852 protein-coding genes, 11 tRNA genes, 3 rRNA genes, 7 pseudogenes and 2 riboswitches (2 of these 875 cut by a window edge) are annotated in these 922,746 nt (G+C 69.4%); of the genes and pseudogenes, 382 read left to right on the forward strand and 491 right to left on the reverse strand.

The window, feature by feature from the left end; genetic code table 11:
* The 3 genes in view from A6048_RS06205 to A6048_RS06215 are tightly spaced (at most 50 nt apart) and all read right to left on the reverse strand, a layout consistent with a single transcriptional unit that may run on beyond the window.
* Positions 1-267: the 5' portion of an adenosylcobinamide-GDP ribazoletransferase gene (locus tag A6048_RS06205; protein WP_235027625.1), read on the reverse strand. Its footprint begins 489 nt before the window's first position; the window shows 267 of its 756 coding nt (coding positions 1-267); it begins with the start codon at positions 265-267; its stop codon lies off the left edge, out of view.
* 39 nt (positions 268-306) lie between these two features.
* On the reverse strand, positions 307-2,172 hold the full coding sequence (gene cobT / locus A6048_RS06210; protein ID WP_107748264.1) for a nicotinate-nucleotide--dimethylbenzimidazole phosphoribosyltransferase: 1,866 nt from the start codon (positions 2,170-2,172) through the stop codon (positions 307-309).
* A gap of 50 nt (positions 2,173-2,222) precedes the next feature.
* Positions 2,223-2,918 carry a DUF3043 domain-containing protein gene (locus tag A6048_RS06215; protein ID WP_107748265.1) on the reverse strand — a complete coding sequence of 232 codons (696 nt, stop codon included), beginning with the start codon at positions 2,916-2,918 and terminating at the stop codon, positions 2,223-2,225.
* Between the two features lie 179 nt (positions 2,919-3,097).
* Between A6048_RS06215 and A6048_RS06220 the strand changes: the two genes are divergently transcribed.
* Both A6048_RS06220 and A6048_RS06225 read left to right on the forward strand, forming a co-directional pair.
* Complete coding sequence (locus tag A6048_RS06220) at positions 3,098-3,460, forward strand: HesB/IscA family protein (RefSeq protein ID WP_107748266.1); 363 nt, start codon at positions 3,098-3,100, stop codon at positions 3,458-3,460.
* Between the two features lie 64 nt (positions 3,461-3,524).
* Positions 3,525-4,502 carry a carbohydrate kinase family protein gene (locus A6048_RS06225; RefSeq protein ID WP_107748267.1) on the forward strand — a complete coding sequence of 326 codons (978 nt, stop codon included), beginning with the start codon at positions 3,525-3,527 and terminating at the stop codon, positions 4,500-4,502.
* Positions 4,503-4,531: 29 nt separating this feature from the next.
* On the opposite strand, the gene asnB is transcribed toward A6048_RS06225, so the two are convergent.
* Complete coding sequence (asnB, locus tag A6048_RS06230) at positions 4,532-6,457, reverse strand: asparagine synthase (glutamine-hydrolyzing) (RefSeq protein WP_107748268.1); 1,926 nt, start codon at positions 6,455-6,457, stop codon at positions 4,532-4,534.
* A 226-nt stretch (positions 6,458-6,683) separates the two neighbouring features.
* On the opposite strand from asnB, the gene ctaC reads away from it, so the two are divergent.
* Entirely contained in the window at positions 6,684-7,802 is a 1,119-nt protein-coding gene (gene ctaC / locus A6048_RS06235) for an aa3-type cytochrome oxidase subunit II (protein WP_107748269.1), read from the forward strand.
* 36 nt (positions 7,803-7,838) lie between these two features.
* Entirely contained in the window at positions 7,839-8,255 is a 417-nt protein-coding gene (locus A6048_RS06240) for a cytochrome c oxidase subunit 4 (RefSeq protein WP_107748270.1), read from the forward strand.
* Between the two features lie 243 nt (positions 8,256-8,498).
* On the opposite strand, the gene A6048_RS06245 is transcribed toward A6048_RS06240, so the two are convergent.
* Entirely contained in the window at positions 8,499-9,656 is a 1,158-nt protein-coding gene (locus A6048_RS06245) for an acyl-CoA dehydrogenase family protein (RefSeq protein ID WP_107748271.1), read from the reverse strand.
* Between the two features lie 130 nt (positions 9,657-9,786).
* Positions 9,787-10,311: a DUF3253 domain-containing protein gene (locus A6048_RS06250; RefSeq protein ID WP_107748272.1), complete on the reverse strand. Its 525-nt coding sequence runs from the start codon at positions 10,309-10,311 to the stop codon at positions 9,787-9,789.
* A gap of 163 nt (positions 10,312-10,474) precedes the next feature.
* On the opposite strand from A6048_RS06250, the gene A6048_RS06255 reads away from it, so the two are divergent.
* Entirely contained in the window at positions 10,475-12,055 is a 1,581-nt protein-coding gene (locus A6048_RS06255) for an FAD-binding protein (RefSeq protein WP_107748452.1), read from the forward strand.
* On the opposite strand, the gene A6048_RS06260 is transcribed toward A6048_RS06255, so the two are convergent.
* The 5 genes from A6048_RS06260 to ctaE form a co-directional block, all read right to left on the reverse strand.
* A complete protein-coding gene (locus A6048_RS06260) occupies positions 12,045-14,549 on the reverse strand; it encodes an AAA family ATPase (RefSeq protein WP_200837423.1) in 2,505 nt (834 codons plus the stop codon). The two genes, A6048_RS06255 and A6048_RS06260, sit on opposite strands and share 11 nt — an antisense overlap.
* 71 nt (positions 14,550-14,620) lie before the next feature.
* Positions 14,621-16,243 (reverse strand): cytochrome bc1 complex cytochrome b subunit, encoded by a 1,623-nt coding sequence (gene qcrB, locus A6048_RS06265; RefSeq protein ID WP_107748273.1) that lies wholly within the window; start codon positions 16,241-16,243, stop codon positions 14,621-14,623.
* Positions 16,240-17,430: a cytochrome bc1 complex Rieske iron-sulfur subunit gene (qcrA, locus tag A6048_RS06270; protein WP_107748274.1), complete on the reverse strand. Its 1,191-nt coding sequence runs from the start codon at positions 17,428-17,430 to the stop codon at positions 16,240-16,242. The genes qcrB and qcrA overlap by 4 nt, the downstream gene beginning before the upstream one ends.
* On the reverse strand, positions 17,427-18,311 hold the full coding sequence (qcrC, locus tag A6048_RS06275) for a cytochrome bc1 complex diheme cytochrome c subunit (RefSeq protein WP_107748275.1): 885 nt from the start codon (positions 18,309-18,311) through the stop codon (positions 17,427-17,429). The genes qcrA and qcrC overlap by 4 nt, the downstream gene beginning before the upstream one ends.
* A gap of 56 nt (positions 18,312-18,367) precedes the next feature.
* Positions 18,368-18,979 carry an aa3-type cytochrome oxidase subunit III gene (gene ctaE, locus A6048_RS06280; protein ID WP_107748276.1) on the reverse strand — a complete coding sequence of 204 codons (612 nt, stop codon included), beginning with the start codon at positions 18,977-18,979 and terminating at the stop codon, positions 18,368-18,370.
* A 283-nt stretch (positions 18,980-19,262) separates the two neighbouring features.
* Here ctaE and trpD point away from each other — a divergent pair, with 283 nt between their 5' ends.
* Positions 19,263-20,327 carry an anthranilate phosphoribosyltransferase gene (gene trpD / locus A6048_RS06285; RefSeq protein WP_107748277.1) on the forward strand — a complete coding sequence of 355 codons (1,065 nt, stop codon included), beginning with the start codon at positions 19,263-19,265 and terminating at the stop codon, positions 20,325-20,327.
* Here trpD and A6048_RS06290 read toward each other — a convergent pair.
* Complete coding sequence (locus A6048_RS06290; protein WP_107748278.1) at positions 20,308-21,960, reverse strand: DEDD exonuclease domain-containing protein; 1,653 nt, start codon at positions 21,958-21,960, stop codon at positions 20,308-20,310. The two genes, trpD and A6048_RS06290, sit on opposite strands and share 20 nt — an antisense overlap.
* A 175-nt stretch (positions 21,961-22,135) precedes the next feature.
* Between A6048_RS06290 and A6048_RS06295 the strand changes: the two genes are divergently transcribed.
* The 4 genes from A6048_RS06295 (at position 22,136) to A6048_RS06310 (ending at position 25,762) form a co-directional block, all read left to right on the forward strand.
* Positions 22,136-22,345, forward strand: a complete 210-nt coding sequence (locus A6048_RS06295) for a hypothetical protein (RefSeq protein ID WP_235027626.1) — start codon at positions 22,136-22,138, stop codon at positions 22,343-22,345.
* Between the two features lie 80 nt (positions 22,346-22,425).
* Positions 22,426-22,573: riboswitch (cyclic di-AMP (ydaO/yuaA leader) on the forward strand.
* A 13-nt stretch (positions 22,574-22,586) separates the two neighbouring features.
* Positions 22,587-23,201, forward strand: a complete 615-nt coding sequence (locus A6048_RS06300) for a C40 family peptidase (protein ID WP_107748280.1) — start codon at positions 22,587-22,589, stop codon at positions 23,199-23,201.
* A 220-nt stretch (positions 23,202-23,421) separates the two neighbouring features.
* Positions 23,422-24,576, forward strand: coding sequence for an NlpC/P60 family protein (locus A6048_RS06305; protein WP_107748281.1), 1,155 nt, complete (start codon positions 23,422-23,424; stop codon positions 24,574-24,576).
* A 52-nt stretch (positions 24,577-24,628) separates the two neighbouring features.
* Positions 24,629-25,762, forward strand: coding sequence for a glycosyltransferase family 4 protein (locus A6048_RS06310; protein ID WP_107748282.1), 1,134 nt, complete (start codon positions 24,629-24,631; stop codon positions 25,760-25,762).
* A gap of 153 nt (positions 25,763-25,915) precedes the next feature.
* On the opposite strand, the gene A6048_RS06315 is transcribed toward A6048_RS06310, so the two are convergent.
* Positions 25,916-27,715 (reverse strand): AMP-dependent synthetase/ligase, encoded by a 1,800-nt coding sequence (locus A6048_RS06315; RefSeq protein WP_107748283.1) that lies wholly within the window; start codon positions 27,713-27,715, stop codon positions 25,916-25,918.
* Between the two features lie 144 nt (positions 27,716-27,859).
* Here A6048_RS06315 and A6048_RS06320 point away from each other — a divergent pair, with 144 nt between their 5' ends.
* Genes A6048_RS06320 through A6048_RS06340 form a run of 5 tightly spaced genes read left to right on the forward strand, consistent with a single transcriptional unit; the run spans position 27,860 to position 31,930 of the window.
* Entirely contained in the window at positions 27,860-28,321 is a 462-nt protein-coding gene (locus A6048_RS06320; protein WP_107748284.1) for an SRPBCC family protein, read from the forward strand.
* Positions 28,318-29,205 (forward strand): hypothetical protein, encoded by an 888-nt coding sequence (locus A6048_RS06325; protein WP_107748285.1) that lies wholly within the window; start codon positions 28,318-28,320, stop codon positions 29,203-29,205. The genes A6048_RS06320 and A6048_RS06325 overlap by 4 nt, the downstream gene beginning before the upstream one ends.
* Positions 29,206-29,242: 37 nt before the next feature.
* Positions 29,243-29,989 carry a lysophospholipid acyltransferase family protein gene (locus A6048_RS06330; RefSeq protein WP_107748286.1) on the forward strand — a complete coding sequence of 249 codons (747 nt, stop codon included), beginning with the start codon at positions 29,243-29,245 and terminating at the stop codon, positions 29,987-29,989.
* A 1-nt stretch (position 29,990) separates the two neighbouring features.
* Positions 29,991-30,488, forward strand: coding sequence for a polyadenylate-specific 3'-exoribonuclease AS (locus A6048_RS06335; RefSeq protein WP_107748287.1), 498 nt, complete (start codon positions 29,991-29,993; stop codon positions 30,486-30,488).
* 35 nt (positions 30,489-30,523) lie between these two features.
* A complete protein-coding gene (locus A6048_RS06340; protein ID WP_107748288.1) occupies positions 30,524-31,930 on the forward strand; it encodes a class II 3-deoxy-7-phosphoheptulonate synthase in 1,407 nt (468 codons plus the stop codon).
* An 87-nt stretch (positions 31,931-32,017) separates the two neighbouring features.
* Here A6048_RS06340 and pknB read toward each other — a convergent pair whose 3' ends face one another.
* Positions 32,018-34,195: a Stk1 family PASTA domain-containing Ser/Thr kinase gene (pknB, locus tag A6048_RS06345; protein WP_235027627.1), complete on the reverse strand. Its 2,178-nt coding sequence runs from the start codon at positions 34,193-34,195 to the stop codon at positions 32,018-32,020.
* 101 nt (positions 34,196-34,296) lie between these two features.
* Here pknB and A6048_RS06350 point away from each other — a divergent pair, with 101 nt between their 5' ends.
* Positions 34,297-34,665: an Rv2175c family DNA-binding protein gene (locus A6048_RS06350; protein ID WP_107748454.1), complete on the forward strand. Its 369-nt coding sequence runs from the start codon at positions 34,297-34,299 to the stop codon at positions 34,663-34,665.
* Here A6048_RS06350 and mptB (A6048_RS06355) read toward each other — a convergent pair.
* Positions 34,634-36,241 carry a polyprenol phosphomannose-dependent alpha 1,6 mannosyltransferase MptB gene (mptB, locus tag A6048_RS06355; protein WP_107748290.1) on the reverse strand — a complete coding sequence of 536 codons (1,608 nt, stop codon included), beginning with the start codon at positions 36,239-36,241 and terminating at the stop codon, positions 34,634-34,636. The two genes, A6048_RS06350 and mptB (A6048_RS06355), sit on opposite strands and share 32 nt — an antisense overlap.
* 2 nt (positions 36,242-36,243) lie before the next feature.
* A complete protein-coding gene (locus A6048_RS06360) occupies positions 36,244-37,323 on the reverse strand; it encodes a polyprenyl synthetase family protein (protein WP_107748291.1) in 1,080 nt (359 codons plus the stop codon).
* Between the two features lie 95 nt (positions 37,324-37,418).
* Between A6048_RS06360 and metF the strand changes: the two genes are divergently transcribed.
* On the forward strand, positions 37,419-38,396 hold the full coding sequence (gene metF, locus A6048_RS06365) for a methylenetetrahydrofolate reductase [NAD(P)H] (protein WP_107748292.1): 978 nt from the start codon (positions 37,419-37,421) through the stop codon (positions 38,394-38,396).
* Between the two features lie 86 nt (positions 38,397-38,482).
* Here the strand turns inward: metF and A6048_RS06370 are convergent, their stop codons facing one another.
* From A6048_RS06370 to A6048_RS06380, 3 genes are read right to left on the reverse strand one after another with little or no spacing between them, the layout of a single operon-like run.
* Positions 38,483-39,211 carry an LppM family (lipo)protein gene (locus A6048_RS06370; RefSeq protein ID WP_107748293.1) on the reverse strand — a complete coding sequence of 243 codons (729 nt, stop codon included), beginning with the start codon at positions 39,209-39,211 and terminating at the stop codon, positions 38,483-38,485.
* Entirely contained in the window at positions 39,208-40,794 is a 1,587-nt protein-coding gene (locus A6048_RS06375; protein ID WP_107748294.1) for a phytoene desaturase family protein, read from the reverse strand. Before A6048_RS06375 ends, A6048_RS06370 begins: the two co-directional genes overlap by 4 nt.
* A complete protein-coding gene (locus tag A6048_RS06380; RefSeq protein WP_107748295.1) occupies positions 40,778-41,377 on the reverse strand; it encodes a GNAT family N-acetyltransferase in 600 nt (199 codons plus the stop codon). The genes A6048_RS06375 and A6048_RS06380 overlap by 17 nt, the downstream gene beginning before the upstream one ends.
* A 92-nt stretch (positions 41,378-41,469) precedes the next feature.
* On the opposite strand from A6048_RS06380, the gene A6048_RS06385 reads away from it, so the two are divergent.
* The 16 genes from A6048_RS06385 (at position 41,470) to pgeF (ending at position 60,345) form a co-directional block, all read left to right on the forward strand.
* Entirely contained in the window at positions 41,470-41,874 is a 405-nt protein-coding gene (locus tag A6048_RS06385) for an SAV_6107 family HEPN domain-containing protein (protein WP_107748296.1), read from the forward strand.
* A 176-nt stretch (positions 41,875-42,050) separates the two neighbouring features.
* Positions 42,051-42,461: a DUF3040 domain-containing protein gene (locus tag A6048_RS06390; protein ID WP_107748297.1), complete on the forward strand. Its 411-nt coding sequence runs from the start codon at positions 42,051-42,053 to the stop codon at positions 42,459-42,461.
* Positions 42,462-42,844: 383 nt separating this feature from the next.
* Positions 42,845-43,321, forward strand: a complete 477-nt coding sequence (locus A6048_RS06395; RefSeq protein ID WP_107748298.1) for a division/cell wall cluster transcriptional repressor MraZ — start codon at positions 42,845-42,847, stop codon at positions 43,319-43,321.
* A 189-nt stretch (positions 43,322-43,510) separates the two neighbouring features.
* On the forward strand, positions 43,511-44,533 hold the full coding sequence (gene rsmH, locus A6048_RS06400) for a 16S rRNA (cytosine(1402)-N(4))-methyltransferase RsmH (RefSeq protein WP_107748299.1): 1,023 nt from the start codon (positions 43,511-43,513) through the stop codon (positions 44,531-44,533).
* Positions 44,530-45,318, forward strand: coding sequence for a cell division protein FtsL (gene ftsL, locus A6048_RS18225; protein WP_146166365.1), 789 nt, complete (start codon positions 44,530-44,532; stop codon positions 45,316-45,318). Before rsmH ends, ftsL begins: the two co-directional genes overlap by 4 nt.
* A gap of 25 nt (positions 45,319-45,343) precedes the next feature.
* Positions 45,344-47,257, forward strand: a complete 1,914-nt coding sequence (locus A6048_RS06405) for a peptidoglycan D,D-transpeptidase FtsI family protein (protein WP_107748300.1) — start codon at positions 45,344-45,346, stop codon at positions 47,255-47,257.
* Between the two features lie 76 nt (positions 47,258-47,333).
* Complete coding sequence (locus A6048_RS06410; protein WP_107748301.1) at positions 47,334-48,893, forward strand: UDP-N-acetylmuramoyl-L-alanyl-D-glutamate--2,6-diaminopimelate ligase; 1,560 nt, start codon at positions 47,334-47,336, stop codon at positions 48,891-48,893.
* Positions 48,890-50,404, forward strand: a complete 1,515-nt coding sequence (locus A6048_RS06415) for a UDP-N-acetylmuramoyl-tripeptide--D-alanyl-D-alanine ligase (RefSeq protein WP_107748302.1) — start codon at positions 48,890-48,892, stop codon at positions 50,402-50,404. Before A6048_RS06410 ends, A6048_RS06415 begins: the two co-directional genes overlap by 4 nt.
* The gene (gene mraY, locus A6048_RS06420; protein ID WP_107748303.1) at positions 50,401-51,495 is read left to right on the forward strand and encodes a phospho-N-acetylmuramoyl-pentapeptide-transferase; all 1,095 of its coding nucleotides are present in this window, start codon (positions 50,401-50,403) and stop codon (positions 51,493-51,495) included. The genes A6048_RS06415 and mraY overlap by 4 nt, the downstream gene beginning before the upstream one ends.
* Positions 51,492-53,048: a UDP-N-acetylmuramoyl-L-alanine--D-glutamate ligase gene (gene murD / locus A6048_RS06425; protein ID WP_107748304.1), complete on the forward strand. Its 1,557-nt coding sequence runs from the start codon at positions 51,492-51,494 to the stop codon at positions 53,046-53,048. The genes mraY and murD overlap by 4 nt, the downstream gene beginning before the upstream one ends.
* 3 nt (positions 53,049-53,051) lie before the next feature.
* A complete protein-coding gene (gene ftsW, locus A6048_RS06430) occupies positions 53,052-54,764 on the forward strand; it encodes a putative lipid II flippase FtsW (protein WP_244911059.1) in 1,713 nt (570 codons plus the stop codon).
* The gene (gene murG / locus A6048_RS06435; protein WP_107748305.1) at positions 54,761-55,879 is read left to right on the forward strand and encodes an undecaprenyldiphospho-muramoylpentapeptide beta-N-acetylglucosaminyltransferase; all 1,119 of its coding nucleotides are present in this window, start codon (positions 54,761-54,763) and stop codon (positions 55,877-55,879) included. The genes ftsW and murG overlap by 4 nt, the downstream gene beginning before the upstream one ends.
* Positions 55,880-55,962: 83 nt before the next feature.
* Entirely contained in the window at positions 55,963-57,384 is a 1,422-nt protein-coding gene (murC, locus tag A6048_RS06440; RefSeq protein ID WP_216694275.1) for a UDP-N-acetylmuramate--L-alanine ligase, read from the forward strand.
* A gap of 13 nt (positions 57,385-57,397) precedes the next feature.
* Positions 57,398-58,246: a cell division protein FtsQ/DivIB gene (locus tag A6048_RS06445; RefSeq protein ID WP_235027435.1), complete on the forward strand. Its 849-nt coding sequence runs from the start codon at positions 57,398-57,400 to the stop codon at positions 58,244-58,246.
* A gap of 183 nt (positions 58,247-58,429) precedes the next feature.
* Positions 58,430-59,614, forward strand: a complete 1,185-nt coding sequence (gene ftsZ, locus A6048_RS06450) for a cell division protein FtsZ (RefSeq protein WP_107748307.1) — start codon at positions 58,430-58,432, stop codon at positions 59,612-59,614.
* A gap of 8 nt (positions 59,615-59,622) precedes the next feature.
* Positions 59,623-60,345: a peptidoglycan editing factor PgeF gene (gene pgeF / locus A6048_RS06455; RefSeq protein ID WP_107748308.1), complete on the forward strand. Its 723-nt coding sequence runs from the start codon at positions 59,623-59,625 to the stop codon at positions 60,343-60,345.
* 28 nt (positions 60,346-60,373) lie between these two features.
* Here the strand turns inward: pgeF and A6048_RS06460 are convergent, their stop codons facing one another.
* Positions 60,374-60,688: an META domain-containing protein gene (locus A6048_RS06460; RefSeq protein WP_107748456.1), complete on the reverse strand. Its 315-nt coding sequence runs from the start codon at positions 60,686-60,688 to the stop codon at positions 60,374-60,376.
* Positions 60,689-60,978: 290 nt separating this feature from the next.
* Between A6048_RS06460 and A6048_RS06465 the strand changes: the two genes are divergently transcribed.
* The 7 genes from A6048_RS06465 to A6048_RS06495 all read left to right on the forward strand — a co-directional run bounded on the left by A6048_RS06465 (position 60,979) and on the right by A6048_RS06495 (position 69,237).
* Complete coding sequence (locus A6048_RS06465; RefSeq protein WP_107748309.1) at positions 60,979-61,707, forward strand: YggS family pyridoxal phosphate-dependent enzyme; 729 nt, start codon at positions 60,979-60,981, stop codon at positions 61,705-61,707.
* A 72-nt stretch (positions 61,708-61,779) separates the two neighbouring features.
* Positions 61,780-62,478, forward strand: a complete 699-nt coding sequence (locus tag A6048_RS06470; protein WP_107748310.1) for a cell division protein SepF — start codon at positions 61,780-61,782, stop codon at positions 62,476-62,478.
* A gap of 70 nt (positions 62,479-62,548) precedes the next feature.
* On the forward strand, positions 62,549-62,848 hold the full coding sequence (locus tag A6048_RS06475) for a YggT family protein (RefSeq protein WP_107748311.1): 300 nt from the start codon (positions 62,549-62,551) through the stop codon (positions 62,846-62,848).
* Between the two features lie 132 nt (positions 62,849-62,980).
* Positions 62,981-63,901: a DivIVA-like cell division protein Wag31 gene (gene wag31 / locus A6048_RS06480; RefSeq protein ID WP_107748312.1), complete on the forward strand. Its 921-nt coding sequence runs from the start codon at positions 62,981-62,983 to the stop codon at positions 63,899-63,901.
* 124 nt (positions 63,902-64,025) lie between these two features.
* Positions 64,026-64,256 carry a hypothetical protein gene (locus A6048_RS06485; RefSeq protein ID WP_107748313.1) on the forward strand — a complete coding sequence of 77 codons (231 nt, stop codon included), beginning with the start codon at positions 64,026-64,028 and terminating at the stop codon, positions 64,254-64,256.
* 283 nt (positions 64,257-64,539) lie between these two features.
* A complete protein-coding gene (gene ileS / locus A6048_RS06490) occupies positions 64,540-67,734 on the forward strand; it encodes an isoleucine--tRNA ligase (protein WP_107748314.1) in 3,195 nt (1,064 codons plus the stop codon).
* Positions 67,735-67,767: 33 nt separating this feature from the next.
* Positions 67,768-69,237 (forward strand): DNA polymerase IV, encoded by a 1,470-nt coding sequence (locus A6048_RS06495; RefSeq protein WP_107748315.1) that lies wholly within the window; start codon positions 67,768-67,770, stop codon positions 69,235-69,237.
* Between the two features lie 160 nt (positions 69,238-69,397).
* On the opposite strand, the gene A6048_RS06500 is transcribed toward A6048_RS06495, so the two are convergent.
* The gene (locus tag A6048_RS06500) at positions 69,398-70,465 is read right to left on the reverse strand and encodes an asparaginase (RefSeq protein WP_235027437.1); all 1,068 of its coding nucleotides are present in this window, start codon (positions 70,463-70,465) and stop codon (positions 69,398-69,400) included.
* A gap of 165 nt (positions 70,466-70,630) precedes the next feature.
* Here A6048_RS06500 and A6048_RS06505 point away from each other — a divergent pair, with 165 nt between their 5' ends.
* A complete protein-coding gene (locus tag A6048_RS06505) occupies positions 70,631-71,125 on the forward strand; it encodes a WKL family lipoprotein (RefSeq protein WP_107748317.1) in 495 nt (164 codons plus the stop codon).
* 130 nt (positions 71,126-71,255) lie between these two features.
* Here the strand turns inward: A6048_RS06505 and A6048_RS06510 are convergent, their stop codons facing one another.
* The gene (locus A6048_RS06510; protein WP_107748318.1) at positions 71,256-72,254 is read right to left on the reverse strand and encodes a hypothetical protein; all 999 of its coding nucleotides are present in this window, start codon (positions 72,252-72,254) and stop codon (positions 71,256-71,258) included.
* A gap of 69 nt (positions 72,255-72,323) precedes the next feature.
* Here A6048_RS06510 and lspA (A6048_RS06515) point away from each other — a divergent pair, with 69 nt between their 5' ends.
* The 6 genes from lspA (A6048_RS06515) to ilvA all read left to right on the forward strand — a co-directional run bounded on the left by lspA (A6048_RS06515) (position 72,324) and on the right by ilvA (position 80,733).
* On the forward strand, positions 72,324-73,073 hold the full coding sequence (gene lspA, locus A6048_RS06515; RefSeq protein WP_107748319.1) for a signal peptidase II: 750 nt from the start codon (positions 72,324-72,326) through the stop codon (positions 73,071-73,073).
* Complete coding sequence (locus A6048_RS06520) at positions 73,066-73,992, forward strand: RluA family pseudouridine synthase (RefSeq protein ID WP_107748320.1); 927 nt, start codon at positions 73,066-73,068, stop codon at positions 73,990-73,992. The genes lspA (A6048_RS06515) and A6048_RS06520 overlap by 8 nt, the downstream gene beginning before the upstream one ends.
* Entirely contained in the window at positions 73,989-74,855 is an 867-nt protein-coding gene (locus A6048_RS18230; protein WP_162533926.1) for a hypothetical protein, read from the forward strand. The genes A6048_RS06520 and A6048_RS18230 overlap by 4 nt, the downstream gene beginning before the upstream one ends.
* A gap of 88 nt (positions 74,856-74,943) precedes the next feature.
* Positions 74,944-75,828, forward strand: a complete 885-nt coding sequence (gene rarD, locus A6048_RS06535) for an EamA family transporter RarD (protein ID WP_107748457.1) — start codon at positions 74,944-74,946, stop codon at positions 75,826-75,828.
* A 33-nt stretch (positions 75,829-75,861) separates the two neighbouring features.
* Positions 75,862-79,416, forward strand: coding sequence for a DNA polymerase III subunit alpha (dnaE, locus tag A6048_RS06540; protein ID WP_107748322.1), 3,555 nt, complete (start codon positions 75,862-75,864; stop codon positions 79,414-79,416).
* 42 nt (positions 79,417-79,458) lie between these two features.
* Entirely contained in the window at positions 79,459-80,733 is a 1,275-nt protein-coding gene (gene ilvA, locus A6048_RS06545) for a threonine ammonia-lyase IlvA (RefSeq protein WP_107748323.1), read from the forward strand.
* A 105-nt stretch (positions 80,734-80,838) separates the two neighbouring features.
* On the opposite strand, the gene A6048_RS06550 is transcribed toward ilvA, so the two are convergent.
* From A6048_RS06550 to A6048_RS06565, 4 genes are all read right to left on the reverse strand, one after another.
* Positions 80,839-81,351: a hypothetical protein gene (locus tag A6048_RS06550; protein WP_107748324.1), complete on the reverse strand. Its 513-nt coding sequence runs from the start codon at positions 81,349-81,351 to the stop codon at positions 80,839-80,841.
* Positions 81,352-81,699: 348 nt separating this feature from the next.
* Positions 81,700-82,437: a hypothetical protein gene (locus A6048_RS06555; RefSeq protein ID WP_107748325.1), complete on the reverse strand. Its 738-nt coding sequence runs from the start codon at positions 82,435-82,437 to the stop codon at positions 81,700-81,702.
* A gap of 29 nt (positions 82,438-82,466) precedes the next feature.
* Positions 82,467-83,165, reverse strand: a complete 699-nt coding sequence (locus tag A6048_RS06560) for a hypothetical protein (RefSeq protein WP_107748326.1) — start codon at positions 83,163-83,165, stop codon at positions 82,467-82,469.
* Between the two features lie 40 nt (positions 83,166-83,205).
* Positions 83,206-83,940 (reverse strand): hypothetical protein, encoded by a 735-nt coding sequence (locus A6048_RS06565; protein ID WP_108835162.1) that lies wholly within the window; start codon positions 83,938-83,940, stop codon positions 83,206-83,208.
* A gap of 307 nt (positions 83,941-84,247) precedes the next feature.
* On the opposite strand from A6048_RS06565, the gene A6048_RS06570 reads away from it, so the two are divergent.
* On the forward strand, positions 84,248-85,882 hold the full coding sequence (locus A6048_RS06570) for a hypothetical protein (RefSeq protein ID WP_107748328.1): 1,635 nt from the start codon (positions 84,248-84,250) through the stop codon (positions 85,880-85,882).
* Positions 85,883-85,903: 21 nt separating this feature from the next.
* On the opposite strand, the gene treZ is transcribed toward A6048_RS06570, so the two are convergent.
* On the reverse strand, positions 85,904-87,670 hold the full coding sequence (gene treZ / locus A6048_RS06575) for a malto-oligosyltrehalose trehalohydrolase (RefSeq protein WP_107748458.1): 1,767 nt from the start codon (positions 87,668-87,670) through the stop codon (positions 85,904-85,906).
* A 50-nt stretch (positions 87,671-87,720) separates the two neighbouring features.
* On the opposite strand from treZ, the gene A6048_RS06580 reads away from it, so the two are divergent.
* Together A6048_RS06580 and A6048_RS06585 are read left to right on the forward strand one after the other, a co-directional pair.
* Positions 87,721-88,398, forward strand: coding sequence for an IMPACT family protein (locus tag A6048_RS06580; RefSeq protein ID WP_107748329.1), 678 nt, complete (start codon positions 87,721-87,723; stop codon positions 88,396-88,398).
* A 4-nt stretch (positions 88,399-88,402) separates the two neighbouring features.
* Positions 88,403-88,639, forward strand: coding sequence for a hypothetical protein (locus tag A6048_RS06585; protein ID WP_107748330.1), 237 nt, complete (start codon positions 88,403-88,405; stop codon positions 88,637-88,639).
* Between the two features lie 56 nt (positions 88,640-88,695).
* On the opposite strand, the gene A6048_RS06590 is transcribed toward A6048_RS06585, so the two are convergent.
* Positions 88,696-89,370 (reverse strand): nitroreductase, encoded by a 675-nt coding sequence (locus A6048_RS06590; RefSeq protein WP_107748331.1) that lies wholly within the window; start codon positions 89,368-89,370, stop codon positions 88,696-88,698.
* Positions 89,371-89,682: 312 nt separating this feature from the next.
* Between A6048_RS06590 and A6048_RS06595 the strand changes: the two genes are divergently transcribed.
* Together A6048_RS06595 and A6048_RS06600 are read left to right on the forward strand one after the other, a co-directional pair.
* Complete coding sequence (locus A6048_RS06595; protein WP_107748332.1) at positions 89,683-90,612, forward strand: type IV toxin-antitoxin system AbiEi family antitoxin domain-containing protein; 930 nt, start codon at positions 89,683-89,685, stop codon at positions 90,610-90,612.
* 167 nt (positions 90,613-90,779) lie between these two features.
* Positions 90,780-91,145 (forward strand): RNA-binding S4 domain-containing protein, encoded by a 366-nt coding sequence (locus tag A6048_RS06600; protein WP_107748333.1) that lies wholly within the window; start codon positions 90,780-90,782, stop codon positions 91,143-91,145.
* 117 nt (positions 91,146-91,262) lie between these two features.
* Here the strand turns inward: A6048_RS06600 and A6048_RS06605 are convergent, their stop codons facing one another.
* The 3 genes from A6048_RS06605 to A6048_RS06615 are packed head-to-tail and all read right to left on the reverse strand — an operon-like array spanning position 91,263 to position 98,178.
* Positions 91,263-93,815, reverse strand: a complete 2,553-nt coding sequence (locus A6048_RS06605) for a malto-oligosyltrehalose synthase (RefSeq protein WP_107748334.1) — start codon at positions 93,813-93,815, stop codon at positions 91,263-91,265.
* Positions 93,816-93,817: 2 nt separating this feature from the next.
* Positions 93,818-95,962 (reverse strand): glycogen debranching protein GlgX, encoded by a 2,145-nt coding sequence (glgX, locus tag A6048_RS06610; RefSeq protein ID WP_107748335.1) that lies wholly within the window; start codon positions 95,960-95,962, stop codon positions 93,818-93,820.
* Between the two features lie 56 nt (positions 95,963-96,018).
* Positions 96,019-98,178: an acyltransferase family protein gene (locus A6048_RS06615; RefSeq protein ID WP_107748336.1), complete on the reverse strand. Its 2,160-nt coding sequence runs from the start codon at positions 98,176-98,178 to the stop codon at positions 96,019-96,021.
* Positions 98,179-98,316: 138 nt separating this feature from the next.
* On the opposite strand from A6048_RS06615, the gene A6048_RS06620 reads away from it, so the two are divergent.
* Positions 98,317-98,943 carry a hypothetical protein gene (locus tag A6048_RS06620; RefSeq protein WP_235027330.1) on the forward strand — a complete coding sequence of 209 codons (627 nt, stop codon included), beginning with the start codon at positions 98,317-98,319 and terminating at the stop codon, positions 98,941-98,943.
* Here the strand turns inward: A6048_RS06620 and A6048_RS06625 are convergent.
* Together A6048_RS06625 and A6048_RS06630 are read right to left on the reverse strand one after the other, a co-directional pair.
* A complete protein-coding gene (locus A6048_RS06625) occupies positions 98,931-99,905 on the reverse strand; it encodes a hypothetical protein (RefSeq protein WP_108835163.1) in 975 nt (324 codons plus the stop codon). The two genes, A6048_RS06620 and A6048_RS06625, sit on opposite strands and share 13 nt — an antisense overlap.
* 112 nt (positions 99,906-100,017) lie before the next feature.
* Complete coding sequence (locus A6048_RS06630; protein ID WP_107748338.1) at positions 100,018-100,743, reverse strand: NUDIX hydrolase; 726 nt, start codon at positions 100,741-100,743, stop codon at positions 100,018-100,020.
* A gap of 71 nt (positions 100,744-100,814) precedes the next feature.
* Between A6048_RS06630 and nadA the strand changes: the two genes are divergently transcribed.
* From nadA to A6048_RS06645, 3 genes are all read left to right on the forward strand, one after another.
* Positions 100,815-101,900, forward strand: coding sequence for a quinolinate synthase NadA (nadA, locus tag A6048_RS06635; RefSeq protein WP_107748339.1), 1,086 nt, complete (start codon positions 100,815-100,817; stop codon positions 101,898-101,900).
* 128 nt (positions 101,901-102,028) lie between these two features.
* Positions 102,029-102,904 (forward strand): carboxylating nicotinate-nucleotide diphosphorylase, encoded by an 876-nt coding sequence (nadC, locus tag A6048_RS06640; RefSeq protein WP_200837307.1) that lies wholly within the window; start codon positions 102,029-102,031, stop codon positions 102,902-102,904.
* 64 nt (positions 102,905-102,968) lie between these two features.
* Positions 102,969-103,493: a hypothetical protein gene (locus tag A6048_RS06645; RefSeq protein WP_107748340.1), complete on the forward strand. Its 525-nt coding sequence runs from the start codon at positions 102,969-102,971 to the stop codon at positions 103,491-103,493.
* A 9-nt stretch (positions 103,494-103,502) separates the two neighbouring features.
* Here A6048_RS06645 and A6048_RS06650 read toward each other — a convergent pair whose 3' ends face one another.
* The 4 genes from A6048_RS06650 to A6048_RS06665 form a co-directional block, all read right to left on the reverse strand.
* Positions 103,503-104,078 carry a hypothetical protein gene (locus A6048_RS06650; protein WP_107748341.1) on the reverse strand — a complete coding sequence of 192 codons (576 nt, stop codon included), beginning with the start codon at positions 104,076-104,078 and terminating at the stop codon, positions 103,503-103,505.
* Between the two features lie 81 nt (positions 104,079-104,159).
* On the reverse strand, positions 104,160-105,086 hold the full coding sequence (locus tag A6048_RS06655; RefSeq protein WP_200837306.1) for an NAD(P)H-hydrate dehydratase: 927 nt from the start codon (positions 105,084-105,086) through the stop codon (positions 104,160-104,162).
* Entirely contained in the window at positions 105,083-105,820 is a 738-nt protein-coding gene (locus tag A6048_RS06660; RefSeq protein ID WP_107748342.1) for a histidine phosphatase family protein, read from the reverse strand. Before A6048_RS06660 ends, A6048_RS06655 begins: the two co-directional genes overlap by 4 nt.
* Positions 105,821-105,860: 40 nt before the next feature.
* On the reverse strand, positions 105,861-107,042 hold the full coding sequence (locus A6048_RS06665) for a zinc-dependent alcohol dehydrogenase (RefSeq protein WP_107748343.1): 1,182 nt from the start codon (positions 107,040-107,042) through the stop codon (positions 105,861-105,863).
* A 171-nt stretch (positions 107,043-107,213) separates the two neighbouring features.
* On the opposite strand from A6048_RS06665, the gene A6048_RS06670 reads away from it, so the two are divergent.
* Together A6048_RS06670 and A6048_RS18605 are read left to right on the forward strand one after the other, a co-directional pair.
* Positions 107,214-108,686 carry a flavin-containing monooxygenase gene (locus tag A6048_RS06670; protein ID WP_107748344.1) on the forward strand — a complete coding sequence of 491 codons (1,473 nt, stop codon included), beginning with the start codon at positions 107,214-107,216 and terminating at the stop codon, positions 108,684-108,686.
* Between the two features lie 92 nt (positions 108,687-108,778).
* On the forward strand, positions 108,779-109,720 hold the full coding sequence (locus tag A6048_RS18605) for a serine/threonine protein kinase (RefSeq protein WP_235027329.1): 942 nt from the start codon (positions 108,779-108,781) through the stop codon (positions 109,718-109,720).
* A gap of 15 nt (positions 109,721-109,735) precedes the next feature.
* On the opposite strand, the gene A6048_RS06680 is transcribed toward A6048_RS18605, so the two are convergent.
* A complete protein-coding gene (locus tag A6048_RS06680) occupies positions 109,736-110,881 on the reverse strand; it encodes an alkaline phosphatase family protein (RefSeq protein WP_107748345.1) in 1,146 nt (381 codons plus the stop codon).
* Positions 110,882-111,057: 176 nt separating this feature from the next.
* On the opposite strand from A6048_RS06680, the gene A6048_RS06685 reads away from it, so the two are divergent.
* Complete coding sequence (locus A6048_RS06685) at positions 111,058-111,630, forward strand: hypothetical protein (protein ID WP_107748346.1); 573 nt, start codon at positions 111,058-111,060, stop codon at positions 111,628-111,630.
* Between the two features lie 6 nt (positions 111,631-111,636).
* Here A6048_RS06685 and A6048_RS06690 read toward each other — a convergent pair whose 3' ends face one another.
* From A6048_RS06690 to A6048_RS06705, 4 genes are read right to left on the reverse strand one after another with little or no spacing between them, the layout of a single operon-like run.
* A complete protein-coding gene (locus A6048_RS06690) occupies positions 111,637-112,023 on the reverse strand; it encodes an MmcQ/YjbR family DNA-binding protein (RefSeq protein ID WP_107748347.1) in 387 nt (128 codons plus the stop codon).
* Positions 112,020-114,458 carry a GNAT family N-acetyltransferase gene (locus A6048_RS06695; RefSeq protein WP_107748348.1) on the reverse strand — a complete coding sequence of 813 codons (2,439 nt, stop codon included), beginning with the start codon at positions 114,456-114,458 and terminating at the stop codon, positions 112,020-112,022. The genes A6048_RS06690 and A6048_RS06695 overlap by 4 nt, the downstream gene beginning before the upstream one ends.
* Positions 114,455-116,050 (reverse strand): lysine N(6)-hydroxylase/L-ornithine N(5)-oxygenase family protein, encoded by a 1,596-nt coding sequence (locus A6048_RS06700; protein WP_162845715.1) that lies wholly within the window; start codon positions 116,048-116,050, stop codon positions 114,455-114,457. Before A6048_RS06700 ends, A6048_RS06695 begins: the two co-directional genes overlap by 4 nt.
* Positions 116,047-117,537: a pyridoxal phosphate-dependent decarboxylase family protein gene (locus A6048_RS06705; RefSeq protein ID WP_107748349.1), complete on the reverse strand. Its 1,491-nt coding sequence runs from the start codon at positions 117,535-117,537 to the stop codon at positions 116,047-116,049. Before A6048_RS06705 ends, A6048_RS06700 begins: the two co-directional genes overlap by 4 nt.
* Positions 117,538-117,749: 212 nt before the next feature.
* On the opposite strand from A6048_RS06705, the gene A6048_RS06710 reads away from it, so the two are divergent.
* From A6048_RS06710 to A6048_RS06730, 5 genes are read left to right on the forward strand one after another with little or no spacing between them, the layout of a single operon-like run.
* Complete coding sequence (locus A6048_RS06710; RefSeq protein ID WP_107748350.1) at positions 117,750-118,841, forward strand: iron-siderophore ABC transporter substrate-binding protein; 1,092 nt, start codon at positions 117,750-117,752, stop codon at positions 118,839-118,841.
* A gap of 5 nt (positions 118,842-118,846) precedes the next feature.
* On the forward strand, positions 118,847-119,965 hold the full coding sequence (locus A6048_RS06715) for a FecCD family ABC transporter permease (protein ID WP_107748351.1): 1,119 nt from the start codon (positions 118,847-118,849) through the stop codon (positions 119,963-119,965).
* Positions 119,962-121,023, forward strand: a complete 1,062-nt coding sequence (locus A6048_RS06720; RefSeq protein ID WP_107748352.1) for a FecCD family ABC transporter permease — start codon at positions 119,962-119,964, stop codon at positions 121,021-121,023. Before A6048_RS06715 ends, A6048_RS06720 begins: the two co-directional genes overlap by 4 nt.
* On the forward strand, positions 121,023-121,907 hold the full coding sequence (locus tag A6048_RS06725) for an ABC transporter ATP-binding protein (RefSeq protein ID WP_107748353.1): 885 nt from the start codon (positions 121,023-121,025) through the stop codon (positions 121,905-121,907). The genes A6048_RS06720 and A6048_RS06725 overlap by 1 nt, the downstream gene beginning before the upstream one ends.
* Positions 121,904-122,827, forward strand: coding sequence for a siderophore-interacting protein (locus tag A6048_RS06730; RefSeq protein WP_107748354.1), 924 nt, complete (start codon positions 121,904-121,906; stop codon positions 122,825-122,827). The genes A6048_RS06725 and A6048_RS06730 overlap by 4 nt, the downstream gene beginning before the upstream one ends.
* A gap of 63 nt (positions 122,828-122,890) precedes the next feature.
* On the opposite strand, the gene A6048_RS06735 is transcribed toward A6048_RS06730, so the two are convergent.
* A complete protein-coding gene (locus tag A6048_RS06735) occupies positions 122,891-123,634 on the reverse strand; it encodes a catalase family protein (protein WP_235027293.1) in 744 nt (247 codons plus the stop codon).
* A gap of 85 nt (positions 123,635-123,719) precedes the next feature.
* Between A6048_RS06735 and A6048_RS06740 the strand changes: the two genes are divergently transcribed.
* Entirely contained in the window at positions 123,720-124,766 is a 1,047-nt protein-coding gene (locus tag A6048_RS06740) for an oxygenase MpaB family protein (protein ID WP_235027294.1), read from the forward strand.
* 64 nt (positions 124,767-124,830) lie between these two features.
* On the opposite strand, the gene A6048_RS06745 is transcribed toward A6048_RS06740, so the two are convergent.
* Together A6048_RS06745 and A6048_RS06750 are read right to left on the reverse strand one after the other, a co-directional pair.
* Positions 124,831-125,652, reverse strand: coding sequence for an ABC transporter ATP-binding protein (locus tag A6048_RS06745; protein ID WP_107748356.1), 822 nt, complete (start codon positions 125,650-125,652; stop codon positions 124,831-124,833).
* Positions 125,652-126,587, reverse strand: a complete 936-nt coding sequence (locus A6048_RS06750; RefSeq protein ID WP_162533927.1) for an ABC transporter substrate-binding protein — start codon at positions 126,585-126,587, stop codon at positions 125,652-125,654. The genes A6048_RS06745 and A6048_RS06750 overlap by 1 nt, the downstream gene beginning before the upstream one ends.
* Before the next feature lie 60 nt (positions 126,588-126,647).
* Between A6048_RS06750 and A6048_RS06755 the strand changes: the two genes are divergently transcribed.
* The 3 genes from A6048_RS06755 to A6048_RS06765 are packed head-to-tail and all read left to right on the forward strand — an operon-like array spanning position 126,648 to position 129,605.
* Positions 126,648-127,715: a FecCD family ABC transporter permease gene (locus tag A6048_RS06755; RefSeq protein WP_107748358.1), complete on the forward strand. Its 1,068-nt coding sequence runs from the start codon at positions 126,648-126,650 to the stop codon at positions 127,713-127,715.
* Positions 127,712-128,782, forward strand: coding sequence for a FecCD family ABC transporter permease (locus tag A6048_RS06760; RefSeq protein WP_107748359.1), 1,071 nt, complete (start codon positions 127,712-127,714; stop codon positions 128,780-128,782). The genes A6048_RS06755 and A6048_RS06760 overlap by 4 nt, the downstream gene beginning before the upstream one ends.
* Positions 128,775-129,605, forward strand: coding sequence for a siderophore-interacting protein (locus tag A6048_RS06765; protein ID WP_107748360.1), 831 nt, complete (start codon positions 128,775-128,777; stop codon positions 129,603-129,605). Before A6048_RS06760 ends, A6048_RS06765 begins: the two co-directional genes overlap by 8 nt.
* 187 nt (positions 129,606-129,792) lie before the next feature.
* Here A6048_RS06765 and A6048_RS06770 read toward each other — a convergent pair whose 3' ends face one another.
* From A6048_RS06770 to A6048_RS06780, 3 genes are read right to left on the reverse strand one after another with little or no spacing between them, the layout of a single operon-like run.
* The gene (locus tag A6048_RS06770; RefSeq protein WP_107748361.1) at positions 129,793-130,392 is read right to left on the reverse strand and encodes an energy-coupling factor transporter transmembrane component T family protein; all 600 of its coding nucleotides are present in this window, start codon (positions 130,390-130,392) and stop codon (positions 129,793-129,795) included.
* A complete protein-coding gene (locus A6048_RS06775) occupies positions 130,393-131,157 on the reverse strand; it encodes an energy-coupling factor ABC transporter ATP-binding protein (protein ID WP_107748463.1) in 765 nt (254 codons plus the stop codon). It abuts the gene before it with no gap.
* A 26-nt stretch (positions 131,158-131,183) separates the two neighbouring features.
* Positions 131,184-131,786, reverse strand: coding sequence for a biotin transporter BioY (locus A6048_RS06780; protein ID WP_107748362.1), 603 nt, complete (start codon positions 131,784-131,786; stop codon positions 131,184-131,186).
* Positions 131,787-131,954: 168 nt separating this feature from the next.
* Between A6048_RS06780 and A6048_RS06785 the strand changes: the two genes are divergently transcribed.
* Positions 131,955-133,202, forward strand: a complete 1,248-nt coding sequence (locus tag A6048_RS06785; protein WP_107748363.1) for a hypothetical protein — start codon at positions 131,955-131,957, stop codon at positions 133,200-133,202.
* Between the two features lie 159 nt (positions 133,203-133,361).
* Here the strand turns inward: A6048_RS06785 and A6048_RS06790 are convergent, their stop codons facing one another.
* Genes A6048_RS06790 through A6048_RS06800 form a run of 3 tightly spaced genes read right to left on the reverse strand, consistent with a single transcriptional unit; the run spans position 133,362 to position 135,795 of the window.
* Entirely contained in the window at positions 133,362-133,907 is a 546-nt protein-coding gene (locus A6048_RS06790) for a TetR/AcrR family transcriptional regulator (protein ID WP_107748364.1), read from the reverse strand.
* A gap of 59 nt (positions 133,908-133,966) precedes the next feature.
* Positions 133,967-134,671: an ABC transporter ATP-binding protein gene (locus tag A6048_RS06795; protein ID WP_107748365.1), complete on the reverse strand. Its 705-nt coding sequence runs from the start codon at positions 134,669-134,671 to the stop codon at positions 133,967-133,969.
* Positions 134,668-135,795 carry an FtsX-like permease family protein gene (locus A6048_RS06800; protein WP_200837293.1) on the reverse strand — a complete coding sequence of 376 codons (1,128 nt, stop codon included), beginning with the start codon at positions 135,793-135,795 and terminating at the stop codon, positions 134,668-134,670. The genes A6048_RS06795 and A6048_RS06800 overlap by 4 nt, the downstream gene beginning before the upstream one ends.
* A gap of 155 nt (positions 135,796-135,950) precedes the next feature.
* Here A6048_RS06800 and A6048_RS06805 point away from each other — a divergent pair, with 155 nt between their 5' ends.
* Positions 135,951-137,564 carry an NERD domain-containing protein gene (locus A6048_RS06805; RefSeq protein WP_107748366.1) on the forward strand — a complete coding sequence of 538 codons (1,614 nt, stop codon included), beginning with the start codon at positions 135,951-135,953 and terminating at the stop codon, positions 137,562-137,564.
* A 115-nt stretch (positions 137,565-137,679) separates the two neighbouring features.
* Here the strand turns inward: A6048_RS06805 and A6048_RS06810 are convergent, their stop codons facing one another.
* The gene (locus tag A6048_RS06810; RefSeq protein ID WP_107748367.1) at positions 137,680-138,138 is read right to left on the reverse strand and encodes an Hsp20/alpha crystallin family protein; all 459 of its coding nucleotides are present in this window, start codon (positions 138,136-138,138) and stop codon (positions 137,680-137,682) included.
* A 107-nt stretch (positions 138,139-138,245) separates the two neighbouring features.
* The gene (locus A6048_RS06815) at positions 138,246-139,757 is read right to left on the reverse strand and encodes a lamin tail domain-containing protein (protein ID WP_107748368.1); all 1,512 of its coding nucleotides are present in this window, start codon (positions 139,755-139,757) and stop codon (positions 138,246-138,248) included.
* 288 nt (positions 139,758-140,045) lie between these two features.
* On the opposite strand from A6048_RS06815, the gene A6048_RS06820 reads away from it, so the two are divergent.
* Positions 140,046-140,507, forward strand: a complete 462-nt coding sequence (locus tag A6048_RS06820) for a hypothetical protein (protein WP_107748369.1) — start codon at positions 140,046-140,048, stop codon at positions 140,505-140,507.
* A gap of 30 nt (positions 140,508-140,537) precedes the next feature.
* Here A6048_RS06820 and A6048_RS06825 read toward each other — a convergent pair whose 3' ends face one another.
* Positions 140,538-141,224 carry a YceI family protein gene (locus A6048_RS06825; protein WP_107748370.1) on the reverse strand — a complete coding sequence of 229 codons (687 nt, stop codon included), beginning with the start codon at positions 141,222-141,224 and terminating at the stop codon, positions 140,538-140,540.
* Between the two features lie 101 nt (positions 141,225-141,325).
* A complete protein-coding gene (locus A6048_RS06830; RefSeq protein ID WP_235027295.1) occupies positions 141,326-142,570 on the reverse strand; it encodes an NAD(P)/FAD-dependent oxidoreductase in 1,245 nt (414 codons plus the stop codon).
* Between the two features lie 117 nt (positions 142,571-142,687).
* Here A6048_RS06830 and A6048_RS06835 point away from each other — a divergent pair, with 117 nt between their 5' ends.
* The gene (locus A6048_RS06835) at positions 142,688-143,287 is read left to right on the forward strand and encodes a TetR/AcrR family transcriptional regulator (RefSeq protein WP_107748372.1); all 600 of its coding nucleotides are present in this window, start codon (positions 142,688-142,690) and stop codon (positions 143,285-143,287) included.
* An 11-nt stretch (positions 143,288-143,298) separates the two neighbouring features.
* Here the strand turns inward: A6048_RS06835 and A6048_RS06840 are convergent, their stop codons facing one another.
* Positions 143,299-143,931 carry a response regulator transcription factor gene (locus A6048_RS06840; RefSeq protein WP_107748373.1) on the reverse strand — a complete coding sequence of 211 codons (633 nt, stop codon included), beginning with the start codon at positions 143,929-143,931 and terminating at the stop codon, positions 143,299-143,301.
* Positions 143,928-145,154, reverse strand: a complete 1,227-nt coding sequence (locus tag A6048_RS06845) for a sensor histidine kinase (protein ID WP_107748374.1) — start codon at positions 145,152-145,154, stop codon at positions 143,928-143,930. Before A6048_RS06845 ends, A6048_RS06840 begins: the two co-directional genes overlap by 4 nt.
* A 156-nt stretch (positions 145,155-145,310) precedes the next feature.
* On the opposite strand from A6048_RS06845, the gene A6048_RS06850 reads away from it, so the two are divergent.
* The gene (locus tag A6048_RS06850) at positions 145,311-146,360 is read left to right on the forward strand and encodes an FtsX-like permease family protein (protein ID WP_107748375.1); all 1,050 of its coding nucleotides are present in this window, start codon (positions 145,311-145,313) and stop codon (positions 146,358-146,360) included.
* Positions 146,361-146,530: 170 nt separating this feature from the next.
* Positions 146,531-147,211, forward strand: coding sequence for an ABC transporter ATP-binding protein (locus tag A6048_RS06855; RefSeq protein WP_107748465.1), 681 nt, complete (start codon positions 146,531-146,533; stop codon positions 147,209-147,211).
* Positions 147,212-147,261: 50 nt separating this feature from the next.
* Here the strand turns inward: A6048_RS06855 and A6048_RS06860 are convergent, their stop codons facing one another.
* A complete protein-coding gene (locus tag A6048_RS06860; RefSeq protein WP_107748376.1) occupies positions 147,262-147,621 on the reverse strand; it encodes an Rv2640c family ArsR-like transcriptional regulator in 360 nt (119 codons plus the stop codon).
* Between the two features lie 100 nt (positions 147,622-147,721).
* Here A6048_RS06860 and A6048_RS06865 point away from each other — a divergent pair, with 100 nt between their 5' ends.
* The 24 genes and pseudogenes from A6048_RS06865 to A6048_RS06980 all read left to right on the forward strand — a co-directional run bounded on the left by A6048_RS06865 (position 147,722) and on the right by A6048_RS06980 (position 170,464).
* A complete protein-coding gene (locus A6048_RS06865; RefSeq protein WP_107748377.1) occupies positions 147,722-148,192 on the forward strand; it encodes an ArsI/CadI family heavy metal resistance metalloenzyme in 471 nt (156 codons plus the stop codon).
* Positions 148,193-148,331: 139 nt separating this feature from the next.
* Positions 148,332-149,672: a histidinol dehydrogenase gene (hisD, locus tag A6048_RS06870; RefSeq protein ID WP_107748378.1), complete on the forward strand. Its 1,341-nt coding sequence runs from the start codon at positions 148,332-148,334 to the stop codon at positions 149,670-149,672.
* On the forward strand, positions 149,669-150,805 hold the full coding sequence (locus A6048_RS06875; protein WP_107748379.1) for a histidinol-phosphate transaminase: 1,137 nt from the start codon (positions 149,669-149,671) through the stop codon (positions 150,803-150,805). The genes hisD and A6048_RS06875 overlap by 4 nt, the downstream gene beginning before the upstream one ends.
* The gene (gene hisB / locus A6048_RS06880) at positions 150,802-151,425 is read left to right on the forward strand and encodes an imidazoleglycerol-phosphate dehydratase HisB (RefSeq protein WP_107748380.1); all 624 of its coding nucleotides are present in this window, start codon (positions 150,802-150,804) and stop codon (positions 151,423-151,425) included. Before A6048_RS06875 ends, hisB begins: the two co-directional genes overlap by 4 nt.
* 7 nt (positions 151,426-151,432) lie before the next feature.
* Positions 151,433-152,683, forward strand: coding sequence for an MFS transporter (locus A6048_RS06885; protein ID WP_107748381.1), 1,251 nt, complete (start codon positions 151,433-151,435; stop codon positions 152,681-152,683).
* Positions 152,680-153,342 carry an imidazole glycerol phosphate synthase subunit HisH gene (gene hisH / locus A6048_RS06890; RefSeq protein ID WP_107748382.1) on the forward strand — a complete coding sequence of 221 codons (663 nt, stop codon included), beginning with the start codon at positions 152,680-152,682 and terminating at the stop codon, positions 153,340-153,342. Before A6048_RS06885 ends, hisH begins: the two co-directional genes overlap by 4 nt.
* A gap of 22 nt (positions 153,343-153,364) precedes the next feature.
* Positions 153,365-153,661 carry a hypothetical protein gene (locus A6048_RS06895; RefSeq protein WP_107748383.1) on the forward strand — a complete coding sequence of 99 codons (297 nt, stop codon included), beginning with the start codon at positions 153,365-153,367 and terminating at the stop codon, positions 153,659-153,661.
* Positions 153,661-154,416 (forward strand): bifunctional 1-(5-phosphoribosyl)-5-((5-phosphoribosylamino)methylideneamino)imidazole-4-carboxamide isomerase/phosphoribosylanthranilate isomerase PriA, encoded by a 756-nt coding sequence (gene priA, locus A6048_RS06900; RefSeq protein WP_107748384.1) that lies wholly within the window; start codon positions 153,661-153,663, stop codon positions 154,414-154,416. Before A6048_RS06895 ends, priA begins: the two co-directional genes overlap by 1 nt.
* 60 nt (positions 154,417-154,476) lie before the next feature.
* Positions 154,477-155,391 (forward strand): inositol monophosphatase family protein, encoded by a 915-nt coding sequence (locus A6048_RS06905; protein WP_107748385.1) that lies wholly within the window; start codon positions 154,477-154,479, stop codon positions 155,389-155,391.
* A gap of 7 nt (positions 155,392-155,398) precedes the next feature.
* Positions 155,399-156,172 carry an imidazole glycerol phosphate synthase subunit HisF gene (hisF, locus tag A6048_RS06910; RefSeq protein ID WP_107748386.1) on the forward strand — a complete coding sequence of 258 codons (774 nt, stop codon included), beginning with the start codon at positions 155,399-155,401 and terminating at the stop codon, positions 156,170-156,172.
* Complete coding sequence (gene hisI / locus A6048_RS06915; protein WP_107748387.1) at positions 156,169-156,552, forward strand: phosphoribosyl-AMP cyclohydrolase; 384 nt, start codon at positions 156,169-156,171, stop codon at positions 156,550-156,552. The genes hisF and hisI overlap by 4 nt, the downstream gene beginning before the upstream one ends.
* Before the next feature lie 4 nt (positions 156,553-156,556).
* A complete protein-coding gene (locus A6048_RS06920) occupies positions 156,557-156,736 on the forward strand; it encodes a tautomerase family protein (RefSeq protein WP_107748388.1) in 180 nt (59 codons plus the stop codon).
* Positions 156,733-158,328 carry an anthranilate synthase component I gene (locus A6048_RS06925; protein ID WP_107748389.1) on the forward strand — a complete coding sequence of 532 codons (1,596 nt, stop codon included), beginning with the start codon at positions 156,733-156,735 and terminating at the stop codon, positions 158,326-158,328. Before A6048_RS06920 ends, A6048_RS06925 begins: the two co-directional genes overlap by 4 nt.
* Entirely contained in the window at positions 158,325-158,969 is a 645-nt protein-coding gene (locus A6048_RS06930) for a TIGR02234 family membrane protein (protein ID WP_107748390.1), read from the forward strand. Before A6048_RS06925 ends, A6048_RS06930 begins: the two co-directional genes overlap by 4 nt.
* A gap of 98 nt (positions 158,970-159,067) precedes the next feature.
* Entirely contained in the window at positions 159,068-159,880 is an 813-nt protein-coding gene (trpC, locus tag A6048_RS06935) for an indole-3-glycerol phosphate synthase TrpC (protein WP_107748391.1), read from the forward strand.
* Between the two features lie 67 nt (positions 159,881-159,947).
* On the forward strand, positions 159,948-161,243 hold the full coding sequence (trpB, locus tag A6048_RS06940; protein WP_107748392.1) for a tryptophan synthase subunit beta: 1,296 nt from the start codon (positions 159,948-159,950) through the stop codon (positions 161,241-161,243).
* Complete coding sequence (gene trpA / locus A6048_RS06945; RefSeq protein ID WP_107748393.1) at positions 161,240-162,031, forward strand: tryptophan synthase subunit alpha; 792 nt, start codon at positions 161,240-161,242, stop codon at positions 162,029-162,031. Before trpB ends, trpA begins: the two co-directional genes overlap by 4 nt.
* Positions 162,025-162,921 (forward strand): annotated as a pseudogene (gene lgt / locus A6048_RS06950) (prolipoprotein diacylglyceryl transferase); the annotation flags it as partial. The gene trpA and the pseudogene lgt, both read left to right, overlap by 7 nt.
* Positions 162,922-162,967: 46 nt before the next feature.
* Positions 162,968-164,386 (forward strand): pyruvate kinase, encoded by a 1,419-nt coding sequence (pyk, locus tag A6048_RS06955; RefSeq protein WP_107748395.1) that lies wholly within the window; start codon positions 162,968-162,970, stop codon positions 164,384-164,386.
* 177 nt (positions 164,387-164,563) lie between these two features.
* The gene (locus A6048_RS06960; protein ID WP_107748396.1) at positions 164,564-165,292 is read left to right on the forward strand and encodes a M23 family metallopeptidase; all 729 of its coding nucleotides are present in this window, start codon (positions 164,564-164,566) and stop codon (positions 165,290-165,292) included.
* A gap of 139 nt (positions 165,293-165,431) precedes the next feature.
* Complete coding sequence (locus A6048_RS06965; protein ID WP_107748397.1) at positions 165,432-166,517, forward strand: S-(hydroxymethyl)mycothiol dehydrogenase; 1,086 nt, start codon at positions 165,432-165,434, stop codon at positions 166,515-166,517.
* Entirely contained in the window at positions 166,514-167,173 is a 660-nt protein-coding gene (locus A6048_RS06970; protein WP_107748398.1) for an MBL fold metallo-hydrolase, read from the forward strand. Before A6048_RS06965 ends, A6048_RS06970 begins: the two co-directional genes overlap by 4 nt.
* Positions 167,174-167,190: 17 nt before the next feature.
* Positions 167,191-169,938 carry a cation-translocating P-type ATPase gene (locus A6048_RS06975; protein WP_107748466.1) on the forward strand — a complete coding sequence of 916 codons (2,748 nt, stop codon included), beginning with the start codon at positions 167,191-167,193 and terminating at the stop codon, positions 169,936-169,938.
* A 76-nt stretch (positions 169,939-170,014) separates the two neighbouring features.
* A complete protein-coding gene (locus tag A6048_RS06980; RefSeq protein ID WP_107748399.1) occupies positions 170,015-170,464 on the forward strand; it encodes an SRPBCC family protein in 450 nt (149 codons plus the stop codon).
* A 127-nt stretch (positions 170,465-170,591) separates the two neighbouring features.
* Here the strand turns inward: A6048_RS06980 and A6048_RS06985 are convergent, their stop codons facing one another.
* Positions 170,592-172,454: an MDR family MFS transporter gene (locus A6048_RS06985; protein ID WP_107748400.1), complete on the reverse strand. Its 1,863-nt coding sequence runs from the start codon at positions 172,452-172,454 to the stop codon at positions 170,592-170,594.
* On the reverse strand, positions 172,451-172,921 hold the full coding sequence (locus A6048_RS06990) for a MarR family winged helix-turn-helix transcriptional regulator (protein WP_107748401.1): 471 nt from the start codon (positions 172,919-172,921) through the stop codon (positions 172,451-172,453). The genes A6048_RS06985 and A6048_RS06990 overlap by 4 nt, the downstream gene beginning before the upstream one ends.
* Before the next feature lie 230 nt (positions 172,922-173,151).
* On the opposite strand from A6048_RS06990, the gene A6048_RS18235 reads away from it, so the two are divergent.
* The gene (locus A6048_RS18235) at positions 173,152-173,319 is read left to right on the forward strand and encodes a hypothetical protein (protein ID WP_159110196.1); all 168 of its coding nucleotides are present in this window, start codon (positions 173,152-173,154) and stop codon (positions 173,317-173,319) included.
* A gap of 377 nt (positions 173,320-173,696) precedes the next feature.
* On the forward strand, positions 173,697-174,749 hold the full coding sequence (locus tag A6048_RS07000) for a pentapeptide repeat-containing protein (RefSeq protein ID WP_211310060.1): 1,053 nt from the start codon (positions 173,697-173,699) through the stop codon (positions 174,747-174,749).
* Between the two features lie 80 nt (positions 174,750-174,829).
* Here A6048_RS07000 and A6048_RS07005 read toward each other — a convergent pair.
* Positions 174,830-174,903, reverse strand: a tRNA-Leu gene (locus A6048_RS07005).
* A 79-nt stretch (positions 174,904-174,982) separates the two neighbouring features.
* On the opposite strand from A6048_RS07005, the gene polA reads away from it, so the two are divergent.
* From polA to A6048_RS07025, 4 genes are all read left to right on the forward strand, one after another.
* Positions 174,983-177,763: a DNA polymerase I gene (polA, locus tag A6048_RS07010; protein ID WP_200837297.1), complete on the forward strand. Its 2,781-nt coding sequence runs from the start codon at positions 174,983-174,985 to the stop codon at positions 177,761-177,763.
* 138 nt (positions 177,764-177,901) lie between these two features.
* Positions 177,902-178,804, forward strand: a complete 903-nt coding sequence (locus A6048_RS07015; protein WP_107748403.1) for an ABC transporter substrate-binding protein — start codon at positions 177,902-177,904, stop codon at positions 178,802-178,804.
* 11 nt (positions 178,805-178,815) lie between these two features.
* Positions 178,816-179,799 carry an amino acid ABC transporter permease gene (locus A6048_RS07020; RefSeq protein WP_107748404.1) on the forward strand — a complete coding sequence of 328 codons (984 nt, stop codon included), beginning with the start codon at positions 178,816-178,818 and terminating at the stop codon, positions 179,797-179,799.
* Positions 179,796-180,557, forward strand: a complete 762-nt coding sequence (locus A6048_RS07025) for an amino acid ABC transporter ATP-binding protein (protein WP_107748405.1) — start codon at positions 179,796-179,798, stop codon at positions 180,555-180,557. Before A6048_RS07020 ends, A6048_RS07025 begins: the two co-directional genes overlap by 4 nt.
* A gap of 28 nt (positions 180,558-180,585) precedes the next feature.
* Here the strand turns inward: A6048_RS07025 and A6048_RS07030 are convergent, their stop codons facing one another.
* Entirely contained in the window at positions 180,586-181,440 is an 855-nt protein-coding gene (locus A6048_RS07030; RefSeq protein WP_107748406.1) for a class I SAM-dependent methyltransferase, read from the reverse strand.
* A gap of 43 nt (positions 181,441-181,483) precedes the next feature.
* Between A6048_RS07030 and rpsA the strand changes: the two genes are divergently transcribed.
* The 3 genes from rpsA (at position 181,484) to coaE (ending at position 185,803) form a co-directional block, all read left to right on the forward strand.
* Entirely contained in the window at positions 181,484-182,965 is a 1,482-nt protein-coding gene (gene rpsA / locus A6048_RS07035; protein WP_095717229.1) for a 30S ribosomal protein S1, read from the forward strand.
* Positions 182,966-183,316: 351 nt separating this feature from the next.
* Entirely contained in the window at positions 183,317-184,606 is a 1,290-nt protein-coding gene (aztD, locus tag A6048_RS07040; protein ID WP_107748407.1) for a zinc metallochaperone AztD, read from the forward strand.
* Positions 184,607-184,738: 132 nt separating this feature from the next.
* Positions 184,739-185,803 (forward strand): dephospho-CoA kinase, encoded by a 1,065-nt coding sequence (coaE, locus tag A6048_RS07045; RefSeq protein ID WP_107748408.1) that lies wholly within the window; start codon positions 184,739-184,741, stop codon positions 185,801-185,803.
* Positions 185,804-185,823: 20 nt separating this feature from the next.
* On the opposite strand, the gene A6048_RS07050 is transcribed toward coaE, so the two are convergent.
* Entirely contained in the window at positions 185,824-187,374 is a 1,551-nt protein-coding gene (locus A6048_RS07050; RefSeq protein ID WP_107748409.1) for a glycoside hydrolase family 183 protein, read from the reverse strand.
* A 1-nt stretch (position 187,375) separates the two neighbouring features.
* Positions 187,376-188,692 carry a glycoside hydrolase family 183 protein gene (locus A6048_RS07055; RefSeq protein ID WP_235027308.1) on the reverse strand — a complete coding sequence of 439 codons (1,317 nt, stop codon included), beginning with the start codon at positions 188,690-188,692 and terminating at the stop codon, positions 187,376-187,378.
* A gap of 224 nt (positions 188,693-188,916) precedes the next feature.
* Between A6048_RS07055 and uvrB the strand changes: the two genes are divergently transcribed.
* Together uvrB and A6048_RS07065 are read left to right on the forward strand one after the other, a co-directional pair.
* Positions 188,917-191,052: an excinuclease ABC subunit UvrB gene (gene uvrB, locus A6048_RS07060; RefSeq protein ID WP_107748410.1), complete on the forward strand. Its 2,136-nt coding sequence runs from the start codon at positions 188,917-188,919 to the stop codon at positions 191,050-191,052.
* A 92-nt stretch (positions 191,053-191,144) separates the two neighbouring features.
* Positions 191,145-191,594, forward strand: a complete 450-nt coding sequence (locus A6048_RS07065; RefSeq protein WP_107748411.1) for a universal stress protein — start codon at positions 191,145-191,147, stop codon at positions 191,592-191,594.
* Positions 191,595-191,636: 42 nt separating this feature from the next.
* Here A6048_RS07065 and A6048_RS07070 read toward each other — a convergent pair whose 3' ends face one another.
* The 4 genes from A6048_RS07070 to A6048_RS07085 form a co-directional block, all read right to left on the reverse strand.
* Positions 191,637-192,068, reverse strand: a complete 432-nt coding sequence (locus tag A6048_RS07070; protein WP_107748412.1) for a DUF732 domain-containing protein — start codon at positions 192,066-192,068, stop codon at positions 191,637-191,639.
* The gene (locus A6048_RS07075) at positions 192,065-194,431 is read right to left on the reverse strand and encodes a HelD family protein (RefSeq protein WP_107748413.1); all 2,367 of its coding nucleotides are present in this window, start codon (positions 194,429-194,431) and stop codon (positions 192,065-192,067) included. The genes A6048_RS07070 and A6048_RS07075 overlap by 4 nt, the downstream gene beginning before the upstream one ends.
* Before the next feature lie 201 nt (positions 194,432-194,632).
* The gene (locus A6048_RS07080; RefSeq protein ID WP_107748414.1) at positions 194,633-195,661 is read right to left on the reverse strand and encodes a DoxX family protein; all 1,029 of its coding nucleotides are present in this window, start codon (positions 195,659-195,661) and stop codon (positions 194,633-194,635) included.
* Between the two features lie 181 nt (positions 195,662-195,842).
* Complete coding sequence (locus A6048_RS07085) at positions 195,843-196,544, reverse strand: MBL fold metallo-hydrolase (RefSeq protein WP_107748415.1); 702 nt, start codon at positions 196,542-196,544, stop codon at positions 195,843-195,845.
* A gap of 148 nt (positions 196,545-196,692) precedes the next feature.
* Here A6048_RS07085 and uvrA point away from each other — a divergent pair, with 148 nt between their 5' ends.
* Positions 196,693-199,749: an excinuclease ABC subunit UvrA gene (gene uvrA, locus A6048_RS07090; protein WP_107748416.1), complete on the forward strand. Its 3,057-nt coding sequence runs from the start codon at positions 196,693-196,695 to the stop codon at positions 199,747-199,749.
* A gap of 69 nt (positions 199,750-199,818) precedes the next feature.
* Here uvrA and A6048_RS07095 read toward each other — a convergent pair whose 3' ends face one another.
* Entirely contained in the window at positions 199,819-200,229 is a 411-nt protein-coding gene (locus tag A6048_RS07095; RefSeq protein WP_107748470.1) for a DUF1844 domain-containing protein, read from the reverse strand.
* A 353-nt stretch (positions 200,230-200,582) separates the two neighbouring features.
* Here A6048_RS07095 and infC point away from each other — a divergent pair, with 353 nt between their 5' ends.
* From infC to rrf, 23 genes are all read left to right on the forward strand, one after another.
* Positions 200,583-201,167, forward strand: a complete 585-nt coding sequence (infC, locus tag A6048_RS07100) for a translation initiation factor IF-3 (RefSeq protein ID WP_107748417.1) — start codon at positions 200,583-200,585, stop codon at positions 201,165-201,167.
* Positions 201,168-201,260: 93 nt separating this feature from the next.
* A complete protein-coding gene (rpmI, locus tag A6048_RS07105) occupies positions 201,261-201,455 on the forward strand; it encodes a 50S ribosomal protein L35 (RefSeq protein ID WP_007630819.1) in 195 nt (64 codons plus the stop codon).
* A gap of 67 nt (positions 201,456-201,522) precedes the next feature.
* Positions 201,523-201,903, forward strand: a complete 381-nt coding sequence (gene rplT, locus A6048_RS07110) for a 50S ribosomal protein L20 (protein ID WP_095717216.1) — start codon at positions 201,523-201,525, stop codon at positions 201,901-201,903.
* Positions 201,904-201,914: 11 nt separating this feature from the next.
* A complete protein-coding gene (locus A6048_RS07115; protein ID WP_107748418.1) occupies positions 201,915-202,757 on the forward strand; it encodes a TrmH family RNA methyltransferase in 843 nt (280 codons plus the stop codon).
* Positions 202,754-204,415, forward strand: coding sequence for an ABC-F family ATP-binding cassette domain-containing protein (locus tag A6048_RS07120; protein ID WP_107748419.1), 1,662 nt, complete (start codon positions 202,754-202,756; stop codon positions 204,413-204,415). Before A6048_RS07115 ends, A6048_RS07120 begins: the two co-directional genes overlap by 4 nt.
* A gap of 130 nt (positions 204,416-204,545) precedes the next feature.
* Positions 204,546-205,601, forward strand: a complete 1,056-nt coding sequence (gene pheS, locus A6048_RS07125; protein ID WP_107748420.1) for a phenylalanine--tRNA ligase subunit alpha — start codon at positions 204,546-204,548, stop codon at positions 205,599-205,601.
* A gap of 43 nt (positions 205,602-205,644) precedes the next feature.
* The gene (gene pheT / locus A6048_RS07130; RefSeq protein WP_107748421.1) at positions 205,645-208,134 is read left to right on the forward strand and encodes a phenylalanine--tRNA ligase subunit beta; all 2,490 of its coding nucleotides are present in this window, start codon (positions 205,645-205,647) and stop codon (positions 208,132-208,134) included.
* Positions 208,127-209,047: a bifunctional hydroxymethylpyrimidine kinase/phosphomethylpyrimidine kinase gene (gene thiD / locus A6048_RS07135; protein WP_235027459.1), complete on the forward strand. Its 921-nt coding sequence runs from the start codon at positions 208,127-208,129 to the stop codon at positions 209,045-209,047. The genes pheT and thiD overlap by 8 nt, the downstream gene beginning before the upstream one ends.
* A 112-nt stretch (positions 209,048-209,159) precedes the next feature.
* A complete protein-coding gene (locus A6048_RS07140) occupies positions 209,160-209,897 on the forward strand; it encodes a DUF2786 domain-containing protein (RefSeq protein ID WP_107748422.1) in 738 nt (245 codons plus the stop codon).
* A gap of 67 nt (positions 209,898-209,964) precedes the next feature.
* Positions 209,965-211,002 carry an N-acetyl-gamma-glutamyl-phosphate reductase gene (gene argC / locus A6048_RS07145; protein WP_107748423.1) on the forward strand — a complete coding sequence of 346 codons (1,038 nt, stop codon included), beginning with the start codon at positions 209,965-209,967 and terminating at the stop codon, positions 211,000-211,002.
* Complete coding sequence (locus A6048_RS18240) at positions 210,999-211,535, forward strand: hypothetical protein (protein ID WP_159110287.1); 537 nt, start codon at positions 210,999-211,001, stop codon at positions 211,533-211,535. Before argC ends, A6048_RS18240 begins: the two co-directional genes overlap by 4 nt.
* A gap of 1 nt (position 211,536) precedes the next feature.
* A complete protein-coding gene (argB, locus tag A6048_RS07155) occupies positions 211,537-212,472 on the forward strand; it encodes an acetylglutamate kinase (protein WP_107748425.1) in 936 nt (311 codons plus the stop codon).
* Positions 212,469-213,683 (forward strand): acetylornithine transaminase, encoded by a 1,215-nt coding sequence (locus tag A6048_RS07160; RefSeq protein ID WP_107748426.1) that lies wholly within the window; start codon positions 212,469-212,471, stop codon positions 213,681-213,683. Before argB ends, A6048_RS07160 begins: the two co-directional genes overlap by 4 nt.
* Complete coding sequence (gene argF, locus A6048_RS07165) at positions 213,680-214,621, forward strand: ornithine carbamoyltransferase (protein ID WP_107748427.1); 942 nt, start codon at positions 213,680-213,682, stop codon at positions 214,619-214,621. The genes A6048_RS07160 and argF overlap by 4 nt, the downstream gene beginning before the upstream one ends.
* The gene (locus A6048_RS07170; protein ID WP_107748428.1) at positions 214,618-215,115 is read left to right on the forward strand and encodes an arginine repressor; all 498 of its coding nucleotides are present in this window, start codon (positions 214,618-214,620) and stop codon (positions 215,113-215,115) included. Before argF ends, A6048_RS07170 begins: the two co-directional genes overlap by 4 nt.
* 55 nt (positions 215,116-215,170) lie before the next feature.
* Positions 215,171-216,370 (forward strand): argininosuccinate synthase, encoded by a 1,200-nt coding sequence (locus tag A6048_RS07175; RefSeq protein ID WP_107748429.1) that lies wholly within the window; start codon positions 215,171-215,173, stop codon positions 216,368-216,370.
* The gene (gene argH, locus A6048_RS07180; protein WP_107748430.1) at positions 216,367-217,806 is read left to right on the forward strand and encodes an argininosuccinate lyase; all 1,440 of its coding nucleotides are present in this window, start codon (positions 216,367-216,369) and stop codon (positions 217,804-217,806) included. The genes A6048_RS07175 and argH overlap by 4 nt, the downstream gene beginning before the upstream one ends.
* Before the next feature lie 5 nt (positions 217,807-217,811).
* Complete coding sequence (locus A6048_RS07185; RefSeq protein WP_107748431.1) at positions 217,812-218,033, forward strand: Trm112 family protein; 222 nt, start codon at positions 217,812-217,814, stop codon at positions 218,031-218,033.
* The gene (locus tag A6048_RS07190) at positions 218,030-218,680 is read left to right on the forward strand and encodes a DNA-3-methyladenine glycosylase (RefSeq protein WP_107748432.1); all 651 of its coding nucleotides are present in this window, start codon (positions 218,030-218,032) and stop codon (positions 218,678-218,680) included. The genes A6048_RS07185 and A6048_RS07190 overlap by 4 nt, the downstream gene beginning before the upstream one ends.
* A gap of 22 nt (positions 218,681-218,702) precedes the next feature.
* Positions 218,703-219,983 (forward strand): tyrosine--tRNA ligase, encoded by a 1,281-nt coding sequence (gene tyrS, locus A6048_RS07195; protein ID WP_200837352.1) that lies wholly within the window; start codon positions 218,703-218,705, stop codon positions 219,981-219,983.
* A gap of 465 nt (positions 219,984-220,448) precedes the next feature.
* Positions 220,449-221,965 (forward strand): 16S ribosomal RNA (locus A6048_RS07200).
* Positions 221,966-222,315: 350 nt separating this feature from the next.
* Positions 222,316-225,411, forward strand: a 23S ribosomal RNA gene (locus A6048_RS07205).
* Positions 225,412-225,511: 100 nt separating this feature from the next.
* Positions 225,512-225,628: ribosomal RNA gene (rrf, locus tag A6048_RS07210) — 5S ribosomal RNA — on the forward strand.
* Together the 16S, 23S and 5S rRNA genes form the textbook arrangement of a ribosomal RNA operon.
* A gap of 252 nt (positions 225,629-225,880) precedes the next feature.
* Here rrf and A6048_RS18610 read toward each other — a convergent pair.
* Positions 225,881-226,114, reverse strand: coding sequence for a hypothetical protein (locus A6048_RS18610; protein ID WP_108835164.1), 234 nt, complete (start codon positions 226,112-226,114; stop codon positions 225,881-225,883).
* Positions 226,115-226,171: 57 nt separating this feature from the next.
* On the opposite strand from A6048_RS18610, the gene A6048_RS18615 reads away from it, so the two are divergent.
* The 27 genes from A6048_RS18615 (at position 226,172) to A6048_RS07345 (ending at position 249,784) form a co-directional block, all read left to right on the forward strand.
* Positions 226,172-226,789 (forward strand): tetratricopeptide repeat protein, encoded by a 618-nt coding sequence (locus tag A6048_RS18615; RefSeq protein ID WP_107749248.1) that lies wholly within the window; start codon positions 226,172-226,174, stop codon positions 226,787-226,789.
* A gap of 5 nt (positions 226,790-226,794) precedes the next feature.
* Positions 226,795-227,793 (forward strand): HAD-IIA family hydrolase, encoded by a 999-nt coding sequence (locus A6048_RS07225; protein WP_107749247.1) that lies wholly within the window; start codon positions 226,795-226,797, stop codon positions 227,791-227,793.
* A 10-nt stretch (positions 227,794-227,803) separates the two neighbouring features.
* Positions 227,804-228,031: a hypothetical protein gene (locus A6048_RS07230; protein WP_235027671.1), complete on the forward strand. Its 228-nt coding sequence runs from the start codon at positions 227,804-227,806 to the stop codon at positions 228,029-228,031.
* Positions 228,031-228,849 carry a TlyA family RNA methyltransferase gene (locus tag A6048_RS07235; RefSeq protein ID WP_107749245.1) on the forward strand — a complete coding sequence of 273 codons (819 nt, stop codon included), beginning with the start codon at positions 228,031-228,033 and terminating at the stop codon, positions 228,847-228,849. Before A6048_RS07230 ends, A6048_RS07235 begins: the two co-directional genes overlap by 1 nt.
* Positions 228,846-229,775 carry an NAD kinase gene (locus A6048_RS07240; protein ID WP_107749244.1) on the forward strand — a complete coding sequence of 310 codons (930 nt, stop codon included), beginning with the start codon at positions 228,846-228,848 and terminating at the stop codon, positions 229,773-229,775. Before A6048_RS07235 ends, A6048_RS07240 begins: the two co-directional genes overlap by 4 nt.
* Before the next feature lie 9 nt (positions 229,776-229,784).
* Complete coding sequence (recN, locus tag A6048_RS07245) at positions 229,785-231,530, forward strand: DNA repair protein RecN (protein ID WP_107749243.1); 1,746 nt, start codon at positions 229,785-229,787, stop codon at positions 231,528-231,530.
* A 59-nt stretch (positions 231,531-231,589) separates the two neighbouring features.
* Complete coding sequence (gene steA / locus A6048_RS07250; RefSeq protein WP_107749242.1) at positions 231,590-232,762, forward strand: putative cytokinetic ring protein SteA; 1,173 nt, start codon at positions 231,590-231,592, stop codon at positions 232,760-232,762.
* Positions 232,759-233,691 carry a copper transporter gene (locus tag A6048_RS07255; RefSeq protein WP_235027672.1) on the forward strand — a complete coding sequence of 311 codons (933 nt, stop codon included), beginning with the start codon at positions 232,759-232,761 and terminating at the stop codon, positions 233,689-233,691. Before steA ends, A6048_RS07255 begins: the two co-directional genes overlap by 4 nt.
* A 76-nt stretch (positions 233,692-233,767) precedes the next feature.
* Positions 233,768-235,552, forward strand: a complete 1,785-nt coding sequence (locus A6048_RS07260) for a CTP synthase (protein WP_235027673.1) — start codon at positions 233,768-233,770, stop codon at positions 235,550-235,552.
* A gap of 5 nt (positions 235,553-235,557) precedes the next feature.
* Positions 235,558-236,127 carry an NUDIX domain-containing protein gene (locus A6048_RS07265; protein ID WP_107749241.1) on the forward strand — a complete coding sequence of 190 codons (570 nt, stop codon included), beginning with the start codon at positions 235,558-235,560 and terminating at the stop codon, positions 236,125-236,127.
* A 59-nt stretch (positions 236,128-236,186) separates the two neighbouring features.
* Positions 236,187-237,137: a tyrosine recombinase gene (locus A6048_RS07270; protein ID WP_107749240.1), complete on the forward strand. Its 951-nt coding sequence runs from the start codon at positions 236,187-236,189 to the stop codon at positions 237,135-237,137.
* Positions 237,138-237,212: 75 nt separating this feature from the next.
* On the forward strand, positions 237,213-238,088 hold the full coding sequence (locus A6048_RS07275; protein WP_107749239.1) for a ParA family protein: 876 nt from the start codon (positions 237,213-237,215) through the stop codon (positions 238,086-238,088).
* A gap of 8 nt (positions 238,089-238,096) precedes the next feature.
* The gene (locus A6048_RS07280; protein ID WP_162533928.1) at positions 238,097-238,954 is read left to right on the forward strand and encodes a segregation and condensation protein A; all 858 of its coding nucleotides are present in this window, start codon (positions 238,097-238,099) and stop codon (positions 238,952-238,954) included.
* Positions 238,945-239,652 carry an SMC-Scp complex subunit ScpB gene (gene scpB, locus A6048_RS07285; protein ID WP_107749238.1) on the forward strand — a complete coding sequence of 236 codons (708 nt, stop codon included), beginning with the start codon at positions 238,945-238,947 and terminating at the stop codon, positions 239,650-239,652. Before A6048_RS07280 ends, scpB begins: the two co-directional genes overlap by 10 nt.
* Positions 239,653-239,659: 7 nt before the next feature.
* Positions 239,660-240,418 carry a pseudouridine synthase gene (locus A6048_RS07290; protein WP_107749237.1) on the forward strand — a complete coding sequence of 253 codons (759 nt, stop codon included), beginning with the start codon at positions 239,660-239,662 and terminating at the stop codon, positions 240,416-240,418.
* The gene (cmk, locus tag A6048_RS07295; protein ID WP_107749236.1) at positions 240,415-241,149 is read left to right on the forward strand and encodes a (d)CMP kinase; all 735 of its coding nucleotides are present in this window, start codon (positions 240,415-240,417) and stop codon (positions 241,147-241,149) included. Before A6048_RS07290 ends, cmk begins: the two co-directional genes overlap by 4 nt.
* Positions 241,146-242,603, forward strand: a complete 1,458-nt coding sequence (gene der / locus A6048_RS07300; protein WP_107749235.1) for a ribosome biogenesis GTPase Der — start codon at positions 241,146-241,148, stop codon at positions 242,601-242,603. Before cmk ends, der begins: the two co-directional genes overlap by 4 nt.
* Positions 242,604-242,674: 71 nt before the next feature.
* A tRNA-Pro gene (locus tag A6048_RS07305) sits at positions 242,675-242,748 on the forward strand.
* 221 nt (positions 242,749-242,969) lie between these two features.
* On the forward strand, positions 242,970-243,092 hold the full coding sequence (locus A6048_RS18775) for a hypothetical protein (protein WP_268817333.1): 123 nt from the start codon (positions 242,970-242,972) through the stop codon (positions 243,090-243,092).
* 280 nt (positions 243,093-243,372) lie between these two features.
* Positions 243,373-243,858 carry a hypothetical protein gene (locus A6048_RS18480; RefSeq protein WP_159110418.1) on the forward strand — a complete coding sequence of 162 codons (486 nt, stop codon included), beginning with the start codon at positions 243,373-243,375 and terminating at the stop codon, positions 243,856-243,858.
* 116 nt (positions 243,859-243,974) lie between these two features.
* A complete protein-coding gene (locus A6048_RS07315; RefSeq protein ID WP_107749234.1) occupies positions 243,975-244,727 on the forward strand; it encodes an alpha/beta hydrolase family protein in 753 nt (250 codons plus the stop codon).
* A 130-nt stretch (positions 244,728-244,857) separates the two neighbouring features.
* Positions 244,858-245,484: a DUF4178 domain-containing protein gene (locus A6048_RS07320; RefSeq protein ID WP_107749233.1), complete on the forward strand. Its 627-nt coding sequence runs from the start codon at positions 244,858-244,860 to the stop codon at positions 245,482-245,484.
* Complete coding sequence (locus tag A6048_RS07325; RefSeq protein ID WP_159110419.1) at positions 245,481-246,056, forward strand: DUF2617 family protein; 576 nt, start codon at positions 245,481-245,483, stop codon at positions 246,054-246,056. Before A6048_RS07320 ends, A6048_RS07325 begins: the two co-directional genes overlap by 4 nt.
* Entirely contained in the window at positions 246,053-246,472 is a 420-nt protein-coding gene (locus tag A6048_RS07330; protein ID WP_107749231.1) for a DUF4247 domain-containing protein, read from the forward strand. Before A6048_RS07325 ends, A6048_RS07330 begins: the two co-directional genes overlap by 4 nt.
* A gap of 89 nt (positions 246,473-246,561) precedes the next feature.
* Entirely contained in the window at positions 246,562-247,002 is a 441-nt protein-coding gene (locus A6048_RS07335; protein WP_107749230.1) for a DUF350 domain-containing protein, read from the forward strand.
* A 13-nt stretch (positions 247,003-247,015) separates the two neighbouring features.
* Positions 247,016-248,626, forward strand: coding sequence for a polyamine aminopropyltransferase (locus tag A6048_RS07340; protein WP_107749229.1), 1,611 nt, complete (start codon positions 247,016-247,018; stop codon positions 248,624-248,626).
* 54 nt (positions 248,627-248,680) lie between these two features.
* Positions 248,681-249,784, forward strand: coding sequence for an ATP-binding protein (locus A6048_RS07345; RefSeq protein ID WP_107749228.1), 1,104 nt, complete (start codon positions 248,681-248,683; stop codon positions 249,782-249,784).
* A gap of 59 nt (positions 249,785-249,843) precedes the next feature.
* On the opposite strand, the gene A6048_RS07350 is transcribed toward A6048_RS07345, so the two are convergent.
* Positions 249,844-250,458 carry a hypothetical protein gene (locus A6048_RS07350; protein WP_107749227.1) on the reverse strand — a complete coding sequence of 205 codons (615 nt, stop codon included), beginning with the start codon at positions 250,456-250,458 and terminating at the stop codon, positions 249,844-249,846.
* A 151-nt stretch (positions 250,459-250,609) separates the two neighbouring features.
* Positions 250,610-251,194 carry a TetR/AcrR family transcriptional regulator gene (locus A6048_RS07355; protein WP_107749226.1) on the reverse strand — a complete coding sequence of 195 codons (585 nt, stop codon included), beginning with the start codon at positions 251,192-251,194 and terminating at the stop codon, positions 250,610-250,612.
* A gap of 94 nt (positions 251,195-251,288) precedes the next feature.
* Between A6048_RS07355 and A6048_RS07360 the strand changes: the two genes are divergently transcribed.
* The 13 genes from A6048_RS07360 (at position 251,289) to A6048_RS07420 (ending at position 265,336) form a co-directional block, all read left to right on the forward strand.
* On the forward strand, positions 251,289-251,669 hold the full coding sequence (locus A6048_RS07360; protein ID WP_107749225.1) for a DUF1304 domain-containing protein: 381 nt from the start codon (positions 251,289-251,291) through the stop codon (positions 251,667-251,669).
* A gap of 66 nt (positions 251,670-251,735) precedes the next feature.
* Positions 251,736-252,773: an NADP-dependent oxidoreductase gene (locus A6048_RS07365; protein ID WP_107749224.1), complete on the forward strand. Its 1,038-nt coding sequence runs from the start codon at positions 251,736-251,738 to the stop codon at positions 252,771-252,773.
* A 128-nt stretch (positions 252,774-252,901) separates the two neighbouring features.
* Positions 252,902-254,050, forward strand: coding sequence for a hypothetical protein (locus A6048_RS07370; protein WP_107749223.1), 1,149 nt, complete (start codon positions 252,902-252,904; stop codon positions 254,048-254,050).
* A gap of 89 nt (positions 254,051-254,139) precedes the next feature.
* Positions 254,140-256,437, forward strand: coding sequence for an accessory Sec system translocase SecA2 (gene secA2 / locus A6048_RS07375; RefSeq protein WP_107749222.1), 2,298 nt, complete (start codon positions 254,140-254,142; stop codon positions 256,435-256,437).
* Entirely contained in the window at positions 256,434-257,198 is a 765-nt protein-coding gene (locus A6048_RS07380) for a CDP-alcohol phosphatidyltransferase family protein (RefSeq protein WP_107749221.1), read from the forward strand. Before secA2 ends, A6048_RS07380 begins: the two co-directional genes overlap by 4 nt.
* A gap of 48 nt (positions 257,199-257,246) precedes the next feature.
* Positions 257,247-257,651, forward strand: a complete 405-nt coding sequence (gene gcvH / locus A6048_RS07385; RefSeq protein WP_107749220.1) for a glycine cleavage system protein GcvH — start codon at positions 257,247-257,249, stop codon at positions 257,649-257,651.
* A gap of 120 nt (positions 257,652-257,771) precedes the next feature.
* Positions 257,772-258,191, forward strand: coding sequence for an oxoglutarate dehydrogenase inhibitor Odhl (gene odhI, locus A6048_RS07390; protein WP_200837448.1), 420 nt, complete (start codon positions 257,772-257,774; stop codon positions 258,189-258,191).
* Positions 258,188-258,922 (forward strand): transcriptional regulator FtsR, encoded by a 735-nt coding sequence (ftsR, locus tag A6048_RS07395; RefSeq protein WP_107749218.1) that lies wholly within the window; start codon positions 258,188-258,190, stop codon positions 258,920-258,922. The genes odhI and ftsR overlap by 4 nt, the downstream gene beginning before the upstream one ends.
* Positions 258,923-258,991: 69 nt before the next feature.
* Positions 258,992-259,492: a bifunctional nuclease family protein gene (locus tag A6048_RS07400; RefSeq protein WP_107749254.1), complete on the forward strand. Its 501-nt coding sequence runs from the start codon at positions 258,992-258,994 to the stop codon at positions 259,490-259,492.
* 249 nt (positions 259,493-259,741) lie between these two features.
* On the forward strand, positions 259,742-260,383 hold the full coding sequence (locus A6048_RS07405) for a MerR family transcriptional regulator (protein WP_107749217.1): 642 nt from the start codon (positions 259,742-259,744) through the stop codon (positions 260,381-260,383).
* Positions 260,384-260,417: 34 nt separating this feature from the next.
* A riboswitch (glycine riboswitch) is annotated at positions 260,418-260,514 on the forward strand.
* A 176-nt stretch (positions 260,515-260,690) separates the two neighbouring features.
* Positions 260,691-263,585 carry an aminomethyl-transferring glycine dehydrogenase gene (gene gcvP, locus A6048_RS07410; protein ID WP_107749216.1) on the forward strand — a complete coding sequence of 965 codons (2,895 nt, stop codon included), beginning with the start codon at positions 260,691-260,693 and terminating at the stop codon, positions 263,583-263,585.
* A 48-nt stretch (positions 263,586-263,633) separates the two neighbouring features.
* Entirely contained in the window at positions 263,634-264,461 is an 828-nt protein-coding gene (locus A6048_RS07415) for an 8-oxoguanine DNA glycosylase OGG fold protein (protein ID WP_107749215.1), read from the forward strand.
* 41 nt (positions 264,462-264,502) lie between these two features.
* Positions 264,503-265,336 (forward strand): alpha/beta fold hydrolase, encoded by an 834-nt coding sequence (locus A6048_RS07420; protein ID WP_107749214.1) that lies wholly within the window; start codon positions 264,503-264,505, stop codon positions 265,334-265,336.
* 66 nt (positions 265,337-265,402) lie between these two features.
* On the opposite strand, the gene A6048_RS07425 is transcribed toward A6048_RS07420, so the two are convergent.
* Positions 265,403-266,959, reverse strand: coding sequence for a fatty acyl-CoA synthetase (locus A6048_RS07425; protein WP_107749213.1), 1,557 nt, complete (start codon positions 266,957-266,959; stop codon positions 265,403-265,405).
* Positions 266,960-267,293: 334 nt separating this feature from the next.
* On the opposite strand from A6048_RS07425, the gene A6048_RS07435 reads away from it, so the two are divergent.
* Positions 267,294-267,722, forward strand: a complete 429-nt coding sequence (locus tag A6048_RS07435; protein WP_107749211.1) for a YchJ family protein — start codon at positions 267,294-267,296, stop codon at positions 267,720-267,722.
* Between the two features lie 3 nt (positions 267,723-267,725).
* Here the strand turns inward: A6048_RS07435 and A6048_RS07440 are convergent, their stop codons facing one another.
* The 7 genes from A6048_RS07440 to A6048_RS07470 form a co-directional block, all read right to left on the reverse strand.
* Positions 267,726-268,268 carry a hypothetical protein gene (locus A6048_RS07440; RefSeq protein WP_107749210.1) on the reverse strand — a complete coding sequence of 181 codons (543 nt, stop codon included), beginning with the start codon at positions 268,266-268,268 and terminating at the stop codon, positions 267,726-267,728.
* Positions 268,269-268,325: 57 nt separating this feature from the next.
* Positions 268,326-269,264 (reverse strand): TY-Chap domain-containing protein, encoded by a 939-nt coding sequence (locus tag A6048_RS07445; protein WP_107749209.1) that lies wholly within the window; start codon positions 269,262-269,264, stop codon positions 268,326-268,328.
* Between the two features lie 63 nt (positions 269,265-269,327).
* Positions 269,328-270,143, reverse strand: a complete 816-nt coding sequence (locus A6048_RS07450) for an NUDIX hydrolase (RefSeq protein ID WP_107749253.1) — start codon at positions 270,141-270,143, stop codon at positions 269,328-269,330.
* A gap of 61 nt (positions 270,144-270,204) precedes the next feature.
* The gene (locus A6048_RS07455; protein WP_107749208.1) at positions 270,205-270,831 is read right to left on the reverse strand and encodes a TetR/AcrR family transcriptional regulator; all 627 of its coding nucleotides are present in this window, start codon (positions 270,829-270,831) and stop codon (positions 270,205-270,207) included.
* Positions 270,828-271,286 carry a DUF3817 domain-containing protein gene (locus A6048_RS07460; protein WP_107749207.1) on the reverse strand — a complete coding sequence of 153 codons (459 nt, stop codon included), beginning with the start codon at positions 271,284-271,286 and terminating at the stop codon, positions 270,828-270,830. The genes A6048_RS07455 and A6048_RS07460 overlap by 4 nt, the downstream gene beginning before the upstream one ends.
* Positions 271,287-271,370: 84 nt before the next feature.
* Entirely contained in the window at positions 271,371-273,917 is a 2,547-nt protein-coding gene (locus tag A6048_RS07465) for a DEAD/DEAH box helicase (RefSeq protein ID WP_107749206.1), read from the reverse strand.
* 41 nt (positions 273,918-273,958) lie between these two features.
* Positions 273,959-274,894 carry a PAC2 family protein gene (locus A6048_RS07470; protein ID WP_107749205.1) on the reverse strand — a complete coding sequence of 312 codons (936 nt, stop codon included), beginning with the start codon at positions 274,892-274,894 and terminating at the stop codon, positions 273,959-273,961.
* A gap of 267 nt (positions 274,895-275,161) precedes the next feature.
* Between A6048_RS07470 and A6048_RS07475 the strand changes: the two genes are divergently transcribed.
* Entirely contained in the window at positions 275,162-276,268 is a 1,107-nt protein-coding gene (locus A6048_RS07475) for a DUF4192 domain-containing protein (RefSeq protein ID WP_107749204.1), read from the forward strand.
* Positions 276,269-276,343: 75 nt separating this feature from the next.
* On the opposite strand, the gene galE is transcribed toward A6048_RS07475, so the two are convergent.
* Together galE and A6048_RS07485 are read right to left on the reverse strand one after the other, a co-directional pair.
* Complete coding sequence (gene galE / locus A6048_RS07480; protein ID WP_107749203.1) at positions 276,344-277,324, reverse strand: UDP-glucose 4-epimerase GalE; 981 nt, start codon at positions 277,322-277,324, stop codon at positions 276,344-276,346.
* Positions 277,321-278,010 (reverse strand): iron-dependent transcriptional repressor DtxR, encoded by a 690-nt coding sequence (locus tag A6048_RS07485; protein WP_107749202.1) that lies wholly within the window; start codon positions 278,008-278,010, stop codon positions 277,321-277,323. Before A6048_RS07485 ends, galE begins: the two co-directional genes overlap by 4 nt.
* Before the next feature lie 227 nt (positions 278,011-278,237).
* Here A6048_RS07485 and A6048_RS07490 point away from each other — a divergent pair, with 227 nt between their 5' ends.
* Complete coding sequence (locus A6048_RS07490; RefSeq protein WP_107749201.1) at positions 278,238-279,470, forward strand: acetoin utilization protein AcuC; 1,233 nt, start codon at positions 278,238-278,240, stop codon at positions 279,468-279,470.
* 63 nt (positions 279,471-279,533) lie between these two features.
* On the forward strand, positions 279,534-282,275 hold the full coding sequence (locus tag A6048_RS07495) for a bifunctional acetate--CoA ligase family protein/GNAT family N-acetyltransferase (protein ID WP_107749200.1): 2,742 nt from the start codon (positions 279,534-279,536) through the stop codon (positions 282,273-282,275).
* A gap of 203 nt (positions 282,276-282,478) precedes the next feature.
* Here the strand turns inward: A6048_RS07495 and A6048_RS07500 are convergent, their stop codons facing one another.
* The 4 genes from A6048_RS07500 to A6048_RS07515 all read right to left on the reverse strand — a co-directional run bounded on the left by A6048_RS07500 (position 282,479) and on the right by A6048_RS07515 (position 286,236).
* The gene (locus tag A6048_RS07500; RefSeq protein WP_107749199.1) at positions 282,479-283,447 is read right to left on the reverse strand and encodes a sigma-70 family RNA polymerase sigma factor; all 969 of its coding nucleotides are present in this window, start codon (positions 283,445-283,447) and stop codon (positions 282,479-282,481) included.
* A 139-nt stretch (positions 283,448-283,586) separates the two neighbouring features.
* On the reverse strand, positions 283,587-284,030 hold the full coding sequence (dtd, locus tag A6048_RS07505; protein ID WP_107749198.1) for a D-aminoacyl-tRNA deacylase: 444 nt from the start codon (positions 284,028-284,030) through the stop codon (positions 283,587-283,589).
* Positions 284,027-285,718, reverse strand: coding sequence for a DUF7782 domain-containing protein (locus A6048_RS07510; RefSeq protein ID WP_107749197.1), 1,692 nt, complete (start codon positions 285,716-285,718; stop codon positions 284,027-284,029). Before A6048_RS07510 ends, dtd begins: the two co-directional genes overlap by 4 nt.
* Positions 285,715-286,236, reverse strand: coding sequence for a DUF3099 domain-containing protein (locus A6048_RS07515; protein WP_107749196.1), 522 nt, complete (start codon positions 286,234-286,236; stop codon positions 285,715-285,717). Before A6048_RS07515 ends, A6048_RS07510 begins: the two co-directional genes overlap by 4 nt.
* A gap of 58 nt (positions 286,237-286,294) precedes the next feature.
* Between A6048_RS07515 and A6048_RS07520 the strand changes: the two genes are divergently transcribed.
* Together A6048_RS07520 and A6048_RS07525 are read left to right on the forward strand one after the other, a co-directional pair.
* Positions 286,295-286,540 carry a DUF3039 domain-containing protein gene (locus tag A6048_RS07520; protein ID WP_017837712.1) on the forward strand — a complete coding sequence of 82 codons (246 nt, stop codon included), beginning with the start codon at positions 286,295-286,297 and terminating at the stop codon, positions 286,538-286,540.
* Between the two features lie 109 nt (positions 286,541-286,649).
* Positions 286,650-288,377, forward strand: a complete 1,728-nt coding sequence (locus A6048_RS07525) for a DEAD/DEAH box helicase (RefSeq protein WP_235027680.1) — start codon at positions 286,650-286,652, stop codon at positions 288,375-288,377.
* 88 nt (positions 288,378-288,465) lie between these two features.
* Here the strand turns inward: A6048_RS07525 and A6048_RS07530 are convergent, their stop codons facing one another.
* Positions 288,466-289,923 carry an RNA polymerase sigma factor gene (locus tag A6048_RS07530; protein WP_372450614.1) on the reverse strand — a complete coding sequence of 486 codons (1,458 nt, stop codon included), beginning with the start codon at positions 289,921-289,923 and terminating at the stop codon, positions 288,466-288,468.
* A gap of 115 nt (positions 289,924-290,038) precedes the next feature.
* A complete protein-coding gene (gene ppgK, locus A6048_RS07535; RefSeq protein WP_107749193.1) occupies positions 290,039-290,884 on the reverse strand; it encodes a polyphosphate--glucose phosphotransferase in 846 nt (281 codons plus the stop codon).
* A 161-nt stretch (positions 290,885-291,045) separates the two neighbouring features.
* Between ppgK and A6048_RS07540 the strand changes: the two genes are divergently transcribed.
* Positions 291,046-291,927, forward strand: a complete 882-nt coding sequence (locus A6048_RS07540; RefSeq protein ID WP_107749192.1) for an inositol monophosphatase family protein — start codon at positions 291,046-291,048, stop codon at positions 291,925-291,927.
* Here A6048_RS07540 and cei read toward each other — a convergent pair.
* On the reverse strand, positions 291,917-292,492 hold the full coding sequence (gene cei, locus A6048_RS07545; RefSeq protein ID WP_235027674.1) for an envelope integrity protein Cei: 576 nt from the start codon (positions 292,490-292,492) through the stop codon (positions 291,917-291,919). The two genes, A6048_RS07540 and cei, sit on opposite strands and share 11 nt — an antisense overlap.
* Positions 292,493-292,760: 268 nt before the next feature.
* Here cei and A6048_RS07550 point away from each other — a divergent pair, with 268 nt between their 5' ends.
* Positions 292,761-293,063 carry a DUF4193 domain-containing protein gene (locus tag A6048_RS07550; RefSeq protein ID WP_107749190.1) on the forward strand — a complete coding sequence of 101 codons (303 nt, stop codon included), beginning with the start codon at positions 292,761-292,763 and terminating at the stop codon, positions 293,061-293,063.
* Positions 293,064-293,067: 4 nt separating this feature from the next.
* Here the strand turns inward: A6048_RS07550 and A6048_RS07555 are convergent, their stop codons facing one another.
* Positions 293,068-293,487 carry a DUF3093 domain-containing protein gene (locus A6048_RS07555; protein WP_235027675.1) on the reverse strand — a complete coding sequence of 140 codons (420 nt, stop codon included), beginning with the start codon at positions 293,485-293,487 and terminating at the stop codon, positions 293,068-293,070.
* 140 nt (positions 293,488-293,627) lie between these two features.
* On the opposite strand from A6048_RS07555, the gene dut reads away from it, so the two are divergent.
* The 4 genes from dut (at position 293,628) to A6048_RS07575 (ending at position 296,343) form a co-directional block, all read left to right on the forward strand.
* A complete protein-coding gene (dut, locus tag A6048_RS07560) occupies positions 293,628-294,107 on the forward strand; it encodes a dUTP diphosphatase (RefSeq protein WP_107749188.1) in 480 nt (159 codons plus the stop codon).
* Positions 294,108-294,185: 78 nt separating this feature from the next.
* Positions 294,186-295,085 (forward strand): DUF3710 domain-containing protein, encoded by a 900-nt coding sequence (locus A6048_RS07565; protein ID WP_107749187.1) that lies wholly within the window; start codon positions 294,186-294,188, stop codon positions 295,083-295,085.
* 26 nt (positions 295,086-295,111) lie between these two features.
* Entirely contained in the window at positions 295,112-295,510 is a 399-nt protein-coding gene (locus tag A6048_RS07570) for an OB-fold nucleic acid binding domain-containing protein (RefSeq protein WP_107749186.1), read from the forward strand.
* Positions 295,507-296,343: a DUF3159 domain-containing protein gene (locus tag A6048_RS07575; protein WP_412523701.1), complete on the forward strand. Its 837-nt coding sequence runs from the start codon at positions 295,507-295,509 to the stop codon at positions 296,341-296,343. The genes A6048_RS07570 and A6048_RS07575 overlap by 4 nt, the downstream gene beginning before the upstream one ends.
* A gap of 103 nt (positions 296,344-296,446) precedes the next feature.
* Here the strand turns inward: A6048_RS07575 and A6048_RS07580 are convergent, their stop codons facing one another.
* The 3 genes from A6048_RS07580 to A6048_RS07590 form a co-directional block, all read right to left on the reverse strand.
* Positions 296,447-297,334, reverse strand: coding sequence for a DUF2189 domain-containing protein (locus tag A6048_RS07580; protein WP_107749185.1), 888 nt, complete (start codon positions 297,332-297,334; stop codon positions 296,447-296,449).
* A 178-nt stretch (positions 297,335-297,512) separates the two neighbouring features.
* Entirely contained in the window at positions 297,513-298,037 is a 525-nt protein-coding gene (gene ahpD, locus A6048_RS07585; RefSeq protein WP_107749184.1) for an alkylhydroperoxidase, AhpD family, read from the reverse strand.
* Positions 298,034-298,630, reverse strand: a complete 597-nt coding sequence (locus A6048_RS07590) for a peroxiredoxin (protein WP_107749183.1) — start codon at positions 298,628-298,630, stop codon at positions 298,034-298,036. The genes ahpD and A6048_RS07590 overlap by 4 nt, the downstream gene beginning before the upstream one ends.
* 153 nt (positions 298,631-298,783) lie before the next feature.
* On the opposite strand from A6048_RS07590, the gene A6048_RS07595 reads away from it, so the two are divergent.
* Positions 298,784-299,719, forward strand: a complete 936-nt coding sequence (locus A6048_RS07595) for a LysR substrate-binding domain-containing protein (protein ID WP_107749182.1) — start codon at positions 298,784-298,786, stop codon at positions 299,717-299,719.
* 4 nt (positions 299,720-299,723) lie between these two features.
* Here A6048_RS07595 and A6048_RS07600 read toward each other — a convergent pair whose 3' ends face one another.
* From A6048_RS07600 to gndA, 3 genes are read right to left on the reverse strand one after another with little or no spacing between them, the layout of a single operon-like run.
* Positions 299,724-300,659, reverse strand: coding sequence for a hypothetical protein (locus A6048_RS07600; protein WP_235027676.1), 936 nt, complete (start codon positions 300,657-300,659; stop codon positions 299,724-299,726).
* Complete coding sequence (locus tag A6048_RS07605) at positions 300,656-301,987, reverse strand: DEAD/DEAH box helicase (protein ID WP_107749181.1); 1,332 nt, start codon at positions 301,985-301,987, stop codon at positions 300,656-300,658. The genes A6048_RS07600 and A6048_RS07605 overlap by 4 nt, the downstream gene beginning before the upstream one ends.
* Positions 301,954-303,426 carry an NADP-dependent phosphogluconate dehydrogenase gene (gene gndA, locus A6048_RS07610; RefSeq protein ID WP_107749180.1) on the reverse strand — a complete coding sequence of 491 codons (1,473 nt, stop codon included), beginning with the start codon at positions 303,424-303,426 and terminating at the stop codon, positions 301,954-301,956. The genes A6048_RS07605 and gndA overlap by 34 nt, the downstream gene beginning before the upstream one ends.
* A 300-nt stretch (positions 303,427-303,726) precedes the next feature.
* On the opposite strand from gndA, the gene A6048_RS07615 reads away from it, so the two are divergent.
* Positions 303,727-304,491, forward strand: coding sequence for a hypothetical protein (locus A6048_RS07615; RefSeq protein ID WP_107749179.1), 765 nt, complete (start codon positions 303,727-303,729; stop codon positions 304,489-304,491).
* 90 nt (positions 304,492-304,581) lie between these two features.
* Entirely contained in the window at positions 304,582-304,998 is a 417-nt protein-coding gene (locus tag A6048_RS07620) for a PaaI family thioesterase (RefSeq protein WP_107749178.1), read from the forward strand.
* Between the two features lie 95 nt (positions 304,999-305,093).
* Here A6048_RS07620 and A6048_RS07625 read toward each other — a convergent pair whose 3' ends face one another.
* Complete coding sequence (locus A6048_RS07625; protein ID WP_107749177.1) at positions 305,094-306,518, reverse strand: NAD(P)/FAD-dependent oxidoreductase; 1,425 nt, start codon at positions 306,516-306,518, stop codon at positions 305,094-305,096.
* Positions 306,519-306,743: 225 nt separating this feature from the next.
* On the opposite strand from A6048_RS07625, the gene A6048_RS07630 reads away from it, so the two are divergent.
* Positions 306,744-308,084: a class I SAM-dependent methyltransferase gene (locus tag A6048_RS07630; RefSeq protein WP_107749176.1), complete on the forward strand. Its 1,341-nt coding sequence runs from the start codon at positions 306,744-306,746 to the stop codon at positions 308,082-308,084.
* Between the two features lie 9 nt (positions 308,085-308,093).
* Positions 308,094-308,573, forward strand: a complete 480-nt coding sequence (locus A6048_RS07635; protein WP_107749175.1) for a nitroreductase family deazaflavin-dependent oxidoreductase — start codon at positions 308,094-308,096, stop codon at positions 308,571-308,573.
* A 6-nt stretch (positions 308,574-308,579) separates the two neighbouring features.
* On the opposite strand, the gene A6048_RS07640 is transcribed toward A6048_RS07635, so the two are convergent.
* Complete coding sequence (locus A6048_RS07640; RefSeq protein WP_107749174.1) at positions 308,580-309,059, reverse strand: MaoC family dehydratase; 480 nt, start codon at positions 309,057-309,059, stop codon at positions 308,580-308,582.
* A 143-nt stretch (positions 309,060-309,202) separates the two neighbouring features.
* Between A6048_RS07640 and A6048_RS07645 the strand changes: the two genes are divergently transcribed.
* The 3 genes from A6048_RS07645 to A6048_RS07655 all read left to right on the forward strand — a co-directional run bounded on the left by A6048_RS07645 (position 309,203) and on the right by A6048_RS07655 (position 312,665).
* On the forward strand, positions 309,203-309,985 hold the full coding sequence (locus A6048_RS07645) for a thioesterase family protein (RefSeq protein WP_107749173.1): 783 nt from the start codon (positions 309,203-309,205) through the stop codon (positions 309,983-309,985).
* 251 nt (positions 309,986-310,236) lie between these two features.
* Positions 310,237-311,646: a hemolysin family protein gene (locus tag A6048_RS07650; protein WP_200837447.1), complete on the forward strand. Its 1,410-nt coding sequence runs from the start codon at positions 310,237-310,239 to the stop codon at positions 311,644-311,646.
* Positions 311,646-312,665 (forward strand): CNNM domain-containing protein, encoded by a 1,020-nt coding sequence (locus A6048_RS07655; RefSeq protein ID WP_107749171.1) that lies wholly within the window; start codon positions 311,646-311,648, stop codon positions 312,663-312,665. The genes A6048_RS07650 and A6048_RS07655 overlap by 1 nt, the downstream gene beginning before the upstream one ends.
* Positions 312,666-312,682: 17 nt before the next feature.
* On the opposite strand, the gene A6048_RS07660 is transcribed toward A6048_RS07655, so the two are convergent.
* Positions 312,683-313,162 (reverse strand): GNAT family N-acetyltransferase, encoded by a 480-nt coding sequence (locus tag A6048_RS07660; protein ID WP_235027683.1) that lies wholly within the window; start codon positions 313,160-313,162, stop codon positions 312,683-312,685.
* Positions 313,163-313,744: 582 nt separating this feature from the next.
* On the reverse strand, positions 313,745-314,098 hold the full coding sequence (locus tag A6048_RS07665) for a cupin domain-containing protein (RefSeq protein WP_107749170.1): 354 nt from the start codon (positions 314,096-314,098) through the stop codon (positions 313,745-313,747).
* A gap of 253 nt (positions 314,099-314,351) precedes the next feature.
* On the opposite strand from A6048_RS07665, the gene A6048_RS07670 reads away from it, so the two are divergent.
* Positions 314,352-315,230 (forward strand): potassium channel family protein, encoded by an 879-nt coding sequence (locus A6048_RS07670; protein WP_162845747.1) that lies wholly within the window; start codon positions 314,352-314,354, stop codon positions 315,228-315,230.
* 132 nt (positions 315,231-315,362) lie between these two features.
* On the opposite strand, the pseudogene A6048_RS18625 reads toward A6048_RS07670, so the two are convergent.
* From A6048_RS18625 to A6048_RS07685, 3 genes and pseudogenes are all read right to left on the reverse strand, one after another.
* Positions 315,363-315,584: pseudogene (locus tag A6048_RS18625) on the reverse strand (MFS transporter); the annotation flags it as partial.
* A 19-nt stretch (positions 315,585-315,603) separates the two neighbouring features.
* Positions 315,604-316,170 carry a hypothetical protein gene (locus A6048_RS07680; protein WP_107749169.1) on the reverse strand — a complete coding sequence of 189 codons (567 nt, stop codon included), beginning with the start codon at positions 316,168-316,170 and terminating at the stop codon, positions 315,604-315,606.
* A gap of 9 nt (positions 316,171-316,179) precedes the next feature.
* On the reverse strand, positions 316,180-316,692 hold the full coding sequence (locus tag A6048_RS07685) for a DUF309 domain-containing protein (protein ID WP_107749168.1): 513 nt from the start codon (positions 316,690-316,692) through the stop codon (positions 316,180-316,182).
* Between the two features lie 115 nt (positions 316,693-316,807).
* On the opposite strand from A6048_RS07685, the gene A6048_RS07690 reads away from it, so the two are divergent.
* Entirely contained in the window at positions 316,808-317,590 is a 783-nt protein-coding gene (locus tag A6048_RS07690) for an alpha/beta fold hydrolase (protein WP_107749167.1), read from the forward strand.
* Between the two features lie 59 nt (positions 317,591-317,649).
* Here A6048_RS07690 and A6048_RS07695 read toward each other — a convergent pair whose 3' ends face one another.
* Both A6048_RS07695 and A6048_RS07700 read right to left on the reverse strand, forming a co-directional pair.
* Complete coding sequence (locus A6048_RS07695) at positions 317,650-318,447, reverse strand: MerR family transcriptional regulator (RefSeq protein ID WP_107749166.1); 798 nt, start codon at positions 318,445-318,447, stop codon at positions 317,650-317,652.
* The gene (locus A6048_RS07700; RefSeq protein WP_107749165.1) at positions 318,440-319,696 is read right to left on the reverse strand and encodes an MFS transporter; all 1,257 of its coding nucleotides are present in this window, start codon (positions 319,694-319,696) and stop codon (positions 318,440-318,442) included. Before A6048_RS07700 ends, A6048_RS07695 begins: the two co-directional genes overlap by 8 nt.
* A gap of 456 nt (positions 319,697-320,152) precedes the next feature.
* On the opposite strand from A6048_RS07700, the gene A6048_RS07705 reads away from it, so the two are divergent.
* Positions 320,153-320,941 (forward strand): recombinase family protein, encoded by a 789-nt coding sequence (locus A6048_RS07705; RefSeq protein ID WP_107749164.1) that lies wholly within the window; start codon positions 320,153-320,155, stop codon positions 320,939-320,941.
* A gap of 235 nt (positions 320,942-321,176) precedes the next feature.
* A complete protein-coding gene (locus tag A6048_RS07710; RefSeq protein ID WP_107749163.1) occupies positions 321,177-321,620 on the forward strand; it encodes a hypothetical protein in 444 nt (147 codons plus the stop codon).
* Between the two features lie 254 nt (positions 321,621-321,874).
* Here A6048_RS07710 and cydB read toward each other — a convergent pair whose 3' ends face one another.
* Positions 321,875-322,930, reverse strand: coding sequence for a cytochrome d ubiquinol oxidase subunit II (gene cydB, locus A6048_RS07715; protein WP_069388425.1), 1,056 nt, complete (start codon positions 322,928-322,930; stop codon positions 321,875-321,877).
* A 20-nt stretch (positions 322,931-322,950) separates the two neighbouring features.
* The gene (locus tag A6048_RS07720; RefSeq protein ID WP_069388424.1) at positions 322,951-324,531 is read right to left on the reverse strand and encodes a cytochrome ubiquinol oxidase subunit I; all 1,581 of its coding nucleotides are present in this window, start codon (positions 324,529-324,531) and stop codon (positions 322,951-322,953) included.
* Positions 324,532-324,674: 143 nt separating this feature from the next.
* Between A6048_RS07720 and A6048_RS07725 the strand changes: the two genes are divergently transcribed.
* Together A6048_RS07725 and A6048_RS07730 are read left to right on the forward strand one after the other, a co-directional pair.
* Entirely contained in the window at positions 324,675-325,034 is a 360-nt protein-coding gene (locus A6048_RS07725) for a BlaI/MecI/CopY family transcriptional regulator (RefSeq protein ID WP_107749162.1), read from the forward strand.
* 14 nt (positions 325,035-325,048) lie between these two features.
* Positions 325,049-325,882 carry a M56 family metallopeptidase gene (locus A6048_RS07730; RefSeq protein WP_069388422.1) on the forward strand — a complete coding sequence of 278 codons (834 nt, stop codon included), beginning with the start codon at positions 325,049-325,051 and terminating at the stop codon, positions 325,880-325,882.
* 33 nt (positions 325,883-325,915) lie between these two features.
* Here the strand turns inward: A6048_RS07730 and cydC are convergent, their stop codons facing one another.
* Complete coding sequence (gene cydC / locus A6048_RS07735; RefSeq protein ID WP_108835165.1) at positions 325,916-329,320, reverse strand: thiol reductant ABC exporter subunit CydC; 3,405 nt, start codon at positions 329,318-329,320, stop codon at positions 325,916-325,918.
* Between the two features lie 239 nt (positions 329,321-329,559).
* Here cydC and A6048_RS07740 point away from each other — a divergent pair, with 239 nt between their 5' ends.
* Positions 329,560-330,756 (forward strand): NAD(P)/FAD-dependent oxidoreductase, encoded by a 1,197-nt coding sequence (locus A6048_RS07740; protein WP_107749161.1) that lies wholly within the window; start codon positions 329,560-329,562, stop codon positions 330,754-330,756.
* A gap of 476 nt (positions 330,757-331,232) precedes the next feature.
* Here the strand turns inward: A6048_RS07740 and A6048_RS07745 are convergent, their stop codons facing one another.
* Positions 331,233-332,822, reverse strand: coding sequence for an IS1182 family transposase (locus A6048_RS07745; RefSeq protein WP_033098515.1), 1,590 nt, complete (start codon positions 332,820-332,822; stop codon positions 331,233-331,235).
* Between the two features lie 113 nt (positions 332,823-332,935).
* Here A6048_RS07745 and A6048_RS07750 point away from each other — a divergent pair.
* From A6048_RS07750 to A6048_RS07775, 6 genes are all read left to right on the forward strand, one after another.
* A protein-coding gene (locus A6048_RS07750) for an IS5 family transposase (protein WP_156523628.1) occupies positions 332,936-333,866 on the forward strand; the annotation gives its coding sequence in 2 pieces (ribosomal slippage) (positions 332,936-333,319 and positions 333,321-333,866; 930 coding nt in all).
* 686 nt (positions 333,867-334,552) lie between these two features.
* Positions 334,553-334,819, forward strand: coding sequence for an SHOCT domain-containing protein (locus tag A6048_RS07755; protein ID WP_003862069.1), 267 nt, complete (start codon positions 334,553-334,555; stop codon positions 334,817-334,819).
* Complete coding sequence (locus A6048_RS07760) at positions 334,816-336,297, forward strand: multicopper oxidase family protein (RefSeq protein WP_067718740.1); 1,482 nt, start codon at positions 334,816-334,818, stop codon at positions 336,295-336,297. Before A6048_RS07755 ends, A6048_RS07760 begins: the two co-directional genes overlap by 4 nt.
* A 65-nt stretch (positions 336,298-336,362) precedes the next feature.
* On the forward strand, positions 336,363-336,830 hold the full coding sequence (locus A6048_RS07765; RefSeq protein ID WP_069389168.1) for an amino acid permease: 468 nt from the start codon (positions 336,363-336,365) through the stop codon (positions 336,828-336,830).
* Between the two features lie 26 nt (positions 336,831-336,856).
* A protein-coding gene (locus A6048_RS07770; protein WP_412523687.1) for an IS5 family transposase occupies positions 336,857-337,787 on the forward strand; the annotation gives its coding sequence in 2 pieces (ribosomal slippage) (positions 336,857-337,225 and positions 337,227-337,787; 930 coding nt in all).
* Between the two features lie 63 nt (positions 337,788-337,850).
* Complete coding sequence (locus A6048_RS07775) at positions 337,851-339,440, forward strand: IS1182 family transposase (RefSeq protein WP_033098515.1); 1,590 nt, start codon at positions 337,851-337,853, stop codon at positions 339,438-339,440.
* A gap of 264 nt (positions 339,441-339,704) precedes the next feature.
* On the opposite strand, the gene A6048_RS07780 is transcribed toward A6048_RS07775, so the two are convergent.
* Genes A6048_RS07780 through A6048_RS07790 form a run of 3 tightly spaced genes read right to left on the reverse strand, consistent with a single transcriptional unit; the run spans position 339,705 to position 341,628 of the window.
* Positions 339,705-340,682: a M56 family metallopeptidase gene (locus tag A6048_RS07780; RefSeq protein WP_067718130.1), complete on the reverse strand. Its 978-nt coding sequence runs from the start codon at positions 340,680-340,682 to the stop codon at positions 339,705-339,707.
* Positions 340,679-341,065 carry a BlaI/MecI/CopY family transcriptional regulator gene (locus A6048_RS07785; RefSeq protein ID WP_067718127.1) on the reverse strand — a complete coding sequence of 129 codons (387 nt, stop codon included), beginning with the start codon at positions 341,063-341,065 and terminating at the stop codon, positions 340,679-340,681. Before A6048_RS07785 ends, A6048_RS07780 begins: the two co-directional genes overlap by 4 nt.
* Positions 341,062-341,628 carry a hypothetical protein gene (locus A6048_RS07790; protein ID WP_235027685.1) on the reverse strand — a complete coding sequence of 189 codons (567 nt, stop codon included), beginning with the start codon at positions 341,626-341,628 and terminating at the stop codon, positions 341,062-341,064. Before A6048_RS07790 ends, A6048_RS07785 begins: the two co-directional genes overlap by 4 nt.
* A gap of 97 nt (positions 341,629-341,725) precedes the next feature.
* On the opposite strand from A6048_RS07790, the gene A6048_RS07795 reads away from it, so the two are divergent.
* Genes A6048_RS07795 through lnt (A6048_RS07820) form a run of 6 tightly spaced genes read left to right on the forward strand, consistent with a single transcriptional unit; the run spans position 341,726 to position 347,435 of the window.
* Positions 341,726-342,478, forward strand: a complete 753-nt coding sequence (locus tag A6048_RS07795; protein WP_067718121.1) for a DsbA family protein — start codon at positions 341,726-341,728, stop codon at positions 342,476-342,478.
* Positions 342,479-342,481: 3 nt separating this feature from the next.
* On the forward strand, positions 342,482-343,372 hold the full coding sequence (locus A6048_RS07800; protein WP_067718119.1) for a cytochrome c biogenesis CcdA family protein: 891 nt from the start codon (positions 342,482-342,484) through the stop codon (positions 343,370-343,372).
* The gene (locus tag A6048_RS07805; protein ID WP_067718116.1) at positions 343,369-344,232 is read left to right on the forward strand and encodes a cytochrome c biogenesis CcdA family protein; all 864 of its coding nucleotides are present in this window, start codon (positions 343,369-343,371) and stop codon (positions 344,230-344,232) included. The genes A6048_RS07800 and A6048_RS07805 overlap by 4 nt, the downstream gene beginning before the upstream one ends.
* A gap of 29 nt (positions 344,233-344,261) precedes the next feature.
* Complete coding sequence (locus A6048_RS07810; RefSeq protein ID WP_067718113.1) at positions 344,262-344,978, forward strand: DsbA family protein; 717 nt, start codon at positions 344,262-344,264, stop codon at positions 344,976-344,978.
* Between the two features lie 4 nt (positions 344,979-344,982).
* On the forward strand, positions 344,983-345,837 hold the full coding sequence (locus A6048_RS07815; protein ID WP_067718111.1) for a cytochrome c biogenesis CcdA family protein: 855 nt from the start codon (positions 344,983-344,985) through the stop codon (positions 345,835-345,837).
* Positions 345,834-347,435 carry an apolipoprotein N-acyltransferase gene (gene lnt / locus A6048_RS07820; RefSeq protein WP_067718108.1) on the forward strand — a complete coding sequence of 534 codons (1,602 nt, stop codon included), beginning with the start codon at positions 345,834-345,836 and terminating at the stop codon, positions 347,433-347,435. Before A6048_RS07815 ends, lnt (A6048_RS07820) begins: the two co-directional genes overlap by 4 nt.
* Positions 347,436-347,541: 106 nt before the next feature.
* On the opposite strand, the gene A6048_RS07825 is transcribed toward lnt (A6048_RS07820), so the two are convergent.
* Together A6048_RS07825 and A6048_RS07830 are read right to left on the reverse strand one after the other, a co-directional pair.
* Positions 347,542-347,967 (reverse strand): DUF302 domain-containing protein, encoded by a 426-nt coding sequence (locus A6048_RS07825; protein ID WP_107749405.1) that lies wholly within the window; start codon positions 347,965-347,967, stop codon positions 347,542-347,544.
* A 71-nt stretch (positions 347,968-348,038) separates the two neighbouring features.
* Entirely contained in the window at positions 348,039-348,296 is a 258-nt protein-coding gene (locus A6048_RS07830) for a metal-sensitive transcriptional regulator (RefSeq protein WP_067718103.1), read from the reverse strand.
* Positions 348,297-348,595: 299 nt separating this feature from the next.
* Between A6048_RS07830 and A6048_RS07835 the strand changes: the two genes are divergently transcribed.
* From A6048_RS07835 to A6048_RS07860, 6 genes are all read left to right on the forward strand, one after another.
* Positions 348,596-349,990, forward strand: a complete 1,395-nt coding sequence (locus tag A6048_RS07835; RefSeq protein ID WP_107749408.1) for an MBL fold metallo-hydrolase — start codon at positions 348,596-348,598, stop codon at positions 349,988-349,990.
* A gap of 114 nt (positions 349,991-350,104) precedes the next feature.
* Positions 350,105-350,701, forward strand: a complete 597-nt coding sequence (locus A6048_RS07840; RefSeq protein WP_107749404.1) for a rhodanese-like domain-containing protein — start codon at positions 350,105-350,107, stop codon at positions 350,699-350,701.
* A gap of 49 nt (positions 350,702-350,750) precedes the next feature.
* On the forward strand, positions 350,751-351,638 hold the full coding sequence (locus tag A6048_RS07845) for a sulfite exporter TauE/SafE family protein (RefSeq protein WP_107749403.1): 888 nt from the start codon (positions 350,751-350,753) through the stop codon (positions 351,636-351,638).
* A 60-nt stretch (positions 351,639-351,698) separates the two neighbouring features.
* The gene (locus A6048_RS07850; protein ID WP_107749402.1) at positions 351,699-352,976 is read left to right on the forward strand and encodes an MFS transporter; all 1,278 of its coding nucleotides are present in this window, start codon (positions 351,699-351,701) and stop codon (positions 352,974-352,976) included.
* 533 nt (positions 352,977-353,509) lie between these two features.
* Positions 353,510-354,502, forward strand: coding sequence for an arsenic resistance protein (locus A6048_RS07855; RefSeq protein ID WP_107749401.1), 993 nt, complete (start codon positions 353,510-353,512; stop codon positions 354,500-354,502).
* Between the two features lie 28 nt (positions 354,503-354,530).
* Positions 354,531-354,932: a MerR family transcriptional regulator gene (locus A6048_RS07860; RefSeq protein ID WP_107749400.1), complete on the forward strand. Its 402-nt coding sequence runs from the start codon at positions 354,531-354,533 to the stop codon at positions 354,930-354,932.
* 333 nt (positions 354,933-355,265) lie between these two features.
* Here the strand turns inward: A6048_RS07860 and A6048_RS07865 are convergent, their stop codons facing one another.
* From A6048_RS07865 to A6048_RS07915, 10 genes and pseudogenes are all read right to left on the reverse strand, one after another.
* On the reverse strand, positions 355,266-355,601 hold the full coding sequence (locus A6048_RS07865) for a histone-like nucleoid-structuring protein Lsr2 (protein WP_107749399.1): 336 nt from the start codon (positions 355,599-355,601) through the stop codon (positions 355,266-355,268).
* Positions 355,602-355,959: 358 nt separating this feature from the next.
* Entirely contained in the window at positions 355,960-356,928 is a 969-nt protein-coding gene (locus A6048_RS07870) for an arsenic resistance protein (protein ID WP_107749398.1), read from the reverse strand.
* 100 nt (positions 356,929-357,028) lie between these two features.
* A complete protein-coding gene (locus A6048_RS07875; protein ID WP_107749397.1) occupies positions 357,029-357,625 on the reverse strand; it encodes a cadmium resistance transporter in 597 nt (198 codons plus the stop codon).
* Positions 357,622-357,981 carry a Cd(II)/Pb(II)-sensing metalloregulatory transcriptional regulator CmtR gene (cmtR, locus tag A6048_RS07880; RefSeq protein ID WP_107749396.1) on the reverse strand — a complete coding sequence of 120 codons (360 nt, stop codon included), beginning with the start codon at positions 357,979-357,981 and terminating at the stop codon, positions 357,622-357,624. Before cmtR (A6048_RS07880) ends, A6048_RS07875 begins: the two co-directional genes overlap by 4 nt.
* A gap of 796 nt (positions 357,982-358,777) precedes the next feature.
* A pseudogene (locus A6048_RS07890) lies at positions 358,778-359,117 on the reverse strand (glycosyltransferase); the annotation flags it as partial.
* A gap of 12 nt (positions 359,118-359,129) precedes the next feature.
* Positions 359,130-360,710 carry an apolipoprotein N-acyltransferase gene (gene lnt / locus A6048_RS07895; protein ID WP_170114851.1) on the reverse strand — a complete coding sequence of 527 codons (1,581 nt, stop codon included), beginning with the start codon at positions 360,708-360,710 and terminating at the stop codon, positions 359,130-359,132.
* A 156-nt stretch (positions 360,711-360,866) separates the two neighbouring features.
* Entirely contained in the window at positions 360,867-361,904 is a 1,038-nt protein-coding gene (gene ccsB, locus A6048_RS07900; RefSeq protein WP_107749394.1) for a c-type cytochrome biogenesis protein CcsB, read from the reverse strand.
* On the reverse strand, positions 361,901-363,598 hold the full coding sequence (gene resB / locus A6048_RS07905) for a cytochrome c biogenesis protein ResB (RefSeq protein ID WP_107749393.1): 1,698 nt from the start codon (positions 363,596-363,598) through the stop codon (positions 361,901-361,903). The genes ccsB and resB overlap by 4 nt, the downstream gene beginning before the upstream one ends.
* 74 nt (positions 363,599-363,672) lie before the next feature.
* A complete protein-coding gene (locus tag A6048_RS07910; RefSeq protein WP_412523669.1) occupies positions 363,673-364,527 on the reverse strand; it encodes a cytochrome c biogenesis CcdA family protein in 855 nt (284 codons plus the stop codon).
* Between the two features lie 41 nt (positions 364,528-364,568).
* Positions 364,569-365,189: a TlpA disulfide reductase family protein gene (locus tag A6048_RS07915; protein WP_107749392.1), complete on the reverse strand. Its 621-nt coding sequence runs from the start codon at positions 365,187-365,189 to the stop codon at positions 364,569-364,571.
* Between the two features lie 164 nt (positions 365,190-365,353).
* Between A6048_RS07915 and cmtR (A6048_RS07920) the strand changes: the two genes are divergently transcribed.
* The 6 genes from cmtR (A6048_RS07920) (at position 365,354) to A6048_RS07945 (ending at position 372,389) form a co-directional block, all read left to right on the forward strand.
* On the forward strand, positions 365,354-365,716 hold the full coding sequence (gene cmtR, locus A6048_RS07920) for a Cd(II)/Pb(II)-sensing metalloregulatory transcriptional regulator CmtR (RefSeq protein WP_107749391.1): 363 nt from the start codon (positions 365,354-365,356) through the stop codon (positions 365,714-365,716).
* Between the two features lie 272 nt (positions 365,717-365,988).
* Complete coding sequence (locus A6048_RS07925) at positions 365,989-367,707, forward strand: heavy metal translocating P-type ATPase (RefSeq protein ID WP_412523668.1); 1,719 nt, start codon at positions 365,989-365,991, stop codon at positions 367,705-367,707.
* Positions 367,708-367,916: 209 nt separating this feature from the next.
* Entirely contained in the window at positions 367,917-368,294 is a 378-nt protein-coding gene (locus A6048_RS07930) for an ArsR/SmtB family transcription factor (RefSeq protein WP_107749389.1), read from the forward strand.
* Between the two features lie 45 nt (positions 368,295-368,339).
* Positions 368,340-369,242: a cation diffusion facilitator family transporter gene (locus A6048_RS07935; RefSeq protein WP_235027369.1), complete on the forward strand. Its 903-nt coding sequence runs from the start codon at positions 368,340-368,342 to the stop codon at positions 369,240-369,242.
* A 371-nt stretch (positions 369,243-369,613) separates the two neighbouring features.
* A complete protein-coding gene (locus A6048_RS07940) occupies positions 369,614-371,656 on the forward strand; it encodes a bifunctional copper resistance protein CopD/cytochrome c oxidase assembly protein (protein ID WP_107749387.1) in 2,043 nt (680 codons plus the stop codon).
* Between the two features lie 391 nt (positions 371,657-372,047).
* On the forward strand, positions 372,048-372,389 hold the full coding sequence (locus A6048_RS07945; protein WP_200837410.1) for a hypothetical protein: 342 nt from the start codon (positions 372,048-372,050) through the stop codon (positions 372,387-372,389).
* A 67-nt stretch (positions 372,390-372,456) separates the two neighbouring features.
* Here A6048_RS07945 and A6048_RS07950 read toward each other — a convergent pair whose 3' ends face one another.
* The gene (locus A6048_RS07950; RefSeq protein WP_063973417.1) at positions 372,457-373,152 is read right to left on the reverse strand and encodes a M23 family metallopeptidase; all 696 of its coding nucleotides are present in this window, start codon (positions 373,150-373,152) and stop codon (positions 372,457-372,459) included.
* Between the two features lie 479 nt (positions 373,153-373,631).
* Here A6048_RS07950 and A6048_RS07955 point away from each other — a divergent pair, with 479 nt between their 5' ends.
* The gene (locus tag A6048_RS07955; RefSeq protein ID WP_069389212.1) at positions 373,632-374,402 is read left to right on the forward strand and encodes a M23 family metallopeptidase; all 771 of its coding nucleotides are present in this window, start codon (positions 373,632-373,634) and stop codon (positions 374,400-374,402) included.
* A 761-nt stretch (positions 374,403-375,163) separates the two neighbouring features.
* On the opposite strand, the gene A6048_RS07965 is transcribed toward A6048_RS07955, so the two are convergent.
* The gene (locus A6048_RS07965; RefSeq protein ID WP_017838585.1) at positions 375,164-375,541 is read right to left on the reverse strand and encodes a hypothetical protein; all 378 of its coding nucleotides are present in this window, start codon (positions 375,539-375,541) and stop codon (positions 375,164-375,166) included.
* Between the two features lie 816 nt (positions 375,542-376,357).
* Here A6048_RS07965 and istA (A6048_RS07975) point away from each other — a divergent pair.
* The 3 genes from istA (A6048_RS07975) (at position 376,358) to A6048_RS07985 (ending at position 379,787) form a co-directional block, all read left to right on the forward strand.
* The gene (istA, locus tag A6048_RS07975; protein WP_108835156.1) at positions 376,358-377,959 is read left to right on the forward strand and encodes an IS21 family transposase; all 1,602 of its coding nucleotides are present in this window, start codon (positions 376,358-376,360) and stop codon (positions 377,957-377,959) included.
* Positions 377,959-378,726: an ATP-binding protein gene (locus tag A6048_RS07980; RefSeq protein WP_006898359.1), complete on the forward strand. Its 768-nt coding sequence runs from the start codon at positions 377,959-377,961 to the stop codon at positions 378,724-378,726. Before istA (A6048_RS07975) ends, A6048_RS07980 begins: the two co-directional genes overlap by 1 nt.
* Positions 378,727-378,821: 95 nt before the next feature.
* Complete coding sequence (locus A6048_RS07985; protein ID WP_483400325.1) at positions 378,822-379,787, forward strand: SURF1 family cytochrome oxidase biogenesis protein; 966 nt, start codon at positions 378,822-378,824, stop codon at positions 379,785-379,787.
* A 181-nt stretch (positions 379,788-379,968) separates the two neighbouring features.
* On the opposite strand, the gene A6048_RS07990 is transcribed toward A6048_RS07985, so the two are convergent.
* The 6 genes from A6048_RS07990 to merA form a co-directional block, all read right to left on the reverse strand.
* Positions 379,969-380,616: a vitamin K epoxide reductase family protein gene (locus A6048_RS07990; protein WP_107747672.1), complete on the reverse strand. Its 648-nt coding sequence runs from the start codon at positions 380,614-380,616 to the stop codon at positions 379,969-379,971.
* Positions 380,600-381,244: a DsbA family protein gene (locus tag A6048_RS07995; RefSeq protein WP_067718661.1), complete on the reverse strand. Its 645-nt coding sequence runs from the start codon at positions 381,242-381,244 to the stop codon at positions 380,600-380,602. The genes A6048_RS07990 and A6048_RS07995 overlap by 17 nt, the downstream gene beginning before the upstream one ends.
* A gap of 179 nt (positions 381,245-381,423) precedes the next feature.
* On the reverse strand, positions 381,424-382,680 hold the full coding sequence (locus A6048_RS08000) for a Dyp-type peroxidase (protein ID WP_107747671.1): 1,257 nt from the start codon (positions 382,678-382,680) through the stop codon (positions 381,424-381,426).
* A 6-nt stretch (positions 382,681-382,686) separates the two neighbouring features.
* On the reverse strand, positions 382,687-383,277 hold the full coding sequence (locus A6048_RS08005; RefSeq protein ID WP_107747670.1) for a copper chaperone PCu(A)C: 591 nt from the start codon (positions 383,275-383,277) through the stop codon (positions 382,687-382,689).
* Positions 383,278-383,866: 589 nt separating this feature from the next.
* Positions 383,867-384,430, reverse strand: a complete 564-nt coding sequence (gene lspA, locus A6048_RS08010; protein ID WP_235027338.1) for a signal peptidase II — start codon at positions 384,428-384,430, stop codon at positions 383,867-383,869.
* 81 nt (positions 384,431-384,511) lie between these two features.
* Positions 384,512-385,906: a mercury(II) reductase gene (gene merA, locus A6048_RS08015; protein WP_107747669.1), complete on the reverse strand. Its 1,395-nt coding sequence runs from the start codon at positions 385,904-385,906 to the stop codon at positions 384,512-384,514.
* Between the two features lie 92 nt (positions 385,907-385,998).
* Between merA and A6048_RS08020 the strand changes: the two genes are divergently transcribed.
* The gene (locus tag A6048_RS08020) at positions 385,999-386,388 is read left to right on the forward strand and encodes a heavy metal-responsive transcriptional regulator (protein WP_107747668.1); all 390 of its coding nucleotides are present in this window, start codon (positions 385,999-386,001) and stop codon (positions 386,386-386,388) included.
* A gap of 75 nt (positions 386,389-386,463) precedes the next feature.
* On the opposite strand, the gene A6048_RS08025 is transcribed toward A6048_RS08020, so the two are convergent.
* A complete protein-coding gene (locus A6048_RS08025; protein ID WP_179524731.1) occupies positions 386,464-387,060 on the reverse strand; it encodes a CueP family metal-binding protein in 597 nt (198 codons plus the stop codon).
* A 5-nt stretch (positions 387,061-387,065) separates the two neighbouring features.
* On the reverse strand, positions 387,066-389,240 hold the full coding sequence (locus A6048_RS08030; RefSeq protein WP_425320808.1) for a heavy metal translocating P-type ATPase: 2,175 nt from the start codon (positions 389,238-389,240) through the stop codon (positions 387,066-387,068).
* Between the two features lie 278 nt (positions 389,241-389,518).
* Between A6048_RS08030 and A6048_RS08040 the strand changes: the two genes are divergently transcribed.
* The 5 genes from A6048_RS08040 (at position 389,519) to A6048_RS18780 (ending at position 393,935) form a co-directional block, all read left to right on the forward strand.
* Positions 389,519-389,752, forward strand: coding sequence for a heavy-metal-associated domain-containing protein (locus A6048_RS08040; RefSeq protein ID WP_107747665.1), 234 nt, complete (start codon positions 389,519-389,521; stop codon positions 389,750-389,752).
* Positions 389,753-389,844: 92 nt separating this feature from the next.
* Positions 389,845-391,845: a heavy metal translocating P-type ATPase gene (locus A6048_RS08045; RefSeq protein ID WP_107747664.1), complete on the forward strand. Its 2,001-nt coding sequence runs from the start codon at positions 389,845-389,847 to the stop codon at positions 391,843-391,845.
* Between the two features lie 129 nt (positions 391,846-391,974).
* Positions 391,975-392,400 (forward strand): cupin domain-containing protein, encoded by a 426-nt coding sequence (locus A6048_RS08050; RefSeq protein ID WP_107747663.1) that lies wholly within the window; start codon positions 391,975-391,977, stop codon positions 392,398-392,400.
* A 109-nt stretch (positions 392,401-392,509) separates the two neighbouring features.
* The gene (locus A6048_RS08055) at positions 392,510-393,415 is read left to right on the forward strand and encodes an NADP-dependent oxidoreductase (protein ID WP_107747662.1); all 906 of its coding nucleotides are present in this window, start codon (positions 392,510-392,512) and stop codon (positions 393,413-393,415) included.
* Positions 393,416-393,482: 67 nt separating this feature from the next.
* Positions 393,483-393,935 (forward strand): RpiB/LacA/LacB family sugar-phosphate isomerase, encoded by a 453-nt coding sequence (locus A6048_RS18780; protein ID WP_268817316.1) that lies wholly within the window; start codon positions 393,483-393,485, stop codon positions 393,933-393,935.
* 116 nt (positions 393,936-394,051) lie between these two features.
* On the opposite strand, the gene A6048_RS08065 is transcribed toward A6048_RS18780, so the two are convergent.
* The 4 genes from A6048_RS08065 to A6048_RS08080 form a co-directional block, all read right to left on the reverse strand.
* Positions 394,052-394,324, reverse strand: coding sequence for an XRE family transcriptional regulator (locus tag A6048_RS08065; protein ID WP_107747660.1), 273 nt, complete (start codon positions 394,322-394,324; stop codon positions 394,052-394,054).
* A 151-nt stretch (positions 394,325-394,475) separates the two neighbouring features.
* Entirely contained in the window at positions 394,476-394,733 is a 258-nt protein-coding gene (locus tag A6048_RS08070; RefSeq protein ID WP_107747659.1) for a Txe/YoeB family addiction module toxin, read from the reverse strand.
* 1 nt (position 394,734) lies between these two features.
* On the reverse strand, positions 394,735-394,992 hold the full coding sequence (locus tag A6048_RS08075; protein ID WP_107747658.1) for a type II toxin-antitoxin system Phd/YefM family antitoxin: 258 nt from the start codon (positions 394,990-394,992) through the stop codon (positions 394,735-394,737).
* 675 nt (positions 394,993-395,667) lie between these two features.
* Positions 395,668-397,179: an amidase gene (locus tag A6048_RS08080; protein WP_107747657.1), complete on the reverse strand. Its 1,512-nt coding sequence runs from the start codon at positions 397,177-397,179 to the stop codon at positions 395,668-395,670.
* Between the two features lie 66 nt (positions 397,180-397,245).
* Between A6048_RS08080 and A6048_RS08085 the strand changes: the two genes are divergently transcribed.
* Positions 397,246-398,205 carry a CE1 family esterase gene (locus A6048_RS08085; protein WP_159110211.1) on the forward strand — a complete coding sequence of 320 codons (960 nt, stop codon included), beginning with the start codon at positions 397,246-397,248 and terminating at the stop codon, positions 398,203-398,205.
* A gap of 120 nt (positions 398,206-398,325) precedes the next feature.
* Here the strand turns inward: A6048_RS08085 and A6048_RS08090 are convergent, their stop codons facing one another.
* Positions 398,326-398,805 (reverse strand): DoxX family protein, encoded by a 480-nt coding sequence (locus tag A6048_RS08090; protein ID WP_235027339.1) that lies wholly within the window; start codon positions 398,803-398,805, stop codon positions 398,326-398,328.
* Between the two features lie 60 nt (positions 398,806-398,865).
* On the opposite strand from A6048_RS08090, the gene A6048_RS08095 reads away from it, so the two are divergent.
* Positions 398,866-399,306: a MarR family winged helix-turn-helix transcriptional regulator gene (locus tag A6048_RS08095; RefSeq protein WP_107747719.1), complete on the forward strand. Its 441-nt coding sequence runs from the start codon at positions 398,866-398,868 to the stop codon at positions 399,304-399,306.
* A gap of 61 nt (positions 399,307-399,367) precedes the next feature.
* Here the strand turns inward: A6048_RS08095 and A6048_RS08100 are convergent, their stop codons facing one another.
* From A6048_RS08100 to A6048_RS08110, 3 genes are read right to left on the reverse strand one after another with little or no spacing between them, the layout of a single operon-like run.
* Positions 399,368-399,805: a PaaI family thioesterase gene (locus A6048_RS08100; protein ID WP_107747655.1), complete on the reverse strand. Its 438-nt coding sequence runs from the start codon at positions 399,803-399,805 to the stop codon at positions 399,368-399,370.
* A gap of 56 nt (positions 399,806-399,861) precedes the next feature.
* Positions 399,862-400,485, reverse strand: a complete 624-nt coding sequence (locus A6048_RS08105) for a GyrI-like domain-containing protein (RefSeq protein ID WP_107747654.1) — start codon at positions 400,483-400,485, stop codon at positions 399,862-399,864.
* Between the two features lie 3 nt (positions 400,486-400,488).
* Positions 400,489-401,073 carry a pyridoxamine 5'-phosphate oxidase family protein gene (locus A6048_RS08110; RefSeq protein ID WP_107747718.1) on the reverse strand — a complete coding sequence of 195 codons (585 nt, stop codon included), beginning with the start codon at positions 401,071-401,073 and terminating at the stop codon, positions 400,489-400,491.
* Between the two features lie 90 nt (positions 401,074-401,163).
* On the opposite strand from A6048_RS08110, the gene A6048_RS08115 reads away from it, so the two are divergent.
* A complete protein-coding gene (locus A6048_RS08115) occupies positions 401,164-401,370 on the forward strand; it encodes a sigma factor-like helix-turn-helix DNA-binding protein (RefSeq protein WP_107747653.1) in 207 nt (68 codons plus the stop codon).
* Between the two features lie 71 nt (positions 401,371-401,441).
* Here A6048_RS08115 and A6048_RS08120 read toward each other — a convergent pair whose 3' ends face one another.
* Both A6048_RS08120 and A6048_RS08125 read right to left on the reverse strand, forming a co-directional pair.
* Positions 401,442-403,796: an ATP-binding cassette domain-containing protein gene (locus tag A6048_RS08120; RefSeq protein WP_235027340.1), complete on the reverse strand. Its 2,355-nt coding sequence runs from the start codon at positions 403,794-403,796 to the stop codon at positions 401,442-401,444.
* Positions 403,797-403,873: 77 nt separating this feature from the next.
* Positions 403,874-404,239 (reverse strand): hypothetical protein, encoded by a 366-nt coding sequence (locus A6048_RS08125; RefSeq protein WP_253919931.1) that lies wholly within the window; start codon positions 404,237-404,239, stop codon positions 403,874-403,876.
* Between the two features lie 145 nt (positions 404,240-404,384).
* Here A6048_RS08125 and A6048_RS08130 point away from each other — a divergent pair, with 145 nt between their 5' ends.
* Positions 404,385-404,729, forward strand: a complete 345-nt coding sequence (locus tag A6048_RS08130) for an RNA polymerase-binding protein RbpA (RefSeq protein WP_107747651.1) — start codon at positions 404,385-404,387, stop codon at positions 404,727-404,729.
* Positions 404,730-404,874: 145 nt separating this feature from the next.
* Here A6048_RS08130 and A6048_RS08135 read toward each other — a convergent pair whose 3' ends face one another.
* The 3 genes from A6048_RS08135 to A6048_RS08145 are packed head-to-tail and all read right to left on the reverse strand — an operon-like array spanning position 404,875 to position 408,137.
* Complete coding sequence (locus A6048_RS08135; protein ID WP_107747650.1) at positions 404,875-405,654, reverse strand: polyprenol monophosphomannose synthase; 780 nt, start codon at positions 405,652-405,654, stop codon at positions 404,875-404,877.
* Positions 405,655-407,241 (reverse strand): apolipoprotein N-acyltransferase, encoded by a 1,587-nt coding sequence (gene lnt, locus A6048_RS08140; protein WP_107747649.1) that lies wholly within the window; start codon positions 407,239-407,241, stop codon positions 405,655-405,657. It lies immediately after the preceding gene.
* The gene (locus tag A6048_RS08145; protein ID WP_107747648.1) at positions 407,238-408,137 is read right to left on the reverse strand and encodes an amidohydrolase; all 900 of its coding nucleotides are present in this window, start codon (positions 408,135-408,137) and stop codon (positions 407,238-407,240) included. Before A6048_RS08145 ends, lnt (A6048_RS08140) begins: the two co-directional genes overlap by 4 nt.
* Positions 408,138-408,209: 72 nt before the next feature.
* On the opposite strand from A6048_RS08145, the gene A6048_RS08150 reads away from it, so the two are divergent.
* Entirely contained in the window at positions 408,210-409,112 is a 903-nt protein-coding gene (locus A6048_RS08150; protein ID WP_107747647.1) for a hypothetical protein, read from the forward strand.
* Here A6048_RS08150 and A6048_RS08155 read toward each other — a convergent pair.
* Together A6048_RS08155 and dprE2 are read right to left on the reverse strand one after the other, a co-directional pair.
* On the reverse strand, positions 409,104-410,714 hold the full coding sequence (locus A6048_RS08155) for a cobalt-precorrin-6A reductase (protein ID WP_107747646.1): 1,611 nt from the start codon (positions 410,712-410,714) through the stop codon (positions 409,104-409,106). The genes A6048_RS08150 and A6048_RS08155 overlap by 9 nt on opposite strands.
* 28 nt (positions 410,715-410,742) lie before the next feature.
* Positions 410,743-411,522, reverse strand: coding sequence for a decaprenylphospho-beta-D-erythro-pentofuranosid-2-ulose 2-reductase (gene dprE2, locus A6048_RS08160; protein ID WP_107747645.1), 780 nt, complete (start codon positions 411,520-411,522; stop codon positions 410,743-410,745).
* 63 nt (positions 411,523-411,585) lie between these two features.
* On the opposite strand from dprE2, the gene A6048_RS08165 reads away from it, so the two are divergent.
* On the forward strand, positions 411,586-412,002 hold the full coding sequence (locus A6048_RS08165; protein ID WP_107747644.1) for a pyridoxamine 5'-phosphate oxidase family protein: 417 nt from the start codon (positions 411,586-411,588) through the stop codon (positions 412,000-412,002).
* On the opposite strand, the gene A6048_RS08170 is transcribed toward A6048_RS08165, so the two are convergent.
* Positions 411,999-413,105 carry a M24 family metallopeptidase gene (locus A6048_RS08170; RefSeq protein WP_107747643.1) on the reverse strand — a complete coding sequence of 369 codons (1,107 nt, stop codon included), beginning with the start codon at positions 413,103-413,105 and terminating at the stop codon, positions 411,999-412,001. The genes A6048_RS08165 and A6048_RS08170 overlap by 4 nt on opposite strands.
* A gap of 107 nt (positions 413,106-413,212) precedes the next feature.
* Between A6048_RS08170 and A6048_RS08175 the strand changes: the two genes are divergently transcribed.
* Positions 413,213-414,142, forward strand: a complete 930-nt coding sequence (locus A6048_RS08175; RefSeq protein WP_107747642.1) for a 5'-3' exonuclease — start codon at positions 413,213-413,215, stop codon at positions 414,140-414,142.
* A gap of 171 nt (positions 414,143-414,313) precedes the next feature.
* Here A6048_RS08175 and A6048_RS08180 read toward each other — a convergent pair whose 3' ends face one another.
* From A6048_RS08180 to A6048_RS08225, 10 genes are all read right to left on the reverse strand, one after another.
* The gene (locus tag A6048_RS08180) at positions 414,314-416,974 is read right to left on the reverse strand and encodes a DEAD/DEAH box helicase (RefSeq protein ID WP_107747641.1); all 2,661 of its coding nucleotides are present in this window, start codon (positions 416,972-416,974) and stop codon (positions 414,314-414,316) included.
* Positions 416,958-417,998 (reverse strand): twin-arginine translocase subunit TatC, encoded by a 1,041-nt coding sequence (gene tatC, locus A6048_RS08185; protein ID WP_107747640.1) that lies wholly within the window; start codon positions 417,996-417,998, stop codon positions 416,958-416,960. The genes A6048_RS08180 and tatC overlap by 17 nt, the downstream gene beginning before the upstream one ends.
* 12 nt (positions 417,999-418,010) lie before the next feature.
* Positions 418,011-418,415, reverse strand: coding sequence for a Sec-independent protein translocase subunit TatA (gene tatA, locus A6048_RS08190; RefSeq protein ID WP_107747639.1), 405 nt, complete (start codon positions 418,413-418,415; stop codon positions 418,011-418,013).
* A 108-nt stretch (positions 418,416-418,523) separates the two neighbouring features.
* Positions 418,524-419,483, reverse strand: a complete 960-nt coding sequence (locus A6048_RS08195) for a helix-turn-helix transcriptional regulator (protein WP_107747638.1) — start codon at positions 419,481-419,483, stop codon at positions 418,524-418,526.
* Positions 419,480-420,448, reverse strand: coding sequence for a helix-turn-helix transcriptional regulator (locus A6048_RS08200; protein ID WP_107747637.1), 969 nt, complete (start codon positions 420,446-420,448; stop codon positions 419,480-419,482). Before A6048_RS08200 ends, A6048_RS08195 begins: the two co-directional genes overlap by 4 nt.
* 11 nt (positions 420,449-420,459) lie before the next feature.
* Positions 420,460-421,866 (reverse strand): Pup--protein ligase, encoded by a 1,407-nt coding sequence (gene pafA, locus A6048_RS08205; protein ID WP_107747636.1) that lies wholly within the window; start codon positions 421,864-421,866, stop codon positions 420,460-420,462.
* Positions 421,867-421,872: 6 nt separating this feature from the next.
* The gene (locus tag A6048_RS08210) at positions 421,873-422,049 is read right to left on the reverse strand and encodes a ubiquitin-like protein Pup (protein WP_107747635.1); all 177 of its coding nucleotides are present in this window, start codon (positions 422,047-422,049) and stop codon (positions 421,873-421,875) included.
* Positions 422,050-422,122: 73 nt separating this feature from the next.
* Positions 422,123-423,640, reverse strand: coding sequence for a depupylase/deamidase Dop (gene dop, locus A6048_RS08215; RefSeq protein WP_412523680.1), 1,518 nt, complete (start codon positions 423,638-423,640; stop codon positions 422,123-422,125).
* Positions 423,637-425,337 (reverse strand): proteasome ATPase, encoded by a 1,701-nt coding sequence (gene arc / locus A6048_RS08220; protein ID WP_107747715.1) that lies wholly within the window; start codon positions 425,335-425,337, stop codon positions 423,637-423,639. The genes dop and arc overlap by 4 nt, the downstream gene beginning before the upstream one ends.
* Positions 425,338-425,442: 105 nt before the next feature.
* Positions 425,443-426,282 carry a tRNA (adenine-N1)-methyltransferase gene (locus A6048_RS08225; protein ID WP_107747634.1) on the reverse strand — a complete coding sequence of 280 codons (840 nt, stop codon included), beginning with the start codon at positions 426,280-426,282 and terminating at the stop codon, positions 425,443-425,445.
* A 60-nt stretch (positions 426,283-426,342) separates the two neighbouring features.
* Here A6048_RS08225 and A6048_RS08230 point away from each other — a divergent pair, with 60 nt between their 5' ends.
* Positions 426,343-427,269: a RecB family exonuclease gene (locus tag A6048_RS08230; protein ID WP_244911060.1), complete on the forward strand. Its 927-nt coding sequence runs from the start codon at positions 426,343-426,345 to the stop codon at positions 427,267-427,269.
* Entirely contained in the window at positions 427,269-428,036 is a 768-nt protein-coding gene (locus tag A6048_RS08235; protein WP_107747632.1) for a thioesterase family protein, read from the forward strand. Before A6048_RS08230 ends, A6048_RS08235 begins: the two co-directional genes overlap by 1 nt.
* A gap of 107 nt (positions 428,037-428,143) precedes the next feature.
* On the opposite strand, the gene hisG is transcribed toward A6048_RS08235, so the two are convergent.
* From hisG to metH, 6 genes are all read right to left on the reverse strand, one after another.
* On the reverse strand, positions 428,144-428,995 hold the full coding sequence (hisG, locus tag A6048_RS08240) for an ATP phosphoribosyltransferase (protein ID WP_107747631.1): 852 nt from the start codon (positions 428,993-428,995) through the stop codon (positions 428,144-428,146).
* Positions 428,996-429,042: 47 nt separating this feature from the next.
* The gene (locus A6048_RS08245; RefSeq protein WP_107747630.1) at positions 429,043-429,306 is read right to left on the reverse strand and encodes a phosphoribosyl-ATP diphosphatase; all 264 of its coding nucleotides are present in this window, start codon (positions 429,304-429,306) and stop codon (positions 429,043-429,045) included.
* Complete coding sequence (locus tag A6048_RS08250; protein ID WP_107747629.1) at positions 429,303-430,019, reverse strand: HAD family hydrolase; 717 nt, start codon at positions 430,017-430,019, stop codon at positions 429,303-429,305. Before A6048_RS08250 ends, A6048_RS08245 begins: the two co-directional genes overlap by 4 nt.
* Before the next feature lie 75 nt (positions 430,020-430,094).
* On the reverse strand, positions 430,095-430,622 hold the full coding sequence (locus A6048_RS08255; protein ID WP_107747628.1) for a hypothetical protein: 528 nt from the start codon (positions 430,620-430,622) through the stop codon (positions 430,095-430,097).
* Between the two features lie 152 nt (positions 430,623-430,774).
* Entirely contained in the window at positions 430,775-432,682 is a 1,908-nt protein-coding gene (locus A6048_RS08260) for a heavy metal translocating P-type ATPase (RefSeq protein WP_107747627.1), read from the reverse strand.
* 63 nt (positions 432,683-432,745) lie between these two features.
* Positions 432,746-436,306 carry a methionine synthase gene (gene metH / locus A6048_RS08265; RefSeq protein WP_107747626.1) on the reverse strand — a complete coding sequence of 1,187 codons (3,561 nt, stop codon included), beginning with the start codon at positions 436,304-436,306 and terminating at the stop codon, positions 432,746-432,748.
* A 50-nt stretch (positions 436,307-436,356) separates the two neighbouring features.
* Between metH and A6048_RS08270 the strand changes: the two genes are divergently transcribed.
* The gene (locus tag A6048_RS08270; protein WP_107747625.1) at positions 436,357-437,283 is read left to right on the forward strand and encodes a PAC2 family protein; all 927 of its coding nucleotides are present in this window, start codon (positions 436,357-436,359) and stop codon (positions 437,281-437,283) included.
* An 87-nt stretch (positions 437,284-437,370) separates the two neighbouring features.
* On the opposite strand, the gene mshC is transcribed toward A6048_RS08270, so the two are convergent.
* The 5 genes from mshC to A6048_RS08295 all read right to left on the reverse strand — a co-directional run bounded on the left by mshC (position 437,371) and on the right by A6048_RS08295 (position 441,670).
* Positions 437,371-438,621 carry a cysteine--1-D-myo-inosityl 2-amino-2-deoxy-alpha-D-glucopyranoside ligase gene (gene mshC, locus A6048_RS08275; protein ID WP_107747624.1) on the reverse strand — a complete coding sequence of 417 codons (1,251 nt, stop codon included), beginning with the start codon at positions 438,619-438,621 and terminating at the stop codon, positions 437,371-437,373.
* Positions 438,622-438,648: 27 nt separating this feature from the next.
* Positions 438,649-439,431, reverse strand: a complete 783-nt coding sequence (locus tag A6048_RS08280; protein ID WP_107747623.1) for an SCO1664 family protein — start codon at positions 439,429-439,431, stop codon at positions 438,649-438,651.
* Complete coding sequence (locus A6048_RS08285) at positions 439,428-440,015, reverse strand: DUF3090 domain-containing protein (protein WP_107747622.1); 588 nt, start codon at positions 440,013-440,015, stop codon at positions 439,428-439,430. Before A6048_RS08285 ends, A6048_RS08280 begins: the two co-directional genes overlap by 4 nt.
* A gap of 61 nt (positions 440,016-440,076) precedes the next feature.
* Positions 440,077-440,784 carry a histidine phosphatase family protein gene (locus tag A6048_RS08290; RefSeq protein WP_107747621.1) on the reverse strand — a complete coding sequence of 236 codons (708 nt, stop codon included), beginning with the start codon at positions 440,782-440,784 and terminating at the stop codon, positions 440,077-440,079.
* 40 nt (positions 440,785-440,824) lie between these two features.
* Positions 440,825-441,670, reverse strand: coding sequence for an undecaprenyl-diphosphate phosphatase (locus A6048_RS08295; protein ID WP_235027492.1), 846 nt, complete (start codon positions 441,668-441,670; stop codon positions 440,825-440,827).
* 174 nt (positions 441,671-441,844) lie between these two features.
* On the opposite strand from A6048_RS08295, the gene A6048_RS08300 reads away from it, so the two are divergent.
* Positions 441,845-442,876: a WD40 repeat domain-containing protein gene (locus A6048_RS08300; protein ID WP_107747619.1), complete on the forward strand. Its 1,032-nt coding sequence runs from the start codon at positions 441,845-441,847 to the stop codon at positions 442,874-442,876.
* A gap of 34 nt (positions 442,877-442,910) precedes the next feature.
* Positions 442,911-443,978: a quinone-dependent dihydroorotate dehydrogenase gene (locus tag A6048_RS08305; protein WP_107747618.1), complete on the forward strand. Its 1,068-nt coding sequence runs from the start codon at positions 442,911-442,913 to the stop codon at positions 443,976-443,978.
* Between the two features lie 3 nt (positions 443,979-443,981).
* On the opposite strand, the gene A6048_RS08310 is transcribed toward A6048_RS08305, so the two are convergent.
* Positions 443,982-444,524 (reverse strand): YbhB/YbcL family Raf kinase inhibitor-like protein, encoded by a 543-nt coding sequence (locus A6048_RS08310; RefSeq protein WP_107747714.1) that lies wholly within the window; start codon positions 444,522-444,524, stop codon positions 443,982-443,984.
* A gap of 182 nt (positions 444,525-444,706) precedes the next feature.
* Here A6048_RS08310 and A6048_RS08315 point away from each other — a divergent pair.
* The 12 genes from A6048_RS08315 (at position 444,707) to A6048_RS08365 (ending at position 453,094) form a co-directional block, all read left to right on the forward strand.
* Positions 444,707-444,792, forward strand: a tRNA-Leu gene (locus A6048_RS08315).
* Between the two features lie 75 nt (positions 444,793-444,867).
* Positions 444,868-445,230: a TfoX/Sxy family protein gene (locus A6048_RS08320; protein WP_107747617.1), complete on the forward strand. Its 363-nt coding sequence runs from the start codon at positions 444,868-444,870 to the stop codon at positions 445,228-445,230.
* Positions 445,227-445,973 (forward strand): hypothetical protein, encoded by a 747-nt coding sequence (locus A6048_RS08325; RefSeq protein ID WP_235027489.1) that lies wholly within the window; start codon positions 445,227-445,229, stop codon positions 445,971-445,973. Before A6048_RS08320 ends, A6048_RS08325 begins: the two co-directional genes overlap by 4 nt.
* Before the next feature lie 33 nt (positions 445,974-446,006).
* Complete coding sequence (locus A6048_RS08330; RefSeq protein ID WP_107747616.1) at positions 446,007-447,455, forward strand: SDR family NAD(P)-dependent oxidoreductase; 1,449 nt, start codon at positions 446,007-446,009, stop codon at positions 447,453-447,455.
* A 27-nt stretch (positions 447,456-447,482) separates the two neighbouring features.
* Entirely contained in the window at positions 447,483-447,995 is a 513-nt protein-coding gene (locus A6048_RS08335; protein ID WP_107747615.1) for a mycothiol transferase, read from the forward strand.
* Entirely contained in the window at positions 447,992-449,026 is a 1,035-nt protein-coding gene (locus A6048_RS08340; protein ID WP_107747614.1) for a nucleoside hydrolase, read from the forward strand. The genes A6048_RS08335 and A6048_RS08340 overlap by 4 nt, the downstream gene beginning before the upstream one ends.
* 87 nt (positions 449,027-449,113) lie before the next feature.
* Positions 449,114-449,254 (forward strand): hypothetical protein, encoded by a 141-nt coding sequence (locus tag A6048_RS18250; protein WP_159110314.1) that lies wholly within the window; start codon positions 449,114-449,116, stop codon positions 449,252-449,254.
* A gap of 33 nt (positions 449,255-449,287) precedes the next feature.
* Positions 449,288-449,494 carry a hypothetical protein gene (locus A6048_RS08345; protein WP_107747613.1) on the forward strand — a complete coding sequence of 69 codons (207 nt, stop codon included), beginning with the start codon at positions 449,288-449,290 and terminating at the stop codon, positions 449,492-449,494.
* 116 nt (positions 449,495-449,610) lie between these two features.
* On the forward strand, positions 449,611-450,933 hold the full coding sequence (locus A6048_RS08350) for an acyltransferase family protein (protein ID WP_107747612.1): 1,323 nt from the start codon (positions 449,611-449,613) through the stop codon (positions 450,931-450,933).
* A 74-nt stretch (positions 450,934-451,007) separates the two neighbouring features.
* Positions 451,008-451,205, forward strand: coding sequence for a hypothetical protein (locus A6048_RS08355; protein ID WP_107747611.1), 198 nt, complete (start codon positions 451,008-451,010; stop codon positions 451,203-451,205).
* A gap of 247 nt (positions 451,206-451,452) precedes the next feature.
* A complete protein-coding gene (locus A6048_RS08360) occupies positions 451,453-451,800 on the forward strand; it encodes a YciI family protein (protein WP_107747610.1) in 348 nt (115 codons plus the stop codon).
* A 40-nt stretch (positions 451,801-451,840) separates the two neighbouring features.
* Positions 451,841-453,094, forward strand: a complete 1,254-nt coding sequence (locus tag A6048_RS08365; RefSeq protein ID WP_107747609.1) for an RNA polymerase sigma factor — start codon at positions 451,841-451,843, stop codon at positions 453,092-453,094.
* A gap of 36 nt (positions 453,095-453,130) precedes the next feature.
* Here A6048_RS08365 and meaB read toward each other — a convergent pair whose 3' ends face one another.
* The 3 genes from meaB to A6048_RS08380 all read right to left on the reverse strand — a co-directional run bounded on the left by meaB (position 453,131) and on the right by A6048_RS08380 (position 458,431).
* Positions 453,131-454,096, reverse strand: a complete 966-nt coding sequence (gene meaB / locus A6048_RS08370) for a methylmalonyl Co-A mutase-associated GTPase MeaB (RefSeq protein WP_200837372.1) — start codon at positions 454,094-454,096, stop codon at positions 453,131-453,133.
* A 134-nt stretch (positions 454,097-454,230) separates the two neighbouring features.
* Positions 454,231-456,582 (reverse strand): methylmalonyl-CoA mutase, encoded by a 2,352-nt coding sequence (scpA, locus tag A6048_RS08375; protein ID WP_107747607.1) that lies wholly within the window; start codon positions 456,580-456,582, stop codon positions 454,231-454,233.
* Between the two features lies 1 nt (position 456,583).
* A complete protein-coding gene (locus tag A6048_RS08380) occupies positions 456,584-458,431 on the reverse strand; it encodes a methylmalonyl-CoA mutase family protein (protein WP_107747606.1) in 1,848 nt (615 codons plus the stop codon).
* 135 nt (positions 458,432-458,566) lie between these two features.
* On the opposite strand from A6048_RS08380, the gene A6048_RS08385 reads away from it, so the two are divergent.
* Positions 458,567-459,226, forward strand: a complete 660-nt coding sequence (locus A6048_RS08385; protein ID WP_235027490.1) for a TVP38/TMEM64 family protein — start codon at positions 458,567-458,569, stop codon at positions 459,224-459,226.
* Positions 459,227-459,244: 18 nt separating this feature from the next.
* Here the strand turns inward: A6048_RS08385 and A6048_RS08390 are convergent, their stop codons facing one another.
* Positions 459,245-460,066 carry a DUF3097 domain-containing protein gene (locus tag A6048_RS08390; protein WP_200837373.1) on the reverse strand — a complete coding sequence of 274 codons (822 nt, stop codon included), beginning with the start codon at positions 460,064-460,066 and terminating at the stop codon, positions 459,245-459,247.
* A gap of 68 nt (positions 460,067-460,134) precedes the next feature.
* On the opposite strand from A6048_RS08390, the gene A6048_RS08395 reads away from it, so the two are divergent.
* Positions 460,135-460,947 (forward strand): hypothetical protein, encoded by an 813-nt coding sequence (locus tag A6048_RS08395; protein WP_107747605.1) that lies wholly within the window; start codon positions 460,135-460,137, stop codon positions 460,945-460,947.
* Positions 460,948-461,093: 146 nt separating this feature from the next.
* Here A6048_RS08395 and A6048_RS08400 read toward each other — a convergent pair whose 3' ends face one another.
* The 8 genes from A6048_RS08400 to A6048_RS08435 form a co-directional block, all read right to left on the reverse strand.
* A complete protein-coding gene (locus A6048_RS08400) occupies positions 461,094-462,140 on the reverse strand; it encodes a ferrochelatase (protein WP_107747604.1) in 1,047 nt (348 codons plus the stop codon).
* A 1-nt stretch (position 462,141) separates the two neighbouring features.
* Positions 462,142-462,990: an NADH-dependent enoyl-ACP reductase InhA gene (gene inhA, locus A6048_RS08405; protein WP_107747710.1), complete on the reverse strand. Its 849-nt coding sequence runs from the start codon at positions 462,988-462,990 to the stop codon at positions 462,142-462,144.
* Between the two features lie 141 nt (positions 462,991-463,131).
* The gene (gene fabG1 / locus A6048_RS08410) at positions 463,132-463,863 is read right to left on the reverse strand and encodes a 3-oxoacyl-ACP reductase FabG1 (RefSeq protein WP_107747603.1); all 732 of its coding nucleotides are present in this window, start codon (positions 463,861-463,863) and stop codon (positions 463,132-463,134) included.
* Between the two features lie 54 nt (positions 463,864-463,917).
* Positions 463,918-464,898: a VWA domain-containing protein gene (locus tag A6048_RS08415; protein ID WP_107747602.1), complete on the reverse strand. Its 981-nt coding sequence runs from the start codon at positions 464,896-464,898 to the stop codon at positions 463,918-463,920.
* Positions 464,895-465,875 (reverse strand): DUF58 domain-containing protein, encoded by a 981-nt coding sequence (locus tag A6048_RS08420; RefSeq protein ID WP_107747601.1) that lies wholly within the window; start codon positions 465,873-465,875, stop codon positions 464,895-464,897. Before A6048_RS08420 ends, A6048_RS08415 begins: the two co-directional genes overlap by 4 nt.
* Positions 465,872-466,936, reverse strand: coding sequence for an AAA family ATPase (locus A6048_RS08425; protein WP_200837374.1), 1,065 nt, complete (start codon positions 466,934-466,936; stop codon positions 465,872-465,874). Before A6048_RS08425 ends, A6048_RS08420 begins: the two co-directional genes overlap by 4 nt.
* 190 nt (positions 466,937-467,126) lie before the next feature.
* Positions 467,127-468,614, reverse strand: a complete 1,488-nt coding sequence (locus A6048_RS08430) for an NlpC/P60 family protein (RefSeq protein WP_244911061.1) — start codon at positions 468,612-468,614, stop codon at positions 467,127-467,129.
* A 326-nt stretch (positions 468,615-468,940) separates the two neighbouring features.
* Positions 468,941-469,471: an Rv1476 family membrane protein gene (locus A6048_RS08435; protein WP_107747599.1), complete on the reverse strand. Its 531-nt coding sequence runs from the start codon at positions 469,469-469,471 to the stop codon at positions 468,941-468,943.
* Between the two features lie 246 nt (positions 469,472-469,717).
* Between A6048_RS08435 and acnA the strand changes: the two genes are divergently transcribed.
* The 5 genes from acnA (at position 469,718) to A6048_RS08460 (ending at position 477,097) form a co-directional block, all read left to right on the forward strand.
* Positions 469,718-472,531 (forward strand): aconitate hydratase AcnA, encoded by a 2,814-nt coding sequence (acnA, locus tag A6048_RS08440; RefSeq protein ID WP_107747598.1) that lies wholly within the window; start codon positions 469,718-469,720, stop codon positions 472,529-472,531.
* 91 nt (positions 472,532-472,622) lie between these two features.
* Positions 472,623-473,192, forward strand: coding sequence for a TetR/AcrR family transcriptional regulator (locus A6048_RS08445; protein ID WP_107747597.1), 570 nt, complete (start codon positions 472,623-472,625; stop codon positions 473,190-473,192).
* Positions 473,193-473,218: 26 nt separating this feature from the next.
* Positions 473,219-474,061, forward strand: coding sequence for an aldo/keto reductase (locus A6048_RS08450; protein WP_107747596.1), 843 nt, complete (start codon positions 473,219-473,221; stop codon positions 474,059-474,061).
* A gap of 118 nt (positions 474,062-474,179) precedes the next feature.
* A complete protein-coding gene (locus tag A6048_RS08455) occupies positions 474,180-475,559 on the forward strand; it encodes an MFS transporter (RefSeq protein ID WP_107747595.1) in 1,380 nt (459 codons plus the stop codon).
* Positions 475,556-477,097, forward strand: coding sequence for an aminotransferase class V-fold PLP-dependent enzyme (locus tag A6048_RS08460; RefSeq protein ID WP_107747594.1), 1,542 nt, complete (start codon positions 475,556-475,558; stop codon positions 477,095-477,097). The genes A6048_RS08455 and A6048_RS08460 overlap by 4 nt, the downstream gene beginning before the upstream one ends.
* Positions 477,098-477,154: 57 nt before the next feature.
* On the opposite strand, the gene A6048_RS08465 is transcribed toward A6048_RS08460, so the two are convergent.
* Positions 477,155-477,502, reverse strand: a complete 348-nt coding sequence (locus tag A6048_RS08465; RefSeq protein WP_107747593.1) for a hypothetical protein — start codon at positions 477,500-477,502, stop codon at positions 477,155-477,157.
* A gap of 67 nt (positions 477,503-477,569) precedes the next feature.
* Entirely contained in the window at positions 477,570-478,241 is a 672-nt protein-coding gene (locus tag A6048_RS08470; RefSeq protein ID WP_159110246.1) for a GAP family protein, read from the reverse strand.
* 130 nt (positions 478,242-478,371) lie between these two features.
* Here A6048_RS08470 and A6048_RS08475 point away from each other — a divergent pair, with 130 nt between their 5' ends.
* Entirely contained in the window at positions 478,372-479,586 is a 1,215-nt protein-coding gene (locus tag A6048_RS08475; protein ID WP_107747591.1) for an ATP-grasp domain-containing protein, read from the forward strand.
* Between the two features lie 53 nt (positions 479,587-479,639).
* Positions 479,640-480,860 (forward strand): alpha/beta fold hydrolase, encoded by a 1,221-nt coding sequence (locus A6048_RS08480; RefSeq protein ID WP_235027401.1) that lies wholly within the window; start codon positions 479,640-479,642, stop codon positions 480,858-480,860.
* Between the two features lie 40 nt (positions 480,861-480,900).
* On the opposite strand, the gene A6048_RS08485 is transcribed toward A6048_RS08480, so the two are convergent.
* The 3 genes from A6048_RS08485 to A6048_RS08495 form a co-directional block, all read right to left on the reverse strand.
* A complete protein-coding gene (locus A6048_RS08485; RefSeq protein WP_107747590.1) occupies positions 480,901-481,356 on the reverse strand; it encodes a universal stress protein in 456 nt (151 codons plus the stop codon).
* Positions 481,357-481,560: 204 nt separating this feature from the next.
* Positions 481,561-483,192: an ABC-F family ATP-binding cassette domain-containing protein gene (locus A6048_RS08490; protein ID WP_107747589.1), complete on the reverse strand. Its 1,632-nt coding sequence runs from the start codon at positions 483,190-483,192 to the stop codon at positions 481,561-481,563.
* A gap of 215 nt (positions 483,193-483,407) precedes the next feature.
* A complete protein-coding gene (locus A6048_RS08495; protein ID WP_107747588.1) occupies positions 483,408-484,193 on the reverse strand; it encodes a thioesterase family protein in 786 nt (261 codons plus the stop codon).
* Between the two features lie 36 nt (positions 484,194-484,229).
* Here A6048_RS08495 and A6048_RS08500 point away from each other — a divergent pair, with 36 nt between their 5' ends.
* Complete coding sequence (locus A6048_RS08500; protein ID WP_107747587.1) at positions 484,230-485,414, forward strand: lycopene cyclase family protein; 1,185 nt, start codon at positions 484,230-484,232, stop codon at positions 485,412-485,414.
* Positions 485,415-485,419: 5 nt separating this feature from the next.
* Here the strand turns inward: A6048_RS08500 and A6048_RS08505 are convergent, their stop codons facing one another.
* From A6048_RS08505 to A6048_RS08535, 7 genes are read right to left on the reverse strand one after another with little or no spacing between them, the layout of a single operon-like run.
* Positions 485,420-485,890, reverse strand: coding sequence for a metal-sulfur cluster assembly factor (locus A6048_RS08505; protein ID WP_107747586.1), 471 nt, complete (start codon positions 485,888-485,890; stop codon positions 485,420-485,422).
* Between the two features lie 6 nt (positions 485,891-485,896).
* Positions 485,897-486,349, reverse strand: a complete 453-nt coding sequence (gene sufU, locus A6048_RS08510) for a Fe-S cluster assembly sulfur transfer protein SufU (protein ID WP_107747585.1) — start codon at positions 486,347-486,349, stop codon at positions 485,897-485,899.
* Positions 486,346-487,605, reverse strand: a complete 1,260-nt coding sequence (locus tag A6048_RS08515) for a cysteine desulfurase (RefSeq protein ID WP_107747584.1) — start codon at positions 487,603-487,605, stop codon at positions 486,346-486,348. Before A6048_RS08515 ends, sufU begins: the two co-directional genes overlap by 4 nt.
* 18 nt (positions 487,606-487,623) lie before the next feature.
* On the reverse strand, positions 487,624-488,394 hold the full coding sequence (gene sufC / locus A6048_RS08520) for a Fe-S cluster assembly ATPase SufC (protein WP_107747583.1): 771 nt from the start codon (positions 488,392-488,394) through the stop codon (positions 487,624-487,626).
* A gap of 56 nt (positions 488,395-488,450) precedes the next feature.
* Entirely contained in the window at positions 488,451-489,659 is a 1,209-nt protein-coding gene (gene sufD / locus A6048_RS08525) for a Fe-S cluster assembly protein SufD (RefSeq protein ID WP_107747582.1), read from the reverse strand.
* A 5-nt stretch (positions 489,660-489,664) separates the two neighbouring features.
* Complete coding sequence (gene sufB / locus A6048_RS08530) at positions 489,665-491,122, reverse strand: Fe-S cluster assembly protein SufB (protein WP_107747581.1); 1,458 nt, start codon at positions 491,120-491,122, stop codon at positions 489,665-489,667.
* The gene (locus A6048_RS08535) at positions 491,119-491,856 is read right to left on the reverse strand and encodes a helix-turn-helix transcriptional regulator (protein WP_107747580.1); all 738 of its coding nucleotides are present in this window, start codon (positions 491,854-491,856) and stop codon (positions 491,119-491,121) included. Before A6048_RS08535 ends, sufB begins: the two co-directional genes overlap by 4 nt.
* A gap of 161 nt (positions 491,857-492,017) precedes the next feature.
* Between A6048_RS08535 and mptB (A6048_RS08540) the strand changes: the two genes are divergently transcribed.
* From mptB (A6048_RS08540) to A6048_RS08555, 4 genes are read left to right on the forward strand one after another with little or no spacing between them, the layout of a single operon-like run.
* On the forward strand, positions 492,018-493,631 hold the full coding sequence (gene mptB, locus A6048_RS08540) for a polyprenol phosphomannose-dependent alpha 1,6 mannosyltransferase MptB (protein ID WP_107747579.1): 1,614 nt from the start codon (positions 492,018-492,020) through the stop codon (positions 493,629-493,631).
* Entirely contained in the window at positions 493,628-494,563 is a 936-nt protein-coding gene (locus A6048_RS08545; RefSeq protein WP_107747578.1) for an ABC transporter ATP-binding protein, read from the forward strand. Before mptB (A6048_RS08540) ends, A6048_RS08545 begins: the two co-directional genes overlap by 4 nt.
* Positions 494,560-495,351, forward strand: coding sequence for an ABC transporter permease (locus A6048_RS08550; protein ID WP_107747577.1), 792 nt, complete (start codon positions 494,560-494,562; stop codon positions 495,349-495,351). Before A6048_RS08545 ends, A6048_RS08550 begins: the two co-directional genes overlap by 4 nt.
* A gap of 38 nt (positions 495,352-495,389) precedes the next feature.
* Entirely contained in the window at positions 495,390-496,388 is a 999-nt protein-coding gene (locus A6048_RS08555) for a COX15/CtaA family protein (protein ID WP_107747576.1), read from the forward strand.
* A gap of 101 nt (positions 496,389-496,489) precedes the next feature.
* Here the strand turns inward: A6048_RS08555 and A6048_RS18640 are convergent, their stop codons facing one another.
* A complete protein-coding gene (locus A6048_RS18640; protein ID WP_244911062.1) occupies positions 496,490-498,028 on the reverse strand; it encodes a hypothetical protein in 1,539 nt (512 codons plus the stop codon).
* 114 nt (positions 498,029-498,142) lie between these two features.
* Here A6048_RS18640 and A6048_RS08565 point away from each other — a divergent pair, with 114 nt between their 5' ends.
* The gene (locus A6048_RS08565) at positions 498,143-499,111 is read left to right on the forward strand and encodes a quinone oxidoreductase family protein (RefSeq protein ID WP_107747575.1); all 969 of its coding nucleotides are present in this window, start codon (positions 498,143-498,145) and stop codon (positions 499,109-499,111) included.
* 4 nt (positions 499,112-499,115) lie between these two features.
* Here A6048_RS08565 and A6048_RS08570 read toward each other — a convergent pair whose 3' ends face one another.
* Positions 499,116-500,132 carry a heme o synthase gene (locus tag A6048_RS08570; RefSeq protein WP_268817310.1) on the reverse strand — a complete coding sequence of 339 codons (1,017 nt, stop codon included), beginning with the start codon at positions 500,130-500,132 and terminating at the stop codon, positions 499,116-499,118.
* A gap of 175 nt (positions 500,133-500,307) precedes the next feature.
* Between A6048_RS08570 and tkt the strand changes: the two genes are divergently transcribed.
* From tkt to pgl, 5 genes are read left to right on the forward strand one after another with little or no spacing between them, the layout of a single operon-like run.
* Entirely contained in the window at positions 500,308-502,419 is a 2,112-nt protein-coding gene (tkt, locus tag A6048_RS08575; RefSeq protein ID WP_107747573.1) for a transketolase, read from the forward strand.
* Positions 502,416-503,522, forward strand: coding sequence for a transaldolase (gene tal / locus A6048_RS08580; protein WP_107747572.1), 1,107 nt, complete (start codon positions 502,416-502,418; stop codon positions 503,520-503,522). The genes tkt and tal overlap by 4 nt, the downstream gene beginning before the upstream one ends.
* Positions 503,523-503,536: 14 nt before the next feature.
* A complete protein-coding gene (gene zwf, locus A6048_RS08585; RefSeq protein ID WP_107747706.1) occupies positions 503,537-505,099 on the forward strand; it encodes a glucose-6-phosphate dehydrogenase in 1,563 nt (520 codons plus the stop codon).
* The gene (locus A6048_RS08590; RefSeq protein WP_327493994.1) at positions 505,096-506,016 is read left to right on the forward strand and encodes a glucose-6-phosphate dehydrogenase assembly protein OpcA; all 921 of its coding nucleotides are present in this window, start codon (positions 505,096-505,098) and stop codon (positions 506,014-506,016) included. The genes zwf and A6048_RS08590 overlap by 4 nt, the downstream gene beginning before the upstream one ends.
* 52 nt (positions 506,017-506,068) lie before the next feature.
* Entirely contained in the window at positions 506,069-506,791 is a 723-nt protein-coding gene (gene pgl, locus A6048_RS08595; protein WP_107747570.1) for a 6-phosphogluconolactonase, read from the forward strand.
* Positions 506,792-506,877: 86 nt separating this feature from the next.
* Here the strand turns inward: pgl and secG are convergent, their stop codons facing one another.
* From secG to A6048_RS08785, 38 genes are all read right to left on the reverse strand, one after another.
* Entirely contained in the window at positions 506,878-507,111 is a 234-nt protein-coding gene (gene secG / locus A6048_RS08600; RefSeq protein WP_107747569.1) for a preprotein translocase subunit SecG, read from the reverse strand.
* 128 nt (positions 507,112-507,239) lie between these two features.
* The gene (gene tpiA / locus A6048_RS08605) at positions 507,240-508,025 is read right to left on the reverse strand and encodes a triose-phosphate isomerase (RefSeq protein WP_107747568.1); all 786 of its coding nucleotides are present in this window, start codon (positions 508,023-508,025) and stop codon (positions 507,240-507,242) included.
* A 29-nt stretch (positions 508,026-508,054) separates the two neighbouring features.
* Positions 508,055-509,272: a phosphoglycerate kinase gene (locus A6048_RS08610; RefSeq protein ID WP_107747567.1), complete on the reverse strand. Its 1,218-nt coding sequence runs from the start codon at positions 509,270-509,272 to the stop codon at positions 508,055-508,057.
* Between the two features lie 215 nt (positions 509,273-509,487).
* Positions 509,488-510,504 carry a type I glyceraldehyde-3-phosphate dehydrogenase gene (gene gap, locus A6048_RS08615; protein ID WP_107747566.1) on the reverse strand — a complete coding sequence of 339 codons (1,017 nt, stop codon included), beginning with the start codon at positions 510,502-510,504 and terminating at the stop codon, positions 509,488-509,490.
* A gap of 117 nt (positions 510,505-510,621) precedes the next feature.
* Complete coding sequence (whiA, locus tag A6048_RS08620; protein WP_107747565.1) at positions 510,622-511,605, reverse strand: DNA-binding protein WhiA; 984 nt, start codon at positions 511,603-511,605, stop codon at positions 510,622-510,624.
* A 22-nt stretch (positions 511,606-511,627) separates the two neighbouring features.
* Positions 511,628-512,593, reverse strand: coding sequence for a gluconeogenesis factor YvcK family protein (locus tag A6048_RS08625; RefSeq protein ID WP_107747705.1), 966 nt, complete (start codon positions 512,591-512,593; stop codon positions 511,628-511,630).
* Between the two features lie 40 nt (positions 512,594-512,633).
* Positions 512,634-513,506, reverse strand: coding sequence for an RNase adapter RapZ (gene rapZ, locus A6048_RS08630; protein ID WP_107747564.1), 873 nt, complete (start codon positions 513,504-513,506; stop codon positions 512,634-512,636).
* A 3-nt stretch (positions 513,507-513,509) separates the two neighbouring features.
* Positions 513,510-515,639: an excinuclease ABC subunit UvrC gene (gene uvrC, locus A6048_RS08635; RefSeq protein WP_107747563.1), complete on the reverse strand. Its 2,130-nt coding sequence runs from the start codon at positions 515,637-515,639 to the stop codon at positions 513,510-513,512.
* 6 nt (positions 515,640-515,645) lie between these two features.
* Entirely contained in the window at positions 515,646-516,194 is a 549-nt protein-coding gene (locus A6048_RS08640) for a PH domain-containing protein (RefSeq protein WP_107747562.1), read from the reverse strand.
* The gene (gene ribH, locus A6048_RS08645) at positions 516,191-516,667 is read right to left on the reverse strand and encodes a 6,7-dimethyl-8-ribityllumazine synthase (RefSeq protein WP_107747561.1); all 477 of its coding nucleotides are present in this window, start codon (positions 516,665-516,667) and stop codon (positions 516,191-516,193) included. The genes A6048_RS08640 and ribH overlap by 4 nt, the downstream gene beginning before the upstream one ends.
* On the reverse strand, positions 516,664-517,920 hold the full coding sequence (locus A6048_RS08650) for a bifunctional 3,4-dihydroxy-2-butanone-4-phosphate synthase/GTP cyclohydrolase II (RefSeq protein ID WP_107747560.1): 1,257 nt from the start codon (positions 517,918-517,920) through the stop codon (positions 516,664-516,666). Before A6048_RS08650 ends, ribH begins: the two co-directional genes overlap by 4 nt.
* A gap of 75 nt (positions 517,921-517,995) precedes the next feature.
* Positions 517,996-518,619 carry a riboflavin synthase gene (locus tag A6048_RS08655; RefSeq protein ID WP_107747559.1) on the reverse strand — a complete coding sequence of 208 codons (624 nt, stop codon included), beginning with the start codon at positions 518,617-518,619 and terminating at the stop codon, positions 517,996-517,998.
* 42 nt (positions 518,620-518,661) lie between these two features.
* Positions 518,662-519,714: a bifunctional diaminohydroxyphosphoribosylaminopyrimidine deaminase/5-amino-6-(5-phosphoribosylamino)uracil reductase RibD gene (ribD, locus tag A6048_RS08660; protein ID WP_107747558.1), complete on the reverse strand. Its 1,053-nt coding sequence runs from the start codon at positions 519,712-519,714 to the stop codon at positions 518,662-518,664.
* Positions 519,711-520,379: a ribulose-phosphate 3-epimerase gene (rpe, locus tag A6048_RS08665; protein ID WP_107747557.1), complete on the reverse strand. Its 669-nt coding sequence runs from the start codon at positions 520,377-520,379 to the stop codon at positions 519,711-519,713. The genes ribD and rpe overlap by 4 nt, the downstream gene beginning before the upstream one ends.
* 63 nt (positions 520,380-520,442) lie before the next feature.
* Positions 520,443-521,381 (reverse strand): alpha/beta hydrolase, encoded by a 939-nt coding sequence (locus A6048_RS08670; protein ID WP_107747556.1) that lies wholly within the window; start codon positions 521,379-521,381, stop codon positions 520,443-520,445.
* A 6-nt stretch (positions 521,382-521,387) separates the two neighbouring features.
* Positions 521,388-522,854 carry an RsmB/NOP family class I SAM-dependent RNA methyltransferase gene (locus A6048_RS08675; protein WP_107747555.1) on the reverse strand — a complete coding sequence of 489 codons (1,467 nt, stop codon included), beginning with the start codon at positions 522,852-522,854 and terminating at the stop codon, positions 521,388-521,390.
* A 134-nt stretch (positions 522,855-522,988) separates the two neighbouring features.
* Complete coding sequence (gene fmt, locus A6048_RS08680; protein WP_107747554.1) at positions 522,989-523,921, reverse strand: methionyl-tRNA formyltransferase; 933 nt, start codon at positions 523,919-523,921, stop codon at positions 522,989-522,991.
* A 3-nt stretch (positions 523,922-523,924) separates the two neighbouring features.
* Positions 523,925-524,479 (reverse strand): peptide deformylase, encoded by a 555-nt coding sequence (gene def, locus A6048_RS08685; protein ID WP_107747553.1) that lies wholly within the window; start codon positions 524,477-524,479, stop codon positions 523,925-523,927.
* Positions 524,480-524,560: 81 nt separating this feature from the next.
* A complete protein-coding gene (locus A6048_RS08690) occupies positions 524,561-526,606 on the reverse strand; it encodes a primosomal protein N' (RefSeq protein ID WP_107747552.1) in 2,046 nt (681 codons plus the stop codon).
* A 44-nt stretch (positions 526,607-526,650) separates the two neighbouring features.
* Complete coding sequence (gene metK, locus A6048_RS08695; RefSeq protein WP_107747551.1) at positions 526,651-527,862, reverse strand: methionine adenosyltransferase; 1,212 nt, start codon at positions 527,860-527,862, stop codon at positions 526,651-526,653.
* Between the two features lie 57 nt (positions 527,863-527,919).
* Entirely contained in the window at positions 527,920-529,200 is a 1,281-nt protein-coding gene (gene coaBC / locus A6048_RS08700) for a bifunctional phosphopantothenoylcysteine decarboxylase/phosphopantothenate--cysteine ligase CoaBC (RefSeq protein ID WP_107747550.1), read from the reverse strand.
* Entirely contained in the window at positions 529,197-529,481 is a 285-nt protein-coding gene (rpoZ, locus tag A6048_RS08705; protein WP_107747549.1) for a DNA-directed RNA polymerase subunit omega, read from the reverse strand. The genes coaBC and rpoZ overlap by 4 nt, the downstream gene beginning before the upstream one ends.
* Positions 529,482-529,537: 56 nt before the next feature.
* Positions 529,538-530,143, reverse strand: coding sequence for a guanylate kinase (gene gmk / locus A6048_RS08710; RefSeq protein ID WP_107747548.1), 606 nt, complete (start codon positions 530,141-530,143; stop codon positions 529,538-529,540).
* Positions 530,144-530,150: 7 nt separating this feature from the next.
* Positions 530,151-530,474 carry an integration host factor, actinobacterial type gene (gene mihF, locus A6048_RS08715; RefSeq protein WP_107747547.1) on the reverse strand — a complete coding sequence of 108 codons (324 nt, stop codon included), beginning with the start codon at positions 530,472-530,474 and terminating at the stop codon, positions 530,151-530,153.
* Positions 530,475-530,893: 419 nt separating this feature from the next.
* The gene (pyrF, locus tag A6048_RS08720) at positions 530,894-531,745 is read right to left on the reverse strand and encodes an orotidine-5'-phosphate decarboxylase (protein ID WP_107747546.1); all 852 of its coding nucleotides are present in this window, start codon (positions 531,743-531,745) and stop codon (positions 530,894-530,896) included.
* Positions 531,742-535,104, reverse strand: coding sequence for a carbamoyl-phosphate synthase large subunit (carB, locus tag A6048_RS08725; RefSeq protein ID WP_107747545.1), 3,363 nt, complete (start codon positions 535,102-535,104; stop codon positions 531,742-531,744). Before carB ends, pyrF begins: the two co-directional genes overlap by 4 nt.
* Positions 535,104-536,327, reverse strand: coding sequence for a glutamine-hydrolyzing carbamoyl-phosphate synthase small subunit (gene carA, locus A6048_RS08730; RefSeq protein ID WP_107747544.1), 1,224 nt, complete (start codon positions 536,325-536,327; stop codon positions 535,104-535,106). The genes carB and carA overlap by 1 nt, the downstream gene beginning before the upstream one ends.
* Positions 536,324-536,887, reverse strand: a complete 564-nt coding sequence (locus A6048_RS08735; protein ID WP_107747543.1) for a PH-like domain-containing protein — start codon at positions 536,885-536,887, stop codon at positions 536,324-536,326. The genes carA and A6048_RS08735 overlap by 4 nt, the downstream gene beginning before the upstream one ends.
* The gene (locus tag A6048_RS08740) at positions 536,884-538,200 is read right to left on the reverse strand and encodes a dihydroorotase (RefSeq protein WP_107747542.1); all 1,317 of its coding nucleotides are present in this window, start codon (positions 538,198-538,200) and stop codon (positions 536,884-536,886) included. Before A6048_RS08740 ends, A6048_RS08735 begins: the two co-directional genes overlap by 4 nt.
* Positions 538,197-539,138, reverse strand: a complete 942-nt coding sequence (locus A6048_RS08745) for an aspartate carbamoyltransferase catalytic subunit (RefSeq protein WP_107747541.1) — start codon at positions 539,136-539,138, stop codon at positions 538,197-538,199. The genes A6048_RS08740 and A6048_RS08745 overlap by 4 nt, the downstream gene beginning before the upstream one ends.
* Positions 539,135-539,719 carry a bifunctional pyr operon transcriptional regulator/uracil phosphoribosyltransferase PyrR gene (pyrR, locus tag A6048_RS08750; RefSeq protein ID WP_107747540.1) on the reverse strand — a complete coding sequence of 195 codons (585 nt, stop codon included), beginning with the start codon at positions 539,717-539,719 and terminating at the stop codon, positions 539,135-539,137. Before pyrR ends, A6048_RS08745 begins: the two co-directional genes overlap by 4 nt.
* Before the next feature lie 68 nt (positions 539,720-539,787).
* Complete coding sequence (gene nusB, locus A6048_RS08755) at positions 539,788-540,333, reverse strand: transcription antitermination factor NusB (RefSeq protein ID WP_107747539.1); 546 nt, start codon at positions 540,331-540,333, stop codon at positions 539,788-539,790.
* Between the two features lie 2 nt (positions 540,334-540,335).
* Entirely contained in the window at positions 540,336-540,899 is a 564-nt protein-coding gene (efp, locus tag A6048_RS08760) for an elongation factor P (RefSeq protein ID WP_107747538.1), read from the reverse strand.
* 73 nt (positions 540,900-540,972) lie between these two features.
* On the reverse strand, positions 540,973-542,073 hold the full coding sequence (locus A6048_RS08765; protein WP_107747537.1) for a M24 family metallopeptidase: 1,101 nt from the start codon (positions 542,071-542,073) through the stop codon (positions 540,973-540,975).
* Positions 542,070-543,197: a 3-dehydroquinate synthase gene (gene aroB / locus A6048_RS08770; RefSeq protein WP_107747536.1), complete on the reverse strand. Its 1,128-nt coding sequence runs from the start codon at positions 543,195-543,197 to the stop codon at positions 542,070-542,072. Before aroB ends, A6048_RS08765 begins: the two co-directional genes overlap by 4 nt.
* 73 nt (positions 543,198-543,270) lie before the next feature.
* Positions 543,271-543,822 (reverse strand): shikimate kinase, encoded by a 552-nt coding sequence (locus A6048_RS08775; RefSeq protein WP_107747535.1) that lies wholly within the window; start codon positions 543,820-543,822, stop codon positions 543,271-543,273.
* On the reverse strand, positions 543,819-545,021 hold the full coding sequence (gene aroC, locus A6048_RS08780) for a chorismate synthase (protein WP_107747704.1): 1,203 nt from the start codon (positions 545,019-545,021) through the stop codon (positions 543,819-543,821). Before aroC ends, A6048_RS08775 begins: the two co-directional genes overlap by 4 nt.
* Before the next feature lie 38 nt (positions 545,022-545,059).
* Entirely contained in the window at positions 545,060-546,133 is a 1,074-nt protein-coding gene (locus tag A6048_RS08785; RefSeq protein ID WP_107747534.1) for an AraC family transcriptional regulator, read from the reverse strand.
* 70 nt (positions 546,134-546,203) lie between these two features.
* On the opposite strand from A6048_RS08785, the gene A6048_RS08790 reads away from it, so the two are divergent.
* Positions 546,204-547,721, forward strand: a complete 1,518-nt coding sequence (locus A6048_RS08790; protein ID WP_107747703.1) for a flavin-containing monooxygenase — start codon at positions 546,204-546,206, stop codon at positions 547,719-547,721.
* Positions 547,722-547,842: 121 nt separating this feature from the next.
* Here the strand turns inward: A6048_RS08790 and A6048_RS08795 are convergent, their stop codons facing one another.
* The 6 genes from A6048_RS08795 to A6048_RS08815 all read right to left on the reverse strand — a co-directional run bounded on the left by A6048_RS08795 (position 547,843) and on the right by A6048_RS08815 (position 555,059).
* Entirely contained in the window at positions 547,843-548,709 is an 867-nt protein-coding gene (locus tag A6048_RS08795; RefSeq protein ID WP_107747533.1) for a shikimate dehydrogenase, read from the reverse strand.
* Positions 548,699-549,808: an endolytic transglycosylase MltG gene (locus A6048_RS08800; protein WP_244911063.1), complete on the reverse strand. Its 1,110-nt coding sequence runs from the start codon at positions 549,806-549,808 to the stop codon at positions 548,699-548,701. Before A6048_RS08800 ends, A6048_RS08795 begins: the two co-directional genes overlap by 11 nt.
* A gap of 155 nt (positions 549,809-549,963) precedes the next feature.
* Positions 549,964-550,437: a Holliday junction resolvase RuvX gene (gene ruvX / locus A6048_RS08805; RefSeq protein WP_107747531.1), complete on the reverse strand. Its 474-nt coding sequence runs from the start codon at positions 550,435-550,437 to the stop codon at positions 549,964-549,966.
* Positions 550,434-553,094 (reverse strand): alanine--tRNA ligase, encoded by a 2,661-nt coding sequence (gene alaS / locus A6048_RS08810; RefSeq protein ID WP_107747530.1) that lies wholly within the window; start codon positions 553,092-553,094, stop codon positions 550,434-550,436. The genes ruvX and alaS overlap by 4 nt, the downstream gene beginning before the upstream one ends.
* Positions 553,095-553,369: 275 nt before the next feature.
* Positions 553,370-553,516: a hypothetical protein gene (locus A6048_RS18400; protein ID WP_162845690.1), complete on the reverse strand. Its 147-nt coding sequence runs from the start codon at positions 553,514-553,516 to the stop codon at positions 553,370-553,372.
* A 190-nt stretch (positions 553,517-553,706) separates the two neighbouring features.
* Positions 553,707-555,059: a replication-associated recombination protein A gene (locus A6048_RS08815; protein WP_412523695.1), complete on the reverse strand. Its 1,353-nt coding sequence runs from the start codon at positions 555,057-555,059 to the stop codon at positions 553,707-553,709.
* A 173-nt stretch (positions 555,060-555,232) separates the two neighbouring features.
* Between A6048_RS08815 and A6048_RS08820 the strand changes: the two genes are divergently transcribed.
* Positions 555,233-556,537: an alkaline phosphatase family protein gene (locus A6048_RS08820; protein WP_107747529.1), complete on the forward strand. Its 1,305-nt coding sequence runs from the start codon at positions 555,233-555,235 to the stop codon at positions 556,535-556,537.
* Positions 556,538-556,660: 123 nt separating this feature from the next.
* Here the strand turns inward: A6048_RS08820 and aspS are convergent, their stop codons facing one another.
* A complete protein-coding gene (gene aspS, locus A6048_RS08825; protein ID WP_107747528.1) occupies positions 556,661-558,463 on the reverse strand; it encodes an aspartate--tRNA ligase in 1,803 nt (600 codons plus the stop codon).
* A gap of 233 nt (positions 558,464-558,696) precedes the next feature.
* Between aspS and ypfJ the strand changes: the two genes are divergently transcribed.
* Positions 558,697-559,608 carry a KPN_02809 family neutral zinc metallopeptidase gene (gene ypfJ / locus A6048_RS08830; RefSeq protein WP_107747527.1) on the forward strand — a complete coding sequence of 304 codons (912 nt, stop codon included), beginning with the start codon at positions 558,697-558,699 and terminating at the stop codon, positions 559,606-559,608.
* Between the two features lie 44 nt (positions 559,609-559,652).
* Here the strand turns inward: ypfJ and hisS are convergent, their stop codons facing one another.
* The gene (gene hisS, locus A6048_RS08835; RefSeq protein ID WP_107747526.1) at positions 559,653-560,933 is read right to left on the reverse strand and encodes a histidine--tRNA ligase; all 1,281 of its coding nucleotides are present in this window, start codon (positions 560,931-560,933) and stop codon (positions 559,653-559,655) included.
* A 48-nt stretch (positions 560,934-560,981) separates the two neighbouring features.
* Positions 560,982-561,647 carry an MBL fold metallo-hydrolase gene (locus A6048_RS08840; protein ID WP_107747525.1) on the reverse strand — a complete coding sequence of 222 codons (666 nt, stop codon included), beginning with the start codon at positions 561,645-561,647 and terminating at the stop codon, positions 560,982-560,984.
* 204 nt (positions 561,648-561,851) lie between these two features.
* On the opposite strand from A6048_RS08840, the gene A6048_RS08845 reads away from it, so the two are divergent.
* The gene (locus tag A6048_RS08845) at positions 561,852-562,781 is read left to right on the forward strand and encodes a peptidylprolyl isomerase (RefSeq protein ID WP_107747524.1); all 930 of its coding nucleotides are present in this window, start codon (positions 561,852-561,854) and stop codon (positions 562,779-562,781) included.
* A gap of 47 nt (positions 562,782-562,828) precedes the next feature.
* Here A6048_RS08845 and A6048_RS08850 read toward each other — a convergent pair whose 3' ends face one another.
* A complete protein-coding gene (locus tag A6048_RS08850) occupies positions 562,829-563,794 on the reverse strand; it encodes an SDR family oxidoreductase (RefSeq protein ID WP_107747523.1) in 966 nt (321 codons plus the stop codon).
* 93 nt (positions 563,795-563,887) lie between these two features.
* On the opposite strand from A6048_RS08850, the gene A6048_RS08855 reads away from it, so the two are divergent.
* Positions 563,888-564,886 (forward strand): helix-turn-helix transcriptional regulator, encoded by a 999-nt coding sequence (locus A6048_RS08855; RefSeq protein ID WP_107747522.1) that lies wholly within the window; start codon positions 563,888-563,890, stop codon positions 564,884-564,886.
* Here A6048_RS08855 and A6048_RS08860 read toward each other — a convergent pair.
* From A6048_RS08860 to thrS, 18 genes are all read right to left on the reverse strand, one after another.
* Positions 564,864-567,227, reverse strand: coding sequence for a RelA/SpoT family protein (locus A6048_RS08860; RefSeq protein WP_107747521.1), 2,364 nt, complete (start codon positions 567,225-567,227; stop codon positions 564,864-564,866). The two genes, A6048_RS08855 and A6048_RS08860, sit on opposite strands and share 23 nt — an antisense overlap.
* Positions 567,228-567,272: 45 nt before the next feature.
* Positions 567,273-567,830 (reverse strand): adenine phosphoribosyltransferase, encoded by a 558-nt coding sequence (locus tag A6048_RS08865; RefSeq protein WP_107747520.1) that lies wholly within the window; start codon positions 567,828-567,830, stop codon positions 567,273-567,275.
* Positions 567,827-568,882 (reverse strand): protein translocase subunit SecF, encoded by a 1,056-nt coding sequence (gene secF / locus A6048_RS08870; protein ID WP_107747519.1) that lies wholly within the window; start codon positions 568,880-568,882, stop codon positions 567,827-567,829. Before secF ends, A6048_RS08865 begins: the two co-directional genes overlap by 4 nt.
* Positions 568,879-570,579: a protein translocase subunit SecD gene (secD, locus tag A6048_RS08875; RefSeq protein WP_412523696.1), complete on the reverse strand. Its 1,701-nt coding sequence runs from the start codon at positions 570,577-570,579 to the stop codon at positions 568,879-568,881. The genes secF and secD overlap by 4 nt, the downstream gene beginning before the upstream one ends.
* Positions 570,580-570,654: 75 nt before the next feature.
* Positions 570,655-570,960, reverse strand: a complete 306-nt coding sequence (gene yajC / locus A6048_RS08880; protein ID WP_107747518.1) for a preprotein translocase subunit YajC — start codon at positions 570,958-570,960, stop codon at positions 570,655-570,657.
* Between the two features lie 96 nt (positions 570,961-571,056).
* Positions 571,057-572,172, reverse strand: coding sequence for a Holliday junction branch migration DNA helicase RuvB (ruvB, locus tag A6048_RS08885; protein ID WP_200837440.1), 1,116 nt, complete (start codon positions 572,170-572,172; stop codon positions 571,057-571,059).
* Positions 572,172-572,771 carry a Holliday junction branch migration protein RuvA gene (ruvA, locus tag A6048_RS08890; protein WP_107747517.1) on the reverse strand — a complete coding sequence of 200 codons (600 nt, stop codon included), beginning with the start codon at positions 572,769-572,771 and terminating at the stop codon, positions 572,172-572,174. Before ruvA ends, ruvB begins: the two co-directional genes overlap by 1 nt.
* Complete coding sequence (locus A6048_RS08895) at positions 572,768-573,427, reverse strand: crossover junction endodeoxyribonuclease RuvC (RefSeq protein WP_107747516.1); 660 nt, start codon at positions 573,425-573,427, stop codon at positions 572,768-572,770. Before A6048_RS08895 ends, ruvA begins: the two co-directional genes overlap by 4 nt.
* 60 nt (positions 573,428-573,487) lie before the next feature.
* Positions 573,488-574,240 carry a YebC/PmpR family DNA-binding transcriptional regulator gene (locus A6048_RS08900; RefSeq protein WP_107747515.1) on the reverse strand — a complete coding sequence of 251 codons (753 nt, stop codon included), beginning with the start codon at positions 574,238-574,240 and terminating at the stop codon, positions 573,488-573,490.
* Between the two features lie 80 nt (positions 574,241-574,320).
* A complete protein-coding gene (gene pdxT / locus A6048_RS08905) occupies positions 574,321-574,938 on the reverse strand; it encodes a pyridoxal 5'-phosphate synthase glutaminase subunit PdxT (protein ID WP_107747514.1) in 618 nt (205 codons plus the stop codon).
* Positions 574,935-575,882 carry an acyl-CoA thioesterase gene (locus tag A6048_RS08910; protein ID WP_235027653.1) on the reverse strand — a complete coding sequence of 316 codons (948 nt, stop codon included), beginning with the start codon at positions 575,880-575,882 and terminating at the stop codon, positions 574,935-574,937. The genes pdxT and A6048_RS08910 overlap by 4 nt, the downstream gene beginning before the upstream one ends.
* A gap of 7 nt (positions 575,883-575,889) precedes the next feature.
* Positions 575,890-576,795 (reverse strand): pyridoxal 5'-phosphate synthase lyase subunit PdxS, encoded by a 906-nt coding sequence (gene pdxS / locus A6048_RS08915; RefSeq protein WP_107747513.1) that lies wholly within the window; start codon positions 576,793-576,795, stop codon positions 575,890-575,892.
* Positions 576,796-576,890: 95 nt separating this feature from the next.
* Complete coding sequence (locus A6048_RS08920) at positions 576,891-577,493, reverse strand: LemA family protein (RefSeq protein ID WP_107747512.1); 603 nt, start codon at positions 577,491-577,493, stop codon at positions 576,891-576,893.
* Entirely contained in the window at positions 577,483-578,598 is a 1,116-nt protein-coding gene (locus tag A6048_RS08925; protein WP_107747511.1) for a glycosyltransferase family 4 protein, read from the reverse strand. The genes A6048_RS08920 and A6048_RS08925 overlap by 11 nt, the downstream gene beginning before the upstream one ends.
* 6 nt (positions 578,599-578,604) lie before the next feature.
* Positions 578,605-579,504: a phosphatidylinositol mannoside acyltransferase gene (locus A6048_RS08930; protein WP_107747510.1), complete on the reverse strand. Its 900-nt coding sequence runs from the start codon at positions 579,502-579,504 to the stop codon at positions 578,605-578,607.
* Positions 579,505-579,509: 5 nt separating this feature from the next.
* Positions 579,510-580,154, reverse strand: coding sequence for a phosphatidylinositol phosphate synthase (pgsA, locus tag A6048_RS08935; RefSeq protein WP_107747509.1), 645 nt, complete (start codon positions 580,152-580,154; stop codon positions 579,510-579,512).
* Between the two features lie 14 nt (positions 580,155-580,168).
* On the reverse strand, positions 580,169-580,747 hold the full coding sequence (locus tag A6048_RS08940; RefSeq protein WP_107747508.1) for an ATP adenylyltransferase: 579 nt from the start codon (positions 580,745-580,747) through the stop codon (positions 580,169-580,171).
* Positions 580,744-582,831: a threonine--tRNA ligase gene (gene thrS / locus A6048_RS08945; protein WP_107747699.1), complete on the reverse strand. Its 2,088-nt coding sequence runs from the start codon at positions 582,829-582,831 to the stop codon at positions 580,744-580,746. The genes A6048_RS08940 and thrS overlap by 4 nt, the downstream gene beginning before the upstream one ends.
* A gap of 159 nt (positions 582,832-582,990) precedes the next feature.
* Here thrS and A6048_RS08950 point away from each other — a divergent pair, with 159 nt between their 5' ends.
* Positions 582,991-583,653 (forward strand): DsbA family oxidoreductase, encoded by a 663-nt coding sequence (locus A6048_RS08950; protein ID WP_107747507.1) that lies wholly within the window; start codon positions 582,991-582,993, stop codon positions 583,651-583,653.
* Between the two features lie 78 nt (positions 583,654-583,731).
* On the opposite strand, the gene A6048_RS08955 is transcribed toward A6048_RS08950, so the two are convergent.
* Positions 583,732-583,803: transfer RNA gene (locus A6048_RS08955), tRNA-Val, on the reverse strand.
* A 267-nt stretch (positions 583,804-584,070) separates the two neighbouring features.
* Between A6048_RS08955 and A6048_RS08960 the strand changes: the two genes are divergently transcribed.
* The 5 genes from A6048_RS08960 to A6048_RS08975 all read left to right on the forward strand — a co-directional run bounded on the left by A6048_RS08960 (position 584,071) and on the right by A6048_RS08975 (position 585,293).
* Positions 584,071-584,143 (forward strand) — tRNA-Gly (locus A6048_RS08960).
* Between the two features lie 48 nt (positions 584,144-584,191).
* Positions 584,192-584,265 (forward strand) — tRNA-Cys (locus A6048_RS08965).
* Between the two features lie 28 nt (positions 584,266-584,293).
* Positions 584,294-584,368: transfer RNA gene (locus A6048_RS08970), tRNA-Val, on the forward strand.
* 110 nt (positions 584,369-584,478) lie between these two features.
* On the forward strand, positions 584,479-584,709 hold the full coding sequence (locus A6048_RS18255) for a hypothetical protein (RefSeq protein ID WP_146166354.1): 231 nt from the start codon (positions 584,479-584,481) through the stop codon (positions 584,707-584,709).
* A gap of 26 nt (positions 584,710-584,735) precedes the next feature.
* Positions 584,736-585,293: a GNAT family N-acetyltransferase gene (locus A6048_RS08975; RefSeq protein WP_107747506.1), complete on the forward strand. Its 558-nt coding sequence runs from the start codon at positions 584,736-584,738 to the stop codon at positions 585,291-585,293.
* A gap of 4 nt (positions 585,294-585,297) precedes the next feature.
* On the opposite strand, the gene zapE is transcribed toward A6048_RS08975, so the two are convergent.
* Positions 585,298-586,314 (reverse strand): cell division protein ZapE, encoded by a 1,017-nt coding sequence (gene zapE, locus A6048_RS08980; RefSeq protein WP_107747505.1) that lies wholly within the window; start codon positions 586,312-586,314, stop codon positions 585,298-585,300.
* 50 nt (positions 586,315-586,364) lie between these two features.
* Here zapE and A6048_RS08985 point away from each other — a divergent pair, with 50 nt between their 5' ends.
* The 4 genes from A6048_RS08985 to msrB all read left to right on the forward strand — a co-directional run bounded on the left by A6048_RS08985 (position 586,365) and on the right by msrB (position 590,356).
* Positions 586,365-587,111 carry a dihydrofolate reductase family protein gene (locus tag A6048_RS08985; RefSeq protein WP_107747504.1) on the forward strand — a complete coding sequence of 249 codons (747 nt, stop codon included), beginning with the start codon at positions 586,365-586,367 and terminating at the stop codon, positions 587,109-587,111.
* Entirely contained in the window at positions 587,108-588,625 is a 1,518-nt protein-coding gene (locus A6048_RS08990) for an alpha/beta hydrolase (protein ID WP_235027654.1), read from the forward strand. Before A6048_RS08985 ends, A6048_RS08990 begins: the two co-directional genes overlap by 4 nt.
* 84 nt (positions 588,626-588,709) lie before the next feature.
* Positions 588,710-589,906, forward strand: coding sequence for a glycosyltransferase family 87 protein (locus tag A6048_RS08995; RefSeq protein WP_235027655.1), 1,197 nt, complete (start codon positions 588,710-588,712; stop codon positions 589,904-589,906).
* 9 nt (positions 589,907-589,915) lie between these two features.
* The gene (gene msrB / locus A6048_RS09000; protein WP_107747502.1) at positions 589,916-590,356 is read left to right on the forward strand and encodes a peptide-methionine (R)-S-oxide reductase MsrB; all 441 of its coding nucleotides are present in this window, start codon (positions 589,916-589,918) and stop codon (positions 590,354-590,356) included.
* Positions 590,357-590,434: 78 nt separating this feature from the next.
* On the opposite strand, the gene hemQ is transcribed toward msrB, so the two are convergent.
* Genes hemQ through hemE form a run of 3 tightly spaced genes read right to left on the reverse strand, consistent with a single transcriptional unit; the run spans position 590,435 to position 593,634 of the window.
* Entirely contained in the window at positions 590,435-591,130 is a 696-nt protein-coding gene (gene hemQ, locus A6048_RS09005; protein WP_107747501.1) for a hydrogen peroxide-dependent heme synthase, read from the reverse strand.
* Between the two features lie 3 nt (positions 591,131-591,133).
* Complete coding sequence (gene hemG, locus A6048_RS09010) at positions 591,134-592,516, reverse strand: protoporphyrinogen oxidase (protein WP_107747500.1); 1,383 nt, start codon at positions 592,514-592,516, stop codon at positions 591,134-591,136.
* A 2-nt stretch (positions 592,517-592,518) separates the two neighbouring features.
* Positions 592,519-593,634 (reverse strand): uroporphyrinogen decarboxylase, encoded by a 1,116-nt coding sequence (hemE, locus tag A6048_RS09015; protein WP_107747499.1) that lies wholly within the window; start codon positions 593,632-593,634, stop codon positions 592,519-592,521.
* A gap of 106 nt (positions 593,635-593,740) precedes the next feature.
* Between hemE and A6048_RS09020 the strand changes: the two genes are divergently transcribed.
* Together A6048_RS09020 and A6048_RS09025 are read left to right on the forward strand one after the other, a co-directional pair.
* The gene (locus A6048_RS09020) at positions 593,741-594,328 is read left to right on the forward strand and encodes a DUF3000 domain-containing protein (protein ID WP_107747498.1); all 588 of its coding nucleotides are present in this window, start codon (positions 593,741-593,743) and stop codon (positions 594,326-594,328) included.
* Positions 594,325-595,563 (forward strand): HRDC domain-containing protein, encoded by a 1,239-nt coding sequence (locus A6048_RS09025; protein ID WP_107747497.1) that lies wholly within the window; start codon positions 594,325-594,327, stop codon positions 595,561-595,563. Before A6048_RS09020 ends, A6048_RS09025 begins: the two co-directional genes overlap by 4 nt.
* Before the next feature lie 87 nt (positions 595,564-595,650).
* Here A6048_RS09025 and dxs read toward each other — a convergent pair whose 3' ends face one another.
* The 3 genes from dxs to A6048_RS09040 all read right to left on the reverse strand — a co-directional run bounded on the left by dxs (position 595,651) and on the right by A6048_RS09040 (position 600,970).
* Entirely contained in the window at positions 595,651-597,540 is a 1,890-nt protein-coding gene (gene dxs, locus A6048_RS09030; protein ID WP_107747496.1) for a 1-deoxy-D-xylulose-5-phosphate synthase, read from the reverse strand.
* Between the two features lie 116 nt (positions 597,541-597,656).
* Entirely contained in the window at positions 597,657-598,982 is a 1,326-nt protein-coding gene (locus tag A6048_RS09035) for a class I SAM-dependent RNA methyltransferase (protein ID WP_107747495.1), read from the reverse strand.
* Positions 598,982-600,970: an APC family permease gene (locus tag A6048_RS09040; protein ID WP_107747697.1), complete on the reverse strand. Its 1,989-nt coding sequence runs from the start codon at positions 600,968-600,970 to the stop codon at positions 598,982-598,984. Before A6048_RS09040 ends, A6048_RS09035 begins: the two co-directional genes overlap by 1 nt.
* Before the next feature lie 113 nt (positions 600,971-601,083).
* Between A6048_RS09040 and A6048_RS09045 the strand changes: the two genes are divergently transcribed.
* Together A6048_RS09045 and A6048_RS09050 are read left to right on the forward strand one after the other, a co-directional pair.
* Positions 601,084-601,746 carry a potassium channel family protein gene (locus tag A6048_RS09045; RefSeq protein ID WP_107747494.1) on the forward strand — a complete coding sequence of 221 codons (663 nt, stop codon included), beginning with the start codon at positions 601,084-601,086 and terminating at the stop codon, positions 601,744-601,746.
* Between the two features lie 106 nt (positions 601,747-601,852).
* Complete coding sequence (locus A6048_RS09050; protein ID WP_107747696.1) at positions 601,853-602,512, forward strand: potassium channel family protein; 660 nt, start codon at positions 601,853-601,855, stop codon at positions 602,510-602,512.
* A gap of 6 nt (positions 602,513-602,518) precedes the next feature.
* Here the strand turns inward: A6048_RS09050 and A6048_RS09055 are convergent, their stop codons facing one another.
* Entirely contained in the window at positions 602,519-603,295 is a 777-nt protein-coding gene (locus A6048_RS09055) for a hypothetical protein (protein WP_107747493.1), read from the reverse strand.
* A 48-nt stretch (positions 603,296-603,343) separates the two neighbouring features.
* On the opposite strand from A6048_RS09055, the gene A6048_RS09060 reads away from it, so the two are divergent.
* On the forward strand, positions 603,344-603,532 hold the full coding sequence (locus A6048_RS09060; protein WP_107747492.1) for a hypothetical protein: 189 nt from the start codon (positions 603,344-603,346) through the stop codon (positions 603,530-603,532).
* A 47-nt stretch (positions 603,533-603,579) separates the two neighbouring features.
* Positions 603,580-607,494, forward strand: coding sequence for an ATP-dependent RNA helicase HrpA (gene hrpA, locus A6048_RS09065; protein WP_107747491.1), 3,915 nt, complete (start codon positions 603,580-603,582; stop codon positions 607,492-607,494).
* Between the two features lie 58 nt (positions 607,495-607,552).
* On the opposite strand, the gene nrdR is transcribed toward hrpA, so the two are convergent.
* Together nrdR and A6048_RS09075 are read right to left on the reverse strand one after the other, a co-directional pair.
* Entirely contained in the window at positions 607,553-608,008 is a 456-nt protein-coding gene (gene nrdR / locus A6048_RS09070) for a transcriptional regulator NrdR (RefSeq protein ID WP_107747490.1), read from the reverse strand.
* Between the two features lie 114 nt (positions 608,009-608,122).
* A complete protein-coding gene (locus A6048_RS09075; protein WP_107747489.1) occupies positions 608,123-608,485 on the reverse strand; it encodes a hypothetical protein in 363 nt (120 codons plus the stop codon).
* Positions 608,486-608,714: 229 nt separating this feature from the next.
* Between A6048_RS09075 and lexA the strand changes: the two genes are divergently transcribed.
* Positions 608,715-609,383 carry a transcriptional repressor LexA gene (gene lexA / locus A6048_RS09080; RefSeq protein ID WP_107747488.1) on the forward strand — a complete coding sequence of 223 codons (669 nt, stop codon included), beginning with the start codon at positions 608,715-608,717 and terminating at the stop codon, positions 609,381-609,383.
* A 39-nt stretch (positions 609,384-609,422) separates the two neighbouring features.
* Here the strand turns inward: lexA and hflX are convergent, their stop codons facing one another.
* Entirely contained in the window at positions 609,423-610,871 is a 1,449-nt protein-coding gene (gene hflX, locus A6048_RS09085; RefSeq protein ID WP_107747487.1) for a GTPase HflX, read from the reverse strand.
* A gap of 14 nt (positions 610,872-610,885) precedes the next feature.
* Positions 610,886-611,812 carry a diaminopimelate epimerase gene (gene dapF, locus A6048_RS09090; protein WP_107747486.1) on the reverse strand — a complete coding sequence of 309 codons (927 nt, stop codon included), beginning with the start codon at positions 611,810-611,812 and terminating at the stop codon, positions 610,886-610,888.
* Positions 611,813-611,932: 120 nt separating this feature from the next.
* Between dapF and A6048_RS09095 the strand changes: the two genes are divergently transcribed.
* Complete coding sequence (locus tag A6048_RS09095) at positions 611,933-614,113, forward strand: malate synthase G (protein ID WP_107747485.1); 2,181 nt, start codon at positions 611,933-611,935, stop codon at positions 614,111-614,113.
* Between the two features lie 119 nt (positions 614,114-614,232).
* Here A6048_RS09095 and A6048_RS09100 read toward each other — a convergent pair whose 3' ends face one another.
* From A6048_RS09100 to A6048_RS09110, 3 genes are read right to left on the reverse strand one after another with little or no spacing between them, the layout of a single operon-like run.
* Positions 614,233-614,979 (reverse strand): IclR family transcriptional regulator, encoded by a 747-nt coding sequence (locus tag A6048_RS09100; protein ID WP_107747484.1) that lies wholly within the window; start codon positions 614,977-614,979, stop codon positions 614,233-614,235.
* Positions 614,976-615,953, reverse strand: a complete 978-nt coding sequence (gene miaA, locus A6048_RS09105; protein ID WP_107747483.1) for a tRNA (adenosine(37)-N6)-dimethylallyltransferase MiaA — start codon at positions 615,951-615,953, stop codon at positions 614,976-614,978. Before miaA ends, A6048_RS09100 begins: the two co-directional genes overlap by 4 nt.
* Positions 615,950-616,645, reverse strand: a complete 696-nt coding sequence (locus tag A6048_RS09110; RefSeq protein WP_162845689.1) for a class III extradiol ring-cleavage dioxygenase family protein — start codon at positions 616,643-616,645, stop codon at positions 615,950-615,952. Before A6048_RS09110 ends, miaA begins: the two co-directional genes overlap by 4 nt.
* Positions 616,646-616,838: 193 nt before the next feature.
* Here A6048_RS09110 and A6048_RS09115 point away from each other — a divergent pair, with 193 nt between their 5' ends.
* On the forward strand, positions 616,839-618,236 hold the full coding sequence (locus A6048_RS09115) for a DUF349 domain-containing protein (protein ID WP_107747482.1): 1,398 nt from the start codon (positions 616,839-616,841) through the stop codon (positions 618,234-618,236).
* 109 nt (positions 618,237-618,345) lie between these two features.
* Here the strand turns inward: A6048_RS09115 and A6048_RS09120 are convergent, their stop codons facing one another.
* The 9 genes from A6048_RS09120 to pgsA (A6048_RS09160) all read right to left on the reverse strand — a co-directional run bounded on the left by A6048_RS09120 (position 618,346) and on the right by pgsA (A6048_RS09160) (position 625,087).
* Positions 618,346-618,921, reverse strand: a complete 576-nt coding sequence (locus A6048_RS09120) for an Rv2732c family membrane protein (protein WP_107747481.1) — start codon at positions 618,919-618,921, stop codon at positions 618,346-618,348.
* A complete protein-coding gene (gene miaB / locus A6048_RS09125) occupies positions 618,909-620,489 on the reverse strand; it encodes a tRNA (N6-isopentenyl adenosine(37)-C2)-methylthiotransferase MiaB (RefSeq protein ID WP_412523681.1) in 1,581 nt (526 codons plus the stop codon). Before miaB ends, A6048_RS09120 begins: the two co-directional genes overlap by 13 nt.
* Before the next feature lie 14 nt (positions 620,490-620,503).
* Positions 620,504-621,112 carry a regulatory protein RecX gene (locus tag A6048_RS09130; protein ID WP_107747479.1) on the reverse strand — a complete coding sequence of 203 codons (609 nt, stop codon included), beginning with the start codon at positions 621,110-621,112 and terminating at the stop codon, positions 620,504-620,506.
* Entirely contained in the window at positions 621,112-622,218 is a 1,107-nt protein-coding gene (gene recA, locus A6048_RS09135; protein WP_107747478.1) for a recombinase RecA, read from the reverse strand. Before recA ends, A6048_RS09130 begins: the two co-directional genes overlap by 1 nt.
* A 226-nt stretch (positions 622,219-622,444) precedes the next feature.
* Positions 622,445-622,639: a DUF3046 domain-containing protein gene (locus tag A6048_RS09140; RefSeq protein WP_107747477.1), complete on the reverse strand. Its 195-nt coding sequence runs from the start codon at positions 622,637-622,639 to the stop codon at positions 622,445-622,447.
* Positions 622,640-622,709: 70 nt separating this feature from the next.
* Positions 622,710-623,537 carry a PspA/IM30 family protein gene (locus A6048_RS09145; protein ID WP_107747476.1) on the reverse strand — a complete coding sequence of 276 codons (828 nt, stop codon included), beginning with the start codon at positions 623,535-623,537 and terminating at the stop codon, positions 622,710-622,712.
* Between the two features lie 97 nt (positions 623,538-623,634).
* Positions 623,635-623,949, reverse strand: a complete 315-nt coding sequence (locus A6048_RS09150; RefSeq protein ID WP_107747475.1) for a helix-turn-helix domain-containing protein — start codon at positions 623,947-623,949, stop codon at positions 623,635-623,637.
* Positions 623,950-623,965: 16 nt separating this feature from the next.
* Complete coding sequence (locus tag A6048_RS09155) at positions 623,966-624,478, reverse strand: CinA family protein (protein ID WP_107747474.1); 513 nt, start codon at positions 624,476-624,478, stop codon at positions 623,966-623,968.
* Between the two features lie 21 nt (positions 624,479-624,499).
* The gene (pgsA, locus tag A6048_RS09160; protein WP_107747473.1) at positions 624,500-625,087 is read right to left on the reverse strand and encodes a CDP-diacylglycerol--glycerol-3-phosphate 3-phosphatidyltransferase; all 588 of its coding nucleotides are present in this window, start codon (positions 625,085-625,087) and stop codon (positions 624,500-624,502) included.
* A 77-nt stretch (positions 625,088-625,164) separates the two neighbouring features.
* Between pgsA (A6048_RS09160) and A6048_RS09165 the strand changes: the two genes are divergently transcribed.
* Positions 625,165-625,446 (forward strand): YciI family protein, encoded by a 282-nt coding sequence (locus A6048_RS09165; protein WP_107747472.1) that lies wholly within the window; start codon positions 625,165-625,167, stop codon positions 625,444-625,446.
* Positions 625,447-625,457: 11 nt separating this feature from the next.
* Here the strand turns inward: A6048_RS09165 and A6048_RS09170 are convergent, their stop codons facing one another.
* From A6048_RS09170 to A6048_RS09275, 22 genes are all read right to left on the reverse strand, one after another.
* Positions 625,458-628,046 carry a DNA translocase FtsK gene (locus tag A6048_RS09170; RefSeq protein WP_107747471.1) on the reverse strand — a complete coding sequence of 863 codons (2,589 nt, stop codon included), beginning with the start codon at positions 628,044-628,046 and terminating at the stop codon, positions 625,458-625,460.
* A 311-nt stretch (positions 628,047-628,357) separates the two neighbouring features.
* The gene (locus A6048_RS09175) at positions 628,358-629,014 is read right to left on the reverse strand and encodes a TIGR03085 family metal-binding protein (RefSeq protein WP_107747470.1); all 657 of its coding nucleotides are present in this window, start codon (positions 629,012-629,014) and stop codon (positions 628,358-628,360) included.
* 5 nt (positions 629,015-629,019) lie between these two features.
* Positions 629,020-631,242: a ribonuclease J gene (locus A6048_RS09180; protein WP_107747469.1), complete on the reverse strand. Its 2,223-nt coding sequence runs from the start codon at positions 631,240-631,242 to the stop codon at positions 629,020-629,022.
* Positions 631,239-632,186, reverse strand: coding sequence for a 4-hydroxy-tetrahydrodipicolinate synthase (gene dapA, locus A6048_RS09185; RefSeq protein ID WP_107747468.1), 948 nt, complete (start codon positions 632,184-632,186; stop codon positions 631,239-631,241). Before dapA ends, A6048_RS09180 begins: the two co-directional genes overlap by 4 nt.
* A 58-nt stretch (positions 632,187-632,244) precedes the next feature.
* Positions 632,245-632,997 carry an FAD-dependent thymidylate synthase gene (gene thyX / locus A6048_RS09190; RefSeq protein WP_107747467.1) on the reverse strand — a complete coding sequence of 251 codons (753 nt, stop codon included), beginning with the start codon at positions 632,995-632,997 and terminating at the stop codon, positions 632,245-632,247.
* Positions 632,998-633,032: 35 nt separating this feature from the next.
* A complete protein-coding gene (locus A6048_RS09195) occupies positions 633,033-633,485 on the reverse strand; it encodes a flavodoxin family protein (protein WP_107747466.1) in 453 nt (150 codons plus the stop codon).
* Positions 633,482-633,961 (reverse strand): hypothetical protein, encoded by a 480-nt coding sequence (locus tag A6048_RS09200; RefSeq protein WP_235027494.1) that lies wholly within the window; start codon positions 633,959-633,961, stop codon positions 633,482-633,484. The genes A6048_RS09195 and A6048_RS09200 overlap by 4 nt, the downstream gene beginning before the upstream one ends.
* An 8-nt stretch (positions 633,962-633,969) precedes the next feature.
* Positions 633,970-634,719, reverse strand: a complete 750-nt coding sequence (gene dapB / locus A6048_RS09205; RefSeq protein WP_107747465.1) for a 4-hydroxy-tetrahydrodipicolinate reductase — start codon at positions 634,717-634,719, stop codon at positions 633,970-633,972.
* A gap of 34 nt (positions 634,720-634,753) precedes the next feature.
* The gene (locus tag A6048_RS09210) at positions 634,754-636,076 is read right to left on the reverse strand and encodes a M16 family metallopeptidase (RefSeq protein WP_107747464.1); all 1,323 of its coding nucleotides are present in this window, start codon (positions 636,074-636,076) and stop codon (positions 634,754-634,756) included.
* A gap of 98 nt (positions 636,077-636,174) precedes the next feature.
* Positions 636,175-638,457 carry a polyribonucleotide nucleotidyltransferase gene (locus A6048_RS09215; RefSeq protein WP_107747463.1) on the reverse strand — a complete coding sequence of 761 codons (2,283 nt, stop codon included), beginning with the start codon at positions 638,455-638,457 and terminating at the stop codon, positions 636,175-636,177.
* 336 nt (positions 638,458-638,793) lie between these two features.
* Positions 638,794-639,063 carry a 30S ribosomal protein S15 gene (gene rpsO, locus A6048_RS09220; RefSeq protein WP_107747462.1) on the reverse strand — a complete coding sequence of 90 codons (270 nt, stop codon included), beginning with the start codon at positions 639,061-639,063 and terminating at the stop codon, positions 638,794-638,796.
* A 113-nt stretch (positions 639,064-639,176) separates the two neighbouring features.
* Positions 639,177-640,154, reverse strand: a complete 978-nt coding sequence (locus A6048_RS09225) for a bifunctional riboflavin kinase/FAD synthetase (protein ID WP_107747461.1) — start codon at positions 640,152-640,154, stop codon at positions 639,177-639,179.
* Positions 640,155-640,177: 23 nt separating this feature from the next.
* A complete protein-coding gene (gene truB / locus A6048_RS09230) occupies positions 640,178-641,089 on the reverse strand; it encodes a tRNA pseudouridine(55) synthase TruB (RefSeq protein WP_107747693.1) in 912 nt (303 codons plus the stop codon).
* A gap of 10 nt (positions 641,090-641,099) precedes the next feature.
* The gene (locus tag A6048_RS09235) at positions 641,100-641,807 is read right to left on the reverse strand and encodes a 4'-phosphopantetheinyl transferase family protein (protein ID WP_107747460.1); all 708 of its coding nucleotides are present in this window, start codon (positions 641,805-641,807) and stop codon (positions 641,100-641,102) included.
* Positions 641,804-642,730: a metallophosphoesterase family protein gene (locus A6048_RS09240; protein ID WP_107747459.1), complete on the reverse strand. Its 927-nt coding sequence runs from the start codon at positions 642,728-642,730 to the stop codon at positions 641,804-641,806. The genes A6048_RS09235 and A6048_RS09240 overlap by 4 nt, the downstream gene beginning before the upstream one ends.
* Entirely contained in the window at positions 642,727-644,121 is a 1,395-nt protein-coding gene (locus A6048_RS09245; RefSeq protein ID WP_235027493.1) for an MATE family efflux transporter, read from the reverse strand. Before A6048_RS09245 ends, A6048_RS09240 begins: the two co-directional genes overlap by 4 nt.
* Entirely contained in the window at positions 644,105-645,073 is a 969-nt protein-coding gene (locus A6048_RS09250; protein ID WP_107747458.1) for a DHH family phosphoesterase, read from the reverse strand. Before A6048_RS09250 ends, A6048_RS09245 begins: the two co-directional genes overlap by 17 nt.
* On the reverse strand, positions 645,070-645,531 hold the full coding sequence (gene rbfA, locus A6048_RS09255) for a 30S ribosome-binding factor RbfA (protein WP_107747457.1): 462 nt from the start codon (positions 645,529-645,531) through the stop codon (positions 645,070-645,072). The genes A6048_RS09250 and rbfA overlap by 4 nt, the downstream gene beginning before the upstream one ends.
* A gap of 113 nt (positions 645,532-645,644) precedes the next feature.
* Positions 645,645-648,521: a translation initiation factor IF-2 gene (gene infB, locus A6048_RS09260; protein ID WP_107747456.1), complete on the reverse strand. Its 2,877-nt coding sequence runs from the start codon at positions 648,519-648,521 to the stop codon at positions 645,645-645,647.
* A gap of 168 nt (positions 648,522-648,689) precedes the next feature.
* Positions 648,690-649,136, reverse strand: coding sequence for a YlxR family protein (locus tag A6048_RS09265; RefSeq protein WP_327494633.1), 447 nt, complete (start codon positions 649,134-649,136; stop codon positions 648,690-648,692).
* On the reverse strand, positions 649,133-650,119 hold the full coding sequence (nusA, locus tag A6048_RS09270; protein ID WP_107747454.1) for a transcription termination factor NusA: 987 nt from the start codon (positions 650,117-650,119) through the stop codon (positions 649,133-649,135). Before nusA ends, A6048_RS09265 begins: the two co-directional genes overlap by 4 nt.
* Complete coding sequence (locus A6048_RS09275) at positions 650,116-650,661, reverse strand: ribosome maturation factor RimP (protein WP_107747453.1); 546 nt, start codon at positions 650,659-650,661, stop codon at positions 650,116-650,118. The genes nusA and A6048_RS09275 overlap by 4 nt, the downstream gene beginning before the upstream one ends.
* Before the next feature lie 108 nt (positions 650,662-650,769).
* On the opposite strand from A6048_RS09275, the gene A6048_RS09280 reads away from it, so the two are divergent.
* The gene (locus A6048_RS09280; protein ID WP_107747452.1) at positions 650,770-651,246 is read left to right on the forward strand and encodes a ubiquinol-cytochrome c reductase iron-sulfur subunit N-terminal domain-containing protein; all 477 of its coding nucleotides are present in this window, start codon (positions 650,770-650,772) and stop codon (positions 651,244-651,246) included.
* On the forward strand, positions 651,243-651,647 hold the full coding sequence (locus A6048_RS09285; RefSeq protein ID WP_107747451.1) for a DUF4439 domain-containing protein: 405 nt from the start codon (positions 651,243-651,245) through the stop codon (positions 651,645-651,647). The genes A6048_RS09280 and A6048_RS09285 overlap by 4 nt, the downstream gene beginning before the upstream one ends.
* Before the next feature lie 4 nt (positions 651,648-651,651).
* Here the strand turns inward: A6048_RS09285 and A6048_RS09290 are convergent, their stop codons facing one another.
* Positions 651,652-653,403, reverse strand: a complete 1,752-nt coding sequence (locus tag A6048_RS09290) for a proline--tRNA ligase (RefSeq protein WP_107747691.1) — start codon at positions 653,401-653,403, stop codon at positions 651,652-651,654.
* 58 nt (positions 653,404-653,461) lie between these two features.
* On the opposite strand from A6048_RS09290, the gene A6048_RS09295 reads away from it, so the two are divergent.
* Positions 653,462-654,211, forward strand: coding sequence for a YaaA family protein (locus tag A6048_RS09295; RefSeq protein ID WP_107747450.1), 750 nt, complete (start codon positions 653,462-653,464; stop codon positions 654,209-654,211).
* 9 nt (positions 654,212-654,220) lie between these two features.
* Here the strand turns inward: A6048_RS09295 and cobA are convergent, their stop codons facing one another.
* The gene (gene cobA, locus A6048_RS09300; RefSeq protein ID WP_107747449.1) at positions 654,221-655,447 is read right to left on the reverse strand and encodes a uroporphyrinogen-III C-methyltransferase; all 1,227 of its coding nucleotides are present in this window, start codon (positions 655,445-655,447) and stop codon (positions 654,221-654,223) included.
* Between the two features lie 137 nt (positions 655,448-655,584).
* Positions 655,585-657,081: a malate dehydrogenase (quinone) gene (mqo, locus tag A6048_RS09305; protein WP_107747448.1), complete on the reverse strand. Its 1,497-nt coding sequence runs from the start codon at positions 657,079-657,081 to the stop codon at positions 655,585-655,587.
* 132 nt (positions 657,082-657,213) lie between these two features.
* On the opposite strand from mqo, the gene A6048_RS09310 reads away from it, so the two are divergent.
* Positions 657,214-658,251: an alpha/beta hydrolase gene (locus A6048_RS09310; protein WP_235027349.1), complete on the forward strand. Its 1,038-nt coding sequence runs from the start codon at positions 657,214-657,216 to the stop codon at positions 658,249-658,251.
* A 5-nt stretch (positions 658,252-658,256) separates the two neighbouring features.
* Positions 658,257-659,657 (forward strand): mycothione reductase, encoded by a 1,401-nt coding sequence (gene mtr / locus A6048_RS09315; RefSeq protein WP_107747446.1) that lies wholly within the window; start codon positions 658,257-658,259, stop codon positions 659,655-659,657.
* 19 nt (positions 659,658-659,676) lie between these two features.
* On the opposite strand, the gene A6048_RS09320 is transcribed toward mtr, so the two are convergent.
* From A6048_RS09320 to dxr, 6 genes are all read right to left on the reverse strand, one after another.
* Positions 659,677-661,155 carry a flavin-containing monooxygenase gene (locus A6048_RS09320; protein WP_107747445.1) on the reverse strand — a complete coding sequence of 493 codons (1,479 nt, stop codon included), beginning with the start codon at positions 661,153-661,155 and terminating at the stop codon, positions 659,677-659,679.
* A 102-nt stretch (positions 661,156-661,257) separates the two neighbouring features.
* On the reverse strand, positions 661,258-662,133 hold the full coding sequence (gene map / locus A6048_RS09325) for a type I methionyl aminopeptidase (RefSeq protein ID WP_107747444.1): 876 nt from the start codon (positions 662,131-662,133) through the stop codon (positions 661,258-661,260).
* A gap of 147 nt (positions 662,134-662,280) precedes the next feature.
* Positions 662,281-663,135, reverse strand: a complete 855-nt coding sequence (locus A6048_RS09330) for a GNAT family N-acetyltransferase (RefSeq protein ID WP_107747443.1) — start codon at positions 663,133-663,135, stop codon at positions 662,281-662,283.
* A 4-nt stretch (positions 663,136-663,139) separates the two neighbouring features.
* Positions 663,140-664,288 (reverse strand): flavodoxin-dependent (E)-4-hydroxy-3-methylbut-2-enyl-diphosphate synthase, encoded by a 1,149-nt coding sequence (ispG, locus tag A6048_RS09335; protein WP_200837315.1) that lies wholly within the window; start codon positions 664,286-664,288, stop codon positions 663,140-663,142.
* A 136-nt stretch (positions 664,289-664,424) separates the two neighbouring features.
* A complete protein-coding gene (locus A6048_RS09340) occupies positions 664,425-665,642 on the reverse strand; it encodes a M50 family metallopeptidase (RefSeq protein WP_107747441.1) in 1,218 nt (405 codons plus the stop codon).
* A gap of 6 nt (positions 665,643-665,648) precedes the next feature.
* On the reverse strand, positions 665,649-666,812 hold the full coding sequence (gene dxr / locus A6048_RS09345; RefSeq protein WP_235027350.1) for a 1-deoxy-D-xylulose-5-phosphate reductoisomerase: 1,164 nt from the start codon (positions 666,810-666,812) through the stop codon (positions 665,649-665,651).
* Positions 666,813-666,976: 164 nt separating this feature from the next.
* On the opposite strand from dxr, the gene A6048_RS09350 reads away from it, so the two are divergent.
* Positions 666,977-667,336, forward strand: a complete 360-nt coding sequence (locus A6048_RS09350) for a DUF2631 domain-containing protein (protein WP_107747439.1) — start codon at positions 666,977-666,979, stop codon at positions 667,334-667,336.
* Positions 667,337-667,431: 95 nt separating this feature from the next.
* Here A6048_RS09350 and rlmN read toward each other — a convergent pair whose 3' ends face one another.
* Entirely contained in the window at positions 667,432-668,541 is a 1,110-nt protein-coding gene (rlmN, locus tag A6048_RS09355; protein ID WP_107747690.1) for a dual-specificity RNA methyltransferase RlmN, read from the reverse strand.
* Between the two features lie 86 nt (positions 668,542-668,627).
* On the opposite strand from rlmN, the gene A6048_RS09360 reads away from it, so the two are divergent.
* Positions 668,628-669,059: a LapA family protein gene (locus A6048_RS09360; protein ID WP_107747438.1), complete on the forward strand. Its 432-nt coding sequence runs from the start codon at positions 668,628-668,630 to the stop codon at positions 669,057-669,059.
* Between the two features lie 147 nt (positions 669,060-669,206).
* On the opposite strand, the gene A6048_RS09365 is transcribed toward A6048_RS09360, so the two are convergent.
* The 5 genes from A6048_RS09365 to rpsB all read right to left on the reverse strand — a co-directional run bounded on the left by A6048_RS09365 (position 669,207) and on the right by rpsB (position 673,672).
* A complete protein-coding gene (locus A6048_RS09365) occupies positions 669,207-670,085 on the reverse strand; it encodes a phosphatidate cytidylyltransferase (RefSeq protein ID WP_107747437.1) in 879 nt (292 codons plus the stop codon).
* A gap of 50 nt (positions 670,086-670,135) precedes the next feature.
* A complete protein-coding gene (frr, locus tag A6048_RS09370) occupies positions 670,136-670,693 on the reverse strand; it encodes a ribosome recycling factor (protein WP_107747436.1) in 558 nt (185 codons plus the stop codon).
* 47 nt (positions 670,694-670,740) lie between these two features.
* Positions 670,741-671,466 (reverse strand): UMP kinase, encoded by a 726-nt coding sequence (pyrH, locus tag A6048_RS09375; RefSeq protein ID WP_107747435.1) that lies wholly within the window; start codon positions 671,464-671,466, stop codon positions 670,741-670,743.
* Positions 671,467-671,703: 237 nt separating this feature from the next.
* Positions 671,704-672,528, reverse strand: coding sequence for a translation elongation factor Ts (gene tsf, locus A6048_RS09380; protein WP_107747434.1), 825 nt, complete (start codon positions 672,526-672,528; stop codon positions 671,704-671,706).
* 208 nt (positions 672,529-672,736) lie between these two features.
* Positions 672,737-673,672 carry a 30S ribosomal protein S2 gene (rpsB, locus tag A6048_RS09385; protein ID WP_107747433.1) on the reverse strand — a complete coding sequence of 312 codons (936 nt, stop codon included), beginning with the start codon at positions 673,670-673,672 and terminating at the stop codon, positions 672,737-672,739.
* A gap of 490 nt (positions 673,673-674,162) precedes the next feature.
* Here rpsB and A6048_RS09390 point away from each other — a divergent pair, with 490 nt between their 5' ends.
* Positions 674,163-674,690 carry a M23 family metallopeptidase gene (locus A6048_RS09390; protein WP_253919161.1) on the forward strand — a complete coding sequence of 176 codons (528 nt, stop codon included), beginning with the start codon at positions 674,163-674,165 and terminating at the stop codon, positions 674,688-674,690.
* Between the two features lie 21 nt (positions 674,691-674,711).
* Here A6048_RS09390 and A6048_RS09395 read toward each other — a convergent pair whose 3' ends face one another.
* The 3 genes from A6048_RS09395 to A6048_RS09405 all read right to left on the reverse strand — a co-directional run bounded on the left by A6048_RS09395 (position 674,712) and on the right by A6048_RS09405 (position 676,895).
* On the reverse strand, positions 674,712-675,629 hold the full coding sequence (locus tag A6048_RS09395; protein WP_235027261.1) for a tyrosine recombinase XerC: 918 nt from the start codon (positions 675,627-675,629) through the stop codon (positions 674,712-674,714).
* Positions 675,630-675,753: 124 nt separating this feature from the next.
* A complete protein-coding gene (locus A6048_RS09400) occupies positions 675,754-676,236 on the reverse strand; it encodes an anthrone oxygenase family protein (protein WP_107747431.1) in 483 nt (160 codons plus the stop codon).
* 17 nt (positions 676,237-676,253) lie between these two features.
* A complete protein-coding gene (locus tag A6048_RS09405; RefSeq protein ID WP_159110153.1) occupies positions 676,254-676,895 on the reverse strand; it encodes an NAD(P)-dependent oxidoreductase in 642 nt (213 codons plus the stop codon).
* Positions 676,896-677,018: 123 nt separating this feature from the next.
* Here A6048_RS09405 and A6048_RS09410 point away from each other — a divergent pair, with 123 nt between their 5' ends.
* A complete protein-coding gene (locus A6048_RS09410; protein WP_107747429.1) occupies positions 677,019-678,020 on the forward strand; it encodes an AraC family transcriptional regulator in 1,002 nt (333 codons plus the stop codon).
* Between the two features lie 162 nt (positions 678,021-678,182).
* On the opposite strand, the gene dprA is transcribed toward A6048_RS09410, so the two are convergent.
* The 16 genes from dprA to ftsY form a co-directional block, all read right to left on the reverse strand.
* Entirely contained in the window at positions 678,183-679,385 is a 1,203-nt protein-coding gene (gene dprA / locus A6048_RS09415; RefSeq protein ID WP_107747428.1) for a DNA-processing protein DprA, read from the reverse strand.
* Positions 679,385-680,902, reverse strand: a complete 1,518-nt coding sequence (locus A6048_RS09420) for a YifB family Mg chelatase-like AAA ATPase (protein WP_107747427.1) — start codon at positions 680,900-680,902, stop codon at positions 679,385-679,387. The genes dprA and A6048_RS09420 overlap by 1 nt, the downstream gene beginning before the upstream one ends.
* A 1-nt stretch (position 680,903) precedes the next feature.
* Positions 680,904-681,305 carry a YraN family protein gene (locus tag A6048_RS09425; protein ID WP_107747426.1) on the reverse strand — a complete coding sequence of 134 codons (402 nt, stop codon included), beginning with the start codon at positions 681,303-681,305 and terminating at the stop codon, positions 680,904-680,906.
* Positions 681,306-681,450: 145 nt separating this feature from the next.
* Entirely contained in the window at positions 681,451-681,756 is a 306-nt protein-coding gene (locus A6048_RS09430) for a DUF2469 domain-containing protein (protein WP_007632861.1), read from the reverse strand.
* Positions 681,753-682,430 (reverse strand): ribonuclease HII, encoded by a 678-nt coding sequence (locus A6048_RS09435; protein WP_107747425.1) that lies wholly within the window; start codon positions 682,428-682,430, stop codon positions 681,753-681,755. The genes A6048_RS09430 and A6048_RS09435 overlap by 4 nt, the downstream gene beginning before the upstream one ends.
* Entirely contained in the window at positions 682,427-683,146 is a 720-nt protein-coding gene (gene lepB, locus A6048_RS09440; RefSeq protein ID WP_107747424.1) for a signal peptidase I, read from the reverse strand. Before lepB ends, A6048_RS09435 begins: the two co-directional genes overlap by 4 nt.
* A gap of 137 nt (positions 683,147-683,283) precedes the next feature.
* Positions 683,284-683,625, reverse strand: a complete 342-nt coding sequence (gene rplS / locus A6048_RS09445; protein WP_017836979.1) for a 50S ribosomal protein L19 — start codon at positions 683,623-683,625, stop codon at positions 683,284-683,286.
* Positions 683,626-683,788: 163 nt separating this feature from the next.
* On the reverse strand, positions 683,789-684,553 hold the full coding sequence (gene trmD, locus A6048_RS09450) for a tRNA (guanosine(37)-N1)-methyltransferase TrmD (protein ID WP_107747688.1): 765 nt from the start codon (positions 684,551-684,553) through the stop codon (positions 683,789-683,791).
* A 32-nt stretch (positions 684,554-684,585) separates the two neighbouring features.
* Positions 684,586-685,119 (reverse strand): ribosome maturation factor RimM, encoded by a 534-nt coding sequence (rimM, locus tag A6048_RS09455; protein WP_107747423.1) that lies wholly within the window; start codon positions 685,117-685,119, stop codon positions 684,586-684,588.
* 35 nt (positions 685,120-685,154) lie between these two features.
* Positions 685,155-685,397, reverse strand: coding sequence for an RNA-binding protein (locus A6048_RS09460; RefSeq protein ID WP_107747422.1), 243 nt, complete (start codon positions 685,395-685,397; stop codon positions 685,155-685,157).
* Positions 685,398-685,402: 5 nt separating this feature from the next.
* On the reverse strand, positions 685,403-685,915 hold the full coding sequence (rpsP, locus tag A6048_RS09465; RefSeq protein ID WP_107747421.1) for a 30S ribosomal protein S16: 513 nt from the start codon (positions 685,913-685,915) through the stop codon (positions 685,403-685,405).
* Between the two features lie 212 nt (positions 685,916-686,127).
* Positions 686,128-687,702, reverse strand: coding sequence for a signal recognition particle protein (gene ffh, locus A6048_RS09470; protein ID WP_107747420.1), 1,575 nt, complete (start codon positions 687,700-687,702; stop codon positions 686,128-686,130).
* 64 nt (positions 687,703-687,766) lie between these two features.
* Positions 687,767-690,142 carry a [protein-PII] uridylyltransferase gene (locus A6048_RS09475; protein WP_146166353.1) on the reverse strand — a complete coding sequence of 792 codons (2,376 nt, stop codon included), beginning with the start codon at positions 690,140-690,142 and terminating at the stop codon, positions 687,767-687,769.
* A 191-nt stretch (positions 690,143-690,333) separates the two neighbouring features.
* Complete coding sequence (locus A6048_RS09480; protein ID WP_107747418.1) at positions 690,334-690,672, reverse strand: P-II family nitrogen regulator; 339 nt, start codon at positions 690,670-690,672, stop codon at positions 690,334-690,336.
* A 28-nt stretch (positions 690,673-690,700) separates the two neighbouring features.
* Entirely contained in the window at positions 690,701-691,996 is a 1,296-nt protein-coding gene (locus tag A6048_RS09485) for an ammonium transporter (RefSeq protein WP_107747687.1), read from the reverse strand.
* Positions 691,997-692,208: 212 nt separating this feature from the next.
* On the reverse strand, positions 692,209-693,699 hold the full coding sequence (gene ftsY, locus A6048_RS09490) for a signal recognition particle-docking protein FtsY (RefSeq protein ID WP_107747417.1): 1,491 nt from the start codon (positions 693,697-693,699) through the stop codon (positions 692,209-692,211).
* Between the two features lie 97 nt (positions 693,700-693,796).
* Between ftsY and A6048_RS09495 the strand changes: the two genes are divergently transcribed.
* The 3 genes from A6048_RS09495 to A6048_RS09505 are packed head-to-tail and all read left to right on the forward strand — an operon-like array spanning position 693,797 to position 697,309.
* Complete coding sequence (locus A6048_RS09495) at positions 693,797-694,528, forward strand: succinate dehydrogenase cytochrome b subunit (RefSeq protein ID WP_107747416.1); 732 nt, start codon at positions 693,797-693,799, stop codon at positions 694,526-694,528.
* A complete protein-coding gene (locus tag A6048_RS09500; protein WP_107747415.1) occupies positions 694,525-696,531 on the forward strand; it encodes a fumarate reductase/succinate dehydrogenase flavoprotein subunit in 2,007 nt (668 codons plus the stop codon). The genes A6048_RS09495 and A6048_RS09500 overlap by 4 nt, the downstream gene beginning before the upstream one ends.
* Before the next feature lie 34 nt (positions 696,532-696,565).
* A complete protein-coding gene (locus A6048_RS09505; RefSeq protein ID WP_107747414.1) occupies positions 696,566-697,309 on the forward strand; it encodes a succinate dehydrogenase/fumarate reductase iron-sulfur subunit in 744 nt (247 codons plus the stop codon).
* Positions 697,310-697,420: 111 nt separating this feature from the next.
* Here A6048_RS09505 and A6048_RS09510 read toward each other — a convergent pair whose 3' ends face one another.
* The 12 genes from A6048_RS09510 to A6048_RS09565 all read right to left on the reverse strand — a co-directional run bounded on the left by A6048_RS09510 (position 697,421) and on the right by A6048_RS09565 (position 710,590).
* Positions 697,421-697,738: a hypothetical protein gene (locus A6048_RS09510; RefSeq protein ID WP_235027327.1), complete on the reverse strand. Its 318-nt coding sequence runs from the start codon at positions 697,736-697,738 to the stop codon at positions 697,421-697,423.
* A 37-nt stretch (positions 697,739-697,775) separates the two neighbouring features.
* Positions 697,776-701,342, reverse strand: coding sequence for a chromosome segregation protein SMC (smc, locus tag A6048_RS09515; RefSeq protein WP_107747412.1), 3,567 nt, complete (start codon positions 701,340-701,342; stop codon positions 697,776-697,778).
* 96 nt (positions 701,343-701,438) lie between these two features.
* Positions 701,439-701,789, reverse strand: a complete 351-nt coding sequence (locus tag A6048_RS09520) for an acylphosphatase (RefSeq protein WP_107747411.1) — start codon at positions 701,787-701,789, stop codon at positions 701,439-701,441.
* Positions 701,786-702,238 carry an OsmC family protein gene (locus tag A6048_RS09525; RefSeq protein WP_107747410.1) on the reverse strand — a complete coding sequence of 151 codons (453 nt, stop codon included), beginning with the start codon at positions 702,236-702,238 and terminating at the stop codon, positions 701,786-701,788. The genes A6048_RS09520 and A6048_RS09525 overlap by 4 nt, the downstream gene beginning before the upstream one ends.
* Positions 702,239-702,243: 5 nt before the next feature.
* Entirely contained in the window at positions 702,244-703,152 is a 909-nt protein-coding gene (mutM, locus tag A6048_RS09530; protein ID WP_107747409.1) for a bifunctional DNA-formamidopyrimidine glycosylase/DNA-(apurinic or apyrimidinic site) lyase, read from the reverse strand.
* Position 703,153: 1 nt separating this feature from the next.
* The gene (gene rnc / locus A6048_RS09535) at positions 703,154-703,852 is read right to left on the reverse strand and encodes a ribonuclease III (RefSeq protein WP_107747408.1); all 699 of its coding nucleotides are present in this window, start codon (positions 703,850-703,852) and stop codon (positions 703,154-703,156) included.
* A complete protein-coding gene (locus tag A6048_RS09540) occupies positions 703,849-704,439 on the reverse strand; it encodes a YceD family protein (protein ID WP_107747407.1) in 591 nt (196 codons plus the stop codon). Before A6048_RS09540 ends, rnc begins: the two co-directional genes overlap by 4 nt.
* Positions 704,440-704,463: 24 nt before the next feature.
* Positions 704,464-705,255 (reverse strand): DivIVA domain-containing protein, encoded by a 792-nt coding sequence (locus tag A6048_RS09545; RefSeq protein WP_162533930.1) that lies wholly within the window; start codon positions 705,253-705,255, stop codon positions 704,464-704,466.
* A gap of 226 nt (positions 705,256-705,481) precedes the next feature.
* A complete protein-coding gene (coaD, locus tag A6048_RS09550; RefSeq protein ID WP_107747405.1) occupies positions 705,482-705,955 on the reverse strand; it encodes a pantetheine-phosphate adenylyltransferase in 474 nt (157 codons plus the stop codon).
* Complete coding sequence (rsmD, locus tag A6048_RS09555; protein WP_107747404.1) at positions 705,952-706,539, reverse strand: 16S rRNA (guanine(966)-N(2))-methyltransferase RsmD; 588 nt, start codon at positions 706,537-706,539, stop codon at positions 705,952-705,954. The genes coaD and rsmD overlap by 4 nt, the downstream gene beginning before the upstream one ends.
* A 59-nt stretch (positions 706,540-706,598) precedes the next feature.
* Positions 706,599-708,878 carry an ATP-dependent DNA helicase RecG gene (gene recG, locus A6048_RS09560; RefSeq protein WP_107747403.1) on the reverse strand — a complete coding sequence of 760 codons (2,280 nt, stop codon included), beginning with the start codon at positions 708,876-708,878 and terminating at the stop codon, positions 706,599-706,601.
* Entirely contained in the window at positions 708,875-710,590 is a 1,716-nt protein-coding gene (locus tag A6048_RS09565; RefSeq protein ID WP_107747402.1) for a DAK2 domain-containing protein, read from the reverse strand. The genes recG and A6048_RS09565 overlap by 4 nt, the downstream gene beginning before the upstream one ends.
* Positions 710,591-710,719: 129 nt before the next feature.
* Here A6048_RS09565 and A6048_RS09570 point away from each other — a divergent pair, with 129 nt between their 5' ends.
* Entirely contained in the window at positions 710,720-711,514 is a 795-nt protein-coding gene (locus A6048_RS09570; protein ID WP_107747401.1) for an enoyl-CoA hydratase-related protein, read from the forward strand.
* 52 nt (positions 711,515-711,566) lie between these two features.
* Here A6048_RS09570 and A6048_RS09575 read toward each other — a convergent pair whose 3' ends face one another.
* The 3 genes from A6048_RS09575 to thiL are packed head-to-tail and all read right to left on the reverse strand — an operon-like array spanning position 711,567 to position 713,817.
* Entirely contained in the window at positions 711,567-712,295 is a 729-nt protein-coding gene (locus tag A6048_RS09575) for a uracil-DNA glycosylase (RefSeq protein ID WP_107747400.1), read from the reverse strand.
* A gap of 4 nt (positions 712,296-712,299) precedes the next feature.
* Complete coding sequence (locus tag A6048_RS09580) at positions 712,300-712,821, reverse strand: gamma carbonic anhydrase family protein (RefSeq protein WP_107747399.1); 522 nt, start codon at positions 712,819-712,821, stop codon at positions 712,300-712,302.
* Positions 712,822-712,830: 9 nt separating this feature from the next.
* Positions 712,831-713,817: a thiamine-phosphate kinase gene (thiL, locus tag A6048_RS09585; RefSeq protein ID WP_107747398.1), complete on the reverse strand. Its 987-nt coding sequence runs from the start codon at positions 713,815-713,817 to the stop codon at positions 712,831-712,833.
* A gap of 112 nt (positions 713,818-713,929) precedes the next feature.
* Here thiL and A6048_RS09590 point away from each other — a divergent pair, with 112 nt between their 5' ends.
* Complete coding sequence (locus A6048_RS09590) at positions 713,930-714,553, forward strand: DUF3515 domain-containing protein (protein ID WP_107747397.1); 624 nt, start codon at positions 713,930-713,932, stop codon at positions 714,551-714,553.
* A 10-nt stretch (positions 714,554-714,563) separates the two neighbouring features.
* Here A6048_RS09590 and A6048_RS09595 read toward each other — a convergent pair whose 3' ends face one another.
* Together A6048_RS09595 and A6048_RS09600 are read right to left on the reverse strand one after the other, a co-directional pair.
* Positions 714,564-715,670, reverse strand: a complete 1,107-nt coding sequence (locus tag A6048_RS09595; RefSeq protein ID WP_107747396.1) for a D-alanine--D-alanine ligase family protein — start codon at positions 715,668-715,670, stop codon at positions 714,564-714,566.
* Positions 715,671-715,680: 10 nt separating this feature from the next.
* Complete coding sequence (locus tag A6048_RS09600; RefSeq protein WP_107747686.1) at positions 715,681-716,679, reverse strand: NAD(P)H-dependent glycerol-3-phosphate dehydrogenase; 999 nt, start codon at positions 716,677-716,679, stop codon at positions 715,681-715,683.
* Between the two features lie 48 nt (positions 716,680-716,727).
* On the opposite strand from A6048_RS09600, the gene cofC reads away from it, so the two are divergent.
* The 3 genes from cofC to A6048_RS09615 are packed head-to-tail and all read left to right on the forward strand — an operon-like array spanning position 716,728 to position 720,520.
* Entirely contained in the window at positions 716,728-717,510 is a 783-nt protein-coding gene (cofC, locus tag A6048_RS09605) for a 2-phospho-L-lactate guanylyltransferase (protein ID WP_235027314.1), read from the forward strand.
* The gene (locus A6048_RS09610) at positions 717,507-719,603 is read left to right on the forward strand and encodes an RNA degradosome polyphosphate kinase (RefSeq protein WP_107747394.1); all 2,097 of its coding nucleotides are present in this window, start codon (positions 717,507-717,509) and stop codon (positions 719,601-719,603) included. The genes cofC and A6048_RS09610 overlap by 4 nt, the downstream gene beginning before the upstream one ends.
* Positions 719,600-720,520 carry an NUDIX hydrolase gene (locus tag A6048_RS09615; RefSeq protein ID WP_107747393.1) on the forward strand — a complete coding sequence of 307 codons (921 nt, stop codon included), beginning with the start codon at positions 719,600-719,602 and terminating at the stop codon, positions 720,518-720,520. The genes A6048_RS09610 and A6048_RS09615 overlap by 4 nt, the downstream gene beginning before the upstream one ends.
* Positions 720,521-720,529: 9 nt before the next feature.
* Here A6048_RS09615 and A6048_RS09620 read toward each other — a convergent pair whose 3' ends face one another.
* The 3 genes from A6048_RS09620 to leuC all read right to left on the reverse strand — a co-directional run bounded on the left by A6048_RS09620 (position 720,530) and on the right by leuC (position 723,111).
* Positions 720,530-720,910 carry an HU family DNA-binding protein gene (locus A6048_RS09620; RefSeq protein WP_107747392.1) on the reverse strand — a complete coding sequence of 127 codons (381 nt, stop codon included), beginning with the start codon at positions 720,908-720,910 and terminating at the stop codon, positions 720,530-720,532.
* Between the two features lie 123 nt (positions 720,911-721,033).
* Positions 721,034-721,639 carry a 3-isopropylmalate dehydratase small subunit gene (leuD, locus tag A6048_RS09625; protein WP_107747391.1) on the reverse strand — a complete coding sequence of 202 codons (606 nt, stop codon included), beginning with the start codon at positions 721,637-721,639 and terminating at the stop codon, positions 721,034-721,036.
* A 5-nt stretch (positions 721,640-721,644) separates the two neighbouring features.
* On the reverse strand, positions 721,645-723,111 hold the full coding sequence (leuC, locus tag A6048_RS09630; RefSeq protein ID WP_107747390.1) for a 3-isopropylmalate dehydratase large subunit: 1,467 nt from the start codon (positions 723,109-723,111) through the stop codon (positions 721,645-721,647).
* Positions 723,112-723,181: 70 nt separating this feature from the next.
* On the opposite strand from leuC, the gene A6048_RS09635 reads away from it, so the two are divergent.
* Entirely contained in the window at positions 723,182-723,883 is a 702-nt protein-coding gene (locus A6048_RS09635; protein ID WP_162845688.1) for an IclR family transcriptional regulator, read from the forward strand.
* 67 nt (positions 723,884-723,950) lie between these two features.
* Here the strand turns inward: A6048_RS09635 and A6048_RS09640 are convergent, their stop codons facing one another.
* The gene (locus A6048_RS09640; RefSeq protein ID WP_107747388.1) at positions 723,951-724,802 is read right to left on the reverse strand and encodes a TroA family protein; all 852 of its coding nucleotides are present in this window, start codon (positions 724,800-724,802) and stop codon (positions 723,951-723,953) included.
* Between the two features lie 78 nt (positions 724,803-724,880).
* A tRNA-Glu gene (locus A6048_RS09645) sits at positions 724,881-724,953 on the reverse strand.
* 113 nt (positions 724,954-725,066) lie between these two features.
* On the opposite strand from A6048_RS09645, the gene A6048_RS09650 reads away from it, so the two are divergent.
* From A6048_RS09650 to A6048_RS09660, 3 genes are all read left to right on the forward strand, one after another.
* Entirely contained in the window at positions 725,067-725,759 is a 693-nt protein-coding gene (locus tag A6048_RS09650; protein WP_107747387.1) for a TetR/AcrR family transcriptional regulator, read from the forward strand.
* Positions 725,756-727,336, forward strand: coding sequence for an MDR family MFS transporter (locus tag A6048_RS09655; RefSeq protein ID WP_107747386.1), 1,581 nt, complete (start codon positions 725,756-725,758; stop codon positions 727,334-727,336). Before A6048_RS09650 ends, A6048_RS09655 begins: the two co-directional genes overlap by 4 nt.
* 123 nt (positions 727,337-727,459) lie before the next feature.
* A complete protein-coding gene (locus A6048_RS09660; RefSeq protein ID WP_107747385.1) occupies positions 727,460-728,416 on the forward strand; it encodes an acyl-CoA thioesterase in 957 nt (318 codons plus the stop codon).
* A 226-nt stretch (positions 728,417-728,642) separates the two neighbouring features.
* Here the strand turns inward: A6048_RS09660 and A6048_RS09665 are convergent.
* The 3 genes from A6048_RS09665 to gltX form a co-directional block, all read right to left on the reverse strand.
* Positions 728,643-728,715, reverse strand: a tRNA-Glu gene (locus A6048_RS09665).
* A 53-nt stretch (positions 728,716-728,768) separates the two neighbouring features.
* Positions 728,769-728,840 (reverse strand) — tRNA-Gln (locus A6048_RS09670).
* Positions 728,841-728,929: 89 nt separating this feature from the next.
* On the reverse strand, positions 728,930-730,414 hold the full coding sequence (gene gltX / locus A6048_RS09675) for a glutamate--tRNA ligase (RefSeq protein WP_107747384.1): 1,485 nt from the start codon (positions 730,412-730,414) through the stop codon (positions 728,930-728,932).
* A 124-nt stretch (positions 730,415-730,538) separates the two neighbouring features.
* On the opposite strand from gltX, the gene A6048_RS09680 reads away from it, so the two are divergent.
* Positions 730,539-731,669: an isochorismate synthase gene (locus tag A6048_RS09680; RefSeq protein WP_107747383.1), complete on the forward strand. Its 1,131-nt coding sequence runs from the start codon at positions 730,539-730,541 to the stop codon at positions 731,667-731,669.
* Between the two features lie 46 nt (positions 731,670-731,715).
* Here the strand turns inward: A6048_RS09680 and A6048_RS09685 are convergent, their stop codons facing one another.
* From A6048_RS09685 to serA, 5 genes are all read right to left on the reverse strand, one after another.
* Positions 731,716-732,510 (reverse strand): fumarylacetoacetate hydrolase family protein, encoded by a 795-nt coding sequence (locus tag A6048_RS09685; protein WP_107747382.1) that lies wholly within the window; start codon positions 732,508-732,510, stop codon positions 731,716-731,718.
* Between the two features lie 10 nt (positions 732,511-732,520).
* Positions 732,521-733,234, reverse strand: a complete 714-nt coding sequence (locus A6048_RS09690; protein WP_107747381.1) for an exonuclease domain-containing protein — start codon at positions 733,232-733,234, stop codon at positions 732,521-732,523.
* Positions 733,234-735,096, reverse strand: a complete 1,863-nt coding sequence (locus A6048_RS09695) for a DUF294 nucleotidyltransferase-like domain-containing protein (RefSeq protein ID WP_107747685.1) — start codon at positions 735,094-735,096, stop codon at positions 733,234-733,236. The genes A6048_RS09690 and A6048_RS09695 overlap by 1 nt, the downstream gene beginning before the upstream one ends.
* A gap of 84 nt (positions 735,097-735,180) precedes the next feature.
* A complete protein-coding gene (locus A6048_RS09700) occupies positions 735,181-736,200 on the reverse strand; it encodes a 3-isopropylmalate dehydrogenase (RefSeq protein WP_107747380.1) in 1,020 nt (339 codons plus the stop codon).
* Positions 736,201-736,235: 35 nt separating this feature from the next.
* Complete coding sequence (serA, locus tag A6048_RS09705) at positions 736,236-737,828, reverse strand: phosphoglycerate dehydrogenase (protein ID WP_107747379.1); 1,593 nt, start codon at positions 737,826-737,828, stop codon at positions 736,236-736,238.
* A 145-nt stretch (positions 737,829-737,973) separates the two neighbouring features.
* Between serA and A6048_RS09710 the strand changes: the two genes are divergently transcribed.
* Both A6048_RS09710 and A6048_RS09715 read left to right on the forward strand, forming a co-directional pair.
* Complete coding sequence (locus A6048_RS09710) at positions 737,974-738,555, forward strand: hypothetical protein (protein WP_107747378.1); 582 nt, start codon at positions 737,974-737,976, stop codon at positions 738,553-738,555.
* Positions 738,552-740,024, forward strand: a complete 1,473-nt coding sequence (locus tag A6048_RS09715; protein ID WP_107747377.1) for a phytoene desaturase family protein — start codon at positions 738,552-738,554, stop codon at positions 740,022-740,024. The genes A6048_RS09710 and A6048_RS09715 overlap by 4 nt, the downstream gene beginning before the upstream one ends.
* Positions 740,025-740,033: 9 nt before the next feature.
* Here A6048_RS09715 and A6048_RS09720 read toward each other — a convergent pair whose 3' ends face one another.
* The 4 genes from A6048_RS09720 to A6048_RS09735 all read right to left on the reverse strand — a co-directional run bounded on the left by A6048_RS09720 (position 740,034) and on the right by A6048_RS09735 (position 745,194).
* A complete protein-coding gene (locus A6048_RS09720) occupies positions 740,034-741,650 on the reverse strand; it encodes a hypothetical protein (protein WP_107747376.1) in 1,617 nt (538 codons plus the stop codon).
* A gap of 77 nt (positions 741,651-741,727) precedes the next feature.
* Positions 741,728-742,741: a ketol-acid reductoisomerase gene (gene ilvC / locus A6048_RS09725; protein ID WP_107747375.1), complete on the reverse strand. Its 1,014-nt coding sequence runs from the start codon at positions 742,739-742,741 to the stop codon at positions 741,728-741,730.
* A gap of 54 nt (positions 742,742-742,795) precedes the next feature.
* Positions 742,796-743,302: an acetolactate synthase small subunit gene (ilvN, locus tag A6048_RS09730; protein ID WP_107747373.1), complete on the reverse strand. Its 507-nt coding sequence runs from the start codon at positions 743,300-743,302 to the stop codon at positions 742,796-742,798.
* Positions 743,299-745,194 carry an acetolactate synthase large subunit gene (locus A6048_RS09735; protein WP_107747372.1) on the reverse strand — a complete coding sequence of 632 codons (1,896 nt, stop codon included), beginning with the start codon at positions 745,192-745,194 and terminating at the stop codon, positions 743,299-743,301. Before A6048_RS09735 ends, ilvN begins: the two co-directional genes overlap by 4 nt.
* Before the next feature lie 351 nt (positions 745,195-745,545).
* Here A6048_RS09735 and A6048_RS18645 point away from each other — a divergent pair.
* Positions 745,546-745,815: pseudogene (locus A6048_RS18645) on the forward strand (PH domain-containing protein); the annotation flags it as partial.
* Here A6048_RS18645 and A6048_RS09745 read toward each other — a convergent pair.
* The gene (locus A6048_RS09745; protein WP_107747369.1) at positions 745,801-747,318 is read right to left on the reverse strand and encodes a YhgE/Pip domain-containing protein; all 1,518 of its coding nucleotides are present in this window, start codon (positions 747,316-747,318) and stop codon (positions 745,801-745,803) included. The pseudogene A6048_RS18645 and the gene A6048_RS09745 overlap by 15 nt on opposite strands.
* Positions 747,319-747,515: 197 nt before the next feature.
* Between A6048_RS09745 and ilvD (A6048_RS09750) the strand changes: the two genes are divergently transcribed.
* Positions 747,516-749,354 carry a dihydroxy-acid dehydratase gene (gene ilvD / locus A6048_RS09750; protein ID WP_107747368.1) on the forward strand — a complete coding sequence of 613 codons (1,839 nt, stop codon included), beginning with the start codon at positions 747,516-747,518 and terminating at the stop codon, positions 749,352-749,354.
* A 54-nt stretch (positions 749,355-749,408) separates the two neighbouring features.
* Here the strand turns inward: ilvD (A6048_RS09750) and A6048_RS09755 are convergent, their stop codons facing one another.
* Complete coding sequence (locus A6048_RS09755; protein WP_235027376.1) at positions 749,409-750,218, reverse strand: DoxX family protein; 810 nt, start codon at positions 750,216-750,218, stop codon at positions 749,409-749,411.
* A 66-nt stretch (positions 750,219-750,284) separates the two neighbouring features.
* Here A6048_RS09755 and A6048_RS09760 point away from each other — a divergent pair, with 66 nt between their 5' ends.
* Positions 750,285-751,313: an oxidoreductase gene (locus A6048_RS09760; protein WP_107747366.1), complete on the forward strand. Its 1,029-nt coding sequence runs from the start codon at positions 750,285-750,287 to the stop codon at positions 751,311-751,313.
* Positions 751,314-751,403: 90 nt separating this feature from the next.
* On the opposite strand, the gene gatB is transcribed toward A6048_RS09760, so the two are convergent.
* From gatB to gatC, 5 genes are read right to left on the reverse strand one after another with little or no spacing between them, the layout of a single operon-like run.
* Positions 751,404-752,891, reverse strand: a complete 1,488-nt coding sequence (gene gatB / locus A6048_RS09765; RefSeq protein WP_107747684.1) for an Asp-tRNA(Asn)/Glu-tRNA(Gln) amidotransferase subunit GatB — start codon at positions 752,889-752,891, stop codon at positions 751,404-751,406.
* A gap of 10 nt (positions 752,892-752,901) precedes the next feature.
* Positions 752,902-753,936 (reverse strand): ATP-dependent 6-phosphofructokinase, encoded by a 1,035-nt coding sequence (locus A6048_RS09770; RefSeq protein ID WP_107747365.1) that lies wholly within the window; start codon positions 753,934-753,936, stop codon positions 752,902-752,904.
* A gap of 28 nt (positions 753,937-753,964) precedes the next feature.
* Positions 753,965-755,368: a DHA2 family efflux MFS transporter permease subunit gene (locus A6048_RS09775; RefSeq protein ID WP_107747364.1), complete on the reverse strand. Its 1,404-nt coding sequence runs from the start codon at positions 755,366-755,368 to the stop codon at positions 753,965-753,967.
* Positions 755,365-756,819, reverse strand: coding sequence for an Asp-tRNA(Asn)/Glu-tRNA(Gln) amidotransferase subunit GatA (gene gatA, locus A6048_RS09780; RefSeq protein WP_107747363.1), 1,455 nt, complete (start codon positions 756,817-756,819; stop codon positions 755,365-755,367). Before gatA ends, A6048_RS09775 begins: the two co-directional genes overlap by 4 nt.
* Complete coding sequence (gene gatC / locus A6048_RS09785) at positions 756,816-757,115, reverse strand: Asp-tRNA(Asn)/Glu-tRNA(Gln) amidotransferase subunit GatC (RefSeq protein ID WP_107747362.1); 300 nt, start codon at positions 757,113-757,115, stop codon at positions 756,816-756,818. The genes gatA and gatC overlap by 4 nt, the downstream gene beginning before the upstream one ends.
* Before the next feature lie 76 nt (positions 757,116-757,191).
* Between gatC and A6048_RS09790 the strand changes: the two genes are divergently transcribed.
* On the forward strand, positions 757,192-757,836 hold the full coding sequence (locus A6048_RS09790) for an ACT domain-containing protein (protein ID WP_107747683.1): 645 nt from the start codon (positions 757,192-757,194) through the stop codon (positions 757,834-757,836).
* Between the two features lie 136 nt (positions 757,837-757,972).
* On the opposite strand, the gene ligA is transcribed toward A6048_RS09790, so the two are convergent.
* A complete protein-coding gene (gene ligA / locus A6048_RS09795) occupies positions 757,973-760,150 on the reverse strand; it encodes an NAD-dependent DNA ligase LigA (RefSeq protein ID WP_107747361.1) in 2,178 nt (725 codons plus the stop codon).
* 59 nt (positions 760,151-760,209) lie between these two features.
* On the opposite strand from ligA, the gene A6048_RS09800 reads away from it, so the two are divergent.
* Entirely contained in the window at positions 760,210-760,905 is a 696-nt protein-coding gene (locus A6048_RS09800; protein WP_107747360.1) for an exonuclease domain-containing protein, read from the forward strand.
* 77 nt (positions 760,906-760,982) lie between these two features.
* Here the strand turns inward: A6048_RS09800 and A6048_RS09805 are convergent, their stop codons facing one another.
* The 6 genes from A6048_RS09805 to A6048_RS09830 form a co-directional block, all read right to left on the reverse strand.
* Positions 760,983-761,969, reverse strand: coding sequence for a uroporphyrinogen decarboxylase/cobalamine-independent methonine synthase family protein (locus A6048_RS09805; RefSeq protein ID WP_235027377.1), 987 nt, complete (start codon positions 761,967-761,969; stop codon positions 760,983-760,985).
* A 92-nt stretch (positions 761,970-762,061) separates the two neighbouring features.
* Complete coding sequence (mnmA, locus tag A6048_RS09810; RefSeq protein WP_107747358.1) at positions 762,062-763,192, reverse strand: tRNA 2-thiouridine(34) synthase MnmA; 1,131 nt, start codon at positions 763,190-763,192, stop codon at positions 762,062-762,064.
* Positions 763,189-764,385, reverse strand: a complete 1,197-nt coding sequence (locus A6048_RS09815; RefSeq protein WP_107747357.1) for a cysteine desulfurase family protein — start codon at positions 764,383-764,385, stop codon at positions 763,189-763,191. The genes mnmA and A6048_RS09815 overlap by 4 nt, the downstream gene beginning before the upstream one ends.
* Before the next feature lie 94 nt (positions 764,386-764,479).
* Positions 764,480-765,430 (reverse strand): electron transfer flavoprotein subunit alpha/FixB family protein, encoded by a 951-nt coding sequence (locus tag A6048_RS09820; protein ID WP_107747356.1) that lies wholly within the window; start codon positions 765,428-765,430, stop codon positions 764,480-764,482.
* Between the two features lie 51 nt (positions 765,431-765,481).
* The gene (locus A6048_RS09825) at positions 765,482-766,267 is read right to left on the reverse strand and encodes an electron transfer flavoprotein subunit beta/FixA family protein (RefSeq protein WP_107747355.1); all 786 of its coding nucleotides are present in this window, start codon (positions 766,265-766,267) and stop codon (positions 765,482-765,484) included.
* Positions 766,268-766,388: 121 nt separating this feature from the next.
* The gene (locus A6048_RS09830; RefSeq protein WP_107747354.1) at positions 766,389-768,020 is read right to left on the reverse strand and encodes an AMP-binding protein; all 1,632 of its coding nucleotides are present in this window, start codon (positions 768,018-768,020) and stop codon (positions 766,389-766,391) included.
* Positions 768,021-768,273: 253 nt separating this feature from the next.
* On the opposite strand from A6048_RS09830, the gene A6048_RS09835 reads away from it, so the two are divergent.
* On the forward strand, positions 768,274-769,644 hold the full coding sequence (locus tag A6048_RS09835; protein ID WP_107747353.1) for an outer membrane protein assembly factor BamB family protein: 1,371 nt from the start codon (positions 768,274-768,276) through the stop codon (positions 769,642-769,644).
* Here the strand turns inward: A6048_RS09835 and A6048_RS09840 are convergent.
* Genes A6048_RS09840 through A6048_RS09850 form a run of 3 tightly spaced genes read right to left on the reverse strand, consistent with a single transcriptional unit; the run spans position 769,635 to position 772,473 of the window.
* The gene (locus A6048_RS09840; RefSeq protein ID WP_107747352.1) at positions 769,635-770,861 is read right to left on the reverse strand and encodes a THUMP-like domain-containing protein; all 1,227 of its coding nucleotides are present in this window, start codon (positions 770,859-770,861) and stop codon (positions 769,635-769,637) included. The genes A6048_RS09835 and A6048_RS09840 overlap by 10 nt on opposite strands.
* An 11-nt stretch (positions 770,862-770,872) precedes the next feature.
* The gene (locus tag A6048_RS09845; RefSeq protein ID WP_244910999.1) at positions 770,873-771,613 is read right to left on the reverse strand and encodes an NUDIX hydrolase; all 741 of its coding nucleotides are present in this window, start codon (positions 771,611-771,613) and stop codon (positions 770,873-770,875) included.
* A gap of 17 nt (positions 771,614-771,630) precedes the next feature.
* Positions 771,631-772,473 carry an ABC transporter ATP-binding protein gene (locus tag A6048_RS09850; protein ID WP_107747350.1) on the reverse strand — a complete coding sequence of 281 codons (843 nt, stop codon included), beginning with the start codon at positions 772,471-772,473 and terminating at the stop codon, positions 771,631-771,633.
* A 152-nt stretch (positions 772,474-772,625) separates the two neighbouring features.
* Between A6048_RS09850 and A6048_RS09855 the strand changes: the two genes are divergently transcribed.
* Entirely contained in the window at positions 772,626-774,644 is a 2,019-nt protein-coding gene (locus A6048_RS09855; RefSeq protein ID WP_107747349.1) for a maltotransferase domain-containing protein, read from the forward strand.
* An 11-nt stretch (positions 774,645-774,655) separates the two neighbouring features.
* The gene (gene glgB, locus A6048_RS09860) at positions 774,656-776,995 is read left to right on the forward strand and encodes a 1,4-alpha-glucan branching protein GlgB (protein WP_244911000.1); all 2,340 of its coding nucleotides are present in this window, start codon (positions 774,656-774,658) and stop codon (positions 776,993-776,995) included.
* A gap of 91 nt (positions 776,996-777,086) precedes the next feature.
* Here the strand turns inward: glgB and A6048_RS09865 are convergent, their stop codons facing one another.
* Positions 777,087-778,016 carry a tetratricopeptide repeat protein gene (locus tag A6048_RS09865; RefSeq protein ID WP_107747348.1) on the reverse strand — a complete coding sequence of 310 codons (930 nt, stop codon included), beginning with the start codon at positions 778,014-778,016 and terminating at the stop codon, positions 777,087-777,089.
* Between the two features lie 35 nt (positions 778,017-778,051).
* The gene (locus tag A6048_RS09870) at positions 778,052-779,251 is read right to left on the reverse strand and encodes an acetyl-CoA C-acetyltransferase (RefSeq protein WP_107747347.1); all 1,200 of its coding nucleotides are present in this window, start codon (positions 779,249-779,251) and stop codon (positions 778,052-778,054) included.
* Between the two features lie 76 nt (positions 779,252-779,327).
* Between A6048_RS09870 and mce the strand changes: the two genes are divergently transcribed.
* Positions 779,328-779,798 carry a methylmalonyl-CoA epimerase gene (gene mce / locus A6048_RS09875; protein ID WP_107747681.1) on the forward strand — a complete coding sequence of 157 codons (471 nt, stop codon included), beginning with the start codon at positions 779,328-779,330 and terminating at the stop codon, positions 779,796-779,798.
* Between the two features lie 34 nt (positions 779,799-779,832).
* The gene (locus A6048_RS09880) at positions 779,833-780,726 is read left to right on the forward strand and encodes a coiled-coil domain-containing protein (protein WP_107747346.1); all 894 of its coding nucleotides are present in this window, start codon (positions 779,833-779,835) and stop codon (positions 780,724-780,726) included.
* Positions 780,727-780,846: 120 nt separating this feature from the next.
* Here the strand turns inward: A6048_RS09880 and A6048_RS18650 are convergent, their stop codons facing one another.
* From A6048_RS18650 to rho, 17 genes are all read right to left on the reverse strand, one after another.
* Complete coding sequence (locus A6048_RS18650; RefSeq protein ID WP_412523689.1) at positions 780,847-781,149, reverse strand: ATP/GTP-binding protein; 303 nt, start codon at positions 781,147-781,149, stop codon at positions 780,847-780,849.
* Positions 781,150-781,163: 14 nt separating this feature from the next.
* Positions 781,164-781,844, reverse strand: coding sequence for an endonuclease NucS (gene nucS, locus A6048_RS09890; protein ID WP_107747345.1), 681 nt, complete (start codon positions 781,842-781,844; stop codon positions 781,164-781,166).
* Positions 781,845-781,898: 54 nt separating this feature from the next.
* Entirely contained in the window at positions 781,899-782,348 is a 450-nt protein-coding gene (locus A6048_RS09895) for a DUF2550 family protein (protein WP_107747344.1), read from the reverse strand.
* Between the two features lie 59 nt (positions 782,349-782,407).
* Positions 782,408-782,779, reverse strand: coding sequence for a F0F1 ATP synthase subunit epsilon (locus A6048_RS09900; RefSeq protein ID WP_107747343.1), 372 nt, complete (start codon positions 782,777-782,779; stop codon positions 782,408-782,410).
* 9 nt (positions 782,780-782,788) lie between these two features.
* Complete coding sequence (gene atpD / locus A6048_RS09905; protein WP_107747342.1) at positions 782,789-784,237, reverse strand: F0F1 ATP synthase subunit beta; 1,449 nt, start codon at positions 784,235-784,237, stop codon at positions 782,789-782,791.
* 3 nt (positions 784,238-784,240) lie between these two features.
* The gene (locus A6048_RS09910) at positions 784,241-785,227 is read right to left on the reverse strand and encodes a F0F1 ATP synthase subunit gamma (protein ID WP_107747341.1); all 987 of its coding nucleotides are present in this window, start codon (positions 785,225-785,227) and stop codon (positions 784,241-784,243) included.
* A 54-nt stretch (positions 785,228-785,281) separates the two neighbouring features.
* Positions 785,282-786,922, reverse strand: coding sequence for a F0F1 ATP synthase subunit alpha (atpA, locus tag A6048_RS09915; protein ID WP_107747340.1), 1,641 nt, complete (start codon positions 786,920-786,922; stop codon positions 785,282-785,284).
* Positions 786,923-787,026: 104 nt separating this feature from the next.
* A complete protein-coding gene (locus tag A6048_RS09920; protein WP_107747339.1) occupies positions 787,027-787,845 on the reverse strand; it encodes a F0F1 ATP synthase subunit delta in 819 nt (272 codons plus the stop codon).
* 14 nt (positions 787,846-787,859) lie between these two features.
* Complete coding sequence (locus tag A6048_RS09925) at positions 787,860-788,435, reverse strand: F0F1 ATP synthase subunit B (RefSeq protein ID WP_107747338.1); 576 nt, start codon at positions 788,433-788,435, stop codon at positions 787,860-787,862.
* 31 nt (positions 788,436-788,466) lie between these two features.
* A complete protein-coding gene (locus tag A6048_RS09930; RefSeq protein WP_107747337.1) occupies positions 788,467-788,706 on the reverse strand; it encodes an ATP synthase F0 subunit C in 240 nt (79 codons plus the stop codon).
* 100 nt (positions 788,707-788,806) lie between these two features.
* Complete coding sequence (gene atpB, locus A6048_RS09935) at positions 788,807-789,598, reverse strand: F0F1 ATP synthase subunit A (RefSeq protein ID WP_107747336.1); 792 nt, start codon at positions 789,596-789,598, stop codon at positions 788,807-788,809.
* A gap of 202 nt (positions 789,599-789,800) precedes the next feature.
* Complete coding sequence (locus A6048_RS09940) at positions 789,801-790,247, reverse strand: Cg1360 family ATP-synthase-associated protein (protein WP_107747335.1); 447 nt, start codon at positions 790,245-790,247, stop codon at positions 789,801-789,803.
* 10 nt (positions 790,248-790,257) lie between these two features.
* The gene (locus A6048_RS09945; RefSeq protein ID WP_107747334.1) at positions 790,258-791,418 is read right to left on the reverse strand and encodes a glycosyltransferase family 4 protein; all 1,161 of its coding nucleotides are present in this window, start codon (positions 791,416-791,418) and stop codon (positions 790,258-790,260) included.
* Between the two features lie 15 nt (positions 791,419-791,433).
* Positions 791,434-792,087, reverse strand: coding sequence for an L-threonylcarbamoyladenylate synthase (locus tag A6048_RS09950; protein WP_107747333.1), 654 nt, complete (start codon positions 792,085-792,087; stop codon positions 791,434-791,436).
* Positions 792,084-793,022 (reverse strand): peptide chain release factor N(5)-glutamine methyltransferase, encoded by a 939-nt coding sequence (gene prmC, locus A6048_RS09955; protein ID WP_107747332.1) that lies wholly within the window; start codon positions 793,020-793,022, stop codon positions 792,084-792,086. The genes A6048_RS09950 and prmC overlap by 4 nt, the downstream gene beginning before the upstream one ends.
* A 3-nt stretch (positions 793,023-793,025) precedes the next feature.
* Positions 793,026-794,111 carry a peptide chain release factor 1 gene (gene prfA, locus A6048_RS09960; protein ID WP_107747331.1) on the reverse strand — a complete coding sequence of 362 codons (1,086 nt, stop codon included), beginning with the start codon at positions 794,109-794,111 and terminating at the stop codon, positions 793,026-793,028.
* Positions 794,108-796,255: a transcription termination factor Rho gene (rho, locus tag A6048_RS09965; protein WP_108835167.1), complete on the reverse strand. Its 2,148-nt coding sequence runs from the start codon at positions 796,253-796,255 to the stop codon at positions 794,108-794,110. The genes prfA and rho overlap by 4 nt, the downstream gene beginning before the upstream one ends.
* Before the next feature lie 472 nt (positions 796,256-796,727).
* On the opposite strand from rho, the gene A6048_RS09970 reads away from it, so the two are divergent.
* Positions 796,728-798,398, forward strand: a complete 1,671-nt coding sequence (locus A6048_RS09970; protein WP_107747329.1) for an AMP-binding protein — start codon at positions 796,728-796,730, stop codon at positions 798,396-798,398.
* Positions 798,399-798,421: 23 nt separating this feature from the next.
* On the opposite strand, the gene thrB is transcribed toward A6048_RS09970, so the two are convergent.
* The 5 genes from thrB to argS are packed head-to-tail and all read right to left on the reverse strand — an operon-like array spanning position 798,422 to position 804,876.
* Positions 798,422-799,384, reverse strand: coding sequence for a homoserine kinase (gene thrB, locus A6048_RS09975; RefSeq protein WP_107747328.1), 963 nt, complete (start codon positions 799,382-799,384; stop codon positions 798,422-798,424).
* Positions 799,381-800,463 (reverse strand): threonine synthase, encoded by a 1,083-nt coding sequence (gene thrC / locus A6048_RS09980; RefSeq protein WP_107747327.1) that lies wholly within the window; start codon positions 800,461-800,463, stop codon positions 799,381-799,383. Before thrC ends, thrB begins: the two co-directional genes overlap by 4 nt.
* A complete protein-coding gene (locus A6048_RS09985) occupies positions 800,460-801,812 on the reverse strand; it encodes a homoserine dehydrogenase (RefSeq protein WP_107747326.1) in 1,353 nt (450 codons plus the stop codon). Before A6048_RS09985 ends, thrC begins: the two co-directional genes overlap by 4 nt.
* A complete protein-coding gene (gene lysA, locus A6048_RS09990) occupies positions 801,809-803,227 on the reverse strand; it encodes a diaminopimelate decarboxylase (protein WP_107747325.1) in 1,419 nt (472 codons plus the stop codon). Before lysA ends, A6048_RS09985 begins: the two co-directional genes overlap by 4 nt.
* Positions 803,224-804,876, reverse strand: coding sequence for an arginine--tRNA ligase (gene argS, locus A6048_RS09995; protein ID WP_107747324.1), 1,653 nt, complete (start codon positions 804,874-804,876; stop codon positions 803,224-803,226). Before argS ends, lysA begins: the two co-directional genes overlap by 4 nt.
* 190 nt (positions 804,877-805,066) lie before the next feature.
* Here argS and A6048_RS10000 point away from each other — a divergent pair.
* A tRNA-Arg gene (locus tag A6048_RS10000) sits at positions 805,067-805,142 on the forward strand.
* A gap of 97 nt (positions 805,143-805,239) precedes the next feature.
* On the opposite strand, the gene A6048_RS10005 is transcribed toward A6048_RS10000, so the two are convergent.
* The 5 genes from A6048_RS10005 to A6048_RS10025 all read right to left on the reverse strand — a co-directional run bounded on the left by A6048_RS10005 (position 805,240) and on the right by A6048_RS10025 (position 813,370).
* Positions 805,240-805,719 (reverse strand): MarR family winged helix-turn-helix transcriptional regulator, encoded by a 480-nt coding sequence (locus tag A6048_RS10005; protein WP_235027511.1) that lies wholly within the window; start codon positions 805,717-805,719, stop codon positions 805,240-805,242.
* A gap of 74 nt (positions 805,720-805,793) precedes the next feature.
* Positions 805,794-808,451 carry an AAA family ATPase gene (locus A6048_RS18785; protein ID WP_107747323.1) on the reverse strand — a complete coding sequence of 886 codons (2,658 nt, stop codon included), beginning with the start codon at positions 808,449-808,451 and terminating at the stop codon, positions 805,794-805,796.
* Positions 808,448-809,635, reverse strand: a complete 1,188-nt coding sequence (locus A6048_RS10015; protein ID WP_107747322.1) for a metallophosphoesterase family protein — start codon at positions 809,633-809,635, stop codon at positions 808,448-808,450. Before A6048_RS10015 ends, A6048_RS18785 begins: the two co-directional genes overlap by 4 nt.
* Positions 809,636-809,696: 61 nt before the next feature.
* Positions 809,697-810,458: an SWIM zinc finger family protein gene (locus tag A6048_RS10020; RefSeq protein ID WP_235027513.1), complete on the reverse strand. Its 762-nt coding sequence runs from the start codon at positions 810,456-810,458 to the stop codon at positions 809,697-809,699.
* Positions 810,455-813,370 carry a DEAD/DEAH box helicase gene (locus A6048_RS10025; protein WP_235027514.1) on the reverse strand — a complete coding sequence of 972 codons (2,916 nt, stop codon included), beginning with the start codon at positions 813,368-813,370 and terminating at the stop codon, positions 810,455-810,457. Before A6048_RS10025 ends, A6048_RS10020 begins: the two co-directional genes overlap by 4 nt.
* A gap of 171 nt (positions 813,371-813,541) precedes the next feature.
* On the opposite strand from A6048_RS10025, the gene A6048_RS10030 reads away from it, so the two are divergent.
* The gene (locus tag A6048_RS10030; RefSeq protein ID WP_107747320.1) at positions 813,542-814,303 is read left to right on the forward strand and encodes an HNH endonuclease family protein; all 762 of its coding nucleotides are present in this window, start codon (positions 813,542-813,544) and stop codon (positions 814,301-814,303) included.
* A 137-nt stretch (positions 814,304-814,440) separates the two neighbouring features.
* Here A6048_RS10030 and A6048_RS10035 read toward each other — a convergent pair whose 3' ends face one another.
* From A6048_RS10035 to A6048_RS10055, 5 genes are read right to left on the reverse strand one after another with little or no spacing between them, the layout of a single operon-like run.
* Complete coding sequence (locus tag A6048_RS10035; protein ID WP_107747319.1) at positions 814,441-816,609, reverse strand: DEAD/DEAH box helicase; 2,169 nt, start codon at positions 816,607-816,609, stop codon at positions 814,441-814,443.
* A gap of 54 nt (positions 816,610-816,663) precedes the next feature.
* Positions 816,664-817,899, reverse strand: a complete 1,236-nt coding sequence (locus A6048_RS10040) for an MFS transporter (RefSeq protein WP_107747318.1) — start codon at positions 817,897-817,899, stop codon at positions 816,664-816,666.
* Complete coding sequence (locus tag A6048_RS10045; RefSeq protein WP_107747317.1) at positions 817,896-819,230, reverse strand: M20/M25/M40 family metallo-hydrolase; 1,335 nt, start codon at positions 819,228-819,230, stop codon at positions 817,896-817,898. Before A6048_RS10045 ends, A6048_RS10040 begins: the two co-directional genes overlap by 4 nt.
* Positions 819,227-820,426 carry an alanine racemase gene (locus A6048_RS10050; protein WP_107747316.1) on the reverse strand — a complete coding sequence of 400 codons (1,200 nt, stop codon included), beginning with the start codon at positions 820,424-820,426 and terminating at the stop codon, positions 819,227-819,229. The genes A6048_RS10045 and A6048_RS10050 overlap by 4 nt, the downstream gene beginning before the upstream one ends.
* A complete protein-coding gene (locus A6048_RS10055) occupies positions 820,416-821,054 on the reverse strand; it encodes a TetR/AcrR family transcriptional regulator (RefSeq protein ID WP_107747677.1) in 639 nt (212 codons plus the stop codon). The genes A6048_RS10050 and A6048_RS10055 overlap by 11 nt, the downstream gene beginning before the upstream one ends.
* Before the next feature lie 141 nt (positions 821,055-821,195).
* Between A6048_RS10055 and A6048_RS10060 the strand changes: the two genes are divergently transcribed.
* The 3 genes from A6048_RS10060 to A6048_RS10070 all read left to right on the forward strand — a co-directional run bounded on the left by A6048_RS10060 (position 821,196) and on the right by A6048_RS10070 (position 827,340).
* Entirely contained in the window at positions 821,196-822,530 is a 1,335-nt protein-coding gene (locus A6048_RS10060) for a D-arabinono-1,4-lactone oxidase (RefSeq protein ID WP_107747315.1), read from the forward strand.
* 85 nt (positions 822,531-822,615) lie between these two features.
* Entirely contained in the window at positions 822,616-823,311 is a 696-nt protein-coding gene (locus A6048_RS10065) for a YbdD/YjiX family protein (RefSeq protein ID WP_107747314.1), read from the forward strand.
* A gap of 129 nt (positions 823,312-823,440) precedes the next feature.
* Entirely contained in the window at positions 823,441-827,340 is a 3,900-nt protein-coding gene (locus A6048_RS10070; RefSeq protein WP_107747313.1) for a multifunctional oxoglutarate decarboxylase/oxoglutarate dehydrogenase thiamine pyrophosphate-binding subunit/dihydrolipoyllysine-residue succinyltransferase subunit, read from the forward strand.
* 219 nt (positions 827,341-827,559) lie between these two features.
* Here A6048_RS10070 and A6048_RS10075 read toward each other — a convergent pair whose 3' ends face one another.
* Positions 827,560-828,474 (reverse strand): glycine betaine ABC transporter substrate-binding protein, encoded by a 915-nt coding sequence (locus A6048_RS10075; RefSeq protein ID WP_235027532.1) that lies wholly within the window; start codon positions 828,472-828,474, stop codon positions 827,560-827,562.
* Positions 828,475-828,646: 172 nt separating this feature from the next.
* Here A6048_RS10075 and A6048_RS10080 point away from each other — a divergent pair, with 172 nt between their 5' ends.
* Positions 828,647-829,684, forward strand: a complete 1,038-nt coding sequence (locus tag A6048_RS10080; RefSeq protein WP_235027531.1) for a magnesium and cobalt transport protein CorA — start codon at positions 828,647-828,649, stop codon at positions 829,682-829,684.
* Here A6048_RS10080 and A6048_RS10085 read toward each other — a convergent pair whose 3' ends face one another.
* The 3 genes from A6048_RS10085 to A6048_RS10095 are packed head-to-tail and all read right to left on the reverse strand — an operon-like array spanning position 829,685 to position 831,836.
* Complete coding sequence (locus A6048_RS10085; protein ID WP_107747312.1) at positions 829,685-830,290, reverse strand: suppressor of fused domain protein; 606 nt, start codon at positions 830,288-830,290, stop codon at positions 829,685-829,687.
* On the reverse strand, positions 830,290-830,796 hold the full coding sequence (locus tag A6048_RS10090; protein ID WP_162845687.1) for a YflT domain-containing protein: 507 nt from the start codon (positions 830,794-830,796) through the stop codon (positions 830,290-830,292). Before A6048_RS10090 ends, A6048_RS10085 begins: the two co-directional genes overlap by 1 nt.
* Complete coding sequence (locus tag A6048_RS10095) at positions 830,796-831,836, reverse strand: HpcH/HpaI aldolase/citrate lyase family protein (RefSeq protein ID WP_107747311.1); 1,041 nt, start codon at positions 831,834-831,836, stop codon at positions 830,796-830,798. The genes A6048_RS10090 and A6048_RS10095 overlap by 1 nt, the downstream gene beginning before the upstream one ends.
* Before the next feature lie 69 nt (positions 831,837-831,905).
* Between A6048_RS10095 and A6048_RS10100 the strand changes: the two genes are divergently transcribed.
* The 4 genes from A6048_RS10100 (at position 831,906) to A6048_RS10115 (ending at position 836,144) form a co-directional block, all read left to right on the forward strand.
* Positions 831,906-833,219, forward strand: coding sequence for a magnesium transporter MgtE N-terminal domain-containing protein (locus A6048_RS10100; RefSeq protein WP_107747310.1), 1,314 nt, complete (start codon positions 831,906-831,908; stop codon positions 833,217-833,219).
* Complete coding sequence (locus tag A6048_RS10105; RefSeq protein ID WP_107747309.1) at positions 833,216-833,767, forward strand: DUF1003 domain-containing protein; 552 nt, start codon at positions 833,216-833,218, stop codon at positions 833,765-833,767. Before A6048_RS10100 ends, A6048_RS10105 begins: the two co-directional genes overlap by 4 nt.
* Before the next feature lie 81 nt (positions 833,768-833,848).
* The gene (locus tag A6048_RS10110) at positions 833,849-834,964 is read left to right on the forward strand and encodes a lytic transglycosylase domain-containing protein (protein ID WP_235027530.1); all 1,116 of its coding nucleotides are present in this window, start codon (positions 833,849-833,851) and stop codon (positions 834,962-834,964) included.
* Between the two features lie 40 nt (positions 834,965-835,004).
* The gene (locus A6048_RS10115; protein ID WP_107747307.1) at positions 835,005-836,144 is read left to right on the forward strand and encodes an Mrp/NBP35 family ATP-binding protein; all 1,140 of its coding nucleotides are present in this window, start codon (positions 835,005-835,007) and stop codon (positions 836,142-836,144) included.
* A gap of 174 nt (positions 836,145-836,318) precedes the next feature.
* Here A6048_RS10115 and tatB read toward each other — a convergent pair.
* From tatB to sigE, 4 genes and pseudogenes are all read right to left on the reverse strand, one after another.
* Positions 836,319-836,735 (reverse strand): annotated as a pseudogene (gene tatB, locus A6048_RS18660) (Sec-independent protein translocase protein TatB); the annotation flags it as partial.
* A gap of 147 nt (positions 836,736-836,882) precedes the next feature.
* Positions 836,883-838,421: a S1C family serine protease gene (locus tag A6048_RS10125; protein WP_244911001.1), complete on the reverse strand. Its 1,539-nt coding sequence runs from the start codon at positions 838,419-838,421 to the stop codon at positions 836,883-836,885.
* A gap of 10 nt (positions 838,422-838,431) precedes the next feature.
* A complete protein-coding gene (locus A6048_RS10130) occupies positions 838,432-838,851 on the reverse strand; it encodes an anti-sigma factor family protein (protein ID WP_107747304.1) in 420 nt (139 codons plus the stop codon).
* A gap of 112 nt (positions 838,852-838,963) precedes the next feature.
* Complete coding sequence (sigE, locus tag A6048_RS10135) at positions 838,964-839,587, reverse strand: RNA polymerase sigma factor SigE (RefSeq protein ID WP_107747303.1); 624 nt, start codon at positions 839,585-839,587, stop codon at positions 838,964-838,966.
* Between the two features lie 208 nt (positions 839,588-839,795).
* Here sigE and A6048_RS10140 point away from each other — a divergent pair, with 208 nt between their 5' ends.
* Positions 839,796-840,404 carry an O-methyltransferase gene (locus A6048_RS10140; RefSeq protein WP_107747302.1) on the forward strand — a complete coding sequence of 203 codons (609 nt, stop codon included), beginning with the start codon at positions 839,796-839,798 and terminating at the stop codon, positions 840,402-840,404.
* 137 nt (positions 840,405-840,541) lie between these two features.
* Here A6048_RS10140 and glgC read toward each other — a convergent pair whose 3' ends face one another.
* Positions 840,542-841,768, reverse strand: a complete 1,227-nt coding sequence (gene glgC / locus A6048_RS10145) for a glucose-1-phosphate adenylyltransferase (RefSeq protein WP_107747301.1) — start codon at positions 841,766-841,768, stop codon at positions 840,542-840,544.
* A gap of 143 nt (positions 841,769-841,911) precedes the next feature.
* Between glgC and glgA the strand changes: the two genes are divergently transcribed.
* Positions 841,912-843,078 (forward strand): glycogen synthase, encoded by a 1,167-nt coding sequence (glgA, locus tag A6048_RS10150; protein WP_200837369.1) that lies wholly within the window; start codon positions 841,912-841,914, stop codon positions 843,076-843,078.
* On the opposite strand, the gene A6048_RS10155 is transcribed toward glgA, so the two are convergent.
* From A6048_RS10155 to dapE, 8 genes are all read right to left on the reverse strand, one after another.
* The gene (locus tag A6048_RS10155; RefSeq protein WP_244911002.1) at positions 843,067-843,972 is read right to left on the reverse strand and encodes a putative RNA methyltransferase; all 906 of its coding nucleotides are present in this window, start codon (positions 843,970-843,972) and stop codon (positions 843,067-843,069) included. The two genes, glgA and A6048_RS10155, sit on opposite strands and share 12 nt — an antisense overlap.
* On the reverse strand, positions 843,969-845,444 hold the full coding sequence (locus A6048_RS10160; RefSeq protein WP_107747299.1) for a leucyl aminopeptidase family protein: 1,476 nt from the start codon (positions 845,442-845,444) through the stop codon (positions 843,969-843,971). Before A6048_RS10160 ends, A6048_RS10155 begins: the two co-directional genes overlap by 4 nt.
* A 79-nt stretch (positions 845,445-845,523) precedes the next feature.
* The gene (locus A6048_RS10165) at positions 845,524-845,691 is read right to left on the reverse strand and encodes a DUF3117 domain-containing protein (RefSeq protein WP_107747298.1); all 168 of its coding nucleotides are present in this window, start codon (positions 845,689-845,691) and stop codon (positions 845,524-845,526) included.
* A gap of 91 nt (positions 845,692-845,782) precedes the next feature.
* On the reverse strand, positions 845,783-846,133 hold the full coding sequence (locus tag A6048_RS10170; protein WP_107747297.1) for a DivIVA domain-containing protein: 351 nt from the start codon (positions 846,131-846,133) through the stop codon (positions 845,783-845,785).
* A 75-nt stretch (positions 846,134-846,208) separates the two neighbouring features.
* Entirely contained in the window at positions 846,209-847,021 is an 813-nt protein-coding gene (folP, locus tag A6048_RS10175) for a dihydropteroate synthase (protein ID WP_235027604.1), read from the reverse strand.
* A 68-nt stretch (positions 847,022-847,089) separates the two neighbouring features.
* Positions 847,090-847,644 carry an LOG family protein gene (locus tag A6048_RS10180; RefSeq protein WP_107747295.1) on the reverse strand — a complete coding sequence of 185 codons (555 nt, stop codon included), beginning with the start codon at positions 847,642-847,644 and terminating at the stop codon, positions 847,090-847,092.
* Positions 847,644-848,444: an LOG family protein gene (locus tag A6048_RS10185; protein ID WP_107747294.1), complete on the reverse strand. Its 801-nt coding sequence runs from the start codon at positions 848,442-848,444 to the stop codon at positions 847,644-847,646. Before A6048_RS10185 ends, A6048_RS10180 begins: the two co-directional genes overlap by 1 nt.
* A gap of 35 nt (positions 848,445-848,479) precedes the next feature.
* On the reverse strand, positions 848,480-849,649 hold the full coding sequence (dapE, locus tag A6048_RS10190; RefSeq protein ID WP_412523691.1) for a succinyl-diaminopimelate desuccinylase: 1,170 nt from the start codon (positions 849,647-849,649) through the stop codon (positions 848,480-848,482).
* Positions 849,650-849,710: 61 nt separating this feature from the next.
* Here dapE and dapD point away from each other — a divergent pair, with 61 nt between their 5' ends.
* Positions 849,711-850,679, forward strand: a complete 969-nt coding sequence (dapD, locus tag A6048_RS10195) for a 2,3,4,5-tetrahydropyridine-2,6-dicarboxylate N-succinyltransferase (RefSeq protein ID WP_107747292.1) — start codon at positions 849,711-849,713, stop codon at positions 850,677-850,679.
* A 58-nt stretch (positions 850,680-850,737) separates the two neighbouring features.
* On the opposite strand, the pseudogene A6048_RS10200 reads toward dapD, so the two are convergent.
* Both A6048_RS10200 and A6048_RS18260 read right to left on the reverse strand, forming a co-directional pair.
* Positions 850,738-851,454, reverse strand: a pseudogene (locus A6048_RS10200) (IS30 family transposase); the annotation flags it as partial.
* 59 nt (positions 851,455-851,513) lie between these two features.
* Positions 851,514-851,660: a hypothetical protein gene (locus A6048_RS18260; protein ID WP_159110380.1), complete on the reverse strand. Its 147-nt coding sequence runs from the start codon at positions 851,658-851,660 to the stop codon at positions 851,514-851,516.
* Between A6048_RS18260 and istA (A6048_RS10205) the strand changes: the two genes are divergently transcribed.
* The gene (istA, locus tag A6048_RS10205; RefSeq protein WP_342352587.1) at positions 851,635-853,206 is read left to right on the forward strand and encodes an IS21 family transposase; all 1,572 of its coding nucleotides are present in this window, start codon (positions 851,635-851,637) and stop codon (positions 853,204-853,206) included. The two genes, A6048_RS18260 and istA (A6048_RS10205), sit on opposite strands and share 26 nt — an antisense overlap.
* Entirely contained in the window at positions 853,203-853,985 is a 783-nt protein-coding gene (gene istB / locus A6048_RS10210; protein WP_107749439.1) for an IS21-like element helper ATPase IstB, read from the forward strand. Before istA (A6048_RS10205) ends, istB begins: the two co-directional genes overlap by 4 nt.
* Positions 853,986-854,024: 39 nt before the next feature.
* On the opposite strand, the gene A6048_RS10215 is transcribed toward istB, so the two are convergent.
* The 4 genes from A6048_RS10215 to A6048_RS10230 all read right to left on the reverse strand — a co-directional run bounded on the left by A6048_RS10215 (position 854,025) and on the right by A6048_RS10230 (position 858,733).
* Positions 854,025-854,486: a helix-turn-helix domain-containing protein gene (locus A6048_RS10215; RefSeq protein ID WP_162533931.1), complete on the reverse strand. Its 462-nt coding sequence runs from the start codon at positions 854,484-854,486 to the stop codon at positions 854,025-854,027.
* Positions 854,487-854,611: 125 nt separating this feature from the next.
* The gene (gene dapC / locus A6048_RS10220) at positions 854,612-855,724 is read right to left on the reverse strand and encodes a succinyldiaminopimelate transaminase (protein ID WP_146166383.1); all 1,113 of its coding nucleotides are present in this window, start codon (positions 855,722-855,724) and stop codon (positions 854,612-854,614) included.
* A 5-nt stretch (positions 855,725-855,729) separates the two neighbouring features.
* Complete coding sequence (gene fdxA / locus A6048_RS10225; RefSeq protein WP_107749144.1) at positions 855,730-856,053, reverse strand: ferredoxin; 324 nt, start codon at positions 856,051-856,053, stop codon at positions 855,730-855,732.
* 85 nt (positions 856,054-856,138) lie between these two features.
* Positions 856,139-858,733, reverse strand: coding sequence for a bifunctional FO biosynthesis protein CofGH (locus A6048_RS10230; RefSeq protein ID WP_107749145.1), 2,595 nt, complete (start codon positions 858,731-858,733; stop codon positions 856,139-856,141).
* Between the two features lie 98 nt (positions 858,734-858,831).
* Between A6048_RS10230 and A6048_RS10235 the strand changes: the two genes are divergently transcribed.
* Both A6048_RS10235 and A6048_RS10240 read left to right on the forward strand, forming a co-directional pair.
* Positions 858,832-859,476, forward strand: a complete 645-nt coding sequence (locus tag A6048_RS10235; RefSeq protein WP_107749058.1) for a PH domain-containing protein — start codon at positions 858,832-858,834, stop codon at positions 859,474-859,476.
* Positions 859,473-861,248: a PH domain-containing protein gene (locus tag A6048_RS10240; RefSeq protein WP_235027505.1), complete on the forward strand. Its 1,776-nt coding sequence runs from the start codon at positions 859,473-859,475 to the stop codon at positions 861,246-861,248. The genes A6048_RS10235 and A6048_RS10240 overlap by 4 nt, the downstream gene beginning before the upstream one ends.
* Here A6048_RS10240 and A6048_RS10245 read toward each other — a convergent pair.
* Genes A6048_RS10245 through typA form a run of 4 tightly spaced genes read right to left on the reverse strand, consistent with a single transcriptional unit; the run spans position 861,219 to position 866,279 of the window.
* Positions 861,219-861,620, reverse strand: a complete 402-nt coding sequence (locus A6048_RS10245; protein ID WP_107749059.1) for a hypothetical protein — start codon at positions 861,618-861,620, stop codon at positions 861,219-861,221. The genes A6048_RS10240 and A6048_RS10245 overlap by 30 nt on opposite strands.
* Complete coding sequence (gene mshB, locus A6048_RS10250; RefSeq protein WP_107749060.1) at positions 861,617-862,513, reverse strand: N-acetyl-1-D-myo-inositol-2-amino-2-deoxy-alpha-D-glucopyranoside deacetylase; 897 nt, start codon at positions 862,511-862,513, stop codon at positions 861,617-861,619. The genes A6048_RS10245 and mshB overlap by 4 nt, the downstream gene beginning before the upstream one ends.
* Positions 862,510-864,345, reverse strand: a complete 1,836-nt coding sequence (locus tag A6048_RS10255; protein ID WP_107749061.1) for an ABC transporter family substrate-binding protein — start codon at positions 864,343-864,345, stop codon at positions 862,510-862,512. Before A6048_RS10255 ends, mshB begins: the two co-directional genes overlap by 4 nt.
* A gap of 11 nt (positions 864,346-864,356) precedes the next feature.
* On the reverse strand, positions 864,357-866,279 hold the full coding sequence (gene typA / locus A6048_RS10260) for a translational GTPase TypA (RefSeq protein WP_107749062.1): 1,923 nt from the start codon (positions 866,277-866,279) through the stop codon (positions 864,357-864,359).
* Between the two features lie 412 nt (positions 866,280-866,691).
* Between typA and A6048_RS10265 the strand changes: the two genes are divergently transcribed.
* The 3 genes from A6048_RS10265 to aqpZ all read left to right on the forward strand — a co-directional run bounded on the left by A6048_RS10265 (position 866,692) and on the right by aqpZ (position 869,023).
* Positions 866,692-867,312 carry an Rv1157c family protein gene (locus tag A6048_RS10265; protein WP_235027504.1) on the forward strand — a complete coding sequence of 207 codons (621 nt, stop codon included), beginning with the start codon at positions 866,692-866,694 and terminating at the stop codon, positions 867,310-867,312.
* A 38-nt stretch (positions 867,313-867,350) separates the two neighbouring features.
* Positions 867,351-868,079, forward strand: a complete 729-nt coding sequence (locus tag A6048_RS10270; RefSeq protein ID WP_107749146.1) for an SIR2 family NAD-dependent protein deacylase — start codon at positions 867,351-867,353, stop codon at positions 868,077-868,079.
* Between the two features lie 149 nt (positions 868,080-868,228).
* Entirely contained in the window at positions 868,229-869,023 is a 795-nt protein-coding gene (gene aqpZ, locus A6048_RS10275) for an aquaporin Z (protein ID WP_107749147.1), read from the forward strand.
* Between the two features lie 74 nt (positions 869,024-869,097).
* Here aqpZ and A6048_RS10280 read toward each other — a convergent pair whose 3' ends face one another.
* From A6048_RS10280 to A6048_RS10310, 7 genes are all read right to left on the reverse strand, one after another.
* Positions 869,098-869,877 carry a hypothetical protein gene (locus A6048_RS10280; RefSeq protein ID WP_107749064.1) on the reverse strand — a complete coding sequence of 260 codons (780 nt, stop codon included), beginning with the start codon at positions 869,875-869,877 and terminating at the stop codon, positions 869,098-869,100.
* A gap of 138 nt (positions 869,878-870,015) precedes the next feature.
* Positions 870,016-871,308 carry an acetyl-CoA hydrolase/transferase family protein gene (locus A6048_RS10285; RefSeq protein ID WP_107749065.1) on the reverse strand — a complete coding sequence of 431 codons (1,293 nt, stop codon included), beginning with the start codon at positions 871,306-871,308 and terminating at the stop codon, positions 870,016-870,018.
* Between the two features lie 55 nt (positions 871,309-871,363).
* Positions 871,364-872,350, reverse strand: a complete 987-nt coding sequence (locus tag A6048_RS10290; RefSeq protein ID WP_107749066.1) for an LLM class F420-dependent oxidoreductase — start codon at positions 872,348-872,350, stop codon at positions 871,364-871,366.
* A gap of 104 nt (positions 872,351-872,454) precedes the next feature.
* A complete protein-coding gene (locus A6048_RS10295; RefSeq protein ID WP_107749067.1) occupies positions 872,455-873,336 on the reverse strand; it encodes an iron ABC transporter ATP-binding protein in 882 nt (293 codons plus the stop codon).
* Between the two features lie 15 nt (positions 873,337-873,351).
* A complete protein-coding gene (locus A6048_RS10300; RefSeq protein WP_107749068.1) occupies positions 873,352-874,401 on the reverse strand; it encodes an iron chelate uptake ABC transporter family permease subunit in 1,050 nt (349 codons plus the stop codon).
* On the reverse strand, positions 874,394-875,416 hold the full coding sequence (locus tag A6048_RS10305) for an ABC transporter permease (RefSeq protein ID WP_211310047.1): 1,023 nt from the start codon (positions 875,414-875,416) through the stop codon (positions 874,394-874,396). The genes A6048_RS10300 and A6048_RS10305 overlap by 8 nt, the downstream gene beginning before the upstream one ends.
* A gap of 19 nt (positions 875,417-875,435) precedes the next feature.
* Positions 875,436-876,347 (reverse strand): siderophore ABC transporter substrate-binding protein, encoded by a 912-nt coding sequence (locus tag A6048_RS10310; RefSeq protein ID WP_107749069.1) that lies wholly within the window; start codon positions 876,345-876,347, stop codon positions 875,436-875,438.
* Positions 876,348-876,654: 307 nt separating this feature from the next.
* Between A6048_RS10310 and A6048_RS10315 the strand changes: the two genes are divergently transcribed.
* Together A6048_RS10315 and A6048_RS10320 are read left to right on the forward strand one after the other, a co-directional pair.
* On the forward strand, positions 876,655-877,233 hold the full coding sequence (locus A6048_RS10315) for a protein-L-isoaspartate O-methyltransferase family protein (protein ID WP_107749070.1): 579 nt from the start codon (positions 876,655-876,657) through the stop codon (positions 877,231-877,233).
* A gap of 52 nt (positions 877,234-877,285) precedes the next feature.
* Entirely contained in the window at positions 877,286-878,983 is a 1,698-nt protein-coding gene (locus A6048_RS10320) for a fumarate hydratase (protein ID WP_107749071.1), read from the forward strand.
* A gap of 34 nt (positions 878,984-879,017) precedes the next feature.
* Here the strand turns inward: A6048_RS10320 and A6048_RS10325 are convergent, their stop codons facing one another.
* Positions 879,018-879,497 carry a VOC family protein gene (locus A6048_RS10325; protein ID WP_107749072.1) on the reverse strand — a complete coding sequence of 160 codons (480 nt, stop codon included), beginning with the start codon at positions 879,495-879,497 and terminating at the stop codon, positions 879,018-879,020.
* A 136-nt stretch (positions 879,498-879,633) separates the two neighbouring features.
* Between A6048_RS10325 and A6048_RS10330 the strand changes: the two genes are divergently transcribed.
* On the forward strand, positions 879,634-880,143 hold the full coding sequence (locus A6048_RS10330; protein ID WP_107749073.1) for an LGFP repeat-containing protein: 510 nt from the start codon (positions 879,634-879,636) through the stop codon (positions 880,141-880,143).
* Between the two features lie 116 nt (positions 880,144-880,259).
* The gene (locus tag A6048_RS10335; RefSeq protein ID WP_235027455.1) at positions 880,260-881,510 is read left to right on the forward strand and encodes a multidrug effflux MFS transporter; all 1,251 of its coding nucleotides are present in this window, start codon (positions 880,260-880,262) and stop codon (positions 881,508-881,510) included.
* Here the strand turns inward: A6048_RS10335 and A6048_RS10340 are convergent.
* Positions 881,485-882,222 (reverse strand): CPBP family intramembrane glutamic endopeptidase, encoded by a 738-nt coding sequence (locus A6048_RS10340; protein WP_107749074.1) that lies wholly within the window; start codon positions 882,220-882,222, stop codon positions 881,485-881,487. The genes A6048_RS10335 and A6048_RS10340 overlap by 26 nt on opposite strands.
* A 79-nt stretch (positions 882,223-882,301) precedes the next feature.
* Here A6048_RS10340 and A6048_RS10345 point away from each other — a divergent pair, with 79 nt between their 5' ends.
* The 5 genes from A6048_RS10345 to A6048_RS10365 all read left to right on the forward strand — a co-directional run bounded on the left by A6048_RS10345 (position 882,302) and on the right by A6048_RS10365 (position 885,632).
* Positions 882,302-883,180, forward strand: a complete 879-nt coding sequence (locus tag A6048_RS10345) for an oxygenase MpaB family protein (protein ID WP_107749150.1) — start codon at positions 882,302-882,304, stop codon at positions 883,178-883,180.
* A gap of 152 nt (positions 883,181-883,332) precedes the next feature.
* Positions 883,333-884,331, forward strand: a complete 999-nt coding sequence (locus tag A6048_RS10350) for a DUF808 domain-containing protein (RefSeq protein ID WP_107749075.1) — start codon at positions 883,333-883,335, stop codon at positions 884,329-884,331.
* Positions 884,331-884,867 carry a DUF488 domain-containing protein gene (locus A6048_RS10355; RefSeq protein ID WP_107749076.1) on the forward strand — a complete coding sequence of 179 codons (537 nt, stop codon included), beginning with the start codon at positions 884,331-884,333 and terminating at the stop codon, positions 884,865-884,867. Before A6048_RS10350 ends, A6048_RS10355 begins: the two co-directional genes overlap by 1 nt.
* A 10-nt stretch (positions 884,868-884,877) precedes the next feature.
* Positions 884,878-885,348, forward strand: coding sequence for a heme-binding beta-barrel domain-containing protein (locus A6048_RS10360; RefSeq protein ID WP_107749077.1), 471 nt, complete (start codon positions 884,878-884,880; stop codon positions 885,346-885,348).
* 5 nt (positions 885,349-885,353) lie between these two features.
* On the forward strand, positions 885,354-885,632 hold the full coding sequence (locus tag A6048_RS10365; RefSeq protein ID WP_107749078.1) for a DUF7218 family protein: 279 nt from the start codon (positions 885,354-885,356) through the stop codon (positions 885,630-885,632).
* A gap of 36 nt (positions 885,633-885,668) precedes the next feature.
* Here A6048_RS10365 and A6048_RS10370 read toward each other — a convergent pair whose 3' ends face one another.
* Genes A6048_RS10370 through A6048_RS10390 form a run of 5 tightly spaced genes read right to left on the reverse strand, consistent with a single transcriptional unit; the run spans position 885,669 to position 890,143 of the window.
* Positions 885,669-886,541 carry an ABC transporter permease gene (locus tag A6048_RS10370; protein WP_342352588.1) on the reverse strand — a complete coding sequence of 291 codons (873 nt, stop codon included), beginning with the start codon at positions 886,539-886,541 and terminating at the stop codon, positions 885,669-885,671.
* Positions 886,542-887,729: an ABC transporter substrate-binding protein gene (locus tag A6048_RS10375; protein WP_107749079.1), complete on the reverse strand. Its 1,188-nt coding sequence runs from the start codon at positions 887,727-887,729 to the stop codon at positions 886,542-886,544.
* A gap of 10 nt (positions 887,730-887,739) precedes the next feature.
* Positions 887,740-888,441 (reverse strand): ABC transporter ATP-binding protein, encoded by a 702-nt coding sequence (locus A6048_RS10380; protein ID WP_372450569.1) that lies wholly within the window; start codon positions 888,439-888,441, stop codon positions 887,740-887,742.
* A 44-nt stretch (positions 888,442-888,485) separates the two neighbouring features.
* Entirely contained in the window at positions 888,486-889,604 is a 1,119-nt protein-coding gene (locus tag A6048_RS10385) for an acyl-CoA dehydrogenase family protein (protein WP_235027393.1), read from the reverse strand.
* Positions 889,601-890,143, reverse strand: coding sequence for a DUF4242 domain-containing protein (locus A6048_RS10390; RefSeq protein WP_107749081.1), 543 nt, complete (start codon positions 890,141-890,143; stop codon positions 889,601-889,603). Before A6048_RS10390 ends, A6048_RS10385 begins: the two co-directional genes overlap by 4 nt.
* A 162-nt stretch (positions 890,144-890,305) precedes the next feature.
* Between A6048_RS10390 and A6048_RS10395 the strand changes: the two genes are divergently transcribed.
* Positions 890,306-890,992, forward strand: coding sequence for a phosphate signaling complex PhoU family protein (locus tag A6048_RS10395; RefSeq protein ID WP_107749082.1), 687 nt, complete (start codon positions 890,306-890,308; stop codon positions 890,990-890,992).
* Between the two features lie 124 nt (positions 890,993-891,116).
* Positions 891,117-891,512: a VOC family protein gene (locus A6048_RS10400; protein ID WP_107749083.1), complete on the forward strand. Its 396-nt coding sequence runs from the start codon at positions 891,117-891,119 to the stop codon at positions 891,510-891,512.
* An 84-nt stretch (positions 891,513-891,596) separates the two neighbouring features.
* On the opposite strand, the gene ilvD (A6048_RS10405) is transcribed toward A6048_RS10400, so the two are convergent.
* The 5 genes from ilvD (A6048_RS10405) to A6048_RS10425 all read right to left on the reverse strand — a co-directional run bounded on the left by ilvD (A6048_RS10405) (position 891,597) and on the right by A6048_RS10425 (position 897,841).
* Complete coding sequence (gene ilvD, locus A6048_RS10405) at positions 891,597-893,321, reverse strand: dihydroxy-acid dehydratase (RefSeq protein ID WP_107749084.1); 1,725 nt, start codon at positions 893,319-893,321, stop codon at positions 891,597-891,599.
* 50 nt (positions 893,322-893,371) lie between these two features.
* Complete coding sequence (locus tag A6048_RS10410; protein WP_107749085.1) at positions 893,372-894,514, reverse strand: PQQ-dependent sugar dehydrogenase; 1,143 nt, start codon at positions 894,512-894,514, stop codon at positions 893,372-893,374.
* A 71-nt stretch (positions 894,515-894,585) separates the two neighbouring features.
* Positions 894,586-896,010, reverse strand: coding sequence for a cryptochrome/photolyase family protein (locus tag A6048_RS10415; protein ID WP_200837327.1), 1,425 nt, complete (start codon positions 896,008-896,010; stop codon positions 894,586-894,588).
* A 91-nt stretch (positions 896,011-896,101) separates the two neighbouring features.
* Positions 896,102-896,803 (reverse strand): oxygenase MpaB family protein, encoded by a 702-nt coding sequence (locus A6048_RS10420; protein WP_107749087.1) that lies wholly within the window; start codon positions 896,801-896,803, stop codon positions 896,102-896,104.
* 33 nt (positions 896,804-896,836) lie between these two features.
* Positions 896,837-897,841 carry an LLM class oxidoreductase gene (locus A6048_RS10425; protein ID WP_107749088.1) on the reverse strand — a complete coding sequence of 335 codons (1,005 nt, stop codon included), beginning with the start codon at positions 897,839-897,841 and terminating at the stop codon, positions 896,837-896,839.
* Between the two features lie 114 nt (positions 897,842-897,955).
* On the opposite strand from A6048_RS10425, the gene A6048_RS10430 reads away from it, so the two are divergent.
* Complete coding sequence (locus A6048_RS10430) at positions 897,956-899,332, forward strand: cation:proton antiporter (protein ID WP_235027394.1); 1,377 nt, start codon at positions 897,956-897,958, stop codon at positions 899,330-899,332.
* 121 nt (positions 899,333-899,453) lie between these two features.
* On the opposite strand, the gene A6048_RS10435 is transcribed toward A6048_RS10430, so the two are convergent.
* Positions 899,454-900,074 (reverse strand): DUF2238 domain-containing protein, encoded by a 621-nt coding sequence (locus A6048_RS10435; protein ID WP_107749089.1) that lies wholly within the window; start codon positions 900,072-900,074, stop codon positions 899,454-899,456.
* Positions 900,071-900,949 carry an endonuclease/exonuclease/phosphatase family protein gene (locus A6048_RS10440; RefSeq protein ID WP_107749090.1) on the reverse strand — a complete coding sequence of 293 codons (879 nt, stop codon included), beginning with the start codon at positions 900,947-900,949 and terminating at the stop codon, positions 900,071-900,073. The genes A6048_RS10435 and A6048_RS10440 overlap by 4 nt, the downstream gene beginning before the upstream one ends.
* 54 nt (positions 900,950-901,003) lie before the next feature.
* Here A6048_RS10440 and A6048_RS10445 point away from each other — a divergent pair, with 54 nt between their 5' ends.
* Complete coding sequence (locus tag A6048_RS10445; protein ID WP_107749091.1) at positions 901,004-901,996, forward strand: pseudouridine synthase; 993 nt, start codon at positions 901,004-901,006, stop codon at positions 901,994-901,996.
* Here the strand turns inward: A6048_RS10445 and A6048_RS10450 are convergent.
* The 4 genes and pseudogenes from A6048_RS10450 to A6048_RS10460 all read right to left on the reverse strand — a co-directional run bounded on the left by A6048_RS10450 (position 901,935) and on the right by A6048_RS10460 (position 905,309).
* The gene (locus A6048_RS10450; RefSeq protein WP_107749153.1) at positions 901,935-902,651 is read right to left on the reverse strand and encodes a dihydrofolate reductase family protein; all 717 of its coding nucleotides are present in this window, start codon (positions 902,649-902,651) and stop codon (positions 901,935-901,937) included. The two genes, A6048_RS10445 and A6048_RS10450, sit on opposite strands and share 62 nt — an antisense overlap.
* Before the next feature lie 18 nt (positions 902,652-902,669).
* Positions 902,670-903,131 (reverse strand): annotated as a pseudogene (locus A6048_RS18490) (SRPBCC family protein); the annotation flags it as partial.
* A gap of 3 nt (positions 903,132-903,134) precedes the next feature.
* Positions 903,135-903,476 carry an ArsR/SmtB family transcription factor gene (locus A6048_RS10455; RefSeq protein ID WP_107749092.1) on the reverse strand — a complete coding sequence of 114 codons (342 nt, stop codon included), beginning with the start codon at positions 903,474-903,476 and terminating at the stop codon, positions 903,135-903,137.
* Positions 903,477-903,545: 69 nt separating this feature from the next.
* Positions 903,546-905,309: a lipase family protein gene (locus A6048_RS10460; RefSeq protein ID WP_235027395.1), complete on the reverse strand. Its 1,764-nt coding sequence runs from the start codon at positions 905,307-905,309 to the stop codon at positions 903,546-903,548.
* 136 nt (positions 905,310-905,445) lie between these two features.
* Here A6048_RS10460 and A6048_RS10465 point away from each other — a divergent pair, with 136 nt between their 5' ends.
* Together A6048_RS10465 and arfB are read left to right on the forward strand one after the other, a co-directional pair.
* Complete coding sequence (locus tag A6048_RS10465; RefSeq protein WP_107749094.1) at positions 905,446-905,871, forward strand: hypothetical protein; 426 nt, start codon at positions 905,446-905,448, stop codon at positions 905,869-905,871.
* Positions 905,872-905,915: 44 nt separating this feature from the next.
* On the forward strand, positions 905,916-906,359 hold the full coding sequence (gene arfB / locus A6048_RS10470) for an alternative ribosome rescue aminoacyl-tRNA hydrolase ArfB (RefSeq protein ID WP_107749095.1): 444 nt from the start codon (positions 905,916-905,918) through the stop codon (positions 906,357-906,359).
* Between the two features lie 76 nt (positions 906,360-906,435).
* On the opposite strand, the gene A6048_RS10475 is transcribed toward arfB, so the two are convergent.
* Complete coding sequence (locus A6048_RS10475; RefSeq protein ID WP_107749096.1) at positions 906,436-907,212, reverse strand: isocitrate lyase/PEP mutase family protein; 777 nt, start codon at positions 907,210-907,212, stop codon at positions 906,436-906,438.
* Between the two features lie 324 nt (positions 907,213-907,536).
* On the opposite strand from A6048_RS10475, the gene A6048_RS10480 reads away from it, so the two are divergent.
* From A6048_RS10480 to A6048_RS10495, 4 genes are all read left to right on the forward strand, one after another.
* Positions 907,537-909,771 (forward strand): NADP-dependent isocitrate dehydrogenase, encoded by a 2,235-nt coding sequence (locus A6048_RS10480; RefSeq protein WP_107749097.1) that lies wholly within the window; start codon positions 907,537-907,539, stop codon positions 909,769-909,771.
* A 164-nt stretch (positions 909,772-909,935) separates the two neighbouring features.
* Complete coding sequence (locus A6048_RS10485; RefSeq protein WP_107749098.1) at positions 909,936-910,142, forward strand: dodecin; 207 nt, start codon at positions 909,936-909,938, stop codon at positions 910,140-910,142.
* A 222-nt stretch (positions 910,143-910,364) separates the two neighbouring features.
* The gene (locus A6048_RS10490; protein ID WP_235027399.1) at positions 910,365-911,480 is read left to right on the forward strand and encodes a N(5)-(carboxyethyl)ornithine synthase; all 1,116 of its coding nucleotides are present in this window, start codon (positions 910,365-910,367) and stop codon (positions 911,478-911,480) included.
* Positions 911,481-911,589: 109 nt separating this feature from the next.
* Positions 911,590-911,937, forward strand: coding sequence for a VOC family protein (locus A6048_RS10495; RefSeq protein WP_107749100.1), 348 nt, complete (start codon positions 911,590-911,592; stop codon positions 911,935-911,937).
* A 75-nt stretch (positions 911,938-912,012) separates the two neighbouring features.
* On the opposite strand, the gene A6048_RS10500 is transcribed toward A6048_RS10495, so the two are convergent.
* The 4 genes from A6048_RS10500 to A6048_RS10515 form a co-directional block, all read right to left on the reverse strand.
* The gene (locus tag A6048_RS10500; protein WP_244911003.1) at positions 912,013-912,696 is read right to left on the reverse strand and encodes a HEAT repeat domain-containing protein; all 684 of its coding nucleotides are present in this window, start codon (positions 912,694-912,696) and stop codon (positions 912,013-912,015) included.
* Positions 912,697-912,757: 61 nt separating this feature from the next.
* Positions 912,758-914,002, reverse strand: coding sequence for an NAD(P)/FAD-dependent oxidoreductase (locus A6048_RS10505; protein WP_107749102.1), 1,245 nt, complete (start codon positions 914,000-914,002; stop codon positions 912,758-912,760).
* 30 nt (positions 914,003-914,032) lie between these two features.
* Positions 914,033-915,421, reverse strand: coding sequence for a cytochrome P450 (locus tag A6048_RS10510; protein ID WP_107749103.1), 1,389 nt, complete (start codon positions 915,419-915,421; stop codon positions 914,033-914,035).
* A 43-nt stretch (positions 915,422-915,464) separates the two neighbouring features.
* Positions 915,465-915,785, reverse strand: coding sequence for a 2Fe-2S iron-sulfur cluster-binding protein (locus A6048_RS10515; RefSeq protein WP_107749104.1), 321 nt, complete (start codon positions 915,783-915,785; stop codon positions 915,465-915,467).
* Positions 915,786-915,942: 157 nt separating this feature from the next.
* On the opposite strand from A6048_RS10515, the gene A6048_RS10520 reads away from it, so the two are divergent.
* Both A6048_RS10520 and A6048_RS10525 read left to right on the forward strand, forming a co-directional pair.
* Complete coding sequence (locus tag A6048_RS10520) at positions 915,943-916,563, forward strand: TetR/AcrR family transcriptional regulator (protein ID WP_235027396.1); 621 nt, start codon at positions 915,943-915,945, stop codon at positions 916,561-916,563.
* Between the two features lie 108 nt (positions 916,564-916,671).
* Positions 916,672-917,190, forward strand: a complete 519-nt coding sequence (locus tag A6048_RS10525) for a nucleoside deaminase (protein ID WP_107749106.1) — start codon at positions 916,672-916,674, stop codon at positions 917,188-917,190.
* A gap of 13 nt (positions 917,191-917,203) precedes the next feature.
* On the opposite strand, the gene A6048_RS10530 is transcribed toward A6048_RS10525, so the two are convergent.
* Positions 917,204-917,857 carry a mismatch-specific DNA-glycosylase gene (locus A6048_RS10530; RefSeq protein ID WP_107749107.1) on the reverse strand — a complete coding sequence of 218 codons (654 nt, stop codon included), beginning with the start codon at positions 917,855-917,857 and terminating at the stop codon, positions 917,204-917,206.
* Positions 917,854-918,216 (reverse strand): iron chaperone, encoded by a 363-nt coding sequence (locus tag A6048_RS10535; RefSeq protein ID WP_107749108.1) that lies wholly within the window; start codon positions 918,214-918,216, stop codon positions 917,854-917,856. Before A6048_RS10535 ends, A6048_RS10530 begins: the two co-directional genes overlap by 4 nt.
* Before the next feature lie 84 nt (positions 918,217-918,300).
* On the opposite strand from A6048_RS10535, the gene A6048_RS10540 reads away from it, so the two are divergent.
* Positions 918,301-918,873 carry a YdeI/OmpD-associated family protein gene (locus tag A6048_RS10540; RefSeq protein ID WP_107749109.1) on the forward strand — a complete coding sequence of 191 codons (573 nt, stop codon included), beginning with the start codon at positions 918,301-918,303 and terminating at the stop codon, positions 918,871-918,873.
* Positions 918,874-919,035: 162 nt separating this feature from the next.
* Here the strand turns inward: A6048_RS10540 and A6048_RS10545 are convergent, their stop codons facing one another.
* On the reverse strand, positions 919,036-919,983 hold the full coding sequence (locus A6048_RS10545) for a LysR family transcriptional regulator (protein WP_107749110.1): 948 nt from the start codon (positions 919,981-919,983) through the stop codon (positions 919,036-919,038).
* A gap of 125 nt (positions 919,984-920,108) precedes the next feature.
* Here A6048_RS10545 and A6048_RS10550 point away from each other — a divergent pair, with 125 nt between their 5' ends.
* Together A6048_RS10550 and A6048_RS10555 are read left to right on the forward strand one after the other, a co-directional pair.
* Positions 920,109-921,101, forward strand: coding sequence for a putative oxygenase MesX (locus A6048_RS10550; protein ID WP_107749111.1), 993 nt, complete (start codon positions 920,109-920,111; stop codon positions 921,099-921,101).
* Positions 921,102-921,121: 20 nt separating this feature from the next.
* Positions 921,122-922,159 carry a methionine synthase gene (locus A6048_RS10555; RefSeq protein WP_107749112.1) on the forward strand — a complete coding sequence of 346 codons (1,038 nt, stop codon included), beginning with the start codon at positions 921,122-921,124 and terminating at the stop codon, positions 922,157-922,159.
* 67 nt (positions 922,160-922,226) lie between these two features.
* On the opposite strand, the gene ychF is transcribed toward A6048_RS10555, so the two are convergent.
* Positions 922,227-922,746: the 3' end of a redox-regulated ATPase YchF gene (ychF, locus tag A6048_RS10560; protein ID WP_107749113.1), read on the reverse strand. The gene runs 560 nt beyond the window's last position; the window shows 520 of its 1,080 coding nt (coding positions 561-1,080); its start codon lies off the right edge, out of view — the gene reads right to left on this strand; the stop codon is at positions 922,227-922,229.

Below are 922,746 nucleotides of genomic sequence, written 5' to 3' on the forward strand. Positions count from 1 at the left end.
CAGCGCCCGGTCGGGGCCGGCGTACGAACCCAGTCCGTCGGCGGTGTCGGCCAGCGCGTCCACGTGCATCCCGCGGGTCAGCGCCAGCACCGCCGCGATCCCCATCAGGCCGGAGATGACGGTCCCGGCCCCCAGTGCGTGCGCCCCGTGGGCGACGGCGGTGGCGACGACCCCGCAGACGAGTCCGACGACCGGCATCGCCGTCATCGCCCGTCCGGCCTCGGGCCGGCCCGGGACGCCCGGCCCACCCATGGGCAACACCGTCATCCAGGACAGTGACAGGCGGACCGCGGCGAACACCTGACGTCAGGCCTTGCCGCTGACCCCGGCGTCGGCGAAGGTCGCCATTTCCGTGAGGATCGCGATCGCGGCGTGGACGGTGGGCAGCGCGGCGACCGCGCCGCTTCCCTCTCCCAGACGCATGGAGTGCTCGAGGATCGGCTCGAGCGAGAGATAGGTGAGCGCCGCGGAGTGGGCGGGCTCGGCGCTCCGGTGACCGGCGACCCACCACTGGCGTGCCCCGGGCGCCAGTGATTCCGCGAGCAACGCCGCGGCCGTGACCACCGCGCCGTCGAGGATGCAGGGGGTCTTTCGGACCGCCGCCTGCGCGAGGAAGCCCGCCATCGCGGCGAGGTCGGCGCCCGCGACCCTCCGCAGCATCGCCACGGGGTCCCGGAGGTCGCCGGAGGCCCGGAACATCGCATCCCGGATCGCGGCGGTCTTGCGCATCCACCCGTCGTCGTCGACCCCGGTGCCGCGCCCGACCAGCTCGACCGGCTCCCGGCCGGTGACGAGACAGGTGATCACGGTCGCCGGGGTGGTGTTCCCGATCCCGAGGTCGCCCGCGATGAGCAGGTCCGCACCCGAGTCGACCTCCTCGTCGGCGATCCGGCGGCCGGCCGCGACCGCCGCCCGGACCTCGTCGGGGCTCAACGCGTCCTCGCGGTCGATCGACCCGCTGGAGCGACGGATCTTGTGGTCGTCCAGACCGCCGGGCCGCTCCGCGGACATGGACATGTCGGCCACGCGGACGGTCGCCCGCGCGGCACGGGCCAACACTGACACGGCCGCGCCACCGCCCACGATGTTGTCGGCCATCTGCAGGGTGACCTCGCGCGGATAGGCGGAGACCCCGTTCTCGGCGACGCCGTGGTCGCCGGCGAACACCACGACCCGGGCCCGCTCCAGCGGGCGGGGCGGGCACGTCCCCTGGCATGACGAGATCCACACGCCGAGCTCTTCGAGTCGACCGAGCGAGCCCGACGGTTTGGTCAGCACGAGCTGCCGGGCGCGGGCCTCGTCGGCGACGGTGTGCGCCGGCGGGTGGACCGGGGGAAACACCACGGGGTCGTCATAGTGCGCGATGTCGGCCAGACCGGGGAAGCCGTGCGCCGGAGGCCCGGTCTCCGGCTCGGCCGTGAGCTCTGACTCCGGCTCGGCCGCCGGCGAAGCCTCTGACTCGGTCGCCTGAGGACTCTGTGACTCCGCGGCGGGGGCGGTGGGCGCGGAGAGTTCGGTGGATTCGGTGACCCCGGTGACCCCGGTGACCCCGGCGGCCTCACCAGTGCCGGGTGAGGCCGGCCCGGGGCGGGTCGACGCCGGTGCGGTGGGATCACCGTGGGAGTGGTCCGCCGCGGTGGGAACTCCGGGGGCGGAGAGGGGGAGGACCCGACCCGCGACGACGAGGGCGGCCGAATCACACACCTCGGCCACCCGCCGGTTGAGCGAACCGATCAGATCCGAGAAGAGCCGCCCGGACAGGGTGTCGGGTACGACCCCCAGGCCGACCTCGGGGGAGACCAGGATCAGCGAGCCCTGGTGGGCGGCGACCGCCGAGACGAGCGCATCGACCTCATCGGCCACGCCCGCCCCGCCGTCCGCCCACCCGAGGGTGGCGTCCATCCGGTGGGTGAGCCACCCCCCGAGATCGTCGACGAGGACCGTGCCGTCCGGATGATCGGCGAGCACCCGGGCGATCTCGTCGGTCTCCTCGGTGGACCACTCAGCGGGTCTGCGGTCCCGGTGCGCGTCGATCCGGCGGGCCATCTCGTCGTCGTCGGGATCCCGACGCGCGGTGGCCACGTACACCACGTCCCCACCGGTGGCCGCGGCCACCGACTCGGCGTGGGCGGATTTGCCCGAGCGGGTGCCGCCGAGGACGAGCAGGCGCATGGCGTCAGAGGCCTTCCGTGGATCGTCGATCTGGTCGGGTGTCGATCAGATCAGATGGAGTCGCCCGGGCGGACCCGGGGGCGCGGGGTGCGGAGCATCCGCGGCTGCGTCGCCCGCATCACCGCGTACCACCCCATCCCGAACCCGGTGTCCTCGGTGTCCGGGAACCGCTCGCGGACGACCCTGTTGACCGTGCGTCCCAGGAGGATGCCGTCCACCACCACCACGACGATCAGGATGAGGAACAGGTTCTGGCTGTAGAACATCAGCTCCGGGTTGGGGATGAGCTGGAACACGATCACGAACAGCGCGAGCGGCATGAAGAAGTTGATCAGGCGCCGGTGGGTGTCCACCCAGTCCCGGGCGAAGCGGCGGACCTCGCCGCGGTCGCGAGAGAGCACGTAGCGGTCGTCGCCCTGCATCATGAGCTGGCGGCGCTCCTCGCGCGCGCTGCGCTGCTCGGCCCGAGCGGCCTTGCGCTGGTCCTTGGTCATACTGGCCTCGACGGCCTTGCGCCGCTCCTTGGCCTCCTTGCGGGTGACCGGCGCGGTCACGGGACCCGTCCGCAGGCCCCGGGCACGCTCCTGATCCCGCCGCCTGGGGGTGGGCTTGCCCTTGCCCGCGGGCCGACGGGCGTCTCCTGCCGACGCCGGGTCCGCGCCCGGGGAGGACTCCGGCCCGGTGTCGGTATCTGAGGAGTCCTTGCCGGGATCGTTCTTACTGGAGCCGAATGCACGCAACTTCACGTACCCAGGCTAGGCGATCGACCACCACGAGGGATATTCACCCGTACGTCACTGCGGGCGTATCGTGTCCGATGAAGGGACGTCCGGGGAATAGAGAGCTCCCCGGTGGACGTTGCACGACTCAGGACGCCACCGAAGGACGCCAGAGAAGACCTTCTCGGATCGCTAGGAGAACCGACATGACCACTGCGGAGAACACCGCCACGGAGAGCACCGCCACCGGCGTGCTCCTCACCGACACCGCCGCCGCGAAGGCCAAGGCCCTCCTCGACCAGGAGGGACGCGACGACCTCGCCCTCCGCATCGCCGTCCAGCCCGGTGGGTGCGCCGGCCTGCGGTACCAGCTCTTCTTCGACGACCGCACGCTCGACGGCGACGTCGTCGACGACTTCGGCGGCATCAAGCTCGCCGTCGACCGCATGAGCGTCCCGTACCTCACGGGCGCGTCGATCGACTTCGTCGACACCATCGAGAAGCAGGGGTTCACCATCGACAACCCCCAGGCCACCGGCTCGTGCGCCTGTGGCGACTCGTTCAACTGAGCCTCGCACGTACTGACGACCCGGACTGATCACTGATCAGTCCGGGTCGTCTACTGTCTGGGTCATGCCCGTAGTGATCACAGGTTCCATCGCCACCGACCACCTCATGACCTTCTCCGGTCGGTTCTCCGAACAGCTCCTGCCGGACCAGCTCGCCCACGTGTCGCTGAGCTTCCTGGTCGACTCGCTCCAGATCCGCCGCGGCGGGGTCGGTGGCAACATCGCGTTCGCGCTCGGCGTGCTCGGCCGCCGGCCCCACCTGGTCGGCGCGGCGGGCGAGGACTTCGCCGAATACCGCGACTGGCTGGAGAAGCACGGCGTCGACACCTCTGCCGTCCACATCAGTTCCGCCCTGCACACCGCGCGGTTCGTGTGCACCACCGACTCGGACATGGCCCAGCTCGCCTCGTTCTACCCGGGTGCGATGGGGGAGGCCGCCACCATCTCGCTGGCCCGCCTGGTCGACCGCATCGGTCGGCCCGAGATCGTGCTCATCGGCGCCAACGACCCGACCGCGATGAACTCCCACACCGCGGAGTGCCGCGAGCTCGGACTGGATTTCGCGGCCGACCCCTCCCAGCAGCTGGCGTTCCTCGACGGGGAGGCGGCCGGGGCACTCGTGGACGGCGCCCGGTACCTGTTCACCAACGAGTACGAGTACGAACTGCTGCTGAACAAGACCGGGTGGACGGCCGAGGAACTGGACGCGAGGGTCGGCACCCGCATCACCACCCGCGGCGGCAAGGGCGTCGTGATCGTGGAGAAGGGCGCCGAGCCCCTGGAGGTGGGCATCGTGCCCTCGGACAACCTGCTCGACCCCACGGGAGTCGGGGACGCGTTCCGCGCCGGCTTCCTCACCGGCGTCATCGACGGTCTCTCCCTGGAGCGATCCGCCCAGTTCGGCGCGCTCATCGCCACCCACGTGCTCGAGACCACCGGCACGCAGGAGTGGAGCATCGATCCCTCCGCGGCGCGTCGACGCCTGGCAGACGCCTACGGGGACGAGGTCGCCGAGGAGCTCTCGGCGTTGCTCCCGGCCTGATCCCGCGCGGGGCGGCAGTCCAGAGCCGACTAGAGGCGGACGGGGTAGTCCCGCTGCTCGATGTCCGGGGTGATCCGCCCCTCGACGAAGATGCCGTGCCAGATCATGAAGCACAGCATGGTCCAGATCCGACGGCTGTGGTCAGAGACGCCGCTCCGGTGCTCGTCGAGCATCCGCAGCACGGCGGCCTTGTCCACGAACTCGTCGGTACCCGAGGCCAGGACCTGCTCGCGCGCCCAGTCATGAAGCTCCGGTCCGGCCAGCCAGTGGCGGGTCGGGACGGGGAAGCCGAGCTTCTTGCGGTGGAGCACGTGCGCGGGCACGATCCGCTCCAACGCCTTGCGGAGCGCGTACTTGGTGGTCCCGTGCGCCACCTTCTCCGTGTGCGGCAGGCGGGAGGCGACCTCGTAGACCTCGCGGTCGAGGAACGGTACGCGCAGCTCGAGCGAGTTGGCCATGGTGACCCTGTCAGCCTTGACCAGGATGTCCCCGCGCAACCAGGTGAACAGGTCCAGGTGCTGCATGCGGGCGACGGGGTCCCATCCCCGTGAGCGTTCGTAGATCGGACCCGTGACGTCCTGGTGGCTCCACTCCGGTCGGTAGTCCGTGAGGACCGAGCGCACCTGGTCCTCGGAGAACGAGCGCGCGTTGCCGTAGTAGCGGTCCTCGAGGCTCATCGATCCGCGGTGCAGCAGGCTCTTGCCGCGGGTGCCCTCGGGGATCCGGGTGCTCGCCCTGCCCAGCGCCCGGCGCAGGCCGCCGGGGATCTTCTCGAACGGCGCGAGCGAGAGCGGCTCCTTGTAGATGGTGTACCCGCCGAAGAGTTCGTCGGCGCCCTCGCCCGAGAGGACCACCTTGACGTGTTTGCGGGCCTCGCGGGCGACGAAGTAGAGCGGCACCAGTGCCGGATCGGCCACCGGCTCGTCGAGGTACCAGATGATCTCGGGGATCGCGGCGGCGAACTCCTCGGGCGAGACCACCTTGACGATGTGCTCCACACCGATCGCCGCGGCGGACTCGGCGGCCACGTCGATCTCCGAGTAGCCCTCCCGTTCGAAACCGGTGGTGAAGGTGAGGAGGTTCTCGTTGTGGCGTCGGGCGAGCGCGGCGATCGCGGTGGAGTCGATTCCGCCGGACAGGAAGGATCCCACGGTGACGTCGGCCCGCATGTGCTTGGCCACGGAGTCCTCGAGGGCCACCGCGATCTCCTCGTAGCGGCGCTCCGCGTCACCGTCGGCGACCGGGACCACGGGGAAGGTCGGCTCGAAGTAGCGCTCGATCACCGGAGCGGCACCGGGGGAGAGGGTGGCGTGGCAACCGGACTCGAGGCGGCGGACTCCGCGGGTCAGAGTCTCGTCCTCCGGGACGTACTGGAGGGTGACGTAGTGCTGCAGCGCGCGGGTGTCGAGTGAGGTGTCGACGACGAGGAGGTCGACGAGCTCGGTGATCGACTTCTTCTCGCTCGCGAACGCGGTTCCCCCGGGCCCGGTCGCCATGTAGAGCGGCTTGATGCCGAACGGGTCACGGGCCACGAACAGCGTGCGCTCGACGGTGTCCCAGATGGCGAAGGCGAACATCCCGCGGAGCCGGCGGACGGCGGCCGGCCCCCAGTGGTGGAACGCCACGACGATCGGCTCGCCGTCGCCCTCGGTCCGGAACTCGGCCCCGAACTCCTCACGGAGCTCCGCACGGAGTTCGACGTAGTTGTAGATCTCGCCGTTGAACGTCAGGGCGTAGCGGTCGGGTTGCTCGGGGGGCCCCCAGCGCAGCGGCTGGTGCGAGTGGGCGATGTCGATGATCGACAGGCGGTTGAAGCCGAACGCCAGGTCGTCGTCGACCCAGGTCCCGACCTCGTCCGGACCGCGGTGACGCTGGCACCCCATCGCGCCCAGGACCCTCGACTCGTGGGTGCGGGCGGAGCCGTCGGGGGTGAGCAGACCAAGCAGGCCACACATTCGTCGGGTACCTCGTCGATCGTCGTCGGGGGTGGGGATAACCCGCGTGTGCGGGCCACGATGGGTTCGAATACTACTGGTCCCGGGGCTCCCGTCCGTCGCAGCAGACGGCGAAGGGGTGGGTTCGGTGAAATGCCGGGACCCGCGGCTTCCAAACTGAGAGCCGTGGTCTACTCTTCTTAAGTGTCCCGGCCACGTGGCCGGTGCCGCTGATCAGGAAGGCGTGATGGTGGAACAGCGTGACGGGCGTCGTCGGACGCGCAGGGCTGCACTCGCGGTGTCGCTCGGCACATTGGGCTTGTTTTTGTCCGGTTGCAGCCTCCACACCGACAACAAATGGTGGAACCAGACCATGAACTTCGGGTTCCCCAACGGGATCACGCCCGAGGGCATCGCCATCCGCGAGTTCTGGACGCTCACCGTTGTCACATCGCTGATCGTCGGCTTCTTCGTGTGGGGCCTGATCTTCTGGACCATGGCCTTCCACCGCAAGCGGAAGAACGACGACGGGGAGTTCCCGCGTCAGACCGCGTACAACGTGCCGCTCGAGCTGGTCTACACCGCCGTGCCGTTCGTCATCATCTCGGTGCTCTTCTACTTCACCGTCATCACCCAGAACAAGGTCCTCGACCTCCGTCCGGCGGAGGAGGTCGGCGTCAAGGTCGACGTCACGGCGTTCCAGTGGAACTGGAAGTTCGGGTACAACAAGGTCGATGTCGCGGGTGTGTCCATCGAGGACGGCACCAACGAGGAGGCCCAGCGTGCAGCCGAGGAGGCCGGCGTCCTCTCGGAGGAGCAGCGAATGGCCCTCGGTCACCACGGAGAGCCCGCCGCCGGTGGTCCGATCCACGGTCGTCTGGCCGAGGACAAGTCGTACCTGCACTTCAACGACATCGAGACCGTCGGCACCTCCGAGGAGGTCCCGGTGCTCGTCCTGCCGACCGGTACCCGGGTCGAGTTCCGCCTCGCGGCGGCCGACGTGATCCACTCCTTCTGGATCCCCGAGTTCATCTACAAGCTGGACGTCATGCCGCACCCGGGCCAGAACCAGCAGCTGAGCATGTTCCAGATCGAGGAGATCGAGCGGGAGGGTGCCTTCGTCGGGCGGTGTGCCGAGATGTGCGGCGCTTACCACGCGATGATGAACTTCGAGCTCCGGGCCGTGTCGCCGGAGGCCTTCGCGGAGTACATCCAGTTCCGTCAGGACAATCCGACCGCATCCAACGCGGAGGCGCTGGAGTCGATCGGCGAGGAGCCCTACTCCACGTCCACGTCACCGTTCAAGACGGGTCGCAGCGATACCCGCGACCAGAACAACATCATCGAGAACGCATCCGCTAACTGACGTCTCTCCCGGTATCACGCGAAGGGCTCCTGCACGATGAACGCAACAGTAAGAATCTTCGATGGACTGGTGGTCTTCCTCGCCTTCCTGGCTATCGCGTACACCTACCTCACGGGCACCTCGCGTACCGGCATCGAGTGGGTGGGCTCCACCGCGCTCGTGCTCTCCGCCGGGCTGTGCCTGCTGATCGGCGGTTACCTCCGCTTCGTCGCACGGCGCATCAACACGCTGCCCGAGGACTACGAAGAGGCGGAGATCTCCGACGGCGCCGGTGAGCTCGGCTTCTTCAGCCCGCACAGCTTCTGGCCGTTCTTCATCGCCTTCTCGATCCTGATCGTCGGCTTCGGCGCCGCGTTCTGGAACTGGTGGGTGTTGCTCGGCGGAGCGGTCGCCCTGATCATCACGGCCTGCGCGCTGGTGTTCGAGTACCACTGGGGTCAAGAGAAGCACTGACGACCCGACAGCCCCCGACGAGGCCCCCACCGTGATCCGCGGTGGGGGCCTCGTCTGTTCGCGCGCGGCACCAGGCGAGGGGGTCTCGTCCTGTGTGCGGCCGGCACCATGTGTGGGTCTCGTCGTGTTCGCGGGCCGCGCGCCGGCCGCGTCAACGCCGTGGGTGCTAGCCACCCGGAATGAGATCGGGCCGGGACCAGCGTGGCGCGCTGGTCCCGGCCCGATTCCTGCCCGGCGTGGGAACTACAGACCCATGTCCTTGGCGATGATGGTCTTCATGACCTCATTGGTCCCGCCATAGATCCGGTTGACCCGGTTGTCCGTGTACAGGCGGGCGATCGGGTACTCGTTGATGAACCCGTAGCCACCGTGCAGCTGCAGACAACGGTCGATGACCTCGGCCGCGATCTCGGTGCAGAACAGCTTGGCAGACGCGGCCTCGGCCGCGGTCAGCTCTCCCTCGTCGAGTGCCTCGAGCGCCCGATCGGCGACGGCCTGCGAGGCGTCGACCTTGGCCTGACAGGCGGCGAGCTCGAACTTGGTGTTCTGGAACGAGGCGACCTCCTTCCCGAAGACCGTGCGCTGCTGGGTGTACTCCTTGGCGAAGCGCACAGCGGCCGCGGCCTGGGCGTAGGCGCCGTAGGCGATTCCCCAGCGCTCGGACGGCAGGTTCTGGCCGAGGTAGTAGAAGCCACGGTTCTCCTCGCCGAGCAGGTCCTCGACGGGCACCTTGACGTCACTGAATGCCAGTTCCGCGGTGTCGGAGGTCCGCAGCCCGACCTTGTCCAGCTTGCGTCCCACGGAGTAGCCCTCGAGCTTGGTGTCGACGGCCAGGAGGGAGATGCCGAAACGGCGGTCGTCCTCCCGCGGGGGAGCGGTGCGGGCGCACACGATCACGCGGTCGGCGTGGACGCCGCCGGTGATGAAGGTCTTGGCGCCGTTGAGGACGTAGTGGGTGCCGTCCTGGGAGAGCTTGGCCGTGCTCTTCATGCCGGCGAGATCCGAACCGGTGCCGGGCTCGGTCATGGCCAGTGCCCACATCTCCTCACCGGAGACGAACTTGGGCAGATAGCGCTGCTTCTGCTCCTCGGTCGCGAGGGCCTTGATGTAGGGGAGTCCGAGCAGTACGTGAACGCCCGAGCCGCCGAAGTTCACGCCTGCGCGGGCGGTCTCCTCGGACTGGATCGCCTCGAACTTGTGCGAGTTGATCCCGGCGCCGCCGTACTCCTCGTCCACGTTGATGCCGAACACGCCGAGGTCGGCGAGCTTGTAGTAGAACTCGCGCGGCACGATGCCCGCGTCGAACCACTCCTGGAAGTGGGGTGAGACCTCGGACGCGATGAAGTCGCGGATGGTCTGGCGGAAGGCCTCGTGGTCTTCGTCGAACACTGTGCGGCGCAAGGGTGTATGCCTTTCCGTTGGACGACCCGCCGTAAGAGGGGGACGGGGCGCACTAGGTGAATGTTTGCTACCAGTAGTGATCGTACAAGGCTGCGGACGGAAGGACCGCGCGGGTTACCGGCTGGTAGCTTCAGTCCGGCGCAGTTCGGCCGTCCGTCGGTGGCCGGAAGTCGAGCGCCTCCGCCGCCACGATCCTCACCGGACCGCGGACATCGGTTCCACTGACGATCTCGCCCCGTTGCACGATGACCACGACCCCGTCCACACTCAGATCCACGGCGACCCCGCGGGCGGTCTCCATGAGCTCCCGCCACCGCTCGCCGCCGACCGTACGGGCGGCGTCGCTGGGACAGATCGAACCGTCGCCGCGGGAACGGAGCAACGTCCGGATGGTCGCGGCCAGCCGCTGCCGTGTGCCTTCCTCCGTGGGCTCCCACCACGGGTCGCCGCGCTCGCCCAGTGCCACCTTGGCGTCGTGCACCATCACGCGGGCGGCGTCCCCCTCTGTCTTCACCAGCCGACGGCCGGTCATGAGCGCGGAGACGAGTTCGGTCCGGAGTGTGTCCGGGATCGACGGGTCGGTGGCTCTCCACCGCCGTCCCCTGACCACGATGTAGCGGCCGTCCTCGGTGTGTTCGACCTCGTTGCTCGTCACACCGCGATCATGCCCGCACGTCGCTGAGGTGTCACGGAAACCGCCGCTCAGGACATGAGTCGACCCTCGAGAGGCTATCGTAGAACGTGTTCTAGAAATTACCGGCTGGTGGTCGGTGTCCGGGCCGGGTGGGCCGGTGATGACGAGACGAGGAGTGACCGTGATGTCGCAGAGCAGCACGTTCGATGCAGAGTTCGATGTGGTTGTCGTGGGATCGGGCGTCGCGGCGCTCTTCGGCGCGGCCGCGGCGGCGTCGCGAGGCCTCACCACCTTCCTGGTCGAGAAGACGGATCGCTTCGGCGGCACCTCCGCGTACTCCGGCGGTGCGGTGTGGCTGCCCGGCAACCCGGTCCTCGCCCGCGACGGGCTCGAGGATTCCGTCGCGTCCGGCCGCACCTACTTCCGTGCCGTGGTGGGCGACCGGACCGACCACGACCTGCAGGACGCCTTTCTCAACACCGGGCCGATGGTCGTCGACTTCCTGCAGGACGAGTTGGGTATCCCCACACGGTTCCAGGCGTTCCCCGACTACTTCGACGCGCCCGGTCGCCAGGAGGTGGGCCGCAGCATCTATCCCAAGCCGATCAGGGGCGAGGAGGTGGGAGCGCGCACCGCCGACATTCGTTCCTCCGTCCCGTCCGACCAGTTCGGTGCCCCCGAGGACTCCACGAAGCTGGAGGGCGGCCGCGCCTGGGTCGCCCGGCTCGTGCTGGCGTTGGACGCGATGGAGACCGCCGAACTGAGGCTGACCACGGCGGCGGAGGAGCTCATCCGGGACGACGACGGACGGGTCGTGGGGGTCGCTGTGCGTGACGGCTCGGGTGTGCGGCGCGTCGGTGCGCGGCGTGGCGTGCTCGTGGCCGCCGGTGGGTTCGAGCGGTCGAGCGAGTTGCGCAGCCTGTGGCAGCGGATGCCGACCGCCGACTGGTCGGCCTCCCACCCGGACACCGGTTCCGGCGATGCCGTCCGCATGTTCGAGAAGGTCGGTGCCCGGCTCGACCTGCTGGACCAGTCGTGGTGGTGCCCGGCGACCCTGTTCCCCAACGGGCACGCGGCGTTCACGCTCGGTTTCCGGTCGGGGATCATCGTCGACGGCACCGGTCGACGGTTCGGCAACGAGCTCCTCCCGTACGACCAGATGGGCCGGAGAATGCATGCCCGGATGGACGACGGGGCGGGGGAGGAGTTCTGGTTCGTCTTCGACGACACCGAGGCGGGTGGCTTCCCGGCGATCTGCGTCCCCGCACCCGATCCCGGACAGTTGCGCGAGGCCGGACTCTGGCACACCGCGGGGTCGATCGCGGAACTCGCGGACGCCATCGGGATCGATCCGGATGCCCTCGGTGAGAGCGTCGCGCGCTTCAACGGTTTCGCCGAGCAGGGCCGTGACTCCGACTTCGGGCGAGGCGAGGACCCGTACGGGCGGTTCTTCCTCGGCGCCTCCACTCCCGAGGAGTGCCTCCGGCCACTGGGTGGCAAGCGGCTGCACGCCGTGCGGTTGGTCCTGGGGGACCTGGGAACCAAGGGCGGTGCCGTGATCGATCCGAACGGGTCCGTGGTCGGTGCCGACGGTGCACCGATCCCGGGCCTGTACGCCGCCGGCAATTCGTCGGCGTCGGTATCCGGCGAGGCCTACCCGGGCCCCGGGGTCCCCCTGGGATCGGGAATGACGATGGCGTTCCGGGCCGTGGCCGACATGGCCGGGCAGCCACTACCGGTGAACCCCGTGCCGGTCAGCCCGTGATCGGTCGGTCGTCCGCCCAACAGAGGAAATCGGCCACCGAGATGACGGGTTTGTCCCACTTCCGGGCGTTGCGCGCCTTGCTCGACTGACTACCGACCTCGGCCACGACAAGTGCGTCGCACCGGGTCCTGGTCACATTTCCGACCGCGATCAACCCGCGGGCCGCGGCGAGGGACTCCATTTCGCCGCGGGAGAGGAGGTTCCCGGAGGGATCGAGAGCGCTGCCGGTGAAACACACCCGGGTCCCCGGCACCAGGACCTCTCCGGCGATCGCCGACCCGGCGGCCTCCAGTCCGGCGGCCAGGTCCACCCCCAGGAGGTCTCCTGCCCGTCGGAGCCTCGTCATGGTCTCGGCGTCGAGAGTGACCCGCTCCGCGGCGGCACGGATCTGGTCGGCGACCAGCGCGCGTGCCCCGGCCTCGAGATCGCGGTCTCCGGCGAACAGGAGCTCATCGTCGTCGCGCCCGTCCGGCCCGGCTGTCCCGTCCGCCCCGTCCGGCCCGTCGTCCGCGTCCGGCCCGGCTTGCGGGTGGCGCAGGCCCAGAAGCGCCGACCCGACCCGCCCGCTCACCTCGAGCATCGCGGAGAGCTGGGGGAGGACGTCGGAGGTCGGGGGATTGGCGTCGATGTCACGACTCAGTAGGTAGCTGATCGCCGTCTCCTCGACGAGGTCCGCGTCGAACACTCCGGCTGCCGCGTCGTCAGCCGCCAGATGCGCCCGCACCTCGAGCGCCACACGGGCTCGATCGAGGGCGGAGCCGGATCTGGTCCGCGTCCGCTCCTTCGGCGTGAGGTGCTGGGAGGGGATGTCGACACCGGGTGGCATCGCGATCGCGCTGCCGAGCCGCTTGAGTTCGGAGTCGATGTGTCCGAGGGTGCTGTCCACGTCTATACCGACAGGGGTGTGGCCGTCGAGCAGCGGGGCGATCATCGACCAGGCCTCGAGCAGTGTGGGGGCCAGCAGGACGTCCGAGACCGTGACCCGGTAGTCGGTCCTCGCCTCCGCGAGGTCGCGCTGAGGGTTGACGAGAGTGGAGATCGCGGTCCCGTCAGAGAACGCGACTGCGAGCTCCACCGGCCGGGATCGGGACCGCGGGTTCTCGTCGCCCACCGTGAGCGTGGCGATCGAACAGAAGCGACGCCCCGGGCCGTCGAGCTCGGGCGCGCGGAGAAACCGGATGATCCGGCGGTCGGTCTTGAGGTCCTTGGGGACCACCGGGCGAGTGAGCACGAGCCCGGCCAGCGACCGGCAGCGGCTGAGCGCGACGTAGAGCTGCCCGGTCGCGAACGTCCCTCCGCTGAGGTCCACGACCAGGCGGTCGAGGGTCTGTCCCTGGCTCTTGTGGATCGTGATCGCCCACGCCAGCGTGAACGGGAACTGACTGAACGTTCCGACGATCTCGTGTCGCATGCCGGCGCCGGCGGCCACCGGTCGCGTCACATCCCAGGTGTACAGCGGGACCTCGGCGACCTCCCCACCAGTGAAAGCGACGATGACGACCGGACTGCGCGCACCCCGGTCGACCCTCCCACCGAGCGTGACGTCCAGGACGCGACCGATCGAGCCGTTCACCCATCGATCCGACGGGTCGTTGGTGACCATCATGATCTGCGCACCGACCTTGAACCGCAGCGTCTCATCGGTGGGCAGGTCGAATCCGGCGATGTCACCGGTGGTGGTGGCGGTCATCGCCAGCTCGGAACCCGGTAGTCGCTCGAGGCGCCGTCGGTTGCGGTTGGTCGCGATCCTGTTGGTGGTGGTCAGGGTGAGCCAGAACTCATCGTCGGGTGGCTCGAAATGGGGATCGGTCCGGGCGTTGATCTCATCCCGGGCGTGGCCGACGAGCGCGCCCTCCCGGATGGCGTTCAGGATCGCGGTGAGCCTGGGATCGCCCGATTGCCGGAACACATGGGTGAGGTCGACGGTGTGGAAGTCCTCGCCGCGGTAGCGCTGCGCCGAGAAGAAGTACGGGGTCGCGTAGGTGCTCTCGAAGCCCGACTTCTCCGACGCGGTGACCACCGGTGGAAGCTGGAACAGATCACCGACGAGGACGATCTGCACCCCGCCGAACGGCATGGACGGATCCGGCCCGAACCGCCCCAGGGCGATGGCGATCATGTCGAAGACGTCGGCTCGGAGCATCGACGCTTCATCGAGGACGAGGGTGCGCACCGCTGCCAGTGCGTCCGCGAACCGGCCCGGACGGTACGCGGCACTCTGGACGTGCTCGATCGTGTGGCTCGGATGGAACCCGAACACCCGGTGGATCGTGTACCCGCCGATGTTGAGTGCGGCGATCCCGGTGGGAGCGACGACCAGGGTGGGGAGCTCGGTCTCGGCGAGGAAGTGCCGGATCAGTGTCGACTTCCCGGTGCCGGCCTTGCCGGTGAGGAAGAGGTTCTCGCCGGAGTGCAGGTGCGCGAGCGCCAGTTCGAACTCGTCTGTGAGGACGATGTCACTGTCAGAGTGGGGTACACGCGCTGAGTCGATCATTCATGCCTCCAACGACCGCGGGCCGGATCTCCTGTGGGAGTTCCGGCCCGCGGTCGGGTGTTACGGGTGGATCAGTGCTCGTCGTGGCGACGAGAACGATTCTCCTCCTGCAACGTGGTGAGCATCGAGTGCTCGTGGTCGTGCTTGGAGTGATCGGCGTCGTCGAGCAGACGAACCTCGTCGACCGGGTCGGCCGTGAGTGCGCCCCGCGGGGGGCGGCCGGCCGCTCCGAGCTGGTTCATCTTGCTGGGCACCTTGGCGCCGGCGTACTCGAGGGGAACCGCGTGTCCGTGCTCGTCGATCCCACCGAGCGGCTGGTGGACCTCGACGAACTCGCCCTGGGGCATCCGCATGATGATGCCGGTCTCGATCCCGTGCTCCAGCACCGCCCGGTCGGCCCGCTGCAGGCCCAGGCAGAGTCGATAGGTGAAGAAGTACATGACCGGGGGCAGCAGGATCAGACCGATCCGACCAGCCCATGTGGTCGCGTTCAGCGAGATGTTGAAGTGGTACGCGATGAGGTCGTTGGATCCCATCAACACCAGGATCACGTAGAACGTGAGGGCCATGACGCCGGCAGCGGTACGAACCGGCACGTCGCGCGGACGCTGGAGCAGGTTGTGGTGCGCGGTATCGCCGGTGAGTTTGGCCTCGATCCACGGGTAGAGGAACATCACGGCCACCATGGCGCCGAGCATCACGGCCACCCAGAGCACGGCAGGGATGGTGTAGTTACCCAGGTATATCTCCCACGCAGGCATCACGCGGGCGCCGCCCTCGGTCCACAGCATGTACCAGTCGGGTTGCGAGCCGGCCGAGATGTGGGATGGGTTGTATGGCCCCAGGTTCCATATGGCGTTGATTGTGAACAGGCCCGAGAAGAGCATGAGCATGCCGACGGTGATGGCACCGAACGCGATGGACTTGACGGCGAAGACCGGGAGGATCCGGACGCCGACGACGTTGTTCTCCGTGCGGCCGGGGCCGGGGAACTGCGTGTGCTTCTGGTACCAGACCAGCGCCAGGTGCGCGGCGATCAGCGCCAGGATGATGGCCGGGATGATGAGCACGTGCAGGACGTAGAAGCGCGGGATCATCAGGTCGCCGGGGAAGTCCCCGCCGAAGATCATCCAGTGCATCCAGGTGCCGATGACCGGGAGTCCGACGATGATGCCGGAGGTGATCCGGAGGCCGGTGCCCGAGAGGACGTCGTCCGGCAGGCCGTAGCCGAGGAAGCCCTCGACGATGCCCAGGAGCAGCAGCACGCAGCCGATGACCCAGTTGGCCTCACGCGGGCGACGGAACGCGCCGGTGAAGAAGATCCGGATCATGTGGACGATCATCGAGGCGACGAAGAGAAGCGCCGCCCAGTGGTGGATCTGTCGTACGAAGAGTCCGCCGCGGACCTCGAACGAGATATTGAGCGCCGTCTCGTAGGCGCGGGAGATCTCGATGCCGTTGAGCGGGGCGTACGCACCCTGGTAGATCACCTTCGACAACGACGGGTCGAAGAAGAGGGTGAGGTACACACCCGAGATCAGCAGGATGACGAAGCTGTACAGGGCGATCTCGCCCAGCAGGAACGACCAGTGCGTGGGGAAGACCTTGTTGATCTGCCGGCGCATGCCCTTGGCCATGGTGTACCGCGAGTCGAGCTCATTGCCCACTGCGGCCAGTTTGGTGTTGTTACTCATGAACGACGCTCCCAGAAGGCAGGTCCGACCGGCTCGATGAAGTCGCCGTTGGCGACGAGGTAACCCTCGCTGTCAACCGCGATGGGCAACTGCGGCAGTGCGCGCGCGGCGGGGCCGAAGATCGGCTTCGCGTACTCGAGCGCGTCGAACTGCGACTGGTGGCACGGGCAGAGGAAGCGGTGCGTCTGCTGCTCGTACAGGGAGGTGGGGCAGGCGAGGTGCGTGCAGATCTTCGAGTAGGCGTACAGATCGCCGTAGTTGAAGTTCTCCTGGCCCTTGCGCTTGATCACCCTGGCGGCGTCCGCGGGGCGGAAGCGGATCAACATGACCGAGTTGCGCACGCCGTGGATGGAGTGCATGTGCTCCTCGAAGTCGCCCAGTGCGCTCGCCGGAAGCGGGAACACGGACTCGAGTCCACCGGCGGAGAGGTCCTCCACGTGGATGCGCTCGAGGCGGCCCTCGCCCGCCGGGGGATGACCGTCCGGGTAGACCTTGCCGGTGTCACGACCGAGGTAGACCTTCTCGGCGGGGAGTCCGTCGGGACGGGTGTCCGACGCGAGTGTCCAGCCGGTGGTGTGCAGGGTGCCGTCTCCGGCGATGTTGAGTTCCCCGCGGCGCCACGGGTTCTTGATCATGCCACCGAGCGGGAGGATCGCGGACAGGCCGATGAGGGCGACGCTCGCACCGAGGAAGCCTCCCATGACCTTGCGTCGACCCAGGGTCGAGGTCTTCCAGGAGTCGTTGAGTCCGGCCACGATCGTGCGGCGGTCGATCTCCTCCGACGGGCCGTCATGGCGGGTCTGGACCGAGATCTCCTCGGGGATGAACTTCTTGGTGAACTGCACGGCCCCGAAGCCCAGGAAGAGGATCGAGAGACCGATCGTCAGGCCGAGGAGGGGCGTGTACAGCATGTAGAGCCAGTAGCCGTCCTCACCCTGACCGCGGTACTCCCATGGCCAGGCGATGTAGACGACGGCGAAGGCCAGGGCGAGCACTGCTGACAGTGCGAACCAGATGGTGACAACGCGGGCGGCACGCTTCTCGGATCGAGAGGTGACACCATCCGGCCAACGGTTCTCCCGGAACCGGATGTCGACCTCGTCCAGCTGGGTACCCAACCGGACGAGCTCGGCGTCGGTCATCCGGTCGAGGTCCGCCGGGGACGGGTTCTTGGGGGTCTCACTCATGAACGGGATCCGATCCAGAGGGTCGCACCGATGAGGGCGACGATGCCGACTAGCCAGATGGCCACACCTTCGGTCACGGGGCCGAGCCCGCCGAGCGCGTAGCCGCCGGGCGAGACCTTGGAGTCCGTGTCCTTGATGAAGGCGATGATGTCCTTCTTCTCGTCAGGCGTGAGCTGACGGTCCGAGAACTTGGGCATGTTCTGCGGCCCGGTGAGCATCGCCTGGTAGATCTCCTGCTCGTTGGCAGGGTCGAGAATCGGCGCGTACTTGCCCGCCGACAGGGCGCCGCCACGGCCGGTGAAGTTGTGGCATGAGGCGCAGTTGAGGCGGAAGAGCTCGGAACCGCGCGCGATCTCCTCGGCGCGGGCCTGGCCGGAGGCGCCACGCAGGGATCCCTGGGCGATCGAGCCGTCCGGATCGGTGACGATCTCGGGGCCACCGCCGTAGAGGTCGACGTACGCCGCGAGCGCGATGATCTGGTGCTCGCTGTAGCGCGGCTTCTTGCGCTCGGCCTGGGCCTCGTTGTTGGCGGCCGGCATACGGCCGGAATGGACCTGGAAGTAGGTCGCACCCGCGCCCGTACCGACGAGTGACGGGCCTCGGTCCTCGACACCTTGCAGGTTCTGGCCGTGGCAGGTGATGCACGCGACGTCGTAGATCGACTTACCCTCGGCGATCAGCGCGGCCTGGTCCTGCTGGGCCGTCGCGACCTGGGGCTCGGGAACGACGGCCGTGGCGATGGCCCCGGCGCCGAGGAGACCGGCGGCGATGACGAGCGCACCGGTCGCCTTACGGCGACGCTTCGACGAGGCCGGGCGAGCCGGATTCACCGCGGGCTCCGGCGACGGTGTGTCCGCAGCGGGTGGGTGAGGTGAGTTCATTGTGAGTTCCCTTTGGAGTTGGGACCTGCTGGACGCAGCGTCCTGCGGCCAGCTGACTACTGAATGAAGTAGATGGTGACGAAGAGGCCGATCCAGACCACGTCGACGAAGTGCCAGTAGTACGACACGACGATGGCCGCCGTGGCCTGGGCGGGGGTGAACCGAGACATGGTCGTCCGCATGACGAGGACAACGAACGCCAGGACGCCGGCCGCCACGTGGAGGCCGTGGAAACCGGTGGTGATGAAGAAGACGGAGCCGTAGACGCTCGACGAGATCGTGGTGCCCTCGATGTAGAGCATCACGTACTCGTAGGCCTGTCCGATGAGGAAGACCGTGCCCATCAACGCCGAGATGACATACCAGCGGCGGAGTCCGAAGACGTCACCCTGCTCGGCGGCGAAGACGCCCATCTGACAGGTAACCGAGGACGCCACCAGGATCGCCGTGATAGTCAGGGCGAAGGGCACGTTGAGGTGCGTCGGGTAGGAGGGCCAGTCACCTCCCGAGTTCGCCTTGGAGACGAAGTACATCGCGAACAGGCCCGCGAAGAACATCAACTCCTGGGACAACCAGATGATGGTGCCCACACTGACCATGTTCGGCCGGTTCAGCGAATGAACACGCTGGGCCATTGCCGATCCTGAGTTATCTACTGCGCTCGTCACGAGGCCAAGTATGACCCCTGAGGTGGGCGGAGTCTGCAGGGACCCCCGATTTCGGCGTGTCCCCACAGCGTTTTCGCAGGTCGTTCCTAGAACTCCCCGCTCACCCGTCTGGGACCGCACCCCTTGCAGGGGTATCAGGGCCTTCTCAGGCTCCTCGACGGGTGGCCGGGCGGGCCCCGTGGCGGGAGTCCGCGGGCGCCGGTGACGTGGCTGGTGGCACGATTGTCGCAGTACGGTCGGCCGGTGACGGACCGACAGGACCCAGGGAGAGAGGTCGGGACACGTGGGGAGTTCTGCAGCGTTCGACGAGGGCCGGTCCTGGCCCGGGGTACTCGGCACGCTCACGGCGGGTGAGGACCTGGATCCGGCTGACGCCCGCTGGGCGATGTCCCGGATCATGGAGGGGGTCGCGACGGATGCGCAGATCGCCGCGTTCGGTGTGGCGCTCGACATGAAGGGAGTGACGGGTCCTGAACTGGATGCCCTGTCCTCCACGATGCTCGACTACTCCCGTAGGGTGCCGACCTCCCGCCCGTGTGTCGACATCGTCGGTACGGGAGGGGACAGGCAGGGCACGGTCAACATCTCCACCATGTCCGCTCTGGTCGTGAGCGCCTGCGGCGTGCCCGTGGTCAAGCACGGCAATCGTGCGGCGTCCTCCAAGAGCGGCGGGGCCGACGTCCTCGAGGCTCTCGGAGTGGCAATCGATCTGGGCCCCGAGGAGGTCGCCCGTTGTGTGGACGAGGTGGGGGTGGCCTTCTGTTTCGCGCCCGTGTTCCATCCCGCTCTCCGCTTCGCGGCGGCACCCCGGCGGGAGATCGGCATCCCGACGGTGTTCAACATCCTGGGGCCCCTGACCAACCCCGCAGCACCCACGGCCAACCTCATCGGGTGCGCCTTCGAGCGCCTCATGACGGTGATGGCGGAGGTGTTCGCGCTGCGGGGGCGCTCGGCACTGGTGGTGCGTGGCTACGACGGACTCGACGAGATCACGATGACCGGACCGACCAGGGTGCTGCGCGTCGCCCACGGCCGGATCGACGAGGACGAGATCGCCCCCGGCGACTTCGGTATGGACACGTGCGCGATTGAGGATCTGCGTGGCGGCGACGGGCGCCACAACGCCGTGGTCGCCCGGGAGTTGCTCGCGGGAAAGAGGGGCCCCGTCCGGGACGCGGTGCTGCTCAATTCTGCGGCCGCGCTGGTGGCGTTCGACGGCCTCGACCAGGGAGCTGATCTCGTGACCGCGATGAGGTCGGCGCTCGATCGCGCGGCGAAGGCTGTGGACGACGGCGAGGCGGCCGGTCTCCTGGACCGGTGGGCGGCCTTCAGCGCGGAACGGAACTGACTTCTGCCCCGCTGATCCCCGAGGCCGCCCGTTCGGCGCGGTCCGCCCAGTCCGTCAGGGTGTGAGCGCCGTCGAGGGGGAGTGTCCAGCAGCCCGCCACCGACACGATGCGGGTGGGTGCGGAGTCGATCCATCTGTGGACGTTCCTGATCTCCGCCGCGGTTGCCCCGGAGAACGGTCCGGGACCGGGCTGCACGGTCGTGGCGCCCGCCCTGAGCGAGTCGATGACGGGAAGGGGTGCGGCGCCGGCCGGAACGATCCCAGAGGCGGCGAGTCGGCCGTGACGCACGATCGCCACCGCCCATGTCCGTCCGGGGCCGGGCTGGGCCAGGACGAGCTCGGGCAGGCAGGCGGTGGCGGCGAGCTCCTGCTGGCGGGTGAGGATCCGGACGAGGACCGCCGCGCGATCGCGCAGCCGGGCCGCACGCTCGAATGCCCCGGCCGCCGCGGCCGAGTCGATGCGGTCCACCATCGCCCGGACAGTCGCGGAGTCCCGGCCGGTGACCAGCGTCGCCCACTGCTCCGCGTCAGGAGAGGATCCGGTCGCCTCGACAAGGTCCTGCCACGCGGATCTGGCATCCTCGGCTCGCCGGAACGGGCCGAGGGCGAACGGGTGTTCCGGGTTCCTCGCGACCTGCCCACGGATCGCCCGTCCGGAGGGTGGGGAGAGCCACCACCCTCTACGAGGATTGCGGGACCGCCGGTTGTACGGCGGCTGCAGGGAGTCGATGAGTCGCTCCTCGACGGTCCACGCCTCCAGGAGGTGCGCGCACGGCACCGACTCGACACTCGCGGCCAGCCCGACCATGGTCCGCATCCTGCTGCGGGTATCCGCGCCGGAATAATAAGAGCGTGCCCTTCTCCGCACGGAACCGGATGAGCCCACGTACAGGGCGCCTCCCGAACCGTCCCGGAAGAGGTAGACGCCGGGGCCGGGGGTGAGCGACTCGGTCAGCGCGGCGCGGCGCCGCACCTCGGGGGCGAGACGACCGTCGTACGCACGGAGCTCGGAGAGGGTGGACACCCCGCAGTCTCCGACCCTGGAGATGAGGGCGTGGAGCACGTCGACGGTGGCGCGGGCGTCCTGGAGTGCGCGGTGGTTGGGCTCGACCGCCGATCCCAAGTGAGCGGCGAGTTCACCGAGACGGTGGCCGCGGGTCTCTCCCCGGTGGAGCACCCGCCGTGCCAGTGCGAGGGTGCAGACCGACGGCGGATCGGGCCACTGGTGGTCGGTCGACGTGGCCGCCGCACGCAGGAATCCGAGATCGAACCGTGCGTTGTGCGCCACAAGGACTGCGCCGCGGGAGAACTCCAGGAACGTCGCCATCACCTCTCCGAGCGAAGGGGCCCCGACGAGATCGTCGGGCGCGATACCGGTGAGCCTGCTTATGTGCCCCGGCAGGGCACCGTCGATGGCGACGAACGTTGACAGCTCCGCCCGGACCTCGCCACCCCGTACCCGGACCGCGCCGATCTCGGTGATCTCATCCGTCCCGGGCCGGGTGCCGGTGGTCTCCAGGTCGACCACGACGAAGGTCACCTCGGAGAGCGTCGGCTCGAGTTCGTCGAACGCCGCCTGGACCCCCTGGGGCCCGGGCGCGCGGACCGGGACTCGAGTAGGGGGCGTGGGCATGGCGCAGACGGTAGCGACCCGGTCCGACAGTGATGCGGTCGGCGCCCGATCAACACGGTGACGCGGGAGTGGATGTCGTACCCCGCCGTTACGGTCTGTCCCGAGCCGTAGATCGCGGCCCGGTAACGAATGGGCAACACGCCCAGGACGGAGTGTGACGTAGATCATGTTCTCGATGGACTGCGCACAGTGCCCGGCCCGCCCGCGGCAGTGTGAGGACTGCGTCGTCTCGGTGCTATTGTCCGACGAGCCGCAGGTAGATGCACTTTCCGAAGAGTCGTGTGGGTACGTCCTGGAGTCTGAGGTGCGTTCCGCGATCGAGGTGCTCATGGAACTCGGAATGGTCTCGACAGTCGAGATCATGGCCGCGGAAAGCGCCGCCTAGCGGATGGACTGGACTTCGACGAGATGGTTTCGTAACCTTTTCGAGACCTCGGAAGTCATCACCCGCCCGCCGGTGGGGAGCCGGGGTCACCACCTAAGCGCCCGCGCGGCGCACCGGGGAACCAAGTTCCACTGGGGTGAATCGCCCGAAGGCCGAGAGGTCGGGGCGTAGGACAGACTTCCGTGTCCGAACCCGTCAGCTAACCCGGTCGGTGTCCAGGAAGAAAGAGGAAATCACTCTCGTGGGAGCCCACAGCATCAAGACCGGATCGACCGCACGTCGTGTCGCCACCGCAGGACTGCTCGCAGCCGGAGCAGCCGTAGCCGGCGCCGGGACCGCGGCCGCCGCGCCCGTGACCGTCGACGTACCCGTCGAGCTGCGTCTGCCCGGTGTGCCCGCACAGGTCACCGTCGATCTCCCTGAGGGCATCGCCCTCCCGGCCGGCCTCGTACCGGTGGCTGCCGCACAGGCGGCCCCCGTCGAGTTCGCCGCCCCGGCGCCGCAGATCTCCACCGGCCAGCGCATTCTCGACGCCGCCAGCACCCGCGTTGGTTCGCCCTACGCCTGGGGCGCCACCGGCCCCAACTCGTTCGACTGCTCCGGCCTGACCTCGTGGGCGTACAAGGAGGCGGGGATCTCCATCCCGCGCACCAGCCAGGCCCAGATCGGCGGCGGCACCCAGGTCTCCAAGGCCGACCTGCAGCCCGGGGACATCGTCGCCTTCTACAGCGGTGCCAGCCACGTGGGGATCTACGCGGGCAACGGCCAGGTCGTGCACGCCCCGTACTCCGGCACCTCGGTGAGCTACGCCCCGCTGGACTCCATGCCGTTCTACGGTGCGACCCGCTACTACTGAGTCGTCTCGCACGCGAGCTCTCCCGCGAACCCCGCCGAGCACCGGTCACGTAACCGGTACCGGCGGGGTTTGTCGTCTGTACTATCTCGACCACGGAGGGTGACGGCGTCCCCTCCACGTTCCCGTTCTCACCGAACACCGAACACCGAACACCGAACACCGAACACTGAGTGCCGAACGCCGAGCACTGACCGTCGATCCGAGAGTTCATCAGTTGCCCATGACCCGCAGAGTCCGATTGGTCGCGCTCACCGTGGCCGCGGTCGTAGCGCTGACCTCGGGCGCAGTGTCGGTGTCTGCTCAGACTGTGGACCCTGCTCAGACGGTGGATCCTGCTCAGGCGGTCGATCCCGGACAGACAGTGGATCCCACGCTGGACGATGATCCGGCGCAGACGGTGGGTCCTGCCCAGAGCACGGTGCCGGGTGGTGTCGACTCACCGGACGACCCGCCCGGTGAGGACCTCGCCGAGTTGGCGCGGTTGTCCGGTGAGGCCGGAGCACTGGGGGAGGAACTCCATCTGGCGCGAGCGGAACTCGAGCGGGCCAACGCCGAGCGTGATCGTCGCGAACGCGAGGCCGGGCTCGCCGCCGGACTCGCCGTGGTCGCCGATGTCGGTGCATCGCGGGACCAGTCGCTCGTCGATCGACTCGCGACCATGCGTTACCGGGGAGGCGACACCGGCGCGACCCGGGCCGCCGTGCTCGCCGAGAGTCCCCGCGACCTGGTCGACCGGCTCGGAACCCTTCAGCGACTCTCCGGAACCACCACCAGCGCACTCGACGCCTCGCGGGCCGCCTCGGCGGAGGCCGCGCGACTCCGCGGGGAGGCCGACATTGCCTCTGAGGTCGCCCGGGCCTCGGCCCGGGACGCCCAGAACCGCGCGGACGAACTCGATCGGCGGTCGGACGAGATGAGTGTGCGGATCGATGAGGTGAGACGTCGTGTGGATGCTCTGTCGGACGCACAACGGGCGCTCTGGACCGGTGGTCCCCTCGTTCCCCCGGGTTACGTCGCCCCGGCGGTGGACGGCGTCAACTCGGCGGCGCTGAACGTGGCTCTGACCCGGCTCGGTGCCCCGTATTCGTGGGGGGCGACCGGCGCGGCCGAGTTCGACTGCTCGGGTCTCATGGTCTGGGCGTATTCGCAGGAGGGCAAGACGCTGCCGCGGTCCAGTCAGGCGCAGGCGGTGTCGGGGGCGCCCGTCGCGATGGCCGACATCCAGCCGGGCGACCTCGTCATCTACTACCCGGGGGCTACCCACGTCGGCATGTACGCCGGTGACGGACTGGTCCTGCACGCGCCGACCTACGGCGTCCCGGTCAAGCTCGAGAAGGTCGACGCGATGCCGATCAGCGGGATCCGCCGGTACTGACGCAGGGACGTCGAGCGGGAGATCCCGGGACACTGTGGCAGTCTCGGATGTGATGACGAAGACCCTGCTGATCACCAACGACTACCCGCCGCGACCCGGCGGCATCCAGTCGTACCTGGAGACTTATCTGGCACATCTCGATCCCGGGGATGTCGCCGTCCTCGCCTCGACGTTCCGTGGCAGCGAGTCGACCGACTATGACGAATCCCGTCCCTACCTGGTCGAGAGGGTGCCGACGGAGATGCTGCTCCCCACTCCGGACCTCGCCGTGCGGGCCCGGAGACTGGCCTCGGATTTCGGGGCGAGCACGGTGTGGTTCGGTGCAGCCGCGCCGCTGGCCGCGATGGCACCCGCGTTGCGCGAGGGCCCCGTCAACCGGATCGTCGCGAGTACGCACGGTCACGAGGTGGGATGGTCGATGCTGCCGGGGTCGCGGCAGGTGCTCAGACTGATCGGCGAGTCGACGGACGCCGTCACCTACGTGAGTGACTACACGAGGCGTCGCTTCGCGGCGGCGTTCGGTCCGCACGCCCGACTCGTGCACCAGCCCGGAGGGGTCGACACGGACAGGTTCCGTCCCGATCCCGTGCGGCGCAGGGCGACCCGCGAGCGCTACGGGGTGGCGGACCGGGAGGTGATCGTGTGTCTGTCGCGACTCGTCCCGCGGAAGGGTCAGGACGCGCTCATCCGCTCGATGCCCGAGATCGCCCGACGCGTCCCGGGAGCGGTCCTCGTCGTCGTCGGGGGTGGTCCCTATCGTCGCACCCTGGAGGGTCTGGCTCGCAGGCACGGTGTGTCCGACCGGGTGATCTTCACCGGTCGGATCCCGGCGGACGAGATCGTCGACCACCACCGGATGGCGGATGTGTTCGCCATGCCGTGTCGTACCCGGGGCGGGGGACTGGACGTCGAGGGCCTGGGGATCGTGTATCTGGAGGCCTCGGCCTGTGGTGTCCCGGTGGTGGCCGGCCGGAGTGGTGGTGCCCCCGAGACCGTTCTGGAAGGAAGTACCGGGCTCGTGGTGGACGGGACCTCGGACGGTGAGATCGTCGAGGCCGTGTCCGGTCTGCTCTCAGACCGGCCACGTGCCTCCGCCATGGGTGTCCGCGGACGCACCTGGGTCCTGGAGAACTGGCGCTGGGAGGACCTGGCGCGAGACATGGAACGCGTCCTCTCCGGCGACTAGCGCCCATCAGCACCGATCAGCCCCGGTCAGCGGCGTCGTGCCCCGCCTGACACCGCTCGGCCGGGACCGACACCTGTCCGGTGTCGCGACAGCCCGGACCAGGCCGCCGGGGCCATCGGACAGCCCGGTTCAGGCCGCCGGACAGGACGTCGGTCAGGTGTAGAGGTCCTCGATCTGTGCCGCGAACTTCTGGTGCACCACGTTCCGCTTCACCTTGAGCGAGGCGGTGAGTTCACCGGTCTCCTCGGTGAACTGGTCGGGCAGAACGTGATACTTCTTGATCGCCTCGGAATGGGAGACGGTCCTGTTGGCCCGGGACAGCGCCTGGTCGAGATGCTCGATCATCGCGGCGTCGCGGAGCAGCTCGTAGAGCGTTCCGGTCTTGCCGTGGTGGTTCTTCCACCGCTCCAGCGCCTCAGGATCCAGGGTGAGCAGGACCGAGATGAACGGCTTGCCGTCGCCCACGCACACCGCTTCGGCGACGAGGGGGTCTGCGCGGAGTGCGTCCTCCAACTGGCTCGGGGCGACGTTCTTGCCCCCGGCGGTCACGATGATCTCCTTCTTGCGGCCCGTGATGGTCAGGTAGCCGTCCTCGTCCAGGGATCCGAGATCGCCCGTCCGGAACCAACCGTCGGAGAAGGCCTCCGCGGTGGCGCGCTCGTTGCGCCAGTAGCCGGCGGTGACCACCGGGCCGCTCACCTCGACCTCGCCGTCCGGCGCGATACGCACGGCGCATCCGGGGAGAGGCTGACCGACACTCCCGATACGCATCTGGCCGGGGGTGTTGACCGCGATCGCGGCGCAGGTCTCCGTGAGACCGTAGCCCTCGAAGATGTTGACCCCGATGCCGTCGAAGAAGTGCGTCAGGCGCTCACCCAGCGGTGCGCCACCGGAGATGGCGATCTCGCAGCGCCCGCCCAGTGCGGCGACGAGCTTGGCGTAGACGAGTTTGGCGAACAGGGCGTGGCGGAGCCGGAGCAGCGGCCCGACCCGGCCACTGCGGTTGGCCTTCGAATACGCGACCGCCGTGTCGGTGGCCTTGTCGAACATCCATGCCTTGAAGGTGCCGCCGTCCTGGGCGGTGGCCTGAGCCTTGTTGAAGACCTTCTGGAACACGCGCGGAACGGCCAGGATGTAGTGCGGCCGCATCTCGGAGAACGTGTCCACGAGATTGGTCAGGTCCGACGAATGGGCGATGCGGACACCGGCATGGAATCCGGCGTACGTGATGGCGCGGGCGAGGACGTGGGCCAGGGGCAGGAACATGACGGTGGTCGCGTCCTGGCGGAGGTACTGGTTGAACGGGGTCTCGAGGACCGCGAGGGCCTCGGACATGAAGTTGCGGTGGGTGAGCATGCACCCCTTGGGGCGTCCGGTGGTGCCCGAGGTGTAGATCAACGTCGCGGGGGAGTCGGCGGTCACCCCGGCGCGCCGTTCGTCGAGCACTCCGTCGTCGACGTCGGACGCTCCCGCGGCGAGAGCGTCCAACGCGGGGGTGTCACCCTCGATCACGAGGACGTCGGGGGCGGAGTCCAGCCCGCTGATCCCCTCACGGGTGGTGGCGGCGTGGGTGTCCTTCTCGACGATGACGAGCCGAGCGCCCGAGTCCTCCATGATCCACCGGATCTGTTCGGCGGAGGAACTGTCGTAGACGGGGACCGTGACGGCGCCGGCGGCCCAGATCGCGAAGTCGATCACGTTCCACTCGTACCGCGTCGAGCACAGGAGGGCGACACGGTCGCCGGCCTCTATCCCACGGGCCACCAGACCCCGCCCCACGATGCGGACCGCCTCGGCGAACTCCCGGTTGGTGACATCCGTCCACCTGCCGTTCACCGGCCGCTGGAACGCCACGTTGTCCGGCGTCCGCTCCGCGCGGTCGTAGGCCGCCTGGGCGCAGGACCAGTCGTCAGGGACGGTGAAGGTGGCGGGGGCGGCGACGTATTCGCGCAAAGGGTCCTCCTGGAGGAGACAATTGATGGTCTAATCGCGGTGACGACACACTATCCCCGGGGCTGGGCGGCAGCCACGTCACCCGTGTGCCCGGGCGCCGGCCGCAGAGCGCATCCCGGCCGGAGATATGTGAAGCTGGGGGATATGAGCGAGGACAACGGCGCATCCGAGGTGTGGCCGACCAGGGACTCCACGGTGATCGACGCGACGGTCGAGGACGTCATGGCCGTGATCGCCGACTTCGACTCGTATCCGGAATGGTCCACGTCGATCCGGGTCGCGGAGGTACTGTCCGTCGGCGCGGACGGGCGGCCCGACCGGGTCCGTTTCGCACTGGCGGCCGGCGCGATAGTCGACGACTACATCCTCGACTACTCGTGGTCCGCAGATCACAGGGTCGTCGAGTGGAGGCTGGAGAGTTCGGCGCTCCAACGCGCGCAGAAGGGTTCATACCGCCTCGAGCCGGTCGAGGGCGGTACGAGGGTCGACTACGAGCTGGAGATCGAACTCGTGGTGCCGGTGATCGGCCGGTTGCGCAACCGAGCCGAGCGGCGGATCCTCTCCGAGGCGCTGAGCGAGCTCAAGCGCAGGACCGAGTCACGGTGACCGGAGCCAGGGTCGCGATCGTCCTCGGGGGAGACCCCACGGCCAGGTCGCGGGCGACCGCGGAGCTCCTGCGGGACGCCGGTGGAACCGCCCTCGTCCTGACCGGGGACCCCGGTGCGGTGGATCCACGACTGGATACGACAGACGACGGTCCCGTGGAGGTCCGGGCCGACGACGCCACCGCGAGACTCGAGGCGTACAGGTCCGGGGCGGTCGATCCCCACGACGAGGTGCTCGCTGCGCTCGCCACCGGTAGCGACGCTCCGCTCGCCTCGGTCCTGGGATGGGAGTACGCCCGTAGGGCGGCCGCCGCCGGAGTGTGGGACGCGGTGGTGGTGGAACTCGACGGCGACCTCGCGGCAGTCCGGAGGATCGCCGCGGCGGGGGAACTGGCCGCGTTCGTCGAGTCGCTCTGGCCCGCCCACGTACGGTTCGCGTCGATGGCGGCCGGTGACCGCGCCGACACCCGGATACGCGAGGCGCATCGACTCTCGCTGCTCGCCGCGGAGGTCTCGGAGTTCCTCGCGGGCCCGGTTGAGGTGCTGGTGGTCGGGAGCGCGCCTGGCCGGACCGCCGCTCTGGCGGCTCTCGCCCGCGGTGCGGTGACTCCTGCTGTCGCCCCGGACGGACGTGGCGGCTACCGGGTCGAGTACCCGGTGCCGGGCCCGTCGACGACTCCGCCCTCGGTCGACGGTGACGGGCTCCGGTGGGAACACGACGGATTCCGGACCGTGCTCCCGCTCCCCGCGATGATGTCCCGGTGCACATTCGTCGCCTCGCACTTCGACCCTGAGGCGGGCACCCTGATCGCGGACTTCGTCCCCGATCCGGACCTCTGGCCACCGAACCTCGTCCCGTCCGGATCCGCGAACCGATCCGGGTAGTATCCGCTCCGTCAACTCTCCAACGACTCGAGGACCGGTGACCACGTTGCTGTACTGGGTGTTCAAGTACGTGCTGATCGGACCCTTTCTGAGGCTGACCAGTCGGACGGTCCTCACCGGGCGGGAGAATTTCCCCAAGAGTGGTGCGGTGCTCCTGGCGGGTAACCACGAATCCGTGGCCGATTGGCTGTTCACCCCGCTCGTGCTTCGTCGCAAGATCAACTTCCTCGCCAAGAGTGACTACTTCACCGGTACCGGGATCCGCGGCATGCTCAGCAGGTGGTTCTTCGAGGGGGCCGGGGCGTACCCGATCGACCGCACCGATGCGGACGCCGCGCACGCCGCTCTGAACGCGGGATTGGAGGTGCTCTCGACAGGGCAGGTCCTGGGCATCTACCCGGAGGGCACCCGCTCCCCGGACGGTCGTTTGTACCGCGGCAAGACCGGTCCCGCCCGGCTCGCGCTGCGGGCCGGGGTCCCGATCATCCCGGTGGGGGTGACCGGAACGGTCGAGTACGTCCGCAAGATCAACCGGCCCCACCGTCGGACCCGGGTCCGGGTGATGATCGGCGAACCACTCGACCTGACCCCGTGGGCCGGGCGGGAGGGCGACCGTGTCGCCGAGCGGGAGATCACCGATGAGCTCATGCGGCGTATCCAGGCGCTCACGGGCCAAGACTATGTCCACGACACCTACGGCGCGGACATGAAGAAGCGCTACGAGACGGTGCGGAAGTCGGGACGGAACCTCCTCGACCAGCCCGTAGAGGGCGGCGCTGACTAGGGTGCGCTACTTCTACGACTGCGAGTTCATCGAGGACGGCAGCACCATCGACCTGGTCTCGGTGGGGATGGTGGCCGAGGACGGGCGTGAGTTCTACGCCGTGTCCACCGATTTCGACCCGGCGAAGGCCGGCCCGTGGGTCCGCCGGAACGTCCTGCCGAAGCTGCCCAATCCCTCGTCCACGGCCTGGATGTCGCGGGCCAGGATCCGGGACGAGTTGTACGACTTCGTCACCGCACCGATCTCGGGACCGGTCGAGTTGTGGGCGTGGATCGGGGCATACGACCACGTGGCGGTGTGCCAGCTCTGGGGTGACATGACCGAGCTCCCGGCAGCGATGCCGAGGTTCACCCGGGATGTGCGCCAGCTGTGGGAGATGGCCGGCCAGCCGGAGCTTCCCCCACACCCCGGTGGGGCACACGACGCCCTGGGTGACGCGCGTCACGCGTCGATGAGGTTCCGGACGATCGCTGCGAAGGCGCCCCACCTGGGTCTCTGAGGTCGGGGTGGGCGTCGGTGGCGTATCCTCGCGGAGTGAGCAACTGGACAGTCGACGTCGACATCGCGCAGCTTCCCGATCTCCCCCCGCTCTCGGCGGACCTCGACGCACTGTTGGCCGACGCCCTGTCGCGACCTGCCCTGCAGCAACCGTCGTGGGATCCCGATCACGCCGCGGCGATGCGCAAGGTCCTCGAGAGCGTCCCGCCGATCTGTGTGGCCTCGGAGGTCGAGCACCTCTCGGATCGGCTCGCCGAGGTCGCGCACGGTCGCGCTTTCCTGCTGCAGGGCGGGGATTGCGCCGAGACGTTCGAGGCCAACACCGAGCCCCACATCAAGGGCGTGATCCGCACGCTTCTGCAGATGTCCGTCGTCCTGACCTACGGCGCGTCGATGCCGGTGGTCAAGGTGGGGCGCATCGCCGGTCAGTACGCCAAACCGCGCTCCGCCGACCGGGATGCCACCGGCCTGCTCTCCTACCGCGGCGACATGGTCAACGGACTCGAGGCGGACGACGCCGCCCGCGGGCATGACGCGTCCCGTCTGGTTCGCGCCTACGCCAACGCCGCCGCCGCCATGAACCTGGTCCGGTCTCTGACCGCCTCCGGGACGGCGGACCTGCACCGCGTGCACGAATGGAACATGGAGTTCGTCGCCGGTTCGCCGGCCGGCGCTCGCTACGAGGCGCTGGCGGCGGAGGTCGACCGCGGCCTCCGGTTCATGGACGCCTGCGGTGTCTCCGACCAGAACCTGCGGTCGGCGGACATCTTCTCCTCCCACGAGGCGCTGGTCCTGGACTACGAGCGAGCGATGTTGCGTCTGGCCGACGACGGCACGGGGCTCACCGGCGACGCGGAGCAGGGCCTGTACGACCTCTCGGCCCATTTCCTCTGGATCGGGGAGCGGACCCGTGGGATCGACGACGCCCACGTGGCGTTCGCCTCGCTCATCGAGAACCCGATCGGTCTGAAGATCGGCCCCTCGACCACCCCGGAACTCGCGGTGGAGTACGTGGAGAAGCTCGACCCCCGTAACCGACCGGGCCGTCTGACCCTGGTCTCCCGCATGGGCAACGACAAGGTCCGCGACGCGCTCCCACCGATCGTGCAGGCCGTCGAGGCCTCGGGGCACAAGGTCATCTGGCAGTGCGACCCGATGCACGGCAACACCCATTCCACGTCGAACGGCTACAAGACCCGGCACTTCGACCGGATCATCGACGAAGTCCAGGGCTTCTTCGAGGTCCATCACGCTCTCGGATCACACCCGGGCGGGATCCACATCGAGCTCACCGGCGAGGACGTGACCGAGTGCCTCGGCGGCGCCCAGGACATCTCCGACCTCGATCTGGCCGGTCGGTACGAGACCGCCTGCGATCCGAGGCTCAACACCCAGCAGTCGCTCGAGCTCGCCTACCTGGTGGCGGAGATGCTCCGTAACTGAGCCGGGTTCGGGCCGCTGAGCCGGGTTCGGGCCGCGCTGCCGCTCCGGCCCTCGCTGGTGGTGCGCCCGGAAGTCTCTCGGGCAGCCTCAGCCCAGCGCGTCTATCTCGACCCCGCTGCCCCGGGCCACGACTCGTCCGGGCAGGGGGTTCTGGCCGTAGACGATCCCGCTCTCCGATCCCGTGTCGATGGTCGGGTTGAGTCCCGCGTCGCGGAGGGTCTCCTGGGCGTTCGATGCCCTGGCCCCCAGGACGACGGGAACGGTCACCGCATTCGACGGGACGATCCGCAGCACCGCGTTGGCCGGGTCGAGTCGCCGACCGGCGGGCGGGTCGGTGCGGACCACCCGACCGTCGGAGATCTGGCGATCGGTGACGGGTGCCTCTCGGACGATCGTGAACCCGGCCCTGCTCAGGACATCCGTGGCCTCGTCCACCGGCACGTCCCTGATGTCGGGGACGGTGAGTGCGTTGGAGACCAGTAGCGTCACGCCGTCACCGCGGGCGACGTCCGAACCGGGATCGGGGTCGGTGCCTACGGCGAGTCCTCCGTCGACCTCGCCGTCGTAGACCCGTCTGACCTCCGACACGGTGAGGCCGGATCCCTCCAGCGCGGCCCGTGCCTGGTCCTCCTCCAATCCGACGACATCGGGCACCATCACCGGTGCGGGCCCCGAACTCGTCACCATCGACACCCGGGTGCCCACGTCGACAGTCGTGCCGGGCCGTGGTTCCAGGGCGACGACCTGGCCGACCGGGACCGAGTCCGAGTGTTCCGCCCCACCACGGACGGGTTCGAGGGAGTTCTCCCGGAGGAGTGCGGAGACGGTGTCGACGTCGCGTCCGGCACCCACCTCGGGCACGATCGGGCGGCCCGCGGAGACCAGGACCGCGACCGTCTCCCCCCGGGGCACCCGGGCGCCGGCCTCCGGATCCGTCCCGACCAGACCCGAACGCGGAACGTCGTTGCTGAACGTGTCGCGGGTGGAGGCGGCCAACCCGACCGCGTTCACGGCGTCGGTCGCCTGTCCCACCGACATGCCCTGCACGGCGGGGACGGTGACGAAGCGGCCGGACCCGAGCCACCAGCCGGCGACGGCCAGTGCCACGGCGACCGCCAGCACGACCACCAGCCACAGCAGACCGAGTTTGCGGCGGGGACGGACCGGAGCTCGGTCGGAGACCGGTTCGACCTCTCCTCTGGAGTAGGGGTCTGCGGCGGGTGGTGGGGCCGGGTCGAGTCCCACCCGGGTGTGCATCCGGGTGGGCACGGGCCCGTCACCGTGGTTCAACGCCTCACCGCTCTCGCGGTCCGCGGCGTCGAACTCCGACTCGCCGCCGGGTGCCGATCGAGCCGCGGCGGCGCGCGCCCTGGACCACGACGACTGGTGTGGCGCCGGGACGACATAGGTGGGGAACCGGCCGATCTCGGCCGCCCGGTCAAGGTCGTCGAGCATCTCCCCGGCGCCGGAGTAGCGGTCCTCGCGGCTTCGGCGGGTTGCCCGGAGGATCAGGTGGTCGAGGTCCTCTGCCACGGAATCCGATTGGTCGGACGGGGCCGGGACGTCGGTGTCCAGGCGCCGATAGGCCACGGCGATCGAGTTGTCCCCGTTGAACGGGGGCTCCCCGGTGAGCATCTCGTAGGCGAGCACACCAAGGGAGTACAGGTCGGAGCGGCCGTCGGTGTCGGTACCGGATATCTGTTCGGGGGACAGGTAGGCGGCGGTGCCCATCACCACGCTCCGCGAGGTCGCCCTCGACTCGGCCACCGCACGGACGAGGCCGAAGTCGGCGAGTTTGACCGCCCCGTTGGTGGAGATGAGAACGTTCTCGGGCTTGATGTCGCGATGGACCAACCCGGCGTCGTGGGCCTCGCGAAGTGCGCCCAGAAGTGGGCGGAGCACCGCGGCGGCGGCGTACGGCGGCATGGGACCGCGCTCGTCCAGCAACTCCCGCAGTGTGCCGCCCGGGACCAGTTCCATCACCAGGAAAGCCGTGTCCCCCTCGACCCCCTGGTCGAAGACCTGGACGATGCCCGGGTCCGAGAGCCGCGCGACCGAGCGCGCCTCGAGGGTGAACCGGTCGACGAAGGCGCGATCGCCGGCGAGGGCGGGGTCCAACAGTTTGACGGCGACATGGCGGTCCAACCGCTCGTCGGTGGCCAGGTGGACGATCGACATCCCGCCGCGGGCGATCACGGCGTCGAGCCGGTAGCGCCCGTCGAGCAGGGCGCCCGGCCCTGGTAGCTGCCCGTCGTGAGTGGTCATGGAGTCCATTCTGCCCGTCGGCGTCCCGATCTCGGTACGCAACCAGGCGGCGCGCCCCGCGGTGGTGACCGCCGAGCCGCGCTGGGACTAACGTGGTGGCCGTGAGTACCGTTCCGCACTGTGATGACGTCCTGCCCGGGGACGTCGAGACGATCAACCTGCCCGAGGTGTCCCGGCGACTGGGCATCCCGGTGACCCGTGTGCACGACCTCCTCCGCGAGGGGGGGCTGATCGCCGTCCGACGAGCCGGCGTGGTGGTGGTCCCCGCGGTCTTCCTGGACGACGACGACGAGGTGGCACGATTCCTGCCCGGACTCGTCTCGGTGCTCCGGGACGGCGGTTACGGGGACGAGGAGATCCTGCGGTGGCTCTTCGCGGAGGACGACAGTCTTCCGGGTCGTCCCGCGGACGCCCTACACGGTCACCGTGCCCGTGAGGTCATCCGGCGCGCTCAGGCGATGGCGTTCTGACCCCGCCGGTGGCCCGCCGCCACCACCACGCGACGCCAAGGGATCCGAGCACGGCGATCCCGGCGAGCACAGGACTGTAGAGGCTGGTCGAGCCGTTCGGTCCGATCGCCATGACCAGGAACACCGATACCGCCACCGCGGCCGTGGTAGATCGTGGCCCGGGGCGCGCCAGCACCCAGAACGCGGCCACCCACACGTAGTACCAGGGCCAGGCGAGCGAGTTGAGCACGACGAAGGCCAGCAGCGCCAGCATGATGCCGCGGACCGCGGTCAGTCGGTCCCTGCGATGGAACCACCACACGGTCACCAGGACCACCGCGAGCACCACCCGTCCGACCTGCCGGGACACCGCGAGGATGTCCTCGAACCCGGGGGAGTCGGTGACCGCGTGGACCAGATGCGCCGCCGCCGTGGGGGCGCTGAGGTAGTTGACCACGCGGTCGGACACGGCGATCGCGTTGAACCACCCCAACCCGGTACCGGAGGCGAGTGTGACCAGCCCGAGGACGGCCGCCGCGACCGCGACGGCCAGCGCCGTGTCCGCGAGCGCCCGGACGACCGGTCTGGTGACCGCCGGGTCCTCGCGGCGGCGCGATAGTGCGATCCACAACAGGAACGGGGCCACGATCACGGCGGTGGCCTTGAACGCCACGGCGATCCCGATCGCGGCGCCCGCCCATGCCCTACGCCCGTCGAGCGTGAGCACGACCGCCCCGAGGCAGGCGACGAGCGGGAAGATCTCGTTGTGCAGCCCGCCTGCCAGATGGATCACCGACAGCGGTGACGCGCACGCCAGCCAGACGGCCGCCCCGGCGTCGACCCCGGTCCGGCGGGCGGCCATCACCAGCAGAGCGGCCAGGGCGGCCAGTGCGGCGAACACCGCCAGGCGCAGGATGACGATCCCCACCGCCGGGTGTCCACCGGACACGACTACGACGATCCTCATGAGGAGCAGGTGGAGCGGGCCGTACGGCGTCGCGGTCGACTGCCAGTCCGGGCTCACCTCATCAGTGAAGGGGCCCGGGTTGGCTTCCGGGCCGAACTCGTAGGGATCGACGCCGGCCGCGGTCATCGCCCCCTGGGCGAGATACGACCAGGCGTCGCGGCTGAACAGAGGGACGGCGGGCAGCAACGGAAGTGACCACAGGGCGGTGGCCCAGACGGCGTCCCGCGTGGGGAGTCGACCCGAGAACGCCCGCGGTCCCAGCGCCAGCCAAGCGGTGAACAGCAGCGCGACCCCGATCCAGCACAGCGCCAGAGCAAGCACCTCTCCGTGGCCGAAGGTGAAGCCGAGCAGTCCCACGGCGACGGCGGGTCCGCCGTCCACCGGCAGGGAACCGGCGCCGAAGCCACCCAGGGTGAGCAATACGGATCCGAGGATGCCGCGGTACAGGGCAGGTCCGGAGGGGCCGGCCAGGGAATGGCGGGCGGAGGAGGCCAGGGCGAGGGGCGCCGTGAGGATGCTCGACGACGACCGGGCTGACGACGGAGCCGACGAAGCAGCCGATGACGACGGCGCCGGAGACGGAGTCGACGACGGGGCTGACACGGTCTCCGGAGCCGGGTCCGGGTCCATCGTCACGCCCGACGACGGGTGGCGGCCTCGGCCAGGTCGCGGAGGGTGTCCCGGCCGTGCTCGCTCACCGCGTCGGAACCGATCGCGTCGAGAGCCCGGACGGTGAGGGTGTCGATCTCCGCCTCGACGGAGGCGACGGCCCCCGAGTCCACGAGAATCCGGCGGGCCCGCTCGAGCTCTGCGGGGTCGAGATCGGTGCCCAGGACGGAGAGGAGGAAGTCCGCGTCCCCGTTCGGTGCCAGGGCCGTTCCCCGGGCCAACAGGAGGGTGCGCTTGCCCTCGCGGAGGTCGTCTCCGGACGGTTTGCCGGTGACCTCGGGGTCGCCGAACACACCGAGCATGTCGTCGCGGAGTTGGAAGGCCTGTCCGACGCCCACACCGAACTCCCGCAGCGCAGCGACGGTGTCGGCGCCGGCTCCGGCGAGCTCGGCACCGATGTGAAGAGGTCGTTCGACGGTGTACGCCGCGGTCTTGAAGCGGTTGACCCGGGTGGGGGTCAGCTCGTCCGTCGCGCCCGAGGACTCCGCGAGGATGTCGAGCATCTGGCCGGAGAGCACCTCTGTCTTCATGGCGTACCAGGGGGCGAGCGCACGGCTGAGCGCGGCGGGATCGGCTCCCGAGGTCACGAACATCTCGTCCGCCCAGGTCAGGGCAAGGTCGCCGACCAGGATCGCCTGCGAGACGCCGTACCGGGCGGGGTCCCCGACCCACCCCTGTTCTCGATGGGCCGCCTCGATCGAACGGTGGACGGTCGGGCTACCGCGTCGGGTGTCGGAGGCATCGACGATGTCGTCGTGGATCAGGGCACACGCCTGGATCAGCTCAAGTGCCGCGCAGGCGGTGACGATCTCATCCGGGACGAGAGTGCCTGCCGGGCTGGCCGCCGACCAACCGGCCAGGCCGAAACGGGGCCGCATCCGTTTGCCACCGCTCAGGACGAAATCGGCGAGCCGGCCCGCCAGAGCATCGACACGATCGTCGACCCCGGACACGACCCGGCGCCGTCCGTCGAGATGGCGGCGGAGGGCGCCGAGCACCCGCTCTCCGTCGTCTGGACGAGTCGCCGTGACCACGGTCACCATCCCTTCCGGGCGCCGTCGTCCGGCCGCCCTCGTTCCCGTGATCCTAGTCGCCGGGCGGAGGTCGGCACCGGCGAGTGTCGGGCTACCCTGGTCCGGTGACCCAGCTACCCGACATCGAACCAGCGGGCGGCGATCGACACCCGAGCATCGTGGACCGGATCGCCGGTTCGACCACCCCCAGGGTGCCGTTCTCCGTCGAGTTCTACCCGCCCCGGGACGAGGCCGCCGAGGAGCGTCTCTGGCGCGCTGCCTCCGTGTTCTCGGAACTGGGGGCGGCGTTCGTGTCCGTCACCTACGGGGCCGGCGGCTCCACCCGCGACCGGACGGTCAGGGTGGTCGAGAGGGTGGTCAGCGAGACCGACCTGGTCCCGATCGCCCACCTCACCGCGGTGGGACACACGGTCGCGGAACTGCGCGAGATGATCCAGATGTACGCCGACGTGGGGGTCACCAACATCCTCGCGCTCCGGGGGGATCCCCCCGGGGACCCGCTGGGTGACTGGACCCCGCATCCCGAGGGCCTGCACTACGCGGAGGAACTCGTGCGACTGATCCATGAGGTCGGAGATTTCCACGTCGGCGTCGCCTCCTTCCCGGAGGGGCACTACCGTGCGCGCGACCTCGACCACGACACGGAGATACTGCTCAACAAGTTGCGGGCCGGTGCCGAGTACTCGATCACCCAGATGTTCTGGGACGTGGAGGACTACCTTCGCCTGCGCGACCGTCTGGGCGCCGCGGATCCGGAGCAGGCCGCAAAGCCGATCATCCCCGGGCTCATGCCCGTGACGAGCCTCCGTCAGGTCCGCCGCATGGTGGAGCTGTCGGGGTGTGCTCTCCCGGACGGGTTGTCCGACCGGCTGCGGGCAGCGGCGGGGGATGGGCCGGACGAGGACCGCGCCGCCGTGCGCGAGGTGGGGATCGAGTTCGCCACCGAGCTCTGCGAACGACTGATCGGCGAGGGAGTGCCGTGCCTGCACTTCAACACCCTGAACTTCTCCCGGGCCACGCACGAGGTGTTGGCCAACCTCTCGATGGTGCCGTCGCCGGGGGTCGGGGCGAGTAGGACCTGACCCTGGTGACCCTGGTGACCCCGGAAGACCCGGACGACCCGGGTGGACCAGACGACCGCGGGGCGGATCCGCGCGGCCCCGGGGCGTCAGCGTACGAGTCGGTCCGAGCGGGCTCGGGAGGTGCGGGCGGCCAGGATCGTCCCGATGGACACCAGCAGAGCAGCGCCTATGCCGACGATCATCCACACCGCGAAACCGCGGGCGGCGGGGTCCGGGTAGGACGAGGACGCCTGCATCCGGGTGATGGACCCCGGCGCCGGGGTCCAACTCACGGAGTTGCCTCCGCCGAGCGTGCCGTTGGTCTCGCTGATGCGGTTGGGGAAGGTGAGGTCCACCCGGGTGGTCGCGGCATCCGCTCGATCCGCGGGGATTCCGGAGAGGTCCACCGAACCGGTGAAGGAGACGGTGTCACCGCTTCGGCGGAAGCCCATGGAGTACGGCCGGGCACCCTCGACCTCGATGGCCAGCGACAGCGCGTCGACCTCCGCGAAGGTCAGTTGGGTGAAGTAGATCTCCCTGCCGGTGAAACCGTCCGCAGAGTAGGCGGTGATCCGCACCTTCTGCTCCAGGCCTGACGGCGTGGACAACCGGTCCAGAGCGGCCGTCTGTGCCGGCTGGTCACCGGCCACCAGGATGCGACCCGATACGGTGTCGTCCTTCCGCACACTCATCTGCGCGTTCAGCTGGAGACACCCGGTGAGCACGAACAGCATCGTCACCAGTGCGGTCACGCCCACGATTCGGCGTCGGGCGGTGGAGTGTGCGGCCGTCACGGGTCTGGTCGCGGTGGTGCTTGGTTGGATCACGGTGGTCATTGTGCCCGGGGGCGTCGCCCACGCCGCGTCGACGTGCCGAGACGGCGACCGACGAGACGAGCCGCCGTCCGCCCGCTGGTGCCGATGACACCACCACCGGGGTGGGTGGAGGCACCCGCGAGGAAGACGCCCTCGGCGCCGGGGACTGTGTGCCTGGCCAGGTCCGGGTGGGGTCGCATGGGGAGCATCTGGTCGAGGGACATCTCCACGTGCATCACGTTTCCCCCGATCAGCCCGAGCTCGGTCTCCAGATCCTCCGGGGTCTGGACGTGGCGGTGGACGATCGACTCGGTGAGCCCGGGAGCAAACCGCTCGGCGGCCGCGATGATCCGGTCCGCCTCACCCGGTCCCGCTTCGGACCAGGAGCGCCCGTCCGCCAGATGCCGGGGGTGCCACTGCGACCACAGTGTGAGTTCGTGTCGACCCGACGGGGCGAGAGAGGGGTCGAGCGAGCTGAAGCTCATGGCGAGGACGGCGGGATCGGCATCGAGTCCGCCGGCCGCGGCCACCCCGTAGCGGCGGTCAAGTCGGCGACGGTCCGTCACGAGTAACTGCAGCCCGTGTGCACTGGTGGTGGTGGGGACACCCGGGTACCGGGGCAGATCCGTCGTGCCCAGACGGACCACCATCCCCAGGCCGAACCCCGGACGGATTCGTCGGCGCCAGGCGTCGAGCCTCACCGCCGGGAGTTCGTGGGCGAGGAGATCGAGCGTGGTGTGGACGTGACAGGCCGCGACGACGGCGGAGCAGTGCAACGACGGGCCCCCTTCGGTGTCGACCCGCCATCCGGCCCCCGATCGGCGGATCGCCGTGGCGCCTGCTCCCGCGGTGACCGATCCGCCACCGGCTCGGACGGCGGACACCAGAGCCTCGGCGAGGGCCCCCGACCCGCCGATCGCGCGGCCGGGAGGGATCCGGTGCATGAGAGCGGCGAAGCCGATCATCGGCGCCGTACCCGGATGGGACATCGGTGGTCCGGACTGGGCGCCGAACCAGGACAGGGCGGCCTTGAGTCGCTCAGACGTGAAGGTGTCGTCCAGCAGCGCATCCCCGGAGGACAGGAAGGTCTGGACGGCACCGAAGGGGTCCCGGAGATCGTCTCGACCGAGGAACGCGGAACCCAGCCCCGCGGCCGTGGGGCGTACACCGAAGCCCTTCATCATCCGGGCGGCCAGGACGTCCCACTTGCGGACGAATTCGCGATAGGCGTCCGCGTCGGCCTCACCGCAGGCGGAGGCGATGCTGGCGCAGGTCGCGTCGAGGTCGCGGCTGAAGACGATCGGCGGCGCGTCGGTGCCCGGCTGGGCGGGGGCGAACCCCCACGGATCACAATCCACGTACCGCAGTCCGTGGGCGGCCAGGTCCAGTTCCTCGGGGATACCGGTGTGCCTGATCATCAAGTGGGCTGATGAGCCGCGATCCGTGCGGTGCCCGGGGTAACGCTCGACCGTGGAGGTGGCACCGCCCAGGACCGTGTCCTTCTCCACCACGTGGACGTCGAGCCCGGACCGGGCGAGATAGGCGGCGCAGACCAGACCATTGTGGCCGGAGCCGACCACCACGACGTCATGACGATTGTTCACGCGGGCCTCCGTGCTGGGAAAGGGGGAGCGGACGCGAGAGTACGGCGAACGGCCTGGCATCGCCTTCGAACCTGTACGCCCTGAGCACATCGGTGAAGCCCATCGACCGGTACAACCGCCACGCCCCGTTGGCCTCGTCGGGGACCTCGGGGGTCGAGAGCAGCACAGATCCCTCCGGTCGGCCTGTCAGGAACCGCCGGAGCAGGGCTGTCCCTATGCCGTGCCCCTGGTAGCGGGGGGACACGTGGAGTTCCGTGAGTTCGACGTAGTCCGCCGGCAACGCCAGATCCTGTTCTCGCAACCCTCGTGCCACCTGCTCGTACCACCACTGTCCAGGGGCGCCCCGGTAGCCGTAACAGATGGCGACTAGGGGCCCCCGGGCGTGTCCGAGAAGGCGCCGCCGCGGTGCCTCGAACGCCGCGACCCCCGACCACCCGTCCCGGTGGCTGTGCTCCATCCACGCGGGGGCGCGCGATCGGATCACCTGGGACGGGTATCCCATGGCGTCGACGTAGACACCGAGCGCCTCCGGCAGTCGGTCACGGAATTCCCCGGCGTCCAGGCTGGCGATCACGGTGTCCATCCTTGTCATCTCATCACGTACGGGCGCTCGCGACCGTGAGTTGTGTCGGACCCCGCCTATACCGTGCGGGCAGAAGGGGAGGTGCAGCGGAGATGGGTTCGAGAATCGGAGTTCGTGCGCCGGGCGGGGGTGCCATCGGGTCCCTCGGTCGGGCGGGTCGCGCCGAGATGCACCGTGGCCGCGCGCTGGCCGCATCGTCGCCCGCCGACCGGTTTCTCGAGTCGTACCGGGCCGCGCGTTCCGCCGCAGCGGCGCTCCTGGCCCCGGGGCCGCGTCGACGTGGACCGTCTGACGTGTGGCACCGGCTCGCCGCCGAAGTCCCCGAACTGGCGGAATGGGCCTCCGCCTTCGGCGGGTATTCGGTTCTGGCCGCCGCTGTGGAGGACGGTCTTCCCCGCACCGTGACACCGAGGATGGCGGACGATTTCCTCTGGGCCGTCGGGCGGTTCCTGGACCTCGTGGACGAGCGGCTGGGGGTTCTGGGTCCGGCAGCATGAGGCCGAGGGCGACTCGTGGGGCGACCTTCCGGTGCATACACGGAATCTCGGTGGTCACCACCGCGTTGCGCTCGTATGATGGGGGGAACCCTTGACCGGCTGATCCCCGTAGACGGTCGACGTCATACGGCCAAGCCGGCCGAGCTCGTAGCCACGAGCGTTCTGAGGAGGTCGAAGTGCCCCTGTCCGAGCACGAGCAGCGCATGCTCGACGAGATCGAAAGCGCGCTCTACGCCGACGACCCCAAGTTCGCGTCGTCTGTTCGAAAGACTGGTGGGACCGGTGGTCGACGTCCTGCCGGGCTGGTGGTGATCCTCGGTCTCGTGGGGGTGGCGCTCCTGGTGGGCGGACTGGCACTCGACTTCAAGCCGGGCGGTTTCCCCGTCCTCAGTCTCGTGGGTTTCCTCGTGATGTTCGCGGCGGGCGTGTTGGCGATGCGCTCGGCTCCGTCCAAGCGCTCGTCGTCGACCGGTTCCGCAGGCGGAGCCCGGGTGCCCGGCACGGGTAAGGCGTCCTCGAAGGGCGCTGAGGGGCAGAGCTACTCGTCTCGCATGGAGGACCGCTTCCGCCGTCGTTTCGAGCAATAGTCAACTAGGACCGACCACGTCCCGGGAGGGGCGAGCGCATCCGCGCTCGCCCCTCCCGCCTATTTTCTGGGCTCCGGGGCGCTCGGCGTCGAGGTGCCCCACCATTCTTCCCCCTGTCTCTCCACTTCGCCCCACCATGTGGCCATTGATTGCCCCTCCTGTCTGAAATAGTCACAGAGGCCCCAGAAGTTCAACCGAAGTCGGTGTCCGCGGCAGGGTTCTTTTCCTCCTCGTTCGCTGTGCTGCGTCTTGTCTGGTGGGGTTGAACTGCATAGATGCACGACGGTGGGGAGAAGTGGGTCGCAGACCTTGTTTGTGGGGCGTTGTGGGGTACAGTGGGGGACGCGAGGAGCTCGAAGGGGCCTGAACCCAGGAGGTGGCGGGTGACCGACACCAACCCCACCGACTCCGAGCGCGAACGAGCCTTTGTCGGGTACGGGACGCACCGTCCCAAGCTCGACGACAAGGGGCGGCTGACGATCCCCGCGAGATTCAGGCCAGGCCTGGCGGACGGGGTGGTGGTGTGTGGGTGGTTCACCAACACGCTCTCGGTCTTCCCGGAAAGCGAGTTCGACGCGCTGGTCAGAAAGGTCCGGCCGACCGCCAACCTCAGTGAGAGGCACATGGCGTTCTTCCGGCTCCTGGTGAGCGGCGCGGAGGTCCAGCAGCTCGACTCGCAGGGGCGGGTGTCCATCCCGGCGAGTCAGCGGAACTACGCGGGACTCGGCAAGGACTGCGTGGTCAACGGTCTCGGGGAGCGACTCGAGGTGTGGGACGCGGAGGCCTGGGACCGCTACAGCGCGGAGAACCTACCCGTGTTCTCCGAGATGGAGGGCACTTCCCTGGGGATCGAGTTCTGACTCCCCGGGACGGATACGGCACAACGGAACGACAGCACGACGGAACGACAGCACGACGGACGGAGCCCCCCGGCCCCTGCCCGGCACCACCCTGACGTACTTCCCCAACGCCAGGTGGGTACCGGACGGGGACCAGGGGGCTCCACCACAACCGGAGCACCGACGACATCCGGACGCGAGGGAGGCGACATGGCGGAAGAGCCCGACGCCGACCGCGCGGCTGCCCGGTCCGGTCACATCCCCGTCTTCCTCGACCGCACCATCGAACTCTTCCGGCCGATAGTCGAGTCCGCCGCCGCCGAGGGCCGTAGCCCGGTGATCGTGGACGGCACGCTCGGCCTGGGCGGGCACACCTCACACCTCCTCGCCGAATTCGACGACCTGAGGGTGGTCGGGGTGGACCGTGACCCCGAAGCACTCGAGATCGCCACTCGCAGACTCACCGCCTACCGGGATCGGTTCACTCCCGTGCACGCGCGTTTCGACGACTTCGACCTGATCGCGGACAGCCTCCCCGCCGATGCCAGGGACGAGGCCGGCCCGGCGATCGACGGCGTCCTGCTCGACTTCGGCGTCTCCTCGATGCAGCTCGACGTGGCCGAGCGAGGATTCGCGTACTCGGTCGATTCGCCGCTGGACATGAGGATGGACCCCACCACGGGTCCGACCGCTGCCGACATCCTGGCGGACTACACGCGTGATGACCTCGCCAGGATCTTCCGGGTCTACGGCGAGGAGCGGTTCGCCCGACAAATCGCCTCCGCGATCGTGCGCCGCCGTGAGACCGATCCGATCTCCTCGAGTGCCCAGCTGGTCGAGTTGCTCTACGACACCATCCCGCAGGGCGCCCGACGCACCGGTGGGCATCCCGGCAAGCGCGTGTTCCAGGCACTGCGCATCGAGGTCAACGCCGAGCTCGAGGCGGTGGAGAACGCGGTACCCGGATACCTGGACCTGCTGAGGGGGGACGGGCGGGCCGTGTTCATGGCCTACCACTCGCTCGAGGACAAGATCGTCAAGCGGGAACTGACCACGCGCACCGCCTCGCGCACCCCGGCCGGCCTGCCGGTGGAACTGCCCGGCCACGGGCCGGAGTTCGAGGCAGTGACCCGCGGAGCGGAGAAGGCCTCACAGTCCGAGATCGATCACAACCCGCGCTCGGCCTCGGTCCGGGTGCGATGCGTCCGGCGTATCGACGGGAGAACCCCATGACGAGCACGATCGACACGTCGGATCCCGCGGACGGCCTCGACACCAGGCGCGAGTCGACAACCGAGAACCCCCGGCCTGCCACAGGCGCCGGGGCCGTCGGACTCCGCCGGAAGCCGGTCACCCGGTCGGTCCGGGGCCGCCGGACAGTGGTGGTCCCCGCCGAACGGCTGAGTCCTGCCGAACTGGCGGGGCGGATCCCCTTCGTCGTCGTCATGCTCCTCCTTATCGGCTCCGGCGTGGGCGGCACACTCCTGCTGTCGGCCCAGACCACCCAGGACACCTACGACCTCAAGAACGCGCGCGACGCCAATGTGGAACTCGTCGAACGTATGGAGGCGCTCCAGGCATCCAACGAGCGCGCCCGGTCGGCCGAGGTCCTGGCGCAGCGCGCGGAGAAACTCGGGATGGTCGGGGTGGCCAGTGCACCGATCCTCACCAGGGGCTCCGACGGCGTGATCGAGGTGGTCGGCGAGCCCGAGGCGAAGCTCGGCGCGCCGGTCAAGCCCCTGCAGCCTGCTCCGGTAGCGTCCGAACCGTCGACGTCCCCCGACCGGGACGGCTTCGACGCACCGCCCGCGCAGGCGCCTCAGGACAGGACCCCGCGCGGGGTCGCCCCCGTTCCCTATCCGCCTCTCGCCGGCCGCCCGGCCCCGGTGGCGCCACCGGCCCCGATGGACGAACCCGCCGCCCCGGCCCCGGCCGAGGCCCCCGAACCCCAGGCCCCCGCGCCCGCTCCGGGTGGCGACACCGCGACCCTCGCGCCGGTACCCGGCCCGCTCTTCTGACGAACCGACCCGCGAAAGGCCCCTGATGACCGATCGACGCACCCCGGGAAAGGGACCCCGGGTCCCCTCGGGTGCCGCTCGCGGCAGCCGGTCGGGTGACGGTCGGCCGCCCAACCGCTCCGGCAAGGTCCTCACCGCCGCGACCACCGACCGACGGTTCACCTGGATGCGGTCCGCCTTCGCGGTGATCATGGTGATCGCGCTGGTCAAGCTCCTGTGGGTGCAGACGATCGGTGGCACCGAACTCGCGGCCCGGGCGGAGAGTCAACGGCAGGTCCACCAGGTGCTGCCCGCCACCCGCGGAGCCATCGTGGACCTCAACGGAGATCCCATCGCGTTCACCCGCGAAGCCCGTGACCTGTCCATCCAGCCTCTGGTCGAACAGCGCAACGCGGAAGCGCGCAAGGAACTCGATCGCACCAAACCCACCTGGGACCAACTCGTCGACGAGATCGGTGACGAGTTCGAGTCCGTCCTCGGGGACCAGGTCGATCGCGACGAGATCGAGGCCAAGCTCACCTCCGGGGGAGGCTTCACCTATCTCGTCCGCAACGTCGATGTGACGCAGGCCAACGCGATCACCCGGAAGTTCCCGATGATCGGCGCGGAGCGCGTGGACATCCGCGAATACCCGGGTGGAGCGCTCGCGGCCAACGTGGTGGGTGCCACGTCGAAGAGTGACGACGGCAAACTCATCGGGCTACAGGGCATCGAGGCGACCTTCAACGACGAGCTCGGTGGTGAGGACGGCCGCCAGACCTTCGACAGGGCCCAGGACGACACGGTCATCCCCGGGACACTGCGGAACGTCTCCGCGCCCCGTGACGGCGACACGATCCGTCTCACCCTGGACGCGGACCTCCAGTGGCACGTCCAGAAGGCCGTGCAGTCCGCCAAGGACACCTCGGGGGCGCAGAACGCGTCGGCGGTCGTGTTGGACGCCCGGACCGGCGAGGTCCGGGCGATGGCCAATGACAACACCTTCAACCCCGCGGTGGGCATCGGTGCCGAACTCGAGCGCGGGGCCGACCTCGGCAACCCGGCGATCACCTCGCCGTTCGAGCCCGGTTCGGTGCAGAAGATCGTCACCGCCGCGGCGGCCATCGAGGGCGGCCTGACCGATCCAGAGGAGGTCCACTCCGTGGACGGGAGTATCAGTATGGAGGGGGTGACCGTCTCCGACGCGTGGCAGCACGGACCCACGCCGTACACGACCACCGGCATCTTCGGGAAGTCCTCCAACGTCGGAACCCTCATGCTGGCCCAGCGGGTCGGCAAGGAGTCGTTCTCGGAGTACCTGGAGAAGTTCGGACTGGGGCAGCGCTCCGGCATCGAACTCGCCGGTGAATCCGACGGGCTCGTGCCCGACCTGCAGAATTGGCAGGGCGGTACCTTCGCCAACCTGCCGATCGGTCAGGGTCTGTCCATGACGACCCTGCAGATGGCGGGCATCTACCAGACGATCGCCAACGACGGCGTCCGGGTTCCGCCACGGATCGTCGCCGAGCGGGTGGACCCGGACGGCCGGACCCACGCGGCCGAGCGGCCGGAGGGCGAGCGGGTCGTGAGCGAGCAGACCGCCCGCACGGTGCGCGACATGTTCCGTTCGGTGGTGCAGTCCGGGCCGGGTGCGCAGGCCGGCACGGGCCCGCAGGCCGCGGTGGCCGGTTACCAGATCAGCGGTAAGACCGGCACCGCCCAGCAGATCGACCCGGCGTGTGCCTGCTACTCAAACTCCCGGTACTGGATCACCTTCTCCGGGATCCTGCCCGCCGACGATCCGCGGTACGTGATCGCGATCATGCTCGACGCCCCCCAGCGCGGGGCCCTCGGCGCGTCCGCCGCGCCGCTGTTCCACGACATCGCCTCATGGCTGGTCAACCGGGACAACATCCCTCCGTCCGCCCCCGCACCGGACCTGATCCTGCAGGCGCAGTGACACGCGACCGGCAGGGTAGCGTGTAGCGGGTTCACGGGAGGTCACGAACAACGGAGAGGCGGGTCGAGGACAGGCGATGACGACAGCGGCACAGCTGGCGGACGCGGTGCGGGCCACCCTCCTCGGCGACAGGGCGGAAGCCCACACGGACCTGACCGGCGCCACCATCCGCGCCCAGGACGCAGGACCCGGCATCCTCTTCGCGGCGCTGCCCGGCACCAGGATCCACGGTGCCTCGTTCGGCGCGACCGCGGTCGAGGCGGGTGCCTCGGCCGTGCTGACCGACCTCGCGGGGCTCGACCTCATGGGACCCGCCGCCGAACGCGTCCCGGTCCTGGTGCACCCCGAACCCAGGTCGGTTCTCGGTGCTGTCGCGGCGGCGGTCGCCGGTGACCCGTCCGCCGATCTCGATGTCGTCGGTATCACCGGGACGTCGGGCAAGACGACCACCTCCTACCTCGTGGAGGCGGCCCTGGAGGGTTGCGGGCGCGTGGCCGGGATCATCGGCACCACGGGCAGCCGCGTGGACGGGCGGCCACTGCCGAGCAGTCTCACGACACCCGAAGCCCCCGAGTTCCAGGCGCTGCTGGGCGTGATGCGCGCCGAGGGTGCCCGCGCCGTGGCCGCCGAGGTCTCCAGCCACGCGCTGCGTCTGGGACGAGTGGACGGGACACGGTTCGCGGTCGGTGCGTTCCTCAACCTCTCCCAGGACCACCTGGACTTCCACCCGAGCATGGAGGACTACTTCCGTGCCAAGTGTCGCCTCTTCGACGACGCGGCCGACCCGGGTTCGGCTGTGCGCCCCGCCGAGCGCGCCGTCATCGTGATCGACGACGACTGGGGCCGGCGACTATGGGAGTCGCGTCCGGACGCGGTGACGGTCTCCGCCGAACCGGACGGATCGGCGGACTGGACGGCAGGAGAGTCCACCACAACTGACCGGGAGACCCAGACCTTCACCGTCCGGGGACCGCGGGATCTCGTGGTGGACGTGGAACTGCCGCTGCTCGGCCGGTTCAACGTGGCCAACGTGCTTGTCGCGCTGGCGATCATCGACGCCCTCGGCGAGGACGTCCGCGCCGCGGCCGCCGGGCTGCGGAACGTGCGGGTGCCGGGCCGGCTCGAGCCCGTGGTCCGGGGCCAGGACTTCCGGGTGCTCGTGGACTACGCCCACAAACCCGGCGCGGTCGCGGCGGTCCTGCGGTCGGTACGAGCGCAGACCCGGGGCCGGGTCGCGGTGGTACTGGGTGCGGGCGGGGACAGGGACCCGGGCAAGCGTCCACTCATGGGTGCGGCGGCCGCGGAGGTCGCCGACCTGGTGGTGGTGACCGACGACAACCCCCGTGGCGAGGACGCCGCCGCGATCCGTGCCGCCGTCCGCGCGGGCGCCGACGCGGCCGCCGATGGTGGGACCCGCGTCGAGGAGATCGGCGACAGAGGGGCCGCGATCGCGGCGGCGATCGACTGGGCACGCTCCGGGGACGCGGTGGTGATCGCGGGCAAGGGCCACGAGACCGGCCAGGAGATCAACGGGTCCGTCTTCCCCTTCGACGACCGGGCCCGTGCGGCCGAAGAACTCATCAGGCGCCTGGAGTACACCGACTCGGCAGGCCGGACGGAGGACAGGACGTCATGATCGACCTCACCCTCGGCGAGATCGCCGGGATCGTCGGCGGTCGGTTGGTCGGCGGCGACCCCGCGACCGCCGTGACCGGCTCCGTCGAGTTCGACTCGCGTCGTCTCGAGGCGGGGGGACTGTTCCTCGCCCTCCCGGGAGAGCGGGTCGACGGACACGACTTCGTCGCCCGCGCCCTGGAGGCGGGCGCGGTGGCCGCGCTGGTCGCCCGCGAGATCACCGACGTCCCCGCGGGGGCGGGCGCCCAGATCGTGGTGCCGCCCGTCGACCGACGGGAGACCAACGCCATGGCCCTGGCCGCGGATTCCGACGGGTCCGGCGCCGCGGTCCTGGCAGCACTCGGATCCCTCGCGCGTGCCAGCGTGGACAGGCTCGTCGCCGAGCACGGACTCGTCGTGGTGGGGATCACGGGCTCGTCCGGCAAGACCAGCACCAAGGACCTCATCGGTGCGGTCCTCTCCGCCGCCGGCACCGTCATCGCGCCGCCCGGATCGTTCAACAACGAGATCGGCCACCCCTGGACCGCGCTTCGCGCCGACGAGACCACAGACTTCCTGGTGCTCGAGTTGAGTGCCCGTGCCCCCGGCAACATCCGCGATCTCGCGGGGATCGCGCCCCCCAGGATCGGGGTCGTGCTCAACGTGGGGACCGCGCATCTCGGTGAGTTCGGGTCGCGCGACGTCATCGCCGCCACCAAGGGTGAGCTGGTCGAGGCCCTTCCGGACGCAGCCCACGGGGGGCTGGCGGTGCTCAACGCCGACGACGACCGGGTCCTCGGCATGGCCGGACGCACCTCCGCCGAGGTCGTGACCGTCGGGTCGGGCCGGTCCGCACACGTCCGCGCGGAGAACGTGACGCTCGACGACGAGGTCCGGGCCTCCTTCCGTCTGGTGACCCCCGACGGCCACGCGGACGTGGCTCTCCGTGTCCACGGTGAGCACCAGGTGGGCAACGCCCTCTCGGCCGCCGCGGTGGGTATGGCCTGCGGGATGGACGTCGACGCCGTCGCCGCCGCACTCGGCACCGCCCGGGCCGCCTCCGCGCGCCGGATGGACGTCCGGGCCACCGTGGACGGTGTCACCGTGATCAACGACTCCTACAACGCCAACCCCGATTCGATGCGGGCCGCGCTCAAGTCGCTGGCGGTGATGGCGCGGTCGGGTGGGGGCCACCGCCGGACCTGGGCGGTCCTGGGCGAGATGGCCGAGCTCGGAGAGGACTCGGTCACCGAGCACGACCTCATCGGTCGCTTCCTCGTTCGCCTCGACGTATCCCAGCTCGTGGTGGTCGGCCGGGGTCGGCCCCAGCGTGCCCTGTTCCAGGGAGCGGTGCAGGAGGGCTCGTGGGGAGCGGAGGCGGAGCACGTCGAGACCGTCGAGGAGGCGCTGGCCGTCCTCGACGAGCGTGTGGAACCCGGGGATGTGGTGCTGGTCAAGGCCTCGGCGGCCGTCGGTTTGTGGAGCGTCGCGGAGCATCTGCTCGCGACGCGTGGTGAGGAGAAGTCCGAATGACCCAGATCATGATCGCAGGCATCGTGGCCTTCGTCGTGAGCATCTTCCTCACCCCGGTGCTCATCATCTACTTCCGTAGGCACGGCTTCGGGCAGGAGATCCGCCTGGAGGGCCCGCAATCGCACATGAGCAAGCGCGGGACGCCCAACATGGGCGGGATCGCGATCCTCGCCGCGGTGTGGCTCGGCTACATCGTGGCCGGGTTGGTCGGCCAGCTGACGGTGGGCGGCGGCGGATTCACCGCCTCGGGCCTGCTCATCCTCGGACTGGCGACAGCGCTGGCGGCGGTCGGGATGATCGACGACGGCCTCAAGGTGTTCAAGCGGCACAACAAGGGCCTGGGCATCCTGTCCAAGACCATCGGGCAGGTCCTCGCGGCCCTCGCGTTCGGAATCCTGGTGTTGGGCTTCCGCAACGACGACGGGCTCACGCCGGCCAGCAGGTCACTGAGCTACGTGCGCGACTTCGTCGCCGTGACCTTCCCGGTGGTCGTATTCCTGGTCTTCATCGTGCTCCTGGTCTACGGCTGGTCCAATGCGGTCAACTTCACCGACGGTCTGGACGGGTTGGCCGCCGGTTCCATGGCCATGGTCATGGGCACCTACGTGGTGTTCAGCTTCTGGCAGTTCCGGTACTCGTGCTTCTCCACGGCCGAGGGGGTGGACCTGTCAGGTTGCTACCAGGTCCGGGATCCGCTCGACATCGCCGTGGTGTGTTCCGCAGCGCTCGGGGCGTGTCTGGGGTTCCTGTGGTGGAACGCGGCACCGGCCAAGATCTTCATGGGCGACACGGGATCGATGTTCCTGGGCGGCATCGTCGCGGGTGTCTCCGTGGTCTCGCGCACCGAGCTGCTCATGGTCGTCGTCGGTGCGGTCTTCGTGATGGAGTTCGTCTCCGTGCTCATCCAGGTGGTGGCGTTCCGGACCACGGGTCGTCGTCCGTTCCGGATGACACCCATCCACCACCACTTCGAGAACGGCGGCTGGGCCGAGACCACGGTGACCATCCGGTTCTGGCTGCTCGTGGCCATCTCCTGTGGCCTGGCCATCGCGTTGTTCTACGGTGACTGGCTCGCGAGCTCGACGGGATGACGGACGTGACGCGGTACGAGGTGACACAGGGTGATCAAGCACAGGGTGATCAAGCACAGGGTGGTCAGGCACAGCAGGATCTGGCGCGGACGGCTGTGGACATCCGCGACCTGTCCGGCGCACGGGTCCTCGTGCTCGGCGCCGGCGTGTCCGGCCCGGGGGCGGTCCGGATCCTCCACGCGCTCGGCGCCGAGCCCGTGGTGGCGGACTCGCGACCGGACGCGGTCGACCTGCTGCGAGAGGCACTCCGGGACGGGGTGAGCTGCACCGGGATCAGCCTGGACCGGGCCGCCGAACTGCTCGGTGGCACCGATGCGGGTGGAGTCGACCTGGTGGTGACCAGCCCCGGCTGGCGACCGAACTCTCCGTTGCTGCGCGCCGCCGCCGAGGCGGGCCTCGAGGTGTGGGGCGACGTCGAACTGGCCTGGCGCGCGGACGCCGCCGAGATGTTCGGGCCGCGACGCACGTGGCTCGCGGTGACCGGCACCAACGGCAAGACCACCACCACCTCGATGCTCGAGGCGATCTGTGGGGAGGCGGGGATGGCCGTGCGGGCGTGCGGCAACATCGGCCTTCCAGTGACAGAGGTGCTGCTCGCCGAGCCGAGGGTGGACGTCCTCGCGGCCGAGCTGTCGAGCTTCCAGCTCCACTGGGCGCCCAGCTGCCGACCCGACGTGGGAGTGGTCCTCAACATCGCGGAGGACCACCTGGACTGGCACGGGTCGATGGAGGCCTACGCCGCTGCCAAGGCGCGCGTCCTCACGGGGCGGGTCGCGGTGGCCGGCGCCGACGACGAGATCGCCTCCCGACTGCTGGCGCAGGCCCCCGCCCCCACTCGGATCGGGGTGCGCCTGGGCGCACCCGGTCCGGGAGAGCTCGGTGTGACCGACGGTGTCCTCACCGCGCGGATCGGTGACCGGGACCGGGACGACGACGAGGTGACGCTGCTGCCGGCCGTGGACGTCCGCCCGCCCGGGCCCGCGGGCATCATCGACGCGTTGGCCGCCGCGGCCGTCGCGATGTCGGTGGGGGCGCGACCGGAGCATGTGGCCGCCGCGCTCAGGGGGTTCACGGTGGCCGCGCACCGCGCCGAACTCGTCGACACGGTGGACGGGGTCCGCTACGTGGACGATTCGAAGGCGACCAACCCGCACGCCGCGCGCACCTCGCTGCTGGCCGGCGGGACGATGGTGTGGCTCGCCGGCGGGCTGCTCAAGGGCGCCGATGTCGACCCCCTGGTGGCCGAGGTGTCGACCGTGCTGCGCGGTGTGGTCCTGATCGGCCGCGACCGCGGGCGGATCGCGGAGGCATTGTCCCGACACGCGCCGGGGGTGCCCGTCGTGGAGCTGGCCTCGGGAGACGATGTCGGTGCGGCGGCTCCCGACGAGCCGCAGCAGACGATGGACCGCGCGGTCGCCGAGGCCGCACGGATGGCCACCGGAGGCGACACCGTGTTGCTCGCCCCCGCCGCCGCGTCGATGGACATGTTCACCGACTACGGTCACCGCGGGCGCAGCTTCGCTCTCGCCGTGGGCCGGGTCGCCGGGAGGTAGGGCATGGCACTTCACGAACCCGCTCGAAGAGACGACGCCGACGGTGCCGGCGCCGTGACCCGGCCCGACCTCCTGGGCCGCATCGCCGCGCCGCTGGCCGCGATCAACCGTGCGCCGCTGACCTCGTACCACGTGGTCATGGTGGTCACCGCCCTGCTCACCGTGATCGGCCTGGGGATGGTGCTGTCGAGCTCCAACGTCCTCGCGTTCTCCGGCGGCGGCACGCCGTTCGACATCTTCCTGCGCCAGGCGGTGTTCGTCACGATCGGCTGGGTGGCGTTCGTGGTGGCCCTGCGTATGCGCTTCGAACTGCTCCGGGCGGCCGCGCTGCCGATGCTGCTGGTGTCCATCGGCCTGCTCGTCGCCGTCCTGATCCCCGGTGTGGGAATGGAGATCAACGGCTCGCGCAGCTGGATCGATCTCGGGTTCTTCGGGATCCAGCCCGCGGAGATCGCCAAGTTGGCGTTCATCGTCTGGGCGTCGTCGGTGGTGGCCAAGCGCATCCGCACCGGGTACTGGCTCGACCTGCTCTTCCCGGCCATCGTGGGGTACGGGGTGGTCGCCGCCCTCGTCGTCGTCGCCCCCGACCTCGGCATGGCCACGGCGGTGACCATCGCGTTCCTCTGCGTGCTGTGGTTCTCCGGGTACCCAACCCGGCACTTCGTGTGGGTGATCGCGTTCGGCACCGTCGTGTTCGGCGTGCTCGCCGTGACGTTCGCCTACCGCTTCGAGCGCATCCGAACGTTCTTCAACACCTTCGTCGGCGACTTCTCGAACCCGCAGGGCTCGGGGTACCAGTCGTATCAGGGGATGCTCTCGCTCGCGGAGGGCGGACTCTTCGGGGTGGGCCTGGGACAGTCCAGCGCCAAGTGGTTCTACCTTCCCGAGGCGACCAACGACTTCATCTTCGCGATCATCGGCGAGGAGCTCGGCTGGTTCGGCGCTGCCGTGGTCGTCTCGCTGTACCTGGCGCTGGGGTGGGCGGGCATGCGCATCGCGTTGCGGTCGGCCGACCCGTTCCGGCGCCTGCTGGCCGGCACCATCACCACGACGATCGTCCTCCAGGCGTTCATCAACATCGGGTACGTGGTGGGTCTGCTCCCGGTCACCGGCCTCCAGCTGCCCCTCATCTCCAACGGCGGCACCTCGGCGATCGTCACCCTCGCGTCCCTCGGACTGCTCGCCAACTGTGCGCGGCACGAGCCCGAGGCGATCTCGGCGATCCTCAGTTCCCCGGAGCGCCGTCGGCGTCGGTGGTTCACACTCCCGGACCCGCGCCCGTACACCCCCGAGCGCCCGGTCCCGGCCTCGGATGCGCCCGGCCGCTCGAGTGCCGGTGCCCGTCGCTACGGCGCGCCCGTCACCCGGCAGGCGGCCCCGCGGACGCCCGCCGCCCGACCGTCCGCCGCACGGCCGTCCGCGACCCCGGGCCGCGACAGGTCCCAGGGAGCTCGCGGGGGCGCCCAGCCCGCTCCTGCACCGCGTCCGGCGCGCGGCGCTCCCAAGGCCCCGGCCTACGAGTCGATGCCGATCCCGGCCGACACCGCTCGTGACCGGCGCCGCGGGGCCACCGCCATGACCGGTCGCAACGCCCGCCCTGTCCGTGACCGGGAGGCCGAACGTCGCCAGCCCCGGCGCCCCGCACCCGAGCCCGGGTCCCGGCAGTCCCCGCGCGCCGGCACACCGAGCCCGATCCACCGGGGACGGGAACGATGAGCGCATCCCGTACCGGTGGGCCCTCGGTCCTCGTCGTGGGCGGCGGGACCGCGGGCCACATCGAACCCGCCCTCGCCGTGGGTGAGGCGGTCGTCGGGCTCGACCCGGCCGCACGCGTCACCGCCGTCGGCACCCCCAAGGGTCTCGAGACGGAGTTGGTCCCGCGCCGCGGATTCCCGCTCGAGTTGGTCGACCCGGTTCCCCTGCCCCGGAGCATCGGTGGCGACCTGCTCCGTCTGCCCGCGCGACTGGTGCGTGCGGTGCGAGGCGCCCGCGACATGCTGCGCCGGACGGAGGCCGACGTCGTGGTGGGATTCGGCGGGTACGCCTGTGTCCCCGTCTACCTGGCGGCAGCCCTCACCAGGGGCCGTGTCCCGATCGTGGTCCACGAGGCCAACGCCCGCGCGGGGATCGCCAACAAGCTCGGCGCCAGGTTCGCGGTGGCGACCCTGGCGGCGGTCAGCGGCTCCGGCCTTGACGCCCGGGTGGTGGGCAACCCGGTCAGGCGCGCAGTGGCCACACTCGACCGCGCGGCACTCCGCGCCGAGGCCCGCGCGGCATTCGGGCTGGATCCGGATGCGCCGACAGTGCTGGTCGTGGGTGGATCCCAGGGGGCGAGGTCCCTCAACGCCGCGATGGCCGCGGTGGCGCAGGAGTTCTCCGACTCCGGCGTCGGGGTGCTTCACGCCGTGGGACCCAAGAACCTCGCGGACGCACCGGTCGTGGTGGGGGACGGGCCCGCCTACGTGACGGTGCCGTACCTGGACCGCATGGACCTGGCGTACGCGGCCGCAGATCTGATCCTGTGCCGCTCGGGGGCCATCACGGTTGCCGAGGTGTCCGCCGTCGGATTGCCCGCGGTGTTCGTCCCGCTCCCGCACGGCAACGGGGAGCAGGCACTCAACGCCCGTGACCTGGTGGCCGGCGGCGCGGCGCTGCTCGTCGAGGACGCGGCACTCACCCCGGATCACCTGCGGTCCACGATCCTGCCGCTCGCGCTGGACGGCAACCGGCTGCAGACCATGTCCGCCGCCGCCGTCAGTGGCGGCTCACGAGATGCGGCGGAGGTCGTGGCGCGCATCGCGCTCGACGCCGCCGGGAAGGCCCGGCGTTGACCGAGAGCACCACTCCAGAAGCCCGCTCCACCGGAGACGACGTCACGGCGGGGTCTGTTCCCGCCACCCTGACCCGGGTCCACATGATCGGGATCGGTGGGGCGGGAATGTCCGCCGTCGCACGCATCCTCCTCGACCACGGTGTGGCGGTCTCGGGCAGCGACGCCCGGGATTCGGCGGACCTCCGCGCGCTCGAGGCCCGCGGAGCTGTGGTCCGGGTCGGCCACGACGCCGCCGCGCTGGAGGCGCTCGACGCACCGCCGCAGATCGTGGTGGTCTCCAAGGCCGCGATTCCCGCGGACAACCCCGAACTGGTCGCGGCCCGGGCCTCCGGCATCCCCGTCGTCACCCGGTCCCAGGTCCTGGGGCACCTCGCCCGGGCGGGCCGCTCGATCATGGTGTGCGGCACGCACGGGAAGACCTCCACGACGTCGATGCTGATCGCGGGCATGTTGGCCGCCGGCGCGGACCCGTCCTTCGCGGTGGGGGGTACGGTCCTGCAGTTCGGCACCAACGCCCACGGCGGAACCGACCCGGTGTTCGTGGCCGAGGCCGACGAGTCCGACGGTTCACTGGTGCACTACGAGCCCGACGTGGTGATCCTGACCAACGCGGAGCCCGATCATCTCGACCACTTCGGCACGGCCGAGGCGTACTTCGAGGTCTTCGACACCTTTCTCGCCCGCATCCCGGACACCGGTGTCCTGGTGGCGTGCCTCGACGACGCGGGAGCGGCCGAGCGCGCGCGGCGGGCGGCCACCCTGGGGGTCCGCGTGGTGGGTTACCGCACGTCGACCGGCCTGGTAACGGACCTGCCGGTGGTGGGCGAACTCGCCGGGATCGACGTGGACTCGGGCGGGACCCGGGCCGAGCTCACGCTCGACGGGCAGCCGCGCGGCGAGCTCCACGTGGGGACCCCGGGCCGACACATGGCACTCAACGCTCTCGCTGCCCTCCTGGCCGCCCGGGAGGTCGCTGGGGTCGCGGGCATCGACGTCGAGGATTTCCTCGCCGGGCTGTCCGGTTTCGGGGGAGTGGGGCGCCGATTCGAACCCAAGGGTTCGGCTGTCGTGCAGGGCGGACGGGTCCGGGTGTACGACGACTACGCGCACCACCCGACCGAGGTCAGGGCTGTCCTGGGCGCCGGACGGGAGATCGTCGCCGCGGACGGGGGCCGCCTGATCGCCGTCTTCCAGCCTCACCTGTACTCGCGGACCCGCATCTTCGCCGAGGAGTTCGGGCAGGCCCTGTCGATTGCCGACGAGGTGGTGGTGCTCGACGTGTACGGCGCACGCGAGCAACCCGAGGCCGGCGTCGACGGAGGACTCGTGGCCCGTCACGTCACCTCCCCGGTCCATCACGTCCCCGACCTCGACGCGGCCGCGTCGACGGTGTCGGCCATCATTCGGCCCGACGACGTGGTCTTCACTCTCGGAGCCGGCGACATCACCACGCTCGGCCGGAGGATCGTGGCAGGACCCGCGGGGAGCGGGGCGGATTCGTGACGAGGGTCGCGCCGTGACCGACGAGCCACTCGAGCACCCGGCTGTCGAGCTGGACGCCACGACCTCGGACGAGCCGGACACCTCGACCTCGGACGACCCGGACCGGAGGCTCGCCGCAGCCGCCGTGCGGAGCTCCGACGAGCGGGTTCGGCACTCCGACCCGGCGGTCCGTGCCACGCTGCGCAGGCGCCGTCGCCGTACCAACCGCATCTACGTAGGGCTCGGCGTGGCGTTGGTCGTCCTCCTGGTCGGATACATCGCGCTGTACTTCCTTCCGGTGTTCTCCGTCCGGGGTGTGCAGGTGGTCGGGACCAGGACCATCCCCGTGGAGGTGGTGACCGAGCGGGCGGCGGTGTCCCCCGGGACCCCACTGCTCCAGGTGGACACCCACGCGGTGGCGCGCCGCGTGGCGGGGATCCCCAGGGTGGACCAGGTCACGGTCAGGCGCGACTACCCGTCGGGCCTGCGGATCGAGCTGATCGAGAGGACCGCGCTGGTCGTGGTCGAGGTCGACGGCGAACAGCATCTGGTCGACGGGCAGGGGATCGACTTCGGGCAGGGGGACCCGCCACCCGGAACGCCCGAACTCACCGTCGGGGAGGAGGCCCGCTCCGACCTACCCGGGATCGTCCGGGACCTCGCGACGGTCTTCGCGGAGGTCCGGGGGACCGCGGGTCAGGAGATCGTGGCGGTCGACGTGGAGACGCCGGCGTCGATCGTGCTCACCCTCGTCGACGGGCGGACCGTGGAATGGGGAGCCGCGGGTCGCGACCGCGAGAAGGCGGTCGCGTTGCAGATGGTCCTCGAGCAGCCCGGCGAGGTCTGGAACGTGTCGAATCCGGCGCTGCCCGCCTCGCGGTAGACCGACACGCCCGCGAGCCTCGTGGACGTGCGGGGCCGGTGCCCCTACCGTGTGATCCGACGGCGGAAACCGCCTCTGACCAGCAACTTTAACCCTCAACTAGAGGGTGAGAGTTAGGCGAGGGTCTTTCGTCGAGACAGCATGCAACCGAGCACGACACCCCCAAAGGAAGGCCGGGCCTCGATGAGCTCACCGCACAACTACCTCGCAGTCATCAAGGTCGTCGGAATCGGGGGCGGCGGAGTCAACGCCGTGAACAGGATGATCGACGAGGGCCTCAAGGGCGTCGAGTTCATCGCGGTCAACACCGATGCGCAGGCGCTGCTCATGTCCGACGCCGACGTCAAGCTCGACGTCGGTCGCGAACTGACCCGCGGCCTGGGTGCCGGTGCCGACCCGGAGGTCGGCCGCAAGGCGGCGGAGGACCACAAGGACGAGATCGAAGAGGTCCTCAAAGGGGCGGACATGGTCTTCGTCACGGCCGGAGAAGGCGGCGGCACCGGCACCGGTGGCGCGCCGGTCGTCGCGGCCATCGCGCGCAAGCTCGGTGCGCTCACCGTCGGCGTCGTGACCCGCCCGTTCTCCTTCGAGGGCAAGCGTCGCGGGGGACAGGCCGAAGCGGGGATCGAGGGCCTTCGCGAGGCCTGCGACACCCTCATCGTGATCCCGAACGATCGTCTGCTCCAGCTCGGGGACGCGGGCGTGTCCATGATGGAGGCCTTCAAGACCGCCGACGAGGTCCTCCTCAACGGCGTGCAGGGGATCACCGACCTCATCACCACCCCCGGCGTGATCAACGTCGACTTCGCCGACGTCAAGGGCGTCATGTCCGGAGCCGGCAGCGCGCTCATGGGCATCGGTTCCTCACGGGGTGAGGGCAGGGCCTACAAGGCCGCGGAGGCCGCCATCAACTCGCCGCTCCTGGAGACCACGATGGAGGGCGCCAAGGGTGTCCTCATGTCGATCGCCGGCGGCAGCGACCTGGGCCTGTTCGAGATCAACGAGGCCGCGACCCTCGTCCAGGAGGAAGCGCACCCCGACGCCAACATCATCTTCGGAACCGTCGTCGACGACTCTCTCGGCGACGAGGTGCGGGTGACCGTCATCGCGGCCGGGTTCGAGGGTGGATCCCGTCAGACCTCCGGAACGGGTCAGCCGCGACGCGGTCGCCACCACCTGGACGACGACGAGTCGGTCCCGGGCGCCTCCGGCGACACCGGCGGCGCCTCCGGACTCGGATCGACTCCTCTCGACGGTGGCCGACGCGAGGAGCGCCGGGAGTCGGGTCAGTCCGCCGCCGGTTCACAGGGCTCGCGCCGCCGGGACGAGGACGACGACATCGACGTCCCCCCCTTCATGCGGCACTGAGCCGGGCCGTGTCCACCCATAGTCCCGGGCGCGTCCGTCGGGTCATCACCACTCGCCGCGGCGGGGCCTCCACCGGGGACTTCGACTCGTTCAACCTCGGTGACCACGTCGGCGACGCCCCGGCCGCGGTGGCGGCCAACCGGGCCCGGCTCGCCCGCCGTCTCGGGCTGCCGGCCTCGGACGTGGTGTGGATGGACCAGGTCCATGGCACAAGGATCGCCCGGGTCACCCGCTCGACGGGTGGAGCCGTCCCGGCGACCGACGGACTCGTCACGGACCGGCCCGGGTTGGCCCTGGCGGTGCTGAGCGCCGACTGTGTCCCGGTGCTCGCCGCGGACGAGCAGGCCGGGGTCATCGGCGCCGTCCACGCGGGCCGGGTCGGTGCCGTCGGCGGGATCGTCACCTCGCTGATCGGTGCCATGACCTCGTTGGGCGCCCGCGCCGAGCGGATCACGGTCCTGCTCGGGCCGGCGGCTGCGGGGCAGCACTACGAGCTCCCCGACGACCTCGCGGACCAGGTGGAGGCGGCGCTGCCGGGCAGCCGCACCCGGACCGTCGACGGGACGACCGGGGTGGATCTGCGCGCGGGACTCACCCGGCAACTCGCCGGGCTCGGCGTGGTCCGCGTGGATACCGATCCGCGGTGCACCATCGCCGACGACTCCCTCTTCTCCTATCGGCGGCAGGGTCGCACCGGGCGGCAGGCCAGTGTGATCTGGCGCCAGGCCTGACCGGTCCCGCCGGGCCTCGCGCACGTGTCTACTCCGATGCCCTGACCAGGGTGCCGATCTCGATGCCGGAGGCGTTGACCACGTGGAGGGTGTCGCCGTAGACCCGGGCGGAGTCGAGCCCGGCGAGCCAGGTCTGCACATCGGGGCAGGCCATCATCGTGGAGCCGACCTCCTCGAAGGAGACGACATCCCCGTGTTGCTCCCAACTCCCGAACAGCCGGTTGCAGCCGTCAGTGCCCCCGAGCGACCCGTCTTCGGAGAGGACGAGCTGCGGCTGGTTCTCGGCGCCCTCGCCCCAGGTACCCACGGCTGAGACGGGTTCGGCTGGTTCGGGTTCAGCCATGTCGGGTTCAGCTGAGTCGGACACGGCGGATCAGGTCGTCAGCCGAGGGGGCGCGGCTCCGGCGGCGACCCCGTCCGTCACCGGCTTCCGGCGGTGACGAGGGGTGAACGAGCGGAACATGGTGACCGCCTCTCCGCGAACCGACCGTGGGGGTGCGTCGCGAGCCGAAGCTAACACGGGGCGACTCGCGTCGCCCCGTGATCGGCGCGCGGCAAGCGGGTGGCGACCGGTCGGGCGACTCCGATAGGTTACCGACATGCATCGATGTACCCGTCCGGCGGCCGCACCCCGTGTCTGATCCCCGATCCGAGGAGCTGTCCACGCGGCTCGCCGAGACCAGGGAGCGGCTCGATGCGGCGCTGGCTGCGGCGGGCCGTCAGGACGGGGTCGACCTCGTGGTGGTCACCAAGTTCCACCCCGTCGGCGACGTCGTGCGGCTGGCCCGCCTGGGGGTCCGGGACCTGGGTGAGAACCGCGTTCAGGAGGCGGCCGCGAAGGTGGCCGACCTGTCGGCCGCGGACCCGGAGCTGGCGGCCGCGGTGCGGTGGAACATGATCGGCCACATCCAGTCCAACAAGGCCGCCGCCGTGGCCGGTTGGGCCGACCGCGTGCACTCGGTGGACTCGGTCAAGGTCGCGAACGGGCTCGAGAAGGGCCGAGCCCGGGCCGCTGCGGAAGGGGAGCGCACCGGGGTGCTGCCCCTCCTCCTCCAGCTGAGCCTGGACGGTGACACCTCACGCGGTGGGGTGGCCCGCCAAGACCTCCCGGGACTCGCCGATCACGTCGCCGGTCTGGAACACGTGCGATTGGCCGGACTCATGGTGGTGCCCCCGTTGGAGGGGGCGCCGGCCGTCCACTTCGCCGACGCCGCACGGGTGGCGGAGGCGCTGCGTCGCGACCATCCGGGGGCCGACGAGTTCTCCGCCGGGATGTCCGGCGATCTGGAGTCCGCGATAGCCGCCGGTTCGACGTGCGTGCGTGTCGGAACGGCGATCCTGGGACCGCGACCAGTAGTTTGAGGTCCAGCATCGTGGGGCATCTCCCCACGAGGAACGGCCCGCGACGACCCGCATCAGGAAGGTCCCCGGAAGATGAGCGCAATCGCCCGGTTCAAGGAGTACTTCGGAATGGCGCCCGTCGCGGCGTACGAGGACGAGTACCTGGACGACTACGACCGCCCGGTCCACCACGACATCCGCGGCTCCCGTGCACTGCACGAGACCGATGACCTCGGTCCCGTCGCACGCGATCGTCGCGAGGACTACGGATACGCGGCCGACCGATACGGCGACGAGGCATCGCCCCGGCCCCGACTCGCGGACCTGGACCCCGTCGAGGACCACGTCCCCGACCGCCGGCAACGCGGTGGGCTCGACGAGCCCGCTCCGCGCCCGCGTCGCTACCACGCCGCCGAGGCGGGGGCCCGTGCCTCGCTGCGCGGAGTGCCGGTCAGCCGTGGCGCCGTCGCGTTGGCTCCGGAGGAGGACTTCGTCGAGGACGGCCTGGTGACCCTTCCCGAGACCGTGGTCGAGCGTCCGCGTGGATTCGGCGACGGCAAGAGCCTCGGTGAGCACTTCCGCGCCGGCCGCGCCGTGGTGCTCGACCTGTCCACCATGGCCTCCGGTGACGCCCGCCGCATGGTCGACTTCGCCGCCGGACTGGTGTTCGGTCTCGACGGCCGCATGGAGAAGGTCTCCGACCGGGAGCGCACCTTCCTCCTCCAGCCCGCCGGCATGGACCTCACCGAGGCCGAGATCCGCGACGCCGTCAACGGCGCGTTCCGTCGCTGATCGCTGGTGCCCACCCCGCCTGACCGGGTGCCCGCGGCGCGACACCGACCAGTGCCAGTAGGGTTGTCTCGTGCGTGAAACCCTGCTGGTCCTATACATCATCACCCAGGTCTTCTGGTATCTGCTGCTCGCCAGGATCGTCGTGGAGATGATCGCCTCCTTCTCCCGCGGCTGGAACCCCCGTGGTTTCGTGGCCGTCGTCCTCGAGTGGTTGTTCACCATCACCGACCCGCCGGTCAAGGCGCTGCGTAAGGTGATCAAGCCTGTTCGGATCGGCCAGGTCTCCCTGGATCTGTCGGTCCTGGTCCTCTTCGTGATCATCATCGTTATCCAGTTGATCCTGCGGATCATGATGACAAGCGTCGCGTGAGCCGCGTAGCGGGCCGCTGGTGACGCGCGGGCCGAATGTGACTAGATTGGCACGCGTTAAGGTAGTAATGATGTCGTGGGTCCGGTTCGAGAACGCCGGGCCGGCACCCGAGACGATCACGAGGGGTATCCCATGCGCTTGACTCCAGCCGATGTGCACAACGTCGCGTTCTCAAAGCCACCGATCGGTAAGCGGGGCTATAACGAGGATGAGGTCGACCAGTTTCTCGACCTGGTCGAGGAGGAGCTCGGAAAGCTCGTGGAGGACAACGACGACCTCCGTCAGCGTGTCGAGGAGCTGAACAAGGACCTCGAGAAGGCCCGCAAGGCAGCGGACAAGACCGACAAGGCCTCCGGTGACTCCGCGAGCGGATCGGGTGCCGGCCGTGTCGAGGAGCCGCAGGCCGCCGCGCCCGTCGCCCCGGCGCCGACCCCGGCCCCGACCCCTGCTCCGGCTCCCGCCGCAGCCACCCCCTCTCTCGCCAAGAGCGAGGACAGCGGTGCCGCCAACTCGGACACCCATCTGCGGGCGGCCCGTGTCCTCGCGATGGCGCAGGAGATGGCGGACCGTCTCACCGGGGAGGCCAAGAAGGAGTCCGACGGACTCATGGCCAAGGCCCGCGGCGAGTCCGATCGCCTCGTCGGCGACGCCAAGTCCCAGTCGGAGAAGATGGTCGGCGACGCCCGCAAGGAGGCCGACAAGATCCTCGGTGAGGCCAAGAGCAAGTCGGACGGGATCGTCAAGGACGCCCAGACGCGCTCGGATCAGCAGATCAAGGAGGCGCAGGCGAAGGCCGACGCACTGCAGGCCGACGCGGAGCGCAAGCACACCGAGATCATGGCCACCATCAACCAGCAGCGTGGCGTGCTCGAGGGTCGGATCGATCAGCTGCGGACCTTCGAGAAGGACTACCGCAGTCGGCTCACCAGCTACCTCGAGAATCAGCTCTCCGAACTCGGCAAGTCCGGGTCAGCGGCCCCGTCCGCTCCGGCGGAGAACGCCGGTGCGCCCGAGCAGAGCTCCAAGAAGGACGGCGGCCACCGCGCCGAGTAGTCCTCCGCTCTGATCCGTCCGGTCCCCGCCCCTGCCCAGGGTGCGGGGACCGACGTATATTCGGGGTGTGGGTCCGCCCGGGAGCAGGTGCGCCCCATGACTCGCCCCACTGCAGGAGGACCGCATGCTCGTCGCCGCACTAGGACTGACGATTCTCGGTTTCGCCTTCCTCGTGTCCGCCGTGGCCACCGGTCAGATCGGGTGGGCCTGGGCCTGCATCGCGGTCGGGGCTCTGGGGCTTCTGCTGCTGGTCATGGACCTCATCCGCGGTAGAGCGTCGCGCGACGGGTCGGGGCAGGGCCCGTCCGGCGTGGCGGGCGAGGCGGAAGAGGCGGGAACCCACACGGACAGGTAACATCAGCCCATGTCCGGCGGTGAGCCGGACGCGCTGCGATCCGGCCATCACCGGGGAGCGCTCGGAAGAACGGCCGGTCCCGTGTTGGGGTCGGCTCAGTAGAACCGAACGGGGGATCCCGGCTGAGCCCCCGACCCACGAGTGGGCGTCGCACTGTCGTCGTCAAACGGGGTGGTACCGCGGACGGACGCGCCAGTCGTGTCCGGATCGTCCCCGAGCGCAGGCCTGTCGGCCCCACGGTTGCCAACTCGTGCGGGCCCGTACCGCGAGGAGTCCGCCCCACATGAGCACCGAGTCCGTGAACACCGAGCCCACCGCAACGGGTAGCGCGTACCCGATTCTCGACCTCACCGGCGGGACGGCCGCACAGTCGCCCTCGTTCCCCGCCCTCGAGGAGACCGTCCTGGCCCGCTGGGACGAGCGCGACACCTTCCGGGAGTCCGTCCGCAGACGGGCGGACGCAGAGGAGTACGTCTTCTACGACGGACCCCCGTTCGCCAACGGCCTACCCCACTACGGGCATCTGCTCACCGGGTACGTCAAGGACGTGATCCCGCGCTACCGAACCATGCGCGGCTACCTGGTCGAGCGCCGCTTCGGCTGGGACTGCCACGGTCTTCCGGCCGAGCTCGAGGCGGAGAAGCAGCTGGGGATCACCGAGAAGTCGCAGATCCTCGAGATGGGTCTGGCCGAGTTCAACTCCGCCTGTGAGAAGTCGGTCCTGCGCTACACCGACGAGTGGGAGGAGTACGTCCACCGCCAGGCCCGCTGGGTGGACTTCGAGAACGACTACAAGACGCTGGACATCGACTTCACCGAGTCCGTCCTGTGGGCCTTCAAGCGGCTCCACGACAAGGGACTGGTTTACAAGGGTTTCCGCGTGCTGCCGTACTCCTGGTACGAGCAGACGCCCCTGTCCAACCAGGAGACCCGGTTGGACGACGCGTACAAGATGCGTCAGGATCCTGCGGTCACCGTCGGCCTGCCGCTCGAGGCGCCGCAGTCCAGCCCGTTCCACGGCGCCGAGGCCCTGGTCTGGACCACCACCCCCTGGACCCTGCCGTCCAACCTGGCCGCCGCCGTCCACCCCGACATCGACTACTGCGTGGTGCAGGTGAACTCCGGTGAGCTCGCCGGCCGCCGCTTCGTCGTGGCCGAGGCCCGCCGGGGGGTGTACGCCCCCGAGTTCGGCGAGGACGCCGAGGTCGTGGCCACGGCGAAGGGCACCGAACTGGTCGGCCTGGCCTACGTCCCGCCGTTCGACTTCTTCAGTGGCCACGCGGGCGCCCACGTCATGCTCTCGGCCGACTACGTCACCACGGAATCGGGCACCGGCATCGTCCACCTGGCCCCCGCCTTCGGCGAGGAGGACAAGGACGCCTGCGACGCGGCGGGCATCGAGTTGGTGATCCCGGTCGGCCCCGACGGCAAGTTCACCGCCGAGGTGCCGCCGTACGCGGGTCAGCTGGTCTTCGACGCCAACGCGCCCATCTCGCGAGACCTGCGCGCCGCGGGGCGCCTGATCCGTCACGAGACCATCGAGCACTCCTACCCGCACTCGTGGCGATCCGGACAGCCGCTCATCTACATGGCGCTGCCGGCCTGGTTCGTCAAGGTCACCGCGTTCCGGGACCGCATGGTCGAGCTCAACCGCGAGCACATCACCTGGATGCCCGAACACGTGCGCGACGGACAGTTCGGCAAGTGGCTCGAGGGCGCGCGGGACTGGAACATCAACCGGAACAGGTACTGGGGCGCGCCGATACCCGTATGGGAGTCCGACGACCCGGCCTACCCGCGCGTGGATGTGTACGGCTCGCTCGACGAGCTCGAGGCCGACTTCGGGGTGCGGCCCACCGATCTGCACCGTCCGTACATCGACGAACTGACCCGTCCCAACCCCGACGACCCGACCGGCAAGTCCACCATGCGCCGGGTGGCGGACGTGTTCGACTGCTGGTTCGAGTCCGGGTCCATGCCGTTCGCGCAGGTCCACTACCCGTTCGAGAACAAGGAGTGGTTCGAGACCCATAATCCGGGCGACTTCATCGTCGAGTACAACGGCCAGACCCGCGGCTGGTTCTACACACTGCACGTGCTGGCCACGGCGTTGTTCGACCGCCCGGCGTTCACGCACGTCGCCGCGCACGGGATCGTGCTGGGCAACGACGGCCTCAAGATGAGCAAGTCCAAGGGCAACTTCCCCAACGTCAACGAGGTCTTCGCCCGCGACGGCTCCGACGCCATGCGGTGGTTCCTCATGAGCTCGCCCATCCTCCGGGGCGGCAATCTGGTGGTGACCGAACAGGGCATCCGCGAGGGCGTGCGACAGGCGATGCTGCCGCTGTGGAACTCCTACAGCTTCCTGCAGTTGTACGCCGCTGAGCGGGCCACGTGGCGCACCGATTCCCGGCACGTCCTGGACCGCTACATCCTGTCCCGGTTGGCCACCACCCGGGACGCGATGACCGAGGCCCTGGACGTCACCGACATCGCCACCGCCTGCGACGAGCTGCGGCAGTTCGCCGACGCCCTGACCAACTGGTACGTGCGCCGGTCCCGGTCCCGGTTCTGGGCGGGGGAGTCGTCGGGTCAGGACTCCCGCGATGCGTTCGACACGCTCTACACGGTGCTCGAGACCACCATGCGGCTCGCGGCCCCGCTGCTTCCGCTCATGTCGGAGGTCGTGTGGACGGGGCTGACCGGCGAGGAATCGGTGCACCTGGTGGACTGGCCGGCCGCCGACGAGCTGCCGCGTGATGCCGGGTTGGTCGAGGCGATGGAGGCCGTGCGGTCGGTGTGTTCGACCGTCTCCTCGGTGCGCAAGGCCAAGCAGCTGCGGGTACGCCTGCCACTCAACTCGCTCACCGTGGCGATGCCTGACGCCGAGCGGCTCGAGCCGTTCGCCGGGATCATCGCCGACGAGGTCAACGTGCGGCACGTCCACCTGACCAGCGACGTGGCCGCCCACGGGCGGATGGAGTTGGCCGTCAACGCCCGCGCCGCGGGGCCGCGGTTGGGCAAGCAGGTGCAGGCGTGCATCAAGGCGGCCAAAACCGGGGACTGGTCCGAGACCGACGGCGTGGTCACCGCCGGCGGCGTGCAGCTGCAGGAGGGCGAGTACGAGCACCGTCTGGTGGCCGCCGACCCGGAGTCCACGGCGGCGCTGCCGGGCGGGGCCGGACTGGTGGTGCTGGACCTGACCGTCACCGAGGAGCTGGAGGCGGAGGGCTGGGCCAAGGACCGGATCCGCGAGATCCAGGAGGCCCGGCGCGGCGCCGGGTTCGACATCTCCGACCGCATCCGGGTGCGGCTGGAGGTCCCTGCGACCCGCCGGGAGTGGGCCGACCGCCACGCCCAGCTGATCGCCGGGGAGGTCCTGGCCACGGACTTCGCTGTGGTGGACGCGCTGAACCCGGGCGACGGTGACCCCGCCGAGCTCGCCGAGGGGGTCAGGATGACGCTGGCCCGGGTCTGATCGCGCCGGTTCAGAGCCGAGACGGGATCCGACATGGCTGACGGGCAGGACCGCTGGGTCCTGCACGTGGACATGGACGCCTTCTTCGCCTCCTGCGAGCAACTCACCCGGCCGACCCTGCGGGGTCGGCCGGTGCTCGTGGGAGGTGTGGGGGGTCGCGGCGTGGTGGCGGGGTGCTCCTACGAGGCCCGCGCCCGTGGTGCACGCTCGGCCATGCCCTCCCACCAGGCGAGGCGACTCGTGGGCCCCTCGGCCGTCTTCGTGTTCCCGCGCATGGCGGTCTACCGCGCGCTGAGCCGCCGGGTGTTCGAGGTGTTCGCCGAGCACGCCCCGGTGGTCGAGCAGGTCTCGGTGGACGAGGCTTTCCTCGAACCTCCCGAGCTGCGTGGCGCCGACGTCGAGCGGACCCGCCAATGGGCGCAGGACCTGCGGGCGGCGATACGCGAGGCCACCGGCCTGCCGGCCTCGGTGGGGGCGGGCGCGGGTAAGCAGTACGCCAAGATCGCCTCCGAGCTGGCCAAGCCGGACGGGGTCGCGGTGGTGCACCGTCGGGACCACGCCCGGGTCTTCGACCCGCTGCCGGTCCGGAGTCTATGGGGCGTGGGGCCGGTGGCGGGGGAGCGGCTGTCCCAGTTCGGGATCGCCACCATCGGGGATCTGGCGGCGATGGACGACGACGACGTGGTCCACGCCCTCGGCAGGACGGTGGGGCCCGCGATCGCCCGGATCGCGCGGGGGTACGACGACAGGCCGGTGCACGAGCGGGCCGAGGCCAAGCAGATCAGCGCCGAGAGCACCTTCGCGGCCGATCTCACGACCGCCGGCCAGGTGGCCGTGGCGGTGCGCAGGTCGGCGGAGGGGGCGCACCGGCGGCTGCTGGGCGACGGGCGGGCAGCCCGGACCGTGACGGTCAAGGTCAAGCGCACGGACTTCACGTCGATCACGCGCTCCTACACCCTCTCGGCGGGGACCTCGTCTCTGGAGACCATCGTCGCCGTGGCACGGTCGCTGGCCCCCGACCCTCTGGACTTCGGCGCGATCCGGTTGCTGGGAGTGGGCCTCTCGGGACTCACCGAGATCCACCAGGACGCACTGTTCGAGCAGGAGTTCCTCCCCGGGGCGCGGCACGTCCCCGCCCACGACGAGGACGAGGACCTCCCCGACATCGTGGGGGTGGGTACCACTGTCACGACCGACAACGACAACGACGACGACGCAGCCGCGGCCGGGACCGCGGCCGCAGCCGGGACCGCGGCCGCGGACGACGCCCTCCACCCGCTCCCGGCGATCGGGGCGTGGCGGCGGGGGCAGGAGGAGAGGTTCCGGACCGGCTCGGACGTGCGTCATCCCGAGTTCGGCCACGGCTGGGTCCAGGGCTCCGGCCACGGCCGGGTGTCGGTCCGGTTCGAGACCGCGGTCACCGGGCCCGGTCGGATGCGGACCTTCGCCGACGACGACCCAAGGCTCGAGGTCGCCGACCCATTGGACTCCCTCGGCTGGTGACCCCGGCTCCGTCCCGGGTGCGCTGCGGCTCTGCCCTGGCTCCGTCCCGGGTGCGCTGCGTGTCTGGACCGAACCAGCGTCACTCCAGACCAACCGGACGAACAGCCAGCGCAAGCTGAGGAGGCATCGAGGCGGGGCCGTAGAGGCGTGGGTCTGCTCCTCAGCTGTAGAGGTGGTATCGGGACCACTGTCTGCGGACCGCGGCTGCACCGGCCTCCGGGCTGGCATCCGCCCCGGCCTCCGCGCCGGCTCCCGCATTGGTGTCGGCGAGCGAGAGCAACGCTGTGAGCAGCACCCGCGCCTGAGCGGAGCGCAGGTATCCGCTGCTCAGGACGCCCCGCTTCGCGAGTTCGGCGCCCCCGCCGGGTCCCGAGTAGGTGGCTGTCGCCTCGCCTCGCGGCACACGGCTCGCGGTCACCACCACGATGTCCGGGCGCTCGACCGACAGTTCCGTCACCGCCTCGGCGACGAGTGGGGGGAGGTTTCCGGACCCGGACCCCTCGAGGACTAGCCCCCGGGCACCGGCATCGACACAGGCCCCCAAAGCCACGGCGTCGGAGCCGGGCGGGCAGGACACCACGTCCACCCGGGTGCCGGTGAATCGGGCTCGGCCGGGAAGGGTGGGTCGTTCGAGTTCCGGGGGCAGGCCCTCGACGGGCGTGTCCGGGGCGTTGCGGGCGAAGGCGACCGGCTCCGTGGTGTGCCATTTCCGTACCCCTCGGGCCTGGAGGATCGCCCGCCCCAGGACCACCAGGACGCCGAGGCCACGTGAGACCGGGTCGGCCGCGAGCAGCACCGCGTCGAGGAGGTTGGCGGGTCCGTCGGATTTGGGGTGGTCGGCGGGCAGCTGCGCACCGGTGACCGCCACCGGGCGGGGGTCGGTGTGGTGGAGGTCCAGCGCCATGACCGTCTCCTCGAGGGTGTCGGTCCCGTGGGCCACCACCACCCCGGACACGCCCGGATCGGCGAGGACGTCCGCGACCACGTCGACGAGGCGGTCCCATTCCGGAGGGCCGAACGTCGACGAGTCGGCGTCCAGCACTGCTCGGGCGCTCACCCGTACCGAGGCGGGCAGCACCGTGCGGAGCTCGTCGAGCATGGCCTGCGTGGCCACGTCCGAGTCGCCTGCCACCACCACACCTCCCGGCGCCGTGGAGGCGGTGATCGTGCCACCGGTGGTGCAGATCACGACGTGGGGGGTATCGGTGCTGGTCTCGACGCTGTTCACCCGGTCCACAGTGGTGGGCTCGGGACTCGTCGTCAACCACCCGGGCCGTGGTCGGTGGAACAATGGCGCGTCAGTGCTCGTTGGGCCGGTGAACGGCCCCGCTAGCCGAACACCACAGACGATCGAGCGACACGACGATCGCCCATCACGACGAAAGGACCATGCGTGAGTCTTCGACGGACCATCGCCGCAGTCTCCCTGTCCGCCTTCGCCCTGGGCGGACTCGCCGCATGCGGCGGGGACGATGACACCCGGCCGAACACGGCACCGGCCCCTACGGCCACCGAGCAGGAGCCCGAGACCGTGCCCACTGCCGAGGAGCTGTCCCAGCTGCTCGACCGGGCCTCCGACCCGACGGTGCCGCTGGAGGAGAAGGTCAACCTGGTGGAGGGCGGCGCCGAGGCGCCCGAACTCTTCGACCAGATCGCGGCCCTCAAGGCCGAACAGGGTGCCGACGTGACCATCACCGGTGCCGCCGAGGGCGACATCCCCGGGACACTCATCGCCAACGCGGTGATCATGCAGCCCGGACAGGAAGACATCAACGTCCAGGCGCAGTTCATCCAGCAGGGCGGCCAGTGGCAGTTGCAGCAGTCCTTCGCCTGCGCGCTCATCACCAACGCCGGGCTCCAGCCGCCGGCCACCTGCCAGGTCGCCTGATCTCCTGGAGCGGCGCGGACGCAGTCCGCGCCGCTGGGAGACCGACAGGTCTGACCGGCCGAGATTCCGCCCGCGGCTCCAGCCGGCGGTTCTAGTCGGCAGTTCTGGCCGGCAGTTCTGGCCGGCAGTTCTAGTCGGCGCGGCGGAACTCCAGGACCGAGTCCTCGTCGTACGTCGTCCGTCGGCCCGACTCCGGGTCCACGTAGACGGCACGCGTCGAGGACTCGGTCGTTCCGTCCACCGGCAGAGGCGCCCGTAGGTCCACGGTGAGTTCTCCCGAGCCCTCGACCTCGTATGCCTCGACCTCCAACGTGACGCCCGGGCCACTGTCGGGAGCCGGTGCGTCCAGGGTCTCGGCGGTATCGGGCGCACTCGCCTCCATGTCGACGGTCGCCACGTCGCCGTCGAGGGCCGTCAGCTCGTAGGTGACGACCCGCGTCGGGGCCACCGCGTCGTCGACGGTGCGGGTGACGGTCCATCTGGCGCCCACCCCGATCGCCTCCGTCGGCCACGCGACGGTCGCGTCCGACACCGCGTTGGCGGTGATCTCCACGCCGGCTCGGGCCGCGTCCGTCGCGGTGGCCGGCGCCTCCAGGGAGAGACCGCGCACGATGCCGTCGGCACTCCGGGTCCATGTGACCGCGAACCCGGGAGCGGTGGCGAACTGGGCCGAGCGGAGCTCGTCCACGGAGGTGAACTCCCGTGCCGTGACGGTGGCCCGCTGGGCGCCGTCGACATCCGGCTCCGACAACCCCTCGACGGTCAGGGTCTGCTCGGGGGTCTCGTCGATCCTCGGCTCCGCGCCCGGCACGGTCGTGCGAGCAGTCGCGGACCTGGTGACGGCGACGGTCACCGGCTCGCGTGACGGGGCGTAGGCCAACACCCGCAGTTCTCCGGAGCCCTCGTCGAGGAGCTCCACAGTGGGGGCGGGGCCGGGGTCCACCTCCACCGCCGGTTCCAGAGCCTGCTCCTCCTGCGAGTTGACCGCGTCGTCGCCGGGGGAGTCTCCGCCGTCCGAACACGCTGCCGTGGAGGCGACCAGCGCAGCAGCCAGGGCGGTGACGAGTAGTCGGCGACCGGCTCGCGTGGGTCGGGCACGGCCGGAGGCAAGGGGTGTTCGGGGGTTCACGATCCCCGAGCCTAGAGGGTCACCCCACCGACACCCGGGCCCGCCGGGGGATCAGGGATACTGGACCGCATGACGGAGACCAACGGGACGCGGTCCGACGCGCCGGGACCGATGCCCGAGGGCGCACGCGCCCACTTCTTCCGAGCCGGGCCGGTGGTCATGCTGGTGATCGCCGCGGTGATCGTGATCGCCGATCAGATCACCAAGGTGATCGCAGTGGCCGCGCTGGAGGGCGGTCCGCCGGTCCAGATCGTCGGAGACACGGTGCGTCTGCTCCTACTGCGCAACCCGGGTGCCGCGTTCTCGATGGGCACCGAGTTCACCGTGGTGCTCAGCGTCGTGGCCACCGTGGTCGTATCGGGGCTGCTGTGGTTCTCGCGACAGGTCCATTCGCGGTGGTGGGCGTGGGGTCTCGGCCTGATCCTGGGAGGTGCCGCAGGCAACCTCATCGACCGGTACGTCCGCTCGCCCGGGGTGCTGCGCGGCCACGTGGTGGACTTCGTCTCGGTGGGATGGTGGCCGGTGTTCAACATCGCCGACTCGAGTCTGGTCGTCGGTGTGATCGTGGTGGCCGTCGCCGTGTTCAGGGGAGTGGAGTTCGACGGCTCGCGTGGGCCGGATGAGAACGCCGCCGCCGCGACGGACAGTCTCGACGGCAAGGACGGCAGCGACGGAAGAGATAGCGACGGCCAGCTCGGCGGTGACGGAAGAGATAGCGACGGCCAGCTCGGCGGTGACGGTAGAGATAGCGACGGCCAGCTCGGCGGTGACGGTAGAGACACCGACGGCCAGCGCGGCAAGGGCGGCACTGATGGGTGAACTCCGCACCTTCCCCGTCCCTGACGGTCTCGACGGGATGCGGGTCGACGCGGGAATCTCCCGCCTCCTCGGGATTTCGCGGACGGCGGTGGCCGACCTCGCCGGTGAGGGCAAGGTGTTGGTCGACGGCCGGGCCGTGGGCAAGTCCGACAAGCTCACCGGGATGTCATGGATCGAGGTCGAGATGCCCGATCCGCGGGCCGAACCCGCGGTGGTCGCGGAGCCGGTGGAGGGGATGGCGGTCATCTACTCGGACGCGGACCTCGTCGTCGTCGACAAACCCGTCGGCGTGGCCGCGCACGCCTCCGTGGGCTGGACCGGACCCACCGTGATCGGGGGCCTGGCGGCAGCCGGGTACCGCATCTCGACCTCCGGGCCGCCGGAGCGCAAGGGGATCGTCCACCGCCTCGATGTGGGCACCTCGGGCCTGATGGTGGTGGCGGCCTCGGAGCGCGCGTACACGCTGCTCAAGCGGGCGTTCCGCGACCGCACAGTCGACAAGACCTACCACGCGCTGGTCCAGGGGCATCCCGATCCGCTGTCCGGGACGATCGACGCCCCCATCGGTCGCCACACCTCCAACGACTGGCGGTTCGCGGTGACCTCCGACGGCAAGCATTCCATCACCCACTACGACACGCTCGAAGCTCACCAGGCCGCCACGCTGGTCCAGGTGAAGTTGGAGACCGGGCGCACCCACCAGATCCGTGTGCACTTCTCGGCCCTGCACCACCCGTGCGCCGGCGACCTGACCTACGGCGCCGACCCGGTGCTGGCCAAGCGGCTCGGACTGGAGCGGCAGTGGCTGCACGCGGTGGGACTCGGGTTCGACCACCCGGGCACTGGTGAGCGCGTGGACTTCACCAGCTCCTACCCCGACGACCTCCAGCTCGCGCTGGACGCCCTCCGCCCGGCGTGAGCAGCCCCGCGGGCACCGGTCGGGCGACCCCCCGATCGGCCGGCCTGCGGATCGTGAAGATCGCGGGCGTCGGTGTGGTGATCGTCCTGGCACTGGTCGCCCTCCTCACCGCGCTGCGTACCGAGCTGCCGCGCAGCCCAGGGGTGATGAGCGATTCGCTGGGCCCGGAGAACGGCGAACTGGTCGACGACTACCTCGCGCGTGCCGCCGGCTCCCTCGACGGCGACGGCGACGACGACGACGGCGACAGCGACAGCGCCAGCGCCAGCGACGGCGGACGAGACAGCGACGGCAACGGCGACGCCGCCAACGGCGACGCCGCCAATGGCGATGTTGACGCTGATGCACCCCGGTGGGCGCTCATCACAGCGGGATGGGCGTGGACGGTTCCCGAGGCCGCAGGCGTGGTCCGGGAGCTTCCCCGCGTCTCCGGTCTCTATGTCCAGGTGCCGGTCGACGGCGTCGCGATGCCCGTGACCGGCGTGACGCTCGCCGAGCCGGTCGCAGGGGAGGCGGGCCGGGAGCCGGTGTTCGACCGCGGCCTCCGGAACGTGGTGCAGCGACTGGACGGCGTCGACCCCGCTGGCCCCGGGGTTCCGAGCCCGCCCGACGCCGGCCGTGCGGCGGCGACCAACGCGCTCACAGTCTCGCGGCTCCGATCCGGGGCGCCGGCGATCGTGGGCCTGCTCGCGCGGGGCACCCCGGCTCAGCTCCGAGCCGTGGCCGAACAGCCGTGGGTGCGGGCCGTCGAGGCACTGCCCGCCGACGCGGTGTGGGAGCGCTTCGCCGTCCGTCCCCTCCAGCCCCAGCAGGTCGACGCCGCGTCGCCGCTGCCCGACGACGCTCCGGTGCCGCCGACCTGAACCCTCCGGGGCTAGGGTTGCGCGGGTGAACGAGGACGGCGGGACGATCCGCGAGCAGGTTCCCGCCGACCGGTCGGTGGCGGTCGGGATGCTCTCCGGGGTTCTCGCGTACACGATCTGGGGATTCTTCCCGGCGTTCTTCCCACTGCTCGAGCCCGCCGGTGCGGTCGAGATCGTGGGCCACCGCATCGTGTGGTCACTGGTGATCATGGCGGTGGTGCTCACCGTGATGCGACGGTGGCGAGAGCTGTGGGCGCTCGACCGCCTCTCGTGGGCCAGGATCGCCGGCGCCGCCGCGTTCATCACCGTGAACTGGGGTGTGTACGTCTACACGGTCAACTCCGAACGGGTCACCGAGGCCGCGCTGGGCTACACCATCAACCCCCTGGTGAGCGTCCTCCTTGGAGTCCTGGTCTTCCGCGAACGACTGAACCGCCCACAGGTGCTCGCGGTGGCCCTCGCCGTCGTCGCCGTGGGCGTCCTGACCGTGGGGTACGGACACTTCCCGTACCTCTCGGTGCTCCTCGCGGCGAGTTTCGGCCTGTACGGGGTCTTCAAGAAGAAGCTGCGGGTGCACCCGGTGGTGGGGATGACCGGTGAGGTGCTGATCATCGCCCCGCTCGCGCTCGTCGTGTTGGGATGGCTGGGGGCGACCGGCGCGGGCACGTTCACCGGACAGGGGGTGGGACACTCGGCGTTGCTCGCCACCTCCGGCCTGGTGACGGTGGTGCCGCTGCTCCTGTTCGCGGCGGCCGCCCAACGGATCCCGCTGGCCACCGTGGGCATGCTGCAGTACATCATCCCGGTACTCCAGATGGCCTGGGGACTGCTGGTGGTGGGAGAGCGACTGGACGCCGTGCAGTGGGCGGGCTTCGCCTTGATCTGGGTGGCCGTGATCGCGTTCACGCTGGCCGGGAGGTCGCCACGCTCGGCCCGTGCTGGCGTTTCGGGTCGTGTCGTAGAACCGACCTAGACTGGGCCGGACAAGCCGTAGGAGGAATGCTGCGTGGGCGGATCCCAGTTCGTGCATCTGCACAATCACACCGAGTTCTCGATGCTCGACGGGATGGCGCAGATCAACCCGATGTTCGCGGAGGCCAAGAGGCTCGGGATGCCCGCGGTGGGCATGACCGACCACGGCAACATGTACGGGTCCTCGGACTTCTACAAGCAGGCCAAGAAGACCGGGATCACACCGATCATCGGGATCGAGGCGTATGTCGCCCCCGAGTCGCGGTTCAACAAGAAGCGCGTGCTGTGGGGCGAGAAGCACCAGAAGAGCGACGACGTCGCCGGCTCGGGCGCCTACACCCACATGACCATGGTCGCCGAGAACGCCACAGGTCTGCGCAACCTGTTCCTGCTGTCCTCGCTGGCCTCGTACGAGGGCCAGCTGGGCAAGTGGGCCCGGATGGACGCCGAGATCCTGGCCGAGCACTCCGAGGGGATCATCGCCACGTCGGGCTGCCCCTCCGGCGAGATCCAGACGCGCCTGCGCCTGGGCCATCACAAGGAGGCGTACGAGGCGGCCGAGAAGTGGCAGTCGATCTTCGGGAAGGACAGCTTCTTCCTGGAGCTCATGGACCACGGCATCGACATCGAGCGACGGGTCCGGGAGGACCTGCTCAAGCTGGGCAAGGATTTGGGGATGCCCCCGCTGGTGACCAACGACTGCCACTACGTCACCCGCGAGCAGTCCCACGCGCACGAGGCGATGCTGTGCGTGCAGACGGGTAAGACCCTCGCCGACGAGAACCGTTTCAAGTTCGACGGCGACGGGTACTTCCTCAAGTCCGCGGCCGAGATGCGCGCCCAGTGGGACACCGAGGTCCCTGGTGGTTGCGACAACACACTGTGGGTGGCCGAACGGGTCCAGCCCTACGACGAGATCTGGGCCCCCAAGGACCGGATGCCCAAGTTCCCCGTGCCGGAGGGCGAGACGGAGGACACCTGGCTGGCCCGGGAGGTTCACAAGGGCCTGGAGTGGCGCTTCCCCGCGGGGGTTCCCCAGGAGTACCTGGACCGCGCGGAGTTCGAGCTCGAGGTGATCAAGGGCAAGGGGTACCCCGGGTACTTCCTGGTGGTCGGTGACCTCATCGAGTACGCCCGCTCCATCGGCATCAAGGTCGGCCCGGGCCGGGGGTCCGCCGCGGGTGCGCTCGTGGCGTACGCGCTCAAGATCACCAACATCGATCCGATCGAGCACGGACTGCTGTTCGAGCGGTTCCTCAACCCGGAACGCCCGTCCGCGCCGGATATCGATATCGACTTCGACGACCGTCGCCGTGGCGAGATGATCCGCTACGCCAGCGACAAGTGGGGCGCCGACAAGATCGCCCAGGTCATCACGTTCGGCACCATCAAGACCAAGGCCGCCATCAAGGACGCCGCCCGCGTGAACTTCGGCCAGCCCGGATACGCGATCGCCGACCGGATCACCAAGGCCCTGCCCCCCGCGGTCATGGCCAAGGACATCCCCCTCTCGGGCATCACCGACCCCAAGCACGAGCGGTACGGCGAGGCCTCGGAGGTCCGCCAACTCATCGAGACCGACCCGGACGTCAAGCGGATCTACGACACGGCCCGCGGACTGGAGGGCATGGTCCGCCAGGCGGGTGTCCACGCGTGCGCCGTGATCATGTCGTCCGAGCCGCTGCTCGACGTGATCCCCATGTGGAAGCGGGCGCAGGACGGGGCCCTCATCACCGGGTGGGACTACCCCTCGTGTGAGGACATCGGCCTGCTCAAGATGGACTTCCTGGGCCTTCGCAACCTCACGGTGATCGGCGACTGCCTGGAGAACATCAAGAGCAACCGCGGCGAGGACATCGACCTCGACACGCTCAGTACCGACGACCAGGCGACCTACGACCTGCTGGCCAGCGGCGACACCCTGGGCGTGTTCCAGCTGGACTCCGGCGGCATGCGCGAGCTGCTCAAGCGGATGAAGCCCACCGGCTTCAACGACATCGTGGCCGCGCTCGCCCTGTACCGACCCGGCCCGATGGGGATGGGGACGCACTGGAACTACGCCGACCGCAAGAACGGCAAACAGGAGCTGACCCCCATCCACCCGGAGTTGGAGGAACCGCTCAAGGTCATCCTCGGGGAGACCCACGGCCTGATCGTGTACCAGGAGCAGATCATGGCCATCTCCCGCGAGCTCGCGGGATACACGGCCGGTGAGGCCGACGGCTTCCGTAAGGCCATGGGCAAGAAGAAGGCCGAGGTCCTGGCCGCCGAGTACGAGAAGTTCTCCGGCGGCATGTTCGAGCGGGGCTTTTCCAAAGCTGCGGTCGACGCACTGTGGGGCACCATCGAACCCTTCGCCTCGTACGCGTTCAACAAGTCCCACGCCGCCGGCTACGGGCTGGTCTCCTTCTGGACCGGTTACCTCAAGGCCAACTATCCGGCCGAGTACATGGCCGCCCTGCTCACCTCCGTGGGTGACGACAAGGACAAGGCTGCGCTGTACCTGTCCAACTGCCGTCAGATGGGCATCAAGGTGCTACCGCCATCCGTCAACGAGTCGTTGACCAACTTCGCGTCGGTCGGCACGGACATCCGCTTCGGTATGGGCGCGGTTCGCAACGTCGGCTCCCATGTCGTGGACTCCGTCGTGACCGCGCGTAAGGAGAAGGGGGCGTTCACCGACTTCTCCGACTACCTGGCCAAGATCGACCAGACCGCGTGCACCAAAAAGGTCACGGAGTCCCTGATCAAGGCCGGGGCGTTCGATTCCCTCGAGCATCCCCGCAAGGGACTGTTCCTGGTCCACGCCGATGCGGTCGAATCGGTCATGTCCACCAAGAAGGCCGAGGCGGTGGGCCAGTTCGACCTGTTCGGCGGGGGAGACGGAGACGACGCGGGGGGCGCCTCCGCCTTCAGCGACGTGTTCGCGGTGCGGGTCCCCGACGAGGAATGGGACATCAAACAGAAACTGGCGCTCGAGCGGGAGATGCTCGGGCTGTACGTCTCCGGCCACCCGCTCGACGGACTGGAGTCCGCGCTCGCGGCCAAGACCGACACGTCGATCGCCACCATCCACGAGGGAGAACTCCCCCACGGCACCGCCGTGACGATCGGCGGGATCATCTCCGGGGTGGACCGTCGGGTCAACAAGAACGGCGAGCCGTGGGCGATCGTCACCATCGAGGACTTCCACGGCAGCGTCGAGGTGCTCTTCTTCCCCAAGACGTATCGACTCGCCGCCCTCGACATCGCCGAGGACGCGGTCGTCCTGGTCAAGGCGCGCATCAACATCCGCGAGGACCGCGTCTCCGTCTTCGGCGACACCCTCGAGGTGCCGGACCTGGTCGTGGGGGGCAACGGCGCCCCGCTGGCGCTGACGCTGCCCACGCGCATGTGCACCATCGAGACCGTCACCGCCCTCAAACAGGTCCTCGGGCGGCATCCCGGGCCCTCCGATGTCCACCTGCGGCTGGTCAACGGGAGTTCCTCCACGGTGTTGCGGCTGGACGATCATCTGCGGGTCGAGACGTCGTCCTCTCTCATGGGGGATCTCAAGGCGCTGCTCGGGCCGGGTTGCCTCACCGGATGACCAGTTGGCGGTGACAACCGGCGCGGTGGGACACTGGTCGTCGTGACCGTCACCGATTCCGCCGCGACCCAGGTAGTGACCCCCGACGACATCGACATCGCCGCCCGCCGTATCGGCGACGTGATCCTCGCCAGCGATCTGCACCCGAGCGAGCGGCTGAGCGAGCAGACCGGCGCGAAGATCCTGCTCAAGCGCGAGGATCAGCAGGCGGTCCGGTCGTACAAGATCCGTGGCGCCTACAACCTGATGTCGCAGTTGACCGGCGACCAGCGCAGCGCGGGCGTGGTGACGGCGAGCGCGGGCAATCATGCCCAGGGCGTGGCCTTCGCCTGCCGGAGCCTCGGGATCAATGGCCGCATCTACGTCCCCACCAACACCCCCAAGCAGAAGCGCGACCGGATCCTCGCCCACGGACGCAACTGGGTGGAGCTGGTGGTCACCGGAGTCAACTTCGACGCGGCCCAGACCGCCGCTCGCGCCGATGCCGAGCGCACCGGCGCCACGATGGTCCCGCCGTTCGACCACCCGGACACCATGGCCGGCCAGGGAACCATCGCGGCGGAGATCCTGGCGCAGCTCGACGAGCTCCCCGACGCCGTGGTGGTGCCCGTCGGCGGCGGCGGACTGGTCGGAGGCCTCGCCACATATCTGGCCGAGTACGCCCCCGACTGCAAGGTCATCGCGGTGGAGCCCGCGGGCGCACCCTCGCTGACCAGGGCTCTCGAGGCGGGGGAGCCGGTCACCCTCGACACCGTGGACACCTTCGTCGACGGCGCGGCGGTGGCCCGTCTCGGCGACTTCCCGTTCGGGGTGATCGCGTCGATGACCGAGCGGATCCAGGTCCTCACGGTGGACGAGGGTGCGGTGTGCACCGCGATGCTCGAGCTCTACCAGAACGAGGGCATCATCGCCGAGCCCGCCGGCGCGCTCGCGGTCACGGCGCTGGACCAGCTCGACATCGACGAGGGCGCGACGGTCGTCTGCATCATCTCGGGCGGCAACAACGACGTCTCCCGGTACAGCGAGATCATCGAACGCTCGTTGGTGCACCAGGGTCTCAAGCACTACTTCCTGGTCAAGTTCCCTCAGGAGCCAGGACAGCTGCGCCGCTTCCTCGACGAGGTGCTGGGCCCGGAGGACGACATCACCCAGTTCGAGTACCTCAAGCGCAACAATCGCGAGTACGGGGCCGCCCTGGTGGGCATCGAGCTCGGCTCCGCCACGGGGCTGCACTCCCTGCTCGAGCGGATGGACGCCTCCCGAATCGACTGCGAGCAGCTCGAGCCCGGGACGGCGGCGTACGAGTACCTGACCTGATCGAGAGGGCTCGCGCCGGAACGACAGAACCCCTGCAGGACGGTTGCTCGTCCTGCAGGGGTTCTGTCGACTGGCAAGGGTGACGCTCCAGCCTGGGTGGTGAGGTCAGGGGAGTGCGGGCGCGGGCGGGGTGAAGGCGCCGAGCGCCGAGGAGCCGGACTGCACGATGTCGCCGACCGAACCGGCCGAGACGCCCGTGAGCATCCCCGTCAGGTCAGACGACATGCCGGCGGAACCCGTGTTGGCTTCCGTGACGCCGTCCGGGTCGATGTTGCCGGCGATCTGACCCATCGAGCCGGCCGATCCGTTGGAGGAGCCCGCTTCGAGCGTGTCGAGGGCTCCGGTCTGCGACCCGGCATCCCCGAGCGACCCGTCGACCGAACCGACCGAACCGGTGAGCGACCCGGTCTCGCCGACGGAGCCGTCGAAGAAGCCGTCGAGGTTGCCCCAGTTCCCGTCACCGATCAGCCCGGTGAGTGAACCGAGGCTTCCGAAGGACGGAGCCTCCACGACAGGCTGAGCGCCCGCGGTCGCGGCGGTGCCGAAGACGGCGAGTGCGCCGAAAGCGCCGACTGCGACGGCGGTCCGCAGCGTTGAACGAAGCGAAGCTGGAGACATGAGATTCCCCTTAAAGGAGGTGGTGGGATTTCGCCCGCGCCTGCGATGCGAAACTGTGATGCGCCTTACTTTGTGGACGCTTGCTTAGCATTACATATGCCGGATGTGATCGCAAACACATTTCTCAGAATGTGTCCACTTCGGGTGTGGGCCAGGCGCAACTGTCGCCATGAACTGGATTGATAGCGCCAGTGGCCGTCGAGATCGCGGCGCTGCTGGTGGTGCGTCGTGTCCCGTTCGGCCTAATTCATGAGGTCTTGTTCATTAGTTCCGAAACACAAATGTGACCCGTGAAAAGGCTGAGGACAGACCGGTCGACGACGGTGACCGGTGGAGTCGGCTGCGATGTCAGCGGTTGCCCGTGGATCCGATCGGCAGGGTGCCGTTGCTGCTCGGAGAGGGCGGTGTCCCGCCTTCGTAGCCGGCGAAAGCGTAGGCCTGGCCACCGGGATCGGTGCACACGAGGAACGCCCCGGCGGCGAAGTCGGTCCGCGCTCCGTGGCTCGGAGGCGAGAGTGCAACAGTGCGCGACTGGGTGGCCCCGTTGTTGACCGAGAAGGTGCCGGTTGTCCCGGCGTGGCCCGCTATCTTTGCCGCGGTGTTGCTCCGTGCTATCCAGTCTCGCGCTGCATAGGCGTCTCCGAGGATGGGGGCGATGCTCCCGGAGGGCAGGAGACCGAGTAGCGGTCCGAAGGGGACCTGCGCGGTGATCGTGCCGTCCTGGTTCTGGACGTTGCCTGAGCTGCCGAACACAGAGACGGGATCCGACTTATGGGCGAAGTTCGCGTAGTAGTGCACCGCCGCCTGGGCGACCGGCGCCGCGGTCACGCTGACGCCGACGGTGCTGTTGCCCTCGGGGCCCGCGCAGGTGAGGTTACGCCCGGAACCGTTTGCTATCGAGACGGTGACAGAGGAGAGGTTTGGCTGGGTCACCGTGACAGCCACACCGGACAGTGACGTCACCACGACCTTGCCGGCATTGACGTCACCGGGGATCGAGTTCTGGGCCCCCGCGACAGCGGGGGCCGCGGTCAGGGTGGTGAGGATCGCGGTCGCCAGCAGCGCCGCTCGGATCGGGAATGTCATGTGGGGGTCTTCCGTCGAGGTGTGGAGTGCTAGAGGGTTGGGGCGAGGCCGCCCTCGTAACCCGCGAATACGTGTGCGCGCCGGGCGCCGGTGGTCTCCGTGCAGAAGAAGAGGGCCGCGGCCTGAAAATCGGACCGTTGACCGCTCGCCGGTGTACCCAGTTGAGCACTCCACGTGACCGAGGCGTTGGCGCCGACGTTGAACGCGACATTGCCCCCGACCCGCGGATCGCCGGTGTGGCCGGCTACGCGGGCGGCCTCCTGAGCCGAGCGGATATCCATGAGGTCCGATCTGGTGGCTCCGAGTGCCTTGTTGAAACTGCCGGTGGGCAGGATGTCTAGAAGACTCCCTATCGGCATGGGGTCGAGTTCGATTCCGGTGATGTCCAACCCGACACCACCGATCGGTTGGAAGATGTTGTTGGCGTAGTAGCGCATGGACCTGGCTACTATTTCGGCCTCGGTGACCTGACCGGGGTATTCCAATCCCTGGACTCCCGGCGTGGCGCATCGGAAGCCGGTGCCGGTGGTGTTCTGGATCCGGCCGGTGACATTCGTCGCGGTGGCCTGGGCGGCGTCCACCGAGACCACGAGGCGGTTGCTGTCCGTGATCACGACGGTGCCGGCGTCGATCGCTCCGGGAATCTGCGCGTGCGCCACGGCGGGGGAGCCGAGCCCGACGGCGAGAGCCGAGATGAGTGCGAGCGTGCGGATGGGCAGTGCAGCCATGGTGGTCTCCTGGGTTCCTGGTGGAGTGTTGTCGCTTGACTCAGCTGCCGAACCGGCCGGTCTCGGACGAGGTGATGCTTCCCAGCGGGATCGTGGGCGTCGCGTCGCCGAAGTATCCCGAGAACAGGAAGTCCTGGCCAGAGATCTGACATGCGAAGAGAGCGCCGGGTCTGAAGTCCGCCGGTCGGGGCCCGGAAGCCGGGTCGTTCAACGCGACTGTCCGTGTGGTGCCGCTGGAAGCGGGAAGCGTGATCGACTCGATGACACCCACCAGTCCGTCGAGGCGTGCGGAGGTGTACATCTCGCTGAGTCGCCCGGCGGCGCCGAACTCCGAGCGTAGGCTCCCCGCGGCGCTGCCCGGTATGAGTCCGGTGATGCTCCCCAGGTCGGCACCGATGGTGATGATGTTGGTGCCGTTGCTGCCCACCGGGATCGTCATGCCGGGATCGAAGGCGTGCGGGTACGTGGCGTAGTAGTCGACCGTTCGCGCGACGATCTCGTCGGTCGTGACCGTTCCGGCGCGGCTCGTGGTGCCGGTGTCGGTTCCACGGATGCCGTTGCAGGTGATCTGTGAGGTGGTGTTGTTCTGCAGACTCACCCCGACCGTTCCAGCTGTGAGATTCGGCGCATCGACCGCGACCTGTATCAGGGTGCTGTCCACGATCACCACGTTCGTCCCGGGATCGACCCCCGGCAGATTCGCCGACGCGGGGGCGGCTGCGGCCATGACGATCGCGACCGCGGTCGTGGCGGCGGCAGTCGAAGTGGCAGCCACAGAGCGGAATCGTACGAGGGTGCGGGTAGTGGGCATACGTCCGACTCCTGGAGCGACGAGGTTGGCAAACTGCATCGGGGTGGACGCTGGGTGCCCTGACAGACGTAGTATTGACCGGAGTGATCAAAAACACAACTCACTTACACTCATGCAAAGTTAAGGCATGGAACCGCTGATCATGACGTTAGTCTGCCTATAGATGTGATTTCTATCATGGTCCGATGTTAGGTTTTTCGAGCCCGACACAGCGGGCTCACAGAGTCCTGTGGACGCGCTACGGTGTCACAGATTGATTAAGGACGGTCGCATGGCCTCGAAGCGGAAGACCTCTGCACTGCTCGCTGTAGGCCTGGTGGCCGGTATCGTTTCGCCGATCGCTCCCCTGGCCGTCGCACAGCAACTGACAACGCAGTCGACGGCGGTCACGCACACCTGTGAGCTGGTCAAGCCGTGGGGCCTCCTGGGGGCCAAGAACCAGGGGACGATCGTCAGCCCCGAGACTGTGGTGGTTCGATACCCGGCAACGGTCGCGCCGGGAGAGGTCTTCACGGCATACGTGCAACCGGGTGCCGCGGCGATGAGGACGACGGACGGTCGACAGGCCGGGCTCCTCAGCTACGACATCGCGTTCCCGTCGAATTCGACCAACCTCGCGGCCAACTACAACGGTGGCGGCAGTGGGTATTCCATTCCCGGGAACGGCCCGGCGTTGGTGGACCGGGTGGCAGCGAACGGGCAGCTCGCGACGGAGGGCCCCTTCGCGCGGATCTCGGGAGGGGCGACCGCCTTCCACGGCGCGAACTCGCGGAACGGGGATGCGGTCGATCGCTGGAAGGCCGGTATGCAGGTCGCGTCCAACACTACTTTCCGGTTCCCCGAGGTCGCGTTGAAGATGCGCGCTCCGGTGTCCCTCGCGAACGGATCGACCATCACGACCGCCCTCAAGGCGGCGGGCCAGTCCGGGGATAGCGACGATCCGACGAGGAACACCATTCAGGGGGCTGAAGAGGGTGGCTGGGGGACCGAGCGTACCAACTACTACTTCTGTGGTTCCTCGGCCAACGCGGGATCGCTGTCCACGACAACCGTCAACAGCTCACTTCCCCGATATCTCGCCAAGACCACCACGCGGATGGTCACGTCGGATACCTTGCTCCCGCTCGCCGCGCGGACGACCAACCTCACAGCGGAGGTGTCCTCCACTGAGGAGCTGATGTCCAACATCCGCCCTGGAGGGATGAATTTCACGATCCGACACAAGGCCACCGGACAGCTCCTCGCGACCGTGCCCAACGTGACGGTCGGGGCAAACGGCCAGGCCACGGCCAGTTACACCTTCCCCACCCTGTCAAACGGCTCGTACCGGGACGAGTACGAGGTCACCGCCACCTACGCCGGTCGTGTAGACGACATCGAGTCGAGCACGTCAGAGCCGGTCACGGTCAGCGTCGGCTACAACGAGGTGAACGCGAACGTAGTTCTCACCTCCACCAATGGTGCTCTCTCCGGTGGGACGATGCCCGTCACGCTTCGGGCCGCGTTCGCCCTTCCCGCCGGAAAACCGGCGCCTGCCGGCCTTGCGATCCAGCTCTTCCGGAACGATCTGCCCCACGGTGCCCCGATCACGATTCCCACGGGAACGACGACCGCGAACTACACCTTCCCGACGGACACCCTGACCCAGGCCCAGGAGACTCGGACATACCGCTACCGGGCAGAGGTCGTGCCGGTCATCTCCGGAGTGGATCGCTTCGTCGGGGGTTCCGCGACGCCAGTGGCCGCCATCGTCGTAGGCAGCAGTCCCGGCTCGCCGCTGCCCGAGGGCGGACAGGGATCGGTTGCCCTCGAGGGCTTCTTCCGCGCACCCCAGCTCGTCTGGGACTGGCTGACCGGCAGTATCGGGCAGGCCGGCGCGTTCTCATCGGGTTTCGCCGAGAACTAGCGCACTCATCGACGGCTGCGCTCACACCACCCGCACCACGGCGAACCCGAACGCCTGGCAGAAGACCGAGTCGTCGTCGGCCACCGCCCCCGAGACCAACACCGCTTCGCCGGCCAGCGGGACCCGGGACGGCTCGGTGCCCAGATTCACCACCAGCGCCAGCGAGCCGCGGTGGACCACGAGCCAGCGGCCGTCCTCGGCTTCGACCCCGCAGTCCACCCGCACCGACCCCAGCCACGGATCGCTGAGGTCGGGCTCGGACCGCCGGAGTGCGATGAGCGCGCGGTACCCCCGCAGGATCTCGGCGTGCTCGTCCTGGGTCTGCTCGGACCGGTCCAGCACCGACCGCCGGAACGTCTCCGGGTCCTGGGGGTCCGCCACCGTGGCCGGGTCCCATCCCATCTCGGCGAACTCGCGGGTCCGGCCCCGGCGCACGGCGTCGGCGAGCTCGGGCTCGGGGTGTGAGGTGAAGAAGCAGAACGGGGTCCGCGCGCCCCATTCCTCGCCCTGGAACAACATGGGGGTGAAGGGCGAGCACAGGACGATCGCGGCCTTGGCCAGCTGCTGGGCCGGGGTCAGGTTCATGGACGGCCGATCGCCCGCGGCGCGGTTGCCCACCTGGTCGTGGGTCAGGGTGTACGCCACGAACCGGCTGCCCGGTACCCGTCCCACGTCCACCGGGCGGCCATGGACCCGCCCGCGGAACGCGGACCACGTCCCGGCGTGCAGGAACGCCCCGGTGAGTACCTGCCGCAGCGACTCGAGCGACCCGAAGTCCGAGTAGTAGCCCTGGCGTTCACCCGAGACGGCGGCGTGGACGGCGTGGTGCACGTCGTCGTCCCACTGCCCCTGGAGCCCGTACCCGCCGCCCTCACGCGCGGTGACCAACCGTGGATCGTTCTGGTCCGACTCCGCCACCAGAGACAGGGGTCGCCCGAGGTGGGTGGACAGGGACTCGACCTCCACCGCCAACTGCTCGAGCAGGTGCACTGCCGAGGCGTCGTGCAGGGCGTGAACCGCGTCCAGCCGCAGGGCGTCCACGTGGAACTCGTCGAACCAGCGCAGGGCGTTGTCGATGATGTAGCGCCGCACCTCGCCCGAGTGCGGTCCGTCGAGATTGAGCCCCGCGCCCCACGGTCCGTCGGCGGCGGACAAGTACGGGCCGAACTCCGGCAGGTAGTTCCCCGACGGTCCCAGATGGTTGTAGACCACGTCCAGGCACACGCCCAGTCCGCGTGCGTGGCAGGCGTTCACGAACTCCTGGAACGCGTCCGGCCCGCCGTACGGCTCGTGCACGGCGAACCACGCCACCCCGTCGTAGCCCCATCCGTACTCGCCGTTGAAGGCGTTGACCGGCATCACCTCGACCATGTCCACGCCCAGCTCCACCAGTTCGTCAAGGAACTCGATCGCGCTGGTCAGGGTGCCGACTGGGGAGAAGGTACCTACGTGCATCTCATAGATCACCGATCCAGCCAGTTGCCGACCGGTCCACGCGTGATCGGTCCACCGGGAGGTGTCCACCCGGTGCACCCGTGAGAGCCCGTGCACGCCGTGGGGTTGACGCCGGGACCGTGGGTCGGGACGCGGATCGCTCACCTCGCCGTCGTCGCCCGTCACCACGAACCCGTAGTCCCTGCCCACCTCCCGCACGACGGTCGACGTCCACCAGCCGTCGGCGGCGCGGTGCATGGCGATCGGATCGGCATCGGCGGAGTCCAGGACGAGTCCGACGGCATCGGCTGTCGGCGCCCAGACGGAGAACGTGTCACTGCTCGGGAAGGTCACCACCCCAGGGTAGGGAATACCCCCGGAGGCGGGGCGGCGATACTTGTTCCATGACCGACCCCGGTACGCGCGTGCTCAGGCTGTCCGCCGGCCCGGACGTCACCGGTGAGTACGAGGAGAAGCGTTCGAGGTTCCTCGCAGTACTGAGGAGGTGCGACGACGAGGAGGGCGCCCGCGCGCTGGTCGCGGACCTCCGCCGTGCCCATCCGGCAGCGCGCCACCACTGCAGTGCCTTCCTCGTGGACGTCCCCGGTGCCAGCCGGATCGAGCGCAGCAACGACGACGGCGAACCCTCCGGCACCGCCGGGACCCCCATGTTGGAGGTGCTGCGTGGCAGTGGGCTGACGGGCGTGAGCGCGGTGGTCGTGAGGTGGTTCGGAGGCACGAAGTTGGGCACGGGCGGGCTCGTGCGGGCGTACGGTTCGGCGGTGTCGGCGGCCGTCGACGAGGCGTGGCGGGCGGGCCGGGTCGTAGAGGTGACGCGGACACCGGCGTGGCGCGCGGAGGTCGACCACACGCTGGCGGGAGGGCTCGAAGGGGCCGTTCGCGCCGCGGGGGCGCAGGTGCTCGGGGTGGACTACGGCCGGCGGGTGGCGTTGACCGTGGCCGGGGACATCGAGCAGCTGGGGCCGATCCTGGCCGCCCGGAGCTCTGGTGGTGTCGAATGGCGTGCGGCAGGGGTGGCGACCACCGAGAACGCGGCGCGGCGCCGAGATATGGAATCCTGATGGTATGAGCATGCAGCCCTACCAATCGAACTCGATCGAGGTCCAGAAGCAGCAGGTGCGCAAGGATGCGCGCACCACGGCGATCGCGCTGGGTGTGACCGTGGTGGCGCTGCCGATCGCGTTGTTCGCCAGTTCGTTCTTCACCGTGGTGGCGATCCTCGCGGGAATCGTGGCGATCTACAAAGGCAATCAGGTGCGCCAGGCCATCTCGGGGAAGCCGAAGAACCGCGAGCTGCGCTGACAGACCCTGATCGCCCGGCCCGCGGAGTGGACGGCGCCGCGTCGGGGTGCCAACGATCAGCCGTGGCGGCGAACCACGTCCGTGAGGTCCGCGCGATCCGCCCGGAACGTGTTGGCCGGATGTTCGGGGTCGGCGTAGCCGAACGCGATCCCGCACACGATCAGCCGGTCCTCGGGGATTCCCAGATGCTCGCGGACTCCGTCTGAGTAGAGCGCGAGCGCGGCCTGCGCGCAGGTGGACACGCCCAGCGAGGACGCCGCCGCCAGGAACGTCGCCACATAGCCACCGCAGTCGACCGCGCCGTAGGTGCCCAGGCCTGCGTCGGAGGTGATCACCGCGACGTGCGGGGCGCCGAAGAACCGGTAGTTCTCCAACATCTGGGTCAGTCGCGCATCCTTGTCGGAACGCTCGATGCCCAGCGCGGTGTAGAGGCCGTAACCGCTGGCCCGCCGCCGTTCGCCGTACACGCCCTCGTAGCGCTCGGGCGCCGGCAGATCGGAGCGCATGCCGTTGCCCAGCACGTACTCGGTGAGGTGCTTGCCGAACTCGGCGGTCGCCTGCCCGGTGACCAGGTCGACCTGCCAGGCCTGTGAGTTGCACCAGGACGCCGTGCGCTGGGCCATCTGCAGGATCCGGTCGATCGTCTCCTCGGGGACGGGCTCGGACGTGAACCCTCGGCAGCTGTAGCGGTCGTCGAGGATCTGCTCGAGCGTGGTGGCGGCGTCGGTCATGGGCCCTCCAGGGGATCGTCCGAAATTGTGATGCCAGTCTCGCACGGGGCCTGTTTCGGGCGCCCGCCAGCGCCCGCCAGCGCCCGCCAGTGCCCGCCAAGACTGGCCGACTCTGGTCCTCAGTCACTGCAACTGACCTATCGGAGTCCGACTGACCTACGGGATCCCAGCGGTCAGTCGTATTCCGGTGGGTCAGCTCCCCGTGGGACCAGGCCGCTGCACGCATTCCACAGGGCTCGGTGTCTCCACAGATGCATCCGAAACGTGGGTTCAGCACCGGGCCCCGCATTCCGCGATCGCGATGATCTGACTGTGACCGACATCAATGGCCTGCGCTCCCGTCTCCTCACCACACAACAACTTCTCGGCCGGGGCCTGAGCAGTCAGGCGCTCAGCCGTTCCGTGGAGGCACGCGAGTTGATCCGTATCAGGCCCGGGTTCTACGTCGAGGGCGACGCGCGTGAGCTCCCCCGCGACGCGCGTCACCTGCTGTCGGTTCTGGCCGCGGACACGGCACTCGGTTGTCCGGTCTTCTCCCACTCGTCCGCGGCCGTCATCCTCGGACTCCCGTCGTGGGGGCTTGCGCTACGCCGGGTCGTCGTCTCGGAAGACGGCGCTAAGGGCCGGACCCGCACGACCAATCTGACCGCGCACCGCACCCTGCGGCTCCGACGGGATGACGTCATCAGTGTCGATGGGCTTCGAGTCACGAAGCCGGCACTGACGGTGGTGGACCTCGCGACTTCGGCTAGGCGAGACGCGGCCGTTGCGGTGGCGGACGCCGCAGTCAACGGCGGGCTGGTCTCCGTGCCGGCTCTGGAGTGCGCCCTGGAGCAGGCGGTGGGCAGGATGGGGATCAAGAAGGCCCGGGCCGCGATGGTGATGGTCGACGGCCGGAGCGAGAGCGTTGCGGAGACCCTGAGCCGACTGTCGTTCAGCGATTACGGCCTGCCCACCCCGGAGACGCAGGCGAACATCTTCGATACCCATGGCAACCGAATCGCCAGAGTGGACTTCTTCTGGCGTGAATACGGGGTGATCGGCGAATGCGACGGCTTCGGCAAGTACTTCGACGGGGCGGATTCTGCCGAAACCAGGCGCCGGCTCGCCCGCGAGAAGGACCGGGACGCTGAACTGATGGCTCTCGGCTACCGGGTCGTCCACTGGAGATGGGCTGATCTGGAACAGCCTTGGCTGCTGGCCGAGCGGATCAGGCGTGTGCTCTTTCCGGTTGCAGCGTGAACTTCCGGTTGGAGCTTGAACGGCCCCGACGGCAGACCTATCGGATTTCGCCTGACCTGTGGGATCCCGTAGGTCAGTCGCAATCCGATAGGTGAGGTTGCGGGATTGCTGGTGCTCGGCGGGGCAGGGCGGAATGGAGCCTGCCGTGCCACGGTTATCCTCACCGTATGGCAGTGCGGGTGGACGCGTGGACGTGGTCGGTGCGGCTGTTCCCGTCGCGGACCAAGGCGGCGGCCGCCTGCCGTGGCGGTCACGTCAAAGTCAATGGGGACGCCGTGCAACCGTCGAAGAGCGTCGTGCCCGGGGATCGCGTCCAGGTGACCGGTGCGCTCGGCCGGATCCGCATCCTCGAGGTCGTACGGACGGTCAACAAGCGGGTGGGTGCTCCCGTTGCCGCGACCTGCTACATCGATCACTCGCCACCGCCTCCGCCCAAGGAGGTGGTGGCCTCACAACCGCGGCGTGACAGGGGCGCGGGGCGGCCCACCAAGCGCGAGCGGCGGGAGACCGACCGGCTGCAGGGCCGCGGGTAGACCGATCGGCTGCAGGGCCGCGAGGCTGCAGGGCCGCGGGTAGACCGACCGGCTGCAGGGCCGCGGGTAGACCGACAGGTCACAGGGTCACCGGCGAGGCCGAACGCGTGCGAACCCTCAGTCGGCCTCGCGCACGATCAGCACGACCGGCGACCCGCTGAGCAGGTCGCCCACGTCCACGCGTCCGGAGATCGACCGGCCGTCCGGGCGGACAGCCCATTCACCGTCCGGGAGCTGGACCGACGTACCGGCGACGTCTGCGGCGCCGACGACCGCGGTGCGCCGCCGGGCGATCATGCCGACCGCAGGCCGGCCGGCGACGGAGCGGGTGAACGCCACCACGTCGGCGGCAGCGGGGCCCCGCACCGGAAGCGGGACGTGGGCACCGCCCGCCATGGCAGCCGGGTGCTCACGCCGGATCCGCAGCGCCTCGCGGACCAGCGTGAACTTGGGGTGCCCGCTGCGGGCGACCGCTCCGGAGCGCAGGGGCGCGTAGTCCACGAACCGGCGGTTGTCCGGGTCGACCAGCGAGTCCTCCCACACCTCCGTGCCCTGGTATACGTCGGGCACCCCGGGGGACATCAGTTGGGTCGCCTTGGCGATCAGCGAGTTGTCGCGACCGGCCGGGGCGATCCGCCGGGCGAACGGGGCCAGCAGCGCGCCACCCGAGTCGAGCAGTGTGTCGATCCACTTGTGGGCCGAGGATTCGAAGTCCCCGTCCTGATCGGTCCACGTGGTGTGCACGGCCGCTTCACGCAGTGCCTTCTCGGCGTAGTCGTGTAGTCGGGACCGCAGAACGTCGGAGGGCTCGCCCGACTCCGGCCATACGCCCACGATCACCTGGAGCAGGAAGTAACCGGCGTCCTCGGCGGGCGGCGGAAACCTCCGGAACACCTCGGCGACGAGATCCGCCCACTCTCCGGGCAGCTGCGAGAGCACCGAGATCCGGGCACGCACGTCCTCGCCCCGCTTGGTGTCGTGGGTGCTCAGCGTCGTCATCGCCAACGGAGTGGCGCGGGCGCGCTCGGCCATCGCCAGGTGGAAGGCCTCCACCGGCAGGCCCATACGGCCCGGCGAGCCGCCGACCTCGTTCAGCGAGACCAGCCGACCGAGCCGGTAGAACAGGCGGTCTTCCTCGGCCTTGGCGGTGGCCGCGCCGGTGACCTGTGCCAATCGGATCGAGGCCTCGCCGCCGAGAGCCAACGCCCCCGCCACGAGCCGGAGTGCAGACTCCAGTTTGGGCTCTTGGCGCTGCAGGTCCTCCATGATCGACGGGAGGGTGCCCCGCAGGACGGGGTAGTCGGCGCGGTAGACGGGCGTCTTCGCGATCACCGAGACCAGGGCCTCACGGAGCATGGCGTCCGCGTCGTCGTCGCCACCGTCGATCCCACCACCGGCCACACCGTCCGGACCGACACTCGACACTCCGATCGGGTCCTGACCCGCGGCGTCGCTCGACTCCCGCCCACCGGCGGCATCCCGCCGGACCGCTCGAGCCAGCCGCGTCAGCTCGGGGGACAGGTCCTCGATCACGATCTGCCGCTTGAGCAGCGCGGACTGCTCGTGGACCTGCTCCTCGTCACCGGGGCCGCCGGAGTACCGCGTGGCCAGCTCGGTCAACCGAGCCTGCCCGCTGTGGTCCACCAGCATCTGGTCGATCAGACGGAGGGCGTCGTAGCCGGTGGTCCCGTCGACGGGCATGGCGGGCTCGAGTACCTCGGCGGGGGCGAGGATCTTCTCGACCAGCAGCCATCGGTCGTCGCCGGCCAGCTCGCGGAGCCGACGGGCGTAGCCCACCGGGTCGGCGAGGCCGTCGGGGTGGTCGACCCGGATGCCGTCGACCAGGTCCTCCTCGCACCAGCGGCGTACCTCGGAGTGGGTGGCGTCGAAGACCGCGGGGTCCTCCTGCCGGAGGCCGGCGAGCCCGGTGACGGTGAAGAACCGCCGGTAGCCCAGGAGTGGCTCGCGCCAGTGGACCAGCCGGTAGTGCTGCCGGTCGTGAACCTGCTGCGCGCTGCCCTCCCCGGTGCCGGGAGCCACCGGGAAGCGGTGGTCGTAGAAGTGGAGCTCGGCCTCAACTGAACCGGCCTCGCCGGAGCCGGAGCCGGACTCGGTGCCGGAGCCGGACTCGGTCCCGGGGCCGGTGGGGGTGACGACGACGAGCTGCTCGATGTCCTCCGGTGATCCCAGCACCGGGATCGCGATCCGGCCGTCCGCCCCGTTGGCGGGTTCGGTGTCGAAGTCGAAGAACGAGAAGTACGGCGAATCGGGGCCCCGCCGCAGCGCGTCCCACCACCACCGGTTCGCGACCGGCTGGTCGACACCCAGGTGGTTGGGCACGATGTCCACCACGACGCCCAGCCCGTGGGCCCGGCACGCCTGCCGCAGGGACCGTAGCGCGTCGATGCCACCGAGTTCCGCGGCCACTGTGGTCGGGTCCACCACGTCGTACCCGTGGGTCGATCCGGGGGTCGCGGTCATCAGGGGCGACAGGTACACCGAGCCCACGCCGAGGTCGGCGAGGTAGGGGACCAGCTCCTCGACGTCGGCCAGGACGAACCCGCGGCCGTCAGGGTCGGAGGCGGGCGTCCGCAGCTGCACGCGGTAGGTGCTCGCCAGTGCCGCGCCCCGTCGCAGCGGCCCGGTCGTGGGCTGGTCCGCGGCGGCCACGATCAGGTGACCTTGCGCAGGACGATCGTGCCGCGATCGGCCACGGTGATCGTGTCGTCCGAACCCAGCTCACCGGCGCGTTCCTCGAGGTGGTCGGCGGTGTCCAGGACGACCTCCCAGCTCTCGGCGTACTCGGAACCCAGCAGCGAGAACTCGATGGGCTCGTGGTGGGCGTTGAACAGCATGAGGAACGAGTCGTCGATGATCCGCTGGCCGCGCGCGTCGGGCTCGTGGATGCCCTCGCCGTTGAGGTAGACGGCCAGGGACTTGCCGAAGCCGGAATCCCAGTCCTTGCGGGTCATCTCCGAACCGTCGGGGCTGAACCAGGCGATGTCCTGGGGGTCTTCGTCGTCGCGGAGCACCGTGCCGAAGAACCTGCGCCGGCGGAACACCGGGTGGTCCTTGCGCAAGCGGACGAGTCTGCGGGTGAACGCGAGGAGATCCTCCTTCTCCTCGTCCAGTTCCCAGCTCATCCATGCGAGCTCGTTGTCCTGGCAGTAGACGTTGTTGTTGCCGCTCTGCGTGCGGGCGACCTCGTCACCGTGGGCGATCATCGGCGTCCCCTGCGACAGGATCAGGGTGGTGAGCATGTTGCGGCGCTGCCGGTGGCGCAGGTCCAGCACGGCCGGGTCGTCGGTGGGGCCCTCGACGCCGCAGTTCCAGGAGCGGTTGTGGCTCTCGCCGTCGTTGCCGTCCTCGCCGTTGGCCTCGTTGCGCTTCTCGTTGTAGCTGACCAGGTCGTTGAGGGTGAAGCCGTCGTGGGCGGTGACGAAGTTGATGGACGCGGTGGGGCGTCGGCCGGTGTTCTCGTACAGGTCCGAGGAGCCGGTCAGGCGCGAGGCGAACTCGCCCAGGGTGGCGGGCTCCCCGCGCCAGAAGTCGCGGACGGTGTCGCGGAACTGCCCGTTCCACTCGGTCCACAGTGGCGGGAAGTTGCCCACCTGGTAGCCGCCCTCGCCCACGTCCCACGGCTCCGCGATGAGTTTGACCTGGCTGACCACCGGGTCCTGCTGGACCAGGTCGAAGAACGAGGACAGCCTGTCGACGTCGTGCAGTCCCCGGGCCAGGGCGGAGGCGAGGTCGAACCGGAAGCCGTCGACGTGCATGTCGAGGACCCAGTACCGCAGCGAGTCCATGATGAGTTGCAGGGAGTGCGGGTGCCGGACGTTGAGCGTGTTCCCGGTGCCCGTGTAGTCCATGTAGTGCTGCTCGTCGCCCTCGACCAGTCGGTAGTAGGCCTGATTGTCGATCCCGCGGAAGCCGATCGTCGGCCCCATGTGGTTGCCCTCGGCGGTGTGGTTGTAGACCACGTCCAGGATCACCTCGATGCCGGCGTCGTGGAACGCCTTGACCATGGCCTTGAACTCGCTCACCGCGTCGCCCGGCTTTTCGGCGAAGGCGTACTCGTTGTGCGGGGCCAGGAACCCGAAGCTGTTGTAGCCCCAGTAGTTGCGCAGACCCATGTCCACCAGGCGCTGGTCCTGCATGAACTGGTGGACCGGCATCAACTCGATCGCCGTGACGCCGAGGTCGGTCAGGTAGTCGATGATCGCCGGGTGGGTCATGCCGGCGTAGGTGCCGCGCATCTCGGCGGGGATGTCCGGGTGCGTGGCGGTCATGCCCTTGACGTGGGCCTCGTAGATCACCGTGTTGTGGTACTCGTGTCCGGGCGAACGGTCGTTTCCCCAGTCGAAGTACGGGTTGATCACGACGGTGACCATGGTGTGGCCGAGCGAGTCCTCGGTGTTGCGGCTGTCCGGATCGTCGAGGTCGTAGCTGTGCAGGCTCGGGTGTCCGTCGAACTCGCCGTCGAACGCCTTCCCGTACGGGTCGAGCAGCAACTTCGAGGGGTCGCAGCGCAGACCGTGTTCGGGCTCGTACGGTCCGTGCACGCGGAAGCCGTATCGCTGTCCGGGTGTCACGCCGAACAGGTAGCAGTGCCAGATGTTGCCGTCGACCTCGGTGAGCTCGACGCGCGTCTCCGCGCCCTCCCGATCGATCAGGCAGAGCTCGACGCGCTCGGCGACCTCGGAGAACAGGGAGAAGTTGGTACCGGTCCCGTCGTAGGTGGCACCGAGGGGGAAGGCGGTACCAGGCCAGGCGCGGATGAGCTCTGGGGCGGACTGCTGCGCGTCGTCGTTGGTCACAAGGCCCAACAGTAGTGCTTATCGGGGCGAGCGACGGTGTGCCGGGCCCCCGGCGGTCACCACCAGCCGGTCGCGGGCCCCATCTGCCGGGCCAGTTCGCCCGACGCGGACCGGACCCAGGAGCCCGAGAGGTGGTGGGAATCGTGGTAGACGATCACGTTGCCCACCACGACCGGGCAGTTCTCCGCGTCGCACAGGCCGTCGGTGAGGTCGATCAGCCGCACCGAGTCGATCCCGGCCCCGGCGAGTCCGGCGGGGTTGATCGGCGCGATGGACCGCTCCCGGGGCATCCCGCACTCTTCGGGAGTTCCACCGTCTCCCAGGCAGTCCCCGGCGCGGATCGGGCCGCGTCCCTGGTTGAGCCACGGGGTGTCGCGGATGGCGATCACGCCGATGCCCTGCTGGTCCAGTGCGCGCCAGAGCTCCACGTACTGGCGCGGGGCGATGTCCGGACCCACGACCCCCACCGGCCGGGTGGCGGTGGTGAACACGAACTCGGGCGCCAGGCCCACGAGGGCGGCCAGGGCGGCCGGGGTCCACTCGGCGCAGCTCTCGTACAGCGGCTCGTCACTGTCGGACACCGAGGCGTCCAGGGTGAGGGGGCACCCCATCTTGAGCAGCGTCACCACGCGGAAGCCGTAGTGGCGCCCGACCTCGTCGAGGCCGCTGATCCAGTGCTCGGCGTGCGAACCTCCCACCAGCGCGACGGTGCGTGGCGCCGTGACATCGCCGTACACACACATCTGCACCTCGGACGACTCGAAGTTCGAGATGCACCCGTCCATGGTGCTCACGGGCAGGTCGTTGCCCACCTGCAGGAGGGAGGGGAGGTAGCCGACGCCCTCGGGGGCCGGGACCCCGTCGAAGAAGGCGCGGGCCCCGGGGTGGTCCGGGTCGGTGAGGGAGTCGACGTAGGGCACGGCCGAGCGGGAGGCGGACGTGGCCGTCCACCATCCGACGGTGCCGAGACTGGCCACGGCGGCGACGACGACGAGGACGGTCGCCTTCACGAAACGTTGCTGATCGCGGGCGGACCTTCCGGGCCCCTTGCGGAGTGCGTCCCGCTGCTGGGCCGCGGGTGTGGCCCGGCTCCGTGCCCGGCTGGCCATCCGCAGCGGTCGTTCGACGTACTTCTCGGTGAGGAGGGCCAACACCACGGAGACCGCGACGATCACCAGCCCAGACACCAGCGTGATCTCGGCCTGCTGGTCGTAGGAGAGCCAGAGGATGAGCAGAGGCCAGTGCCACAGGTACAAGGAGTACGAGATGTCGCCAAGGCGGCGGAACACCCTGGCGGACAACAGCCAGGTGACCGGGTCCCTCCGTGGCGTCGCGCGTTCACCCTCGGGGAGGTTGCCGCCGAGGATGATCAGCAGGGCCCCACCGATCGGATACCACGCCAGGGGGCCGGGGAAATAGGCGGCGCCGTCGAACAGGAAGCCGGTGCTCACCACGAGGAACAACCCCGCGATCGTGCTGAGCATGCGCAGCGGCCACGGCAGCACGATCCCGGCGAGCAGGATCGCCACGAGGCCGCCGATGAGCAGCTCCCACATGCGGGCGCCGGTGTCGTAGTAGTTCCACGGCTGGTTGACCGCCTGGCCATGCGCGGACCACCACACCGATGCCGCGGTGCCCGCGGCCACGACCACCAGGAGGAACGTCGTGGGCGTACCTCTCCGCACGACGAGCCGCCACAACGCGGTCAGGCCCAGGACGACGGCCAGGGCGACCAGGTAGAACTGCCCCTGCACCGACATGGACCACAGGTGCTGCAGCGGCGAGATGGTGGCGTCGGCCGCGGCGTAGTCCTGGGAGGTGAGTGCGAGTTCCCAGTTCTGGTAGTAGAACAGCGACGCGAGGGTCTGTTCGAAGATCGATGACCACTGGGTGGGGGGTTTGATGAGGATCGTTCCCGCCACGGTCGCGGCCACCGTGACCACGAGCGCCGGGTACAGCCGGCGGACCAGCCGCGTGAGGTGGGGGATCGGGTTGAGCGGGGTGCGTCCGTCCGAGGCTCCGCGCAGGAGCGATCCCAGGAAGAAGAACCCGGACAGGGTGAGGAACACGTCCACGCCGCCGGAGACGCGGCCCATCCAGATGTGGAACACCACGACCAGGGCGATCGCCAGCCCGCGCAGCCCGTCGATGTCGTGCCGGTAGGCCATCTTCCCGCGCCGGCGGCGAGCAGGCGCGGCCGGGGTTTCAGTGGCCACTGGCGGGTACTTCCTGACGGTTCGTCCGGTCTGTGCAAGCGCCCCGACTCTGCGAGCGCGCACACCCGGAGCATGGCGGAGCCGCGTCCGATTACACCACAGACGGTCGATTCCGCCCGCGTTGGTACAGTCCCGCCCATGTTCAGCTCGCCGCCGTCCCGCGCCGTGGGCACCCTGTCGGGTGTGGTCGGGCCGGCCGTCGCCGCGCTGCTGGTGTGGATCGTGTCCGCACCCCGCTCGGAGTTGCTCTCGGTGGGCGACGGAAGGGGGCTGCGACTCCCGGAGTCCGGGACGGACGGCGGCAGTCAGCTCCTGATGCTGATCATCCTGCTGGGTGCCGCGGTGGTGTCGGCGGTGCTGGTGCTGTGGCACCGGCACCCGGGCCTCCGGCGGCCGGGTGGGATCCCCGTGTTCCTGCTGCTACCGGGACTGACGTGCGCGGTCGCCGCGGCTGTCGCCACCCCACTGGCCGCGCTCCTGGCTCCGCCGGCACAGGACGCGCCGTACGGGGCGGTGGTGGCGCAGTCGCCGGCGGTGGGGGCGCTGTTCTTCGACCGGATGATCTACGGGACGTCAGGGCCGTCGTGGGACTGGTTCCCGCCCGGAGCCGGATGGCTGGTCTTCGGCGCGATGATCGCGGCGTTCACTGTCGCCGTGCTGGCCCACTTCAGCTATTCGTCGGATCTGCGCGACGGTCTCGACGGCGCGGAGCCGGGGAATCCACCGGAACAGCGCGGGGCAACAGGCCAGGTTCAGAGTTCCTGAGCCGAGTCGCAGAGAGGCAGTGCTGTTCCGGAGCCATCTGTGATGGCGCTGAGGTACTGGAGCTGAGACGCGAGATTGCTGTGCAGGTCACGCTGCTCGGTCGTCGCGTCGAGGAGAACTGGCCCCTCAGGGGAAGGAGGCAGCACGTCGTCAAACGCTGCTGCCCGCTCCGAGTACACCGCCATCAGGTCGCGCTGGTCGAGCAGATCCGAGATGAGATCCAGATGCTCTCGATAGACGATGAGTGCAGCCACATGCTCAACGAGTTCGGCTCGTATCGCTCCGATACGTTGTTGCTCCCTCTGCCACTGGTGACGCAACTCCGGTTGGGACCTTGACGGCATCGGGGGAGCTGTCGAGGTGAACCGATAGAGACTCAGAGCCCGCTCCGTCAGATTGCCGAGAACACTTGAGACGTCGATCCGGCCGACGCCAGCGGCGAGCTCCTCCGACCTCCATGCCCGGGTGCGGACAATCGCAGCAGCCTGCCATCGGGCCATCCAGATGATCCGGAGCTCGATCTCGGTGGCGTGTCCGCCGCCCACGGCGTCGTCCTGAGGAGTTCTGGTACTTGTGCGCGTCGTCTCACCGGATCCGCGCGGCCAGATGAGTGCCACCAACCACGCCACGCCGAAGAACAGCGAAAGCTCGGGACGGGCGGCACTTGCCACTGTGAGGACGAACAGCGCCCAGAGGACCACCCGACGGCCCCGGAATAATTGAAGTCTCGGAGCGACCTCGTCGGGTTTGGCGTCCGGTCTGAAAGGAAGCGGGATCGCTGCGGGGAGCTGCTCCAGTGCGATCTCGCGTCTCCGTCGATGTGTCAGGCCAGCCGCGCTGTGGTCGAAGGGGTGGAGGTCGAAGACGCCCTGTATCGGGGCTGCGCGTTGCAGCGCGCTCTCAACGAGTTCGACAGTCTCGGCAAGAGCCTGATCAAGCGGGCGTTCTGCTCCAGTCGGCATCGCGGTTCTCCTAGAAGATGGTGACGCCAGGAACTTTATTCAGTTGGTCAGGTGATCGAGTCCGTTACCGCTTTCTGCCCGGTCCGGGGATTCGGCTGCGCAGCGGTCACTTTTATGTCCCGGAAGAACGGCACTGCTCGATGTCCGCGGGCGGCCGGAGTGTCGCGAACTGATCGGTGATCCGCAGTCTGCGCTCGGAGAACCGGTACAGCGCGGCGGGCCGACCGCCCGAGGGGCCCGGCGGCGCGCTTCGTCCGCAACGCACCAGTTCGCCTCGCCGGGTGAGCACCCGCTGGAGGTTGGTCGGGTCCACCGGGTGGCCGAGGGCGGCTGCGTAGTGCTGGGCCAGGGTGGAGAGGGTGAACTCCTCCGGCGCGAGCGCGAAACCCAGGGTGGAATAGGAGAGCTTGGCGGCGAGCCGGGCCCGTGCGCGGGCGACGATCTCGGCGTGGTCGAAGACGGTGTCGGGGAGCCGGTCCACCCGGAACCACGCCGTGTCCTCGGGGACGGCCGGGTCGGCATCACTGGGCAGCACCCCGAGGAAACCCGAGGCGAACACCCGGCGGCCTGGCACGCGCGACGGCTCGGAGAACTCCGCGACGGATTCCAGGTGGCTCAAGGAACGCACATCGACCTTCTCGGCGAGCTGCCGGGTGGCGGAGGCGGCCAGGTCCTCGTCGTCCCTGACGCCGCCGCCGGGGAGCGCCCACCGTCCGGCCGCCGGGCCGAGCGCGTGTTGCCACAGCAACACGTGGAGCACGGGAGAGGCGGCCTGCGGGACCGGCCGGACCTGGCCCACGACTACGAGTACCTCGTGCCCGGTGTTAGACTGTGACATGTTTTCGATTCTAAGTCGAAAACGCGGCCGGTGGCGTATCGGTCCGCAGAACCGACCCGGGAGGGGCAGCGATGAACACTGCCACTGGACTGAACACCACGACCGCGCCGCGGCCGGGCACCGCCATCGGCAGGCTCGACTCTCCGTTGGCCTCGCGGATCCGACGGACCGAACACGGCTACACGGGTGTCGAGGCCACGGATGAGTGGGCCGACGAGATCCGGCGGCTCGCCGACCTTCGGGACGCGGTGATCCTCGCGCACAATTACCAGGTCCCGGAGATCCAGGACATTGCGCATCACGTGGGGGATTCGCTCGCGCTGTCCCGCATCGCGGCCGGGGCCGAGCAGTCGACCATCGTGTTCTGCGGCGTCCACTTCATGGCCGAGACCGCCAAAATCCTCTCGCCGGACAAGACCGTCCTCATCCCCGACGAGGCCGCGGGGTGTTCGCTGGCGGATTCGATCACGGCCGAGCAGCTGGCCGAATGGAAGTCCGAGCACCCCGACGCAGTGGTGGTCTCGTACGTCAACACCACGGCAGCGGTCAAGGAACTGACCGACATCTGCTGCACCAGCTCCAACGCGGTGGACGTGGTGGAGTCGATCGATCCCGCCCGCGAGGTGCTCTTCCTTCCCGACCAGTTCCTCGGGGCCCACGTCCGACGCAAGACCAGACGGGACAACGTTCTGGTGTGGGCAGGGGAGTGCCACGTCCACGCCGCCATCAACGGTGACCAGCTCGAGGATCAGGCGCGCCGCCACCCCGGCGCCGACCTCTACGTCCATCCCGAGTGCGGCTGCGCCACCAGTGCCCTGTACCTGGCGGAGGAGGGAGCCGTTCCGGCGGACAACGTCAAGATCCTCTCGACCGGCGGGATGGTCGACGCGGCGCGCGCGTCCGGGGCAAGCCAGGTCCTCGTGGCCACCGAGGTCGGGATGATCCACCAGCTGCGCAAGGCCGCGCCGGAGATCGACTTCATGCCCGTCAACGCGGACGCCAGCTGCCCGTACATGAAGATGATCACCCCGGCCGCGCTACTGCGTGCCCTGGTGGAGGGTGCCGACGAGGTCCATGTGGACCCCGCCACCGCCGCCGCGGCACGCGGATCGGTGGAGCGGATGATCGCCATCGGCAACCCGGGGTCAGGGGAGTGACCGGACCCGGCGTGGGTGGTTCGGGCGTGAGCGGCACAGGTGTGCGCGGCGCGGGTGCGGGCATCGCGGGTTTGAGCGGAGCAGGCACGGACATCGCGGGTGTGAGCGGCGCAGGCGTGGGCCCAGTGGTGACCGGGGGCGGCGACGACGAGGTGTTCGACCCCGACACCCGTGCCGACGCCCTGATCGCGATCAGGCGCGCCCTCCAGGAGGACCTGCGTTACGGCCCGGATGCGACCTCGCTGGCCACCGTGCCCGCGGACGCCCGCGTCACCGCTCGTATGGCCACACGCGCCGACGGGGTGGTCGCGGGCCTACCGCTGATCCCGATGGTGCTGGCGGAGGTCCTCGGCGACGATTTCGCGGTCGAGCTGCTGGCCGCCGACGGTGACCGGGTGGCGGCCGGGGACGTGGTGGCCGAGATCTCCGCGCCCACACTCGGTCTGCTGACCGCGGAGCGCACCCTGCTCAACCTGGTCTGTCACCTGTCCGGGGTGGCCAGCGCGACCCGGGCGTGGGCGGATGAGCTCGAGGGCACCGGCTGCGCGGTCCGGGACACCCGTAAGACCCTGCCCGGGATGAGGCTGTTGCAGAAGTACGCCGTCCGCTGCGGCGGCGGGGTCAACCACAGGCTCGGCCTGGGGGACGCGGTCCTGGTCAAGGACAACCATGTCGTGGCCGCCGGGGGCGTCGTTCCGGCGCTGACCGCCGTCCGCGAGCGGTTCCCCGAGCTGCCCTGCGAGGTGGAGGTGGACTCACTCGAGCAGCTGGACCAGATGCTCGACGCGGGCGTGGACCTGGTCCTGCTGGACAACTTCCCGGTGTGGCAGACGCAGATGGCGGTGCAGCGGCGGAACACGCTCTCACCCCGTACCCGCCTGGAGTCCAGTGGTGGTCTCACGCTGGATGGTGCCGGCGACTACGCCCGCTGTGGTGTCGACTTCCTCGCCGTCGGCGGGCTCACCCACTCGGTGGCGGTCCTGGACCTCGGTCTGGATATGTGAGGTGCACCCCACCCGGCCGTTCGGGTGAGGTGTGCACCGCCACAACCCGCGTAAAGTTGATGTCATGACGGGCTTCTGGGATACGAGCGAGAAGAGCACACCGGCGGAACGCCGACAGCAGCGGATGGCGGAGGCCCGCCGGCGCGTGGAATCGGGGGAGAACACCTCGCCGCCGCCCCCGCGATCCACTCCCGCCAAGCCCGCTCGGAGCGGCTCGGCCCGGACGTCCAGGGCAGCCACCGTGGACCCGCTCTCGGTGACGGGTGCCCAGTTCGCCGTCTGGCGCAGCGTGCAGCACTTCTGCGCCACCGACTCGCTCCCGGACGCCCGCGGGGGCGATCTCGACCTGCTGGTCGCCTGGTCGGATTCCATTCAGCCGTTCCGGCTGCGCCAGCGGATAGTGGCGCGCCTGGACTCCCAGGGCGCCTGGCTTCCGGTCTGTTACGCCAAGGACGGCTCCCGCGAATCCATCACCCAGGCGCAGGCCGACCGGTACCGGGAGGTTCGGCTCGGTGAGTCCACGCTCTCCGGTGGAGCGCAGAAGTCGCTCAAGGAGACCGACCACCCGGAGGTCACCGCGACGCTCTGAACCGGGACGTCAGCGGGAGGACAGGGCGAACCGACGACCCTGCGGTCGCGGACCGGTACTGAGGACCATCTCGTCTGCACCGGATTCCCGGCCAGCCGGGCCGGTGGTCTCCTTGGTGGCGGTGACCTCGTCGTGGTGGTGACCATCGTGGTCGATGTCGCGGTCCTCGTTCCGGTCGCCGGTCAGGTCGACGGCCTCGGCGTCACCGGATTGCTCGTCCACCGCGACGATCGTCCCCTCGCGCTGGAGATCGATGATCGCGGTGCGGGCCGCCCGGGCGTATCGCAGGTTGCGCAGCGCGGGGGTGTCGTTGTCCGGATCGGAGGGGTCGACGTCGGCGAGTCTCAGCGGCTCCCCCGAGTGCGCCTCGTAGGCCTCACAGACTGATTCGACGATCTCGTCCACCCCGAGGCTGTCCCACTCGCCGAGCTTGTCCACGACGATCATGCGGGCGCGCTCCAGCGCGTCGGCACCGGGCACCGTGGCGGCGTCGATGGCGGATCGGATCTCCCCGGTTCGGGTCTTCTCAGTAGGGGTCTTCTCGGTACGGGTCACGTCGATGCGGGTCTCCTCGGTCGAACTCATGACCCGAGCCTGCCAGCCCCGGCGCCCGAACGCAGCCGGTCGCGCGGGCGCGCCCGGTGTGCGTGCGGGGTCGTCGGCCCGCTAGGACGACAGCTCGGCCATGACGCGCGGTACCTCCGACAACAGCTCCCGGGCGAGGAAGCCGGTGGGTCCGACCCGCACCGCGAGTCGTTCACCGGCCCGACCGTGGGCGTAGGTGGCCCAGGCGGCGGCCTGCGCGGGCTCCGCGCCGCGGGCGAGCAGCCCGGCGATGACTCCCGCCTTGACGTCTCCGGATCCGGACACGCCGAGCCCCTGAGTGCCCGACTCGTCCCGCCACCGGCGGCCGTCCGGAGAGGCGATCCACGAGGTCGCCGTCCCGGACACCACCACGGCCCGGGTTCGCCGGGCGAGGTCCGTGACCCGGTGAGGGGTGTCGGCCTCGACCTCGGACTCGGGGACGCCGAGGGTTCTCGCGATTTCTCGTGTGTTCGGGGTGAGGACGGATCGCCCGTCGAGGTGGGCGACGCCGTCCGGGTACGCGGTCAGGTACGCGAGGCCGAGCGCGTCCAGCACCAGTGAGGAGTCGAGATCGGGGACGACACGGCCGAGCAGCTCCTCGGCGACCCCCACGCGGCTGAGGCCGGGCCCGATGACGACGGCGGCGCACCCCTCCGCCAGTTCACAGATGGTCTCCGCACCGGCGGGGGTCAGCTCCCCGTCGTCGTCCTCGGGGAGCCCGACCGTCATCGACTCCGGGATCCGCAGGGCCAGACCAGGCGCGACGGAGCGGGCCGTGGCGATCTGGAGCTTCCCGGCGCCTGCGTGCAACGCGGCCTCGGCGGCGAGGAGTACTCCTCCCGGTGTCGTGCGACCGCCTCCCACCACGAGCACCCGACCGCGGCCCTCCTTGCCGCCGCCCGGCGTGGGCAGCGCCCACCCCCGCAGGCGGTGGGAGGTCAACACGACCTCCTCGGTGTTGACGGGTGCGGCGTCTGACGGCCCGGTGTTCTTCGCGCCAGTACTCACCGGGCGTCCTCGTCGGCGGCGGAACCCTCGCGGGTGGTGGGCGCCTCGCCCCGCTCTACGGCCGTGGTGTCGGCGTACCGCTCGAGCTCGAGCGCCGCAGCGCCGAACCGATAGGTGGTGACCGAGCAGTTGGGCAGGGGGTCCTCGCGATCCACATGGAGGATGTCCTGCTCGGCCATCTGCTCCAACGCCACACGGAACCCCATGATCACCGCCTGGTGGCTGAACACGCACAACCGCTCCCCGGCGTACTGCTGACGCAGATCGGTGAGCAGGTAACGCACGCGCAGGACCACGTCCGTCCAGCTCTCACCGCCCGGGGGACGGTAGTAGAACTTCCCGATCCGGTCGCGCCGCTCCGCCTCTTCCGGGAAACGGTCGCGGATACCGTGGCCGGTGAAACCGTCGAGTATCCCCAGGTCCCGCTCGCGGAGCCGCTCGTCGGTGAGGAGTGTGGCGTCGACGCGGGCCGCCTCCAGCGCGGCGGCGGCGGTGTCCGCCGCGCGCCGGTAGGGGGAGGTCAGCCACACCGTGGGACGGTGCTCGTCGGGTAGTTCGCCGAGCCACGCGCCGACGGCCGACGCCTGGGTGAACCCGGTGTCCGAGAGCGGGGTGTCGGCGTCCCGGTAGTCAAGGTCGAGGCGGTGGGCCCCGGCGGCGCGGGCCTCGTCGTCGGCGATGTTCCCCACGCTCTGTCCGTGACGGACGAGCAGGAGTCGGGAGAGCTCGGTCATACCCAGAACCTACCCATCCGGATCCCACCCATCCCCGGCCTCACGGCGTGAGAACGATCTTCACGGCCCCGTCCTGCTTCTTCTGGAAGATCTCGTAGGCGTGGGGGGCGTCCGCGAGCGGGAGGCGGTGGGTGGCGAAGTCGTCCACGCCCAGCGGGTCGTCGTCGGTGAGCAGCGGCATGATGTCCGGGACCCAGCGCTTGACGTTGGCCTGGCCCATCTTGAGCGTCAGCTGCTTGTCGAACATCGTCAGCATCGGCAACGGGTCGGCGGTGCCGCCGTAGACGCCGGACAGGGAGATGGTCCCGCCGCGGCGGACGATGTCGATGGCGGAGTAGAACGCGGCGAGCCGGTCCACGCCCGAGTGCTCCATCATCTTCTTGCCCAGGAACTTCGGCAGCATCCCCACGGCCGCGTGGGCCGCCGTGGCGACGGGGGACCCGTGTGCCTCCATGCCCACCGCGTCGATCACGGAGTCCGGCCCGCGGCCGTCGGTCATGTCGCGGATCGCGTCGCCCAGCTCACCGGGGAGCTCGGAGGGGTCGAGCACCTCGACACCCCGGTGCGCCTGCCGGGCCCGGCGCTCCGCGACAGGGTCCACTCCGATGACGCGGTGCCCGCGGTGGGCGGTGATCCGGGCGGCCATGTCGCCGATCGGACCCAGGCCCAGGACGACGACCGTCCCGCCGTCGGGGATCAGTGCGTACTCGACAGCCTGCCAGGCCGTCGGCAGGACGTCGGAGAGGTAGAGGTACCGGTCGTCGGTGTGCTCGTGCGGCACCGTGATGGTGGTGTTCTGGGCCTGCGGGACGCGCAGGTACTCGGCCTGCCCACCCGAGACGCTGCCGTACAACTCGGAGTAACCGAACAACGCCGCGCCCATGCCCTGGTCGCGGACCTGCGTGGTCTCGCACTGGGTGTTGAGGCCCTTGTCGCACATGTAGCAGTGGCCGCACGAGATCTGGAACGGCATCACCACCCGGTCGCCGGGCTTGAGGTCGGTGAGCCCGGACCCGACCTCCTCCACGATCCCCATGGGCTCGTGACCCAGGATGTCGCCCTCGTTCATGAACGGCCCGAGCACCTCGTACAGGTGTAGGTCGGACCCGCAGATATTGGTGCTGGTGATCTTGACGATCGCGTCGGTGGGGTCCTCGATCCTGGGATCGGGCACCTCCTCCACGCGGACGTCGCGCTTGCCGTGCCAGGTGACCGCCTTCATGGCAGATTCCTCTCGCTGGTCGTGTCATGCGCGCTCACGCATATCAGCGACGCTACGAGGCCGCGGGTGTCGTCGCATCCGGTCGCACGGAGGGCCGTGGCGTGTGGAGGGCTGCGCACGGCGGACCACGTTCCCGGGCGATGTCGGGTCCGAGGCGGTAGACCTAGAACGGTGACCGACCTCCGCCAGCCCCGCATAGTGATCATCGGCGCAGGCGTCGCGGGGATCGCCGCCGCGCACACGTTCAAGCAGGCCGGGCTGACCGATGTGACGATCTGCGAGAAGGGCACCGACGTCGGCGGGGTGTGGCACTGGAATCGCTACCCGGGCCTGACCTGCGACGTCCCCTCGCAGCTCTACCAGTTCGGGTTCGCCCCCAAGGCCGACTGGTCGCGCGTCTGGGCATCAGGGGAGGAGATCCAGCGCTACCACCGGGACGTGGTGGAGCGCTGCGGGCTGGACGGGTGGTTGCGGCTCGGGACCGAGGTGACCGACGCCGTATACGACGACGAGTCCGCCACCTGGACACTGTCGACGGCAGCGGGGGAGACTCTCCACGCGGACTTCGTGGTGTGCGCCACAGGAGTGTTGCACCACCCGCATGTGCCCCGTATCGACGGACTCGACTCGTTCACCGGCCCGGTCGTCCACACCGCCCGCTGGGACCCCGGGCTCGAGACCGGTGGGACGAGAGTCGGGGTGATCGGCTCCGGTTCCACGGGAGTGCAGATCGTGTCCGCCCTGCAGCCGCAGGCGGCACGGCTACTGCACTTCACACGCTCACCGCAGTGGATCCTCTGGGCACCCATGGGTGTACGGCAGCCCGCTCCCCTCACCGCCCTGCTCCGTCGGTCACCGGGACTGCAGCGGAGGCTGTACGCGTCAGCCCTGTGGGCGTCGGGGATCCTGGCGGACGTCGTCCTCCAACCGACCTGGCGACGCCGGGCGGTACAGGCGTACGCGCGGTCGAGTCTCCGCCGGCAGGTCCGCGATCGTCGGCTCCGTGAGGAGTTGACCCCCGATTACGAACCACTGTGCAAGCGGCAGGTCGTCTCCGGGACCTACTACCGGGCCATCACCGCTCCCAACGCCCAGCTGGTCACGGGGCCGATAGCCGAGGTGACGCCCACCGGCATCCGTACCGCCGACGGCACCCACCACGAGGTCGACGTGATCGTGCTGGCCACGGGTTTCCGCACACACGAGTACATGCGCCCCATGCGGATCACCGGCCGGGACGGACGGAGTCTCGACGAGGCCTGGGCGGGCGGTCCGCGCGCGTACCGGATGACCGCGATCCCGGGGTTCCCCAATCTCTTCACCGCCCTCGGCCCCAACTCGCCGACCGGGTCGATCTCACTGCAGTTCTCGGCGGAGCTCACCTCCCGGTACATCGCGCAGTGGATCGAGCGGTGGCGGCGCGGTCAGTTCGACGCGATCGAGGTGACCGAGAAGGCGACCGACGAGTTCGCCCGGGCGGTGGGGGCGGCGATGGGGCCGACTGTGTGGAACACCGGGTGTACGTCCTGGTACCAGACCGCCGGCGGTCAGATCGATCTGTGGCCCTTCGACCGGAAGCGGATGGAGGAGATGCTCGACCACCCCGATGACCGGCACTTCGACGAGGTCCTGCTCGGCTCCTGAGAATGCGGTGCGCTGCCGGCCGCGAGATGGATAAAGTAATCGTCATTCTTCGGACGTAGGCCGTGTCGTCGGCCCTGTCGATGGTGGTGACCATGAGCAATCCGTCAGGTGGCTCCGGCTGGGATGGCTCCGGCTGGGATGGTTCGGGCTGGGATGGCTCCGGCCGGAACGACGAGGGATGGGCGCAGGCGGCCCACGGACCAGGTTCCCGGACTCCCTCCCGCAATGGCCTCGTGTGGGCGATGGGTGTGCTCATCGTGGTGCTTCTCGTCGCGCTCGCCGGCGTGGCCGGGTATCTCTTCGCGTCGGACGGTGAGGAGCCGGGTGCGGTACCGGCACCCACGACCAGCGCGGTGGAACCGGGTACGGGGTCCCCCGGCCCTGCGGCCACGCCGGCGGGTACCGGTGCACCACCCGACCGGACCTCGGAATGCGACCCGGACGAGATCGCCGGTGACGCGGGGATCGCCCGCCGGAACGTCAACGTGGACAGGTGTGCGGGCGAGTGGGCGCTGGCGCACGTGTTCGTGCCGCCGGGCGAACCCGCCGGCGACACGCAGTACATAGTGAGCCGTGTCGGCGGGAGCTGGACCCGGTACACCGGGATCCCGTCGACTGTGTGCCGACAGGAGGCGGAGGCTGACGGCATGCCCACCGAGATCGCTGCGGCCCTGGACGACTGCCGGTCCTCGGCCACGCCGACCGGTGATCTGGGACTGGGTGTCCCCATGTCCCGCCCCGCGTGCGACGGCCGGGGGATCGTGGTCTTGTATTCCGCCGTCACCCCGGGTGCGTACGCGCAGGAGATCTCGGCCGCGCTGGCACAGAACCCCGGCGCGTCCTACCTGCGCACCGACATGGCGTGCCCCTCGCTGCGTGCACGGGACGAGAACGGCAATGTCATCTATGCGGTCTACCGTGCTTCCGGGTATTCCCGGCAGGAGCTGTGCTCGGACGTGCGAGCCGTGGGGCCGCCCGCCTACGGCCGCTGGCTGGACACCACCAGCGACCCGTCGGCGCTGGTCACCTGCTGAGCGCGGCCCTGGGGATCACCGCAGGATGAGCGGGATGTGCTGCTCCGCGGCGGTGTTGGCGCCGTGGTGGCCGAGCAGGGTCGACTCCATCTGCTCGTGGCGGGTGCGGGCGAGGACGACGCCGCCGGTGGCGATCGCGATGACGTCCCCGAGTCTGTCGGCATGCTCGCGGCCCGGACCGAACAACTGCTCGTCGAGCGCTTGTTCCCGGCTCAGCACCCGGGCGTGGTCCGCCAACTCCGCACCCCACGCGGCCAGCACCGCCGGCTCCGAGCCGGCCCGCGCGTAGGCGTGTCGTACCCGGGCCTCGCCGGCGACGGCCTCGACGTCCGCGAGGAGCGACGGGGTGGCGTCGATATCGATGACGGTCTCCGCGGCGACCATCCCGTGATCGGCGGTCACGAGCATCTCGCAGTCGCGGGGCAGGTCCGTCGCCAGGTCGGCGACGAAGGCGTCCACCTCGCGCAATGACTGAACCCACTCCGGGGACCCCGGTCCGTGGATGTGTCCGATGAGGTCGAGGTCGCCGAAATAGGAGTAGACGAACCGTCGGGAGCGCGACGGCCCCGCGACCGTGTCGAGCACCGCCTCACGGATCTCCCGCAGCGAGATCGCCGGCCGGTAGGCGCCGTCCGCCCGGAAGGCGGCGCGGGTGAGTCCGGACGCCCGGAAGTCCTCGCGCATGACATAGGTGACGTCGACACCCTCCTCGGCGAGCAGCTCGAGCAGACTCGGCAGCACCTGGACCTCGCGCGGAGGGAACCGGTCCAGTGCGGAAGGGCCGTCCGCGGAGCCCGTGGTCCAGCGCAACGAATTGAAGACGGTGGGGGTGTCGCCACCCTCGTCCGGTAGCGCGAAGCTGTAGCCCACGATCCCGTGACGGGAACACGGCGCTCCCACCGCGAGGCTGGTCAGACTCGTGGCCGTGGTGGCGGGGAATCCCGCGGAGATCATGCGCGTGGTCATCGCTGCGAGGGTGGGCGCGTCGTCGGCGTGTTGCCGGATGAGTTCGGCGCCGAGGCCGTCGACCAGGACGAGCACCGCGTCCCGCGTGGGCGGAAGCGCCAGCGGGTTGCGGACGTCCACACCCAGCGAGGCGGCGATCGACGGCATGACGTCGGCAAGCGAACGGTCGGCGGGGCTGGTGGGGATCCCGGTCATCACTCCACTCTCCCTCATCCCGCCGGTGAGCGGTGCAGACCGGCGGGAGCGGACCCGCGCTTCCGGGGCGGGTTCGTCGTGGCGTAACACCGCCACGCTCGTGGCGGATATGTGATGGACTCGATAATCGTCAATCCGCCGAGGGGCTCGCGCCCCCGACCTGCTCGGAGATCACTGTGACCAGATCCATCGCCTACGCCGGAGCGCTGGCCGCCGCGCTCCTCGTCTTCTCGACCGGCGCCGCCGCAGCCCAGAGCGCGGACGGCCTGTCGTCGGGCGCCCTCGACTCGTCGTCGCTCACCGGTTCCGTCGAATCGGGGGCCGATACGGACACCGACGGCGGCCTCGGTTCCGCCGGCGAACTGCTTCCGGCTTCCGTCACCGGCTCTCTGCCCGGCTACACCTCCGGGCCGATCGGGTCGGTCGCCAGCGCCGTCTGTGGCGTCGGCACCGTGGCCGGCACGGCAGCCAACCTCGCAGGCATTCCGCTGCCGCCCATCGGGGTCCTGTGCATGGTCGTCAAGCCCGTGGCGGAATCCGTCGACCACCTGATGCGCGGTGACGTCCCGGGTTCGGTCGGCGCCGTCATCGGCGGGGTTCCGGTGGTGGGCGACTCCCTGGGTGACGTCGTCGACACGGACTCGGCCACCGAGGCCGTGGAGGGTTCGCTCGGGGAGGAGCGGCTCGGCTCCATCTCCGGGTCCTCGGTGTCCCCGGAGATCACCCCGGACGTTACTCCGGAGAACTGACCGGGCTCAGCGCTGGCCGCGACCGAAGGCGTGGGGCTCCACCGGCCGTTGCGCGATCGGGAGCCCGGCCACCACGAGCCGGTAGGACTCGGTGACCAGCTCCTCGACCATGTCGGGGCTCAGGGTCCCACCGGGGTGCAGTGAGATCCAGTGGCGCTTGTTCATGTGGTAGCCGGGCGTGATGTCCTCGTGCGCGTCGCGGAGTGCGAGGCTGTCCGAGGGCGAGGCCTTGAGCACCACGCGGCGCTCATCCTCGACCTCGGTGTGGAGCATGAACACCTTGCCCCGGACCTTGTAGACGTCGACGTCCCGCCCGAACGGGAACTCCAGAGTCGTCGCCGGTAGTTCGCGCGCCCGCATCGCCGCACACCTCTGGAGTTCCCGCCCGTTCATATCCCTGACGTTACGACACGCTCGTGTCGGCCCGCGGGACCGGTCGGGCTCTGCGCGAGGGGATTGACCAGGGTGCCCGCGAACTGCAGCGAGCCCGCCTGATCTGTCAGATCGACCATCTGGCGGGTGTCGCGCAGCTGCAGCCGGTTGAGGCACGAGTGCCGGAACCGCGGTGCGAACAGCGCCTGCCACATCGATTCGTCGACCTCTCCCGGGTCGCCGTCGCTGCCGTCCAGGGTCTGCAGGCACCGGCGGGTCTCGTCCCAGAACTCCGACGCCGGCAGGACCCCGGCGTCGTCGCAGATCGCGGCCAGATGACGAAGTACCCCGTCCATGACGTCGGTGTGGATGCTCAACACCGCCGTCTCGGCATCCACGATGTGCCGGATCCGATCGATCCCCTCGGGCAGCGGGCGGTCGGTCACCACGGCCACCTCCTCCCCGATGTCCTTGAACAGCACCCGGCGCGGGAGGTGGTCGGGGCCGATCACCACGATCACGTTCTCCCCGTGCGGCATGAACACCAGACCGTGCGTGAGCAGGCACCGGGCCACCGGCAGTACGTAGGCGTCGAGCAGGGCGCGGAGCCACGTGCGGGCGACCGACCCGGATCGCTCCAGATGTTCGACGACGAGGGGGCGCCCGTGCAGGTCCACGTGCAGTAGCGAGGCCAGCGTGAAGGCCCGCTCTCCCTCCGCCAGACGCGGCACCGGGCTCTCGCGCCACAGAGCGGCGATCATCTTGGTGTGCGGCCCCTCGTCCGAGACGCCGTACTCGGCTGCCCGGTGGTACGCGTCGCCGGTGTAGCCCACCGCCGCGACCTCGCGCAGGATCCCGAAGTCGAGAGCCCGGAGCACGGGATCCCCGGCGACCAGACCGGCAACCCAGTCGTTAACCGCCGGGGTGTCACGCATGTACTTCGGCGACAGCCCGCGGGTGAAGCCCATGTTCTGCACCGCCAGCGCCGTCTTGACGTAGCCGCGCTCGGGACGGGTCACGTCGAAAAACGTACGGACGGACTGTTGGGGGCGGTACTCACTGCGGGACTCGCCCAGATAGACGAGGTCACGGCGGGCCAGGTCGGGGCCGAACGCCACGGCGATCTTGTGCTCCCACTGCCACGGATGAACGGGCAGGAGACGGTACCCGCCGGGGTCCAGACCCAGCGCGCGGAGTGTGTCTCCGCATTCCTCGAGGGCCTCACGGCCGAACTCGCGGCGATAGAGGTCGTCCTCGTCGAGCCCGCTCACGGTGGCGAGGTGGCTCAACTCCCGGCGGACCGCCAGCCACACCAGGCGCACGGTGGCGGATGCCTCCGGGGTGTAGTGGTGCCGGTCGGCGAGTCCCAGTCCGATGCGCCCGTTGTTGGCCACGAACCCGGGGTGCCCCTCGGTCATGGCGGCCTCGACCTCCTGCAGGTCCGCCCCGGCGAGAACCTGCGCCGGACGGTCGCGGTGGTGCAGGCAGAACGCGGCCGATCCGAGGGTCGCGGCGATCTCCTCCAGGTAGACGCCGACGAGCGACTCCGGGATCCCGAGAGCCGGGGCGATCGCGGTGATCAGGGCCTGGGCGTCGGGCTCGACCGGGTCGCCGCAGACCTCGCGGCGGAGCGACCCCTCGTCCACCACCCAGTGTTCGAGCGGCAGCACACGGGCCCGGAACGTCCACCGCTCGTCCCCGGCTCGGACTTCGTAGGACCCGGGTCCGGCGCCCGGCCCCGGGGTGATGAGCCGCTCGTGGGAGAACTCGGCCAGCGCCTTGGCGCACAGGTGCCGATGGGCGCGCCGCATCGCGTGACCGCTGAGGTGCGCGTGGGCGGGGGCGCCACCCGGCGGCGGAGACGATGTCGGTGACAACGGCGTGGAGACGGTCCGCACGCTGCGGCCGATCTCGGAGACTCGGAAGTCCTCGGCGGTGCAGAACGAGAGCAGGGCGGTCTTGTCGGCCAGCTCGAGCAGCCCGTCCTCGCGGAAGCCCGCACGGGTGTTGAGCCGGTGTACGGCGGTGTTCCGGGCGTCGGGTTCCACCACAATGCGCCGCGCGCGCGGTGTGTCGAAGGCGGTCTCGCATATGGCCCCCATCACGGCGGCGGTGGTTCCCGGCACCGGCGTACGAGACGGAGCCACCAGCAGGTGCATGCCGAGATCGCCGTCCCGGTGCGGGTATCTGCCGTCGAGTTCGATCTCCGCCGGGTCGTAGAACACCGCCAGACCCACACGCAACCCGTCGATGCGCACGATGTGGACCTGCCGGTGGGGGCAGTTCTGCCAATCCGCGAACACCGAGCCGACCTGATCGGGGGTCAGTCCCCGCATGCCCCAGTACTCCGACCCGGGGTGGGAGAGCCAGGCGTGCAGGGTCCGGACGGTGTCGGTGTCCGTGGTCAGTGGGGAGAGCGAGACCAGTCCGGCGGGTGTGCTGACGATGTGGGTCATCGGGCCTCCTGGGCCTGCGTCGTGGCGGGTGCTGTTCGGGGTGCTGTCCGAGTCGGGGTCGGGGTCGGGGCCGTGGCCCGGGGCGCGGTCGGGGTCGCGTTCGGTAGCGGGGTAGGTGGCGGGGTCGGGGTCGATGGCGGGGTCGCGGGAGCGGGTGTGGGCGCAGGGCGGTGGGTCGGGGCGCCGAACTGCTGGAACGCGATGGCCGGCTCGACGGGGTAGGGCTCGCGGCCGGTGACCCCGCGCAGGATGACGCTGTTGCGCATGGCCCCCATCCCGAGGTCCGGGGCGCTGAGCCCGTGTGTGTGCTCCTCGGCGTTCTGCACGTGGACGTACCGATGGGCGAGGTCGACGGTGTGGTCGCGCGCCACACGGTAGCGGCGGGGCCGGCCCGCGGGAGTGTGCCCTGGTCCGGATTCCTCCCAGTCGATCTTGGAGGCGATCCCGTCGAGGAACCGCGGCGCGGTGGGTGAGTAGCCGGTGGCCATCACCAGCCCGTCCGTGTGGTGCTCCCACAACCGCCCGGTGTCGTTGCAGCGCAGGGCCAGCCGGATACCGGTGTCGGCGACGGTGGCGTCCTCCAGGGCGGTCGCGGCCACGAGCAGCCCGTTGTCCAGCCCTCGGGCGGAACGCCGGTAGAGCAGATCGTGGATCTCGTTGATCAGATCGGCGTTGATGCCCTTGTACAGCGATCGTTGGTCGCGCAGCATCCGGTCCCGCGTGTCGGCGTCGAGTCCGTGGAAGTGGTCGATGTACTCCGGGGAGGTCATCTCCAGGGTGAGCTTGGTGTACTCCATCGGGAAGAACCGGGGGGAGCGGGTGATCCAGTCCACGCGGGGGCCGTGGTCCGCGGCCGACGAGAGCAGGTCGTGATAGACCTCCGCGGCCGACTGGCCGCTGCCTACGACGGTCACCGAGTCCAGCCGGAGCAGGTCTTCGCGCCGGTGCAGGTAGTCGGCGGCGTGCAACGCCACCCTCGGGGACGGGCTCAGCAGGTCCGGGTCGAGCGGGTCCGGGTCGAGCGGGTCCGGGTCGAGCGGTTGCTGGTCGAGCGAGCTCGTGTCGATCGGCGACCACGGGGTGGTGCCGATCCCCAGCACCAGGTGCCGGGCGCGGTAGGTCTCCGTGCCGTCGGAGGTGATCGCGGTGACCCGGTAGACGGGCCCGTCCTCGTCGTCGGTCCCGTCGGCACGTCCGCCCCCGGTCCCCGGCGCGGTCTCGCGACGGACGTCGACCACCTCCCGGCCCCACCGGAGTCCGCCCACCCGCTCGGAGGCCCAGCGGCAGTACGCGTCGTACTCCGAGCGCAGCGGCTGGAAGTTCTCGCGGATGTAGAACGGGTACAGTCGGCCGACCTCCTTGAGGTACGACAGGAACGAGTACGGCGAGGTGGGGTCGGCGAGCGTGACCAGGTCGGCGAGGAACGGCACCTGGATAGTGGCGTCGTCGAACATGAGTCCGTGGTGCCACGCGAAGCCCTCGCGGGCGTCGAGGAAGACCGCGTCGATCTCCAGTGGCTCGGCCAGGCACGCCAGCCCGAGGTTGAACGGACCGATGCCCACCCCCAGCAGATCGTGGATCTTCCCACTCATGAGAACACCCCCGCGGTGGTGGCCTGGCGTATCCCGTCGGCCAGGTACCGGGCGGCCTCCCTGACGTCGGCGAGTACTGCCGCCACGTCCTCGTCGCGCAGGCCGGGGTCCAGGACGGTGAGTTTGAGGCAGGGCCTGCCGTCGACCACTGTCGCGGCGACCACGGAGCGCCCCTCGGCGAACAGCGCGTCCCTGACGGGTCGGACCAGGGCATCGGACTCGTCGGGGTCACACCCCTCGGGCCGGGGCCGGAACAGGACGGTAGACAGCGCCGGCCGGCGGACCAACTCGAGGTCGGGTTCGGAGTCGATGGTCCGGCCGATCCGCTGGGCCACGTCGATCGCGTCGTCGAGCATGCGGCCGATCCCGTCCGCGCCGAGTACCCGCAGCGTCATCCAGAGCTTGAGGGCGTCGAAGCGGCGGGTGGTCTGCAGGGACTTGTCCACCGCGTGGTCGTCACCGTCCGCGGGGTTGAGGTAGTCGGCACTGACGGTGGAGTGGCGGAAGCCCGAACCGTCGCGTAGGAGCAGCGCGGACGCGGCCACCGGCAGGAAGAAGGTCTTGTGGAAGTCCACGGTCACCGAATCGGCCAGCCCGATCCCGTCGAGTAGGCCGCGACGGGTGGGCGAGACCAGCAGACCGCCGCCGTAGGCGCCGTCCACGTGCAACCACACGTTCCGCTCGCGGCACACCCGGCCGATCTCGCGCAGCGGGTCGATCGCACCGTGGTCGGTGGTGCCGGCCAGGGCCACGACCGCCGCGACCTCGTCTCCCGCGTCGGCCACGGAGGCCAGGGCCCGGTCGAGGGTGGCCGGGTCCATTCGGTCGCCGTCCCCGGGCAGGACGATCACTGCGTCGGGTGCCAGGCCGAGCAGTCGGGCGGCCTTGACCACGCTCAGATGCGCGTGCTCACCGGTGACGATCCGCAGGCGGGACAGTCGTGCGCAACGGTCGGCCGGGGTGGTTCCCCGGGGGCCGGGGCGGGAGAGTCGATCTTCCCGCGCGGTGAACAGCCCCTGGAGGTTCGACTGGGTCCCGCCGGTGGTGAACACGCCGTCGGGAGTGAGCGCCTCCGGCCGGTCGAAGTCGATCAGTTCGGCGACCCAGTCGACGAGCTTCTGTTCGATGAGACAGGCCGAGGTGCCCTGGTCCCAGGTCTCCACGGCCGTGTTGACAGAGGTGGCGAGTGTCTCGGCGGCCAGCGCGGGGATGGTGACCGGGCAGTTGAGGTGAGCGAGGTAGCGGGGATGGTGGTAGCCCACGGCGTGGTCGAGGTAGAGACCACGTACCTCCAGCAGTGCCTTCTCGAGCGATCCCAGTGGGGTCGACAGGTCCACCGCCGCGGTCTGGGCCGCGAGATGTGCGGGGGAGGCGGACGAGCGCGGGGTGGTACGACCGTCGAGGTATCGACCTACCTCGGCGGTCGCCGCGGCCAGGGCGGCGGCGTGGTCCTTCCGGCTCCGGTGGCTCAACAGGTGTTCGTTCACAGGTGCTCCGAACTTCTCGGGGATCTTCGGTACCGGCGAACGCTATGAGGATAGGCTACCCTAATCAACAGTTCGGTGACATGAATCACGTTGTGGGCCAACTGGAGTGGGAATGTGCAGGACGAGTCTTGCGCCGCGGTGCGGTTCGGCTCTAGTGTTGCGCCGATAAGGTAAGCCAAGCCTAAGCGGCTTCTATCCCACCCGGAGACCCCATGAGTTCATCCGCCGTCCGATCCCGTGTCCGCCCGGTCGACACCCCTGAACGTTCGCACCTGGTACTGATCCTGGCCGCGTTCATCGCGATGCTGGCGGTGTTGGCAGGGTGCACGACGGGTTCCGTGGGCGGGTCCGAGGAGTCCGCTGCGGCGACCGACGTCGAGCGCGACGGAGACTTCCCGCGCACTATCACTCACGCTTACGGGCAGACCGAGATCACCGAGCCGCCCCAGCGGGTGGCCACGATCTCCTGGGTCAACGCGGATGTCTCCCTGGCACTGGGTGTGGTGCCCGTGGGAATGCCGCGCAATTCCTTCGGCGCCAATGCCGGCGGGTCCACCGACTGGTTCGACGCCGAGTTGGAGTCTGTCGGTGGCGAGATGCCCGAGCTGTACTCCGAGACGGACGGCATCAACACCGAGGCCATCGCCGCGCTGCAGCCCGACCTCATCCTGGGTGTCTACTCCGGCATGACCGCCGAGGAGTACGAGACCCTGTCCAAGATCGCCCCCACCATCGCGATGCCCGAGGGCGACGTGGCGTTCGGCACCGCATGGCAGGACTCCACCCGCCTCATCGGCGAGGCGTTGGGCCGCTCGGCCCGGGCCGAGGAACTCATCGACGAGGTGGAGGGCCGGATCACCCAGGTCGCCGACGACCACCCGGGCATCCGGGGGACGACCTTCATCTACGGAACCGTGGACCCCGATGCGGCCGAGAAGATCTACGCCTTCACCGATGTGGACAACCGCCCACGCTTCCTCGAGCAACTCGGGATGGTGCAGGCACCGGTGGTGGCCGAGGCCTCGACGGGGGCCTCGGACCAGTTCGCCGTGACGTGGTCGCCCGAGCGGGCCGATGAACTCGTCTCGGACATCCTGGTCACCTACGCGGCGTCGCCGGACGTGCGGACCGCGATCGAATCCGATCCACTGCTTGGCCGCATCCCCGCGATCGAGGCGGGCCGGATGGTGGTGCAGACCGACGAGCAGCAGGTGCTGTCGATCTCGGCCGCGTCGCCGCTCAGCCTGCCCTGGGCACTCGACAACGTGGTCCCCGACATCATCGCCGCCGCGGAGCAGAACTGACGCTGATGCAGGCGACCGCGACGAGCAGGATCGACCCCGCCACGGCGGGGCCGCCGGCAGCCCCGGTGCGGGCCTCCGCACCGGGGCGCCGGCGTGTGGTGACGGGCACCGTGACCGCCCTGCTGCTTCTCATGGCGTCGGTGGCCGCGTCCCTCTTCCTCGGCTCCCGGTCGGTCGACCCCGCCGTCGTGTTCTCGGTCCTGTCCGGACTGCCGTCCCAGTTGATGTCCGGAGACCTCGCCGCCGCGCTGGCCCCGGGGTCCGGTGCCGGGATGGACGAGGCGGTGGTGAGTGCCCGCGTCCCCCGCACGATCACCGCGATCGTCGTGGGTGCCGCGCTGGCCGTGGCCGGCGCAGGGTTGCAGGGTGCCACCCGCAACCCGCTCGGTGACCCGGGTCTGCTCGGGCTGACCGCGGGCGCCGCACTGGGCGTGGTGCTCGGATTGGCCCTCGCGCCCACGGCGGGCCCGACCGCGGTCGCGATCTTCGCAGTCGTCGGATCGCTCGCCGCCGGGACGGTGGTCGTGGGGGCCGGGCGACTCGGCGCCGACTCCGGCACCGGACTGGTCCTCGCCGGAGCTGCGGTGACGGCCGGTTGCACCGCGGTGACCTCGTCGTTGGTGATCGCGCTACCGGGGGTACTCGACCGGTTCCGCTTCTGGGGTCTCGGATCGGTGGCCCGCTCCGGGGCACCGGAGATCGCCGCGGCGCTGCCGTTCGTCCTCCTGGGGCTCGCCCTGGTCATCGCCGGAGCCGCCTCACTCGACGCGCTCGCCCTTGGCGACGACCTGGCGCGCGGGCTCGGGGTCGGGCCGGTGGCCGGTCGGGCGGTCGTCCTGGGCGGCGTGGTGATCCTGTCCGGGGTCGCCACCGCGCTGGCGGGCCCGATCGCATTCCTCGGTCTTCTCGTTCCCCATCTGCTGCGGCGACTCGTCGGGGTGGGGAACAGGGTGGTGCTGGGGTTGTCCGTGATCGTGGGCCCCGTCGTGCTGCTGCTGGCCGACACCCTCGGGCGCGTCCTCGCCCCGCCGGGGGAGATCGCCGTCGGGGTGATGACCGTGGCGATGGGAGTGCCGTTCCTGATCGCCATGCTGCGACTGAACCGTGGGGTGAGCGCCTCGTGAGCACTGCCGTACTCGACCGGCCCGTGGACCAGTCGGAGACCGAACAGCTGGTCCGCCGGCTCGCCGCCCGACGCCGGAGGCGCGCCCTGCTCGTGGTGGCCGCACTCGTCGTCGCTCTCCTCGCGGCGATGGCGGTCCGGGTCCTGCTGGGCCGGTACACGGTGACCATCCCCGACTTCGTCGCCATCCTCCGCGGCGCCACCATCCCCGGCGCGACCTTCGTGGTGATGGAGGACAAGCTCCCCCGCGCGGTGCTGGGCGCGCTGGCAGGACTGGCGTTCGGCGCCTCTGGGGCACTGTTCCGCCGCGTCCTGGGCAACCCGCTCGCGAGCCCCGACATCCTGGGCATCTCCCACGGGGCGTCCGCAGGGGCGGTCGCAGGGATGGCGATCTGGGGGCTGCGCGGGGTCGCGATCATCCCGGCGGCGCTCCTCGGGTCCGCGGTCGCGCTGGCCATCGTCCTCATCGCGTCCGCAGGGCGCCACACCGGGATCGTGGGCCAGCGGTTCCTGCTCGGCGGCGTGGCCGTGGCCGCCCTCGGCGCGGCCGTGGTCACCCAGCTCATCGCGCGCCTGCCGCTGGCCGGGGCTCAGGAGGCCGCCGTGTGGACCGTCGGTTCGCTCTCCGGAGCCTCGGTCCAGCGCATCGGATGGCTCGCAGTGGCCCTGGTGCTGCTCCTGCCCCTGGGCATCTGGCTGCACGAGGCCCTCCGGCCCGCCGAGCTGGGACCCGAGCTCGCCGTGGGCCTGGGTTCCCGGCCCGTCCCCACCCGCGCGGCCGCGTTGGGAGTGGGCACCATTCTCGCCGCCTCCGCGACCGCCGTGGCCGGCCCACTCGCCTTCGTGGCGCTGCTGGCCACGCCCATCGCCACCGCCCTGGGCCGCGGCCGTCCCCACATCGTGGCCGCCGCGCTCACCGGCTCGGTGATGGTGGTGGTCGCCGACATCGTGGCCTCCGAGGCCCTGAACACCGTCGACCTCCCCACCGGCGTGGTGACCGGCGCCCTCGGCGCCCCTGCCATGCTCTGGATCCTCCTGCGTTCCCGAAAGGTCGCCTGATGAGTATCACCACCCCCGTCGCAGCCGCGTTGCCCATGGACGCCGCGCCCGGCCCGGCCCCCGCCTTCCGCCTGCGCGGCCTGTCCCTGGGATACGGGACCGACCCCGTGATCCGCGACCTCGACCTGGATATCCCCAGCGGCCGTACCACGGTGTTGATCGGTGCCAACGGCTGCGGCAAGTCCACGATCCTGCGCGCCCTGGGTCGGCAGCTCACGCCCCTGTCCGGGTCGATCGAGGTGGCCGGGCGGGATCTGGACGTGATCAAGCCGCGCGAACACGCCAGGTCGGTGGCCTTCCTCCCGCAGTCACCGCTGGTGCCGGAGGGGCTCACCGTGGCCGAGCTGGTGGCCCGCGGCCGACATCCCCACCGTCGGTGGTGGGGTCCGGGCGACGACGACGAGCCCGCCGTCGCCGAGGCGTTGGCGCTCACCGACACCGCGGGATTCGCCCACCGCCGGGTAGACGAACTCTCAGGCGGTCAGCGCCAACGGGTCTGGGTGGCGCTCGTGCTGGCCCAGGCCACGCCGACGCTGCTACTCGACGAGCCGTGCTCGTTCCTCGACTTGGCCCACCAGATGGACATCCTGGACCTGGTCCGCGATCTGCCGCTGCCCGCCGCCCACGCCCGGGACCAGCGGGGGGACGACTCCGGTCGCCGGACCGTGGTGGCAGTCCTGCACGAGCTCACCCTGGCCGCACGTGTGGCCGACCACCTGGTGGCCGTAGCCGAGGGCGGGGTCGTGGCCGCCGGGCCGCCCGAGCAGGTGATCAACTCCGAGACGCTACGTCGGGTGTTCGATCTGGAGGCCGACATCATCAGTGACCCGCTCACCGGCCACCCCGTGGTCCTGCCGCGGGGACGACGGAAGGGGACATCATGACCGCCATGACCACAGAGGCGCCGATCCTCGTCGCGCAGACGCGGGTGGTCCGGGTCCGCGCACTGGGGGAGTCGTACCTCCGCCTGGTGTTGGCCGGCCCGGATCTCCTGAGGTGGTCGGAGGAAGTGGTGGATCCCGGGACGGTGCGCGACGCCTACATCAAGGTGTTCGTGCCCCCGGCAGGTGGGCAGGGGGTCGTCCCGGACCCGTCCGCGATCCGGGAGTGGCTGACCCTGCCCGAGGAGGACCGGGGTTGGATGCGGACCTACACCGTCCGTCGGGCCGACACGGTGGAGCTCGACGGCGAGCAGGTCCCGGCCCTGACCGTGGACATGGTGGTCCATCCCGGTGCGGACGAGGGGCCGGGCTCGGAGTGGGCGCGGGCGGTGAGGCCCGGTGACACGGTGCGTATCGCCGGCCCCGGCCGCGGGCACGCACCATGGGCGGCGTGGTCTCCGGGTGGGGCCGGCCGGGTGGTGTGTGCGGGAGATGAGACCGCGGCGCCCGCACTGTTGTCGATCGCCGAGGAGCTCGCCGCGGAGCCGCAGGGGATGCGGGACGTCCAGATCGTCCTGGAGGTGCCGACCCCGTCCGACGTGCGCGCGCTGTCGGCGGAGGCGTCCGACTCCGTCACCCTGCTCTCGAGATCGGGGGAACCGGGCCACGCGCTCGTGCACCATCTGGCCGGACTGTTGGAGGTGGGTCAGGGGTGCGTCGAGACGGTCCTGGACGGACGCCGTCCCGCCGAGCGGGAGTGGCAGACGGCCACTCCCGTCTCCGCCGGGGACCCGTACGTGTTCCTGGCGGGGGAGGCGGGGCTGGTCCGGGCGATGCGCAGGCTCGCCGTGGACGGGGCCGGGATGCCCAAGGGGGCCGTGTCGTTCATGGGGTACTGGCGCCGGGGTGCCGCGGAATCCTGAGCGGATGTCGGGCGCAGTGGCTCGCCGTGGGGTCTCTGCAGACGAGGTTCGTGCGCACGCCGATCAGATGTCGTCAGGGCTCTCATCCGGGGTCTCATCAGGGCCCTCGTCGGGCGCCGGGTAGGATGGGTCGCGCAGCGCACCGAGAAGGCGTGGGTAGCGCGATCCGGGCAGGCGGTTCCCGATGGGATCGAAGTGCAGGTCCTTGTCGTCGTCCTCCCAGGTGTCGACCGTCAGTCGGCCGAGGGTCTCCCACTTGCCCAGTGGGGTGGCGTGCTGGAGGGTCCACGTGCCGCCGTCGCCAGTGGGGATCGCGGCCAACAGCAGTTGGCGGCCGGCGATCCGCACGGGGAACATGGACGTCATGGTGCGGCCGGTCGTGCGCCAACCTGTCGTCAGCACGTAGCGGGTGATCGGCCCCAGGCCCGTGCTCGCGAGAAGGATGTCCACGGGACTATCGGCGTGGATGCGGATGGCCATCCCGCCGATGTCGGGGACGGCGTCCGGCAGGCCCACGGCGCGCGAGAACCGGACCGTCGCCGGCCACCGGCCCGTGATGTCCAGGAGCGGTGAGCCGGTTCGTCCGATTCCTGTCACGCTCAGAGTCGCGTGGGCGACGACGCCCTTGGGGTGCAGCGCCTTGGGCCGGGCCAGACGCGTCACCGCCGCCGCGACACCGAAGGCCGAACCGAACAGGCCCGCGACGGGTGACGAGCGCACGGCCACCTCAGTGGAAGGCTCGGGGCGTCGGTTGTCGGGAACGTGGGCGGAGGATGCGCGGCTGGTTCTCCGAGGGGTACGGGTCATGGTCTCAACCCTACTCAGTGGCGCGTCTCACACCACGGTGCTACGGTCAGCCCAAAGTTGGACAGAACACGGGACGGTGTCAACCATGGTCAGTGCGTACCTGCGACAGGACGAGGGACTCTTCGCGCCCGACTCGGTCGCCCGGCGGGTGTGGTCCTACCCGACCTCCGCTCTGTTGGGCTTCATCCGGGCGGTGACCGTCGAGCACCTCGACCCCGACCTGACCGCCGCCGTCGACCACAGTGGCCAGGTGGTCCAGCGGCCCGCCCTCCGGTACGACCGGACCGTTCAGTACTTCGCGACCGTGCTGTTCGGCGACGCCGAGTCGGTGATCAGATCCTCCGACGTGCTCATGAAGGTGCACTCGCGCGCGTACGGCCCCAACCTCGTCACCGGCGGCGACTACGACTCGAACGACCCTGACTCGCAACTGTGGATCCACATGACCGCCTGGCACTCGATCCTCTACGTGTACGAGCGCTACGGACCCGGGCAGCTGAGCCGGACCGAGGAGAACGAGTACTGGCGCGAGTGCGCCGTGGCAGCGCACTGCCAACCGATCCACGTCGACGACGTGCCGAGGACCAGGGGCGAGGTACAGAAGTACTTCGACGACTGGCGCGACCGGCTCGCCGCGTCCGAGGCGGCCGTGCACAACATCGACTTCATCCTCCACGGCATGGACACCATCTTCACCGCGCTGCCCGCGCCGATGCGGGCGGTCATGGGACCGGTGATCAGGGCCGGGGTGATCGCCACCTACCCACGGTGGATGCGGCCACTGATGGGCGTCAGTCAGTCACGGGTGGTCGATACGGCGGCGCGCGCGGCGCTCCGGCCGGGCATGACAGCACTGGCACGCAGTCCCCGGGCGCAACTGTGGTTCCTCGAGCGGGTGGCCCCCCGCGGCGGTCCGGTTCTCACCGACTACCTGCGAGGCATCCCCGCCGAGACCTCGAGCGTCTACTCGCCGGAGCAGGCCCGGAAGAGGTACGGCGACCCCCGGACGCCGCTCGAGCAGTACGCGGACCAACTCGCCGCGCGGCGGGTCGGGGCTGCGGCGACGCCGTACGAGCCCAAGCACCACGAGGCGCCGCTGGAGTTCGCGGCCCCGGCGGCGCGGGTGGGTTAGGCCCGCCCCGCACCATCGGACTCGCCCGTTGACCGGTCCTCGTCCCGGGTGGGTTCGCGTCGAATCAACGACCGCGACGTCTGTCGAGTGGGACGACGGTGGGCGTCCGGGTGACCGCGTCCGGGACGATGAGGCTGGGTAGATCGAATACCTCCTCGACCAGGGCCGCGGTGAGTATGTCGCCAGGAGAGCCGGAGGCGACCACACGTCCGTCCTTCATCACCACCAGGTACGAGGCGTAGCGGGCGGCCTGATTGAGGTCGTGGAGGACCGCGACGACCGTGCGGCCGGACTCGTGCTGGTTCCGGAGGAGATCCAGCACGTCGTACTGGTGGGAGATGTCGAGGTAGGTGGTCGGTTCATCGAGGAGCAGGACCGGTGTCTGCTGGGCCAGGAGCATCGAGATCCAGACCCGCTGCCGCTGCCCTCCGGACAGTTCGTCGACGAACCGGTCCGCGAGCCCGGTGACGGAGGTGGCGGCCATCGCCTCTGCTACGGCGGCGTCGTCGCCCAGACTCCACTGGCGCAGTGGACTGTGATGTGGATGCCGGCCCCGGGACACCAGGTCACCCACCCGTATCCCCTCCGGAGTGACGGCTCCCTGCGGAAGGAGGCCCACCCGTCGCGCGACCTCCCGGGTGCGCAGGCGGTTGATGTCCCGGCCGTTCAGGAGGATCTGTCCCTGGTGAGGGGTGATCACCCGGGCCAAGGCCTTGAGCAGGGTGGACTTGCCGCACGCGTTGGGTCCCACGATCACGGTGAAGGCGCCGTCGGGGATGCTCAGGTCTAGATCCGTCGCGACGACGCGGCGCTCGTAGGCGAGCCGTGCCCCCTCGGCCACCAGCGCAGCCGAGTGGTCGAGGGGGGTGGCGGCGACGTGTGGCATCAGCCCAGGGTCTCCTCGACGTCGTCGAGGATCTCGGCCGCGCCGAGGACGCCGATGCCGACCATCCAGGTCTCGTCATCCACCTCGTGGGTCTGATCGGCCCTGACCGCAGGGAGGTCGTTCCACAGCCCGGTGACCGTCGCCATCGTGGTCGCCGAGGGGTCGCCGCCGGGGTTGGTGAAGAACACGATCTCGCCGTCGATCTCCTCGTACAACTCCGGGGAGAGCTCGGCCATCGAGTACTCGTTCCACTCCCGGTCGCCCAGGTCGAAGCCCATCGCGGACATGAGGGAACCGGAGAACGTCTCCGGCCCGTAGAGGCGGAAATTGTCCGGTCGGAAGCGGACGATCGAGAGCGTCTTCCCCTCGGCCTCCACCGCGCTGCCGACCTCGGCGATACGGGTGTCGAGGTCCCCGATGAGGTCCTCCATCTCCTGCTGCTCGCCCACCGCAGCGGCCGTGATGCGGGCCTGCTCCTGCCAGTCGGTTCCGGAGTTCTCCGAGAACACCGTCGGAGCGATACCGGAGAGTTCGTCGTAGATCGCCTCATGCCTCACCTTTGCCCCGATGATCAGGTCCGGGGCGAGGGCCGCGATCTTGTCGATGTCGGGCTCGGAGGTGAGGCCGACCAGCTCGGCGTCGATCCCGCCGAGATACGGAGGGGCGCCGGCGCCCGCGCCGGATTCCGTGATCCCGACCGGGGTGTGTCCGAGGGCGACCAGCGCGTCGAGGTGCGGGGAGTCGAGTACCACGACGCGCTCAGGGGCCGACTCGAGTGTGGTCTCGCCCATCGCGTGGGTGACGGTGTAGGCGTCCTCCGTCGACGACTCCGGGGAGGTTTCTGAGCTGGAACAACCCGCGAAGGTGAGAGCGGAGGCGACGGCGACGGCGAGGAGGGACGGCACTGCACGGCGCCGCCGGAGGAAAGTGGTCATGGAAGAGAATCCAACCACAGCGAGGCAAGGCTTACCTAAGCGGTCGGCTACAGTTCCACCGTGGCTGTGAGACCGACCTCGAGAAACCCCGCCGTCCCACCCGGGGCCCCCGGGAGATCTCGGCGGCACAGACGTGGCGAGGTCGCGGCGGGGCTGGCGTTGGCGCTGGTGGCTCTCGCGCTGGCGGTGGTGGCGAGTCTCGCGATAGGGGCCCGGTCGATTCCACCCGGTGAGGTGATCGAGGCGCTCCTGGGACGGGGGTCACTGAGTGTGGTGGGGATCGTGGGCGAGCTCCGGGTCAACCGCACCGTCCTGGGCCTGGTCTGTGGGGCCGCGCTGGGAGCCTCAGGCGCTCTGATGCAGGCCGTGACGCGCAACCCGATCGCCGATCCGGGCATTCTCGGGGTCAACGCCGGAGCGGCGCTGGGGGTGGTGGTCGGTGCTGTCGTCACCGGTGGACTGGGACTGACGTCGACCGTCTGGTTCGCTCTGGCCGGTGCGGGTATCGCCTCGGCCGTCATCCTCGTCCTGAGCGCGTCGCCGATGGCCGCGTCCTCTCCCGTCAGACTCACCCTGGCCGGCGTCGCACTGGCGGCGGTCCTGTCCGGCATCAGTCAGGCGATCGTCGTCCTCGACGAGGAGATCCTCGACTCGTACCGCTACTGGCAGGTCGGCTCGCTCACCGCTCGACCGGTCGACGAGGTGCTGGGCGTCGTTCCTCTGGTCGTGGTGGGTGCCGTCATCGCTCTGCTGCTGTTGCGCGGCCTGGATGCCATCGCGCTGGGAGACGACTCGGCGATCGCGCTCGGCGTACGCCCCGGATGGGTGCGGGTCTGGAGCCTGGTCGCCGTGGCGTTGCTGGCCGGGACGGCCACGGCGCTGGCCGGTCCGATCGGTTTCGTGGGATTGATCATCCCCCACCTGGCGCGTGGGTTGGTCGGCCCCAGCCTGCGGCGGGTGGTCCCGCTGTCGATGGTGCTCGCACCCGCGCTGCTCCTCGTCGCGGACGTGATCGGCCGGGTGATCGGTGGCGGGGCCGAGACTCCGGCGGGTGTCGTCACGGCCTTCATCGGCGCGCCACTGCTGATCGGGTACCTGGTGTTCGGGCGACGGGTGGGAGCGGCATGAGAACCCTGACCCCGGCCCGTGACGAACCGGGCTCGACAGCGCTGCCCCCCGGTGAGAGGGTCCTGCGGCTGGGCGGTCGCTCGGTGCGGTGGGATGAACGCACCGCATGGGTCACGGTGATCCTGGCACTGCTGACCTGCGTCGTGATCGCGGCGTCGCTGCTGGTCGGGGAATTCCGTATCTCCGCCCCGGACGCGGTCGCCTCACTGCTCGGCAGCGCACCCGACAGGATGACCGGCTTCTTCGTCACCGAACGCCGGCTGCCCCGTGCGTTGGTCGCTGTTGCCGTGGGGGCGAGTCTGGCCGCCTCGGGGGCCGTCTTCTGTGCGCTCACCCGGAATCCCCTCGCGAGTCCGGACATCATCGGGGTGACACAGGGCGCGTCGGCTGGTGGCGCCACCGTGATCCTGGTGATCGGTGGGGGGATCGCCCAGGTCGCGCTGGGCGCGTTGGTCGGGGCGACACTCACCGTGGGGTTCATCTTGTTGCTGACGTGGTGGCGCGGGTTGAGCGGCGCACGCCTGGTGTTGGTCGGCGTCACGCTCGGGGCGCTGGCAATGGCATACGTGGCGCATCTGCTCTCGCGCGTCTTCGTGGCGAGCGCGGTGACCGCCCAGATCTGGCTCACCGGCTCACTGCAGGGCCGGGGATGGGCGGAGCTTCGTCCGGTGCTGTTCTGCCTCCTGGTCTCCGCTGTGGTGATCTGGAGTCAGGCGCGTGGCCTTCGGGCCCTGGCGCTGGGTGATGAGGCGGCCATCGCACTAGGGGTGCGGATGCGCTCCACGAGGGTGATCCTGTTGTCCGCCGCCACCCTGTTGGCAGCCGCTGCGGTAGCGACCGCCGGCCCGATCGCGTTCGTCGCGCTGGTGGCACCCCATGTCGCTCGAATCCTCACCCGCACGGACCGGGTGCTCCCGGCAGCCCTGTTGGGAGGCGTGCTGCTCCTGGTGAGCGACCTGGTGGCACAACACGCCTTCCCGCTACCCATCCCGGTCGGGGTGGTGACCGTGGTGCTCGGCGGGCTGTTCTTCCTGGGACTGCTCTGGCGGGAGGGTCGGCGTGGCTGAACCGGCGAGCCGGCGACCGCGCAACAGGCATCGCGCCGAGAGTCGGCAGGCGACGATTCCGCGCAGGGTCCAGGTGGAGTCGGTCGAACAGCTCGGCCCGGGCCTGGTCCGGGTGTGCCTGGTCGGGGACGAACTCGGCGCGTTCCGCAACGGTGAGGGAACCCATGCCGCAGCGGTCAGCGAGTCCTTCGACGACGTCGTGGTCTTCTGCCTGCCAGACCCGGAGGCCGGCGCGGAGACGTTCCCGCGCACAGCTCCGGGTGGCGGCCTGTCTGTTCCCGGGGACCGCGCGACGGTGACCCGTGAATACACGGTGCGTGCCCTCCGCGAGTCCGGGTTGTGCGTGGACCTCGTGCGCCACGACAGCGGCGTGGGCATGGCATGGCTGGACGGCGTGACACCGGGTGACGACCTGGTGATCGTGGCACCTAGGGTCAGTCGCTCGCTTCCCGGCGTGGACCGGATGCTCGCCGTCGGGGATGCCACCGCGCTTCCGGCGATGGCCCGCCTCATCGAGGACTGCCCACCCGGGTTGGACCTCGAGGTGATCGCTGTGGTGCCGGATCTCGCCGCGCTGCCGCCGGAGCTACTGCCGGTGTCGGCATCCGGAACCAGGGTTCGGGTCCGGGTCCTGGAGGACTGCCCGGGATCGGTCTCCCGGTTGCTGGGCGCGCTCTCCGAGTCCGCGCTGCCCACCGACTTCGCCTGGGTGGCCGGTGAGGCAGGGATGGTCGGGGACCTCCGGCGCCATCTGATCGCGCGAGGTCAGCCACCCGACCGCGTCCAGTTCACCGGCTACTGGCGCCTCGGAGGGCCCCTGTAGCGGATCGCTCGGTGGTCGATGCGGCGTGCCCCAGAGCTCAGGTCGCCGGCAGCCACGGCGCTCGGGTCACCGGCCGCTGCGGACGTCGGAGCCGGTGCAATGCCGAGTGCCCGGCCGTGGGGTTCGCGAGCTCCCGGCGACGGGCTCCGGGCGAAGGACTCCGGGCGCGGAGAGCCGCACCGGGGCCTCAGTCGTCGACGCCGCGGGCCGCCAGCGCGTCACCGAGCTGGTCGGCCGTGGTGAGGGCCCCGAGCACGGTGGGTACGACCAGCGCTCGGATCGACATGCCCAGACCGCGGGCCTTGCGGGCCTCGGTCACCTGCCGCAGCTGACGGGCGAGCAGGGGGATCGCACGAATCGTCAGGACCAGCACGAGGGCCACCCGATCCGGTGAGACCCCCACGTGGCGCAGGGGCTGGGCCGCTCGAGTGACCGCGTCGAGCATGTCCGATACCCGTGTGGTCAGCGCCACGAGTCCGGCCACGGCCACCGCTACCAGCAATGACCCGCTCACGCGCAGCGCGGTGTCGAGGTCGGCGACGATCCACTGGAGAACCAGGATCGCGATCAACATCGGCAGCACCGGGCGCACCTGGTCCCAGGCGGCGCGCGGTCGAATCCGCCCGATCGCGTAGAGCGCCGCGGCGAGCCCGAGCGCGGGCACCACGTGCCAGGCCTCCCGCACCGACAGCGACACCGCGAGGATCAGCGCGCAGACCAGCAGGATCTTCGACCCCGCCGGCAGGCGGTGCAGCAGCGAGTCACCGGGTTGGTAGGTGGCGAACACCTAGGTCCCCGAACCCGGACCCGAGCCGGAACCCGGACCCGAACCCGAGTCCGAACGCAGCGCGATCCGGCGGTACCCCGACAGCGCGGCCGCGGGGGCGTCGTCGATCACCACCCGACCGCCGTCCACCACCAGTACGCGGTCGAAATCGGCCACCAGGTCCAGATCGTGGGATACCACCACGAGTTGTTGGGGGAGCCGGGCGAAGGTCTCGGCCACCAGCGCTCGGTTGCGCAGGTCGAGCAGGGTGGTGGGTTCGTCGGCCACGATCACCGAGGGCTCGATCACCAGCACCGCCGCCAGTGCGAGCAGCTGCTTCTGGCCGCCGGACAGGAGGTGGCAGGGGTGATCGGCGTGATCGGAGAGGTTGTACGTGGCGAGCACCTGGTCGACTCGTCGTCGTCGGTCCTCGCGGTTCAGGCCCGATCGGCGAAGGGAGAAGTCCACGTCCTCCGCGACGGTGGGCATGACGATCTGGGTATCCGGATCGGTGAAACAGAAGCCCACCCGGCGGCGGACCTGCGCGCCCTTGCGGCGGGTGTCGAGGCCGTCAACGGACACCGAGCCCGAGGAGGGGATGACCAGCCCGTTGATCATCCGCGCGAGCGTCGACTTGCCGCCACCGTTGACACCGACGATCCCGATACGCCGCTCGGACAGCACCAGATCGACGTCGGCCAGGACGGAGCGGTCGCCGTAGGCGTGGCTGACACCGTCGAACCGGATCTCGACGCCCTGTGGGTCGGTTACGTGGGGGTCAGTCACGTGGGGGTCGTTCGCGCGAGGGTCGGTCACGCCCGGGTCGAGTGCTGCCCACGCAGCGGGGCGATCAGACCGGGCCGCGCCTTGTGTACCTGGACGGCGACGACCGCTGTGACAACCGCCTTGACGAGGTCACCGGGGACGAAGACGCCGTTCGCCGCGATCGCGGCCGTCAGGGTCAACTCGGTGCGGATCAGCATGCCCACCACTCCGAAGGCGTAGATGACCACGATGCCGCCGAGGATGTTGATGAGCAGCCCGGGAATCAGCCGGTATCGGGGCATCAGAAGGGCGGTGAGCAGGCCGATCACGACGACCGCCGGGAGCCAGCCGATGAGGAATCCCGCGGTGGGGCTGGCCAGCGCGGTGAGGGTGGTGCGGCCGCCGGCGAGCACGGGCAGTGCGAGACCGATCACGATCACCGCGAGCACGGACAGCAGGCCCTTGCGCCAGCCCAACAGTGCGCCGGCGAGCATGACGCCGAGTGTCTGCAGCGTGATCGGCACACCTGCGGAACCGATGCTGATCTGCCCGGGTAGACCGAGGACGACGATGAGGGCGGCGAACACCGCGATCTGGGCGAGATCTCGGGTTGCGCTCCGGGCCGGGGCCTGATCGATGGAGGTGCTCACGTGGACTTCCTTGTCACCGGGAAAGCTGATCGACAATGTACGGGGTTCATTGTTGCCCCTGTCACGCCGAACCGCGTCATCGGGGTGGGCGGATCCGCGTGTCCGGTCGCGGGGCCGGGCACGCCGGCTTAGAGTGACCTGAATCACATCCAGCGGTTCGGGGGACCAGTGACGACTCGATCCCAGCGCGTCTTCGGCGAGGTCATCGCCGCATTCCTCGTGGCCGTCCTGGCGATAGTCCACCTACCGGCGGTCGTCGGCGCGCAGCCGTACGCCGTCTATCTGGATGTCGCGGCCGACAACCATGACGGTGAGCTCGCGGGCGGGTTCTCCACCACGCTGACCACCGATCGCGAGGAGCTGGGGGCGGCGCTCGACGTCGTGCGGGCGGCGGGTGTGACACCGGGGCGGTACCAGACCCTCGTTCGTCAGTACTGGCTGAGCGTCGGCGCGGAGAACGCGGGGATCGACCTGGCGGAGTGGGACCCGGCGCGAGGGCTGGATGCAAACCTCGACACGGTCGACAAGGTGTACGTGAACTACCTGCGGCTGTACAACTCCCACGACGGGTTCTGGTGGACCGGGATGGCCGGGCTGGCGGGGATGTCCTTCGCCGCCGGCTTCTGGGACCTCGACGAGGTGGGCGGGTTGCTCAGCGTGCCCGGGATGCACGAGGTGGGGACCGGGGTCGGTGGGGCGATGAGCGGCGTTCCGTGGGAGTTGGCCGCCGAGATGCCGCGCGATGTGCGACTGCTCGCTACGGCTGGGCCGACACTCACGCGACCCGACGTGGACTGGTACCTGCACCGGCTGCTGATCATGCAGCGCAACATCTTCATGGACATGGTGCCGATGCACGAGGCCTACCTGGCCGGCGGGTTGCCGGCGGTCAGGGAACTCGCGGCGGGCGGGGCGTACGACGACTACGCGCTCGAGGCCTGGCGGATGCTCGACGAGGGCTCGCCGGACGGCAGGTCAGAGGCGTTGCTTCGGATGGCGTCGCGCGAGCAGAACCAGATCATCGCCGACCAGTGGGATGTCACGGCCGCCGGCCGAGGGGACTTCGGTCGAGTGCTCACCTACATCACCACCGTGGGCGGAGCCCCCGATATCCCCGGAGCCTCCACCCTGGGCGAGTTCCGGCCGCTATCGGTGCGCGCCGACGTCAATGGCCAGCCCACAGTGCTCCACACCCCGCTGCCGGCATTCAACTGGGCCGACCGCGAACCGCGCTGGGAGTACATCGAGCAGGACCTCGTGCCCGCATTCCGATCGCTCGTGCGCGACCGACCCGAGGAGGCGCCCCGCTACCTGGACGTGGGCTTCCGGACGCGGGCCGAGCAGAACCGCATCCTCGTGCGACTTCCGGTGTTCGCCGGACAGATGGCCTCGGGGTGGGCGGTGTCGCCGGGGTGAGAGGCGTGAACCCTCCACCGCACCTTCCGCCTCCGCTGCGTACTCGTCCGTTCTCACCGCAGTTGTGCTTCCGGAAATAATCATTGCGCCAGCACGTCCCGCGACAGTGTCAACCGCTCCCCGGTGAGTATCCGGCAACCTGCTCCACGCGAATATCCTTCAGACCGGCGGATCGATCAGGGCGTCGACCGCGGTGAGCACCTCGGTCAGCGGCCTCCCGCCCTCGATGAGTTCCGAGGCCTTGAACGTCACCGCCATGACCAGCTCGGTGGTCAACTCTGGATCGGACCGGGAGGACTCGGCGAGCGATTCGCGCAGCGGGGTGGTCATCTCGGCGTGCATCCGGTTCAGCCGCTCCCGAGCCGCGCCGTCCGGCAGCTGCGCGGCCAGCGCGGTGAGGATCGCGTGGTCACCGGCGGCGACCAGATCCAGAGTCGTGTGCACGTAGGCCACGACCCCCCGGCGTCCGCCGCCTGCGTCACGCACGGCCTCGGTGACGGTGCTGATCCAGCGCGGCATGAGGTCCTCCGCCACGGCGACGATCAACTCCGCGCGCGAGGAGAAGTACGTGTAGAAGTTCGACCGCGTCATCCCCGCCCGGGCGGTCAGATCGTTGATGTCGGGGGGCGTCCCGGGGGCCTCGGAGAGCATCGACCGGGCCGCGTCGAGCAGGGCCCGACGCTTGGCGTCCCGGTGTTCGCCCACGGTGGGGGCGTCGATGCGTGGAATGTCGGTCTCCCGTTACCTTCTCGGCGGAGGGCCGATCATACGTGCGCGCGCAGCCGCCCGTCGACCATCTCCAACACCCGGTCGCAGTGCTCGAGGATCTCGTGGTCGTGCGTCACCAGTACGGTGGCGACGCCGTGCTGGTGGGTCTCCTCGGCGAGCAGGCGCACCACGTCGTGGCTGTTCCTGCGATCCAGTGCCGCGGTGGGTTCGTCGACCAGCAGCAGGTCGGGGGAGGACATCAGGGCGCGGGCGATACCCACCCGCTGCCGCTCGCCGCCGGACATGGTGGCCGGGCGGCGGCGGGCACGGTGGGTCAACCCGACGGCCTCGAGCAGTTGGTCGGGATCGCGCAGCCGGGATCGGTCTCCACCGAGCGTTCCCACGAGCCGGAGTTGGTCGCGCGCGGTGAGCGCGGGCACCAGGTTGCCGGACTGGAACACGAACCCGACGTGGTCGCGCCGGAATCGGGTGAGGTCCCGGCGACTGAGACCGGTGAGGTCGCGGCCACCGACTTCGACGGTGCCGGAGGTCGGGGACAGCAGTCCGCCGGCTACGGCAAGGAGGCTCGACTTGCCGGCTCCGGACGGGCCCACCACGGCGAGGACCTCGCCGCGGGCGACCTCGACGTCGATTCCGGCCAACGCGTAGAGGGTCTGGTCGCCGTCCTGGAAGGTCAACTCGATGCCGCTCAGGCGCAGGCCCGGGGTGGAGTCGTCGCCGGTGTGAGTGGTGTTGGTCATCGGTTCTCTCCCAGTGCGCTGTGCGGGTCGACGGAGGTGATGCGGACAGTGGCGAGGGTGGCGCCGACCAGACCCAGGACCAGTAGGAGGGCGGCGCCGAGTGCGATCGGTCCGGCCTCGAGGGCGAACGGCATGCCGGTGCCCACCAGGAACGACCCCACACCCACGCCGATGGCCACGCCGACCGCGATGGACCCCGTCAGCAGGATGAACGCCTGCCCGACCGCGTCGATCAGGAGTCGTATGGTCGAGGCACCCATGGCGCGCAGGACCGCGATCTCGCGGGAGCGCTGGACGGTGAGGATGGCGAAGAACGCTCCGACGACCAGCGCGGAGATCGCGTACAGGAACCAGGTGATCATCGACACAGTCATCATCTCGGCCTCGTAGCCGGGGGAGGAGTCGAACGCCTCCTCCAGGGTGCGGGCCGAGGTGTCGGCATCGGCATCGCCGGTGGCCAGGTCGGGCAGCTCGCCGTCGACCCCGGTGATCGCCACCACGCTGTACTCCTCTCGGGCGCCGGCGCGAGGCTCCTCGCCGACGCGCGTGCCGGCGTGGACGTCCTGCCACGTGGCCAGGGTGGTGAAGGCCATGTCGACGTGGCCGAAGGTGTGCTGGTCGGCCGCGATACCGACGACCTCGAGGGGGATTCCCAGTCGGTCGACAGTCACCGTGTCGCCCAGGTCGACGGCGTCGGCCGCGGTGGCGCTGACCAGGATCTCGCCATCGGTAGCCGGGGCTCGGCCCTCGGCGATCTCGGGGATGAGCGGGCCCTGCAGGTCCGCACCGATCAGGGTCAGGTCAACCGGGGTCCCGGTGGAGTTCTTGGCGTTGATGATGGACAGCCCCATGGGGGTCGCCTCGGCGACGTCGGGACGGGCGGCCCACCGCGCGACCTGGTCCGGCCCGACGACGGAACGGGTGAAGGCTGAGTCGGTCCGGGTCTCGGGGGCAAAGGCGACGGCCTGGACCGGCATGCGCTGCAGTCCGGAGACGCCATCGTTGACCAGGCCGGAGGACAGTCCGGCCAGTAGGACCATGAGGACGCTGATCAGGGCCACGACGGAGCCCATCAGGGTGAATCGGGATCGCGCGTAGATCAGTTCGCGCAGGGCGAGAAACATGGAGGCCTTCCGGCATCGGCATCGGGAACGAGATGATACTAACACCGTGTCGGCATCATGCTGACACCGTGTCGAGAAAGTCTCACTGCGGTGTGGGGTCGGCCGGACCCGGCGATCCGACCCGTCCAGCAGGCGCGGGCGGGTACTCCTAGAACATGCCCCGCGTCCTCCCAGACAACCCCGTCTACGGCCACCCCTCCGAGGAGAAGGTCGTCGAGCTCCTGCGCGATCAACTGTCCGACGACAGCCTGATCGTGGTGGGTCAGCGCGTGTCCACCGCGGAGAAGGAGCACGAGGTGGACGTGCTCGTGGCCATGCCCGGGGCTGGGATCGTGGCGATCGAGGTCAAGGCGGGCTCGATCGCGATCGAGGACGGCCGATGGAGACAGGGGACCGGCGGCAAGCAGCACACGATCGATCCCGTCACCCAGTGTCGAGATGCTCTATACGCGCTCCGTGGGTATGTCGACGCGGATGCACGATGGCCACGGCAGTTCCAACGGTGGACCCACATGCTGGTCTTCCCGCACGCCTCGATCCCCGACGACTTCGCTATGCCGGACATCCGGCGCGACCGCATCGTGGACAGGGACCAGCTCGATCAGATCGCCATGATCGCCTACCGGCTCGCGCAGGAGTCCGGCCCGCGGGACCGCCCGTTCCTCGCTGTCGACACCGTCAACCGTCTCGCGGGCGTCCTCGGCGGACGGGGGCTACCGCAACGCGACGTGGTGGCCCGCGCAGCGGAGAACGCCGACATCGCCGATGCGCTCACCCGCGAACAATCGGTGCTGCTCAGGGCCATCGACGCACTCCCGCGCGTGGAGATCCGTGGTGGCGCGGGCAGCGGCAAGACCTACCTCGCACTGGAGCAGGCGCGGCGACTGTCGAGGGCCGGGCAGCGCGTGGCGTTGATCTGCTACTCGCATGGCCTCGCGGGATACCTCAAGCGCGTGACGAGCGGATGGCGGAGGCGCGAGCAGCCGGCGTATGTGGGGGAGTTCCACGCGCTGGGCGTCGAGTGGGGCGCACCTGTCGGACCTGACGAGCGCGTTCGGTCCGAACAGACGGTCCGTTGGTGGGAGGAGGAGCTCCCCCGCCTCATGGCGGAGCTCGCCGACGAATTGCCCGACGGCAAGAGGTTCGATGCCGTGATCGTGGACGAAGCCCAGGACTTCGCCGACAGCTGGTGGCGTCCGGTGATCGGGGCGTTGCGCGACCGCGAGCACGGCCGCCTGATGATCGTCGGCGACGCCGGGCAGAGCGTGTTCCAGCGGACCGGTCGTCCTCCCGTGGACCTTGTACCGCTGGTGCTCGACCACAACCTGCGCAACACCCGCCAGATCGCCAGTGCCTTCCTGCCCCTGGTGGGCCAACGCATGGAGCTGCGCGGTGGCTCCGGACCGGATGTCCGGTACGTCGAGGTGCCGGAGGGCGCGGATCCCGTGGCGATCGGCGACGACGAGGCGGTGCGCCTGCTCGACGAAGGGTGGGAACCGCGGGACGTGGCGCTGTTGACCACGGGTTCGCGACACCCGATGCAGGTCGAGCTGCAGGACGGTGGCAACGACGCCTACTGGGAGACCTTCTGGAGCGGAGAGGACATCTTCTACGGCCACGTGCTGGGCTTCAAGGGTCTGGAGCGCCGGGCGGTGGTGCTGGTGTGCAACCACCACGACGGCATGGACCGGGTCCGCGAGAGGGTGTACGTGGGCCTGTCTCGGGCGACGGATGAGCTGGTGGTGGTGGGGGCATCCGGTACAGGGTGAGGCGCCGGGTCGCCGGGCAGCCGGGCGACGGAGTGCGAACACGAGTCGACTGAACACCACCGCCCCGGCCTCGTGCGAGGCCGGGGCGGTGGTCAGGCGGGCTCAGATATCCCGGTCAGCTCCCCAGGTCTGCGGAGCCTTCGACGATCTCTGCCTGCTCGGCCTTCTGGTTGCCGTGGGACACGGTGATCTTGCGCGGCTGGGCCTCCTCGGCCACGGGGATCACCAGACGCAGGACGCCGTCGCTGTAGTCGGCCTCGATCTTGTCGGTGGCCAGACCCTTGCCCATGGCGAGCTGACGGGCGAAGGTGCCCGACTGGCGCTCGTGCATGAGCCACTGCGCGTCCCCGTCGGCGGGTGCGCGTCGTTCGGCGCGAACCGTGAGGGTGCGGTCCTCCACGTCGATGTCGATACTGGCGGGGTCGACCCCCGGCATGTCGATGAGGCCGACGAAGCGGTCACCCTCCTTGTACAGATCCATCGGAAGTGAGGTGGAGGCGGTCGCGCTGCGCAGCCCCTCGCCCAGGAGGCGATCGAGCTCACGGAACGGATCGAAACGGTTACTGGTGGCCATGATGGTCTCCTTCAGGACTGGTCGGGGTGCGCCCGGCGTTTCCGGGATCGCACACGGTTCAACTCACCCGTGTAGTTGAGTATTCCCCACTCAACTCGCAGTTTCGATTAGACCGTTGCCAGGGGCACCAGTCCGGCGGCGCTCTCCACGTTGACGCCCAGTCGGGCGAGCGAACCGATCGCCGGAAGCAGTGCGTCGAAGCCACCGAGCGAGCCCGTGGCGGGAGAATCGTCGTCGTCGATCGTGCAGTCACCGGCGTCGGAGACGGCAGTGCGCAGGCCGGCCCCATCGGCGGCGGCGTCATCGGCCCACAGGAATCGGACCCGCTCGGCGGTGCCGGTGGCGCCTCCCACGGTGCACTCGACGGTCTCGCGGTGGGAGGCGAAGCCCTCGTTGGCGAGATTGGGCATGCCGGCCGGCCGGGCGTAGAGGGTGCCGTCGGTGACGAACTCGGTCCCGTTGAAGGTCATCTCGAGCGAGCGACCCTCGCAGACCTCGTCACAGAGCACCCGGAGGGCGCCGCGGGCCTCGTCGTAGTCGAGCGCCATCACGCCCGTGAACGGCGAGGTGTACGCCTGCATCTCGGTCACCGCACCACCGGCACCCAACTGGACGAAGTGGACCTTCCCGGTCCCCTCCACGCCCACGGCGAAGGCTCCGCCGAACGCCTCGGGGAGGTACTCGACCGCCTCGAGGCCGGCGTTCGCGCCGATCTGCCCGGTGAGTGCGGACAGCGAGTACTCGTCGGTGGCGTCGAGTGTGCCGGAGTCGCGGTCGGTGGGCAGGACGAAGCGCAGGATCGACGGGCGGCTGGTGCTGCTGGCGGCGTTGTTGCGCTCGGTGGCCACATAGATGACGCCGTCGGGTCCCACGGTGACGCCCTCGGAATCGGGCAGGCCCGAGCCGTCGGGGTACTTGAGGACGAAGGTCCGGGCGATCGAGTAGGTGCCGGCGGCCCGATCGTGGGCCAGTACGTAGAGCGTTCCGGTGCCGTTGTTGACCACGTAGGCGGTGCCGTCGGCTGCAATGTCGACGCCCGACATGTCGTCGCCCTCGGCGAAGTCGCCGCCCAGCGCGACGGGAGTGATCGTCAGCGGGTCGAAGGGCCACGGCGACGTGACGACCGGCTCCTCCTCGACCGCCGCGACGTTCCGGGCGTTGCGGGTGGGCTCCCCGGTCACGGCGAACTCGCCCGTCATGTCGGGAATGCGGCCCCAGGTGGTGGGTGAGTGCCCCGACCAGGTGGTGGAGTCGACGAGCTCACCGCTTCCGTCCCGGAGGATCACCGAGTCGTTGCCGCCGAGCCCGAAGTAGTCCGGGTCCACGTCGGTGTAGACGGACCAGTAGCCGCCGGACTCGATGGTGGTCCCTTCGGGGATGACGATCGGATCGTGCGTGGGGTCGTCGTCGATCAGCGTCCACCCCGAGATGTCCACGTCCTGCTCGGTGTCGAGGTTGGCCAGCTCCACCCAGTCGCCCACGGCGTCGCCGTTGGACTCGACCTCGTTGATCACCACGTTGGTGAGGGGCGCGGCGGGCGCGGCGGCGGGGACTACCAACGCCGCGCCGGCGGCGAGGGCGACCGTGAGGACGCCTGAGCTGAAGGTTCGTAAGCGCATCGGGGGCCTTTCCTGGGCAATACCTGAGTGACTGACCAGGTGACCGTAGGTGGGGCGGGTGCCGGGTCCCTGTCCGATTGGTGGCGGCGAGCTGAACACTCGGTGCAGACAGCGGTCCGGGGCGGGAAGGCCGCCTCGGTCGACGAAAGGGCCGGTTCTCGTGGAACCGTATCGGCGTCCCGAACCGTCGAACCGGACAGATGGAACGCGGGGTGTCCATCGACGACCGACACCAGGGCAACGAGTACGGGGAGACGCATGACAACGCCACAGACGGGACGATCCGGAATGCAACGGCACGGAGGGGCGGGATCGGAGACGTCGATCGTCCCCATGGTCGTGGTCCTGATCCTGGCCGGAGTGGGGACCTCGGTCGTGGCGTGGGTAATGGCCCTTCCGCTCAAGGGCGGTCCCGGACTGCGCCAGAACGAGCTTCCTATGGAGTTCGTCTTCCTGACCCTCAGCCTGATGCTCCTCTACGCGGCCGACCTGACGGGATACTGGATCCTCTGGAAGAAGGGGTGGAGTGACCAGAGAGTCCGGAGGTTCCGCGCTGTGACGATCAGTGTGATCGCCGTGTACGGCGCGGCGTCAGCTTCAGTGTTCGCTCTCGCGACGGGGTCGGCATGGGCATGGACCGCCGTCCTTCCCGTGGGGATGATGGGAGCCATCCTGCGTGTCGAGATCACCGCCCGGCGGGAGCGGTCTTCACGAGTCGTGGAGGGCGGAAGCGAGACGGGTTCGCTGTGACCTGTCGGCCGAGTCCGAACTGCGGGCCGGTTACTGCCGGGCCAGGTTCACCAGGAAGTCGACGGTGCCGGTCGGATCGACGGTGACGAAGCCCAGGCTCGGCGGCTCCACGCCGAACTCGGTCCACGTCACGGGCACGGCGCCGGAGGCGATCAGCACCTCACCAGACCGAAGGACCGTCACGTCGACGGACGTGCGCTCTGTCGTGCCCTTGATCGTCAGATCCACCTCCATCGGGATCGTCGTCGTGGTCCCGTCCGACGGTGTCGACGCCAGTTCGACCGGCGCCGCCAGGGTGAGCGTCGCTGACGGATGGGCCTCGGCGTCGAGGATCTCGGGGGAGCGGGCGCGCGTGTCGCGCTGTTCGATGTCAGTGGCGATGCCCTCGATGCGCACCTCGAACTCGGCAGCCTCGAGCTCGCTGTCGGAAATGGACGCTTCGCCGGTGACCTGGCTGGTGCTCCCGACAACGGTCACCGCCTCCCCGCGCAGGATCTCATCCACCGTGTACCCGGCGGCGGTCTCGTTGGGCTCGGAACCCGGAACCACCACCCACGTGCCGTCCAGATCCCCGACCGCCGCCTCGGCGCCGTCGGTGGAGACAGCGGCGGCAGGCGCGTCGTCGCCCCCACGTACCGCTTTGTAGAGGTAGGGCGCCGCGATCACCACAACGATGACGACGACGAGGGCGCCGATGATCCAAGGGAGTCTCCGCATGTGTCGAGCTTAGAAAAGTGAGTGCGGCCAGCGGGTGAGGTTTGCCTGGGAATCGTGAAGCCGCTGGCTACCGCCACGGCAAGTTGCTCTGGAGGTCGCCCTCACTCCTTCCACCGCGCCCGGAAGACCGACCGCGGCAGTGGATCGGTCCACCGGCCGGTGGCAGCGAGCCCGGCGGATAGCCGTCCGATCTCGTCAGCCGCCATCACCCCGCGCTCGCCCTCGATCGCGAGCACCGTGCGTTCGTCCACCTGATCGATGTACGGGTGATTGGTGCTGGTGGCGCAGACGAGGCACGGTCGGGTCCGGGCTTCGCCCAGGCGCAGTTCAGGCAGGAGATCGCTCAGGACCGACATCGCCTCGTCCACGTCCGCGCCGCTGCCACCGGTCCGCACCCAGGCGGAGATCTCCTCGGCGGTCTGCAGCGGGGTGTCCCGCACGCTGCTGCCGGCGACCTTGATGTACCAGCGACCGTCCGGGTACCGGACCGGCGACATCACGACACCGCCGAACAACTGCGCCGCTCCCCGGTGCTTGAGGTACATCAGCGCGGGCATGTCGATCCGCGTCGGGTCGTCTATCTCCACCAACACGACCGTCGCCCCCAGGGTGTGGAGCTGCAGCCGGCGGTCCAGCAGCCCGGACGCGTTCGTGGCGGCTCCCACAGCGAGCACCGCTGTCCGGCCGCGCGCACGCCGTCCCCCCGCGGTGACCGCGATGCGGTGTTCGCCTTCGTTCTCGAGTGCGATCACCTCGTCGCGCATCAGTGTCGCTCCTGCGGCAGCCGCGGCGGCGAGCTCCGCCCGGACGAGTTCGCGCGGGTTGATGATCATCCCGCTGCGCTGCACGACCCCTACGTGACCGGATTCGAGCCGGAGCGCGGGATAGTCCCGCCGGAGGTCGTCCTCGTCGAGCTGGTGCACCTCCACACCGAGATCCCGGGCGTTGGCGGCCAACACGTCACGGTCGAACCACTCGGCGGCCGCGACTCCGGAAGTGTCCCGAGGGTTTACAGACAGGCAGTGCACGTCGGTGGTGAACCGGATTCCGGTGCTGTCCGAGAGAGCGGGGAGGCGCCGGACCGACCGCGTGGTGAGTATTCCGGTGATCACCGGAATCTCCAGGACGTGGCACATCCGGCCCTGGTCGTAGTACCCGGCCCAGGTGCCCTGGTGGTCGACGAAGTCGGTCGGCTCCTCCGGGCCGATGACGAGCACGGAGTCACCGCGTTCGGCCAGGTGCCGAGCGGTCGCGGCCCCGATCGGACCGGCGCCTATCACGAGGTGGTCGTAGGAGTGGTCGTCGCTCATGTGTCCTCGTTCGGGATCGCCGGAACTGTCCGTCATGCAGCGGACGGCACCTTCGCGCCCGTGACCGTAAAGTACACACAGTGAGTCGTTAGTGCGCGGTATTCTCGTTCACGTCACGTCACGGCTCGCGAGGGCCCGGGAAAGGGGGCGGCCGTGGGGCGGGACTCCGCAGCGCCGTCGTCGGAGTCGGGACGGATACGCGAGGGGGGTCGCAGCGAGCGGGTCCGGCAGGCTGTCGGCGACGCGGTGCTGTCCATCCTCGCGGAGGGCAGGTGGACGTTCTCCACGGTGGAGGTGGCAGAACGGGCGGGCGTCAGCCGCCGCACCGTGTACCGCTGGTGGCCGACCCACGACGACCTCCTGGTGGAGGGGTTGCAGCGACACGTCCGCCGCGTGCCGCTGCCCACGTCGGGTGTCTGGGAGACCGACCTCCGGGAGTTCGCCCATGCGCTGTCCCGGTTCGCAGCGGACCCCGTGGAAATGGCCACCGGCGCTCTGGTGGCGAGCCGCCTCCATCCCGAGATCACGGCGACGGTGGTGGACCACTACCGGCCCGTCCTCGCGGCCTGGCGGCAGTTGGCGAAGCGGGCCGGAGGCCGTGAACACGGCGACCACGGTCTCGACCCGGACATCCTCGTGGGCATGCTCGTGTCCCCGTTGCTCATGTCCCCTCTGATGACGGGTCGACCGATGCGCCCGGAGGACGTGGACAAGGTGGTGGACGTGATCCTGGCGGCCACCCGGCCGAGGTGACGGTCGGGCCGCTACACCACCCCGAGCTCTCGGGCCCTGGCCACCGCGGCCGTCCGGGAGGCCACACCGAGTTTGTCGAAGACGTGCACGAGGTGCGTCTTGATCGTCGCCTCCGAGACGTGGAGCGACGAGGCCACCTGCCGGTTGGTCTCGCCCGTCGCCACCGCGCGCAGCACCTCCACCTCGCGCTCGGTGAGGACCGGCCGCGGGTCGCGCAGCCGGCTCATCAGCGTGGCGGCGACAGTGGGGGAGAGCGCGCTCTCCCCGTCCGCGGCGGCGCGGACGGCTGCCAGCAGCTCATCGGGGCCGGCGTCCTTGAGGAGGTATCCGCAAGCGCCCGCCTCGATGGCACCGAGGATGTCTGCGTCGGTGTCGTGGCTGGTCAGGACCAGGACCTGCGGAGGAGCGTCGAATGAGCGCAGTCGCCGTGTGGCCTTGACCCCCGCGGTGGCGTCGCCCGCGAAGCGCAGGTCCATGAGCACCACGTCCACGTCGCCGATCCGCGCCCGCTCGACCGCGCCGTCAGCAGTGGCGACGTCGGCCACCACCTCGATCGTGGGGTCGGAGGCCAACAGTGCCCGAAGGCCCGTCCGGACCACCCCGTGATCGTCGGCGATCAGCACGCGCACCCTTGTCGTCGTCATATCTCCGAGCCTCCCACCACCGTCGGCAGCACGGCGCGGATCGTGGTCCCCGCGCCCGGCTGGGAGACCACGTCGAACTCTCCGCCCAGGCCAGAGACCCGGCGGGCCATCCCGTCCAGTCCGAACGAGGCGGTGGCCCGCGGCGCGGAGACGTCGAAACCGCTGCCGTCGTCACGCACCTCGAGCGCGACGGCGGTGGATGACCCGGTCAGCGTGACATCCACACGCGAGGGCGAGGCATGGGTGACCGCGTTGGCCAACGCCTCCTGCGCCACTCGCACGAGCACGGCCGCGACCTCTGCCGGGGGCTCCGGCTCGACGGAGCAGTCGGCGGACACCTCGACATCGGGGTGCTCCGCGCGCGTCCGCTCGGCCACCCGGCCCAGTGCGCCCGCCAGCGACACACCATCGAGCGGAGCGGGCCGAAGCGCGGCGATCAGGCGGCGGGTCTCGGTGAGGTTCTCGCCAGCCACCTCGCGTGCGAGGCGGGTCTGCTCGACGGCCGGATGCGAGGGATCGGCGCGCTCGACGGCGTGCAGCAGCATCCCGATACTCGCGAGCCCCTGGGCCACGGTGTCGTGGATCTCCCCGGCCAGGCGGGCCCGCTCGGACTCCCGGCCCACCTCCCGCTGCTGGCGAGCGAGCTCCGAGCGGGTCCTCACGAGCTCGGCGATCACCTCGCGCCGCGCCTGCGATTCCCGATCGAGGGCCCGGACACCGGCGCCCAGGCCCAACGCCACGAGCGCCCCCACCACGGGACCCACGACGCCGGCGGGCGTGAACCCCCCGTGCATCCCCAGCGCCACCACCGCCACCGCGGCGAGCAGCGCCACCGCCGCCATCCCGGCCCACACACCCAGCAGGAACTGGGCCAGGAAGAACAGCGGGAACGCCAGGTAGGCGGCCTCCGGAACACCGGCCACCAGGACCGACCACAGCACCAGTACAGCGGCGAGCCACCACAACCGCGCGGGTCGACTGGTCCCGTTTCGGCGGTCCCAGACGGTCCCCGCCACGTACACCACGGTGAACCCGACCGCGGCCGCCACCGTGACGAGGTCCAGCTCGCCGCCGGTGTCCCGGTGTGCGCTGATCAGGGTGAACGCGAGCAGCGCCGCCACGAGGGTGTGCAGGGCCACCTGCAGCTGCGTGAAGACCGCGCGCACCCCCGCCGACTCGGGTGGTAGCTCCGCGCTGTCTCGGGGTCGGGAGGGGCCGGTCACCCGGTCGACGCTAGCCGCAGACCGCGACGCCGGCATCCATCGAAGGGTGGACGCGTTCCTCCGTCATCCGGGTGCGAGAGACCGCACGCTCGGACGATTCGGGACACGCTGACGGCGACGACGCTGGGGGCACACCGCCACGAGAGGAAAACCCCCATGTTCTTCGCACTCCGCGACCTGCGCACCGCGCGTGGCCGCTTCGCGCTCATCACGGGCGTCGTGCTGCTGCTGTCCGTCCTGGTCGCAGGCCTGCTCGGCCTCACCGCGGGCCTGGCTCACCAGAGCGTGTCCGCGCTGCGGGCCGTGGGCAGCGGCGACTCGAACTTCGTGCTGCCCGCCGACGAGGACGGGGCCGTCGACCTGGATCGCGCGGCCCTCACCGTCGACCAGCTGGACCGGGTGGCCGCCGCCGATCCCTCAGCCGTGCCCGTGGGCGTGGCCCGCATCCGCGTGGACGACGGAACCGAGACCGGCGCCTCGGCTGTCGCCGTGGGTCTGGGCGGCTCCGTGGGATCGTTGACCCCGCCCTCGCCGGGGGAGGCCTTGATCTCTACAGGTGTCGACGACGAGGTGGGCGCCGGTGCGACCGAGCTCAGAATCGAGGGTGGCGCGCTGGGCGTCGCCGGAAGCGCCGGCGACCTCTGGCATTCGCACACCCCCGTCATCGTCACGGACCTGGCCACGTGGCGCGAGCTCGCCCCGCGCGGTGGGGCGGCCACCGCCGTCGCGATCTCCTCGGCGACCGCGGCGTCCTCGATGTCCGCCGCCGGTCTGACAGTGGTGGACCCCGAGGGACTGGTGTCCTCCCTGCCCTCACACCGCGCCGAGAACACCTCGCTGAACACCATGACGTACATGCTGCTGGCAGTCACCGCGCTGGTCGTGGGCGCGTTCTTCGCGGTCTGGGGTATGCAGCGACGCCGCGACGTCGCGGTGATCAAGGCCCTGGGTGCGTCCACCGCCGCGGTGGTGCGCGACTCCGTCGGCCAGGCGGCCATCGTCCTGGCCGTGGGCATCGGAACAGGCGTGGGGATCGCCGCGCTGTTCGGTGTGGTCGCGGGCGGTGCGGTGCCCTACATCGTCTCGCCCGCCACCACCGTGCTCCCCGCCGCGCTCCTGGCGGTCCTCGGACTCGCCGGAGCCGCCGTGTCGCTCCGCCCCGTCGTCACGGCGGACCCGGCCAGTGCCCTGGGTGCGCTCCGGTGAGGCAGACGCCCGGCCGCGATGGCGCCACCTCGTCGTCACATCCACTACGTCTTCAGGAGAACCCCATGTCCCATGCCTCTCACCTCGGCACCACTGACCTCACCCCTGGCCTCGGCGCGGCTGACCTCCCAGCCCCCGACCCCGACGCCACCGCCACCACCGCCCTGCGGATGGACGACGTGGTCCTGACCTACCCCGACGGCGCCGGCCGGCTCACCGCCGTCGACCACGTCTCGTGCGGGATCGACCGCGGTCGCAGTCTCGCGGTGACCGGACCCTCCGGCTCGGGCAAGTCCAGCCTTCTGGCCGTGGCCGCCACGCTCACCCCGCCCGATTCCGGCCACGTGTGGTTGGCCACCCGGCACGGCGAGGTGGATCTGGCGGCGGTGGGCGCTCGACGGGCGGCCGAGCTGCGTCGGACGGAGATCGGCATCGTGTTCCAGCAGTCCAACCTGGTCGAGTCGTTGACCGCGCGCGAGCAGCTCGAGGCCATGGCGTGGCTCGGCGGGCGGCCGTCGCGGTCCCGCCGTGTCGAGGTGCGTGAGCGGGCCGACGAGCTGCTCGACCGGGTGGGCCTGGGCCGGATGGCCGACCGGGCGGTGGGTGCCCTGTCGGGAGGTCAACGCCAGCGGGTGGCCGTCGCGCGGGCGCTGGTCAACGGGCCGTCGCTGCTACTGGCGGACGAGCCGACCAGCGCGCTGGATTCGGAGTCGGGCGCCGCGGTGGTGGACCTGCTGATGCGCACTGCGGCCGAGTTCGACGTGGCGCTGATGCTCGTCACCCACGATTCGGCGGTGGCGGCGCGATGTGATGCACGTATGCACCTGGTGGACGGGGCGGTCCGGCCCTAGGCGTTCCGGTCTCGCGGGCGGGTGGTCCGGTCGACGGTCGGCTGATCCGGTCAGGTGCAGCAGTTCGGGTCGAGCGCCGCGCGCAGGGCGTCGATCGCGGACCCGCGGGCGCGGTGGAACACGCTCATCCCGCGCCGCTCGGACTCGATCATCCCCGCCTCGCGGAGCCGGCCCAGGTGATGGGAGGTGGTGGACTCGGCGACGCCGGTGGCCGCCGCCAGGTCCCCGGTGCGAACCTCGCCGTCGTCACTGGTGAGCAGGATCGACAGCAGCCGGATCCGGACAGGGTCGGCGAGGGCTTTGAGGCGCAGCGCGATCTGGACGGCGTCGTCGTGGTTGATCGGCCCGGCCGACACGGGCGCGCAGCAGACCGGCGAGCTGACGTCGAGGAGGGGGAGGGCCTTGGGCATGTCTGCGAGTGTAGCCCGGGTTCTTGACGAATATCGAAAAGGGTGGTTGTCTGTGCCGAGAAGTAATTCGATATTCATCACAAAGGTGGAGGTTCCGACCATGTCCCGTGTTCAACTCGCCCTCAACGTCGACGACGTCGACGAGGCCGTCCGGTTCTACTCGACCCTGTTCGGTGTCGAACCCGCCAAGCGCAAGCCCGGCTACGCCAACTTCGTGGTGGACCAGCCGCCACTCAAATTGGTCCTGCTCGAGAACCCGGGTCAGGGCGGTTCGCTCAACCACCTGGGCGTCGAGGTCGAATCCAGCGAGCAGGTCCACAGCGAGATCGCGCGACTGACCGACGCCGGCATGTTCACCGACGAGGAGATCGGCACCACCTGTTGCTTCGCCACCCAGGACAAGGCCTGGGTCACCGGCCCCGGCGGCGAGCGCTGGGAGGTCTACACCGTCCTCGCCGACTCGGAGACGTTCGGAACGTCGCCGGTGGTGGGTGACAACAACAGGAACGACAACAACAGGAACGACGACGAGGCCGGCGCCGACTCCGAGGGTGGCGCCTGCTGCGCGTGAGCGCGGGTGCCCCGCCGGATCCCACCCGCAACACCCGCGAGGGTGGTGTGCGGGGGTCCCGGGGACTCGCGGTCCTAGACTGGGCCGGGGTCGTCGACCGGTTGGTGGACGGCCCGTGCTCCCACGGAAAGGCCACACCATGCTCTCCCGCATCGACCTGCGCGGTCGCACCCTCGGTACCGCCGAGCTGCGCCGCACACTCCCGCGAGGCGCCGCCGACGTCGACTCCGTCGTCGACACCGTCCGCCCGGTGGTCGAGGCGATCCGGGAGCACGGGGCCGCCGCGGCGCTCGACTACGGCGAGAAGTTCGACCAGGTGCGTCCCTCCTCGGTCCGTGTGCCCGCCGAGGTCATCACCGAGGCGGGGGAGAACCTCGACCCGGTGGTGCGTGCCGCCCTCGTCGAGGCCATCCGCCGCGCCCGGATCGTGCACTCCGCGCAGCGCCGCGGCGACACGGTGACCGAGGTCGCGACCGGCGGCTTCGTCACCGAGAAGTGGGTGCCCGTCGAGCGTGTGGGTCTCTACGTTCCCGGCGGCAAGGCCGTGTACCCGTCGAGCGTCATCATGAACGTCGTGCCGGCGCAGGTCGCGGGTGTCGGTTCGCTCGTCGTGGCCTCCCCGCCGCAGGCCGACTTCGGTGGGTGGCCGCACCCCACCATCCTCGGCGCCTGCGCGCTACTCGGGGTGGACGAGGTCTGGGCCGTCGGCGGTGCGCAGGCGGTGGCGCTGCTCGCCCATGGCGGCGAGGACACCGACGGGCTCGAGCTCGAGCCCGTCGACATGGTCACCGGTCCCGGCAACGTCTACGTCACCGCCGCCAAGCGCCTGTGCCGCAGCGTCGTGGGCATCGACTCGGAGGCCGGCCCCACCGAGATCGCCGTCCTGGCCGACCACACCGCCGACCCGGTCCACATCGCCTACGACCTCATCAGCCAGGCCGAGCACGACCCCAACGCGGCGAGCGTGCTCGTCACCGATTCCGAGCAGCTCGCCGACGCCGTCGCCCGGGAGGTCGAGGCCCGCTACACCGTCACCCTCAACGCCGACCGTGTCCGCGAGGCGCTCGAGGGCCCGCAGTCGGGCATCGTCCTGGTGGACGGCATCGACGCCGGCCTGCGCGTGGTCGACGCGTACGCGGCCGAGCACCTCGAGGTACAGACCCGAGACTCCGCGGCCGACGCCGCCCGCGTGCGCAACGCCGGGGCCATCTTCGTGGGTGCCTACTCCCCGGTCCCGCTCGGCGACTACGCGGCGGGCTCGAACCACGTGCTGCCCACGTCGGGCACCGCCCGTCACTCGTCCGGGCTGAGTGTGCAGACCTTCCTGCGGGGGATCCACGTCATCGACTACGACCGGGCCGCGCTCAAGGAGATCGCCCCGACCGTCGTCGCGCTCGCCGACGCCGAGCGGTTGCCCGCCCACGGCGAGGCCGTCCGCGCCCGCTTCGAAGACCTCACCGCCGAGGAGGAGGAACAGTGACCGCCACCCCCCGCCCCGGCGTCGGCCTGGACGCGCTGCCCCTGCGCGAGAACCTGCGCGGGAAGAGCGCCTACGGAGCCCCGCAACTCGAGGTTCCGGTGCAGCTCAACACCAATGAGAACCCGCACCCGCCCAGTGCGGCACTGGTCGCCGACATCGCGGCTGCCGTGGCCGAGGCCGCAGCCGATCTCAACCGCTACCCGGACCGCGACGCCGTCGAACTGCGGACCGATCTCGCCGCCTACCTCACCCGGCAGACCGGGGTCGAGGTGGACGTGGACATGGTGTGGGCGGCCAACGGCTCCAACGAGATCCTCCAGCAACTGCTCCAGGCCTTCGGTGGGCCCGGGCGCAGCGCGATGGGCTTCGTCCCCAGTTACTCCATGCACCCGATCCTCGCCGCGGGCACGGACACCGAGTGGATCCCGGTGGACCGGGGCGCCGACCTGGCGATCGACGTCGAGGCCGCACTCGCCGCCATCGCCGAGCACCGCCCCGACGTCGTCTTCCTCACCACCCCCAACAACCCGACCGGCCACGTGATCGAGCTCGACGACCTGCGGCGGCTGATCGACTCGGCGCCGGGGATCGTGGTGGTCGACGAGGCGTACGCGGAGTTCTCCCCGTCGCCGAGCGCGTGCACGCTGCTCGCCGACTACCCGGCGAAGCTCGTCGTCTCGCGCACCATGAGCAAGGCCTTCGCCTTCGCCGGCGGCCGGCTGGGCTATTTCGCGGCCGACCCCTCGTTCGTCGAGGCCGTGCTGCTCGTCCGGCTCCCGTACCACCTGTCGGTCATCGCGCAGGCCGCCGCGGGGGCCGCACTGCGACACACCGAGGAGACCCTCGCGTCGGTCGCCCTGCTGGCCGAGGAACGCAAGCGCGTCACCGCGGGGCTCGAGGCGCTCGGCTACGAGGTGCTGCCCAGCGAGGCCAACTTCGTCCTCTACGGCCCCTTCGTGGACGCGCCAGGGACGTGGCAGCGCTATCTCGATGCCGGCGTGCTCATCCGCGACGTGGGCATCCCCGGTCGTCTTCGTGCGACCATCGGGCTGGAGGGCGAGAACGACCGGCTGCTGCAGGTGAGCGCAGAGTTGGCGGGAACAGAGATCACCACGACGAGGGAGACACGATGAGCGAGCAGGGCGGACGCGTGGGTCGCGTCGAGCGCACCACCAAGGAGTCGTCGATCGTCGTCGAGATCGACCTCGACGGCACCGGCAGGACCGAGATCGCCACCGGCGTCCCGTTCTTCGACCACATGCTCACCGCGTTCGGTCAACACGGCGCGTTCGACCTCACGGTCCGTGCGACGGGCGACGTCGAGATCGAGGCCCACCACACCGTCGAGGACACCGCCATCGTGCTCGGCCAGGCGCTCGGGCGGGCTCTGGGCGACAAGCGCGGCATCCGCCGCTTCGGCCAGTGCTCGATCCCCATGGACGAGACCCTCGCGGAGGCGGTCGTCGACGTCTCGGGGCGGCCGTACTGCGTCCACACGGGTGAGCCAGACGTCATGATCGGGTACGTCGTCGTGGGACATGACAGCGCACCGTACGGCACCGTGCTCAACCGGCACGTGTTCGAGACCCTCGCGTCGCACGCCCGCATCGCGCTGCACGTCCGCGTGCACTACGGGCGCGATCCCCACCACATCACCGAGGCGGAGTACAAGGCCGTCGCCCGGGCGCTGCGCGCCGCGGTCGAGCCGGACCCGCGGATCACCGGGATCCCCTCGACCAAGGGCGCTCTGTGATGGCGAAGTGACCCCGGGGGTCAAGAAACCGGGCGCGTTCGCACAGCTGGCCCGGACCCCCGGTGTGCCGGCGGCGTTCGTCCTGGTCCTCCTCGCCTTCGGCGGCTTCTCGCTGCTGCTGCCCGTCGTGCCACTCGCCGTGGTGCGGGGAGGGGGCAGCGAACTGGTCGCCGGAGCGACGACCGGCGTGTTCATGACCGTCACCGTGCTGGTCCAACTGCTCACCCCGCGGATCACCGCGGCGATCGGCTACCGCGCGGTGCTCGGGATCGGCAGTGCGCTCCTCGGCCTGCCCTCGGGGCTGCTCGCGCTGTTCGACGGGCCGTTCGCGGTGCTGGCGGTGAGCGGAGTCCGCGGGGCGGGCTTCGGCATGATGACGGTCGCCGGGTCCGCCCTGGTCGCGGAGCTCGCGCCACCCGGGATGCTCGGTCGCGCCACCTCGTTGATCGGCCTCGCCGTGGGCATCTCCGAAGCCATCTTCCTGCCGGTCGGGCTGTGGCTGCTGGAGGTGTTCGGTCTGGCCACGGTCGCGTGGAGTGCGACGGCGTTCGGCGTCGTGGGCCTGGTCGCGGCGGCACGGCTCCCCAACGTGCACCCGGCGCCCGCCCAGTCCTCGTCCGACCCGTCCGCGCTCGGCCGCAAAGCCGTCTTCGTCCTGCTCGCCGGTCCGTTCCTCGTCATGGTGGCGGTGTCACTGCCCTACGGCGCGGCCGCGTCGTTCCTCTCACCCGCGCTGGACTCGATCGTCTCGGGCAGCGGCGCGGTCGTCGCCGGCGTAGGCCTCGGACTCCTCGGGGTGGGCGTGATCGTCGGGCGCACCTTCGCCGGACTCATCTCCGATCGCCGTGGGCCCGGGGCGCTGGTCTGGCCCGGACTGGCGTTCGCCGCACTCGGTATGGCCGGCATCGCCGGCCTGCTCTCGGTGTCGGCGAACCCGTGGTGGTTCATCGCACCCACGGTGGTGTTCGGACTCGGGTTCGGTGCCGTGCAGAACGAGGCGCTCGTCGCCTCGTTCGAGCGGATGCCGCGCTCGCGGCTGGGAACCGCGTCCGCCTCGTGGAACATCTCCTTCGACGCCGGTACCGGTCTCGGGTCGGTGGTCATGGGTGGATTCGCCGGATTCGGCTACGTGGTGCTGTTCACGGTCGCGGCAGGGGTCGTCCTGCTCGTGGGTGGCCCCGCCGCGGTGGGCGCCCGCCGTACCCGGCCCACGCGAGATCTGACCTTGTCCGGCCGGGACGATAAAGTGGGCTCATGACCACACATGCCCCGCGGGTGGCGCTCCTCGACTACGGCTCGGGCAACCTCCGCTCGGCACACCGTGCGCTGGAGCGTGTCGGCGCCCGGGTGGAGCTCACCTCCGACCCCGGGGTGGCCACCGAAGCGGAAGCGCTCGTGGTCCCGGGCGTCGGCGCGTTCGCCGCGTGCATGGAGGGTCTCCGGGCCGTCAAGGGACCGCGGATCATCGGCGAGCGCCTCGCCGGCGGCCGCCCCGTACTGGGAATCTGTGTGGGTATGCAGGTCATGTTCGAGCGGGGGACCGAGTTCTCGGACGGAGAGCACGCCGACTCCGGGGCCGCGGGGTGCGGCGAGTGGCCCGGGGTCGTCGAGCGACTGGAGGCCCCGGTGCTGCCGCACATGGGCTGGAACACCGTCGAGGCGCCCGAGAGCAGCGTCCTGTTCGCCGGCATGCCCGCCGACGAGCGCTTCTACTTCGTCCACTCCTACGGGGTCCGGAGGTGGGAGATGGAACCGTCGGACCACCTGACCCCGCCGGATGTCACCTGGGCACAGCACGGCACGAGATTCGTCGCCGCCGTGGAGAACGGCCCGCTGTCGGCCACCCAGTTCCACCCCGAGAAGTCAGGCGACGCGGGCCTGCAACTCCTCGAGAACTGGATCAGATCCGTTGGCTGACCGCCGGGGTCGCCCGGCGCCCGTGTCCTTCGCGGTCCTCGCGCTGTGGGTTTCCGGAGCGGGAGTGCTGTTCCTGGGACTGACCGCCCTGGCGGTCGCGTTGCTCCCACTGCCGCCGGCGGGACGGGCCGTCGTCGCGCTGGTCGGCGTGGTCCTGACGGTCGTGGCGATGGGTGTGGTGTCCAGCCGCATCACCGATCGGGCGATCCGTGCCGAGTACGGAGACGAGCCCGACGGTCAGCCCGGCGCACACCCCGGGGAGTCGTCGGAACCGGCCGAGGGCGATGAGAAGCGTCCACGGGCGGACGGACTACGCTGATGCCCGTGACCAACGCTTCTTACCTCGAACTCCTGCCCGCCGTGGACGTCGCCGACGGGCAGGCCGTCCGTCTGGTGCAGGGGGAGGCCGGGACCGAGACCTCGTACGGATCGCCGCTGGAGGCCGCCCTGCAGTGGCAGCGGGACGGGGCCGAGTGGGTCCACCTCGTGGACCTCGACGCCGCCTTCGGTCGCGGGACCAACCGGGACCTCCTCGCCGAGGTCGTCGGCGCGCTCGACGTCAAGGTCGAGATGTCCGGCGGGATCCGCGACGACGACTCGCTGGAGGCCGCCCTCGCGACCGGCTGCGCCCGGGTCAACCTGGGGACCGCCGCGCTGGAGAACCCAGAGTGGTGTGCCTCCGCGATCGCCCGCCACGGGGACCGCATCGCGGTGGGCCTGGACGTCCGTGTGGTCGATGGCGAGCCCCGGCTCCGCGGACGCGGCTGGGTATCCGACGGTGGCAACCTCTGGGAGGTGCTGGAGCGTCTGGACAAGGACGGCTGCGCGCGGTACGTCGTCACCGACGTGTCCAAGGACGGCATGCTCAACGGTCCGAACCTCGAGATGCTCTCCCAGGTGTGCTCGGTCACCGGATCGCCGGTGGTGGCGTCCGGAGGGGTGTCGTCCGTCGCCGACCTCGAGGCCATCGCGACGCTCGTACCCGAGGGGGTCGAGGGCGCCATCGTCGGGAAGGCTCTCTACGCGGGCCGCTTCACCCTCCCCGAGGCGCTGGCCGCGGTGAGCGTCCGCTGAACCGGCCATGACCACCTTGTAGATACACCCACCCGCATGACCTCGAGCAGGAGGCCCGAGATGACCGATCAGACCGGAAACACCCTGCCGACGGACTTGTCCGTCGACCCGGCGGAGGCGCTCGCGTTGGCGGTCCGCGTGCTCGACGAGGTCTCGCCCCGCTTCGTCGAGGGGCTGGGCGCCGAGGGCACCCGCGCCAAGGGCTCGCGCAATGACTTCGCCACCGAACTCGACCTCGAGCTCGAACGTCGCATCTCCGACGCGCTGCGCGAGGGCACCGGACTCGAGGTGCACGGGGAGGAGTTCGGCGGTCCGCCGGTCAACGAGGGCACCCTCTGGGTGGTCGACCCCATCGACGGCACGGCCAACTACTCCCTCGGCATCCCCACCACCGGCATCCTCGTCTCGCTCGTCCACGAGCGGCAGCCCGTGCTCGGGCTGACCTGGCTTCCGCTGCTCGGCATGCGCTTCACCTCGATCGCAGGGGGCCCGCTCATGGAGAACGACGAGGAGGTCCCGCGGATCGCCGACGTGTCCATCCGCGACGTCGCGCTGGGGCTCGGGTCCCTCAACACCGGTGCCCGCACCACCTACCCGCCGGCCTACCGCCGGGAGGTGTTCGAGCAGCTCACGCTCGACGCGGCCCGGACCCGCAAATTCGGTTCCACCGGGGTCGACCTGTCGTTCGTGGGCTCCAGCCGGCTGTCCGCCGCGGTGAGCTTCGGCAACTACGCGTGGGACAACGCGGCGGGCGCGTCCCACATCCGCGCGGCGGGTGGCGTGGTCACCGATCTGACCGGCGAACCGTGGTCGATCGACTCCCAGTCGATCCTCGCGGCCGGTCCGCGAGCCCACGCAGAGGTGCTCGGCACCATCCGCGAGCTCGGCGAGCCCGGCAACTTCTTCGAGGCCGGCCGCCGCCGGGCCACCCCCGAACCCGAGGGCAACCGCCCGTGGCTCGACGGGGAACGGTGACCCGGGCATGACACTCGCCACCCGGGTGATCCCGTGCCTCGACGTCGACGAGGGGCGCGTGGTCAAGGGGGTCAACTTCCTCGATCTGCGCGACGCCGGGGATCCGGTCGAGTTGGCCGCCGCCTACGACGCGCAAGGTGCCGACGAGCTGACCTTCCTCGATGTGACCGCGTCGTCGTCGGGCCGCGGAACCATGATCGACGTGGTCAAGCGCACCGCGGAGCAGGTCTTCATCCCCCTCACGGTGGGTGGCGGGGTGCGCGCCGCCGAGGACGTCGACCAGCTGCTCCGCGCCGGAGCGGACAAGGTCAGTGTCAACACCGCGGCCATCGCGCGTCCCGAGCTCCTGGCCGAGCTCAGCCGGCGCTTCGGCTCGCAGTGCATCGTCCTGTCCGTCGACGCCCGGACGGTACCCGAGGGCGAGGCGCCCACACCGTCGGGATGGGAGGTCACCACCCACGGTGGCCGCCGGGGAACCGGGATCGACGCCATCGAGTGGGCCCGGCGCGGTCAGGACCTGGGCGTGGGGGAGATCCTGCTCAACTCGATGGACGCCGACGGCACCAAGGCGGGGTTCGACCTCGCCATGGTCCGTGCGGTGCGCTCGGCGGTGACGATCCCCGTGATCGCCTCCGGTGGGGCCGGCACGGTCGAGCACTTCGCCCCCGCCGTCGAAGCCGGTGCCGACGCGGTGCTCGCGGCCAGTGTCTTCCACTTCGGTGAGATGACCATCGGCGACGTCAAGAGGGCCATGGCGGCCGAGGGGATCACGGTCCGATGAGCGACGGTCAGTTGCGCGACGGTGCGAGCAGCGAACCCGTCCTGGACCCGTCCATCGCCGACCGGCTCACCCGGAACCCGGACGGGCTCGTCGCGGCCGTCGTGCAGGACGCGACCTCCGGTCGGGTGCTCATGATGGCGTGGATGGACGACGCCGCCCTCGCCGAGACGCTGGCCACCCGGCGCGGGGTCTACTTCTCGCGCTCGCGTGGCGCGCGCTGGGTCAAGGGGGAGACCTCCGGTCACGTACAGCACGTGCGCAGCGTGGAGATCGACTGCGACGGCGACACCGTCCTGCTCCGGGTGGACCAGACCGGCGCCGCCTGCCACAACGGCACCGACAGCTGCTTCGACACCGACACACTCCTCGGGGAGGAATGAGCTCGTGCCCTTCATTCAGATCAACCAGCTCGACGGGATGGACCCGCCGTCCAAGGCCCGCGTGATCGAGGCCGTCACCGCCGCCTACGCCGAGGCCGCGGGCAAGGATCCGGCCAAGGTGTGGGTGCACGTCAACGACATGCCGCACGACTCGTTCGGGATCGGCGGCCGGGTCGTCGGATGAGCACAAGGACCACGACCTTCGAGCAGTTCCGGGCGCTCGCCTCGGGCCACCGGGTCGTCCCCGTGGTGCGCACGGTGCTCGCCGACTCGGAGACTCCGCTCTCCGCGTACGACAAACTCGCGGCCGACCGACCCGGGACCTTCCTGCTGGAGTCGGCCGAGCACGGTCGGTCGTGGTCGCGGTGGTCGTTCATCGGCTGCGGGGCGGCCGCGGCGCTGACCGTCGACGACGCGGGTGAGGCCATGTGGTTGGGGCACGTGCCCGCGGGGGCGCCCACGGGCGGCGACCCGCTCGACGCCCTGCGCCGAACCCTGGACCTGCTGCGGACCGACCAGATCGAGGGCCTGCCGCCACTGACGTCCGGGCTGGTGGGCTACCTCGGGTACGACATCGTGCGCCGACTCGAACGCATCACCCCCGACACCACCGACGACCTCCACGTCCCGGAGCTCGTCCAGATGCTCGCCACCGACCTGGCCGCGTTCGACCACCACGAGGGCCGGATCCACCTGATCGCCAACGCCGTCAACTGGGACGGGAGTGACGAGAGGGTCGAGGATGCCTACGCCGACGCGGTGGCCCGGGTGGACTCCATGACCGCCAGGCTCGCGGCTCCCGGTGCCGGCGGGGTCAGCGTGTTCGACACCCCGGATCCGCAGATGCGCCGTCGCACCGACGAGTCGACCTACCACTCGCGGGTGGCGGACATCATCGAGCAGATCTACTCCGGAGAAGCGTTCCAGGTGGTGCTCAGTCAACGCTTCGAGGTCGACACCTCGGCCTCGCCGAGGGACGTCTACCGCATTCTGCGCACCACCAACCCGAGCCCCTACATGTACTTGATGACCGTCCCGGACGGCACGGGTGACGACGGCTTCGGCGGCACCGCGTTCACCATCGTCGGGTCGAGCCCCGAGGCCCTGGTCAAGGTGCAGGACGGACTGGCCACGACCCACCCGATCGCCGGGACACGGCCGAGGGGCGACGACGACGAGCACGACGTCCTGCTTGCCAAGGACCTCGTGGAGGACGCCAAGGAGAACGCGGAGCACCTGATGCTGGTCGATCTCGGTCGCAACGACCTCGGCCGGGTCTGTGAGCCGGGCTCCGTCGTGGTGACCGAGTTCCGTCAGGTGGAGCGGTACAGCCACGTCATGCACCTGGTCTCCACAGTGACGGGCCGCCTGGCGGAGGGACGTACGGGCATCGACGCCGTCACGGCCTGTTTCCCGGCCGGCACCCTGTCGGGGTCGCCCAAACCCCGCGCGCTCCAGATCATCGAGGACCTCGAGGACACCCGTCGCGGGGTCTACGGGGGCGTTGTCGGCTACGTGGACTTCGCGGGCAACGCCGATCAGGCTATCGCCATCAGGTCCGCGGTGCTCAAGGACGGGACCGCCTACGTCCAGGCCGGGGCCGGGATCGTGGCCGACTCCGTCGCGGCGTCAGAGGACGAGGAGTGCCGCAACAAGGCCATGGCGGTCCTGCGGGCCGTCGCAGCGGCGGACACGTTGAGGCCCGCGGGCCCCACGGGTGGCGCTGGCCCCGCGGGTGGCGCGGGTGGCGAGGACACGGAGGGGGAGGGCCGGTGACCCAGAGCACCCGGTTCCGTCTCCCTGTCCTGTTACTGCTCGTCGGAGCCGTCCTGTTGTGGATCGCCTCCCGGATGGTCTGGCTTGACGTGGTCGCGTTCAACGACCAATCGGGTGAGGCCCGGCGCAGCCTGACCGGTGCGGAGTGGCAGCCGGCGCTGGTCCCGTTGGCGCTGGGAGCTCTCGCCGCGGTGGCGGCGGTCGCGCTGGTCCGGGGAACCGGGGCGCGGGCGGTCGGTGCCGTCATCACCCTGCTCGGCCTGGCCACCGGCGCGCTGCTGGCCTCGACGGTGGGCGGCGTGGACGAGAGCCGGGTCCACTCGGCGGTGACGAGCGAGGAAGAGCTCGGCAGCACCAATGCGGGACCCGGGACCGCCGACGCGCAGGCCGTGCCGGAGTGGTCGGAGATCACGGAGATCTCGACCCGGTCGCCGGGCCCGGCGTTCACCGGTGCCGGTGCGTTGGCACTCGTCGCCGCGGGCGTCATCCCGATGATCTGGCCGACCCGCAAGGTGCGACGCGACGATCGCTACGTGACCCCGGCGGCGCGCCGCGAGGCCACGGAGCCCGGCGAGGTCACCGCGGATAACGGACGCGACCTGTGGCAGGAACTCGACGACGGGCGCGATCCCACCGGCTGAGCGACTGTGGGCGGGCCCGATTCTCAGAACCCCGCCCGCTCCCTCTATTGTTGATCTCGATCACACTTCTTGCCCGATCACTGCAGAGGGAGGTCACGGTGGGTACCGTGCTCGACTCGATTATCGACGGGGTCCGCGAGGACGTCGCGGCCCGCGAGGCTGTCATCGACCTCACTGCGGTCAAGGAGGCGGCCCGGTCGGCGCCTGAACCGCGTGACGCACTCAAGGCACTCCGGGGCGCCGGTGTCGGCGTCATCGCCGAGGTCAAGCGCGCCAGCCCCTCCAAGGGACAACTCGCCGAGATCCCCGATCCCGCGGTGCTGGCCCGGATGTACGAGGAGGGTGGAGCCCGCATCATCTCCTGCCTGACCGAGGAGCGGCGCTTCAACGGCAGCCTGGCGGACCTGGACGCCGTCCGCCGCGCGGTCGACATCCCGGTGCTCCGCAAGGACTTCGTGGTGGGGCCGTACCAGATCCACGAGGCCCGGGCGCACGGCGCGGACCTGGTGCTGCTCATCGTGGCCGCGCTCGAGCAGGACGCGCTGGTGTCCCTGCTGGACCGCACGGAGTCGCTCGGGATGACGGCCCTGGTGGAGGTGCACACGGAAGAGGAAGCCGACCGTGCCCTGGAGGCCGGTGCCACCGTCATCGGTGTCAACGCCCGCAACCTCAAGACCCTCGAGGTCGACCGCGACGTGTTCTCCCGCATCGCTCCCGGCCTCCCGTCCGGGGTGGTGAAGATCGCCGAGTCGGGCGTCCGGGACGCATCCGACCTCCTGGCGTACGCCAGTGTGGGTGCGGACGCGGTGCTCGTCGGCGAGGGCCTGGTGACCAAGGGTGACCCGCGCGCGGCGTGCAACGCCCTGGCCACGGCGGGTTCCCACCCGTCCTGCCCGCAGGGACCCCGCTAGGCCCCCGTCGCACGCTTCCGGCAGACTGGGAGCCGTGAATTCTAACGAGCTGACACCGCTGCCCTCGATGGGAGACGTGCTCCGGACGACCACCGGACACGAGCCCGACCAGCGAGGCCACTGGGGCGCTTTCGGTGGGCGATACGTGCCCGAGGCGCTCATGGCGGTCGTCGACGAAGTGGCCGACGCCTACGCCAAGGCCCGCGCCGACGACACGTATCTGGACGAGCTGGACCGTCTTCAGCGCGACTACTCGGGTCGGCCGTCGCCGCTGTACGAGGCGGGGCGTTTCGGGGCCGAGATCGGTGCCCGGGTGTTCCTCAAGCGTGAGGACCTCAATCACACCGGGTCGCACAAGATCAACAACGTGCTCGGCCAGGTCCTGTTGGCGAACCGCATGGGCAAGAAGCGCGTCATCGCCGAGACCGGTGCCGGCCAGCACGGCGTCGCCACCGCCACGGCCTGCGCGTTGCTCGGTCTGGAGTGCAAGATCTTCATGGGTGCGGTGGACGTCCGTCGCCAGGCGCTCAACGTCGCGCGGATGCGTCTGCTCGGAGCTGAGGTCGAGGCTGTGGAGGTCGGCTCCGCGACCCTCAAGGACGCCATCAACGAGGCCATGCGCGACTGGGTCTCCCGGGCGGACGACACCTATTACGCGTTCGGCACCGCCGCCGGGCCGCACCCGTTCCCCGCGATGGTCCGCGACTTCCAGCGGATCGTGGGCACCGAGGCTCGCGCCCAGATCCTGGACCGGGTCGGACGACTGCCCGACGCGGCCGTGGCGTGCGTGGGTGGTGGGTCCAATGCGATCGGACTGTTCCATCCGTTCCTCGACGACCCGGCGGTCCGCCTCGTGGGTTGCGAGGCGGGGGGCGACGGCGTGGCGTCCGGTCGTACCGCCGCGACCGTCAACGCCGGCCGACCGGGCGTCTTCCAGGGGTCCTACGCACACCTGATGCAGGACGAGGACGGCCAGACCATCGAATCGCACTCGATCTCGGCCGGCCTGGACTACCCGGGGGTCGGGCCGGAGCACTCGTACCTGTCCGACATCGGTCGGGCCGAGTACCGCCCGGTGACCGACACCCAGGCGATGGACGCGTTCGCCCAACTGTGCCGGACCGAGGGGATCATCCCCGCGATCGAGTCCGCCCACGCGATCGCCGGAGCCGCGCAGCTCGCCTCCGAGGGCGTCGGCCTGATCCTGGTCAACGTGTCGGGCCGGGGCGACAAGGACGTCGACACCGCCGCCCGGTGGTTCGGCCTGTTGGGCGGGGGGACCCCGCCGGAGGCCGGGGTGGATTCGAGCCGGGGCGCCGACGACGGCAAGGGCGAGTACGCGGACGGGGGAGTCGAGGCATGAGCATTCTGAGCGAGGTGTTCGAGCGGTGCCGGGCCGAGCACCGGGCCGCCCTCATCGGGTACTACCCGGCGGGGTACCCCACGGTCGAGGGATCGATCGAGGCCGTACGGACGATGGTCGCGGGCGGCTGCGACGTCATCGAGGTGGGGATCCCGTATTCGGATCCCATGATGGACGGTCCCACCATCCAGGCGGCCGCCGACGTGGCGCTGGAGGCCGGCTTCCGGATCCGCGACACCTTCGCCGTGATCCGGGCGGTGGCCGAGGCCGGCGCGGTCCCGGTCGTCATGAGCTACTGGAACCCGATCCTGCAGTACGGCGTTGACCGGTTCGCGGCGGACCTCGCGGCCGCCGGGGGGACCGGGGTCATCACGCCGGATCTCATCCCGGACGAGGCGGAGGACTGGATCGCGGCCACCGACGCGCACGGGATCGACCGGGTGTTCCTGGTGGCGCCGTCGTCGACCAACGAGCGGCTGGCCATGACGCTGTCCCACACCAGCGGGTTCGTCTACATCCAGGCGGTCATGGGGGTGACCGGTGCACGAGACGTGGTCTCGGACGCCCCTCGCACCCTCACCGCCCGGGTCCGTGAGCACTCGGGTCTGGCGTGCGGCGTCGGCCTCGGGGTGCGCAACGGCGACCAGGCGGCGGAGATCGCCTCCTACGCGGACGGCGTGATCGTGGGTTCCGCGCTCATCACCGCGGCCACCGAGGGCGGCGAGGCGCTGGCCCGTCTGACCGCCGAACTCGCCGCGGGCGTGCGTCGGCCGGGGGCCGGCTCGTGATCCCCAGCCCTCCGCAGGGGGTCTGGGAGATCGGACCGTTCCCGTTGCGCGCCTACGCGGTGTGGATCATCCTCGGCATCGTCGTGGCCATCTGGTGGGGCGAGAAGCGCTGGGTCGCCCGCGGTGGGCGGTCTGGAGTCGTGCTCGACACCGCACTGTGGGCCATCCCCTTCGGGCTCGTGGGTGGTCGTATCTACCACGTGGCCACCGACTGGTACCGCTACTTCGGGGAGGGCAGGAACCCGGTCGACGCCCTGAAGATCTGGGACGGCGGTCTGGGCATCTGGGGGGCCGTCGCGCTGGGCGCCGTCGGCGCCTACATCGGCCTACGACAGCAGGGCATCCGGGCGATCGGTGCGTTCGGCGACGCGGTCGCCCCGGGCATCGTCCTGGCGCAGGGAATCGGGCGGCTGGGCAACTACTTCAACCAGGAGCTCTACGGCCGCGAGACGGATGTGCCCTGGGCTCTCGAGATCTACCAGCGCTACGACGAGACGTACGGATACTCCGAGACCATCGGTCGCTCCACCGGGCAGGTGCTCGCCACCGTCCACCCCACGTTCCTCTACGAGTTGGTGTGGAACGTCCTGGTGGCGATCGTGCTGGTGGTGATCGACCGCAGGTTCCGGCTCGGACACGGCCGACTCTTCGCGCTCTACGTGGCCCTGTACTGCTTCGGTCGATTCTGGGTGGAGCTGCTCCGTGCGGATGCGGCGACCCAGGTGCTCGGACTGCGTATCAACACCATCGTCTCGGTCGTCGTCATGGTGGCCGCTCTGATCTACGTGTGGCGGGCCCGCCGGGGCCGCGAGGACCCGTCCGAGCTGCGTTCCCCCGAGGACCTGCCCGACGAGTCCCCGGAGGACGCACCCCCGTTGGCCGGTCGTTGACGTCGCGTTAACCGGTGATCCCGGTAAGGGGACTAGATTGGTACGGGTGAACCGTCGTACCAAGATCGTCTGCACCCTGGGTCCCGCCGTCGCGTCGGAGGCCGGCATCCGTGAACTCGTCGATGCCGGGATGAACGTCGCCCGGCTCAACTTCAGTCACGGAGACCATGCCGACCACGAGGCCAACTACCGATGGGTCCGCAAGGCCTCGGACGAGTCGGGGCGCGCCGTCGGTGTGCTCGCGGACCTCCAGGGCCCCAAGATCAGGCTCGGCCGCTTCATCGAGGGCCGCCACGAATGGGCGGAGGGCGACAGTGTCGCCATCACCGTCGCGGACGTGGAGGGCACCAAGGAGCGTGTGTCCACCACCTACAAGGGGTTGGCCGACGATGCCCGTCCCGGCGACAGGCTGCTCGTGGACGACGGCAACATCGGCCTCACCGTGCAGCGGGTCGAGGGCGAGGACGTCCACTGCGTCGTCACCGAGGGCGGCACGGTCTCCAACAACAAGGGCGTGTCCCTCCCGGGGATGAACGTCTCGGTTCCGGCACTGAGCGAGAAGGACATCGCGGACCTGCGTTTCGCGCTCGCCCTGGGAGTGGACTTCATCGCCCTGTCCTTCGTCCGATCGCCGGCGGACGTCGACCTGGTGCACGAGATCATGGACGAGGTCGGGGTGCACGTCCCGGTGATCGCCAAGCTCGAGAAGCCGGAGGCGGTCAAGAACCTCGAGTCCATCGTCCTGGCCTTCGACGCGATCATGGTGGCCCGAGGCGACCTGGGCGTGGAGCTGCCCCTGCAGGAGGTGCCGCTGGTCCAGAAGCGGGCGATCCAGATCGCACGGGAGAACGCCAAGCCGGTCATCGTGGCCACCCAGATGCTCGAGTCCATGATCACCAACTCGCGGCCCACCCGGGCGGAGGCGTCGGACGTCGCCAACGCCGTCCTCGACGGCGCCGACGCCGTCATGCTCTCGGGCGAGACCTCGGTGGGCAAGTACCCCATCGAGGCGGTGCGGACGATGTCCTCCATCGCGCTCGCCGTCGAGGCGGACTCCACCGCGGCACCGGACCTGGTCCACATCCCGCGGACCAAGCGCGGGGTCATCTCCTACTCGGCTCGCGAGATCGGGGAGCGGCTGGGGGCCAAGGCACTCGTCGCGGTCACCTCGACCGGCGACACGGTCCGGCGTCTGGCCCGCCTGCACAGCCACCTGCCGCTCATCGCCATCACCGGGGATCCGCGGATCCGTAGCCAGCTGGCACTCACGTGGGGGACCGAGACGTTCCTGACCGATCGCATGAACGAGACGGCCGAGCTCGTCAAGGTCACCGACGAACTACTGATGCCGGTCGAGGGGTACAACGAGGACGACCTCATCGTGATCGTCGCGGGCAACGTGCCGGGAGTCGAGGGGTCGACCAACTTCATCCTCGTGCACCGGATGGGCGAAGCAGACCACTGATCACCTTCGGGTAACAACCCGGTAGCGCCGGTGAGCACCCGCTCACCGGCGCTTTTGTATCTAATCGTGCTTTTGACGTGACAGAGCCGAGATACTTCTGTTACCTTTTTGGAGGCCACCGGGGAAGCCGGTCGGCCCGCCGCTTCGCCAACGCACCGAACTCCGAGGTTTCCCCTGATGTCCGACGCCACTCGAATCACCTTCACCGAGCTCGCCGATCGACTTGGCGTGGACGGCTCCGGCGCGACCGCCGGCCGCCACCGTGCCGCCCGCTCCGCCAACGGAATGGGCCGCATCGTCGCCGGTGCCGTAGCCGGTGCCGCGCTCACCGGTGGCGTGGCGATGGCCGCCGCCCCCGCCGCGTCCGCCCAGTCCTCCGACATGGTCGACGTCAACCAGCTCGGCCAGATGGCCCAGGAGTTCGCGCAGGGCATCGGGCTGAACGAGGCGCAGCTGCGCGAGTACGCCATCGACCCGGCGATGTTCGGTTCGCTGGGCCTGCCCGCCGCCTCCGCCGTCGGCGGGGCCCACGCCCCGACCGTCGGTCCCATCACCTCGGGCTTCGGCCCGCGTTGGGGAACCTTCCACAACGGCACCGACTTCGGCGCCCCGATCGGTACGCCGATGTTCGCCGTCAAGTCCGGCACGGTCGTCGCGGCCGGCCCGGCCTCGGGCTACGGACTGTGGATCCGCATCCAGACCGACGACGGCTACCTGCTCGAGTACGGCCACAACGACCAGAACTACGTCTCGGTGGGCCAGCGCGTCAACGCCGGTCAGATCATCGGGACCGTGGGCAACCGCGGGTACTCGACCGGCCCGCACCTGCACTTCGGCGTACGCAACCCCGCCGGCCAGTGGATCGACCCGGTGCCGTGGCTGCGCGCCAACGGCGTCGCCGTCTGATCGACGCCCCGCGACCGACGAGTCGCAGCGCCCCGTCTCCCCTCTGGGGAGGCGGGGCGCGGTGCGTTGCGGGGCCCCTGGGATCGGCTTCTCTGACACAGTGGACTCCAGAGTCCACATCTACTTAAGGAAGCGATCCATGTCGCAGACCGTCAGGGGCGTCATAGCCCGTAGCAAGGGTGCCGAGGTCGAGCTCGTCGACGTAGTGGTCCCCGATCCGGGGCCGAACGACGTCGTGGTCCGCGTACAGGCGTGCGGCGTCTGCCACACCGACCTCGCGTACCGCGACGGCGGCATCAACGACGAGTACCCCTTCCTCCTCGGCCACGAGGCCGCGGGGATCGTCGAGACCGTCGGTGACCGCGTGACCCATGTGGCCGAGGGCGACTTCGTGGTGCTGAACTGGCGCGCGGTGTGCGGTGAGTGTCGGGCCTGTAAGCGCGGCCAGCAGCAGTACTGCTTCGCCACCCACAACGCGTCGCAGAAGATGACCCTCACCGACGGCACGGAACTCAGCCCCGCCCTCGGGATCGGCGCGTTCATCGACAAGACCCTCGTCCACGAGGGACAGTGCACCAAGGTGGACCCGGCGGCCGACCCGGCCGTGGCGGGGCTGCTGGGCTGCGGTGTGATGGCCGGCCTCGGCGCCGCCGTCAACACCGGCAACGTCACGCGGGGTCAGTCCGTCGCCGTCATCGGCTGCGGCGGCGTCGGCATCGCCGCGGTCGTCGGCGCCCGCCTGGCCGGCGCCTCGACCATCGTCGCCGTGGACCTCGACGACACCAAGCTCGAGTGGGCCCGCGACTTCGGGGCCACCGACGTGGTCAACTCCTCCGGCACGGACCCCGTGGCCGCCATCCAGGAGCTCACGGGCGGCTTCGGCGCCGATGTCGTGATCGACGCGGTCGGCCGGCCCGAGACCTACGAGCAGGCTTTCTACGCCCGCGACCTCGCCGGCACGGTGGTGTTGGTGGGCGTGCCCACGCCCGAGATGCGGCTGGAGATGCCGCTGCTCGACTTCTTCGGTCGCGGGGGATCGCTCAAGTCCTCCTGGTACGGCGACTGCCTGCCCGAGCGCGACTTCCCGATGCTGGTGGACCTGCACCTGCAGGGTCGGCTGCCACTCGAGAAGTTCGTCAGCGAGCGCATCGGCCTGGACGCGGTCGAGGCCGCGTTCGGCGCCATGAAGTCCGGTTCCGTCCTCCGATCGGTGGTGACCCTGTGAGCGAGACCTACACCAGTGCCGGCAATGCCGGTGGCCTGCGCATCGAGAAGGTCGTGACGAGCGGTGTCTTCGCGCTCGACGGCGGCGAGTGGGAGGTGGACAACAACATCTGGATCCTCGGTGACGATTCCGAGGTGTACATCATCGATGCCGCCCACACCGCCCGGCCGATCATCGACGCGGTGGCCGGGCGCACGGTCAAGGGCATCCTGTGTTCGCATGCCCACAACGATCACATCACCGTGGCCCCCGAGCTCGCCCGCGAACTCGACACGCGGGTCTTCGTCCACCCCGGGGACCAGATGTTGTGGGAGGAGACCCACCCGACCGTCGCCCACGAGGACCTCGAGGACGGGCAGACCTTCCAGATCGCCGGGACCGGGTTCACGGTCATGAACACCCCCGGCCACTCGCCGGGCTCGTGCGTCTTCCACGTCCCCGAGGCGGGCGTACTGTTCTCCGGCGACACCCTGTTCTCCGGAGGGCCCGGCGCCACGGGACGGTCGTACTCCGATTTCCCGACCATCATCACCTCGATCCGGGACCGGATCCTCACGCTGCCCGCCGACACCCTGGTCCACACGGGTCACGGTGACGGCACGAAGGTGGGCGAGGAGTCCCCGCATCTGGAGGAGTGGATCGCCCGGGGCAGCTGACCGGGCACGATGGGGGGATGACGACGACGGACCGCGCCACGAAGACGGACCAGCGCACCCCCTGGCACACCCTGCCCACCGCAGAGGTGGTCTCCCGCCTCGGCGCGGGGTCGAACGGCCTGACCCGCGCCGAGGCGTCGCGCCGCCTGGCGGAGCACGGCCCCAACGCCCTTCCGGAGGCGGCCGGCGTGCCGGCCTGGAGACGGGTCCTGCGACTGCTCCGCGACCCCATGATCATGGTCCTCGCGGTGGCCGCCGTGGTGAGCGCCGTGATCTCGCGCGAGTGGGAGACCCCGGTCGTCATCCTGCTGGTGGTGGTTCTCAACACCGTCCTGAACTATGTGCAGGAGACGCGCGCCGAGGAGAGCCTGGCGGCGCTGCGCGATATGGCGGTGCCGCACAGCCGGGTGGTGCGGGACGGTTCCGAGGTCGAGGTGGACAGCGCGGACCTCGTCCCGGGTGACATCGTGGTGGTGGAATCCGGTGACCGGGTCCCCGCCGACGGTCGGGTCCTCGAGGCCTCCCGGTTCCAGGTGGCGGAGTCGGCGCTGACCGGCGAGTCGGTCCCCGTGGACAAGACGGCGGGAGCGGTGGCTGCCGCGGATGCGCCGCTCGGCGACCGGACCGGCATGGTGTTCATGAACACCGAGGTCACCCGCGGTCGGGCGCGCGTGGTGGTCACGGGGACCGGAGAGCACACCGAGATGGGTGCGATCGCGGAGCTGCTCGGCGGAGCGGGCGGGGAGCAGACGCCGCTCCAACGGCGGATCGGGGTCCTGGCCAGGGTTCTCACCGTGATCGCGTTGGTCGTGGTGACGCTGGTCATGGGGATCGGTCTGGTGCGCGGGCAGTCGTGGGAGGACATGCTCCTCAGCGCGGTCTCGCTCGCCGTGGCCACCATCCCGGAGGGTCTCACCGCCGTGGTGGCGTTCACCCTCGCGATGGGGGCCTCGCGGCTCGCCCGCGAGGGGGCGATCATCAAGAATCTCGCGGCGGTGGAGACCCTCGGGTCGACCAGTCACATCGCCACCGACAAGACCGGGACCCTCACCCTCAACGAGATGACCGTGACGCGGATCGTCGCGAACGGCTCGGCCTACTCCGTCACCGGGACCGGGTACCGGGCGGCGGGCACGGTCCTGTCGTCCGACCCGGATGCCGTTCCGGACCTGCGGAGGGCCGCGGTCGCCATGACGCTGTGCAATGACGCGATCGTGACCGACGGGGAACTCGTCGGCGACCCCACCGAGGGCGCCCTCCTCGTGGCCGCCACCAAGTGTGGGCTCGACGTGGAGGGACTGCGTGCCGCCCGGCCGAGGGTGGCCCAGGTGCCCTTCGACTCCGACTACAAGTTCATGGCCACCGTCAACCGCTCCCCGGGAGGGGAACTCGTGCTCAGCGTCAAGGGCGCCACCGGTGCGCTCCTACCCCGGTCGACCCACGTGTGGAACGGCACCGACGCCGTGGAGCTCACCGACACACTGCACGAGGAGATCAGGCACGCGACCGATGAGCTCGCCGGGCGGGGACTGCGGACGCTGCTCGTGGCGGGGCGTCCGTTCGAGTCAGAATCCGGCGCGGTCGATGAGAGCGTGCTCCTCGACGAGGTGCGCGGCCTGACCGTGTACGCCGTGGTCGGGATAGTCGACCCGCCCCGAGCGGAGGCCGCCGAGGCCATCCGGGTGGCACGCGAGGCGGGCATCTCGGTTCACATGATCACCGGCGACCATCTCGTCACGGCCTCGTCGATCGCCCGCGATCTCGGGATCGAGGGGGAGGCCGTGCGAGGGGTGGACCTCGACGGGGTCGACGACGACGAGCTGACCGAACGCGCCCCCGGCCTGGGAGTCCTGGCCCGGGTGTCCCCCGAGCACAAGATCCGGATGGTCCGGGCCCTGCAGTCCCGCGGGGACGTGGTGGCCATGACCGGCGACGGCGTCAACGACGCGCCCGCCCTGAGTCAGGCGGACATCGGGATCGCGATGGGGATCACCGGCACGGACGTGTCCAAGGGCGCCGCAAACATGGTGCTCACCGACGACAACTTCGCCACGATCGTCTCGGCCGTCGAACAGGGCCGCGGCATCTACGACAACATCGTCAAGTTCGTGAAGTTCCAGCTGACCACCGCGTGGGCGTTCGTGTTGGTGTTCCTGGCGAGCGGGCTGTTCGGGCTGGCGGCCGTGCCGTTCACCGCGCTGCAGGTCCTGCTGGTGAACATCGTCATGGACGGTCCGCCGGCGATGGCCCTGGGCGTGGAGCCCGTGGAGAAGGACGCGATGCGGCGGCGACCCCGTCCGGCCGACGAGCAGATCCTCACCCCGGCACGCCTGGTGCGGATCCTGTGGCTCGGCGTGGTCATGGCCACCGGGACGCTGCTCGTGTTGGCGTTCGCGGAGGCCATGTTCCCCGAGCGCGCGGACGTGCCGTTGTTCGCCACCACCCTGGCCTATTCCACCTTTGTCTTCTTCCAGGTGTTCAACCTGATGAACGTCCGCTCCACCGACGGTTCGGTGTTCTCCCGCGACATGGCGCACAACGCACCGATCTGGGTCGCGTTGGCCGCGGTCCCGTTGCTACTGGTGGCGGTGGTCCAGGTGCCCTTCCTCCAGGGGATATTCGACACCACCCCGCTGCACGCCGACGAGTGGCTGCTGGCGGTGGCGGTGGGCTCGTCGATTCTCTGGCTCGAGGAGCTCCGGAAGATCGGGGCGAGGTGGCGCGCTCGGCGGGCTGACGTATCGGGCACGATGGTGGTGGTCTGACGCGCCCTTGTCGAGGGTGCCGCCACCGGCGACCCCGGTGGGCGCGACGTGGTCAGGCAGAGGAGGAGTCACGATCATGGGCAGGGTCACCGCCAGCAACACCATCGTCATCGAGGCGCCCGTCGCGACCGTGGAGGCCGCGATCGCGGACTACGCCCAGGTCCGTCCCCGGATCCAGCCCGAGCAGTTCAGCGCGTACCGGTTGATCGAGGGAGGCCAGGGCCACGGCACCGTGGCCGCGTGGAACCTGCAGGCCACCAAGAAGCGCAGCCGGGACGTCAAGGCCACTGTGACAGTGGACGATGCCGCCGCGCACTGGTCGCTGGTGGAGAAGGATGCCAACTCGTCCATGGCCACCACCTACACCGTCCGCGAGGCCACCGGCGGTGCGCTGGTGGAGATGACCACCTCGTGGGACGGTGCCGGGGGAGTGGGCGGGTTCTTCGAGCGGACCTTCGCCCCGGCCGGGCTCAAGCGGATCCAGCACCAGCTGCTGTCCAACCTCAAGGCCGATGTCGAGGGGTGAACCCAGTGATCAGCGCCGCGGGGTGGGCCCCGTTGTCTGCGCTGCGGGGTCGGCCCCGCGGTCGGCCCCGCGGTCGGCCCCGAGGAGCAGGCCCCGAGGAGTAGGCCCCGAGGGGTGGTGTCGGCGGTCAGCGACCCGTCTCGTCCGGGGCCGGCCTCGTCGTCGTCGCCGTGTCCGTCTCCTCGGGCTCGGCGGTGACGGTCGCGGTCACGTCCGAACGCTCCGGTCGATCCCCGGCCGTGGCCGCCTCCGCCGCCGCGACATCGGTCCCCGTCGGGGCCGCCGCCGCAGCGGCTTCCCTTGCGGCCTCGGCCTGCGCCGAGCCGGTACGGAGCACGATCGGTGGCAGGAAGGCCAGAACCACCGTGGCGATGACGGAGAGGATGCCGGCCACCAGGTAGATCTCCGACATGCTCAGCGCGTAACCCTGTTCGAAGGGGTGGGCGATCAGCTCGGGCAGGCGGTTGATCACGGAGGAGTCCTTGGTGACCGTCTCGAGCGCGCCCGCGCCCGCGCCGGACGCGGGGTCCGCGAGTGCCTGCACGATCCCGAGAGCCTCGGGGTCCGCGCGTAGCGCCGGGTCGGCCAGTCCTTCTTGCACTCCACGGGCGAGGCTGCCGTCTGCTGTGGCCAGCTCCAGCTCGTTCGTGATGGAGCCCCCGACCCGGCTGAAGAGGATCGACAGGAACACGGCCACGCCGGCCGTGCCGCCGAGTTGGCGGAAGAAGGTGGCGGAGGCGGTGGCCACGCCGATCTCGCGCGGGCTCACGGCGTTCTGGACGATCAGGGTGAGCGGCTGCATGCAGTTGCCCAGGCCGATGCCCAGGACCAGCATGTAGGCCATCACCAGGGTCAGTGAGGTGTCGGCGTCGATGGTCCACAGCAGGAACAGTCCGACGGCCGAGATGGCGGTGCCGAGGATCGGGAACTCGCGGACCCGGCCGGTTCGGGAGATGAGCTGACCCGACACGATCGAGGCGCCCATCATGCCCGCCACCAGTGGCAGCATCATGAGTCCGGACTCCATGGGGTCGGCGCCGTGGACGATCTGCATGTACAGCGGGAGGGTCATCATGCCGCCGAACATGGCCATTCCCACGATCACCCCGCCGGCGGTGACGATGGCGAAGGTGCGGTCGCGGAACAGTCGCAGTGGGATGAGGGCCTGGTCGCCGGCCCGGGCCTCGACGATGAGGAACAGTCCGACCCCTGCGAGGCCGACGACGTAGCAGGCGAGTGCGGCCGGCGAGCCCCAGCCCCAGGTATTGCCCTGTTCGGCCACCAGTAGGAGCGGCACCAGTCCGACGACGATCGCAGCCGCGCCCGCCCAGTCCACCCGGTGGTCCACGCGGACGTTCTTGACGTTGAGGGTGATCATCACGAGGGTCAGCGCGACGGCGCCGATGGGGACGTTGATGAGGAAGATCCAGCGCCAGCCGTCGATGCCGAAGATCGTCTCGACACCGGCGAAGAAGCCGCCGACGACCGGACCTATGACCGAGGAGGAGGCGAACACCGCGAGCATGTAGCCCTGGTACTTGGCGCGGTCCCGGGGCGGGATGATGTCGCCGATGATCGCCAGTGAGAGCGACATGAGGGCGCCCGCCCCCAGTCCCTGGATCCCGCGGTACAGCGCTAGCGTGTACATCGAATCGGCGAGCGTGCACAGCAGGGAGCCGAACACGAAGATCACGATGCCGATCACGAAGAACGGCTTGCGCCCGTAGATATCGGAGAGTTTGCCGTACAGCGGCGTCGAGATCGTCGACGTCATGAGGTAGGCGGTGGTGACCCAGGCCTGCGCGTCCAGGCCCTGTAGGTCGTCGGCGATGGTCCTGATGGCGGTCGAGACGATGGTCTGGTCGAGGCTGGCGAGGAACATCGCGGACATCAGCCCGGCGAGGATCACGAGGATCTGGCGATGCGAGAACTCGCCGTCCTCGCCTGTGCCCGCGCCGGTGCTCGTGGCGGCTGTCCCGGGGGTGGTCATCGGTTCTCCTTGGCGGACGTGAGGGCGTCGAGTTCGGTGCGCAGGGACTCCGCGAGGTGAGTGAGCCCCTCGTTGAGGGACGCGGCCTGCTCGGGTGTCCAATCGGCGAGCACCTGGGCCATCCACTGGCCGCGGCCGTCGAACACGCGGGTGACGAGGTCCGTTCCCTCGGCGGAGAGCGTGACGAGGCTCGCCCGTCCGTCGTCCGGGTCGGGAACCTTGGTGACCAGGCCGAGCGTCTCGAGGTGACGGACCTGGCGGCTCACCACCGAGACGTCGGTGTGTACTCGGTCTGCCAGGTCGGTGACCCGTGCGGGTTCGTCGTGGATGGCGAACAGCAGGGGATGGGCTGACGATTCGAGGTATTCGTGGAAACGGGGGACCGAGACATTGACCGCGCGTAGCAGTTTGACCACGCGTGACAGGTCCACGACGAGCTGGGCGCTCTGGTCGGTATCGATTGCCATCTGGTCCTCCCCGGCACGATTAAATTGCTTGCAGCAAGCAAATATATACCTGGTTCACGTCTCCGGCAACTCGCGCGGGGCCGGGCGCCGCCGGCACCGTCGGCCAGCCGACCCCGTCCGCGGTGGAGGGGGCCACCAATGCGGCGCTGGCCCGCCGGGGCCGCGCGATGGCGTCTCAGTTGATGTCGGCCTACCTGGATCACGCCGGGAGTGGTACTCCCGTGGCGCCGATGGACCCTGCGGAGGCAGAGGTCGTCTCCACCGTCCTGTTCGTCGGGATGTGGGGGTTGCTGATGGCGTGGCAGGGGGATGACCTCGAGAACCCGATGTCCCAGGACGAGTTGGTCACACACCTCGTCGCGCTGATCACGCGCGCCCAGCCGGGCAGCGCTGGCTGAGCCACTCGGTCGTGCGGTTACCCCTGGTCGGACTCCGACCGACCCCGGACGAAGCCCCGCCTCGCTGACATCGCGCTCTGCTCTTCGGTCTCGCGCCATCGGGCCGCGTCCCCGGGCTAGTCACCTGAGTGGATAGCAGTCACAAGTCTGAGCAATCCGTGGTAACCATTGGCGTAGTCGCGGGGATTTTCCCCGGTCGAGGGCCAGAGCGTCAGGAATCCCACGATGTGTATGTCCGTCATCCGCTTCGCCTTCCCCGGTACCGACACGGTGCTATTAACTGCCATCGAGGTGGACCGATCGTGATGTCCGGGTGTGAATCGACGTCGCGGCGCTTCCGGGTCATGCCAGGGCGGGGCGCACTACGGTGGGGCATCGTGGCGCTCGTCGTCGCGGCGGGGCTCTCGCCTGTGTCGCCCGCGGCGTATGCCGCGCCAGCGGAACCAGTTGTGGACAGTAGTGGGGTCACGGTCCCCGGTTGCACCCTGCCCTATGACCGTGGCGTCACCGCCCAGTGTTTCGGTGCAGATCTCAGCGGTTACGACTTGTCCAGCCCGCCGTTCGTCGACGTGTCCTGGGAAAGTGGAGTATTCGAACGCGCCAACCTGGAGGGACGCACATTCCCAGTGGGCACCGATTTCTCCGGTGCAGACCTGGCTTTTGCCACTTTTCGATCCGTCTCCGCGGTCGGGGCGTACTTCAACAATGCCGGTATGCAACATCTGGACGCCACAGGAGCAGTCCTCACCGGCGCTCGGCTGTGGCAATCCAACGCCCAGGACGCGACATTCGTCGACGCGGATCTGACCAACGCGCAGTTCAACATGGCCGATCTGACGGATGCTGACTTCACGGGTGCGGATCTGACGGGCGCGAGGATCTACGCCGATGTCACGGGAGCGATCTTCACCGATGCCATCGGCGTGGACCTGGCGGGTTCGACCGGGACGCCGCTCGCAGGTCCTCCCGGTTACCCGCCGCCGCCTCCGCCCCCAGCGCCGGACAGTGGACCGATCTCGCTGACGGCAGCGGCTCAGAAGGGGTACGCCGCGTGGTCGCTGAAGACCACCTGGACGAACAAGTCCAGCACGTCATCGTTCGACTGCTCCTTCGAAGCCCGTCCGACCGACGCGGATGGCACGTACAACAACCTCGCTCCGTACCCGGGGCCCACTGTCACCGTGTTGCCGAACAGTACGGTCGAATCGGTGCAGAACGCGGGGGCCGGACCGCTTGGTATCGAGTGGCAGTGTGAGGGCGGGGACGGCACCACCGACAGCCGCCTGTTGTCGACGACGGGCTACCTGGGTCTCGTACCTCCCACGCGGGTGACGATTCCGGCACCCGACCCCGATCTCTCCACGCCGCCTCCCGTGGCCCCGGCGCCCGGATTCGGATCGTTGGTCCTGACCCTGTTCGGAAGCAGTTGAGCCTCCGACCTGCTGCGGACTGGCGTGAGCCCGCGGACGTCCCGCGGTACCGTCCATTCAAGTGATCTGCGGCGAAAGGGTGCCCCCGGTCGGACTCGAACCGACACTGGACGGGTTTTGAATCCGTTGCCTCTGCCAATTGGGCTACGGGGGCGAACGCGGCGAGCCGCTGGTCGGAAAGTCTAACCGACGACCGATGAGCGGCTGTCCGACGCCCGCCCTAGAGTGGCCGTGTGAGCACCACGAGCCAGACCGCAGAAGCCAGTTCCGCCACCACCGCGTCCACCGACGCCACCGAGGCACACGGGCCCACCCGTCTGTTGCTCCTCGACGGGCACTCGTTGGCGTTCAGGGCGTTCTACGCCCTTCCCGCGGAGAACTTCTCCACCGCGTCCGGGCAACACACCAACGCGGTCTACGGCTTCCTGTCGATGGTCGCCAACCTGGTCACCACCGAGGAGCCCACCCACCTGGCGGTGGCGTTCGACGTCTCCCGCGCGACCCTGCACCGGACGGCCGAGTACCCGGAGTACAAGTCCACGCGGTCGGCGGCCCCCGAGGAGTTCAAGGGACAGGTAGAGCTGATCCAGGAGGCCCTGGTGGCACTCGGGGTCCGCACGTTGTCGCTGGAAGGCCACGAGGCCGACGACATCATCGCCACTCTGGCCACCCAGGCCGAAGGGGCCGACACTCTCATCTGCACGGGAGACCGCGACGCGCTGCAGCTGGTCTCCGACGCGGTGACCGTCCTCTACCCGGTCAAGGGAGTTTCGGAGCTCGCCCGCTTCACCCCCGAGGCGGTCGAGGCCAAGTACGGGGTGACGCCCGCGCAGTACCCGGACGTGGCCGCGCTCCGGGGCGACACCTCCGACAACCTCCCCGGCGTGCCCAAGGTCGGCGACAAGACGGCGGCGAAGTGGATCGTGCAGTACGGCAGCCTGTCGGAACTCATCGCTCACGCGGACGAGGTCAAGGGCAAGGTGGGGGAGAGCTTCCGCGAGCACCTCCCGCAGGTGCAGCTCAACCGCCGCATCACCGAACTCACCCGGGACCTCGACCTCGGCGTCCAGCTGGATGAACTCACCCGTCGGCTGCCCGAACGGTCCGACGTCAACGCCCTGTTCGACCGGTTGGAGTTCGGCCCACAGGCCCGCGACCGCTTCCTTTCGGCATTCCTTCCCGAAGGCGCACCCGAGCCGGTGCCGGAGATCGAGATCGAGCAGGCCGCGGTCCTGCGGGCTGGTGAGGTCTCGGACTGGCTCGCGGCCCACGCGCCGGCAGGGAAGCGGCACGGCCTCGTCGTCGTCGGCCCCTCCCGCCCCGGCGAGGGGGACGCACAGACGGTCACGGTGGCCGCGGCCGGCGGAGCCTCCGGTCACATCGATCTCGCACGTATCGACCCCGCCGACGACCAGGCTCTACAGGCGTGGTTGGCCGACGACGCGGTGGCCAAGGCGGTGCACGACGCCAAGGCCGCCACTCACGCCCTGATGGGTCGGGACCTCCGTCTGGGCGGTGTGACCCTCGACGTGGCACTCGCCGCGTACCTCGTTCGTCCCGGTCAGCGCAGCTACGGACTGGCGGAGCTGTTCCAGCGCCACCTGCAGCGTGAGCTCCCGGAGCCCGAGGCGGCGGAGAGGCAACTGTCGCTCCTGGACGAGGTCGACGAGTCCGAGGCCGAGCAGCAGGCCGCCAACTCGGCCGCGACCCGTGCCCGGGCCGTCATCGACCTCGCCGAACGGCTCGACGTGGAGCTGGAGCAGGTGCACGGGGCGCGGCTGCTCGCGGACATGGAACTGCCGCTGGTGCCGGTGCTGGCGAGGATGGAATCGATCGGCATCGCGGTCGACGGATCGGCCCTCGACGACCTGCGCGACGGATTCGCCGACCGCGGTCGTGACGCGGCGGACGCGGCCTACGCAGCGATCGGGGGCGAACAGATCAACCTGGGCTCGCCCAAGCAGCTCCAGGTGGTGTTGTTCGACACCCTCGGCATGCCCAAGACCAAGAAGACCAAGACCGGGTACACCACCGACGCCAAGGCGCTGGAGGAGCTGCTCGCCAAGGAGACGGGGGACACCCCGGGACGAGCCTTCCTCGAGGCACTGCTCCTGCACCGCGAGGCCACCAAGATGCGCACCACGGTCGAGGGGTTGATCAAGACCATCGGCGACGACGGTCGCATCCACACCACGTTCAACCAGACGGTCGCCGCGACCGGGCGACTGTCCTCGACCGATCCGAACCTGCAGAACATCCCGGTCCGCACCGAGGACGGCCGACGCATCCGCAAGTCGTTTGTCGTGGGTGAGGGCTACGACTGCCTGCTCACGGCCGACTACAGCCAGATCGAGATGCGTGTCATGGCGCACCTGTCCGGTGACGAGGGGCTCATCGAGGCGTTCCGGACCGGCGAGGACCTCCACTCGTTCGTGGGCTCGCGGGCTTTCGGGGTGCCCATCGACGAGGTCACCCCGGAGCTGCGGCGCCGGGTCAAGGCCATGAGCTACGGCCTGGCCTACGGGCTCAGCGCCTTCGGTCTGGCCGCGCAGCTCGGGATCAGCCAGAACGAGGCCCGCGAGCAGATGGACGCCTACTTCTCCCGCTTCGGGGGAGTCCGCGACTACCTGCACGCCGTGGTGGACCAGGCCCGTCGGGACGGCTACACCGAGACCCTCTTCGGTCGTCGGCGCTACCTGCCCGAGCTCAACTCGGACAACCGGCTCAAGCGTGAGAACGCCGAGCGCGCGGCCCTCAACGCCCCGATCCAGGGCACCGCCGCGGACATCATCAAGGCGGCGATGCTCAAGGTCGACGCCGACCTCGACGAGCGGGGACTGCAGAGCCGTCTGCTGCTCCAGGTCCACGACGAACTGGTCCTCGAGGTGGCGAAGGGGGAACTCGAGGAGGTCCGCGAGCTCGTCGTCGACCGGATGTACTCCGCCATCGAACTCAACGTCCCACTGGACGTCTCCACGGGCACGGGACCCGACTGGGATTCCGCCGCCCACTGAGTAACCAGTGAGGGTAGCCGGTGAGGTAACCAGTGAGTTACCACCGACGCCAAATGCGGGCGATCCGTTTTGTGGTGCTCGGCGTATGCCCTAGGTTCATTGCAGATTCGGCTACCCGACGCCTGAAAGGGCACGCACATGACCCTCACCTCACGGCGCGGCCTTCGTGCCGCACTGGCACTCACCGCCACAGCGGCCCTCGCGCTCACCGGCTGCACGACCAACACCGAGGGGCCCGAGGACTCGGGGGAGCCCATGCAGGAGGTCTCGCTCGAGACGGACGACGAGATCGCCGCCCTCGTACCTGACGAGATCCGCGAGAAGGGCGTGCTGGTGATCGGCACCAACCCGCCGTACGCGCCCAACGAGTTCAAGAACGAGCAAGGTGAGATCGTCGGCTTCGACATCGACGTGATGACCGCGGCGGCGCAGCTCATGGGGCTGCGCGCGGAGTTCCGTGAGTCCGACTTCGAGAAGATCATCCCGGCGATCGAGGGCGGCACCATGGACATGGGTGCCTCGTCGTTCACCGTCAACGACGAGCGGCTGCAGACCGTCGACTTTGTCACCTACTTCGAAGCCGGCATCCAGTGGGCATCGGCCGCCGGCACCGACGTGGACCCCGACGACGCCTGCGGCCTGAGTGTCGCCGTCCAGCGCACCACGGTCTCCGACCAGGAGGACGTGCCCGCCCGCAGCGAGGCGTGCGTCGCCGCCGGCAATCCCGCGATCGAGAAGGTCCAGTTCGACTCCCAGGACGAGGCCTCCACCGCCGTGGCGCTGGGCAAGGTCGACGCCATGTCCGCCGACTCGCCCATCTCGGCGTACGCCGTCAAGCAGTCCGAGGGCAAGATGCAGCTGGCCGGCGACGTCTTCGACTCCGCCCCCTACGGCTGGCCCGTGCGCAAGGGATCCGAACTGGCGGCCGCGCTCGAGGCTGCAGCGGACAAGCTCATCGAGACCGGCGACTTCGAGAAGATCGCCCAGAACTGGGGCCTCGAGGACGGGTTGATCGACGACGCCGAGATCCGGAAGGGCTGAGTGACCGGTCGGTGAGCACCGCGCAGAACGGGGCCACGGCCCCCCGGGCGGACGCCCCGGACCCCATCGAGGCGGTGCCGCTCCGGCACCCGTGGCGGTGGGTCTCGGCGACGATCGTTCTGGTACTCGTGTTCCTGTTCGTCTGGGGCGCGGCGACCAACCCGGCCTACGGTTGGGACACCTACGGCCAGTACCTGTTCGACACCCGGTTCGGCATGGCGGTGTTCTACACCATCGCGCTGACGGTGCTGTCGATGATCCTCGCCGTCATCCTGGGGGTCGTCCTCTCGGTGATGCGGATGAGCAGCAACCCCGTGCTCAAGGCCGTGGCGTGGGTCTACCTGTGGATCTTCCGCGGGACCCCCATCTACGTGCAGTTGCTGTTCTGGGGCCTGATCTTCACGCTGTACCGGCAGGTCCAGTTCGGCATCCCGTTCACCGACTTCCAGATCGTCCGCTTCGACGACACGATGGTGTTGTACTCGGCATTCTGGCTGGCAGTGGTGGGTCTGGCCATGAATGAGGCCGCCTACATGGCAGAGATCGTGCGGGCGGGCATCTCGTCCGTCCCGGAGGGCCAGGCCGAGGCCTCCACCGCGCTCGGCATGTCGTGGGGTCAGACCATGCGCCGCACCATCCTGCCGCAGGCCATGCGGGTGATCATCCCGCCCACCGGCAACGAGCTGATCTCCATGCTCAAGACCACCTCGCTCGTCGTGGCCATCCCGTTCTCCGGCGAGCTCTACGGTCAGGCCAGGGACATCTCCGGGGTCAACTTCCAACCCATCCCGCTGCTGCTGGTCGCGGCCACCTGGTACCTGGTCATCACCAGCGTCCTGATGGTGGGCCAGCACTTCCTGGAGAAGAAGTTCTCGCGCGGCGCCACCCGCCAACTCACGGGCAAGCAGCTGCGGGCACTCGCCGAGGCGGACGGCCTCACCCCCTCCGGGCTCGCCGCGGCCAGGGGCACCGATCAGTCGGGAGGAATGCCATGACTCCGATGGTCAGGGCCGAGCAGGTCTGCAAGAGCTTCGGCTCGCTGAGGGTGCTCAAGGGCATCGACATCGAGGTGGACGCCGGAGAGGTGCTGTGCCTCGTCGGCCCGTCCGGGTCCGGCAAGTCCACATTCCTCCGGTGCATCAACCACCTCGAGCGTGTCGATGCCGGTCGGCTGTACGTCGACGGCGACCTGGTGGGGTACCGCGAGAAGGGGGACAAGCTCTACGAGATCTCGCCCAAGCACGCGGCCAGGCAGCGCCGGGACATCGGGATGGTGTTCCAGCACTTCAACCTGTTCCTGCACCGCACCGCCCTCGAGAACGTCATCGAGGCCCCGATGCTGGTCAAGGGCGAATCCCGGGCTGAGGCCACCGCGCGGGGAAGGGATCTGCTGCAGAAGGTCGGGCTCTCGGCGAAGGCGGACGCCTATCCGGCGCAGCTGTCCGGTGGGCAGCAGCAGCGGGTGGCCATCGCCCGCGCGCTGGCGATGGAGCCCAAGCTCATGCTGTTCGACGAGCCCACCTCGGCCCTGGACCCCGAGCTGGTGGGTGAGGTCCTGGGCGTCATGCGTGACCTCGCCGACGCCGGTATGACCATGGTCGTGGTCACCCACGAGATGGGCTTCGCCCGGGAGGTGGCCGACACGATCGCCTTCATGGACGACGGTGTCGTGGTCGAGGCCGGGCGCCCGTCCGAGGTGCTCGGGGCGCCCCGGCACCAGCGGACGCAGGACTTCCTGTCCAAGATCCTGTAGCCCGCGCCGCGAGGTCGGGGCCGGGCGGTCAGGGGAGAGTGGCCACGAAGATGGCGGTGCCGGGGAAGACGCTGCCCCGCATGGGGCTCCACTGCCCCCACTCGCGGTCCAGCCACTCCGGCCATTCCGGTTCGATCAGGTCCCGGACCACGAATCCGGCACCCACCAGCTCCCGGATCCGGTCGCCCACCGTGCGGTGGTGTTCGACGTAGGTCAGCCCGCCCTCTTCGTCGTACTCGGTGTACGGCGTCCGGTCGAAGTACGGGAACGCGGCGACGAGTCCCTCGGGGCCCGGATCGTCACGGAAGATCCACCGCATCGGGTGGTTGACGGAGAAGACGAACCGTCCGCCGGGCCGGAGCACGCGTGCCGCCTCCGCCATGACGCCGGCGGTGTCCGCCACGAAGGGGATGGCCCCGAACGCGGAGAACGCGACGTCGAAACTGTCGGCGGCGAACGGCAGGCGGCCGGCATCGGCCTGGATCAGTGGTACGCCGGCCGCCGGGCCCGTCGACCTGCTCGCGGCCTCGGCGCCCACGCGGAGCATCCCGGCGGAGAGGTCCACGGCGACGGCGCGGGCCCCGCGGCCGGCGATCCACCGGGAGCACGGCGCCGAACCACAGCCGATCTCCAGGACGTCGCGGCCCGCGACGTCGCCGAGGAGATTCCAGTCGCCCTCGTGCAGGCTCTCAGGGCACCACACGAACTCGCCGTCAGGGGAGTGGGCACCGAGGAAGTCGCCGTGTTCGTCGTGGTACTCGACCGCTTCGGTGTCCCACCATGTACGGGAGGCGCGGACGGACTCACCATGGTCGGGGGGGTTTGTGGACGTCACGCTGGCAGAGTACAGTTGACCGTCGCGTGCGTACACGCTCGTGAACATCTGTCCACCTACGATTCCTATCCACTCCGGAGCACCCCACCCTATGACCACCAAAACCACCTCGCCGCAGGTAGCCGTCAACGACATCGGCTCCGCGGAGGACTTCCTCGCCGCCATCGACGCCACGATCAAGTACTTCAACGATGGCGACATCGTCGAGGGCACGATCGTCAAGGTCGACCGCGACGAGGTCCTGCTCGACATCGGATACAAGACCGAGGGCGTCATCCCCTCGCGCGAACTTTCCATCAAGCACGATGTCGACCCCGGTGAGGTCGTCGAGGTGGGCGACGAGGTCGAGGCCCTGGTCCTGACCAAGGAGGACAAGGACGGCCGTCTGATCCTGTCCAAGAAGCGCGCCCAGTACGAGCGCGCCTGGGGCACGATCGAGGAGCTCAAGGAGAAGGACGAGGCCGTCAAGGGCACCGTCATCGAGGTCGTCAAGGGCGGCCTCATCCTCGACATCGGCCTGCGCGGCTTCCTCCCCGCCTCCCTGGTGGAGATGCGCCGCGTCCGCGATCTCCTTCCCTACGTGGGTCAGGAGCTCGAGGCCAAGATCATCGAGCTGGACAAGAACCGCAACAACGTCGTGCTCTCGCGTCGTGCATGGCTCGAGCAGACCCAGTCCGCGGTCCGTTCCGAGTTCCTGCACCAGCTGCAGAAGGGGCAGGTCCGCAAGGGCGTCGTCTCCTCGATCGTCAACTTCGGTGCGTTCGTCGACCTCGGTGGCGTCGACGGTCTCGTCCACGTCTCCGAGCTGTCCTGGAAGCACATCGACCACCCGTCCGAGGTCGTCGAGGTGGGCCAGGAGGTCACCGTCGAGGTCCTCGACGTCGACCTGGACCGCGAGCGTGTCTCGCTGTCGCTCAAGGCCACCCAGGAGGATCCGTGGCGGCACTTCGCCCGGACCCACGCGATCGGTCAGATCGTACCGGGCAAGGTCACCAAGCTCGTCCCGTTCGGCGCCTTCGTGCGCGTCGACGAGGGCATCGAGGGCCTCGTCCACATCTCCGAGCTGGCCGAGCGCCACGTCGAGGTCCCGGACCAGGTCGTCACGGTCAACGACGACGCCATGGTCAAGGTCATCGACATCGACCTCGACCGTCGTCGTATCTCGCTCTCGCTCAAGCAGGCGGACGAGGACTACACGGAGGAGTTCGACCCGTCGAAGTACGGCATGGCCGACAGCTACGACGAGGCCGGCAACTACATCTTCCCCGAGGGCTTCGATCCCGAGACCAACGAGTGGCTCGAGGGCTTCGAGAAGCAGCGTGAGGAGTGGGAGAACCGCTACGCGGAGGCCGAGCGTCGTCACAAGATGCACACCGGTCAGATCGAGAAGGGTCGCGCCGCTGCCGCGGAGGCCGCGGAGGCCGCGCCGACCAACTACTCGTCTGAGTCCGCTCCGTCGTCGTCCCGTCCCGCAGCTGCGGAGACCAGCAGCCCGGCCGAGTCGACCGGTGGTTCGCTGGCGTCGGACGAGCAGCTGGCCGCCCTGCGTGCGAAGCTCGCCGGCGGTGAGTGACCTCGCAGCCTGAAGACGCCTCGGGCGCCTGACGGCTCGGACCACGGCCCCGGACGGTCGTCCCACCTCGGTGGGGCGCCGACCGGGGCCGTGGTCTATTTCCGCTGGTTGCCCCGCAGACGGGTCCGCCCGGGTCCGAGTGCGGCGGCACCGCGGAACGTGGAGGCGGAATGGGGAGGTGGAGTGGGGAAGCGGAGCGGGGAGGCCGAGGCGGAAAGCGGAGAGGGCAGGTGGAGTGGGAAGGCCGCGGCGGAAGGCTGAGTGGGGTGGCGGGGGTCGTGGGCCGCGTCCATCCAGACATGCGCATGAGACGGCTTGTCCCTGCTTTTTTTATTGGTAATGATTGTCGTTATGCACAATCTGAGACCGCACCGCCGCGTGCGCGGCGCAGCCGCCCTGACCCTGACCGCCACCCTTCTCGCCGCCTGCGGCACCACCGCGACCCCCGCTGAACCCGGTGCGACGACCGGTGGTGACGACGAGCACGCACATTCCGAGGTGGAATCCGGAGGGCCCACCGAGCAGCGCAGGGCGATGCCCCGACTGGTGGCGACGTACGACGGCGGACTGCTCGTGCTGGACGCCGAGACCCTCGAGCAGGTCGCAGACATTCCCATGGACGGGTACAACCGGGTCAACCCGTTGGGCGATGACCGGCACGTCGCCGTGTCGACCACCGGAGGGTTCCGCGTCCTGGACGTCGGCACCTGGGGCGAGCCGCACGGGGACCACGCGCATCACTACACGTCTCCTCCCACTCTGACCGGAGTGAGCGTGGAGGCGACCAAACCCGGTCACGTCGTCGTCCACGATGGTCGAACGGCGTTCTTCGACGACGGCACCGGCGAGATCACGGTGGTCGACAGCGGCGAGTCCGCAGACCCCGACGCCGACCGACGGATCCTCGATTCAGAGCATCCCCACCACGGTGTGGCCGTCGCCGGTGATGACGGCGTGGTGGTGAGCACCCTCGGCGACGAGGACACTCGCGTGGGACTCCTCGCCCGCGACGCTGAGGGCGCCGAGATCGCCCGGACCGAGGACTGCCCCGGAATCCACGGCGAAGCGGCCGCACGGGACGCTCTCGTGTTCGGCTGCACTGACGGCGCCGTCGTCTACTCGGACGGTCGGTTCACGAAGCTCCAGGCCCCCGACGCCTACGGCAGGATCGGCAACCAGGCCGGGTCGCCGGTCTCGCCGGTCGTCCTCGGGGACTACAAGGTCGACGAGGACGCCGAGCTGGAGCGGCCGGAGCGCATCTCTCTGATCGACACCCGTGGGCCCACACTCCGCCTGGTCGACCTCCCCGCCAGCTACAGCTTCCGGTCACTCGGCCGGGGGCCGGCCGGGGAGGCCCTGGTACTGGGAACCGACGGGAAGCTCCACGTGATCGACCCCGAGACGGCCGAACTCGTCCGATCCATCGACGTGGTCGAACCGTGGAGTGAATCCACGGAGTGGAAGGACCCGCGCCCGACCCTGTACGTCCACGGCGGGATCGCGTACGTCACCGAACCGGCGGCCAAGCGGGTCGTCGCCGTGGACCTCGGCACGGGCTCGATCCACGCCGAGACCACGCTCCCGCACGAGACGGACGAGCTCAGTGGCGTCGGCGGGGACGCGCCCGGGTCAGGGCACTGACGGCGGCGGCGGGGCGGCTGGTGCGTCAGGTCGTCTCCGGACACCGCGCCGGTCGCTCCGGGCGACCGTGTGGTGACCCTCTCCGTCACCCGCACCCGCCGAGAGCGCCGACGGTCGCCTAGACTCCGAAACATGCTGATGGTGGGTCTGACCGGTGGGATCGGTGCCGGCAAGTCAACGGTGACGACAGTGCTCGCGGAGAACGGTGCGGTGATCGTCGACGCGGACCGTATCGCGCGGGAGATCGTCGAACCGGGGACCCCGGGGTTGGCGATGCTCGTCGCCGAGTTCGGTGACGACATCGTGGGGCCCGACGGTGCTCTCGACCGGGCTGCACTCGCCGCCCGCGCCTTCGTCGACGCGGACCGTACCGCCGCGCTCAACGCCATCACCCATCCGCTGATCGGGGAGCGTACCGCAGAACTGTTCGAATCGGCGCCTGAGGACGCGATCGTCGTGCACGACATGCCCCTGCTGGTGGAGGGCGGGATGACCCCGGCCTATCACCTGGTGATCGTGGTGGACACCCCGGCGGAGATCCGCCTCCGACGACTGGTGGAACAGCGCGGGATGCCGGAGGACGACGCCCGCGCCCGGATGTCCCGCCAGGCGACCGACGAGGCCCGCCGGGCGGAAGCCGACGTGCTGATAGACAACTCAGGGGACCGCGAACCGGTCCGGGACATCGTCCGCATGCTCGTCGAGTTGCGTTTGCATCCCTTCGAGCACAATCTGCGCACCGCGACACCCGTAGTGGGTGACCGCACCGTGGTGCCGTTCCGGCCCGAATGGGCAGCGGAGGCGGCGAGGGCGGCGGCGCGGCTACGCCACGTGCTGGGGGAGGTCGCGACCCGTGTCGATCACGTGGGCCCGACCGCCGTCGACGGTCTCGATTCGCCTGACATCCTCGACCTGCAGGTGACGGTGCGGGACGAGGCGGCCGTCGAGCGGGCGCTGGCGCTCCTGACCGATGCGGGATACGTGCGGGACCGCACCAGTGAACGCCCGCTTCTGCACTGGTGTGACCCCGCTCGGCCCCTCGAGGTGTCCGTCCTCTCCGAGGACGATCCGGAGCACGAGTTCGCGCTGCTGATGGCCGAGGCCATCGGCGCGGACCCGGGCGCACGGGTGGAGTACTCGGAGATCCTCCGCCGCGCCAACCGCGAGGAGACCCGTGAATGGGAGCGGACCCGCTGAGGCGTCGGATCCCTCGGTGATCACTCCGTCGGGACCGCGCCGCCCACCAGTTCGGACACGGGCACCTGCCGGACGACCTCGGACGTGGCGGGTCCGGCCGGGGCCGTGGACCTGCGGAGATTGCTCGGGAAGAGCTCGGACAGACTGGTCCGCACGAGGAAGACGTTATAGGCATTCCACGTGGTGACCAGGTAGTACAGATCCTCACCCTGGGCCCACGGATGCATGAACGCGCCGTAGACGCCGGGGAGCATGGAGTAGTCCACCAGGGCGGTGGGCCCGGTCCAGGGACCCTCCGGTCGGTCCGAGGTGCGGAGCACGACCGAGTTGTAACCCGAGGAGTACATCGCGGTGTACTTGCCCAGGTAGTCGTTCCACATCACCGAGAGTTCGCTGGCCGGGCGGGGCAACACCTGCTCGGCGGTCCCCGGGTCGGCGACCCAGTCCGCGCCGTCCCAGTACCGGTAGGCGGCTGGGTCGAGGACTCCCGCGGCGGGCGGGGCTCCGTCGGTGCCGTCCAGGTCCGCCGCCGTCGGAGATCCGGCGAGCGGAACCCGGGCGAGGATCGCCGCACCCTGGCGCCCTGACGGCGTGAGGTACTCGTAGAGGTGCTCATCGGTCGTGAGGTAGGAGCTCATCTGCGAGTCCCGCCAGGCGGCGTCCACGGGGGGCGCACCCTCACCGACCGGCACCGCAGAGGTGATCGGCCGGGCCAGGGCGGGTACGACGGTCCAGTTCTCGCCGTTGTCGGTGGAGTAGGCCAGTCCCGAGTAGTTGGTGGTCCACGAACCCGGTTGGCCCCAGTTGGCGACCGACATGAAGCGCAGGTACTGGACCCCCTCGACCGAGATCCCCGCGGTCGGGATGATCGTGACCTCCCCGGGTAGCCCCGAACGGGGAACGAGGGACTTGGCCAGACCGTCGGCCCCCGTGGCCGCGGAGTCGACGGTCACCCCGTCCGCCAGGTCGGCGTCACGGGACCGGAACAGCACGTTCGACCGCCACTGGCTCCCGGGGACGGTGCAGTCACCCATGGTGTCCCCGAACGCCATGAGGATCTGCGGATCGGTGGCGTCACCGTTGTCCCACATGATGCCGAGATCGGTTCCGGCCACCCCGTAGCGGCTGATCGACTCGGTGGGACTCGTGGGCCCGGTGACGAGCTGGAGGAACTGCGTGGGACCGCGGAGGACGGGGACGGTGCCCTCCTCCCCGGTGACCCACGGGGGCATCCCGTAGACGGATCCGGTCACCGTGTTCAGGGAGCCGGAGAGTCCGTTGCCCAACGACCCCGTCTCCAGCTGCTGCACGAGCGAGCCGGAGCGGTCCGCCGAACCCATGGCCCGCGAGGTGGACCCGAGCGACCCGGAGGACCCCGAACCGAGTGACCCCAGAGAACCCCCCGCCATACCGGCGCCGGTCTGGTTCTCGAGCAGCGACCCGAAGTTGCCGAACATCACGCTGCACGGACCGGCCGCGGCGGTGCCGATCCCGGTGGTGGCGAGCGTCGCGACGGATGTCGTGACCGCGATCAGACCCGCCGCGGCCAGCCGCGGTAGAGGGCGGCGCATCTCAGGCCCCCGGGATGGGGAGACGCTCGATCAGTACGGTCTCACCGGTCTCGGCGGGGTCGGGGGTGTCACGGGTCCAACTGTCGTCGGCCGCGCGCATACGGGCGTTGGGGTTCGGCAGGGTCCGCGCCGGGATCCGGTTCAGATCGGTCTTCATGAGGAAGACGTTGTAGGCGTCCCAGGTGGACATGGTGAAGTACAGGTCCGACCCCACCGTCTCGACCGCCGGGCTCCAGGGGTGGATGAACGCGCCGTACAAGGTGGGCACGTGGGCGTACGACAGCAGGATGTCCTCGCCTGACCAGGGCCCCTCGGGCGTTGCGGACTGCCGCATGACGATGTCGTTGTTCCCGTTGGTGTACAGCGCGATGAAGCGTCCCAGGCGCGGGCTCCACGACACCGAGAGCTCACTCACCCGGGAGGGGAGCACGGTGGCGGTGGCCTCGTGGTCCGCCGCCCACCCGGTCCCGTTCCAGAACTCGTAGGCCGACATGTCCTCTATCGAGTCCTCGGGCACCCGGGCGAGGGTCACGGCGCCACTGCGGCCAGACGGGGTGAGGTATTCGTAGACGTAGCCGTCGTGCTTGAGGAACGCGCTCATCTGGCCGGCGGTGTGGGTCGTGAACGGGGCTCCGAGGTTCGCCGGCACGAGTCGCGCGCTCCCGGTACCGGTCCGGGCGGTGCCCGCCACCGGGGTCCAGTTCTCCCCGTTGTCCCCCGACGCCGCGAGCGCCGAGTAGTTGGTGACCCACTCGCCGGGGGCGCCCCAACTGGCGACGGACATGTACCGGAGGTACTGCGTGCCACCCACCTCCACACCGGCGGTGGGGATGACGGTCACCTCACCGGGCAGGTTCGAGCGGGGAAGAATGGACTTGGCCAGACCGGCCCTCTCCATTGGGGCGTCGTCGATCCGCATCCCGTTCGACAGCGTGCGGTCGGACGAGCGGAAGAGGATGTTGCTGCGCCACTGGTCTCCCGGGACACTGCAGTCGCCCATTGTGTCACCCAGGGCCATCATCACCTGCGGGTTCGAGGCGTTCCCGTTCTCCCACAGGATTCCCAGGTCGGTGCCGGAGATCCCGAACCGTTCGACCGTCTTGTTGGGGCTCGTGGGTCCCGTGAGCAGTTCCACTGTCGTCGTGCGTCCCTCGAGGACGGGGATGTATCCGCTCGCCCCGTTCGCCCACGGGGTGGCCGGGTCGCCGACCGGAGTGGTGGCGGATCCCGAGAGGGAACCCGATCCGCCGATCCCGCCGGTCCCGCCGGACGGGGGCCACGGGTCGCAGGGCGCGGCCGCCGCGACGGGCGAGAGCACGGTGAGAGTCCCTGCCGCGAGAGCTACGGCGGTCGCCGTCGCGAACGGCCCGGTCCGCGGACGGGGGCGATCGGTACGACGACAAGAGCGGGTCCAGGCCACGGGGTTCTCCAAACGAGACAACAGAAGGTCAGCGAGCTTGAGCAAAGGATAGTTGCCTCCTCTCACATCCGAGGGGCGATCGCTGTAAGGCGGGGGTGTGCCGCGACTCGTAAGCTGGCGGCATGGCTTTCGCGACCGAGATCCCCGACGACGGGGTCCCCGCCGACCCGACCGTTCTCTCATACTCGGAGTTTCGTCCGATCGGGGACGTCGAACGGACCACAGACCGGTTCGAGGTGGTCAGTGAGTTCATCCCGTCCGGGGACCAGCCGACGGCGATCGCCGAGCTCACCGGGCGGCTGGGGCGTGGGGAGCGGGACATCGTGCTGCTCGGTGCCACCGGTACCGGTAAGTCCGCCACGACGGCGTGGCTGATCGAGCAGGTCCAGCGCCCGACGCTGGTGATGGCTCCCAACAAGACCCTCGCCGCGCAGCTCGCAAACGAGTTGCGAGAGATGCTCCCCAACAACGCGGTCGAATATTTCGTCTCCTACTACGACTACTACCAACCCGAGGCGTACATCGCTCAGACGGACACCTTCATCGAGAAGGACTCGTCCATCAACGACGACGTGGAGAGGCTCCGGCACTCGGCGACGTCGTCGCTGCTCTCCAGACGGGATGTCGTGGTGGTCAGTTCCGTCTCGTGTATCTACGGCCTCGGCACACCGCAGTCCTACCTCGACCGGTCCGTGGCGTTGTCGGTCGGTCAGGAGGTCGAGCGCGATCGGCTCCTGCGACTGTTGGTGGACGTGCAGTACGAGCGCAATGACGTCTCGATGACGCGCGGGACGTTCCGTGCAAAGGGCGACACGGTCGACATCATCCCCACCTACGAGGAACTCGCCGTCCGCATCGAGTTCTTCGGTGACGAGGTCGACGCGCTGTACTACATCCACCCGTTGACCGGGGACGTGGTGCGGAAGGTCGAGGAGGTCCGGATCTTCCCGGCCACCCACTACGTGGCCGGTCCCGAGCGCATGGCGAAGGCCATCGCCTCGATCGAGGAGGAACTGGAGGTGCGACTGGCGGAACTGGAGAACCAGGGCAAGCTCCTCGAGGCGCAGCGCCTGCGGATGCGGACCTCCTACGACATCGAGATGATGCAGCAGGTGGGCTTCTGCTCCGGTATCGAGAACTACTCGCGACACATCGACGGGCGCGCGGCGGGCAGCTCGCCGGCGACGCTGATCGACTACTTCCCCGAGGACTTCCTCACCGTGATCGACGAGTCGCACGTCACCGTCCCGCAGATCGGCGCCATGTTCGAGGGCGACGCCTCGCGCAAGCGCAACCTCGTGGACTTCGGTTTCAGACTCCCGTCAGCGCTCGACAACCGACCTCTCACGTGGGAGGAGTTCTCCGATCGGGTAGGCCAGACCGTGTACCTCTCGGCCACCCCCGGCAAGTACGAGATGGGACGGGCGGGGGGTGAGTTCGTCGAGCAGGTCATCCGACCCACCGGGTTGGTGGACCCGAAGATCGTCGTCAAGCCCACCAAGGGGCAGATCGATGACCTCCTCGGTGAGATCCGCGCGCGGGCGGACCGCGACGAGCGGGTGCTGGTGACCACCCTGACCAAGAAGATGTCCGAGGACCTCACCGACTACCTGCTGGAGCTCGGGGTGCGGGTGCGCTACCTGCACTCCGAGATCGACACGCTGCAGCGGGTGGAGTTGCTCAGGGACCTGCGCCGCGGCGAGTACGACGTCCTGGTCGGCATCAACCTGCTCCGAGAGGGGCTGGACCTGCCCGAGGTCTCGTTGGTGGCGATCCTGGACGCCGACAAACAGGGCTTTCTGCGCTCGGCCACATCGCTCATCCAGACCATCGGCCGTGCGGCCCGCAACGTCTCCGGTGAGGTCCACATGTACGCGGACTCCGTCACCGATGCGATGCGCCAGGCCATCGAGGAGACCGACCGTCGGCGTGAGAAGCAGGTCGCGTACAACACCGAGCACGGGATCGACCCGCAGCCGCTGCGTAGGAAGATCGCCGACATCCTCGACAGGGTCGGCGAGGAGAAGGACGGGGCGTCGTCCTCCGACCCGAGGGAGCGGCCCGAGCTCGTGGGTGCGCGGGTGGCGGGACAATCGGCACGGCCTCGCAAGGAGCTCGAGAAGCTCATCGGGGAGATGACCGAGCAGATGATGTCGGCGGCCACCGACCTGCGGTTCGAGTTGGCGGGACGGCTCAGGGACGAGATCGGCGAGCTGCGCAAAGAACTCAAGGGGATGCGTGAGGCGGGCATCGACTGACCCGTCGCTGTGACGTCCCGCGCTTACCGGGCACGGAGGGGACCCACTCGCACTACTCTGGGTAGAACTTGTTGCCGACGAGAGGAAGAGAATTGAGCGCCTACAAGAAGGTGGTCGTGGGTACGGACGGCTCGGAGTCGTCCTACCGGGCCGTCGATCGTGCCGCGTCACTTGCCGCCGACGAGTCCGCGACCCTCGTGATCGCCTGCGCGTACGTGCCCGCCGATCCGCGTTCGGTCAGCCAGGCCGCCGATCAACTCGGCGACGATGCCTACCAGATCCGCGGTGACAACCCTGCCGAGGACATCGTCCGGACGGCCAAGGACAGGGCGGTCGCCGCAGGGGCGTCCACCATCGAGGCGCGCACCGTCAAGGGAGCGCCTGTCGAATCGCTCATCAAGCTCGCCAACGAGGTGGAGGCGGACCTGCTCGTCGTGGGCAACAAGGGTCTGAACTCGCTGACCGGCCGTCTCCTGGGGTCGGTGCCCGCAGACGCGGCCCGCCGGGCCGTCTGCGACGTGCTCATCGTCCACACGACCTGAGTCCCGCACGGGCAGGAGCAGGCCGGGGACGCTCCGTCGCACTCAGCCGCAGAGGTGGGCCCGGCTCGCGTCGATGATGGCCCGGCCCACCTCGGCGGTGTCGCGCTCTGCGTCCTGAGCAGCTATCGCACTGGTGAGAGGGCGGATGCGATCGAGGATCGTGTCGGTGTCGGCTCCGTCGGTGATACTCCGGCAGATCCCGATCCCCACCTCCACGGTGGTGGCCGCGGTCATCTCGGTGGGTAGTCCGAAGGCAGTCAGGTCGTCGAGGAACTCCTGCTCGCTTCCGTTTCTGGCGGGGCCTCTCGCGCTGCCGTCGACCGGCTCGCTCTCCGAGGTGGCGGCCCCCTGGCCGGCGGTCTCCGCCTTCACGGTCCGGTCGGGGACCTCGTCCGCGGCTGCGCATCCCGCACTCACCGCCATGAGTGCGAACAACGCCGAGGCGGCCGAGATGCGTAGCGGGTTGACGCTCATGCGGTGAGCTCCTGTGCGTCATCCGTGACGGCCTCGCGGATCCGCGAGAGCAGAGGGCCGAAGCGGCCCGGCTGGACGAGGATGAGTTCCTGGGTGGCACGGGTGGCGCCGACGTAGAGATCTTGGAGCCCCTGCGGTGATCGGTCGAGGACGTGCTCCGGATCCACCACCACGACCACGTCGAACTCGAGTCCCTTGGCCAGGGCCAGTGGGAGGACAGAGGTGTCGGGTCGTGTCGCGGCGACGGCTCTCCTGAGGGCGGCGATCTCGGCCACGCTCCCGCGCTCGAGATCATCGGGAAGGAGTACGGCCACGGCACGCTCCTCCGGGACGAGTGACAGCTCCTCGGCCACCACCCTGCCCACCGAGCCCGTTGCCGTCTCGAACCACGCCACCGGCCGGCGTCCGGCGCGTACCGGCCGCGGCGAGGTCGCACCCGGGTCGATCTGGGCGAGCAACAACTCCGCCACCGCGGACACGGTCTCGGGGGTGCGGTAGTTGACGGTGAGTTCGCAGAGAACCCACCGGTCGTCCACGTAGGGCGACAGCGCGTCTTCCCACGAGTCGATGCCGGCCGGGCTGGAGGTCTGGGCGACGTCACCCACGAGGGTCATCCAGCGGTTGGGGGAGCGGCGCATCAACACGCGCCACGCCATCGCGGACAGCTCCTGCGCCTCGTCGACGATCACGTGGCCGAACGCCCACGTCCGGTCGGCGCCGGCGCGATCCGCGACGGTGAGGTCGGAATCCGCGCTGTGCCGACGGGCCAGCGATTCGGCGTCCACGACGTCGTAGGCCATGAGGACTTCGGGGTCCAGGTCGTCCTCGATGTCCTGGACCGCCGATCCGGTGAGGATCTCGAGTGCCTCCTCCGCCTGGCGGACCTGTTCGGCCCAGGCGCGGTCCGCCTCACTGCCGTCGGCGGCAGGGTCCTCGCCCAGCATCTCGGCGAGCTCGTCGAGCAGCGGGACGTCGGCGACCGAGAACGCCTCGCCGTCCTCGCGGAGGAGAGCCGCCTGATCCTCGGCCACGTAGTCGCCGGCCGCCTCGGCGATGCGCTCTGGACTGGAGAACAGGTCGGACAGCAACTGCTCCGGCCGCAGTGTGGGCCACCACTCGTCGATTGCGGCGAGGACCGACGGCGCACCCTCGACCTCTGCGCGCAGCGCCGCACGGTCCTCCGCGTCCAACAGTGGACGGGCGGGGTCTCCGAGATCTCCGACCCCGTCCCCGTCGGGGGACCAGGCCGCGTCCTCCGCGTGCCCCACCGGATCGGTCAGGGCGGCCACGTATTGCTCCGTGAGGGCGTCGATGATCCTCGCCGCGAACGTGGAGCGCGCCTGATTGTGCGGGCGGCGCGTCATCCGGGCCCGGCCGCGGGCAGCGCGCACCGCCGCGGGCGTGAGAACGAGGTCGTGTCCCTCGCACCGCACCACGACATCCGTCTCCGGGGCGAACTGACGGGCGCGGACGGCGGCCTTGAGGATGTCGACCATCTCGCCGGAGCCCTTGACCTCCTCGCCGCGGAGCGTTTCGGAGCCGGTGGCCCGCACGCCGGGGTAGAGGTCGGCGAGGGTGCGCAGCACCACGCCCGACTCGCCGAGGGAGGGCAGGACCCGCGCGATGTAGTCGAGGAACCGCGCGTTGGGTCCGACGATGAGGACACCACTGCGATCGAGTCGGCGACGGTGCGTGTAGAGCAGGTAGGCAGCGCGGTGCAGTGCGACGGCGGTCTTGCCCGTCCCCGGCCCGCCCTGGACCACCAGGACACCGGCGTGGGGGCTGCGGATGATCTCGTCCTGCTCGCGTTGGATGGTCGCGACGATGTCGGTCATGTGACCTGATCGCGCGCTGTCCAGGGCCTCGAGGAGGGCGGATTCCCCCACGACGTCGTCGTGGTCCTCCGGCACCTCGCCGTCGACCGGAGCGGTGAGGAACTCGTCGTGGACCCCGATGACCCGCCTGCCGATGGTGCGGAGATGGCGACGACGATGTGCGCCCTCCGGCCGGGCGGTGGTGGCCAGGTAGAACGGCCGGCTGTGGTCCGCGCGCCAGTCCAGCAGGAGCGGGGTGAGGTCCTCGTCGTCGTCTCTCAGTCCCACGCGTCCGATCCGACGCACCTCACCGTCCTCCATGTCCAGACGGCCGAAGTACAGGCCCAGGTTGGCGGCGTTGTACGCCGCCAGTTCCGACGAGTAGAGCCGGGCGAAGGACTCCCTCTCGGATCGCGCCTGTGGTGTACCCCCGGTGCCACGGAGGACGGCATCGAGGCGGGCCCGGGTGTCGGCCCGGAGTTCCTCGAGACGATCGAGGAGACGACCGAGGTGGCGCTGTTCCTCGTCGACGGCGTCGTGTCCCGTCATGGGCGCTCCTCTCGGGTGTGCGGACTGCGCATCGGGTGGGTGGTCCGCGCAGCGCAGGACAACCAGGCTACCGGGTGTCGCGCGGGGCCCTCCGCCGCCGATGGCCCCCCGACGCCGACGACCCCCCGACGCCGACGACCCCGCCGGTGAGGGCGGGGTCGTCGACTGTCGGTGCGGGCGCACCGGGTGGAACGGTCCGTGTCAGGGGCGGATGGCGGCTGCCGCCGTGGCCCGGGCGCGGTCACTCGACTTCTTGGCGACGGCCACCTTCTTGCCGGCGTCCTTCTTCGCCTTCTTCCTGGCCGAATCGGCGGCCTTGCGGAGCTCCTTGGAGTCCACCTTGCCGGCGCGGGCGGTGGCGACGTCCCGGACGTGTGCCGCGCGATCGCGGGCGACCTCGCGGGTCCCGGCGGCCTGCTCGGCGGCGACATGGGCGGCGGCACCGGCCTGGTCCCGAACCTGGGCTGCGATCGGGGCGGCCTGCTTCCTGGCCGCGGCGGTGCGCTCGCGGAGGAGTTCGGCGACCTCCGGGGCCTTCTCGCGGACGACACCGGCGAGGCCGGACGCCTGCCCACGGACCTGGTCGGCGACCTCGGGGGCCTTCTCGCGGACGGTCTCGGCGACCTCGGGGGCCTTGTCCTTGACCGTGTCGGCCACACCACGGGCCTGGTCGGCCACGTTGTGGGCGACCCCCGCGATGGCGGCGCCGGCGGCGACGGACTCGGCCTTGGCCCCGGGGAGCCTGGCCGAGACCTTGTCCCCGGCCTTGCGGGCCCGCCAGGTCAGACCCGGCTGGCCCGCTGTGTCGACCGAGGCGAGCAGGAGCGCGCCGAGCAGGGCGACGTCCGTGGCCAGACCTGTGGTCTTGCGGCTCTTGGCGGCCGGGTCGGACTCCGCCCAGAAGTCATTGCGGGTGACTGTCGTGGGCAGGTGAGACGCCGTGAGCGCGAGGGCCGACAGGCGGGGAGCCTTGCCGAGCGCGAACAACACGCCCGCGCCGACCTTGACGCCCGCGAGAGTCTTGACCAGGGTCTCGGTGTCCTTGGTGACCGGCGGGACCGAGGTGGTGACGTGCTCGTTCACGGCCTGCTCGCCCTTCTCCACAAGCGGTGCGGCCTTGTCCACGAGAGGCGCTGCCTTGGCGACATGGGCCTGCGGATTACGTAGCGTCTCCACGCCGTCGATAACGAACACCGTGGCGAGCATGGGTCGTGCGAGTCGTCGGATCATCGTTCCTCCTGGGAATTGGGATGCGTTGTCGAACCTAGTGAAAACCCCCGCGATCCGCCTCCGGTCGGAGGATCGTGCCCCGGTATCCGCTCTCCGGACCGGGGTGATGCGCAGGGATGATCGGCCGTGACGTGCGTCAGATAACGATTGGGATTCGCCTGTCGGCTGGTGCCGGTACGTGTCACCAGCCGCGGTCGCGCCACGTCCCGAGGTTCGGACGCTCGGCGCCGAGAGTGGTGTCGTCCCCGTGTCCCGGATGGACCACCACGTCGTCGTCGAGCACCGCGAACACACGGGCCTCGAGGTCGTCCATGAGGGTCGCGAACTGCTCCGGCGTGCCGGTCTTTCCCGGCCCGCCGGGGAAAAGCGAGTCCCCGGGGAACAGATGGGTCCCCTCATCGGTGCGGAGCACGAGCCCGATGCCGTCCGGGGTGTGTCCCCGCAGGCCGATCACCCCGAGGCGGAGATCCCCGACGACGATCTCGTCGCCGTGCGAGACGTGGCGGTCCGTCGGCACGTGGATGTCGCCTGCGTCACCCGGGGAGGCGATGGTGGTGAGGCCGAGGGCGTCGACGGTCTCGGGGAGGCCGATCCAGTGGTCGGCGTGCAGGTGAGTCGTCAACACCTCCTTCACACCCGGGGCCTCCGCTCTCAGGTGCGCGATGAGCTGGGGGGCGTCGTTGGCGGCGTCGACCAGGAGCACCTCGCCCGTCGAGACGGACTCGATCACGTAGACATTGTTGTCCATCTCACCGACGGAGATCTTGGACAACCGCGCCGGGCCGACAGTCCAGCGCTCGCCGGTCAGACGGCCACCCAGGCGACCGGAGTAGCCCTCGGTGAGGGTGATGTGCTCGGGAACGGAATCGGTGGGATTCGACATAACTGCAGGCTACTGGCGGCAGCGGTGGTTCGTGGTGGTAAGCGTGTCGGTGTTCGTTGGTACCTTCGTCTGCGGGAACGGCGGCCGTGCGGCGCGTACGGCCGTCGCCACGGGTCCGTGGCGGCATCCCCCCTCGGAAGGAGTACCCATGGTGGACCGTCTGGTCGTCCGCGGCGCACGTGAACACAACCTCAAGGGCGTGGACGTGGACCTCCCGCGCGACTCCCTGATCGTCTTCACCGGTCTGTCGGGCTCCGGCAAGTCCTCGCTGGCGTTCGACACCATCTTCGCGGAGGGCCAGCGTCGGTACGTCGAATCCCTCTCGTCCTATGCGCGGATGTTCCTCGGTCAGATGGACAAGCCGGACGTCGACTTCATCGAAGGCCTCTCCCCGGCGGTGTCGATCGACCAGAAGTCCACCAACCGCAACCCCCGCTCGACCGTCGGCACCATCACCGAGGTCTACGACTACCTGCGTCTGCTCTACGCCCGGGCGGGCGTCCCGCACTGTCCGACGTGCGGAGAGGTGATCTCGCGTCAGACCCCACAGCAGATCGTCGACCAGATCCTCGAGGGGGAGGAGGGCGCCCGGTTCCAGGTGCTCGCGCCGGTCGTGCGTACCCGCAAGGGCGAGTTCGTCGACCTGTTCGCCCAGCTCGCGGCCGACGGGTACAACCGGGTGCGGGTCGACGGCGAGCTCCACACCCTCGCGGAGCCGCCCATCCTCAAGAAGCAGGAGAAGCACGACATCGAGGTGGTCGTGGACCGCCTCGCCGCCAAGCCGTCCTCCCGCCAGCGGCTCACCGACTCCGTCGAGACCGCATTGGGACTGGCGGACGGCATCATAGTGATCGACTACGTGGACGTCGACGAGGCCGACCCCGGCCGGCGTCGCCGGTTCTCCGAGCACATGGCGTGCCCCAACGGCCATCCGATCGGGCTGGACGACCTGGAACCGCGCGCGTTCTCGTTCAACTCGCCCTATGGCGCCTGCCCGGTGTGCGACGGACTCGGCTCACACCTCGAGGTGGACCCCGACCTGGTGATACCCGACCCCGAACGGTCGTTGGCGGACGGCGCGATCGCCCCGTGGTCCGGGGGACAGAGCGCCGACTACTTCCAGCAACTGCTCTCGGGTCTGGCCGACGACATGGGCTTCGACCTGCGGACCCCCTGGCAGGACCTGCCCACCAAGGTGCGCAAGGCGGTGCTCGGAGGGGCGTCGACGAAGGTCCGGGTGCGGTACAAGAACCGTTTCGGCCGGGTCCGCACGTACGACGCCAAGTTCGAGGGCGTCATGTCGTTCCTCAAGCGCCGACTGGAGCAGACGGAGTCGGAGTCGCAGAAGGAGCGCTATCAGGGGTACATGCGCGAGGTGGCGTGCCCCGCCTGTGAGGGGACCCGTCTCAAGCCGGAGATCCTCGCCGTCACGATGACCGGCCCCGGCGGGCGTGACCGGTCGATCGCGGACATCTCCCGGATGTCCGTCGCGGACTGCGCGGAGTTCCTGGGCGGCCTCGAGTTGGACTCCCGCCAGGCGATGATCGCCGGTCGGGTCCTCAAGGAGATCCAGGCCCGGATGGGATTCCTGCTCGACGTGGGGCTGGACTACCTGTCCCTTGACCGCGTGGCGGGCAGCCTGTCCGGCGGCGAGGCCCAGCGCATCCGGTTGGCCACCCAGATCGGGTCCGGCCTCGCCGGCGTGCTCTACGTCCTCGACGAGCCGTCCATCGGGCTGCACCAGCGGGACAACCGCCGCCTGATCGACACGCTCGTCCGGCTGCGCGACCTGGGCAACACGCTCCTCGTGGTGGAGCACGACGAGGACACCATCCGCTCGGCCGACTGGATCGTCGACATCGGCCCGCTGGCGGGAGAACACGGCGGACGGGTCGTGCACTCGGGGGACTACGAGGGACTGCTGGCCAACAAGGAGTCGCTCACGGGCGACTACCTGGCGGGCCGACGGTCGATCGCGGTGCCCGACAGGCGGCGTGATCTGAACGCGGAGAAGCTGCTCCACGTTCGCGGCGCCCGTGAGAACAACCTCAAGAACGTCGACGTGGTGTTCCCGGGCGGCGTGCTGTGCGCCGTCACCGGGGTCTCGGGCTCGGGCAAGTCCACCCTCGTCAACGACATCCTCGCGACCTCGCTGGCCAACCAGCTCAACCGCGCACGCCAGGTGCCCGGTCGGCACTCCCGTATCGACGGGGTGGAGTCGTTCGACAAGCTGGTCCAGGTGGACCAGTCGCCGATCGGCCGCACCCCGCGGTCCAACCCGGCCACGTACACCGGGGTGTTCGACAAGATCCGCACACTGTTCGCGGCGACCACCGAGGCCAAGGTCCGGGGCTACAAACAGGGTCGTTTCTCGTTCAACGTCAAGGGCGGGCGCTGTGAGGCGTGCCAGGGGGACGGCACGCTCAAGATCGAGATGAACTTTCTGCCGGACGTCTACGTCCCCTGCGAGGTGTGTCACGGTGCCCGGTACAACCGCGAGACCCTCGAGGTCCACTACAAGGGCAAGACCATCGCCGAGGTGCTCGACATGCCCATCGAGGAGGCGTGCGACTTCTTCGAACCGATCACCTCGATCCACCGCTATCTCAAGACGCTCTCGCAGGTCGGCCTGGGATATGTGCGGTTGGGTCAGTCGGCGCCGACGCTGTCGGGTGGTGAGGCGCAGCGGGTCAAGCTGGCGGCCGAGCTACAGAAGCGGTCGAGCGGACGGACCGTCTACATCCTCGACGAGCCCACCACGGGTCTGCACTTCGAGGACATCACCAAGCTCCTCCTGGTGATCCAGGGGCTGGTCGACAAGGGCAACACCGTGATCGTGATCGAGCACAACCTGGACGTGATCAAGAGCGCCGACTGGGTGATCGACATGGGTCCCGAGGGGGGTGCCGGGGGCGGGATCGTGGTGGCCGAGGGCACACCGGAGCAGGTGGCGGCGGTGCCGGAGAGTCACACCGGCCGGTTCCTCGCGCAGGTCCTCCCCGCTGATGCGGTGATACCTCCCGGGGACACTCGGTCTGCGCCGTCACAGCCAGGGAAGGTGCCCGCGAAGAAGTGGCCTGCCAAGAAGGTTCCCGCGACGAAGGCGCCCGCCAAGAAGGCGGCGGGCAAGAAGGAACCCGCCACCACGACCGCAGCGAGCAAGACCGCGGCCAAGGCGGCGCGCAAGGCTCGCGCGCTGCGTTGATCCACCACCGGGGTGGTCGATCGTGGCGTCGACCTGTCCGGGGGCTCGGGGCGGTGTGGGGTCAGTAGGTCAGTAGACGGGGCCGGTGAACTTCTCACCGGGGCCCTCACCGGGCTCGTCGGGGAACGCGCTGGCCTCGCGGAACGCGCGCTGCAACCCCTGCAGGCCGTCCCGCACCACGCTGGCCTGCGGGCCGAGGTACTCGGCGGAACCGGTCACGAGGCCGGCGAGCGAGGTGATCAGCTTGCGTGATTCATCGAGGTCCAGGTGTGGGCTCGCGGTCGGGTCGTCGTCGGACAGGCCCAGCTTCTCTGCCGCGGCGCTCATGAGGACGACGATCGAGCGGAAGATGATCTCCTGGGCGGGAACGTCGGCGAGCTCGACGATCTCGACCTCGCGGGCGTCGAGATGGTCCCCGAGAGCGTTCTCGGCGGCCGAATCAGCGGCCGGATCAGTGGACGCGGGTTGGTCGGTGTTCATGCCGAACACTGTCCCACGGACCGCCCGCCGCCGGGCGGTCGGACCGGTTTGGGGGTCCCCGGTAATCCTGGTAGAGTTCTGCACCGACTGTGGGAATCCGCTACGTGGTGGGTTCCGACGTCCAAGAGGAGCCCGATCTCCCACCATCCGACGCCCCAGGTAGTTTGATGGTCACCACCCCCGACGAGGGGTCTGCGAGTGTATCGCAGGCGAGCCGTCGTCGATGGGTGAGGAGTGAGAGGCCCCCGGCATCCGTGCTGTGGGGCCTTCTCGGTTTCGCCGGTGTACCCGGTGGTGCCGGGGGTCCCTCGAGGGCGGATGCGCGGCCGCGCCAGTGGTCGTGACAGAGCACCATCTACCGAGGAGGGCCCATCAGCGCCGAAGCACGTATCAACGAACGAATCCGTGTCCCCGAAGTCCGACTCGTCGGCCCCGGGGGCGAGCAGGTGGGGATCGTTCGCGTCGAGGATGCACTTCGTCTGGCCCTCGAGGCCGATCTGGACCTCGTAGAGGTCGCGCCCACCGCGCGCCCGCCGGTCTGCAAGATCATGGACTACGGAAAGTTCAAGTACGAGGCGGCGCAGAAAGAGCGCGAGTCACGGAAGAACCAGCAGCAGACCGTGGTCAAGGAGCAGAAGCTCCGGCCCAAGATCGACACCCATGACTACGAGACCAAGAAGGGGAACGTCGTCCGTTTCCTCGAGAAGGGCTCCAAGGTCAAGGTCACGATCATGTTCCGCGGTCGGGAGCAGTCCCGTCCCGAGCTGGGATTCCGGTTGCTCCAGCGGCTGGCGGACGACATCACCGAATACGGATACGTCGAGACCAGCGCCAAGCAGGACGGCCGGAACATGACCATGGTCGTGGCCCCCCATAAGGGTGCCAAGACCCGCGTCAAGGCGCAGGAGTCGAAGGTCACCGACCCCGCCTCGGAGTAGGCCTCCAGCACCACAACGACCAACGGACGCACGTCGTCCGCTCACCCGAGACCCCGCCGGTCTCCGGGACGAACCATGTGAGGAAGACCGATCATGCCGAAGATGAAGACCCACAAGGGCACCGCCAAGCGCTTCCGGAAGACCGGAACGGGCAAGCTCGTGCGCCAGCAGGCCAACCGCCGCCACATCATGGAGAAGAAGCCCACCAAGCGCACCCGTCGTCTCGACGGCCGTACGGACGTCGCCCCGGCTGACGTCCCCCGCATCAAGCGGCTTCTCGGGCTCTGAGCCCTCTCCCAAACGTAGAACCTTCGGTCGCCGTGAGGCGACCACCCAGATCAGTGAGGATTGACCAGTGGCACGCGTGAAGAGGGCAGTCAACGCCCAGAAGAAGCGTAGGACCGTACTCGAGTCCACCAAGGGCTACCGCGGACAGCGCTCGCGGCTGTACCGCAAGGCCAAGGAGCAGATGCTCCACTCGATGACCTACAGCTACCGTGACCGTCGCGCTCGCAAGGGCGACTTCCGGAAGCTGTGGATCACCCGCATCAACGCGGCGGCCCGCGCCAACGACATGACCTACAACCGCTTCGTCCAGGGCCTCAAGCTCGCGGGCGTCGAGGTGGACCGCAAGGTGCTCGCCGACCTCGCGGTCACCGACCCGGCCGCCTTCACGGCGCTCATCGAGGTCGCTCGCAAGGCCCTGCCGGCCGACGTCAACGCCCCGGCTGCCTGACGTCTGCGAATGTGACGCACAGCACTCTGCCCGAGGAGGGCACGGGACGACCCGCGGATCCGTTCACCGAACGGACACCGCGGGTCGTTTCCGCATCCAAGCTCCACCGCGCGGCCGCTCGGCGTAAGGCCGGTCGCTTCCTGGCCGAGGGGGCCAACTCGGTCGAGGCCGCCCTGGCGAGCGGCGCGGCGGTCGAAGTGTTCTGCGGCCAGGACTCACTCGAGCGGTTCGCCGCACTCGTGACCACGGCGTCGGCCGCAGGAGTCACCGTCTCCGTGGTGACCGACCGAGCGGTCCGGTCCCTGTCGGACACCGTCTCGCCCACGGGGATCGTGGCACTGTGTCGATCGGTCGTGCGCGACCCGGGGGAGCCCGTCGAGGGTGTTCCGCGGCTCGTCGCGGTGGGCCAGGCGCTGGCGGAGCCCGGGAACGTGGGCACCCTCGTCCGGGTGTCGGACGCTCTCGGAGCCGACGCGGTATGGCTCACCGAGGGCGGCGTGGATCCGGAGAACACCAAGGCCGTCCGCGCCTCCGCGGGCAGCCTCTTCCACCTCCCCGTGGTGCGCGGGATCAGCGAGTCGGGCCTGGTCGGACGCGCCCACCGGCTGGGACTCCAGGTCGCCGTGGCCACCGGTGACGGAGAAGTCGATGTCGAGCGCGCGGACGACGTGCTCTCGCGGCCGACTGCCTGGGTCTTCGGCAACGAGGCGCACGGTGTCCCGGACGAACTGGCCGCCGCGGCCGACATCAGGGTGCGCATCCACATCCGCGGAAGGGCCGAGAGCCTGAACATCGTCACCGCCGCCTCGATCTGCCTCCACACCAGCGCGCGCCTGCAGGCCGGCGCGTCGTGACCGCCACCCTCACCGCCCGCGGCCTGGGTGCCTCGCGGGGTGCGCGAACCCTGTTCGACGGGTTGGACCTCGTCGTCGCCGAGGGCGATGTCTGGGGTCTCACCGGGCCCAACGGCGCCGGCAAATCGACGCTGCTCCACGCCCTCGCCGGCGAACCCGACGCCGAGATGTCGGGCACGATCACCGTGAGCCCACCGCACGCGACGGTCGGCCTCCTCCGTCAGGAGGTCGAGCGGCGCGACGACGAGGTGGTCCGCGACTTCCTGCACCGCGTCACCGGCGTCGCCGACGCGCAGGAACACATGGACACCCTCGCGCAGCAGATGGCGGACTCGGACTCGGCCGCCGACGCCTACGGCGACGCCCTCGAGAAGTGGTTGGCGCTCGGCGGTGGCGACCTGGACGAGCGGATCCCGGTGACCGCAGCCCGCCTGGGGCTGGACCGAACCGTTCTGACACTCCCGATGGCCGCGCTCTCGGGCGGGCAGGCCGCCCGCGTCAACCTCAGCGCCGTGTTGCTGAGCCAGTACGAGATCCTCTTGCTGGACGAGCCGACCAACGACCTCGACCTGGCCGGGCTCGCCGTACTGGAGGAGTTCATGCGGACCGAGCGGCGCCCGATGGTCGTGGTCAGCCACGATCGTGAGTTCCTCGCCAGGTGCGTGACCGGCATCGTCGAGCTCGACTCGGCGCAGCGGCAGATCACGGTGTTCGACGGCGGCTACGAGTCCTACCTGGCCGAGCGCGCACTGGCGCGGCAGCGGGCCCGCGAGGCCTACGAGGAGTACTCGGGCCGGGTCGGTCAGCTCAAGGACCGGATGCAGACTCAGAAGACGTGGCTCGACAAGGGTGTCCGCAACACCATGCGCAAATCCGGAGGCAAGGACGCCGAACGGGACAAGCACATCCGCAACCGGGCCGGCCAGCGGTCGGAGAAGCAGGCCGCCAAGATCTCGCAGACCGAGCGCGCCATGGATCGGCTCGACGTGATCGAGGAGCCGCGCAAGGAGTGGGAGCTCCAGATGGAGATCGCGACCGCACCCCGGTCGGGTTCGGTCGTGGCCGTGCTGTCCGAGGCGGTGGTCCGGCGCGGCGACTTCGTCCTGGGGCCGGTGACCGTGCAGATCGACGCGGGGGACCGGGTGCTGATCTCCGGTTCCAACGGGTCCGGGAAGTCGACGCTGCTGGGGCTGGTCGCCGGAGATCGTCTCCCGGACACCGGTCGGGCCACCACGGGGGCCGGGGTCGCGGCGGGGCGTGTCGATCAGGCCCGCTCGGAGTTCGGTGGCCCGGAACCCCTGCTGGACACGTTCTGCGTGGCCGCGGATCCCGCGGTTCTGGACCCCACGGAGGGCCGGACGCTGCTGGCCAAGTTCGGTCTGAGCGGCGAGCACGTCGCCCGGTCCTGCGCGTCCCTGTCCCCGGGGGAGCGGACCCGTGCGGCGTTGGCCCTGCTGCAGCAGCGTGGGGTCAACCTCCTCGTCCTGGACGAGCCCACCAACCATCTCGACCTGGCCGCGATCGAGCAGCTCGAGCAGGCGGTGGAGGCGTTCGACGGCACGGTCCTGCTGGTGACCCACGACCGGCGGATGCGGATGGGTTTCCGGGTGAACCGTGAACTGCTCGTGGAGTCCGGCGCTGTTCACGAGGTGCGGTAGCGGTTCGCCCGTCGCGTCGAGGGCGGCGCACGAAGGTGGGCCGGGGGGCCCGACCCCGATCGACTAGTCTGTTGCGGGATGCCGCCGGCGGTCGCCGGAGATCGCCGTGACGGGGAGGACGAGAGCACAGGTGAGCGAAGACACGAGCGCTGTCGAGGTGCGGATCGACGAGGAGTCACTGGCGCGATACGCCACGGACGCCGAGGGCGCGTTCGCCGCGGCCGCGGACCTCGAGGCCCTGGCCGTCGCCAAGACCGCCCACCTGGGCGACCGCAGTCCGATCGCGCTGGGACGCCGGACCCTCGGGTCGCTGCCCAAGGAGCAGAAGGCCTCTGCGGGCAAGGCCGTCAACGTGGCGCGTGGCAGGGTCCAGCAGGCCTACGACGCCCGCCTCGCGGAACTCCAGGCCGAGCGTGACGCGGCGATCCTCGTGGCCGAGACCCTGGACCTGACCGTGCCGTCCGGTCGGGCACCGGTGGGCGCCCAGCACCCCATCACGATCATCACCGAGCAGGTCACGGACGTGTTCGTGGCCATGGGCTGGGAGATCACCGAGGGGCCGGAGGTCGAGGCGGAGCACTACAACTTCGATGCGCTCAATTTCCTTCCGGACCACCCCGCGCGCACCCTGCAGGACACCTTCCACGTGGCGCCCGAGGGCAGCCGCCAGGTGCTGCGCACCCACACCTCGCCCGTGCAGATCCGGACGATGCTCGACCGGGAGCCCCCGATCTACGTGGCCTGCCCCGGACGCACGTTCCGCACCGACGAGCTCGACGCCACCCACACCCCGGTCTTCCACCAGGTCGAGGGCCTGGCGATCGACAAGGGGCTGACCATGGCGCACCTGCGGGGCGCGCTCGATGCGTTCGCCCGCGCGCTGTTCGGCCCGGAGACCCGCACCCGGATGCGGCCCAACTACTTCCCCTTCACCGAGCCCTCGGCCGAGGTCGACGTGTGGTTCCCCCGCAAGAAGGGCGGCGCCGGCTGGGTCGAGTGGGGGGGATGCGGGATGGTCCATCCCAACGTCCTGGCCGCCTGCGGCATCGATCCCGAGGTCTACTCGGGCTTCGCCTTCGGCATGGGCCTCGAGCGCACCCTGCAGTTCCGCAACGGACTGTCCGACATGCGGGACATGGTCGAGGGGGACGTGCGCTTCTCGCTGCCCTTCGGAATCCGCGCCTGATCCACCCACCCCCTTCCACCCGAGAAGACGAAGGACCCCCACAGTGCGAATTGCCCAGTCCTGGCTGACCGAGATCCTGCAGCGGGCCAACGACGGCTGGTCGGTGACCCCGGCCGAGCTCGATGCGGGGTTCGTGCGCGTCGGCCTCGAGGTCGAGGGCCAACCGGAGACGCTTCCGGAGATCGCCGGTCCGCTCACCATCGGGCGGGTCAGCAGCATCGAGGAGCTCGAGGGCTTCAAGAAGCCGATCCGGTTCTGCTTGGTCGACGTGGGCGGCGACGAGCCGCAGCAGATCGTCTGCGGGGCCCGGAACTTCGCGACGGGGGACCTGGTCGTGGTCGCACTTCCCGGGACGGTGCTGCCCGGTGGGTTCGAGATCGGCAGGCGCACGACCTACGGCAAGCCCAGCGAGGGCATGATCTGCTCGGCCTCCGAGCTCGGGATCGGCACCGACCACAGTGGCATCATCGTCCTGGCGGACGGCACCGCGGAGCCCGGTGACCCCGCAGGCCCGGTGCTGGACGCCGGGGCGGCGGGTCCCGACACCGTCATCGAACTCAACGTCACCCCGGATCGTGGCTACTGCCTGTCGGCGCGTGGCCTGGCCCGCGAGCTCGCGTGCGGTTTCGGCCTGGACTTCGCCGATCCGGCCGTCGAGCTGGACCTGCCGTCCCGGGGCGAGACCTGGCCGCTGGAGGTGGCGCAGGAGTCCGGTGCGCAGCGGTTCGCTCTCCGTCGCGTGACCGGAATCGACCCGTCCGCCCGGACGCCGTGGTGGATGGCGCGGCGGTTGCTGCTGTCGGGCGTGCGCCCGATCTCGCCGGCCGTCGACGTGACCAACTACGTCATGCTCGAACTCGGCCATCCCATGCACGCGTTCGACGCCGCCACGCTGCGGGGCGGGCTCACCGTCCGCCGAGCGCGGGCGGGGGAGAAGCTCACCACCCTCGACGACGTGGTGCGTTCACTCGACCCCGAGGACGTGGTGATCTGTGACGACCGCGGCCCGATCTCACTGGCGGGCGTCATGGGCGGTGCGAGCACGGAGGTGTCCGAGCAGACCACGGACGTCCTCCTCGAGGCCGCCGTGTGGGACACGCTCGCGGTGTTCCGCACCATCCGTCGGCACAAGTTGCCCAGCGAGGCGGGCAAGCGGTACGAGCGTGGTGTCGACGCCGCGGCCTCGATCGCCGCGCTGGACCGCGCCGCGACCCTCCTGGCGGAGATCACCGGTGGCACGGTCGAGTCCACTCTCTCCGACGCCGGTTCCGCCCCCGTCATGCCGACCATCGCGTTCGATGAGGGCAGGCCCTCCCGCGTCGCCGGCGTCGACTACCCGACCGGCACCGCGCGTCACCGCCTGGAGCAGGTCGGGTGCGCGGTCGCGGGGGATGACGCGGTGTTGCTCGAGGTCACCCCGCCGACGTGGCGCCCGGATCTCACGTTGCCCGCGGATCTGGTGGAGGAGGTCCTGCGCCTCGAGGGGCTGGAGAACATCCCGTCGGTGCTGCCGACCGCACCCGCGGGCCGCGGGCTCACCGCCACCCAGCGGGGTCGCCGCGCCGTGGGTCACGCTCTGGCGGCGGCCGGGCACGTGGAGGTGCTCACCTCACCGTTCTGTGATCCGTCGGTGTTCGACGCGATGGGGCTCAGCGACGACGACGAGCGACGCAGCACGATGTCGGTGGTCAACCCGTTGGAGAGCGAGAAGGGTCACCTCGCCACCACGCTCCTGCCGTCGTTGGTGGAGATCGCCCGGCGCAATCTCACCCGCGGCGCACGCGACCTATCGCTGTTCTCGGTGGCGCAGGTGTCCTTCCGCACCCCGACCACCCGGGCCGTGGAGATGCTGCCCGTCGACCGCGAGCCCACGCAGCAGGAGCGGGACGCGCTCACGGCCTCGCTGCCGGAGCAGCCCCTGCACGTCGCCGCCCTCTACACCGGTAAGCGCGAGCCGGGCGGCCACTTCGGGCCGGGCCGCGACGCGGACGCCCTCGACGCGGTCGAGGCGGCCCGGATCGTCGGCCGCGCCCTGGGGGCCGACGTCGACGTCCGTGGGGCGGAACGTGCGCCGTGGCACCCGGGTCGTTGCGTCGAGGTCCTGGTCGACGGCGCGGTGGTGGGCCATGCCGGCGAGCTGCATCCGGCCGCGTGCGAACGACTCGGGCTCCCCGGCCGGTCCTGCGCGGTCGAGCTGGACCTCACCGCGATCGGGGCCCGCGAGGTCCTGCCCGCGCCGTCGATCTCGGCCTACCCGGCCGTCAACCAGGACGTCGCCCTCGTGGTGGAGTCGTCGGTTCCGGCGTCCTCGGTCGAGGCGGCCCTGCGCTCGGGTGGCGGTGATCTCCTGGAGAGCGTTCGACTCTTCGACGTCTACACCGGCTCCCAGCTCGGCGAGGGGCACAAGTCCCTGGCCTACGCCCTGACCTTCCGCGCCGACGACAGGACCCTTACCGAGGACGAGGCCACACGGTGGCGGACGGCGGCGGTGGAGGCCGCGCAGGCGGCCGTGGGGGCGACACTCCGTGGCTGACCCGGCGGGGGCGCCCGGGGACCGCGATCACGCCGAGCGTGCTGACGCCGACCGTGCTGACGCCGACCGTGCCGACGCCGCCGAGCGCGCCGCCGGTCGCGTCCGTGTGCCGAGGGTCCTGTGCATCGCTGGCACCGATCCCTCGGGCGGCGCCGGCCTGCTCGCGGACGTCAAGTCGGTCGCCGCGATGGGCGGGTACGCGATGGGGGTCGTCACCGCGGTCACCGTCCAGAACACCCTCGGGGTCAGTGGCGTGCACGCCGTTCCCGTCGACACCGTCGTGGCCCAACTCGACGCGGTGGCGGACGACGTCCGGATCGACGCGGTCAAGATCGGCATGCTCGGAGAAGCTTCTCTGGTCGAGGCGGTGGGGGACTGGCTGCGGCGCCGGCGGCCCCCGAACGTGGTCCTCGACCCGGTCATGGTCGCCACCACCGGTGGCAGGCTCGCCAGCGACGACGCCTCCCGGATGCTGCGCGACCTCGTCCCGCTCGTGGATCTCGTCACGCCCAACGTCCCGGAGCTCGGCGTCCTGTGCGGGGAGCCGACCGCGGGCCGAATCGAGACGATCGTGGGGCAGGCCGAACTCGTCCACGAGCGGACCGGGTGTTCCGTGCTCGCCACGACCGGCGACCTCGAGGACGGCAGCGCCGAGGACATCCTCGTGCGGTCAGAGGGCGTGTGGCGCACGACGCTCCGGCTCCCGTTCGTCCGCGTGGACACCCCGCACACCCACGGGACCGGATGCTCGCTGTCCTCCGCCCTGGCCACGGCCCGGGTGGGGTCCGACGACTGGGAGGCCGCCTACCGGCGGGTCCGTCCCTGGATGGACGGCGCGCTCAGGGGCGGGCTGACGCTCGAGGTGGGCCGGGGGTCCGGACCGCTCGACCACACCTGGTTCCTCCACCACTGATCGACGCCCCTCGCCGCATCGCCTCTTGTCCGATGTTCCGTGACCCAGCGCTCTGTCGTACACCTGTGCGAATATCCGGCTCGTATCCAGCCGAGACCATCGGGAGTAGACCATGACCACAGCGCCGCACTCATCCGCCGAGTCCTCCGCCGCCAAGGCGCTCGATCGAGTCCGCAAGTTGTTCGCCAAGGCCGAGAGCGTCGCCGGTACGCCGGAGGCCGAGGTCTTCCTCGAGCGGGCCTACGGGTTGCTCGCCAAGTACGGGGTGGACGAGGCGCTGGCCAGGTCGGGGCCCGACGCACAGCCGACGGAGGTGGTGGTCCTCGACCACGTGGTCACCGGCAAGTACCAGCCGGACCAGGTGGGTCTGGTGGCGTCCCTGGCCGCCGCGATGCACTGTCGGGCCGTCACCTCCACCCGCGGTGACGGTGCGAAGGTCGTCCACATCGTGGGGGTGCGTCGGCACGTCGAGCGGGTCGGGGTGCTCGCCGGGGGGCTCACGGGGGTCATGCTCGCGGCGGCGGCGCGCCAGCGTCCCGGTCCCGGCGTCTCGCCGGTCACGCACCGAAAGTCGTTCATGACCGGGTTCGCCTTCGAGGTGGGTCGCCGACTGGCCGCGGCCGAACACGGAGCCGTCGCCGACAGCGGGGACGCAGCCGGGGCGGGGCTCGTCCTGAGGTCGGATGCCCAAAGGGCGGACTCCGAACTGCGGCTCCGCTTCCCGTCGGCGGTGCGGGGCGCACGACGGCGGGTGGGTACCTCGGGGATCGAAGAGGGTCGTCGCGTGGGTGGATCGGTGGATCTCGGACAGAGCCGATTCGGCGGGGGCCGACGCCAGTTGGGGGCCTGACCGGTCCGGGGGGTGTGGGCGGCGGGTCGGTGTGCAAATTATTGCAAGGTGATGCATACTCGTGCGTATGGCAATCAAGGTAGCGGTCGCAGGTGCTTCGGGTTACGCGGGAGGGGAGTTCCTCCGCCTGTTGCTCGGGCACCCGGCGCTCGTGTCAGGTGAGATGGAGATCGGAACCCTCGCCGCGGGGTCCAGCGCCGGGCAGTCGCTGGCCCAACACCACCCCCATCTCCTGCCCCTCGCGAACCACGTTCTGGCCGAGACCAGTGCGGACACGCTGGCCGGTCACGACGTCGTGGTCCTGGGCCTACCGCACGGGCACTCCGCGGAGATCGCCGAGCAGCTGGGGCCCGACGTCCTTGTCATCGACCTGGGCGCGGACTTCCGGTTGTCCGACGCCTCGGACTGGGAGACCTACTACGGGTCCGCACACGCCGGCACCTGGCCGTACGGTTTGCCAGAACTCCCCGGGGCGAGAGCGGCACTGCGGTCCACCCGCCGGATCGCGGTGCCCGGGTGCTTTCCCACAGGGGCGAGCATCGCACTGTTCCCGGCGGTGGCGGCCCGCCTGATCGACGCCTCGGGCATCACGATCGTCTCGATCACCGGTGCCTCGGGAGCGGGTAAGGCCGCCAAGGTGCCGATGCTCGCCTCAGAGGTCATGGGCTCGGCCAAGGCGTACGGCGTCACGACCCACCGTCACGCGCCGGAGATCACCCAGAACCTGCGGGCGGTCACCGATTCGGAGGTGTCGGTGAGTTTCACTCCGGTCCTGGCCCCGATGGCGCGGGGCATCCTCACCACCGCGGTCGCCCCGACCACGGCGACGGCGGAGGAGTTGCGCCGGGTGTACGCCGAAGCCTTTGACGACGAACCCTTCGTCCACGTGCTCCCGGAGGGCGTGCAGCCGATGACCGCCTCGGTCCTCGGGTCCAACGCCGTGCAGCTCGGCATCGAGGTTGACCAGCGCGCCGGCCGCGCGGTGTTCACCGCGGCGATCGACAACCTCGCCAAGGGCACCGCCGGTGGGGCGATCCAGTCCATGAACCTCGCCCTCGGACTGCCCGAGACCGCAGGGCTCAGCACCGTCGGACTGGCACCGTGACCGACGGTCCGCTGTCCGAGGGGCCGCAGACCGGCGAGCCCGCGGCGGGCGATCTCCGTGTGGACGGACCTCTGCCGGGCGCGGAGTCGAGCGGTGATCGGTACGGACTTCAGGGGTGGACCGATCCCGTCGAGCTGGGCGCGGCGTTCTGGGTCGCGCCTCCGGGATCCTCGGCGACGCTCCGGGTGACCGGTGGCGGCAACGATGCTGCTGAGCTGCAGTGGAGTGTCCGCTGTGCCGAGGTCCCCGCCACCCGGGCGGTCGTGTTTCTCGACGGCCCCGGGTTCGAGGACACCGCTGAGGACTTCACCTTCACCCACAGGGTGGCGGAGGACGTGGCCGCGTTCGCCACAGCCCGATCGGAGACCGCGGCGGGCCCCATCGAGGTCCTGGTGTTCCGCCCCGACACCGGCACCACCCCCTGGCCCGAACCATCGACGACACCGGGCGGGGTCGAGTTCCATTTTCCGCACCGCGGCGGAGCAGACGTCCACCTCGTCCTGACCCTTCCCACACCACCCGGAGAGGCCTGACATGACCACCGAGATGAACGACGGGTCCACCGAGTTGACGCCGTTCGTCCGCGCACACGTCCTCGCCGAGGCACTGCCGTGGCTGCAGAAGTTCCACGACAAGATCGTCGTGGTCAAGTACGGCGGCAACGCGATGATCGACGATCAGCTCAAGGCGGCGTTCGCGGCCGACATGGTGTTCCTCCGGACCTGTGGTCTCAAGCCGGTCGTGGTCCACGGCGGCGGTCCACAGATCACGTCGATGCTCAGCCGCCTGGGTATGGAAGGCGAGTTCCGCGGAGGATTCCGGGTCACCACCCCCGAGGTCATGGACATCGTCCGCATGGTGCTGTTCGGCCAGGTCGGCCGCGAACTGGTGGGGCTCATCAACGCGCACGGCCCCTACGCGGTCGGGATCTCCGGGGAGGACGCGGGTCTGTTCACGGCGGTTCGGCGGACCGCGATGGTCGACGGCGAGCCGACCGACATCGGACTGGTCGGAGACGTCGAGTCGGTCGAGCCCCGTGCCGTCCTGGACCTCATCGAAGCCGGTCGGATCCCCGTCGTGTCCACGATCGCCCCGGATGCCGACGGGACCGTCCACAACATCAACGCGGACTCCGCCGCCGGTGCACTGGCCACCGCGCTCGGTGCCGAGAAGCTCGTCGTCCTCACCGACGTGGAGGGGTTGTACACCGACTGGCCGGACCGGTCCTCATTGGTCACCCACCTCGGGACGGGGCCGCTCGAACGGCTGCTCCCGTCGCTCGAGAGCGGGATGGTTCCCAAGATGGAGGCGTGCCTGCGTGCGGTGCAGGGCGGGGTGCGGGCGGCCCACGTCATCGACGGGCGCGTCGAGCACTCCGTGTTGCTGGAGGTCCTCACCGAGGGGGGCATCGGCACCATGGTCACCGAGGGTGACCACGAGATCCGCACGCCGGCAGGAGGCGCGAGATGACCATGACCGACTCCACTTCCCTCACCGCACGGTGGGACAGCGCGCTCATGCGCAACTACGGCACCCCGCCGCTCGAGCTGGTCTCGGGACAGGGGGTCACCGTCACCGCCGCCGACGGCCGCGAGTACGTGGACCTGCTCGGCGGGATCGCGGTCAACGCCCTCGGTCACGCGCATCCCGCGGTGGTCGACGCGGTCAGCCGCCAGGTGGCCGACCTCGGCCACGTGTCCAACCTCTACATCCACCCGAAGGTGGTGGCGCTGGCCGAACGACTCGAGTCGCTGCTGGCGGTGGACGAACCCGTCCGCGCCTTCTTCTGCAACTCGGGCGCGGAGGCCAACGAGGCCGCGTTCAAGATCGCCAGGCGGACGGGACGTCGGCGGATCCTCGCCGCGGAGAACGGCTTCCACGGCAGGACCATGGGCGCGCTCGCGATGACGGGACAGCCCGCCAAACGTGAGCCGTTCGAACCGATGCCCGCAGGGGTCGAGTTCTTCCCCTATGGGGACATCGCGGCGCTCACCGCCCTCGTCGGGCAGGCCCCCGGGGACACGGCCGCCGTGATCGTCGAGCCGGTCCAGGGCGAGGGAGGGGTCGTCGAGCCCCCCGAGGGGTTCCTGGCGGACGTGCGCTCGTTGTGCAGCGAGCACGGGATCCTCATGATCGTCGACGAGGTCCAGACCGGGATCGGTCGTACCGGTGCGATGTTCGCCACGCGGCGGGTGGGCGTGGTGCCCGACGTGATCACCCTGGCCAAGGGCCTGGGGGGCGGGCTGCCCATCGGCGCCTGTCTGGCGGTCGGCGCGGCCGGGGAGCTGCTCAACGCGGGCCAACACGGGACCACCTTCGGTGGGAACCCGATCGCGTGCGCGGCCGCCCTGGCGGTCCTGGACACGATCGAGGCCGACGACCTGATCGCGCATGTCGACAGACTCGGCAAGATCATCGCCGCCGAGATCGAGTGCCTGGACCACCCACTCGTCGACCACGTACGCGGGAGTGGCCTCCTGCTCGGCGTGGTGCTCACGGCCCCGCTCGCGAAGGCGGTGGAGGCGGCAGCCCGGGAGGCCGGGTACCTCGTCGGCGCCACCACAGTGGACGTGGTCCGACTCGCCCCGCCGTTCATCCTGACGGAGGAGCAGGTCGCCCGGTTCGTCGCCGGGCTGCCGCGAATCCTCGACGCCGCGACCCCGAAGGAGTCCACGTCATGACCGCAGCAACACCGTCGGTGCGGCACTTCCTGCGCGATGACGACCTCAACCCCGCGGAACAGGCCGAGGTCCTCGATCTCGGGATGCGACTCAAAGCCGACCCGTTCTCGGCGCGCCCGCTCGAGGGGCCTCGTTCGGTCGCGGTGATCTTCGACAAGACCTCCACGCGGACCCGGTTCTCGTTCGACGCCGGGATCGCCCAACTCGGCGGGAACGCCATCGTCGTGGACTCCGGATCCACCCAGATGGGCAAGGGCGAGACCCTCTCCGACACGGCCAGGGTGATGTCGCGTTACGTCGAGGCGATCGTGTGGCGTACCTATTCTCAGGACGGGCTGGCCGAGCTCGCCGCGCATTCGGCCGTGCCCGTGGTCAACGCCCTGACCGACGAGTTCCACCCGTGCCAGATCCTCGCGGACCTGCTCACCATCCGCGAGAACTTCGGTCGCACCGCCGGCCTGCGCGCGGTCTACCTCGGCGACGGCGCGAACAACATGGGGCACTCGTATCTGCTCGGGTTCGCCACCGCGGGCATGCACATCACCATCGCCGCGCCGGAGGGCTACCAGCCGACGGGACAGGTGGTCTCGGATGCGGAGCGCGTGGCCGCGGAGACCGGGGGATCGGTGACGATCACGACCGATGTCGACTCCGCAGTGGCCGGGGCCGACGTCCTCATCACGGACACCTGGGTATCGATGGGGATGGAGGACTCGGCGACCGACCGACTCCGCGACCTCGCCGACTACCAGTTGGGGCAGGAGTCGGTCGACAAGGCGTCCGACGACGTGATCGTCCTGCACTGTCTTCCCGCCTATCGCGGCAAGGAGATCGCGGCCGAGGTCATCGACGGCCCCCGCAGCCGCGTGTTCGACGAGGCCGAGAACCGGCTCCACGCGCAGAAGGCACTGCTCGTGTGGCTCATGGAGCGGTCGTGACCACGGTGGGGACGGTCAGCAGGACAACAAGGCACGCCCGCATCGCCGAGATCCTCCAGCGTCGTCCCGTCCGAAGTCAGACCGAGCTGGCCGAGGCACTGGCCGAGGAGGGCATAGCGGTCGCGGTGGCCACCCTGAGCCGGGATCTCGACGAGCTCGGGGCCGTCAAACTCCGGGCCGCGGACGGCGGCGCGGGTCGCTACATCATCCCGGAGGACGGCAGCCGGGCCCCGGGGATCCCCGGGGGCACCGACAGACTCGGCAGGCTCCTCGCGGACCTCCTGGTCTCGGCGGACCACAGTGGCAACATCGCGGTCCTGCGGACCCCGCCCGGCGCCGCGAACTTCCTGGCGAGCGGGCTGGACCGCGCAAACCTCGACGACGTGGTGGGCACGATCGCCGGGGATGACACCATATTCGTGATGGCCCGCGAGCCCGTCGGCGGCGCCGAGCTCGCGGACCGGCTCGCCTCACTGGCGCGACGCCAGCTCTGAGACCCACGACCGAACACCCATAGACCTATCGATCCGAACCATCAAGGAGCACACCATGTCCGATCGCGTAGTCCTCGCCTACTCCGGCGGCCTCGACACCTCCGTCGCCATCAGCTGGATCGGTAAGGAGACCGGCGCCGAGGTCGTCGCCGTGGCCATCGACCTGGGTCAGGGCGGTGAGGACATGGAGGTCATCCGCCAGCGCGCACTGGACTGCGGCGCCGTCGAGTCGATCGTCGTGGACGCCCGCGACGAGTTCGCCGACGAGTACTGCGCCCCCACGATCAAGGCCAACGGGATGTACATGCGGGAGTACCCGCTGGTCTCGGCGATCTCCCGGCCCCTGATCGTCAAGCACCTTGTCACCGCCGCCAAGATGCACGGAGGCACCTCCGTCGCCCACGGCTGTACCGGCAAGGGCAACGACCAGGTCCGCTTCGAGGTGGGCTTCGGCGCCCTCGCCCCCGACCTCGAGGTGATCGCCCCTGTCCGCGACTACGCCTGGACCCGTGAGAAGGCCATCGAGTTCGCGGAGCAGAACGAGATCCCCATCAACGTGACCAAGAAGTCCCCGTTCTCGATCGACCAGAACGTCTGGGGCCGGGCCGTGGAGACCGGCTTCCTCGAGGACCTGTGGAACGCCCCCACCAAGGACGTCTACGACTACACCGAGGACCCCACCCTCAACTTCTCCGCTCCCGACGAGGTCACCGTGACCTTCTCGGAGGGCATCCCGGTGGCGATCGACGGGCGCAAGGTCTCCGTGCTCGAGGCAATCGTGGAGCTCAACCGCCGGGGCGGGGCTCAGGGCGTGGGTCGGCTGGACATGGTCGAGGACCGGCTCGTCGGTATCAAGAGCCGCGAGGTCTACGAGGCGCCGGGCGCGATGATCCTCATCACCGCGCACAAGGCGCTCGAGGACGTCACGCTCGAGCGGGAGCTGGCGCGGTACAAGTCGGGCGTGTCCGACCAGTGGTCCAACGCCGTCTACGACGGACTGTGGTTCTCCCCGCTCAAGTACGCCCTCGACGCCTTCATCGACAACACCCAGCAGCACGTCTCCGGTGACATCCGGATGGTCCTGCACGGTGGTTCCATCGTCGTCAACGGTCGTCGTTCCGACTCCTCGCTGTACGACTTCAACCTCGCGACCTACGACGAGGGCGACTCGTTCGACCAGAGCTACGCGAAGGGCTTCGTGAACCTCCACGGCCTGAGCTCCAAGATCGCCGCCAAGCGGGACCTCGGGCTGTGAGCGACGGGGACCGGCAGGACGAACGGCACGGCACCAACACCGGAGCCCTGTGGGGCGGTCGCTTCGCCGGCGGCCCCGCCGAGGCGATGGCCGCGCTGAGCAAGTCCACGCACTTCGACTGGGAGTTGGCGCCCTACGACATCAGGGCCTCCAAGGCCCACGCCAGGGTGCTGCACCGCGCGGGTCTGCTCTCCGGTTCCGACCTCGACGCGATGCTCGACGGCCTGGACCGTCTGGCCGCGGACGTCGATTCCGGCGCGTTCGTCCCGGCGGAGTCGGACGAGGACGTGCACGGCGCCCTCGAACGCGGACTGATCGACCGGGTGGGGGTCGAGGTGGGTGGACGCCTGCGCGCAGGCCGGTCCCGCAACGACCAGGTCGCCACGCTGTTCAGGATGTGGTTGCGCGATGCGGTCCGGGAGGTGGCCGAGGGGGTGCTCGACGTGGTCGACGCTCTCGTCGCCCAGGCTGATGCCCACCCCGAGACGGTGATGCCCGGCAAGACCCACTTCCAGGCGGCCCAGCCGATCCTGCTCTCACACCAGCTCCTGGCCCACGCACAGCCGTTGCTGCGGGACGTCGATCGGATCCGGGACCTGGACCGCCGCCTCGCGGTCTCACCGTACGGTTCGGGCGCCCTGGCCGGCTCGTCTCTCGGGTTGGACCCGGACGCGATCGCGGCGGAGCTCGGCTTCGACCGCGCGGCGGACAACTCGATCGATGCCACGAGCTCACGGGACTTCGCCGCCGAGGCGGCCTACGTCCTCGCCCAGATCGCGGTGGACCTCTCCCGCCTGGCGGAAGAGGTGATCGCCTGGTCCACCCCGGAGTTCGGGTACGTGACGCTGGCCGACGAGTGGTCCACGGGCAGCTCGATCATGCCGCAGAAGAAGAACCCGGACGTCGCGGAACTGATGCGCGGCAAGACGGGCCGGTTGATCGGCAACCTGACCGGCCTGCTCGCGACCCTCAAGGCCCAGCCGTTGGCCTACAACCGGGACCTACAGGAGGACAAGGAGCCGGTCTTCGATTCGGTCGCCCAGCTCTACCTGCTGCTCCCGGCGATGGCCGGGATGGTCGCGACCCTGGAGTTCCATCCGGGGCGGCTCGCCGAGCTCGCACCGGCCGGGTACACGTTGGCCACCGACATCGCGGAGTGGATGGTCCGCCAGGGCGTTCCGTTCCGGGTGGCCCACGAGGCGGCCGGGGAATGCGTGCGGGTGGCCGAGTCGCGCGGCGTGGGTCTGGACGAGCTGACCGACGACGAGTTGGCCGGAATCGATCCGGCACTCAGGCCGGAGGTCCGCAACGTGCTCACCGTGGCGGGATCCATCGCCTCCCGGAGCGCACGGGGTGGAACCGCCGGCACCGCCGTGGCGGAACAGCGGCGACGGCTGGGAGAGATCCGTGACGAACTCGCCCACTGGGTAGGGTGAGCGCCATGTCCGCCATCGATGACCGCCTGCTGGAAATCCTCGCCTGCCCCGAGGACAAGGGTCCACTTCTCCTGGCGGGAGACGACACGCTCTACAACCCCCGACTCCGCCGCGCCTACCGGATCGACGACGGCATCCCGGTGCTGTTGGTGGAGGAGTCGCGTCAGGTGGAGGACTCCGAGCACGCGGAACTGCTCGCCCGTTCGGGCGGCGCTCCACAGGAGTGACCTCGCCGGACACCTCGCCGGGCCAGTTCCGGGAACTGCTCCGCGAGGCCCACCCGGCCGAGGCCGCACGAGCACTGCTCGGGGGTGTCCTGACCCATCGCTCCGTCTCGGTGCGGGTGGTGGAGGTCGAGGCGTACGGCGGCCCGGTCGACTCGCCCCATCCGGATCCCGCCGCGCACACCTGGCCGGGTCCCACCCCGCGGAACGAGGTGATGTTCGGCGACGCCGGTCACCTGTACGTCTATCTGAGTCACGGGATCCACCGATGCGTCAACATCACCTGCCGTCCCCCGGGGGAGGGGGGCGGTGTCCTGCTCCGAGCGGCCCGGGTGGAGAGCGGACACGAGGTGGTGGACAGCCGCCGGCCCGGGATACCTGCCGAGCGTGCCGCCCGCGGACCGGGGAACCTGGGCCGGGTGTTGGGCATCGATCTCTCCTTCCGGGGTACGGATGTCCTCGACTCGTCGTCGTCGGTCACGTTCCGTCCCGATCCGCTCCCCGATGCGCAGATCAGGACGGGTCCCCGGGTGGGGGTCTCCCGCGAGGCGGACCGCCCCTGGCGGTTCTGGCTGGCGGGGGCTCGGGAGGTCTCCGCATACCGGCGCAGTCCACGTGCGCCACGCGTCACGCACCCCGCCCCGTGGTAGTCCGCCGCGCTGATGGGGAACAATGACGGGCGTGACTACCAACATCCTCGATGACCTGCAGTGGCGGGGGCTCATAGCGCAGTCGACCGACCTCGACGCGCTCCGTGCCCATCTCGACGAGGGCACCGTGTCGCTCTATTGCGGATTCGATCCCACCGGGCCGAGCCTGCACGCCGGTCACCTGATCCCGCTGCTGACGCTCCGTCGGTTCCAGCTGGCCGGGCACCGGCCGATCGTCCTGGCCGGTGGGGCGACCGGGATGATCGGTGACCCCCGGGACGTGGGGGAGCGCACCATGAACACCGCCGACACGGTGGCCGAGTGGAGCGAGCGCATCGCTGGTCAGCTCGAGCTGTTCGTGGACCTCAACGAGGGCCCTGCGGGAGCCCGCGTCGTCAACAACATGCAGTGGACCGGGCATCTGACCGCCATCCAATTCCTCCGCGACGTCGGCAAGCACTTCTCGCTCAACACCATGCTCGGGCGCGACACCGTGAAGCGGCGACTGGACGGCGACGGGATCTCCTACACCGAGTTCTCCTACATGCTGCTCCAGGCGAATGACTTCCTGCAGTTGCGCCGCACCATGGGGTGCACACTGCAGATCGGTGGCTCCGATCAGTGGGGCAACATCATCGGCGGCGTCGATCTGAACCGCCGGGTGGACGGGGAGTCCGTGCACGCGATGACCGTCCCCCTCGTCACCTCGTCCGACGGCAAGAAGTTCGGCAAGTCGACCGGCGGTGGGAGCCTCTGGCTCGATCCGGCGATGACCAGCCCGTACACCTGGTACCAGTACTTCCTCAACACCGCCGACGCAGACGTGGTCCGATACCTGCGCTGGTTCTCGTTCCTCGGGCGGGAGGAGATCGACGAGTTGGACCAACTCACCCGGGAGAAGCCGCATCTGCGAGCGGCGCAGAAGCGGCTGGCCGAGGAGATGACCACCATGGTTCACGGTGTGGCTGCCACGGAGTCGGTGCAGGCGGCGTCCCAGGCACTGTTCGGTCGCGGCGAGTTGGCCGATCTGGACGAGCGGACCCTCGGCGCGGCGCTCGAGGACGCCGGCGCCGTCGAGGTGGAATCGGACGGACCGAGGACGATCGTCGATCTCCTGGTGGCCTCAGGTCTCTGCGAGAGCAAGGGTGCGGCCCGTCGTGCCGTCGGCGAGGGTGGCGCGTACGTCAACAACCAGCGCATCGACGATGTCGACTGGGCCCCCGCGGCGGGCGACCTGCTGCACGGGACCTGGTTGGTGCTCCGACGCGGCAAGAAGAGCATCGCCGGGGTCCGGATCCGCTGACCGGTCAGAGCACAGAGAGAAGGCGCCGGTACTCACCGGCGCCTTCGGTCATTTCGCTCCATGACCAGGCGATTTGCGTTTGGGTTCACGTCTGCGTAACTTATTGGAAGTCGCCGAGAGCGAGCGCGGACCGAGAGGCCCGGGCCGAGGGAGGTGACGAGTTTCAGGTGGTGGCGCGGACCCGGTTTTGACTTGGTGGGTCGGAGTCGCTAGGCTGGAGAAGTTGCCCCGAAACGGGTGGCGAAGGTTGTGAATCCTCGAATTCGGGTGGTCAGTGACTGTCTGGGGTTCGATGTGGTGGTGTTGTTTGAGAACTCAACAGTGTGTTTTGTTTGTGATAGTGCCAAATTTTTTGTTTGGTTGCGACCCTTTCACATCCCTGTCGTGGGGGTCGCGTTTTTTGAACAGCCAGTTTGTTTGGTTTGTTTTTTGCTTGGATTGTGCTTTTTGTAGTGCTGAGAAGCTTTTATGGAGAGTTTGATCCTGGCTCAGGACGAACGCTGGCGGCGTGCTTAACACATGCAAGTCGAACGGTAAGGCCCCTTCGGGGGTACACGAGTGGCGAACGGGTGAGTAACACGTGGGTAATCTGCCCTGCACTTCGGGATAAGCCTGGGAAACCGGGTCTAATACCGGATATGAGCTCCTGCCGCATGGTGGGGGTTGGAAAGTTTTTCGGTGCAGGATGAGTCCGCGGCCTATCAGCTTGTTGGTGGGGTAATGGCCTACCAAGGCGACGACGGGTAGCCGGCCTGAGAGGGTGATCGGCCACACTGGGACTGAGACACGGCCCAGACTCCTACGGGAGGCAGCAGTGGGGAATATTGCACAATGGGCGGAAGCCTGATGCAGCGACGCCGCGTGGGGGATGACGGTCTTCGGATTGTAAACTCCTTTCAGTAGGGACGAAGCGAGAGTGACGGTACCTGCAGAAGAAGCACCGGCCAACTACGTGCCAGCAGCCGCGGTAATACGTAGGGTGCAAGCGTTGTCCGGAATTACTGGGCGTAAAGAGCTCGTAGGCGGTTTGTCACGTCGTCTGTGAAATCCTCCAGCTCAACTGGGGGCGTGCAGGCGATACGGGCAGACTTGAGTACTACAGGGGAGACTGGAATTCCTGGTGTAGCGGTGAAATGCGCAGATATCAGGAGGAACACCGGTGGCGAAGGCGGGTCTCTGGGTAGTAACTGACGCTGAGGAGCGAAAGCATGGGGAGCAAACAGGATTAGATACCCTGGTAGTCCATGCCGTAAACGGTGGGCGCTAGGTGTGGGGTCCTTCCACGGATTCCGTGCCGTAGCTAACGCATTAAGCGCCCCGCCTGGGGAGTACGGCCGCAAGGCTAAAACTCAAAGGAATTGACGGGGGCCCGCACAAGCGGCGGAGCATGTGGATTAATTCGATGCAACGCGAAGAACCTTACCTAGGCTTGACATATACAGGACGACGGCAGAGATGTCGTTTCCCTTGTGGCTTGTATACAGGTGGTGCATGGTTGTCGTCAGCTCGTGTCGTGAGATGTTGGGTTAAGTCCCGCAACGAGCGCAACCCCTGTCTCATGTTGCCAGCACGTAATGGTGGGGACTCGTGAGAGACTGCCGGGGTCAACTCGGAGGAAGGTGGGGATGACGTCAAATCATCATGCCCCTTATGTCTAGGGCTTCACACATGCTACAATGGCTAGTACAGAGGGCTGCGAGACCGCGAGGTGGAGCGAATCCCTTAAAGCTAGTCTCAGTTCGGATTGGGGTCTGCAACTCGACCCCATGAAGTCGGAGTCGCTAGTAATCGCAGATCAGCATTGCTGCGGTGAATACGTTCCCGGGCCTTGTACACACCGCCCGTCACGTCATGAAAGTCGGTAACACCCGAAGCCGGTGGCCTAACCCTTGTGGAGGGAGCCGTCGAAGGTGGGATCGGCGATTGGGACGAAGTCGTAACAAGGTAGCCGTACCGGAAGGTGCGGCTGGATCACCTCCTTTCTAAGGAGCACTCACCACCGTTTGGTGGTCAGAGTTAGCGTCTGGTTCGTGCCCGTTCGTGGTGCGCCAGGTGGCTCATTGGGTGGAACACTATTGCGTAGGACTCGCCTGGATCTTCGGCGTCGGCTCAGGGCTGGCTGCTGGGGGGAGCGTGGTTCGGACAAAACACACTGTTGGGTATCTGAAACAGCACCGTTGAGCATTCCTGTTGGTTGAGGGGTGTGGGTCTGTTTTTGATGGCACTGATTCCCGAGATGCTCTTGTGGCCGGTTGGCCTGGGGTGTGGGTGGGGTTGGTGTGTGTTGTTTGAGAACTGCACAGTGGACGCGAGCATCTTTAATTGTTTGTGAATGTAAGTGTGTAAGAGCACACGGTGGATGCCTTGGCACCAAGAGCCGATGAAGGACGTAGGAGGCTGCGATAAGCCTCGGGGAGCTGCCAACCGAGCTGTGATCCGAGGGTGTCCGAATGGGGAAACCCAGCACGCGTGATGGCGTGTTACCCACATCTGAATACATAGGGTGTGTGGAGGGAACGCGGGGAAGTGAAACATCTCAGTACCCGCAGGAAGAGAAAACAACAGTGATTCCGTCAGTAGCGGCGAGCGAACGCGGAAGAGGCTAAACCGCATGCGTGTGATACCCGGCAGGGGTTGCGTGTGTGGTGTTGTGGGGCATGATGTCCTGGTTCTGCCGGATCAGGCGCTTGATAGTCCGCGGGTTAGGGGAACGACTTGGAAGGGTCGGCCGTAGAGGGTGAGAGTCCCGTACCTGAAAACTTTGTGGCTGGGCGATTTGTGTTCCCAAGTAGCAGCGGGCCCGTGAAATCTGCTGTGAATCTGCCGGGACCACCCGGTAAGCCTAAATACTCCTTGGTGACCGATAGCGGATTAGTACCGTGAGGGAATGGTGAAAAGTACCCCGGGAGGGGAGTGAAATAGTACCTGAAACCGTGTGCTTACAAACCGTCAGAGGCTTTCGGGCTGATGGCGTGCCTTTTGAAGAATGAGCCTGCGAGTTAGTGGTATGTCGCAAGGTTAACCCGTGTGGGGAAGCCGTAGCGAAAGCGAGTCCTAATAGGGCGGTTGAGTGGCATGCTCTAGACCCGAAGCGGAGTGATCTACCCATGGCCAGTGTGAAGCGACGGTAAGACGTCGTGGAGGCGCGAACCCACTTAGGTTGAAAACTGAGGGGATGAGTTGTGGGTAGGGGTGAAAGGCCAATCAAACTCCGTGATAGCTGGTTCTCCCCGAAATGCATTTAGGTGCAGCGTCGCATGTTTCACCTCGGAGGTAGAGCTACTGGATGGCCGATGGGCCCTACAAGGTTACTGACGTCAGCCAAACTCCGAATGCCGAGGTGTGAGAGTGCGGCAGTGAGACTGTGGGGGATAAGCTTCATAGTCGAGAGGGAAACAGCCCAGATCGCCGGCTAAGGCCCCTAAGCGTGTACTAAGTGGAAAAGGATGTGGGATCGCTGAGACAGCCAGGAGGTTGGCTTAGAAGCAGCCACCCTTGAAAGAGTGCGTAATAGCTCACTGGTCAAGTGGTCCTGCGCCGACAATTTAGCGGGGCTCAAGTACACCGCCGAAGCCGCGGCACTCACACAATAACCTCCTCCGGGCAGGTGTGTGGGTGGGTAGGGGAGCGTCGTGTGGCCATAGAAGCGTCGGAGTGATCCAGGCGTGGAGGCCACACGAGTGAGAATGCAGGCATGAGTAGCGAATGACGAGTGAGAAACTCGTCCGCCGAATGATCAAGGGTTCCTGGGTCAAGCTAATCTGCCCAGGGTGAGTCGGGACCTAAGGCGAGGCCGACAGGCGTAGTCGATGGACAACGGGTTGATATTCCCGTACCCGTGTGTGCGCGCCCATGGTGAATCAGTGATACTAACCGCCCTGAATGGCCTAGAGCATCCTTCGGGATGACGTGGTCTGGATGCGCGGGACCTGATCTGGTAGTAGCCAAGCGATGGGGTGACGCAGGAAGGTAGCTGAGCCAGTCAGTGGTTGTACTGGTGTAAGAGTGTAGGCCGTGACATAGGCAAATCCGTGTCACATTAAGGCTGAGACTTGATGCATACCCGTTGTGGGGAATTCAGTGATCCTATGCTGCCGAGAAAAGCCTCTAGTGAGTTCATACACGGCCCGTACCCCAAACCGACACAGGTGATCAGGTAGAGAATACCAAGGCGATCGAGAGAACTGTGGTTAAGGAACTCGGCAAAATACCCCCGTAACTTCGGGAGAAGGGGGGCCATGCCCGGTGAACATCTTCACGGTGGGAGCTGGGTGTGGTCGCAGAGACCAGAGAGAAGCGACTGTTTACTAAAAACACAGGTCCGTGCGAAGACGTAAGTCGATGTATACGGACTGACGCCTGCCCGGTGCTGGAAGGTTAAGAGGACCGGTTAGCCGCAAGGCGAAGCTGAGAATTTAAGCCCCAGTAAACGGCGGTGGTAACTATAACCATCCTAAGGTAGCGAAATTCCTTGTCGGGTAAGTTCCGACCTGCACGAATGGCGTAACGACTTCTCTGCTGTCTCGACCACAGACTCGGCGAAATTGCACTACGAGTAAAGATGCTCGTTACGCGCGGCAGGACGAAAAGACCCCGGGACCTTTACTATAGCTTGGTATTGGCGTTCGATTCGGTTTGTGTAGGATAGGTGGGAGACTGTGAAGCATGCACGCCAGTGTGTGTGGAGTCGTTGTTGAAATACCACTCTGATCGTATTGGACGTCTAACCTCGGCCCATGATCTGGGTTAGGGACAGTGCCTGGTGGGTAGTTTAACTGGGGCGGTTGCCTCCTAAAGAGTAACGGAGGCGCCCAAAGGTTCCCTCAGCCTGGATGGCAATCAGGTGTTGAGTGCAAGTGCACAAGGGAGCTTGACTGTGAGACTGACACGTCGAGCAGGGACGAAAGTCGGGACTAGTGATCCGGCACCGGCAAGTGGAAGCGGTGTCGCTCAACGGATAAAAGGTACCCCGGGGATAACAGGCTGATCTTCCCCAAGAGTCCATATCGACGGGATGGTTTGGCACCTCGATGTCGGCTCGTCGCATCCTGGGGCTGGAGTAGGTCCCAAGGGTTGGGCTGTTCGCCCATTAAAGCGGCACGCGAGCTGGGTTTAGAACGTCGTGAGACAGTTCGGTCTCTATCCGCCGCGCGCGTAAGAAACTTGAGGAAAGCTGTCCCTAGTACGAGAGGACCGGGACGGACGAACCTCTGGTGTGCCAGTTGTTCCACCAGGAGCATCGCTGGTTAGCTACGTTCGGAAGGGATAACCGCTGAAAGCATCTAAGCGGGAAGCCTGTTCCAAGATGAGGTTTCTCACCACCTTGCGTGGTTAAGGCCCCCCACAGACCATGGGGTTGATAGGCCGGAACTGGAAGCGCAGCAATGCGTGGAGGTGACCGGTACTAATCGGCCGAGGGCTTACACACAAACAAGCCAAGAATTGTTACGCGTCCACTGTGCAGTATCTGAAACAACACACCCATACCGCGAGACACCTCTCGCGGTGAGGGCCTTGTTTCACAGAGTTACGGCGGCCATAGCGGCAGGGAAACGCCCGGTCCCATTCCGAACCCGGAAGCTAAGCCTGCCAGCGCCGATGGTACTGCACTCGTGAGGGTGTGGGAGAGTAGGTCACCGCCGAACACAACTTCATGACCAGCGGGAGGGACATCATGTTCCTCCCGCTGGTCTTATTTGTGCTCCATACTTCAACAGCAGTGCCGACAACCCGGCGCACGTAAGGTGAACGACGTGAACGAACCCCGGTCAGAACAGCCAGATCGCTCCCCACGACGAGGCGACGGTGACGTACCACGCAGGGGCGACCGGGCCTCGAGCGGCGGTCGTAGGGACAACAGCTCCTTCGGGGAACGCAGCGGCAAACGCTACGACGGGTCAGGCGGAGGCGAAGCAGGCCGGCATCGAGCCGGTGGCGCCGGGGCGTCCGGTGGTCAGAGCGAACGTAGCCGGACGAGCGGTCAACGATCCGGTGCACCGCGGGCCGGAGAGGCTCGCGGCGGCGCCGGGGGCGATCGCCGCGGCGGTGCCGCCCGTGTCGCGCCCCGTGGTGGGGGGCGGCCCGGTGACGATCGTCGAGCCGGAGGTCGGCCCGGACAGGACGCCCGGCAAGCTGCACGGGTCGACGAGCCGATCCTTCCCGAGGACATCGAGGCCGCGGACCTCGACATGGAGATCCGCAGGGACCTCCGGGGTCTCGACAAGGCCAACGCTGAACTCGTGGCCCGGCACCTGGTTGCCGCGATGCACTTCGTCGACGACGATCCCGAGTTGGCGCTCGCCCACGGTCGGGCCGCCAAGAACCGTGCGGGACGGATAGGAGTCGTTCGCGAGACCCTGGGCGTCCTCGCCTATCGGGCCCGCGAGTGGTCCGAAGCCCTCGGCGAGCTTCGCGCCGCGCGGCGGATCTCGGGTGGCCCCGGTCTGCTGGCGATGATGGCCGACTGCGAGCGGGGTCTCGAACGCCCACAGAAGGCGATCGAGCTCGCCCGCGGGGAGGAGTCCCATCAGGTCACCGGTGAAGACCTCGTCGAACTGCGCATCGTGGAAGCCGGCGCGCGAGTGGACATGGGTCAGCTCGACGCCGCCCTCGTCACACTCCAGGATGCCGGCGCGGACGCGGGCGCTGTGGGAGAGGAAGCAGCTCGGCTGGATTACGCCTACGCGGAGGTCCTGTTGGCATCCGGCCGGAGAGACGAAGCCGCCGCGTGGTTCGGTCACGCAATGGCCGCCGACCCGGACCAGCACACGGACGCGGAGTCGCGTCTGGCGGAGCTCGAGGACTAGTCCCGGTGTCTGCAGCCACTCTGTCGGATCTGTACGACGCACTGCTCGTCGACCTCGACGGGACCCTGATCCGTGGTCCTGAACCGATTCCGGGCGCCGCGGAGGCGCTGGACGAGTCGGGACTCCCGGTGGTCTACGTGACCAACAACGCGAGCCGTTCCCCCGCTGACACCGCAGCGCACCTGCGAGATCTGGGCTTCACGGCGCGGGATTCCGACGTCATGACGAGTGCGCAGGCGGCCGTGATGATGCTGGTCGATCACGTGGACGCGGGGGCGAGAGTCCTCGTGGTGGGCCACGACAGCTTCAGGGACCTCGCACGGGCGGCCGGCTACGAGGTGGTCCACTCGGCCGATGACCATCCGGAGGTGGTCCTCCAGGGGCTGTCCCGGGAACTGACCTGGGGCGACCTCGCCGAAGGATGTCTCGCGATCCGCCATGGAGTTCCCTGGGTGGCCTCCAACGTGGACACGACGCTACCCACCGAGCGGGGTCTCCTGCCCGGAAATGGCTCTCTCGTGGCGGCGCTCCGCGCTGCGACGGACCGCGAGCCCGTGGTCGCGGGGAAACCGGCCGCCGGAGTTCTCAGGGCAGCCGCCGACCTGGTCGGCGCGAAGCGGCCGTTGGTGGTCGGCGACCGGCTCGACACCGACATAGAGGGAGCGTTGGCCGCCGGAATGCCCGCACTCCTGGTCCTGACCGGGGTCCACGGGACGGCTGACCTACTCGCCGCCGACGAATGTCGTCGAGCAACACACCTCGCCCGAGACCTGTCCGCGCTCGCCGCGCCGCCCGAGGTCAGTCGCATCGACTCGGCACCCGCACTCGACGCGAGGGTGCTGGACGGGGTACTTCACCTGAACGGGATCCCGGAGACCATGGGTGGTGTCGACCTGGCGCGCAGCGTCATCCGTCAGGCGTGGTTGCACGGAGTGACCACCATCGGGGATCCCGGTGGCGATGCGCGGTCACGGTTCGCCGATGCCGGACTCGTCGTGGGCTAGCGTGGACCGCGTGAGCACTCCCGGACCGACACCATTGCCAGGGCCCGCGGGCCCGGACGTCGACGAACTCCGCTCGGCTTTCGACGATCTCCTCTCCGACTCCGTCGGGCCGTCTTCGGGCGACGACCACGGCGGCGACAGCGACGGCGGGGTGGTTCGCGATGACCAGGTCGGTGCCCTGGACGCCGCCCACGAACTGCTCGCCCGCGCACTCTCCGCCCTGGACTCAGCCCGCTGATGGCGCCCACTCGCAGGCGCCTGGACGCAGAGCTGGTCCGCCGCAAGATGTGTGACAGTCGGGAACGTGCACAGGATCTCATCGGCTCCGGGCGTGTGATCGTCAACGGTGTCGCAGCCAGCAAGCCCGCAACCCAGGTGGAGCCGACCACCTCCATCGCGCTCGCCGCCTCGAACGAACCCGACTGGGCCTCACGGGGAGCCCATAAACTCATCGGCGCACTGGATTCCTTCGGCGTGGGTGTCGCCGGTGCGCGCTGCCTGGATGCAGGCGCCTCCACGGGAGGCTTCACCGATGTTCTGCTCACACGTGGCGCCGACCGGGTCGAGGCCGTGGACGTGGGCTACGGGCAACTCGTGTGGCGCCTGCGCAACGACGATCGGGTCGGCGTCCACGACAAGACCAACGTCCGATCAATCACCCCCGAGGACATCGGGGGCGAGGTCGATGTGGTGGTCTCCGACCTGTCGTTCATCTCCCTCCCGCTCGTCCTCCCCGCGCTGACCGCGTGCGTTCGCACCGGCGGGGATCTGCTCCCCATGGTCAAACCCCAGTTCGAGGTGGGACGCGAGCGGGTCGGCCAGGGCGGCGTCGTCCGCGACACCGCGCTCCGGATCGAAGCGGTCACCGGCGTCGCCCGGGCCGCGGCGGCACTCGGGGTGGAATCGCTCGGCTGTGTGGCGAGCCCGCTCCCGGGGCCGTCCGGGAACGTCGAGTACTTCCTTCATCTACGCAAGACCGAGTCAGGGGTTCCGGTGGAGCTGACACATCAAGCGCAGGACACCATCCACCGCGCAGTGGAGGAGGGGCCGAAGTGACGGACAGGACAGGGGAGGGGATACCCCGCCGGATCCTGCTCGAGGCCAATATCGAGCGGCCGGATATCGTCGCCATAGTCGCTCAGGTGGTCGACGCCTGTGCGAACCGGGGGATCGCGGTGCGGATGCTCGCGGACACCAGTGAGAACGTTGCCACGGGGACGGGTGTCGAGTCGGTGGCGGACACCCCGCACGCGGCTGACGGGTGCGAGCTCGTTCTGGTCCTGGGCGGAGACGGAACGTTCCTGCGGGCGTGTCAGTACGCCAACGCTGCCGATGTACCGGTGCTGGGGGTGAACCTCGGGCACATCGGATTCCTCGCCGAGTCCGAGATCTCGTCGCTCCACGGCGTGGTCGAACAGATCGCGGACCGGGACTACCGGGTGGTCGAGCGTATGACGGTCGAGGCCACCGTGATCCACGGGGACACCGTGCTGGGTCACGACTGGGCGCTCAACGAGGTGAGTATCGAGAAGGTCTCCCGGCAGGGTGTCCTCGAGGCGTCGGTCGAGATCGACGGTCGACCGGTGAGCGACTACGGGTGCGACGGCATGCTCGTGTCGACCCCGACGGGGTCCACGGCGTACGCGTTCTCGGCCGGGGGCCCGATCGTCTGGCCGGAGCTCGACGCGATCCTGGTGGTGCCGAACAACGCCCACGCCCTCTTCGCCCGGCCCATGGTCGTGGCGCCCAGCTCCCGTGTCGCCGTGGAGACCGGGACCCGCTCGGGGCCCGCGGTGGTGGTCCTCGACGGGCGCCGACTGGTCCACGCCCCCGCCGGCAGCCGCGTCGAGGTGGTGCGCGGTCGACGACCGGTCAAGTGGGTGCGATTGGACGAATCGCCCTTCACGGACAGGCTGGTGACCAAGTTCGAACTCCCGGTGACCGGGTGGCGCGGGCGGTCGGCAGTCCGCCCACTCCCCTAGGGTGGGTGCGTGCTCACGGAACTTCGGATCAGCGGACTCGGCGTCATCGACGAGGCCGTGGCCGATTTCGCCCCGGGGCTATCGGTTCTGACAGGTGAGACCGGTGCGGGCAAGACCATGGTCGTCACCGGACTGAGGCTTCTGGCCGGGGGGCGCGCCGATCCGGGGCGTGTCCGGCGTGGGGCCGTCCGGGCCGTGGTGGAAGGTCGATTCGACCTGGCCGCTGCGGCGACGATGGATTCGGCCGACAGGCAGCAGTTGGACAGGCTCCTCGAGGATGCGGACGTGGAACTCGACGAGGACGGCACGGTGATCGCCGCACGCCGGGTCGGTGCCGACGGACGGTCCCGGGCCCGGTTGGGCGGTCGTTCCGTTCCCGCCGGCACGCTGGCCCGGTTCTGCTCCCCGGTACTCGCCGTGCATGGTCAGAACGACCAGCTCCGACTACTGCGTCCCGACCGGCAACGCGAGGCGGTCGATTCCCACGGGGGCGAGCCGGCGCGGGCCGCGTTGAAGGCCTATCAGGAGACTTACCACAGCTGGCGGGAGGCCGAGAGGTCGCTGGCGGAACGCACCGGGCGCGCGCGTGAGCTGGCCCGCGAGGCCGACCTGCTACGCCACGGGCTCGACGAGATCGACGCGCTGGATCCCAGACCGGGGGAGGAGGCCGAGCTCGATGCCGTCATCCGTCGCCTCACCGACTCGGAGGAGTTGCGGGAGGTGGCGGGTCAGGCGCACGAGACATTGACCGGGGACGGCGAGACCGCGGAGCCGGTCGTCAACGTCCTGGACCAACTGCGGCAGCGACTCGCGGGAGCGGGGGATCCCGCGCTCGACCCCATCGCCACCAGCATCGACCAGGCCGTCGCCGCCCTCGGGGACGCGGCTACCGAGCTCGGCCTCTACCTCGCCGAGCTCCCGGTCGACGCGGCGGACCTCGACTCGGCCCTCGAGAGGCGGCATGATCTGAGGGCGCTCACCCGGAAGTACGGCACCGACGTGGACGACGTGATCGAGTGGGCCGAGAAGGCGCGTACCCGCCTGTCCGAGGTGGACACCTCCGACACCGCGGTGGCGGAGCTCACCTCCACGGTCGCGAGACTCGCCGCCAGGCTGGAGGAGCAGGCCGCCGAGCTCACGGCGGTTCGCCGGACCGCGGGGGAGGACCTGGCACAGCGGGTGACGTCCGAACTGGCGGAACTGTCCATGGGAGGAGCCGGACTGGTCGTCCGGGTCTCACCGTCAGGAGACGGCCTCGCCGCGGCGACGGAGTCGGGTCTGGACGACGTCGAGATGGCGCTCGACGGGCCGTCGGGAGTCGTCCCGTTGGGCCGAGGGGCCTCGGGTGGAGAGCTGTCCAGGGTGATGCTCGCACTGGAGGTCGTCCTCGCCGAACGCTCCGGAGGCGGGACACTGGTCTTCGACGAGGTCGACGCAGGAGTGGGTGGGCGCGCCGCACTGAGCATCGGGAAGCGGCTGGCCAGGCTGGCGAGGACGCACCAGGTGATCGCGGTGACGCACCTCGCGCAGGTCGCCGCCTTTGCTGACACCCACCTCGTGGTCCACAAGGCTGCGGACGCCACCGGCGGGGACGGCGTCGTGTCGGGCGTGCGCGCGGTCGACGACTCGGACAGGGTCACCGAACTGGCGCGGATGCTCGCGGGGATGGAGGACACCGACACCGGCCTCGCGCACGCGGAGGAACTCCTGGGGAAGGCGCGGTCGGAGAAGTCTCAAGCTCAAGTCGACCGTTAACCCGACACGCCGGGCCTACCTCCCTCGTCACTCGAATCACACGCGTGATACTCGGGCACATGAAGATGACGGGTCTCCTCAATCGCCGCTCCAACGATCTCGCCGGTGTGGTCGGTACCGTCCGCCAGATCCGGGCGGGGTCACCGATCCCCAGGAAGCTCGGCGTCAAGGACGTCGTCGTGCTCGACCTCAACCGGACCTCGGCCGCCATGGCCCGCGCCGTCGTCGACGCCGGTGTCGGCGCCGTCGTCCACGTTCCTCGTCCCGGCGAGGAGATGCTGCCCCGGGCGGCGTTCCGCATTCTGGCCTCGTCAACCATCCCGGTCATCGAGGACGCGGACCTCGCCGAGGTCGAGGACGGAACCCGCGTCCGCATCGACGAGGGAGTCGTCTACTCCGTCAAGACCGAGGACCAGCTGGCCACCGGCCGCGAGGCAGGGCCCGCCACGCTCCTCACCGAGGTCCACGCGGCCGAGAACGGGTACGTGGAGTCCGCACTGGCGCACCTGGCCAACGCCACGGAGTTCCTCAGCCTCGAGCACCAGTTGCTCCTCGACGGCGAGGGCCTGCCCCAGATCGACGTGGACTTCACCGGTCGCCACGTGGTGGTGGTGACCGGGGATCGGTCCTCGGAGGCGCAGCTCGCGGAACTCAAGCCGTTCATGAAGGAGTACCGACCGCTACTCGTGGGCGTGGACGGGGGCGCCGAACTGCTGCGCGCCGCCCGGTTCTCCGCCGACGTCGTGGTCGCGACCCCCACCTCGGTCTCCGACGAGGTCCTCACGGACGGCGCGGTCCTGGTCGTGCCCGCGGACCGGGACGGCAGGGCCGAGGGCCTCGAGCGCGTCACCGAACTCGGGGTGGGCGCCACCACCTTCCCCGCCGCGGCGACCGCGCGCGACATGGCTCTGCTGCTGGCCTTCCACGGCGGAGCGGAGATGATCGTGGTGACCGGTGACGACCGTGGTCTCGAGAACGCTTTCGGCGCCTCCTCCGCACCGTCGTCGACGATGGTCGACACGGCCGTGTCGTCCCGCCTCGTCCACGCCGATGCGTGCGCCACCCTGTACCGCTCGCGCGGCGCCGGGATCGGACTGGCCCTCGTGGTGCTCGCGGCGCTCATCGCGGTGGCCGCGGTAGTGGTCGCCCGCGATTCCGCCCAGGATCTGCTCATCTGGGCCATCGACACCTGGAACACCTTCGCTCTCTGGGTCCAGGGGCTCGTCCGTTGATCTCTCTGCGTCGCCACGTTCTCACGCTGGTTGCCGTATTCCTCGCCCTCGGGCTGGGAGTGGTCCTGGGGTCGACGTCCGTGGCGACGTCGATCCGGGACGCGGTGGTCGATCGCGAGGAGACGACAGCGGCGCAACTCGAGACGGCCAGGAACGAGTCCGCCGCGCAGCGGCTCGCCGCCGACCGTCTGGACGCCATGGCCGGTGAGCTCACCGGCTCGGTGGTGGACGGCACCCTCGAGGGTCGACCCGTGCTGGTCGTGGTCGCACCCGGGGCCTCCGACGAGGACGTGAGCGCTGCCGTCGACGTCATCGGTGCCGCCGGCGGCATCGCCGCGGGGCGGGTGACGCTCACGGACAAGGCGTTCGATCCGGAGGCCGACGCCGAGGTGCAGGCCCTCGTGGCCAACCTCCCGATCGGCGACGCGCCGGCCACCGATGCAGACCTGGGCACCCAGCTGGGCACCGCGCTGGGTCGCGCCGGGTTGCTGCGCACCGAGGACGCGGAACCACACCTGGACGACGACGACCGCGCGACGGTTCTCACCACGCTGTCCGATGCGGACCTCGTCGAATTCGAGGCCGGCACCCTCCGGCCCGGTCAGTTGACGTTGATCGTCAGCGGCCCGGTCGAGGACGAGTCGACCGCGGTCCGGTTGGCCTCGTTCGCGCGGACCCTGGACCGCGAAGGCGCGGGCACGGTCGTCTCCGCCGAGCTCACCGGCGCATCGGGATACGACGCGGTCACCGTGTTGCGCTCCTCCGGCGAGGACGGTGTCTCGACCGTCGACTCGGCGGCCTCCGACGCGGGTCGTCTGGCCACGGCCCTCGCGCTGGCGGAGCAGCTCGACCGGGCGCAGGGACACTACGGGCTGCGGCCGGATGCGACCGCGGCGGTGCCGTCGCTCCCCACCGCGCCCGCTCGGTGATAGCCTGAAGCCCCGTGGGGTACACCGGAGCCACACCAGCATTCATCCATTCCGGCGTCTGGACACGGGAGTCCCCTTGGCACTGAACCGAGCCGCGTCGCGGTCCGCGACCAAGCACATCTTCGTCACCGGTGGCGTGGCGTCGTCGCTGGGTAAGGGGCTCACCGCCTCCAGCCTGGGGCAGCTTCTCACCGCCCGCGGACTCCGCGTGACCATGCAGAAACTGGACCCGTACATCAACGTGGACCCGGGGACGATGAACCCGTTCCAGCACGGGGAGGTGTTCGTCACCGAGGACGGTGCGGAGGCCGATCTCGACCTGGGCCACTACGAGCGGTTCCTCGACCGCGACCTGAGCGCCAACGCCAACGTGACGACCGGCCAGGTGTACTCGGCGGTGATCGCCAAGGAGCGCCGCGGCGAGTACCTCGGCGACACGGTCCAGGTGATCCCGCACATCACGGACGCGATCAAGGAACGCATCATCGCGATGGGCGCGCCCGACGAGCAGGGGCGGCGCCCCGACGTCGTGATCACCGAGGTCGGCGGCACGGTCGGCGACATCGAGTCCCAGCCCTTCCTGGAGGCCTGCCGGCAGGTCCGTCACGAGGTCGGTCGGGAGAACATCTTCTTCCTCCACGTCTCGCTGGTGCCGTACCTCGCACCGTCGGGTGAGCTCAAGACCAAGCCCACCCAGCACTCCGTGGCGGCGCTGCGGTCGATCGGTATCGTCCCGGACGGTCTGGTCCTGCGGTGCGACCGGGATGTGCCGGACGGGCTCAAGTCCAAGATCGCTCTCATGTGCGACGTGGACCTCGAGGGCGTGGTCTCCACCCCCGACGCACCGAGCATCTACGACATCCCGAAGGTCCTCTTCGGCGAGCATCTCGACACCCACGTCATCCGGAAGCTCAACCTGCCGTTCCGGGACGTCGACTGGACCGTCTGGGGTGACCTCCTCAAGCGGGTGCACGAGCCCCGCGAAGAGGTCGAGATCGCCCTGGTCGGTAAGTACATCGACCTACCCGACGCCTACCTGTCGGTGACCGAGGCCCTGCGAGCCGGCGGTTTCGCCCACCGGGCGCGGGTCAACATCCGGTGGGTCCAGTCCGACGAGTGCGTCACCGAGGCGGGTGCCCGCGAGGCGCTCCGCGGCGTGGACGGCATGCTGATCCCCGGAGGCTTCGGCATCCGCGGCATCGAGGGCAAGCTCGGCGCCATCTCGTGGTCCCGCAGGAACGGCATCCCGCTGCTGGGTCTGTGTCTGGGACTGCAGTGTTCGGTGATCGAGGCGGCCCGGTCGGTGGGGCTCGAGGGCGCCTCCTCGACGGAGTTCGACCCGGACACCGAGCATCCGGTCATCTCCACCATGGCCGACCAGGTCGACGCGGTCGCCGGGCAGGCCGATCTGGGCGGGACGATGCGTCTGGGTGCGTACCCGGCCGTGCTCACCAAGGGATCGGTTGTCGCCGACGCGTACGGCGAGACCGAGGTCTCGGAGCGGCATCGACACCGCTTCGAGGTCAACAACACCTATCGCGACAAGATCGCCGAGTCCGGTCTCCGATTCTCCGGCACCTCGCCCGACGGTCATCTGGTGGAGTTCGTCGAGTACCCGCCGGAGCAGCACCCGTTCTTCGTGGCCACCCAGGCCCATCCGGAGTACAAGTCGCGGCCGACCCGCCCGCATCCGCTGTTCGCGGCGTTCGTCAAGGCGGCGCTGGCGTACGAGAACGAGATGCGGCTGCCGGTGGAACCGTGGCGGGAGGACCAGACCGGCGCCGGGGCGGCCGGGACCGGGTCCCGGTCGGGCAGTGCCGAGCCCGAGTTGACCTCCGACGTCCGCTCGGACGGAAGCTGATCGGCGTGTCCGACACCGGTGCCCCCGGGTCGCACGACTACCGGACCGTCGCCAGCCGCGAGATCTTCGACGGCAGGATCGTCAGGCTGCGCGTGGATACGCTCACCATGCCGGGCGGGGGTACCGCCGACCGGGAGATCTGTGGGCACGACGACGCGGTCGCGGTGATCGCGCTGGACGACAGGGATCAGGTGACGTTGGTCCGGCAGTACCGCCACGCGGTGGGGGAGCGGCTCTGGGAACTCCCGGCCGGGCTGTGCGACGTCGAGGGCGAGCAGCCCGTGGAGACCGCGCGCCGAGAACTGCTCGAGGAGACCGGTCTGGAGGCGCGGTCCTGGGAGCCGGTGATCTCGATCGTGCCGTCGCCGGGGTTCTGCACCGAACGTGTCCACGTGTTCCTGGCCAGGGAACTCGGTGAGGTGGGCAGGCCCGAGGCGCAGCACGAGGAAGCGGACATGGAGGTGGCGCGGATGCCGTTCGCCGAGGCCGTGGAGGCCGTCCTGGACGGACGCATTGTCAACGGCATCGCCGTGGCCGGGATCCTCGCGGCACGCGCGTCGATCGCCGGGCTCTGACCGGGGCAGACCCGCGATGGTGACGGGAGCGTACCTGTGATGACGCCGGCCCTACCGCCATGACTCAGCCCGGCGGAGTCGCGGTCCAGATCCGCGGTTATCTCGACCACCTCGCCGTCGAACAGGGGGCCTCCACCCACACCCTGGCCGCGTACCGGCGTGACCTGGAGAAGTACCGGCAGTACCTCGCGGAGTCGGGCGTCGGGGACCTCGGGGCGGTGACCGAGTCCCACGTCGAGGAGTTCCGCGCCCGCCTCGCCACCGCCGACCCGGACGTCGGCAGGAGTGCGCTCGCGCCCAGCTCGGTCGCGCGCACTCTGGCCGCGGTCCGGGGGTTGCACCGTTTCGCCACCAGGGACGGGGTGACCCGCGTCGACGCCGCGGCGTCCGTGACCCCGCCCCGCCCTCCGCGACGACTGCCCAAGGCGCTTCCCGTGGACCGGATCATCGCGGTGATCGAGGCCGCGGGTGGCACCGAGGTGGACACCGACCCCGCCCGGTTGCGGGACCGGGCGATGCTCGAACTGCTGTACGCCACCGGGGCGCGCGCGGCCGAGCTGGTGGGACTGGACGTGGACGACCTCGACGGTCTCGATCACCCCGGCGGGGGCACCGTGATCCTGCGCGGCAAGGGGGGCAAGGAACGGGTGGTCCCGGTCGGGCGTCCGGCCTGCGTGGCAGTCGGTGCCTACCTGGTGCGCGCCCGACCCGCGATGGCGGTCAGAGGCGGACCGGCGTTGTTCCTCAACACCCGTGGCGGGCGGATCACCCGGCAGTCCCTGTGGAACGTGGTTGCCGTGGCCGCCGAGCGGGCGGGTGTGGAGCTGGACATCTCGCCACACTCGTTCCGGCACTCGTTCGCCACCCATCTACTGGACGGCGGGGCGGACATCCGAGTGGTCCAGGAGCTGCTGGGCCATGCCTCGGTCACCACGACGCAGGTGTACACCCTCGTCACCGTCGACACGCTCCGCGAGGTCTGGGCCGAGTGCCACCCTCGAGCACGGTAACGTGACCGGGGACCGGCCTGAGCGCAGGTGACGACGCAGCGAGAGGAGACGCGGGTGGCGCAGGACTCTGGGACGATGGATCCCGCACTGTTCTCCCGCGCGGAACTCCTGGGGGCCGACGACCCGGCGGCCGGCGAGGGTTTCTCCGCGATCCCCGAGCCGCAGCCGCTCACCTCCCACGGTCCGGCCATGGTCGTCTCGATGTGCAACCAGAAGGGTGGGGTCGGCAAGACCACCAGCACCATCAACCTGGCCGCCGCCCTCGCGGAGTACGGCCGCCGGGTGCTCGTGGTGGACCTCGACCCGCAGGGAGCGCTGTCGGCCGGTCTGGGTATCCCGCACCACCAGCTCGACCTGACCGTCTACAACCTCCTGGTGGACAACACCGTGTCGACGGAGGAGGTGCTCGTCCGGACCAGGGTGGAGGGCGTGGACCTCATCCCCGCCAACATCGACCTGTCCGCCGCGGAGATCCAGCTGGTCAACGAGGTCGGGCGCGAGCAGGCGCTGGGCCGAGCGCTGTACCCGGTGCTCGACCGCTACGACTACGTCCTGATCGACTGCCAGCCGTCGCTGGGTCTGCTCACCGTCAACGCCCTGGCCTGCTCGGACGGGGTGCTGATCCCGATGGAGTGCGAGTACTTCTCGCTGCGCGGACTCGCACTCCTCACGGACACGATCGAGAAGGTTCGCGACCGCATCAACCCGCGGCTCCACCTGACCGGGATCCTGATCACCATGTTCGACCGCCGGACGGTCCACGCCCGCGATGTCCTCGGCCGGGTCGTCGAGGTGTTCGGCGACCAGGTCTTCGACACCCTCGTCACCCGTACCGTCCGGTTCCCGGAGACCACCGTCGCCGGGGAACCCATCACCACGTGGGCACCCAGATCGGCGGGGGCGCAGGCCTACCGGGCACTGGCTCGCGAGGTCATCCAGCGCGGCAGGTGAGAGGTCCGGTGACCGGGGTCGGGCTCCCTCCGGGAGAGGGCACCACTGAGGTCGCTACCACCGGGGTCGACGAGGCCGAGGGCCCGCGCGCGTTCACCGTCCACCTGACCAACTTCACCGGCCCGTTCGACCTGCTGCTCAAGCTCATCGACTCGCGGCGCCTCGACGTGACCGAGGTCGCCCTCCACTCGGTCACCGACGAGTTCATCGCGCACGCCCGCGAGCTCGGTCGGGAGGCGGGCCTCGAGGAGGTCACCGAGTTCCTGGTGGTGGCGGCCACGCTGCTCGATCTCAAGACCGCGCGACTCGTGCCGTCCGGGGAGGTCCAGGACCTCGAGGACCTGGCGCTGCTGCAGGCGCGGGACCTGCTCTTCGCCCGTCTCCTGCAGTTCCGGGCGTTCCGTCAGGTGGCCGAGTTGTTCGCGGAACTCGACAGGACCGCCCGTCACTCCTATCCGCGGACGGCGGGCCCGGACGAGGAGTTCCTGGACCTGCTGCCCGAGGTGGAGCTCGGTGTGGACATCGAGCAGTTCGCCACCATCGCCGCCGTGGCGTTCCGGCCCCGCCCGGTCGAGGAGGTGGGGGTCTCGCACATCCATACGGCCACCGTGTCCGTCCCCGAGCAGGCCGGCCGCGTCCTGGAGCTGCTGAGGTTCCGTGGCCGGGGCGAATGGGTGGACTTCCGGGAGCTGGTCTCCGGGTGCAGCGACTCCCTCGTCGTCGTCGCCAGGTTCCTCGCCCTGTTGGAGTTGTACCGGGCGCGCGCCGTGGCGCTCGCCCAGGACGAGGCGCTCGGTGACCTGTTGGTGAGCTGGACCGGTGGGGAGGCCGCCGAGGTGACACGCGGGAGGGACGAATGGACGTGACTGAGGACAACGGACCGTGGGCGGGGGGACCCGGTGGGGTCAACGACGACGACGAACTCCACGACCCCGGTGCCCCGCCGTTGCGGGCCCGACTCGAGGCGCTGTTACTGGTGGTTGACCAGCCGGCCGCCGAGGGGCAGCTGGCCTCGGCGGCGGGGTCGACACCCGCAGAAGTGGCGGCTGAGCTGCGGGCGTGGCGCGATGACCTCACGGCGGTGGGCAGCGGTATCGACCTGAGGCGCACCGATGAGGGATGGCGGCTCTACACCCGTCGGGAGCTCGCACCGTACGTGGAGCGGCTCCTCACCGACGGCACCAGGTCGACGCTCACCCGCGCCGCACTGGAGACGCTGGCGGTGATCGCCTACCGGCAGCCGGTCACCCGATCGCGCATCGCGGCCGTCCGCGGGGTCAACGTGGACGGGGTCATGCGGACCCTCGTGGCCCGTGGGCTGGCCGTGGAATGCGGCACCGATGCGGACACCGGGGGCATGCTGTATAGGACGACGGAGCTATTTCTGGAAAGATTGGGACTCACGTCGCTCGACGAGCTCCCGGACATCGCCCCGTTGCTGCCGGATGTCGACCTGGTCGACGAGATGAGCGACGATCCCGCGGACGATCCGCGGATACCCCTGGGGCGGCGCAGAACCGCTGTGCCCGACCCCGCCGATGAACACGAGAACGAAGAGATGTGACGCACTCATGACTGAGTCCGCTGGCCGAGACGGCTCACCGGTCCGCCTCCAGAAGATCCTGGCCCAGGCCGGGATCGCCTCCCGCAGGGCCTCGGAGGACCTCATCGCCCGAGGGCGGGTCGAGGTGAACGGGAAGATCGTGCGCGAGATGGGCGTCAAGGTCGATCCCACCACGGCGGTGATCCGCGTGGACGGTACCCGGATCGTCCTCGACGACGACCTGGTCTACCTGGCGCTGAACAAGCCCCGCGGGTACCACACCACGATGTCCGATGACATGGGCCGGCCGTGCGTGGGTGACCTGGTCGCCGACCGCGTGGACGCCGGTCAGCGGCTCTTCCACGTGGGCCGCCTGGACGCCGACACCGAGGGACTGCTGCTGGTGACGAACGACGGCGAGCTCTCGCACCGTCTGATGCACCCGTCCTACGAGGTGTCCAAGACCTACATGGCCACCGTGACGGGAGTCGTCGGCAAGGGCGTCGGCAGGAAGCTGCGCGACGGGGTCGAGCTGGAGGACGGCCCGGCCAAGGTCGACCAGTTCGCGATCGTCGATGTCCACGAGGGGCGCTCGCTGGTCAAGGTGGTGCTCCACGAGGGCCGCAAGCACATCGTCCGCCGTCTCCTCGACGAGGTCGGGTACCCCGTCGAATCGCTGGTTCGGATCCGGTTCGGCGCCGTCGCCCTGGGCGACCAGCGCGCGGGGAGCTTCCGCAAGCTCAACCGCAAAGAGGTCTCGGACCTCTACTCGGCGGTGGGCCTGTGAGCGCGCCGACCGGGTACAGCAGCGCCCCCCGGCGCCGGATCGCGATCGATGGTCCCGCCGGCACCGGCAAGTCCACACTCGCCCGCACGCTCGCGGAACGGCTCGGCGGCGCCTACCTCGACACCGGCGCGATGTACCGGGTGGCCACCCTGCAGGTCCTGCGCGCCGGGATCGACCCGGAGGACGCCACCGCAGTGATCGCCACCTCCGCCGACCTGCCGATGGAGATCGGCACCGACGCCGGCTCCGAGCGGATCCTGCTCGCCGGTGAGGACGTGAGCGACGAGATCCGCACCGCCCGCGTCACCGCCAGCGTCTCGGCGGTCTCCGCCGTTCCGGAGGTCCGGGTCAACCTGGTCGGCCTGCAGCGGCGCCTGGCATCCGGTGGCGGAACCGTGGTCCTCGAGGGCCGCGACATAGGCACCGTGGTTCTCCCCGACGCCGAGGTGAAGGTCTACCTCACCGCGAGCCCGGAGATCCGGGCCCGCCGCCGCACCGAACAAGATCGCCTCGCCGGACGTGACGCCGACTACGACGAGGTGCTGGCGGCCGTGATCGAGCGCGACCGCAAGGACTCCACCCGCGCCGCGAGCCCGCTCCGGCCCGCTGATGACGCGGTCGTCATCGACACCTCAGATCTCACCCTCGACGAGGTGCTCGACCGACTGGTCGCACTCGCAGAGGGCGCCGACGCGTCGCACGGCGACGCCGCAGAAGGGAACGCACAATGACCAGTAACGAGGACTTCGATCTACCCACGGGCCCCGTCGAGGAGACTATCGAGGACGCCTGGAACGACGACACGGACTGGGACGCCGTGGCCGAGGAATGGGCCGAGGAGATCGGCGCCGAGGTCGACGGGGTGGAGATCCTGCCCACCGTCGCCATCGTGGGACGACCCAACGTGGGCAAGTCCACACTGGTCAACCGCATCATCGGCCGCCGCGAGGCCGTCGTGGAGGACGTCCCCGGCGTGACCCGGGACCGCGTGTCCTACGAGGCCCTGTGGAACGGCCGGACCTTCATGGTGCAGGACACCGGTGGATGGGAGCAGGACGCCAAGGGCATGCACCGCTCCATCGCGCAGCAGGCCGAGATCGCCATGGGCACCGCCGACCTCATCGTCCTGGTGTGCGACGGGAACGTGGGCATCACCTCTGCGGACGAGACGGTGGCCAAGAGCCTGCGCCGCTCGGGCACCCCCGTGATCCTGGCGGTCAACAAGGTGGACAGCGAGAAGGCGGAACTGCAGTCAGCCGAATTCTGGGGGTTGGGCCTGGACCAGCCCTACGCCATCTCCGCCGCGCACGGCCGCGGCACCGCCGATCTGCTCGACGAGATCCTGCGCCGGTTGCCCTCCAAGGCCCGGATGCGCGAGACGACCGACGCCCCCCGACGGGTTGCGCTGGTCGGCAAGCCCAACGTCGGCAAGTCGAGCCTGCTCAACAAGCTCACCGGGGAGGAGCGGTCGGTGGTCGACAACGTCGCCGGCACCACCGTCGATCCCGTGGACTCGCTCGTCGACCTCGGCGGCAAGACGTGGCGCTTCGTGGACACCGCCGGTCTGCGGCGGAAAGTCAACCAGGCGTACGGGCACGAGTACTACGCCTCGCTCCGCACCCGCGGCGCCATCGAGGCCGCCGAGGTCGTGGTACTCCTGCTGGACGCCTCCGAACCGATCACCGAGCAGGACCTGCGTGTCATCTCGATGGTCGCCGATGCCGGTCGTGCGCTGGTGATCGCCTTCAACAAGTGGGACCTCGTGGACGAGGACCGCAGGTACGACCTGGACAAGGAGATCGACCGGGAACTGTCCAAGATTCTCACCTGGGCGTACCGCGTGAACATCTCGGCCACCACGGGCCGCGCCCTGGCCAAGCTGGTGCCGGCGATGGAGGGCGCACTCGACTCGTGGGACAAGCGCATCCCCACCGGTCCGCTCAACACGTGGATGAGCGAGGTCGTGGCCGCCACCCCGCCACCGATGCGGGGCGGGAAGCTGCCCAGGATCCGTTTCTGCACGCAGGCCACCACCCGGCCCCCCACGTTCGTGTTCTTCTCCACCGGATTCCTGGAGGCGGGCTACCGGCGATTCCTGGAGCGGCGCCTGCGCGAGACCTTCGGCTTCGACGGCTCTCCCGTGCGCGTGAACGTTCGCGTCAAGGAGCGTCGACAGCGCAAGTGACCAGGCGATTGGAGTGCTGTGACAGGCGTGCGCTAGTCTGATCCAGTCGCCGCGCGAGACGCGGTGGCGGGCGGGCTGTGGCGCAGCTTGGTAGCGCACTTGACTGGGGGTCAAGGGGTCGCAGGTTCGAATCCTGTCAGCCCGACGCCAGCGCAGGGGCGGTGTCCCGTAAGGGAGACCGCCCCTGCGTCATTTCCCTTCCCTGCGTCATTTCCCGCCCCTGAGACGTCTCCCGACCCGGCGGATAGCCCGGCGAGGCCCCCGAGGGTGCCCGATGGCGCGATCACCTCACCGGGGAGATCGGACTGCTCCGCGACCCCGGCACGGAGCGTGCACTGGGCAGGGCACGCTACGAGCGCCCCCGCTATGGCACGCTTCGAGACAGCGGCGATCCTCCGCCGCGACGACGTGACCGAGCAGTTCTCGGTCATCGACATCTGCAACCAGGTTTTCCTCATGTCACGCGTGGTGTGGTATCTCGGGGGTTGATTGACGAGTGATGATGGTCCGGTCTTTTCGCTACAGTCGCGCCGCTGGGTCGGTCGTGGTCGCGCTCTCCGCGTTCCTCGTCGGATGCTCGGGTGATTCTGCCTCGACCGACGAACCCGCGGCATCCTCGTCGCCGTCACCGGTTGCTGCCGACAGCTCAGCGGCAGAGAGCGCTGACGAGCGGTATGGGAGCTTCGATGCCGTCGAGGCGTCAGGCGAAGGCGAGGCGGTCGTTCCTCTACCCCCCGAAGTCGCAGACGCGGATGGCGGAATCGTCCGGATGACCTATGAGGGAACCGAACCACTAGTTCTGTGGAGTCTTGATGCCGAGGGCGAGAAACAGATGATCCTCATCGACGGCGTGATCGAAGCGAACACCGCCGACCGGGGGACCTTTGACGGCGAGTCGATGTGGTGGCCGGCGAATCCCGCTCCGCACGGGCTCGAGGTCGAGGGGGACGGCGTGTGGGAGCTCTCGGTGGTGCCGGTGTCGTCGGCCCCGCCGCTGGCGAGCGAGGGACGAGGCACGCGGGTCTTTCTGTACGACGGGGAGGGCGGACCGATGACGGGGAGCCGAGCAGACACCGCTGTCGGGATGGCGGTCACTGAGTTCTCCCTCCCTCGCTCGGGCGGGACGCCGAGAAACGTGGTGACCACCCCGAGCGCTGATGCCGGGTTCGTCCTCGATCTGGCTCCCGGGCCCTCGGTGCTCATCGTGTCGCACCGTGACGCGTGGTCGATAGACCTCACGGACGAGGACCGCTAGACGACGGGGAGATACGGTGCCGAGACCCGTCGCGACGGCCACGAAGTGACCCTCATAGGCCGGGGTCGGCGCGGGTGCCTTGACCCGGCGACTCCGCTGCGGGTGTGATGGCGGGTATGGCCGAGAGCATTCGTTTCACCAGTACCAAGGGCTTCGAGCTCGCCGGCGTGCTGGACTCGCCCGTGGGCGGGCTGCGCGGATGGGGACTGTTCGTGCACGGATTCACACTCGGCAAGGATTCCCCCGCGGCGTCCCGCATCTCGCGGAGCCTGGCAGCGGAGGGGATCGGGATGCTGCGCCACGACGCTCTCGGCATCGGGGACTCCGACGGTGACCTCGGCGACGGGTCCTTCACGACCAAGGTCGCCGACACGGTGCTGGCCGCGCAGTTCATGACCGACAGGGGGACCCCGCCGGATCTGATCGTCGGCCATTCGTGGGGCGGGGCTGCGGCGATCCTGGCGGCGCAACAGGTGCCGAGCGTCAGGGCTGTGGTCACCATCGGGGCCCCCTCCGAGCCCGCCGATGTGGAGCGGCACTACGACGCGATCGTCGGCGAGGTCCTGGAGGAGGGCAGCGGCACCTGGTCGATCGGTGGCCGGGAGATGACGCTGAAGCGGGAATTCGTCGAGGACGTGCGCCGCGCGGACCTCATCGGCCACGTCCGCACCCTCGATCGGCCCCTACTGGTGATCCATTCGCCGACCGATGCGACGGTGGCGATAGACAACGCCGCACACATCTTCCAGGCGGCGCTCCACCCCCGCAGCTTCGTCTCGCTGGAGGGCTCGGATCACTTCCTCACCGTGGATGGCCAGGCGGAGCGCGCGGCGAAGATCATCAGCGCCTGGGCCGACCAGTACCTCTGACCCGGACATCGGGCCGCGACCTCGTGGTGAGGCACAGGAACGACCATCCTCTGGGTTAGCCTTGCGTCCGGAAGCGCACGGGCCCGACGGGCCCGTCGGGCAGTGGGACTTCGATGAGGGGTGAGGCGGGGTGGGAGAACTACTCATCGTGATCGGTGTGGTGGTCGTGGTGATCGCGGGGATCGGGATCGCCCTCAAGATGTCGAGGACGCGCAGGCCCGACTCCAGCGGGCACCGACGTGACCCTCTCGCCGCAGATCAACCCGTGCACGGCTTCGGGCCACGCAACCTCGGACCCGGTGCGATCGTCGCCTATGGCGGTATCGACTTCGTGGTCCGCGGCACCATCACCCTCCGGCAGGGATCCTTCGTGTGGTGGGAGCACCTCCTCGACGGCGGCGACGGCGCACAGTGGCTCGGGGTCGAGGAGGAGGAGGGCCAACTCGAGCTGACCTGGTGGACCACCAGGAAGGGGCTCGGGGTGGGTCCGCAGGCCGAGGTGGTCGTCGACGACCGAGTCCACCGCGAGGACGAGTCCGGCGAGGCCGAGTACTCGTGCGAGGGGACCACCGGGCTGCCCGAGCGGGGTCGGATGCGGTACCGCGACTACCAGACCGGCGATGGCAGCTCTCTCCTGTCCTTCGAGGACTGGGACGGCGCCGGGTGGGAGGTCTCGACCGGTCGGCCGCTGTCTCCCGGCGAGTTCACCGTCTACCCGGCTCCGCCCGCCCCCGGCGCTCACGGGTACACCCCGTGACCCTGTACCGACTCGACCTCGAACCGGACGACGTGGCGGCGTCCTCCCTCGGGTACCGCGTCGACACGGAGCCGGCACCCCAGTCGCTCGTCACCGCGCTCCTCGAGCACCCGCAGCACTCCGCCGCTCTACGGTTGTCGATCCTCGGAGCGTCCCACGCGGTCACCCTGGTGGTCGACGGACGGGACACCGTGACGGAAGAGGTCTCCTGTCGAGCGTCCACCTCTGGTGAAGGGTTGCCCTCGACGAGCGCGCTGCACCTGGGGCCGTGGGGCTCCCACCACCTCCGGGGAGCCGTCGAGACGCTGCCGCCCGAGGCATTCACGATGGTGGTGGCCCGGTTGACCGCACTCGGAGACACCGGGCCCGAAGTTCTCGCGGGACGCTTCCCCGGTGCCGAGGGCGCGCTGACCGTCGTGTCGGCGGCCGCGGATCCGGCCGGGTGGCAGTGGTGCACGTGGCACCTCTACCCGGCGATCGACGCCACCGGTGCGGCAGCCGGTGGCGAGGTCGTGACCACCGTGTCCCGGCTCGAATTGGCGCTCGCCCGTGCGCTGACGGAGGCATCGTGAACCGGTACCGGGGGTGGATCATCGCCCTGATCGGCGGGGTCATGGCGATCCTGCTCGGACTCGTCCTGGTGTCCGCCGGCACCAATGCGGTGCGGTACGTCCGGGAGAACTACACGCCGGTGGCGAACGACTCGAACACCTTCGAGTGCCGTGGGGACAAGGCTGCCACCGTCGCGGACATCTCGGCGCACGAGCGCCCGGATGCGAACGGTCAGCAGGACCAGACCGAGTTCCTGCGGTACGGAGACGACGTGATCCTCGTCGGGCCCTCGGGAGCGATGACGTGTCGGGTCCAGCTCGACGAGAACTCCCGGGCGCTGCGATCCGGCGGGTTCCTGTTCCTCGGAGGCGCCTTCGGGCCGAGGAGTCCGGCGAGTTCCTCGGGTGGGAGCTCCGGCGGTTTCGGCGCCAAATGACACTCCCGAACGGCCCAAATGACACTCCCGAACGGCCCAGAGGGCACTGACACGACCGGCCCTGAGGGCCCCTACCCGAAGGAGACACGGTGAACTCGGCCGACCACATCCCCAACCTGCTCGACGGCATCGGAGTATCCCTGGCGTACTTCGGGGTCGGTGCCCTGGTGCTGGCCGCCGGTTTCGTCGTGCTCGATCTGCTCACCCCGGGCAGTCTGCGGCACCACGTATTCGTCGATCACCGGCCCAACGCCGCGGCCCTCCACGCGGCCTCGGCCCTGGCGCTGGCGATCATCGTCGTCACCGTGATGGTGAACGCCTCGGACGCGCTCGTGTGGGGGCTGGTCGACGTCGTCGTGTACGGGCTCCTGGGTGTCGTGTTCCAGGCCGTCACGCTGGTGATACTCGAACTCGCCGTGCCGGGCCGCTTCCGCGACCTGGTCGCCTCGCCCACGTTCAGCACCGCCTCGCTCGCCGTCGCGGCGACCCTCGTCGCCGTTGCCGCGGTCAACGCCGCCGCCATTGCCTGAGGAGCGGGGCGGAATGCCGCCGGCCGCCGAGAAGTCCGACACCGTCGCCACCGCGCGGATCCCGACCGGGCGGTGGTGGCGCCCGGTGGTCCTGGCCTCGGTGGCCGCGTGCGCGGCCTGCGGCCTCATCTACGAGCTGGCGCTGCTCACCCTCGCGACGACGGTCCTGGGCGGGGGGATCGTCGCGACGAGTCTCATCGTGGCCGGATTCGTGGCCGCTCTCGGACTCGGCGCACTGCTGGCCAAGCCCTTCGTCGACCGCGCGGCATCGACGTTCGTCTGGGTCGAGGGCGCGCTGGGGCTCGTCGGAGGGGTCTCGGCGACCTTGCTGTACGTCGCCTTCACCACCCTGGGGTCGCAGACCGGCTCCCTGGTGGTCCTCGTCCTGGCCACCGCGGCGATCGGTGCCCTCGTCGGAGCGGAAGTGCCGTTGCTCATGGCGCTACTGCAGGCCGGCCGACTGAGCGGGGCCGAGGAGACAGGCCGGACCCTGGCGAACCTCAACGCCGCCGACTATCTCGGGGCGGTCGTGGGCGGACTGCTCTGGCCGTTCCTCCTCCTGCCGACAATGGGGATGCAGCAGGCGGCGGCCGTCACCGGGCTCGTCAACATCGCCGCCGCCGCGATCCTCCTGGCACTGGTCCTGCGTCACTTCCTCACCCGCGCGCGAGCGGTCGCCGCGGGCCTGGTCCTCGCTCTCGTCGCCGCCCTTCTCGCCTCACTCCTCGTGGCCGTCGACGACGTGACGGAGTGGTCCCGGGCCCGCCTGTATCCGGACCCCGTGATCGCGCACACGCAGTCGGCGTACCAGGAGATCGTCGTCACCAGAGCGAAGTACAACGGCCGCACGGATCGCCGCCTCTACCTCGACGGCACCCTCCAGTACTCGAGTCTCGACGAGTACCGGTACACCGAGTCGCTGGTCCTCCCGGCCGTCGCCGGCCGACCGAGCGACGTTCTGGTCCTGGGCGGCGGCGACGGACTGGCGGCCCGGGACCTTCTCGGCGTTCCCGGAATCCGTCGGGTGGTGCAGGTGGAACTCGACCCCGCGGTCCTGCGGATCGCGAGGACGCACCTGCGTGCGGACAACGAGGGCGCGCTGGAGGACCCGAGGGTGGACGTCGTCGTCGACGACGCGTTCGCCTGGCTCCGCAGGGGTGGCGACGGCGCGGTTCCCGTCGGTGGGTTCGGGGCCGTTCTCGTGGACCTGCCAGACCCCAGGAATCCCGCGCTGTCCCGCCTCTACTCGCAGGAGTTCTACGGCCTGGTCCGGCAGGTGGTCCGGGACGACGGCCTCATGGTGGTCCAGTCCGGCAGTCCGTACTCCACCCCGCACCAGTACTGGCGAACCGTGTCGACCGTACGGTCCGCCGGGTGGGGCACGACCCCCTACCACGTCCACGTCCCGACGTTCGGTGACTGGGGTTTCGTCCTCGCGTCGAAGGACGGGACGCCACCGGGCCTGCGGTTGCGGACCGACGTCGACGACCTCCGGTACCTCGACGCAGGTGTTCTGGGGACCGCCACCGAGTTCGGTCGTGACGTGGCACCGATGGATCTCGAGCCCTCGACGCTGGACAGGCCGAGGATTCTCGACGACACCCGCCGGGGTTTCGAACGCTGACCGGTCGCCCGATCCGCGGGTTAGTGTGAGAAACCAATCGAATGGAGGCGACGAATGACCGGGCTCTCGATCGGTACCGACGTCGATGTCCCGGGGGAGTCCGTGACCATCGACGCCCGACGGTTCAACCGTCACACCTTCTGGTGCGGCCAGAGCGGCAGCGGTAAGACCTACGCCCTGGGCGTGGTTCTCGAGCAGTTGCTCCTACACACCGAGCTGCCGATGCTCATCCTGGACCCCAATGCGGACTTCGTGCGCCTGCCCGAGGCCCGCGAGAGTGCGGGTGAGGCCGATGCCGCGCGGCTGGCCGAGACCGACATCCGGGTCTTCCGCTCGTCGAAAGGGCGCGGTGAGCCGCTGCACGCCCGGTACACGGACCTGTCCCCGGCGTCCAAGGCCGCTCTGCTCCAGCTCGACCCGATCGCGGACGCGGAGGAGTACAACGTGCTCCTGCGTACCGACGTCCGCGCCGAGAACTTCGACTCGGTGGAAGCGGTCGCGACGCTCCGGGCCTCGACCGACCCCGGTGAGGTCCGGCTGTCCTACCGGATGGAGAACCTGCAGGTGCTCGAATGGGATCTGTGGTCCAGGGGGGCCGGTTCCGTCGTCGACGTGATCGATCAGCGCCCGCGTGCCACCGTGATGGATCTCGGCGGCTTCACCCACCCGGCCGAGTCCAAGGTCGCGGCGTTGGCGGTCCTGGAGCACCTGTGGACGCGGCGCGAGGGCCGCGAGCCGATCCTCATCGTGATCGACGAGGCGCACAACATCTGCCCGCCGGACCCCACGACCGACGTCGAGCGCGCGCTGACCCGTCAACTGGTGCAGATCGCCGCCGAGGGTCGGAAGTTCGGGCTGTGGTTGCTGCTGTCGACCCAGCGTCCCAACAAGATCCACCCGAACGTGCTCTCGCAGTGCGACAACCTGGGGCTCATGCGCGTCAACTCGCCGCGGGACCTGGTGGAGTTGGCAGAGGTCTTCGGCTTCGCCGGTGAGGACCAGATCCGCCGATCGGCCTCGTTCGTCCAGGGGCAGGCGTTGTTCGCCGGAGGCTTCGTGTCCGAACCGACGTTCGTCCAGATGGGTCGACGGATCACCGAGGAGTCGGGCGGGGACGTGTCGGTCCCGTTGCGCGGCGACAGGTCGCTGCAGAGGTAGTTCCCGGTGGCGAACCGCGACCGGCTCGCGGACCTCCTGGGGCGGCACACCCGAGCGTGTCAGTCGGGGACGCGACGGGCGAGGTATGCCGAACCCCGAGGGGAGAGCTCGTAGCCCTCGGGCAGGCTTCGTGTGAGTCCGAGGTCTTTGAGCTTGCGGACGTTGCGCTTGAAGACGGCTCTGTCCATGCCGCCGTCCGTGTCGCCGTCCGTGTCGCCGTCCATGCTGCCGCGCAGTGACTCGGCGGTCCGACCGGGATATTCCTCGATGAGGCGAAGCGTGCGGAGCGTCCACGTGCCGTGGCGACTGCTCTGATCGAACCGCGCGAGGCGTCGATCGATCTCGGCGCAGTCCTCGTCCGTGAGTGAGTCGTCGTTGCCGAGCTGTACGCGCAGGTCGGGCCCCGCCGATGCCAGCTCGATCATGAAAATGGGATCGTCCGGCTCACCCCGGAGGGTGTTGACGAGTTCCGCCACGGATGCCGCTCCCGCTGCGGTGGCGTGCTGCTCCGTGATGTCGTGCATGGCGACCAGTGAGACCTCGCCCACTCTCACCACGCCGGCCGAGCCGCGGAAGGTGTGGCCGCTCCGTACGCGTGGCTTCTTCCACCGTCGGAACGCGAGCGTGATATGCCCTGCGGCAACACCGGCGGCCACGCGGCCGGTGAGAATCACGAGAGATCTCCTGCACCGGCACCGCGCAGTCGTGACTCCCGGATCGACATGAGCACACGCTACTGCCGAACCGGCCATCGGTATCGTCTCCACGAACGTGCCCGCGGTCGGCAGTCGTGTGAGCGAGGTCGGGTTGTCCCCGCACCGGTCGTCAGGTGTGGTGATCGAGCAGTTGAACTGCGGTGTCGATGCACTGCAGTGCGGCAGCGTTGTCGACGCGGGTGAGTGCGAAGGCCGCGACGATCATCGCAGTGCAGGCGTCGGCGAGACGGGCGTTGGCGTTCGGGTCGTGCCCGGGCCGATGGGCGGCGACGCCGCGGCCGATGGCCGCGCGCAGTTCCTCGCGATACGCGGCGACGGTCTCACGTACCGCCGCGTCCCGCGCGATCGGAGCGTTCGCCGAATTGATGAGAAGGCACCCGTTCGCGGATGCCGACGAGTCGGCGTTGAGGAACGCACTGCGCAGTCTGCCGAGGTACTCGACGATCGCGTCGGGGGCGACAGGGGACGCGGTGAACGGCAGTAGCAGTGGGCGGATGACCTCATCGAGGTAGCTGTCGACTGCCGCGTCGAAGAGGCCACGCTTGCTCCCGAACGCGTTGTAGATGCTCGAGCGGTTCAGGCCGGTGGCGCTCTCGAGAGCCGGGATCGCCGTGTCCTCGTAGCCCGTCTCCCAGAAGACCTGGCGTGCGCAGCGAACGGCCGCAGCGGTGTCGAAGCTCTGTGCGCGACCCATGATCGGCCTCCTTTTGTGAAACAGTCAGTCTAGTATATATTGAAACGATCAGTTCAGAAACGTCCGGTCCCCATCTATCCAACGAGGTCTCATCATGCTCACCCTCTCTCTTGTCCTCGCCGCCCTCGCGGCGCTGGTACACGTCGTCATATTCGTCCTCGAGTCCCTCATGTGGACGAGTGCCCGTGCCCGCCGGGTCTTCGGACTGAGCCTCGACGAGGCGCGGAACACGCAGCAGCTCGCCTTCAATCAGGGCTTCTACAACCTCTTCCTCGCGATCGTCGCGGTGGTCGGAATCGTGTGTGTCCTGGTCGGTTCTGTTCCGGTGGGGGCCGCGTTGCTGTTCGCCGGTGCCGGTTCCATGGCCGCGGCCGCCCTCGTCCTGTTCTTCTCCGCGCCCGACAAGCGGGGGGCGGCCCTCAAGCAGGGCGTGCTCCCGCTGCTCTCGGTACTCGCGCTCGCGATCGCTCTCTAGCGGTCTGCGCCGTGACCTGCTCCCCGCCCAGCCACCCGCTCCCACACCACATCAGGAAGTAGAACCATGACTGACGTCACCAGCACCGCCACCAGCACCCAGATCCAGCTCGCCGCGCGCCCCACGGGGTGGCCGACGCACGAGGACTTCCGCACCACCACGGTCACCTACGGGCCACCGGAGCCGGGCCAGGTCCGGGTCTCGAACCTCTATGTCTCCGTCGACCCCTACATGCGGGGTCGCATGAACGACGTGCGTAGCTACACCGCCCCCTACGCGCTCGGGGAGACGATCACCGGCGGCGCGATCGGCCGCGTCACGGCCTCCACCGACGAGTCGATCCCCGTCGGCAGCGTCGTTCTGCACCAGCTCGGCTGGTCGGATCTCGTCCAGGCGGACGCCTCGGGCTTCACCGTGGTGCCCGAGCTCGACGGCGCACCGCTCTCGTTGTACCTCGGCATCCTCGGAATGACGGGATTGACCGGCTACGTGGGACTCACTGCGATCGCCGGCCTGGAGCCCGGCGACACGGTCTTCATCTCCGGTGCCGCCGGCGCGGTCGGGACCGCGGCGGGACAGATCGCGCGCCTCCTGGGCGCCGGCCGCGTCATCGGGTCGGCGGGATCGCCCGAGAAGGTGCGGCTGCTCACCGAGAAGTACGGCTTCGACGCCGCGCTCGACTACAAGGAGGCGCCGGTGCGCGAACAGCTCGGCGCACTGGCCCCGGGGGGAATCGACGTGTACTTCGACAACGTCGGTGGCGATCACCTCGAAGCAGCGCTCGACGTGATGAACGACGGCGGACGCATCGCCCTGTGCGGGGCGATCGCGAGCTACAACTCGACAGGCCGGGCACCCGGCCCGGACAACATGGCCAACATCATCACCCGGGGCCTCACGCTCAAGGGATTCACACTCGGCGGCCACCTCCACCTCGGGGCCGAGTTCACCGAGGCGATGACGACGTGGTTCACCGCCGGAGAGATCGCCTACGACGAGACCGTCGTCGACGGCATCGAGCACACTGTCGACGCGTTCCTCGACATGATGCGCGGCGCCAACACCGGGAAGATGGTCGTGCGGATCACGCCTGAGCAGGAATAGCACGAGGTGGCACGTCGGCCGGTGCGCGCTCGAGGTGAGCGGGGCCGCGTGTACTCGCCGAAAGGGGCATCATGGCAGCATGAAGTCCATCGGCGGTGATCGCCGGAGTGGGGGAGAGGTGCACGGGTATGACCAGTCACGATCAGGACGGTGACGGCCGGGACGCCCGGGCCCGCCTGATCCACCACGTCGACGATCTGTGCGCGGGCACGGCCCCCTCGGGCCTCGGAGAACTCTCCGATCGGGCCGCGTTGCTGGTCGCCTGCGGCCTCGTCGAGCCGCGGATCACCGACGTCGTCCTCACCCGCCTCCACCGCAACCTGCCTTTCCCGACCGTCGGCGGCTTCCACCAGGTAAGGGTCATCGAGGAACAGCGCCACGACCTCAGGCGAATCCTCGGAACCCCGGTCCCGTCGGTTCTCCGGATGGCTCTGCGCACCAGGTTGGCCGATCTCGACCGGAAGTACCTCGTCCTGCGCACCGGGTTCACCCGTGGGGCCGGTGTGTTCGCGTTCCGCATCAAGGACATCCGCGTCGACCGCAGGCGCGGGATCCATCTGGACACCGATGACCGCGGTCGACTCTTTGACGCGCTGGCCTCCACGCCCACGATGGCGCCGGTCCCGATGGTGCCCAGGACGATGACCGAGCTGGGCACGGTGGCAGCCGCACTCGGCCAACGGGAGATGGGGCGGGTCGTCCTACCCCATCGGGTCCAGGCGGTGGTGGAGTCCCTCCCCTCACTGCCGCAGATCCGGGCGGATCGCCGGCGTATCCCCGAGATGTACACGGCGCTTCTCATGGAGGTCGGCGGGCTGTACGACCGACTGATCCGGGCATACGTGCGCGGGGGACGGGCCGTGGAGGAGATCCGGCTCCAGTTCGATGCGGAGACCGAGGTGGTGGGGCTCTCGGGAGACCTCTGTCGTCTGCGCGAGACGGCGGCCATGCCGGGTGTCCCTCCCGCGCGTGACGGGTTCACCACTCTGACCGGTATGGGCGTCGCGATCGACGAGGTCTGGGCCGAGGTGGTCGAACGGGCGGTCGCGTTCCGCGAACTGGTGGAATCCGTGGAGACCCGGGCCGACGCCGCGGTATCCGAGGCCGCGCGCCTCGACGACATCGCCCGGGACTACGGGGTGCGACCTCCGTCCACTGCTCACGCACCCAGCCCCGCGGACCTCACGGCCGAGCACCTGGCCGCCCGCGCCGGTGACAGGATGCTCTCGACCGAGGCCATGCGCCGGCTGCGAGGACAGATCGACCCGCACGGCTGACTCCGCGAGCAGCGGGGTGGGCCGCCGATCGCGTCAACGCCTGCGTACGGTGGCATCAACTGATCTGTAGACCGGGAAGGACTCCACGCGTGGGATTCGCCAACCGCTTCTGGAAGCTGATGGGCTCCACCCAGGGCCGGGACACCTCGCGCGCGCAGAGCGCGGTCGAGGCATCCCATGGATTCGACGAGTGGGCCTCGGAGATGGACGACGGCGAGTTCGCGGACGCCGCCCACGGCCTGCAGCTCTTCGGCGAGTCCACCGAGGACCTCGCTCGATTCCTGGCTCTGGCCAGGGAGGCCGCGAGCCGGGCCGTCGGCCTGCGCCCGTTCGACGTACAGCTCCAGGGTGCGCTGAGAATGTTCGCCGGGGACGTGGTGGAGATGGCGACCGGTGAGGGCAAGACCCTCTCTGGCGCAGTGGCGGCGGCAGGCTATGCACTGCAGGGTCACACCGTCCACGTCATCTCCGTCAACGACTATCTCGCTGCCCGTGACGCGCGCTGGATGGGGCCGATGTTCGAGCTCCTGGGACTGACCGTGGGCCATGTCACCGAGTCGTCGACCCGCGAGGAGCGTCGCGCCGCCTACGCCTGCGACGTCACCTACGGGTCCGTCTCCGAGATCGGTTTCGACGTCCTGCGGGAGCAACTCGTCACCGACCCGGCGGACCTCATCGCACCGACCACGGACGTCGCGCTCGTCGACGAGGCGGACTCCGTGCTCGTGGACGAGGCGCTGGTGCCCCTGGTGCTCGCCGGGTCCACCTCCGGAGAGGCGCCCACCGGGGAGATCCTCTCCGCGGTCCGGAAACTGCGACCGGGCCGCCACTACGAGACCGACTCCGAGCGGCGCAACATCTTCCTCACCGACGATGGAGCCGAGGCGATCGAGGGCGAGCTCGGGATCCCCGACCTCTACGACGCGGAGCATGTCGCCACGACGCTGGTGCAGGTCAATGTCGCACTCCACGCCTGCTACCTGCTCAGGCGGGACGTGGACTACATCGTCCGTGACGGGCGGGTCCAGCTGGTCAACGCCTCGCGTGGTCGCGTGGCCGAACTCCAACGCTGGCCGGACGGACTGCAGGCGGCCGTCGAGGCCAAGGAGGGGGTCGCGGTCTCCGAGGCGGGACAGATCCTCGACAGCATCACCGTCCAGGCGTTCATCGGCAGATACGACCGGGTGTGCGGGATGACGGGAACGGCACTCGCCGCCGGCGCGCAGCTGCGCGAGTTCTACTCACTGGGCGTGTCCCAGATCGATTCGAACGCCCCCTGCGTCCGATTCGACGAGGCCGACCGGACCTACATCGACGGCGACAGCAAGACCCGCGCCGTGGTCGAGCACATCGCCGCGGTCCACTCGACCGGTCAACCGGTGCTCGTCGGGACCCACGATGTCGCCGAGTCGGAGGAGCTCGCCGCCCGCCTCTTCGAGAAGGGCGTGGACTGCGTGGTGCTCAACGCCAAGAACGACGAGGAGGAGGCGGCCATCATCGCCGAGGCAGGGGACGTGGGCAACGTCACCGTCTCCACCCAGATGGCGGGGCGCGGCACGGACATCCGGCTGGGTGGCTCCGACGAATCCCGCCGCGACGAGGTCGTCGAACTCGGTGGACTGCACGTGGTGGGGACGGGTCGACACCGGACGGAGAGACTCGACAACCAGCTCCGCGGCCGCGCCGGACGCCAGGGAGACCCCGGCAGCTCGGTGTTCTTCGCCGCGATGGACGACCCGGTGGTCACCTCGGCGCTGGAACCGGACAAGATCCCCGGCGCGCACGACAGGATCAGCGGATTGATCAAGGGCAACCGTGGCCGTGACGCGGTCGACCACGCCCAGCGGGTCACCGAGGGCCAGATGCTCGCCATCCACTCCAACACCTGGCGGTACAGCAGGCTTCTCGCCGAACAGCGCGACATCCTGGCCGAACGCCGGGCGGCGCTGCTGGTCACGGAGAAGGCGTTCGAGGAGCTCACCGCACACGATCCCGAACGGAGTGCCGAGCTCGTCGAGACACACGGCCGTGATGCCGTGGTGCAGGGGTGCCGCGACATCACACTGTGGCACCTCGACCGGGGCTGGGCCCGCCACCTCGAGACGATGAACGACGTCCGCGAGTCGATCCACCTCCGGGCCCTGGGACGAGAGAACCCTCTCGACGAGTTCCACCGGATCGCGATCGACCATTTCAGAGACCTCGCCTCGGATGCGGTCCGCGAGTCCGAGACCACCTTCGCGGAGATCGAGTTCACCGATTCGGGGGTGGACCTGGTGGCCAACGCGATGGCGCGGCCCACCTCGACGTGGACCTACATGGTCCACGACAACCCGATGGCCGCGGGTGGAAACGTCTTCTCCGGGATGATGACGACCTTCCGATGAGTGCGGCGCGGGAGGGCAGGCGTGAGACCGATCTGCGGGAATGGCGGACCGGAGAGGGCAAGGTCCTCGGCGCGCGCATCCCGCAACCTCGCGACGGTCACCTCTCCGCCGCGGTGCCACCCGGCCTCGGGTACGAGACGCCGCCGCGTGACCCCGAGGTCAGTGACAGGTTCTGGACGCTTCCCAACGCCATCTCGCTGGCGCGCATCGCACTGATCCCGGTGCTCGTGGTGAGCATCCTGGTCTGGGACGACCCGCCCCTGGCGCTGTGGCTCCTCGGGGCGCTGGTCGTGTCCGACTGGCTCGACGGCAAGATCGCACGACTCTGGAACATGCGGTCGACCTGGGGCGAGCGCCTCGACCCCCTCGCCGACCGCATCCTGGTGGCCGCCGTGCCGGTGTCCTTCGCCGTGGCCGGATACGTACCCGTCTGGGTGGTGGTTGTTCTCCTGGTGAGGGACGCGCTGCTGGTGGGGACCCTGCCGGTGTACCGCCGACGAGGGATCGAGCCCGAGGTCACCTACCTGGGCAAAGCCGCCACCTTCGCGCTGTTCTGGTCCCTTCCCCTGCTCCTCGCGGGGTTCGCGGGGGTCCCCGGTGGGGAGGGGTTCCAGGTCCTCGGTGAGGCGTGCTTGTACTGGGGGGTGGGCCTCTACTCGTGGAGCGGCGCGATCTACCTGTGGCAGGCCTGGAAGATCGCCCGCTCCGTCCCTCCGGGCCGCGCCCGATCTACTGCAGTGGGGTCGTCTGGCGGTGTGTAATGTCGCCAGTTGTAAACCCTAAGTGGGCCACGCGAGAAGGGCACGTCAGTGAGCGACCAGAACATCCCCGACCAGCTCCGGTACACCGACGAGCACGAGTGGGTGGAGCGGGTGTCCGACACGCGCGTTCGCATCGGTATCACCGAGTACGCGCAGTCCAAGCTGGGTGACATCGTCTTTGTGCAGCTTCCGGACGTGGGCGGCGAGACGGAGTCGGGCGAGCCGTTCGGCGAGGTCGAGTCACCCAAGAGCGTCTCCGACCTGTACGCGCCGCTCAGCGGGAAGGTCGTCGAGGTCAACACCGCCCTCGAGACGTCGCCCGAGCTCGTCAACTCGGATCCGTACGGTGAGGGGTGGATCGTCGTCCTCGAGATCTCGGACGTCGACGACCTGGAAGCGCAGCTCGAGCAGACGCTGGACTCAGAGGGATACGCCAAGATCACGGAGGGCTGAGGAGTAGGGGCCGCCCCCGGCCCCGCGGCCGGACAGTCCGACATAGAATCTCAAGCACCGCATGGTGAGCCCCTCGTTGGGCTCGGACGAGGAGAGACGAACGTGACCGAGAACAAGAACATGCCCGAGGCGACCGCCGAGACCACCTCGGTGTTCCGTGCGGAGCTTCTCAACGAGTCCGATCAGCAGGCGGCTCAGTCCGAGCCCGCCGTCACCGGTATCGAGGGTCTTCCCGAGGGGCAGGCGCTCCTGGTGGTCAAGCGTGGGCCCAACGCCGGCTCCCGGTTCCTCCTGGACCAGGCGACCACATCGGCCGGCCGGCACCCGGACAGCGACATCTTCCTGGATGACGTCACCGTGAGCCGTCGTCACGCGGAGTTCCGGAGCGAGGGCGGGACCTTCAACGTGGTCGACGTCGGTTCCCTGAACGGCACGTACGTCAACCGCGAGCCCGTGGACTCCGCGTCGCTGTCGAACGGTGACGAGGTACAGATCGGCAAGTTCCGGCTCGTCTTCCTGACGGGTACGCCCGGGCAGTGACGGCCGCCGGACACGGCGCCGCTGAGGAGAGGCACCTCTCCATCGGCGGCGTCATCGCACTCCTGAGTCCGGATTTCCCGGACCTCACGGTGTCGAAGGTCCGGTTCCTCGAGAACGAAGGCCTGGTCACGCCCGAGCGGACCGCCAGCGGATACCGCCGGTTCAGCGTCGAGGACCGTGAGCGGCTGCGCTACGTGCTCACGGCGCAGCGGGACCGGTACCTGCCCCTCAAGGTGATCCGCGACGAGCTGGAGGCGCTGGATTCAGCTATCGCGGACGGGTCCACCACCGCTCTGCTCCCGCGGCACGGAGCCGATGGTGTCCCGGGTTCGACCCCGGACGACTTCCGCAGCGACACCGTCCTGCGGCTGACCCGTGAGAACGTCGTCGAGCAGTCGGGGGTGGCGGCGGAGCTGGTCGATTCCCTCGTGGACGCCGGGCTCATCGTGGCGGGTGCCGGTGGTTTCTACGACCCGGAGGCGGTGTTGGTCGCGCGGACCGCGCACGACCTCGCCGCCCACGGGGTGGACGTTCGCCATCTTCGCGGTTTCCGGACCGCTGCGGATCGGCAGACCGGTCTCATCACGCAGATCGCCGGCCCGGTGGCACGGCAGGGCGACGCGGACGCCCGAGACCGGGCGGCCGAGCTGGCCCGGGAGATCGCGGCGCTGTCGGTGGCTCTGCATTCCACGCTCGTCACGGTGGCCGTCCGGCACGCGCTGGAGTCCTGACGCGAGCACCCCGGGACGGATCGGGGCTAGGCTGGACCCGTGGGAGAGGCGGAGGACATGGGAAAGAACATGCGAGAGGTGAACGTCGTCGGCATCCGATTCGAGGAGCCGGAGTACGCACCAGTATTGATCCTGCACGAGAAGGACGGGGGACGGTACGTCCCGATCTGGATCGGCGCGTCCGAAGCCGCCGCGATCAGTCTCCAGCAACAGGGAGTGCAACCGGGGCGGCCACTGACGCACGATCTGGTGGCGACCCTTCTCGAGACCTTCGCGCACCCGCTCGAGCAGGTGGAGATCGTGGGAGTGTCCGAGGGGACGTTCATCGCCGAGCTGGTCTTCGAGGGTAAGCGGGTCTCCGCCCGCCCGTCGGATGCGGTGGCGGTCGCGCTGAGGACCTCGTCCCCGGTCCTGGTCAGCCGTGAGGTGCTCGACGAGGTCGGGATCTCGCTCGTGGAGCAGGGCGAGGAGGAGGTCGAGGCCTTCCGTGAGTTCCTCGACCAGGTGAGCCCGGATGATTTCCTGGGCGGTGGGGACGCGCCTCAGGAACCCGGCGGCCCCACTCCGTGACCGCTGTGACCAGGTAGTTCGGCACTCACTGCAGTCACTTCAGCACCAGTTGGCAGGTCGCGGCAAGGTCTCAAGTTCAACTTGAGGTTGAGGTTTGCCGCGTGTCCTATTGATCGCGGACCCTCGCGGGCCTAGCGTTGCCCTCAGTGAACTACACCGATGGTGTTCACACGTTCAGGATCCGGACCGCAGAGTCCGGTACCGTGTCGCCGCGACAGCGGCGACACCCCACAGCTTGAGGGAGCAATCGTGGCCGACCACACCCGTGATCCGGAGTCGTCCTCCACCGGTACGCGCACGGAGGGTCTCTTCGGAGGCGACGTCGAGGCCACCCAGGCCACGTTCGACGAGGTGCAGCCGGGACTGTTCCCCGATGACGGCATCCCGGACGGGACCAGTGGGTACCGCGTCCCGATCGCATGTCAGATCGCCGGCATCACCTACCGGCAGCTCGACTACTGGGCCCGCACCGATCTGGTGGTGCCGTCGATCCGCAACGCGGCCGGCTCCGGTAGTCAACGTCTGTACTCGTTCAAGGACATCCTCGTCCTCAAGATCGTCAAGCAGCTGCTGGACACCGGGATCTCTCTCCAGAACATCCGGAAGGCGGTGGATCAGATCCGCTCCCGTGGGGTGAAGGACCTGGCCACCATCACGCTCTTCTCCGACGGCCGCACGGTGTTCGAGTGCACGTCGAAGGAGGAGGTGTTCGACCTCCTGCAGGGCGGACAGGGGGTCTTCGGCATCGGGATCGGCGGAGCGATGCGGGAGCTCGCCGGATCTATCGCGGAGTTCCCTGCTGAGACAGTCTCGGCGGAGGACATCATCGAGCCCCTCGAGGACGAGTTGGCGGCCCGTCGGCGCGCCCGCGCCTCGCGGCGTACGGGCTGATCCGGGGGAGTCGTCTAGACTCGGCGGTGCGTTCACGCGACTCACGGGAGAGTTCCGCGGCATCTGCCGCGGGCGCCGAAGGAGCAACTCCTCTCCGAGAATCTCTCAGGCACCCGGACCGTGCAGTCGTCTAACGCCTCTGGAGAGCGGTGGAACAGACCACCCGCCCACGGGGAAAGCAGGGCCCACCGGCGGGCCCCGTGAATCTCTCAGGCGCCGGCATCCGCCGGTTGGGGACAGAGCGGAGAGGGTAGCACCGGCCCGCAGGCCGCCCGTCCGGGGCGGCCCCGCCCTTCGAGGAGCACCTGTGACGACGACCCCGCACACCGCCCGGACCGGAGGCGAGTTCGTCGCCCGCCATCTGGGACCCGACGCCGACGGACTCGCCCACATACTGGAGACCATCGACGTGAGCTCCCTCGACGAGCTCGCCGAACGCGCCTTCCCGTCGGTCATCCTCGACGAGGTGGGTCCCGATGGCCGGGCCGCCGGGATCGACGCGCTTCCCGAACCCCTGTCGGAGGCCGACACGCTCGCGGCGCTGCGCGTGCTCGCCGATCAGAACGAGGTCGCGATCTCGATGATCGGGCAGGGGTACTACGACACGCTCACCCCGGCCGTGATCCGCCGCAACGTCGTCGAGAGCCCCGCCTGGTACACGGGATACACGCCCTACCAGCCGGAGATCAGCCAGGGTCGCCTCGAGGCGCTGCTCAACTTCCAGACCATGGTCGCCGACCTCACCGGCATGGACATGGCCAACGCGTCCATGCTCGACGAGGGGACCGCGGCAGCCGAGGCCATGACGATGCTCCGCCGGGCCAACCGGTCCTCGAAGAGTCCGCGCTTCGCAGTCGACACTGACGTCTTCGGCCAGACGGCCGCCATCCTGGCCACGCGGGCCGAGCCGCTCGGCATCGAGATCGTCACCGCCAACCTGATCGACGACGGGTTGCCGGAGGGCGACTTCTTCGGCGCACTCGTGCAGACGCCCGGCGCCTCGGGCCGTGTCGCCGACGTCGCGGGGCTGATCGACCAGTGCCACGATCGGGGAGTCCTGGTTGCGGCGGGCGTCGACCTGCTCGCGGCGACCGTCCTCACCCCGGCCGGGGAGAAGGGCGCGGACGCCTGCTTCGGCTCGTCCCAGCGTTTCGGTGTCCCGATGGGCTTCGGTGGCCCCCATGCCGGCTTCCTCGCGTGCCGCACGGCGCACGCCCGTAACCTCCCGGGCCGCCTCGTGGGCGTGTCCACGGACGCCGACGGCCGGCCGGCCTACCGGCTGGCGCTGCAGACCCGCGAGCAGCACATCCGCCGCGACAAGGCCACGTCCAACATCTGCACCGCACAGGTCCTGCTCGCGGTGGTCGCCGCGATGTACGCCTCGTACCACGGCGCGGAGGGCCTGGCGGCGATCGCCCGGCGCGTGCACTCCCATGCCGCCGTCCTGGCCGACGGCCTCGTCGCCGCGGGTGTCCAGGTCGTCCACGCCGACTTCTTCGACACCGTCCTGGCCAGGGTGCCCGGCCGCGCCACCGAGGTGCTCGCCGCCGCCGCCGAGCGGGGGGTGAACCTGTGGAAGGTCGACGACGACCACGTGTCCGTCTCCTGCGACGAGGCCACCACCGGGGACCACCTCGCGCTCGTCCTCGAGGCGTTCGGTGGCTCTGTCGCGGACATCGCGGACGCCGGGCAACTGGAGATCCTCGTCGATCCCGCCTACGGCGACCGGACCTCGAGCTTTCTGCAGCACGAGGCGTTCGTCAGGTACCGGACCGAGACCGCGATGCTGCGCTACCTGCGTGCCCTCGCGGACAAGGACCTGGCGCTGGACCGCACGATGATCCCACTGGGCTCCTGCACGATGAAGCTCAACGCGACCACGGAGATGGAGCCCATCACGTGGCCGGAGTTCGCCGGACTCCACCCCTTCGCACCGGTCGAGCAGACCCGCGGGATCCGCCGGCTCGTGGGCGACGTCGAGCAGTGGCTCGTCGACATCACCGGCTACGCCGCGGTGAGCCTGCAGCCCAACGCGGGCAGTCAGGGGGAGTACGCGGGACTGCTGGCGATCCGGCAGTACCACCGCTCCCGGGGCGACGAGGACCGCAGGGTGTGCCTCATCCCGTCGTCGGCGCACGGAACCAACGCCGCGTCCGCGGTGATGGCGGGGATGAAGGTCGTCGTCGTGGGGTGCCGACCCAACGGTGACGTGGACGTCGACGACCTCCGGGAGAAGGTCGACCGGCACGCCGCCGAGCTGTCGGCGATCATGATCACCTACCCGTCGACCCACGGGGTGTACGAGCACGACATCGAGGAGATCTGCGCGATCGTCCACGATGCCGGCGGCCAGGTCTACATCGACGGCGCCAACCTCAACGCGCTCGTGGGGGTCGCCCGCCCTGGCCGGTTCGGTGGCGACGTGAGCCATCTCAACCTGCACAAGACCTTCTGCATCCCGCACGGCGGCGGCGGACCCGGCGTCGGCCCGGTCGCGGTGGCCGAGCACCTGCGAGAGTTCCTGCCCGGCCACCCGTACGAGGAGGGCCTCGGATCGGGCGCGGTGGTCTCGGCGGCCGCGTTCGGGTCCGCCTCGATCCTGCCCATCACGTGGGCCTATGTCCGCATGATGGGTGCGGACGGGCTGCGTCGCGCCACCCTCACGGCGATCGCGAGCGCCAACTACCTGGCCCGGCGGATCGGGCAGCATTTCCCGGTGCTCTATTCCGGGGACGGCGGGTGGGTGGCCCACGAGTGCATCCTCGACTTCCGGCCGCTCATCGATTCGGTGGGGATCTCCATCGACGACGTGGCCAAGCGGCTGGCGGACTACGGTTTCCACGCGCCCACGATGAGCTTCCCGGTGCCCAACACCCTCATGGTGGAGCCGACCGAGAGCGAGGATCTCGCCGAGCTGGACGCGTTCTGCGACGCGATGGCCGCGATCCGCGCCGAGATCGACCGGGTCGCGGCAGGGGAGTGGACCGTCGAGGACAATCCACTGCGCGGCGCGCCCCACACCGCGGAGAGCGTCTCGGCCGACGAGTGGGAGCACGCCTACCCTCGTAGCCTGGCGGGGTACCCGCTGGGGTCCACCTGGCGCCCCAAGGTCTGGCCCGCGGTGCGACGCATCGACGGCGCGTACGGCGACCGCAACCTGGTGTGTTCCTGCCCGCCGTTGGAGGCGTTCGCCGAGGACTGAGCCGGCGGGGGACCGGCGTTGTCGTACCCACGTGACACCGTGCGGGGCATGACGACGACCGGTTCCCGTCCCGTTCCAGATCTACCCTCGTCCTGCCTCACGTGGTGTCGCGCCCAGCCTCCGGCACTCCTGGTGGCGGACGAGTACGTGGAGATCGACCTCGACCTGTGGAACCTCAGGCTGGCGGAGCGACGTGTGGACCTCCGGCTGGTCGCCGGTGGCCCGGACGGCGGACGGGTGGAGTCCGGTTCCGGGTATCTCCGCAGGAGCGACCTGTGGGCGGCGGGCCGCAGGGCGCGTGGCAGTCTCGAGGAGTCGGTGGTCGCGCTCTACATGTGTGCGGCCTGGCTGGCCGGCCACCCGCAGCGATCGGGTGTGCGCAGGGGCCTTCCGGATTTCCGGGTGGCGGAGCGTGATCGCTCCGCGTGGCGCTCGGTGTCCTCCCACGGATATCCACTGGTCCTGCACGAGGTGGCGGACTGGCTCGACGCCCCGGCGGAGGCCATGAACCTGCTGCGCAACGGCGCTCCCTACGGCAGGGCCGGCAGGGGGGTACCCGACCTCGGGTTCCCTCTCGCCTCGCTCTATCTGTCGTCCCTGGGCATGGCGTGGTCGGAGCAGAGCATCGTTCCCGTCGATTCGGCCGGAATCGGCACGCTGGTCCACGCGGGCTGGACGGAGATCGAGTCGCTCGGTCGGATGACGCCGCGCCGGTATCAGCGGTATCTGGACGTGATCTCCGCGTGGGCGGACGAGGCGGCGGTCGACCCGCTCGTGGTCGAGATGTGGCTCGTGCGCGACTGGTATGACCGGCGCTCGGCGGTCGCGCCCTCGGGGTCGTCCGCGGGCAGCCCACCCGGAAGTCGCCCGCGGTGATCGACCGGCGGTGATCGACCGGAGAGGCTAGTGTCCGCTCCATGGAACCGCAGAGTATGACCGTCGACATCCCGGTCGGCCGCCTCGATGTCCTGGATTGGCGTCCGGACGGCCCCGTGCGTGGGACCGTGTTGGCATTGCACGGTTTCCCGGAGTCACCGTGGGAGTGGGAGTCTGTTGCCGAGGTGCTGGCGCAGCAGGGTGTCCGGGTCGTCGCTCCGGCACAGCGCGGCTATTCGCCCGGTGCTCGCCCGGACGACGTCGGGGCCTACGCGATCGAGCACCTGAGTTCGGACGCGCTCGCGATCGTCGACAGCCTCGGTCTGGAGAGCGTGCACGTACTCGGTCACGACTGGGGGGCGTCGGTCGCGTGGTGGCTCGCAGCCCATCACCCCGGGCGGGTGGCAACTCTGACGGTGGTGTCCGTGCCTCATCTCTCGGCCTTCGCCGAGGCTCTGGAGTCGGACCCGGATCAGCAGGCCCGATCCGCTTACTTCACGCTGTTCCGCCAGCAGGGAAAGGCCGAGGACGTCCTGCTCGAGGACGGGGCCCACCGGTTGCTGTCGATGTTCGACGGGCAGGTGTCGGATGAGCTGATGGACAAGCATCTCGAGCTGGTCGGCGAGCGGGAGGGACTGACGGGCGCGCTCAACTGGTACCGCGCGATGCGCCGATACGACCTGCCCGACGTGTCTGTTCCCACGACCTACCTGTGGGGTGAGGACGACCCCGCCATCGCGCGCACCGGCGCCGAGGCCACCGCCTCCCGGATGACGGGGGACTACCGGTTCGTCCCGCTGTCCGGGATGGGGCACTGGCTCCCGGAACAGGCCCCCGAGGTGGTGGCCACGGAGGTCCTGGACCGAATCGGCTGACGTCGGAGTCTCCGTCGTCCTCGTCGTCGTCGTCCCTGTCCTCGGCTTGTCGCCGGGGCCCGGGGTTCAGTTCTGGCGGAGTTCCCGCTTGAGGAGCTTGCCCGACTGATTGCGGGGCAGTTCGTCGACAAAGACGACCCGTTTCGGCACCTTGAACGGCGCGAGGTGGGCGCGGGTGCCGTCGATGATCTCGGACTCCGTGGCGTGGGCGTCGCCCCTGAGGACCACTATCGCGGTGACGGCTTCGATCCACTTGTCGTCCGGCGTGCCGATCACGGCGACCTCGGCGACCCGCTCATCCCGGTACACCGCGTCCTCGACCTCCCGCGACGCCACCAGGACTCCACCGGTGTTGATGACGTCCTTGATACGGTCGACCACCTCGATGAACCCCTCGGGGTCACGTACCACCAGATCGCCGGAGTGGAACCAGCCGTCGCGGAACGCCTCCTCCGTGGCCTCGGGCTTGTTCCAGTAGCCCTTGCACAACTGCGGCGAGCGGTAGACCACCTCGCCCCGTTCGCCGTCCGCGACTTCGGCGCCCGTCTCGTCGACGACGCGGGCCTCCACGAAGAACACCGGCCGGCCCGCGCTCGCCGGGCGGGAGTCGTGCTCCTCCGGGCGCAGGACACTGGCGAGGGGGCCGATCTCCGACTGTCCGAAGCAGTTGTAGAACCCGAGTTCGGGGTACTTCTCCCGCAGCCGCTGGAGCACGGTCACCGGCATGATCGAGGCGCCGTACTGGGCCTTTCGCAGACTCGACAGATCCCGGGACTCCAGGTCCGGATGGGAGGCCAGCGGTACCCAGACCGTCGGCGCGAGGAACAGGGACCCGATCCTGTCGGCCTCGACCCTGCGGAGGATCTCCGGGATGTCCGGCGCGGCCATGAGGTGCACCGTCGCCCCCAACGACAGGTACGGGAGCGCGAACACGTGCATCGCGGCCGAGTGGTAGAGGGGCATCGTCACCAGCGGCTCGTCGTCGGCGGTGAGGTCGAGGCCGAGGATGCAGCTCACGTATTCGTGGGTGAGCGCGGAATGGGTCATCATCGCGCCCTTGGGACGTGAGGTGGTGCCCGATGTGTAGAGGAGTTGGGCGAGGTCGTCGCCGGTGGCGGGGGACTCCATCGGCGCGCACGGGGACTCGTCGAGTGCCGAGCCGAGAACCGTGCCCTGGGCGGGCTCCCCTGCGCGGGGCAGCAGTGCGAGGGACCGCAGCTCCGGCATGGTCGCGAGTACTCCCGCCAGGGTGGGAGCCTGTGCCGGGTCCACCAGGACGAGAGACGCACCCGAGTCGGCCAGCAGGTATTCGAGCTCACCGCCGGTCAGTGCGTAGTTGACGGGCACGTGGGTCAATCCCGCCCGCGAGGCCGCGAGGAAGGCGATGAGATAGGCGTCGGAGTTGACCCCGTAGGCGGCCACCCGGGCCCCACGCTCGAGGCCCTGACCGGCGAGCATGGTGGCCACCCGGTCCACCGCCGTGTCCAACGCGGCGTAGGTCCACCGGCGCTCGGCGAAGGTCAGTGCCACCCGGTCAGGGAACCGCGCCGCCGCACGGCGCAGGACGGCATCGATGGTCGCGGAACCCACGGCGGGGCTGAGGGGTCGAGGGGTAGTGGTCATTGGTTCAGCCTAGGGGCGGAGGGCGCGTTCACGGTTCGGCAGTGACGATCTCCAACACCTCTGGGGGGACCGATCCGTTGCTGTCCCGCGGGGTCCAGTGCTCGCTCGGGACCCACTGGGATCCACATCCTCGGCACGCGAACATCGGCTCGCCGCGGCGCTCCACCGGGGTCCTCGTCCACTCGCACAGGTCGCGACAGGAGCGGACCCGTAGTGGGGCGAGGTCGGGATCGGGCTGTCGTCGATCGGAGCGGCGGAGGGCACGGAAGCTGGACATGTCTCCATCGAGGATAACCGGCCGTCGTATGGGTAACGTGGTCGCGGACCCGAGTGGATGGAGGCGGCGGAGTTGAGCGGATGCCCGTGCGGGAGCCAGCGCTGCCTGGATGCGTGCTGCGGGCCGCTCGTGGAGGACGGCGTCCCGGCCGCGACCGCCGAACAGCTCATGCGATCCAGGTACACGGCCTTCGTGCTCGGAAGGCGGGACCACCTCTGGCGCACGTGGCACCCGCGGACCCGACCGGACCAGGTGGAGGTCGGTGACGTCCACTGGACCGGCCTCTCGATCCTCGACGTGGTGGCCGGCGGCGCCGCCGATCAGACCGGGACAGTGGAGTTCGAGGCGCACTACGTCGGGCCCGACGGGCCTGCGGTCATGCGTGAACGGTCGGTGTTCGAGCGCAGAGGTGGGCGCTGGACCTATCTCGAGGGCACGGAACCTGTCGAGGGCACGGAACCTGTCGGGGGCCCGGAACAGTTCTGAGTCCTAGGCGGCAGTCGGGTCTTCCGGCTGGCGGGTCACGGTGACCGATCCGATCGTCCTCGGGGCGACGAGGTCGATCCGCCCGATCCGGTGCCCACGGGGCATCGTCCAGGCGACCATCCCCCGGATCTCCTCACCGGGGAAGCTCAGGACCGACGGTACTAGCGGGTCGTCTATCGTCCCCGCGGGGCTCTCGATCCGCTCGAACGGCCTCCCGGAGGGGTCGAAGGCCGAGAAGTCATCCGGGCCGAGTTCCGGTTGGCCGGACGCCTGCACCACACGGACGTCCACCACCACGACCGCGTCCGAGTACGCGGTGGAGGGCACGATCCGGAGGTTGGACAGGGTCACTGTGGCGTCCCACGATTCTCCGGACACCGGGAACGGCCGATCGAACTGCTGCGACGACGGTAGGGGCCCCGACTGCTGGGCTGTCGGGACCGGGATCGCCCCGGAGTCGTCGTCGCCGAACAGCGATGCCGGCGAACAGGCGGGTGCGGACACGGCCGCGGCCACGATCACGGCAGCGAGGACGGCGCGACGCATGTAGGCGCTCCTGGGGCGAGGTCTCGCACCGGGCCCGTCCCGGCACGATCTCAGATCCTACTGCTCAGCCGGGCCGTGGTCATCGGCGGCGCGCAGGTCACGCCATCGTCTGCCCGCGACCCGGTGCGCGAGATCCGAGTAGACGTCGTCGAGCTCGGCCGAGATCTCGGCCAGTTGGATCTTGAAGTTGACCGGGACGAACACCCGGTCGACGAATTCCGCCTCGGCGGAGATCGTCTTGCCGTCGAACACGTACCGGCACCACAGCGAGTCCCGGTTGAGGATCGCGACCTCTGTCTCCGCGGCAACGGGGTCCTCCACGGAGGAGACCAGCGGGCTGCGGAACACGACGAGGGGAAGCGACCGGTGCGCACGGACGAAGAGCAGGACACACCCGGCGGGAACGGTGAACACGTCGTGTTCGTCGGGTGTGACCCGGCGTTCGTAGACCTCCGAGAGGGCTGTCTCCAGGGCCCGGGTCGCCTCGTCCGGGGTCGCGATGGGCTGAGACCGGAAATCGGCGTCCGCCGGCACGGGGGCACCGGTGTCGACCCGGGCGGGGTCCTCGGGCTCGGACACGTCGTGGAGGAAGACCGGGTGAGGGATCCCGAAGACCCGCTCCATCGTGCCGGCGACCAGGTGTGCCGCCTCCGTTGCGCGGTCGACGGGGAACGTGATGTCCGCGCCCGGCGTCACGGCGCCCGTCGGGGGCCGGAGTCCCCAGCCCAGGGCCCCGAGTTGCTCCAGGCGGACCGGACCCAACGGTGCCGGTGAGTCCTCGGACCCGCCGCCGGAGACCTCCGCGTGGATGCGGTCGGTCCCGAGCGCGGTGAACCGCACGTACGGGGTGCGGGTGGACGGGGAGCCCAGGACGGGTACGGCCAGGTCGAACGTGGCGCCGGGGACGAGGTCACGCAGGAGTTCCGCCAGGCGGGCCGCGAAGCGGTCCCACCCGGCGGCGATCGACGCGTCCACGTCGAACTCGAATTCCGGCATGGTTGGCAGTCAACCACCGCGCAGCCGGGTCCGTGAGGACTTCGAGATGTCCGGCGGGGGCGATCAGCTCCCGGCGGGTGGGTGCCCGGCCTGGTAGTCGGACCAGTACTCGTCCGAACCGTCGAAGCCCACACGCACCCCGCCGCGGTGCTCGATGATCTCCGGCTGGACTGGGGTGATTCTGCGCTCGGCGGCCAGTGCGGCGGCGACATCGGGGAACTCGGCGAGGACACGGAGCTGGGTCCACGTCGGCGGCAGGAGCATGGAGCGGCCCGATCGGAAGTCCTCCAGGAGGTCGACGGGGCGGGCCCACATGGTCAGGTCGACCTCGGTCGTGAGGTCATCGGGTTCCTGTCCCTCCGGGAGCGCGGCGAGGAAGAAGCGGGTGTCGTACCTCCGCGACTCGACCGAGGGGGTGATCCAGTGGTCGTAGGGGCGGAGTCGGCCCGCCGCGAGGGAGAGCCCCTCGTCGGCGAGGAAGCGGCTGAAGGTCAGCCGGTGGCTCTCCAGCTCGCCCCGGCTCGAGTGGTACCGACCGGCGTCCGCGACGGGAGATCCGTCGAGGTGGTCTGCCAGGAGGACGCCACACTCCTCGAATGTCTCCCTCGCGGCCGCGCACACGAGCCGGCGGGCACGCGGGACGTCGCAGTCGAACCGCTCGGCCCACCACTCGGGCTCGGGACCGGTCCACGCGACGTCCGGGTCGTCGTCGGAGGCGTCCACGCCGCCGCCCGGGAACACCGTCATGCCCCCGGCGAACGCCATACCCCGAACGCGGCGCGCGACGAACACCTCCGGTCCGCGGTCGGAATCTCGGATCACCATCACGGTGGACGCGTCTTTGATCGGGCGGGAGTCGGGGTCGTGGCGGTCAGTCATGTAGATCAGTCTCACCCGGCGGGGTGGAGGGCGGTCCGGCGGGGTGGACCGGACGGCACTCTCAGAGCGCAGCGTCGGTGGATACCCGCCGGGCGAGCGCACCGTGCAGGACCCGGTCGACGTGCTCCCGCAGGTCGGCTCGGTGATCGCTACCGGGTGACCGGTCGATCCCCGAACGTACGATGCTCATGTAGAGGACGTCGAAGACGGTCTGGGCGGGGCCGTCGAGGTCCCTCGCCTCGGGTGCCTGTGGCGAATGGCGGGCCAGGATGACGCCGATGATCCCGCGCAGGTCCCGGAGGATGCGCTGCGCCTCCGCACGGTGGGGGCCCGGTTCCCCGAAGAGTGTCTCGCGGTGGTAGGCCACGATGTTCTCCGGCTGGTTCTCGAGCGCGGAGAACAGTGGGTCGCACAGCGTGACAAGGTCCTCGACGGGGTCCCCGGTGTCCGGGACGGTCTCCACCATGGCCCGGAACTCCTCGTTGGCCACCATGCACAGCAGCTCGCCCTTCGACCGGGCGTACCGGAAGAGCGTCCCGGTGCCGACCTCCGCCAGATCGGCCACCTCCTGCGTGGTGACCGACGAGTACCCGTTGCGGAAGAACAGGTCGCGGGCGGCGGCCAGGATCCGACGCTGCTTGTCCGCCTTGTTCAGCTCCCGGCGTCCCGGTTCACGGTCCAGGCTCACGAGAACCACTCGGTGGGCTTGCCCGCCACGAGGAGGAGGGAGAAGACCGCGGCCACCACGACGAGGGTGACGATGAGCGCGACCACCGGGGAACGGAGGGCGAACGCCAGCATGCGCTCCGCGAGGGAGCGGGGCTGCTCGACCCCGGGACCGAGCCGCCAGTTCCCCTCGAGAAGCCCGCGGCGTTCGACCGACCGCTCGAACGGCACGGTGGCGTACGGGATGACCGCGGACGCCAGCCCCAGGACACCGGTGCCGGCGGACCAGCGCTTGTCGGTCCAGACCGCGACCGTCGCCACGGAGTAGCACAGGAAGACGAATCCGTGGATGCTGCCACCGACCGTCGTGGCCCAGTCGAGACCGAACCCGTACTTGCCGATCATTCCCAGGATCAACAGCGTCCAGGTGATCACCTCCGCGAAAGCGAGCCTCTTGTACAGGATGCGGGGGGTCACAGATGTCCTCCAGGGTTCGGGTCGGCGTTCGTCGGTCATCGTACGGACACCGGATCCGCGGCCCGGTTCAGCCTCCCGGCACGTTCACCCGGCGAGGGTCAGCGAGGCGAAGCGGACCTCCCCCGCCTCGTCGCTGGCGCCCAGATCCACCACACCCTCGACGGCCCAGCCGTGGTCACCCTCCGGATCATCGAGAACCTGCCGGACCCGCCAGGTTCCCGGCTCCACCCCGTCACCCGATTCGGTGACGGAGAAGAGGGCGGGGCCACGGGCGGCGGGCCCGGTTCCGATCGCGTCGTACTCGTCCCAGTACGCATCGATCTCGGTGTCCCAGTCGGGATGCTGGGCGACGTCGGCGTCGAGCGCCACGAGCGTGTCGATGTCGTCCCGCGACAGCAGCTCCACCCGGCGGAACATCGCGTTCCGGACCATCACACGGAACGCCCGGAGGTTGGCGGTGACGGGACGGGTGGTGCCGGCCGACTGACCGAAGGCGAGCTCTGCCACCTGGTCAGGGGAGACCTCCGGATCGGTGAGCAGCTCCCACTCGTCCAGCAGGCTCGAGTCGACCTGGCGCACGAGTTCTCCGAGCCACTCGACGAGGTCGTCGAACTCCTCGGTCCTCAGGTCAGCCGGAACGGTCTGTCGCAGTGCGCGATAGGCATCGGTGAGGTAACGCAGCACGGAACCCTCCGACCGGCTGAGCCCGTACGCCGAGACCAGATCGGAGAATGTCATGCCCCGCTCGACCATCTCGCGGATGACCGCCTTGGGGGAGGGCTCGATACCCGCCACCCACGGGTGCCCGGCGCGGTAGGCGTCATACGCGTCGGCGATGAGGTCGCCGAGGGGTGTGGGCCACGAGATGTCCTCGACGAGCTCCATCCGCTCGGAGTACTCCACACCCTCGGCCTTGAGGGCGCCGATCGCCTCACCACGGGCGGCCCGCTGCTGGGCGTAGAGGATCGGGCGCGGGTCGTCGAGAACGGACTCGATCACCGACACCAGGTCCAGGACCGGGGTGGGGGAGTCGGGGTCGAGGACCTCCATGGCCGCGATCGCGAACGGGGCGAGGGGTTGGTTGAGTGCGAAGTCACGCTGGAGGTCGACTGTCAGACGGACGTGTCGTCCGTCGTCGTCAGGCTCCGCCACCCTCTCGACGATGCCCGCGGTCTCGAGCCCACGGAAGAGTTCGATCGAGCGCAGGACGTGCTGCCGGATGCGGGCCCGGGTCTCGTGCGAGGACAGCAACAGGTGCCGCATGTGGGCGTAGCAGCTGCCCGGACGCGAGATCACGTTGAGCAGCATCGCGTTGTTCACCTCGAAGCGACTGGTGAGCTGCTCGGGTTGCGCGCCGACGAGCTTGTCGAATGTGGACCGGGACCAGTTGACGAAGCCCTCCGGCGGCTTCTTCTTGGCCACCTTGGCCTTCTTCTTGGGATTGGCGGCCACCTTGGCCGCGGCTTTGGAGTTCTCCACCTCGTGTTCAGGGGCGAGAACCACCACCAGACCCTCGGTGTCGAAGCCCGCGCGGCCCGCCCGGCCGGCGATCTGGTGGAACTCCCGGGCCTTGAGGACACGCTGCCGGCGTCCGTCGAACTTGGTGAGTCCGGTGAACAGGACGGTCCGGATGGGGACGTTGATGCCGACCCCGAGGGTGTCGGTTCCGCAGATGACGGTGAGCAGTCCGTCCTGGGCGAGTCGTTCCACGAGGCGGCGGTACTTGGGGAGCATGCCGGCGTGGTGGACCCCGATGCCGTGCATGAGCAGCTTGCGCAGGTTCCGGCCGAACGCGGTCGAGAACCGGAAGCCCCCGATCTCGTCGGCGATGGCGGCCTTGCGTTCCTTGGTGGACACCGCCACCGACGTGAGGGCCTGCGCCTGCTCGAGGGCCGAGGCCTGGGTGAAGTGCACGATGTAGACGGGGGCCTTGTCGTCCCGGAGCAGCAGTTCCACCGTCTCGTGGACGCTGTGCAGGGCGTAGTCGAATGTCAGGGGGACCGGCCGCTCGGTGCCCCCGACGAGAGCGCACTCCCGTCCGGTCCTCGTGCGGAGGTCCTCCACCAACCAGTCCACGTCGCCGAGCGTGGCCGACATCAGGAGGAACTGCGTGTCGGGCAGCTCGATCAGCGGGACCTGCCAGGCCCAGCCCCGGTCGGGCTCGGAGTAGTAGTGGAACTCGTCCATCACCACCTGACCGATGTCCGCGGCGGCACCCTCCCGCAGGGCGATGTTGGCCACGATCTCCGCGGTGGCGCAGACGATCGGGGCGTCGGCGTTGACCGCGGCGTCGCCGGTGAGCATCCCCACGTTCTCGGCGCCGAACACCTTGCACAGCGCGAAGAACTTCTCGCTGACGAGCGCTTTGATCGGCGCGGTGTAGTAGCTCCGCACCCCACGGGCCATGGCGGAGAAATGCGCGCCCAGCGCGACGAGGGACTTACCTGAACCCGTCGGGGTGGCAAGGACCACGTGGCTGCCCGCCGCCACCTCGAGGACCGCCTCCTCCTGTGCCGGGTAGAGCGTCAGGCCCTGGGCGGCAGCCCACGCCACGAAGGCGTCGAAGACAGCCTCCTCGTGCAGATCGGAGGGGACGTCGTCGAGGTCGGCTAAGAGTTCGGGCAGATGCACCCGACCGAGCCTAGCCGCCCGGTCGTGCCCACCCGCCCGTGCTAGTGGGCGCGCGGCTCGTCGTCGCCGGTCTGCTCCGCGAGGAACCGCTCGAACTCGGCACCGATCTCGTCACCGGACGGCAGGGGCTTGCCACCGGGGTTGAGCGAGTCGGAGCCGTGACGGGTCTCCATGAACTCGTCGTATTGCTTCTCCATCAACTCCACGGCGGTCCGGATCTCCGGGTTGTCAGAGATCTGCGCGGTGACCTGCGCGGTGAAGTCCTCGGCTGCCGTCTCGAGCTCACCGGACGGCAGATCGAGGTCGGAGATCTGGGCGATGTTGCCGACCAGGTTGAGCACCGCCGCGGGGTAGGCGGTCTGCGACAGGTACTGCGGGACGTGGACGGTGAAGCCCGCGGACGGGATTCCGTGCTCCGCCATCCGGAGTTCCAGCAGCGCGCTCACATTGCCCGGGACCGAGAACTCCCCGGGCCAAGCGGTGAATCCGCGGATCAGCTCGACGTCGCTGGCGTGTGCGCTCGCCTGCGTGGGGCGAGTGTGCGGCACCCCCAGGGGTATGGCGCCGAGGCCGATCGACATCCGGGCCCCGAACGAGCCCGCGAGGTCGATCACGGATTCGGTGAACCCGTCCCACCGCAGGTCCGGCTCGAGGCCGGAGAGCAGGAGGAAGGACGTCCCGTTGGCGTCCTTGACGGCGTGCATCTGGATGGTCGGCTCCGAGTACCCCGCGAAGTGGTCGAACGAGTAACGCACCTGCGGTCGACGCGAGCGGTAGTCGACCAGCTCGTCCGCGTCGAACTCCACGATCAGCTGGGAATCCAGGCTCTCCTTGAGGTGTTCGGTGACGCCCTGGATCGCCTGGCCGGCGTCGGAGAAGCCCTCCAGCGCATGCACGAGCACCGGGCCCTGTCCGGACTCCGAACGCAGATCGGGGACGGGCTCGATCAATCGGTACAGATCGCTGTGCCTGGCCATATCGACTCCTCTCGTCGCGACACCCCGATTCATCCGGTCCGGACCGAAATGGTCGTCCAACCGGGACGGGGTTTCTGCTCTTTGCCAACGACAGCGGGCCGCAGATGATTCCCCACGACCCCCAGGCCTCCACAGCGGGTCGACTCCGGCCGGTTCCTGCGCGGTCTCGGCCATCGGGGTATCCGAAGGTGGATCCGGTGCACCGGCACCCGCGGACCGCCGCCGACAGGGACAGCGGCCGCATGACGACGAGACAGGTGGACGGCGATGACGGCGAACGGACGGATCGGTGGCGACGGGATGGACGACACGACGACGGTGGTGATCTCCTCCCCGGAGGAACTCATCGCGTCGATCCCGGCGATGTTGGGTTTCCCGCCGGGTCCCGGATCGGTGGTGGTGATGTGCGGGCGGACCGCTGAGGGCGGGCAGGGACCGGTCGTCAGGATGGATGTCGACGCCCTGCTCGACGGGGCGGGGGTGTCCGCCGATGGCGTGGGCGACCGGGGCGGTGAGGGGGACGGCCTCCCCGGTGAGGGCGGGTGTGTGCCGATCGTGGGTGACGACGGGCCGGCTCGTGGGTTGGCCCAGTTCTGTTCGAGGGAGGGGGTGTCCGACGTCCATCTGGTGGTGGTCCACGAGGACTGTGCGGACGGGTACTCCGCCGGGCTCCGGGCGGAGGACGCCGCCGCGGCGTTCGAGTACTGGTTGGGGCTGGCCGGCACGCAGGTGGCCGCCGCGTACGGGGTCGGCGAGTTCGCCCGGGGCGCACCCTGGGTCGATCTGTTCGGGATGCTCCGGGGTACCCAGCTGGACCCGGACTCCACCGAGATCGCAGCGGTGTACGCGTACGACGGTCGGATCCGGGCCGGGTCGCGGGGTGAGATCGACCGGCTCTATCTGGCCAGGGATGACGAGGCGTGTGATGTCGATCCGCACGGCCGGGGGCCCGTCCGGCTCGGGGGAACACTCGCCGTGGACCGCGCGGTGGGTGCACATGAGGACGCGGTCCGGCGTCTGGAGGCGGGGGAGGAGCCCGACGACGACGAGTTGGCCCAGATCGGCCGGGGCCTGCTGGACATCGCGGTGCGGGACGAGGTCTACAGACGCCTGGCCCTCCGGGGACTGTGCGATGAGGACGGACGCCGCCTGCTCTGGTGGTCACTCGCGCGCCGTCGGCCCGGACGCGAACGCTCGGTGGCGCTGCTGCTGCTGGGGGCTGCGGCCTACTTCGCCGGCAGCGGGGTCCACGCCCGGTCGGCGCTGGAGGCGGCGGTGACGGCAGACCCGGCGAACTCGCTGGCGCGGCTCCTCCTCCACGGACTCGAGCAGGGACTCGCGCCCGAACGGCTCCGCCGGGTGGCCGCGGCCTGAGGGGCGCGGCCTGAGGGGCGCGGTTCCCACCCGGTCCGGTCGGGGTCCGGGGGACACCTGTTGCGTGGGACCCGGCTACCGCGGGGCGGAGTGCGCCCGATCGCCCAGAGCCGAGGTGAACGCCCAGGCGTCCCGGACGATGGTGCGCAGGTCAGTGCGGGTGGGGCTCCACCCCAACTCGGTGGTCGCCCTCTCGCTGGAGGCGACGAGTACCGCCGGGTCTCCCGCTCTGCGAGGTGCGACCACGTCCGGGATCGGGTGGCCGGTGACCTCGCGGCACACCTCGATCACCTCCCGGACGGAGAAGCCCTCCCCGCTACCCAGGTTGAGCACGCGGTGGACCCCGGCCTGGTTGGACTCGAGGGCAAGCAGGTGGGCGTCGGCGAGGTCGGCGACGTGGATGTAGTCGCGGACACACGTCCCGTCGGGGGTGGGCCAGTCGTCTCCGAAGACCTTGATGTCGGTTCGGTGCCCGAGGGCCACCTGGAGGACCAACGGGATGAGGTGGGTCTCGACGACACGGTTCTCTCCCGCGGGACCGTAGGCGCCGGCCACGTTGAAGTAGCGCAGGCTCGTCGCAGCGAGCCCGTGGGCCGCCGCGTAGGAGGTGATGGCGTGATCGATCGCCAGTTTGGTGGCGCCGTAGGTATTGGTGGGCCGGGTGGGCATGTCCTCGGTGATGGGGACCTGCTCCGGCTCACCATAGGTCGCCGCGGTGGAGGAGAAGACGAGGTTGGTCACCCCGGCGGCGCGCATCGCGTCGAGCAACGCGAGCGAGGTGACGACGTTGCCCTGCCAGTACTCCCCGGGCTTCTCCACGGATTCCCCGACGAGGGAGCGGGCCGCGAAGTGCAGCACCCCGTCGAATCCCGGGTCCAGGACATCACCTGCCAGCGCGGCGACATCACCCTCGATGAACGTCGCTCCCGCGGGGACGCCGGCCCTGTTGCCGGTCGAGAGGTCGTCCAGGATCACGACCTCGTGTCCGCGTTCGACGAGCACCGTCGCGCAGACGCCCCCGACGTATCCCGCCCCGCCGGTGACGAGGAGCTTCACAGGAGGATCTCGACCTGGATCGCGTGCGCGTGGTCGCCGTCGAGCTCCACCGTGTGACCGTCACCGGAGTCGAGCTCCACGAGGTGGCCCCGCCGGGTCGCGGTCACGGTCTTCAGTGGCTCGACACCGTGCGCGCGGAGCTCGGAGATGAGCTCGGTGTCGATCTGGACGTTCTCTCCGATCGCCTGGATGCGGACGCTGTGCGGGATGTCCGTGTCCAGGGCCGAGAGACGGGTGAACGCGGCGTCATCGGCCACCGGGGACGTGTAACCGATGCGGTCGAGCCCTGGTATGGGATTGCCGTACGGGGACGTCCTCGGATCGTCGAGCACCTCGATGAGGCGACGCTCCACGTCGTCACTCATCACGTGTTCCCACCGACACGCCTCGGCGTGCACCTTCTCCAGTTCCAGCCCGATCACGTCGACGAGCAGCCGCTCGGCGAGGCGGTGCTTCCGCATCACGTTCACGGCCAGTTCGCGGCCCGTGGGGGTGAGCTGGAGATGCCTGTCGGGCGCCACGTGCACCAGGCCGTCGCGCTCCATCCGGGCGACCGTCTGGCTCACGGTCGGGCCACTCTGCTCGAGGCGTTCCGCGATCCTGGCCCGGAGCGGGATCACGCCTTCCTCCTCGAGCTCATAGATGGTGCGGAGGTACATCTCGGTGGTGTCCACCAGATCTTTCACGCTGAATCCTCCACGTCGGATCGTCGCAGGTACTCGCTCCCGGTGGGTGACGGCCCCAGCCGGGTTTCGGGTCGAGCCTACCGTCGGGCCTCGAACCGGGGTGGGGGGCGCGCAATCGCCGGTCCGGTTCCGGCCCCGCCGCGTAGATTCATGGGGCGTGCATCTCGGTGATCCGACCGGGTGTGGGCCGCCGGGAGCGTCCCGGTGCGACGGGAGGACGGGTGGCAATGGCCGGTATCCGGGACGGAGTCGCAGCTTCGGTCGTGTGGAGTCCGTCGCTGATGGAGTACCGGCACTCCGCCGATCATCCGATGAGTCCGCGCAGACTCGACCTGACCATGTCCCTGGCCACGGAGCTGGGGGTTCTGCAGGGCGTGGAGATGCTCGACCCCGGTTCGGCGAGCGACGAGGAACTGCTCCGCGTCCACACGTCGCGCTACATCGGCGCCGTCAGGGCGGCCGGGGACCTACCGCCCGGTGAACACTTCGGGATGAGTCACGGTCTCGGCACCGCGGACAACCCGACCTTCCCGGGCATGCACGAGGCGAGCGCCGCGGTGGCCGGGGGCACCCTGGCTGCAGCCCGGGCGATCGCCAGTGGCGCCGCGATCCGGGCGGTCTCCGTGGCGGGCGGCATGCACCACGCCATGCCCGCCGCCGCAGCCGGATTCTGCGTCTACAACGACGCCGCGGTGGCCATCAGCTGGTTGCTGGACAACGGGTACGACCGCATCGCCTACGTGGACATCGACGTCCACCACGGTGATGGTGTCCAGACAGCCTTCTACGAGGATCCCCGTGTACTGACCATGTCGCTGCACCAACACCCCGCGACGCTGTGGCCGTCGACGGGCTGGGCATCGGAGACGGGTGTGGGCCGGGCGGAGGGGACCGCGGTGAACCTGGCCTTCCTGCCGGCGGTCACCGACGGGCTGTGGCTGCGCGGTTTCCACGCGGTGGTCCCGGGGGCCCTGCGGGCCTTCGAACCCCAGATCATCGTGATGCAGGCAGGGTGCGACTCGCACCGGGAGGACCCGCTCGCCGACCTGTCCCTCACGGTCGACGGGCACCGGGAGTCCTACCTCCAACTGATCGCGCTGGCGGACGAGCTCTGCGAGGGGCGGATCATCGCGATCGGTGGTGGGGGTTACGAGCTGGTCCGGGTGGTCCCGCGCTCGTGGACCCATCTCATCGCGGCGGTCCTCGGGGTCCCGGTCGATCCGGAGACCCGGGTGCCGGAGGAGTGGAAGGCCATGGCCGCCCGGTTCACGGTGCCGGACCGGGTCCCGCAGACGATGAGTGACGGCGGCGACGCCGCGCACACGCCGTGGGAACCGGCCGGCGCGGATCGTGGTGGCGAGATGGACCGGACGTTGGCCCGTCTCGACCAGTCGATCCTCGACACCCGCCGCTCCGTGTACCCCCTTCTCGGGCTCGACCCGGACGATCCCCGGGACTGACCACACCGCACCCGCGCAGCAGGCGCCCCACGACTCACGACTGTTGTCTCTTGGAGGACCACGATGGCCAACCCCGGCGACGGAACGACCGACGGCGACGCCCCCGAAGGCGACTCGCCAGTCGTCAACCCGCCCGAGCACGCCTCCACCGACACGGCGGTCGACGTCTATCCGGAGGGCTATCCGCACGAATGGGCGGCTGATGTACTGGGCTCCGACGGCCGAGCGGTGCGGATCCGGCCGGTGCTGCCCAACGACTCGGACAAGATCACCCGCTTCCACTCCAGCCTCTCGGAGCGGACCCGGTACCTGCGCTACTTCGGTTCCCACGACGTGCTGTCGGCGAAGGAACTGCAGCGGATGACGAACGTCGACTACCGCGACCGCATGGCGTTCGTCGCCGAGCTGGGCGCGGAGATCATCGGGATGGCGATCTACGAACGCCTTCCCGACTCCACGTTCGCCGAGGTGGCGTTCACCATCTCGGACCAACACCAGGGCCGGGGGCTCGGTTCGATCTTCCTCGAACACCTCGCGGGCTCGGCTGCCGAGTGCGGGATCGACCACTTCGAGGCGGAGGTGCTCTCGGAGAACCGGTCGATGATCCAGGTGTTCCGCCGGGCGGGGTACGAGATATCGCGCTCCTTCGACGGATCCACCCTGCACCTCGAGTTCGCGATCGACCCCACCGAGGCGTTGACCAACGTCCGCAACTCCCGCGAGTCGGCGGCCGAGGCGCGGAGCCTCGCCAGGGTCCTGACGCCCGCGTCGGTGGCCGTTATCGGCGCCTCGGACCAGGTCGGCAAGATCGGCCACACCGTCCTGCGCAACCTCATCGGAAACGGGTTCTCCGGTCCGGTCTACCCGGTCAACTCCGATGCCACGTCCGTGCAGTCGGTCCGCGCCTACGCCAGCGTCCGCGACATCCCGGACCCGGTCGACCTCGCCGTGGTGGCGGTCCCGGCCGCGTCCATGTCCGAGGTGCTCGACGACTGCCTGTCCAAGGGGGTGTCGACCCTCGTCGTGATCTCGGCCGGCTTCTCCGACGTGGGGAGTGCGGGCGTGGTGTCCGAGCGTCGCCTGGTGAGCGAGGCCCGCGCCCACGGGATGCGGGTGGTGGGGCCCAACGCCCTCGGGGTGATCAACACCTCCGCCGACGTCCAGCTCAACGCCACCCTCGCCGAGGTGGTCCCCGGGCCGGGGCGGGCGGGGTTCTTCTGCCAGTCCGGTGCCCTCGGCATCACCATCCTCGCCGCCGCCGCGCGCCGCGGCCTGGGCCTGTCCACCTTCGTCTCGGCGGGAAACCGTGCCGATGTCTCCGGTAACGACCTGCTCCAGTACTGGGACACGGACACCGGGACCGAGGTGGTCCTGCTCTATCTGGAGAGTTTCGGTAACGCCCGCAAGTTCTCGCGGATCGCGCGCCGGGTGGCCCGAAACAAGCCGGTCGTCGTGGTCCGCCGGGCCGCCGACGACCTGGAATCGGGAGTGCAGGGTCTCACCGCGTCGGCCATCCGCGGACTGTTCCGCGACTCCGGCCTCATCCAGGTGGACTCCATCACCGACATGTTCGACACCGCGACGCTGCTCGCCTATCAGCCGCTGCCGGCGGGCGGGCGGCTGGCGATCGTCGGGAACTCGACCGCCGTCGGCCGGCTGGGTGGGGATTCCGCGCGGCTGCAGGGATTCACCGTGGCGCAGTCGGTCGACCTGGGTGCAGGGGCGTTGCCCGAGGACTTCCGGGCCGCGATAGCCGACGTGGTGGCCCGCGACGAGGTGGACTCGGTTCTGACGGTATTCGTCCCACCCGTCGCCACCGAACCCGACGCCTACGCCGAGGCCATCCGGGCCGCCGCGGCGGGCAGTTCCAAGCCGGTGGTGAGTACCTTTCTCGCCGGAGAGGGCCTTCCCGAGGGGCTCACCATCACCGACGAGTCCGGCGTGGCCTCACGGGGTTCCATCCCCTCGTACCCGTACCCGGAACGTGCGGTGTCCGCGCTGGTGCGCGCCCGACGCTATGCCGAGTGGTTGGACCAGCCCGCGGAGGAACCGGCCGGGTACGACGACATCGACCGCGCTCGCGCGCGGGACCTCGTCGACTCGCTGTGCCACTCCAACGCCGGGAGGGAGTCGTTCGAACTCACCCAGGGGCAGGTCCGGAGTCTGTTGGAGTGCTACGGGGTCGGCATCGTCGACTACCGTGTCGCGGCCGGGGTCGAGCAGGCCGCCATGGCGGCCGAGGAGCTCGGCTACCCGGTGGCGGTCAAGGCGATGGGCGAGAAGTGGCGGACCCGTAGTGACCAGTCCGGGGTCCGGCTGGATCTGACGGACGCGGCGGCGGTCCGTCACGCGTTCGACGACCTCCAGACGACCACCGGCTCGCGATCGCTCCACGTCCAGAAGATGGCGACCAAGGGCGTCGCCGTGACCATCCGGGTGGCGGACCACCCGATCTTCGGGTCGCTCATCTCCTTCGGCCTGTCCGGGATGCTCTCGGACCTGCTGGCCGATCGCGCGTTCAGTACGCTGCCGATCTCCCGGTCCGAGGCCCGGTCGCTCCTCGACCGACCGCGGGCGGCTCCCATCCTCGACGGGTACGCGGGGGACACCCCGGCTGATCGCGATGCCCTGGTGGAGCTCATGGGCCGGATCTCGTGTCTGGTGGACGACGTTCCGGAGTTGCGACGGCTGTCCCTCGACCCCGCGCTCGCGGCCCCCGACGGTGTGTCCGTGTTGTATGCGCAGGTGTACCTGGGCCCGCCCCCGCGGTTCAGCGGCGACGAGGGGCCGCGGCGACTGAGGTAGGGCCCGACTGCGGGGCAGCGGCCCGGTGGCCCGACTGCAGGGCGGCGGCTCGACTGCGGGGCAGCGGCCCGGTGGCCCGACCGCGGGGCAGCGGCCCGACGCCCGGTCATGACCACGACGACGCCCCGGCTCCCGAGACGGGTGCGAACCCGTCCGACGAGGAGCCGGGGCGTCGTGGTGTGCCCGTCCGGTCCGACCGGACCTCAGACCGCGTAGGAGCGGAGCTTGTCGGCGCGGCGCCCCTCGCGGAGTTTGGCCATGACCTCACGCTCGATCTGACGGACTCGCTCACGCGAGAGCCCGAAGCGCTTGCCGATCTGGTCGAGGGTCCGCGGCTGGCCGTCGTCGAGACCGAACCGCAGGGTGATGACCTGCTGCTCGCGCTCCTCGAGCGTGGACAGGACCGCGCGGACGTCCGAGTGCATGACGTTGGTGACGACCGTGTTCTCGGCACTGGTGGCCTCGGCGTCCTCGATGAAGTCACCCAACGGCGCCTCCTCGTCCGCGCCGACCGGCATGTCGAGGCTCACCGGGTCACGTGAGTGGTCGAGCAGCTCCTCGATCTTGTGCGCGGCGATGCCCGACTCCTCCGCGAGCTCGTCGAGGGTGGCCTCGCGCCCGAGCTGCTGGTGGAGCTCCCGCTTGATGCGGGCGAGCTTGTTGACCTGCTCCACCAGGTGAACGGGGAGCCTGATGGTGCGGGACTGGTCGGCCATGCCCCGGGTGATGGCCTGGCGGATCCACCACGTGGCGTAGGTCGAGAACTTGAAACCCTTGGCGTAGTCGAATTTCTCCATGGCCCTGATCAGGCCGAGGTTGCCCTCCTGGATGAGGTCCAGCAGCGGCATACCGCGCCCCGTGTAGCGCTTGGCCAGTGAGACCACCAGGCGCAGGTTGGCCTCGAGGAGGTGAGCGCGTGCGGCTTCACCCTCCGCGACGATCACCTTGAGGTCGGCCTTCTTGGTGGGGCCCATCCGCTTCTTGGTGGCCAGGAGGTGCGTGGCGTAGAGACCGGCCTCGATACGCTTGGACAGCTCGACCTCGTCCTCCGCGTTGAGCAGAGCGGTCTTGCCGATCCCGTTGAGGTAGACGCGAACGAGGTCAGCGCTGGGGCTCTGGCCGTCCGAATCCGCCTCCGTCCGACGGTCCGATCGGGTGGTGGCTGACGTCATGTCTCCTCCTCCTGCCGGCCCGGTGGATCAGAGCCGGCGGTCGGTTGCTGGTGGACGGAACGGGCGCGTGTCCGGGTCACGGTCACGTACTGCTACAACGGCGGTGGTGCCGGGAATGTTCCCGGGTCCATGACGTCCGTCACGACGGTGTGGAGACCGAGGTCTCGACGAGGACGGTGAACGGGCCGTCGTTGACGGAGCTGACCTGCATCATCGCGCCGAACACCCCGGTCGCCACCTCGAGCCCGCGCTCACGGAGTCCACGTACCACCGCGTCGACCGCGGCCTCGGCCCGCTCCCCGGGGGCCGCGCGAGACCATGAGGGTCGGCGCCCCTTGGTCGTCGATCCCATGAGGGTGAACTGACTGACCACCAGGACGGGCGCGCCGATCTCGACCGCGCCCTTCTCGTCGCGCAGGATCCGCAGCTCCGCGATCTTGCGGACCATCGTGGTGATGTCCGCCTCGTCGTCGTCGTTCGACACGCCGAGCAGCACCAGCAGACCGGCGCGGGGGAGAGCGCCCACCACCTCGCCGTCCACCGTGACCGACGCCTCGGTGACACGGGAGATCACCGCTCTCACGCGTCGGCCCGCCCCTCGGGGTGGGCGGTGTGGACGCCGGGCGGGAGCACGCCGGGAACCCCGACGGGGACGAGGAAACCGTGCAGGAACAGATCGGCCGCGACCCTGCGGACGGGCTCCGCCAGCGCCTCCGGGTCCTCACGCGCGCCCGCGGCGGCCAGGACGACCAGATCCTCCAGCGGAAGCGCGCCCATTCGCGCACCCCGGAGGAGAGTTGCCGTCAGCGGATCGATCTCGTGGCGCCAGCGCGCGCCGGTGACCCGCTCCACGATCACCGAGCCGGCAGCTGCCGTGGACCCGGATCCGTCGTCCTCGGACTCGCCTGTACCCGGATCGCCCCAGCCCGACTCGCCTGTACCCGGATCGCCCGAGCCCGAGATCCTCCTGCCCGGACCACCGGTGTCCGGCGCCAGGGACTCCGAGACGTGCAGATGGACGTCGGGGGAGACCGTGAAGACCGTCGCGTCCAGGGCCTGCGCCTGCCCGCCCTGCCGATCCGCAGCCGCTCTCAGCCACGCGGTGCGCGCGAAGTAGGCCTCGGCCTCGTCCCCGAGCCCCCCGTCGAAGGGGTGGGTGAGGTCCTCACAGAGCACCGACGAGGCTCCGTCGATGCGTCGCAGGTAGACGTAGCCGAACCCGATCCCGTCGATGCCCTCGTCCTCGAAGTGGTCGAGCCAGGCGTCCGCGGCGCGGGCGGTGGACTCGTCCCGCGGGTCCATCCCCTCATCGGTGAGCCACGTCCACACGTAGAGCTCCGGGTCGGAGGTGTCGCGGCGGAGTACCCAGGCCTCCACGCCTTCGGCGGGGATCCACGACGACACGTGGGACCGCCAGTCCGTGTCCCGTCGCTCGACCCAGGACGCCAGGATGACCGCGGTGCCGTTCTCCGTCAGGTGCTCTGGGGCGCCGGACACGACCGTCCGGCTCGCCCCGTCGAGAGCGAGCCCCGACTCGCGATACGAGTGGCCGGGGTCGGAGGGACCCACCACAAAGGGCGGGTTGGCCACGATCCTGTCGAATCGACGGTTCCCCACGGGCTCGAACCAGGGGCCGGCGAGCAGTTCCCCGTCCAACCCGTTGATGGCGAGCGTGGCGGCCGCCAGTTCCAGGCACCGCGGCGTGATGTCGGTGCCCGTCGCCGTTCTCGCGGTCTCGAGTGCGTGTACGAGTTGGATTCCGCAGCCGGTGCCGAGGTCGAGTACCGAGTCCGCGTGAGAGGTGGGGGTGATCCGGAGGAGGGACAGCGTGGCCTGCCCGACCCCGAGGACGTGGTCGGGCCTCGTGGTGGCGTGGACCATTGACCCGTCGACGTCCGCGAAGACCCAGCGGGTCCCGTGACCGGTGTCGACCGGGCGCAGGTCGACGATCGAACGGAGCGTTCCCTCCGGCGGGTTCGGACGCCACCACAACCCGGCGGCGATCCCGTCGCTGACGGGCACGCCCGGCAGCGCCGCCGCGACCTCGGTCTCGAGGAGGGCGTCGCCCAGGATGAACAACCGGACCAGGATCCCGGTCGGCCCGGCGGAGCGGGCACGTCTGCGGACGGACGCCGCGTCCGAGCGGGCGAGCGCCGCGACCGCCTCCGCCCCCAGGGCGTCCTCCAGTCCGGTCACCGTGAAGTGGCAGTCGCGGAACGCCTCCGCCAGGGCCGGCGCGAGCCGGGCGAGTGTGGGGACGGGCAGGGTCACGGGGCGGGGTCGCTCTCGTCGGGTCGGTCGGAGTGGTCGGGGGTCTCGGGGGCAGTTCTCTCAGAGACCGAGTTCTCGCGGGCCGGGTTCTCACGCGGTGGGTTCTCACGGGCCGGGTTCTCACGGGCTGGGATCTCGCGGGGTGGGGATTGGCGCGCCGGACCTCCCACGAGCCCCGGCGGCACGGCGTAGGGGGTGTGGTTCGACAGGGCCCCCGCGGTGTATCGACGAGCCTGGCCCTTGGGCAACGGCGGCCTGTCGTTGGCGCTGATCACCGCGATCCAGGGGATCGGTATGGAGCCCGCGACGATGGCCAGTGCGATCCACGGGTTGTTCCAGAGAGCGAGGGAACCCGCGGCCAGGAGAAGCGCCGGGATCCGGATGGACATCAGGAGGAAGTACCGCTTCTTCCGCGCCGCGAGCTCGTCCCGGTAGGGCTCCCGTGCGGCGGTGATCAGAACGGGCTTCGCGGTGCCGTCCCGATCCTTGGACCGCTTGCGACGGGAGTCGGGTGCCATGGCCCCCAAGGTACTCCGGCGTTGGCGCACCGACGGTGGCGTGCGGCATCATGAGGGGGTGAGCACCACCCGGACCAAGACACTAGAGCGCCCCGAGGTCACCACGACCGAGGAGACGCAGGACGACGCCCCCAAGTTCTTCCATTACGTGGACAAGAGCAAGATCGCCGAGAGCGCGGTCATGGGCTCCTACGTGATCGCCCTGTGCGGCGAGGTTTTCCCGGTCACCCGGTCCGCCAAGCCCGGTTCCCCCGTCTGCCCCGAGTGCAAGCGCGTCTACGAGACCCTGAAGCCTGGTGAGTGAACCCGGCACGGTCCCGGGCACCGACGAACAGGCCGCAGACTCCACCTCCGCGGCGGCCGGGGGCGCGCCGCTGCGCGCATGGCAGCGGACCGCGCTGCGCAAGTACCTCATGGCCCGGCCGAAGGACTTCCTCGCCGTGGCCACCCCCGGCGCCGGAAAGACGACGTTCGGTCTGCGCGTGGCCACCGAGCTCCTTGCCGACCGGACGGTCGACGCGATCACCGTGGTGGCCCCCACCGAGCACCTCAAGTACCAGTGGGCCGAGGCGGCGGCGCGGGCCGGAATCGCGCTCGATCCCGAGTACTCCAATTCTTCGGGCGCCCTCGCACCGGAGTACCACGGAGTGGTGGTCACCTATGCCCAGGTGGCGTCACATCCGTTCAAGCACCGCGAACGGACCGCGTCCCGCCGCACGCTGGTGATCCTCGACGAGATCCACCACGGCGGGGACGCCAAGAGCTGGGGAGACGGCATCCGCGAGGCGTTCGACGACGCCGAGCGTCGTCTCTCCCTGACCGGCACGCCGTTCCGCTCCGACGACAGCCCGATCCCGTTCGTCACCTACGAACCCGACGGCCAGGGCCACCAGCGTTCCAGGGCCGACCACTCCTACGGGTACGCCGACGCGCTGGCCGACGGTGTCGTCCGGCCCGTGGTGTTCCTCGCCTACTCGGGAGAGGCCCGGTGGCGCACCAACGCCGGCGAGGAGTTCTCGGCCCGTCTCGGTGAACCGCTCAGTGCGGACCAGAACTCCCGCGCCTGGCGGGTGGCACTCGACCCCCACGGCGACTGGATGCCCGCGGTGCTCCAGGCAGCACACACCCGACTCCGGCAGATCAGGGCCGGCGGAGTGCCCGACGCCGGAGGGCTGGTGATCGCCACCGATCAGGAACGCGCACGCGAGTACGCTGCGCTGCTCACGGAGATCACCGGGCGCGCCCCCGTCGTCGTCCTCTCCGACGACCCCACGGCCTCGAGCCGGATTGGCACCTTCGCCGCCTCGACGGACGAGTGGATGGTCGCGGTCCGCATGGTCTCGGAGGGCGTGGACGTGCCGCGGTTGAGCGTGGGGGTGTACGCCACCAGCGCGTCGACCCCCCTGTACTTCGCCCAGGCCATCGGCCGTTTCGTCCGCTCACGCAGGCCCGGGGAGACGGCGTCGGTGTTCCTGCCGTCGGTCCCGGTCCTGCTGCAGCTCGCTTCGCAGATGGAGGCCCAGCGCGATCACGTTCTGGGCAAGCCGCACCGTGAGGACGGGCTCGAGGACGAACTGCTGGCGCAGGCGAACCAGCAGCAGGACGAGCCCGACTCGGATGACGAGGACAAGGGATACATCTCGCTCGGCGCCGATGCCGAGCTCGACCAGATCGTGTACGAGGGGTCCTCGTACGGCACCGCCACGTTTGCCGGGAGCGAGGAGGAGGCCGACTACATCGGTCTCCCCGGGCTGCTCGGCGCGGACGACGTCAAGGCACTCCTGCGTCAGCGGGAGAAGAACCAGATCAAGCGGACGTCCGGCGAGGCGTCCTCGGCACCCGGAGCGGTGGCGGTGGTGGGCGTGGGAACGGACCCGACCATCTCCGGCACCACCCTCCCCGGGAACGCCGCCGGTCCGGGCGCCCACGCGGGCGCCGCCGCCGATCGCGTGGCCTCCGCGGCAGAACTCAAGGACCTCCGCCGTCAGCTCAACACGCTGGTGTCGGTGTACTCGGGCCGCCTGGGCAAGTCCCACGGCGCGATCCACACGCAGTTGCGGAACTCCTGCGGTGGTCCGCCGGTGCCCATGGCGTCGGCAGAACAGATCCGGGAACGGATCTCGCTGCTGCGTAGCTGGTGAGATCAGGTGGAGGCGCCCGCCCCACCCCGCACACGAGACCGGGCCCCGTCGATCACGACGGGGCCCGGGTGCGTTCTACGGCGGGAGATTAGTCCAGGTAGTCCCGAAGGACCTGGGAGCGGGACGGGTGCCGCAGCTTGGACATGGTCTTGGACTCGATCTGACGGATGCGCTCACGAGTGACCCCGTACACCTGACCGATCTCGTCGAGCGTGCGCGGAAGCCCGTCGGTGAGGCCGAACCGCAGACGGACGACTCCGGCCTCGCGCTCGGAGAGCGTGTCGAGCACCGAGCGGAGCTGGTCCTGCAGGAGCGTGAAGCTCACGGCGTCCACCGCGACCACGGCCTCGGAGTCCTCGATGAAGTCGCCGAGCTGCGAGTCACCCTCGTCGCCGATGGTCTGGTCCAGGGAGATGGGCTCGCGGGCGTACTGCTGGATCTCCAGCACCTTCTCCGGGGTGATGTCCATCTCCTTGGCCAGCTCCTCCGGGGTGGGCTCGCGGCCCAGGTCCTGGAGCAGCTCACGCTGGATGCGGCCGAGCTTGTTGATGACCTCGACCATGTGCACCGGGATACGGATGGTGCGGGCCTGGTCGGCCATCGCGCGGGTGATCGCCTGACGGATCCACCACGTCGCGTACGTGGAGAACTTGTAGCCCTTGGTGTAGTCGAATTTCTCGACAGCGCGGATCAGTCCGAGGTTGCCCTCCTGGATGAGGTCCAGGAACGCCATCCCGCGGCCCGTGTACCGCTTGGCCAGCGACACCACGAGCCGGAGGTTGGCCTCCAACAGGTGGTTCTTGGCGCGGACACCGTCGCGCTCGATCCAGCGGTAGTCACGCTTCTGCGCGGTGGTGAGCTTCTCGCCGCGCTCGGCGACCTGGGAGATGAACCAGGTGACGTAGAGGCCGGCCTCGATGCGCTTGGCGAGCTCGACCTCCTCCTCGGCGTTGAGGAGCGCGACCTTGCCGATCTGCTTGAGGTAGGCGCGGACCGAGTCGGCGGACGCGGTGAGCTCGGCGTCCTTGCGGGCCTGCCGCAGTGCCTCGGACTCGTCCTCGTCCCAGACGAAGTCGCCCGACGCCTTGTCCTTGGCGGTGGGCCCCTCCTTGGTCTCCTCGTCGGCCTCCGTGTCATCGACGTCGACGACCTCGACCTCGACGTCCTCGAGTTCGGCGGTGTCCGGCTCGACCTCGAGAGCCTCGACGGGCGCGTCGTCGATCGGAGCTGCATCGGTAGGCGCGGAATCGCCCGGACCGGCGGTCTTCTTGGCCGCGGTCTTCTTCGCCGCCGTCTTCTTGGCCGCGGTCTTCTTCGCCGGAGACGCCTTCTTGGCCGCCGTCTTCTTGGCGGGAGCGGCCTTCTTCGCAGGTGTCCTGCTCGCCGCGGTCTTCTTGGCGGGGGCCTCGCCCGTGACCTCGGTGTTCGACGGATCGCCGCTCATCGCGGAATCCGAACTGGTGGTCTTCGTGGCTGCCACAAACGCCCCTTCACAACCGGTAAATCGATGGGAAACGGGGATCGATGCCGCATAGTCTGCCGACACTCGAGCCGTCCGCCTTGCGGTACCGGGCCCGTCCCCGGCCGGTAGGTGATCCCGGCCTGCGCCATTGTAACGAGGAACCAGCCCGGAGGTCGCATCAGGCGCTCAAGACGACGGGTCAGTAGGCGTCGGGGGACAACGTCGCCCCCAGGTCCACCAGGCCCGCGTGCCCCGCTGAGTACAGTGCGGCCCCGATGATCCCGGCGTCGTTGAGTCGGATGGCCGCGCGAACCGGGGTGCGGTTGTCCAGCAGCGGGAACCACTCGTCGGCGGCCTCGCTGACCCCGCCCCCGAGCACGAACGCGCGGGGCCAGAGCAGGTCCTCCAGAGAGCGCAGGACGTTGGACACGTGGGGCGCCCACTCCTCGAAGCTCAGGTCGTCCCGTGCACGGATCGACGCCGAGGCGAGGTGTTCGGCCTCGTCGTAGCCGCGGCCGGCGATGTCCTCCACGAAGAGGTGTCCGAACTCCGTGTTGGGGATGAGACGGCCGTTCAGCAGCAGTGCCGAACCGATCCCGGTACCGAAGGTCAGCAGTATCACCAGACCGTCGACGCCCTCACCGGCGCCGTAGTGCACCTCGGTGATCCCCGCGGCGTCTGCGTCGTTGAGCATCACCACGGAGCGTCCCGGCAGGTGCCTGTCGAACAGGTCGATCACGTCGCAGCCGACCCAGGAGTCGTCGATGTTGTGGGCGATCCGCGCCACTCCGTCGTGGATGACGCTGGGCAGTGCCACTCCCACCGGGCCGTCCCATCCGAGCTCCTCGACCATCGCGCGGATCACCTCGGCGACCGCGTCCGGCGTCGCCGGCTGCGGGGTGTCACGCGTCAAACGCTCGCCGAGGAGTTCCCCGGTGCCGAGGTCCACCACTCCGACCTTGATCCCGGTACCGCCGACGTCCACCCCCAATCCGGTGGAGGTGACCGATGCCTGGGCGCGCCCGGCGGGGGTGGGGGTGGGCATCTGAGGCTCCCGTGTGACGGGCCGTGTGGGTCACGGCTGGGGGTTGGAGACCACCGGGCCGACGGGGCACGATGGGGGCGACGAGCGCCCGTTCGTCAGCGTATCTGTCCGGTACGGCCGAGTGACCGGTTCATTCGGGGACGACGACGAGGGGAGCCGACATGGCGCAGGAGACGGTTCACGATGTCGCGGGAGAAATCGACGCGGACACGATCGACGAGTTGAGGGAGTTCGCGGCGCACCTCGCGGTCTCGGGCGGCGACGTGGCCCGGCGGATGCTGGAGCAGTTCGCCCCTACGGGTCTCGACCCGCGCGCCAAGAGTTCGGCGACCGACCCTGTCACCGTCATCGACACCACGGTGGAGGAGCACCTCCGTTCGGAGGTGGCCGCTGCCCGGCCCGGCGACCGGGTCCTGGGGGAGGAGGGTGGCGAGGACCGGTCCGCCGCGGGTCGGGGAGCGGTGCGGTGGGTGGTGGATCCGGTCGACGGGACCGTCAACCTCCTCTACGGGATCCCCTTCACCGCCGTCTCCGTGGCGGCCGAGGTCGACGGCGTCGTCCTCGCGGGTGCCGTGCACAACATCGTCACGCGCGAGACGTGGACCGCAGGTGTCGGACGCGGATCGAGTCTCCGATCCGCGGGGGGAACGGTCACCGAGTTGGCGGCGTCAGGGTGTGACGACCTGTCGTTGGCGCTCGTGGGGACCGGGTTCTCCTACGACTCGGACGTCCGCGCCGAGCAGGGGCGGGTGGTCGCAGGGCTCCTCCCGCGTATCCGCGACATCAGACGGTGCGGATCCGCGGCCCTGGATCTGTGCATGGTGGCCACCGGCCGCCTCGACGCCTACTACGAGCGCTGCCTCAAACCGTGGGATCACGCCGCCGGGGCACTGATCGCCGCCGAGGCCGGTGCGATGGTGATGGTGTCCGACAACGACGAGGTCCCCACTGTTGCCGCCGCACCCGGTGTGGCATCCGCGTTCTCGGCCGCCCTGGCCGCCCTGGACGCGATGGAGGGGCTCGAGCGGCCGGTCAGCAGCTGACCGCGCGCGCCGCCTCGAGTTCGGCGGAGATCGGTTGACGACCGACCTTGAGTTCGTCGAGTGAGCCCACACTCTCCGTCGAGTCCGACAACCGCGAGAAGATCGTCCCCAGCACCAGGTCGACGGACGCGTCGTCCCGGCCATCGGCCACCAACTGCATGCACGGCGCCGCCAACGAGAGTGACCGAGCGTTCGCCTGCCCGGCCTGGCCGTAGCGGATCTGTCCGTGGCACTCGAGATCCTGGGCGTAGACGGGGTCGTTGCCCGTGGTATCTGCTCCCGCCGGCTGGAACCCGCGCTCGGCCAGCTGGGCTGCGACCGCCCCGGCCTGACCGCTCTGCCCGTTCGCGTTGAGCACCCGGACGCTCGTGTCCGACAACAATGCCGGTTCGACCGAGTCGAGCGCGTCGGCCGGTTGTGCCTGCAGTCCGGCCTCTTCCGCCGCCGGCGTCACGGGGCAGGCGGCGGCCTGGGTCGCGGCATCGCTTCCCCTGAGGGCGAGGGCCCACACGACACCACCGAGGACCAACGCGGCCACCACGAACAAGATGTAGGGGCTGCGCATGCGTCCCATCCCCCGAGTGGGGGTCGGACTGGGAGTCGCCTGGGCGCTGAGGTGGACGACCATGAGGGTCCTTCCTGCAGGTGTCACGGTGCGGGAGCCCTGTCCGGGTCCGCCTCACCACTGTAATCGCCGGGGTGTCAGCGTCCCGGCCGGGACACGGTCCGGCAGCTCGGATGAAATCCCTGCTAGTTTCCGTTAATATGCGTGCGCCGGTCGGTCAACGATCGAACCGACCACCCTCGTCACCAGACCGCTAGAGAAGAGACTCATGGCAACCGACTACGACGCACCCCGCCGGACCGAAGCTGATGAGCTCGCCGGTGATTCGCTGGAAGAACTCAAGGCCCGGAGGGCGGAGGGGGCGACCGGCGAGGTCGACGTGGACGAGACGGACACCGCCGAGTCCTACGAGCTGCCGGGTGCAGACCTCTCAGGAGAGGAACTCACCGTGCGGGTGGTTCCCGAGCAGGACAACGAGTTCACCTGTGGCGACTGCTTCCTCGTCCATCACCGCAGCCGTTTCGCCGAGGAGAAGGACGGGCTCCCGATCTGTGTGGACTGCGCGGGCTGATCAGTCAGCTGTAGTGGTTGTCCGGAAGCGCCGCCGCGAGTCCCTCGGGGTCGCGGGTACTGACGAGCCAGTACGGCGTGGGGTCCAGAGGGTCGTCTAGGACGACGATCACCATGGTGGGGACATACCCGCGGTGGACGACGAACGCCTCGGGATCGAGCTGGCGCCCCATCGCGGCCTGCTTCGCGGTGGCCGGAACGACGGCGCTGCGCGAGATGGCTTCGAAGGGAAGACGTGCCCGGCCCGCGTACAGGGTTCCTCCACCCTGACCGTCGGACTCGACCTCGATTCGCTCGCGCCCGACGGTCACGAAAAGCCAGGCGAACAGCGCGGGTACGACCACTGTGAGGAGCCACAACCACCACGGGGCGCCGAGCGTGAACGCCACGGCGGCGACGAGGCCGGTGACGGCGACGAGAACCACCCACCACCATCCCGGTACCAGGAGGCGTTCTGAATGAACACGGCGCGGGACGCGGTCGGGCGACGGTCGGAGATCTTCTTCGGTCACGACATCAAGACTATCCATCACCCGGGCTCCACCCGGCAGGAGGGCGGCCAGCAATGAGCAACTCGGAACACCCGGTCGGATCAGGCGGACCGTTGCGTCTGCGGCGGCTCGACCCCGGGCTCCCCGTGCCGTCCCGGGCTCATCCTTCGGATGCGGGTATCGACCTCTATTCCGCTGAGGACTGTGAACTCGCACCCGGGCAACGGTCGTTGGTGGGCACAGGGGTGTCCGTCGCCATCCCGGAGGGATATGCGGGCCTCGTGCACCCCAGATCCGGGCTCGCCGCGCGTGCCGGGCTCTCGATCGTCAACGCCCCGGGAACCGTCGACGCCGGGTACCGCGGCGAGATCAAGGTCAACCTCGTCAACCTCGACCCGTCCGAACCGGTCCGCATCGGACGCGGTGACCGGATCGCACAGTTGCTCATCCAGCGAGTCGAACTCTGGGACGTCATCGAGGTCCACGAGCTCGACGAGACCGACCGGGGCGAGCGTGGTCACGGATCGACCGGAGGCCACCACCGCCTGACCTGACCGGCGGCGACATCGTTGGGTAGCGTCAGGAGGCACGGTCCCGACCGGGACCGGGTCGCATGCGGAGAGGATTCGACCATGTTCGGACGCAAGAAGTCGGTGACCGGGGACAGCGAGGCCGCCGCCCCCGGGGACGCCGCGGACTCCGCACCGTCTACGGCGGGACCTCATGACCGTTCGGCGATCGCGGACGTCACCCGGTACTACACCGATCTCGGCTTCGGACACCTCGACCTCGGCTCCCTGGTGATCGGCGTACCCAAGGGACGCGACCTGAACGTCGCTCTGGATCCCAACGGTCAACCTGAGTTCCACGTGGTCACCTCCGTGTCGCGGGTCATCCCGCGCGCCTTCGCCGCCCCGAAGTCCGCAGGGCAGTGGCGGACCATGGTCGCGGGCATGCGCGAGCAGCTCGAGGGGCAGGGCGCCGAGGTGACGGTCGAGGACGGCCCGTGGGGGCGTGAGCTCGTGGCCGCCATGCCCGGCGCGGTGTTCCGCGCGATCGGGGTCGACGGCCACCGGTGGACCGCCGAGGTGCGGATCATGGCCACCCCCGAACTGGCGGAGCAGGCCGCCGAAGAGGGCAGAGAAGTGTTCGAGCATCTCCTGGTGAACCGTGGCGAGGGGCCGATGCCCGTCCGGGAGGCACTGCCGCTGACCATCCCTGACGAGATCCAACAGGCGCTGGTCAAGGCGCAGTCGCAGTTGGCCGCGCAGCAGCAGGCGCAGGCCTATCAGCAGCAGATGGCAGCAGGTCAACCCGCCCAGGCGGCAGCGCAGGCCCGGCCTCAGAACCCGCAGGCCCGGCCTCAGACCGGCCAGACGCCGGCGTCGAGCTCCCCGGCACCGGCTCAGGAACCCAGTCCGGCGTCTCAGCCGGAGCAGACGCCGGCGTCGCAGCCGGTACAGAAGCCGGCGTCGCAGCCGCGCAGGGACGGCAGCGCCATGGACCGGCTCCGCGGCACCGACGAGCTCTGATCGACCGACGCTCCGAGAGGGGAGCCATGTCAGTGGCACGGATGTTCCGTGGGCTCTCGGTTCGCCTGACAGCGCCGCTCGAGTCGCTCGACGCGGTGGACCTGGCCGGCGTGGTGCAGGGAACCGGCAGTTCGCCGGTAGAGAGCGCGCAGCGGGGGCAACTGGTCACCCTGGCCGGTCGGGTGCGCACGGTCCTGTCCGGGGGAGGAGAGCAGTTCCTCGGGGTGACCGCCGAACTGTACGACGGGACGGGTGCGGTAGACGTGTGTTGGTTGGGACGTCGATCGATCCCGGGAATCGACACCGGCCGCTTCGTCAAGGTCACCGGACGGATCGGCGTCCGGGATGGTCAGAAGATCATGTTCAATCCGCGCTACGAGTTGCTCAGTGGGCAACCGCGCGCGGGACGCGGAGGAGAAGCGTGACAGAGTCTGAACGAGCTGGGGAGCAGGCCACCGGGGACGCTTCCGACGACAGCACGAGAACCAAGCGCAAGGCCTCGTTCGGTGACCCGGACGCCTCGTTGCTCGATCAGATGGGTGGAGTCCGCGGGCTCGTCTACTCGTCGATCCCCATCCTGACCTTCGTTCCCGTCAACGGGTTCTGGGGACTGACCGTGGCGATATGGGCCGCCCTGGGGGTGGCGGTCGCGATGTTGGCGTGGTCACTGGTCCGACGCGAGAACCCCCAGCCCGCGATCTCCGGGTTCATCGGGGTCGCGATCGGTGTCCTGATCGCCTGGCGCACCGGAAGCGCGAAGGGGTATTTCCTCTACGGGATCATCACGCAGGCGGTGTACGGCGGGGCGTTCGCACTGTCCGCGCTCGCTCGGTGGCCGCTGGTCGGTGTGATCTGGGGGTTCCTCGACGGAAAGGGTATGTCCTGGCGCAGGAACCCGCACGCCCGGCGTTGGTACGCCATCGCCACCTGGATCTGGGCCGGACTCTTCGCGATACGCGCTGTCCTGCAGCACGCGCTCTACCTTAATGACGAGGTCAACTGGCTCGGCGCTGCGCGGATCGCCATGGGGTGGCCGCTCGCGCTGGTGGCGTTTGCCGCGACCATCTGGGCGGTTCGGCGCGCGATGGCGCACGAGAGCGACTCTCCGGACGAGAACCCCGCGCACGAGAATCCCCCGGACGTGAGTTCCGCGCAGGTGAACTCCGCGAATGTGAACTACACGGACGAGAACTACACGGACGAGAACTACGCGGACGAGAGGGACTCCCCGGAGCCCCGAGGGCTCACGAACGACTGACCACTACTGTGTGGTGTGCACAACAGCCCCCGGCGGACCCCGCCGGGGGCTGTTGTCTGTGATGCGCATGACCCACTGGTCGTGGCCCTGCGTAATGCTGTGATCAGACTGTGCTTGTCGCCATACGCGAGAAGTCGCTCGGACCGGTGATGGTGCGGTAGGCGAATACCGAGGCCAGGGTGACCACGGGAACAGCGACGAGGAGCCCGACGAACAAGGCCAGGAAGCCGGCGATGACGACGAGGATGTTGAGCACCGCGAGGGCGAACAGGTTGCCGGCGTCGGACTTGATGGCGTTGACGCTCGACTTCATGGCGTCGATCGCCGTCATGTTCCGGTCCACGACGAAGTGGAGGGTCCAGTAGAGGAGGAAGGCCGCCACGATCCCGGGGATGATCAGCAGGATGAACCCGATGGTCGTCGCGATTGCCACCAGGATCGCCGCGATGACGAAGGCTCCGAAGTTGTGCAGCTTGAAGAAGTCGCCGATCTCCGGCTTGTGACCGTCCACCTCGAGTAGCGCGCCCCGGATGACGAAAGCCTGGAACAGGAGGCTGACGGCAAACGTCAGGATGCTGCCGATGAACGACACAGACATCGATTCCGAGTTGGATACCGAACTCGCGATACCGTTGGCGACGAACATGGCCAGAGTGATCAACACCCACGGAAGTGGATTGTTCTTGAACATCTGCCATCCGGCGCCGATGGCGTCGGTGGCGGACACCCTGCCGGTCATCATTGGTCCACCGCCCTGTCCGGGCTGGGGGTGTGCGGCGCCGTACGCCGGGTCCCCGTATGGCTGCTGGCCGTAGTCCTGCCCGCCGTAGCTCTGCTGACCGTAGCCCTGATCGGGATAGGGCTCCTGGCCGAATCCCTGCGCGTTCCCTTGTCCGCCGTGCTGCTGTCCGCCCCAGTTCTGCTGACCGGTTCCTGCGCCGTACGGATCGTTCGGGAACCCGTCTCCTGACGGGGTGCCTCCGGTGGTCATGGCATCTCCAGATCTCTTTGCGTCGGTGTGAAAGATTTTTCCACTTCCCTCTCTCCGAACCTAGTCCTGTCCGGGCGTTTTGGGGAGGGTCAACTCGCCGAGACGGCGTGAGGAGAATGCAGCGAGCCCCGTCGACGGTGTCGACGGGGCTCTGCGTCCGTGATCCGGAACAGTGGGGTCAGATGTTGGCGTGGATCTCCACGGCCTGCGCGACGCCGGCCACGGTACCGGCGATCTTGACGGCCTCCCAGGCCTGTTCCTTGGTGATGCCTTCCTTGCGGATGACGTCATCGTGCGCGGCGGTGCAGTTCTCGCACCCGTTGATCGTCGAGACGGCCATCGACCAGAGTTCGAAGTCCGCCTTCTCCACCCCCGGGTTGGCGATGATGTTCATCCGCAGGCCCATCCGGACCTGGGTGTAGTCCTCGCCGAGGAATTCCTTGGCACGGTAGGCCACGTTGTTCATGGCCATGATGGACGCGGCACCGAGTGCGGCGTTGAACGCCTCGTCGGACAGGTGCTCGCGTGCCTCGTCGGCGATCTCGGACAGCACGGTCTCGGAACGGGTTGCCGCGGCGGTCGCGAGAAAGGTCCCCCAGAGCTGCTGGGGCGACAGCTCCGTGGAGCGCGCCAGTGACCCGAGGTTCAGCTTGAGATCCTTCGCGAACTCGGGGAGTCCGGACTTCAGGTTCTCGATGGTCACTTGATGCCCTCCTGCAGCATGTCCATCTTGTTGATGTTCTTGGTCGGGTCGTTCTTCTGCCAGTTGCAGGCACAGACCTCGGACGACTGGAGGGCGTCGAGGACACGCAGGACCTCGTCGACGTTGCGGCCGACGGCGTCCGGAGTCACCGAGACGAACTGGATGACGTTGTCCGGGTCGACGATGAAGGTGGCGCGGTCGGCGACCCCGTCAGCGTTCTCGACGCCGAGCTCGCGGATGAGCTCGTGCTTGATGTCCGACAGGATCGGGAACGGGACACCCTTGAGCTCGTCGTTGGTCGCGCGCCAGTTGAAGTGCGCGAACTCGTTGTCGATCGAGCCACCGAGGACCTGCGTGTCGCGGTCCTGGAAGTCCTCGTCGAGCTTGCCGAACGCGGCGATCTCGGTGGGGCAGACGAAGGTGAAGTCCTTCGGGTAGAAGAAGATCACGCGCCACTTGCCGGCGTAGGACTGGTTGGTGATCGTCTCGAAGTAGTCCTCGGGCTGCTGGGCGTTGACCTGCTGGAGGTCGCCGCCCTTGAGGGCCGTCAGCGTGAAGTCGGGGAACTGATCGCCGATAGTGAGAAGTGCCATGTGATCCTCCTGGGTTAAAGGCCGTTCTTGAACGGGCATGCCCGACTATGCCCGACCCCCGTTGAGAGGTAAACCTAATGAGGTGAAGATCACCCATAGGGGGGAGCGAATAATCATCGACTCTGACCTATCGATCGTTCTACACTAATCGGTATGGTCAATCAGCGGTTCGTTCCGAGCGTGACCCAGCTCAGGGTGTTCCTCGCCGTCGCGGAACGGCTCCACTTCCGCAGTGCCGCTGAAGAGCTCGGAATGAGCCAACCGTCACTCTCCCAGGCACTCGCCACCCTGGAGGAGGGACTGCGGGTTCATCTGGTCGAACGGAGCACGCGGACCGTGCTCGTCACGCCCGTCGGGCATCGACTCCTCCCGTTCGCACGGGCGGCGGTGAGCGCGATGGATGCTGTCGCCGATATCGCCGCCGGTAGCGGGGGACCGCTGTCGGGCGACCTCCGGATCGGGGTGATCCCGACGGCTGCGCCCTACCTCCTCCCGGGCCTGCTCCCCGCGCTGGCCGATCGTTTCCCCGATCTCCGGCCGCGGATCGTCGAGGATCAGACCGCCAGACTGGTCGAACAGTTGCGCGCGGGGGCGATCGATGTGGCGATCATGGCCGTGCCGACCGAGTCCGCTGGAGCGATCGGGGTGCCGCTGTACACCGAGCAGTTCGCCCTCCTCGTCCCTGCGGACCACGCGCTCGCCGGGCGAGAAGGACTCTCGTTGGAGGCCCTGGCGGATCTTCCACTGTTGATGCTCGATGAAGGGCACTGCCTCCGCGACCAGACGGTGGACCTGTGCCGGAGGGTCTCTGCTCCGATCCTGGGCCGCGGTGGGTCGCGGGCGGCCTCCCTGACCACCGCGGTGCGATGTGTGGCCGGGGGGCTCGGGGTGATGATCGTGCCGGAGTCCGCGGTGGTGTCCGAGAGTCGCGACCCTGGCATCGGGGTGGCGAGATTCCTCGAGCCCGCCCCGGGCCGGACGATGGGGTTGGTCCTCCGCACGGCTACGGCCGGCGACGACGCCTATTCCGAGTTGGGAGACGTGATCACGGGAGTGGCCGAGCGGTTGTTCGGAGCGATTCCCGCGTGACGGGTCACTTCTCCGCTCCGGCCAGGCGGCTCGCGCTCGACGACTCCAGGGTCCTGACCGCGTCCAGGTATCGGGCCCGGAGCGCCTGCGTCCGTCGGATCCATCCGCGTTGATGGGCCACGAACGCCGCACGGCCCTCGGGGGTTTCCACCGGGATCGGCTCGAGCCCCCAGGCGGAGAGATCGTAGGGGGAGGACCGCATGTCGACCTCACGGGCATCGAAGGCGGCGACGAGCGTGTCGACGAGGAGCTCTCCCGGGGCGCCCGCCTCCATCGCGGCGACGTGCGAGTAGAGGTCCATGCCGGCGTGCAGGCAGGCCGGCTGTTCGTTCCGGGCCTGCCCGACGCGGGTCAGGACGTCCTGGTTGAGGGGGACGGCGGCCTCGGTGAAGAACCGTAGGGCGTCGAAGTGGGTGCATCGCAGTCGGGAATTGTCCACGACCTGGTCTATCCGTGCGTGCGACACCCGTAGCGGTACCTGGCGGTGACGTGCGTCGTCATCAGTGGTGCCGTAGAGCATGGCCCACTCGTGGAGGCCGAAGCAGCCCGTGGCGCCTGGCCGCGACGCGGTGGCTTCGACGATCTCGCGTGCCCGGGTGATGCGGGAGCCGCAGCGGGACAGGACGGACGAGGGGTTCACGATCAGGCCGGACCGACCGTGCAGTGAGGCGCGCTCATAGTGACGCCATTCCACCCGTTCGGTCAGATGGGCGTCCTCCAGGATCAGCCCGGGTCCGGGGTGCCAGCGCCGGACGGCGGCGACGCTCGTCCGGTAGTAGGTGAACAGGAAGTCCGCGACCGGGTGTGGCTCGCCCCGGCGCCGACGCGCGAGGTGGTCGTTGGTCAGCAGATCTACTGTGTCGGTGTGCCGGAGCTCCAGTTCTCTCCAGAGTCGTTCGGGCACCAGAACGGGATTGGCGGTACGGCGACTCGCGCTCACGAACGTCGCTTCTTCTTGGGGCGGTGCACCCGGGACTGCGCGGGCCGGCGGGAACGTGCCGACGGCGCGGACTCTCTGCGGCGCCGGGGCAGCGCGATCTCCGGACCGAAGAGCTCGTCGAGGAGGGGGGCTGCACGGGGCCCGGTGGGGTCGACGAGATCGACAGTCATGCCGACCTCACGTGCCAACGCGCTGATCCGTGCCACCTCCGACGGTCGGACGATCGCGGCCACCACTCCGGCGGCGTCGTCTCCCCGCCCGGTCCGGCCGGAGCGGTGGACCAGATCCTGTACAGAGTGGGGAGGTCCGACGTGGATGACGTGGCCGATACCGTCGAGGTCGAGACCACGTCCGGCGAGGTCGGTGCTCACGAGTACCCGGACGGTGCCCGAGGCGAGGTCGGCGAAGGCGCCGGCCCTCCTGGTCGGTGAAGCCGAGCCCGCCACACCGGCCGCGGTGACTCCGGTCGCCGCGATGGAGGCACGCAACTGCTCGACAGCGTCGCGTCGGGGAACGAAGAACAACGCCCGACGGCAGCGGGCGGCGAGTGCGATCGCGTAGAGGTCCGGATCCGGTGCGGAGACCACGACGAGCCGACGGGGAGCCCCGGCGGCGGCGACCGTGGGCGGCGCGGAGTCGACGGGGGAGTCCACGCGGTGGATACGCAGCCCGGGGCGCCTGCGTCGCAGTGCGTCCTCGACATCGGTGTCCGCCGTGGCCGTCGTCGACAGGAGCGCGGCGTCGCCACACTCGGCGAGCAGTGCGGCGGTCTGTTCGCCGAAAGAGAGCCCCATCAAATGGTCCGCCTCGTCCAGTACGAGCACACTGACATCCGCCGTGGACAGTGCTCCGGTCCTGATCAGATCGGTCAGCCGTCCCGGTGTGCCCACCGCGATGTCGACCGGTGCCACCAGGGTCCTGCGGTCCTTCGAGAGCGGCTGACCGCCGACGAATGTGGCGACGCGGAGTCCGGCACCCGCGCCGACCTCGGCGAGGACCTCTGCGTTCTGTACCGCTAACTCGCGGGTCGGGGCGACCACGATCGCGCGCGGCCGATCGGGGAGACTCGGGGCCCCGGCCAGCCTATGGGCTACGCCGATCGCGAACACCAGGGTCTTCCCGGAGCCCGTCGGCGCGACCGCGAGGAGATCGCGGCCCGCCACCGCGTCCTCGAGAGCCGCGGTCTGGATCGGACTCGCCGGTCCGTCTACGACTGTGGAGACGGCGTGCCTGATCGGGACCGCTACGCCGAGCCCGGCGAGTAGACGGCCCAGATCCCGATGAGCCGACCCGGTCAGACCTGAACCTCCGTACGATCGCCGCTCCACTGGGTGTGGAAGCTGCCCTCGCGGTCGGTCCGCAAGTAGGTGTGGGCGCCGAAGAAGTCACGCTGGCCCTGGATGAGCGCGGCGGGTAGGCGCTCGGTCCGGAGTCCGTCGTAGTAGGCCAGGGCCGCGGCGAATCCGGGCGCCGGGATTCCCGCGGAGACCGCGGTGATGACCACGCGTCGCCAGCTGTCGACACAATCCGCGAGGGCCTCGGCGAAGTACGGGGCGGCCAGAAGCGTGGGTAGATCGCCGTCTTCCGCGTAGGCCTCGCGGATGCGGTCGAGGAAGGTGGCGCGGATGATGCACCCCCCACGCCAGATCGTGGCCAGGTCGCCTCGCGACACCTCCCAGCCGTGCTCGGCCGTGGCAGCGGTGATCTGGTCGAAGCCCTGGGCGTAGGCGATGACCTTCGACGCGTAGAGCGCCCGGCGCACATCCTCGACGAATTCCGGGCCTGTTCCGGTCGGGGTCGACACCGCGCCGGAGGGCAGTGCCCTGCCGGCCTCGCGTTGGGGTACCGAGCTCGAGAGGGCACGCGCGAACACGGCCTCCGCGATGCCGGTCACGGGAACCCCGAGATCCAACGCGGACTTGACCGTCCAGCGACCGGTTCCCTTCTGGCCCGCACGGTCCACGATCACGTCGACCAGGGGATACCCGGTCTCGGAGTCCTCCTGGGCGAGTACCTCTGCCGTAATCTCGATGAGGTAGGAGTCGAGTTCGCCGGTGTTCCATTCACGGAAGACCTCGGCCATGGCCGCCGGCTCGATCCCGGCCACACCGCGGAGCAGGTGGTAGGCCTCGCCGATGAGCTGCATGTCCGAGTACTCGATCCCGTTGTGCACCATCTTGACGAAGTGGCCGGAGCCGTCCTCGCCGACGTGGGTGCAGCACGCGGTCCCGTCGACCTTGGCGGAGATGTCCTCAAGCATCGGCCCGACGACCTCGTAGCTGGAGGCCGGGCCACCCGGCATGATGGACGGGCCCTCGAGGGCGCCCTCCTCGCCGCCGGAGATGCCGGCGCCGATGAATCGGATCCCGCGGTCGGCCATCGCCTTCTCCCGGCGGATGGTGTCGGTGTAGAGGGAATTGCCACCATCGATGATGATGTCGCCCTCGTCGAAGGCATCAGCAAGGGCCTCGATCACCGCATCGGTGGGTGCTCCGGCCTGGACCATGACCAGTGCGCGGCGCGGTGACCGTAGCGCTGCGGCGAATTCCTCGATCGTCTCAGTACGGACGAACTCCCCGTCCCCACCGTGCTCGTTCAGCAGGGCGTCGGTCTTGCCGGCGGAGCGGTTGTGCACGGCGACCGTGTATCCGTGGCGGGCGAAATTCCGGGCGATGTTCGAGCCCATCACGGCGAGTCCGGTGACTCCGATATCAGCGGTTCCGTCGGTGCCTGAGGTCGGCTGCGCGTCCTCGCGCTCAGTACTCATGGGTCTCAGAGTAGTCCACGCCATCCCGGGCGATGGACCTGCGTCGATGGGAGATCGGGGGCGGTTCGCGGGCGCTACGCAACCTGTGTGTTTGCTGACAGATCAGTCGTGCACTGAGTGCAATGATTGCCGGAACCGACCAAAAACCCTTGGTTGCGGCAGGTGGTGTGTTGTATCACTTATTACCGGGCCGGGACACCGGTGCACCCGCGGAACGGGGGGAAACGATCCGCGGGGTGGCATCGACGGGTAGGTGGCCGGCCGGGTTGAGAAGTGATCATTGAGGGGGAAGCAGCAGAGATGACCAGTTCCATGCTGCCCACGCAGATGGTGGGTACGCGCACGGTGTTCGACGACACGGTCGACGTACTCGCCGGATTCAGGCCGGGATACCCGAAGTTCTACTCGATCGCAGATCTCCGAACACAGTCCCGCCGCCGGTGGGTCCCGCTGGAGCAGGCGGTGGACGGCGGACGTGTCGAGATGATGTTCCGCAACTACTTCGCAGAGTCCGGGGACATCCGATTCTCGACGTACCTCGTCGCGGACGCGTTCGCCCACGGGGTGATCGGCCGGGCGGTCGCGAGCTTCGTCACCATCGGCCGGGTCTGGGACACAGGTGCGGAGAACCTCGCGGTCCGCACCGACATCGAAGGCGGGCTCGATTGGGCGGGGGTCCGGGACACCACGTTGCGTCTTCTCTGCGACGATCCGTCTGCGGGGTCACCCGGGACCGTGGTGCTGCCGTGCGAGCAGGCGCTCGCCCAGTGGCTCGCCTGCCGGTCGCGCATGACCTTGAGCCCTGTGTTCGACGACCTCTCCCGCGTGAGCAATTGCAGTGTCGACACCCTGTGGTCGGTGGTCGGGGAGTGTGTACTGGGCGCCGCGACCATCGTCCCGACCTTCGCCGACACGAGTTCTGAGACCGGATACCGGCGCGGGCAACTCGTCCTGCAGGCCCTACACGACTCAGGTCTGGCGGTCCGGAGACGGAGTGCCCTACCGCGAACGCCCGGAGCGGGACCGATCCCGGTGCGCGACAGGGGCTGGCGCTCGGTCCGCTGAGCCCGCCTGACTCTGCTCCGGGAACGCGGGCGCGCGGTAGCGTCGGAACCCGAGTCGCCCGGACGGCCCGGGCCTTCAGGAAGAGGATCGATGTCCGACGCGGTCGAGAACGAGTTCATCCAGCTGATCCGAGGTCAGTCCGGTGCCGGTTTCGGCGGCGGAATCGGCATGAACTATCTGGAGGTCACTCCCGACAGGGTGGTGGTCTCGGTGGAAGTCGGCCCGCATCTGCACCAGCCCTACGGGATAGTCCACGGCGGCGTCTACTGTGCCATCGCCGAGGAGGTCGCGAGTGTGGCGGGCGCGGTGTGGCTCGGGGGCGAGGGGAAGGTGGTCGGGGTCAACAACTCGACTGACTTCCTGCGTGCCGTCACCGAGGGCACGCTCACGGCCACCGGCACCCCCGTGCACCGGGGCCGCAGTCAGCAACTCTGGCGTGTCGAGATCACCGGTGACGACGGCCGGGCCGCTGCCGTCGGTCAGGTCCGACTCGCGAATCTCCAGTAGTCGGGGCCCGTTTACGGAGAAAGTCGGGGGCCCGGGTACGGAGAACGCCCGGCGGGAGAGTTCCCGCCGGGCGTTCCTCGTGAAGTCGACTTTCGTCAGTCGCTGATCGACGTGGTCTCCACAGCCCGGTCGCGGGCCTCCTCCGCCGACAGGGCCTTGTCCTGGGCCGCGACCCGCTCGATGGCCTGTCGGCCGTAGACCCACTGCTGGGTCGACGTCAACTGCGAGCGGTGGTCGCCGCCCATGTGCATACCCCAGGAGAACATGGTGGTGAGTCGGTTCTTGAAGCCGATGAGGTAGGCGAGGTGCACCACGAGCCACATCACCCACGCGATGAAGCCCGAGATCTCCAACTTGCCCACCTTCACCACCGCGCTGTAGCGCGACACGGTGGCCATGGAGCCCTTGTCGAAGTACTTGAACGGCGGCCGCTCGGCGGAGGACCTGCCCTTCTCGACCTCGGCCATGATCTGCTTGGCGGCGTACTTGCCGCCCTGGATCGCGACCTGCGCCACCCCGGGGAGGCCGTCGAGGCTCATCATGTCACCGACGACGAAGATCTCGGGATGTCCGGGCAGCGAGAGGTCCTTCTGCACCAGGACGCGTCCGGCCCGGTCCACCTCGGCGTCGGTCTGGTCGGCGAGCATTTTGCCGAGGGTGCTGGCCTTGACGCCGGCGGACCAGATCTTGCAGGTGGCATCGATCCGGCGGACCGAACCGTCCGGGTCCTTGACCTCGATGCCGTGGTAGTCGACGTCGGTGACCATGGCATTGAGCTGGATCTCGACGCCCATCTTCTCGAGCCTCGCCCGAGCCGCGTTGCCGAGCTTGTTGCCGAACGGCGGGAGGACCGCGGGGGCGGCATCGAGGAGAATCACGCGAGCGGTGGCGGGATCGATCCGGCGGAAGGTGTCCTTGAGAGTGTGCTGCGCCAGCTCTGCCACCTGCCCGGCCATCTCCACACCGGTCGGGCCGGCGCCCACGATGATGAACGTCAACAGTCGGCGGCGTTCTTCTTCGTCCTCGGTGACCTCGGCCTGTTCGAAGCAGCCGAGGATGCGGCTGCGCAGCTCGAGAGCGTCGTCCACCGTCTTCATCCCCGGGGCCCAGCGCTCGAAGTGGTCGTTGCCGAAGTACGACTGGTTGGCGCCGGCGGCGACGATCAGGCTGTCGTACTCGATGTCGAACGGGATGTGGCCGGCGGAGGCGGACACGGTCTTGGCCGCCACGTCGATCTTGTTGACGTCACCGAGGATGCAGGTGGCGTTCTTCTGATCGCGGAGGATCAGCCGGGTGGGCGGAGCGATCTCGCCGACGGAGAGGATTCCGGTCGCGACCTGGTAGAGGAGCGGTTGGAACAGATGGTGCCCGGTCTTGGCGACCAGGGTCACGTCCACGTCCGCCTTCTCCAGTTGCTGTGCGGCGAAGAGCCCGCCGAAGCCGGACCCGATGATGACGACGCGGTGCCGGCGGCCGGCCGGTGCAGTGGCGGTGGCCTGGTCGTGTGCGGGCTCGGTCATGGCGGCTCCTGGTGAGGGTGGGTCTGTCGTGACGGGCGCGTTGGCTCGTCGGTCGGGGCCCGGGCGGGTCAAGCGCGGACACGAGTACCCAGAGTAGTGGTATGCGGTAACCGGTGCACACGTTGTGGGCTCGCGGCGGTGAACCATTCCCCCCGTCGCGCCTGACCGGCCGGGGCGACGTGCGGCGGTACCGTCCCACTGACGACACCCCTGAGGAGGGACCCGGTGGTCAGACTCGAACCGCAGACCGTCGACCTCGATCGGTGGCCCGCGCTCGCGGAGCCGGACGGGACAGGCGGACAGGCCGCGGGTGAGGTCGCCCAGGCGCTGCGGAGGTCGACCCGGGAGCTCGGCCTGAGGATCGACTACCCGGACTCGACGGCGGCGGGGGAGTACGACGCTCCCGTACGCATGGTGTTGGGGAACCCCGAGCGCTTCTGGGCGCGCCTCGCCTCGGCCGGGGTCCTGGGCCTGGGCGAGTCGTACATGGCCGGCGAGTGGACGACCACCGACCTCGGGGCGGTCATCGGGACCCTCGGCCCCTGGATCGCCGGCAACGCCGATTGCGCCCACCCGGGCGAGCGTGCCTACGGGCGCGAAGGTCGCGGAACCCCCGGTGGTGGGCGCAGGCGCGGGGGGCCGGTGGCGGTGGAGCTCGAGGATTCCGTTCCCGGGGCGCTCACCTCGCTGTACACCGACGAGACGATGTCGACCTCGGGCGCGGTGTTCGCCTCCGGTGCACGCACCCGCACACGGATGGAAGACGGAACCGACGTGGTCCACCTGGAGGTCCCGGCGTCGCCGCCACGGCGCAACGATCTGGGTGATGCCCAGAGGCGTTCGGCCGACACACTTCTCTCCCTGGCGGGTGTCGGAGCAGGGTCTCGGGCCCTCGTCGCCACGCCGGGGTGGGGCGAACTGCCGATGCGGGCCGCCGAGCGCGGCGCTCACGTGCGGACCATGACCGCCTCGACCGAGCGTCTGTCGGCCCTCGGCTCGAGATTCGCCGCGGCGGGACTCGATGACGAGATCACCCTCTTCCTGGGTGGTCCTGCGGATGCGCGGGGGACCGTCGACGCGGTGGTCGCGGTCGACCCCGGCGTCACGGCGGGATTCGCCGGTTACGCGGAGGTGCTGGACGCAGCCGAGAGGCTCCTGGCGGATGGCGGCAGACTCGCGATAGCGGCGGTGGTCTCCGCGGAGCGCCCCAGGCCCGCGGTCGTCGAGCTCGCGGCGTGGGGCTCGCGCTACGTCTCCGAGGCGGGGCCCGTGGTGTCCTGGACGGAACTGGTGGCGGCCATCGAACGATCACCGCGCCTGCAACTACTCGGGCGGATCGAGTCAACTTCGCACCACGCGGAGACGGTGCGGTTGTGGTCCGAGACGTTCGCGCACCGGGGGCGGGATGCGGCGGCCCTGGGATTCGACGCCGTCTACCGCCGGATGTGGGCGTTCCACCTCGCGTCCCTCGAGGCCGGGTTGCACCGGGGCTGGCTCGAATCCGTACAGGTGGTCGCGACCGCGAAAAGCACCCTGACTCGTCGGGAATGGCCGCCGACATCCTAAGGTTCGTTCATGAGTAACTTTCTCACCCCGCTCGCGGTCTGGTTCGGGCGTCAGGACGCCACGCGGGAGAACTCCCATCTCGTGGTGACGGTCGACAAGTGGATGACCAGGATCTCCGGTGGCAGGGTCCCGCTGCTCCGCGTGGCGGGACTACCCACCCTCACGTTGCACGTCCCGGGGCGGAAAACCGGTGAGCTGCGCGACACGCCTCTACTGTGCGCGTCGTGGCGCAACGGCCTGGTGATCGTCGGCTCCAACTGGGGAGGCGAGAAGATGCCCGCGTGGGTGCACAACCTCCGTGCGGCGGGGGCGGGCGAGGTCGACATGTCGGTCTACGGCGCCAGGCTCACCGTGGACGTGCGCGAGGTGTCCGAGGACGAGCGGGCCTCGGCCTGGGATGCCGCCGTGAGGGTGTGGCCCAACTACGAGATCTACGCCACGCGCACGACCAGGAACCTGCCGATCTTCCACCTGACGCCCAGGCTCTGACCCGGGTCAGCGGCGGGCGACCATGTTGAGTGCAGTGGCGGTCAGCACCGGTTCGCCGTCCTGGTTGATCAGCGTCACATCCGTGGTGAGCACCCCCCGGTCCGGTTTGCTCCTCGAGGGGCGGACACCGGTCGTCTCGCAGACAAGGGTGAGCCGGTCACCGGGGCGGAGGGGCCTGACCCAGCGGAGTTCGTCGATCCCGGGTGAGGCCAGGCTCGCGACACTGGTGAGGTAGTTGTCGGCGAACAGGCGCATCATGAGCGCGGCCGTCTGCCAGCCGCTCGCGATCAGGCCTCCGAACGGCCCCCCGGCCGCCGCCTCCGGATCGGTGTGGATGCTCTGCGGGTCGTACCGGCGGGCGAACTCCACGATCTCGTCGGCGTCCACGGACTCCTCGCCGAACCGGTACCGGCCCCCCTCCGTGTAGTCGTCGAGGAATCTGTCGTCGATCGTGGTGTCGAAGGTGTCGTACTGATCTGCGGTCATGGGGCACTCCTGGGCGGGTGGACGGGCTCGGTGGTTCCTGGTCAGAGTCAACCGCACGCGGGTGTCACCGGGTGCCGATTGACGGCCGTCCCCCTCGTCCCGTGATAGTCAGTTAGTGACAGTTCACCCGAGCGGAGGCGTGCGTGGCGTATTTCGATCGACTCGATGACCGTCGGTTCCACCCGACGTCGCACACCACCGGGGCGTGGGATCCGGCGGTACAGCACATCGGCCCCTCGTTCGGGCTGCTCGTGAACGAGGTGGAGCGTGACCTGCGATGTCGGCGGGACGGTCCCATGGCGATCTCGCGACTGACCTACGAGATCCTCGGCACCGTGCCCATGGACCCGGTGTCGGTGGACGTGCAGGTCGTCAGACCGGGGCGCACGATCGAACTCGTGGAGGCCACCTACGGTCTCCCGGGCCGGGTGGGTGTCCGTCTGCGTGCCTGGTTGCAGCAACCGCGGGACACCTCAGGAGTCGAGGGAGTCGGCTTCGACCCGATCCCGGGACCGTCCGAGATGGCGCGGTGGGACCCCACCTCGGTGTGGCAGGGCGGGTACCTGGCGTCCGCGGAGGTTCGACGGGAGTCGGTCGGACCGGGTCGGGCACGGTACTGGGTCCGAACCGACGTCCCGTTGGTCGCGCGGGAGACGGTGAGCACGCTAGCCAGGTCGGCGGCCCTGTTCGACATCGCCAACGGTTTGGCGGTCCGCGCGTCTCCCGAGGACGTGCAGTTCCCTAACATCGACCTCACCGCTCACCTCCTGCGCGAGCCGCGAGGGGACTGGCTCGGGTTCGACACCCGGGTGAGTTTCGGCCCGGGCGGGCTCGGGCTCACGGCGAGCGTCCTGCACGACGAGGCGGGCCCGATCGGAACCCTCGCACAGACCCTCACCGTCCGCCCCGCCACTGCCGGTTCGTAGCCGTCACCGGCGCCCGGGCATGAGGTGCGATGAGCAGGTGTGGTTATGCGGGTCGGGGTAGGCCATACTCGAAGGCGTTACGCACATCTACTCACGAAACGGAGTGTGTGAGAAGCCCTGATGGGTACTCCCTCTGGAAGGACCGGGTCGGTCGACGACCCGGGGCCTAGTCTCCCTCGTTCTCTCGCTCAGATCTGCGGCGGTCGGTTGTCGAGACGACGCCCACCGAGGGTGGAGGTGACCCCGTGGTCATGACCCTCCTGATGCTGTTGCTGGGGATCATCGCGATCCTGGCCATCATCGCCGTGAACGGCTACTTCGTGGCCCAGGAATTCGCCTACATGTCCGTGGACAGGAACAGGCTCAAGGCGCTGTCCGAGGCGGGAGATGTCGCCGCGCAGCGAGCGCTGAAGGTCACGCAACGAACGTCCTTCATGCTCTCGGGCGCCCAGTTGGGAATCACGGTCACCGGCCTGCTGGTCGGGTACGTTGCCGAACCCCTGGTCGGAGAATCGCTGGGGACCCTCCTGGGCGTGGTCGGTGTTCCCGCGGCGGTCAGCGTCACGGTGGGCACCGTCCTGGCGTTGGTGGTCGCCACCGTGGTGCAGATGATCTTCGGTGAGCTGTATCCCAAGAACCTGGCGATCGCCAGCCCGGAGCCCCTGGCCCGCGGTCTGGCTCGGTCGACCACCGTCTACCTGACAGTGTTCGGCTGGCTCATCGTGGTGTTCGACCGGGCGGCCAACCTCCTGCTCAAGATGGTCGGGGTCACACCGGTCTACGATCTGGACTCCACGGCCACGGCCGAGGACCTCGAACGAATCGTGGCGGACGCGCGGGACAGCGGAGATCTGCCGGAGAACCTGTCCGTTCTCATCGACCGGATCCTGGACTTCCCGGACCGGACGGTGGAGCACGCGATGGTCCCGCGGCCCCAGACCAGCGTGGTCGGTCCGGACGACACCGTCGGCGAGCTACGGGCGATGATGGCCTCGGGACACACGAGGTACCCGGTGGTCTCGGAGAATCTGGAGCCGCTGGGGGTCGTTCAGTTGGCGGATCTCCTCCGCGAGGGTGTGCAGGTCGACTCCCTGGTGTCGGAGATCATGCGCCCACCGGTGGTCTTCCCCTCGTTGATGTCCCTGCCTCACGCACTGTCGACCCTGACCCGGTCGAAGACCCAGCTCGCGGCGGTGGTCGACGAGTACGGGGGATTCGCGGGCGTGTTGACGTTGGAGGATCTGGCGGAGGAGTTGGTCGGCGAGTTGACCGACGAGCACGACACGGAACCCGAGTCCGTCATCGCGCTCGTGGACGAGGGGTGTTGGCGGATGGACGGCGACGTCCATGTCGACGAGGCCGAGAGGGCGCTCGGGCATGAGCTCCCACACGGCGACTTCGAGACCATGGCGGGGTTGACGATCTCCGCCCATGGCGAGCTCCCCGAGGTGGGACAGACCGTGCGCGTGGAACTGCCGATCGAGCCCCGGGAGCTGATAGCCGAGAAACCGGTTCAGTTCGCATTGGACATCGAGGTCCTCGACGTGACCCGGCTGGTGCCGGGTGAGTTGCTGGTCCGGTTGGTGGATATCGCGGAGGATCCCGCGGAGCGATCCGGCGACGACGAACCACGAGATGTGGGACAGGGGGGTGAACTGTGATGGACAATCCGTTGGTCGTCGCTGTGATCACCGTGGCACTGATCGTCCTGAGCGCCTTCTTCGTGGTGATCGAGTTCGCGCTTCTGGGAGCTCGCAAACACCGGCTGGAGAAGGACGCGGAGCGGAGCGCCTCGGCGCGGGCGGCCCTCCGGGGGATCAACGAGCTGACGGTCATGCTCGCGGGAGCCCAATTGGGAATCACGGCCTGTACCTTCGCCCTGGGTGCGGTCACCAAGCCGGCTGTCGACGCCTGGCTCGGGCCGGTCCTCACCTCCTGGGGTGCACCGGCGCAGGTGGCCGGCGGCGCCGCGTTCGCGCTGTCCCTGCTGTTCGTGACCTTCCTGCACCTGGTGGTGGGGGAGATGGCTCCGAAGTCGTGGGCCATCGCGCACCCGGAGTTCTCCGCCAAGTTCATCGGGCTTCCGTCCCGGGGCTTCATCTGGGTGTTCCGGCCGCTCCTCTGGTGGGTGAACGAGGTCGCCAACCGACTTGTCTCCGCCAGTGGTGTGACCCCGGTCGAGCGGGCCGCGGTGGGAGGACAGGATGCCGCCACGATCCGGCAACTCGTCGAGCACTCGGCGTCGGTCGGGGCCCTTGACGAGACGTTCAGTTCCCCGCTGACCGGGGCGCTCGGACTCGATCAGCTCACGGTGGGTTCCCTCGTGAACACCGACAAGGAACCCACTGCGGTGGCCGCCGATGCCACCGTGGCGCAGGTTCAGGAGGCCGCGGCCCGGACGGGGCACATGCGCATTCTCCTTCTCGACGGGACCTCCGCTCCGGAGGTGGTGCACGTGCGGGACACGCTCCTGGAGCAGGAGGACAGCCCGGCCCGGGATCTGGCCCGCCCCGTGATGCTGCTCGACACCCGTACGCCGGTCTACGAAGCGCTCGCGGTGTCGCGGGAGAGGAGCGAGCAGCTCGCCGCGGTGATGGAACACGACCGGTTCGTCGGGGTGATCACGATCTCTGACATCCTGCGCCATATCCTCCCCGAGGAGGCCGAACCGGTCGGCTGACCCCCTGATCCGCGCGACTACAACCGACGCAGGTAGCACCGCATCCCGGAACCCGTATCCGGGTCGCGGTCGGAGAACCCGTGACGTTCGTAGAACCGCCGGGCGTCGACGTCGTCCGAGTCCACGTTGATGAGTATCTCGTCGCAACCTCGCTTTCGGACCTCGGACACGGACCGGTGCAGCACCGCAGTTCCGATGCCGGCCGCTCGGAGGTCTGGACGAATGTAGAGGTCCTCCAGCTGGGCGAGCGGACCGTCCCAGTACGGGGTCGGCCGCAGGGTGAGGAACGCGAAGCCGACGTCGGCGCCGGGCGCGCGGCCGTCGGTGATCCCGGCGACGACGGCGAGGACGTCCTCACGCCGGAGTAGTCGTTCGAATCGTCCCGCGGCCTCGGCAGCGCTCGGGGTGGGGCAGTCGAACTCGGTGTTGAAGTCGTGGAGGAGGCCCCCGAGTGACGTGGCGTCCGCCGGCGTCGCCACGCGTACGTCCGTCGGCACGGCGGGACGCGTCGATGACGGGGGGACCGAGGGGCGATCGCCCTCGAGGAGCCCCTTGAGCCGCTCCAAGTCGGCTGCCACGGTGGCGGCGTCCTGCTCGAACTCGTCGTCGTCGTCCGTGAGTTGTCGGACGGTCATGACCACCTCCGCGCCGTGGGGATGGGGCAGGACGCGGAGCGGATTGTGGACGGTCGCGCCGCCGGGCAGGGTGACCTCGTGGTCCAGGATCCCGAAGTCGTTCCTGGGAACGAATCGCACGCTCACTCTTCCCATCGGGGAGTCGGCGATCAGCGTGTCACCGTCCACGGCGACCTCCGCGGTGGCCAGCCCCGATGCCCACCTGGCGAGGCTCGTGTGATCGGCGGCGAGGTCGTAGACGTCTGCCGGGGAGCGGTGGATCACCGTACTGACGTGTCGCGTGCGCATGTCGTCAGTGTCCGCCACCCCCCGGAATCGCGCTAGGGGACGAGTGGAGGGGACGAGTGGAGGGGACTGGGTGGCGGTGGACGAATGGCGGTGAACGCCTGTCGGGGACAAGAGGTCCGAGGGATGAGTGCCAGAAGATCGGCGCCGGCTATCCGCTCAGGCTGACGGCGCTTCGGTGTGGCTGCCCTGTCCCTCGATGCTGGTGACGGTGGTGAGCAGGAAGACCGAGTCCTCCAGGGCCTTAACGGCGTGCCGGTGATGGGTGAGGGTGTGGAGCTCGCCGGCCGCGACGTCGACCGTCGTCTCACCGGTCACCTGTACCGCCCCGCGGAGAAGGTAGAGGCTCGCAGCCGGCGGCGAGTTGTGCTCTTCGAGTTCGGTGCCCGCCGTCAGCGCCAACAGGGACTGGCGGAGAGGGCCCTCGCGCACGATGATCTCGGCGTGTCGGCCGTGCGGGGCGTCCGCGGCTCGGGCGAGGATGCGATCAGCGGTGTCGGTCACGTTGGTCATGGGTCGAGATCACAGCCTTCCGAGCGGTTGGCCTCGACGCTACGCGCTTTCGCCCTACTCCGATCCGTTCTGCCGTCCCCGACGAGCAACCGTCCCGAGGAGCAACCGTCCCGACGAGCAACCGGCCCGGGAATGATGGCGGCGGCCGTGGGGCCGACGGCCCTCCGTCCCGTGGCCTGCGAGACTGGCGCTGGACCACGGCGGACCGGAGGTGCTGCTTCCGATGCGTCGTCGAGTGTGAAGGGAAGAGCCTGTGAGTATCGCCTTGACGGTGGTCGGATTCGTGATCATCGCGATCGGGTTGGGGGACATGTTCCGTGCCTTGTTGCACCCGCGAGGAGAGGGGGACCTCAGCAACGCGGTGATATCGGCTCTGTGGGCGACTTCGCGGCGACTCGGTCACCGGCTCGGATCGGCAGTCGGGCCCGCGGGAATGGTGCTCACCGTCCTGGTCTGGGTGCTCCTGCAGGGGCTGGGATGGGCGCTGATCTACCTACCGCACGTTCCCGGGGGGTTCACCTACGATCCGGGTATCGATCCCGGTCGCTACCCCGATGTCATCGAGGCCCTCTACGTCTCGTTCGTGACCCTGGCGACCCTGGGATTCGGGGACATGGTGGCCACCGAGCCCTTCATACGAGCACTGGCTCCGCTGGAGGCGCTGGTGGGATTCGCCGTATTGACGGCGGCGCTGACCTGGTTCATGCAGATCTATCCGCCGCTCACCCGTCGCAGGGCGTTGGCGATGCGGCTCCACGGACTGGCGGCGGCCGGTGTCGCCGAGGCGGTTCCGACACTTCCCGCGGACATGCTCACCCGGGTGTTGGGGGAGCTCGCATCGGAGATCGACGTCGTGTGCGTGGACCTGAGTCAGCACTCGGAGACGTACTACTTTCAGGAGGAGAACCCGAGGCAGTCGTTGTCGCGCCAGATCCACTACGCACTGGAGCTGAGGGATGCGGCGGCAGCCAAGGCGGAGGTGGAGACGGGTGTCGGAACGGCGATGCTCTCGGCATCCCTGGACAACGTCGCGGAATCACTGCGGGGATTCGTCCGCGTGGCGGACCATGCGGATCTCCAGCAGGTCTTCCGGGCCTACGCCGCGGACCACGCGCGGAGCGCTCGCGACTGACCTACTGATCCGGTGACGTGGGCCGAGTGACACTGCAGGCGACCTCAATGCTGTGGCGGCCAGCGCGTGTGGAGTCGGTCGATGACGAAGTCGTGGGTGGGGTGAAGCCGCCCGCGTGTACTGCTCCTCGTCGGGAAGGATGTCCGGGAGCGCTGCGGCTATCGGGGCGACGACGACGAAGGCGACCATCTTGATGGTCAGGGCGGTCCCCGGGACCGCGGCCGCGCGAGTACCGGCGACCTCGAAGGCGAGTAGGCCCAACGCGACGGTCGCGAGTCCGTTGCCGGCAAGGGCGACGAGCTGCGCCCCGAACTGGTGACGGTAGGCCCGAACTCGGAACAGCGAGGTGCTCACCGCGACCTCACTCCCAGCGCTACTCGCCGGGTCCGTTCAGGTTCTCGAGGATGTCCTCGGTGGGGGCGTCCGGTGGGAGAGCAACCTGCATGTGGTCGGTTCGCAGCTCGCCTCGCACCCGCGCCGCGGAGATGACGGTGTCTCCCACCTTCATCACGAGTCGGGCGCGGTCTCCACCCTGCAAGGCCTCGGCCGTCATTCTCTGAACCACCTCGGTTCCAGCACTGTCGAGCTGCACAGTGACCATGTCGAACTCTCCGGCTGACGGGTCGCCGCTGGCGGACTCGACGCCTGCGCGCTCGAATGCCGTGGGGATGACGAGGATGTGTTCGTCGTAGTAAGGAATGCAGTGCGGGTCCGAGCCGGGGGAGCAGGTCTGAGAGACCGCCAGTTCCAACGCTCCCGACGTCGCGTTCACCGCCTCGTCCGACGCCGGTGGTGGAGTGGTGGCGTTGTCCTCGGAGCTGCCGTCGGACGAGCAGCCGGTCAGCGCTGTCAGGAGCGAGATGACGAGGGTGAGCTTTTTTGTGACGCGATGCGGAGCGACGTCCTGTGTGTGCTGAGCCGTCCACCGAGCCTGGTGCATCCGGGGACCCTACCTGTCTGACGTGGGGGAAGTCGGGCCGACAAGGCGCGGCGCCAACTGATCCGGTGCCGGGTCTGCGCCCCGTCGCAGCTCGACGATGAGCTCTTCGGCGTAGGAGACCAAGTCGGTCGCATCGATTCCGTGAGGTGCCGGGGTGTCGTGGTATCCGATACGTTCGGCTGCACGCTCGAGCAGAGACAACGCACCCTTGGTGTTGCCGCGCTGGATGTGGGTGATTCCGACGGCAAGTTGAGCGAGTCCCTGCCACAGCTTGCGCTCGCCGGCAGGGCAACTCTTCCAGGCGCCTTCCAGAACTTCGTGCGCATTGAAGGCGAGGCCACGATCCAACAGATCCTGTGCCCAGGCCAGCGATTGGGCGGGCGTCAGATCCAGGTCTTCGGGAATGCGTTCGACCCCGACGCTTCCGAGCGGAAGCGGACGACCGAGTGCGTCGCGGGGCCGTGAGTTGCGCGCGCGGCCGTCCTCGTCACGATCTCGTTTCATTCCGCCCGGGGTGCCCATATCCCGATCGTCCCACCCGTCGCCGCCGGTCGGCTACCCCGGACCTCGTCATCAGCACCCCGATCGTGAGATGTCTCGGCCGGCCTTGCTCCGGCGCGATCCGTAGGCTTCTCACATGACGCTCAATCATGTTCGACGCGGAGAGGGCAGTCCTCTACTTCTCGTGCACGGCCTCGGCGCGGGCTGGCGATCCTGGGAGCCCATCCTCGACGACCTGGCCGCGAGTCGTGAGGTCATCGCGGTGGACCTGCCTGGTTTCGGTGACTCCCCGCCGTTGGATGGCGAGGTGACGGTTGCCGCGCTGGCCGACGCGGTCGCCGGATTCATCGAGGAACTGGGTCTGGAGGGGGTCGCCACGGCCGGGCAGTCGATGGGTGGGCGGATCGTTCTCGAGCTCGCCCGGCGCGGTGTCGGTGGTGACACGGTGGCGTTGGATCCGGGTGGATTCTGGAGCGATCGCGAACTGGCGATCTTCAGTGCCACCCTGCGACCATCGATCGCGCTGGTCAGGGCGTTGCGAGGAGCACTGCCGGCGCTCATGGGTAATCCGGTGAGTCGGACCGCATTGCTGGCGCAGTTGTCCGCTCGACCATGGGCCCTGTCAGCGCAGACCGTGCTGCCCGATGTGGCCGGTCTGGCCGATGCGCCGGCGACGGGTGCGGCAATGGACGCGCTGACCAAAGGCCCCACACAGGACGGCGCACCTGCGGGAACGGCGCCGGGTCGGGTCACCATCGGTTGGGGACGTCGAGATCTCGTGACCGTGCCGCGACAGGCCCGGCGAGCGTGCAGAGCCTTCCCCGACGCGACGCTGCACTGGTTCGATCGGTGCGGCCACTTCCCGCAATGGGACGCACCCCAGGAAGCGATCCGGCTCATCCTGGACCGAACCAGCTGACTGCCCAGCTGTTCCGACCTCGACAGACCCACTCCGGACACTGACATCACCCATCGAGATCAGCGCTCCCGACCCGGGGTTGTCGATGACGTCTCCCGGTTCTCGACGTAGTGACTGAGCCGGTCCCCGAGCTCGTCGAGAGTCCGCCGCTGCTGTTCGTTGAGAAGGTCCTCGCTGTACTCGGTGACGAATTCCGTCAGCAGGCTGTGGTCGACCTCCGGTTCGAACTCCGTGTCGCCGGTGAACATCACGGGAACGACGACGGACATGAAGCTATCGATCAGTTCCTCGATCTCTTCGTCCGCGCTGTGGGGACCGAGCGTGTCGAACTGCTGATTGACGGCCTGCACGGTGGGGGCGATCGCCGGATCACTGAGAAGTTGGTACAGGCGCGTGATGTGGGCGACCCCGTCCTCTCCCGCGAGATGGGCGATGAGGATGGACTGTTCTCGGTCGAACCTCGCCAAATCCGGGGATGTCCCGGTGCCTGCGAACACCGCCAGGAACGGCGCCAACTCCGGCGGCAGATCCGGGGCTACGTTGTGCTCGCGCAGCCGCGCGATGAGTTCGCGCTGACCGGTCAGATGGTCGATCTGAGCGGACAGTTCCGCATCGAGCTCGTCCAGGAGATCTCCTGCAGTATCACCGGTGCCGTCCAGGAGGTCGCCCATCGTGTCCAGAGCGATCCCGAGGGATGCCAGGCGTCTGATCCTCAGCACCCGGATCAGGTCGTGGACGGTGTACTCGCGGTATCCGTTGCTTCGCCTCTCGGGCTCGGCCAGTACCCCGACCTTGTGGTAGTGGCGCAACGTCCGGACGGTCACGCCGGTCAATCGCGCCAGCTCTCCGCTATGCATCGTCGACCACCACTCGTTCTTCCTCGTGCGCCAGTGCAGCCCCGGGCTCCAAGTTACGCAGAGACTGTGCAGCCAGACCGATCACAAGGGCGATCAACCACACACTGCAGATGGCCAAGGCTGCGGCATTCATGCCGGTGAACTCGATGAGCAGCGCGGCGGCAACGATCCCCAGTGGTGCCGCCGCCGTCATCAGCGCATTCTGGGTCCCCATGATTCTCCCGCGCATTTGCTCGGGGATGCGCTCGATCATCAGCACCCCGATCAAACTCCCGAACAACCCACTGGCGAGCCCCAGCACGAATGCGCCAGTGAAGACCAGCCAGATCGCGGCCAGCGAGGCGATGATCCCCAGGCCGAGGGTGGTGCCCAGCAGTCCCACGAGGAACCATGTCCTGCGCCGTCCCCTGGCGCCGGCGACGGCATAGGCCGTGCCGCCGACGAGTGTCCCCAGTGCGATGGCGGTGAGAACAAAGCCGAGCATCCCCGGTTGCTCTTCGTAGGTGAAGTAGACCGGCAGGATCAACCCCTGCAAGGCTGCGAGCACGACCACAATGGCGAGACTGAGGATCGTGGTGGCCACGAGGAACGGGCTGCCGAGGAGTACCCGCCACCCGTCGCGGAGCTGCGCCCAGCTGTTCCGGCCCTCCGATGTGTCCAATTTCCCTGTTCGGACGATCTCTCCTACCCGGTGGGGAAGCAGCAGCGTGATCAGGGCGGCCGCCAGGGAAGTGGCTGCGGTGATCCACAGCACCGTGGATCCGTCGAAGATCGTCATGAGTGTCCCGGCGGCTGCGGGGCCGGCGAGAAGCGCGAGGGCTCCCAGGGTCTCGCGGAGTCCCATGAGTCGTTCGGAGGTGATCCCGCCGTGGCGGACGATGGCCGGGAGTAGCGCGTCGCGGGCGGTCATTCCGGGGACGTCTCCGAGTGATCCGATGATCCCCATCAGGATGAACCATCCCAGGTTGAGGCCGGTCGTCATGTCGATCACCGGTAGAGCGGCGATCGCGGCGGCCGAGATCAGATCGGTGACCACCGAAGAGGTGCGGCGGTTGATCCGGTCGATCACCACCCCCATCAGCAGACCGGCGAGCACTGCGGGGATCGCGGTTGCCGCGGCGACCGCCCCAGCGCCGAGGACGCTCCCGGTGACCTGAAGAACGATCAGTGGCAGCGCGATACTCGCGATGGAGTTCCCCAGCAGGGAAAGCAGATATGAGGCCAGGTAGGCAGCGGGTACGAGCTTCATACCTCAATTGAGAACTATGACGTAAGGGCGGGGTCAAGCGATCCACGTTCGGGCTCAAGGAGGGTGTGAGCCCGATCTCTATTTGCGAGATCTTCTGTGAACTGGAGGGAACCTCCGGGGGAGGAAGAGATACGAGGATGGCCATTCGATTCCGCTTGCAGGCCCTTCACTGATCAGGTGTCGTATTCCGAGACACCGGGTTTTTAGCGCGGGCTGAAGTTGGGGGGTCCGGATGCCGGCCATTTCAATCGCACCCACCCTCGGAGAAGCTTTGGTTGCAACACTTCGAGACATCGTTAGGCGGCTTGCACCTGTCTCTCAGGGGTACACCCGTGCGGGACGATATGACGTCTACCATCGCCGCTGTGTCACAGGGTCCACTTCGGCGTTTATGAAACGTCTTCCCGTCGGGTCTAATATCTACTGATACAGATTCCGGGCGAAAGGGTCTCTTCGATGGCCGATCGGATCGGGACGTTGCTCAACCGTTCGGGTGATGGTGGCGAGGAGGTGCTCATCGTTAGCCGCGGGAAAGAGCGGACTCGGTTCCGGCGCCGGGACGAGTTGGGCTGGAGCTTTCGGGTGGAGTCGACGGACTCGGAGAACATCATCGAGCGGAACCCGAAACGAAAGCCAAAGCCGGATCCGAAGCCGGCTCGCCGGGCCTCGCGTCCTCGTGGGCAGCGAGTGGCGTACGTGCGGGTGTCGGCGGCCGATCAGAACGAGGCGCGTCAGCTCGAAGCGGTGGGGGAGTGCGACCGGGTCTACGTCGAGAAACAGTCCGCTCGCTCGCGTGCCGATCGCGTGAAGCTAGAAGAGTGCATCAGGTATCTCCGGGACGGTGACGAGCTGGTTGTTGCGTCGATGGACCGGCTCGCCCGTTCTCTGGTTGATCTCAAGCAGATCGTCGGCGAGATCACCGCCAAGGGCGCCAGTGTGGAGTTCGTCCACGAGCGGGCCACCTACGCCGCCGGCGCCCAGGATCCTAGAGCAGACCTGATGCTCTCGCTGCTCGGTGCGTTCGCCGAGTTCGAGCGGGCCATCATCCGTGAACGCCAGGCCGAGGGCATCGCCATCGCCAAGGCGAAGGGCAAGTACAAGGGACGCAAACGCGTCCTGACTGACGAGCAGATCGACAAGGCCCGCGCCCGCATCGAGGCAGGGGAGGGGCCGTCGGCGATCGCCCGCGATCTGGAAGTCGGACGGTCAACGTTGTACCGCGCCCTCCAACGACATACGACGTAGACGAGGAAGGGGAAGCGACATGGATGGGTGGTCGCCAGTGTGCGGCAAGGGGCGCATCGCAGCGTTGCTCGAGACCGGGACCGTGGGTGCTGTCCGAGATCTCTTTCCCTACGGGGTGCGGATCCTGTGTCCGATCACGCTCCATACGGGCCGCGACGTGGCCGGGTGGAGCTCATGGCATGAGGTCGCTGAGCGTGTAGGTGCGCAGTATCCGCCCCGCCGTGGATTGACATCGATGATCGACAGCGCCAACACCCCGGAGCTGGCGATAGGTGTGGATCGCCTGGTCGGGTGTAGCGCTGGCCCTGCCATCGAGATCGCGCAGCGCTACTGCAGCACCGCGTCTGTCCTGCAGTGGAAAGCCGCGATCTGGACAGCGAACGGCGATCCAATCGGAACATCCGACGCCGCACGCACTATCACAATCGTCGATGACGGCGACTATGGCAGCTCCTACGACTACCAGCTGGTATCAGCTTCCACGGCGGCTCTCATGGACCCGTTCCTCCACCCCGAACCATCCTTCTTGTGGTCCGACGACGAGACACTGTTCCTCGAGATTCAACCCGAGACAGGATGGATTGAGGTCTACTCGACTAGGCCGGATCTGGTCGAGGAGGTGCGAAGCGACACCCAGTGGGAAGTAGTCCCGCTGACCCGCGACCTCCCGCAGTCGTAGCAATAGCGCCTCCCGCGAATCTTGCTCGCGGTAGGCACTGCAGCACGACACCGGACCGCCAGCCAGTACTGGCAGAAACCCGCCACCGAGCGCCGGGAGCTGATGCACGGTTAGGTGACAGGGTTAGTCACGCGGTCTGAAGGGCCTCGTCGGTCATGATGGTCTCGAATTCAATGGGGGCCAGTCTGCCGAGGCGGTCCTGCCGTCTACGACGGACCCGGCCATCAGGTTGGTCGCAGTCGGCTGATGGGTGGTTACACCTGGCGCCCGGCGTCTTCGGCCCGCAGGATCGCCGGCAGAATTACGTGTGGCTCGGGGATCATCCCGGGTGTGACGCGGTGCCGGAACACCCAGTAGCTCCATGCCTGGTAACAGAGGATCACAGGCAGCGCCACGACCGTGATGACGGTCAACACGCCGAGGGTATACGTACTGTGCGCCGCGGACTGCACCGTGATGTCGAAGGCACTGTCGATTGTGGACGGCAGCAGAACCGGGAACATGGCCAGGAAGATCGCGGCCAGCCCGAACAGGCCGGTGCCGGCATAGCCGGTAAACGCGAGCCCTTCCCGGCCCGCGCGTGCCTGAGCCCATCCGACGCCACCGGAGACCACGGCGAGAAGGGCGACCGTCCACCCCGCCGGTCCGGCACCGTGCTCGAATTGCACCATCGCAATCCAGACGAGCAGCGGCAGCAGGCAGAGGGGAGCCCACCGGACGGCGAAACCGGATGCGCGCCGCCGCACTGGGCCGTCGGCCTTGAGCGCCAGGAACGTGGCGGAGTGGGCCAGGGCAAATCCCACCACGGCGAGGCCACCGACGAGGGCGGGCCACGAGAGCCAGGCAAAGGGACCGCCGACGCGGTCGCCGTTGCCGTCGATAGGCAGTCCGATCGAGGTGAGCGCGAGCAGCGCGCCGATGAAGAACGCGACGGCCGCGGAACCGAGGCCGATCATGTACGTCCAGAACGTCGCCCAGACCCTTGTGCCGACCTTGCCCCGGTACTCGATACCGACGGCCCGCAGGATGAGTCCGAGCAACGCGAGGGTCAGCGGCACGTAGAGGGCGGACAGTAGCGCGGCGTACCAGGGCGAGAACGCGGCGAAGAGGGCAGCGACGGCGGTGATGAGCCACACCTCGTTGCCGTCCCAGACGGGGCCGATGGTGTTGAGCATGACGCGGCGGTCGCGTTCGCTGCGGGTCGAGAAGATCATGTGCATGCCCACGCCCAGATCGAATCCCTCGAGCAGGAGGTACCCGGTCCACAGGAGGGCGATGGCGACAAACCAGATGATTGCAAGGGGTTCCATGGTTGTTCCTCGTCTCGTGGTCAGTAGGCAAACGACAGCACGTCGTCGTGCTCGCCGTCCGGGTCGTCGACGTCGTCGTCGTCCTGACCAATGAGTTCGGGCATCGCACTGGCGACTCCACCGCGCGTATACCGCACCAGCAGGTACACCTCGACGACCAGCAGAACCCCGTAGACGGAGCCCAGGGAGATGAGGGAGAACAGCAGCTCCCCGGCGGTCACACCGGGAGATACGGCGGCCTGGGTGTACATGTACACGGAGTCGGCTCCGGTCACGGCGGGGTTCGGGGCCACGACGAACGGCTGTCGGCCCATCTCGGTGAAGATCCATCCGGCGATGTTCGCGGCGAACGGTGCGAGGATTCCGGCGAGCGCGAGTCGCATGAGCCCGCGGGATCCGGGGACGGTGCCGCGCCGGGTGAGCCACAGGGCAACCGCTCCGGCGGCGGCGACTATCCCGCCGAGGCCGATCATGAGGCGAAAGCCCCAGTAGGTCACCCACATGACGGGGACGTACTCGATCTGCGCGCCCGCCCGGTCGCCGTACAGGGCGTCGTCCGGAATCGTCTCGCCGTAACGGTCCACGTACTCGGGTTCGAGGTCGCGAATACCCGGCATGTCGACGCCCCACTCCCCGGTGGCGAGGAAGCCGAGAACGCCGGGGACCTCGATGAGAGTGGTGACGTCGCGGCAGTCCGTGGATCCCGGGTTGCCCAGCGAGAGCACCGAGAAGGAGGAGCCGGAGTGGCAGGCGGCCTCGGCGGCAGCCATCTTCATGGGCTGCTGCTCGTACATGAGTTTGCCCTGGATGTCGCCGGTGACGACTGTGCCGAGGAACCCCACCATGGCGACTATCGCGCCGAATCGCAGGGACCAGATCCAGACGCCGTGGTCGGTGCGGTCGCGTCCTGGTATGTCCTGGGCCTGCCCCACGATCACGTGCCCGCGCTCGTCGACGGTGTCGATCCCGTCATGCCGGCGGCGCCACAGGTGGTACCAGGCGATCCCGAGCAGGAACATCCCTCCCACCACGAGCGCACCAAAGACGGCGTGGGTGAACGCTGCCAGTGCGGTGTTGTTGGTGAGCACGGCCCACACGTCAGTCATGACCGGCCGGCCGTCCTCGCCGAGCTCGACGCCCACGGGGTGCTGCATCCACGAGTTTGCGACGATGATGAAGTAGGCCGAGACCCAGGATCCGATCACCGCGCACCACAGGGCCGCGAGGTGCACTCCCTTGCGCAGCCTGCCCCAGCCGAAGATCCAGATACCGAGGAAGGTCGATTCGAGGAAGAAGGCGAGCAGGCCCTCGAGCGCGAGCGGGGCACCGAACACGTCCCCGACGAACCGGGAGTACTCGCTCCAGGCCATTCCGAACTGGAACTCCTGGACCAGGCCCGTGGCCACGCCGAGGATGAAGTTGATGAGGTAGAGCTTTCCCCAGAATTTGGTCATCCGGAGAAATTTCTCCTGGCCGCTGCGCACCCAGGCGGTGTGCATCACGGCGACCATCGCCCCGAGTCCGATAGTGAGCGGGACCATGAGGAAGTGGTAGACGGTCGTGATGCCGAACTGCCAGCGTGCGATCTCGACAACGTCCATAGGACGCCAACCCCTTTCACCGGATCGGGTGTCGTGTTCACCCGCCATCGGCATTCTACATAGCGTAGAAATATTTCTACCGAGAGTCGAATTTCTTTCGCCACTGATAGAATCCGGCTACAAAGCAGGAGGAGAGGATCACCGTGGCGACCCTGGGCGAGTTGGAGCGTGCCGTTATGGACGTGATCTGGGACCACAGTGGGCCGGTGACGGCGTACGACGTCAAGGGCGTGCTCGACAGCTCCCGGGAGCGCCCACCCGCCGTGACCACCCTGCTCACGGTCTTGAGCCGCCTTGCCCGCAAAGGTCTGGTCGTCTCGGATCGCACCGCCCGCCCCCACCGCTACCGCGCCGTGGCCACGCGGGAGGATTACACCGCGGAACTCATGCACGAAGTCCTTGGAGACTCCCGGGACCGGCACGCAGTACTTGCACGATTCGTCGGCGGGGTCTCCAACGATGAGGCGGCGGCGTTACGCACGCTACTGAAGGGAAACGGCTGATCCCCCAGTCGGCGATGTCCACCGGCGCCGTGGGGCTCCTGTTGGCCGGGGTCGCCCTGGCCCTGGCCTGGCCGGTGCCGGTCCTGTTGGCTCGCGCACGCTGGCCGATGCACGCCCCGGCCCGCGCGCTCCTTCTCTGGCAGGCCATCGGCCTGGCCGGCGGGGTCTCGATGATCGGGGCACTCGCGCTGATCGGCCGCGCGGTCGCGCCGATCCATTCCCTGGCCGCAGTCGTCCCCGCAATCCTGCTGGGCTGCTACCTTCTCGCGCACCTGGGTGCGACCGTCGTCCAGGTCACGCGGCAACGGCGCCGACATTTGACGCTGCTCCAACTACTCACAGCGCCCCACCCGACCCGCGCGCGAACGCGCGTGATCGACGAGGCCGCACCAGTGGCATATTGCATCCCCCGTGGCGCCGGTTCCGTCACGGTGCTCTCCCAGGGACTTCTCGACAACCTGGATCCAGATGAGCTCGAGGCCGTGATCGCCCACGAACGCGCGCACGTGGAGCAGCGGCACGACATCTTGCAGCTGGCATTCCGGGCCTGGCGGTCAGCGTTACCGGGGCTGCCCACAGCGGTCCTCGCGGAGACGGAGGTCGCCGCGATGGTGGAGATGTTGGCCGACGACCAAGCTCGCCGCGAAGTACGCGACGAGGTGGTGGCCCGCGCGATCCTGCGGGTCGGTGCCGCCGACGGTAGCGGTGAGACCGACAGCGTCGGCGACGACGACCGCAGCGGGAGCAGCAGGAACGAGCGCGGCTGCGGCCACCAGGCCTCCTGCCGCGGCGGCCGCATGAGCGATCGACTCCGCCGTCTCGGTGCCCCGGCCCCCGGCCATGAGTGAACGATGCGGATCTGACGGCTCGCTCCGGCTCGTTCAGCTGAGTCGGACCACCTGGTCCTCGGGCCGCCGGTCATCGTGGCGGTGCGAGACCAGGATCACCACCTTGTCATCGGCGGCGGTACGGAGATCTTCCATCATGGCGTCGGCTGTCGGCGTGTCCAGGTGCGCAGTCGGCTCGTCGAGCAGGAGAACGTCGGCGCGCGTGAGCAGTGCCCGTGCCACCGCCAATCGTTGACGCTCCCCTCCTGATAGGGCCCGACCGCCGGCCCCGACCCGGGTGTCCAGACCGTCGGGGAGCGCGTCGAGCAGAACGGTCAAACCGACCCGCTCGAGAACCCGCCGCAGTGCGGCGTCATCGGGGGCCTGGGCGGCCGGCCTGGATAGGAGGAGATTGCCGCGCAGGGTGGAGTCAAAGACGTAGGCGTCCTGTGGACACCAGGCCACGCGGGATCGCCATTCCTTTTCGGCGAACGTCGTGATCGGAGAGGTCTCGGCCCAGATCGTGCCGCCACTGAGGGGCAGTGCCCCCATCACGGCGGATAGCAGCGTGGACTTACCCGATCCGGACGGCCCGTCGAGGAACAACCAGCACCCCGTGCGCGCAACAGCATCCACACCCGCCACGGCCGGTCGCGCAGTGTGCGGATACCGAACACTCACTTGCTCCAGCGTCACCGAATTTACGGGCCCGTTCGGCGCACCAACGCCCCACGTGGCCTGCGGGAAGGGGCCCAGTACGGAGCCGAGGCTGTGCAGCAGTGAGCGCACGGACGGCACACGGTGCACTGCCGAGACCCACGCGGCGAGAGACTCACCCAGCGCCAGGCACAGGAGGGCAATCACACTGGCTCGTTCCGCGTCCACCGCCGGATCGGTCACTGCCACGAGCACCGCCAGGAGGCCCGTGCCTGCTGTCACCGCCGCCGTGCCGAGCCCGGCGCCGCGGGTCGCGCGCCGTTCGGCGGCGGACTGCTTCCGGTTTATCTCGTCGAGTTGGTCGACCGCCGCCGCTGCCACCCCGTTACCGCGCAGGTCCGCAGCCGCTGCACTCAATGACGCCGATCCCCGCACCAGACGAGACCGACCCGCGACCCTGGCTACGTCACCCCCACGTTCGACCGTTGCCACTAGGACCGCGCCGAGGGCCATGGTCGTGACCAAGCCCGCCCCCACCAGCACGGTGAACTCAGGAGTGACCAACCAGGTGGTGAGTGTGGCTCCCAGCAGTACGGCGACTCCGGAGATCACGGGCGTAACGACTCTGGGGAGTTGGTCCCGCAGTTCATCGGCCTGGGTCACGAGGTAGTCCAGGGGCGCCCCACCCTCGAGCAGCCGCCGGGATCCGGTTCCTCGTGCTGCGATCGTTCGCCAGAGCCGCAGCCGAAGGTCATCGATGGTTCGAAAGGCGGCGTGATGGGTGAGTAATTGTTCGGCGTATGTGGCCACCGAGCGTCCGATCCCAAACGCTCGAACTCCGACGATCGCCACCAGGAGATACATGATGTACTCCTCGACGCTCGATCGGACGATCAACCATCCCGACAGCGCGGTGAGCGCCAAGCCCAGCGAGGTGGCGAGCACCGAGATGCCTACCGCCCCCGCCCAGAGCCTGCCGTGGGCACCAATCAGCGCACCGAGTGACAGACGCTGGGCGCCGCCTGTCTCGTCCGACACCTGCTCGTCCGCCCCCGCGCAGACTCCCTGTTCTGGTCCCCGCCCGTAACGACCCTGATCGGCATTCCCGTCCACAGCGGGGACCGGGGAGGCGCCGAGATCACCGTCCCGAGCGGCCTCGGTGAGCGCGGATGCGTCATCGTCTGCGCGGCCGGCCTGCCCAGAGATCCGAATAGTGCTCGTGGCGAGATCAAGTGTCATCGGTTCGTGGCTCGCCAGCACGATCGTGGCACGCTCGGCCCGGCGCACGATCGCGTCCCTGACCAGCTCAGCGGCATGGTGGTCAAGGTGGGCAGTCGGCTCGTCGAGCACCAGCAGGCGGGCGCCGGCGTCCACGCGGGCCAGTGCGCGCGCCACAGACAGGCGTCGGAGTTCCCCCGGGCTGAGTTCGGCGGCAGCCGACTCGGCGACCCGGGATAGTCCGACCTCGGCCAGAGCGGCCGCGGGATCCGCGCCATACAACGCGAGTTCCGCGCGTGGGGTGGCACCGAATACTCGCGGCGACTGGGGTGACCACCCCACGAGGTCAGCCTCGATTCCAGTGACTCGACCATGCACTATCGCATCGACCGGCAGCGCCCCGACCAGCGCCGAGAGGAACGTGGACTTACCGGCTCCACTGGCCCCGGTCACGGCGACAATGCCGCTCAGCTCTGCGTCGAGACCAGTCAATGCCGCGGCCCCGCGACCGGAATAGCGAACCTCGAGCCCTGCGACGCGGACCGTGGCCCCGTGGGCTTCTCGCAGGTCAGTCCCGGGTGCTACCTCGAGATGTTCGCGCACTCGGTGCAGAGCCGCGAGGCCATCCTGTGACGCATGGAATGCCACCCCGACCCGGCGAAACACGGTAAAGCACTCTGGCGCGAGCAGCAGCGCGAGCAGTGCGGGCTGTAGGTCCATCGACCCGCCAAGCAAGCGGAGACCCAAGAAGACCGCTACTACCGCCACAGAGATCGTCGCGATGAGCTCAAGTGCCAGGGCGGACAGGAACGCCCACCTCAGCGTCTCCTGCGTGCGGCGCCCGTAAATCCGCTGGATGGTGTCCAGCGAGTCCGTCTGCTCCTCGACGCGGCCGAGCCCGACCAGCACTGGCAGTCCGCGGGCCAGTTCGGCCAGATGGTCAGACAGCCTGGCCAGAGCACGCAACGCCGCATCTGTGCGTTGACCGGTGTGGCGGCCGATCAGGACCATGAACAGTGGCACCAGCGGGATCGTCACTACAATCGCCAGTGCACTGACCCAGTCGGCGGCGAGGATGCGTACCAGCAGTAGCGGGGGCACCACGATCGCCGCGACTATGGCCGGCACGGATTGCAGGTAGTACTCGTCCAGATCGTCTAAGCCATCCGTGGCGAGCACCGCGGTCCCGCCCCGGGGATCGTGCGCTTGCACCATGTGGCGCCACAGCCGACCCCGCAGGTTCTGCTTGACGGCGATGGCGACCCTGCGTGCACTCGTCTCGGTCGCCCATTCGGCAGCGGCCCGCAGCAGCACACCACTCATACCGAGTACCAGGATCGCCCGCACCGACCCGGTCGAGAGGGTGCCGACCGCCAGTCCCGCGATCCCTCGCGCGACAGCCTCCGCCACCAGCACCAGGCCCAGTGCCCGCAGGGCTGCCAACAGCCCCAGCGCCACGAGGGAGGATCTCGGTGCGGGCCCGAGGTCCGGGCGCGTGGAAATCCGCTGCACAGTCCGCTCGGCCTCGAGCATCCAGGGATCGATCCCCTGGGCGGGCCGCGTGGTCGACCTGCGCATCACCATCCACACACGTCCTCACAGGGGGTTCACCGCAATTGATCATCGACTCCGCCGTGTAATTCTACATTCCGTAGAAGTACGCGCTGGGACCAGGTCGGCGAACACCGGGTCATCGATGGCATCGACGCCAAGGCCGAGCAGTGGATCCTAAAGGGAGACCCTCCATCCGCTGTACTTATATACCTTGGGGGGTACATTGCGGGGTGGCAGAACTGCCACAGCTGCTACGAAAGGCTTCCAACATGAGCACTCACCATGCAATTCTGATCATCGGTGGAGGCAACGCGGGAATCAGCCTGGCCGCCCGACTGCGCCACGCGGGACAGGAGGACGTCGGTCTCATCGAGCCCAGCGATACTCACTACTACCAGCCATTGTGGACCCTGGTCGGCGGTGGATGTGCTCCACAGGAGGAATCTAAACGCTCGGAGTCCTCCGTGATCCCTCAGGGTGTTGCGTGGATCAAAGACGCAGCCGTCGATATTGATCCGGAGGCACAAACAGTGCTATTAGGATCCGGAGGTAGGGTTACCTATGACTACCTAGTCGTCTGCCCAGGTATTCAGCTTGATTGGAATAAGGTGCCCGGTATGGCCGAGGCTGTCTCGTCGCCGTCTGCGTCGAGCAACTACGTCTACGATCTCGCCCCGAAGACCTGGAATCTGATCAAGTCCACCCGGTCTGGGACGGCTATATTCACCCAACCTTCTGGCCCCATCAAGTGCGCAGGGGCCCCTCAGAAGATTGCGTACCTTGCGGCTGATTATTGGCGGAAGAAGGGGGTACTTGACGACATCCGTGTCGTGTTGGTCCTTCCAACTCCAGGAATGTTTGGGGTACCAGTGTTCGCCGAGGAGCTTGAGCGCGTAGTCGCCGAATATGGGATCGAAGTCCGCAAGAACAGTGAGATGGTCTCGGTAGATCCTGAGACGAATACGGCGACCATCGCGGATAATTCTGCTGAGACCCAAGAGGATCTCCACTACACGATGCTACATATGGTGCCTCCCCAGTCGGCGCCAGATTGGCTCAAAGCCACGAAGCTCGCCGATCCTGAGGATCCCGGCGGGTACGTTGAAGTCGATATGAACACGCTTCAGCACACGCGTTACCCCAATGTCTTTGCTTTGGGGGACGCCGGGTCTTCCCCAAACTCCAAGACTGGCGCCGCGATCCGCAAGCAGGCCCCGGTGGTGGCTAAGAACCTTCTCGCTGCCATGAAAGGCTTCCCGGTTGCTGAACAATACGGGGGCTACTCCTCATGTCCACTCACCACTGCACGAAACAAGATGCTTCTAGCAGAGTTCGACTACACCATGGAACCGGTCCCCAGTATTCCGATTATCGACACCACGCGTGAGCGTCGAGACATGTGGTACCTCAAGCGCTACGGGCTGCCCACTATGTATTGGAACCTCATCCTCAAGGGCCGCGCATAGCCGAGCCGGTGGTTGGTGCACTCGCGGCCGAAGAGATTATGGGATTCAGCTCGCGCTTCTCGCGATTCACTGGTGCGACACATTTGCGCGATGCACTGACAGAGGTGGAGCGTTGATCGGCCCGTGCCTAGGTGCGTCGCAGTAGAGGATCGTCAAACGAGACTTCGCTCAAGGCTTCTGTCCAGTCCTGACAGACAGGCTCCGCGGCCCTCACGAGGGGCGAGTTTTCGTTGCAGGGGCCGCGAGGAACGTTCGCGCGACGATTCGCCTACTCGCCCGGCCTAGGAGACTGCTGAACAAGGCGCTATTGGGGTTGGCGGTCGTGTGAGCGGCGGGCCCGGGCGTCACCGGTGGGATGGCGAGCGGCGTTTTAGGTCAGCACTCTGGGTGCGACGACCGAGGGTCTTCGGTCCACTTGATGTGATTATGCGCGGTCTCACCGGCCATCGGTGAGAGGCGGCTCCCCTAACTGCTGGTCAGGCCAGGGCCCAAGCTCCGTTCTGGTGGGTCAGGCCCATGGCTAGCAGTCGACGTAGGTTGAGGGCGGCGGCGCGGTGGTGGAGCCAGCTGTTGTTCTTATCCACCCCGCGATAGGGCACTCGTCGGGCGCCTCGGGTGAGCCAGGCGATGGAGCGTTCCACCATCGGGCGATGCTGCCGGTAGGTGGCCCGGAAGTCCTCGCCCTGTGCGCGCTGGCGGTGCTGGCGTTGCAGCACATGGTGCTCGCCCAGCAGCACCGAGCGGCCGGATTGTGAGGTGGTGCACCGCTGGCGCAGCGGACACTGCCGGCAGGCCGCACCGAACTTCGCCCGGCCCTGCGGCGACACTGTCCGCGTGACATCAGCCGGGCAGGTCAACGTGTTTGCCGCGGCATCGAAGGTGAAGTCATCCAGACCAAACCCGCCCTCCACAGCGGGCCTGGTCGGCCAGGGTTTGACCAGGGGCAGCCACTGCTTTCCGGCGAGGGTGGCCAGCATGTCTCCGGTGGCGTACGCCGAGTCTCCGAGCACTTCAATGTGTTCGACGTCTGTAGTGGTGGGATCTGTGGTCACCAGGTCCGCACCGACGGCGGCGTCGGAATTGTCCGGACCGCTGGCCCGAGTCAGCCGGGCCGCAGTGGTCAGCCCGGTATCGGGTTCGACCACGATGTGGGCTTTGAACCCGTCCTGGCGACGCTGCTGGGTCTTGTGCGCGTGCCGGGCATCGGGGTCCACGGTAGAGATCACCCGGTCCGGGACGGTGCGGCGGGCGATGCGCCACCGGCCGTCGGTGCCATCGGAATCCTCGGCGGGCTCGACGTCCTGGCCGGCGACCAATGCCAGCAGCGCCACCGCCTCGGCTGGTCTGCCGCCGGCGGCGGTGATCGCCTCAACATCCAGAGCCTCAAGCAGTGCCAGAGCGTCTGCGACCAGGGCCGAGACCAGCTCGTCGCGGGCGGCCTGGTCATCCCAGGCAATACGCGGCTTACCGGCCTCGGAGTAATCGTGCCCGCACACCGCCGCCAACCGGGTGCACTCGGAGGCGATCAGCTCTTTCGCGCCGGGCACTTCGCGGCCGACCCGCCTGATCTGGGCGATGAGTTGGGTGATCGTGTCCTGACGGGCCACCGCATCATCCAGAACCGTCGAGTCCAGTGCGCGGCGGGTCTTAGTCTTGACCGCTCCGGTCTCGGCGATGACCTGGCGCACCACCTCGAAGATCCGCTGCGGATTCTCGCTGGCGGCCAGCCGGCGCCGCCAGTAAGTCAACGTCGACGAGTCGAAGCCCTTGGCATCGACCGCGTACCCGCACGCGGCCTTCCACCGCAGGTCAAACGTCAACGCATCCACGGCCTCCCGGTCGGAGTGCCCAAACAGAGCCTGAAGCACGATGACCGAGGCGATCACCTCCCCCGGGATCGACGGCCGGCCCCGGCCCGAGGGAAACAGATCGGCGAACAACTCCGCCGGGAACAAGCGATCCCGATGCTCGGCCAGCAACGCGAACACGCTGCCGGGCTCGAGCAGATGCCCCGCCACCGACTCCACATCCAGCAACTCACGCTGCCGATCCCACTCACCCTGCATGAACCAAGTATTTCAGGCCCGGGTCACCCCGCGGGGCGGACACCCTGATTGTTCAGCAGTCTCCTAGGGCGTGTCTCCCATAGCTGAGTGTTGACTCGCGAGACCGTGGCCGGATGGGACAGACGAAGTCACGTTTTCGCCAGTTCACCGATGAGCAGTGGGCACGGATCGAGCCCCTGCTGCCCTCGAACGAAGGACGGCAGGGGCATCCGTTCCGCGACAATCGCAAGGTCGTCGAGGGCATCATCTACCGCTACCGAGCAGGAATTCCCTGGCGGGACCTGCCGCGGGAGGAGTTCGGGGCCTGGCAGACGGTCTGGAAGCGTCACGCCCGCTACGCCCGAGACGGCACGTGGGACCGAGTCTTGCAGGCCATCCTTGCCGAGGCCGATGCGGCCGGAAAGATCGACTGGAACGTCTCGGTAGATGCCACCATCTGCCGAGCCCACCAGCACGGCACAAACACAACGCGCCCTGATCAGGACACAGGGGGCACGATCGAATCACAAGAACCGCCCCTTCCTGGACTGTGAACCTGCAGGTCACGGCATTGGCCGCTCCCGCGGCGGGCTGACCACCAAGATTCACAGCGCCGTCGACGGTCGCGGCCGGCCGCTGGCGAGTGTGGTCACCGGCGGCCAACGACACGACGGCGCGATGCTCGAACAGGTCTTGGCCGACATCCACGTCCCGCACCCTGGCCGGGGCAGGCCTCGCACCCGTCCCGACGCGGTGATCGCCGACAAGGCGTACTCGTCCGGCACGATCCGCCGCCAGCTCCGCGCCCGTGGAATCACCGCGGCCATCCCCGAGAAGAGCGACACCATCGCCTCCCGCAAACGCCGAGGCTCCCGCGGTGGCCGGCCTCCGAAACTCAACGCCGACCTCTACAAAGACCGCAACGTCGTCGAGCGATCCTTCGCGCAGGCCAAGCAGTGGCGAGCTCTGGCCACCCGATACGACAAACTCGCGATCACCTACCGCGCCGCCGTCACGCTCTGCGCAATCCTGACCTGGCTACGCCAATTAGGAGACACGCCCTAATACGCAGACCTTCCACTAAACGGGCCCTTCACTATGAAGGGCCACTAAACGATGCCGAGCTGTAGTTTCTGCGAACTCACCCTTCCCCAAATTTCCCCCATCTTCGAGGGCACGAGGGTTCTCCACCATGGTCTCGATCGTTCCAGCCTGTCCTGAGTGTCAGCTCGCCAGCGGAAGTTCTTGATCAGACCTCCACCTGATCTCCACACAAATACGCGGGCGTACCGGCCAATGTGGAACTCGACCGGAAGACAGGGGCGTGGTATGGAGTGGGCGAGTGTAACCGTGGTGGCCATTGGCCTGGGCGTGTTCTGGGCCAGCGTGCTCTGCCTCATTGTCGCCCTGACAGGGACCGCTCCCCAGGCGTGAGACACCCAGGGACCAATCGATGGGTGAGCCGGGTTCAACCACCTACCCCACATACCCCATATGGGTATAATTGGAGGTGTTCCAGTGAGCACCAGCAACGAATATGAAGAGGAGAAGATGTCTATCCAGCCTCGCAGTAACCTTCCGTTGGAAGCGATCGCTGAATCCTGCACGTGCTGCTCCACACCCAGACCCTCGGTGCCGATGCCGATCCACGGTCTCCAGACCGACCGCCACGCCTCGCACCCGGCGCCACCACCCCCCAGACACCGGCGGGCCACACGCTCGGGACTGAGAAGTAGCGAAGGACGATCGCGATGATGTGGAACAACGGGATGGGTTCGGGAATGGGCTGGATGTGGATCTTCTGGCTCTTGGTCATTCTGGGCACGGTGGTGGTCACCGTCGTCCTGGCGAAAGCGTTCACCGGCGGCCGGGGCCAGACCGGAGGGCATGAGCATGTCAAAACCGGGGAACGCCCGCGCCAGCCGCGAGAGATCCTGGACGAACGCTACGCCCGTGGAGAGCTAACCACCGAGGAGTACCGGGAGCGACTACACACTCTGGGCGAGGGACGGCAGTGAGCGAGCTGACCCGACGGCAGCTCCTCGCACTGGGTTTGGCAGGGGCCGGCACCGCCGCCGTGGGCGGGGCCGGCCTGTGGTGGACCGTCAGTGAGGGCAACACCACGAACAGTGGTGGCTTCTCCGACGGTGGTGATGACCTTCTCGAGCCGGACGTGGTGGCCAGTCGGGACGGTGTGCTCGATCTGGAGTTGGTCGCCGCCCCCGCCCGGGTCAAGATCGGCGGGCGAAACGCAAACGTGCAGGCGTTCAACGGCACACTCCCAGGCCCCACCCTGCGCGTTCGGGGCGGAGACACGATCCGAGTGGCGATTGCCAACGAACTCGACACCCCGACCAACCTGCACGTACACGGGTTGCACGTCTCCCCCGAGGGCAATGGCGACAACCCCTTCGTCAGCATCTCCCCCGGCGAGTCCTTCGACTACGAAATCGTCCTGCCAAACGACCACCCGCCCGGGACTTTCTGGTACCACCCCCACCACCACGGCCATGTCGCTGACCAACTGGCGGCCGGACTCTACGGAGCGATCGTTGTTGAGGACCCCGAGCCGGTCCCGGTGTCCCGTGAGCGCACCTTGGTCGTCTCCGACATCACCCTCGACGGCACTGGCAACCCGGCTGCCGCGTCCCCGCCCGAGAAGATGATGGGCCGTCAAGGCGAGATAGTGATGGTCAACGGCCAGGTTCGGCCCCGGGCCACCGCTTCGCCGGGAGAGCGAGAGCAGTGGCGGATCGTCAACGCCTGCCCGTCCCGCTACCTGCGCCTGACCCTGGATGGTCAGTCTCTGCGCCTGCTCGGCCGTGACACCGGCCGCCTACCCGAACCTGTCGACCTCACCGAGGTGACGCTGGCTCCCGGAAACAGAGTCGAACTCCTGGTGGACGCTCGCCAGGGCACCTCCACTCTGCTCAGCATCCCGGTGGACCGCGGCGCCATGCCTGGCATGATGGGCGGACCCATGGCCGGTGCGTTCCCGGCGGACGACGAGCCGATCGGTCTGCTCACGCTGGACGTGACTGGGCCCCCGGCGGACGAACCCGATCCCGTGCCCGCAGGACCGGCCCTGCGGGACCTGCGCACCGCACCGGTAACTGCCCGTCGAACCCTGGAATTCGCCATGGGCATGGGCATGGGCCGTGGGATGCGCGGAGCCGAATCGATGATGTCGTTCACCATCAACGGCCGACAGTTCGACGCCGACCGAAACGACATCACGGTCCGCGCCGGAACTGTGGAGGAATGGACCCTGACCAACACCAGCCCCATGGACCACCCAATGCACCTGCACGTGTGGCCCATGCAAGTCCTCGACGACGGCGAGTCACCCACCTGGCAGGACGTGGTCAACATTCCGGCCTTCGGCCGCGTCACCATCCGCGTGGCCTTCGACGACATCGTCGGCCGCACCGTCTACCACTGTCACATCCTCGACCACGAGGACCTCGGCATGATGGGCACGATCCTGGTCCGCTGAACTCGGCGCACCCGACCGCAAGCACACCGCCAACCCCGCCCGACGAGAAGAAAGTACGGTACCGCATGGATCGCAGCGCCCAGTCCTCGAACTCACTGACCCTCACTGGATCCGTTGCGCTCGGGACGGGGGTGATGATCGGGGCGGGCATTTTCGCCCTGGTAGGGCAGGTCGCCGAGCTGGCCGGGGGGTGGATGCCGTGGGCCTTCCTTGCCGGGGCAGTGGTGGTGGCCTTCAGCTCCTACTCCTACATCCGCTACTCAGCCACCAACCCTTCCTCGGGCGGAATCGCGATGCAACTCAAAGCCGCGTATGGACCCGGGGTCGTGGCTGGCTCGGTTTCGCTGTTCATGTACGTGTCGATGATCCTCGCCGAGTCCCTTCTCGGCCGAACCTTCGGTACCTACATGCTGCGACCGTTCGGGATGCAGGACTCCGACGTGTGGGTCCCGGTGCTGGCCGTCCTCGCCATCGCCGGCGCCGCACTGGTGAACCTGGTGGGCAACCAACTAGGGCGTGTCTCCCATAGCTGAGCGGTGACCCGCGAGACCGTGGCCGTATGGGGCAGACGAAGTCACGTTTTCGCCAGTTCACCGACGAGCAGTGGGAGCGGATAGAGCCCCTGCTGCCCTCCAATGAAGGGCGGCAGGGGCATCCGTTTCGCGACAATCGCAAGGTCGTCGAGGGGATCATCTACCGCTACCGAGCAGGTATTCCCTGGCGGGACCTACCTCGCGAGGAGTTCGGGGCGTGGCAGACAGTGTGGAAGCGTCACGCCCGCTACGCCCGGGACGGGACCTGGGATCGCATCCTGCACGTGATCCTGGCTGACGCTGACGCAGGCGGAAAGATCGACTGGAACGTCTCGGTGGATGCGACCATCTGCCGCGCTCATCAACACGGTACGAACACCACCCGCCCTGAGCAGGACACAGGGGGCTCGGTCGAATCACAAGAACCGGCCCTACCGGGACTGTGAACCCGCAGGTCACGGCATCGGCCGGTCGCGTGGCGGGCTGACGACCAAGATCCACAGCGCGGTCGACGGGCGTGGGCGGCCGCTGGCGAATGTGGTGACCGGCGGGCAGCGCAACGACGGGGCGATGCTCGCCGAAGTGCTGGCCGACATCCACGTTCCTCGCCAAGTCCGTGGCCGACCCCGCACCCGCCCGGACGCGGTGATCGCCGACAAGGCGTACTCGTCCGGCACGATCCGCCGCAAGCTCCGCAGTCGCGGTATCGCCGCTGTCATCCCGGAGAAAAGCGACACCATCGCCGCTCGCGAACGCCGCGGCAGCCGCGGTGGCCGACCCCCGAAACTCGACACTGGCCTCTACAAAGACCGAAACGTCGTTGAACGTTCCTTCGCTCTGGCCAAGCAATGGCGAGCGCTGGCCACCCGCTACGACAAACTCGCGATAACCTACCGCGCCGCCGTCACCCTCTGTGCAATTCTCACCTGGCTACGCCGATTGGGAGACACGCCCTAGGAGACTGCTGAACAATCAGGGTGTCCGCCCCGCGGGGTGACCCGGGCCTGAAATACTTGGTTCATGCAGGGTGAGTGGGATCGGCAGCGTGAGTTGCTGGATGTGGAGTCGGTGGCGGGGCATCTGCTCGAGCCCGGCAGCGTGTTCGCGTTGCTGGCCGAGCATCGGGATCGCTTGTTCCCGGCGGAGTTGTTCGCCGATCTGTTTCCCTCGGGCCGGGGCCGGCCGTCGATCCCGGGGGAGGTGATCGCCTCGGTCATCGTGCTTCAGGCTCTGTTTGGGCACTCCGACCGGGAGGCCGTGGATGCGTTGACGTTTGACCTGCGGTGGAAGGCCGCGTGCGGGTACGCGGTCGATGCCAAGGGCTTCGACTCGTCGACGTTGACTTACTGGCGGCGCCGGCTGGCCGCCAGCGAGAATCCGCAGCGGATCTTCGAGGTGGTGCGCCAGGTCATCGCCGAGACCGGAGCGGTCAAGACTAAGACCCGCCGCGCACTGGACTCGACGGTTCTGGATGATGCGGTGGCCCGTCAGGACACGATCACCCAACTCATCGCCCAGATCAGGCGGGTCGGCCGCGAAGTGCCCGGCGCGAAAGAGCTGATCGCCTCCGAGTGCACCCGGTTGGCGGCGGTGTGCGGGCACGATTACTCCGAGGCCGGTAAGCCGCGTATTGCCTGGGATGACCAGGCCGCCCGCGACGAGCTGGTCTCGGCCCTGGTCGCAGACGCTCTGGCACTGCTTGAGGCTCTGGATGTTGAGGCGATCACCGCCGCCGGCGGCAGACCAGCCGAGGCGGTGGCGCTGCTGGCATTGGTCGCCGGCCAGGACGTCGAGCCCGCCGAGGATTCCGATGGCACCGACGGCCGGTGGCGCATCGCCCGCCGCACCGTCCCGGACCGGGTGATCTCTACCGTGGACCCCGATGCCCGGCACGCGCACAAGACCCAGCAGCGTCGCCAGGACGGGTTCAAAGCCCACATCGTGGTCGAACCCGATACCGGGCTGACCACTGCGGCCCGGCTGACTCGGGCCAGCGGTCCGGACAATTCCGACGCCGCCGTCGGTGCGGACCTGGTGACCACAGATCCCACCACTACAGACGTCGAACACATTGAAGTGCTCGGAGACTCGGCGTACGCCACCGGAGACATGCTGGCCACCCTCGCCGGAAAGCAGTGGCTGCCCCTGGTCAAACCCTGGCCGACCAGGCCCGCTGTGGAGGGCGGGTTTGGTCTGGATGACTTCACCTTCGATGCCGCGGCAAACACGTTGACCTGCCCGGCTGATGTCACGCGGACAGTGTCGCCGCAGGGCCGGGCGAAGTTCGGTGCGGCCTGCCGGCAGTGTCCGCTGCGCCAGCGGTGCACCACCTCACAATCCGGCCGCTCGGTGCTGCTGGGCGAGCACCATGTGCTGCAACGCCAGCACCGCCAGCGCGCACAGGGCGAGGACTTCCGGGCCACCTACCGGCAGCATCGCCCGATGGTGGAACGCTCCATCGCCTGGCTCACCCGAGGCGCCCGACGAGTGCCCTATCGCGGGGTGGATAAGAACAACAGCTGGCTCCACCACCGCGCCGCCGCCCTCAACCTACGTCGACTGCTAGCCATGGGCCTGACCCACCAGAACGGAGCTTGGGCCCTGGCCTGACCAGCAGTTAGGGGAGCCGCCTCTCACCGATGGCCGGTGAGACCGCGCATAATCACATCAAGTGGACCGAAGACCCTCGGTCGTCGCACCCAGAGTGCTGACCTAAAACGCCGCTCGCCATCCCACCGGTGACGCCCGGGCCCGCCGCTCACACGACCGCCAACCCCAATAGCGCCTTGTTCAGCAGTCTCCTAGCTGTTCATGCTTAGGGACGGTGGCGGTAACGGTTACGGGCGGGGCGGGTCCGCGAGGGGAATGGCCGGTTCAGATGCAGCCGCTGAGTGCCGCCAACATGTAAGGGATGTGGACGAATGCGGCGAGGGCGATCAGAGCGGCCATGCAGCAGGTGCTGGCGGTCGCGGCTACGGCTCCGGCGGTCCCGCGGTCAGGTTGCACGAGGTGCGCGATCCGGTTCGGGCCGAGCGCGTAGAGCGCTCCTTCTGCGGTTGGTTGCTGGGAGAGGCGGGCGGCCTGACCGAGGACGAGTAGCGCCCCCGCCAGCGCGGGAGTTCCGGATACTCGCCGGGCGTGGTCGTCGGCGGCGATCTCCAGGTAGTGGCCCAGGGCGTCCTCGGCGGCGGCCAGCATCGGGATCCACCGCAGTCTTGTGGTCAGTCCGCTGACGATCGCGGTAATGAGATGGTGGCGCTGCTGTAGGTGGGCGTGCTCGTGGGCTAGGACGGCCACGAGTTCGTCGACGGAGAACAGCTGGACTGCGCCGGTGGAGATCACGATGCCGCCGTGGCGGCGGGGGAGGCTGAGGGCGAATGGGTGTGAATCGTCCGCCAGGAGCACGTCGTATCCGTGCATGCGTCGAGGCCGTGCGGTCTGTCGGTATCGCATTGCGGTGCGCAGCGTGCTTCGGCGGCGGCGGATGGTCTCGATGCTGACTGAGGTCAGGTGCAGCAACACGGCGGCTGCTGGCAGTGCCAGCAGAATTGCCACCGGGAAGGGAGTGTTGAACGTCTGGTCACCGAACGGATTGGCGGCAGCAAGGCACTGCTCACACACCTGGGCTGCACGGGCTGGAAGCACCACCGGCCCCGAAAGTACCCATGCGAGCACCGGCCCCACCGCGAGAAGTGTCAGCACCCAGGCCGCCACGCCGCCGGCGAGCAGTCCTGCGGCCAGGCGCGGGACCCTCATAAGCAGCGGGGCGGCGCTGCGCAGTACTCGCGGGCCCGCCAGTGCGGACACGACCAGTCCGATGATCAGCATCGCGGCCAGCAGTCCGGAGGTCATGGGTTGATCCCTTCGTCGCGGCGACGGAGGTAGTCGCGCAGCAGGTCCAGGTCGGTGTCGGGGATCCGCTCCGCGAAGTTCAGGATGGACGCCGCGCGATCCCTGCTCGTGCCAAGTGCATGGTCCATTACCGAGGCGACGTGTTCCTCACGGGTGCACCGTGCCTCGTACACCGTGGATCGACCCCTTTTGCCGGAGTCGACCAGGTTCTTGCGGTGCAGGTTGGTCAGAACGGTGGCGATGGTGGTGTACGCGAAGTCTCCGGGTAGTCGACCGATGAGCTCGCGGATGGTGAAGGTCCCCTCGTCCCACAGCAGGTCCATCACCTGTGTCTCCAGGGTTCCCAGCCGGGGCGGCTCCCCGACGGTCTCGGCAGCGCTCATACCCGCTCCTCGACACGCACTGCGGGCAGCGGGCATGCGATCTGCCCCCGCAGACGCACCACGAGCGCGATTCCGGTCAGCAGCAACGCCACGATCGCCAGGATCGGCTGCACCGGCGCGAACCAGGTGATCGCCCCGGAGTATCCCAGAGCGAGCAGCGCCAATTTGTTGCAGACCGGGCAGCCGACCGCGAACCACGCCAGGACTGCGCCGATCATGCCGAACCGGCTCGAGCGACGGGCCTCTACGTCGTCTCCCAGCTCCGTGGTGCCCTCGACACCTGACGGCGAGGCAGTCGCCGACCCGCGAACGTACGTGGCGAAGAGCATCCCGGAAAACACGGCGGTGAGGATCCAGACCGGGTAATTCCACCACACCGGCGGGATCTCCCGGGTGAACACCGAGTTGGGGATCAGTACCGTCGCCAGGCCGAGGAGTACTCCGAAGACGAGCGCTACCGCGCCTGCAGTCACGACCTGGCGCGGCGTCCACGTCCGCAGCCCGCGTGCCGCGAGTGCGAGGGTCTGCGGCCACGACGTCAGGGCACTTCGGAACCTATCCATACGGGCCATCATGCCACGGGCCGACTATCCCCAATAGTCGACTATGTGTAATAGTCGTACCGGTCGATGATCCACCAGTTTGCGAAAGGGACCGCCCGTGAGCACCAATCAACCGCTAGCCCGCCACACCCTTGAGGCGAAGTACCGGCGGGCGACCATCGGGAACTGGATCCTGGGTGCGATCGCCGTCTTCCTCGGGATCGTGGTGCTCGCCCAGACACTGACCGGCCAATCCCCGACGACTGGGACGTCTGTGGCCGCGGAGTCCGCTGACGGCGCGCAGACCACCGGGGGCGACATGGAGTTCGTTCGGCGCGAGGCCGATGACCCGAAGGCGATCGGTGATGTCGACGCACCGGTGGTCCTGACAGAGTGGATCGATCTGCGGTGCCCCTTCTGTGCTTCGTTCAGCCGCGACACACTGCCCGTGTTGATCGAGGAGTACGTGGACACCGGCAGGGTCCGCATCGAGTTCACCGACGTCGCCTACTTCGGCGAGCAGTCCGAGGACGCCCAGATCGCGGCGCAGGCCGCCGCGAACCAGGACAAGTACGTCGACTACATCACCGCCGTCTTCGACGCGGCCCCCGATAGCGGACACCCGGATCTGACCCGCGAGGTGCTCATCGACTTCGCTGAACAGGTCGACATGCCGGACATGGAGAAGTTCACCGCAGATCTCGATGATCCGCAGATCCGAGCGCAGGCGGAGGCCGAGACCCGCAATGCGCAGCAACTCGGCGTCACGGCCACCCCGTTCTTCGTCGCGGGCCAGGCCGCGCTGTCCGGAGCGCAGCCGGTGGCCACGTTCCGTGAGTATCTGGACGAAGCTCTCGCGGCGGTGGAGTGAGTCGTGGACATCGGACTTGTTGGCGCGTTCCTCGGTGGTGTCCTGACGCTGCTCAGCCCGTGCTCGGCGATGTTGCTGCCCGCGTTCTTCTCCTACGCCTTCGCCGCCCCGCGGGAGCTCCTCACCCGCACCGGCGTCTTCTACCTGGGCCTGGCCACCACGCTCGTCCCCCTCGGGGTCCTCGCCGGGACGCTCGGGGCCTTCGTCAACGAGCACCGGTTCACCTTCGTCACCGTGGCCTCCGTCCTCGTGATCGTGCTCGGCCTCCTCATGCTGCTCAACGTCCCCGTGCCGTTCCTGCGCCGGGGGACCAACACCGAGGGCACCTCGATGACGGCCGTCTACGCCCTCGGCACGGTCTACGGGCTCGCCGGCGTCTGCGCGGGCCCGCTGCTCGGCGCCGTCCTCACCGTGGCCGCCGTCTCCGGCACGCCACTGTCCGGCGGGATCATCGTCCTGGTCTTCGCCGCAGGGATGGCGCTGCCACTGTTCGTCCTCTCGCTCCTGTGGGGACGCTTCCCCGCCGTCCGGAACCTCGTCCGGCCGCGCGAAGTGAAGATCGGACGCTGGAGCAACACCTGGACCGGCCTCATCGGTGGCGCGCTCACAGTCGCGGTCGGCGTCCTGCTGCTGGTCACTGCCGGCACCACCGAACTGAGCGGCATCCTCGGCGCGTCCGACCAGGCTGCGCTGGAAGGTGCCGTGCTCGACAGTGCGGGCAGTATCCCCGATCTCCTCGTGATCGTGGCCGCTGTGGCACTCGCTTCAATCGGCTGGTTCATCATCCGCAGGCGCCGTAAGCGTGCTCCGGCTGTCTCGGGAGTCTCGCTGCCAGAGACCGTCCAGCTCCACACCGCTGCGGCTGCCAGGGCGGATACCAGGTTCGACGAATGACGACAGACACCGTAGTCATCCTCGCCCAGTCGATCGGGGAGACCTTTCAGCAGACGGTCGTGTCCGGGCCGATTCTGCTCGCCCTCGGGGCCGCCGTGCTGGCCGGGCTGGTCTCGTTCGCCTCACCCTGCGTAGTGCCGCTCGTGCCCGGCTACCTCGCGTATCTGGCCAGTGTCGTGGGAGCAGAACGGCCCGCCGTCACCGCAGCTGGAGCCGAGCGCCGCCGGGTCGAAGCCGGCACTCTCACGCTGGAGGAGAGAAAGCGGAGAGTATCGAGTAGGCGCCGAGTGGTGTTGGCCTCAGTACTGTTCGTCGGTGGCTTCACCGTGGTGTTCGTGCTGCTGTCGGCGATGGTCCTCGGGACCGTGCAGTACATCTCGCCCCGACAGGAACTTCTCCAGCGCATCGGGGGCGTCGTCACGATCTGCATGGGACTTGTGTTCATCGGTGTCGTCCCCGCGCTCCAACGCGATACGCGGATGCAGCCCAAGGCGCTGACCACGTGGCTGGGGGCGCCGATGCTCGGCGGGGTGTTCGCCCTTGGTTGGACGCCGTGCCTGGGGCCGACCCTGGCGGCGGCCCTCTCGGTCGCAGCCGGCACGGGCCTGGATGCGAGTCGCGGCGTGGTGCTCATCGTCGCCTACTGCGCGGGGCTGGGCCTGCCGTTCGTTCTCGTGGCTTTCGGCTCGACGTGGGCGCTACGCACCGTGGGGTGGCTACAGCGACACACACGCAAGATCCAGGTGTTCGGCGGCGTGATGCTCATCCTGGTGGGTCTTCTCCTGCTCAGCGGCGCATGGGCGCTGTTCATCGGCTGGCTGCGGGACTTCGCGATCAGCGACACGACCCTGCCGATCTGATGACGCCCTCGTCAGGAAAGGAACACAACGTGTCGCGATCGCACAGATCGGGCCGACTGCCGATCGGCACCATCCCCGGGCTCGTCATGCTGGCGATCCTCATCATCTTGGTGGTGGCTATGTGGCGAGCCGGAGATGCAGGCGATGGGGATACGGCCGGAGGGGGTGTCGTCGCGCAGCAGCAACCGGATTACTCCTATGCGGAGCGAAGGGAGACGGGCGATCCGTTCGCGCTCGGTCCCGTGGATGCTCCCGTCGGGCTGGTGGTCTTTTCCGACTACCAGTGTCCGTTCTGTGCGCAGTGGAGCCGCGAGACGCTTCCGGTGATGAAGGAGCGGGCCGAGGCAGGTGAGCTTCGCATCGAGTGGCGCGATGTCAACGTGTACGGCCCGGCGTCCAAGCGTGCGGCGATGGCCTCGTACGCAGCCGCCGAGCAGGGTCGGTTCTGGGAGTTTCACGACGCTCTGTTCGACGGTGGCCGCACACGGTCCGAACGGGATCTCTCCGAGGCGGCTCTCGTCGCTTTGGCGGGCCAGCTGGGGATGGACACCGAACGATTTGCCGCCGACATGATCTCACCGCAGGCGGCCGAGGAGATCGCACGGAACGAAGAGCTGGGGATCGAACACGGCGCGAGCGCGACCCCCGTGTTCATCCTGGGTGGGTCGCCGATGGTCGGCGCACAACCTGTCGAGGTCTTCCTCGACGCCCATGAGACGGCCCTCGAAACCTCGGGCGGAGGGTAGCCCGGTGGACATCGGGCTGCTCAGTGCGTTCATCGGTGGGTCCCTGGCACTGTTGAGTCCCTGTGGGGCACTGTTGTTGCCCGCGTTCTTCGCCTCCACCGTTGGCTCGGGGCCCCGATTGTGGCTGCATGGCGTTGTCTTCTACGTGGGTCTGGTCGTGGTCCTGGTGCCGCTCGGGATCGGTGCCGGCGTGGTCGGCAGCGTGTTCGTCACCAACCGCGGAGTGATCATCATTGCCGCGTCGGTATTGCTCATCGTGCTCGGGGCGGCGCAGGTACTCGGGTTCGGCTTCGACGCCGCTCGCCTCCTGCCGGGGGCGGGCACGCTGCAGAGCCAGTCAGACGCCCGCGCGGGTCTGGTAAAGACGGTGCTGCTCGGCGCTGCCAGTGGCGTGGCCGGCTTCTGCGCTGGGCCGATACTCGGAGCTGTTCTGACGCTGGCGGCTGCGCAGGGCGATGTGGTCACTGCGGGAACGCTGCTGGCCGTTTACGGCGCCGGGATGGTCGTGCCGCTCACCGTCCTGGCCGCACTGTGGGGCCGTATCGGGACGCGGACCCGAGCCGCGCTGCGGGGTCGAACGTTCACCGTCCTTGGCCGCGAACTGCACAGTACCTCGGTGGTCACGGGCCTGCTCATCCTCGCGGTCGGGATCCTTTTCTGGACGACCAACGGCTTTATCGGGGTCCCCGAACTCGTGCCGATTGACGTCCAGGCCGGGCTGCAAGCGGGCGTGGCGGCGGTCGCGAACCCCGTCGTGGACGTCCTCGTGCTCGTCGTCCTGGCCGGGATCGGACTGCTCGTCTGGAACCGGATGCGCAGTCGCGGCCGCGCCACGGTGTCCGAACCGGAGCCTCGATGACCCTGCTGGTGATCCGTCTGGGCTTGGCTGCCATGGCCGGTGCGCTCGTCTACGCCGCGTTCCCGCCCGTCGGATGGTGGCCGACCGCGTTCGCCGGCCTCGCCTTGCTCGTGCTCGCGCTCGGGCCGGTCCGGGGCCGCCACCCCGGAACCGGGACCGGCGCGCTCCTCGGCCTCGTCTTCGGGGTCGTCTTCTTCCTCCTCTTGGTCCCGTGGGTTGGTCTCTATGTGGGCGCCTACGCTGCGTGGGGGCTCGCGCTGGTGGAAGGGTTGTATCTGGCGGCGTTCGGGGCGGGCGCGGTACATCTCGTGCGAGTCGGGGTCCAGAGCGGCCCGTTCGCTGTGGCCACGACCATAGGACTCGCGGCGTGGTGGTCTCTCTGGGAATCCATCCGCGGGTCCTGGCCGTGGGGCGGTTTTCCCTGGGGCGCACTGGCGTTCGGCCACGCCGACGGTGTTCTGCTGCCGCTCGCGGCGCTGGGCGGTTCGCGATTCCTCGGGACCGCGATCGCTGCGACCGGTTTCGCGGCGGGGTTGATGATTCTGGCCCTGCTCGATCGAGCTCGGCCGGTCTCGGTGGCCGCGCCATTGGCGATACCGGGGGCCGTGCTGGCGCTGCTGGCGATCGCCTCCACCGACCTGGTCACACCCAATCTCGGCCGGGCGGGAACACAGCAACTTCGCGTCGCTGTAATCCAGGGCAACGTTCCCCGCCTGGGACTGGACTTCAATTCCCAGCGCACCGCGGTGCTGCGAAACCATCTCGACGCCACGTACCGACTGGCAGGGCGGGTCGTGGCCGGTGAGGATCTGCAGCCCGACCTCGTCCTGTGGCCGGAGAACGCCTCGGACGTGCCGGTCCTGGACACTCGAGAGGCGGCCGAGCAGATCACGGCCGCCTCCGAGGCGGTAGGGGCACCGATCTCACTGGGTACGATTGATCGCATCGCCGACGGCCCGGAGTCGTTCAATACGCAGCTGCTCTGGGACGGCACATCGGGGCCGGTGGACCGCCACGACAAGAAGTACATTCAGCCGTTCGGCGAGTGGCTACCGTGGCGCGGCCTCTTTGAGGCGCTTTTCCCCGTCGCAGAGAGCGCGGGGCACTTCCTCGCCGGTGACGGCTCGGGCACGCTCGAAACTTCAGGGGTCGTCACTGGCGTCGCGACCTGCTTCGAGGTGGCATTCGACTCCGCCGTACGCACACCCGTTGCCGGAGGTGCTCAGGTCCTCACCGTCCCCACCAACAACGCGACCTTCGGCTATTCCCCCATGACCTATCAGCAGCTCGCCATGTCGCGGGTCCGGGCGGTCGAGCACAACGTGCCGGTACTGGTCGCAGCCACTAGCGGTGTGAGCGCAGTCATCGCCAAAGACGGCACTATCGAGCAGCGGACGGAGATCTTCGAGGCGGCTACTCTCCTCGCCGACCTCCCACTGGGCGACGCCGGGACCCTGGCCACGCAGGTGGGAGCGCACGTCGAGATCGCACTCGATGTACTCGGGATAGTTGCACTCGTGCTCTCACTGGTCTTCCTCCGGCGCGCAGCAATCCTTCGCCGGCACCTGAGTCCCCGCAGCCAAGAAACTCTGAGTTAGGGGTGTCTCAGTGCGGTGGATCATGTCTCACCGTGAGCGGGGAATGGACGCCTCACCATTGGTGAGACGTCCATTCTGGGGGAGTGTCGGTCGGGGCCGGCCGGCCTCAGCTGCGCGTGGGATCGGCTTCGCTGCTCGTAGACAGGGCCGCGCGCAACCGTGCGTCGGCGTCGTCGGCAATCTCACGTACCTGGGGACTGCCGCTGAGCTGGACCATGGTCTGCGGGTCGATGGCCTCCACGGTGGTCTGCCCATCGCCGTTGCCGCGACGAACCACGACGTTGCACGGCAGCAGGACGCCGAGCTGCGGTTCGGCGGCCAGGGCCTTGCTGGCCAGGACGGGGTTGCAGGCTCCCAGGATCACGTAGTCGCCCACGGCCTCGGCGGCCTCTTCGCCCAGCTTGGTGTTGAAGGTCGCCTTGACGTCGATCTCGGTCAGGATGCCGAAGCCCTGGTCGGCCAGGGCGGCCCGGGTGCGCTCCAGGGCCTGCTCGTAGGACATAGGGACAGTGATGGTGCGGGTGTAAGTCATGGACGCCTCCTTCGATGGTTCGTCGACGGCGTTGAGACTTCCAGATTCCAGGCTGTCAGAGTCGGCGGAAATCAGGCCAGGGAGAGAAACAGCTTCTCCAAATCCTTCTTGCCCAGCGATTCCTCGGGGTTGGTCAGGCACTGCTCGAGGCCGCTGGCGATGATCGCGAAGCCGGCCCGGTCCAGGGCCTTGGACACCGCCGAGAGCTGGGTGACGACGTCCTTGCAGTCGCCGCCCTCCTCGATCATGCGCACCACGGCCCCGAGCTGCCCCTGGGCACGCTTGAGGCGGTTGAGTGCGGGTGTCAATTCAACGGTGTCGAGCTGCATGGGGACTCCTGGCAGAGGTGGAAGGTCACACCATAATATACCCGGGGGGGTGTTTTGCCTAGCCTCCGCTTTCGATCGCGGGCCCTTGCGCTCGGCCCCCGCCAGTTGCCGTGCCGAATCCCCTCGACGGTGGCGGCAGGGAGGGGCGGGCGGGCCAATCGCCGACCGTCCGAACCGGGGGAGTGGGCTTCCGGCGCCCCGATCTCGATACCCCGGGGGGCATGTTGCACATACCTCGGAGGGTATGTACATTCGTGGCACGCCCCGAACAGGGAACCCCGATCGACAAGGAGATCTCGATGCTTCTCGAACGCATCTATGACGAGGACCTGGCGCAGGCCGGCTACTTCATCGGCTGCCAGTCCAAGGGCGAGGCCGTGGTCGTCGACGCCCGCCGCGACATCCGCGAGTACCTGGACCTCGCCGCCCGGCACGGCATGACGATCACCGCCGTGACCGAGACCCACATCCACGCCGACTACCTCTCGGGTACCCGCGAGCTCGCCGCGGCCACCGGGGCGAGGGTCTACGTCTCGGGCGAGGGCGGGGATGACTGGCAGTACCGTTTCGACGCTGAGCGGCTGCACCACGGTGACAAGCTCACGCTGGGCAACATCACCGTCGAGGCCGTGCACACGCCCGGGCACACCCCGGAGCACCTGTCGTTCCTGGTCACCGACGGGGCGTTCGCCGATACCCCCGGGTACTTGCTCTCCGGTGACTTCGTCTTCTCCGGGGACCTCGGCCGGCCCGATCTGCTCGATGAGGCCGCGGGCGGCGTCGACACCCGCTACGAGGGTGCCAAGCAGATCTTCCGCAGCCTGAAGGACTCGTTCGTCACGCTGCCGGACCACGTCCAGGTCTTCCCCGGCCACGGCTCGGGTAGCGCCTGCGGCAAGGCGCTGGGTGCACTGCCGTCGACCAGCGTCGGTTACGAGCGTCGCTACGCCTGGTGGGGCGGGTACGTCGAGCGTGACGACGAGCAGGGCTTCATCGACGAACTGCTCGACGGCCAGCCCGACGCGCACGCCTACTTCGGCCGGATGAAGCGACAGAACAGACAAGGCCCGACGGTCCTCGGCCCGCTTTCCCCACTCCGCGAGTACGCCCCGGCCGAGCTCTCAGCCGCGCTCGAGGCGAACCAGGTCGTCGTCGTCGACACCCGGGGCCAGGACGAGGTCCACGCCGGTACCGTCCCCGGTGCGCTCAACATCCCCGGCGTCGACAAGGCGGCGTCCTTCGGCGCCTGGGTCTACGACCCCGAGAAGGAGGACACGCCCCTGGTCGTGCTCGCGCCCGACGAGGAGGTCGCCGGTGAGTACCGCGACCACCTGCTGCGGGTTGGTATCGACACGGTCACCGGGTACACGACCACTCTGGAGGGCCTGCCCACCGCGACCCCCGAGATGATCGGCCCCGACGAGCTCGGCTCCTTCGACGCGGCGATGGTCCTGGACGTGCGCAACAAATCTGAGCACTCCGACGGCCACATCCCGGGCTCCGCGCAGCTCAGCGGCGGACGGGTGCTGTGGAACCTCGACCAGCTCCCGGCCGACGGTCCGATCGTGACCTACTGCCAGAGCGGCGTTCGCAACTCCGTGGCGGCCAGTGCCCTGCGCCGGGCCGGCTACCGCGTGGTCGAGCTCGAGGGCAGCTACGGCGCCTGGTCCGCGCGCAACCTCGCGTCCGCCTGATCTGACGCACCCCACCTGCGGGGGCCGGACACCCCGTCCGGCCCCCGGTGTTCGGCGGCATCCCGCCGCCACCTGACCCCGCATTTGTCACACACGAAGGATTTCGGTTCACCCATGCTTTCCACCCTGACCACCGCCCCCACCCTCGCCCCGGCCGACCTGCGCGACGCCCTGGACTCTGACACCCCGCCCACCGTCATCGACGTGCGGTCGCCGGCCGAGTACTCCTCCGTCCACATCCGCGGCTCCTACAACGTGCCGCTGCCGTTGCTCGCGGAGCACGGCGAGGAGTTCGCCTCCCGCCTGCCGGGGCAGGTGGTCCTGATCTGCCAGTCCGGAAACCGCGCCCGGCAGGCGAACGAGCGCCTCGAGGCCGTGGGCGTGGACCCCGACTCCGTGACCGTGCTCGACGGCGGCATCGCCGGCTACGAGGCCGCCGGCGGCGAGGTCGTCCGCGGCAAGGGCGCCTGGGCGATGGACCGGCAGGTCCGGATGGTCGCCGGGTCGCTCGTCCTGGCGGGCGTCACGGCCTCCAAGGTGCTCTCGCCGAAGTTCGCCTACCTCGCCGGCGCGATCGGTGCGGGCCTGACGTACTCGGCCGCGAGCAATTCCTGCGCCATGGCGGCCGCGCTGTCGAAGATGCCGTGGAACCGTTCGACCGACGAGCCCGGGCTCGGCGCCGTCCTGGACTCGCTGCCCGCCCGCTCCTGACCCACCCCACCCGAAGCACCGGCGCCCCCGCCGGAGAAAGGCACCTGCAATGGAGATCACCACGATCATCGTCGTGGCCCTGGCCGTCCTGGTCGGGCTGTCCTTGGGCCTTCTCGGCGGGGGCGGGTCCATCCTGGTCGTGCCGCTACTGACCTACATCGGCGGACTCGACCCCAAGGAGGCCATCGCGACCTCACTGTTCGTCGTCGGCGCCACCTCACTGGTCAGCCTCATCGGTCACGCCCGCAAGGGCAACGTCCAGTGGCGCACGGGCCTGATCTTCGGCGCCGCCGGGATGGTCGGGGCGTTCCTCGGCGGCCTTGCCGGCGGCTACATCCCCGGCACCGTCCTGATGATCGGCTTCGCGGTGATGATGATCGCCACCGCCGGCGCCATGATCAGAGGACGCAAAGACCGCGACGGACAGAGCAACGACCACCACCATCCGCTGTGGCGAATCCTGCTCGACGGCCTCGTCGTGGGCGCCGCCACCGGACTGGTCGGCGCGGGCGGCGGGTTCCTCGTCGTCCCGGCCCTCGTGCTCCTGGCCGGTCTGCCGATGACCGCCGCGGTCGGCACCTCCCTGCTCGTGATCGCCATGAAGTCCTTCGCCGGGCTCGGCGGATACCTCACCTCGACCAGCCTCGACTGGCCGCTCGTCGCCGCGGTCACCATCGCCGCGATCGCCGGGTCGTTCCTCGGCGTCCGGCTCACCTCGGTGGTGCCGGAGAAGGCGCTACGCAAGGGCTTCGGCTTCTTTGTCCTACTCATGGGCGCCTTCGTCCTGTCCCAGGAACTGCCCTTCCCCGCCGCACCGATCATCCTCGGCGTGGTGGCTGTGCTGGCGCTCGCCGCGGCCATCTGCTTCGTGGCCGTCGACCGGTGCCCCCTGCGTTCGCCGCGGGGCCGCGCCGAGCCGGCGCTGCGCACTGCCTAGCGGAGCGGCACGCAGTAAAGGCCAAGCCGCCCTGACGCGGTCGATCGCGAGGAGGAAAGCATGACCAGGGAACGCACACTCAAGCTTGGCCTGAAAGCCAACGCCGCCCAGTTCACACTGCTCGTCGCCATCAACGCGCTGGTAGGCGGCATGGTCGGACAGCAACAGACCGTACTTCCCCTGCTGGCCACGGACGTCTTCGGCCTGACCGGCTACACCTTCATCTTCACCTACGTGGCCGCCTTCGGCATCACCAAGGCGATCGCCAACTACTTCGCCGGGACGTTCTCCGATCGCTACGGACGCAAGCCCGTCCTACTGGTCGGGTGGCTCTTCGCCATCCCGGTGCCACTGATGCTCATCTGGGCGCCCGACTGGACCTGGGTGGTGGCCGCGAACGTCCTGCTGGGCATCAACCAAGGCTTGACCTGGTCCACCACCGTGGTCATGAAAATCGACCTCGTCGGCCCCCGGCAACGCGGCCTGGCGATGGGTCTCAACGAGGCCGCAGGTTACGGCGCCGTCGCCGTGACCTCGCTGCTCGCCGGCTACCTGGCCGGGCAATACGGCCTGCGACCGGCACCGTTCCTGGTCGGCTTGGCCTACACGGCACTGGCTCTGGTGCTGTCCGGGGTCTTCGTCCGCGAGACCCGCGATCACGCACTCCTGGACGCCGGGCGGCACGTTGCCCGCCCGGATGGTCTGCACGACCATCTCCATGCCGACCTGACAGACCGCGAGATCGCGCTCCAAACCAGCTTCAAGGAACCGGCCCTGTCCTCGGCGAGCCAGGCCGGGCTCGTCAACAATCTCAACTTCGGCCTGTCGTGGGGACTCTTCCCCCTGTTGTTCGCCACCGCGGGCCTGCCCGTGGGGCAGATCGGGCTCCTGTTCGCGCTCTACCCCGCCGTCTGGGGAGTGGGACAGCTGTTTACCGGCGCGCTCTCGGACCGGATCGGCCGCAAGAACCTGATCTCGGTGGGAATGGCCACCCAGGCGGCCGCGCTGGTCGTCATCGCACTCGGCAGCGGGTTCGGCGTGTGGGCGGTGGGCACCGTGATCTTGGGCGCCGGAACCGCGATGGTCTACCCGACCCTGTTGGCGGCGATCGGCGACGTGGCCCATCCTGTATGGCGGGGGCGAGCCGTCGGGGTCTACCGCGTGTGGCGCGACCTGGGCTACGCAGTCGGCGCGATGCTCGGAGGAATCGTCGCCGACGCCATGGGACTACACGCAGCAGTATGGGCCGCCGCCGCCGTCAGCGCCGTCTCGGCGGCCGCGGTAGCGATCCGCATGTACGAGACGCACACACCCCTCACCGTCGCAGACGAGCGGTGATGACTGACCTCGGCGACCGGGCCATTCGAGACCCCGGCGGATCAATAACGCAACCGACGATCACTCACCCAAAACACTGAGGTTAAAACGCCACGCACCTGTCGGTGCCTCAACTCAACACCCTTCAGCTTTACAGAATGACTGGTTACCGGGGACGACTCGAAAGCCCGTCGAGCGCCGCGTGCTAGAAGACGTCATCGCCGGCCCAGGGAAGCGTCAGCGGCCCGTGTGGAGTGAGTTGGCGGAGAGCTCGCCGGATTCAGGTGTCGCACTTGGTCGTGCTCTACGCTCCTCGCTGGTGCGACACGTGTATGAGACGCCAAGCCTCGGCCGGGGCGCTGTCCAGTCCGCTTCGCGACGTGTCTTGGTAGAGGATCGTCAAACGCGACAACAGCTGCGTGGGCCCTCCCGCCGAGTCACGGCCGGCTTGACCTTCTAGTCAACTTGAAGGTTTACCTTGTAAAGGCCTTGCTGCCGCTGGACCCCGCTGGGGCAGGGCAGTCGCGTTCGCAGCTATCGATGGAGAACTGTCAGTGACCTGGATTGAGCGCTTGCAAAGCGTGTTTGTCGCCGTGGCCGCTCTGGCCGGGTTGGGGGTCGGTCTTGCGACTCCGCTCGGTGCTAGTGGCGAGTTCGTGGTGATTCCGGCGCTGCTGGTGATGCTCACCGCTGTGTTCGTTCAGCTCGATGCCTCGAATTTGAAGGAGGTGGGCAATGCCAAGGGGCTGGTCGCGGTCAGCCTGGTGTTGAACTACGTTTTTACGCCGCTTCTTGCCTGGGCGTTGGGCATCGGGTTGCTCGGGGAGCAGCCCGATCTTCGAATCGGACTGTTGCTGTTGCTTGTCACCCCGTGTACCGATTGGTATCTCGTCTTCACCGCGATGGCACGGGGCCATGCAGGGATCGCGACGGCGCTGCTGCCCGTCAATCTCGTGCTTCAGCTGCTTTTGTTGCCGGTCTATGTGATGTTGCTCGGTGGTGAGGCTGCGATGGTCGACGCGGGCACCTTGATGGAAGCAGTGGTGCTGATGCTCGTCGCTCCGTTGGCGGTGGCGTTTATGCTGCGCTGGGTCAGTGCCCGGTTCAAGGGGCGGCGATGGCGGGAACAGCATCTTATGAGGTGGGCGAACCGGGTGGTGATGCCGCTGTTGTGTCTGGCGGTCTTCGCGATGTTCGCCTGGCAAGCGCCCGTGGTTGCCGAGAACGGGGCCGAGATGCTGTTGCTATTGCCTGCGCTGCTCCTGTTCTTCGTCATCCTCCCTCTGGTCTCCACTGGGGCAGCTCGACTGTTGCACTTGCCTGGGCCGCAGCGAGTCGCTCTGACAATGGTGACCACAGCCAGGAACTCGCCCATCGCTCTGGGTATCGCGGTGGCGGCTTTCCCCGATCGGCCGCTGATTGCTGTTGCACTGGTGGTGGGACCGTTGATCGAGTTACCGATCCTCGCAGTACTTAGTCAGATCATCCGCCACCGGGACAAGAGCGCCCCCGCTGGACAGGCTGCTGCCTCAACTAGTGACCGGTAACTCCACGACCCGCCAGGAGGATGAGCGCATGCGTATTTCTGAGGTGGCCAGGCGCAGCGGAGTGCCGGCTACCACGCTGCGGTACTACGAACAGCTCAACCTCATTAGCTCGACCCGGACCAGCAATGGCTACCGCGAGTATGGGTCGGAGGTTCTCGAGCGTCTGTCGTTCATCCATGGGGCGAAGCAGATGGACTTGGAACTCGACCAGATCAAATGGCTGCTCGAGGTCACCGCAACTGGGACCTGCACCAACACTCGAGATGTCCTGCACCCACTACTCGCCGATCGTCTACGCGAGGTTGACGACACCATTCGCAGATTGGAAGAGCTCCGGGCAGGGCTGGCACGGTCACTCGATTATGTTGCAACATGCCCCGACAGCACCAGGCCTTGTCAGTCCGAGTGCGCCTTCAAGGCGCTCACGTGACTGAAGTTCTTGTCAGTGTTTGAGGTGGCGGGCCTGGGGCCTGCTGGCAGGCGGATCAGATGGCGTTAGCTAGCGCGGTTTTTTACATAGGGCCTGGTTACTGGCGCAGGCCCACAGTCTCCGGAATGTGCACAGCCTCGCTCGGCGAGGACGACACTGCCATCCAGTGACGCCACTGGGATCAAGCGTGAAGGGGACAAATAGCGAAGTCTCGGCGTGAGTAAGCTTGCGCACGGCCGCGCTGACGGCCGGAAAGATGCTGAGCGAACCCGGCCATCTTGCGAGCACGGCAATGCGGCCAGCGATTACCATGGCCGGCGCCGTACTGCCTCACTAGTTGGCGGCTGCGTACGCTTCCATCACCGTGGCGGGAATGCGGCCGCGGTGAGAGACGTCATGGCCATTGTCGCGCGCCCATTCGCGAATAGCCTTGTTGTCCCCGGATACGGTCTTGGCCGTGGCCTTGCGCGCAGACTTGGACTTTCCGGTCACCCGATGGCCGGACTCGATGTACGGCGCCATGAGCTCATGGAATGTGTCAGCGTTCTCGTCGCTGAGGTCGATCGAATATTCTTTTCCATCGAAGGCGAAGAAGAGAGTATTCGCCTCGTTGCCCAGGTCAGTGCCGTCGAAATCGTCGATGTACCGCATCTGAAAATGCTGTGCCATTGCTTCCCCCTATAGTGATTCCGTCAATACTGAGTGACATTATGCACCACATGGAGAAATTAGGTCTAATCACATTCCTGGCAAGCTTCAGGCGCCGATTCCGCTGGTGGTCGGCCCGGCGTCGAGGTGTCGATAGAAGTCGACACGGGTTTTCGGACACTGGTGTCCTGGTGAAACAAGTTGTCTCCGGAAGCGTCCCAATATCGATCGTTAAAAGTACTGTTGCCATCTCCGAATGAAGGCAAGAGCTGGCTGATGGAGTGCGAGATATGCCGACAGCTCAGCGGGACCCGGATTCCTCCCGTGGCTTATTACACGCCCTGCGCTGGCGTCGTTCCCAAGAGGCCTGGCGAAGTTGCTAGGGAGCGGGCAGCGGGTGGTGTGGAATGAGGCGGGGTACGAGCCGGACGTAGGTGACCATGCCGACGAGTTCGACGAGGGTTTGGGTGACCACGACGACCGCCACTAGGGCAAACGGGTCGGGCAGGGCGAGGGCCAGGGGTAACACGACCAGTGAGTTGCGGGTGGCCCCAGAGAAGACCACCGCCCGGGTGCCAGGGACGTCCTGGCTGAAAACCCGGCTGATGATGATGCCCAGGGGGACCATCACGACCAGGAAGGCAACGTAGAGAGGAATCACCTTCAGCAGCGAGGATAAATCCGCCCGGACGGCGTCGATCTGGGAGGCAACCACGACGGAGAGGGTGGCCATCATCAGCGGCACCATCAGTGACTCCATCGCGTCCATGACCTTCCGGGCGGAGGCGGACCGTGCGGCCAGGTACTGCGTGATGGCCGCCAGAGCCAGGGGCGTAACGATCAGTAACAGGAAAGCCTCGAGGAACGGGGCAACGTCCAAGACCTCGAACAGGCTGGGGCCCATAAATAAGCCCAGGTAGGCCGGCAGCAGCAGCATCTGCATGAGCATCAGCAGCGGCGCTGCGGCTAGCAGCATATCGTGCGCGGAGCCGGCTAGCCCGGAGAAGACAATGACGTAGTCGATGCACGGGGTCAGCAGCACCAGCAACACGCCCAGCAGTAGCGCTTGGTCGTCAGCGACGAACCGGGAGAGGCCGTAGACCACGACCGGGACGATGGCAAAATTCAGCACCAACAGCCCGGCCAGGAACCGGCCGTCACGCAGCGCGCGGCCGAGCCGGGTCAGCGGCACGCCAAGGAATGTGGCGTACAGCAGCACCATCAGCACCGGATTGATTGCCTGCTCCAGGCCCGGGGCAGCGGAAGGGGCGCCCAGCCCGAACACGGCACCGACCCCCAAGGCCACCAGGTACAGGGGGATCTGCCACCGCTCCAGCCACGTGATCATTGTGCGTCCTCCTCGGGAGGGCCATACCTTCGGTCTCGTGCCGCTGACGATGCTGGCCGGCAGTGGCAGTGAGAATGGGCGGCAGGGGAGCCGGCCGTGATTAGAGTCCGAAGGCACCGCCGCTGACCAGGATAAAGATGCCCAGGCCGATCAGGACAATCGGGAACAGAATGTGTTCCCAGCGTTCCAAGGCCTCGGCGATTGGCCGACGGGTGGCCACGAACTTGGCCAGGCCCACCAGGACCGAGACCAGAACCAGGAATACAACGCAATAGGCCACCACGGCTCCCGGGCCCACGCTGAGGAAGACCGGGACGTAGACGCCGATGTTGTCCCCGCCGTTGGCGAAGGTCACCGCGGCCACGGTCCACACGGCCACGTTCTTACCTTCGATCTTGGCGTCGTCATCGTCATCGTCCCCGCGCCAGGCTTGCCATGCTGCCCACAGGCCCAGGGCTAACGGAATAAGCCCGAAGTAGGGGATGGCCTCCGAGGGCAAGAACGTCCCGGCGCCCAATGCCACGAGCACGGCCGCACCGAGGATGCCAGCGAACCCAAGGTACTGGCCAGCGACGATGCGAGCGGTGGTTCCGCGCTGGCCTGCGCCGCGGGCGAAAAACAGCGAGAGGACGATGACATCGTCGATGTTTGTGACAATGAACAGGCCGATCGCCTGCAGAATCGAGGACAGGATCACGCGAACACCTTCGTGTCGCTGCAACCGGGCACCGAACAGGCCAGGTCCAGGCAGGGCGCGGCCTCGTCGACCGCCAAACTGATTTCGACCAGAGCGGTCAGTGCCCACGACAGGTGCGGATCAGCGATCTCATACCGGGTCTGCCGTCCCTGAGGTGCGGCGACCGCGATGCCACAGTCGCGCAGGCACGCTAGATGGTTCGACACGTTCGAACGCGTCAGCTCCAGGTCGCGGGCCAGCTCGGCCGGGTAGGCCGGCCGCTCCAGCAGGGTCAGGAGTATCCGCGAGCGGGTGGGGTCAGCCATCGCCCGCCCCAACCGGTTCATCACCTCAACACGAGACTCTATAGTCAGCATTCACTGAACTGTACAGTACGTACTGAACTTGTCTAGCAGGTAGTCGTACACAAGGCAGCATCTTGGGCCAATGGGTGACCACGCACGTCTCTCTGCTGCCGTGTAGGGGTTTGTGAGCCACAATCGGGGCGTGAGGCCTGTGGGCTACACCCAAGCGAGCACCGCGAGCCAAGACGCACAGCTACAACTGGACGCGCTTCTCGATGCTGGGGTGCAGAAGCGGGATGTGTTCTCCAATGTGAGGTCTGGTAGGGGGACGGCGATCGAGTGGCCGGGGATGAAGCGCCTGCTCGACTACGCCGGGTCTTCGGGGACACTGTCGTGTGGCGTATCGGCTGGCTCGGCGGCTTGTGCGAAGGGGCGCACTGTCGAAAAAGCCGCCGATTGCTCGGGCCTGAGTTCCGGTCCGCAGTGGTGGGAACGCGCGCGATGGGCTTGAAATCTCACAATTTCGGAGGACTCGACTTCCTGGTCCATTGGTCTGGATCGTGTTGGACGCACTCGGCGGCAGCGAGTTCGCCACTGAGCACAAGTTCGAGTTGGCGGAGGCGGCGATCGCTCCCAACTCGCACTCGTAGGAGAGAGACGGCCAATTGGGACTCAGGCTGCGCCAAAGAAGCCAGAGGGTCGTTGCAGCAGTGTCTTCGTGCGGGAGGTTCTTGCTGCGGCACATGGACGATCGACAAGCGGCGCGACCGTAAGACTCCCGGTTGGATCGTCGAAATCGCAAAGAAGAAGCTCGCCTGAAGGAACGCATCAGTTCGGAGGTTGCTTACGATGGGCTGTGTCAAGGATTGTGGACAGGTCCTCGGTGGTGGCTGCCGTCAGCGTCCATCTCGACCAGCACGGTGTAGCCGCGGTCGAGGCCCCATCGGAAGCCCGGCGATGTAGGCGGCGCCGAGCCCCTGCTTGCCCTCGCGGTGCAGGACGCTGATCCGTCTCCGGGTGTCCCCGGCCGCGAGCTGGTCGGCGACTTCACCGGTGCCGTCGGGGCTGTTGTCGTCGGCGACGAGGACCGCCACGTCGGGGTCTGCGACGAGTAACCGCTCGACCACATCCGGCAGATTCTCCCTCTCGTCGTAGGTCGGGACGATCACCAGCGTCCGCGCGGACGGAACGCCGCCAGCCGGCGTCATCGGATCGGTCACTTAGATCTCCTCGAAGTCGGTCGCTGGCCGTGGCCGGGTGCGGATCAGCGCCCATGCCAGGCCGGCGAGCCCGGTGAGACAGGACACCGCCTGTGGGATGCCGCCCAGCCGGGTTGCCATCGTACCGGCCCCTCCCACCTCGACCTGCGCGGCCAGTACCGCCGGCTCGAAGATCCCGGTCTCTTGCCGGACCCGGCCGTCGGGGCCGATCACCGCGCTCACCCCGCTGGTGGCGGCGATCAGGACGGGCACCCGGTGCTCCACGGCCCGTACCCGCGACATCGCCAGTTGCTGGTAGGTCATCGGCGATCGACCGAATGTGGCGTTGTTGGTGGGCACGATGAGGATCTGCGCGCCCCGGGTCACGGGTTCGCGGGCGGCGTCGTCAAACGCGATCTCAAAGCAGATGGCCACGCCCAGCCCGACCCCCGCCGCGGTGACCAGTCCCGTGCCGTCGCCGGGGACAAAATGGCCGGCGGTCCGGGCGATCGGGAACAGCGCCTCGAGCGGCTCGCGTAGCGGCAGCCACTCGCCGAACGGTTGGATATACCTCTTGTCGTGGCGGCCGACCACCTCGTCGTCACCATCCCACACCAAGTAAGAGTTGGTGGTTTCGGGCCCGTCTCCCACCCGCAGGACGGTACCCACGAGGATCGGGGCGTCCAGACGTCGGGACAGCGCGGTGATCTGGGCGCCGGCGCGCTGGTCCGCAAGCGGGGAGATGTCCGAGGCGTTCTCCGGCCACAGCACCAGATCCGGCCGCGCCGCGGTCCCGGCCTCGACGTCGTTGGCGAGTTCCGCCGTCACCCGGAGGTGGTTCTCGAGCACCGCACGACGTTGGGCGTTGAAGTCCAGCCCGAGCCTGGGGACGTTGCCCTGGATGACAGTGACCTCGACCGTCTCTCTAGTGTCTCCTGCCGAGGCGGCGACGGACGCACCGGCGACGAGCCCAGCGGTGACCAGCGGGGCGGCCAGGAGCGCGATGGCTGTTCTTCCGGGCCGGTCCCCGCGCACGAGAATCAACGCGCCGATACCGAGCACCGCGCCCAGGGACGCCACCGCGAAACCGAGCAGCGGGGCCCCGCCGAGCGAGGCCAGGGCCAGGAGGGGGCTGTCGGCCTGGCCGAACGCCAGTCGGCCCCACGGGAAACCGCCCCAGGGCCACGAGGAGCGGATCCACTCCCACAACGACCACCAGCCGGCCACCCCGGCCACCGCTCCCAGTGCTCGTAGGCCGACGCGGGGTCCGGGGGCCAGCCCCGCTCGCAGGATCGGCACGGCTCCGGCGCCGAAGGCCGCCAGGTAGAGCGCCTCGACGAGCGCCAGCGCCCAGGCCGCGTAGGCGCCCACGTATAGGCCCACCCACGGGGCCAGTAGGAGAAAAAAGACGAGCCCCGCCACCAGTCCCAGGAGGGCGCCCGTGCGCACCCGGGGTGCGGGTCCACGTAGTGGGGAGAGGACGACGACGAGGAGGGCGATCGCGGGAAGCGCCGCCCACCACAGGCCGACCGGAGGGAACGAGGCGGCCAGCAGCGCGCCGGCAGCGGCCGCTCCCACCACCCGGGCCAGGGTGGTGATCACTCCGGGTCCCGCTGCACCATGCCCGCCGACATCGACTGCGAGCGCGTCATCCTCTCCCGCTTCTCGCGATCGCCGGGACGCAATGCCGGGGCAGGTCGATTCGCCATACCTCATGATTTCACGCCCGCACCGTAAAACTACTTTCCGCGCGCGACACTAGTTCAATCCGGCGTAGGAGTGCAGGCCCGAGACGACAATGTTGATGAAGAAGAGGTTGAACACGGTGGTCGCGAAGCCGAGGATGTTGATCCACGCCGCCCTCTTTGGCCCCCAACCGCTCGTGCTGCGCGCGTGGAGATATCCGGCGTATATGACCCACGAGATGAAGCTGACAGTTTCCTTCGGATCCCATCCCCAGAACCGGCCCCAAGCTCCTTCTGCCCACACCGCTCCGAGGATGACGCCGACACTGAAGATGGGGAAGCCGATAACCGCCGTCCGATAGGCGACGCGATCAAGTATCTCGTCCGCCGGGAGCGGACGGGCGAGGCCCGCGAACCGACCGTGCTCTTGGCCCTTGGGTTGCCAGATACGGAGGAGGTACAGGACGCTGGCGATGCCAGACACAAGGAATAGTGCTGCGCCGAGGCCGATAATCGACACGTGAATGGGCAACCAGTAAGAGCGTAGCGCAGGTACAACAGGTGCCGCTTCTGAATACAGGTTCGTTCCACCGAAGAAGAGCAGAATTAGAATTGGTGCAAGGATGAATGGCCAGGCGGTACGTAGTGCTGGTTTGCGCAGCGCTGTCAACGATGCGCCGATCGCGAGCAGGCAGGTGAACGAGATGAACTCGTACATGTTGCCCAGTGGCATCCGATCTGTCGCTAGTCCCCGAAGGAGCACTGAGGCGGCATGGAAGACGAAGGCGATTGATGTGAAGAGCAGCGCGATCTTCGCCCAGCTGGCGCCGCGGTCCGAGTGTCGGTACTCCTCACCGGTGCCGGTCAGCGACGTCGAACGGATCAGTACGTCACCGTCCGGACGTTCCCGGTAACCTGTCTGGCGAACGCCAGCTGCAATTTGTGCGGCAGCGCGGGGCTCCCGAAACATCGCGTAGTAGACAACGGCCGCAACCATTGCCACCGCGTACAGCGCGAACGCGGTCTGAAAGGCTACGTCGCTGTAGGACGACAACGTTTCGTCGATGGGCACTTCTGTGAGCACTTGTTGGGCAAATGAGTGGAGAATCATCCGTTCCTGTCCTTTTCCGGGCCATCGGCGATTACTGTTCCGCCGTCTAGTTGTTCGTCGTCGGTTGCTGTTCTGGCCGGGGCGAGCGTCATCGTGTCCGTCAGTCGATCTCGGATGGCGTCGAATTCTCGACCCCATCCCGCACGATCGGTTTTGGCAAGACCACCCAATTCGACTACGGTTTTGCCGTCTTCCGCAGTGGCGATGCGTGCCCAGATGCGGCGGCGGGTCACCATTAGCGAGAGCACGAGGCCTCCCACCATCGAAACCGCGAAGATTCCGACCCAGTTCTGCGCCGGATCGTAGGAGACCTGGTAGTTGGCGAACTCTTCGGCGCCGTCAAATGTCACTGTTGTGCCGTCGGGCAACTCGGTTGATTGCCCCGGTCTTAGATTGACGCGGGCCTCGCGTTCTAGTGCACCAGATTCGATGAGCTCGGGATCGAGCGAGAAGATCGATTGCGGTTGACCGGAATCGAGGCCGGTGTCACCACGATAGACGTCGACGGCGACGGCAGGATCAGTCATCGAGGGAAATCTAGACGAAAGAATCTTGCCGTCGAACTGCGCGGTCGGGGCAAAGAGTCCCTGGATCACGATCTGGTTCTCGCGGCGATCCTCAAGGAGGGGATACATACCGGCGGGGGGGTCGAATCGTAGAATTCCGGACGACAGAAAAGTGACTAGCTCATCTGGTTGCCATTGCTGGATGTCTGTACGTACCTCACCGTTTGGGAATGTAACGGTGAACCGTGGAGCGAATCCATGGCCTTGCAAATACACCCGAACATCATCGATGCGCAGAGGATGGTTGACTCGTAGTTGATACTTATCCCAGGTCGTCGGATCGGTGTTTGAAAGATCGGTGGTGTAATCAATGTTGGATCGGAACATCACCACCTGCCCGGTTGGCAGGTAATCGGCAGTAAAGTCTTTGACGTTGAAACAAAACGGGTGCAGGTCCGTCCCGTCCACAAGCAACCCAGCACGGAACGAGTCAAAGGCGGCTGGCGTCGTGCTGCAGAAGGCGGGCGATTCTGGTTCGGCGATGATCACTCGCATGCCTTCGTAGTAGATGAACTTGCCAGCAGCGAATGCGATGAGAAGGCCAAGTAAGGAGAAGTGGAAAACGATGTTCCCGATCTCGCGCAAATACCCGCGTTCGGAAGAAATCTCGATCGCTCCAGCGACTCGTCCGTCCCCATTTCTCCGAGAGCGGCGCCACCTTTTGAGTTGTCGCTCCACGGCCGCTGACGCCTCTTGTGGCGAAGCCGTGGTGACTAACGTCGCCGAATGCGGGAGCCGCGCCAGATTCCGCGGGGTAGCCGGTGGCGGGGTTCGTAGTTGCCGGACGAGGTCAAAAGACCGCGGCAGGAGGCACCCGATCAGTGAGGTGAACAGCAGCGCGTAGATGGCGGTGAACCACCATGAACTGAACACGTCGAAAAGTTGTAACTGGTCATAAACCTCACCGACAAACCCATTTTCGGCGATGAAGTCGGTGACGTTTGCTTGGTTGAGGCTGCGCTGCGGTAGCAACGCGCCCGGAATTGCAGCGATAGCCAGGAGGAAAAGAAGAATGAGCGCCGTTCGCATGCTGGTAAGCACACGCCAGGCGTTCCGCAACGGCGACACAATTCGGTTCAATATGGTCTTGCGATAGGTGCTGCTCGGTGCAGCCGAGGGATCAATCATCGTCTCTCTCTGACTCGGACCTTGGGGGAGCCTGCGACCAGGGCGCGGTTGTCAACATAGGTCCATTGGGCAAGCTAGATCGGCAACGTGGTGCCGGTGATTGCGAAGTCCCGCAGCCAGCTGATGAATAGTGCCCACACGCCACTGAACAGGGCTATGCCCACTGCGATGAGCAAGACGCCGCCGATGATTTGAATTCGTCGAGTGTTGCGTTGTAGCCAGCCGACGGTTCGAATTGCCCAGGTGGAACTCCACGCGACGACGATGAATGGCAGCCCCAGTCCGAGGCAGTAGGCGACGATGAGCATGACACCGCGCGTGCCGCTGAAGCCACTTCCGGCAGCGACGGACAGTGCGGCCGCGAGCGTCGGTCCTAGGCAGGGTGTCCAGCCGAGGGCGAACACTCCGCCGAGAAGAGGCGCACCGACCCACGTAGAGACGGCCTTCGGCTGGAATCGGGTATCTCGTTGCAGTACCGGTACGAAGCCGATGAAGACCAGACCCATGAGGATGGTGATGACCCCGCCGATGCGCTGGAGTAACTCCTCGTGCGGTGCGAGGTATTGAACCGTTCCGAGCACCATTGCGCTGAGCGAGACGAACACCACGGTGAACCCGCCGACGAAGAGCAGCGATGCCCCGACGACGCGGTAGCGCGAGCTTTGTCTGGCCTTCTTCTCCTCGAGGGTGATCGTTTGCGACTCGCTGTGGCGCTGTTCGGCCTGCGCAACGGTGACCGGTGGTCGCTCGGCGCCGACGACGCTAGCCAGGTAGGCGAGGTAGCCGGGGATGAGCGGGACGACGCACGGGGAGGCGAACGAGACCAGTCCGGCAAGGAGACAGGCGCCGAGTGCAAGTAATAGTGGCCCGCTGGCTGCTGCCTGCTGGAATGCGGAACCGATACCTTCCGCGAGCACCAGTGCGTCCATCGGCGGCATGGCGCTGGCGGAGACGAGGTCGGCAACACCCGTCACGGCATGGTGCTTTCATCGTCGGCCACCAGCTCGGCGATGACGTCCCGAAGTTGATAATCGGTGATCTCCGCCAGATACACCGAGGCCACCCGATGTTGCCGGTCCAGCAGCAGGGTCGCCGGTACAACCGAGGTGGGAAAGCCCCGAAGTGCGCCCACGACCCTGTTGGTCGGGTCCCAGATCGACGGGTAAGTAACGCCGTTATCGCGGACGAAGTCGACCGGCTTGTCGCGATTGGGATCGCGCAGGTTAATCCCGAGCACGGTGGCTCCCTGCGGTTCGAACTCCTCGTGAAGACGCTGAAGATCGTCGACCTCGGTGCGACACGGTGCACACCATTGGCCCCACGTATTGAGGATCACCACCTCGCCTTTGTAGTCGGCGAGCCCGATGGTCTGGTCTGGGTCAAGCAGGTCCGGGCCGGCGAGTTCGGCAACCGGTTTTCGTTCTTCCTCGGGGTAGTGGATCTCCAACTGTCCATCTGGACTGACGAACTCAAACGTGCCGCCCTGCGCGACCGCATCGGTGCCACTCCCACAACCTGTAAGGACTAGAGCGCTCGCACACAGAGCCCCCCACAGTCGCGCGCGGAAACCGATTGCTCGACTACTGCCCATGCTTGTCACTCCGATCTGCGACGGGTTGTTGTCCCCTCGGCTCCGAACCGGTGGTGCCGCACGGGTGGCTCTGTCGAACCCCACTGACGTGACCGGCACCGACGAGCAGCATCCCGCCGCCTGATCGCCCGAAATGGTTCACGAAGCAATGTATCATTCAGTAAATGCTGACCATTGCTTCGCGTCAAGGTTTGATGAACCGACTCGGTCGCGCCATGGCCGACCCGACTCGTTCTCGTATCCTCATGAGGCTGCTGGATGGGCCTGTGTATCCCGCCGAGATTGCCCGCGAGCTGGGGTTAACACGTTCAAACGTGTCGAATCATCTCGCCTGTCTCAGGGATTGCGGGATCGCCGTCGCCGAACTTGAGGGCCGACAGCATCGGTACGAGATCGTCGATGCCCATCTGGCACGGGCGTTGAACGCCTTGGTCGAGACGACTCTCGCCGTCGACGAAAACTCACCCTGTCTGGACATGCAGTGTCCGGTCGAGGGTTGCTGCAGTTCGGAAGGGGATCGGCGGTGACGCCGTCCGCGTGTGGTTGCGAGCCGGCCGGGCCGGTGACCAGCCAAGAGGAGTCCGCTTCGGGGTGGCGCAACAGTGCCGTGCTCATCCCGGTGTTCTCTGGCCTCACACTCCTGTTGGGTTTGATCCTCGAGTGGTTCGTTCGCGGTGCCGGAGCGGAGATTGCGGCGGCGTGGCTGTTCTGGACTGCTCTACTTCTGGGCGCCTCGCAGTTTGTTCCAGGCGCCGTGCGGGCTCTGTTGTCCCGGGGTCGGTTGAGTATCGGGTTATTGATGACAATCAGCGCCACCGGTGCGGTCGCGCTCGGGTTCATCGAGGAGGCCGCGGCCCTGGCCTTCTTATATTCCATCGTCGAGGCGCTGGAAGATCGGGCGATGGACAAGGCCCGCTCGGGCTTGCGGGCCCTGTTGGCACTGATTCCGCCTAGTGCCACCGTCCTGGGCGCCGCCGGGGCCACCCGCACCGTGCCTGTCGAGTCTTTGGAGCGCGGCGACGTGCTCCGTCTGGTCGCCGGCGAACGTCTGGCCACCGACGGGATCGTTCGTGTCGGGAAGAGCAGCCTGGATGTCTCGGCGATCACGGGTGAATCCATTCCCATCGAGGTCGGGCCCGGTGACGCGGTGTTGGCCGGCTCGATCAACACCGCCGGCGTCCTGGAGGTCGAGGCCACGGCCGCAGGGACAGACAACTCCTTGACCACAGTGGTCGAACTGGTTGAGCAGGCACAGACAGAAAAGGGGGAGCGGGCCCGTATCGCCGACCGCCTGGCCCGCCCGCTGGTGCCGGGTGTCCTCATCCTGGCTGCTCTGGTCGCTCTGATCGGCTCGATCTTCGGAGATTCCGGACTGTGGATCGAGCGAGCACTGGTGGTACTGGTCGCAGCGTCGCCATGCGCACTGGCCATCTCGGTGCCGATCACGGTCGTCTCCGCGATCGGTGCGGCCAGTAAGTTCGGGGTGATCATCAAATCGGGTGCCGCGTTCGAGCGCATGGGCTACCTCCGGCATGTGGCAGTGGACAAGACCGGAACCTTGACCCGCAACCAGCCCACCGTCGCGCAAGTCCTCACCACTGGCAACGCTGCCGAGGACCAGGTCCTGGGCTGGGCGGCCGCTCTGGAAACCCACAGCACCCACCCACTGGCCTCAGCGATCACCGCCGCCGCTACCGACGTCCCCGCCGCATCGGAGGTCACCGAGTCCGCCGGCGCGGGAATCGCCGGCCTCATCGATGGCGTGCACATCGCCGTCGGCAGCCCGCGCTGGCTCGACCCAGGCCCTCTCGCAGATCACGTTCGCGCCATGGAGAACCGCGGCATCACGGTGGTGATCGTCCACCGCGACGCACGCCCGGTCGGGGCCATCGGGGTGCGCGACGAGCTGCGTCCGGAGGCCGGCGAAGCCATGACGTCGCTGACCTCGAGGGGGATGGGCGTGACGATGCTCACCGGGGACAACTCCCGCACCGCTGATGCACTGGCCGCCGAGGCGGGGATCACCGACGTGCGTTCCGAGCTGCGTCCGCAGGACAAGGCGCAGGCAATCGCCCAGTTGCGTGGCGACGGCCGGGGGCCAGTGGCGATGATCGGCGACGGTGTCAACGACGCCCCCGCGCTCGCCTCGGCGGACATCGGAATCGCCATGGGGGCCACCGGCTCCGACGCAGCGATCGAGTCAGCGGATGTCGCGTTCACCGGAGATGACTTGCGACTGATCCCGCGCGCCATAGACCACGCCCGCCGCGGTCGTCGCGTCATCAATCAGAACATCATCCTGTCCTTGGCGATCATCGTCGTTCTGCTTCCACTCGCGATTACCGGAATTCTGGGACTCGCCGCCGTCGTCCTGGTCCACGAGGTCGCCGAAGTCTTCGTCATCCTCAACGGCCTGCGTGCCGCACGCACCAAGCAACTCGAGCGACCCCCGAGCACAACAACGACCGACCACGAAGACAGTCGACACATGCACCGGCCGGTGCCGCTCCCTCAATGACCTGCATCGAGCGCCCCACGCCGCATCGCCGCCGGAAAAGACTGGCGGCAACCATCACAGCAACTCGGAATCAACCGGACGGCCCTGGCGTGGGAACCGGCATCGACGGGAGGGCATCAGCTGCGAGGCACGCCTGGGCAAGAACACTGCGGACACGGATGCCCGGGACCTACCGTCCCCACATCGCCGATTGGTGCTAATATCGTCGTATGGCGATTATTGATGAGGTGCCTGATTCGGTGACATTCGAGGATCGAAGCGCCTATGCAGCGTTGTTCCATGCTCTGGCGGAACCGACTCGTCTGGCGTTGTTGGAGCATCTGGTCAGTGGTGAGCATCGGGTTCGTGATCTGGTCGATCACATGCATCTGGCGCAGTCCACGGTGAGCAAGCACCTGGCATGCCTGCGAGATTGCGGGCTGGTCAGAGTGCGGATCGAGGGGCGCTCCTCCTGGTTCTCGCTGGCTGAGCCGGCCCGGCTGGCGGAACTGGTGGCGGCCGCCGATGCGCTGTTGAGTGCGTCCGGGATCTCGCCGTCGCTGCGCGATCACCAGGATCACCCCGACCTGGATCTCGGGCAGGAGTGAGCCCGGATGGGGCATAACCACGGTCACGACCATGGGAGTACTCCTTTGCAGGCCGATCGCGGGACGCGTCGTCGGCTGCTGATCGCGTTCGGCATCACCGCGATCATCGTGGTGGCTCAAGCGGTGGGCAGCGTGGTCACTGGCAGTCTCGCGTTGTTGACCGATACCGCTCATGCTTTGGCTGATGCGTCGGGATTGTTGGTTGCGGTCATTGCCGCGACGATGATGCTGCGTCCCCCCAGCAGTAAACGGACCTGGGGATTCGCTCGGATCGAAGTCATCGCCGCGCTAGGGCAAGCTGTCCTGCTGATCGTCGTCGGTAGCTATGCCGCGATCGAAGGCGTCCGCAGACTCTTCGAGCCGGCGGACGTGCCCGGTACCGAACTGCTGGTGTTCGGCGTGATCGGCCTGATCGCCAATATCGCCGCCATTGTGGTGCTGGCCTCCAGGCGAGGCGACAACTTCAACATGCGGGCGGCATTTCTGGAGGTGCTCAACGACGCTCTGGGGTCGGTGGGGGTGATCGTTGCGGCGATCGTCATCAACACCACCGGTTTCCAGCGAGCCGACACCATCGCCGCGCTGTTCATCGCCGCCTTGATCATCCCGCGCGCATTCACGCTACTGCGGCAGACGGTTAAGGTGCTGATGGAGTACGCCCCTACGGGACTCGATCTGGATGAGGTCCGGGATCACATACTGGAGCTGGATCATGTTCGAGACGTGCACGACTTGCACGCATCCATGATCGGGACCGGCCTGCCGGTCATCTCCGCGCATGTCGTGATCGATGATCAGTGCTTCGAATCCGGTCACGCCCCGCAGATCCTGGAGGAGATCCTCACCTGCGTCAAGGAGCATTTCCCCGTCTCCATTGACCATGCCACCATTCAACTGGAGACTGCCGCCGTGCGTGACCGTGAATCTCCCGCAGTCCGACACGCTTGACCCGCTACGAGCCGGAGATGAACGGTTCACATTTCTGCACGATGGGTAGTGCGGGTCCGGCCAGCGGACTTGCTCGGCGCGGCGGCAGGAAAGGGATCGGCGGGCGCGGAGACGGCCACCAATGCGGGTGAAGGTACGACCCTGAAGGCCTCGGCAGGCTGGCCGACCCACGCGATCACCGCCCGAACCCGAGACTGTCTGATCAGCTGAGGCCCGGAGTCCGAGAGAGCGGCGGCCGAATGGGCGCACGCGAGCAGGCCCGGTCGTTCGACGGCAGGTGGACGGCCCGCATGAAACGTCGCCGATCGCGGGGGTGCGCCGGAGCAGGCGCGAATCGGACCCCGGGATACCCGCTTCCTACGATAGGGATCATGTCGCCGTCGTCGAAGGCACCCTCGTCCAAAGCTTCCGCCACCGCCAGACCGCTGCGTACCCGCGGTGTGGTGCCGGTCGTGGTGCTGCTCGCGGTCGTGGCGGCAGGTGTGGTGGTCCCGCTCTCGCGAATGTCCACGGACCTGGCACTCGAGCTCCTCGGCGTCCCGAACCCGGGCCTGCTCACCACCGCCGGGCTCCCGGCGGTCCGCGCGATCGCCGAGCTGCTGGCATCGGTGGCGGTGGGAATGGCGCTGTTCGCCGCGTTCTTCACCCCGCCGCAGAAAGACAAGACCCTCGACGTGGACGGCTACCGCGCACAGCAGATCTCCTCGTGGATCAACATCGCGTGGGCGATCGCCGCGGCCCTGCTCATCCCGCTGACCCTGTCGGATGTGTCCGGGCGCACGCTCTGGCAGTCCCTGCCGCCGGACCAGTGGATCGTGGCGATCACTCAGATCGAGGTGGCGTCCTCGTGGCGCTGGGCCGCGATCATTGCACTGGTCGCCGGGATCGGGCAGCGGCTCACCGTGAGCTGGCGCTGGTCGGTCATCTGGCTGGGGGTCACGGTGCTCTCGCTCCTGCCCGTTGCCGCGACGGGCCACGCCTCGGGCGGCACCGCCCACGACATCGCCGCCAACTCGCTGATTATCCACCTGTTCGCTGCCGCGTTCTACGTCGGTGGGCTCGTCGCGGTGATCGCCCACGCGATGCGTGGCGGGGGCCGGGTAGCGCTTTCATTGCGCCGCTATTCGGTGGTGGCCACGGTGGCGATCGTCGCGCTCGGGCTGACCGGGATCATCAACGGGCTGGTCCGTCTGCACCCCGCCGACCTGTTGTCTTCGACCTACGGGCTGCTGATTGTGGCCAAAGCGTTGTGCCTGGCACTGTTGGCGGTGTTCGGGCTGGCGGTGCGCCGGCGCATCATCAACCGCATCGAGGGAACGTCGGCCAACGCCCCGGTGGACCGCGGCACGCTGCTGCGCATCGGACTGGTCGAAACGGTGATCATGGCGGGCACCCTGGGTCTGTCGGTCTCGCTCGGCCGCACCCCGCCCCCGGCACCGCTCTATGTGCCCACCCGGCAGGAGTCGCTGCTGGGTTTTGAGTTGCCGGGGCCGTTCTCCTTCGAGACGGTGTTCGGTCTGTGGCGCTTCGACCTGGTGCTGGGTCTGGCCTCGGTGATCCTGCTCGGGCTCTACGTGTGGGGGCTGATCACCCTGCGCCGACGCGGCGACTCCTGGCCGGTGGGACGAACCGTGGCGTGGGTGCTCGGGTGCGTGCTGCTGTTCCTGACCACCAGCTCCGGTATGGGGATGTACATGATGGCCGACTTCTCCAGCCACATGGTCGGGCACATGCTCATCTCGATGCTCGTTCCGGTCCTGCTCGCCCTAGGCGGGCCGCTGACACTGGCACTGCGGGCGCTCCCGGCGGCGGGCCGCGGCAACCCGCCGGGACCACGCGAGTGGATCGTGGAGTTCATCAACAACCCGCTCTCCCGATTCCTCACCCACCCGATCGTCGCCTCGGTGCAGTTCGTCGCCGGTTTCTATCTTGTCTACTTCGGCGGGTTCTACGAGACGCTGGCCTCCGAGCACCTGGGCCACATGTTCATGAACGTGCACTTCCTCATCAGCGGCTACCTGTTCTACTGGGTGATCATCGGCGTCGACGCGGCGCCGCGGCACTTCTCGCCCTTCTACAAGCTCATGGTGCTGCTCGGTTCGCTACCGTTCCACGCCTTCTTCGGCATCATGCTCATGAACTACAAGACCGTGCTGGCCGAGAGCTGGTACTCGGGGATCGGGCTGCCCTGGGTCCCGGATCTGCTGCAGAGCCAGCAGGTCGGCGGCGGGGTGGCGTGGGCGGCGGGGGAGATCCCGCTGTTCATCGTCATGCTCGCCCTGGCCTGGCAGTGGTTCCAGACGGACATGCGTGAGGCGCGGAGGGGGGAGCGGCAGGCCGAGCGGGACGACGACGCCGAGCTCAAGGCCTATAACGACATGCTCCGCGAGATGTCCCAGACCGACCGGAGGTAGGGGGCAAGCGGTCCCTCGTCGTCGAGGATGGTTCGATCACACCCCCTTGTTCGTCCCGCAGGCACGTCGGCGATAGGAGCGAGCCCATGAACGAGATGGGCAGCCCGCCGCAACATCCCCAACCCCACCAACCGGCGGGTGCGACAACCCGGTGGTCTCCACCTCAGTGGCGAGCAACCCCGCTACCAGGACCACGACACCGATCACGACGAGGGGAAACAGAGAATGGGCGACGAACTGAGTCACAGCGCACGTAATCAGGCCGAGTTCACACGCTCACACTGGCGGGCGATGCGAGAATTCGTGCTCGTCGGCCTCACCGCCATCATCGCGGGCGGCCTTGTCGCCGCGGTCACCGGTCCCACCGGCCGGTTTCGACGAGGGTTCCTGGGTGGCGGCCTACCTGGTGCTAGTTGCGGGGGTGGCCCAGGTAGGGCTGGGCGTCGGACAGGCACTGCTTACTGACGGCACAGTGCCCGGCCGCCTGCGCGTGGTCCAGCTCCTCGCCTACAACCTGGCCAACAGTGTGGTACTCGTTGGCACCCTGACCGGCTCCGTGACCGCGGTGGCCGCGGGCGGTGTGCTGTTGCTGATATCGCTCACATTGTTCCTGGCCACCGCGCGTCACGCGCGCCCGCGTACGTGGTACCTCGTGCTCTACCGGATTGTCATTGCCAGCCTCGCAGTGAGTGTGCCGGTGGGCGTCGTCGTGTCCGTTATTCGTCACAGCTAAAAGCCCAGTACCACCGGGGGAGACCGGGGCGCAGTGCCGTGCCGACAGGGCTGTCAGAGTTCCGGCGTCATAGGGCGCTGCTGCTTGACCCCGAGTTGACCATGATGCCCCGTTCTGCCAGCCATGCCGACGGATCGACAGCCCGCGAGCCGCCGTCGGCCCATACCTCGAAGTGCACGTGTGGGCCGGTGGAGAAGCCGCGGTTGCCCATCACGCCGATTTGCTGACCAGCGACGACAGTGTCACCGACCTGAACTGTATTGCTCTCATTGTGGCCGTAGACGGTCATGAAGCCGTCCGGCGACATGATCCGAATCCAGATGCCGAAACCGGAGGCCGGGCCTGAATCGATGACGATTCCATCGGTCGCGGCGAACAGCGGCGTGCCGATGGCGTTGGCGACATCGAGACCCGAATGGGACGTGCCCCATCGGGGGCCGAAGGAGGACGTTGAGATGCCCACTGCCGGGAGGGCCACAATGGGACGCCGCGCCTGCTCCTCGGCAAGCTCACGCTCGTAGCTGAGTTCGGTGCCCCTCTGCAGACTGCCGACGAAACCCGCGGCGGTGGGTCCCGGCTCGCCTGACACGTTCGCGTCATCGGAGGTGAGGGGGAGCGGAGCCGAGGGGGTCGCGGCTTGGGCATCTTTGGAGTGTGCGTCATCGGTGCTACCGGCCGGGGGCTCGTCGGTCGCGAGAAGAACGATCCGCTGATCACTGACGGGAGCCGCTGCCGCAATAGAGGCACCCGCGGCCAGGGCCACGACCGCGGCGATACTGCGGTGGTTGTTCGGTGAAACCCGGCGATGGGCTCCGCGGCGGCGCCGCGGGGGGCTGGTCGACTGAGAGGCGTGCTTCGGTCCTGCTCGCTTCTCCACTGCTACCGAATCCCGTCGTCGTCTAACCGTAATCGTTTCGTGACCTGACCCCGGTTAAAGGTAGTGGCTGACCAACCGAGTCGCAAGGCAGATGCACGGCCGAGACGACCGTCACAGAGAGGACCAGTGAGGTGACAGCTCCGCCAGGGTTAGGCGCTGGCTGAGCTTCCGAGGTGGAGACGACTTCTCCCCGACCGGGAGTCGATCTGGGCGCACTGGGGCTGGCGATGATCACGAATTACGCGCTGAGGGGTGACACGATCGATACCGAGTTGTTATATTGGGTCGTGTTGCCGACGAAATCGGTCACCCGCATCGCATAGACGTCGCGGGAACACATCACCCCGAACGATGGAGACAGCCCCATGATCGACTCCACCCGGACCGTGACCGTCGCAGAGCTCACCGAGCGTTTGGGCGTGCGCAGCGCGACTTTGGCCGGCGGCCGCCATCGTGTGGCCAGCGAAACCGCGACGGTGTCGCGGTTTGTTGGTAGCGCCGTCGTCGGCGTAGCCCTCTCGGGCGGCCTTGGTCTGGCTTTCGCGCCAGCCGCCGCCGCTCAACCCGTCGCGATCAATCATGCCCAGGTCGTCGAGGCGATCCAGGCCGCGGCCGAGCAGTTCGGCATCGACCCCGCCGAGATCCAAAGGATTGGGGACCAGTTCGGCGTGGCCCCAAGTGAGGTCCGGCAGTACGCCGCCGGGCTCGGGCTCGGTTCCCTCGGCGACAGCGCCGGTAGCCCGCAGATCGGTGGTGCGCATGCCCCTACCGCGGGCGCGATCACCTCGGGGTTCGGCTCGCGTTGGGGCAGCTTCCATAACGGCACCGACTTTGGAGCGCCCATTGGTACGCCGCTCTACGCCGCCAAGAGCGGCGTTGTCGAAGCCGCTGGCCCCGCCGCCGGGTACGGCATCTGGATCCGCATCCGCACAGATGACGGCGAACTGCTGGAATATGGCCACAACGACCAGAACTACGTCAGCGTCGGCCAGCGGGTCAACGCCGGTGAAGTGATCGGAACCGTCGGCAACCGCGGAGACTCCACCGGCCCCCACCTGCACTTTCGCGTACAGACCGCCGCCGGTCAGTGGGTCGACCCGGTGCCGTGGCTCGCGGCCCAAGGAGTCCTCGTCTAGCACCGTCCACTTCGGGCGTGCCGACCGCCTCCCCGCGGGGGAGCGCGTGCTGGTGTTCGCCAATTTCCGGGCCGGCGTTGCAACCCCGCGCGGTAGTGCATTTCTTCGGGGAATCCCCGACTTACTAGATCTCAAACAAGCCCCTGCAGGTCACGGCGTTGCGCCCACTCCGAAATGACTCCAGAACCGGAGAATTCTCCGGAACGCTGGCAGGAGTGGTTCCTGGTTTCCGGCCGCGTGCGCGACGTGGAAGCGTGTCCCGGCTGGGAGCGAAAACCGGGGTTCCGCGGACCGTCTTGATATCGCGGTCATTGAGCTGAGTCGTACGGGATTCGATCAGCAGGCCGGTGACCGGACCAGATGCTTACCGCCTCCACCGGCGGCGTCGAGTTGGTTGCGGTGCTCCTCACGCAGATGCTGCCGGGCTCGCTCGTGCTGCAGGAGTTGTGGGCCGACGGGACTCCGTACGCGCCGGGCGTGCGGTACCTCAACGGGCTACCCGGTACGTCGAGGTCGTCCTGCCGTACACGTCGGGCCTGGCCCCCGGTTCGATGGCGACCAACGTGGTGGTCCAGGACGGCTGCGAGCAGAACCTCTCCGAGCACGTTGCCGTGGCCGATCCCCGCGCCCCCGACTACGTCCTGAACGCTCTCGACCCCGGCAACCCGCGTCAGCCGCGGTGCGAGGCGAGCGCCCCGATTCACGATCCGCGGGAATCTTCCTCCCGATGTTCACCCCACCGCGAAAGGCCGGGGTCTTTGTCAATTTGCTTTTGGCCCCGTTTCGCGAGTGGTCAGGATCTGACGAAGGCCCGCCACGAAGTACACGACGAGCACGATCAGCATGATCCCGCTGACGATTACCGCAGCAGGCCGCTCTGCATCTCCGGCGAACAACGCGCCGAGGTCGGCAAGCGGCATGAGAGATCCCAGTGCCCCGAGCACGGCGATGACGAGCGCTGCGATCATCACCCCTCGGCTGGCGTTCGGGACGCGGCTCGCGATGAACGCCGCGATGAGCAGCAGCACACCGATAAACGCCGGTATCAGCGAGGTGGCACTCTCCATCCCGGTGGTGAAGTAGGCGATGAGTCCGGTGGCGGTGAGGATGCCGCCCGTCCACGTGGTCAATGCGATCATTGCTGATCTCCTAGGTCGGTATCTGATTGCAGCTAGGCTGGCACGCCCGTTGCTCTGCGAGCAGTCATCGGCTCCAACGACGCCTAATCAGGCTACGGTCCCGGACGCTGCTGGGGGCGAGACTCCAGGGCGCTCTTCAAGTGTCCCATTCGGTCATGAGTCCCGCGTTTCTGCTTGGGGGGTTAGGTGACACGGGCAGAGTCGACACGAATTGCTAGACCTCAACATGCCCGTGCAGGGCACAGCGTTGCGAACACCCCGGAATGGCTTCAGAACCACCGAATTCTGCGGAACGCCGGTCAACCGGAAGGTGCTGGCGGCCCAGTAGGTAGGCGCCCAGCGCAGCCACGCCGGGCCCGTAACACACCGGGGCTCTGGCCTCGGCCGGGAACGCAGCGGTAGTCACTACTCCGCATGAACATGCGCGCCGCTGGGCGCGGTGCTCGATGGCGAGCATGTTCGATCGGCGGGAGGTCGAAAACCTGACGACGCTGATCACGGACCACCAGGGCACCGGACAGGTCGTAAATGAGGTGCGCGCCCCCCGGTCAGCCCAGTTTTCCGACAGGCCCGTGCAGCCGGCTCCCGTCGCCGTGGTGATGCGCAGGGTGATCGGACAGCCGGCACGATTACTGTTTGGCAGGTGAAACGGTTCTCTCGCATGCTCAAGCTGGCAGATAGGGCCAGTGGGTACGCCTAGTCCGGCGATCCGGTACTTCGATTCCGGCGACTCGGTACTCCTTGGGGCGGGCGGGGTGGTCTGCTCGGGGTGAGGCGGCGCGACTGCGCCGCTTCTTCCTATTTGAGGAGGCTGATGTGGCCGAGTACAAGGCCATCATGACGTTGGCGCTGGCCGGGCATAGCTACAGCGAGATCGTCGCCGCCGTCGGGTGTTCGCGTCGGGAGATCGCGGCGGTGAAGAAGACGATCACCGCGTACGGCATCACCGCCGGCCAAGCGTCGTCGATGAACCCGGCCGAGATCGCCGGGATGTTCCCCGACGGGCGCAAACGCGTCTCGGAGGACTACGCCAAGCCCGATTTTGATCGGGTGCTGGCGTCGATGAAGTTCAACCGGCACTTCACCATCCAGCAGGCCTGGGGCAAGTATCTCGCCGCTCCGGCCGGAAGCGGGAAGAAGTACGGGTACTCGCAGTACTGCGCCCTGTTCGCCGAGCACGCCCGCATCAAGGACGTGGTGGCCACGCTGCATCACGAACCGGGTCGGACGATGCTGGTCGACTGGGCCGGCGACACCCTCGAGGTCCTCGACGCCGTCACCGGAGAGGTCACCAAGCTGTACTTGTTCGTGGCCGTCCTGCCGTACTCCGGTGCGGTGTTCTGCCGCGGCTTCACGGATATGAAATCGCCGTCCTGGATTGACGCTCACGTCGCCGCATTCGCGTTCTTCGGTGGGACACCGCAGATGGTGGTGCCCGACAACCCGACCACCGCCACTCATCGGCAGAAGCAGGGCGAGGCGGCCAGGGCTGTCAACGTCCGCTACCAGCAGCTGGCCGACCACTACGGCACCGCGATCGTGCCGGCCCGGGTCCGAAAACCCCGCGACAAGGCAGCCGTAGAGTCAGCAGTGGAAGTGGTCAACAAACGCGTCATCGGCTACCTCGCCGAGGAGGTGTGGACCACCGTCGAGGCCCTGAACGCGGCGATCGCCGACCGCGTCGCCGAGATCAACACCCAGATTCGCCGGGCTGACGGTACGACCCGGTGGGAGAGGTTCGAGTCCGACGAAGCGCCGCTGCTGGCGGCCCTGCCCGACGACGGGTTCGCCACGGTGGAATGGAAGCAACTCAAGGTCGGCCGGAACTATCACGTCTCCTGCGAGTCGCAGTACTACTCGGTGCCGTACACCTTCGCCGGTCAGCTGCTGCGGGTGCGCCTGACCGCGCAGTCGGTGACGCTCTTCGACGGTGACCAGGTCGTCTGCGAGCATTCGCGGCGCCACGGCCGCAAGGGCCAGTACTCGACGGTGCTGGCTCACGCCCCGAAAGAGCACCAGGGTATCGACGGCCTGTGGTCGCGGCAGTGGTTCACCGACCGCGCCCGCGGGTTCGGCCCCGCCACCGAGCAGGTGATCGCCCAGATCCTGGATCGTCACGTGATCGAGGCGCAGGGCTATCTGGACTGCCAGAACATTCTCGAAACTCTCGGCAAGAGAAGTCGACAGCGGCTCGAGGCGGCCTGCCAAGTGCTGCTCAACCAGAACAGCGTCGGCAGCTACAGCGTGCTCAAACGCGTCATGGCCACCATCGACTCCGACGGCAAAGCGCCCCGACCCGTGGTCCCGGCGGCGGCCACACGAAAGCCCCCGCCACCGGCCGGAGCCCGAGACGACAGCGCCGTTCAAGTTCGCTCGGCCGATCACTATGCGCGCGGCCGCAGCGGGGAGGGCGTGTGATGTTCACCGAGATCGATCACCAGAAGTTCCGCAATCTGCGCATCACGCACGTGGCGACCCGGTTCGAGGAGCTCATCAGCGATGAGGCCAATGACGAGCTCACCCCGGAGCAGATCTTTCTCACCGCCGTCGACGACGCCTTGGACCAGCGCCAGGCCCACCGGATCGACAAGCTGATCCGAGCGGCGAAGTTCCCGATCCCGCAGGCCTCGATCGCGGAGATCAACTACCAGGAAGGACGCGGGATCACCCCGGTGCGGATGAAACGCTACGCCGGGCACCACTGGCGCCAAGACCCCACCAACCTGCTGGTCCTCTCACCGACCGGCGGCGGGAAAACCTACCTGGCCTGCGCGATCGGCATCGCCGCCTGCCAGAACGGGCACACCGTCACCTACGCCCGCATGGACGAACTCGCCCGGCGGCTGGTCATCGCCCGCGGCGACGGCATCCGCCACCAGAAGATGCTCAACGACCTCTCGGACGTGGAGCTGCTGATCATCGACGATTTCCTGACCGTGGGCATCGATCCTGAGGCCGCGAACGACTTGTTCGCCGTGTTGGCCAACCGGGAGCACCGGCTGCCGACGATGATCGCTTCCCAATCCCGGCCGGCGTACTGGCTCGAGGCGCTGCCTGACCGGGTCGCCGCGGACTCCATCGTCAACCGCCTGGCCAACAACGCCCGCGAGATCAACCTCGGCGAAGTCGACATGCGCCGACAGCGCGACGACCAAGCCCGAGCCACTACCGGCTACTGGGAGTAACCCCCGACGGTGCCGGCCCGCTTCACACACGGGCCGGTTCCGGGTCGCCGGAATGGCGGTACCAACTCGCCGGACCCGCGGTACCGACAAGCCCTATCTGCCAGCTCAAGCCGGGATGGTTGATCACCCTTCTGTTCATCAGCCTCTTCGCCTACCTGTGCTTCACGATGCTTGCCCCCTGGCAGTTGAACAAGTACGAGGATCTCAAGGCACGCAATGCCCAGCTCGTTGAGAGCAGCGTGGCAGGGCCGGTTCCGTTGGACGAAGTGATCCGGCGGGAGGGATCTCTCGGTGATTCCGAATGGCATCTGGTTACTGCGCGCGGAAGTTACCTGCCCATGGAGGATGTCCTGTTGCGGATGCAGTCCGTCGACGGTGAACTCGTGTACCAGGCACTTCGTGCATTCCGCACCGACAGTGGTGACTCCCTGCTCGTCAACCGCGGATGGGTCCGCGTCGGCGACGACAACGCGGTCCCAGACTTCCCGTCCGCGCCGACGGGCCAGCTGACCATCATCGCCCGCCTCAGGATCCCGATGGATGCTCCCGCCCAACCCATCGTTCTGCACGATTGGAACATGGTGCGCAACATCGACCCCCCCGTCATCGGGGACCTCCTCGGCACCGACCTGTCGCCCTATTATCTCCAGCTCGCCGGTGGGCAGCCCGGGTCTTTGGAACCGATGCCACTGCCGTCCACCGAGTCAGGACCGTACTTGTCGTACGGCATGCAGTGGATGGCCTTCGGGGTCCTCGCTCCCATCGGCCTGGGCTACTTCGTGTGGAGCGAGATACGTCAGCGCCGTCGTCTGGACGACGAGGACAACGATGCCGCCGCGGCGCGGCCACGCAAGGGCGGGAACCGGGCAGCAGGTCCCGGGCAGGACACCACAGCGTCGCAGGCCCCGTCGGGCCCTCCCGCGGCCACGGTTGGAGACGATGGTCCATCGGACGAGGCCGCGGACTCAGACCGGCTCGTAGCGGCGGCCATGCGTGATCGCTACGGTGACCGGTTCGCATCCGAGTATCGACGCAGCTCGCGTGGAGGCAACCGCGCCTGATCGTCTGCGACAGCAGTCGATAGCTGTACGAGGAGTTGGACAGCGGGCGGGGGACCGGGTCCGAGAGCCATCCGGCGTGCGCTGCTTTGATCTGGGAGCGCCTGCGCAGACTGCGGTGTGCCGCCCCCGAGTGAGCCGAGGACTGACTCGCGGAACGCGATCTGCTGTTCGGCGAGCGTTTCTAGACGAGGGTGGTCCAGTAGTCCCAGAAACGGTGCGTGATGAGCAGCAGAACAAGTAGGTACCAGGCGGTAAGTATCGCGCCCCGGTATTCGGTAACTACGGCGATGAGGCGCGCAAGACCCGCCGAACCGCTGCGGCGTAGTAGCTGAAGATTGCACAGGGTGCAGTACCAGAAGATCGGTATGGTCACCGCCCAGACGATCATGCAGTACGGGCACAGGGCACCGATGCTGTACAAGCTTTGGTAGATGAGCCAGTGGATGAACACCACCGCGAAGGTGACGCCTATTTGGATGCTGGCCCAAAGCCACCGCTGAAATGCTCCCCCGGCTAGGAGCGCGGCACCCAGGGCCGTGGTGGCGGCGAATCCGGCGATGCCGATGATCGGATTGGGGATGCCAAAGGCCTCGGCCTGCGCGGTGGTCATCACCGACCCGCAGGACAGGACGGGGTTGATGCTGCAGGACGGGACGTAGCCCGGGTTCTCGATCAGTGCGATCTTCTCCACCAGGAGCACTACCGCTGCGACCAGGCCGATGAGCCCACCAACGATCAGCACCACCGCGAGCCTGCGGTGGGGGTACTGATCCGGGCCGGCGTTGGTGGAGTGTGCGACCGGGGTGGCTGAGCTATTCGAGGGCAGCATTGATGCTGTTCTCGAGATCGGTGACGCTGGTCGGCTCGAGGCGCTCCCCGTCCAGGAAGAAGGTCGGCGTGCCACTGACCCCGAGGCTCTGACCGTCCTGCTTGCTCTGTTCGATGCGCTCGAGGGTGGCCGGGTCGTTGTATGCGCTCTCGAAGCGCTCCATATCTAACCCCAGTTCCTCGGCATAGCCGAAGAAGGTGTCCATTTGCGGGGTTTGTTGGTGGCCCCACTGCTCGGGCGTGTCAAACAACTTGCGGTACATGGCCTCGAACTGGCCTTGCTCGGCGGCGGCCTCGGCGGCCAGGGCCGCCGCCATAGAGTTGTCGTGCAGGGGCATGTGGCGCACCACGAACGTCACCCGGTCTCCGTACTGCTCGCGGAGGTCCTCAATTGTCGGATAGAGCGCGATGCAGGCTTCGCATTCGAAATCGAGGAACTCCACGAAGACGGCGTCACCGCCCTCAGACAGTCGGGGACTGTCCTCACGCACCAACACTCCGGTGCCCGGACTGTCATCAGGACGTGCCTGCTCGGAGCCGGAATCGTTCCCGGCAGCCAGTAAGGCCACCACCAGGACGATCAGAGCAGTCGTGATCAGCGCTAGCGAGAGTTTCAGATTCTTACTCAACAGATTGTCCGCTTTCCAACTCATGCGTGCCCTGACGTGGTCACTGGATGATAATCGGGCCAGCCGTAGCGATAGCGGTGAGGCGGGGCAACCGGAGCGCGATCGACCCACGAGACGATGGCCGGACAGGTCCGAATCGAGCGGGTCGGCGACCGCAGCTCCCGGTGGTTGCGTTGCGGCTATCCCTCCAATGCGCTCTCGCCGACGTAGCCGCCCTCGTGGCACCCCGGTGGGATCGCGAAAACGGCGGAGCCGATCGGGACCGTCCAGGTGTTGAGCATGTCCTGCTCTGCCAGTCGCTGCTGGATCGGTACGAACTGGCGTACCGGGTCGGCCTGGTAGGACGCGAACAACAGCCCGGAGTTGCTGATCTGGCCGGGATCCGGGATATCGTCATAGTTGTACGGTCGTCGCAGAATCGTCTCGGCCCGGACCCGTGGCCGGGCCCGGGCGATGTGTGATTCGGTGGGGATGACGGTCAACCCGGTCTGGTCAATCGCCTCGAAGTCAGCGGGGTCGTGTTCTGTGGTACCGGTCAACGGCGCGCCCGAGTCGAGTTTCCGTCCGATCGTGAGCTCACGGGAGCTCCGTTCGATCTCCTCCCAGGTGTCCATCGTCATCCGGATACGACGCAGCACCAGGGAGGTACCGCCCCGCATCCATCGCCGGTCGGCGCCATCGGAGTACAACAACTGGTCGTAGTCGGCATCGGCCGGCGAGGGATTGGCGGTGCCGTCAATCTGCCCGAAGAGGTTGCGTTGTGTCTGCCCGGACGGGTCGGTGCCCACGGCACGACGGAACCCTCGCTGCGCCCACCGCTGAAGGACCGCATCGCGAACACCCGAGGACAGAATCCGGGCCGAGTGGGCGACGGTGAGCGGGTCGTCGGCACAGACCTGCAGCAGCAGATCCCCGCCGGACCACCGGTCCTCGAGCCGGTCGATCTGCGGGAAGTCCGGTAGCGGCTGCAACCACTCCGGGGTGCGGTCTCCAAGACCGATCTTGCCGAGCAGCTCCGGGCCGAAGCCGATGGTCACCGTTAACCGGGACGGTCCTTCAGCCAACTCGTGTTGCAGGTCGGCCAGACCGCCGCGCCCCTGCGTGAGCCGGGCCGCGTCCTGCGTCCAGGCTCGTAGTACGCCGATGAGGTCGGTGCGGCGAAGGCCGTCTCGCAAATCGAATGCCACATACGCCGCATGCGCCTGTGGCGCCGTGGTGATGCCGGACTGACGGTCACCATGGAAGGGCTCGGTGGCCGCGCCGACGGCCCGGGAGTTGGCTATCGCGTCGCGATCAGGGGTCCGCGCGGTCGCGGTGCGCCCACCAACTCCCCACCCCGCAGCTCCTCCGGCGACAGCGGCACCACCGGTAAGCGCCGCACCGCCGACCAGGAAGGATCTGCGATTCAACGCCGAGCGGCGGTTACTGTCACCCATTGCCGGTCACTCCCCGCCCTGGTACTGCTCATTGCCCCCCTCGAACGACCGCGCGGAGGCGACGATCTCGCTGCTGTCGCCGTTCTCCAATGTGAGGGTCACGGCGACTTCCTGACCCGTGCGGATCGATTCGTGCACGCCCATCAGCATGATGTGGTTCCCGCCAGGCTCGAAGACAAGCTCTCCGCCTGCCGGGATGACAAAGCCGCCCTCTCGCTCCTGCATCATCGAGCCACCCGCCGCCCCCGAGACGGTCTCGTGCAACTCGGCCTCACCGGAGACCACGGAGGCCACCTCGACCAAGCGGACATCCTCATCGGATTGATTCCGCACGATCCCAAACACCGGTGCCATCGCGCCACCGTCACCGTGCGCATTCGGGTCAGCAGAACCGGGGTCACCAGTGGCGGCCTCGCCGTGTTCAGTGCCCCCATTGACATCAGTGGCCTTGACCCACGCATCCTCCACCACAATGGGCGCCGCGCCGACGGTCGAGGCTGCGGTCGTCTCCGTCCCGGTCTCGGTGTTCTCCGAGGTGCACCCGGCCAGGCCCAGGGCGACCGCGGCGATCACCGCGACGAAGGGAGTCCTACGCATAGCTCACTCACATCCATGTAACTCCACGCACCTGAACCGCGACCGCCCCTGTTGTCCAAACGGAGCGTCGCACCGGCGTGGATTATTTACGGCGCGTTTCGGGCTGCAACGGCTAGCCAGGACTCTATAATGCCGCGCTTTGGTCCGACCCACCGGCCGTGGGTGGGTTGTAGAAACGACAGAGCCGGCCACCGCACCGGCCGGGTGCGGCCACGTCGGCACCTGAGCAGTCAGGTACGGCCGAACTAGAGGCGAGCGCAACTGCATCGACTGGCTGCCGACCAAGCGGGCTCGGGATCGGCGGAAATGCAGCGGGGATAGCGCTGCCGCCCTGAGCGTGGGTCAGCCACTGTGAGCATCTGTCGCAGAATCTCGGTGTAACTCGGACTCGTCTCGCGGTCGGCACGCAAGACCTGACGTCACCAGCTCCCACCTCAACCACTCGACTGATCCGGGCAGGCCGCGCAGGCCGCGCAGGCCGCGCAGGTCGCGCAGGTCGGCGAAAGCGGTGCTCTGATGGGGGCGCTAGGAGCGCACCCCGAACGCGGCCACGAGGCCGAACCACAAGGCCGATGCTGCCGCGGCCACCTCAGTTGTCATGAGGTCCCCTGACTTGCCGGGCTGCAACTTCTGGCGTCTCCCACACCTCGATCCTGTCGCGGCCGGTAAGGGTGGCCACGATCAGCACCACAGCGCCACCGGTGATGAAGACATCGGCGAGGTTGAAAGTAGGGAACCATCCGGTGTGCAGGTAGTCAGTCACCACCCCGTCGGGGGCGCGATCGATGAAGTTGGCCACAGCTCCGCCCAAGACCAGGGCCAACGCCAGTCGTACTGTGCGCGTTGCTGTGCCGGTGGCCCGCCAGGTGAAGAGCGCCAGCGCACCGATGATGAGTCCAGTGATGCCGAGAACGACGCCGGCGGGAAGGCCAGCGCCGAGGCTGAACGCCACCCCGGAGTTGAAACCCAGGCGCAGCTGCATTGGTCCCAGATCCACCGTGTGGCCGTCGGCCAGTGCTCCGCCCGCCCAAGCCTTAGCTCCGAGGTCCGCCGCGGCCAGCAGCATGACGGAGACGACCAGAGCAGTTCGCGCCAGGGCACCTTGTTCGCTTTGTCGGGGTGGTTCAGTAACGGGATTGACGTCCTTCGACATGGCATCATCTTCCTCGACTCGAAACCGAGACGGCAGGAAACCTCGAACGCGACCGACCAAGCCCCCACGTGGAGGCGGTGTTCAGGCGCAGCAGGAGGTGGGTAGTTCGGTGTGGAAGGTGCCTGCGACCAGGCGCAGGGCTTCGGAAGTGGTCAAATAGGGAGCCCAGGTGTCGGCGATCTGGCGGGTAGTCATCCCGGCTGTGATGGCGTAGGTGGCCGCGAGCATGATTTCTCCGGCGCGGTCTCCGATGGCGCTGAGTCCGAGGATCCTCCCGGTTTCTATTTCGGCGACCATCTTGATCGCCCCGCGGGTGTCCTGGTCGATCAAGGCGCGCGGCAGGTCCTCGAAGCTCATCACTCGGGATTGGCATCGGTGCCCGGCGGCCCGGGCTGCGGCTTCGGTGAGCCCGGCGGTGGCCAGTTGGGGGCGGGAGAAGATCACCGTCGGCAGTCCGGTGTAGTCGACGACCTCGGCTGGGCCCTGCGGATCGGTCCGAAGAGCGTTGACGGCGGCGGCCTTCCCAGTGGCAGCAGCGACGTAGACGAACTGGGGTGCCGAGGTGACGTCACCGGCGGCGAAGACCCGCCGGTTGGTGGTGCGCTGATGCTCGTCGACAAGGATGAATCCGTCCGGGTCGGTGGTGATTCCTGCGGCTGGCAGGTTGAGGCGGTCTGTGGACGGGCGACGCCCGGTGGCCACCAGTAGACGCTCTGCGCAGAGGCTGCGGCCCGAAGCGGTGCGGACTGTGACCTGTGCGTTCTGCCGGTCGACAGAGGTGGCGTGCTCCTCGACCACCGTGATCCCGTCCTGGGCCAGGGCCTGACGAAGGATGGCGACCATTTCCGGCTCGGCAGCAGGGGTGATCCTGCCGATGATGGTCACCCGGGTGCCCAGATGGGCGAAGAGTTGGGCCTGTTCGATACCGACGTAGCCACCGCCGATGACGATCATGGAGTCGGGAAGTTCAGTTAATTCCATGGCGGCGGTCGAGGTCAGATACCCCACCTCGTCCAGCCCGGTTACGTCCTTCGGTAGTGCCGGTTCTGCTCCGGTGGCCAGTACCACCGAACCGGCCGCCACCGGATCCCCATCCATCACCAGAGTGTCGGGATCGAGGAAGGAAGCCTCCCCACGGCGGATTTCGAAGCCATGGGCGTTCGCGACGTCGGCGTATTTGGTCTCTCGCAGTCGAGTGACCAGCTGGTCCTTCTGCGTGACCAGCGCTCCCAGATCAACGTCCCGGGCGAGGGTGGGGACCCCGGGGAAGGGATTGGTCAGTGCGGCTTGGCGGGTGCTGGCAGCGGCCAGCAGCGCCTTGGACGGGACGCACCCGATGTTCACGCAGGTGCCGCCGATGGTGCCGCGCTCGATCACCAGCACCGTCCTGCCGGCCTGCCGCGCGGTGATAGCGGCCGCCATGGCTGCCCCGCCGGAGCCCACCACCGCCAAATCGAATTCGAAACCCGGTTCCATCAGATGGCCCCTCTCTTTCTTCGCTCATTAGGATGGACCTTCCAGCGCACTGGAAGGTCAAACCAGGCGGTTTCGAAGGAACGGTAATTTCAATGAGGATCGGCGAACTGGCTGCCACGGCGGGCACCACTCCGAAAACCCTTCGCTACTACGAATCCGTGGGCCTGCTCCCGCCCCCACAACGAACCCTCAACGGTTACCGTGACTACCCCGAGCACGTCATCTCCCGGCTCGATTTCATCCGGCGGGGCCAGAGCGCGGGACTATCGCTTGCCCGCATCGGTGAGATCCTCCGGATTCGCGATGACGGACAGGCACCTTGCGCTCACGTCGACACGCTCCTGGTGACTCGACTGGACGAGATCGACCAGCAGATAGCCGACCTTTTGCAGCTGCGTCAGGCAGTCGCCCAGCTCCAGTCCGCCAACCGCACAGTGGACCCTGCGACCTGCCAAGCCGAGACGATCTGCCACTACCTCTGACTGGCGGTGCTGTGGCCCATGCGGGACGCACCTGGCTTCCCTGCCAGCCGGTGGCCGCGACCCGGCGGGGGGTTGTCAGGCGAGTCTCATGGTGGTCAGGCAGGTGAGGTCCTGGTCTCCGGTGGCGATCGGAACAGTGGCCGACTTGTCGTCGTAATCGATGGTGAGCGTGGCAGTGATGTCTCGCGGTAGCCAGAATCCGAGGAAGCCGTTGTCATAGGTGGTGCGTGGTTCGTCGATGAGGGTGTCTCCGGTGGCGGTATCGGTGATGGTGACGTACACCTCCTCGGTGGCCATCTCACCGCGGCAGGTGGTCAGGCTGTGGAACTGGCAGGGGTGGGTGCTGGTGCTGTAGGGCGCCACTGACAGATAGAACTGGTCATCTGGCATAGGCATCGTTGCGAGGCTCACATCGCCACTGGTCAAGACCAGTTCGTTCGGCTGCACCGAGGCGATCAGATCATCCGGCCTATCGGCCACGGGCATGGTGTCGAGTTTGTTGATGATCTGGGGCGCGTCGAGACCGGCGAGACCGTAGGACTCCAACGAGGTGACGGGTGGTTCTGTCGACGCGTTGCCTGACGGTCCGGTCGAGCAGCCGGCGAGAGTCAACGCGGCGGCAGCAAGGAACGCGGATGCGACTCGTCGCCGAGAGGTGTCGGTGGTTGTCATGGTGGTTATCCTCGCTCCATCGCTCTTGTGACGGATTCTGGGCTCAGGTCGAGGCGCCGCAGCAGCTGGGCGTTGAGAGCGACAACGACTGTCGATAGCGACATGAGGATGGCGCCGACGCTCATGGGCAGCACGAATCCGACCGGGGCCAATACGCCAGCGGCGAGAGGCACGGCGGCGAGGTTGTAGCCGGCGGCCCACCACAGGTTCTGTTTCATTTTGCGGTAGCTCGCGCGGGAGAGTTCGATGACCGAGAGCACCGAGCGCGGATCCGAGCTGGCCAGGATCACCCCGGCGGAGCCAATCGCCACGTCGGTCCCGGCGCCGATGGCGATGCCGACGTCGGCTTGGGCCAGCGCCGGGGCGTCATTGACCCCATCGCCGACCATGGCGACCTTGCGGCCCTCGTGCTGGAGCTGGGCGACCTTGGCGGCCTTGTCTTCGGGCCGGACCCCGGCGAAGACCCGGTCGATGCCCAGTTCGGCGGCGACGGTGTCGGCGACGGCCTGAGCATCGCCGGTGATCATGACGACCTGCGCACCGGCAGCATGGAGCGCGTCGACGGCGTCACGGGACTCGGGCCGGATCTCATCGGCCAACCGCAGCGCACCGATCACCCGACCATTGGCGAGGATGTGCAGGATGATCGCGCCCTCGGTGCGCCAGTGATCGGCGACAGGGAGTTCGTCGCGGCCATGCTGGTCGAGTAGGTAGGGGCCACCGACCTCGACCACGGTGCCGTCCACCGTGGCCTTCACACCCACAGCTGGCGAGGAGGAGAAGTCGGTCGCCTTCGACACGGCCAGTTCGCGGGCTCGCGCGGCCCCGATCACAGCTCTGGCGAGCGGGTGCTCACTGTCGCTCTCGGCCGCGGCAGCGAGGGCAAGCACCTCGTCTTGGGTGTGTCCTTCGATCGGTTCGATCCCGGTGACGGTGGGTTCGCCCTTGGTCAGGGTGCCGGTCTTGTCGAACAGCACGGAGTTCACCGTTCGCATCGATTCCAGCGCGAGGCGGTCCTTGATCAGCACGCCGCCGCGGGCGGCGCGTTCGGTGGCGATCGAGACCACCAGCGGGATCGCCAATCCCAGGGCGTGCGGGCAGGCGATCACCAGCACGGTGATCGTGCGAACCACCGCCGCATCCGGCAACCCCAGGACACTCCAGATGACAGCGGTGATCACGGCCGATGCGAGGGCGAACCAGAACAACCACCCGGCCGCGGTGTCGGCGATGCGCTGGGCACGCGAGGAGGATGCCTGCGCGTCGGCCACCAGCTTCTGAATTCCGGCCAGGGCTGTGTCGTCACCGATTGCGGAGACTTCGACGCGCAAGCCGGAGTCGGTGGCCACCGTGCCGGCGACCACTTGCTCGCCGATTTCACGGCGGACCGGCTTGGATTCGCCGGTGACCATGGATTCGTCCATGCTGGCCGAGCCGTCGATGATCTTGCCGTCGGCGGGCACAGAAGCGCCGGGGCGGACGATCACGACGTCACCGACCGCCAGGTCGACCGGTGGGACTGTGACCACGTCGTCGCCGTCGAGCTTCTCGGCCTCATCGGGTAGCAGTGCCGCCAGGGAATCGAGTGCAGAGGTGGTTTGCGCCAGGGAGCGCATCTCGATCCAGTGGCCCAGCAGCATGATGACCACCAGCAGGGCCAGTTCCCACCAGAAGTTCAGCTCATGGTCCAACAAGCTCAGGCTCGCGCCCCAGGAGGCGATGAACGCCACGGTGATTGCCAGGCCGATGAGAAGCATCATGCCGGGTTGACGAGCGCGTACCTCGGAGAGTGCGCCGGTCAGGAACGGTCGGCCGCCCCAGACATACATCACCGTGCCCAGGGCGGGGGAGAGCCACCACACCCAGTCGGCCTCGGGGAGTTGGTAACCCAGGAGGTGGGCGAACATCTCGTTGAAGGCCACCACCGGTACCGCCAAGACGAGCATGATCCAGAAAAGACGTCGGAACTGCCCGACGTGGTCTGCGTGCCCGGCATGACCGCCGTGGTCTTCATGGCCGGCGTGATGCTGCCCTGCGTGGCCGTGGCCGGTGGTGTCGTGGGGCGCATCCGGGTGATGATGCTCGGCTACCGCCGCGCCCTTATCGTCGAGGTGCCCGGCCGCGTCGCCACCGGATCCGTGGCGGTGGGCGTGGTGATGATGATCGTGCGGTTGACTCATTCGTTCACTTCCGTCTTGTCGCGTGCGGCCTGGTTGGCGTGATCTTCGGGCCGCAGGCGTCCGGGGGCTTCGATATCCACTATTTCCGAGGGAGTGGAACAGCACGAACACGACTCCCTGAGTGTCCAGGACGATGTCCGCCTCGCGCAGCCGAGGCGGCTCGCGGCAAATTGATTTGGTTCAATGAACATTATTTTGTGGTCCGTAGACTGAGGCTATCGATCGAACACATCAGTGCACGGTCGGTGCCGGGAATTCAGTAGAGAAAGGATCACACTGTGAGTACTTCCACCACCATTCACACTCTTCTTCGCGCCGAGGGCTTTTCCTGCCCGTCGTGTGTGTCGAAGATCGAGAAGCGGGTCGGCCGTCTGAAGGGCGTCGAGAAGGTGGAGGTCCACTTCGCCTCCGCGCGTATCGAAGTCGACCACGACCCGGACGTCACCAGTGTCGACGACATCGTCGCCGCCATCGCCAAGGCCGGCTACACCGCACGCCCCTCGGCATTCTGACCCTAGGCCGCCCACCCCGGACGAGTCCTCTCGTCTTCCGGAGTTCGTGGGCGACCACACCGACTTTTCATGTCCTGAAAGGACACAACGTCATGAACGGTTTCCGCCGATGGGTTTACGGCAAATGGTCGGTCCCGACTAGTGCCGGTGTGCTCATTGTCATTTCCCTGCTGCTCGAGCATGTGTTGAGCGATGCGCTCAATCCGGCGATCAGTTCCCAATGGTGGGTCGATGCCGGCGAACACGCCACTACCTCGTCGGTCTTCACGTTGTCTAACGCGTTCATGCTCGCGGCGGCGATCGTGGCCGGCTACGGCATCGCCATCGCGGCGATCCGCGCACTCCTTGTCAAGCACATCGCCATTGACCTCCTCGTGTCGATCGCGGCGATCGGCGCCATCATCATCGGCAACTTCTGGGAAGCCGCGGCGGTGACGTTCCTGTTCGCCATCGGTCACGCACTCGAGGCGGCGACCATCAACAAGACCCGCTCCGCCCTGGCGGAACTTGTGGCCGTGGCCCCAGACTCCGCCATCGTCATGCGTGACGGCGAACAGCAGGAGGTCTCCGCGGCCGAGGTGCGGATGGGCGAGATCGTCCTGGTGAAGAACGGCGCCAAGGTGCCGGTGGACGGCCAGGTCGTGGCCGGCACCGGCGCGATTGACGAGGCTTCCATCACTGGCGAGTCCATGCCGGTGGAGAAGTCCAAGTCGGATCAGGTGTTTGCCGGTACCGTCTCCCGCGGCGGCTTCCTGCAGGTGCTCGCCACCGGCATCGGCGCCGATACCACCCTGGCGCGCATCATCCACCGTGTGGAGGAGGCACAGGACGCCAAGGCCAGGACCCAGGCGTTTATCGACCGGTTCTCCGTCTGGTACACCCCGGCCGTCATGGTTCTGGCGCTGGTGGCCGGTCTGATCTCCGGTGACATCGTGCTGGCGCTGACTCTGTTGGTCATCGGTTGCCCCGGCGCGCTGGTCATCTCGATCCCGGTCGCGATCGTCTCCGGTATCGGTCGTTCCGCCCGTAACGGCATCTTGATCAAGGGTGGAGAGTTCCTCGAGACCTCCGCGAAGATCTCGGCGGTCGCCGTCGACAAGACCGGCACCCTGACCGAGGGTCGCCCGCAGTTGACCGACATCATCGTGTTGGCCCCGGAGTTCGACCGCACTGACGTGCTGCGGTGGGCCGCGGCCGCCGAGGCCGGATCCGAGCACCCGCTCGCCCGACCGATCCTCGACACCGCTCGCACCGAACGTGTGGGCCCCGAGGGCATCCCGGGCACCGTGACCCCGGTGCCGGGCAAGGGCATTGTGTCCGACATCGATGGCACAAGGGTCTTGATCGGCAACGCGCCGCTGTTGGAGCAGTACGGCGTCACCGATGACGTGGACGCCGCGGCCGCGGCGAGGAAACTCGCCGCGGCGGGTAAGACCCCGATGATCGTGGCCGTGGATAGCGCGGTCATCGGCGTGGTCGCCGTGGCGGACCGGGTCCGCGAGGATGCGCCGGAGATGGTGCGGCGCTTGCACGACGCCGGCGTCGAGAAGGTCGTCATGCTCACCGGCGACACCCGCCTGGTGGCCGAGGCGATCGGCAAGGCGACCGGGATCGACGAGATCCACGCGGGCCTCCTTCCCGAGGACAAGCTCGACGCGGTATCAAAGCTGCAGCGCGAGGGTCACACCGTGGCCATGGTCGGCGACGGCGTGAACGACGCCCCCGCGCTGGCCACCGCGAACATCGGCGTCGCGATGGGGGCAGCAGGGTCGGCCGTAGCAGTGGAGACCGCGGACATCGCCCTCATGGGCGACAACCTGCTCAAACTCCCGGAGGCGATCGGTCTGGCCAAGCGCACGGTGGCCGTGATGCGGCAGAACATCGCCATCGCCCTGCTCACCGTGGTCGTTCTCCTGGCAGGCGTCTTCTTTGGCGGCGTGACCATGTCCATCGGCATGTTGGTCCACGAGGGCTCGGTGCTCATCGTGATCCTCAACGCCATGAGGCTGATGCGAAACACCCAAGGCTCCACCGCGGTGCCCAAGAGCGAGCGGGTTCGCGCGCAGTCCGACAGAGAGAAGATCCCGGCCTGAAGCCGGCCGGGCGCCCGGGGCACCGCGTGAATCCGCCCCGGGCGCCCGCTCGGCCCCCGATCTCTATCCACCCACTACGGGCCGTTCACCCAGAATGGCTGACCAATCCCACCAGGCAAGGAGCAGGAAATGAGCAAGCAGGATTTCTCCATCGAGGGCAACGTCGAGCACTTCACGATCGAGGACGTGGCCCGGGCGAACCCGGACTTCCGCAAGGTCCTGTGGACCGGCAAGTACGCCCAGATCGTTCTCATGACCATTCCGGTCGGCGGTGAGATCGGGGACGAGGTCCACGAGAACACCGACCAGATCCTCACCTTCGTCTCCGGCACCGGCGAAGCCGACCTGCAGGGCCACACCCATGTGGTGGAGTCCGGCGACCAGTGCGCGGTAGCCGCGGGCGCCCGACACAATTTCCGCAACACCGGCGACGAACCCCTTGTGCTCTACACCATCTACAGTCCGCCGGAGCACGCCGCCGACAGCGCTTACACCACCAAGGACGAGGCCGACGCTGCCGAGGCTGCCGGCGAGGACGAACCCCCCAAGGCCTGATCCTGCCGCTCGGGGAGGCCGACCACCAGTCGGCCTCGCCGGACCGCTGTCGCGCAGTACGTCGTCTATTTTTCCCGAGTATCCGCAAATGAAAGAAGCTGTTGTCACCATGTCCAGAGTTGTAGTCTTCAACGATTTCGGCGGTCCCGAGCAGCAGGAGCTGATCGACCGCCCGGCACCGGAACCGGCTGCCGGCCAGATCGCCATCCGGGTCGTCGCAGCCGGCGTCAACCCCGTCGACTGGAAGATCCGGCAAGGGTTCCTCGGCCACGAGTGGGCGCTACCGGCACCGATGGGGCGGGAGGCCTCCGGCGTCGTCACTGCGATCGGCGCGGGAGTGGAGGACTTCGCCATAGACGACGAGGTCCTCGGCGAAGTGGCCCCCGGCCACGGCGCCTTCGCCGAACACACCGTGCTGCGGGCCGACAAGACGGTCGCCAAGCCCGAGGAGATCTCGTTCGCCGACGCGGCCACGATTCCGGTGGCCGGCGCCACCGCCTACGACGTCACTCACCAGATCGAACTCGAGGCCGGACAAACCCTCCTGATCCTCGGAGCCGGCGGCGGGGTCGGCCGGATGGCCGCGCAGGTGGGCAAGGTCCACAAGTTCACCGTCCTGGGCGTCGCGAGCAAGTCGAAGAAGGACCTCGTCGAATCGTCGGGCGCCATCTTCGTCGAGTCCGGCGAGGGGGTTGCGGACCGGGTCGCCGCGGCGGCCCCCGACGGCGTGGACCTGGTCGTCGACCTCGTCGGAGGTGACGCCCTCCGAGCCGTCGCGCCCCTGGCGAAGGACCCGTCGCACGTCCTGACCACAGCGGACCCCGACACAGCTCGCGAGCTCGGCGGGGCAGTAGTCGAGCGCACGGAGGAGGCTCTGGAGAAGATCACCGGAGTCATCCAGTACGGACTCGTGGATCCCACAGTCACAGCGCGCTACAGCCTCGACGACGCCCAGCAGGCCATCGCCGCCGTCGAGTCCGGCCACACGACCGGCAAGGTCGTTATCGAACCGTGAATCGCAGCCCCACCAAGAAGACTGAACATGCAGGAATCGTCGGAGAGGAACCAGACAAACGAGAATTGTGATCGGTGCGCCGGGCAACGGCGCGATCCTGAAGGACGAGCTGAAGGCGCAGCTTGAGGCTGACGACCGGGTCAGTGCGGTCGTTGACCTGTCGAGTGCGGACATCACCTACCCGCAGGTGTCGTTCCTGGCGGCACAGGCCGTCCGCGACGGGAAGGCCGATCGCGGGATCCTGGTCTGCGGGACCGGCATCGGGACCGCGATCGCTGCGAGCAAGGTCAGCGGCGTGCGAGCTGCGACGGCTCACGACCTCCTGACAATCCGCGGTTCGATCGAGAACTACGACGCCCAGAGGGTAAAGGAGGGGAAAGCTAAGTCTATCTGCGCCGTCTGCCCGGTCCTTGACACTTGTAGACAGTTTGCGATGGAGTCGGGGGAGCTATATGGGGTGTGGGGCGGGTTGACCGAGTCCGACCGACACAAAATGGCGGGCCGTCGCCGAACGGGTTGACTCGCGATCCATCCTTGACGCCACCAGAATCGAACGTTGAGCGGGTTCGATGGATGAAATCTAGGTGTTGGTAGGTCAGCGCTCTGGAATTCGTTTGCGCGACTGTAGTACTAGGGCTACGCGTCTGTCTCCGTGGTCGCCACGTGGTCAGTGGCGTCGAGGTAGGCAGCATCGCGCATGGCCGCCTCGAGAACCCGGGCATACGGAAGGCGCAGTTCAGCAGCCATGCCGTCGAGGGTCGTTCGGGCCGGCAGGCCGCGCAGGCCGCGGGTGCGCCACAGGTGCAGATTCTGGCGGGTGATTCCGATTCTGCGGGCCAGCTCGGCCTCGCTGACGCCGTAGGCGCGTTTGTGGGCGTCGATGAGCTCGACCAGGCGGGGGGTCTCCATGGTCCTGAGTATCTGCGTGCGCCTAGCGGTTCGTCAAGTACCAGTTAACCCTACTGACAAGCATCACTTGTCATAACGACGATTGTCGGCTGTTCACGCCAGGGGCTTTTCGCGAACTGTATCCCGGTCGTATGCGGCGTGGACCCGTAGGTCATTCATAGTGGTAGCGGCAAGTGGCGACGCGGACTTCCGTCTCCGTGACTTTGTAGACGAGGCGGTGTTCATCGGTAATTCGCCTGGACCAGTATGCTGCGAAGTCGTACTTGAGGGGTTCGGGTTTGCCGATACCGTCATTGCCGTTGCGTGTGATGTCGAGTAGGGGACTGTAGATCCTCTTGAGGATCTTTCGGTCCTGTTGTTGCCGCCAGAGGTAGCCCTGCCATGCGTTCTCGTCCCAGACCAGCAGCACGTCAGTCGGCGTCGAGGAAGCCGCGGGTCTGACCGCGGAAATCCTCGAGCCGTTCCATTGAGTCCAAGAGTCGACGGGCGTTGGCGGGGGATCGCATCAGGTGAGCTGTCTCGCGCAGTGACTCGTAGTCATCCAGGGAGACCATGACCACCGGCTCGTGGCCAGCCCGTGTGATGACGACCTCTTCGCGGTCGTTGGTGACCCCGTCAAGGACCTCGGCGTAGCGCGCTCGGGACTCGGTGTAGCTCATAGTCTTCATGTCGAACCTCCTGTACGCGAAAATGTACGTAGTGCCGGGGGTCGGCGCAATTGCCTCCGTCGACGCAGACCGGGCGCGTCCTGAGCGCCGATCGGCGCTCGGGCGGTGCGCCGTCGCGGGGTCAATTGACCGCTAGTGGCGAACAGGACTCTGAGGCGCGCGACTCACCCTTCGGCCGAGGACAGCAGATGGATGGCCGCCAAGTGCCCCCGTCGGAGGAGCGCAAGTCACTGATGCGATAGGCACCACCCGACTTTACATAATGTAGATTATCGGCACTTTGCTAGTCGGTCCGGTGAGGCCACGCCGTGTGCCGCGACGGGCGTTCTTCCTGATCGTCGGCGTGATTCGGGTTCGATTGGCATCCAGTCGCCCCGGGCATCCACTCCGCGCATCCACTCAGGTTGCTCGGCGCCTTCTGTCGCCGACTGTCCGACGTGGACCGACCGGGCGGCTGGCTCACGGTTCCGGCGGCGTACCGCGGGCGGGCCGGCCCAACACGGCACCGGTGTCCGACCGCGGCACCGCCGGACCGGCGCAGGCGCCGAGGGTGCGCCGGGATTGGCGGGCCCCGGAGTGTCGACCCCTTCGGGTTGGCTAGCGAGGCCACCGGGTCGATCCTGTAACGTCACAGTGACGATTCCAGTGGGACTCTCCCTAGTCTCCGTCGACGAACTAGCGTGGTCGCCCCGCGCCACCGGTCTCGGCCGCGGGCGGTTGTCGGTGATCCCATGGCAGTGCCTGTTCGAGTTGGCCGGCGAGTCGGAGAAGCATTGACTCCCCCTCGAGTGGCGCGGTGAACTGCACTCCCATGGGCACACCTTCCGGGGTCCAGTGCAGCGGCAATGACAGCGCGGGACGACCGGTGAGGTTCGCCAACTGGGTGTATGGAATCCAGTTGAGGTTGGCGTCGATCATCGACTCCACGAGTCCTGAGTGGCGAAGCAAGCCTGCCGTCCGGGTCTTGAGTAGCCCTGTCGCGGCCCGGCGTGCGACTCGTGGGGTGTCCAATGCGCCGATGCGCGGCGGAAGGTCCGCCAGGGTGGGCGTCATCAGCAGGTCGTAGCCGGTGAAGTACCCGGACAGCCGGCGGACATGGTCGTGCCGGCGCATCACGGTGTCGACGTACTCGACGCTGCTGTGTGCTCTGCCGAGCGCAGCCATGATCTGCGTGTCAAGCTCGAAGCTGCGGTCCTTGCGCCCGGAGCGCCTCTTGGCGTCATCTACCTCCCACGCCAGGTACACGAACCAGGTCGTGAGGAAGTCACGGGCCAGCGCCAGGTCATCCACTGGTGGTTCGTCGAGGAACTCCACGTGGTGGCCGAGGTCCGAGAGGGCCCGTGCGCTGGCCTCCACGGCGGCCACTGCCTCCGGATGTGGCTCGGGGTTGATGGAGGACGCGGTGCACACGCCGATCCGCAACCGACCCGGATCCCGTCCGACCTGTGAGAGGAAGGTGTCAGAGGGTGTCCCGGGGACATAAGGGCCGCTCGGTTCGCCGCCGGACAGGACGTCCAGCATCGCCGCGGTGTCACGGACGGATCGGGAGACCACTCCATGGGTTGCGGCGCCATGCATCGCCTCACCCTGGACCGGCCCCATCGGGACCAGACCGCGACCGGGTTTCAGTCCCACGAGACCGCAGCAGGCGGCGGGGATACGGATGGATCCACCGCCGTCGTTGGCCCCGGCCACGGGAACGACGCCGGCCGCCACCGCGGCCGCCGACCCGCCCGAGGAGCCGCCGGGGGTCCTACTGGTGTCCCACGGATTCCGGGCGGGTCCGAACAGGTCCGGCTCGGTGATCCCCTTGGCGCCGAACTCCGGAGTGTTGGTCTTGCCAAAGACGACGAGACCGGAGTCCAGCCATCGCTGTACCACCGTCGCGTGCTCGGCCGCCGGGAGGTCGGCGAGGGCACGCGAGCCGGCGCTGGTGGGCAGTCCCCGGTAGTCCTGACCCAGGTCCTTGATGAGGAAGGGAACCCCGGCGAAGGGGCCGTCGAGCGGTCCCGTCAGGCGTTCGCGAGCCTGAGCGTCCATCCGGCGGATGATCGCGTTGAGGTGCGGGTTGACGGCGTCCGCCTGCTGCATCGCGACCTCGAGTAGCTCGACCGGAGTCACCTCGCCGGTTCGGACCAGGGCGGCGAGACCGAGAGCATCATGACTTCGGTACTCATCGGGACGCATGGGTGGTGAGTGTACTCGTGACCGGGTGCCGGGCAGGAGTAATGCGGCATGACGCAGACTCGGGACATGACTGAGTCGAGGTCCCCCCGAACGGTAGGTGCTGCAGTCCTCGTCGCGCTCGCGATGGTGATGAGTGCGTGCACAGCGCAGTCCGGTGATCCCGCGCCGCCCGGGGCGATGCCCGGCGACGGCACGCAAGGTCTGTCCAGCGATTCCACGACGCTGGACGATCTGACCCGAACCTGGACGGTCTACCGTCCCCCGGCGGCGGTGGACCCCTCGGCGCCCGTGCTGCTCGTCATCCACGGGACCGGGGACACTGGCTCGGGGATCCGCAACGGAATAGGCCCCGACCTGGAGCAGTTGGCCGACGAGGAGGGATTCTCGATCGTCTACGTCGACGGCCACGCCAACAACTGGAACGAATGTCGGCGCGAGGGCGACTGGCCCGCCAAGGAGGAGGATCTGGACGACGTGGGGCTCATGCGCGAGGCCGTCGACTCGCTCGGCGCGACCGGACCCGTCTACGCCGTGGGCTTCTCCTCCGGTGGGCACATGGCCATGCGACTCGCTCTCGAGGCGCCGGACCTCGTCGACGGGGTCGCGGCGGTGGCCGCCAACCCCCCGACCCCGGAGAACCTGAATTGTGCGGTCGGCGGAGATCCGGTTCCGATCATGTTCGTACAGGGGCGCCAGGACACGATCAACCCGATCGACGGTGGTGAGGTCAGCGTGGGATCGGGCCCCTTCGCGAAGTCTCGGGGCGACGTGCTGTCCGCCGTGGACGGCGCGGAGTGGTTCGCCCGTCACAACGGGGTCGCAGGCGACGGGGCGATCCCGCCGATCGACCGGGACGGGGACGCTGAGGTGATCACCTGGGATGGTCCGGACCCGGTGCGTGTGGTGATGGTGGACCGGGTCGGACACTCCTTCCCCACCCTGTCCGGCAGGTGGGGCCGTGACGGCGGGGCGCGTTACGACGCGCCCGGGGAGATCTGGCGGTTCTTCTCCCGCGGCTCGCCGTGAGGTCGCCGGAGTCCACCGAGTAACCCGGGTCGCCAGGGCGCCGCGGCTCACTCGGGCGCCACGGCTCCCCCGGACACCATGGCTCACCGACTTGACCCTGGAACGGAACGTCGACGCCGCTCAGCTCCCCCGGCTCCGCCACGCTCTCCATGCGCCCGTGGACCACAGCGCCCACGCCACGAGGAGGGGCTGGAAGAACAGGCGGACGAGGCGGGCACGGTCCGTGTCCAGCCCGAAGGCGTCCGTGCCGGTGACGTACTGCGAGATGTTGCCGGGGAAGATCGCCACGAAGAAGCCGGCGGTGATCCATCCCACGGCGGGCCGGAACTTCGACGGCGCCAGGATCAGAGCGGCGCCCAGGCCGATCTCCACGACTCCGGAGGCCAGAACGACGAAATCAGGGTCCAGCGGAACCCAGGTGGGAACCTGGGCCTGGAACTCCTGACGCATCGTGGTCAGGTGTCCCACTCCGGCGCCGAGCAGTGCGGCGCCGAGTGCCCACCGGCCCACGTGGCGGATCGCCTCGCCGGCCCGGCCCGGTCGTCGTTTGGTGGGGCTGCCGTTGCGTCCGACCGGTCGGTTGTCTGCGTTGTGCGTCATGGAGGAAGTATTGCGCACAACTCAATTGTGCGCAATCAAAATGTGCGGGATACTCAGATGATGAACGCCGATCTCCGCCTCGACCAGCAGGTCTGCTTTGCCCTCTACGCCGCCTCCAGGGCGTCGACCGCGGCCTACCGGGAGGCGCTGGCCGACGCCGGGCTCACCTATCCCCAGTATCTGGTGATGCTCGCCCTGTGGGAGCAGGACGGTCTGACGATCCGGCAGCTGGGCGAGCGGATGCTCCTGGACTCCGGCACCCTCTCGCCACTGATCTCCCGGATGGAGGCCGCCGGGCTGGTCGCCCGCAACCGGGAGGCCAGGGATGCCCGCAGCGTGACCGTCGCGTTGACCGACGCGGGGCACGAACTCCGCGAGGAGGCCGGCCGCATCCAGTGCGCGCTGCTGGAGAAGCTCGACCTGCCCCCGGAGGACCTGGTCGAGCTGCGTCGCCTGGCGCGGAGCGTCGTCTCGGCTCTGGGGCGCGCGGACTCGTCGTGAGGCGGTCGTCCCGTGAGTCCGTGGCCCGCCCCGCGACGCAGGGGACCGGGTGTAGGGGTGGTCAGTGGTGCGTCCCGGGATCGGGTCGCGGCACGTTCTGGAGTCTGAGCTGGCCCCGCGCGAGCACTTTACCGCTCTCGGACTGGCTGATCACCACGTCCCACAGTTGCTGGCTGCGGCCCTGGAACAGCGCTTCCGCGGTCACGTGCACGCGCCCGCCGGTGGAGGCCCGCAGGAAGTCGGTGCCGTTGTGGACGCCGACCGCGATCTGGCCCCGGTCGGCCACGGCGAATCCGGCGCCCGCACCGCCCGCGGACTCGACGATGCTGGCGTAGACGCCGCCGTGGACTGTCCCCCACGCAGTGAGGTGGTCGCCGCCCAGGTCCGCGTGGCCCCTGAGCGTGGTGGCGGTCACCTCGTCGACGACGAGACCGGAGACCCGGACGAACGTGCTCGCGTCATCGGCTGAGGCATCGGGGAACCCGTCGGGAGAGGCCATGGGACCTTTCTACCCGCATCCGGCCCCTACTCTGCCGTCTCCTACCCCGCCGTCTCCTACCCCGCCGTCCGCGCCACGGGCTGACGCAGGATCGTCCGCAGCCGGGCTGGATCGGTCTTCCGTGCGTCGGAGAGATAGATCTCGTGATGATGTCCCGAGGCGATCAGGCCGTGGGCGGGGATGACCTCCTCGTGCATACGCGCGATGACCGGCCCCTCCGCGTCGTACGGGCCGACGTGCAGGGTCTGGACGGCCGGGCCCTCGCTGAACTCCTCGAAGCGGATACGGTCGACCGCGACGGCCAGCTTCGTCGTCGTCACCTTCTCCACGGCGGAGGCCGTCATGTCCACGGTGACCCACTCCGGTTGCCAGATCATCATGGTCCACATCCACGCGTCCTTGTCCCGCGCGGTGAACACGCCGAGGTCCTCGGCGTACCAGAGGCCCTCGAGGGGGCCCACGGTGTGGACCCGACCGAGTTCGGCCCTGGCCACCGCCCGAACCGCGTAGGAGATCGTGTAGAGAGCCTCGAGCACCGTGCCGTAGTCCTCGGAGGTGTTGGGGTCCCCTCGGCCGTCGGCCATGAGGAACCGCATCGGAGGTACCTCGACCACGTCGAACCTGCCGGCCCGACCGCTGTAGATGTCCCTGCGTTCACGCTTGATGTCAAAGCTGTTCACGTCTCATCCTTCGCGCAACGCGTCGATCTGCCGGCGATAGACCTCCGTGAGGTCGTCGATGTACCCGCGATCCCACCGGGGCGTGATGTGTGAGCTGCAGTTGGCATCCGTGGCCACGAGGTCCACGATGATCGCCCGCTCCACGTGCCCGGTGTAGGTCCTGTCCCCCATCGTCCGCAGCCGCTCGATCAGGTCCGGGTCCCGTTCCGGCTCGACGGTCCGCGCGTGGCCGAACACCTTGAGCCGGGTCCGGGTGGGATAGTCCACGAAGAACAGGCAGGCGCGGCCGTCGTGGTCCATATTGCCCGTCGAGACGTACTGCCGGTTACCGCGGAACTCGACCCACGCGAGCGTCGTCGGGGTCAGGACGTGGACGAAGCCCGCCGGCCCGCCGCGGTGCTGGACATACGGCCATCCGGACTCCGTGACGGTCGAGAGGAGGAAGTGGTCGGCGCGCCGAATCAGCGCGGTGTCCGTGCCCTCGAGTGCGAACTCGCCGGTATCCGGCGGCCGGGTGACGCCCGCTGACTCCTGCCGCGCACGGACGGCGGGGCCGAACGCGATCTCGGGGTATCTGTTGCCGGGCATGGTTCCGACCATAGCCCGTCGGGGCGGATCGTCAACTGCTGTTGACGGTCGAGTGTGTGTCAACGTAGGTTGACGGCTGAGGTGAGGGATATGGAGACGACGTTCGACTTCGACGACGACGAACCGAGCCCGGTAGCTCAACTGGCTGCGATCGCGGAGGCGAAAACGGCACTCGCCCGGGAGGAGTCCGCGGCGGTTCGTCATGCTCGACTGCACGGTATGAGCTGGGCGGAGATAGGCCTCCTACTGGGCGTGAGCAAGCAGGCCCTGCACAAGCGTTTCGGCAAGATGGGATAACGGTTGGCGCCCAGCGCCCGGCGCCCGGCGCCCTGCGCCCGATCGCCCGGCACCCGGCACCCGATCGCCCGTCAGATACCTGCCGCCACGTAGTGCGCCAGGTGTTCACCGGTGAGCGTGGGCCGGCCGGCGACGAGCTCGGTGGGCGTGCCCTCGAACACGACGCGGCCACCGCCGTGCCCGGCCCCGGGCCCGAGGTCGATGATCCAGTCCGCGTGGGCCATCACGGCCTGGTGGTGTTCGATGACGATGACGGACCTGCCCGAATCGACGAGCCTGTCGAGCATGCCCAGCAGGTTCTGAACATCGGCCAGATGAAGGCCGGTGGTCGGTTCGTCGAGTACGTAGACCTCCGCCTTGTCCGCCATCTGCGCGGCCAGCTTGAGGCGCTGCCGCTCCCCGCCGGACAACGTGGTCAGCGGCTGCCCCAATCGGACATATCCCAGCCCGACGTCGCGGAGCCGGAGCAGGATCTTGTGCGCGGCCGGGATCCGCGCCGGTCCCTCGCGGAAGAACTCCTCAGCCGTCGCCACCGACATCGCGAGAACCTCACCGATGTTGCGCTCCCCCAGCCTGTACTCCAGCACCTCGGCCTGGAACCGTCTGCCCTCGCAGTCGTCGCACGTCGTGGCGACCCCGGCCATCAGACCGAGGTCGCTGTAGATCACGCCCGCCCCCTTGCAGGTGGGGCACGCGCTTTCGGAGTTGGGGCTGAACAGCGCGGGCTTGACACCGTTGGCCTTGGCGAACGCCTTCCGGATGGGTTCGAGCAGCCCGGTGTACGTGGCGGGGTTGCTGCGGCGGGACCCGCGGATGGCGGCCTGGTCGATCGCCACCACCCCGGGCCGTGGGGAGACCGACCCGTGGATGAGCGAGCTCTTTCCGGAGCCCGCCACGCCGGTCACCACGCACAACACGCCCAGCGGGATGTCGACGTCCACGTCCCGCACGTTGTGGGCGGTCGCGCCCCGCACCTCGAGGTGGCCGGCCGCCTGCCGGACCTCGCCCTTGAGGGTCGCCCGGTCGTCGAGGTGGCGACCGGTGACGGTGTCGCTCTCCCGGAGCCCGGTGACCGGCCCCTCGTAGCAGATCTCGCCACCTGTGGAGCCGGCGCCGGGCCCGAGGTCCACCACGTGATCGGCGATCGCGATGATCTCCGGCTTGTGTTCGACCACCAGTACGGTGTTGCCCTTGTCGCGCAGCCGCAGCAACAGGTCGTTCATCCGCTGGATATCGTGGGGGTGCAGCCCGATGGACGGCTCGTCGAACACGTAGGTCACGTCGGTCAGCGCCGACCCGAGATGTCGGATCATCTTGACCCTCTGTGATTCACCACCGGAGAGCGTGCCGGCGGGCCGGTCCAGGGACAGGTAGCCCAGCCCGATCTCGACGAAGGAGTCGAGACTGTGCTGGAGGGCGGCCAGCAGCGGCGCGACCGACGGCTCGGAGACCCCGCGCAGCCACTCGGCCAGATCGACGATCTGCATGGCCGAGACGTCGGCGATGTTCAGCTCCCCGATCCGCGATGCCCTCGCGCCCTCGTTGAGTCGCGTGCCCTCGCAGTCGGGGCAGGTGGTGAACACCACGGCGCGCTCGACGAACGCCCGGATATGGGGTTGCATCGCCTCGACGTCCTTGGCCAGCATCGACTTCTGGATCTTAGGGATCAACCCCTCGAAGGTCACGTTGATCCCGTCGGCCTTGATCTTGACCGGATCCCGGCGGAGCAGGTCGTGCATCTCCTGCTCGGTGAACTCCGCGACGGGCTTGTCCATGTCGAAGAACCCGGACCCCGCGTAGATGCGCCCGTACCACCCGTCCATCGAGTACCCGGGCACCGTGATGGCCCCCTCTGCGAGCGACCTGGACCGGTCGACGAGAGCGTCGACGTCGAAGTCGGACACCGATCCACGCCCCTCGCATCTGACGCACATACCGCCGGTGATGGAGAACTCCGCCTTCTGCCGGCTTCCGTCCGCCTTCTTGAGCGTGCCCACCCCGCTGGCGGACGCGACGTTGAAGGAATACGCCTTGGGGCCGCCGATGTGCGGCTCCGCCAACCGGCTGAACAGGATGCGCAGCAGCGCACCGGTGTCGGTGGCGGTGCCGACCGTGGAGCGGGGATCGGAACCCATGCGCTCCTGGTCCACGACGATGGCCGTGGTGAGGCCGTCGAGAAGGTCCACGTCGGGTCGCGCGAGGGTGGGCATGAAGCCCTGCAGGAACGCGCTGTAGGTCTCGTTGATCATCCGCTGGGACTCGGCGGCGATGGTGGCGAAGACCAGGGAGCTCTTGCCGGAACCGGACACCCCGGTGAAGGCGGTGAGTCGGCGTTTGGGCAGGTCGACGCTGATCGACTTGAGATTGTTCTCGCGAGCGCCCCGGACGCGGATGACGTCATGGGTGTCGGCGATGTGGTCGCTCACGGGTGGCTCCTCGCTAGGGTGTGGGGACAACGGTAGGCGCCTGACCCCCCGCGGTGGAGCGATACCTCAGCCGCTGGTCACCTCAGTCGCTCGGCGCGTCTGGCCGCCGCCACGAGGTCGTCGGACATCCGGGCCAGCTCGGTGGCGTCCTCTCCCTCGAGGATCGCGGTGTGCAGGTCCTCGCACGCGCACCGGAGCTGGAACATCCGGTCCATGAGGTCGCCGGACTCGGCCTCCGAGAGCACCACCGTCCCCTCCGGCAGTTCGCGGACCCGCAGTGACTGCCGCTGTTCGTAGGCGCGCTGGCGGCATGAGCGGCGGCAGTAACGGCGCCGTCGTCCGGTGCTCCCCTCGTCCACCGGACGCCCGCACCACGCGCACGAGGCCTCGCCCCGACGTGGCGGGGGCTGATCGGCGGGGGCGTCGGTGTCCACGGAGGTCAGGGTACCGAGATGGTCCCCGACTGGCCTGCTGCCCTGTCGCATGGGAACATTTAGGGGGTCACCTGGCGTTACAAGATCAGGCACTACAGGCAGCGTCGTGTCGAGACACCGAGACAGACGGACGAACACGGCAGAAGGAGTTCGCATGGCAGATCGAGTCCTCAGAGGCAGCCGCCTCGGTGCGGTGAGCTACGAGACCGACCGGGACACCGATCTCGCACCCCGCCGGATGGCCAAGTACCAGACGGAGAACGGCGAGGTGTACGAGGTCCCGTTCGCGGACGACGCCGAGATCCCCGGCACCTGGATGTGCAAGAACGGCCAGGAGGGCCAGCTCATCGACGGTCCGGCGGTCGAGGTCAAGAAGGGCAAGCCGCCGCGCACCCACTGGGACATGCTGCTCGAGCGTCGCTCGCTCGAAGATCTCGAGGATCTGCTCAAGGAGCGGATGGACCTGCTCAAGAAGCGTCGGCGCGCCGGCGCACGCTGAGCGTCCTTCCGCTCAGCTTCAGCTATTGCGCTTCGAGCTACTGCGCTTCTAGCAACAGCGCTTCCCGCTACGGCGGCAACGACGCCCCGGCCCCGTCACGGGGCCGGGGCGTTCCGCATTCCGGGGGCGCCGGGCCAACGCCGGGTCACCGCCGGACGAGCGAGGCCAACTGACGGCGCCGCTTCTCCCAGCCCCAGCGGGCCACGTTCACCGCGGCCTCCCGGAAGATCGACTCGCTCATCTTGGACTGCCCGACGGTGCGTTCGGTGAAGGTGATGGGGACCTCGACGACCGTGCCCCCGTTGTTCAGCAGTCGCCAGGTCATGTCGATCTGGAAGCAGTAGCCCTTGGACTCGATGGCGTCCAGATCGAGTCGGGCCAGCGACTCGCTGCGGTACGCGCGGTACCCCGCCGTGATGTCCTTGATGCCCACCCCCAACATGATCCGCGAGTAGACGTTTCCGCCGCGCGAGATGACGTGGCGTCGCCACGGCCAGTTGACGACGCCACCGCCCGGGACGTACCGCGATCCGATAGCCAGGTCAGCGCCGGCGTCGACGGCCGCGAGCATCGCGGGCAACCGCTCGGGCGGGTGGCTGCCGTCGGCGTCCATCTCCACCAGCACGGTGTAGCCGCGCTCCAGGCCCCAACGGAAACCAGCGATGTAGGCGGCCCCGAGCCCCTGCTTGCCCTCGCGGTGCAGGACGTTGATCCGCCCCCGTGCATCATCTTCGGCGAGCCGGTCGGCCACCTCCCCCGTGCCGTCGGGGCTGTTGTCGTCCGCGATGAGGACCGCCACGTCGGGGGACGACGCGAGTAGCCGCTCGACGACGCCCGGCAGGTTGTCCCGCTCGTCGTATGTCGGGATGATCACCAGGGTCCGCGCGGACGGGACTCCGGCCCCCGGCGTCGTGGGATCGGTCACTTACGTCTCCTCGTGGTCGGTCGCGGGCCGCTGCCGGGTACGGATCAACGCCCATCCCAGGCCGACGAGCCCGATGAGACAGCTCACCATCTGCGGGATGCCGCCCAGTCGGGTTGCCATGGTACCGGCGCCCCCCAACTCGACCTGCGCCGCCAGCGTCGCGGGCTCGAAGATCCCGGTCTCCTGGAGCACCCGACCATCGGGGTCTATCACCGCGCTTACCCCACTGGTGGCGGCGATGAGGACGGGCACACGGTGTTCCACGGCCCGGACCCGGGACATGGCGAGTTGCTGGTAGGTCATCGGGGATCGACCGAACGTGGCGTTGTTGGTGGGCACGGTGAGGATCTGCGCGCCGCGGGCGACCGGTTCACGGGCCGCGGCGTCGAACGCGATCTCGAAGCAGATGGCCACGCCGAGATCGATCCCGGCGGCGGTGACCAACCCGCTGCCGTCACCGGGGACGAAGTGGCCCGCGGTCCGGGCGATCGGGAACAGGGCCTCCAGTGGCCCGCGAAGCGGCAACCACTCGCCGAACGGCTGGATGTACTTCTTGTCGTGGCGATCGACCACGGGGTCGGAGGATCGGCCGTCCCAGACCAGGTACGAGTTGGTGGCCTCGGGGCCGTCACCCACCCGCAGGACGGTGCCCACGAGGATCGGGGCGTCCAGGCGACGGGACAGTGCGGAGATCTGGTCGCCGGCGCGCTGGTCTGCCAGAGGCGAGATGTCGGAGGCGTTCTCCGGCCACAGCACCAGGTCCGGCCGGGCCGCCGTGCCGGCCTCGACGTCGTCGGCGAGTTCCGCGGTCACCCGCAGATGGTTCTCGAGAACCGCACGGCGCTGGGCGTTGAAGTCCAACCCGAGGCGCGGGACGTTGCCCTGGATGACGGCGACGTCGGCCGTCTCCACCGGGTCGTCGCTCGTGTTGTCGACCGCGGCGACGGCGACGAGTCCCACGGTGGCCAACGGGACCGCCAGGAGTCCGGTGGCGGCGCGGAGTGGCTGACGCCGGCGCGCGAACAGCAGGACGGCGAGACCGATCGCGGCGCCCGTGGCCGCTACCGCGAACCCGAGCAGCGGGGTCCCGCCGAGTGAGGCCAGCGGTAGTAGCGGGCCGTCGGCCTGGCCGAACGCCAACCGGCCCCACGGGAAACCACCCCACGGCCACGAGGACCGGATCCACTCCCACAGCGACCACCAGCCGGCGATCCCGAGCGCCGCACCCACTGCCCGCAGGCCGGGACGCGGCCCGGACGCGAGCCCGGCCCGGAGGATCAGCACGGCCCCGGCGCCGAACGCCGCGAGGTACAGCGCCTCGACCAGCGCCAGAGCCCACGCGGCGTACGCACCCACGTACAACCCCACCCACGGGACCAGCAGGAGGAAGAACACCAGGCCGGCGACCAACCCGAGGAGCGCGCCCGTGCGCGCACGGGGCGCAGGCCCACGGAACGGGGCCAGGACGACGACGAGGAGGGCGAGAGCGGGGAGCGCCGCCCACCACAGGCCGACCGGGGGGAACGAGACGGCCAGGAGCGCACCGGCCGTGGCCGCACCCACCACCCGGAACAGGACAGGGATCACCGCGTGAGCACCGTGGCCCGGCCGTCCACGACGAGCCCGCGCAGCACGGGGTCCGGGCCCGAGAGATCGGGCATCGGCGGGACACCGGACCTCGGATCGGTGGACCAGCGCTGGACGGCGTCGTCGGCCGCGACCACCGCGAGCTCACCCGTGCGCCACCGCGCGAAGGTCGCCGCCGCACCGGGCGTGAGCGTCCCGGCGGTCCCGTCACGTGCCCCCGCGGCGCGGCGGGCCCCCCGGGTCAGGGCGGTGAACGCCGCGCGCGGGGACAGGCCCCGTCCGCCGGGCACCGTGGTGAGCGCCCGCAGGGCGTCCCACGGCCGCACCGCGGCATCGACCCGGGTGGACGCGGCGAGTGCGACCCCGGAACCGGCGATGCGGACCAGGTCGCATCCGTCGAGGTCGTCCACGAGGGGCCGGAGCAGGAGCACCGCGCCGACCGCCGCGAGAGCCGCGAGTGTCCCGTCGTCGATCCGCGCGCTCATACCGATGAGCACCGGGGTGCACCGTGCGACCGCGGGGCCGCCGAGCTCCCCGGCCAGGCGGGTGAGTTCCCCCGCGATCCGCGCGGGGTCCTCGTGGGCGTCCAGAACCACCCGATCCCCCGCGCGGATCCGTTCATCCACGGCGTCGAGCGGGTGCGATCCGGGCACAGGGGCGGGGACCACGCCGTTGCCGGCCGACTCCTCGCCGTCCAGACCCGTGGAGAGGCATTCGACGAACGCGGGCGCGACCCAGTCCCCGTCGAGGTCGAGGCGCTCTGCGTCGGGGAACAGGGCCGGTCCCGGTGCGTCGGAGCCGGCCCACACGATCAGCCCGTTCTCGTGGGCCAGCGCGGTGGCATCACGCGAGGCGGGGGTGAGGACGCGGCCTCCGGTGGCCAGCAGTGCGGTCATGGCCCCGAGTATTCCTGAGTCGCCCCACCGACGTCCGGCCCCCCACCTGCCCCGCGCCTAAGCTGGGAACCCATGACCGACTCTCCCCCCGACGCCGTCGCCCGCTTCCCGGGTGGACGGTTGCACCCCGCAGACTGGACGACCCTGGCGGGTGTGGCCGCCGAACACGGCGGTGACCTCGGGCTCGCCCCGAGGGGCGGTGTCCTGGTCCGCCGCGCCGGCGGCGAGCTGCTATCCCGATCCGAACTCGTGGCGGCGGGACTGCCCCCGCGCGTCGGGGACGAGGGTCTCCCCCACATCATCGCCTCGCCGATGGCCGGGCGTCTCGATGGTCACCATGACCTCGCTGACCTGCCCGAGCGCCTGTGCGCGGAGTTGCTCGGTCGGGCCGGGGTGCCCGTGCCGCGGAGGCCGCTGCTGGTGGGTCTCGACGACGGGTCCGGGGACGTCCTCGCCCACGCCCCCGATCTGGCCCTGGTCGGCGGGGGGACAGACGGAGCCGTCCGGGTCCACGCACCCGGACATGACGCGACCATCGAGGTGGCCGCAGCCGATGCCCCGAGGGTCCTCGCCGATATGACCGTCGAGCTCCTCCGAAGCCCGGATGCGACGTCTGGGATGACCTATCCGGACAGGCTGCACCACCTCGTCGTCGTCGCTCCCGGGGCACACCCGTCCACCTCCCCCCTCATCGCTCCCGGCTCGTCCACTACCGCGGTAGAGGTGCCCCGGGTCGGGTGGGTCGATACCACCGACGGGCTGGTGAGCCTGCTCGCGGTGGTACCTCACGGGATCGTCCCCGCGCGGCTGGCCGAGTTCCTGGGTGCCGTCGACCGCCCGAGCACCGTCTCCGCCGACCGGGTGATCGGCCTCCACGGGCTCACCGAGGACATGGCAGAACAGGTGGTCCGGGTGCTGGCGCCGATGGGGATGGTCTTCGACGCCTCGTCGCCCTGGGCGACCGGGTCAGCGTGAGCCGAAGCGCCGGACCAGCCACCGGGCCGCGTCGTCCACCGAGTGCACGGTGTCGACGAGGTGCCCGGTGTCGCTGAGGTGCCCGGCACCGTCGGGTCCGCCTCCGGCGGGGTGGGGATCAGCCGGTCGGTCCACCATCACGATCGGGATCCGCAGATCGCGCGCGGCGCGCAGCGTCGCGATCGATGCCGGTCCCCCACTGTTGCGGGTGACCAGGACGTCGATCCGGTGTCGGGACATGATGGTCCGCTCGGACTCGACGCCGAACGGCCCGCGGTCCAGCACGAGCAGGTAGCGGTGCGGGAGCGTTCCTGGTGGCGGTTCGGCGCACCGGATCAGATAGGAGCCCCGGGTGTCGCCCGCGAAGGCGGTCGGGCCGTGCCGTCCCACTGTGAGCATCGGGCGGCGGAACCGCTGCCGGACCAGTTGAGCAGCGGCGTCCGTGTCTGCGACGCGGATCCAGTCGTCCCCGTCCTCCGGAGTCCACGGCGGGCGGTGCACCCGGAGCAGCGGTACACCGGTCTCGTGGGCGGCCCTGATCGCGGAGGCCGATATCTCGGCGGAGAACGGGTCGGTGGCATCGATGACGGCGCTCACGTCGTGCGCGCGGAGCCAGGTGATCAGGCCCTCGGTCCCGCCGAAACCCCCGGTGAGGACCTCTCCCCGGGGCAACCGCGGGCGGGAGACCTTTCCGGCGAGGGAGGTCACCACGTCGAGCCCGGCCGCGACCATGAGGTCGGCGAGTCGGCGGGCCTCGCCGGTCCCACCCAACACGAGGATCCGGCCCGGTGCGGCCGCGGGGATCCGGGCGGAGGTCGGCACGACGGATGGAGGGGTCGGCTCAGGGGTGGTCCCGGGTGAGGGGCTCGATGCCGGGCCCGGTTCGCGACTGATCGCTGGTTCGTCGTCGTCTCCCCGGAGACCGAGGATCCGTCCGACGACCATCACCACGTCCGTCGAGAGAGCGGTGCCCACCATCCGATCGGCGATGTCCGCGAGGGTCCCGACGACCGTGGACTCGCCCTCGCCACCCGCGGACACCACGATCCCGGCGGGGCAATCGGGTCCGTAGGCGGGGATGAGCTCCCGGGTCACCTCCGCGAGGTGTGAGGCGCGCACGTGGAGCACCACGGTGAGGTCGGGTGACGCCGGGCCGGTGATCGACGCGAGCGGCTCGGACGGGTCGTCCACCCGCGTGATGAATGCTGATCCGGGTCCGTGTGGTCCGGTGAGCTCGACCCCGAGTGCGGCGGCTGCCGCGGCGACCACGGGCACCCCGGGGACGATCTGCCACCCGATGTGCTCGGCATCGAGGGCGCGGGTCTCCTCGAACACTCCCGGGTACGACGCGGAATCACCGGGGAAGAGGCGGACGACCCGGTCTTCCCGCTGGGCCGCCGACCGGATCTCCGCGATGACGTCCGCCAGGGGCATCCCGGTCGTGTCGACCAGGCGGGCCGCCGGTGGGCAGAGGTCCAGCACCTCGGGGGTCACGGAATCGCCCTCGAACAGGCAGGTCCCGCACTGCGCGATGAGCCTGGTGGCGCGGACGGTGAGCAGATCCGCGGAGCCGGGACCGACACCGATGAAACGAGCGGTCACCGGACGCGGTCCCCCGCGGAGGGAGCGCTCACCGCGGCATCCGTCGCCACACCGGCTGCGGCACGAGCCGGGCGACGGCGAACATCACCCGCAGCTGCCACGGGATCCACACCACCCCCGCCCGTCGGGACGTCACGCGCGAGACCACCGCGTCGGCCACCTGGTCGGCAGTCGAGGAGAACGGGGCGGGGTCCATGCCCTCGGTCATCCGGCCGATCACGAACCCCGGTCGCGGGATCACCACCGTGACGCCCGTGCCGTGGAGGGCGTCGGCCATTCCCGAGGCGAATCCGTCGAGGCCGGCCTTGGCGGAGCCGTACACGTAGTTCGCCCGCCTGACCCGTTGACCTGCGACCGAGGAGAACGCCACCAGCACCCCGCGTCCCCGGGGCTTCATCCGCTCCGCCAGAACGGTGAGCAGGGCGGCCTGCGCCACGAAGTCGGTGTGCAGGATCCGGGCCGCGGCCGCCGCGTCCCGTTCCGCCACCTCCTGGTCGCCGAGGATCCCGAACGCCAGGACGGCGATCGAGATCTCACCGATCCGGGACTCGATGTCCTCCACGACCCGGACGTGGGAGTCGAGGTCGTCGGCGTCGAAGTCCATAGTCTCGACGGCGACCGCCCCGGCCGCCACGAGAGGGGCGGCCAGCGCTGAGACGTCGCGACCGGGTCGTGTGGCCAGGACGACCGTCCGTCCGTCTGCGAGGCGCTGGGCGACGGCCAGACCGATCTCGCTCCGACCACCGAAGATCACGACGATCTCGCCACCAGGTACGGGCCGGGGTGAGGGGGTTGCGGGGGTCGACATGAGGGAATTGTCCCACGCACATCGCCGCGGTCCGCGTCGGCTCGCTGTGGCAGGCTTGCTGCTATGTCCCGCACTCTGGCAGACCTCTCCCCCGACGCGCATGAGTTCCTCGCCGAGTACCACCTCGGCTCGCTGACCACGCTGCGCCGCGACGGCTCACCGCACGTGGTCGCGGTGGGTTTCACCATCGACCCCGAGTCAGGTCTGGCACGCGTGATCACCCGTCGGGGTTCGCAGAAGGCGCGCAACGCCGCGCGCGGCGGGCGGGCGGCGGTCTCCCACGTGGACCGGGGCCGCTGGCTGACCTTCGAGGGGTCGGCACGGCTACTCACCGACGAGGCCTCGATCCGCGAGGGCGAGCGTCGCTACGGACTGCGCTACCGCGAACCGAAGCCGAATCCCGAGCGCGTCGTGGTGGCGATAGAGGTGGACCGAGTCCTGGGCTCCGCCCGGATGTTCACCGGGTCCGGCGTCCGCTAGAGGACCCGCAGGCCCCGATCACCGGTGTTCAGGTCGCGCCGGCCGTCCGCGGTCACCGCGACGATGTCCTCGAGACGGGCGCCCCACCCGCCCGCCGTGTAGATCCCGGGCTCGACGGAGAACGTCATGCCCTCCGCCAGTATGGTGTCGGCCCCGGGGGCGACGAACGGTGGCTCGTGCAGGCCCAGACCGATCCCGTGTCCGGTGCGGTGGATGAACAGTTCCCCGAGACCAGCAGCCGCGAGGTGACCGCGGGCCGCGGCGTCGACCTCGCCGATCGCGACGCCGGGACGCACGGCCTCCCGGGCCAGCCGCTGCGCCTCCTCCAACACCGCGTACGCCTCGGCGACCCCGGGGTCAGGCGCGCCCATCGAGTAGGTGCGGGTGCAGTCCGAGTGGTAGCCGCTCTCGAGCGGTCCGCCGATGTCCACCACGACGATGTCGCCCGTGTCGATCACGCGGTCGGAGACCCCGTGATGAGGGTCGGCGCCGTTGGGTCCGGACCCGACGATCACGAACTCGGCGTGGGTGAGCCCCTCCTGTTCGATGGCGGCGGTGATGAGCTCACCCACCTGCGCCTCTGTACGGCCGACGCGGAGGAACTCGTCCATCCGTGCATGCACCGCGTCGATGCGACGGGCGGCCTCGGCGAGTTCGCCGACCTCGTGCGGCGTCTTGACGGCCCGTACGTGGTCGATCACCTCCGAGGCCAGGATCACCTCGCCGTCGACACCCATCTGGAGGGGGACGAGATGGAGCGCGGGCAGCGCGGTCGACACGGCGATCCGGCCGGACACCGTGCCCGCCACGAGTGGGACCGCGTCGGTTCCGTCCGCCCAGGGATGGATCTCCGCACCCACCCTGTCGGCGGCCCGGCGGGTCACGCCGGTGAGCTCGAGGGCCGGGAGCACGAGGAGGGGTGTTCCGTCGCCGACGGGCACAACCAGCGCCGTGAGCCGCTCGTGGGAATCCATGCGCTCACCGGTGAGGTAGGACATGTCCTCACCCGAGTACACCACCACGTGATCGATGCCGAGCTCACGCGCGCGATCACGTACCGCCGCCAGTCGTCGGGAGTGGATGTCCGAGGGGCCGCTGCTCATCACCCCACCCTAGGTCGTCGGGGATCCAGGTCGTTTCGCCCGCCCACGGGGAGGACTATCCTGACGCCAGGTCGATCCACGGCCCACACTCGACCCGAGGAGGCGCGGTGTCCCAGGGCCCGCTCATGGTTCTCGACAGCGCCGGGCTGTGGTTCCGCGCGTTCCACTCGGTCCCGGAGAAGATCACCGGACCCGACGGCGCCCCGGCCAACGCCGTGCGTGGGTTCTGCGACATGGTGTCGGTGCTTGTCGAGGAGTATTCGCCCACCGGCCTGGTGGCGGCTCTGGACCGTGAGTGGCGCCCCGTCTGGCGCGTCGAGTTGTTGCCGTCGTACAAGGCGCACCGTGTCGGAGACGACGGCGGGGAGGACGCGCCCGCGTCACTCCACCCGCAGGTCAGCGCGATACGGGAGATCCTCACCGCGGCGGGCATCACGCAGGCGTCCGCAGCCGAGGCCGAAGCCGATGACGTGCTGGCCGAGCTGTCGGACCGCGACCGCGAGGTGCTGGTGGTGACCGGGGACCGTGACCTCTTCCAGTTGGCGTCGTCGAGCACCACGGTCGTCTACGTGGGTGCCGGGATGCGCAAGAGGCTGGCGTACACGCCCGAGGTGGTGGCCGAGCGGTTCGACCTCCCCGCGGGCGAGGATGCCGGTGCGTACGCGGACTACGCGGTGCTGGTGGGTGACGCCTCCGACGGGCTGCCGGGCGTGACGGGAATCGGCACCAAGACCGCAGCGTCCCTCTTGCGGGAGTACGGGGACCTCGACGGTATCGTGGCGGCTGCCGCGGACGAGGAGTCGGGTCTCGCCGCCCGGCAGCGGAAAGCTGTTCTCGAGGCCGCCGACTATCTGACCGCCGCCCGCGGGGTGGTTCGGCTGCGGGGGCGCGGGTTCGAGCTGGAGTTCGAGGGCGATGTCGACGGCCGGCGAGGGCGTGTGGATCGTGAGCGGTTGGACGCCCTCGGTGAGGCAACGGGACAGTCGCGTGCGATCGGCCGTCTGGAGAGGGCGACCGCGGTGCTCGACCCGGCCTGAGAAGCGTCACCAGCCCTCTGTAGCTGCTGCACCGGGTATCTACTGCACCGGTTATCTACTGCGTCGGTCATCTACTGTGTCGGTCATCGATAAGAGCGTTCCGCGCACCCTCTACTTGAACGTTGTGTGCGGAACGCTCTTCGCGATGGAGGGATGGAGGGATGACGGGGGTCAGGCCATGTGGTCGAGCACGACCCCGCGGCGCAGGGATCCCACGGCCGATCGCGCGGTTCGCGCGAGTTCGGGCTCGGCGACCTGCCCGACCTGGGCCAGGACGTCCACCACGAGCCGGGCCGAGCGGACGAAGTCCCCGGCGGTGAGTTCCACGCCCTCCTGCCACGAGGCGGCGAGGATCGACGAGAGCGCGCCACCCGACACCCAGTGGTGCAGGACGGGTGAGAGCCCGGCGTCGAGGTCCGGGGTCGACGGCAGCTGATGCTTCTTCTCGATCGCGGCGACGTCGGCTGCGACGAGTTCGGTCTCGGTCAGGGCTGCGCGCAGGGTCTCGTCGGAGGGTTCACGGACCGCCGAGTCACTCCGGGGGTGGGCCACGACGGTGGCGATCACCGCCGCCAGGCCGGCCGGGTCTAGTCCGACCCACACCCCGCGTCGGAGGCACTCGGCCACGAACAGGTCCTGCTCGGTGTGCACGCCCGCGAGGAGTCGTCCGGCGTCGGTGGCGCGGATCGCGCCGTCGCGTTCCTCGAGGTAACCCAGATGCTCAAGCAACCCGACGATCCTCCGGAAGCGGCGGGCCAACGAGTCGGAGTCGGACTCCACCTCCGCGGTGAGTGCGGTCACGTCCGTCGCCGCACGAGCCCAGCGCTCGTGGAGACGGGCCAGCTTGTCGATCCGCGGGTCCTCGTGAAGGGGGTGCTGGCGCACGGCACGTCGGGCAGAAGCGATTCGGGGGTCCTTACGGACGGGCTTGCCGCCGGCGTTCTTCATGCGACCCCGTGCCTTGCCCCGGAGTCCCTCCATCCGCTGGACCAGCGCGCGCTTGGCCCGTCCGTCGAGCTTTCGCCGGCCTCGGGGCACATCGACCCTCCCGACCGGCACGGGGGGCGCCGCGAAGTCCTGCTGCCGCAGCCAGCCGGTCCAGCCGGTGTCGGTCAGACACAGCAGCGCCGGGTCGGCGGGGATGTCCGTGCGCACCTGCAGCACGGTGGCGACCATGCCGAATCGTTTGCGGCCCACGGTGATGACCGAACCCGCGGTCTGCTTGAGCATCGCCGCACGGACGGACTCCAACCGGTCGTCCCGGGTCGCCTTCTCGGTGGACCGCTCCAGGCGGGTCAGGTCAGCGCGGAGCGACATGTACTCGTCGAGTTGCGAATCCCCGCCGGCGGCCTCCAGGTCCGCCCGCATCCGGTCCCGTTCGTCCATCCTGCGTTCCACGGCCCGGGATCGGGACACCAGCGTGCGGTCGGTCTGGAACTGCGCGAACGACCGGCCGATCAGAGAGGTTGCCTCCGCCACGCCGAGTTGCTCCACGAGGTTGACGGCCATGGAGTAGTCGGGGGTGAACGCGCTGCGCAACGGGAAGCGCGGGGTGTCCACCAGCGCCGACAACGCGTCCAGGTCGAGATCCGGCTGGTCCAGCACCACCGCGGTGCCCTTGGTGTCGATCCCCCGCCGGCCGGCGCGGCCGGTGATCTGCGAGTACTCCGCGGAGGTGAGCATGGCGTGGGTGTCGCCGTTGAACTTGGTCGTCTTCTCCAGTACGACCGCCCGGGCCGGCATGTGGATCCCCAGGGCGAGTGTCTCGGTGGCGAACACGACCTTGATCAGACCGGCCGAGAACAACTCCTCCACGATGGTCCGGAACAGCGGGAGCATCCCCGCGTGATGGGCGGCGATACCACTGACGAGTCCGGCTCTGAAGGCGCTGAAGTCGAGTGCGTCGAGGTCGTGCCGGGGCACCTGCGCGCATGCCGCGTCGACGTGGGAGGCGATGCGCCGGGACTCCTCTCCCGTGGTCAGCCGCAACCGGGCCCGTCGCATCTGCGAGACCGCCCCGTCGCACCCCGCCCGGGAGAACACGAAGTAGATCGCGGGGAGTAGATGTTCGTCGTCGAGCTTCTCGATGACGTCCTGGCGCCGTGCCCAGTGAGCTCGGGGCCGGGCCGCGACCCGCTCGTCGTGGTATCCGCCGCGGTTGCGCCGGCGTTGATCGGCCGCCGCGCGGATCGGGACCAGATCACCGTCCGTGTAGAGCATGTGTGCGAGCGGCACGGGTCGGTGATCGGAGAGCACTACCGCGGTGTCCCCCCGGATCTCGGTGATCCAGTCCCCGAGCTCCTCGGTGTTGCTCAGCGTCGCCGACAGTCCCACCAGTCGAACCGCCGGATCGAGGGTGAGGATGATCTCCTCCCACACCACCCCGCGTGATCTGTCCCCCAGGTAGTGGATCTCGTCCATCACCACGCAGTCGAGGTCGTGTAGCGCGGAGGAACCGGAGTAGATCATGTTCCGCAGGACCTCGGTGGTCATCACCACCACCGGGGCATCGGCGTCGATGGAGTGATCCCCGGTGAGCAACCCCACGTTCTCGGGCCCGAACCGATGGCGGAACTGCCGGAACTTCTGATTGCTCAGCGCCTTGACGGGAGTGGTGTAGAAGCACCGGCCGCCGCCGGACAACGCGCGGTGGGCCGCGTACTCGCCGATAAGGGTCTTGCCGGATCCGGTGGGCGCCGAGACGAGCAGGTTGCGACCCGCATCGAGCGCGGTGAACGACTCCAGCTGGAAGGGGTCCGGGTCGAAACCCTCCGTGTGCAGGAACGACTCGAGCAGGGTGCCCGAATCGTGCGGGTCAGAGGGTGTCGTCATACATCGCCCCACCCGACGGCGCCTGGAGGGGCCGTGAACCACCGAGTGGCTCGGGTGCGGACAGCGGGCCCGTGGACCGGACCGACCCCGACCCCTCGAGCTCTTCCGAGGGACCCAGTGGTGACGCGGACTCGTCGTCGACCTCGAGCCACTCCTCGCGGCTCTTGCTCTTGCGCTTGTCGTGGATGCGGGCAAACTGGATGGAGAACTCCACCAACACGCAGACCGCCCCGGCGAGCGCGAGCATCGAGAACGGGTCCTGCCCGGGCGAGGCGACGGCGGCAAAGACGAAGACGCCCATGATGATCCCGCGCCGGGACCTGGCCAGAACCTCGTAGCTGAGCACCCCCGCCACGTTGAGCATGGCGATAAGCAACGGGATCTCGAAGCTCACCCCGAAGATCAGGATCAACTGGATGAGGAAGGTGAAGTACTGGGTGCCGGACAGCGCCGTGGTCTGGACGTTGTCGCCGATCGACAGGAGGAACTCGAGGGCGTACACGATCACGATGTAGGCCAGGACCGCGCCACCGATGAACAGCAGGGCGGCCAGGATCGTGAAGACGATCCCGTACCGCTTCTCGTTCTTGTGGAGGCCCGGGGTGATGAATGCCCAGAGCTGATAGAGCCAGACCGGGCTCGCCAGGACGATACCGGCGGTCGCGGCCACCTTGAGACGGAGCATGAACTGCTCGAAGGGCCCGGTGGCGAGAAGTCGACACTCGTCTCCCGCGTCCCCCAGTTGTAGCCGAGCGCCCGGCGGGATGTCGCAGTACGGGCCGGTGAGGATTCCACCGAGAGAAGGGACCCCCAGGAACCCGCTCCCGTACCACCAGAAGCCGAAGCCCAGCGTCACCACGATCGCCGCGACGGCGATGAGCAGTCTCGTGCGCAGCTCGTAGATGTGCTCGATCAGGGGCATCGTGCCGTCGGGGTTCCGGGGCCGGCGCTTGCGCTTGGACAGCAACCGACCGGCGCCGCCCCTGGGGGTGGCGCCGGTCTTCTCCGGTCCGGTCTGCGTCATCGGTGAGGTGGCCTACTGCCGCTGTGGGCCGGTGCCGCCGTCGTACGGAGCGGTGGGGTCGAAGTGCTGCTGGGGCTGGCCCGGCTGCTGAACCTGGGGCTGCTGGTACGGCTGCTGAGGCTGGGCCGGCTGCTGGTACGGCTGCTGCGGGGCCTGCGGGTATCCCTGCGCCTGGGGCTGCGCCTGCTGGGGATGCGCCTGCGGCTGGACGTACTGCGCGGCAGTCGGCTGGCCGGCCTGGGTGAGCGCCTCCGGCTCGACAGGCTTGTCGTCGTTCTGCATCTCCTTGATCTCCGACTTGAAGATCCGCATCGACCGTCCGAGCCCACGGGCCGCGTCGGGGAGCTTCTTGGAGCCGAAGAGAAGCAGCACCACCGCGAGGACGATGAGCCAGTGCCAGATGCTCAACGCACCCATGTCAACCTCCGTTTGTGTGACAACACGCCCATGCTAACGCACCCCGGGCGACAAGCGTTGCGGCGGTCCCTTGGTGAATACCCGGTGACCAGCGGGTTCACCGCGATTTCACGTCGCCGATATCGAGTCGTCGCCTGCCGAGTAGAGCGAGAGTCCCGCAGAGGCCCGGGCCGCGATCTCCGCGGCCATTCTCGGGTCCGAGGGCGTGACCACGTCTGCGTGCCCGAGCAGGAACCTGAGCAGCCAGGCCCGGTCGTGATAGGCGATCGAGACGTCCAGGTCACCGTCCGGGCGCCGGACGACATCGTGGAATCCGAACTCGTCGAGGAACCACGCCGCGGCCGCGGGGACGACGGCCCGCTCCAGGAGGACGCCCCCCTCGCCGTCGTCCTGGGGTTCCGGTCCGAGCGCCCGGCGCGGACCGACCTCCTCGACCCCGCTCATCCGATCGGTGCGGAACGTCCGCCACTGGCCCGCCCCGCGATCCACGCCGTGGACGTAGGAGTGACCGTCGGCCACGGAGAGGCGCGCGGGATCGACCACGCGGGTGGTGGAGGTGTCCGAGCTGGCCGAGTGGTAGACGAACCGCAGTGCGAGTCCGTCGTGGACCGCGGTGCGGACGACATCGGCATCCGGAGTGGTGGTGTCCGGGCGGGAATCCTCCTCCGCCCTGACCTCGACACCGGCCGCGGTCCGGAGGGTCTGCAGGAGATCGCGGAGGGCGGTCTGGTCGACCACCTCGGGATGATCGAGGAAGATCGCGAGTCCGGTCTCGAGGGTGACGGCCTCGGCGGCGGTGAGCCGGACGGGCCGGTCGATCCCCGCGGTGAACGTCACCTCGACCAACTCGGCGTCGTCGAGGTCCTCGGAGGAGAAGGCGAGGTCGATGAGGTCACCCGGTCCGTAGCCGGGAAGTCCGCAGGACCACAGCTGCCAGAGGGCGTCCCGCAGCTGCTTCTCCGTCATGCCGAGGTCCCGGGCGGCTTCGGCCACGGGGACGGCGCCCCGGGTGTGGAAGTACGGGACCACGCTGAGCAGGGTCGCCAACGGGACGGCACGGGGGCTCATCGGACGGCCTCCTGCGCCGCGGTGAGGATGGTCACCACGCGGACGCGGAGTTCGGCGGGCCGGAGGGCGACGGCGTCAGCACCCTGTGAGGCGATCATCGACGACAGCTCACCCAGGGGGGCACTCACCTCCAGGTCGGCACCGGCGCGACCGAACCGGGCCGCCGGCCCGGCGTCGCGGGCCATCGCCCGGAGTTCGGCCGCGTGGCCGTTCGCCGCCCAGACCGTGGCGTCCACCACCGGGTTCAGGCGGGAGATGGCCTCGTCGAGGAGCTCCAGCACCTCGGTGGTCCGCGGGACCGGGACGGTCCGGCGGGCCTGGCCCACCCGGACGTCCGAGACGCGGACCAGGCGGAAGGTCCGGGGTTCACCGCGGTCGAGGTCGTGCCCGACCACGTACCAGTTGCCGTGCCGGGAACCGGTCCACCACGGCTCGATCCTCCGCGCGGTCGGCTCGGTGGCCCCGGCCGGGGTGTGGGAGAACGTGAGGAGTCGGCTCCCCGCGACCGCCTCGGCGACGATCGCGGCGGCCGCGAGTTCGGCCGGGTCCGCCACCGACACGGTGGCGCCGGCGTCGTGCACCGGGTCGATCCCCGCCGCGGTGAGCTTGGCCAGCGCACCGTCCGCCCGTGCGGCCCGCTCCCCCTCGCGCCAGACCTCGGAGGCCACGGCCAACACTCCGGCTTGTTCGGGGGTGAGGGTGATCTCCGGGAGTTCGTAACCCTGGGCGGGGATCCGGTACCCGGCGGGAGATCCCGGCGCGAGCGAGGCTCCCTGTTCGAGTGGGACGCCCACGTCGCGGAGTTCCCGCTTGTCCCGCTCGAACATCCTCAGGTAGGCCGCCTCGTTCTCGCAGTCGTCGTACCCCTGGACCATCCTGCGGATCTCGCCCGCGGACAGGTAGGCGCTGGTCGACCGCAAGCAGATGACGAGGTTGACCAGTCGTTGCGACTTGGAGGTGGACACGGGCAGGAACGCTATCGCCCGAGCGCGGCGATCAGGTCGTCGACACGCGGGTCCTCGGCCGCGAACGGGTCCGTGAGAGCGACCGTGGGCAGAGTTCCGTCGGCGACCTTCAGGTGAACCCAGTCCACGGTGTAATCCCGCTCGGCTCGGGTCGCGGCGGAGATGAAGCGACCGCGCAGCGCCGCGCGGGTGGTCTCCGGCGCGGAGTGCCGCGCCCGCTCGATCTCGGAATCGTCCACCACCCGGGAGACCAGGCCGCGGCGCTCGAGCACCGAGTGCAGCCCACGACCCGGTCGGATGTCGTGGTAGGTCAGGTCTATCTGGGCGAGCCTGGGGTGGTCGAGGTCGACCCCGGTCCTGCCCTGGACCTGCCTGATCAGACGAAGTTTGGCGGCCCAGTCGATGTCGCCGGCGATCGAGTCGTGGTCGCCGGACTCGACCGCGTCGAGGACCCGCTCCCACAGAGCCACGCATCTCTCCACGTCGTCGCGGTCGTCCCGCTCCCACCCGCCGCGCCCGAGGTGGCGGTGGACGGCGGCCAGGAACTCCCTCTGGATCTCCAGGGCGGACATCGTGGTTCCGTCGGTGAGCCCGACCGGTCGGGTACCGGAGAGGTCGCGGCTGATCTCCCTGATCGCCCGGACCGGATGGGCTATCGCCATGGGCCGCAGCTCGACGCCGGCCTCGAGCATCTCCAGCACGAGCCGCGTGCTGGCGATCTTGAGCAGGGTGGTGGTCTCGATCATGTTGGAGTCGCCCACGATCACGTGCATCCGCCGGAACCGGGTCGAGTCAGCGTGCGGCTCGTCACGGGTGTTGATGAGCGGGCGAGAACGGGTGGTGGCGGAGGAGACGCCGTCCCACATGTGTTCGGCGCGCTGGGAGAAGCAGAAGGCCGGCCCCTCGTCCTCGGCTGTTCCCACACCGGTGGGGGTCCCGGGCAGGATCTTGCCGGCGCCGCAGATCAGCTGCCGGCTCACCAGGAACGGCAACAGCGTGGTGGCCATGCTCCTGACCTGGGTCGAGCGGTCCAGCAGGTAGTTCTCGTGGGAACCGTACGAGTTACCGACGGTGTCGGTGTTGTTCTTGAACAGGTAGACCTTGGCGTCGATCCCCTCGGCGGCGAGGGACTGTTCGGCGTGGACGGCGAGGTCGTCGATGATCCGCTCCCCCGCCCTGTCGTGGGCCACGATCTGCCGCAGCCCGTCGCACTCGGCGGTCGCGTACTCGGGATGGGAACCCACGTCCAGGTAGAGGCGGGACCCGTTCTCGAGGAACACGTTCGAACTGCGCCACCGTTCGACGACGGGCCGGAAGAAGTACCGGGCGATCTCGTCCGGCCCGAGCGAGCGCGACCCCTCGCCCCCGACGCTGGTGATCCCGAACTCTGTCTCGATCCCGACGATGCGACGGATCATGACTGTCTACTGCCCGCCCTTCTGGACGTAGGACTTCACGAACTCCTCGGCGTTGGTCTCGAGGATGTCGTCGATCTCGTCGAGTAGGGAGTCGGCGGACGAGGTCTGTGCGGTCTTGGCGACCTGGCCGGCCTCGTCGTCCGACTCGCCTGCGCCGCCGGCGTTCTTCTGGATCTGGGACATCGTGGTGAGCTCCTGTGGGTGGGGCGGGCGGGTCGGACCGGGTTGGTCGGACTGGGCTGGTCGGACGGGATCCTCAGCGAACCGGCGGGCCGTCGGGGCTGAGGAAGTCCGGTTGGGCGTCGCAGTGGGCGCGGGTCCCCGTGTACGGGTCGGCCAGGTCCACGTGACGGTGGTCGCCGCGGGAATCGACGACGACGACGTGATCCCATCCCGCGGCGTGGACGCGGTCGCCGAGTTCGGCCAGGAAGCGTCCCCTGGCCCAGGCCCGCGTGGACTCGGGTGGGGTCGTGACCGCGGCTTCCACCTGGGCCTCGGTGACCATCCTTCGCATCGCGCCCTTGGTCACCAGACGGTTGTAGAGTCCACGGTCCGGGTCGATGTCGTGGTACTGGACGTCGATGAGGGCGAGTCGCGCGTGGTCCCAGCCCAGGGAGTCCCGCGTCCGGAACCCCTCCAACAGTCGGAGCTTGGCCGGCCAGTCGAGCCGGTCGGCGCACGACATGGGGTTCTGCTCGAGCGCCTCGAGGATCTCCCGCCATTCGGTCAGGACCTCGACGGCCCACCCCGGACGCCCCGTGCCGTCCCCGATCAACGCTGAGACGCGGTCGAGGATCTCCCACTGGAGCGCGACCCCCGTGAGCTCGCGGCCGTCGGGCAGCGCGACGGTGGCGGTGAGGGTCGGGTCATGGCTGATGACGTGCACCGCCTCGACGGGGTCGACCGGGACCAGGTCGGCGAAGTCGATCCCCGCCTCGATCGCGTCCAGCACGAGGCAGGTGGTGCCGATCTTGAGGTACGTCGCCAGCTCGGACATGTTCGCGTCGCCGATGATGACGTGCAGGCGCCGCCAGGTCTCATCCGGGGCGTGCGGCTCGTCGCGGGTGTTGATGATCCCGCGGCGCAGGGTGGTCTCGAGCCCGGTGAGCACCTCGATGTAGTCGGCGCGCTGGGAGAGCTGGAAGCCCGCCTTCTCGCCCGCCTGCCCGATACCGACACGTCCGGCCCCGCAGTACACCTGGCGTGAGAGCAGGTGCGGTGCCAGGCTCATCGTCAGGGCGTCGAAGTCGACGTCGCGACGCACGAGGTAGTTCTCGTGGGCGCCGTAGGACGCGCCCTTGCCGTCGACGTTGTTCTTGTAGAGCTTGAGCTCGGCGTTCCCCTCGACGGCGGACGACTCGCGGCCGGCCCGGTGCATCACCGACTCCCCCGCCTTGTCCCAGATCACCGCGTCGATCGGCGAGTCGACCTCGGGCGATGAGTACTCGGGGTGCGCGTGGTCCACGTAGAAGCGGGCGCCGTTGGTCAGGACCCGGTTGGTCACCCCGAACTCACTCGGGTCATAGGCGCGGGCGGAGCCGAGGTCGAAGCCGCGGGCATCGCGGAGTGGCGATTCGGACCCGTAGTCCCAGCGGGTCCCATCGGTCGACCCGGAGCCCTCGCCCGGGTCGGTGTAGGCCTTGACCACCTGGGTCGAGGTGACCACCGAGCTGAGCAGCGGCTGGCCCACCGCCACGATGCCGAACTCGATCTCGGTGCCGATCACCCGGCCTCGCACGATCTCACCGGATGCCATCAGTACGGGCGGGGTCACCGGTCGTCCTCCTGACGCGGGACGGTGACCTCGACAACGCGCTCGCCGCGCACGCCCGTCAGCCGCGCCCACTCCTGCGGGTTGGAGGTATTGGGCAGGTCGGTGTTCTCCGCGAACTCGGCGTCCACGGCGTCGAGGAAGTCGTCGGTCGTCAGGCCCTGCCCGGTGCCGTGGACGATGTCCTTGATCGCGAGCTTCTTGGCCCGGTCCACGATATTGCGCAGCATCGCTCCGGAGGTCAGGTCACCGAGGTACAGGGACGACCGGCGGCCCGACGCGTAGACCAGATGCACGTAGGTCGTGGACTCGTCCCGGGTGTAGAGCCGGTCGACGATCCGGGAGATCAGCCCTCCGACGTGGTCCTCGCCACTCGTCGAGCCGACCTCGTCAGGGTCGAAGCGCAGATCGGGGGTGATGTATTTGGCGAGGATGTCGGCCGCGGCGCCGGCGTCCGGTCGGTCGATGCGGATCTTGAGATCGAGACGACCGGGGCGAAGGATCGCCGGGTCGATCATGTCCTCCCGGTTGGATGCGCCGATCACGATGACGTTGCGCAGGTCCTCCACCCCGTCGATCTCGGCGAGGAGCTGCGGGACGATCGTGGTCTCCATGTCGGAGGAGATGCCCGATCCGCGGGTGCGGAAGATGGAGTCCATCTCGTCGAAGAAGACGATGACCGGGTTGCCCTCTGTCGCCTTCTCCCGTGCCCGCTCGAAGATCGACCGGATGTGCCGCTCCGTCTCGCCGACGTACTTGTTGAGCAGTTCAGGGCCCTTGATGGAGAGGAAATACGAGTTGGGGTACCGGCCGCCCGTGACGTCCTCCCCACGCGACTTCGCGGAGGCCAGCGCCAGCGAGTGCGCGACCGCCTTGGCGATCAGGGTCTTTCCACACCCGGGAGGGCCGTAGAGCAGCACACCCTTGGGTGGGGACAGATGGAACTCGCGGTACAGGTCGTGGTGCACGAAGGGCAGCTCGATGGCGTCGCGGATCTGCTCGATCTGGGGGCCGAGACCGCCGATGTCGGAGTACTCGACCATCGGGATCTCCTCGAGCAGGAGCTCGTCGACCTCGGCCTTGGGCACGACCTCGAACGCCACGGCGGCCTTGGGGTCCACCAGCACGGCGTCCCCCGGCCGGACGGGGGCCGGGTGATCGGCGGTCCGCCCGCCGCGCAGGCCGGTCGCCAGATGAACGACGTGTTCCTCGTCGTTCCCCATCACCACGCGGGCCCGCATCCCGTCGGCCAGGACGTCCCGGAAGACGGCGGTGACGCCGGTGACCGGGAGTCCGGTACAGGCCTCGATGACGGTCATGGCCTCGTTCAGCCGGACGGTGACGCCCGCCGAGAGGACGGAGGCGTCGACCCCGGGTGCGAGTGTGAGCCGCATCCGTCGACCGGCGGCCATGACCTCCGCGGTATCGGCGTCCGTCGGTTCCTGCAGCACGATCCCGTAGGTGCTGGGCGGCGTGCCGAGGCGCTCGACCTCGCCCTTGAGGGCCTGCAGCTGATCGCGGGAGTCCTTGAGGAGCTCGGCCAGCCTGACGTTGCGGGCGCCGAGGGCGTCGATCTTGACCGACTTCTCGCGGTCCGTTCGGGCCCCCTCGTCGACGGCCCTGCGCAGCCGCGCGAGCTCGACCCGGTCCAGCGTCACGCTGTCGCCGCCCCGCTCGTCCGGGGAACGTCCCTCGGTCACCTCGATCACCTGCCCTCCGACTCTCGGACGACACCCTCGTCGTCGTCACCCCCCACCCTATCGCCGGGGTGCGGGGGCGGGTGAGCGCGCGTCCTCAGGCCGGGCTCAGTGCTTGCCGGCCCGGCGCCTGGGCTTGAGCGTGGTCACGCCCTCCGCGAGTCGACGTGCGGTGACCAGGAACGCGGTGTGGCCCTGGATGCGGTGCTCGGGGCGCACGGCCAGACCCACGACGTGCCAGCCGCGGTTGATCGACTCCCACGCCCGGGGTTCCGTCCAGCACTCCTGGCGTCGGAGGGCCTCCACGACGTCCGACATCTGAGTGGTGGTGGCCACGTACACCACCAGGACGCCTCCGGGCACGAGGACCTCGCTCACCGTGGGCAGGCACTCCCACGGGGCGAGCATGTCCAACACCACGCGGTCGACCTGGCCGCCCAGCGCCTCCACCGACGTCTCCGCCAGGTCGGCGACGCGCAGGTCCCAGTTCTCCGGGTGCTCGCCGTAGAAGGTGCGGACGTTACGCTCGGCGTGCTCGGCGTGGTCCTCGCGGATCTCGTACGACAGCACCCGACCCTCGGGGCCCACCGCGCGCAGCAGCGAGCAGGTCAGGGCTCCGGAGCCCGCGCCGGCCTCGAGCACGCGTGCGCCGGGGAACATGTCGCCCTCGTGGACGATCTGTGCGGCGTCCTTGGGGTAGATCACCTGGGCGCCGCGCGGCATCGACAGCACGTAGTCGGTGAGCAGCGGACGAAGCGCCAGGTAGTGGGCCTCCCCGGACGAGGTGACGATCGACCCCTCCGGGGTGCCGATCAGGTCGTCGTGCCTGACGGCGCCGTGGTGGGTGAAGAACTCGGCTCCCTCGACCAGGAGAACGGTGTACTTGCGTCCCTTGGTGTCGGTGAGCTGGACGCGGTCGCCGATGACGAACGGGCCGGATCGCTGCACTGTGGACCTCCAGGGGACGGCGGCCGGTTGTCCGACCGGTTGTCTACCCTGCCAGGTGTGATGGATCCCCTGAAAATCGGTGGCAGTGGTACCCCGGCCTCCCCGGCCACTCCGGAGGGCGTGGCCCCGCCGGAGCGCAAGCCCTTGGCGTTGTCGGCTTCGAGGGCGGCGGACTTCAGGCAGTGCCCACTGCTCTACCGGCTCAAGGCGATCGACAGGATCCCGGAACCCAAGACCCGCGCCCAGGTCCTGGGGACCGTCGTCCACTCGGTGCTCGAGGACCTGTACGCACTGGAGCAGTCGGAGCGGGCTCCGGAGCGTGCCGTGGAGCTGGTCCCCGCTGCGGTGGAGCACTTCTACGCGGTGGGCGGTGGCGCCGAGGTGGTGCCGCTCGCCGACCGGGCGGAGTTCCAGACGGAGGTCGCCGCGCTGGTGTCCGCGCTCTACGGGATCGAGGATCCCCGGCGCTTCTCCCCCGCGGCGTGTGAGCAGTACCTCGTCACCTCCACCGCGTCCGGGACCCCGCTCCACGGGTACCTGGACAGAGTGGACGTGGCGCCGACCGGGGAGGTCAGGGTGGTCGACTACAAGACCGGCAAGCCACCTCATCCGCGCTACCAGGATCAGGCGATGTTCCAGATGCGGTTCTACGCCCTGATGTACCAGCGGATCCACGGGGTGATGCCCGCGCAGCTCAAGCTGATCTACCTCAGGAACGGCAGCTGGCTCACCCTCTCCCCCGATCTCGCCACACTCGTGGAGACCGAGACGCAGCTCGACTCACTCTGGGCGGAGATAGAGCGGGCGGGCGAGATCGGGATCTTCCCCCCGCGCACCTCGCGGTTGTGCGACTGGTGCAATCATCAGGCGCTGTGTCCGGCGTTCGGGGGTACCCCGCCCGAGTACCCGGGATGGCCGGGACGCCGCGTGGTACCTCTCGATCCCGAGACACCCGGGGCGGGACACGCAGGACCGAGGAGCACATGATGACGGAGGCGTACTTCGAGCCGTTGGGCACGGATGACGGCTGGGAGGTATTCCGGGCTACCCCGCACACGGTGAGTGCCTGGGGTCCCGATCTGCAGCACGGGTCACCGCCCTCGGCCGTCCTCACCCGCGCCATGGACCGCCTCGAGCGGTCGACCGGGACGCGGATCGCCCGCGTGACCGTAGACCTGCTTGGGCCGGTGCCGCTGGGTGAGGTCCGTACCCGGGCCCGCGTCGTCCGCCCCGGTCGCCGGATCCAACTGCTCGAATCCGAGCTCGAGGCAGCGGGCCGGATCGTCGCCCGGGCGAGCGCCTGGCGGATGGCCATCGGCGACACCGTCGACGTCGAACAGTCCGCCGACCGTCCGCGTGAGCTCCCCGAAGTGGGCCTGAACAGCGATTTCTTCGACCGCTGGACCAGTGGCTACATCGACTCGCTGGAGATCCGCGGTTCGGACGACGGGGTCGTGTGGGTCCGCCCCGTCCTTCCCCTGGTCGAGGGCGAGGAGATGACGCCCGCCGAAAGGGTCATGTCGGTGGCCGACATCGCGAACGGCGTCGGGGCAGTTCTCGAACCCGATGAATGGCGGTTCCTCAACACCGACCTGATCACCCACCTGCACCGGCGGCCCGTCGGCGAATGGATCGGGGTCACCGCGGACGCCTCGATCGGCCCCGACGGCGTCGGGGCGACCTCCGGCACCCTGTACGACGAGGTGGGCGCCATCGGGCACACACTGCAGGCTCTGCTGGTCGAGCGGGCCTGATCCGACAGGACGCCGAGGTAGGCCGATCCGACGGGGCGCCGAGGTGTGCCGATCCGACGGGGCGCTGAGGCGTGCCGTGCCGCCATGCCCCGACCGCTCTGAGGGTGTCACCCCATGCGGCAGGACCGGATGTCCGTGGCGATGACCGCCTTGGCGCCGGCCGCGACCAGCTCGTCCATGATCGAGTTGACCTTCTTGCGCGGCACCATCGACCGCACCGCCACCCAGGCCGGGTCGGCCATCGGGGAGACGGTGGGTGACTCGATGCCAGGGGTGATGGCCGAGACCGACTCCAGGAGCTCCTTGGGGCAGTCGTAGTCCAACATCATGTACTGCTGGGCGAACACCACGCCCTGCAGGCGGGCCCTCATCTGGGCCATCGCCGGGGTGGTCTCGGCGCCCGCCCGCGCGACCAGGACGCCCATCGAGTCACACAGGACGTCCCCGAACGCCTCCAACCCGTGCACCTTGAGCGTCCGACCCGAGCCCACCACGTCGGCGATGCAGTCGGCCACCCCGAGCTGGATGGAGATCTCCACCGCGCCGTCCAACCGGATGACCTCCGCCTCGATCCCCCGCTGTTCGAGGTCGCGGCGGACGATGTTCGGATACGACGTCGCGATGCGGGCTCCCGCGAGACGGTCCGTGGTCCACCCGGTACCGGTCGGCCCGGCGTAGCGGAAGGTGGAGTGTCCGAATCCCAGGTCGAGGAGCTCGTCCACCTCTGCCATGGAATCCATACTCAGGTCTCTGCCGGTGATACCCAGCTCGAGACGTCCCGAGCCCACGTAGACGGCGATGTCCTTGGGTCGCAGGAAGAAGAACTCGACGTCGTTCTCACGGTCGATCAACGTGAGGTCCTTACTCCCCTCCGTCCGTCGGCGGTACCCCGCCTCGGACAGCATCTCGGAGGCGGACTCGGACAGGGCGCCCTTGTTGGGCACTGCGACACGCAGCATGATGGTGGCTCCAGGATTCGGTGCGGGAGGGGTGGTCTGTGTGGCCGCTAGAGATGCCGGTAGACGTCGTCGAGCCCGAGACCGCGCTTGAGCATCATGACCTGGGTCCAGTAGAGGAGCTGCGAGATCTCCTCGGCCAGTTCCTCATCCGACTGGTACTCGGCGGCGATCCACACCTCGCCGGCCTCTTCGATGACCTTCTTGCCCAGATGGTGCACGCCCTTGTCGAAGGCGGCGACGGTGCCGGATCCCTCGGGACGCGCGGCTACGCGCTCGGACAGCTCGGCGAACAGGGAATCGAAGGTCTTCACGCGCCCGATTGTCCCACAGCCGCACCGACGGGGGTCCCCGAGGTGAGGGCGACGAGACCGGACGCGTTCACGCCCGCGAGGCTCGGGTGGGTGTGCGCCCCGACCACGTCGGGCTGACCGTCGGTCGACGGCACGTACAACACCCGGCAGCCAGCGGCGACCGCCGCGGTGGCCCCGGTGACGGAGTCCTCGACCGCGACGGCGGCGGTCGCGTCGACCCCGAGCCGCGAGCAGGCCAGCAGGTAGGGGTCGGGCGCGGGTTTGGGATCGGCGACCATGCACCCCGTCACCACCACGTGAAACCGCGAACGATCGATGAACTCCAGCGGCACCGCCGCGACGTCCGCGGTCGTGTTGGTCACCAGGGCGACCGGGGCGTTGGCGGAGGCGAGGTCCTCCAGCAATTCCTCGGCACCCGGCCGCCAGCGCATGTCGGATCGCATCAGCTCGGTGACCCGCGCGTTGAGCCGGCGGGACAGACGATCGAACTCGGCGCCCTCGATGGTCCGACCGGTGTACTCGCCCAGGATCGCGAAGAACCCGGGGAGGGAGTTGCCCAGGGTTCGCTCGCGGGTCGCCTCATCGAGGGGCCGACCCATGTACTCGGCGAGTTCGTAGACGGCGATGTCCCACAGTCGCTCGGTGTCGACGAGCGTGCCGTCCATGTCGAGACACACGGCGGCGGGGACACGGTCGTACGAAATGCTGGTCACGGCCTACTGTCTACCCGACACCGCGTGATCGGGGGTGCCAAGACCGGCCCCGTTGGTTCCGCCGTCAACCGCCGTTCAGTGGCAGGTCCCCGCAGCGACGAGGAAACGCTCGGTGTGGGTGGCGGAGCCGAACGGTGCGACCGAGCCGGGAGCGAGGGTGGGCAGGAGGGACTTGCTGGTGGTGATGGTGACCGCCAGCCGTCCGGGCCCGGTGAACACGCCGCCGACGCCGACCTCGGGTCCGGTCGACTGGACCGTGTGCACCCCCCTCGCATCGGTGTCGATGTTGTGCCACTCCACGGTCGCGGAGTTGAACGGGAACAGAGTGGCCGAGAAGTCGAACGAACCGACGGGCTGATCGAGATCCCTGGCGTTGGCGCTCAGCGCCTGGTGGAAGCGGTCGTCGCCGCCCAGCTTGCAGGTGGTGAAGGCGCCGAAGCGAATGGTGTGCTCGCCACCCAGCGGGTACGGCATACGGACGTCCCAGGCCGGAGAGTGATGCCACACCTGGGCGGAGGCCGCAGGAGCTATTGCCACTGCTGCTCCCCCGGCGAGCAGGGTCGCCGCACAGGTCAGGGCGGCTGATCGACGGATGGTGGTCATGACTGGCTCCTCGTCCCGAGCTGCCCTCGGTGCACTGTCGTTCGAGTGCATCCCTATCTGGTCATCGGCCCGAGCCCGCCGATCGTTAGCGGTGTGGGCTGTGGGTTGCGGCGACGCTGTCGCGTGGTGTCGGCGCCAGGTGACACCGGTGGTCAGTCCTCGAAGTCGCTGAGTCTCCGTGGCGCCATCACGACCCGCGCGGAGTTGAGGATCGCGAGCACGTCGATGACCTCTTGCGCTATCGCCCCCGCGAGAGGGCTGAGCAGCCCGAATACCGCCAGGAGCATCCCGATCACGGAGGCGGCCATCCCGCCCAACGCCGACTGCAACGCGATCCGGCGCATGCGCGCCCCGATGTGGAGGAGGTCGTCGAGCCGCTCCAACGAGGAGTCCAGCACCACGGCGTCGGCGGCCTCGGCGGTGACGTCGGACGTGGAGCCGAAGGCGACCCCGGCCGACGCGGCGGTCATCGCGGGGGCGTCGTTGATGCCGTCACCGAGGAACAGGGTGGGGCCCGCCGCCGTGCGCTCGCGGACTATCGCGAGTTTGCCCTCGGGGCTGACCCCACCGTAGACCTCCCGGATCCCCACCCGGTCCGCCAGACGGCGCACCTCGGCTTCGCGGTCACCGGAGATGATCATCATTCGTTTGACGCCGTGCGCGCGCGGGAGGTGCGCGATGAAGTCAGCCGCGGTGGCCCGCGGTTCGTCACGGAACCGGAGGATCGCGGCGTACCGGTCGTCGACGAGGACGACCGACTCCAGCCCCGTCTCGGTCTCCGGGAGGAGTTCGATCGCACCGGGATCGACCTCGGCGAGTCCGCGACGGTTGGTCAGCCGGACGACGCGTCCACCCACCTCGCCCACCAGTCCGGCCCCGGGCTTCTCCGCGACAGAGGTGAGAGGCGGGGCCCCGAGGTTCCGTTCGGCGGCCGCGTCCACGACGGCTCCGGCGAGAGGGTGGCGGGAGTAGACCTCTACCGCCGCAGCGGCGGCGAGCACCTCGTGGGGATCGGTGCCGGGCCTCGCGACGATCTCCGTGAGTACCGGACGTCCGTAGGTCAGTGTGCCGGTCTTGTCGAACATCACCGTCTCGACCCGCCCGACGTCCTCGAGCATCGCCGGGTTCCGGATGATGATGCCGCGCTTGGCGGCCAGCGAGATGGCGCCGATGATGGCGACGGGGACCCCGATGAGGAGCGGGCACGGGGTCGCGACCACCACCACGGCGAGGAAACGGGTCGGATCTCCGGAGATCCCCCAGCCGAGGACTCCCAACGTCAGCGCGATGAGGGTGTACCAGGCGCCGAGGCGGTCGGCGAGACGACGCATCGGGGGCCGGTTCTCCTCTGCTTCGCGCAGCACACCGACGATCTGCGCGTAGCGGGAATCCGCCGCCACCCGATCAGCACGGACGGTCAGTGCCGCGTCGCCGTTGACAGCGCCGGAGAGCACCTGAGAACCGGGTGTCTTGGGCACGACGTACGGTTCGCCGGTGAGGTACGACTCGTCCATCGCGCCTCTGCCCTCCACCACCTCCCCGTCGACGGGGCACAGTTCGTGGGGCAGGACGAGCAGCAGGTCATGGACCCGCACCTCGTCGGCGCGGAGGTCGTCGACGCCCTCGGACGGGGAGGTTCCCCGGAGTCGGTGGGCGATCGCCGGGCTGCGCCGGGCGAGGGCGTCGAGAGTGGCCGACGCCCTGCGGGACGCCGCGGCCTCGAGCCCCTCGCCGCCGGACAACATGAGGACGACGATCGCGGCCACCAGCCACTCGCCCAGGACGACCGCGGTGACTATCGAGACCGCGGCCAGCAGGTCGGCCCCGCCGGCGCTCCTCACCGCGGACCGGACGACCTCGACGATGAGCGGGATCCCGCCGACCACCACCACAGCGATCAGGGGGGCACGGATCACCCACTCCCAGGTGGCGGAGGCGGCGGGCCCGGCGACCGCGCGGGAGAGCAGGTGGACCACGATCGCCAGGATCGTGGACATCGCGAGGACGCCCTGCCGCGAGGCGACGAACGTGCGCAGTGCCCCGGCCCGGGTGGTGTCCATTCCTCATCATCACCCGAAAGGGCAGCCTCTACCAGCCAGGACAGGCTGTCCTGATCGCCCGGATCAGACGTTGAAGTACTTGGCCTCGGGGTGGTAGAGCACGAACGCGTCCGTCGACTGCTCGGGGTGGAGCTGCAGCTCCTCCGAGAGCTCGACCCCGATGCGCTCCGGCCGGAGAAGATCCACCACGACCTGGCGGGACTCCAGGTCCGGGCACGCGCCGTAGCCGAAGCTGTAGCGGGCCCCCCGGTACTTGAGGTCGAAGTAGTCGTGGATCGCGTCGGGGTCCTCGTCCGAGACCACGCCCTCGGGCAGTCGCAGCTCGTCCCGCACCCGCCGGTGCCAGAACTCGGCCAGTGCTTCCGTGAGCTGGACCGACAGGCCGTGGACCTCCAGGTAGTCGCGGTAGTTGTCCGCCGCGAACAACTCGTTGGCGAAGTCCGCGATCGGGGTCCCCATGGTGACGAGCTGGAAGGGCAGGACGTCGACGATCCCCTCTGCCTCGCAACGCTCCTTGGAGGCCAGGAAGTCCGGGATGCTCAGGAACCGGGACCGCTGCTGTCGTGGGAACGAGATCCGGTGCAGCACCTCGGCGTCGGGCCGCGGCTCGGCCAGGATGCAGATGTCCTCGCCGTCGGAGTAGGCCGGGAAGTAGCCGTAGACCACTGCTGAGTGGGACAGGATCCGCTCGGTGGTGAGTCGGTCGATCCACGAGCGCAGGCGCGGCCGACCCTCGGTGGCCACCAGTTCGTCGTAGTCGGGGCCGTCGCCGCTGCGCGTGCCGCGCAGCCCCCACTGTCCGAAGAACAGCGCGCGCTCGTCCAGATGGCCGGCGTAGTCGGACACCGGGATGCCCTTGGCGATCCGCGTCCCCCAGAAGGGCGGGGTGGCGATGGGCTGGTCCGCGGCCACGTCGGAGCGGTCCGGAACCACGACGGGCTCGGCCTCGGCGGCCCGCTTGGCGGCGATCCGCTCGCTCCGGGCCCGACGCTCGCGTCGCTCGGCGGCCTTGGCGGAGGCGTCCGAGGACTCGGACATCGGGACGCCCGTCCGCTTGGCCGTCATCACCTCGTCCATGAGACGCAGGCCCTCGAAGGCGTCACGGGCGTAGAACACCTCGCCCTGGTACATCCCGGCCAGGTCCACCTCGACATAGGCGCGGGTGAGGGCCGCCCCGCCGAGGAGAACGGGGAACTCGCCGGCGATGCCCTCCGAGTTCAGCTCGGCGAGGTTGTCCTTCATCACCACGGTCGACTTGACCAACAGGCCGGACATACCGATCACGTCGGCTTTGTGCTCGCGGGCCGCCGAGATGATGTCGGCGATCGGCTGCTTGATGCCGATGTTGACGACGTCGTAGCCGTTGTTGGACAGGATGATGTCCACCAGGTTCTTGCCGATGTCGTGGACGTCGCCCTTGACCGTGGCCAGCACGATGCGGCCCTTGCCGTCCTCGTCGCTGGCCTCCATGTGGGGTTCCAGATGCGCGACAGCGGTCTTCATCGTCTCCGCCGACTGCAGGACGAACGGCAGCTGCATCTGGCCCGAGCCGAACAACTCGCCGACCGTCTTCATGCCGTTCAGCAGGTGCGAGTTGATGATCTCGAGCGGCGGGATCTCCGCCATCGCCGCGTCGAGGTCCGCCTCGAGCCCCTTGCGTTCGCCGTCGACGATCCGCGCCGACAACCGCTCCATGAGCGGCATCGCCTCGAGCTCGGCGGCACGCGCGTCCTTGGCGCTGGCGGCCGACACCCCTTCGAAGAGCTCCATGAACACCTGGAGGGGGTCGTAGCCCTCCCGGCGGCGGTCATAGACCAGGTCGAGCGCGACCTCCCGCTGACGGTCGTCGATCTTGCTCATGGGCAGGATCTTGGAACTGTGCGCGATGGCGGTGTCCAGGCCCACCTGGATGCACTCGTGCAGGAACACGGAGTTGAGCACCTGACGCGCGGCCGGGTTGAGACCGAACGAGATGTTGGACAGACCCAGCGTGGTGTGGATCCGCGGGTGCGACTCGGTGAGCCGGCGGATCGCCTCGATGGTCTCGATCCCGTCCTTGCGCACTTCCTCCTGGCCGGTGGAGATCGGGAAGGTCAGACAGTCGATGATGATGTCGTCCTCCGAGACCGCCCAGTTCTCCGTGAGGTCGGTGATGATCCGCTCGGCGATCTCCACCTTGCGGTCCGCCGTGCGGGCCTGGCCCTCCTCGTCGATCGTCAGGCCGACCACGGCCGCGCCGTGCCGGGACACCAGCTCCATGATCTTCTGGAACCGCGAATCCGGGCCGTCGCCGTCCTCGTAGTTGACCGAGTTGACCGCGCATCGGCCACCCAGGTGCTCGAGTCCGGCCTCGATGACCTCCGGCTCGGTGGAGTCGAGCATGATCGGCAGAGTCGACGAGGTGGAGAGCCGACCGGCCAGCTCCCGCATGTCCCCCGAACCGTCGCGTCCCACGTAGTCCACACACAGGTCCAGCATCTGCGCGCCGTCGCGCATCTGCTCCTTGGCGATGTCCATGCAGGTGTCCCAGTCCGAGGCGAGCATGGCCTCCCGGAACCGCTTGGACCCGTTGGCGTTGGTACGCTCGCCGATCATCAGGATCCCGGCGTCGGCACGCAGCGGGGTCGAGGTGTAGAGCGAGGCGACGGCGTTGACCGGCTCGACCTTCCGCACGGCCCGCTCCCGCGACATGACCTCATCCCTGAGCCGGGTGATGTGCTCGGGGGTCGTGCCACAGCAGCCGCCGACCATCGACAGCCCGAACTCGGAGACGAAATCGGCCACCTGGGGGGCGAAGGCCTCGGCGCCGAGCGGGTACACGGCGCCGTGCTCGCCCAGCTCGGGCAGTCCGGCGTTGGGCATGACGGACACCGGGATGCCCGCGTGTTGCGTGAGGTAGCGCAGGTGCTCGATCATCTCGGCGGGTCCGGTCGCGCAGTTCAGCCCGATCATGTCCACGCCGAGTGGCTCGAGCGCTGTGAGCGCCGCGGCGATGTCCGAACCCAGGAGCATGGTCCCGGTGGTCTCGATGGTCACGTGGGAGATGATCGGCAGCCGGCGACCGGCCGCCGCCATCCCGTCCTGGCAACCCAGCACCGCGGCCTTGACCTGGAGCAGGTCCTGGCTGGTCTCCACCAGGTACGCGTCGGCACCCCCGCGGGCCAACCCCTCCGCGGCCTGCGCGTACGCGTCCCTCATCTCCTCGAACGTGGACTGGCCGAGCGAGGGCAGTTTGGTTCCCGGTCCGAGGGAACCCAACACCATCCGCGGGGTGCCGTCCTCGGACGGGCCCATCTCGTCGGCGACGCCCCGAGCGATCGCCGCGCCCTTCTCGGCTAGTTCGCCGATGCGCTCGACGATGTCGTAGTCGCCCAGGTTGGACAGGTTGCACCCGAAGGTGTTGGTCTCCACCAGGTCCGCGCCGGCCTCGAAGAACGCGCGGTGGATGTCCGCCACCACGTCCGGGCGGGTGGCGTTGAGGATCTCGTTGCAGCCCTCCAGACCGAGGAAGTCGGTGTCGACGTCGAGGTCCACTGCCTGCAGCATCGTGCCCATCGCCCCGTCACCGATCAGTACTCGCCGACGGGCGGCGTCCAACAGGGGCGAATCGAAATCGACAGACATGCTCCCCAGTGTATGGGTGCCCGGTGAGCCGACGAACGTAGGCTGTACCGATGACTGTCGAATGGACTCCCGACGGGCACCTCGACCTGGAGAGCCCGGTGATGATCGTGGCCTTCGAGGGCTGGAACGACGCCGCCGACGTGGCTACCGGAAGCATCGAGCACCTCGCCCTCAACTGGGAGGCCCGCCAGATCGCGGAGATCGGTGGCGACGACTTCTTCGACTACCTGGACCAGCGGCCGATCGTCCGCCACAAGGGCGGGGTGTCGCGATCCGTCGAATGGCCGCGGATCCTGGTGTCGGTGTGCCGCCCGGACGGGTTCGACCACGACGTCCTGTTGGTCCGCGGACCCGAGCCGGGGCTCAAGTGGCGTCGGTTCGCCTCGGAGTTCGTGGACCTGGTCGACACGTTGGGGGTGTCCCAGGTGGTGCTGCTGGGGGCCTTCCTGGCCGATGTGCCCCACACCCGGCCGGTCCCCCTGACCGGAACGGCGTTCAACCGCCAGCGGATGGTCGGGATGGGGGTCCGGGCCTCCGACTACGAGGGCCCCACGGGGATGACCGGGGTCCTCCAGCAGTTGCTCACCGAGGCGGGGGTCCCCACGTTGAGCCTGTGGGCGGGAGTCCCCCACTACGTGGCCGCGCCGCCCAATCCGCGCGGCACGGAGGCGGTCCTCTCCTGGCTCGTCGAGAACCTCGGGCTGGCCGTCCCGATGGACGCGCTGCGAATGCAGTCCCGGACGTGGGTGGCGAAGGTCGACGCCGCGGCCGGGGAGGACGAGGACCTCCGTGACTACATCCAGTCCCTGGAGGACCAGATGGACGACGAGAACGGGGTCGGTGTGGGCGTCGACCCCGAGCCCGACCGCGGTCGGGCCGGGGACGGGGAGACGATGCCGCTGGTCGACGGCGAGGCGATCGCCGCCGAGTTCGAGCGCTTCCTGCGGGGTGAGCGGGACGAGCCCGACGCCGGCTGAGCCCGCGCACGGCTGACTCCGATGACGATTGAGCTCGTGCCCGGCTGATCCTGCGCCGAGCCGAACCCGGCGAACACGGGAACGCCGTCAGGTGGCGGGGGCCACTCCGAGCAGGGCGTCGAGCGCGGTCGCGATGGACGGCCCGGCAGACGGGTCGGACTCGTCCCCTGCCAGGGTCGCCTCGGCCCAGCTGTCGACCGCGTCCAGGGCACCGGGGGTGTCGAGGTCGTCCGCGAGTCGTTCCCGCACGGCGACGATGGTCGCGGCGGAGTCGGCGCCGGAGCGACGGGAGATCGCACGGAACCACGTCTCGCAGCGGGAACGGGCCTCCGCGAGCAGATCCTCGGACCAGGACCGGTCCGTCCGGTAGTGCCCGGCGGCCAGGGCGAGTCGGATGACGGCCGGGTCCACCCCCTGCTCGCGGAGCGTCTTGACGCGGACGAGATTGCCCAACGACTTGCTCATCTTGACCCCGTCGAGTCCGATCATCGCCGCGTGCACGTAGAAGCGGGCGAACGGGGAACGACCGGTCGCGGCCTCCGCGTGGGCGGCGGAGAACTCGTGGTGCGGGAACGCGAGGTCGCTGCCCCCACCCTGGATGTCGAACTCCATGCCCAGGCGGTTCCGGGCGATCGCCGAGCACTCGATGTGCCAGCCCGGCCTGCCCGCCCCCCAGGGCGAGGGCCAGGACGGCTCCCCCGGTCGCTGCACCCGCCACAGCAGGGCGTCCAGCGGATGCTCTTTGCCGGGCCGGTCCGGGTCCCCGCCGCGCTCGGCGAACGCGGCGGCCATCTCTTCCGGGTCGTACCCGGACTCGTACCCGAAGCCCGGGGTGGCCCGGTGCCGGTAGTAGACATCGGGATAGCCGTCGACCTCGGAATCGACCCGGTAGGCGTGGCCGCGGTCGATGAGCTCGGCGACCATCTCCACGACTTCGTCGATGGTCTCCGTAGCGGCCACATAGTCGCGGGGGGGAAGCACGCGGAGCGCCTCCATGTCCGAACGGAACAGATCCGTCTCGCGATCCCCGAGTTCCCGCCAGTCCACGCCGTCGCGCTCCGCCCGCTCGAAGAGCGGGTCGTCGACGTCCGTGGTGTTCTGGACGTAGTGGACCTCGTGCCCGGCGTCGAGCAGGAGCCGGTACACCAGATCGAATGTCAGGTAGGTCGCCGCGTGACCGAGGTGCGTGGTGTCGTAGGGGGTGATGCCGCAGACGTACATCCCGGCGACGGGGCCGGCGGACACCTCCCGGATCTCGCGGCTCGCCGTGTCGAACAACGTGAGAGGGGTTCCGTCGCCGGGGACGGCGGGGACGGCAGGCGGGGACCACGAGTGCATGCGGCCGAGTCTAGATACCGTGCGTGCTCAGAAGAGCGGCCAGGGTAGCGGGTAGCCCGGTCCCGGGACGGGGAACACCTCGCCGTCGAGCAGAGTGGTGACCCGTGCGGCGAGAGCGCTCACCTCGGCCGGTGAGAGCAGGTCACGGAGTTTTTCCCCGAGGACGGCGTCCCCGGACAACCCTCCGCGAACCCGCTCCAGTCCCTCGACATCCTCCAGGGGCAGCGGTTGGCCGGCCCACCCCCACAGGACGGTGCGCAGCTTCGACTCGGTGTGGAAGGACAGGCCGTGATCGATCGCCCAGATCACGCTGGAGGTGTCGACCAGGACGTGCCCGCCCTTGCGGTCGGCGTTGTTGACGACGTGGTCGAACAACGCGATCCGTCGGAGGCGCTCGTCCAGGGCGTGGGCCACCACCACGTCCTCCCCACGGGACCCCTCACCCCGGAGCACGGCCACGCGGCCGGGAGGGAGGGCGTCCACCGGGTGGATGTCCACCGGGTCGTGGCCGGGCGCCTCGCCCCGGTCGAACTCGTCGATCCATCGTTGCGCCATCCCCGGGCCACCGGGGCCGTGCGCCCCCACCGTCTCCGGCACCAGGTCCCAACCCAGCGCGACGGACACCTCGTACGCGGCGATCTCCCGGGCCGCCAGGCTGCCGTCGGGGAAGTCCATGAGCGGGCGCTCCCCCGCCGAGGGCTTGTACACCCAGTGCCCGCCCTCGGCGTCGACACAGCGGTACACCGCGTTGCTGCCCGAAGGGATCCGGTGCAGAACGGTGAGTTCGGGGCCCGGAGGGCGGGTCGTCACGGGTCGACGAGATCGGCGAGCGCGTCACCGGAGCGCGGGAGGTACCCGTTGAGGCGGACGCAGAGGTGCCCCGTGGTGTCGATGGGTTCACCGCACAGCGGGCACGGCGCGCGTCCGGCGGAGACGACCTTCTCGCTGCGTAGGACGAACTGCCGTGCACGTTGCGGGGTGAGGAACACGCGCAGCGCGTCGGGCGCGTCCTCTGCATCCGAGAGCACGACCGACTCGTCGGTGGCGGTCGGATCCGCCGCCAACAACTCCACGACGATCTGGCTCTTCTCACCGTCCCACCCCAGGCCCATGGTGCCCACCTGGAATTCCGCGTCGACGGGCATCTCCAGCGGCGCCAGGTCGTCCACGACGCCGGCGGCCGGGGGCACGGGGACGTCGGACTTGGAGGCGATCTCGTCGAGCAGGTCGCCCATCCGCTCGGAGAGGATCTGGGCCTGTTGCTTCTCGCAGCGGACCGAGACGGTGCGGCCGCCGCCGGTGGCCTGGACGAAGAACACCCGTTCGCCGGGCTGACCGACCGTGCCCACCACGAACCGGGCCGGGTCGCGGAACTCGTGGACTTCCCTGCTCATGCCGGTCGTCTCCCTCGTGTGCTGCCGTGTGGTGCCGGGTGGTCCTGGGTGGTGGTGCGGTTCATAAGGGTACGTTCCCGCCGGGCATCGCGTCCGAGCTGGCGTCGCCGGCGGTGGCGTTGCCCACGTGACCGGCGGGTTCCCCCCGGAGGCTCCCCAGGTCCCCACCGGTGTCGTTGACCCGCAGAACGAACGGCCGGTGGGGGGTGTAGCGGACCACCGACACCGAACCCGGCTCCACCACGATGCGCTGGAAATGGTCGAGGTGCATCCCGTATGCGTCGGCGATCACCGACTTGATCACGTCCCCGTGGCTGCACGCCACCCACAACACGTCGCGGCCCGCGTCCTCGGCCAACCTCCGGTCGTGCACCCGGACAGCCGACACGGCGCGGGTCGCCATCTCCGCGAGGGACTCGCCCTCGGGGAAGACGGCGGAGGAGGGGTGCTGCTGCACCACCGACCACATGTGTTCCGACGCGAGCTCGGTCAGAGTCCGTCCGGTCCAGGTCCCGTAGTCGACCTCGACCAGCCCCTCGTCGACCACCGGCTCCACCCCGAATGCCGCGGCCAACGGCTCGACGGTCTGCCGGCAGCGCATCAGCGGAGACCGGACGACCGCCTCGACAGGGAGGCCGGCGAGTCGCCGGCAGAGGTCCTGCGCCTGAGCCCGGCCCGTCTCGTCGAGTGAGACGCCGGAGGTGCGGCCGGCCAGTGTGAGCGCGGTGTTGGCGGTCGAACGGCCGTGGCGGAGGAGGATGACGGTCATAGCGGCAGGCTACCGACGCGGCGCCACTTCGGTGGTGTGGTCAGGTCGCGGGGATCGTGCCCGTGGCGAGCAGGGCGATCACGACCAGTCCCAGGACGATCCGGTATCCGGCGAACCAGGCCAGCGAGTGGTTCTGGACGAAGCGCAGGAGCCACGCGATGGCGGCGTAGCCCAGCACGAACGCGACCACCGAACCCACGATCAGCTGAACCCCGGTGGCGGACTGTCCCACGGACGGCTCGAACGCGTCGGGGAGGCTGAACAACCCGGAGGCCAGGACCGCCGGGATGGCCAGCAGGAAGGAGAACCGTGCGGCGGCCTCGCGGGACATGTTGAGGAATAGGCCGGCGGAGATGGTGCCGCCCGAGCGGCTGACGCCGGGGATCAGGGCCAGGCACTGGGCCAGCCCCATGACCACCGCGTCCTTCATGGTCAGGCCCTTGAGCGACTGGTTGTCCACCGGGCGGTCCTGCCTACCGAACTTCTCGGCCAGGAGGAACACGAAGGAGAACGCGATGAGGACGATCGCCGTGATCCACAGGTTGCGGGCGGCGTCACGGATGAGGTCCTTGCCGAAGAAGCCGATGATGGCGATGGGGATGGACCCGACGATCACGTACCAGCCGAGCCGGTAGTCCGGGTCATCGCGGTGCCGGGCGTTGAACACGCCCCGGAACCATGCGACGAGGATCCGCACGATGTCCTTGAAGAAGAACACCAGCACGGCGGCTTCCGTGCCGAGCTGGATGACCGCGGTGAACGAGGCGCCCGCGTCCGCCCCGAACAGCCAGGTGGAGAAGATGCGCAGGTGCCCGGAGGACGAGACGGGCAGGAACTCCGTGAGCCCCTGGAGGACGGAGAGCACGATCACCTGGAGCCAGGACATGCCGTCCGCAGCGGGGGCGGCCAGGACCGTCGGGTTCACGGGCGCTGCTTTCTCTCGGGAAACGTGGCACGAGCACGGGTATCTCACCGCACCGCCGTGAGGGTAGTCGTCCGGACCTGGACGGCGACTGAGGACCCGCGTGGTGGACAATGTGGGGCAGTCGAAAGGAACACCGTGCCCCTTCGTGTCCACCGCCGCTCCGCTGTACCCGCCGCTCTGCTGGCCCTCGCCGTCGCACTGACCGGTTGCGCGTCGACCAACAGCCAACTGGAGGACTACACCCAGATCGAGCAGGGTAACGCCCGGCCCGCCGAGTCGCCGCAGGTCTCCGACCCCGAGGGTGGTGAGGTCGTCCCGGCCCCGGGGTCCGTGTCCTCCCTGGTGGCGTTGGGCGACCGGGTGGTGGCGCAGGTCGACGGCCCACCCGGGTTGGAGATCGCTCGGGTGGAGGGCACCCGCTGGATCCCGGAGAGCTCCGTCGAACTCCCCGTCGACGCCGGTACCGCGACCGCGGGGCATGACGGGACGGTTCTGGTCCCCTACGGCGACGGCGTCGTCGTGGTCACGCCGGCCGGCGACTCGCGGGAGATCTCGGGGCTCGGACCGGTCACCGCGGCCGCTGTGACCGCTGACGGTCGCCTGCTCACGGGGACCTCCGACGGCGAGGTGGTCATCCGCGAGGCGGACGGGACGGAGCAGCGTCGCATCGGGGGTCTGACGTCCGTTGACCGGATCGCTGTGGCCCGGGATGGTTCGGTCACCGCGTTCAGCCGGCCGGACACGGTCATCGCGAGCATCGATCTGGACGAGGACGGCGCCGGACCGCTCCTACGCGCAGGGAAGGGTGCCGGGAAGATGGACGAGTACGGCGAGCGCTCAGTCGTGGCCAGCGACACCGTCGGTGACACTCTCCTCGTCTACTCGACCTCGCCGATCCGGCTCCATCAGCAGTTCCCCGTGGCCGCGGCCCCGTGGGCGGTCGCCGGGGACCCCACCCGGGACGTCGTCTGGGTCACCTCCACCGGAACCAACACCGTTCAGGCGTACGATCTCGGCGACGGTGCAGGCGTTCGGCGTGTCGAGATCGCGACGGTGCGTCAGCCGGACTCGCTGGCGGTCACAGACTCCGGCACGGTGGTCGTCGGTTCCTCCGACGGTGCCGGGCTCCACCTGATGCGCCCCGCTCTCCCGGTGCCGTCGAGCTGATCTCAGGACCACCCACGTCCCATCGAGGAGGACCGTGTACTCGCTGATGAAGAGCGTGCTGTTCCGCTTTCCCGCGGAGCGGATCCACCACCTTGTCTTCGGCTTACTCAAGCTGTTGACCCTGGTGCCGCCGCTGGGTTCACTGGTGCGCCGGATTCTCGGTGTCAGGGATCCGCTCCTGGCCCAGGAGGTGTTGGGCCGGCGCTTCCCCGGACCGCTGGGGCTCGCCGCCGGGTTCGACAAGAACGCCGCGGCCGTCGACTCGTGGGGGGCGATCGGCTTCGGATTCAGCGAGGTCGGCACGGTCACCGCGTCGCCCCAGCCCGGAAACCCGTCGCCCCGCCTGTTCCGGCTGGTGGAGGACAGGGCGATCCTGAACCGGATGGGCTTCAACAACCACGGGGCGGGCAACGCCGCCAACAACCTCCGACGGCGCCGGAGCGGCGATCCGGTGGGGATAAACATCGGCAAGACCAAGGTGGTGCCCGCAGAGGACGCGGTGCGTGACTACGTGGCCTCGGCCAGCATGCTCACGGGCCTCGCCGACTACATGGTCGTCAACGTGAGCTCCCCCAACACCCCCGGGCTCCGGGACCTGCAGGCGGTCGAATCGCTGCGTCCGATCCTGACGGCGGTCCGCGACGTGGCCACCATCCCCGTGTTGGTCAAGATCGCCCCCGATCTGGACGACGCGGACATCGACGCGGTCACCGATCTCGTTCTGGAGCTCGGCCTCGCCGGGATCGTCGCCACCAACACCACCATCTCGCGTGACGGGCTCACGACCCCGGCGGGCACGGTCGAGGCGATGGGTGCGGGAGGGATCTCCGGTGCGCCCGTCGCGGCCCGGTCGCGTCAGGTCCTCGCCCGGATCCACGAGCGGGCCGGTGATCGGATGGTGATCATCTCGGTCGGCGGCGTCGAGACCCCGGAGGACGTGTGGGACCGCATCACCCACGGTGCCCACCTGGTCCAGACCTACACCGGCTTCGTCTTCACCGGCCCCGAGCTCATCCGTGGGACCAACAAGCTCGTGGCCCGGCGGCTCCGCCAGGGCGGGTTCACCTCCCTGGCGGACGCCGTCGGATCGGCGGTCAACTGACCGCTACTGCTCGAAGGTCGCAGTGGTGGTTCCGCGGGCCAGGCCCTGCCCGAAGAGGTTGAACCCGACGAAGGCACAGGAGGCGTCCTCCCCGAGCTCGATCTGGTCCCCGACAGCGTGGACGGCGAGGATGTAGCGGTGCGGGCCGTGGCCCTCCGGCGGGGCCGCCCCCACGAACCCCTTGAACCCGGCGTCGTTGCGTACCACCACGGCCCCCTCCGGGAGCCCCGAGGTGTCGTCACCGGTGCACGCCCCCTCCGGGAGTGAGGTGACACCGGCCGGGATGTTGGCCACCGACCAGTGCCAGAACCCCGATGCCGTCGGTGCGTCGGGATCGAAGACGGTCACCACGTAGGTCCTGGTCCCCTCCGGTCCGGCGCTCCAGCTCACCTGGGGCGACCTGTCCAACCCGCCTTCCACCCCCATGACCCCGCCCAGCTGAGCGGACGACAGGGCGGCGCCCTCGGTGAACGACTCGCTGGTCACCTCGAGAGCCGGGAGATCCGGAAGGGCGTCGTAGGGGTTCGGCACGCGGAAGTCGGTCATCTTCTCCTCCTGGGTCGGACGGCTGGAGGTCCCCCAGCCGGTCACGTCCTTGTCTACCAGCGATGACCGTCGGGTGTGGGGCGAGAGCGGGGGCCGATTTGTCCCACGGTTCGGGCATCGGCTAGTGTCATTCCTCGCACGACCAAGCCGGGAACGAGCCGGTGCAGGTCATCAGTGTGCGAGCGCGAGTGGCGGAATGGCAGACGCGCTAGCTTGAGGTGCTAGTGTCCTATTAACGGACGTGGGGGTTCAAGTCCCCCCTCGCGCACACTGTGTCGAGACAGTAGAAGTGGCCCCGGATCCGTGAGGATCCGGGGCCACTTGTTTTTGGGGAGGTCTCCCGATGGCCCGCACACCGCCGCCCCCCGCCCAACAACGACTCATCGACCGACTGCGCGCTCTTCTCGCGGACGAACCGGTGACCCGCGAGGTATCGATGTTCGGCGGCCGCTGCGTCATGGTCTCCGAGAAGATACTGGTGAGCGCGGGCCGGGACGGCCGGCTACTCGTCAGAGTGGACAGCGACCGGCACGACGAGCTCGTCGGAAAGCCCGGTGCCGCGCAGGCGGAGATGGGTGCCGGGCGTGACATGGGGCCCGGCTGGATCTCGGTGACCGCCTCCGCGATCGGGACCGACGAAGAACTGTGGGAGTGGCTCCGGCCCGCCCTCGACTACAACCGTTCGGTGACCGGGGGCGAAGGGTGAGGACGATCGCGGGGCGGGCCGCAGACACGCTGGGACGGCTGATCGCCGTGACCGCTCGCGCCCTGGACCGGGGACTCGACGGACTGGGCGTGGTTCCCCCGGCCCTCGACCTGCCACCCGACGTCCGTGACGACCTCCGCGTGTTCTTCGGCCCCACCATCGACCCAGCTGCGGTGATGATCCGTCGGGGACACGTGCCCGGAGTGCCTCACCCGCGGGCGTTCGCGTTGCCGGGTCTGATCTACCTGGGCGCCGACCCGGGCGTCGTGGGCACCGCAGCTGAGGGAATCGATCGACCCCGGGCGACCTCGACGTTGGTGCACGAACTGGTCCACGTCTGGCAGGGCCGGGTCATCGGGCCCCGATACGTGGTCGTCGCGCTGGCCGAGCAGGCGCGCATGGGGCGCCGCGCGTACGACTGGCGTGCCGTGCTCGACAACGCTGTGTTCGACAACGCCGTGCTCGACAACGCCGTGCTCGACGGTGCGGCCCTCGACCGTTCATCCGAAGCACGTGCATCCCAGGACCGCGCATCCCACGACCGTGCTCACATCGAACGGACCAAGCGGGCCTTCCCGGTGGAGGCCCACGCACAGCTGGTGTCCGATGCCTACGCCCTCCGGTTCGGGTTCACCCCTGTCACGGCGTCCGCGACGCCGAGCCGGGAGCTGCAGGCCATGGAGGAGGCGCTCACCGGGCTCCGGGCAGGTCGCGCACCCACCCTGCGGGGGCGAGCGGTTTAGGGACCGACGGCCTCGTCGTCGTACCGTGTCCTGGTGACAGGCATCGATCCGGACGACCTCGAGACCCTCCAGCGCGTCCTCGACCAGGCGGCGGCGCTCGGGGAGGACCACCCCGATTCGATCAGGGTGCAGCGGTCGGTGGGCCACATGTTCAAGCTCCTCAAGAAATCCCGCCGGAACGAGGTCCGCCGCTCTCGGCAGGAGGCGGACAAGGCGGTCATCGAGGCCACCGCGACCGGTTCCCCCTCCCGGATCGACGACGAGACGGCCGGGATCCGGCTGGTGTCCAACACCCCGGGGGCCGTGGCCGGCCACCTGCAGCGCGCGGTGGCGTGTTACGTGTGCAAGCAGCTGTACACGCAGGTCGACGCCTTCTACCACCAGCTGTGCCCGGACTGCGCAGCCGTCAACCGTGCCAAGCGGGACCCGGACATGGACCTGACCGGTCGGCGGGCCCTCCTCACCGGGGGCCGCGCCAAGATCGGCATGTACATCGCCCTCATGTTGCTGCGGGCGGGGGCCGACGTGACCATCACGACCCGGTTCCCCCGGGACGCGGTCCGACGGTTCGCCTCTATGGACGACTACACCGACTGGGCCGACCGGGTGCACGTCATCGGCGTGGACCTGCGCGACCCCGCCCAGGTGGTGGCACTCGCCGACGAGGTCGCCGCCGCCGGACCGCTGGATATCCTCATCAACAACGCCGCCCAGACGGTCCGTCGCTCCCCCGGTTCGTACTCCGGTCTGGTCGACGGGGAATCCGCACCGCTCACGGGACGGGCCGCCGACATCCCGATGATCACCATGGGCCGCACCTCCGAGCTGCATCCGGCCGCGTTGATGGGTGGCGAGTCCGCGCTCATCGGATCGGAGGAGGCCGAGCGCGAGGCCGGGCACATCGCCTCGCTCGCGCTGCAGGCCGGGTCGGCGTCCCTGGACCGGGTGGCCGCCGGCACCGCCATCGACGCCGGCGGGCTCCTGCCGGACGTGGTGGACCACAACAGCTGGGTGGCCACCGTCGAGCAGGTGGAGCCCATGGAGATGCTCGAGGTGCAGCTGTGCAACTCGGTCGCCCCGTTCATCCTGGTCTCCCGCCTGCGCCCGGCCCTCGCGGCATCCGCAGCCCGGCGCAAGTACGTCGTCAACGTCTCCGCCATGGAGGGACAGTTCTCCCGTCGCTACAAGGGCGCGGGGCATCCGCACACCAACATGGCCAAGGCGGGTCTGAACATGCTCACCCGGACCTCCGCCGAGGAGATGCTCACCGAGCACGGCATCCTCATGACCGCGGTCGACACGGGCTGGATCACCGACGAGCGCCCGCACACGACCAAGGTCCGGCTCCACGAGGAGGGCTTCCACGCCCCGCTCGACCTGGTGGACGGGGCCGCCCGCGTGGTGGACCCGATCGTCCGCGGGGAGGCCGGCGAGGACCTCTACGGCTGCTTCCTCAAAGACTTCCGGCCCAGCCCGTGGTGAGTGGGACCGGACCCTAGGATCGTCGGTATGTCCTCACCCACCTCGGCGGCCGTGCACCTCATCCTCACCACCGAGCTCGTCCCCGCGCTGCGCGCGGTGGTGGACGAGCTCGGCGGGGACGCCCCCGACTCGCTGGTCCACGCGCGACCGACGACGGTGGCCGCGGTGCACCCGACCAACTCCGCGGCCGCGATCGTCCACCACCTCTGCGGGGTACTCACCTCGTGGGGGGCAGCGTGCCTGGGGGGCGAACAGATCACCCGGGACCGTGAGTCCGAGTTCGACTACGACGGCCCGGTCCTTCCCGAGCTCGACAGGCTCGCCGCACTGGCCGACAGGCTCCCGGCCTGGTCCGCGGCCGCGTGTGAACGGGGTACTCTCGCCGACCCCACAGGGACGGCGTTCCCGGTGGAACGGGCTCGTGCCGCGGGCACCCTCACGATGGAGTGGGTGCTGGCGCACATCCTCCACGACGTCGCCACACACCTCGGACACCTGGAGGTCACCCGCGACGTCCTGATGACCGACCGGACGCGGTGACCGACTCCTCTCCCGGGGTGGCCTCCGGCCCGACTCCGCGGACCCCGGTCCTGCTCGACTGCGACCCGGGGATCGACGACGCCCTGGCGATCGCCTATCTCGTGTCCGAGCACCGGGCCGGGTCGATCGACCTGGCGGGGCTCGTGTGCACGGCCGGAAACGTCGGCCTCGACGACACCGTCGCCAATGCCCTGGCGTGGCTCGACCTGGCGGGCGCTCCCCCGGTCACGGTCGCCGCCGGCGCGGGTGGCGCGATCGCGATTCCGCACGTCTTCACCCCCGAGACGCACGGTCACCGCGGCGCGGGACACGCGGAGCTACCGACGACGACGAGGGCGCTCGACCCCAGGGACGGGGCCGAGCTCTGGGTGGACACCGCCCGGGCTCATCCCGGTGAACTGGTGGGGATCGTGACCGGCCCCTCGTCCACGCTGGCCCGCGCGCTGGAGCTCGAGCCCGCGCTCCCGCGGTTACTGCGGCGGCTCGTCGTGATGGGGGGGACCTTCCGCGGCCACCCCGGGAACACCACGCCCGTGAGCGAGTGGAACGTGGACGTGGACCCCGAGGCCGCCGACCGTGTGTGCCTGGCCTGGGATGCGGCGCGTGCCACCGACCCGACCGTGGCTCCGGCCCGATGGTGCGGGCTCAACCTGACAGAGAGGGCGGTGTGGACCCCCGAGCGCTCCCGGCGCCTGGTGGAGGTGGCACAGGGATCGACGCTCTCTCGGCACCTGGCGGATGCCCTGCGCTTCTACTTCGAGTTCCACGACTCGGTCGGCGAGGGCTACCTGGCTCAGGTGCATGATCCCCTGGTGGCATGGCTGGCGCTCCACCCCGAGGCTGCCCTGACCGAACCCGTCCATCTGCGCATCGAGTGCGCGGGAGAGCACACCCGGGGGATGACGGTCGAGGACCGCCGTGGCCACCGTGGGCGGCCGGCGAACGCCGAGATCGTCATCGATCTCTCCGTTCCCGGTGGTGCGGTCGCGGTGTTGGAGGAGGTCACCGTCTCGATCGCGGACCTGCGCTGAGATGACCTCCACCAGCCCGCTCCCCCACCACTCCCGAGACGCCGAGTCCGTCGCCGGCCGCCGCGTGGTGTCACCGAGGCCCACCGCGTGCCGGCCGCCGGCAGCCGGTACCTCGCCCACGACCTCTGCCCGGTGCCCGACGAGATCCACAACGACATCCAGACCGCCATCCGTAAGGACCTCACCCGGTCCATCCGCGTCAACGCCCGACCCCTGACCGTGGCCTAGTGGCGCGCACTCGTCGAGTCCGCGGGTGTCGAGGTGGAGAAGACCGAGCTCCGGCCGATGGCGCAGCTCAAGCCCCGCCGCATGATCGCCGACGAGGGTGTGCCCGGCGTGATCCGCATCGTGCGTCACCTCCTCCGGGCACCGACGCCCGCCGGCGCGTCCTCGCGTCGTCGTGCCACGTTCCGAGGGCACGACGACGCGCTGACCGCCGTGGGCTTCGTACTGCGCACGCGCGGCTGACCACCCCGGGGTCGCCGGTTGGAACCGGTGCTAATCTCGTCCGGATGTCCTGGCGGCGGCACCACCGTCGCCGGACAACGGACCATCGTCTCACTTCAGTAACCCCGGGAGAGTCCATGAGGCCTGTCGCCGCCGTCGCCCTCGCTGGTGGGGCTGTCGCGGCCGGGTTCGCCGCGCGACGCCTCGCGCAGCCCGCCCAGCCGACGGCAGCAGCTCCGACCCCGGTCGACGCTTCCGACACCGCCGCAGCTCCCGACACCGCCGAAGCTCCCGACACGGCCGCAGCCGAGGCCACCGGGGTGCAGCAGCCGCGGCTCGCCGGTGCTCGCGGTCATCTCCCGGCGCTCGAGGGTCTTCGCGGCCTCGCGGCGATCGGCATCATCACCACCCACGTCGCGTTCGTGACCCGGATGTCCTACGGGACGCCGGTGCGCCGCCTCTACGGTCGTCTGGACATGCTGGTCGCGGTGTTCTTCGCCAAGACCGGCTTCCTCCTGTGGCGGGCACACTCCGACCACGCCCGCCGCGACCGGTCGGGAACGGCTCGCGCGGTGATCCCCTACCTGCGGGCCCGGCTCGTGCGAATCATGCCCGCGTACTCAGTGCTCGTCGCCGTCGCGATGGTGCTCCTACCCCAGAACCGGATCAACGGCCCCGGGGTCTGGCTGCGCAACCTCACCCTGACGCAGATCTACCAGCGGAAGTTCCTCGTCTCCGGGCTCACGCACGCCTGGTCACTCGCGGTCGAGATGGCCTACTACCTGGCGCTCCCGGCGCTGTGGACCGGGTTGAAGAACCTGCGGGGCGACAGGGCCCGATGGCGGCTGCCCGCCGTGGGCGCCTTCGGGCTCTCCGGCCTGCTGTTCCCGCTGATCCCCTGGCAGCGCCTCCGGATCCTGCCCAGGGGCGTCAACGTCCAGATCCTGCCGCCGGCGTTCTCCGCCTGGTTCGCCTCCGGGATGCTGCTGGCCGAGCTGGCCACCGCCCGCCCGGGACTGCTCGCCCGACTGAGCCGGGCTTCCTCCGCGAGGTGGGGTTGGTGGGCGACTGGCGCAGGGGCGCTGCTCGCCACCACGTCGACCCGCTGGTTCTCCGAGGGCTTCCGTCATCCGAGCGGCCGCGAGTACGCCGCGCGCAACGGGCTCACCGCGGCGATGGCGTTCTTCTTCCTCGGGCCGGTCGTCCTGGCCCCGGCGGGCACGCGCTTTCGAGTCCTGGAGTCGCCACCCCTGCAGGCGATCGGCCGCTGGTCGTACGGGATCTTCCTCTGGCACCTGATCGTGCTGCACTACGCGTTCCCGCTCACCCGCACCGCGCTGTGGACCCGGCGAATGGGCGTGATCTGGCCCGTGACCGTGGCCGGGTCGATCGCCGTGGGCGCGGCCAGTTACCGGTTCATCGAGGAACCGGCGCGAAAGCTCCTCTCTCCGCACGCCTGAATTCGGCGCCGAGGTCTCGTAGGGTGAGCGCACGACCGCGGACAGGCGCGCGGTCACGACGAAGGAGAACAGCCATGGGTTACATCGGCGGCGGAGTGGTCCTTGTGGTGATCGGCGCGATACTCATGTACGCGGTCGAGGTCAACATTCCGGGTATCGACTCGAACACCCTCGCGCTGATCCTCATGGTGGCCGGTGTGGTGCTCTTCGTGATCGGTCTCCTGTTCGCGATGCGCTCCCGAAGCCGCCGGGTGCCGGACGATCGGTATTGAGCCCGGGCGTCGGCGGGCTGGGCGTCGACCTCCACCGCCTCCTCCGTCTTCTCACGTCTGAATTCACACGCGCGGCCTCTGAGGCAGCCGCGCGCGACATCTCTTGCGCGGATGCCCCGGGAGCGGAATCCGGAGTGCGCGGAGAATTATTCTGCGAACCTGTCGATTTTCCGGCGCCCGTTCGTCATGGAGGTGTCGGCGCACGTCACCGCGGCCGGCATCCACCACTCACGGTCAGGAGATCGACATGAAATACGTACTGCTGCTTATGGCCAACCTCGAGGACGTGCGCTGCGGCGAGGAGGAAGGGCCCGGCGTCGAGGAGTTCATGGCCTTCGACGCCGAGCTGGAGAAGGCCGGCGTCCTCGCCGGTGGTTTCGCTCTGGAGGACCCCGAAACCGGCGTCACGGTCAGGATCCCCGCGGGCGGGACGGACGCCGTCGTCACGTCCGGTCCGTACGCCGAGAGTAGGGAGTTCGTCGGCGGCACGATCGTCATCGACGTTGCGGACATCGACGAGGCGCTGGCCTGGGCTGCCAAGTGCCCCGGCGCCAGGGGTGGATGGGTCGAGGTCCGCGCGATGCTGGAGTTCTGATGCCGGACCGACGGGTCCGGGGCGCCGCGGGGGTCACCCCGTGACCGCCCCGGGCCCGGCGGCGTCGGACGTGCTCGCCGCACTGCGGCGCGAGGAGCATTCGCGCCTCCTCGCCACGCTGGCGTCACGCTTCGGGGATCTGGATCTCGCGGAGGACGCGGCCCAGGACGCGCTCGAAGCGGCGATCGAGACCTGGCCTCGTACCGGGGTGCCGGACTCCCCGCTCGCGTGGCTCACCACTACCGCCACCCGCAAGGCGATCGACCGGCTCCGGCGCGAGAAGGCGCTCACCGAGCGTCTCGCGCGTCTCCGGGTCGAGGAGGACCGACGCACGTCCGCGCCGCTGGTCCGTGCGGTCGTGGAGCCGGACGAGATCCCCGACGACAGGCTCGAGCTGTTCTTCGCGTGCTGCCATCCCACGCTCAAGACCGACGAGCAGGTGGCGCTTATACTGCGATACCTCGGCGGGCTGACGACAATGGAGATCGCCCACGCTTTCCTCCTCCCGGTGACGACGGTGCAGCAGCGCCTCGTCCGGGCGAAGAAACGCCTCCGGGTCACCCGGATCCCGATCCGCACCCCCGGCCCGGAGGATCTGCCGGCCCGACTGCCCGCGGTGCTCGCGGTGATCTACCTGATCTTCACCGAGGGCTACGCCGCGACCACCGGTGACGGTCACCTGCGCGGGGACCTCACGACGGAGGCGATCCGCCTCGCCCGGATCGTGCACAGGCTCGTACCGGGGCAGCCGGAGGCGACGGGTCTGCTCGCTCTCCTCCTGCTCACCGAGGCCCGCGCGCCGGCCAGGGTCGACGACGAGGGCCTACCCGTCCCATTGCGCGAACAGGACAGGGACCGGTGGGACCGTCTCCTGGCGGATGAGGGGCTGGGCCTGGCGATGGAGGCCGCGGCCGGCGGGCCGGGGCCCTATTCGGTCCAGGCGTCGATCGCCGCGGTCCACGCGGAGTCGCGAGACGTCGAGTCGACCGATTGGGCACAGATAGTGGTGCTGTACGACCTCCTCCTCGCACTCGTACCCGGACCCGTCGTCCGGATGGCGCGTGCAGTGGCCGTGGGACGCCGCGACGGACCGGAGACCGGCCTGCAGCAGCTCGACGCCCTCGCCGGAGAGGCGGAGCTGGAGCGGCATCACCCGTTCCACGAGGCGCGGGCGACGACGCTCGAGGAACTCGGGCGCGGTGACGAGGCCCGCCGGGCCTGGGCGCGTGCCCACCAGCTCACGGAGAACGCCTCCGAGCGCGAGTACCTGGTCCGCAGGTGGTGGGACGCCTGACGCGCTCCCTGACGCGTTCCCCGACGAGTCGGCGCGTCAGGCGTCGAAGGCGTCGATGATCGCCTGGGCCGCGAGGGCCGCCGTCAGCGTGCCCTCGCTGACACGTCGCTCGACCTCGGCCGTGACCCGACGCACGTCGGGATCGGCCGCGAGTCGCGCCATGAGGGTGTCGTGCACCATCGACCGGGTCCACTCGACCTGCTGACGGGCCCGACGGGCCTCGACCTCGCCGATCTCCCCCATCGTGTCCTGGTGCGATTGGACGGCCTGCCAGAAGTCGTCCAAACCGTCGCCCTCGAGTCCCGACATCGTCAGGACCGGCACCTTCCACGCCGAGTCCGCCGGTCGCACGAGCCGCAGCGCCGCGCCGAGTTCGCGCGCGGCGCGCCTGGCGTCCTTGACGTGGGGGCCGTCGGCCTTGTTGACGGCGACCACGTCCGCCAACTCCAGCACGCCCTTCTTGATTCCCTGGAGCTGGTCTCCGGTGCGGGCCAGGGTGAGGAACGTGAAACAGTCGACCATCCCCGCGACGGTGACCTCGGACTGGCCCACTCCCACCGTCTCGACCAGGATCACGTCGAATCCTGCAGCCTCGAGCAGCACCATCGTCTCGCGGGTCGCCTTGGCCACCCCTCCGAGCGTCCCGGAGGTCGGCGAGGGCCGGATGTAGGCGCGGGGTTCCGTGGAGAGCGTGGCCATCCGGGTCTTGTCGCCGAGTATCGACCCGCCGGTGCGGGTGGAGGACGGGTCGACGGCGAGGACCGCGACCTTGTGGCCCTTCTCCACCAGGTACAGCCCGAATGACTCGATGAACGTGGACTTGCCCACGCCCGGCACCCCGGTGATTCCGATGCGTAGCGCACCGCCGGAGCGCGGGAGCGCGCCCAGGAGCAGCTCCTGCGCCTTCTCGCGGTGCGCGGGGTTCGTGGACTCGAGCAGCGTGATGGCCCGGGCGAGGACGGGACGATCGTCGTCGAGCACGCCCTCCAGCAGGGCCTGCACGTCGATCTCCCGACGCGGTCTGGGCCCCGTCGCAGAGGGGACCGGACCGCGGACCGCGCCCGTGCCGAGAGTGGTCGACAGGCTGCCCGAGGTGTTGCCCGAGCCCGCGGGATCGGGACCGGAGCCGAGGCGGTTCAGGACTCGGCCCCCGCCCCTGCCCCCTCACCGGGGCGCGCCGAGGCCGAGCCCGCGGAGTCGGAGCCTGCCGACGTGGGGCCGGCGGAGGCCAACTCGTGTCCGAGCTCCCGGGCGAGTGTCCCGAGCAGCTCGATCGCCGCGTCCGAGATCACGGTGCCGGGAGGATAGATGGCGGCTGCCCCGGCATCGTAGAGCTCCTGGAAGTCGCCCGGCGGGATCACGCCGCCCACGGTGACCATGATGTCCCCACGGCCCACTGCGGCCAGCGCCTCGCGCAGAGCCGGGACCAGGGTGAGGTGTCCGGCGGCCAGCGAGGACACACCCACCACGTGGACATCGGCGTCCGCGGCCTGCTGGGCGACCTCTTCCGGGGTCTGGAACAGCGGACCCATGTCCACGTCGAAGCCGAGATCGGCGAAGGCTGTCCCCACCACCTTCTGTCCGCGGTCATGGCCGTCCTGGCCCATCTTGGCCAGCAGGATGCGGGGTCGACGACCCTCCAGTTCGGAGAACTCCTCGGCCATCTTCATCGCCTTGGTGACGTTGTCCACGGCGCCCTCCTTGGAGACCTCCTGCCGGTACACGCCGGACAGGGTCTTGATCTCTGCCTTGTGACGACCGTAGACCTTCTCGAGCGCGTCCGAGATCTCTCCGATGGTCGCGTGGGCGCGGGCGGCGTCGATGGCCAACGCCATGAGGTTGCTCTCCATGTCGCTCCCGGCAGCGCCGGACGCCGACTCGGTGAGCCTGTCGAGGGCCGCCCGACAGGCGGCCTCGTCGCGCTCTGCCCGGAGCTTGTCCAGCTTGGCCAGCTGCTCGGTACGCACGCGCGAGTTCTCGACCTTGAGGACCTCGATCTCCTGGTCCTCGGTCACGACGTACTTGTTGACCCCGATCACCGGCTGGCGCCCGGAGTCGATACGCGCCTGCGTGCGGGCAGCGGCCTCCTCGATGCGGAGCTTGGGGATACCCTCGCCGATCGCCTGGGCCATGCCCCCGGCCTCCTCGATCTCGATGAGGTGTAACCGGGCCTTGTCGGCCAGCTGTGCGGTGAGCCACTCGATGTAGTACGAACCGGCCCACGGGTCGATCGGGCGGGTCGTCGCCGACTCCTGCTGGAGCAGGAGCTGGGTGTTGCGCGCGATCCGGGCCGAGAAGTCGGTGGGCAGTGCCAGCGCCTCGTCGAGAGCGTTGGTGTGTAGCGACTGTGTATGACCCTGTGTCGAGGCCATGGCCTCGATACACGTGCGGGCCACGTTGTTGAAGACGTCCTGGGCGGTCAGTGACCAGCCGGAGGTCTGCGAATGGGTACGCAGCGACTTGGACTTCTCGCTCTGTGGCCCGAATTTCTCCACCAGTTCGCTCCAGAGCAGGCGGCCTGCCCGCAGTTTGGCGATCTCCATCGAGAAGTTCATCCCGATTGCCCAGAAGAAGGACAGCCGCGGGGCGAACTTGTCTATCTCCAACCCGGCGTCCAACCCGGCGCGCAGGTACTCGACGCCGTCCGCGAGCGTGTACGCGAGCTCCAGATCGGCCGTCGCACCGGCCTCCTGGATGTGGTACCCGGAGATCGAGATGGAGTTGAACCGGGGCATCTTGCGTGAGGTGTACGCGAAGATGTCCGAGATGATCCGCATCGAGGGCTTGGGCGGATAGATGTAGGTGTTGCGGACCATGAACTCCTTGAGGATGTCGTTCTGGATGGTCCCCGCGAGCTGCTCCGGCTTCACCCCCTGCTCCTCGGCCGCCACCACGTACAACGCGAGGATCGGCAGGACGGCGCCGTTCATGGTCATCGACACGGAGACCGCGGACAGGTCGATGCCGTCGAACAACTCACGCATGTCCAGGATCGAGTCGATCGCCACCCCCGCCATCCCGACGTCTCCGGAGACCCGGGGGTGGTCGGAGTCGTAGCCGCGGTGCGTGGCCAGGTCGAACGCCACCGACAGTCCCTTCTGGCCCGCGGCGAGGTTCCGCCGGTAGAAGGCGTTGGACTCGGCGGCGGTGGAGAAGCCGGCGTACTGCCGGATCGTCCAGGGCTGGTTGACGTACATGGACGGGTACGGACCGCGCAGGAACGGTGCGGCTCCCGGGACGGTGTCCAGCGGGAAGGGAGTGACCTCCTCGCCGTCGTCGGTCGGTGCGATACCCGCCTCCACCGCGTCGCGGTCCGCCTTGGTGAACACTCGCTTGACGTCGATACCCTCGGGGGTCTCCCACCGAGGTCCGGTATCAACGTCGGTGTCGACGCCGGCGTGGACTGCGGTCTCGACGCCGTCCGGCAGGGGTGCACCCTCGGTGCTCTCGCGCAGCGGAGAGGTGCTGAAATCGGGGAAGGTGGTCATCTCACTTCACTCCCAGCTGGTCGAGGAGGGTGGTCAGGGCGGCGACGGCGTCGATCCCGGTCGCGAGGTACCCGTCCGGTCGATCGTCTGCGTCGGCAGGGAAGCCCTTCTCCGCCCCGGCGAGGTACACCGTCGTCACACCCGCGTCGCGTAGTGCACGGACGGCGTCCGATCCCTCGGTGGCGTAGCGCTTGTCCCCGCCACAGAGGACGGCGATGTCCTCGCCCCGGCGGACACCGGCGTACTGGTCCGCTGCGGTGGCCATCGGGTTGCGGGCCTCGATCCCGCCGGCGGCGAGCAGGTTGGCGACAAAGGTGATGCGGCCCGTGGTCTCGGCCATCGGGCCGAGCCCGGCGAGCAGGACGGTCGGCCGGGCGCCGGTGGCCTCCAGGTGTGCATCCGAACGGTCGCGCAGGGCCTCGAAGTCGCGGCCGTAGCGGTAGTCCTCACCGCCGCGACGCGAGGTGTCGAGCGGCGGCTCGGCGAGGTTCGGGAACTCGGAGACACCGGTGATGGGTGCCGTGCGGTGCGCGATGTCGGCATCCCGGGCCTCGCGGACCCGGGCGATCGCGTCGGCGACGCTCCCCGAGGCGATCGCGGCGGCGAGTCCGCCCTCGGCCTCGATGGTCTGGAAGGCGGACCAGGCGGCCTCGGCGAGCGAGTCGGTGAGCGATTCGACGTACCAGGACCCACCGGCGGGGTCGACCACATGGCCCAGGTGCGACTCCTCGAGAAGCAGTAGCTGGGTGTTGCGGGCGATGCGCTCGGCGAAGGCCGGAGAGGTGCTCTCCAGGCCCCCGGGCACAGAGGCGTCGAACGGCAGGACGGTCACGGAGGTGGCACCGCCGACCCCGGCGCCGAACGAGGCGAGAGTGGTGCGCAGCATGTTCACCCACGGGTCCCGCCGCGACATCATGGCCGAGGAGGTGACGGCGTGCTGCGGCGCATCCCCGGCCTCGGGCGCGCCCAGGAGCTCGGCGACGCGGGCCCACATCAGGCGCCCGGCACGGAACTTGGCGATCGAGACGAACTGGTCGTCGGTCGCCGACAATCTGAACGAGACCTGGCGGAGGGCGACCTCCACGGGAAGCCCCGCCGACATCAGTGCCCGCACGTACTCCAGGCCCGCGGCCACGGCGTAGGCGAGCTCCTGGGCGTCCCCGGCGCCGTCGGCGTGGAAGACGGTGCCGTCGGCGACGAAGGTCCGGACGGTCTCCTCCCGCTCGGACGCGCGCGTGGCGAGGCCGACCGCCGCGTCGAGTGCGATCGTCTCCGACGAGGCGCCTGCGGCGTACGCGGAGGTGACGGGAGTGGCGCCCAGATCGGCGATCACCGCGGACCTGTCGGTCACCCCGTCGCCGGCCGATCTGCGCTGGTCCAGGAGTTCGAGGAACGCCTCCGTGACCTCGACGAGGTCGGAACCGGCGTCGAAGGTCACCGGGGCGAGGTCCAGGTAGACGTCCTTGAGGACGGCGGCCACGTCGGCGGCCGGCACCCGCAACCAGAGGGCGGATGCGCCCTGGCCCAGGAGATCCAGGACGGCGGTGTTGACCTCACTCGGGTCGCCCTGGGCCTCGACCCGGGCGCTGACGTGCCAGCCGTTCTCCGGAAGACCCGTCCGGTCCCCTCCCCGCACGAACGGGAACGAGCCCGGTGCCGGGCGCTCGGGTGTCTCGTCGGCCCGCGTGTAGAGGGGGTTGACCTCGATTCCGTCGCGGGTGGTGGCCACGAGGGCGCGCCAGGCGTCCTCCGGCATCTCGGCGGGATCCTTGCGGGCGGCCTTCGCGAGGACGGCTCCCACAGAGGCGTACCAGGAGTGAAGGTCGGGACCTGTGGTCGGACTGGACACCGGTACCTCGTTCTCTTGTGGAGTGAAGGGGGTCACCACGGACTCTAATGCAGCGCCTCCGCCGGTCGGCACGTGACCGTGTGCGCGGGGTCACCAGGGGGAGGACGCCGGCGGCCCGACGACTACAGTCGACCCGTGCGCGGACGGGTGATCTGGTGGGTGGCGGTTGTCCTGGCCCTGGTGCTGCTGGCCACCGTCGTCCCGACCCCTGGTCTGGAGCAGATGCGCGGGTGGGCGGACCAGCTGGGCCCGTGGTTCCCGGTCGCGTTCTTCTCGGCGTACGCGATCGTCACCGTCGCCCCGATCCCCCGGTCGACGTTCACCTATTCAGCCGCTGTGCTCTTCACCCCTGCCGTGGCGATCCCCTGTTCGCTGCTCGCGTCCGGCATCGCGGCCACGCTGGCGTTCGTCGGGGTCCGTCGTCTGGGCCACAGACGCACCGCCGCGCTGCGCGCGGACCACCGGATCGCGGCGGTAGACGCTCGCCTCCGACGGCGCGGTTGGCTCTCCGTCGGGAGCCTGAGACTGGTCCCCGCCGTCCCGTTCTCGGTGGTCAACTACGCGGCCGCGCTCACGTCCATCCCCTACCGGCAGTTCCTGCCCGCGACGGTGATCGGCAGCACGCCGGGGACAATCGCGGCGATCCTGCTGGGACACTCCCTCACCGAGGGTGACGGGACCGCCGCCCTGTGGGCGACGGGCGCGTTCGCGGCGGTGGGCCTTGTCGGCATGATCCTGGACGCTCGCCTGCCCGTCCGGGGCAGGGACGACGACGAGGTCGGCACGCCCGGGTGACCTGCTCCCCGTGGTGGATCAGACGGGCTCGGTGACGAAGTCCACCAGCCGCTCGACCGCACCCAGCAGGGCCGGCTCCACGTCCCGGTACGTGCTCACCGCGCCCAGGACCCTCCTGAAACCGTCGGCCGGTTCACCCCACCCGAGCCGGTCGCAGATGCCGGTCTTCCAGTCCTCGCCCCGCGGGACCACCGGCCATGCGTGGATACCCACGGCCCCGGGCTTGACCGCCTGCCAGATGTCCACATAGGGGTGGCCGGTCACCAGCACGTCGCCACCGAGGCCGGCGACGATGCGTGACTCCTTGCTCCCCGTGACCAGGTGGTCGACCAACACTCCCAGACGCGCCTGCGGCGTCGGTCCGAACTCCGCCACCAGCGCGGGCAGGTCGTCGATCCCGTGAAGCGGTTCCACGACGATCCCCTCGACCCGCAGGTCGTGACCCCAGATCTTCTCGACGATAGCTGCGTCGTGGATGCCCTCGACCCAGATACGGCCCGCTCGCGCGGTCCGGGCACGCAGGCCCTCGACCTTCCGGGACCCGGACGCGGTGACCGTCGGGCCGGCCGTCACGACCGGCCCGGGCCGGCGCAGCGTCACCGGTGAGCCGTCGATGAGGAAGGCCGAGGGGGTCATAGCGAAGAGGCGGACCAGGCCGCGCCGGTCCTCGAGTTTGACGAAGTCGCCGTCGGGGGTGCGGCTGAACCCCACCACGGCACCGCAGAAGCCGGAGTCCGCGTGCTCCACCACCAGATCGCTCTCGGCGACGACGACGGGGATCTCCGGTCGGCGGCGCCGCGCCGTCCCGGAGAGGACATCGGAGCCGTACATGTCTGCCATGGCCAGACACGGTAGCCGGATACGCGCGCGGTCGGCGGGCGGCGCACCGACCGGTAGGATTGATCGTCATGTCACGCCCCCTCACCCGGAGCGCCGCGCTGTCCCCCGCGTGGCCGTTGCCGATGTTCCTCCTTCGCACCGCCTGGGGTGACCAACCCTTCGACGAACTCACCGGGTACGTCTCGGGGCTGGCCGAGTCACACCTTGTCGAGATCTCGGGCGAGCCCGTGCGGATGCTCGACGGGATCTCCCCCGCCTCCGGGCCCACGGCGCTGCTCCCCGGACTCGTCACGGGTCTCCGGCGGTCGGGGCGTTCGCACCCCGCTCCCGAGTCGCTGGCTCTGCTCACCGCGGCCCCCGGGGACTCGTCGAGCCTTCCCACGGTTCCCGCGGTCCGCTCCGACGTGGCGGAGGCGGGGTGGGGAATCCTGGTCCGTGATCCGGTGAGCCGCGAGGCGGTCTGCCTGACCTGCGTCCGCCCGCATCCGGACGTCCTGCGCTGGCGGGCCCGTGGCGTCGCCGACTGCCCGGTGCCGCCACAGCCCGACGGCCCCTCCGGGGCTCTGTTCGCCCTGGGGCAGGCGGTGGTCGAGGCGGCGGAGTTGATCGAGCGGACAGCGGCACAGGTCGGCCAGGTGGGAACTCTCGACCTGGACGCCCACGTCACCAGGTTGCCCGCCGGCCTACCGGCCCGCGCTCTCGAGCTGGTGGACAGGATCGACCGGGTGGAGGCGATCATCTCGGTCGCGTTGGCGCAGCCGGACGTGGGCGCCGACCCCGCCGCGCGGGAACCGGTCCTCCGACGACTCGTGGCCGTGAAGGACGCCGCTCGTCGCTCGGCGGTGGCCGCTGCGGGTGATGCCGCCCTGCGCGGGACCTGAGGCTGCGAGACCCGAGGCCGCGGGACCTGAGCCCGCGAGCCCCGGGTCCGCGGGACCTGAGGCCGCGGGACCTGAGGCCGCGGGACCTGAGCCATCAAGAACCGGGTCCGCGAGAACCGACCAGGGCACGGCTGACGCCCCGGCGCCTACCGCGAGCAGCACCCCACCGCGCACCGGGCGCCATCGCGGTTACAGCCCAGCGCGGGCACATCGCCGAGCCTGTCGCCTTTCACTCCGGACTCGACCTCGTCGAGGAGCTGCAGGACCATTCGGGCGAACTCCGGGCTCGGCCCTGGGGTCGCGCAGCGGGTGACGGTCACGCCGAGTTCGCGCACCTCGTCCACCAGCTCGGTGTCCAGGTCCCAGATCACCTCGACGTGATCGGAGATGAACCCGATCGGCACGATCACCACGTCGCGGACGTCGTGCGTGCCCGCCAGTTCGCTGACGTGGTCCACCACGTCCGGCTCGAGCCACGGCACGCTCGGCGGCCCGGAACGGGACTGCCACACCAGGTCGTGTTCCTCGACCCCGGCGGCCTCGGCCACCAGCCGCGAGGCCTCGGCGACCTGACGGCTGTAGAGGTGACCTCCGAGTGTCGGCGGCCCCGCCACGGCGTCCGCCGATTCGGGCACCGAGTGCGCGGTGAAGATGACCCGGGCGCCCGGGGACGCCGACGCCACGGCGGCGCGCAGATCGGACGCGAAGCGCTCGATGAACAGGGGATGATCGTAGAACTGCCGCAGACGGACCATCGTGGGCGCACCGCGCACCTGCTCGCGGGCGCGTGCGATGTCCTCCTGGTACTGCGCACAACCGGAGTAACCGCCCCATGCGGAGGTGGCGAACACGGCCACGTTGCGGACGCCGTCCGCGGTCATCTGCCGCACCGTCTCCTCGATCATCGGTGTCCAGTTGCGGTTTCCGAAGTACACCGGCAAGGCCCTGCCGCGGCGCGCCAACTCCGCCTCGACGTTCGCGATGATCTCGCGGTTGAGGTCGTTGATCGGGCTGCGGCCGCCCAATTGTCGATAGTGGGTGGCCACCTCCTCGAGTCGCTCCGCCGGGATCCCGCGGCCGCGGGTGACGTTCTCCAGGAACGGGATCACGTCATCCTGGCCCTCGGGCCCCCCGAAGGACAGGACGAGCAGGGCGTCCACGGGCCCGGTTCCGTCGAGGGCACCATCAGTCATCTCAGTTCTCCTGTCCGCTGAACGAGACGGTGCCGGCGCCACCGTCTGCGTAGATCACTGTTCCGGTCGTGGCCGTCATGAGGTCCGAGAGCAGCGCGACCGCGGTGGTCGCCACCGCGGTGGGGTCGTTCACGTCCCACCCGAGGGGGGATCGCCTCGCCCACTCGTCCTGCATCTGGTCCAGTTCTCCGCCGGGACCCAGTGCGTCACCGGCGATGGCTTTGGCCGCGAGGGTCTTGACGGGACCGGCCGCGATGAGATTGGACCGCACGCCCTCGGGGCCGAGTTCCCGGGCCACGTAGCGGTTGACCGCCTCCAGCGCGTTCTTGGCTACGGACATCCAGTTGTAGAAGGGCATCGAGAACCTCGGGTCAAAGTCGAGGCCGATGATCGACGCCCCGGGGTTGAGCAACGGGCGTACAGCTTTCGCGAGGGAGGCGTAGGAGTAGGCGGAGATCTCCACCGCGACCGAGACGTCCTTCCACGGCGCGTCGAGGAACGGATCGCCGAGGCAACTGGGTGGCGCGAACCCGATCGAGTGGACCACCCCGTCGAGCGAATCGGCGTGTTCTCTCACCCTCCCCTCGAGTGCGGCGAGGTCCTCCTCGCTCTGCACGTCCAGTTCGATGACAGGGGGTCTCACGGGCAGCCGCTTCGAGATCGCCCGGACCAGCGACGGACGGCCGAATGCGGTCAGGATGACCGTGGCGCCGTGGAGCTGACAGTGCTTGGCGATGTGGAAGGCGATCGAGGCGTCGGTGATGACCCCTGTGACGAGGATGGTCTTGCCCGCGAGGAGTCCGGTGGCGGCCCCCGAAGTGTCGGCCGGGTTGGTGTGGCTAGTCGTCATGGCTGCGTCCTTAGTTGGGGCCTCGGTCGTCCGGGTGTCGGTCACGTCGGTGTCGGTCGACTCAGCATCGGTCACATTCAGCATCGTTGGAGTTCAGCATTGTGGGAGATCAGCATTGTTGACGATCAGCATCGTCGACCTTCAGTGACCCATTCCCATTCCACCGTCGACCGGCAGGACCGCGCCCGAGATGTACCCGGCGTCGTCCCCGGCGAGGAAGCTGACGGCCCCGGCCACGTCGTCCGCGCTACCCTTCCGGCCGAGCGGGATGGCCGCCACCGCGAGTGCCTGCGTCTTCTCGTCCAACCCGGCGGTCATGTCGGTGTCGATGAACCCGGGTGCCACCACGTTGGCCGTGATGTTGCGGGAGCCCAGCTCACGGGTCAGCGATCGCGCCATCCCGATGAGACCGGCCTTCGAGGACGCATAGTTGACCTGACCTGCGGTGCCCGAGTGGGCGACCACCGAGCCGATGAAGATGAGGCGGCCGAACCTGGCGCGCAGCATCCCGCGTGACGCCCGCTTGGCCACCCGGAACGCGCCGGACAGGTTGGCCTCGACCACCCGGGTGAACTGCTCGTCCTTCATCCGCATCAGGAGCGTGTCGTCGGTGATCCCGGCGTTGGAGACCACCACCTCGACCGGTCCGAACTCGGCCTCGACCGCGGTGAACGCCGCGTCCACGGAGTCGGGGTCGGTGACGTCGCACTGCACCCCGAACAGTCCGTCGGGGGCCCCGGATCCCCGATGGGTCACCGCCACCCGGTGGCCGTCGGCGGCGAGTCGTTCGGCCACGGCGAGTCCGATGCCGCGGTTGCCTCCGGTCACCAGGACCGTGCGAGGTGTGATGGTGAGCGTGCTGTCGGGAACCATGTGCACCAACCTATCGAACACGCGCGCGTGGCCCGGTGCGGGTGCGCGCACCCGTCACGGGATGCGGCGGTGCGCCACCAGGGATCCGGCGGCGGCGAGCATCGCCAGGAGGGAGCCGATGACGAGCCACGGGCGGGAGGCGTCGGCCTTCTTCCACTCGTAACCGATCTGCTCCTCGAGGGTGCGGTAGACGGAGTCGAGCTCCTCCAGGCTGGAGGCGGTGAAGAAGTCACCTCCGGAGATCTCGGCGATGGTGCGCAGCGAGGCGTCGTCGACCGGCACAGGCTGGGGCCGACCCTGAATGTCGACTGTTCCGTAGAGGGTGCCGAAAGAGATGGTCGAGACCGGGATGCCGGCCTCCTCGGCCCGTTCGGCGGCGGTGAAGGCCCCGCGCTCCTCGGTGGGGTCGGCGGGGACGGTCTCCTTGCCGTCGGAGAGGAGGACGATGCGGGCGGGCGGCGCCTGGTCGGGACCGCCGAGGCTCTCGGTGAAGGTGGTGACGGCCTGAGTGGCGGTGTAGATCGCCTCGCCGGTCGCGGTCCGTTCGTCCAGCCGGAGACGCTCGACGGCGCGGACGACCGGCCCCCGGTCGGTGGTGGGCGCCACGAGCATCGAGGCGGTCCCCGCGTACGAGACCAGCCCGAGGTTCACTCCCGGGGTGAGGTTGTTGGCGAAGGTGGTGGCGGCCTGCTGCGCGGCCTCCAGTCGCGAGGGCGAGACGTCGGTGGACTCCATGGACAGGGACACGTCGACCACGAGCATCACCGTCGCCCGGTTCCGGGGTACCTTCTGTTCCTTCTGCGGGCCGGCCAGTGCCACCACCAGCGCGATCAGCGACAGGATGAGCACCACCGCGGGGACGTGGGTGAACCAGCGCCGACCGCCGCGGTCGACCGTCCGGAGGACCCCGAAGTTGCCGAAGCGCACCGTCCTACGCCGCTTGGAGCGCAGCGCGATCACGTACCCGACGGCGAGCGCCAGTGGTACCACCAACAGGATCAGCCACAGGGGGTGCTGGAACTCCGACACGCTCATCGGGGCACCCCACCCGGTGACGGATGGTCGTCGGGCAGGTCCCTGACGAGGTTCTCACCGGTGGGCAGTCCACCCTGGCGCCGTGCGCCGACGTAGTCGATCACGTCCCTGATCCAGTCCCGATCGGTGCGGAGGGCGAGCACCGGTGCGCCGCAGCGCCGGAGAGCGGCGTGGACCTCAGCGCGGTGAGCGTCCGCGGCCCGGCGGTAGTCGGCCGCGAGGGCGTCGTCGACGTCCAGCTCCAGCACCTCCCCGGTGGCCGGGTCCTGGAGCAGCGCAGCACCCACCGCGGGCAGTGCGATGTCCAGGGGGTCGGCGACGTGCACCGCCAGGAACTCGTGCCGGGTCCCCAGGACGCGGAGGGATCGTTCCCAGTCCACGTCGCCGAGGAAGTCGGAGATCACCACCACGAGTCCGTGTCGGCGGGCGGCGTTGCGGACGGCGCGGAGCGAGTCTGTGAACGTCCCACCGGGTGAGGCCCCGGTGCTGGACCGTGAGACCTCCTCGAGCAGCCGTCTGACGTGGTCACGGCCGCCGGTGGCCTGCAGTACCCGTGGGCGTCCGGCGCCGGTGAGGACCATCCCGACGCGACTGCCGCCCCCGGCGGACAGGAACCCGACGGTGGCCGCGGCCGCCTCGACGAGTCGGCGCTTGGTGCCGTACCGCCCCTCGACGTCGAGGCTGGGCGCCATGTCCACGACGATCCAGGTCTCCAACTCCCGGTCGGCGATGGTCTGCCGGATGTGGGGCACGGTGGTCCGCGCCGTCACGGACCAGTCCATGGTCCGCACGTCGTCACCGGGTTCGTAGGCGCGGGCCTCACCGGGTTCGGTCCCGGGCCCGGGCAGCAGGCCCCGGTGGTCGCCGTTGAGGACCCCGTCCAAACGGCGGGTGACGAGGAGTTCCAGTTGCGTCAGGGCCGCGCGGGACGCCGCGGCGACCGGGTCGTCGCGGGTTCCCTCGTCTGCCCGGGTCACCGTGCGGGCGGCGGGCCGGGCTGTGCGGGAACCGCGCTGATCTGCGGGAGCGGGACGGCCTCGAGAACCCGGCGCACCACGGTGTCCGCGGTGATCTCGTCCGCCAGGGCGTCGTAGGTGAGCACGAGGCGGTGGCGGAGCACGGCGGGAAGGACGTCGACGACGTCCTGGGGTACGACGTAGTCGCGACCCCGGACGAGCGCCAACGCCCGAGCCGCCGTGACGGCGCCCAGGGTGGCACGGGGAGACGCGCCGTACGCGAGCCACCTGGCCACGTCCTCGAGGCCGTGCCGGGCGGGTTCGCGGGTGGCGACGGTGACGCGGACGACGTAGTCCACCAACGCGTGGTGGACGAAGACCTCGCGGACCGCGTCCTGCAGCCGGAGCAGCGCGTCCACCCCGAGGATCGGGGACGGCTCCGGCGGGCGTGTCCCCATGCGGTAGACGATCTCCCGCTCCTCCTCGGGGCTCGGGTAGTCCACGACGAGCTTGAAGAGGAAGCGGTCACGCTGTGCCTCCGGGAGCTGGTACACGCCCTCGCTCTCGATGGGGTTCTGGGTGGCCATGACCAGGAACGGTGTGGGCATCGGGAAGGTCTGGCCGCCGATCGAGACATGACCCTCCGCCATCACCTCGAGCAGGGCCGACTGGACCTTGGCCGGGGCGCGGTTGATCTCGTCGGCCAGCACGAAGTTGGCCAGGATTGGACCGAGCTCGACCTCGAACTCCTCACGTCCCTGGCGGTAGATCCGGGTGCCGACGATGTCGGCCGGGACCAGGTCCGGGGTGAACTGGAGGCGGCGGAAACTCCCTCCCACCACGGTGGCGAAGGTCTCCACGGTGAGGGTCTTGGCGACGCCGGGAACACCTTCGAGGAGGATGTGGCCGCGGGAGAGCAGACCCACCAGGATCATCTCGATCAGCCGGTCCTGGCCCACGACGACCTTCTTGACCTCGTACACCGCCTGCTCGAGCAGCCTGGCGTCCGATCTCGCGGAGGACGCCGAGACCGCGGGGCGTGAACCCGGGTCGGCCGAGGGGTCGGAGTGGGGATCGCTCACCGCGGAGGGCTCCTTCGCGAGATCGGGAGGTCGGTGGCCCTGGGGCCGGACCGTCAGGACGGACTGGGGATGACAGTACCGGTGTACGGCCGTGCCCGGCCCGACCAGTGGTCGGACCGGGCACGGGCGGGTCGGCAGGGCGCGTCGGCAGGGCGCGTCGGCAGGGCGCGTCGGGAACGACGGAGACCCGTTACGTCAGCCGGACGACCATTGGTGACATCCCGGCCATCCGGACCGGCGAGATCTTGACGACGTCGCCGGACTGCGGAGCCTCCACCATCCTGCCGTCACCCAGGTACAGCGCCACGTGGCCGGGCCAGAAGAGCATGTCACCGCGCTTTCGTGTGGCCACCGGGAACTGGGGGCCCGCCGTGTACTGGTACCCGGTGAAGTGCGGCAACGCCTTCCCGATACCGGCGAACGCGTAGATCATCAGTCCGGAGCAGTCGAAACCGATCTTGTTGTAGTCGCCGTGGCTGTCCGCCACTCCGCCGTCCCGGATGCCCCGCGTGGGCCCCTTGGCGTCGCCGCCACCCCAGGCGTAGGGGACGCCGAGTTGGGACAGTGCCCGGTTGACCACCGTCTCCACCTGAGCCGAACTCGACGGGGTCCCCGAGTTGCCTCCACCCTGCCCGGGCGCGGGAGAAGGCGCGGCCGGGCCCTGTTGGATGGATCCGAAGTCGGCCCGTCCGATCGCATCGGTGACCTGACGGATGATCGCCTCGGTGTCCCCGTTGACCCCCGCTTCGATCGCGGCTCCGACACTGCCGGCGTCGATCGTCCCGCCGACGGCACGCGCCGCCCCGTCCGAGGAACCCCCGGCGAACTGGCGGACCGCGCCCAGGTCGAGGTGGCCGGGCAGTGCGGAGGCGATATCCGCGGCCTGCCGACCTGCCCGGGGGTCCGCGGCGAGTGCGCGGACGGCCTCGTCCCGCATGGCGTCGTCTTCCACCGTGTACTGGTCCGCGCTCTGCGGTCCCGCGGGAGTCGCGCCCGATTCCGCCAGCGCGCTCTGGTTCTCCTCCAGCGTCCTGGTCAGCTGGGCGACCTCGGCCTCCAACGAGGTGACGTCGGCGTAGACGGTCGCCACCTCGGATTCGGCGACGTCGCGCCGTGACGCGGCGTCGGCGTAGCGCTGCTCGGCGTCCGTCCGGGCCACGGCCGCCTCGGACTCGCGCCGGGCCGCCTCGTCGACCGCCAGGACCATGTCCCCCACGACGTGCCGCTGATCCGCGGCTGCTCGCTGGAGGAACTCCTGGCGTCGCCCGGCGTCGGCGGGGCCGCCCGGGTCGAGGATCGCGGAGGCGGCACCCGGTGCGGTCCCCTGCCGGTGCAGAAGGCGGGAGTACTCGTCCAGGGTGCTCCTGGCGGTCTCCACACCGGACTCGGCCTGTTCCCGCTCCGTGACCGTACGGTCGGCGTCCGCGATCGCGCGGTCGAGTTGGATCCGGGCCATCTGCAGGTCGACGAGCGTCTTGTTGACGCCCTCCCGCTTGACGGCGATGTCCTGTCGGGTGGAATCGAGCCGGGCGGACGCGTCCGCCACGGCGCGGATCAGACCGCTGATGTCGCCGGGCGAGACCGCCGGGGCCTCCTGCGCCACCGCTGTCGGTGCCTGGACCACGCCTGACGCGCTCCCCAGCACGAGTACCGCCGCGAGTAGGGCGCGCCCGGGCACCCGTCGCGGACTCCGACGTCTCCGCGCTCCGAGAGCACGGCTTGATGAATGGTCAGGCTCCACGTTTCACCTTCCGATAACCGCACGAGGGTGCGGCCGACCGCGCGACCCGCACGGCGGGACGCGTCTCCGAGGAGGGTGAGAGTCCGGTGATGCCTTCCCCTGCGCCACTAGAGCCTCATGCCTACTCGACAGAACCGATGGTTCCTCTAGCACCGTAGGTCACAGAAGACCCGTCTGGAACATTGGGCGGCAAAATACACTGCTGTAACTCGTTTAACGCCAGCAAAGCCGGCGTGTCGAGCGATGAAAGCGGTCTGCTCTCGTCAGCGGAGTCGGCGCCGGAGAGCCACGACGAAGGCCACCGCCACCACGATCGCCACCACGAGGACGACCGCCGAGAACGCGCCCCAGGGTGGTGCGGGTGCGGTGACCTTGTGCGCGAAGACCGAGGCGGAGGCCACGGGGTCGAACTCCTCCCAGGCGTCGTCCTGGCCGGCCTCGAGCTGATGGCGGGGAATCGTGTCGCTGGAGCTGCCGATGAAGGCCGGGGTCCGGACCAGGATGGTGCCCTCGTACTCATGGTTCAGCAGGGCGGCGAGGTCACGAGCATCCGTGTAGACGGCGGCCGGGGCGTCCGTGTAGACGACCTTGAGGTCCAACCCGCGGTCTCCCGCTTCGGTGACCACGGTCCGCAGGCCCTCGACGAACGGCTCCGGAGCGGAGACACCGTCGTCGGCCAGGTCTCCGACAACGGCCTCGAAGTCGAGCCACTGCGGGACCTCGCCCTCCTGCAACGACACCACCGGCTCGGCCTCGTAGGCGAGCGTGGTCACGGAATCGTCGGAGTTGTCCACGCCGACATGGTGCCATCTCGTCGTCGTCGTGCCGAATACACGCGCCGAACGGCGCGATACCCGCTCCGCGCCCCCCACCTTCGGGCGTGCCGGAACCTATACAGAACGAGCGTACTGGTAAATTGATGACCGCAACCGGGCGTAAGGGTCCACAATGGATCCTGTGTCCGCCCCCGGCGTTGCCGCCCGAGACACGCGGCGACACCGGGAGGGATGACGAATTGACATACCACGAGTGGAGCTGACGTGACAGCAAGCATTGACAGCTTTGGCGCCAAGGGGACCCTAGAGGTCGGCGGCCAAGCCTATGAGATCTACCGCCTCTCGGCGGTCGAGGGAGCCTCGAAGCTCCCCTATTCCCTCAAGGTCCTCACCGAGAACCTGCTGCGTACGGAGGACGGCAAGAACGTCACCAAGGCGCACATCGAAGCCCTGGCGGGCTGGGACCCCGCCGCCGAGCCCGACACCGAGATCCAGTTCACGCCCGCCCGTGTGATCATGCAGGACTTCACCGGTGTGCCCTGCATCGTCGACCTCGCCACCATGCGCGAGGCCGTCAAGACCCTCGGCGGCGACCCCGACAAGGTCAACCCCCTCGCGCCGGCCGAGATGGTCATCGACCACTCGGTGATCATCGAGTCATTCGGTGGCCGGGATTCGTTCGACAAGAACGTCGAGATCGAGTACCAGCGCAACGAGGAGCGGTACCAGTTCCTCCGCTGGGGCCAGGGCGCGTTCGACGACTTCAAGGTCGTCCCCCCGGGCACCGGCATCGTGCACCAGGTCAACATCGAGTATCTGGCGCGCTCCATCATGGTCCGCAACGGTCAGGCCTACCCCGACACCTGCGTGGGTACCGACTCGCACACCACCATGGAGAACGGGCTCGGCGTCCTGGGCTGGGGCGTCGGTGGTATCGAGGCCGAGGCCGCCATGCTCGGTCAGCCGATCTCTATGCTCATCCCCCGCGTCGTGGGCTTCAAGCTCACCGGGTCGATCAAGCCGGGCGTCACCGCCACGGACGTCGTCCTGACGATCACCGAGATGCTGCGCAAGCACGGCGTGGTGGGCAAGTTCGTGGAGTTCTACGGCGCCGGTGTCGCGGCCGTGCCCCTGGCCAACCGCGCCACCATCGGCAACATGAGCCCGGAGTTCGGTTCCACCTGTGCCATGTTCCCGATCGACGGCGAGACGATCGACTACCTGCGCCTGACGGGTCGCGACGAGGAGCAGCTCGCTCTGGTCGAGGCCTACGCCAAGGAACAGGGTATGTGGCTCCACGCGGACGCCGAGGAGCCCGTCTTCTCCGAGTACCTCGAGCTCGACCTGGGCGAGGTCGTCCCGTCGATCGCCGGCCCGAAGCGTCCGCAGGACCGCATCGAGCTGACCGACGCCAAGAGCGCCTTCCGCAAGGACATCCACAACTACGTGGACGCCGGCGTCAATCCCCTCGGCGACACCGAGAAGGGCCGGATGCAGTCCGAGGGCGGTGCCCCGTCAGACAACGTCGGGACCGCGACCCTCTCCCACGCCGAGGAGGGCTCGGTCCGTGCCGACGCGTCCGCCGGCGCCGAGGGCCGACCGTCCAAGCCCGTCGAGGTGACCGTCGACGGTACCGAGATGACCCTGGACCACGGCATCGTCTCGATCGCCTCGATCACCTCCTGCACCAACACGTCCAACCCGTCGGTGATGATCGGTGCCGGGCTCCTCGCGCGCAAGGCACACGAGAAGGGACTCAAGGCCAAGCCGTGGGTCAAGACTTCCATGGCTCCGGGTTCACAGGTCGTCACCGAGTACTACGAGCGCGCCGGCCTGTGGCCGGACCTGGAGGCCCTCGGCTTCTACCTCGTGGGCTACGGCTGCACCACCTGCATCGGCAACTCCGGACCGCTGCCGGAGGAGATCTCCAACGCGATCCAGGAGCACGACCTGACCGCCACCGCGGTCCTGTCCGGTAACCGCAACTTCGAAGGCCGGATCAACCAGGACGTCAAGATGAACTACCTGGCGTCCCCGCCGCTGGTCATCGCGTACTCGATCGCCGGCACCATGGACTTCGACTTCGAGGCCGATTCCCTGGGCAAGGACAAGGACGGCAACGACGTCTTCCTCAAGGACATCTGGCCCTCCACCGAGGAGATCGAGGAGACCATCAAGGCCTCCATCTCCTCCAACGAGTACACGTCCAAGTACGCCGACGTCTTCGCCGGTGACGAGCGCTGGCGCGGGCTCAGCACCCCGGACGGCAAGACGTTCGAGTGGGACGAGAAGTCGACCTACGTGCGGAAGCCCCCGTACTTCGACGGTATGCAGATGGAGCTGACCCCGGTCGAGGACGTCAAGGGCGCCCGCGTACTGGCCAAGCTCGGCGACTCGGTCACCACCGACCACATCTCGCCGGCCTCGACCATCAAGCCGGGTACCCCGGCCGCGCAGTACCTCGACGAGAACGGGGTGTCCCGCCAGGACTACAACTCGTTCGGTTCGCGGCGCGGAAACCACGAGGTCATGATCCGTGGCACGTTCGCCAACATCCGTCTCCAGAACCAGCTCCTGGACGGCGTGACGGGCGGCTACACGCGTGACTTCACGCAGGAGGGCGCCCCGCAGGCGTTCATCTACGACGCCGCGCAGAACTATGCCGCACAGGGCACCCCGCTCGTGGTGCTCGGTGGCAAGGAGTACGGCACGGGCTCGTCGCGCGACTGGGCCGCCAAGGGCACCAGCCTGCTCGGCGTCAAGGCCGTCATCACCGAGTCGTTCGAGCGCATCCACCGCTCGAACCTCATCGGCATGGGAGTCATCCCGCTGCAGTTCCCCGAGGGCGAGTCGCACGAGACCCTCGGACTGGACGGCACGGAGTCGTTCGACATCTCGGGCATCTCCGAGCTGAACAACGGCACCACGCCCAAGACGGTCAAGGTCGTCGCCACCAAGGAGGACGGCTCGAAGGTCGAGTTCGACGCCAAGGTGCGCATCGACACGCCCGGCGAGGCGGAGTACTACCGCAACGGTGGCATCCTGCAGTACGTGCTGCGCAACATGATCAAGGGCTGATCACCTCCACCCTCGACGGCGGTGCGCGGTTCTCCTGGTGAGACGGGGAGAACCGCGTACCGCCGTGGTGTATCCGTAGGAAGGCTGTGAGATGCCCAGGGTCAGTCAGGACCACATGGACGCCCGGCGTCGCGAGATCCTGTCGGGGGCGCGCGAGTGCTTTGCCGAGTTCGGGTTCGAGGGCGCGACGGTCCGGCGCCTGGAGGAGACCACGGGCCTCAGCCGCGGTGCGATCTTCCACCACTTCGACGACAAGGACGCACTGTTCCTCGCGCTGGCACACGACGATGCCGCGGCGATGGCGGCCACGGTCGCCGAGCAGGGTCTGGTGCAGGTGATGCGTGAGATCCTCGCCGATCCGCAGGAGTTCTCGTGGCTCGGCACCCGTCTGGAGATCGCGCGCCGCATCCGCACCGACCCGTCCTTCCGAGAGCGGTGGACCGACCGGCAGGCGGAACTCGACGCGGCCGTCCTGGCCCGCCTGCGGGAGCAGAAGGACTCCGGCAGGATGCGCACGGACGTCCCCGACGACGTGCTCCGCGTCTACCTCGACATCGTGCTCGACGGGCTCATCACCCACCTCGCCACAGGGCGCGGGACCGCGCACGTCAGTGCGATGCTCGACCTGGTGGAGGCCTCCCTGCGCACCGGTCGCGACTGATCCCGGGACGGGCGTACGGTGGGCGCATGACCGCCCCCACACCACAGATCCCGCTGATCGACCTCAACGACGGCCGTGCGATCCCACAGCTCGGCTTCGGCACCTACCAGGTCCCTCCGGCGGACACCGAGAAGGTCGTCACCGCCGCCCTCGAAGCCGGCTACCGGCACTTCGACACCGCTCAGATGTACGGCAACGAGGACGGGGTGGGCCGGGCGATCGCCGCCTCCGGCGTTCCTCGCGAGGAGCTGTGGCTCACCACCAAGCTCAACAACAGCTTCCACGAGCGCTCGGCGGCGCTCGAGGCCACCGAGCGCTCCCTCGAGGCACTGGGCGGCCGGATCGACCTGTACCTGGTCCACTGGCCGCTGGCGATGCACGACGACGTGGCGCGCGTGTGGGAGGTCATGGAGGAGGTCCGGAGCGACCACCCCGTCGACTCGATCGGCGTCTCCAACTTCACTCCCGCCAACCTGGCCCGACTGTCCGAGGCGGGACTGAGCACCCCCACGGTCAACCAGATCGAGTCCAACCCCTACTTCGTCAACGACGCGGTACGAGCGGCCTGCGCCGACCGCGGGATCGCCGTCGAGGCGTGGAGCCCGCTCGCGCAGGGCGCGGTATTCGACGACCCGCAACTCACGGCGCTGTCGGAGCAGGTCGATCGCTCGGTCTCGCAGGTGGTGCTGCGCTGGGTGCTCCAGCGCGGGGACATCGTCTTTCCCAAGTCCTCGAACCCCGAGCGGATGCGCCAGAACCTGGAGCTGTTCGACTTCGAGCTGACCGATGAGCAGATGGCCTCGATCTCGGCTCTGCACAACGGCACCCGCTCGGGCCCGGACCCGGACACCTTCGACTGGCGCGGCTGACGCGGGTCCCGGCACACTCCTCATCGAGAAGAGCGGTCCGAACACGTTTCGTTGGAGCCAGGTGCGCGGAACGCTCTTTTCGACGGCGGACACGGTCGCCTCGACCTAGAGTCTGTCCATGACCACCACTCGTGCGCCCGGCGACGCCGCGCGCGTCGACGGTCCGTCCGCCGGGCGGCCCTCGGGCCGGATGTTGGCGTCATACGCGGCGGGGAGTCTGGGTACCGGGGCATTCGGGACCCTGCCCGGGCTGGTGCTCGCCTACTACCTCACCGACTCGATCGGTGTCGCCGCCGCGGTGGCGACGGTGCTGGTGCTGGTGCCCAAGGTGATCGACGTGCTGGCCTACCCGCTCATCGGGGCGATCTCCGACCGGGCCTCGCACCGCACCGGATACCGGACGGGGCTCATGCTGTTCGGGGCGCTCGCGCTGCCCCTGCTCTTCGTGGCCACCTTCTCGGCACCGACCCAGTGGGGCACCACGGTGGCCGGGATCTGGGTCATGGGCTTCTTCCTGCTGGCGTCGTTGGCCTACTCGTGTTTCCAGGTCCCCTACCTGGCACTGCCGGCGGAGCTGACGGGCGACTCCGCCGTGCGGGTGACGATCCTCGCGTGGCGGGTGGCGGTATTGGCCGCGACGATCCTCGTGGTGGGCGGCGGCGGCCCCGCTCTGCGCGAGGCCGCCGGCGGCGGGTCGACCGGGTACGTGGTGATGGCGGTCGCGGTGGCCGCCCTGATGCTCGCCGGCATGCTGTGGTCGACCTTCGGTGCCGGTCGGCGGACGGTCCTGCGGGCGGACGCCCAGGTCGGTGATCTCGGCCGGCAGTACCGCGACGGACTCGACGCGCTGCGGGTGACCCGTCCCTTCCGGCTACTCGTGGGCCTGTTCTGCCTGCAGGCGGTCGCCACGGCGGTGATGCTCGCCGGTGGCCAGTACGTCGCCACGTACATCCTGGGTAACGAGGCCGCATTGACCGGGCTGTTCCTCGCCCTCATCGGACCGGCGCTGGTGGTGATGCCGCTGTGGGCCCGCCTCGCCCACGCCCGGGGCAAGGTCCCCGCTCTGGCGGCCGCGACGATCCTGTTCACCGTGGCCGCTCTCATGCTCATCCCCGCGGGTGTGTGGCCCGGGATGTGGGTCCATGTCCCCGTCGCGCTGGCGGGGGTCGCCTACGCCGGTATGCAGGCTCTTCCCATGTCGATGCTGCCCGACACCACGGACATGGACCGCGAGCTGGGTGGCCGTCGCCGGAGCGGGGCGATGAGCGGGCTGTGGACGGCATCCGAGACCGGATCCATGGCGTTGGGGCCCGTCGTGGTGCTGGCGTTGCTAGCGGTGACCGGCTTCCGCTCGGGCGGAATCGCCGACCAGCCCGACCCCGCCCGCTGGGCCATCATCCTCGGCTTCTCCCTGGTTCCCGCACTTCTGACCGGTGCGAGTCTGCTGGTCATCCGGGCGCTGGGCCGCGAACACCCGAGCTGGACGGAGCCCGCATGACAGTCGAACCACCGGACACCGATCCCCTGGAGGCCCTGATCGCCCGGCGAGGCGAGGCGGCCCTTGAGACGCTGGCGGCGCTGCGGGCGTCGGACCCGCCCACGACCGGCGGCCGGGTGCTCTCCTATGTCTACGACTCGGGACTCGAGGGCGTGGACGAGGTGGCCGTGCGCGCGGCCGGCCTGGCGCACGGCGTCAACGACCTGGACCCGACAGTGTTCGGGTCGGTCGCCAAGATCCACGGTGGGATCGTGACGAGGGTCCGCGCGATCCTGGGCGGTGACGGTGGAGACGGTCCGGGGGACGACGACGAGGTCCACGGTGTCGTGACATCGGGCGGTACCGAGAGTTGCGTGCTGGCGTGTCTGGCGGCTCGGGAGGTCTCGGGGCGTGCCCCCGGCAGCGGCGGGACGATCGTCGCCCCGGTGACCGTCCACGCCGCGTTCCGCAAGGCCTCCCACGTCCTCGGGATGCGGTTCGTCGGCGTCGAGGTGGACCCCGCCACGGGCCGGGTGGCCGCGGCGGACCTGCTGGCCGCCGTGGATCACGACACCTGCCTGGTGGTGTGCTCGGCACCCTCCTACCCCACCGGCGTGATCGACCCGGTGGAGCAGGTGGCAGCAGGGCTGGAGGCCGACCACGACCCGCGGATCGGGCTGCACGTGGACGCCTGCCTCGGGGGCCTGGTCCTGCCGTTCTGGCCGGGCGGGGTGGGATCGATCTGGGACCTCCGGATCGATCGCGTCACCAGCATCTCGGCAGATCTCCACAAGTACGGGTTCGCCCCCAAGGGCACCTCGGTGCTGCTCAGCCGGGGCCGCGCCAGGCACCGCGCATCCTGGTTCTCCACCGTCGACTGGCCGGGTTACCCGGTGGTCAACCCAACCCTGTCCGGGTCCAAGCCCCTCGAACCCGCGGCTGCCGCGTGGGCGGTACTCGAGGCTCTGGGCGACGACGGTCAGTCCGAACTCGTGGCCCGCACCGCCGGGGCGACCGGACGCCTCGTGGAGGGGCTGGCCGGCATCGAGGGACTGCGCGTGATCGACTCCGATCCGGGACCCCTCATCGCCGTGGTGGCCGACAGGTCCGCGGGAGATGGCCGACGTGTCCATCCCCACCTGTGGGCTGACGAGTGCGGTCGCAGGGGCATCGCCGTGCAGGCGCAACCGGCCTACCGGCAGGAGCGAGGGGCCTTGTCGTCGTCATCCCACCTCACCATCACCCCGGTGACCGAACGGCTGACGGACGAGATCCTGAACGTGGCCCACGCGGCTGCTGACGCGGTACGCGGCATGCCAGACCCGGCGCCTCCGGCCGCGTTCGCCGACGTGCTGGCCGCGCTGGAGGCCGGCGCACTCTCCCCTGACGACCTGCTCGCCCTCCCCGAGGACGATGTGCACGCGATGGTAGCCGGAGTGCTCGCCGGCGACGGGGAAGACGGCGGGATGGCCGCACTGCTCGCGGCAATCGAACGCCTCCCGGCCGAGGTGGGTGCCCGGCTGGTGCGCGCCTACCTCGCCGCTGTGATGGAGGGGTGAACGCGAACCGCCCCCCGACCGGAGTCGAGGGGCGGCGCGAGGTGTGGGTGACTGGTGTCAGACCAGGACCGCGATGGCGACGTTGACGACGCCCAGCACACCGGCGATGTGGGCCAGGTTCGCGGTGCTGCCCTGGGCCCTGGCCTCCTTACGAACACCGACGACCGCGACCACCAGGATGACGATCGCGATGAGGAGCTTGATCCCGATCTTCATGTGGTTCAGGTCCGCGTCCTGCATCTCGCGGAGGCCGACGAGGATCAGCCCGGTGACCACCTGGAGGATCGCGCCGTGCAGGATCGCCTTGTTCATGTGCGGTGCCTTGATGGTGGCGAGCCACCCACCGATGATTCCGGCCAGGCCGATGAAGTGCAGGATCAGAACGATGTTGAAAGCGAGGTCCATGTGGACAAGTGTCTCAAACGTGCTGGTCAGCCCAATTGCTTAGGCTCGCCTTACCGGGGCGGCGGTGTCAGCGGTGCACGAACAGGGTGAAGCCGATCAATAACAGTCCTCCGAAGGTCATCAGGGCACAGGCCACCCAACGGAAGTCCCACGCCAGCATCCGTCCGTACGCCTCGGTGACCTTGGTCGTGGCGACCGGGAACCGGGACCAGATCCAGGCGAGCAGGACGAAGGGTTCGACCAGGGCCACCACGAAGACGCTGTAGGCGATCAGTCGAAGGAAGGGGTCGGTGCTCAAGCTCTCGACCAGTCGGCCGGTGAGGTACATGATCGGGAGCGTGGTAATGCCGACGATGGCTGCGCTGAATCCGAGCACGAACAGGCTGGCGGGCGGAGCGTTCTGGTCGGGTTCGCGCACCTTCCTCGGAGGGGCGTCGGGCACGATCTGCACCCACAGTGCCATGCCGGCTGCCACGAGCAGCAGGATTACGCCCACGGTGAGGTCGACGAATCGATTCTCGACCACCGCATCAGTGCGGTCATGCACCTGTGCCAGGAGATTCGCGGGATTGAGACCGTGCAACACCAGGGCGAGCACGGTGGCCCCGGTGACCAGACCCGAGAGCAACCAGGTGAGGCGGGCACGCACGTTCTGATTCCGCCCGAGGATGTCCGCGGTCGCGCCGTAGAGCACCGGACTGAAGCCCAGGGCCAGACCGAACCCGACAAGCGTAGGCACGGCCGCGATCCACCTCGTCACCTCGTCCATACGCTCCCGATTCCTCGCCTTGACGATAGTCATCATTGGGGACCGGATGCCCCGCTGTCGTGAATAGGATGTTCGAGAGGCCACCGCCGCTGAGAGGACCATGATGCGCGTACTCGTCACCAGTTCCAGGAACACCTTCGCCCTGGACATCATCCGCAAGCTCGGCAGCCTCGGCCACACAGTTGTGGCGAGCGACACTTTTCCGGGCGCGACGGGCAGCCACTCCAAGTACCTCGCGGGGCATGCCGTCACGGCGTCTCCCCGCTACGACACCGACCGGTTCATCGCCGACGTGAACCGGATCGTCGCTGAGTACGACATCGACCTCATCATCCCGACCTTCGAGGAGGTGTTCTACCTCTCGGCCCGGGTCGCGGACCTGCCCGAGGGCGTGACGCTGTTCGGCGGCAGCTTCTCCACACTCGCCCGGTTGCACGACAAGGCGAGCTTCCAACGCCTGGTGAAGCGGGCGGGGGTGCCGATTCCCGAGACCATCGTCGCGACCGACCACGACTCGCTCGTGGCAGCTACCGAGAAGTACCCACGCTATTTCGCCCGGGCGGCGTTCTCCCGCGGCGGTGTGGGTCTGCTGACGAACACCGGGCCGCTGGCCGGCAAGATGTCCGTCGACGACTGCCACCCCACTGAGGAACAGCCGTGGCTGGTGCAGCCGTTCGTCGACGGCCCGATGGTGTGCACCTACAGCACGATCGTGGACGGCAGGGTCACCTCGCACTGCACCTACCGCGCCCCGGAGCAGTGGGCGCACAGCACGGGCATCACCTTCCTCGCGGTGGACAGCACCGACACCCTCGATTACACCCAGCGCATCGTCGATGCGCTCGACACCGGATTCACGGGCCAGCTCTCCTTCGACTTCGTCGACAACGACGGAGAGCTCTACTCCATCGAGTGCAACCCCCGCCCGACCAATGGCGTCATCCTGCTCGAGGCGGAGCAGCTCGAGCAGGCGCTCACCGGGCGGAACGACGAGGCGTTCGTCGTCGAGCCGGGTGTCGAGCGCCAGATCAGCCTGGCCGTGCTCGCCGACGCGTTCGCCGAGCCGCTCAAGCACCTGCCCACCTCACTTCACGACCTGCTCCACGTGAGGGACGTCGGATCGGGGTGGCACGATTCCTTCGCCATGATGTGGAGTCCCGCGACTCTCGTCCACGGTGCCAAGCTGAGCCACGGCCAACGCAAGGAGCTGCTGGGCGCACTGGGCGATGACATCGTGTGGAACGGCGAGCCGATCGCCGGGATGAGCGCCGCTGACGCCGCCGCGCTCGAGGATGTCCACGAGCAGCGGATCTGACGTACCGCGCGGGTGACCGTCATGAGCGCGCTCGTCACCCGGTCGGCGCGGGTATGACCTGGCGCCGCGGCGTGGTGTCGGCGCTGTCCGTCGGCACAACGGGGCTGCGCAGAGTCAGACGACCGGCAGATGACTCCGGCCCCGCGTTCGATCTGACCTACGTGCGGACCGGCCCGCGCACCGTCTGCCCGACGGTGGTGGTCCCCGGCGGTCCGGGCCTCGGCTCGGTGTTGCCCTATCGGGGTCTGCGGCGGTGGGCCGCCCGCCTCGGGCTCGACCTGATCATGGTGGAACACCGCGGCGTGGGACTTTCCCGCACCGACCTCGTCGGCCGGGACCTGCCGGTCTCCGCGATGCGGGTCTCCGCCGTCACCGACGACATCACCGCGGTGCTGGATCGCGAGGAGGCGGACACCGCCTTCCTGGCCGGGTCCTCATACGGCAGCTACGTGGTCTCCTGTCTCGGTGCCCGACATCCCGATCGGGTGTCCGGGATGCTGCTGGATTCCACCCTGCAGTCGGCGGCGGACATCGGCATCGAGCGGAGGGCCGTGCGGTCGCTCCTCTGGGACGCGGACACCCCGATCGCGGCGGATGTGCGGAGCCTCTACGAGGGGGGTGTGGACGAGCGACTCCTGTTCGACGTGGTCCGCGCAGCGTATGAACTGGGAGGCGCGGAGTTGCTCGGTCCGTTGCTGCGGGAGCGGCTGCGGCGGGAGCGAGAGCAGCGGCCGAGTGGAGCGGCCTGGCGACTCCTGGAGGCCTACGCCACCCGGGACGACTCGATCGCGAACGTGCCCGGGTTGTACGAGTTCGACATCGCCGGAGCGATCGGTTTCCGTGAACTGGGATACGGCGCCCCAGCGGATGGCCTGCCACTCGATCCCGCGCTCACCTATGCACCGATATCGCACCTGTTCCCCTCGTTCGAGGCGGAACCGGTGGACCTGAACCGTGAGACAGCCCGGTTCACCTGGCCGATCGTGTTGCTCAGCGGCAACCGGGATCTCCGCACCCCGCCGCGCATCGCCGAGCGGGTGGCGTCGCTCGCGCCGGACGCGGCAGTCACCCGAATCGAGAACGGCCACAGTGCGCTGGACACCCATCCGGCGGCGCTCTTGAGCGCGCTCACGCACCTCACCACCGGACGGCACGAGCAGCTGCCGGGACGGTCCGACGCACTGGACGCTCTCCCCCGCCGAGGGCTCGCGGCCAGACTCCCCCGCCTGCTCGCACTCCTGCTACGGGTGGAGGCATCCTGGGGCGGACGGTGAGTGCACCAGTCCGGGGAACAGCGGGGTCCCGGTTCGGCACCTACTGCCCGGGGCCCCGATCCTGATCGGCGTGCTGGTGTGGCAGGACCACGACCGGGCACCGAGCGTGCGGAACGACGTGCTGGCTCACCGAGCCCAGGAGCATGCCGGCGAAACCGCCCCGCCCCCGGTTGCCCACCACCACGAGACGGGCATCCTTCGACGCCGCGACGATGGCCTCCGCCGGATGGCCGCGGACGACGATCTGCTCAACGCTGGCCTCGTGACCCAGGGTGTCACGCACGGCGTCGGTGAGCATGGTGTGCGCCCTGTCCTCCAGAATCGACGGGTCCACCCAGCCGGCCATGGCGTACGGACCGACGGCGGCGGGGGTCTCGACGGCGGTGAGGGCGATCAAGGGCGCCCCGGCAGTGCTCGCGTACTCGGCGGCCCAGGCCAGGGCTCTCAGCGAGTCTGGTCCACCGTCTACTCCCACGACGACTGGCTTTGCGTTCATCGGCCGACCTCCTCGGTGACACCGTCGTCGGTGCACCCGGCGTCCGGCCGGATCCGGCGACAACTCCACCGTAGACCCGCAGCGACGAGGCCGCGAGGAAGTGGACACGATGTATGCGCGAACGTCCGCGTGCCCTCGCTGCGCTCGGTTACGCGAGTTCGACGGTTCTATGCGCGAACGTCCGCGTGCCCTCGCTGCGCTCGGTTACGCGAGTTCGACGATCTCCATGTATTCCTGGCTCCACAGGTCCTCGGTGCCGTCGGGCAGGATGATGACCCGCTCGGGCTCCAGGGCCTCCACGGCGCCGGGGTCGTGGGTGACCAGGACGACCGCGCCCTCGTAGCTCCGCAGGGCGTCGAGGACCTGCTCGCGCGAGATCGGGTCGAGGTTGTTGGTGGGCTCGTCCAGCAACAGCACGTTGGCGGCCGAGGACACCAGCCCGGCCAGCGCCAGTCGGGTGCGCTCACCGCCGGACAGGGTGCCCGCGGGCTGCTCGAGTTGGGGGCCGGTGAACATGAACGCCCCCAGCAGGCTGCGTAGGTCCTGCTCCCCGGCGTCGGGGGCGGCGTGACGGATGTTGTCCCACACGCTGGCGTCCATGTCGAGGGTGTCGTGCTCCTGGGCGAAGTATCCCACCTTCAGGCCGTGGCCGGAGACGACCCCACCCTCGCCATCGGTGCGTTCGACACCCGCGAGGAGCTTGAGCAGGGTGGTCTTGCCGGCACCGTTGTAGCCCAGCACCACCACCCGGCTGCCCTTGTCGATCGCCAGGTCCACCCCGGCGAAGACCTCCAGGGAGCCGTACATCTTGGTCAGGCCCTTGGCGAACATCGGGGTCTTGCCACACGCGGCCGGGGTGGGGAACTTGATGTGCGCCACCTTGTCGGCCACCCGCACCGCGTCGAGCTCGTTCATCATGGTCTCGGCGCGGCGGATCATCTGCTTGGCCGACGCGGCCTTGGTGGCCTTGGCGCCCAGCTTGGCGGCCTGCGTCTTGAGGGCGGAGGCCTTCTTCTCGGCGTTCGCGCGCTCACGGCGGCGCCGGGCCTCATCGGTGGCGCGCGCGTCGAGGTACTTCTGCCACCCCATGTTGTAGGCGTCGATCTCCCCGCGCACGGCGTCGAGGAACCACACCCGGTTGACCACGGCCTCGAGCAGCTCGACATCGTGGGAGATGATGATCAACCCGCCCTCGTGCTTCTCGAGGAACGAGCGCAGCCAGGTGATCGAGTCGGCATCGAGGTGGTTGGTGGGCTCGTCCAGCAGCAACATGGTCTGGGACTTGCCGGCCCCGTCGGAGGCGGCGAACAGGATCCGCGCCAACTCCACCCGCCGGCGCTGACCACCGGAGAGAGTCCCCAGGTTCTGGGTGAGGATCCGCTCCTCGAGCCCCAGGCTGTTGCAGATCCGGGCCGCTTCGCTCTCCGCCTCGTATCCGCCCCGTGCGGAGAATTCGTCCTCCAGCCGCCCGTACCTGCGCACGGCCTTGTCCATCGCCGCGTCGTCCGGGGCGGCGACCATCTCGTCCTGCGCCTCGGTCATCTGGACCATCAGCACATCCAGCCCACGGGCCGACAGGACCCGGCTGCGCGCGAGCTGGTCCATGTTGCCCTCGCGGGGATCCTGTGGCAGATACCCCACGTCACTGGTCGAGATGACCTTGCCCGCGTACGGCTCACCCTCGCCGGCGAGGATCCTCATCGTCGTCGTCTTACCTGCACCGTTCCGGCCGACCAGGCCGATCCGGTCGCCGGGCTGGACCCGCAGCGAGGACCCGTCCATGTGGAGCAGGGTGCGCACGCCGGCGCGCACCTCCAGGTCGTCGATGGTGATCACGTGCGCGGGTACCTCGTCTGCTCTCGGGGGGAATCGGGCCGACCAGCCACTCTACCTGCGGCGCGACACCCACGACGAGTCCGGTGACCTGGGTCTCCGATCAGCCGGGCTCCGGCCGTCACCCCGACCGCGCCCTTACACCGCGCTGCCCTTACACCGCGCTGCCCTTACACCGCGCTGCCCTTACACCGCGCTGCCCTCACACCGTGCTGGTCTCACACAACGCTGCGCCCGTACAGATTCTGGACGCTGCGGCCGATCCGTCCCCGGTCGTCGGACAGGAGCGTGTCGGTGATGACGCCATGACCGGGGCCGCCCACTGTCTCGGAGTCCAGATGCACCCAGCCCACGTCGGGTTCCCGGTGCAGCGAGACCACCAGGTCGCAGTTAATCGCCGGATGGGTCAGCGGGTCGGTCGCCAGGGAGATCCCGCTCGCCGAGTCCGCCACGAGCACCGTGTGTTGCCACCCGGTCATGGTCTCCCCCTCCACCAGGTCGAGCCGGCTCCGGCCCCACGCCGCGGCCGGCCCCAGGGAGTCGCCGCCGCCGGAGTCGAAGGAGAAGTCGACCACCGAGAGATAGCCGTCGCCGTGGGCGAAGGACATCATCGGAGCGCGCTCGCGTGGCGCGTCCGGTACGGCGGGACCGGAGTGCTCGCCGTGGACCGGGAAGTCGTCCGGGGTCGACCGCATCAGCCACCCACGGGCCACCAGAGCAGGTCGGCCGTCCACCGAGGCGGTGGCCTCGAGCAGCTCCACGCTTCGGCCCGGTCGGACGGTGCGGACCTCGACGTCCAGCGCCGCCACGGGGATGGGGCCGAGGACGTCCACCGAGACCCGTGACAGTCGCACCCCGGGCGCCCCGTCGAGCCGCTCCATGGCCCGGACCAGCAATGCGCTCGGCGGTCCGGCGTGCTGCGAGTCCGGAGACCACGGACCCGCCGTCAGAGGCGAGGCATCGAACCGACCCACGGCGACCTGCTGGTAGAACGCTCCCGGCACTTCGATGCCCTCTCGTCGGCGGTACTGTCGGTCGTGATGGATGCTACGGGGGACGATCTCTACGACGTCGCTGTCGTCGGTCTGGGACCGGCCGGCCGCGCGCTCGCCTCCCGCTGCGCCGACTCTGGTCTGAGCGTGCTCGCAATAGACCCGAAGCCGGACGCGCCGTGGCGCCAGACGCTCTCGCTGTGGGCCGACCAGTTGCCGCCGTGGCTGGCCGCGGACGCCTGTGGCGTCGATGTTCTGGCGCACTCCGTCCACGCGCCGGCGCACTACTCCCCCGACCGGGCGGTGCTGGACCGGGTCTACTGCGTGTTCGACAACGAGGCCCTTCGCGACGCCCTCCCGCTGGGAGCCGGAGTGACGGTCGAGACCACGACCATCGACGATGCCGCGCTGGTCGCGCTGACCGCCCGCGCGCACCGGGTGGTGGACTGTCGCGGCGCAGGCGGCCCCGACAATCCCGGACCCCTGCAGACCGCCTACGGGGTCGTCCTGAACGCGGTCGACGCCGCCCCCGCCCTCGGCGGTGATCCGGCGCTGTTCATGGACTGGCGGACAGATCACGACGACGACGAGGTGGGCCCCAGCTTCCTGTACGCGATCCCCCTGGGCGCCGACCGGGTTCTCCTGGAGGAGACGTGTCTGGCGGGTCTGCCCGCACCGGATCCCGCCGTACTCGCGACCCGCCTACGGTCGAGGTTGCTGGGGCGCGGAGTCACGCCGTCGGCCGTCGACGCGCCGCTCGCAGTGGAGCGGGTACGGATCCCGCTTCTCCCGCGCAGTAGTCGGGTGGGGCACCCCCGGATCGAGGCCTTCGGTACCGCCGGCGGGCACGGGCACGCGGCGACGGGGTACTCGGTGGCCTCGATGCTGGCGGCGGTCCCCGGAGTGGTGTACGCGATCGGCTCCGGTTATCCGATACCGGCGCCCCGGTCCCCTGCGAGCACCGCTCTGCACGGGATCGGGCTCCGGGTCCTACTGCGAGCGGATGGCCTGACCCTGCGGCAGCTGTTCAACGCATTCGGCCGCATCGACAGCCGCCGGCAGCAGTGGTTCCTCGACGGAGCGAGTCCCTCGTACCAGCTGGCGCTGGCGATGTGGGACATGTGGCTGACCATGCCCGTCCGGGGCAAGGCGGGAATGGTCGCCGCCGTGCTCCGGAGGAATCCACGGCGCCCCGGATGGCCGAGGGTCGTGTCCCCGCCGACGGCCGGCTAGACCGGCTAGACCGTGAAGCCGATGGCCCGGAGCTGCTCCCGGCCGTCATCGGTGATCATCTGCGGGCCCCACGGCGGCATCCACACCCAGTTCAGCTCGAGATCGTTGGCAAGGTCGGAACCCACCACCGCGCTGCGCGCCTGATCCTCGATCACGTCGGTCAGCGGGCACGCCGCCGAGGTCAGCGTCATGTCGACGCGTGCGATGGTGGAACCCTCGGTCTCACCCGGGCGGACCCAGATGTCGTAGACCAGTCCGAGGTCCACCACGTTGATCCCGAGCTCGGGGTCGACCACGTCGCGCATGGCCTCCTCGAGGTCGGCGACCAGCGCGAGGTCCTCCTCCGACTGCTCGGGGCGGTTGGGGTCGGGGCGGAACTCACCGTTGTAGACGGTGCCCGCCGCTGTCTCGTTCTCGGCTGCCGAATTCGCGTCGTCGACCGTGGGGTCGTTGGCCGGGGTCATCTGGTCGGTCATGTCACTTCACTCCTGATGGTGTTCGGTCTGTCGGCCGAGAGCGTCCCTGTATGCCATCCACCCCAGCAGCGCGCACTTGACGCGCGCCGGGTATCGGGACACCCCGGACAGGGCGACGGCGTCGTCGAGGATCTCCTCGTCGCCCTCGTTCTTCCCGCGGGAGGAGATCATCGCGTGGAAGGCGTCGTAGGCCTCGAGAGACTCCGACACCGTGCGGCCGACGATGAGGTCGGCCATCATCGAGGTGGACGCCTGGCTTATCGAGCAGCCCTGGGCGTCATAGGAGACGTCCTCGACCGTCGACAGGTCGTCGGACAGTCGTAGCCTCAGCGTCAGCTCGTCACCACAGGTCGGGTTGACGTGGTGCACCTCGGCCCCGAAGGGCTCCCGCAGCCCGCTGTGGTGCGGGCGCCGGTAGTGGTCGAGGATGACCTCCTGGTACATCTGCTCGAGCTTCACGAACGCCCACCTCCCACTCCGAAGAACTCCTGCGCCCGGCGCAACGACCGGGCGAGCACCTCGACCTCGTCGAGTGTGTTGTACAGCGCGAACGAGGCCCGGACCGTGGACTGCACGCCGAGTCGGCGGTGCAGAGGCCACGCACAGTGGTGTCCCACCCGCACCGCCACCCCGTCGTCGTCGAGGACCTGGCTCACATCGTGGGCGTGGACACCGTCGACCACGAAGGAGACGGCGCCTCCCCGCGCGACCATGTCCCTCGGTCCGACGATCCGGATGCCGGGGATCTGCCCGAGGGCCTCAAGGGTGGCCGCGGTGAGCGACTCCTCGTGCCGGGCGATGGTCTCCATTCCCACGGACTCGAGGTAGCGAACCGCGGCCGCCAGGCCCACGGCCTGGGACACCATCGGCACCCCGGCCTCGAACCTCTGCGGCGGATCGGCGAAGGTCGACTGCTCCATGGTCACGGTGGAGATCATCGATCCACCGGTGAGTACCGGCGGCATGGCCCTCAGCAGCTCGCGACGTCCGTAGAGCACGCCTATGCCGGTCGGGCCGAGCATCTTGTGACCGGAGAACGCGGCGAAGTCCACACCCAGTCCGTGGAAGTCCACCGCCATGTGCGGGACCGACTGGCAGGCGTCCAGGACGACGAGTGCCCCCACGCGATGCGCCGAGTCGACCACGCGGGCCACATCGGTGACCGCGCCGGTGACGTTGGACTGATGGGTCAGCGCGACGACCTTGACCGCGTCGGTCAGCTGGAGCGAGTCGAGGTCGATCCGGCCGTCATCGGTGATGCCGTACCAGCGCAGGGTCGCCCCCGTCCGCCGGCACAGTTCCTGCCACGGGACGAGGTTGGCGTGGTGCTCGAGTTCGCTGATCACGACCTCGTCACCCGGCCCAACGGTGTACCCGCCGAAGCGATCGTCCCCGAGGGCGAATGCGACGAGGTTGAGCGCCTCCGTGGCGTTCTTGGTGAAGACCAGCTCATCCACATCGGCGCCGACGAACCCGGCGATGCCGGCGCGGGCGTCCTCGTAGGCGTCCGTCGCCTCCTCGGCGAGCTGGTGCGCGCCCCGGTGGACGGCCGCGTTGGAGTGCAGGAGGAAGTCCCGCTCGGCGTCGAGTACCGGGATCGGGCGCTGTGAGGTCGCCCCGGAGTCCAGGTAGACCAGGGGCTTGCCGTCACGGACCGTCCGCTGCAGGATCGGGAAATCCGAGCGGACGGTCGTGATGTCGAGGGTCGAGGTCATGTTCTCCCAGCTGTCCGATCAGGCGTTCGCGGGCGTCAGGTACTTCTCGTAACCCTCGGCCTCGAGCTCGTCCGCCAGCTCCGCTCCACCGGAGGCGGCGATCCGGCCGTCCACGAAGACGTGGACGCGGTCGGGCGTGATGTACCGAAGGATGCGGGTGTAGTGCGTGATGAGGAGGATTCCGCCGTTCTCCTCGGCCCGGTAGCGGTTGACGCCGTCGGACACCACGCGCAGCGCGTCCACGTCGAGGCCGGAGTCGGTCTCGTCGAGCACGGCGATCTTGGGCTTGAGCAGGTCCAGCTGGAGGATCTCATGGCGCTTCTTCTCGCCGCCGGAGAAGCCCTCGTTGACGCTGCGCTCGGAGAAGGCCGGATCGAAGTCGAGGTCGGACATGGCCTCCTTGACCTCCTTGACCCAGTGCCGGAGCTTGGGCGCCTCGCCGCGCACGGCGGTGGCCGCGGTGCGCAGGAAGTTGGCGGTCGAGACGCCGGGGATCTCGGTGGGGTACTGCATGGCCAGGAACAGGCCGGCGCGGGCCCGCTCGTCGACCTCCATCGACAGGACGTCCTCCCCGTCGAGGGTGACGGTGCCGCCGGTGACCTCGTACTTGGGATGACCGGCGATGACGTAGGCGAGGGTGGACTTGCCGGAGCCGTTCGGGCCCATGATGGCGTGGGTCTTGCCCGACTCGATGGTCAGGTCGACGCCCTTGAGGATGTCGACGGTCTCAGCCGAATCGGCGGTCGCGGCGACGCGGGCGGTCAGGCCCTTGATCTCGAGAATGGTCATTGGTGTGCTCGCAATCTTCTTGAAGTCTTCGGGGATGGTCTCTCGGGGGTCTGGAGTCAGATCCCGGAGGACTGGAGTTCCAGCTCGACGGCCTCGGCGATCCGCTCACGTACCTCGGGCACGCCGATGCGGTTGATCACCTCTCCGAAGAAGCCACGGACCACGAGGCGACGGGCGACGTCCTCGGCGATGCCCCGCGACATGAGGTAGAACAGGTGCTCCTCGTCGAAGCGACCCACGGCGCTGGCGTGACCTGCGCCGGCGATCTCGCCGGTCTCGATCTCGAGGTTGGGCACGGAATCCGCCCGCGCCCCGTCGGTGAGGACGAGGTTGCGGTTCATCTCGTAGGTGTCGGTGCCCTCGGCCGCCGCGCGGATGAGGACTTCGCCGATCCACACGGTGTGGGCGTCGGGCAGGTTCGACGTCGCATCGCCCTGCAGTGCGCCCTTGTAGAGGACGCGTGACGTGCAGTGGGGCACCGCGTGGTCGACCAGGAGCCGGTGTTCGATGTGCTGACCGTCGTCCGCGTAGTACAGGCCGTTGATGTTCACCGTGCCGCCCGGGGCCGTGAACGCCGCCAACGGCGCGATACGGACGAGCTCGCCGCCGAAGGTCACGGCGGTGTAGGTCAGGGTCGCGTCCCGACCGACCTGGAGGTGGTGATTGGCCAGGTGCAGTGCGTCGTCATCCCAGTCCTGGATGAGGACCACCTCGAGGTGGGCCGAGTCGCCGACGATGAACTCGACGTTCTCGGCGATGGTCCCCCCGCCGCGCTGGTCTACGACGAACGTCGCGTTGGCGAACGGATCCAGTCGGATCTGGGCGTGGCCGTAGGCCAACTCGCCCTCCCCCGGACCGTCGACCGTCACGTACACGGGTTCGGTCAGGACGGTCTCCTTGGCCACGGTCAGCACCGTTGCCTGCTCGACCGAGCTGAAGGCCTGGGCCGCGACGCGGTCCCGGGGGGCGCCGGCCTCGCCGATCCGCTTGTCAGCGGTGTCGACGCTCTCGACGGTCAGTCCGTCACGCTCGGCCACGGACACGAGCAGGTTTCCGGTGGCGGTGACGTTGGAGCCGTCATGGATCCCGCGCAGCCGCTTGAGCGGGGTGAAGCGCCAGATCTCGTCCTTGTGGCTTGGGACCTCGAACGCGTTCACGTCGAAGGAGGAGAACTGGTCGCCCTTGGTGGCGGTGACGGGGATTCCGTAGCGGTCCGTCACCGGCGTGGGGCCGGATCCGGTGGTGGGTGTAGTCGTGTCGGTCATGGCGGTCAGCCCACCGATCCTTCCATCTGGAGTTCGATCAGGCGGTTGAGCTCGAGGGCGTACTCCATGGGGAGCTCTTTGGCGATCGGCTCGACGAACCCGCGCACGATCATGGCCATCGCCTCGTCCTCGGCCAGGCCGCGGCTCATGAGGTAGAACAGCTGGTCCTGGCTCACCTTGGAGACGGTGGCCTCGTGCCCCAGCGTCACATCGTTCTCGCGGATGTCGATGTAGGGGTAGGTGTCGGACCGGCTGATGTTGTCGACCAGCAGCGCGTCGCACTCGACGTTCGACTTGGAACCCTTGGCGCCGGCGTTGATCTGGATCAGCCCGCGGTAGGCCGAGCGTCCGCCACCTCGCGCCACCGACTTGGAGACGATGTTCGAGGACGTGTTGGGCGCCAGGTGCAGCATCTTGGAACCGGTGTCCTGGTGCTGTCCCTCTCCTGCGAAGGCCACGGAGAGGACCTCGCCCTTGGCGTGCTCACCGGTCAGCCACACGGCCGGGTACTTCATCGTCACCTTGGAACCGATGTTGCCGTCGATCCACTCCATCGTGGCGCCCTCTTCGGCCCGGGCGCGCTTGGTGACGAGGTTGTAGACGTTGTTCGACCAGTTCTGGATGGTCGTGTAGCGGCAGCGGCCGCCCTTCTTGACGACGATCTCGACCACGGCCGAGTGCAGCGAATCCGACTTGTAGATCGGCGCGGTGCACCCCTCGACGTAGTGCACGTAGGCGCCCTCGTCGACGATGATGAGGGTGCGCTCGAACTGGCCCATGTTCTCGGTGTTGATCCGGAAGTAGGCCTGCAGGGGGATGTCCACCTGGACGCCCGGGGGGACGTAGATGAACGAGCCGCCCGACCACACGGCCGTGTTGAGGGCGGAGAACTTGTTGTCGCCGGCCGGGATCACGGACCCGAAGTACTCCGCGAAGTACTCGGGGTGCTCCTTGAGCGCGGTGTCGGTGTCCATGAAGATGACACCCTGGCTCTCCAGGTCCTCACGGATCTGGTGGTAGACCACCTCGGACTCGTACTGGGCAGCGACGCCCGCGACGAGGCGCTGCTTCTCCGCCTCGGGGATTCCGAGCTTGTCGTAGGTGTTCTTGATGTCCTCGGGCAGGTCCTCCCACGAGGTGGCCTGCTTCTCCGTGGACCGCACGAAGTACTTGATGTTGTCGAAGTCGATCCCCGACAGGTCCGAGCCCCATGCCGGCATCGGCTTCTTGTAGAACGTCGCCAGCGCCTTGAGCCGCTTGGCGAGCATCCACTCGGATTCGCTCTTCTTGTTGGAGATGTCACGCACCACGGCCTCCGAGAGGCCACGCTGGGCTGTCGCACCGGCGGAGTCGGAATCGTGCCAACCGTAGTTGTACTGACCGAGGGAGGCGATCCGCTCCTCATCGGTGGTCGGCTCGTGCACAGTGACGTCGGCCGTCACCTGATCTGGGGTGATGGTCATCGCACAGTCCTTTCGGGGGTCGGAACCGACGCGTCTGCGCCGGCCGCTGCCGGAATGGTGGCCGCCAGGTCACCGGCGGTCACCATCCCGGTGGGGATGTTCGTGGTGCAGGCGCAGTTTCCGCCGGCAATGGTGGACAGGCGCTGGACGTGGGTGCCCACGATCTCGGACACCACCTCCTGCTCGGCCTCGCAGAGTTCGGGGAACCGGGAGGCGACGTTCCACACCGGGCAGTGGTGCTGGCAGATCTGCAGTCCCGCACCGGCCTCCTCGATCGATGCGGCATACCCCGAGTCGGTCAGGGCGGCGGCGATGTCCGTCGCCGCACGCTCGACGTCGTCCGCGCCTTCGGCGGGACGGACATGGCCGATGATCGAGCGGACGCGCTGGCGCGCGAAGTCCGCGACGGCCGCGGTGCCACCGATGCGTCGCAGGGCCGACAGGGCCTCGACCGCGAGGTGGTCGTACCCGTGCTGCGCGGAACTGCGGCCCATCGCGGTGACGCGGAACGCCTTGGCCGGACGGCCGCGTGTGCCCGCCGGCCGGGTCCGGGTGGACTCGACCTCCCCGGTCTCGACCAGGTGGTCCAGGTGCCGTCGGACACCGGCCGCGGTCAGACCCAACTCACGTCCGATCTCCACCGCGGTCAGTGCCCCGCGCTCCAGCAGGAGCTCACGGACGGCCGAGCGGGTGTCGGGCCGCGTGCTGCTCTCGAACACGTGCTGCACGCTCATCTGACACTCCCTTCCGGCTATGCTCGGTGCGCCCCGAGCGGACGCACCACCTGATATTACGCAACACTTCCGTGACGGAAATATTCCCACCCCCCCGGCGCGTCCGGTGGTCCCGCCGGGATGTGACCTTCGACACCCACGGTGGAGAGAGGCTGAGGTCAGTGGCATCCAGTTTCCCGGTACGCGGCGCGGGGTCGGTCACCGCCCGGCTCCACACCGAGGAACGGTTCACCGGGGCCCCGCCGCCAGCAGAGCTGGCCCGACTCCGCCGGATCCGCAGGATCGGCACCACAGCGGCGGTCGCGATGGCGGTCGGCGCCCTCGGCGCCGGCGCCCTGCCGGTCCTGCAGAACCCGGTCGCCGGCGAGCGGTTGTTCGGCCTGTGGCTCAGGGTGCAACAGTCCTCCATGACCGTGGTCATGACCGGGATGGTGGTGGTGACACTCTGCTGGCTCCTGCTTGCCCCGTACGTCCTGGGCCAGGATCGCCGCGGACGCCTCAGTGGCCGCATCGACCGGGCCACGCTCGACCGGATCATCGCGTCGTGGGCGCTGCCGCTCGCCCTCGCTCCCCCCATGTTCAGCAAGGACGTCTACAGCTACCTCGCCCAGGGCGCCATCGGCAACACCCTCGACGACCCGTACGAACTGGGGCCCGTGTCGGCACTGGGGACCTCACACGCACTGACGGTCAACGTCCCGGACATCTGGCGGGACACCCCCAACCAGTACGGCCCGCTGTTCCTCGGCGTCCAGAAGATCATCCACACGCTGACGGGGGACGACGTGGTCCTCGGCACGATCCTGCACCGCGTGGTGGCCATCCTCGGGATCCTCATGCTGGGCTGGGCAGTCCCACGCCTGGCCGAGTACTGCGGGGTGTCGGACGTGGCCGCGCTCTGGCTCGCGGTGGCCAATCCGCTCGTCTTGTTCCATCTGGTGTCGGGCATCCACTCCGAGTCCCTCATGATGGGACTGCTGGCCGTGGGGCTCGTGCTGGCGCTGCGCGCCGTGGACTCCCTCGAGTCCGGCCCGCGCACCACGGTCCTCTTCGTTGTGGGGACCGTCCTGGTCACCGGATCTGCCCTGGTGAAGTTGCCCACTGTTGTGGCACTGGGCTTCGTCGGGATGGCGCTCGCCCGACGTTGGGGCGGCGGGCCCCTCGCCACCGCTCGGGCGGCTCTGGTCATGGTGGCGATCAGCGGCGTCACCACCGGACTGGCGATGCTCGCCACCTCGTCGGGCCTCGGGTGGATCACGAAGCTCGGGGCGGCGACGTCGCTGCGCAGCTGGCTCTCTCCGCCCACCGCTCTGGGAGTGATCGTCGGTGGGATCGGACAGTATCTGGGACTGGGCGACCACACCGCTCAGATCCTGGTGATGGTCCAGACCGTGGCTCTCGTGATCGCCGGCGTCTTCACCGTCAGGATGCTCTTCGCGGTCTCCGCCGGCCGGATCAACCCGGTGGGGGGACTCGGGGTGTCGATGGCGGCCATCGTCCTGTGTTTCCCCGTCGTCCAACCCTGGTACGTCCTGTGGGCCCTGATCCCGCTCGCGGCGTGGGCCTCGCGGATGGAGTTCCGGTTACCCGTGGTGGCGGTCAGCGCGGTCCTCGCCTGCTTCACCCTCCCGCCGGGTGCAGGCCTTCCGCCGTTCGTCACCGTCCAGGCATGGGTGGCCACCGTGGTGGCCGTGTCGATCCTGTTGATCGCGATGTTCCGCTGGCCGGGGCTGTTGCGCTTCCGGCAGTCGACGCGGCCTAGAATGCTCCCGTGACCTCACGCACCGACTCCCCCGCGCTGCACGTCGAGGGACTCGTCAAGAGGTTCGGTGACACCACCGCCGTGGCCGGTCTGGACCTCCGGCTGGACCGCGGCGAGGTCATGGCCCTGCTCGGTCCCAACGGTGCCGGCAAGACCACCACTGTCGAGGTGTGCGAGGGATTCCTCCGTCCGGACGGGGGGTCTCTCCGGGTACTGGGTCTCGACCCCGTCTCCGACCGGCAGCGCGTCCGCAGCCGGATCGGCATGATGCTCCAGGGCGGCGGTGCGTACCCCGCGGCGCGTGTCGGGGAGATGGTCCGGCTGGTCGCCTCCTACTACGCAGACCCCCTCGACCCGGACTGGCTTCTCGCCGAGCTGGGGCTCAGCGACCACGTCACCACCCCGTACCGGCGGCTGTCCGGCGGTCAACAGCAACGACTCTCGCTCGCCATCGCGGTGATCGGCCGACCCGAGCTGGTGTTCCTCGACGAGCCCACCGCCGGACTCGACGCCCAGTCCAGGCGGGCCGTGTGGGATCTGGTCCGGGCGTTGCGCCGTGACGGCACCGCCGTTCTGTTGACGACCCACCTCATGGACGAGGCCGCCGCGCTGGCCGACGAAGTCGTGATCGTCGATTACGGTCGCCGTGTGGCCGCAGGTACACCGGCCGAACTCGCGCGGGCGGGCACGTCCGAGGGCGTGACCCTGGTCGTCGACGGCGAGGCCTCCCCGACTCTCCTGACCGGTGCGATCGGACCGGAACACACCGTGACGACGGGGTCCGCGGCCGGTGTCCTCGAGGTCCACGGCCCGGTCTCCCCCGAACTCATGACCACTCTCTGTACCGCCCTCGAGCAGGCCGGCCTCCAGCTCACCTCCCTGGCCACCCGCGCCAGGAGCCTCGAAGAGGTCTTCCTCGACCTGACCGGACGGGACCTGCGATGACCGACACCCAGACCGGCACCAACCGCTTCGCACCGGGCACGTTCGCCCGGCCCTCGGCACCGGCCTCGCTCGCCCGTATGACGGCAGCGCAGACCCGGATGGAACTGACCCTCTTCCTGCGCAACGGTGAGCAGCTGCTCGTCGCCCTGGTGATCCCGGTGGCCGTGCTGTTCGCACTCACCGCGATCGAGTTCGGTTCGATCCCGCAGCCACGGATCGACTACGCGATCACCGCGGTGTTGACCCTCTCGGTCATGGGCACGGCGTTCACCGGACAGGCCATCGCCGTCGGCTTCGACCGGCGCTACGGGGCGCTCAAGAGGCTCGGTGGGACCCCGCTCCCGCCAGCAGTCATCATCACGGGCAAGATCCTGGCGACCCTGATCCTGGTGGCCGGTCAGGCGGTCCTGCTCGGCGCCATCGCGGCCGGGCTCGGCTGGCGCCCCGGCATCGCCGGCCTGGCGGTGGGCGCGGTGATGATCGCGCTCGGGTCAGTCGCCTTCTCCTCGATGGGGCTCCTGCTCGGGGGGACCCTGCGCGCGGAGATCGTGCTGGCGCTGGCCAACCTCATCTGGTTCGTCCTCATCGGTGCCGCCGGTCTGGCGATCGGTGTGGCCGCCCTACCCGACTGGCTGCACGACCTCCTCGTCGTCGTCCCGTCGTACGCCCTGACCAGCGCGCTGGTCACGGCGATCGACGGAGGGTTCCCCGCCCTGGCGGCCCTGGTCCTGGCCGGGTGGACCGCGGTCTGCGCCGGCCTGGCCGTGCGGCACTTCTCCTTCACCTGATCGCGGAGCCGTCCGCGCCCCCGCCTAGAATCGGGTGCGTGACCTCGACTTCGCACGCCCCGAACCCCGGCAGCCCGGCCACGAGCGATCCCCCCGGACCGACGGGACCGCTGTCCCGTCTGCCGATGCCGTCGATCAGGCTGCAGAAGGGCCTCGCGCTGGCCAACGTCTTCGCGCAGATCGGCATCATGACCACCGGGGTCACCGTCCGGGTGACCGCCTCGGGGTTGGGCTGCGAGACGTGGCCACGGTGCAACCAGGACAGCTTCGTCCCCGTCGCCGGGGCCGGACCCGCGATGCACCAGGCGATCGAGTTCGGCAACCGGCTCCTGACCTTCGTGTTGGTCGCTATCGCGGCGGCCCTGCTGCTCGCGATACATCGTGCCGGTCGTCGGCGTGGGCTCAAGGTGCTCGCGTGGGCGATGCCGGCCGGGATCCTGGCTCAGGCGGTGATCGGTGGCATCACGGTCCTGGCCGGCCTCGTGTGGTGGACAGTCGCGCTCCATCTGCTCCCGTCCATGATCCTGGCCTGGCTCGCGGCCGTCCTGTTCGTACGGATCGGTGAGGCCGACGACTCCCCTGCGCGCCGCGTGGTCCCGGAGCCCCTTTCCTGGCTCACTATTCTCTCCGCCGTGCTCCTGGCAGGCGTGCTGGTGACCGGAACCATGGTCACCGGAGCCGGCCCCCACGCCGGTGACGCCCGCATCGAGGCCGCCGACCGTCTCCAGATGCCGATCCAGTGGCTGGTCCACTTCCACGCCGAGCTGATGGTCGGGTACGTCTGCCTGCTCATCGGCCTCGCGTTCGGCCTGATCGCTCTGCGCGCCCAGGGACCGGCCATCCGGCGCTGTCTGATCCTGATCGGCCTGATCGCGGCTCAGGCGGTGGTGGGCATCACCCAGTACCAGCTGGGGGTGCCCGAACTTCTCGTGGTGCTGCACGTGACCCTGGCCGGGGCGATCACCGCCGTGACCGGCGCGCTCTGGGCCTCAGCGGTCATCCGGGAGCGGGCCGTCGGGAGCACGCGGCCCGCGTAGATCCCCCATACGCGGGCCAGCGCGCCGGACAGACCGCCAGACCTCTCGACGAGAACGGCCCCGCCGGTGGCGGGGCCGTTCTCCCTTGTCTGGTCGGGGGCTCAGAGCAGCGAGCCGGAGCCGGCCATGCGCTTCCAGTGGCCCGCGGGGACATCGGTATTGGAGACCAGCTCGCGGGTCCAGTCCGAACCGGTGAGCCCGGGGACCGAATCGCGCACCGCCTCCGCCTCGGCCAGCGTGTCGACCATGTAATCGTCCATGACTCCGTCTGCACCCACGAACGTCAGACGGACCCCCGTCCGACCGGTGGGCTGGAGGACCAGGTTCGCCTCGCCGCCGTGGCGGGCGAGGAACCTCTTGACGAACTTCACCGCGGCCGGGGGCGGCGTCGGACCCGCCGGAACGCTCTCGACCTTGATGGGATCGATCTTCTCCGACGGCGCCTTCTCTGCGGCTTGAGTCTCGGGCGATTTCTCCTCGGCGGCCGGTTCGTCCGCCGGCGGCGTCGCGGCGGGTTGCGACGCGGCCGGGGCGTCGGCGGGCCTGGAGGCAGCGGAAGGGACGGCCTCCGCCTCGGTGGGTGCCTCGGTCGCCGAGGGCTTCTCAGCAGAATCCGCCGCTGGCGCGTCCCCACCGGCAGCACCGCCGCCCAGGGACAGCCCCGCCGAGCCACCACCGGGGGCCTTGGCCTTGGACCCGCCACCCAACGTCAGACCGCCCGGCTTACCGCCACCAGGAGTCTTGGCCGTCGACCCGCCGCCGAGCGTGAGCCCGCCCGACTTCTTCGCTGCCGGCGCCTTGTCGGTGGGTGCTTCTTCGGCGGGTGTCTTCGTGCCCGAGCCGTCGGCCGTGACCTCGCCGGGCTCGTCGACAGCCGGCGCATCGGACTCGGGTGCTTTCGCGGCGGCGGGTTCGTCCGACGCCTTCGCGTCTGAGCTGGAACCCGCGGTCTCCGCGGCTCCCGCGGCTGCGGCCGCACCGGCGCCGCCGCCCAGGACCAGCGTGCCGACGGAGCCTCCACCGGGGGCCTTGGCCCCCGAGCGACCACCCAGCGTCAGTCCGCCACCGGTGGGCGCCGACGAGGTCTCGGCTCCGGCGGGCTCGGCTGTCGTGGACTTCGCCTCCGCGGGGTCGGTCCGGTCAGGCTCGGAACCGGGCGCGTCTGCGACGGACGCGGGCGCGCTCTCCGACTTCGGCTCGGTGTCCCCGGATTCCGGGGTGGAGGCGGGCGCGGCCGTTGCGTTGGCCGGAGCGGCCGCTGCCGCCGCCCGTGCGGGGGCCTCGCCCCCCTCGACTTCCTTGATCCGCGAGCCGTGCAGGGCTGAAGCGACGCCACCGGGCGCCTTCGGGGCGCGGCGACCCAGGCTGATCCCGCCGGTGGAGGTGCCGGCCGCCGCGGCCGCGGGTGCGGCCTGGGTGGTGGTCTTCTCCTCGGATGGCGCGGCTACCGGAGCGGCCTCGCTGGTGGTGGTCTGCTCCGCCGGCGCCGCCGCGTCGCCCGCGTCGGACACCGTCTCGACGGCGGCGGGCGCCTGATCGGGAGTCGACACGGCGCCGGATCCGCTGGTGGTGACGGCGGGCCGACCGGTCGCCCGGACTCGCGGTCCCCCGGCGTACTGGGAAAGGATCTGCAGGCTCATGGGGGTACCTTATCGCCTCCGGTGTCCCCGGTTGTCCGCCGCTCCCGTGGTTCCTCGACCCGACCCGACGATATCCGGGCTGCGGGACCTCGGTACCTCACGGATACTGGGTTCATGCGCGCAGTCCAGATCACCGAGCACGGAGGACCAGACGTCCTCGACACGGTCGAGGTCGACACCCCCTCTCCGGGACCCGGCGAGGTCCTCGTCCGGACCACCGCTGTCGGCGTCAACTACATCGACACGTACTTCCGCGAGGGCATCTATCGGACCGAGTTGCCGTACATCCCGGGCAGCGAGGGCGCCGGCGTCGTCGAGTCGGTGGGAGAGGGCACGCCGGATCTGGTGCCTGGCGACAGGGTGGCCTGGTGCCAGACCCCCGGTTCCTATGCGCAGTTCGTGGTCGCCCCGGCCGAGGCCCTCGTCGCCGTCCCCGACGGGGTGGCCGACGACGTCGCCGCGTCGATGCTCCTCCAGGGACTCACCGCCCACTACCTCATCACCGACACCCATCGTGCGAGCGGCGGGGACACGGTGCTGATCACCGCGGGAGCCGGAGGGGTGGGGCAGCTCCTCATCCAGATGGCGGTAGCCCGCGGATTCCGGGTCATCACCACCACCTCGACCGGGTCGAAGGCGCAGCTCTGCAGGGAACTGGGCGCGCATCATGTCCTGCTCTACCCGGAGGCCACGCCCGAGAAGGTCCGCGAGCTGTCCGGTGGCGGGGTGGAAGTGGTGTTCGACGGAGTCGGACGGGACACCTTCGACACCAGTCTGGCCTCGCTCGGGCGGCGAGGGACGCTGGTGCTGTTCGGTGCCGCGAGCGGCCCCGTGCCACCGGTCGATCCCCAGCGGCTCAACGCGGCGGGATCGGTCTTCCTGACCCGCCCCACGCTCGGGGACTTCATCGCGACCACCGAGGAGTACCGCGAGCGTGCGGCGGAGGTGATGGAGGGACTGGTCGACGGCTCGCTCGTCCTCAACGTCGGTGCGACCTTCGCGCTCTCGGACGCGTCGGGCGCGCATCGAGCGTTGCAGTCCCGACGCACCACGGGGTCGATCACGCTCGACCCCGCCAGGTGACGGATCAGAACAGGGAGAACACTCCCGACAGGGTCTCGAGACCGAGGACCGCGTCGATCGACAGGGCCACGAACACCGCCGCCAGGTAGTTGTTCGACAGGATGAACAACTTGAGGGGCTTGACCTCGACACCTCGGCGGACACCGGCCTCGAGACGGTGGGCCATGACGATGAACCACACTCCGAAACCGACCGCTCCGGCCGCGTAGATCCACCCCGCCGCCGGGATGAGCGCGAAGGTGCACAGGACCGTCGCCCAGGTGTAGAGGGTGATGCGGCGGGTGACGCCCTCTGCCGACATGACCACCGGCAACATCGGTACACCGGCGGCCTTGTAGTCCTCCTTGTACCGCATCGCCAGCGCCCAGGTGTGCGGCGGAGTCCAGAAGAAGATGATGAGGAACAGGACGATCGCCTGCCACCAGTTGTGCGGCTGCCCCTCGGGGAGATGGTCGGTGATCACCGCCCACGAGACGAGCACCGGCATGCAGCCGGCCGCGCCACCCCACACCACGTTCTGGGCGGTGCGGCGCTTGAGGATCATCGTGTAGACGAAGACGTAGAAGCAGATCGTCAGCAGGATGAAGAAGGCGGCGAGCCAGCTCTGTGCAAGAAGGCCGAGCCACAGCATGCTCGCGGCGCCGAGCACCAGGCCGAAGATCAGCGCGGCCCGGGTGGTCACGGCGTGGCGGGCCAGCGGGCGTCGTTCGGTCCGCTTCATGACCTTGTCGATGTCGGCGTCGACGACCATGTTGAGGGTGTTGGCGCTGGCGGCCCCGAGCCAGCCGCCGACCAGGGTCAGCAGCACCAGGCCCAGATGGACCTGACCGCGGTCGGCCTGCAGCATCGCGGGGATGGCGGCGACCAGGAGCAACTCGATGACGCGCGGCTTGGTGAGGGCGATGTACGACATGACGACGTCGACTACGCGGGCGCGCCCGCTCGCCGGAGCCGGCCGCCCCGAGGACTCTGGAGGGGAGACGGACGGCCCCCCACTCCGGGTCGGGGTGGATTCGTGCACCGGAACTCCTCGCAGCAGATGTCAACGCACTACCCGGCCGATACTACGTCCCCCCTGCACGCTCCGCGAAAGAGCGGGGGCGGGGACCGCCCGACCCCGTCGCGGCCCGACCACTAAGGTGGGCCACGACATACGCGCGGATCCGCGCCGCACCCTCGACCCGGGAGAACCACAAGTGACCAGCGCGTCGGAGATCACCGAGCTCACCACCGCCCGCCACCCGTCCGACTGGACCGAACTGGACACCCGGGCGGTCGACACCGCGCGTGTCCTCGCCGCCGAGGCCGTGCAGAACTGCGGTAGCGGTCACCCGGGCACCGCCATGAGCCTGGCGCCCCTGGCCTACACGCTCTACCAGCGGGTCATGCGCCACGACCCGTCGGACCCGAAGTGGGTGGGCCGGGACCGTTTCGTCCTGTCCTGCGGGCACTCGTCGCTCACCCAGTACGTCCAGCTCTACCTCGCCGGTTTCGGTCTGGAGCTCGAGGATCTCAAGGCGCTGCGCACCTGGGGTTCCAAGACCCCGGGGCATCCCGAGTGGAACCACACAGACGGAGTGGAGATCACCACCGGACCGCTCGGTCAGGGACTTGCCTCCGCGGTGGGAATGGCGATGGCCGCCCGGTACGAGCGGGGCCTGTTCGATCCGGAGGCGCCCGCCGGGAAGAGCCCGTTCGACCACTTCATCTACGTCGTCGCCTCGGACGGCGACCTTCAGGAGGGGGTGACCGCCGAGGCCTCGTCGCTCGCGGGCACCCAGCAGCTCGGGAACCTCATCGCGGTCTACGACGACAACAAGATCTCGATCGAGGACGACACCCAGATCGCCTTTGACGAGGACGTCGCCGCGCGCTACGAGGCCTACGGATGGCACGTGCAGACGGTCAACGGTGGTGAGGACATCGCCGCCATCGAGGAGGCGATCGCCGACGCGCGCGCGGTCACGGACAAGCCCTCGATCATCGTCCTGCGCACCGTCATCGCCTACCCGGCCCCCACCATGATGAACACGGGGGCGTCCCACGGCGCGGCGCTCGGGCAGGAGGAGGTGGACGCGGTCAAGGAGGCGCTCGGCATGGGCGGCACCGATCCGTTCACCGTCGACGACGAGGTGATCGCCCACACGCGGGCCGCCCGTGACCGCGGTGCCCGTGTCCACGCGCAGTGGAGCGACATGTTCCATGCGTGGGCCGAGGCCAACCCCGGCGCCAAGAGTCTCTTCGACCGCCTCTACTCCGGCCAGATGCCGGACGGCTGGGACGCCGGCCTGCCGACGTGGGAGGCCGACCCCAAGGGCGTCGCCACCCGCAAGGCGTCCGCCAAGGCCATCCAGGCGCTCGCCGGGACCCTCCCCGAGCTGTGGGGTGGATCAGCGGACCTCGCGGGGTCCAACAACACCCAGATCGAGGGCGCCGACTCCTTCGGCCCGCCCTCCATCTCCACCGGGATGTGGACCGCGTCCCCGTACGGGCGCAACCTGCACTTCGGCGTCCGGGAGCACGCCATGGGCGCGATCCTCAACGGAATCGCCCTCCACGGTCCGACCCGGCCCTACGGCGGAACCTTCCTCATCTTCAGCGAGTACATGCGCCCGGCCGTCCGGCTCGCCGCCCTCCAGGGCAGCAACGCGTACTACGTATGGACGCACGACTCGATCGGTCTGGGCGAGGACGGCCCCACCCACCAGCCGGTCGAGCAACTCGCTGCGCTGCGGGCCATCCCGGGACTGGCCGTCCTGCGGCCGGCGGACGCCAACGAGACGGCGGCGGCGTGGCGTGCCATGCTCGTCGCCCTCGACGGCCCCAAGGGGCTGTGCCTGACCCGCCAGAACATCCCCGTCCTCGAGGGCACGGCCGAGATGGCCCGTGAGGGTGTCGAGCGCGGGGCCTACGTCCTGGCCGACGCGTCGACCGGCACCCCCGAGGTGATCCTTATGGGCACCGGTTCGGAGGTCCATCTGGCGGTCGCCGCGCGGGAGGTCCTCGAGTCCGAGGGCGTGCCGACCCGGGTGGTGTCGGTGCCGTGTGTCGAGTTCTTCGACCAGCAAGACCCGGAGTACCGCGAGTCGGTCCTCCCCCGGTCGGTCCGCGCCCGCGTCAGCGTCGAGGCCGGTATCGCGATGCCGTGGTACCGCTTCCTCGGCGATGCGGGTCGAGCGGTGTCGCTGGAGCACTTCGGCGCCTCCGCCCCGTACGAGACCTTGTACACCGAGTTCGGAATCACCGGCGACGCCGTGGTCGCCGCGGCCCGCGAATCCCTCGCGGCCGTCAACGGGGAGGCATCATGACCAACGCCAATCTCGCCGCACTGAGCGCCGCCGGCGTCTCGGTCTGGCTCGACGACCTGTCCCGCCAACTGCTCACCTCGGGCGAGCTCGAGAAGCGGATGTCCACCTACTCGGTCGTGGGCGTCACCACCAATCCCGCGATCTTCCAGGCCGCGCTGGGCGACTCGTCTGCGTACGAGTCCGCGCTCGCCGAGGCCGTACGTGCCGACAGGGACGTCGACTCGGTGGTGCGCGCGCTCACCACCGCGGACGTCCGGGACGCCTGTGACGTCCTGGCGGGCGTCTACGAGACCACCGACGGCGTCGACGGACGCGTGTCCCTCGAGGTCGATCCCCGATTGGCGGAGGACACAGAGGGGACCGTGACCCAGGCGGTCGAGCTCGTCGCCGCCGTGGACCGGCCCAACCTCATGATCAAGATCCCGGCCACCGCCGCGGGTCTCCCGGCCATCACGGAGGTGATCGGGCGCGGGATCGACGTGAACGTCACGCTCATCTTCTCGGCCGATCAGTACCGCGAGGTCGCGGAGGCGTATCTGGCGGGGTTGGAGAAGGCGGCGGCAGCGGGTCAGGACCTCTCCCGCATCCATTCGGTGGCCTCGGTGTTCGTCAGCCGACTCGACTCCGAGATCGATTCCCGCCTGCCCGGGGACTCCGACCTCCGTGGCAGGGCGGGACTGGCCAACGCCCGGCTGTGTCAGGACGTCTACGACGAGGTCTACGACACCGCCGGCCGGTTCGGGGACCTCGCCGCCCGGGGCGCCCGCCCCCAGCGCCTGCTCTGGGCCTCGACCGGTGTCAAGGACCCGGCCTACCCCGACACCCTCTACGTGAGCGGTCTGGTCACCCACGGCACGGTCAACACCATGCCCTTCCCGACCATGGAGGCGTTCGCCGACCACGGGGTCCTCGAGGGCGACACGGTCCGGGGCACCGGTGCGGCCTCCCGGGACACCCTCGAGGCGCTTCGTGCCGCGGGGATCGACCTCGACCAGGTCTTCACGTTGCTCGAGCAGCAGGGCGTGCAGAAGTTCGTCAGTGCGTGGGACGACCTGCTCGCCACTGTCACCTCGCGGATCGACGAGATCCAGTCGGGGTCGTGACCGAACCGGACAGCCTGCCCTCCCCGGCCGTCGGCGACACCGTCGGCGGCCCGGAGGGGTCGGCCAACCCGCTCCGCGATCCACGGGACCGTAGGCTGCCCCGGATCGCCGGGCCGTCCGGCCTCGTCATCTTCGGCGTCACCGGGGACCTCTCCAAGAAAAAGCTCATCCCCGCCGTCTACGACCTGGCGAACCGGGGTCTGCTCCCACCGGGTTTCTCCCTCATCGGTTTCGGTCGCCGCCGGTGGACCCACTCCGACTTCGCCGATTTCGCCCGTGAACACGCCAGGGAACGGTGTCGCACCCCGTTCCGCGAGGACGTCTGGGAACAGCTGGCGGCGGGACTCCGGTTCGTCACCGGGACCTTCGACGACGACGAGGGGTTCGATCGACTGGCGGAGCAGCTGACCGCCCTCGAGACCGAACGGGGCACCGCCGGGAACTACGCCTTCTACCTCTCTGTCCCCCCGGACGACTTCCCCACCGTCTGCCGGCACCTCGACCGCACCGGATGTACCAGGGCGGTGGACGGAGCATGGCGCCGCGTGGTCATCGAGAAGCCATTCGGACACGATCTGGCGAGTGCCCGTGAGCTCAACGCGGTGGTGGGAGCCGTCTTCCCCGAGGACTCGGTGTTCCGCATCGACCACTACCTGGGCAAGGAGACGGTCCAGAACATCCTCGCGCTGCGCTTCGCCAACCAGCTCTTCGAGCCGGTGTGGAACACCAACCACGTCGACCACGTGCAGATCACCATGGCCGAGGACATCGGCCTCGGCGGCCGCGCCGGATACTACGACGGGATCGGGGCGGCGCGTGACGTCATCCAGAACCACCTCATCCAGCTGATGGCGCTGGTGGCGATGGAGGAACCCACGGACTTCTCGGCGGAGGCGCTGCGGGCGGAGAAGACCAAGGTCCTGGAGTCGACCTCGCTCGCGTTGCCGATCTCCGAGACCGCTGCCCGCGGCCAGTACTCCGGCGGGTGGCAGGGGTCCGAGCAGGTGGTGGGGCTCAAGGACGAGGAGGGGTACGACCCGTCCTCCACCACCGAGACCTATGCCGCGATCACCCTGGAGGTGCACAACAGGCGCTGGGCCGACGTCCCGTTCTACCTGCGCACCGGCAAGCGGCTGGGCCGTCGCGTCACTGAGATCGCGGTGGTCTTCAGGCGCGCCCCCCATCTGCCCTTCGACGCGACCATGACCCAGGAGCTGGGCCAGAACGCGTTGGTGATCCGTGTGCAACCCGACGAAGGCGTGACGCTGCGGTTCGGGTCGAAGGTCCCCGGCACCGCGATGGAGGTCCGCGACGTCAACATGGACTTCGCCTACGGTGAGGCCTTCACCGAATCCTCGCCCGAGGCGTACGAGCGGCTCATCCTGGACGTCCTGCTGGGCGAACCGTCTCTGTTCCCCGTCTCGCGCGAGGTGGAACTGAGCTGGATGCTCCTCGATCCGGTGCTCAGTGAATGGTCGGCCGGTGGCACCCCCGAGCAGTACCAGGCCGGGACCTGGGGTCCGCGTGGTGCCGACGAGATCCTGGCCCGCAGTGGCCGCGCATGGAGGCGACCGTGATCATTGACCTACCTGACACCTCGACCCGCGAGATCTCCAAGAAACTCGTGCAGATCCGTGAGGACGCGGGGCTGAGCACGATCGGCCGGGTGCTCACGCTGATCGTCCTCACCGACCATGTCCGCGGCAGCGAAACCGCGATCGAGGCGGCCAACGAGGCCAGCCGTGAGCACCCGTGTCGGGTGATCGTGGTGATCCGCGGCAACCGCGCCAGGGCGGACCGACTCGACGGTCAGATCCGGGTCGGTGGCGACGCGGGAGCGGCCGAGGTCGTGGTCCTGCGGACCTCGGGGGCGATGGCGTCGCAGTCCGCCTCGTTGGTCACTCCGTTGCTCCTCCCCGACACTCCTCTCGCGGTGTGGTGGCCCAGACACTCGCCGACATTGTTGTCCGAGGACAAGGTGGGTCGTCTGGCGCGACGCCGGATCGTGGACTCCGACGCCGAGGGGCACCCGACGGACGCACTCGCCAAACGGGCGGCCGGGTACTCCCCGGGGGATACCGATCTCGCCTGGGCGCGGGTCACGCACTGGCGTTCCCTGCTGGCGGCCACCCTGGACAGGCCGCCGTTCGAGACCATCACCGGCGCCACGGTGTGTGGACCCGAGCGGGCGGCGTCGGTGGACCTCGCCGGTGGTTGGCTCGCCTCCCGTCTGGGGATCGACGTCCACCGCGCGGTGGGGCCGCGGATGGTCGTCCTGGAGCGCGCCTCCGGATCGATCGTCATCGAGCAGGTGAGCCCCACCTCGGCGGAGCTACGGATCACCGGTCACTCCCCCACGCGGGTGACGCTGGTGAAACGGAGCGTGGCGGACTGCCTCGCCGAGGAACTCCGCCGAATGGACACCGACGGTGTGTACGCCGACGCCCTCGCGAACCACGACCGGGTGATCTACACCTCTGCCTCCGTGCGCTGAGCGGGAGCGCCCACCGTCCCGCAGACCGAGAACCACGACCACAGGAGGATCGATGCCCCACATCCGTCATGTAGTCCACACCGACACGGATGCGCTGGCCGCCGCGGCCGCCAGGACGGTAGCGGAGTGTCTCACCGAGCGGATCGACGCCGCGGGACAGGCGACGCTGGCACTGACGGGGGGTTCGGTCGGGATCAAGACCGCCGCCGCCCTCGCCGGGTCCCCCGTGGACTGGGAACGGGTCACCATCTTCTTCGGGGACGAGCGGTTCGTTCCCGCTGGTCACCCGGAGCGCAACGACGGCCAGCTGGACGAGGCTCTTCTCGATTCCCTGGGTGACCGTCCGACCGTGCACCGCTGGCCGGCGCGAACCGCGGAGGACAGCGATGTCGACTCCGCCGCCGCACGATTCCTCGAGTCTCTCGACATCCCCGGCGGCGACGATCCGATCTTCGACGTGACCATCCTGGGCATGGGACCCGAGGGGCACATCGATTCGATCTTCCCGCACACCCCCGCGGTCGCCGAGACGGAGCGGATGGTGGTGGGCGTCCGCGAGTGCCCCAAGCCCCCTGCCGAGCGGATGACGTTCACCCTCCCGGCGGTTCGTCGCTCACGGCACGTACTGGTGGTGGCGGCCGGTGAGGGCAAGGCGGAGGCGGTGGCCCGGGGACTCGGCGGGGCCGACCCGACGGAATGGCCGGTGGCCGGAGCGGTGGGGTCCGAGTCGACGACCTACCACCTCGACGAGGGCGCGGCGTCCGCGCTGAACTGACACGATATCGACGACGAGGTGCGCTCCTCCACTGAAGGAGGAGCGCACCTCGTGTCGACGCGCCGGAGGCCGCGGAGGGCGGAGGGTCAGCCGAAGCGGACCAGGAGGCCGACCGCGACGATCGCGATGAGCCACAGTATTGCCACGACCACGGTCACACGGTCGAGGTTGCGCTCCACGACACTCGACCCGGAGAGGCTGGACTGCACACCGCCGCCGAACAGCGAGGACAGACCGCCCCCCTTACCGCGGTGCAGCAGGATGAACAGCATCAACAGCAGGCTGGTGGCGACGAGGAAGATGTCCAGGGCGAGCTTCATGTACGGATCGGGCCTTACGTCGGGTCGGGGCGGTCAGAGGACGACTGGTCCAGACTACCCGGTGGGATCTCCATGGCGAATCCCGGCGCGCCCGCCCGCCTCGGGGCGGCCGCGCCGGGCGGGTCGACTCAGGGCAGCGGACCGCCGGCGGCGATGGCGGAGAGCTGGGCGAACTCGTCGGGCTTGAGCGAGGACCCGCCCACCAGGCCGCCGTCGACGTCGGGCTGCTCGAGGAGTTCACCGACGGTGGAGGCATTGACGCTCCCGCCGTACAACACGCGCATCTGATCCGAGATCTCGGGACCCGCCAGCTCGGAGAGGGCCGAGCGGATGGCCGCGCACACCTCCTGCGCGTCCGCGGCCGAGGCCGTCTTGCCCGTCCCGATGGCCCACACGGGCTCGTAGGCGATGACGGTGGAAGCCAGCTGCTCCTTGCCCAGGCCCGCGAGGGATCCCTTGAGCTGCTCCACGACGAAGCCCACGTGGTCACCCGCCTCCCGGGTCTCCAACTTCTCCCCCACGCAGACGATCGGGGTGAGACCGTGCTTGTGACACGCCGCGGCCTTGGCGGCAACCAGCTCGTCGGTCTCCGAGTGGTACTCGCGACGCTCGGAGTGGCCCACCACGGCGTAGGTGCACCCGAGTTTGGCGAGCATTCCCGCCGAGATCTCGCCGGTGTACGCACCGGACTCGTGGACCGACACGTCCTGCGCGCCGTAGGCGAAACCGAGCTTGTCCCCTTCGATCACGATCTGGACACCGCGGATGTCGGTGAACGGAGGGATGAATGCCACCTCCACCTTCTCGAGGTACTTCTCCGGCAGCGCGAAGGCCACCTTCTGCACGAGCGCGATCGCCTCGAGGTGGTTGAGGTTCATCTTCCAGTTTCCGGCGATGAGCGGTGTGCGTGCCATTGTTTCTCCTGTGGGTCGGCGAGTGTGGATCAGTTGCTGCGTTCGAGGGCGGTGACCCCCGGGAGTTCTTTGCCCTCGAGGTACTCGAGCGAGGCACCGCCGCCCGTCGAGATGTGCGAGAAGTTCTCCTCGCCCAGCCCGAGCGTGCGGACGGCCGCAGCGGAGTCGCCACCGCCAACCACGGAGAACGCACCGTCCCTGGTCGCGGTGATGATCGCCTCGGCGACGCCACGGGTACCGCTGGAGAACGCCTCGAACTCGAACACGCCCATCGGGCCGTTCCAGAAGACGGTCTTGGCGGCGGACAGCTTGTCGGTGAACAAGGCGATGGACTCGGGGCCGATGTCGAGCCCCATCTTGCCGTCGGGGATCGCGTCGGCCGGCACCGTGGTGTGCGCGGCGTCGGCGGCGAACCCGTCTGCCGCCACCACGTCCACGGGCAGGGTGATCACGTCACCGAACTTGTCGAGCAGGTCCTTGCAGGTGCCGATCATCTCCTCCTGCAGGAGCGAGGAACCGACGCCGTGACCCTGTGCGGCCAGGAAGGTGAAGCACATGCCGCCACCGATGACCAGTGTGTCGACCTTGGGAGCGAGCGCCTCGATCACGGCGAGCTTGTCCGAGACCTTGGACCCGCCGAGCACCACGGCGTACGGTCGCTCGGCGTCCCCGGTCAGGCCGGCGAGGACCTCGACCTCGCTCTGGACCAGGTCGCCGGCGTAGGCCGGGAGCACCTCGGCGATGTCGTAGACCGATGCCTGCGCGCGGTGGACCACACCGAAACCGTTGGAGACGAACGCGCCGTCCTCGCCGACGAGGCTCGCCAGCTCGGCGGCCAACGCGGCACGCTCGGCGGGATCCTTGCTGGTCTCACGGGGGTCGAAGCGGATGTTCTCGACCAGGAGCACGTCGCCGTCGGTCAGTCCGTTGGCGCGCTCGCGGGCGTCCGGCCCCACCACGTCGCCGGCCAGCTGGACGTATCGACCCAGCTCGTCGCTCAGCCTCTCAGCAACGGGGGCCAGCGAGAACGACGGGTCGGCCGCGCCCTTCGGCCGGCCCAGGTGTGCCGTGATCACCAGCGCGGCGCCGGCGTCGAGCAGCGCGTTGAGGGTGGGCAGTGAGGCCGTGATCCGGCCGGAGTCGGTGATGGTCGACCCGTCGAGTGGGACGTTGAGATCGCAGCGGACGAGGATCTTGCGACCCTCGACTCCGGCGTCGAGCAGGTCCTTGAGCGTGCTCACTGCCATGGGGTGGGGCTCCTGTCGGGAGGACTGAGGTTCGGGAGGACTGAGGTGTGGGAGCACTGTGGTCCGGGAGGACGGTGGTGCTGTGGTGGTGTGGTGTGTTGCGGTGCTGCTGTGGTGCGGTGCTGCGTGTGATGTACCGCGGGCCCGGCCGGGACGCTGTGGGGCGTTCCCGGACCGGGCCCGGTGTGGTGCTGTGTGCGCAGGCCCGAGGGCTCTTACAGGGACTTGCCGACCAGGCCGACGAGGTCGGCGAGACGGTTGGAGTAACCCCACTCGTTGTCGTACCAGGAAGCGATCTTGATCTGGCCGTCGATGGCCTTGGTCAGCTGCGCGTCGAAGATCGACGAGTGCGGGTCGGTGACGATGTCCGACGAGACGATCGGGTCCTCCGTGTACTTGAGGATTCCCTTCATGGGGCCCTCGGCGGCGGCCTTGATGGCGGCGTTGACCTCCTCGACCGTGGCCTTCTTCTCGAGCTCGACCGTCAGGTCCGTGAGCGAGCCGGTGGGCAGCGGCACGCGGACGGCGTAGCCGTCGAACTTGCCCTTGAGCTCGGGAAGTACGAGCGCGACGGCCTTGGCCGCGCCCGTGGAGGTGGGCACCATGTTGATCGCCGCGGCGCGGGCACGGCGCTTGTCGCTGTGGGGCGCGTCCTGCAGGTTCTGATCCTGGGTGTACGCGTGGATGGTGGTCATGAGGCCCTTGACGATCCCGAACTCGTCGGACAGGACCTTGGCCACCGGCGCGAGGCAGTTGGTGGTGCAGGAGGCGTTGGAGATGATCGTCTGTGAACCGTCGTACTGGTCGTCGTTGACGCCCATGACGATGGTCATGTCCTCACCCGAGGCGGGCGCGGAGATGATGACCTTCTTCGCCCCACCCTCGAGGTGGCCGCGGGCCTTGTCCGCGGAGGTGAAGATACCGGTGGACTCGACCACGACGTCGACGTCGTAGTCGCCCCACGGCACCGCGGACGGGCCCTCCTTGACCGCGAGCGCACCCATCTTGGCCCCACCGACGGTGATCGAGTTGTCGTCGAAGGTCACGTCCTTGCCCAGGCGACCGAGGATCGAGTCGTACTTGAGCAGGTGAGCGAGCATGTCGTTCGTGGTGAGGTCGTTGACGGCCACGATCTCGATATCGGTCTTGCCCTCGGCCTTCAGTGCCTCCACCGCGCGGTAGAAGTTGCGGCCGATACGTCCGAATCCGTTGATGCCTACGCGCACGGTCACGTGATGTCTCCTTATAGGTGGTGCGAGAAAGAACCCCTGAGCGCTGGGTGGAGCCCGGGGACGTGACCCAGACTACCCGCCACCTGTGGGGGCTGTGCAGGGTCCACAGCGCGCGGATCAGTCTTCGTCGAGCATGTCCTCGGTCACGACGGACTCGGTGTCCGGGATACCCAGATCGGCGGCCTTGCGGTCTGCCATGGACAACAGTCGGCGGATCCGTCCGGCGACCGCGTCCTTGGTCATGGGTGGGTCGGCGAGCTGGCCCAGTTCCTCCAGTGAGGACTGGCGGTGCTGGACGCGCAGCTCACCCGCGGCCAGCAGGTGGTCCGGGACGTCTTCGGCGAGGATCTCGAGGGCGCGCTGGACCCTGGCGGCCGCCGCGACGGCCGCCCGTGCGGACCTGCGGAGATTCGCGTCGTCGAAGTTGGCGAGCCGGTTGGCGGTCGCCCGGACCTCTCCGCGTGAACGCCGCTCCTCCCAGATGTCCCTGGTGGCGGTGGCACCCATCCGGGAGAGGAGGACCCCGATCGCCTCTCCGTCCCGGATCACGACCCGGTCACCTCCGCGGACCTCTCGGGCCTTCGCGGTGACCCCGAGCCGACGCGCGGCACCCACCAGCGCCATCGCCGCCTCGGCGCCGGGCGCGGTGACCTCCAACGCCGAAGACCGGCCGGGTTTGGTCAGGGAACCGTGGGCGAGGAACGCCCCCCGCCACGACGCCTCCGCGGCCGCGACGGATCCACCGACGACCGCGGCGGGCAGTCCCCGGACCGTGCGCCCGGCGCTGTCGACCAGCCCGAGCTGGCGGGTCAGGTCGGCACCCCGGTCGATCACCCGAAGAACGAACTTCCGGGCCGGCTTCCCACCGGATCCCCCGATCGGGTGGATCTCGCAGGGCACCGAGAAGAGTGAGTCGAGTTCTCCGGCCAGCCGATCGGCGATCTCACCCGAATCGACCTCCGCCTCGATCACGAGGCGGCCCGAGAGGACCTGCAGGGTGCCCGCGAACCGCAGGAGTGAGGCGATCTCGGCCTTCCTGGTCTCGGAGTTGCCCACCGGGACCCTCACCAGTTCGGACTTGACCTGTGCGGTCAGTGACACGCCCTGCTCCTTCGTTCTCCGGTCATTCATCGGCCCCCGTCCTCACCGTGGCGGCGAGCGCCCGGGCGAGCAGAGCGGGGTCGTGCACTGGTCTCATCGTCCCATCCGATGACGTCCTGGCGATGTCCGCCACCATGACCCGCGCCCCGAGACCCGCCGCGGCACGGTCGAGGTGTTCGCGTTCCGTCCCGCTCAGCGGCATCCGCGGGTCCACCAGGATCACATCGACGTCGACCTCCGGCGCATGCTGGCGCAGCACGTGGAGGTGCTGCTCGGCGGAGAAGCCGGCGGTCTCACCGTGCTGCGGCGCGAGGTTGAGGACGAGCGCCCTGGTCGCGCTCGTACGGGCGAGAGCGGCCGCGATCTCGGGTACCAACATGTTCGGGATGACACTCGTGAACCAGGATCCCGGCCCCAGGACGACCATGTCCGCGGAGTCGATCGCCTCCACGACGCCGTCCGCCGCAGGCGGGTCGGCGGGGATGAGTCGTACCCGACGCACACTGCCGGGTGTGGTTGCCACCGCGACCTGACCGATGATCGTGCGCACCACCCGGGGGTCGGCTTCCAGTCCGACGACCTCCGCGGCGATGTCGAGTGCGACCGGGGACATGGGGAGTACCCGCCCGGTCACCCCGAGGATCGACCCGACGGCCTCGAGCGCCTTGACGGGGTCCCCGAGCAACTCCCAGAAACCCGCGAAGACGAGGTTGCCCACTGCGTGGCCCGCCAGGGCCCCGGTTCCGCCGTAGCGGTGCTGGAACAGGCTGGTCAGCCGTTGGTGCTCGTCATCGTCGGCCGCGAGCGCACACAGCGCCATCCGGAGGTCGCCGGGCGGCAGGATGTCGAGTTCGCGGCGAAGACGGCCGGAGGAGCCACCGTCGTCCGCCACGGTCACCACCGCGGTCACGTGGTCGGCCACCATCCGACCGGCACGCAGGGTTGCCGACAACCCGTGTCCCCCGCCGAGTGCGACGAGTGACCCCATCCGGTCGGATCCACCGACCGTGGTCTGGCCGGTCACGAGATCACTCTCGTCCGAGGTCACGGTGGCGGACGTGGACGTCGACGGAATCGAGACCGGCCAGCCGTCCGGCCAGTGATTCGGAGATGGCGACACTGCGGTGCTTGCCGCCGGTGCATCCGACCGCGATGGTCATGTACCGCTTGCCCTCCCGGCGGTAGCCGGTCATCGCCAGACCGATCATCGATACCGCGGCACGGAGGTACTCCTCGATCGACTGGTCCGCGAGGACGTAGTCCTGGACCGGCTTCTCGCGACCGGTATGCGACTGCAGTTCCGGGATCCAGTGCGGATTGGGCAGGAACCGCATGTCGAGCAGCATGTCCACATCGACCGGGACCCCGTACTTGAAGCCGAAGGACTCGACGGTGAGGTGGAAGTCGAATCCCAGGTCGCCGAACGGCGTCTCGAGCCGGTGCCGGAGGTCGTGGACGCTGAGCGAGGTGGTGTCGACGACGACGTCGGCGCGGCCGCGGATCCCCTCGAGGACCTTGCGCTCCCGTTCGATGCCGTCTATCAGCCCGTCCCCCGACTGCAGGGGATGGGATCGTCGAACGCTGTTGAACCGCTTGACCAGTTCCTCGTCCGCCGCGTCGAGGAAGAGGACCCTCGCCTGCGGACTGCCGTCGAAGCGCTGCAGGAGCTCGCTGATGTGCTCATCGAAGCCCTTGCTGCGGACGTCCGCGACGATCGCCAGCCTGCGCGGCTCGCCGTCGGGCTCCTGCACACGCTCGAGCAGTTCCCCGACGAAGTCCAGCGGGAGGTTGTCCACGACATACCAGCCGAACTCCTCGAGCACTTTCGACGCCGTGCCCTTGCCCGCGCCGGACATCCCGCTGATGAGCAGGAGCTCGCGCCCCTCACCGTTCTCGTCCATGGATCACCTCGAGTTGCTCGTACCGCCATCGCCGACCGCTCGGCCCGAGTCTCCCACGTCGGCGCCCGCGCCGTCCGAACCCGGTGTGTCCGCGGGTGCCGCCCCCTCGGTCGGTTCGGCCGCCGCCGGGTCCTGCGACCCCAGGGTCGCCCGGATCGCGGCCGCCACCCCGGGGCCGATCCCGGGAACGGCGCAGAGGTCGTCGCTGCTCGCCGCCCGGAGGGTGGACACGGTCGGGAACTTCTCCAGCAGCGCCGCCCGACGGGAGGGACCGAGCCCGGGGACCTCGTCGAGCACCGACGTCGTCATCCGTCTGGACCTGGCGCCCCGGTGGGCCCGGATCGCGAAGCGGTGCGCCTCGTCGCGCAGACGTTGCAGCAGGAACAACCCCTCACCGTGCCGGGGGAAGATCACGGGGTACTCCTCTCCCGGCAGCCAGATCTCCTCGAGACGTTTGGCGATCCCGATCACCGGCACGTCGTTGACTCCGAGTTCCGACAGCACCTCGGCGGCGGCCTCCACCTGGGGCCGGCCGCCGTCCACCACGAAGAGCTGGGGAGGGTAGGCGAAGCGGCGGGTCGGCGTAGAGCGTCCCGCGCCCGCGGCATCCGGTTCCGCCTCGTCGTCGACCGGGCCGTCGGTGTCGTCCGGGGTCACCGCCGGCTCCTCGTGGTGCCGCCGGAACCGTCGGCGGGTCACCTCGGCGATGCTCGCGACATCGTCGGAGTGACCGTCGCCCGCCGCCTCACGGATCCGGTAGAGGCGGTAGTCGCTCTTCCGGGGGAGCCCGTCCTCAAACACCACCAGGGAGGCCATGACATCGGTGCCCTGGGTGTGCGAGATGTCCACGCACTCGATCCTCAGCGGCGCCGTGTCGAGTTCGAGGGTCTCCTGGATCTCCTGCAGCGCTGCCGAGCGCGCGGTGAGGTCACCGCTGCGGCGCAGTTTGTGCTGGGTCAGTGCCTCCACCGCGTTGCGGCGGACCGTCTCGGCCAGCGACCGCTTGTCGCCCCGCTGGGGGACCCGCAGTGACACCCGTGATCCGCGCAGGGTGGAGAGCCAGTCGGCGAGTTCGGCCGCATCCTCGGGGAGGGCGGGGACGAGTACCTCCCGCGGTACCGCGGCAGCGAGATCCGTGCCCGATTCGGTGGCCCCGGCCAGGTCGGCCTCCCCCCCGTAGAACTGGGCGAGGTAGTCGGAGACGACACCGGGGACCGCGAGCACCGGGTCGAACCGACCGCCCGCATCCACTCCGTGTGCGTGTTCGACCACCCAGCCGCGCTGGCCACGGATGCGCCCGCTGCGGACGTGGAACACCTGGACGGAGACCTCCAGTTCGTCCACCTCGACGCCCACGACATCGGCGTCGGTACCGTCGCCCAGGACCACGGCCTGCTTCTCCATGGCCCGCTTCATCGCGCCGAGGTCGTCCCGCAGCCGGGCCGCGCGTTCGAAGTCCAGTTCCTCGGACGCCTCGAGCATCCGTTTCTCTATCCGCCGCATGATGACGTCGGTCTTGCCGGCGAGGAAGTCGCAGAGTTCGTTCACGATCTCCCGGTGCTCGTCCGCGGACACCCGGCCGATACACGGCGCCGCGCACTTGTCGATGTAGCCGAGCAGGCAGGGCCGACCCAGTTGGGCCTGCCGTCGGAACACCCCGGCCGTGCACGACCGGACCGGGAACACCCGCTGGAGGGTGTCGAGCGTGTCCCGGATCGCCCACGCGTGTGAGTAGGGGCCGAAGTAGCGGGTCCCGGCCCGGCGGGGCCCGCGGTAGACGAAGGCTCGGGGGAACTCCTCCCCCACGGTCACCGCCAGAAGCGGATAGGTCTTGTCGTCGCGGTACCGCACGTTGAACCGGGGGTCGTACTTCTTGATCCACGTGTATTCGAGCTGGAGGGCCTCGACCTCCGTCGAGACCACGGTCCACTGGACCCCGGCGGCAGCGGTGACCATCTGCCGCGTGCGCGGGTGGAGCAGGGTGAGGTCGGCGAAGTACGAACTGACCCGGCTGCGCAGGTTCTTGGCCTTGCCCACGTAGATGACTCGGCCGTGCTCGTCGCGGAAGCGGTAGACCCCCGGTTCCGTGGGGATGGAACCGGGGGCTGGCCGGTAGGTGCGCGGGTCGACCACGACGGATCAGCGGTCGGCGACGGTCTCGGGATCGGCGGCCGAGGGCTTGTACCGGCGGATGACCTCCCGCATGGTGCCCATGGCCTCGACCGCGTCCTGTCCGTCGACGGTCAGGATGGCCCAGACCCCGACGTGCTCGTAGGCGGGGAGCTCCAGACGTGGCCACATGCTGGACCGCGGGAACGTGATCCCCACGATGTCCTGCCAGTCCCAGAGCCTGGTACGCAGTGGTCCCCGGACCTCGACCCCCTGCTCGCCCACCCGCACCCTGATCCGGAGAAGGGTGAGGAGCACGCCGGCGAAGATCAGGCCGATCACCACAAAGGCGAGCTGGTCGACGATCCCGATGGTGACCCCGGTGTCGTCCCGGACCAGGACGATCGCCCAGACGATGTGGACGAGGACGGTCAGGATGGCCAGCGCGATCACGGCGATCCGGAGTCGACGTGGACGGTGCTCGAAGTCCCAGTGTTCGAGGTCCTGGTGCCCGAGGTCCCGACGCTCGGAGTCCGGGCGCTCGGAGTCCGCGTGCTCGGGGTAGAGGTGCTCGGTCATCGTCCCGCCCGTAGGTCGCGGAGGGTGAGGGCTGCCCGGAGTGCGGCGGCGACCGCCTCCCCGCCCTTGTCCTCGGCGGCGCCCTCGTGACCGTCGCGGTCGCGGGCCTGGGCCTCGTTCTCGGTGGTGAGCACCCCGTGGGCCACCGGCGTGGCCTCGTCGAGCGCGATACGGGTCAGGCCGTCGGTCACCGAGCGGCACACGTAGTCGAAGTGCGGGGTCGAGCCCCGGATGACGACTCCGAGGGCCACGACGGCGTCATGGGACCTGGCGAGCTCCTGCGCGATCACCGGGAGCTCCACGGCCCCCGTGACACGGGCGACGGAGACGACGGCACCGGAGGTCTCCGCCACCGCGAGGGCCCGGTCCATCAGTTGCGCGCAGATCTCGTCGTGCCACGTGGAGGCCACCACACCCAGTCGCAGTCCGCGGGCGTCGGGGATCACCAACTCCGGTCTACCGGTGCCGCTCATCGCCGATCCTCTCCGTTCGTGTCCGGGTCGATCCCGTCGTCCAGACCCTCGAGCAGATGGCCCATCCGATCCCGCTTGGTCCGCAGGTAACGGAGGTTCTCGGAGGTCACGGCGGTGGGCATGGGGACCCGCGCCACCACTTCTACCCCGCCGGCACGGAGGGCGTCGGCCTTGGCGGGGTTGTTGGTCATCAGACGGACGCGCGTCACCCCGAGATCCCGCAGCATCTGCGCGGCCAGGCTGAAGTCCCGTGCGTCGGCGGGTAGGCCGAGGTCCAGGTTCGCGTCCACGGTGTCGCGGCCGTCGTCCTGCAACTGGTAGGCGCGGAGCTTCTGGACCAGACCGATCCCGCGGCCCTCGTGACCCCGCATGTAGAGGACGACCCCTCGGCCCTCCTCACAGATCGAGGCGACTGCGGCGTCGAGCTGCGGACCGCAATCGCACCGCAGCGAATGGAAGACGTCCCCGGTCAGGCACTCGGAGTGGATGCGGACCGACACGGGCTCGTCCCCCGAGATGTCCCCGGCGACCATGGCGACGTGCTCGACTCCCTGGAGGACGTCGCGGTATCCGTGGGCGGTCATCGTCCCGGCCGGGGTCGGGATACGGGCGGCCGCCTCGTGGATCACCTGCACCTCGTGGGCCCGGCGCCAGTCCTGTAGCGCCTCGATCGTGATCATCGCCAGGCCGTGCTCGTCGGCGAAGCGCCGGAGCTCGGGGGTCCGGGCCATGGTGGTCGGGTCCTCCTCGGACACGATCTCGCAGATCACGCCGGCGGGCCGCAGTCCGGCGAGGCGCGCGAGGTCCACCGCCGACTCGGTATGACCCGGCCGGGTGAGGACGCCTCCGGGCCGGGCACGGAGCGGAACCACGTGGCCGGGCCGCGTGAAGTCACCTGGCACGGCCTCGGTGGAGGCCAGCAGCCGAGCCGTCCGCGCCCGGTCGGCGGCGGAGATGCCGGTGGAGACGCCGGTGCGGGCGTCCACGGTCACCGTGTAGGCGGTGTCGTGCCGGTCCTCGTTGATCGCCCGCATCGGCGGCAGATCCAGCCGGAGGCAGTCCTCGGCCTCGAGCGCGACGCAGACGTACCCCGACGAGTAGCGCACGAGGAATCCCATGAGCTCGGGGGTCGCGAGTTCGGCGGCGAAGATCAGGTCGCCCTCGTTCTCTCGGTCCTCGCTGTCCACCACGACCACGGCTCGTCCCGCCGCGATGTCGGCGATGGCGCGGTCGATGCCGTCGAAGGTGGTCACTGCTGCGGGTTCTCCTCGGTACTCATCAAACCCGGGCGTCGGCCGCGGGCACGGCCACAAGTATGGCGCATCCGGTCAGTGGGACCGGCCACCGCGTCCGCCGAGGAGGCGCTCCACGTACTTGGCCAGGACATCGACCTCGAGGTTGACCTCGTCCCCCGGGGTCAACCCGCCCAGGATCGTCTCCTCGAGGGTGGTGGGGATCAGGGAGACCTCGAACCACGGTTCGGTCTCGTCGAGTCCGCTGACCGCCGACACGGTGAGGGAGGTACCGGACACCGTGATGGAGCCCTTCTCCACGACGTAGCGGGCCAGGTCCACCGGCAACGAGAGGCGTACCACGTGCCACTGGTCGTGCTCCGTCCTGCTGATCACGGCGCCGGTGCCGTCGACGTGGCCCTGGACGATGTGACCACCGAACCGTGCGTCCGCCCGCATCGCGCGCTCGAGGTTCACGGGATCCCCGGGACCCAGCGCACCCAGTGCGGTCCGATCGAGGGTCTCGGCCATGACGTCGGCGGCGAAGCCCACCCCGACGGTGAACTCCGTGACGGTGAGGCAGACACCGTTGACGGAGATCGAGTCGCCGTGACCGGCGTCGGACGTGACGAGGGGCCCGCGGATCCGCAGGCGCGCGGAGTCCCCGACCGTCTCGACCGATTCCAGCGTGCCGAGCTCCTCGACGATTCCGGTGAACATCAGCGTGGTCCTCTCGTAGGTGCGGTCATGAGGTTCGAGCGTTCATGCGGTTCGTGGTGTCATGCGGAGGTAGACGTCGTGACCCATGGTCGTGGTCTCTCGTACCTCGAAGCCGTGGGCCCCGCCGAGGGTGTCGACGCCGGCCTCCTCGACGGCGGACCGGCCGGCTCCCAGCACGATCGGTGCGAGATAGGCCTCGACCTCGTCGACGAGCCCGGCGGCGAGGAACGCCCCGGCCAGACGGGGGCCGCCCTCGACCAGCACGTGCTGGACGTCGCCGAGCAGTGCGAGCGCCTCCGCGGGGTCGCGCGTGGCCAGGTGCCGGAATCGGCCGTCGGTGCCGCGGACGGATGCGTCCCGGGGCACGTCGGTCAGGCCCATCACCGCACGGAGCGGTTGCCGTCGGGTGGGCGACCCGTCGTCCGACCGGGCGGTGAGCGAGGGGTCGTCGGCGGCGCGGGTCCCCGATCCGACGACGATGACGTCGATCTCCTGCCGTCGGCCGTGGACGTGCCGGCGCGATTCGGGCCCGGTGATCCATCGGCTGGTGCCGTCGGCCGCGGCCACCCGGCCGTCGAGTGTGGCCGCGTACTTCCAGGTGACGTACGGTCGGCCGGAGCGCTGTCGGTGCAGCCACGCCCTGAGCGGCCCCTGCTCGGCGGCGGTCACCTCGTCGTCGTCGGCCCGGGCCACATCCACCCCGGCACGCCGCAACGTCTCCGACCCACCGGCTGCGAGGGGGTTCGGGTCTCGCACGGCGTAGACCACCCGCGCGATGCCCGCCGCGAGGGCCCGCGAGGTACAGGGACCGGTGCGGCCCTGGTGATCGCAGGGCTCGAGGGTCACCAGGAGCGTTCCGCCCCGGGCCCGCTCCCCCGCCTCGTCCAGAGCCACGACCTCGGCGTGGCGACCCCCGGGCGCCTCGGTGGCTCCCCGTCCGGCCACGTCACCCGCGGGGTCCAGAACCACGGCGCCCACCGGTGGGTTGGGTGTGGAGACCCCCGACGCGGACCGTGACAGCCTGATGGCGTCGGCCAGGGCCTCGCGCTCGAGGCGACGCCACTGACCGGCGACGGGTCCGTCGGTCGCGGTCACGCCCGTGCGTCCGCGGCCCCCGCGCGCAGGGTCTCGATCATGGCGTCGGGGTCGGGCGCGCCGTAGACGGCCGAACCGGCGACGAAGACGTCACAGCCCGCGGCGGCGGACTCACCGATCGTGCGCGAGTCGATGCCGCCGTCGATCTGGATGAGGACCTCGAGCTGGCGGCGGTCGATCTCCGCACGCAACGTGCGGACCTTGTCGAGCACCTCCGGCATGAACGACTGGCCACCGAACCCGGGCTCGACGCTCATCACCAGGACCAGGTCCACGTGCTCGAGCAGGTCGAGGTACGGCTCCACGGCCGTGCCCGGCTTGATGGAGATGCCGGCCCTGCACCCCTTGGAGTGCAACAGGTCCGCGACGGCCTTCGGATCGTCGGTGGCCTCCACGTGGAACGTCACGCTGGCCGCACCGGCGTCGACGTAGTCACCCACCCAGCGCAGCGGGTCCTCGATCATCAGGTGACAGTCCATCGGCTTGTCGGTGACCTTGCCGACCGCGGCCGCCACCGGTGCACCGAAGGACAGGTTGGGGACGAAGTGGCCGTCCATCACGTCGACGTGGATCCAGTCGGCGGCGGGGATCCGCTCGATCTCGCGGTCGAGTCGGGCGAAGTCGGCGGACAGGATCGACGGCGCGATGAGCGGTTGGTACGACATGTCGACCAGTCTAGGCGGGCCGGGCGAGGCGGTTCCGGCAGCGTGGTCCGGTCCCGCTCGGGGTCAGGCGGCCGGGCCCACGACCGAGGTGCAGAACTCGAGTTGATCGGCCACGATGCGCTCGAAGTACGGGTCGACGTAGGGGTCGAAGTGCTCGCAGGGGTACTCCAGGTACCGCCCTCGCGGCATCCGGTCCGCTGCCGCACGCGCGGTCGCCGCGGGCGTGATGGCGTCGCGGGTGGCGATCTGCACCAACGCGGGGCACGAGATCCGCCGGGCGTGCCGGATCGGCGAGTACATTCCGATCCGGATCAGGATCCGTGCGGCGACGTACTCGGGGAAGTCGCCGCGCCGCAGCCCCGAAGCGGCCACCAGGCGGTCCACCGCGGGATCGGCGTCGGGACTCGTCATGGCTCCCGGCTCCCCCGGTAGCCCGACGAGCGGCACGTACCGCGGTTCGCGGTGGCGGGCCGCGCGCCAGAGGTCGTCGAGGATGGCGGGCGTGAGCCGGATCGCCGAGCGCAGCCCCGTGGCCCGGACCGCGGCCGGTCCACTCACGTGGGGCACCTGGGCGACGATGCCCGCCAGCCGCTCCCCGGTACCGGCGAGCGTGATGACGTGGCCGCCCGAGAACGACGTGCCCCACGCGATGACCCGGTCAGGATCGACTCCGGGGAGCGACCGGGCGAAGGAGAGTGCGGATCGCCAGTCGTCGAGCTGACGGCCGATGTCGAGTAGCTGCCGTGGTTCCCCCCCGCTGGCGCCGAAGTGGCGGTAGTCGAAGACCACGACGACGAAGCCCGCATCCCGGAACCGCTCGGCGTACGCGGGTAGGCGGAGGTCGCGGACGCACCCGAGGCCGTGTGCCATGACGATGGCCGGTGCGGTGGCCTCGCCGGGGGCCGCCGACGTGTCCGGGCGGTAGACCCACGCTGCGCACTCGACTCCCCCGGACCGGAAGGTCGCGTCGACCCGTCCCTGCTCCGCGTCGTCTGAAGCCATCAGCTCTCAGTCCTCTCGTGGCGGTGGCGTGGGGTCGCCCCCGCGTCGGCGCAGGACCGCCATGAACATCGCGTCGGTGCCGTGCCGGTGCGGCCAGAGCTGCACCCACGGCCCGTCTCCGAGCCCCTCGGTGGAGACCCCGTCGATCCCCTCGAGGATCCCGCGTACATCGAGTAGTTCGACATCGTCGCGACGGTCCGCCTCACGGATCATAGACACCGTCTCGGACAGGTGGGGGGAACACGTCGCATAGAGCACCACGCCCCCGGGCCGGACCAGACGCAGGGCGGATTCAAGTAGTTCCCGCTGCAGCACCACCAGGCCCGGGATGTCGGCGGCGGTCTTGCGCCACCGGGCTTCGGGACGACGGCGAAGTGCGCCGAGACCCGAACACGGGGCGTCGAGCAGCACACGATCGAACCCCGGCTCCAGACCGGGATCGCGGCCGTCCGCGGTGTGCACGGTCACGGGCAGGTCCCGGGTGGCCTCCCGTACTAGGTCGGCGCGGTGTTCAGAGACCTCGACGCCGGTCACGGTCGCGCCCTCGATCTCCGCCAACGCGCCCATCATCACGGCTTTGCCACCGGGGCCGGCGCACAGGTCCAGCCACCGGCCGCCGTCCTCGCCGACGAGCGGTGCACGGGAGGCGGCGACCGCGACGATCTGGCTGCCCTCGTCCTGCACGGTGGCCAGTCGGTCCCGGACCGCGTCCAGGGTCCCGGGGTCTCCCGACTCGAGATGGACCGCGTACGGCGACATGCGGCCCTCGGTACCGTCGGTCACCAGTGCGAGCTCCTCCGCGGTGATGGCACCGGGGAGAGCCGCCAGGTGCACTTTGGGGCGGGCGTCGTCGGCGGCCAGTAGAGCGGGCAGCTCGGCTGCGTCCGCTCCGAGCGACTCCGCGAACGCACGGGCGATCCACTCCGGGTGTGCGGTGCCCACGGCAAGTCGGGCGACGGGGTCCGCAACGTCTTTCCGCAGTACGGCGACCCAGCCGTCGAGGTCCTGTGCGGACACCTTGCGCAGCACCGCGTTGACGAACGCCCCGGCCCGGCCCAGGCCCAGCGTTCGCGCCGCCTCCACACTCGTGTCGACGGCCGCGTGCGCCCCGATCCGGGTGAACAGCAGTTGGTAGGCACCCAACCGCACCAGATCCAGGACCGGAGGGTCGACGTCCTCGACCGGGCGGCCTGCGGCCTCCGCGATGATGCGGTCCAGCAGCCCCTGCGCACGCAGGGTGCCGTAGGTGAGCTCCGTGGCGAGCGCCGCGTCCCGGGTGTCGAGTCGCGCCCTCTTGAGCTCGACCGGGAGCAGGAGGTTCGCATACGCCGCCCGCTCCCGAACGGCCGTCATCACGGCGAGGGCGACCGACCGGGCATCGGGGCGGCTCTGGGGTGCGGGCCGATCGTGCCGACGGCCGGCGGAGCGGGTTGCGCCCTGCTGCCTGCCGCCCTGCCTGCTACCGCCCCGCATGCCACCGCCCTGCCTGTTACCGGCCTGACTCCCGCCGCCCTGTTTGCTTGCGCCCTGCTTGTTGCCGCCCTGCTTGTTGCCGCCGCCCTGTTTACCTGCGCCTCCCGGGCTCCGGCCCCGTCCGCCTTCGGCACTCATTCGAACTCCGCTCCGCCGGCGAGCCGGGCGCCGCGTGCCCAGTCGACCGCGTTCATCATCTTCTTCCCGGGTGGCTGCAGAGTCTCCACCACGACGGGCGACGTGGCCGTGCCGACGAGGAAGGAGTGTTTGTCGCACTGGATCCGCCCGGGCGCCAGGCTCGGTGCTTGCTCGTCGGACGGCATCACGGTGCCGATCTTGACCCGCTCTCCGTCGAGGGTCGTCCATGCCCCCGGGGCCGGGGTGACCGATCGGATGTGGCGGTCCACCGCCAGCGCCGGATCAGCCCAGCGCACCCGCGCGTCGTCGACGGTGATCTTGCCCGCGTGGGAGATCCCGTCCGTCGGCTGCGGGACCGCGCGGAGTTCTCCGGTCTCGAGGGCGTCGAGGGTGGCCACGAGCAGTCCCGCACCGGACTCGGACAGCCGACCGAGCAGGTCGCCGGCGGTGTCGCGCGGTCGGATGGTCTCGGTCATCGCGCCCAGGACCGGCCCGGTGTCCATTCCCTCGTCGAGGCGGAAGGTGGTGGCGCCGGTCACCTCGTCGCCGGCCTCGATGGCAGCGTTGACCGGAGCGGCACCCCGCCACGCCGGCAACAGTGAGAAGTGCAGGTTGACCCACCCGTGAGCGGGGATATCCAGGACGGTGCGCGGTACCAGGTGTCCGTAGGCCACCACGGGGACCGCGTCGGGTGCGAGTTCGCGGAGTCGCTCGGCGAACTGCGGGTCACGTGCGTTCGGCGGGGTGAGCACCTCGATCCCCGCGGCGTCGGCAGCCGCGGCCACCGGGCTCCGGGCCAGGTTCCGACCGCGACCGGTCCGGGCATCGGGTCGGGAGACCACCGCCACCACGTCGTGTCGGCTACTGGTCAGGAGTGCCTCGAGTGAGGGTACGGCCGCCTCGGGGGTGCCGGCGAAGACGAGTCGCACCGGTCACCTCACCGCCATCGCGTCGGCGAGCCGGTCGTAGACGACCCCGGCGCTGATGGCGTCGCTACCGAACCACCCGGACGACCGGATCTCGGCCATCGCGGAGCGTCGCCGGTCCGGGGTGAGGCGTTGCAGGAACAGGACCCCGTCGAGGTGGTCGGTCTCGTGCTGCACGGCGCGTGCGAGGATCCCCTCGGCCTCGAAGCTCACCGGCTCCCCGTTCATGTCGACACCTCGGGCCACGACCCGCGCGTAGCGCTCGGTGGGCTCGGAGACCCCGGGGATCGAGAGACACCCTTCGTTGACGTGAGTCTTCTCGTCACCGATCGGTTCCCATTCCGGATTGATCAGGTGCCCCTCGCGACCTCCACAGGTGTAGACGAACGCCCGGGTGGACACACCGATCTGAGGAGCGGCCAGCCCGGCTCCGTCCTCGTGGCGAACTGTGTCCATGAGGTCGGCCACGGTGCGCGCCAACCTGTCGTCGAACGAGGTGACGGGATCAGTCGGGGTCCTCAGGACGGGATCACCGAAGAGCCGGATGGGGTGGACGGCCATGCGTATCTGAACTCCTCGCGGACGGGGAAGGGAGAAATCCTCATTCTATGTGTTCTCCGGCCAACCCACCGCACGGGACGGTCACCCGATGTGGACCGGGTCGAGTCTGACCCGGACCGGGTCGGCGTGACGTCGACCCGACCGCGCCACCACGACCGCCCGCAGTTCGGTGGACACCGTTCCGAGCAGGCGCGGGGGGACACGGAGCAACACCCGCTCGGGGTCCTCGATGCCGTCGTGACCGGGCAGCTCCTCGCCCGGGGGCAGGTCCACCGGGCCGAGAACCTCGACCTCGTCCGGGATCCGGAGCTCGTCGAGGATGCCGGCCAGGGCGGCGGCCGGACCGTCCACTGCCACCATGTGGACGGCGGGTGGGAACCCCACCTCGGCGCGGTCCGCGAGTTCGCGTTCGGCCCACCCCTGCGGGTCCCACCGCACGAGCGCCTGTGAGACCGGGGACTCGGAGTCGGCGGACAGGAACACCCGGCCGCCGTCAGCGGCCGGACGGACAAGTGAGGCGGCGCCGATCCAGTGCCGCAGGGCGTTCTGTACCGCTCGCAGGTCAGGCCGCCCCAACAGAGCCCACGAGTCGAGGAGCAACGCCGCGCCATACCCGTCCTCGGCTACCGGCTCCGCCCCTGGAGTGGACACGATGATGGCGGGGGCTGCGGGGATCGTGTCGAGGATCTCGCCTCCCCCGCTCGTCCGCACCCTCACCCCGGGGAACATCCGGCCGAGTTCCTCGGCTGTCCGACCGGCGCCCACGACGCCCGCGCGCAGGGCCCGGGACGCGCAGGCCACGCACCGGAACGCCGGCTCGGGGGCCCCGCACCAGCCGCACGCCAGGTCGACGGGGCCGTACACCGCGTCCATCCGCCCGGCGCGGAGCGGACCGTTGCACCGCCGACACCGTGCCGGGGTCCGACACGATCCGCACAGGAGTGTCGGGATGTACCCCTTCCTCGGGACCTGGACCAGCACCGGGGCGTCCACGTCGATCGCCTCCCGTGCCATCGTGACGGCCACGGCGGGCAACCTGGTCCGCCCCCCGGCCACATCGCGGGCCTGGGCCGGGTCCGCGTCGGTGAACGCGACGACGCGCGGCGCCAGCGCGCGGACGAGCCCGGGTTCGGGTCGGATCTCGTGGGCCCAGCCGGAGCGCACGTACTCGGCCACCTCCGGGGTCCGGTCCACCGAGCTCAGAAGAAGCGGGGTGCCATCCAGCACGGACCGCTGCGCGGCGACCTCCCTGGTGTGCGGATAGGGGGCGCGGGGTTCCACGAAGGAGTCGTCACCGTCGTCGTGGAGGACGATCAGGCCGGGTTCCGGCAGTGGCGCGAAGACGGCGCTGCGCGTCCCCACCACGATTCGTGCGTGACCGCGGACGGCCCTCAGCCAACGCCGGTACCTCGCGGAGGGGCCGATCCCCGCGGACAGGTCGACCACCGCGTCCCGCCCCGCGGCGCCCCCGCCCACGATCTTCCGGCACTCCGAGGTCAGCCGGTCGACGTCTCGCTGGTCCGGGACGATCAGCAGGACCTGCAGACCCCTCCGCCGGACCGAGTCGGCCAGTGCGGCGAGTGCCTGCGCCCAGTCCCTCCCGGGCGGGACGGTCCAGACCGCCCGCGCCGGGACCCCCCCGGTGGCCGCGTCAAGGAAGCGGGCCACCATCGGGTGGTCGGCCCAGCCGGGCGGGACCTCGACCGGCCCCTCGGTCACACCCAGTGGCGGTTCCCGGTCGGGTACCGACTTCTCGGCCGCCGCGTGCCGTGGGGGGATGGCCAGGCGTAGTACGTCCGACCGCACACCCACCCACCGTCTGGACACGAGCTCGATCAGCCGGAGCAACTCGGGAGTGAGCACGGGCTCCGGCGAGATGACACGCTCCAGCCAGGCGAGTTCCCCGCGGTGATCGGTCTCGGCGGAGCGTTCGATGAGGAACCCGTCGACCAACCGGCCGGCGAACCGGACGCGCACCCGGGTACCCGGGATCGCCTGATCGGACAGGGACTCCGGGACCAGGTAGTCGAACTCCCGGTCCAGATGCGGGACCCCGAGCAGTGGTAGGACCCGGGCCACGGGGGCGTCGGCCGCCGCGACCCGGGCCGCTGGGCTCGTCGTGGTCACGGCCTCAGATCCTCGCACCCCGCTACGACAACCGGGGACGGTCGTCAGTGTCCGACGGCCCGCTTGAGTTCGTCGACGCGGTCGGTCTTCTCCCACGGCAGATCCAGGTCGGTCCGGCCGAAGTGGCCGTATGCTGCCGTCTCCGCGTAGATCGGTCGCTTGAGGTCCAGGTCGCGGATGATCGCGCCGGGACGGAGGTCGAAGACGGTGGTGACGGCCTCCTGCAGGACCGCGATGTCCACCTTCTCGGTCCCGAACGCCTCGACGAACAGCCCCACCGGAGCGGCCTTGCCGATCGCGTAGGCGACCTGCACCTCCACCCGCTCGGCCAGCCCGGCGGCCACGATGTTCTTGGCCACCCACCGCATGGCGTACGCCGCGGAGCGGTCGACCTTGGACGGGTCCTTGCCGGAGAACGCACCGCCGCCGTGACGGGCCATCCCGCCGTAGGTGTCCACGATGATCTTGCGACCGGTGAGGCCGGCGTCGCCCATCGGGCCGCCCAGAACGAACCGCCCGGTCGGGTTGACCAGGAGGCGGAGACCGGCAGTCTCGATACCGGTCGCCGCCTCGGCCAGGACCGGCCCGATGACGTGCTCGGTGAGGTCGTCGCGCAGCGTGGTCTCCAGATCGATCTCGGGCGCGTGCTGCGTGGAGATGACGATGGTGTCCAGGCGGACGGCACGGTCGCCGTCGTACTCGATGGTCACCTGGGTCTTGCCGTCCGGACGCAGATAGGCCAACGTGCCGTTCTTGCGGACCTCGGTCAGCCGGCGGGACAGGCGGTGCGCCAGGGCGATGGGCAGCGGCATGAGCTCCGGGGTGTCCGAGCACGCGTAGCCGAACATCAGGCCCTGGTCGCCGGCGCCCTGACGGGCGATCGCGTCCTCGACCGGGTCGGTGGAGGTGCGTGCCTCGTGCGAGGTGTCGACACCCTGGGCGATCTCCGGGGACTGCTGGCCGATCGAGATCGACACGCCACAGGAGACGCCGTCGAAACCCTTCTCTGAGGAGTCGTAGCCGATCTCCACGATCTTCTCGCGGATGAGCTGCGGGATCTCCACGTAGCCACTCGTCTTGACCTCGCCGGCCACGTGCACCATCCCCGTGGTGACCATGGTCTCCACGGCGACACGGGCTTCCGGGTCCTGCGTCAACATCGCGTCCAGGATGGAGTCCGAGATCGCGTCACAGATCTTGTCCGGATGCCCCTCGGTCACGGACTCGCTGGTGAACAGCCGACGTGCCTGCGTCACAGTGGTTCTCTCTTCCTGGTGGGAGCGCGTGTGATCGGTCGATCGCGTGGGAACAGACTAGTCGGTGCGGTCCGTGGCGGTCCGCGCGGATGGCGCGGCGACCATCGACACGACGGAGTCGAGGATCCGGCCGGCCAGGCGATCCTTGCTCGCCCTGTCCACCGGCACCTCTCCGCCTCGGGCGTCGAGGATCCACCCACCGTTGACGTCCTCGCCGAAGGTGGTGCCGCGCCCGACCTCGTTGACGACGAGGAGGTCGCATCCCTTGCGCGCGAGCTTCGCGCGGCCGTGCTCGAGAACGGATCCCGTGGAGTCGCCGGTCTCGGCGGCGAACCCCACCAGGACGCAGTCGGCGGGGATGTCCCCGGACCCGCGGGCCGCGACCAGCTCGGCGAGGATGTCCGGGTTGCGTTCCAGACGGATCTCCGCCGGCTCGGACCCGCTGCCCTTCTTGAGCTTCGAGGACGAGACGTCGGTCGGGCGGAAGTCGGCCACCGCCGCGGCCTTGATCACCACGTCCGCACGGACCGCCGCGGCGAAGGTGGCCGCGCGCAGCTCGAGCGCGGAATCGATGTGGACCGCCTCCACGGCGGCCGGGACCGGGAGATCGGAGGAGGTCACGAGTGTGACCTCCGCTCCCCTGGCCGCCGCGACCGCGGCGATGGCGTGTCCCTGCTTGCCGGAACTTCGGTTGCCCAGGAAACGGACCGGGTCGATTTCCTCGCGGGTGCCGCCGGAGGTCACCACGACCCGCTTTCCGGCGAGGTCCCACGGGAGCCCCCCGCCCTCGAGCAGGAGCATCGCGAGACGGGCGATATCGGCGGGCTCGGGCAGCCGACCTGCACCGGTGTCGGCACCGGTGAGTCGTCCCGATGCCGGGGGCATCACGTGGAGGCCGTCGCCGCGGAGGGTGTCGACGTTGCGCCTCGTGGCCGGGTGTTCCCACATCTCGGTGTGCATCGCCGGCGCCAGGAGTACGGGGCAGCGCGCGGTCAGCAGGGTGGAGGTGAGCAGGTCGTCAGCCCGCCCGGAGGCCACCCGCGCGAGCAGGTCGGCCGTGGCGGGGGCGACCACGACAAGGTCCGCCCGCTGCCCTAGGGCGACGTGGCGGACCGACGGCACATCCGAGAACACCCCGGTGGAGACCGGGTTCCCGGACAGGGCCTCGAAGGTGGCGGACCCGACGAACCGCAGGGCCGCCTCGGTGGGGACGACGTCGACGTGGCAACCCGACTCGGTGAGGAGCCTGATCAGGCCACAGACCTTGTAGGCGGCGATCCCGCCGCCGACTCCGACGACGACGCGCTTGCCGCGCACATCGCCCCCGGAGGGGGTCACTCGCCCTCGGCGCAATCGAGCAGATCGGAATGGAGCTCGCGCAGCGCGATGGTCAACGGCTTCTCGTGCAGCCCCGGATCGACCAGCGGGCCGACGTACTCGAGAATGCCCTCTTCGATCTGGTTGTAGTACGAGTTGATCTGCCGCGCGCGCTTGGCGGCGAAGATCACGAGGGCGTACTTGGAGGACGCCCGCTCGAGGAGCTCGTCGATCGGCGGGTTGGTGATGCCGATCGGGGTGTCGTACAACGGGGCTGCCGCTGCGGCTTCGATGGTGGCCACTATGGGTTCTCCTCTGGGTACAGCCTGGGTGGTGCTCTTGCGTCTGACTTTCGGCGTCAGTCTTGGCCGACCAGCAATGATACCAACTCATCGACAGCGACCTCGAGTTCGTCGTTGACGACGACCTCGTCGAACTCCTCGCGGGCGTCCATCTCGACCTTCGCGGTCTCGAGTCTGCGGGCGACGACCTCCTGCGGTTCGGTGCCCCGACCACGGAGGCGACCCTCGAGTTCCTCCCACGACGGCGGGGACAGGAACACGGTCCGTCCCTCGGGAATGGACTCTCGAATCTGTCGTACGCCGGCGAGGTCGACCTCGATGAGGACCGGTCGGCCGTCTTCCAGAGCGCGACGGACCGGGTCGGCCGGGGTCCCCGAGAGCTGTAGACCCCGGTGGATCTCGGCCCACTCGAGCATCCGGCCCTGGTCGACTGCCTCGCGGAATTCCTCGGTGCTGACGAAGTGGTAGTCGCGCCCGTCGACCTCACCGGGACGAGGGTCACGGGTGGTCATGGAGACGCTGAAGTAGAGATCCGGTACGCGGTCACGCAGACGCGCCACGACGGTTGATTTGCCGACGGCGGAGGGGCCGGCCAAGACGATCAGCCGGCCCCTCTTCGCCGTCGCTTCCGGGGACGAGACCCCGGACGACGGTGTGTTCATGCGTCGATCAGTCGACCGTGAAGTCGAACCGCTCGAGCAGTGCGCGGCGCTGGCGGTCTCCGAGACCACGCAGGCGACGCGTCGGTGCGATCTCAAGCTCGGTCATGATCTCCTGAGCCTTGACCTTACCGACCTTGGGCAGGGCCTCGAGCAGAGCCGAGACCTTCATCTTGCCGAGGATCTCGTCGTTCTCGGCATCCTTGAGGACCTGCTTGAGGTCGGTGCCACCACGCTTCAGGCGCTCCTTGAGCTCAGCCCGGGCGCGACGGGCGGCAGCCGCCTTCTCCAGAGCAGCGGCACGCTGCTCATCGGTCAACTGGGGAAGGGCCACAATTCCTCCGTCTCGTTCGTGTGTGTCTCATGACTCACGCGGGTGTCCACCGTAGGACATCCACGTGTGGTGTGCGGTGACCGGCCCCGGCGCGTCCGCGGGCTGCGGCTCGTGCCGGGAGCGGGCGCTCCCTCGTGCTCACCGTACCCGGGCGATTCCGCCCCCCTCACGGGAGACCGGCACGGCGTCGGGCCTGATGACCTCAGCAACAGTACGCGGCCGAGGGGCCTCGTCGTTGCGCGGGGCCCGGCGTGGCACCCCGCCTGAACTGCGGATTGACGTGTGAGGTGAGGAGAAGACTAACTCCGCCCGTGCGCTCCCGCGAACCGAACCGCCCGAAAAGGGGCGAGTGGGCGGCGGCGTCGGGTCCCGCGACGTGGCCCCTGTGACTCAAGCCATCCGCTGGGACGCCTGACCGCTCAGGCGGGTCCCACGAACCGGTAGGTCTCGGCCAGGGCACGTGCCACCGAACGCATCGCGTCGACATCCGGACCTGCCCGCAGGACGTGCCGGGACACGTTGACGAGCGTGTGCGGCAGCGCCGGTCCGGCGATCCTCCGGACGTCCGCGAGTGTCCCGCCCTGCTCCCCCACGCCCGGCATGAGCACCGGTCCGGAGAGCGAGTCGAGACGCGGCGGGTCGCCCACGGTCGCGCCGACGACGACACCGAACGACCCCGGTACGCCGGGGTCCGACGCGGCGTTCCGTCGGCCCACCTCGTCCACGACCGACTGGGCGACCGTTCCGGTGGGCCCGCCGGCCCCCTGCAGCCCCCCCGCCTCCGGGTTGGAGGTGCGGGCCAGCACGAACAGCCCGCGACCGTTCTCCGACGCCGTGTCGAAGGCCGCAGCCAACGACCCCACCCCGAGGTACGGCGACACCGTCAGGGCATCGCAGGCCAGCGGGGAATCGGCTCCCAACCACGCGCGCGCGTACCCGGCCATGGTGGAACCGATGTCCCCCCGCTTGGCATCCGCGACCGACAGGGCTCCCGACTCGGTGATCGACCCCAGGAGCTCCTCGAGGACCGCGAAACCCGCGGAGCCGTGCTCCTCGAAGAACGCCACCTGGGGTTTGACCGCCGGCACGAGATCCCCGAACGCCTCCAGGGACCGACGGGAGAACTCTCGGACCCCCGCCGCGTCCACCCCCAGCCCCCAGGCCTCGAGGAGGACCGGGTGGGGGTCTATCCCCACGCAGAGGTTCCCGCGTGCGGCGATGGCGGAGTGGAGCCGCGCACCGAAGGGGGCTCGGGGAGTGCCCTCGGTCATCGGACGGCGAACCCGCTGTGCAACTCCTGTAGGGGGCTCACGGTGACGTCACCGCGGCGTATGGCCTCGATGCCGTGTACCGCCGCCGTCGCGCCCTGCACGGTGGTGATGCACGGGACCCGCCGGGTGATCGCGGCTGAACGGATCTCGTGTCCGTCCGCCCGGGTCCCTCCCGTGGAGGAGGCGATGTTCAGGATCAGATCGACCTCGTCGGCGTTGATCCGGTCGACGATCGTCTGGACCGGGTCGCCCTGCTCGTCGACCGGCCCGCCTCCGGACTCGGTCAGCTTCGCCACGGTCTCACACGCGATCCCGTAACGCCGGAGCATGAGCGCGGTGCCCTCGGTGGCCAGAACCGTGAACCCGAGTGCGGCGAGACGCTGTGCCGGGAACACCATGGAGCGCTTGTCCCGGTTCGCGACCGAGACGAACACGGTCCCCGACGTCGGCAGGACGCCCTCGGCGGCGAGCTGGCCCTTGGCAAAGGCGACGGCGAAGTTGGGACCGATGCCCATGACCTCGCCGGTCGACTTCATCTCCGGGCTCAGCAGGGAGTCGACCGGTTTGCCCTCGGGGGTGCGGAAGCGGTTGAACGGGAGGACCGCCTCCTTGACCGCGACGGGCGCGTCCGCCGGGAGCGATCCGCCGTCCCTGTCCGAGGGGAGGAGCCCCTCTGCCTTCAGCTCGGCGATCGTCTCGCCCATCATGATGCGGGCGCACGCCTTGGCGAGGTGCACGCCGGTGGCCTTGGAGACGAACGGCACGGTGCGGCTGGCGCGGGGGTTGGCCTCGAGTACGTACAGGATGTCGTCCTTGATCGCGTACTGGACGTTCATCAGTCCCTTGACGCCGATACCGAACGCCAGTGCCTCACTGGAGCGGCGGACGCGGTCGATGTCGTCCTGACCCAGGGTGATGGGCGGGAGCGCGCACGCGGAGTCCCCGGAGTGGATGCCGGCCTCCTCGATGTGCTCCATCACGCCACCCAGGTAGACCTCGGTTCCGTCACACAACACGTCGACGTCGATCTCGACCGCGTCATCGAGGAAGCGGTCGACCAGGACCGGGCGGTCCGGGCTGATCTCGGTCGCACGCTCGATGTACGACCGCAGCGACGACTCGTCGTAGACGATCTCCATGCCCCGGCCGCCGAGCACGTAGGAGGGCCGCACGAGCACGGGGTAGCCGATGCGGGCGGCGATCTCCGTGGCCTCCGTGGCGTTGATGGCCGTACCGAACGCGGGTGCGGGCAGCCCGGCCTTGACGAGTACCTCGCCGAACTCTCGGCGATCCTCGGCCAGGTCGATGGCCGAGGGGCTGGTGCCCACGATGGGGACACCGGCCTCCTCCAACTGCGCGGCCAGACCGAGCGGGGTCTGGCCGCCGAGCTGGACCAGGACGCCGGCGACCGTGCCCGACTCGGACTCGGCGTGGAAGACCTCCATGACGTCCTCGAACGTGAGCGGCTCGAAGTACAGGCGGTCCGCCGTGTCGTAGTCGGTCGAGACCGTCTCCGGGTTGCAGTTGACCATGACGGTCTCGTACCCGGCCTCGGACAACGTGAGCGCGGCGTGGACGCACGAGTAGTCGAACTCGATTCCCTGGCCGATCCGGTTGGGTCCGGAGCCCAGGATGATGACCTTCTCGCGCTCGGTCTGGGCGGCGACCTCGGACTCGGCCGCCGGGTCGAGCTCGTAGGTGGAGTAGTGGTACGGGGTCTTGGCCTCGAACTCCGCGGCGCAGGTGTCGACCGTCTTGTAGACGGGCCGCACGCCGAGCCGGTGGCGGAGACGCCGGACGCCCTCGGCGCCTGCGAACTCGGGCCGCAGGGCCGCGATCTGGGCGTCGGACAGGCCGTTGTGCTTGGCGATGCGCAGCAGTGCTTCGTCGACCACCGGTGCGTCGACGATCGCCTGGCGGAGTTCCACCAGCGCGGCGACCTCGTCGACGAACCACGGGTCGATCCCCGAGGCCGCGTGGACCTGCTCGACGGTCGCGCCGAGTCGCAGGGCGAGCTCGACGTCGTACATCCGGCCCTCGGTCGGGCGCACGAGGTCCTCGAGAACAGCGTCGACGTCGGTCGAGCGACCGGGCGCGATCGTCTCGTCGGGCAGCGTCCAGAAGCCGGCGGCCTTGGTCTCCAGCGAGCGCATCACCTTGCCCAGCGCCTCGCGATAGTTGCGGCCCAGGCTCATCGCCTCGCCCACCGACTTCATGGTGGTGGTGAGTGTGTCGTCGGCGCCGGGGAACTTCTCGAACGCGAATCGCGGGGCCTTGACCACCACGTAGTCCAGGGTCGGTTCGAAGCACGCCGGGGTCTCCCCGGTGATGTCGTTGGTGATCTCGTCGAGCGAGTACCCGATGGCGAGCCGGGCGGCGATCTTGGCGATCGGGAATCCGGTCGCCTTGGACGCCAGCGCCGAGGACCGCGAGACCCGCGGGTTCATCTCGATCACCACGAGGCGACCGTCGACGGGGTTGATGGCGAACTGGATGTTGCACCCACCGGTATCGACGCCGACCTCGCGGATGATCGCGATCCCGAGGTCGCGCATGTCCTGGTATTCGCGATCGGTCAGGGTCAGAGAGGGCGCGACGGTGACCGAGTCCCCGGTGTGGACGCCGAGCGCGTCGACGTTCTCGATCGAACACACCACGACGACGTTGTCCTTGTTGTCGCGCATGAGCTCGAGCTCGAACTCCTTCCACCCGAGGATCGACTCCTCGATGAGGACGTTCGCGGTGGGCGAGGCGGACAGACCGCCGCCGGCGATCCGCTCGAGGTCCTCGGTGGTGTAGGCCAGGCCGGAGCCGAGCCCGCCCATGGTGAACGACGGCCGGACCACGACGGGCAGACCCAGCTCCGCGACGGTCGCGTGGACCTCCTCCATGGTGTGACACACGGCGCTGCGCGCGGAGTCGCCTCCCACGCTCGCGACGATGTCCTTGAAGGTCTGACGGTCCTCGCCACGGTTGATCGCGGGGATGTCGGCTCCGATCAACTCCACGCCGTGCTTGACGAGGATTCCCTGCGCGTCGAGCTGGATGGCGGCGTTGAGCGCCGTCTGACCCCCGAGGGTGGCGAGGACGGCGTCGACCGGGTGTCCGTCCGCCGCCTCCTTGGCGAAGATCATGTCGATGTACTCGGGCGTGATCGGCTCGATGTAGGTACTGTCGGCGAACTCCGGGTCGGTCATGATCGTTGCCGGGTTCGAGTTGACAAGGGTCACGCGAAGTCCCTCGGCGCGCAGCACCCGGCACGCCTGCGTGCCGGAGTAGTCGAACTCACAGGCCTGGCCGATGACGATCGGTCCGGAACCGATCACGAGGACGTGGTTGATGTCTGTGCGGCGGGGCATCAGTTCGAGCCCTTTCTGGAGTGTGCGGAACCGTTGTCGGCGCCGTCACCGGCTACTGAGTCGAGCAGGCTGACGAAGCGGTCGAAGAGGTCGGCGGCGTCACGTGGACCCGCCGCGGCCTCGGGGTGGTACTGGACGGAGAAGGCGGAACCGTCGGTGAGGGCGACCCCCTCGACGGTCCCGTCGTTCGCGCACACGTGGGTGACGGTGGCCGTGCCCCAGGGTGTCTCCCAGGTCTCGGACTCCGGGGCGCGCAGCGCGAACCCGTGGTTCTGGGAGGTGATGGCGACCTTCCCTGTTGCCTTCTCGACCACGGGGATGTTGATCCCGCGGTGGCCGAACCTCATCTTGTAGGTCTCGAGTCCCAGTGCCCTGCCCAGGATCTGGTTACCGAAGCAGATCCCGAAGAACGGGATCCCCTGGCTCAGGACCTCCTTGGTCAGGTGCACCGCCGCGTCGGCGGTGGCCGGATCCCCCGGACCGTTGGAGAGGAACACCCCGTCCACGTCGAGGTCCAGTACGTCCTGCAGGGTCGAGCTCGAGGGGAGCACGTGGACCCGCACGCCGCGTGCGGTGAGCATGCGGGGGGTGTTGGTCTTGATGCCCAGATCGAGTGCGGCCACCGAATGGCGTGCCGGCCCCTCGGGCTCGACCACGTAGGCGGTGTCGGTGGAGACGACCTCCGCCAGCGACGCCCCCGCCATTGGCTCCTGGGACCGGACGGTCGCGAGCATCGACTCGTCGTCGACCAGGTCCGCGCCGGAGAAGATGCCGGCCTTCATCGCTCCGAGATCCCGGATGTGGCGGACGACCGCACGGGTGTCGACACCGGCGATCCCCACGATGCCCTGGTCGAGCATCTCGTCCTCGAGTGTGCGCTCGGACCGGTAGTTGGACGCGCGGCGCGACAGGTCCCGGATCACCAGTCCCGACACCCAGATCCGGCCGCCGCCGTTCTGTCCGTCGAGAAGCGACTCACCGTCCTCGTCGTTCCATCCGGTGTTACCGATCTGCGGCGCGGTGCTGACGACGATCTGCCTGTAGTAGGACGGGTCGGTGAGGGTCTCCTGGTAGCCGGACATGCCGGTGGTGAACACGGCCTCGCCGAGGGTGGTGCCGGTCGCCCCGAACGCCGTCCCGCGGTGGATGCGGCCGTCCTCGAGGACGAGCGCGGCGGGGTGGCGGCCCCCCGTTGCGACTGTGGTTCCGTTGTGCGGTGTCACTTCTTCTCCTCGGAGGTGGTGCGGGGTGCTGTGGAGCGGGGGGTGTCCGGCCCGGCGGCCGGTGCGGCATCGCCGCGCAGGGCCTCCCAGCGGGGGTACGAGTCCTTGTCATCGGCCCGGAAACCGGAGTCGATCAACGTGGCGCCGTCGCGACCGTCGACCTGCCATCGGGCTACCAGGATCCCGCCGCCCGGCACGGTCTTGTTGGCGAGGGCGGACGCGCGTCGCACGTCCACCAGGTCGGCGCGGGGGATCCACACCGTGGCATCGGCGAGGTCGAGCCGGAGGCCACCGGTGAACGCGGTGAGGGTTCCGGCCGAGCGGTGACCGAGCGGTGCCCGGGCGATCCGCGCCTGCCAGTCACCCGCCACGGTGCTGCCGATGTACACGCCGGTCAGCGGACCCAGGACCACGTCGCCGGTCTCGGCGGGAACCGCCGGCAGGGTGTCGTAGAGACCCGCCTGCGAGCGGCTGCGGTTGCGCCAGCCCCGTGCCATCAACCCGAGCAGGGTCAGGAAGATGACGATGACGGCCACCAGGGTCCAGACGTCCTGTGTCATGCGAGTACCTCTCCGTCGCGGCTGGTCATACGGCCCCGGTATACGGTGCCCACGACACGAGCGGCGAACGTCATCCCCTCGTAAGGGGTGTTGGCGGACAGACTTGCGAGTTCGTCACCGACGACGGTCCACGGGGAGTCGGGATCGACGACGGCGAGGTTGGCCGGCTCCCCCACCTGGATCGGCCGCCCCTGGTCCGTGAGGCCGGCGATCTCGGCGGGTCGGGTGCTCATCACGCGGGCCAGGTCGCGCCAGGTCATCTCCCCGGACTCGACCAGGAGGGCCGCGACGATGGGCAGCGCCGTCTCCAACCCGAGCATGCCCGGGCGCGCGGCGGCGAACTCGCAGCACTTCTCCTGGGCGGCGTGGGGGGCGTGGTCGGTGGCCACGCAGTCGATCACCCCTGACACGAGCGCCTCGCGCAGGGCGAGGGTGTCGTGGGATTCACGGAGGGGTGGGTTGACCCGGTAGACGCCGTCGTAGGACTCGAGCCTCGTGTCGTCGAGCAGCAGGTGGTGCGGGGTGACCTCCGCGGTGATCGAGATCCCCTGCGCCTTGGCCCACTTGAGCAGCTCGACCGTGCCGGTGGTGGACGCGTGGCAGATGTGGACGCGCGCACCGGCGTCACGGGCCAGGATGGCGTCGCGGGCGACGATGGACTCCTCCGCCGAGCGCGGCCAACCGGTGAGCCCGAGACGCGCGGCCGTTGGCCCCTCGTGGGCGACCGCCCCCCTGGTCAGGCGTGGCTCCTCCGCGTGCTGAGCGATCAGCACACCGAGGCCGGCGGAGTATTCGAGGGCGCGACGCATCACCAGCGGGTCGTAGACGCACATGCCGTCGTCGGAGAAGATCCTCACCCGGGCCTCGCCGGAGGCCATCTGGCCCATCTCGGTGAGTTGCTCACCCTTCAGGCCGACGGTGACCGCACCCACCGGGTGGACGTCACACAGACCCACGGATCGGCCGATCCGCCACACGGAGTCGGTGACCGTCTGGTTGTCCTGCGGCGGTTGGGTGTTGGCCATGGCGAACACCGCCGTGTACCCGCCCCGAGCCGCTGCCGATGACCCGGTGGCGACGGTCTCGGTGTCCTCCCGGCCGGGCTCACGGAGGTGGGTGTGGAGGTCGACGAACCCGGGGAGCAGGACGGCGCCGTCCATGTCGTGGATCTCGGCGTGCCCGGGCAGATCGTCACCGGCGTCCGGTCCGATCGCGGCGATGAGCCCGTCCCTCACGAGCACGTCGACGGGGTCTCCCTCCCCGTAGGGCCGGACCCGGCGCAGCAGCAGGGTCGGGGGTTCGAGGGCACTCACTCGGGGTTTCCTTCCGTTCCGACAAGGGTGTGGAGCAGGACCGACATGCGCACGTGGACACCGTTGGTGACCTGCTGGAGAATCGCGGACGACGGTGCGTCGGCCGTGTCGAACCCGATCTCCATCCCGCGGACCATCGGTCCGGGATGGAGGACCACCGCGTTCTCGCGGAGTCGGGACGCACGGGCGGGCCCCAGTCCGTAGCGCACCGCGTATTCACGGGCGGACGGGAAGAACCCGCCGTTCATCCGCTCGGCCTGGACACGCAGCATCATCACCGCATCCGCGCCGGCGAGCTCGGCGTCGAGGTCGGTCGAGGCACGGACCGGCCAGTCCCCGACACCCACCGGCAGCAGTGTGGGTGGCGCGACCAGAACGACCTCGGCACCGAGGGTGGACAGCAGCAGTGCATTCGACCGGGCCACCCGCGAGTGCAGGATGTCGCCGACGATCACCACACGGCGGCCCTCGATCCCCCCGAGCCTCTCCCGGATGGTCATCGCGTCGAGCAGCGCCTGGGTGGGGTGTTCGTGCATTCCGTCACCGGCGTTGATCACCGAGGGGCCGACCCCTCCGGGGGCGACCCATCCCGCGATCTGGAGAGCGGACCCCGAGGCGGGATGACGCACGATGAGCGCATCCGCACCGACGGCGGTCAGCGTCATCGCGGTGTCCCGGAGAGACTCCCCCTTCTGCACCGAGGAGGCACTCGCGGAGACGTTGATGACATCGGCGCTCATCCACTTGCCCGCGGTCTCGAAGGAGACCCTCGTCCGGGTGGAGTTCTCGTAGAACACCGTCAGGACGGTCTTCCCCCGGAGGGTGGGAAGCTTGCGCACCTCGCGACCGAGGAGCGTCTCCTTGAGTCGGCTGGCCTCGTCCAGGATGGACAGCGCCGCGTCACGGTCGAGATCGGCGGCGGAGAGCAGATGTTTCACCGGGCATCCTCCTGGGTCGGCCGCCTGAGGACCACGGCGTCGACGTCGTCGGTCTCGGTGAGTCGGACCGAGACGCCCTCCTCGCGGGACGTCGGGACGTTCTTCCCCACGTAGTCCGCGCGGATCGGGAGCTCGCGATGCCCCCGGTCGACCAGGACGGCGAGCTGGACGCGCGCGGGCCTGCCGAGATCCCGCAGCGCGTCGAAGGCGGCCCGGATGGTGCGGCCGGAGAAGAGGACGTCGTCGACCAGGATGACGGTCGCGCCGTCGATCCCCTCCGCCGGGACCGTGGTCGGGCTCATCGGGCGGTGTGGGCCACCGGCGAGGTCGTCCCGGTACAGGGTCACGTCCAGCGAACCGGCATGTACCGCGGCTCCGCTGAACTCCCGGATCCGCGTCGCCAGCCGGTGCGCCAGGGGGACCCCCCGGGTCGGGATGCCGAGCAGCACGACGGGCCCCGAGCCGGGTGCGTCCGCAGCCGTGCGTTCGATGATCTGATGTGCCAAGCGGGACACCGTCCTGGCGACGTCGTCAGACGTGAAGAGTGAAACCGAGGTCGTCTCCGAACCGTCAGCGCTCACCGATCACCACCTCCTTGTCCGCCTCGCTGGACGGCTCGTTAAAGGGATAGTTTTCGGGTGGAACCCTATCAGTCTTCCGGGCTCGCCTCCGACGGGTCGGGGGTGGGCTCCGACACGTCCGACGCCGGTGCCTGCTCCAGTGAGGACACCGCGCGTTCGGCTGCCCGGATGTGCTCGGCGAGACCTGCGACACGGTCCAGTACGGCGTTGACGTACGCCACCGACTTCTCGTTGGACAGTTCGGAGATCAGGAGCACCGCCTGATCGATCACGATGGCCGCGTCCACGTCCTCCGTGCCGAACATGAGCTCCCACGCGCCGGCACGCAGCACCGCGCGGTCGATCGCCGGGAGGCGTTCGAGCGTCCATTCACGGAGGTGCTCGGCGATCATCGAGTCGAGACGGTCGAGACGTTCGGCAACCCCCGTCACGATGTCCATCGTGTAGGGCGCCACGTCGTGGAACTCCTGCGACTCCTCGCCCATCCGGCGGCGTTCCTCGGCGAGCCCCACCACGTCGGCGTCCCGGAGCTCCGCCTCGAACAGCAGAGCCACGGCACGTTTGCGTGCCCGGAACCGAGATCCCCGGCGCCGGTAGTCGACGTCGTCTGACATGGTCAGTCGTTCACCCGGCTGAGGTAGCGGCCGTCACGGGTGTCGATCTTCAGCTTGTCGCCGGTGTTGATGAACAGCGGGACGCTCACCTCGGCACCGGTCTCGAGGGTGGCCGGCTTGGTGCCCCCTGTCGAGCGGTCGCCCTGGAGGCCCGGGTCGGTGTGCTGGACCAGCAGGTCCACGGAGACCGGCATCTCGGCGAACAGCGCCACGCCCTCGTGCATCGACACCTGGACACTGGTGTTCTCCATGAGGAAGCGGGCACCGTCCCCCATCACGGCCGGCGAGACGTTGATCTGCTCGAAGTCCTTCTCGTCCATGAGGACGTAGTCCTCACCGTCGCGGTACAGGAAGGTCATGTCGCGGCGGTCCACCGTGGCGGTCTCGACCTTGACCCCGGCGTTGTAGGTCTTGTCGACGGTCTTGCCCGTGACGACGTTCTTGATCTTGGTACGGACGAAGGCAGGGCCCTTACCGGGCTTGACGTGCTGGAACTCCTGGATCTGCCACAGATTTCCCTCTTCCTTCAGGACGAGGCCGTTCTTGAAGTCGGCGGTGGACGCCATCTCGGTTCTCCTTCGCGAGTCATCGGCGGGCGGCCGTGGACCGGCGCCGCGCGCATGTTCCTGGGACGGCTGCTCAGAGCACGCTGAGCGCCGTCGACGTGGTGGTCAGGGACCTACCGCCCCCGCCGGTGACGGCCACGGTGTCCTCGATTCGGATCCCTCCGAGGCCGGGGAGGTAGATCCCGGGCTCGATGGTGATCACATCGCCGTCGGACAGTGTACTCGCGGACCTGCTGGACACCGCGGGCGCTTCATGGACGTCCAACCCCACACCGTGCCCCAGCGAGTGACCGAAGAACTCGCCGAACCCGGCATCGGAGATGATGTCGCGACTCACCGAGTCGAGTTCCGAACAGGACAACCCCGTGCGGACCGCCGACACACCGGCGAGTTGGGCGCGCCTCACGACCTCGTATGCGTCGAGGAGTCGATCGGCCGCGCCGCCCAGAGCGACGGTCCGGGTGCAGTCGGAGGCGTAGCCGGACACCGTCGCGCCGAAGTCCACCACGACGAGATCGCCGGCGGCGAGCAGCCTGTCCCCCGGCACATGGTGCGGATGCGCGCCATTGGGTCCGGAGGCGACGATGGTCTCGAAGGCCACGCCGTCGGAACCCGCCCGCCGCATCGCGTGTTCGAGGTCAGCGGCGACCTCCCGCTCGCTGCGGCCCCCGGCCACCAGTCCATGGGCCACCAGATGGTTCCAGGCCTCGTCGACCACCCGGCACGCTCGCTCGATCAACCCGATCTCGACAGGGTCCTTCGCTCGCCTGACCTGCTCCACGAGGCCGCTGGTCTCGACGATCGGGGCGTCAGCGGCGCCGGCCGCCACGAGTGCCCGTCTCAGGGCGGTCGAGGCGGACAGGGTCAGGTGGTCCGCTTCCACCGCGAGGGGGGCGTCCGCGGGTCCGCGGCGACGTGCGAGCACTCCGGCGACGTAGTCCCGCGAGATCACGTGACCGACGTCCGGAGGCTGTTCGACCACCTGGAGTTCGTACCGCGAATCCGTGCACAGGACCGCGTCGCCGTCGTCCTGCACCAGTACGGCGCCCCCCGACCCCCGGAACCCGGTGAGGTAGGCGATGTTCCGCGCATCGGTGACCAGGAGCGCACCGGCCCCCGCGTCGGCGGTCGCCGAGGCGACCGCGCGTCGACGGGCCGCCAGACGGTTGTTCACAGCAGGACCCCGCCGCCGCTGGGCTTGTTCCCCTCCGAGATCGCGGCGTAGGCCGCTGTCATCAGCGACGGGTCGGGGGCTTCCATGCGTGCTGGTCGGGCCAGTCCGTCGAGGACCACCAACCGGAGAAAGCCGGAGTGGTTCTTCTTGTCCCCCGCCATGAGCTCGAGCAGCCGCGGGAACGCGTCGTCGTGGTATCCGGTGGGCAGCCCGAGTGAGGCCAGTATCGAGGCGTGTCGGTCGGCCGTCGCGTCGTCGAGTCGGCCGGCCAGACGGGCGAGCTCGGCGACGAAGCACATGCCCACGCTCACGGCCGCTCCGTGCCGCCAGCGGTACTGCTCACGTCGCTCGACCGCATGGCCGAGGGTGTGACCGTAGTTGAGGTTCTCCCGGGGTCCGGACTCCCTGAGGTCCCGGCCCACCACGTCGGCCTTCACCTGGACGCTCCGTCGGATCAGTTCGACGATCGTGTCCCCGGTCGGGTCGAGCGCGGCCTCCGGATCAGCCTCGATGAGATCCAGGATCACCGGGTCGGCGATGAACCCGCACTTGACCACCTCGGCCATGCCGGAGATCAGTTCGTTGCGCGGCACGGACTCGAGTGTCGCGGTGTCGACGAAGACGGCCGCCGGCTCGTGGAAACTGCCCACGAGATTCTTGCCCGCGTCGGTGTTGATACCGGTCTTGCCCCCCACCGCGGCGTCCACCATGGCGAGCAGCGTGGTGGGGATGTGGACCACGCGGACCCCGCGCATCCAGGTGGCGGCCACGAAACCGGCGAGATCCGTCGCCGCCCCGCCGCCCAGGCTCACCACGGTGTCCTTACGGCCCAGCCCGATCTTGCCGAGGACGTCCCAGCAGTAGCCGGCCACGGCGAGGTCCTTGCCGGCCTCCGCGTCGGGGATCTCCACACGGTGGGCGTTGACGCCGGCCTCGGCGAGCTGCTCACGCAGCGCCTCGGCGGTCTGGGTCAACGGCGGCTGATGGAAGATCGCCAGGTTCCGCGACGACGAACACGCCTCGAGGATCTCGGGCAGGAGTCCGCGGCCGATCACCACCGGGTAGGGATCGGCGGACCGCACGTCCACGACCACGGGGTCGGTGTTGTTCCGGTCTCGGTTCATGAATGGCTCCCGCTCATCGTTCCATTGCTCGCGCTCGTACCCACACGTCTCTTGCCCGTACAGCTCGTCCTGTTCACGATCGGTCCCATGCACCCCGGATGTGGGGGTCACCGGACTCGAGCCTGTCGACGATCTCCGTCACCACCTTGCCCGAACTCCGGCGTTCCGTGCTGACGGTGGACCACGCGACCTCGCGGTACAACGGTGACCGCTCGGTCAGTAACGCCTGATACCGCGCAGTCGCGTCGCCGCCCGCGAGGAGCGGCCGGCCGGGCCCCCGGGATCTGCGTACACCCTCGGCCACCCCTATCGTCAGATGGATCACCCGATGACCGCGGAGCCGTCGTCTGGTGGTCGCCGACAGTACGGCGCCGCCGCCCAGCGACAGGACACCGTCGAACGACGCGAGCGCCTCCCCCACGACCTTCTCCTCGATCGCGCGGAACGTCGGTTCACCGTCGTCCGCGAAGATCTCGGGAATCGACCGTCCCTCGGACTCCTCGATCATCTGATCGGCGTCACGGAACGGTACGTCGAGCCTCCGGGCGAGTTTGCGCCCTATCGTCGTCTTGCCGGCACCCGGCGGACCCACCAGGACGGCGACCGGCCGTGCCGGGTCGTTCATGCCGGATCCGTGTCCCAGTCCAGTCGCGCGGCCACGGCGTCGAGGTAGCCCTCGACATTGCGTCGGGTCTCCGACAGCGAGTCTCCTCCGAACTTCTGCAGGACGGACCGTGCCAGCACCAGCGCGACCATGGATTCCGCGACCACCCCGGCCGCGGGAACGGCGCACACGTCAGAGCGCTGGTGGATGGCGGTGGCACCGGAACCATCGGCCATGTCGACGGTGCTCAGCGCGCGGGGAACCGTGGAGATGGGCTTCATGGCCGCGCGGACCCGGAGAGCCTGACCGTTGGTCATCCCCCCCTCGAGTCCACCCGCGCGGTTGCTCCGGCGTCCCACTCCGTCCGCGCCGCGCACCATCTCGTCGTGTGCCACGCTGCCCCGTCGACGGGCGGTCTCGAAGCCGTCGCCGACCTCGACCCCCTTGATCGCCTGGATCCCCATGAGGGCTCCTGCCAGCTGGGCGTCGAGACGCTCCTCGCCCGAGACATGGGAACCGAGTCCGATGGGAAGACCGTGGACCACCACCTCGACCACGCCGCCGAGGGTGTCGCCGGCCTTCTTGGCCGCCTCGATCTCGGCGATCATGGAGTCCCCGCTCGCGGTGTGGAACGCCCGCACGGGGCTCTCGTCGATGGCCGGCAGGTCGGCGAACGTGGGCTCGGGCCCGACGTAGGGTTCGGAGGCTCCGACGGAGATGACGTGGGAGAGCACCTCCACGCCCAAGACATCGCGCAGCACCGCCCGCGCGACGGTTCCCGCAGCGACACGGGCAGCGGTCTCCCGTGCGCTCGCGCGTTCCAGGACCATGCGGGCGTCGTCGAAGTCGTACTTCAACATCCCGGCGAAGTCGGCGTGGCCCGGACGCGGTCGGGTGAGCGTGGCTGCGCGGGCCTTGTCCTCGATCGCGTCGGGGTCGACGGGATCCGCCGACATGATCTGTTCCCACTTGGGCCACTCTGTGTTGCCGACCTCGATCGCGATGGGCGAGCCCATGGTGCGACCGTGGCGGACGCCACCCAGCACCCTGACGGCGTCGGCCTCGAACTTCATCCGGGCGCCGCGCCCATAGCCGAGGCGGCGGCGGGCGAGCTGCGCGGCGATCTCGTCGCTCGTCACCTCGACGCCCGCGATGACGCCCTCGACGATCGTCACTAGGGCCTGGCCATGCGATTCTCCGGCGGTGGTCCACTTCAGCACGCCGCCGATCATCCCACGTCCGCGTATCACCCGGCACATCAGGCCCGCGGCGCAGCCGACGTCCGTGTCCGCGAGGCGACGGTGGCCTGGTGCGGGGTGGTGCCGGTGAGGCGCCGGAACGCATGGATGAAGCTCGACGCCTCGGCGTATCCCAGACGGATCGCGACGTCCTCGACCGAGAGCAGCCCGGTGGCCAACATCCGCTCGGCCAACTCGACCCGGACGTCGTCCAGCAGGCGCTGGTACGAGGTGCCCTCGTCCGCCAGGCGCCTCCGCAGCGTCCGCGGACTCACCCCCAGTGCGGCGGCCACGGAGGACATGGCCGCCCCGTGGGAGAGGCGTCCGGTGATCTCCACGCGGACACGGCTGGTCACCGGCCCGCGGGTCCGGCGGGCGGCGGCGAGGTCCCTACAGAGCGCCTCTGCGACCGCCACCGCCGCGGTGCTGCCCTGCGGGAGGGGTCGGTCGAGGTGGACGGCGTCGAAGACCGCCGTGACGCCGTCACCGCGGTCGGGGGATGACGCCGCCGGGCCCAGTCGCTCGCGGTAGGCGGCGAGTGTCTCCGCGGATCGCCCACCGGCGAACGTGACCTCGGTGAAGGGCAGGCCGCCGGGGACCAGGTCCCCGAGGACGGAGTGGATCGCGAAGAGATCCCGGTCCACCAGGAACTCGCGGACGTCCTCCGGAAGGGTCGCGTCCCCCAATCGGACCACGATCCGGTCCCCGGTCGACTCCACACCGAACGTGCTGAAGATGTAGCTGAGGTCGATGAAGCGCAGGGTCATGGCGATCACGTCGCGGAGCGTGGGGCTGGACAGCAGGGCGTACCCGAGGATCCCGAAGGTCGTCAGCCGGTAGGCGGCCCCGACCTCGGCGGCGAGGGCGGGACGGTCGCCCGCGGCGGCGCGCAGATTGCGGATCGCGGCCAACTCCTGGGCCGGGGCGACCAGCAGATCGGGGTTGGCGAGTTCGGCCGGGCGGAGACCGACCCCGCGCAGGATCGTGCCCGCCTCCACACCGAGGGTGTTGCCGGCCTCGACGAGCACACCGACCCCGGTGGCCGAACGCGGGAAGTCCCAGTGCGGAACCGCGGGGTCGTCCCAGGAGATCATGGCCGGAATTATGGATTATCCGTCCGAGAAAGTCTGTGGCCACGCCGGTCCGACGCAATACGGTCGCACCATGACTTCCTCCCCCTCCCCCGCGAGCAGCACCCGACGGCGCCCGCGCGTCCTCATCATCGGCGCCGGATTCGGTGGCCTGGGCGCCGCCTACGAACTCACCCGTGACGACCTCGCGCACGTGACGATCCTGGAGAAGGCCGACGACGTGGGCGGGGTGTGGAGGGACAACACCTACCCCGGGGCGGCATGTGACGTGCCCTCGAACCTCTACTCCTACTCGTTCCACCGCAAGACGGATTGGGGCCGCCGCTACGCCGAGCAGCCCGACATCCTGTCCTACATCCGCGACACCGCGGACCGGTACGGCCTACGGGACAAGGTGCGCACGGGGATCGAGGTGACCTCGGCCACCTTCGACGACGACACCGCCACGTGGACGGTGCTCTCCAGCACGGGCGAGTCCTTCGAGGCCGACGTCCTGGTCCCCGCGATCGGTCAGTTGTCCCGGCCGGCCTACCCGGACATCCCCGGGCTGGAGACGTTCGACGGCCCGTCGTTCCACTCCGCCCGGTGGCGGCACGACGTGGACCTCACCGGCAAGCGGGTCGCGGTTCTGGGTACCGGGGCCTCAGCGATCCAGTTCGTCCCCCGCATCCGAGAGGCCGCGTCACACGTGACGGTCTACCAACGCTCGGCGCCGTGGGTGGTGCCGAAGCCCGACCGGGCCTACACCGACGCGCATCGCACCGCCTTCGCCCGTGTCCCCGGCCTCGTCCCCGCGATGCGCGGGGCCATCTGGGAGACCACCGAGGCCATCGGCCTGGCCCTGACCTCCGCGCGGCCACTGGCGCGGATCCTCAGCGGGCTCGCCAGGGCCAACCTCAGGCTGACCGTCCGGGACCCGCAGCTGCGCACCGCACTCACCCCGACGGAACCCATCGGGTGCAAACGAATGCTGTTCAGCAACGAGTGGTACCCCGCGCTCGCCCAACCGGACGTCGACGTGGTGACCGACGGCATCGCGGAGGTCGTCCCCGAAGGGATCGTCACCGCTGACGGACAGGTGCATCCCGCCGACGTCATCGTGTACGGAACGGGCTTCAAGGCCACCGAGTTCCTGGCACCGATCACCGTGCGTGGACGCGGTGGACGGGACCTCCACGAGCAGTGGCGCGAGGGCGCGCGAGCATACCTCGGGATGGCGGTACCGGGCTTCCCCAACATGTTCGTGGTCTACGGCCCCAACACCAACCTCGGGAGCAGTTCGATAATCCTGATGATGGAGCAGCAGGCCCGCTACATCCGCCAGATCGTCGAGGAGCTGGCCCACGCGGAGCGGCCCGTCGCCGTGGAGGTGCGCCGCGAGGTCGACGACGCCTACGACGAGGAGATCCTGCGTCGCCTCGACGACTCGGTCTGGAGCGGATGCGACTCCTGGTACAAGGTGGATTCCGGAAGGGTCACCACCAACTGGCCGGGGTTGGTCCACGAGTACCAGCGCCGGACCCGGACCGCGGACACGGCCGACTACGAGATCGTCGCGCCCCGCCCCTCGGAGGAGTCGACGGCGGTCTGACCGTGCGCGCTGTTCCGGGGCGGATCGGCCCCGTGCCAGGACCGATCAGCCCAGTGCCAGGACGGAGGGGCCCCGTGCCAGGACCGATCAGCCCAGTGCCAGGACGGGACCGCGCGGGGATTCAGCGTCCCAGCGCCGAGGCGAGCGCAGTGGACATGGCCTCACGCGGTGCGGGGCGTCCGGTGAACAACTCCACCTGGCCGAAGGCCTGGTGGAGCAACATCACGTCGCCGCCGACGACGGGGATGCCGGCGCCCGTCGCGGCCGAACCCGCCGCGGTGGGCCAGGGGTCGTACAGGACGTCGAACAGCCGGTTGGCGCGGGCCACGAGGCCGGTGAGGTCCTCGACCCCCGGCTCGGGAACGGTGTTGACGAGGATGTCCGACCGCGAGATCTCGCCCGGCAGCGACTCATCGGTCAGGAGCATCGTGTGGATCTCGAGGCCGAGCGCCCTACCGCAGTCGGCGGCGGGCCCGGCGTTGTCCCGGCGGGATGCCAGCACCACGCGTGTGGCCCCGGCCTCGGCGAGCCCGGCCAGCACCGGCCGAGCGGTCCCGCCGACGCCCAGCACGACCGCCGTCGGCTCGGCCGGGAGGTCGTCGAACTCGGCGAGTGCACCGGTCACGCCGTCCACATCGGTGCAGTCGGCGAACCACCCGTTACCTCGGCGGACGAGGGTGTTGGCACTGCCGACGATCCGGGCCCGGTCGCTCACCTCGGTCGCATACCCGAGAGCGGCGAACTTGCCCGGCATGGTCACCGAGTAGCCCACCCGGTGGCTGGGCGAGGAGTCGACCAGGGAGGGCAACTGATCGGCATCGCAGTCGATCCGCTCGTAGGTCCATCCGTCCAGGCCGAGCGCTCGGTACGCCGCGCCGTGCAGGACCGGGGAGAGCGAGTGGGCCACCGGATGGCCCAGGACCCCCGCCGAACGGGGGGAGGTGGCCGCGAGGCCTTCGGGGTCAGCGCCCGCGACACTAGCGCCCACTGGACAGGACCCCGTTGGCGATCGCCTCGCTCTGGTATCGCTCGTGCTCCGGGTACTCGTCGGCGAAGCGGGTGGTGCCCTGCATGTCTACGGTCACGAAGTACTTCCACTGGCCGTCGGCCGGGTTCTCCATCGCCCGGAGCGCATCGAGGCCCGGAGACCCGATCGGACCGTAGGGCAGGCCGTCCATGGCATAGGTGTTCCACGGGGTGACCGCCGCACGATCGGCGTCAGTGGTGGCGATCTCCTGGTCGGCCAGGGCGTAGTTGACCGTCGAATCGAACTGGAGGCGCATCGGCTCGTCGAGTCGGTTGAGGATCACTCGGGCGATCTTGTCGAAGTCCTGCAGAGTGCCCTCCTTCTCCACCAGCGACGCCGCGGTCACCACCTGGTACGGCGTCAGCCCGATCCTCTCGGCCGAGGGCACCAGACCGGTGGCGTCGTACGCGTCGGTCGACGAGTCGATCAACTGGCGGAGGATCTCCAGGGGCTCCGACCGGGGGTTGACGTTGTGGACCCCGGGCGCGATCAGGCCCTCCAGTCGACGAACCGGGTCCGGGGCGGCGCGCACCTCGTTGATGGCCCAGTCGGGTACCCCGAGTTCGGTGGGGTCGGCCTGAACCGCCGCGTCGACGATCTCCTGTGGCAGGCGGCACGTCGGTTGGGCCGCCGGATCGTCCAGGTTCCGGAGGCAGGTCGCATCGGCGATCAGGGTGAAGATCCCCTTCTCGGTACCGCCGCCGACCACGACGGTGTCGAGCAGTCGCCCGCCGGGCTTGACGTCCATGTATCCGACCCTGTTCTGGGGATCGGCCAGTGCCTCCACCGCGGACTCGGCACTCATCTCCTCACGGACCTGGTAGTAGCCCGGTTGGATGCCCTCGACAGCGGTGCCGGCAGCAGCGCCGGTGAACGCCCGGGTGCTGGCGACCGTTCCGATCTCGTAGAGTCGGTCCCCCACCACGCCCAGGGTGTCCCCGGGTTCGACGTGCAGCAGAGCGTTTCCGGTGCCCTCGCCGTCGAAGTCCGGGGCGGCCGAGACCTCGGTGTTGAGATTGCGGTAGACCATCACGGCAAAGGCCAGGACCACCCCGATCACGGCCGCAAGGAGTATGAACCGGGTGGTGCCACTCGTTCGAGAGCGTCCTCGTGCCGCAGACATCGTGCTCCTTAGCCAGGGGTTCAGGGAGCTGCCCGCCGGACAGCATCGTGCTTGACGGGCAGTTTATCCAGCCGCGCCGGTCGACACGCCCGTCATCGGCGGGCGCGCCGCGAGTCGAGCCATGCCTGGAGGAGCACCACCGCGGCCGCCTGGTCGATCACGCCCCGCTGCTGTCGGGTGTTCCTGCCCGCGCCGTGGAGCGCCGCCCCGGCCGTCACGGTGGTGAGTCGTTCGTCGACGAACTCGACCTCGAGATCGGGGGAGGCGGCTCCGAGTGCGGCGACGAACGACCGCGCCATCGCCGTGGAGGCGGTGTCCCGCCCTTTCAGAGACGTGGGAAGCCCCACGATCACCGCGAGGGCGCCGTACTCCTCGACGAGCTCGCCCAACCGTCTCAGTTCGGCGGTCCAGTCCGGATCGCCGCTGGCCACTCGGATCGTCTCAACAGGTGTAGCGAGGATTCCGTCGGGGTCGCAGGAGGCGACCCCGATCCGCGCCGTCCCCACGTCCAGACCGAGTCGCCGCCCACGGACCCACCCGGGAACGTCGGGGTCCGGTCCCGTCACCCGGCGTCCCTGACGGCGGCGCGGAGCGCGGACACGGCCGCGTCGATGCCGGCCGGGTCGGTGCCCGCCCCCTGCGCCATGTCCGGCTTGCCGCCACCCCTCGCCCCGAGGGTCGGTGCGATGGCCTTGACCAGGTCGCCGGCGCGCAGGCCGCGCTCCTGGGCAGCGGGGCTCACCGCGATGACGAACGGGACCTTGTCCGACCCCGGGGCGGTGAGGAAGACGACTCCGGCGTCCCCGCCGAGACGACCCTTGAGGTCGGATGCGAGCGTGCGCAGGTCGCCCGCCGCGCCGCCCGGGTCACTGTGAGCGAGGAAACGGATCCCGTCGAGGTCCTCGGCCGCCGACAGCAGGTCCCCGGCCCGGGATGCGAGCTGGGCGGCGCGCATCGACTCCAGTGCCTTCTCCGCCTCCCGCAGCCTGGCGGTCAGCGCGGCCACGCGGTCGGGCAGTTCGTCGGCGGGCGCCTTGAGCGAGGAGGCCAGACCCGACACGAGAGCCCGCTCGCGGGCCTGATGACGGTAGGCGTCCATGCCGACGTACGCCTCCACGCGCCGGATACCCGACCCGACGGAGGCCTCCCCCAGCAGACTCACCGGGCCGATCTGCGCGGAACTGGACACGTGGGTGCCGCCGCACAGCTCCATCGAGAACGGTCCGCCGATCTCCACCACCCGGACCAGCGACCCGTAGTTCTCGCCGAACAGCGCCATCGCCCCCATCCGTCGGGCCTCGTCGAGGCTGGTCTCGATCGTGTTCACGCCGTAGTCGGCGTCGACGGCGGCATTGGTGATCTCTTCGACCTGGGCCAGGACGTCAGCCGGGATGGAACCGGACCAGTTGAAGTCGAAACGCATGTAGCCCGGCTTGTTGAGCGACCCGGCCTGAACGGCCTCCGGGCCCAGGATCTGACGTAGTGCCGCGTGCACGAGGTGGGTGGCCGAGTGGCCCTGGGTGGCACCCTTCCGCCACTCCGGGTCGACGGCCGCGTTGACGAGCTGGCCCGCCTCAGCCTCCCCACCCGTGAGGACGCCCTTGTGGATCCAGAGCTTCTTGCCGATCTTCTGCACGTCATCGACCTGCATCTGGAATCCGGCGGTGGAGATCAAGCCGCGGTCACCGAGCTGCCCACCGGACTCGGCGTAGAACGGGGTCCGGTCGAGGACGAACTCGACCGAGTCGCCCTCCCTCGCGACGTGGACGGACTCGCCACCCGACACGATCCCGATGAGCGTGGACTCGTCGGCGAGCTCGGTGAACCCGGTGAAGACGGTCTCTCCCGCGTCGAGGAAGTCGCGGTACACCGACAGATCGGCGTGCGCGTGCTTCTTGGACCGCGAGTCCGCCTTGGCCCGGGCCCGCTGCTCGGACATGAGGGACCGGAAGCCCGCCTCGTCCACCTGCAGTCCGGCCTCGGCCGCCATCTCCAGGGTCAGGTCGATGGGGAACCCGTGGGTGTCGTGGAGGGCGAAGGCCTGGCGACCCGTCAGGGTGGCCGCGCCCGACTCCCTGGCGTCCTCGGCGGCACGCTCGAAGAGCTGGGTGCCCGACTCGAGGGTCTTGAGGAAGGCGACCTCCTCGGCCACGGCGATGCGCTCGATTCGGTCGTACCCGGCGACCGTCTCCGGGAAGGACGGGCCGATCGCGTCCCTCACGGTGGCCATGAACGCGGCCATCGTGTCCCCGGTCGCACCGAGGAGTCGGACCGACCGGACGATGCGCCGCAGCAGGCGCCGCAGGATGTACCCACGACCCTCGTTGCCGGGGGTCACACCGTCGGAGATGAGCATGTAGGCGGTACGGGCGTGGTCGGCGATCACGCGGAAGCGGACGTCGGACGCGTTGTCCGTCCCGTACCTGGTGCCCGAGAGCCGTTCCGCGGTGTCGATGACGGGGCGGAGCAGGTCGGTCTCGTACACGTTCTCGACGCCCTGGAGCAGGAACGCGACGCGCTCGATCCCCATGCCGGTGTCGATGTTCTGCTTGGGCAGCGGACCCAGGATCTCGAACGCGTCCTTGCCCGTCCCCTCGCCGCGCTCGTTCTGCATGAACACGAGGTTCCAGATCTCGATGTAGCGGTCCTCGTCCGCCTCCGGTCCGCCCTCGACCCCGTACGCCGGCCCGCGGTCGTAGAAGATCTCCGAGCAGGGACCGCAGGGTCCGGGAACGCCCATGGACCAGTAGTTGTCCGCCATGCCCCGGCGCTGGATGCGACCCTCGGGCACGCCGACCACGTCGCGCCAGATACCGAAGGCCTCGTCGTCGTCGAGGTACACGGTGACCCACAGCAACGCCGGGTCGATTCCGAACCCGCCGTCCTCCACGGATGAGGTGAGCAGCGACCACGCGTGCCGGATCGCCCCCTCCTTGAAGTAGTCGCCGAAGGAGAAATTGCCCGCCATCTGGAAGAAGGTGTTGTGGCGGGTGGTGATGCCCACCTCCTCGATGTCGAGGGTGCGTACGCATTTCTGGATGGAGGTCGCCGTGGCGTGCTCGGGGGTCTCCTGGCCCAGGAAGTAGGGCTTGAACGGGACCATCCCGGCGTTGACGAAGAGCAGGTTGGGGTCGTCGAGGACCAGTGACGCGCTGGGGACCTCGGCGTGCCCGGCCCTGACGAAGTGGTCGAGGAATCGGCGCCGGATCTCATGGGTCTGCACAGGGGGCCTCACTGGTGGTCTACGGAGGTGGTGGATCAGTCGGCTCACCAGCCTACCGGCGCGCGTCCGGGGTCATGGAAGGGCTGTCACCTCCGGGGACGGGGCGGGCCATACCCGGAGCATTCAGGCCGGATTCGTCACCGGGCGCGGGCGACGACGATGACGACGATAACGACGACGGTGTTCGATTCCGTGAGGGTGGACGAGAGGCAGGCGCGGACCCCGGCCTGTGCCAGGGATCCGCGCCTGAGCTCCGGTCGAGTTGGTGGGCGGTGTCAGCGCGGCATCGGGGGCAGGATGATGCCGAAGTTCGCGGCCGTGATGAACGCCTCCTGCGGCAACAGGCCCATGCTGTGGGCGCCGGTGCCCCAGACACCGATCGAGGTCGCAACACTGACGAGGGTCGAGAGAAGGTAGGCCATGGGTCCTCCGGTCGGGAGTGGTGAGAGACGGACGATGCCCGTGTGTACGGGCGTCACAACAATCTCACGACCGGGCCCGGACCGGGTGCCCCACGTCCGTGCCACAGCCTCGTCACGACACCCTCGTCGAGAGTCGGCGTAGGTCGCCTCCGGGAGCGGGACGGGCGGGCCGAACCCGGGCCGACAGAGGTCAGCGCGAACCGCGGATGATCCCCCGGAGCTTGGCCACACGCGATCCCAGCTCACGCTCGTGACCGTGGCCGCTCGGGGAGTAGTAGTCCTGCCCGACCAACTCGTCCGGTGCGTACTGATGCCGGACCACTCCGGCGGACGCCTCGTGCGCGTACTTGTACCCCACTCCGTTCCCGAGCCCCTTGGCCCCGGCGTAGTGACCGTCGCGCAGATGCCTGGGCACCTCCCCGACTCCCCCGGCGCGGACATCGGCCATCGCCGCGTCGATCGCGGAGATCACCGCGTTGGACTTGGGCGCGGTCGCCAGGTGGATGGTGGCCTGGGCAAGGGCGAGCCGGCATTCGGGCAGACCCACCTTCTGCACGATCTCCGCCGCGGCGGAGGCGGCGAGCAACGCGGTGGGATCGGCCATCCCGATGTCCTCGCTGGCGTGGACCACCAGTCGCCGCGCGATGAAGCGGGGATCCTCCCCCGCGACCAGCATCCGCGCGAGGTAGTGCAGGGCCGCGTCGACGTCCGACCCGCGGATGGACTTGATGAAGGCGCTCGTGACGTCGTAGTGCTGGTCTCCGTCGCGGTCGTACCGCACCGGCGCCGCGTCCAGGCTCAGCTCGACTATCTCCGGGGTCACCACGCCGTCCTCGACGGCTCCCGCAGCCGCCTCCAGGATGGTCAGGCTCCGGCGCGCGTCGCCTCCGGAGAGCCGGACGATGTCCTCCACCGCGTCGTCCGTGACCTCGACCGCACCCGCGTAGCCCCGGTCGTCGGCCACGGCGCGCCGGATCACCGCGGCCACCCCCGACTCGTCCAACCCGTGCAGTTCGGCGATGAGCGACCTACTCAGGAGCGGGGCGATCACCGAGAAATGCGGGTTCTCGGTGGTCGCGGCCACCAGGAGCACGATGCCGTTCTCCACCGCGGCGAGCAGGGCGTCCTGCTGGCTCTTGGAGAACCGGTGGACCTCGTCGATGAACAGCACCGTGCGCTGGCCGTGGATCTGGCGCGTCCGCGCGTCCTCGATCACCGCCCGGACATCCTTGACGCCGGCGCTCAGGGCGGACAGCGCCACGAAATGACGGCCGGACGAGCTGGCCACGAGGTTGGCCAGCGTCGTCTTCCCCGTTCCCGGCGGCCCGTAGAGGATCACCGAGGATCCTCCCCGGCCCTCGACGAGTCGCCGCAACGGCGAGTTGGGGCGGAGGAGGTGCTCCTGCCCGACCACCTCGTCCAGCGTGCGCGGCCTCATCCGCACCGCCAGCGGGGCCGACGGGTCGACCGGCGGCGGCACGGATCCTCCCCGCGCGCCCGGTCCCGCATCCCCGGCCGCGAACAGCCCTGCGTCATCGCTCACGCGACTCAGGCTACCGACGGCCCACGACACTGCCCCGAGGTGAACATCGGGAGACGATCCGCCCGACGGGGTGGCCCGGCCCGTCGCCGTCGAGTTGTCTGGAACCCGCGTGTGCCCCGTCCCGACGAGGTAGACCTGTGACCAGTCACGTCTGAACCGAGGAGCCCCACCCGATGAGCCGCCACCACGACCCCTGCCACGGCCCCACCCTGACCCGCCGTGAGGCGCTGGCCGGGGCCGGTATGGTCGCCGCCGCGGGCGCGGTGGGGGTCACCCTGCTCGCCGACCCGGCCCCGGTGTGGGCCAACCCCACCCGGCCGGTCGCCGACGACCTCGACGTCTACGTCCTGGTCACCGACGGCATGCGGCCGGACGAACTCACTCCCGTGCAGGCCCCCACGTTGCACCGCTGGGCGTCCGAGGGAACCAGGTTCACCCACGCATCGTCGGTGATGATCGCCGAGACGCTCCCCAACCACGCCGCAATGGTGACCGGCGTCCTGCCCGAGCGCAACGGAGTACCCGCCAACTCGATCTGGGACCACGCCGCGGGTACCGACAGGACCCTCGACCGCCCCGACGATCTCCGCGCCCCCACCGTGCTCGACCGGATCCGTACCGAGGCCGGCCTGACCACCGCGAGCGTGCTGAGCAAGGACTACCTCCACGGCCTGTTCGGTGGGCGCGCGAGTGTGCAGTGGGCGCCGTTCCCCCTCGTACCGATCACCGACCACTCGCTCGACTGGTTCACGATCGAGGCCCTCAAGCAGACCGTCACCGACCACGCCCCGCGGATGACCTTCGTCAATCTCGGCGACATGGACCGCTTCGGACACATGGACCTCTCGGGGACCTCACTTCGACTGGCGCGCAACCAGGCGGTCGCCAATTCGGACCACAAGCTCTGGGACTTCGAGCAGTTCCTGCGCTCGACCGGCCGCTGGGAGCGCTCGGTGGTGATCGTTCTGGCCGATCACGGAATGGACTGGTCGGAGCCGCTGAGCCTGATCAGCGCAGCCGGGGCGATCGAGGCGGACGCGGCGATCCTCGGGCGCTTCGGGATCGCCCAGAACGGCGGCGCGGACACGTTCGCCTACCTCGGACCCGCGCACGAGCGCGACGCATCCCTGAGGCGCCTGCGTGAGGTCGTCGGCGCGCTCCCGGGTGTCAACCGCCTCTACGATCCGACAGAGCTCTCCCTGGGTGAGCGAGGTGGCGATCTGGTGGCCACGTGCCACCCCGGCTGGCGCTTCTCCGACCCCACCCCGTTCTCCAACCCGATCCCCGGCAACCACGGTCACGAGGTCACCCTGGGTATCCCGTTCTTCATCGGCGGCGGGCACCGGATCGTGCGTCGTGGCGGCACCGTCGACCGCCCGGTCCGCACCCTCGACGTGGCTCCGACCGTCGCGCGGCTGTTCGGGCTCGACCACGCGGGCATGGACGGCCGCCCGGCGCTCGAGGCGTTCCACATCTGACACCCGGACCGGCCTGTCCTCCCGCTCAAGAGGACAGGCCCGCGACCCTCTCCGGAGAGGGACGCGGGCCTGATCGGATGCGGGGCGTCGTCTGGCCGCGCCCGGTGGGCTACCCGGGCGCCGTCACTCGGCCGCGGTGGCCTCCGACTGCGTGCCCTGACCGCGCTGGGCCGGCGTGGCGTCGATGCCCGATTCCTTGCGCTGCTGCGGCGTGATCGCCGCGGGCGCATCGGTGAGCGGATCGACTCCGCCGCCGGACTTGGGGAAGGCGATGACGTCGCGGATGGACTCGGTGCCGGCGAGCAGGGCGCAGATGCGGTCCCAGCCGAAGGCGATGCCGCCGTGCGGCGGGGCGCCGTAGGAGAAGGCGTCGAGCAGGAAGCCGAACTTCTCCTGCGCCTCGTCCTGCGAGATCCCCATCACGCCGAAGACGCGCTCCTGGACGTCCTTGCGGTGGATACGGATGGACCCGCCACCGATCTCGTTGCCGTTGCACACGATGTCGTAGGCGTACGCCAACGCCGAACCCGGATCGGTGTCGAAGCTGTCCAGGTGCTCCGGCTTGGGTGAGGTGAACGCGTGGTGCACTGCCGTCCAGGCTCCCGAGCCCACCGCCACGTCGCCGGCGGCCGTGGCGTCGTCGGCGGGCTCGAACATGGGTGCGTCGACGACCCAGGTGAACGCCCACTTCTCCGGGTCGATCAGGCCGAGCTTGTCCGCGATCTCGCCGCGGGCGGCGCCGAGGAGTGCCCGGGTCGACTTGACGGCCCCGGCACCGAAGAAGATGCAGTCCCCGGGCTCGGCGCCGACGTGTGCCGCGACCCCGGCCCGCTCGGACTCCGACAGGTTCTTGGCGACCGGGCCGCCCAGCTCGCCGTCCTGTCCGACGAGGATGTACGCCAGGCCCTTGGCGCCACGCTGTTTGGCCCACTCCTGCCAGGCGTCGAGCTGACGGCGGGGCTGCGACGCCCCGCCCTTCATGACCACCGCGCCGACGTAGGGCGCCTTGAACACGCGGAACGGGGTGTCGGCGAAGAACTCGGTGCACTCCACGAGCTCGATGTCGAAGCGCAGGTCCGGCTTGTCGGAGCCGTAGCGACGCATCGCCTCGTCGTAGGTCATGCGCGGGATCGGCGTCGAGATCGTGAACCCGGCGGTGGCCCACACATCGGTGAGGATCTCCTCGGCGATCGCGATGACGTCGTCCTGGTCGACGAAGCTCATCTCCACGTCGAGCTGCGTGAACTCCGGCTGCCGATCCGCACGGAAATCCTCGTCGCGGTAGCACCGGGCGAGCTGGTAGTACTTCTCCATCCCGGCCACCATGAGCAGCTGCTTGAACAGCTGGGGCGACTGCGGCAGCGCGTAGAAGGTGCCCGGCTGCAGGCGGGCGGGCACGAGGAAGTCGCGCGCGCCCTCGGGGGTGGACCGGGTCAGGGTCGGGGTCTCGATCTCCACGAAGTCGTGGCGGGCCATGACGCTGCGGGCGGCGGCGTTGACCCTGGACCGCAGGCGCAGGGCGCTGCCCGGGCCCTCACGGCGCAGGTCGAGGTAGCGGTGGCGCAGACGCGCCTCCTCGCCCACCTCGTCGTCGAGTTGGAACGGCAGTGCCGCGGACTCGCCGAGCACCTCGAACGAGACCACGTCGATCTCGATCTCACCGGAGGCGAGGTTGGGGTTCTCCGAGCCCTCGGGGCGGCGGTCGACCACACCCGTGATGGCGACGCAGAACTCGTTCCGGAGCCGGTGGGCCCGGTCGGCGACCTCCTCGGAGCGGAACACCACCTGGCAGACCCCGGTGGAGTCGCGGAGGTCGACGAAGATGACCCCGCCGTGATCCCGGCGGCGCGCGACCCAGCCGGCCAGGGTGACGGTGTCCCCCGCGTCGGCGGCTCGGAGTTGGCCGGCGGAATGGGTGCGCAGCACTGCGGTGGTCCTCTCATCGGGAGACTTCTGGTGGTCTGCGAGCGACCGTCGGACCCACCGCGATCTGGACGGCGGTCGGTCCCGGGCTCTGACGGGGCACAGTCTACGTCCACCGGCGTCGGTTCCCGGTGTCGGCTGCGACAGCGACTCGGCGGCCAATACAGTGTCCCTCGACCGCGGAGGGGCGCGAGCCGGGCTGGACCGGCGACCGACGGGGACGAAGGGCGGCGGACATGACGTTCCGGCAGGGCGGGAGCCTGGACACCAGCGGGGTCTCCGGAGGAGGTCGCGGGGGGCGAGGGGGCCGACGGGGGATGGCGGTCGGCGGGGGCGTGGGCGGTCTCGCCATCGTCCTCGTCGCGCTGTTCCTGGGCGTCGATCCGGGGCAGCTCGGTCTGCAGAGCGGCGACAACGGCGGCCCGCAGTCCGACTCGGCGCAGGAGTTCCAGGCCCACATCGACCAGTGCGACCTCGAGCAGGCCAACACGGACACGGTCTGCCGCATCGTCGCCACCACGGAGAGCCTCGAGGACGTCTGGACCACCCAGCTCCCCGACCAGGCCGGCATGCGATGGGTCCAGCCGCACACCACCATCTTCACCGGCGACGTCGACACCGCCTGCGGCGCGGCCTCCTCCGATATCGGCCCGTTCTACTGCCCCGCCGACCAGGACGTCTACCTGGACCCGGCCTTCTTCGACCAGGTGCTGGTCGACCGCCTAGGGGGATCGCCCGCGGGCGCGGCCCAGATGTACGTCGTGGCGCACGAGTTCGGGCACCACCTGCAGACGATGCTCGGCGACATCCGCCGCTCGCAGCAGGATCCACAGGGGCCCTCGTCGGGCGCGGTCCGGGTCGAGCTCCAGGCCGACTGTTACGCGGGGCTCTGGGCCCACTACGCCACCTCGACCCCCGCCCCCGGGGGCGGGGAGCCACTCCTGGAGAGCCTGACCAGGAGCGATGTGGACGCGATCATCCAGACCGCCGAGGCCATCGGTGACGACCACATCCAGAAGTCCGGCGGCGCCCGCGTCGACCCCGACTCGTGGACCCACGGCTCGTCGGAGATGCGCCGCCAGTGGTTCCTGACCGGGTACGAACAGGGATCCATGCAGGCCTGCGACACCTTCGGCGCGCGGCTCTAGCGCACTCGTCTCCGCAGGCGGGTGCAGTCGCCGGCGGGCCCGGGTCAGGGGTTGACGAGCCCGGCGACGTGGGAGACCACCGCGGCCAGCGGGACCGGGTTCTGCGCACCAGTGGCCATCGTCTTGACCACCACGGTGCCCGACGCCAGTTCGTTCTCTCCGACGACGAGGGTGACGGCGGCCCCCGACCTGTCGGCGGCCTTGAAGGCGCCCTTCATACCGCGGTCGCCGTAGGCCATGTCGGCACGGAGACCGGAGCGCCGGAACTCGGCCAGGACGGGCACCAGGGCGGCCCTGGCCGGAGCGCCGAGGGCCACCCCGTACACGTCCACCCGACCGCCCGCGGCATGGTCGATGCCCTCGGCCTGCAGCGCGAGCATCGTGCGGTCGACCCCGATACCGAAACCTATCCCCGACAGCGCCTGCCCGCCGAGCTGCTCCATCAGGCCGTCGTAGCGGCCGCCACCCCCGATGCCGGACTGGGCCCCGAGGCCGTCGTGGACGAACTCGAACGTGGTCTTGGTGTAGTAGTCCAGGCCCCGGACCATCCGTGGGTTGACCTCGTAGTCCACGCCGAGCGCGTCGAGATGCGACCTCACCTCGGCGAAGTGCGCGGCGCTCTCCTCCGAGAGGTGGTCGATCATCAGGGGCGCGTCCGCGAGTTGCGCACGGACCTCCGGGCGTTTGTCGTCGAGGACGCGCAACGGGTTGATCCGTGCACGCTCCTGCGTGGCCTCGTCGAGGTCGAGTCCGGCGAGGAAGGCCTGCAGCCTTTCGCGGTAGGCAGGTCGGCAGGAGTCGTCGCCGAGCGAGGTGAGCTCCAGCCGGAACCCGGTCAGTCCGAGCGAGCGGAAGGCCTCGTCCGCCACCGCGATCACCTCGGCGTCCAGGGCGGGGTCGTCGATCCCGATCGCCTCGATCCCGACCTGCTGAAGCTGCCGGTACCGGCCGGCCTGAGGTCGCTCGTAGCGGAAGAACGGGCCGGCATAGCAGAGCTTGACCGGGAGTTGGCCGCGGTCCAGGCCGTTCTCGATGACCGAACGCATCACGCCGGCGGTCCCCTCGGGTCGGAGCGTGACGCTACGTCCCCCCCGGTCCTCGAACGAGTACATCTCCTTGGAGACGACGTCGGTCGACTCCCCCACCCCGCGGGCGAACAGCGCGGTGTCCTCGAAGATCGGCAACTCGATGTGCCCGTAGCCCGCCCGCCTGGCTGCGGAGGTGATGGCATCCCGGACCGCGACGAACCCGGCGGAGGTCGGGGGGACGTAGTCGGGCACCCCCTTCGGTGCCTTGAGCGCGGTCTTCTTGTGGGTGCCGGTCACGTGTGTGGGTCCTTGTATCTGTCGGTGGATCGTTCGGGGGGAATGGTTCTAGAGGTCACGCAGGAACGGGTTGGACCGGCGTTCCCGCCCGATGGTGGTCGAGGGGCCGTGCCCGGGGAGCACCACCGCGTCGTCGTCCAGGGTGAGGAACTTCTTGGAGATCGACTGCATGAGAACCTCGGTGTCACCGGCGGGCAGATCGGTGCGTCCGACCCCGTCCTGGAACAGCACATCGCCACCGAGCACCACCATCCGCTGCCCCTCCTCGGTGTCGATGATGATCCGGAAGGACACCGACCCCGGGCTGTGTCCGGGCACGTGGTCCACGTCGAAGGCCATCGACCCGAATCGCAGGGTGTCACCGTCGAACACCTCGACGACCTCGGCGGGTTCCGTGAACGTGATGTCCTTGAGCATGGCGGACAGGTCGAGCGAGAGCCCCTTGCCCGGATCGGAGAGCATCACGCGGTCGTCCGGGTGGATGTAGGCCGGCACGCCGTAGTGGTCCGCGACCTGCTGGGCGTTCCAGATGTGGTCCAGGTGACCGTGGGTCAACAGGACCGCGCGCGGCCTCAGCCCCGCCTCGGAGACCTGCCGCCGCACCTGTTCCTCCGCGTCCTGGCCCGGGTCGACGATCACGCAGTCCCCCGCGTCGTCGGACACGATGTAGCAGTTGGTCTGGAACATCCCGGCTGGGAACCCGATGATCTGCACGTCCCGTACTTCCTTCCTCGATCGCCCACGACGTCCGTCGCGGACCCCCGGGCCGACTGGGCGGTACACCGGAGTGGTGTCCAACGGTCTCAGCCCGACCTGGTAGACAAGACCCCTGGGCTGGAGCGCTGTGGTGTGCTCTGTGAGTCCCCACCGCGGCTTCAGCCGACTGTTCCAGCCTAGTCCAGGTACCCAGGAGGGTCAGTGTCCACCAACCAGGAACGCCGAGCAGAGGCGCGTCAACGCCTGCGCGAGCAGATGGAGGCGCAGGCCCGTCGTGAGAAGCAACTCAAGATCGTCGCGGCCTCGGTCGTCGTCGCCGTCCTGCTGGGCATCGTGGGTGTGGTCGCCTGGATCAACTACGACCGCAAGCGCGCCGAAGAGTACGCAGCCAACTGGCTGACCTGCGAGTACCCCACCGACACCGAGACCCCCGAGCTGCTCGACCCGGCTGAGTTCGAAGACCAGGGACCTGAGGTGGTCGCGGAGGTCGAGGAGTTCAACGCACAGGTCGAGACCGTCGAGGACACCAAGCGTGACGCCGAGCCGCCATCGGGTGACCAGGCCAGGCGGGGCATCGCGGAGATCACCATCACCACCGACCGCGGCGAGATCCCCGTCACGCTCGATCGTTCCGGCGCCCCCTGCAATGTGGCGAGCTTCGTGCACCTGACCGAGCAGCGGTACTTCGACGACACCGAATGCCACCGGCTGACCGTGTCCGAGGAGGAGCCGGGCCTGTCGGTCCTGCAGTGTGGCGACCCGACGGGAACCGGTCTGTCCGGACCCGGATACTCGGTTGTCGACGAGCCGCCCGCGGCCGACGCCCTCGCGCTCGCCGACGACGGGTCGGGCGCCGCCATCTATCCCCGCGGAACCGTGGCCATGGCCAAGTCGCAGGCACCCGACAGCGCCGGCAGCCAGTTCTTCCTGGTGTACGAGGATTCGGCCCTCCCGCCCGAGTACACCGTCATGGGGACGATCGGCGAGTCGGGACTCGAGGTCCTCGACGACATCGCGGAGACCGGTGTGAAGAGCGATGACCCGAGCGACCGTGACAACCAGGTCCCCAGGCGCCCCGTCACCATCGAGACCGTGGTACTCGACGACCAGTCCGGGCTGCCCGAGAAGTGACGACCGCCCCGTCAGGGGTGGTCGTCCGGCACCCGCCGGTTGGCGGCTCAGCGGTAGTCGTCGGCCTCGAGGATCCCCGCCGGAACGGATTCCATCGCGGTGATGAAGCTCCACGCGTCGGGGCGTGACCCGTCGACGTCCGTGAGGCCGTAGTGTCCCGCCAGTTCGAAGGAGCTCACGGATCGTGTGTTCCACCTGGACCGTTCCGGATCGGCGGCCAGGGCGGTGATTCCCCGTGCGAGCATCGTCGGCGACTCCGAGATGACGAACTCATAGGGCGGGACCACGTCTGACAGGCCTCGGTTGGCTTCTGCGGCGGATCGCCACGTGGACTCGGTGACCCCGAATGCGTCGAGCATCATCTCCGAGCGGAGCCACCCGGGTGTCACCGAGACCGCCGTACCGCCGTGTGGGATCAGTTCGTGTCCTTGCGCGTAGGCGAACCGGTCCACCGCCGTCTTGGTCACATCGAGGAACACCGTCCCGCGGTAGTGGGTGTCGTTATAGGCCCGGGTGCCGTCGGTCACCTCGATGACCAGCCCACCGGGCTGACGGATGAGCAGAGGCAGGGCACTGTGACTGGTGTTGAGATGGGTTCTGAACCCCGTGTCGAGCAGTCGGATGCCAGCGTCCAGGTCGTACTCCCAGAGCGGTCGGCCGAACTCTACGTAGGCCTCACCCCCGATGTCGTTCACCAGGATGTCGAGGCGGCCCTGTTCACGGTCGATCCTCTCGATGAGCGACCGTACCGCTCCCACATCGAGGTGGTCGGTGACTGCCGCATGGGCTGTTCCTCCCCCGCCGGTGATCAGGCCCACCGTCTCCTCGACGGTCTCGGTGCGACCGTAGTCCGACGGAGCCTTCCGGGTGGACCGGCCCGAGCAGTACACGATGGCGCCCGCCCTCCCCAGCTCGACGGCGATCGCCCGGCCGGCACCCCTGGTCGCTCCTGCCACCAGCGCAACCCTCCCGTCGAGTGCGCTGAGTCCCCGATCACTACCAGGATCAGTCATCGTGTCGTTCCCTTCGTCGTCGTGTCTGCTCGTGAATTGATCATCTCCCCGGTTGGCGACATCTAGTGTCGCCAATTCTGTAGATTTCGTCCCATGAGGTCCTCCCGGCTGGTCGCCATCCTCATGGAACTCTCGAGGGACTCCCGGACGTCGGTGTCCCGGCTCGCCGAACGACACGAGGTGTCGACCCGGACGATCCAGCGTGACATCGCTGCTCTGCACGACCTGGGTGTACCGGTGTGGACCCGGACCGGACCGACTGGCGGAGTCGGACTGGTCGAAGGGTGGCGCTCGCCCCTGACCGGGATGTCGTCCTCGGAGCTCCGGGCACTGGTCATCGGCGAGACCGCTTCACGGGATCTAGGGATGCAGGTGGACTTCGAGGTGGCCAGGCTCAAGCTGCTCAGCGTTCCCACTGCACGGGACGGCGAAGTGGAGCCGGCACGGGAACGGTTCCTCGTGGACAAATCACGCTGGTTCGGCTCGTCGGACCGCCCGGAAGCGTTACCCGCGGTGGCCCGGGCCGTGTGGTCGGGCCGGCGACTGACGATCTGCTACGAGCGCCGCGGTGACGATCGTGCGACCGTGTCCCGCCTCGTCGATCCCCTGGGCCTAGTTCTCAAGGGCGACAACTGGTACCTGGTCGCCGCGCACGGTTCACACCCGCGTACATACCGCTTGTCCCGCATCACGGGCTGCGTGATCCATGACGAACCCTCTGTACGACCTTCCGGTTTCTCCCTGGAGGAGTACTGGACCCGGTCCAGGGAGGAGTTCGAGTCGTCGATACACACTCTCCCCGTTCGTCTGCTGATCCCGGAGGGGTCTGTCGAGCACCTCACCTCGTCGGTGCCGGGGCCGGGGACCCGTCATGCGGTGGACACGGCACGACGATATGGCGGACTCCTCGAGATCGACCTGACCATGGAGAAGCACTCGATCGCCCTCGCGCAGCTACTGGGCGTACCCGAGGTCGAGGTCCTCGAACCCGCCGCGCTGCGCAGGGATCTCCACCTCAGAGCCGCCGCGATAGCCGACCGGAACCGGGCGGGGGATCCGGGGAGTGTCGTCAGCCCGACGTCATTCGGTTGACGTCGAAGACCCCCTCGACACCTCGGACCGTCTGCAGGACGTGTCCGAGGTGTTTGGGGTCGGCCATCTCGAAGGTGAACCGCGAGATGGCCACACGATCGTCGCCCGCCGTCTGGACGGAGGCGGAGAGGATGTTGACCTTCTCGTCCGCCAGTACCTTGGTCACGTCGGACAGGAGCCGGTGCCGGTCGAGCGCCTCCACCTGGATCGCCACGAGGAAGACCGCACCCGGTTGGGGCGCCCACTCGACCTTGACCAGTCGCTCGGGCTCGCGGTGCAGTGCGGAGGCGTTGGTGCAGTCGGTGCGGTGGACACTGACGGTACCGCCGCGGGTGATGAACCCCAGCACCTGGTCTCCGGGCACCGGCATGCAGCAGCGGGCGAGTTTGGCGTGCACGTCCTTCACACCGCCCACCAGGATTCCGGGACCCGGTGGCGCGGGACGGTTCGAGGTGATGTTCTTGTCCCGCGAGCGGTCCGCCAGCTCCTCGGTGACCTCGTCGACGCCCCCGTGGGCGGCGATGAGCCGACCCACGATCTGCTTGGCGGAGACGTGGTTCTCACCGATCGCCGTGTACAGGGCGGTGACGTCGGCGAAACCCAACTCCCGTGCGACCCCGGCGAGCGACTCGTTGGAGAAGACCCGGTGGACGGGCACTCCCCCGCGCCGCACCTCGCGGGTGATGAGATCCTTGCCGCGCTCGAGGGCCTCCTCGCGCCGCTCCTTGGCGAACCACTGGCGTATCGAGCTCTTGGCCCTGCCTGACACGACGAACTTCTGCCAGTCCAGGCTGGGTCCGGCGTTGGGATCCTTCGAGGTGAACACCTCGACGACCTCACCGTTCTCCAGCGGCTTCTCGAGCGCGACGAGCTTACCGTTGACCCGCGCACCGATGCACCGGTGACCGACCTCGGTATGGACGGCGTAGGCGAAGTCCACGGGGGTCGCGTCGACAGGGAGATTGATCACGTCGCCCTTCGGCGTGAAGACGAAGATCTCCTTGCTCGTCATCTCGAAGCGCAGTGAGTCGAGGAACTCCCCCGGGTCGGCGGCTTCACGCTGCCAACTCAGCAGCTGGCGCATCCACGCCATCTCGTCCACCTCGGTGGGATCGCCGTGGTGCTTGCCGCGAGTCTCCTTGTAGCGCCAGTGGGCCGCGATGCCGTACTCGGCGTTGCGGTGCATCTCGTGGGTCCGGATCTGGATCTCGAGCGGCTTGCCGTCGGGCCCGATCACGGTGGTGTGGAGTGAGCGGTAGACACCGAACCGGGGCTGGGCGATGTAGTCCTTGAACCTTCCGGGCATCGGCTTCCAGGTGGAATGGACCACGCCGATCGCGGCGTAGCAGTCCCGCACGTCCTCACAGAGCACGCGGATACCGACCAGGTCGTGGATCTCGTCGAACTCGCGTCCCCGGACGATCATCTTCTGGTAGATCGACCAGTAGTGCTTGGGGCGCCCCTCGACCCTGGCCTGGATGTGGGCCTTCTCCAGTTCTGTTCGGACCCGGTTGATCACCGTGGCCAGGTAGACGTCCCGACTGGGCGCCCGGTCGGCGACCAACCGCACGATCTCCTGGTACTTCTTCGGTTCCAGGATCGCGAAGGCCAGGTCCTCGAGTTCCCACTTCACGGTGGCCATGCCGAGCCTGTGCGCCAGCGGCGCGATCACCTCCAGGGTTTCGCGGGCCTTCTTGACCTGCTTCTCCGGGGGCAGGAAGCGCATGGTCCGCATGTTGTGCAGGCGGTCCGCGACCTTGATCACCAGGACCCGTGGGTCATGTGCCATCGCGATGATCATCTTGCGGATGGTCTCCGCCTCGGCCGCCTCACCGAAGTCGACCTTGTCGAGCTTGGTGACCCCGTTCACCAGGTGGGCGACCTCGTCGCCGAAATCCGAGGAGAGGGTCTCGAGAGAGTAGTCCGTGTCCTCCACCGTGTCGTGCAACAGCGCCGCCACGAGGGTGGTGGTGTCCATCCCCATCTCGGCGCAGATGGTCGCGACCGCCAGTGGGTGGGTGATGTAGGGGTCCCCCGACTTGCGGAACACGCCCTCGTGCTGGCGCTCGGCGAGCGCATAGGCGCGCGCGAGCAACCCGACGTCGGCCTTGACGTGGTGGATCCGGTGCACGCGGACCAGGGGTTCGAGAACGGAGGGTGTGGAGGTCACGGTCAGCCCGGAGGTGAGGCGGCGAGCCCACCTGGCCCGGACGCGCCTGCCCGCGGACGGGCGCGCCCCCGGTATCACCGGGAGAGGCTGCGTGTTGGGTTGAGGTTGCTCCCTCGGTGCGGACTGCGGGCCGGCGCCGGCGTCCGCGGCGGGATCCTGCCGATTCGTCATGACGGCTCCTCCCTCCAGATCCGTTCCGTCAACGACGGGCGGGGGTCACGCGACCGTGAGGCAGGTCAGCGGTGTGTCGGCCAGTCTATCCCTACCCCCGAGACCGGGGACCTCGAGCACGACCGACAGCCCCGCCACGACAGCGCCGCAGTCGTCGAGCAACCCGACGGCAGCGCCGAGCGTGCCCCCCGTGGCAAGAACGTCGTCGACCACGAGGACGCGTTTTCCCCGGAGGTCGAGGCCGTCGGCCGGGAGCTCCAACGTCGCCGCGCCGTACTCGAGTTCGTATGACCGCGAGTGCACCGGCGGCGGGAGCTTGCCGGCCTTGCGGATGGCCAGCACGCCGGTGTGCAACCGCACCGCCACCGCCCCGGCGAGCAGGAAGCCCCGGGCGTCCAGCCCCGCCACGTAGTCGACCGAGCCGACCTCGTGGCTCCCGACGAGCCCGTCGACCACGGCAGCGAATCCGTCGGGGTCGGCCAGCACCGGCGTGAGGTCGCAGAACTGCACCCCTGCGGCCGGGAAGTCCTCCACCCGGCGCATCAGTCTCTCGACGGCGGCGACGATCGTCGGCGACACCTCTGAGATCGCAGGTTCTGTCATGCGGTGGCCTCGGCCTTCTCCCGTCGGGCCAGGACCTTGGCGGTCTGGCGTCTGATCTCGGGATTGCGCTCCTTCATGGACACCAGCAGGGGGGTCGCGAGGAACACGGAGGAGAACGTACCGGTGATGATGCCCACCATCTGCACGAGGGCGAGGTCCATCAGCGTACCCACCCCCAGGATCCAGACCGCGATCACGACCAGGGCCAGTAGCGGCAGGATTCCGATCACGGTGGTGTGGATCGATCGCATGAGCGTCTGGTTGACGGCGAGATTCGCCTCTTCCGCGAAGGTGCGGCTCGCCGTGTGTTTGAGTCCCCTGGTGTTCTCCTCCACCTTGTCGAACACGATCACCGTGTCGTACAGCGAGAATCCCAGGATCGTGAGCAGACCGATCACCGTGGCGGGGGTGACCTCGAATCCGACGAGGGAGTAGACACCGGCGGTGGTGATCACGTCGAACAACAGGGCGACGATGGCCGCCGTCGCCATCTGCCACTCGAACCGGAAGGCGATGTAGCCGAAGACCACCACGAGGAACACGGCCAGCGCGATCAAGGCCCTCTCGGTCACCTGCCCGCCCCAGCTCTCGCTCCGCGCGGAGTCGCCGATCGCCTCCACGGAGGTCTCGCCGTCCGCCGTCACCGGCTGGAACTCCTCGAAGAGCGCGAACTTGGTGGCCATGATCTCGTCGCTGGTGAGGAACCGGGTCTCGACCTCGACGATCCGGGCCGCCCCGGCGCCGACGATCTGCACAGTCTGCGGTTCCTCGCCCACGGACTCCTGAACCACTGCGGCGACGCGGTCCTTGTCGACGTCCCCGGCGGGCATCGTGAGTTTGGTCCCGCCGGTGAAGTCGATTCCGAAGGTGAAGCCGCGGAACAGGATGCTGGCCAGACACACCGCAACTATGACGGTGGTCAGCACGTAGAACCGGCGGCGGTTGGGGATGATGCCGAACGCGCCGGTCCCGGTGTAGAGCCGGTTGAACAGGCCGTCCGGCTTCGCCGCCGGGGACGGCTCGCCCCCGGCCGTGGTGGTCGCGGTGGTCATCGGCCCTCCTCCTCGTCGGTCGCGGGACGGTCTGACCGCGGAAGTGTGGCCGTGGCGCCGCCCGGACCGTTGATGGTGGCGGACACCCCGCGACCACTGGTCTGGTCGCGTTCCCTCTCCTCCGCCTGGTCCAGTCGCCGTTGCTCGGCGGCAGCGGCCTGGAGGGTGCTCATCCGCCCCATGCCGTTGGCCCACGGCTTGGCGAATGTGGACCTGGTGGATGCCAGATAGACGAACGGCCAGGTCACCGTGAACGCCACGAACACGTCCATGACGGTGGTCAGCCCGAGGGTGAAGGCGAAACCGCGCACTTCACCGCTGGCCAGGAGGTAGAGCACGACGGCGCCGATGAGGCTGACCACGTTGCCCGTGACGATCGTGCGACTCGCACTCTTCCAGGCCCGGGGAACCGCGGATCTGAATCTGTGCCCGTCTCTGAGCTCGTCCTTGATGCGTTCGAAGAACACCACGTAGGAGTCGGCGGTCATGCCGATGCCGATCACGAGTCCCGCGATGCCGGCCAGGTCGAGGCTGTAGTCCACGGTGTACCCGAGGAAGACCAACGTCACGTACGTCAGGAGGAACGACAACGCCAGGGAGATGAACGCCAACACGCCGAGCAGGCGGTAGTAGAGCGCGGAGTAGGCCAACACCAGCAGGAACCCGATCGCGCCGGCCAGGAGACCCGCATCCAGGGATGCGAGCCCCAGGGAGGCGGGCACGTTGTCGACGTTGGGGTCCTCGAAGGAGATCGGGAGCGCACCGTATCGCAGGTTGGCGGCGAGCGAGGCCGCCTCGTCCATCGTGAAGCTACCGGTGATGGACGTCGCCGAACCGACCGGCGTCACCCCCTGGACCACCGGGGCGCTGATCACCGATCCGTCCAGCAGGATCGCGATCTGCTGCTGGAGGTATTCCTGAGTCAGCTGTGACCAGGTGGCGCTGCCCTGGTCACCGGGGCCGGCGGCGAAGCGGAACGAGACCTCGTTCTGCCCGGCCTGCTGACTGAACCCGGAGCTCACCGAGTCCTTGACGATCTGCTGACCGTCGAGGCGCTCCCCGTCTTCCGGCTCACCGACGAGCAGCGGAACCGGGCCGAGGACGTACTTCGCACCCTCACCACAGGCGATGAGAGCCTGGGACTGGTCGTCGAAGCCGGCCAGCACGTCGCGCTCGGGGCATCGGAACGTCGCGAGGGTCTCGGCGAGCTCGGCGGGATCACCCTGCCGGACCTCACGGGCCGCGGCCACCTCTCTCGCCACCGCTTCGCGGTCTCCCTTGGCCGCCGCCACGGGTTCCAGGTCACCCTCGGAGACGGGCTGCGTCTGCAGCACCGGGCGGATGGTCAACTGCGAGGTGGTCCCGAGGTCACGGGCCTGGCTGGAGTCCTCGCCGGGGACCGTGAGGACGATGTTGCTGCCCTCGAGCACGACGGAGGTACCGGCCACGCCGAGACCGTCGACACGATCGCGGATGATGTCCTGCGCGAGACGCAGGTCCTGCTCGTCAGGCTGACCGATGGGGATCAACGTGACCCGCGTGCCACCCTGCAGGTCGATGCCGAGCTTGGGCGTCAGGCCTCTCTCGGCCACGGCGAACGCGGCGAGGAAGAGGACGAACAGCACCAGGAGGAAGGCGGACAGCAGAGCCCACGGTCTGGGGCGGGCGTCGACGCCTCGAGAACGGACTGGTGACACAGGTGATCTCTCTCGGTCTTCGTCGGAGGCCTCCGGCTGGACGGCCCCATCACACTACTCGCCGGTAGGCGCTTGTCAGGAACCAGCGCCGTCGGCCCCGTCGGCCGAGCCGGGGGAGGTACCGAGGTCGAGCTTCTCCCGGATCACCCTGCGATCCCACTGAGTCCGGACGCCGGGGGCGATCTCCAGTACGAGGCTCTCCTCCGCGACCGAGACGACCGTGGCGTGCAGACCCGAGGTGGTGAGCACCTGGTCACCGACCGTGAGGGAGGCCTGCATCTGCTGCAGCTCCTTCATCGCCTTGCGCTGCTTGGAGGTCTGGAAGAACATCAGCGCGACGAGCGCGATGATCATCACGGGTAGTAGGAGTTCCAGTCCCATGCGGGGTCCTCTCGGCTCGGGACCCCTCGGGTCGGGGTCCGATGGTGTCGGTTCCGGGCTACGGACCGGTCTCGTCCGAGGATGCCACCCAGGTCGTCAGCCGCGCGGGCCGGGTCCCGTCTCGGTCTCCACCGGGAGCATGGGTTCCTCCGGGTCGCGCTCCGCTCGGCGCAGCCCCAGGTGATCCCATGCCGCCGCGGTGGCCACCCGTCCGCGGGGCGTGCGGGCGAGTAGCCCGGCACGGACGAGGAACGGTTCGCAGACCTCCTCGAGGGTGCTCGACTCCTCCCCCACGGCGACCGCGAGCGTGCTCAGACCGACGGGTCCGCCCTCGTGCTGGACGAGGAGCGCGCGCAGTACCGCGCGGTCGAGTCTGTCCAGGCCCAGTCCGTCTACCTCGTAGACCTCGAGAGCCGCGCGCGCGACGGGCACCGTGACCCTCCCGTCTGCTCGTACCTCCGCGAAGTCCCGCACGCGACGGAGAAGTCGGTTGGCGATCCGGGGCGTCCCGCGTGAGCGCCCGGCTATCTCCACCGCCGCTTCCGGTTCCACATGGATCGCGAGGATCTCGGCCGCGCGGGAGACGATCCGGGCCAGGTCGGCGTCCGAGTAGAAGTCCATGTGCGCGGTGAAGCCGAAGCGATCCCGGAGCGGGCCGGTGAGCGCACCCGACCGCGTGGTGGCCCCGACCAGGGTGAACGGGGATATTTCCAGCGGAATCGAGGTGGCACCGGGTCCTTTGCCCACCATGATGTCGATCCGGAAGTCCTCCATGGCGAGGTACAGCATCTCCTCGGCGGGGCGCGCGATCCGGTGAATCTCGTCGATGAACAGGACGTCGCCCTCGATGAGATTGGAGAGCATGGCGGCGAGGTCTCCCGGCCGCTCGAGCGCGGGCCCGGAGGTGATCCGGAGCGAACCCCCCAGTTCGGCCGCCACGATCATGGCGAGGCTTGTCTTGCCCAGACCCGGAGGGCCGGAGAACAACAGGTGGTCCGGGACCACACCGCGACGGGTCGCCGCGGTGAGCACCAGGTCGAGTTGCTCACGGACCGTCTCCTGGCCGATGAACTCCCCCAGGTTCCGTGGACGCAGGGCCCCCTCGACATCGGAATCGAACGGTGTCGATGACGCGGACAGTTCGGCGTCCGCGACGTCACCGGCCCCCGGGGAGTGCAGCTCCTCGGCCCCGTGTCCGAACGGCCCCGTCATCAGCGCCTACCGAGCGAACGCAGTGCCAACCGCAGCGCCTCCGCAGGGCCGAGCTCCGGATCTGTCGCCATGACCGCGGTGGCGGCCTTCTCCGCCTCGGTGACGGAGAAGCCCAGACCCTCGAGTGCCCCGGCCACCTCGGTCGCGGCCGGGGCCGCCGGACTGCCGGAACCGTCGCCGCCCCCGCCGGTCAGGTGCACGGGGCCGACCTTGTCCTTGAGTTCGAGCACCATTCGCTCGGCGGTGCGCTTACCCACACCCGGTACCCGCGTGAGCGCCTTGACGTCCTCTGTACCGAGCGCCCTCACCAGCTGATCCGGCTCGAGCGTGGCCAGGATCGCCAGTGCGAGACGTGGGCCGACGCCGGAGACCGTCTGGACGGTCGAGAACAGCCGACGGGCGTCCACGGAATCGAAGCCGAAGAGGGTGAGGGAGTCCTCGCGCACCACCAACTCGGTGTGCAGCATGCCCTCGTCCCCCCGTCGCAGCCCCGCGAGTGCGGCGGGGGTGGCGTGGACCAGGACGCCGACGCCGCCCGCCTCCACCACGCACCGGTCCAGGCCGATCTCGGCCACCGTTCCCCGTATCGAGGCGATCACCAGCGCACTCCCTTCGTCCGAGCCATTCCCCGGGCGGCCGCCCGGGCGCGTTCCTGATCGACGGTCGTCGCACGACCCCGGTCATGGTCCGCCGCGGCCGTCGCACGCGCTGCCGCCACCTTGGCCTCGAATCCCGCACGCGACCGGGACACCTGCGCGTCGAGCGCGCTCACCCGCCCCTGCATGGGAGCCCGCCAGCTGTGGCACACCGCCAGCGCCAGGGCGTCGGCCGCGTCCGCGGGGCTGGGTGGCTTCTGCAACCCGAGGATCCGCGTGATCATGAGCGTCATCTGCTTCTTGTCCGCACGTCCGCTTCCGGTGATCGCCGCCTTGACCTCCGACGGGGTGTGGAACGCCACCGGTATGTCGCGATAGGCCGCCGCCAACGCCACCACTCCCGCGGCCTGCGCGGTACCCATCGCGGTGGACACCTGGTTCTGCGCGAACACCCGCTCGATCGCCACCACGTCGGGGTGGTGGACCGCCATCCACTCGTCGGCCACCGCGTGCACGGCCCGGAGTCGGCGTTCCAGGGGCTCATCCGCCGTCGTGCGGACCACGTCCACGTCCAGGGCCGTGACGGCGCGACCCGGTGCGGTCTCGATCAGCGCGAGACCACACCGGGTCAGACCCGGGTCGACACCCATGACACGCATCGCAACCTCCGCCGAGCAGTGATAGAACCTACGTTCGATACCCTACCAGCGGTGCCGACGTCAGGAGTCGAGGGCGGCCAGCACGTCGTCGGGGATGTCCACGTTCGAGTAGACGTTCTGGACGTCGTCGGAGTCCTCGAGCGCGTCGATCAACCTGAAGATCTTGCCCGCCCCCTCCTCGTCCACGGTGACCTCGACGGAGGCACGGAAGCCCGACTCCGCGGACTCGTAGTCGATCCCCGCGTCCTGGAGCGCCGTGCGGACCTGGACGAGGTCGGTGGGTTCACAGATCACCTCGAACCGATCACCGAGGTCGTTGACCTCCTCGGCCCCGGCGTCGAGCACAGCCATGAGGACGTCGTCCTCCTCGAGCTCGCCCTTGTCCAGGAGGATCTCACCCTTGCGGGCGAACAGGTAGGCCACCGAGCCCGGGTCCGCCAGGTTCCCGCCGTTGCGGGTCATGGCCGTCCGGACCTCCATGGCCGCGCGGTTGCGATTGTCCGTCAGGCACTCGATGAGCATCGCCACGCCGTTGGGGCCGTAGCCCTCGTACATGATGGTCTCCCAGTCGGCGCCGCCCGCCTCCTCACCGGCGCCACGCCGGCGCGCCCGCTCGACGTTGTCGCCCGGGACCGAGTTCTTCTTGGCCTTCTGGATGGCGTCGAACAGCGTCGGGTTGCCGTCCGGGTCACCACCACCCGTGCGGGCTGCCACCTCGATGTTCTTGACGAGTTTGGCGAAGAGCTTGCCGCGCTTGGAGTCGATCGCCGCCTTCTTGTGCTTGGTGGTGGCCCACTTGGAATGGCCTGACATGGGGAGTTCCGCCCTCCGGGGTGTCTGGGTGAGGCCTGGATGACCTCTGGGTGACTTATGGGTGCCGCTGACGGCCCACTCTACGAGGTCGCCGCCCGGACCATGTCGAGGAAGTACCGATGGACGCGCACGTCGTCGGTGACCTCCGGGTGGAACGAGGTCGCGAGGGCGTTGCCCTGGCGCACCGCGACCACGTGATCCAGGCCGTCGGAGGCGCGGACGCCGGCGAGAACCTCGACGTCCGGTCCCACCGTCTCCACCCACGGTGCCCGGATGAAGACGGTCCGGAACGGGTCGGGGCCGAGAGCCTCCACCACGAGGTCGGCCTCGAACGAGTCCACCTGCCGGCCGAAGGCGTTCCGGCGGACGGTCATGTCTATCGCGGAGAACCACGTGGCGTCCGGGCGGGTGTCGAGCACCACGGACGCCAGCAGGATCATACCCGCGCACGAACCGTAGACGGGCATACCGTCGGAGATCCGCTCGGAGACCGGCTGGTACATGTCGTAGACGTCCAGCAGCCGGCTCATCGCGGTCGACTCACCGCCCGGCAACACCAGCCCGTCGACCGAGTCCAGTTCCGAGCGGCGGCGCACCGTCACGGCCTCGGCCCCGACGTGCTCGAGGTGGCGGAGGTGCTCGGCGACATCGCCCTGGAGGGCGAGCACACCGATCCGGGGACGGCCCGCAGCACTCACCCGCGGTCACCGCGGGAACCGGCGTCCCCGCGATCGGTGTCGGCGCGGTCTTTGTCGGCGCGGTCGGTGTCGGCGCGTTCTGTGTCGGAGCCCGACAGGTCCACCGGGAAGGACTGCGCGCCCTCCCGGAGGCGACGTGACAGCCCCTCCTGGGTGACCGCTGCGACGAGGCGCCCCGTGCGGTCGAAGATCCGGCCCTGGGTGAGTGCCCGGCCGCCGAACGCGGACGGGGACGTCTGGTCGTACAGCAGCCAGTCGTCGGCCCGGAACGGGCGCAGGAACCACATCGCGTGGTCGAGGGAGGCGTCCTGGGTGGGCTCGTCCGGGTGGATGACCTTGGCCGAGCTGAGCAGGGTCATGTCCGACATGTAGGCGAGGGTGCAGACGTGGAAGTTCGGGTCGTCCGGCAGCTCGTCCACGCAGCGGAACCACACCCGCTGCTGCGAGGCGATCTGCGAGGACCCACGGAGCTTCTCCCTGGGCACCATCCGGATGTCCCACTGCGCCCACTCGTCCACGAAGACGCGGTGGGTCTCGTCCAGGTCCTCGTACCGGGGAGCGGGGATCTCCTCGGCGTCGATCACGTCGGGAATCGGGTCCTGGTGCTCGATCCCCTCCTGGTCGCGGAGGTGGAACGAGGCCGACATCGAGAAGATGGGCTCGCCCTCCTGGATCGCGGTGACCCGTCGGGTGGCGAAGCTGCGTCCGTCACGCAGCCGGTCGACCTGGAAGACGGTCGGAGCGGACGGGATCCCCGGGCGGATGAAGTACCCGTGGAGGGAATGGACGTGCTTGTCGTCGTCGACGGTACTCACCGCGGCGGTCAGGGTCTGTCCGGCGACCTGACCGCCGAAGGTGCGCTGCAGGTGGGTCTCGATCGGGTGACCGCGGTAGAGATCCCGGTCGATCCGCTCGATCGCGAGGATGTCCTCGATCTTGGCCACCGGCGGGTCACCAGCCCCGCTCGGCGAGCCGGTGCGGCTCCGGGATGTCGTCCACGTTGATGCCGACCATTGCCTCGCCGAGGCCGCGGGAGATGGACGCGAGCATCTCCGGGTCGTCGTGGAAGGTGGTGGCCTTGACGATCGCCTTGGCCCGGTCGGAGGGGTTGCCCGACTTGAAGATGCCGGAACCCACGAAGACGCCCTCGGCGCCGAGCTGCATCATCATCGCGGCGTCGGCCGGAGTGGCGATACCGCCGGCGGTGAACAGCACCACGGGAAGCTTGCCCTTCTGCGCGACCTCCTTGACCAGGTCGTATGGCGCCTGCAGCTCCTTGGCCGCCACGTAGAGCTCGTCCTCGGGCAGGTTCTGCAGGCGACGGATCTGCTGACGGATCTGCCGCATGTGAGTCGTAGCGTTGGAGACGTCGCCGGTTCCGGCCTCACCCTTGGAGCGGATCATCGCCGCGCCCTCGGTGATGCGCCGCAGGGCCTCGCCGAGGTTGGTGGCGCCACAGACGAACGGGACGGTGTACTCGAACTTGTCGATGTGGTTGGCGTAGTCGGCCGGGGTGAGGACCTCGGACTCGTCGACGTAGTCCACGCCGAGGGCCTGGAGGATCTGCGCCTCGACGAAGTGACCGATGCGGGCCTTGGCCATCACGGGGATCGAGACGGCCTCGATGATCCCGTCGATGAGGTCCGGGTCGCTCATGCGGGCGACGCCGCCCTGCGCGCGGATGTCGGCGGGGACCCGCTCGAGGGCCATGACGGCCACGGCGCCGGCGTCCTCGGCGATCTTCGCCTGTTCGGCGGTCACGACGTCCATGATGACGCCACCCTTGAGCATCTCGGCCATACCTCGCTTGACGCGTGCGGTTCCGGTGGTGTTCTCGGTGGACTGCGGCTCGCTCACGAGATAGGCCTTTCCTGGCTTCGACGACTCGTAGTAGGCGTCCAGTGTAGGTCGCCCTGACCCCGGTTCCCCAACCGCCGCCCCACCGCGTCGGGTCAGCCTCCCACGGGCGGGTGGTCGACCAGTTCGACGTAGTCGGGCATCGACGCGCGACCCGCCAGTCGGAGCGCCCTCACCGTTCGCTTCTCTCGCAGGTTTCTGGTGTCGCGAACCGCATCGTTGTAGAAACTCCGCGCCATCGACACCCGGTCGGTCACGTCCCCTAGCTCGGCGGCCAGGTCGACCGGCAGCGCGGCGACGTCCAGCCCGGACAGCAGTGTGCCCAGGGTGTTCTCCGCCCGTTCGGCGTCGGGGGCACCGTCATCCCCGCCCCGGTCGTTCGACGGACGACCGCGCCTGTTCGGCTCCGGCCCCGGCCGGGGGTCGCTACCGGTCACCGTGTCGGGCGGGTGGGCGCGGGCGAGCGTCAGGGCGTGCGACAACTGCTGCGCCGATCCGGGGTCCCGGTCACCCAGGTCGGCGACGATGGCCGCCGCGACAGTGTGGCGACGCTCGAGTGCGCCGACCAGTGCCGACCGGGCGAGATCGGTGCGGATGTGGAGTCGGTCGAGACGATGTGCGGTGAGATACGCGACGAGTAGGGCGGTCACCGCCAGGATGACCAGGACGACGACGAGGAGGATCGCTTCACCGGACACGGAGCGTCTCCCCCGGCCCACGGACGGTCTCGTACACGCGGATCACCCGTTCCGCCACGACCGGCCAGTCGAACTCCCGGACGGCCTCGGACGCGCGTTCGCAGAGGCCGGCACGGTACGCGTCGTCACCGAGCACGCGGACGAGGGCGGCGGCCAGGGCACCGGGATCCCCCACCGCGGAGAGTTCCCCACATGCCCCGTCGTCCAGAACCCGACGGAACGCGTCGAGATCGGAGGCGACCACCGCTGCGCCGGCCGCCATCGCCTCGACCAGGACGATCCCGAAGCTCTCCCCGCCGGTGTTGGGGGCGCAGTAGACATCCGCGGCCGCGAGTACCGCCGCCTTGCGCCGGTCGTCGACCCGGCCGAGGAACTCCACGTCCAGGCCGGGCGGCATCCGGGCCCGCAGGGCACGCTCGTCACCGTCACCCATGATCCGCAACCGCAGGTCCGGCACAGTCCTGAGCACGTCCGGGAGTGCGGCGACGAGCACGTCCATCCCCTTGCGCGGTTCGTCGTAGCGCCCGAGGAAAGCCACGGTGGGTGAGTCCGATCGCTCGGCCGTGGCGTCGACATCGCGGAATGCGGCGACGTCGACACCGTTCGGGATCTCCACCGCGCCGGATCCCAGGGCCTCCATCTGCCACCTCCGGGCCAGGGTCGACACGGCGATGCGACCGCGGATCTTCTCCAACAACGGGGCGAGCGCCCCGTCCGCGGCACCGAGGATCATCGAGCTGGAGGTGGAGGTGTGGAAGGTCGCCGTGATGGGTCCGGAGGACATGGCAAGAGCGAACATCCCCACCCCCGGCGCGTTGGGCTCGTGGATGTGCAGCACGTCCAGCGGCTCCCGGCGGAGCCAGTGGCGGGTGGCACGCCAGGCCGCGGGTCCGAAACTCAATCGGGCCACGGATCCGTTGTAGGGGATCGGCACACCCGGTCCGGTCAGCGTCATCCCCGACACGGGGGCGCTGCCCGGCCGGCCGGGTGCGAGGACGCGGACCGTGTGGCCACGCCGACGCAACTCCTCGGTCAGGTCCACCACATGGGCCTGGACGCCGCCCGGCGCATCGAAGGAGTACGGGCAGATCATGCCGATGCGCACTCCCGATCAGTCCTCGATCCGCGCTCGGCGGTCGGCGGAGAGGTCGTCGAGCCACAGTGGCTGGAGCATGTGCCAGTCCGCTGGGTGACGGGCGATCCCCTCCTCGAAGAGGTCGGCCATCGCCTGCACCGCTGCCTCCACCCCGCCGGAGACGTCGATGGGCGGGGTGATCCGCACCCGCATCGTCTCCTCGTCGGAGTACCAGAACTGCGCCACCAGGAACGGCGCGCCGGTCTCCACCGCGAGCCTGGCCGCACCGGCGGGCATGCGGGTGGTCTCCCCGAAGAAGGTCACCGGAACACCGGTCCGCCGCAGGTCCCGCTCGCCGGGCAGGCACACGATACCGCCACCGGCGAGGAACTCCCTGAGCGCGTCGAGCGGCGGAGTGGGCCCACCGGTATGCGGGTAGATGGTGAACCCCAGGCTCTCCCGGTACTCGAGGAACCGCTGGTAGAGCGACTCGGGTTCCAACCTCTCCGCGACGGTCGCGAATGTGCCGTACCGCCGGGCCAGCCACGTCCCGCCGAGATCCCAGTTGGCCGAGTGTGGAAGGGCCACGATCACCCCGCGACCCTTCGCCAGGGCCGCGTCCAGGTGCTCGACGCCCTCGATCGTCCTGTCCATCTCCCGGGCCACGGCCTCGCGGTCCATCGACGGTAGCCGGAACGCCTCCCGCCAGTAACGGGCGTAGGACCGGAAGGAGTCCCGGACGAGGTCGTCGGGGACCTCCGCCGGGCTGACCCCGAGGACGCGGGACAGGTTCCTGCGCAGCTGGGAGTCCTCACCCTGTCGTCGCGCCGCGGCATCGGCGCCGGCCCTGAACACTGCACGCGCCACCGGCTCGGGAAGAGCGCGGACCACGGCCCACCCCGCGGCGTACCCGAGGTCCGAGGCGCGCTGGCCCATCCGGGTCACCGTTCGCCCGCCGTCGGTGAGTCGAGCCGATGGAGCCGCGCGAAGTAGTCGGCCCGCCCGCCCCACACCCTCTGGACGACGGTGATGAAGCTGCCCACCGCCACCACTGTGATCGCGACCTCGAGGGCCCACGGGACGCCGAGTCCCTCCACCCCGGCACCGAGGAGGATCAGGACCAGGCGGTCGGCGCGTTCCATGAGGCCGCCGGGTGTGCGGAGTCCCCCCGCGTCCGCACGGGCCTTGGAGTACGAGACCACCTGGGAGAGCACCAGACACGACAGCAGCATGCCGAGCGCGTACTTGTTGTCGGGTTCGGCGTCGACCAGCCACCACAGCAGTGACGCGAGGATCACGCCGTCGGCCACCCGGTCCGACACCGCGTCGACCAGGGCGCCGTACGGTGACCCGCCGTCAGAGGCGCGTGCGACCGCACCGTCGACCAGGTCGAGCAGGGTGCACAGGGCGATCACGATCGCACCGGCGACCAGATGGCCGTTGCCGAAGAGCGCGACCGCCGCCGCGCAGGTCAGGACGAGACCGGCGAGGGTGATGCCGTTGGCGGTCACCCCGATCCGGACCAGGAACGACGCGAAGGGGTGTGCCACCTTGGTGACACCCGACCTTCCGAACTCGCTGAGCATGTGTCCCCCCGAAATCAGGTGTGGTCGGGCGCGGGCACAGTCGACCACGCCTCGGCCAGCAGTTGTCGGGTCTGACGGAGCAACTGCGGCAACACCTTGGTCCCGCCGGTCACGGTAATGAAGTTGGCGTCCCCGATCCAGCGCGGCACGACGTGCTGGTGCAGATGGTCCGACAGGGAACCACCCGCCGCGTTACCGAGGTTGAGTCCCACGTTGAAGGAATCGGGACGGGAGACGGCCTTGATGACCCGGATCAGGTGCTGCGTGTGCGACATGAGCTCGCGTGACTCGTCGTCGTCGAGATCCTCGAGGTTCGCCACCTTGCGGTACGGCACCACCATGGCGTGGCCCGGGTTGTAGGGGTACAGGTTGAGCACCACGTAGACGTGGGCGCCACGGGCGACCACCAGACCGTCCTCGTCGCTCATCCGGGGGATGTCGAGGAACGGCTCGCCGGTCATCCCCTCGGCGGGCTCGGGCCGGGTCTCCGCGATGTACGACATGCGGTACGGGGTCCACAGCAGCTGCAGACGGTCCTCCCCCACCCCGTACTGGCGGTACCCGTCCGTCGGGGTCGACTCCCCGGCCGTCACACCCGCTCCGCCGTCGGTACGTCGTTACGTTGGGAGTTGATCCAGTAGACGATCTTGTCCATCGCCGCGTTGCGGGACACCCCGTTGAGCTGGGTGCCGTCGGGGAAGCGGAAGCTCACCGCGCCCGCCTCGACGTCGCGGTCGCCGGCCAGCAGCATGAACGGCACCTTGCCGGTGGTGTGGTTGCGGATCTTCTTCTGCATCCGCTCGTCCGCCAGGTCGAGCCCGGCGCGGATCCCCCGGCCGCGGAGCTCGTCGATCACGTCCTCGAGGTGCCTCTCGTGCGCCTCGGCCACCGGGATGCCCACCACCTGGACGGGCGCGAGCCACGCCGGGAACAGGCCGGCGTAGTGCTCGAGCAGGACCGCGAAGAACCGCTCGATGGAACCGAAGAGCGCGCGGTGGATCATCACCGGACGCTTCTTGGTGCCGTCGGCGGCGTTGTAGGTGAGGTCGAACAGCTCGGGGAGATTGAAGTCGAGCTGCACCGTGGACATCTGCCAGGTGCGGCCGATCGCGTCTCGCGCCTGTACGGAGACCTTGGGGCCGTAGAACGCCGCCCCGCCCGGGTCGGGCACCAGATCGAGCCCCGAGTTGGTGGCCACGCGCCGCAGGACCTCGGTCGCCCGCTCCCACATGTCGTCGTCGCCCACGTACTTCTCGGGGTCCTTGGTGGACAGCTCCAGGTAGAAGTCGTCGAGCCCGTAGTCGCGCAGCAGCGAGATGATGAAGGACAGGACGGAGGCGATCTCGCCCTCCATCTGATCCTCGGTGCAGTAGATGTGGGCGTCGTCCTGGGTGAATCCGCGGGCGCGGGTGAGCCCGTGGATCACGCCGGACTTCTCGTACCGGTACACGGTGCCGAACTCGAACATCCGCAGCGGGAGCTCCCGGTAGGAGCGGCCGCGGGAGTCAAAGACGAGGTTGTGCATCGGGCAGTTCATGGGCTTGACGTAGTAGTCCTGCCCCGGCTTGGTCTCGTTGCCGTCGGCGTCGTACTCGGCGTCGAGGATCATGGGAGGGAACATCCCCTCCGAGTACCAGCTCAGGTGCTGGGACTTGCGGAACAGGTCGCCCTTGGTCACGTGCGGGGTGTTGACCAGGGAGTACCCGGCCGACAGGTGCCGCTTGAGCGAGTGCTGCTCCATCTCGTTGCGGATGATCCCGCCGCGCGGGTGGAACACCGGGAATCCGGAGCCGATCTCGTCGGGGAAGCTGAACAGGTCCAGCTCGGTGCCGAGCCGCCGGTGGTCGCGCTTCTCCGCCTCCGCCACGCGGTCGAGGTGGGCGTCCATCGCCTCGGTGCTCTCCCAGGCGGTCCCGTAGATGCGCTGCAGTCCGGCGTTCTTCTGGTCGCCGCGCCAGTAGGCCGCCGACGAACGGGTGAGGGTGAACGCGGGGATGAACTTGGTGGTCGGGGTGTGGGGACCCCGGCACAGATCGGACCAGATCACCTCGCCCGTGCGCGGGTTGAGGTTGTCGTACGCGGTCAGTGCTCCGGCCCCGACCTCCATGATCTCCGCGTCGTCGAGCGCCTCGGCACCCTCGGCGTCCCCGGAGTCGGCTCGACCCTTGTCCTCGATCAGCTCGAGCTTGTACGGCTCCCCTGCCAGTTCGGCGCGGGCCTCGTCCAGGGAGGCGTACTCGCGGCGCGCGAAACGCTGGCCCGACTTGATGATCTTCTTCATGCGCTTCTCGAGGTCCTTGAGGTCCTCGGGCGTGAACGGCTCGGCGACGTCGAAGTCGTAGTAGAAGCCGTTCTCGATCGGCGGGCCGATCCCCAGCTTGGCCTCCGGGAACTTGTCCTGGACGGCCTGCGCCAACACGTGGGCGCAGGAGTGCCTGATGACGGACCTACCGTCCTCGGTGTCCGCGCGGACGAGCTCGACTTCGGTGTCGGCCTCGGGCGCCCACGACAGGTCCCGCAGCGCGCCGCCGGAGTCGCGGACCACCACGATCGTCTCCGGGCCGCTCTTCGACTGCAGTTCCCGCTCGGCGAGGACCTTGCCCGCCGGCTCTCCCGCCGGGATGACGGTGGTGATCACGGTGCCCGCACCCGTCGCGTCGACTTCGGCTTCCGGCATGCGGTTCTCGGACACGGGGGGAGATCTCCTCGGCAGTGGACGACGGGTGGCCCTGGGCCATCCGTGACGGGCGCACCAGAGCCGGTGACGGACCTGGGCCGGTTCATGCTACCCGGCGGCTTCCGGAATCCCGGACCGCCTCGGGCCGTTGTACCCGCCATGCGCATAGACATCTGGTCCGACGTCGTCTGCCCGTTCTGCTGGATCGGCAAACGCCACCTCGAGGCCGCACTGGAGGCCTTCCGTTCAGACCACCCCGGGACGGAGGTCGAGGTGGTCTGGCGGGCCTTCGAGCTCGACCCCGCCGCGCCACGACACGGCGACCCCGTCGTCGACGAGTCCACAGCGCAGATGCTCTCGCGCAAGTACGGGATGACGCTCTCGGAGGCCGAAGCCGGGCAGGAACAGATGGCCGAACGGTTCAGGGAGCTCGGGTTGGAGTTCAACTGGCGTGCCGCCACCACCTCCTCCACCTTCGATGCGCACCGGTTGGCGGCGCTGGCAGCCGATCACGGCCTGTCGGACGAGGTCGACGAGGCACTGCGCCGCGCCTACTTCACCGACGGCGAGCGGCTCTCGGACCCGGAGGTACTCAGGCGCGTCGGCGTCGGCGCCGGGGTCCCCGCGGACGCCGTCGACCGGATGCTCACAGGAGACGGGTTCGGCGACCGTGTTCGCGAGGACATCGAGGCCGCTCGCGGCATCGGGGTGAAGGGAGTGCCGTTCTTCGTCCTGGACGGCCGGCTGGCCGTCAGCGGGGCACAACCGGTCGAGGTGTTCGGCCAGGCCCTGGAGCAGGCCCTGGCCGCACGGCAGGCCTGACCCGGACGCGGCGGCCTGCCCGGATACGGACGCAGCCCCCGGTCCCGGGTATCCGGGGCGGGGGCTGCGTGTGTGGTGTGGTCCTAACTGGGTTCGAACCAGTGACCTCTCCGGTGTGAACGGAGCGCTCTTCCACTGAGCTATAGGACCGCATGTGGCCTGATCTCTCGATCGGCACCGGAACACTGTAGCAAGCCGTGCGAGCCGTCCCAATTCGGGGCCTGTTCGACGCTCGTGCCTCGGCGGAGCAGCGTCGAGACGCCTCTTGAGGTCAGGGGGCGCGGTGCCGCGAAGCCCCAGATCAGGCCGTTCGAGCAGGTGAAAGCCCATTTCCGACCCCCGATTTGTGTTCCAAGTTCGGGTTCGGCTAATGTTCATTCTCGCAACGCGGTGAGCAACAGCGAGCCGGGGAGCGATGCGGATGTGGCGCAGCTGGTAGCGCATCACCTTGCCAAGGTGAGGGTCGCGGGTTCGAATCCCGTCATCCGCTCGGAGGGATCGAGGAGCCAGGAGTCCTCACCGGGCTCGATACCTTTTCGGTGGAGTGGCCGAGTGGTGAGGCAGCGGCCTGCAAAGCCGTCAACACGGGTTCGATTCCCGTCTCCACCTCCACGCCGGAGAGATCCGGTCGGTGAATCCCGCGCGATTAGCTCAGCGGGAGAGCGCTTCCCTGACACGGAAGAGGTCACTGGTTCAATCCCAGTATCGCGCACCACGACACACGCCCCGGCTGACCGCCGGGGCGTCGTGCATTTCGCCGAGATCGCTCCCTGTTCGGTATGCCGCCGTGCTCGCCACGTGATGAAGACCACTCATCATCAGGGCATGTCCACTGCACACAAGCTCCCACATACGACGACGGTCGACTCGGTTCGTCTCGAGGACTTCCGGGGACGAGTGGTCGACCTCCGACACACCACGGGCATTCTCGTCGACCTGCGCCGCACGGCCACGGACACCTACGAGGTCACGATGGTCCTCGGAGGCGGGGACGACTCGGAACGGATCGTCATGGCCGGTGTGGGCGGCACCGAGAACCTGCACCTGCATGTCTGATGGCCGCGCCCCACTAAGCTCGTGGTGTGATCGTCCGCGTCGAGCCCGCAGTCGTGTCGGAACTCGACTCGATCGCTGACCTGGCGGCACGGACCTTCCCCTTGGCGTGTCCCCCGGGCCTGCCCCGGGAGGCCGTCGACTCGTTCATCGCCCAACATCTCTCGCCGGTGGCCCTGGGTAGCCATCTGGACACCCCCGGACACGAGCTCCTCACGGCCAGGGCGCCGGGGGGCGACATCGTCGGGTACGCACTTCTGCTCGACGGCACCGAGATGGATCCGACATGCGCCGGCCAGATCCTGCACCGACCCACTGTCGGGGTCAGCAAGCTGTACGTCGACCCCCGACACCACGGTTCGGGGGTCGCCGTCCTGGTGCTCGACGAGATCACCCGGAGGTGTTCCGGTCGTGGTGTCCGCAGCCTGTGGCTCGCCACCAACGTCGCCAACGTCAGGGCGCGCCGGTTCTACGACAAGCAGGGGTTCGCCGAGCGGGGAGTGCGCACCTTCGACGTGGGCGGTGTATCGAACACCGACGTCGTGTACGAGAAGGACCTGGGCGCGACGGCCCCGGTGTCGGACTGAGTGTTCAGCCTCCGACGGTGTCGAAGCGTGAGAGGGCGAGGAGTCGGGACGTGGCCCGGAGGTACTTCTTCCGGTAGCCGCCGGAGATCATCTCCTCGGTGAAGATCGCATCCAGCTTCTCCCCCGAGTTGCGGACGGGGATCCCCGCGTCGTAGAGGCGGTCCGCCAGGACGACGAGGCGGAGGGCGATGGCCTGGTCCGGTAGCGGTGCGACATCGCGCAGACACACCCTGGTCACCCCGTCGACGAGGCGGTTGTACTTGGACGGATGGAGGGTGGCCAGGTGTTCGCACAGCGCATCGAAGTCGTCCAGCGTCGCCCCGGGGTCCGCACCGGCGTCCGCCTCCAGATCGGCGTCGGACATCGGGTCGGGCGCCGGGGGCAGGTTCCGGTGACGGTAGTCGGGGCCGTCGACACGGATCGACTCGAAGATCCCCGACATCTTGCGGATCTCGCGCATGAAGTCCTTGGCGGCGAACCGTCCCTCACCGAGTTGTTCGGGAAGGGTGTTGGAGGTGGCTGCCACGCTGACGCCCGCGGTGGTGAGCTCCGCGAGCAGCCGGGAGACCAGCATGGTGTCACCGGGATCGTCGAGTTCGAACTCGTCGATGCACAGCACCGAGTGTCCGGAGAGTTCCTCGACCGCACGGTTGAACCCGAGGGCGCCCACCACGTGCGTCAACTCGACGAACGTGCCGAACGCCTTGGGCTCGGGACACGTGTGGTAGATCGAGGTCAACAGGTGGGTCTTGCCGACGCCGAATCCACCGTCGAGGTAGATCCCCATGCCCTCGACCGCCTTGGGTCGACGTCCGAACAACCCCTTCTTGGGCGCGCGACGGGACACGACCCCCTCCGCGAAGTCCTGACACGCCCTGACCGCGGTGGCTTGCGAGGGCTCCGCCGGGTCCGGGATGTAGGACTCGAAACTCACGTCATCGAACATCGACGGCGGGACCATCTGTGCCACGAGTTGGTCGGCGGGGACCACCGGGGTGACGTCAACGAGGCGAGAGACCATGCCGAGAGCCTATCGTGGGGCGACAGGCGTCAGAACGGAAGGAGCCCCAGGTGCTGTCGACCAGACCCCCAGCGCTCGACGACGACCCGGCGGCGCTCGACGCGATATGGACCGCCCTGCGCCCGGAACGCTCCACCGCGACTCCGATGATCCGTGCCGTCATGATCTCGTCCGTCGACGGGACCACCACCGTCGACGGCCGTAGCGGAGGGCTGGGAACGCCCACCGACCGCCTGATCTATGACGCGATGCGTGCCCGCGCCGACCTCGTCCTGGTGGGATCCGGGACAGCGTTGGCCGAGGGCTACGGTCCCGCCGAGGTGAGCCCGGTCTGGGCGGACAGGCGCACCGGCCCGGCACCCGTCATCCTGGTACTCACCCGGTCGTTGCCCGACCGGTTGATCGAGCTCTGTGCCGGCACCGGCGACCGGGTCCGGATAGCAGCAGCACACGACGTGGACCCCGAGCGCGTCGAGGCCGCGCGGGCGCGGGGTGTCACCGTGTACATACTGGACCCGGGTCCGACCGGCGCCGCGATCCGCTCCCTGCTGTCCGGCCTCGATGCCGGCGAGGTGGACTTCGAGGGTGGCCCCCGGCTCCTCGGGACACTGCTCTCGGAGGGCGCTGTGGATGAGCTCATCCTCTCGGTGTCGCCTCAGGTGATCGTCGGTGGCGACACCTCGGCCCTGACCTCGGGCCCCGGCAACGCCAGGGTTCCCATGCGGGTCGTCTCGGCGTTCACCTGCTCTCGCGGGGGCCTGTACACCCGTTGGGCAGTCGGCGAGGGCGTCCGTTGAACCGGATACGGCTGGCCCGGACAGCCGGTGCAGTGGTCTCGGCGCTGGCCGTGGCGGCTGCCGGATGTGCGCCGATACCCGCCACGGGGCCGCGGCTGGCCACCGGCGACGGACCCGGGCGTTCCCCCGGTACCGGCGGGGGGACCGAGCTCCTGGCCCCGCCCGACTGGGTCCCGCCGCGATCCGAACTCGACTGGATCCCCTGTGCGGACGGCGGTACCCGCGGGATTCCCGCGGACGCCCGCGTCGACTGCAGCCTGCTCGGCGAGACCCCGGTCCTCAGACTCACCACGGCGGACACCCCGGACGGTTCGGCTCCCCTCGTCGTGGTGGCCGGTCCCGGCAGTCCCGCCGACGAGCTCGCCATCCGGTTCGCCTCGGCTGGAACGGAGATCACGGCGTCACATCCGATCGTCATCGTGGACCACAAGGGACGCACCGGACCGGCCGGGACCTGCCTCACCCCCGCGGCTCGCCGGACCCTGGACGAGCTCGCCGATTCAGACGCGGACCCTGGCTCTCCGGAACTCCGCGGTGAACTCGCCCAGACCGCCCAGTCCTGCACGGACCAACTCGCGGGCCGGGAACTCGACTTCGGCGCCACCGGTGCCGCGGAGGACCTCGAGGAGCTCCGGCAGTCGTGGGATGTGCCGGGTCTCGCGGTGCTCGCCGTGGGAGCGGGCGCTCGCACGGCCCTGGACTACGCCGGGAGGCACCCCGGCCGGGTGTCGCTGCTGATCCTGGACTCGCCCGCCCCGTGGGACGGGGATCAGGAGACCGCCGCCCGATCCGCGCTCGACGGCTCCGACGCCGCGCTGCGCCTGTGGGCGGCGTCGTGCACCCGGACCGAATGCGGGCCGGGCGGCGCGGACGAGAGGGTCGACACGATCACCCGCGCCCTCGACGAGGCGCGGGATCCGGGCGCCCGCGTTCCGGCCGCACTCCTGTCCGACGTCATCCGGTCCGCACTCGCCGATCTGTCCGGGGCGTCCGCCGCCGACGCCTCCGAGGGGGACGTGATCCTCGGCGACATCGCGGCCTCGGCCCCCGGCACCGACGATCTCCCCTCCTCGGTGCGCGCCCGGGCGGAGGCGTTGTCGAGCTCGTCGCTCCGCTACGTGGCGGAGTGCTCCGACCTGCCCCGGCGGGTTCCGGTGAACCGCGTTCCGGAACTCGCCGCCGAATGGGCGGACGACGCACCGTTCGGGGAGATCCTGGCCGCTCAGCTGTCCGCGTGTTCGACCTGGCCCGTCCCGGGCCAGACCGTGGTCGAGCTGGCCGGTCCCGCTCCCGTGCTCCTGATGAGCGGGCTCGCGGACCCCGTCGCCGGTGCCGCCGCGCTGGAACCCACCGCGGGCATGCTCTCGGCCGCCGGGGCCGGCGACATCCGCACCCTCACCTGGGGCGCGCCCGGATCACGGGTTGTCCTCCACTCCGCGTGCGCCAGGTCCACCGTCACGGAGTTCCTCGCCGACCCGGACTCGGTCGAACGAGCCGTGGCCTGCCCCTCCTGACCGACCACCCGACGGGGCCGGACCGGCCCGGCCCACCGGGGCGCCTGCGCAGGGGACCGGGCCCGGGCCGGTAGCCTGCACACCGTGCCGCTGCCGACCCGAAGCACTATGTCCGTGCCCCGCCTGCTCAACCACATCCTGTGGCCGCTGGCGATCATGACCGTGATCCATCGCGTCCTGATCAAGGCCGTCAACGGGTCCATCACCAACGACTTCGGGACCGTCTACGCGGCGACCAGGCGTTTCCTGGCCGGTGAACCCGTCTACAGCGAGAACCTGCTCACGGTCCAGCCGCACTACCTCTACGCCCCGAGCGGCACGTTCCTGCTTGCCCCGTTCGGCGCCATCGACAACTACACGGTGGCGCGGTGGCTGTTCATCATCGTCAACACCGCGGCGATCATCGGCGCGCTGTGGCTGCTCATGCGACTGTTCGACCTCGACGTGCGGTCGTTCGCGGCCCCGGCGATCCTCCTGGGGGCCTTCTGGACCGAGGCGGTCACCAACACCCTGGTGTTCACCAACGTCAACGGCGTGATCTTCCTGTGCCAGGTGGCGTTCCTCTACCTGCTGCACCGCAGGCGGCTCTGGTGGGCCGGCGTGGCGATGGGACTGTCCCTGGCGATCAAACCGATGCTCGCCCCGCTTCTGGTCCTGCCGCTGATCCGGAAGCAGTGGCAGCCCTTCGTGGGCGCAGTGGCGATCCCCGCCGCCACCATGGCCGCGGGCTGGGCCCTCACCGTGGACGCCGGGCGGTACCTCGAGGTCACTGCGCCCTACATGGGCGAGGTCCGCGACTACTACAACAGCTCGATCGCCGGCCTGGGCCTGTACTACGGCGTCCCCGAACCTCTCGTCCTGGCCGCCCGCATCCTGATCGTGGTGGCCACCCTCGTCGCCGTGTGGCTCCTGTTGGACTACCGGCACAACCACGAGGTGCTGTGGCTCACCACCACGTCGGGTGTCATCCTGGCCGGGGTGTTCCTGGTCTCCAGCCTGGGCCAGATGTACTACTCGATGATGCTCATCCCGATCATGCTCTCGGTGGTCCTCGACAAGTCGCTGGTACGCAACTGGCCCGCCTGGTTGGCGGCATACGGGTTCTTCACCCTGGACTTCTGGGAGTCGGCCCGGTGGCCGTACTACGGGCGGTTGCTGGAGTTCGCCCATCCGACTCTCGGGTGGCTGCTGCTCCTGTCCACCGTGCTCGTGATCCTGCTGTGGCGGCGAACGGACCCCCGGCGGCACGAGCGGATCGCACCGGCTGCCGCGGCGGCGTAGCCTGCGGACATGAGTGAGCCCACCGACACCCCCTCAAACACGACGCAGCCGGACTTCACCCTCGACGACGCGGAGTGGCGCCGCAGGCTGACCCCCGAGGAATACCAGGTACTCCGCCGGGCCGGCACCGAGCGGCCCTACACCGGGGAGTACACCGACACCACCACGGAGGGCGTCTACCGTTGTCGCGGCTGCGGTGCGGAGTTGTTCCGCAGCGACTCCAAGTTCGAGTCGAACTGCGGTTGGCCCTCGTTCTTCACCCCGCTGGCCGGAGGGGCCGTCATCGAGCGGACCGACTCCTCCATGGGGATGACCCGGACCGAGGTGGTGTGCGCCAACTGCCACGGCCACCTCGGGCACGTCTTCTCCGGGGAGGGCTACCCCACCCCCACCGACCTCCGCTACTGCATCAACTCCGTGAGCATGACCCTCGAGCCGGCAGAGGACTGATCGCACGACGGAGGGGCCGGCCGGGACGTTGTGGTCCCGGCCGGCCCCTCGCGTGGATCCCCGCGGTGGTGTGACGCCTCAGGGCATCGTGGTGGCAAGCTGCTCGGCGCTGACCCGGGGCCCGGTGAAGAACGGGACCTCCTCGCGGACGTGACGCCGCGCCTCGGTGCTGCGCATGACGCGCATCAGGTCAACGATCCGGTCGAGCTGGGGGGCCTCGAAGGCCAGTAGCCACTCGTAGTCGCCGAGCGAGAACGACGGCACGGTGTTGGCCCGGACGTCCGGGTACTCGCGTGCCGCGCGACCGTGCTGGGCGAGGATCTGGCGGCGCTCCTCGTCGGGGAGCAGGTACCACTCGTACGAGCGGACGAACGGGTAGACCGAGACGTACGCACCGGGCTCCTCCTCGGCGAGGAATGCCGGAATGTGGCTCTTGTTGAACTCCGCGGGGCGGTGCAGCGCGGTGTTGGACCAGTAGGCCGTGCTGGCCCGGCCCAGGATCGTGGTGCGCCGGAACTCGTTGTAGAACCGCTGCAGGTCCTCGATGTGCTCCGCGTGGGTCCAGATCATGAAGTCGGCCTCGGCGCGCAGCCCCGAGACGTCGTACAGACCGCGCACCACCACGTCGGTGCCGTCGAACCGGGCGAGGAACTGCTCGAGGTCCGCGGTGACCGCGGCCCGGTCCTCCCCCAACTCCCCCGGCGTCACGGTGAAGACCGAGAACATGAGGTAGCGGAGCGTCGAGTTGAGCTTCTTGTAGTCAAGGCGTGCCATGGCTCAATCCTGCCACCTGGCGGACAACCGCCGAGCCGCGGCCCGTGCCGAACCGATGCAGGCGGGCACCCCGACCCCCTCGGTCGCTCCTCCGACCAACTCCACCCCGGGCAACCGGTCCGCCAGCTCGGCCCGCACAGCCGCGATCCGCTCGGTGTGGCCCGGACCGATCTCCGCGAGGGCGTCCTCCCAGCGTCGGACACGCGAGTACCGGATCGTCGGTGCGGATCCGCAGACCCCGGCCAGGGCCGATTCGGCCATCCTGGCCAACGCGATGTCGTCGGCGGTGAGTACGTCGTCGTCGTCGAGCCGCCCGAACGACACCCGCACCAGGTGTCCCGGGCGTGTGTCGAGGTGGGGCCACTTCTGACTGGTGAAGGTCATCGCCTTGAACGGGACCGGCTCGTCGGTGGCCACCAACACACCGGAGAGTTCGGGAAGGTCGAGCCCCCGGTCGGCCTCCATCGCCACCACGGCGGAGGACGCGGTCCGGATCCCGGACAGGCGGCTCACCGCGCCGTCCACATCACCGGCCGCCGCGAGGAGCGAAGTGGCGTGCGGGACGGGTACGGCGACGACGACGAGGTCCGCGTCCTCCACCCACGACCCGCGCGCGCCGGTGACCGTGAGCGCGTATCCGGTGGCCTCGCGATGGATCGCGGTGCAGGTACCGTGCGTGCGCACCACGGCGCCCGACGCCTCCACCAGGGCCGCCACCAGGCGCCGGTACCCGCCGTCGAGGGAGGCGAACACCGGTCCGGGGACGCGGTTGCCCACGAGGCCGGCGATGGCGGCGGTCAGCGTGGGCGCGCCGCGGTCCAATGCCTCGGCGAGACCGGGGATCACCTGCCGCAGGCCGAGTCCCGAGCTGGGGGCCGCGTACACCCCGCCGAGCATGGGATCGACGAGCCTCGCGACCACCGCGTCGCCGAACCGCTCGGCCACCAGTCGGCCCAGCGAGACGTCCCCGCCGGGCTCCCAGTCCAGAGGCGTATCGGTCTCGCGGGCGGCTATGGCCGATTCCCCCGGGGACAGGACACCGGACAGGGTGGCGGCGTCGGACGGCAGCCCCATGAGGGTCCTGACCGGCATCGGGACCAGTCGACCGCCGGTGAGGATCGCCGGTCCGAGCGGACCCGGATGCCTCAGGGTCTCGGAGAGACCCAGTTCGGCGACAAGTTCGGTGGCCTCGGGACGGCGGCCGATGAAGGCCTCGGCCCCCAGTTCCATGGGGCCGGAGGGGAAGTCGACGGTGTGGAGCGCCCCGCCGACCGAATCCGACGCCTCGAGGATCGTGATCCGGGCACCGGGCAGGTCCAGGGCGAGCTGGTAGGCGGCGGTGAGTCCGCTGAGACCGCCCCCGACCACCGCGACACGTGGGGCCACCCCTACTTCCCGGTCAGCTCGTGGACCAGCTCCACCACGTGGGTCACGGCGCCCGGGTCGGTGGCGGGCAGGACACCGTGCCCGAGGTTGAACACATGCCCGCGGGCGCCCAGTTCACGAGCCCGTGCCCCCTCGTCGAGGATCCTGCGGACCTCGGAGTCCAGAGCCGAACGGTCGGCGAAGAGCATCGCGGGGTCGAGGTTGCCCTGGAGGACCTTGCCCGGCACGCGACCGGCGGCGTCGTCCAGCGGGATGCGCCAGTCCACGCCGACGACCTCCGGGCCGGCCTCCCCCATCGCACCGAGCAGCTCCCCGGTGCCCACACCGAAGTGGGTGCGGGGAACCGTGGAGATGACCTCGTCGGCGAAGATGCCGGCGGAGTGCGGCAGCACCATCGAGCGGTAGTCACGCAGGCTCAGCGCCCCGGCCCAGGAGTCGAAGAGCTGGACAGCGTCGACGCCGGCGTCGATCTGCGCCCGCAGGAACACCGTCGTGAGGTCGGCGAGCTTGGACATCAACGAGTTCCAGAGGTCGGGACGCGAGTACATGAGCGACTTGGTGTGCTCGTGGTTGCGGCTGGGGCCGCCCTCGATGAGGTACGAGGCCATGGTGAAGGGGGCGCCGGCGAAACCGATGAGAGCGACCTGCGGGTCGAGTTCGGCCACCACCATGCGGACGGCCTCGCCGATCTTCTCGAGTCGGTCCGGGGTGAGGTCGGGAAGTGCGGCGACCCCGGCCTCGTCGCGGATCGGCTCGGCCACCACGGGCCCGGTGCCCGGCACGATGTCGATGTCCACACCCGCGGCCGCGAGCGGGATGACGATGTCTGAGAAGAAGATCGCGGCGTCCACTCCGTGGCGGCGGACCGGCTGCAGCGTGACCTCGCAGGTCATCTCGGGATCGAAACAGGCCTCGAGCATCGTGCTCCCGGCCCGCAGCTCGCGGTACTCGGGCAGCGAGCGACCCGCCTGACGCATGAACCACACCGGGGTGTGCGCGGCGCCGGTGCCACTGACTTCGTCGAGGTAGGGTCCGGTCCCGGCTCGGCGCGCGGTGGCGCGCCCGGAGCCCTGGGTGTCAACGGACCTGGGATTCGAGGGCACATCGGAGTTCAGCACACCCCCATGGTCCCATGAGTTCGCCACCGGGGCCGTTCACCCCACCCCGGTGGGCGACGGCGCGCCTCCTCGGGAGGCCGCGGGGTGGTCGCTAGCGTGACGACCCGTGAGCACATCGGTCAATGACGGCGAGCCCGAGGTCTTCCGGGAAGCGGTCGAGTCGCTGTCCCGACTCGAGGTCCGCCCGGAGATCTCCGTCGGCCCGATCCGTCCGCCGCAGAGACTGGCGCCGTACAGTCACGCGCTCGGGGTCGAGATCATCCCGCCGACCGGGGACGACGTGCCCGAGTTCTCCGACGGTGACGCCTTCGGCCGTCTGATCCTCCTGCACGACCCGTCCGGGGACGACGCGTGGAACGGCACACTGCGCCTGGTCGCCTACATCCAGGCCGACATGGAGGCATCCCTGGCCGGCGATCCCCTCCTGCCCCAGGTCGCCTGGAGCTGGCTCACTGAGGCGCTCGACGAGGACGCCGGTCCCTATACCTCTCTCGGCGGGACGGTCACCAGCACGGCGTCGGTCCGGTACGGCGACATCTCCGGCCCGCCCCAGGCACACCAGCTCGAGCTTCGCGCCTCGTGGACCCCACTCGAGCCCGACCTGACCGGCCACGCGGCCGCGTTCTGCAAGACCCTCGCGCTGGCCGCCGGACTACCGCCCGTCGGCGTGACCTCCCTCCACCGTCGGGCGTGAGCGGCCACCGTCGCGGAGAGACCCCGCCCGGGGCGCCGCCTCCCCCGGCCGAGTACGAGTTCGTGGACGACGCCTCCGGCATCGAGTCCGTGGCGTCCACCCTCGAGTCCTCGGCCGGCCCCGTCGCGGTGGACGTCGAGCGCGCATCCGGGATCCGCTACTCAGAGCGTGCCTTCCTCCTGCAGTTGCGGCCCACCGACGGCCCCGCCCTGTTGGTGGACCCGGAGACCCCGGGGCAGACCGTCGGGCCGCTCGCGGACATCCTCTCCCGACGCCCTCTGCTCCTCCATGCCGCGAGCCAGGACCTGCCGTCGCTCCGTGACCTCGGGATCAGGCCGACCTCGCTGGTCGACACGGAGCTGGCCGGCCGGTTCCTCGGCATCGAGCGGGTGAACCTCGGAGCCATGATCTCCGAGCACCTGGGCATCGGCCTGGCCAAGGCGCACTCGGCCGCGGACTGGTCGCGGCGCCCGTTGCCCCCGGCGTGGCTCGACTACGCCGCATACGACGTGCTGTTCCTCCACGAACTGGCCGACGCGGTGCTCCCCCGTCTCGACGAGCTCGGCCGTCGCGAGTGGTTCGAGGCCGAGTGTCGACACCTCGTCGAATCCGATCCGGCACCGGCGGCCGCGGATCCCTGGCGGAGACTGTCCCGGCTGGCCTCTCTGCGCGACACCCGCCAGATCGCCCGGGCACGCGAGCTGTGGATGGCGCGCGACCGAGTCGCGGCGGAGCGGGACATCGCTCCCAAGAGGTTACTCACCGACGCGGCGATCATCGAGGCCGCCCGCACGGCGCCGACGAACCGCGCCGACCTCTTGGCGATCGACGGATTCGACGGCCCGCACCGCAGACGACTGGCGGACGAGTGGCTGGCGGCGCTGGAGTGGGCCGCCGAACTCGGGCGGGGCGACCTCCCCGCCCGTCAGGCGCCGCGCGGTGAGCACCCTCCGCACACCACGTGGAAACGGACCGACCCTGAAGCGGCAGCGCTCCTGGACGGCGCGCGCGAGGCGATCGGTGCTCTCGCCGAGGAGCTGGGTATCGAACAGGGTCTGCTGCTCAAGGCGTCGACGCTACGACTGTGGGCGTGGCGGGCGGCCACCACCGAGCCCGCCGATGACGCCGCGCTCCTGCACCGGGTGCTGCAGGAGGAGGGCGCCCGTGGATGGCAGGTCGAGCTGACGGAGACGCCGCTGCTGCGCGCGGTGCACGAGTTCAGGTCGCAGAGCTAGGGGCGGGCGCCCGCGGTCCGGCAGACGCGGTCCAGCCGACATGGCTCAGCCGACGCGGTCCAGCCGACGCGGTTCAGCCGACATGGTTCAGTCGTCGACCCGTTCCCCGAGGCGTCCGCGGATCCCGTCTGCGATCCCCTCCGGGGTCAGCCCGGCGTCGGCGAGGACCTCGCCCCGCGAGGCGTGGTCGAGAAACTCCTGGGGGATCCCGAGTGCCAGGCGGTCGACCCGGACGCCCGCGCGCTCCAGACTCGCCGAGACCGCTGATCCGACACCGCCGTGGAGTCCGTTGTCCTCGACGGTCACCACGAGCAGTCGACCCCGGGCGGAATCGACGATCGAGTGCGGAACCGGGTAGACCCACCTCGGGTCGACGACATCGACCGACACGCCCTCGGTGTGGAGTTCACGTGCCGCTGCCATTGCGGGCACGACCATCGAACCGACGGCGACCACCAGGACATCGGCGTCGCCGGTGCCGTGTACCCGGTCGACCCCGTCGGCTGTCGTCTCGAGTGCGGGGACGGGCTCACCCACCGAGCCCTTGGGGAAACGGACGACGGTGGGACCGTCGGTCACCTCGACGGCCTCACGGAGCTCCGTGCGGAGGGTGTCGGCGTCGCGCGGTGCGGCCACCCGTACCCCGGGGACGATCCCCGTCAGAGACAGATCCCACATGCCGTTGTGGCTGGCGCCGTCCGGACCGGTCACGCCAGCGCGGTCGAGCACGAGGGTGACCGGCTGCCCGAGCAGGGCGACGTCCATGAGGAGCTGATCGAACGCACGGTTGAGGAAGGTCGAATAGACGGCCACCACCGGGTGCAGGCCTCCGAGCGCAAGTCCGGCTGCTGAGGCCACGGCGTGCTGCTCGGCGATGCCCACGTCGAACATCCGGTCCGGGAAGCGGTCTCCGAAGGCGGTCAGCCCGGTCGGCCCGGCCATGGCCGCGGTGATGGCCACGACGTCGTCCCGTTCGGCACCGATCTCGCACAGCTCGGCGGAGAAGACCGACGTCCAGTCCACCGCGGACGAGGCCGAGAGCGGGCGGCCGGTGTCGGGGTCGATGACCCCGGTCGCGTGCATGAGGTCGGCCACGTTGTTCTCCGCGTGGACGTAGCCCATGCCCTTGCGGGTGACCACGTGAACCACCACGGGGCCGCCGAAGTCCTTGGCCAGCCGCAGCGCCGCCTCGGTGGCCGCCAGATTGTGTCCGTCGACCGGTCCCATGTACTTGAGGCCCAGGTCGGCGAACAACTCCTGCGGGGAGACCACGTCCTTGAGGCCGGTCTTGATCCCGTGCAGGATCGAGTAGATGGCCTTGCCCACGACGTCCTTCCGGGCGCCGAGCGTGCGCTTGGTGTGGTCCATCGCCTTCTCGTAGGCGGGCTGCAGTCTCAGCACGCCGAGACGATCGGCCAGGCCACCGATCGTGGGTGAGTACGAACGCCCGTTGTCGTTGACGACGATCACCATGGGCCGGTCCTTGCCGGCCGCGATGTTGTTGAGCGCCTCCCAGGCCATCCCACCGGTCATCGCGCCGTCGCCGATCACGGCCACGACCGTGCGGTCGGTCTCCCCGCGAAGGGAGTACGCCTTGGCCAGGCCGTCGGCGTAGGACAGCGACGAGGTGGCGTGCGAGGACTCGACGACGTCGTGCTCGCTCTCCGCACGGCACGGGTATCCGGACAACCCGCCGCGCGTGCGGAGGCCGTCGAACTGGTCCCGCCGGCCGGTGAGCATCTTGTGGACGTACGACTGGTGTCCGGTGTCGAAGATGACGGGGTCCCGTGGGGAGTCGAAGACCCGGTGCAGCGCCACGGTCAGCTCGACCACTCCCAGGTTGGGACCGAGGTGACCGCCCGTGGCGGAGACCTTCCGGATGAGGAACTCCCTGATCTCGCCGCAGAGCCGAAGCAACTGGTCGGGTCCGAGTGCCCGGAGGTCGGAGGGGCCGTTCACCTGATCGAGCACACTCATTGCTGTCGACTGCCCCTTCCCTGGCCGCACCCCGCGGGGTCGAGCCAACAGTCTACGGGCAAACGTCACGCGACCCCCTGGCGGTCCGCCGGTCGAGACCTGCGGAAGCGACGGGATCAGGACATCCGGGGTGGATCGAGGACGGCCAGCCCCTCCACGTGATGCGTCGCGGGGAACGCGGCCACGCCTCGCAGATCCACCAACGTCCACCCCGCCGCCACGAGCACGCCGACGTCCCGGGCGAGACTGGCCGGATCGCATCCGATGTGGATGATCCGCGACCGCGTCCGGCCCGAGAGATCGGCCATCACGTCGATTCCTGCGCCGCCCCTGGGTGGGTCCAGGATCACGAGATCGGGTGTGCCGGGCCGGCCGGGATCCCCGTCAGTACGAGCGAGGAACGCCTCGACCCTCGCACACACCGTGACGATTCCGGGCCCCGTGTCGAGCGCGGTACCGGCCGCCCCCGACGAGGCGCGTGAGGACTCGACGAGGGTCACCCGCGCACGCGGGGAGACGTCGAGGACCGCTGCGGAGAACAGGCCCGCTCCCCCGTAGAGATCCCAGACCACCGGCTCGGCCGGGAGCCCGGGGGCGCCGGACACCGCCTGGCGGACGAGATCTGCGTAGTGCGTCGCGGCCGACCTGTGTGCCTGCCAGAAGGCGTCGACCGGTAGCCGCCAGGTGTGTTCGCCCACCCGCCGGGTGACGGTGGAGGGGCCCGACACGAGCTCCCACGCCCCGGGACGTGAGGACCGGGCCCGTGCGCTGGTCGCGGCGCCCTGCCGGGACCGACGATCGCGCCCCCGCGTCACCGGGTCGGTGACCCGTCGGTGTGCCACGTGGACCTCGCCGTCGTCCCCCAGAACCCCGAGGACCTCCCGGTGCGGCCCCACGCCCGCGGCCAGCACCGCCTCCGCGATCCGGGGGTCGGCCTGGACACAGGGCACGGTCACCACGTCGCGGGACCGGGACCGACGGACGCCCGGAACGCCGTCGGCTCCGGTCACCCATCGGGCCACCGTCCGCCAGCCGGTACTCGCGTCGTCGCCGGCGGGAACCCCGACCGGAACGCGATCGGCGGTGGAGTGGATCCGCCCGATCCGGCTGGCCTGTTCGGCCAGGATCCTGCCGGAGAACCCCCGGGCGGCCACCGGATCGATGTGGCTCCAGTCGCAACACCCGGCGCCCGCAGCCGCGGCCGGGCAGAGCGGCTCGATCCGGTCCCTGGAGCTCTCGAGCACGCCGATCACGGTTCCGCGGCAGAAGGCGCGGCCCGGGTCGTCGTCGACCACGACCTCGACCAGTTCGCCCGTGATCCCGCCCCGGCAGAACACCACTCGGCCCTCGTGCCGGGCCACGAACTCGCCCCCCTGCGCGGGACCCTCGATGCGCAGGCGGAGCACACGCCCCGTCCACTCGGTTCTCTCCGTCTGAGTCATCAGTCCTCCGGTCCACCCCAGCGCCCGATGATGGGCTCGTCGCGCGCCTGCTCCGCGCGGCCGTCCGAGGACGACAGCTGCCACGGGACGCTGGTCACCATGACACCCCTCTCGTACAGCAGGCGGGACTTGAGTCGCAGCGCGCTCTGGTTGTGCAGGAGTTGCTCCCACCAGTGGCCCACCACGTACTCCGGGATGTACACGATCACGACGTCTCTCGGCGACTGGTCGCGCAGTCGCTTGACGTAGTCCACCACCGGCCGGTTGATCTCCCGGTAGGGCGACTCCACCACCTTGAGCGGCACGGTGATCCGCCGCTTCTCCCACTCCCGGACAAGGACGCGGGTCTCGGCCGTCTCGATGTTCACCGTCAGTGCCTCGATCGTGTCCGGTCTGGTCGCCCGCGCGTAGGCCAGGGCCCGGAGCGTGGGCAGGTGGAGCTTGGACACCAGCACCACACAATGCGTCCGGCTCGGCAGGACGACCTCCCAGGACGAGTCCTCGAGCTCGCGCGCCACCGACTCGTAGTGACGGTGGATGAGTTTCATCACCCCGAACACGGCCAGCATGGCCAGTACCGCGATGTAGGCGCCCGCGAAGAACTTGGTGCCCATGACGATCACCAGCACACCGGAAGTGAGCACGAAGCCGACCGCGTTGATCGCCCGCGCGCGCTGCACCCGTCGCCGGACCGCCGGGATCTGTTCGCTCTCCAGGCGCCGCGTCCAATGGCGGACCATCCCGAGTTGGCTGAGCGAGAAGGCCACGAAGACACCCACGATGTAGAGCTGGATGAGCACGGTGACCTGCGCGTCGAACGCCACCACCAGGACGATCGCCGCCACTGCGAGCAGGACGATCCCGTTGGAGAACGCCAGGCGGTCACCCCGTGTGGCGAGCTGCCTCGGGAGGTACTTGTCGCGCGCCAGCACCGAGGCGAGCACGGGGAATCCGTTGAACGCGGTGTTCGCCGCGAGCACCAGGATGAGTGCGGTGATCGTCATGATCACGTAGAAGGCGAGCGGAACTCCCGCGAAGACCGGGTCCGCCAGTTGCGCGATCATCGTCTTCTGCTGGTAGTCCTCCGGTGCACCGATCAGTTGCGCGGTCGGGTCCTCCGCGATCTGCACCCCGAGTTGGTTCGCCAACACGATGAGCCCGAGCAGGAACGAGATGGACACCACCCCGAGCATCACGAGCGTCGTGGCGGCGTTCCTGGCACGGGGACTGCGGAACGCGGGAACACCGTTGTGGATGGCCTCGACCCCGGTCAGTGCGGCGCAGCCGGAGGCGAAGGACTTGGCCACGACGAACGCGAGGGCGAGCCCGGTGACCGCCACGCCGTCGGGAGTGACGAGCTCGAAGTCCGCGGACTCCGCCCGCAGTTCGCGGCCCAGCACATCCACCTGGAACAGCCCCCACACCACGAGCGCCGCCATCGCCGCCATGAACGCGTACACGGGGATCGCGAACATCGCGCGGGACTCCCGGATGCCCCGCAGGTTGATGGCGGTGAGCAGGACGATCGCGATCACGGCGAACACGACCTCGTTCGAGTACACGAACGGGATCGCCGAGCCGATGTTCGCGGCCGCCGCAGAGATCGATACCGCCACGGTGAGCACGTAGTCGATGAGTAGGGCCGCCCCGACCCCCAGCCCCGCGTTCGGCCCGAGGTTGACGGTGGCGACCTCGTAGTCGCCCCCGCCGGACGGATAGGCACGGACGTTCTGGCGGTAACACGCGATCACGACCACCATGACCCCCGCCACCGCGAGCCCGACCCACGGCGTGAACGCCAGGGCCGACAAGCCGGCCAGCGACAGGATGAGGAAGATCTCCTCGGGGGCGTAGGCGACCGAGGACAGCGCGTCGGAGGCGAACACCGGTAGCGCGATCCGCTTGCGCAACGGGGTGTCGCCGGTCGTGTCGCTGCGGAAGGGGCGCCCCAGCAGGAGGCGCTTTGTTCCTACGGAGACCTTGGAGATCCTGGACACCGACACATCGTAGGGCTCCGCGTGCCGCAGGGACAGCGCCGTCGACGAGGGTAGCGTGATCCACCGTGTCCGCGCGTCGCGGACCGTGAGGAGCGGTACTCGCCATGAGGGTCATCATCATGGGCTGTGGGCGCGTCGGGGCGGCGCTCGCGACCGAACTCGACGAGGGCGGTCACGAGGTGGTGGTGATCGACCGCGACCCCGCGGCGTTCACCCGACTGGCCGCGGAGTTCGGCGGCCGCACCGTCACCGGCCTGGGGTTCGACCGGGAGGTGCTCGTCGACGCCGGACTCCACGGGGCGGACGCGTTCGCCGCGGTCTCCTCCGGGGACAACTCCAACATCATCGCCGCGCGGGTGGCCCGCGAGACCTTCGGCGTCGAGCGGGTGATCGCCCGGATCTACGACGCCGGACGCGCCGAGGTCTACGAGCGACTGGGTATTCCCACCGTCGCCACCGTCCCGTGGGCCACCGGCCGCCTCATCCGGTACATCACCGCCGGCTCGAGCCCGGTCGTCTGGCGGGACCAGACCGGTGAGGTGTCGTTGGTCGCGATCGTCGCGCCGTCGGTGTGGGTGGGGACCGCTCTCGCCTCGCTCGCCGAGGTGGTCGGCGGAAGCGTCGTGGCGCTCACCCGCTTCGGCGAGTGCCGGGTCCCCGACGGCGTCACGCTCGTCCAGGCGGATGACCTGATCCACCTGGCCGTCCCCTCCGGGGTGGTCGACGGCCTCGACGACACCCTGCAGCGAGGACCCACTGATGATTGACCGGCCCGTACCCGACGATTCCGTCCCCGACAGCCCTGTCCCCGACTACGCCGACGGGGCCGGCCTGCTGGAACGCGCCCCCGCCCGCACGTTCCACTCCTCCACCATGCGGGTGCTGGTGGCCGGGGCCGGCGTGGTGGGGCGATCCATCGCGCGCGAACTCCTCGCCAACGACCACCACGTCACGCTCGTCGACAAGCGCGCCGCGGTCTTCGATCGTGACGGGGTGTCCGGCGCCCGGCAACTCGTCGGGGACGCCTGCGAGTTGAGCTTCCTCGAGCGACTGCGGGCGGAGGAGGCCGATGTGGTGGTGGCGGCCACCGGAGACGACAAGGCGAACCTGGTCGTGAGTCTGCTGGCCAAGACGGAGTTCGCGGTGGCCCGTGTCGTCGCCCGCGTCAACGATCCCCGGAACGAGTGGTTGTTCGACGACCGCTGGGGAGTCGATGTGGCGGTCTCCACCCCTCGACTCATGGTCTCCGTGGTGGAGGAGGCGGTCTCCGTCGGGGACGTCGTGCGGCTGATGACCCTGCGGCGCGGCGGCGCCAATCTCGTGAGCGTGACCCTGCCGGACCAGACCCCCCTCGCGGGCAGACCGGTCTCCCGGGTCCGGTTCCCCCGCGACGCGGCGCTGGTGGCGATCATCCGCGGGGGCAGGGTGATCGTCCCGGAGCCCGACGTGCCGTTCGAACCAGGCGATGAGTTGCTCGTCGTTGCACCGGAGGCCGCCGAGGCCGGCTTGAGTGACGCGGTCCTCGGAGGCTGACCCCGTTCACCGAACCCGGGCGGCACCCCCGGGAACGGTGACGGCGACCTCGCGACCGTAGTCCCAGCCCGGAGCGAGGGGCAGGGCGTCACCGCTCCAGAATCGGCCGGGGTCGTACCAACTGGCGTCGCCGGCCGGTAGCAGGACGCCCATCGCCTCGAGTGTCATCCCCACGACCTCCGCGCAGTAGGCCGCCTCCATTCGCAACGCCGGGCCGGTGTCCGCTCGCCGGCGCCACGGGAGGCCGATACCCCGGCGACCTGATGCCTCGTCGTCGTCGCCACTTCCCGATCCGCGCCCCGCACCGACGTCCCGGTCGGCCGGGTGGCGTCCCCGCGCCGCCCTCGGCCCCCCAGCCCACTGTCCCCGCGCCCACCGTGCGGTGAGACGCCCCGCCGACGGGAACGACACCCCGTTGAGTCGGGCGATCGTCTCCAGGAGCGCGTCCTCCTGCGCGGTACCGATCTCCGGGGTGATCTGGCGGAACCACGCCCGTTGGCCGTACGGCCCGGTCCACTGCCGGACCGCCGACTCGAGGTCGTGGAGCTGGACCCCCCGTTGTCGACGCCCCGTCCACACGTCGGTCAACGCGCGCCCCATCTCCGCGTGCCAGAGCAGCGGGGGCATGTCGTCGAGGACCACCGCCACCCCCACGTGGTTCACGGGAGAGTTGGTCAGGGTCTGGATGAGTCGGTCGGCGGTCGTGCGCCCGCGGAACAACCACAGGTCCCCGGTCCGGGTGCGGTGGGCCGCGGCGGCCAACGGGACGGTGTCGAGGCTCATGGTGCGATCCTGCCAGCCGGTCCGGCGTGAGGACCTACCCTTGCTCCCATGGCACCCCGCGGACGGCAGTGGCTCAAGATGGTCGGCGCGGCCGGAGTGGTCGGCGTCGCGGCCACCGGCATCCTCGCCGCGCGTACCGAACGCCGGAGGCAGGCGTACGAGCCTGAGGAGATCCGGGAGCGCCTGCACCAGCGTTACACCCGCATCCAGTCCCGCCGGGAGAGCGGCACCGACTGACACCCGGATCGGCCTCCGCCCCGGTTGCCGATACCCTGGCGGGCACCATGTCGACGTCCTCCGTGCCCGCCCCCGAACTGCGCCGGGCCCGGCACGATCTCCTGGTCCGGCTCGACGACGTGGGCATCCTCGACGCCCACCGGCTCCGGTCGAGGATCCGCAAGGCCCGCGCCGACCAGCTCGACGAGCTGGGCGAGCGGATCGACGTCGCCGCCGCCCGCCTGCGTCGGCGCGTGGAGTCGGTCCCCACCCCCGAGTACCCGGAGCAACTGCCGGTCAGCGCCCGCAAAGACGAGATCGCGGCGGCGATCCGGGACAACCAGGTCGTGGTGATCGCGGGCGAGACCGGATCCGGTAAGACCACCCAGATCCCCAAGATCTGCCTCGAACTCGGCCGCGGGGTCCGCGGGATGATCGGCCACACCCAGCCCCGGCGTCTCGCCGCCCGGTCCGTGGCCGAGCGCATCGCCGAGGAACTCGGCGTGGAGCCCGGCCGACTGGTGGGCTCCGCCGTGCGCTTCGACGACCGCACCGGCGCCGACACCGCGGTCAAGCTGATGACCGACGGCATCCTGCTCGCCGAGATCCGACGCGACCGGCTGCTGCGCGCCTACGACACGCTCATCATCGACGAGGCCCACGAACGCAGCCTCAACATCGATTTCCTGCTCGGTTACCTCCGGCAGATCCTGCCCCGGCGGCCGGACCTCAAACTCATCATCACCTCCGCCACGATCGACCCCGATCGTTTCGCCCGCCACTTCGCGGACCCGGGCGGCCGTCCCGCCCCCGTCATCGAGGTCTCCGGGCGAACCTTTCCCGTGGAGATCAGGTACCGGCCGCTCCAGGTGGAACACGCGGACCGGACGATCGACCTGGACCCCCTGGACGCGCTCGCCGACGCCGTCGGCGAACTTCTCGCCGAGGGGGACGGTGACGTGCTGGTCTTCCTCTCCGGCGAGCGGGAGATCCGCGACGCCGAAGAGGTGCTGCGGGGCCGGAAGTTCAGGAGCACCGAGATCTTCCCGCTGTACGCCCGGCTCACGGCGGCCGAGCAACAGCGGGCGTTCCGCCAGCACTCGACCAGGCGCGTGGTCCTGTCGACCAACATCGCCGAGACCTCGGTGACGGTCCCGGGCATCCGCTACGTCGTGGACACCGGCCTCGCCCGGATCTCCCGCTACTCCACCCGCACCAAGGTCCAGCGGCTACCGATCGAACCGATCTCGCAGGCCTCCGCCGCACAGCGCGCCGGGCGGTGCGGCCGAGTCGCGGACGGCATCTGCATCCGCCTGTACTCGGAGGACGACTTCGACTCCCGACCCGAGTTCACCGCCCCGGAGATCCTGCGTACCAACCTCGCTTCGGTCATCCTGTCGATGGCCGACCTCGACCTGGGGGCCGTCGACGACTTCCCGTTCGTCGAACCACCCGACCGCAAGGCCATCCGCGACGGCATGACGTTGCTCACCGAGCTGGGGGCGCTCCGGATCGACGACGACGAGCGGCCACATCTGACAAAGGTGGGCCGCGACATGGCCGCGCTACCGCTCGATCCACGACTGGCCCGGATGGTCGTCGAGGGTCACGGCAACGGATCGCTGGCTGACGTGTTGGTGGTGGTGGCGGCCCTGACGGTGCAGGACGTCCGCGAACGGCCCGCCGAGGAACGCGACAAGGCAGACCAGTTCCACCGCAGGTTCGCCGACAAGTCGTCGGACTTCCTGGGCTACCTCAACCTGTGGCGCTACATCACCGAGCAGCGCCGTGAGCTCAGTGGCAGCGCGTTCCGCAAGATGTGCAGGGCCGAGTACCTGCACTGGCTGCGCATCCGCGAATGGCAGGACCTCACCGCGCAGCTCGCCAGCATGTGTCGCGAACGCGGCTGGCACCCCGCGTCCGGTCATGCCCCCGAGGACGATCTCCACAAAGCCATCCTGTCGGGACTGCTCACCAACGTCGGGATGCGGGACGAGGAGACCCGCGAGTTCCGCGGCACCCGCGGAATCCGCTTCCAGGTCTTCCCCGGTTCGGACCTGGCCCGGAGACCGCCGCGCTGGATCATGGCCTCGGAGCTCGTCGAGACCTCGAGGCTGTGGGCCCGGGACGTGGCGCGAATCGACCCGGGGTGGATCGAACAGCTCGGTGGGCACCTGGTCCGGACCCAGTACTCCGAGCCGCACTGGTCGGACGCCGAGGGTGCCGCGATGGCCTACGAGAAGGTCCTGCTCCTGGGGCTGACCGTGGTCGAGGCGCGCCGCATCCTGCTGTCCCGGGTCGACGCACCCCTGGCGCGCGAGATGCTGGTCCGGCACGGGATCGTCGAGGAACTATGGACCACCCGCATCCCGGTGATCCTGGAGAACGCCGAGGCAGTAGCCCAGGCGCGTGAGCTCGAGACCCGTAGCCGGCGCCGTGACCTGGTGATCGACGACGACGCCCTGGTCGAGTTCTACCTCGATCGACTCCCCGCTGACATCACCTCGGGGCGTCACCTGGACTCGTGGTGGAGGAAACAGGGTCACCGGGATCCGGACCACCTGAGGCTCAGGCCCGAGCAGATCCGCACCTCGGACGCCGCTCCGGCCGCCTCCGCGTTCCCTCCCTTCTGGAGGCAGGGAGAGCGGAGTTTCGAGCTCAGGTACGCGTTCGACCCGGGTGTCGATTCCGACGGCATCACCGTGCGGATCCCTCTCCCCCAGCTGTCCTCGGTCGCCACGTCCGGCTTCGAATGGCTCGTCCCCGGTCTCCGTGAAGAGCTCTACACCGAGATGCTCCGGACACTGCCCAAGTACCTGCGACGTCTGTGTTCCCCGCCTGCCGAGTACGCCGCCCTCGTGGCCGGTGATCTCACCCCACGTTCGGCACCTCTGCCGGTGGCGCTCGCCGCGGCTCTCTCGGCGCGGATCGGGACGACCGTGGAACCACGCGAGTTTCACCCGGAGCGACTCCCCGACCATCTGCGGATGCGCTTCGAGGTTGTCGACGGTGACGAGGTGGTGGCGTCCGGAACGGATCTGGGTGCACTGCGCACCCGCCTGGTGGACAAGGTCCGGGCCACTCTCAACTCCCGGCTCGTCCCCGATGACGGTCCGTATCGGGCGTGGACCTCCGCCACGATCGGGGATCTGGCACCCTCGATCACCGGAACGGTCGACGGGGTGGAGGTCACGGTCTACCCGGCCCTGCAGGTGCGGGCCGACGGCATACACCGGATCGCCTGCGCGACAGAGGAGGAGCGACGGGCCGCACAGACCACAGCCGTGCTGACCATGATCTCCGGCGGCCTGGTCTCGGCGACCTCGATAGTCCGGGGCCGTCCGGTCGAACAGCGCCTCGCGCTCACCCAGTATCCCCATGGAGGTGCCGACGGCCTGGTGTCGGATGCATCGTTGGCCGTGTGCGGGCGGATGCTCGCTCAACGCAAGGGAGCCCCCGTGCTCACGGTGGACGACTTCGCCCAGCTGCGTGCGACAGCCGAGTCCGAGGCTCCGGCCGCCGTGACCGCCGCCATCTCCGCCGCCCTGCCGGCGTTGGTGGCCGCCCAGTCGGTCTCAGCCCGTCTGGCGCAGGTGCCCCGGGAGATCGCAGACGACATCAGACCTGCTCTGGACTTCCTCGTCGGCAAGGGGTTCCTCGCGCGTCATCCGGCGGAATTGCTGCCCCAACTCGAGCGACATGTGAGGGCGATCGATCTCAGGCTGGACATGGCGGAGAAGTCACCGTCGAGGTACAGGGATCTCACAGCCCGACTGGAGACGTCCGAGGCAACGGTCGCGGAAGCGACGGCAGCGCTACGCAGACGACCGGGTGGGGCGCGGACCTCTCGGGATCTGCGGTGGCTGCTGGCGGAGTACCGGGTCGGACTCTTCGCGCAATCGCTGGGAACCGCTCGTCCGGTATCCGCCGAGCGGATCGAGAAGGCCGTCGCCGCGGCGCTGTCGCGACGCAACGGGCGGTGAACCCACACACAGCGCATTCGCTGTCAGGCGGAGCGCTGAGCCTCCGCCGGTAGGCGCGCTAGTGCGTGGCGTGCCGCTCACGGAGGGCGATGATCTCGCTCTCGAAATCCGCGGCCGAACTGAATTGCTTGTAGACGGACGCGAAGCGCAGGTAGGCGACCTCGTCGAGATCCTGGAGCGGGCCCAGGATCGCGAGACCGATTTCGTGCGCGGGAACCTCTGACGCCCCGCCCGCCCTGACGGCGTCCTCGACCTGTTGTGCCAGACGCCGGAGAGCGTCTTCCTCCACCGCCCGACCCTGGCACGCGCGTCTGACGCCGCGAACCACCTTGTCGCGGCTGAAGCTCTCGGTGACGCCGCTGCGCTTGAGCACGGTCAACAACGGAGTCTCGAGGGTCGTGAACCGGTGTCCGCATTCAGGGCACTCGCGTCGACGTCTGATCGCCTGCCCTTCGTCGACCGACCGCGAGTCGATCACCCGGGAGTCCTCGTGGTGACATATGGGGCAGTACATTCCAGCTTCGCCATTCGTCGACCGGCTCCGCACGTGTCCGCCGGCAGTAGCCGACAGCGGTACGGGGGCGACGGGTCGCCGTCCCGGGATCATTCTAGAAGGCGATGCCATAGGTCACGCGTAGGCGGGCCCGCCCAGGAGTGCCAGCGCCAGCAGCATCAGGACCCCGAACACGATTCCGCAGACCAACAGAGCCCACGTGGGGACGTCGTCGACCACCGGCGCATTCGTCCGCACTTCGCCGCCGCAGGCTCTGACCTGGTCCGCCGACGCGGGTCGGACGAGCACCCGACGACCGGGTGCCACCGATCGTGTGGACAGCTGACGTCCACGGTCGAGGGTCCGCGTGGTGTGACGGATGTGCGTGTCGCGGCGGGACCGCAGCCCGGACGCGGCGGGCCGGTCGTGGTCGGTCGCGCAGACCTCCGTCCAGTGCATCGACGGACGCGCCTGTGACTGCATCTCCAGAACGGACATGAAAACTCCCAACTCGATATGGTGTGCGAAGTTCGTTCGCACGCCCGTGTGCATTTGTGTGCACATCTGTTCGAACTCGAACCTGACTAGAGTTGTATCACGCGGGTCCGACAGAGTCGACATTCCAGAGGATATTTCTTCGAACACCTGTGTGGCGCGGACGGTCCGCGGGAAGTAGGGTGTACACAGATAGAGACGTCGAACACCCATTCGCCGAAGGGACCCACACATGCCCAAGCCCGACTTCGAGGCCCTGACGCCTCGTCAGAAGAGCGTTCTGTTGCATATCCACGACACGGTCAAGGACCGGGGCTACCCCCCGAGCATCCGCGAGATCGGTGACGCCGTCGGTCTGCAGTCGACCTCCTCTGTCGCACACCAGTTGCGGACACTGGAGAAGAAGGGCTTCCTGACCCGGGATCCTCACAAGCCGCGGGCTGTCGACGTCCACGGCGTCCCGGGGCAGCGGTCCCGGGGACGGCGCGCACCTGCTCAGGAGGAGCCGCGGCCCAGTGGGGCGGTCGAGCCGGTATACGTTCCCGTACTGGGCCGCATCGCGGCCGGCGGGCCGATCCTGGCCGAGCAGGCGGTGGAGGAGGTCTTCCCACTCCCGTCGGATCTGGTGGGTTCCGGCGACCTGTTCATGCTCCGAGTGGTCGGTGAGTCGATGATCGACGCCGCCATCTGTGACGGCGACTACGTGGTGGTACGTCGGCAGAACGTGGCGGACAACGGAGACATCGTGGCGGCGATGATCGACGGGGAGGCAACCGTCAAGACCTTCCGCAGGGACGCGAGCGGGGTGTGGCTCCTGCCCCACAACCCGTCGTTCAGTCCGATTCCCGGGGAGCACGCGACGATCCTGGGGAAGGTCGTCACCGTCTTCCGCAAGCTCTGACCCCGCGCGGAGTCGGTGTCGTCTGACCTCGTGACAGGGTCAGGCGACACCGTCGTGCGAACTGCCGGTGCGGTACTCCCCTAGCTCTCCGGCCACGGAGGAGGGCAGCCGGACCACGATCCGGGTGCCGTCCTGCGTGTGTTGCTCGTCCACCACTGCGCCCTCTGCGTGCACACGGGAGACCACGTCACCCCGGGTGAAGGGGATCTCGAGCGTCACCTGCGTGTCCCCGGAGGCGACAACCCGCATGATCCGTTCGAGGAGCTCGTCGAAGCCTTCTCCCGTCGCCGCCGAGACGAAGACCGCGTCCGGGAGGGCGTGATGTAGTTCGGTCAGCACGACGGGGTCCGCCACATCGATCTTGTTGATCACCACGAGCTCGCGCGGACTCTCAGCGTTCTGTTCCTCGACGACATCGTTGATGACGGTGCGGACGGCCTCGATCTGGCGCAGCGGGAAGGCGTCCGACCCGTCCACCACGTGCAGGAGCAGCTCGGAATCGACGACCTCCTCCAGCGTCGAACGGAAGGCCTCGACGAGCTGCGTCGGGAGGTGTCGGACGAACCCGACGGTGTCGGTGAAGACCACGGTGCGCCCGTCCGGGAGCTCGGCCCGCCGGGTGGTGGGGTCGAGGGTGGCGAACAGCGCGTTCTGGACCAGAACGCCGGCACCGGTGAGGCGGTTGAGCAGACTGGACTTGCCGGCGTTCGTGTACCCGGCGATAGCGATCGAGGGCACCGGGGTGGCGCGCCGGCGGTGCCGCTTGGTGTCCCGGGCCTGCTTCATGCCCTTGATCTCCCGACGCAGCCTGGCCGTGCGCTCCCGGATACGGCGGCGATCCGTCTCGATCTTCGTCTCACCGGGACCGCGGAGACCGACGCCCCCGTTGCTGCCCGCCCGGCCACCCGCCTGCCTGGAGAGTGCCTCGCCCCAGCCGCGTAGGCGCGGCAACATGTACTCCATCTGCGCCAGGGAGACCTGGGCCTTGCCCTCACGGCTGGTCGCGTGTTGGGCGAAGATGTCGAGGATCAACGCGGTGCGGTCGATGACCTTGACGTTGACGACCTTCTCCAGGGCGATCAGCTGACCGGGAGTGAGCTCACCGTCACAAATCACCGTGTCGGCGCCGGTCGCGTCGATCACGTCCTTCAGCGTCTTGGCCTTGCCCGAGCCGATGTAGGTGGCGGCGTCGGGCTTGTCGCGGCGCTGGATCAGCGCATCGCACACCTCCGAGCCGGCCGTCTCGGCGAGCTGGGCCAATTCGGCCATCGCGGCCTCTGCCTGTGCTGCGGATCCCTCGGTCCAGACCCCTACGAGGACGACCCGCTCCAGCCGGAGTTGGCGGTACTCGGCGTCGTTGACGTCCTGGAGCTCGGTCGACAATCCGGCGACGCGGCGCAGCGAGGAGCGCTCCTCGAGCTGGAAGTCGCCGACCGAAGGATCATGGTCTCGTGTGGCCCGGTCAGGGGCGGTGTCATCGGTAGTCATTCACCGGCATCATCTCATAATTCCGATCGCGACGCCTCCGGGCGAGGAGTTGCGCCCGAGCGCCGGAACCACCCCTCAGCGACGATCGCGGAGGGCCCCGTCAGTGCGGAACCGCCCTCGGTCAGGGACACCTCGATCTCTCCCCCGGGCACTTCCACCACCACCTCGCCCATGGCCTCGCCGGCATCGGCGAGGGCGGCGACGGCGGTGGCGACGATTCCCGTACCGCAGGACATCGTCTCCCCTGATCCACGTTCGTGGACTCGCATCGACACCCGCCCGTCGGTGAGCGGTGTGGCGATCTCCACGTTGACCCCCCCGGGGAAGAACCCGGTGTCGTACACCGGGGCTTCGTGCACCGGCAGGTCACGCAGCGCCGCGGCTCCCAACCCCGGGACGATGCATGCGAGGTGGGGGTTGCCCATGTCGACGGCGAGGCCGGCGTACACCCGACCACCCAGGTCGACGGAGGAGACCCCGAGGAGTCCGGGCTCCCCCATGTCGACCCGGACCACGGCGTGGTTCCCGTCGTGCTCGAGGATCTCGGCGGGCCGTGGTCCGGAACGCGTGCCGATGGGGATCCGGCCGACCCCTGCCCGCCCGGTCGACACCAGGGCGTGGGCGAAGACCCTCACCCCGTTCCCACACATCTCCGCGGTCGAACCGTCCGCATTGCGGTAGTCCATGAACCAGTCGTCGTCGTCCACACCCTCCGGCAGGACGGTGAGAACACCCCGTTCCACCAGGGCTCCCGCGGTTGCGATCCGGAGCACGCCGTCGGCGCCGATCCCGGCGCGTCTGTCGCAGAGGGCGCGCACCAGATTCTCGTCGAGATCCACCTCGGCGTTGTCGTCAGGCAGTATCACGAAGTCGTTGAGCGTTCCGTGACCCTTGATAAAGGCGAGACCGTCCTGCGGCGCGGTCAGGGGGGCGGGGTTCATGGCCACAGATCCTAGCCAACTCGGCGACCCGTTCCACCCTGCGGAAAGCCCGGATGATCCCTCGACAGGGGAGCACTAGAGTCGGGAGCGAGAACGGTCCCCTATGTGAGGAGCACATCGATGTCCGAACGCATCACCGTCGGCGGCGTCCAGGTCGACGAGGTCCTGTACGACTTCGTCAACAACCAGGCGATCCCGGGCACCGGGGTCGATCCCGACGCGTTCTGGGCGGGAGTCTCCGAGATCTTCACCGACCTGGCGCCGCGGAACCGTGAACTGCTCGCGGTCCGCGACGAGTTGCAGTCGAAGATCGACACCTGGCACCACGAGAACCCCTCCCCGATCGACCCCGCCGCCTACAAGGCGTTCCTTCAGGAGATCGGGTACCTGGTCCCGGAACCGGACTCTGTCCGGGTGACCACCGAGAACGTCGACGAGGAGATCGCCACGGTCGCCGGCCCCCAGCTGGTCGTGCCGATCATGAACGCGCGTTTCGCGATCAACGCGGGCAACGCACGGTGGGGGTCGCTGTACGACGCCCTCTACGGCACCGATGCGATCCCGGAGTCCGGTGGCGCGGAACAGGGCTCCTCCTACAACAAGGTCCGCGGGGACAAGGTCATCGCCTGGGCCCGTGAGTTCCTCGACGACGCCGCGCCGCTCGACTCCGGCAGTCACGTCGGCACCACCGGCTACTCCGTGGTCGACGGCCGACTGCAGGTGACCCTCGCCGACGGTTCGACCACCGGTCTGGCCGACTCCGCGCAGTTCGTCGGCTACCTGGGCGAGGACACCACCCCGACCTCGGTGCTGCTGCGCAACAACGGCCTGCACGTGGAGATCCAGATCGACGCCGATTCCCCGATCGGGTCGACCGACTCCGCCGGCGTCAAGGACGTCGTCCTCGAGTCCGCCGTCTCCACCATCATGGACTTCGAGGACTCGGTCGCCGCCGTCGACGCCGAGGACAAGACCCACGGCTACCGCAACTGGCTGGGTCTCATGAAGGGCGACCTCTCCGAGGAGATCAGCAAGGGCGACAAGACCTTCACCCGCGTCCTCAACGACGACAGGGTCTTCACCGCGCCCGACGGTTCCGGAGAGGTCCGTCTCCACGGCCGCTCGATGCTCTTCGTCCGCAACGTGGGCCATCTGATGACCAACCCCGCAGTTCTCGACTCCGAGGGCAACGAACTGCCCGAGGGCATCTTGGACGCCCTGATCACCTCGCTGGCCGGCATGCACGGAATCGCCGAGAGCAACGAGCGCGGCAACAGCCGCACCGGTTCCATCTACATCGTCAAGCCCAAGCAGCACGGCCCGGCCGAGGTGGCCTTCACCACCGAGCTGTTCGGCCGTGTCGAGAAGCTCCTGGGTCTGCCTGAGAACACTCTCAAGGTGGGCATCATGGACGAGGAGCGGCGCACCACGGTCAACCTCGCCGCCTGTATCGCCGAGGCCACCGACCGGGTCGTGTTCATCAACACCGGCTTCCTCGACCGGACCGGGGACGAGATCCACACCTCGATGGAGGCCGGACCGATGATCCGCAAGGGCGAGATGAAGTCCGCACGCTGGATGGCCGCCTACGAGGACTTCAACGTCGACACCGGACTGGCCTGTGGCCTGCGTGGGCGCGCCCAGATCGGTAAGGGGATGTGGGCCAAGACCGACCTCATGTCCGAGATGCTCACCGAGAAGATCGGACAGCCGAGGGCCGGCGCCAACACCGCCTGGGTCCCGTCCCCGACCGGTGCCACCCTGCACGCCACCCACTACCACCGGGTGAACGTGATGTCCCGGCAGGAGGAGCTCCTCGCCGGAGGGCCCCGCGCCAGCGTCGACGACATCCTCAGCGTCCCCCTCGCACCCGACACCGACTGGACCGACGCCGAGAAGAAGGAGGAGGTCGACAACTCCTGCCAGACCATCCTCGGCTACGTCGTCCGCTGGGTGGAACAGGGCATCGGCGTCTCGAAGGTGCCGGACATCCACGACGTCAACCTGATGGAGGACCGCGCCACCCTGCGGATCTCCTCGCAGATGCTGGCCAACTGGATCCGTCACGGCATCATCACCGCTGACGACGTCGAGGACTCGCTGCGCCGCATGGCCGAGATCGTCGACACGCAGAACGCCGGGGACGACGCGTACCGGAACATGGCGCCGGACTTCGACTCGTCCATCGCCTGGCAGGCCGCCCGCGAGCTGATCCTGGAGGGAACCGGACAGCCGTCGGGCTACACCGAGCCGATCCTGCACCGCCGCCGCCGCGAGTTCAAGGCGGCCAACGGCCTGTAGGAGCCAGGCCTCCCACCGATACCGAATCCGCTACCCACTCGCGGCATCGGCTACCCGTTGACGGGTAGCCGATCCAGAGGGTGGGTAGCGGCTTTCATTGACCCTGGTAGCGCCGGGCTTCAGGGGTGCAGGTCAGCCACGGCCGACCTGAGCACCTCGACCGCGGCGTCGCGGCGCTCCTCGGTGAACCTCGCCTCGGGCCCCGACGCGGACACGGCGAACGCGGCGTCCCCGACCCCCACCGTGATCGCGACACAGCGGACGCCCTCCTCCTGCTCCGACTCGTCGGTGGCGAATCCGACCCCGCGGATGCGATCGAGTTCGGCGAGCAACAGGTCCGGCTCGACGATGGTGGAGTCGGTGTACCGACGCATCCCGGTGCGGTCCAGCATGGCGCGGACCTCGTCGTCGTCGTCCTGTGCGACCAGCGCTTTCCCCACCGCGGTGCAGTGCACGTGTACCCGCCGTCCCACCTCGGTGAACATCCGCATCGAGTGGGGTGACGGGACCTGGGCCAGGTACACCACCCCGTCTCCCTCGCGGACGGCGAGGTTGGCGGTCTCCCCGGTGCCGTCGACCACGGCCGACAGGACCGGCTCCGCCCACGACCACGTCGCCCGCCCGGCCGCGTCCCCGATGCGCTGCAATCTCGGTCCGAGCAGATAGTCGCGGCGCGCGTCCCGGCAGAGATGTCCCGAGTCGGCGAGCGTGCCGCACAGGCGGTGCACTGTGGCCGCGGCCAGACCGGTGTCGGCGCAGAGCTCCCCGAGGGAGGCGCGCCCGCCCCGTCGGGCCAGCGAGTCGAGGAGGGCGAACGCCCGGTCGACAGACTGGACGCGGCCCCGGGACGGGTGCGAGCTGGTCATCGCGACGCCTCCCCGAGGAGATCGAGAGCCGTGTCCAACGGGGTCCGTCCACCTCCGGCAGCAGTGGCGGCGCCGTCGCCGCCGACCGGGTGGGTGTCGGTGTCTATCCAGTTGATGCGGTGGTCACGCCCGAACCACGATCGCTGCCGGCGGACGTACCGGCGGGTGCCGATCACCGTCCGTTCCCGCGCCCGGAGGACTCCCTCGTCGTCGATCCCCAGTTCGTCGTCCATCTCGTCGAGTACCTGCGCGTACCCGATGGCGCGGCGGGCCGTCACCCCCTCGAGCAGCCCGAGTCCGACGAGCCCTCGCACCTCGGCGACCAGCCCGTCGGCGAACATCCGCTCGGTCCGCGCGGTGAGCCGCGCATCGAGCTCGGGAAGCGCGCAGCGCAGGCCGAGCAGGCGCGTGCCCCAGCGCGGGTCGCCGATGGTCGGTCGCGAGGCGGAGAACGGTCTACCGGTCAGCTCCACGACCTCCAGCGCCCGAACCGTCCGGCGGGGATCGGTCGGCAGGATGGTCCGCGCCGCCTCCGGGTCCACGCGGGCGAGCTCGGCGTGCAACGCCTGCACGCCGACCTCGTCGAGGCGTTGTTCGTAGCGCGCACGGACCTGCGGATCGGTGTCGGGGATGGACCAGTCGTCGATCAGGGCCTGGACGTACATCATCGAGCCGCCGCACAGGATCGGCACGTTCCCGCGCTCCCGTATCTCAGAGATCTCGCGCTCGGCCTCGCGCCGGAAGTCGGCGACGCTCGCGGTCTCGGTCACCTCGAGAACGTCGAGTCTGTGGTGCGGGATACCGCGGCGCTGCGACGGCGGCAGCTTCGCGGTGCCGATATCCATGCCGCGGTACTGCTGCATGGCGTCACAGTTGACCACCTCCCCGCCCAGACGCTCCGCCAGGCCCAGGGCCAGGTCGGACTTGCCGGTGCCGGTCGGCCCCACCACCGCGACGGGCACCGGGCCGCTCATCTGGGACCTCCGGACACCGGGGAATCCGTCGACGACAGGTCCCATCGCGCGGCGTGGTAGCCCACACCGAACGGTGCCCAGGACACCGACTCCAGCGCGGTCCGGTCCCCGACCAACCCGGCCAGCTCGAGCCAGGCGGGGCGGCTCCACCACCCCACGGCCTCCGCAACCGCGCCACCCGGATCCGGCAATGGTCCGCCGCGCCGCAGCCATTCGGTCAGGTCCCGGTCGAGCGCGACGCCGCGCGGGTCCTCGGGCACGGGGGCGCGGGGGGTGAGGGAGGCGGGACCGTCCGCCACGACGACGACGAGCGTGCCGGGTCCCGGGGATAGTGTCGACTGCCCGTCGCCGGTGACGCCGACGAACGACCTCGGCAGCTCGATCCCGGCCCGGTCGAGGTGCCACCATGCGATCAGGGCCGCGTCGGGGACGTCCGAGTGTTCACCGGCCGGCGCACCGGGTCGTCCGACCGGCACCGCCGCCCCCCACCTGGTCAACGACGCCCGAACGTCGCCGATCGTTCGCCCGGCGGGATCCGACCCCAGCACGAGCACACGGTCGAGATCGGCCGCGGCACAGCTGAGGAGACCCAGCGCAACGCCGACCTGGGAGGCGGTGTCCGCGGCCGCCTCTCCGGACAGTTCGGGCACCAGGACCGGCGCGCCGGGTACCAGGACGACAGGGGTGCTCACACGGAGAACCTTACTGACCTCCCCGGGAGCGCCCTCTCGGGACTCGGTGGGACTCGCCGGGGATACCCCGACACCCGGGCGGCGGTTGGTACACACTAGGGGGATGCCGTCCCCTCACCGGGCCGGCGAGGCGACGACCGGTGGGACTCCGGCGATGGTGCCGTGTCACGCGGCAGAACGAAACGAGGACAAGATGAGCGACCAGTCACCCACCACTCCCGGGGAGGCGACCCCGGAGGCGTCCGCACCGACCCCTGCACCGACTCCCGCTCCGACCCCGGGACCGCGTCCCGGTGCGCCGTCACCCGCCGCCCTGGCGCGGAAGGTGGCGCCGCGACCCGCTGCGGCCCCCGAGACGCGCATCGTCCGGGCATCGGATCCGTCCGAGTGGGGTCGGATCGACGAGAACGGCTCCGTGTTCGTCAGAACCTCCGACGGCGAGCGACAGGTCGGGTCCTGGCAGGCGGGAGCCCCGGAGGAAGGCCTGGCCCACTTCGGACTCAGGTACGACGATATGGTCGCGGAGGTCGCGCTCCTCGAGGCTCGACTCCAGTCGCATCCGCAGGACGCCAAGAAGACCCGCGCCTCCGCCGAGAGTCTCGCCGCGCAGCTCCCGACCGCGGCAGCCGTGGGGGATCTCGACGCCCTGGGGACCCGTCTCGCCGCCGTGGTCGAGCGCTCTGGTGCCGTCGAGGTCGAGGCCCGCCAGCGCAAGGACGAGGAGCGGGCAGCCGCGATCGCCCGCAAGGAGGCTCTCGCCGCCGAGGCCGAGGAGATCGGTGAGTCGTCCACACAGTGGAAGGCCGCCGGCGACCGCCTCCGCGAGATCCTCGACGAGTGGAAGACCATCCGGGGCATCGACCGAAAGACCGACGATGCACTGTGGAAGCGATTCTCCAAGGCACGTGAGGCGTTCAACCGGCGCCGCGGCTCCCACTTCGCGGACCTCGACCGCAATCGCGCGTCGGTCAAGCGGGTCAAGGAGGAGCTGGTAGAACGCGCCGAGGCCCTCTCGCTCTCGACCGACTGGAACGACACGGCCACCGCGTTCCGCCGGCTCATGGACGAGTGGAAAGCCGCGGGACGCGCTCCCCGTGAGGCCGACGACGCCCTCTGGAAGCGCTTCAAGGCAGCCCAGGACACGTTCTTCGACGCGCGCCATGCCGCGGCGGCCGAGCGGGACGCCGAGTTCGAGGGAAATGCGGACGCCAAGGAGGCGCTGCTCGCCGACTACGCGGGCCGGATCGATCCGGAGAAGAACCTCGCCGCGGCCCGCTCAGCGCTGCGCGAACTGCAGACCCGCTGGGAGGAGATCGGCAAGGTCCCGCGGGAGAAGATGGGTCAGCTCGAGGGACGGATCCGAGCGCTGGAGAAGTCCGTCTCCGATGCCGCGGACGCGGAGTGGCGACGGACCGACCCGGAGGCCAAGGCCCGCGCCGCCCAGTTCTGGGTGCGAGTGGACGACTTCGAGGAGCAGGCGGCGAAGGCCGAGGCCGCGGGTAAGTCGAAGGACGCGGAGAAAGCCCGTGCTCAGGCCGTTCAGTGGAAGGAATGGGCCCAGGCCGCCGAGAAGGCGGTCGACACCCGCTGACCGGAGCGGGGTCACTCTCCGACCCGACCGCGTCTACAGGACCGCGCCGACTGGACCGCGCAGACAGAGCCGCGCCGACAGGGCCCCACCTTCATGGTGGGGCCCTGGTTCAGTCCTGGTGGCGAACGGAGTCCTCGAGCTCGCGCTGCTCCGGGGTTCGCGCCCACAACACGCCGGCCAGCGTCATCACCAGTAGGAGGACGAGGATCACGCTGACGTACAGCCCGACACCGGGAGCGCCGAAGTTCTGGAAGTCGGGGTTCGGTCCCCGCCCGGACTGGCGCAACCAGATCGCCAGCATTCCGTAGACGGTGGCCACGCAACTCGCACCCCAGGCGATCCCCGCCGCCCACCACTTCTGCGTGAGGATCATCATGCCCCCGAACAGGATGGTGCCCACCGAGTAGAGCAAGACGAACACGTGGGAGGGCAGCGAGGTCTGCTGCTCCCGGGCCACCTCGGTGAAGAACAACACGTCCAGACCGCGCACCCCCTCGCTGTGCGGCAACGCGAGTGCGGCCGCGAGCAAGACGATGAGGAACGCCGACGCCAGATACGCCTTACCGATGACGAGGGTGTGCCCCAGAACCCGATCCCTGCGACGGAACTCCGAATCCACGGTCCTGCTGGATTCCATGATCCCCTTGATAGGGTCCGGGCGGTCAGCGGTGTTCACGTGAGGCATCCCTTCTGGGTGGTGTCGGCGGTGACGACGTCACGTCGCAGTGTGGGCAGTCCGAGGCCCACACCGATCGGTGGAGTCTCCGGCTTCTCGCCGGCCGCGTGTCTGTCGCCGGCCCTGGTGGCCCGACAGGTCAGCACCCCGTCGTCCGCGAGCAGGTGGTGCGGGGCGGCCGAGGTGATACGGGTGGTGATCACGTCACCGGGCCGGATCCGCCCGGCGTGCTCCCCCACCGGTGCGAAGTGCACCAGCCGCCCGTCGCGGGCGCGGCCGGTCATCCTGGCGGTGGCGGCATCCTTTCGACCCTCGTCTGCCGTCACGAGCAGCTCGACCTCACGGCCGACCTGGTCCCGGTTCTCCTCGAGCGTGATCCGCTCCTGAAGCAGGATCAGCCTCTCGTAGCGCTCCTGCACGACGGACTTGGGGATCTGGTCGGCCATCGTCGCCGCCGGAGTTCCCGGTCGCGGCGAGTACTGGAAGGTGAAGGCACTGGTGAAGCGTGCCTTCTCCACCACGTCGAGGGTGGCTTGGAAATCCTCCTCGGTCTCCCCGGGGAATCCGACGATGATGTCGGTGGTGATCGCCGCATGGGGCATCACTGCACGCACCCTGTCCAGGATGCCGAGGAAACGCTCCGACCGGTACGACCGGCGCATGGCACGCAGGACGCGGTCCGAGCCGGACTGCAGTGGCATGTGGAGCTGCGGGCAGACCGCCGGGGTGTCGGCCATCGCCTCGATCACGTCGTCGGTGAACTCCGCCGGGTGGGGTGAGGTGAAGCGGATCCGTTCGATGCCCTCGACTCGACCAGCCGCCCGCAGCAACTTGGCGAAGGCGCCCTTGTCGGAGGGCTCGGCGGCGTCGTAGAACGACCGACCGTAGGCGTTGACATTCTGCCCGAGCAGGGTGACCTCGAGGACGCCCTCGTCGGCCAGGGCCTTCATCTCCGCGAGTACCTCGCCGGGTCGCCGGTCCACCTCTTTGCCCCGTAGGGAGGGGACGATGCAGAACGTGCAGGTGTTGTTGCAGCCGACGGAGACCGAGACCCAGCCGGCATAGGCGGACTCACGGGTGGCGGGGAGCGTCGACGGGAAGTGCTGGAGGGAGTCGGCGATCTCCACCTCGGCCCGCTCGTTGTGGCGTGAGCGCTGCAGAAGGATCGGCAGGTGCCCGATATTGTGTGTGCCGAACACCACGTCGACCCACGGCGCTCGCGAGACCACGACGTCCTTGTCCTTCTGCGCCAGACAACCCCCTACCGCGATCTGTAGGCGGGGGTTGGCGTCCTTCCACGGCCGCAGGTGCCCCAGGGTGCCGTACAGGCGGTTGTCCGCGTTCTCGCGGACGGCGCACGTGTTGAACACCACCAGGTCGGGCAGTTCGCCCCGAGCGGGATCCGCCTCCCCCTCGAACGGCACGTACCCGGCGGCGTCCAGCACACCGGAGAGCCGCTCGGAGTCATGCACGTTCATCTGGCATCCGAAGGTGCGCACCTGGTACGTGCGACCCTCGACGCGCTCGACACGGGCGTCTTCGGCCGTCGCCTGCAGGTCGGTCACGAGAGAATCCACGCAGGCCAGGGTACTCAGGGCGACACCTGGGCCGCCAATTCGGCGTTGACCACCGTCATCGCCAACCCCGTCGGATAGCCCCGGCGGGCGAGGAACGCCACCAGCCTGCGCCGTTCACCCTGGAGATCCGCCCCGCGACCGGAGTCGACCGGCCTACGTGCCAGCCGTGCCCGCACGAGCTCGGCGGCCTGCTCACGGTCGTCGGTCTCGTCGATGTCGGAGACGGCCCGGGCGATATGGAACTCGGCGACACCCTTCTCGCGGAGTTCCCTTTCCAGAGCACCCCGCGACCGTCCGCGACGACGGCGCCGGCCTCTGACCCATTCCGCGGCGAAGTCTGCGTCGTCGACCAGGCCCCAGATCCGGACTCTCTCCAGCGCCTCGTCCACGGCTGCCGGAGCATGGTCCTTGGTGAGGAGCCGCTCCCGTAGCTCGTGTTCGCTTCGCGGCCGGTGACGCAGAAGTCGGAGCGCCGCCGTCGCGGCCTCGTGGGCCTCGGGGGCCAACGGCGGCAGGTCCGAACTGCTGGAGGCCCTGCTCTCCACCGCGGCGATCGCCGTGCGTAGCTCCTCCGGGTCGATCGACCGTTCCCGCTCGACCGCCCGCGGGCTCTGCGCGCCCATCAGAACTCGACGGGCACCACGTCGATAGGCGCGTCCTCATCGGACTCCGCCTCGATCTCCGCGATCTCCGCACCTGCCCCGATATTGAGCTTGTCGAGGATCTTCCGCTCGATCTCGTCGCGGACTGAGGGGTTCTCCTTGAGGTACCGGCGAGCGTTCTCCTTGCCCTGACCCAATTGGTCGGCACCGTAGGTGAACCAGGAACCGGATTTCTTGACGAAGCCGTTCTCCACGCCCATGTCGATCAGCGAACCCTCGCGACTGATGCCCTCGCCGTAGAGGATGTCGAACTCGGCGATCTTGAACGGCGGCGCGATCTTGTTCTTGACGACCTTGACCTTGGTACGGTTGCCGACCGCGTCAGCCCCGTCCTTCAGAGTCTCGATGCGACGCACGTCCAACCGGACGGATGCATAGAACTTGAGCGCCTTGCCGCCGGTGGTGGTTTCCGGCGAGCCGAACATCACGCCGATCTTCTCACGCAGCTGATTGATGAAGATCGCGGTGGTGTTGGTGTTGTGCAACGCGCCGGTCATCTTTCGAAGCGCCTGGCTCATGAGCCGGGCCTGGAGACCGACGTGGCTGTCTCCCATCTCACCCTCGATCTCGGCCCGCGGCACCAATGCCGCGACCGAGTCGACGACGAGGATGTCGATGGAGCCGGACCTGACCAGCATGTCCGCGATTTCCAACGCCTGCTCACCGGTGTCGGGCTGGGAGACGATGAGGTTGTCCGTGTCCACACCGAGCTTCCGGGCGTACTCCGGGTCCAGGGCGTGCTCCGCATCGATGAACGCGGCGATGCCGCCGGCCGCCTGGGCGTTGGCCACCGCGTGCAGCGCGACGGTGGTCTTACCGGACGATTCCGGTCCGTAGATCTCCACCACACGTCCCCGCGGGAACCCTCCGATGCCGAGCGCGACGTCGAGGGAGAGCGCGCCGGACGGGATGACCTTGATGGGCGGTCGGACGTCATCGCCCAGCCGCATGACCGAGCCCTTGCCATAGGCCTTGTCGATCTGGGCGAGCGCCAACTCCAGCGCCTGCTCACGATTCTGGGCCACGCCCGTCTTGGTACCTGACTTGGCGGTGATCTTGGCTGCCATGATGCTCTCCGTTCGTGCTCGACCCCCGGTGTCGTGCCGGTCGGTCTGTGTGGTCTGCTCACTCGCGGACGCTACGGGTCGGGTACGACACGAACGTCTCGTACGAGCCCCGGCAACCCTTCGCTGTGGAGGGGATGACGCCCTGTGGACGGGATCTCCCGTCAGCACATGACCCGAGTGTAGACGAACGCCTGTTCGAGATCGAGCGACACGCCGTCGCGGCGCGTCAGCGTAGCGAGTCGGGCACGTCGAACTCCGAGCACAGCTCCGACCAGACCTGCTTGACGGAGGCGCCGGCGTCGATGGCCTCATCGGCCGTGCGACCGCCGAACGCGGCCAGATGGTGGGACCTCACGAGATGATCGGCTCGGAGGTCCCCGAACGCCTCGACGGCGCGGGCCCGGAACTCGGTCAGCGTCACCTGCCCACCCCTTCATCACGGACGACGACGGGCCACCGGTTCACTCACCGGCGGCCCGTCTCGGGAGATCTCACTGCTGTTCGGGCTGTGCCTGCTGCTGTGGCGGGGTGGTCGACTGTGGCTGACCCTGCGGGAGCTGGGACGCCGCCCCGGTGCCCTGTCCGAGCTGACCGCCCTCGGCCTTCATCGACGCACGGATCTGCTCGAGCCGGCTGTGCCCGGCCATCTGTGTCGACGCCTGCTCGACCTCGAGCATCCGGCCCTGCACGGAGTTCTGCGCGAGCTCCGCCGAACCGAGGGCGTTGGCGTACCGACGCTCGATCTTGTCGCGGACCTGGTCCAGGTTCGGGGTGTTCCCGCCCGAGGACACCTCGGACATGGACTGCAAGGACGCGCTGACCTGCTCCTGCATCTTGGCCTGCTCCAGCTGGCTGAGCAGCTTGGTCCGCTCGGCGACCTTCTGCTGGAGGACCATGGCGTTCTGCTCCACGGCCTTCTTGGCCTGTCCCGCGGCCTGGAGCGACTGATCGTGGAGCCCCTTGAGGTCCTCGACGTTCTGCTCCGCGGTGACGAGTTGGGCGGCGAACGCCTCCGCGGCGTTCTCGTACTCGGTCGCCTTCTGCGTGTCGCCGTTCTGGTGGGCCTGCTCGGACATCTGCAGCGCCTGCCGGGTGGAGCCCTGCAGCTTCTCGATGTCAGCGAGCTGCCGGTTGAGCTTCATCTCCAGCTGCCGCTGGTTGCCGATGACGGCGGCCGCCTGCTGGGAGAGCTGCTGGTGCTGCCGCTGCGCGTCGGAGATCGCCTGCTGGATCTGGATCTTCGGGTCAGCATTCTCGTCGATCTTCGAATCGAACAACGCCATGAGGTAGCGCCATGCCTTTGTAAACGGATTGGCCATCGCTGCGTAGTGTCCTTCTGCCGATTCGGACGACGGGTCGGTACCACGGTACCGAACAACGCCGGGGGGCGACCACCGGGCTTTGCCGGGGCGGGTCTCAGGCCGCGAGCACAGGCTCCGCGACGGTGCCCGGGGGCGAGACCTCGAGCGCCGCGCGGATCAGGATCTCACCGAGCGAGACGTCGAGCGCCCCCGAGATGGAGGCGAGCAGCTCGCTCGAGGCCTCCTTGCGGCCGCGTTCGATCTCGGAGAGGTAACCGGGGCTCACCCGGGCCGCATCGGCCACGTCCCGCAGGGTCCGTCCCGAATCGCCCCGCAGGCCGCGGAGCACCGTCCCGAGGGTCTCTCGGAGCAGCGGGGGCCCACTCCGGTGGTCCGGTCTGGGCAGCGTGGTCATCTGGATGTTCGGCATCACGGGGTACAACGCCTCACGTCCCGGATTCGTTCCCGTCGTCGTCGAACATTCCGGCGAGCAGGTCCAGGGCGGCCGCACAGGCCGCGCGCCGGATCGCGTCGCGACCCCCACTGAGGGAGAGTCTGACCGACCACGCATCGACGCCCGGCGCGCAGATACCCACGTGGACCGTGCCCACGGGCTGACCCTCCTGCCGATCCGGGCCGGCCACGCCGGTCAGACCCACACCGACGTCGGCACCGCACCGGCGGGCCGCGCCCACGGCGAGCGCCCGGGCCGTCTCCGCCGACACGGCTCCGTGGCGCTGCAGGATCTCCTCGGGAACGCCGGCGAGCTCGTGTTTGAGGTCGGTGGCGTAGACCACCAGACCGCCGCGTAACACCACGCTCGCGCCCGGAACCCCCGCCACCGTGGCCGCCAACAGGCCGGCGGTCAGTGACTCCGCCGTCGCCAGCGTCCACCCGTGCCCGCCCAGTGCGGCCACCGCTGCTGAGGCGCGGGGATCAGGGCGCTCACCGTCGGTCATGTGGAACCCGGATCAGGTGGCTCAGCGCCCGGCTCTGGCTGCCTGGCGCGCCTTGACCAGGTAGTCGACGCCCGTGTAGACGGTCAGGACCAGCGCGACACCGATCACCGCCCACTCGACCGGCCAGACCCAGTGCGGTAGCGGGAGTATCAGCATGCCCAGGCCCACCGTCTGGGTGACGGTCTTGAGCTTCCCACCCTTGCTGGCGGCCACCACGTGGTCGACACCGAACAGGCGCCAGAGGGTGATCCCCACCTCACGGACGAGGATCACGATCGTGACCCACCAGAACAACTCGTCGACCAGCGAGAGCGAGATCATCGCCGCCGCCATGAGGGCCTTGTCCGCGATCGGGTCGGCGATCTTGCCGAAGTCGGTCACCAGGCCGAGTCGCCGGGCGAGATACCCGTCCACGTAGTCGGTCGCCATCGCGAGTACGAAGACGACGAACGCCCACACCCGCCACCACGGGTCCTGGGCGTCGGCCACGAAGAACAGGACGACGAACACCGGGACCAACACGATCCGCAGGACGGTGAGGACATTGGCGATGTTGAGTACGGGGACCTCGGCGCCGCGGCGTCCGTCGTCGGTGGTGGGAGCTGTCACCCCTTCACCTTAGCGAGACCCGGGCGAATACCCTTGATCCGACAGCACCCCCACCACGACCAGGCAGGACCACACTGATGCCGTTCTTCGCAGTCAACTACCGGTACGAGGCCGAGCAGACCCGGGACCGCGAGGCGAACAAACCCGCCCACCGCGAGTGGCTGTCCGCGCAGGTCGACGCCGGAACCATCCGGTCGGTGGGCCCATACACGGACGGCTCGGGCGCACTGCTCCTCGTCGAGGCCACCGATACCGATGCCGCCCGCGCACTCGTCGCGGAGGACCCCCACTGCCTGCGCGGCATGGTCTCCGAGGTCACCGTCCGCGAGTGGAAGCCGGTGTTCGGCGCACTGTCCTGAACCGGCCCTGGTCAGCCCACCGGGGTCTCGTCCAGGCTCTCGCTCCCGGCCGACACGTCCCCGGATTCCTCCTCCGGAGGGGTGCCGCCCTTGATCATCCAGATGACCGACCCCAGTTCCTCCGGCTTGACCAGTACGTCGCGGGCCTTGGAGCCCTCGGAGGGACCGACGATGTCGCGGGACTCCATCAGATCCATGAGCCGTCCCGCCTTGGCGAAGCCGACGCGTAGCTTGCGCTGGAGCATCGAGGTGGACCCGAACTGGCTGGACACCACGAGTTCCACGGCGGCGAGCAGATCGTCGAGGTCATCCCCGATGTCGCCGTCGATGTCCTTCTTGGACTCCTCCTTGGCGGCGGTGACGGTGTCGTCGTACTCGGGCTCCGCCTGGGTCTTGGCGTAGTCGACGACCTTGTGGATCTCCTCGTCGGTGATGAACGCCCCCTGCATCCGGATGGACCGCGATGCGCCCATCGGGATGAACAGGCCGTCGCCCATACCGATGAGTTTCTCCGCGCCGGCCTGGTCGAGGATGACCCGCGAGTCGGTGAGGGACGATGTCGCGAAGGCGAGTCGCGACGGCACGTTGGTCTTGATGAGGCCCGTGACCACGTCGACGGAGGGACGCTGCGTCGCGAGCACCAGGTGGATGCCGGCCGCCCGGGCCTTCTGGGTGATGCGGACGATCGCGTCCTCGACATCGCGGGGGGCGGTCATCATGAGGTCGGCGAGCTCGTCCACCACCGCCACGATGTACGGGTACGGGCGGTACACGCGCTGGCTGCCCGGAGGCGTCGAGATCTCTCCTGATTTGACCCGGTCGTTGAAGTCGGTGATGTGGCGGACGCGGGTGGACTTCATGTCCTGGTAGCGCTGCTCCATCTCCTCGACGAGCCAGGCCAGCGCCGCCGCGGCCTTCTTGGGTTCCGTGATGATCGGTGTGATCAGGTGTGGGATGCCCTCGTACGGCGTCAGCTCGACCATCTTCGGGTCGATGAGGATCAGGCGCACCTCGTCCGGAGTCGCCCGTGACAGCAAGGACACGAGCATCGAGTTGACGAAGCTGGACTTGCCGGAGCCGGTGGAGCCGGCGACCAGCAGATGCGGCATCTTGGACAGGTCGGCGGTGACGAAGTCGCCCTCGATGTCCTTCCCCAGCCCGATGAGCATCGGGTTGTGCTTGTTGGCGGTCTTCGGATCGGTGAGCACGTCGGCGAGCCTGACCAGCTCACGATCGAGGTTGGGGACCTCGATACCCACCGCCGACTTGCCGGGAATCGGGGCGAGCAGGCGGACGTTGTCGGTGGCCACCGCGTAGGCGATGTTCCGGTGCAGCGCGGTGATCTTCTCGACCTTGACACCGGGACCGAGCTCGACCTCGTAGCGCGTGACGGTGGGCCCGCGCGTGAACCCCGTGACGGCGGCGTCGATCTTGAACTGCTCGAGGACACCCTGGATGGCCTCGATCATCTGGTCGTTGGACTCGCTGCGCTCCTTGGGGGGATCTCCTGCGGTGAGGAGGCTCACGGGCGGAAGGGTGTACTCGACCCCGTTGAGCAACTGCTTCTGGGAATCGAGGCGCTCCACCTCGCTGTCCGCCGCGGTGTGGCTCGACGGCGTATTGGTCTGCGGCACCACGGCGGTGTCCACCGGAGTGCGGTCGCCCGCCGGACGGGCGTCAGCACCGTGCGCTGCATTCCGGGCGGATGCGACGGCGCCCGCGGCAGCAGAGTCCGGACCGGACGTGTGCAGCACCGCGGTGTCCGCGGCAGGCTTCCGGGGCTTGCGGCGTGCGCCGGCAGGGGCCTCGACGGAAACGTCCTCCGGCTCTGTCACAGACTCTGCCGCGGCTCTGGCGGCTGCCGGCATCTCGACCGTCTCCCCGGTGGTCGGGGTATCCGACCACGCGGCCACCCGGCGACGTGCCGGACGTCGGGCCGCGGGACGGTCCTCCCCGGCCGGTGACCCGGTCTCGGCGAGCGGGTACGCGGTGGTGGCATCGGGGTCGTCCCAGTCCGAATCCGGGTCGTCGTGATCCACGATGTCCCCGCTGCCGTCCCAGCCGAAGAATCCGCGGACGATCCCCGGGATCTCCCTGGCCGGACGACCGACCAGCACGAGCACGCCGAACGCCACGAGCAGCACGAGGAGCGGGACCGCGACGAATACGGAGAGGCCCGCCTCGAGCGTGCCCCCGACGATCCGGCCGAGCACTCCGGCTCCCCCGCGGACGCCCTCCGGGTCCGCGGGGGACCCTGATCCCAGATGCCACAGCCCCAGTACCCCCAGAGCGGTCACCGTGGTTCCGACCAGCCACCTGGACTGGACATCGGGACGTGGTTCCCTCGCCATCACGAGGACGCCCCACCCGCCGAGCAGTAACGGCAGCAGCGCGCCGGGTGTCCCGACGACGGTCCTGATCCCGGTGTCGATCCACTGCCCCACCGGTCCGGCCGCACCGAACCACACGGCACCTGCGAACACGATCGCGATGCCGACCAGGATCAGACCCAGCCCGTCGCGTCGATGAGGGGGCACCACACGGTCCTCGTCGGTACCACCTCGAAGCCCCCGCACGCCGTGACCGACCCCCTTCGCCATCCCGGACCATCCGCCGCGCAGGCCGCGGCCGACGGCTCCGAACGCCCCGGACGTCCGTTCCGGAGGTGGTGTGACCGCGCGGGATCCACCACGGGTGCCCGACCTGGGCGTGGAGACGACGGCACCGCGACGGGAACCGCCGCCCCGGGACGACGACGAGGTGGACGTGGTTGATCGCTGTGCGCCCGACTTCGATGCCGGTCGTCGTCCACCGGGGGCACGGGTGGATCGCGTGTTCGAGCTGGGTGCCATGGGGGTCACTCTATCTTCTCGGACCCCATTGGTAACAGCAGCCACACGGGCAGGGGCGGTCAGAAGCCCCTCGGTACCGCCTTGACCGCATCGATGCCCTGCTGGGCTCCGGAGATATCCACGTCGACCGCGTCCCTGCCGAACGCCCACAGGATCAACTCGACCGGGTCGGCCGTCACACTGACCATGGGCGCCAGTGCTGCGCCCGTGGACACCGCACCGGGCTTGGTCAACCTGATCCCCGGAGGGGTCCGCAGGTCGACACGGGCGGCCACCCGTCGCAGGAACGTCTTGGACACCGTCGTCCCCAGCGACCAGATGCGGTCGAGGTCCTCGATGTCGAATTGCCGCTTCGTCCATTCACCGTCGGCTCTGCGGACGTCCTCGTGGTGGACGAGGTACTCCGCGGCATTGGCCAGACGATCCGCGTAGCGGAGCGGCGAGTACCACGGTGCACCGGCCGCGATCTTCTCGAGCAGTTCGTCCCAGGGACGATCGGCCTCGCGGAGGCGAAGTTCCTCCATCCGCGAGGCGAGCGCCGGCAGGACCACTCCCACGGCGGCGTCGGGGCGCGCCTCCCGCACCACCAGGTGCGCCGCGAGGTCCCGGGTCGTCCAGCCCGCGCACAGAGTCGGTGCATCCGGCCCGGCGGCACGCATCGTCTCCACGAGAGCGCTTCGTTCACGCTGCGCCAGGGTCCGCCGGTCGGAGTTCACCGGACTCAGTCCTCCGCTGCCACGGAGGTGATGACGGTGGGCACGATCATCGGCTTACGACGCCACTTGTCGGACACCCACGTACCGACGGTCCGGCGGACCGCCTGAGCGAGCCGGTAGGGATCGGTCTCACCCTCCCCTGCCAGGTCCCACAGTGCGTTCTCGACCAACTCGACCACCGGCGCCAACGCACCCGGCTCGTCGGTGAAACCCTTGGCGATGATCTGGGGCTTGCTCACCGGTCGACCGGTGCGGGGGTCCACCACCACCGTGGCGACGATGAAACCGTCCTCACTCAGCGCGGTGCGGTCCGCCAGTACGGTGTCGCCGACGTCGCCCGTGGACAAGCCGTCCACGTACAGGTGGCCGACCGGGATCTGACCGACGGTGGACGCCTTTCCGTCGACGAGGTCCACCACGACACCGTTCTGCGCGAGCACCACGTTCTGCGCCGGGACACCGGTCGCGACGGCCAGGGCCCGGTTCGCCCGGAGGTGCCGCCACTCACCGTGGACGGGCATCGCGTTCTTCGGACGGACCGCGTTGTAGACGAAGAGCAGCTCGCCCGCGTCCCCGTGTCCGGAGACGTGGATGTTGGCATCGCGGCTGGTCACCACGTTCACGCCCATCTGGGACAGGCTGTTCTGCACGCTGAAGACCGGCTCCTCGTTGCCCGGGACGATCGACGAGGAGAACAGGACGGTGTCGCCCTCCGAGAGGTTGATCTGCCGGTGTTCACGGCGGGCCATCCTGGACAGTCCGGCCATCGACTCCCCCTGGGTGCCGGTGGTCATCACGAGGACCTTCTCGGAGGGGAGCTTCGCCGCGGCGTCCATGTCGATCAGGACACCCTTCGGGTCCGTGAGCAGCCCCAGTTCGAGCGCGATCTCCATGTTGCGGATCATGGACCGGCCGGTGAGCGCGACCTTCCGGCCACAGGCCTCGGCGGCCGCGATGACGGACTGCACGCGGTAGACGTTGGAGGCGAAGCAGGCCACCACGACGAGCCGGCGGGCGTCGCTGATCAGTCGCTGCAGAGCGGGCCCGACCTCGGACTCCGAGCGACTGACCCCCGGGGTGGTGGCGTTGGTGGAGTCCAGCAGCAGCAGATCGATACCCTCGTCGCCGAACCGTGCCATCTTGGCCAGGTCGGTGGGCCGCTTGTCGGTGGGAAGCTGGTCGAGCTTGATGTCGCCCGACATCATCACGGAATTGCCGCCGGCGCGGACGACCACGCCCAGGCACTCGGGGATCGAGTGGTTGACGTCGAAGTAGCGGACCTCGAACGGGCCGAACGAACTCACGCTCGACTCGTCGACCTGCTGGAAGACCGGCTTGATCCGGTGCTCCCGGCACTTGGCCGCCACCAGCGCCAGGGTGAACCGGGACCCCACGACCGGGATGTTCGGACGCAGCTTGAGGAGGAACGGGATCGCACCGATGTGGTCCTCGTGGGCGTGCGTGAGCACGAGCGCCTCGACCTGGTCCAGTCGATCCTCGATGTGACCGAAGTCGGGGAGGATGAGGTCCACTCCGGGCTCGGTCGAACTCGGGAACAAGACACCACAGTCCACGAGGAGCAGCTTCGAGTCGTACTCGAAGGTCATCATGTTGCGGCCGATCTCCGTGATCCCGCCCAGCGCGACCAGACGCATCGCGCCCTTGCGCGGCTTGGGCGGGCTGGGCAGCCGGACGGTCATGTCCCCGCCCTGCATGGTCTTGACGCCGCCGAACTCGGCAGTGGAGGTGGTGGTCCCGTTCCCACGGCCGCGGCCGCGGCCACCGCGGCCCCGGCCGCCACCGTTCTGGCCACCACTCTGGTTGCCACCACCCTGGCCGCCACTGTTCTGGCCGCCGCCGTTCTGGCCACCGTCGGAGGACGCTCCGCGCCCGCGGCCGCGCGAGCCGCCCTTCGGTGCGTCCTGCTTCTGGTCCTGCTGGCCCTTGTTCTGCTGCCCCTTGGACTGGCCCCTGCCCTGCTGGCCGCCGGCCTGCTGACTGCTGCCCTGCTGGCCGCCGCCCTGCTTGCCCTGATCCTGTTTGCCCTGATCTTGTTTGCCCTGATCCTGGCTCGGCCGGTCGTCTCCACTGCTCGCCGCGGGCGCGTTGGACACGGCCTTGGGCTCGGTGAACTGCACGGCGGTCGCGGGTGCGGGCTCGCCCGTGGGGCGGCCGGCAGCGCGGCGGGGACGGCCGCGTCCGCGGCTGTTCGTCGGGTTTTCCGTCATCTGATGACTCCTGCTCTGTGCAACAGCGACGCCAGTGCGTCCCGCTGCTCGGTGGTCGGTGGTAACTGCGGGAGTCGCGGCACTCCGGCCGGGATCCCGAGAAGTTCAAGTGCTGCTTTGGACATCGACACGCCGCCGAGCGCCCGTTGGGCGTCGAAGAGCGGGAGGAGTCCGAGGTTGATCTGCCGTGCCGTGTCGATATCGCCGGCGAGGAAGGCGCGGCGGAGTTCGACCAGGCGCGAGGCGGCCACATGGCCGATCACGCTGACGAACCCGCTGGCTCCCACAGCCAGCCACGGGAGGTTGAGCTGGTCGTCGCCCGAGTAGTAGACGAGGTCGCAGTGGGACATCACGGTGACCGCGTCGTGGAAGTCACCCTTGGCGTCCTTGACGGCAACGATGTTCGGGTGTGACGACAGTCCGATGAGCGTGTCCGCCTGGATCGGGACCACGGAGCGCGGCGGGATGTCGTAGAGCATCACCGGTCGGTCCGTGGCGTCGGCGATCGCCCGGAAATGGGCGTCGAGTCCGGCCTGGGTGGGCTTGGAATAATACGGCGTCACCACGAGCATCCCGTGCGCGCCGACAGACGCCGCCTGGCGTGCGAGGTGCACGGAATGTGCGGTGTCGTAGGTCCCCACTCCGGCCACCACCGTGGCCCTGTCCCCCACCGCGGCCAGAACGGCCTCCAGGATCGCGATCTTCTCCGCGTCCGTGGTGGTGGGCGACTCGCCCGTGGTCCCGGACACGACGAGACCGTCGCACCCCGAATCCACGAGGTGTTCCGCAACACATGCGACGGCCTTCAGGTCGACGTAACCGTCGGACCCGAACGGGGTGACCATCGCCGTGAGCACCGTGCCGAACGGCGCGGGGCGTCCGGGTTCGGTGAAGGCCGGCCGACCGTCCGCCGACGTCGGGCCCCCAGTGGTCACGTGTGTCATGGCCTCCCAGACTACCCGCAGGCTATGGGAAGTCCCGATTCCGACCCGGTGATCCGACTCATCCCTCGAGGACGTAGGGACTCACGGCGATCTCGGAACCGTCCTCCAGTGCGGTGATCTCGAAGTCGGAGAACACGGCCGGCGCCGCCTCCCGCAACTGGCGCAGGACGTCGATCGCCAGTCCTCGGATCTCGGTGTCCGCGTGTTCGGTCGCGCGCATCCCGATGAAGTGGCGCCATGACCTGTAGTTTCCCGTCACCACGATGCGGGTCTCGGTGGCGTTGGGCAGGACCGAACGCGCGGCCTGCCGGGCCTGCTTGTGACGCAGCATCGGGTTGGGGACGTCGGCGAACCGCTCCTCGAGTTTGGAGAGCATCTCCGCGTAGGCCTCCCGGGACGCATCGGTGGCGCGCCGGAAGATCTCCACCAGTTCCGGGTCGTCGGCGATCGCGGGCGGGGGCACCACCTTGGAGTCGTGTTCGGGCACGAACCGCTGCGAGAGCTGACTGTAGGAGAAATGTCGGTGCCTGATGAGCTCGTGGGTGCACGAACGGGAGATGCCGGTGATGTAGAACGTCACGCTGGCGTGCTCGAACACCGAGAGGTGCCCCACCTCGAGAATGTGCCTCAGGTACCCGGCGTTGGACGCGGTGCGCGGGTTGGGCTTGTCCCAACTCTGGTAGCAGGCCCGGCCGGCGAATTCGGCCAGGGCGGATCCGCCGTGCGCATCGGTCTCCCACCCGATCTCCTCGGGTGGGGTGAACGCGGTGTGCGCGACCATGCGGACCTGCCTCCGGACGAGCTCGGACATGGTGGGACTCCCTCTGCTTACGTGACGCCCGGCGGTCAGCCGAGAAGATGTGCGGCAACGGTCGCGGCGACCTCGGCCGCGTGGTCGAGGTCCTCACGGTCGGGCTCGCCGGTGAGCTGTAGAGCCGGGGCTACCTGCCGCAGGTCCCACCCGGTGGTGATCCGCTCGACCGAGGTGACGGCCCCCGAGGTGTCGTTGTCCCCGTGCACACAGAGTGCGTAGGGCCGACCGGCCACCGCGCCCTCGCAGGTGTAGTAGGTGCGGTCGAAGAAGTGCTTGAGCGCACCGGACATGTACCCGAAGTTGGCCGGGGTGAGCAGGACGTAACCGCCAGCCCGGAGCACGTGGTCGTCGGTCGTGGCCAGAGCCGGAACCGATTCCACCTCGATCCCCTCCAGGTCGGGATGCGCGAGACCGCTCTCCAGCGCCTCGAGTATGCGGCGGAGTCGGGGTGACGGTGCGTGGTGGACCAGGAGAACGGTGCTCATCGCGGATCCTGCGCTGTGGAGGCCTCCGCCTCCCGGAGGTCGATCGCCGCCCGCATCACCTCACGTGCACGGGTGCGGTCGCCCGCGTGGTCGTAGGCACGCGCCAACCGGTAGTTGGTACGCCAGTCGTCCGGTGCCGCCTGGTACTCGGCGCTGACGCGATCGAACAACTCGTCGGCGGCGGCGTGCTCGAGTCGTCCGGACGGGCGCTGGTCCAGTCCCGAGACGTCGAGCTCGATCCCCTCCTCGGCTGCGGCGGCGGAGATCCGCTGCAGTTCGACGCCGTTCCGGAGGATCGCCCACGTGGCCCACGCCCCGACGACGGTGAGCAGGACGATCCCGACGCCGAGTCCCCGCATGGCGAGATACTCCGATCGGCTGATCATTGACCAACCGAGGTAGAGAAGGTAGCCGAAGGCCACCACCAGGCCGACCGCCGTAACGGCCATCACCAGGGGTTTGACGATTCTGTCCACGGGCCGGCCTACAGATCCATGAAGGAGTCGAGTCCCACGGTGAGTCCGGGAGCTCCGGCGATCGCGCGCACACCCAGGAGCACACCCGGGGCGAACGAGGTGCGGTCGAGCGAATCGTGTCTGATGGTCAGGGTCTCCCCCTGTGATCCCAGGAGCACCTCCTGGTGGGCGACGAGGCCGGTCACGCGGACCGAGTGGACCCTGATGCCGTCGACCTCGGCTCCTCGTGCACCCTCCAACTCGGTCGACGTGGCGTCAGGGGACGGCCCGAGTCCGGCCTCGGCGCGTGCGGCGCCCATCATCTCGGCGGTGCGGTGGGCCGTGCCCGAGGGCGCATCGGCCTTGTTCGGGTGGTGGAGTTCCACGATCTCCGCGGACGGGAAATACCTGGCGGCCTGAACGGCGAAGCGCATCATGAGGATCGCTCCGATCGCGAAGTTGGGCGCGACCAGCACCCCGGTCCCAGGACTTGACTCGAGCCACCCTCGCAGGGTCCCGAGTCGCTCCTCGGTGAACCCGGTGGTGCCGACGACCGCGTGGATGCCGTGGGAGACGCAGAACTCGAGGTTGCTCATCACCACGTCGGGATGGGTGAAGTCCACGACCACCTCGGCGCCGCGGTCGGTGAGCATCTGCAGCGGATCCCCCTGGTCCACCTCGGCGACGAGGTCCATGTCCTCCGCCGCGCGGACCGCCTCGCAGATCGCCGCGCCCACCTTGCCGCGTGCACCGAGCACTCCGACCTTCGTCATCGTCATCGTCTCCTCAATGGTCGTCACGCCTGCCACCAGCCTATCCGCCCACGCCGGCCAGCAGACCAGCCGCGCCCCCCGCGTCGGGCATGCCGGGCCCCACGGCCGCCAGACACCAGGGAGCGGTCTCGCCGGTCCAGTACTCTGCGACGTCGTCGCGGGTGACCCTCCGGAGTCGGAGGAGGGACTCCTCGACGGTCACGACCGTGTCGCGGTCCAACAGGTGGCGGCCGATCCGCGTCATCCGCGACAGCGGATCATCCAGTCCGAGCCTGATCGACCCGGTGAGGTGTCCGATCGCGCGGTCGACCTCGTCGCCGGCAGGGGGATCGTGGACCATCCCCGCCACCACCTCGGCGAGCGCACCACTCAGGGCGTCGACTCGTCCGACCGGACTGCCGGCGACGACCGAGACCAGTCCGGTCGCCCGGAACTGGTCCATCGACGCGTAGACGGTATAGGCCAGCCCGAGTTCCTCGCGGACCCGCTGGAATAACCGGGAACTCAGGCCACCACCGAGGACCGCGGTCGCGACCTGTGCGGCGGCGCGGTCCCGATGATCGCGGGCCGGGGTTCTCCGAGCCAGCGCCAACAGCACCTGCTCGGAGTCGTCGTCCTCCCCCACGAGCACCGACGACGGAGCCCAGTCCGCGCGGTCGTCGGTCTGAACGGAGGTGGATGCGGAGGTGTGGACTCCTTCCCCCGCATCACCGGGTCCCGCGGCGACCACGGCGGCCAACGGTCCGTCGGCGATACGCCTGACCAGGTCCTCGTGGTCGATGCGTCCGGCCGCGGCCACCACCACGTCCCCCGCACGGAGAACTCTCCGGTGGAAGGACCGCAGCGTCTCGGCGTCCAGGGCCTCCACCGACTCCTCGGTACCGATGATCGGGCGGGCCAACGGGTCATCACCGAGTACGGCCCCCGTGGCGAGTTCGCAGGCGAGGTCCTCGGGGTCGTCGGCGCGGCCCGCGAGCTCGTCGAGCACCACATCCCGTTCGATCTCCACGTCCTCCGGAGCGCAGGACCCGTTGGCCACCACGTCGACGAGCACGTCCACCGCCGTCGCCAGACCCTCCGCCGGGACGTGCACGTGGTAGCAGGTGTGCTCCCGACCCGTGTAGGCGTTGAGGTCGCCCCCGAGGAGGTCGATCCGCTCGGAGAGTTCCCGCCCCGACGCCGTGGCGGTCCGCTTGAACAGGACGTGCTCGAGGAAGTGCGCTGCACCGTGCTCGTCGGGGGCCTCGTCGGCGGAACCCGCCGCGATCCACACCCCGACCGCCGCGGTGTGGCACCACGGGAGGTTCTCCGTCACCACCCGGAGCCCGGGGATCGACCTGTCCACCCTGATCGTCGAACTCACGGTGACTCTCCCTTCCAGCGATACGAGGCACGCACCCCGGATGCGGGGTGCGTGCCTCGTGTGGTGCCGGGGTGCGCGTGCCCGCCCCCGGCGGTGGATCAGTTGTCGTCGCCCTCGGCGTCGGCGACAGTCTCCGCTGCGGCCGACTCGTCGCCGACGGGGACGAGGCTGATCTTGCCGCGGTTGTCGATGTCCGCGATCTCGACCTGCATCTTGTCGCCCACGTTGACGACGTCCTCGACCTTGCCGACCCGCTTGCCCTGGCCCAGCTTCGAGATGTGGACCAGGCCGTCGCGGCCGGGCAGCAGCGACAGGAACGCGCCGAACGGAGCGGTCTTGACGACCGTGCCGAGGAAGCGCTCGCCGACCTTGGGCAACTGCGGGTTTGCGATCGCGTTGATCTTGTCGATTGCCGCCTGCGCGGACTCGCCGTCGGTGGCACCGATGTACACGGTGCCGTCGTCCTCGATCGAGACGCTCGCGCCGGTCTCCTCGGTGATCGAGTTGATCATCTTGCCCTTGGGCCCGATCACCTCACCGATCTTGTCGACCGGCACCTTGATCGCGATGATGCGCGGGGCGAACGGGCTCAGCTCGTCCGGCTCGTCGATGGCCTCGGCCATCACGTCGAGGATCGTCAGACGGGCCTCACGGGCCTGGGTGAGCGCGCCGGCCAGCACCTCGGACGGGATGCCGTCCAGCTTGGTGTCGAGCTGGAGCGCGGTGACGAACATTCCCGTACCGGCGACCTTGAAGTCCATGTCGCCGAACGCGTCCTCGGCACCGAGAATGTCGGTCAGGGCGACGTAGCGACGTTCCGACTCCCCGGCCTCGTTCTTGATCTCGTCCGAGACCAGGCCCATCGCGATACCCGCCACCGGTGCCCTGAGCGGGACACCCGCGTTCAGCAGGGACAGGGTCGAGGCGCAGACGGAACCCATCGAGGTGGAGCCGTTGGAGCTGAGCGCCTCGGAGACCTGGCGGATGGCGTACGGGAACTCCTCGACGCTGGGGAGCACCGGCATGAGCGCACGCTCGGCGAGCGCTCCGTGACCGATCTCGCGACGCTTGGGCGACCCCACGCGGCCGGTCTCACCGGTGGAGTACGGCGGGAAGTTGTAGTGGTGCATGTAGCGCTTGCTGGTCTCCGGACCGAGCGAGTCGATCTGCTGGGCCATCTTGACCATGTCGAGCGTGGTGACGCCGAGGATCTGGGTCTCTCCCCGCTCGAACAGGGCCGAACCGTGGGCCCGCGGGATGACCTCGACCTCGGCGGACAACGCGCGGATGTCCCGGATGCCGCGGCCGTCGATACGGAAGTGGTCCGTGAGGATCCGCTGACGGACGATCTTCTTGGTGAGCGACTTGAACGCGGCACCGAGCTCTCCGACGCGTCCCTCGAACCGCTCCGAGAGTGAGTCGAGGACCTCGGCCTTGAGCTGGTCGGTCGCCCCGTCGCGCTCCTGCTTGTCGGCGATGGACATGATCTCGCCGAGCTTCTTCTCCGCGACCTCGGACACGGCGGTGAACGCGTCCTCCTGGTACGGCGGGAAGAGCGTGAACTCGCGGGCCTCGGACGGCGCGGCGGTGGCCAGCGCCTGCTGCGCGGCGCACAGCTCCGAGATGAACGGCTTGGCCGCCTCCAGTCCCTGCGCCACGACGTCCTCGGTGGGCGCCTGCGCGCCTCCGGCGATCTTCTCGATGACGTTGTCGGTGGCCTCGGCCTCGACCATCATGATGGCGACGTCCGCGGTGTCACCCGAACCGGTGACGCGACCCGCCACGACCATGTCGAAGACGGCCTCGGAGAGCTGCTCGACGGTCGGGAACGCGACCCACTGGCCCTCCGGGCGGGCAGCGGTCGGGATGAGCGCGATCCGCACGCCGCCGACCGGGCCCGAGAACGGGAGGCCGGACAGCTGCGTCGAGGCGGACGCGGCGTTGATCGCCACGACGTCGTAGAGGTCCTTGGGGTCCAGGCTCATGATGGTCACGACGACCTGGACCTCGTTGCGGACCCCGTCCGCGAAGGTGGGACGCAACGGCCGGTCGATGAGGCGGCAGGTGAGGATGGCGTCGGTGCTCGGCCGGCCCTCGCGGCGGAAGAACGATCCGGGGATACGACCGGCGGCGTACATCCGCTCCTCGACATCCACCGTCAGGGGGAAGAAGTCGAAGTGCTCCTTGGGGTGTTTGCCCGCCGTGGTGGCGGACAGCATCATGGTGTCGTCGTCGAGGTACGCGACCACCGCGCCGGCGGCCTGCTTGGCCAACCGTCCGGTCTCGAATCGCACCTCGCGGCGACCGAAGTCGCCGTTGTCGATGGTCGCGACGGTCTCGAAGACACCGTCTTCGACCTCGACGGCCTTGATCTCTGGCATGTGTAGTCCTGTCCTGTCGGTGACTGGGGGCCTCACGGCGGAGAAGACTCCGCCGGGCCCGCCGGGTCACACGTCAGGGAATCCCGGTTCGACTTCGGTCTTCGATCGAAGCGGCCGGAACCGGCGCCCCGTCCCGGGGCACCCGCGGTTCCGGCAGCCACTACCGAGGACCGTCAATCGGACCTGTCGACACCCGGTACGTGCGCACCGGCCGTGATCAGGCTACCAGGGAGAACACCCCGGGTCACCGGGGGACGCGCTGACAGCGCCCCCGTACAGCACTGTTCCCCGCCCTCTTCGAGGACGGGGAACAGTGGGCGCGCGGGCGGGGTCCGCTCAGCGACGCAGGCCGAGGCGCTCGATCAGCGAGCGGTAGCGCGCGATGTCGACCTTGGCGATGTACTTGAGGAGACGACGACGACGGCCGACCATCAGGAGCAGGCCGCGACGCGAGTGGTGGTCGTGCTGGTGGCTCTTGAGGTGCTCGGTCAGCTGGCTGATCCGCTTAGTGAGCAGCGCGACCTGGGCTTCGGGCGAACCGGTGTCGGTCTCGTGGATCCCGTACTCGGCCAGTACGGCCTTCTTCTCTTCGGTGGTCATCGCCATGGGTCTCTCCTGGTTGTTCCAGTCCGCGAAAATGAATGACCCCGCCGCCGCGGACCGCAGGAGGGCCGAGAGGAGACGTTACCAGTGGACGGCCCCGGCACCCCAATCGGTGATCAGTGGCGCTCGGCGTCCACCTCGAGCACGGCCCTGGTCCTGGCCACGTCGCGGTCCATCGCCACCAGCAGTTCGTCGACGGAGGAGAACTTCTCCATGTCGCGGACGTGGTCGACGAAGTCGACCGCCGCCACCCGTCCGTAGAGGTCCGCGGACTCGTCCAGCACGAACGCCTCGACACTGCGCGCCGCGTCCCCGAAGGTGGGATTGGTGCCCACGGAGATCGCCGCCGGGTAGCGCCGGCCGGGCAGGATCGACCCGTCGACCTCGTGATCGTCGAGGAGGGTGAACCACCCCGCGTAGACGCCGTCGACGGGGACGGCCGTGTATTCCGCCAGGTCCAGGTTGGCCGTCGGGTACCCCAGGTCGCGCCCACCGCGTCCGGCCCCGTGCACGACGAGCCCGGACACACGGTGGGGACGGCCGAGGATCGATGCCGCGCCGGCGACATCGGACTCCGAGAGCAGGCGCCGGATCCGGGACGAGGAGACGGGCTCTCCCCCGGATTCCAGCAGGTCCATCACCCGGACGTCGATCCCCCGCTCGGAACACAGTTCGCGCATCGTCTCCGGCGTGCCCGCGGCACGTCGGCCGAACGAGAAGTTGCTCCCCACGGTGACGGAGCGACTCCGCAGCCCCCGGACCAGGACTCGGTCGATGAACTCGTCGGGTTCCCACGAGGCCATCCCGGTGTCGAAGGGCAGGGCGAACACCGCGTCCACGCCCAGCTCGCCGGCCAGTTCCGCACGTCGCTCCAGCGGGGTCAACACGAGGGGGTGGGTACCGGGCCTGACCACCTCCACGGGGTGTGGGTCGAACGTCACCAGGACAGGGCTGGCCCCCAACTCACGTCCGGTACCCACCGCGTGGTCCACCAGTCCCCGGTGACCTCGATGGAGACCGTCGAACACCCCGAGTGCGACGGAGGTCCCGCCGTCGGGGATCACGATCTCGTCGAACGTCCGCCACAGCTGCACGGCGCCCACCTTACGCCCGGGCCTCACAGGCCCGCCGGTCGCATGACCACGACCGGAGCCGCGCGCTGTCCGGACTCGGAGACCAGAGCCTCCACCCGTCCGTCCGGTCCCACGGCGGCGACCACCCCGTCGTCGCCGCGGGCCTCGAGCCACCGTCCGTGTCGCAACCCCTCCGCCTCGTCGGCGTCGACGTCCCGACGGGGGAAGGCGGTCAACGCGGCGGCGTCGAGGTCCAGGGACAGACGCGGATCCTCCTCGAGCTCCCCGAGGGTCCGGGCGACGTCCAACCCGAACGGGCCGACGCCCGTGCGACGCAGCGCGGTGAGATGACCCCCCACGCCGAGCGTGGCACCGAGGTCGCGGGCGAGCGCGCGGATGTAGGTGCCGGTCGAACAGTCGACGACGACGACGAGGTCCACCACCTCTCCGGAACGTGTGCGCTCCAGGACCTCGAACCGCGACACGGTCACCCCCCGCGCGTCGAGCCGCACGTCCTCCCCGGCCCGCACCCTGTCATAGGCCCGGCGGCCGTCCACCTTGATCGCACTCACCGAGGACGGGACCTGCTCGATCTCCCCGGTCAGTCCCGCGACCCCGGCGTCGATCGCCTGATCGGTCACCGCGGAGGCGTCGACCCGCGCGGTGGTCTCACCCTCCGCGTCGTCGGTGGTGGTGGATTCGCCGAGCCGGATGGTGGCCTCGTAGGACTTGGTCTCCAGCGCGAGCAGTCCCAGGAGCTTGGTGGCCCTCTCTATCCCCACCACCAGGACACCGGTCGCCATCGGGTCGAGCGTGCCGGCGTGTCCCACCTTGCGGGTGCCGAAGTACCGGCGCAGCCGCCCGACGACGTCGTGACTGGTCATGCCGCCGGGTTTGTCGACCACCACGAGTCCGGGGGCGGGAGCGGGTCGGGGGTCTGGTCTGCGCTGAGTCACGCCGGACACGCTATCCCCCACCGGCCGGCCGGAGCACGATCGCCGAGGCCACGTAGCCGTCCCGCACCGCCCACCGGCCGCGGAACTCCACCAGGTCGGGCCCGCCGTCAACCGCCCGCGGGTCGACGAGGATCCGCGAGATCAACACGCCCGAGACGGTCGCGCCGTCGACGTCCGTGGGTGTGAGGGTGATGTGGGCGTCGGCGAAACCCAGCCATCTCCGCGTGAGCGGATACCACGCCTTGTAGGTCGCCTCCTTGGCCGTGAACAGCAGCCGGTCCCAGTGGACCGCACTGTCCTCCCCGCGGGCCGCGCGCACCCACGCCGCCTCCTCGGGTAGGGAGACCGCCTCGAGCACCCCCTCCGACAGGGGCCCGTGCGGTTCGACGTCCAGGCCGAGGGAACGCACCCGGTCGACCGGTGCCAGGGCTGCGGCCCGCAGACCACCGGTGTGCGTGAGCGTGCCCACCACCCCCGGGGGCCACACCGGCATCCCCCTGCCACCCCGGGTGATCGGCCCCGCGGGCACGCCGAGTCGGCTCATCGCCTCGCGTGCGCAGGCACGGGCCGCGGCGAACTCGATCCTTCTGCTCTCGACCGCCCGGCCGATCTGCTCGACCTCGACCGGGTACATCGCGGCCAGCGCCGCCGCGTCGGACATGCCGAGTTCGTCGAACGTCACGGCCACCACATCGTCGGGCAGGACACCCCTGATCACCGTTCCTCCTCCAGGTCGGGCCCGTCGTCATCGGGCCGGGCGATCCTCGGCAGCCCGTCCCCACCCCGGATCCACCGCACCTGACGGTGGTCGGGGGCGGGGAGGATCTGACGGGCGAGCGGATCGGGTCGGCCGCGGGCCGCCCACTCGCGCGGGTAGCCCAGCGAGACCTCGTCGAACCGGACCGAGTCGTGGACGGTGGTGCGCGGGATGTGCAGGTGCCCGTAGACGCATGCCGCGGCGCGATAGCGGCGGTGCCAGTCCGCGGTCTGATCGGTGCCGCACCACAGCGCGAAATCAGGATGTCGCAGGACCTCCGTGGGAGCGCGCAGCAGGGGCCAGTGGTTCACCAACACCGTCGGGTGGCGCGGATCCAGGGCCGCCAGCCTGGTGGTGGTGGCCACCAGGCGATCAGAACACCACGCGGCCGCGTCCGGGTACGGGGCGGGATCGATGAGGAACTCGTCGGACGCCACCACCCGTCGCTCCCGCGCCCCCGCCAGTGCCGCCGCCCGGGACTGGCCCGGCGAACGGGTCCACGAGTAGTCGTAGAGCAGGAACATCGGCACCACCCACGCCGGCCCTCCGGGACCGGTCCAGAGCGGGTACGGGTCCTCGGGGGTGTCCACCCCGATCGCGCGGCAGGCGTCCACCAGACGGTCGTACTTTGTGGTGGAGGTGATCCCCTCGTCGTCGGAGGCGATCCACAACTCGTGGTTGCCGGGTACCCAGAGCACCCGTTCGAACCGGTCCGCCAGACGTCCCAGCGCGCCGATCACGTGATCGGTCTTCTCGGCGACGTCTCCGGCCACGATCAGCCAGTCGCCCGGATGGGCGGGCCGGATGTCGTCGATGACGTCCGCGTTGCCCCGGTGACCGACATGGAGGTCGGACACCGCACGCAGACTCGGGTGGGCCGTCATGTCGTAGCCCCCTCGGATGCCCGACGGTCCGGGGTCTCCGCGCCCAAGACCAGCCATCGGTCACCGCGGACACGGGCCACGACCGCGATGAGTCGCATGGCCACGAACACGCCCATGCCCCACCAGATCCCGACCAGCCCCCACCCGAAGTGTCTGGTCGCGAGGAGCACGGGAAGGAATCCGAACAGGGCGGCGACCACGGTGGTGGTGCGGAGGTAGGCGGCATCGCCCGCGCCGAGGAGGACTCCGTCGAGGCCGAACACCAGAGCGGCCGGGACCACCACGATCGCCATCCCCGTCAGCGCCACCACGAGTCGGCCGGCGACCTCAGTGTCGCCCGACAGGAGCGTCGACATGGGCGCGCGGAAGAGCACCGTGGCCACGGCGAGCCCGACACCCAGCCCCAGCGACCACACGACCACAGCCCGGGCCAGGGCGCGGCCGTGGGCGGCGAGCCCTGCACCCAACGCCGCGCCGACGAGCGACTGCGCCCCGATCGCCACCGAATCCAGGACCAGGGTGTACAGCGCCCACAGTTGCTGCGCCAGGTGGTGAGCCGCGAGGGAGTCGACCCCCGCGGCCGCGGCGGCCGTCGTGGCCACGGCGAAGGTCACCTGGAAGGACGCGGTGCGGATCACCAGATCCACCCCCAGACGGAGCTGGCTCACGATCACGCTCCACCGCGGACGCAACGACCCCCGGTGCTCCAGGACCAGCGCCGCGAGGAAGCCACCGGCCATGATCACCTGACCGGCGAGGTTGGACCAGGCGCTTCCGACCAACCCCAGCGCGGGTACGGGACCGAGCCCGGGCACCAGCACCACACAACCGATGGTGGAGACGCCGATCCCCACGGCCACCAGGACCAGAGGTGTCCTCAGCCGCTGCACCCCCCGCATCCACCCGTGTCCGGCGGACGCGACCAGGATGCACGGAATTCCCCACACCGCCACCCGCAGCCAGTCCGCCGCGCTCGCCGCCACCTGGGCGTCCGCGGCGAGGACCCGCGTCAGGGGCCCGATCGTCGCGTGCACGCCGGCGACCACCACGACCCCCACCGACAGTGCGATCCACGTGGCCTGGACCCCCTCAGCCACGGCGTCCGAACGTCGCCCGGCCCCGTGGAGGCGGGCCGCCCGAGCGGTCGTCCCGTACGAGAGGAAGTTCATCTGGGTGCCGAGCACCAACAGGACGAGCGCACCGACGCCGAGCGCCGCCAGGTCCTCCGAGCCCTGCCGACCCACGACGATCCCGTCGACGAGCAGGTAGATCGGCTCGGCTGCCAGCACCGGCAGCACCGGCAGCGCGATCGACCACAGGCGGCGCCCGAGTTCACCCACACCGACGTCCGGCACCGTGGCGTCGCGTCCCGGGTCAGCCGAGTAGCTCACGGAGCCTCGCCGTGACGTCCCCGAGGTCTCCGCGCACGGTGCACCCGGCCGCCGCGGGATGTCCGCCACCGCCGAACGCCGCGGCCACGGCCGAGACGTCCACGCCGTCGTCGCCGCGGGAACGGAGCGACACCGCGCACTCCCCCGGCCGGATCTCCTTGACCAGGACCGCGACGTGCGCCTCGCGGACACCCTGCAAGTGGGACACGAGCGACTCGACGTCGGCCTCGTCGACCACCGCGACCACGTCGTGCGGGACCGTCAGCCAGACCGCGCCCCGTCCCCCGGCCGCGTCCGCGTCCAGGCGCGCCGTACCCAGGAGTTCACCCAGCACGCGGAGCCAGGAGAACGAGTGGGCGTCGAGGAGCGCGAAGCCGAGCTCCCCGGACTCCGCCCCGGCCGCCAGGAGTCGGCGGGCCGTGTCGTGCGAACCCGCTCCACCCCACCGGAAGGACCCGGTGTCGGTGACGAGCCCGGCGTAGAGGCTGGTGGCGAGTTCGGGATCGACCGGATACCGACCGGCCACGAGGACGTCGAGCACCAGGGACGCGGTCGACGCCGCCTCGGGATCCAGTAGCAGGTGTGTGCCGAAACCCGGGTTGGAACGATGGTGGTCCACCACGAGGATCTCGGCGGCGGACCGGGCCAGCCGTCCCCAGTCGCCCACGCGGTCCGGGCTGGCGCAGTCCAGGGTCACCACGAGACCGTCATGCTCCGGCACCTCGCTCACCGGCACCACGTGCTCGGTCCCCGGGATCACCCGGAGCGCTTCCGGGACGATCCCCGGGTCGAACGAGTGGTGGACCCGCGCGCCCGCTGCCCGCAGCGCCCGGGCGAGTCCCGCAGAACTTCCCAGGGCGTCGGCATCGGGGCGGACGTGACACAGCACGGTCACCTCGCGGTGCCGCGCCAGGACCTCGGCCGCTCCGCCCGCGTCCACCACCGTGATCACCGGTCGTCGTCCTCCGGCAGTCCCTCCTCGTCGTCCCTGCGGTAGGGGTCCTCGTCGCCGGCGGGCCGAGCGCCCTCCGCCACGCGGCGGACCTCTTCGTCCTGCGCGCGGGCCTTGGCGAGCAACTCCTCCATCTGGCGAGCCGCATCCGGAACGGCATCCAGCACGAAGGTCAGCTCGGGCGTGAACTTGACACCAGTCTGCTTGCCCACCATCGTCCTCAGTCGACCGCGGACCGCGGTGAGCGCGTGCTCGGCGGACTCGATGTCGGGTTCGTCGTCCAGGGTCGTCCCCCGGACCGTGTAGTAGAGGGTGGCCACACGCAGGTCCGCGGTGATGCGTGAGTCCGTGATGGTGATGAACTCCAGACGCGGATCCTTGATCTCGAACTCGATCGCCGTCGCGACGATCTCCCCGATCCGCTTGCCGAGCCGTCCGGCCCGTCCCTTACCGGCCATGGCGATCCTCCTTGACGTGGTGCGGCCGCAGGGCGGCCGCTCGATACCCAGAATGCCGTGGGGGCAGGCCCGTAGACCACGGAACCTGCCCCCACGGGGTGTCACCGTCGACGTCAGTCGCGCGGCTTCTCGACGAGCTCGTAGGTCTCGATGACGTCACCGATCTTGATATCGGAGTACGTCACGGTCAGACCACACTCGAAGCCCTCGCGGACCTCGGTCGCGTCGTCCTTCTCCCGGCGCAGCGAGGAGACGGTCATCTCCTCGACCGCGACCTTGCCGTCGCGGATGAGCCGGGCCTTGGCGTTGCGGCGGATGATCCCGTCGAGGACCATGCAACCCGCGATGTTGCCCAACTTGGAGGAGCGGAACAGCTGGCGGATCTCCGCCTGACCGAGCTTCTTCTCCTCGTAGATCGGCTTGAGCATGCCCTTGAGCGCACTCTCGATCTCGTCGATCGCCTGGTAGATGATCGAGTAGTACCGGATGTCCACACCCTCGCGGTTGGCCAACTCTGTCGACTTGCCCTCCGCGCGGACGTTGAACCCGATGATCACGGCGTCGGATGCGGCCGCCAGGTTGACGTTGGTCTCGGTGACTGCACCGACACCGCGGTCGATGACGCGCAACTGCACCTCGTCGTCGATCTCGATATTCATGAGGGCCTCTTCGAGGGCCTCGACCGTACCGGAGTTGTCGCCCTTGATGATGAGGTTGAGCTGGCTCGTCTCCTTGAGATGCGAGTCCAGGTCCTCGAGGCTGATCCGGCGGCGGGACCGCGCGGCGAGCGCGTTGCGCTTGCGCGCATTTCGCTTGTCGGCGATCTGCCGTGCGGTGCGATCCTCCTCGACCACCATCAGGGTGTCGCCTGCGCCACAGACACTGGTCAGACCGATCACCTGGACCGGACGGGACGGGGTCGCCTCCACGACGTCCTCCCCGTGCTCGTCCACCATGCGACGGACTCGCCCGTACGCATCGCCCGCGACGATCGAGTCGCCGACCCGCAGGGTTCCGCGCTGGATGAGCACCGTGGCGACCGGACCGCGTCCGCGGTCGAGGTGCGCCTCGATGGCCACGCCCTGCGCGTCCATGTCCGGGTTGGCCCGGAGGTCGAGCGACGCGTCCGCGGTGAGGACGACCGCCTCGAGCAGCGACTCGATGTTGAGCCCCTGCTTCGCGGAGATGTCAACGAACATGGTGTCGCCGCCGTACTCCTCCGGGACGAGCCCGTACTCGGTCATCTGGCCACGGATCTTGTCGGGCTGTGCGCCCTCCTTGTCGATCTTGTTGACCGCCACGACGATCGGCACGTCGGCCGCCTGCGCGTGGTTGATCGCCTCGACCGTCTGCGGCATCACGCCGTCGTCCGCCGCGACCACGATGATCGCGATGTCCGTCGACTTGGCGCCGCGGGCACGCATGGCGGTGAACGCCTCGTGACCCGGGGTGTCGATGAAGGTGATCGTGCGGTCGATCCCGTCGACCGGCACGGTGACCTGGTAGGCACCGATGTGCTGGGTGATGCCGCCGGCCTCACCCTCGCCGACCTTCGCGGACCGGATGCTGTCGAGCAACCGGGTCTTACCGTGGTCGACGTGACCCATGACGGTGACGACCGCGGGACGGATCTCGAGCTCGTCCTCGCCGCCCTCGTCCTCGCCGAAGGACAGGTCGAACGAGTCGAGGAGCTCGCGGTCCTCGTCCTCGGGGCTGACGACCTGGACCTTGAAGCCCATCTCCTCGCCGAGGAGCTGCAGGGTCTCCGGGGTGACCGACTGGGTCGCCGTGACCATCTCGCCCAGGTTGAACAGCGCCTGGACCAGCTGTGACGGGTTGACGTCGATCTTGTCCGCGAAGTCGCTCAGCGAGGCACCCTGTGCCAGACGTAGGACCTGCCCACGACCGTCGGGGAGCCGGACGCCGCCGACCTCGGGGGCCCGCATCGAATCGTATTCCTGACGCTTCTGCCGCTTGGACTTGCGGCCCCTACGGGGTGCGCCACCGGGACGACCGAACGCACCCGCGGCGCCGCTGCGGCCGCGATTGCCGCCGCCACCGCCGGGACGACCGCGGAAACCGCCGCCACCCGCCGCGGGGGCACCGGCACCGCCGCCGCCGGGACGGAAACCTCCGCCACCCGGACGACCGCCGGGGCCTCCCGGCCTACCGCGGCCCGCAGCGGGACGCGCGACCTGACCGGGCATCTGCCCGGGGCTGGGACGAGGACCGCCCGGACCCGCGGCGCCCGGACGCTGCGCCGGACGGGGGCCGCCCTGGCCGGGGGCCGGACGGGGACCGCCCTGGCCGGGGGCCGGACGAGGACCGCCCTGACCCGGAGCCGGACGCTGGCCGCCGGGACGGGGACCGCCCTGGCCGGGGGCCGGACGTGCCCCGCCCTGCGGACGCGGTGCCGGAGTGGTGCCACTCGAGAACGGGTTGTTCCCGACGCGCGGGGCCTTGGGACCTGGCTTCGGGCCCGCGGGACGCGGACCGGGAGCCGGACGAGATGCCGCCGGGGTCGCCGGGGCCTCCGGGGTGGGACGCTCGGCAGCGGCGGGCTTGGGAGCCGGAGCCGCGGGCCTGGCGCCCGGGGTGGGACGCTCGGCTGCGGGCGTGTTCGCCGCAGCCGGAGCGGGGGCCGGAGTCGGTGCCGGCGCCGCGGGCGTGGCGCCCGGGGTGGGACGCTCGGCAGCGGGCTTCGGTGCCGCCTTGCGCGGATCCGCCCCCGGACGGGGGCCCGGAGCCGGTCGAGATGCCGCGCCGGGCTTCGGCGAAGCTGATCCACCCGGCTTGGGGGCGGCCGGTGCGGACTCGGTGCCGCCGTCGGCCGGTGCGTGCGACGCACGGAGGCGCCGGACCACCGGTGCCTCGAGGGTCGATGATGCGGACTTGACGAACTCTCCCTGATCGCGGAGTTTCGTCAGAAGTTCTTTACTAGTGATACCGAACTCTTTTGCCAGCTCGTGTACCCGGGGCTTGCCTGCCACTGCTCTCCTCACTGCGAGGTCTTCACGGCAGGGCTGGCCGCGCGACCTCGTTCTACATTCGATGGACGTTCATCGCTGGAGCTTCACGGTGTGCTCATCGTGTCTGGTCCGTTCCTTCTCTAGTGCTCCCCCGGTCGGCCCATGCGGCCGACGGGTGGTCTCTCGTGCTCACGACGATAGCGTCTCGAGCACCTCCGAGATCGCGTCCTGGGACACGTTCCCGGCCAGTCGCAGGGCCCTGATGAAGGCCTTGCGATCGAGTGCTGTCGCGATGCACCGTTCGTCACGGTGCACCCAGGCTCCCCGCCCGACCGCTCGCCGGTCGGGGTCCGGCGAGAGCGCTGCCGCCTGCGGATCGTGAACGATCCGAAGTAGCCGGGAATCGGAATCCCGGCGGCGACAGCCGACGCAGGTCCTTACCGGACCCGCCACTTCGGCTGAGCCGTCCTGCTGGTCTCGATGTACCCGCATCAGGCCGCCTCGGTTTCTCACCGTCCCTCCCGCGCGAGCAGGTGGACGTGAAGTCACTGTGACATCTGCTGAGTCTACAGGTCGCGGAGTTTCGATACTAACGGCGCGCCCGACCGCGTGGACAGCGGACGTGCCGGACGTCATTCCGCGTCGCTGTGGATGTCGATCCGCCACTGCGTCAGCCGGTGGGCGAGGCGGGCGTTCTGCCCCTCCTTGCCGATGGCGAGCGAGAGCTGGTAGTCGGGCACCACGACCCGGGCCGCGCGGGTCTCGGCGTCCGCCACGGTGACGGAGATGACCTTGGCCGGGGAGAGCGCGTTGCCGACGAAGACCGTGGGGTCCTCATCGAAGTCCACGATGTCGATCTTCTCGCCGTTCAGTTCCGCCATCACCGCCCGGACGCGCGCGCCGTTCGGTCCGATGCAGGCCCCCTTGGCGTTGAGGCCCGACACCGTCGTCTCGACTGCGATCTTGGTCCGGTGGCCGGCCTCACGCGCTATCGCGGAGATCCGGACCGACCCGTCACCGATCTCGGGCACCTCCAGGGCGAAGAGGCCGCGGACCAGGTCCGGGTGGGTGCGCGACAGCGAGACGGAGGCACCGTGCGGCCCCTTGTGGACCCCCACGACATGGCACTTGATGCGGTCACCGTGCTGGTAGGTCTCACCCGGCACCTGCTCGGCCGGTGCGATGGTGCCCTCGGTCCCACCGCTCTCGGGTCCGATGTGGACGACGATGATCCCCCGCGCGTTCGCACGGGAATCCGATTGGATGACTCCGCTGACGACCTCGCCCTCCCGGGCGACGAGGTCACCGTAAATCCGCTCGGTCTCGGCCTCGCGCAGGCGTTGCAGGATGATCTGCCGGGCCGTCGCCGCGGCCACCCTGCCGAAATCGGAGGGGGTGGCGTCGAACTCGCCGATCCGGTTGCCCTCCTCGTCGACCTCGGCCGCCATGACCGCGACCGTCCCGGCCTTCCGGTCGAGCTGGATCCGGGCGACGCGGTGCGCGTCGTCGGTCCGCTTGTACGCGGTGAGCAATGCGTTTTCCAGGGTCCGCACCAGGTCGTCCAGCGGGATCTCCCGCTCCTGGGACAACATGTTCAGCGCCGCCATGTCGATGTTCAACTGTCTTCTCCTTCTCGCACGCCACGTCCGGGGTTCTCGGGCTCCGACAGGAGGGCGAGTTCGTCCTCCGGAGCGGGCCGGAACTCGACCCGGATCACAGCGCGTGCCACGGCGTCCAACGTTACCGAGTCGACCCGCATCCCACGACCCGACCTCGAGACCAGCCGTACGGTCCCGGTCTCCTCGTCGAGGTCACCGACCCGCCCACGGGAGGGACCTTCGACTCCGTCGACGTAGGTCACGTCGACCTGACGACCGCGGGCCCGGCGCCAGTGCCGAGGTTCCTCGAGGGGCGCGTCCACCCCACGGCTCGTCACCTCGAACGTCACGGCCCGGTCGGGTCCACCCCACTGCTCGGCGAGGGCGTCGAGGTCGGTCGACAGCCGTGCGAGGTCGTCCAATGTGACACCCGAGTCGCCGTCGACGACGACGGTCACGTGCCAGTCGGCCGCCCGCGAGTCCTCCCGGAGTTCCTCGAGTTCGAGTCCACGGTCGGCGACCGTTCTGCGGATATGGGCCCTGTCGGGCTCGGGGACGATCACGGTACTCCTGGCGTAGCTGCTGGTGGGTGCCGATCCGGGTTGCGGACGGGCCGGATCACTGTACCGCCCCCGGGGCCCGGGCTCGGCGCCCCCTGGCAGGATGTCGGGGTGCCTGATTCCTCCACCGTCCCCGTGTCGCGTCGACGGTTCGTCGCGGTGACCGCTGTCGCCACCGGCCTGGTGGTCGCCGGGGGGTGCGCCGTACCCCTGGTCGACGACGAGCCGGATCCACTGCTGGAGTTGGCCGAGGCCGCCGACCGCGACGCCCGCGAACTCGCCGCCGCGAACGCATCGCACGGGGACGACGTCGCTCGTCTGCACAGGATCGCCGACGCTCGCCGCACACACGCCGAGCAGCTCTCCGCCGAGATCGGCCCCACGGACTCGACGGAAGCACCCTCGAACGGGGCCGAAGCGGATCCGCCTCCGGCGATCTGTCCACCCATCGGGGAGGTACGCACGCGCCTACGTGACGACGCCCGACGAGCCGGGGAGGTCGCCGTGGCCTCGCGTGGGAGCCGCGCGGAGCTCGCGGCCGCGGTGTCGGCGGCCTGTGCGACGGCGGTCGAGGTGGTGCTCGCATGACCACACCACCCGGGCTGGCATCCGAGGACGCCGCGGTCTTCGGTTACGGTCTCGTCCTGGCCGGTGCGGACAGCGGGATCCGCGCCGCGGTCCGGCGGGAACTCGCTGCCCACCGCGCCCGCCGGGATGCCGCGGAAGCCCTGTGGCCCGAGGCGCCTCCCGCGCCGGTCGGATACCTGACGGCCCCCGACACCCCGACCTCGCCCGTGCTCCTGGCCATCCGGCTCGAATCCGATTGCTGCGTGGCCTGGCGGACCGAGATCGGGTCCGCGCGGTCGACGGAGGTCCGGCAGTTCTGCCTCGACGCCCTCACGGCTGCCTCGATTCAGCTGGAGCGGTGGCGGACGCTGGTCCCGGGCGCGCCGTTCGAGGCGTTGCCCGGGTTCCCTCCCCCGTCCTGACGGCCTAGCGTCCGGCCCCGATGAGCCGGACGATCTCGTCGGCGGCTCCGTCAACCGGCACCTGGGTGACCTCCCCGGTGGCGCGCTCACGGAGCTCGACCGTCCCCTCCGACCAGCCACGACCCACGACGACGACCCACGGGACACCGATCAACTCGGCGTCCTTGAACTTCACACCAGGTGAGGCCTTCCGGTCGTCGAAGAGCACCTCGAGGCGGGCCCGGTCGAAAGCCTCGACGAGCGTCGCGGCGCCGCTGGTGGCCGCGTCGTCCTTGTTGGCTATGACCACGTGGACGTCGGCCGGGGCGGCGGCTGCCGGCCACACCAGACCCTTCTCGTCGGCGTACTGCTCGGCCAACACGGCCACGAGCCGGGACACCCCGATTCCGTAGGAGCCCATCGTCACCCGGGCGGGCTTGCCGTTCTCGCCGAGGACGTCGAACCCGAAGGCGTCGGTGTACTTGCGGCCGAGTTGGAAGATGTGACCGATCTCGATCCCGCGCGCGAGGGTGAGCGTGCCGTGGCCGTCCGGGGCCTCGTCACCCTCCCTGACCTCGGCCGCCTCGATCGTGCCGTCAGGGGTGAAGTCGCGCCCGCAGACCAGGTCCACGACGTGCCGGCCCGGCTGGTCCGCCCCGGTGATCCATGCGGTGCCCTCGACCACTCTGGGGTCCACCAGGTACCGGATCCCGCCCGCGAGCAGGGAATTGGGACCGATGTACCCCTTGACGAGGAACGGGTTGTCCTTGAAGTCGGCCTCGTCCAACACGGCCACCTCGGCGGGCTCGAGCGCCGCCTCGACGCGCTTCATGTCGACCTCGCGGTCCCCGGGCAGCCCCACACCGAGCAGCGACCAGTCCTTACCGGGCTCGCGGACCTTGAACAACACGTTCTTGAGGGTGTCCGCCGCGGTGACCTCCCGACCCAGATCCGCGCTGTTCGCCCAGTCGACCAGCGTGGCGATCGTCGGCGTGTCCGGGGTCTCGTGAACGATCGGATCCGGCAGTCCCTCGAGTGGACGGGAGGGCGGTACCGGGGTCACCACCGCCTCGACGTTGGCCGCGTACTCCCCGTCGGTCGACCGGACGAAGGTGTCCTCCCCCGCCGCGGAGATGGCCAGGAACTCCTCGGAGGCCGATCCGCCCATTGCGCCCGACGTGGCGGCGCAGATGACGTACTCGATTCCCAGACGGTCGAAGATGCGCTGGTAGGCCTCTCGGTGCACCTGGTACGAACGCTCGAGGCCGGCATCGTCGAGGTCGAAGGAGTACGAGTCCTTCATGGTGAACTCGCGACCCCGGAGGATCCCGGCGCGGGGCCGCTCCTCGTCCCGGTACTTGGACTGGATCTGGTAGAGGGTGACGGGCAGGTCCTTGTACGAGGAGTACTCGCCCTGCACCGTCAGCGTGAACAGCTCCTCGTGAGTGGGACCGAGCAGCATGTCGTTGCCCTTGCGGTCCTTGAGGCGGAACAGTGCCGATCCGTACTCGGTCCATCGGCCGGTCGTCTCGAACGGCTCGCGGGGCAGGAGGGCGGGCAGGCTGATCTCCTGGGCGCCGGAGGCGTTCATCTCCTCACGCACCACCTGCTCGATGCGGCGGAGGGTGCGCAGACCGAGCGGCAGCCACGAGTACACGCCGGGCGCGACGCGCCGGACATAACCGGCTCGGACCAGCAGTTTGTGGCTCAGGACCTCGGCATCGGCCGGGTCGTCGCGGAGCGTGCGCAGGAAAAGGTGGGAAAGACGCGTGATCACGGTGGTCAAGCGTAGCCGCCCGGGGGCCCGCCACCGGAGCGACGGTAGCCTCAGCCGGGTGCGCATCCTCCTCTCGCCCTCCGAGACCAAGTCCGTCGGCGGTTCGGGCGACCCGCTCGATCTGGCCGCGCTCTCGCTCCCCGCGCTCACCGACACCCGGAGATCGGTGGCCGACTCCCTGGTCGCGATGTGTGGCGACGACCCGGCGGGCGCGCGATCCGTGCTCGGCCTGAGTGACACGCTCGCCGAGGAGGTGACCCTCGACGCACGACTGTGGTCCTCCCCCACCGCGCCCGCCCTCAGTCGGTACACCGGGGTCCTCTACGACGCGTTGGACCAAGCCTCCTTCACCCGGGCCACCAGGTCGCGCGCGGAATCGCGGTTGTGGATCGGGTCGGCACTGTTCGGACTACTGGCGGCCGCCGACCCCATCCCGCACTACCGTCTCTCCGCGGGGACGCGCCTTCCCGGACTGGGAACGCTCCGCTCGGTGTGGAAACCGTCGCTCACCGCCGCGACCGCGGACTGGGCCGACGAACTGGTGGTGGACCTCCGCTCGGGTGGCTATCACCAGCTGGGACCGGTTCCGGGGGCGGTCACCGTCGACGTGGTCACACAGTATCCGGACGGCACCCGCAAGGTGGTCTCCCACTTCTCCAAGCACCACAAGGGTCTGCTCGCCCGGTCGCTGGCGATCTCACGCGCGGAGATGGCCGACGTGCAGTCCCTCCTGCGGGTGGCCCGCAGGGCCGGCCACACCCTCGAGTACACCTCCGCAACCTCACTGACGATGGTCACGGAACCCTGAACGGAGGGGTCAGGCCCGGGCCAGCACCTGCGGGAGTCCGGCGACCTCACCGACCACGACTATCGCCGGCGGCCTGACCCCGCGGTCGGTGAGCGTGGTGGCCATGGTGCCAATGGTGCACCGGTGGGTGACCTGACCGTCGAGGCTTCCGTCCACGATGATCGCGGCGGGGGTGTCCGCCGACCGGCCGCCGGCCATGAGGGAGTCCGCGATGGCCGGGGAGTTCTTGACGCCCATCAGCACGACCAGCGTCCCGCGCATCCGTGCCAGGGCCTCCCAGTCGACGAGGGAGCCCGGGTGTCCCGGCGGGAGGTGACCCGAGACGATGGTGACCTCGTGGGTCATGCCGCGGTTGCTCACGGGGATCCCCGCGAGCGCGGGAACGCTGAGCGCGCTGGACACCCCTGGGACGACCGTGCAGGGGATCCCGGCCTCGGCGCAGGCGTGGGCCTCCTCGTATCCCCGCCCGTAGAGGAACGGGTCGCCGCCCTTGAGTCGGACGACGAACTTACCCTCCCTCGCCCGGTCCACGAGGACCTGGTTGATGGCGTCCTGGGCCATGGAGCGGCCGTACGGGATCTTGGCCGCATCGACGATCTCGACATCCGAGCGCAGTTCCCCCAGTGGCCGCTGCGGGGCGAGTCGGTCGGCCACCACGACGTCGGCCCGCGCGAGCAGACGCCTGCCCCTCACCGTCATGAGGTCGTCGGCACCCGGCCCGCCGCCGACCAGCGCGACCGTCCCCCGCAGCCTCTCCTCGACCTCCGGCGCCTCGGCACCGGCGTCGCTCAGAGCGCGGGCGACCACGTCGCGGGCCTCGGCGGTCCGTGCACGGTCGCCGGTGAGAACCGCCACCACCATCTCGTCGCGGCGGACGACGGCGGGCGTCACCGCGGTGCCCGAGTTGACGGCGTCCGACCGCACGCAGAAGGTGCGGTCCTGCTCGGCCTCGGCGGCGACCCTCGCGTTGACGAGCGAGTCCTTGGTGGCCGCCACCACGTACCAGGCGCCCTCGAGGTCGCCGGAGCGGTAGTCACGGGCCTCCCACCGGATGCGGCCGGAGTCGACCAGTCCCTGCAGTGTGGGCGTGATCTCGGGACTCACCAGGTGGACGACGGCACCCGACTCGAGGAGGACCGGGATCCGCCGCTGGGCCACCGATCCGCCGCCGATCACCACGACCCGACGGCCTTCGAGGTCCAAGCCGACGGGGTACGGGTTCACGGGCCGGATCATGCCGCCGATCCTATCCGCCGTCGGTGGCCGCGACCGCCTCGGCCCCGAGGCACTGTGATACGCGTCATCCCCCGGCCGCAGCGACGCGGCGACCGGGGGATGACGGGTTCGTACGGGGCGGGTGCGGCCCCCCCCTCTCAGGCCTTCTGATCGAGCTTGAGGGTGCGGGTCGAACGCTCGAACTGCTCGTCGAACAGGGACTTCTCCTCGGCGAGATCGCGGCCGAGGGACGGGATCATCTCCTCGAGCGCGGGCTTCCAGTCCGCGAAACGGCTCGGGAAGCAGCGCTGGAGGACATCGACCATCGCGTCGACCGCCGTGGACGCGCCGGGGGACGCACCCAGCAGACCGGCGATCGACCCGTCGGCGGCGTTCACCACGGCCGTGCCGAACTCGAGGGTGCCTCCGCGACCGTTGGGCTTGATCACCTGGACCCGCTGGCCCGCGACGACCTTCTCCCACTCGCCGTCCTGCGCGGACGGCACGAAGTCCCTGAGGGTGTCGACACGCGCGCCGTGGTTCTTGGCGAGCTCGGTGACGAGGTACTTGACCAGGTCCATCTCGGTGAGCCCGATGTTGGCCATGGGCAGCAGGTTGCCCGGCCGGATGCTCGAGGGCAGGTCCATGAAACTGCCCATCTTGAGGAACTTGGGGGTCCAGCCGGCGAACGGGCCGAAGAGCAGGCCCTTCTTGCCGTCGATGACGCGGGTGTCGAGGTGCGGCACCGACATCGGCGGCGCGCCGACGGACGCCTGGCTGTACACCTTGGCCTGGTGCTGATCGACGAGGTCCGGGTTGGTGCAGCGGAGCCACTGGCCACCGACGGGGAACCCGCCGATGCCCTTGATCTCCGGGATCCCGGATTTCTGCAGCAGGTGCAGGGCACCGCCTCCGGCTCCGACGAAGACGAACTTCGCGTCGACCGTGCGCTCGTCACCGGTGTGGCGGTTGGCCACGGTCAGTCGCCAGGTGCCGTCGGTATTGCGCTCGAGGTCCTTGACCTGGTTCTGGTAGTGGACCTCGGTGCCGGTCCGGGTGAGGTACTTGACGAACTGACGCGTGAGGGCGCCGAAGTTCACGTCGGTGCCGTTCTCGAAGTGACTGAGCGCGAAGGGCTGCTCGGCTGAGCGGTCACGAGCCATCAGGGGGACGAGCCGCTCGAGCTCCCCGAAATCCGTGGTGTGACCCATCCCTGGGAACAGGGGGTGGCCCGCGAGCTTGTCGTAGCGCTTCTGCAGATAGTCCTGCCCGGCTTCGCCGGACACGAAACTCATGTGCGGGACCGGGCGGATCCACTCCGTCGGGTCTCCGAGGATCGTGTTCTCCACGGCGTAGGACCAGAACTGCCGGGAGACCTGGAACTTCTCGTTGACGCCCACCGCCTTGGTGATGTCCACGTCGCCGTCGGCGGTCTTGGGGGAATAGTTGAGTTCGCAGAGCGCGGAGTGGCCGGTACCGGCGTTGTTCCACGCATCGGAGGACTCCAGTGCAGGGCCCTCGAGCCGCTCGAAGATCTCGATCTGCCAATCGGGCTGGAGGCGACGCAGGAGGGCCCCGAGCGTCGCGCTCATGGTGCCCGCGCCGATGAGCGCCACATCAGTCGTTCCGTGCTTTGCCACCTGGTCTGCAGTCACCGGCTACCCTCGCTATTTGGTCGTGGACCCGAATTGGAATCGACACGGGCCCGTCCGGCGACCCCGCGTCCACCGGATCCCAAGACTACTCACCGGTCTGCCCCCGCGGCACACCGGACTAGGGTGGTCGTCGTGTCTCCGCCCTCCCCCGATCCCGTCGCCCCCACCGGATCCGACGCGCAGTGGACCCCGGACCTGTTGGGCCCGTCCTACCGTCGCCGCGAGCTCCCGCTCGGTACCGATCCGGACGGTGAGGGACCGATCTCGGCCACCCTCGTGCGGCACGAGGACGCTCCGGCGGAGCCCGTCGCGGCCCTGCTGGTCGTCCACGGCCTGTCCGACTACTTCTTCCACACGCATCTCGCCGAGTTCCTCGCCGATCGCCGGATCGCCACCTACGGCGTGGACCTGCGCAAGTGCGGTCGTTCCAGACGGGACGGCCTGACGCCGCACTTCACCACCGACCTGGAGAGGTACGACGACGAGCTGGACCAGTCACTGGCCGTGATCGCCGCCGATCATCCCGGACTCCCGGTCATCGTGGCCGCGCACTCCACGGGCGGGCTGGTGGTGCCGCTGTGGCTCGGTCGGCGTCGTGACCGGGGCGCCTTGGACCCTGTCGTGGGACTGGTGCTCAACTCCCCCTGGTTCCAGCTCGACGTCCCCGACCGCGCCAGATCCCTGTTGGACCCGGTCATCCGCACTCTGGGCTCGGCCAGGCCCTACTACCGGTTGCCCCTGAAGACCTCGGACCGGTACGTGGTGAGCACCCACATCGACCACGACGGGGAGTTCCACTTCGACACCGCCCTCAAACCCCCGGGTGGGGTCGGGGTCCGCGCCGGATGGTTGGCGGCCGTCCGCCGGGCGCAGAAGCGCCTGCAGTCCGGGGTGCACCTCCCGCTGCCCGTCCTCATGCTGCGGTCCACGGCGTCGTCCGTGGGCGCGCGCGGCAGGGACGGCGTGCTCGACGTCGACACCGACCTGATCCTCGACGTCCGCTCGATGGAGCGGTTCGCCGACCGGGTCTCGGACCGGATCACGGACATCCCCGTCGACGGTGCCCGCCACGACGTGTTCCTCTCCCGCGCGGACGTGCTCGAGGTGGTCTTCCGGCACCTCGGCGACTGGCTGGACCAGATCCTCGAACCCCACACCAAGGAGTCCTGACGACCATGACCCAGACCCCCTCCCGGCATTTCGACCTCGTCGTGATCGGTACCGGCAGCGGCAACTCGTTGATCGACGAGTCGTTCGCCGACCTCTCCGTGGCGATCTGCGAGAAGGGAGCCTTCGGCGGGACGTGCCTCAACGTGGGCTGCATCCCCACCAAGATGTTCGTCTACGCCGCCGACACCGCCACCGCCATCGAGCACTCGAGCACGTACGGGATCGACTCGACTCTCGACGGTGTCCGCTGGCCTGACATCGTCTCCCGGGTGTTCGATCGGCGGATCGACCCCATCGCCTCCAGTGGCGAGGACTACCGCCGCAACCGCTGCGACAACGTCACGGTGTACGACGGCCACGCCACCTTCGTGGGTCCGCGCACCATCGACACCGGCACCGGGGAGCTCATCACGGCCGACTCCGTGGTGATCGCCGCCGGGGCCCGCCCCTCGATCCCCCAGATCGTCACCGACGCCGATGTGGCCTACTACACCAGCGACGATGTCATGCGGATCGCCGAGCTGCCCAGGTCGATGGTGATCCAGGGTTCCGGCTTCATCGCGTGTGAGTTCGCCCACGTGTTCTCGGCGCTCGGAGTGGACGTGACCGTCATAGGCCGCTCGGACGTCCTGCTCAAGAACGTGGACAGGGAACTGGCCGCACGGTTCACCGAAAACGCCGGCCGGAGGTGGGACGTCCGCCTGGGACAGCAGATCACCACCATGACCGCGACCGGCGCCGACCGGCGCGGAGTCGAGGTCACCTTCGAAGACGGTTCCACCTGCTCCGGCGACGCGCTCCTGGTGGCCACGGGCCGCACCCCCAACGGCGACCTGCTCGGCCTCGACACCGCCGGCGTGGCGATGGACGGGGAGCTGATCAGGGTCGACGAATACGGCCGTACCACGGCGGCCGGTGTGTGGGCCCTGGGTGACGTGAGCTCGCCCTACCAGCTCAAGCACGTCGCCAACCACGAACAGCGAGTGCTCGGACACAACCTGCGGCACCCGGACGACCTCCAGCCCTTCAACCACCGACTGGTGCCCTACGCGGTGTTCACCTGGCCGCAGATCGCCTCGGTGGGTCTGACGGAGGCCGAGGCCCGCGAGGCCGGATACGACGTCACGGTCAAGGTCCAGGACTACGGCGACGTGGCGTACGGCTGGGCGATGGAGGACTCGGTCGGGTGCTGCAAGCTCATCGCGGACCGCGCCACCGGGTTGCTCGTGGGCGCCCACATCATGGGAGCCCACTCGCCGTCACTGATCCAGATCCTCATCCAGGCGATGGAGTTCGAGATCACCGTCCCCGAACTCGCGCGCCGTCAGTACTGGATCCATCCCGCGATGGCCGAGGTCGTCGAGAACGCACTGCTCGGCCTGGATTTCCCGGACCGGGGCTTCTGACCCGCCGCCCCGGCGGGCCTCAACTGACCACGAAGTCCGCCGGGTCGACCGACCTCACCTGGCGCCGGTATCGGAAGGTGAAGGTGGGCCACAGCGTCGAGTTCCGGCCCCGTGAGTCGATGTACCAACTCGAGCATCCGCCGTCGTTCCACACGGTGCCGGCGAGTTCGCGATCCATCCGGTCGGAATACCGGTCGAGGGCCTCCTCCCGCACCTCCACGGTCCCCCGATCCGCACCCCGCGATAAGTCGAGCAGCGTCAACACGTGCTCGGCCTGTGATTCGAGCATGTAGACGATCGACGAGTGACCGAGGCTGGTGTTGGGCCCGAACATCAGGAAGAGGTTGGGGAACGCGGAGACCGTCACGCCGTTGTGGGCGCGGGGGCTGCCGTCCCAGTGGTCGGCAAGGGTCCTGCCGTCCGAACCGGTCACGACCCGCGCGATGGGCGGCTCGGTGGGCTGGAACCCGGTTCCGAAGATGATCACGTCGGCGGGGTGCTCGGCACCCCCGGAGTCGACGAGACCGTCCGGGGTCACCGAGGTCGCGGCACCGGAGACCAAGGTGACGTCCCGCCGACACAGCGCCGGGAGCCACTGGCTGGTCAGCAGCACCCGCTTGCACCCGATCGAGAAATCCGGGGTGAGCAACTTCCGCATCCGCCGGTCCCGCACCTTGACCAGCAGGTAGAACCGCGCGAACCACTCGAAGAACCGGAGGAGGAACCGGGCCCGGGTGAATGCCAGGACGTAGAGCTCACGGCCCGCGTAGACCCGACCCCGGACGATCTGTTGCAGGAACGGGAAACGTCGGTACAGCCCGCGGCGACGCCGGGAGACGGAACGGTCGAACCGGGGCAGGATCCAGCCGGGTGTCCGTTGGAAGACCGTGACGTGGTCGGCGGTCCCGGCGATCTCGGGCACGAACTGCACGGCAGAGGCGCCCGTACCGACCACCGCGACCTTCTTGCCGGCGAGGGGGATGTCGTGGCGCCAGCGCGCGGAGTGGAACACCTCGCCGTCGAAGTCCTCGAGGCCCGGGAGTGCGGGCACCGAGGGTGCGGAGAGCGCCCCCGTCGCGATGATGAGATTGCGGGCCCGGACCTGCCCTCGGCTGGTGTCGACGATCCATCGGGCGGTGTCGCCGTCCCACCGCGCGCCGGTGACCTCGCAGGAGGTGACGAGCCGATCGCGGAGGCCGATCCTGTCCGCGACCCCCACGAGGTAGGCCTGGATCTCGCCCTGTCGGCCGAACGAGTGCGACCAGTCGGGGTGAGCGTGACCCGACAACGAGTACAGGGAGGTGGGCACGTCGCAGGCGCACCCCGGGTAGGTGTTGTCGCGCCAGGTCCCGCCGACCTCGTCGCCGGCCTCGACCACGAGGAGATCCCCGCCCCGTCCCTCCCGAAGGAGACGATCGGCCATCGAGATCCCCCCGAACCCGGCTCCGACGACAAGGATGTCGACGTGGTCTACAGGTCCGCGGGGGGTATCGATCATGGTTGACATTATGGCGCGAGATGTCCATTGTTCACGGCCGCATCGGGACAATCGTTCAACTCGGATCGTCGGGGCGCCCGATCCGACCCGACGGCGGAGGCGTCAGCTCCCGCTCGGCAGGGTCAGCACCTCGACGCCGGACTCGGTGACCAGGACGGTGTGCTCGAACTGTGCGGTCCACGCCTTGTCCGCCGTGGTGACCGTCCAGTCGTCGTCCCAGACGTCGAACCCGGGGCCGCCCAGAGAGATCATCGGTTCCACAGTCAGCGTCATCCCTGGCTCCAGGACCTCGGTCCGGGACGGCTCGTCGTAGTGGAGCACCACCAGGCCGTTGTGGAAGGTCGGCCCCACCCCGTGGCCGGTGAACTCCCGGACCACCGTGTAGTCGAACCGCCGCGCGTAGGACTCGATGACACGCCCGATCACGTTGATCTCGCGGCCGGGGCGGATGGCCCTGATCCCGCGGTCCATGGCCTCACGCGTCCGTTCGACCAGGAGCCTGTTCTCCTCGGTGACCTCGCCCGCCAGGAAGGTGGCGTTGGTGTCGCCGTGGACGCCGTCGATGAAGGCCGTGACGTCGATGTTGACGATGTCCCCGTCCCGGATCACGGTCGTGTCGGGGATACCGTGGCAGATCACCTCGTTGAGGGACACGCAGCTGGACTTGGGGAACGCCTTGTACCCCAACGTCGACGGGTAGGCGCCGTGGTCGCACATGTACTCGTGGGCGATCCGGTCGATCTCGTCGGTGGTGACCCCGGGTGCCACCGCCCGCCCCGCCACGACGAGGGCGTCGGCCGCTATCGTGCACGCCCTGCGCATCGCCTCGATCACCTCGGGGGTCTGCACCCATGGTTCACCGTTGGCCTCGTCGACCCGGTCACGCCAGACGTACTCCGGACGCGGGATCGACTCGGGAACTGTCCGGATCGGTGTGGGTTCGCCGGGGACGAGGGGCTGACGGGTCGAGGTGGTCATGGCTCAAGGATAGGTGCGTTCGGGTGCGCGCTGCCGACCCGGTCCCGACGACGGATCCCCCGCGCCGCCACAGCGCCCGGGTGTGACAGCGCTCGGGGTGTGACAGCGCCCGGGGAGTCAGCCCGGGGAGTCAGAGGGCACGGGGAATCACATCAGGACGGTCGCGTAGTCGACCACGTCGATCATCCCGACCCGTCGGTACGCCGAGCGGGCGGCGGTGTTGGATCCGTTGACCACCAGCGACGGGGTCAGCCGCCCGGACTGCAGGGCCGCGCACACCGCGGCGATCCCGCCGGTCCCGAGTCCCGCGCCCCTCCGTCCGGGGCGGACCCAGACTCCCTGGATCTGCGCGGACCACGGGGAGACGGCGGCGACGTCGGCCTTGAAGAACACCTCGCCGTCGTCGACCCCGACCCAGGTTCTCCCCCGCGCCAGGGAACGCGCGACCCGGCGGCGGAACGGGATGCCCGAACCCACAGCGAACGGGTCGGACCCCAACTCCTCGCGGTACATCGCCGCCGCGGCGGCGAGCACCTGCTCGAACTCGACGATGGTCGCGGCCCGGATACCGCCGAGCACGAGGGACTGGTCCACAGGCCCCTGCAACTCCATCAGGAACTGCGAATCGCGATACTCCCGGGGAGGATCCCAGCAGGTGCCGAGGGCGTTCCACAGCGGGGAGACCTGATCCCTCCGTCCGTGTACCGACATCGGCCCGAGCCCCAGGCCCGCGACCGCCAGTCCGAGTGCGTGGTGGTCGTGCGCATCACCACGGAGCGGCAGAACCGAATTCCCCACGAACACCAGCGACCTCTCGGGGCCGCCCAGCGTCAGGAACCGTCCCTCCGGCCCGGGGACGGCACCGGACGCGGCGAACTTCTCCGCCGCGGGACACGACACCAAGGGGTCGGACTCGAGGACCCCGAGCAGAACGCGGGCCTCCCCCGGGCCCACCCCGCGGCACCCGCCGGTTCCCGTCTCCGGCGCAGCCGTATCGGTCATAGGCCTATCGCGTGACCTTGACCTGGGGACCCTGACCCTCTGCGGCCTCTCCGACCGGCTCGCCCATCTCCTCGGCGATCCGCATGGCCTCTTCGATGAGTGTCTCCACGATCATCGCCTCCGGCACGGTCTTGATGACCTCGCCCTTGACGAAGATCTGGCCCTTGCCGTTGCCCGACGCGACACCCAGATCGGCCTCGCGTGCCTCACCGGGCCCGTTGACGACACATCCCATCACGGCCACCCGAAGGGGAACGGTCATCCCCTCGAGGCCGGCGGTTACCTCGTCGGCGAGCTTGTAGACGTCGACCTGGGCGCGCCCACACGACGGGCAGGACACGATCTCGAGCTTGCGGGGACGCAGGTTGAGCGATTGCAGGATCTGCGACCCGACCTTGATCTCCTCGACCGGTGGCGCGGAGAGCGAGACCCGGATGGTGTCGCCGATCCCCTCCGACAGCAGGGCCCCGAACGCGACCGCGGACTTGATGGTGCCCTGGAACGCCGGCCCGGCCTCGGTGACCCCCAGGTGGAGCGGATAGTCGCTCTTCGACGCGAGCTGACGGTAGGCCTCCACCATGATCACCGGGTCGTTGTGCTTGACCGAGATCTTGATGTCACCGAAGCCGTGGTCCTCGAACAACGAGGCCTCCCACAGCGCCGACTCCACCAGCGCCTCCGGGGTGGCCTTGCCGTACTTGGCGAGCAGGCGCGGATCGAGGGAGCCCGCGTTGACACCTATCCGGATGGGGATGCCCGCGGCGCCGGCCGCCTTGGCGACCTCCTCGACCCGTCCGTCGAACTCCTTGATGTTGCCGGGGTTGACGCGGACCGCCGCGCAACCGGCGTCGATCGCCGCGAAGATGTACTTCGGCTGGAAGTGGATGTCCGCGATGACGGGGATCGGCGACTTGCGCGCGATGGTCGACAGCGCGTCGGCGTCCTCCTGGCGGGGGCACGCCACGCGGACGATGTCGCAGCCCGACGCCGTGAGCTCGGCGATCTGTTGGAGCGTGGCGTTGACGTCGTGGGTCTTGGTGGTGGTCATCGACTGGACCGACACCGGATGATCGCTGCCCACACCCACCTGGCCAACGAACAGCTGCCGCGTCTTCCGTCGCGGCGCGAGAACCGGCGGCGGACCGTCTGGCATTCCCAGTCCGACGGGGATGGAGGAGGAGTCGTTCACAACAGGGCCTTCCGTAGGGGCTGCCAGCCGGGTGCTCGCGGGTCCCGCCCACCATTATCCGCGTTCCGGGACGCGGGGGCGAGATCGGGCGTCCGCACGCTCATCCTGTCAGCAGTATGGGGTTGACGAAGTCCGCCGTGATGACGATCGCGGACACACCCATCAACAGGACGAACACCCCGATGGTGAGAGGGGCGAGCTTCTCGTAGTCCGCCGGCCCGCCGGGCGCCAGGCCGCGCAGTCGTCGCAGCGCGTCCCGGATCTTCTCGTAGAACACCACCGCGATGTGACCACCGTCGAACGGGGTGAGCGGGACCAGGTTGAACGCCCCGAGGAACAGGTTCAGCCCGGCGAGGAAGAGCAGGAACAGCCACCAGGCACCCTGCTCGGCGGCCTGTCCGCCGATGTGGCTCGCACCCACCACCGAGACGGGCGAGTCGTCGGCCCGTTCGGCGCCGAAGATCGACGCCGCAACCGCGGGGATCTTGGACGGGAACGAGATGAGGCCCTCGACCGTGGCCTCGATCATCTCCCCGGTGAACACGAAAGTCGCCGGGACCGCACCGAGCGCGTCGTAGGTGTTGACCGTCTGGTACGCGGGGTCGTCGAGGATCTCCTGCGGGATGCCGTCGTTGGACAGCTGCACCCCCAGCGCTCCCCTCGCCTGTCCGCCCACGGATGACGAGGTGAGGTTCGCCGTCGTCGTCACGGTCTCCCCCGCGCGGTCGATCGTGACCGGCACGGTCTCGCCGGGACGCGCGGAGACCACCTCGGACAGGTCGGCCCAGCTGCCCACCGGCAGGCCGTCGACGGACGTGATCCGGTCGCCGGCCAGGATTCCGGCCTCACCCGCCGGGCCCACGCCGACACCACACCGGTCCGCACCCTCACAGGTGTCTCCCACCACTGCCGCGACCCTGTCGGTGGGGATCGGTTGGACATCGCGGTTGACCAGGCCCCAGCCCAGGGCGACCGTGTAGAAGAGTGCGATCGCCAGGACGATGTTCATGAAGGGACCGGCCAGCAGGACAGCCACCCGTTTCCACCACGCCTGACGCCACATGGCCTTCGGTTCGTCCTCCGGGGCCAACTCGTCGTACGCCGTCATGCCGGCGATATCGCAGAACCCGCCCAGCGGGACCGCCTTGAGGCCGTATTCGATCCCCCCGCGGCGCACGGACCACAGCGTCGGGCCGAAGCCGACGAAGAACCGGCGGACCTTCATGCCCGACCACTGCGCCACCCGCATGTGCCCGTACTCGTGGAGCACGATCGACACCATTATCCCGAGTGCGAAGAGCACGATCCCGAAGACCATCACGACTCAGCCCTCCCGGCCCGCGACGAGGACGGCGGCGTGGCGACGCGCCCAGGACTCCGCCGCCGTGACGTCGTCCAGGTCGCGCGGATCGGACGACCACTCGTCGGCCGCCGCGACGGTCTCCGCCACCACGTCGACGATCTCGGTGAATCCGATCCGCCCGTCGAGGAACGCCGGTGCGGCCTCCTCGTTGGCGGCGTTGAACACCGCCGTCCGCAGGCCCCCCGCCGCACCCGCCGCGCGGGCCACCGAGATCGCCGGGAACGTCTTCTCGTCCACAGGCTCGAATGTCCAGGTGTGGGACAGCGAGAAGTCCAGAGGAGTCGTGGCCCCGGGAATCCGGTCCGGCCAGCCGAGTGCGAGGGCGATGGGCAGCTTCATAGACGGAGGCGAGGCCTTGGCGATCGTGGCTCCGTCGACAAAGGTCACGGCGGAATGCACCACCGACTGGGGGTGAACGGTCACCTCGATCTTCTCGTACGGCACCGCGAACAGCAGGTGCGCCTCGATCAGCTCGAGTGCCTTGTTGACCAGGGTGGCCGAGTTGAGCGTGATCATCCGCCCCATCGCCCACGTGGGGTGCTGAAGGGCCTGCTCCGCGGTGACGTCGGCCAACTGCGCGCGCGTCCTGCCCCGGAACGGACCTCCGGACGCGGTCAGGATGAGGCCGGCGACCTCGTCCGCCGTGCCCGACCGCAGACACTGGGCCATTGCCGAGTGTTCGGAGTCCACGGGCACCAGCTGCCCGGGGGCGGCGGTCCCGGTGACGAGCGCACCACCGGCGACGAGGGACTCCTTGTTGGCCAACGCCAGTCGGGCGCCGGTCCGCAGTGCGGCCAGGGTGGGTCCGAGTCCGATCGAGCCGTCGATACCGTTGAGCACGACGTCCGCCCCCACCGCCCCGACCAGTTCCACGGCCCCGCCCGGCCCCTCGAACACGGTCACGTCGGGGAATTCCGACCGGATCCGCGCGGCGGCAGCGGGGTCCGCGACCGCGACGTACCCGGCCCCGGTCGCCGCGATCTGATCCCCGAGCAGGTCGACCCGACCTCCGCCGGCGGCCAGGCCCACCACCTCGAACAGGCCGGGGCCGGCCTCGGAGGCCACCTCCAGTGCCTGGGTACCGATCGAGCCGGTGCTGCCGAGGATGAGAACGCGCGTGGTCACCCCGTCATTGTCCACGTACGGAGCCCCGGGCGCCGCATCGAGTGACGCTCGGGCTGCGCGATACCGGCGGGTTACCCGTCGACCCCGACCGGGCGTGTGCCAGACTGAGCTGGATGTCGGCGGCCCGCAGGGCTGCCAGCGAGCCGTGAGGAGAACCGGGGAGCATGAGCGCTGACGGGCACCACACCAGCAAGGAAATCGTCGTGGAGGGCATCAGCTCCCTCGACGAGCCCTCGGTCGAGTGGGGCTGGCACCAGCACAGCAGGAAGGTCGGCCTCGTCGTGGGCGGCTTCTTCGTGCTGTTCCTCCTGGCGATGCTGTTCGGCAACCACATGGGCCGGGTGGAGGACATCTGGCTGGTCAGCATCGCCGGGTTCCTGGCGGTGTGGATGTTCCTCGCGCTGCGCCCGAAGAAGGACGACAGCGTGAAGAGAATCGAGATCTACGAGGTCCCCGCCGATCACTACTCCGTGTTCGGCGCCGCGGCGACCGGCGCCGTCGCGACGGCTCCCGCCAAGCGCTGACCTCAGCCGCTCCGAGAAGGGCCGCCACGCGACTTCCGCGGATGGCGGCCCTTCTCTTCGTCTACCGACGGGTGACGCCACCCCGTCGGGCGCGGTTACCCCTCCGCGGCGAGCTGACCGCAGGCGGCGGCGATCTCCTGCCCGCGGGTGTCCCGGACGGTGCAGGACACGCCGGCCTGCTGGACCGCGGCCTGGAACGCGTCCTGCTGGGGCTTCGGGCTGGCGTCCCACTCGCTGCCGGGCGTCGGGTTGAGCGGGATGAGGTTGACGTGCGCCATGGGCCCGAGTCTCTGGGCGAGCAGGCGCCCGAGCATCTCCCCGCGCCACGTCTGATCGTTGACGTCGCGGATCAGCGCGTACTCGATCGACACACGCCGACCGGTGGCGTCGGCATAGTGTCGCGCCGCGTCGATGACCTCGGCGACCGGCCACCGATTGTTGACCGGTACGAGGGTGTCGCGCAGTTCGTCGTCTGGCGTGTGCAGAGAGACGGCCAGAGTGACATGCAGTCCCTCCTCCGCCAGTCGATGGATCGCGGGGACCACCCCGACGGTCGACACGGTGACCGAGCGCTGGGACAGTCCGAAGCCGGACGGCGGCGGCGAGACGATGCCCCGGACAGCAGTGAGGACCCGCTTGTAGTTGGCGAGCGGCTCCCCCATCCCCATGAACACCACGTTGGACAGACGGCCCGGTCCGCCGGGGACCTCCCCGTCCCTCATGGCCCGGGCGGCCTCCCGCACCTGTTCGAGGATCTCCGCGGCCGAGAGGTTGCGCTCGAGCCCGGCCTGCCCGGTGGCGCAGAACGGGCAGGCCATGCCGCAACCGGCCTGACTGGAGATGCACAACGTCGCCCGGTCCGGGTACCGCATGAGGACGCTCTCCACGAGCGAACCGTCGTGCAGCTTCCACAGCGTCTTGCGGGTGGTACCCCCGTCGGCGGAGATGTGCCGCATCGAGGAGGCGAGCCGGGGGAACAGGTCCGCTCCGACCTTGTCCCGCAGCTCGACGGGCAGGTCCGTCATTGCTCCCGGGTCCGCCTCGAGGCGTCCGAAGTACTGGTTGGCGAGCTGCTTTCCCCGGAACGCGGGGACCCCGAGCTCGCCCATCGCCTCGGCTCGGCCCTCGGCGTCGAGGTCGGCGAAGTGTCGAGGGGGAAGGCCCCGGCGGGGGGCATCGAAGACGAGGGGTAGTGGTTCAACCATGATGGCAGCCATTGTGTCAGAAACCAGTCGGCACGACACACCGCCAGCGGATGCCGTCGGCCGGTGGGAGGGAATAGAGTCCACACATGCCCACGCGTTCACACGATCCCGTAGAGCCCTCCCGAACCGATTCCGCTCCGGGGTCGGCCGAGATCGCCCCGCTCGAGGACACCCACGCGGCCGCCCCCGCGACGGTCCCCGACGAGGGTTCCCGGGACCACGGGAGGGGCCATGACGCCGAACTACCCGATGTGACGGCCGGCAAGCTCGGGTCAGCGTGGATCGGGCTGGTCCTGGGCGCGCTCGTGACGATCCTCCTGCTGATCTTCGTCGCCCAGAACACCACCTCGACCGACGTCCGCTACCTCGGCCTGGAATTCAGCCTCCCGCTGGGGGTCCTGATCCTGTTCGCCGCCATCGCGGGAGCGCTGATCATGGCGCTGTTCGCGGGTTTCCGCATCCTCCAGCTACGCATGCGGGCACGGAAGGCGCGCAAGATCAACGCCCGCCAGCACTGAGCGGACCCGCCGCCGGCCCGGTCAGGAGCTCTGACCGGGAGCTCTGACTCTGAACTCTGGTGGCGACCTCGTTCGAGGAGTTCTGCGGAGGAGTTCCTCCGACGAATTCTTCCGACGGGTTCTTCCTAGGGGCGCTGCTCAGTGCGGTCAGGTCGGGACGACGTAGGTGAAGATGATCCACACCACCACGGCCGTGGGCAGGACGGAGTCGAGGCGGTCCATGAAGCCGCCGTGGCCCGGCAGCAGAGTGCCCATGTCCTTGATGCCGAGATCCCGCTTGACCTGGGACTCGATCAGGTCGCCCAGTGTCGCGGTGAGGACCGTGAGGACGCCGAGCAGGACGCCCTTGAGGAAGTTGTCGTCGAACAGAAGCACCACCACCAGCGCACCGCCGACGATGGCGAACAGCATCGACCCGGCGAATCCTTCCCAGGACTTCTTGGGGCTCACGGCGGGCGCCATCGGATGTTTGCCGAACAACACACCGGTGATGTAACCGCCGACGTCGGAACACACGACCAACAGGATCAGGGCGACGACACGTTGTGCCCCGAAGTCACCATCGGCGAGCATCGCCCCGAGAGAGCCCGGGACCGCGATCCACACCAGGACGAACAGTGCGACCGAGACGTCCCGCAGATAGTTCTCCGGTGCTGTGGTCAGGCCCGCCATCAGCAGGCGCCAGACCAGGACCAGGACGGTGGTGGCGGCGAACGCCGCGAAGGCGCCCTTGGCCTCGGCGAAGAACCCGGCCCAGACCATCGCCTGGCCGCCCAGGAGCAGAGGGATGAGCGGGAGTCGGAACTGAGCCTGCCGCAGCCGCTTGAACACCTCCCAGGTTCCGATGGCCACCGCACCGGCGGCGACCAGGTACCAGGCCCTGGGGTTGAACGCGATACTCGCGATGACCAGCGCGCCGAGTCCGACGCCCACGGGGATGGCCCGGGTCAGATCCCTGCCCGCCCGCGACGGCGGAGCCGCGGCCGCGGCTGTGGGCCCGGGTGGACCGGGCGGGGCGGTGTCCACGGCATTCTCCTCGAGTCTCGGTGGGTGGGTCGGCAGCGGCAGAGGGGAGGTCAGACCTCCATCAGTTCACCTTCCTTGGCCTTGACGAGCTCGTCCACATCGGCAACGAACCGATGGGTGAGCTTGTCGAGCTCCTTCTCGGCGGCGTTGACCTCGTCCTCGCCCGCCTCACCGTCCTTGTCGATGCGCTTGAGCTCGTCCATCGCCTTGCGCCGGACACCTCGGAGCGCGATGCGCCCGTCCTCGGCCTTCGACTTGGCCTGCTTGACCAGGTCGCGGCGGCGTTCCTCGGTGAGCTGAGGGACCGTGACGCGCAGAACCTGGCCGTCGTTCGTCGGGTTGACTCCGAGATCGGAGTTGCGGATGGCGTTCTCGATCGGGCCGATCTGCGACATCTCGTAAGGCTTGATGATGAGCATCCGGGGCTCGGGCACCGCGATACTCGCCATCTGGGTGATGGGGGTCAGACTGCCGTAGTACTCACAGAGCACCCGGTTGAACATGCCGGGGTTGGCGCGACCGGTACGGATGGCGGCGAGCTCGTCACGGACGTGCTCGACGGCCTTCTCCATCTTCTCCTCGGCCTCGAGCAGTGTGTCGTCGATCATGTGTTGCCTTCCGTTCTCTACTTGACTGAAGTTCGCGGATCCTGCGGTCAGGCCGGGCTGCTGACAAGTGTCCCGATCTCCTCACCGGCGACGGCGCGCGCGATGTTGCCCTCGGTGAGGAGGTTGAAGACCAGGATCGGCATCTTGTTGTCCATGCAGAGGCTGAACGCGGTCGTGTCGGCGACCTTCAGTCCCCGTTCCAGGCACTCGCGGTGCTCGATCCGTGCGAACAGTTCGGCGTCGGGGTTGGTTCGTGGGTCGTCGGAGTAGATCCCGTCGACGGCCTTGGCCATCAACAGCACCTCCGCCTTGATCTCGAGCGCACGCTGGGCTGCGGTGGTGTCGGTCGAGAAGTAGGGCATTCCCATCCCGGCGCCGAAGATCACCACGCGCCCCTTCTCCAGATGCCGCTCGGCCCGCAGGGGGATGTACGGTTCCGCGACCTGGCCCATGTGGATGGCCGTCTGGACACGGGTGGACACGCCCTCCTGCTCGAGGAAGTCCTGCAGCGCGAGGCAGTTCATGACGGTGCCGAGCATGCCCATGTAGTCGCTGCGGGCACGGTCGAGGCCTCGCTGCTGCAACTGGGCGCCGCGGAAGAAGTTTCCGCCGCCGATGACGATCGCGATCTGAGCTCCCGTGCGGGACACCTCGGCGATCTGCCTGGCGACCGACTGGACCACATCGGGGTCGATCCCCACGCCGCCCCCACCGAACATCTCTCCGCCCAGCTTGAGCATCACACGCTTGTAGCCGTCCCGCGGGTCGGTCATCGCTCTCCTCGTCCCGGACGGATCACGCCCGTCTCGTGCGTCAACGCCCCCGACACCGTCGTCGAGGAGCCGTGCGGCCCATGGTGGGACCTCGTCTATTCTGCCCTATCGCCTCCGCTGTCACACCGCAGCCCGCGCGTTGCACACGGGACCGGTCGGACAGACGTCGACGGCGGCACCCGGGAGTCCGGGTGCCGCCGTCGCAGTAGTGCCCGCCGCAGCGGGTACCGGGCCGGATCAGGCCTGGCCGACCTCGAAACGAAGGAAGGCGGACACCGTGGCGCCGGCTTCGGCGAGCAGTGCGCCGACCGTCTTCTTGCTGTCGGTGACCGAAGGCTGGTCCAGCAGGACGACGTCCTTGTAGAAGCCGTTGAGACGACCCTCGACGATCTTGACGAGCGCCTGCTCGGGCTTGCCCTCCTCGCGGGCGGTGGCCTCGGCGATCTCGCGCTCCTTGGCCACGACCTCGGCGGGCACCTCGTCACGCGAGACGTACTGCGCCTTGAGCGCGGCGATCTGCATGGCGGCCGAGCGCGCGGCGGCCTCGGCCGACTCACCCTCGCCCTCGTAGGCCACCATCACGCCGACCGCCGGCGGCAGATCGGAGGACCGCTTGTGGAGGTACACGGCGACGGGGCCGTCGAGCTTGCCCACGCGGCGCAGGACCAGCTTCTCGCCCGACTTGGCGGAGAACGAGACGACCGCGTCGGCGACCGTCGACCCGTCGAGCTCGGCGGCGTTGAGCGCGTCGAGGTCGGAGATCCCCTGGGATGCGGCGACGTCGACGATCTTGTCGGCGAGAGCGATGAACTCGGCGCTCTTCGCGACGAAGTCGGTCTCGGAGTTCATCTCGATCATGACGCCGTCCTTGACGGCGACCAGGCCCTCGGCGGTGGTGCGCTCAGCACGCTTGCCCACGTCCTTGGCACCCTTGATTCGCAGGACCTCGACGGCCTTGTCGAAGTCGCCGTCGGTCTCCTCGAGTGCCTTCTTGCAGTCCATCATCCCGGAGCCGGTGAGCTCACGCAGACGCTTGACGTCGGCAGCGGTGTAGTTCGCCATGGTGGGGCGACCCTCCTAAAAAGAGTTCGTGGTGTGTCGGAAGTTGTTGACGTCGGCCGGCGGGCGCGATCGACTCCACCCTAGACGCCTCGGCGCCGGGGGACTCCTCGCCCACCTTCGCCGACACGTCGGGCCCGGCCCCCCGGGGGATCCCCGCTGGGGATCGTGGGCGGCCGGGCCCGACGGTGCTCGAGCTGGTGGTACCGAATCAGGCCTCGGTGGACTCGGCCGCGGGGGCCTCCGTCGCAGCCGGCTCGGCTTCGGTGGACTCGGCCGCGGGGGCCTCCGTCGCAGCGGCCTCGGCCGCGGGCGCCTCGGTCTCGGTGGCGTCGGCGGCGGGCGCCTCGGCTGCCTTCTCGGCCTCGGGCGCCGCGGTCTCGCCGGTCACCTGGTCGAGCTGCTCGGCCTCCCACTCGGCGAGCGGCTCGGCCTCCTCGCCGGTGGCCTTCCCCGCCTGCGAACGGGCCTTGAGACCCTCGGCGACGGCGGAGGCGATGACCCGGGTCAGCACGCTGACCGAGCGGATCGCGTCGTCGTTGGCCGGGATCGGGTAGTCCACGAGGTCGGGATCACAGTTGGTGTCGAGCAGGGCGACGACCGGGATGTTGAGCTTGCGCGCCTCGCCGACCGCGATGTGCTCCTTGTTGGTGTCGACGATCCACACCACGGACGGCACCTTGGTCATGTCACGCATACCACCGAGCGTGCGCGCCAGCTTGGTCATCTCACGCGTGAGCATGAGAATCTCCTTCTTGGTGCGTCCCTCGAATCCACCCGACTGCTCCATCGCCTCGAGCTCCTTGAGGCGGATGAGACGCTGGTGAACGGTCTGGAAGTTGGTGAGCATGCCGCCCAACCATCGCTGGTTGACGTAGGGCATCCCGACCTTGGCGGCCTCTTCGGCGATGGCCTCCTGGGCCTGCTTCTTGGTGCCGACGAACAGGACCGTGCCACCGTGGGCGACGGTCTCCTTGACGAACTCGTACGCCTGGTCGATGTACGTGAGCGTCTGCTGCAGGTCGATGATGTAGATGCCGTTGCGGTCGGTGAAGATGAACCGCCGCATTTTCGGGTTCCAGCGACGGGTCTGGTGACCGAAGTGAGCGCCCGCGTCGAGCAGCTGCTTCATGGAGATAACTGCCATGGAAGATTTGAGGGGCTCGTCCGGCTTGGAAGCAGCCGAACCGCGAGGCCCTCGTCCTCGCTTTCTGGTGTGTATCGGGTTACGCCCGTGAACCGGTTGGTCTCGGGCCCTGGTGTCCGCACCGGACCGAACCCCGAACGAACAGGGGCACCTACGGGTCCGGTGTCCGGTGGAGCCGGGGCTGTTCGCCCCGGGTCCGGATGCTCCTCCCGTGGGAGTCGCAGGACACGCGAAGTCAATCGACGTCAGTCGACCGCATCGGCAATCATAACCCTCTTGAGCCCATCGTCCAACACGCGATCGGTAGCCCTCTCGTCCCTGTGGATGGTCGTCGACCCCATGCACAACCTGGTCACTCGGCCCGCTCTCCCCTCACGCTGCCGGGTGTACTCGAGTCATGGGAACCCTGACCACGCCCACAGTGACAGCCGGTAGGTGTCCGTCGGTGATCGCCGGGGTGGTCACAGCGGCAACCGCAGTTCTGGCCGCGATGGTGGCCGCCGCGATGATCGCGATCCTCCTCGTGGTCCCTACCGCCGCCGCCAGCCCTGACCCTCCGCGCCGAGATCTCCGGGGGCCGCTCCCCGGCCCGGTGTCGGCGGTGACCGCGTTCGACCCTCCAGTCGAACCCTGGCTGGCGGGCCACCGGGGGGTGGACCTTGCGGCGGCCCCACTGACGACGATCCGCGCGCCCGCCGACGGCACGGTGGTGTTCGCAGGCGCTGTCGGCGGCCGTCCGGTGCTCTCGATCGACCACGGCGCGGGTCTCCGCACGACCTACGAACCGGTGCGGGCCTCCGTGCGCACCGGGGACAGTGTCGCCACCGGGGACGCGGTGGGGCACCTGCTCGCCGGCCACGCGGGGTGTCCCGTGGCCTCCTGCCTGCACTGGGGCGCGCGTCTCGCCTCGGGTGGGCCATCGGGCGACGACGACTACATAGATCCGCTCAGCATGTTGTCCGTCCATGACAGACCGATCCGCCTCAAGCCCACCCGTCCCGGTGACGGGTTCGGCTGAGCCTTCCTCAGACTCTCCACGTCAGGCTCTGGGGTGGGCGCCCCGATAGGCGGCACGGAGTCGTTCTGCCGAGACGTGCGTATAGATCTGAGTGGTCGCCGGGGTGGAGTGACCCAGGAGTTCCTGGACGTGGCGTAGATCCGCGCCCCCCTCGAGCAGGTGAGTGGCCGAGCTGTGACGCAGTGCGTGGGGCGAGACCCGCGGGGAACCGGGCGTGGCGTCGGTGACCTCGTTGACCACCCGTCGGGCGGTGCGTGGATCCAGCCTGCCTCCGCGCGCCCCCAGGATCAGGGCCGGTCCCGACGACGATGTGGTCAGGGCGGGTCGACCTCCGTCGAGCCAGTCACGCAGCGCCCGCTCGGCCGGCACACCGTAGGGGACCGCGCGCTCCCTGTCCCCCTTGCCGATCACGCGGAGGAGTCGTCTCTCGGTGTCGACATCGTCCATGTCCAATCCGCACAGCTCGGCCACGCGGATGCCGCACGAGTAGAGCAACTCCATCACCAGACGATCGCGTAGCGCGATCGGGTCGCCCTCGGCCGCCCCGAGCTCTGTGGTCCGCATTGTCTCGGCAGCCTGCACGGCGTCGAGGACCTCGGGCAGATGGCGTTGTGCACGTGGTGCCTCGAGTCTGGCGGCCACGTCCCGGCCGAGGAGGCCTGCCCGGTGGGCCCAGGTGCTGAACGAGCGTACCGAGGCGACTCGGCGGGAGACCGTCGATCGCGCCGCTCCGCCGGTGACGAGCGAACCCAGCCAACTGCGCAGTGCGGGGAGGGTCAGGGCCGGGTCGAGGTCGGCGGCGGTACCGAGGGGAACACCCTGATCTCGCAGGAATAGGAGCAATTGCCGGACGTCCGAGGCGTACGCGCGGCGGGTGGCGCCCGAACGCCCACGTGAACTGGCGAGGTGTTCCGCCCAGTCGGCCACGACGTCCGCCAGTGGACCGGGCAGAACCCGTTCGGGCTCGCCACCCCCCCTCGTTACCATGCGTCACACTCTTCACTGCCGACACAGGGAGATCAAGTGCTCGCACCTCAACCGTGCAGGGCGGCGTGCTCGCACCTCAACCGGACAGGGCAATGGGGTGCCACGCCACCAGGCAGAGCGAGAACGCGGCGGTGGCCGAGACGGCCCGGACGTGGTTCCACGGCCTCCAGCGGGTGGCGAAGCGCAGCCAGGCAGCTTCCGGGTCGTCACCGTGAGCTCGCGAGAGCGCGTCATTGAGAGGGACGTTGACGGTGGTCGTCACGCCGACCACTCCCAGTCCGTAGAGGAACAGGGCCGCTGTGCACGCGGCCGTCACCACCCACGCACCCTCGGCAGCGCTCGCGACCGACGCGAGAACGAGCGCGAGGGGCGTCCCGAAGAACACGGTCGCGAACGCGGGGGTCAGCACCGTCTGGTTGACGGACGTCATCACCCTGACCGCGGCCTGCGCCCCAGTGGCGTCGAGCCCGGGGAGGACGGCCACGCTCCAGGTGGCGAAGAACCCCATCATCAGCGCCGAGCCGTATGTCGCGGCGAGGAGGAACACCGTGCAGACCATTGTCGCCCGACCCACCCTCAGCTGGACAGCGCGACGGTCTCGCGCAGGTAGGGGCCGTCGAGGGCCCAGTCCGCGAGGGCGCCGCCCACCTGCTCTGCACCAACCTTCATGGAGACCGTCCGCATCCCGGTATCGGCGTACACAGCCGACCGGGGGCCATCCACGAGGTTGACCGGTCGGGCGATCGTCCAGTCCAGCGGGGCGCGCCGCACGATCTGCTCCTGCTTCTCGTGATCGCGGAACTGGGGTCCGAGGAGCCCGGCGACGACGAGCCTCATGGAAGGACTCAGTCCCGCAGCGGAGTCACCGATGCCGTAGGTCGACAACACGACCAGGCGGTCGATCCCGTGGCCCTCCATCGCCGCCACGGTGGTGGCCGTCCCGCGCGACCGGACGTCGTCGGCGGTACCCCTCGCCCCCCGCAGACGAACCGTCACCGGATTCTCCGAGATCCCCAGGGCCACGACCACGGCATCGACTCCCTCCAGAGAGCGGCCGAGGGCGCACGGGTCCATTGCGTCCGCGATCCGGCTGTCTACTCCTTCGCGATCCACCTGCCGCCGGCTGATGGCGACTACTCCCGCCCCTCGCTCGAGGAGGCGTTCCATCACGATCCCGCCCACTCGCCCCGTTGCCCCGATGACCCCGACTGTGTTCATGCCTGCTCCAAGTTTCGTGACCCGGCGGGCTCGGCCGTAGCCGGGTCTTGTCCGATGTCGTGCTCGTGTGACCATCATTGACTGCAGGAGTACGGACCGACTATGTCCTGAAGGACTAAAACCATGACCATTCGTCCAGGCGCGCGTGGCCCGGGTTCGTCCGTCCACGCCACCACCGTCCACACCGCCGCCGACGCCACCACCGCCGACTCCGTTTCGCGCCTGACGAGCGAACTGCGGTCGCGAGGGATCTTCCACTGCGACACCCGGATGACTGCGGGGGTGACGCTCCTGCTTCCACGGATGCCGGGGACGGTCATGTTCCACGCGGTCATCGAAGGGCGATGCTCGGTGACTGTCGACGGCACCACCACCCGGTTGGAACCGGGCGAGGTCGCGCTGTTGCCCCACGGTGCGGGCCACGCGATCTCCACCGGTCCCGGTGAGACGGTGCTGCTCGAGTCGGCCCCCCGCCGCTCGCTCGGTGGCATCGTCGAGCGCCTCGAACTGGGATCCGGTCCGCTCGGGGTCCATGCCATCTGTGGAGCCCTCACGGTGGAGCACCCGGCTGCGCCTCCGCTACCGGCGACGATCGACCCGCTCGTGGTGGTGCCGTCCCGCTCGGCTGTTGATCGCCAACGCGTCGCCCTGCTCGCCGACCTCATCCTGGAGGAGGCGGATGCCGCCGCACCGGGGTGGACCGATGTGACATCACATCTCGTCGATGCGCTGGCGCTGAGGGCGTTCCGCCACGTTGTACTCGATGCGCCGCCCGGTCACGGTTGGTGGTCGGCGCTGCGGGAGCCCCGGGTGGCCGCGGCGATCGCTGCGATCCACGACCGGCCGGAGGTCCACTGGGACGTGGCCGCCCTGGCACGGGTGGCAGGGATGTCGAGATCGGCGTTCGCGGTGCTGTTCGGTGAGGTCACTGGTGATACGCCGATCAGGTGGGCCACCAACTACCGCATGCGGCTCGCCCGTGCCCAGCTCGCGGCAGGCGCCACCACCAGTTCGGTCGCGCGGCGGTCGGGGTACGACTCCGAGGTCGCATTCCGTCGTGCGTTCCGCCGTACCACCGGGGTGACGCCCGGTTCCGTGCGTCGTTCCGGCGCACCACCGGGGTAGCTCCCGGTCCCGTGCGTCGTCCCGGCGCACCACCGGGGTGACGCCCGGTCCCGTGAATGGTGTCGCGGGAGCATCGTCGTCCGGGTCCCGCCGGGCCGGCGACGCTGACCGAGCCGGCGCAGTGAGCTGCACAAGGAACCGACCGGAGGCCCGCGGCCATGATCAGTCGACAGGCAATGTGAGCTGCCTGCCCGTGTGACCCGACCGGCGCCACCCCGAGGGGCCGCGGAGCACCGCGCCGTCGACCAGCAGGCGGCCCAGGACCGCCCGCGCCGTCGACGGTGGGACCCCCGCCGACGCCGCGACCTCCGCGGGGACCGCGCCACCCGTTGTGGGCAGTGCCTCGAGAACCCGCCGGGTCACGTCGTCGAGGTCGTCCCACGAGGACGCGTGCCCTGTTGGCGGCGGCGTGGTCTCGCCCATGTCCCCCGCCAGTTCAACGACGTCGGCGGTGCGCCCGACCAGGACCGCTCGACCGTCCCGGACGAGGAGGTGGCACCCGGTGGACGCGACTGACGTCACCGGTCCCGGCACCGCCCCGACCGGTCGGTCGAGCACCGTCGCCCAGGCGGCGGTGCTCAGGGCCCCGCTCCGGGCGGCCGCCTCCACCACCACCGTCGCCCGAGAGAGGGCGGCGATGAGTCTGTTCCGGTCGAGAAAGCGATACCTCGTGACCCCGGTCCCCGGGGGTTGATCCGAGACCACCGCCCCGGACTCGGCGACCGCGGACAGCAGTCCTTCGTTGCCTCTGGGATACAGACGATCCACACCTCCGGCGAGCACGGCGATCGTGGTGCCACCGGCGCCGAGGACGGCCCGGTGGGCCGCCGCGTCGATTCCGAACGCGCCGCCGGAGACCACGGTGAACCCCTCGGCGGCTACTCCCGAGGTCACGTCTGCGGTCACGGCCCGCCCGTAGGGGGTTGGCGCGCGGGTTCCCACCACGGCCACTGACCGGTGCACGACCGTCGTGGGGTCCGCCGGGCCGCGCCACCACAGTCCCAGCGGTCGAAGCGCCGTCTCCACCGCACCCCGGCCGCTCCCGCGGCGACGGCGCGGCCGGTCCAGCGGATCGAGCGCCGCCGCCGGCCACCCCGGGTCACCCGGGACGAGCAGTCTCGCACCTACCTCGGCCGCCTCACCGAGTAGGTCGTCGGGACGCACCCGGGAGCGCCGGGCCTCCGTCTGCGAGACGAGCGCGTCGCCGACCTGTCCGGCCCGGATCCGGTGGGCGGCCTCGACCGCGCCGACGGCGTCCACGAGGTCCCACAGCTGCGCCGTCGGCCGCTCGGTGACCGCCCCGAGGTAGGCGTAGGCCGCCCGAACCGGGTCGGGGACCAGCGTGTCCTCGCCCCGATCCGACATCAGTCCTCACCCCTGAGCACCAGTGCCTCGGCCACGTGGGACCCACCAGGGGATTCCGCGCCGTCCAGGTCCGCCAGCGTCCACGCCAGACGCAGACACCGGTCCACCCCTCGTGGCGACAGCAGCCCGTGTGCCAATGCCCGGTCCAGGGGGTTCCGCGCACCACGGTCGAGGCGCCCGGAGTCGCGGAGCACGCGTCCCGGGACGACGGCGTTGCTCCGAGCGTTCCCGGCCCCGGGGCATCCGGCCCACCTCTGGGCCGCAGCCGCTCTCGCCTCAGCCACCCTGGACCGCACGACCGCGCTCTCCTCCCCCTCTCCCACCCCGAACAGGCCCGAGCCCATCGGCAGCGTCCGGGCCGAGATGTCGATGCGATCGCGTAGCGGGCCGGTGAGGGCCCTGCCGTACCGACGCCTCGCGACGGCAGTGCACGTGCAGTCCGCCGGGCGCGGGACCCCACACGGGCAATCGTTGGCTGCCATGACCAGTTGGAACCGGGCGGGGAAGACGGACAGACCCTCGCTCCGTCCCACCCTCACCTCCCCCTCCTCCAGCGGGGTCCGCAGTCCGTCCAAGACGCGGCCGTGGAACTCTGCGCACTCGTCCAGGAAGAGCACTCCCTGGTGTGCGAAGGTCACCGCACCGGGCCGGGCGCGCCGGGTGCCGCCGCCGACGAGGGACGCGAGCGACGCAGAGTGGTGAGGCGCGACGAACGGTGGCCGGCTCAGCAGGGGATCATCGGGGGCCAGTCGCCCCGTCACCGAACGGATCGCCGTGGCTTCGAGTGCCTCGCGCTCCGCCAGGTCGGGAAGCAGCCCCGGTAGCCGCCGCGCGAGCATCGTCTTGCCGGTTCCCGGTGCGCCGCGCAGCAGGAGAGCGTGTCCACCGGCTGCGGCCACCTCCACCGCTCGTCGACAGTCCTCCTGCCCGTGCACCTCCGACAGATCATGGGTGTCGTCCTGCACGGTCCGGCGCACGGGTGGGGCGAGCGCGACCAGGTCGCCCACGCCGCGGCTCCAGTCCGCCAGCATCGCCAACGAGTCGACCCCCGCCGAGTCGATCCCACGGACCAGCCGAGCCTCGGTGAGGTTGGCGGTCGGGACGATGGCCCGCGTCAATCCGGCGTCCCGGGCGGCGAGGACCGCCGGGAGCACCCCGCGGACGCTGCGGACCCTTCCATCCAGGGCGAGCTCCCCGAGCAGGAGGGTGCCCGCGAACCGCGCGTCCGGCAACACGCCCGAAGCGGTGAGGGTCCCCGTCGCCAACGCCAGATCGAATCCCGCGCCCTCTTTGCGCAGATCGGCCGGGGACAGGGACAGGACGACCTTCCCGGGGGGCCAGGTCAACCCGGAGTTGGTCACCGCAGCCCGCATCCGGTCGCGCGACTGCAACACCGCGGAGTCCGGCATCCCCACGATGCTCACCCCTGGCAGGCCCCTGCCGACATCCGCCTCGACCTCGACCAGCTGGCCCCCGATCCCGGACAGGGCAACCGCCCACGTACGTCCGAGCGCCATCTCAGAACACGTCCTCGAAGATTTCGAGTCGCGGTCGGGAGGGGTCCGCGAGGTCCACGCCGATCACGTCGAAGCAGACCTGGTGCCACGAACCGGGATGCGCGGCCAGCCACTCCCGCGCCAACGTGCGCAGACGGTGTCGCTTGGTCACCGTCACCGACTCGGCCGGCGTCCCGAACCCGGTCCCGGTCCGCGTGCGGACCTCCACGAACCGCAACCGGCCACCGGTGTCGAGGGCGACCAGGTCGAGTTCCCCGGTCCGGCTCCGCCAGTTCCGGCTGATCACCACGCCCCCACGCGCCTCGATCAGCCTCGCGGCGTGTGCCTCCCCGATCGCCCCGGTCCGCCGGCGCATGTCACCCCCGTCCGCGCCGTTGACCGATCCCGCCCTGTCCCCCGCCATCGCGAGCCCCTCCCCGGCAGCCCGGCTCGTCCGGGCCGCCGCGGCTCACCATGCCCGACGACAGCGGCCCGATCCGCTGGACACGGATCGGGCCGGGAGCGCCCTGTGGAGGCGCGGCGGGCTGTGGAGGACCAGCCGTCGAGATCTATTCCGGGAGGCGGAGTTCGGGTTTGTCGAGCTCCTCGATGTTGACGTCCTTGAAGGTCAGGACGCGAACGTACTTCACGAAACGGGCAGGTCGATACATGTCCCACACCCATGCGTCCGACATCCGGACATCGAAGTAGACCTCACCGTCCGCAGACCTCGGGATCAGTTCTACTGCGTTGGCGAGATAGAAGCGCCGCTCCGTCTCGACGACGTAGGTGAACTGACCGACGATGTCGCGGTACTCGCGGTAAAGCGAGAGCTCCATCTCGGTCTCGTAGTTCTCCAGATCCTCGGCGCTCATCTAGTGCTGCTCCTCGAATGCGCCTGAGCGGCGCGACGGACGTTGGCGTACGACATCCGGTGGATGTCGCTGGGACCGAGCTGTTCGATCGCCCTGGCGTGACCCGCGGTGCTGTACCCCTTGTGTGCCGCGAACCCGTAGCCCGGGTACCTCGGGTCGAGGTCCACCATAATCCGATCGCGGGTGACCTTTGCGAGGACACTCGCGGCGGCGATGGATGCGACGACCGCGTCGCCCCCGATCACCGACGTGGACTGGCATCCGAGCCCGTCCACGGCGAACCCGTCGGTGAGGACGAAACCGGGTGCCGGGTCCAGAGCGGCCACCGCGCGCCGCATCCCCTCGAGGTTGCACCGGTGGACGCCCCGCGCGTCAATGCGATCGGGCTCGATCACCACGACCGACACGGCGGCCGCACGACGCAGCACGGCGTCGTGGAGTCGTTCCCTGGTGGGCTGCGACAGCTTCTTGGAGTCGTCGAGGTCGGCGAGTTCCGGAGCGAGACGGTCCCCGAGTACGCACGCAGCCACCACGAGCGGTCCCGCGCACGACCCGCGTCCGGCCTCGTCAACCCCGGCGACCGGCCCGAGACCGCGCCGTCCCAGGGCCGCCTCGAGTGCCAGCCTTCCGTCACGTCGGGTCACCCGGACCCGGCCCGGTCGGACAGGGCTCACCCCGCGTTGATATCCGGCGAGGGCACGGACCCGATCCGGTTGAACGGGAGGATGATGGCCTGCACCTTGCCGATGACGTTCTCGTCGGGGACCGTGCCCTGGAACTCGTCGCCCATGTGGTAGCGGGAGTCGGCGGAGTTGCTCCGGTTGTCACCCATCATCCAGTAGTTGCCCTCCGGAACGGTGACCGGTCCGAACGCGCAGTTGAGCGGATTGCGATCGAGGGAGGGATCCACGTTGAGGTACGGCTCGTCCAGGGGCTCGCCGTCCACCAGGAGCCGGCCGTCCGGTGAGCACCCACCCACGGTCTGACCACCTACGGCGATGACGCGCTTGACCATGTCGTTCTGGTCCGGCGGAATGATGCCGATGACCCCACCGATGTTCTGCAGAGTCCGGATCGCCGGGTTGTCCGACCGGATGGACTGGTAGCCCTGGTTCCAGGAGTCCGGTCCCTCGAACACGACGACGTCCCCGGGCTTCGGATCGCCGAACCGGTACGAGATCTTGTCCACGAAGATCCTGTCGCCCGTGCAACCGGCACATCCGTGCAACGTGGGCTCCATCGATTCCGACGGGATCTGATAGACCCGTCCGACGAAGGTCTGGAACACGAAGACCAGCACCAGCGCGATCACCACCAGCATGGGGATCTCGATGTACCAGGGCTGGCCCTTCTTCTCGGTGGCCCGCCTGTCGCGTCGACCTCCACGCATGCCTCGAGCCGGGTCCCCGTCTTCTCGGGGGCCCGGCTCGGAGGGGTTCTGTCCAGGTGTTTCGGTGCTGCTCACCCGGACGAGCGTAGTCGATCGGCCACCGTACCCGGCGGCCGAGTCCGACCCGCTCTACGCGCTCAGCGCTTCTCCTTGATCTTCGCGGCCTTGCCGCGGAGGTTGCGGAGGTAGTACAGCTTGGCGCGACGGACGTCACCGCGGGTCAGGACGTCGATGTGGTCGATGGTGGGCGAGTGCACCGGGAAGGTGCGCTCGACGCCGACTCCGAAGGAGACCTTGCGGACGGTGAAGGTCTCGCGGACGCCGCCGCCCTGGCGACGGATCACGACGCCCTTGAAGACCTGGACGCGCTCCTTGGAGCCCTCGATGACCTTGACGTGCACGTCGAGCGTGTCGCCCGGACGGAACGCGGGGATGTCGTCACGGAGTGACTTGTTGTCGATGAAGTCGAGAGTGTTCATTGTGTTCCTCGGATGTCAGGAATTGAGGACAGAGGACCCTGGCGCCCGCCGTCAGGCGGGTCGACCGGTTCGTGCCCCGGATCAGCGCGACCGTCCGCGGGCGCACGGAGCGCCCGGATGATCAACCTCGCTAGTGTGCCACTCCCGGCCTGCCCGGCCCAAATCAGTGGGAGCTCGGCGTCCACCCGGCGGAGTCCAGTATATCGAGGTCCGCCGGACGGAGGTCCGCACCGTCGAGCAGATCGGGTCGGCGGCGCGCCGTGCGGCGTAGTGACTCGTCCCGCCGCCACCGCGCGATCTTCGCGTGGTTACCACTCCTGAGCACCTCGGGAACCGGCCGATCCCGCCACACCTCGGGCCGGGTGTAGCTGGGCCCCTCGAGCAGCCCGTCCGAGAAGGAGTCCTCCTCGTGGCTGCGCTGGTTACCCAGGACTCCTGGTAGGAGTCTGACGACGGCTTCCGCGATCACCAGCACGGCCACCTCCCCTCCGATGAGCACGTAGTCGCCGATGCTCACCTCCTCCACATCCATCCGCGTGGAGGCCTCGTCGATCACCCGCTGATCGATTCCCTCATAGCGACCGCACGCGAACAGCAGGTGTCCACGCCGGGCGTAGCGGTGGGCGTCGGTCTGGGTGAAGGGCCGACCCGCAGGGGTGGGCACGATGAGCAGGGGCCGCTCCCCCGACTCGTCGACGGCCGGCCGCACCAGATCGTCGAGGGCATCTCCCCAGACGGTCGGTCGCATCACCATGCCGGGTCCCCCACCGAACGGCGTGTCGTCGACGGACTTGTGCACATCGCGGGCCCACGCCCGGAGGTCGTGGACCGCCAGATCCAGAATGCCCCGATCGATCGCCCGGCCGGGCAGCGCCAGGCGGAGCGGGGCGAGATAGTCGGGGAAGACGGTGACGACGTCGAGCCGCATCCGCGGGGCGTCGGCCACCTCGAGCGGACCCGTCACGAGGTCCCCAGATCGAGCAGCCCCTCCGGTGGGTCGATGACGCACGTGCCGGAGTCGAGGTCGATCTCGGGCACGATCCGGGAGACGAAGGGCACCAGCGCGTCGGCCCCGTCCGAGAGCCGGACGGCGAGCAGCTCCCCACCCGCTGTGTGCACGACCTCGGTGACCTCACCGAGCTCCGCTCCCCCGGTGTCGAGAACCCGCAGCCCCACCAGTTGGTGGTCGTGGAACTCGTCCGGATCATCCGTCTCCGGCAGTGCATCGGAGTCGACCAGCAGGAGCATCCCACGCAACGCGTCGGCCGAATCCCGGTCGGCCACGCCGGCCAGACGCACGAGAAGCCGCCCGGAATGGTCCCGGGCGGCCTCTATGGTGACTTCACGGTCCGTGACGTTGTTCCCCTTGCCGGTGCGGCCGGTCAGACGCGTGCCCACCCCGAAACGATCTCGGGGGGAGTCGGTCCGAACGTCCACCACGAGTTCGCCGCGGACCCCGTGGGACTTGACGACGCGGCCCACGACGAGCTCCATGATGTCCTTCCGGTACGGGTGAGATCCGAGTGGGACTAGCGGTCTGTGTCGACCACGTCGACCCGGACGTCCGGCCCGCCGACGGCGGCGACGATCGTCCGGATCGCGGAGGCGGTACGGCCGCCACGGCCGATGACGCGTCCGAGATCATCGGGCGACACGGTCACGCGGATCACGGTGCCGCGCCGACCTCCGCTCGACCGGACGGAGACCGCATCGGGATCCGACACGATGCCGCGGACGAGATGGTCGACGGCGTCGACGACCATGTCACTCATCTGTCTCAGGCCTCGGTGGTCTCGGCGTCAGCCGACCCGGCCTCGGCGGAGTCGCCCTCGGCGGCCTCGGCTGCGGCGGCCTTCTTGGCGTCATCCTCAGCCTTCTTGGCCTCGTCGGCCTTCTTGGCCTTCTCAGCCTTGCGCTTGGTGGTGATGGCCTCGGCGGACGGCTCGCCCTGGGCCTCCTCGAGCGCCTTGTTGAACAGCTCCAGCTTGCTGGGCTTGGGCTCGGCGACCCTGAGGGTGCCCTCTGCGCCCTCGAGGCCCTTGAACTTCTGCCAGTCACCGGTGATCTTGAGCAGGGCCTCGACGGCCTCGGTGGGAAGCGCGCCCACACCGAGCCAGTACTGCGCGCGCTCGGAGTCGATCTGGATGAAGCTCGGCTCCTCCTTGGGGCGGTAGAGGCCGATGGTCTCGATGGAGCGCCCGTCGCGACGGGTGCGGGCGTCGGCCACGACCACGCGGTACTGCGGGTTGCGGATCTTGCCGAGGCGGGTGAGCTTGATCTTGACGGCCATGTGGCGTCTCTCTTCCTGTTACGGGTCACGTGGCGATTCAGCGACTCCCGCACGTGTTGCGGGGCCCGGTTTCGCCTTCCGGGTGACCGCCGTTCGGCGCGGGCACCCGTCCGCGACCAGAGCGGAGGGACCCACCGGTGACGGCGTCCAGCGCACCAGTGTAAACGCCCCGCCGCCCCCGGTACCAATCGGCGTGTCCCGAACCCGTCCGGTCAGCGCTTGGGGAACTTCAGGTCGTTCAGATCGATTCCCTCGAGTCCCGGCGGCAACTGGTCGAGCCCGGGTGGCATCTGCGACAGATCCGGCATCCCACCTGCGGGCATACCCGGCATCCCCGGGGGCAATCCCGGCATCCCGCCGGGCATCATGCCCCTGTTCTTGGGCTGGGTCGGTCCACGGCCCTTGCCCTTGCCCTTCTTGCCCTTGCGCTGGTTCTTCCGCCCGGCTCCGGGCATACCCATCTGCCCCGCCATCCGGCTCATCATCTTGCGGGCCTCGAAGAACCGGTCCACCAACTGATTGACGTCTGTGACGGTGACGCCGGAGCCCTTGGCGATGCGCTGGCGGCGGGATCCGTTGATGATCTTGGGATCGGCCCGCTCCGCCGGCGTCATCCCCCGGATGATCGCCTGGATGCGGTCCAGGTACTTCTCGTCGATATCGCCGACGGCCGCCTTCATCTCCTTGCCCCCGGGGAGCATGCCCAGGAGATTGCCGATGGGGCCCATCTTCCGGATCATCAACATCTGGTCGAGGAAGTCCTCGAGTGTGAGCTCCCCCGAGCCGATCTTGGCGGCCGTCTTCTCCGCGTCCTTGGCGTCGAAGACGGTCTCGGCCTGCTCGATGAGCGAGAGCACGTCGCCCATGCCGAGGATCCGGCTCGACATGCGATCGGGGTGGAAGACGTCGAAGTCCTCGAGCTTCTCACCGTTGGACGCGAACATGATCGGCGTGCCGGTGAGCTCGCGGACGCTCAGCGCGGCACCACCACGGGCATCGCCGTCGAGCTTGGTCAGGACGACGCCGGTGAAGCCGACTCCCTCGCGGAAGGCCTCCGCGGTCAACACGGCGTCCTGACCGATCATCGCGTCGAGGACGAAGAAGGTCTCGTCCGGTTGGACCGCGTCACGGATTCCCCGGGCCTGGGCCATGAGCTCATCGTCGATACCCAGCCGGCCGGCGGTGTCGACGATCACGACGTCGTGCATCTTGGCCCGGGCGTGCGCGAGGCCCCGCTGGGCCACGGCCACCGGCTCCTGCACTCCGACGACCGCTCCGTCACCACCCACCGACGTGCCGGGGTGGGGTGCGAAGACCTGGACGCCGGCGCGCTCGCCGACGATCTGCAGCTGGTCGACCGCGCCCGGTCGCTGGAGGTCACACGCCACGAGGAGCGGGGTGTGACCCTGACCCTTGAGCCAGTGCGCGAGTTTTCCGGCGAGCGTGGTCTTACCCGCGCCCTGCAGACCCGCGAGCATGATCACCGTGGGCGGTTGCTTGGCGAACTCGATGCGTCGCGCCTCACCACCCAGGATCGCGGTGAGCTCCGCGTCGACGATCTTGACGACCTGCTGCGCGGGGTTGAGGGCCTCGGACACCTCAGATCCCTTGGCCCGCTCCTTGACCCTGGAGATGAAGGTACGCACGACGGGCAGTGCGACATCCGCCTCGAGCAACGCCAGGCGGATCTCGCGCGCCGTCGCATCGATGTCGGCGTCGCTGAGCCGCCCCTTCCCGCGCAGGTCCTTGAGCGCACCTGCCAGGCGATCGGACAAGGAATCGAACACGGCTACAGCTCCCTGGTTCGCGGGCCGGGAGCGTGGAGGCCCCGGCGTCGTCGGCGACGACTGCTCACAGGGTATCGGCACGCCCGACGCCGGGCGTCGCGGGATCGCGCCGGGGAAGCAGGGACTCGACCTCCGTGGCCGTGCTGAGCACCGCTCCGGGGCCGGACAGCGCGAACACGTCCTCGACCGCGGCGCCGCGTGTCCGCACCACCACCCAGTCGATTCTCGCCCCCTTCCCCAGGATCGACGCGATGACCTTGGCGAACAGCCCCGGCCGGTCCTCGGCCCGCACCTCGAGCAGGATTCCCTCCGCATCCGTTCGTCGGTTGACCAGTACCGACGACCTGGCCTGCGGGGGGCCGATCAGGCGTGAGGCGTTGCGCGCGAGCGCGGCCCTCAGCGACGCCGACACCCCGGAGTCGACCGCCCGACGCAGATCCTGACGGAGCACCCTCGGGTCGACGGGGTCGCCGAATCGTGTGGACACCGTCATCCTCGCGCGAACCCCACCGGGCGGGCGCAGGTCGATCTCCGCGTCGATGATCTCCAACCGGTGCGCGGCGAGGACCTCCGCCGTCACCGCGAGAGACTTTCCCGAACCGGGGACCACGAGGGTGACCTCATGGTTGGTCCCGGTCCCGGCGGGGCGCAGGTCCACCACGACATCGGGCGGGCCGTGCGGCCGCGTGGCGTCGACGACCGGAGCCTCCACCGCGCCGGGCTGCGAACCCACCCGGGCCCGGCACGCATCGACCAGCATCTCGTGGGCCCTGGCTCGTCCCTGTGTCCAGACCGTCGGCCCGGTGGCCAACGAGTCGGCCTCGGTGAGCGTGGCGAGCACGTCGAACGCGGTCGCGTCCTCCTCGAGGGTGGCCAGAACCGAATCAGCCGTCACCGGATCCGACGGATCGCGTCTGGTCGCGGTCGAGGCGAGCAACAGGTGGTGGAGGACGATGCGGACCAGGGTGTCGACGTCGGCGGGACCGAGCCCCATGCGTTGCACGATCGGCCTGACCATCTCGGCGCCCGTCTCGCTGTGGTCCCCCTCGCGGCTCTTTCCCAGGTCGTGCAGCAGCGCCGACAACAGGAGCAGATCCGCCCGGGCGACCGAGGTGGTCAACCGGGATGCCTCCACCGCGGTCTGGACCAGGTGGCGATCGACCGTGTAGACGTGTGCCCGGTCCCTGGCCGGCAGGTCCCTCACCCCCGACCACTCGGGCAGGATCCGCTCCCACAGTCCACTCCGGTCCAGGGCTTCGAGAACCGGCACCTGGGCTTCACCCGACCCGAGTAGGACCAGGAGGTCCGAGAGCGCCTCGGCGGGCCACCGGCCCTCGGGGGCCGGCGAACGCTCCACCAGCACCCCGAGGGTCGAGCTGGCCACGGGTAGTCCGAACCGGGCTGCCGCCGCCGCCACCCGTAGGGGTAGCCACGGGTCCTCGGTGACCCGGGCGTTCCTCGCGAGTGCCACCTCGCCGGCGTGCTCCACCACGCCGTCGTCGAGCGGTCGGCGGACCGGTGATCTGCGCAGCAACCCGGTGAGACCACGGGAGGACAGGGACGCGCACGACCCACGGATGGCCTGGTCAGCGGTGAACGCGATGGTCCGGGATGCGTCACTGAGTGAACGCGCGAGATCGAAGCGATCACCCAGCCCGAGTGCGTTGCCGACATCGTCTCCGTACTCCGCGTGCAGCACCTCCCGGGGCCGCCCGCTCACCCGGTGGAGCTCGGTCCGCGCGTCCAGGACCAGCCGGTGCGCGGTCGTCAGCCCACCGGGGACGACCGGGCGTCCGTCGCTGAGGTGTGCGACCGCGAGAGCTGTGACCAGCTGCGAATCGCGCAGCCCACCCACGCCGTTCTTGAGGTCGGGCTCACTCCGGTGCGCGATCACCCCGGACCGTTGACGCCGGGCCACCGCGGCGGCCACGAGGTCGTCGAACCGGGAGGCGATCTGGTCCCGCCACTGGCGACGAGCGCCGTCGACGACGAGAGCTCCCAGGTCGGCGTCCCCGGCGATCACCCGGGCGTCCAACAGGCTCAGCCCCACCGAGACGTCCGCAGCCGCGACCGCGAGGCACTGGTCGACGGTCCGCACACTGTGGTCCAGGCTCACACCCGAGTCCCACAGCGGGTACCACATGGCGTCCGCGAGTTCACCGACGTCACGGTCGGGACGTCTCTCGTGGACCAGCACCAGGTCGAGGTCCGAGTACGGGAGCACTTCCCGCCGGCCGAGCCCACCGAAGGCCACGAGTGCGAACCCGGACCCCGGGCCGATCCCCGCCTCCTCGGCCAGCCGTCCGAGCTCCATCTCGTACAACTCGCACAGCGCGTCCCGCAGGTCTGCCGCGGGAAGGTCCCCCGCGGTGGCGGAGAGGATCCGCTCGCGACCGTCCCGCAACGCCATGGCACGCTCGCCGTCCGCCGTCACGCTCACGTCGTCCCTCTTTTCCGATGATGAGTATGTCTCTAGAATGTCCGCCCCGTGTCACCTCGCAGCGGCTGAGGTGTTTCGCTTCTGTGAACGACAGCGCACGCGCCCCGAAAAGCGCGGAGAGGCAAGGGCAATCACCGAGAAGCGCGGCCGACCCGGGATTCCGGGTCGACCGCGCGTCGTGGTGTGATCGATCAGATCGCGGCGTCGCCGGCCTCGCCCGTGCGGACCCGGACGATGCTCTCGACGGGAGTCACCCACACCTTTCCGTCGCCGATCTTGCCGGTTCGTGCGGCGTCCACGACCAGTTGAACCACGGTGTCGGCGGTCTCGTCGTCGACGACGACCTCCACCCGGATCTTGGGTACGAAGTCCACGGCGTACTCCGCGCCGCGATAGACCTCGGTGTGACCCTTCTGGCGGCCGTAGCCCTGGACCTCACTGATGGTGAGTCCGTGGATTCCCGCCTGTTCGAGTGCTGCCTTGACGTCATCGATCGTGAACGGCTTGACGATCGCGGTGACCAGCTTCATGTCTGGGGTTCCTTTCGCAGTTGTCGGCTCAACGGATGAGCGCGTTGGTGGAGGCCTCGTACGCGGACTCCGCGTGCTCGGCACCGTCGATACCGGACTGCTCGTCCGCCTCGGTGATGCGCCAACCCAGCGGGCGGCAGATGACGTACGCGATCGCGGTCATGATGGCGGTGAAGACCAGCGCCGCGAGAGCGATCACGATCTGGACGACGAGCAGCTTCCAGCCCTCTGCCGAGTAGAACACGCCGGGGGCGGTTCCGAAGGTGCCGGTGGCCAGGAGGCCGATGGCGATGGTCCCCCACAGGCCGGCCACGAGGTGGACGCCCACGACGTCGAGCGAGTCGTCGTAGCCGAAACGGTGCTTGAGTCCGACGGCGAGCGCACACAGCGCACCGGACACGGCACCGAGGGCGATCGCGCCGAGCGGGTGGACCGAGCCGGCGGCCGGGGTGATGGCGACCAGGCCGGCGACGACGCCCGAGGCGGCACCGAGGCTGGTCGGGTGGCCGTCCCGGATGCGCTCAGTGAGGAGCCAGCCGAGCATCGCTGCGGCGGTGGCGACGGTGGTGTTGATCCAGGCGAGACCGGCCGCGCCGTTGGCGCCGAACGCCGAGCCGGCGTTGAAGCCGAACCAGCCGAACCACAGGAGGCCGGCACCGAGCATGACGAGCGGGAGGCTGTGGGGCCGGAACGCGGTGCGTCCGAAGTCGTAGCGCTTGCCGATGAGGAGCACGAGGACCAGGGCGGCCATTCCGGCGTTGATGTGGACCACGGTGCCGCCGGCGAAGTCGACCGGGCCGACCGCCGCGGTGAGACCGCCGTCACCGTCGTCGACGGTGCCGAAGATCATGGACGCGAGGCCGTTCTCGGAGTGCGAGAGCAGCCCGCCGCCCCACACCATGTGGGCGAGCGGGAAGAACGCCAGCGTCACCCACACGCCCACGAACACCAGCCAGGTGCCGAACTTCACGCGCTCGGCGATCGCACCCGAGATGAGAGCCACCGTGATGATGGCGAAGGTGACCTGGAAGGCCACGTCGATGACCTGCGGGTACGCGCCCAGGGTCGACACCATCCAGTTGTCCGCGTCGCCGATCACACCCGCGAGGCCGAACATCTCGAAGGGATTGGCGAACAACCCGAGGACGTCCTGCGTGCCGTAGGACATCGACCAGCCCCACAGCACGTAGACGACGCCGACGACGCCCATCGCGCTGAAGGACATCATCATCATGTTGAGCACTGACTTCTGGCGGGTCATACCGCCGTAGAACAACGCCAGTGCGGGCGTCATGAGCAGGACCAGGGATGCCGCCATGAGCATCCAGGCCGTGTCTCCCGCGTTGATCTCCGTCGTCGCCTCCTGGGCGAGCAACAAGACACTGTCACCTCTCACGGTGAGGTCCTCCTCGTCTCCATGGTGAGCGTTTGTCACTCACTCTCAGACCAGAAGAATTCCTTTCCGCTGTTTCGGTGGATGCTCGGCCGTGTTTCCGATCTGTAACACGGCCGGCCCTGTGGTTCCGATCGTGTGTCCTAGGTCCCGAGTAGTGCGTCGACGAAGGCCTCCGGGGTGAACGGCGCCAGGTCGTCGGCACCCTCGCCCAGTCCCACGAGCTTCACCGGTACCCCGAGCTCGTGTTGGACCTGGAAGACGATCCCACCCTTGGCGGTGCCGTCGAGCTTGGTGAGCACCACCCCGGTGATGTCGACGACCTCCTTGAAGACCCGGGCCTGCATGAGCCCGTTCTGCCCGGTGGTCGCATCGATCACGAGCAGGACCTCGTCGACGGGGGTCTTCTTCTCGACGACGCGCTTGACCTTCCCGAGCTCGTCCATGAGGCCCGTCTTGGTGTGGAGGCGGCCGGCGGTGTCCACCAGCACGGCGTCGACGCCGGTCTCCACCCCCCTGGCGACGGCGTCGAACGCCACCGACGCGGGATCCGCGCCCTCCTTACCGCGCACGACCTCTGCACCGACGCGCTCGGCCCAGGTCTGGAGCTGGTCCGCGGCGGCGGCGCGGAAGGTGTCCGCGGCGCCGAGGAGGATGCGGCGTCCGTCGGCCACCAGGACACGGGCGAGTTTGCCCGTGGTGGTGGTCTTGCCGGTGCCGTTGACACCGACGACGAGGATTACCGCGGGCTTGCCGTCGTTGGGGAGCGCGCGCAACGAGCGGTCGTACTCGGGATGGAGGTTGTCCACGAGTGCCTGCCGGAGCAGGTCCCGCACCTCGGCCTCGGTGCGGATCTGTCTGGTGGCGATGTCCTCTCGCAGCCGGTCGACGACACGCTGTGTGACAGTGGTACCGAGGTCCGCCATGATCAACGTGTCCTCGATCTCCTCCCATGCGTCCTCGTCGAGGTCACCCGCGCCCAGGAGTCCGAGCAACCCCTGCCCCACCGTGCCCTGTGAGCGCGCCAGCCGACCGCGGAGGCGGTCGAGGCGTCCTTCTGACGGGTCGATCCGCTCGACCGGGGCCACCGTGGCGGGAGTCCCGGTGATCAGCTCTGTCGTGGGGACCGGAACCTCCTCGTCCGGGACCTCCGGCGGCACCACCACCGGCTCGACGGGCGCGGGCTCCACGACCACCGTGTCGTCGGTCGGGCCGGGTCGGGTGTCCGGCTCGGGCACGATCGGCGCCGCGGGGGCCTGTGGCTCTGCCGTGGTCGGGGTCTCGACCGGCTCCTCCGGCGTTGCGGGGGTCTGCGGCCGTGCAGGGCGCGTGGGCTCGGCTGACGGCTCGACCCCGGGCATCCGGGGCGTGGGCGGCGCGGCCGGCCGGGGCGTCTCGCGCGGCAGGGGTTCCCTCGGGGGTGCCGCAGTGGCGCTCCCGCCCGCCTCGGTGAACGAGAAGCCCGTCCCCGCCTGGTAGTTGCCGGAACGTTCCTCGCGGGTGAGCTCCTTCCGCTCCTCCGGCTTGCTCAGCGAGATCTGGCGCTTCTTTCGTAACTGCAGGCCCACGACCAGCGCGAGGACGGCGAGCAACAGTACGGCGACAACGGCGACGATGATCCAGGTGGTGTTCACGGTGCCCAGTATGGACGACAGCCCCCGTCCTCATCTCGGTCCCGGGTGGCGCAGGCGGACCTAGACTGGCGCTGTTCCCGTAAGGAGGTGTCCGCGCGTGACCGAGGTCGCTGCCCCGCACGTCCCGGTCCGAACCCGGAGGCCACCCCTCCGGCGCACCCCTGCGTTTCCCACCTGGGCCGCCAAGACCGTCATGGCCGTGACGGGTCTGCTCTTCACCTCGTTCGTCGTTGTGCACATGATCGGCAACCTCAAGGTCTTCGGCGGTGCGGCCGGTTTCGACGGCTACGCCGAGTGGTTGCGGACGCTTCTCTACCCACTGGTGCCGCACGAGGGCGTGTTGTGGGCCCTGCGGGTGGTGCTCGTGGTGAGCCTGGTGGCACACATCGGGTGCTCGGTACTGCTCGCGCGGCGCTCCCGGGCCTCGGCGGGTCCCGGTCGTCGTCGCACCGGCCTGACCGCCAGTTCCTTCGGCGCGCGGTCCATGATGCTGACCGGCGTGGTGATGCTCCTGTTCGTGGTCTTCCACATCCTGGACATGACCACCGGCACCGCCCCGGTCGCCAGCGACTCCTTCGCCCCCGGTTCGGCGTACGCGAACCTCGTGGCCAGCTTCGCCAGGCCGTGGGTGGCGGCGTTCTACGGGGTCACCATGGTCCTGCTCGCGGTGCACGTGGCGCACGGCGTCCGCACGGCGGCGGGCGATCTCGGGGTGACGGGGGTCCGGAGCCGTGCCGCGGCGACGGTCGTGGGAGGGGCCGCCGCTGTCGCGGTGTTGGTGGGCAACGCCATGATCCCGATCGCCGTGCAGGCCGGGTGGCTCGCATGACCGGCCCACTCACCCAGGGCGTATCGGGCACCTTCGAGCCGCCGCCCGTGACGGCACCCGGCGCGCGGGCCGGGGGTGTCCTGTCCTCGGGTGCTCCTGTCGGCGATCCCGCCACCGCCTGGTCGCGGCAACGCGACTCCTACCCCCTGGTCTCCCCCGGCAACCGACGCCGCTTCCACGTGGTCGTGGTGGGCACTGGCCTGGCCGGCGCAGGCGCGGCCGCCGCGCTCGGCGAGCTGGGCTATCGGGTCACCGCGTTCACGTATCACGACGCGCCGCGGCGCGCGCATTCCGTGGCGGCCCAGGGCGGGATCAACGCCGCTCGCGCGAGGCGGGTCGACGGCGACTCCCTGCACCGCTTCGTCGCCGATACCGTCAAAGGCGGCGACTTCCGGGGCAGGGAGGCCGAGGCGTACAGGTTGGGTGAGGAATCGGTTCGCGTCATCGACCACTTCTCGGCGATCGGCACACCGTTCGCCCGGGAGTACGGGGGCGTCCTGTCCACGCGGTCGTTCGGCGGCGTGCAGGTCTCGCGCACCTACTACTCCCGCGGACAGACCGGCCAGCAGCTCCAGATCGCCGGCACCCAGGCCCTCCAGCGGCAGATCCGGGCGGGCACGGTGCGGTTGCACACCCGACACGAGATGCTCGATCTGATCGTCGACGACGCCGGATGTCACGGGGTCGTGGTCCGCGACCTCGTCTCCGGCAACCTCCGCGCCGAGACCGCCCACGCCGTGGTGCTGGCGACCGGCGGCTACGGGAACGTCTTCCACGACTCCACGCTCGCGGTGAACTCCAACGCCTCGGCCGTGTGGCGGGCTCACCAGCGGGGGGCACTGTTCGCCTCGCCGTCGTTCGTCCAGTTCCACCCCACCGCCCTGCCCAAGGACACCGACTGGCAGGCCAAGACCATCCTCATGAGCGAGTCGCTCCGCAACGACGGCCGCATCTGGGTGCCGCTGCACGCGGGCGACGACCGGCCGCCCGGCGACATCCCCGACACCGAGCGCGACTACTTCCTCGAGCGCCGCTACCCGGCCTTCGGCAACCTGGTCCCCCGCGACGTTGCCTCACGGGCGATCACGGCGGAGATCCGCGACGGTCGCGGGGCGGGGCCCCGCCGCAACTCGGTCTACCTGGACTTCCGGGAGGCTCTCGCCCGCGACGGCCGCCGGAAGATCGCCGAGCGCTACGGCAACCTGTTCGAGATGTACTCCCACGCCACCGGCGAGGACCCGTACACCGTTCCGATGCGCATCGCGCCCACCTGCCACTTCACCATGGGCGGTCTGTGGAGCGACTACGACCTCCAGACCTCGATACCCGGACTGTTCGTCGGGGGCGAATGTGGGTGGGCCTACCACGGCGCCAACCGGCTCGGCGCGAACTCACTGCTCAGCGCGAGCGTGGACGGGTGGTTCACCCTTCCGTACTCGGTGCCGGCGCATCTGGCCGCGCGCCTCGGGGAAGAGCCACCGGACGACGACGACGAGGTGGTCACCACAGCCGTGGGCCGCGCCCGGGCCCGCGTCGATGCCCTCCTCGCGGTGGGTGGATCGACCGGGCCCGCACACTTCCACCGCGAACTGGGAGAGATCCTCTACGCCGGTTGCGGGGTCACCCGCACCGCGGAGGGTCTCATCTCCGCGATCGGGCGCATCCGGGACCTGCGGGCCCGGTTCTGGTCCGACCTCCGGGTGACCGGAACCGGCGAGCACCTCAACCAGGTGCTCGAACTTGCCGGTCGGACGGCCGACTACCTGGAGCTGGCCGAACTGATGTGCGTCGACGCCCTGGACCGGGACGAATCCTGCGGAGCGCACTTCCGCGACGAGCACCAGACCTCGGGCGGCGAGGCGCTGCGCCGCGACGACCACTGGCGCTTCGCGTCGGCGTGGGGATCCGAAGGCGACGATCGCGGCGGCCCACGCAGCTTCACCCGCCATGCCGAACCGCTCGACTTCTCCGCGGTCGAGCTCACGACGAGGGACTACCGATGAGACAGACAGTGCGAACGACGGTAGGAACGAGACGGTGAGACTGACACTTCGCGTGTGGAGACAGGCCGGTCCCGAGGACAACGGCCGATACGTGGAGTACCACGTGCCCGACGCCGAACCGGAGATGAGCCTGCTCGAGTTGCTGGACTCCCTCAACGGACGACTGCTCGACGACGGCGTCGAACCGGTGGCCTTCGATTCCGACTGTCGCGAGGGCATCTGCGGTTCGTGCGGGGTCACCGTCGACGGGCGCCCGCACGGCCCGGCCGAGAACACCCCCTCGTGTCACCAGCGCCTCGACACCTACTCCGACGGTGACACCCTGCGCATCGAACCGATGCGCACTGCCGTGTTCCCCGTGATCCGTGATCTCGTGGTGGACCGTTCCGCGCTGGACGGGATCGTCGAGGCCGGAGCCCATGTGTCGCTGCCCGCGGGAACGGCCCCCGATGCGGACGCCACCGCACTGGGGCACGACGACGCGGAGACGGCACTGGATCTGGCGGCGTGCATCGGGTGCGGTGCGTGCGTGGCGGCCTGCCCCAACGGTTCGGCCAACCTCTTCGTGGGTGCGAAGCTGGGGCATCTGGCCCTGATGCCGGTGGCGAGCCGCGAACGCGGTTCCCGGGCCCGCGAGATGGTGCGCGCGGCGGATCAGGAGTTCGGCTCCTGTTCCCTCTACGGCGAGTGCTCCCGGGTGTGCCCGGCGGGGATTCCGCTCCGTGCGATCGGCATGGTCAACCGGGAGCGCCTCCGCGCGGTGTTCCGGCGCTCGTGACCGGGGTCGGTCCCAGGCGACGCGGGGCGGTGACGAGCACGGCGAGTTCTCGGCCTGCGGGCCGTCGCAGGGACTGACGAGAGTGTCGCCGACCAGCGCGGCCGGCGGCCACTAGACGTCGTCCTCCCCGACCGGGCCGCCCTCGCTCTCCCACCGGTCGATCATCTTGACCTTCGTCCGGGTGAACTTGCGCCGCACGCCCACCCCTCCGTTCTCGTCCTCCGGGATGAAGCGGGCGCCGTAGTACGTGAGGGCGTCGGTGAGCGACTGCACCTCGCCGTCGTCGAGGTCGCCCACCCCGCGTTCGTAGTCCCGGATCTTCTGCTGGTCGAGCCCCGATCGTGCGGCGATGACGCCGGTGGAGACCAGACACAGGATCCGGGCCGACCGCGCCAGGCTCGCGTCCATGTGCAGTTCTTGATGAGTCATGGCCCCATGGTGCCTGATCAGCACTGTGGTGGCGCGATCATCGCATGCGCTGTGAGATCACCTTGGAGATGCCGTCGCCCTGCATGGACACCCCGTAGAGCACGTCGGCCACGTCCATCGTGGGCTTCTGGTGGGTGATCACGATGAGCTGGCTGGTCTCGCGGAGTTGTTCGAACAACCCGATGAGTCGGCGCAGGTTCGTGTCGTCGAGCGCGGCCTCGACCTCGTCCATCACGTAGAACGGGCTGGGCCGCGCCTTGAAGATCGCGACGAGCATCGCCACGGCCGTCAGTGACTTCTCGCCGCCGGACAGCAACGACAGGCGCTTGACCTTCTTTCCCGGCGGGCGGGCCTCGACCTCGATCCCGGTGGTGAGCATGTCCCCGGGGTCGGTGAGGATCAGCCGTCCCTCGCCGCCGGGGAACAGTACGGAGAACACGCCGCGGAACTCGCGTTCGACGTCCACCCAGGCCTCGGTGAAGATCTGTTCGATCCGCTCGTCCACATCTTCGATCACGCCCTCGAGGTCGGCGCGGGCCTTCTTGACGTCGTCGAGTTGGGTGGACAGGAACGCGTAACGCTCCTCGAGAGCAGCGAACTCCTCCAGCGCCAGGGGGTTGACCTTGCCGAGGGTCGCCAGATCCTTCTGGGCCAGCTTGAGCCGACGCTCCTGCTCGGCGCGCACGAACGGCATCGGCGGTGGCGGGGTGACGTCCTCACCGCGCTCGCGGGCGGCCTCGTACTCCTCCGTCTCGAGTGCGGACGGCGGCAGAGCGACCTCCGGGCCGTACTCCGCCACCAGAGCCTCGGGCTCGATACCGTGCCGCTCCAGTACCGCTGCCTCGAGTTCGGAGACCTTGACCTCGAGCTGGGCGCGAACGATCTCGTCGCGGTGCGCTGCATCGCCCAACCTGGTGACCTCCGACTCCGCTCCCGACAGCTCGGTCCGGAGCGAGGCCACCCGTGCGGTGGCCTCCGACCGCGCGGATGACAGCCGGTCCCGCTCGGCGCCGGCGGAAGCGATCAGCTCGTCGAGCCTGGCCAGCAGACGCACGCTCAACTCGTCCACCACGCCGGCGACCTCGGCCCCGCGACGGCGTGCTGCGGCGGCCCGGGCGGCCCGCGCCCTCGACTCGCGCTCGGCCTGTGCGGCTCTGCGCAGCGACGCCGACTTCCCGCGGACCCCCGCTGCGCGCTCCTCGGCCGACCGGTGCGCCAGCCGGGCCTCGAGCTCGACCGCCCTGGCGGCTGTGACCGCTGCCTGCGCGGCGACGCGACCGTCGTCCGCGGGCAGCTCGGCCTCGTCGTCGTCGTCACCGGCACGGGCGAGCCGATCGGTGAGCTCGGCATGCTCGGAACGGGAGGCGTCGAGCTTGTCGACGGCCATCCGTCGGGATTGCTCCAGGCGCCGCACCTCTGCCTCCGCGCGGCGCCGGCGCGTGCCGATCCGCGCGAGTTCGGCGTAGATCTCCTCGATCGCCGCGTCGGACTCGGTGATCGCGGCCAGGGACTCGGAGTACCGGTCCGCCCGCTCGACGTCCTCCGCCTCGGCTCCGGCGAGCTCGGCGCGGGTGGTCTCGATCTCGGCGCGCACGGCGTCCCGCGCGAGGACGGCCGAGTCGATGGCGGACTGGATCTCGAGCCCCGTCCGCCCCGCGGCCGAGCCCCCGACGGTCCACCCCGCCCCGGCGAGCTCCCCGTCCCGGGTCACCGCACGCACCCGCCGATCGGCCTCGACCTGTGAGTGGGCGCCGGCGAGATCCTCGACCACCACCACGTCCACCAGCAGGGCCGTGACCGCGGCGACGAGGTCCGAGGGGACGTCGACCACGTCCAGCGCCCAGCGCGCACCGGGGACCAGGTCCGCCTCGAGGCGGTAGTCCTCGCCGGCGATGCCGCTGCCCACCAGCCCGGCCCGGCCGGCGTCGGCCTCGCGGAGCGCGGCCAGCACCGCCCGGCGGTCCACTCCGGCGTCGACGACGACGGCGTCCACGGCGGGTCCGAGTGCCACGCCCACCGCGCGCTCCCAGCCGGGCTCGACCCCGAGCATCTCCCCGACGGTTCCGGCGACCCCATCCGGTCCCAGGTGCCGAAGCACCCATTCGGCCCCGTCCCCGGCCCCCTTGTTCTGTTCGAGCGTCTCGATCCGGGCAGCCAGACTGGCGATCTGTTGGTCAGCCGCCCTCTCGATCCCCCGCAGTTCGGACAGCCGCGCGCGGGCCGCGAGGTGAGCGCGCTCTGCACGACCCAGGTGGTCGTCGAGGGTCCGCTCCCCTTGCGTGTGCAGGTCCACCCGGGCGTGGACGGCGTCGAACTCGGCCTCGGCGTCCGCGACCGTGTTGCGGGCGTTCTCCGACTCCGCGTCGAGTCGGGCGATCTCCGCCTCCGTCGATTCCACCCGTGCGGCGAGTGTCTCCACCTTGCCCGCGAGCCGGGCCACCCCCTCGCGGCGGTCGGCGATGGCCCGCACGGCTTTGAGGTGCTCAGCCTCCAACCCTGCCAGGGTGGCTTCGGCCGATTTCAGCGCCTCCGTGGCCCGGCGTGCCCCGGCCGCGGCGTGCTCGACCTCCGCCGCGAGGTCCTGCTCGTGAACCTCGGCACGGTCGGCTTGTCGGTCCAGCTCGTCGGGATCGGTGCCGTGGTGGACGGCCGTCTCCGCCGCGAGGGACCGCGCGCGGTCCGAGGCGATGCGGGCGGTCGCGCGGGCACGCTCGGCCAGCGTCGACAGCGCGAACCACCGCTGCTGCGCGGCATCGGCCTCCGGTGTGAGCCGGTCGAGCAGAGCCTGCGTCTCCGCGACCGCCCCGGCCAGTTCGTCGCGACGGTCGACGGCCGCGCCGACCTGGTCGGCGAGCCGCGACCGCACGCTCTCCGCGTCCGCCAACTCTGCGCGACGGGTCACCAGGTCGTCGGCGGCCAGCCGGAGGGTCGCGTCGCGGAGGTCTGCCTGGACGGACTGGGCGCGGCGCGCCACCTCGGCCTGTCGACCGAGTGGCTTGAGCTGACGGCGCAGCTCGCCGGTCAGGTCGCTCAAACGGTCGAGGTTGCCCTGCATGCCGGCCAGCTTGCGCTGCGCCTTCTCCTTGCGGCGGCGGTGTTTGAGGATCCCCGCGGCCTCCTCGATGAAGGCGCGCCGCTCCTCGGGCTTGGACTCCAGGATCTCGGCGAGCTTTCCCTGGCCCACGATCACGTGCATCTCGCGTCCGATGCCCGAGTCGGAGAGCAGTTCCTGCACGTCCATCAACCGGGCGCGGTCACCGTTGATCTCGTACTCCGCCGCACCGTCACGGAACATCCGCCGGGTCAGTGAGACCTCGGCGTAGTCGATCGGCAGCGTGCCGTCCGAGTTGTCCAGGGTGAGCGTGACCTCGGCCCTGCCGAGCGGTGCCTTGCCGGCGGTTCCGGCGAAGATTACGTCCTGCATCTTGCCGCCGCGCAGTGACTTGGCGCTGTGCTCCCCCATCACCCAGGTGAGCGCGTCGACGACGTTGGACTTGCCGGAGCCGTTGGGGCCGACCACGCAGCAGATCCCGGGCTCGAACCTCAGCGTCGTCGGTGCCGCGAAGGACTTGAAGCCCTTGAGCGTCAACGATTTGAGGTACACGGGTGTCGATCCTATGGCACTACCTTGTACCGTCCCGTAGCCGTGACCGCCGTGGCGGCGATCACTGCCGAGGGAGCGTCTACCCGGACGTCAGGCCTAGCGCTCGCGGAACCCGGTCAGGTCGCCGCGGGGCGGCTCCCAGGTGTCCACCACCAGCTCGACCCGGCCCGGGCTCCCCCCGCCCCTGAGCAGGTCCACGAGCTCGACACACGCCCGGCGGGATCCCTCGGCCACCACGTGTACCCGGCCGTCGGTCTTGTTGGCGGCGTATCCGACGAGCCCGAGTTCGAGTGCCCTGGACCGCGTCCACCACCGGAAACCCACGCCCTGCACGTGCCCGTGGACCCATGCCACCAACCGGACCTGGTCCTGCCCCGCCCCTGCCGGATCCCGCTCTGCCGGGTCCTGCTCTGCCGGGTCCCTGCCGGCCGCGCGCTGCCCCGTCATCGGATGTCGAACCCGAGTTCCACCTCGGCCCCCGCATCCAGTGTCCGGCCGACCGTGCACGCGGAGTCCACCGAGCGCCGGATCATGTCCAGCAAGCGATCACGCATGGCCGGGTCGAGCCCGGACAGGTCCAGCTCGTAGGTCTCCTCCAGCCGCGGATACCGCTCGGCCTCGCGATCCGGGGCTCCGGACACACGCACGGTAGCGGCGTAGTCCTCGCCGAGCCTCCGGGAGACGGTGAAGTCGGAGGCCATCGCGGTGCACGACGCGAGGGCGATCTTGAGCAGCTCGCCCGGGGTGAACACGCCCTCGACGTCCGCGGACCCGATCTCGACCCTCGCGCCCCGCGTCGAGTGCCCCACGTATCGCCGGGTCCCGGCCCGCTCCACCCACAACTCGGTGGCGGCCGGTGAATTCTCGGGCGTGTCGTCCTTGCCGGTCATCGTCATGCCGGTCATCGTACGGAGCGACTCCGAGTCGCCCCACCACGCCGGGGGGCCGACTGGCAGCCGGGGCAGAAGTGCGAGCCGCGGTTCATGAAGTCCTCGCGCACCACCACCGCCCCGCATCTCGCACACGGCTGCCCGGCCCGGCCGTAGACGTCGAGAGACCTGTCGAAGTATCCCGAGGCTCCGTTGACGTTGACGTACAGCGCGTCGAACGACGTCCCCCCGGCGTCCAGCGCATCGGACATCACCTCACGGGCGTGTCCGAGCACCCCGCGGACGGTGGCCAGCGTCAACGCTCCCGCACGCCGGCGGCCGTGGACACCGGAACGCCACAACGCCTCGTCCGCGTAGATGTTGCCGATCCCGGACACCACGGTCTGGTCCAGTAGGAGTCGCTTGATCTCGCTGTCCCGGCGGCGGATCGTCCGCGCCGTGGCCAGCTCGTCGAATCCGGGCTCGAACGGGTCGGCGGCCACGTGGGCGGCCGGCGCGGGCAGGAGCACACGGGTCCCGTCAGCGGCCTCGGCCAGCGGGACGACGGTCCACCCCCCGAACGTCCGCTGGTCGACGAACCGCAGCTCCCTGCCGTCGTCGAGCAGGGCCCGGGCGTGCAGGTGCCGTACCCGCGGAGCGTCGGTCGTCGTGACCAGCATCTGGCCGCTCATCCCGAGATGGACCAACAGGCAGTCGGCGCCCGCGGTGTGCTCTCTGTCCAGGGTCAACCACAGGTACTTGCCACGTCGGCCGGCCCCGCTCACCACCCGGTCGGTCAACCGGGCGACGATCTCCGCGGGACCGCCGGGCTGACGGCGGGCGGTCCGGGCGCCGGTCACCGAGACGTCGAGGATCCGCCGTCCCACCACGTGGGACTCGAGGCCGCGACGAACCACCTCGACCTCGGGCAGCTCCGGCATGTCAGTGCGCGGTCCGGTCCAGGGCGGCCCAGGCCTGCTCGGCGGCCTTCTGCTCGGCCTCCTTCTTGGTCCGACCGACACCCTCCCCCAGTGGCTCGTCCCCGACGAGGGCGACAGCCGAGAACGTCTTGTCGTGGTCCGGTCCGGTGGAGGTGATGTCGTACCGGGCCTTGGGCCGGCCGAGCGCCGAACACTTCTCCTGGAGGCTGGTCTTCCAGTCCAGCGCCGCACCCAGGGTGGGAACCACCCGCAGTCGCTCACCGATGATCCCCTCGACGATCCCCCGTGCGACCTCCAGACCGTGGGTCAGATACACGGCGCCGAAGACGGCCTCCAGGGTGTCCGCCAGGATCGAGTGCTTGTCCCGCCCGCCGGTGAGTTCCTCTCCTCTGCCCAGCCTCAGGAGCGCACCGAGCCCATCGGGGCCCAGCTCGCGTGCGATGTCGGCCAGGACATAGGTGTTGACCAGGCTGGCACGGATCTTCGCGAGGTCACCCTCCGGCCGGTCCGGGTACGCGGCGTAGAGGTGCTCGGTCACGACGAGTTCCAGGACGGCGTCGCCGAGGAACTCCAGCCGCTCGTTGTGCGGGAGCCCCCCGTGCTCGTAGGCGTACGACCGGTGGGTCAGCGCCTGCGCGGCCAGCTCCCCGGGGAGCTCCACACCCAGGACCACGGCGAGCTCCGGAGAGGGGTCCGTCACTCGGCCCCCTCGTCGGTCGCGGTGGCTCCGAACTTCTCCGCCAGTCCGGCCCAGCGCGGGTCGATGCGTCCCTCGGTACTGCCCGAGACCCCGTCCGGCGCGGGGGTGTCGGGGTTGACGCAGTCGCTGTGACCGTAGTCGGTACATATGGGGGACATAGGGAACTCGAGACCGAAGGCGTCGACCAGGGCGGGCTCCAGGTCCAACAGGTCACCGTCGAGGAGTCGCACCTCGTCCTGCTCTGCCCCGTCCGCTGCCGCCGTGCCCTCGACCGCGTACATCTCCGTGAGGGTGACCGCGACGTCAGCGGTGAACTCACCGAGGCACCGCGCGCACTCCACCGCGGCCCGCCCCGAGACGGTGCCGGTGACCAGCACCCCCTCGTCGACGAAGGTCAGGTCCAGGTCCAGGTCCACCTGGGACCCCTCGGGGATCCGCATCAGCTCGACCCCGATGTCCGACGGCAGCACCGCGGCGCGCTGGACCTGCGTCATCGCGCCCGGGGACCGGACGATGCTGCGGGTGTCGAGGACGAGGGAATCGGCGGCCGGACGGCCTTGGCGACGCTTGCGGGAGGTGGTGGACACGCCCAGCAGACTACCCGTCGTCGATCAGTAGTCCCCGTACCCGTCGCCGTAGTGCTCGCCCTCACGTGCGCTCCTGCGGCCGTGGGCCTCGCGGCGCCCGGCCGGTGTGACCCCGTGGAGCTCCTCGCGACCCCGGGACACGGTCCGGATGGTGGAACCCAGGAACTCCTCGAACCGCGCCATCTTGTCGTCGATGTAGGCGTCGCACTCCTCACGCCGACGATCGCTCTCGGCGTGGGCGGCGTCCCGGATCCGGCTGGCCTCCTCGTCGGCGATCCGGACCACCTCGGACTCCGACAGCATGCGCTGCTGCTCCTGGCGCGCCTCGGTGATCGTGCGGTCGTAGATGATGTTGGCCTGCTCCACCAGCCGATCGGACTCGGCGCGGGCGCGGACGGTGGTCGACTCGGCCTCGCGGCGGGACCGGTCGAGCAGCTCGGCGGATTCCGCGCGGGCGTCGCCGACCAGTCCGTCGGCGTGCGCCGTGGCCTCCGCGACCATCCGGTCGGCGCGCGCCTTCGCGTCGGCGAGCATCGCGTCCGCGTCCGCGCGCGCCTCGCGGAGCGTGCGGTCCGCTTCGGCGTCCGCTGCGGACACGGTGTCCCGTGCGGTGGTGTCGGCCTCCGCGAGCACACTGTCGCGCTGGTCCAACACGTCCTGGGCGTCGTCGAGTTCACCGGGGAAGGAGTCGCGGATGTCGTCGAGCAACAGCAGGGACTCGTGCCTGGGCACCACGCAGTTCGCGGTCATGGGCAGACTGCGGGCGTCCTCGATCATCGCGTTCAGCTCATCGAGGGCCTGGAACACTCGGTACACGCTCGTCCCTTCACCGGATCGTCACTCTTGCCACACCAGTGTGCCCGCAAGCCGGGCCACGGTGCCGGTGCGGCGGCGGTGTGTCCGGCGGTCCGGGGTTCTGACCCTGTCCTTCGCGGCCCCGGCCCTGTCCTGCGCAGCGCCCAGGCCCTCTCCTCCGCCCCGACCCGGAGCCCGGCCCGGCCGCTCAGCCCGGCCGCTCAGCCCGGCCGCTCAGCCCAGCCGCTCAGCCCAGCCGCTCCCTGAGGGCCAGCGCGACGGGATCGGGCAGGAGATGGGAGACGTCGCCGCCCATCCTCGTGACCTCGCGGCACAGCGACGAGGACACGAAGGCCAGATCCGCCCGGGTGGGCAGGAACACGGTGTCCACACCCGCGATCGACCTGTTCATGTGGGCCATCGGCAGCTCGTAGTCGTAGTCGGTCGAGTCGCGCAGACCCTTGATCACGGCGGTGGCCCCCTGATCCCGGCAGTAGTCCACCAGAAGTCCGTAGAAACTGTCGACGCGCACCCCGGGGATGCCGGCGCAGACCTCCTCGATCATCGCCTTGCGCTCGTCGATCGTGAACGTCCCCTGCTTGTTGGGGTTGGCCACCACGCACACGATCACGTCGTCGAACAGCTGCGCGGCGCGGCGGATGATGTCGAGGTGCCCGAGGGTCACCGGGTCGAAGGAGCCTGGGCACACGACGGTGGTCATCGGCCGACCGTATCAACCGGGCGCGCGATCTCGACGGCGGTCTCCCCGTAGGTCCGTTCGAACTCCACCTCGTACCCGTCGGGCCACCGCACCGCCGGGTCCCGTTTGGACCTCTCCCACACCACGAGTGCATCCGCCGCCAGCCAACCCCCTGCCGACAACGCCCGCAGGACGGGGTCGTCGAGCTCCCCGGACCTGTCGTACGGCGGATCGGCGAGGACCAGGTGGAAGCCGTCGGGCACGGGGCATGGTCCGTTGACCGCGGCGGGTAGCGCCGCCCGCCTGACGGTCGGTCGGACGGACGGGAACGACGACGACAGGCCCGCCGTGTTCGCGCGGATGCTCGCGACGGCCCGGGGGTTCTCCTCCACGAACCACACCACGTCGGCGCCCCGGGAGACCGCCTCCAACCCGAGCGCGCCCGACCCGGCGAACAGGTCCAGCACCGAGGCTCCGGCCAGGTCCACCCTGCTGACGATCGCGCTGAACAAGGCCTCACGGACACGGTCGGTGGTGGGTCGGGTCCCCGAGGGCGGCACGGTGATCGACCGCCCGCGCAGGCGGCCCGAGATGATGCGGGTCATGGCTCCCCCGATAGTCGTTCTGCTGATGGTCGAACCTCTGGTGGTCGACCCTCTGGTGGTCAGTACTTGAACAGGTAGTCCGACTCGTCCGACCCGGACAGGCGGCGGACCCGCTCGGCCAACGCCGGGTGGTGGTCGAGCCCCGGGTCGGCGTCGAGGATCTCCTCGGCGTGGCGGCGCGCGATCTCGATGACCTCGCCGTCGTCGACGACCGACAACAGCCGCAGCGACGCCAGCGCACCCGACTGGGCGTCGCCCAGGACGTCCCCCTCCCGGCGCTGGACCAGGTCGAGCTGCGCCAGCAGGAACCCGTCGGTGGTTCCGGCGACGGCCTTGAGACGCTCCATCGCCTTTCCCCCCTCACGGGAGTTGGTCACGAGCAGGCAGAGCCCGGGCAGTCCGCCCCGACCGACCCGGCCCCGGAGCTGGTGGAGCTGGCTCACCCCGAACCGCTCGGCGTCCATCACCACCATCACGGTGGCCTCCGGAACGTCCACCCCGACCTCGATCACGGTCGTCGACACCAGCACGTCGAGACCGCCGGAGGCGAATGCGGACATGGTCGCGTCCTTCTCCTCCGGCGGCAGACGTCCGTGCATGAGTCCTATGCGGAGCCCCGCGAGGGGCCCCGAGGACAGGTACTCGTGGAGCTCCACGGCGGCGACCAACGGAGGTCTGTCCGACCCCTTGTCGTCGTCGCCCCCTCCCTTCGTGGCACCGTCCGGGGCGTCGGTGGTGTCGGCGTCGATCCTCGCGCACACGACGTACGCGCGGTGGCCCGCCCCGACCTCTTCCCGTACCCGCTCCCAGGTCCGCTCCACCCACCTCGGTTTGTCGCGGGCCGGCACGACCGAGGTGGAGATCGGTCTACGCCCGCCGGGCAGCTCGTCCAGCTCGGAGACCTCCAGGTCGCCGAACACCGTCATCGCGATGGTCCGGGGGATCGGTGTCGCCGTCATCACCAGCAGGTGCGGGACCATGCCGTCCCGCCCCTTCGCGCGCAGTCGGTCCCGCTGACGGACCCCGAAGCGGTGTTGCTCGTCCACCACGACCAGCCCCAGGTCGAAGAAGTCCACCGAATCCTGGATGAGCGCGTGCGTGCCCACGACGATCCCGGCCTCGCCGGTGACGATGTCGAGGAGTGCCGCCCGGCGCTCCGCGGTGGACATGGAGCCCGTCAGCAGCACCACCCGGGTGGCCTGGTCCGCGGCGCCGAGTCTGCCCCACTCACCCAGATCGCCGAGCATGGCCGTCAGCGAGCGGTGGTGTTGGGTGGCGAGGACCTCCGTGGGGGCCAACATCACGCACTGGCGCCCGGCATCGACCACCTGGAGCATCGCCAGCAGTCCGACCACCGTCTTCCCGGAGCCGACCTCGCCCTGGAGCAGGCGGTTCATCGGCTCGTCGACCGTCAGATCCGCCGAGATCTCCTCCAGTACGGCCTCCTGCCCGGCGGTGAGCTCGAACGGCAAGCGTGCCTCCATCGCGGCCCGGACGCCGTCCCCGCGCACCGGGCTGGCCGGGGCCGGGTCACGGGCGACGAACCGGCGCCGGGCCCCGAGGAGCAGCTGCAGCGCGATGGCCTCGTCGAACCGGAGCCGGTATCCGGCCCTGTCCGCGTCCTCGACGCATCCCGGCAGGTGGGCCTTGCGCAGCGCCTCGTCGAGCCCCATGAGCCCCGCGGCCGCCCGGACCGTGTCGTCGAGGGGGTCCACCACCGGGACCAGCGCGCGGATCGCGGTCACCACCGCGCCGAGCAGATCCCACGAGGTCACGCTCTCCTTGGCCGAGTAGATGGGCAGGAGCGGGCGGTCGAACAGACTCGGGCCGCCCTCCGCGTCGATCTCCGCGGACAGGCGGGCGAGCGCGGCGAGGTTTCCCGACCCCTTGAGCTGGCCGCCGGGTCCGGAGACCGATCGGAGGACCAGGAACTCGGGGTGTTTGAGATCCAGGGACTGGCGGAAGCGCGACACGGTGCCGTCGAACATCGCGACCGTGCCCACCGGCAGCATGTATTTGATCTTGCGGCCGGCGAAGTAGACCACCTTGAACGTGGTGTCCTCGTCCTTCACGGTGAGCGTGAGCATCTCCCGCGGCTGGCCCTGCTTGGTGGTGTAGTTGCGGGTCGCGGCGGTGGCGACGGTCCCGATGATCGTCACCCGTTCGCCGTCGACGAGTTCACGCTTGTCGTAGCGCTGTCCGTGTTGGCGGTACCTGCGGGGAAGGGTGTGGAGCAGGGCGCCGACGGTCCGGTGACCGAAGGCCGTGGTGATCCGCTCGGCCAGTTCGGCGTCGAGGACGTCCTCCAGGGGCGTGTCCGTGGTGGCGAGCGCGGTCATTCTACCCCGACGTGCGCGAGCACCCGTCCGGGTCCGGCCGCGTATCCGGCGACCTCCACGTCGGGGTGACCGCTGCGGATCCTGTTCAGCGCCGTCTCGGTCGCGGCGTCGTCGTACTCGGCTCCGAGCAGGAGGGTCACGAGTTCGCCGCCGGAGGACAGCAACCGGTCCGCCAGCGCGCACACCGCGTCCACGTGGTCCGTCTCGATGAGGGCGACGTCGTGGCCGACCATGCCGAGGAGGTCGCCCGCGGCGCAGCGACCGACCAGCGTGAGCGCGTCGTGTTCGGCCCGCACGAGGTGCGCGTGTCGGGTGGCGGCCGCCGCGTCCGCCATCCCGAAACCGTCCAGCGACAAGGTGGTCGAGGGGTCGTGGACGGCGAGCGCCGACAACCCCTGCACGACCGACCCCGTCGGGAGGATGAGGGCGTTCCCGTCGACATCGCGCAGCGCGGCGTCGAGGGCTCCGATCTGGGCCCTGGACAGCTCACCGTTCGGCAGCACCAGCAACTCGTCCGCGGACAACGCGAGTACCGCGTCGATGACCCCGCCCTCCTCCGGATCGACCGTCTTCGCGCCCGCCCCGGAGAACAGGTCCGCCAGTGGTCCGTCCGGGACGATGGCCACCACCGTCCGCTCGGGCTCGCGCACGGCCCGGTCCTCCCCGTCCCCGGACCCACTCCCCCGCTGGTGTCCGGTCGGCGCGCTCCCGCCCACCGGGTCGAGCATGTCCGTCACCCGGATCTCGGTGATGCGGCCGAGCGGTAGTGCGACCTCGATCGCCGTTCCGATGTCGTCGGTGTGGACGTGTACGGCCCAGCGTGCGTTGTCCCCGGTTCCGCCGTCGCCCACGACCACCACGCTGTCGCCGAGGGTCCGCAGTGCCGACCTGAGTTCGTCGGCACGCGCGTCGTCCGAGTGGGTCAGGGAGTACATGACCTCGTACCGGGTATCCGCGGAGGCGTGGGCCTCTCCACCGTCGGCGCCGTCGCACGGCGGGGCGGACTCGGTGAACGGGTCGTCGGGGATGAAGTACTCCGGCCGCTCCGGCGCCTGTCCCCCGAGCACCTCGACCATGGTGTCCAGCAGCACCAGCAGGCCCCTGCCGCCCGCGTCCACGACCCCGGCCCGGGTCAGCGCGGGCAGCTGGGACGTCGTGCGGTCGAGGGCCTCCGCCCCTGCGTCCGCGGCGGCGCGTGCCACCTCGACGAGCGAGGTGGCCGACGACCGGCCGGCTCCGGACGCGGCCTCCCGCAGCACGGTGACGATGGTGCCCTCGACCGGATCGCTCAGTGCGTGGTCGACGAGTGTGACCGCCGTCCGGAGGGCACGACGGTAGGTCGAGGCGTCCACGACCGTGAAGGTCGCCGCCTCGCCGACCGCCCTGAGGACCTGGGACAGGATGACGCCGGAGTTGCCCCGCGCGCCATGGACGGCCCCGTGGCCGAGCGCCACGGCGATCTCGCGGGCGCCGGCGCTCCCCCCGCCCTCGGAGATCCACGCCTCCTCGCCCTCGGCCCTGTCTACCGCGGCTCTCATCGTGTAGAGAAGGTTGGTCCCGGTGTCGGAGTCCGGCACGGGGAACACATTGAGGGCGTTGATCTCCTCACGGTGCGTCGCGAGGTGTTCCACGCACCGCCGTGCCCAGCCCAGTAGGCCGTGGGCGTCCAGCGATGACGGACGTTCCTCGACACTCGTCGACTCCTGTGCCATCACCCCTCCTCGGCGTCCGCCCACCCCAACGGTCCGACTCCGTCTGTCGGCGCGGCCAAGCCTAGTACCCTCACCAGGCGACAGCCGTCGAACAGGCCGAGACGGCCTGGACCACTCATTGGAGCCCCGATGACCACTGACCTGACCGCCACGCCGCTCGTCACCCTCGAGGACGGGGTGCTGACCATCCCCATCTCCCTCGAGGGCCGGGGGAACTCGCTGGACTCCGACGCGGTCACCCAGGCCGGGACCGCGCTGTCCGCGCTCCTCGCCGGTGAGATCGACGCCGGCGCGATCCTCCTCGTGGGGCTGGGCAGGAACTTCTGTGCGGGCGGCAACGTGCCCGGGTTCGCCGCGGCCGAGGACCGCTCGGAGCACGTCCGCGAGCTGGCCGACCGGTTGCACGGGGTGGTCCGGGACCTGGAACGCGCGCCCGTACCTGTGGTGGCGGCGGTGGCCGGGTGGGCCGCGGGGGCCGGACTCTCCCTTGCCCTGGCCGCCGACTTCTCGGTCGGCGGCCCGGACACCCGCCTGCTCGCGGCCTACCCCGGCATCGGGCTGTCCCCGGACGGCGGCATGTCCTGGCGCCTGCCCCGTGCGATCGGGCCCGCGGCGGCCCGGGCGTTCATCCTGGGCAACGAGCCCATGGACGGGGCGCGGGCACACGGGATCGGGATGATCACCACGTTCACCGAGGGCGACGTCTCCACCACGGCTCGCGAACTGGCGGTCCGCCTCGCGGCGGGACCGCGCGCCTCCTACGCCGCCACCAAGGAGCTGCTGCGACGGTCGGAGGAGAGGACTCTCGCCCAGCAACTCGACGCGGAACGTGACTCCATCGCGGCGCTGGCGGTGTCCCCCGACGGGATCGAGGGCGTGGACGCGTTCGTCGCCAAGCGCTCCCCGCGGTTCGGCGGCGCCTGAGGGTGTGGGGCGGGCGCTGCTCGCCCGTCGCCCGGCCTGACTGTGCCTGCCTCTACGTCTGGCTCGGTGTGTCCGGTAGGTCCGGTAGGTCCGGCAGCCGCCAGTCCACGGGTTCGACGCCCAGTCGGTGCAGCTCGTCATTCGCGCGGCTGAACGGTCGGGAGCCGAAGAATCCGCGTGAGGCCGACAGCGGCGAGGGGTGTGCGGAGGCGATGACCGGGGTCTGTCCGAGCATCGGCGCCAGCGACTGCGCCTGGCGTCCCCAGAGGATCGCCACCAGCGGCCGGTCGCGCTCCACCAGCGCCTCGATCGCCCGCCCGGTGACCTCCTCCCAGCCCTTCCGGCGATGGGAGGCAGGGTGACCGGGCGCCACCGTGAGCACGCGGTTGAGCAGGAGCACCCCGTTGCGGGTCCAGGCGCTCAGATCGCCGTGGGGCGGCGCCGGCAGTCCGAGGTCGTCGGAGTACTCACGGTAGATGTTGACCAGGCTCCGTGGCAGGGGCCGGACGTGTCCGTCGACGGCGAAGCTCAGTCCGACGGGGTGGCCGGGTGTCGGGTAGGGGTCCTGCCCCACGATCAGCACGCGGACCTCGTCGAACGGCTGGGTGAAGGCGCGCAGGATCCGGTCCCCCGCAGGGAGGTAGGCACGACCGGCGGCGTCCTCCTCGCGGAGGAAGTCGCCCATCCGTCTGATGCGGTCCTCCACCGGCGCCAACGCGCTCGCCCATCCCGGGTCGACGACCTCCTCCAGTGCAGGCCGACCCGACTCGTTCCCCGCCACCCGGTCAGTCGATCCGTCGGAGCTCGGAGCGGTAGCGCATCGCGTTGTCGTGATACTTCTGTGTGTTCCCGGCCAGCATCGCCGGGTCCACCTCGTACCCCTCGCGGATCTTCGCGGGGGCTCCCATCGCCATGCGCGCGGCGGGCAGCTGGAACCGGGGCGGGATGAGGCACCCGGCGGCGACGACCGCCCCGGCACCGATCACGGCGCCGTTGAGCACGATCGAACCGGAGGAGATCAGCGCACCGTCCCCGATGGTCGCTCCCTCGATGTGCGCGTTGTGCCCCACGATGCAGTGCTCACCGAACACCGTCGGTTCCGACTCCGTGCAGTGGACGATCGTGCCGTCCTGGATGTTGGTCATGGCGCCGACCTCGATGCGCCCGTAGTCGCCACGAAGGACGGCGGTCGGCCATACGGACACTCCCGGTCCCAGACGGACCCTGCCGATCACCACGGCGTCGGGGTGCACCCAGGCGTCGGGAGCGATGTCGGGTTCGAGGTCTCCGAGTGCGTAGACAGCCATGGGGCCAGCCTAGTTCGCCCCTCGCGCGGAGTCCCAGCCCCCGGGGGTCCGTGGGTGACCGTCCAGGGAGACCTCACCGGGGTCGCCGTCGCGGATCGTCCCGATCACGGTGAACCCTGCCGGGACGTCCGAGTCCGTCGGGAAGGTGCCCAGTAGGCCGTGGTCCTCGCCTCCGTCGAGGATCCAGTCCATGACCTGCGCACCGGGATCGGGACGACCCAGGATCGCCGCGGCCTCACCCAGGCGGGGGTCGACGGGGAGAGCGTCGACGACGAGGTCCGCCGCCACCCCAGAGGCCCGCGCCATCCCCGACAGGTCGCGCATCAGCCCGTCGCTGACGTCGGTGAGTGAGGTGGCGCCGGCGAGTCTCGCCGCCCTGCCGGACCCGATAGGGGGCACGGGGACCCTGTGGGCCTGTTGCAACGGCCCGTCCGCGTGGCCTGCCAGGAGTAGTGCCAGACCCGCCGCCGAACGTCCCGGTTCACCGGTGAGCGCGACCCTGTCGCCGGGAGCGGCGCCGTCGATCCGCAGGGGACGCGCGCCTTCCGGAAGGGTGCCGATCGCGGTGACACTGACCACGACGAGGTGCGCGCTGGTGAGATCACCGCCCACCACCACGGCACCGGATCGCGCGGCCTCGCCGTGGATGCCGGCGGCCAGTTCGCGGATCTGCTCCATGGTCGTCTCCCCGGGGACCGCCAGGGCCACGAGCACGCGGGAGCAGTCGGCACCCATCGCCAGGACGTCGGAGACGTTCTGCGCGACGGCGCGACGACCGATGTCCCTCCAGGTGGTCAGGTCCAACCGGAAGTGGGTCCCCTCCACGAGCATGTCGGTGGTCACCACGGTCGCCGCGGCCGGGCCGAGGACCGCCGCGTCGTCCCCGTTCCCCACCGGGTCGCCGGTGTAGGCGTCCCCCGGACCGCTCAACACCGCCAGCACCCCGGCCTCCCCCACCTCCGCGACGGTGGCGGGCCGTTCGGGCGCAGGGCTCATCGGTGTCCTCTGTGGTCAGGCGCCGGGAGGGCCGGCGGTGGTCTGTAGCGTTGCCGACAGGCTAGCGGCCGCCACCTCGGGCGGCTGACCGCAGGAGAGAGGACTACTCGGCGTGGGCACCACTGACACGGTTTCGGGCGACGGTCACGACACGGGCCCCTCCGGCCCCCGGACCTCGGACGGTGGCTCTCGACCACCGGTCTCGACGGTCGTGGTGGTAGCGGCGGTGCTCATCCCGCTGGTGCTTCTCGCCGTGGTGCTGGTCCTGGTGCGGGACGTGAGCGATGAGGCGGCGGAGTCCGCCGCGAACGAGCCCGTCACCGCCGTGACCATCCCGGCCCCCGGCGCCGGATCCGAGGAGTGCCTGTCCCTGGTCGAGTCCCTGCCGGATGCGCTCGGGGACGCGAACCGGGTCGCGTTGGTCGAACCCGCCCCGCCGGGCGCCGCGGCGTACCGGATGCCCGACGCCGAGACCGTCGTCGTCCGCTGCGGCCTCCCCGCCCCACCGACCTTCACCGTCGGGGTATCGCTCCAAGAGGTCAACGGGGTCCAGTGGTTCAACGAGGCCGACCCGGACCCGGCCGTGACGTCGTCCACCTGGGTCGCCGTCGACCGACCGCAGTACGTCGCGGTCACGCTGCCCGCGACCGCCGGCACCGGCCCGATCCAGGACCTCTCGGACGCCCTGTCCGCCGGACTGGACGCCGTCGAACCGCGGCCCGCCCCGATCGGCTGAGCCCGGGGGGTCAGTCCCCCGCGAGCGCGGTCCGCACGAGGGTGTCGAGCAATGTCGGGTAGTCGACCCCCGTCGCCGCCCACATCTGCGGGTACATCGAGATAGGGGTGAATCCCGGCATGGTGTTGACCTCGTTGATCACCGGACCGTGCTCGGTGACGAAGAAGTCGACCCGGCTCAGTCCGCGGGCGTCCAAGGCGTGGAACGCGTCGACGGCGAGGGTCCGCAGGCGGTCGGTGTCCGCGGCGGGGAGCTGCGCGGGCAGATCAAACGTGCAGACGTCGTCGAGGTATTTGGTGTTGAAGTCATAGAAGGACTCACCCTCCGTCTCACCGTCCAGACCGGTCGGCTCTCCGGGGATGTGGAGCTCGGCCGGCAGGCTCGCCTCCACCCGACCGTCCGGGTACTGGAGTACTCCGCATTCGACCTCGCGGCCGACGATGGCGGCCTCGATGATCACCTTGGGATCGAAGCGGCGGGCCTCGGCGATCGCCGCGTCGAGTTCACTCGCCCGGGAGACCTTGGTGATGCCGATCGACGAACCGCCGCGGGCGGGCTTGACGAACAACGGGAGGCCGAGCCGCTCGCGCTCCGCCTCCGGGAGCGTCTCGGTACCGGGGCGCAGTACCACCTGCTCTCCGATCGGCAGACCCGCCGCACCCAACACGACCTTGGTGAACTCCTTGTCCATGCCGGCCGCACTGGCGAACACCCCCGGACCGACGTAGGGGACACCCGAGAGTTCCAGGAGTCCCTGGACGGTGCCGTCCTCAGCGTGGGTGCCGTGCATGACGGGGAAGACCACGTCCACCCGGGCGATCTCCTCGCCGGCCCGCTCCCCGTCCACGTAGCGCAGGACCCCGCGGTCGTCGGAGGACAGACCGAGCGCCACCTGTGGCCGTTCCGGGTCGACCTCCGGCAGGACCCTGTCGACTATCCGCAGCCCCGACACGTCGTCAGGACCCAGGGTCCACCTCCCCGTTCCGGTGATCCCGACGGGGACCACCTCGTAGACGGATCGGTCGAGATGGGCCATGACGGCGCCGGCGGACACGCAGCTCACGGAGTGCTCCGTGCTGCGTCCGCCGTACAGGACGGCAACGGTGATGCGATTCACCGGGCCGAGGCTACTCGGGCTTGGTGCTCCGTCTCATGAGGCGCACCGCCACCTCGACGGCGTCGCCCCCTTCGTGACAGATCTCGTGGACCGCCTCGGTCAGCGGCATCTCGACCCCCATCTGCCGGGCGAGCGAACGGATCGACGTGCAGGACTTCACGCCCTCCGCGACCTGGCCGTTGGTGGCCTCCTGTGCCTGCTCCAGGGTCTCCCCCCTGCCCAGCCGCTCACCGAAGGTCCGGTTGCGGGACAGCGGCGAGGTGCAGGTGGCGACCAGGTCGCCCAGCCCGGCGAGTCCGGCGAAGGTCATCTGGTTGGCGCCGAGCGCCACTCCCAACCTCGTCGACTCCGCCAGTCCGCGCGTGACCAGCGTTGCCATCGTGTTGTCGCCCAGGCCCATGCCGGTGGCGATACCGCACACCAGGGCGATGACGTTCTTGGTGGAGCCGCCGATCTCGCACCCCACCACGTCGGTGTTGGTGTACGGGCGGAAGTTCGGGGTGGAGAACGCGTCCTGCAGGCGGGCCGCGCGGTCGACGTCCGTGCAGGCGATGACCGTCGCGGCCGGCTGACCCTCGGCGATCTCCCGCGCGAGGTTGGGGCCCGACAACGCCGCGATCTTGTCCGCGGTCAACCCCGTGACCTCGGCGACGACCTCGCTGATGCGCATCAGGGACCCGGTCTCGATGCCCTTCGCCAGGGAGATGACCCCGGCGTCCGGCTCGAGCAGGTCGACCCACTTCTCGAGGTTCCCCCGCAGGCTCTGGGACGGAACGGCCAGGACGACCTCATGGGAGCCGGAGAGGACCTCGGCCGGGTCAGTCGATGCGGTGACGGTCGCGGGCAGGACGATCCCGGGCAGGTATTTCTCGTTGCAGTGCCGCTCGTTGATCCCCAGGGCCACCTCGTCACGGCGAGCCCACAGGACGACCTCCGACCCCGCATCCGCGAGTACCTTGCCGACGGCGGTCCCCCACGACCCCGCACCCATCACCGCGACCCGCGCCATTTCGCCTCCCGGCTCGTCGTCCCCCACCCGAGCCATCGCAGGTGGATCGTGAGCAAACGCTACCCGGCCCGGCGCGCTCGCGCGGCTCTGCTGGCAGGATGGCGGGCAATGAAGACGGTGGCGGGTCACGGGGCGACGAACGGCGGGTGGACGATAGTCGTCCCCGTCAAGGCCCTCGACCGCGCCAAGAGCCGCCTCGCCCGCGCGCTGCCCGCCCCCGCCAGGCGGGCGCTCGTCCTCGCGATGGCCACAGATGTGCTCCGGACCTGCATCGCGACGCCCGGGGTCGCACGGGTGCGGGTGGTCACCTCGGATCCCGACGTGGCAGCGCTCGCACGTCGACTCCGGATCGAGATCGTCCCGGAGCCGGTCGGCGCCGCGGACCGGTCGGGCGGCGACCCGCTCAACGCTGCGCTCACGGAGGCGATCCGCGGCGTGCCCGGGCCGGTGGGCGTGGTGACCGCGGACCTGCCCGAGCTCCGGGCCCCCCAGCTCGCCCGGGTGCTCGCAGCCGCCGTCGGACACGCGCATTCGATGGTGCCCGACCATGGTGGTGCCGGGACGACCATGGCGTTCTGGACCGGCCCCGCCGGTGCCCGCATCCCCCGGTTCGGGCCCGACTCCGCCGCCCGGCACCTGTCCGAGGGTGGTGCCGTCCCGCTCGACGAGGTCGATCCCTCGGGCGCGGCCGGTCGCGACGTCGACACCCCCGAGGACGTCCTGGCGCTGGCAGAACGTGCGGTGGGTGAGGCCACCGCGGCCGTTCTGAGGGCCCCCTCTGTGGCACAAGGTGCTCACTCCGCCGGGGTATCGGCCACAATGGTCCGGTGACCGCAGACGACCCCGTACTCGAGCAACTCCCCCGACCCCGTGACCGCTACCTCAACCGAGAACTCAGCTGGCTCGACTTCAATGCCCGGGTGCTCGCCCTGGCGGGCGAGAAGGACCTGCCGCTACTCGAGAGGGCCAAGTTCCTCGCGATCTTCGGGTCGAACCTGGACGAGTTCTACATGGTGCGGGTGGCCGGCCTGAAACGACGCGACAAGACGGGATTGTCGGTCAGGTCCGCCGACGGTCAGACGCCCGCCGAGCAACTCGGCAGGATCAGCGTCCGAACCCGTGAGCTCTGCGATGAACAGACCCGGTTGTTCCACGACGAGATCAGACCCGAACTCGAACTGCACGGGGTCCGGATCCTGCCCTGGGGCGAGCTCACGGCCGACGAGCGGTTCTCGCTCGCGGAGTTGTTCAGGAACTCGATCTTCCCCGTCCTGACCCCGCTCGCCGTCGACCCGGCTCACCCCTTCCCCTACATCTCCGGGCTCAGCCTCAACCTGGCGGTGATCATCCGCGACATCGGATCGGGACAGGAACACTTCGCCCGGGTCAAGATCCCCCACAACGTGCCCCGCTTCGTCAGGGTCGACCGGGGTGCGGAGGACGAGTACTCGTTCGTGCCCGCCGAGGAGATCATCGCGGCCCACCTCGGCGATCTGTTCCAGGGCATGGAGGTCGTCGAGCACCATGTCTTCCGCGTGACCCGCAACGCGGACATGGAGGTCGAGGAGGACCGCGACGAGGACCTGCTGCAGGCGCTCGAGCGCGAGCTCGCCCGCCGCCGCTTCGGTTCCGCCGTCCGTCTGGAGATCGCCGAGGACATGACGCCGCGGATGCTCCGGATCCTGCAGCACGAACTCGACGTGGACTCGGAGGACGTGATCCGGTTCTCGGGCCTGCTCGATCTGACGGGACTGTGGCAGATCCACGGCCTGGACATGCCCGACCTCAAGGACCCGGCCATGGTCCCGGCCACGCCCCCGGCATTCGGTGAGCGCGAGACGGCCCGGAACATCTTCGCCTCGCTCCAGGAGGGCGATGTCCTGGTCGAGCACCCCTACGACTCGTTCGCCACCACGGTCCAGCGGTTCATCGAACAGGCCGCCGCGGACGAGAACGTGCTGGCGATCAAGCAGACCCTGTACCGGACATCCGGCGACTCCCCCATCGTCAACGCCCTGGTGGACGCCGCGGCGGCCGGCAAACAGGTGGTCGCGCTCGTGGAGATCAAGGCGCGCTTCGACGAACAGAACAACATCCGCTGGGCACGCGAGCTCGAGAAGGCCGGGGTCCACGTGGTGTACGGCCTACTGGGACTCAAGACGCACTGCAAGACCTGCCTGGTGGTGCGGAAGGAGGGCGACCGGCTCCAGCGCTACGCGCACATCGGTACGGGCAACTACAACCCCAAGACGGCCCGCCTCTACGAGGACGTGGGGCTGTTCACGGCCGATGAGGACGTCGTGTCGGATCTGACGGACCTGTTCAACCACCTCACCGGGTTCTCAAATGTGTCCAAGTACCGGCGACTTCTCGTGGCCCCCGAGGGCATCCGCTCGGGGATCATCGAGCGGATAGACCGTGAGATCGGATTCGCGGCCGAGGGACGTGAGGCGGGGATCCGGCTCAAGGCCAACGCTCTGGTCGACGAGCAGATCATCGACGCCCTCTACCGCGCCTCCCAGGCAGGCGTGCCGGTGGACATCGTCGTCCGCGGGATCTGCGCCCTGCGTGCCGGGGTCCCCGGGCTCAGCGAGAACATCCACGTCCGCTCGATCCTGGGGCGCTTCCTCGAACACTCGCGGATCCTCAACTTCCACGGGGCGGACGAGGTCCTCATCGGCAGCGCCGACATGATGCACCGGAACCTCGACCGTCGCGTCGAGGTGATGACCACCGTCACCGACCCCCGACTCAAGGGACAGATCCACCGGATCTTCGACTCGGCCCTCGACCCGGCCACGCGCAGCTTCCATCTCCAACCCGACGCCTCGTGGACGCGGATGCCCGCCCCGGGAGACTGGTCCGAGTCCGTCGACCACCAGGAGCGCATGGCCTCCGTCCACGCGGGGTTCCGGGACCGATGAGCAGGAAGACCAACGGCGGCAAGTCCCGCGTCCGGGTGGTCCCCGCGGCAGGAGCGGTCCTGTACCGCATGGACGGGGGTTCGCCCCGCTGCGCGGTGGTGCACCGTCCCCGCTACGACGACTGGTCGCTCCCCAAGGGAAAGGTCGATGCCGGGGAGTCGCTTCCGGCCACCGCGGTACGTGAGATCGCCGAGGAGACGGGGTTCAACGCCGCTCTCGAGTCGAGGATCGGTACCACCGCGTACCCGCTCAAGGAGAACACCCGCAAAGAGGTCACCTACTGGTCCGCTCTCGCGTACGGGGGTGGCTTCGAGCCGAACTCCGAGGTCGACGAGATCCGGTGGCTACCCGTCGAGGAGGCCATGGACCTGGTCTCCTACGCGCTCGACCGCAAGATCCTTACCCGCTTCGCCGGGGCCCGACCGGTGAGCTCGGTCCTCCTGCTGGTCCGGCACGCCAAGGCGGGGAGCCGCTCCGAATGGAGTGGGGACGACTCGGCACGCCCTCTCGACAAGGTCGGGCGGACACAGGCCGAGCTCCTCGTGCCGATGCTCAGGGCCTTCGGCGTCCGGAGGCTCTACAGCGCCCCCCGGGTGCGTTGCGAGCAGACCCTCGGCCCGATCGCCGATGAGCTCGGGATCGACGTCGCCCTCGAGCCGGAGCTGAGCGACGAGGCGTACCTCGACGATCCCGTGGCCGCTCGAGCCCGCTTGATCGAGCTCACCGGCGGAGAGGGCGTCGCGGCGGTGAGCTCGCAGGGCACCGCCATCCCCGGGCTCGTCGGGGACCTCGCCGAGCTGGCCGGGATCGCCGTGGGAGACACCTCCACCAAGAAGTCCGGGGCCTGGGGGCTGGGTTTCGACGGCGACACGTTGGTGTTCGCCGACTACTACCCGAGCCCGCTCCCGGTACTGTGACGCCGCGTCTCAGCTGACCATGTCGCGGTGGTTCACACCGTTCTTGCCGACACCACCGAAGGACTGGTGGGAGCTGGACCGCTTGGCGGCGAGCCGCCCTTCCGGCAGGGTCTCGGTGCCCTGGACCACGGACTTGAAGTACTGTCCCGGCCGGAAGGCCGGTGAGTACGTGGGCGGCACCGGGATGGACTCGCCGGTGTGCGGGTTACGCGCGACCCGGGCCGCGCGTGCGCGCTTCTCGAAGATGCCGAATCCCATGATGGTGATGGACTCTCCCGCCGCCACCGTCCGCACGATGATGTCGAGCGTGTTCTCCAGTGCCTCGGTGGCGAGCTGGTGATCTCCGTCCATCCGTTCCGCCAGCTCGGCGATCAGGTCGGCCTTGTTCACGAGGGGTCCCCCTTAGGGTGAGTACGCCGGCACGGCAGAACACCGCGCCATACGAAATATAAGCATACTCCCACGTTCCCGTCACACGGGGGCTATTCCGGAGGTGACTCCGCGAACAGGCGATCAGAGGCGATCGGACAGGGTGGTGACCGGCTTGAACGCCGGCCGCCGCCCCTCGAACTCCGTGATCGCGTCAGCGTTCCGGAGGGTGAGCCCGATGTCGTCGAGTCCCTCCATGAGGCGCCAACGGGTGTAGTCGTCGATGTCGAACGGGACGGTCACGTCACCCGCGGTCACGGTCCGGCTCCCCAGGTCGACGGTCAGCTCGATCCCCGGCCGCTCGTCCATGATCTTCCACAGCAGTTCGACGTTCTGCTGCTCGACCTGCGCGGCCACGAGACCGGACTTTCCGGAGTTGCCCCGGAAGATGTCGGCGAAGCGCGACGAGATGACCACGCGGAACCCGAAGTCCTTCAGCGCCCACACCGCGTGTTCACGGGACGAGCCGGTTCCGAAGTCCGGGCCCGCCACGAGCACGGATGCGCGATCGTACGGAGCCCGGTTGAGGACGAAGTCTGGCTCGTTCGCGCGCCAGGAGGAGAACAGCCCGTCCTCGAACCCGGTGCGCGTGACGCGCTTGAGGTATTCGGCGGGGATGATCTGGTCGGTGTCCACGTTGGACCGGTGCAGCGGGGCACCGATGCCGGTGTGGGTGGTGATCGGCTCCATGGTGGTCAGGCCCCCTTCGCGGGCTCGAGATCGGCGGGCGAGGCCAGCCGACCGATGACGGCGGTGGCCGCGGCGACCGCCGGGCTGACGAGATGAGTGCGGGCGCCCTTACCCTGGCGGCCCTCGAAGTTGCGGTTGGAGGTCGAGGCGCAGCGTTGGCCCGGCTCGAGCGAGTCCGGGTTCATCCCGAGGCACATCGAACACCCGGGCTGACGCCACTCCGCACCGAACGCGGTGAACACCTTGTCCAGGCCCTCCTCCTCGGCCAGCTGGCGCACCTTCATCGACCCGGGCACGATCAGCATCCGGACGCCGTCGGCGACCTCGCGGCCGTCGATGATCTCGGCCACGGTCCGCAGGTCCTCGATGCGGCCGTTGGTGCAGGAGCCCACGAACACCACGTCCACGGGGACCTCGCGCAGCGGGGTGCCGGCCTCGAGGTCCATGTAGTCGAGGGCGCCCTCGGCGGCGACACGGTCGCTGTCGTTCCCGAAGGACTCCGGGTGCGGGACCACCGAACCCAGCGGCGCGCCCTGGCCGGGGTTGGTGCCCCAGGTGACGAACGGGGTGAGCGCGGAGCCGTCGATCACGACCTCCGTGTCGAACACGGCGTCGTCGTCGGTCCTCAGGCCGTTCCAGTACTCGACGGCCGTGTCCCACTCGTCGCCGGCGGGCGCGTGTGGCCGACCCTTGAGGTAGTCGTAGGTGGTCTGGTCGGGGGCGATCATCCCGGCCCGTGCGCCGGCCTCGATGCTCATGTTGCAGATCGTCATCCGGGCCTCCATCGAGAGCTTCTCCACGGCCTCGCCGCGGTACTCGATGATGTGGCCCTGTCCCCCACCGGTCCCGATCTGGGTGATGACGGCCAGGATCAGGTCCTTGGCGGAGACCCCCGGCTGCAGCTCGCCGGTGACCGTGACGGCCATGGTCTTGAACGGTCGCAGGGAGAGGGTCTGTGTGGCCATGACATGCTCGACCTCGGACGTGCCGATACCCATGGCGATGGAGCCGAACGCGCCGTGGGTCGAGGTGTGCGAGTCGCCGCACACGATGGTCATCCCGGGCTGCGTGAGTCCGAGCTGGGGCCCGATGATGTGCACGATGCCCTGCTCCGGGTCGCCCATGGGATACGCCCGGACCCCGAATTCCTCGCAGTTGGTGCGCAGCGTCTCGATCTGGGTCCGCGAGACGCGGTCGGCGATGAGGTTGATCGCGCCGCCGACGATGTCGGTCGGGACGTTGTGGTCCTCGGTCGCCAGGGTGAGGTCCGGGCGGCGCAGGCCACGGCCTGCCAGCCGGAGCCCGTCGAAGGCCTGCGGACTGGTGACCTCGTGGATGAGGTGGAGGTCGATGAAGATGAGGTCGGGCTGGCGGGACTCGCCCTCACCCTCGCCCCTGACCACCACATGGTCGTCCCAGACCTTCTCCGCCAGGGTCCGGCCCCGAGCGTCTCCGGACGGTGTCACACTCATCACGCCTCCAGTCGACGTCCCGGGTGCCGAACCGATGGATTCTCACCATGTAGGACGCTATAGTCGAACTGTGAGACAGTATAGCGGGATCGGAGTCCTCGACAAAGCCATGACGGTGCTCCACGCAGTGGCCGAGAAGCCGTGTGTCCTCTCCGACCTCTGCGAGCGCACCGGCCTCCCCCGGGCCACCGCCCACCGGCTCGCGGTGGGCCTGGAGATCCACCAACTCCTATCCCGGGACGATGCCGGCGTGTGGAGTCTCGGTCCCGGTCTGGCCAAGCTCGCCGCGCACGCCGCCGACTCCCTGGCGGAGGCCGCCTCGTCCGTCCTGCCCCGCCTCCGCGAGGCCACCGAGGAGAGCGTCCAGGTCTATCGCCGCGATGGCGACCGCCGGATCTGCGTGGCCTCCGCCGAACCTCCCACCGGCCTGCGGGACACCGTTCCCGTAGGGGCGATCCTTCCCATGAGCAGGGGTTCCGGGGCCAAGGTCCTGGCGGCGTGGGCCGACCCCGCCACCCAACGCGCGCTCCTGGTGGACGCCGCCTACACCGAGCGCCAACTCGCCGAGGTGCGGCGGCGCGGTTGGGCCCAGTCGGTGGCCGAGCGCGAGGCCGGCGTCGCCTCCATCTCCGCCCCGATCAGGGACGCGACCGGCAGCGTCGTGGCGGCGATTTCCGTCTCGGGCCCGGTTGACCGCATCGGTCGACGCCCCGGGGTCCGCTGGGCGGCCGACCTCCTCGCGGCCGCGGACGCGATCCACAAGAGGCTCTAGGCCCGGCAGTCGGCACGCGACCGCAGGCACCACGGTCAGTCGCGACCGTTCCCGGCCCGCCCGCCGCTCAGACGGGCCGTCGCCCCTCGACCAGACGGTCGAGCACCCACGGCAGACTGCTGACGCTCGGCTGGCGCACCGCCGTCACCACGTCGCCGTCCCGCGGATCCACCCGCACCACCTGGACGCCGGGCCGCCTCAGTTGGCGGTACGGGATGGGCTCCCGGTGGGACACCACGTCGAAACCCAGCTCGCGGATCTCGCCTCCGAGCGGCGACCGATCGTCGAGGGTGGCGACGGGGGTGTCGGGGCGGGCGCCGGTGCCGACGACGACGACGAGGGCGTCGACCCCGAGCCCGCGCTGCGCCCGGGCCCACGCGTCGAGCGCCTCCTCGGCGGCGGCTGCGGCCGGGGCCGGATCACGATGCAGCGCCTCGCCCACCAGTTTGAGATGCTGCCGCCACCCCGGTCTGCCGGCGGGGTCCACGATCACGGTGGCGAGTTGCTCGAATCCGCGCAGCTGCGCCTCGGAGACGTCGGCCGCGGCGAGCGCGAAGGCGTCGACCCCGAACGGCAGCAGCGAACGCAGGCTGGGAAGCCCCGGCCCGCCCCAGTCCGGTGCGGGCGGGGAAGGGTGGTCCCGCCAGGGCCGGGGCCCGCTCCCGTCCTCCGCCCACGCGGCCTCCGGCTCCACCCCCAGCGCGAGCACGACATCCAGGTCTGCGGACGAGAGAGGGATCACGCGTCGGATCGGCGGGTCGTCGGTCGGCGTCCGGACCGGACTCGGTGGGGCCAGCGGGTCGCTGGTCGAGGACGCCGAGCTCGTCGTCGTCTCGCCGGTCGTCCCACACGCGGTCAGGCCCGCCAGGCCGAGGCCTGCGCCGAGCGCCAGACGGAGAGCGTCACGACGTGAGGTCACGCAGGAATCGTCTCACGCCACCAAATGCGCGATGTCCCGGCTCCTCGCTCTCGCGACGAACCGGGACATGTCACTGAGTACCCCCGATGGGATTCGAACCCACGCTACCGCCGTGAGAGGGCGGCGTCCTAGGCCGCTAGACGACGGGGGCCTGGTACGCATCGACTCTAGCGACACAACCCGCGCACGACAAAATCGGCAGGCCCGGCACGCTTCACCGGGTACAAATATGCACTGAGTTTACTTTTTCGGTAGGCTCACCCGGTGACCTCCCCGCCAGAACAGGACTCCCTCCGGGAGCGCAAGCGCCGCGCCACCATGGTGGCCATCGAGACCGCCGCGACCTCACTCGTCCTCGAGCACGGGTACGACTGCGTCACGGTCGATCAGATCTGCGCGGAGGCCGAGGTGTCGAAGCGCACTTTCTTCAACTACGTGCCCTCCAAGGAGGCGGCCGTCATCGGGTCACCTCCCGTCACCGTTCCGGAGGGCGACCGGGCGGCGTTCCTCGACGCGGCGGACCCGGATGTCCCCGGGTCCCTCCTGCGGTTGTTCCTCGCGGCGTTCGCAGCAGCGCGCACCGCCGACGACACCCAGACCGTGATCCTGGCCCAACGCCGCCGGGCGATCTTCCGGTCGAATCCGGACCTCGGTGTGGCCCGCATGACGGCGTCGTCCCGTTTCCAGCTCCGGATGGTCGACCTGGTGACGGAGCACTTCGAGCGGCACCCGTCGCTCCGCCGACTGGAAGGCGTCTCCGCCGAGGCGGAGGCGCGGGCCTACGTGGCCCTGGTGGCCGCCTCGGCCACGCTCGGGCTGTCCACCTGGCTCACACGGGAGTCGGCGACCTTCGGCGACCTCGACGCCGAGTGTGCTACCGCGCTCCGGCAGCTCGCCCTCCTCGTCACCGCACCCTCCGACACCACCTCTTCCGAGACCACGGGAACCCCTTCATGAGCGACACCAGCATCGTCACGACGGACAGCCGTCACCCCACCCGGCCGGCTCCGGCGACCCACAACGTCCCGCTGGTCTTCACGTCACTGTTGCTCGGGATGCTCATCGTGTCCCTTGGACAGATGATCTTCGCGACCGCATTGCCCACGATCGTCGCGGACCTCGGTGGGGTCGACAAGATGAGCTGGGTCATCACCGTCTACCTCCTCACCATGACCATCGGGTTGCCGGTCTACGGCAAGCTCGGTGACCAGATCGGGCGGAAGCCTCTCTTCGTCACCGCGATCCTCCTCTTCCTAGGGGGATCCGTTCTCGGCGCGCTCTCGTGGAGCATCGATGTGCTGATCGTCTCGCGCGCCATCCAGGGCCTCGGCGGTGGCGGTCTCATGGTGTTGTCCCAGGCCATCGTCGCCGACGTGGTCCCCGCCCGGCAGAGGGGCCGGTACATGGGTGTCATGGGAGCCGTGTTCGGTCTGTCATCGATTCTCGGACCGCTGCTCGGGGGATTCTTCACCGAGGGCCCGGGCTGGCGTTGGGCGCTGTGGTTCAACCTGCCGATATGCCTGCTCACGCTCGCGGTCGCGGTTCTCTACCTGAAGTTGCCCACTCGCGGCACCGGGCGGAGCACCGACTGGCCGGGCACCGCTCTGATGGTCACGGGCACCACGGCACTCATCCTCGTGTCCTCGTGGGCCGGCAACCGCTACTCGTGGACCGATCCGGTGATCATCGGCCTCGCCGCCCTCTTCCTGATCTGCGCCGTGGCGTTCGTCCTGGTCGAGATCAGGTCCCCGCATCCGTTGATCCCCATGACCCTGTTCGCGGAGCGCAACTTCGCGCTCTCGACGGCCGCCGGTCTCATCATCGGTGTCGCGATGTTCGGGACCATCACCTACCTGCCGACCTACATCCAGATGGTCCACGGTCTCGGCCCCACCGATGCCGGCCTGATGATGACCCCGATGATGGCCGGGATGATGGGAACCTCGATCATCGTGGGCAACATCGTGAGCCGCACCGGACGCTACAAGTGGTACCCCGTGGTCGGCACGATCATCATGGCCGTGGGCCTGTGGCTCATCAGCTCGCTCGAGGCCTCCGACACCCTGCTCCACCTCGGCGCGGTCCTCTTCGTCTTCGGCTTCGGTCTGGGCCTGTGCATGCAACTGCTCGTCCTGATCGTCCAGAACTCGTTCCCCGTGTCGATGGTCGGAACCGCCACCGCGTCCAACAATTTCTTCCGTCAGATCGGCGGAACGCTGGGGTCGGCCATCGTGGGATCGCTCTTCGTCAGCCGACTGGCGGATCTCATGGGCGAGCGGATCCCCGCCGCGGCATCGGCGATGGGACCCGAGGGAGCCGAGGTGGCCGGGTCGTTCGCGAACGGCTCCGGTGCGGCCAACTCGATGAGCCCCGAGATCCTCGCCGGCCTGCCCGGACCCCTGCACGACGCGATCGTGGGGTCCTACAACGACGCCCTGGTGCCGATATTCCTGGTGGTGGTACCCCTCCTGCTCATCGCCACGGTGCTGTTGCTGTTCATCCGGGAGGACCCCCTCAAGGAGACCGTCGACTGACCGATGCGCCGCCGGACCCGGTGCGTGTGCTCACCGCGCCGCCGGACCGGGGTGAGGACTCCGACACGGGATCCACACTCGCGACAACCGCCCCGTCACGAGACGCCGATAGCTTGCTAAAGCGTGAACACTCCCCGAGAGACCGTCCTTCGATTCCTCGCCGCTCCGACCGACGTCGGCACCGGGAACCAGGTGCACACCGGCCGCATCCTCGAGTGGATCGACAAAGCCGCCTACGCCCAGGCCGCCGTGTGGTCCGGGGGCTACGCCGTCACGGCCTATGTGGGCAACGTCCGCTTTTCGCGACCGATCGAGGCGGGGGAACTGGTCGAGGTGTCCGCGCGGCTGGTCCACACGGGCTCGACCTCGATGCACATCCAGTGCGATGTCCGGGCCTGCGATCCCGTGACCCTCGACTACCGGCACTGCGCGGAGTGCCTCGTGGTGTTCATCGCCGTCCGTGCGGGAACCCCTACCCCGGTGCCGTCGTGGCTGCCCGCCTCCCGGCTGGAGGTCCACGAGTCCGACGAGGCGGTGATGCGCATCGCCCTGAGGAAGGACATCGAGGACGCCATGGCCGACCAGAGCTACACGGAGGCGGGCACCGCGCCCCGCTCCGCTCTACGGTTCCTCGCGGCGCCCGGCGACGTCAACTGGGGAGGGAACGTGCACGGCGGACGGATCATGTCGTGGATCGACGACGCCGCGAACCTGTGCGCGACCCACTGGTCCGGTACCCCCTGTACCTCCGTGTACGCCGGTGGGGTCCGCTTCTACCATCCGGTGAAGATCGGCCACGTCGTCGAGGTGGAGGCCCGCCTCCTGCACACCGGTCACGAGACGATGCACGTGTCCGTCCACGTCCGGTCCGGTGAGGCCACGTCGCCCGATCGGGTGTTGACGACCCACTGCCTGGCCGTGTGCGCGGCCCTCGGCCCGGATCTCAGACCCACCCCGGTACCGCACTGGACCCCGCTGACGGCCGAGGATCACGCACTCGACGAACACGCGCGGCACCTCATCCGGCTGCGGGGACGGGGTCGGGTCGACGGGCCCGCGCAGGTGGGGGCCGCGGTTTGACGGGTCGACGGGCCCGCGCAGGTGGGGGCTGCGGTTTGACGGGTCGCCGGGCCCGCGCAGGTGGGGCCCGCGGAGGTGGGTCCGCGGAGGTGGGTCCGCCGGTTGACCGGTCGACGGGCTGACGGGCCGACGGGCTGAAGGGCCGACGGGCTGCCCCGTCGGCATCACCGAGGGTCCGGAAATACAGGAAACGCCCGGAGCGATGAGCTCCGGGCGTTCTCGTGTGTACCCCCGATGGGATTCGAACCCACGCTACCGCCGTGAGAGGGCGGCGTCCTAGGCCGCTAGACGACGGGGGCTCAGGACGCGGATCCGCGAGGAACCGCTGCAGTGAGCGCGCGAACGCGCTCAGCTGGCCTACCAGGACTCGAACCTAGAACGACGGTACCAGAAACCGCTGTGTTGCCAATTACACCATAGGCCACTGTATTCACTTGATTCACTTGTTCGCCCCTTGCGGGGCGACCTCGAAGAGACTATCAAAGCACCGAGGGTGAATAGCAAATCGCCTGGTCATTCCGCGACGGGCGCGGCCCGGAGACGGGCCAGTGTGACCTCGCGCCCCAGCAGTTCCAGCGACTCGAACAGCGGCGGCGAGATGTGTGATCCGGTGACCGCGACCCGCACCGGTCCGTAGGCCTTGCGCGGCTTGATACCGAGATCGTCGACCAGCGCACCGGACAGTGCCGCTTCGATGGCCGGAGTGCTCCACTCCTGCACCGATTCCAGTGCGGCGACCGCCGCGTCCACGACCTCACGGGCCTCGGCCTTGAGGTTCTTGGCCGCAGACTGCGGATCCACGACGAACTCCGCCTCGTCCACCACCAGGAAGCGGATGAGACTCCATGCGTCGGACAGCACGACGATGCGGGTCTGCAACAGGTCCGCCACAACCGCCCAGCGATCGCCGTCCAGCTCCGCGGGGAGCGTCAGGCCGTCCTCGGAGGGGTGCGCCTCCAGGAAGGCCCTCAGACGCCGCGCGAACTCCTCCGGTGCCAGCTGCCGGATGTGCTCTGCATTGATCGCATCGGCCTTCTTCTGGTCGAACCGCGCCGGGTTGGCGTTGACCTGGCGCACGTCGAAGGCGTCCACCATCTCCTGCAGGGAGAACACGTCGCGGTCTTCCGACAGCCCCCAGCCCAGCAGCGCCAGATAGTTGAGCAGCCCCTCGGGCAGCATGCCGCGGTCGCGGTGCAGGAACAGATCCGACTCCGGGTCACGCTTGGAGAGTTTCTTGTTGCCGTCGCCCATGACGAACGGAAGGTGCCCGAACTCGGGGACCCGGTCGGCCACGCCGATCCGCGTCAACGCGCGGTAGAGCGCGATCTGGCGCGGGGTCGAGCTGAGCAGGTCCTCGCCACGCAGGACGTGGGTGATCTGCATGAGCGCGTCGTCCACCGGGTTGACCAACGTGTACAGCGGGACCCCGTTGCCACGGGTGAGCGCGAAATCGGGAACGGTACCGGCCCTGAAGACGGTCTCCCCGCGGACGAGGTCGTCCCATCCCAGGTCCTCGTCCGGCATCCGGAGACGGACCACGGCGCCACGGCCCTCGTCGCGGTAGGCCTGCTTCTGCTCCTCCGTCAGGTCCCGGTCGAAGCCGTCGTAGCCGAGCTTGGGATCACGTCCGGCGGCCCGGTGGCGGGCCTCGACCTCCTCCGCGGTCGAGAAGGACTCGTAGGCCTCCCCCGCCTCGACGAGCTTACGAACCACCTCGAGGTGCTGGTCGCGTCGCTCGGACTGGCGGTAGGGGGCGTACGGCCCGCCCACCTCGGGCCCCTCGTCCCAGTCCAGCCCGAGCCACCGGAGCGCATCGAGTAGCGCCTGGTACGACTCCTCCGAGTCGCGTGCGGCGTCGGTGTCCTCGATGCGGAAGACGAAGGTCCCGCCCGTGTGCCGGGCGTGAGCCCAGTTGAACAGCGCCGTCCGGACGAGCCCCACATGGGGCGTGCCGGTGGGAGACGGGCAGAAGCGGACACGGACGTCTGGGGCTGTCATACCCACCATCCTAGTGACGGTCCCGGCTCGCACCCCCGCGCAGGACCGGCCTAGGATCGGCCGGGTACCCGTGGCACGCCACTCACGCGCGATCCACGCCCATCAGAGTCGAGGGAGGCGAGCCGTGGCGTCAGGGCCCCACCCCGACGCCGCCAGGCCTGTCACCGCTCCGGACTTCCTGCTGTCCCGCCACACCGGATCCCTCCGGACGCAGGGCGCCCTCCGCGTCTTCCCCGACCCGGCCGACGCGGCGCTGGCCCTCCGGTCCGGCGACTGCGGACTCGTGGTGGGAGCCATCGGGTTCGAGCCGGACGCCCCGGCGGCACTGGTCGAGCCCGACATCGTGGTCCGTACCGACGGCCCCCTCGAGCCCCCCGCCTACTTCCGCGCGATCCGCACACGCGCCCGCGTCGCCGAGGAACTCCCCACGACGGAGGTCCACCGGAGACGGGTGGCCACCGCGATCGCGGGTATCCGCGCCGGCGGACTGGCCAAGGTGGTGCTCGCCCGCGCGGTCCGGCTCGTGGCCGAGGAGACGATCGACCCCCATGCGGTGTGCGCCGCACTCATCGACTCGAGCCCGTCCGCCGACGGCTTCCTGGTCGACCTGTCCCCCGCGGGCGGGGTCCACACCGGCCGGGTCCTGGTGGGGTCGAGCCCCGAGCTCCTCGTCCGCCGCCGCGGCGACATCGTGGAGTGTCATCCCCTCGCAGGTTCGGCTCCCCGCTCCGCTGACCCGGCCGTGGACCAGGCCTCGGGGCGCGCGCTGCAGGCTTCGGGCAAGGACGCCGCCGAGCACGCGTTCGTGGTGGAATCCCTGGCGGCAGCTCTCGCCCCCCTCTGCCGCGGACTGGAGATACCCGAGCACCCGTCGCTCACCTCGACCCGCGAGATGTGGCACCTGGGGACCCGCATCCGCGGGCGGATCGCCGACACCCGCACGACGGCTCTGGACCTCGCGTTGGCCGTCCACCCCACTCCCGCCGTGTGCGGGACACCCACGGCCGAGGCGCGGCGGGTGATCGCCGGGATCGAGGGCGAGAGGGGTTTCTACTCGGGAGCAGTCGGATGGGCCGACGCGGGCGGCGACGGCGATTGGATGGTCACCATCCGCTGTGCCGAGATCGACGCCGATCGCGCCGGTGCCCTGGCCTGGGCGGGCGGGGGGCTCGTCGCCGACTCCGATCCCGACGACGAGGTGGCCGAGACGGCCGCCAAACTCCGCACGGTCCTCACAGCGTTGGGCGCCGTCTGACCCGACCCCCGGACCGGCGGTCGACCGCCGCGGGTCGGGATCCGACCTACCTGTCGACCACGGGGTTGGTCAGAGATCCGATGCCCTCGATCTCCACGGTCACACGGTCGCCGGGGAGCATCGGTCCGACTCCGGCCGGGGTACCCGTCAGCACGACGTCGCCCGGTAGCAGGGTCATGACCCTGCTCACGTACTCGATGATCTCGCCCACGGTGTGCATGAACTGAGAGGTGTTGCCGTCCTGGCGTACCTCCGAGGTTCCGTCCGGGTGGTGGAGGGTGGTGCGGACGTCGAGGCCGTTGGGGTCGAGGTCGGTGACGATCCACGGGCCCAGCGGGCAGAAGGTGTCGTAGCCCTTTCCCCGGGTCCACTGACCGTCCGAGAGCTGCTGGTCGCGAGCCGTCACGTCATTCGCGCAGGTGTATCCCAGGATCACCTCATGGGCACGGGCGGCCGAGACGTCGCGACAGGGTTGACCGATCACCACGGCGAGCTCGCCCTCGTGGTCCACCCGCTCGGAACTGGGCGGGTAGGCGATCGCGGCCTCGGGGCCGACCACAGAGGTGTTGGGCTTGAGGAAGATCAGGGGCTCACTGGGCGCCTCGGACCCCATCTCCTGGGCGTGCTCGGCGTAGTTCTTACCGACGCACACCACCTTGGAGGCGAGGATGGGCGCGAGTAACCGGACGTCGGCCAACGGCCATTCACGACCGGTGAACTCGGGGGTGCCGAAGGGGTGTTCCGAGATCTCCGCGCAGGTGAGCGCGGCGGGATCGGAGACGTCACCGCGGACCTCGACGAAGGCGAATCCCTGCGGGTGGGCGATACGGGCGAGACGCATACCCGCGATCCTATGCCGTTCGCAGATCCCGGAGCGTCGTGACCCCGCGGTCGTGCAACTCCGCCGTCTGTGCCAGGTACAACTCCGCGCACGCGAGGGCGTCGATCAACGCGTCGTGTGCCCGGTAGCGGGGAAGGCCGTACCGTTCCCTGGCATTCCACAGCCGGAGTTCGTCCGGGGAGGACTCCGGGGCGAAACCCATGTCGACGCCTCCCCCGAGTACCCGGCGGTGGAGTTCGAGGGTGTCGACGGGGACGAACGGCGGCCGCACTCCGTGCCCAGACGTGCACAGTGCGCCGAGGAAGTCCGTTTCTATACGACTGTAGTGGGCTACCAGCACCCGACCGGTCAACGCCGCGAAGACCCGTTCCAGGAAGACGTCCACCCCCACTCCGGTCGCCACCGTGTCGTCGGTGATCCCGTGCACCGTGGCGCTCTGACCCACTCCCTCGACCTCGTCGGCGCCATCGGCCCGCAGGAGCATCGCCTGCGCACCGCCGAGCACGATCCGATCACCGTCCACCGGCACCAGCCCCACTGACAGGACCCTGTCCCGCCGTGGATCGAGGCCGGTGGTCTCCACGTCCATCGCCAGCAGCGGCAGGTCCGCCAGCGGGGTCGACGGCCCCGGAGGTGGGGTCTCGAGGTAGCGCCGGAGCGGACCGTCCGGAAGGCGCCGTGCGGAGCGACGCCGGCGCCCGGCCCCGGTGAACCACTCGCGCATCACATCTGCCCGACCCGGTACTTCAGGGCGAGCGAGCCCTGCACCCCGGCGATGATGCGGAAGGCGGCGCGGAGACGGTGGCGATCGGCGGAGCTGAGTGTGCCGGGGTCGACGTGGTTGTCCTGTGGGTCGTCGTCGGCGATCTGACGTGCATGGTGGCGATAGGTCAGACCGCGCAGGAACCGGAAGGCCTCGCCGAGGTCCTCCGCGTCAGCACGCGCGATCACACCGGCACCGGCCGCGGCGTCGAGTCGGCCGAGGGTGGACACCTCGTCCAGGCCCGCCGAGAGGGCGTGCACCCGCGCGATCTGGACCACGGGCGCGATCCCGCCCGCCTTGAGGTCCAGAGTGTTGCGGTACTCGCCCCGTCGTGCCACCACCAAGCCGCGGAAGAAGCCCAGCGGCGGGTGCCAGTCGCAGGCTATTCGCGCCAGGTGCGTCTGGAACCGCCGGCTGCCCTCGGCGCGCCGCAGCATCTCACCACGCACCCGCATGAACAGCGAGGTGTCACCGTGGACCGGTCGGATGTCCAGGAATACCTGGGAGTGCAGGACGGCATCCGCCTCGGGAGCCCGCACCCAGTCCCCCACCTGCCGTTCCCAGTCCCTGCACGTGCGGCGCCACGCCTGGTTGGTGGCCATGACTTCGCCCGGACACAGTGGGAAGCCGGCCCGGTCGAGCCCGGCGCACACCTGCTCGGCCAGCGCTGCGAAGTACGGGCCCGCGTCCGGCGTCACCTCCGCCGCGTCGTCGAGGATCAACGCGTTGTCCTGGTCGCTCGCCACGCCGAGCTCACCTCTGGCCTGCGAGCCGAGACCGACCCAGCAGTACGGCACCGGCGGCGGTCCGAGGTCCCCCTCCGCCAGCGAGATCAAGCGCCGTGTCGCCGCATCCGCGGTGGCCGTGATGACCCGGCCGATGTCCTGTGGGGCGGTGCCGCGGCGGACGAACTCGCCGACCAGGGCGGGCAACCGGGCCGCCAGGGTCGCGACCCCCTCGGAGTCGGGCGCTCGTGCGATGCGTGCCGCCAGGTATACGGGGTCCGTCTGGGCCAGACGGAGCAGGTCCCCGCTGGTCACCATCCCCACCGGCACGCCGTCCTCACAGACCGGCAGGTGATGTACCCCCCGGTCGATCTGGAGGAGCGTGGCGTCGAAGGCGCGTGTCCCCGCGTCGACCGCCACCGGGTCGGGGGTCATGATCGTCGACACCGGGGCCCCGGTGTCCCCTCCGACCGCGACGACCTTGGAGCGCAGATCGCGGTCGGTGAAGATGCCCACGACGCGTCCCGCCTCCACCACGAGCAGTGCGGATACGCGGCTGTCGGTCATGAGTAGCGCGGCGTCGCGGATGGTGGTGTCGGGACCGGTGGTCACCGCGTCGCGGGCGAGGAGTTCTCCGACCGGTGTGCCCAGGGCGTCCCCACCCGCGGCCTCGAGCCGGGCCGAGGCGAGGTCCTGGCGGATCCGGTCACTGCGTTGACCGAAGAACTGACGCAGACGAGGGTGCTCGGCGGCGAGCTCGTCCAGGACCTCACGGGGCATCTCGAGCAGCAGGGTGTCGGCCACCGCCACCATCCGGTAGCGCGACGGGCCGCTGTGGGCCAGGGACGAGTAGCCGAAGCAGTCTCCCTCGCCCCGCGCGTCGAGAAGCATCCCGTCCGGGTCGCACACCTCCACGGCGCCGGATCGGATGATGTTCAAGGTGTCGTTCAGCGCTCCCGCCTCGAGGATCACGGTCCCCCGGCGGTGATACCGCTGTGTGAGACGCGCGGGTATCCGATCGAGCTGGTCACCGGTCAGCTCGTCGAAGGGAGCACAGCGGGCGAGGAAATCCCTCACCTCGGCGAGTTCGACGTCCATGGGACCACTCTGGACGCCCGCGACCCGCGGTGTGATCCGCTTCACGCGATTCACACCCGCGGGTCGTCGGACTCGTGAGCGGTTCTAGCAGCTCACCGCCGCCACGATGCGGTCGCCCACCTCGGACGTGACGATCGGGCCGGCACCGCGGGAACCCAGGTCGGACTCGACCGCCGCCTCGACGCGCTCGGCCTCGCCAACCCTGCCCACGTGGCGCAGGAGCAGCGCGACGGAGAGGATCGCGGCGGTGGGGTCGGCCTTGCCCTGTCCGGCGATGTCCGGGGCCGAGCCGTGAACCGGCTCGAACATGGACGGGTTGGTGCCGGAGGCATCGATGTTCCCCGACGCCGCGGTGCCGATCCCCCCGGTGACGGCGGCGGCCAGATCGGTGATGATGTCACCGAACAGGTTGTCGGTGACGATCACGTCGAACCGGGACGGGTCGGTGACCATGTAGATCGTCGCGGCGTCGATGTGGATGTAGTCCACCTCGACGCCGGGGAACTCCGGCGCCACCTCGTCGACGGTGCGCTGCCACAGTCCGCCGGCGTTGACCAGCACGTTGGTCTTGTGGACCAGGGTCAGCTTCCCGCGGCGCGACTGCGCCCGGGCGAAGGCGTCGCGGACCACGCGTTCCACACCGAAGCGGGTGTTGACCGAGGTCTCGGTGCCGATCTCGTGCGGTGTGCCCACGCGGATCGCGCCGCCGTTGCCGGTGTAGAGCCCTTCGGTGCCCTCGCGGACCACCACGAAGTCGATCTCACCGGGGTCCTTCAACGGGGTGGCCGACCCCGGGAAGAGCCGCGACGGACGGAGATTGACGTGGTGGTCGAGCGCGAACCGCAGCGGCAGCAACATGCCGCGCTCCAGGACTCCGGCCGGCACCGACCGCGGATCGCCGATCGCCCCGAGCAGGATCGCGTCGTGCCCCTTGAGGCTCTCGACGTCGGCGTCGGTCAGGGTCTCCCCGTTGCGTAGGTACCGCCGGGCGCCGAGGTCGTACTCGGTCTTCTCGATGCCGGGGACGAGGGCGTCGAGCACCCTGAGCGCCTCGGCCGTGACCTCGACGCCGATGCCGTCGCCGGGGATGACTGCGAGCTTCATGATCTCTGTATTCCTCTCCACCGGTCCCTTTCCACTCAGGCCAGGGAGATCTGGGTGGCGGTGGCGTCGAGTTCGGAGACGATCCGGTCGACGGTGGGCTCGGCCACCGCGCGGTCCACGCGGAGGATGAGCGAGGCGCCCTCGCCGTGGGCGTCCTGGCTCAGCGCCGCGGCCTGGATGTCGATGTTCTCGCCGCCGAGGATGGAGCCCACCTTGCCGAGGACGCCCGGACGGTCGGAGTAGTGGACGAAGAGGTTCTGGCCCTCGGCGCGCATGTCGAAGCCACGCTCGTTGATCCGCACGATCTTCTGCACCTGGTCCAGCCCGGAGAGCGTGCCGGTGACCTCGGCGCTGGCGCCGTCGGCCGCGACCGCCGTGACGGAGACGGTGCTGCGGTACGACTTGGACTCGCTGTGGGTCTCCACCGAGTGGGTGACGCCGCGCTGCTCGGCCATCTGGCCCACGTTGACGAAGGTCGCCGGCTCGTCGGTGATCGCGGAGAACATCCCGCGCAGGGCGGCCAGCCCGAGGACGTCGACCTGCTCGGCCGCCAGCTCGCCGGCGACGTCGACCCGCACCGTGGTGGGCACGCCCGGGCACAGGTGCCCGGCCATCAGGCCGACCTTGCGGACCAGGTCGAGCCAGGGCGCGACCTCGTCACCGACGGGGCCGCCGGAGACGTTGACGGCGTCGGGCACGAACTCCCCGCGCAGGGCCAACAGGACACTGCGCGCGACGTCGGTGCCGGCGCGGTCCTGGGCCTCGCTGGTGGAGGCGCCCAGGTGCGGGGTCACCACCGTGTTCTCGAGCTCGAACAGCGGCGAGTCGGTGCAGGGCTCGGTGTCGAACACGTCGAGGCCGGCGGACCGGACCTTGCCCGACTTCAGGGCGTCGACGAGCGCCGACTCCACGATCAGGCCGCCACGCGCGGCGTTGACGATCACGACGCCGTCCTTGGCCCGGGCCAGCCGCTCGGCGTCGAACAGGCCGGCGGTCTCCTTGGTCTTGGGCAGGTGCATCGTGATGATGTCGGCGCGGGAGACCAACTCGTCGATGTCCACCAGCTCGATGCCGAGCTGGGCGGCCCGCGCGGCCGGCAGGTAGGGGTCGTAGGCGATGAGGTGGGTGTCGAACGCCGCGAGCCGCTGGGCCACGAGCTGACCGATCCGTCCCAGGCCCACCACGCCGACGGTCTTGCCGAGCAACTCGACGCCGTTGAACGAGCTGCGCTTCCAGGTGTGCTCGCGCAGGGTGCGATCGGCGGCCGGGATCTGGCGGCAGGCGGCCATGAGCAGGGCGACGGCGTGCTCGGCGGCCGAGTGGATGTTGGAGGTGGGGGCGTTGACCACCATGACACCGCGCTCGGTGGCGGCGGGGATCTCGACGTTGTCCAGCCCCACACCCGCGCGGCCGATGATCTTGAGCTTCGGGGCGGCGGCCATCACCTCGGCGTCGACGGTCGTGGCGGAGCGGACGAGGATCGCGTCCGCGTCGGCGACGGCCTCGAGGAGCTTGGGACGATCCGGGCCGTCGACCCAGCGGACCTCCACGGCGTCGCCGAGCGCGTCGACGGTCGACTGGGCGAGCTTGTCGGCGATGAGGACGACGGGACGTCCGGATGCTGTCACAGTGGGATCTCCTCGGTGTCAATTTGGGCACACCCAGTCTAGGCCACCGCACACCGCCGACGACCAGTGGCCGGGGTGGCCCGGGACGCCTACCGTGGCTGATGTCACCGCAGGCCCCGACCGACGTCCGACGAACGGATCACCTATGTTGCGCCCGCCCCGGTCGACCGGTTTCCCGGTCCGCCTGCCCAGCCCCTGGTTGCCCGTCCTCGCGCCCGCGCGCGGCTCGACAGCTGTCGCCTCCTACCTCCGGGCCCACCTCTACGGGGCCGCGGTGGGTCGCAGCCTCCTCGACCACTGCATCCGCGCCGTCGACGAGAGCGACAAGACCCGTCTGGAGCCACTGCGGACCCAGTTCGAGCAGGAGATCGACACCGCCGCCGCGCTCCTGTCCCGACTGACCCCCATCGGGACCCCGGGCAGACGGCTGCTCCGTCTGTCGACCGGTATCACGTTCTCCGTGCTGCCCGTGGGCCCGGTGCTGAGCGATCCCCTGGCGCGACTCGCGGTGCTGGAGGCGCTGCGCACCCTCGTGGTGGCCAAGCGCTCCATGTGGGAACTGCTCGCGGACTCGTGGGTCGCCGACCGTCCCTCCGGGGGCGACGACGACGAGGTGGGCGGGCCCGGCACCCGGCGGGTCCTGCTGGGCTTGGCCGACCAGGCCGTGGCGCAGGAGAAGCTGCTCGAGGAACTGCGCCGCACCTACGGCCTGGCGGTCTTCGAGTGACGTCGTCGACACCGGTGCGTGCCGATGTGGTGGTGGTGGGTTCGGGACCGAACGGCCTCGCCGCCGCGCTCCTGTGCGCCCGCGCGGGCCGGCGGGTCGTGGTGCTCGAGGCAGAGGACACCATCGGGGGCGGGTGCCGCACGCTCCCCATGGACGGGATGCCCGGCGACCTCGGCGCGGACCTGATGGTCGACCCGTGCTCCGCGGTCCACCCGATGGCCGGCGCCGCTCCGTTCTTCCGCGGGTTCGACCTGGCCGCACACGGTGTGGAGTTGGCGACACCGCCGGTCCAGTTGGCCCACGCGCTGCCCGGGCGCGACGCGATCGTCGTCCCGTCCGACCCCTCCCCCGGAGCCCTGGCCGAGGGCCTGGGGTCCCAGACGGAGGCCCGTGCCTGGTGGCGGGTCATGGGCCCGACGGCCGAGCGGTCCCTCGAGGTGGTGGCCGCCGCGTTGTCGGATCAGCGGTCCGTCCCGCCGGTGACGGCCACGGCGGCGGTCGCTGCGGCGTTCCTCCGCGCCCATCCCCGCGGGGGGCTGGGCGACCCGTTCGGTCCCGACGGGCGAACACTGCTGTCCGGGATCTCCGCCCACGCCATCACCCCTCTGTCCTCCCCGGCCGCGACCGCTGTCGGGGTGGTACTGGGTTCGCTCCTGCACTCCCCGATGGGGTGGGCTCTCCCGGTCGGGGGCAGCGGTGCCATCACCAGCGCGCTGGCGGACGCGGTCCGCGACGCCGGGGGCGAGATCCGGACCGGGGCGCGGGTGGACTCACTGGCACGGATCGACGCACGGGACATCGTCTTCAACACCTCCTCGCGGATCCTCGGCGACATCCTGCTCGCGTCCTCGCCGTCGCCGTCGGTGGAGCGGCGGGCCCGCCGTCTGACACGCGCGCCGATCGGCGGCGCGGCGGCGAAAGTCGACCTGGTCCTGTCGGGCCCTGTCCCGTGGCGCGACGCCCGCCTGCAGGGCGCCGGAACCGTACACCTGGGCGGGGAAACGGAGCAGATCGCGGCGGCCGAACGCGCTGTCGCCTCCGGCCGTCACGCAGACCGGCCGATGGTTCTCGTCTCCCAGCCGTGGGTGACCGATCCGGGGCGCGTCGCCGCCGACGGACGACGACCCCTGTGGACCTACGCGCACGTTCCCGCCTGGTCCGAACAGAACCAGACCGAGCAGGTCCTCACCGCGCTGGAGGAGGTCGCACCCGGCGTCCGCGACGTCGTGGTGGCCACCCGGTGTACGCCCGCCTCACGGATGGGCGAGCACAACGCCAACTACGCCGGCGGCGACATCGCGGCGGGCCGGGTCGACCTCCGCGGACTCGTCGCCCGTCCGGTCCCCCGGGCCGATCCCTTCGCCACCGGTGTCCCGGGTGTGTGGCACGCATCCGGCTCCACACCCCCGGGTCCCGGCGTCCACGGGATGGCCGGACAGCACGTGGCGGACCGGATCATCGGCGGCTGACAGGCCGACTCACTGGTAGGACACGAACCACGGCCGGGGTTCGACCGCCATCGTCTGCTCGGGTGTGAAGGTCGGCGTGTCCTCGTCGTAGAAGTTCTTCCACGCCATCCAGATGTCCGGGGACAGTCCCTGCTGTAGGACCTCCCACGTCTCCAGCTTCATCTCCGGGGTCCCGTGCCCGTCGGCGTGGAGTGAGATCGCCACCTCGGGGCGCGAGGTGTCGATGTCCTCGCGATCGGTGAGCATCGCCAGGCTGAACTGGTGCAGGATGAGCAGCTTCTGCGGCCCGCCGGTGTCGCGGGCGAGGTCCGCGAGCCAGTGCGTGACCCGGTTGATCTCCTCGGCGCTCGCGCTACCGATCTGCGCACCCGGCCGCTGGCCGGGCTCGAGCTTCCACTCGGGGTCCAGGGCCAGTCCCACGTTGGGACGCCTGAGCAGCTCCTCGAACGGCTTGGCCTGGTCGAGCAGGTCCGCCATGCCGGGCTGGAGGTCGATCACCGCGTATCCCCCGGCGTCGGTGATCGCGTCGACCATGGGGACGAACACCTCGGGGTCCCATTCGTTCGTGTAGTTGCCGTCGGGCCCCGGCTCGGTGGCCGCGACGGTACCGATGATCTCGAACGCGGGCACCACCGGCTCCGGCGAGAAGGGCTGGTACTCCTCGACCAACTGTTGCACCCGTTCCGCGGTCTCCTCCGGCCCCTGCTCCCCGAGGATGCCCAGGGCCGGGGTGATCGGCGACCCGTAGGCCGCCACGAAGCGCCGGCCCGGGAACAGCAGCTGCCCCCCGCCGGGGAGTTCGGGGACGGTGCGCGCCTGTTCGACCCTGTCCGCCAGCTCGTCCTCGGTGCCCCATCCGGGTCCGAGGGCGACCACGGCGCCGGCGTCCATGACGGCCTCGACCGAACCGCCGTCGACCCGCGGATCCGGGGCCCGCAGGTGGGCCACCGCCGCTCCGGTCGCGACGGCGGTCGCCACCGCGGCCACCGGGGTCTGGTCGTGTACGAGGACACGGGGGGCGTCCTCCGCAGTCCAGGCGGGCTCTCCGACGGAGAACGCCTCGACATCCGCGGCCGGGTCGCCGCCGGCGTTGAACTCACCGGCGACCAACAGAGACGGCGAGCCCGGGGCCTGATGGACCGTCACGTCGTCCACGCGGTCTCCCGCGATCTCCTGTTCGGACTCGAACGTGATCCCGGTGAGCTCCTCCAGCTCCGAGCGCTCCCGGGGGGCGTCGACCACCTCGCCGTCGTCGGGGGTGAAGGTCACCTCGCCGACCCGCAGTACCCGCTCGGTGCCCAGCCGGTCCAGTTCATCCGCCAGAGCGTCGTCACCGCCGGCCACCGCGGTGAGCATCGGCGCGCGCAGACCCACGGCCACCGACGCGGCGCGGGCCCGGGCGGCCTCGTCCGGTGCTGCCACCACGACCACCGGGGCGCTCTCCACCAGCAGGCGTGTCGTCTCGACGCCCGATTCGTCGCCGTCGACCGCGACCCGGGCCCCCTCGACCTGCGCCGCGGTGATCCCCGGGGCGTCGTCGCTGGACCCCGACGTGCATGCGGCGGTGGAGGCGACCAGGCACAACGAGAGGACCGCCGCCCCCACACCTCGGTTGATGTGGCGCACGGCGGTCCTCCTGAAGCTCGGGATTCGATCCCGGTGGACCCTACAGGGGCCTCACCCGGATCCGTCCCCCAGGTTGATCAGGCGGTCTCGGTGATCGGCCGGTCGACCCAGCTCATCAGGTCGCGAAGCTTCTGCCCGGTGACCTCGATCGGGTGCTCGGCGTTCTCCTTGCGGAGCTGCTCGAGCTCCTTGTTCCCGCCCTCGACGTTGGCCACGAGGCGCTTGGTGAAGGTGCCGTCCTGGATGTCGGACAGGATGGCCTTCATGCGCTCCTTGGTGCCGGCGTCGATGACGCGCGGGCCCGAGAGGTAGCCGCCGAACTCGGCGGTGTCGGACACCGAGTAGTTCATCCGCGCGATGCCACCCTCGTACATGAGGTCGACGATCAGCTTGAGCTCGTGGAGCACCTCGAAGTAGGCGAGCTCGGGCGCGTACCCGGCCTCGACCATGACCTCGAAGCCCGTCTTGACGAGCTCCTCGGTGCCGCCACAGAGCACGGCCTGCTCACCGAACAGGTCGGTCTCGGTCTCGTCCTTGAAAGTGGTCTTGATGACGCCCGCGCGGGTGCCACCGATCGCCTTGGCGTAGGACAGCGCGAGGGCCTCGCCCTCACCCTTGGGGTCCTGCTCGACGGCGATGAGGGCGGGCACGCCCTTGCCGTCGACGAACTGGCGGCGCACCAGGTGGCCGGGGCCCTTGGGGGCGACCATCGCGATGGTGATGCCCTCGGCGGGCGTGATCAGACCGAAGTGGATGTTGAGGCCGTGGCCGAAGAACAGCGCGTCGCCGTCGTTCAGATTGGGCTCGATGTCCTCGGTGAAGATCTGCGCCTGGGAGGTGTCGGGGGCGAGCAGCATGATGACGTCGGCCCACTTGCTGGCCTCGGCGGCGGTCATGACCTTGAGGCCGGCCTCTTCGGCCTTGTCACGGGACTTGGAGCCCTCGCGCAGACCGATCACGACCTCGACCCCGGAGTCGCGCAGGCTCAACGAGTGCGCGTGCCCCTGCGAGCCGTAACCGATCACGGCGACCTTGCGGCCCTGGATCAGCGACAGATCCGCCGAGTCGTCGTAGAACATCTCCACTGCCATGGTGGATTCCCTTCGTGTTGTTTCGTGAAGTCGAGACTTGTGTAGAAGTCGAGACTATCGAGTGGTGGTGATGGACTTGGGGCCGCGTCCCAGCGCGACCATGCCGGACTGCACGATCTCGCGGATTCCGTAGCCGTCGAGCATGCGCAGCAACGCATCGAGTTTGTCCGGTGTACCGGTCGCCTCGAGCGTGAGCGATTCCGGCGAGACGTCCACGATGTGGGCGCGGAACAGAGTGGCGATCTCGACGATCTGGCCACGGTTGGTGGTGTCGGCGCGGACCTTGACCAGCGTGAGTTCCCGGGCGACCGAGCCGGCCGGGTCCTGCTCCACGATCTTGATGACGTTGACCAGCTTGTTGAGCTGTTTGGTCACCTGCTCGAGCGGGAAGTCCTCGACGGCCACGACGATCGTCATGCGCGAGAGCCCGTCGGTCTCGGTGGGGCCCACCGCGAGGGACTCGATGTTGAACCCGCGCCGGGAGAACAGCGACGCCACGCGTGCGAGCACGCCGGGCTTGTCCTCCACCAGCACGCTCAGGGTGTGGGAGCGGGCGGTCACTGGTCCTCCTCCTGGGCGGCGAGCACGGCGGCGTCGATCCGCTCGGTCACCTCGTGGACGTCCGCGGCGTCGTCCGCCACGGAATCGGTGTCGTCGAACAGCGGCCGGATGTCCCGGGCCGCCATGATCTCGTCGTTGGACGTGCCCGCCGCGACCATCGGCCACACCTGGGCGTCCTTGCCCACGATGAAGTCGATGACCACCGGGCGGTCGTTGATCTCGCGTGCCTTGGCGATCACCTCGTCGACGTCCTCCGCCCGGTCACAGCGGAACGCCACGCAACCCAGGGCCTCGCCGAGCTTGACGAAGTCGGGGATGAGCCTGGACTGCGTCGACAGGTCGGTCTGCGAGTAGCGCTGATCGTAGAACAGCGTCTGCCACTGGCGGACCATCCCGAGGTTGCCGTTGTTGATCAGTGCGACCTTGATGGGCGCGCCCTCGATCGCACAGGTGGCGAGCTCCTGGTTGGTCATCTGGAAGCACCCGTCGCCGTCGATCGCCCACACCTCGGCGTCCGGGCGACCGAACTTGGCGCCCATCGCCGCGGGCACCGAGTACCCCATGGTCCCGAGCCCCCCCGAGTTCAGCCACGTGCGCGGCTTCTCGTACTGGACGAACTGCGCGGCCCACATCTGGTGCTGGCCCACCCCGGCGCAGTAGACCGCGTCGGGGCCGGCGGCCGCGCTCAGTCGCTCGATCACGTACTCGGGAGAGAGCGAACCGTCCGACTGCGGGCCGTATCCGAGCGGGTACTCGGAGCGGATCTCGTCCAGCTGCCCCACCCAGGGGGTCGGCTCGACGAGCGCCCCGGAGTCGCGCTCGCCGCGCAGGGTCTCGACGAGTTCGGTCAGCACCTCCCTGATGTCACCGACGATCGGCACGTCGACGGCACGGTTCTTGCCGATCTCCGCCGGGTCGATGTCCGCGTGGATGACCTTGGCGTCCGGCGCGAAGGTGTCGAGCTGACCGGTGACCCGGTCGTCGAACCGGGCGCCCAGGGTGACGAGCAGATCCGACCGCTGCAGTGCCGCCACCGCGGCGACCGTGCCGTGCATGCCGGGCATGCCGTAGTGCAGCCGGTGCGAATCGGGGAACGCCCCTCGCGCCATCAGCGTGGTGACCACCGGGATGCCCGACAGTTCGGCCAGGGCGAGGAGCTCCGCCGAGGCGTCGGCCTTGATCACGCCGCCGCCGACGTACAGGACCGGGCGCGTGGCCTTGGCGATGAGTCGGGCCGCCTCCCGGATCTGCTTGCCGTGCGGCTTGGTCACCGGCCGGTACCCGGGCAGCTTCATCTCCGGCGGCCACGAGAACGTCATCTCGGCCTGCAGGACGTCCTTGGGGATGTCCACCAGCACCGCACCCGGTCGACCGGTCTGGGCGATGTGGAACGCCTCCGCGATCATCCGCGGGATGTCCTCGCCGTGAGAGACGAGGAAGTTGTGCTTAGTGATGGGCATGGTGATGCCGGAGATGTCGGCCTCCTGGAAGCCGTCCGTGCCGATGAGCGCGGTGCCCACCTGCCCGGTGATGGCCACGATCGGAACCGAGTCCATCTGGGCGTCCGCCAGCGGGGTCACCAGGTTGGTGGCCCCGGGACCCGACGTGGCCATGCAGACACCGACCCGACCGGTGGCCTGCGCGTAACCGGTCGCGGCGTGACCCGCGCCCTGCTCGTGCCGGACCAGCACGTGTCGGACCTTGACCGAGTCGTAGAGGGGATCGTAGACGGGCAGGATCGCGCCGCCGGGGATGCCGAAAACAACCTCGGTGCCGATCTCCTCGAGGGACCGGACGACCGCCTGGGCGCCCGTCATCCGCTCGGGGGCCGCTGACCGGGCCTTCTGCTCTGCACCCGGACGGGGTCCGGGCTGTGCCGTTGGTGCGCTCACTTCAACTGTCCTTCATGCTGGTCGTGGAGCTGACGTTCGTCGCCGCACCCGGTCCGGTGGGACCGGGGGAACCCGGCAACAAAAAACCCCCGACGGCCACGGGGGCCGGCGAGGGTGCGCGTCGACGGAAAGCCAGGTAGCGGCTCAGGCGCCGACGCGCCGGCCGAGTACTAGACCGTTCCAGGTGTTCACGCGCTCAGGTTAGGCTCCGGCCGTCGCGGTCGTCAACTCGTGGAACTGCGATCCCACATAGTGGACCGTGAGACAGTGGGACGCATCATGAGCGCCCCATTCAGAGCACCCCACCCGGAGTCGACGCCCACCGACCGCGCACTCTTCCGGGTCAACCCCATGTCCTACGCCGTCATCGCCATCTTCGTCCTGGCGATCCTCTGGCCCATCAGCGCCTACCCCGTCACTCTGGGGTGGCTCGTGCTGCTCCCGATCGCGTTCGGCTGGTGGGTCGCGCGGACCACCACCCGGGTCGACGAGGACGGTGTCCATCTCTCGTCATGGCGGACGAGAAGGTCCGTGCCCTGGGAGGAGGTCAAGGGAGTGATGTTCCCCAAGAACGGCTTCGCCCGTCTGGTCACCACCACCGAGGACTCACTCACGATGGGCGGGGTCTCGTTCCACGATCTCCCCAGGCTCTCCGTCGCCAGCCGAGGACGGATCCGTGACCCCTACAGCGTCACCCGACCCGACACCGCCGCCCCGACCGACGACGTCTCCTGAACGGCGGTCGCTCGAACGGCGGTCCCTCGAACTGCGGTCATTCGAACTGCGGTCGCTCGAACGGCGGCCCGCCGGCACACGGTCGGCGACAGCCTGGCGGCGCATCCCCATCCGCTCGTACACCACGGTGACCACCACTCCCGCCAGGAGCCCGGCCACGGCCCAGCCACCGAGGACCCAGACCGCGTGCCCCAGTCCCGCATCCCAACTCGAGTCGAAGAACATGATCGCGCGCAGCCCCAGGTAGGCCTGGTGCATCGGTTGGAGGCTGCCGATCGCGACGAACACCTGCGGGAGCATCTGAGTGGGCGTGGCGCCGCCCGAGGTGGGTATCCCCAGCACCACGAACAGCACCAGATTGACCAGGAGTCCGGCGTTTCCGATCGCCGCGATGATGGTGTGTGCGCACACCCCGACCGCGATGATGACGAGGTTGGAGAACCAGAACATGTGCCACGGGTCGTAACCGGTGACCCCGATGATGTCCGCGACGACAAGGCACAACCCCGACACGAGCGGGGCCGTCACCAGGGTCACGACCCATTTGCGGACCAGTGTCTGGAGTCGGCCGAACGGGGCCACGTGGACGTGCAGCGTCATCGGGCCGATCTCCAGGGGGATGAACCCGAGCCGCGCGTCCAGGAGTGCGGAGATGATCATCGCCCCGGTGAATCCCGCGAGGACCACGATCAGGGCGTAGAACATCGGTAGCGAGGCGTTGGACACCCCGTCCGGCAACGGGTTCCACGCCGTCACGTCGATACCGACCGGGTCCTGGAGAGCGAGAGCCGCCGCGGCGCCGACCGTCCTGCCCTCCGCCTCGGCCAGCAGCTGCGACTCCGAGAGCAGCCTGGGACCCATGCGGTCCCGGAACGACTCCTGCATCGCCCCCGCCATGGTGGTCATGACCTGGCTCGACACGATCGAGACGCGGGGCGAGTACTCGAGAGTGATCCGGGCGGGCGCGGGCGGCTCCGCGGCGTCCCCCGCTTCGGTGGCCGCCGCCTCGACCAGACCGACCACCCGCTCGCTCAGGTCGGCGGGGATCCGGACCGCCCCGAAGTACGACCCGTCACGCAGGCCCTCCTCCGCCGTCTCGGGGTCGACCACGTGCAGCCGGACCTTCTCCCAGTCGTTGTTCTGGAGCAGACCGGAGGTGATCTGCGATCCCACGTCGAGGTCCCGCACGCCGATCGGCGTGTCCAACGACGCTCCGCGGTCGGAGTCCACCACCGCCACGGGGATGTGCCTGGCGTGGGCCTGGGGGTCCGCGGTGCCGCCCAGATACATGAACGACAGGAGGAAGAACAGCCCGCAGACCAGAACCACCGCGCCTGCCGAATGTGAGGCGAACTCGCGGAAGCCGCCGGTGTGGCCGGAGTCGGTCATGCTGATCCTCATTCGTGTGGAACGCCGGTCGACCACACGGCCGACCGAGACGAAGTTACTCCTGCCACCGCGGGTAATGTGTACCCGTCCCCCGGAGCGTTCCCGCCCAAGTCACAGGGCCGGTCGCAGGTCTGATCGGGAGGACTGCCCACACGGGACGCCCGCCGCCGTAGTCCCCCGAACCGGATAGAGGTCCCATGCCTCCCCTGAGGTCACGCACCAGCACCGCCGGACGCAACGCGGCGGGAGCTCGCGCCCTCTGGCGCGCCACCGGCATGACGGACGCGGACTTCGGCAAGCCGATCATCGCGGTCGCCAACTCGTACACCCAGTTCGTCCCGGGGCACGTGCACCTGAAGAACGTCGGCGAGATCGTCGCCGAGCAGATCACCGCTGCGGGCGGCGTCGCGCGCGAGTTCCACACCATCGCCGTGGACGACGGCATCGCCATGGGGCACGCGGGGATGCTGTACTCGCTGCCCAGCCGCGAGATCATCGCCGACTCCGTCGAGTACATGGTCAACGCGCACACCGCCGACGCACTGGTGTGCATCTCCAACTGCGACAAGATCACGCCGGGGATGCTCAACGCGGCGATGCGCCTGAACATCCCGACGGTGTTCGTCTCCGGCGGCCCCATGGAGTCCGGTTTCTCGGTGGTCGTCGACGGTGTGGTCAAGGCCGGGTCCGACCTCGTCACCGCGATCTCCGCCTCGGCCAACTCCGCGGTCGGCCAGGATGACCTCGACGCGATCGAGCGCTCGGCCTGCCCCACCTGTGGCTCCTGCTCGGGAATGTTCACCGCCAACTCCATGAACTGCCTCACCGAGGCCCTGGGGTTGTCCCTCCCGGGCAACGGGTCGACGCTGGCCACCCACAGCGCCCGCCGAGAACTGTTCGCCGAGGCCGGACGGGTCATCGTGGACCTGTGCCACCGCTACTACCGGGACGACGACGAGTCGGTACTCCCCCGGTCCGTGGCCACCAGCAATGCCTTCGCCAACGCCATGACGCTCGACGTGGCCATGGGCGGTTCCACCAACACTGTGCTGCACATCCTCGCCGCGGCCCGGGAGGGCGAGGTGGACTTCGACCTGCACGACATCGAGCAGATCTCCCGCCGTGTGCCGTGCCTGGCCAAGGTCGCGCCCAACTCCGACTACTACATGGAGCACGTCCACCGGGCCGGCGGCATCCCGGCGATCCTCGGCGAGCTGTTCCGGGGTGGGCTACTCGAGACAGAGGTCCACTCGGTCCACTCCCCCTCCCTCGAGCAGTACGTCGCGGACTGGGACATCCGTAGCGGCACGGCCACCGAGAAGGCGATCGAGCTGTTCCACGCCGCACCCGGTGGGGTCCGCACCATCGAACCGTTCTCCACCGACAACCGATGGGAGTCGCTGGACACGGACGCCGTGAACGGGTGCATCCACTCCGTCGAGCACCCCGCCACGGCCGAGGGCGGACTGGCAGTGCTCCGCGGCAACATCGCCCCCGACGGGTCCGTGTTCAAGACCGCCGGTGTATCCGAGGAGCACTTCCACTTCAGCGGACCGGCACGGGTGGTCGAGTCGCAGGAGGAGGCGGTGTCGGTGATCCTGGACAAGACCCTGCAGCCCGGGGAAGTGCTCGTGGTGCTCTACGAGGGTCCCGCCGGTGGCCCGGGGATGCAAGAGATGCTCCACCCCACCGCGTTCATCAAGGGCGCGGGCCTGGGCGCCAGATGCGCCCTCATCACGGACGGCCGCTTCTCGGGGGGCTCGTCGGGCCTGTCAATCGGCCACATCGCCCCCGAGGCCGCCTCGGGCGGCCCGATCGGTCTGATCCGGGACGGCGACGTGGTGACGATCGACGTCGCCACGCGCTCCATCTCGGTGGATCTGGACGACGACGAGTTGGACCGCCGCCGGGCCGCGAAGGGATCCCTCCCCTGGCGTCCGGTCAACCGCGACCGGAAGGTCTCCGCCGCGCTGCGGGCGTACGCCTCCATGGCGTCCTCCGCCGACAAGGGTGCGGTGCGCATCCTGCCCGACTGATCTCCCCGGTCCGCCGCGTGAACAGCGGGCCCGGTTCCCGGGCTCCGCGCGTGCTCAGCCCGCGGTGACCGCGGGGCTGTCCGAGGTGGACGTCAACGGATTGGTGCCGTTGAGCAGGTACCAGATCACTCCTGCCGCGATCACGGCCAGCAGCAACCAGATCACTCCGCTGAACCGGGGACGGTGCGACCAGCGCCACCTGCGGTCGGCGGACCAGCGGCCGGCGCCGGCGAACAGGAGGGTGAGCAGGGCGGCGGCGTACAGCACGGACGTCTCGAGGCCACGGGTGGTCTCCCCGAGGAGCGGCATGGGATCGCCGCCGGTCAGCCGGACCGCGATGCCCAACCCGACCAACCCGAGCAACCCGGCCGCCGCGACCGGCGTGGCCAGGCCCACGACGAGCAGGACACCCGCGACCAACTCGACGGCGCCGCCGGCGATCGCGAGGAGCCGAGCCTGTTCGAACCCCGACTCGGTCAGGGTCTGGGTGAATCCGTCGATTCCCGGGCCTCCGAACAGACCGAAGAGCTTCTGCAGACCACGCATCGCCAGGAGGACTCCCACGGCGAGACGGAGCAGGAACAGTCCGAGGTCGGTCGTGCCGCGCCGCGAGATCTCGTCCCGGGGGGCGGGTTCGATGGTGGTGGGTTGGTCGCCGAACGGCAACGGCGTCGACGTGTCGTAGCCCCCGGACTCCGAGAACTGCGAGTAGTCCGTCCGACCCGCCGCGGGGAAGGCGGTGGTGGCGGAGTCCGTGGTCCCCGTGCCGGAACCGGTCCCCGTCGCGTTGGGGACGTCGAGCGGGTAGTCGACGTCGTGGATGATCTCGGTACGGGCGTCGTCTCCGGGCTTTGAGGAAGTCACCATCCGACCATAGGCCGCTTCCCGGGCACCTGCACCCAGGACACGGCGCACCGTAGTCTTGTCGTCATGAGATCGCTCTCGCTGGTGGTGGTCCTGGCCGTCGCCATGGCCGGGTGTGCGAGATTCGACGATCGTCTCGAGGCCCCCTTCACCCCCGCCCCCGGTCCGGGAATGGGCGCCGCCCCGCCGTCCAGTCCGCCCGGCATCCCCCCGCCCTCCTCGCCTCCGTCCCCGGGCGAGCCGGAGGCGACACCGGAACGCGGCCCGTGCGTGGATCCGGACCCCGCCGTCATCGCGACGTGCCTGGAACCGGCCGTCGCGGTCGCCGGACTCGGCGAGAAGGCACTGGTCGCCGAGTCGACGGGTGGCGTCAAGATCGTCTCGGTCGACGCGCCACCCGAGGACTTCGGCCGTGTCGATCCGCGGGGAGGGCGGGTGGCCGCGGTCGCGCCGTCCCCCGACTTCGCCCAGGACCGGCTGGTGTATCTCCTCGTCGTCGGCGACGGTCCCTCCAGGGTCGAACGTCTCGCGCGGGGGGACGCCCCCAGGACGGTGGCCGAGCTGGCCCCCGCGGAGACAGGGGGTCTCGCGTTTGTCGACGATGTCCTGACGGTGGGCGTGGGTTCCGAGCTCGTGAGGTTCCCCGGGTTCAGGGGGATCGGGCTCGCGGAGCGCCCGGAGATCGTCGCCCGCGACCTGGGCCAGATCAACGGCCTGTGCACCCACCTGTCGGACCTCTACCTCTCGGCCGTCACCGACCGCGGCGCGGTGATCCGGACAGCCGATCAAGTCATCTGGACCTGGCCCGACCAGCGATCGGCCGGAGGGTGCGCCGCGGCCGAGGACTCCCTCGCAGTGGCGTTGCCGGACGCCGAACGCGCCGACGTCCTCCCACTCGCGGGTGGAGCGGCGCGTGGCCAGCCCGAGGCCCTCGCCGAGGGCCGGTACGGACGCATCACCGGCCTCGCGTCGGTCGGGGACGGCGTGCTTCTCGGCGGCACGACCAACAAGCGTGGTGGCTCTCCGGTCCCCACCGACGACCGCGCCGTCATCCTGCCCCAGACCGGTGGCGGCGGCGGGGACGCACGGACCTGAGCCTCATCCGCGCGCTCGCGCAGCGGGCCCCGTGGCCGACTCGCGGCCGCAGCCGGCTCTCCCGCGGAGGTGGTGCCGCCTATCCGATCATCACTCCTGGCCGCAGGCGGCGATCACGAGCTCCTTGACCCTCGCCGGGTCCGCCTGGCCGCGGGTGGCCTTCATGACCGCACCGACGATCGCGCCGGCGGCCTGCACCTTCCCCGAGCGGATCTTCTCGGCGATATCCGGCTGGGCGGCCAGGGCGTCGTCGACCGCCTTCTGCAGGGCCGAGTCGTCACGGACCACCTCGAGTCCCCTGTCGGCCACTACCTGGTCCGGCTCACCCTCGCCGTCGAGGACCGCGTCCACGACCTGACGGCCGAGCTTGTTGGTGAGCGTGCCCTCCGCCACGAGTTCGATGACCCGCGCCACCTGGGCAGGGGTGATGTCCAGCGCCGGGAGGCCCACGCCACGCTTGTTGGCCTGCTGCGACAGGTAGGACACCCACCACGAGCGGGACTCGGTGGGAGGCGCGCCGGCATCGACGGTGGCGAGGATCAGGTCCAGGGCGCCGGCGTTGACCAGATCGCGCATCTCCTCGTCCGAGACTCCCCAGTCGGCCTGTACGCGTGCGCGGCGCAGCCACGGCAGCTCTGGCAACTCGGCGCGGATCTTCTCGATGAGCTCACTCAACGGCTCGACGGGCGCGAGGTCGGGCTCGGGGAAGTAGCGGTAGTCCTCCGCGGATTCCTTGGGCCTACCCGCCGTGGTGGTGCCGTCGGCCTCGTGGAAGTGACGCGTCTCCAGGACGATCTCACCACCGGAGGTCAGGACATCGGCCTGCCGACACATCTCGTGCCGAACGGCGACCTCGACGCTGCGTAGGGAGTTGACGTTCTTGGTCTCGGTGCGGGTGCCGAACTCGGTCGCGCCCTTGGGCATGAGCGAGACGTTGGCATCGCAGCGCAGCGATCCCTGGTCCATGCGGACATCGGAGACGTCGAGACTCCGAAGCAGGTCGCGCAGCGCGGATACGTATGCCCGGGCGATCTCGGGGGCCCGCTCCCCCGCTCCGACGATCGGCTTGGAGACGATCTCGATGAGCGGCACGCCGGCCCGGTTGAAGTCGAGCAGCGAATGCGTTGCTCCGTGGATCCGCCCACTGGCCGACCCGACGTGGGTGGACTTCCCGGTGTCCTCCTCCATGTGCGCCCGCTCGACCTCGACGCGCCACGTGGTGCCGTCCTCGAGTTGGACGTCGAGGAAACCGTCGTGGGCGATCGGCTCGTCGTACTGCGAGATCTGATAGTTCTTCGGCTGATCCGGGTAGAAGTAGTTCTTCCGCGCGAAACGGCTGTACGGCGCGATCGAACACCCCAGGGCCAGGCCGATCTTGATCGCCCATTCGACGGCCTGCCCGTTGACCACCGGCAACGCGCCGGGGAGCCCGATGCACACCGGGCAGACCTGGGTGTTGGGCTCCGCTCCGAACGCCGTCGGGCACCCGCAGAACATCTTGGTGGCGGTGTGCAGCTCGACGTGCACCTCCATGCCCATGACGGGATCGAAACGTGACACGACCTCGGTGAACTCCATGCGGAACAATCTAGCCGAAGAGGCAGGCGGCCTCGCGGTAGCGGTCCTCCGGAACGGTCTTGAGCACGGCGACGGCCTCCTCGACCGGCACCATCTCGATGCACTCCCCGCGCAGCGCGACGATCTGACCGAAATCCCCTCGGTGCACCGCATGCGCCGCGTGGACGCCGAAGCGGGTGGCCAGCACACGGTCGTAGGCGGTGGGCGTACCGCCGCGCTGGATGTGCCCCAGCACCGTGGTGCGGACATCGCGGTTCATCCGTTCGGCGATCGCCGCCGCCATCTGGTCGGCGACACCCGTGAACACCTCGTGGCCGAACTGGTCGGTCCCGCCCTCCCGCAACGCCATCCCCGAGCCCTCGACGGGTGTGGCACCCTCCGCGACCACGCAGATCCCGTACGCCTCACCCATCTGGAAGCGGCGCTTCATCACCTTGCACACGTAGTCGATGTCGAACGGCACCTCGGGGATGACGATCATGTGAGCTCCGGAGGCGAGTCCGGCGTGGAGGGCGATCCACCCGGCATGCCGCCCCATGACCTCGACCAGCATGACCCGCTCGTGGGACTCCGCGGTGGTGTGCAGCCGATCGATGGCGTCGGAGGCTATCGAGACGGCGGTGTCGAAACCGAAGGTGTAGTCGGTTCCGCCCACGTCGTTGTCGATGGTCTTGGGGACGCCGACCACCGGGATGCCGTTCTCGGTCAGCCACCGCGCCGCCTTGAGTGTCCCGTCGCCGCCGATCGCGACCAGCGCATCGAGGGAGTGACGCGCGATGGTCGCCCGGATCTCCGGCAGGCTCCCCCTGAGGATGTCCGGGTTGAGCCTGCCCGTCCCGAGGATCGTGCCCCCGCGCAACAGGATCCGGTCGATCCCCTCGTCGTCGAACAGAGGGACCGCACGGTCGTGGACCAGCCCGGACCACCCGTCCTGGAAACCCAGGACCGGTGAGTCGTACTCGGAATTGGCGGTCCGCACCAACGCGCGGATGACCGCGTTGAGTCCGGGACAGTCTCCGCCTGCGGTGAGAACGCCGATGCGCACGTCGAGCTCCTCTCGGTTCTCCAGCAGTCTAGGGCCGGGACCTGCTCACCGCGCCGGCCTCCGGCGACTGTTCACCGGTACGAAATGCCATGGTGGCGAGACCACCGAGCAGGACGACCACGGCGGGCAGGTACATGGCGTCCGCCACGGCCTGTCCGACGTCGCCGTGTACGACCAGCCGTGCTTGCATCAACGCGCCGATCGCGGCCGAACCCAGGACGGCGCCCACCTGACGGGTCGTGTTGTAGACCCCCGAGCCGGCTCCGGCGGAGGCGAGCTCGAGGCGGCGCATCGCGGTGGACGACGTGGGTGCCCAGACACACCCGTTGGCCACCCCCATCAGTGCGATGGGTCCGAGCAGCACGGGGATCGAGGTCTGCGAGTCCATGACCAGCGCCAGCCAGAACAGGGAGATGGCGTAGGAGAAGTAGCCGATCCCCGTGAACAGACGCGGGTCGATCCTGTCGGCCCAGCGCCCGACCACCGGGGCGAGGACGCCCGCGATCAGCGCCATCGGCAGCAGCATCAGACCCGCGCGCGTGGGGCTGAGGTCCTTGACACCCTGGAGATAGAACATCAGCGGGACCATGGTGCCGGCGGTGACGAACCCGATGGTGGAGACGCCGAAGGTGCCGATCGAGAAGTTGCGGTCCCGGAACAGGCGTAGAGGCACCAGCGGCTCCGTGCGGACGCGCGACTGCCACCAGACGAACACCGCGATACCCGCCGTCCCGGCGATGATGAGCGCGAGTGTGGTGCCACCCCAGCCGTGGGACTCGCCCTGTTGGATGCCGAACACCAGCAGGAACATGCCCAGGGCCGACAGCATGATGCCCGGTCCGTCGTAGGAGTGCGACCGGGTCTCGAGCTTCGGGACCCACCGCCACACCAGGACCACGGCCAGGATGCCGAAGGGGATGTTGACGAAGAAGATCGCACGCCAGTCGAACGCGTCGATGAGGACACCACCCAACACGGGCCCGACGACCGAGGCGATGCCCGCGACCGCCCCCCACGTCCCCATGGCCGCCCCGCGACGCTCCGGCGCGAAGACCCTGGTGATCACGCTGAGCGACTGCGGCGTGAGCAGCGCGGCGCCGAGTCCCTGGAAGACCCTCGCGACGATAAGAGTCTCGATGCTGCCCGCGAGCCCACACCACAGAGAGGCGCCCGTGAACAGGACCAGTCCCGCGATCGAGACCGCGCGGGGCCCTATCTGGTCACCCAGGCGACCCGTGAACAGCAGCGGTACGACGTAGGCCAGCAGATAGGCGCTGGTCACCCAGATGACCTGGTTGGTCGTCGCACCGAGCTGGGTGGCGAAGGCCTCGGTGGCGACCGCGACGATCGTCTGATCCACCAGGATCATGAAGAACCCGATGACGAGCGCCGTCAGTGCCTTCCACGCGTCCCTCTCGGGGACCTTGGTCACGCGATCGGGCCTCTCGCGGCCTCGAAGGCGGCACCCACCCGGTACAGGCGGTCGTCGGCCAGCGCCGGGGCCATGATCTGCAGGCCGGCCGGGAGTCCGTCCACGAGCCCGGACGGAACGGACATACCGCAGTGCCCGGCGAGGTTGAGCGGGAGTGTGCAGAGGTCGAACTGGTACATGGCGACCGGGTCCTCGACCTTGTCACCCAGCGGGAACGCGGTCGTCGGGGTGGTGGGAGACACCAGGACGTCCACCTTCTCGTACGCAGCGTCGAAGTCGCGCGCGATGAGTGTGCGCACCTTCTGTGCCTGACCGTAGAAGGCGTCGTAGTACCCGGCGGACAGGGCGTAGGTCCCCAGCATGATGCGGCGCTTGACCTCGGGGCCGAACCCGGCTTCGCGGCTCGCCGCCATGACCTGATCGGCCGAACCGTCACCGACCCGCAGGCCGTACCGCATGGCGTCGAACCGGGCCAGGTTGCTGGACACCTCCGAGGGCAGGATCAGGTAGTAGGCGGGCAGTGCGTAGCGGAAGTTCGGGCACGAGACCTCGACCACCTCCGCTCCCAAATCCCGCAGGGTATCCACCGAGTCCCGGAACGACGCCTCGACCCCCGGTTGGTAGCCCTCGCCGGCGAACTCGGCCACGACTCCCACGCGGACACCGGACAGATCGCCCTTCGCGCCCTCGCGGGCCGCCCGGACCATGTCCGGGATCGCGACGTCGAGGCTGGTGGAATCGCGCGGGTCGTGCCCCGCGATCACCTGGTGCAGGAGCGCTGTGTCCTCGACCGTGCGACCACACGGTCCGCCCTGGTCGAGCGACGACGCACAGGCCACGAGACCGTAGCGGGACACGGTGCCGTAGGTGGGCTTCACACCGACCGTGGCGGTGAGCGCGGCCGGCTGACGGATGGAACCGCCGGTGTCGGTGCCGATGGCGATCGGGGCCTGGTGGGACGCCAGGGCCGCGGCGGAACCACCGCCGGACCCACCGGGGGTGCGGCTGGGGTCCCACGGATTGCGGGTCGGGCCGTACGCGGAGTTCTCGGTCGAGGACCCCATGGCGAACTCGTCCATGTTCGTCTTGCCGAGGATCGGGATGCCCGCCTCGCGCAGCCTGGCGGTGACCGTGGCGTCGTACGGGGACCGGTACCCCTCGAGCATCCGGGAACCACAGGTCGTCGGGGCGTCGGTGGTGGTGAAGACGTCCTTGAGCGCGACCGGGACCCCGGCCAGCGGGCCGAGTTCCTCGCCGGCGGCGAGACGGGTGTCGACGGTGCGGGCGGCCTCGAGCGCCTCGTCCGCGCCGACGTGCAGGAAGGCGTTGATCTCACCGTCGACCTCGGCGATCCGGTCGAGGTGAGCACGGGTGACCTCCTCCGAGGACACCTCCCGCGCGGCGATCCGGCCGGCCAGTTCCGCGGCGGTGGAGTTGGTGAGCGAGCTCATGCCTCCTCCCCCAGGATCTGCGGGACCTCGAAGCGCTGCTGGTCCGCTGCGGGCGCCTGGTCGAGCGCCTGTTCCGGGGTCAGACCCGGGGTGACGACGTCGGCGCGGTACACGTTGGAGATCGCGGTGGGATGGCTCATCGCCGGGACGTCGTCCGCTGCGACCTCGGACACGGCCTGCACGTGGTCGAGGATGTCGGTGAGCTGTCGCGCGAACGAATCCAGCTCGGAGTCGCTCAGTTCCAGGCGGGAGAGCCTGGCCAGATGCGCGACGTCCCCGCGTGAGATCGAGGTCACGTGTCTGTCCCTTTCCGTGGCGTGTCGGTACCGGCCCAGCCTAGTCAGGCCACCGGAGTGCGGCACAATGGGCGCCATGTCTTATCTGCTCCGCGTCTTGCTGCCCGATCGACCGGGCAGCCTCGGCTCCCTGGCGGTCGCCCTGGGAACCGCCGGCGCGGACATCATCAGCCTCGACGTGGTGGACCGGTTCGACGGTGTGGCCGTGGACGACATCGTGGTGAACGTCCCCCACGGGACCTTCCCCGACACCTTGATCACCGCGGCCGAACAACTCGACGGGGTGATGGTCGATTCGTTGCGCCCGTTCGGCGGGATCCTCGACGCGCACCGCGAACTCGAGCTCATCGACGCCGTGGCGGGAGCGGGCGCCGGTGCCGACCAGATGCTCGCCGACGAGCTGCCCGCGGCGCTGCGCCTCGGGTGGGCGCTCGTGGTGGAGGAGACGGCAGACGGATGCCGCCTGATCGCGCGCGGCTCCGCCGCACCGATGTGGGACGGGGGCCGGGTCGATGCGGTACGTCACCTCGATCGGGCCACCGCGCTGGAAGACGACCTGCCGGTGGAATGGACCTCGCTGGACACCGCGATCGCGGCGGCACCGCTCTCGTCCGGTCACGTTCTCGTGGTCGGTCGGCCGGGCGGGCCGTCGTTCCGGCCGTCAGAGATCGCCCGGCTCGGTTACCTCACCGGTATCCTCCGGTCGCTCAACGCCGGTTGACACAGCTCGCGCGGGTCCTCCGACCTACGCTGCCCCTCCGCCCGCGTCCCCTGCGGCTCGCGCTGCGTGTCTGCTCGCCTATCGCGGGCTCGCGCTGCGCTTCTGGTCCCGACACGCATCGCAACCGGGCCGGCGATCAGCCGGCGGTGGCCCCGGGTTCGGCGGGTAGCTCCTCCGGTGCCGGACCGTTCGCCAACAGTTCCACGAACCCCGCCTCGTCGAGGATGGTCAGCCCCAACTCCTCGGCCTTGGCCGCCTTGGACCCGGGATTGTCCCCGACGACCACGTAGTCGGTCTTCTTGGACACCGACCCCGAGGCCTTTCCCCCGCGGGCGATGATCGCCTCCTTGATCCCGTCGCGGGTGAACCCCTCGAGGGAACCGGTCGCCACGATGGTGAGCCCCTCAAGGGTGCGCGGGATCGACTCGTCCCGCTCGTCGGCCATCGACACACCTGAGGCCGACCACCTGTCGACGATCTCGCGGTGCCAGTCCACGTCGAACCACTCCACGACCGAGGCCGCGATGGTCGAACCGACGCCGTCGGTCTCCGCCAGCTCCTCCTCGGAGGCGGCCCGGATGGCGTCCATCGTCCCGAACCGCGTGGCCAACGCGCGCGCTGCCGTCGGCCCGACGTGGCGGATCGACAGTGCCACCAGCACCCGCCACAGCGGCCGGTCCTTCGCGGTCTCGAGGTTGGCCAGCAGCTTACGTCCGTTCTCGGTGAGAACGGTGCGCTCCGGGGCGGCCCCCTCCTCGATCTGCTTGCGGGTCGCCTTGTCCAGTCGGGTGTAGAGGGAGGTCCGGAGGAGGTCGGCCTCGGTGAGGTCGAACAGGCCGCCCTCGTTGTCCAGCACCCCGCTGGCGAGCAGGTCCGACGCCCCCTCGTAGCCGAGCGCCTCGATGTCCAGCGCGTTTCGTGACGACAGGTAGAACAGCCGCTCACGGAGCTGTGCGGGGCAGGACCGCTGGTTCGGGCAACGCCAGTCCGCGTCACCCTCCTTCGCCGGTGCCAGGACGGTCTCGCATTCGGGGCAGCGCTCGGGGAAGACGAACTCGCGCTCGGTTCCGTCCCTGCGATCCACCACCGGACCGAGGACCTCCGGGATGACGTCGCCGGCCTTGCGGATCACCACGGTGTCACCGATCAGCACGCCCTTGCGCCTGACCTCGGTCTGGTTGTGCAAAGTCGCGAGCGAGACCGTGGAGCCCGCGACCAGTACCGGCTCCATGTGGGCGAACGGCGTGACCCGCCCGGTACGACCCACGGAGACGCGGATGTCGAGCAGCTCGGTCATCACCTCCTCCGGCGGGTACTTGTAGGCGATCGCCCACCGCGGGGCCCGGGAGGTCTGACCGAGACGACGCTGCACGGCCCGGTCGTCGATCTTGACCACGAGGCCGTCGATCTCGTGCTCCGGGTCGCTCCGGTGTTCCCCCCAGTACCGCATCCGTTCGAGCACCTCGTCGACGCCTGTCGCCGGAGCGGTGTGGGGCGAGACGGGCAGGCCCCAGTCCGAGAGGGCGAGATAGACGTCGTGGAGGCTGTCGAAGGTCGCACCCTCGACCGCTCCGAGGCCGTGGCAGTACATCCCGAGGCGTCGCTGGGCGGTGATAGCGGGGTTCTTCTGGCGCAGTGACCCGGCGGCACTGTTCCGGGGGTTGGCGAACGGTGGCTTGCCCTCGGCCACGAGCCGCGCGTTGAGTTCGGCGAAGTCCGCGAGCCGGAAGAACACCTCACCCCTGACTTCGAGCAACGCGGGGACGGGGCGGTCCTTCGTCGGGGTGAGCGTGACCGGGATGTCGTCGATCGTCCGGGCGTTGAGAGTCACGTCCTCTCCGGTGCGGCCGTCTCCGCGGGTGGCCCCGCTGACCAGCCTCCCCTCGCGGTAGACCAGGTCGAGCGCCACACCGTCGATCTTGACCTCGCACAGGAACTGCAGGTCTTCCGCGGGGATGTGCGCCTGCTCGACGGCGGAGGCCACCCACGCGCGCAGCTCCTCCTCGGAGAACACGTTGTCCAGGCTCGTCATCCGCTGGAGATGCTCCACCGGCGCGAAATCCGTCGAGAAACCACCGCCGACGAGCTGGGTCGGGGAGTCCGCCGTGCGCAGCCCGGGGTGCCGTTCCTCGAGCGCCTCCAGGTCGTGGAACAGCCTGTCGAACTCGGCGTCGGAGACGATGGGGGCGTCCTTGACGTAGTAGCGGAACTGGTGGTCCCGCACCGTCTCCGCCAGCTCGGTCCACGCCTGTCGGATGTCCGGGGGGATGTCCCCGGTGCCGAGGGGCTCGCTGCTTCGACTCGCTTGGCTCACGAGGACAGGGTAATCCGACACGTGCCCGGGATGTCGGGACGCTGGCCTACGGTGACCGCATGAACTCAGAGATCACCACCCCTGCCTCCATCGACCGGAACCGGCTGCTGGCATTCGACCTCGAGACCACAGGACCAGATCCCCGTACCGCGCATGTCGTCACCTCTGCCCTCGTCGCGATCGACGGACCGCGCAAGGTGGAACTCAACTGGATGGCCGATCCGGGCATAGACATCCCAGAGGGCGCCACGGCGGTCCACGGCATCACCACCGCCCGGGCCAGGGAGCACGGACGTCCGCACGCGGAGGTGGTGGCCGAGACCATCGCGGGCGTCCGGACGGGCTGGCGGGAGGGGCGGACCCTGGTGGTCTTCAACGCCGCGTACGACCTCACCATCCTCAGGAGATGGGACCCCTCGTTCGAGGTGCTCGGCCCGGTCCTCGACCCGTACGTCGTCGACCGCGCGACCGACCCGTACCGCCGGGGCAAGCGCACCCTCCAGGCCCTGTGCGCTCACCACGGTGTGCGGTTGGACGGTGCACACGAGGCCGCGGCCGATGCGCTCGCGGCGGCCCGCCTGGCGTGGAAACTGCTCGGCTCGCTCCCCGACCTGGCCGGCGCGGACTGGCGCGCGCTCAACGCTCAGCAGGCGCTCTGGCACGAGACGCGGCAACGCGACTTCGCCGCCTATCTCGAGCAGTCGGGTAAGGACGCCTCGGACGTCAGCACGGAGTGGCCGATCGCCGTCGTCTAGACCGGGCTGCGTCGACCGTGCCACCCGGCCGTGCGACCAGACCGTGCCACCAGGCCGTGCGACCAGACCGGGCCGGACTACTCGGCCAGCCGCGGCGCGGCCTCCGCCACCCGCCGCACCGAGGCGAGTGCCTCCATCGGGGTGGTCCGGCCCGAGGTCATCTCGTCCACGGTCGGCGTGAGGACCAGTTGACCCAGGCCCGAGTGTCGGGGCGCACTGAGGCGCTCGAGCAGAGCGAGGACCGCGGACACAGCACGTTCCACCTCGGGGCCGGAGCGGGGCGGCCGGGGAGTCCCCGGCAGTCCCTCCAGCTGCAGGATCCGCCCTGCGCCCAGGACCGTTCCGGCGGCGTCGAGCGCGGCATGTGAGCGACCGGAGTGAAGTAGCTCCGCCGGTACGCAGAGCCCGTCGAGCGGCGTCTCGCCGCGCGGTGCCTCCGAGACCACGGACCACCTCGCCGGCGCCTCCTGGTCGGTCCCCGCCGGCACGCGGAGCAGGACTTCGGACACGCCATTGCGTCGGAGGACGTCGGCGAACCGGCACAGGGACTGCGACAACCGGTCCTCCGGGACGGCCCGGATCGGATCGAAGCGGCTGGGTCCGGTGACGGTACCCGCAGCAACGTGCCAGAGCATCGGCTCGTCGAGGACTATCCGGGGACCCGCGCCCAGACGCTCCGCCAGTCGGGTGATGCGGTCTGCCACTCCCTCGGCGAGCGCCTCCGCGAGATCCCTGCGGGCCCCCGGATCGGTGAGCACCGGCAGCCCGCCGGGCAACTCGAGCTGCGCTGCGAGCGACCACGGACCGAGCACCCGGATCACCAGTCGGCGGTCCGCCGGGGTGTGGGCGGCCTCCGGATCCCGCGCCGACTCATCGGCCTCCTCCAGTGCATCGAGGTCGCGGTCGAGCAGGTCGGAGGCGGTCCGGGCGAGGCGTCCGGGCGAGCGCGCGAGGCGCCAGCCCCGGGTGGAGATGTCGACGGGCAGGTCCGCGAGCATGGCGAGGGTCCGGCCCACCTGCTGCCCCCCGAGCCCACGGTCTCCCAGCTCGGGCAGGAAGGGCATGCCGTGACACTCACCCATCACGACCCGTGCCGATTCCCGGGGATCTGCTCCCGGCATGGGGCCGGGGCCGGTGTGACCCGGCTCGACAACGCTCACGGGGTACCCGCGACCGGGACGGATGCGGTGATCGTCCCGCTGCCCAGGACACGGTCCCCTCCGGGCTCGGGCCGGTAGAGCACGGCGGCCTGCCCGGGGGCGACGCCGCGCACGGGCTCGTCGAGGGTGATCTCGAGCCGGGCGTCCTGCCCGTCTCCCACCCGCCTGACGTGCCCCGGTGTCGCGTCACCGTGGGCGCGGATCTGCACCTGGCACGCGGTCTCGCGGATGTCGTCGTCGACCAACCAGTAGGGCGAGGTGGCAGTCATCGACCGGGACAGCAGGTGTTCCGAACCCCCGACGGTCACGGTTCCCGTGCCGGCGTCGATGGAGGTGACGTACCGGGGGCGGCCGTCGGGCGCCGGGCCCGGCAGGCCGAGTCCCTTGCGCTGGCCGATCGTGAATCCGTACACGCCGTCGTGTCGACCGAGTTCATCACCGGTGTCGGCGTCCACCACGGCACCGGGACGCAGACCGATCCGCGCACCGAGGAAGGCGCGGGTGTCCCCGGAGGGGATGAAGCAGATGTCGTGGCTGTCGGGTTTGGTCGCCACGGGCAGGCCCGCCGCCTCCGCCTCGGCACGGATGTCGGACTTGAGCGAGTCCCCCAGCGGGAACATCGAGTGCGCGAGTTGCTGCGGGGTGAGCACACCGAGGACGTAGGACTGGTCCTTGCCGGGATCGACCGCCCGGCGCAGGACGGGACGCCGGTGTCCGGTGTCGGTCTCTTCAGTGGACAGGAGGGCGTAGTGCCCGGTGGCCACCGCGTCGAAACCGAGTGCCATCCCCCGGTCCAGGAGGGCCTCGAACTTGATCCGCTCGTTGCATCGCAGGCACGGATTGGGGGTTTCACCGCGGGAGTAGGACTCGACGAAGTCGTCGATCACGTCCGCCCGGAACCGCTCGGCGAAGTCCCAGACGTAGAAGGGGATGCCCAACAGATCGGCTACCCGGCGTGCGTCTCCGGCGTCCTCTCGGGAACAGCAGCCGCGGGAGCCGGTCCGCAGGGTCGCGGGGTCGGCACTGAGCGCCAGGTGGACCCCCACCACCTCGTGTCCGGCGGCCACGGCGCGGGCGGCGGCGACCGCGGAGTCCACTCCCCCGCTCATCGCGGCGAGGACCCTCATGATGCCGTCGCCCCGGTACGGATCAACCCGAGCCCGGCGACGCGGGCCCGCTCGGCGGCGGGGGCCAGAGCGGCGATGGCGGCGTCCACGTCGTCCTCGGTGGTGGTGTATCCCAGGCTCAGCCGGAGACTGCTCCGGGCGGCGACGTCGCCCGCACCCAGCGCCAGGAGCACATGACTGGGCTCGGCCACCCCCGCAGTGCACGCCGAACCGGTCGAACACTCGATCCCCGCGGCGTCGAGCAGCAGGATGAGTGACTCCCCGGAACACCCCGGGAAGGTGAGGTTGGCGATTCCCGGGAGTCGGTCCCCGCCGCCGTTGGCGATCGCGTCCGGGACCTCGGAGAGGACACCCTCGACCAACCGGTCCCGCAGCCTCCCCAGGCGGAGCGCCTCGGCGTCCATGTCCCGTACGGCCTCATCGAGTGCCGCGGCCATCGCGACGACGCCCGGGACGTCGACCGAACCCGACCTGAGATCCCGCTCCTGCCCGCCGCCGAAGCCGACCGGGAGACACTCCGCGCCGCGGTCGATGATCAGTGCGCCGACGCCCAGCGGCCCGCCGAACTTGTGCGCGGACAGACTCAACGAGGTCACCCCCAGTGCGCCGAAGTCCACGGGGACGTGCCCGACGGCCTGCACGGCGTCGGTGTGGACAGCCGCACCTCCGGCCCTGGCTGCCGCGGCAACCCCGGCGACGTCGGTCAGGGTGCCGATCTCGTTGTTACCGAGCATGGCGGCGACGAGGGCCAGCCGCGGACCCACCTCGTCCACCAGGCGCCTTACCGACTCGGGCGTGACCGCCCCGCGCCGGTCCACGGGCAGGACGCGGACGTCCATGCCTCCGCCTCGTCCCGTGGCCAGGTGCGCCGCCGAGTCCAGGACGGAGTGGTGTTCGGTCGCACCGACTGCCACGACGTCACCGTTCGAGGCGGCCGCCTGGCCCAGCACCGCGAGATTGTCGGATTCGGTCCCGCCGGAGGTGAACACGACTTCGGAGGGCCTGCACCCGAGGTGGGAGGCGAGGGATTCGCGTGCTTCTTCCAGGCGGCGACGGGCGCGGCGTCCCGCGCCGTGGAGCGAGGAGGCGTTGCCGACGGTCGCGGCCGCCTCGGCGTAGGCGGCGATCGCCGCCGGACGCATCGGGGTGGTCGCGGCGTGGTCGAGATAGTGCGCGGTGCGGATCGTGAGCATGACGTCGGCAAGAATACGCCCGAACGCGCCGGACCCCGGCACCGCAGGGGTGCCGGGGTCCGGTCGACGACGGGAGACGCTGTCCGCGCCTCGCTCACTTCCGGGCGTTGATTGCCTCGGTGAGCTGCGGCGCGACGTTGAACAGGTCGCCGACGATCCCGTAGTCCGCGATCTCGAAGATCGGGGCCTCCTCGTCCTTGTTGACGGCGACGATCGTCTTGGACGTCTGCATGCCGGCACGGTGCTGGATGGCACCCGAGATCCCGAGGGCGATGTACAGCTGGGGCGACACGGTCTTGCCGGTCTGGCCCACCTGGAACTGGCCCGGGTAGTACCCCGAGTCGACGGCGGCACGCGAGGCACCGACGGCGCCCTTGAGCGAGTCGGCGAGCGGCTCGACGACCTCCTCGAACTTCTCGGCCGAGCCAACACCGCGGCCACCGGCCACGACGACGGTCGCCTCGGTGAGCTCCGGCCGGTCGCCGCCGACGATCGGGTTGCGGGAGATGACCTTGGCGGCGTTCTCGGGCTCGGGGACGTCGACCTCGACGACCTCACCGGCGCCGGCGGCCGGGGCGGCCTCGACGGCGCCCGGACGCAGGGTGTACACGGGCGTGTCGCCGGAGACGGTCGCCTCGACGGTGAAGGCGCCACCGAAGATCGAGTGGACGGCCGAACCGTCGGACTTGATCTCGACGACGTCACACAGGGTGCCGGAACCGGTGCGGGCCGCGAGGCGCCCCGCCACCTCCTTGCCCTCGAACGTGGCGGCCAGGACGATCGCCGCCGCACCCTGCTCGGCGAGCCCGGCGAGGACGTCGACCTTGGGGGTGACGAGGTAGTTCTGGACCGCGTCTCCCTCGGCCACGTAGATCTTCTCCGCGCCGGCCGCCTTGAGGGCGTCGGTGAGGGTTGCGGCGGTGCCGGTCTCACCGAACACGACGGCGGACGGCTCACCGAGCGCGCGTGCGGCGGTCAGCAGTTCGAGGGTGACCTTCTTGAGTTCGCCGTCGACGTGCTCGACCGCGACGAGGACTTCAGCCATGGTGGATTCTCCTTGAAAAAGACTGGTGGGAGTCGGTCGGGGTGAGCGCGATCAGATGAGCTTCTGCGCCACGAGGTACTTGGCGACCTCGTTGCCGCCCTCGCCCTCGTCGTTGAACTTCTCACCGGCGCTGCGCGGCGGCTTGGGGACGGACGACGTGACGGTGGACGCCGCGTTCTCCTTGCCCACCTGGCCGGCCTCGACGTTGGTGTCGGCCAGGGTCAGGACCTCGACCGGCTTCTTCTTGGCGGCCATGATGCCCTTGAAGGAGGGGAAACGCGGCTCGTTGATCTTCTCGCCCACGGAGACGACGCAGGGCAGCGAGGCCTCGACCTCGAAGATGCCCTCATCGGTCTCCCGCTCGCCCTTGACGGTCCCGCCGGAGACCTCGAGGGTGCGCATGTGGGTGAGCTGCGGAAGGCCCAGGTACTCGGCGATGATGGCCGGGACGCTGCCCATGCGGCCGTCGGTGGCCTCGTTGCCACAGATGACCATCTCGGTGCCCTCGATGGTGCCCAGGACGTTGGCGATGGCCCACGCGGTCTGGACGACGTCCGAGCCGTGGAGCGCCTCGTCGTTGAGGTGGACGGCCTTGTCGGCGCCCATCGACAGGGCCTTGCGGATCGCCTCGGTGGCGCGGTCGGGACCGGCGGTCAGCACGGTCACCTCGCCGCCCTCGGCCTCCTTGATCTGGAGAGCCTGCTCAACGGCCTTCTCATTGATCTCGTCCAGGACCGCGTCCGCGGCCTCTCGGTCCAGGGTGAAGTCCCCATCGGAGAGCTTGCGCTCCGAGTAGGTGTCCGGAACCTGCTTGATCAGTACGACGATGTTCGTCATGGGCCTGCGTCGACCTCCTGCGAGTCGGGGCTGGGTGCGATCCGAGCGAACCGGGCGCACCGGATTTGGGTCCTGCGCACACAATAACGTCACCCGCGCCGACCCTGCAGGAGTGGGGCGGTCAGTTGATGCGCTTGTCCCACCCCGACCACGCCGCGTCGCGGAGTTCGTTCTTGCGCACCTTGCCGGTCGAGGTGCGTGGCAACGCCTCGGTGAGTTCCACCGCGCCCGGCACCTTGTACCGGGCGATCCTGGTGCGACAGTGATCGATCACACCGTTCTCGTCCAGTTCGGAGCCCGGTCTGACCACCACGTACGCCTTGGGGCGCTCACCCCACTTCTCGTCGGGCATCGAGACCACGGCGCAGTCCACCACGTCGGGGTGCGACACGATCGCCTGCTCGACCTCGATGGTGGAGATGTTCTCGCCACCGGAGACCACCACGTCCTTGGCGCGGTCGAGCAGCTGCACGTAGCCGTCCGGGTGCATCACACCGAGGTCCCCCGAGTGGAACCAGCCACCGGCGAACGCGGTCGCCGTGGCCTCGGGGTCCGCGAAGTACCCCTTCATCACACCGTTGCCGGTCATGACGACCTCGCCCATCGTCACGCCGTCGGCCGGGACGTCGACGAGGTGCTTCTCCCCGGGGCTGGTCCGCTCGACCACCCGGATCGTGTCGGCGTGGATCATCGCCACTCCCTGCCTGGACTTCAGACCGGCACGGTCGTCCGGGTCCAGGTCCGTCCAGACGGGCTGGGGCGTGCACACCGTGATCGGCCCGTAGGTCTCGGTCAGCCCGTACACCTGGGTCACATCGATGCCCAGGTCCTCGAACCGTCGCAGGATCGTGGGCGACGGCGGGGCGCCGGCGGTGATCATGCGGATCCCCTCCATCGGCCGGGCCGCCGGGTCGTCGGCGATCGTGCTCAACACGGCCGGCGCGCCGGCGAGGCGGTTGATCCCCTCGTCGTCGAACAGTCTCCAGATCTCATCCCCCCGGACGGCACGCAGGCAGACATGGGTGCCCATCGCACCGGTCAGGGCCCATGTCGTGCACCACCCGTTGCAGTGGAACATCGGGAGCGTCCACAGGTAGCGCGAGTCCGCGTCGAGCCCCTGGGTGATGATCTCCCCGAGCGCGTTGAGGTAGGCGCCACGGTGGGTGTACATGACGCCCTTGGGGCGCCCCGTGGTGCCGGAGGTGTAGTTGACGGCGATCACCGCGTTCTCGTCCTCCACCGTCCACGACACCGGCTGCGGGGAGGCCGACGCCAAGCCCACCTCCAGCGCCTCGGCGCGGGGGCCGAAGCGGGCCGGGTCCGGCTGGGTGCCGTCGGCGTCGGGGGCCACGAGGATCAGGCGGATCGACTCCGGCACCTCGTCGCCCAGGCCCGCCAGGAGTCCGGCGTCGGCGATGAGCACCGAGATCCCGGCGTGCTCGGCGATATAGGCGACCTCCGGGGGCGCCAGACGGGTGTTCAGGGCCACCACCGCACCACCGGCGAGCGGGACAGCGAACTGCGCGAGGAGGGCCTCGGCGGAATTGGGGGCGAGCACCCCGACGCGGTCGCCGCGGGCGACGCCCCGCATCCGAAGGAGAGAGGCCAGTCGCGTGGCGCGGTCGGCGAACTCGGCGTAACTCTGGCGACGGGGGCCGTCCACCACGGCGGTCGCCTCGGGGAATACGCGCGCAGCCTTCTCCAGGAAGCTCAGCGGGGTCAGAGCGGTGTCGAGTCCGGAGCTGGCTGTCATCGCGGGTGGTCCGCCTCTCGTGGGTTCTCGGTCGTGCTGTTCTCGGGGGTGTTCAGTTCTCGGGTGATCACGGTCACGGTAGCCGCGGGAGCCCGGACTCGCCCGGGGATCACACCCTGATCCCCCCTCCCCTGATCCCTCGGTCTCCGCCCGCCCCGACCCGTCGCGGACATCCACCGGAGCGTCCGACGGGTCGCGCGACCACGTGCGGACTACGCTCTCCTCTGACGATCTGACGCGAAGGGGACCTCCAGTGGCACCGGCATCGATTCCGCGGCGGGCCGCGCCCACCGCGCGGGCTCTGGCGGTCGGCGTGATCGCGGCCGGGCTCGCGGCGGGGTGCGCGTCCAGCACCGAGAGCGGGGGCGCTCGTCTGGAGCAGGCCGCGAGCTGGTCGTCCGTCGCCGGTGGCCCCCCGAACTCGGGACGCGCGCACGGGCCGGTCTCCGACTCCCCCGGACTCGTCTGGTCACGCCCGCTGGGGGCTCCCGCGACCGGCGTCGCCGGTTCCGACGGGATCGGCACCTTCTTCCAGGCCACCGTCTCCGAGCGCGGCTGCAACCTCTTCGCCCTGACCGCCGACGACGGCCGTAAACGGTGGTGCCTGCGCCTGCCGACCGACGGGCCGCGCATCACGGCCACCGTCGACGGCCGCGGTTCCCTGTTCGTTCCCATGTACGGCGGGGTGGGGGCGGTGTCCGCGGAGGGTGAGAACCGCTGGTTCGCCGAGACGCGGGGCATCCCCACCACCATCACGCTGCTCGACAACCGGCACCTGCTGGTGGTCTCCCACCTGGGGATCGTGCGGGTGATCAACACCCAGACCGGCCTGGCCGCGTCCTCCGAACTGCCCGTCGCCGGGGAGATCGCGCCGTCCGGCCCGGCGTTCGGGTCGCCGTGGTGCGGCATCGGTGAGCGGGGGTGCCCCGCGCCGGGCCCTGCGGCGGTCGACACGGGTACCGGGACCGCCTACCTCACCACCTGGACGCCGGGGGCCCCGGCGCCCGAACTGGTCGCCGTGCGCTTCACCGGGGACGGGGCCGGGCAACTGGAGGTGCTGTGGCGTACCGGGCTCCCCGACGGCCGCCTCGGCGTCCCGGTGGTCCTGTCAGATGACCGGGACGAGGTCTATCTCCACTCCGAGGACGGCACTCTGGCCGCCTACTCCACCGCCGACGGCTCCCCGGTGTGGTCCACTCCGGTCGGATACCGGCCCGACACCCCGCCCGCACTGCTCCCGGACGGCACCCTGGTCACCGGCGGTCGCACCACCACCGTGTGGAGGGGGCCGGACGACGACCACGACGCCGACGCCGGCCCCGCGCCCGTGGTGGCCGTCCGCGGGGAGGACGAAGAAGGTCGCGAGGTCTGGCGACGCGACGACCTGCGACAGCTCACCAACCCCGCCGCCACCGAGGACGGCCGGGTCCTGGTCGCGGTCCGGTCGGGAGGGACCGACGACGACCCGGGCATCGCCCTGCTCCTGCTGGACGGTGAGGACGGCAGCACCCTCCACGAGATCGACGTCCCGGCCGCCCGGGGTCCGGTCTCCGGACTGAGCGTGGACGACGAGGGGCGCATCGCGCTCACCACCGCGGTGGGTGCGGTCTACCTCTACGAGTGAACACCGACGGGCCGGGCGGTCCGCGGTCCGCACACGAACACCACCGCGGATCTGTCGATCCTGGTCACCACCAGCGCGAGCGGGCGGGAGCCCTTGAGCGCCAGTGAGCGCCGCAGCACGTCCGGGTCCGTGTCCACCCCGCGGACCAGGATCTCCAGTGAACCGCAGTCCCGCTGCCTCAGGATCTGCCGCAACTCCTTGCGGTCGAGTCGGCACCGTTGCAGCACCTCGAACCCCGTGTAGCCGCCCGGGATCGCCGGTCCAGTCAGGTGGGCGATCCGCGGGTCGAGCTGACGGAGCCCGTGTCGGCGGGCCCAGTGCCTGACCAGGCCGGCTCGGACGACCGCCCCGTCGGGATCCACGATGAACCGGTCCGCCTCCCCGTGGGCGTCGACCTCGTCGTCGTCTCCGTCGGTGACCTCCTCCACGTGGACGGCGAGTCCGTCTGCGACCAGCCGCGGGGGGCCAAACGGCGGGGGTGTGCCGGCCCCGGTGGTGCGCACGACGGTCGCGCGGCGCCGCACCCCCGCGGACAGGCCCGGTGACCACAGGCACGCCTCGCGCACCGACCCGTCCAGGGAGACCAGCTCGACCTCCCCGGAATGGTCGAGAACGGAGGTGTCCAGGCCGGGCGCGCACTTGATCACGTGGTCCCGGTCCCGCGCCACGTCCAGGAGAGCCGGCAACGGAGGGCTGAGCTGATCGGGGTCGTGGATCCGCCGGCCACCGGAACGGCGGGCGGGGTCGGCGACCAGCACCGTGTCACGACTGGGCGGAGCGAGGGCATCCGCCACGCACACCAGCGCGCCGGGCACGTTGTGGGCGGCCATCCGGGCCCGCACACGGTCCAGGTCGGACCCGACGACCCGGTCCGCGGTCCGCACGAGTTCGCCCAACTCGGCTCCCACAGAGCAGGTGACGTCGTGGACGTCGCGGCCCGCCAGTCGCACGGCCCGGAGGGCGGCGACCGGCCAGGCGGTGGCCTGCTGCACCGCCTCATCCGTCAGCAGCATCTGATCGGCCCCCCGGACCCGGCCGTGCGCGCGCCGACGGGCGGTCACCACGTCGATGGCCGCGGCGGCGTGCCCGGGATCGGCCCGCCGGACGGCGGCGGTCGAGGCGACCATCCGCCCGCGCGACCAGTCGAACCCGGCGGCCAGCGCGAGCAGCTCCCGGCCTGCGTCGGTGAGCAGGAAGTCGAGGTCCTCCGGGGTCACCGGTCCACCGCCTAGTGTCCGCCCGGCGCGATGGTCCGGGAGGTGTCGAGGAGTTCGGCGACGTCTGCCGCCGTGGCGAGGTCGGCGAGCACGTCGAGAGTCGGCCGGAGCATGCCCAGCCGTCCCAGGGTCCCCGCGGTGGCGGCGTCGTCGGCACGCATCCAGCCGACCGCGCGCGCCTCGCTCGTGCCCCCGTCCGGCTCGGCCCCCTCGGGCACCGCGGCCACGAAGAACAACGTGTCGTACCGGCGTCGGGGCCCGAGGGGCGTGGTCCAGCGGTCCCAGGGGCGCAGCAGGTGCGCGGACAGGATCAGCCCGTGTGCCGCGAGCAGGGAGTCGAGGTCGCCCTCCCCCGCATCGAGGGCCCGTCGCTCCGCGAGGCCCGGTGGATCGACGGGCCGGGCCGCACCTGTGGCCGCGGGGTCGGGAGCGGGCGCGGGCTCCGCCAACAGCACACCGGTCTCCTCGAAGAGCTCCCTCGCCACCCCCCGGACGGCTGCGGCGGCGCGCTCCTCACCGATGGTGAAGGCCTCGGCCCACCAGCGCGGTTCCGGCCCACGCCACGGCCGGGTACCCCGGTAGTCCCGCGGCTCCACGCCTCCGCCGGGGAAGACGGACATCCCGGCGGCGAACTGCATGGTGGCCACGCGGTGCTGGAGGAATACCTCGAGCCCCCCACCGACGCGCGCGTCGCGGACCAGCGCGACCGTGGCGGCCTCGCGGACGGGGACGGCCTCAGGCGGGGTCGACACGGGATCGACGGTGCGGTTCACGGACGTCGGTGGCGGCCGGAGCGACGCGCCCGCCGCGCGAAGTAGCGACCGTCGATCGCGTCCACGACGATCGACTGCGCGAACGCGAGGCTGAGGTTCTCCGAGGTGATCACGTCATCGATCAGTCCGGTGGCCGTCACCCCTCCCTCGGCCAGCAGCATCGCGTGGGTGAAACCCGGGGGGATCTCCTCCACGTGGTGGGTCACCAGGACGGTGGCGGGGGCGTCGGGGTCGAGAGCCATGTCCGCCAGACGGGCGACCAGATCCTCCCGGCCACCCAGGTCCAGGCCCGCACCGGGCTCGTCCAGCAGGAGCAGCTCCGGGTCGGTCATCATCGCGCGGGCGATCAGCACCCGCTTGCGCTCGCCCTCCGAGAGGGTCCCCCAGGTGCGGTCGGCCAGGTGTTCCCCGCCGATCATCTCCAGGGTGTCCGCCGCGCGGTCGAAGTCCGCCTGGTCGTAGGCCTCGCGCCACCTGCCGAGGACCGCGTACCCCGCGGAGACCACCAGGTCCTTGACCACCTCGTCGCCGGGGATCCGGCCGGCCACCGCGGCTGATGACAGGCCCACCCGGCTGCGGAGTTCGGTGACCTCGGTGCGGCCCAGTTGCTCACCCAGGATCACCGCCGACCCGGTGCTGGGGTACTCGAGCGCCGAGGCGATCCTCAGCAACGAGGTCTTGCCCGCTCCGTTGGGACCCAGTACGACCCATCGCTCGTCCAGCTCGACCTGCCAGGTGACGGGTCCCACCAGGGTCCGGCCGTCCCTCCGGAGCGAGACGTCACGAAGGTCAAGGACGAGGTCGGGGTCGGTCTCGATAGGCGCTCTCACGGCCCCCATCTAACCCCGTATCCGGGAGCCGGGTGGCGAGGAACACGGCACGTGCACGTGAACGAGACGCGACGCCCCTCCCCGATCGGCGCCCGCTTCGATAGCGTCGTGTGCGTAGAGGCGTCCGCACAACGGAGCCCGCAGCCGAGAGGAGCACCGACGTGAACGACCGTCTGGCCATCGACGAGGTCCGCCCCCTGGTCTCCTGCGGGAGGTTCCCCGCCAAGTCGGTCGTGGGTGAGGTGCTGCCGATCTCGGCGACCGTGTGGCGGGAGGGCCACGACGCGCTGTCGGCGAGCCTCGTGGTCCGTCGCCCCGGTGGGGCCTCCTCACGGACGACGATGGTGCCCGGGATGGAGGCGGACACCGTCCACGCACTCCTGACCACCGACACCCCCGGCATGTGGTCGTTCCGCGTCGAGGCGTGGTCGGACCCGTTCGCCACGTGGACCAGCGGCATCGTCAAGAAGATGGACGCGGGCCAGGGTGCCGACGTGCTGGGCAACGAGTTCGAGGTGGGCGCACGGGTGCTGGACACCGGCGCCGCCCAGGCCTCCGCGGCGGGACAGACCGACCGTGCTGCGCTCCTGGCGGACGCGGCCATCGCGCTCCGCGGCACCGGTGACGCCCGGACTCGGACCGCCCCCGCGCTGTCCGCCGAGGTCGCGGCGGCGATGGCCGCCGGCCCGGTCCGCGAGCTGGTCACGTTCGGCCAGACCTACCGCGTGTGGGTCGACCGCCGGGAGGCCCAGTTCAGCTCGTGGTACGAGTTCTTCCCCCGTTCCACGGGCGGGTGGGACGAGCAGGGGCGGCCCGTCCACGGCACCTTCGCCACCTCCCGCACCCACATCGATCACGCCGCGGACATGGGATTCGACGTGGTGTACCTGACGCCCATCCACCCGATAGGGGTGGTCAACCGCAAGGGCCGCAACAACTCCCTCACCCCGGAACCGGGCGACGTCGGATCCCCCTGGGCCATCGGTTCCGCCGAGGGCGGTCACGACGCGGTGCACCCCGCACTCGGCAGCATCGAGGACTTCCGCGGACTGGTCGAGTACTCCGCCACGCGGGGGGTCGAGATCGCACTGGACCTGGCGTTGCAGTGCGCCCCGGACCACCCGTGGGCACAGGCCCACCCCGAATGGTTCACGGTGCTGCCCGACGGACACATCGCCTACGCCGAGAACCCGCCCAAGAAGTACCAGGACATCTACCCTGTCAACTTCGACCTGGACCCCGAGGGCATCTACGCCGAGGTGCTCCGGGTGGTGCGGTTGTGGACCTCCCTGGGCGTACGGATCTTCCGGGTGGACAACCCGCACACCAAGCCGGCCGACTTCTGGAGCCGCCTGATCGCCGAGGTCAAGCGCACCGAGCCGGACGTGCTGTTCCTCGCCGAGGCCTTCACCCGTCCCGCGCGCATGTTCGGCCTGGCCAAGCGCGGATTCTCGCAGTCGTACACCTACTTCACCTGGAAGACCACCAAGGCGGACCTGGTGGAGTTCTGCGAGCAGCTCCTGGCGCACGTCGACGAGGCCCGGCCCAACATGTTCACCAACACCCCGGACATCCTCCACGAGTCGCTGCAGCGCGGCGGTCCGGCGATGTTCGCGATCCGGTCGGTGCTCGCGGCCACCCTGTCGCCGGCATGGGGCGTGTACTCGGGTTTCGAGCTGTTCGAGTGGCAGCCGGTCGCCGACGGCAGCGAGGAGTACCTGGACTCCGAGAAGTACGAACTCCGACCCCGGGACTTCGCAGGCGCCGAGGCTGCCGGGCAGTCCCTCGCCCCGTGGTTGCGGACCCTCAACCGGATCCGCCGCGAACACCCCGCTCTACAGCAGCTCCGTACCCTTCGCTTCCACGCCGTGGACAACGACCAGATCATCGCCTACTCCAAGCTCGACCCCGCGACCGGTGACTGCGTCCTGGCCGTGGTCTCGCTCGACTCCCACGGGGTCCAGGAGGGCACCGTCACGCTGGACATGGCGGCGCTGGGGTACAGCGACGACGCCCGGTTCAGCGTCCACGACGAGGTCTCGGGCAACGAGTTCCACTGGGGGTCGAGCAACTACGTCCGGCTCGAACCGTGGACGGCGGTCGCACACATCGTCGTGGTCCCGCCGTGCGACGAAGCACGTAGGGTCGAACTGACCTACCGCACGCATATCGTGGATTGAGGGACAACGGCATGGGAAAGCACCAGAAGAAGGGCCGACCCGCTCCCGGCAGCTCCTCCAAGGAGCCCGGGAGGGTGCCACCGCCCGTCGACCCGGAGGCCACCTGGCGGACGCCCGAGGAGGTCGCCGGGGACCGGGCGGGGCAGACCTCGGCGTCGTCAGCACCCGGCGAATCCACGGGCGAGATCCCCCGAGAGGCACTGGACGCGCTGCGGTCCGGGACCCACCGCGACCCCCACTCGGTCTACGGTGCCCACCGGGCCGGTGACGGGTCCGTCGTGCGCACCATTCAGCCCGGCGCCACATCGGTGGAGATCGTCCTCGGCGAGCGCGCGGTCCCCATGGAGCCGCTCGGCGACGGCATGTTCCGGGCGACGCTGTCCGAACAGGACGTCCCCGACTACCGGTACCGGGTGACCTACCCCGACGGTCACACGCGGTCCGTCGCCGACGGGTACCGCTTCCTGCCCACGCTCGGAGAGATCGACCTCCACCTCATCGGCGAGGGCCGGCACGAGCGGCTGTGGACCGTCCTCGGGGCGCACGTGCGCACGTACGACACCCCCGGTGGTCCCGTCACGGGCACATCCTTCGCGGTCTGGGCACCCAACGCCCGCGGGATCAGCGTGGTGGGTGATTTCTGCGCGTGGAACCCGATCGCCCTGCCCATGCGGACGATCGGGTCCTCCGGCGTGTGGGAACTGTTCGTGCCGGACGTCACCGACGGCGCCGTCTACAAGTTCTGCATCCGCGGCGCCGACGGCAGGACCGTCGACCACGCGGACCCGCTCGCGGTGGCCACCGAGGTGCCCCCCGCGACCGGCTCCAGGGTGTTCACGTCCGGGTACGAGTGGGGCGACGACGAGTGGATCGCCGCCAGGGCGACCCGCGACCACTCGCGCCTCCCCATGACCGTCCTCGAGGTCCACGTGGGGTCCTGGCGGCCCGGACTGGACTACCGCGAGTTCGCGCACCAGCTCGCCGAACACGTGGTGGAGACCGGCTTCACCCACGTGGAGCTGATGCCCGTGGCCGAGCACCCCTTCGGCGGCTCGTGGGGCTACCAGGTGTCCTCCTACTTCGCGCCCACCAGCCGCTTCGGTACGCCCGACGACCTGCGCTACGTGGTCGACCACCTGCACTCGCGCGGAATCGGCGTGCTGGTGGACTGGGTCCCCGCTCACTTCCCCAAGGACGAGTGGTCGCTCGGCCGCTTCGACGGCACCGCGCTCTACGAGCACGCGGACCCGCACCGCGGCGAACAGCCCGACTGGGGGACGTACGTGTTCGACTTCGGTCGCCACGAGGTCCGCAACTTCCTGGTGGCCAACGCCCTGTACTGGGCCGAGGAGTTCCACGTGGATGGTCTGCGCGTGGACGCGGTCGCCTCGATGCTCTACCTGGACTACTCGCGCAACGAGGGCGAGTGGACCCCCAACCGCTACGGCGGTAGAGAGAATCTCGAGGCCATCTCGTTCCTGCAGGAGGTCAACGCCACGGTGCACCGCGAGCACCCGGGCGTCCTCACCGTGGCCGAGGAATCGACCTCGTGGGGCGGCGTCACCGCTCCCACGGACACGGGCGGGCTCGGGTTCTCGATGAAGTGGAACATGGGGTGGATGAACGACACCCTGCGCTACGTGGGGCTCGACCCCCTCTATCGCGCTCACCACCACGGTGAGGTGACGTTCTCCCTCATGTACGCCTGGAGCGAGCGCTTCGTCCTCCCGCTCAGCCACGACGAGGTCGTCCACGGCAAGGGTTCGATGTGGCAGCGCATGCCGGGTTCCTCGTGGGACCGCGCGGCCGGGCTACGCAGCCTCTACGCCTACATGTGGGCACACCCCGGCAAGAAGCTGATCTTCCAGGGCATGGAGTTCGGCCAGGTCGGCGAGTGGAACGACGTCCAGGGGGTGACCTGGGAGAACCTCGAGGGCTGGGAGGGCGAGTACCACCGCGGCATCCTCGCCTCGGTACGGGACATGAACGCCCGTTACACCGAGAACCCCGGCCTCTGGACCCTCGACGACGACCCGTCGGGCTTCTCGTGGATCGACGCCAACGACTCCGGGCACAATGCACTGTCGTTCCTGCGGACCGATCACTCGGGCAGCACGATCGCGTGCGTGGTGAACTTCTCCGGCAGCGCGCTGTCCGACTACCGGATCGGTCTGCCCGATGCCGGCTACTGGGAAGAGATCCTCAACACCGACGCCGAGGTCTACGAGGGGTCGGGCACCGGCAACCTCGGCGGGGTCCACTCCGAGGAGCGCTCACACCACGGCCGCCCCCACTCGGCGAGCATCACCGTCGGCCCGCGCGCCGCGGTGTGGCTGCGGCACACCCGCTGACGGCGCGGGGTACGCGGGCCTCACCGCACACGCGCTGACGGCGTGACGGCGCGCTTGCTGACCTGCTCGCGGGCTGACCCGCGCGCGGGCCTCAGTACAGCGCGTTGGCGAGGTTCCGGCGGGCGGCCAGCACCCTCGGGTCGTCCGTCGGAAGAGCCTCGAGGAGATCGACCAGCCGGGCCCGCAGCGTCGCCCGGTCGTCTCCCGCGCTCACCCGGATGGCGTCGACGAGCACCGCGAACGCCGGCTCGTACTCCCCGCTCACGAGCGCGCGGTCGGCCGCTCGCAGAGCCGCGGGGACCGTGCCCTCGCCGGCGTCGGACGCCTCCGACGCACGACGAGCGGCCTGTACGTACCGCAACGCCTCCAGGAGTGTGTGGTCACCGGGGCGCGATCCCACCAGAGCCGTGAAGCGCTCCTCGGCGGTGGCCAGTTCCCCTTCCGCCAGGGCGTCCTCGGCTGCGTCGCGTTCGGTGTCCGCGACCTCCTCCTGCTCCCCTCCGGCCTCGGCCTCCGGCATTCCGCTGAGCTTGCCCTCGGTGGCCTGGAGTACGGCCGCGAGCCACTGGCGGAGCGCGTCCTCGGGCTGTTCACCCTCGAAGTCCGCCAGCGGGCGACCCGCCGCGACGGCGACCACCGTCGGGACCGCCCGCGCCTGGAACGCCTGGGCGATCCCCGGAGCGGCATCCACGTCGACGATCGCGTGCACCCACTGACCTCCCGCCTCCTCGGCCAGCGAGGAGAGCAGGGTGGTCAGCACGGTGGGGGCCCGCCGGGACATGAGCTCCACGACGACGGGCACCTGCGTCGACCGGACCAGGACCTCCTGCTCGAACGACGCCTCGTCGACCTCGATCAGTGTCGCCGGTCCGGCCGCCGCACCGGGAGCGCGGGCGGCGGCCACGGGGGCCCGTTGCGCCTCGGCCCGTTTCTTCAACCCCGACAGATCGACGGCGCCGGCGAGGGACGCCGCGAGCTTCTGCTCGGAGGCGGACGGGGGTCGGTTACCTGGTCTCGTCACGCCCTCGATCCTGCCACGGCGGGTCCGATCGGGTGTCAGCTGGTCGCGGGCACCCGGATCAGCAGGGCGTCACCCTGGCCGCCACCGCCACAGAGCGCGGCCGCGCCGAGGCCACCCCCGCGACGGGCGAGCTCGAGCGCGAGGGTGAGGACGACGCGGCTGCCCGACACACCGATCGGGTGCCCGATGGAGATGGCGCCGCCGTTGACGTTGACCTTGTCGGGGCTCACCCCGAGGGCCTTGGTCGAGTGCAGTCCGACGGAGGCGAAGGCCTCGTTGAACTCGAACAGGTCGATGGACTCCACCTCGACGTCCGCGCGGCGGCAGGCGTCGAGGATCGCGTCGGCGGGCTGGTGCTGCAACGTCGAGTCCGGACCGGCGACCGTGCCGTAGCCGACGATCTCGGCCAGCACCGGCCAGCCCTCGGCCTCCGCACGCGCGGCGGTGGTGACGATGACTGCAGAGGCGCCGTCGGAGATCTGGGACGACGAACCGGCCGTGATGGTGCCGTCCTTGGCGAACGCCGGCCTGAGCTTGCCCATCGACTCGGCGGTCGACTCGGCACGCACACCCTCGTCGGTGTCCACGACGGTGTCGCCCTTGCGGCCCTTCACGGTCACGGGGACGACCTCGTCCGCGAACCGTCCCTCTGCCCACGCGGCGGCGGCGCGCTGGTGCGAGATGGCCGCGAACTCGTCCTGGTGCTCGCGGGTGATCTCCAACTCGGCGTTGCGAGCCTCGGTGAGCGCCCCCATCGGCTGGTCGGTCGGCACATCGTGCAGGCCGTCGAAGGCCATGTGGTCCAGGACCTCGATGGAGCCGTACTTGTACCCGCCGCGGCTCTTGGGCAGCAGGTGCGGTGCCTGGGACATCGACTCCTGGCCGCCCGCGACGACGACCTCGGAGAAACCGGCGCGGATCGCCTGGTCCGCCAACGCGATCGCCGTCATCCCCGACAAGCACATCTTGTTGATGCTCAACGCGTCCACCCGCTGTGGGATACCGGCGGCCAACGACGCCTGACGAGCGGGCATCTGACCGACACCGGCGGACAGCACCTGTCCCATGATCACCTGGTCGACGGCCTCAGCGGGCACGCCGCCCTTCTCGAGAGCGCCGCGGATGGCGATTCCGCCCAGTTCGGGGGCGGACAGCGAGGAGAGCCCGCCCTGGAGGCGGCCGAACGGGGTGCGGGCCCCGGAGACGATGACGGTACGGGTGGAGTCGGCGGACATCACAGACCTTCCAATTGAGGGGATATACGTGTACGGGCCAAACTACCGCTTCCACGCACCGACTACCGTGGTCCGCATGACCTCTACCCCAGCCAGTCAGCCCCTGCTGCCCTCAGACCTCGTCGTGGCGATCGACCACGTAGGCGTGGCGGTCCCCGACTTCGACGCCGCCGTCGCCTGGTACCGCGACAACCTCGGGATGGAGAACCTCCACGAGGAGGTCAACGAGGAGCAGGGCGTCCGCGAGGCCATGCTCGGGTCCCCGGGTCGCCCGGAGGGCAGCGCGCTACTCCAGGTTCTCGCGCCCCTGGACGAGTCCTCGACGATCGCCAAGTACCTCGATCGCAACGGCCCCGGAATCCAGCAGATGGCGGTCCGGGTGACCGACATCGAGGCGATCACCGCGCACCTCACCGGTCGCGGCGTGCGGGTGCTGTACCCGGCACCGAAGAGCGGTACCGCCGGTTCACGCATCAACTTCGTCCACCCCAAGGACGCGGGAGGCGTCCTCCTGGAGCTGGTCGAGCCGGCGGCCGGGTCGCACTAGAGCCCCCGATCGGCCACCCCGCTAGGGTGGGGCCATGTCGAGCACTCACACGCCCACCACGGGCGCCGACCCCTTCGCGGTGGTCCGCAAGGGCTTCGACCGCGAACAGGTGACCTCGTCCCTCACTCGCCTCGAGGCCGAGGCGGAGCTCCTTCGTGCGGACCGCGACGCCGCGGTCGAGCGGGCGGAGCGGGCCGCGACGGAGGCCGCCCGGGAACGGGCCCGGGCCGCCTCCCTCGAGGCCCGGGTGGCCGAGTTGGGACGGACGCCCGTCACCTCCGAGCAGATGTCGGACCGTCTCTCCACCATGCTGGCCCTGGCGACCGCCGAGGCCGAGTCGATCCGTGACTCCGCGCTCGCGGCTGCGGACCGGGTGCGGTCGGACGCCGAGGAGGAGGCCTGGAACCTCCGGGAGGCGGCTCGTCGAGAGGCCGCGGCCGACCGGGAGGCCGCCACGGCGGAGCTCACCGCGGCCCGTCTGCGGGCGGCCGCGGTACGAACGGACCAGGCCGGGGTTCTCGACGCCGCGCGCTCGAGGGCCGAGGAGATCATCAAGGCGGCGGAACGCGAGGCCCGACGACTCGACCTCGAGGCCGCTCACCGGCGCGACCTGATAGACGAGGATCACCGCATCGCCTCCGATGCCAGGAGAACCGAATCCCGGCGCCAACACGAGGACCGACAGGCGGCCTCGGTGGCCGAAGCGGAAGCCGTGAAGCGGGACGCCCAGAACCATGCGCGGGAGACGATCGACCAGGCCACCGCCGAGGCCGCGTCACTGATCGCTCGCGCACGTCGGCACACTGAGGAGCTGCAGACGGTCCGAGAGCGGATCCTCGACGATCTGGCCTCGATCCGGGCCAGGCTCGAGCCCATCCCCGGCCGCCCCGACGACCCGGCATTGCCGGCAGATCCGGGGCTCAGCTGATTCGGGGCAGGGTTAACTCGGAGCAGAGTTAATTCGGAGCAGGGCTAGTTCGAGACTGGGATGATCCGGGGCCGAGTTGCCTCGGAGAGCGGCCTGTTGGGGTAGCTGTTTGCCCGCGACTCAGCTCCACCTCCGGGTGAGACCCCGGTTGGCCCGCCCGGACCAGCATCCGCTGTGCCAGTGGCGTCGCTCGTCGTCGCCTCCCGGCCGGTCCGGCCACGCCACCACGTGAGGGGTCCCGGCTGTGACCAGCTGGTCACAGCCCGGGCAACGATAGTCCTTGCCGGCGCGGGAGCCCGGAACACGACGGACGTGGTACTCGTCCGGGTCACCTGACGGGCCGGACTCCAGGGATCCGCCACCCGGCCCCTCGCGCCGGGGCACCGGACCAACCGCCCCTGCGCGTCTGTGTCGTCTCGGCACCCGGGCTCCCGTCCTCAGAACAGCCGCAGGTCCGTCGACTCGATCCCGCGTAGCGAGTCGTAGTCGAGGGTCACGCAGCGGATGCCCCGGTCCTCTGCGAGGGTCCTGGCCTGTGGCTTGATGACCTGCGCCGCGAACACCCCGCTCACGGGTGCCAGCAGCGGATCGCGGTTGAGCAGCTCCAGATATCGGGTGAGCTGCTCGACCCCGTCGATCTCACCTCGGCGCTTGATCTCGACAGCCACGGTGACACCGTCGGCGTCGCGCCCGAGGATGTCGACCGGGCCGATCGCGGTCATGAACTCCCGGCGGACCAGGCTGTATCCCCGGCCCAGGGTCTCGATGTGTTCGGCCAGCAGCTCCTGGAGATGGGCCTCCACGCCGTCCTTCACCAGACCCGGGTCGACACCGAGCTCGTGCCGGGAGTCGTGGTGGATCTCGGAGAGAGTGATGCGGAGCTGTTCCCCGGCCTTGTTCTCCACCACCCACAGCAGTTGCCCGGGGTCCTCCGGGTGCTCCTTCTCAGACAGCGAGCAGGGGGGCGTCATCCAGTTCAGCGGCTTGTACGCGCGGTCGTCGGCGTGAACGCTGACGGAACCATCCGCCTTGACCAGCAGCAGTCTGGGTGCCATGGGCAGGTGGGCCGTCAGACGGCCGACGTAGTCGACCTGACAGGTGGCGACGACGAGACGCACGGTTCCTCCTGGAATCGGGATGTGCCGGACGGCCCTCAGGGCCCTGTAGGGCTGTCAGCGCCGACGGCGGGCCGGAGAGCGGACCTGATCGGTCGAGCAGGCCTCCACCCACGCCAGCAGTGCGGTCAGCTCGGCGGGCCCCACGCAGATCTCGCCCTCCCTGATCCCACCCCTGCGATCGTGGCCGGAGAAGGACACGATGAGCTCCCCCGACTCGGCGACGTCGAGTTCGTGCCCCGTCGGCTGACGACGGGGACCCAACTCGAGGCTTGTGCGGTCGAGACGGACGTCAGCCCCGAACCTCACGCTCAACAACCGGTAGAACGCCAGGTCGGTGTCGGAGTAGCGGACGGCTCCGTGACGCCACGCGTCTCCCCCGTTCCGTTTGACCAGGACCGAGGTGGAGTCCCTGCGCACGACCACCAGTCGATAGACGACGGCCGCGACCACCGGGGCGAGGACGAGCAGCACCACGACACCGAGAATGATCCCGGTGATCGCCATCTGCTCAACCCCTTCCGGTGGCCGCGGCCGTCAGGTCACGGGCGGACCGTTCCGTACTGCTAGGCGCCGGCCTTCTCGACCGCGCGGAGGCGACCCCGTGCGGCTGCGGCAGCCGCCTGGTCGTCCCCTGCCTCGGACAGCGCGCGCTCGGCCTCGGCGCGGTCGATGGAGTCCGACCACTCCGCGGTCTCGCCGAGGATGCTGACCTTGTTCGCCGTCACGGAGAGGAACCCGCCCTGCACCGCGGCGACCTTCTTGCCCTCGTCCGTGTAGACCGTCACGGTGCCACCGGCATCGAGCTCGCCGAGCAGCGGCTCGTGTCCGGATTGGATACCGATCTCGCCCTCCGTGGTCTTGGCGACCACCATGGTGGCGGTACCGGACCAGAAACGACGCTCGACCGTGACGAACTCGACCTCGATGTCAGCCATGGTCAGCGGTCACTTCCCCGAGAGCTTCTTGGCGGCCGCCTCGACGTCGTCCAGACCGCCGATACCGTTGAACGCCTGCTCCGGGAGGTGGTCCAGCTCGCCCTTGCACAGCTTGTCGAACGCCTCGATGGTGTCCGACAGAGGGACGACCGACCCGACCTGCCCGGTGAACTTCTCGGCGACCAGGAAGTTCTGGCCGAGGAAGCGCTCGAGGCGACGGGCACGCTGAACCGTGACCTTGTCCTCCTCGGAGAGCTCGTCCATGCCGAGGATGGCGATGATGTCCTGCAGCTCCTTGTACTTCTGCAGGATCTGGATGACCTGCTGCGCCACGCGGTAGTGCTCCTCGCCCACGATGCCCGGCTCGAGGATCCGGGAGGTCGAGGTGAGCGGGTCCACGGCCGGGTAGATGCCCTTCGACGCGATGGAGCGGGAGAGCTCCGTCGTGGCGTCGAGGTGGGCGAACGTGGTGGCGGGCGCCGGGTCGGTGTAGTCGTCGGCGGGGACGTAGATCGCCTGGAGCGAGGTGATGGACCGACCCCGTGTCGAGGTGATCCGCTCCTGCAGCATGCCCATCTCGTCCGCGAGGGTCGGCTGGTAACCGACGGCGGACGGCATACGACCGAGCAGGGTCGAGACCTCGGAACCCGCCTGCGTGAAGCGGAAGATGTTGTCCACGAACAGCAGGACGTCCTGGCCCTGCACGTCACGGAAGTACTCGGCCATGGTCAGAGCCGAGAGCGCGACGCGCATACGCGTCCCCGGCGGCTCGTCCATCTGGCCGAACACCAGGGCGGTGTCCTGGAGGACGCCCATCTCCTCCATCTCGAGGAACAGGTCCGTGCCCTCACGGGTGCGCTCGCCGACGCCGGCGAACACCGACGTACCGGAGAACTCCCGGGCGATACGGGTGATCATCTCCTGGATCAGCACGGTCTTGCCGACACCGGCACCACCGAAGAGGCCGATCTTGCCACCCTTGACATACGGGGTGAGGAGGTCGATGACCTTCACACCGGTCTCGAGGATCTCGGTCTTGCCCTCGAGCTGGTCGAAGGCGGGCGGCTCGCGGTGGATACCCCACTGCTCGCCGTCCCGGCCGGTGCCGGGGGCGTCGAGGCAGTCGCCGAGGGCGTTGAAGACGTGGCCCTTGACGACGTCGCCGACGGGCACCGAGATCGGCTTGCCCGAGTCGACGACCTCCGCGCCGCGGACGAGTCCGTCGGTGGACTGCATGGAGATGCAGCGCACCATGTTGTCGCCGAGGTGCTGGGCGACCTCGAAGGTGACCGTCTTGGCGACGGCCTCGAGGGTGATCTCGGTGGTGAGTGCGTTGAAGAGGGCCGGGAGGGCGCCACGCGGGAATTCCACGTCGACGACCGCACCCAGGACGCGGGCGACCCGACCGGTGAGACCGGCCGTGCCCGTCGTGCTCTGATCGGTAACAGCTGTGGTCATTGCTTAGTCACTTCCTGCGCTAGCGGCGAGCGCACCAGCGCCACCGACAATCTCGCTGATTTCCTGGGTGATCTGTGCCTGGCGGGCCTGGTTGGCCTCGCGGCTCAGGCCTTCCACCAGTTCGGTCGCGTTGTCCGTCGCCGACTTCATTGCCGTGCGGCGTGCCGCAGACTCCGACGCCGCCGACTCGAGCAGCGACGCGAACGCCCTCGTCGACATGTACCTCGGGAGGAGGTTGTCGAGCAGAGTGTCCGCATCGGGCTCGAAGGTGACCTCCGGCTTGAACTCCGTCTCCGGCGAATCCATGTAATCCTCGCCCAGATCCAGCTCCTCGATCTCGACGCGGGTCTCGATCGGGGCCAGTCGCCGCGCACGCGGGGTCTGCGTGAGCATCGACTTGAACTGGGTGTAGACGATGTGGACCTCGTCGACGCCCTTGCGGGTGGTGTCCCCGGGGTAGTCGCTCCCGAGGAACTCCGTCGCGTCGAACGTCTCCTCGCCGCCGGCCGCGAAGGCGGCGGACAGCAGCTGGAAGGCCGGACGGGCCTCCTGGTAGTCGGGCTTCTGGGAGTGTCCCTGCCACGAACCGGCGAGTTCCACCTCGCGGAACGTGTAGTACACGATGCCCTTGTTGCCCAGCACGTAGATGTCGACCTCGCGGCCGGCGTCCTCGAGGAACGCGATGAGCTCGGCGGCCTCCTTGAGGACGTTGTGGTTGTAGCCACCACACATCCCGCGGTCCGAGGTCACCACGAGCACGGCGGAACGCCTGGCGTCCTCCGGCTCGTTGAGCATCCGGTGCTGAACCGACGACGCACTGGCGAGGTCGGTCAGGATGGCGGTGATCTGATCGGCGAACGGCTGGGCCGCCGCGACCCTCGCCTGGGCCTTGGAGATCTGCGAGGTGGCGATCAGCTCCTGGGCCTTGGTGATCTTCTTGGTCGAATTGACCGACTTGATCCGGTCGCGCAGTTCACGCATGTTCGCCATTGCGTCAGATCACTCTCCTCTCGGCCTTGACTCGGATGGCTGTCATCGCAGGCCTCAGGCCTTCTTCTTCTTGGTGACCGTCAGCGTCTCACGGTCGATCTCGTCCTCCGAGAGCGCCTCGGCCTCGGGCTCGTTGACCACCCGCGAACCGTCGGAGGCGACGAAGCCCTCCTTGAACTCGTTGGTCTTGGCCTCGAGCGTCGCCTTGGACTCGTCGGAGAGCGCCGCCCCGCCGTCGATCTGGCTGTAGACGTCGGCAGCGGAGTGCCGCAGGCTCTCGAGCAGCTCGCCCTCGAACCGACGGACGTCCTCGACGGGCACGGTGTCGTAGAAGCCCTCGCCGGCGAGGTAGATCGAGACGATCTGGTCCTCGACGGCCACCGGCGAGTTCTGGTCCTGCTTGAGGATCTCGACCAGTCGCTGTCCACGCTCGAGCTGCGCCTTGGACGCGGCGTCGAGATCGGACGCGAAGGTCGCGAAGGACTCGAGGTCGCGGTACGCGGCGAGGTCGAGACGCAGCGAACCGGAGACCTTCTTCATGCCCTTGGTCTGGGCCGCGCCACCGACTCGGGAGACGGAGATACCGACGTTGACCGCGGGGCGGACACCGCGGTTGAACAGGTCGGACTCGAGGAAGACCTGGCCGTCGGTGATGGAGATGACGTTGGTCGGGATGAACGCCGAGACGTCGTTGGCCTTGGTCTCGATGATCGGCAGACCAGTCAACGAACCGCCGCCCATCTCGTCGGAGAGCTTGGCACACCGCTCGAGCAACCGGGAGTGAAGGTAGAAGACGTCACCCGGGTAGGCCTCGCGACCCGGCGGGCGGCGCAGCAGCAGCGAGATCGCACGGTAGGCGTCGGCCTGCTTGGACAGGTCGTCGAACACCACGAGGACGTGCGCGCCCTCGTACATCCAGTGCTGACCGATTGCCGAACCGGTGAACGGCGCCAGCCACTTGAAGCCGGCGGAGTCGGAGGCCGGGGCCGCCACGATGGTGGTGTACTCCATCGCGCCGTTCTCCTCGAGCGTCGCCTTGACGCCCGCGATGGTGGAGCCCTTCTGGCCGATCGCGACGTAGATGCAACGGAGCTGCTTGGTCTTGTCGCCCGACTCCCAGTTGGCCTTCTGGTTGAGGATGGCGTCGATGCAGACCGCGGTCTTGCCGGTCTTGCGGTCGCCGATGATGAGCTGACGCTGTCCGCGCCCGATCGGCGTCATGGCGTCGATGGCCTTGATGCCGGTCTGCATCGGCTCCTCGACCGGCTGACGCTCCAGCACGGACGGTGCCTGCAGCTCCAGGGCGCGGGTCCCGGCGGACTCGATGTCACCGAGGCCGTCGATGGGCTTGCCGAGCGGGTTGACGACACGGCCGAGGAAGCCGTCGCCGACGGGCACGGAGAGGACGTTCCCGGTACGGCGCACCTCCTGACCCTGGGCGATCTCGTCGAAGTTGCCGAGGATGACCGCACCGATCTCGCGGTCCTCGAGGTTCAGAGCGACACCGAGGATCCCGCCGGGGAACTCCAGCAGCTCGTTGGCCATCGCCGAAGGGAGTCCGCTGATGTGCGCGATGCCGTCACCGGTATCGACGACGACGCCGACCTCCTCCTTCGTCGCGTCGGTCGAAACGGTCGAGGTGTAGTTCGCAATCGCGCTGCGGATCTCTTCGGAGGAGATCGTCAACTCCGCCATGTCATTCCTGCTCTCAAAGTCGGGATGTGCTTTATGGGTGTTTCCTGAGCCACTACCGCTGGAACACGGCCGAGTCGCAGCTCGTCTTGTGCCGGACCAGCCGGTCAGCGGAGGGAACGACGCATCGCGTCGAGCCGCCCTGCCACGCTACCGTCGATGATCTCGTCACCGACCCGGACGACCACGCCGCCCAACAGTGCCTGATCGACGTCGTTGTGGATGGCGATCTCCCGCCCGTACAGCGACGTCAGACGGCCCCTGAGGTCATCCGACTGCTGCTCGGTCAACGGCTCCGCGCTGGTCACGACAGCCACGGAACGGCCGCGCAACTCCGCGGCCTGGATGGAGATCTCCATGAAGTCGTCCGCGGGCATACCGGACGGGCGGTCCACGGCCTGGGAGGCGAGTGCCTCGGTCACCGCGGTGACCTTGCCGTACAGGACCTCGGCGAGCAGACCCCGCTTGGCGCCCGCATCCGCGGTCCGGTCCGCCAGGAGCTGCTCGAACTGGGGATCGCCGGCGACGATGCGGCCGAGCCTGAACAACTCGTCCTCGACCGCCTGCAGCTGACCCTGCTGGTCCGCCGACCGGAGGAGCGCCTCGCGGCCGAGCAGGATGAGTCCCTCCCGCAACTCACGCGGGGTGGACCAGTCCCGGGACACCGCAGCGAGGAGCAGATCGAGGGTGGTCTGGTCGACCTTCCACCCGAACACCCCACGGACCAGGTCCTGTCGGGCCTCCACCGGGGCCGCGGTGTCGGCCACGGACACCCGGAGGGCGCGGTTGTCCTCGAGGACGCCCACGACCTGGAAGAGTTCCTGGCCCACCTTCGCGCCGGTGGCTCCCCCGGACGGGTTCGCCGCCAGGGTCTGCTCCAGTGCGCTCCGGGTCTGGTCGAGCGCTTCGCGACTCGCTGCGTGCATCGGCTCCACTTCCCTTAGTTCTTGCCCGCGCCGGGGACCCGGTCGAGGTCTGCCAGAAAGCGATCGATGGTGCCCGAACGCCGGACCGGATCCGACAGCTGCTCACCCATGAGCCGCTCGGCGAGATCCACCGACTGACGACCGAGGTCACTGCGGAGCTCCGCGATGATCTGCTGGCGCTGCGCCGCGAGTTGCTGGTTGCCGGCGGTGACGATGCGTTCGCTCTCCGCCTGCGCCTCGGTCTTCATGTCCGCCAGGATCTGCTGACCCTGGGCTCGCGCGTCGTCGCGGATCTTGGCCGCTTCGCTGCGCGCCTCGGCGAGCTGGGCCTTGTACTTGGCCAGCTCCTCCTTCGCCTCGGCCTGGGTCTGCTCGGCTCGACGCAGACCGCCTTCGATGCGCTCCGAACGCTCGTCGAGCACCTGCTGGAACTTCGGAAGGATGAACTTCCAGAAGAGCCACAGGATGACGGCGAGCGGGATGAGCGACCAGACGATGTCATACAGCGGAGGAATCAGCGGGTTGGGGCTGTCCTCCAGGGGGAGTGATTCTCCACCCTCGGCCGCCAAGATGGCGATGACGTTGTTCATGGTGCGTCCCTACGAGGTCGGTGGTCGTCGATCAGAACAGGAAGCCGGCGACGATACCGATCAGGGCGAGCGCCTCGGTGAAGGCGATACCGAGGAACATCGTGGTACGGAGGGTGCCGGCCATCTCGGGCTGGCGGGCCATGCCCTCGACGGTCTTGCCGACGAGGATGCCGATGCCGATGCCGGGGCCGATGGCGGCGAGGCCGTAGCCGATCGCGCCGTAACCGCTCACGGTCGATTCGGTGGCCTGGGCGAGAGTGACGATGTCCATGGGTATTCCCTTTCAGATGGCCGGTGCGGGCTCTCCCGCACCGGTCGGACGTGATTTGTCGGGTTGACAGGTGGTCGTGTCAGGCCTGACGGCCCGGGTTCTAGTGGCTCTCCGCGTGGAGCGCGAGGTCGATGTAGACCGCGACGAGCAGCGCGAAGATGTACGCCTGGAGGAAGATCACCAGAAGCTCGAACAGCGTGAAGGCGACCGACAGCAGCGAGGTGCCCACCGCGATCAGCGACCACCCGTTGAACTGCCAGAAGAAGAAGTTCGTGGCGCTGAAGAGCAGGACGAGGATGAGGTGCCCGGCCAGCATGTTGGCCATGAGTCGGATGGTCAGCGTGGCCGGACGGAGGATGAACGTCGACACCAACTCGATCGGGACGACCAGCAGGTGCAGCGCGGGGGGCAGGTTGGGGATGACCACGCTCGCCTTGACGAACTTGGCGAATCCGTACCGCTTGGACCCGGCGTAGATGAAGGTCACGTATCCCAGGAGCGCCAGCACCAGCGGGAAGCCGATCCTGGCGTTCGGTGAGATGTTGAGCCCCGGGATGATCGCTGGCAGGTTCATCGCGACCACCGAGAAGAAGATCGTGGCGATGATCGGCAGGAAACGACGTCCCTGCTCCTTGCCGAGGATCTCCTCCGAGATGTGGACCCGGACGAAGTCCAGGAACACTTCCGCCACATTCTGCATACCCCGGGGCACGAGCCTGGGGTTCCGCATGGCGAACATGAACAAACCGAGCAGGACGACCGTCATGAGCAACCGGACGATCATGAGCCGGTCCAGGACGAAGGCGTCGCCGGCGAATCCGGTCAACCACTGATCGGCCGGGAAGAACTCGTAGTCAATGCTCGGGGGATGAAACTCGCCCTTGAAGGCCAGAAGCGTGGTACTCAGTGTGTTCTCCCCTGGTCGTGTTGGGCGACATGCGCCCGAGCGCGTTCGGTACGAGTGGCCCGGTCTTCGCGGCCGTGTCGGGATTCCGCGCGAATGCCTCGGGCCGTGTCGCGGCCCGATGACGTGCTGGTCTCACCGCGGTTGAGAATAACACCCTGGTCTCGGTGCGGGGTCACAGGGGGACCTGTCAGGGGCCGGTGGGCTCCACGTACGGAGCCCGGGTCTTGAGAACGGCCCACGTCTCCCCCGCCAGCACCACGATCAGCGCGGCGATGACCGTGACGGCGAAGGCGGGCCGCGAGTAGAAGTCGAATTCGGAGAGCACTGCCACGATGCCCATGGCGGCGAGGAGTTTGACGAGCCAGGTCCCCAGCACGACGGCCGCGGTCGTCTGCGGCGCCGAGTGGGCCGTGGCGATGACCACGATCGCCGTGGTGAGCACGAACGCCCCGCCCACCGCGGCGCCCATCAGAGCGCCCCACAACCCGGGCGTACCGTCGATCGCGGTCCATGCCGCCGCACTGATCACGGCGAGTACGGCGAGTGCGAGAGCGCCGAGCCGCACCGCCTTACGGAGTCCTGCCGTATGTGGGCTCTCGGCGGGCTGCGCGGGTGTCGCGGGGATGTCCGTCATGGCGAGCAGCCTAGCGGGAGCCCCTCGGACCACTCGTGTCGCGCTGGCCGCGGGAACTCCTCAGACGCGGGACCAGGGTGGCGGCGAGGACCGAGATGAGTCCGGCGGCGGCGAGCGGCACGATCACCTCCGTCGGGAGCATGGTGGCCCCGACGGCCCCGAAGGCGATGAGCGACACCCATGCGTAGATGACCAGGGCGACCCGGCGGTGGGAATGCCCGAGGTCGAGCAGGCGGTGGTGGAGGTGCATCTTGTCGGGGGCGAACGGGCTCCGGCCGGCACCGACCCGACGGATCACCGCCATCACCAGGTCCAGCATCGGGACGAACATCGCGGCCGCCACCACGATCATGGGCGAGAGCAGGACGATCATCTCCTGCGGCCCGTACAGGCTCTGCGAGATCTTCCCGGAGGCGCTGGTGGAGGCCGCGGCGAGGACCAGACCGATCAGCATCGAGCCCGAATCCCCCATGAAGATGCGGGCCGGTTGGAAGTTGTGCGGCAGGAAACCCAGTAGCGCCCCGGCGAGGACCGCGGTGACGAGTGCCGGGGGGTACGCGCCGACCGTGCCGCCCTGGTCGAGCATTATCCCGACGGAGAACACGCAGATCGCGATGGCCGCGATGGCACCGAGCCCGGCGGCGAGACCGTCGAGGCCGTCGACGAAGTTCATCGCGTTGACGATGGTCAGGGTGAAGACCACCGTGAGCAGTCCCGCCTGGAGCTGGTCCAGGACGAGGATGTTGCCGTCCCCGAAGGGGATGTACACCAGGGTCCATGACACGCCCATCGCCACCAGTACGCCGGCTGCTGCAGCCTGACCGGCGAGTTTGGTGACCGCACCGAGGCCGAGGATGTCGTCGACGATCCCGACCAGCACGATCACCCCGCCGGCGATGATCGTCGCCTCCACGTCCGGGGCGAAGGGCGGGAACGCCCGGTTGAGTGCCGGTAGTTGTGCGGACAGGTAGACCGCGACCAGCATGCCGGTGAAGATGCCGACCCCGCCGAGGCGGGGCGTCGGCACCACGTGCACGTCCCGGTCGCGGGGATAGGCGAGGCCACCGATGGCCGGCGCCACTCCCCTGACCAGGCCCGTGACGACAAACGTGACCAGGCCGGCCGTGACCGCGATGAGCAGGAGCTCGCGGAACGGCACCCCTATTCCCACTATCAGACCACCCGGTCAGCCGCGCAGGGTCGCGGGGTCCGTCCCCAGGACCTCCCCGACACGCTCCGCGCTCACGGCCCCCTCCCGGACGATGCGGGGCGCCGGTCCGGTGAGGTCGACGATCGTCGACGGCTCACCGACCGCGCAGGGGCCTCCGTCGAGGTACACCGCCACGGAGTCGCCCAGCTGCTCACGCGCCTGCGCGACAGTCGTGGCCGGAGGCTGACCGGAGACGTTGGCACTGGAGACTGCGAGGGGCCCGACCTCGCGAAGCAGCTCTATCGCGACGGGGTGCAGCGGCATCCGGAGCATCACGGTGCCCCTGGTCTGTCCCAGGTTCCAGTTGAGGGACGGCGCCTGGTGCACGATGAGGCTCAGACCCCCGGGCCAGAAGGCACGAATGAGGTCTCGCGCGATCGCCGGTGTGCTCACGACCAACCCGTCGATGGTCTCCCATGAGCCCACCAGGACGGGCACGGGCATGTCCGGTCCGCGACGCTTGGCCGAGAGGAGGAGGGTGACCGCGTCCGGGTCGAAGGCGTCGGCGGCGATGCCGTAGAGCGTGTCCGTGGGGGTCACGACGAGCCGACCCGCACGCAGTGCGCCCGCCGCGGAACTGAGGCCGACCTCCCGGCCGGTGTCCTCGGTGCAGTCGTAGGTGATGGTCACCGGCTGATCCCCTTCCGGGCTGTCGAGTCGACCTCGTCGTCGTCGGGATGATCGTCGAGTCTCGTCGCGGTGACGAACCGCGGACGTCCGGCGAGGTCGGTGTGCTGTTCCACGTTACCGAAGCATCCCTGGGCCGAGACCACCGCCGCGACGGCGGCGCCTGTCGTGTCGTCGTGCTCCACCGCCAGGTGCCCTCCCGGGGCCAGGAGTCCGGCCGCGACATCCACGAGCGGCCTGATGACGGCGAGGCCGTCGTCTCCCCCGAACAGCGCGGTCGGCGGCTCGTGCCCGAGTACGTCCTCGGGGAGCTCGTGGGACTGCGGGATGTACGGCGGGTTGGACACGACCGCGTCGACCCCGCCCCGCATGTCCACCAGGAGGTCGGGGGCCGTGGCGTCCCCCTCGTGGACCTCGACAGGCGTGTCCCCCGCAGCGGCCCGCTCGGTGGCGTTCCGCCGGAGCCACCCGAGAGCCTGTTCGTGGAGTTCCACCGCGTGGACCCGTGCATCGGGCCTGGCGTGGGCGATCTCGAGCGCGAGGGTCCCACTCCCCGCGCAGAGATCCACCACGACCGGCCCCGGGGCCCCACCGGGTGCGGGCAGAGCGCCGAGTGTGTTCTCCACGAGGAGCTCGGTCTCCGGCCTGGGGATGAAGACTCCCGGGCCCACGGCGAGATCGAGACGGCCCGACACCGCCCGGCCCAGCAGGTACTGGAGGGGGGTGCGGTCACGGCCGCGGGCGGAGACGATCCGCTCGACCTCGGCGACCCCGGTCGGGTCCAGCCCCTCGGACAGCGGGAGCGCCGAGCGGTCGACACCCAGGACGTGCGCGCAGATCAACTGCGCCTCTACTAATGCCGAGTCGATTCCGGCGGCCTGCAGCTCGCGCGCGGCCGACCTCACGACCCCGGACGCCGGGACGGGGCGGGAGTCCACGGCCTACGCGTCTTCCATTCGCCTGCGGCGGTCCTCGACTGCCAGGGCGTCCAAAACCGCGTCGAGGTCCCCGTCGAGCACGGCGTCGAGATTGTGCGCCTTGAATCCGACGCGGTGATCCGCGATCCGGTTCTCCGGGAAGTTGTACGTGCGGATCCGCTCCGAACGGTCCACCGTGCGGACCTGCGTGGCCCTTCCTTCAGATGCCTCCGAGCTCGCGGCCTCCTCGGCCGCCGCCTGGAGCCGGACCGCGAGGACCTCCAGGGCGCGTTGCTTGTTCTGCAGCTGACTACGTTCGTTCTGACACGTGACGACCGTACCGGTGGGCAGGTGCGTGATCCGCACCGCCGAGTCGGTGGTGTTGACGCCCTGGCCGCCCTTGCCGGAGGACCGGTAGACGTCGATCCGCAGGTCCGACTCGTCGATTTCCACCGGACCGACATCCTCCGGCTCCGGGAACACCAGCACGCCGGCCGCGGAGGTGTGGACCCGTCCCTGGGACTCGGTCACCGGGACACGCTGGACCCGGTGGACACCGCCCTCGAACTTCAGGCGCGACCACACGCCGTCGCGCGAGGGCTGCCGGGACCGGATGGAGAACGAGGCGTCCTTGTAGCCGCCCAGATCTGACTCGGTCACCCCGAGGACCTCGACCACCCACCCGTGCTTCTCCGCGTACCGGGTGTACATGCGGGCCAGGTCCGCGGCGAACAGTGCGGACTCCTCGCCGCCCTCACCCGATTTGATCTCCATGAGCACGTCGTCCGCGTCGTGGGGATCCCGCGGCGCCAACAGATCCGCCAACCGCGACTCCAGTTGTGTGGCCTCGGACGACAGCCGCTCGGCCTCCTCGGCGAACGACGAGTCGTCACGAGCCAGTTCACGCGCGGCGGACAGGTCGCCCCGCGTCGACTCCAGTGCGCGGTAGCACTGCACCACGGGGGTCAGTTCGGCGAAGCGCTTCCCCACCCTGCGCGCGGCCGCCGGGTCCTCGTGGAGCGCCGGATCCGACAGTTGCGCCTCGAGGCCCCCGTACTCGGAGAGGACGTCGTCGACCGAGGACGGCGAACGCCCCGGCGCGTCTGTCACTCCTCGTCCTGCGGCAGGGTCGGAGTCGTCTTTGCCACCTGCAACAGGAACTCGTAGTTGGTGTTGGTCTTGCGCAGCTGCGACATGAGGAGGTCGATGGCCTGGTGCGAGTCGAGGCCCGACAACACCCGGCGCAACTTGTGCATGACGCTGGCCTCCTCGGGCGTCATCAGCAGCTCTTCCTTGCGCGTACCCGAGGGGCCCACGTCGACCGCGGGGAACACACGCCGCTCGGCGATGCGCCGGTCCAACTTGAGTTCCGCGTTGCCGGTGCCCTTGAACTCCTCGAAGATCACGGTGTCGCCGGCGGACCCGGTCTCGACCATCGCGGTGGAGATGATCGTCAGGGACCCACCGTTCTCGATATTGCGCGCCGCGCCCAGGAACCGCTTGGGCGGGTACAGCGCCGTGGAGTCGACGCCACCGGACAGGATGCGCCCCGAGGCGGGCGAGGAGTTGTTGTAGGCGCGACCGAGGCGGGTGATGGAGTCCAGGAGGACCACGACGTCCTGCCCCATCTCCACCAGACGCTTCGCCCGCTCGATCGCGAGCTCCGCGACCTGGGTGTGGTCCGACGGCGGACGGTCGAAGGTCGAGGCGATGACCTCACCCTTGACCGATCGCTGCATGTCGGTGACCTCCTCCGGCCGCTCGTCGACGAGCACGACCATGAGGTGGCATTCCGGGTTGTTGATCGCGATCGAGTTGGCGATGTTCTGCAGGATCGTGGTCTTGCCCGCCTTGGGCGGGGAGACGATCAGCGCACGCTGGCCCTTGCCGATCGGCATGATCAGGTCGATCACGCGGGTCGAGATGATGTTCTTCTCGGTCTCCAGGCGCAACCGTTGGTTGGGGTAGAGCGGCGTGAGCTTGCCGAACTCCGGACGGTTCCGGACATCCTCGAGGGGACCACCGTTGACCGAGTCGATCCGGACCAGCGGGTTGAACTTCGCGCGGTTCTTGCCACCCTGGCCGCCCTGCCCGCCGCCTCGGCCGCCACCCTGCCCGCCGCCCGGCCCGTCCATCTGGCCGTCGGTCTGACCGTCTCGCGGCATCTTGACCGCGCCGACGATCGCGTCGCCACGACGGAGGCCGTACTTGCGGATCATGTTCATCGAGACGTAGACGTCGTTCGAACCCGCGAGGTAGCCGGAAGTGCGCACGAACGCGTAGTTGTCCAGCACGTCGAGGATTCCGGCGACCGGCTGGAGGACGTCGTCGTCCCGCACCTCGGTCTCGCCCTCCTGCGGACGGCCACCGCCACCACCACGGTTGCGCTCGCGCCGGCGACGGCTCCGACGACCACGGCCGCTCCCGTCGTCGTCGTCACGGTTCTGGCCGTCGCCCCGCGGGCCGTTGTCTCCGCCCTGGTTGCCCTGGTTCCCCTGGTTGCCCTGGTTGCGCGGATTGCCCGAGTCACCGGACTGCTGATCGCGGTTGCGGCTGCGCCCGCCCTGCTGGTCGCGGTTCTGCTGGTCACCGGACTGCTGGTCGCGCGTGCGCCCGCCCTGCTGGTCGCGGTTCTGCTGGTCACCGGACTGCTGGTCGCGCGTGCGCCCGCCCTGCTGGTCGCGGTTCTGCTGGTCACCGGACTGCTGGTCGCGCGTGCGCCCGCCCTGCTGAGCCTGTTCCTGCTGACCTGAGGCCTGGTCGTCGCGGTTCTGCCCGCCCCGACGCTGCCGGTTCCCCTGGTTCTGGCCCTGACCCTGGTTCTGGCCCTGACCACCGCTGCGCGGGCCGTCCTCACGACGGTTCCGGTCGCCCTGGTTCTGGCCGTCACCACGATTCTGACTCTCGTCGCGGGTCTCGCCGTCACCGCGACTCCGGCCCTCCTCGCGATGCTGCTCGTCGTCGCGGCGACCGCCCTCGTCCGGGTTCCCGGGCTCGCGCCTGGCCTGCTGGCCGCGCGTGGGCTTCTGCGCGTCGGGCTGGGGGGCACTCTCCGGCGTCGCGGCGGGCGCGGACTGGGCGGCCGGCGCTTTCCCGCCACGAGCGGCGTCGATCATCGCAACGAGATCGCCCTTGCGCTTGCCGGACAGACCCTTGAGGCCCATCTGCTGGGCCAGGGTCTTGAGGTCCGCCAGGCGCATTGCTGCCAATGCAGCACCCTGCGGCGGCGTGGAGTGGGTTTCCGTCGAGGTCACGGGTGTCCTTTCTGGGCCCGGGCCGGGGCGGTGTCAACCGCCTCGCACCGAGCATCTGTCCGGGACGCGGACGGGCGTCCCGGGTGGCCGCTGAGGCCTTCCGTGGCGGCGAACTGGCCGGACACGGATTCGTCTGAGGGGGATGTACACGAGGTGATACCCACCGGGCCGACTCGATGTTGACCGACGACTACGGACGAGAACCACTCACGGGCACGACAATCCCAATTGACCACTCGCCGTTCGGCCGCTCCCGCCGGGACCGGCTCGCGAGCTACCGACCGCGAAGGCGGTCAGCGAACTGGAGATGTCTCGGGATGCGGGGACGACCGGGCGTCCGTGGCTTCGGCAAGCATACTACCCGTTGTCCATTTCCACGCGCGTCCCCCTCGCGAGTCCCACCGGCCGTGTCCGCATCTTCGCCGGCGGGCGGTAACCTACAGCCCACTGCGGCCACGCGGAGGGAGGTCCCATGTTCGGAACGATGCTCGACACCCCGTTACTCGTCTCCCGAATCCTCGAGCACGCCGCAGAACGCCACGCCAGCTCCACCGTCACCGGTTTCGTGGGTGACATGCAGCCGCGGACCACTCGGTTCGATGTGGTCGCCGCCAGGGCCGCCGCGACGGCCCACGCCCTCGCTGATCTCGGTGTGGGCGACGGCGACGTCGTGGCCGTCCTGTCCGGCAGCCGCACGGAGGTCGTGGAGTCGCTGTTCGCGATCCCGTCGATGGGTGCTGTCGTACTCGCGGTCAACATCCTCCGATCACGGTCCTTCCTCCTGGCGGCACTCCGCGACAACGACGTGTCCGTGCTGCTGGTCGATCCCGAGTTGATGTCTGTCGCGCTCGAGGTGGTCGCCGATCTGGAGCACGTGCGCCATCTCGTCGTCTTCGACAGTCACGTCCCCGGGCACATCGTCGACCACTCCGGGGACGATCACGACGTCGAGTTCCACGCTCTCGAAGCACTCCTCGACGGGCGACCCACCACCTACCCCTGGCCCGAACTGGACGAACGCACCGCCGCCGCGCTCGCGTACACCTCAGGTACCACCGGCCTGTCCAAGGCCGTGGCTTTCACCCACCGGTCGATCTGGCTGCACTCGATGGAGATGTGCATGGCCGAGAGTGCTGCGCTGCGGAGCGGTGACACGGTCCTGACGACGGTGCCGATGTACCACGTGCTGTCCTGGGGGCTGCCCTACGCCGCCTTCATGACCGGCGCGAGCCTCATCACTGCTCGGCCGCGACCGGGTCAGGCCATGCACACCGGACGCGACCTGGCCGAACTGCTGGCAACGTTCCGACCCAACAAGGTCGCGACCACACCCGCCTCGCTCCAGCGGCTCCTGCGACGCCTGGAGACCAACCCGCAACCACTCGGCCACCTGGGCGAGGTCCTGGTCGGTGGCTCCCCCGTTCCCGAGGCTCTCTTCGACGCCTTCGTCACACGTCACGGGGTCACCATCATGCAGGCCTACGGCCTCACCGAATCGAGCCCGATCGCCACCTTCGCCCGCGCCGACCCCCACTCGTCCGCTACCCACAGACGGGCTCAGATCCTCGGGCAGGGCAGGTTTCCCGCCGGTGTCGAGGCACGGGTCGTCGAGGCCGGGAGGATACTGCCGAATGACGGCTGGTCCGTCGGCGAACTGCAGATCAGGGGTCCGTGGGTCACCGCACGCTATCTGGGCGACGAGGCGACCGACCGGTTCGTCGACGGCTGGTTGCGCACCGGTGACATGGCCACCATCTCCCCCAGGGGCTACCTCGACGTGGTGGACCGGGTGGACGACATCATCGCCTCGGGGGGCGAGTTGATCTCCTCGGTGGAACTCGAACACGCCGTTCTGCGGGAAGAGCGGGTGGCGGACGCCGCGGTGATCGGGGTACCGGACGAACGGTGGGGCAACAGACCCCTGGTCCTGGTCCACCTCAAGCCCGGCGCAACGGCTACCGCGCGTGCGCTGTGGGAGGCGTTGGACGGGCATGTCGAACTGTGGAAGCGACCGGACCACTGGGCGTTCGTCGACGACATCCCCCGTACGTCGGTGGGAAAGTACGACAAGCGGGCGATCCGTTCGCTACACGCCGACGGGGCGTACCGGGTCACCACGATCTCGCCGGGTGCCACCAGCTGACCCTCACCTCCGTGGCGCGGAACTCACTCCCCGGTGAGAACGCGGGCACCCTCCGCGATCTGAAGATCCAGGACCTGCCATCCCTGGTCCTCGGCGTCCCCGCGCAGGTCCGCCGGGAGATCGGAGGTGCCCAGTACGAGTACGGTCGGGCCCGCTCCGGAGACGGTCGCTGCGAGTCCGCGGTCCCGTAGCCGGCCGATCCACTCTGTGGTGCCGACGAGTGCCGGGGCCCGGTAGGACTGGTGTAGCCGGTCCTCGGTCGCGGCCAGGAGGAATTCCGGGTGCGAGGCCAGCGCCACCGACATCAGTGCGGCGCGACTGGCGTTGAAAGCCGCGTCCTCGTGGGGGACCATCTCCGGCAGCAGTCCACGGGTCTGGGCTGTCGAGGAGGTCTCCGCCGGCACCAGCACGGTGGCGACGATCGTCGGATCGACATCCATGCGGACCGCCCTGTAGGTCACGGCGGTCGCGGATCTCTCGGTCCACGAGACCACGACGCCACCGAGGACGCTCGCCGCCGCGTTGTCGGGATGCCCCTCGAATTCGCTCGCGAGCTGCACCAGGTGCTCGTCGGTCAGCACGAGGCCCATGAGACCGTTCGCCGCGACCAGCCCCCCGACCGCGGCGGACGCCGAGGAACCGAGACCCCGCGAGTGCGGAATCGCGTTGGTGCAGGTGATCCTGACCCCGGGGGCACCCGCTCCGCCGGCCCGCAGGCCCGCCTCCACGGCCTTGGCCACGAGGTGTGAGGCGTCCGCGGGAACCTGGCCGGCACCCTCCCCCGACACCTCGAGCTCGAGCCCCGACCCGATCGTGGTCACCGTGATGGTGTCGTACAGACCCAGGGCCACACCGAGGGCGTCGAAACCCGGCCCGAGGTTGGCGCTGGACGCGGGCACCTCGACGGTCACCGACCGCCCGACCGGCAGGATGCGTCCCCCTGAGCTGCCGAACACCTCGGGACCGGAGCCGATCACGTCGCTCATTCCAGCCCGAGTGCGCCGGCGACGGCCGACGGATCCACCGGGATGGCCTCGACCTCGGGCATGCCCAGCAGCGCGGTGTCAGGGTCCTTGAGTCCGTTGCCGGTGACCGTACAGACGATCGTCTGACCGGCCTCGAGCTCTCCGTTGGCGTGCGCGTCGAGGAGCCCTGCGACTGACGCCGCCGAGGCCGGCTCCACGTACACGCCGTCCTTGCCCGCGACGGTGCGGTAGGCCTCGAGGATCTGCTCGTCCGTGCGCTTGCGGAACGTGCCACCCGACTCGTCGCGTGCGGTCACGGCGCCGTCCCACGACGCCGGGGCGCCGATCCGGATAGCGGTGGCGATGGTCTCCGGGTTCTTGACCGGTGCGCCGTCCACGAGGGGCGCCGCGCCCGCCGCCTGGACACCCATCATCCGGGGGCGCGCCGAGATGATCCCGTCAGCGTGGTACTCGCTGTACCCCTTCCAGTACGCGGTGATGTTGCCCGCGTTGCCGACCGGGAGGAAGTGCAGGTCGGGAGCCCGCCCGAGCACGTCGACGATCTCGAACGCGGCGGTCTTCTGGCCCTCGATCCGCACCGGGTTGACCGAGTTGACCAGACCGATCTCCGCGTAGGTCGCGGTGGTCTTGCGCGCCAACTCCAGGCAGTCGTCGAAGTTGCCGTCGACCTGGATGATCGTGGCACCGTGCATGACCGCCTGCGCCAGCTTGCCCGCCGCGATCTTGCCCTGCGGGATGAGGACGGCGCAGCCCATGCCCGCGCGGGTCGCGTAGGCGGCCGCCGAGGCGGAGGTGTTGCCGGTCGAGGCACACAGCACGGCCTTCTGTCCCCGCGCCCTGGCGTCGGTGACGGCCATGGTCATGCCACGGTCCTTGAACGACCCCGTCGGGTTGAGACCCTCGACCTTGAGGTAGACCTCGCACCCGGTGACCTCGGAGAGGTAGGGCGCCGGGAGGAGTGGGGTACCGCCCTCGAAGAGCGTCACCGGCTCCCAGGTGTCCCCGATCGGTAGCCGGTCGCGGTAGGCCTCGATGAGGCCGGGCCAGCGATGGTGCACGGGCTGGTGGGTGCTGCTCATTCGGTGTCCACTCCCTCGAGTCGGATGACGCTGGTGATGACCGAGACCGCGTCCTGGTCGGAGAGCGCGGCGACCGTGTCGGCCAGTGCGCGCTCGGATGCCCGGTGGGTCAGGACGGTGAGCTCGGCGGTGGGCTCGGCGTCGTCCATCTCCGACTCGGGGAACTCGACCTCGGTCTGGCGGACCTGCGCGATGGACACCCCGTGGCGCGAGAACTCGGCGGCGACCAGCGCCAGCACACCGGGCTTGTCCGCCACTCGCATCCGCACGTGGTATCGGGTGGAGACCTCGTCCATGGAGGCCACCGGGAGGGCCGCGTAGGTCGATTCGCCGGGCGCGCGGCCCGAGTCCACCTTGTTGCGCGCCGCGGCGACCATGTCGCCGAGGACGGCGGACGCGGTGGGGGAACCGCCGGCTCCCTGGCCGTAGAACATGAGCCGACCGGCCGCCTCCGCCTCCACCACGACAGCGTTGAAGGCGCCGTTGACGGTCGCGAGTGGATGGGTGTTGGGAAGCAACGCCGGGTACACGCGAGCCGACACAGCCTCGGTCCCGTCCTCCCGCTGCAACTTCTCGCAGATCGCGAGGAGCTTGATCGTGCAGTCCATGTCGCGGGCCGAGGCGAAGTCGTCGGGCGAGATCCTGGAGATCCCCTCCCGGTAGACGTCGCCTGCGGTCACGCGACTGTGGAACGCGATCGAGGCGAGGATCGCGGCCTTGGCCGCCGCATCGTAGCCCTCGACGTCGGCCGTCGGGTCGGCCTCCGCGTATCCGAGCCTGGATGCCTCCGCGAGGGTCTCCGCGTAGTCGGCGCCCGTGGACCCCATCGCGGAGAGGATGTAGTTGGTGGTGCCGTTGACGATCCCGAGGACCCGCTCCACCTGGTCGCCCGCCATGGAACGACGCAGGGGTCCGATCACCGGGATCGCACCGGCCACGGCCGCCTCGAAGTACAGGTCGGTGCGGGTCGAGTCCGCGGCCTCCGCCAGCTCGTCGGTGTATTCGGCCAACAGCGCCTTGTTGGCGGTGACCACGGCCTTGCCGTGGCGGAGTGCCTCCAGGAGGAGGGGCCGGGGCACGTCGATGCCGCCCATCAGTTCGACGACGACATCGACGTCCTCCCGCGAGACGAGCGACGCCGGGTCCGCCGTGAGGAGCTCGGGGTCCACCCCGCGGTCGCGGGTCAGATCGCGGACCGCGACTCCACGCAGAGCCAGGGGGGCTCCGATGCGGGCGGCCAGCGCCTCCGCGTTCTCCGTCATGTAGCGGATGACCTCGGTGCCGACGGTGCCCATTCCGAGCACCGCCACTCCCACGGGTCGCACGCCTGACGCCGTTGCGTCGCTCACTGTCCCACCTCCAGGCTCGTCAGATCGTCAAGGGTTTCACGTCGCAGCACCAGGCGTGCCCGTCCGTCACGGACCGCGACCACCGCCGGACGCCCGATCAGGTTGTACCGGCTCGACATCGAATAGCAGTACGCGCCCGTCGCCGCGACGGCCACCAGGTCTCCCGCCCCTACGTCCTCGGGCATCCACAGGTCACGCACCACCACGTCGCCGCTCTCGCAGTGCTTTCCCACCAGTCTCGCGACCACGGGCTCGGCAGACGAGGCGCGGCCCACCAATCGGGCGTCATACTCGGCGTCGTACAGCGCCGTCCGGATGTTGTCGCTCATCCCACCGTCGACGCTGATGTAGCGGCGGCTCTCCCCACCGGCGAGTTCCACGTCCTTGACCACGCCGACCTCGTAGAGAGTGACCGTGCCGGGGCCGGCGATCGCGCGACCGGGTTCGACCACCAGCGTGGGAGGCGCGAGTCCGACGTCCCGCGAGAAGCCGTCGACGATCTCCGTCAGCGCGGTGGCCAGTTGCGCCACCGGAGGCGGGTCGTCGGACGGGACGTAGCTGATGCCCAGCCCGCCTCCCAGGTCCAGGTGGTCCAGCTGGGCCGTGCGTTCCACACCGAACTCGTCGACGATGTCGCGCAGGAGACCGATCACGCGACGCGCCGCGAGTTCGAAGCCGTCGACGTCGAAGATCTGGGAACCGATGTGGCTGTGCAGGCCGGTGAGCCGGATGTGCGGTGCCTCGAACACCCCGCGGACGGCCGCCATGGCCGCCCCGCCAGCGAGGGAGAACCCGAACTTCTGGTCCTCGTGGGCCGTGGCGATGAACTCGTGGGTGTGCGCCTCGACGCCCACCGTCACCCGGATGAAGACGTCCTGGACCACGCCCTCCTCGGCGGCGATGCGGTCGAGCAACGCGATCTCGGACATGGAATCGAGGACCACGTGCCCCACACCGCTGCGCACGGCGAGCCGGAGTTCGTCGGCGGACTTGTTGTTGCCGTGCACCGTGATCCGAGCCGGCGGGAAGCCGGCGCGCAGGGCCACCGCGAGTTCGCCGCCGGAGGCGACGTCCAGGCTCAACCCCTCCTCCGCCACCCAGCGCGCCACCTCGGTGCACAGGAACGCCTTGGAGGCGTAGTGCACCCTGTCGGCGCCGCCGAAGGCCGCCGCCATCTCTCGGCAGCGGGAACGGAAGTCCTCCTCGTCGATCACGAACAGCGGGGTGCCGAACTCGGCCGCCAGCTCGTCCGCCGCGACCCCTGCGAACTCCACCACGCCGTCGTCGCGTCGGCCCGCACCGCGCGGCCAGACAGCCGGGTCCAGGGCCATCACGCCACCCGCGTCGGTGGGACGCTCGCCGATCCCGGGGGCGTGCGGGAACTCGTGCCGCGAACCGGCCGGGTGCGCGCTCACATCTTCTCCGGGGCGGTGACGCCGATCAGTCGCAGTCCGTTGGCCAGGGTCTGTCGGGTGGCCGAGCTCAGCGCGAGACGCGCGGCATGGAGGGGCCCTGCCTCCTCGTCGCCCATGGGCAGGACACGACAGGTGTCGTAGAAGCGGTGATAGGCGCCGGCGAGCTCCTCCAGATACCGGGCGACACGATGCGGCTCACGGAGTTCGGCCGCGCTCGCCACGACCCTGGGGAACTCTCCGATGGTCCGGATGAGCGCGCCCTCCCGGTCCTCGACCAGGAGTGCGAGGTCGGCGGCGTCCGTCGTGACGCCCAGGTCGGCGGCGTTGCGGGCCAGGGAGCACAGTCGAGCGTGCGCGTACTGCACGTAGAAGACCGGGTTGTCGTTGGTCGCCGAGGTCCACAACTGCAGGTCGATGTCCATGGTCTGATCCACCGAGGAGCGGATGAGCGCATACCGCGCGGCGTCGACCCCGATCGCATCCACCAGGTCGTCGAGCGTGATGACGGTTCCGGCGCGCTTGCTCATCTTGACCGGGACGCCCTCCCTCACGAGGCTCACCATCTGACCGATGAGGACCTCGATCGTCGCGGGATCGTCTCCCAGCGCCGCTGCCGCAGCCTTGAGCCGCGCGATGTAGCCGTGATGATCGGCGCCGAGCATGTAGATGCACAGGTCGAATCCGCGGTCCCGCTTGTCCAGGAAGTAGGCGATATCACCCGCGATATACGCCGCGTTGCCGTCGGACTTGAGGACCACGCGGTCCTTGTCGTCCCCGAAGTCCGTCGAGCGCAGCCACCAGGCCCCCTCGGACTCGTACAGGTTCCCGTTGCCCTTGAGGACCTCGATCGCCCGGTCGACGGCTCCGGAGGTGAACATCGAGTTCTCGTGGGTGTAGACGTCGAAGACCGTCCCGAACTCCGCGAGCGAGGCCTTGATGTGGGTGAACATCAGGTCGACACCCTCGGCGCGGAACGTCTCGAGCGCCTCGGCCTCGGGCTGCTCGAGGACATCCGGGTGATCAGCGACGACCCGGGCGGCGATGTCCTCGATGTACGCACCTGCGTATCCGTCCTCGGGCGTCGCCTCGCCTCGGGCGGCGGCGGCCAGCGACCTGCTGAAGCGGTCGATCTGGGCGCCGTGGTCGTTGAAGTAGTACTCCCGGGTGACAGCTGCGCCGGAGGCCTCCAGGACGCGCCCGAGGGCGTCACCGACCGCCGCCCAGCGGGTACCACCCAGGTGGATGGGGCCGGTCGGGTTGGCGGAGACGAACTCGAGGTTCACGCGTCGACCGGCCATCGCGTCCCCGGTGCCGTACGCCTCGCCCTGCTCGATGACCGAGGCCACCAGCGACCCCTGCGCCCCGGAGTCGAGGCGGATGTTGAGGAACCCGGGGCCGGCGATGTCCGCCGACGCCACGCCGGGATCCGCGGCGAGCGCGGTGGCGATCTCCTGCGCCAGCTCTCGCGGGGCGGCTCCGACCTTCTTGGCCAACTGCAGAGCGACGTTGGTCGCGTAGTCGCCGTGTTCCGGGTTGCGTGGACGTTCGACGGTCACCGTGTCCGGCACCACCGAGATGTCGGCTCCGCGCTCGGTGAGAACGGTGATGAGTGCGGCACGGATGACGGCGGCGAGGTCGGCGGGAGTCACGTCTTCCTATCCTAGGTGTCAGCACGTCGGCAGGGGAATCGGACACCTCCCCGCCCCTGAACCGACGGACCGTTCGGGGCCGATGCGGTCACGGCCCCACCCCGGTGCTACGATCGGTCTCGCTGTTCAGCAGGGCGGTTCAACGCAGTCGCCCCGCGATCAGCCTCCGGCCCCGACGGGCCGGTATCCCGCCCTCGTAGCTCAGGGGATAGAGCGTTGGTTTCCGGTACCAAAGGTCAGGGGTTCGATTCCCTTCGGGGGCACCACGAGAGCAGGGCCCGGGCTTCACAGCCCGGGCCCTGCTCTGATTTACGGCCTACGTTTCCGGCGGGTCTCCCGACCCGGGCAGCTGGCCCGACCCGGTCAGCTCGGCAGAGTGATCCCGTCGACGTCACCGATGCGGGTGACGACCCGCTCGAAGATCTCGGTCAGCGTGCCGATCTCATCTTCGGTGAGGACGTCCACGAGTAGCTCTCGCACCTTCGCGACGTGCATGGGGGCCACCCTGGCGATCGCCTCGGCCCCCTCCTTGGTGAGGGTGACGATCGTTCCACGGCCGTCCTCCGCGCACTCTCCCTTGGCGACCAGGCCACGACCCTCCATCCGCCTGACCTGATGCGACACGCGGCTGCGATCCCAGCCCAGGGCCGCACCCAGATCACGAGCGCGTAGACCCCGGCCGTCCGCCTCGCTGAGGCTGACCAGCACGGAGTAGTCGGACTGGGACATCGACGCGTCGCGTTGGAGCTGTCGCTCGATAGCGAGATCGAGCAGCTGATTGACTTCCCTGTACCGGCGCCACATGCACTGCTCTTCATCGCTCAACCAGCGTGTCTCGCTCATGGGGCTATTACAGCACGGCGCCCGGCCGCTGCGTCCTTCAGCCACCGGTCCGTCGTCGACCGCGTGGCCCGCCCTCAGTCCCGGGTCGCACGGGACCTACGCATGACATGGGTGCGGGCACTCCCGACTCCCGCGAATCGAGAGCGGTCGCACGTGAGGACGATTACCTGTGACGTAGCCGCCGCGGCGGCGATGACCGCACCCATCGTGAGGCGCCGGGAAGGGTCGGTGTATCCCATCGTGTCGTCGAGGAACACCGGGACTCCGTTGTCCCCCACGAGCCTCGCGCAGGCTATGCGGACGATCACCGCCAGCTGTTCCCGGGCACCGCCCGACAGGGAGTCGTAGTCGACGGTGACGTCGCCGATCCTCCGGCTGAGAATGGTGAGGTCCTCCCCCAGTCGCACGTCGAAGTCGCGTCCGTAGACCAGCCGCCCGAGCTCGACTACCGCCCGGTGGAAGGGTTCCTGGTACGCCCGAAGTGCCTCGGACCGGCGCTGTTCGAGGGTTCGGTGGAGCAGATCCGCCGCGCGGGCCCGCCGCCACAGCGCATCGTTCTCCCTCTGCGCCGCCTCGACCTCGCGATCCGCCACCGCGACGTCCCCGAGTCGGCCCTGGTCGCTGATCGCGTTCACGCGACCGAGTGCCGTGGCCACAGCCGAGGCGCTCTCCCGCTCCTCTGCCTCTAACACGGCCAGCGACGCCCTCGCGTTCTCGAGCAGCTCCGGAGGGGCGTCGGCGAGCGCCTCGTCCAGTCTGGACCGCGCCTGATCCGCGGTCTCCCGTGTGGAGTCCACCACGACCCTCGTCCGCTCCACCGCGGCCGCGAGCTCCTCGTCCGGTGCGATGTCCCTCGCCGCGGCGAGAGCGTCCTCGCAACCCTGCAGGCGCTCTGCTGCCTCAGCGGCCAACGCGTTACGGGTGGCGAGGTCGGTCCTCAGTGTCTCGGCCTCGGCCGAAGCCGCCCGATCCTCCGCGCGGCACCTGGCCAACTCCTCCTCTGCCAACTCCTCCTCGGTCGAGGCCGACTCCGCTGCCGGATCCGGGACGGCCCCGGCCCCCGGGTCACCGGTTCCACCGGGTTCCCTTGTCGACTCCTCGGACGCCTCTCCCTCCGAGTCCACCGCCGCGGCGAGTGTCGCCCGTCGTCGCGTCAGATCCTCGGGGGTGTCCCCGTGGAGTAGATCCGTCCTGCGTCGCCTGTGTGATGCGATGTCGGCACGAAGTGCCTCCGCTCGCCGTTCACGCCTCTCCGCCTCGGCCAGCGAACCGACACCACACTCCCGGAGAATCGCGTCGAGGCGGACCCTGGCCGTCGACTCAGCGCGGCGGACCGCGTCCGTGTCGCCGGCGGGGACGACGGTCAGGGACACCTTGCCCACCTCGAACACCGTGTTCTCGACGATCTCGCGCTCCCATCCCTCGGAGGCGTCGATCGTCTCGTCTCCGACTCGGGCCAGGCCCTCGCCGGCCACCGCCACTCTCGGGGCGCTGGCCGCGCTCCTGACAACGGCTTCACGCAGGGCCGAGTCCGCGGCGCGGATGCGGTCGACGGCCCCGCCGGGGAGGTCGGCATCCGCGAGTTCCGCCTCCTTCTCGGCGAGTTCCGCCCCGACGGCCCCGAGGGTCTCGAGGAGGGAGTCGAGAGCAGACAGATCCGCGCGACGCCGCGCCTGCTCCCGCGCGTCCCGTTCCGCATCGACACGTGCGCGCGCAGTGGAGACCCGTCGCTCGGCGGCCTCCAGAGCGGCCCGCGCCACACCGGCCCTCACCTCGGCAGGCTCCAGTCTCCGCGCCGCCGCCGCCGTGGCCTCTCGTAGCTCGGCTCCCCTGACCTGTTCCTCATCGCGACGCGCGACGAGGACTGTGCGCTCCCGGTGGAGGCGGTTCTCTGCGTCGTGCGCCACCGTGGCGCGATCGACCTCCACCTCCGCCACCCGTAGGGCGTCGCGGGAGTCGGCGACCGTTCGACCGGCCTCCTCCAGCCGCGCCACCTCCGACTCGATAGCGACCAGTGACGATCGCCTGCTGGAGTGGGCTGCGGTCTGTTGTGCGTGCTCGGTCACCGCGGCATCGAGTTCGGACAGCTTCGCCCTGGCGTCGTCAAGGCTCGCGCGGGCGTCTGCGAGCCGGGACTCGGACCGCGCCAGGTCACCGGTGGGCTCGCCACGTCGCGCCGTCAGGTAGCGGTTGCGTTCCTCAGCGACACGCGTGACCAGGGTGTCATCGCCGGTGGGATCGGCCCCGCCGGCCGCGGTGTCCAGGGCTCGCCGCAGCGATTCCATCCCCTTCCCCGCCTCGACCTGACCGATGGGCTCGTCCTGGGCGATCCGCAGGGCCCTCCACAGGGATCGATCCACCCTGCGGTCGAGAAGGTCCCGCACGTAGTCATGGGCGTCGTCGCCCGTCAGCGCCACCTTCGCGGACTCCGGGAACTCGAGCGATGTGCGCTTTCCACGCACGAACTCCTTGCGGTACCGCATCCTCTCCCGGTCGATCGTGAACTCCGCCTCCACGACCACGGGGACGTCACGCCCCACGGGACTCGCGGCCTTGATCTCCGCTCTCCCGGACGACGCCTTGTGTTCGAGGAGCATCTCCAGCGCGTCCATGAGGCTCGTCTTCCCCGACTCGTTGGGGCCCTCGATCACGAAGACACCACGAGGGGGCATGTGCACCTCTTCCCGGTCGACACCGCGGAAGTCCTGGATATCCAGCCGGTGAAGGATCACCGCACGCCTCCGTCCACGAGCCTGTACAGCAGGCTGAGAGCATTGCCCGCGTCCTCGGTGCCCGACCCGTTCGAGGCGGCCATCTCGACGAGATCCTCCACCGCGCGCCCGGCGTACCCGTCGACCAGGTCGGTGAAGTCGGAGTCCTCGGCGCGGACCACGAGATGGGTGAGCCGCTCCCTCAGGTACGCGGCCGCGAACAACGCCGCCCACGTCTCCAGCAGGTCGTCGATCCTGGCGCGCAGTGAGACCCCCACGGTCCCGGTGAGCCCGAGCTTGAGGACCGTCCTGGGCTTGTCCTCGACCGCCTCGACTCGCTCCGCCAGCACATCGAGGTCCGAGTCGGTCTCGATCTCCGCGTTGATCGCGAGAAAGGACCACCGCCCGGTCCGCACGGGCGTGACCACGCAGCCACCCGGGTCCCCGACAGGGCTCCGCTTTCCGAGCTCGACGAGCAGGGCGTGCCCGGATTCTCTCTCCACGTCGTCGAACGCCGTCGTCTCGGGGCTTCCCGAGAACCAGATCCTGTCGCCGGAACCGACACGGGTGACCGAGTGCCTGTCGCCGAGTGCCACGTAGTCCAGGTGGCCCGCCCCCACGGCGTGCTCGAGCTCCTCGACGCGGATCGCCTCCACGGACGGCGAGTCACCGACGTAGACCTCGTCCGTGCCGCCGTGCGCGAGCAGGATCCGCAGGGAGTCGGTCGGCCCCAGCTCGGCGAGTAGCGCTGGGAGGCGGGCGGGATCCGGACGCTTGGAGGTCCACGGGACCCCGACCACCTCGACGCCGGGGCGCACCTCGACCGGATCGGAGTCGCCGATGACGGTGACGACTCCGCCGTCCACCGCCGATGAGAAATCCCGGCACCGGAGTACCGACGACACGTCCAGCGGGTCGTGGTTCCCGGGGAGGATCAGTACGGGTACCGGGAACGCGGCGAGGACCTCCGCCGCGCGGAGCACGACCGATCGTGGAACCGCGTTGTCCTCGAAGGCGTCGCCCGCGACCACCACGAACTCCGCCCCGTGTTCGATGGCGAGGTCTCCCAGTGACGCGACCGCCGCGAGCCGGTCCGCGGTGTACACCGCCTGCGACTCGGTCCCGAGGAACCGTCGCGTCATCCCCAGTTGCCAGTCTGCCGAGTGGAGGAATCGGATCATGTGGCCGTCCCGTCGCCTGTCCATGGCCGCATCGTAGGTCGGGGCTCCGACATCGCCGCGGCGGGCTCCTCGCCGGGTGTGCTGCTCACCCCGACCGGTACCGGGTGAAGGCGTCGAGGAAGTCCTCGAGGTCGGCCACCACGCGCAGTTGCTCCAGTGGGTCCCCGGTCGCCGCCGCGGCGAGCCTCCTGGTGACCGGCGCGTCCAACAGGTCCTCCAGTCCCGCCGGGTCGGGGGCGGGAACGGTCGGGAGGAGCGGATCCCGGCCCCACAGGCTCTCCTCGACATCGAATGCGACGGTCCCGTCGTCCCCGTCGCCCGTTCCGGCAAGCACCGCGCCCAGCGTGTCGGCGCGAAGTCCGCGAAGTGCGAACATCACCTGCGGCGCGGCGTCCCACCACTCCACGAGTACGTGTGCGGCGGCGAGCACGTGCCGGCACGGGCCGGGCTGAACCGGACACCGGCAGGAGTGCCTGGTGGCTCCGTGGACCGCCGGGAGCAGCAGGAACCCGACTGTGTCGGAGAAGTCGCCGGACAGCGCCCCCAGGACTCCGCCGTCCTCGCGACGCAGCGCCGAACGAAGCGCATCGGTGTCGGTCCCGTCGAGCGGGGCGAACTCGAACTCCACCGTGAACGGTTCCGGCTGGCTACCGGCGACGTCGCACCGCACGATCCGGCCGGAGTGTTCCAGCGAGAGCACTTTTCTGTTGCGTGCGTCCTTGCGGCCGAGGAAGACGTCGCTGCGGCCCACTCCGGACTCGAGGTCCGAGGACCACCGCCGACTCCACATGTGAGCCCCGAAGGGCCCCGCCATCGACCTGGTCGGGATCCCGTCACGCCCGCTCACGGTTCGTCACTCCCCTCATCTGCCAGGGCCACGAGTGCGGCCAGGTCGGTATCGGTGAGTTCTGTCAGTACACCGGCGAGAGGGCCCAGCGTGAGATCCGCCAGCTCGCGTTTGGACTCGAGCAGCTCGTCGATCCGGTCCTCCACCGTGCCCGGCGCGACGAGGGTCCGGACCTGTACCACCCGGGTCTGCCCGATCCGGTGCACCCGGTCCGTCGCCTGGTTCTCCACCGCGGGGTTCCACCACCGGTCCAGATGTACCACGTGATTGGCCTCGGTCAGGGTCAGCCCGGTCCCACCCGCCCGGAGAGAGGCGAGCATCAGAGGCGGGCCGTTCGCGCTCTGGAACTCCTCGACCATCGAGGCCCGACCGGCCGCGGTGACACCACCGTGGAGGAATGGGACACCGGTCGCCGCCCGGCGCTCCAACAACGGCAGGATGAGATCCCCGAAGGCCCGGTACTGCGTGAACAACAGGACCTTCTCCCCCGCGTCGAGGATCTCGGTGAGGACCTCGTCCAGCGCCGCGAGTTTGCCGGACCGGTGCCGCCCACCCCGTAGCAGGGAGGATCCGTCGCCGAGATAGTGCGCCGGGTGGTTGCAGACCTGCTTGAGCGCGGTGAGACCGGACAGGATCGCGCCCTTCCGCGCCGCGCCCTGGGATTCCTTGACCTGCTCCATCATGTCCTCCACGACCGCCTGGTAGAGGGTCGCCTGCTCACGGGTCAGGGGCGAGTCGACACGGATGTGTAGCTTGGCCGGCAGATCGGCGGCCACCAGCGGGTCCGACTTGAGACGGCGCAGGACGAACGGGGCCGCCAGGGCCCGCAATCGGGTGGCCGCGGCCTCGTCCCTGTGGGACTCGATGGGGACGGCGAACCGCGCGCGGAACGTACTCGCCGAGCCGAGCAGGCCCGGGTTGGCGAAGTCGAGCACCGCCCGCAGTTCGTCCAGCCGGTTCTCCACCGGGGTCCCGGTGAGCGCGATCCGGTGCCGCGCGGGAATCGACCTGATCGCCCGGGCCACCGCGGTGGACGGGTTCTTGACCGTCTGTGCCTCGTCGGCGACCAGGCGTCGCCAGCTCACCCCGGTGAGCAGGTCGACGTCACGCGCCGCCGTACCGTACGAGGTGAGGACGAGGTCCGAGTCCGCCATCCGGTCTGCCGCGCCCTCCCCTCGGTCACGTCCCTGACCGTGGTGGACGTGGACGCGCAGTTCCGGCGCGAATGTCGACGCCTCGCGGGCCCAGGTGGACACCAGGGTCAGGGGTGCCACCACGAGGGTGGGTCCGGATCGCCCGCCCACGTATTCGGCCGCGGTGAGCGCGAGGACCTGCATGGTCTTGCCGAGCCCCATGTCGTCGGCGAGGACCGCCCCGGTATCGGCCCGCGAGAGCGCCGCGAGCCACCTGACCCCGTCCATCTGGTACGGCCGAAGTGTGGCCCGGAACCACTCCGGGAGTACCACCGGGGACGACGACGAGGGGATCCAGTCGAGGGTGGAGGGCGACTCCACCTCGACGCCTACGGCATCCTCGGACATCAACGCCCCGACCAGGGCGGGTGCGGTCATCCGCTGCCCACGCCGGGCGGCGAGGAAGCGGGCCGCCCGCCGGAGCGCACCCGGGTCCGCCCGGACCCACTGGCCGCGGAGCTTGACCAGGTCCGAGGCCGCGTCGAGCAGCATCCGGGCCTCGGTGGCGTCCAACGGGCTGTCGTCGACGACCATCTCCCAGTCCACATCCGCCAGCTGTTCGAGCCCCAACCGGTGTCCCGAGTCCACCGATTCGGTCCCGGGCTCCTTGACGGCCACCCTGACCGCGGTCCTGATCCTCGTCCAGGCCCTGGGCAGGAGCACCTCGACACCACGGCCGCGGAGCGCCTCCACCCCCTCGTCCACAAGATCGACCACGAGGTCGGTCGGCATGAGCAGATCGGGACCGCCGGCCGCCTGCGTGGCGCGCGTCAGCGGCGGCCACGAACGGACGGCGCGGTCCACGACGTCCTGTACCGGTCCGGCGACCGAGGAGGAGTCGGCCAGGTCGGAGAACGGTCGGAGGGAATCGGCGCCCGTCCGGACCAACACCTGCAGCCGCCAGAACACGCGGGCTCCCCGGGACTCCTCACCCGCGGGGCCGTCGACCGCGTCCCGATCCACCGAGCTGTGCACCGCGTCGCTGTCCACCGCGTCGTCTCCGGACGGTTCGACCACCCGGAACACCACTTCGACGTCCTTCGCCGCGGCCGCCCGGCCGAACTCCCCGACCGCATCGGCCAGGCCCTGCCCACCCGATGCCACCTGTCCGCCGGTGACCAGCGCGTCGCCGAGGTCACTGTGGCGATCAGCCGCCAGAGGGGCCAACGCCGCCCGGGCGTGGTGGTCCGCCAACGCCGACAGGAGCCGGACCAGCTCCTCGCGGGTGGCGACGAGCCCGTGACTGCGCTGCAGGCTCTCCGTGGTCCACGCCCCGATCACCGGTGAGGCGACCAGATCCCAGGAGGCCTCCCACCCCCCGTCCCGTCGGGTGAGGCACGGAACCACGTGGCCCGCGGAGACGAGGGCCGCGACACCCGAGGACAGCGCGGAGAACGATCGAAGGCCGGGCCCGACCCACTGGTCCTCGGTCCCGAGCAGGCGACACAGATCGATCGCGGCGCCGACGGAGATCCGGATCCCGGGCACCGTCGCCGATCTGGCCCTCCCGTCCACCACGGCGCGGACGCCGATCCGGTGGGAGAGCTTGTACCCGGCGAGGAATTCCACCACCTGGTCCGGCGCTCCGGCTCGGGCCACGGCCGTCACGGAGGCGGCCGGCGCGACGGACTGCGGCCGGCGCAGCCCCGTATCGCACCACAACCCCATGACCCCGGACTGCCACACGGCGTGGAGGCGCGGATCGGCGGAGGGGGTCACGACGACATGAAAGCATGCCCGTCGGACACGGCAGGGAGTGCGGGGCCGAGCCCGGGCCCCGACGGTCTCTCCCCACCCTGATTCCCCACACCCCGTGGCGCCTCCACAGTCCCGGATCGCCGGCCCCTGTCCACCGGGCCACCGGGCGGACACGGACCCCATAATCGCCCCGTGAACAACCACTCACCACCCGGACTCCGCCCCGAGGAGTCCGGGCGGGTCATCCCTCCGGTGGGGCCTAGGGCGCTCGGCCTCGCGCTGGCGGTGGTGGCGGCGATCTGCGCGGTGCTGTGGTGGGCCGAGCCGCGGACCTCGGCTCCGGGCAGCCCGGGACGGGATCGCATCGAACCCCTGCTCGCGCAGGTCGACGTGGTGCCCGAGCGGGTCCCGGTCCCCGGCTACGAGCGCGACTGTTCCGGGGATTCGGCATGCGTGTTCGGTCCTGCCTGGACTGACACGACCGGAGCGCCGGGCTCAGGTAACGGCTGCTCGACGCGTCACGACGTGTTGGCCCGCGACCTGCTCGGTGCCACGGCGGATCCGGCCTCCCGGTGCACCGTCATCGGGGGGCTCCTCGTTGACCCCTACACCGGACGGGTGGTGGACGTGGGCGGCACCGGGCTCAGGGGGATCCACGTGGACCATGTGTTCCCCCTCTCCGCGGCGTGGGACCTGGGTGCCTGGAACTGGTCGGCCGAGCGGCGGGCGGCGTTCGCCAACGACGTCGACCGCAACCTCCTCGCCGTCACCGGTTCGGTGAACAGCAGGAAGAGCGACTGGACCCCGGAGAACTGGTTTCCCCCCGACCCCGGCCGGCACTGCTTCTACGCGGCCAGGTATCTCACCGCTGCGGTGGCGTACGGGCTGCCGGTGACCGCCGGGGACCACGACGTGTTGGAGTTAGCGGTACGCCGCTGCCCTCCCGGCGGGTAACGGCGGGAGGGCAGCGGCGACAGCGTGTGTCCGGGACGTTCGTGGTCCGTGACCAGGTTAGTCCCGGTCCGAGTCAGTTCCGAGCCGAGTCAGTACTTGTCCGGGTCGGCACCGGTCCGGGTCGGTATCGGTTCGACTCAGTACCGGTCCGAACCGCCGCCCGAACGGCCGCGGAAGCCGCCACCGCGGCGATCGTCGCCGTCGCCGCCCCGCCGGAACCCTCCACCGCGCTCGCCGCGACGGTCGTCGTCCCGGCCGCCACGATCGCCGCGATCGCTCCCGCGGGGACGACCACCACGGTCGTCCCTGGACGCGGACGGACGACCGGCGGGAGGACCGGAGTCCGGCCGGATGTCGATCTCCGAACCCGCCACCCGGATTCCCCGCATCGATTCGACCTGATCCCGGGACAGATTCGCCGGGAGCTCCACGATCGTGTGGTCGAACCGGATCGAGATGCGTCCGATGTCGCCCCCGCTGAGACCGGCCTCGTTGGCGAGCGCACCCATGATCGACCCGGGCTTGACGTTGTTGCGCTTGCCCACGGCGATCCGGTACTGCGCCATGTCCTTGCCGCCTCGCGACGGCCGGGGACCGTCGGAGAAGTCGCGGCCCGGACGCTCGCGCCGGTCATCCCGCCGGGAGTCGCGCCGATCGTCCTGACGCGCCGGCCGCACCGGTCGCTCCGGTTCCCGCATGAGGAAGTCGGCGGAATTACGGGACTGCGTGGCGAGAGCGGCGGCGATATCCGCCATCGAGACGGAGTGCTCGTTGGCGTACTCCTCCACCAGCCGGCGGAACATCGCCAGGTTCGGATCATCGAGGCTCTCGGTGATCGACTGGCCGAACTTGGCCATCCGCATCTCGTTGACATCATCCACGCTCGGAAGCTGGATCTCTGTCAGCGGCTGACGCGTGGCCCGCTCGATCTGTGAGAGCATGCGACGCTCCCGCGGGGTGACGAACAGCAACGCCTGCCCGCTGCGGCCGGCGCGGCCCGTACGGCCGATCCGGTGCACGTACGACTCGGTGTCGTGCGGGATGTCGTAGTTGACCACGTGGCTGATCCGCGACACGTCGAGTCCACGGGCGGCCACGTCCGTAGCCACGAGGATGTCGGTACGGCCGTCCTTGAGCGCCTCGATCGTCCGCTCGCGGAGATTCTGCGGGATGTCGCCGTTGATCGGCGCAGCCGAGAACCCGCGCGCCCGAAGCTTCTCCGCGAGCTCCTCCGTGGCCGACTTGGTCCGGACGAACAGGATCATCGCGTCGAAGTCCTCGACCTCGAAGATCCTCGTCAGGGCGTCGAGTTTGTCCCGGTGATTGACCAGGACGTAGCGCTGATGGATGTTCGGGGCGGTGGAAGTCTTGGACGCGACCTTCACCTCCGCCGGATCGGTGAGGTACTTCTGTGAGATCCGGCGGATCGCGGCCGGCATGGTCGCCGAGAACAGCGCGACCTGCGTGGTCTGCGGGGTGTCCGAGAGGATCCGCTCGACGTCCTCCTGGAAACCCATCGCGAGCATCTCGTCGGCCTCGTCCAGGACGAGGTGACGCAGACCCGACAGGTCGAGCGTGCCCTTCTTGAGGTGGTCGATCACGCGGCCGGGCGTGCCGACGATGATCTGTGCACCCCGACGCAGACCGGACAGCTGGATCCCGTAGGCCTGACCGCCGTAGATCGGCAGCACGTTGACCTGCGGCATGTTGGCGGAGTAGGTGATGCACGCCTCGGCGACCTGGAGCGCGAGCTCACGGGTGGGGGCGAGCACGAGCGCCTGGGGGCTCTTCACCGCCGGGTCGATGAGCGAGAGGATCGGCAGGGCGAAGGCCGCCGTCTTACCGGTACCGGTCTGTGCCAATCCCACGACGTCACGGCCCGCCATCACCATGGGGATGATTGCCGCCTGGATGGCGGAGGGGACCTCGTAACCGACGTCCTTGACCGCCTGGGCCACGGCCGGCGCGAGCCCCATGTCGGCGAACGTGACAGTGGGACTGTCCGCGTTCTCCTCAGCGGGGGCGCGGTCGTCCGTCTTCACCTCGGCGGGAGCGCGATCGTCCGTCTTCTCGGCGGCGGGGGCGCGGTCGTCCGTCTTCACCTCGGCAGGCGTACGGTCGACAGTCTCCTCTTCGGCGGGCGGCTCTCCGACCGTCGGCTCCTCGGCGGGCACCTCTAAGGCGGCCTCGGCGGGGGCCGAGTCGTCCGCCCCCTCGGCGGCGGGCTCGGTGGTGTCTGGGGTACTGGCGGCGGTCTCGACCTCGTCGCCGGCAGTGGCGGTACGGTCCTCGTTATCGTTGCTCATGAGGTGACTCATGCTACGGCGTCGGAGGCCCCATACGCGACACGACGACGCAGGTCACTCCCCCGACGTTCCCCGGACCAGGTGTTCGTGGGTCTCCCTGGCGAACAGCCACGGGACCACGGCGGCCAGCAGCAGACCACCCGAGAGAACGAATCCGGCGGTGTAGCCGAACAGGTCCACGACGATTCCCACCAGCACCGGACCGAGGATCGCCCCGGAGTCACTGGCCATCTGGAAGGTCGCGAGCACCTTTCCACCCGCCCGATCAGCTCCGATCACATCTGCGACCGAGGCCTGTTGCGCCGGGTTGAGCACCCCCGCTCCCATTCCCGCCACGACCGACGCCGCCACGAGGAGCGGAACGGTGTCGCACCAGCCCAGGACGAGTGTCGACACCCCGGACACCAGCAAACCCCCGATCACCAGGGGGCGACGCCCGTATCTGTCGGACAACCAACCCGCTACAGAAATTACGGCCGCGGTGCCCACGGCGAAGGAGGCGAGGGCGGTACCGGCGATCCCCGGCCCGGCGTCGAAGTTGGCGGCGGCGAAAAGGGGCACGATAGCCACCCGTACACCGAAGGAACTCCAGCCGTTGACGAAGCTGGACACGAGCGCGGCGCGGTACCCGCTGTGGCGCAACGCCTCGCGCACCGGCAACGCTTCCTGTTCGGGCAGCCCGTCGTCCGCCGAGGGACGGCGTCCGCCACGGAGGAAGACCGCCACCACTCCGGTCGCCACGAGCAGCGTGAAGGAGTAGACGAAGAACGGCACCCGCATACCGAATTCGGCGAGGAGCCCGCCGAGGACCGGTCCGCCGATGTTGCCCAGGAGGAACGCCGTGGCGTACAGACCAGCGATCCGCCCTCTCGCCCCCGGTGGCGAGAGGCGGGTGAGCAGCGCCATGGCGGAAATAGTGAACATGGTCGACCCGAGCCCGCCGAGCCCGCGGAACACCAACAACTGCCAGTAGCTCTGGGCGAGCCCGGTGGCCAGAGTCGAGACCACCACGATCAGCAGCCCCGACATGTAGACCCAGCGTTCCCCCAGTTTGTCCACGAGGAACCCGCCGGCGGGAGCGAAGACCAGGCGGAAGAATGCGAAGGCGCTCACCACCACCGACGCGGCTGTCACCGAGACGTCGAAGCTCCGCGCGTACTGCGGGAGAACCGGGGCCACGAGGCCGTAGCCGATCGCGACGGCGAAGGCCGCGGCGACCAACACCCACACGTCGGCGGGTAGCGGTGTGCGCGGTTGCGCGGTCCGGCTACCGGAGAAGGGGCCCCTCACGCCGATCCGAGCACGCGGGCGAGCACATCCGCACCGAAGTGCAGCGCGTCGACGGGAACCCGCTCGTCGACGGCATGGAAGTGGCCGAAGACGTCGAACTCGTCCGGCACCCTCAGCGGGACGAAACCGTACCCGTGGATCCCCAGGGGTGCGAGGTGTTTGTTGTCCGTGCTCGCCGGCAGGAGATAGGGCACGACGAGCGCATCGGGGTCCGACTCGCGGACGGCCTCCCGGATGACGGAGACCAGTGGATCGTCTGCGGGCGCGGCGATCGGCGGTTGCCAGATCCAGTCAACCGTCACGTCGGGACCGAGTTCCCGTTCGATCTCGGCCCGGAAGGTGTCCTCGCCACCGGGCAGGACACGGCAGTCGATCTCCGCGAACGCCTCGGTGGGGATGACGTTGGTCTTGTATCCGGCGGACAGGATCGTCGGCGAGGCGGTGTGCGAGAGCGACGCCTCGACGAGCGGCCCGAAGTGACCGAGCACCCCCAGGTGCGAGGGCAGCTCCGCGACGTCCCCGCTCGCCCCCGCGATCTTGCCGACCGCCGCGGCCAGCGCGGTGTTGGCCTCGGTGGGGGCCACCGGGAAGTCCAGGCTCGAGACCCGGTGGACGGCACCGGCGATCGCGGCGACCGCGTTGTCCGGGGTCGGGCGGGACGCGTGCGCAGCTGTCCCCTTGGCACTCACCCTCGCCCAGGCGACACCCTTCTCCGCGACAGCGATCGGGTAGAGCCGACGCCCCGCCACCGGAACGGACCAACCCCCGACCTCGCTGAGTGCGTGGGTCATGCCGTCGAAGATCTCGGGGCGTTCCCGCACCACCCACTGCGCTCCCATGGTGCCCGCGGCCTCTTCGTCCGCGAAGAAGGCGAGCAGTAGGGGTCTGCGCGGCACGATTCCTTCACGGCGGTAGAGACGCACCACGGCGAGCATCATGCCGATCATGTTCTTCATGTCCACGGTGCCACGGCCGTAGAGCCAGCCTTCGCGGATCTCCCCCGCGAACGGAGGGACGGTCCAGTCCTCGGCGACCGCGGGCACCACGTCGACGTGCCCGTGTACGACCAGGCCGCCGGCGCCGGCGTCCGACCCGTCGACGCGGGCGAAGAGGCTGCCGCGACCGGGCACGGATTCCACCAGCTCGCTCGGGATCCCCACCTCGTCGAGGTATTCCGCGATTCTTCGGCACACGCGGGTCTCGCCGTCGCCGATCGTCGCCGGATCGCCCGTGTTGGTCGAGTCGATGGACACCAGGTCAGCTGTTATCGAGACGGCCTCCGAGTGCAGGAGCTCCCGCTGCTCGTCGGTCATCGGCTCGGTGTCCGTCATCCGAAGCACTTCCCTTCACCACGGTAGGTGGGCCAGCGGTCCACCACTGCGGGCCCCTGTGCAGTCTCGTCCACCACGTGGAGCGTGTCGAACCGCTCGCAGACCTCCCCCGCCTTCGCGTGCCGCCACCAGGCGCGGTCACCTATCGCCACCTCCCCACGCATGGGGGTCTGGACCTCACCCGCGCCTTCCCTTCCCAGGTAGCGCAGGCCCGTCGGGCGGGCGGGCACGGGCAGCCTGTCGGGTCCCGGCACCCCGGACGCTACGTAACCGCCGTAGAGGAAGGTCGTGAGACCACGAGCCGGGGTCCGGACGGCGGGAAGCGCGAAGAACAGCGACGGGCGCGGCCTGAAGGTGCGGTAGTGGTCGAACAACCCCGGCACGTAGAGACCGGAACCGGCGGTGACCTCGGTGACGGCCGGGTCCGCGGCGCTCTCGGCGATCGACCCGGAGCCACCCGAGTTGACGATCTCGGGGCGCTCCCCGGTCACATCGGCGATCACCGCGGCAACGGCCTCGCGTATCCCGATGAGACGACGCATGGACAGCGTCTTGACCAGGCGGACACCCCGGATGTCGTCGGGGACACCAGCGACCTGCGCCTCGTAGAACATCGCCCCCACCACCTGGAACCCCATGTCCACGGCTCGACGGACCAGCGGCTCGACGTCGGCCGGACCACGTAGCGGCGAGCGCCGGACGCCCAGGTGGATCGGGCCGAGCCTGAGCGAGGCGTCCACGTCGACGCACACCCTCGCGCCGCCCGCCCCAGACCCGCGCGCGATCTCCAACTGGCGCACGTCGTCGATCATCAGGGTCACCGCTGCCAGAGCGGTCGGATCCGCTCCCAGCCGCGCGAGGGCGGCACGGTCGACCGTCGGATACCCGAGCAGGACGTCGTCGCACCCGGCACCCACGAGCCACAGTGCCTCGGCGAGCGAGTAGGCCATTATCCCGCGGACCGTGTCGTCACCTCGGAGCTCCGGACCCAGGACCTCCTCGAGCACACCGCGCGATCGCACGGACTTGCTGGCGATGCGGATCCTTGTCCCACCGGCTCGTCGCCTGAGGTCCGCCAGGTTCGCGCGCAGGGCGGGCAGGTGGAGTGCGGCGATCGGCGCGTCGAGTCCCGAGGTGGCGTCCTCGACGTCGTCCAGGTCACCGGGCTCCTGACCGCCCACCGGCCTAGTCACCATCGATCGGACGCGCGTCCGCAACCACGAGGTCGACCGCCCGGTGGAGGAGTGCGATCGCCTCGTCGTCGTCCCGGCATATCTGCCAGCGAAGTCCGATGCCCGCCACCGTGCCCTCGACGACGCGCACCATGTCGTCCAGCCCCATGCCCCAGCGCATGCCCGCGGACTGGGCGGTCCGCTCGAGGACCGAGCGGATGATCTCCTCGTTGGACTCCTGCTGGTGACGGGCCAGCCCGATCTCGGGTGAACCGTGGGTACGCAGCGAGTAGGACACGATCTCGTAGGTGAGGAGCTGTCGGTCAGGCGAGGCGGAGATGACCGCCCAGATGAGGTCGATGGCTTCGTAGAGCCTTCGCCTCAGACCCTCCCGGCCGCGGGCGCCCGAGTCGAAGTCGACGTTGATGAACGCTCTCGCCGCCTGGTGCACTTCGAGGTTGACCGCGCCGATCACCTCGCGGAGGAGCTCTTCTTTATCGGTGTAGCAGTAGTGGACGACGCCGAGCGAGACCCCGGCGCGCTCGGCGACGCCACGAACGGTCACCGCACCGAGCCCGTCGTGTTCGGCGATCTCCAGGGCTGCCCGGAGGAGCTGCGCTCTGCGCTGATCGGATGGAAGGCGTCTGGTCACCCGTCCATGGTACGACGGCGACGACGAGGTGGGCACCGCTCACCGTGATGTCACCTGGGCACACCGGGCTCCGAGCGCGCTATCAGGTCAGTCGTCCGGGACGGTCCCCCAGACGCGTTCATGGGGGTAATCTCGGCAGCCATGACGACCTCGACCACACCGTGGCAGAACTGGGCCGGAAACGTCATCGCCTCTCCATCCGGCCGCTCCAACCCCACGACCGTCGCGGAGGTCACCGAGGTCGTGACGGCCGCCGCGGAGCGGGGCTCCCGGGTCAAGTGCGTGGGCGCCGGCCATTCCTTCACCCCCGCCGCGTCGACCGACGGGGTCCTGATCTCACTCGACGACCTGACGGGGATCGAGTCGATCGTCCCGACCCGTGACCCCGACGGGCACGTCGACGGTGCGGACGTGACGGTCTGGGCGGGCACGCGGCTACACCAACTCGGCCCCCTGCTGTGGGACCTCGGGCTGGCGCAGCCGAACCTCGGCGACTTCGCTGAACAGTCTCTGGCGGGGGCCGTGTCCACGGGCACCCACGGCACTGGCCGCGACGCGGTCGGGATGCCGGCCACCGTGGTCGGTCTGCAACTCGTCGCCGCGGACGGTTCGGTCCTCAACTGTTCGCGCGGGTCGAATCCGGAGGTGTTCGAGGCGGCTCGACTCGGGATCGGTGCGGTCGGGATCATCACCAAGATGACGATCCACTGTGTCCCGGCGTTCGTACTGAGCGCCGAGGAACACCCGTGGACCCTCTCCGCCGCGCTGGCTGATCTCGAGGGTTTCTCGAGATCAGCGGACCACGCCGAGTTCTTCTGGTTCCCCCACACGGACGCCGTCACTGTCAAACGGAACACCCGCCTACCGGGTGACGCCGAACTCCGGCCACTGGGCCGGTTCCGCGAGCTCGTCGGCGACGAGTTCCTGTCCAACGAGGCGTTCGGCGCGCTGTGCCGCACCGCCGCACGCCGGCCGTCGATGACACCACGGATCAATCGCTTCGCCGCCAGGGCGATGTCTGCTCGTGCGTACACCGATCGCAGCTACCGGGTCTTCGCCTCCCCGCGGCGGGTCCGCTTCCGCGAGATGGAGTACGCGGTCCCGGTCGCCGCGGCCGCAGGCGTGTTGGGCGACCTGCGCGACATGATCGACCGCTCGGGAATCGTCACCCCGTTCCCCGTGGAGGTCCGGTTCGCGGCTGCGGACGACGTCTGGATGTCAACCGCCCACGAGAGGGACGTCTGCTACGTCGCGGTCCACCAGTTCCATCTGATGGACCACACCGAGCTCTTCCGGTCCGCCGAGGAGATCTTCCTCGCCGCGGACGGTCGGCCCCACTGGGGCAAGATGCACACCCGGACGGCGTCCGACCTCTCGAACACGGTCCGGCATTTCGATGACTTCGTCTCCGTGCGGGACCGCCTGGACCCGGACCGCGTCTTCGCGAACGAGTACACCGAACGTGTCCTTCCGTAGGAGGCGCGACCACCTGATTCTCCGTACCGTGGTGTGACGGACGAGGACAACCGTCCCGATCACGAACACCCTCGAGGAGATCCCCGTGCCAGAACCCGTCCCCGCCGACACCGAGGTCTCCGGTCCACTCGCCGGGGTCGTCACCGGAGCCCTGCGCAAGGCGATACGGAGTCAGACCGGTGTGGCGCGCACCTACGTCCGCAAGCTCCGCGAGAGCCATCCCGACGAGAGCCCCACACGGATCCGGGAGCGGCTGGACTCCCGCTTCCTGACCATGGTCACCGCGTCCGGGGCCGCGGTCGGCGCCACCGCTGCCGTCCCCGGGGTGGGCACCGTACTCGCGTTCGGCGCGATCGGTGCCGAGTCCCTCGTGTTCCTCGAAGCCACCGCGTTCTACACGTTGGCCGTCGCAGAGGTGCACGGTGTGGACGTACGGGTCGGCGAGCACGAGGAGCTCCTCGTGATGACCATCATGCTCGGCGCGTCCGGCACCGCGATCCTGTCCAACGCGGTCAGCACGAGCGGCGGGGCCTCCGTCGGCGGTTCGCTCGCCAGCAGGTCGCTGCGGATCCCCGGACTGAAGGAGGTCAACCGTCGGATGGTGTCCCGGTTCGCTCGGAAGTTCGCGGTCAAACGGGCCACCCTCGCCATGGGCAAGCTGGCCCCCGCGGGAATCGGCGCGGCGGTGGGCGGTTGGGGTAACCGCAGGCTCGGTCGGACCGTCGTGAACGCGGCCGCCACCACCTTCGGGACGCCCCCGGACAGCTGGCCCGCGTCCTGACCTTGCGCACCTCGTGAGCCCCCGCATCCCCCTGTCAGGTGAGATCGGAAGGCCGAGAACGCGCGGAAGGTCTAGCCTGGGTTCATTGCGTGTGAAACCCACCACAGATCAGGAAGGCACCACAACATCGTGAGCAACAACGTCTCACAGTTCGGACAGAACCAGTGGCTCGTCGACGAGATGTACGAGCGGTTCTCCAAGGACCCGTCCTCCGTGGACAAGTCCTGGCACGAGTTCTTCGACGCGAACCCCGGGGCCGCCGCTTCTGCTGGTCGTAGTTCGTCGAACGGCTCGTCCGGCGCTCGTCCGTCTTCGGACGGGGGTGACGAGCGCGGTGGTGGGAAGAGCCGTGGTGGGAAGAACGGTGGCGAGAAGGTCCGGGGTGAGAAGACTGGCGGCAAGAAGGTCTCCGACGACAAGTCCGGAGGCGACAATGCCACCCCCGACGCGAACACCCAGAAGACCTCGGAGCTCACCGTCGGTGACATGACCCCCGAGTCGTCGGCAGAGGACGTGGCCGCCAAGCCCTCCATCGACAGCTCCCCCGGGCGCAAGGCCCGTGGGCAGGGGGTCCCCGCACCGGTGCGGACGCCCGAGACGCGTGGCAAGCCGGATGCGGCCGCCGCGAAGCGGACGACACCCCCCGAGTACGCGCCGCCGGAAGAGCCACAGAACAAGGTCCTGCGCGGCCCGGCCAACGCCATCGTCAAGAACATGAACGCGTCGCTGACGTTGCCCACGGCCACCTCGGTACGTGCGATTCCGGCCAAGCTGATGATCGACAACCGGGTCGTCATCAACAACCACCTCAAGCGCACGCACGGCGGCAAGATCTCCTTCACCCACCTCATCGGGTACGCCATGGTGCAGGCCATCAAGGCCTACCCCAACATGAACAACTACTACGAGGAGATCGACGGCAAGCCCAACGTCGTCACGCCGAACGGCATCAACCTCGGTCTGGCCATCGACATGAAGACCAAGGCGGGGCGCACCCTCGTCGTGGCCGCCATCAGGAACTGCGAGAAACTGGACTTCCGCGGCTTCCTCGACGCCTACGAGGACATCGTGTCCCGCGCCCGCGTCGGCAAGCTGACGATGGACGATTTCTCGGGCGTCACCATCTCGCTGACCAACCCCGGTGGTATCGGCACGGTCCACTCGGTACCGCGACTCACCGTGGGACAGGGCGCCATCCTGGGCGTCGGCGCGATGGAATACCCGGCCGAGTTCCAGGGTGCGAGCGACGAGCAGCTGGCCAACAACGCCATCGGCAAGATCACGACGCTCACCTCGACCTACGACCACCGGATCATCCAGGGTGCGGAGTCCGGCGAGTTCCTCCGCGAAATCCACCGTCTTCTGCTCGCTGACGAGTTCTACGACGAGATCTTCGACGTCCTCGGAATCCCCTACGAGCCGGTCCGGTGGCGTCAGGACATCACCGACCCACGCGTGGACAAGGACGCCCGCGTCCTCGAGCTCATCGCGGCCTATCGCGATCGCGGTCACCTCATGGCCGACATCGATCCGCTGGACGGCAGGCACGCGAAGCGTCGCCGTACCTTCCACCCGGACCTCGACGTCAACTCACACGAGCTGACCCTGTGGGACCTGGACCGCAAGTTCTCCGTCGGCGGTTTCGTCGGCAAGGACAAGATGCGCCTGCGCGACGTGCTGTCCGCGCTGCGCGCGGCCTACTGCCGCAAGATCGGCATCGAGTACACCCACATCCTCGAGAACGAACAGCGCCAGTGGATCCAGGAACGCCTCGAGGGAGTCGACGACAAGCCGACGGTCGCCGAACAGAAGTACATTCTGTCCAAGGTCAACGCCGCCGAGGCGTTCGAGACCTTCCTGCAGACCAAGTACGTGGGCCAGAAGCGCTTCTCGCTGGAGGGTGCCGAGTCCGTCATCCCCATGATGGACGCTGTGATCGACGAGGCCGCCGAGTTCGCGCTCGACGAGGTCGTGATCGGGATGCCGCACCGCGGCCGCCTCAACGTCCTGGCCAACATCGTGGGCAAGCCCTACCGGCAGATCTTCACGGAGTTCGAGGGCAACATGGATCCCTCGGCCGCGCACGGCTCGGGGGACGTCAAGTACCACCTCGGCGCCGAGGGCATCCAGTACCAGATGTTCGGCGAGAACGAGATCAAGGTCTCGCTCACCGCCAATCCGTCGCACCTCGAGGCCGTCGACCCGGTCCTGGAGGGGATCGTGCGTGCGAAGCAGGACGTCATCGACGACCCGGAGTGGCGTGCCGAGTACCCGGTCGTGCCGCTCATGCTCCACGGTGACGCGGCCTTCGCCGGCCAGGGTGTGGTCGCGGAGACTCTCAACCTCTCGCTCATCGACGGCTACCGCACCGGTGGCACCATCCACATCGTCGTCAACAACCAGATCGGGTTCACGACCGCACCCGAGGCCGGGCGGTCGAGCCAGTACTGCACCGACGTCGCCAAGATGGTCGGCGCACCGATCTTCCACGTCAACGGCGACGATCCGGAGGCGTGCGTCCGCGTCGCCCGGTTGGCGATGGACTTCCGCCAGCAGTTCAAGAAGGACGTCGTGATCGATCTCGTCTGCTACCGCCGGCGGGGACACAACGAGGCCGACGACCCGTCGATGACGCAGCCCCGGATGTACGAGGTGATCGACGGCAAGAAGAGCGTCCGTCAGTCCTACACCGATGACCTGGTCGGTCGCGGTGACATCACGGAGAAGGAGGCGGAGAACGCCCTCCGCGACTTCCAGGGACAGCTCGAGCGGGTCTTCAACGAGGTCCGCGAGCTCGAGAAGCACCCGGTCAAGGCATCGAAGTCCATCGAACCTGATCAGCCGCTGCCCAAGCGTCTGGTCACGGCGGTGGACGAGTCGGTCATCCACTCGATCGGCGACGCTTTCGGGAACCTGCCCGAGGATTTCCACATCCACTCGCGGGTCAAGCCGGTCTACGAGGCACGCCAGAAGATGGCCTACAACGGCAACATCGACTGGGCGTTCGCCGAGTTGTTGGCCATCGGTTCGCTGGTCCAGGAGGGCCGGACGGTCCGACTCGCCGGCCAGGACTCCCAGCGTGGAACGTTCACACAGCGGCACGTCGTGGTGGTCGACAAGTCGACCTCCGAGCCCTATTCGCCGCTCCAGAACCTGGAGAACGCCGAGGGGCGCTTCGAGGTCTGGAACTCCGCGCTCACCGAGTACGCCGGCGTCGGGTTCGAGTACGGCTACTCGGTCGGCGACCCCGAGGCGTTGGTGATGTGGGAGGCGCAGTTCGGCGACTTCGTCAACGGCGCCCAGACCATCATCGACGAGTACATCTCCTCGGGTGAGGCCAAGTGGGGACAGAAGTCCTCGGTCACCCTGCTCCTGCCGCACGGCCACGAGGGCATGGGTCCCGACCACACCTCCGGGCGTATGGAGCGGTTCCTGCAGCTCTGTGCCGAGGGCTCGATGACCGTCGCTCAGCCGTCGACCCCGGCGAACTACTTCCACCTCATGCGTCGCCATGCCACCGACGGGATCAAGCGCCCCCAGATCGTCTTCACCCCCAAGTCGATGCTGCGCAACAAGAAGGCCGTCAGCGCCCTCGCGGACTTCACCACCGGGAAGTTCCGCTCGGTCCTCGACGATCCCACCTTCGTCGACGGCGGTAAGGACCCGGGCAAGGTCAAGACCATGCTGATGGTCTCCGGCAAGCTCTACTACGAGCTCGCCGCACGTCAGGAGAAGGAAGGTCACGACGACTTCGCGATCGTTCGGCTCGAGCAGATCCACCCGATTCCGTTCCGTCGCCTGCGCGAGGCCCTCGGGCACTACCCGAACCTCACCGAGGTCCGGTGGGTGCAGGAGGAGCCGGCCAACCAGGGGGCGTGGAGCTTCCTGGCCCTCAACCTCCCGGAGGTCATCCCGGAGTTCCCGCGGCTCAAGCGGGTCTCGCGCCGGGCCATGGCGGCCACGTCGACCGGTCTGAGCAAGGTCCACGCCGTCGAGCAGAAGGCGCTCGTGGACGAGGCCTTCTCATGATCACGCGCACGGGCTAGCCCCCGGGACCGTCGCCGAACCACCGGCGCCGATCCGATCCGCCGAATCCGCTACCCCGCCGCTGGATCCGCTACCCGATACGGGTAAGGGATCCGGCCCGGGAGTAGCGGATTCGTGCGTCAGGGCCCAGGGCGTGCGTCAGGGCCCACTACGTGCGCAGGGCCCAGTACGTGCGTCAGGACTCGGTACCGGCGTCGGGGCTCAGTAGTCGTGCGAGTCGAGCCAGTAGTTGGCGAGGTCGATCGGGGTGGCGGTACCGAACTCCACCCCCAGCAGGAGTTCCCGCACGTCCTCGGTGGTCAGCTCTCCACTGATCCGGTTGACCAGGGCGAGTTGGTCCTCCGAGAGAGAGCCCTTCCGGAACACCGGGACGAGGTGTTGGGACAGGATGGCGTCCTCGTCGTCGTCCAACGGCACCATGTCCTCGGGGTCCAGGACCGGGTCACTCGACTGGACCAGCCCCACGCCGATCTGTCCCGCCCGCAGCGCCTCGAACACCGCGCGCGGGTTCGGGCCCAGCGCCACCCTCCGCCCGAACCCGCAGTCGTACGTTCCACCCACCGCGGTGGCGAGTTCGCGGTCCGTGAGCGCCTCCTGGCGTGCGCCCAGGGTGAACTCCCCGCAGCGCCCGGCGAGGTCGGACATCGTCCGCAGTCCGTTCGTCTCCGAGGTGTGGCGGGTCACCACGTAGACGGGGGCGTCCTCGGCGGGGGCCGGGTCGGCTGCGGTCACACCCTCGGGCAGGGCCGCCATCATCGCGGCGTACACCTCGTCCGCCTCGACCACCGTGGAGCCGGGATCGAAGGCCCTGAGCAGCTCCCCCGTGAACCCGAGGGTGAAGGTGGCGTCCCCGGAGGTCACCGACTCGACGACCTCTGCCTGGCTCCCCGACTGCGGACGTGCCGTGACCCGGGAACCCGATCTCAACAGAGCATTGCCGTAGATGTGCCCGACGATCTCGGCCTCGCCGAAGGAGGCGGTCTCGATCACCACGACCGGATCGGACTCGTGAGCGGGGACGATCGTCGACTGCGCCTGGCATCCGCTCAGTCCCACCACCGCGGCCCCGGCCATCGCCAGCGCCCGCACCCCGACCCGCTCCCCCGTCCGCCGCACCCGTCCACGCCCTCTCTCGCCACGTGCGCACGCGATCGTGCGCCACCTGCCCGTCAGTCTCCCAGCAGAACCGTATCGGCGTCACGTCGAGGCCCGGCGCCGGATACTGTCGAGCAGACGAGCGAGGGGAGCGCCGGTGCCGAGTATCCGAGGACGGCGGGGTGGTGCGGCGGTGTCCACGACCCCGCCCTCCCGGTTGAACGTCCCCACCGAACGCGCGGTGGTCGACTGTGGTGTCTACGTCGACGGCGTGCGCGAGCGGGGACGGTTCACCCATCAGGCGGCGATCCGACACGTGCGGGAGACCGGGCGGGGGTTCGTGTGGATCGGCCTCCACTCCCCTGACCCGCACCAGATGGAGGCGCTCTCGCGGGAGTTCGGGCTCCACGAGCTCATCACAGAGGATGCGACGATCGGTCGGCAGCGGCCCAAGTTGGAGGCGTACGACGACTCCCTGGTTCTGAACATGTCGACGGTCAGCTACCTCGAGCACGAGTCGATCACCGAGGCCAGCGACATCGTGTCCACCGGTGAGGTCATGGTGGTCCTGGGCCGGGACTTCGTGGTGACCGTCCGACACGGTGACTTCACAGGTCTCGCCGGGATCCGGGCGGAACTCGAGAGCGCACCCGAGAGGCTCGTACACGGGCCCGCGACGGTCATGCACGCCGTGGCCGACCGGGTGGTGGACAGCTACCTCGAGGTCGCCGAGGGGATGAGTCGGGACGTCGACGAGCTGGAGACCGCGGTTTTCGCCCCCCGCTCCCCGGTCGACATCGAACAGATCTACTTCCTCAAGCGTGAGCTCCTCGAACTCAAGCACGACATCGCTCCCCTCGCCCTTCCGCTGCGACGCCTGTCGGTCGAGCACCTGGACCTGATCCCCGCCGAGATCCGGCACTACTTCCGGGACGTCCACGACCACCACACACAGGTCGCCGCCGAGGTCACGACCCTGGACGAGCAGATCACCTCGCTGGTCAACGCGGCCGTGGCGATAATCGGGGTGCAGCAGAACACCGACATGCGGCGGATCTCCGCGTGGGTGGCGATCGCCGTCGTACCCACGATGATCGCGGGGATCTACGGTATGAACTTCGCCAACATGCCCGAACTACGGTTCAAGTACGGCTACTACCTGGTCCTCGGGTTCATGGTCGCGGCGTGTACGGCTCTGTTCCTGCTCTTCCGCAAGAACCGCTGGCTGTAGTCAGCGGGTGAGGCCCGGGTTCACCGCCCGGCGCGCCGGATCGGTCACATCGATCCCCGCCTCAGCCCACGCGTCCTCGAGTTCCCCCGCTCCCTTGAGCCGGACCCACGCGGCCTCGGTGTGCGTCACCGGGACCGCCCGGAATATCCGCACCGGCGCGGCCTCGCCGCCCAACTCGACGTCGGGGATCTCGGGTTCGCGGAGCACGACCGCGGTGAACGTCGCGCCCGGCCACAGTGGCTCGCCGAGGTCGATGAGTGCACCTTCCGACAGCACCAGGCCCTCGACAGCAGGGGCTGCGGCCAGGACGGCCAGCGCGCGGACGAGCCCGTCCACCCCGCCCTGCAGCACCAGGGACAGCTCGGCCCGCGGCGCGGTCGGGTCGGGGACGAGCGCGGAGGGGTCGCCCATCGGGTCGGCCGAACACCCGAGCGAGGCGTAGCGGACGAGGCCCGACTCGATGTCCACGAACCGCAGTATCCGGATCGGCGCCGCGCCCAGGAAGGTCACCGACGCCTCCTGCGGCTCGGGGCCGAGATGCGTGATCAGGTGCTCGCGGACAGCGGTCAGGACGGACGCCGAACCGGACGGACCGCCCGGGAGCATCACTTGAGGCCGAGGCGTGCGAGTTCGTCGCGGACCTTCTCGGCGTTCGCGGGCTCGCACAGGATGTCGTACCGCCCGGCGACCAACTGCGAGGTCGACGCGAAGTCGCGCTTGCCGCGGGTCGCCGCGTAGGACAGGGAGGCGGACACCACACCGAACACCGAACCACCGACGAGGCCGGTGAGGACGACCCCCCACATCGGTTGGGTGAAGATCCCGAGGAGCAGGCCCACGAAGAGACCGAGCCACGCGCCGGTGGCCAGTCCCCCGAGCAGCACCTTGGGCCAGGTCAGTCGCCCGGTGACGCGTTCCACCTGCATGAGGTCCACTCCCACGATGGTCACCTCGTGGACGGGGAACTCCTCGTCCGCGAGGTGGTCCACGGCCGCCTGGGCCTGGGCGTAGGTGGGGTAGGAACCGACGACCCAGCCGGTGGGTGGCGTGGGTAGTCCGGGCGTCTGGCCCCGTCCTCGCCGACCCGTTGTCGGGGACACCGGAGTGGTCATCAACTCAGTCCTTCCGTCGCCGACCCGTTCGGATCGGTCTCGCGGGAATCCGACACCGTCATCCCTGCCGCCCGGCCCCGTGCGGAGACCACCAACGCCATCTTACGGCTGGCCTCGTCGAGCATCTCGTCCCCGAACATCACCGCACCCCGGGCCCCACCCTCCGCGGACGTCGAGTGCGCGTAGGCGGCGAGGATCCCTTCGGCCTTGTCGAACTCGTCCTGACGCGGGCTGAACACCTCGTTCCCCGCGTCCACCTGAGCGGGATGCAGGACCCACTTGCCGTCGAAGCCCAGAGCCGCGGTGCGGGCCGCCGCGCGGCGGAAACCCTCCTCGTCGCGCACCTTGAGGAACGGCCCGTCGATCGCCTGGAGCCCGTGCGCCCGGGCCGCGACGAGGATGCTCAGCAGTATGTGGTGGTAGGCATCGCCCGGCGTGTACCCCTCGGGCTGTTCCCCCACGGTGAGCGTGCGCATGCCGATCGAGGCCATGAAGTCCGCGGGACCGAACACCAGCGTGAGTACGCGGGCACTCGCGGTGGCGATCTCGTCGATGTTGGTGAGCCCGAGCGCGTCCTCGATCTGTGGCTCGATACCTATGTGCCCGACCGGCAGACCCGCCGCCTTCTCCACCTGGGTCAGCACGAGGTCCAGTGCCCGGACCTCCGCGCCCGACCTCGCCTTGGGCAGGAGTAGGGCGTCGACGTGTCCACCGGCACGGCCGATCACCTCGGTGACGTCGCGGACCGTGTACTCGGTGTCCCACGCGTTGACCCTGACGACCACCGTCGGCGCGACGAAGGCGCCGGTGGAGAGCGCCTCGACGACGTTCTCGCGCGCCTGCTCCTTGGCCGGCCCCGCCACCGCGTCCTCGAGGTCGAGGAACACCTCGTCCACCGGCAGGCCGCGGGCCTTGTCGATCATCTTGACGCTGCTTCCGGGGACGGCGAGGACGGTGCGCCGGGGACGCGACCGGAGCTCTGCGATCGTCGCCGCCGCGGAGTCCGACGGTGCGGGTTCCGTGTGCGTGGCGGGGGTCATCTGCGGGCACTCCCTCCGGTCCGGTGCGGGCACGGCGCGATCCGCCGCCCGGTGACTAACCTGGTCCGCATGGCGAACCTCAACAAGGCTTTCGTCGCCAGGCTAGCCGGACTGCCGGTGATCGGCCCCGACGGGGACGACATCGGGCGGATTCGCGATGTCGTGGTGACGATGCGCGCCCGGCACAAGCAGCCCCGGGTCATCGGACTCGTGGTGGAACTGCCGACCCGTCGGCGGATCTTCGTGCCCATGCTCAGGGTCGCCTCGGTCGAGCCCCGTTCGGTCGCGCTCATCTCGGGCACCATCAACCTGCACCGGTTCCAGTCCCGGCCCGGCGAGAACCTCGTGCTCGGGACTCTCGTGGACTCGATCGTCGGGGTCGAACCCGAGCGCAACGCATCCGGTGCCGCCCCCGGGACGGAGGCGACGCCTCGCTACCAGGTCATCGACGTGGAGATCGAACGTCAGCGCACCCGCGACTGGTTGGTCTCCAGGCTCGCCGTCCGGGCCCGGCGCGGGCGCGGGCCACTCGGTCGTCGGGGGCCTGTGTCGATCCAACCCTGGAGCCGGATCGAGGGCTTCGACGACGACGCGATCGGAGCCCCCGATCACGGCGCCGAGAGTCTGGTCGAGCTCTACGCCGACCTCCGCCCGGCGGACGTCGCTCACGCTCTCCGCGAACTCCCCGAGGTGCGCCGGCTGGAGGTGGCCCGCACCCTGGATGACGAGCGACTCGCGGACATCCTCCAGGAACTCCCGCACGACGAGCAGACCGAGATCGTGACCCGGCTGGAGCTCGAGCGAGCAGCGGACGTCCTCGAGGCGATGGACCCCGACGACGCGGCCGATCTGTTGGGTGAGATGCCGGAGAAGGACGCGGAGTCGTTCCTCCAACGAATGAACCCGGAGGACTCGGCACCCGTCCGACGTCTGCTGACGTTCGACGCGGACACCGCCGGCGGGCTCATGACGCCGGAACCCATCATCCTGTCCCCCCAGACGACCGTCGCGGAGGCCCTGGCCCACTGCCGCAATCCCGACCTGAGCCCGGCGCTGGCCAGCCTCGTCTTTGTGGTCCGACCCCCCACGGCCACCCCGACGGGCAAGTACCTCGGGTGCGTCCACATCCAGGCGCTGCTCCGGGAGTTGCCGTCGACGATGGTCGCCGAGACCGTGGACACCAGCCTGTCCACTCTGCGTCCCACCGACTCGGTGGACTCGGTGACCAGGTTCTTCGCCACCTATAACCTCGTGTGCGGCCCGGTCGTCGACGACGAGGGGCACCTGCTGGGAGCGGTCGCGGTCGACGACCTCCTCGACCATCTGCTCCCCGAGGACTGGCGCGACATGGACCTGCACGACAACAGAGAGGCACGTCGGTGACCGAACCCGGTACGCGCTCGGCGCTCTCTACGCCCGTCACCTCGCGGCGGCCCCGCATCAGCGTCGACCCGGACGCCGTGGGCCGGTACAGCGAGGCCATCGCCCGGTTCTTCGGGACCGGCCAGTATCTGATGATCCAGACGATCCTCGTGATCGTCTGGATCCTCATCAACGTCACCGTCGTGGCGCTGCGCTTCGACCCCTATCCGTTCATCCTCCTCAACCTCGCGTTCTCCACCCAGGCGGCCTACGCCGCCCCGCTCATCCTCCTCGCGCAGAACCGCCAGGAGGACCGCGACAAGGAGTCGATCGCGGAGGACCGGCTGAGGTCCACCCAGACCAAGGCGGACACAGAGTTCCTGGCGCGGGAACTGGCGTCCGTCCGGCTCTCGGTGGGAGAGACGGTCACGCGGGACTACCTCCGCCGGGAACTCGACGATCTCCGGCAGTCGGTCGAGCGGATAGAAACCCTGCTCGCGGGACAGGATTGTGACGGCGGTAACACCGAACGCCGGAAAACCGATTCAGACACCAGGGGCCGGAGGTAGCGTCGACCAGCACGGCAGCGATGTCGCGGCGCACCCCGCTCGCGACACCGTCCGGACGCTGTAGGGGGAACTTTGCGCAAGATGGCGCACAACACTGATCGACGGGCACTGACCAGCGCCGCGGTCGCCGCGGGCGTGATCGGCGTGCTCACAGCCGTGAGCCTGACGATGGACCACAGTCGACCCACCGGGGCCGCGGGCATCGCCCCGGCCGCCGAGACCGCCACCCGGGCTCCGACGGTGACGACCGAATCGCTGGTCACCACACCGTCCTCCGAGACCCCTCCGCCGACCGAGGCGGACGACCCCGGAGCCGCACACATCGAGCCGGCGACGATCCCGGACGGCCCCCTGGGAATCCCCGGCATCGCCCTGGACGCCTACCACCGGGCCACCGACCGGCTGAACGTCGAGAAGCCCGCGTGTGAGATGGACTGGACCCTCCTCGCAGGTATCGGTCAGGTCGAGTCCAACCAGGGACGTGGACGCTTCGACGTGCACGGGAACACCATCGGCCGCATCCTCGGCCCCCGGCTCGACGGGACACTGCCCGGCACCGCCGTGATCACCGACACCGATGGTGGGAGGTTCGACGGCGACGCGGAGTTCGACCGGGCAGTCGGCCCGGTGCAATTCATCCCCTCGACCTGGGCGCTGTTGGGCCGGGACGGGAACGGCGACGGGGTGGCCGACCCCAACAACATCTACGACGGTGCTCTCGCGGCCGCGACCCTGCTGTGCGGTCAGGGCGGGTCCATGGGCGACCCGGCGGCCCGTACCCGGGCGGTCCTGGCCTACAACAACTCGCTCGCCTACGTGGCCAACGTCAACGCCTGGGCACACGGTTACGCCGTCAATTCCTACCCGTTGCCGGCGGACCTGCCGGAGATCCACCAGCCGAAGCCGATCGTGGAACCCCCGGCGATCCCGGAGCGCTGCCCCGACGGGTGGGAGGGAGAACCCACCGCGGCGCCCGAGCCCGCTCTCCCCGGTGAGCCCGGGCACCCGGTGCCCGGTTGCACCGAGGTCGCACCGCCTCCCGCGGAACCCACGCCGCCCTCACCATCACCGTCCCCGGAGAACACACCGACGCCACAGCCGCCCGCGCCACCCGTCCACGTTGCCCCGGTGCCACCGGTTCTGCCGGTGTTCGAGCTGCCCTGTATCGCACCGTTCTGCGTGCCGCCCCCTGCCTGAATCGCCCGCCCGGACCCCGACGCCTAGACTCGGGGCCATCATGAGTGCACCCAGCGAAGAATCGATCCGCGCCGCCCTGGCCAAGGTCGACGACCCGGAGATCCGAAAGCCGCTCACGGAGCTCGGCATGATCAAGGGCGTCGAGATCGACGACCGGACCGGCCGGGTCGGGATCGGCATCTACCTGACGGTGGCCACGTGCCCCATGCGGGACACCATCACCGACCGGGTCCGCGCCGCGGTCTCCGACGTCCCCGGCGTGGGTGAGGTCGCCGTCGAGCTCGACGTGATGAACGACGAGCAACGCACGGAACTGCGCAAGCACCTGAGGGGCGACGCGGCCGAGCCCGTCATACCGTTCGCCCAACCGGGGAACCTGACCCGGGTGTACGCGGTGGCCTCGGGGAAGGGTGGCGTGGGCAAGTCCACCGCCACGGTCAACCTCGCGACCGCGCTCGCCTCCCGTGGGCTGTCCGTGGGTGTCCTCGACGCCGACATCTACGGTCACTCCATCCCCCGGATGCTCGGAACCGACGCCCGACCCACCCAGGTCGAGCAGATGATCCTGCCGCCGGTCGCACACGACGTCAAGGTCATCTCGATCGCCCAGTTCACCAAGGGCAACACCCCCGTGGTGTGGCGTGGCCCCATGCTCCACCGTGCACTCCAGCAGTTCCTGGCCGACGTGTACTGGGGTGACCTCGATGTCCTGCTCATGGACCTGCCGCCCGGAACAGGCGACGTGGCCATCTCGATCGCCCAACTCATCCCGTCGGCGGAGATCCTCGTCGTGACCACCCCGCAGCAGGCCGCGGCCGAGGTGGCCGAACGGGCGGGTTCGATCGCCCTGCAGACCCGTCAGCGGATCGCGGGGGTCATCGAGAACATGTCCTGGCTCGAGCTCCCCGACGGCACCCGCATGGATGTCTTCGGCACCGGAGGCGGAGCCGAGGTCGCGGCGAATCTCTCCCGCTCGGTGGGTGCGCCGGTCACGCTCCTCGGCCAGGTGCCGCTCGAGCAGGCGGTCCGGGAGCACGGCGACGAGGGCACCCCGATCGTGCTGGCGGAGCCGGATTCACCGTCCGGCCGGGCGTTCAGGGAGATCGCCGACGGCCTCGCCGTCCGGCCGCGTGGCCTTGCGGGGATGAACCTCGGGATCGACACGACGCGCCACCTCTGACCACAGGCGGCTCTGACCACAGGCGGCGCGGGTGTCCCCCGCGCCGCCTGTGGTTCAGTTCGGATCCGCCTAGGTGGCGTCCGTGTCCCACATCGGAGTCGTACCCGGGCTGTTCGGGGCGGGTGCGGGCGACGGGCCCGTCGCCGGCACTCCCACTCCGGACGACCGTGGACCCGTCGACTGTGGCTTCATCGGCTGTGCACCCGTCGACTGTGCACCCGTCGACTGAGCCGCGGCCGACTGTGGTGCGGTCGATCGTGGTCCGGTCTCCGAAGCGCCTCCCGCGGGTGCGGCTGCACCGAAGTCCCCCGTGAACAGGGAGTCGTCCCCGTCCAGGAGGTGCTTGGTCACCATCGCGCGGGGGCTCATGCCCCTCAGATCGCTCAGTTGCTTGAGCGGCTCGCGGAACTCGTCGAAGTCCGTCCCGTAGTCGTCGCGGAGTTGCTGCTGGGCGGACCCCGCGAACTCCTTGACCTTGCGGATCGCCGAGGCCAGCCAGCGGGCGGCCTCGGGTAGCCGCTCGGGCCCCAGGACCACGAGCGCGATCACGCCGAGCACCAGCAGCTCGGACCACCCCACGTTAGTGAACATCGCCTCCGAGGATACGTCGTCGCGGCCCCGTCCGGCACCACGACCTCGCGCGACGATCCCCCGTCACCCCGATCGTGCCGCTCAGAACGCGTCACGCCGGCCGTGTCGGGCCGGTCGTGTCACCCCAACCGTGTCACCCCAACCGTGTCAACCCAGCGCAGGGCGGACGGTCAACTCGATCAACGCACCGTCCCGGACGACCTCGACCGGGACGTCCCCGTCCGCGCCCGCCCGTCGGACGGCCACGATGAGCTCGTCGGAGGACCGGACGCTGCGCTCCCCTACCCTCGTCACCACGTCGCCCTCCCGGAGCCCGGCCTCCTGTGCGGGCGACCCCTCACGCACGTTGACGAGCTCCGCACCCTCCACGTTGCCGTTCTCCGCTTTGCGTGCGTTCACGCCGATAGTCGCGTGACGTACCGACCCCTCCCTCATGAGCGAGGTGGCGATGTCGCGCACATCGTTGACGGGGATGGCGAACCCGAGCCCGATCGATCCACCGGATTGGGTGAAGATGGAGGTGTTGATCCCGATCACCGCCCCGCTGGCGTCGATGAGTGGGCCTCCCGAGTTTCCGGGGTTGATGGCCGCGTCCGTCTGGATGGCGTCGATCACCACGTCCCCGTCGGAGGTCGACTCCCCCAGCGCGATCGGTCGTTGGGTGGCGGACACGATGCCCTCGGTGACCGTCCGGGCCAAGCCGAGGGGTGAACCGATGGCCACGACCTGTTCTCCCACCTCCACCCGGTCGGAATCGCCGAGGGTCGCCACGGTCAGGTTCTGTACGTCCTCGACCTTCAGCACCGCCAGGTCGGTCGCCGGGTCCCGTCCCACCAATTCGGCCGAGGCCCTGGACCCGTCCGGGAAGACGACGTCGATGTCGGCCCTGTCCGCGGCCCCGTCCATGGTGACGACGTGGTTGTTGGTAACGATGTATCCCTGCGGATCTATGACGATCCCGGAACCCTCACCCCGGGCCGAGGCTGTCGAGACCTGGATGTGGACCACCGCCGGCTGGACCCGCTGGGCGACCTCACCGACAGGATTGTCGGGCCGGATCACGTTGGCCGGGGCGTCGGCGATACGGACCGTCGATGTGGTGAGGACGCGGGCGGAATCGGCCACGACCGCGCCGATCCCCCCTCCCACGAGCGCGACGACGGCGACGGCGGCCACCGCTCCGGCGAGTGCCTGCCTGCTCAGCCGCCGTTCGAACAGCGCCTCGGAGAGCGAGAGCCTCGGCGGAGGGGGCGCTTCCGCGCCGGACAGGTCCTCCGGTCCGGGCTCTTCCGCCGCCTGCACGGCGGGAGCACCGAAGCCGACCGGCGCGCGGGGATCGCGCCAGGGGTCCGGCGGCGCGGGTTGCGGCTCCTCGACCTGGTCCTGCCATGCCGGATGCCGCTGGATGCCCCGGTCGGCGTCGCCGGACGGGCCGAACGCCGCCGCCAGTGCCGGGTCGGCGTCGTGGCCGCGAGTCGGGGCGGAGCGATCGTCGGCGGCCGAGTAGTCGTGGGCGGCCGAGTGTCGCCGGGGGTCGGATCCCCCGGTCACCCCGTCGGGACGGGAGAAGCGTTCCTCCGAGGCCTTGTCGACGACGGGCCTGTGGATCGGGGCCGGTTCGCGAAGCGGTCGGTCGGGTTCCACGCCCCGCCCCGCCGGATCCGGCACACCAGTCTCATCCTCCACGCGTCCCAGCCTAACGGCCGAGCGAACGCAGGCGGCGCAGGAGCCTCGACCAACGGTTCCCCGATGGGGGCACCGGGGCCGGTGGGAGTTCCGGGTCTCCACCCTCCCCGAGGAGGCGGAGACGCTCCCGCAGATCCCCCGGCATGTGGATCGGCCCGGAACCCCGGAGAGCCCGACGCGCGTCCTGTTGCTCGGTCACCTCGCGTCGACACTGCGGGCACAGCCCGAGATGCGCATCGGCGCGGACCTGGCCCGCAGGCGGCAGACATCCGTCCACATATGCCGCCGCGGCCTCGGTGGAGAGGTGGTCGGTGGAGAGGAACCGGGGTTCGGAACGGGGAGGCGGCGTACGCTCCGCGACCTCACGGACCGAGTCCCTCGACAGCCGGTACTCGGGGGTGGACCCGCCTCCTGAATGGTGTCGGTCCACCCTCGCCCCTCCTCGTCCGCCTGCCCTCGGTGCACCCGTCCTACTCGTACGGGGTGTTCAACGCGCGGGGTGCGCCCGGGGTTCCCGGGTGTCCCCGGGTGTCCCCGGGGAATCAGTCGATGCCCTGGTGCACCCCGGTCACGCCGGCCGCCTCGAGCTCGGCGCGCAACGCGGAGCGTCCCCGGTGGATGCGGCTGCGGACCGTCCCCATCTTCACGCCGAGGATCCGGCCCACCTCCTCGTAGCTCAGATCCTCGATGTCGCACAGCACCACGGCCGCGCGGAATTCCGGTGAGAGGTTGGCCAGTGCGGTCTGCAGGATCGGGTCGAATGTCTCCTCGGCCAGCACCTGCTCCGGGCTGCGCTCTCGACCGGGGACCCGCTCGGCGTCCTCCGGGAGCGCCTCGAAGCGGATCCGCGACCGACGGCGCGCCATGTCCAGGAAGAGGTTGGTGACGATGCGGTGCATCCATCCCTCGAAGGTGCCCGGCTTGTACTTGTCCAGGGACCTGAACACCCGGATGAACGCCTCCTGGGTGATGTCCTCCGCGTCGTGGGCGTTGCCGCAGAGACGGAACGCGAGTCGGTACACCCTGTCCCCGTGCTGGGCGACGAGTTGCGACCAGGAGGGCATGTCGGCGGAGTCACCACTGGCGTCGAACCGGGCGGTTCCGGCCGCCGCGTCGCCGTCGCCCCCGGGACCAATCGACGTACCGTGCACCGTCTGCGAGTACATGCGCTTCCGCCGCCTTCCGGCGCGGGGTCCCCCGAAGGCGTCCGCGCGCAGTGTTCCGTCGCCCCCTCGTGGAGCGGCATGGTCCCACCCTCTCGCATCGGGCTGTCCTCACGGTATATCCGTACTGAGATCCCCCTGAGAGTCTCATACCGATCCGATCACCGCGCGTTGGACGCGTCGTCCACGTGCGCGGCGATACGCTGCTCAGGTGTCCGATTCGACTGACGTCCCCGCCTCCGACCGTTCCCGGTTCACCGACCTCGCGCGCCGCAGCGCCGACCTGGTCGACGACTCGCTGTACGCACCCGCCCGTGCGGACGCGACCGAACTGGGGGCCGCGTCGCCGGACGCGCTGACCGCCGAGGCGATCCGGCTGGTGGCGCGACTGACCGCGGCCCGTACCGCGGTGTGCATCTCGCCCGCTCCCGGCGTCCCCGCCCTGGCGATACTGGCCGCAGCCGGGCCGGGGTCCGGGGCCGTGGTCACCTGCATCACCGACGACCCTCATCATCTGGACGCCGCCCGATCCGCCCTCCGCGCTGCCGGACACCCCGCGTCCGCCGCCCGCTACATCGCGGCACGCCCCCTGGAGGTGGCCGACAAGCTCGCTGACGGCGCCTACGACCTGCTCGTCGCGGACGTGCCGGACCACTCGGTCTCCCGGGTGGTCTCCCGGGCCCACCAACTTCTCCGGTCCGGCGGCGCGCTGATCCTGATCGGCGAGCACGCGCCGTTGCCGGACGACGCGGACCTGCCCACACACGCGCACGTCACCGTCCTGCCCGTCGGCGACGGGCTGACCGTGGTCGCGCTCTGAACCTGGTCGCGCTCTGAACCCGGCAGTGCGGTGAACCCGACGGTGCGCTGGACCCGGCGGTGCGCTGGACCCGGCGGTGCTCTGGACCCGGCGGTGCTCTGGATTGAGCGGTGCGCCGGACGAGTCCCCGTTTCGGCTCAGCCGGGTAGCGACGTGACGGAGTTCTTCGCCACGCTCACCACCCCGCCCGCGCTGATCGGGAACCGCAGGCGGTCGCGCTCGTGGTCCACGCCGATCACGTCGCCGGCACCGATGTGGCAGTTCTTGTCGACGATCGCCTTGCGCACCACGGCGCCCCGACCGATCCGCACGCCGGGCATCAGGACGCTGCCCTCCACCACTGCACCGTCCTCGACGATCACATTGTTCGAGACCACCGAGTTGCGCACGGTTGCCGCCGAGATGATCGTCCCGGCACCGACCATCGACTCCTGGGACATGCCACCGTTGACGAACTTGGCGGGCGGGAGGTTGTCCTGCTGCGTCCGGATGGGCCAGAGGTTGTTGTAGAGGTTGAAGACCGGGTGGACGGAGACCAGATCCACGTGCGCGTCGTAGAACGCGTCGATGGTCCCCACATCGCGCCAATACCCCCGGTCGCGCTCCGTCTCGCCCGGGACCTGGTTGCGGGCGAAGTCGTACACGTACGCGCGCTCCTGCTCCACCAGGGCCGGGATGATGTCCCCGCCCATGTCGTGAGTGGAGTCCGGCTTCTCAGCGTCCGCCTTGAGCGCCGTGACGAGTGCGTCGGTGGTGAAGATGTAGTTGCCCATCGAGGCGAACGTCGCATCCGGGTCGTCCGGCGTCCCCGGTGGGTCGGAGGGCTTCTCGACCCAGTCACGGATCAGATCGTCGTCCCCCGCGTCGATGCAGCCGAAGGCGAACGCCTCACTGCGAGGGACGCGGATCCCCGCCACGGTGACCGCGGCCCCCGTGGCGATGTGGTGGTCGAGCATCTGGCGGGGATCCATGCGGTACACGTGGTCCGCGCCGAAGACGACGATGTGGTCCGGCTTCTCGTCGTAGACCAGGTTCAGCGACTGCAGGATGGCATCGGCCGAACCGGTGTACCACCGCGGTCCGAGCCGCTGCTGCGCGGGGACGGGGGTGATGTACTCGCCCCCCATCCCGCTCATATGCCACACCTGCGAGATGTGCCGGTCCAGGGAGTGCGACTTGTACTGCGTGAGGACGCAGATCCGCATGAATCCGGCGTTGACGAGGTTGCTCAGCACGAAATCGATCAGTCGGTACGACCCCCCGAACGGCACCGCCGGTTTGGCGCGGTCCGCCGTGTGCGGGAAGAGTCGCTTGCCCTCGCCACCGGCGAGAACGATTGCTAGGACGTGCGGCTGGTTCCTCACCCCACCACCGTATCGACTTCCGGGCCTCGGTCACGGACCATCGCGTTACTTGCCCCCGAGCCGCCCCATACGGACACCCCGTGGTCGGGCGGGGTTCACCCGCAACGGTCCCGGGTGAGCCCGGGACGGCTAGGTTGACCCGTGTGCGAGTAGCGATGATGACGAGGGAGTACCCGCCGGAGGTCTACGGCGGGGCGGGAGTCCACGTGACCGAACTGGTGGCCACGCTTCGGCCGCTGTGCGAGGTCGACGTCCTGTGCATGGGCGCGGACCGGGACACCGCCCGGGCTTTCCGGCCCGATCCGGAGCTGGGCGAGGACGCCAACCCGGCGATCAAGACCCTGTCGGCGGGCCTGCGCATGTGCGTGGCGGCGGAGGGGGCGGACATCGTCCACTCCCACACCTGGTACGCGGGCCTGGCCGGCCATCTCGCCGGAGAGCTCTACGGCATCCCCCACGTGGTGTCCGCGCACTCGCTCGAACCCAGTCGGCCCTGGAAGGCGGAGCAGCTCGGTGGCGGATACCGCGTCTCGTCGTGGTCCGAGCGCAACGCCTTCGCCAACGCGGACGCCGTGGTCGCGGTGAGTGCACGGATGAAGGACGAGATCCTGCGCGTGTACCCCGAGATCGACCCGGACCGGATCCACGTGATCCTCAACGGCATCGACACCTCGGTGTGGTCACCGGTCGAGACGTTCGCCGGAGAAGACTCCGTGCTCCGTCGGCACGGTGTCGACCCGGACCGCCCGATCGTCGCCTTCGTCGGTCGCATCACACGACAGAAGGGTGTGCCCCACCTGGTGCGCGCCGCCCGTGACTTCCATCCGGACGCCCAGCTCGTGCTGTGCGCCGGCGCGCCGGACACCCCGGAGATCGCGGCCGAGATGGAGGGGCTGGTCTCCGAGCTGCAGTCGACGCGTGACGGCGTCTTCTGGCTCCGTGACATGCTCCCCCGCGAGGAGGTCATCGAGATCCTCTCCGCCGCCACGGTGTTCGCCTGCCCGTCCGTGTACGAACCGCTCGGGATCGTCAACCTCGAGGCCATGGCGTGCGACACCGCCGTCGTGGCCTCCGACGTCGGAGGGATCCCCGAGGTGGTCGTCGACGGCGAGACTGGCACACTCGTCCACTACGACGAGTCGGACCCGGACGCCTTCGAGGCCGGTCTCGCGGCCGCCGTCAACGCCCTGGTGGTCGACCCCGGGAAGGCCGCCCGGTTCGGGCGCGCCGGACAGGAGCGGGCCCGGACCCGGTTCGCGTGGGAGGCCATCGCCGAGCAGACCCACGCGATGTACGCCTCACTCCTGTAGAGACCTGCGGAAGGACCGCACCTCGACGTGCACACGAACCGGGCTGTCGACCGTCCCGACGACCTGCTCGACCCCGGCCCGGTCCAGGTGGACACCACTTGGCCCCATGAGCGCGAGGTCCGCCGCGATCGCGGCCGGGACCGTGGCGGTGACGTCGACCACCCGGACCGGGCCGGGTTCGAACCCCGCCGCCAGGTGGGTGTCCAGCCGTTCGGCCTTGTCCGCCGCGGGTGCGAGCATCCCGGCCTGCGTCCGGAGGGGTTCGAGATGACCGGGACCGGGGACCGCGACGACCAGGGTCCCGCCCTTGCGCAGCACGCGCGCGAACTCGGACGGGTTCCTCGGTGCGAAAACCACCTGGACCAGGTCGACGCACTCGTCCACCAGGGGTAGACCGTCCCAGGTATCGACGACCAGCGCCGTGACGAGGGGGTTCACGCGAGCCAGCCGACGTGCGGCGGCCACGGAGAGCTCCGTACCTATCCCGAGCGGTTCCCCGGGGCCGTCGGTGGCGTCCCCACCCGCCGGGGACGGCGGGCGCAGCGCGCCGATGACACGGTCCAGATAGAAACCCGTGCCGGCCCCGGCGTCCAGGACCACGGGTCGCTCGGCGACGCCGACCGCGTCGGTCGCCACCCCCACCAGGGCGTCGGCTACCCCGTCGAACAGCCCGTGGCTGAGAACCCTCTCGCGGGCGGCGAGCTGCTCGGCTGAGTCCCCCGGAAACCGGCGCCCACGCGAACCGAGCAGGGTCAGGTGGCCACCGCGTGCACGATCGAACGAATGCCCGCCGCCGCACTCCACGCCGGTGTCGGTGGACCCCAACCGATCCCCGCACAGCGGGCAGCGCAACAGCGGGACGGCCCTGGAGAGGGCGGCCGGCGCCGGGTTCACCGCCGCGGCCGGTCGACGAGATCCCGGAGCAGACCCACGAGGGTGCGTGTGGCGAACCCTGTCGCCACCGGGCCGACCTCGTCGATCTCCTCCGGCGACCGGGCCGGGCCGGCGATGTCGAGGTGTGCCCACGGACGCCCGTCGACGAACCCCTCGAGGAACAGGGCCGCGGTGATGGCGCCCGGCCCCTTGGGTGCCTGGCGACGATCCGCGATTCCGGACTCGACGGCGCCGCGCAGGTCGTCGGGCAGCGGGAGCCGCCACCACCGCTCCCCCGCCCCCGCGCCCGCCGCGGACACGCGGTCTGCGAGGTCGTCGTCCGTCGCCATCACCGCACCGGTCCGCATGCCCAGTGCGACCTTCATCGCCCCGGTGAGGGTGGCGACGTCCACCACCACGTCCGGGTCGCACTCGGCGATCCCGTGGGCCAGCCCGTCGGCCAACACCATGCGGCCCTCCGCGTCGGTGTTGGTGACCTCGGAGGTCGTGCCGCCCACGTGCGTGACGACGTCCCCGGGACGGTAGGCGGACCCGGAGAGCATGTTCTCAGCCGAGGGGACCACGACCGTCAGATCGAGATCCGCGTACCGCGCGCCGACCTCAGAACAGAACGCAGCCGCCGCTGCCACTACGGCGGCCGAGCCGGCCATGTCGGTGCGCATGAGATGCATCCCCTCGGCCGGTTTGACCGAGATCCCTCCGGTGTCGAACGTGATCCCCTTGCCCACCAGCAACACCCGCGTGCCGGGGCCTGGGCGGCGCGCCACCAGGACTCGGGGGGCCGCGGCCGACCCGCCGCCCACCGCGAGGACACCGCCGAAACCGCCGGCGACCAGGTCCTCCCCCTCGAGCACCTGTGTCCGCATCCCGGCGGTGGACAACTCGTCGGACATCCGGGACACGAGCCACTCGGGGGACTTGAGATCGGCGGGAGCTCCCGCGAGGTCTCGCGCCAGCGCGGTGGCGCGGGCGGCCTCCCGGGCCGCTGCAACCGTTGCGGAGACGACCGCCTCGTCGTCGTCACCCGCTCCGGCCCCGGATGACACCCACACCACCAGCTCGGGCGCCACGGGCGCCGGACCGGCGGCGAACACGTCCTGACCGCGCGCACCCAGCAGATATCCGAGGACCAGATCGCCGACCCGGTCGGGCGGGACCGTTCCGGGAACGGACACCCCGACCTCTTCGGTCCGCCGCGCATCCCGCAGGTGTCTGGCCACGGCCGCACCCGCTCGGCGGTACCCGATTCCGACGTCCACCGCTCCCGACCACCCGGGCCGGGGAGCCGTCGCGTCGATCTCGACCTCCACCACCGGCCGCCCGTCGACCGCACTCGTCCGCGCCTCCACGGCGCGGCCGCGGAGGGATCGGCCCTCCTCCGGGGCCCGGGTGACCAGCGACCATCCGGTCGTGGGCTCCGGTCCGCGGACTACGCGAACGGTGGGCAGTGGACGCGAGGGGACCTCGGACATCGGGAGAACCTTCCGTGGAACCGAATCGACGCACCCGCCGCGTGGGCCGGGTGCGTCGATTCGCCAGAGCTGGGAACGATCAGGAGATGGCCTGGGTCAACTCCGCGCCGAGCGACTTCGCCTCGTCGGGGGTCAACTCCACGACGAGGCGTCCGCCACCCTCGAGAGGGACGCGCATGACGATCCCGCGGCCCTCCTTGGCCGCTTCCATCGGTCCGTCACCGGTCCTGGGCTTCATAGCCGCCATCGGGTCGATTCCCTTCGTCCTTGGCAGTGGGCGGCGTCCTGTGAGGACGGCCGCTCCCACGTGCGGTATCGCTGAGTGGATGTTGCCGATTCTAGCGCGTCACACCGGCCCCGGACGCGGGAGCGCGTTCTGGGCCCGCCTCGTCAGAGGTCTCGCCGAGGTTTCCGTCCCCGGCGAGACGCGCCCGGAGGCGGTCGATCTCAGCGGCCGCCTCCTCGAGTGCCCAGTCGACCTCCGACATCGTGTAGCCGCGCGCGGACATGCCGAACCGGACCGATCGCAGATCGTCGCCGGTGAACGACCCCTCGGGCAGCGTCGTGACCGTGTGGCCCCGTGCGACCGCCGGCAGCAGTTCCGAACGGCCGAAGACCACGATCGACAGGGCGAAGAGCGCCGCCGCCACGATCAGGGTGATGACCACGTAGATGACGACCGTGAGCATGCGGGCGCGCCCCCTCATCTGGTTCGGACCGGGCCACCAGTCTGGCACACGTGACGCAGCGGGGGCCCGCCCGAGTCAGGCGAGCCCGCGGACGGTTCGTGCAGGTGGGCGGGTACCCACGATGGAAGCCACCATCTCCACCGACCGGCGTGTCGCCCGCACGTCGTGGGTGCGGAACACCCGTGCACCCATCATCGCCGCGACGGAGGTCGCCGCCAGCGTGCCCTCGGCCCGGTCGTCGATCCCTGCGTCCAGTGTCTCGCCGATGAAATCCTTGTTGCTCAGCGCCATCAGGACGGGATGCCCCAGAGCCACGATCTCGTCCATCCGTCGCAACAGTTCCAGGCCGTGGAAGGTGTTCTTGCCGAAGTCATGGGTGGGATCGACCAGGATCCCGTCCGCCGGGACCCCGGCGGCGATCGCCCGTTCAGCGGCTGCGGACAGCTCCGAGACCACGTCGAGGACGACGTCGGGATAACCCACCCGGAAGGGACGCGTGCGAGGGACGGCGCCGCCGGTGTGGGAGCACACGAACCCCGCCCCCGCCTCACCTGCCGCGGTCAGGACCTCCGGGTCGTGTCCCGCCCAGGTGTCGTTGACCAGGTCGGCCCCGGCGGACAGGGCCCGGCGGGCGACCGAACCGCGCCACGTGTCCACGGAGATCACCACGCCCGGGTGCCTGGCCCGCACCGCCTCGACGAAGGGGACGACCCGCCGCATCTCCTCTCGTGCGTCCACCGACTCACCCGGACCCGCCTTGACTCCCCCGATGTCGAGGATGTCGGCGCCGTCCGCCACGGACTGGTCGACCCGGCGCATCGCGGCCTCGTCGGTGAAACTCGCTCCACGGTCGTAGAAGGAATCCGGGGTGCGGTTGACGATCGCCATCACCAGGGGTCGGTCCACCGGGACCGGACGACCACAGAGCGTGGGCAGTGGCGCCGGGCCCGGGGGTTTCACCGACGACCTCCGCAGGCGTCGAGGGCCGCCTCCAGGTCGTCACGCACCACGAGGCTGTCGAACGCCTGTGGCTTGACCAGCCCGGACTCCGCCAGTCCGCCGACCCAGTCCAGAAGAGGTCGGTAGAAGCCGATCGGGTCGTAGAGCACGACCGGTTTGTGGTGGAAACCCAGCGAGGCGGACGTCCACACCTCGAACATCTCCTCCATGGTGCCGATCCCCCCGGGCAGGGTCAGGAACGCGTCGGAACGCTCCTCCATCTCGCGTTTGCGTTCGCGCATCGTGGTGACCACCACCAGCTCGTCCGCGGCGGTATCGGCCACCTCACGCACCCGCAGGCCCTCGGGGATGACGCCGACGGTCCTGGCGCCGCCGTCCCGTGCCGCCTCGGCGACCGCTCCCATCATGGACACGTTGCCGCCGCCGGAGACCAGTGACCACCCACGACGGGCGATCCCGGCGCCCACCTCGGAGGCGATCTCCAACAGCGCGGGATCGTAGGTCGAGGACGCACAGTAGACGCATACCCTGCGCCCGGGGACGGGTGCCATCAACGCTCGACCCCTCGGTGCTCCTCGCCCACCAGGTCCTCGCGTTGTTCGGCGGTCAGTGCCACCCGGTGGTGCGCCTCGCGGATGTACTCCACCGTCTCGGACACGGAATCGGTGACCAGGAACAGGTCCAGGTCGGAGGCCGAGACCATGCCCTGCTCGGCCAGTGTGCCCCGGATCCAGTCCACGAGCGGGGTCCAGAAGTCGACTCCCAGCAGGACGATCGGGAACCGGGTGATCTTGTCGGTCTGGACCAGGGTGATGGCCTCGAAGAACTCGTCGAGGGTGCCGAAACCACCCGGGGTGCAGACGAACGCCTGCGTGTACTTGACGAACATCGTCTTGCGGACGAAGAAGTAGCGGAAGTGCAGACCCAGGTCCACCCAGCGGTTGATCCCCTGCTCCATGGGTAGCTCGATACCCAGGCCCACGGACTCGCCGTCGGCCTCCCAGGCACCCTTGTTGGCCGCCTCCATCTGACCGGGCCCACCGCCTGTCACCACCGCGTACCCCGCCTCCGCGAGGGCTCGTCCCAGCTCCACCGCCTGTTCGTAGGCGGGATCACCCGGACGGGTCCGCGCCGAGCCGAAGACACTCACGGCGTCGGGTAGCTCCGCGAGCGCACCGAACCCGTTGACGAACTCGCTCTGGATGCGCAGGACCCGCCACGGATCGGTGTGCAACCAGTCGGTGTCCTGGTTGGTGTCCAGCAGCCGTTGGTCGGTGGTCGTGCGATCACCGCCCTTGTCCCGTCGGAGGAGGAGGGGGCCGCGCAGGTGTACGGAGTCGTTCGGTGCCATCAGGGGAAGGTCTCCTAGTGGGGTGGGTTCCGGGTTCAGCCGGATGTGGTGAGGTAGGCGCGGAGCACCTCGGCGACCTCGGTGATCTGGGTGGCCGGGCAGTGTTCGTCACGCGTGTGAGCCAGCCCGGGGTCGCCGGGACCGAGGTTGACGGCGGGGACACCCAGGGCCGCGAACCGGGACACGTCGGTCCACCCGTACTTGGCCCGCACCCGGCCGCCCGCGGCCCGCACCAGGTCCGCGGCCGCCGGGGCGCCGAGGCCGGGCAGCGCCCCGGGGCACAGGTCGGTGAGCTCCCAGTACAGGCCGGGACCGGTCGGCGGTTCCGACCCCTCGGCGACTCGAGCCTGATCGGGCACACCGAGCGCGTCGAGCGCATGGGCGAGCGCGGCGCCGGTGTCCCGGTCCGGGGCGAACCGGAAGTTGACGTCGAGCCACGCCTCGTCCGGGACGGTGTTTCCGGCCACACCCGCGGACATCCGTACCGCCTGTAGCCCCTCCCGGTAGACACACCCGTCGATGTCGATCGACCGCGGCTCGTAAACCTCGAGCTTCGCCAGGACCGGGGCGAGGCGGTGCACGGCGTTGTCGCCCAACCAGCTCCGAGCGGAGTGGGCGCGGACGCCGCGGGTGTGCACCCTGATCCGGAGGGTCCCCTGGCATCCCGCCTCGACCAGGCCCCCGGTGGGTTCCCCGAGGATCGCCACGTCCCCCGTGAGCCAGTCCCGGTGGGTGCGTTCCAGGAACCCGAGGCCGTTGGCGGTGGCCTCGATCTCCTCGCAGTCGTAGAGGACCAGCGTGAGGTCGTGCGCGAGCTCCTCGGAGTCGGCCAGGGTGGCGAACAGGTGGAGGAACACGGCGTCGCCGGATTTCATGTCGACGGTTCCGCACCCGTGCAGGACGAGATCGGCGCCCTCACCCGTGAGTCGGCACGGCACGTTGTCCGCCACGGGAACGGTGTCGAGGTGGCCTGCCAGCACCACCCGCGACGGCAGATCCCTGCGGGTGCGGGCGAGGACCCGGTTGCCCTCGCGGACGAGCTCCGTCCGTCCGGCGGCCGGGCCCGTGAAGCCGGCGATGACGGACTCGAGCGCGGAGTGGACGGCCCCGGCGATCGCGGCCTCCTCACGGGAGGGGCTGGCGATGTCAACGAGGGCGCGGGTGAGGTCGACCGGGTCTGCGGTCAGGTCGAGGGCGGCGGTCACGGCGTCCACCTTAGATGCCCGTGGCCGGTGTGCGCCGGGGCCGACCGCTAGCATCGGGGTCATGAGTGCACATGGAGCCGTGGCCACCGGAATCGCCACCCTGACGTCCGATCACACCGTCCTCGACGTGTGGTATCCCGCACCGGAGCTCGGTGCGGCCTCCGACGGCGGTCACCGTGTCCTGTCGGGTGACGAGGTCCCCGAGGAGCTCGCCTCCCTGACCGGACCCGACGCCGACCGCGGTGTGGAACGGGTCGCGGTACGGGTGGAGATCGAGGACCTCACGCAGCCCCCGACCGACGCCTACGACGCATACCTCCGACTTCACCTGATCTCCCACCGGCTCATCAGGCCGCACTTCGCCAACATGGACGGACTGTTCGGCACCCTGTCCAACGTCGTGTGGACCAACTTCGGTCCCTGCGCGGTCCCGGGATTCGAGATGGTGCGGGCGAGGCTGCGCGCCCGCGGCCCGGTGACGGTCTACGGCGTCGACAAGTTCCCGAGGATGGTGGACTACGTGGTCCCGTCCGGGGTCCGGATCGCCGACGCCGACCGGGTCCGCCTGGGCGCACATCTGGCGGAGGGGACGACTGTCATGCACGAGGGCTTCGTCAACTTCAATGCCGGAACCCTGGGGCCGTCGATGGTCGAGGGACGCGTCTCGGCCGGAGTGGTCGTCGGCGCGGACTCCGATGTCGGCGGTGGCGCCTCGATCATGGGCACCCTCTCCGGCGGCGGCAAGGAGACCATCTCGATCGGCGAGCGATGCCTGCTGGGTGCGAATTCCGGAATCGGGATCTCGCTCGGCGACGACTGTGTGGTGGAGGCCGGGCTTTACGTCACCGCCGGCACCAAGGTGGACGTCCGTGCCGGCGCGTGGGCCGACCGTGAGCCCGTCAAGGCCGGTCAGCTCTCCGGGATGGACAACCTGCTCTTCCGTCGCAACTCGGTCTCCGGCGCCGTCGAGGCCGTGCCGTGGAAGCGGGAGGGCGTCGGGCTGAACGAGGCGCTCCACGCCAACGACTGACCACCCCCGACGCACCCACATCGATAAGAGCGTTCCGCACACATCGGCCGACTTGAAGTCAAGTGGTTGTTGCAACCAGGAAGTCGTTGAGGGTTTGTGCTGGGGTTCTCCAGTCGAGGGTTTGCCGTGGTCGTCCGTTGAGCTCGGCGGCCACGGCGTCCAGGTCGGCTTGGGTGTAGGTGCGGAAGTCGGTTGAGGACCGCGGGAAGTACTGCCGGAGCAGCCCGTTGGTGTTCTCGTTGGAGCCACGCTGCCAGGGCGAGTGCGGGTCACAGAAGTACACCTGGCAGTTGGTGGCCAACGTGAACTTGGTGGTCTTCGCCATCTCCGAGCCTTGGTCCCAGGTCAGCGACCTGAGCAGGTGATCGGGCAACTGGCCCATACGCTCGATCAGAACCCCGATGACCTCCTCACTGACCCGTGACCGCGGTAGCGAACCGAGCATCACGTACCGCGAATGCCGCTCGACCAGGGTCACAATCGCCGAAGCGCTGCGGGCACCCAGGACCAGGTCGCCCTCCCAGTGCCCCGGAACTGCTCGATCCTCGGCCTCGGCAGGCCGGGTCGAGACGTTGAACCCCTTGACCCAGGCCTTGCCGGTGCGGTCGGCCGACGCCTTGCGCGACTGCGGTTTGCGCTGTCGACGGCCGGACCTGAGAGCGACCTGCCTGCCGATCTCCATCCGGAATCCACCCCGTGCTTGGAAGTAGATGGCCTGATAGATCGTCTCGTGGGACACATGCATCTCCGGCTGATCGGGGTAGGTCAGCGTGAGCCACTGCTAGCGGCCATGCCAATCTCCCTGTAGGCGGACACGTACTTCCCTGCTGACGGTCAGTTGATCTCCCTGTCCGTGGCCAAGGGATCGGGCCGTGTCGGTCCCGCGAAAAGCGCCCCTCCGGGGATGTGCTCGAGGTCTTCGACCACCACGAGCGCTGTTCCACCGGAGGGACGCATGAAGAAGTCTGACAGGGAGATCATGGAAATTCTCGAGGCATACGACGCCACTGAAAGTGCGCACTCCGCCGCGCAGCTGGCGGGTGTGGATCCCAAGACCGTGCGGCGGTACGTCGCCGCTCGTGACCAGGGGCGTCCGGTGACCGGCGCGGGCCGCCGTCCGCGGATGCTCGATGAGTACATGCCCAAGATCGAGGAGTGGGTCGAGCGCGGCAACGGCAAGGTCCGCGCCGATATCGTCCACGAACGGCTGGTGGCGATGGGGTTCACCGGCACTGAGCGCACGACCAGGCGGGCGGTGGCGCAGGTCAAGGCCGCGTGGCGGGCCGGGCATCAGCGCACCTACCGGCCGTGGATCACCGAGCCGGGCCTGTGGCTGCAGTTCGACTGGGGCGAAGGGCCGAAAGTCCCCGGCCCGGACGGGGTCCTGCGCTCGACGTTGCTGTTCTGCGCCTGGTTGGCGTGGTCCCGCTTCCGGGTAGTCATCCCGGCGTGGGACCAGAAACTGCCCACGCTGATCGCTTGCCTGGACGCGACCCTGCGCCGCGTGGGCGGGGTACCGACCTACGTGCTGACCGACAACGCCAAGACGGTCAGCGTGGATCACGTCGCCGGTGTGCCGGTGCGTCATCCGCAGATCGTCCAGGCCGCACGTCACTACGGCACCCAGGTGCACACCTGTGTGCCGTTCGATCCGGAGTCCAAAGGCGGCACCGAGTCCACCGTCCGGTTAGCCAAGGCCGATGTGGTGCCCACCGAGGCGAACCTGCGGGAGCAGTACGGCTCGTTCGCCGAGCTCGAGGCAGCATGCGAGCAGTTCTGCGCCAAGGTCAACTCCCGTAAGCATCGGGAGTCGGCAAGGGTCCCGAATGAGGCTCTGGCCCAGGAGCGCCGTCGTCTGCATGTACTGCCGACGGCGCCCCACACCATGGCGCTGGGCCAGACCCGCACCGTGGGCACCGATCAGACCATCCGATTCGGGTCAGTGCGCTACTCCACCCCACCGGGACTGGTCGGCGCTGAGGTGTGGGTCCGCGCCGACGGCATGGACCTGGTCATCGTCGCCGACCTCGACCGGCTACCCGTGGCCCCGGACTGGGTCGCCGATCGGCGGGGACTGTGCGAGGTGGCGCGGCACCACTTGTCCACCCCGGGCACGCCGCGCATCGATCTGGGCCACTACCCCAACCACCCGCAGGAGCCCGACGGGGCACCGCGCCCACCCCGGCCCAAGGCTCGATCCCAGGCCGAGAAGGAGTTCCTAGCCTTGGGCGATGGAGCCCAGTCCTGGTTGATCGAGGCCTCCGCCGCCGGGACCTCGCGGATCCGGGCCAAGATGGTCGACGCCGTCGAGCTGGCCGCCCTGGTCGGCGCCGACGACGTGGACGAAGCACTGGGGATTGCTGCCGCGGCCGGACGGTTCGCCGACGGCGACGTCGCAGCGATCGTCCGGCACCTGGCCACCGGCGCGACCGGTGCGGACCTGGTCATCGCCGACGAAGCCCACTCCGCTCAGCCCGGCACAGGAGCCTGGGCCGGCTTCGGCACCCGAAAGGACACCGCCCGATGAGCACACCGACAACCACGCCGGCGGTGCCACTGCCCGAGGACCTGACCGCGGTACTCAAACGAATGCGCATGCCCTACCTGCGGGCCGCCGCCCCCGAGGTCCTGGCCACCGCCCGAGCCCAACGCTGGGACCCCACCGAACTGCTGCGGGTCCTGCTCGCCGAGGAGATCCGCGGACGAGACGAGGCCACCAAAGCCGCCCGCCGCAAGGCCGCCGGACTCCCCGCCGGCAAGACGTTCGACTCCTGGCGCGAAGCCGACTCCTCCATCCCCGCGCCGACCCAGTCAGCGCTCGCCGGACTGGAATGGGTCCACCGAGCCGAGAACCTCGCCATCAGTGGCCCCTCAGGCACCGGAAAGACGCACTTCGTCGAGGCCCTCGCCCACAACGTCATCGACGCCGGCATGCGGGTCTCCTGGTTCACCCTCGAATCACTGACCGAAGCCCTGGCACGCGCCAACGTGGACGGCTCCGCCGGCAAAGTCATCGCCCGCATCACCCGCGCCGAGCTCATCGTCGTCGACGACATCGGGATGCTGCCCGCAGGTCAAGCCGCCGCAGAGGCGTTCTACCGCCTGGTCGATGCCACCTACGAACGCCGCAGCCTGGCGGTCACCAGCAACCTGCACCCCGCGGGATTCGACACCTTCATGCCCAAAACCCTGGCCACCGCCGCCGTGGACCGACTACTGCATCACGCCCACGTCATCATCACCGAGGGCACCTCCCTCCGGCTCGCCGAAGCCACCGCCGGCAAGGGGGTGGTCCCATTGCACTAACCGACCACCAGGGAGATCAACTGACCGCGCACAGGGAGATCAGCTGTCCGTGAGCAGGGAGATGAACTGACCGCCCACAGGGAGATCCCAATGTCCCTTGACAAGCCACCGCGAGATCTGCATCGGTGACCACCGCAGCTCGAGCTTGGCCTTGACCGTAGACCACAGCGGCGGATAGGCACGGCCGTGACCAGGCCTGAGCTTGCCCGCACGCTTGCGCCTGGCACGCTCATCGGCTTTGCGCTGAGCCTGCTCGCAGGAGTACAGCCAGCGATACGACCCGGACAGGCCCGGCGTGTGGCCCCGCTTTCGATGCGGGTGCCGAGCCCCCTGCCCCTTCGCGCACCGCGCACCCCGGCGGGAGTTGTTGCGCTCGACCTCCCGCCAGACCGTGGTGCGACTACGCCCGATCCGCTCGGCGATCTCCGGGTAGGTCAACCCCTGCCCAAACAAGGTCTCGATCTTGGCCCGCTCGACAACCGACAACCGCGCACCAGGCACCGCGATCTCCTACAGTCAAACCGCCCCCGCCTCTCAGGAGCGACGTTGCAACAACCGTATGAAACCGCCCGAGAGCAGGTGCGCGGAACGCTCTTTTCGATGGTGGGAGCGAGGGCGCACCCGACTCAGGCCAGCCGGCGGACCGCCTCGGCCACTGTGGCGTCGGTCGCGGTGAGGGCGATGCGAACGTGCCGCGCACCCGCCGATCCATAGAACTCCCCGGGTGCCACCAGGACACCGCGCCGGGCGAACCAGTCCGCCGTGTCCCGGCAGGGCTCGTCCCGGGTCGCCCAGAGGTAGAGGCCCGCCTCCGAGCTGTCGATGCGGAATCCGGCGCCCTGCACCGCCGGGAGCAGGAGCGCGCGACGGGCCCGGTAGCGCTCGCGCTGTTCGGCCTCGTGCGCGTCGTCCCGCAGCGCCGCCGTCATCGCCGCCTGGACGGGCAGCGACATCATCAGACCCGCGTGCTTTCGCACCGCCAGCAACTCCGCGATCAGAGAGGGGTCGCCCGCCACGAACCCGGCACGATAGGAGGCCAGGTTCGAAGTCTTGGACAGCGAGTGGAGGGCCAGGAGCCCGGTGTGGTCGCCGTCGCAGACGCGCGGGTCGAGGATCGAGGGCGCCTCGCCCTCCCACACCAGGCCGAGGTAGCACTCGTCGGAGGCCACGATCACCCCACGTTCGCGGGCCCAGCCGACCACCTTGCGGAGGTGCTCCACCCCGAGCACCTTGCCGCTGGGGTTCGACGGCGAGTTGAGGTAGAGCAGGGTCGGCGAGGACGGGCCGAGCTGCGTCAGCGAATCGGCGCGTACGACGGTCGCCCCCGCGAGCAGCGCCCCCACCTCGTAGGTCGGGTAGGCCACCTCTGGTACGACGACCGTGTGACCCGGACCCAGCCCGAGCTGCGCCGGCAGTCCGGCGATGAGCTCCTTGGTGCCGATCGCGGGGAGGACGGACCCGGTGTCGAGTCCGGTTATCCCGTAGCGCCGGGCGAGCGCGTCGACAGCGGCGCGGCGAAGCTCCGTGGTCCCCACCGTGGTCGGGTAACCCGGTTCGGCGGAGCCGGCGGCGAGTGCCTCACGGATCACCGGTGCGACCGGGTCGACGGGCGTGCCGACGGTGAGGTCGACCAGGCCGTCGGGGTGCGCGGCTGCCAACGCTCTCGCCTCGGCGAGGGTGTCCCACGGGAACACGGGGAGCGCGCGCCCGGGCGGACGACGCTCCGGGCGCGACACCACCGGGGTCACTCCTGGTTCATGGGGGGCAGTGCCTTGATGAACGGGTGGTCGTAGTCGACCTTGCCCACCTTGGCGGCGCCGCCCGGCGATCCCAGCTCGACGAAGAAGTCGACGTTGGCGGTGTTGTACTCGGTCCACTCGTCCGGGGTGTCGTCCTCGTAGAAGATCGCCTCCACAGGACAGACGGGCTCACACGCGCCGCAGTCGACACACTCGTCGGGGTGGATGTACAGCATCCGTCCACCCTCGTAGATGCAGTCGACAGGACACTCCTCGACACAGGACTTGTCCATCACGTCGACGCACGGCTCTGCGATCGTGTAGGTCACGTCGGCCACCTTCCTCGTAGCGGTATGGCCTGCATCGTATGTCACACCCGGCGTCCAGGACGAAGCCGCCCCGGAGCCCGCCGCGCTATGTGACGACGGTCACGGGAATCTGTGTGGGTGCCGGTCCGTAGACGGTGTCCCGACGCCGGGCGGGCCGACCGATACCGGTGGCGATCTCCTCGATCTCCCCCGGGGTCTTGGCCGAGCCGTTCTCCGCGCCGGCCATCCGCGAGATCGTCTCCTCCATGAGCGTTCCACCGAGGTCGTTCGCACCCGAGCGGAGCATGGTCCGCGTGCCCGCCACCCCGAGCTTGACCCAGCTGGTCTGTACGTTGTCGATCGCGCCGTGCAGCATGATCCGGGCCAACGCGTGGACCGCGACGTTCTCCTCGCGTGTCGGCCCGGGACGGGAAGCCCCCGCCAGGTAGAGCGGGGCGCTGCGGTGCACGAACGGCAGCGGGACGAACTCGGTGAACCCGCCGGTGCGTTCCTGGATCCCCCGGAGCGTGCGGAGGTGCGCCACCCAGTGCTTGGGGGTGTCCACGTGGCCGTACATCATCGTCGAACTCGACCGCAGACCCACCTCGTGGGCGGTGGTGACGATGTCGATCCACTCGGAGGCGGGCAGTTTGCCCTTGGTCAGCACCCAGCGGACCTCATCGTCGAGGATCTCGGCGGCCGTCCCGGGGATGGTGTCCAGCCCGGCCGCCCGCAGTTCGGTGAGCCACTCCCGGACTCCCACTCCCGAGCGGGCCGCCCCGTTCGAGATCTCCATGGGGCTGAAGGCGTGGACGTGCATGGACGGCACCCGCTCCTTGACGGCCCTCACGAGGTCGGCGTAACCGGAGACCGGTAGGTCCGGGTCGATCCCGCCCTGCATGCACACCTCGGACGCGCCGGAGACGTACGCCTCGTACGCGCGGTCGGCGACCTCGTTCGCCGAGAGCGAGAACGCGTCGGCGTCCCCCTTGCGCTGGGCGAAGGCACAGAACCGGCAACCGGTGTAGCAGATGTTGGAGAAATTGATGTTCCGGTTGACCACGTAGGTCACCGTCTCCCCCACCACGTCCGCGCGGATCCGGTCGGCGAGTCCGGCAACAGCGGCCAGCCCGTCACCGGTGGCCGTGGCCAGCGCGAGGTACTGCTCGTCGGTGAGGGAAGCCGGGTCCGACTCCGCGGCCCTCAGCGCCGCGAGCACCTCGGAGTCCGCGCGCTCGGGAGCCAGTGCGGCCGCTCCGAGTTCGGCGGCGCGGGCCCGGATGACGTCCCAGTTGCCGAAGGCCTCCCCGATGTCCGAGCGGGTATCGGTGTTGCGGCCCTCGGAGTCGATCGCGGTGTGCAGATCGGTCCGTCCGCTCGAGTCCCAGTCGTCGTCGGGTTCCTGCCAGGGACGACCGGTGGGCCGAACGACCTCGTCGTCGCCGCCCTCACTGCCGTCGCCGACCGCCGCCAGACCCGTGCCCGGGTCGGCCAGCGCGTGGACGTGGCCCGACACCCTGGGGTCGATCCAGGCGTCACCCGCGCCGACGTAGCGCGGGTGGGCGGTGAGACGCTCGGTCAGCGCCCAGCCCGCCGCCGCCAGGTCGGCGGTCAGCCCCTCCAGGTGCGGCCACGGACGCTCGGGGTTGACGTGGTCCGGGGTCAACGGGGAGATGCCACCCAGATCGTCCACCCCCGCCCCGATGAGGGCCAGGACGTCCTCCCTGTCGACCAGGTTGGGCGGCGCCTGGACGGCCACCCGCGGATCGAGCACCAGCCGCGCCACGGCGATCGCCGCCAGGAACTCGTCCCTGTCGGCATCGGCCACCCCGCGCATCGCGGTGTCCGGCTTGGCCCGGAAGTTCTGCACGATCACCTCCTGGAGGTGACCGAACTCGCGCGCCAGACCCGCCAGCGCGAGCAGGCTCTCCGCCCGCTCGGTCCTGTTCTCCCCGATGCCCACCAGGATCCCCGAGGTGAACGGCACCGCGAGCCGACCGGCGTCGGTGAGGGTGCGCAGCCGCACGGCCGGGTCCTTGTCCGGGCTGCCGTGGTGGCACTCGCCGGGAGTCGTGAACAGCCTCGTGGCGGTGGTCTCGAGCATCATCCCCATCGACGGTGCGACCGGCTTGAGCGTGGACAGCTCCGACCAGCTCATCACGCCGGGGTTGAGGTGCGGCAGCAACCCCGTCTCCTCCAGGACCCGGATCGCCATGGCGCGCACGTAGTCCAGTGTCGAGGAGAAACCTCGGGACTCGAGCCACTCGCGCGCCTCGGGCCAGCGGTCCTCCGGTCGGTCGCCCAGGGTGAACAGGGCCTCCTTGCACCCGGCCTCCGCACCGCGTCGGCACAGATCCACGACCTCGTCGGGGTCGAGGAACATTCCCTCGCCCGCGGCGCGGAGTTTGCCGGGCACGGTCACGAAGGTGCAGTAGTGGCAGCGGTCCCGGCACAGGCGGGTGAGGGGGACGAACACCTTGCGGGAGTAGGTCACCACGCCCGGACGGCCCTCGTCGACGAGGCGGGCGTCGCGGCGCCCGGCAGCGAGCGCGGTGAGCTGACGCAGGTCGTCACCGCGTGCGGCCAGCAGTACGGCCGCCTCGGTCACATCGAGGGTCAGACCGTCGCGGGCCCGCCGCAACGCGCGCCGCATGGCGGACGAGGTGGGCTCGGGATCGACGGGTACCGGGGCGAGATCCATGACCGCGATGATGCCCCACACCGGCCGCGGCGCGGGCGTCCGGTGTTCCGTGGGTGGTCACGGGCGTGTGTGAAGGACCCGCGCACTAGTCTGGCTACATGTCCGATCCCGCCCGTCCCCTGCGCAGCAACGGAGATCTCCTGGTGTCCGCACCACCCCGAGGCGCCGGTGGCGCCCACTCCCTTCGTGAGCCGAGCCCGACGACCGCCGAGGGCGGCGGAACCGACGCCGGCGGCGACCTCCTGACCTCCAACCGGGTGCTGGTCACGGCTCCGCGCCACCGGATCGAGAAGCGCACCCCGGTGCTGTGGGTGATCGAGGGAATCTGGTCGTGGGCGATCCTCGCCGGACTCCAGGTGGCCTGGTATTTCTGGGGCGACAACGTGATGGGGTTCTGGAACTGGGTCGCCCTGGCCGCGACCGTCCCGTTCGCGTTCATGTCGATCGTGGTGGCGCCGTGGTGGCGCTACGTCGTGGCCCGGTGGGACGTCTCGGACACCGCGGTGTGCTCGCGTAAGGGCTGGTGGACCACCCAGTTCCGGATCGCCCCGCTTGTCCGTCTGCAGACCGTCTACACCACCCGCAACCTGTTCGAACGGTGGTTCGGCCTGGCCACGGTCCACGCCTCCACCGCGTCCGCGCAGGGCACGGTCGAGATCAGGGGCCTGTCCCTGGCGGACGCGGAGGCGTTGGCGCAGCACCTCATCGCGATCGCCCACCTCGACTCGGAGGACGGGACGTGACCGACTCGGTGCGGGTCGGCGGGAGCGGAGAGGCCCCCGGGGCCACGGAGACAACAGGGGGAACGGAGAGCACAGAAGCGGCGGGCGCACCGGAGGCAACCGACGGCACAGGAGCGGCGGACGCATCAGCGGCAACGGAGGCCACCGGGGCCGGTGAGGCCGACACGTCCGACGAGGCCGACCGGGCCGACCGGGCCGACCGGGCCGACGAGGAGCCCGTCTCCGAGAAGATCGACCCGGAGGCCCCCTGGGAGCGGTTGTCCTGGCGGATGCTGCTGGTGGACCCGCTCGGCTCCCTGACCCGCCTGCTTCCGCTTTTCCTCATCTCGCTGTGGCTGGGATCCAACCGCAGCAACTACTGGTTCGAGATCTCGATCATCTCGCTCGTGGTGCTCGCGGGAGTGTTGCGCTGGCTGTCGACCAGCTACCAGGTCGGGCGCACCCACATCATCCTCAAGAAGGGTTTCTTCAGCCGGCAGGTGGTCACCGTCGCCCGGAACCGCGTCCGGAGCGTGGACACCGAGTCCGACCTCTTCCACCGGGTCATGCGCGTGTCGATCGTCGAGGTGGGTACGGGCCGGTCCGACTCCGGGAAGTCGGACGCCGAACGGTTCCGTCTCAACGCGATCGACACCGCTCTGGTCGAACCGCTGCGCGACGAACTGCTGGCCCATCGCCGCGCCCTGGACCCGACTCTGAGCGAGGAGGACGAGGAGCAGTGGGGCTCCAAGTACGGCGAGGACATCGCCCGCTGGCGTATCACGTGGGCCCGGTTCGCCCCGTTCTCCTTCATCGGATTCGGTGTGCTCCTGTCGCTGTGGCTCCTCACGTGGCAGATGGGAGACATGCACGACCGGATCATGGACCTCGCGATGGTCGAGGCCGCGGTCTCGTGGCTCGACTCACTGGGGCAGCCGTGGACGTTGGTGGGCGAGGCCATCGCCGTCTGGATGGTGGCCGGCGTCCTGGCGATCATCACGTACGCGATCCGCTACGGAAAATACGCGCTCACCGACCGTGGCCAGTTGCTCTACGTCCAGAACGGCATCCTGCGCCGCAAGCACCAGGCGTTGGACAAGGCCAGACTCCGCGGGGTCGAGATCCGGCTGCCCGTGTACCTCCGGCTCCTGGGTGGCGGTCGGCTCGAGCCCATCATGACGGGAACCAAGAAGGGTGCCACCGCATCGACCCTGTTGCCGCAGGCACCCATCAAGGACGTCCGACGGGTCGCCATCCGCATCCTCGGTGAGGAGACCCCTGTCACCGTGCCGCTGAGGCGCCACCCATGGAAGGCCGCCCGTCGGCGCATCACCCGCGGGCTCATGCCGTTCTGGATCGTGGCCGGCCTGATCGTCCTGGTCCGCATCGACTCCGGGCCCTCGGCCGACATCTGGGTGCGATGGGCGATCCCCGCGGCTCTGGTGTTCTTCCTCGCACTGTCGGTCGACCGGATCAGGATGCTCGGCCACGCGCTTCTGCCCGACACACTGGTGAGCTCGAGCGGTTCCTGGACCGCCAAGCGGATCGTGCTGGAGGCGGACGGGATCATCGGCTGGACCGTGACCCAGTCGGTGTTCCAGCGCTCCGCCGGGGTGGCCACCGTCTCCGCGGCCACCCCGGCCGGAAACGGTGTCTACTCGGTCATGGACATGGACGCCGACGAGGCGTGGGCTCTGGCCGAGGCGCTGACCCCGGGGATCACGGACGTCTGGAACCACGACGGGGACCCCGACGATCGGGCCTCACCCTCGATGGGCGTCCGGACGCAGTGATCGACCCAGGGTCGCGACCCACAGCGGGATGAGACCGCCCACCACCAACAGCGCCAGACCCCGCAATCCGATCGGGACCGGCATGTCGCCGCCGGGGCCCAGGTTGAGCGCCACCAGGGTGAGGATCCAGATCAGGGCCGGGAACACGGCCACCATCGCGCGGTCGGACCAGGCGGACGCCACCCGCACCAGGAACAGCGACCACACACCTGCCGCGAGGATGGTGAACGGGGCCGGGACCGGGCCGACGTACACGGTCAGCCACGCGACCGCGAGCACGCAACTGGTGGCGGCACCCACCGCGAGCATCACCAACGCCACGCCCAGTTCGATCGAGGAGGCGGTGCGCACCATCGCGGTCCGGCCGGTCACAGCGTCTCCCCCACGAGTCCGTCGAGCAGATGGGCGGTGCCGGGCGAGCACTTGACGTAGGGTCCGTCGGAATCGACGAGGTCGTGAGCGATGTACCACTCGACCTCCGACACCGGCTGGAGCACTCCGTTGGTCAGGGCGAAGAACCACGGTTCGGCGTCCGCCCCGGGCACCAACTCGAGCTGGGTCGCATGCCCGGTCAGCGACTCCAACTTGGCCGCGTAGGTGGCGTCGTCGAGCGGAACCCGGTGGGTGAGCCGTGAGTCCGGCACCGAGGGCAGCTCGGAGTCGCCGGCGTGCCGGAGATGTCCGGGCGGCGCCGGGTGCCGTCGCGAGACGTCCGAGCGCGCGGTGACCGTCCACGCCACCCGACGGGGCCGGTGTGCGGCATCGTCGATCGCGGTGTGGACGACCTCGTGGGCGCGGATGTGATCCGGGTGCCCGTAACCTCCGCGCGGATCGTAGGTGACGACGAGATGGGGCCGCCAGTCATCGAGCAGCGTCACCACTTCGTCGACCGCGGCGCGCGACGACGCCACGAACGCTCGTGGATGCGTCGCGGACGACGTGCCGGACATCCCGGAGTCCCGCCACCGGCCTGCGCCTCCGAGGAAGCGGGGCCGGTCCACCCCGAGCGCACGCAGTGAGACCGCCAGTTCGCCGATCCGGTAGCCGCCGAGCTGATCGGCGCGGTCGGCTACCAGTCCTGCTAAGTCCTCACCGAGGACCTCTCCCTCCTCACCGAGGGTGCACGTCACCACCCGAACGTCCACTCCAGCGGTGACGAGGGCGGCGATGGTGCCTCCCGTGGTGATCGCCTCGTCATCGGGGTGGGCGTGGACGAACAGGGCGCGGACGCCGGCGTCCGCGGGCGGTGCGACGAACGGCGTCATCCGGTCCTCTTCCAGGTGGGAACGGTGTTGAAGACGTCGGCGACCACCGGCGGAGCGGTGCCGACCCCGTCGGGCTGTGTACCGGACACGTCCACGCCGTCGTCGGAGAGGAGCAGGCCCGGTCTGACTATCGGGATTCGGAGTGCCTGTTCGGCAACCAGGTCACCCGCCGCGGTGAGGTCGGGGCCGTCCGTCGCGTCGCCCAGTCCGAGGGCACGGTCGAGAGCGGGGTCGCACACCCCGGAGACCCCGCTGGCCCGTGCCGGGGAGGAGGTCCCGATCGTGCGGCGCGGCGCGCTGGTGGTGGGGGCGGTCGTATCAGTGGTCGCCGTCGTGGTGGTTCCCGTGTCGGGTTCCGGCGGGACGAGGCTAGTGACCGTGGTGAGTGGGCGGGTCGGCGCGGCGCGGCCGCTCGTGGCGGGGCTGGTGGCGGAGCTAGTGGTGCGGGCAGGGGCACAGGCGAACCGGGACACCGCCGCGACCTCGGGGCGCCCGTCGACTCTCTGCCACCCCACCACGGCGTCCACCAGACCGTGCGGGAGCGCGTCGCCGTACAGGGCGACCGCGTCGAGCTCCCAGACCCGGGCACCGATGCCCGCGCCGCGTAGCTGGTCCGCGATGGTGAACGCGGCGGTGAGTGCCCGGTCGTCCTCGGCCTCCACCCCGAGCGTCACGCTCAGCGGGGTGTCGTCGCGCTCCCACCGCGCCCCGGTGCGGGTGAACCCCGCACCGGTGAGCGCGCTGGCCACGGCGTCCGGGTCGCCCGTCGTGGTGGTGGCGGACGCGGACGGGAACGGGTAGGACGTGACCGTCGGGTCCGCCTGCCCGGTGACGATCCGCCCGATCACCTCGGGGTCCACCGCCGCGGCGAGGGCACGCCGAACCGCCGGCTCGCGTACCGCGGGAGCGACGGTGTTGAAGCCCAGTTCGAGTTGGGCCGAGTCGTCCACGGGCACGGCGCGGACACCGGGGACGGTTGCCGCCACATCCGCGGCCAAGGGGGTCGCCGCGACCATCGCGAGTGATCCCGCCCCTCCGCGCAGCGCCGCCCCGAGCTGGCCGGCCCCGGTCGCCCGCCGCACTATGATCTGGTCCAGTTCCGGCGTCCGTGCCCAGTACCGGTCGTTGCGCACGAACTCGATCTCTCCCCGGCCGATGTCAGCGAAGCGGATCATGAACGGCCCGGCGCTCGTCTCGGGGAGCCCGGCCATCGCGCCCTGGAATCCGTCCGGGGCGTTCTTGAGGATGTGTCCGGGCAGGAGGTCGGCGAACAACGTCCGCCACTGCTCCGGCGGGGAGTCGAACACCACGTCCACGACCTTGCCACCGGCGCCGGAACGGACCTCCACGATCTGCTCGTACCCGGCCGGGTCGACCACGCCGGGCTGGGTGGTCATCTGTTGCCACAGATACTCGAAGTCCTCGGCCGCGACCGGGACCCCGTCGGTCCACTGGGCGAGCGGATCGATCGTGTACCGGATGGTCCGCGGGTCGCCCGACAGGGGTTCGGCGGACACCAGGAGGTCCTGGTTGAGCACCAGGTCTCCGCCGGGTCCGGGGACGAACGCGCTCGGGAGCAGCAGTGAGGCGACCAGGTCCGTGTCGACCCCCTGGTCGGCCAGGAGATGCGGGTTGAACCCCGGGTCGACCCGGTCGAGGGCGAGGAGGACACCGTCATCCGACAGGCTGACGGCCTCCCCGTCGGATCGCTCCTCCCCCACCACCGTGGGCGGGGGCGGGTCGGCTACACAACCGGTGACGACGACGAGAGCGAGCACGGCGGCCAGTAGGGCGGTGCCGCGCCGGCGATCCGACGCCCCCCTCGTCGTCACCAGGGCCCTCGTCAGTTGACCGACTGCTGCTCGCGGGACTTGGACTTGCTCCGGGACTTGGCCCGCTCGTTCGCGGTGAGCAGCACCTTGCGCACGCGGATCGCCTCCGGTCCGACCTCCACGCACTCGTCGCCGGCACAGAACTCCATGGCCTCCTCCAGCGTGAGGTTGCGGGCCCTCTGCAGGGTCTCGGTCGTGTCGGAGGAGGCCGCACGCATGTTGGTGAGCTTCTTCTCCTTGGTGATGTTGACGTCCATGTCCTCGGAGCGCGGGTTCTCGCCCACGACGACGCCCTCGTACACCTCGGAGGTGGGCTCGATGAAGAAGTCGCCGCGGTCGGCCAGGCTGAGCAGCGCGAACGCGGTGGCCTTGCCGGCCCGGTCGGCCACCAGGGAACCGGTGTGCCGCGAGCGGATCTCTCCGACCCAGGGCTCGTAGCCGGCCGACTCGGAGTTGGCGATCCCGGCGCCGCGCGTCTCGGTCATGAAGGTCGTGCGGAAGCCGATCAGCCCACGGGCGGGCACCCGGAACTCCATCCGGACCCAGCCCGAGCCGTGGTTGCCCATCTGCTCCATGCGCCCCTTGCGGGCCGCCATGAGCTGGGTGACCGCGCCGAGGTACTCCTCGGGCACGTCGATGGTCATGTGCTCCATCGGCTCGTGGACCTTGCCGTCGATGACCTGGGTCACGACCTGCGGCTTGCCCACGGTGAGCTCGAAGCCCTCCCGGCGCATGGTCTCGACGAGGATGGACAGCGCCATCTCGCCACGGCCCTGCACCTCCCAGTCGTCGGGGCGCTCGGTGTCGAGGACCTTGAGCGAGACGTTGCCCACGAGCTCCTGGTCGAGACGCGCCTTGACCATCCGCGCGGTGAGCTTGGTACCGCCGTTGCGGCCGGCGAGCGGGGAGGTGTTGACGCCGATGGTCATCGAGATCGCCGGCTGGTCGACGGTGATCGCGGGCAGCGCCACCGGGTTCTCCGGGTCCGCGAGCGTGTCACCGATCATGATGTCGCTGATGCCGGCCACCGCCACGATGTCGCCGGCGACGGCCTCCTCGGTGGGCATCCGCTCGACGCCCTTGGTCGCGAGGAGTTCCGAGATCCGCACGGACTTGGTCTCCTGACCGCCGTCCGGGAGGTTGTGGATCCACGCCACCTGCTGCCCCTTGCGGAGACGGCCGTTGTGGATACGGACCAGACCGATACGGCCGAGGAAGTTGGACGCGTCCAGGTTGGTCACGTGGGCCTGCAGCGGGGCGTCGGCGTCACCGCGGGGGGCAGGGATCACGTCGTAGAGGAGGGCGAAGAGTTCGTCCAGGTTCTCGCCGGCCGGTTCCTCGCCGTTGGCGGGCTGGGTGGTCGAGGCCTTACCTGCGCGCCCGGAGGCGAACACCACGGGCAGCTCGAGCGCGCGCTCGGCCGCGGCCTGGGCGTCCGGGTCCTCGAGATCGGAGGCGAGACCGATGAGGAGGTCCTGGGCGTCTTCGACGACCTCGTCGATGCGGGCGTCCGGACGGTCGGTCTTGTTGACCACGATGATGACCGGCAGGGATGCCGCCAGCGCCTTGCGCAGGACGAACCGGGTCTGCGGAAGCGGACCCTCCGAGGAGTCGATGAGCAGGACGACGCCGTCGACCATGTTGAGGCCGCGCTCGACCTCGCCGCCGAAGTCGGCGTGGCCGGGGGTGTCGATGATGTTGAAGACGAGGTCGGCGCCGCCCGACCCTGCGCCGAGACGCCGTACCGACGTGTTCTTGGCGAGGATCGTGATGCCCTTCTCGCGCTCGAGGTCACCCGAGTCCATGACCCGGTCCACGAGCTCCGCGCGTTCGTCGAACGCTCCGGACTGGCGCAGCATCGCGTCGACGAGTGTCGTCTTACCATGGTCGACGTGCGCGACGATGGCGACGTTGCGGAACTCGGTCAGGGCCATACGGTGGGTTCTCCCTCAGAGGCTTTCGGCGCCACGGGCGACTCAGTGGCCGCCGGGCGCGTGGTGGGAATCTGCGGTACTCCCGCGTGATCCACAAGCGCGTCCGGTCGAGCGCGCGTGCGTGTCCACATTACCTGCATCGGCCTCCAGGTCGACATCGCGAGCGCGCGATGTCACACCCACGACGACTGGTGTTATTTACATCACAAGTATCCTCTGCCACACTGGCCCCAGAAGCCACAGCAACAGGGCCTCCGGTATCCACACCTGTGGACGTTGTGAGAGCATCGAACGGTCGATTGGTCGGCCCGCCGACCGGTCCGTCCGCCTCATCCGAAGAATGGACTCGCCAGTGACCCGCCACTCGCTCAGGAACTCTTTCAGGACCCTTGGCCTCGGTGCCGTCGCCGCCGTGGCCGTGTCACTGGCGGTGCCCGCCTCCGCGAGTGCCCAGTCACTGGACGAGTTGGGTCGGCCGACCGAGCCCGTGTTGCAGGCCATCGAGAACCTCTCCGAGCAGCAGTGGATCCCCGAGGAGAGCCGGGGCACCATCGCGCGCCTCGTCGGCTTCTTCCGCGGTTCCGGCGAGCCCGGCACGCCGATACCCGAGAACGGTCCGGTGATCGCCCAGTTCGCCTACCCGACGATCATGGAGAACTGCATCGACGGTGAGCAGACCGCCGTCGGGGCGGCCACCGCCGTGCCGGGCCCCGCCGGCCTCCCCCTGCCCGGCATCCCGGGCGGCCAGCTCGGCTTCGTCTTCACCGCCCTGGGCACCGAGGGCGTCGCACCCCAGCAGGTACAGCCCATGACCGTGGACTGGTTCAACATCAACAACGGTCGCCGTGGCACCACAGTGCTCAGCTACAACGGGATCAACGAGGGCGGTCCGGCAACCCTCAACGGTGTCGCCGACACCGGTCAGGGCCAGGTGCTGATGCTCCTGCAGGGCGGCGTCACCACCACCCTCGCCGGTGGCGGGACGTCCAACTGTGTCTCCCTCCCGCTGGTGGGCAGCGCGTTCGTCCCGTGACCACCGGCGGCGTGGAGCCCGACCGGCTCCACCCCGACATGAGCAAGGCCCGTCTCGCCCTCGCCGGCGGCGGGCCTCTCGTCGTTCTCACGGGTGCCGGTATGAGCGCCGAGAGCGGGGTGCCCACCTTCCGCGACGCCCAGACGGGGCTGTGGGAACGCTATGATCCCACCGCCCTCGCCACACCGGAGGCCTGGAGCCGTGACCGGGACACCGTATGGGCCTGGTACCGCTGGCGCGAGCACCTCGTCGGGGCCGCCGAGCCCAATGCGGGCCACCGCGCGATCGCCCGGGCCGCCGGGGACCGCAGTGTGACGGTGGTGACGCAGAACGTGGACGACCTCCACGAACGGGCCGGGTCCGACGAGGTCCACCACCTCCACGGCAGCCTCTTCGCCCACCGGTGTGACCGGTGTGGGACGCCGATCGCGGCGGGGCCCGCGCCGACCGGGCCCGTGGGTCGGCTCGCCCCGCCCGGGTGCCCCCGGTGTGAGGGACGGGCCAGACCGGGAGTGGTCTGGTTCGGGGAGATGCTCCCGCAACAGCCCTGGGACGCCGCGGTATCCGCGATCTCCGCCGCCTCCGCGGTCCTCGTCGTCGGGACCTCCGGCCTGGTCCATCCCGCCGCGTCGCTCCCCGGCATCGCCGCCGACAACGGCATCCCGGTGGTCGAGGTCAACCCCGGCCCGTCCGGCCTCGGACGAGAGGCGGCCGTCCACCTCCGGGCCACCGCCGGAGAGGCACTCCCGATGCTCCTGGCGCGCTGACCGCGGACCCACCGCGCCGGGGCCGCGTCCGAGGTCACGGATTCGGCGCGGCAGACCGACGGCCGCGCTAGCGTGTGCGCAGCGAGGACCGCCACCGCGGCGTTCCCGCCTCCCCTGCGCACGGGGAGTACACCACCGGAGGTCAGCTCATGTCCGACTCGTCTCCCACCACCCCGTCCCCCACCACCCCGTCCGGCACGGCGGTGATCGCAGCCGAGTTGATCGGCACCTTCTGGCTGGTCCTCGGAGGGTGTGGAACGGCGGTGTTCGCCGCCGTTCAGGTCGCCACCGCCGACACCGGAGACGTCCCCGTGGGCGTCGGTTACCTCGGTGTCTCCCTGGCCTTCGGCCTGACCGTCCTGACCGGCGTATACGCGTTCGGCCACATCTCGGGCGGGCACTTCAACCCGGCCGTGACCGTCGGCGCCGCGATCTCCGGCCGCCTCCCCTGGGCCAAGGCCCCCGTGTACATCGTCAGTCAGGTCGTCGGCGGTCTGCTCGCGGGGGCGCTGATCCTGGTGGTGGCCACCGGCAAGGACGGGTTCGAGGCCACCGGACACATGGCCGCGAACGGCTACGGTGCCAATTCACCGGACGGATACGGGTTGGTCTCGGCCCTGATCATCGAGGTCGTCCTGACCGCGATCTTCGTCTGGGTGATCCTCGGTGCCACGGATCGCCGGGCCCCGGTCGGCTTCGCCCCCGCGGCGATCGGTCTCACACTGACGCTGATCCACCTCATCTCGATCCCGATCACCAACACCTCCGTGAACCCGGCCCGCTCGACCGCCGTGGCGTTCTTCAACGGCGACGGCGCCGTCGGCCAGCTGTGGCTCTTCTGGTTGGCCCCGATCCTCGGCGCCCTGATCGCGGGCTCTCTGTACGGTCCCCTGTTCGGCGAGCGGGTGAAGGTCGAGCGGGTCACGCCGGGCACCGCGGTCTGACGACCCGGGGTACACGGCGAAGGGCCCGCGGGATCATCTCCCACGGGCCCTGCCGTCACTCCGACGTTCCGCGGTCAGCGCCTCGGCTCGTCGCGGTGGGTCCGGCCCAACACCTTGTCCACGATGCCCGGTTCCTCCTGCGGGTGGGCGGCCTGATCGGCGCCCTCCGGGTGACGCCCGGTCTGGTGATCGCCGACGGCTCGATCGCCGACCCCGCGGTCATCGGTCACTGACCCGCGGTCGCCCGCGGTGGCCGCACCGGTCTCGTGGGTCCCGTGGGTCCCGTGGATACCGTGGGTCTCGTCGGTCCCGACCCCGGAGCCCTCGTCGGACCTGGAATGCCGACCACCGGCGTCACCGGTCGTGCCCCCTGTCAGTCCCCCGGCGCCGGCAGTGGTGGCACCGCCGGACGAGGCGACACCGCCGGTCCCTGCAGCTCCGCCTCGCCCGTCGACGCGGGCGGAGTCATCCGCGGCCCCGCCGCGGTCCCCGGCCGGGCCGGGAGCATCGGCTCGGTGCTTGGGATCGAGCTTGTCGGCGTGCTGCTCCATACGGCGCACGTCCTGACGCTGCTCGTCGACCACCGAACGGTGCTGGTCGGCCTCCGACCGCAGTCGATCGGCCTCGGCCGCCTTCGCCTTGGCCTCCTGCTCGGCGGCACCCGCACGATGTTCCTGTTCACGAGCGACGGAGTGCTGACGTTCCAGCTGCTGCTCCCGCTCACGGGCGTCCTTGCGCAGTTCTGCGGCCTCGCCGAGCTTCTTTCTGTTGTTGTTCCTGACGGTCAACGCGATAAGCGCGATGATCAAGACCACTGCGACCACCCCGATGATGATCCAGATGATGGGGTCCATAACTGCCTCCGATTTCAGGGGTCACATCTCATCGGAAACGTAACCCCCCTCCAGACCACCTGCCACCGGTCGGCGCGCGGCCACCGCCCGCGCGGACGCCGCGAGCGTGGCGATCGGGGGCCCGTCGTGGACCTCGTCCTAGTGGGCGCTCCGCGGCAACAGGCCGGCCTCGCGGGCCTCGCGACTCAGCCGTTCACGGTGATCCGGATGGGCGATCGTGATGAGCGCGGCAGCCCGGTCGGACACCGACCGGCCCCTGAGCGTGGCGATCCCGTACTCGGTGACGACGCTCTCGATGATGTTCTTGTGGGTGGTGACCGGACTTCCGGGCGTCAGCGAGAGCGTGATGCGACTGATGCCCCGGGAGGTCTGGGACGGCGTGACGATGAATCCGTGGCCACCGGGAGAGAACCTGCAGCCCCTCGCGAAGTCCGCCTGGCCACCGGCCCCGGACCAGTACCGCCCCCCGATCGTCTCCGACGCCGCCTGCCCGTAGAGGTCGACCTCGCTCGTGGCGTTGATCGAGTGGAGGTTGTGCTCCTGTCCGATCACCCGCGGATCGTTGACGATGTCCACCGGGAGCATGGCGACCGACGGGTTGTTGTGCAGCCAGTCCATGAGCTTCTGCGACCCCACCGCGAAGGTGGTGACGTGCTTGAACGGCCTGCCGGTCTTCCGCGAACCGTCGATGACGCCGGCGTCGACGAGGTCCATCACCCCGTCCGACAGTGCCTCGGTGTGGATCCCCAGGTTCTCGTGCCCGGTCAGCCGCGACAGGACCGCGTTGGGTAGTTTGCCGACGCCCAGTTGCAGGCAGGCGCCGTCCGGCACCCGCTCGGCGATGACGTCCGCGATCGCGTTCTCGATATCTCCGGGCACCGGGGGCTCGATGGTGATCATCGGGACGTCGTTGCGCGTCACGCCCACGACCTGGGAGATGTGGATGTGGTTGCGGCCGAAGGTCCGCGGCATGTTGGCGTTGACCTCGACGAAGAACGGCACCTGCCCGATGAAGGACGCCACGTAGTCGGCGTTGGTGCCCATGGAGAAGAACCCGTGCTCGTCGATCTCGGAGACCGTGGTGACGGCGAGACCGGGTGGGGTGAACTCACGAAGGGTCGCCGGGACCTGCGCGAAGTCCACCGGGACGAGGTCGCACCTGCCCTCGTGGAAGTTCTTCCGCGAACCGGGGCCGAGGAAGTAGTCCACGTGGCGGAGCCTGCCCGGGTAGGCGCCCTCCATGAACGGCAGCGACTCCCAGGGATCCATGTGGTGGATCGTGACGCCGGTGAACCCCTCGGCGCCCGCGTCCAGTGCACGCAGCAGCGCCGGGGGCGCGGCGTTCTGGATAGGCGAGACGATGTGCATCCCCGGGGTGACGTGATCGAGTACCGCCTCGGCGGGTAGCTCCTCGTAGTGGATGTCCTTCATCGCGGTCGCTCTCCAGTGGTCGGGGATGGTGCGGGATCTCCGCCGGGCAGGCGGGTCACGACAGGGCCGGGATGACCTCACGCTCGAAGAGCTCGAGTCCCGAGGTGTCGGTGGCGATCTCGGGGAAGTAGAAGACGCCGTACGTCATCCCCAGGCCCTCGAGGCCGCGGAGCTTCTCCACGATCTGCTCGGGCGTACCCACCGCGGGCAGGTCCCGGTACGCGCCGAGCTGCCGCTCCGCCTCGTCGGCCCCGACGTGGCGGGCCATCCTGTCGCGGAGGAAAGCCAGCCTGTCGGTCACGTCCTTCTCCGTCTCCCCCACCGCCACGTTGTAGTTGGCGGTGCGGGTGATCTCGGACGGGTCCCGGCCCACGTCGGCGCAGTGCCCCAGGAGGACCTCCGATTTGTGGGCGAACCCCTCGGGGCTGCCGTCGAAGTTGGTGTAGTCGGCGTGGCGGGCGGCGATCCTGAGGGTCTTGCGTTCCCCGCCGCCGGCGATCCACATCGGGATGCCGCCGTCCTGCAGTGGGCGGGGCTGCACGATGGCGCCGTCGATCCGGAAGTGCTCGCCGTCGAGCGACACGATGCCGTCGGCCCACGCCTCCAGCATGATTCGCACCCCTTCGTCGAGCATCGCGATCCGCTCACCGGCGGAGGGGAACCCGTAACCGTAGGCCCGCCACTCGTGCTCGTACCAGCCGGCGCCGATCCCCATCTCGACACGTCCGCCGGAGATGTGGTCGACGGTCGAGGCCATCTTCGCCAGCAGTGCGGGGTTCCGGTATCCCAGGCACGTACACATCTGGCCCAGACGGACGCGGGAGGTCACCGCGCCGAGGGCGGACATCAGACTCCACGCCTCGTGCGTGGCTTCCCCGGTGGTCAGTGGGGCGGTGTGCATGTGGTCGTACACCCACAGCGACTCCCACCGGCCCGCGTCGGCGCGGGTGGCCAGGTCGGAGATGACCGACCAGTGGTGGGCGGGAGGGACGTCGACCAGATCGAGTCGCCATCCCTGGGGCAGGAAGAGTCCGAAGCGCATGACCCGACACTAGCGCCGGCGGGCACCGTGGGAGAGCCTGTCACCTGCTGCCGGAGAGCCCGGGGTCCTCGGGCGACCACCGCGCGGGTCCGTTCCGTACCGGGTCAGGCGGTGGAGAGGACCGCGCTACGGTCCTCGGACTCGTCCTCGCCGTCGAAGTACAGCGCCACGTATCGACCCGCGACCTCGGCGACCTGCATGTCCATGTCATACACCAGCCGCAGGACCTCGGTGCGCATGATCTGCGCCGGGGTGCCGTCGGCCACGATCACACCGTCCTTCATGGCGATGATCCGGTCGGAATAGGCGGCGGCGATGTTGATGTCGTGGATCACCAGCACGATGGTCTTGTTCCGCTCCGCGGCGGTCCTGCGCAACAACCGCATGATCGAGGTGGCGTGGCGCAGATCGAGGTTGTTGAGCGGCTCGTCGAGCAGGACGTAGTCCGTGTCCTGCGCGAGGACCATGGCGATGTGCGCGCGCTGGCGCTGACCGCCGGAGAGCTCATCCAGGTACCTGTCGGCGAAACCCTCCAGTTCCATCGCCGTCAGGGCGTACTCGACGTGCTCGGCGTCCCCCGGGGTGGGCCGCCCCCCGTTGTGCGGGAACCTGCCGAAGGCCACGAGCTCGCGGACCGTGAGGCGGATGGACACCGCGTTCTCCTGACGCAGAACCGCGAGACGCCGGGCCAGCTCACGCCCACCGTTGGCGGACACGTCGACCCCGTCGACGAGGACGTGTCCCGACTCGGCGTCCTGGAGCCGGCTCATGACCCCCAGCAACGTCGACTTCCCGGCGCCGTTGGGACCGATCAGCGAGGTGACGCCGCCCTGGGCGAAGCACGCCGTGACGTCGTGGAGGACCTGCGTGTCCCCGTATGACGAACACACCGCGCTGGCCTCGATACCGCACTCGGTCGACCCCTCCGTAGACCACCGGGGCGCACTGGCTCGGTCGCCACGGCGGCGGAACGGGAGAAGGGACATGATGTGCCTCTTTCGTCAGCGTGCGCGGTTGGTCAGGAGCAGGAACAAGAACAGCAGGCCACCGACGAACTCGATGACGATGCTCAGCGCCGACTCCACGCCGAGGGCGCCGAGCACCATCTCCCCACCGGCCAGGGCGATCACGCCGAGGAGCGAGGCGACGGGCAGGGTGAAGCGGTGGAGGGTGGTTCCCAGGAGGGCATAGGCGGCGTTCGCGACGATGAGCCCGAAGAACATCACCGGGCCGATCAGGGCCGTGGAGGCGGAGACCAGGAAGGAGACCACCACGAGGACCACGATCGTCACCCGGCGGTGGTTCACGCCCAGGGCGACCGCCGGGTCACGGCCCAGCAGCATCACGTCCAGCCTGCGACCGAGCGCCGCGACCACGACCAGACCGGCGGCCACGATGAGTCCGCACGCGACGAGGACGTCCAGTTGAACTCCGCGGAAGCTGGCGAACATGGCGTCCTGGACCTGGAGGTAGGCGGCCGGGTCGAGGAGTCGCTGGAAGAACGAGGAGATCGACCGGAAGAACACCCCGAACACCACGCCGACCAGCAGCAGCAGGTGGATGTCGGTCCGGCGTCCACCGAGCAGCCAGAGGTAGAGCGCGGTCGAGGCCACCACCATGAGCGCGGTCTGCCCCAGGAATCCGGAGAGGCCGCCGCTGATCAGGCCGCCGGCGATCGCCTCGGGTCGCGGGACCATGAAGAACACGAACATCGTCTGGATGAGCAGATACAGCGAGTCGAAGCCCATGAGCGCCGGGGTGAGGATCCGGTTCCCGGTGACGGTCTGGAACAACACCGTCGACACGCCCACGGCCATGGCCACCAGGACGATCGCCACGGCATGGCGGGTCAACCGGTCCAGCGAGTAGTGCCACGCCCTGGAACCGACGGTCTCCGGGAGGCCCGTCAGGACCAGTGCGGCCAGCGTCGCGACCGCCACGGCAGCGCACACGATCGCCACCAGCCGGCGGCGTCTGCGGTCGGACTCCGCCCGGGTCCGGATGCCCGAGAACCTGTCCGGCGGGGTGACGAGAATCGAGGCCTCAGCCATTGCGCACCCCCCGGAGCATCATCGCCAGGAACACCGCCCCGCCGATGATCCCCACCAGGGTTCCCACGGGGATCTCCCCCGCGCCGGCGGATCCGCCGGCGAGGAGTCCCGGCAGAGACCGTCCGACCATGTCGCAGACGAGTACGGTGACCGCACCCAGGAGAGCCACGAGCGGGAGACCGCGTCGCGCGTCGTCGCCGACGAGCCTGGAGACGACGTTGGGAACCACGAGTCCGAGCAGCGGGAGGGCACCCACGGTGACGACGACGACGGCCGCGACGGCGGCCACGATGGACATGCCCAGTGCGACGACCGTGCGGTGATCCAGACCGAGACCGGTGGCCACGTCCTCCCCCAACCCGGCCACGGTGAACCTGTCCGCCGTGACGTAGGCGAGTACTCCCAGGACGGCGACCAACCAGAGCAGTTCGTACCGCCCGGCGAGGACCGCGGAGAAGTCGGCGAGCATCCAGGCGTTGAGCATCTGCAGCAGGTCGCGGGACAGGGCGAGGAATGCCGCCACGGCCCCCACGACGGACCCGAGCATGATCCCGATGAGCGGCACGATGAAGGAGTCGGAGACCGCGACCCGCCGGATGCACGCGAGGAACAGCGCGGTGCCGGCGAGGGCGAACACCATGGCGACGATCATCTTGATGACGATCGGCGCGCCCGGCGCGAGGATCGCCACCACGACGAGGCCCAGTCCGGCGGACTCGACCGTTCCGGCCGTCGAGGGCTCGACGAAGCGGTTCCGGGTCAGCAACTGCATCAACAGACCCGCGATCGCCAGGGAGGCCCCGGCGAGCGCCGCCGCCGCGGTCCGGGGCAGGCGGGCCTCGACCAGGTAGACGCGGTGTGCCTCGGAGAGGCCACCGGTCAGTACATCCCACACCGTGATGTCGGCCGCTCCGACGAAGACGCTGGCGAACAGCGCCACCACGAGTGCGGCCACGCCGAGAGCCGGCCACGGCATGCGCTGCCGTGGCCGGCTCTCCAACACGGTGGTGGTCACGACCGGATATCTCCGGGCGTCAGGAGACGGCCGAGTCGATCTCGGCGATCATCGCGTCCAGGACACCGAGGCCGCCACCGACGAGGTACCAGTTCTGCCCGTCGAGCATGTGGACATTGTCATTGGCCGCGGCAGCGGTCCGGTTGAACAGGGGGTTGTCCAGAAGCGCGGAGGCCGCCTCGCCCTCGGCTCCGATCGCCGCGTCACGGTCGATCACGAACACGTGCTCGGGGTCGAGCTCGGCGATCTGCTCCCAGCTCAGCGGTGCACCGTGCCTGCCCTCGGCGGCGACGTCGCCGGCGGACTCCATCCCGAGCTCGTTGAAGATGATGTCGAAACGGGTCCCGGGGCCGTAGGCGGTGACCTTGCCTCCCGAGGTCATCAGCACCAGTGCCGTCCCGGCGTTCTCGGCCTTGGCGCGGGTCTCGGCCACCTTCTCGTCGATCTCGTCGAGCTGCTCCGCCGCCTCGTCCTGGACGCCGAACAGCGCGGCGATCTCCTCCACCTTGGCGCGGTTGGAGGCGACCGTGTCGGAGGTGTCCGGATCACCCGCGATCACCTGGTCGGAGATCTTGGCGAACTCGGGCTCCATCGCCTCGGTACGGGCACCGAACAGGATGAGGTCGGGGCCGAGCTCGGCGATGACGTCCATCTTCGGCTCCTTGAGGCTGCCGACGTCGGCATACTCGTCGCTCGCATAGGTGTCGAGCGCATCCGGGAACACCCCGGTCTTGGGCAGGCCCACCACACGGTCCTCGAGATCCAGCTCGTCGAGGGTGTCGGCGGCCGCATGGCTGGTGAGGACAACCCGGGTGGGGCCTTCACCCTCGGCGCCACCGGACTGCGCGTCCGAGCTGCCGCAGGCCGTGAGCGCACCGCCGGTCAGAGCAAGGGCGGCGGCCGCGGCGACGATCTTGGGGAATCGGTTCACTGTCTCTCCAGGGGCTGAATCAGTAGTAATCAGTAGGTAAGGCTCACCTTAACCACCCTGGGGGCGTCAGGGCAAAACTAAGGTGTGGCTTGCCTCAGGACCTTTGACTGTCAGCGCCGTGGCGACCGTGTGGCTGTCAGCGCCGTGGCGACCGTGCTGCGCGCATGGCCACGGGTCCCGGGCGGGGGTACGATCGCGGCATCGTCGGCCCGGTCCGGTGCGCCCGGGGTCACGTGCGTCCTGTGCGACTCGTCCCGGTGACAGCAGGGCCCCGCGGCGAGAAGGCCCGGCGTGAAGGAGGCCCGGTATGCCCACCGCAGAGGTCCGGAGGGCGATGCGCGTCCAGGAGCGTCGCCGGTTCCTCCCGACGGAGGTCGCGGACGACCACCGCCACGACGCGCCGCTGCCGATCGGCTTCGGGCAGACCAACTCCCAGCCCTCCACCGTCGCGGACATGATGACCCTCCTCGAGCCGTTCCCCGGGATGCGGGTCCTCGACGTGGGGTCCGGCAGCGGCTGGACAGCGGCGATCCTCGGCGAACTGGGTGGGCCGGAATCCGCGGTGTTCGCGGTCGAGCTGGTGCCGGAGCTTGTCGAGCGGTCACGCGCGGCCATCACCCAACCCTGGGTCCGGGTGCACCGGGCCCGGCCCGGCGTACTGGGCCTACCGGAGTTCGCCCCCTTCGACCGGATCCTCGTCTCGGCGATGGCCGACGCCCTCCCGTCGGAGCTCGTCGACCAGCTGGGCGCCGACGGCTTGATGGTCGCGCCCTGGCGGGACGTCATGCACCGGGTGCGGCTCACCAGGGGGGAGCCCGAGGTCACCGACCACGGTGGATACCGCTTCGTCCCTTTACTACACACCCGATTCCGACCTGCGCAATAAGGCGATTATCCTGGACGGAAGTGTTACCCGCCTCTCAGATCCAGGAGCGTCAATGCCCGAGTTCGTCTATGAGGATCTCCTCCCGGTCGGTGCGGACACCACCGAGTACCGCCTCCTGACCACCGAGGGTGTCTCCACGGTCGAAGGCCCGGACGGCACGACCTTCCTCCGCGTGGACCCCGAGGCGATCCGGCTGCTCACCGAGACGGCCATGCACGACATCTCCCACTACCTGCGCCCGGACCATCTGGCCCAGGTGGCCAAGATCCTCGACGACCTCGAGGCCAGCGACAACGACAAGTTCGTGGCACTGGACCTGCTCAAGAACGCCAACATCGCCGCCGGTGGCGTGCTGCCGATGTGCCAGGACACGGGCACTGCGATCGTGAAGGGCGAGCGCGGCCAGCACGTCCTCACTCCCGGGCCCGACGAGCAGGCCGTCGCCCGGGGTGTCTACGACGCGTTCACCCGCCTCAACCTGCGCTACTCGCAGAACGCCCCCATCACCATGTGGGACGAGCGGAACACCGGCAACAACCTCCCGGCTCAGATCGAGATCGGTGCCGACACCACTCCCGGCCACGAGAACAGCTACAAGTTCCTCTTCATGGCCAAGGGCGGCGGCTCGGCCAACAAGTCGTTCCTGTACCAGGAGACCAAGGCGATCCTCAATCCCGAGCGGATGATGCAGTTCATCGAGGAGAAGATCCGCTCGATCGGGACCGCCGCCTGCCCGCCGTATCACCTGGCGATCGTGGTGGGTGGTACCTCCGCCGAGTTCGCGGTCAAGACGGCCAAGCTCGCCTCGGCGCACTACCTGGACGAACTGCCCCGCGAGGGCGCCATGTCGGGCCGCGGATTCCGCGACGTGGAGCTGGAGGAGAAGGTCTTCGAGCTGACCCAGCAGATCGGGATCGGCGCGCAGTTCGGCGGCAAGTACTTCTGCCACGACGTCCGCGTGGTGCGGCTCCCCCGCCACGGGGCCTCGCTCCCCGTGGCGATCGCCGTCTCCTGTAGCGCCGACCGCCAGGCAAAGGCCAAGATCACCCCGGAGGGCGTGTTCCTCGAGCAGCTCGAGTTCGACCCCGGCCGGTTCCTGCCCGCCACCACCGATTCCGAGCTGGACGCCGCGACACATGGCGTGTCCGGGACGGGCAAGGGCGCGGCCGTGAGGGTCGACCTCAACAAGCCCATGCCGGAGATCCTCGCCGAACTGAGCAAGCACCCGGTCAAGACCCGCCTGTCCCTCACCGGTCCGCTGGTGGTGGCCCGCGACATCGCCCACTCCAAGATCAAGGAGCGGCTCGACGCCGGCGAGGAGATGCCGCAGTACCTCAAGGACCACCCGGTCTACTACGCCGGGCCCGCCAAGACCCCCGAGGGCATGCCGTCGGGTTCGTTCGGCCCCACCACCGCCGGCCGCATGGACTCCTACGTCGAGCAGTTCCAGGCCGCTGGCGGTTCCATGGTCATGCTGGCCAAGGGAAACCGCTCCAAGCAGGTCACCGACGCCTGCGCGACCCACGGCGGCTTCTACCTGGGCTCGATCGGCGGCCCCGCCGCGCGACTGGCCCAGGACTGCATCAAGCACGTCGAGGTGATCGAGTACGAGGAACTCGGCATGGAGGCGGTGTGGAAGATCGACGTGGAGGACTTCCCCGCGTTCATCGTGGTCGACGACAAGGGCGAGGATTTCTTCGCCCACACCGGCGAGGTCACGCTGACGGTGGGCAAGCGCCCGGGTTTGTGACCGACGTGGGTGGCCGCCCGGGGAGGCACTGTGATCAGACTCCCCGGGCGGCTGACTCCAGCGCGGCGACGTCGAGTCTGACCATGTCCAACATCACCGTGAAGGCCCGCGCGGTGGCTGCCTGGTCCCCCGAGCGCCACAGCTCGTACAGCAGTTCCGGTGCGACCTGCCACCGCACCCCGTAGCGGTCGATCAGCCAGCCGCACTGCACCTCCCGACCCCCACCGGCCAGCAGGCCGTCCCAGTAGTGGTCGATCTCTGCCTGGTCCGCGCATCGGATCTCCAACGAGATCGCGTCGGTGTACTCGACCCCGGGTCCGCCGTTGAGGGCGAGGAAAGCCCGTCCGTCGAGCTCGAACTCCACGGTCAGGACCTGGCCGGCTCTCGGCCCCGGGGTGTCGACCGGCGACTCGTCGACGGAGATGACACGGGAGTTCGGGAAGACCGAGCAGTAGAACTCCGCCGCCTCCTCCGCCTGCCCGTTCAACCACAGACACGTGACGAACCTCGACATGACGACCCCTCCTCCCGCCCCGACGGGTGTGTCCCGGATCCAGTGTCCACCCACCGCCGGCCTCGCGGAACACCCGCCGTGTCGCGATCCCGCAACGAAAGTCGCGTCCCCCGGCCCGCGACTAGAATCGGCGGGCATGAACAGGATCACGCGAGCCCTCGCCGCCGTCACCGTCGCGGCGGCCGCCACCGCCGGACTCTCCGCGTGCTCGCCGGACGGGGAGTCGGATGCGGACGGCACGACGGAGTCGTCACCGACCACGTCCGAGGTGATCACGACCACGAGCTCGACCCCCGTCCCCGGGCCAGCAGATTCCATGGTCGACCTCCCGGCCCCCGTGGCCGAACGCTGGAATGGCCTGGGCGGCGAGACCGGTGAGTTGGGCCGCGCGACCGGTCCCGCAACAGACGTAGAGGACGGATCCATCACCGAGTTCGACCGAGGGGCGATCGTCCTCACCCCTGCCGGGCGCGCCTTCGTGGTGCAGGGCGAGATCCTCACGGCGTACCGGGAGGCGGGCGGGCCCGGGGGCGAACTGGGCTTTCCCACCGCGGACGAGGCCACCACCGACGGGGGATGGATCTCCACCTTCGAGGGCGGGGTCATCACGTACCTCGACGGTGTCGCTGAGGTCCGGGCGAACTAGCCGGGAAATCGCCCTTCACCAGCCCTCGATCACCCGATCCCCGCGGATCCGGACGGGGGTGACAACGGGTTATCGGGGCATCGCGCGTCCCACCTCGGCGGGGCTATCGTCCTCACGTGAAGTCCACCCCGTCCCGCGCCGAGGCGCCGAATTCCCAGTCCCCCCTGCTGGGCACCGTGCCCGCCACCATGCTCATGGCCCTTGCCCTGGCCGGAGCCATCGGGCCGTTCGCGACCGACACCTACCTGCCCGCACTGCCACTCATCGTGGGCGAGTTCGGGGTCTCCGCCTCGGTCGCCCAGCTCACGCTGACCGCGTTCATGGTGTCGCTGGCCGTGGGTCAGCTCGTGATAGGACCCCTCTCGGACCGCATGGGCAGGCGCACCCTGTTGATCCTGGGTTCGGTCGGGACCGCGATCGCCGCCGTGGTGTGTGCGCTGGCCCCGTCGATCTGGGTACTGGTGCTGGGCCGGGTCGCCCAGGGGTTCTTCGGCGCCGCCGGGATCGTCCTGAGCAAGGCCGTCGTGGTGGACGTCGGTCGCGGCGCCGGTGTCGCCAAGGCGTTCGCGACCCTCATGGCTCTCCAGTCCGTGGCACCCGTGATCGCCCCGCTCGTCGGCGGTGCCGTGGTCCCGTTCGGCGGTTGGCGGGGCGTGTTCTGGCTGTTGGCCGGGCTGTCGGTGGTCACGGCGATCGGGGTCATCGCGGCCGTGCCCGAGACCCTGCCCCCCGACTCGCGCCGGACCGGGGGGTTCATGTCGACCCTGGCCGACATGCGGGTCGTGGCCACCCACGGGCCGTTCGTGGCCCGGGTGTCCGCGTTCGTGTTCACCTTCGGCGTGCTCTTCGCGTACATCTCCGCCAGCCCGTTCATCTACCAGGACATGGTCGGGCTCTCCCCCACCGCGTACTCGGTGGCGTTCACCGTCAACGCGCTGGGAATCCTGGCCTCAAACCTGGCCGGGGCACGCCTGGTCGGCAGGTTCGCACCGGAGAAGGTCATGCGCACCGGGGTCGCCGGCATGGTCTCGGCGATAGCGGTGCTCGTCGTCGTCGTGGTCCTCTCCCCCGCCGGCACCCTGGGACTCGCACCGGTCACCGCCGGATTGCTCCTGCTGACCCTGTCGATAGGGCTGATCCTGCCCAACGCGGCGGCGCTGTCCATGCAGGCCACCCAGGGGCACTCGGGATCCGGATCCGCGCTGCTCGGCGCGGCGCAGTTCAGCCTGGCGGCCCTGGTCTCGCCGCTGACCGGCCTCGCCGGCCCACACTCCGCCCTACCGATGCTCGTGGTGATGGGTTGCTGCGCGGCCCTGGTCGTGGTGGCGGTGGTGGCGGTGTTCAGCCGGCCAGTGCGCGCCACGTGAGAGCTGCGGCGAGCGCGCCGACGGCGTTGAACGCCCAGTGCAATCCGATCGGCGCGAGCAGGCTGCGGCTGCGTCGACGGAACCAGATGAACCCGGCGCCGGCCGCGGACGTCGCCGCCACCGCCAGCCCGATCCCCGCGACCTGACCGACAGCGCCCGTCCCGAACAGGTCCGCCAAGCCCGCGTTGCCGGCCGTGAGGCCCAGCGAGGACGTCACGTGCCAGAGTCCGAACGCCAGCGAGCCCACAACGAACACCCCGGTGGTGCCGAACACCCGCTCGGTCGCACCCTGAAGGATCCCCCGGAAGGCCAACTCCTCGGGGAGCACGGTCATCAGTGGGATCAGTACCAGCGCCGAGAACACCGCCATCCGCAGGTCGGAATAGCGCTCGGAGAGGAAGAACGGCCTGGTGGCCGGGATCAGACAACCGGCGGTCACCACTGCGGCCACGGCGACCGTCGCGGCGAACCCGTAGGCCAGGCCGCGGGGCATGTGGCGGACCGACAGTCCCAGTTCCGACCAGCACATCCCGCGCACCCTGACCACCACGACCAGTGCGAGGACCGACAGCGGGACGATCCACTCCCGGTTGGGCAGGCCCGAGAGAGTCGCGCCGAGGTTGATCCCCGCCAGGGCGGTCAGGACCCCGAGGACCCCCGCCAGCCCGCTGGTCCGGGTGCGGTCGGAACGAACGGTCACCTGGGGCGTCATCGGCTCGATGATACCGGGCGCGCGGGCCGTACCGGGGGTATGGTGACGGTCACGACCGACCCTCGAGGTGGTGTCCTACATGCCCGTGATGACGACCACGGCGTCCCGAGCCCTGACCGGCGCCCGTCGCCGGGCCGGACTGGTGGTGCGCTCGCGGATCGCCGGTGACGACGCCGCCGAGCGGCGGCAGCAGATCTGGCACTCCGAGGGCGAGCGCTGGAACTCACCCGGGGACGCGATCTGCGCGGTGCACGGAGACGCCTCGATGTTCGCCGCCGGCCTGACCGCCCTGTTACTGCAGTCGTTGCACCCGCTGGCCATGGCCGGGGTCGCCGACCACAGCGACTATCGCGGTGACCCCTGGGGCAGACTCCAGCGGACCTCGCAGTTCATCGCCACGACCACGTTCGGGACCGTCGCCGACGCCTCGGAGCTCATCCGGGCGATCAACGGCGTGCACCGGGCGGTGGTGGGCACCGACTATCGCGGCCGACCCTACGACGCACGGGACCCGCACCTGCTGCTGTGGGTGCACGTCGCCGAGATCTGGAGCTTCCTCGAGTGCCACCGTCTCTACGGGCGCACGCCGCTGTCGCCGGAACGGCGTGACGAGTACGTCCGACAGGCGTCGCGCACCGGGATCATGCTGGGCGCGAAGCGGGTGCCGACGACCGTCGCAGAGCTCGACGCCGCCCTGGAGGAGTATCGACCCGAGCTCGAGGCCTCGCCGGCCGCGCTCGACGCCCGGCACTTCCTGCTGAACGAGCCGCCGGTGGGATGGACCGACAAACCCGCCTACGCGATGCTCCGCGAGGGCGCCGTCGCGGCGCTGCCCCCCTGGGCCCGCATGACCCTCGGTCTACCCGACGGACCCTTCGGTTCCCGCGCGGCGGCCCTGCACCTCGGCCGGACCGGGGTGTCGACACTCAGATGGGTCCTCGACGCGGTGGAGGGCTGAGACACAGAGGACTGAGACCACAGAGGGCTGAGACCACACAGGGCTGAGACGACGCGGACGGCCGCACGGGGCTACCCTGTGACGATCCGACCCGGCACGGTTCGGCCGTCTCGTCGGCGGGGACCACTCCCGCCCGCCCCAGTGAGGTACTCATGGCCGGTGGTCTCGCCGCCCTTCTCGACGACATCGCCGTCCTGGCCCGGATGGCGGCCGCCAGTGCCGACGACATCGCGGCCGCATCCGGGCGCGCGAGCGTCAAGGCCGCCGGCGTGGTGGTCGACGACACCGCGGTGACCCCGCAGTACGTCCGCGACGTGGACCCGTCGCGGGAACTGCCCATCGTCCGCCGGATCGCCACCGGGTCCCTGGGGAACAAGGCGATCATCATCGTGTTGGCCCTGCTGCTCAGCCAGTTCATCCCGTGGATCCTCACCCCGATCCTCATGCTCGGTGGCGTCTACCTCTGCTACGAGGGCGCTGAGAAGGTGTGGGAGCGGGTCTCCGGCCACCATGAGAAGGCCACACCCGTCGTCGAGAAGGGCCCCGACGCGGAGAAGCGGATGGTCCGCGGGGCGGTCACCACGGACTTCATCCTCAGCGCCGAGATCATGATGATCGCGCTCAACGAGGTCGCCGACGAACCGTTCTGGTCGCGGGCGGCGATCCTGGTGGTGGTGGGGCTGTTCATCACCGCGCTCGTCTACGGCGTGGTCGCGGTGATCGTCAAGATGGACGACATCGGTCTCCACCTGGCCGGGAAGGACTCACCCGCCGCCCAGCGGTTCGGCAGCGGGCTGGTCAAGGCGATGCCGACCGTGCTCGAGGTGATCTCCTTCGTCGGGATGCTCGCCATGCTGTGGGTCGGCGGGCACATCCTGCTCGTGGGCCTGGACGAGCTCGGGGCCACCGCCCCGTACCACCTGGTGCACCTGCTGGAGGAGCCCGCCGCAGCGGTGGCGGGTGTCGGGAGCGTTCTCGGATGGCTGGTGAACACCGTGTGCTCGCTGCTGTTCGGGCTGGTCGTCGGCGCCGTGGTGGTGGCGATCGCGCACGTGATCCCGCGGCGACGGGGCGAGTCGGGGTCCGGGACCGCTGCCGCGGATACGGATGCGGATGCGGACGCCGCAGGGACCGGGCACTCGGAGCACTGATGCTGCTCACCGTGGGGCACGGGCGACTCGAGCGCGACGAGCTCGGCGGGCTGCTCACCGGCGCCGGGGTCGAACTCCTGGTGGACATCCGGCGCTTCCCGGGCAGCCGCGCCAACTCGGCCGCCGCCAAGGGCGCCGTCCCCGACCTCACCCGCGAGGTGGGGATCGACTACCGCTGGGAGGAGGATCTCGGCGGCCGCCGGACCCTCTCCGCGGAGCAGCGACGTGGCTCCCCCGACACGTGGTGGCGGGTCGAGGCGTTCCGCGCCTACAGCGCGTGGACCCGCACCCCCGGATTCCGCGCGGCGCTGGACCGGGTTGTCGAGGACGCGCACGTCCGTCGCACCGCCGTGATGTGCTCCGAGTCCGTGTGGTGGCGCTGCCACCGCAGGATCGTGGCCGACGTGACGGCTACGGTCCACGGCCTCGCGGTGGGGCACCTCATGCACACCGGGAAGATCACCGGGCACTCCCCGAGCGACGGCCTCCGGCTCGACACGACCGGTCAGCCGGTGTGGGACTCAGGCGTCACCTAGTCTCGTGGACATGGAACTCGCACCCGGCCTCGTCCCCGTCGCCGCCCTGCTCGGCACCTGGAGAGGTGACGGCGCGGGGTCGTATCCCACAATCGAGGACTTCTCGTACACCGACGAGGTCGTCTTCACCGACGTCGGCAAGCCGTTCCTGCACTATGTCCAGCGGTCGTGGAGTCCGGACGGCGCCCCGATGCACACCGAGACCGGTTACCTGCGCATCCCCGAGGTCGGCACCGCCGAGCTGATCCTGGCCCAGCCCATGGGACAGACCGAGCTCGCCGAGGGCACGATCGCGGCCGAGGCGGACACACTGGTACTGGAGTTGGAGGCTCAGGTCGCCAACAGCGCCACCGCCAAGCACGTCGCCGCCACCAGGCGCCGGTACGAACTCTCCGGGGACAGTCTGACCACCACGTTCGCCATGGCCGCCGTCGGGCAGCCGATGACCCATCACCTCCGCTCGGACATGCGGCGGGTCTGAACGCCATGGCCGGGAAGAGGAACGCCCGACAATCGGCGAACATCAAGGACGAGAAGGTCTACCAGGCGCTGCGCGATGACGGCGCGAGCAAGGAGAAGGCAGCCCGCATCGCCAACGCCTCGGCGGCGCGGTCCCGGTCCGACGTCGGGCGCGAGGGCGGGAAGGCCGGGTCGTACCAGGACTGGACCGTCGCCGAGCTGAGGGACCGTGCACGGGAGCTCGGAATCGAGGGTCGCTCGTCCATGAACAAGGACGAGCTGATCGAGGCACTGCGGGATCACTGAGCCGCGCGGACGTACAGCGGCGTGTGGCCCGGTCCGTCAGCGCGTCGCGCCTCCCCGCAACACCAGCCGGGAGAGCGAATCGAGCGCGAAGCCCAGGACGCCGATCACCAGGATCACCGCCATCACCTGGTCGTACGCGAGCTGGTCGCGGGCGTTGAGGATCTGGTAGCCCAGTCCCGAACGGACCCCGAGCATCTCGGCGGGGACGAGCACTATCCACGCGGTCCCCAGCGCGAGGCGGATTCCCCCGAGGATCGACGGGCGCACCGCGGGGATGACGACCCGGGTCAGGCGCTCCCACCCACTGGCACCCATCGTGCGCGCCACGTCGAGGTAGCCGGGATCCATCGCCTGCACGCCGGCGGAGGTCGAGAGCATGATGGGCCAGATCGCGGCGGCGGCGACCAGGAAGATCACCGGCTCGTTGCCGATACCGAACACGGCCACCGCGACGGGCGCCCAGGACAGCGGGGAGATCATCCGCAGGAACTGCACCAGTGGCCCGGCGACCGCCTCGGCCCGGCGGCGCAGCCCCAGCCACAGCCCGAGCGGGACGCCGAGGAGGGCGGCCACCGCGAGCCCGGCGACCAACCGGTAGAGACTCACCGCGGCGTCGGCGAACAGGACGCCGCGGTCGATGAGGTCGCCGAACCCGGACCAGGTGTCGATCGGCGACATCCCACCGATGACCGGGTCGTCGGTGACCCATCCCGAGGTGAGCAGAGCCCAGACCACCAGGCCGAGCAGGAGTCCGATGAGTCCGGCGCCCCATCGGGCGAGCAACCCGGACCCGGCGGCGTCCGGGCCCCCGGGTGGGCGACGTCGCCCGGTGGCCGACCGGGCGACGTCCGCGCCGTCTGCGGCCGCCGGATCCGTTTCCGGGTCGGGGATCGGGTGGGTGTGCGTCATCTAGATCAGCCGTTCGTGTCGGGTGAGAGAGGCTGGGAGACCGAGTGCGGCCGGCCCGCCGTGGCGGGCGATGGCAGCCCGGACGAACCGGTCGTCGACGAGGTCGGCGTGGACACCGGAAGGGTCCAGGCCGTCGAGGAAGCGGGTCTCGCCGTCGACGACCGTCTGCCGCATCTGCCGGACCAGTTCGGAGGTGAAGCTGGGGAACGGATAGGGGTGGAAGTCGATCCGCGGACGGTCGGGGCCGCCCTCCGGGTCCGGCACCGTTCCGGCCATGGCCACCTCGACGGCCTTGGGCGGCTGCGGTAGATAGCCCTTCCCGGACAGGATCGCGGCCGCGGCCGGACGGTCGGCCCGGATGTTCAGCTGCGCCGCCACCGCGGCGTCCACCAAGGCCTGGACCGTGTCGGGACGACTGTCGATCAGGTCGCGGTGGACCACGGTGACGCAGCAGGCGTGGTCGCGCCAGACCTGGTCGAGCAGCATGTGGAGTTTCCCGACGCCCTGGGCCACGGCCCCCGCGTTGAAGGGATCCGCGACGGTGAACGCCGAGATCGACCCGGTGGCCAGCGCGGGGATCATGTCGGAGGGACCCATGACCACCAGTTCCACGGTTCCACCGGACCTGCTGGGAGACGTCCGTGCGACCGGGGTCAGGCCGTTGGCCCGCAGGACCCGTTGAAGGAGCATGTTGTGGATCGACCACCAGCCGGGGATCGCCACCTGGGTACCGGCGAGTTCGCCGATGTCCGTGATCTGGGGGGCGACCGTGATGGCACCGCCACCGGTGTGGTTCCAGCTCACCACGGTCACGTCCGCGCCGATGACGTGCCGCAGCTGGACCGCCGACGGCATGAGCAGGTGGATGAGGTCCACCTGGCGGGTGAGGAACGCCTCCATGAGAGAGGACCACGAACGGAACAGCACGGGGCGTCCCACGAGGAGCTTCTGTTGTTCGTAGAGCCCGTCACCGTGCGCCACGAGCAACGGTGCGGCGTCGGTGATGGGCAGGTATCCGATCCGCAGTTCCTCGGTCGCCACGCCCCGAGGTGCGGTGGCGGCCGTCACCAGGGAACCGAGCGCGGTGGCTCCGCCCACGGCCCCGGCCCCGACGGCGAGGGCGCCTCCGGCGCGCAGGAGCGTTCGACGGTCGACTGTGAGGCGTGACGCCCCGGACTGATCTGCCATCGTCCGGGTGTCAGGCGGTCCGGTAGGAGGCCAGGATGCTCGCCCGGAGGTCCGGATCGGAGTCCGTGGTGCCGTGGGCCGGGTTGATCCAGTGGTCCTGGACCCGCCCCGTCGACCCGAGCAGGGCGATCCTCGACCCGACGACCAGTGCCTCGTCGACATCATGGGTCACCATCACCGTGGTCACACCGAGCTCGGCGGTCACACCCACGAGCCAGCGCTGAGACTCCGCGCGTGTGACGGGGTCGAGTGCGCTGAACGGCTCGTCGAGGAGGAGGATCTCCGGACGTGTCGCTGCCGCACGGACCACGGCGACACGCTGGGCCTGCCCTCCGGAGATCTGGTCCGTCCGGGCGTCCGCGAGTTCGGCGATCCCGAAATGCTCGAGCAACTCGTCCACGTGGGCGGTGTCGACGCGACCGCGCAGGGCACGGAAGCGTCCGCCCAGCGCGACGTTCTCCCGGACCGAGAGCCACGGGTAGAGCAGCGGCTTCTGGAACACGACCCCGTAGGAGTGTGCCCGCCCGTCGCCGCCGGCCTGCGATCCCAGGCGGAGTTCGCCTCCGGCCGGTTCCTCCAGCCCAGCGAGGAGCCGCAGGAGGGTGGACTTGCCGACCCCGGACGGACCCAACAGCACCAGGGACTCACCCTCGAGCACCGAGAGGTCGAGGTCGTCGAACAACAGCCGGCCACCGGGGAGTCGGTACCGCAGGCCCGTGACGCTGACCGTCACGGGACGCTCGAGGACACCGGCGGTCACGTGGTCAGCCCCAGCCTGTCGAGTTCCCACCGCAGCTGGGACTGCGACGGCGACTGGACGGGGAGGAACGCGGCCTCACGCATGCGACGGTTGGCGGGTGCGCCCTGTGCGTATCCCATGCCACCGCAGAGGATGGCCTCGAGACGCGTGGCGGCCGGGGCGATCTCCGCCCCGTCCAGGCGCAGCAGGAGGAGGTCGACGAGAGCGCCCTCTCCCGGCCGCGCCGCCAGACGGTGCAATTCCGAGTGCATGTGTTCGTGGCGTGCCGCCAGGGCGGAGTGTTCGTCAGCGGAGAACGCACCGAGTCCCTCGAGGCGGCCCTCGGCCTCCGTCACGGAGCGCGCCGCGACCCCCGAACAGAACGCGGCCTGGAGGACGAGGAACTGCGGACGCACGCCGGACAGGAAGTCGGCCAGATCCTCCCCGAGGACCTGCTCGTCGGGGACGACGACGCCGTCGAGACCGATCATGGTGGAGGCCGTGGCGTTGAGTGCCAGGAGGTCCGGGGCGTTCCGGATGTCCACACCGGGCGCCGACGCCTCGAAGGCCAGGACCAGACTCCGCCCGTCCTCCGTGTTGGCCGCGAGGACGATCGTGCTGTCCACGTAGACGTTGGACGCCCACGCTATGGGTCCGTCGATCCGGTACCCGCCGTCGACCGGCGCGGCCGTGATCGGGACCCTGCCCAGGCCGACCGCCTGGCGCTGGGCCGCCGCCATGCCGGTCACCCCGGGCCGCTCGCCCGAGGCGACGGCACGGTAGGTCCGCTCGGCGGCGTCCGACCGGTCCGCCGCGTGTCGGAGGTAGGCGGCGGTCATGCGCTGCGCCCACGCACCGAAGGCCACGGCCAGACTCTCGGTCGCCACGGCCTCGATGATCGTGGCGGCGACGGCGACCGGGGTGCGGTCGACGTCGAAGAGACCGAGATCGGCGAGTGCGGAGATGTCCTGCCGCAGGTCCGCGTCCCCGCGGTCCAGGGCGGACGCCCGGGCGGCGACCGAATCGACCACCGCGACGAGCGCCGAGGGGTCGACAGTGCCGAGGTCCCCGGCGGTGAGCCGGGCCCGCGGGGCTCCGAGGTCAGGGATGAGAGTGCCGGCCGTGGACCCGCTCATGCGAGCTCGTGCAGACGCGAGATGGGGGTGGAGACGATCTCACGCGCCCTGACGACGGCATCCGTGTCGGGTGCGTTGTAGAAGCACAGGCACTTGTCCGTGTCCTCGCGGACGTAGGTGCGCAGGAAGGAGACCTCGGGGATCTCGGCGTACTTGGGGGACTTCTCCTTCTTGCGTGTGAGGTAGGTGTCCATGTCGATCTCGGCGGGGATGTCCCACTCCACCAGGTAGCCGGCCTCGGGGCGGGCGGCCTTGATGGTCTCCAGATCGGTTCCCACCAGCCGGACCTGGGCGGGCTCGGTGACCTCGGCGGCGCCGATCGCGGACGCGTCCAGCGCGGGGGCCTCGGTGGCGCAGGCGCCGTCCGGGCCGTCGGCGAGCTCGACGATGGTGAACACGCGCGCGGCACCCTTGGTGATCTGCGTCTCGATGATCTCGGCACCGGACTCGGTGAGCGCACCGGCGATCGCGTCGATGAGCCCCGAGGGGTCGGCCTGCTGCTCCTGGGAGGGGGTGGTCTCGTATAGGAAGAGAGTCATTGAGGGTCCTTTCCGGGACGTGTCGATGTGCGTACGTTAGGGCAGAACAGACCGATCTGTCTATTTATTCCCCCGCCCCCGCACCCCCTCTCCGGAAGGCAGGGTTGTGAACACCGGGCCAACGAGATCGCGGCAATCCCGGCCCGCCACTACAGTCGTGTCATGCGCACCGTCCTCCACAGCAAGCTCGACGAGTTCTCCGACCAACTGGTCCGGTTCTGCGAGATGAACACCCGACTCCTCGATCTCGCCAGTGTGGCGCTCATCGAGGGGGACGAGGTCGCCGCCACCGAGGTGATCGACGGCGCGGCGGAGGTCGGGGATCTGCGTGAGGCCAGCGAGCAGCACGCGTTCGACCTGCTGTTGCTCGAGGCCCCCGTGGCCCGCGACCTGCGTCAGGTGGTCTCCGGCATCTACATCGTCGAGCACTTCACCCGGATGGCCGCCCTCACCGGACACATCGCGCGCGTGGCCCGCCGCCGGCACCCCAACCCCGTCATCCCCGAGCCCGTGGTCCCGGTGATCCGCGAGCTCGCGGAGAAGGACTCGGCCATGGCCAGGAATCTCGGGCTGTTGCTCCCCAACCAGGACGTCCGCCTCGCACTCTCACTCGACTCGGAGGACGACGCCGTGGACTCCCTCCACGCCGACCTCATGAGGCAGATCTCAGCCCAGGACTGGCCACACGGTTCGGTCGCGGCTGTGGACCTGGCCCTGCTCGCCCGCTACTACGAGCGATTCGCCGACCACACGGTCAGCATCGCCAACCGCATCGTCTACCTCGCCACCGGGGAGAGGCCCGAGGGCGGCTCGCTCTCCCACCTCGACGACGGCACCGTCCTCGACTGAACCGGCCCCGGGTTCGGCGGAGCGCCCCGGGGGCCGTGATACCCGGGGGCGGTGATACCCCGGCGGAGACCCGCCCGACGGGGATATCCTCGTCAGAACAGCTCTCCGACGTCAGGAGCCCGCCGTGTCCCGCCCGATCCACTTCGAGATCCACGCCTCCGACCCGGCCCGGGCGTGTGAGTTCTACGCGGCCGTCTTCGGGTGGAGCTACCAGGACTGGAGCGACTTCGCCGGCTCACCGTACTTCGGCGTCACGTCCGGTCCAGAAGACGAACCGGGCATCAACGGCGCGATCATGCAGCGCCACGGTGACGGTCCTTCGCCGGGCTCGCCCGTTATCGGCGCAGTCCTCACGATGGGTTGCGGGGACTTCGACGCCACCGCCCGCACGATCCTGGACGCCGGTGGGACCGTGGCACTGGACAAGCACGCCCTGCCGGGAATGGCGTGGCAGGGCTACTTCCTCGACACCGAGGGCAACGTGTTCGGTATCCACCAGCCCGACCCCGACGCGAAGTAGGGCGAACGCATGACCCGGGCGTGAGCCCGGATCATGCGTCGGTGGCCGTACCCTCCGTCGCGTGCCACCTGCTGCCGCCGGGCCTCACCGGCAGATCGCGCCTGTCGAGGCCGACTGCACGAGCTTGGAGTACTTGGCCAGGACACCGCGGGTGTAGCGGGGCGGGAGCGGCTCCCACCCGGCGCGACGCGCCTCCAACTCAGCCTCGTCGACCAGGAGGTCGAGCGTCCCGTCGGAGACGTCCAGGCGGATGCGGTCGCCGTCGCGGACCAGCGCGATCGGGCCGCCGTCCACCGCCTCGGGAGCGATGTGGCCGACACACAGGCCGGTGGTACCACCGGAGAACCGCCCGTCCGTCATCAGCAGCACGTCCTTTCCGAGGCCGGCTCCCTTGATGGCGCCGGTGATCGCGAGCATCTCGCGCATGCCCGGACCGCCCTTGGGCCCCTCGTAGCGGATCACCACGACGTCCCCGGAGGTGATCGTGCCGTCCTCCAGGGCGTCCATCGCGGAACGCTCCCGCTCGAACACGCGGGCCGTGCCCTCGAAGACATCGGAGTCGAAGCCGGCGGACTTGACCACGGCGCCCTCAGGGGCGAGTGAACCGTGCAGGATCGTGATGCCTCCGGTCGGGTGGATCGGCTGGTCCATCGCACGCAGCACCAGCCCGTCCGGGTCCGGCGGGGCGATGTCCGCGAGGTTCTCGGCGACGGTGCGTCCGGTGACGGTGAGGCAGTCGCCGTGTAGCAGCCCCGCATCGAACAGTGCCCTCATGACCACCGGCACACCGCCGATCCGGTCGACGTCCGTCATCACGTGCGCGCCGAACGGCTTGACGTCCGCGAGGTGCGGCACCTTCGCACCGATACGGGCGAAGTCGTCGAGGGTGAGCTCGACCTCCGCCTCGCTGGCGATCGCGAGCAGGTGCAGGACGGCGTTGGTCGATCCACCGAAGGCCATGACCACGGCGATGGCGTTCTCGAACGCCTCCTTGGTCATGATGTCCCGGGCGGTGATCCCACGACGCAACAACTCGACCACGGCCTCACCGCTCGCCTTGGCGTAGTCGTCGCGCCGACGATCCGGGGCCGGCGGGGACGCGCTTCCCGGGAGCGACATCCCCAGGGCCTCGGCGGCGCTCGCCATGGTGTTGGCGGTGTACATGCCACCGCACGCACCCTCGCCCGGACAGATGGCGCGCTCGATGGTGTCGACGTCCTCGCGGCTCATCAGACCGCGCGAGCACGCCCCGACGGCCTCGAACGCGTCGATGATGGTGACCTGCTTCTCCGTGCCGTCGGAGAGCGTCGCGAAGCCGGGCAACGTGGAACCCGCGTAGAGGAAGACGCCGGCCAGGTCGAGGCGCGCGGCGGCCATGAGCATCCCCGGCAGCGACTTGTCACAGCCGGCGAGCAGCACCGAGCCGTCGAGCCGCTCGGCGCTCATCACCGTCTCCACACTGTCGGCGATCACCTCGCGGGACACGAGGGAGAAGTGCATGCCCTCGTGCCCCATCGAGATTCCGTCGGACACCGAGATGGTGCCGAACTCGAGCGGGTACCCGCCGCCGGAGTGCACGCCCTCTTTGACCGCCTTGGCCAGGCGGTCGAGAGAGAGATTGCACGGGGTGATCTCGTTCCACGAGGAGGCGACGCCGATCTGGGGCTTGACCCAGTCGTCGTCCCCCATCCCGACCGCGCGGAGCATGCCCCGCGCGGCGGTCTTCTCGAGGCCGTCGGTGACGTCCCGGCTGCGGGGCTTGATGTCGACACCGTCGCGGGTGCCCGTGTGATCCGTCTTCTGCGTCATACCGCCACACTAGGCGGTGGACGGTGGCGGGCCACAGGAGAGGCGACGGGTCAGACCGGGGTCAGCTCGAGCAGGCGACCCCCCGGGCCGTCCTCGAGTACCCAGATCGCCCCGTCGGGGGCCTCGGCGAGCGCGCGGACCCGCTCACCCATGTCCCATTCCTGCACGACGGTCGCGGTCTCGTCCCGAAGTTCCACGCGCACCAACGACTGCCCGGACAGCCCGCCCACGAGCGCGCTGCCGCTCCAGCCGTCGAAGCGGTCCCCGCCGTAGATCAGGAGGCTCCCGGGAGAGATCGCGGGCACCCAGTAGGCAGCGGGTGGGACGAATCCGTCACCGTCCCGGTGCTCCGGGATGTCCCTGCCGTCGTAGTGCCGTCCCATCGAGGCCGCGGGCCACCCGTAGTTCCCGCCCTCGGAGAGCAAGTTGAGCTCGTCGCCGTGGCGAGGCCCCATCTCGGACACCCAGATCCGGCCCTGTGAGTCCTCCGCGATACCCAGGGGGTTGCGGTGGCCGATGGTCCACAGCTCCGCGGCGGCGCCGTCGTCTCCGGCCCACGGGTTTCCGGGCGCCGGGTCCCCGTCCGGGGTCAGGCGCACGACCCCGCCCAGGTTGCTGGAGGTGTCCTGGGCAGGGGTCTGCTCCTGGCGGTCGCCCGACGTCACGAAGAGATGGTCGTCGCGGACGAGCAGTCTCAGGGCGAAGTGTCCGTTTCCCGCGGCGGGGTCCTGCTCCCAGATCACCTCGAGGTCCGTCAGCTCGGCGCGGTCCGCGTCGAGGGTCCCGCGACCCACCACGCCCTGAGCGCCCTCGGGATGGTCGCGCACCCAACTGAGGTAGACCGAGCCGTCGTCGGCGTAGGTGGCGCCCGGGGCCACGTCGTGCAGACCGCCCTGGCCGCCGTCGTCGACGGGCGGCACCCCGGCGACCTCGACGACGTCACCGGAGGCCTGGTCGCGCAGCAGTAGCTCGCCTCCACGCTGTGAGATGAGCAGGTGCTCGGAACCCGGGAGGAAGGTCATCGCCCACCCCTCGTCGAACTCACCGTGCTCCGTCACGCGGAAGTCCTCGGAGGTGGCCGCGGTGGACGGCGCCTGACCTGCCCGGTCGTCGGGGTCGACCGAGGCGGTTCCGCCGGTGCACCCGGTCAGGGCGAGGGCCGCTGCCGCTACCGGGACCAGGAGTCGTCGCATGTCCTCACGGTATCCGCTCCGCGGCCGGCTCGACGCCGGGCCGGGACCCCGCGGGCGACCCGGCGCGTCCGTCAGGCACCGTCACCGCGGGCGCGTTCGTAGCGTCGCAGGGTCTCGCGGCGCTCCTCTGCGTGGTCCACGATGCGCTCGGGGTACCCGTAGTCGTATCCGTCCGCCGATCGCCACGGTTCGTGCGCCGCGGCGCCCGCCAGGTGCGCGAGCTCGGGGATCCACCGGCGCACGTAGTCCCCGTCCGGGTCGAACTTGACCCCCTGGGTGACGGGGTTGAACACCCGGAAGTAGGGCGAGGCGTCGGTGCCGGTCCCGGCCACCCACTGCCACCCGTGATTGTTGGACGCCAGGTCGCCGTCCCTCAGCTGCTCCAAGAAGTACCGGGCCCCGGACGGCCACCACACGTGGAGGTCCTTCACCAGGAAGCTGGCGGTGACCATCCGGACCCGGTTGTGCATCCACCCCTCGGCCCGCAGCTGCCGCATCCCGGCGTCCACGAACGGATATCCGGTCAGCCCCTGTTGCCACGCCTCCACGAGGGTCGCGGTCTCCGGCCCCTCGTCGTAGTCCATCCCCGCCAACGCGTCGCGCAGGTCACGCCAGGCTGACCGGGGCCAGTGCCACAGGACGTCGGCATAGAACTCACGCCAGGCCAGCTCGGTGACGAACCGGCGTGCGCTCTCGGATTCCGCGGCGGGGTGATCGGCGAGTTCGGCGAGGATCGTCCGCGGGTGGATCTCGCCGTACTTCAGGTGCACCGACAACCGACTGGTCGTGTCGAGGTCCGGCCGGTCCCGCTGGTCGCCGTACGAGGACAGGTCGTCGCGCAGGAAGGCCCGCCACCGTGCGAGGGCCGCCTGCTCACCGGCCTCTCCCCCGCGACCCGCGCTGCCGTCCCCGCCCTTCGCAGCGCCGTGGACAGCGCGGTCGGCGTCGGGGCTCCCGGGGTCGGCGTTATTCGACGCGCCAGCGTCCGGGTCCGGGTCCGCGGCCCACGCGATGTCGTCGGGGCGCCCACCGGGCTCCGGCCAGCCGTGGTCGTGCCAGGCCCTGGCGAAAGGGGTGAAGACACGGTAGGGCTCGCCGGACTTGTTGAGGACCCTGCCCGGGCCCACCGCGTAGGGCGACCCGGTCTCGACGAGTTCCCTCCCGCCGCGCGCGAGGCGTTCCCGCACCCAGTCGTCCCGCCGGCGCCCATAGGGGGTGGATTCGCGGCTCACGTGCACCTGGGCGGCGTCCACCGACTCCGCCAACTCCGCGATCACCTCGGCGGGCTCTCCCGTACGGATGACCAGGGCGCCCCCGGTGTCCGCGGACAGGGCGGCGAGCGAGGCGTCCAGTCGCTCGACCCGGACGCCTCCCCGGGCGAGCAGCGCCGGGTCGCGCACGAACACCGGCAGGACCTCGTCCGACGACTCGACAGCGGCCAGTAGCGCGGGATGATCCGCCAACCGCAGATCACGCCGGAACCACAGGATCGAGATGGTCACGCCGCCTCCAGAACTCGTGAGGCGGGGCCCTGTCCGCCGGATCCGTCGGGGACCCGCCGCCGTGGCTCGATTGTGGCAGAAGTAATCACCTGAGCGAGGACGCCGAGGTGAACGCCGCCGACACCGCGCGGTCGATCGCGGACGGCCGGACCCCGAGTGCCCGCGCGGCCACCGGATGCAGGAACGTCCGGATGGCGCCGGACGGGACCGCGGCCGGCCACCACTGGCGGGGGCGGAGCAGTTGCCCGCGGTATCGCGTGAGCGCCGGGGTGACGGCCAGCTTCCCGGTCTGGTCGCGGAAGTAGGAGTCGAAGTCGTCCACCGTGGCGGGCAACGGCGTCTCCGAGATGCCGTAGGCGCGGTACCAGCTGCAGCACCTGTCGTAGAGCGCTCGGCGCTCCTCGGTGCCCAGGGGTCCGCGGAATCTGGTGATGGTCTCGAACAGCGAGTCCACGTACGTGGCGTGTTGGAAGTGGAAGACCTCGGGGTCCAGCGAGTGGTAGCGGTTGCCGTCGGCCTCGGTTCCTCTGATCGTGTCGTGCGTGACGACGATGCGCCGCGGTATCCAGGTCTCGGGATGCGGGTCGAACGCCATGGCGATCGTCGGGGGGACCGAGCGCTGCTTGTGCAGCCAGACGAAGCCGGGCGAGGGCGAGTGCTCGAGGATCGCCGCGCTGATCGCCGGGTGCATCAGCTGCAGTGACACGGCGCGGGGCAGCATGAACAGGAACTGCCGGGACCGGAGGTGCTCGATCAGTCCGGGTCCCGCGGTGCTCGCGCCTGTCATGGATGGTCCCGCCTCTCCGTCCCGCCGGTGAGGCTAGTGCGCGAGCGCGGGAAAGTGGGGCACGACGTGGTCGGCCAGCTCGTGGACGACCTCTCGGATCGGCCGGCGCGAGGCCCCGACCCCCACCAGGACGTGGTTGACCCCTATTCCCCGCAGGTCACCGAGGTGATCGACCAGGCGCCGGTGGCCGATCCGGAATCCGAAGTCGATCGGCGAGGCCGCCTCGTCCGGGTCGTCGGCCAGATCGATCTGGAGCGATTGCGCGAAGGGCTTGAACACCTCGTCGTCGTCCCCTCTCACCGGACTCCTCCCCACCAACTCGCGCCACCGCGCGGCGGTCCGCCGTTGCGCGTCGAAGTCACGCGGATAGGTCATCCACCCGTCCCCGTGTTCGGCCAGGAACCCGATGTTCTGCTGACACGAGCCCGTCATGATCAACGGCACCGACGACGCGGTGGGCTTGGGGACCACGTCGGCGCTGTGCATCCACCCCCCGGACCAGCGGATCCCGCGCATCTCCGTGGTGAGGGCATGGGTCATCACCGAGAGGTTCTCCCGGAAAATCTCACCGCGCTGGCCCTGCTCCAGGCCGAACGCGCGGAACTCCTCGGGCCGGTCGCCGGATGCCACGCCCAGCAGGAACCGGCCGCCGGAGAGCCGGTCCAGGCTGGCCGCCGACTTGGCCACGTGCAGCGGATGGCGGACCGGGAGGACTACGGCAGCCGTCCCGAGGGCGATCCGGCTGGTGTGCGCCGCCACATACGTCAGGAACACCCATGGGTCGTAGATCTGGCCGACGTCTCCGAAGGACGGGACCCGAAGCGGGATGTCACGGGCGTAGAGGGCGGCGAATCCTCCGGCCTCCGCCGCGCGGGCGATCTCGACCTGCTCACCGATATCCGAGGGGTCGCCCTGATCGGCCCGGGTCCGCAATGGGAATCCCAGTCCCAGGGTCAGGTGCCCCTCGTCGAACGTGCGACGGAAGCCCGGCAGCTGCCGGGGGTCACCGTCGGACAACGCGCACGACGAGGAGGTCATGTACTCCACCCTCGCACGACCCGGTCGACGCCGGTCGGCGGTCTCACACGCGCCCCGATCAACTAAGGTCTCCTTAATCGACCGAGCCTTAATCGACCGAGTGAGAGGCGGGACGTGACCACCACCCTCCTGGCCGCCGAGGCGTCCGACACCGAACTCGTCTCCCTGTTCTGGATCGTCCTGGCGGTGTGGGCGGCGCCGCTGCTGTCCGGGTTCACCCGCTCGTTCATCCCGGGTGTGGTGCTGCTCCTGGTGGGCGGGATGGTGATCGGCCCCAACGGTCTTGGTCTGGCGGTGGAATCCGGCGGTGTCGCGCTCCTGGCCGAGCTCGGCCTGGGGCTGCTGTTCCTGCTGGCCGGCTTCGAGCTCGAGGTCTCCACGCTCACCGGGCGCAGCGGGCGACGGGCGGCCGGGACCTGGGTCGTCAGCCTGATCCTGGCGGCCGGGGTGGGATGGCTGGTCTCGGGTCGCTGGGAGACCGCCGTGGCGATCGGGCTGCTGCTCACCTCCACGGCCGTGGGCACACTGCTGCCGATCCTCAAGGGCTCCGGTCACGACAGCACCCCCGTCGGCCGCGCGGTCCTCACCCACGGAGCGGTGGGCGAACTGGGGCCGATCCTGGTGATGGCGGTACTGCTCGGTACCCGCAGTATCGAGTCCTCCATCGCGGCCGTCGGGCTGTTCCTGGTGGCCGCGCTCGTGATCCTGGCGGTGCCGGCCCGACTACTCCACATCCCCGCACTCGGTAGGGCGCTCCTGCAGGGGACCACCTCCAACAGCCAGCTGGCCATGCGGACGGTGATACTGCTCCTGGCCACGATGATGGTCGTGGCCACGGTGTTCGGCCTGGACGTGGTCCTCGGCGCCTTCGCCGCGGGGATGATCCTGAGGCGGCTGGTCGACTCCCTCGGGACGCATCTGCGCAGCGGTACCGACACCCCGGACCGTGGCCTCGCCGCGATCCTGCTCCGCCAGCTGGAGACCGTCGGCTACACCCTGTTCATCCCGGCCTTCTTCGTGGTGTCGGGGATGGGGATCGACCTCGGAGCCGTGGCGGAATCGCCGTGGATCCTGGTGGCGGCGGTGGTGAGCATGCTCGTCATCCGCGGCGGAGGTGTGTGGCTGGGCGAGACCGTCACCCACGCGAGTCAGGGCCTCGACGGTCCGCGTGAGCGGGCACGGGTGGGTCTGTACGCGGCGACCGGTCTCCCGATCATCGTGGCGGTCACCGAGGTCGCCGTGAACAACGGGCTGATGACCGGCGAGATCTCGTCTGTTCTGGTGGCGGCGGGGGCCGTCACCGTCCTTCTCTTCCCGCTCCTGGCGGAGCTCGTGCGGGCCGGGGACCCGGGTCGGCGGCCGGACGAGACGCCCCTGTCCGGGGCGGAACCCGTCCTACCGAGGTCACAGGGAGACGACGACAACGGCGACAACGGCGACAACGAACACAGCGACCACAACAACCACGACGACGAGGTCGGGCGCCGGTGAGGCCGGGCATCATCGGCGCGATCCGGGGAACCGGCCCCGAGCCGGCCGCCTGGATGCGAGGAGTCGCCTGACTGCGCGAGGTCGTCTCACTGCGCGGAATCGTCTGACTGCGCGAGGTCGTCTAACTGCGCGAGGTCGTCTCCGAGGACTCGCGCGCCGGCAGTGCACTCGGCATTATCAGTCGGGGCCCGTAGGCCAGGTACACTCCCGCAACCAGTGCGCCGAAACCGCCCGCGGCCATGTCCCCGATCGTGTCGTCGAGGGTCACGTAGATCCGGTCCGTGAGGTAGGCGTGCCCGATCCACTCGACCATCTCCCACAGCGCCCCCAGTGCCAGGCCGAAGGCGGTGGTGAGCACCACCGCCCCCGCTGCCGAGAACCCGCGGGCGACCGGTGGTGCGACGACCCCGCGGTGCGCGAGGAATAGGTAGGCCACCACCGCCAGGGCCCCGGCGCACACGAAGTGGACCATGACGTCCCACCACCCGATTCGCGTGTACAGGTCGTAGACATTGCTCCAGGCGGCCACGAGCAACGTGACGGACACCGCGAAGTCCGCGCACGGCCTCATCCCGATGAAACGCGGGAGCATCAGACCCGGCAGGGCGAACGCGACGATGGCCGCATCCGTCAGACCATGGAGGAGCAGAGCCAGGAGAACGCTGAGGGTCCCCAGGATCCGAAGCGCGTCCGCCGCCATCTGCGCGCGGCTCTCCGCGGGTCGGAGGAAGTTGTCGATCACGTGTCGGAACCTCCTTCGACGAGCTCCACGACGGCGTGGACGGGCAGATGGTCCGACGCCCACCCGCCGCCTGGTCGTAGCGGGTTGACCGCGGCGTGGGTGACCCTAAACGCTGACGAGGCAAGTATCCAGTCGATCCGCGACCCGCTCCTCCGGGGCCCCCGGTAGTCGGCGTACGTGCCCCACTCCTCACTCACGTGGGTCCGAGCGCTGCGCCAACTGTCCGCGAGGGTCCCGTCCCGCAGCAGCTCGCGCACCGCCGCGCCCGACGGTCGGGCGTTGAGGTCGCCGGTCACCACAGCCGGAATCCCGGCGGCGGACACCAGGTCTCGGATCGCCCGGGCCGACCGGAGCCGCGAGCGCGCCGAGAACGGGTCGAGGTGGGTGTTGACCACGAGGAAGCTCCGCGCGGTCCCCCGGTCGCGGAACGTCGCCGAGACCATGACGCGGGGGAAGACGTTCCCCCAGGACACCGAACCCGCCCGGGTGGGATGGTCGGACAGCGCGGCCTGCTCCCAGTGGAGGAGCTCGAGCCTGTCCGAGTCGTAGAAGATCGGCGAGGCCTCACCGCCTCCGTCTGCACCCCTGCCCCGCCCGACGAGGTCGTATCCGGGGCCGAGTGCCTCGCGCACCACCGCCGCCTGGTCCCCGAGCACCTCCTGGGCGCCGAGCACCGTCGGGCGCTCGGCCCCCAGGAGCGCCCGGAGCCCGGGAGCTCGCCGGCCCCAGCGGTCGGCCGGTCGTGCCAGCAGTGCCGGCACCGGACGGCGGATGTTCCAGCTCATCACGTGGAGGGCGGGCGCGGTCACCTGCCCGATGAGGGACGAGGGCTCGGGCCCCGCGGCCGGGGCTGCGCCGGGGTCGTGCGATGCCATCGTGCGGTCCTCGAATCCGGAGCAGGTGGTGGAGCCCCAGTGTATTCGGGGAGGATGGCGATCGTGCCGATGCCGTCGCCCCTCCCCGTCAAAAACGGGATCGGACCGACGCGACTGCGCGTGCCGACGTCCGGGCCGTGGGCGACGATCGCCGAGTACGTGGTCGAGCGGTTCGACCACCTCGACGCTCTCGACCTGTACCGTCGCTTCGCCGCCGGCGACTTCGTGGACGCCGACGCCAGCCCGGTCGGTCCCGGAGCGGTCCTCGGTTCACACGAGTTCGTGTGGTATCACCGCGAGCTACCGGCTGAGGAACCACTCCCGTTCCACGAGGAGATCGTGCACGTCAGCGACGACCTGGTCGTGATCGACAAACCGCACTTTCTCCCCACCACCCCGACGGGCAGGTTCCTGCGCGAGTCCGCACTGGTCCGGCTACGCGTCCGGCTCGACAATCCCGACCTCACCCCGGTCCACCGCCTCGACCGCGCCACGGCCGGGTTGGTGATGTTCTCCGCCCGCCCCTCCACCCGGGGCGCGTACCAGACCTTGTTCGAACGACGCGAGGTCGCCAAGGCCTACGAGGCGGTCTCGACGCGACCGTCGGGCTGGGATCCGCGCACACCGGAGATCTCCGGGCGACCGGTCCCCCTCGTCCACCGCGACCACCTCGAGAGGCTGCGGGGCCACCAGCGGGTCGCCGTCCGCCCCGACCGCCCACCCAACACCGAGACCCTCGTCGACGTCCTCGGTGCCGGCAGGAGCGCCGCCGGTCGCCCGGTACTGCACACGATCCTGCGCCCCCGGACCGGCCGGCTGCACCAGCTGCGGGTGCACCTGTCGGCGCTGGGGATCCCGATCCTGGGCGATCGCCGGTATCCCGAACTGCTACCGGAGGTCCCCGACGACCATTCCCTCCCACTGCAACTACTCGCCAGAGAGCTGGAGTTCACCGACCCGCTCTCGGGCGTGCCCCGACGATTCGTCACACGCCGGACGTTGTCCGAGGTGCCCGTGTCCGGCGACGCCGGAAGCTCAGGTGGATGACCCCGCTGGGTGAGCTGGCCGACTCGATGTGGAAGCGCTCCTCGAGCCCCTCCACCCCGTCCCACAGCCGCTCCCCTCGTCCCAGGATGATGGGCACCACGACGATGTGCATCTGGTCGATCAGGTCCGCCTCGAGGAACTGACGGATCGTGCTCGCTCCCCCACCGATGCGTACGTCCAGGTCACCAGCCAGCTCGCGCGCGGCGGCGAGCGCCGCGGCGGGTTCGGCGTCCACGAAGTGGAACGTGGTGCCGCCGTCCATCTGCAGTGTCGGCCGCGGGTGATGGGTGAGCACGACCACCGGGGTATGGAAGGGCGGGTTGTCTCCCCACCAGCCACGCCACGTCTCGTCCGCCCAGGGGCCGCGGCTGGGCGAGAACTTGTTGCGGCCCATGATCTCCGCGCCGATCCCCGTGTTCCACCGGCTGGCGAACGCCTCGTCGACCCCCACCGTGGCCTCCTGGTCCCCGTGGAATCCCATGTCCTGGAAGGTCCGTGTGGGCAGTGCCCACTGGAGGAGTCGATGCCCGGCGTGCCCGAAGGGCGCCTCGAGGGACTGGCCCTGGCCCACTCCGAACCCGTCCAGCGACACGGAGAAGTTGTGGACCCGGACGAGCGGGTGGCGGGCCCCCGGATCCCCGCCCCCGGCGGCGATCTCGGCGACGTAGTCCGCCAGGTGGGCCAGGGTCTGCTCGCCGCCCTCGACGGCGTGGTACTCCTCCACCGCCCGATCGCGGAGCTCCTTCGTGGGGAACACGGTGCGGAAGTCGACACGCGTCCCCTCGCCCTGGGACTCGAAGACCAGGACCGACTCGAACGTCTCCGGATCGTCCGCGGACTCACCGTGCAGGAGCGAGATCCGCTCCGCCGGGATGATCTCGCGCCAGGTGATCCACTCGGGGTAGTCCGTTCCGTCCGGACCGTGCATGACGAATTCCCACACCCCGCCCACACGGAACTCGAAGGACCGGGTGGTGGTGGTGAATCCCTCCGGCCCCCACCACCGCGACAGGTGTTCCACCTGCGTGAACGCCCGGAACACCAGCTCGCGGGGTGCATCGATGTACCTGGTGATGCCGACTTCGCGATCCGCGGTCGCCGACCCGGTCGGATCGGTTCGTCCGTTCTCACTCATGGCCTATTCCTCCTTCTCTGCCCGCGCCATCTCCTGGACGTAGGCGTCCAACTTGTCGAAGCTCTGGTTCCAGAACCGCTCGAACCCGCCGACCCACTCGTGGACCGGTCGGAGACCGCCGGGGTCGAGGTCGTAGAGGCGCTGCCTGCCCTCACGTCGATCGCGCACCAGACCGACCTCGCGGAGCACCCGCAGATGCTTGGACGCCCCGGGCTGGGTGATCCCCAGTTCGAGCGCGACCTCGGTCACCGGACGCTCGCCCGCCCGCAGCAGGACCAGGATCTCCCTGCGCTGAGGTTCGGCGATCGCGTTGAACACGTCCGAGGTCGTTGCTGCTCGTGCCATGACGACGATAATATTCCCATATAGGAAAGTGTCAATGGGGGCGGCGCCCACTCTCGTGCCGATGTCCGCTCAACAGGTGGGCGTGGGCGCCGCTCCATTCCAGCGGTCGAGGGTCCACGTCACGAGTTGCGGGGTCAGTGGCGAGTCCGCGGCGACCAACCCGTTGTGATCGAGACCCGGGTAGGTCCGGTAGTCGAGCGGCTCGCCGTCCGCGCAACGGGCGTCCACCCAGTCCTGCTGCATCGCCGGCTTGACCAACGGGTCGGCCAGGCCCTGGGCGATCAGCACGGGCGCGGGCCACGGTCCGGTCGGCGAGTTCTCCCTCAGTTTCTCCCCCAGGTCGCCGTCGAGCACCGGGTCGGGGAACACCTGCTCGGGGATCTGGGTACCACGCACCAGCGCCGCGATCGCGTCCTGCTCGTTGAAGCACAGGTCGCCGATCTTCTCCACACCGTGCGCGGTACCAGGGTTGAGGTGCCCGGCCAGATCCAGCTCGGGGTAGACCTCGTTCCACGATTGCGCGATGTAGGCGGAGACCGTCTTGCCACCCACCTCGTCCTTGCTCATCTCGGCGAGCGTGTAGAGGTCCGTGGCGGGAGCCATCCCGACGATGCCCAGGAGGGTCAGCTCGGGAGCGTAGGCGTCGGCGATCTGACCGGTCCACAGTGCGCCGTGCCCGCCCTGCGAGTGCCCCCAGACCACGGTGTCGCTGCTCAGGGTCAGACCGTCGAGTTGCTTCGCCGCGCGGGAGGCGTCGAGGACGTTGCGCGCCTCCACCTGTCCGACCAGGTACGGGTGCATCCCGGACGTGCCCAGTCCCACGTAGTCGGAGATGACCCCCGCCCAGCCGTGGTCGGTCACCATCTGTGTGAGCGCCGTACCCGCGCCGTCGGCGAACGGGGTGGGGCTCATCGACGGCGCGCAGCGCGGGACGATCCCGGTCGTCCCGTGCGCCACGCTGAGCAAGGGCAACACGTCCGTGCCCCGGTCGCTCGGCGCGATGGCGGTGCCGCTGACGGCGATCACCGTGCCATCGGGCGTGGTGGTGGTGTAGAGGATGCGCCAGGCGTCGGCCCCGGAGGGAACACCGGTGGTGAGCGTCTCGGCCCGCAGCAGCACCCCGGGTTCGGCGGGCAGTGGCTCCGTGGACGTGTAGAACTCGTCGGGCGCCGGGCGATCGTCCCCGCGCAGCAGCAGTGCGCTGCCGATCGTCAGCGCGACCACCACCAGAAACACCGACACCGCGAGGATCGTCCGCCCCCACCTGCGGATACGTCCCGAGCCGGCCCGTGCGGTCGCGCGTTCCCGCCGGCGGTGGAGAAGTGGATCCAGAAGCCCGCGGAGCCCCACGAACACCAACCACGCACCCACGCCGAACCTCATCAGCTCGACTGCCAGAACCGGCCAGACCAGGCACAGCAGCCCGAACAGGACGGCTGCGGAACCGCTGAACAGCCCCGCCACCCGGCGGTCGGTCTCGCTGCGGACTGCGGCCACGATCGTGTGGACACCGTGAACGATCAACGCGGTGACCATGACCCACAGCAGACTGCGGATACTCGCGGACTGCCATACGAGCACCACGATCCCCGCCGTGGCAGTGGCGAGTCCGGTGAGTATCCGCGCCCACCACCGTGAGTGGCCGGCGCCGTCGACGCCGATCACCGTCGCCAGTCCGACGACGACGAGGCCGGCACCCGCCACCCTGACGATCTCCGGGAGGGCGAGGTGGGCAAGGATCAACAGCGCGCCCAGGGCGATCGCCCCGAGCGCCAGGACGATGCCGACGACTCGACTGTCCCGACCGGCCCGATCGTCGACCATCTCGCTCATCGTCATCCCCTCGCGGTGGGCTCAGGTCGTCATGCCGACGGCACGGACCGCCCTCGAGTGAAGATATCTGTTATCCCCGCCCGACCAGTGGGAACAGGGCGAGCTCACCCGTCCCCGGTTCCGGATCGGTGTCCGAGTGGCCACCCTCGCACGGCCGGCCCCGGCACGCGTGGTGTGCTTTGATGAGGCCGTGGACACCACCCACGTCACGCCCCTGCTCCTGACGACTCTGTCCGCGTTCCAAGCCGGTCTGGCAGCCGGGGCCCCGTGGGGACGCGTCTCATTCGGCGGCACCCATCCGGGCGTCCTGCCGCCCCGACTCCGCGTGGTCAGCGGCATCGCGTCGCCGGTGTATCTCGCCGCCGCTCTGGCACTCCTCTCCGAACGCACACCGCCACGCGCACGTGACCTCGTCTCGCGCGCCTGTGTGGGCGTCGGAACTGCGGGCACCGTGGTGAACGCCCTCTCGCCGTCGCCACCCGAGAGGGTCTGGAGCGTGTTCTCCCTCGCCCTCGCCACCGCCTCGTGGCGCGACGTCCGGCGCGAGCGACGAGCGCGGTAGAGGACCGTTGTGCCGCGGATGCCGGCGGCGGCACACTGGAGGTCATGGACGACCTGAGAGTGGAGCCCGGCCCGGGCCTTCCCGCCGGTCTGCACGTGCCGGCGGGAGAACTCCTCGAGCAGTTCTCCCGGTCCTCGGGACCCGGGGGCCAGGGCGTCAACACGGCCGACTCCCGAGTCCAGTTGAGCCTGGATCTGGCCACGACCACGGCGCTGAGCGACGTCCAGCGCGCCCGCGCGCTCGACCGACTCGCCCCGTCCCTCTCGGGCTCCGTGCTCACCATCGCCGCGTCGGAGCACCGGTCACAGAGGCAGAACCGGCGGGCCGCACGGAATCGGCTCGCGACCCTGCTCCGGGACGCCCTCGCACCGGAGGCCGTCCGGCGGCCGACACGGCCCACCTACGGTTCGCGCCTGCGACGCCTGGACGCCAAGAGCCGCCGTTCGCAGGCCAAGGTGAGCCGGCGACGCCCGAGTGCGTCGGACTGACCCACCTGCGTTCTGCGCCTCTGTCGAACCGACCCACGTGGGTGCTTCCCCTCGTCGGGAGGGGACGGGACGCCGCCTACTGGTCGTAGGTCATCCAGTTGGACAGTTGCTCGGTGGAGACCTTGGTGAGCCACATCTGCCACAGCGGACCGAAGGACACCCGCCGGACACCCAAATTCCTGAGGACGGCCAGGTCCCCGGCGCCGTGGCCCTTGACGGGATGCGCGGTCACGTTGACCGGGATCGAGACCGCCCCGACGAGCCTGGTCACCTGGTCGGCGGACGTCAGCCCCACCGGATACACCGAGCGTGCGCCGGCCTGCTCCATCAGCACGATCCGCTCGGCCGCCTCGGCGAGTGGATCGGAGAAGACGTCGGCACCGAGTTTGACCGCATCCGTGCGGCCGTTGATCACGAACGGCACACCGGCCTCGTCCGCAGCGCGGCGGGCGCCGGCGATGTAGTCGGCATGCTCATGCTTGTCTCGAACCCGGTCGCCCTCGCCGTGGACCACGTCCTCGATGTTGGCCCCCACCGCGCCGGCCTCGAGCAGCCGTGAGATCAACTCGTCCGGGGCGAGCCCGTACCCGGACTCCACGTCCGCGCTCACGGGGACGTCGACCGAGTCGGCGATCCTGCTCACCACCCTGAGGTACTCACCGAAGTCCATCTGTTCGCCGTCGGCGCTGCCGATGGCGTCGGCGACCGGGTGGCTTCCCACGGTGAGTCCGTGGAAACCCACGCCCGCGGCGGTCCGGGCACTCCAGGTGTCCCAGACGGTCGGGAGAACCAGCAGGTCCCCCGAGTCGTGTAGAGCGGCCAGTTCCCGTGCCCGTGCACCCACATCGGTCATCGTCGACGCCTCCTCGGCAGTAGCGGTCCCCCGACACTAGGCCTGATCTGGCAGACGCGATACCGACCGTCAGCGCCCGCACCGGGGGGACGGCCCGACCCGGTACGCCCCGGTCGGGGTCCCCGCCGCCGAAAAACGCCGCGGAGGCGTGCGTCGTGGGACACAGTGCAGGGTGATGCCGAGACGATCACTCAACCGCGCATGTGCACCGATCGACCACACCGGGGGGCTCTGGCCACGCCGGCCCGACTCGGGTGATGATGGTGCAGGCGTGCTGATGCCGTTCCACAAGAACACGATCAGCCTGAAAAGAAAAGAGCCGACATGACCCCAGGCAGACAGACAATCATCTACACCCTCACCGATGAGGCCCCACGACTGGCGACGGAAGCGTTCCTGCCGGTCGTCCGCACCTTTACCGAGGCCGCCGACATCGACGTCACGACGAGCGACATCTCGGTGGCCGCCCGCATCCTGGCCGCCTTCCCGGATCGGTTGACCGAGGAACAGAAGGTTCCCGACAACCTGGCCGAACTGGGACTGATGACCCAGGAACCGGGCACCAACATCATCAAGCTCCCCAATATCAGTGCCTCGGTCCCCCAGTTGAACACCGCCATCGCGGAGCTCCAGGCCAAGGGCTACGACATCCCCAAGTACCCGTACGACCCGCAGACCCCCGAGGAGATCGAGGTCGCCGAGCGACTCTCCGCGTGTCTGGGCAGTGCCGTGAACCCGGTGCTCCGCCAGGGCAACTCGGACCGCCGCGCCCCGAAGGCGGTCAAGGAGTACGCCCGGGCCAACCCGCATTCGATGGGCAAGTGGTCGATGGCCTCGCAGACCCACGTCGCACACATGACGCACGGCGACTTCTACGCCGGCGAGAAGTCGATCATCCTCGACCGCGCCTGCGATGCGCGCATGGAGGTGGTGACGCCGGACGGCGAGACCCACGTCCTCAAGACGGTGCCCCTCGAGGCCGGCGAGGTCGTCGACTCCATGTTCATGAGCAAGAAGGCGCTCCTCGAGTTCTACGAGGAGCAGCTCAACGACGCCAAGGAGACCGGCGTCATGTTCTCCCTCCACGTCAAGGCCACGATGATGAAGGTCAGCCACCCCATCGTGTTCGGCCACGCGGTCAGGGTCTTCTACAAGGAGGCCTTCGACAAGCACCACGACCTGTTCGACGAGCTCGGGATCAACGTCAACAACGGCATGGTCGACCTGTACGACAAGATCGAGACGCTCCCGTCCTCCAAGAAGGAGGAGATCATCGAGGATCTGCACCGGTGCCACGAGCACCGGCCGGAGCTGGCGATGGTCGACTCCGCCCGCGGTATCACCAACTTCCACTCGCCCTCGGACATCATCGTCGACGCGTCGATGCCCGCGATGATCCGTATCGGCGGGAAGATGTACGGCGCCGACGGTCGCAAGAAGGACACCAAGGCGGTCATCCCGGAATCCACGTTCGCGCGGATCTACCAGGAGATCATCAACTTCTGCAAGACCAACGGGTCGTTCGACCCGACCACGATGGGCACCGTGCCGAACGTCGGACTCATGGCCCAGAAGGCCGAGGAGTACGGCAGCCACGACAAGACCTTCGAGGTCCAGTACGACGGCGTGGCCAACATCGTCGACGCCGCCACCGGCGAGGTCCTGCTCTCCCAGGACGTCGAAGCCGGGGATATCTGGCGCATGTGCACCGTCAAGGACGCGCCGATCCGCGACTGGGTGAAACTCGCCGTGGACCGTGCCCGCGCCTCGGAGATGCCGGCCGTCTTCTGGCTCGACCCGTACCGCCCGCACGAGAACAACCTCATCACCCTGGTCAGGAAGTACCTCGCCGACCACGACACCGAGGGCCTGGACATCCAGATCATGTCCCAGGTGCGTGCCATGCGCTACACCCTCGAGCGCGCGTGGCGAGGCCTGGACACCATCTCGGTGACCGGCAACATCCTGCGCGACTACCTCACCGATCTGTTCCCGATCCTCGAGCTCGGTACCAGTGCCAAGATGCTGTCGATCGTGCCCCTGATGGCGGGCGGTGGACTGTACGAGACCGGCGCGGGCGGATCGGCGCCGAAGCACGTCCAGCAGCTGGTGGAGGAGAACCACCTGCGCTGGGACTCACTCGGAGAGTTCCTCGCGCTGGGGGCCAGCCTGGACGACCTGGGGCGCAAGGACGACAACCCCAAGGCCACTATCCTGGCCAAGACGCTCGACACCGCGACCGGCAAGCTGTTGGAGAACCGGAAGGGGCCGTCCCGCGTCACCGGTGAGCTCGACAACCGGGGTAGCCAGTTCTGGCTCGCGCTGTACTGGGCCCAGGAGCTGGCCGCGCAGACCGAGGACCGGGACCTGGCGGCGCACTTCGCTCCGCTGGCGGAGAAGCTGACCGCGGACAAGGACACCATCCTCGAGGAGCTGCTGTCGGTCCAGGGCACCAAGGTCGAGCTGGGAGGCTACTTCCAGCCCTCCGTCGAGAAGCTGCGGGAGGCCATGCGCCCGAGCGAGACGTTCAACTCCGCTCTCGAAAGCACCCTCGCCTGACCCGCCCCTTCCGCCCCACCGCACCCCGCCCCACCGCACCCACCGGCCACGTGCCGGTGGGTGCGGTGTCGCATGGTGCCGACAGCACGCGTGATCGTCGAGTCACCTCGCGGCGATCCGGGATGACGATAGAGTGAGCCAGATCACACTTACTGGAGGGCATCATGAACCACGTGTATAGCGTCACGGAAATCGTCGGCTCGTCACCGAACGGGACGGACGAGGCGATCACCAACGCGATCGCGGAAGCATCCAAGTCCCTGCGCAACCTCGAGTGGTTCGAGGTGCAGTCTGTCCGCGGAAAGCTGGACGGGGACAGCGTGGCCCACTGGCAGGTGACCATCAAGGTCGGGTTCCGGCACGAGTCCTGAGCGTCGTCTGACCCGCCGGCCGGGCATGCTCCCCGCTCGGCGAAGAGTCGATCCGGCATCCACCCGCATATAGTCGGGCGAGGAGCTGGCGTCGGTTCCCTGATGATGGGAGTCCGAATGTCCGGAACCGCTGAACCGTCCGATACCGCCTCCGGTACTACACCGGGTGAGGTCGCCACCGAGGGGCATCTCCTCACCCTCGGTTTCCTCGCGGGCTCCACCATGGAGAACGAGCGGCGGCTCCCGATACACCCCCGTCACCTTGACCGGATCGATCCGGACGTGCGTGCGCGGATGGTCGTCGAGCGCGGCTATGCCGCTGACTTCCAGCTGGAACCCGGCTACGTCGAGTCGCGCGTGGGCAGGGTCGCGGATCGCGCCGAGGTGATCGCCGCCGCCGATGTGTTGTTGCTGCCGAAGCCCCAGTTGGACGACATGACCGATATCCCCGAAGGTCGCGTCCTGTGGGGATGGCCCCACTGCGTGCAGGATGCGGGATTGACGCAGGCAGCGATCGACCGCCGGCTCACCCTCATCGCGTTCGAGGCGATGAACCACTGGACCCGTCAGGGCGAATTCAGCCTGCACGTGCTCCACAAGAACAACGAGCTCGCGGGCTACTGCTCCGTGCTGCACTCGTTGAGCCTCATCGGGTCGACCGGCGACTACGGGCCACGACTCAGTGCGGTCGTGATCGGCTTCGGCGCGACGGCACGAGGCGCGGTGACCGCCCTCAAGGCGCACGGGATCCACGACATCCAGGTCCTCACACAGCGCGGCGCCTCGGCGGTCGGCTCCCCGATCCACAGCGCACAGATCACCCAGCTCAACACCGACGAGGGCGAGACGCATCTCAGCACGGTGCCCACCGAGGACGGCGACGTCCTCCTCCCCACGTTCCTCGCCTCGCACGACATCGTGGTCAACTGCACGCTCCAGGACGTCACGGCCCCGTTGACCTACCTGCGGACCGTGGACCTGGAGGAGTTCGCTGCGGGCAGCCTGATCATCGACGTCTCGTGCGACGCCGGCATGGGCTTCGAGTGGGCGCAGCCCACCGGATTCGACGATCCGATGTTCACCGTCGGGCAGGGAGTGAACTACTACGCCGTCGACCACAGCCCGTCCTACCTGTGGAACGCGGCGACGTGGGAGATCAGCGAGGCGCTCCTGCCGTTCCTGCGCACCGTGATGGAAGGTCCCTCCGCATGGGAGGAGAACCCGACGATCACCCGGGCGATCGAGATCCACGAGGGCGTCATCAAGAACCCCGACATCCTGGCGTTCCAGGGCCGCGAACCGGACTTCCCTCACGCGCGGACCGCCGACCAGGTGTGAAGTCCGGGGAGATCTGGTCGTCTGCCGTCGATGTCGGCCGGAAGCCCGTTCCGGTCTGAAGGGTGCCGCGGAGGTTGCCCGGTTGTGCCCGTCACGGTTCGATGACCGGATGACTGTCGAACGAATCGTCCCCAACCTCACCGTCTCGGACCTCTCCCTGGCCGTCCGCGAACACACCACCGCCCTGGGACTCAGGGTCGTGATGGACCACGGGTGGATCGTCACCCTGGAAGGTGCGGGTGGCCGGCAATTGAGCCTGATCACCCGCGACGCCACCGCGCCCGTGAACCCGGACGTCTCCGTGTTCGTCGACGACATCGGCGCCGCGTACGACGCCGCGACAACCGCCGGGGTCGAGATCCTCCACCCCCTGACCGACGAGGACTGGGGAGTCACGCGCTTCTGCTACCGCGATTCCTCGGGCAACGTGGTGAACGTCGGTGCGCACTCGGGGTAGTTGTCGGACACGACGGTTCCCACCGGGCATACCGCGTCACGGACGAGTCAGGGTTCGTGCCTCACCCGGCGCTGGTCACCCTCCGAGCACCCGCGAGAGTCGCTTCTTGCCGCGGTTCTCCCGCACGATCCAGGCGACGTCCGGATCGGTCTGGTCGAGGGCCGCGAACGCCGCGAGGCCGGGCTCCGGATCGGCCGCCACCGCGACGCTCCAGCAGTAGCCGAGGCTCTGACGCATTGTCCGGACGTCGGCGTGCTTCCGCTCGTCGGCGGGGTGCGCCACCAGCCCCGCAGTGCACCGCCGGCAGACCTCGACCGCCGTCGCCGCGGCCTCGTGCGTATGAAGCAGGCGCGGCTCGCAGATGGCGGCTACTGCCGCTCTCCGGACCAGGGGGTGCTCGTCGTCGGCCCAGTCCAGCACGATCCGCTCGAGGGCCGGGAAGTCGTGGTCGCCGAGTCGCTGAAGCCCCGTCGCGACGGCTTCGCGCACCCGCCACCGCCCGTCCTTGCTCAGCTCGTGCAACCGGGCGGCGACCTGCTGGTCAGCGGCCGCCTCGCCGATGCCGACCACGCCGCAGAAGGTCCGATACTCGTCGCCGCTGGCGATCAATTCATCGAACATCGCTCCGTCGCCCAGGTCGGCGACGGCCATGGCCAGCTGCGTGTTGGCGCGGGGACCCGGGAGACGGGAGTGCGCGTCCAGATATGCCGGCCATGCCGATCGATCCCGGAGGCTGAGCTCATGGCGGTGCTGAGTCATACCGGGCATGACACCACACCAGGGATCCCGCCTCTGCCGGGATGGGGACTCGGGTGCACCGTCACACGCTGTCGGCTGGGGGCGCCTTCAGCAGCTCGGCGAGCGAGCTCTCCGGATCGGCGAGCCGACCTGGGTCAATCGGCAGTCGCTCATTGAGCACGCGGCGGCTGAACATGAACTCCTTGGGGCGGTTGACGCAGTCGGCCGCGATCATCTCCCCCTCCTTGAAATAGAAACAGGCGAAGCTACGACCGGCCACCGGATCTCCGCGGAGCACCACCTCGTCGTAGCCATCGTTGAGGCCGGCGATCTGCAGCTTGAGTTCGTACTGGTCCGACCAGAACCACGGTAGTGCCGAGAGCGTCTTCGATTTCCCACACATGGTCGCCGCGGCCACCTTGGCGTGCTCACCTGCGTTGGGCACCGACTCGAGGCGCACGTGGCGCTCATAGCGGGGTGAGTAGAAGCTCGCACAATCCCCCGCGGCGACGATGTCGGGGTCACTGGTCAGTCCGCTGCCATCGATGGCGATTCCGTTGTCCACCGCCAGGCCGGCGGCCTCGGCCAGCTCGGTGTTGGGCACGACGCCGATACCCACGATGACGAGGTCGGCGTCGAGGAGTTCCCCATCAGCCAGGCGTACGCCGCGCACACGGTCATCCCCCTCGATAGCGGCGACCGTGACGTCGGTACGCAGTTCAACGCCCTCCTCGCTGTGGACGCGGGCGTAGAACGCGGATACCTCTGGTGCCGTGACCCGCTGCAGCACCCGCTGGGCGCTTTCCAGAACCGTCACCGAGGTGCCGCCCAGCGTTCGCAGCGAGGCCGCTGCCTCCAAGCCGATGTAACCGGCGCCGATGATGACGACGTTGCGGGTGTCGGCAAGTCGATCGCGGATGGCCTCGATGTCAGAGGCGTCCCGCAGGTAGTGCACACCGTCGAGCTCGGCGCCCGCGATGTCCAGACGGCGCGGACGCGCACCCAGACAGAGCGCCAGCGTGGCGTAGCCGATCTCCTCGCCGTCACTGAGCGTGATCGACCGTGCTTGGCGATCGAGTGCCGTGACCCGGGCGTGACGGAGGGTGATGCCCTGTTTCTCGTAGTAGTCCGGCGGGCGGATGAGCAGGTCATCAAGACTGGACGTACCCGAGAGATAGGTCTTGGACAGCGGCGGGCGGTGGTAGGGCAGCGTCGGCTCGTCGCCGATCAGCAGTATCTCCCCTACCCACCCCTCCTGACGCAGGCTGGCGCAGAGCTGCGCGCCGGCATGGCTGGCGCCGATGACGATCGCCCGGTCACTCACCACAGAGGCCCTCTCCTGCTCGCCATCCACCTGTCAGGCCGACTGCTTCTTGGTGAGCTGGACCATCATCGTCGAGTAACCCCGAACGAAGTTGGATTGCACGATCTCCGGCTCCGACAGCACCTCGATGTCGGAGAACCGCACCAGCAGCTCCTCCCAGAGGATCCGCAACTGCATCTCAGCCAGCCGGTTGCCCATGCACCGGTGCACACCGAACCCGAATGCCACATGGCTGCGCGCGTTGGCGCGGTCGATGATGAGCTCGTCCGGACGCTCGAAGTGGCGCTCGTCGCGGTTTCCCGAGGAGTACCACATGACGAGTCGGTCGCCTTTCCGGATGAACTGCCCGTTGAGGACCGTGTCCTCCTTGGCAACGCGGCACATGTAGGCCAACGGGGTCTGCCAGCGGATGATCTCGGACACCATGTTGGGGATCAGCCCTGGATTGGCGCGGAGTTTGGCGAACTCGTCCGGGAACTTGTTCAGTGCCAGAACGCCGCCGGTCATCGAGTTGCGGGTGGTGTCGTTGCCACCGATGATCAGCAGTGTCAGGTTACCGATGAACTCCATCGGGCGGTTGATCAGATCCTTGGTGCTCTCGTGCGACTGGAGCAGACTGATCAGGTCGAAACCCGGCTCCTCACCGGCAGCCGTGCGTGCGGCCTTGTCGTGCCAGAGGGTCGCGAAGTCGCGGGACATCTCGATCGCGGCCGCGAACATCTCGTCGACGTCGGAGGTGCCGCCGGTGGCCCCGGAGCTGCCTGCTGCCAGGTCGGACATCTCCGCGAGCTTGCGCCGCTGGTCGTAGGGGAAGTCCAGCAGGGTCGCGAGCATCCGCGAGGTCAGCTCTTTGGAGACCTTGTCCACCCAGTCGAACGGTTCGTCGACGGGCAGGTCATCGAGCACCTCCTGCACACGTACACGGATCAGTTGTTCCATCTCTTTGAGGTTCTTGGGCGCCACCACACCCTGCACTGCCTGACGCTGGAGGTCATGTTTCGGCGGGTCCATGGCGATGAACATCTCGACGTCCAGGCCCTCCGGCGGGGCACCGATCACGATGTACGGCTCGGCCGAGAACAGATGGTGGTTCTTGTCGACGGCGAGGATGTCCTCGTGGCGGGTGATCGACCAGAAGGGACCGAAGGCGCTCCTCGGTTGGAAGTGCACCGGCGCCTCGTCCCGCAGCCGCTTGAAGTAGGACTGCCATTGTCCTTGCCGGTACATGAACGGATTGCTCATATCGATGTCTGAGAGCGCTACGTCTGCCGCGTCGGGAATCGGTGCTTCGATGAAGACCGGCGGCTGGGCGCTCTTGAACGCAGCCCGCTTCGCCTTGCTGTACAGCTGCGCTCCGCGGATCTGCATGTGGAGTGGAATGCTTGCTTGTGCCTTGTCGATCGCCTTGTCGAGAACGCTCATGAGTTGACCTGCCTTGCCCTGGCTCGAAGGATGTCTGGCTGCACTACATCTGGAATTCGGGGAGATGAACTGTCATGCCGTCCATCTCTTCTGAGACTGTGATCTGGCACGACAGTCGCGAGGTCGACTGACGTTCGGGCGTCAGATCGAGCATCTCTTCCTCGTCGTCACCCTGCTTTCCCGTGAGGCTCACCCATTCGCTGCCGACGATGACGTGACAGGTGCCACAGGCACACTCACCGCCGCAGTCGCCATCGATACCCGTGACCCCATTACTGGTAGCGATCTGCATCAGCGACTGTCCGTCGACGATCGCGGTCTCATGCTCTTCGCCCTCGTACGAGACAAAAGTGATCTTCCCCATGTGCTACTTCCTTCCAGAAGGTGCAAGTTGCCTGCCGACTTCCGCGTGGACGTAGCCACTGAAGGACATCGATCCATCCTAGGAACCGGGCAGTTCCTAGTTAAGCAGGCTTGCCAGCGCGATGTGTCAAGATTGCGCAATGACTGATCCAGGCGTCGTGGTCCGGCCGTTCCGAGGCGTCAGTGCGGCAGATCGTGTGCGGCAACGTCGCGACGCACTACTCGACGCGGGGCTCAGCGCCCTCGCCGACGGATCACTCGCCTCTGTCACCGTCGACGACGTCAGTGCACGGGCAGGCCTGTCAAAGCGCTACTTCTACGAGCACTTCCGCACCCGCAATGACCTGTTCGCCGCCTTGGTTGATCGACTGATCGAGCAGGTGACCGCAGCTGCCGCGAGCCCCTCGCGGGCGCCGAACACCTGCATGCTCGGCCGCCTGGAGGAAGCGGTGGTGGGCGTCGTGTCAGTCCTGATCGAGGACCCGGGCAATGCGCAACTGTTCGTGGACACCATCGGCGGCGACCAGCTCAGGGATTCCGTTCAACGGACCGAGCATTCCATTGCCGCCATTCTCATCGATGTGACGATCGCGAACACGCAGGTGACGGCGAGAGAACGCACTCGCCTGGATATGGCGGCCCTCATCCTCGTGGCCGGCACGGCGCAGGCGGTGAGCGATTGGCTGAACGGCGAGATCGAGCTGTCGCGGACCGAACTGCTCGAGGAGATCGTCCGCCTTGCGTCGGCGGCGATCCACACCATCCTCCCCGACCTCTGACGCAAGGCGGTCGATCTCTTCCGCGCAGGGTCGTGACGCCGAGTCCCCACACGCGCGGAACGGCGGCAGCTCGTAGCCTCGGGACATCACACTCATCCAGGAGGCATCGTGAGCACCACACCCGAATCCCGGCCCGTCCACGACGATGACCTCGTCCACCTCCGCAGATGCGTGGACCTGGCGAGGGAGGCACTGGCGGCTGGCGACAAGCCCTTCGGCTCACTACTGGTGGACCAGACAGGTGAGGTCCGGTTCGAGGACCGCAACCGCGAATCGAGCGGCGACGCCACCCTGCACCCGGAGTTCGCCATCGCGCGGTGGGCCGCGGAGAACATGACTCCCGACGACCGCGCGTCGAGCATCGTCTACACCTCGGGCGAGCACTGCGCGATGTGCAGCGCCGCCCACGCGTTCGTGGGGCTCGGGCGGATCGTCTACGCCTCCAGCGGCGCGCAGTACGCCGAATGGAAGGCATCACTCGGTATGGACCCCGGACCACTCGCCCCGCTCGGGATCACCGACGTGGCCCCGGCCATTCCCACCTCCGGTCCGGTCCCCCCGCTGGCCGAGGAGATCAGGCTGCTGGTGGAGGAGTCCGTCCGGGCGGATCAGCGTCGCAGCAGCTGACTGTATGGATCGTTCAGCGCTCGCCCGGCCGGTCCCGCGCCTCCACCGCGCTCCAGACCTGGCGCCAGTGCGCAGCGAGGGAGTCGAGGGTCTCGTGCGCGTTCAACCCGCTCGGTTGCGGCAGCACCCACAGCACCACGTCGCCGGGCCACCCCGGTACATCTGAGGTGTCCTGCTCCCCGTAGCCGGCCTTCGGTCGCTCGAATGCAGTACGGAAGGCAGTGACTCCCGCGACGGCGACGACCGCCGGACGCAGCTCCCCGGCCACCGCGGCCACGCGCGCCGCGCCAGCGCGCAATTCCTCGCGGGAGAGTTCATCGGCCCGCGCGGTGGCACGCCCCACGAGGTTCGTCATGCCGATGCCTCGCGAGAGCAATTGCTCCTCGTCGGCGACCGACAAGCCCACCGCGGCATCGACGACGTGATCGGTCAGCCCCGCCCGGTGCAGAGACGGCCAGAAGCGGTTCCCGGGCCGCGCGAAAGGTGCATTGACCGCGGCGGTCCACAACCCGGGGTTGACCCCGACGATGAGCAGTCGCAGCTGCCCGGCATCGGCGGGCAGGACATCGTCGACCCCGTGCGGATCGTCCGTGGCGAACCCGGCGAGTTCGTCACGCCTCGGGCGGCGACCGCCCAGAGGGGAAGGCCGCCGCGGGACGCCGGTCACGACCGTCCGGCGTCGATCTCGCGCTGATGCACGCGGACGAGGTCACGGATCAGGTCGTCGGGAAGGGGCGTGGCCAGCGTGAACTGGATCGCGTGCGCGGTGGTCGTGTAGTTCTCGAGCCGATCCTTCAGCTCCTCGATCGCCCACGAGGAGGGGTAGAAACTCATGTGCTTCTTGGAGGAGGTGTAGTACACCAATGCTCGGTTCTTGTACTTGAGGGTCGGCATCCCGTAACTGATCGTCTCTTCGGTGTCGGGAACGAGTTGCTTGACGAGCGCCCGGATCCGTTCGAGTTCCGCGCGGCGCGCCGGGTCGAGCGCACTCAGATACTCCTCGACGGTTGTCGCCTTCTCAGCCATGGTGCGAGATTAGCGTGGAACCCACCGAGCGAGCGCCACGGATAGAGGACACGCTCAGGCCTCTTCACCTGACAGGCTGGGACCATGAGCCCGACGGACAGCCCTGACGCACCATTGATCGTGGCGAACATCGAACGGTGGCGCGAGTGGCTGATCACGAACGACGAGAGCTGCGACGGGATCTGGCTGATGCTCGCCAAGAAGGGGGTCACCTCACCCACCTCGCTCTCCTACCAGGAGGCGCTCGAGGAGGCGCTGTGCAGCGGGTGGATTGATGGCCAGCGCAGGTCGCGCGACGAGAATACGTTCGTGCAACGGTTCACGCCCCGCCGCGCTCGCTCGATCTGGTCACTGCGGAACGTCGAGATCGTCACTCGGCTCGCCGAGGAACAGAGGCTCCGGCCGCGGGGCGTCGCGGAGATCGAGCGGGCGAGGTCCGACGGCCGTTGGGACCGCGCCTACGCCGGCCCCGCGACCGCACAAGTCCCCGAAGTCCTCGCCGCCGCGCTCGAGGCGACGCCGGCAGCCGGGGACGCCTTCGCCCGACTCACCCGCGCCGAGCGCTACAGCGCGATCCACCCTCTCCTGGTGGCCCCAGACGACGCCACTCTCGAGCGACACGTCGGACGGCTGATCTCGCGGCTCACGTCGCCCTGATCAGGTCCCCCACGCGACATGATGTGACGACGACGAGGGCGGCAGTCGCCACGGTGAGACGGCCGGCACTGTCCGACAGTTCCCCCAGGTCCGGCTATCCAGAGCGTCGATCCTCTTGTCTACACCGTTGCAGCCGACGTGAGCCCCACTCGCCAGCCCGATTCACGGGGAGTCGAGCAGCTCGATTCCGTAGTCGGCGACGACGGCCCGCACCTCAGCGAGGTAGCGCTGCGCCTGTGCAGTGAGCGGGATCCCGGAATGGCTGATCCAGCCGATCTCGATGCTCTCGTCCACGTCGAGCGGGATGGCGACGATCTCCGGGTCGAGGTCGTCGCTGATGATTCCGGTGGAGATTGTGTACCCGTCGAGACCGATCATGAGGTTGAAGATGGTCGCGCGGTCGGAGACCCTGATCTCTCTTTTGCTCGACCGGGTGGAGAGGATCTCCTCGGCGAAGTAGAACGAGTTGTTCGCGCCCTGGTCAAAGGTGAGCCTGGGCAGGTCCGCGAGGTCGTCGAGGGTGACGCGTTCCCGGGATGCCAAGGGGTTCTGCCGGGAGATGAAGATGTGCGGCAGCGCTGCGAAGAGTGGGTGGAAGACCAGGCCGGAATCGCGGAGTAGCTTGTCGATGACCTTCCGGTTGAAGTCGTTCCGGTAGAGCACACCCACCTCGCTGCGGAGGGTCCGGACATCCTCGATGATGTCCCAGGTTCGAGTCTCACGAAGCGAGAACTCGTACTGTTCCGCCTCGCCTGATCGCACCATCCGGATGAACGCCTCCACCACGAACGAGTAGTGCTGCGCCGACACCCCGAGCAGTCGGCGGGACGGCGGCTGACCGAGGTAGCGCTGCTCCAGTAGGGACATCTGCTCGACCACCTGCCTGGCGTAGCCGAGGAATTCCGCTCCCTCGTCGGTCAGCGTCACTCCTCGGGCGGATCGGACGAGGAGGGTGCGACCCACTCTGTTCTCCAGGTCCTTCATGGAGGCGGACATGGTCGGCTGGGCGACATAGAGCAGCTCCGCAGCGCCGGTGATCGAGCCTTCCGCCGCGACCTCGATGAAGTAGTGCAGCTGCTGGAGGGTGATTCCCCTGGACTCTCGGCGCATAGCTCAAGGCTATACAGATCCATAACAAATGGTAGTTACCCGATAACTGAACTGGGACTGCACGATGGGGACACAGACTTTCCGCAGCGCCGAGCCCGGCCGATCGAGACCCGAACTGGACGCACATGTCGAACGAATTCACTTATCGCATCACCACCACCCGCTTCGACGAGAACTACTCACCGTCGAAGAATTCCCGAACCACCACGAACTTCGCGAACCTGGCCCGAGGCGAGCACCGTCAGCAGAATCTCCGCCGAACCCTGTCGATGATCAACCATCGGTTCAATGACCTCGCGCGCCGGGACAATCCGACCGGGGACCGCTTCTCCGTCGAGCTCGAGATCGTCTCCGCCGAGCTGCAGTTCAGCTCTGATGGCACGGACCACCGGTTCCCCCTGATCGAGGTACTGGATATGCAGATCGTCGACCGGGAGACCGGAGCCCGCATCCCCGGGATCGTCGGGAACAACTTCTCGTCCTACGTCCGCGATTTCGACTTCAGCGTTCGGCTGCCGGCGGTCAACGAGGGCAGCTCCGAGTTCACCGTGCCCGGCGACTTCGGCGACCTGCACGGCAAGTTGTTCCAACACTTCCTCGACTCCGAGGCCTACCGGGAGCGCTTCGAGGTGGAGCCCGTGATCTGCATCAGTGTGTCGACGAGCCGGACCTACCGCCGTACCGGACACCACCATCCGACCCTCGGAGTCGAGTACCAGCAGGACGACTATTCGTTGACCGACGAGTACTTCCGCAAGATGGGGCTCCAGGTCAGGTATTTCCTGCCGCCCGGCGGTGTCGCCCCGCTCGCGTTCTACTTCCGCGGCGATCTGCTCAGCGATTACACCGACCTGCAGCTCATCGGCACGGTGAGCGTCATGGAGACCTTCCAGCGGATCTATCGGCCCGAAATCTACAACGCGACCTCCCCCGCCGCAGAGATCTACCGACCGACCCTGGAACACGAGGACTACTCACCCACCCCGATCATCTACGACCGTGTCGAGCGCAGTCAGCTCGCGAAGAAGCAGGGCACGTACACGGAGGAACGCTTCATTAACCCCCACCGCGAGCTCCTCGAGCAGTGGGCCGCCCGCTACCCCGTTCTCGTCGGATGACCACCGGAGGAAAGTCGACCATGAACCAGATCCTGCCCACGTCCACCGTCGGCAGCCTGCCCAAGCCCTCGTGGCTCGCCCAGCCTGAAACCCTCTGGGCGCCCTGGAAGTTGCAGGGCGATGAGTTGGTCGAGGGTAAGCAGGATGCGCTGCGCATCGCCGTGAAGGAGCAGAGCGACCGCGGAATCGACATCGTCAGTGACGGCGAGCAGACCCGTCAGCACTTCGTGACGACGTTCATCGAGCATCTCGACGGGGTCGACTTCGAGCAGCGCGAGACGGTTCGGATACGCAATCGCTACGACGCGAGTGTGCCCACCGTGGTCGGTGACGTGAGCCGCTCCACGCCGGTCTTCGTCGACGACGCGAGATTCCTCCGACAGCAGACCGATCAGCCGATCAAGTGGGCACTCCCCGGCCCCATGACGATGATCGACACGCTCTACGACGGCCACTACTTCAGCCGCGAGAAATTGGCGTGGGAGTTCGCGACGATCCTCAACCAGGAGGCGCGAGACCTGGAGGCTGCGGGGGTCGACATCATCCAGTTCGACGAGCCCGCGTTCAACGTCTACTTCGATGAGATGAAGGACTGGGGCGTGGCGACCCTGGAAAGGGCGACAGAGGGATTACGTGCGGAGACCGCAGTGCACATCTGCTACGGCTACGGGATCAAGGCGAACACCGACTGGAAGGCAACCCTCGGCTCCGAATGGCGACAGTACGAGGAGTCGTTCCCCCTCCTCCAACAGTCCAGCATCGCCATCATCTCGCTGGAGTGCCACAACTCCCGTGTCCCGATTGACCTCGTCGAACTCGTCCGGGGCAAGAAAGTCATGCTCGGGGCCATCGACGTGGCCAATGAGAAGATCGAGACTCCTGAGGAGGTCGCCGCCACCATCCGCAACGCGCTGCAGTTCGTCGACGAGGACAAACTCCTGCCGAGCACCAACTGCGGCATGGCGCCCTTCTCCCGGGACATCGCACTGGCGAAGTTGAGCGCGCTCAGCGCGGGTGCGCGCATCGTTCGTGAGGAGCTATCGGCCGCGAAGCCCTGACCTATCGGCCTGAGATCGGCGGCGGCCCCGCCTGCCATGGCAGACGGGGCCGTCACTGCGCTCAGGGTCACACGTTGAAGCGGAACTCCACCACGTCGCCGTCGGCCATCACGTAGTCCTTGCCCTCCATGCGCACCTTGCCGGCGGCCTTGGCGGCGGCCATGGAACCGGCGGCGTCGAGGTCGGAGAAGGACACGATCTCGGCCTTGATGAAGCCCTTCTCGAAGTCGGTGTGGATCACACCGGCGGCCTTGGGGGCGGTGTCGCCCTTGCGGATCGTCCAGGCGCGCGACTCCTTGGGGCCTGCGGTGAGGTAGGTCTGCAGCCCGAGGGTGTGGAAGCCGGCGCGGGCGAGCGCGTTCAGGCCCGGCTCGTCCTGGCCGATCGACTCCAGCAACTCCATGGCGTCGTCGTCGTCCAGCTCGCGGAGCTCGGACTCGACCTTGGCGTCGAGGAACACGCAGTCGGCGGGAGCCACGGCGGCGCGCAGCTCGGCCTGACGCTCCGCGTTGGTCAGCACGGCCTCGTCGGCGTTGAACACGTAGAGGAACGGCTTGGCGGTCATCAGGTGCAGGTCGCGCAGCAGG

The organism is Dietzia psychralcaliphila (assembly GCF_003096095.1).
GTDB classification, from domain to species: Bacteria; Actinomycetota; Actinomycetes; order Mycobacteriales; family Mycobacteriaceae; genus Dietzia; species Dietzia psychralcaliphila.

Excerpts from the sequence above, each read along its gene's own strand:
- cobT (WP_107748264.1), bottom strand. The coding sequence starts at position 2,172 with ATGCGCCTGCTCGTCCTCGGCGGCACCCGCTCGGGCAAATCCGCCCAC.
- A6048_RS06220 (WP_107748266.1), top strand. The coding sequence starts at position 3,098 with ATGACCACTGCGGAGAACACCGCCACGGAGAGCACCGCCACCGGCGTG.
- A6048_RS06225 (WP_107748267.1), top strand. The coding sequence starts at position 3,525 with ATGCCCGTAGTGATCACAGGTTCCATCGCCACCGACCACCTCATGACC.
- asnB (WP_107748268.1), bottom strand. The coding sequence starts at position 6,457 with ATGTGTGGCCTGCTTGGTCTGCTCACCCCCGACGGCTCCGCCCGCACC.
- ctaC (WP_107748269.1), top strand. The coding sequence starts at position 6,684 with ATGGTGGAACAGCGTGACGGGCGTCGTCGGACGCGCAGGGCTGCACTC.
- A6048_RS06240 (WP_107748270.1), top strand. The coding sequence starts at position 7,839 with ATGAACGCAACAGTAAGAATCTTCGATGGACTGGTGGTCTTCCTCGCC.
- A6048_RS06255 (WP_107748452.1), top strand. The coding sequence starts at position 10,475 with ATGTCGCAGAGCAGCACGTTCGATGCAGAGTTCGATGTGGTTGTCGTG.
- A6048_RS06260 (WP_200837423.1), bottom strand. The coding sequence starts at position 14,549 with ATGATCGACTCAGCGCGTGTACCCCACTCTGACAGTGACATCGTCCTC.
- qcrB (WP_107748273.1), bottom strand. The coding sequence starts at position 16,243 with ATGAGTAACAACACCAAACTGGCCGCAGTGGGCAATGAGCTCGACTCG.
- qcrA (WP_107748274.1), bottom strand. The coding sequence starts at position 17,430 with ATGAGTGAGACCCCCAAGAACCCGTCCCCGGCGGACCTCGACCGGATG.
- qcrC (WP_107748275.1), bottom strand. The coding sequence starts at position 18,311 with ATGAACTCACCTCACCCACCCGCTGCGGACACACCGTCGCCGGAGCCC.
- A6048_RS06290 (WP_107748278.1), bottom strand. The coding sequence starts at position 21,960 with ATGCCCACGCCCCCTACTCGAGTCCCGGTCCGCGCGCCCGGGCCCCAG.
- A6048_RS06295 (WP_235027626.1), top strand. The coding sequence starts at position 22,136 with ATGGACTGCGCACAGTGCCCGGCCCGCCCGCGGCAGTGTGAGGACTGC.
- A6048_RS06305 (WP_107748281.1), top strand. The coding sequence starts at position 23,422 with ATGACCCGCAGAGTCCGATTGGTCGCGCTCACCGTGGCCGCGGTCGTA.
- A6048_RS06310 (WP_107748282.1), top strand. The coding sequence starts at position 24,629 with ATGACGAAGACCCTGCTGATCACCAACGACTACCCGCCGCGACCCGGC.
- A6048_RS06320 (WP_107748284.1), top strand. The coding sequence starts at position 27,860 with ATGAGCGAGGACAACGGCGCATCCGAGGTGTGGCCGACCAGGGACTCC.
- pknB (WP_235027627.1), bottom strand. The coding sequence starts at position 34,195 with ATGACCACTCACGACGGGCAGCTACCAGGGCCGGGCGCCCTGCTCGAC.
- mptB (WP_107748290.1), bottom strand. The coding sequence starts at position 36,241 with ATGGACCCGGACCCGGCTCCGGAGACCGTGTCAGCCCCGTCGTCGACT.
- A6048_RS06360 (WP_107748291.1), bottom strand. The coding sequence starts at position 37,323 with ATGGTGACCGTGGTCACGGCGACTCGTCCAGACGACGGAGAGCGGGTG.
- A6048_RS06370 (WP_107748293.1), bottom strand. The coding sequence starts at position 39,211 with ATGACCACCGTGATCCAACCAAGCACCACCGCGACCAGACCCGTGACG.
- A6048_RS06380 (WP_107748295.1), bottom strand. The coding sequence starts at position 41,377 with ATGGACACCGTGATCGCCAGCCTGGACGCCGGGGAATTCCGTGACCGA.
- A6048_RS06385 (WP_107748296.1), top strand. The coding sequence starts at position 41,470 with ATGGGTTCGAGAATCGGAGTTCGTGCGCCGGGCGGGGGTGCCATCGGG.
- rsmH (WP_107748299.1), top strand. The coding sequence starts at position 43,511 with ATGGCGGAAGAGCCCGACGCCGACCGCGCGGCTGCCCGGTCCGGTCAC.
- ftsL (WP_146166365.1), top strand. The coding sequence starts at position 44,530 with ATGACGAGCACGATCGACACGTCGGATCCCGCGGACGGCCTCGACACC.
- A6048_RS06405 (WP_107748300.1), top strand. The coding sequence starts at position 45,344 with ATGACCGATCGACGCACCCCGGGAAAGGGACCCCGGGTCCCCTCGGGT.
- A6048_RS06410 (WP_107748301.1), top strand. The coding sequence starts at position 47,334 with ATGACGACAGCGGCACAGCTGGCGGACGCGGTGCGGGCCACCCTCCTC.
- A6048_RS06415 (WP_107748302.1), top strand. The coding sequence starts at position 48,890 with ATGATCGACCTCACCCTCGGCGAGATCGCCGGGATCGTCGGCGGTCGG.
- mraY (WP_107748303.1), top strand. The coding sequence starts at position 50,401 with ATGACCCAGATCATGATCGCAGGCATCGTGGCCTTCGTCGTGAGCATC.
- murD (WP_107748304.1), top strand. The coding sequence starts at position 51,492 with ATGACGGACGTGACGCGGTACGAGGTGACACAGGGTGATCAAGCACAG.
- ftsW (WP_244911059.1), top strand. The coding sequence starts at position 53,052 with ATGGCACTTCACGAACCCGCTCGAAGAGACGACGCCGACGGTGCCGGC.
- murG (WP_107748305.1), top strand. The coding sequence starts at position 54,761 with ATGAGCGCATCCCGTACCGGTGGGCCCTCGGTCCTCGTCGTGGGCGGC.
- murC (WP_216694275.1), top strand. The coding sequence starts at position 55,963 with ATGATCGGGATCGGTGGGGCGGGAATGTCCGCCGTCGCACGCATCCTC.
- ftsZ (WP_107748307.1), top strand. The coding sequence starts at position 58,430 with ATGAGCTCACCGCACAACTACCTCGCAGTCATCAAGGTCGTCGGAATC.
- A6048_RS06460 (WP_107748456.1), bottom strand. The coding sequence starts at position 60,688 with ATGGCTGAACCCGAACCAGCCGAACCCGTCTCAGCCGTGGGTACCTGG.
- A6048_RS06470 (WP_107748310.1), top strand. The coding sequence starts at position 61,780 with ATGAGCGCAATCGCCCGGTTCAAGGAGTACTTCGGAATGGCGCCCGTC.
- wag31 (WP_107748312.1), top strand. The coding sequence starts at position 62,981 with ATGCGCTTGACTCCAGCCGATGTGCACAACGTCGCGTTCTCAAAGCCA.
- A6048_RS06485 (WP_107748313.1), top strand. The coding sequence starts at position 64,026 with ATGCTCGTCGCCGCACTAGGACTGACGATTCTCGGTTTCGCCTTCCTC.
- ileS (WP_107748314.1), top strand. The coding sequence starts at position 64,540 with ATGAGCACCGAGTCCGTGAACACCGAGCCCACCGCAACGGGTAGCGCG.
- A6048_RS06495 (WP_107748315.1), top strand. The coding sequence starts at position 67,768 with ATGGCTGACGGGCAGGACCGCTGGGTCCTGCACGTGGACATGGACGCC.
- lspA (WP_107748319.1), top strand. The coding sequence starts at position 72,324 with ATGACGGAGACCAACGGGACGCGGTCCGACGCGCCGGGACCGATGCCC.
- A6048_RS06520 (WP_107748320.1), top strand. The coding sequence starts at position 73,066 with ATGGGTGAACTCCGCACCTTCCCCGTCCCTGACGGTCTCGACGGGATG.
- rarD (WP_107748457.1), top strand. The coding sequence starts at position 74,944 with ATGCTCTCCGGGGTTCTCGCGTACACGATCTGGGGATTCTTCCCGGCG.
- A6048_RS06550 (WP_107748324.1), bottom strand. The coding sequence starts at position 81,351 with ATGTCTCCAGCTTCGCTTCGTTCAACGCTGCGGACCGCCGTCGCAGTC.
- A6048_RS06555 (WP_107748325.1), bottom strand. The coding sequence starts at position 82,437 with ATGACATTCCCGATCCGAGCGGCGCTGCTGGCGACCGCGATCCTCACC.
- A6048_RS06560 (WP_107748326.1), bottom strand. The coding sequence starts at position 83,165 with ATGGCTGCACTGCCCATCCGCACGCTCGCACTCATCTCGGCTCTCGCC.
- A6048_RS06570 (WP_107748328.1), top strand. The coding sequence starts at position 84,248 with ATGGCCTCGAAGCGGAAGACCTCTGCACTGCTCGCTGTAGGCCTGGTG.
- A6048_RS06580 (WP_107748329.1), top strand. The coding sequence starts at position 87,721 with ATGACCGACCCCGGTACGCGCGTGCTCAGGCTGTCCGCCGGCCCGGAC.
- A6048_RS06585 (WP_107748330.1), top strand. The coding sequence starts at position 88,403 with ATGAGCATGCAGCCCTACCAATCGAACTCGATCGAGGTCCAGAAGCAG.
- A6048_RS06590 (WP_107748331.1), bottom strand. The coding sequence starts at position 89,370 with ATGACCGACGCCGCCACCACGCTCGAGCAGATCCTCGACGACCGCTAC.
- A6048_RS06600 (WP_107748333.1), top strand. The coding sequence starts at position 90,780 with ATGGCAGTGCGGGTGGACGCGTGGACGTGGTCGGTGCGGCTGTTCCCG.
- A6048_RS06620 (WP_235027330.1), top strand. The coding sequence starts at position 98,317 with ATGTTCAGCTCGCCGCCGTCCCGCGCCGTGGGCACCCTGTCGGGTGTG.
- A6048_RS06625 (WP_108835163.1), bottom strand. The coding sequence starts at position 99,905 with ATGCCGACTGGAGCAGAACGCCCGCTTGATCAGGCTCTTGCCGAGACT.
- A6048_RS06630 (WP_107748338.1), bottom strand. The coding sequence starts at position 100,743 with ATGTCACAGTCTAACACCGGGCACGAGGTACTCGTAGTCGTGGGCCAG.
- nadA (WP_107748339.1), top strand. The coding sequence starts at position 100,815 with ATGAACACTGCCACTGGACTGAACACCACGACCGCGCCGCGGCCGGGC.
- A6048_RS06645 (WP_107748340.1), top strand. The coding sequence starts at position 102,969 with ATGACGGGCTTCTGGGATACGAGCGAGAAGAGCACACCGGCGGAACGC.
- A6048_RS06650 (WP_107748341.1), bottom strand. The coding sequence starts at position 104,078 with ATGAGTTCGACCGAGGAGACCCGCATCGACGTGACCCGTACCGAGAAG.
- A6048_RS06660 (WP_107748342.1), bottom strand. The coding sequence starts at position 105,820 with ATGACCGAGCTCTCCCGACTCCTGCTCGTCCGTCACGGACAGAGCGTG.
- A6048_RS06665 (WP_107748343.1), bottom strand. The coding sequence starts at position 107,042 with ATGAAGGCGGTCACCTGGCACGGCAAGCGCGACGTCCGCGTGGAGGAG.
- A6048_RS18605 (WP_235027329.1), top strand. The coding sequence starts at position 108,779 with ATGAGCAATCCGTCAGGTGGCTCCGGCTGGGATGGCTCCGGCTGGGAT.
- A6048_RS06680 (WP_107748345.1), bottom strand. The coding sequence starts at position 110,881 with ATGACCGGGATCCCCACCAGCCCCGCCGACCGTTCGCTTGCCGACGTC.
- A6048_RS06690 (WP_107748347.1), bottom strand. The coding sequence starts at position 112,023 with ATGAACGGGCGGGAACTCCAGAGGTGTGCGGCGATGCGGGCGCGCGAA.
- A6048_RS06695 (WP_107748348.1), bottom strand. The coding sequence starts at position 114,458 with ATGACCCACATCGTCAGCACACCCGCCGGACTGGTCTCGCTCTCCCCA.
- A6048_RS06700 (WP_162845715.1), bottom strand. The coding sequence starts at position 116,050 with ATGAGTGGGAAGATCCACGATCTGCTGGGGGTGGGCATCGGTCCGTTC.
- A6048_RS06710 (WP_107748350.1), top strand. The coding sequence starts at position 117,750 with ATGAGTTCATCCGCCGTCCGATCCCGTGTCCGCCCGGTCGACACCCCT.
- A6048_RS06715 (WP_107748351.1), top strand. The coding sequence starts at position 118,847 with ATGCAGGCGACCGCGACGAGCAGGATCGACCCCGCCACGGCGGGGCCG.
- A6048_RS06725 (WP_107748353.1), top strand. The coding sequence starts at position 121,023 with ATGAGTATCACCACCCCCGTCGCAGCCGCGTTGCCCATGGACGCCGCG.
- A6048_RS06730 (WP_107748354.1), top strand. The coding sequence starts at position 121,904 with ATGACCGCCATGACCACAGAGGCGCCGATCCTCGTCGCGCAGACGCGG.
- A6048_RS06735 (WP_235027293.1), bottom strand. The coding sequence starts at position 123,634 with ATGACCCGTACCCCTCGGAGAACCAGCCGCGCATCCTCCGCCCACGTT.
- A6048_RS06740 (WP_235027294.1), top strand. The coding sequence starts at position 123,720 with ATGGTCAGTGCGTACCTGCGACAGGACGAGGGACTCTTCGCGCCCGAC.
- A6048_RS06745 (WP_107748356.1), bottom strand. The coding sequence starts at position 125,652 with ATGCCACACGTCGCCGCCACCCCCCTCGACCACTCGGCTGCGCTGGTG.
- A6048_RS06750 (WP_162533927.1), bottom strand. The coding sequence starts at position 126,587 with ATGACCACTTTCCTCCGGCGGCGCCGTGCAGTGCCGTCCCTCCTCGCC.
- A6048_RS06760 (WP_107748359.1), top strand. The coding sequence starts at position 127,712 with ATGAGAACCCTGACCCCGGCCCGTGACGAACCGGGCTCGACAGCGCTG.
- A6048_RS06795 (WP_107748365.1), bottom strand. The coding sequence starts at position 134,671 with ATGACCAACACCACTCACACCGGCGACGACTCCACCCCGGGCCTGCGC.
- A6048_RS06800 (WP_200837293.1), bottom strand. The coding sequence starts at position 135,795 with ATGTTTCTCGCCCTGCGCGAACTGATCTACGCGCGATCCCGATTCACC.
- A6048_RS06805 (WP_107748366.1), top strand. The coding sequence starts at position 135,951 with ATGCCCCGCGTCCTCCCAGACAACCCCGTCTACGGCCACCCCTCCGAG.
- A6048_RS06810 (WP_107748367.1), bottom strand. The coding sequence starts at position 138,138 with ATGGCCACCAGTAACCGTTTCGATCCGTTCCGTGAGCTCGATCGCCTC.
- A6048_RS06815 (WP_107748368.1), bottom strand. The coding sequence starts at position 139,757 with ATGCGCTTACGAACCTTCAGCTCAGGCGTCCTCACGGTCGCCCTCGCC.
- A6048_RS06820 (WP_107748369.1), top strand. The coding sequence starts at position 140,046 with ATGCAACGGCACGGAGGGGCGGGATCGGAGACGTCGATCGTCCCCATG.
- A6048_RS06825 (WP_107748370.1), bottom strand. The coding sequence starts at position 141,224 with ATGCGGAGACTCCCTTGGATCATCGGCGCCCTCGTCGTCGTCATCGTT.
- A6048_RS06830 (WP_235027295.1), bottom strand. The coding sequence starts at position 142,570 with ATGACGGACAGTTCCGGCGATCCCGAACGAGGACACATGAGCGACGAC.
- A6048_RS06840 (WP_107748373.1), bottom strand. The coding sequence starts at position 143,931 with ATGACGACGACAAGGGTGCGCGTGCTGATCGCCGACGATCACGGGGTG.
- A6048_RS06850 (WP_107748375.1), top strand. The coding sequence starts at position 145,311 with ATGTTCTTCGCACTCCGCGACCTGCGCACCGCGCGTGGCCGCTTCGCG.
- A6048_RS06855 (WP_107748465.1), top strand. The coding sequence starts at position 146,531 with ATGGACGACGTGGTCCTGACCTACCCCGACGGCGCCGGCCGGCTCACC.
- A6048_RS06860 (WP_107748376.1), bottom strand. The coding sequence starts at position 147,621 with ATGCCCAAGGCCCTCCCCCTCCTCGACGTCAGCTCGCCGGTCTGCTGC.
- A6048_RS06865 (WP_107748377.1), top strand. The coding sequence starts at position 147,722 with ATGTCCCGTGTTCAACTCGCCCTCAACGTCGACGACGTCGACGAGGCC.
- hisD (WP_107748378.1), top strand. The coding sequence starts at position 148,332 with ATGCTCTCCCGCATCGACCTGCGCGGTCGCACCCTCGGTACCGCCGAG.
- hisB (WP_107748380.1), top strand. The coding sequence starts at position 150,802 with ATGAGCGAGCAGGGCGGACGCGTGGGTCGCGTCGAGCGCACCACCAAG.
- hisH (WP_107748382.1), top strand. The coding sequence starts at position 152,680 with ATGACCACACATGCCCCGCGGGTGGCGCTCCTCGACTACGGCTCGGGC.
- priA (WP_107748384.1), top strand. The coding sequence starts at position 153,661 with ATGCCCGTGACCAACGCTTCTTACCTCGAACTCCTGCCCGCCGTGGAC.
- A6048_RS06905 (WP_107748385.1), top strand. The coding sequence starts at position 154,477 with ATGACCGATCAGACCGGAAACACCCTGCCGACGGACTTGTCCGTCGAC.
- hisF (WP_107748386.1), top strand. The coding sequence starts at position 155,399 with ATGACACTCGCCACCCGGGTGATCCCGTGCCTCGACGTCGACGAGGGG.
- hisI (WP_107748387.1), top strand. The coding sequence starts at position 156,169 with ATGAGCGACGGTCAGTTGCGCGACGGTGCGAGCAGCGAACCCGTCCTG.
- A6048_RS06925 (WP_107748389.1), top strand. The coding sequence starts at position 156,733 with ATGAGCACAAGGACCACGACCTTCGAGCAGTTCCGGGCGCTCGCCTCG.
- trpB (WP_107748392.1), top strand. The coding sequence starts at position 159,948 with ATGGGAGACGTGCTCCGGACGACCACCGGACACGAGCCCGACCAGCGA.
- trpA (WP_107748393.1), top strand. The coding sequence starts at position 161,240 with ATGAGCATTCTGAGCGAGGTGTTCGAGCGGTGCCGGGCCGAGCACCGG.
- A6048_RS06960 (WP_107748396.1), top strand. The coding sequence starts at position 164,564 with ATGTCCGACGCCACTCGAATCACCTTCACCGAGCTCGCCGATCGACTT.
- A6048_RS06965 (WP_107748397.1), top strand. The coding sequence starts at position 165,432 with ATGTCGCAGACCGTCAGGGGCGTCATAGCCCGTAGCAAGGGTGCCGAG.
- A6048_RS06975 (WP_107748466.1), top strand. The coding sequence starts at position 167,191 with ATGACGACGACGGACCGCGCCACGAAGACGGACCAGCGCACCCCCTGG.
- A6048_RS06980 (WP_107748399.1), top strand. The coding sequence starts at position 170,015 with ATGGGCAGGGTCACCGCCAGCAACACCATCGTCATCGAGGCGCCCGTC.
- A6048_RS06985 (WP_107748400.1), bottom strand. The coding sequence starts at position 172,454 with ATGACCACCCCCGGGACAGCCGCCACGAGCACCGGCGCGGGCACAGGC.
- A6048_RS06990 (WP_107748401.1), bottom strand. The coding sequence starts at position 172,921 with ATGGCAATCGATACCGACCAGAGCGCCCAGCTCGTCGTGGACCTGTCA.
- A6048_RS18235 (WP_159110196.1), top strand. The coding sequence starts at position 173,152 with ATGGACCCTGCGGAGGCAGAGGTCGTCTCCACCGTCCTGTTCGTCGGG.
- A6048_RS07015 (WP_107748403.1), top strand. The coding sequence starts at position 177,902 with ATGACCCTCACCTCACGGCGCGGCCTTCGTGCCGCACTGGCACTCACC.
- A6048_RS07025 (WP_107748405.1), top strand. The coding sequence starts at position 179,796 with ATGACTCCGATGGTCAGGGCCGAGCAGGTCTGCAAGAGCTTCGGCTCG.
- A6048_RS07030 (WP_107748406.1), bottom strand. The coding sequence starts at position 181,440 with ATGTTCACGAGCGTGTACGCACGCGACGGTCAACTGTACTCTGCCAGC.
- rpsA (WP_095717229.1), top strand. The coding sequence starts at position 181,484 with ATGACCACCAAAACCACCTCGCCGCAGGTAGCCGTCAACGACATCGGC.
- aztD (WP_107748407.1), top strand. The coding sequence starts at position 183,317 with ATGCACAATCTGAGACCGCACCGCCGCGTGCGCGGCGCAGCCGCCCTG.
- coaE (WP_107748408.1), top strand. The coding sequence starts at position 184,739 with ATGCTGATGGTGGGTCTGACCGGTGGGATCGGTGCCGGCAAGTCAACG.
- A6048_RS07050 (WP_107748409.1), bottom strand. The coding sequence starts at position 187,374 with ATGCGCCGCCCTCTACCGCGGCTGGCCGCGGCGGGTCTGATCGCGGTC.
- uvrB (WP_107748410.1), top strand. The coding sequence starts at position 188,917 with ATGGCTTTCGCGACCGAGATCCCCGACGACGGGGTCCCCGCCGACCCG.
- A6048_RS07070 (WP_107748412.1), bottom strand. The coding sequence starts at position 192,068 with ATGAGCGTCAACCCGCTACGCATCTCGGCCGCCTCGGCGTTGTTCGCA.
- A6048_RS07075 (WP_107748413.1), bottom strand. The coding sequence starts at position 194,431 with ATGACGGGACACGACGCCGTCGACGAGGAACAGCGCCACCTCGGTCGT.
- A6048_RS07080 (WP_107748414.1), bottom strand. The coding sequence starts at position 195,661 with ATGATCCGACGACTCGCACGACCCATGCTCGCCACGGTGTTCGTTATC.
- A6048_RS07085 (WP_107748415.1), bottom strand. The coding sequence starts at position 196,544 with ATGTCGAATCCCACCGATTCCGTTCCCGAGCACATCACCCTCACCGAG.
- uvrA (WP_107748416.1), top strand. The coding sequence starts at position 196,693 with ATGGTGGACCGTCTGGTCGTCCGCGGCGCACGTGAACACAACCTCAAG.
- A6048_RS07095 (WP_107748470.1), bottom strand. The coding sequence starts at position 200,229 with ATGAACACCGACCAACCCGCGTCCACTGATCCGGCCGCTGATTCGGCC.
- rpmI (WP_007630819.1), top strand. The coding sequence starts at position 201,261 with ATGCCGAAGATGAAGACCCACAAGGGCACCGCCAAGCGCTTCCGGAAG.
- A6048_RS07140 (WP_107748422.1), top strand. The coding sequence starts at position 209,160 with ATGACCACAGCGCCGCACTCATCCGCCGAGTCCTCCGCCGCCAAGGCG.
- argC (WP_107748423.1), top strand. The coding sequence starts at position 209,965 with ATGGCAATCAAGGTAGCGGTCGCAGGTGCTTCGGGTTACGCGGGAGGG.
- argB (WP_107748425.1), top strand. The coding sequence starts at position 211,537 with ATGACCACCGAGATGAACGACGGGTCCACCGAGTTGACGCCGTTCGTC.
- A6048_RS07160 (WP_107748426.1), top strand. The coding sequence starts at position 212,469 with ATGACCATGACCGACTCCACTTCCCTCACCGCACGGTGGGACAGCGCG.
- argF (WP_107748427.1), top strand. The coding sequence starts at position 213,680 with ATGACCGCAGCAACACCGTCGGTGCGGCACTTCCTGCGCGATGACGAC.
- A6048_RS07175 (WP_107748429.1), top strand. The coding sequence starts at position 215,171 with ATGTCCGATCGCGTAGTCCTCGCCTACTCCGGCGGCCTCGACACCTCC.
- A6048_RS07185 (WP_107748431.1), top strand. The coding sequence starts at position 217,812 with ATGTCCGCCATCGATGACCGCCTGCTGGAAATCCTCGCCTGCCCCGAG.
- tyrS (WP_200837352.1), top strand. The coding sequence starts at position 218,703 with ATGACGGGCGTGACTACCAACATCCTCGATGACCTGCAGTGGCGGGGG.
- A6048_RS18615 (WP_107749248.1), top strand. The coding sequence starts at position 226,172 with ATGGAGATCCGCAGGGACCTCCGGGGTCTCGACAAGGCCAACGCTGAA.
- A6048_RS07235 (WP_107749245.1), top strand. The coding sequence starts at position 228,031 with ATGGCGCCCACTCGCAGGCGCCTGGACGCAGAGCTGGTCCGCCGCAAG.
- steA (WP_107749242.1), top strand. The coding sequence starts at position 231,590 with ATGAAGATGACGGGTCTCCTCAATCGCCGCTCCAACGATCTCGCCGGT.
- A6048_RS07270 (WP_107749240.1), top strand. The coding sequence starts at position 236,187 with ATGACTCAGCCCGGCGGAGTCGCGGTCCAGATCCGCGGTTATCTCGAC.
- A6048_RS07275 (WP_107749239.1), top strand. The coding sequence starts at position 237,213 with ATGGATCCCGCACTGTTCTCCCGCGCGGAACTCCTGGGGGCCGACGAC.
- scpB (WP_107749238.1), top strand. The coding sequence starts at position 238,945 with ATGGACGTGACTGAGGACAACGGACCGTGGGCGGGGGGACCCGGTGGG.
- A6048_RS07290 (WP_107749237.1), top strand. The coding sequence starts at position 239,660 with ATGACTGAGTCCGCTGGCCGAGACGGCTCACCGGTCCGCCTCCAGAAG.
- der (WP_107749235.1), top strand. The coding sequence starts at position 241,146 with ATGACCAGTAACGAGGACTTCGATCTACCCACGGGCCCCGTCGAGGAG.
- A6048_RS18775 (WP_268817333.1), top strand. The coding sequence starts at position 242,970 with ATGGCACGCTTCGAGACAGCGGCGATCCTCCGCCGCGACGACGTGACC.
- A6048_RS18480 (WP_159110418.1), top strand. The coding sequence starts at position 243,373 with ATGACCTATGAGGGAACCGAACCACTAGTTCTGTGGAGTCTTGATGCC.
- A6048_RS07315 (WP_107749234.1), top strand. The coding sequence starts at position 243,975 with ATGGCCGAGAGCATTCGTTTCACCAGTACCAAGGGCTTCGAGCTCGCC.
- A6048_RS07340 (WP_107749229.1), top strand. The coding sequence starts at position 247,016 with ATGCCGCCGGCCGCCGAGAAGTCCGACACCGTCGCCACCGCGCGGATC.
- A6048_RS07345 (WP_107749228.1), top strand. The coding sequence starts at position 248,681 with ATGACCGGGCTCTCGATCGGTACCGACGTCGATGTCCCGGGGGAGTCC.
- A6048_RS07355 (WP_107749226.1), bottom strand. The coding sequence starts at position 251,194 with ATGGGTCGCGCACAGAGCTTCGACACCGCTGCGGCCGTTCGCTGCGCA.
- A6048_RS07360 (WP_107749225.1), top strand. The coding sequence starts at position 251,289 with ATGCTCACCCTCTCTCTTGTCCTCGCCGCCCTCGCGGCGCTGGTACAC.
- A6048_RS07365 (WP_107749224.1), top strand. The coding sequence starts at position 251,736 with ATGACTGACGTCACCAGCACCGCCACCAGCACCCAGATCCAGCTCGCC.
- A6048_RS07370 (WP_107749223.1), top strand. The coding sequence starts at position 252,902 with ATGACCAGTCACGATCAGGACGGTGACGGCCGGGACGCCCGGGCCCGC.
- A6048_RS07380 (WP_107749221.1), top strand. The coding sequence starts at position 256,434 with ATGAGTGCGGCGCGGGAGGGCAGGCGTGAGACCGATCTGCGGGAATGG.
- odhI (WP_200837448.1), top strand. The coding sequence starts at position 257,772 with ATGCCCGAGGCGACCGCCGAGACCACCTCGGTGTTCCGTGCGGAGCTT.
- A6048_RS07400 (WP_107749254.1), top strand. The coding sequence starts at position 258,992 with ATGCGAGAGGTGAACGTCGTCGGCATCCGATTCGAGGAGCCGGAGTAC.
- A6048_RS07415 (WP_107749215.1), top strand. The coding sequence starts at position 263,634 with ATGACGACGACCGGTTCCCGTCCCGTTCCAGATCTACCCTCGTCCTGC.
- A6048_RS07420 (WP_107749214.1), top strand. The coding sequence starts at position 264,503 with ATGGAACCGCAGAGTATGACCGTCGACATCCCGGTCGGCCGCCTCGAT.
- A6048_RS07425 (WP_107749213.1), bottom strand. The coding sequence starts at position 266,959 with ATGACCACTACCCCTCGACCCCTCAGCCCCGCCGTGGGTTCCGCGACC.
- A6048_RS07435 (WP_107749211.1), top strand. The coding sequence starts at position 267,294 with ATGGAGGCGGCGGAGTTGAGCGGATGCCCGTGCGGGAGCCAGCGCTGC.
- A6048_RS07440 (WP_107749210.1), bottom strand. The coding sequence starts at position 268,268 with ATGCGTCGCGCCGTCCTCGCTGCCGTGATCGTGGCCGCGGCCGTGTCC.
- A6048_RS07445 (WP_107749209.1), bottom strand. The coding sequence starts at position 269,264 with ATGCCGGAATTCGAGTTCGACGTGGACGCGTCGATCGCCGCCGGGTGG.
- A6048_RS07450 (WP_107749253.1), bottom strand. The coding sequence starts at position 270,143 with ATGACTGACCGCCACGACCCCGACTCCCGCCCGATCAAAGACGCGTCC.
- A6048_RS07470 (WP_107749205.1), bottom strand. The coding sequence starts at position 274,894 with ATGGCCAGGCACAGCGATCTGTACCGATTGATCGAGCCCGTCCCCGAT.
- A6048_RS07475 (WP_107749204.1), top strand. The coding sequence starts at position 275,162 with ATGACGGCGAACGGACGGATCGGTGGCGACGGGATGGACGACACGACG.
- A6048_RS07490 (WP_107749201.1), top strand. The coding sequence starts at position 278,238 with ATGGCCGGTATCCGGGACGGAGTCGCAGCTTCGGTCGTGTGGAGTCCG.
- A6048_RS07495 (WP_107749200.1), top strand. The coding sequence starts at position 279,534 with ATGGCCAACCCCGGCGACGGAACGACCGACGGCGACGCCCCCGAAGGC.
- A6048_RS07500 (WP_107749199.1), bottom strand. The coding sequence starts at position 283,447 with ATGACGTCAGCCACCACCCGATCGGACCGTCGGACGGAGGCGGATTCG.
- A6048_RS07515 (WP_107749196.1), bottom strand. The coding sequence starts at position 286,236 with ATGGCACCCGACTCCCGTCGCAAGCGGTCCAAGGATCGGGACGGCACC.
- A6048_RS07525 (WP_235027680.1), top strand. The coding sequence starts at position 286,650 with ATGGCCCGGCCGAAGGACTTCCTCGCCGTGGCCACCCCCGGCGCCGGA.
- ppgK (WP_107749193.1), bottom strand. The coding sequence starts at position 290,884 with ATGCCCACCCCCACCCCCGCCGGGCGCGCCCAGGCATCGGTCACCTCC.
- A6048_RS07540 (WP_107749192.1), top strand. The coding sequence starts at position 291,046 with ATGGCGCAGGAGACGGTTCACGATGTCGCGGGAGAAATCGACGCGGAC.
- cei (WP_235027674.1), bottom strand. The coding sequence starts at position 292,492 with ATGCGCAGCCCCTACATCTTGTTCGTGGTGGCCGCGTTGGTCCTCGGT.
- A6048_RS07550 (WP_107749190.1), top strand. The coding sequence starts at position 292,761 with ATGGCAACCGACTACGACGCACCCCGCCGGACCGAAGCTGATGAGCTC.
- dut (WP_107749188.1), top strand. The coding sequence starts at position 293,628 with ATGAGCAACTCGGAACACCCGGTCGGATCAGGCGGACCGTTGCGTCTG.
- A6048_RS07565 (WP_107749187.1), top strand. The coding sequence starts at position 294,186 with ATGTTCGGACGCAAGAAGTCGGTGACCGGGGACAGCGAGGCCGCCGCC.
- A6048_RS07570 (WP_107749186.1), top strand. The coding sequence starts at position 295,112 with ATGTCAGTGGCACGGATGTTCCGTGGGCTCTCGGTTCGCCTGACAGCG.
- A6048_RS07580 (WP_107749185.1), bottom strand. The coding sequence starts at position 297,334 with ATGACCACCGGAGGCACCCCGTCAGGAGACGGGTTCCCGAACGATCCG.
- A6048_RS07590 (WP_107749183.1), bottom strand. The coding sequence starts at position 298,630 with ATGGCACTTCTCACTATCGGCGATCAGTTCCCCGACTTCACGCTGACG.
- A6048_RS07595 (WP_107749182.1), top strand. The coding sequence starts at position 298,784 with ATGGTCAATCAGCGGTTCGTTCCGAGCGTGACCCAGCTCAGGGTGTTC.
- gndA (WP_107749180.1), bottom strand. The coding sequence starts at position 303,426 with ATGAGTACTGAGCGCGAGGACGCGCAGCCGACCTCAGGCACCGACGGA.
- A6048_RS07615 (WP_107749179.1), top strand. The coding sequence starts at position 303,727 with ATGACCAGTTCCATGCTGCCCACGCAGATGGTGGGTACGCGCACGGTG.
- A6048_RS07620 (WP_107749178.1), top strand. The coding sequence starts at position 304,582 with ATGTCCGACGCGGTCGAGAACGAGTTCATCCAGCTGATCCGAGGTCAG.
- A6048_RS07625 (WP_107749177.1), bottom strand. The coding sequence starts at position 306,518 with ATGACCGAGCCCGCACACGACCAGGCCACCGCCACTGCACCGGCCGGC.
- A6048_RS07635 (WP_107749175.1), top strand. The coding sequence starts at position 308,094 with ATGAGTAACTTTCTCACCCCGCTCGCGGTCTGGTTCGGGCGTCAGGAC.
- A6048_RS07640 (WP_107749174.1), bottom strand. The coding sequence starts at position 309,059 with ATGACCGCAGATCAGTACGACACCTTCGACACCACGATCGACGACAGA.
- A6048_RS07650 (WP_200837447.1), top strand. The coding sequence starts at position 310,237 with ATGACCCTCCTGATGCTGTTGCTGGGGATCATCGCGATCCTGGCCATC.
- A6048_RS07655 (WP_107749171.1), top strand. The coding sequence starts at position 311,646 with ATGGACAATCCGTTGGTCGTCGCTGTGATCACCGTGGCACTGATCGTC.
- A6048_RS07665 (WP_107749170.1), bottom strand. The coding sequence starts at position 314,098 with ATGACCAACGTGACCGACACCGCTGATCGCATCCTCGCCCGAGCCGCG.
- A6048_RS07680 (WP_107749169.1), bottom strand. The coding sequence starts at position 316,170 with ATGCACCAGGCTCGGTGGACGGCTCAGCACACACAGGACGTCGCTCCG.
- A6048_RS07685 (WP_107749168.1), bottom strand. The coding sequence starts at position 316,692 with ATGGGCACCCCGGGCGGAATGAAACGAGATCGTGACGAGGACGGCCGC.
- A6048_RS07690 (WP_107749167.1), top strand. The coding sequence starts at position 316,808 with ATGACGCTCAATCATGTTCGACGCGGAGAGGGCAGTCCTCTACTTCTC.
- A6048_RS07695 (WP_107749166.1), bottom strand. The coding sequence starts at position 318,447 with ATGCATAGCGGAGAGCTGGCGCGATTGACCGGCGTGACCGTCCGGACG.
- A6048_RS07700 (WP_107749165.1), bottom strand. The coding sequence starts at position 319,696 with ATGAAGCTCGTACCCGCTGCCTACCTGGCCTCATATCTGCTTTCCCTG.
- A6048_RS07705 (WP_107749164.1), top strand. The coding sequence starts at position 320,153 with ATGGCCGATCGGATCGGGACGTTGCTCAACCGTTCGGGTGATGGTGGC.
- A6048_RS07710 (WP_107749163.1), top strand. The coding sequence starts at position 321,177 with ATGATCGACAGCGCCAACACCCCGGAGCTGGCGATAGGTGTGGATCGC.
- cydB (WP_069388425.1), bottom strand. The coding sequence starts at position 322,930 with ATGGAACCCCTTGCAATCATCTGGTTTGTCGCCATCGCCCTCCTGTGG.
- A6048_RS07720 (WP_069388424.1), bottom strand. The coding sequence starts at position 324,531 with ATGGACGTTGTCGAGATCGCACGCTGGCAGTTCGGCATCACGACCGTC.
- A6048_RS07730 (WP_069388422.1), top strand. The coding sequence starts at position 325,049 with ATGTCCACCGGCGCCGTGGGGCTCCTGTTGGCCGGGGTCGCCCTGGCC.
- cydC (WP_108835165.1), bottom strand. The coding sequence starts at position 329,320 with ATGGTGATGCGCAGGTCGACCACGCGGCCCGCCCAGGGGATCGATCCC.
- A6048_RS07740 (WP_107749161.1), top strand. The coding sequence starts at position 329,560 with ATGAGCACTCACCATGCAATTCTGATCATCGGTGGAGGCAACGCGGGA.
- A6048_RS07745 (WP_033098515.1), bottom strand. The coding sequence starts at position 332,822 with ATGCAGGGTGAGTGGGATCGGCAGCGTGAGTTGCTGGATGTGGAGTCG.
- A6048_RS07755 (WP_003862069.1), top strand. The coding sequence starts at position 334,553 with ATGATGTGGAACAACGGGATGGGTTCGGGAATGGGCTGGATGTGGATC.
- A6048_RS07765 (WP_069389168.1), top strand. The coding sequence starts at position 336,363 with ATGGATCGCAGCGCCCAGTCCTCGAACTCACTGACCCTCACTGGATCC.
- A6048_RS07775 (WP_033098515.1), top strand. The coding sequence starts at position 337,851 with ATGCAGGGTGAGTGGGATCGGCAGCGTGAGTTGCTGGATGTGGAGTCG.
- A6048_RS07780 (WP_067718130.1), bottom strand. The coding sequence starts at position 340,682 with ATGACCTCCGGACTGCTGGCCGCGATGCTGATCATCGGACTGGTCGTG.
- A6048_RS07785 (WP_067718127.1), bottom strand. The coding sequence starts at position 341,065 with ATGAGCGCTGCCGAGACCGTCGGGGAGCCGCCCCGGCTGGGAACCCTG.
- A6048_RS07790 (WP_235027685.1), bottom strand. The coding sequence starts at position 341,628 with ATGGATAGGTTCCGAAGTGCCCTGACGTCGTGGCCGCAGACCCTCGCA.
- A6048_RS07805 (WP_067718116.1), top strand. The coding sequence starts at position 343,369 with ATGACGACAGACACCGTAGTCATCCTCGCCCAGTCGATCGGGGAGACC.
- lnt (WP_067718108.1), top strand. The coding sequence starts at position 345,834 with ATGACCCTGCTGGTGATCCGTCTGGGCTTGGCTGCCATGGCCGGTGCG.
- A6048_RS07825 (WP_107749405.1), bottom strand. The coding sequence starts at position 347,967 with ATGACTTACACCCGCACCATCACTGTCCCTATGTCCTACGAGCAGGCC.
- A6048_RS07830 (WP_067718103.1), bottom strand. The coding sequence starts at position 348,296 with ATGCAGCTCGACACCGTTGAATTGACACCCGCACTCAACCGCCTCAAG.
- A6048_RS07835 (WP_107749408.1), top strand. The coding sequence starts at position 348,596 with ATGCTTCTCGAACGCATCTATGACGAGGACCTGGCGCAGGCCGGCTAC.
- A6048_RS07840 (WP_107749404.1), top strand. The coding sequence starts at position 350,105 with ATGCTTTCCACCCTGACCACCGCCCCCACCCTCGCCCCGGCCGACCTG.
- A6048_RS07845 (WP_107749403.1), top strand. The coding sequence starts at position 350,751 with ATGGAGATCACCACGATCATCGTCGTGGCCCTGGCCGTCCTGGTCGGG.
- A6048_RS07850 (WP_107749402.1), top strand. The coding sequence starts at position 351,699 with ATGACCAGGGAACGCACACTCAAGCTTGGCCTGAAAGCCAACGCCGCC.
- A6048_RS07860 (WP_107749400.1), top strand. The coding sequence starts at position 354,531 with ATGCGTATTTCTGAGGTGGCCAGGCGCAGCGGAGTGCCGGCTACCACG.
- A6048_RS07865 (WP_107749399.1), bottom strand. The coding sequence starts at position 355,601 with ATGGCACAGCATTTTCAGATGCGGTACATCGACGATTTCGACGGCACT.
- A6048_RS07870 (WP_107749398.1), bottom strand. The coding sequence starts at position 356,928 with ATGATCACGTGGCTGGAGCGGTGGCAGATCCCCCTGTACCTGGTGGCC.
- cmtR (WP_107749396.1), bottom strand. The coding sequence starts at position 357,981 with ATGCTGACTATAGAGTCTCGTGTTGAGGTGATGAACCGGTTGGGGCGG.
- ccsB (WP_107749394.1), bottom strand. The coding sequence starts at position 361,904 with ATGATTCTCCACTCATTTGCCCAACAAGTGCTCACAGAAGTGCCCATC.
- resB (WP_107749393.1), bottom strand. The coding sequence starts at position 363,598 with ATGATTGATCCCTCGGCTGCACCGAGCAGCACCTATCGCAAGACCATA.
- A6048_RS07910 (WP_412523669.1), bottom strand. The coding sequence starts at position 364,527 with ATGGACGCACTGGTGCTCGCGGAAGGTATCGGTTCCGCATTCCAGCAG.
- A6048_RS07915 (WP_107749392.1), bottom strand. The coding sequence starts at position 365,189 with ATGGGCAGTAGTCGAGCAATCGGTTTCCGCGCGCGACTGTGGGGGGCT.
- cmtR (WP_107749391.1), top strand. The coding sequence starts at position 365,354 with ATGCTGACCATTGCTTCGCGTCAAGGTTTGATGAACCGACTCGGTCGC.
- A6048_RS07925 (WP_412523668.1), top strand. The coding sequence starts at position 365,989 with ATGACAATCAGCGCCACCGGTGCGGTCGCGCTCGGGTTCATCGAGGAG.
- A6048_RS07930 (WP_107749389.1), top strand. The coding sequence starts at position 367,917 with ATGGCGATTATTGATGAGGTGCCTGATTCGGTGACATTCGAGGATCGA.
- A6048_RS07940 (WP_107749387.1), top strand. The coding sequence starts at position 369,614 with ATGTCGCCGTCGTCGAAGGCACCCTCGTCCAAAGCTTCCGCCACCGCC.
- A6048_RS07955 (WP_069389212.1), top strand. The coding sequence starts at position 373,632 with ATGATCGACTCCACCCGGACCGTGACCGTCGCAGAGCTCACCGAGCGT.
- A6048_RS07965 (WP_017838585.1), bottom strand. The coding sequence starts at position 375,541 with ATGATCGCATTGACCACGTGGACGGGCGGCATCCTCACCGCCACCGGA.
- A6048_RS07980 (WP_006898359.1), top strand. The coding sequence starts at position 377,959 with ATGTTCACCGAGATCGATCACCAGAAGTTCCGCAATCTGCGCATCACG.
- A6048_RS07990 (WP_107747672.1), bottom strand. The coding sequence starts at position 380,616 with ATGCTGCCCTCGAATAGCTCAGCCACCCCGGTCGCACACTCCACCAAC.
- A6048_RS08000 (WP_107747671.1), bottom strand. The coding sequence starts at position 382,680 with ATGGGTGACAGTAACCGCCGCTCGGCGTTGAATCGCAGATCCTTCCTG.
- A6048_RS08005 (WP_107747670.1), bottom strand. The coding sequence starts at position 383,277 with ATGCGTAGGACTCCCTTCGTCGCGGTGATCGCCGCGGTCGCCCTGGGC.
- lspA (WP_235027338.1), bottom strand. The coding sequence starts at position 384,430 with ATGTCGAAGGACGTCAATCCCGTTACTGAACCACCCCGACAAAGCGAA.
- merA (WP_107747669.1), bottom strand. The coding sequence starts at position 385,906 with ATGGAACCGGGTTTCGAATTCGATTTGGCGGTGGTGGGCTCCGGCGGG.
- A6048_RS08020 (WP_107747668.1), top strand. The coding sequence starts at position 385,999 with ATGAGGATCGGCGAACTGGCTGCCACGGCGGGCACCACTCCGAAAACC.
- A6048_RS08025 (WP_179524731.1), bottom strand. The coding sequence starts at position 387,060 with ATGACAACCACCGACACCTCTCGGCGACGAGTCGCATCCGCGTTCCTT.
- A6048_RS08030 (WP_425320808.1), bottom strand. The coding sequence starts at position 389,240 with ATGAGTCAACCGCACGATCATCATCACCACGCCCACCGCCACGGATCC.
- A6048_RS08045 (WP_107747664.1), top strand. The coding sequence starts at position 389,845 with ATGAACGGTTTCCGCCGATGGGTTTACGGCAAATGGTCGGTCCCGACT.
- A6048_RS08050 (WP_107747663.1), top strand. The coding sequence starts at position 391,975 with ATGAGCAAGCAGGATTTCTCCATCGAGGGCAACGTCGAGCACTTCACG.
- A6048_RS08055 (WP_107747662.1), top strand. The coding sequence starts at position 392,510 with ATGTCCAGAGTTGTAGTCTTCAACGATTTCGGCGGTCCCGAGCAGCAG.
- A6048_RS08065 (WP_107747660.1), bottom strand. The coding sequence starts at position 394,324 with ATGGAGACCCCCCGCCTGGTCGAGCTCATCGACGCCCACAAACGCGCC.
- A6048_RS08075 (WP_107747658.1), bottom strand. The coding sequence starts at position 394,992 with ATGAAGACTATGAGCTACACCGAGTCCCGAGCGCGCTACGCCGAGGTC.
- A6048_RS08080 (WP_107747657.1), bottom strand. The coding sequence starts at position 397,179 with ATGCGTCCCGATGAGTACCGAAGTCATGATGCTCTCGGTCTCGCCGCC.
- A6048_RS08085 (WP_159110211.1), top strand. The coding sequence starts at position 397,246 with ATGACTGAGTCGAGGTCCCCCCGAACGGTAGGTGCTGCAGTCCTCGTC.
- A6048_RS08090 (WP_235027339.1), bottom strand. The coding sequence starts at position 398,805 with ATGACGCACAACGCAGACAACCGACCGGTCGGACGCAACGGCAGCCCC.
- A6048_RS08095 (WP_107747719.1), top strand. The coding sequence starts at position 398,866 with ATGAACGCCGATCTCCGCCTCGACCAGCAGGTCTGCTTTGCCCTCTAC.
- A6048_RS08100 (WP_107747655.1), bottom strand. The coding sequence starts at position 399,805 with ATGGCCTCTCCCGACGGGTTCCCCGATGCCTCAGCCGATGACGCGAGC.
- A6048_RS08110 (WP_107747718.1), bottom strand. The coding sequence starts at position 401,073 with ATGCCCGGCAACAGATACCCCGAGATCGCGTTCGGCCCCGCCGTCCGT.
- A6048_RS08115 (WP_107747653.1), top strand. The coding sequence starts at position 401,164 with ATGGAGACGACGTTCGACTTCGACGACGACGAACCGAGCCCGGTAGCT.
- A6048_RS08130 (WP_107747651.1), top strand. The coding sequence starts at position 404,385 with ATGGCAGATCGAGTCCTCAGAGGCAGCCGCCTCGGTGCGGTGAGCTAC.
- A6048_RS08145 (WP_107747648.1), bottom strand. The coding sequence starts at position 408,137 with ATGACCGCACTGCTGGCCACCGGAGGCCGCGTCCTCACCCCCGCCTCG.
- A6048_RS08150 (WP_107747647.1), top strand. The coding sequence starts at position 408,210 with ATGACCGACTCTCCCCCCGACGCCGTCGCCCGCTTCCCGGGTGGACGG.
- dprE2 (WP_107747645.1), bottom strand. The coding sequence starts at position 411,522 with ATGTCGACCCCCGCAACCCCCTCACCCCGGCCCGTACCTGGTGGCGAG.
- A6048_RS08165 (WP_107747644.1), top strand. The coding sequence starts at position 411,586 with ATGTCCCGCACTCTGGCAGACCTCTCCCCCGACGCGCATGAGTTCCTC.
- A6048_RS08170 (WP_107747643.1), bottom strand. The coding sequence starts at position 413,105 with ATGAGCAGCGGCCCCTCGGACATCCACTCCCGACGACTGGCGGCGGTA.
- A6048_RS08180 (WP_107747641.1), bottom strand. The coding sequence starts at position 416,974 with ATGACGACACCCTCTGACCCGCACGATTCGGGCACCCTGCTCGAGTCG.
- tatC (WP_107747640.1), bottom strand. The coding sequence starts at position 417,998 with ATGACGCAGACCGGACCGGAGAAGACCGGCGCCACCCCCAGGGGCGGC.
- tatA (WP_107747639.1), bottom strand. The coding sequence starts at position 418,415 with ATGGGTGCGTTGAGCATCTGGCACTGGCTCATCGTCCTCGCGGTGGTG.
- A6048_RS08195 (WP_107747638.1), bottom strand. The coding sequence starts at position 419,483 with ATGAGCCCCCGTGCCGTCCCGTTGGCGACCCTGCTCAGCGTGGTCCCG.
- pafA (WP_107747636.1), bottom strand. The coding sequence starts at position 421,866 with ATGATCCGTCGCATCGTCGGGATCGAGACAGAGTTCGGGATCACCAGC.
- A6048_RS08210 (WP_107747635.1), bottom strand. The coding sequence starts at position 422,049 with ATGTCCCAGATCCAGAAGAACGCCGGCGGCGCAGGCGAGTCGGACGAC.
- A6048_RS08230 (WP_244911060.1), top strand. The coding sequence starts at position 426,343 with ATGGATCCCCTGAAAATCGGTGGCAGTGGTACCCCGGCCTCCCCGGCC.
- A6048_RS08235 (WP_107747632.1), top strand. The coding sequence starts at position 427,269 with ATGACGGAGGCGTACTTCGAGCCGTTGGGCACGGATGACGGCTGGGAG.
- hisG (WP_107747631.1), bottom strand. The coding sequence starts at position 428,995 with ATGCTGCGTGTCGCAGTGCCCAACAAGGGCGCCCTGTCCGAGTCCGCC.
- A6048_RS08255 (WP_107747628.1), bottom strand. The coding sequence starts at position 430,622 with ATGACCACCATCCGTCGATCAGCCGCCCTGACCTGTGCGGCGACCCTG.
- A6048_RS08260 (WP_107747627.1), bottom strand. The coding sequence starts at position 432,682 with ATGGACACCACCCGGGCCGGGGCACTGCGCACGTTCGTCGCCTCGCGG.
- metH (WP_107747626.1), bottom strand. The coding sequence starts at position 436,306 with ATGTCTGTCGATTTCGATTCGCCCCTGTTGGACGCCGCCCGTCGGCGA.
- A6048_RS08270 (WP_107747625.1), top strand. The coding sequence starts at position 436,357 with ATGACTGTCGAATGGACTCCCGACGGGCACCTCGACCTGGAGAGCCCG.
- mshC (WP_107747624.1), bottom strand. The coding sequence starts at position 438,621 with ATGCACTCGTGGTCCCCGCCTGCCGTCCCCGCCGTCCCCGGCGACGGA.
- A6048_RS08285 (WP_107747622.1), bottom strand. The coding sequence starts at position 440,015 with ATGAGCAGGGAAGTCCACGAGTTCCGCGACCCGGCCCGGTTCGTGGTG.
- A6048_RS08290 (WP_107747621.1), bottom strand. The coding sequence starts at position 440,784 with ATGACCGTCATCCTCCTCCGCCACGGCCGTTCGACCGCCAACACCGCG.
- A6048_RS08295 (WP_235027492.1), bottom strand. The coding sequence starts at position 441,670 with ATGTCCTGGCTCCAGGTGATCGTGCTCTCCGTCCTCCAGGGGCTCACG.
- A6048_RS08310 (WP_107747714.1), bottom strand. The coding sequence starts at position 444,524 with ATGACCGACTTCCGCGTGCCGAACCCCTACGACGCCCTTCCGGATCTC.
- A6048_RS08320 (WP_107747617.1), top strand. The coding sequence starts at position 444,868 with ATGGCCCGCACACCGCCGCCCCCCGCCCAACAACGACTCATCGACCGA.
- A6048_RS08335 (WP_107747615.1), top strand. The coding sequence starts at position 447,483 with ATGTCCTCACCCACCTCGGCGGCCGTGCACCTCATCCTCACCACCGAG.
- A6048_RS08350 (WP_107747612.1), top strand. The coding sequence starts at position 449,611 with ATGAGGCCTGTCGCCGCCGTCGCCCTCGCTGGTGGGGCTGTCGCGGCC.
- A6048_RS08355 (WP_107747611.1), top strand. The coding sequence starts at position 451,008 with ATGGGTTACATCGGCGGCGGAGTGGTCCTTGTGGTGATCGGCGCGATA.
- A6048_RS08360 (WP_107747610.1), top strand. The coding sequence starts at position 451,453 with ATGAAATACGTACTGCTGCTTATGGCCAACCTCGAGGACGTGCGCTGC.
- scpA (WP_107747607.1), bottom strand. The coding sequence starts at position 456,582 with ATGACCACCTTCCCCGATTTCAGCACCTCTCCGCTGCGCGAGAGCACC.
- A6048_RS08390 (WP_200837373.1), bottom strand. The coding sequence starts at position 460,066 with ATGGCAGACATGTACGGCTCCGATGTCCTCTCCGGGACGGCGCGGCGC.
- A6048_RS08395 (WP_107747605.1), top strand. The coding sequence starts at position 460,135 with ATGTCACGCCCCCTCACCCGGAGCGCCGCGCTGTCCCCCGCGTGGCCG.
- A6048_RS08400 (WP_107747604.1), bottom strand. The coding sequence starts at position 462,140 with ATGACTGATGGTGCCCTCGACGGAACCGGGCCCGTGGACGCCCTGCTC.
- inhA (WP_107747710.1), bottom strand. The coding sequence starts at position 462,990 with ATGACGACTAGCCACACCAACCCGGCCGACACTTCGGGGGCCGCCACC.
- fabG1 (WP_107747603.1), bottom strand. The coding sequence starts at position 463,863 with ATGGTTCCCGACAGCACGCTCACCATCACACCTCGCACGGTCCTGGTG.
- A6048_RS08415 (WP_107747602.1), bottom strand. The coding sequence starts at position 464,898 with ATGAGCGTGTCGGAGTTCCAGCACCCCCTGTGGCTGATCCTGTTGGTG.
- A6048_RS08445 (WP_107747597.1), top strand. The coding sequence starts at position 472,623 with ATGCCCAGGGTCAGTCAGGACCACATGGACGCCCGGCGTCGCGAGATC.
- A6048_RS08450 (WP_107747596.1), top strand. The coding sequence starts at position 473,219 with ATGACCGCCCCCACACCACAGATCCCGCTGATCGACCTCAACGACGGC.
- A6048_RS08455 (WP_107747595.1), top strand. The coding sequence starts at position 474,180 with ATGACCACCACTCGTGCGCCCGGCGACGCCGCGCGCGTCGACGGTCCG.
- A6048_RS08460 (WP_107747594.1), top strand. The coding sequence starts at position 475,556 with ATGACAGTCGAACCACCGGACACCGATCCCCTGGAGGCCCTGATCGCC.
- A6048_RS08465 (WP_107747593.1), bottom strand. The coding sequence starts at position 477,502 with ATGGACCTCGCTTTCAACATCGTTCTGATCCTGCACTTCATCGGCCTG.
- A6048_RS08475 (WP_107747591.1), top strand. The coding sequence starts at position 478,372 with ATGATGCGCGTACTCGTCACCAGTTCCAGGAACACCTTCGCCCTGGAC.
- A6048_RS08480 (WP_235027401.1), top strand. The coding sequence starts at position 479,640 with ATGACCTGGCGCCGCGGCGTGGTGTCGGCGCTGTCCGTCGGCACAACG.
- A6048_RS08485 (WP_107747590.1), bottom strand. The coding sequence starts at position 481,356 with ATGAACGCAAAGCCAGTCGTCGTGGGAGTAGACGGTGGACCAGACTCG.
- A6048_RS08500 (WP_107747587.1), top strand. The coding sequence starts at position 484,230 with ATGGATGCTACGGGGGACGATCTCTACGACGTCGCTGTCGTCGGTCTG.
- A6048_RS08505 (WP_107747586.1), bottom strand. The coding sequence starts at position 485,890 with ATGACCGACCAGATGACCCCGGCCAACGACCCCACGGTCGACGACGCG.
- A6048_RS08515 (WP_107747584.1), bottom strand. The coding sequence starts at position 487,605 with ATGACCTCGACCCTCGACATCACGACCGTCCGCTCGGATTTCCCGATC.
- sufC (WP_107747583.1), bottom strand. The coding sequence starts at position 488,394 with ATGACCATTCTCGAGATCAAGGGCCTGACCGCCCGCGTCGCCGCGACC.
- sufD (WP_107747582.1), bottom strand. The coding sequence starts at position 489,659 with ATGACCGACACGACTACACCCACCACCGGATCCGGCCCCACGCCGGTG.
- sufB (WP_107747581.1), bottom strand. The coding sequence starts at position 491,122 with ATGACCATCACCCCAGATCAGGTGACGGCCGACGTCACTGTGCACGAG.
- A6048_RS08535 (WP_107747580.1), bottom strand. The coding sequence starts at position 491,856 with ATGAGCGTGCAGCACGTGTTCGAGAGCAGCACGCGGCCCGACACCCGC.
- A6048_RS08550 (WP_107747577.1), top strand. The coding sequence starts at position 494,560 with ATGACCGACACCCAGACCGGCACCAACCGCTTCGCACCGGGCACGTTC.
- A6048_RS18640 (WP_244911062.1), bottom strand. The coding sequence starts at position 498,028 with ATGAGCCTGCAGATCCTTTCCCAGTACGCCGGGGGACCGCGAGTCCGG.
- A6048_RS08565 (WP_107747575.1), top strand. The coding sequence starts at position 498,143 with ATGCGCGCAGTCCAGATCACCGAGCACGGAGGACCAGACGTCCTCGAC.
- tal (WP_107747572.1), top strand. The coding sequence starts at position 502,416 with ATGACCAACGCCAATCTCGCCGCACTGAGCGCCGCCGGCGTCTCGGTC.
- pgl (WP_107747570.1), top strand. The coding sequence starts at position 506,069 with ATGCCCCACATCCGTCATGTAGTCCACACCGACACGGATGCGCTGGCC.
- secG (WP_107747569.1), bottom strand. The coding sequence starts at position 507,111 with ATGAAGCTCGCCCTGGACATCTTCCTCGTCGCCACCAGCCTGCTGTTG.
- tpiA (WP_107747568.1), bottom strand. The coding sequence starts at position 508,025 with ATGGCACGCACACCGCTCATCGCCGGAAACTGGAAGATGAACCTCAAC.
- A6048_RS08610 (WP_107747567.1), bottom strand. The coding sequence starts at position 509,272 with ATGGCAGTGAGCACGCTCAAGGACCTGCTCGACGCCGGAGTCGAGGGT.
- A6048_RS08625 (WP_107747705.1), bottom strand. The coding sequence starts at position 512,593 with ATGGGGTCACTCGTCGCACTCGGCGGGGGACACGGGTTGTCGGCAACC.
- rapZ (WP_107747564.1), bottom strand. The coding sequence starts at position 513,506 with ATGGACGAGAACGGTGAGGGGCGCGAGCTCCTGCTCATCAGCGGGATG.
- A6048_RS08640 (WP_107747562.1), bottom strand. The coding sequence starts at position 516,194 with ATGACCGAGCACCTCTACCCCGAGCACGCGGACTCCGAGCGCCCGGAC.
- ribH (WP_107747561.1), bottom strand. The coding sequence starts at position 516,667 with ATGAGCGGCACCGGTAGACCGGAGTTGGTGATCCCCGACGCCCGCGGA.
- A6048_RS08655 (WP_107747559.1), bottom strand. The coding sequence starts at position 518,619 with ATGTTCACCGGAATCGTCGAGGAGCTCGGCACGCTGGAATCGGTCGAG.
- rpe (WP_107747557.1), bottom strand. The coding sequence starts at position 520,379 with ATGTCGTACCAACCGCTCATCGCGCCGTCGATCCTGTCCGCCGACTTC.
- A6048_RS08670 (WP_107747556.1), bottom strand. The coding sequence starts at position 521,381 with ATGGCTTCAGACGACGCGGAGCAGGGACGGGTCGACGCGACCTTCCGG.
- A6048_RS08675 (WP_107747555.1), bottom strand. The coding sequence starts at position 522,854 with ATGCGGGGCGGTAGCAGGCAGGGCGGCAGGCAGCAGGGCGCAACCCGC.
- def (WP_107747553.1), bottom strand. The coding sequence starts at position 524,479 with ATGGCCGTCCACCCCATCCGGCTCTTCGGTGATCCCGTCCTGAGGACC.
- gmk (WP_107747548.1), bottom strand. The coding sequence starts at position 530,143 with ATGAACACACCGTCGTCCGGGGTCTCGTCCCCGGAAGCGACGGCGAAG.
- pyrF (WP_107747546.1), bottom strand. The coding sequence starts at position 531,745 with ATGACCGAGGGCACTCCCCGAGCCCCCTTCGGTGCGCGGCTCCACTCC.
- carB (WP_107747545.1), bottom strand. The coding sequence starts at position 535,104 with ATGCCCCGCCGCACAGACATCAACCACGTCCTCGTGATCGGTTCCGGA.
- A6048_RS08735 (WP_107747543.1), bottom strand. The coding sequence starts at position 536,887 with ATGACACAGGACGTCTGGACCCTGGTGGCCGTCATCGTCATCTTCCTG.
- nusB (WP_107747539.1), bottom strand. The coding sequence starts at position 540,333 with ATGTCAGACGACGTCGACTACCGGCGCCGGGGATCTCGGTTCCGGGCA.
- efp (WP_107747538.1), bottom strand. The coding sequence starts at position 540,899 with ATGGCGTCCACCGCCGACTTCAAGAACGGCCTCGTCCTGAAGGAAGAG.
- aroB (WP_107747536.1), bottom strand. The coding sequence starts at position 543,197 with ATGAACCGAGACCGGAACAACACCGACCCCGTGGTCGTGGACGTGCGG.
- A6048_RS08775 (WP_107747535.1), bottom strand. The coding sequence starts at position 543,822 with ATGAACGACCCGGCACGGCCGGTCGCCGTCCTGGTGGGTCCGCCGGGT.
- A6048_RS08785 (WP_107747534.1), bottom strand. The coding sequence starts at position 546,133 with ATGATCTCCTGGGACGACCCCGCGGTTCCGCACTGGGACTTCCCGCGT.
- A6048_RS08790 (WP_107747703.1), top strand. The coding sequence starts at position 546,204 with ATGACTTCCTCCCCCTCCCCCGCGAGCAGCACCCGACGGCGCCCGCGC.
- A6048_RS18400 (WP_162845690.1), bottom strand. The coding sequence starts at position 553,516 with ATGGCCTACCTTCTCTCGACCCTCGTCAGTGTTGCGACCTCGATCGGT.
- A6048_RS08820 (WP_107747529.1), top strand. The coding sequence starts at position 555,233 with ATGAGCCGCCACCACGACCCCTGCCACGGCCCCACCCTGACCCGCCGT.
- ypfJ (WP_107747527.1), top strand. The coding sequence starts at position 558,697 with ATGACGTTCCGGCAGGGCGGGAGCCTGGACACCAGCGGGGTCTCCGGA.
- A6048_RS08850 (WP_107747523.1), bottom strand. The coding sequence starts at position 563,794 with ATGACTGATCCTGGTAGTGATCGGGGACTCAGCGCACTCGACGGGAGG.
- A6048_RS08855 (WP_107747522.1), top strand. The coding sequence starts at position 563,888 with ATGAGGTCCTCCCGGCTGGTCGCCATCCTCATGGAACTCTCGAGGGAC.
- A6048_RS08860 (WP_107747521.1), bottom strand. The coding sequence starts at position 567,227 with ATGACGAATCGGCAGGATCCCGCCGCGGACGCCGGCGCCGGCCCGCAG.
- A6048_RS08865 (WP_107747520.1), bottom strand. The coding sequence starts at position 567,830 with ATGACAGAACCTGCGATCTCAGAGGTGTCGCCGACGATCGTCGCCGCC.
- secF (WP_107747519.1), bottom strand. The coding sequence starts at position 568,882 with ATGACCACCGCGACCACCACGGCCGGGGGCGAGCCGTCCCCGGCGGCG.
- yajC (WP_107747518.1), bottom strand. The coding sequence starts at position 570,960 with ATGGGACTGGAACTCCTACTACCCGTGATGATCATCGCGCTCGTCGCG.
- ruvB (WP_200837440.1), bottom strand. The coding sequence starts at position 572,172 with ATGACGGGGCCGTTCGGACACGGGGCCGAGGAGCTGCACTCCCCGGGG.
- A6048_RS08895 (WP_107747516.1), bottom strand. The coding sequence starts at position 573,427 with ATGCGTGTCATGGGTGTCGACCCGGGTCTGACCCGGTGTGGTCTCGCG.
- A6048_RS08900 (WP_107747515.1), bottom strand. The coding sequence starts at position 574,240 with ATGTCAGGCCATTCCAAGTGGGCCACCACCAAGCACAAGAAGGCGGCG.
- A6048_RS08930 (WP_107747510.1), bottom strand. The coding sequence starts at position 579,504 with ATGGGCCAGCGCGCCTCGGACCTCGGGTACGCCGCGGGGTGGGCCGTG.
- pgsA (WP_107747509.1), bottom strand. The coding sequence starts at position 580,154 with ATGCTCAGCGAGTTCGGAAGGTCGGGTGTCACCAAGGTGGCACACCCC.
- thrS (WP_107747699.1), bottom strand. The coding sequence starts at position 582,831 with ATGCCGGAAGCCGAAGTCGACGCGACGGGTGCGGGCACCGTGATCACC.
- A6048_RS08950 (WP_107747507.1), top strand. The coding sequence starts at position 582,991 with ATGCGCATAGACATCTGGTCCGACGTCGTCTGCCCGTTCTGCTGGATC.
- A6048_RS18255 (WP_146166354.1), top strand. The coding sequence starts at position 584,479 with ATGTCCACTGCACACAAGCTCCCACATACGACGACGGTCGACTCGGTT.
- zapE (WP_107747505.1), bottom strand. The coding sequence starts at position 586,314 with ATGGTCTCTCGCCTCGTTGACGTCACCCCGGTGGTCCCCGCCGACCAA.
- msrB (WP_107747502.1), top strand. The coding sequence starts at position 589,916 with ATGAGTGAGCCCACCGACACCCCCTCAAACACGACGCAGCCGGACTTC.
- hemQ (WP_107747501.1), bottom strand. The coding sequence starts at position 591,130 with ATGGCACGCCTTGACTACAAGAAGCTCAACTCGACGCTCCGCTACCTC.
- dxs (WP_107747496.1), bottom strand. The coding sequence starts at position 597,540 with ATGAGTGTGCTCGATCAGGTGAACGGCCCCTCCGACCTCCGGGCACTC.
- A6048_RS09035 (WP_107747495.1), bottom strand. The coding sequence starts at position 598,982 with ATGACTCAGACGGAGAGAACCGAGTGGACGGGGCGTGTGCTCCGCCTG.
- A6048_RS09045 (WP_107747494.1), top strand. The coding sequence starts at position 601,084 with ATGAGGGTCATCATCATGGGCTGTGGGCGCGTCGGGGCGGCGCTCGCG.
- A6048_RS09050 (WP_107747696.1), top strand. The coding sequence starts at position 601,853 with ATGCGGGTGCTGGTGGCCGGGGCCGGCGTGGTGGGGCGATCCATCGCG.
- A6048_RS09055 (WP_107747493.1), bottom strand. The coding sequence starts at position 603,295 with ATGAGCCTCGACACCGTCCCGTTGGCCGCCGCGGCCCACCGCACCCGG.
- A6048_RS09060 (WP_107747492.1), top strand. The coding sequence starts at position 603,344 with ATGGCACCCCGCGGACGGCAGTGGCTCAAGATGGTCGGCGCGGCCGGA.
- hrpA (WP_107747491.1), top strand. The coding sequence starts at position 603,580 with ATGTCGACGTCCTCCGTGCCCGCCCCCGAACTGCGCCGGGCCCGGCAC.
- nrdR (WP_107747490.1), bottom strand. The coding sequence starts at position 608,008 with ATGTACTGCCCCATATGTCACCACGAGGACTCCCGGGTGATCGACTCG.
- A6048_RS09075 (WP_107747489.1), bottom strand. The coding sequence starts at position 608,485 with ATGTCCGTTCTGGAGATGCAGTCACAGGCGCGTCCGTCGATGCACTGG.
- lexA (WP_107747488.1), top strand. The coding sequence starts at position 608,715 with ATGCCCAAGCCCGACTTCGAGGCCCTGACGCCTCGTCAGAAGAGCGTT.
- hflX (WP_107747487.1), bottom strand. The coding sequence starts at position 610,871 with ATGACTACCGATGACACCGCCCCTGACCGGGCCACACGAGACCATGAT.
- dapF (WP_107747486.1), bottom strand. The coding sequence starts at position 611,812 with ATGAACCCCGCCCCCCTGACCGCGCCGCAGGACGGTCTCGCCTTTATC.
- A6048_RS09095 (WP_107747485.1), top strand. The coding sequence starts at position 611,933 with ATGTCCGAACGCATCACCGTCGGCGGCGTCCAGGTCGACGAGGTCCTG.
- A6048_RS09100 (WP_107747484.1), bottom strand. The coding sequence starts at position 614,979 with ATGACCAGCTCGCACCCGTCCCGGGGCCGCGTCCAGTCTGTCGACCGG.
- miaA (WP_107747483.1), bottom strand. The coding sequence starts at position 615,953 with ATGAGCGGCCCGGTGCCCGTCGCGGTGGTGGGGCCGACCGGCACCGGC.
- A6048_RS09115 (WP_107747482.1), top strand. The coding sequence starts at position 616,839 with ATGAGCGACCAGTCACCCACCACTCCCGGGGAGGCGACCCCGGAGGCG.
- A6048_RS09120 (WP_107747481.1), bottom strand. The coding sequence starts at position 618,921 with ATGCCTCACGTGAACACCGCTGACCGCCCGGACCCTATCAAGGGGATC.
- A6048_RS09130 (WP_107747479.1), bottom strand. The coding sequence starts at position 621,112 with ATGGGCGCGCAGAGCCCGCGGGCGGTCGAGCGGGAACGGTCGATCGAC.
- recA (WP_107747478.1), bottom strand. The coding sequence starts at position 622,218 with ATGGCAGCCAAGATCACCGCCAAGTCAGGTACCAAGACGGGCGTGGCC.
- A6048_RS09145 (WP_107747476.1), bottom strand. The coding sequence starts at position 623,537 with ATGGCCAATCCGTTTACAAAGGCATGGCGCTACCTCATGGCGTTGTTC.
- A6048_RS09150 (WP_107747475.1), bottom strand. The coding sequence starts at position 623,949 with ATGCCGAACATCCAGATGACCACGCTGCCCAGACCGGACCACCGGAGT.
- A6048_RS09155 (WP_107747474.1), bottom strand. The coding sequence starts at position 624,478 with ATGACCGACGGTGAGCGCCCTGATCCCCGCGCCTCAGCAGCGGTGGCC.
- A6048_RS09165 (WP_107747472.1), top strand. The coding sequence starts at position 625,165 with ATGCCGTTCTTCGCAGTCAACTACCGGTACGAGGCCGAGCAGACCCGG.
- A6048_RS09170 (WP_107747471.1), bottom strand. The coding sequence starts at position 628,046 with ATGGCGAAGGGGGTCGGTCACGGCGTGCGGGGGCTTCGAGGTGGTACC.
- A6048_RS09180 (WP_107747469.1), bottom strand. The coding sequence starts at position 631,242 with ATGACGGAAAACCCGACGAACAGCCGCGGACGCGGCCGTCCCCGCCGC.
- dapA (WP_107747468.1), bottom strand. The coding sequence starts at position 632,186 with ATGACACACGTGACCACTGGGGGCCCGACGTCGGCGGACGGTCGGCCG.
- thyX (WP_107747467.1), bottom strand. The coding sequence starts at position 632,997 with ATGTCCGAGCTCGTCCGGAGGCAGGTCCGCATGGTCGCGCACACCGCG.
- A6048_RS09195 (WP_107747466.1), bottom strand. The coding sequence starts at position 633,485 with ATGAGCACCGTTCTCCTGGTCCACCACGCACCGTCACCCCGACTCCGC.
- dapB (WP_107747465.1), bottom strand. The coding sequence starts at position 634,719 with ATGACGATGACGAAGGTCGGAGTGCTCGGTGCACGCGGCAAGGTGGGC.
- A6048_RS09215 (WP_107747463.1), bottom strand. The coding sequence starts at position 638,457 with ATGCCAGAGATCAAGGCCGTCGAGGTCGAAGACGGTGTCTTCGAGACC.
- rpsO (WP_107747462.1), bottom strand. The coding sequence starts at position 639,063 with ATGGCGATGACCACCGAAGAGAAGAAGGCCGTACTGGCCGAGTACGGG.
- A6048_RS09240 (WP_107747459.1), bottom strand. The coding sequence starts at position 642,730 with ATGACGGCCCACCCGAGTCTGCGTGCGGTGTCCGACCTCCATGTCGGT.
- rbfA (WP_107747457.1), bottom strand. The coding sequence starts at position 645,531 with ATGGCCGGTAAGGGACGGGCCGGACGGCTCGGCAAGCGGATCGGGGAG.
- A6048_RS09265 (WP_327494633.1), bottom strand. The coding sequence starts at position 649,136 with ATGACGTCCGGCACGTCCGCTGTCCACGCGGTCGGGCGCGCCGTTAGT.
- A6048_RS09285 (WP_107747451.1), top strand. The coding sequence starts at position 651,243 with ATGACCACACCACCCGGGCTGGCATCCGAGGACGCCGCGGTCTTCGGT.
- cobA (WP_107747449.1), bottom strand. The coding sequence starts at position 655,447 with ATGATCCGGCCCGTGAACCCGTACCCCGTCGGCTTGGACCTCGAAGGC.
- mtr (WP_107747446.1), top strand. The coding sequence starts at position 658,257 with ATGACCCAGACCCCCTCCCGGCATTTCGACCTCGTCGTGATCGGTACC.
- A6048_RS09320 (WP_107747445.1), bottom strand. The coding sequence starts at position 661,155 with ATGATCGATACCCCCCGCGGACCTGTAGACCACGTCGACATCCTTGTC.
- map (WP_107747444.1), bottom strand. The coding sequence starts at position 662,133 with ATGACCACCTCGACCCGTCAGCCCCTCGTCCCCGGCGAACCCACACCG.
- A6048_RS09330 (WP_107747443.1), bottom strand. The coding sequence starts at position 663,135 with ATGACCGATACGGCTGCGCCGGAGACGGGAACCGGCGGGTGCCGCGGG.
- ispG (WP_200837315.1), bottom strand. The coding sequence starts at position 664,288 with ATGCCAGACGGTCCGCCGCCGGTTCTCGCGCCGCGACGGAAGACGCGG.
- A6048_RS09340 (WP_107747441.1), bottom strand. The coding sequence starts at position 665,642 with ATGGTCTTCGGGATCGTGCTCTTCGCACTCGGGATAATGGTGTCGATC.
- A6048_RS09350 (WP_107747439.1), top strand. The coding sequence starts at position 666,977 with ATGAGCGCTGACGGGCACCACACCAGCAAGGAAATCGTCGTGGAGGGC.
- rlmN (WP_107747690.1), bottom strand. The coding sequence starts at position 668,541 with ATGGTTGAACCACTACCCCTCGTCTTCGATGCCCCCCGCCGGGGCCTT.
- A6048_RS09360 (WP_107747438.1), top strand. The coding sequence starts at position 668,628 with ATGCCCACGCGTTCACACGATCCCGTAGAGCCCTCCCGAACCGATTCC.
- frr (WP_107747436.1), bottom strand. The coding sequence starts at position 670,693 with ATGATCGACGACACACTGCTCGAGGCCGAGGAGAAGATGGAGAAGGCC.
- pyrH (WP_107747435.1), bottom strand. The coding sequence starts at position 671,466 with ATGACCGACCCGCGGGACGGCTACAAGCGTGTGATGCTCAAGCTGGGC.
- tsf (WP_107747434.1), bottom strand. The coding sequence starts at position 672,528 with ATGGCGAACTACACCGCTGCCGACGTCAAGCGTCTGCGTGAGCTCACC.
- rpsB (WP_107747433.1), bottom strand. The coding sequence starts at position 673,672 with ATGGCAGTTATCTCCATGAAGCAGCTGCTCGACGCGGGCGCTCACTTC.
- A6048_RS09390 (WP_253919161.1), top strand. The coding sequence starts at position 674,163 with ATGGTGGCCGCCGCGATGATCGCGATCCTCCTCGTGGTCCCTACCGCC.
- A6048_RS09400 (WP_107747431.1), bottom strand. The coding sequence starts at position 676,236 with ATGGTCTGCACGGTGTTCCTCCTCGCCGCGACATACGGCTCGGCGCTG.
- A6048_RS09405 (WP_159110153.1), bottom strand. The coding sequence starts at position 676,895 with ATGAACACAGTCGGGGTCATCGGGGCAACGGGGCGAGTGGGCGGGATC.
- A6048_RS09410 (WP_107747429.1), top strand. The coding sequence starts at position 677,019 with ATGACCATTCGTCCAGGCGCGCGTGGCCCGGGTTCGTCCGTCCACGCC.
- dprA (WP_107747428.1), bottom strand. The coding sequence starts at position 679,385 with ATGTCGGATCGGGGCGAGGACACGCTGGTCCCCGACCCGGTTCGGGCG.
- A6048_RS09420 (WP_107747427.1), bottom strand. The coding sequence starts at position 680,902 with ATGGCGCTCGGACGTACGTGGGCGGTTGCCCTGTCCGGGATCGGGGGC.
- A6048_RS09425 (WP_107747426.1), bottom strand. The coding sequence starts at position 681,305 with ATGGCGGGGGACAGGGCGGGATCGGTCAACGGCGCGGACGGGGGTGAC.
- A6048_RS09430 (WP_007632861.1), bottom strand. The coding sequence starts at position 681,756 with ATGAGCGCCGAGGATCTGGAGAACTACGAGACCGAGATGGAGCTCTCG.
- lepB (WP_107747424.1), bottom strand. The coding sequence starts at position 683,146 with ATGCGTGGAGGTCGACGCGACAGGCGGGCCACCGAGAAGAAGGGCCAG.
- rplS (WP_017836979.1), bottom strand. The coding sequence starts at position 683,625 with ATGAACACTCTCGACTTCATCGACAACAAGTCACTCCGTGACGACATC.
- trmD (WP_107747688.1), bottom strand. The coding sequence starts at position 684,553 with ATGCGGCTCGACGTCGTCACCGTCTTCCCCGACTATCTCGCCCCGCTC.
- rimM (WP_107747423.1), bottom strand. The coding sequence starts at position 685,119 with ATGGAGCTCGTCGTGGGCCGCGTCGTCAAGTCCCACGGGGTCCGCGGC.
- A6048_RS09460 (WP_107747422.1), bottom strand. The coding sequence starts at position 685,397 with ATGAGTGACATGGTCGTCGACGCCGTCGACCATCTCGTCCGCGGCATC.
- rpsP (WP_107747421.1), bottom strand. The coding sequence starts at position 685,915 with ATGGCCGTCAAGATCAAGCTCACCCGCCTCGGCAAGATCCGCAACCCG.
- A6048_RS09480 (WP_107747418.1), bottom strand. The coding sequence starts at position 690,672 with ATGAAGCTGGTCACCGCGATCGTCAAGCCGTTCACGATCGATGACGTC.
- A6048_RS09485 (WP_107747687.1), bottom strand. The coding sequence starts at position 691,996 with ATGCTCATGGCGGCATCCCTGGTCCTGCTCATGACGCCCGCACTGGCG.
- A6048_RS09500 (WP_107747415.1), top strand. The coding sequence starts at position 694,525 with ATGACCGGCCCACTCACCCAGGGCGTATCGGGCACCTTCGAGCCGCCG.
- A6048_RS09510 (WP_235027327.1), bottom strand. The coding sequence starts at position 697,738 with ATGACTCATCAAGAACTGCACATGGACGCGAGCCTGGCGCGGTCGGCC.
- A6048_RS09520 (WP_107747411.1), bottom strand. The coding sequence starts at position 701,789 with ATGACGGGGCAGCGCGCGGCCGGCAGGGACCCGGCAGAGCAGGACCCG.
- A6048_RS09525 (WP_107747410.1), bottom strand. The coding sequence starts at position 702,238 with ATGACGATGACCGGCAAGGACGACACGCCCGAGAATTCACCGGCCGCC.
- mutM (WP_107747409.1), bottom strand. The coding sequence starts at position 703,152 with ATGCCGGAGCTGCCCGAGGTCGAGGTGGTTCGTCGCGGCCTCGAGTCC.
- coaD (WP_107747405.1), bottom strand. The coding sequence starts at position 705,955 with ATGACCACCGTCGTGTGCCCAGGCTCCTTCGACCCGGTGACCCTCGGG.
- rsmD (WP_107747404.1), bottom strand. The coding sequence starts at position 706,539 with ATGACCCGCATCATCTCGGGCCGCCTGCGCGGGCGGTCGATCACCGTG.
- recG (WP_107747403.1), bottom strand. The coding sequence starts at position 708,878 with ATGACCGCGCTCGCCACCACGGACACGCCCCTGGAGGACGTCCTCGAC.
- A6048_RS09565 (WP_107747402.1), bottom strand. The coding sequence starts at position 710,590 with ATGGCACAGGAGTCGACGAGTGTCGAGGAACGTCCGTCATCGCTGGAC.
- A6048_RS09570 (WP_107747401.1), top strand. The coding sequence starts at position 710,720 with ATGACCACTGACCTGACCGCCACGCCGCTCGTCACCCTCGAGGACGGG.
- A6048_RS09580 (WP_107747399.1), bottom strand. The coding sequence starts at position 712,821 with ATGGCTGTCTACGCACTCGGAGACCTCGAACCCGACATCGCTCCCGAC.
- thiL (WP_107747398.1), bottom strand. The coding sequence starts at position 713,817 with ATGAGCCCTGCGCCCGAACGGCCCGCCACCGTCGCGGAGGTGGGGGAG.
- A6048_RS09600 (WP_107747686.1), bottom strand. The coding sequence starts at position 716,679 with ATGGCGCGGGTCGCGGTGATGGGTGCGGGGTCGTGGGGGACCGCCGTC.
- A6048_RS09615 (WP_107747393.1), top strand. The coding sequence starts at position 719,600 with ATGAGCAGGAAGACCAACGGCGGCAAGTCCCGCGTCCGGGTGGTCCCC.
- leuD (WP_107747391.1), bottom strand. The coding sequence starts at position 721,639 with ATGGAGCCGATCACCACCCACACCGGCATCGGTGCCCCGCTGCACCGG.
- leuC (WP_107747390.1), bottom strand. The coding sequence starts at position 723,111 with ATGAGTGTGACACCGTCCGGAGACGCTCGGGGCCGGACCCTGGCGGAG.
- A6048_RS09655 (WP_107747386.1), top strand. The coding sequence starts at position 725,756 with ATGAGCGACACCAGCATCGTCACGACGGACAGCCGTCACCCCACCCGG.
- gltX (WP_107747384.1), bottom strand. The coding sequence starts at position 730,414 with ATGACAGCCCCAGACGTCCGTGTCCGCTTCTGCCCGTCTCCCACCGGC.
- A6048_RS09685 (WP_107747382.1), bottom strand. The coding sequence starts at position 732,510 with ATGCGTCTCGCCCGTATCGCCCACCCGCAGGGATTCGCCTTCGTCGAG.
- A6048_RS09690 (WP_107747381.1), bottom strand. The coding sequence starts at position 733,234 with ATGCGCGAGTGGTTCACCGGGGCCGGGCGCCGGCGTCGCTCCGCACGG.
- A6048_RS09695 (WP_107747685.1), bottom strand. The coding sequence starts at position 735,096 with ATGGACGTCGAACTCGCCGAGGTGAGGGATTTCCTCGCCCGCTGTGCT.
- A6048_RS09700 (WP_107747380.1), bottom strand. The coding sequence starts at position 736,200 with ATGAAGCTCGCAGTCATCCCCGGCGACGGCATCGGCGTCGAGGTCACG.
- A6048_RS09710 (WP_107747378.1), top strand. The coding sequence starts at position 737,974 with ATGTTGCGCCCGCCCCGGTCGACCGGTTTCCCGGTCCGCCTGCCCAGC.
- ilvC (WP_107747375.1), bottom strand. The coding sequence starts at position 742,741 with ATGGCAGTGGAGATGTTCTACGACGACTCGGCGGATCTGTCGCTGATC.
- A6048_RS09745 (WP_107747369.1), bottom strand. The coding sequence starts at position 747,318 with ATGACCGACTCCGGCCACACCGGCGGCTTCCGCGAGTTCGCCTCACAT.
- ilvD (WP_107747368.1), top strand. The coding sequence starts at position 747,516 with ATGCCTCCCCTGAGGTCACGCACCAGCACCGCCGGACGCAACGCGGCG.
- A6048_RS09760 (WP_107747366.1), top strand. The coding sequence starts at position 750,285 with ATGAGATCGCTCTCGCTGGTGGTGGTCCTGGCCGTCGCCATGGCCGGG.
- gatB (WP_107747684.1), bottom strand. The coding sequence starts at position 752,891 with ATGGAGTTCACCGAGGTCGTGTCACGTTTCGATCCCGTCATGGGCATG.
- gatA (WP_107747363.1), bottom strand. The coding sequence starts at position 756,819 with ATGAGCTCGCTCACCAACTCCACCGCCGCGGAACTGGCCGGCCGGATC.
- A6048_RS09790 (WP_107747683.1), top strand. The coding sequence starts at position 757,192 with ATGTCTTATCTGCTCCGCGTCTTGCTGCCCGATCGACCGGGCAGCCTC.
- A6048_RS09800 (WP_107747360.1), top strand. The coding sequence starts at position 760,210 with ATGAACTCAGAGATCACCACCCCTGCCTCCATCGACCGGAACCGGCTG.
- A6048_RS09805 (WP_235027377.1), bottom strand. The coding sequence starts at position 761,969 with ATGCCCTTCCTGCCCGAGCTGGGAGACCGTGGGCTCGGGGGGCAGCAG.
- mnmA (WP_107747358.1), bottom strand. The coding sequence starts at position 763,192 with ATGAGGGTCCTCGCCGCGATGAGCGGGGGAGTGGACTCCGCGGTCGCC.
- A6048_RS09815 (WP_107747357.1), bottom strand. The coding sequence starts at position 764,385 with ATGCTCACGATCCGCACCGCGCACTATCTCGACCACGCCGCGACCACC.
- A6048_RS09820 (WP_107747356.1), bottom strand. The coding sequence starts at position 765,430 with ATGGCTGAAGTCCTCGTCGCGGTCGAGCACGTCGACGGCGAACTCAAG.
- A6048_RS09825 (WP_107747355.1), bottom strand. The coding sequence starts at position 766,267 with ATGACGAACATCGTCGTACTGATCAAGCAGGTTCCGGACACCTACTCG.
- A6048_RS09830 (WP_107747354.1), bottom strand. The coding sequence starts at position 768,020 with ATGACAGCCAGCTCCGGACTCGACACCGCTCTGACCCCGCTGAGCTTC.
- A6048_RS09850 (WP_107747350.1), bottom strand. The coding sequence starts at position 772,473 with ATGGGGGCCGTGAGAGCGCCTATCGAGACCGACCCCGACCTCGTCCTT.
- glgB (WP_244911000.1), top strand. The coding sequence starts at position 774,656 with ATGGGAAAGCACCAGAAGAAGGGCCGACCCGCTCCCGGCAGCTCCTCC.
- A6048_RS09870 (WP_107747347.1), bottom strand. The coding sequence starts at position 779,251 with ATGTCCGCCGACTCCACCCGTACCGTCATCGTCTCCGGGGCCCGCACC.
- mce (WP_107747681.1), top strand. The coding sequence starts at position 779,328 with ATGACCTCTACCCCAGCCAGTCAGCCCCTGCTGCCCTCAGACCTCGTC.
- A6048_RS09880 (WP_107747346.1), top strand. The coding sequence starts at position 779,833 with ATGTCGAGCACTCACACGCCCACCACGGGCGCCGACCCCTTCGCGGTG.
- A6048_RS09895 (WP_107747344.1), bottom strand. The coding sequence starts at position 782,348 with ATGGCGATCACCGGGATCATTCTCGGTGTCGTGGTGCTGCTCGTCCTC.
- A6048_RS09900 (WP_107747343.1), bottom strand. The coding sequence starts at position 782,779 with ATGGCTGACATCGAGGTCGAGTTCGTCACGGTCGAGCGTCGTTTCTGG.
- atpD (WP_107747342.1), bottom strand. The coding sequence starts at position 784,237 with ATGACCACAGCTGTTACCGATCAGAGCACGACGGGCACGGCCGGTCTC.
- A6048_RS09910 (WP_107747341.1), bottom strand. The coding sequence starts at position 785,227 with ATGGCGAACATGCGTGAACTGCGCGACCGGATCAAGTCGGTCAATTCG.
- atpA (WP_107747340.1), bottom strand. The coding sequence starts at position 786,922 with ATGGCGGAGTTGACGATCTCCTCCGAAGAGATCCGCAGCGCGATTGCG.
- A6048_RS09920 (WP_107747339.1), bottom strand. The coding sequence starts at position 787,845 with ATGCACGCAGCGAGTCGCGAAGCGCTCGACCAGACCCGGAGCGCACTG.
- A6048_RS09925 (WP_107747338.1), bottom strand. The coding sequence starts at position 788,435 with ATGAACAACGTCATCGCCATCTTGGCGGCCGAGGGTGGAGAATCACTC.
- A6048_RS09930 (WP_107747337.1), bottom strand. The coding sequence starts at position 788,706 with ATGGACATCGTCACTCTCGCCCAGGCCACCGAATCGACCGTGAGCGGT.
- A6048_RS09940 (WP_107747335.1), bottom strand. The coding sequence starts at position 790,247 with ATGACGGACATCCCCGCGACACCCGCGCAGCCCGCCGAGAGCCCACAT.
- A6048_RS09970 (WP_107747329.1), top strand. The coding sequence starts at position 796,728 with ATGTTCGGAACGATGCTCGACACCCCGTTACTCGTCTCCCGAATCCTC.
- thrB (WP_107747328.1), bottom strand. The coding sequence starts at position 799,384 with ATGAGCGACGTGATCGGCTCCGGTCCCGAGGTGTTCGGCAGCTCAGGG.
- thrC (WP_107747327.1), bottom strand. The coding sequence starts at position 800,463 with ATGAGCAGCACCCACCAGCCCGTGCACCATCGCTGGCCCGGCCTCATC.
- A6048_RS10005 (WP_235027511.1), bottom strand. The coding sequence starts at position 805,719 with ATGAGCGAGACACGCTGGTTGAGCGATGAAGAGCAGTGCATGTGGCGC.
- A6048_RS10015 (WP_107747322.1), bottom strand. The coding sequence starts at position 809,635 with ATGGACAGGCGACGGGACGGCCACATGATCCGATTCCTCCACTCGGCA.
- A6048_RS10035 (WP_107747319.1), bottom strand. The coding sequence starts at position 816,609 with ATGAGCAACGATAACGAGGACCGTACCGCCACTGCCGGCGACGAGGTC.
- A6048_RS10045 (WP_107747317.1), bottom strand. The coding sequence starts at position 819,230 with ATGACGGACACCGAGCCGATGACCGACGAGCAGCGGGAGCTCCTGCAC.
- A6048_RS10050 (WP_107747316.1), bottom strand. The coding sequence starts at position 820,426 with ATGGTGACTAGGCCGGTGGGCGGTCAGGAGCCCGGTGACCTGGACGAC.
- A6048_RS10060 (WP_107747315.1), top strand. The coding sequence starts at position 821,196 with ATGACGACCTCGACCACACCGTGGCAGAACTGGGCCGGAAACGTCATC.
- A6048_RS10085 (WP_107747312.1), bottom strand. The coding sequence starts at position 830,290 with ATGCTCCCGGGCGGTCCGTCCGGTTCGGCGTCCGTCCTGACCGCTGTC.
- A6048_RS10090 (WP_162845687.1), bottom strand. The coding sequence starts at position 830,796 with ATGACCACTCCGGTGTCCCCGACAACGGGTCGGCGAGGACGGGGCCAG.
- A6048_RS10095 (WP_107747311.1), bottom strand. The coding sequence starts at position 831,836 with ATGACCCCCGCCACGCACACGGAACCCGCACCGTCGGACTCCGCGGCG.
- A6048_RS10100 (WP_107747310.1), top strand. The coding sequence starts at position 831,906 with ATGGCGAACCTCAACAAGGCTTTCGTCGCCAGGCTAGCCGGACTGCCG.
- A6048_RS10110 (WP_235027530.1), top strand. The coding sequence starts at position 833,849 with ATGGCGCACAACACTGATCGACGGGCACTGACCAGCGCCGCGGTCGCC.
- A6048_RS10115 (WP_107747307.1), top strand. The coding sequence starts at position 835,005 with ATGAGTGCACCCAGCGAAGAATCGATCCGCGCCGCCCTGGCCAAGGTC.
- sigE (WP_107747303.1), bottom strand. The coding sequence starts at position 839,587 with ATGTACTCGCAGACGGTGCACGGTACGTCGATTGGTCCCGGGGGCGAC.
- A6048_RS10160 (WP_107747299.1), bottom strand. The coding sequence starts at position 845,444 with ATGTCCGAGGTCCCCTCGCGTCCACTGCCCACCGTTCGCGTAGTCCGC.
- A6048_RS10165 (WP_107747298.1), bottom strand. The coding sequence starts at position 845,691 with ATGGCGGCTATGAAGCCCAGGACCGGTGACGGACCGATGGAAGCGGCC.
- A6048_RS10170 (WP_107747297.1), bottom strand. The coding sequence starts at position 846,133 with ATGCTCACGGTCGTCATCTACGTGGTCATCACCCTGATCGTGGCGGCG.
- folP (WP_235027604.1), bottom strand. The coding sequence starts at position 847,021 with ATGGCGATCGTCAACCGCACCCCGGATTCCTTCTACGACCGTGGAGCG.
- A6048_RS10180 (WP_107747295.1), bottom strand. The coding sequence starts at position 847,644 with ATGGCACCCGTCCCCGGGCGCAGGGTATGCGTCTACTGTGCGTCCTCG.
- A6048_RS10185 (WP_107747294.1), bottom strand. The coding sequence starts at position 848,444 with ATGGCACCGAACGACTCCGTACACCTGCGCGGCCCCCTCCTCCTCCGA.
- dapD (WP_107747292.1), top strand. The coding sequence starts at position 849,711 with ATGAGTGCACATGGAGCCGTGGCCACCGGAATCGCCACCCTGACGTCC.
- istA (WP_342352587.1), top strand. The coding sequence starts at position 851,635 with ATGAAGAAGTCTGACAGGGAGATCATGGAAATTCTCGAGGCATACGAC.
- A6048_RS18260 (WP_159110380.1), bottom strand. The coding sequence starts at position 851,660 with ATGATCTCCCTGTCAGACTTCTTCATGCGTCCCTCCGGTGGAACAGCG.
- istB (WP_107749439.1), top strand. The coding sequence starts at position 853,203 with ATGAGCACACCGACAACCACGCCGGCGGTGCCACTGCCCGAGGACCTG.
- A6048_RS10230 (WP_107749145.1), bottom strand. The coding sequence starts at position 858,733 with ATGGATCTCGCCCCGGTACCCGTCGATCCCGAGCCCACCTCGTCCGCC.
- A6048_RS10235 (WP_107749058.1), top strand. The coding sequence starts at position 858,832 with ATGTCCGATCCCGCCCGTCCCCTGCGCAGCAACGGAGATCTCCTGGTG.
- mshB (WP_107749060.1), bottom strand. The coding sequence starts at position 862,513 with ATGACGCCGTTCGTCGCACCGCCCGCGGACGCCGGCGTCCGCGCCCTG.
- typA (WP_107749062.1), bottom strand. The coding sequence starts at position 866,279 with ATGGCCCTGACCGAGTTCCGCAACGTCGCCATCGTCGCGCACGTCGAC.
- A6048_RS10270 (WP_107749146.1), top strand. The coding sequence starts at position 867,351 with ATGAGCAAGGCCCGTCTCGCCCTCGCCGGCGGCGGGCCTCTCGTCGTT.
- aqpZ (WP_107749147.1), top strand. The coding sequence starts at position 868,229 with ATGTCCGACTCGTCTCCCACCACCCCGTCCCCCACCACCCCGTCCGGC.
- A6048_RS10280 (WP_107749064.1), bottom strand. The coding sequence starts at position 869,877 with ATGGACCCCATCATCTGGATCATCATCGGGGTGGTCGCAGTGGTCTTG.
- A6048_RS10285 (WP_107749065.1), bottom strand. The coding sequence starts at position 871,308 with ATGAAGGACATCCACTACGAGGAGCTACCCGCCGAGGCGGTACTCGAT.
- A6048_RS10290 (WP_107749066.1), bottom strand. The coding sequence starts at position 872,350 with ATGCGCTTCGGACTCTTCCTGCCCCAGGGATGGCGACTCGATCTGGTC.
- A6048_RS10295 (WP_107749067.1), bottom strand. The coding sequence starts at position 873,336 with ATGTCCCTTCTCCCGTTCCGCCGCCGTGGCGACCGAGCCAGTGCGCCC.
- A6048_RS10300 (WP_107749068.1), bottom strand. The coding sequence starts at position 874,401 with ATGGCTGAGGCCTCGATTCTCGTCACCCCGCCGGACAGGTTCTCGGGC.
- A6048_RS10315 (WP_107749070.1), top strand. The coding sequence starts at position 876,655 with ATGCCCACCGCAGAGGTCCGGAGGGCGATGCGCGTCCAGGAGCGTCGC.
- A6048_RS10320 (WP_107749071.1), top strand. The coding sequence starts at position 877,286 with ATGCCCGAGTTCGTCTATGAGGATCTCCTCCCGGTCGGTGCGGACACC.
- A6048_RS10325 (WP_107749072.1), bottom strand. The coding sequence starts at position 879,497 with ATGTCGAGGTTCGTCACGTGTCTGTGGTTGAACGGGCAGGCGGAGGAG.
- A6048_RS10330 (WP_107749073.1), top strand. The coding sequence starts at position 879,634 with ATGAACAGGATCACGCGAGCCCTCGCCGCCGTCACCGTCGCGGCGGCC.
- A6048_RS10340 (WP_107749074.1), bottom strand. The coding sequence starts at position 882,222 with ATGACGCCCCAGGTGACCGTTCGTTCCGACCGCACCCGGACCAGCGGG.
- A6048_RS10345 (WP_107749150.1), top strand. The coding sequence starts at position 882,302 with ATGCCCGTGATGACGACCACGGCGTCCCGAGCCCTGACCGGCGCCCGT.
- A6048_RS10350 (WP_107749075.1), top strand. The coding sequence starts at position 883,333 with ATGGCCGGTGGTCTCGCCGCCCTTCTCGACGACATCGCCGTCCTGGCC.
- A6048_RS10355 (WP_107749076.1), top strand. The coding sequence starts at position 884,331 with ATGCTGCTCACCGTGGGGCACGGGCGACTCGAGCGCGACGAGCTCGGC.
- A6048_RS10360 (WP_107749077.1), top strand. The coding sequence starts at position 884,878 with ATGGAACTCGCACCCGGCCTCGTCCCCGTCGCCGCCCTGCTCGGCACC.
- A6048_RS10365 (WP_107749078.1), top strand. The coding sequence starts at position 885,354 with ATGGCCGGGAAGAGGAACGCCCGACAATCGGCGAACATCAAGGACGAG.
- A6048_RS10370 (WP_342352588.1), bottom strand. The coding sequence starts at position 886,541 with ATGACGCACACCCACCCGATCCCCGACCCGGAAACGGATCCGGCGGCC.
- A6048_RS10375 (WP_107749079.1), bottom strand. The coding sequence starts at position 887,729 with ATGGCAGATCAGTCCGGGGCGTCACGCCTCACAGTCGACCGTCGAACG.
- A6048_RS10385 (WP_235027393.1), bottom strand. The coding sequence starts at position 889,604 with ATGAGCGGGTCCACGGCCGGCACTCTCATCCCTGACCTCGGAGCCCCG.
- A6048_RS10390 (WP_107749081.1), bottom strand. The coding sequence starts at position 890,143 with ATGACTCTCTTCCTATACGAGACCACCCCCTCCCAGGAGCAGCAGGCC.
- A6048_RS10395 (WP_107749082.1), top strand. The coding sequence starts at position 890,306 with ATGCGCACCGTCCTCCACAGCAAGCTCGACGAGTTCTCCGACCAACTG.
- ilvD (WP_107749084.1), bottom strand. The coding sequence starts at position 893,321 with ATGACGCAGAAGACGGATCACACGGGCACCCGCGACGGTGTCGACATC.
- A6048_RS10410 (WP_107749085.1), bottom strand. The coding sequence starts at position 894,514 with ATGCGACGACTCCTGGTCCCGGTAGCGGCAGCGGCCCTCGCCCTGACC.
- A6048_RS10420 (WP_107749087.1), bottom strand. The coding sequence starts at position 896,803 with ATGACAGGCGCGAGCACCGCGGGACCCGGACTGATCGAGCACCTCCGG.
- A6048_RS10425 (WP_107749088.1), bottom strand. The coding sequence starts at position 897,841 with ATGACCTCCTCGTCGTGCGCGTTGTCCGACGGTGACCCCCGGCAGCTG.
- A6048_RS10440 (WP_107749090.1), bottom strand. The coding sequence starts at position 900,949 with ATGGCATCGCACGACCCCGGCGCAGCCCCGGCCGCGGGGCCCGAGCCC.
- A6048_RS10445 (WP_107749091.1), top strand. The coding sequence starts at position 901,004 with ATGGCGATCGTGCCGATGCCGTCGCCCCTCCCCGTCAAAAACGGGATC.
- A6048_RS10455 (WP_107749092.1), bottom strand. The coding sequence starts at position 903,476 with ATGGCACGAGCAGCAACGACCTCGGACGTGTTCAACGCGATCGCCGAA.
- A6048_RS10460 (WP_235027395.1), bottom strand. The coding sequence starts at position 905,309 with ATGAGCGAGATGGTCGACGATCGGGCCGGTCGGGACAGTCGAGTCGTC.
- arfB (WP_107749095.1), top strand. The coding sequence starts at position 905,916 with ATGGACGACCTGAGAGTGGAGCCCGGCCCGGGCCTTCCCGCCGGTCTG.
- A6048_RS10475 (WP_107749096.1), bottom strand. The coding sequence starts at position 907,212 with ATGACCGATGTGGGTGCACGGGCACGGGAACTGGCCGCTCTACACGAC.
- A6048_RS10480 (WP_107749097.1), top strand. The coding sequence starts at position 907,537 with ATGACCCCAGGCAGACAGACAATCATCTACACCCTCACCGATGAGGCC.
- A6048_RS10485 (WP_107749098.1), top strand. The coding sequence starts at position 909,936 with ATGAACCACGTGTATAGCGTCACGGAAATCGTCGGCTCGTCACCGAAC.
- A6048_RS10490 (WP_235027399.1), top strand. The coding sequence starts at position 910,365 with ATGGAGAACGAGCGGCGGCTCCCGATACACCCCCGTCACCTTGACCGG.
- A6048_RS10495 (WP_107749100.1), top strand. The coding sequence starts at position 911,590 with ATGACTGTCGAACGAATCGTCCCCAACCTCACCGTCTCGGACCTCTCC.
- A6048_RS10500 (WP_244911003.1), bottom strand. The coding sequence starts at position 912,696 with ATGACTCAGCACCGCCATGAGCTCAGCCTCCGGGATCGATCGGCATGG.
- A6048_RS10510 (WP_107749103.1), bottom strand. The coding sequence starts at position 915,421 with ATGAGCGTTCTCGACAAGGCGATCGACAAGGCACAAGCAAGCATTCCA.
- A6048_RS10515 (WP_107749104.1), bottom strand. The coding sequence starts at position 915,785 with ATGGGGAAGATCACTTTTGTCTCGTACGAGGGCGAAGAGCATGAGACC.
- A6048_RS10535 (WP_107749108.1), bottom strand. The coding sequence starts at position 918,216 with ATGGCTGAGAAGGCGACAACCGTCGAGGAGTATCTGAGTGCGCTCGAC.
- A6048_RS10540 (WP_107749109.1), top strand. The coding sequence starts at position 918,301 with ATGAGCCCGACGGACAGCCCTGACGCACCATTGATCGTGGCGAACATC.
- A6048_RS10545 (WP_107749110.1), bottom strand. The coding sequence starts at position 919,983 with ATGCGCCGAGAGTCCAGGGGAATCACCCTCCAGCAGCTGCACTACTTC.
- A6048_RS10550 (WP_107749111.1), top strand. The coding sequence starts at position 920,109 with ATGTCGAACGAATTCACTTATCGCATCACCACCACCCGCTTCGACGAG.
- A6048_RS10555 (WP_107749112.1), top strand. The coding sequence starts at position 921,122 with ATGAACCAGATCCTGCCCACGTCCACCGTCGGCAGCCTGCCCAAGCCC.